General features: G+C 37.4%; 762 protein-coding genes, 15 tRNA genes, 2 pseudogenes and 1 riboswitch (1 of these 780 only partly in view). Of the genes and pseudogenes, 434 read left to right on the plus strand and 345 right to left on the minus strand.

All coding sequences use genetic code 11. The features are described 5' to 3' along the window. Positions 1-445 precede the first annotated feature (445 nt). Positions 446-1,375 (plus strand): PfkB family carbohydrate kinase, encoded by a 930-nt coding sequence (locus FJA49_RS13785; RefSeq protein ID WP_140001514.1) that lies wholly within the window; start codon positions 446-448, stop codon positions 1,373-1,375. A 156-nt stretch (positions 1,376-1,531) separates the two neighbouring features. Then, complete coding sequence (locus FJA49_RS13790) at positions 1,532-3,430, plus strand: amidophosphoribosyltransferase (protein ID WP_140001515.1); 1,899 nt, start codon at positions 1,532-1,534, stop codon at positions 3,428-3,430. A gap of 460 nt (positions 3,431-3,890) precedes the next feature. Here FJA49_RS13790 and FJA49_RS13795 read toward each other — a convergent pair whose 3' ends face one another. Continuing rightward, entirely contained in the window at positions 3,891-4,499 is a 609-nt protein-coding gene (locus tag FJA49_RS13795) for a superoxide dismutase (protein ID WP_140001516.1), read from the minus strand. 276 nt (positions 4,500-4,775) lie between these two features. Between FJA49_RS13795 and FJA49_RS13800 the strand changes: the two genes are divergently transcribed. From FJA49_RS13800 to FJA49_RS13820, 5 genes are all read left to right on the plus strand, one after another. Next, positions 4,776-6,248: a hypothetical protein gene (locus FJA49_RS13800; protein WP_140001517.1), complete on the plus strand. Its 1,473-nt coding sequence runs from the start codon at positions 4,776-4,778 to the stop codon at positions 6,246-6,248. Position 6,249: 1 nt separating this feature from the next. After that, positions 6,250-9,405, plus strand: a complete 3,156-nt coding sequence (locus tag FJA49_RS13805) for a UvrD-helicase domain-containing protein (protein WP_140001518.1) — start codon at positions 6,250-6,252, stop codon at positions 9,403-9,405. Between the two features lie 68 nt (positions 9,406-9,473). Beyond that, complete coding sequence (gene kbl / locus FJA49_RS13810) at positions 9,474-10,679, plus strand: glycine C-acetyltransferase (RefSeq protein WP_140001519.1); 1,206 nt, start codon at positions 9,474-9,476, stop codon at positions 10,677-10,679. Between the two features lie 98 nt (positions 10,680-10,777). Next, positions 10,778-12,187, plus strand: a complete 1,410-nt coding sequence (locus FJA49_RS13815; protein ID WP_140001520.1) for an OmpA family protein — start codon at positions 10,778-10,780, stop codon at positions 12,185-12,187. Positions 12,188-12,249: 62 nt separating this feature from the next. Further along, positions 12,250-15,006 carry a PD-(D/E)XK nuclease family protein gene (locus tag FJA49_RS13820; protein ID WP_140001521.1) on the plus strand — a complete coding sequence of 919 codons (2,757 nt, stop codon included), beginning with the start codon at positions 12,250-12,252 and terminating at the stop codon, positions 15,004-15,006. On the opposite strand, the gene FJA49_RS13825 is transcribed toward FJA49_RS13820, so the two are convergent. The 3 genes from FJA49_RS13825 to FJA49_RS13835 form a co-directional block, all read right to left on the minus strand. Further along, the gene (locus FJA49_RS13825) at positions 15,003-15,785 is read right to left on the minus strand and encodes an alpha/beta fold hydrolase (RefSeq protein WP_140001522.1); all 783 of its coding nucleotides are present in this window, start codon (positions 15,783-15,785) and stop codon (positions 15,003-15,005) included. The genes FJA49_RS13820 and FJA49_RS13825 overlap by 4 nt on opposite strands. A 227-nt stretch (positions 15,786-16,012) precedes the next feature. Then, positions 16,013-17,305, minus strand: coding sequence for an aminopeptidase P family protein (locus tag FJA49_RS13830; protein WP_140001523.1), 1,293 nt, complete (start codon positions 17,303-17,305; stop codon positions 16,013-16,015). A 71-nt stretch (positions 17,306-17,376) separates the two neighbouring features. Continuing rightward, positions 17,377-17,967 carry a Crp/Fnr family transcriptional regulator gene (locus tag FJA49_RS13835; RefSeq protein ID WP_140001524.1) on the minus strand — a complete coding sequence of 197 codons (591 nt, stop codon included), beginning with the start codon at positions 17,965-17,967 and terminating at the stop codon, positions 17,377-17,379. A gap of 209 nt (positions 17,968-18,176) precedes the next feature. Between FJA49_RS13835 and FJA49_RS13840 the strand changes: the two genes are divergently transcribed. The 6 genes from FJA49_RS13840 to FJA49_RS13865 all read left to right on the plus strand — a co-directional run bounded on the left by FJA49_RS13840 (position 18,177) and on the right by FJA49_RS13865 (position 26,647). Continuing rightward, entirely contained in the window at positions 18,177-19,028 is an 852-nt protein-coding gene (locus FJA49_RS13840; protein WP_140001525.1) for a ChaN family lipoprotein, read from the plus strand. Positions 19,029-19,256: 228 nt separating this feature from the next. Further along, a complete protein-coding gene (locus FJA49_RS13845) occupies positions 19,257-20,093 on the plus strand; it encodes a succinate dehydrogenase cytochrome b subunit (protein ID WP_140001526.1) in 837 nt (278 codons plus the stop codon). 14 nt (positions 20,094-20,107) lie between these two features. Beyond that, a complete protein-coding gene (locus FJA49_RS13850; protein WP_140001527.1) occupies positions 20,108-22,117 on the plus strand; it encodes a fumarate reductase/succinate dehydrogenase flavoprotein subunit in 2,010 nt (669 codons plus the stop codon). 8 nt (positions 22,118-22,125) lie between these two features. Next, complete coding sequence (locus FJA49_RS13855; RefSeq protein ID WP_140001528.1) at positions 22,126-22,887, plus strand: succinate dehydrogenase/fumarate reductase iron-sulfur subunit; 762 nt, start codon at positions 22,126-22,128, stop codon at positions 22,885-22,887. A 138-nt stretch (positions 22,888-23,025) separates the two neighbouring features. Further along, positions 23,026-25,824 carry a GH92 family glycosyl hydrolase gene (locus FJA49_RS13860; RefSeq protein WP_140001529.1) on the plus strand — a complete coding sequence of 933 codons (2,799 nt, stop codon included), beginning with the start codon at positions 23,026-23,028 and terminating at the stop codon, positions 25,822-25,824. A gap of 61 nt (positions 25,825-25,885) precedes the next feature. Next, complete coding sequence (locus FJA49_RS13865) at positions 25,886-26,647, plus strand: amidohydrolase (RefSeq protein ID WP_140001530.1); 762 nt, start codon at positions 25,886-25,888, stop codon at positions 26,645-26,647. A gap of 2 nt (positions 26,648-26,649) precedes the next feature. Here FJA49_RS13865 and FJA49_RS13870 read toward each other — a convergent pair whose 3' ends face one another. Beyond that, positions 26,650-28,248: an Ig-like domain-containing protein gene (locus FJA49_RS13870; protein ID WP_140001531.1), complete on the minus strand. Its 1,599-nt coding sequence runs from the start codon at positions 28,246-28,248 to the stop codon at positions 26,650-26,652. Between the two features lie 69 nt (positions 28,249-28,317). Beyond that, positions 28,318-29,001 (minus strand): ComF family protein, encoded by a 684-nt coding sequence (locus tag FJA49_RS13875; RefSeq protein WP_140001532.1) that lies wholly within the window; start codon positions 28,999-29,001, stop codon positions 28,318-28,320. A gap of 249 nt (positions 29,002-29,250) precedes the next feature. On the opposite strand from FJA49_RS13875, the gene FJA49_RS13880 reads away from it, so the two are divergent. The 16 genes from FJA49_RS13880 to FJA49_RS13955 all read left to right on the plus strand — a co-directional run bounded on the left by FJA49_RS13880 (position 29,251) and on the right by FJA49_RS13955 (position 52,184). Continuing rightward, entirely contained in the window at positions 29,251-30,114 is an 864-nt protein-coding gene (locus FJA49_RS13880; RefSeq protein ID WP_140001533.1) for a hypothetical protein, read from the plus strand. 63 nt (positions 30,115-30,177) lie between these two features. Then, on the plus strand, positions 30,178-31,719 hold the full coding sequence (locus FJA49_RS13885) for a glycine--tRNA ligase (protein WP_140001534.1): 1,542 nt from the start codon (positions 30,178-30,180) through the stop codon (positions 31,717-31,719). Positions 31,720-31,867: 148 nt separating this feature from the next. Next, a complete protein-coding gene (locus FJA49_RS13890) occupies positions 31,868-32,605 on the plus strand; it encodes a hypothetical protein (protein ID WP_140001535.1) in 738 nt (245 codons plus the stop codon). A 409-nt stretch (positions 32,606-33,014) separates the two neighbouring features. Continuing rightward, the gene (locus FJA49_RS13895) at positions 33,015-33,824 is read left to right on the plus strand and encodes a LytR/AlgR family response regulator transcription factor (RefSeq protein ID WP_140001536.1); all 810 of its coding nucleotides are present in this window, start codon (positions 33,015-33,017) and stop codon (positions 33,822-33,824) included. A 310-nt stretch (positions 33,825-34,134) separates the two neighbouring features. Then, positions 34,135-34,410: a hypothetical protein gene (locus tag FJA49_RS13900; protein WP_140001537.1), complete on the plus strand. Its 276-nt coding sequence runs from the start codon at positions 34,135-34,137 to the stop codon at positions 34,408-34,410. Between the two features lie 95 nt (positions 34,411-34,505). Next, positions 34,506-36,521, plus strand: a complete 2,016-nt coding sequence (locus FJA49_RS13905) for a tetratricopeptide repeat-containing sensor histidine kinase (RefSeq protein ID WP_140001538.1) — start codon at positions 34,506-34,508, stop codon at positions 36,519-36,521. Positions 36,522-36,542: 21 nt separating this feature from the next. Next, a complete protein-coding gene (locus tag FJA49_RS13910) occupies positions 36,543-38,564 on the plus strand; it encodes a tetratricopeptide repeat-containing sensor histidine kinase (protein ID WP_140001539.1) in 2,022 nt (673 codons plus the stop codon). 3 nt (positions 38,565-38,567) lie between these two features. Further along, positions 38,568-40,583, plus strand: coding sequence for a tetratricopeptide repeat-containing sensor histidine kinase (locus tag FJA49_RS13915; RefSeq protein WP_140001540.1), 2,016 nt, complete (start codon positions 38,568-38,570; stop codon positions 40,581-40,583). Positions 40,584-40,586: 3 nt separating this feature from the next. Then, positions 40,587-42,605, plus strand: coding sequence for a tetratricopeptide repeat-containing sensor histidine kinase (locus FJA49_RS13920; RefSeq protein ID WP_140001541.1), 2,019 nt, complete (start codon positions 40,587-40,589; stop codon positions 42,603-42,605). Positions 42,606-42,608: 3 nt separating this feature from the next. Further along, a complete protein-coding gene (locus tag FJA49_RS13925) occupies positions 42,609-43,058 on the plus strand; it encodes a hypothetical protein (protein ID WP_140001542.1) in 450 nt (149 codons plus the stop codon). A gap of 134 nt (positions 43,059-43,192) precedes the next feature. Further along, positions 43,193-44,614 carry a tetratricopeptide repeat-containing sensor histidine kinase gene (locus FJA49_RS13930; protein WP_140001543.1) on the plus strand — a complete coding sequence of 474 codons (1,422 nt, stop codon included), beginning with the start codon at positions 43,193-43,195 and terminating at the stop codon, positions 44,612-44,614. A 152-nt stretch (positions 44,615-44,766) separates the two neighbouring features. Beyond that, positions 44,767-46,650: a tetratricopeptide repeat-containing sensor histidine kinase gene (locus FJA49_RS13935; RefSeq protein WP_140001544.1), complete on the plus strand. Its 1,884-nt coding sequence runs from the start codon at positions 44,767-44,769 to the stop codon at positions 46,648-46,650. Then, positions 46,647-48,665, plus strand: coding sequence for a tetratricopeptide repeat-containing sensor histidine kinase (locus FJA49_RS13940; RefSeq protein WP_140001545.1), 2,019 nt, complete (start codon positions 46,647-46,649; stop codon positions 48,663-48,665). The genes FJA49_RS13935 and FJA49_RS13940 overlap by 4 nt, the downstream gene beginning before the upstream one ends. 11 nt (positions 48,666-48,676) lie before the next feature. Next, on the plus strand, positions 48,677-49,330 hold the full coding sequence (locus FJA49_RS13945; RefSeq protein WP_140001546.1) for a response regulator: 654 nt from the start codon (positions 48,677-48,679) through the stop codon (positions 49,328-49,330). A 141-nt stretch (positions 49,331-49,471) separates the two neighbouring features. After that, positions 49,472-51,502 carry a tetratricopeptide repeat-containing sensor histidine kinase gene (locus tag FJA49_RS13950; RefSeq protein WP_233590173.1) on the plus strand — a complete coding sequence of 677 codons (2,031 nt, stop codon included), beginning with the start codon at positions 49,472-49,474 and terminating at the stop codon, positions 51,500-51,502. A 13-nt stretch (positions 51,503-51,515) separates the two neighbouring features. Then, positions 51,516-52,184 (plus strand): response regulator, encoded by a 669-nt coding sequence (locus FJA49_RS13955; RefSeq protein WP_140001547.1) that lies wholly within the window; start codon positions 51,516-51,518, stop codon positions 52,182-52,184. A gap of 1,058 nt (positions 52,185-53,242) precedes the next feature. Here FJA49_RS13955 and thiL read toward each other — a convergent pair. Further along, complete coding sequence (thiL, locus tag FJA49_RS13960; RefSeq protein WP_140001548.1) at positions 53,243-54,289, minus strand: thiamine-phosphate kinase; 1,047 nt, start codon at positions 54,287-54,289, stop codon at positions 53,243-53,245. Positions 54,290-54,458: 169 nt separating this feature from the next. On the opposite strand from thiL, the gene FJA49_RS13965 reads away from it, so the two are divergent. The 3 genes from FJA49_RS13965 to FJA49_RS13975 all read left to right on the plus strand — a co-directional run bounded on the left by FJA49_RS13965 (position 54,459) and on the right by FJA49_RS13975 (position 59,631). Next, positions 54,459-55,334 carry an ABC transporter ATP-binding protein gene (locus FJA49_RS13965; RefSeq protein WP_140001549.1) on the plus strand — a complete coding sequence of 292 codons (876 nt, stop codon included), beginning with the start codon at positions 54,459-54,461 and terminating at the stop codon, positions 55,332-55,334. Between the two features lies 1 nt (position 55,335). Then, the gene (locus FJA49_RS13970) at positions 55,336-58,986 is read left to right on the plus strand and encodes a M1 family aminopeptidase (RefSeq protein ID WP_140001550.1); all 3,651 of its coding nucleotides are present in this window, start codon (positions 55,336-55,338) and stop codon (positions 58,984-58,986) included. Between the two features lie 159 nt (positions 58,987-59,145). Then, positions 59,146-59,631: a DinB family protein gene (locus FJA49_RS13975; RefSeq protein WP_140001551.1), complete on the plus strand. Its 486-nt coding sequence runs from the start codon at positions 59,146-59,148 to the stop codon at positions 59,629-59,631. Between the two features lie 2 nt (positions 59,632-59,633). On the opposite strand, the gene FJA49_RS13980 is transcribed toward FJA49_RS13975, so the two are convergent. Both FJA49_RS13980 and lepA read right to left on the minus strand, forming a co-directional pair. Further along, the gene (locus tag FJA49_RS13980) at positions 59,634-60,596 is read right to left on the minus strand and encodes a helix-turn-helix transcriptional regulator (protein WP_199758391.1); all 963 of its coding nucleotides are present in this window, start codon (positions 60,594-60,596) and stop codon (positions 59,634-59,636) included. A gap of 84 nt (positions 60,597-60,680) precedes the next feature. After that, positions 60,681-62,477, minus strand: coding sequence for a translation elongation factor 4 (gene lepA / locus FJA49_RS13985; protein WP_140001552.1), 1,797 nt, complete (start codon positions 62,475-62,477; stop codon positions 60,681-60,683). Positions 62,478-62,757: 280 nt separating this feature from the next. On the opposite strand from lepA, the gene FJA49_RS13990 reads away from it, so the two are divergent. The 3 genes from FJA49_RS13990 to dusB all read left to right on the plus strand — a co-directional run bounded on the left by FJA49_RS13990 (position 62,758) and on the right by dusB (position 65,980). Beyond that, entirely contained in the window at positions 62,758-64,332 is a 1,575-nt protein-coding gene (locus FJA49_RS13990) for a L,D-transpeptidase family protein (RefSeq protein WP_140001553.1), read from the plus strand. 127 nt (positions 64,333-64,459) lie between these two features. Further along, the gene (locus tag FJA49_RS13995; RefSeq protein ID WP_140001554.1) at positions 64,460-64,909 is read left to right on the plus strand and encodes a response regulator; all 450 of its coding nucleotides are present in this window, start codon (positions 64,460-64,462) and stop codon (positions 64,907-64,909) included. 78 nt (positions 64,910-64,987) lie between these two features. Further along, complete coding sequence (gene dusB / locus FJA49_RS14000; RefSeq protein WP_140001555.1) at positions 64,988-65,980, plus strand: tRNA dihydrouridine synthase DusB; 993 nt, start codon at positions 64,988-64,990, stop codon at positions 65,978-65,980. Between the two features lie 70 nt (positions 65,981-66,050). Here the strand turns inward: dusB and FJA49_RS14005 are convergent, their stop codons facing one another. The 3 genes from FJA49_RS14005 to rbfA form a co-directional block, all read right to left on the minus strand. After that, positions 66,051-67,478, minus strand: coding sequence for an MATE family efflux transporter (locus tag FJA49_RS14005; RefSeq protein WP_140001556.1), 1,428 nt, complete (start codon positions 67,476-67,478; stop codon positions 66,051-66,053). A gap of 157 nt (positions 67,479-67,635) precedes the next feature. After that, complete coding sequence (locus FJA49_RS14010; protein ID WP_140001557.1) at positions 67,636-68,835, minus strand: ABC transporter permease; 1,200 nt, start codon at positions 68,833-68,835, stop codon at positions 67,636-67,638. Between the two features lies 1 nt (position 68,836). Next, entirely contained in the window at positions 68,837-69,229 is a 393-nt protein-coding gene (rbfA, locus tag FJA49_RS14015; RefSeq protein WP_140001558.1) for a 30S ribosome-binding factor RbfA, read from the minus strand. Positions 69,230-69,506: 277 nt separating this feature from the next. Between rbfA and mce the strand changes: the two genes are divergently transcribed. Together mce and FJA49_RS14025 are read left to right on the plus strand one after the other, a co-directional pair. Further along, positions 69,507-69,908 (plus strand): methylmalonyl-CoA epimerase, encoded by a 402-nt coding sequence (gene mce / locus FJA49_RS14020; RefSeq protein ID WP_140001559.1) that lies wholly within the window; start codon positions 69,507-69,509, stop codon positions 69,906-69,908. Between the two features lie 131 nt (positions 69,909-70,039). After that, a tRNA-Ile gene (locus tag FJA49_RS14025) sits at positions 70,040-70,113 on the plus strand. Positions 70,114-70,570: 457 nt separating this feature from the next. Here FJA49_RS14025 and FJA49_RS14030 read toward each other — a convergent pair. The 4 genes from FJA49_RS14030 to FJA49_RS18460 all read right to left on the minus strand — a co-directional run bounded on the left by FJA49_RS14030 (position 70,571) and on the right by FJA49_RS18460 (position 73,877). Beyond that, a complete protein-coding gene (locus FJA49_RS14030; protein ID WP_140001560.1) occupies positions 70,571-70,894 on the minus strand; it encodes a hypothetical protein in 324 nt (107 codons plus the stop codon). 115 nt (positions 70,895-71,009) lie between these two features. Beyond that, a complete protein-coding gene (locus tag FJA49_RS14035) occupies positions 71,010-71,678 on the minus strand; it encodes a response regulator (RefSeq protein ID WP_140001561.1) in 669 nt (222 codons plus the stop codon). Positions 71,679-71,695: 17 nt separating this feature from the next. After that, entirely contained in the window at positions 71,696-73,636 is a 1,941-nt protein-coding gene (locus FJA49_RS14040; RefSeq protein ID WP_140001562.1) for a tetratricopeptide repeat-containing sensor histidine kinase, read from the minus strand. Between the two features lie 67 nt (positions 73,637-73,703). After that, positions 73,704-73,877, minus strand: a complete 174-nt coding sequence (locus tag FJA49_RS18460) for a hypothetical protein (RefSeq protein ID WP_158629492.1) — start codon at positions 73,875-73,877, stop codon at positions 73,704-73,706. A gap of 329 nt (positions 73,878-74,206) precedes the next feature. Here FJA49_RS18460 and FJA49_RS14045 point away from each other — a divergent pair, with 329 nt between their 5' ends. The 3 genes from FJA49_RS14045 (at position 74,207) to aqpZ (ending at position 78,506) form a co-directional block, all read left to right on the plus strand. Further along, entirely contained in the window at positions 74,207-75,097 is an 891-nt protein-coding gene (locus FJA49_RS14045) for a hypothetical protein (protein ID WP_140001563.1), read from the plus strand. Positions 75,098-76,087: 990 nt separating this feature from the next. Continuing rightward, complete coding sequence (locus FJA49_RS14050) at positions 76,088-77,554, plus strand: tetratricopeptide repeat protein (RefSeq protein WP_140001564.1); 1,467 nt, start codon at positions 76,088-76,090, stop codon at positions 77,552-77,554. A 253-nt stretch (positions 77,555-77,807) separates the two neighbouring features. Next, positions 77,808-78,506 (plus strand): aquaporin Z, encoded by a 699-nt coding sequence (gene aqpZ / locus FJA49_RS14055; RefSeq protein WP_140001565.1) that lies wholly within the window; start codon positions 77,808-77,810, stop codon positions 78,504-78,506. A 409-nt stretch (positions 78,507-78,915) separates the two neighbouring features. Here aqpZ and FJA49_RS14065 read toward each other — a convergent pair whose 3' ends face one another. Continuing rightward, complete coding sequence (locus tag FJA49_RS14065; protein ID WP_140001566.1) at positions 78,916-79,503, minus strand: riboflavin synthase; 588 nt, start codon at positions 79,501-79,503, stop codon at positions 78,916-78,918. A 57-nt stretch (positions 79,504-79,560) separates the two neighbouring features. On the opposite strand from FJA49_RS14065, the gene pdxA reads away from it, so the two are divergent. The 6 genes from pdxA to accC all read left to right on the plus strand — a co-directional run bounded on the left by pdxA (position 79,561) and on the right by accC (position 84,571). After that, complete coding sequence (gene pdxA, locus FJA49_RS14070) at positions 79,561-80,610, plus strand: 4-hydroxythreonine-4-phosphate dehydrogenase PdxA (protein WP_140001567.1); 1,050 nt, start codon at positions 79,561-79,563, stop codon at positions 80,608-80,610. A gap of 84 nt (positions 80,611-80,694) precedes the next feature. Continuing rightward, positions 80,695-81,240, plus strand: coding sequence for a YceD family protein (locus FJA49_RS14075; protein ID WP_140001568.1), 546 nt, complete (start codon positions 80,695-80,697; stop codon positions 81,238-81,240). Between the two features lie 9 nt (positions 81,241-81,249). Further along, positions 81,250-81,444: a 50S ribosomal protein L32 gene (gene rpmF, locus FJA49_RS14080; protein WP_082482157.1), complete on the plus strand. Its 195-nt coding sequence runs from the start codon at positions 81,250-81,252 to the stop codon at positions 81,442-81,444. 165 nt (positions 81,445-81,609) lie between these two features. Beyond that, positions 81,610-82,608 (plus strand): beta-ketoacyl-ACP synthase III, encoded by a 999-nt coding sequence (locus FJA49_RS14085; RefSeq protein WP_140001569.1) that lies wholly within the window; start codon positions 81,610-81,612, stop codon positions 82,606-82,608. 25 nt (positions 82,609-82,633) lie between these two features. Continuing rightward, complete coding sequence (gene accB / locus FJA49_RS14090; protein WP_140001570.1) at positions 82,634-83,122, plus strand: acetyl-CoA carboxylase biotin carboxyl carrier protein; 489 nt, start codon at positions 82,634-82,636, stop codon at positions 83,120-83,122. Positions 83,123-83,224: 102 nt separating this feature from the next. Further along, the gene (gene accC / locus FJA49_RS14095; protein WP_140001571.1) at positions 83,225-84,571 is read left to right on the plus strand and encodes an acetyl-CoA carboxylase biotin carboxylase subunit; all 1,347 of its coding nucleotides are present in this window, start codon (positions 83,225-83,227) and stop codon (positions 84,569-84,571) included. A gap of 31 nt (positions 84,572-84,602) precedes the next feature. Here the strand turns inward: accC and FJA49_RS14100 are convergent, their stop codons facing one another. The 6 genes from FJA49_RS14100 to FJA49_RS14125 form a co-directional block, all read right to left on the minus strand. Beyond that, positions 84,603-87,149, minus strand: coding sequence for a CHAT domain-containing protein (locus FJA49_RS14100; RefSeq protein ID WP_140001572.1), 2,547 nt, complete (start codon positions 87,147-87,149; stop codon positions 84,603-84,605). After that, positions 87,149-89,155, minus strand: coding sequence for a PKD domain-containing protein (locus tag FJA49_RS14105; protein ID WP_140001573.1), 2,007 nt, complete (start codon positions 89,153-89,155; stop codon positions 87,149-87,151). The genes FJA49_RS14100 and FJA49_RS14105 overlap by 1 nt, the downstream gene beginning before the upstream one ends. Positions 89,156-89,236: 81 nt before the next feature. Beyond that, positions 89,237-90,202 (minus strand): hypothetical protein, encoded by a 966-nt coding sequence (locus FJA49_RS14110; RefSeq protein ID WP_140001574.1) that lies wholly within the window; start codon positions 90,200-90,202, stop codon positions 89,237-89,239. 64 nt (positions 90,203-90,266) lie between these two features. Further along, on the minus strand, positions 90,267-90,872 hold the full coding sequence (locus FJA49_RS14115; protein ID WP_140001575.1) for a hypothetical protein: 606 nt from the start codon (positions 90,870-90,872) through the stop codon (positions 90,267-90,269). 72 nt (positions 90,873-90,944) lie between these two features. Beyond that, a complete protein-coding gene (locus tag FJA49_RS14120) occupies positions 90,945-91,910 on the minus strand; it encodes a hypothetical protein (RefSeq protein WP_140001576.1) in 966 nt (321 codons plus the stop codon). A 43-nt stretch (positions 91,911-91,953) separates the two neighbouring features. Further along, a complete protein-coding gene (locus tag FJA49_RS14125) occupies positions 91,954-92,394 on the minus strand; it encodes a hypothetical protein (RefSeq protein WP_140001577.1) in 441 nt (146 codons plus the stop codon). Between the two features lie 177 nt (positions 92,395-92,571). On the opposite strand from FJA49_RS14125, the gene FJA49_RS14130 reads away from it, so the two are divergent. From FJA49_RS14130 to FJA49_RS14140, 3 genes are all read left to right on the plus strand, one after another. Further along, positions 92,572-93,153, plus strand: coding sequence for an RNA polymerase sigma factor (locus tag FJA49_RS14130; protein ID WP_140001578.1), 582 nt, complete (start codon positions 92,572-92,574; stop codon positions 93,151-93,153). Positions 93,154-93,160: 7 nt separating this feature from the next. After that, positions 93,161-93,883, plus strand: coding sequence for a tetratricopeptide repeat protein (locus FJA49_RS14135; protein WP_140001579.1), 723 nt, complete (start codon positions 93,161-93,163; stop codon positions 93,881-93,883). Positions 93,884-94,059: 176 nt separating this feature from the next. Further along, complete coding sequence (locus tag FJA49_RS14140) at positions 94,060-94,902, plus strand: T9SS type A sorting domain-containing protein (protein WP_140001580.1); 843 nt, start codon at positions 94,060-94,062, stop codon at positions 94,900-94,902. Between the two features lie 92 nt (positions 94,903-94,994). Here FJA49_RS14140 and FJA49_RS14145 read toward each other — a convergent pair whose 3' ends face one another. The 4 genes from FJA49_RS14145 to FJA49_RS18510 all read right to left on the minus strand — a co-directional run bounded on the left by FJA49_RS14145 (position 94,995) and on the right by FJA49_RS18510 (position 101,922). Continuing rightward, a complete protein-coding gene (locus FJA49_RS14145; RefSeq protein ID WP_140001581.1) occupies positions 94,995-96,170 on the minus strand; it encodes a hypothetical protein in 1,176 nt (391 codons plus the stop codon). 129 nt (positions 96,171-96,299) lie between these two features. Next, complete coding sequence (locus tag FJA49_RS14150; RefSeq protein ID WP_140001582.1) at positions 96,300-98,201, minus strand: S9 family peptidase; 1,902 nt, start codon at positions 98,199-98,201, stop codon at positions 96,300-96,302. Positions 98,202-98,314: 113 nt separating this feature from the next. Further along, the gene (locus tag FJA49_RS18590) at positions 98,315-101,308 is read right to left on the minus strand and encodes a GEVED domain-containing protein (protein ID WP_233590182.1); all 2,994 of its coding nucleotides are present in this window, start codon (positions 101,306-101,308) and stop codon (positions 98,315-98,317) included. Positions 101,309-101,325: 17 nt separating this feature from the next. Further along, positions 101,326-101,922 carry a hypothetical protein gene (locus tag FJA49_RS18510; RefSeq protein WP_199758408.1) on the minus strand — a complete coding sequence of 199 codons (597 nt, stop codon included), beginning with the start codon at positions 101,920-101,922 and terminating at the stop codon, positions 101,326-101,328. Positions 101,923-102,181: 259 nt separating this feature from the next. On the opposite strand from FJA49_RS18510, the gene FJA49_RS14160 reads away from it, so the two are divergent. The 7 genes from FJA49_RS14160 (at position 102,182) to FJA49_RS14190 (ending at position 108,140) form a co-directional block, all read left to right on the plus strand. Next, positions 102,182-103,432, plus strand: a complete 1,251-nt coding sequence (locus FJA49_RS14160) for a dicarboxylate/amino acid:cation symporter (RefSeq protein WP_140001583.1) — start codon at positions 102,182-102,184, stop codon at positions 103,430-103,432. Between the two features lie 2 nt (positions 103,433-103,434). Beyond that, complete coding sequence (locus tag FJA49_RS14165) at positions 103,435-104,133, plus strand: DedA family protein (protein WP_140001584.1); 699 nt, start codon at positions 103,435-103,437, stop codon at positions 104,131-104,133. 43 nt (positions 104,134-104,176) lie between these two features. After that, entirely contained in the window at positions 104,177-105,301 is a 1,125-nt protein-coding gene (locus tag FJA49_RS14170; protein ID WP_140001585.1) for an NAD(P)/FAD-dependent oxidoreductase, read from the plus strand. Positions 105,302-105,328: 27 nt separating this feature from the next. Further along, complete coding sequence (mtgA, locus tag FJA49_RS14175; protein ID WP_140001586.1) at positions 105,329-106,006, plus strand: monofunctional biosynthetic peptidoglycan transglycosylase; 678 nt, start codon at positions 105,329-105,331, stop codon at positions 106,004-106,006. A 3-nt stretch (positions 106,007-106,009) separates the two neighbouring features. Next, entirely contained in the window at positions 106,010-106,960 is a 951-nt protein-coding gene (locus FJA49_RS14180; RefSeq protein WP_140001587.1) for a lipid A deacylase LpxR family protein, read from the plus strand. A gap of 55 nt (positions 106,961-107,015) precedes the next feature. After that, complete coding sequence (locus tag FJA49_RS14185) at positions 107,016-107,318, plus strand: hypothetical protein (RefSeq protein WP_140001588.1); 303 nt, start codon at positions 107,016-107,018, stop codon at positions 107,316-107,318. 216 nt (positions 107,319-107,534) lie between these two features. Beyond that, positions 107,535-108,140 carry a hypothetical protein gene (locus FJA49_RS14190; RefSeq protein WP_140001589.1) on the plus strand — a complete coding sequence of 202 codons (606 nt, stop codon included), beginning with the start codon at positions 107,535-107,537 and terminating at the stop codon, positions 108,138-108,140. Positions 108,141-108,207: 67 nt separating this feature from the next. Here FJA49_RS14190 and FJA49_RS14195 read toward each other — a convergent pair whose 3' ends face one another. From FJA49_RS14195 to FJA49_RS14235, 9 genes are all read right to left on the minus strand, one after another. After that, a complete protein-coding gene (locus FJA49_RS14195) occupies positions 108,208-110,331 on the minus strand; it encodes a prolyl oligopeptidase family serine peptidase (protein ID WP_140001590.1) in 2,124 nt (707 codons plus the stop codon). A gap of 48 nt (positions 110,332-110,379) precedes the next feature. Beyond that, a complete protein-coding gene (locus FJA49_RS14200; protein WP_140001591.1) occupies positions 110,380-110,760 on the minus strand; it encodes a DoxX protein in 381 nt (126 codons plus the stop codon). A 236-nt stretch (positions 110,761-110,996) separates the two neighbouring features. After that, positions 110,997-111,566, minus strand: a complete 570-nt coding sequence (locus tag FJA49_RS14205) for a type 1 periplasmic binding fold superfamily protein (RefSeq protein ID WP_140001592.1) — start codon at positions 111,564-111,566, stop codon at positions 110,997-110,999. 21 nt (positions 111,567-111,587) lie between these two features. Continuing rightward, positions 111,588-113,975 carry a TonB-dependent receptor gene (locus tag FJA49_RS14210; RefSeq protein WP_140001593.1) on the minus strand — a complete coding sequence of 796 codons (2,388 nt, stop codon included), beginning with the start codon at positions 113,973-113,975 and terminating at the stop codon, positions 111,588-111,590. 80 nt (positions 113,976-114,055) lie between these two features. Then, positions 114,056-114,400 carry a hypothetical protein gene (locus FJA49_RS14215; RefSeq protein ID WP_101471163.1) on the minus strand — a complete coding sequence of 115 codons (345 nt, stop codon included), beginning with the start codon at positions 114,398-114,400 and terminating at the stop codon, positions 114,056-114,058. A 102-nt stretch (positions 114,401-114,502) separates the two neighbouring features. Then, positions 114,503-115,492: an aspartate-semialdehyde dehydrogenase gene (locus FJA49_RS14220; RefSeq protein WP_140001594.1), complete on the minus strand. Its 990-nt coding sequence runs from the start codon at positions 115,490-115,492 to the stop codon at positions 114,503-114,505. Between the two features lie 179 nt (positions 115,493-115,671). Next, positions 115,672-116,058: a large conductance mechanosensitive channel protein MscL gene (mscL, locus tag FJA49_RS14225; RefSeq protein ID WP_140001595.1), complete on the minus strand. Its 387-nt coding sequence runs from the start codon at positions 116,056-116,058 to the stop codon at positions 115,672-115,674. A 99-nt stretch (positions 116,059-116,157) separates the two neighbouring features. Beyond that, positions 116,158-118,599, minus strand: a complete 2,442-nt coding sequence (locus tag FJA49_RS14230; RefSeq protein WP_140001596.1) for a bifunctional UDP-N-acetylmuramoyl-tripeptide:D-alanyl-D-alanine ligase/alanine racemase — start codon at positions 118,597-118,599, stop codon at positions 116,158-116,160. Positions 118,600-118,712: 113 nt separating this feature from the next. Then, positions 118,713-119,339: a thymidine kinase gene (locus FJA49_RS14235; protein WP_140001597.1), complete on the minus strand. Its 627-nt coding sequence runs from the start codon at positions 119,337-119,339 to the stop codon at positions 118,713-118,715. 101 nt (positions 119,340-119,440) lie between these two features. Between FJA49_RS14235 and FJA49_RS14240 the strand changes: the two genes are divergently transcribed. The 6 genes from FJA49_RS14240 to FJA49_RS14265 all read left to right on the plus strand — a co-directional run bounded on the left by FJA49_RS14240 (position 119,441) and on the right by FJA49_RS14265 (position 124,436). Further along, the gene (locus FJA49_RS14240; RefSeq protein WP_140001598.1) at positions 119,441-120,523 is read left to right on the plus strand and encodes a hypothetical protein; all 1,083 of its coding nucleotides are present in this window, start codon (positions 119,441-119,443) and stop codon (positions 120,521-120,523) included. A 5-nt stretch (positions 120,524-120,528) separates the two neighbouring features. Further along, positions 120,529-121,206 carry a 16S rRNA (cytidine(1402)-2'-O)-methyltransferase gene (gene rsmI, locus FJA49_RS14245; protein ID WP_140001599.1) on the plus strand — a complete coding sequence of 226 codons (678 nt, stop codon included), beginning with the start codon at positions 120,529-120,531 and terminating at the stop codon, positions 121,204-121,206. A 44-nt stretch (positions 121,207-121,250) separates the two neighbouring features. Continuing rightward, positions 121,251-121,718 (plus strand): hypothetical protein, encoded by a 468-nt coding sequence (locus tag FJA49_RS14250; RefSeq protein WP_140001600.1) that lies wholly within the window; start codon positions 121,251-121,253, stop codon positions 121,716-121,718. 5 nt (positions 121,719-121,723) lie between these two features. Beyond that, on the plus strand, positions 121,724-122,140 hold the full coding sequence (locus tag FJA49_RS14255; protein ID WP_140001601.1) for an OsmC family protein: 417 nt from the start codon (positions 121,724-121,726) through the stop codon (positions 122,138-122,140). A 79-nt stretch (positions 122,141-122,219) separates the two neighbouring features. Further along, positions 122,220-123,917, plus strand: a complete 1,698-nt coding sequence (gene recJ, locus FJA49_RS14260) for a single-stranded-DNA-specific exonuclease RecJ (RefSeq protein WP_140001602.1) — start codon at positions 122,220-122,222, stop codon at positions 123,915-123,917. Positions 123,918-124,076: 159 nt separating this feature from the next. Further along, positions 124,077-124,436: a hypothetical protein gene (locus FJA49_RS14265; RefSeq protein ID WP_140001603.1), complete on the plus strand. Its 360-nt coding sequence runs from the start codon at positions 124,077-124,079 to the stop codon at positions 124,434-124,436. Here the strand turns inward: FJA49_RS14265 and FJA49_RS14270 are convergent. Further along, a complete protein-coding gene (locus FJA49_RS14270) occupies positions 124,433-125,182 on the minus strand; it encodes a UDP-2,3-diacylglucosamine diphosphatase (protein ID WP_394344086.1) in 750 nt (249 codons plus the stop codon). The genes FJA49_RS14265 and FJA49_RS14270 overlap by 4 nt on opposite strands. Before the next feature lie 67 nt (positions 125,183-125,249). Next, positions 125,250-125,843, minus strand: coding sequence for a HupE/UreJ family protein (locus tag FJA49_RS14275; RefSeq protein WP_140001605.1), 594 nt, complete (start codon positions 125,841-125,843; stop codon positions 125,250-125,252). 130 nt (positions 125,844-125,973) lie between these two features. Between FJA49_RS14275 and FJA49_RS14280 the strand changes: the two genes are divergently transcribed. Beyond that, positions 125,974-126,405, plus strand: a complete 432-nt coding sequence (locus FJA49_RS14280; RefSeq protein ID WP_140001606.1) for a tellurite resistance TerB family protein — start codon at positions 125,974-125,976, stop codon at positions 126,403-126,405. A gap of 40 nt (positions 126,406-126,445) precedes the next feature. Here FJA49_RS14280 and fbp read toward each other — a convergent pair whose 3' ends face one another. Then, positions 126,446-127,459, minus strand: coding sequence for a class 1 fructose-bisphosphatase (gene fbp, locus FJA49_RS14285; RefSeq protein WP_140002994.1), 1,014 nt, complete (start codon positions 127,457-127,459; stop codon positions 126,446-126,448). Positions 127,460-127,709: 250 nt separating this feature from the next. Between fbp and FJA49_RS14290 the strand changes: the two genes are divergently transcribed. The 5 genes from FJA49_RS14290 (at position 127,710) to FJA49_RS14310 (ending at position 134,620) form a co-directional block, all read left to right on the plus strand. Further along, complete coding sequence (locus FJA49_RS14290) at positions 127,710-128,180, plus strand: GNAT family N-acetyltransferase (RefSeq protein WP_140001607.1); 471 nt, start codon at positions 127,710-127,712, stop codon at positions 128,178-128,180. A gap of 160 nt (positions 128,181-128,340) precedes the next feature. Continuing rightward, positions 128,341-129,603, plus strand: coding sequence for an aspartate kinase (locus FJA49_RS14295; protein WP_140001608.1), 1,263 nt, complete (start codon positions 128,341-128,343; stop codon positions 129,601-129,603). 140 nt (positions 129,604-129,743) lie between these two features. After that, positions 129,744-133,151: a hypothetical protein gene (locus FJA49_RS14300; RefSeq protein ID WP_140001609.1), complete on the plus strand. Its 3,408-nt coding sequence runs from the start codon at positions 129,744-129,746 to the stop codon at positions 133,149-133,151. Between the two features lie 55 nt (positions 133,152-133,206). Then, positions 133,207-133,707: a hypothetical protein gene (locus tag FJA49_RS14305; protein ID WP_140001610.1), complete on the plus strand. Its 501-nt coding sequence runs from the start codon at positions 133,207-133,209 to the stop codon at positions 133,705-133,707. A 103-nt stretch (positions 133,708-133,810) separates the two neighbouring features. Beyond that, complete coding sequence (locus tag FJA49_RS14310; protein WP_140001611.1) at positions 133,811-134,620, plus strand: tetratricopeptide repeat protein; 810 nt, start codon at positions 133,811-133,813, stop codon at positions 134,618-134,620. Positions 134,621-134,703: 83 nt separating this feature from the next. On the opposite strand, the gene abc-f is transcribed toward FJA49_RS14310, so the two are convergent. From abc-f to FJA49_RS14335, 5 genes are all read right to left on the minus strand, one after another. Then, entirely contained in the window at positions 134,704-136,290 is a 1,587-nt protein-coding gene (gene abc-f, locus FJA49_RS14315) for a ribosomal protection-like ABC-F family protein (RefSeq protein ID WP_140001612.1), read from the minus strand. A gap of 199 nt (positions 136,291-136,489) precedes the next feature. Beyond that, a complete protein-coding gene (locus FJA49_RS14320) occupies positions 136,490-136,783 on the minus strand; it encodes a hypothetical protein (RefSeq protein ID WP_101471175.1) in 294 nt (97 codons plus the stop codon). Positions 136,784-136,970: 187 nt separating this feature from the next. Continuing rightward, positions 136,971-137,954, minus strand: coding sequence for an aldo/keto reductase (locus FJA49_RS14325; protein WP_140001613.1), 984 nt, complete (start codon positions 137,952-137,954; stop codon positions 136,971-136,973). Continuing rightward, positions 137,954-138,241, minus strand: coding sequence for a putative quinol monooxygenase (locus FJA49_RS14330; RefSeq protein ID WP_140001614.1), 288 nt, complete (start codon positions 138,239-138,241; stop codon positions 137,954-137,956). The genes FJA49_RS14325 and FJA49_RS14330 overlap by 1 nt, the downstream gene beginning before the upstream one ends. A gap of 4 nt (positions 138,242-138,245) precedes the next feature. After that, on the minus strand, positions 138,246-138,839 hold the full coding sequence (locus FJA49_RS14335; RefSeq protein WP_140001615.1) for an NAD(P)H-dependent oxidoreductase: 594 nt from the start codon (positions 138,837-138,839) through the stop codon (positions 138,246-138,248). A gap of 101 nt (positions 138,840-138,940) precedes the next feature. Between FJA49_RS14335 and FJA49_RS14340 the strand changes: the two genes are divergently transcribed. Then, positions 138,941-139,837, plus strand: coding sequence for a LysR family transcriptional regulator (locus tag FJA49_RS14340; protein ID WP_140001616.1), 897 nt, complete (start codon positions 138,941-138,943; stop codon positions 139,835-139,837). Between the two features lie 2 nt (positions 139,838-139,839). On the opposite strand, the gene FJA49_RS14345 is transcribed toward FJA49_RS14340, so the two are convergent. From FJA49_RS14345 to FJA49_RS14355, 3 genes are read right to left on the minus strand one after another with little or no spacing between them, the layout of a single operon-like run. Continuing rightward, the gene (locus FJA49_RS14345) at positions 139,840-140,835 is read right to left on the minus strand and encodes a hypothetical protein (RefSeq protein ID WP_140001617.1); all 996 of its coding nucleotides are present in this window, start codon (positions 140,833-140,835) and stop codon (positions 139,840-139,842) included. A 24-nt stretch (positions 140,836-140,859) separates the two neighbouring features. Next, complete coding sequence (locus FJA49_RS14350) at positions 140,860-141,585, minus strand: LytR/AlgR family response regulator transcription factor (RefSeq protein ID WP_140001618.1); 726 nt, start codon at positions 141,583-141,585, stop codon at positions 140,860-140,862. Then, positions 141,582-142,652 (minus strand): sensor histidine kinase, encoded by a 1,071-nt coding sequence (locus FJA49_RS14355; RefSeq protein ID WP_140001619.1) that lies wholly within the window; start codon positions 142,650-142,652, stop codon positions 141,582-141,584. Before FJA49_RS14355 ends, FJA49_RS14350 begins: the two co-directional genes overlap by 4 nt. Before the next feature lie 210 nt (positions 142,653-142,862). Between FJA49_RS14355 and FJA49_RS14360 the strand changes: the two genes are divergently transcribed. Both FJA49_RS14360 and FJA49_RS14365 read left to right on the plus strand, forming a co-directional pair. Further along, the gene (locus tag FJA49_RS14360) at positions 142,863-143,621 is read left to right on the plus strand and encodes a hypothetical protein (protein ID WP_140001620.1); all 759 of its coding nucleotides are present in this window, start codon (positions 142,863-142,865) and stop codon (positions 143,619-143,621) included. Positions 143,622-143,712: 91 nt separating this feature from the next. Next, the gene (locus FJA49_RS14365; protein WP_140001621.1) at positions 143,713-144,345 is read left to right on the plus strand and encodes a DNA-3-methyladenine glycosylase family protein; all 633 of its coding nucleotides are present in this window, start codon (positions 143,713-143,715) and stop codon (positions 144,343-144,345) included. A gap of 69 nt (positions 144,346-144,414) precedes the next feature. On the opposite strand, the gene FJA49_RS14370 is transcribed toward FJA49_RS14365, so the two are convergent. The 4 genes from FJA49_RS14370 to FJA49_RS14385 all read right to left on the minus strand — a co-directional run bounded on the left by FJA49_RS14370 (position 144,415) and on the right by FJA49_RS14385 (position 148,222). Next, the gene (locus FJA49_RS14370) at positions 144,415-145,044 is read right to left on the minus strand and encodes a hypothetical protein (RefSeq protein ID WP_140001622.1); all 630 of its coding nucleotides are present in this window, start codon (positions 145,042-145,044) and stop codon (positions 144,415-144,417) included. 292 nt (positions 145,045-145,336) lie between these two features. Beyond that, positions 145,337-146,260 carry an alpha/beta hydrolase gene (locus tag FJA49_RS14375; RefSeq protein ID WP_140001623.1) on the minus strand — a complete coding sequence of 308 codons (924 nt, stop codon included), beginning with the start codon at positions 146,258-146,260 and terminating at the stop codon, positions 145,337-145,339. 80 nt (positions 146,261-146,340) lie between these two features. After that, positions 146,341-147,258, minus strand: coding sequence for an alpha/beta hydrolase (locus FJA49_RS14380; protein ID WP_140001624.1), 918 nt, complete (start codon positions 147,256-147,258; stop codon positions 146,341-146,343). 118 nt (positions 147,259-147,376) lie between these two features. Next, positions 147,377-148,222: a helix-turn-helix domain-containing protein gene (locus FJA49_RS14385; protein ID WP_140001625.1), complete on the minus strand. Its 846-nt coding sequence runs from the start codon at positions 148,220-148,222 to the stop codon at positions 147,377-147,379. 225 nt (positions 148,223-148,447) lie between these two features. On the opposite strand from FJA49_RS14385, the gene FJA49_RS14390 reads away from it, so the two are divergent. Both FJA49_RS14390 and FJA49_RS14395 read left to right on the plus strand, forming a co-directional pair. Then, on the plus strand, positions 148,448-151,054 hold the full coding sequence (locus FJA49_RS14390) for a hybrid sensor histidine kinase/response regulator transcription factor (protein WP_140001626.1): 2,607 nt from the start codon (positions 148,448-148,450) through the stop codon (positions 151,052-151,054). A 114-nt stretch (positions 151,055-151,168) separates the two neighbouring features. Beyond that, a complete protein-coding gene (locus FJA49_RS14395; RefSeq protein ID WP_140001627.1) occupies positions 151,169-154,918 on the plus strand; it encodes a T9SS type A sorting domain-containing protein in 3,750 nt (1,249 codons plus the stop codon). A gap of 89 nt (positions 154,919-155,007) precedes the next feature. Here FJA49_RS14395 and FJA49_RS14400 read toward each other — a convergent pair whose 3' ends face one another. Next, positions 155,008-156,117, minus strand: a complete 1,110-nt coding sequence (locus FJA49_RS14400; protein ID WP_140001628.1) for an epoxide hydrolase family protein — start codon at positions 156,115-156,117, stop codon at positions 155,008-155,010. 259 nt (positions 156,118-156,376) lie between these two features. Between FJA49_RS14400 and FJA49_RS14405 the strand changes: the two genes are divergently transcribed. After that, positions 156,377-158,056, plus strand: a complete 1,680-nt coding sequence (locus FJA49_RS14405; RefSeq protein ID WP_140001629.1) for a T9SS-dependent choice-of-anchor J family protein — start codon at positions 156,377-156,379, stop codon at positions 158,054-158,056. 167 nt (positions 158,057-158,223) lie between these two features. Continuing rightward, complete coding sequence (locus tag FJA49_RS14410; protein WP_140001630.1) at positions 158,224-158,847, plus strand: GyrI-like domain-containing protein; 624 nt, start codon at positions 158,224-158,226, stop codon at positions 158,845-158,847. Positions 158,848-158,907: 60 nt separating this feature from the next. On the opposite strand, the gene FJA49_RS14415 is transcribed toward FJA49_RS14410, so the two are convergent. From FJA49_RS14415 to FJA49_RS14490, 17 genes and pseudogenes are all read right to left on the minus strand, one after another. Beyond that, positions 158,908-162,030: an efflux RND transporter permease subunit gene (locus tag FJA49_RS14415; RefSeq protein ID WP_140001631.1), complete on the minus strand. Its 3,123-nt coding sequence runs from the start codon at positions 162,028-162,030 to the stop codon at positions 158,908-158,910. A gap of 62 nt (positions 162,031-162,092) precedes the next feature. After that, positions 162,093-164,801 (minus strand): magnesium-translocating P-type ATPase, encoded by a 2,709-nt coding sequence (gene mgtA, locus FJA49_RS14420; RefSeq protein WP_233590184.1) that lies wholly within the window; start codon positions 164,799-164,801, stop codon positions 162,093-162,095. Positions 164,802-165,054: 253 nt separating this feature from the next. Continuing rightward, positions 165,055-165,765: an MgtC/SapB family protein gene (locus FJA49_RS14425; RefSeq protein ID WP_140001632.1), complete on the minus strand. Its 711-nt coding sequence runs from the start codon at positions 165,763-165,765 to the stop codon at positions 165,055-165,057. Between the two features lie 35 nt (positions 165,766-165,800). After that, positions 165,801-166,805 carry an efflux RND transporter periplasmic adaptor subunit gene (locus FJA49_RS14430; protein ID WP_140001633.1) on the minus strand — a complete coding sequence of 335 codons (1,005 nt, stop codon included), beginning with the start codon at positions 166,803-166,805 and terminating at the stop codon, positions 165,801-165,803. Then, on the minus strand, positions 166,805-168,064 hold the full coding sequence (locus FJA49_RS14435; RefSeq protein WP_140001634.1) for a TolC family protein: 1,260 nt from the start codon (positions 168,062-168,064) through the stop codon (positions 166,805-166,807). Before FJA49_RS14435 ends, FJA49_RS14430 begins: the two co-directional genes overlap by 1 nt. Before the next feature lie 104 nt (positions 168,065-168,168). Next, positions 168,169-168,414 carry a GDCCVxC domain-containing (seleno)protein gene (locus tag FJA49_RS18595; RefSeq protein ID WP_233590230.1) on the minus strand — a complete coding sequence of 82 codons (246 nt, stop codon included), beginning with the start codon at positions 168,412-168,414 and terminating at the stop codon, positions 168,169-168,171. A 21-nt stretch (positions 168,415-168,435) separates the two neighbouring features. Further along, positions 168,436-168,777: pseudogene (locus FJA49_RS18600) on the minus strand (MerC domain-containing protein); the annotation flags it as partial. Beyond that, on the minus strand, positions 168,774-170,165 hold the full coding sequence (locus tag FJA49_RS14445; RefSeq protein ID WP_140001636.1) for a sensor histidine kinase: 1,392 nt from the start codon (positions 170,163-170,165) through the stop codon (positions 168,774-168,776). The pseudogene FJA49_RS18600 and the gene FJA49_RS14445, both read right to left, overlap by 4 nt. Further along, positions 170,165-170,845 (minus strand): response regulator transcription factor, encoded by a 681-nt coding sequence (locus FJA49_RS14450; protein ID WP_140001637.1) that lies wholly within the window; start codon positions 170,843-170,845, stop codon positions 170,165-170,167. Before FJA49_RS14450 ends, FJA49_RS14445 begins: the two co-directional genes overlap by 1 nt. Before the next feature lie 114 nt (positions 170,846-170,959). Further along, entirely contained in the window at positions 170,960-171,439 is a 480-nt protein-coding gene (locus FJA49_RS14455; protein WP_140001638.1) for a hypothetical protein, read from the minus strand. Between the two features lie 107 nt (positions 171,440-171,546). Continuing rightward, a complete protein-coding gene (locus FJA49_RS14460; RefSeq protein ID WP_140001639.1) occupies positions 171,547-171,912 on the minus strand; it encodes a hypothetical protein in 366 nt (121 codons plus the stop codon). A 192-nt stretch (positions 171,913-172,104) separates the two neighbouring features. Beyond that, on the minus strand, positions 172,105-172,293 hold the full coding sequence (locus FJA49_RS14465; RefSeq protein ID WP_140001640.1) for a hypothetical protein: 189 nt from the start codon (positions 172,291-172,293) through the stop codon (positions 172,105-172,107). A gap of 52 nt (positions 172,294-172,345) precedes the next feature. Next, complete coding sequence (locus FJA49_RS14470) at positions 172,346-172,855, minus strand: hypothetical protein (protein ID WP_140001641.1); 510 nt, start codon at positions 172,853-172,855, stop codon at positions 172,346-172,348. Between the two features lie 3 nt (positions 172,856-172,858). After that, positions 172,859-176,812, minus strand: coding sequence for a DUF6443 domain-containing protein (locus FJA49_RS14475; RefSeq protein ID WP_140001642.1), 3,954 nt, complete (start codon positions 176,810-176,812; stop codon positions 172,859-172,861). Positions 176,813-176,818: 6 nt separating this feature from the next. Next, positions 176,819-179,887: an RHS repeat domain-containing protein gene (locus tag FJA49_RS14480; RefSeq protein ID WP_140001643.1), complete on the minus strand. Its 3,069-nt coding sequence runs from the start codon at positions 179,885-179,887 to the stop codon at positions 176,819-176,821. Positions 179,888-179,903: 16 nt separating this feature from the next. Next, on the minus strand, positions 179,904-181,532 hold the full coding sequence (locus FJA49_RS14485; RefSeq protein ID WP_140001644.1) for a T9SS type A sorting domain-containing protein: 1,629 nt from the start codon (positions 181,530-181,532) through the stop codon (positions 179,904-179,906). Between the two features lie 295 nt (positions 181,533-181,827). After that, positions 181,828-181,901 (minus strand) — tRNA-Ala (locus tag FJA49_RS14490). A gap of 98 nt (positions 181,902-181,999) precedes the next feature. Here FJA49_RS14490 and FJA49_RS14495 point away from each other — a divergent pair. Genes FJA49_RS14495 through FJA49_RS14510 form a run of 4 tightly spaced genes read left to right on the plus strand, consistent with a single transcriptional unit; the run spans position 182,000 to position 185,300 of the window. Beyond that, entirely contained in the window at positions 182,000-182,767 is a 768-nt protein-coding gene (locus FJA49_RS14495; RefSeq protein ID WP_140001645.1) for an enoyl-CoA hydratase/isomerase family protein, read from the plus strand. A 24-nt stretch (positions 182,768-182,791) separates the two neighbouring features. Then, entirely contained in the window at positions 182,792-183,241 is a 450-nt protein-coding gene (locus tag FJA49_RS14500) for a 6-pyruvoyl trahydropterin synthase family protein (protein ID WP_140001646.1), read from the plus strand. Between the two features lie 42 nt (positions 183,242-183,283). Further along, on the plus strand, positions 183,284-183,727 hold the full coding sequence (locus FJA49_RS14505; protein ID WP_140001647.1) for a deoxycytidylate deaminase: 444 nt from the start codon (positions 183,284-183,286) through the stop codon (positions 183,725-183,727). Continuing rightward, a complete protein-coding gene (locus FJA49_RS14510) occupies positions 183,714-185,300 on the plus strand; it encodes a S41 family peptidase (RefSeq protein WP_140001648.1) in 1,587 nt (528 codons plus the stop codon). Before FJA49_RS14505 ends, FJA49_RS14510 begins: the two co-directional genes overlap by 14 nt. Before the next feature lie 111 nt (positions 185,301-185,411). On the opposite strand, the gene FJA49_RS14515 is transcribed toward FJA49_RS14510, so the two are convergent. The 3 genes from FJA49_RS14515 to FJA49_RS14525 are packed head-to-tail and all read right to left on the minus strand — an operon-like array spanning position 185,412 to position 186,849. Continuing rightward, the gene (locus FJA49_RS14515) at positions 185,412-186,020 is read right to left on the minus strand and encodes an FAD-dependent oxidoreductase (protein WP_140001649.1); all 609 of its coding nucleotides are present in this window, start codon (positions 186,018-186,020) and stop codon (positions 185,412-185,414) included. A 3-nt stretch (positions 186,021-186,023) separates the two neighbouring features. Next, positions 186,024-186,224, minus strand: coding sequence for a hypothetical protein (locus tag FJA49_RS14520; RefSeq protein ID WP_056067874.1), 201 nt, complete (start codon positions 186,222-186,224; stop codon positions 186,024-186,026). Positions 186,225-186,273: 49 nt separating this feature from the next. After that, entirely contained in the window at positions 186,274-186,849 is a 576-nt protein-coding gene (locus tag FJA49_RS14525; protein WP_140001650.1) for a MarC family protein, read from the minus strand. Positions 186,850-187,028: 179 nt separating this feature from the next. Here FJA49_RS14525 and FJA49_RS14530 point away from each other — a divergent pair, with 179 nt between their 5' ends. The 7 genes from FJA49_RS14530 (at position 187,029) to FJA49_RS14560 (ending at position 194,370) form a co-directional block, all read left to right on the plus strand. Beyond that, positions 187,029-187,598: a DUF3109 family protein gene (locus FJA49_RS14530; RefSeq protein WP_140001651.1), complete on the plus strand. Its 570-nt coding sequence runs from the start codon at positions 187,029-187,031 to the stop codon at positions 187,596-187,598. Positions 187,599-187,860: 262 nt separating this feature from the next. Next, entirely contained in the window at positions 187,861-188,850 is a 990-nt protein-coding gene (locus FJA49_RS14535) for a ribonucleotide-diphosphate reductase subunit beta (RefSeq protein WP_140001652.1), read from the plus strand. A 187-nt stretch (positions 188,851-189,037) separates the two neighbouring features. Beyond that, positions 189,038-191,431, plus strand: coding sequence for a ribonucleoside-diphosphate reductase subunit alpha (locus FJA49_RS14540; RefSeq protein WP_140001653.1), 2,394 nt, complete (start codon positions 189,038-189,040; stop codon positions 191,429-191,431). Positions 191,432-191,532: 101 nt separating this feature from the next. Further along, on the plus strand, positions 191,533-192,237 hold the full coding sequence (locus FJA49_RS14545; RefSeq protein ID WP_140001654.1) for an AAA family ATPase: 705 nt from the start codon (positions 191,533-191,535) through the stop codon (positions 192,235-192,237). 32 nt (positions 192,238-192,269) lie between these two features. Continuing rightward, entirely contained in the window at positions 192,270-192,494 is a 225-nt protein-coding gene (locus FJA49_RS14550) for a hypothetical protein (protein WP_140001655.1), read from the plus strand. An 11-nt stretch (positions 192,495-192,505) separates the two neighbouring features. Beyond that, on the plus strand, positions 192,506-193,024 hold the full coding sequence (locus tag FJA49_RS14555) for an RDD family protein (RefSeq protein WP_140001656.1): 519 nt from the start codon (positions 192,506-192,508) through the stop codon (positions 193,022-193,024). After that, positions 193,024-194,370, plus strand: coding sequence for a deoxyguanosinetriphosphate triphosphohydrolase (locus tag FJA49_RS14560; protein WP_140002998.1), 1,347 nt, complete (start codon positions 193,024-193,026; stop codon positions 194,368-194,370). Before FJA49_RS14555 ends, FJA49_RS14560 begins: the two co-directional genes overlap by 1 nt. 5 nt (positions 194,371-194,375) lie before the next feature. Here FJA49_RS14560 and FJA49_RS14565 read toward each other — a convergent pair whose 3' ends face one another. Both FJA49_RS14565 and FJA49_RS14570 read right to left on the minus strand, forming a co-directional pair. Then, the gene (locus FJA49_RS14565; protein WP_317131704.1) at positions 194,376-195,350 is read right to left on the minus strand and encodes a DUF3078 domain-containing protein; all 975 of its coding nucleotides are present in this window, start codon (positions 195,348-195,350) and stop codon (positions 194,376-194,378) included. Positions 195,351-195,384: 34 nt separating this feature from the next. Continuing rightward, positions 195,385-197,163, minus strand: a complete 1,779-nt coding sequence (locus tag FJA49_RS14570) for a 1-deoxy-D-xylulose-5-phosphate synthase (RefSeq protein ID WP_140001658.1) — start codon at positions 197,161-197,163, stop codon at positions 195,385-195,387. Between the two features lie 48 nt (positions 197,164-197,211). Between FJA49_RS14570 and FJA49_RS14575 the strand changes: the two genes are divergently transcribed. The 3 genes from FJA49_RS14575 to pbpC all read left to right on the plus strand — a co-directional run bounded on the left by FJA49_RS14575 (position 197,212) and on the right by pbpC (position 205,733). After that, the gene (locus FJA49_RS14575) at positions 197,212-197,655 is read left to right on the plus strand and encodes a nucleoside deaminase (protein WP_140001659.1); all 444 of its coding nucleotides are present in this window, start codon (positions 197,212-197,214) and stop codon (positions 197,653-197,655) included. Positions 197,656-197,813: 158 nt separating this feature from the next. Further along, entirely contained in the window at positions 197,814-203,306 is a 5,493-nt protein-coding gene (locus tag FJA49_RS14580; protein ID WP_140001660.1) for an alpha-2-macroglobulin family protein, read from the plus strand. Positions 203,307-203,399: 93 nt separating this feature from the next. Further along, on the plus strand, positions 203,400-205,733 hold the full coding sequence (pbpC, locus tag FJA49_RS14585) for a penicillin-binding protein 1C (RefSeq protein ID WP_199758392.1): 2,334 nt from the start codon (positions 203,400-203,402) through the stop codon (positions 205,731-205,733). Positions 205,734-205,914: 181 nt separating this feature from the next. Here the strand turns inward: pbpC and FJA49_RS14590 are convergent, their stop codons facing one another. The 3 genes from FJA49_RS14590 to FJA49_RS14600 all read right to left on the minus strand — a co-directional run bounded on the left by FJA49_RS14590 (position 205,915) and on the right by FJA49_RS14600 (position 208,979). Further along, entirely contained in the window at positions 205,915-206,379 is a 465-nt protein-coding gene (locus FJA49_RS14590; RefSeq protein WP_140001662.1) for an adenylate/guanylate cyclase domain-containing protein, read from the minus strand. A 371-nt stretch (positions 206,380-206,750) separates the two neighbouring features. Then, positions 206,751-208,295 (minus strand): Rne/Rng family ribonuclease, encoded by a 1,545-nt coding sequence (locus tag FJA49_RS14595; protein WP_140001663.1) that lies wholly within the window; start codon positions 208,293-208,295, stop codon positions 206,751-206,753. Between the two features lie 387 nt (positions 208,296-208,682). Further along, the gene (locus tag FJA49_RS14600) at positions 208,683-208,979 is read right to left on the minus strand and encodes an HU family DNA-binding protein (RefSeq protein ID WP_056067901.1); all 297 of its coding nucleotides are present in this window, start codon (positions 208,977-208,979) and stop codon (positions 208,683-208,685) included. Positions 208,980-209,112: 133 nt separating this feature from the next. Here FJA49_RS14600 and mutY point away from each other — a divergent pair, with 133 nt between their 5' ends. Genes mutY through gldD form a run of 3 tightly spaced genes read left to right on the plus strand, consistent with a single transcriptional unit; the run spans position 209,113 to position 211,205 of the window. Then, entirely contained in the window at positions 209,113-210,153 is a 1,041-nt protein-coding gene (gene mutY, locus FJA49_RS14605; RefSeq protein ID WP_140001664.1) for an A/G-specific adenine glycosylase, read from the plus strand. A gap of 57 nt (positions 210,154-210,210) precedes the next feature. Further along, complete coding sequence (locus FJA49_RS14610) at positions 210,211-210,639, plus strand: single-stranded DNA-binding protein (RefSeq protein WP_140001665.1); 429 nt, start codon at positions 210,211-210,213, stop codon at positions 210,637-210,639. Between the two features lie 2 nt (positions 210,640-210,641). Continuing rightward, entirely contained in the window at positions 210,642-211,205 is a 564-nt protein-coding gene (gldD, locus tag FJA49_RS14615; RefSeq protein WP_140001666.1) for a gliding motility lipoprotein GldD, read from the plus strand. A 51-nt stretch (positions 211,206-211,256) separates the two neighbouring features. On the opposite strand, the gene FJA49_RS14620 is transcribed toward gldD, so the two are convergent. Then, positions 211,257-211,802 carry a heavy-metal-associated domain-containing protein gene (locus FJA49_RS14620; protein WP_140001667.1) on the minus strand — a complete coding sequence of 182 codons (546 nt, stop codon included), beginning with the start codon at positions 211,800-211,802 and terminating at the stop codon, positions 211,257-211,259. A gap of 120 nt (positions 211,803-211,922) precedes the next feature. Between FJA49_RS14620 and FJA49_RS14625 the strand changes: the two genes are divergently transcribed. After that, entirely contained in the window at positions 211,923-212,789 is an 867-nt protein-coding gene (locus FJA49_RS14625; RefSeq protein WP_140001668.1) for a DMT family transporter, read from the plus strand. 207 nt (positions 212,790-212,996) lie between these two features. Here the strand turns inward: FJA49_RS14625 and FJA49_RS14630 are convergent, their stop codons facing one another. Together FJA49_RS14630 and FJA49_RS14635 are read right to left on the minus strand one after the other, a co-directional pair. Then, positions 212,997-215,039 carry a M16 family metallopeptidase gene (locus FJA49_RS14630; RefSeq protein WP_233590186.1) on the minus strand — a complete coding sequence of 681 codons (2,043 nt, stop codon included), beginning with the start codon at positions 215,037-215,039 and terminating at the stop codon, positions 212,997-212,999. 10 nt (positions 215,040-215,049) lie between these two features. Continuing rightward, positions 215,050-216,378 (minus strand): M16 family metallopeptidase, encoded by a 1,329-nt coding sequence (locus FJA49_RS14635; protein WP_140001669.1) that lies wholly within the window; start codon positions 216,376-216,378, stop codon positions 215,050-215,052. Positions 216,379-216,636: 258 nt separating this feature from the next. Here FJA49_RS14635 and rplU point away from each other — a divergent pair, with 258 nt between their 5' ends. Together rplU and rpmA are read left to right on the plus strand one after the other, a co-directional pair. Beyond that, the gene (gene rplU / locus FJA49_RS14640; protein ID WP_140001670.1) at positions 216,637-217,059 is read left to right on the plus strand and encodes a 50S ribosomal protein L21; all 423 of its coding nucleotides are present in this window, start codon (positions 216,637-216,639) and stop codon (positions 217,057-217,059) included. Between the two features lie 23 nt (positions 217,060-217,082). After that, the gene (gene rpmA / locus FJA49_RS14645) at positions 217,083-217,343 is read left to right on the plus strand and encodes a 50S ribosomal protein L27 (protein ID WP_140001671.1); all 261 of its coding nucleotides are present in this window, start codon (positions 217,083-217,085) and stop codon (positions 217,341-217,343) included. Positions 217,344-217,399: 56 nt separating this feature from the next. On the opposite strand, the gene FJA49_RS14650 is transcribed toward rpmA, so the two are convergent. From FJA49_RS14650 to FJA49_RS14690, 9 genes are read right to left on the minus strand one after another with little or no spacing between them, the layout of a single operon-like run. Beyond that, positions 217,400-217,789, minus strand: a complete 390-nt coding sequence (locus FJA49_RS14650) for a hypothetical protein (protein WP_140001672.1) — start codon at positions 217,787-217,789, stop codon at positions 217,400-217,402. Between the two features lie 52 nt (positions 217,790-217,841). Then, positions 217,842-219,689, minus strand: a complete 1,848-nt coding sequence (locus tag FJA49_RS14655) for a type VI secretion system baseplate subunit TssF (protein ID WP_140001673.1) — start codon at positions 219,687-219,689, stop codon at positions 217,842-217,844. Positions 219,690-219,700: 11 nt separating this feature from the next. Beyond that, positions 219,701-220,132 (minus strand): GPW/gp25 family protein, encoded by a 432-nt coding sequence (locus FJA49_RS14660; RefSeq protein ID WP_140001674.1) that lies wholly within the window; start codon positions 220,130-220,132, stop codon positions 219,701-219,703. Beyond that, positions 220,101-222,557 (minus strand): AAA family ATPase, encoded by a 2,457-nt coding sequence (locus tag FJA49_RS14665; RefSeq protein ID WP_140001675.1) that lies wholly within the window; start codon positions 222,555-222,557, stop codon positions 220,101-220,103. The genes FJA49_RS14660 and FJA49_RS14665 overlap by 32 nt, the downstream gene beginning before the upstream one ends. A gap of 11 nt (positions 222,558-222,568) precedes the next feature. Continuing rightward, the gene (tssO, locus tag FJA49_RS14670; protein WP_140001676.1) at positions 222,569-223,084 is read right to left on the minus strand and encodes a type VI secretion system TssO; all 516 of its coding nucleotides are present in this window, start codon (positions 223,082-223,084) and stop codon (positions 222,569-222,571) included. A gap of 24 nt (positions 223,085-223,108) precedes the next feature. Then, positions 223,109-224,293 (minus strand): hypothetical protein, encoded by a 1,185-nt coding sequence (locus FJA49_RS14675; RefSeq protein ID WP_140001677.1) that lies wholly within the window; start codon positions 224,291-224,293, stop codon positions 223,109-223,111. A gap of 11 nt (positions 224,294-224,304) precedes the next feature. Continuing rightward, positions 224,305-225,168, minus strand: a complete 864-nt coding sequence (locus tag FJA49_RS14680; RefSeq protein ID WP_140001678.1) for a TssN family type VI secretion system protein — start codon at positions 225,166-225,168, stop codon at positions 224,305-224,307. Continuing rightward, positions 225,165-226,091, minus strand: coding sequence for a hypothetical protein (locus tag FJA49_RS14685; RefSeq protein ID WP_140001679.1), 927 nt, complete (start codon positions 226,089-226,091; stop codon positions 225,165-225,167). Before FJA49_RS14685 ends, FJA49_RS14680 begins: the two co-directional genes overlap by 4 nt. Before the next feature lie 8 nt (positions 226,092-226,099). Next, the gene (locus tag FJA49_RS14690) at positions 226,100-226,693 is read right to left on the minus strand and encodes a C40 family peptidase (RefSeq protein ID WP_140001680.1); all 594 of its coding nucleotides are present in this window, start codon (positions 226,691-226,693) and stop codon (positions 226,100-226,102) included. A gap of 402 nt (positions 226,694-227,095) precedes the next feature. Between FJA49_RS14690 and FJA49_RS14695 the strand changes: the two genes are divergently transcribed. The 22 genes from FJA49_RS14695 to FJA49_RS14800 all read left to right on the plus strand — a co-directional run bounded on the left by FJA49_RS14695 (position 227,096) and on the right by FJA49_RS14800 (position 250,754). Continuing rightward, positions 227,096-228,088: a PKD domain-containing protein gene (locus FJA49_RS14695; RefSeq protein ID WP_140001681.1), complete on the plus strand. Its 993-nt coding sequence runs from the start codon at positions 227,096-227,098 to the stop codon at positions 228,086-228,088. A gap of 45 nt (positions 228,089-228,133) precedes the next feature. After that, entirely contained in the window at positions 228,134-228,598 is a 465-nt protein-coding gene (locus FJA49_RS14700; protein WP_140001682.1) for a hypothetical protein, read from the plus strand. 7 nt (positions 228,599-228,605) lie between these two features. Next, the gene (locus FJA49_RS14705) at positions 228,606-229,973 is read left to right on the plus strand and encodes a DUF5458 family protein (protein WP_140001683.1); all 1,368 of its coding nucleotides are present in this window, start codon (positions 228,606-228,608) and stop codon (positions 229,971-229,973) included. A gap of 196 nt (positions 229,974-230,169) precedes the next feature. After that, positions 230,170-230,556 (plus strand): type VI secretion system tube protein TssD, encoded by a 387-nt coding sequence (gene tssD, locus FJA49_RS14710; RefSeq protein ID WP_140001684.1) that lies wholly within the window; start codon positions 230,170-230,172, stop codon positions 230,554-230,556. Between the two features lie 114 nt (positions 230,557-230,670). Beyond that, on the plus strand, positions 230,671-231,066 hold the full coding sequence (gene tssD, locus FJA49_RS14715) for a type VI secretion system tube protein TssD (RefSeq protein WP_140001685.1): 396 nt from the start codon (positions 230,671-230,673) through the stop codon (positions 231,064-231,066). Between the two features lie 10 nt (positions 231,067-231,076). Continuing rightward, positions 231,077-232,018 (plus strand): polymorphic toxin type 23 domain-containing protein, encoded by a 942-nt coding sequence (locus FJA49_RS14720; protein WP_140001686.1) that lies wholly within the window; start codon positions 231,077-231,079, stop codon positions 232,016-232,018. Beyond that, positions 232,018-232,593, plus strand: coding sequence for a hypothetical protein (locus tag FJA49_RS14725; protein WP_140001687.1), 576 nt, complete (start codon positions 232,018-232,020; stop codon positions 232,591-232,593). Before FJA49_RS14720 ends, FJA49_RS14725 begins: the two co-directional genes overlap by 1 nt. A gap of 12 nt (positions 232,594-232,605) precedes the next feature. Beyond that, positions 232,606-233,340, plus strand: a complete 735-nt coding sequence (locus FJA49_RS14730) for a tetratricopeptide repeat protein (protein ID WP_140001688.1) — start codon at positions 232,606-232,608, stop codon at positions 233,338-233,340. Between the two features lie 26 nt (positions 233,341-233,366). Beyond that, complete coding sequence (locus FJA49_RS14735) at positions 233,367-235,175, plus strand: type VI secretion system Vgr family protein (protein ID WP_140001689.1); 1,809 nt, start codon at positions 233,367-233,369, stop codon at positions 235,173-235,175. Between the two features lie 24 nt (positions 235,176-235,199). Further along, entirely contained in the window at positions 235,200-236,312 is a 1,113-nt protein-coding gene (locus tag FJA49_RS14740) for a DUF2931 family protein (RefSeq protein WP_140001690.1), read from the plus strand. A 40-nt stretch (positions 236,313-236,352) separates the two neighbouring features. Beyond that, entirely contained in the window at positions 236,353-238,251 is a 1,899-nt protein-coding gene (locus FJA49_RS14745; protein WP_140001691.1) for a phospholipase effector Tle1 domain-containing protein, read from the plus strand. Positions 238,252-238,262: 11 nt separating this feature from the next. Continuing rightward, complete coding sequence (locus FJA49_RS14750; protein ID WP_140001692.1) at positions 238,263-239,012, plus strand: hypothetical protein; 750 nt, start codon at positions 238,263-238,265, stop codon at positions 239,010-239,012. 20 nt (positions 239,013-239,032) lie between these two features. Next, positions 239,033-240,658 carry a PAAR-like protein gene (locus tag FJA49_RS14755; RefSeq protein WP_140001693.1) on the plus strand — a complete coding sequence of 542 codons (1,626 nt, stop codon included), beginning with the start codon at positions 239,033-239,035 and terminating at the stop codon, positions 240,656-240,658. Positions 240,659-240,661: 3 nt separating this feature from the next. Further along, positions 240,662-241,366 (plus strand): hypothetical protein, encoded by a 705-nt coding sequence (locus tag FJA49_RS14760; protein ID WP_140001694.1) that lies wholly within the window; start codon positions 240,662-240,664, stop codon positions 241,364-241,366. 170 nt (positions 241,367-241,536) lie between these two features. Beyond that, positions 241,537-243,372, plus strand: coding sequence for a type VI secretion system Vgr family protein (locus FJA49_RS14765; protein WP_140001695.1), 1,836 nt, complete (start codon positions 241,537-241,539; stop codon positions 243,370-243,372). A 21-nt stretch (positions 243,373-243,393) separates the two neighbouring features. Beyond that, a complete protein-coding gene (locus tag FJA49_RS14770; protein ID WP_140001696.1) occupies positions 243,394-244,980 on the plus strand; it encodes a PAAR-like protein in 1,587 nt (528 codons plus the stop codon). Next, positions 244,931-245,521: a hypothetical protein gene (locus tag FJA49_RS14775; protein ID WP_140001697.1), complete on the plus strand. Its 591-nt coding sequence runs from the start codon at positions 244,931-244,933 to the stop codon at positions 245,519-245,521. Before FJA49_RS14770 ends, FJA49_RS14775 begins: the two co-directional genes overlap by 50 nt. Before the next feature lie 14 nt (positions 245,522-245,535). Beyond that, entirely contained in the window at positions 245,536-247,047 is a 1,512-nt protein-coding gene (locus FJA49_RS14780; protein WP_140001698.1) for a hypothetical protein, read from the plus strand. Next, a complete protein-coding gene (locus FJA49_RS14785; RefSeq protein WP_140001699.1) occupies positions 247,032-247,649 on the plus strand; it encodes a hypothetical protein in 618 nt (205 codons plus the stop codon). The genes FJA49_RS14780 and FJA49_RS14785 overlap by 16 nt, the downstream gene beginning before the upstream one ends. A gap of 43 nt (positions 247,650-247,692) precedes the next feature. After that, positions 247,693-248,586: a hypothetical protein gene (locus FJA49_RS14790; protein ID WP_140001700.1), complete on the plus strand. Its 894-nt coding sequence runs from the start codon at positions 247,693-247,695 to the stop codon at positions 248,584-248,586. Beyond that, positions 248,570-250,096 (plus strand): hypothetical protein, encoded by a 1,527-nt coding sequence (locus tag FJA49_RS14795; RefSeq protein ID WP_140001701.1) that lies wholly within the window; start codon positions 248,570-248,572, stop codon positions 250,094-250,096. Before FJA49_RS14790 ends, FJA49_RS14795 begins: the two co-directional genes overlap by 17 nt. A gap of 1 nt (position 250,097) precedes the next feature. Beyond that, positions 250,098-250,754 carry a hypothetical protein gene (locus tag FJA49_RS14800; RefSeq protein WP_140001702.1) on the plus strand — a complete coding sequence of 219 codons (657 nt, stop codon included), beginning with the start codon at positions 250,098-250,100 and terminating at the stop codon, positions 250,752-250,754. A 120-nt stretch (positions 250,755-250,874) separates the two neighbouring features. On the opposite strand, the gene ahcY is transcribed toward FJA49_RS14800, so the two are convergent. Next, entirely contained in the window at positions 250,875-252,191 is a 1,317-nt protein-coding gene (gene ahcY / locus FJA49_RS14805; protein WP_140001703.1) for an adenosylhomocysteinase, read from the minus strand. Between the two features lie 206 nt (positions 252,192-252,397). Between ahcY and FJA49_RS14810 the strand changes: the two genes are divergently transcribed. The 7 genes from FJA49_RS14810 to FJA49_RS14840 all read left to right on the plus strand — a co-directional run bounded on the left by FJA49_RS14810 (position 252,398) and on the right by FJA49_RS14840 (position 259,932). Next, positions 252,398-252,913: a hypothetical protein gene (locus FJA49_RS14810; RefSeq protein ID WP_140001704.1), complete on the plus strand. Its 516-nt coding sequence runs from the start codon at positions 252,398-252,400 to the stop codon at positions 252,911-252,913. 63 nt (positions 252,914-252,976) lie between these two features. Further along, positions 252,977-253,618 (plus strand): 4'-phosphopantetheinyl transferase family protein, encoded by a 642-nt coding sequence (locus FJA49_RS14815; protein WP_317131705.1) that lies wholly within the window; start codon positions 252,977-252,979, stop codon positions 253,616-253,618. 5 nt (positions 253,619-253,623) lie between these two features. Beyond that, positions 253,624-254,361, plus strand: coding sequence for a geranylgeranylglyceryl/heptaprenylglyceryl phosphate synthase (locus tag FJA49_RS14820; RefSeq protein WP_140001706.1), 738 nt, complete (start codon positions 253,624-253,626; stop codon positions 254,359-254,361). After that, complete coding sequence (gene pnuC, locus FJA49_RS14825) at positions 254,354-254,983, plus strand: nicotinamide riboside transporter PnuC (RefSeq protein WP_140001707.1); 630 nt, start codon at positions 254,354-254,356, stop codon at positions 254,981-254,983. The genes FJA49_RS14820 and pnuC overlap by 8 nt, the downstream gene beginning before the upstream one ends. Then, the gene (locus FJA49_RS14830) at positions 254,938-257,052 is read left to right on the plus strand and encodes a DUF4301 family protein (protein ID WP_140001708.1); all 2,115 of its coding nucleotides are present in this window, start codon (positions 254,938-254,940) and stop codon (positions 257,050-257,052) included. The genes pnuC and FJA49_RS14830 overlap by 46 nt, the downstream gene beginning before the upstream one ends. Positions 257,053-257,054: 2 nt before the next feature. Continuing rightward, positions 257,055-257,456: an alternative ribosome rescue aminoacyl-tRNA hydrolase ArfB gene (gene arfB, locus FJA49_RS14835; RefSeq protein WP_140001709.1), complete on the plus strand. Its 402-nt coding sequence runs from the start codon at positions 257,055-257,057 to the stop codon at positions 257,454-257,456. A 235-nt stretch (positions 257,457-257,691) separates the two neighbouring features. Continuing rightward, positions 257,692-259,932, plus strand: coding sequence for a TonB-dependent receptor (locus FJA49_RS14840; protein ID WP_140001710.1), 2,241 nt, complete (start codon positions 257,692-257,694; stop codon positions 259,930-259,932). A gap of 59 nt (positions 259,933-259,991) precedes the next feature. Here the strand turns inward: FJA49_RS14840 and FJA49_RS14845 are convergent, their stop codons facing one another. Then, positions 259,992-260,465 (minus strand): SRPBCC family protein, encoded by a 474-nt coding sequence (locus FJA49_RS14845; protein WP_140001711.1) that lies wholly within the window; start codon positions 260,463-260,465, stop codon positions 259,992-259,994. 2 nt (positions 260,466-260,467) lie between these two features. Next, positions 260,468-260,896, minus strand: a complete 429-nt coding sequence (locus tag FJA49_RS14850; protein WP_140001712.1) for a Rieske (2Fe-2S) protein — start codon at positions 260,894-260,896, stop codon at positions 260,468-260,470. Positions 260,897-261,062: 166 nt separating this feature from the next. Between FJA49_RS14850 and greA the strand changes: the two genes are divergently transcribed. Both greA and FJA49_RS14860 read left to right on the plus strand, forming a co-directional pair. Continuing rightward, the gene (gene greA / locus FJA49_RS14855; protein WP_140001713.1) at positions 261,063-261,539 is read left to right on the plus strand and encodes a transcription elongation factor GreA; all 477 of its coding nucleotides are present in this window, start codon (positions 261,063-261,065) and stop codon (positions 261,537-261,539) included. A 35-nt stretch (positions 261,540-261,574) separates the two neighbouring features. Continuing rightward, on the plus strand, positions 261,575-261,964 hold the full coding sequence (locus FJA49_RS14860) for an HIT family protein (RefSeq protein WP_140001714.1): 390 nt from the start codon (positions 261,575-261,577) through the stop codon (positions 261,962-261,964). Between the two features lie 53 nt (positions 261,965-262,017). On the opposite strand, the gene FJA49_RS14865 is transcribed toward FJA49_RS14860, so the two are convergent. Continuing rightward, on the minus strand, positions 262,018-263,169 hold the full coding sequence (locus FJA49_RS14865) for a sensor histidine kinase (protein WP_140001715.1): 1,152 nt from the start codon (positions 263,167-263,169) through the stop codon (positions 262,018-262,020). Between the two features lie 129 nt (positions 263,170-263,298). On the opposite strand from FJA49_RS14865, the gene FJA49_RS14870 reads away from it, so the two are divergent. From FJA49_RS14870 to FJA49_RS14885, 4 genes are all read left to right on the plus strand, one after another. Beyond that, complete coding sequence (locus FJA49_RS14870; protein WP_140001716.1) at positions 263,299-264,177, plus strand: flavin reductase family protein; 879 nt, start codon at positions 263,299-263,301, stop codon at positions 264,175-264,177. Positions 264,178-264,227: 50 nt separating this feature from the next. Continuing rightward, positions 264,228-264,608 carry a DUF3127 domain-containing protein gene (locus FJA49_RS14875; protein WP_140001717.1) on the plus strand — a complete coding sequence of 127 codons (381 nt, stop codon included), beginning with the start codon at positions 264,228-264,230 and terminating at the stop codon, positions 264,606-264,608. Between the two features lie 65 nt (positions 264,609-264,673). Continuing rightward, the gene (aat, locus tag FJA49_RS14880) at positions 264,674-265,315 is read left to right on the plus strand and encodes a leucyl/phenylalanyl-tRNA--protein transferase (protein ID WP_140001718.1); all 642 of its coding nucleotides are present in this window, start codon (positions 264,674-264,676) and stop codon (positions 265,313-265,315) included. Next, on the plus strand, positions 265,315-266,145 hold the full coding sequence (locus tag FJA49_RS14885) for a M23 family metallopeptidase (protein ID WP_140001719.1): 831 nt from the start codon (positions 265,315-265,317) through the stop codon (positions 266,143-266,145). The genes aat and FJA49_RS14885 overlap by 1 nt, the downstream gene beginning before the upstream one ends. Positions 266,146-266,165: 20 nt before the next feature. On the opposite strand, the gene FJA49_RS14890 is transcribed toward FJA49_RS14885, so the two are convergent. The 8 genes from FJA49_RS14890 to FJA49_RS14925 form a co-directional block, all read right to left on the minus strand. Next, positions 266,166-266,723, minus strand: a complete 558-nt coding sequence (locus FJA49_RS14890) for a DNA-3-methyladenine glycosylase I (RefSeq protein WP_140001720.1) — start codon at positions 266,721-266,723, stop codon at positions 266,166-266,168. A 12-nt stretch (positions 266,724-266,735) separates the two neighbouring features. Continuing rightward, positions 266,736-270,377, minus strand: a complete 3,642-nt coding sequence (locus FJA49_RS14895; RefSeq protein WP_158629493.1) for a TraB/GumN family protein — start codon at positions 270,375-270,377, stop codon at positions 266,736-266,738. 110 nt (positions 270,378-270,487) lie between these two features. Next, on the minus strand, positions 270,488-271,312 hold the full coding sequence (gene tsf / locus FJA49_RS14900; RefSeq protein WP_140001722.1) for a translation elongation factor Ts: 825 nt from the start codon (positions 271,310-271,312) through the stop codon (positions 270,488-270,490). Between the two features lie 132 nt (positions 271,313-271,444). Further along, positions 271,445-272,221: a 30S ribosomal protein S2 gene (rpsB, locus tag FJA49_RS14905; protein ID WP_056068008.1), complete on the minus strand. Its 777-nt coding sequence runs from the start codon at positions 272,219-272,221 to the stop codon at positions 271,445-271,447. Positions 272,222-272,386: 165 nt separating this feature from the next. Then, the gene (gene rpsI / locus FJA49_RS14910; RefSeq protein WP_140001723.1) at positions 272,387-272,773 is read right to left on the minus strand and encodes a 30S ribosomal protein S9; all 387 of its coding nucleotides are present in this window, start codon (positions 272,771-272,773) and stop codon (positions 272,387-272,389) included. Then, entirely contained in the window at positions 272,773-273,228 is a 456-nt protein-coding gene (gene rplM / locus FJA49_RS14915; protein ID WP_140001724.1) for a 50S ribosomal protein L13, read from the minus strand. The genes rpsI and rplM overlap by 1 nt, the downstream gene beginning before the upstream one ends. 256 nt (positions 273,229-273,484) lie before the next feature. Then, positions 273,485-274,324: a ferritin-like domain-containing protein gene (locus FJA49_RS14920; RefSeq protein ID WP_140001725.1), complete on the minus strand. Its 840-nt coding sequence runs from the start codon at positions 274,322-274,324 to the stop codon at positions 273,485-273,487. Positions 274,325-274,349: 25 nt separating this feature from the next. Next, complete coding sequence (locus FJA49_RS14925) at positions 274,350-275,093, minus strand: ferritin-like domain-containing protein (RefSeq protein WP_140001726.1); 744 nt, start codon at positions 275,091-275,093, stop codon at positions 274,350-274,352. A 341-nt stretch (positions 275,094-275,434) separates the two neighbouring features. Here FJA49_RS14925 and FJA49_RS14930 point away from each other — a divergent pair, with 341 nt between their 5' ends. Next, on the plus strand, positions 275,435-276,460 hold the full coding sequence (locus FJA49_RS14930) for a LacI family DNA-binding transcriptional regulator (protein ID WP_140001727.1): 1,026 nt from the start codon (positions 275,435-275,437) through the stop codon (positions 276,458-276,460). A gap of 37 nt (positions 276,461-276,497) precedes the next feature. On the opposite strand, the gene FJA49_RS14935 is transcribed toward FJA49_RS14930, so the two are convergent. The 5 genes from FJA49_RS14935 to FJA49_RS14955 all read right to left on the minus strand — a co-directional run bounded on the left by FJA49_RS14935 (position 276,498) and on the right by FJA49_RS14955 (position 287,292). Then, the gene (locus tag FJA49_RS14935; RefSeq protein ID WP_140001728.1) at positions 276,498-277,805 is read right to left on the minus strand and encodes a serine hydrolase domain-containing protein; all 1,308 of its coding nucleotides are present in this window, start codon (positions 277,803-277,805) and stop codon (positions 276,498-276,500) included. Positions 277,806-277,830: 25 nt separating this feature from the next. Beyond that, entirely contained in the window at positions 277,831-278,709 is an 879-nt protein-coding gene (locus tag FJA49_RS14940) for a retropepsin-like aspartic protease (protein ID WP_140001729.1), read from the minus strand. Between the two features lie 64 nt (positions 278,710-278,773). After that, positions 278,774-281,611 carry a DNA polymerase I gene (gene polA, locus FJA49_RS14945; RefSeq protein ID WP_140001730.1) on the minus strand — a complete coding sequence of 946 codons (2,838 nt, stop codon included), beginning with the start codon at positions 281,609-281,611 and terminating at the stop codon, positions 278,774-278,776. A 138-nt stretch (positions 281,612-281,749) separates the two neighbouring features. After that, positions 281,750-284,659: a GEVED domain-containing protein gene (locus FJA49_RS14950; RefSeq protein ID WP_140001731.1), complete on the minus strand. Its 2,910-nt coding sequence runs from the start codon at positions 284,657-284,659 to the stop codon at positions 281,750-281,752. 62 nt (positions 284,660-284,721) lie between these two features. Continuing rightward, a complete protein-coding gene (locus FJA49_RS14955; protein WP_140001732.1) occupies positions 284,722-287,292 on the minus strand; it encodes an FG-GAP-like repeat-containing protein in 2,571 nt (856 codons plus the stop codon). A gap of 267 nt (positions 287,293-287,559) precedes the next feature. Here FJA49_RS14955 and FJA49_RS14960 point away from each other — a divergent pair, with 267 nt between their 5' ends. Together FJA49_RS14960 and FJA49_RS14965 are read left to right on the plus strand one after the other, a co-directional pair. Beyond that, entirely contained in the window at positions 287,560-288,792 is a 1,233-nt protein-coding gene (locus FJA49_RS14960) for a metallophosphoesterase (RefSeq protein ID WP_140001733.1), read from the plus strand. Positions 288,793-288,864: 72 nt separating this feature from the next. Continuing rightward, positions 288,865-289,161: a thioredoxin family protein gene (locus FJA49_RS14965; RefSeq protein WP_056068034.1), complete on the plus strand. Its 297-nt coding sequence runs from the start codon at positions 288,865-288,867 to the stop codon at positions 289,159-289,161. Here FJA49_RS14965 and FJA49_RS14970 read toward each other — a convergent pair. Both FJA49_RS14970 and FJA49_RS14975 read right to left on the minus strand, forming a co-directional pair. After that, on the minus strand, positions 289,158-289,802 hold the full coding sequence (locus FJA49_RS14970) for a polysaccharide deacetylase family protein (RefSeq protein ID WP_140001734.1): 645 nt from the start codon (positions 289,800-289,802) through the stop codon (positions 289,158-289,160). The genes FJA49_RS14965 and FJA49_RS14970 overlap by 4 nt on opposite strands. Positions 289,803-289,881: 79 nt before the next feature. Further along, on the minus strand, positions 289,882-293,163 hold the full coding sequence (locus tag FJA49_RS14975; protein WP_140001735.1) for a glycosyltransferase family 117 protein: 3,282 nt from the start codon (positions 293,161-293,163) through the stop codon (positions 289,882-289,884). 143 nt (positions 293,164-293,306) lie between these two features. On the opposite strand from FJA49_RS14975, the gene FJA49_RS14980 reads away from it, so the two are divergent. Beyond that, positions 293,307-293,377, plus strand: a tRNA-Gln gene (locus tag FJA49_RS14980). Between the two features lie 50 nt (positions 293,378-293,427). Here the strand turns inward: FJA49_RS14980 and FJA49_RS14985 are convergent. Next, positions 293,428-294,252, minus strand: coding sequence for a universal stress protein (locus tag FJA49_RS14985; RefSeq protein ID WP_140001736.1), 825 nt, complete (start codon positions 294,250-294,252; stop codon positions 293,428-293,430). A gap of 183 nt (positions 294,253-294,435) precedes the next feature. Between FJA49_RS14985 and rimP the strand changes: the two genes are divergently transcribed. From rimP to infB, 3 genes are read left to right on the plus strand one after another with little or no spacing between them, the layout of a single operon-like run. Further along, the gene (rimP, locus tag FJA49_RS14990; RefSeq protein ID WP_140001737.1) at positions 294,436-294,900 is read left to right on the plus strand and encodes a ribosome assembly cofactor RimP; all 465 of its coding nucleotides are present in this window, start codon (positions 294,436-294,438) and stop codon (positions 294,898-294,900) included. A 14-nt stretch (positions 294,901-294,914) separates the two neighbouring features. Further along, positions 294,915-296,159 (plus strand): transcription termination factor NusA, encoded by a 1,245-nt coding sequence (nusA, locus tag FJA49_RS14995; protein ID WP_140001738.1) that lies wholly within the window; start codon positions 294,915-294,917, stop codon positions 296,157-296,159. A 44-nt stretch (positions 296,160-296,203) separates the two neighbouring features. Further along, positions 296,204-299,086, plus strand: coding sequence for a translation initiation factor IF-2 (infB, locus tag FJA49_RS15000; RefSeq protein WP_140001739.1), 2,883 nt, complete (start codon positions 296,204-296,206; stop codon positions 299,084-299,086). A gap of 58 nt (positions 299,087-299,144) precedes the next feature. On the opposite strand, the gene FJA49_RS15005 is transcribed toward infB, so the two are convergent. Further along, positions 299,145-299,534 (minus strand): SPOR domain-containing protein, encoded by a 390-nt coding sequence (locus tag FJA49_RS15005; protein WP_140001740.1) that lies wholly within the window; start codon positions 299,532-299,534, stop codon positions 299,145-299,147. A gap of 221 nt (positions 299,535-299,755) precedes the next feature. On the opposite strand from FJA49_RS15005, the gene FJA49_RS15010 reads away from it, so the two are divergent. From FJA49_RS15010 to FJA49_RS15060, 11 genes are all read left to right on the plus strand, one after another. After that, on the plus strand, positions 299,756-301,081 hold the full coding sequence (locus tag FJA49_RS15010) for a c-type cytochrome (protein ID WP_140001741.1): 1,326 nt from the start codon (positions 299,756-299,758) through the stop codon (positions 301,079-301,081). A gap of 31 nt (positions 301,082-301,112) precedes the next feature. Beyond that, the gene (locus tag FJA49_RS15015; RefSeq protein ID WP_140001742.1) at positions 301,113-304,184 is read left to right on the plus strand and encodes a TAT-variant-translocated molybdopterin oxidoreductase; all 3,072 of its coding nucleotides are present in this window, start codon (positions 301,113-301,115) and stop codon (positions 304,182-304,184) included. Between the two features lie 36 nt (positions 304,185-304,220). Further along, positions 304,221-305,624 carry an NrfD/PsrC family molybdoenzyme membrane anchor subunit gene (gene nrfD / locus FJA49_RS15020; RefSeq protein ID WP_140001743.1) on the plus strand — a complete coding sequence of 468 codons (1,404 nt, stop codon included), beginning with the start codon at positions 304,221-304,223 and terminating at the stop codon, positions 305,622-305,624. After that, a complete protein-coding gene (locus FJA49_RS15025) occupies positions 305,617-306,141 on the plus strand; it encodes a DUF3341 domain-containing protein (RefSeq protein ID WP_140001744.1) in 525 nt (174 codons plus the stop codon). Before nrfD ends, FJA49_RS15025 begins: the two co-directional genes overlap by 8 nt. Before the next feature lie 8 nt (positions 306,142-306,149). Then, complete coding sequence (locus FJA49_RS15030) at positions 306,150-306,695, plus strand: c-type cytochrome (RefSeq protein WP_140001745.1); 546 nt, start codon at positions 306,150-306,152, stop codon at positions 306,693-306,695. A gap of 27 nt (positions 306,696-306,722) precedes the next feature. Beyond that, the gene (locus tag FJA49_RS15035; RefSeq protein ID WP_140001746.1) at positions 306,723-308,261 is read left to right on the plus strand and encodes a quinol:cytochrome C oxidoreductase; all 1,539 of its coding nucleotides are present in this window, start codon (positions 306,723-306,725) and stop codon (positions 308,259-308,261) included. 19 nt (positions 308,262-308,280) lie between these two features. Further along, on the plus strand, positions 308,281-309,441 hold the full coding sequence (locus FJA49_RS15040; protein WP_140001747.1) for a cytochrome c oxidase subunit II: 1,161 nt from the start codon (positions 308,281-308,283) through the stop codon (positions 309,439-309,441). A 40-nt stretch (positions 309,442-309,481) separates the two neighbouring features. Then, positions 309,482-311,287 (plus strand): cytochrome c oxidase subunit I, encoded by a 1,806-nt coding sequence (locus FJA49_RS15045; protein ID WP_140001748.1) that lies wholly within the window; start codon positions 309,482-309,484, stop codon positions 311,285-311,287. A gap of 133 nt (positions 311,288-311,420) precedes the next feature. Continuing rightward, complete coding sequence (locus FJA49_RS15050) at positions 311,421-311,873, plus strand: carboxymuconolactone decarboxylase family protein (protein ID WP_140001749.1); 453 nt, start codon at positions 311,421-311,423, stop codon at positions 311,871-311,873. Positions 311,874-311,925: 52 nt separating this feature from the next. Then, positions 311,926-312,279 (plus strand): YciI family protein, encoded by a 354-nt coding sequence (locus tag FJA49_RS15055; protein ID WP_140001750.1) that lies wholly within the window; start codon positions 311,926-311,928, stop codon positions 312,277-312,279. Position 312,280: 1 nt separating this feature from the next. Then, the gene (locus FJA49_RS15060) at positions 312,281-313,513 is read left to right on the plus strand and encodes an RNA polymerase sigma factor (RefSeq protein ID WP_140001751.1); all 1,233 of its coding nucleotides are present in this window, start codon (positions 312,281-312,283) and stop codon (positions 313,511-313,513) included. A 13-nt stretch (positions 313,514-313,526) separates the two neighbouring features. Here FJA49_RS15060 and FJA49_RS15065 read toward each other — a convergent pair whose 3' ends face one another. Then, positions 313,527-314,264, minus strand: coding sequence for a YqjF family protein (locus FJA49_RS15065; protein WP_140001752.1), 738 nt, complete (start codon positions 314,262-314,264; stop codon positions 313,527-313,529). Next, positions 314,261-315,691 (minus strand): APC family permease, encoded by a 1,431-nt coding sequence (locus tag FJA49_RS15070; protein WP_140001753.1) that lies wholly within the window; start codon positions 315,689-315,691, stop codon positions 314,261-314,263. Before FJA49_RS15070 ends, FJA49_RS15065 begins: the two co-directional genes overlap by 4 nt. Before the next feature lie 116 nt (positions 315,692-315,807). Between FJA49_RS15070 and FJA49_RS15075 the strand changes: the two genes are divergently transcribed. From FJA49_RS15075 to queG, 4 genes are all read left to right on the plus strand, one after another. After that, the gene (locus FJA49_RS15075; protein ID WP_140001754.1) at positions 315,808-316,119 is read left to right on the plus strand and encodes a GNAT family N-acetyltransferase; all 312 of its coding nucleotides are present in this window, start codon (positions 315,808-315,810) and stop codon (positions 316,117-316,119) included. A gap of 42 nt (positions 316,120-316,161) precedes the next feature. Continuing rightward, complete coding sequence (gene ruvB / locus FJA49_RS15080; RefSeq protein WP_140001755.1) at positions 316,162-317,184, plus strand: Holliday junction branch migration DNA helicase RuvB; 1,023 nt, start codon at positions 316,162-316,164, stop codon at positions 317,182-317,184. Positions 317,185-317,307: 123 nt separating this feature from the next. Beyond that, positions 317,308-317,670 (plus strand): four helix bundle protein, encoded by a 363-nt coding sequence (locus tag FJA49_RS15085; RefSeq protein ID WP_140001756.1) that lies wholly within the window; start codon positions 317,308-317,310, stop codon positions 317,668-317,670. A 118-nt stretch (positions 317,671-317,788) separates the two neighbouring features. After that, positions 317,789-318,709 carry a tRNA epoxyqueuosine(34) reductase QueG gene (gene queG, locus FJA49_RS15090; protein WP_199758402.1) on the plus strand — a complete coding sequence of 307 codons (921 nt, stop codon included), beginning with the start codon at positions 317,789-317,791 and terminating at the stop codon, positions 318,707-318,709. 28 nt (positions 318,710-318,737) lie between these two features. Here the strand turns inward: queG and FJA49_RS15095 are convergent, their stop codons facing one another. Together FJA49_RS15095 and FJA49_RS15100 are read right to left on the minus strand one after the other, a co-directional pair. Next, on the minus strand, positions 318,738-320,513 hold the full coding sequence (locus FJA49_RS15095; protein ID WP_140001758.1) for a DUF885 domain-containing protein: 1,776 nt from the start codon (positions 320,511-320,513) through the stop codon (positions 318,738-318,740). Positions 320,514-320,708: 195 nt separating this feature from the next. Further along, on the minus strand, positions 320,709-321,296 hold the full coding sequence (locus FJA49_RS15100) for a hypothetical protein (protein ID WP_158629494.1): 588 nt from the start codon (positions 321,294-321,296) through the stop codon (positions 320,709-320,711). 222 nt (positions 321,297-321,518) lie between these two features. On the opposite strand from FJA49_RS15100, the gene FJA49_RS15105 reads away from it, so the two are divergent. The 15 genes from FJA49_RS15105 (at position 321,519) to FJA49_RS15175 (ending at position 340,760) form a co-directional block, all read left to right on the plus strand. After that, entirely contained in the window at positions 321,519-323,816 is a 2,298-nt protein-coding gene (locus FJA49_RS15105; RefSeq protein WP_140001760.1) for an NADP-dependent malic enzyme, read from the plus strand. Between the two features lie 78 nt (positions 323,817-323,894). Further along, positions 323,895-324,476, plus strand: coding sequence for a Holliday junction branch migration protein RuvA (ruvA, locus tag FJA49_RS15110; protein WP_140001761.1), 582 nt, complete (start codon positions 323,895-323,897; stop codon positions 324,474-324,476). A gap of 3 nt (positions 324,477-324,479) precedes the next feature. After that, entirely contained in the window at positions 324,480-331,679 is a 7,200-nt protein-coding gene (gene sov / locus FJA49_RS15115) for a T9SS outer membrane translocon Sov/SprA (protein WP_394344088.1), read from the plus strand. Between the two features lie 59 nt (positions 331,680-331,738). Next, a complete protein-coding gene (gene gcvH, locus FJA49_RS15120; protein ID WP_140001762.1) occupies positions 331,739-332,119 on the plus strand; it encodes a glycine cleavage system protein GcvH in 381 nt (126 codons plus the stop codon). Then, the gene (locus FJA49_RS18670; protein ID WP_140001763.1) at positions 332,109-332,489 is read left to right on the plus strand and encodes a VanZ family protein; all 381 of its coding nucleotides are present in this window, start codon (positions 332,109-332,111) and stop codon (positions 332,487-332,489) included. Before gcvH ends, FJA49_RS18670 begins: the two co-directional genes overlap by 11 nt. Before the next feature lie 44 nt (positions 332,490-332,533). Beyond that, positions 332,534-333,277, plus strand: a complete 744-nt coding sequence (deoC, locus tag FJA49_RS15130) for a deoxyribose-phosphate aldolase (protein WP_140001764.1) — start codon at positions 332,534-332,536, stop codon at positions 333,275-333,277. A gap of 17 nt (positions 333,278-333,294) precedes the next feature. Continuing rightward, positions 333,295-335,403, plus strand: a complete 2,109-nt coding sequence (locus FJA49_RS15135; protein WP_140001765.1) for a gliding motility protein RemB — start codon at positions 333,295-333,297, stop codon at positions 335,401-335,403. Positions 335,404-335,506: 103 nt separating this feature from the next. Next, positions 335,507-336,424, plus strand: a complete 918-nt coding sequence (cyoE, locus tag FJA49_RS15140; RefSeq protein WP_394344091.1) for a heme o synthase — start codon at positions 335,507-335,509, stop codon at positions 336,422-336,424. After that, entirely contained in the window at positions 336,424-337,020 is a 597-nt protein-coding gene (locus FJA49_RS15145; RefSeq protein WP_140001768.1) for a cytochrome c oxidase subunit 3, read from the plus strand. Before cyoE ends, FJA49_RS15145 begins: the two co-directional genes overlap by 1 nt. A 42-nt stretch (positions 337,021-337,062) precedes the next feature. Next, the gene (locus FJA49_RS15150) at positions 337,063-338,094 is read left to right on the plus strand and encodes a cytochrome c oxidase subunit 3 (RefSeq protein ID WP_140001770.1); all 1,032 of its coding nucleotides are present in this window, start codon (positions 337,063-337,065) and stop codon (positions 338,092-338,094) included. Positions 338,095-338,113: 19 nt separating this feature from the next. After that, entirely contained in the window at positions 338,114-338,470 is a 357-nt protein-coding gene (locus FJA49_RS15155) for a cytochrome C oxidase subunit IV family protein (protein ID WP_140001772.1), read from the plus strand. 78 nt (positions 338,471-338,548) lie between these two features. After that, positions 338,549-339,220, plus strand: a complete 672-nt coding sequence (locus FJA49_RS15160; RefSeq protein WP_140001774.1) for a hypothetical protein — start codon at positions 338,549-338,551, stop codon at positions 339,218-339,220. A 4-nt stretch (positions 339,221-339,224) separates the two neighbouring features. Continuing rightward, positions 339,225-339,962, plus strand: coding sequence for an SCO family protein (locus FJA49_RS15165; RefSeq protein ID WP_140001776.1), 738 nt, complete (start codon positions 339,225-339,227; stop codon positions 339,960-339,962). Positions 339,963-339,964: 2 nt separating this feature from the next. Continuing rightward, positions 339,965-340,513: a DUF420 domain-containing protein gene (locus FJA49_RS15170; protein ID WP_140001778.1), complete on the plus strand. Its 549-nt coding sequence runs from the start codon at positions 339,965-339,967 to the stop codon at positions 340,511-340,513. Further along, positions 340,503-340,760 (plus strand): thioredoxin domain-containing protein, encoded by a 258-nt coding sequence (locus FJA49_RS15175; protein WP_140001780.1) that lies wholly within the window; start codon positions 340,503-340,505, stop codon positions 340,758-340,760. The genes FJA49_RS15170 and FJA49_RS15175 overlap by 11 nt, the downstream gene beginning before the upstream one ends. Before the next feature lie 12 nt (positions 340,761-340,772). Here FJA49_RS15175 and FJA49_RS15180 read toward each other — a convergent pair whose 3' ends face one another. Further along, positions 340,773-342,170 (minus strand): DUF4403 family protein, encoded by a 1,398-nt coding sequence (locus tag FJA49_RS15180; protein WP_140001782.1) that lies wholly within the window; start codon positions 342,168-342,170, stop codon positions 340,773-340,775. A 165-nt stretch (positions 342,171-342,335) separates the two neighbouring features. Here FJA49_RS15180 and FJA49_RS15185 point away from each other — a divergent pair, with 165 nt between their 5' ends. The 3 genes from FJA49_RS15185 to tsaB are packed head-to-tail and all read left to right on the plus strand — an operon-like array spanning position 342,336 to position 345,760. Beyond that, positions 342,336-343,778, plus strand: a complete 1,443-nt coding sequence (locus FJA49_RS15185; protein ID WP_140001784.1) for a TolC family protein — start codon at positions 342,336-342,338, stop codon at positions 343,776-343,778. 6 nt (positions 343,779-343,784) lie between these two features. Beyond that, positions 343,785-345,101, plus strand: coding sequence for an efflux RND transporter periplasmic adaptor subunit (locus tag FJA49_RS15190; RefSeq protein ID WP_140001786.1), 1,317 nt, complete (start codon positions 343,785-343,787; stop codon positions 345,099-345,101). Beyond that, positions 345,101-345,760 (plus strand): tRNA (adenosine(37)-N6)-threonylcarbamoyltransferase complex dimerization subunit type 1 TsaB, encoded by a 660-nt coding sequence (gene tsaB / locus FJA49_RS15195; RefSeq protein WP_140001788.1) that lies wholly within the window; start codon positions 345,101-345,103, stop codon positions 345,758-345,760. Before FJA49_RS15190 ends, tsaB begins: the two co-directional genes overlap by 1 nt. On the opposite strand, the gene FJA49_RS15200 is transcribed toward tsaB, so the two are convergent. The 5 genes from FJA49_RS15200 to FJA49_RS15220 form a co-directional block, all read right to left on the minus strand. Then, a complete protein-coding gene (locus FJA49_RS15200) occupies positions 345,749-346,435 on the minus strand; it encodes a hypothetical protein (protein ID WP_140001789.1) in 687 nt (228 codons plus the stop codon). The genes tsaB and FJA49_RS15200 overlap by 12 nt on opposite strands. Positions 346,436-346,479: 44 nt before the next feature. After that, positions 346,480-347,289 (minus strand): mechanosensitive ion channel family protein, encoded by an 810-nt coding sequence (locus FJA49_RS15205; RefSeq protein WP_140001791.1) that lies wholly within the window; start codon positions 347,287-347,289, stop codon positions 346,480-346,482. Between the two features lie 96 nt (positions 347,290-347,385). Continuing rightward, on the minus strand, positions 347,386-349,416 hold the full coding sequence (locus FJA49_RS15210; protein WP_140001793.1) for a thioredoxin domain-containing protein: 2,031 nt from the start codon (positions 349,414-349,416) through the stop codon (positions 347,386-347,388). 72 nt (positions 349,417-349,488) lie between these two features. Beyond that, on the minus strand, positions 349,489-349,689 hold the full coding sequence (locus tag FJA49_RS15215; RefSeq protein WP_140001795.1) for a dodecin family protein: 201 nt from the start codon (positions 349,687-349,689) through the stop codon (positions 349,489-349,491). Positions 349,690-349,745: 56 nt separating this feature from the next. After that, positions 349,746-350,645 (minus strand): NifU family protein, encoded by a 900-nt coding sequence (locus FJA49_RS15220; protein ID WP_140001797.1) that lies wholly within the window; start codon positions 350,643-350,645, stop codon positions 349,746-349,748. Positions 350,646-350,991: 346 nt separating this feature from the next. Here FJA49_RS15220 and FJA49_RS15225 point away from each other — a divergent pair, with 346 nt between their 5' ends. Then, the gene (locus tag FJA49_RS15225) at positions 350,992-351,984 is read left to right on the plus strand and encodes a PorP/SprF family type IX secretion system membrane protein (RefSeq protein WP_140001799.1); all 993 of its coding nucleotides are present in this window, start codon (positions 350,992-350,994) and stop codon (positions 351,982-351,984) included. 71 nt (positions 351,985-352,055) lie between these two features. Continuing rightward, the gene (locus FJA49_RS15230) at positions 352,056-352,574 is read left to right on the plus strand and encodes a gamma carbonic anhydrase family protein (RefSeq protein ID WP_140001801.1); all 519 of its coding nucleotides are present in this window, start codon (positions 352,056-352,058) and stop codon (positions 352,572-352,574) included. A 9-nt stretch (positions 352,575-352,583) separates the two neighbouring features. Here the strand turns inward: FJA49_RS15230 and murI are convergent, their stop codons facing one another. From murI to FJA49_RS15270, 8 genes are all read right to left on the minus strand, one after another. Then, positions 352,584-353,363 (minus strand): glutamate racemase, encoded by a 780-nt coding sequence (gene murI / locus FJA49_RS15235; RefSeq protein WP_140001803.1) that lies wholly within the window; start codon positions 353,361-353,363, stop codon positions 352,584-352,586. Between the two features lie 66 nt (positions 353,364-353,429). Next, positions 353,430-353,930, minus strand: a complete 501-nt coding sequence (locus tag FJA49_RS15240) for an OmpH family outer membrane protein (RefSeq protein ID WP_140001805.1) — start codon at positions 353,928-353,930, stop codon at positions 353,430-353,432. Positions 353,931-353,960: 30 nt separating this feature from the next. Beyond that, positions 353,961-355,016 carry an OmpH family outer membrane protein gene (locus tag FJA49_RS15245; RefSeq protein ID WP_140001807.1) on the minus strand — a complete coding sequence of 352 codons (1,056 nt, stop codon included), beginning with the start codon at positions 355,014-355,016 and terminating at the stop codon, positions 353,961-353,963. Positions 355,017-355,060: 44 nt separating this feature from the next. Then, positions 355,061-357,628: an outer membrane protein assembly factor BamA gene (bamA, locus tag FJA49_RS15250; protein ID WP_140001809.1), complete on the minus strand. Its 2,568-nt coding sequence runs from the start codon at positions 357,626-357,628 to the stop codon at positions 355,061-355,063. A gap of 7 nt (positions 357,629-357,635) precedes the next feature. Further along, on the minus strand, positions 357,636-358,376 hold the full coding sequence (locus tag FJA49_RS15255; RefSeq protein WP_140001811.1) for an isoprenyl transferase: 741 nt from the start codon (positions 358,374-358,376) through the stop codon (positions 357,636-357,638). A gap of 3 nt (positions 358,377-358,379) precedes the next feature. Then, the gene (porG, locus tag FJA49_RS15260) at positions 358,380-359,063 is read right to left on the minus strand and encodes a type IX secretion system protein PorG (protein WP_140001813.1); all 684 of its coding nucleotides are present in this window, start codon (positions 359,061-359,063) and stop codon (positions 358,380-358,382) included. 149 nt (positions 359,064-359,212) lie between these two features. Further along, the gene (locus FJA49_RS15265; protein WP_140001815.1) at positions 359,213-360,097 is read right to left on the minus strand and encodes an NAD kinase; all 885 of its coding nucleotides are present in this window, start codon (positions 360,095-360,097) and stop codon (positions 359,213-359,215) included. 21 nt (positions 360,098-360,118) lie between these two features. Beyond that, positions 360,119-360,778, minus strand: coding sequence for a CBS domain-containing protein (locus tag FJA49_RS15270; protein ID WP_140001817.1), 660 nt, complete (start codon positions 360,776-360,778; stop codon positions 360,119-360,121). A 104-nt stretch (positions 360,779-360,882) separates the two neighbouring features. Between FJA49_RS15270 and FJA49_RS15275 the strand changes: the two genes are divergently transcribed. After that, positions 360,883-361,596 carry a pyridoxine 5'-phosphate synthase gene (locus FJA49_RS15275; protein ID WP_140001819.1) on the plus strand — a complete coding sequence of 238 codons (714 nt, stop codon included), beginning with the start codon at positions 360,883-360,885 and terminating at the stop codon, positions 361,594-361,596. Between the two features lie 19 nt (positions 361,597-361,615). Then, a complete protein-coding gene (locus FJA49_RS15280; RefSeq protein WP_140001821.1) occupies positions 361,616-362,380 on the plus strand; it encodes an alpha/beta fold hydrolase in 765 nt (254 codons plus the stop codon). Between the two features lie 52 nt (positions 362,381-362,432). Here the strand turns inward: FJA49_RS15280 and FJA49_RS15285 are convergent, their stop codons facing one another. Further along, the gene (locus tag FJA49_RS15285; RefSeq protein WP_140001823.1) at positions 362,433-363,779 is read right to left on the minus strand and encodes a T9SS type A sorting domain-containing protein; all 1,347 of its coding nucleotides are present in this window, start codon (positions 363,777-363,779) and stop codon (positions 362,433-362,435) included. A gap of 111 nt (positions 363,780-363,890) precedes the next feature. Between FJA49_RS15285 and FJA49_RS15290 the strand changes: the two genes are divergently transcribed. The 4 genes from FJA49_RS15290 (at position 363,891) to clpX (ending at position 367,902) form a co-directional block, all read left to right on the plus strand. Beyond that, on the plus strand, positions 363,891-364,259 hold the full coding sequence (locus tag FJA49_RS15290; RefSeq protein ID WP_140001825.1) for a phage holin family protein: 369 nt from the start codon (positions 363,891-363,893) through the stop codon (positions 364,257-364,259). 123 nt (positions 364,260-364,382) lie between these two features. Then, positions 364,383-365,708, plus strand: a complete 1,326-nt coding sequence (gene tig, locus FJA49_RS15295) for a trigger factor (protein WP_140001827.1) — start codon at positions 364,383-364,385, stop codon at positions 365,706-365,708. 223 nt (positions 365,709-365,931) lie between these two features. Continuing rightward, positions 365,932-366,591: an ATP-dependent Clp endopeptidase proteolytic subunit ClpP gene (gene clpP / locus FJA49_RS15300; RefSeq protein WP_140001829.1), complete on the plus strand. Its 660-nt coding sequence runs from the start codon at positions 365,932-365,934 to the stop codon at positions 366,589-366,591. Between the two features lie 75 nt (positions 366,592-366,666). Beyond that, positions 366,667-367,902, plus strand: coding sequence for an ATP-dependent Clp protease ATP-binding subunit ClpX (clpX, locus tag FJA49_RS15305; protein ID WP_140001831.1), 1,236 nt, complete (start codon positions 366,667-366,669; stop codon positions 367,900-367,902). Between the two features lie 68 nt (positions 367,903-367,970). Here the strand turns inward: clpX and FJA49_RS15310 are convergent, their stop codons facing one another. Continuing rightward, positions 367,971-370,430 (minus strand): TonB-dependent receptor domain-containing protein, encoded by a 2,460-nt coding sequence (locus FJA49_RS15310; protein WP_140001833.1) that lies wholly within the window; start codon positions 370,428-370,430, stop codon positions 367,971-367,973. Positions 370,431-370,564: 134 nt separating this feature from the next. After that, entirely contained in the window at positions 370,565-372,091 is a 1,527-nt protein-coding gene (locus FJA49_RS15315) for a GH3 auxin-responsive promoter family protein (RefSeq protein ID WP_140001835.1), read from the minus strand. Positions 372,092-372,215: 124 nt separating this feature from the next. On the opposite strand from FJA49_RS15315, the gene FJA49_RS15320 reads away from it, so the two are divergent. Beyond that, positions 372,216-373,013, plus strand: coding sequence for a DUF2797 domain-containing protein (locus tag FJA49_RS15320; RefSeq protein WP_140001837.1), 798 nt, complete (start codon positions 372,216-372,218; stop codon positions 373,011-373,013). An 84-nt stretch (positions 373,014-373,097) separates the two neighbouring features. Here FJA49_RS15320 and FJA49_RS15325 read toward each other — a convergent pair whose 3' ends face one another. Then, complete coding sequence (locus FJA49_RS15325; protein WP_140001839.1) at positions 373,098-375,680, minus strand: AsmA-like C-terminal region-containing protein; 2,583 nt, start codon at positions 375,678-375,680, stop codon at positions 373,098-373,100. A 160-nt stretch (positions 375,681-375,840) separates the two neighbouring features. Continuing rightward, positions 375,841-377,601 (minus strand): signal peptide peptidase SppA, encoded by a 1,761-nt coding sequence (gene sppA / locus FJA49_RS15330; protein ID WP_140001841.1) that lies wholly within the window; start codon positions 377,599-377,601, stop codon positions 375,841-375,843. 124 nt (positions 377,602-377,725) lie between these two features. On the opposite strand from sppA, the gene folK reads away from it, so the two are divergent. Continuing rightward, entirely contained in the window at positions 377,726-378,865 is a 1,140-nt protein-coding gene (folK, locus tag FJA49_RS15335; RefSeq protein WP_140001843.1) for a 2-amino-4-hydroxy-6-hydroxymethyldihydropteridine diphosphokinase, read from the plus strand. Position 378,866: 1 nt separating this feature from the next. Here folK and FJA49_RS15340 read toward each other — a convergent pair whose 3' ends face one another. Further along, positions 378,867-379,397: an RNA methyltransferase gene (locus tag FJA49_RS15340; RefSeq protein ID WP_140001845.1), complete on the minus strand. Its 531-nt coding sequence runs from the start codon at positions 379,395-379,397 to the stop codon at positions 378,867-378,869. Positions 379,398-379,462: 65 nt separating this feature from the next. On the opposite strand from FJA49_RS15340, the gene mutS reads away from it, so the two are divergent. The 3 genes from mutS (at position 379,463) to FJA49_RS15355 (ending at position 382,383) form a co-directional block, all read left to right on the plus strand. Beyond that, positions 379,463-382,069, plus strand: coding sequence for a DNA mismatch repair protein MutS (mutS, locus tag FJA49_RS15345; RefSeq protein ID WP_140001847.1), 2,607 nt, complete (start codon positions 379,463-379,465; stop codon positions 382,067-382,069). A 141-nt stretch (positions 382,070-382,210) separates the two neighbouring features. Further along, a tRNA-Gly gene (locus FJA49_RS15350) sits at positions 382,211-382,283 on the plus strand. Between the two features lie 14 nt (positions 382,284-382,297). Beyond that, a tRNA-Leu gene (locus FJA49_RS15355) sits at positions 382,298-382,383 on the plus strand. Positions 382,384-382,438: 55 nt separating this feature from the next. Here the strand turns inward: FJA49_RS15355 and FJA49_RS15360 are convergent. Together FJA49_RS15360 and FJA49_RS15365 are read right to left on the minus strand one after the other, a co-directional pair. After that, positions 382,439-384,649, minus strand: coding sequence for a glycosyl hydrolase family 28-related protein (locus FJA49_RS15360; RefSeq protein ID WP_140001849.1), 2,211 nt, complete (start codon positions 384,647-384,649; stop codon positions 382,439-382,441). Between the two features lie 3 nt (positions 384,650-384,652). Beyond that, a complete protein-coding gene (locus FJA49_RS15365; RefSeq protein ID WP_140001851.1) occupies positions 384,653-385,063 on the minus strand; it encodes a T9SS type A sorting domain-containing protein in 411 nt (136 codons plus the stop codon). Between the two features lie 288 nt (positions 385,064-385,351). On the opposite strand from FJA49_RS15365, the gene FJA49_RS15370 reads away from it, so the two are divergent. After that, positions 385,352-385,912, plus strand: a complete 561-nt coding sequence (locus tag FJA49_RS15370) for a hypothetical protein (protein ID WP_140001854.1) — start codon at positions 385,352-385,354, stop codon at positions 385,910-385,912. 158 nt (positions 385,913-386,070) lie between these two features. Here the strand turns inward: FJA49_RS15370 and FJA49_RS15375 are convergent, their stop codons facing one another. After that, entirely contained in the window at positions 386,071-386,649 is a 579-nt protein-coding gene (locus FJA49_RS15375; protein WP_140001856.1) for a TlpA family protein disulfide reductase, read from the minus strand. Between the two features lie 210 nt (positions 386,650-386,859). On the opposite strand from FJA49_RS15375, the gene FJA49_RS15380 reads away from it, so the two are divergent. Beyond that, positions 386,860-387,897, plus strand: coding sequence for an OmpA family protein (locus tag FJA49_RS15380; RefSeq protein ID WP_140001858.1), 1,038 nt, complete (start codon positions 386,860-386,862; stop codon positions 387,895-387,897). A gap of 144 nt (positions 387,898-388,041) precedes the next feature. Then, a complete protein-coding gene (locus FJA49_RS15385) occupies positions 388,042-388,392 on the plus strand; it encodes a DUF1508 domain-containing protein (protein ID WP_140001860.1) in 351 nt (116 codons plus the stop codon). A 192-nt stretch (positions 388,393-388,584) separates the two neighbouring features. Here FJA49_RS15385 and FJA49_RS15390 read toward each other — a convergent pair whose 3' ends face one another. The 4 genes from FJA49_RS15390 to FJA49_RS15405 all read right to left on the minus strand — a co-directional run bounded on the left by FJA49_RS15390 (position 388,585) and on the right by FJA49_RS15405 (position 393,000). Beyond that, entirely contained in the window at positions 388,585-388,818 is a 234-nt protein-coding gene (locus FJA49_RS15390; protein WP_056068196.1) for a hypothetical protein, read from the minus strand. A gap of 252 nt (positions 388,819-389,070) precedes the next feature. Further along, the gene (locus FJA49_RS15395) at positions 389,071-391,212 is read right to left on the minus strand and encodes a S46 family peptidase (RefSeq protein WP_140001862.1); all 2,142 of its coding nucleotides are present in this window, start codon (positions 391,210-391,212) and stop codon (positions 389,071-389,073) included. 96 nt (positions 391,213-391,308) lie between these two features. Further along, positions 391,309-391,755 (minus strand): GNAT family N-acetyltransferase, encoded by a 447-nt coding sequence (locus FJA49_RS15400; RefSeq protein WP_233590188.1) that lies wholly within the window; start codon positions 391,753-391,755, stop codon positions 391,309-391,311. Between the two features lie 18 nt (positions 391,756-391,773). Further along, positions 391,774-393,000, minus strand: coding sequence for a 3-deoxy-D-manno-octulosonic acid transferase (locus FJA49_RS15405; protein ID WP_140001863.1), 1,227 nt, complete (start codon positions 392,998-393,000; stop codon positions 391,774-391,776). A 99-nt stretch (positions 393,001-393,099) separates the two neighbouring features. On the opposite strand from FJA49_RS15405, the gene FJA49_RS15410 reads away from it, so the two are divergent. Both FJA49_RS15410 and galE read left to right on the plus strand, forming a co-directional pair. Further along, positions 393,100-394,230 carry a DegT/DnrJ/EryC1/StrS family aminotransferase gene (locus FJA49_RS15410; protein ID WP_140001865.1) on the plus strand — a complete coding sequence of 377 codons (1,131 nt, stop codon included), beginning with the start codon at positions 393,100-393,102 and terminating at the stop codon, positions 394,228-394,230. 63 nt (positions 394,231-394,293) lie between these two features. Further along, positions 394,294-395,310 carry a UDP-glucose 4-epimerase GalE gene (gene galE, locus FJA49_RS15415; RefSeq protein WP_140001867.1) on the plus strand — a complete coding sequence of 339 codons (1,017 nt, stop codon included), beginning with the start codon at positions 394,294-394,296 and terminating at the stop codon, positions 395,308-395,310. Positions 395,311-395,365: 55 nt separating this feature from the next. Here galE and fabD read toward each other — a convergent pair whose 3' ends face one another. The 8 genes from fabD to FJA49_RS15455 all read right to left on the minus strand — a co-directional run bounded on the left by fabD (position 395,366) and on the right by FJA49_RS15455 (position 401,840). Further along, positions 395,366-396,241 (minus strand): ACP S-malonyltransferase, encoded by an 876-nt coding sequence (gene fabD, locus FJA49_RS15420; protein ID WP_140001869.1) that lies wholly within the window; start codon positions 396,239-396,241, stop codon positions 395,366-395,368. 32 nt (positions 396,242-396,273) lie between these two features. Further along, the gene (locus FJA49_RS15425; RefSeq protein ID WP_140001871.1) at positions 396,274-396,942 is read right to left on the minus strand and encodes a YiiX/YebB-like N1pC/P60 family cysteine hydrolase; all 669 of its coding nucleotides are present in this window, start codon (positions 396,940-396,942) and stop codon (positions 396,274-396,276) included. 35 nt (positions 396,943-396,977) lie between these two features. Next, entirely contained in the window at positions 396,978-397,496 is a 519-nt protein-coding gene (locus FJA49_RS15430) for a DUF4878 domain-containing protein (RefSeq protein ID WP_140001873.1), read from the minus strand. Between the two features lie 131 nt (positions 397,497-397,627). Next, complete coding sequence (locus FJA49_RS15435; RefSeq protein ID WP_233590190.1) at positions 397,628-398,554, minus strand: bestrophin family protein; 927 nt, start codon at positions 398,552-398,554, stop codon at positions 397,628-397,630. Positions 398,555-398,623: 69 nt separating this feature from the next. Then, on the minus strand, positions 398,624-399,346 hold the full coding sequence (locus tag FJA49_RS15440; protein ID WP_140001877.1) for a hypothetical protein: 723 nt from the start codon (positions 399,344-399,346) through the stop codon (positions 398,624-398,626). A 76-nt stretch (positions 399,347-399,422) separates the two neighbouring features. Continuing rightward, on the minus strand, positions 399,423-400,811 hold the full coding sequence (locus FJA49_RS15445; protein ID WP_140001879.1) for a HAMP domain-containing sensor histidine kinase: 1,389 nt from the start codon (positions 400,809-400,811) through the stop codon (positions 399,423-399,425). Then, complete coding sequence (locus FJA49_RS15450) at positions 400,811-401,491, minus strand: response regulator transcription factor (protein WP_140001881.1); 681 nt, start codon at positions 401,489-401,491, stop codon at positions 400,811-400,813. Before FJA49_RS15450 ends, FJA49_RS15445 begins: the two co-directional genes overlap by 1 nt. 127 nt (positions 401,492-401,618) lie before the next feature. Beyond that, positions 401,619-401,840 (minus strand): (4Fe-4S)-binding protein, encoded by a 222-nt coding sequence (locus FJA49_RS15455; protein WP_140001883.1) that lies wholly within the window; start codon positions 401,838-401,840, stop codon positions 401,619-401,621. 144 nt (positions 401,841-401,984) lie between these two features. On the opposite strand from FJA49_RS15455, the gene FJA49_RS15460 reads away from it, so the two are divergent. After that, entirely contained in the window at positions 401,985-403,619 is a 1,635-nt protein-coding gene (locus FJA49_RS15460; RefSeq protein ID WP_140001885.1) for a hypothetical protein, read from the plus strand. A 41-nt stretch (positions 403,620-403,660) separates the two neighbouring features. On the opposite strand, the gene FJA49_RS15465 is transcribed toward FJA49_RS15460, so the two are convergent. From FJA49_RS15465 to FJA49_RS15480, 4 genes are all read right to left on the minus strand, one after another. Continuing rightward, positions 403,661-404,008, minus strand: coding sequence for a DUF6370 family protein (locus tag FJA49_RS15465; RefSeq protein WP_140001887.1), 348 nt, complete (start codon positions 404,006-404,008; stop codon positions 403,661-403,663). 7 nt (positions 404,009-404,015) lie between these two features. After that, positions 404,016-405,176: a formate-dependent phosphoribosylglycinamide formyltransferase gene (gene purT, locus FJA49_RS15470; RefSeq protein WP_140001889.1), complete on the minus strand. Its 1,161-nt coding sequence runs from the start codon at positions 405,174-405,176 to the stop codon at positions 404,016-404,018. Between the two features lie 102 nt (positions 405,177-405,278). Then, positions 405,279-406,463, minus strand: coding sequence for a pyridoxal phosphate-dependent aminotransferase (locus tag FJA49_RS15475; RefSeq protein WP_140001891.1), 1,185 nt, complete (start codon positions 406,461-406,463; stop codon positions 405,279-405,281). A 30-nt stretch (positions 406,464-406,493) separates the two neighbouring features. Further along, a complete protein-coding gene (locus FJA49_RS15480; protein ID WP_140001893.1) occupies positions 406,494-407,588 on the minus strand; it encodes a fatty acid desaturase family protein in 1,095 nt (364 codons plus the stop codon). Positions 407,589-407,707: 119 nt separating this feature from the next. Here FJA49_RS15480 and rsmG point away from each other — a divergent pair, with 119 nt between their 5' ends. Next, complete coding sequence (gene rsmG / locus FJA49_RS15485; protein WP_140001895.1) at positions 407,708-408,337, plus strand: 16S rRNA (guanine(527)-N(7))-methyltransferase RsmG; 630 nt, start codon at positions 407,708-407,710, stop codon at positions 408,335-408,337. A gap of 217 nt (positions 408,338-408,554) precedes the next feature. On the opposite strand, the gene pruA is transcribed toward rsmG, so the two are convergent. The 3 genes from pruA to FJA49_RS15500 form a co-directional block, all read right to left on the minus strand. Further along, a complete protein-coding gene (pruA, locus tag FJA49_RS15490; RefSeq protein ID WP_140001897.1) occupies positions 408,555-410,180 on the minus strand; it encodes an L-glutamate gamma-semialdehyde dehydrogenase in 1,626 nt (541 codons plus the stop codon). Between the two features lie 150 nt (positions 410,181-410,330). Beyond that, positions 410,331-410,717 (minus strand): Co2+/Mg2+ efflux protein ApaG, encoded by a 387-nt coding sequence (gene apaG / locus FJA49_RS15495; RefSeq protein ID WP_140001899.1) that lies wholly within the window; start codon positions 410,715-410,717, stop codon positions 410,331-410,333. Positions 410,718-410,819: 102 nt separating this feature from the next. Continuing rightward, complete coding sequence (locus tag FJA49_RS15500; protein ID WP_140001901.1) at positions 410,820-412,070, minus strand: type IX secretion system plug protein; 1,251 nt, start codon at positions 412,068-412,070, stop codon at positions 410,820-410,822. A gap of 209 nt (positions 412,071-412,279) precedes the next feature. Here FJA49_RS15500 and FJA49_RS15505 point away from each other — a divergent pair, with 209 nt between their 5' ends. Continuing rightward, positions 412,280-415,090, plus strand: coding sequence for a M16 family metallopeptidase (locus FJA49_RS15505; protein WP_140001903.1), 2,811 nt, complete (start codon positions 412,280-412,282; stop codon positions 415,088-415,090). 70 nt (positions 415,091-415,160) lie between these two features. Here FJA49_RS15505 and FJA49_RS15510 read toward each other — a convergent pair whose 3' ends face one another. The 5 genes from FJA49_RS15510 to FJA49_RS15530 all read right to left on the minus strand — a co-directional run bounded on the left by FJA49_RS15510 (position 415,161) and on the right by FJA49_RS15530 (position 424,525). Next, positions 415,161-415,925, minus strand: a complete 765-nt coding sequence (locus FJA49_RS15510; RefSeq protein WP_140001905.1) for a class I SAM-dependent methyltransferase — start codon at positions 415,923-415,925, stop codon at positions 415,161-415,163. Next, positions 415,925-416,746, minus strand: coding sequence for a type I methionyl aminopeptidase (map, locus tag FJA49_RS15515; protein WP_140001907.1), 822 nt, complete (start codon positions 416,744-416,746; stop codon positions 415,925-415,927). Before map ends, FJA49_RS15510 begins: the two co-directional genes overlap by 1 nt. A gap of 96 nt (positions 416,747-416,842) precedes the next feature. Beyond that, positions 416,843-420,412, minus strand: coding sequence for a T9SS type B sorting domain-containing protein (locus tag FJA49_RS15520; protein WP_140001909.1), 3,570 nt, complete (start codon positions 420,410-420,412; stop codon positions 416,843-416,845). A gap of 189 nt (positions 420,413-420,601) precedes the next feature. Then, entirely contained in the window at positions 420,602-422,119 is a 1,518-nt protein-coding gene (gpmI, locus tag FJA49_RS15525; RefSeq protein WP_140001911.1) for a 2,3-bisphosphoglycerate-independent phosphoglycerate mutase, read from the minus strand. Next, positions 422,120-424,525, minus strand: coding sequence for a DUF5916 domain-containing protein (locus tag FJA49_RS15530; RefSeq protein ID WP_140001913.1), 2,406 nt, complete (start codon positions 424,523-424,525; stop codon positions 422,120-422,122). A gap of 218 nt (positions 424,526-424,743) precedes the next feature. Between FJA49_RS15530 and FJA49_RS15535 the strand changes: the two genes are divergently transcribed. After that, positions 424,744-425,454 (plus strand): murein L,D-transpeptidase catalytic domain family protein, encoded by a 711-nt coding sequence (locus FJA49_RS15535; RefSeq protein ID WP_140001915.1) that lies wholly within the window; start codon positions 424,744-424,746, stop codon positions 425,452-425,454. Here the strand turns inward: FJA49_RS15535 and FJA49_RS15540 are convergent. Both FJA49_RS15540 and FJA49_RS15545 read right to left on the minus strand, forming a co-directional pair. Next, complete coding sequence (locus FJA49_RS15540; protein WP_140001917.1) at positions 425,443-427,029, minus strand: L,D-transpeptidase family protein; 1,587 nt, start codon at positions 427,027-427,029, stop codon at positions 425,443-425,445. The two genes, FJA49_RS15535 and FJA49_RS15540, sit on opposite strands and share 12 nt — an antisense overlap. A gap of 74 nt (positions 427,030-427,103) precedes the next feature. Next, on the minus strand, positions 427,104-427,550 hold the full coding sequence (locus FJA49_RS15545; protein ID WP_140001919.1) for a GNAT family N-acetyltransferase: 447 nt from the start codon (positions 427,548-427,550) through the stop codon (positions 427,104-427,106). 171 nt (positions 427,551-427,721) lie between these two features. Here FJA49_RS15545 and FJA49_RS15550 point away from each other — a divergent pair. Next, positions 427,722-427,794 (plus strand) — tRNA-Gly (locus tag FJA49_RS15550). A gap of 225 nt (positions 427,795-428,019) precedes the next feature. On the opposite strand, the gene pepE is transcribed toward FJA49_RS15550, so the two are convergent. After that, positions 428,020-428,727, minus strand: coding sequence for a dipeptidase PepE (pepE, locus tag FJA49_RS15555; RefSeq protein ID WP_140001921.1), 708 nt, complete (start codon positions 428,725-428,727; stop codon positions 428,020-428,022). A 158-nt stretch (positions 428,728-428,885) separates the two neighbouring features. On the opposite strand from pepE, the gene FJA49_RS15560 reads away from it, so the two are divergent. The 9 genes from FJA49_RS15560 (at position 428,886) to FJA49_RS15600 (ending at position 436,377) form a co-directional block, all read left to right on the plus strand. Then, complete coding sequence (locus FJA49_RS15560) at positions 428,886-429,641, plus strand: peptidase associated/transthyretin-like domain-containing protein (RefSeq protein WP_140001923.1); 756 nt, start codon at positions 428,886-428,888, stop codon at positions 429,639-429,641. After that, complete coding sequence (locus FJA49_RS15565; protein ID WP_140001925.1) at positions 429,631-430,365, plus strand: hypothetical protein; 735 nt, start codon at positions 429,631-429,633, stop codon at positions 430,363-430,365. The genes FJA49_RS15560 and FJA49_RS15565 overlap by 11 nt, the downstream gene beginning before the upstream one ends. Then, positions 430,352-431,104, plus strand: coding sequence for a peptidase associated/transthyretin-like domain-containing protein (locus FJA49_RS15570; protein WP_140001927.1), 753 nt, complete (start codon positions 430,352-430,354; stop codon positions 431,102-431,104). The genes FJA49_RS15565 and FJA49_RS15570 overlap by 14 nt, the downstream gene beginning before the upstream one ends. Beyond that, positions 431,094-431,807, plus strand: coding sequence for a carboxypeptidase-like regulatory domain-containing protein (locus FJA49_RS15575; protein WP_140001929.1), 714 nt, complete (start codon positions 431,094-431,096; stop codon positions 431,805-431,807). Before FJA49_RS15570 ends, FJA49_RS15575 begins: the two co-directional genes overlap by 11 nt. Next, the gene (locus tag FJA49_RS15580) at positions 431,794-432,480 is read left to right on the plus strand and encodes a carboxypeptidase-like regulatory domain-containing protein (RefSeq protein ID WP_140001931.1); all 687 of its coding nucleotides are present in this window, start codon (positions 431,794-431,796) and stop codon (positions 432,478-432,480) included. The genes FJA49_RS15575 and FJA49_RS15580 overlap by 14 nt, the downstream gene beginning before the upstream one ends. A gap of 12 nt (positions 432,481-432,492) precedes the next feature. Then, on the plus strand, positions 432,493-432,993 hold the full coding sequence (locus FJA49_RS15585) for a DUF6702 family protein (RefSeq protein WP_140001933.1): 501 nt from the start codon (positions 432,493-432,495) through the stop codon (positions 432,991-432,993). A 65-nt stretch (positions 432,994-433,058) separates the two neighbouring features. Beyond that, positions 433,059-435,308 (plus strand): M1 family metallopeptidase, encoded by a 2,250-nt coding sequence (locus FJA49_RS15590; RefSeq protein WP_140001935.1) that lies wholly within the window; start codon positions 433,059-433,061, stop codon positions 435,306-435,308. Positions 435,309-435,400: 92 nt separating this feature from the next. Continuing rightward, a complete protein-coding gene (locus FJA49_RS15595) occupies positions 435,401-435,772 on the plus strand; it encodes a Sec-independent protein translocase subunit TatA/TatB (RefSeq protein ID WP_140001937.1) in 372 nt (123 codons plus the stop codon). Next, a complete protein-coding gene (locus FJA49_RS15600; RefSeq protein WP_317131706.1) occupies positions 435,772-436,377 on the plus strand; it encodes a phosphatase PAP2 family protein in 606 nt (201 codons plus the stop codon). Before FJA49_RS15595 ends, FJA49_RS15600 begins: the two co-directional genes overlap by 1 nt. Before the next feature lies 1 nt (position 436,378). Here the strand turns inward: FJA49_RS15600 and FJA49_RS15605 are convergent, their stop codons facing one another. After that, on the minus strand, positions 436,379-437,020 hold the full coding sequence (locus tag FJA49_RS15605; RefSeq protein ID WP_140001941.1) for an O-methyltransferase: 642 nt from the start codon (positions 437,018-437,020) through the stop codon (positions 436,379-436,381). Positions 437,021-437,098: 78 nt separating this feature from the next. On the opposite strand from FJA49_RS15605, the gene rlmN reads away from it, so the two are divergent. From rlmN to dnaG, 7 genes are all read left to right on the plus strand, one after another. Beyond that, positions 437,099-438,142 (plus strand): 23S rRNA (adenine(2503)-C(2))-methyltransferase RlmN, encoded by a 1,044-nt coding sequence (rlmN, locus tag FJA49_RS15610; protein ID WP_140001943.1) that lies wholly within the window; start codon positions 437,099-437,101, stop codon positions 438,140-438,142. Positions 438,143-438,615: 473 nt separating this feature from the next. Then, complete coding sequence (locus FJA49_RS15615) at positions 438,616-439,596, plus strand: polyprenyl synthetase family protein (RefSeq protein ID WP_140001945.1); 981 nt, start codon at positions 438,616-438,618, stop codon at positions 439,594-439,596. A gap of 96 nt (positions 439,597-439,692) precedes the next feature. Continuing rightward, positions 439,693-440,877, plus strand: a complete 1,185-nt coding sequence (locus FJA49_RS15620) for an aspartyl protease family protein (protein ID WP_140001947.1) — start codon at positions 439,693-439,695, stop codon at positions 440,875-440,877. 151 nt (positions 440,878-441,028) lie between these two features. Then, entirely contained in the window at positions 441,029-441,589 is a 561-nt protein-coding gene (locus tag FJA49_RS15625; RefSeq protein WP_140001949.1) for an RNA polymerase sigma factor, read from the plus strand. Continuing rightward, entirely contained in the window at positions 441,576-442,286 is a 711-nt protein-coding gene (locus tag FJA49_RS15630; RefSeq protein WP_140001951.1) for a hypothetical protein, read from the plus strand. Before FJA49_RS15625 ends, FJA49_RS15630 begins: the two co-directional genes overlap by 14 nt. Positions 442,287-442,315: 29 nt before the next feature. Further along, on the plus strand, positions 442,316-443,365 hold the full coding sequence (locus tag FJA49_RS15635) for a porin family protein (RefSeq protein WP_140001953.1): 1,050 nt from the start codon (positions 442,316-442,318) through the stop codon (positions 443,363-443,365). Between the two features lie 134 nt (positions 443,366-443,499). Beyond that, positions 443,500-445,482, plus strand: coding sequence for a DNA primase (dnaG, locus tag FJA49_RS15640; protein ID WP_140001955.1), 1,983 nt, complete (start codon positions 443,500-443,502; stop codon positions 445,480-445,482). 3 nt (positions 445,483-445,485) lie between these two features. Here the strand turns inward: dnaG and FJA49_RS15645 are convergent, their stop codons facing one another. Together FJA49_RS15645 and nadE are read right to left on the minus strand one after the other, a co-directional pair. Continuing rightward, on the minus strand, positions 445,486-446,115 hold the full coding sequence (locus FJA49_RS15645) for a response regulator transcription factor (protein ID WP_140001957.1): 630 nt from the start codon (positions 446,113-446,115) through the stop codon (positions 445,486-445,488). Positions 446,116-446,199: 84 nt separating this feature from the next. Then, positions 446,200-447,006 (minus strand): NAD(+) synthase, encoded by an 807-nt coding sequence (nadE, locus tag FJA49_RS15650; RefSeq protein WP_140001959.1) that lies wholly within the window; start codon positions 447,004-447,006, stop codon positions 446,200-446,202. Positions 447,007-447,131: 125 nt separating this feature from the next. On the opposite strand from nadE, the gene gldB reads away from it, so the two are divergent. Both gldB and gldC read left to right on the plus strand, forming a co-directional pair. Further along, on the plus strand, positions 447,132-448,091 hold the full coding sequence (gldB, locus tag FJA49_RS15655) for a gliding motility lipoprotein GldB (RefSeq protein ID WP_140001961.1): 960 nt from the start codon (positions 447,132-447,134) through the stop codon (positions 448,089-448,091). Next, positions 448,091-448,429: a gliding motility protein GldC gene (gene gldC / locus FJA49_RS15660; RefSeq protein ID WP_199758393.1), complete on the plus strand. Its 339-nt coding sequence runs from the start codon at positions 448,091-448,093 to the stop codon at positions 448,427-448,429. The genes gldB and gldC overlap by 1 nt, the downstream gene beginning before the upstream one ends. Before the next feature lie 53 nt (positions 448,430-448,482). Here the strand turns inward: gldC and yihA are convergent, their stop codons facing one another. Further along, positions 448,483-449,103, minus strand: coding sequence for a ribosome biogenesis GTP-binding protein YihA/YsxC (gene yihA, locus FJA49_RS15665; protein WP_140001963.1), 621 nt, complete (start codon positions 449,101-449,103; stop codon positions 448,483-448,485). A 99-nt stretch (positions 449,104-449,202) separates the two neighbouring features. Then, entirely contained in the window at positions 449,203-449,967 is a 765-nt protein-coding gene (locus tag FJA49_RS15670) for an alpha/beta fold hydrolase (protein ID WP_140001965.1), read from the minus strand. Positions 449,968-450,398: 431 nt separating this feature from the next. Between FJA49_RS15670 and mraZ the strand changes: the two genes are divergently transcribed. The 20 genes from mraZ (at position 450,399) to FJA49_RS15770 (ending at position 471,740) form a co-directional block, all read left to right on the plus strand. Further along, complete coding sequence (mraZ, locus tag FJA49_RS15675) at positions 450,399-450,872, plus strand: division/cell wall cluster transcriptional repressor MraZ (protein WP_140001967.1); 474 nt, start codon at positions 450,399-450,401, stop codon at positions 450,870-450,872. Then, a complete protein-coding gene (gene rsmH, locus FJA49_RS15680) occupies positions 450,847-451,755 on the plus strand; it encodes a 16S rRNA (cytosine(1402)-N(4))-methyltransferase RsmH (RefSeq protein ID WP_199758394.1) in 909 nt (302 codons plus the stop codon). Before mraZ ends, rsmH begins: the two co-directional genes overlap by 26 nt. Positions 451,756-451,843: 88 nt before the next feature. Beyond that, entirely contained in the window at positions 451,844-452,191 is a 348-nt protein-coding gene (locus FJA49_RS15685) for an FtsL-like putative cell division protein (protein ID WP_140001972.1), read from the plus strand. Continuing rightward, on the plus strand, positions 452,182-454,179 hold the full coding sequence (locus tag FJA49_RS15690; RefSeq protein ID WP_140001974.1) for a penicillin-binding protein: 1,998 nt from the start codon (positions 452,182-452,184) through the stop codon (positions 454,177-454,179). The genes FJA49_RS15685 and FJA49_RS15690 overlap by 10 nt, the downstream gene beginning before the upstream one ends. Then, complete coding sequence (locus FJA49_RS15695; protein ID WP_199758395.1) at positions 454,176-455,639, plus strand: UDP-N-acetylmuramoyl-L-alanyl-D-glutamate--2,6-diaminopimelate ligase; 1,464 nt, start codon at positions 454,176-454,178, stop codon at positions 455,637-455,639. Before FJA49_RS15690 ends, FJA49_RS15695 begins: the two co-directional genes overlap by 4 nt. A gap of 7 nt (positions 455,640-455,646) precedes the next feature. Beyond that, positions 455,647-456,870, plus strand: a complete 1,224-nt coding sequence (gene mraY / locus FJA49_RS15700; protein WP_140001976.1) for a phospho-N-acetylmuramoyl-pentapeptide-transferase — start codon at positions 455,647-455,649, stop codon at positions 456,868-456,870. Beyond that, positions 456,871-458,208, plus strand: a complete 1,338-nt coding sequence (murD, locus tag FJA49_RS15705) for a UDP-N-acetylmuramoyl-L-alanine--D-glutamate ligase (RefSeq protein ID WP_140001978.1) — start codon at positions 456,871-456,873, stop codon at positions 458,206-458,208. A gap of 45 nt (positions 458,209-458,253) precedes the next feature. Beyond that, a complete protein-coding gene (locus FJA49_RS15710) occupies positions 458,254-459,570 on the plus strand; it encodes an FtsW/RodA/SpoVE family cell cycle protein (RefSeq protein WP_140001980.1) in 1,317 nt (438 codons plus the stop codon). A gap of 69 nt (positions 459,571-459,639) precedes the next feature. Further along, a complete protein-coding gene (gene murG / locus FJA49_RS15715; RefSeq protein WP_140001982.1) occupies positions 459,640-460,743 on the plus strand; it encodes an undecaprenyldiphospho-muramoylpentapeptide beta-N-acetylglucosaminyltransferase in 1,104 nt (367 codons plus the stop codon). Between the two features lie 79 nt (positions 460,744-460,822). Beyond that, a complete protein-coding gene (gene murC, locus FJA49_RS15720; RefSeq protein ID WP_140001984.1) occupies positions 460,823-462,172 on the plus strand; it encodes a UDP-N-acetylmuramate--L-alanine ligase in 1,350 nt (449 codons plus the stop codon). Beyond that, positions 462,159-462,884, plus strand: coding sequence for a cell division protein FtsQ/DivIB (locus tag FJA49_RS15725; RefSeq protein ID WP_140001986.1), 726 nt, complete (start codon positions 462,159-462,161; stop codon positions 462,882-462,884). The genes murC and FJA49_RS15725 overlap by 14 nt, the downstream gene beginning before the upstream one ends. A 3-nt stretch (positions 462,885-462,887) precedes the next feature. After that, positions 462,888-464,279 (plus strand): cell division protein FtsA, encoded by a 1,392-nt coding sequence (gene ftsA / locus FJA49_RS15730; RefSeq protein ID WP_140001988.1) that lies wholly within the window; start codon positions 462,888-462,890, stop codon positions 464,277-464,279. A gap of 58 nt (positions 464,280-464,337) precedes the next feature. After that, entirely contained in the window at positions 464,338-466,269 is a 1,932-nt protein-coding gene (ftsZ, locus tag FJA49_RS15735; RefSeq protein ID WP_140001990.1) for a cell division protein FtsZ, read from the plus strand. Between the two features lie 191 nt (positions 466,270-466,460). After that, positions 466,461-466,907: a GatB/YqeY domain-containing protein gene (locus tag FJA49_RS15740; RefSeq protein ID WP_140001992.1), complete on the plus strand. Its 447-nt coding sequence runs from the start codon at positions 466,461-466,463 to the stop codon at positions 466,905-466,907. A 21-nt stretch (positions 466,908-466,928) separates the two neighbouring features. Continuing rightward, positions 466,929-467,002: transfer RNA gene (locus tag FJA49_RS15745), tRNA-Arg, on the plus strand. A 110-nt stretch (positions 467,003-467,112) separates the two neighbouring features. Continuing rightward, on the plus strand, positions 467,113-467,538 hold the full coding sequence (locus tag FJA49_RS15750; RefSeq protein WP_140001994.1) for a T9SS type A sorting domain-containing protein: 426 nt from the start codon (positions 467,113-467,115) through the stop codon (positions 467,536-467,538). A 4-nt stretch (positions 467,539-467,542) separates the two neighbouring features. Further along, a complete protein-coding gene (locus tag FJA49_RS15755; RefSeq protein WP_140001996.1) occupies positions 467,543-469,330 on the plus strand; it encodes a glycosyl hydrolase family 28-related protein in 1,788 nt (595 codons plus the stop codon). Positions 469,331-469,428: 98 nt separating this feature from the next. Then, a tRNA-Arg gene (locus FJA49_RS15760) sits at positions 469,429-469,503 on the plus strand. A 165-nt stretch (positions 469,504-469,668) separates the two neighbouring features. Next, on the plus strand, positions 469,669-470,610 hold the full coding sequence (locus FJA49_RS15765; RefSeq protein WP_140001998.1) for an AraC family transcriptional regulator: 942 nt from the start codon (positions 469,669-469,671) through the stop codon (positions 470,608-470,610). A gap of 299 nt (positions 470,611-470,909) precedes the next feature. Beyond that, positions 470,910-471,740 carry a zinc-dependent peptidase gene (locus FJA49_RS15770; protein WP_140002000.1) on the plus strand — a complete coding sequence of 277 codons (831 nt, stop codon included), beginning with the start codon at positions 470,910-470,912 and terminating at the stop codon, positions 471,738-471,740. Positions 471,741-471,793: 53 nt separating this feature from the next. On the opposite strand, the gene rpe is transcribed toward FJA49_RS15770, so the two are convergent. Next, positions 471,794-472,456: a ribulose-phosphate 3-epimerase gene (gene rpe, locus FJA49_RS15775; RefSeq protein ID WP_140002002.1), complete on the minus strand. Its 663-nt coding sequence runs from the start codon at positions 472,454-472,456 to the stop codon at positions 471,794-471,796. A gap of 200 nt (positions 472,457-472,656) precedes the next feature. On the opposite strand from rpe, the gene FJA49_RS15780 reads away from it, so the two are divergent. After that, complete coding sequence (locus FJA49_RS15780) at positions 472,657-473,940, plus strand: M48 family metallopeptidase (RefSeq protein ID WP_140002004.1); 1,284 nt, start codon at positions 472,657-472,659, stop codon at positions 473,938-473,940. A gap of 1 nt (position 473,941) precedes the next feature. Beyond that, positions 473,942-475,471 carry a DUF6770 family protein gene (locus FJA49_RS15785; protein WP_140002006.1) on the plus strand — a complete coding sequence of 510 codons (1,530 nt, stop codon included), beginning with the start codon at positions 473,942-473,944 and terminating at the stop codon, positions 475,469-475,471. Between the two features lie 640 nt (positions 475,472-476,111). On the opposite strand, the gene FJA49_RS15790 is transcribed toward FJA49_RS15785, so the two are convergent. Together FJA49_RS15790 and FJA49_RS15795 are read right to left on the minus strand one after the other, a co-directional pair. Continuing rightward, complete coding sequence (locus FJA49_RS15790; RefSeq protein WP_007804760.1) at positions 476,112-476,975, minus strand: sigma-70 family RNA polymerase sigma factor; 864 nt, start codon at positions 476,973-476,975, stop codon at positions 476,112-476,114. A gap of 98 nt (positions 476,976-477,073) precedes the next feature. Beyond that, positions 477,074-478,030 carry a hypothetical protein gene (locus tag FJA49_RS15795; protein WP_140002008.1) on the minus strand — a complete coding sequence of 319 codons (957 nt, stop codon included), beginning with the start codon at positions 478,028-478,030 and terminating at the stop codon, positions 477,074-477,076. A gap of 100 nt (positions 478,031-478,130) precedes the next feature. On the opposite strand from FJA49_RS15795, the gene FJA49_RS15800 reads away from it, so the two are divergent. Then, positions 478,131-478,709 (plus strand): hypothetical protein, encoded by a 579-nt coding sequence (locus FJA49_RS15800; protein ID WP_140002010.1) that lies wholly within the window; start codon positions 478,131-478,133, stop codon positions 478,707-478,709. Next, positions 478,702-479,316 (plus strand): hypothetical protein, encoded by a 615-nt coding sequence (locus FJA49_RS15805; protein WP_140002012.1) that lies wholly within the window; start codon positions 478,702-478,704, stop codon positions 479,314-479,316. The genes FJA49_RS15800 and FJA49_RS15805 overlap by 8 nt, the downstream gene beginning before the upstream one ends. 66 nt (positions 479,317-479,382) lie before the next feature. Here the strand turns inward: FJA49_RS15805 and FJA49_RS15810 are convergent, their stop codons facing one another. The 4 genes from FJA49_RS15810 to FJA49_RS15825 form a co-directional block, all read right to left on the minus strand. Then, positions 479,383-480,063, minus strand: coding sequence for a hypothetical protein (locus FJA49_RS15810; RefSeq protein WP_140002014.1), 681 nt, complete (start codon positions 480,061-480,063; stop codon positions 479,383-479,385). 301 nt (positions 480,064-480,364) lie between these two features. After that, on the minus strand, positions 480,365-482,530 hold the full coding sequence (locus FJA49_RS15815) for a polyribonucleotide nucleotidyltransferase (RefSeq protein WP_140002016.1): 2,166 nt from the start codon (positions 482,528-482,530) through the stop codon (positions 480,365-480,367). A 151-nt stretch (positions 482,531-482,681) separates the two neighbouring features. Further along, a complete protein-coding gene (gene rpsO / locus FJA49_RS15820) occupies positions 482,682-482,951 on the minus strand; it encodes a 30S ribosomal protein S15 (RefSeq protein ID WP_140002018.1) in 270 nt (89 codons plus the stop codon). Positions 482,952-483,137: 186 nt separating this feature from the next. After that, entirely contained in the window at positions 483,138-483,593 is a 456-nt protein-coding gene (locus tag FJA49_RS15825; RefSeq protein ID WP_140002020.1) for a GAF domain-containing protein, read from the minus strand. Positions 483,594-483,669: 76 nt separating this feature from the next. On the opposite strand from FJA49_RS15825, the gene xrtF reads away from it, so the two are divergent. The 6 genes from xrtF (at position 483,670) to FJA49_RS15855 (ending at position 489,304) form a co-directional block, all read left to right on the plus strand. Next, the gene (gene xrtF, locus FJA49_RS15830; protein WP_233590192.1) at positions 483,670-484,218 is read left to right on the plus strand and encodes an exosortase family protein XrtF; all 549 of its coding nucleotides are present in this window, start codon (positions 483,670-483,672) and stop codon (positions 484,216-484,218) included. Then, positions 484,202-484,657, plus strand: coding sequence for an exosortase F system-associated membrane protein (locus FJA49_RS15835; protein WP_140002022.1), 456 nt, complete (start codon positions 484,202-484,204; stop codon positions 484,655-484,657). Before xrtF ends, FJA49_RS15835 begins: the two co-directional genes overlap by 17 nt. Positions 484,658-484,710: 53 nt before the next feature. Next, positions 484,711-485,136 carry an HYC_CC_PP family protein gene (locus tag FJA49_RS15840; RefSeq protein WP_140002024.1) on the plus strand — a complete coding sequence of 142 codons (426 nt, stop codon included), beginning with the start codon at positions 484,711-484,713 and terminating at the stop codon, positions 485,134-485,136. Between the two features lie 65 nt (positions 485,137-485,201). Continuing rightward, positions 485,202-487,451 (plus strand): TonB-dependent receptor plug domain-containing protein, encoded by a 2,250-nt coding sequence (locus FJA49_RS15845; RefSeq protein ID WP_140002026.1) that lies wholly within the window; start codon positions 485,202-485,204, stop codon positions 487,449-487,451. A gap of 31 nt (positions 487,452-487,482) precedes the next feature. After that, positions 487,483-487,824, plus strand: coding sequence for a heavy-metal-associated domain-containing protein (locus FJA49_RS15850; protein ID WP_140002028.1), 342 nt, complete (start codon positions 487,483-487,485; stop codon positions 487,822-487,824). Between the two features lie 139 nt (positions 487,825-487,963). Further along, complete coding sequence (locus tag FJA49_RS15855; RefSeq protein ID WP_140002030.1) at positions 487,964-489,304, plus strand: hypothetical protein; 1,341 nt, start codon at positions 487,964-487,966, stop codon at positions 489,302-489,304. Between the two features lie 56 nt (positions 489,305-489,360). Here the strand turns inward: FJA49_RS15855 and FJA49_RS15860 are convergent, their stop codons facing one another. The 13 genes from FJA49_RS15860 to FJA49_RS15920 form a co-directional block, all read right to left on the minus strand. Continuing rightward, complete coding sequence (locus FJA49_RS15860; RefSeq protein ID WP_140002032.1) at positions 489,361-491,730, minus strand: hypothetical protein; 2,370 nt, start codon at positions 491,728-491,730, stop codon at positions 489,361-489,363. Between the two features lie 120 nt (positions 491,731-491,850). Then, on the minus strand, positions 491,851-493,479 hold the full coding sequence (gene groL / locus FJA49_RS15865) for a chaperonin GroEL (RefSeq protein WP_140002034.1): 1,629 nt from the start codon (positions 493,477-493,479) through the stop codon (positions 491,851-491,853). A 46-nt stretch (positions 493,480-493,525) separates the two neighbouring features. Then, entirely contained in the window at positions 493,526-493,888 is a 363-nt protein-coding gene (locus FJA49_RS15870) for a four helix bundle protein (protein ID WP_140002036.1), read from the minus strand. A 67-nt stretch (positions 493,889-493,955) separates the two neighbouring features. Next, positions 493,956-494,231 (minus strand): co-chaperone GroES, encoded by a 276-nt coding sequence (locus FJA49_RS15875; protein ID WP_140002038.1) that lies wholly within the window; start codon positions 494,229-494,231, stop codon positions 493,956-493,958. 144 nt (positions 494,232-494,375) lie between these two features. Continuing rightward, entirely contained in the window at positions 494,376-494,750 is a 375-nt protein-coding gene (gene secG / locus FJA49_RS15880; RefSeq protein ID WP_140002040.1) for a preprotein translocase subunit SecG, read from the minus strand. 4 nt (positions 494,751-494,754) lie between these two features. After that, positions 494,755-495,687: a tetratricopeptide repeat protein gene (locus FJA49_RS15885; RefSeq protein ID WP_140002042.1), complete on the minus strand. Its 933-nt coding sequence runs from the start codon at positions 495,685-495,687 to the stop codon at positions 494,755-494,757. Positions 495,688-495,706: 19 nt separating this feature from the next. After that, complete coding sequence (locus FJA49_RS15890) at positions 495,707-496,210, minus strand: LptE family protein (protein ID WP_140002044.1); 504 nt, start codon at positions 496,208-496,210, stop codon at positions 495,707-495,709. 28 nt (positions 496,211-496,238) lie between these two features. After that, positions 496,239-497,495 carry a sigma-54 interaction domain-containing protein gene (locus FJA49_RS15895; protein ID WP_140002046.1) on the minus strand — a complete coding sequence of 419 codons (1,257 nt, stop codon included), beginning with the start codon at positions 497,493-497,495 and terminating at the stop codon, positions 496,239-496,241. Between the two features lie 49 nt (positions 497,496-497,544). Next, a complete protein-coding gene (locus FJA49_RS15900; protein WP_140002048.1) occupies positions 497,545-497,913 on the minus strand; it encodes a GxxExxY protein in 369 nt (122 codons plus the stop codon). A 359-nt stretch (positions 497,914-498,272) separates the two neighbouring features. Next, positions 498,273-499,721 (minus strand): tRNA (N6-isopentenyl adenosine(37)-C2)-methylthiotransferase MiaB, encoded by a 1,449-nt coding sequence (miaB, locus tag FJA49_RS15905; RefSeq protein WP_140002050.1) that lies wholly within the window; start codon positions 499,719-499,721, stop codon positions 498,273-498,275. A 113-nt stretch (positions 499,722-499,834) separates the two neighbouring features. After that, positions 499,835-501,127: an HlyD family secretion protein gene (locus FJA49_RS15910; RefSeq protein ID WP_140002052.1), complete on the minus strand. Its 1,293-nt coding sequence runs from the start codon at positions 501,125-501,127 to the stop codon at positions 499,835-499,837. A gap of 1 nt (position 501,128) precedes the next feature. Further along, positions 501,129-503,321 (minus strand): peptidase domain-containing ABC transporter, encoded by a 2,193-nt coding sequence (locus FJA49_RS15915; protein ID WP_140002054.1) that lies wholly within the window; start codon positions 503,319-503,321, stop codon positions 501,129-501,131. A 71-nt stretch (positions 503,322-503,392) separates the two neighbouring features. After that, the gene (locus FJA49_RS15920) at positions 503,393-504,940 is read right to left on the minus strand and encodes a vitamin K epoxide reductase family protein (RefSeq protein WP_140002056.1); all 1,548 of its coding nucleotides are present in this window, start codon (positions 504,938-504,940) and stop codon (positions 503,393-503,395) included. A gap of 311 nt (positions 504,941-505,251) precedes the next feature. Here FJA49_RS15920 and topA point away from each other — a divergent pair, with 311 nt between their 5' ends. From topA to FJA49_RS15955, 7 genes are all read left to right on the plus strand, one after another. Next, a complete protein-coding gene (gene topA / locus FJA49_RS15925) occupies positions 505,252-507,771 on the plus strand; it encodes a type I DNA topoisomerase (protein WP_140002058.1) in 2,520 nt (839 codons plus the stop codon). 3 nt (positions 507,772-507,774) lie between these two features. Further along, positions 507,775-508,926, plus strand: coding sequence for a formimidoylglutamase (locus FJA49_RS15930; RefSeq protein ID WP_140002060.1), 1,152 nt, complete (start codon positions 507,775-507,777; stop codon positions 508,924-508,926). A 146-nt stretch (positions 508,927-509,072) separates the two neighbouring features. Then, entirely contained in the window at positions 509,073-510,443 is a 1,371-nt protein-coding gene (porK, locus tag FJA49_RS15935) for a T9SS ring complex lipoprotein PorK/GldK (protein ID WP_140002062.1), read from the plus strand. A 62-nt stretch (positions 510,444-510,505) separates the two neighbouring features. After that, complete coding sequence (porL, locus tag FJA49_RS15940; RefSeq protein WP_140002064.1) at positions 510,506-511,153, plus strand: type IX secretion system motor protein PorL/GldL; 648 nt, start codon at positions 510,506-510,508, stop codon at positions 511,151-511,153. 57 nt (positions 511,154-511,210) lie between these two features. Then, the gene (gene porM / locus FJA49_RS15945; protein ID WP_140002066.1) at positions 511,211-512,752 is read left to right on the plus strand and encodes a type IX secretion system motor protein PorM/GldM; all 1,542 of its coding nucleotides are present in this window, start codon (positions 511,211-511,213) and stop codon (positions 512,750-512,752) included. A gap of 51 nt (positions 512,753-512,803) precedes the next feature. Next, entirely contained in the window at positions 512,804-513,691 is an 888-nt protein-coding gene (gene porN, locus FJA49_RS15950) for a type IX secretion system ring subunit PorN/GldN (RefSeq protein WP_140002068.1), read from the plus strand. A 66-nt stretch (positions 513,692-513,757) separates the two neighbouring features. Continuing rightward, complete coding sequence (locus FJA49_RS15955; RefSeq protein ID WP_140002069.1) at positions 513,758-514,807, plus strand: NAD(P)/FAD-dependent oxidoreductase; 1,050 nt, start codon at positions 513,758-513,760, stop codon at positions 514,805-514,807. 1 nt (position 514,808) lies between these two features. Here the strand turns inward: FJA49_RS15955 and FJA49_RS15960 are convergent, their stop codons facing one another. Beyond that, a complete protein-coding gene (locus FJA49_RS15960; protein WP_140002071.1) occupies positions 514,809-515,192 on the minus strand; it encodes a DUF983 domain-containing protein in 384 nt (127 codons plus the stop codon). Positions 515,193-515,263: 71 nt separating this feature from the next. Between FJA49_RS15960 and FJA49_RS15965 the strand changes: the two genes are divergently transcribed. Beyond that, positions 515,264-517,168, plus strand: a complete 1,905-nt coding sequence (locus tag FJA49_RS15965; protein WP_140002073.1) for an ABC transporter ATP-binding protein — start codon at positions 515,264-515,266, stop codon at positions 517,166-517,168. Between the two features lie 32 nt (positions 517,169-517,200). Here FJA49_RS15965 and FJA49_RS15970 read toward each other — a convergent pair whose 3' ends face one another. Then, the gene (locus tag FJA49_RS15970; RefSeq protein ID WP_140002075.1) at positions 517,201-518,190 is read right to left on the minus strand and encodes an App1 family protein; all 990 of its coding nucleotides are present in this window, start codon (positions 518,188-518,190) and stop codon (positions 517,201-517,203) included. A gap of 60 nt (positions 518,191-518,250) precedes the next feature. Here FJA49_RS15970 and FJA49_RS15975 point away from each other — a divergent pair, with 60 nt between their 5' ends. Continuing rightward, positions 518,251-519,126, plus strand: coding sequence for a diacylglycerol/lipid kinase family protein (locus FJA49_RS15975; protein WP_140002077.1), 876 nt, complete (start codon positions 518,251-518,253; stop codon positions 519,124-519,126). Between the two features lie 334 nt (positions 519,127-519,460). Here the strand turns inward: FJA49_RS15975 and FJA49_RS15980 are convergent, their stop codons facing one another. The 5 genes from FJA49_RS15980 to FJA49_RS16000 form a co-directional block, all read right to left on the minus strand. Next, on the minus strand, positions 519,461-520,609 hold the full coding sequence (locus tag FJA49_RS15980) for an 8-amino-7-oxononanoate synthase (protein WP_140002079.1): 1,149 nt from the start codon (positions 520,607-520,609) through the stop codon (positions 519,461-519,463). 64 nt (positions 520,610-520,673) lie between these two features. Beyond that, complete coding sequence (locus tag FJA49_RS15985; RefSeq protein ID WP_140002081.1) at positions 520,674-521,156, minus strand: DUF1761 domain-containing protein; 483 nt, start codon at positions 521,154-521,156, stop codon at positions 520,674-520,676. A gap of 80 nt (positions 521,157-521,236) precedes the next feature. Beyond that, the gene (locus FJA49_RS15990; RefSeq protein WP_394344089.1) at positions 521,237-522,571 is read right to left on the minus strand and encodes a TolC family protein; all 1,335 of its coding nucleotides are present in this window, start codon (positions 522,569-522,571) and stop codon (positions 521,237-521,239) included. Continuing rightward, complete coding sequence (locus FJA49_RS15995) at positions 522,558-525,647, minus strand: efflux RND transporter permease subunit (RefSeq protein ID WP_140002093.1); 3,090 nt, start codon at positions 525,645-525,647, stop codon at positions 522,558-522,560. The genes FJA49_RS15990 and FJA49_RS15995 overlap by 14 nt, the downstream gene beginning before the upstream one ends. A gap of 6 nt (positions 525,648-525,653) precedes the next feature. After that, positions 525,654-526,715, minus strand: a complete 1,062-nt coding sequence (locus tag FJA49_RS16000; RefSeq protein WP_140002095.1) for an efflux RND transporter periplasmic adaptor subunit — start codon at positions 526,713-526,715, stop codon at positions 525,654-525,656. Positions 526,716-527,113: 398 nt separating this feature from the next. On the opposite strand from FJA49_RS16000, the gene FJA49_RS16005 reads away from it, so the two are divergent. Further along, positions 527,114-529,486, plus strand: a complete 2,373-nt coding sequence (locus FJA49_RS16005; RefSeq protein ID WP_140002097.1) for a GAF domain-containing protein — start codon at positions 527,114-527,116, stop codon at positions 529,484-529,486. On the opposite strand, the gene FJA49_RS16010 is transcribed toward FJA49_RS16005, so the two are convergent. Then, positions 529,483-530,667: a Pycsar system effector family protein gene (locus FJA49_RS16010; protein WP_140002099.1), complete on the minus strand. Its 1,185-nt coding sequence runs from the start codon at positions 530,665-530,667 to the stop codon at positions 529,483-529,485. The genes FJA49_RS16005 and FJA49_RS16010 overlap by 4 nt on opposite strands. A gap of 34 nt (positions 530,668-530,701) precedes the next feature. On the opposite strand from FJA49_RS16010, the gene FJA49_RS16015 reads away from it, so the two are divergent. Beyond that, positions 530,702-534,430: a metallophosphoesterase gene (locus FJA49_RS16015; RefSeq protein WP_140002101.1), complete on the plus strand. Its 3,729-nt coding sequence runs from the start codon at positions 530,702-530,704 to the stop codon at positions 534,428-534,430. On the opposite strand, the gene FJA49_RS16020 is transcribed toward FJA49_RS16015, so the two are convergent. Next, on the minus strand, positions 534,413-535,285 hold the full coding sequence (locus FJA49_RS16020; RefSeq protein ID WP_140002103.1) for an NHL repeat-containing protein: 873 nt from the start codon (positions 535,283-535,285) through the stop codon (positions 534,413-534,415). The genes FJA49_RS16015 and FJA49_RS16020 overlap by 18 nt on opposite strands. Positions 535,286-535,421: 136 nt before the next feature. On the opposite strand from FJA49_RS16020, the gene FJA49_RS16025 reads away from it, so the two are divergent. The 4 genes from FJA49_RS16025 to FJA49_RS16040 are packed head-to-tail and all read left to right on the plus strand — an operon-like array spanning position 535,422 to position 540,393. Further along, the gene (locus FJA49_RS16025) at positions 535,422-537,407 is read left to right on the plus strand and encodes an LTA synthase family protein (RefSeq protein WP_233590198.1); all 1,986 of its coding nucleotides are present in this window, start codon (positions 535,422-535,424) and stop codon (positions 537,405-537,407) included. Then, positions 537,404-538,285 carry a diacylglycerol/lipid kinase family protein gene (locus tag FJA49_RS16030; RefSeq protein WP_140002105.1) on the plus strand — a complete coding sequence of 294 codons (882 nt, stop codon included), beginning with the start codon at positions 537,404-537,406 and terminating at the stop codon, positions 538,283-538,285. Before FJA49_RS16025 ends, FJA49_RS16030 begins: the two co-directional genes overlap by 4 nt. Positions 538,286-538,317: 32 nt before the next feature. Beyond that, entirely contained in the window at positions 538,318-538,986 is a 669-nt protein-coding gene (locus tag FJA49_RS16035) for a response regulator transcription factor (protein WP_140002107.1), read from the plus strand. A 6-nt stretch (positions 538,987-538,992) separates the two neighbouring features. Continuing rightward, positions 538,993-540,393 (plus strand): sensor histidine kinase, encoded by a 1,401-nt coding sequence (locus FJA49_RS16040; RefSeq protein ID WP_233590202.1) that lies wholly within the window; start codon positions 538,993-538,995, stop codon positions 540,391-540,393. A gap of 95 nt (positions 540,394-540,488) precedes the next feature. Here the strand turns inward: FJA49_RS16040 and FJA49_RS16045 are convergent, their stop codons facing one another. Both FJA49_RS16045 and FJA49_RS16050 read right to left on the minus strand, forming a co-directional pair. Next, the gene (locus FJA49_RS16045) at positions 540,489-540,935 is read right to left on the minus strand and encodes a KTSC domain-containing protein (protein ID WP_140003014.1); all 447 of its coding nucleotides are present in this window, start codon (positions 540,933-540,935) and stop codon (positions 540,489-540,491) included. Between the two features lie 113 nt (positions 540,936-541,048). Continuing rightward, the gene (locus tag FJA49_RS16050) at positions 541,049-541,840 is read right to left on the minus strand and encodes an alpha/beta fold hydrolase (RefSeq protein ID WP_140002111.1); all 792 of its coding nucleotides are present in this window, start codon (positions 541,838-541,840) and stop codon (positions 541,049-541,051) included. A gap of 153 nt (positions 541,841-541,993) precedes the next feature. Here FJA49_RS16050 and FJA49_RS16055 point away from each other — a divergent pair, with 153 nt between their 5' ends. From FJA49_RS16055 to FJA49_RS16070, 4 genes are read left to right on the plus strand one after another with little or no spacing between them, the layout of a single operon-like run. Then, positions 541,994-543,304: an alpha/beta fold hydrolase gene (locus FJA49_RS16055; protein WP_140002113.1), complete on the plus strand. Its 1,311-nt coding sequence runs from the start codon at positions 541,994-541,996 to the stop codon at positions 543,302-543,304. 35 nt (positions 543,305-543,339) lie between these two features. After that, on the plus strand, positions 543,340-544,272 hold the full coding sequence (locus FJA49_RS16060) for an alpha/beta hydrolase family protein (RefSeq protein ID WP_140002115.1): 933 nt from the start codon (positions 543,340-543,342) through the stop codon (positions 544,270-544,272). Between the two features lie 57 nt (positions 544,273-544,329). Next, the gene (locus FJA49_RS16065; protein ID WP_140002116.1) at positions 544,330-544,713 is read left to right on the plus strand and encodes a VOC family protein; all 384 of its coding nucleotides are present in this window, start codon (positions 544,330-544,332) and stop codon (positions 544,711-544,713) included. A gap of 10 nt (positions 544,714-544,723) precedes the next feature. Further along, positions 544,724-545,140, plus strand: coding sequence for a DUF6157 family protein (locus tag FJA49_RS16070; protein WP_140002118.1), 417 nt, complete (start codon positions 544,724-544,726; stop codon positions 545,138-545,140). Between the two features lie 49 nt (positions 545,141-545,189). On the opposite strand, the gene FJA49_RS16075 is transcribed toward FJA49_RS16070, so the two are convergent. Beyond that, on the minus strand, positions 545,190-545,738 hold the full coding sequence (locus FJA49_RS16075) for a T9SS type A sorting domain-containing protein (protein ID WP_140002120.1): 549 nt from the start codon (positions 545,736-545,738) through the stop codon (positions 545,190-545,192). A gap of 4 nt (positions 545,739-545,742) precedes the next feature. Continuing rightward, positions 545,743-546,732, minus strand: a complete 990-nt coding sequence (locus FJA49_RS16080; protein ID WP_140002122.1) for a hypothetical protein — start codon at positions 546,730-546,732, stop codon at positions 545,743-545,745. A gap of 280 nt (positions 546,733-547,012) precedes the next feature. Between FJA49_RS16080 and FJA49_RS16085 the strand changes: the two genes are divergently transcribed. From FJA49_RS16085 to FJA49_RS16100, 4 genes are all read left to right on the plus strand, one after another. Continuing rightward, on the plus strand, positions 547,013-547,339 hold the full coding sequence (locus tag FJA49_RS16085; protein WP_140002124.1) for a DUF6660 family protein: 327 nt from the start codon (positions 547,013-547,015) through the stop codon (positions 547,337-547,339). 97 nt (positions 547,340-547,436) lie between these two features. After that, entirely contained in the window at positions 547,437-551,783 is a 4,347-nt protein-coding gene (locus FJA49_RS16090) for a CusA/CzcA family heavy metal efflux RND transporter (protein ID WP_140002126.1), read from the plus strand. A gap of 7 nt (positions 551,784-551,790) precedes the next feature. Then, positions 551,791-553,056 carry an efflux RND transporter periplasmic adaptor subunit gene (locus FJA49_RS16095; RefSeq protein ID WP_140002128.1) on the plus strand — a complete coding sequence of 422 codons (1,266 nt, stop codon included), beginning with the start codon at positions 551,791-551,793 and terminating at the stop codon, positions 553,054-553,056. A gap of 15 nt (positions 553,057-553,071) precedes the next feature. Then, on the plus strand, positions 553,072-554,970 hold the full coding sequence (locus FJA49_RS16100; protein ID WP_140002130.1) for a heavy metal translocating P-type ATPase: 1,899 nt from the start codon (positions 553,072-553,074) through the stop codon (positions 554,968-554,970). An 84-nt stretch (positions 554,971-555,054) separates the two neighbouring features. Here the strand turns inward: FJA49_RS16100 and FJA49_RS16105 are convergent, their stop codons facing one another. Then, on the minus strand, positions 555,055-558,171 hold the full coding sequence (locus tag FJA49_RS16105) for a choice-of-anchor D domain-containing protein (protein WP_140002132.1): 3,117 nt from the start codon (positions 558,169-558,171) through the stop codon (positions 555,055-555,057). Positions 558,172-558,681: 510 nt separating this feature from the next. Between FJA49_RS16105 and FJA49_RS16110 the strand changes: the two genes are divergently transcribed. The 5 genes from FJA49_RS16110 (at position 558,682) to FJA49_RS16130 (ending at position 563,160) form a co-directional block, all read left to right on the plus strand. Next, on the plus strand, positions 558,682-559,245 hold the full coding sequence (locus FJA49_RS16110; RefSeq protein WP_140002134.1) for a helix-turn-helix domain-containing protein: 564 nt from the start codon (positions 558,682-558,684) through the stop codon (positions 559,243-559,245). Between the two features lie 190 nt (positions 559,246-559,435). After that, positions 559,436-561,853, plus strand: a complete 2,418-nt coding sequence (locus tag FJA49_RS16115; protein WP_140002136.1) for a heavy metal translocating P-type ATPase — start codon at positions 559,436-559,438, stop codon at positions 561,851-561,853. A gap of 88 nt (positions 561,854-561,941) precedes the next feature. Further along, positions 561,942-562,190, plus strand: coding sequence for a heavy-metal-associated domain-containing protein (locus FJA49_RS16120; RefSeq protein WP_140002138.1), 249 nt, complete (start codon positions 561,942-561,944; stop codon positions 562,188-562,190). A gap of 24 nt (positions 562,191-562,214) precedes the next feature. Beyond that, positions 562,215-562,430: a heavy-metal-associated domain-containing protein gene (locus FJA49_RS16125; protein ID WP_140002140.1), complete on the plus strand. Its 216-nt coding sequence runs from the start codon at positions 562,215-562,217 to the stop codon at positions 562,428-562,430. A 103-nt stretch (positions 562,431-562,533) separates the two neighbouring features. After that, complete coding sequence (locus FJA49_RS16130; protein ID WP_140002142.1) at positions 562,534-563,160, plus strand: Type 1 glutamine amidotransferase-like domain-containing protein; 627 nt, start codon at positions 562,534-562,536, stop codon at positions 563,158-563,160. 191 nt (positions 563,161-563,351) lie between these two features. On the opposite strand, the gene FJA49_RS16135 is transcribed toward FJA49_RS16130, so the two are convergent. Continuing rightward, positions 563,352-564,152, minus strand: a complete 801-nt coding sequence (locus FJA49_RS16135) for an AraC family transcriptional regulator (protein WP_140002144.1) — start codon at positions 564,150-564,152, stop codon at positions 563,352-563,354. A 68-nt stretch (positions 564,153-564,220) separates the two neighbouring features. On the opposite strand from FJA49_RS16135, the gene FJA49_RS16140 reads away from it, so the two are divergent. Together FJA49_RS16140 and FJA49_RS16145 are read left to right on the plus strand one after the other, a co-directional pair. After that, complete coding sequence (locus FJA49_RS16140) at positions 564,221-565,372, plus strand: Atu1372/SO_1960 family protein (RefSeq protein WP_140002146.1); 1,152 nt, start codon at positions 564,221-564,223, stop codon at positions 565,370-565,372. A 16-nt stretch (positions 565,373-565,388) separates the two neighbouring features. Continuing rightward, complete coding sequence (locus FJA49_RS16145; RefSeq protein ID WP_140002148.1) at positions 565,389-566,579, plus strand: CynX/NimT family MFS transporter; 1,191 nt, start codon at positions 565,389-565,391, stop codon at positions 566,577-566,579. 158 nt (positions 566,580-566,737) lie between these two features. Here FJA49_RS16145 and FJA49_RS16150 read toward each other — a convergent pair whose 3' ends face one another. The 4 genes from FJA49_RS16150 to FJA49_RS16165 all read right to left on the minus strand — a co-directional run bounded on the left by FJA49_RS16150 (position 566,738) and on the right by FJA49_RS16165 (position 569,020). Further along, on the minus strand, positions 566,738-567,298 hold the full coding sequence (locus FJA49_RS16150; RefSeq protein ID WP_140002150.1) for a porin family protein: 561 nt from the start codon (positions 567,296-567,298) through the stop codon (positions 566,738-566,740). A gap of 88 nt (positions 567,299-567,386) precedes the next feature. Beyond that, positions 567,387-568,520, minus strand: a complete 1,134-nt coding sequence (locus tag FJA49_RS16155) for a helix-turn-helix domain-containing protein (RefSeq protein WP_233590205.1) — start codon at positions 568,518-568,520, stop codon at positions 567,387-567,389. Between the two features lie 299 nt (positions 568,521-568,819). After that, positions 568,820-568,892 (minus strand) — tRNA-Met (locus tag FJA49_RS16160). Between the two features lie 55 nt (positions 568,893-568,947). Next, positions 568,948-569,020: transfer RNA gene (locus FJA49_RS16165), tRNA-Met, on the minus strand. 117 nt (positions 569,021-569,137) lie between these two features. Here FJA49_RS16165 and era point away from each other — a divergent pair. After that, positions 569,138-570,022, plus strand: a complete 885-nt coding sequence (gene era, locus FJA49_RS16170) for a GTPase Era (RefSeq protein ID WP_140002154.1) — start codon at positions 569,138-569,140, stop codon at positions 570,020-570,022. Here era and FJA49_RS16175 read toward each other — a convergent pair whose 3' ends face one another. Further along, positions 570,023-570,517 (minus strand): hypothetical protein, encoded by a 495-nt coding sequence (locus FJA49_RS16175; RefSeq protein WP_140002156.1) that lies wholly within the window; start codon positions 570,515-570,517, stop codon positions 570,023-570,025. 163 nt (positions 570,518-570,680) lie between these two features. Here FJA49_RS16175 and der point away from each other — a divergent pair, with 163 nt between their 5' ends. The 3 genes from der (at position 570,681) to FJA49_RS16190 (ending at position 576,524) form a co-directional block, all read left to right on the plus strand. Further along, positions 570,681-571,991 (plus strand): ribosome biogenesis GTPase Der, encoded by a 1,311-nt coding sequence (gene der / locus FJA49_RS16180; RefSeq protein WP_140002158.1) that lies wholly within the window; start codon positions 570,681-570,683, stop codon positions 571,989-571,991. Positions 571,992-572,213: 222 nt separating this feature from the next. After that, the gene (locus FJA49_RS16185; protein ID WP_140002160.1) at positions 572,214-575,006 is read left to right on the plus strand and encodes an outer membrane beta-barrel protein; all 2,793 of its coding nucleotides are present in this window, start codon (positions 572,214-572,216) and stop codon (positions 575,004-575,006) included. Between the two features lie 66 nt (positions 575,007-575,072). Beyond that, a complete protein-coding gene (locus FJA49_RS16190; RefSeq protein ID WP_140002162.1) occupies positions 575,073-576,524 on the plus strand; it encodes a glycoside hydrolase family 30 protein in 1,452 nt (483 codons plus the stop codon). Between the two features lie 117 nt (positions 576,525-576,641). Here the strand turns inward: FJA49_RS16190 and FJA49_RS16195 are convergent, their stop codons facing one another. From FJA49_RS16195 to FJA49_RS16215, 5 genes are read right to left on the minus strand one after another with little or no spacing between them, the layout of a single operon-like run. Then, positions 576,642-577,439, minus strand: coding sequence for a TPM domain-containing protein (locus FJA49_RS16195; protein ID WP_140002164.1), 798 nt, complete (start codon positions 577,437-577,439; stop codon positions 576,642-576,644). Then, on the minus strand, positions 577,440-577,877 hold the full coding sequence (locus FJA49_RS16200; RefSeq protein ID WP_140002166.1) for a TPM domain-containing protein: 438 nt from the start codon (positions 577,875-577,877) through the stop codon (positions 577,440-577,442). A gap of 12 nt (positions 577,878-577,889) precedes the next feature. Then, entirely contained in the window at positions 577,890-578,477 is a 588-nt protein-coding gene (locus FJA49_RS16205) for a LemA family protein (RefSeq protein WP_140002168.1), read from the minus strand. Between the two features lie 57 nt (positions 578,478-578,534). After that, positions 578,535-578,867 (minus strand): MerR family transcriptional regulator, encoded by a 333-nt coding sequence (locus FJA49_RS16210; protein ID WP_140002170.1) that lies wholly within the window; start codon positions 578,865-578,867, stop codon positions 578,535-578,537. Beyond that, positions 578,867-579,844 carry a M23 family metallopeptidase gene (locus tag FJA49_RS16215; protein WP_140002172.1) on the minus strand — a complete coding sequence of 326 codons (978 nt, stop codon included), beginning with the start codon at positions 579,842-579,844 and terminating at the stop codon, positions 578,867-578,869. Before FJA49_RS16215 ends, FJA49_RS16210 begins: the two co-directional genes overlap by 1 nt. A 196-nt stretch (positions 579,845-580,040) precedes the next feature. Between FJA49_RS16215 and alaS the strand changes: the two genes are divergently transcribed. Beyond that, positions 580,041-582,677, plus strand: a complete 2,637-nt coding sequence (gene alaS, locus FJA49_RS16220) for an alanine--tRNA ligase (RefSeq protein ID WP_140002174.1) — start codon at positions 580,041-580,043, stop codon at positions 582,675-582,677. A gap of 68 nt (positions 582,678-582,745) precedes the next feature. On the opposite strand, the gene FJA49_RS16225 is transcribed toward alaS, so the two are convergent. Together FJA49_RS16225 and FJA49_RS16230 are read right to left on the minus strand one after the other, a co-directional pair. Continuing rightward, a complete protein-coding gene (locus FJA49_RS16225) occupies positions 582,746-583,162 on the minus strand; it encodes a VOC family protein (RefSeq protein ID WP_140002176.1) in 417 nt (138 codons plus the stop codon). A gap of 28 nt (positions 583,163-583,190) precedes the next feature. Continuing rightward, complete coding sequence (locus tag FJA49_RS16230; protein WP_140002178.1) at positions 583,191-583,613, minus strand: SRPBCC family protein; 423 nt, start codon at positions 583,611-583,613, stop codon at positions 583,191-583,193. 131 nt (positions 583,614-583,744) lie between these two features. On the opposite strand from FJA49_RS16230, the gene FJA49_RS16235 reads away from it, so the two are divergent. From FJA49_RS16235 to FJA49_RS16300, 14 genes are all read left to right on the plus strand, one after another. Next, the gene (locus FJA49_RS16235) at positions 583,745-584,683 is read left to right on the plus strand and encodes an IS1595 family transposase (RefSeq protein WP_140002180.1); all 939 of its coding nucleotides are present in this window, start codon (positions 583,745-583,747) and stop codon (positions 584,681-584,683) included. Next, a complete protein-coding gene (locus FJA49_RS16240; protein ID WP_140002182.1) occupies positions 584,674-584,967 on the plus strand; it encodes a hypothetical protein in 294 nt (97 codons plus the stop codon). The genes FJA49_RS16235 and FJA49_RS16240 overlap by 10 nt, the downstream gene beginning before the upstream one ends. 191 nt (positions 584,968-585,158) lie before the next feature. Further along, entirely contained in the window at positions 585,159-586,154 is a 996-nt protein-coding gene (locus FJA49_RS16245; RefSeq protein ID WP_140002185.1) for an AAA family ATPase, read from the plus strand. Position 586,155: 1 nt separating this feature from the next. Further along, positions 586,156-588,681 (plus strand): S8 family peptidase, encoded by a 2,526-nt coding sequence (locus FJA49_RS16250; protein ID WP_140002187.1) that lies wholly within the window; start codon positions 586,156-586,158, stop codon positions 588,679-588,681. A gap of 287 nt (positions 588,682-588,968) precedes the next feature. After that, on the plus strand, positions 588,969-589,526 hold the full coding sequence (locus FJA49_RS16255) for a hypothetical protein (protein ID WP_140002189.1): 558 nt from the start codon (positions 588,969-588,971) through the stop codon (positions 589,524-589,526). 393 nt (positions 589,527-589,919) lie between these two features. Further along, positions 589,920-590,147, plus strand: coding sequence for a microviridin/marinostatin family tricyclic proteinase inhibitor (locus FJA49_RS16260; protein ID WP_140002191.1), 228 nt, complete (start codon positions 589,920-589,922; stop codon positions 590,145-590,147). A gap of 103 nt (positions 590,148-590,250) precedes the next feature. Then, positions 590,251-591,225: an MvdC/MvdD family ATP grasp protein gene (locus FJA49_RS16265; RefSeq protein WP_140002193.1), complete on the plus strand. Its 975-nt coding sequence runs from the start codon at positions 590,251-590,253 to the stop codon at positions 591,223-591,225. Positions 591,226-591,254: 29 nt separating this feature from the next. Beyond that, on the plus strand, positions 591,255-592,256 hold the full coding sequence (locus FJA49_RS16270; protein ID WP_140002195.1) for an MvdC/MvdD family ATP grasp protein: 1,002 nt from the start codon (positions 591,255-591,257) through the stop codon (positions 592,254-592,256). Positions 592,257-592,428: 172 nt separating this feature from the next. Continuing rightward, positions 592,429-593,376: a GSCFA domain-containing protein gene (locus tag FJA49_RS16275; protein ID WP_140002197.1), complete on the plus strand. Its 948-nt coding sequence runs from the start codon at positions 592,429-592,431 to the stop codon at positions 593,374-593,376. Positions 593,377-593,479: 103 nt separating this feature from the next. After that, positions 593,480-593,959 (plus strand): hypothetical protein, encoded by a 480-nt coding sequence (locus FJA49_RS16280; RefSeq protein WP_140002199.1) that lies wholly within the window; start codon positions 593,480-593,482, stop codon positions 593,957-593,959. Between the two features lie 64 nt (positions 593,960-594,023). Continuing rightward, positions 594,024-594,524: a hypothetical protein gene (locus FJA49_RS16285; RefSeq protein WP_140002202.1), complete on the plus strand. Its 501-nt coding sequence runs from the start codon at positions 594,024-594,026 to the stop codon at positions 594,522-594,524. A 176-nt stretch (positions 594,525-594,700) separates the two neighbouring features. Beyond that, positions 594,701-596,665 carry a tetratricopeptide repeat-containing sensor histidine kinase gene (locus FJA49_RS16290; RefSeq protein WP_140002204.1) on the plus strand — a complete coding sequence of 655 codons (1,965 nt, stop codon included), beginning with the start codon at positions 594,701-594,703 and terminating at the stop codon, positions 596,663-596,665. Between the two features lie 15 nt (positions 596,666-596,680). After that, entirely contained in the window at positions 596,681-597,328 is a 648-nt protein-coding gene (locus FJA49_RS16295; RefSeq protein ID WP_140002206.1) for a response regulator, read from the plus strand. Positions 597,329-597,382: 54 nt separating this feature from the next. Continuing rightward, positions 597,383-597,994: a DUF4230 domain-containing protein gene (locus FJA49_RS16300; RefSeq protein ID WP_140002208.1), complete on the plus strand. Its 612-nt coding sequence runs from the start codon at positions 597,383-597,385 to the stop codon at positions 597,992-597,994. Positions 597,995-598,024: 30 nt separating this feature from the next. Here FJA49_RS16300 and FJA49_RS16305 read toward each other — a convergent pair whose 3' ends face one another. The 5 genes from FJA49_RS16305 to FJA49_RS18470 form a co-directional block, all read right to left on the minus strand. Further along, positions 598,025-599,782: an aromatic amino acid hydroxylase gene (locus FJA49_RS16305; protein ID WP_140002210.1), complete on the minus strand. Its 1,758-nt coding sequence runs from the start codon at positions 599,780-599,782 to the stop codon at positions 598,025-598,027. Positions 599,783-599,940: 158 nt separating this feature from the next. Then, a complete protein-coding gene (locus FJA49_RS16310; protein WP_140002212.1) occupies positions 599,941-600,477 on the minus strand; it encodes a DUF4136 domain-containing protein in 537 nt (178 codons plus the stop codon). 32 nt (positions 600,478-600,509) lie between these two features. Next, the gene (locus tag FJA49_RS18465; protein ID WP_158629495.1) at positions 600,510-600,677 is read right to left on the minus strand and encodes a hypothetical protein; all 168 of its coding nucleotides are present in this window, start codon (positions 600,675-600,677) and stop codon (positions 600,510-600,512) included. 18 nt (positions 600,678-600,695) lie between these two features. Next, positions 600,696-602,678 carry a urocanate hydratase gene (locus tag FJA49_RS16315; RefSeq protein WP_140002214.1) on the minus strand — a complete coding sequence of 661 codons (1,983 nt, stop codon included), beginning with the start codon at positions 602,676-602,678 and terminating at the stop codon, positions 600,696-600,698. 87 nt (positions 602,679-602,765) lie between these two features. Further along, a complete protein-coding gene (locus FJA49_RS18470; RefSeq protein WP_158629496.1) occupies positions 602,766-602,942 on the minus strand; it encodes a DUF5522 domain-containing protein in 177 nt (58 codons plus the stop codon). A 28-nt stretch (positions 602,943-602,970) separates the two neighbouring features. Here FJA49_RS18470 and FJA49_RS16320 point away from each other — a divergent pair, with 28 nt between their 5' ends. The 4 genes from FJA49_RS16320 to hemL all read left to right on the plus strand — a co-directional run bounded on the left by FJA49_RS16320 (position 602,971) and on the right by hemL (position 606,476). Beyond that, on the plus strand, positions 602,971-603,297 hold the full coding sequence (locus FJA49_RS16320) for a hypothetical protein (RefSeq protein WP_140002216.1): 327 nt from the start codon (positions 602,971-602,973) through the stop codon (positions 603,295-603,297). Positions 603,298-603,319: 22 nt separating this feature from the next. Continuing rightward, on the plus strand, positions 603,320-604,222 hold the full coding sequence (locus tag FJA49_RS16325; protein WP_140002218.1) for a 1-aminocyclopropane-1-carboxylate deaminase/D-cysteine desulfhydrase: 903 nt from the start codon (positions 603,320-603,322) through the stop codon (positions 604,220-604,222). Next, a complete protein-coding gene (locus tag FJA49_RS16330) occupies positions 604,215-605,093 on the plus strand; it encodes a glucosaminidase domain-containing protein (protein ID WP_140002220.1) in 879 nt (292 codons plus the stop codon). The genes FJA49_RS16325 and FJA49_RS16330 overlap by 8 nt, the downstream gene beginning before the upstream one ends. Before the next feature lie 96 nt (positions 605,094-605,189). Continuing rightward, complete coding sequence (hemL, locus tag FJA49_RS16335; RefSeq protein ID WP_140002222.1) at positions 605,190-606,476, plus strand: glutamate-1-semialdehyde 2,1-aminomutase; 1,287 nt, start codon at positions 605,190-605,192, stop codon at positions 606,474-606,476. 51 nt (positions 606,477-606,527) lie between these two features. Here hemL and FJA49_RS16340 read toward each other — a convergent pair whose 3' ends face one another. From FJA49_RS16340 to FJA49_RS16360, 5 genes are all read right to left on the minus strand, one after another. Further along, positions 606,528-606,845, minus strand: a complete 318-nt coding sequence (locus tag FJA49_RS16340) for a hypothetical protein (RefSeq protein WP_140002224.1) — start codon at positions 606,843-606,845, stop codon at positions 606,528-606,530. Between the two features lie 81 nt (positions 606,846-606,926). Next, entirely contained in the window at positions 606,927-607,346 is a 420-nt protein-coding gene (locus tag FJA49_RS16345; protein WP_140002226.1) for a hypothetical protein, read from the minus strand. Positions 607,347-607,495: 149 nt separating this feature from the next. Continuing rightward, positions 607,496-607,822, minus strand: coding sequence for a hypothetical protein (locus FJA49_RS16350; RefSeq protein ID WP_140002229.1), 327 nt, complete (start codon positions 607,820-607,822; stop codon positions 607,496-607,498). Between the two features lie 195 nt (positions 607,823-608,017). Beyond that, positions 608,018-609,721 carry a lysine--tRNA ligase gene (lysS, locus tag FJA49_RS16355; RefSeq protein ID WP_140002230.1) on the minus strand — a complete coding sequence of 568 codons (1,704 nt, stop codon included), beginning with the start codon at positions 609,719-609,721 and terminating at the stop codon, positions 608,018-608,020. A gap of 129 nt (positions 609,722-609,850) precedes the next feature. After that, positions 609,851-610,603, minus strand: a complete 753-nt coding sequence (locus FJA49_RS16360) for a GEVED domain-containing protein (protein ID WP_158629497.1) — start codon at positions 610,601-610,603, stop codon at positions 609,851-609,853. 240 nt (positions 610,604-610,843) lie between these two features. On the opposite strand from FJA49_RS16360, the gene lipB reads away from it, so the two are divergent. Continuing rightward, positions 610,844-611,563: a lipoyl(octanoyl) transferase LipB gene (lipB, locus tag FJA49_RS16365; protein WP_140002234.1), complete on the plus strand. Its 720-nt coding sequence runs from the start codon at positions 610,844-610,846 to the stop codon at positions 611,561-611,563. On the opposite strand, the gene FJA49_RS16370 is transcribed toward lipB, so the two are convergent. After that, a complete protein-coding gene (locus tag FJA49_RS16370; RefSeq protein WP_140003016.1) occupies positions 611,560-612,159 on the minus strand; it encodes a ribonuclease HII in 600 nt (199 codons plus the stop codon). The genes lipB and FJA49_RS16370 overlap by 4 nt on opposite strands. Positions 612,160-612,359: 200 nt before the next feature. Between FJA49_RS16370 and FJA49_RS16375 the strand changes: the two genes are divergently transcribed. From FJA49_RS16375 to FJA49_RS16400, 6 genes are all read left to right on the plus strand, one after another. Continuing rightward, the gene (locus FJA49_RS16375; RefSeq protein ID WP_140002236.1) at positions 612,360-615,404 is read left to right on the plus strand and encodes a SusC/RagA family TonB-linked outer membrane protein; all 3,045 of its coding nucleotides are present in this window, start codon (positions 612,360-612,362) and stop codon (positions 615,402-615,404) included. A gap of 10 nt (positions 615,405-615,414) precedes the next feature. Continuing rightward, positions 615,415-616,905, plus strand: coding sequence for a RagB/SusD family nutrient uptake outer membrane protein (locus tag FJA49_RS16380; protein WP_140002238.1), 1,491 nt, complete (start codon positions 615,415-615,417; stop codon positions 616,903-616,905). A gap of 9 nt (positions 616,906-616,914) precedes the next feature. Then, positions 616,915-617,700: a hypothetical protein gene (locus tag FJA49_RS16385; protein ID WP_140002240.1), complete on the plus strand. Its 786-nt coding sequence runs from the start codon at positions 616,915-616,917 to the stop codon at positions 617,698-617,700. A 146-nt stretch (positions 617,701-617,846) separates the two neighbouring features. Next, complete coding sequence (locus FJA49_RS16390) at positions 617,847-619,733, plus strand: S8 family serine peptidase (protein ID WP_140002242.1); 1,887 nt, start codon at positions 617,847-617,849, stop codon at positions 619,731-619,733. Positions 619,734-619,827: 94 nt separating this feature from the next. Beyond that, positions 619,828-621,801, plus strand: a complete 1,974-nt coding sequence (locus FJA49_RS16395) for a putative porin (protein WP_140002244.1) — start codon at positions 619,828-619,830, stop codon at positions 621,799-621,801. A 125-nt stretch (positions 621,802-621,926) separates the two neighbouring features. Beyond that, positions 621,927-623,288: a pyridoxal-phosphate dependent enzyme gene (locus FJA49_RS16400; RefSeq protein ID WP_140002246.1), complete on the plus strand. Its 1,362-nt coding sequence runs from the start codon at positions 621,927-621,929 to the stop codon at positions 623,286-623,288. 62 nt (positions 623,289-623,350) lie between these two features. On the opposite strand, the gene FJA49_RS16405 is transcribed toward FJA49_RS16400, so the two are convergent. After that, entirely contained in the window at positions 623,351-625,024 is a 1,674-nt protein-coding gene (locus tag FJA49_RS16405) for a GLPGLI family protein (protein ID WP_140002248.1), read from the minus strand. Between the two features lie 110 nt (positions 625,025-625,134). Here FJA49_RS16405 and FJA49_RS16410 point away from each other — a divergent pair, with 110 nt between their 5' ends. The 24 genes from FJA49_RS16410 (at position 625,135) to FJA49_RS16525 (ending at position 655,721) form a co-directional block, all read left to right on the plus strand. Further along, positions 625,135-626,403: a DUF2851 family protein gene (locus FJA49_RS16410; protein ID WP_140002250.1), complete on the plus strand. Its 1,269-nt coding sequence runs from the start codon at positions 625,135-625,137 to the stop codon at positions 626,401-626,403. A 59-nt stretch (positions 626,404-626,462) separates the two neighbouring features. Beyond that, a complete protein-coding gene (locus FJA49_RS16415) occupies positions 626,463-626,690 on the plus strand; it encodes a hypothetical protein (RefSeq protein WP_056071361.1) in 228 nt (75 codons plus the stop codon). Positions 626,691-626,738: 48 nt separating this feature from the next. Further along, a complete protein-coding gene (locus tag FJA49_RS16420) occupies positions 626,739-627,605 on the plus strand; it encodes a ComEA family DNA-binding protein (protein WP_140002252.1) in 867 nt (288 codons plus the stop codon). Between the two features lie 34 nt (positions 627,606-627,639). Then, entirely contained in the window at positions 627,640-628,809 is a 1,170-nt protein-coding gene (locus tag FJA49_RS16425; RefSeq protein ID WP_140002254.1) for an acyl-CoA dehydrogenase family protein, read from the plus strand. Between the two features lie 72 nt (positions 628,810-628,881). Then, a complete protein-coding gene (gene rpsU / locus FJA49_RS16430; RefSeq protein ID WP_140002256.1) occupies positions 628,882-629,076 on the plus strand; it encodes a 30S ribosomal protein S21 in 195 nt (64 codons plus the stop codon). Between the two features lie 72 nt (positions 629,077-629,148). Continuing rightward, the gene (locus FJA49_RS16435) at positions 629,149-630,045 is read left to right on the plus strand and encodes a tyrosine-type recombinase/integrase (RefSeq protein ID WP_140002258.1); all 897 of its coding nucleotides are present in this window, start codon (positions 629,149-629,151) and stop codon (positions 630,043-630,045) included. Between the two features lie 35 nt (positions 630,046-630,080). Beyond that, complete coding sequence (gene hpf / locus FJA49_RS16440) at positions 630,081-630,383, plus strand: ribosome hibernation-promoting factor, HPF/YfiA family (protein ID WP_140002260.1); 303 nt, start codon at positions 630,081-630,083, stop codon at positions 630,381-630,383. Between the two features lie 91 nt (positions 630,384-630,474). Further along, positions 630,475-630,548, plus strand: a tRNA-Thr gene (locus tag FJA49_RS16445). 34 nt (positions 630,549-630,582) lie between these two features. Then, a tRNA-Tyr gene (locus FJA49_RS16450) sits at positions 630,583-630,663 on the plus strand. Between the two features lie 85 nt (positions 630,664-630,748). Further along, positions 630,749-630,820: transfer RNA gene (locus tag FJA49_RS16455), tRNA-Thr, on the plus strand. A gap of 54 nt (positions 630,821-630,874) precedes the next feature. Continuing rightward, a complete protein-coding gene (gene tuf / locus FJA49_RS16460; protein ID WP_140002262.1) occupies positions 630,875-632,068 on the plus strand; it encodes an elongation factor Tu in 1,194 nt (397 codons plus the stop codon). Positions 632,069-632,125: 57 nt separating this feature from the next. Further along, a tRNA-Trp gene (locus FJA49_RS16465) sits at positions 632,126-632,196 on the plus strand. A 15-nt stretch (positions 632,197-632,211) separates the two neighbouring features. Next, on the plus strand, positions 632,212-632,409 hold the full coding sequence (gene secE, locus FJA49_RS16470; RefSeq protein ID WP_140002264.1) for a preprotein translocase subunit SecE: 198 nt from the start codon (positions 632,212-632,214) through the stop codon (positions 632,407-632,409). Between the two features lie 9 nt (positions 632,410-632,418). Continuing rightward, positions 632,419-632,970, plus strand: coding sequence for a transcription termination/antitermination protein NusG (gene nusG / locus FJA49_RS16475; RefSeq protein ID WP_056069301.1), 552 nt, complete (start codon positions 632,419-632,421; stop codon positions 632,968-632,970). A gap of 68 nt (positions 632,971-633,038) precedes the next feature. After that, complete coding sequence (gene rplK, locus FJA49_RS16480; protein ID WP_140002266.1) at positions 633,039-633,479, plus strand: 50S ribosomal protein L11; 441 nt, start codon at positions 633,039-633,041, stop codon at positions 633,477-633,479. Positions 633,480-633,487: 8 nt separating this feature from the next. Then, complete coding sequence (gene rplA / locus FJA49_RS16485; protein WP_140002268.1) at positions 633,488-634,177, plus strand: 50S ribosomal protein L1; 690 nt, start codon at positions 633,488-633,490, stop codon at positions 634,175-634,177. Positions 634,178-634,199: 22 nt separating this feature from the next. After that, positions 634,200-634,700, plus strand: a complete 501-nt coding sequence (rplJ, locus tag FJA49_RS16490; RefSeq protein ID WP_140002270.1) for a 50S ribosomal protein L10 — start codon at positions 634,200-634,202, stop codon at positions 634,698-634,700. Positions 634,701-634,753: 53 nt separating this feature from the next. After that, a complete protein-coding gene (gene rplL, locus FJA49_RS16495; protein ID WP_140002273.1) occupies positions 634,754-635,125 on the plus strand; it encodes a 50S ribosomal protein L7/L12 in 372 nt (123 codons plus the stop codon). A 266-nt stretch (positions 635,126-635,391) separates the two neighbouring features. Beyond that, the gene (gene rpoB / locus FJA49_RS16500) at positions 635,392-639,204 is read left to right on the plus strand and encodes a DNA-directed RNA polymerase subunit beta (RefSeq protein WP_140002275.1); all 3,813 of its coding nucleotides are present in this window, start codon (positions 635,392-635,394) and stop codon (positions 639,202-639,204) included. A gap of 92 nt (positions 639,205-639,296) precedes the next feature. Beyond that, positions 639,297-643,598, plus strand: coding sequence for a DNA-directed RNA polymerase subunit beta' (rpoC, locus tag FJA49_RS16505; RefSeq protein ID WP_140002277.1), 4,302 nt, complete (start codon positions 639,297-639,299; stop codon positions 643,596-643,598). Between the two features lie 3 nt (positions 643,599-643,601). Next, complete coding sequence (locus FJA49_RS16510) at positions 643,602-643,913, plus strand: DUF3467 domain-containing protein (RefSeq protein WP_056069326.1); 312 nt, start codon at positions 643,602-643,604, stop codon at positions 643,911-643,913. 986 nt (positions 643,914-644,899) lie between these two features. Next, positions 644,900-651,853 (plus strand): Ig-like domain-containing protein, encoded by a 6,954-nt coding sequence (locus FJA49_RS16515; protein WP_158629498.1) that lies wholly within the window; start codon positions 644,900-644,902, stop codon positions 651,851-651,853. A gap of 263 nt (positions 651,854-652,116) precedes the next feature. Next, positions 652,117-655,503 carry a lamin tail domain-containing protein gene (locus FJA49_RS16520; protein ID WP_140002281.1) on the plus strand — a complete coding sequence of 1,129 codons (3,387 nt, stop codon included), beginning with the start codon at positions 652,117-652,119 and terminating at the stop codon, positions 655,501-655,503. 14 nt (positions 655,504-655,517) lie between these two features. After that, positions 655,518-655,721 carry a hypothetical protein gene (locus tag FJA49_RS16525; protein ID WP_140002283.1) on the plus strand — a complete coding sequence of 68 codons (204 nt, stop codon included), beginning with the start codon at positions 655,518-655,520 and terminating at the stop codon, positions 655,719-655,721. Between the two features lie 68 nt (positions 655,722-655,789). Here FJA49_RS16525 and FJA49_RS16530 read toward each other — a convergent pair whose 3' ends face one another. Next, complete coding sequence (locus tag FJA49_RS16530) at positions 655,790-657,379, minus strand: peptide chain release factor 3 (protein WP_140002285.1); 1,590 nt, start codon at positions 657,377-657,379, stop codon at positions 655,790-655,792. Positions 657,380-657,626: 247 nt separating this feature from the next. Here FJA49_RS16530 and FJA49_RS16535 point away from each other — a divergent pair, with 247 nt between their 5' ends. The 6 genes from FJA49_RS16535 to FJA49_RS16560 all read left to right on the plus strand — a co-directional run bounded on the left by FJA49_RS16535 (position 657,627) and on the right by FJA49_RS16560 (position 666,631). Then, the gene (locus tag FJA49_RS16535) at positions 657,627-659,597 is read left to right on the plus strand and encodes a peptidylprolyl isomerase (protein WP_140002287.1); all 1,971 of its coding nucleotides are present in this window, start codon (positions 657,627-657,629) and stop codon (positions 659,595-659,597) included. Further along, positions 659,598-660,446 carry a hypothetical protein gene (locus FJA49_RS16540; RefSeq protein WP_140002289.1) on the plus strand — a complete coding sequence of 283 codons (849 nt, stop codon included), beginning with the start codon at positions 659,598-659,600 and terminating at the stop codon, positions 660,444-660,446. Further along, on the plus strand, positions 660,409-661,842 hold the full coding sequence (locus FJA49_RS16545; protein ID WP_140003018.1) for a peptidylprolyl isomerase: 1,434 nt from the start codon (positions 660,409-660,411) through the stop codon (positions 661,840-661,842). The genes FJA49_RS16540 and FJA49_RS16545 overlap by 38 nt, the downstream gene beginning before the upstream one ends. Before the next feature lie 49 nt (positions 661,843-661,891). Then, positions 661,892-662,845, plus strand: a complete 954-nt coding sequence (locus tag FJA49_RS16550; RefSeq protein WP_140002290.1) for an AAA family ATPase — start codon at positions 661,892-661,894, stop codon at positions 662,843-662,845. 73 nt (positions 662,846-662,918) lie between these two features. After that, on the plus strand, positions 662,919-664,046 hold the full coding sequence (locus FJA49_RS16555; protein ID WP_140002291.1) for an acyltransferase family protein: 1,128 nt from the start codon (positions 662,919-662,921) through the stop codon (positions 664,044-664,046). A 317-nt stretch (positions 664,047-664,363) separates the two neighbouring features. Next, positions 664,364-666,631: an aconitate hydratase gene (locus FJA49_RS16560; protein WP_140002292.1), complete on the plus strand. Its 2,268-nt coding sequence runs from the start codon at positions 664,364-664,366 to the stop codon at positions 666,629-666,631. A 152-nt stretch (positions 666,632-666,783) separates the two neighbouring features. Here FJA49_RS16560 and FJA49_RS16565 read toward each other — a convergent pair whose 3' ends face one another. The 5 genes from FJA49_RS16565 to FJA49_RS16585 all read right to left on the minus strand — a co-directional run bounded on the left by FJA49_RS16565 (position 666,784) and on the right by FJA49_RS16585 (position 672,467). Then, entirely contained in the window at positions 666,784-668,067 is a 1,284-nt protein-coding gene (locus FJA49_RS16565) for a DUF6624 domain-containing protein (RefSeq protein ID WP_140002293.1), read from the minus strand. 7 nt (positions 668,068-668,074) lie between these two features. Next, entirely contained in the window at positions 668,075-668,542 is a 468-nt protein-coding gene (locus FJA49_RS16570) for an OsmC family protein (RefSeq protein WP_140002294.1), read from the minus strand. A 40-nt stretch (positions 668,543-668,582) separates the two neighbouring features. Next, positions 668,583-669,260 (minus strand): C1q-like domain-containing protein, encoded by a 678-nt coding sequence (locus FJA49_RS16575; protein ID WP_140002295.1) that lies wholly within the window; start codon positions 669,258-669,260, stop codon positions 668,583-668,585. A 164-nt stretch (positions 669,261-669,424) separates the two neighbouring features. Beyond that, complete coding sequence (locus tag FJA49_RS16580; protein ID WP_140002296.1) at positions 669,425-670,873, minus strand: glyceraldehyde-3-phosphate dehydrogenase; 1,449 nt, start codon at positions 670,871-670,873, stop codon at positions 669,425-669,427. A gap of 181 nt (positions 670,874-671,054) precedes the next feature. Further along, positions 671,055-672,467, minus strand: coding sequence for a S1C family serine protease (locus FJA49_RS16585; protein WP_140002297.1), 1,413 nt, complete (start codon positions 672,465-672,467; stop codon positions 671,055-671,057). Between the two features lie 182 nt (positions 672,468-672,649). Here FJA49_RS16585 and dapF point away from each other — a divergent pair, with 182 nt between their 5' ends. The 5 genes from dapF to FJA49_RS16610 all read left to right on the plus strand — a co-directional run bounded on the left by dapF (position 672,650) and on the right by FJA49_RS16610 (position 676,687). Further along, entirely contained in the window at positions 672,650-673,432 is a 783-nt protein-coding gene (dapF, locus tag FJA49_RS16590; protein WP_140002299.1) for a diaminopimelate epimerase, read from the plus strand. An 11-nt stretch (positions 673,433-673,443) separates the two neighbouring features. Next, positions 673,444-673,977, plus strand: a complete 534-nt coding sequence (locus FJA49_RS16595) for a GNAT family N-acetyltransferase (protein WP_140002301.1) — start codon at positions 673,444-673,446, stop codon at positions 673,975-673,977. Between the two features lie 13 nt (positions 673,978-673,990). Beyond that, positions 673,991-675,031 (plus strand): endolytic transglycosylase MltG, encoded by a 1,041-nt coding sequence (mltG, locus tag FJA49_RS16600; protein ID WP_140002303.1) that lies wholly within the window; start codon positions 673,991-673,993, stop codon positions 675,029-675,031. Positions 675,032-675,033: 2 nt separating this feature from the next. After that, on the plus strand, positions 675,034-675,948 hold the full coding sequence (locus FJA49_RS16605) for a DUF2279 domain-containing protein (protein WP_140002305.1): 915 nt from the start codon (positions 675,034-675,036) through the stop codon (positions 675,946-675,948). 97 nt (positions 675,949-676,045) lie between these two features. After that, positions 676,046-676,687 carry a peptidoglycan-binding protein LysM gene (locus FJA49_RS16610; protein ID WP_140002307.1) on the plus strand — a complete coding sequence of 214 codons (642 nt, stop codon included), beginning with the start codon at positions 676,046-676,048 and terminating at the stop codon, positions 676,685-676,687. A gap of 65 nt (positions 676,688-676,752) precedes the next feature. Here FJA49_RS16610 and FJA49_RS16615 read toward each other — a convergent pair whose 3' ends face one another. From FJA49_RS16615 to dnaA, 3 genes are read right to left on the minus strand one after another with little or no spacing between them, the layout of a single operon-like run. After that, positions 676,753-677,469 carry an SAM-dependent methyltransferase gene (locus tag FJA49_RS16615; protein ID WP_140002309.1) on the minus strand — a complete coding sequence of 239 codons (717 nt, stop codon included), beginning with the start codon at positions 677,467-677,469 and terminating at the stop codon, positions 676,753-676,755. After that, on the minus strand, positions 677,466-677,933 hold the full coding sequence (locus FJA49_RS16620; protein WP_140002311.1) for a low molecular weight protein-tyrosine-phosphatase: 468 nt from the start codon (positions 677,931-677,933) through the stop codon (positions 677,466-677,468). The genes FJA49_RS16615 and FJA49_RS16620 overlap by 4 nt, the downstream gene beginning before the upstream one ends. Before the next feature lie 51 nt (positions 677,934-677,984). Beyond that, positions 677,985-679,412 carry a chromosomal replication initiator protein DnaA gene (gene dnaA, locus FJA49_RS16625; protein ID WP_140002313.1) on the minus strand — a complete coding sequence of 476 codons (1,428 nt, stop codon included), beginning with the start codon at positions 679,410-679,412 and terminating at the stop codon, positions 677,985-677,987. Positions 679,413-679,613: 201 nt separating this feature from the next. On the opposite strand from dnaA, the gene FJA49_RS16630 reads away from it, so the two are divergent. Further along, positions 679,614-680,018 carry an acyl-CoA thioesterase gene (locus FJA49_RS16630; RefSeq protein ID WP_140002316.1) on the plus strand — a complete coding sequence of 135 codons (405 nt, stop codon included), beginning with the start codon at positions 679,614-679,616 and terminating at the stop codon, positions 680,016-680,018. 20 nt (positions 680,019-680,038) lie between these two features. On the opposite strand, the gene FJA49_RS16635 is transcribed toward FJA49_RS16630, so the two are convergent. The 3 genes from FJA49_RS16635 to ribD are packed head-to-tail and all read right to left on the minus strand — an operon-like array spanning position 680,039 to position 682,298. Then, the gene (locus FJA49_RS16635; protein ID WP_140002318.1) at positions 680,039-680,650 is read right to left on the minus strand and encodes an IMPACT family protein; all 612 of its coding nucleotides are present in this window, start codon (positions 680,648-680,650) and stop codon (positions 680,039-680,041) included. 3 nt (positions 680,651-680,653) lie between these two features. Then, positions 680,654-681,262, minus strand: coding sequence for an HAD family hydrolase (locus tag FJA49_RS16640; protein ID WP_140002320.1), 609 nt, complete (start codon positions 681,260-681,262; stop codon positions 680,654-680,656). Continuing rightward, positions 681,255-682,298: a bifunctional diaminohydroxyphosphoribosylaminopyrimidine deaminase/5-amino-6-(5-phosphoribosylamino)uracil reductase RibD gene (gene ribD / locus FJA49_RS16645; protein WP_140002323.1), complete on the minus strand. Its 1,044-nt coding sequence runs from the start codon at positions 682,296-682,298 to the stop codon at positions 681,255-681,257. Before ribD ends, FJA49_RS16640 begins: the two co-directional genes overlap by 8 nt. Before the next feature lie 51 nt (positions 682,299-682,349). Here ribD and FJA49_RS16650 point away from each other — a divergent pair, with 51 nt between their 5' ends. Both FJA49_RS16650 and prmC read left to right on the plus strand, forming a co-directional pair. Then, positions 682,350-683,162: a hypothetical protein gene (locus tag FJA49_RS16650; RefSeq protein WP_140002325.1), complete on the plus strand. Its 813-nt coding sequence runs from the start codon at positions 682,350-682,352 to the stop codon at positions 683,160-683,162. Positions 683,163-683,182: 20 nt separating this feature from the next. Then, positions 683,183-684,028 (plus strand): peptide chain release factor N(5)-glutamine methyltransferase, encoded by an 846-nt coding sequence (prmC, locus tag FJA49_RS16655; protein WP_140002327.1) that lies wholly within the window; start codon positions 683,183-683,185, stop codon positions 684,026-684,028. A gap of 4 nt (positions 684,029-684,032) precedes the next feature. Here the strand turns inward: prmC and FJA49_RS16660 are convergent, their stop codons facing one another. Then, the gene (locus FJA49_RS16660; protein WP_140002329.1) at positions 684,033-685,274 is read right to left on the minus strand and encodes an ABC transporter permease; all 1,242 of its coding nucleotides are present in this window, start codon (positions 685,272-685,274) and stop codon (positions 684,033-684,035) included. 171 nt (positions 685,275-685,445) lie between these two features. On the opposite strand from FJA49_RS16660, the gene hisS reads away from it, so the two are divergent. After that, positions 685,446-686,813: a histidine--tRNA ligase gene (hisS, locus tag FJA49_RS16665; RefSeq protein WP_140002331.1), complete on the plus strand. Its 1,368-nt coding sequence runs from the start codon at positions 685,446-685,448 to the stop codon at positions 686,811-686,813. A gap of 90 nt (positions 686,814-686,903) precedes the next feature. Here the strand turns inward: hisS and FJA49_RS16670 are convergent, their stop codons facing one another. The 3 genes from FJA49_RS16670 to FJA49_RS16680 all read right to left on the minus strand — a co-directional run bounded on the left by FJA49_RS16670 (position 686,904) and on the right by FJA49_RS16680 (position 696,120). Beyond that, on the minus strand, positions 686,904-691,547 hold the full coding sequence (locus FJA49_RS16670) for a LamG-like jellyroll fold domain-containing protein (protein WP_140002333.1): 4,644 nt from the start codon (positions 691,545-691,547) through the stop codon (positions 686,904-686,906). Between the two features lie 312 nt (positions 691,548-691,859). Beyond that, complete coding sequence (locus tag FJA49_RS16675; RefSeq protein ID WP_140002335.1) at positions 691,860-692,066, minus strand: hypothetical protein; 207 nt, start codon at positions 692,064-692,066, stop codon at positions 691,860-691,862. 16 nt (positions 692,067-692,082) lie between these two features. After that, positions 692,083-696,120 carry a M14 family zinc carboxypeptidase gene (locus FJA49_RS16680; protein ID WP_140002337.1) on the minus strand — a complete coding sequence of 1,346 codons (4,038 nt, stop codon included), beginning with the start codon at positions 696,118-696,120 and terminating at the stop codon, positions 692,083-692,085. A 199-nt stretch (positions 696,121-696,319) separates the two neighbouring features. Here FJA49_RS16680 and FJA49_RS16685 point away from each other — a divergent pair, with 199 nt between their 5' ends. From FJA49_RS16685 to FJA49_RS16700, 4 genes are all read left to right on the plus strand, one after another. Further along, complete coding sequence (locus FJA49_RS16685) at positions 696,320-697,450, plus strand: helix-turn-helix domain-containing protein (protein WP_140002339.1); 1,131 nt, start codon at positions 696,320-696,322, stop codon at positions 697,448-697,450. Between the two features lie 156 nt (positions 697,451-697,606). Then, complete coding sequence (locus FJA49_RS16690; protein ID WP_140002341.1) at positions 697,607-698,629, plus strand: alpha/beta hydrolase; 1,023 nt, start codon at positions 697,607-697,609, stop codon at positions 698,627-698,629. Between the two features lie 10 nt (positions 698,630-698,639). Next, the gene (locus FJA49_RS16695) at positions 698,640-699,314 is read left to right on the plus strand and encodes a hypothetical protein (protein WP_233590207.1); all 675 of its coding nucleotides are present in this window, start codon (positions 698,640-698,642) and stop codon (positions 699,312-699,314) included. A 174-nt stretch (positions 699,315-699,488) separates the two neighbouring features. Beyond that, positions 699,489-700,358 carry a DUF808 domain-containing protein gene (locus tag FJA49_RS16700; protein ID WP_140002343.1) on the plus strand — a complete coding sequence of 290 codons (870 nt, stop codon included), beginning with the start codon at positions 699,489-699,491 and terminating at the stop codon, positions 700,356-700,358. A 130-nt stretch (positions 700,359-700,488) separates the two neighbouring features. Here the strand turns inward: FJA49_RS16700 and FJA49_RS16705 are convergent, their stop codons facing one another. Further along, positions 700,489-701,412: an SRPBCC family protein gene (locus FJA49_RS16705; RefSeq protein ID WP_140002345.1), complete on the minus strand. Its 924-nt coding sequence runs from the start codon at positions 701,410-701,412 to the stop codon at positions 700,489-700,491. A 167-nt stretch (positions 701,413-701,579) separates the two neighbouring features. Between FJA49_RS16705 and FJA49_RS16710 the strand changes: the two genes are divergently transcribed. After that, a complete protein-coding gene (locus tag FJA49_RS16710; protein WP_140002347.1) occupies positions 701,580-702,578 on the plus strand; it encodes a GlxA family transcriptional regulator in 999 nt (332 codons plus the stop codon). On the opposite strand, the gene FJA49_RS16715 is transcribed toward FJA49_RS16710, so the two are convergent. Together FJA49_RS16715 and FJA49_RS16720 are read right to left on the minus strand one after the other, a co-directional pair. Continuing rightward, the gene (locus FJA49_RS16715; protein WP_140002349.1) at positions 702,570-702,902 is read right to left on the minus strand and encodes a hypothetical protein; all 333 of its coding nucleotides are present in this window, start codon (positions 702,900-702,902) and stop codon (positions 702,570-702,572) included. The two genes, FJA49_RS16710 and FJA49_RS16715, sit on opposite strands and share 9 nt — an antisense overlap. A 103-nt stretch (positions 702,903-703,005) precedes the next feature. Further along, positions 703,006-703,602 (minus strand): DUF1062 domain-containing protein, encoded by a 597-nt coding sequence (locus FJA49_RS16720; protein ID WP_140002351.1) that lies wholly within the window; start codon positions 703,600-703,602, stop codon positions 703,006-703,008. Positions 703,603-703,983: 381 nt separating this feature from the next. Further along, positions 703,984-704,173: riboswitch (cobalamin riboswitch) on the plus strand. 247 nt (positions 704,174-704,420) lie between these two features. Between FJA49_RS16720 and FJA49_RS16725 the strand changes: the two genes are divergently transcribed. Together FJA49_RS16725 and FJA49_RS16730 are read left to right on the plus strand one after the other, a co-directional pair. Then, the gene (locus FJA49_RS16725; RefSeq protein WP_140002353.1) at positions 704,421-704,810 is read left to right on the plus strand and encodes an acyl-CoA thioesterase; all 390 of its coding nucleotides are present in this window, start codon (positions 704,421-704,423) and stop codon (positions 704,808-704,810) included. Between the two features lie 4 nt (positions 704,811-704,814). After that, positions 704,815-705,804, plus strand: coding sequence for a beta-ketoacyl-ACP synthase III (locus FJA49_RS16730; RefSeq protein ID WP_140002355.1), 990 nt, complete (start codon positions 704,815-704,817; stop codon positions 705,802-705,804). A gap of 57 nt (positions 705,805-705,861) precedes the next feature. Here FJA49_RS16730 and FJA49_RS16735 read toward each other — a convergent pair whose 3' ends face one another. After that, complete coding sequence (locus FJA49_RS16735) at positions 705,862-706,980, minus strand: FAD-dependent oxidoreductase (protein WP_140002357.1); 1,119 nt, start codon at positions 706,978-706,980, stop codon at positions 705,862-705,864. An 81-nt stretch (positions 706,981-707,061) separates the two neighbouring features. Here FJA49_RS16735 and FJA49_RS16740 point away from each other — a divergent pair, with 81 nt between their 5' ends. Further along, a complete protein-coding gene (locus FJA49_RS16740) occupies positions 707,062-708,027 on the plus strand; it encodes a helix-turn-helix domain-containing protein (RefSeq protein ID WP_140002359.1) in 966 nt (321 codons plus the stop codon). Between the two features lie 65 nt (positions 708,028-708,092). Here FJA49_RS16740 and FJA49_RS16745 read toward each other — a convergent pair whose 3' ends face one another. Beyond that, positions 708,093-708,692 carry a nitroreductase family protein gene (locus FJA49_RS16745; protein ID WP_140002361.1) on the minus strand — a complete coding sequence of 200 codons (600 nt, stop codon included), beginning with the start codon at positions 708,690-708,692 and terminating at the stop codon, positions 708,093-708,095. A 94-nt stretch (positions 708,693-708,786) separates the two neighbouring features. On the opposite strand from FJA49_RS16745, the gene FJA49_RS16750 reads away from it, so the two are divergent. Then, positions 708,787-709,134, plus strand: a complete 348-nt coding sequence (locus tag FJA49_RS16750) for a winged helix-turn-helix transcriptional regulator (RefSeq protein ID WP_140002363.1) — start codon at positions 708,787-708,789, stop codon at positions 709,132-709,134. An 80-nt stretch (positions 709,135-709,214) separates the two neighbouring features. On the opposite strand, the gene FJA49_RS16755 is transcribed toward FJA49_RS16750, so the two are convergent. Beyond that, complete coding sequence (locus tag FJA49_RS16755; protein ID WP_140002365.1) at positions 709,215-710,210, minus strand: OmpA family protein; 996 nt, start codon at positions 710,208-710,210, stop codon at positions 709,215-709,217. A gap of 416 nt (positions 710,211-710,626) precedes the next feature. Here FJA49_RS16755 and FJA49_RS16760 point away from each other — a divergent pair, with 416 nt between their 5' ends. Next, positions 710,627-710,992 (plus strand): nuclear transport factor 2 family protein, encoded by a 366-nt coding sequence (locus FJA49_RS16760; protein WP_140002367.1) that lies wholly within the window; start codon positions 710,627-710,629, stop codon positions 710,990-710,992. Positions 710,993-711,120: 128 nt separating this feature from the next. On the opposite strand, the gene FJA49_RS16765 is transcribed toward FJA49_RS16760, so the two are convergent. The 5 genes from FJA49_RS16765 to FJA49_RS16785 form a co-directional block, all read right to left on the minus strand. Next, a complete protein-coding gene (locus FJA49_RS16765; protein WP_140002369.1) occupies positions 711,121-711,537 on the minus strand; it encodes an EamA family transporter in 417 nt (138 codons plus the stop codon). Positions 711,538-711,657: 120 nt separating this feature from the next. Next, on the minus strand, positions 711,658-712,401 hold the full coding sequence (locus FJA49_RS16770; RefSeq protein WP_140002371.1) for a COG4705 family protein: 744 nt from the start codon (positions 712,399-712,401) through the stop codon (positions 711,658-711,660). 118 nt (positions 712,402-712,519) lie between these two features. Then, the gene (locus FJA49_RS16775) at positions 712,520-712,840 is read right to left on the minus strand and encodes an NAD-dependent epimerase/dehydratase family protein (protein ID WP_199758396.1); all 321 of its coding nucleotides are present in this window, start codon (positions 712,838-712,840) and stop codon (positions 712,520-712,522) included. Positions 712,841-713,177: 337 nt separating this feature from the next. Further along, on the minus strand, positions 713,178-713,987 hold the full coding sequence (locus FJA49_RS16780; RefSeq protein WP_140002373.1) for a hypothetical protein: 810 nt from the start codon (positions 713,985-713,987) through the stop codon (positions 713,178-713,180). A 491-nt stretch (positions 713,988-714,478) separates the two neighbouring features. Continuing rightward, positions 714,479-714,552 (minus strand) — tRNA-Met (locus tag FJA49_RS16785). Between the two features lie 148 nt (positions 714,553-714,700). On the opposite strand from FJA49_RS16785, the gene FJA49_RS16790 reads away from it, so the two are divergent. Both FJA49_RS16790 and FJA49_RS16795 read left to right on the plus strand, forming a co-directional pair. Beyond that, positions 714,701-715,093, plus strand: a complete 393-nt coding sequence (locus tag FJA49_RS16790) for an START-like domain-containing protein (RefSeq protein ID WP_140002375.1) — start codon at positions 714,701-714,703, stop codon at positions 715,091-715,093. A gap of 56 nt (positions 715,094-715,149) precedes the next feature. Further along, entirely contained in the window at positions 715,150-715,986 is an 837-nt protein-coding gene (locus tag FJA49_RS16795) for an aminotransferase class IV (protein ID WP_140002377.1), read from the plus strand. Here FJA49_RS16795 and FJA49_RS16800 read toward each other — a convergent pair. From FJA49_RS16800 to FJA49_RS16820, 5 genes are all read right to left on the minus strand, one after another. Then, positions 715,983-716,543: a YqgE/AlgH family protein gene (locus tag FJA49_RS16800; protein WP_140002379.1), complete on the minus strand. Its 561-nt coding sequence runs from the start codon at positions 716,541-716,543 to the stop codon at positions 715,983-715,985. The genes FJA49_RS16795 and FJA49_RS16800 overlap by 4 nt on opposite strands. A 117-nt stretch (positions 716,544-716,660) precedes the next feature. Continuing rightward, positions 716,661-716,939, minus strand: a complete 279-nt coding sequence (locus tag FJA49_RS16805; protein WP_056069491.1) for an HU family DNA-binding protein — start codon at positions 716,937-716,939, stop codon at positions 716,661-716,663. 178 nt (positions 716,940-717,117) lie between these two features. Beyond that, positions 717,118-718,065 carry a methionyl-tRNA formyltransferase gene (gene fmt / locus FJA49_RS16810; RefSeq protein WP_140002381.1) on the minus strand — a complete coding sequence of 316 codons (948 nt, stop codon included), beginning with the start codon at positions 718,063-718,065 and terminating at the stop codon, positions 717,118-717,120. A 1-nt stretch (position 718,066) separates the two neighbouring features. Further along, entirely contained in the window at positions 718,067-719,956 is a 1,890-nt protein-coding gene (locus FJA49_RS16815; RefSeq protein WP_140002383.1) for a RecQ family ATP-dependent DNA helicase, read from the minus strand. A gap of 4 nt (positions 719,957-719,960) precedes the next feature. Further along, positions 719,961-720,500 carry an AAA family ATPase gene (locus FJA49_RS16820; protein WP_140002385.1) on the minus strand — a complete coding sequence of 180 codons (540 nt, stop codon included), beginning with the start codon at positions 720,498-720,500 and terminating at the stop codon, positions 719,961-719,963. 226 nt (positions 720,501-720,726) lie between these two features. Here FJA49_RS16820 and FJA49_RS16825 point away from each other — a divergent pair, with 226 nt between their 5' ends. From FJA49_RS16825 to murA, 3 genes are read left to right on the plus strand one after another with little or no spacing between them, the layout of a single operon-like run. Beyond that, on the plus strand, positions 720,727-721,011 hold the full coding sequence (locus tag FJA49_RS16825; protein WP_140002387.1) for a DUF493 family protein: 285 nt from the start codon (positions 720,727-720,729) through the stop codon (positions 721,009-721,011). A 16-nt stretch (positions 721,012-721,027) separates the two neighbouring features. Next, positions 721,028-721,735: a DUF4290 domain-containing protein gene (locus FJA49_RS16830; protein WP_140002389.1), complete on the plus strand. Its 708-nt coding sequence runs from the start codon at positions 721,028-721,030 to the stop codon at positions 721,733-721,735. 56 nt (positions 721,736-721,791) lie between these two features. After that, positions 721,792-723,099 carry a UDP-N-acetylglucosamine 1-carboxyvinyltransferase gene (gene murA / locus FJA49_RS16835; RefSeq protein WP_140002391.1) on the plus strand — a complete coding sequence of 436 codons (1,308 nt, stop codon included), beginning with the start codon at positions 721,792-721,794 and terminating at the stop codon, positions 723,097-723,099. A gap of 57 nt (positions 723,100-723,156) precedes the next feature. On the opposite strand, the gene FJA49_RS16840 is transcribed toward murA, so the two are convergent. The 3 genes from FJA49_RS16840 to FJA49_RS16850 all read right to left on the minus strand — a co-directional run bounded on the left by FJA49_RS16840 (position 723,157) and on the right by FJA49_RS16850 (position 726,776). Beyond that, on the minus strand, positions 723,157-725,625 hold the full coding sequence (locus FJA49_RS16840; RefSeq protein ID WP_140002393.1) for a DUF5686 and carboxypeptidase regulatory-like domain-containing protein: 2,469 nt from the start codon (positions 725,623-725,625) through the stop codon (positions 723,157-723,159). 93 nt (positions 725,626-725,718) lie between these two features. Further along, a complete protein-coding gene (gene aroQ / locus FJA49_RS16845) occupies positions 725,719-726,132 on the minus strand; it encodes a type II 3-dehydroquinate dehydratase (protein WP_140002395.1) in 414 nt (137 codons plus the stop codon). 107 nt (positions 726,133-726,239) lie between these two features. Further along, on the minus strand, positions 726,240-726,776 hold the full coding sequence (locus tag FJA49_RS16850) for a porin family protein (RefSeq protein WP_140002397.1): 537 nt from the start codon (positions 726,774-726,776) through the stop codon (positions 726,240-726,242). Between the two features lie 196 nt (positions 726,777-726,972). Here FJA49_RS16850 and FJA49_RS16855 point away from each other — a divergent pair, with 196 nt between their 5' ends. The 4 genes from FJA49_RS16855 (at position 726,973) to FJA49_RS16870 (ending at position 730,099) form a co-directional block, all read left to right on the plus strand. After that, positions 726,973-727,497 carry a porin family protein gene (locus FJA49_RS16855; protein WP_140002399.1) on the plus strand — a complete coding sequence of 175 codons (525 nt, stop codon included), beginning with the start codon at positions 726,973-726,975 and terminating at the stop codon, positions 727,495-727,497. A gap of 200 nt (positions 727,498-727,697) precedes the next feature. After that, entirely contained in the window at positions 727,698-728,222 is a 525-nt protein-coding gene (locus FJA49_RS16860; RefSeq protein WP_140002401.1) for a porin family protein, read from the plus strand. A gap of 222 nt (positions 728,223-728,444) precedes the next feature. Further along, positions 728,445-729,047, plus strand: a complete 603-nt coding sequence (locus FJA49_RS16865; RefSeq protein WP_140002403.1) for an OmpW family outer membrane protein — start codon at positions 728,445-728,447, stop codon at positions 729,045-729,047. A 104-nt stretch (positions 729,048-729,151) separates the two neighbouring features. Further along, on the plus strand, positions 729,152-730,099 hold the full coding sequence (locus FJA49_RS16870) for an ABC transporter ATP-binding protein (RefSeq protein ID WP_140002405.1): 948 nt from the start codon (positions 729,152-729,154) through the stop codon (positions 730,097-730,099). Between the two features lie 59 nt (positions 730,100-730,158). Here the strand turns inward: FJA49_RS16870 and FJA49_RS16875 are convergent, their stop codons facing one another. Next, on the minus strand, positions 730,159-732,567 hold the full coding sequence (locus FJA49_RS16875; RefSeq protein WP_140002406.1) for a S9 family peptidase: 2,409 nt from the start codon (positions 732,565-732,567) through the stop codon (positions 730,159-730,161). Positions 732,568-732,782: 215 nt separating this feature from the next. Between FJA49_RS16875 and FJA49_RS16880 the strand changes: the two genes are divergently transcribed. Both FJA49_RS16880 and FJA49_RS16885 read left to right on the plus strand, forming a co-directional pair. Continuing rightward, positions 732,783-733,793: a 3-oxoacyl-ACP synthase III family protein gene (locus FJA49_RS16880; protein WP_140002408.1), complete on the plus strand. Its 1,011-nt coding sequence runs from the start codon at positions 732,783-732,785 to the stop codon at positions 733,791-733,793. A gap of 126 nt (positions 733,794-733,919) precedes the next feature. Then, entirely contained in the window at positions 733,920-734,417 is a 498-nt protein-coding gene (locus FJA49_RS16885; protein ID WP_140002410.1) for a L,D-transpeptidase family protein, read from the plus strand. A gap of 90 nt (positions 734,418-734,507) precedes the next feature. On the opposite strand, the gene FJA49_RS16890 is transcribed toward FJA49_RS16885, so the two are convergent. From FJA49_RS16890 to FJA49_RS16900, 3 genes are all read right to left on the minus strand, one after another. Next, a complete protein-coding gene (locus FJA49_RS16890; protein ID WP_140002412.1) occupies positions 734,508-736,922 on the minus strand; it encodes a TonB-dependent receptor in 2,415 nt (804 codons plus the stop codon). 248 nt (positions 736,923-737,170) lie between these two features. After that, positions 737,171-741,340 (minus strand): choice-of-anchor L domain-containing protein, encoded by a 4,170-nt coding sequence (locus tag FJA49_RS16895; protein WP_140002414.1) that lies wholly within the window; start codon positions 741,338-741,340, stop codon positions 737,171-737,173. A 219-nt stretch (positions 741,341-741,559) separates the two neighbouring features. Continuing rightward, the gene (locus tag FJA49_RS16900; protein WP_140002416.1) at positions 741,560-742,150 is read right to left on the minus strand and encodes a DoxX family protein; all 591 of its coding nucleotides are present in this window, start codon (positions 742,148-742,150) and stop codon (positions 741,560-741,562) included. A gap of 358 nt (positions 742,151-742,508) precedes the next feature. Here FJA49_RS16900 and argS point away from each other — a divergent pair, with 358 nt between their 5' ends. The 5 genes from argS (at position 742,509) to FJA49_RS16925 (ending at position 749,767) form a co-directional block, all read left to right on the plus strand. Beyond that, complete coding sequence (gene argS / locus FJA49_RS16905) at positions 742,509-744,611, plus strand: arginine--tRNA ligase (protein WP_140002418.1); 2,103 nt, start codon at positions 742,509-742,511, stop codon at positions 744,609-744,611. 22 nt (positions 744,612-744,633) lie between these two features. Then, positions 744,634-746,082: an SGNH/GDSL hydrolase family protein gene (locus FJA49_RS16910; protein WP_199758397.1), complete on the plus strand. Its 1,449-nt coding sequence runs from the start codon at positions 744,634-744,636 to the stop codon at positions 746,080-746,082. Next, positions 746,075-747,508 carry a GDSL-type esterase/lipase family protein gene (locus FJA49_RS16915; protein WP_140002420.1) on the plus strand — a complete coding sequence of 478 codons (1,434 nt, stop codon included), beginning with the start codon at positions 746,075-746,077 and terminating at the stop codon, positions 747,506-747,508. Before FJA49_RS16910 ends, FJA49_RS16915 begins: the two co-directional genes overlap by 8 nt. After that, positions 747,508-749,196, plus strand: coding sequence for an MBOAT family O-acyltransferase (locus FJA49_RS16920; RefSeq protein WP_140002422.1), 1,689 nt, complete (start codon positions 747,508-747,510; stop codon positions 749,194-749,196). Before FJA49_RS16915 ends, FJA49_RS16920 begins: the two co-directional genes overlap by 1 nt. Before the next feature lie 100 nt (positions 749,197-749,296). Next, positions 749,297-749,767 carry a hypothetical protein gene (locus FJA49_RS16925; protein WP_233590211.1) on the plus strand — a complete coding sequence of 157 codons (471 nt, stop codon included), beginning with the start codon at positions 749,297-749,299 and terminating at the stop codon, positions 749,765-749,767. 39 nt (positions 749,768-749,806) lie between these two features. Here the strand turns inward: FJA49_RS16925 and FJA49_RS16930 are convergent, their stop codons facing one another. Genes FJA49_RS16930 through FJA49_RS16940 form a run of 3 tightly spaced genes read right to left on the minus strand, consistent with a single transcriptional unit; the run spans position 749,807 to position 753,605 of the window. Further along, positions 749,807-752,149, minus strand: coding sequence for a TonB-dependent receptor plug domain-containing protein (locus FJA49_RS16930; RefSeq protein ID WP_140002424.1), 2,343 nt, complete (start codon positions 752,147-752,149; stop codon positions 749,807-749,809). Continuing rightward, positions 752,146-753,042: a FecR family protein gene (locus FJA49_RS16935; RefSeq protein ID WP_140002426.1), complete on the minus strand. Its 897-nt coding sequence runs from the start codon at positions 753,040-753,042 to the stop codon at positions 752,146-752,148. Before FJA49_RS16935 ends, FJA49_RS16930 begins: the two co-directional genes overlap by 4 nt. 38 nt (positions 753,043-753,080) lie before the next feature. Next, positions 753,081-753,605, minus strand: coding sequence for an RNA polymerase sigma factor (locus FJA49_RS16940; protein ID WP_140002428.1), 525 nt, complete (start codon positions 753,603-753,605; stop codon positions 753,081-753,083). Between the two features lie 180 nt (positions 753,606-753,785). On the opposite strand from FJA49_RS16940, the gene FJA49_RS16945 reads away from it, so the two are divergent. From FJA49_RS16945 to FJA49_RS16955, 3 genes are all read left to right on the plus strand, one after another. Next, entirely contained in the window at positions 753,786-754,994 is a 1,209-nt protein-coding gene (locus tag FJA49_RS16945) for a hypothetical protein (protein WP_140002430.1), read from the plus strand. Positions 754,995-755,157: 163 nt separating this feature from the next. Then, positions 755,158-756,495 carry a signal recognition particle protein gene (gene ffh, locus FJA49_RS16950; RefSeq protein WP_140002432.1) on the plus strand — a complete coding sequence of 446 codons (1,338 nt, stop codon included), beginning with the start codon at positions 755,158-755,160 and terminating at the stop codon, positions 756,493-756,495. Between the two features lie 85 nt (positions 756,496-756,580). Then, positions 756,581-757,462, plus strand: a complete 882-nt coding sequence (locus FJA49_RS16955) for a bifunctional 5,10-methylenetetrahydrofolate dehydrogenase/5,10-methenyltetrahydrofolate cyclohydrolase (protein WP_140002434.1) — start codon at positions 756,581-756,583, stop codon at positions 757,460-757,462. 41 nt (positions 757,463-757,503) lie between these two features. Here the strand turns inward: FJA49_RS16955 and rluF are convergent, their stop codons facing one another. After that, positions 757,504-758,331: a 23S rRNA pseudouridine(2604) synthase RluF gene (gene rluF / locus FJA49_RS16960; RefSeq protein ID WP_140002436.1), complete on the minus strand. Its 828-nt coding sequence runs from the start codon at positions 758,329-758,331 to the stop codon at positions 757,504-757,506. Positions 758,332-758,478: 147 nt separating this feature from the next. On the opposite strand from rluF, the gene FJA49_RS16965 reads away from it, so the two are divergent. After that, positions 758,479-760,149: a S8 family peptidase gene (locus FJA49_RS16965; protein ID WP_140002438.1), complete on the plus strand. Its 1,671-nt coding sequence runs from the start codon at positions 758,479-758,481 to the stop codon at positions 760,147-760,149. A gap of 15 nt (positions 760,150-760,164) precedes the next feature. On the opposite strand, the gene FJA49_RS16970 is transcribed toward FJA49_RS16965, so the two are convergent. The 3 genes from FJA49_RS16970 to FJA49_RS16980 are packed head-to-tail and all read right to left on the minus strand — an operon-like array spanning position 760,165 to position 762,955. Further along, positions 760,165-761,040: an alpha/beta fold hydrolase gene (locus tag FJA49_RS16970; RefSeq protein WP_140002440.1), complete on the minus strand. Its 876-nt coding sequence runs from the start codon at positions 761,038-761,040 to the stop codon at positions 760,165-760,167. 37 nt (positions 761,041-761,077) lie between these two features. Beyond that, positions 761,078-761,857 carry a zinc ribbon domain-containing protein gene (locus tag FJA49_RS16975; RefSeq protein ID WP_140002442.1) on the minus strand — a complete coding sequence of 260 codons (780 nt, stop codon included), beginning with the start codon at positions 761,855-761,857 and terminating at the stop codon, positions 761,078-761,080. A gap of 3 nt (positions 761,858-761,860) precedes the next feature. Next, the gene (locus FJA49_RS16980; RefSeq protein WP_140002444.1) at positions 761,861-762,955 is read right to left on the minus strand and encodes a Nif3-like dinuclear metal center hexameric protein; all 1,095 of its coding nucleotides are present in this window, start codon (positions 762,953-762,955) and stop codon (positions 761,861-761,863) included. A 118-nt stretch (positions 762,956-763,073) separates the two neighbouring features. On the opposite strand from FJA49_RS16980, the gene lpxK reads away from it, so the two are divergent. Beyond that, complete coding sequence (lpxK, locus tag FJA49_RS16985) at positions 763,074-764,096, plus strand: tetraacyldisaccharide 4'-kinase (RefSeq protein WP_140002445.1); 1,023 nt, start codon at positions 763,074-763,076, stop codon at positions 764,094-764,096. Further along, positions 764,068-764,880 (plus strand): purine-nucleoside phosphorylase, encoded by an 813-nt coding sequence (locus FJA49_RS16990; protein WP_140002447.1) that lies wholly within the window; start codon positions 764,068-764,070, stop codon positions 764,878-764,880. Before lpxK ends, FJA49_RS16990 begins: the two co-directional genes overlap by 29 nt. A gap of 6 nt (positions 764,881-764,886) precedes the next feature. Here the strand turns inward: FJA49_RS16990 and FJA49_RS16995 are convergent, their stop codons facing one another. The 12 genes from FJA49_RS16995 to recF form a co-directional block, all read right to left on the minus strand. After that, positions 764,887-767,064, minus strand: a complete 2,178-nt coding sequence (locus tag FJA49_RS16995; protein ID WP_140002449.1) for an ATP-binding protein — start codon at positions 767,062-767,064, stop codon at positions 764,887-764,889. A 30-nt stretch (positions 767,065-767,094) separates the two neighbouring features. Then, on the minus strand, positions 767,095-768,096 hold the full coding sequence (gene gap / locus FJA49_RS17000; protein WP_140002451.1) for a type I glyceraldehyde-3-phosphate dehydrogenase: 1,002 nt from the start codon (positions 768,094-768,096) through the stop codon (positions 767,095-767,097). A gap of 43 nt (positions 768,097-768,139) precedes the next feature. Continuing rightward, positions 768,140-769,012, minus strand: coding sequence for a lipoyl synthase (gene lipA, locus FJA49_RS17005; RefSeq protein WP_140002453.1), 873 nt, complete (start codon positions 769,010-769,012; stop codon positions 768,140-768,142). A 185-nt stretch (positions 769,013-769,197) separates the two neighbouring features. Continuing rightward, on the minus strand, positions 769,198-770,049 hold the full coding sequence (locus tag FJA49_RS17010) for an energy transducer TonB (protein WP_140002455.1): 852 nt from the start codon (positions 770,047-770,049) through the stop codon (positions 769,198-769,200). A gap of 209 nt (positions 770,050-770,258) precedes the next feature. Beyond that, positions 770,259-771,716, minus strand: a complete 1,458-nt coding sequence (locus FJA49_RS17015; protein ID WP_233590213.1) for a T9SS type A sorting domain-containing protein — start codon at positions 771,714-771,716, stop codon at positions 770,259-770,261. Between the two features lie 109 nt (positions 771,717-771,825). Next, positions 771,826-772,377: an RNA polymerase sigma factor gene (locus FJA49_RS17020; RefSeq protein ID WP_140002459.1), complete on the minus strand. Its 552-nt coding sequence runs from the start codon at positions 772,375-772,377 to the stop codon at positions 771,826-771,828. Next, positions 772,368-773,474, minus strand: a complete 1,107-nt coding sequence (locus FJA49_RS17025; protein ID WP_140002461.1) for a glycosyltransferase — start codon at positions 773,472-773,474, stop codon at positions 772,368-772,370. The genes FJA49_RS17020 and FJA49_RS17025 overlap by 10 nt, the downstream gene beginning before the upstream one ends. A 134-nt stretch (positions 773,475-773,608) precedes the next feature. After that, a complete protein-coding gene (locus tag FJA49_RS17030) occupies positions 773,609-774,331 on the minus strand; it encodes a phytanoyl-CoA dioxygenase family protein (RefSeq protein ID WP_140002463.1) in 723 nt (240 codons plus the stop codon). A 27-nt stretch (positions 774,332-774,358) separates the two neighbouring features. Beyond that, the gene (gene murB / locus FJA49_RS17035; protein WP_140002465.1) at positions 774,359-775,372 is read right to left on the minus strand and encodes a UDP-N-acetylmuramate dehydrogenase; all 1,014 of its coding nucleotides are present in this window, start codon (positions 775,370-775,372) and stop codon (positions 774,359-774,361) included. A gap of 61 nt (positions 775,373-775,433) precedes the next feature. Continuing rightward, positions 775,434-776,105 (minus strand): DUF2461 domain-containing protein, encoded by a 672-nt coding sequence (locus FJA49_RS17040; protein WP_140002467.1) that lies wholly within the window; start codon positions 776,103-776,105, stop codon positions 775,434-775,436. A gap of 237 nt (positions 776,106-776,342) precedes the next feature. Continuing rightward, a complete protein-coding gene (locus tag FJA49_RS17045) occupies positions 776,343-778,457 on the minus strand; it encodes an ATP-binding response regulator (RefSeq protein WP_140002469.1) in 2,115 nt (704 codons plus the stop codon). Positions 778,458-778,655: 198 nt separating this feature from the next. After that, complete coding sequence (recF, locus tag FJA49_RS17050) at positions 778,656-779,735, minus strand: DNA replication/repair protein RecF (RefSeq protein ID WP_140003025.1); 1,080 nt, start codon at positions 779,733-779,735, stop codon at positions 778,656-778,658. A 144-nt stretch (positions 779,736-779,879) separates the two neighbouring features. Here recF and FJA49_RS17055 point away from each other — a divergent pair, with 144 nt between their 5' ends. The 6 genes from FJA49_RS17055 to FJA49_RS17080 all read left to right on the plus strand — a co-directional run bounded on the left by FJA49_RS17055 (position 779,880) and on the right by FJA49_RS17080 (position 786,053). Then, positions 779,880-780,659: a tetratricopeptide repeat protein gene (locus tag FJA49_RS17055; protein ID WP_140002471.1), complete on the plus strand. Its 780-nt coding sequence runs from the start codon at positions 779,880-779,882 to the stop codon at positions 780,657-780,659. A gap of 78 nt (positions 780,660-780,737) precedes the next feature. Continuing rightward, positions 780,738-781,232 (plus strand): 6,7-dimethyl-8-ribityllumazine synthase, encoded by a 495-nt coding sequence (gene ribH / locus FJA49_RS17060; protein WP_056069619.1) that lies wholly within the window; start codon positions 780,738-780,740, stop codon positions 781,230-781,232. Between the two features lie 142 nt (positions 781,233-781,374). After that, positions 781,375-783,264 (plus strand): DNA mismatch repair endonuclease MutL, encoded by a 1,890-nt coding sequence (mutL, locus tag FJA49_RS17065; protein ID WP_140002473.1) that lies wholly within the window; start codon positions 781,375-781,377, stop codon positions 783,262-783,264. Then, on the plus strand, positions 783,261-784,076 hold the full coding sequence (locus FJA49_RS17070; protein ID WP_140002475.1) for a rhomboid family intramembrane serine protease: 816 nt from the start codon (positions 783,261-783,263) through the stop codon (positions 784,074-784,076). Before mutL ends, FJA49_RS17070 begins: the two co-directional genes overlap by 4 nt. Positions 784,077-784,088: 12 nt before the next feature. Next, positions 784,089-784,958: a rhomboid family intramembrane serine protease gene (locus FJA49_RS17075; protein WP_140002477.1), complete on the plus strand. Its 870-nt coding sequence runs from the start codon at positions 784,089-784,091 to the stop codon at positions 784,956-784,958. Positions 784,959-785,006: 48 nt separating this feature from the next. Beyond that, a complete protein-coding gene (locus tag FJA49_RS17080; protein ID WP_140002479.1) occupies positions 785,007-786,053 on the plus strand; it encodes an endonuclease/exonuclease/phosphatase family protein in 1,047 nt (348 codons plus the stop codon). A 9-nt stretch (positions 786,054-786,062) separates the two neighbouring features. Here FJA49_RS17080 and FJA49_RS17085 read toward each other — a convergent pair whose 3' ends face one another. The 13 genes from FJA49_RS17085 to udk form a co-directional block, all read right to left on the minus strand. Further along, positions 786,063-786,677 carry a WbqC family protein gene (locus tag FJA49_RS17085; RefSeq protein ID WP_140002481.1) on the minus strand — a complete coding sequence of 205 codons (615 nt, stop codon included), beginning with the start codon at positions 786,675-786,677 and terminating at the stop codon, positions 786,063-786,065. Position 786,678: 1 nt separating this feature from the next. Continuing rightward, positions 786,679-788,241 carry a signal peptidase I gene (gene lepB, locus FJA49_RS17090; RefSeq protein WP_140002483.1) on the minus strand — a complete coding sequence of 521 codons (1,563 nt, stop codon included), beginning with the start codon at positions 788,239-788,241 and terminating at the stop codon, positions 786,679-786,681. 43 nt (positions 788,242-788,284) lie between these two features. Continuing rightward, positions 788,285-788,986: a 4-hydroxy-tetrahydrodipicolinate reductase gene (gene dapB / locus FJA49_RS17095; protein WP_140002485.1), complete on the minus strand. Its 702-nt coding sequence runs from the start codon at positions 788,984-788,986 to the stop codon at positions 788,285-788,287. A gap of 9 nt (positions 788,987-788,995) precedes the next feature. Further along, entirely contained in the window at positions 788,996-789,556 is a 561-nt protein-coding gene (locus FJA49_RS17100; RefSeq protein ID WP_140002487.1) for a DUF5683 domain-containing protein, read from the minus strand. Next, positions 789,556-790,455 carry a ParB/RepB/Spo0J family partition protein gene (locus tag FJA49_RS17105; protein ID WP_140002489.1) on the minus strand — a complete coding sequence of 300 codons (900 nt, stop codon included), beginning with the start codon at positions 790,453-790,455 and terminating at the stop codon, positions 789,556-789,558. Before FJA49_RS17105 ends, FJA49_RS17100 begins: the two co-directional genes overlap by 1 nt. A gap of 9 nt (positions 790,456-790,464) precedes the next feature. After that, positions 790,465-791,232, minus strand: coding sequence for a ParA family protein (locus FJA49_RS17110; RefSeq protein ID WP_140002491.1), 768 nt, complete (start codon positions 791,230-791,232; stop codon positions 790,465-790,467). Between the two features lie 151 nt (positions 791,233-791,383). Beyond that, on the minus strand, positions 791,384-792,172 hold the full coding sequence (locus FJA49_RS17115) for a T9SS-dependent choice-of-anchor J family protein (protein ID WP_140002493.1): 789 nt from the start codon (positions 792,170-792,172) through the stop codon (positions 791,384-791,386). Positions 792,173-792,367: 195 nt separating this feature from the next. Then, the gene (locus tag FJA49_RS17120; RefSeq protein ID WP_140002495.1) at positions 792,368-793,249 is read right to left on the minus strand and encodes an SDR family oxidoreductase; all 882 of its coding nucleotides are present in this window, start codon (positions 793,247-793,249) and stop codon (positions 792,368-792,370) included. Between the two features lie 96 nt (positions 793,250-793,345). After that, positions 793,346-793,801, minus strand: a complete 456-nt coding sequence (locus tag FJA49_RS17125) for a YciI family protein (RefSeq protein ID WP_140002497.1) — start codon at positions 793,799-793,801, stop codon at positions 793,346-793,348. A 76-nt stretch (positions 793,802-793,877) separates the two neighbouring features. Next, positions 793,878-796,010 carry a methylmalonyl-CoA mutase gene (gene scpA / locus FJA49_RS17130; RefSeq protein ID WP_140002499.1) on the minus strand — a complete coding sequence of 711 codons (2,133 nt, stop codon included), beginning with the start codon at positions 796,008-796,010 and terminating at the stop codon, positions 793,878-793,880. A 3-nt stretch (positions 796,011-796,013) separates the two neighbouring features. Further along, complete coding sequence (locus FJA49_RS17135; RefSeq protein WP_140002501.1) at positions 796,014-797,384, minus strand: methylmalonyl-CoA mutase subunit beta; 1,371 nt, start codon at positions 797,382-797,384, stop codon at positions 796,014-796,016. 48 nt (positions 797,385-797,432) lie between these two features. Further along, complete coding sequence (locus FJA49_RS17140; protein ID WP_140002503.1) at positions 797,433-797,783, minus strand: FtsB family cell division protein; 351 nt, start codon at positions 797,781-797,783, stop codon at positions 797,433-797,435. 36 nt (positions 797,784-797,819) lie between these two features. Then, positions 797,820-798,428: a uridine kinase gene (gene udk, locus FJA49_RS17145; protein WP_140002505.1), complete on the minus strand. Its 609-nt coding sequence runs from the start codon at positions 798,426-798,428 to the stop codon at positions 797,820-797,822. 185 nt (positions 798,429-798,613) lie between these two features. Between udk and FJA49_RS17150 the strand changes: the two genes are divergently transcribed. Beyond that, positions 798,614-799,069, plus strand: a complete 456-nt coding sequence (locus tag FJA49_RS17150; protein ID WP_140002507.1) for an SRPBCC domain-containing protein — start codon at positions 798,614-798,616, stop codon at positions 799,067-799,069. Between the two features lie 247 nt (positions 799,070-799,316). On the opposite strand, the gene FJA49_RS17155 is transcribed toward FJA49_RS17150, so the two are convergent. From FJA49_RS17155 to FJA49_RS18630, 5 genes are all read right to left on the minus strand, one after another. Beyond that, complete coding sequence (locus FJA49_RS17155) at positions 799,317-807,263, minus strand: MBG domain-containing protein (protein ID WP_140002509.1); 7,947 nt, start codon at positions 807,261-807,263, stop codon at positions 799,317-799,319. 169 nt (positions 807,264-807,432) lie between these two features. Further along, positions 807,433-807,903: a T9SS type A sorting domain-containing protein gene (locus FJA49_RS17160; protein ID WP_140002511.1), complete on the minus strand. Its 471-nt coding sequence runs from the start codon at positions 807,901-807,903 to the stop codon at positions 807,433-807,435. 394 nt (positions 807,904-808,297) lie between these two features. After that, a complete protein-coding gene (locus tag FJA49_RS18625; protein ID WP_262711054.1) occupies positions 808,298-808,420 on the minus strand; it encodes a hypothetical protein in 123 nt (40 codons plus the stop codon). 168 nt (positions 808,421-808,588) lie between these two features. Continuing rightward, the gene (locus FJA49_RS17165) at positions 808,589-816,922 is read right to left on the minus strand and encodes a BspA family leucine-rich repeat surface protein (RefSeq protein ID WP_140002513.1); all 8,334 of its coding nucleotides are present in this window, start codon (positions 816,920-816,922) and stop codon (positions 808,589-808,591) included. A gap of 363 nt (positions 816,923-817,285) precedes the next feature. Continuing rightward, positions 817,286-817,408 (minus strand): hypothetical protein, encoded by a 123-nt coding sequence (locus FJA49_RS18630; RefSeq protein ID WP_262711055.1) that lies wholly within the window; start codon positions 817,406-817,408, stop codon positions 817,286-817,288. A gap of 387 nt (positions 817,409-817,795) precedes the next feature. On the opposite strand from FJA49_RS18630, the gene FJA49_RS17170 reads away from it, so the two are divergent. Together FJA49_RS17170 and FJA49_RS17175 are read left to right on the plus strand one after the other, a co-directional pair. Next, entirely contained in the window at positions 817,796-818,512 is a 717-nt protein-coding gene (locus tag FJA49_RS17170; RefSeq protein WP_140002515.1) for an SDR family NAD(P)-dependent oxidoreductase, read from the plus strand. Positions 818,513-818,529: 17 nt separating this feature from the next. Then, on the plus strand, positions 818,530-819,225 hold the full coding sequence (locus FJA49_RS17175) for a DUF1826 domain-containing protein (protein ID WP_140002517.1): 696 nt from the start codon (positions 818,530-818,532) through the stop codon (positions 819,223-819,225). Positions 819,226-819,348: 123 nt separating this feature from the next. On the opposite strand, the gene FJA49_RS17180 is transcribed toward FJA49_RS17175, so the two are convergent. Then, positions 819,349-820,254, minus strand: coding sequence for a DUF5655 domain-containing protein (locus tag FJA49_RS17180; RefSeq protein ID WP_140002519.1), 906 nt, complete (start codon positions 820,252-820,254; stop codon positions 819,349-819,351). A 201-nt stretch (positions 820,255-820,455) separates the two neighbouring features. Between FJA49_RS17180 and FJA49_RS17185 the strand changes: the two genes are divergently transcribed. After that, on the plus strand, positions 820,456-820,866 hold the full coding sequence (locus tag FJA49_RS17185; protein ID WP_078396249.1) for a helix-turn-helix domain-containing protein: 411 nt from the start codon (positions 820,456-820,458) through the stop codon (positions 820,864-820,866). Positions 820,867-820,964: 98 nt separating this feature from the next. Here FJA49_RS17185 and FJA49_RS17190 read toward each other — a convergent pair whose 3' ends face one another. The 7 genes from FJA49_RS17190 to FJA49_RS17220 all read right to left on the minus strand — a co-directional run bounded on the left by FJA49_RS17190 (position 820,965) and on the right by FJA49_RS17220 (position 830,377). Then, entirely contained in the window at positions 820,965-823,937 is a 2,973-nt protein-coding gene (locus FJA49_RS17190; RefSeq protein ID WP_140002522.1) for a type I restriction endonuclease subunit R, read from the minus strand. A gap of 50 nt (positions 823,938-823,987) precedes the next feature. Further along, positions 823,988-824,653, minus strand: coding sequence for a hypothetical protein (locus tag FJA49_RS17195; RefSeq protein ID WP_140002524.1), 666 nt, complete (start codon positions 824,651-824,653; stop codon positions 823,988-823,990). A gap of 27 nt (positions 824,654-824,680) precedes the next feature. Beyond that, a complete protein-coding gene (locus FJA49_RS17200) occupies positions 824,681-825,820 on the minus strand; it encodes a restriction endonuclease subunit S (RefSeq protein ID WP_140002526.1) in 1,140 nt (379 codons plus the stop codon). A 2-nt stretch (positions 825,821-825,822) separates the two neighbouring features. Next, a complete protein-coding gene (locus FJA49_RS17205; RefSeq protein WP_158629499.1) occupies positions 825,823-827,289 on the minus strand; it encodes a type I restriction-modification system subunit M in 1,467 nt (488 codons plus the stop codon). Further along, complete coding sequence (locus tag FJA49_RS17210; protein WP_140002531.1) at positions 827,289-827,903, minus strand: hypothetical protein; 615 nt, start codon at positions 827,901-827,903, stop codon at positions 827,289-827,291. Before FJA49_RS17210 ends, FJA49_RS17205 begins: the two co-directional genes overlap by 1 nt. Next, on the minus strand, positions 827,900-829,384 hold the full coding sequence (locus FJA49_RS17215) for a type I restriction-modification system subunit M (RefSeq protein WP_140002533.1): 1,485 nt from the start codon (positions 829,382-829,384) through the stop codon (positions 827,900-827,902). Before FJA49_RS17215 ends, FJA49_RS17210 begins: the two co-directional genes overlap by 4 nt. 615 nt (positions 829,385-829,999) lie before the next feature. After that, complete coding sequence (locus FJA49_RS17220) at positions 830,000-830,377, minus strand: hypothetical protein (protein WP_140002535.1); 378 nt, start codon at positions 830,375-830,377, stop codon at positions 830,000-830,002. 509 nt (positions 830,378-830,886) lie between these two features. Here FJA49_RS17220 and FJA49_RS18645 point away from each other — a divergent pair. From FJA49_RS18645 to chrA, 43 genes and pseudogenes are all read left to right on the plus strand, one after another. Continuing rightward, the gene (locus tag FJA49_RS18645; protein ID WP_285226124.1) at positions 830,887-831,207 is read left to right on the plus strand and encodes a DUF6660 family protein; all 321 of its coding nucleotides are present in this window, start codon (positions 830,887-830,889) and stop codon (positions 831,205-831,207) included. A gap of 145 nt (positions 831,208-831,352) precedes the next feature. Continuing rightward, positions 831,353-835,663, plus strand: a complete 4,311-nt coding sequence (locus FJA49_RS17230) for a CusA/CzcA family heavy metal efflux RND transporter (RefSeq protein ID WP_140002537.1) — start codon at positions 831,353-831,355, stop codon at positions 835,661-835,663. An 11-nt stretch (positions 835,664-835,674) separates the two neighbouring features. Next, entirely contained in the window at positions 835,675-836,931 is a 1,257-nt protein-coding gene (locus FJA49_RS17235; RefSeq protein WP_140002539.1) for an efflux RND transporter periplasmic adaptor subunit, read from the plus strand. Between the two features lie 18 nt (positions 836,932-836,949). Further along, positions 836,950-838,938, plus strand: coding sequence for a heavy metal translocating P-type ATPase (locus FJA49_RS17240; protein ID WP_140002541.1), 1,989 nt, complete (start codon positions 836,950-836,952; stop codon positions 838,936-838,938). Positions 838,939-839,841: 903 nt separating this feature from the next. Next, positions 839,842-840,144 (plus strand): annotated as a pseudogene (locus FJA49_RS17245) (DUF3347 domain-containing protein); the annotation flags it as partial. A 299-nt stretch (positions 840,145-840,443) separates the two neighbouring features. After that, positions 840,444-840,815 carry a hypothetical protein gene (locus tag FJA49_RS17250; RefSeq protein ID WP_140002546.1) on the plus strand — a complete coding sequence of 124 codons (372 nt, stop codon included), beginning with the start codon at positions 840,444-840,446 and terminating at the stop codon, positions 840,813-840,815. A gap of 149 nt (positions 840,816-840,964) precedes the next feature. Beyond that, on the plus strand, positions 840,965-841,816 hold the full coding sequence (locus tag FJA49_RS17255) for a DUF3347 domain-containing protein (protein WP_140002549.1): 852 nt from the start codon (positions 840,965-840,967) through the stop codon (positions 841,814-841,816). A 15-nt stretch (positions 841,817-841,831) separates the two neighbouring features. Next, positions 841,832-842,902 (plus strand): hypothetical protein, encoded by a 1,071-nt coding sequence (locus FJA49_RS17260; RefSeq protein WP_140002551.1) that lies wholly within the window; start codon positions 841,832-841,834, stop codon positions 842,900-842,902. A gap of 135 nt (positions 842,903-843,037) precedes the next feature. Beyond that, a complete protein-coding gene (locus tag FJA49_RS17265) occupies positions 843,038-843,730 on the plus strand; it encodes a DUF3347 domain-containing protein (RefSeq protein WP_140002554.1) in 693 nt (230 codons plus the stop codon). Between the two features lie 246 nt (positions 843,731-843,976). Continuing rightward, positions 843,977-844,489, plus strand: coding sequence for a DUF3347 domain-containing protein (locus FJA49_RS17270; RefSeq protein WP_140002556.1), 513 nt, complete (start codon positions 843,977-843,979; stop codon positions 844,487-844,489). Position 844,490: 1 nt separating this feature from the next. Then, positions 844,491-844,961 (plus strand): heme-binding domain-containing protein, encoded by a 471-nt coding sequence (locus FJA49_RS17275; RefSeq protein ID WP_140002558.1) that lies wholly within the window; start codon positions 844,491-844,493, stop codon positions 844,959-844,961. Positions 844,962-844,965: 4 nt separating this feature from the next. Next, positions 844,966-846,276 carry an efflux RND transporter permease subunit gene (locus tag FJA49_RS18635; protein ID WP_140002560.1) on the plus strand — a complete coding sequence of 437 codons (1,311 nt, stop codon included), beginning with the start codon at positions 844,966-844,968 and terminating at the stop codon, positions 846,274-846,276. Next, positions 846,263-848,197 carry an efflux RND transporter permease subunit gene (locus FJA49_RS18640; RefSeq protein ID WP_140002562.1) on the plus strand — a complete coding sequence of 645 codons (1,935 nt, stop codon included), beginning with the start codon at positions 846,263-846,265 and terminating at the stop codon, positions 848,195-848,197. Before FJA49_RS18635 ends, FJA49_RS18640 begins: the two co-directional genes overlap by 14 nt. Next, positions 848,181-849,431 carry a TolC family protein gene (locus tag FJA49_RS17290; RefSeq protein ID WP_233590215.1) on the plus strand — a complete coding sequence of 417 codons (1,251 nt, stop codon included), beginning with the start codon at positions 848,181-848,183 and terminating at the stop codon, positions 849,429-849,431. Before FJA49_RS18640 ends, FJA49_RS17290 begins: the two co-directional genes overlap by 17 nt. After that, positions 849,409-850,749, plus strand: coding sequence for an efflux RND transporter periplasmic adaptor subunit (locus tag FJA49_RS17295; protein ID WP_140002563.1), 1,341 nt, complete (start codon positions 849,409-849,411; stop codon positions 850,747-850,749). Before FJA49_RS17290 ends, FJA49_RS17295 begins: the two co-directional genes overlap by 23 nt. Positions 850,750-850,752: 3 nt before the next feature. Beyond that, positions 850,753-851,967, plus strand: a complete 1,215-nt coding sequence (locus FJA49_RS17300) for an efflux RND transporter periplasmic adaptor subunit (protein WP_140002566.1) — start codon at positions 850,753-850,755, stop codon at positions 851,965-851,967. 18 nt (positions 851,968-851,985) lie between these two features. Continuing rightward, a complete protein-coding gene (locus tag FJA49_RS17305) occupies positions 851,986-852,525 on the plus strand; it encodes a DUF3347 domain-containing protein (RefSeq protein ID WP_140002568.1) in 540 nt (179 codons plus the stop codon). 179 nt (positions 852,526-852,704) lie between these two features. Further along, complete coding sequence (locus FJA49_RS17310) at positions 852,705-855,242, plus strand: heavy metal translocating P-type ATPase (RefSeq protein ID WP_140002570.1); 2,538 nt, start codon at positions 852,705-852,707, stop codon at positions 855,240-855,242. A gap of 27 nt (positions 855,243-855,269) precedes the next feature. Beyond that, positions 855,270-856,514, plus strand: coding sequence for a hypothetical protein (locus FJA49_RS17315; protein WP_140002573.1), 1,245 nt, complete (start codon positions 855,270-855,272; stop codon positions 856,512-856,514). Positions 856,515-856,525: 11 nt separating this feature from the next. After that, positions 856,526-857,398, plus strand: a complete 873-nt coding sequence (locus FJA49_RS17320; protein WP_140002575.1) for a DUF2911 domain-containing protein — start codon at positions 856,526-856,528, stop codon at positions 857,396-857,398. 155 nt (positions 857,399-857,553) lie between these two features. Continuing rightward, positions 857,554-858,042: a DUF305 domain-containing protein gene (locus FJA49_RS17325; protein WP_233590217.1), complete on the plus strand. Its 489-nt coding sequence runs from the start codon at positions 857,554-857,556 to the stop codon at positions 858,040-858,042. A gap of 26 nt (positions 858,043-858,068) precedes the next feature. Beyond that, positions 858,069-860,579: a multicopper oxidase domain-containing protein gene (locus FJA49_RS17330; RefSeq protein WP_140002579.1), complete on the plus strand. Its 2,511-nt coding sequence runs from the start codon at positions 858,069-858,071 to the stop codon at positions 860,577-860,579. A gap of 1,244 nt (positions 860,580-861,823) precedes the next feature. Next, entirely contained in the window at positions 861,824-862,201 is a 378-nt protein-coding gene (locus tag FJA49_RS17335) for a single-stranded DNA-binding protein (protein ID WP_140002581.1), read from the plus strand. A 43-nt stretch (positions 862,202-862,244) separates the two neighbouring features. Next, positions 862,245-863,318: a DUF932 domain-containing protein gene (locus FJA49_RS17340; RefSeq protein ID WP_140002583.1), complete on the plus strand. Its 1,074-nt coding sequence runs from the start codon at positions 862,245-862,247 to the stop codon at positions 863,316-863,318. A 53-nt stretch (positions 863,319-863,371) separates the two neighbouring features. After that, on the plus strand, positions 863,372-863,569 hold the full coding sequence (locus tag FJA49_RS17345) for a DNA-binding protein (protein ID WP_140002587.1): 198 nt from the start codon (positions 863,372-863,374) through the stop codon (positions 863,567-863,569). A 12-nt stretch (positions 863,570-863,581) separates the two neighbouring features. Further along, positions 863,582-863,776 carry a hypothetical protein gene (locus FJA49_RS17350; RefSeq protein ID WP_140002590.1) on the plus strand — a complete coding sequence of 65 codons (195 nt, stop codon included), beginning with the start codon at positions 863,582-863,584 and terminating at the stop codon, positions 863,774-863,776. A gap of 12 nt (positions 863,777-863,788) precedes the next feature. Further along, positions 863,789-864,388, plus strand: coding sequence for a PRTRC system protein E (locus FJA49_RS17355; protein ID WP_140002592.1), 600 nt, complete (start codon positions 863,789-863,791; stop codon positions 864,386-864,388). Positions 864,389-864,413: 25 nt separating this feature from the next. Next, positions 864,414-864,632: a PRTRC system protein C gene (locus FJA49_RS17360; RefSeq protein WP_140002595.1), complete on the plus strand. Its 219-nt coding sequence runs from the start codon at positions 864,414-864,416 to the stop codon at positions 864,630-864,632. Between the two features lie 16 nt (positions 864,633-864,648). After that, on the plus strand, positions 864,649-865,824 hold the full coding sequence (locus FJA49_RS17365; RefSeq protein WP_140002597.1) for a hypothetical protein: 1,176 nt from the start codon (positions 864,649-864,651) through the stop codon (positions 865,822-865,824). Next, positions 865,821-866,546 (plus strand): PRTRC system protein B, encoded by a 726-nt coding sequence (locus FJA49_RS17370; RefSeq protein WP_140002599.1) that lies wholly within the window; start codon positions 865,821-865,823, stop codon positions 866,544-866,546. The genes FJA49_RS17365 and FJA49_RS17370 overlap by 4 nt, the downstream gene beginning before the upstream one ends. Next, positions 866,546-867,352 carry a PRTRC system ThiF family protein gene (locus FJA49_RS17375; RefSeq protein ID WP_140002601.1) on the plus strand — a complete coding sequence of 269 codons (807 nt, stop codon included), beginning with the start codon at positions 866,546-866,548 and terminating at the stop codon, positions 867,350-867,352. The genes FJA49_RS17370 and FJA49_RS17375 overlap by 1 nt, the downstream gene beginning before the upstream one ends. Before the next feature lie 319 nt (positions 867,353-867,671). Next, positions 867,672-868,004: an ArsR/SmtB family transcription factor gene (locus FJA49_RS17380; RefSeq protein WP_140002603.1), complete on the plus strand. Its 333-nt coding sequence runs from the start codon at positions 867,672-867,674 to the stop codon at positions 868,002-868,004. An 85-nt stretch (positions 868,005-868,089) separates the two neighbouring features. Next, positions 868,090-868,563, plus strand: a complete 474-nt coding sequence (locus FJA49_RS17385; protein ID WP_140002605.1) for a DUF6428 family protein — start codon at positions 868,090-868,092, stop codon at positions 868,561-868,563. Between the two features lie 38 nt (positions 868,564-868,601). Next, a complete protein-coding gene (locus FJA49_RS17390) occupies positions 868,602-869,216 on the plus strand; it encodes an arsenate-mycothiol transferase ArsC (RefSeq protein ID WP_140002607.1) in 615 nt (204 codons plus the stop codon). Between the two features lie 2 nt (positions 869,217-869,218). Then, on the plus strand, positions 869,219-870,289 hold the full coding sequence (gene arsB, locus FJA49_RS17395) for an ACR3 family arsenite efflux transporter (protein WP_140002609.1): 1,071 nt from the start codon (positions 869,219-869,221) through the stop codon (positions 870,287-870,289). A 27-nt stretch (positions 870,290-870,316) separates the two neighbouring features. Further along, positions 870,317-871,051 carry a metallophosphoesterase family protein gene (locus FJA49_RS17400; RefSeq protein WP_140002612.1) on the plus strand — a complete coding sequence of 245 codons (735 nt, stop codon included), beginning with the start codon at positions 870,317-870,319 and terminating at the stop codon, positions 871,049-871,051. Positions 871,052-871,173: 122 nt separating this feature from the next. Beyond that, positions 871,174-871,800, plus strand: a complete 627-nt coding sequence (locus FJA49_RS17405) for a class I SAM-dependent methyltransferase (protein ID WP_140002614.1) — start codon at positions 871,174-871,176, stop codon at positions 871,798-871,800. After that, positions 871,797-872,597: a helix-turn-helix domain-containing protein gene (locus FJA49_RS17410; RefSeq protein ID WP_140002617.1), complete on the plus strand. Its 801-nt coding sequence runs from the start codon at positions 871,797-871,799 to the stop codon at positions 872,595-872,597. Before FJA49_RS17405 ends, FJA49_RS17410 begins: the two co-directional genes overlap by 4 nt. An 84-nt stretch (positions 872,598-872,681) precedes the next feature. Continuing rightward, positions 872,682-873,155, plus strand: a complete 474-nt coding sequence (locus FJA49_RS17415; RefSeq protein WP_140002619.1) for a hypothetical protein — start codon at positions 872,682-872,684, stop codon at positions 873,153-873,155. Then, a complete protein-coding gene (locus FJA49_RS17420; RefSeq protein WP_233590226.1) occupies positions 873,155-873,733 on the plus strand; it encodes a phosphatase PAP2 family protein in 579 nt (192 codons plus the stop codon). Before FJA49_RS17415 ends, FJA49_RS17420 begins: the two co-directional genes overlap by 1 nt. Position 873,734: 1 nt before the next feature. Beyond that, on the plus strand, positions 873,735-874,172 hold the full coding sequence (locus FJA49_RS17425; protein WP_140002632.1) for a DoxX family protein: 438 nt from the start codon (positions 873,735-873,737) through the stop codon (positions 874,170-874,172). A gap of 44 nt (positions 874,173-874,216) precedes the next feature. Then, complete coding sequence (locus tag FJA49_RS17430) at positions 874,217-876,088, plus strand: metallophosphoesterase (RefSeq protein ID WP_140002634.1); 1,872 nt, start codon at positions 874,217-874,219, stop codon at positions 876,086-876,088. Positions 876,089-876,092: 4 nt separating this feature from the next. Next, positions 876,093-877,223, plus strand: coding sequence for a chromate efflux transporter (gene chrA / locus FJA49_RS17435; RefSeq protein ID WP_140002637.1), 1,131 nt, complete (start codon positions 876,093-876,095; stop codon positions 877,221-877,223). 156 nt (positions 877,224-877,379) lie between these two features. Here the strand turns inward: chrA and FJA49_RS17440 are convergent, their stop codons facing one another. The 15 genes from FJA49_RS17440 to FJA49_RS17510 form a co-directional block, all read right to left on the minus strand. Further along, positions 877,380-878,405, minus strand: a complete 1,026-nt coding sequence (locus tag FJA49_RS17440) for an IS110 family RNA-guided transposase (protein WP_140002640.1) — start codon at positions 878,403-878,405, stop codon at positions 877,380-877,382. A gap of 271 nt (positions 878,406-878,676) precedes the next feature. Beyond that, positions 878,677-879,183 (minus strand): sigma factor-like helix-turn-helix DNA-binding protein, encoded by a 507-nt coding sequence (locus FJA49_RS17445; RefSeq protein WP_158629500.1) that lies wholly within the window; start codon positions 879,181-879,183, stop codon positions 878,677-878,679. A gap of 129 nt (positions 879,184-879,312) precedes the next feature. After that, positions 879,313-879,765 carry a response regulator gene (locus FJA49_RS17450; protein ID WP_140002646.1) on the minus strand — a complete coding sequence of 151 codons (453 nt, stop codon included), beginning with the start codon at positions 879,763-879,765 and terminating at the stop codon, positions 879,313-879,315. A gap of 529 nt (positions 879,766-880,294) precedes the next feature. Then, positions 880,295-880,735: a DUF3872 domain-containing protein gene (locus FJA49_RS17455; RefSeq protein WP_140002649.1), complete on the minus strand. Its 441-nt coding sequence runs from the start codon at positions 880,733-880,735 to the stop codon at positions 880,295-880,297. Positions 880,736-880,746: 11 nt separating this feature from the next. Beyond that, on the minus strand, positions 880,747-881,307 hold the full coding sequence (locus tag FJA49_RS17460) for a conjugal transfer protein TraO (protein WP_140002652.1): 561 nt from the start codon (positions 881,305-881,307) through the stop codon (positions 880,747-880,749). A gap of 21 nt (positions 881,308-881,328) precedes the next feature. Beyond that, entirely contained in the window at positions 881,329-882,222 is an 894-nt protein-coding gene (gene traN, locus FJA49_RS17465; protein ID WP_140002655.1) for a conjugative transposon protein TraN, read from the minus strand. A 23-nt stretch (positions 882,223-882,245) separates the two neighbouring features. Continuing rightward, complete coding sequence (traM, locus tag FJA49_RS17470; protein ID WP_140002658.1) at positions 882,246-883,568, minus strand: conjugative transposon protein TraM; 1,323 nt, start codon at positions 883,566-883,568, stop codon at positions 882,246-882,248. Next, positions 883,555-883,839, minus strand: a complete 285-nt coding sequence (locus FJA49_RS17475; protein ID WP_140002661.1) for a nitrogen regulatory IIA protein — start codon at positions 883,837-883,839, stop codon at positions 883,555-883,557. Before FJA49_RS17475 ends, traM begins: the two co-directional genes overlap by 14 nt. Positions 883,840-883,859: 20 nt before the next feature. After that, entirely contained in the window at positions 883,860-884,291 is a 432-nt protein-coding gene (locus tag FJA49_RS17480) for a hypothetical protein (protein ID WP_140002662.1), read from the minus strand. 12 nt (positions 884,292-884,303) lie between these two features. Then, positions 884,304-884,927, minus strand: a complete 624-nt coding sequence (traK, locus tag FJA49_RS17485) for a conjugative transposon protein TraK (RefSeq protein ID WP_140002665.1) — start codon at positions 884,925-884,927, stop codon at positions 884,304-884,306. 21 nt (positions 884,928-884,948) lie between these two features. Then, positions 884,949-885,944 carry a conjugative transposon protein TraJ gene (traJ, locus tag FJA49_RS17490; RefSeq protein ID WP_140002668.1) on the minus strand — a complete coding sequence of 332 codons (996 nt, stop codon included), beginning with the start codon at positions 885,942-885,944 and terminating at the stop codon, positions 884,949-884,951. Positions 885,945-885,947: 3 nt separating this feature from the next. After that, positions 885,948-886,580, minus strand: coding sequence for a DUF4141 domain-containing protein (locus FJA49_RS17495; protein WP_140002671.1), 633 nt, complete (start codon positions 886,578-886,580; stop codon positions 885,948-885,950). Between the two features lie 29 nt (positions 886,581-886,609). Then, entirely contained in the window at positions 886,610-889,114 is a 2,505-nt protein-coding gene (locus FJA49_RS17500; RefSeq protein WP_140002674.1) for a TraG family conjugative transposon ATPase, read from the minus strand. Continuing rightward, on the minus strand, positions 889,111-889,443 hold the full coding sequence (locus FJA49_RS17505) for a DUF4133 domain-containing protein (protein ID WP_140002676.1): 333 nt from the start codon (positions 889,441-889,443) through the stop codon (positions 889,111-889,113). Before FJA49_RS17505 ends, FJA49_RS17500 begins: the two co-directional genes overlap by 4 nt. Before the next feature lie 12 nt (positions 889,444-889,455). Then, on the minus strand, positions 889,456-889,761 hold the full coding sequence (locus FJA49_RS17510) for a DUF4134 domain-containing protein (protein ID WP_140002679.1): 306 nt from the start codon (positions 889,759-889,761) through the stop codon (positions 889,456-889,458). 222 nt (positions 889,762-889,983) lie between these two features. On the opposite strand from FJA49_RS17510, the gene FJA49_RS17515 reads away from it, so the two are divergent. Together FJA49_RS17515 and FJA49_RS17520 are read left to right on the plus strand one after the other, a co-directional pair. Continuing rightward, positions 889,984-893,109 carry an HsdM family class I SAM-dependent methyltransferase gene (locus FJA49_RS17515; RefSeq protein ID WP_140002682.1) on the plus strand — a complete coding sequence of 1,042 codons (3,126 nt, stop codon included), beginning with the start codon at positions 889,984-889,986 and terminating at the stop codon, positions 893,107-893,109. 1 nt (position 893,110) lies between these two features. Continuing rightward, a complete protein-coding gene (locus tag FJA49_RS17520; protein ID WP_140002685.1) occupies positions 893,111-893,719 on the plus strand; it encodes a hypothetical protein in 609 nt (202 codons plus the stop codon). A gap of 1 nt (position 893,720) precedes the next feature. Here FJA49_RS17520 and FJA49_RS17525 read toward each other — a convergent pair whose 3' ends face one another. From FJA49_RS17525 to FJA49_RS17535, 3 genes are read right to left on the minus strand one after another with little or no spacing between them, the layout of a single operon-like run. Next, a complete protein-coding gene (locus FJA49_RS17525) occupies positions 893,721-894,356 on the minus strand; it encodes a conjugal transfer protein TraD (protein WP_140002687.1) in 636 nt (211 codons plus the stop codon). Between the two features lie 3 nt (positions 894,357-894,359). Continuing rightward, positions 894,360-894,764, minus strand: a complete 405-nt coding sequence (locus tag FJA49_RS17530) for a DUF3408 domain-containing protein (protein ID WP_140002690.1) — start codon at positions 894,762-894,764, stop codon at positions 894,360-894,362. Positions 894,765-894,775: 11 nt separating this feature from the next. Then, the gene (locus FJA49_RS17535; RefSeq protein WP_140002693.1) at positions 894,776-895,543 is read right to left on the minus strand and encodes a ParA family protein; all 768 of its coding nucleotides are present in this window, start codon (positions 895,541-895,543) and stop codon (positions 894,776-894,778) included. Between the two features lie 697 nt (positions 895,544-896,240). On the opposite strand from FJA49_RS17535, the gene mobA reads away from it, so the two are divergent. Together mobA and mobB are read left to right on the plus strand one after the other, a co-directional pair. Then, positions 896,241-896,678 carry a conjugal transfer protein MobA gene (gene mobA / locus FJA49_RS17540; RefSeq protein WP_140002695.1) on the plus strand — a complete coding sequence of 146 codons (438 nt, stop codon included), beginning with the start codon at positions 896,241-896,243 and terminating at the stop codon, positions 896,676-896,678. Positions 896,679-896,680: 2 nt separating this feature from the next. Continuing rightward, positions 896,681-897,952: a conjugal transfer protein MobB gene (gene mobB, locus FJA49_RS17545; RefSeq protein ID WP_140002698.1), complete on the plus strand. Its 1,272-nt coding sequence runs from the start codon at positions 896,681-896,683 to the stop codon at positions 897,950-897,952. A 24-nt stretch (positions 897,953-897,976) separates the two neighbouring features. Here the strand turns inward: mobB and FJA49_RS17550 are convergent, their stop codons facing one another. Beyond that, positions 897,977-899,356, minus strand: coding sequence for a hypothetical protein (locus FJA49_RS17550; protein ID WP_140002701.1), 1,380 nt, complete (start codon positions 899,354-899,356; stop codon positions 897,977-897,979). Between the two features lie 146 nt (positions 899,357-899,502). Here FJA49_RS17550 and mobC point away from each other — a divergent pair, with 146 nt between their 5' ends. From mobC to FJA49_RS17570, 4 genes are all read left to right on the plus strand, one after another. Further along, positions 899,503-901,521 carry a conjugal transfer protein MobC gene (gene mobC, locus FJA49_RS17555; protein WP_140002704.1) on the plus strand — a complete coding sequence of 673 codons (2,019 nt, stop codon included), beginning with the start codon at positions 899,503-899,505 and terminating at the stop codon, positions 901,519-901,521. A gap of 189 nt (positions 901,522-901,710) precedes the next feature. After that, entirely contained in the window at positions 901,711-902,361 is a 651-nt protein-coding gene (locus FJA49_RS17560; RefSeq protein ID WP_140002708.1) for a hypothetical protein, read from the plus strand. 148 nt (positions 902,362-902,509) lie between these two features. Further along, entirely contained in the window at positions 902,510-903,301 is a 792-nt protein-coding gene (locus FJA49_RS17565) for a phospholipase D-like domain-containing protein (protein WP_140002711.1), read from the plus strand. Between the two features lie 161 nt (positions 903,302-903,462). Further along, a complete protein-coding gene (locus FJA49_RS17570; protein ID WP_140002714.1) occupies positions 903,463-904,200 on the plus strand; it encodes a class I SAM-dependent methyltransferase in 738 nt (245 codons plus the stop codon). Between the two features lie 30 nt (positions 904,201-904,230). Here the strand turns inward: FJA49_RS17570 and FJA49_RS17575 are convergent, their stop codons facing one another. From FJA49_RS17575 to FJA49_RS17615, 9 genes are all read right to left on the minus strand, one after another. After that, entirely contained in the window at positions 904,231-909,582 is a 5,352-nt protein-coding gene (locus tag FJA49_RS17575) for an N-6 DNA methylase (RefSeq protein ID WP_140002718.1), read from the minus strand. Continuing rightward, positions 909,569-910,006, minus strand: a complete 438-nt coding sequence (locus FJA49_RS17580; protein ID WP_140002721.1) for a DUF1896 domain-containing protein — start codon at positions 910,004-910,006, stop codon at positions 909,569-909,571. The genes FJA49_RS17575 and FJA49_RS17580 overlap by 14 nt, the downstream gene beginning before the upstream one ends. 168 nt (positions 910,007-910,174) lie before the next feature. Continuing rightward, positions 910,175-911,053: an ORF6N domain-containing protein gene (locus tag FJA49_RS17585; protein WP_140002724.1), complete on the minus strand. Its 879-nt coding sequence runs from the start codon at positions 911,051-911,053 to the stop codon at positions 910,175-910,177. Then, positions 911,053-913,137, minus strand: a complete 2,085-nt coding sequence (locus FJA49_RS17590; protein WP_140002727.1) for a type IA DNA topoisomerase — start codon at positions 913,135-913,137, stop codon at positions 911,053-911,055. Before FJA49_RS17590 ends, FJA49_RS17585 begins: the two co-directional genes overlap by 1 nt. Before the next feature lie 5 nt (positions 913,138-913,142). Further along, complete coding sequence (locus FJA49_RS17595) at positions 913,143-914,606, minus strand: DUF3945 domain-containing protein (protein ID WP_140002730.1); 1,464 nt, start codon at positions 914,604-914,606, stop codon at positions 913,143-913,145. Positions 914,607-914,681: 75 nt separating this feature from the next. Then, on the minus strand, positions 914,682-914,996 hold the full coding sequence (locus tag FJA49_RS17600; protein ID WP_140003032.1) for a helix-turn-helix domain-containing protein: 315 nt from the start codon (positions 914,994-914,996) through the stop codon (positions 914,682-914,684). A 245-nt stretch (positions 914,997-915,241) separates the two neighbouring features. Then, on the minus strand, positions 915,242-916,084 hold the full coding sequence (locus FJA49_RS17605; RefSeq protein ID WP_140002733.1) for an RteC domain-containing protein: 843 nt from the start codon (positions 916,082-916,084) through the stop codon (positions 915,242-915,244). A gap of 172 nt (positions 916,085-916,256) precedes the next feature. After that, the gene (locus FJA49_RS17610; protein WP_140002735.1) at positions 916,257-917,054 is read right to left on the minus strand and encodes a helix-turn-helix domain-containing protein; all 798 of its coding nucleotides are present in this window, start codon (positions 917,052-917,054) and stop codon (positions 916,257-916,259) included. 374 nt (positions 917,055-917,428) lie between these two features. Then, positions 917,429-918,139, minus strand: coding sequence for a hypothetical protein (locus FJA49_RS17615; protein WP_140002738.1), 711 nt, complete (start codon positions 918,137-918,139; stop codon positions 917,429-917,431). 349 nt (positions 918,140-918,488) lie between these two features. Here FJA49_RS17615 and FJA49_RS17620 point away from each other — a divergent pair, with 349 nt between their 5' ends. Then, complete coding sequence (locus tag FJA49_RS17620) at positions 918,489-920,168, plus strand: helix-turn-helix domain-containing protein (protein WP_140002741.1); 1,680 nt, start codon at positions 918,489-918,491, stop codon at positions 920,166-920,168. A 26-nt stretch (positions 920,169-920,194) separates the two neighbouring features. Here the strand turns inward: FJA49_RS17620 and FJA49_RS17625 are convergent, their stop codons facing one another. The 5 genes from FJA49_RS17625 to FJA49_RS17645 form a co-directional block, all read right to left on the minus strand. After that, positions 920,195-920,905: a Cthe_2314 family HEPN domain-containing protein gene (locus tag FJA49_RS17625; RefSeq protein WP_140002744.1), complete on the minus strand. Its 711-nt coding sequence runs from the start codon at positions 920,903-920,905 to the stop codon at positions 920,195-920,197. Positions 920,906-920,999: 94 nt separating this feature from the next. Then, a complete protein-coding gene (locus tag FJA49_RS17630) occupies positions 921,000-921,509 on the minus strand; it encodes a hypothetical protein (RefSeq protein ID WP_140002747.1) in 510 nt (169 codons plus the stop codon). A gap of 43 nt (positions 921,510-921,552) precedes the next feature. Further along, positions 921,553-921,831: a hypothetical protein gene (locus FJA49_RS17635; RefSeq protein WP_140002750.1), complete on the minus strand. Its 279-nt coding sequence runs from the start codon at positions 921,829-921,831 to the stop codon at positions 921,553-921,555. Positions 921,832-921,880: 49 nt separating this feature from the next. Next, positions 921,881-922,477, minus strand: coding sequence for a hypothetical protein (locus tag FJA49_RS17640; RefSeq protein ID WP_140002753.1), 597 nt, complete (start codon positions 922,475-922,477; stop codon positions 921,881-921,883). Between the two features lie 41 nt (positions 922,478-922,518). After that, positions 922,519-922,746 carry the 3' portion of a hypothetical protein gene (locus tag FJA49_RS17645; protein ID WP_140002756.1) on the minus strand. 216 nt of this gene lie beyond the right edge of the window, so 228 of the gene's 444 nt are visible here — the last part of the coding sequence; its start codon lies off the right edge, out of view; the stop codon is at positions 922,519-922,521.

A 922,746-nucleotide genomic window follows, 5' to 3' on the forward strand; every position in this document is an offset into this window, starting at 1 on the left:
AACTGCCAGGCGTGCCGGGAAGGGTTTGATGAGGGTCATGTGTCTGTATTTGTTTAAGTTAAGTCCTGTTAATTTGTATTAAAACGCAAAGAAATAAATTTTTAGTATAGAAATATAACAAATCATACAAAAAAATATATTTCTTACAAACCTAAACCTATTTGGAAATCTCCAATTACAGAAAATATGTAAAATATGTTAAAGTCTGGCTGGCAAATATAAAATATATAAGATTATAATCAATTAATATAATCGAAATATTTCTTTTATATATTAAAATAATATCACTTTGTTTTAATCTCTGTCACTCAATAAGATAGTTGCTTTACATTTTGGAGAGCAATAAAGTTTGTAATGAGAAAATCTTTAAAAACTTTATAAAATAACAACATTGCATGTTTGCAAGTTATAAAGTATCTTTGCGCCTTAATTCGAAAATCTAAATATGAATAAATTACTGATTGTTGGAACAGTTGCTTTCGACGCTATAGAAACTCCTTTTGGAAAGACAGATAAAATTTTAGGTGGAGCAGGAACTTATATCGGATTGTCCGCTTCTTTTTTTAACCTTAAATCTGCCATAGTTTCTGTTGTGGGTGACGATTTCCCTCAAGAGTATTTAGATTTGCTGACAGAAAGAAATATTGATATTTCAGGATTGGAAATCGTAAAAGGAGGTAAGACTTTCTTTTGGAGCGGACGCTATCACAACGATCTTAATTCCAGAGACACATTAGATACGCAATTAAACACATTGGCAGATTTTCAGCCAAAAGTTCCTCAGGATTTCAAAGATGCTGATGTGGTAATGTTGGGCAACCTGCATCCGTTGGTTCAGGCAAGTGTTTTGGATCAGATGGAGAAAAAACCAAAGTTGGTTGTTTTGGATACAATGAACTTTTGGATGGATTGTGCACTTCCGGAATTATTGGAAGTAATGAAGCGTATTGATGTCATTACTATTAACGACGAAGAAGCAAGACAACTTACTGGAGAATATTCTTTGGTAAAAGCTGCTGCAAAAATCCATACAATGGGTCCGGAATATGTCGTAATTAAAAAAGGGGAGCATGGAGCTCTGCTTTTCCACGGTAAGGAAATTTTCTTTGCACCGGCATTACCATTGGAAGAAGTTTTTGATCCAACTGGAGCTGGAGATACGTTTGCAGGAGGATTTGCTGGATTTATTACGCAGAGTGAAAACGTGTCCTTTAAGAATATGAAAAATGCAATCATTTATGGTTCGAACTTAGCTTCTTTCTGTGTCGAAAAATTTGGAACAGAAAGAATGGAGAACTTGAAAAAAACAGAAGTAGTGGAAAGACTGCAACAGTTCAAGGCCCTCACCCAGTTCGATATCGTATTGGAAGAATAGCGGATAAGACCGAAGCCTCATAATGGGGCTTTTTTTAATTTATATAGGAAAGTTTTTATGCCATATAAAACTTTATAACTGCCACAAAGACCTGAAAAACAAATTGGTACAAGAATTGCTTTAATAACACGACAACTACAACAACACAACAACACAATGAGCGACGCTTTAAAACACGAGTGTGGTATAGCCCTTTTAAGATTAAAAAAACCGTTAGAGTTTTATAAAGAAAAATACGGTTCGGCCTTTTATGGAGTACAAAAAATGTATCTCCTAATGGAAAAGCAACACAACAGAGGGCAAGATGGGGCAGGTTTTGCTAGCATCAAATTTGATGTTGAGCCTGGAGAAAGATACATCAGTCGTGTCCGATCGAATGATCCGCAGCCGATTCAGGATGTCTTTGCCCAAATCAATGCCCGTATCAATGAAGAATTGTCCAATCATCCGGAATATGCAGAAAGTGTAGCGCTTCAGAAAAAAAACATACCTTATATAGGTGAGCTTTTTCTGGGTCATGTGCGTTACGGAACTTTTGGAAAGAACAGTATAGAAAGTGTTCACCCATTCTTGCGTCAGAACAATTGGATGCATAGGAATCTTATTGTAGCCGGAAACTTCAACATGACTAATGTAAAGGAGCTTTTTGATAGCTTGGTTGAATTAGGACAACATCCTAAGGAAATGGCAGATACTGTTACCGTAATGGAAAAGATAGGTCACTTTCTTGATGATGAAGTGACGGGTCTTTATCAAGATTGTAAAAACGAAGGCTATTCCAAAAGGGAAGCTTCTCCTGTTATTGCTGAAAGATTAGATATTGCAAAAATACTTCGCAGAGCCTCAAAAGGCTGGGATGGCGGTTATGCTATGGCAGGTCTTTTTGGTCATGGTGATGCTTTTGTTTTTAGAGATCCAGCTGGAATTCGTCCGGCTTATTTTTATGAAGATGATGAAATTACAGTAGTTGCTTCTGAAAGACCGGTAATACAGACTGTTTTTAACGTACCATTTGATAAAGTGCAGGAACTTGATCCGGGGCACGCCTTAATTATTAAGAAAAACGGTAAAGTATCTAAAGAAGAAATTATTGTTCCTGTAGAAAAGAAATCCTGTTCCTTTGAAAGAATTTATTTCTCAAGAGGAAGTGATGCGGAAATCTACCAGGAAAGAAAAGATTTAGGGAAATTGATTCTTCCGGCTGTATTGGAAGCCATCGATCAGGATACAGACAATACCGTTTTCTCTTATATTCCTAATACGGCCGAAACTTCATTCTATGGTATGGTGGAAGCTGCACAGGATTTTCTTAACCAGAGAAAAAACAACTACATACTCGAAAACAGGAATACATTAACTAAGGAAACTTTACAACAATTACTTGCCGTAAAAATCCGTACTGAAAAAGTAGCCATCAAAGATGCTAAGCTACGTACGTTTATTACCGAAGATAGTAGCCGTGATGATTTGGTTGCCCATGTTTACGATGTGACATATGGTGTGATTAAGCCAGAAGATAACCTTGTTATTATTGATGACAGTATTGTAAGAGGAACCACGCTTAAGAAAAGTATTCTTAAGATGATGGACAGACTGAATCCTAAAAAGATTGTAATTGTATCTTCGGCACCACAAATTCGCTATCCGGACTGCTATGGTATTGATATGGCTAAACTGGAAGGACTAGTGGCTTTTCAGGCAGCTTTGGAGCTTTTGAAAGAAAGAAACCTATACCATATCGTGGACGAAGTTTATGCGAAATGCAAAGCGCAGGAAAACTTCAAGGATACAGATGTAGTCAATTATGTCAATGAAATATATGCTCCGTTCCAGCCAGAGGAAATCTCAGATAAGATTGCCCAAATGCTGAGCTCCGAAGATATAAAAGCAGAAGTAAAGATCATCTTCCAGTCTGTGGAAAACCTGCATGTTGCCTGCCCTAAAAACTTAGGCGATTGGTATTTCACCGGAAACTACCCAACACCAGGAGGGAACAGAGTAGTTAATAGAGCCTTTATGAATTTTTATGAAGGAAAAGACTCAAGAGCATACTAAAAGTAAACGAAATAATGCAGTTGGTCGACTTTATGAAATAGTTAATCTATTTAATTTTGTCGGTTGGCGCAAATTACCTTATATTTGGAGGACCATAGCATTAGTAGGTTAAGTTTATGGTAGATTTGGGGCAAAAAGGGTGGAAGCAATTCCGCCTTTTTTATTTTATAAATTTTGCCATCTCCAACAAACACTTGGGTTCCCGAGGTATTCGAGACCAATTTCTCAGGTTAATTTCCGCACTTTATCGATTATTTATACGCTTCAACAGAAATAGTTGCAGGACAATACAAACACTCGTACTTTCGTAGGACCATAGCATTAGTAGGTTAAGTTTATGGTAGATTTGGGGCAAAAAGGGTGGAAGCAATTCCACCTTTTTTATTTTACAATAGTTTTTTTAAAATAAAAACGCCCTGAATGATCAGGACGTTTTCTCGTTAAAATAAGGGGGAAAATATTATTTCTCCATAGCATATCTTCTCGCAACCTCTTCCCAATTAATTACATTGAAAAAAGCCTCGATGTAATCAGGTCTTCTGTTTTGATAGTTTAGGTAGTATGCATGTTCCCAAACATCCATTCCTAAGATTGGTGTACCACCGCAACCTACATCCGGCATTAAAGGATTGTCCTGGTTAGGAGTGCCGCAAACATCAAGCTTGCCGCCTTTATGAACACAAAGCCAAGCCCATCCTGAACCAAACTGAGTCGCTCCGGCCTTTGAGAATTTCGCTTTGAACTCTTCAAAAGTTCCGAAATCTCTTTCGATAGCATCCAAAAGATCTCCTTTTGGAAGTCCGCCACCGTTTGGAGACATTACTTTCCAGAATAAATTGTGGTTATAAAAACCACCGCCGTTATTTCTTACAGCCGCATTCTTTTTATCAAGATTGATAAGGATATTTTCAATAGTCAAACCATCTAGGTCAGTGCCTTGAATAGCCGCATTCAGGTTGGTTGTGTAGGCATTATGGTGCTTTGAATGATGGATTTCCATTGTTCTAGCATCAATGTGCGGTTCTAGTGCATCATAAGCGTACGGTAATTTTGGTAATTCAAAAGCCATAGTATATATTTTTATTCAGATTAATAAATATTTTATTCAAATTTAAACATTTAACTTTGGAATAAGAAATACTATTTTGTTATAATTACATTGGTGAAAATGATAATATCCTAGAAAACACAGGGAATCAGGCAAAAAAACTGCATTTTTAAAAAAGAAATCACATAAAATAATAACAAAAAGATACAAAAGCTCGTTTTAGTTGTATGTGCAACAAACAATTTTGTTTATTAAAGTTAACCTATGAAAACCCCTCATTTTCTCTTTCTATTCCTTTTGATTAATTTTTCGGTATATGGACAATATACATATGATAAATCTAAAATTTCAAATAAGGTTTTAAAGGTTGTTAAAAAGATTGAAAAGGTTAATGTTTACATGGGTGCGGCAGTTGGATATGGTGGAATGAAACCTGAACAATATGAGAATTTTGAAAAGCTTAAAGAAATAGCTACTCCAAAAGAATTGATTGCTTTAACAAATCATCCAAATACAACAGTAAGATGTTATGCATTTAGTGCCTTAGTGTCAGATGAAAAGTTAAAAGGATCTATTGATATATTTAAAATAGTAAAAGATCATATTTACGATTATGAGTCAGTCAGTACACAGTTTGGTTGTGTTGGGAGTGATATGTCAGTGTCAGATCTTTTTATAGGTAGGGTAGTAATGCGAGAAGATTATGAGGAAGATTTTTATAGATACAAGTTAAATAATCAGCAACAAAGAGAAATAGATAGCCTGCTTATTCTAAAAAAAAATAATTCCTATGCCAGGCGAAACGCAATTCAAACTATGGAAACTAATGCTCAGAATTATGCTTTGCTAAGAACATTAGTAATTGAAGAAAAGAACAATGATGCATTGCCAAAACTTGCAGCATATAAAAAAGAAGAAGACCTGCAGCTTATTCTGGACTTTCATAAAACCAAAACAGATACAAATGAATATGAGAAATTGCATGCTGTTTACCTTGCAATTCAGGAATTTCCACATCCTATCTTTTTATCTCTTTTAAAGGAAGAACAAAGCAATGCTTTTGACGAAAAGGATTATAGTGAAGAATGGGGGCTGCTTTATAAATTAATAGCCGGATATAAAAATCAAGAAGCATTGCAGCTACTCCAATTGCCTTTTACAAAAATTGTCTCCCCTGACATTCGAAAACACCATCTTGTTTTTATGTATAGTGCAATAATGGATTTTCCTAATCCTCTTTACGATCCGTTGTTGTGGGATCTTTGGGAGAAAGAGAATATCAGCACACTCGAATCCATTAATCATTTGATGGATTTGGATTCAAAAAGAGGCTATAAGGCTATAAGAAAAGAATTTGGGGTAACGGCAGAAATTAAAAAAACCAATCTCAATCTGGACAGAAAGGAATTTGGTGAGATAGAATACAAGGTAGAACTAATGCTGAACTTGATGATGGAAAATGAAAAAGAAATTGCATTTGAAGTAATCAGTAATAAAATAAGGCAAACAGAGGAGTATTTTCGATTGTACTGTAAGTATGCTTTAAAACTTAAAAATCCGATATTTGTAGAGCCGCTTTTAGAAAGATTAAGAACTGAACATAGGCCACATTTTTATCTGGAAACTGTAAGAACACTGCTTGATTATAATGAAGATACAGTTAATACGGAAATTGTCAAGATATTGTCGGTTAATGAAAACCTTACCGAAGGTTGGGGCGGCACAGAATTAAAAGGAATGTTGTTAGAGAAAAAACTGATAAAAGAATAAAATGCACAAAACCGCATTTACATTATATGACGCTTCAGCTGGTTCGGGAAAAACTTTTACGCTGGTAAAAGAATACCTGAAGATACTCCTGACATCCTCAAAAAACGATGCTTACCGGAATATCCTTGCCATTACATTTACCAATAAGGCCGTAGGCGAGATGAAAAGCAGGATTGTTTCCAGTCTTTCTGAATTTGCCAAAGACGAGCCTGGCCCAAAAGCTGTAGAGCTTATGGAGGCTATACAGCAGGAAACTACGCTGAATGCCATCGATATCAAAATAAAAGCCAGACAGATTATCAAAAATATCATTCACAATTATGCATCGTTTGATATTTCTACAATCGACAAATTTACCCATAAGGTCATCCGTGCCTTTGCGCATGACTTGGGCCTGCCCATTACTTTTGATGTTTCGTTAGAAACCGATAATCTTTTGACAGAAGCTGTAGATGCCATCATTGCACAAGCCGGAGAAGATGAAACACTCACCAAACTCTTGGTGGATTTCACAATGGAAAAGACGGATGATGACAAAAGCTGGGATGTGACAAGAGAAATTCTCGATACCGGAAAACTGCTGTTGAATGAAAACAACCGAAATGAAATTGTCCATTTTCAAGATAAATCCATTTCGGAATTCGTAGAAATAAAAAAGAAAATACAGCAGGTCGTTAATGACCTCGAAACGGAATGTGTGGTTTTGGCACAAGAAGCTATTTCTGTAATAACAGCTGCTGGAATCGATGAGAAATCCTTTTCAGGAGGCTATTTTCCAAAACACCTGCTGAGCATCAAAGAAGGCAAGTTCAATCCAAAAAACAAAACCTATCACGATGCCGAAGACATAAAAATAAACAAGACCGCAAAAGACAAGGATGCTATTGAAGGTATTATTCCCGAGCTGCTTTCACTTTTGAAGCATGTTTATACAAATCAGGAAAGAATAGCTTTTTATACAGCTTTCCTAAAAAACATCACACCCCTGTCCTTATTGAATACCGTAAGCCAGGAACTATCAAAAATCCAGAAAGAGCAAAATATCTTGTCGATTTCGGAATTCAATGCCATTATCTATAAAGAAATCCAGAATCAGCCGGCGCCATTCATTTATGAAAGACTGGGTGAAAAGTACAAACACTTCTTTATAGACGAATTTCAGGATACCTCAGAAATGCAATGGCAGAATCTTATTCCGCTAATTGATAATGCGCTTTCAAGCGAAGACTTGCAGGGCGAAAGAGGCTCGCTTATGATTGTAGGCGACCCGAAACAGTCCATTTACCGTTGGCGTGGTGGTAAGGCGGAACAATTTATCGAACTGGGCAAAGACCATAATCCGTTTAATAATCCGGATAAGAAAATTGAACATCTCGACAGGAATTTCAGAAGTTATTCAGAAATCATCCGGTTCAATAATGATTTTTTTAAGATGATTTCAGGACAGTTTACCAATCTGGACTATAAGGACCTCTACGAAAATCACAGCCATCAGAAACACAATTCTAAAATAGGCGGCTACATCAATATTTCCTTTCTTCCAAAAATAGAGAAAACAGAAGGCGATGATGAAGAAACTCTAGATAAAACCAGACAGTATGTACAGGCAACACTTGTCGCTATCAAAAAATCGCTATCAAAAGGATTTGATTATAGTGACATAGCGATCCTGACCCGAAGACGAGATCAGGGAATTGCAATGGCCGGTTATCTGACCGAGCAGGGAATACCCATACTTTCTTCAGAAACCTTGATGATTGAAAACGCAACCGAAGTAATTTTTATATTGAATGTGCTTCGTTACCTGAATAACAGTAGCAATCTCGAAGCAAAAGCCTATCTGTTACAATATATTGGGGAATACGTACAGCAGCAACTTCCGGTACACGATTTTATTTTTCAGGGTATGGAAAATAAAAGTGAAAAGGAGTTTGAAAAATGGCTGATGACCTTTGATATTTCGCTATCGTTTCAGGAACTCAGAAGAAAGTCATTGTACGAAACGGTAGAAAGTATCGTCTCAAAATTCATAAACCTCAAACAAAACAATGCCTATATTCAGTATTTTCTGGATTTGGTGCTGGAGCGGGATATTAAAAATCAGGCTGGAATTACGGATTTCCTTTCCTATTGGGATAAAAACGGATATAAATTTAGTATTCCTTCTCCCGAAGGAAAAAATGCAGTCCGTATCCTGACCATTCACAAATCGAAAGGATTGGAATTTCCGGTAGTGATTTTTCCATTTGCAGAAGAAGATTATTCCAGAAGGCCTAAAGACAAATTATGGCTTGACAGCGAAGACACTATTTCTGAATTGCCACGTGTACTGATTGATAACAGCAGTGCAGTAGAAGGTTTTGGAGAGGAAGCCTCTTTGGTTTATCAGCAAAAAAAACAAGAAGACCTGCTCGACAATGTCAACGTATTATATGTAGCGTTAACTCGTGCCGAAGAACAGCTTTATATTATTTCGAGCATGAACCTTTCGGCAAAAGGAGAATTGCCTAAAAACAATATGGCGCTATTTTTCATCAACTACCTGGAACAATTTTCCGATTTCGACATCCAAAAGCACGAATACGAAATTGGAAGCCCGGAAAGAATTTCTAGGGAAAGCAGTAGCATAGAAGAAGCAAGGAAGATTCCTTTTGTTAAGGAAATCTTGAATCCGAAAAATATAAAAATTGCCCAACGCGAATCATTGATGTGGGGAACGCATCAGCAAAAAGCGATTGAGTATGGAAATATTGTCCATGAAATACTATCGTATGTTCGGACGGCTTCGGATGTTGGATTGGCGCTGGCCAAAGCAATAGAAAACGGACTGATTGTTGAGAGTCAGCAGGAAGAAGTTTCCAAAACTCTACGTTTAATATTGAACCATCCGGAACTCACTGATTATTTTGCAGACGGCAACAACGTCATGAACGAACAGACAATTATAAGGAAAGAAGGAACGCCTATCAAGCCTGACCGTATGGTTATGGCCCAAGATAATAAGGTATACTTGCTCGATTATAAAACAGGTTCGCACAATCAGAAATACCAGCAACAGTTGGAATCGTATGAACAGGCCATAGAAAAAATGGGATTTCAGGTTGCCAAAAAAGCATTAGTATATATTGGAGAAGAAGTAAATGTAGTAAATTTGTAAAGTCAAGAAGAAAAGCCATTTGTCTGATGATAGTTGGCATTGAATAATAAAAACCAAATACAAAAAATATGTACGGAAAAATCCAGCAGTATCTGCAAGACGAATTGCAAACCATAGAAGACAATGGGATTTTCAAAAAAGAAAGAATAATTACTTCGCGGCAAGGAGCAGAAATCACAATTTCAACCGGAGAAAAGGTGTTGAACTTCTGTGCCAATAACTATCTTGGGTTGTCATCGCATCCGGAAGTAGTTCAGGCGGCCAAAGATGCTTTGGATACACATGGCTTCGGAATGTCGTCTGTTCGCTTTATCTGCGGAACGCAAGATATCCACAAAACTTTAGAAAAAAAGATTGCTGATTTCTACGGAACTGAAGATACAATCTTATATGCGGCAGCTTTTGATGCCAACGGAGGTGTATTCGAGCCTTTGTTTGGAGAAAATGATGCCATTATATCAGACTCTTTAAACCATGCGTCTATTATCGATGGTGTTCGTTTGTGTAAAGCAGCACGCTACCGTTATGAAAACAGTAACATGGAAGATTTGGAGCAACAGTTGATCAAGGCGAACGAAGCGGGTCACCGTTTCAAGATTATTGTTACTGATGGAGTTTTCTCAATGGACGGATTGGTGGCGCCATTAGACAAGATTTGTGATCTGGCTGATAAATATGATGCTTTGGTTATGGTAGACGAATGTCATGCAGCCGGATTCATTGGTGCTACCGGAAAAGGGACTTTGGAAGCCAAAGGTGTAATGGGAAGAGTAGATATCATTACCGGAACGCTTGGAAAAGCTCTAGGAGGTGCTATGGGCGGTTATACAACAGCTAAAAAAGAAATCATTGAACTATTGCGTCAGCGTTCAAGACCTTATTTGTTTTCAAATTCATTAGCGCCTTCAATTGTAGGAGCGTCAATCAAGGTTTTTGAGCTTTTAGAAAAGGATACTACTTTGAGAGATAAGCTGGAATGGAATACCAATTATTTCAAAAAAGGAATGAAAGATGCAGGCTTTGATATCATTGATGGAGACTCGGCAATCGTCCCTGTGATGCTTTATGACGCCAAATTATCACAAAATATGGCTAATGAATTGTTAAAAGAAGGGATTTATGTAATAGGATTTTTCTTTCCTGTTGTTCCAAGAGACAAAGCAAGAATAAGAGTACAGCTTTCTGCGGCTCACACAAAAGAGCACTTAGATGCTGCTATTCAGGCATTTACGGTTGTAGGAAAAAGGTTAAAAGTAATAGAAACAGACTTTTAACTAAATTTGAGTTAATTTTTTAACATAAATCTTTGTAATTACCTTTTAACATATTACTTTTGTCTTAATTAACGTATTGTAATCTAATAAAATTAAGTATGAAACATCTAAACAAAATTTTTGCTGCTATGTTGTTAGCTGTAGGCTTAAACGCCACTGCGCAGGATAGCGACAATCCATGGGCTATTTCCTTTGGAGCTAATGCTGTAGATACAAGATTTAGTGCAGCTAAGAAATTTGAAGATCAGTTTTCGAATTTTTTCAATGTAAAAGACAACTGGAACATTTTGCCTTCAGTTTCTTATTTGAATGTATCTAGATACGTAGGTTCTGGATTCACTTTCGGGGTAACAGGATCTGTGAACAGAATTGATAAATTTGTGAATAAAGTTCCTGGTACTTTAAACACTTTTGAAGCTACTAATCCAGGTGACTTGACATATTACGCAGTAGATGGTATCGTTAAGTACAGCTTTATGAACTTGATCGGTTCTAAAGTTATCGATCCTTATGCTCACCTTGGTGGAGGTTACACTTTCTTTGGTGATGCTAGCTACGGAACAGTAAACGGAGGTTTAGGTTTGACTTTATGGTTCACAGAAACTGTAGGTTTGACTCTTCAATCTACTTACAAACATTCATTTGATGAGGATTTAAGACGTCCAAACGGTGATGTTCCAACTCACATTCAGCACTTTGCAGGTCTTACTTTCAAATTCGGAGGTAAAGATACAGACGGTGACGGAATCTATGACAAAGATGATGCTTGTCCAGACCAAGCTGGTCTAAAACAATTCCAAGGATGTCCTGATACTGACGGTGACGGTATTCCTGATAAAGATGACGCTTGTCCAGAAATCGCTGGTTTAGCAGCATTCCAAGGATGTCCTGATACTGACGGTGACGGTATTCCTGATAAAGACGATGCTTGTCCAAACGAAGCTGGTACTAAAGCTATGAAAGGATGTCCAGACAGAGACGGTGACGGTGTTGCTGACAATGTTGACAAATGTCCAGATGTTAAAGGACCAAAAGAAAATGGTGGATGTCCATGGCCAGATAGAGATGGTGACGGTGTATTCGATAAAGATGACAGATGTCCAGATGTGAAAGGTACAGTTGCTAACAACGGTTGTCCAGAAATCTCTGAAGAGCAAGTTAACAAATTGAATGCTTACGCTAAAACAATCTTGTTTAACAGTGGTAAAGCTACTTTCAAACCAGAAACTATGCCAGTATTGGAAGCTATCAACGCTATCCTTAAAGAATACCCAACTTCAAGATTCTCTATTGAAGGACACACTGACAGCGACGGTTCAAATGCGTTAAACCAAACGCTTTCTGAAAACAGAGCTGCAGCAGTTAAAAACTTCTTGATTGAAAACGGAATCGAATCTTCTAGACTTAGATCTACAGGTTTCGGTGAAACTAAACCAATCGATACTAACAAAACTGCTAAAGGTAAAGCTAACAACAGAAGAGTTGAAGTGAAATTGATCAAAGATTAATTTTAATCTAAATAGTTTTAAAAACGCCTCGATTTATCGGGGCGTTTTTTTATTTTTATCCTATGGTAGAAACTACTTTTTTAGATAAAATCGCTTCAATAATACTGGACGGGAGTACAAATTCATTATCCGATCTGGTAGTAGTATTGCCAAACAAAAGAGCTAAGGTTTTCCTTATTGAAGCACTTAGAAATAAGACAGAAAATACCATTTTAGCTCCCCAGATTATCAGTATCGAAGATTTTATCCAGGATATTGCAGGAATCCGTTCCATTGACAATATTGAGCTCGTATTTGAATTCTATGAAGTTTATTTGAGTGTCACTGATAAAGAAAAACAGCAGCCTTTTGAATTGTTTGCCAATTGGGGCAAAACCTTATTGCAAGATTTTAATGAAATAGACAGATATCTGTTAGAGCCTAACCATGTACTTTCCTATCTCAAAGACATCGAAGACATTAAACATTGGTCTGTTGATGCAGAGAAAAGGACGCCAATGATTGATAATTATCTTCAATTCTGGAGCCTGCTTCCAAAATATTATGAAGCGTTGTATAGCCATCTTTTAAATAAGGGAATCGGATATCAGGGTTTGATTTACAGGGAATCAGTTAGCAATCTCGATCATTTCTCAAATGCTATCGGCAATAAAGAATTTCTTTTTGCAGGCTTTAATGCCCTGAATGCTTCCGAAGAAAAAATTGTGCAGCATTTATTAGCGACAGAAAAAGCCAGGATTTTTTGGGATGCCGACGAAACTTTCCTTAACGATCCGTTTCATGATGCTGGATTGTTTTTAAGACGTTTTAAAGAAAGCTGGAAACATTACAAGAGTCATCCTTTTGAATGGATTGTAGGCGATTTTAAGCAGCAAAAAAACATACAGGTTATTGGTACGCCTAAAACTATCGGACAAGCAAAAATCGCAGGGAAAATAGTAGAAGAATATGCCAAAGGAGAAAGCACACTAAATAAAACGGCAGTAGTTCTTGGAGAAGAAAATCTTTTGGTGCCCTTGTTGTATTCGTTGCCAGCGTCTGTATCGGCTCTGAACATTACAATGGGATATTCCGGGAAAAATAATCCTGCTCAGATTTTGATAGCAAAGCTGTTTAAGCTGCATTCCAATGCGCTTTCCAGAAATCCGAACAGTTATGTTTTCTACTACAAAGATGTTCTGGATGTACTCACGCATCCGTTAGTAGAACCTTATTCAAAAACTTCTGATTTGGTAAACACCATCAATCAGAACAACTATACATTCATTACCTACAATAAGCTTTTTGAGCTGAATCAGTCTCAAAGCGATTTGTTTTTATTGCTATTCCATAAATGGGATAATGGCTGTATGTCGGTTTTGGAAACGATCTCCAATCTCCTGCTCCAGATCAAATCCAATTTGAGCAGTGATGACGAAGGAGAAAAAATCACAAAAGCATTCGTATACTCGATTTTCAAGGTAATCAATAAGCTGATGAATTATTATTCAAAACATAAGCATATTGATACTATAGAAACTCTTTTTGCGATTTATAAGCAAATTATTGACCTTGCTGAGGTTTCTTTTGAAGGCGAGCCGCTTAATGGATTGCAGATTATGGGAGTTTTAGAAAGCCGTGTTCTGGATTTTGAAACAGTTATTGTGACTTCCATGAACGAAGGGAAATTTCCGGCGGGTAAATCTCAAAATTCGTTTATTCCATATGATGTGAAACGAGAATTAGGATTGCCAACATTCAAGGAAAAAGACGCAATCTATACCTATCACTTTTATCATTTGCTGCAACGGGCAAAAAATATCTACCTGCTTTACAATACGGAAAGCGAAGGATTGGACGGAGGTGAAAAAAGCCGATTCATTACCCAGCTGGAAGTAGAGAAGCAGAAAAACCACAACATCACGCAAGAAATTTATAATGCTGCTTTACCAGATGTTGCCTACCGTCCGATAGTAATTCCAAAATCGGAAAGCGTCATGCTGCGCCTTAAAGAAATTGCAGAAAAAGGCTTTTCGCCTTCGGCTTTGACAAGCTACATCCGCAACCCGATACAGTTCTATATGCAGAAAATTCTTCGCATTAGGGAAGTAGAAGAAGTGGAAGAAAATATTGCCCTGAATACGTTGGGAACAATCATACACGAAACCTTACGGGTTTTATATGAGCCTTATATCGGTAAATTTTTATCAGCCAATGATATCAAAAATTGTATAAAGCTGATTGATGATGAGGTGTTGAGGCAGTTTAAGATTGTTTACAAAGAAGGAGAAATCAAAAAAGGGCGAAACCTGCTTGCTTTTGAAGTAGCCAAAAGAAATGTCCTTAATTTCCTGAAACTGGAATTACAGGAAATTGAAAATGGTGATGCCGTAAAAATAATTGCTCTGGAACAAACCTATGAAAGGCTTTTGGAACATCCCAAATTGCCTTATCCGGTATTGATTAAAGGAAATGTAGACAGGATTGAACAACGAAACGGAAAAATCAGGATTATCGATTATAAGACGGGTAAAGTTGATGGGAAAGAAGTAGCGTTGAAGCAATGGGACAAGCTGACAGACGAAATAAAAAATGACAAGATTATCCAGGTTTTGGCCTATGCCTTTATGTATGAGCCCAACTTGGAAGGACAAGAAATAGAAGTTGGAATTATTTCATTCAAAAACTTGAAATCGGGCTTCTTGCCATTTCTGTTCAAAATAGACAAGACTGAAATTTCAGTCATAAATGAAGAAATATCTGGTAGTTATATAGAGCAGATGGTTTTGCTTTTAAATGAAATCTTAGATAAGGATATTCCTTTTAGGGAGAAATTCTAAACGGTTTTAAAGAAATCCAGTAATTCTTTCTTCAGTTCGTCACGATTTTCAATCGGGCTCATATGTCCGTCAGGAAAAGTGAGCAGTCTTGCCGAGGTGTTTTCTATCTGATCAATATTTTCTCCATAATTTAAAACCGGATCGCTTTTGCCAAGAACCAGTAAAATAGGATAGGGTGCAAAATGCAGGATGACTTCTCTATCTTTTCTGGTTTTCATACCTTCCAAAGAAGCTACTATTCCTTGCAAAGGAGTTTTTAATGCCTCTTCTTTTACGTTTTCAATTTCAGAAGCCAGCCTTTCGCGATTGTTTTCGCTGAACAGGTTTGCGATAGAAAGGCGTACGAAATTAGAGTAGTTCTGTTTTACAGCTTTAATAGCACGGTCACGGTTCGTTTTACGTTCGTCACTGTCAGCTCTGGATGTCGAATTAAGCAATACGATTCCTTTAACAGCATCAGGATACAATTCTGCAAAAGCCAGGGCAACATAACCACCCATAGAATGTCCGACAAAAGCCGCTTTTCTAATTTTTAGTTCCGACAATACGGCATGAACTGCATCGGCATTATCTTCCATAGAATGTATATAACCCATAGGTTCTGTTGCTCCATGGCCTAATAAATCAATGCAAATAATTCGGTATTTCTTAGAAAACTCCGGAATAAAATACGTCCACATCGTGCTATTTTCCAGAAAGCCATGAAGGAAGACAATAGCCGTTCCCTTGCCAGAATCGGAATAAGAAATGGTCGTGTTTTTATGAATTATCTGTTTCAAGCCGCTAGTTTTATTTTGCAAAGGTAAATCCCTTTTTTGTTAGATTATATTTTTTTGCCACAGATTAAAGGATTTTAATGATTTCTGTAATCAGAAACAAAAAAGCGGCCCGCAATCAACGAGCCGCCCTCAAAATCTTAAGTCTAAAGATTAAAGTCTAAAGTCTTAAATCAAAAATCATAAATCACAAATCCAAAATCTGCGATCTTAAATCACAAATCCCCAATCTATTGATTCATCAAACTTTCAATTTCCTCAATTTCAATAGGGATATTACGCATCAAGTTAAATGGTTCTCCACTTTCTTGTACAACCACGTTGTCTTCCAATCGGATACCGAAACCTTCAGATGGAATATAGATTCCCGGTTCTACGGTAAATACCATATTGGCTTGCATTGGCTCGTGAAGCAATCCATAATCATGCGTGTCCAGTCCCATGTGGTGGGAAGTTCCGTGCATAAAATATTTTTTATAAGCCGGCCAGTCCGGATTTTCATTTTGAACATCAGCTTTGTCAATAAGCCCTAATCCTAATAATTCAGAGGTCATCAGCTTACCAACTTCAACATGATATTGTTTCCAAAGAGTTCCTGGAACAAGCATTTTTGTAGCCTCATTTTTTACTCTCAACACCGCATTATAAACGGCTTTCTGTCTGTCAGTATAACGCCCGGAAACAGGAATCGTTCTTGATAAATCGCTGGAATAATTAGCGTATTCAGCAGCAACATCAAGCAATATCAAATCACCGGCTTTACATTGTTGGTTGTTTTCAATATAGTGCAATACGTTTGCATTGTTTCCTGATGCAATAATTGGCGTATAAGCAAAACCTTTAGAACGGTTTCGGATAAACTCATGGATTAATTCGGCTTCAATCTCATATTCCGTTACATTAGGCTTTACAAAAGACAAAAGTCTTCTGAATCCTTTTTCCGTAATATTACAAGCCTGTTGAATCAAATCGATTTCTTCGCTTTCTTTAACCGAACGAAGGCGTTGAAGGATAGGATTTGATTTTTCTACTTTATGAGCCGGATAATTTTCTTTCCACCATTTTACAAAACGAGCCTCTCGGGTTTCGGTTTCAATCGTTGCACGGTAATGCTCGTTAGTATTGATGTAAATAGTGTCAGAATATGCCATGATTTCTTTCAAAGTCTTGTTGAAATCTTGTAACCAAATTACGGTCTTGATTCCGGAAACTTCAAAAGCTCTTTCTTTTGTCAGTTTTTCACCTTCCCAAATGGCAATATGTTCGTTTGTTTCTTTCAGGAAAAGAATTTCTTTTAAGTGCTCATACGGAGCGTCAGGGAAAAGAAGCAAGATGCTTTCTTCCTGGTCGATACCGCTTAAATAAAAAATATCTCTATGCTGTGCAAAAGGCAGGGTGCTGTCTGCAGAAACAGGATAAATATCGTTAGAATTAAAAACAGCAACACTGTTTGGTTTCATTTGAGACGTGAACTTTTGGCGATTTTTAATAAAAAGCTGACGGTCTATTTGATGGTATTTCATAAATAAATGCTTTTGAAGATTGTATTTTCAAAAGTAGCGAAAGATATTTTTTGGCAAGTAGCCAAATGGCGTTATTTTATGTTTTTTCGAATACGACTCATGTGTCGGGAAGAAATCCCGAGAAAAGAAGACAAATAATGCAAGGGAACCTCCTGAAGCAATTTTGGTTCTGTTGAAAGCAATTTTTGATAGCGTTCTTCCGGAGATAAGGTTAGGAGGTCAATACGATAATCGTCAATAAGGCAAAGCTGTTTTTCAATCAGGTTGTAATAAAACTGATGAAAAGCTTCGTTATTTTCGATTAGGTTTTTAAAGGTAGGAAGATCAACAATCCATAATCCGCAATCCGCAATTGCTTTGATGCTTTTACGGGAAGGTTTTCCAAATAAAAAGCTGTTTAAAGAACTCGTGACAGAATTACGCAAAGCCAGATACGTTGTTTTTTCTTCGCCGTCAACCACTATAGCATGCTGAAGAATGCCGCTTTCGATATAACAGAAGTGTTGGCAGATTTCGCCTTCCTTTACAAAAAAGTCATTTTTCTTTAAAGGAAGGTATGTAAATGCATTTTTTGATTTTTCAAGCAGCTCCAGGAATGAATCATCATCGGTATTGGAAAATACGGTGAGGTAATCTAGGAAAAGGGATGGAGCTGTTTTCATGAAAGCAAAATTACCTAAAAATAGTTAAGCGGGTGAGTTGGTATCTTGCATTTTATAATAAAACAAGATAATTTCAGTAGTGCAAACCGCAGATAATAGGATTTTTATAGATTTAAAACCAAGCTTTCGAGAAATTGGCAATTCGGTATTTTCATTTTGCCATCGGTCAATTTATGGCTATTTTAGCGCAAGATTTTAAAACACATAAAATGAAATATTTTTTCTACATAGCTGCTTTTTTCATTTCATTCAATTTAGTAGCCCAAGACAAGCTTTCGTATCAGTTGTATGACAAAAACGGGAAGAAAACCACTTATAAAAAAATGCTGAAATCGGCTGAAAATGCTGAAGTTGTTTTGTTTGGTGAACATCATGATAATTCTGTAGTGCATTGGCTTCAACTGGAATTCACTAAAGATTTGGCTGAAAAAAAATCATTGGTTTTGGGAGCAGAAATGATAGAAGCCGATAACCAGAAGCAATTGAACCAATACCTGAAAGGAGAAATCAACCAAAAAGCATTTGATACTGTGGCAAGACTTTGGAATAACCACAAAACAGACTATAAGCCGTTAGTGGATTTTGCAAAATCTAAAAACCTGACTTTTGTGGCTGCAAATATCCCAAGAAGATATGCTAGCCTGGTGTACAAACAAGGTTTTGAAGCACTGGATAAATTATCTGCTGAAGAAAAAACATGGATAGCGCCTTTACCGATAGCTTATGACAAAAATCTTCCGGGATATGTGAAAATGCTTGACATGATGGGCGACCATGCTCATGAAAACATGCCAAAAGCACAAGCGGTAAAAGATGCAACTATGGCTTATTTTATTTCGAAAAACTTAAAGCCAAATACGGTTTTTGTACACTATAACGGTACTTACCACAGTGATAATTTCGAAGGAATCAATTGGTATTTGAAGCGTGAAAATCCAAATTTGAAAATCATGACCATCGCTACGGTTTCTCAAAAAGACATTTCAAAAATTGAAAAAGAAAATCTAAAGCTTGCTGATTTCATAATCGTGACAGACGAAGATGTGACTAAAACTTTCTAAAAAAGTAGAAATTCGACTGATTTTAAAGCAATTGGAAGGCCTGTTTTTTGAAATTTATTTTTCTTTTGAGAATTATTCGGTATTAAAATTATTGGAAATGAAATTTTAAACCCGATTTACTGCAAAAGATATCCACTTTATACTGATTATAAATAGTTCGAAAAGGTTGTAGTTAATTTGAATATGCCTTATTTTTGTGTGATTTTTTAAAACACACAAACAACTCTTATGGCAAAATCTGCAATCTTAAAGTCATCCCTGGCAAAAAAGTACTGGATGGCTCTAACAGGTTTATTTTTATGCTTGTTTTTGGTAGGACATTTAGCTGGAAACTTGCAATTGATTTTTAGCGATGCATCTCATTTCAATCAATATGCATTGTTTATGACTACAAATCCGGCAGTAAAGTTATTGTCTTACCTAACTTACATTTCTATTCTTTTCCATGCAGTTGATGGTATTATGTTGACTGTTCAAAACAGAAAAGCAAGACCTATCCGATATGCAATGGAAAATCCTTCGGCAAATTCGGCTTGGGCTTCCAGAAACATGGCGGTTTTAGGAACCTTGATTTTGGTTTTCATCGTGACGCACATGGTAAACTTCTGGGCAGTAATGCACTTTGATGAAAAGATGCCTTTAGAAACAGTACAGGTAGATTATGAGGGTAAGACATATGATTTTTATGTAACTCAAAACACAGGAAAAGATAAATATATTCCTGTAGACTTGGAAAATTCAGGTTTGGAAATCAGAAACCGTACAGAATTTTACGATAAAACAGGCAATTTAAAAATTGCAGAAGGATATAAAGATTTGCATAAAATTACGTTTGCATTTTTCAAAGATGCAAAATACGGACTGATAGCAACAATACTATATGTAATTGCAATGTTTGTATTGTCTTTCCACTTGTTGCATGGCTTTGCCAGCGCATTCCAATCATTAGGAGCAAATAACCCAAAATATAACGGATTAATTAAAGGTTTCGGAAAAGCGTTTTCAGTTATCGTGCCGCTTCTTTTTGCGATTATTCCGATTTACATTCACTTTTTTGCTAAATAACACACGAACAAGATATGAGTTTAGATTCTAAAATTCCAGAAGGACATATATCAGAAAAATGGACCAACCATAAAGATCATCTTAATTTGGTAGCGCCTAATAACAGGCCTAAAATTGATGTGATTGTTGTTGGTACAGGTTTGGCTGGAGCTTCTGCTGCTGCTTCTTTAGGCGAGATGGGATATAATGTGAAAGCATTCTGTTTCCAGGATTCTCCACGTAGAGCCCACTCGATTGCTGCTCAGGGAGGTATCAATGCCGCTAAAAATTACCAAAATGATGGCGATAGTATTTATCGCTTATTCTACGATACGATTAAAGGAGGAGATTACCGTGCAAGGGAAGCAAACGTTCACCGTCTTGCCGAAGTTTCCGGAAATATCATCGACCAATGCGTGGCACAAGGAGTTCCTTTTGCCCGTGATTATGGCGGATTGCTAGACAACCGTTCTTTTGGTGGAACACAAGTACAGCGTACTTTTTATGCTGCCGGACAAACCGGACAACAATTGCTTTTAGGAGCTTATTCAGCACTGTCAAGACAAATCGGTTTAGGACGTGTGGAAATGTTCAACCGTCATGAAATGCTTGACTTGGTAAAAGTTGACGGAAAAGCAAGAGGAATCATTGCCCGTAACCTGATTACCGGTGAAATTGAAAGACATTCTGCACATGCCGTTATCATTGCTTCAGGAGGATACGGAAACGTATATTTCCTTTCTACGAATGCAATGGGAAGTAACGTGACTGCTGCGTGGAAAATCCACAAACAGGGTGCTTATTTTGCTAACCCTTGTTATGTACAGATTCACCCAACCTGTATTCCGGTTCACGGGACGAACCAATCGAAACTGACTTTGATGTCAGAATCATTGCGTAACTCAGGAAGAATCTGGGTGCCTAAAAAGAAAGAAGATGCGGAAGCAATTCGTGCCGGGAAATTAAAACCGACACAAATCGCTGAAGAAGATAGAGATTATTACTTAGAAAGAAGATATCCTGCATTTGGTAACCTGGTGCCACGTGACGTAGCTTCCAGAGCTGCAAAAGAGCGTTGTGATGCCGGTTATGGAATTGAGGCGAACGATACTAATGAAGGAGTTTACCTTGACTTTGCTTCTGAAATTAAGAGCAAAGGTCGTCAGACAGCTTATGCACAGGGAAATCACCATCCTACTGATGAAGAAGTAATCAAATTAGGAAAACAATGGGTGGAAGAAAAATACGGTAACCTTTTCCAGATGTATGAAAAAATTACTGATGAAAACCCGTATGAAACTCCAATGAAAATTTATCCTGCCGTTCACTACACAATGGGTGGTGTTTGGGTAGATTATAACCTGCAGTCTACAATTCCTGGTTGTTTCGTAGCTGGAGAAGCCAACTTCTCTGACCACGGAGCAAACAGACTTGGAGCTTCTGCTTTGATGCAAGGATTGGCTGACGGATATTTCGTATTGCCATACACAGTTTCAAACTATCTTGCTGATGAAATCCGTACAGGGAAAATCGCTACTAATACGCCAGAATTCGACGAGGCTGAAAAGAGAGTAAAAGACTCAATCAATTTCTTCCTTAACAACAATGGTACAAAATCAGTAGACCATTTCCACAAAGCTTTAGGAAACATTATGTGGAATAAAGTAGGTATGGGACGTAACGAAAAAGGACTGTCGGAAGCAGTAGAAGAAATCGATGCTTTACGTAAAGAGTTTTACAAAGAAGTATATGTTCCAGGAAGCGCAGATGAATTGAACCCGGAATTGGAAAAAGCACTTAGAGTAGCTGATTTCATGGAACTGGGACAATTGATGGCGATGGACGGTCTGCAAAGAAAAGAATCTTGTGGAGGACATTTCCGTGAAGAATACCAAGATGCCGAAGGAGAAACACTTCGTGATGACGAAAACTTTAAATTTGTTGGAGCATGGGAATACCATGGAAGCGACATCAATAAAGAAGTACTCCACAAGGAAGAACTGAATTATGAATTTATAAAAATTGCGGCTCGTAATTACAAATAATCACTACTATGGCTTCATCAAAATTTATAAACATAAACCTTAAAATTTGGCGTCAGAAAAATGCCAAAGAAAAAGGAAAAATCGAAACCTATAAGTTAGATAACGTTTCAATTGAGAGCTCTTTCCTTGAAATGCTTGATCAATTGAACGAACAATTGGTTTCGGAAAGACAAGAACCAGTAGCTTTTGACCATGACTGCCGTGAAGGTATTTGTGGTATGTGCTCATTATTTATCAATGGTAGAGCACACGGACCGGATACTGGAATCACGACTTGCCAGTTGCACATGCGTATGTTCAAAAACAACGATACGATTTATGTTGAACCATGGAGAAGTAAGGCTTTCCCGGTAATCAAAGATTTAGTTGTTGATCGTACTGCATTTGACAGAATCCAACAAGCAGGAGGATTTGTTTCTGTAAATACTTCAGGAAATACAATCGATGCTAATGCGACTCCAGTGCCTAAACATGATGCTGATCGTGCTTTTGAAGCAGCGGCTTGTATCGGATGTGGTGCTTGTGTAGCTACTTGTAAAAATGGTTCTGCTATGCTTTTCGTAGGAGCAAAAGTATCTCAATATGCATTGCTTCCGCAAGGAAAGGTAGAAGCCACGCAACGTGTCTTGAACATGGTTCGTCAAATGGATGAAGAAGGATTCGGAAACTGTACAAATACAGGAGCTTGTGAGGTTGAATGTCCAAAAGGAATTTCATTGGAAAACATCGCAAGAATGAATAGAGAATATTTGGCAGCGAGCTTGAAATAAGAATCGATAAATAATCATAAAATAAAAAAGGCGCATTTTTTAATGCGTCTTTTTTTATGGATTTCATACAGAGAGATAAAGTTTGTCAGGTTTCCCTTTCTTGAAATATTCCTATATTTGGGAGACAAAACAAACACAATGAAATATTTTTCCCTACTATTATTAATTTCTACACTATCATTCGCCCAAAATTACCAGCAATATGTCAATCCTATGATTGGAACCGGAGGCCACGGACACACTTTTCCAGGAGCCACAGTACCTTTTGGGATGGTGCAGCTTTCTCCAGATACCAGAATAGATGGAAGCTGGGATGGGTGTTCAGGCTATCATTATTCCGACAATGTAATTTATGGATTTTCGCATACGCATCTAAACGGTACCGGAGTTTCGGATTTTGGTGATATTATGCTAATGCCTACCATGGGTGAGCCTTCTCTGGATAACAAGGTTTATTCTTCAAAATTCTCACATTCTAATGAAAAAGCGGCGGCAGGTTTCTACTCCGTAAAATTAGATGACGATAATATAGATGTGGCACTAACGACTTCTACAAGAGTCGGATTTCATGAATATACTTTTAATAATTCTGGTCAGGCAAATATCATTCTTGACCTGAATCACCGTGATCATTTGATTATGGGAGAAGTAAGGATCATCGACAATAAAACCATTGAAATTTTAAGAAGGAGCGAAGCATGGGCACGTGACCAATATGTGTTTTCGAGGATTGAATTCAACCAACCAATGACAATTACAAAAGTCAATAATAATGCTTTCGCACCGGCAAAAGTTACAGACCAGTTTTTTGCAGGAAGCCTTTTGGCGATAAGTTTTTCCAAACAGGTCAAAAAAGGAGAAAAACTGCTGGTAAAAGTTTCGCTTTCGCCAACTTCTTATGAGGGTGCAAAACTTAATATGTCTGAAATAAACCATTGGGATTTCAAAACAGTAAGGACAGAAGCAGAAAAGCTATGGAATAAGGAATTGTCCAAAATTGAAGTAACATCGTCTGATAAAAATAAAATGGCAATCTTCTATACTGCGTTATATCATACGATGATGCAGCCGAATATAGCGCAGGATTTAGATGGAAAATACAGAGGACGTGACAATGAGATTCACACGGCAAAAGGATTTGACTATTATTCGGTTTTTTCGCTTTGGGATACTTTCCGTGCCGCCCATCCTTTGTATACTTTAATTGATAAAAAGAGAACAGCAGATTTTATCAATACGTTTCTAAAGCAATATGAGCAAGGAGGAAGGCTGCCTGTTTGGGAATTGGCGTCTAATGAAACAGACTGCATGATTGGATACCATTCCGTTTCGGTAATGGCAGATGCAATGGCGAAAGGAATCAAAGGCTTTGATTATGAAAAAGCATTTGAAGCGGCTAAACATTCTGCAATGCTGGACCATTTGGGCTTAGACGCCTACAAAAAGAATGGTTTTATTAGTATTGACGACGAACACGAAAGCGTTTCCAAAACCGTTGAGTACGCCTATGACGACTGGTGTATTGCGCAAATGGCCAAAATGCTCAATAAGCAGGAAGACTATCAGTATTTCATAAAACGTTCCCAAAATTGGAAAAACGTTTTTGATTGGGAAACAGGGTTTATGCGACCAAAGAAAAATGGCGGCTGGGACAAGCCTTTTGACCCGAGAGAAGTAAATAATAATTTTACGGAAGGTAATTCATGGCAGTATTCCTTTTTCGTTTTGCAAGACATTCCCGGTATGATTAAAGCCTATGGCGGGAAAGAAAAGTTTGAAGCTAAATTGGATGAAATGTTCAACAGCGAAAGCAAAACGACAGGACGAGAACAAGTTGATGTTACCGGATTGATTGGCCAGTATGCTCACGGGAATGAGCCAAGTCACCATATGACTTATCTGTATAATTATATTGGTAAGCCTGAAAAGACTACTGCGAAAGTGCATTATATCCTAAACGAATTTTATAAAAATACGCCAGATGGACTGATTGGAAATGAAGACTGCGGACAGATGAGCGCATGGTATGTCTTGAGTTCAATGGGAATGTATGCCGTAACACCAGGAAATGCTGAGTGGACACTTACAGAGCCTTATTTTGACAAGGTTAAAATCCATTTTGAGAACAAAGAGGAATTGACCATTACAAAAAAAGCACACAAAGGCTATTTAAAAGAAGTGATGGCAAAAGCTCAAAAAGAAGAATTTTCTGAAATTACTCCGGTTCCCGTAATTGAAGCAGACAGCAAATCGTTCAAAGATAAAATGAAAATAGAAATCGCTTCGCAAAACCCAGGCGATGTCCTTTATTATGCAATAGAAAACGCTTCTAATCCATCTTCTGCTAAGCCAGCATGGAAGAAGTATGCAAATCCTTTAGAGGTCACAGAAACGGCTACAATCAAAGCTTATGCAGAAAGAAGCGGCAAAACCAGTAATACAATTGCAGCTACCTTCGTCAAAAAACCAAATGATTATACAATCACTATCAAATCGCAATACAATCCGCAATACCATGCAGGAGGTGATGCTGGTTTGATTGATGGAATATTAGGAAGCGAAAACTGGCGAAAAGGAGATTGGCAAGGCTATCAGGGACAAGATTTTGAAGGTATAATTGATCTAAGAACAAGCAAAAAAGTGACCTCGCTTTCTGCACGATTCTTACAGGATTCCAGAGCATGGATTTTGATGCCAACGAAAGTCGAATTTTATACTTCAGACGATAACCAGAACTTCAAGCTGGTCAAAACTATTGAAAACAAGCTGGATGCCAAAAATACAGATGTCCAGATTGCAAATTTTGAAACTACAATTCCTGAAATCAAAGCCAGATATATAAAAATAAAAGCCTACAAATATGGAAAACTTCCGGAATGGCACCAAGGTTTTGGAGGCGATGCCTTTATTTTTATAGATGAAATAACAATTAAATAAATTAACTACTCTAACCCTGCCAGGGTTCAAAACCCTGGCAGGGTTAGTTTTTAAAACGAACATGAAAACCGCCCTAATCCAAGTACCGTTAATTTGGGAAAACCCAAAAGCCAATCGAGATTATTTCGAAGAAAAAATCAATTCAATCCAGACAGTAGATCTGATTGTTCTTCCAGAAATGTTTACTACAGGCTTTACGATGAATCCTCATACTGTTGCTGAAACAATGGAGGGCGAAACACTTTTATGGTTAAAACATTGGGCAAAAAATAAAGAGGTAGCCATAACAGGGAGCCTTATAATTATTGAAAATGATAATTACTACAACAGACTGGTTTTTGTTTTTCCTTCAGGAGAAGTTCAATACTATGACAAAAGACATCTTTTTTCTTTAGCAGGAGAAGAAAAAATCTATACACCAGGACAGCAAAAGTTGATAGTAGAATATAAGGGATGGAAAATCTGCCCATTGATTTGCTACGACCTGAGATTTCCAGTTTTTTCCAGAAATGTAGAAAATTATGATTTGCTCCTCTACGTTGCAAATTGGCCAAAGCTTCGCATAAATGCCTGGGACATTTTACTCAAAGCCCGCTCTGTTGAGAATATGTGTTATACGGTTGGAGTCAATAGAATTGGACGGGACGAAAGCAACCATGAATATGTAGGGCATTCACAAGCCATAGACTTTTTAGGAAATACAATACTAGAACCTCAGGAAACTGAAGGGATTTTTATTGTAGACTTAGACAAAAATCAAATGCTGGAAACCCGAAAAAAGTTAGCGTTTTTAGACGATCGTGATTCTTTTGAAATACAATAGCGTCAATTTCCGAGATTGACTGTTTGGTCTACATCCCAATTGGCCCTGACATCTATTGCTGTTGGATAATAAACTACTTCTTCAGCTTGTCGTTTTTCCAAATAACTACCGGTATCCCAAATCTTATTTTTGTTTTCATCGTAGATTACCCGAAGCGTAAAAAGATTTGGCTGTAGTCCCATAAAGTCAACAATATCGTTGCCTTCGGAATATTCTGAAGCAATGAGGTCACCTTTGGAATTGGTAATTTCAATAATGACAGGATACTGTTTTACGTTTTGTAATCGTATGCGAAGATTTCCATATTCGGAGAGATTCTGGGTCTTTAGGCGGTAATTTAATGTATCATTCGCCTGTTGCAGATAATTTGTAAAAGCACCGGGAAGCGCAGTGATTTTATAGGTTTCCAACGGTTCTTTTTCAAAGTCAATCTTTATTTCCCGGTAAAATTCATCATACTCAGTAGTAAAAGGAACAGTTATAGAGTCCTTATTTACTATGTTGATTTTGGATTTATCTACAGTGGCTAACGGCATAGAAGTGCTGATGGTAAAACGGTCACGAAAATGCAACGTATTGCTTTGCACTGCTTGGAAGCTAAGTGTGTCCTTTTTCTGGTTTTTAATTTTTACTGTAAACTCTTTGCTGAATTTGTCCTTGTCAATTTTAAGGAGTAGGGAATCCGTTTTTATAGGATTGAACCATACCTGCAACGAGTCTTTTTTAGGGAATTTGGTGACTTTTACCGGAAGATTTTCCCCGTTATTTTTTAAGGTAACAACAGCGTTTTTACCATCTCCTTCATAAGGAACGATAATTTTATTTCCGGAATCCTGATATGGTTTGGTCGCTTTAAAAGGTGTGATCTCCTTAAACAATTCCATTTCATAAAGGGTATCGCTCGGGATTTTTATAAATTCTTTGTGAAAAGCAATCTTATCAGTTTTTGGATTGAATTTAAAATTATTATTCTGATCCTTCAGAGCGACCAACAAATATTTGCCTTCTTTTAGATTTTCAAGCTTGAATGTCTTGAGGCTATCCAAAGTATTGGTTACATATCTCGGATTTTCTTTATAGATGATTGAATCTGTAAAAGTCTCATTTACTTCATAGAGCATAACCGAGACAAAATTATCGACATCTTTGGTGTAGGCGTCTTTTATAAAGCCTCCTATAGAAAGCGAATCGATAGCATTTCCTGTTGAAAATACATATTTGAATTGTTGGTATGGATTTCCTTCATTGTTATCTTGGATACTGCTTCCAAAGTTAAAACTGTAAGTCGTATTAGGCAGCAGTGTATCCCTTAATTTTATAGTGATGTATTTGCTGGCGTTGCTTGGCGAAACTATAGGCGGATTTTTCATTGGTGGTGAAATAATCAGCTGTTTGTTTACATCCTTAATTTTGACATACTCATCAAAAGTAATCTTGATTTCCTTTACGTTGAAATTGGTGCTGAAATTTTTTGGTTCGCTGTAACGTAATACAGGCGGAAGAGTGTCCTTTAGGCCGCCGGTAATACTGCCTCTTTTTGCACAACTTATTACGGACAAGGCCAAAATAATATATAAAAACGCAAATCGGATTCTAAACATCAGGAAATAATTTATGTACAAAATAACAATTATATTTAGAGCTGACGAAATCTTTGCAAGAATTATTTCTTAAGAATGGGAGTAAGCCATAGTCACAACGCTAATTTTGGCATCGGGGATTTTCAATAAAGCTTTAGCGCAGACTTCAATAGTGGTTCCGCTGGTAATAACATCATCTACCAGCAAGAAGTGTTTGCCGTGATGCGCTTCCGAAAACATAACATCAAACAGATTTTCCCTGATTTCTGTTCTACCAAAAAAGCTTTTCTGGGTTTGAGTGTCAGAATAGACAGCTCTGTATAATATGGAGTCGTTATACGCAACTTGAAGTAGAGTTGATAAGGCAAGTCCAAATTTCTCTACCTGATTATAGCCGCGTTTTTTTAATCGCTTCTTATGTAGTGGAACCGGAATGATAAAATCGATGCTTTTGACGATTTCTAAAAGTTTTAAATCTTCTCCATACCATGCACCCAGCATAGTACCAATTTCCTGATGGTTTTTGTATTTCAGATTGTGGATGAGCTCCTGAACAATTCCTTTTTTGTGAAAGTAAACCATGGCTGCTCCAAATTCGATAGGAATTCTACCGTAAAATTTTTTGATGATTTCGTTTTCTGTTTCCAGATGATGGTTTGTCAACGGCAGTTCGTGTCGACAGGAAGTGCAGATTACGGTTTCGTTTAACTGCATAAATTCACCACAACCAAGGCATACTTGTGGGAAAAATAAGTCGAAAAGGCTTTTAAACATGCTATTTGGTTTATAAATGGATAGCTTAAAAATAAGGAAATTTTTGACAAAATCTTTCGTCAATTTTTAAATTTTAAAATCGAATAAAATATAAATTGCTGATATATCTAATTTTAAGTTTTTATTAAGAGTTCTGGAAAAATGAGAATTCTTAAAAACGTTCGTTCAACCTGATGGATTCACTTTTGGTCGATTATTTTTTGCTGGCAGAAGGCATTCGGTTAATTTCACCAAAATTTTTCAGAAACTATGTCTTTCAAGCCTGCATTTTCTATTGTGAATATAACTGCCATTATTTCCATTTTGACGGCGGCTGCACTTGCAGTGGAATTGTATAGCATAAAAACTGAAAAAGAGGACATGACTCATAATGTTGAGTTAGATCGGAAATTGCATAACAATGAGATTAGCGAGATATTAGTTCGTTATGATGCTGCACTTCAGCAAAATATGCAATTGAAAAAAGAATTGGAAGAGCTAAAAAATAAGACAGTTCAGACAGATGATTCCGTTAGGTCTAACCTGAACATGCTTAAAGAAAATATTTCGGTACTTACAAAAGAAAAATATACCAAAAGCTCACAGTTAGAGACACTCAATAATATTCTCAGATTAAAACAACAAGATTTTGAGAATAATAAAAAAGAAATTGAAAAACTGTACGCAAAAATCAACCAATTAGAATCTGAGATTCTGGCAAGTTCAGAAGTAAAAGTAGAAAAGAAAAAACTCAGAGCTTCTAATGTAAGCGCTATTGGAGCCAGAACAGTATCTGAAAAAGTACTCGAAACCAAAAAAACAAAAAACACGGAGCAGATAAAAGTTTGCTTCACTCTTGAAGACAATATGTGGATTGAAAGAGGAATCAAAGAAATATTTATTCAGATTATTAATCCCAAAGCCAATATCGTAAGCAAAAACAAATCTTCAATAGAGATTAAAAATCAGACACTTTTTTACAGCGCTAAAACTAGTGTCGATTATGATAAAGGTGATGTTGATGTTTGTGTTTTTGTTGATGCAAACAAGCAACATCTCATAAAAGGAAACTATACTGTCAACATATTTTCCGGTGCTCATTTGATTGGAAATACCAGTCTTCTTCTTCTTTAAACTTTCTGGTTTAAAAAAATAGCATTTCCCCCGATTTTCATTCTCTTTTTATATTTTTGCACTATGGCAAAACAAGACGATTTATTTAAAAATATAGTTTCGCACGCAAAAGAATACGGATATATTTTTCCGTCAAGCGAAATTTACGATGGATTGAGTGCAGTTTATGATTATGCACAAAACGGTGTTGAACTGAAGAAAAATATCCGCGAATATTGGTGGAAAGCAATGGTGCAGATGCACGAAAACATTGTGGGAATCGATGCGGCTATTTTGATGCATCCAACAACTTGGAAAGCTTCAGGACACGTAGATGCATTTAACGATCCATTAATCGATAACAAAGATTCTAAAAAAAGATACCGTGCTGATGTTTTGATTGAAGATTATGCTGAAAAGATAAATCAGAAGGCACAAAAAGAAATAGAAAAAGCCAGAGCCCGCTTTGGCGAAGCTTTTAACGAACAAGAATTTGTAACTACTAATGCCAGAGTTGTAGAATATTTGGCAAAAAAGAAAGAAATTCTTGAGCGTATGGCACGTTCGCTTGAAACAGAAAATCTTGCAGATGTAAAGGCTCTGATAGAAGAGCTGGAAATCGCTGATCCTGAAACAGGTTCTAAAAACTGGACAGATGTTAAACAGTTTAACCTGATGTTTGGCACAAAGCTAGGTGCTTCGGCAGAAAGCGCAATGGACTTATACCTGCGTCCGGAAACAGCACAAGGAATTTTTGTGAACTTTCTAAACGTGCAAAAATCGGGAAGAATGAAAGTGCCTTTCGGGATTGCGCAGACAGGGAAAGCGTTCAGAAACGAAATTGTTGCTAGACAGTTTATTTTCAGAATGAGAGAATTCGAACAGATGGAAATGCAGTTTTTTGTAAAGCCGGGTGAAGAAATGCAGTGGTACAAATACTGGAAGACTACTCGTTTGAATTGGCACCTGTCTCTTGGTCTTGGTAAGGAAAATTACCGATTCCATGACCACGAAAAACTGGCACATTATGCTAATGCTGCAGCTGATATCGAATTTAATTTCCCATTCGGCTTTAAAGAACTGGAAGGAATCCACTCAAGGACAGACTTTGATTTAAAAGCGCATGAAAAACATTCTGGAAGAAAACTACAATATTTTGATCCGGAAACCAATCAAAATTATGTTCCTTATGTGGTTGAAACCTCTGTTGGTCTCGATAGGATGTTTTTGGCTGTCTTCTCTAATTCGTTAAAAGAAGAAACTTTGGAAGACGGATCAGTAAGAACCGTGTTGAGATTGCCAGCAGTTTTGGCTCCTACAAAAGCAGCAGTATTGCCTTTAATTAAAAGAGATGGACTTCCGGAATTGGCACAAGAAATTATTGAAGACCTGAAATGGGATTTCAATGTTGCCTATGATGAAAAAGATGCTGTTGGAAGACGCTATAGAAGACAAGACGCACTAGGAACACCATTCTGTATTACGGTAGACCATCAGTCACTTGAAGATAAGACTGTAACTATTCGTCATAGGGATTCTATGAAACAAGATCGAGTAAAAGTTTCTGAATTAAAAGATATTATCAATCAGGAAGTATCAATGAGAACCTGGCTTCAGAAAATATAAAAATACGGATATCAAATTCATAAAAAGGCACTCTAAATGAGTGCCTTTTTTATTTAGTAAAAATTTTATTTTAAAATGATTTTTCTTGTTATAGAAATGTGAAAAAAAGTATATTTGTTTTCAACTAACTCAAACTATTTAATGATTTATGAAAAAGAAATTAATTTTAGCTTCTTTATTATTTGCTGTTTTTGCATCTAGCTGTTCTGATTCTTCATCGGATGAATTTGATAATGGAAATGCTGGTGCTGCCCAAAAATATCTTAAGACAGTTACTATAACCCCAACAGATGGTTCCGATAGTCCAAGCAATTTTACAGTAAATTATGATTCGTCTGGAAGGGTTTCAAATGTTACGGATGGAGTGCAATCAAATTTTTTCGTTTATCAGAATAATAATCTGGCAAATGTTACCGGTGAAGGAGAGCCTTTCATGATTAGCGAATTGTACCAGGCTCCATACGAAGCCTATGAAATAGGAGAAGTTTTAAATTATGATTCAAAAGGGAATCCTACAGATATAAGACTTTTTCAAGAAAATGAGTATGGTGACATCGAAGAGTTTACAGCAAAAGTAACATATGACACAGCACCAAATACTTTCTTTTATACGTTAAAGGCTGCCGGGATTATTGATGTTTTGGATAATGTGGAACTAAATCTAAATATGCAAAGCTTGCCTCGAGAAATCATTAAAGCAAAATTATTATTGCCGGTTAACAACCCTACAAAGGTGGTTATTAAAAATGCATCCGGATCTGTTGTGAGCACGACACAGACAGATTATGTTTATACTTCTGACAAATATCCAACATCGGCAACGATTACGGAAACTTCTGAAGAAGGTGTGTCAATTTTAGCTGTAGCCTATACATACAAGCAGTAAAATTCTTTCAAATAAACAAAAAGGCTTTTTTAGAAATGAAAAAGCCTTTTTTATTTCCGTTTTTTTATTTTACATAATAATTTTGTTTTTGGAGAAAAGTGCTTAAATCCGGGTAAATTTGGGTTTTTTGAGTGTCTTTTTCTTTTTATATCAACAAAAATTAAGAATGTATTAACAACAATCCTATTTTTGCACCAAATAAATTAAATTAGTTGAGTGTTTTGTGTCATAAAATGATGAAAATGATTCCTTTATAAGGAGAAATGCCGATTAAAATAGTTAAGATAGCCCCAAAAACTACTATTCCCGCAAGTCTAAAAATTTATTTACGGACTTAATCACGATGCTCTGACAAAATAAGCAGCTATTATGCTGCTTTTCCAAAAACAAATTTTGTTACTAGCTATTGATGAGTTATTCGTACGTTATCATTAACGATAATCAAGAGAATGTTTTGAATATCCAGAGCCTGGCTGATGGATTTCAAAACTTTCGTTTGGCTGCAACTGCGAACAACTACGGTGATGGTTTAAATTGTATTTTAGAACACCAGCCTCAGCTGGTTTTTTTGGAAATAGATCCAAAAGACAAAGCAAGTAAACTTTCACTTTCGCTTATCAATGAGCTGTATCGCTATCTCAAGGAAATACCAAAAATAGTAGTAACTGCAAAAAATGGTAATCTGGCACTTGAAGCCATCAAACATGAAGTTTTTGATTATCTGATAGCCCCGTTTGAGTTGAATGAATTCAGGAAGACAATACTGAAGTTTGAAAAATCAGCATCATCGACTGTTGTCACTACTCCTCGAGAGCCAGAACAAAAGCCGTTTTTTGTAGATAATGACCATTCGGTTAAAAAAGATCCGGAACAGCTCACAATCTGTATAAAGTCGTATGGTGATTATCGCTTTATAGACGCAAAAGACATCCAATATTTCCAGGCCGATAATAACTCTACAGACATCCATCTCAATAATGGAGAAATGATTACTGCATTCAAGACCTTAAAGCATTTTGAAAATGTCTTGCCATCACAGTTTTACAGGATTCATAATAGTTATATTGTCAATATCAATTACATATCAAGAATCCACACCGGAAATGCAGTCTGCTATATTAAAAATACTACCACAAAACTGCCATTCTCTAAATCCTACAAAGGCAATGTTGACCAGATTATTGCCGTAATCTCCAGTTCTGGCTATTTAGAAATCTAATAAGACCAACTGAAAAGTTTTTCTATTTCCACTATTTTTTGATTTCCAAATCCCTCTATTTATATGGGATTAGAGCTGTTTTGTCTTGTTTTTTTGTCTCAAAAATCAAAAAACCTCCAAAAACCATTCATTCACTATCAAAATAGTATCATCCACTAACGAATGGCTTCATTCCACAAGACAGGCCTGTAAATACTACAATAACTCTCAGGTGCACAGTACTTTTACATCGTGAAAATCAAACATCACAGACCCTAATTTCAAGAACAAATCTTACACATAATTCATTAAACCACAAATGAAAAACATCATGAAAAAAGCTATTTTAACATTCGGACTATTTTCTTTAGTTGTATTGACTTCTTTTACTACAACTGAAATTAAAACACAGAATATGGTTGCTGAAACTGGAGATACAGGAGGAGATTCGAGTACTAAAAAAGATATGGGAGGACAATCAACTAATCCTACTAGTAATAAAAAGATTGATAATCCAGTAACAAATACAAGTAGATTGAATTCTAAAACAGAATATTCAAATAATTCATCTTTTAGTTTTGAAACTAGAAAGAAATCAGATATCTAATAAATTTAGAAATACGAACTTAAAGGCTGGCAATTATTTGTCAGCCTTTTTTTATGTTTCTGCTTTTCCTATTTTTGGGTATAAAACTTTAAAATTTGAAAACAGCTATCTGCACTATCCTTTTTAGTTGCCTATTTTTCTTCACAGGCTGTATAAACAAAAAATTAGATTATTCTGAAAAAACAGTCCAAGATAGCCTTCGTCTATTTTTGGATCTAGCGAATCGAGATTCTTTGCCGCCACAGGTAAGGCTCAATTACAATAAAAAAGCATTCGGAATAATTAAAAACCAAGAAAATGATTCCATGCATAGGGTCTATCTTTTTAGGGTAGCGAATAGATATTTTAATCTCAATAATCTGGATGAATATGGAAAAACCACTAAAATTATCATTAAGGAATCCGAAAGCAAAAACGATACTCTTGCTTTAGCAAAAGCCTATGATTATTTAGGGGATTATTATAAAAATCCTGAGAAAATAGATAGTGCTTTTATTTGTTTTTGGAAAGCAGAAAGATTGTACCGAAAATTAAATAATCAACCTAAAGCGGGTTATATCTTCGGGAAAATTGCAAGTATATACAGCTATATTGGGGACGATACAAATACAGAATTATATTCTTTTAAAGCATTAAAAGCTCTAAATGGTTCTGATGACCAAAATAGTATTTTCGAATCCTATATTGAATTAGGCCGTGTTTCTGCTAACAGGCAAGAAAATCAAAAAGCATTAGAATATTATGATAAAGCATTGGAAGTTGCAAACAAAAATGAGATACCATCAGTCTTTCATCCCAAGATAACCGTATTTAATAATATTGGGGTGGTATATCAAAATTTGAATGATTACGAAAAAGCAAAAGAATATTTCAAAAAAGGTTTAGAAGAAAAAAAATTATTTATAGATAAACCTCGTGCTTATGCTATTCTTTTGGGTAATTTGGCCATATCAGAATCTAATCTAAAAAATTATTCTAATCTTCCTGATTTATACTATTCATCATTAAGGATAAAAGATAGTCTAAAAGATTTTGAAGGGATTATTACTAGTAAAAGAAATCTTTCCTACTATTTTTTAGATATGAAAAATGGGCCAAAGGCTCAAAAATATGCGCATGAAGCATTTTTGCTTGCTAAAAAAATGAGACGGAGTAGAGATATATTGTTTTCTTTTTGGCAGTTGGCAAAGATTGAACCTGAGAAAGCATCATTTTATAAACTAGAATATATAAAACTAAAAGATAGCCTTCGCTACGAAGAAAGAAAAATACAAGATAAATTTGCCAGGATCCGATATGAAACAGATGAAGTTATACTTCAGAAAAACAAGGCCGTGATCCAAAAATGGACAGTATTTTGGATTGCTGTTTCGATTTTGCTATCTGGACTGGTTTTTTATGCTTTTCGTATTCGCCAGTCCAGGCAGAGAGCGTTTTTTCTGTTAATATCAAGACAGAAGGCTGATGAGGAAATCTACCAACTGATATCGGAACGACATCAAAAATTTGAAGAAGGTCGCGAAAAAGAAAAGAGACGAATTGCAAGAGAGCTGCATGATGGGGTTTTGAACAGACTTTCCAGCATACGTGCCAGTTTGCTTGTCCTGGAGAACAAAACCGATTCGGAAACAGTCAAGCACTGCATCAGCCAAGTGGCTGAGATACAGAATATAGAAAAGGAAGTCAGGGATATTGCACATGGTTTGGGCCGTGATTTATTTTCTACAAAAAGGGACTATCCTGAGTTTCTGGCATCAGTACTAGAAGATGCAGCAAACAAGACTTCATTAAAAATAGATTTTGAAATTGACAAGGCAATAGACTGGAATGCTCTTGATAGTCGGAAAAAGTTAGGTATCTATCAGATTCTTCAAGAATGCCTGCAAGCCATAAGCAAACAAGAAACAGGAACAGATGTGACAGTGCGTTTGTATAAAAACAATTCACTTTTAGTAATGGAAATCGATGGCAATATAATCAATCCCAAAAACAGTGAAAAAGAACAGACTCTTAAGGATATAGGCCTAATGGCAAAAAGAATGGACGCTAATTTAAGAATAAGCCATATTTTAGAGGATAGAACATTAATAAGAATGGCATTGCCGTTGTAAACAAATCAAAACTTTTAGTCCTTGAAAAAAACAGTTTTTCTATTTTCTGTTATTGGATTTGTATCGTTTTTCGGGTGTTCGAAGAAAAAGCTTGATTATTCTGAAAAAACGATAGACAGTATTCCCATATATCTCGTTATAGCAAATGAGGGTTCAGAACCTTATCAAAAAAGGCTAGAATGCAACAAAAAGGCTTTTGATTTTTTTATCAATCAGGAAAATGATTCGGTGAATAGGATAAATCTTTTCAAGATTGCCAACAGGTATTACAATATGGATGATTTTAGAGAATTTAAAAAAACGGTCCATATAATTTTAAAAAGAGCAACAGATAGTAAAGATACCCTGAGTATGGCTAAGGCCTATACTTATATAGGAGAATATTTCGCTAACACTATAAAAAAAGATAGTGCTTATTTATATTATGTAAAAGCAGAAAAAATTTATCAAAAGAGGAATGATAAAATTAATTTGGGAGGAGTTTATATCAGTATGGCTACTACTCAGGCCTATGAAAATGATTATTTGGGGTGCGAACTCTCTGCTGTAAAAGCATTGAATGTATTACGAGATACTCCAGATAAATCTAAAATATATGAGGCTCATAATATTTTGGGTTTTGTTGCGAATCAGTTAAAAGATTACGAAAAATCGTTAGAATATCACACCAAAGCCTTAGCTATAGCAAAAGAAAATAACCTGACATTGCTTAATGAAGTATCAAGTTCCTTGAATAACATAGGTAATGTATACCAAAATCAAAAAAAATATAAGCAAGCCATAGCTTTTTTTGAAGAGGCCTTGAAAGACAAAAGACTAGTATTTGATAAGCCTTCTTTATATGGTATAATACTAGACAATTTGGCTTGCTCTAAATTTCAAATCAAAGATTATTCCCAATTACCAGACATGCTCTATAAGTCTTTAAGGATTAGAGATAGTTTAAATATTGGAGTAGGTGTCATTTTTAGCAAAATCCATTTATCAGAATATTATTATAAAGAAGGAGACTCGATACTAGCACGAAAATTTGCAGTTGAGGCTTTAAGTCGCTCAAAAGAAATTAAAAACTCTGAGTCTGCCCTTGTTTCATTAAGACAGCTTGCAGCTGTTGATCCTATAAAAGCATCAATGTATAAAGAAGAATATATAAAGATTAGCGACAGTCTGAAACTTGAAGAAAGAAAAACTCGTGAAAAGTTTGCTAGGATTCGGTATGAAACGGATGAGGTAATTCTTGCGAAGGACAAGGCCGTGCTTCAAAAATGGACAGTTTTCTGGATTGCTGTCTCGGTACTGCTTTCTGTCTTGGTTTTCTATCTCCTTCGCCTCCGTAAGTCCAGGCAGCGGGAACTCCTGTTGCTGCTTTCCCGACAGAAGGCGGACGAAGAAATCTATCACCTGATATCAGACCGTCATCAGAAATTCGAAGAAGGCCGAGAAAAGGAAAAAAAGCGCATCGCAAGAGAACTGCATGACGGTGTTTTGGGCAGACTTTCCAACATACGCACGAGTTTGCTTGTCTTGGAAAACAAAACCGATTCAGAAACGGTCAGGCGCTGTATCAGCCAGATGGCAGAGATACAAGATGTAGAAAAGGAAATCAGAAATATAGCTCATGGCTTGGGTCGTGATTTGTTTTTTTTCAAAAGAGACTATTCCGAGCTTCTGACATCAGTACTAGAGGATTTAGCAAACAAGACTTCATTGAAAATAAATTTGGAAATGGACAAATCAATAGACTGGAATGCTCTTGATAGCCAGAAAAAGCTTGGTATTTACCAGATTCTTCAGGAATATTTTAACTGTATGGACAAACAAGAAATAGGAACAGATATGACAGTGTGTTTCTATAAAAACAATTCGCTCTTAATAATGGAGATTGAAGGTGTCCTATCTGATATCAAAAACCATGAAATAGAACAGGTTCTTAAAGATATGGGATTGAAGGAGATAAATATCGATTTAAGAATAAGTCATATCTTAGACGGGAAAACATCGTTGAGGATGACAATGCTAATGAAAACAGATCAAAACATTTAGTCCTTGAAAAAAACAGTTTTCCTTTTTTTAGGTGTCCTTTTACTGTTGTCATGTTCGAAGAAAAAGCTGGATTATTCCGAAAAAGGTACAGACAGCATTCCGATATATTTAGTTCTGGCAAATGAGGATTCTTTGCCTTACCTCAAAAGGCAGGAATACAACAAAAAAGCATTTGATGTTTTTATCCGTCAGGAAAACGATTCGATGAATCGGATAAACCTCTTCAAGATAGCCAATAGATACTACAATATGGGCAATATGGAGGAGTATAAAAAGACTACCGATATAATTTTAAAAAAAGCGATAGATTATAATGATACAATTAGTATGACTAAAGCCTACTCGTATTTAGGAGATTATTATACTAATTCTCTCAGAAGAGATAGTGCATTTTTGTATTACACAAAAGCTGAAAAAAACTACCAGAAGAAGAATGACAAAATTAATTTGGGAGGAGTCTATATTAATATAGCTACAGCACAGGCATATGAAAATGATTTTTTCGGGAGCGAACTTTCGGCTATAAAAGCATTGGATATTTTAAAGGACACAAAAGAAAAACATAAGATATATGAAGCCTATAATCTTCTGGGAATCATTTCAAATGAACTTAAAAATTATGAAAAAGCATTAGAATATCATACAAAGGCATTAAGCTTAACAGATAATAATGATGTTAATAGATTTTATGAGAAAGAAAGTTCACTGAATAATATTGGAAATGTGTATCAAAGCAATGCCAAATATGGATTAGCTATTAAGAATTATAAAGAAGCGTTACAAAATAAAAGTTTAATAATAGGCAGGCCAAATTTATATGCCTTACTATTAGATAATCTGGCCTATTCAAAACTTAAGATTAGAGATAACTCAAAGCTCCCAGATCTATTTTATGAATCGTTAAAGATTAGTGAGAGTCTGAAACTTAAGAATGACATAGTTTATATTAAAATACATCTCTCCGAATTTTATTGGGCAAAAAAAGATACATTAACAGCTCAAAAATTTGGGAATGAAGCATTATTGTTTTCAAGAAATATAAAAAATTATAGTGCGCTATTGAGTTCCTTAAAACAACTTGCGGTTGTGGATCCTTTAAAGGCAGCAATGTATAAGCAAGAATATATAAAGCTTAACGACAGTCTACGACTCGAAGAAAAAAAAATACGGGAGAAGTTTGCACGGATTCGATATGAAGCGGACGAGATAACTTTAGAAAAAGACAAAGCAATATTCCAAAAATGGACGGTGTTCTGGATTGCCGTTTCGGTTTTGCTTTGCGGATTGGTTGTTTATGTTTTTCGCCTCCGCAAGTTCAGGCAGAGAGCATTTTTTCTGTTAATATCAAGGCAGAAGGCTGATGAAGAAATCAACCGGCTGATGTTGGAACACCATCGAAAATTCGAGCAAGGCCGTGAAAAAGAAAAGAAGCGCATCGCAAGGGAACTTCAGGATGAGGTGGTAGACAAACTGTTTAACATACGCACGAGCCTGCTTGTACTGGAAAACAAAACTGATTCGGAAACAATTAGACACTGTATCAGCCAAATGGCAGAGATACAGGATGTAGAAAGGGAAATCAGAGATATAGCTCATGGCTTAGGCCGTAATGACAAATCTCTCCAAAGAGGCTATCCGGAACTTTTGAAATATGAAATAGTAGGGTTCGCAAACAAAATTCCATTAAAAATAAATATGGAAATCGATAAGGCGGTAAATTGGGATACTCTTGATAGCCGGAAAAAACTAGGTCTTTACCAAATTCTTCAGGAATGCCTGCGTGCTCTAGGTAAGCAAGAGACCGACGTAACGGTCCGTTTTTATAAAGACAATTCGCTTTTAGTGATGGAGGTCAATGATATTGGATTCGATGCCAGAAGCTTGGAAAAAGAGCAGGATTTTAAGGGTATAGAGTTGGGGGCAAAAAGGATGGGTGCCGATTTAAGAATAAGCAATATCTTAGACGGGAAAACATCGATAAAGATGACAATGCTAATAAAAACAGACCAAAACTTTTAGTCCTTGAAAAGAACAGTTTTTCTATTTTTTATTTTCGGATTTATAACATTTCTTGGATGCTCAAAGAAAAGACTGAACTATTCGGAAAAAGCAATGGACAGCATTCCGATCTACCTGGTTCTTGCAAATCAGGATTCAGTACCCCATCAAAAAAGATTGGAATATAACAAAAAGGCATTTGATGTTTTTATCAGCCAGGAGAATGACTCGATGAATAGGGTAAACCTCTTCAAGATAGCCAACAGGTATTTCAATATGGGCAATAGGGAAGAATATAAAAAGATTACTCAGATAGTTTTAGGAAAGGCTATAGAACATAATGATACTGTTAGCATAGCCAAAGCATATGGTTATCTTGGAGACTACTATATTTATACATCAAATAAAGACAGTGTGTTTTTCTATTATGCAAAGGCTAAAAAAATATATCAAAAGAGAAATGATAAAATTAATTTAGCAGGAATATATATAAATACTTCAATTGTTCAAGGTTATGAAAAAGATTTTTTAGGAAGCGAACTTTCTGCAATAAAAGCATTGAATGTTTTAAGAGGTACCACTGAAAAATCAAAAATATTTCAGGCGTATAATCTTTTAGGTGTAGTTTCTAGTGAAATGAAAGATTATGAAAAAGCAATAAAAAATTACAACAAAGCTTTGGATTTGGTAAGAGAAAACAATCTTACAGATCTTAATGAGGAAGCAAGAGTGTTGAATAATATAGGGAATGCATATCAACATTTGGATAAGGATAAAATGGCAATTGAGAAATTCCAAGCAGCATTAAAAGATAAAAGCTTATATACTGATCCAAACCTGCATGCTGTTGTGCTAAATAATTTAGCCTATTCAAAATTTAAACTGAAAGACTACTCCCTGCTCCCAGATTTATTTTATAAATCATTAAAAATTAGAGACAGTTTAGGCTTAACCTTGGGGATAGTCTACAATAAGGTTCATCTTTCAGAGTATTATGCTGCGATTGGTGATACTCTAACATCTAGAAGATTTGCCAGAGAGTCTTTAGAACTTTCTAGAGAAATAAGAAGTTACAGAGATGTTTTAAGCGCATTAAATCAGCTGAGTATTGTAGATCCGCAGACAGCATCAATCTATAACGAAGAATATATCAAGATAAATGACAGCCTTCAAATTTCGGAACAAAAAGCGAGAGACAAGTTTGCTAGGATTCGATATGAAACGGATGAGGTAATCCTTGAGAAAGACAAGGCTGTGTTCCAAAAATGGACGGTGTTCTGGATTGCCGTCTCGACTTTGCTTTTTGGGCTGGTTTTCTATGTATTTCGTATTCGCAGATCCAAACAAAGAGAACTATACCTGCTGTTTTCCCAACTAAAGGCTGGCGAAGAAATCTACCGACTGATATCAGAGCGGCATCAAAAATTCGAAGAAGGTCGCAAAAAGGAAAAAAAGCGTATTGCTAAAGAACTCCACGATGGAGTCATGAGCCGGCTTTCTGACATACGGAGCAGTCTGCTTGTCCTGGAAAGCAAAACCGATTCAGAAACGGTCAGACACTGCATCAATCAGGTAGCTGAGATACAGGATGTGGAAAAGGAAGTCAGGAACATAGCCCATGGTTTGGACCGTGATTCATTTTCTACAAAAGGAGATTACCCTGAGATTCTGACGTCAGTAACGGAGGAGTTTGCAAATAAGGCTTCATTAAAAATAGATTTTGAAATCGACAAGACGATAGACTGGAATGCTCTTGATAGCCAGAAAAAGCTGGGCATCTACCAAATTCTTCAGGAATGCCTTCACGCCCTAGGCAAACAAGAGACAGATATAACAATCCGTTTTTATAAAGACAATTCGCTTTTAGTGATGGAGGTCAAAGATGTTGGATTCGATATCAAAAACTATGAAAAAGAACAAATTCTTAAAGGTATAAGCTTAAGGGCGAAAGAAATGGGTGCCGATTTAAGGATAAGCAATATCTTAGATCGAAAAACATTATTAAGGATGACAATGCTAATGAAAACAGACAAAAACTCTTAGTTCTTGAAAAAAACAGTTCTTCTTTTTTTAGGTGTCCTTTTCCTTTTGTCATGTTCGAGGAAAAAGCTGGACTATTCCGAAAAAACGATGGACAGTATTCCGATATATTTGGTTTTGGCAAATGAGGATTCCGTGTCTTACCAAAAAAGAATGGTTTATAACAAAAAAGCCTTTGATGTTTTTATCAATCAGGAAAACGATTCGATGAATAGGGTAAATCTCTTCAAGATTGCCAATAGGTATTTCAATATGGACAATATGGAGGAATATCAAAAGACGACCCGCATAGTTTTAGAAAAAGCAGAAAGGAGTGATGATATTCTTGCAATAGCTAAGGCTTGTTATTATTTAGGAGATTATTATGCCGATATGATGACAAGAAAGGATAGCGCATACTTTTTTATTCCAAATCAGAAAGATTTTATAAAAAAACAAATGACAGTGTTAATTTAGGAAATTTATACCTGAGTCTTGCTAGATTTCAAGGATACGAAAATGATTTTTTAGAGAGCGAAATATCATGTGTAAGAGCACTCAATTTATTAAAAGAATCAAAGGATTACGATAAACTATATGAAATTTATACCTTGCTTGGAATCGTTTCAAAAGAACAGAGATTTTATGATAAGGCTCATGAATATCATCGCAAAGCATTAAGTTTGGTTATAGATAAAAATGTTAAGTGGGGTAGTCATAAAGCAAATTCTCTCAATAATATAGGTAATGTTTATAGAGCACAAAAAAGATATAAAGAAGCTATAGTCTTATTCCGACAGGCGCTGGAAGATAAAACGATGGTTAATAACAGATCAAATTTATATGCCGTATTGTTGGATAACCTGGCATATAGTAAATCCAAAATTAAGGACGACTCAGAACTTCCGGATTTATTTTATGAATCATTAAAAATTAAAGACAGCTTGAATCTGGATTTAGGTATAATTTACACCAAACTACATTTGTCTGAATATTATAGTGAAAAGGGAGATACGGTAAAAGCAAAAAAAAATGCAAAAGAAGCTCTAGATCACTCAAGAAGAATTAAAAAAAACATAGAGATATTAGGTGCTTTGAGTCGGCTTTCGATTGCTGACCCTGCAAAGGCATCAGTATACAGAAAAGAATATATAAGACTTAGTGACAGCCTTCATTTAGAGGAAAGAAAAATAAAGAACAAATTCGCTCGGATCCGGTATGAGACGGACGAAATGATTGTTGAAAAAGACAAGGCTGTATTCCAGAAGTGGACGATGTTCTGGATTGCAGTTTCGGTGCTACTTTCCGGCTTGGTTTTTTATGTCTTCCGTATCCGTAAAACCAAACAACGGGAACTCCTCCTAATCTTGTCAAGACAGAAGGCAGACCAAGAAATCTATCACTTGATATCGGACCGTCATCTGAAATTCGAGCAAGGTCGTGAAAAAGAAAAGAGGCGTGTTGCTAGGGAACTGCATGACGGCGTCTTGAGCAGATTGTCAGATATACGTACGAATCTGCTTGTTCTGGAAAACAAAACCGATTTGGAAACAGTCAGGCACTGTATCAGCCAGGTAGCTGAGATACAGGATGTGGAAAAAGAAGTCAGGGACATAGCCCATGGTTTGGAGCGTGATTCATTTTCTACAAAAAGAGGCTATCAAGAGCTCTTAGAATCGGTAATTATAGGAATGAATCTGAAAATAGACAATACAATAGACTGGGACATCTTTGATAATAGGAAAAAACTAGGCGTCTACCATGTGCTTCAAGAATGTCTTAACTTTATGGACAAGAAAGGGACAAGCGTTGGAATCCATTTTTATAAAGACTCTTCATTCTTAATAATTGAGGTCAATGGTATTAGATTCGATACCGAAGATATTGAAAAGAGACAAGCTCTTAAGAATATAGGCCTAAGGATAAAAGAAATGGACGCTGATTTAATAACAAGCGCTGTTGTAGGAAAAGAAATGGTAATAAAAATAACAGTGCCGCCAGGAACCAATACAAATCAAAATTTTAGACTCTGAAAAAAACAATTTTTCTTTTTTGTGTTACTGGAATTATATCGCTTCTCGGATGCTCTAAGAAAAAATTAGATTTTTCTGAAAAAGCAGCCGACAGTATTTCTATTTGTCTGCATTTAGCATATCAAGATGCGACCCCATATCAGGACAGGCTTTTGTATAATGAAAAAGCTTTGAGGTTAATAATGGATACAAAAAATGATGCTGTGCAGAGATGGAACCTATCTAAAGTAGCCATTAGATATTTCAATCTAAATGAAATGGATAAGTTTCATGAAATTTCCAGAATTCTTCTCAAGAAATCGATTGTTGCCAAAGATAGTTTGAGGATAGCCCTGGCCTATTCAAACATAGGAGAATATTATATGGGAGGAATAGGAAATACTGACAGTTCTTTCGCATATTATAAAAAAGCAGAAAAGGTATATCGGAAACTAGATAAAAAAATAAATTTAGCCTCGACTTATATAAATATTGCCCTTTTACAGAACAAGATAAACGACTATATCAGGAGTGAACACTCTGCTATAAAGGCATTAGAAGTACTGAAAGGAACCTCTGAAGAATATAATATATATGAAGCATATAATTTAATTGCCATTACTGCATTCAGACAAAGAGATTATGAGAGATGTCTCGAATATCATGACAAAGCCTTGCAGGTTGCAAATTCAAATAAACTGCCAAAAGAATTTCATCCGAAAGCAGGGACGTTTAACAATATCGGGACCATATTTCAGGAGAAGAAAGACTTTGAAAAAGCAACAGAATATTATGAAAAAGGTTTAAAAGAATCAGATTTGTTTATAGATAAGCCTACTATCTATGCAATACTTTTGGATAATTTGGCCTATTCTAAATTCTGTGCAAACGATTATTCAGATTTACCGGCATTATTTTATAAGTCATTAAAGATAAGCGATAGCATAAGTTATTATCCGGGGTCAATTTTGTCAAGAATTCGATTGTCTGAATTCTATTTTAAAGTAAAGGACACGACAAAAGCAAAAAAGTATGCTGTTGAGGCACTAAACCTTAGCAGGGAAAGTAAATTAGATGAAAGCTTATTGTTTTCCCTTGAACAGGTAGCGGCAGTCGATGACAAAAAAGCATCGGATTATAGAAAAGAATATATAATGCTTAGCGATAGTATTCATCTTGAAGAAAGAAAAATGCAGAATAAGTTTGCTCGAATCGAATTTGAGACTGATGAGATTGTACTTGAAAAAGATAAGGCCATAATCCAAAAATGGACAGTCTTTTGGATAGCTGTCTCGGTCTTGCTTTCAGGATTGATTTTCTATATTTTTCGCCTTCGCCAATCCAGGCAAAGAGAGTTGCATCTGCTCTTGTCCCGACAGAAGGCAGACGAAGAAATCTATCGCCTAATATCAGAGTACCATCAAAAATTTGATGAAGGCCGAGAAAAAGAAAAGAGGCGTGTTGCAAGGGAGCTGCATGACGGCGTCTTGAGCAGGCTGTTAGGGATACGCAGGAGCTTGCTTGTCCTGGAAAACAAAACCGATTCGGAAACGGTCAGACACTGCATCAATCAGGTAGCTGAGATACAGGATGTGGAAAAAGAAGTTAGGGACATAGCCCATAGTCTGGGTCGTGATTTGTTTTCTCCCAAAAGAGACTATAAGGAGTTTCTGGAATCGGTAATAGAGGAGTTTAGAAATAAAACATCCTTGAAAATCGAATTGGAAATTGACAAGACGATAGACTGGGATGTCTTTGATAGTAGAAAAAAACTGGGAATTTATCATGTACTTCAAGAATGTCTTAACTTTATGGGCAAGAAAGGGACAAGTGTTGAAATCCGTTTTTATAAAAACGTTTCGCTTTTAGTGATGGAGGTTGATGGTAGTGGATTTGATGTTGAAAATATTGAAAAGAGGCAGGTTCTTAAGGATATAGGCATAAGGGCAAAAGAAATGAGTGCTGATTTAAGAATAGATTCTGCAATAGGAAAAGAAATAGTAATAAAAATAATAGTGCCGTCAGGAGTGCACACAAATCAAAATTTTAGGCTTTGAAAAAAACAGTTTTTCTTTTTTTTGTTACTGGAATTATATCGCTTACCGGATGTTCTAAGAAAAAATTAGATCTTTCTGAAAAAGCAACCGACAGTATTTCTATTTGTCTGCGTTTGGCATATCAAGATGCGACCCCATACCAGGATAGGCTTTTGTATAATGAAAAAGCTTTTAGGTTAATAATGGATAAGAAAAATGATAGTGTGCAGAGATTAAACCTGTCGGAAGTTGCCAATAGGTATTTCAACCTAAATGAAATGGATAAGTTTCATGAAATTTCCAGAATTCTTCTCAAGAAATCGATTGCGGGCAAAGATAGTTTAAGAATGGCTCTGGCTTATTCAAACATAGGGGAATATTATATGGGAGGAATAGGAAATGCAGACAGTTCTTTCGCGTATTATAAAAAGGCAGAAAAGTTATATCGGAAACTAAACAAAAAAATAAATTTAGCCACGACTTATATAAACATCGCTATTTTACAGAATAAAATAAACGACTATATCGGAAGTGAGCACTCTGCTATAAAAGCATTAGAAGAGCTAAATGGAACCTCGGAAAAATATAAAGTATATGAAGCTTATAATATAATTGCCATCACGGCTAACATGCAAAGAGATTATAAGAGATGTCTCGAATACCATAACAAAGCCTTACAGGTTGCAAATTCAAATAAATTACCCAAAGAATTTCATCCGATAGCAGGAACGTTTAATAATATAGGTACAGTATTTCAGGATGAGAAAAACTATAAAAAAGCAATAGAGTATTATGAAAAAGCCTTAAAAGAAACAGATCTGTTCATTGACAAACCTACTACCTACGCAATATTTTTGGGTAATTTGGGCTATTCTAAATTCTGTGCAAATGATTATTCAGATTTGCCGGCATTATTTTATAAATCATTAAAAATAAGCGATAGCCTGAGTTATTATCCTGAATCTATTCTGGCAAGGACCCGATTGTCTGAATATTATTTTAAAGTAAAGGACACGGCAAAAGCAAAAAAGTATGCCGTTGAGGCACTAAACCTTAGTAGGGAAAGCAAATTAGATAAAAGTTTATTGTTTTCCCTGAGTCAGGCAGCAGCAGTTGATGACAAAAAAGCATCGGATTATAGAGAAGAATATATAACGCTTAGCGACAGTATTCATCTTGAAGAAAGAAAAATGCAGAATAAGTTTGCTCGGATCGAGTTTGAGACTGACGAGATTGTACTTGAAAAAGATAAGGCTATTGGACAAAAATGGACTATCCTCTGGATTGCTATTTCTGCGTTTTTATCAGGAGTGCTTTTTTATGCCTATAGGATGCAGAGATCTAAGCAACGGGAGCTGGTTTTATTACAGTCACAGCAAAAAGCGGATGAGGAAATCTACCAACTCATACTGGATCAACAGCAGAAATTTGACGAAGGCCGTGAAAAAGAAAAAAAACGTATAGCAAAAGAGCTTCATGATGGTATCATGAATAGATTAGCGAGTATTCGGTTCAACCTTTTTGTTCTTGAAAACAGAACCGATCCGGAAACTATCAAACATTGTATTGGCCAAATAGAACAGATCCAGGAAGTAGAAAAAGAAGTTAAGGATATAGCCCATGATTTAAGTCATGATACTTTTTCTCCTAAAAAAGATTATGAGGAACTTTTAAGATCCTTAGCTTTAGAAGTTGCAAATGCGGCTTCCTTAAAAATTAGCCTTTGGTTTTCCAAATCCATCAAGTGGGAGACGATAAACGCTGTCGTTAAAATGCATATATACAGAATCCTGCAGGAGAGTCTACATAACATTAAGAAACACGCAGCTGCGAAAGAAGTAAGTATAAACATAGCGCAAGAAAGTGAGTTGTTGCACATTGAAATTAAGGATGATGGTGTCGGATTTGATGCAGAGGCCCATTCTTCCGGATTGGGGATTGGAAATATTCAATCAAGGGCAGAAGAAATGAATGGTAGTAGTGAAATTACTTCTTCCAGTGCCGGAACAGTTGTCAGGATTAAGATACCGATATAAAAGAATATCACATGAAACAGTTAGTGCTTATAGTAGATGACCATCCTGCCATGATTGAAGGTTACAAGAGTATTTTGTCATTCAATACTCATGGATACGAATTGGAATTTAAAAGTGCCTACACGAGCGAAGAAGCTTACGGTCTTATTCATGGGAACGACCAGTTTGATATGATTTTTCTTGACCTTTCACTACCGGGCTATTCAGAAAAAGAAATCCATTCAGGTGAAGATCTTATTCCTTATATCAGAAAGTACCAACAACAATCCAAAGTCATTGTTATTACATCACATGCAGAACAGTTTTTGCTTTATCAGATTTATAAAAAAACAAATCCTGATGGAATTTTTATAAAGAGTGACTTCTCTTCAAAAGAATTTCTTGTTGCTTTTGATGCTGTTGTTCAGGGTGAGAAATATTATACCCAAACGATGAAAGAAACACTAAAAAAAATTAACAACAGTAACTTTTATCTTGATAGTATCGATATGCAACTGATATCCTTGCTTGCACAGGGTATGAAAAGCAAAGGACTTATGGAACATCTACCGCTTTCTTTAAGTGCTATTGACAAACGAAAACAAAGAATAAGGGAGTTTTTTGGTATTGAAAAAGGAAATGATGAAGATATTGTTAGAGAAGCCAAAAAACAAAAATTTGTATAAGAAAAATCTTGTAAATCTATCATTTTTTTAGATTGTTTTATTTTTTTAGGAAGAGAATAAAAGACTTTTTTTAGGAATCAAAAGAACAGTCATCTTTTGTGTCAATAGATTTACTATTTTTGGAAACAAACTTTAAGACTATTGAAAAAATACTACCTCCTCTTTTTCGTCATTGGTCTGTTACTTCTTGGATGCTCAAAGAAAAAAGAAAAATTTTCTGAAAAAAGCATATCCGATACTCTTGCTACTTATCTAACTCTTGCAAATGAAGATACTATTGCTTATGAGGATAGGCTGTCGTATAACAAAAAAGCATTTGCCATTTTAATCAATCAGGATAATGATTCTTTAAATAGGTTAAGTCTTTTTAAAGTGGCTAATAGGTATTTTAATATGAATAATTTTGAGGAGTATCATAAAGTAGTTCAAATAATTTTAGAAAAATCTAAAAGTAGCCGAGATACTGTGAATATTGCTAAGTCCTATTCTTATTTAGGGGATTATTATTCAAATACAATTCAAAAGGATAGTGCCTATTCATACTATAAAAAAGCAGAAAAAATTTATCAAAAACTAAATGATAAAGGGAATCTTGCAAGTGTCTATATCAATACAGCCATTATTCAAAGTTATGAAAATGATTTTTTTGGAAGTGAACTTTCTGCGATAAAGGCATTGAATGTACTAAGGGATGAAGGAGATATAAATAAAATCTATGATACATATAATCAGCTTGGTTTTGTATCTACAGAATTGAAAGATTATGAAAAAGCATTAGAATATCATACAAAAGCATTAAATATAGGGCTTAAAAATAATGCAAACGATCCTTTTCAAAAAATAAGTTCATTGAATAATATAGGGAACGTTTATCAACGCGAAAATAAAGACAAATTGGCGATTGAAAAATTTAAAGAAGCTATAAAAGATATAGAATCAATAGATAACAAATCGTATCTGCATGCTATACTATTAGATAATTTGGCTTATTCTAAATTTAAGATTAAAGATTTTTCAGGCTTACCAGATTTATTTTATCAATCATTAAAAATACGGGATAGTTTAAATATGGGAGTTGGAATAATTTATGTAAAGATCCATTTGTCAGAATACTATTTCGAAAAAAAGGATTCCTTAACTTCTCAAAAATTTGCAAAAGAGGCTCTAGATCTTTCTAAGCAAATAAAAAACTACAGAGCGGTTTTAGCATCATTAAAGCAGGCTGGAATTGTTAGTCCAAAAGAATCTTTGATGTATTCTGCGGAATATATAAAAATTAATGATAGTCTTCAAAATGCCGAACGAAAATCTAAAGACAGATTTGCCAGGATAGAATACGAAACTGATGAAATCATTCAGCAAAAAGACAAATTAGCAGAGCAAAACAGAAACATACTTTTCTTTTTCGGGCTGGTTGTAATGATTGGAATTCTTCTTTTTGTAATCAAAAACCAGCGTTCCAAAACAAAAGAGTTGATGCTAAAACAAGCACAGCAGAAAGCCAACGAGGATATCTATAACTTGATGCTTTACCAGCAAAATAAGATAGAAGAAGGAAGGGCAAATGAAAAGGTGAGGATTGCGCAAGAACTTCACGACGGTATTTTGGGAAGATTATTTGGTGCTCGCCTGAATCTGGATAGTTTAAATAAAAGACAGGATGACGAAGCCATTGTTAGCAGAAATAACTATCTCGTTGAGCTTAAAAATATTGAGCAGGACATCCGCGAAATCTCACATGATCTTAATCGTGAGAAATATGCCTTAAACAATAATTTTATTGGAATTGTAAACAACCTGATAGAACAGCAGGAAACAGTTTCCCAGGCGAAAGTTTCTTTTGTGGTTGATATGGAAATTGAATGGGAAAAGATTGAAAACTACATCAAAATTAATTTATACCGAATTCTTCAGGAAGCGTTACTAAACATAAACAAATATGCCCAAGCCGAAAATGTCAGGATTGAGATTTTAAAACAAGAGAAAACATTAAAATTGACTGTGACAGATGATGGAGTAGGATTCTCAGTAAGTAAAAAGAGTAAAGGTATTGGCCTTCAGAATATGCTTTCAAGAGCAAAAGCTTGCGAAGCGGTTTTTGATATCAAGTCAAAAATAGGTAAAGGAACCACTATAACGGTTGTGTTTCCAATGGAAACTAATCAAAAATAACACACATAACACCATGGCAAAAAAACTAAACATTCTAATTGTTGACGATCACCCGTTTATTATTGAAGCATACAAGAATACTATTGCTGGCTACCACCCGGCAGAATTCGAGTTCAATATCACGCAGGCAAACGATTGCAAATCGGCGTATGAAATTCTGACCAGTCCGACAATGATTCCCTATGATGTGGCGTTTTTTGACATCAGTATGCCGCCTTATCAGGAAAAGAATATTCTTTCTGGAGAGGATTTGGCTAAGTTGATGAAGACTGTTTTGCCTTCCTGCCGAGTGATACTTCTAACCATGCACACGGAGTCATTAAAAATTAACAACATTATCAAGACTATAAACCCGAACGGGCTTATCATCAAAAATGACCTGACTTTTGATGAACTTCTCATCGCATTTGATAAGATATTAAAAAACGAAAACTATTATAGCCAGACGGTTGTCAAGTTTGTAAGCCAACAATCTAGCGACAGTAACCTAATTGATGAATACGACCGTCAGATATTGTATCATCTGTCAAGAGGAGTAAAGACCAAAAACATTCCTTTGCATACGCCGCTGTCTTTGATTGCTGTCGAAAAAAGAAAATTAAACCTGAAAGATTTATTTAAAATTAAGGGTGGAAATGACGAAGATCTTATTAACGAGGCCAGACTTAGAGGATTCATCTAAAATAATGTTTGGTAATATCCATTGATACGGTTTTACCGTAAAATATATGCGGGAAAACCGCAAACAGCCTGCATTAAATAGCTGTAATTTAGCAATGTAATTTTGAGTTAGAATAAATTAGGGGGTATACCTATTTTATTTCATTTCTTCGAAAAAAAAGCTGCCTGAAAAGGCAGCTTTTTTATTGCACTCAAATAAGGATTACGGGAAAACCGTAAAACAAATGCGGGAAAACCGCAAACAACTATGTACTGTAATGGCTAGTTTTACACTGTAATCAAAAACGTCTTTTTTAAAGAGCCGGAAGCAAAGTAAGTAGCAAAAAAAAATAATGATATTACCCTTTTGTCAGCCCCCAAGATTGACTTAACCTACATAAATCAATTGGCTGCTTGCGATTCCAAAAAAAATAAAAATGCGGTAACTCCCCAAAGTGCCGCTTTTTTTATGCTCTTAAAGTTTTTGAATTACGGCTAAACCGTAAAACAAATGCGGGAAAACCGCAAACACCATAAGTGTCTGTTGAATAATTTAGCTTTTAGGAATTAAGAAAGAATTAGATGAAGATTAAGACGATAATTATAATAGCCAGTTTAACAGCTTTGCTTTGTTGCAAGAGTGAAACCAATGTGAAAAATACAAGGCAGAACATAGTCAGTATTAAGACCAAAGATTCATCCAAACAGCAGAAAAATTTTGTTGTGAAAGACAATGAGTATTTTTTGTTGAACGGCAGAAAAAATGATTAATCTTTTGAACGTTAGAATTTTAAAATAATGTTTGTTCTTTTTTACGGGAAAACCGTAAAACAAATGCGGGAAAACCGTAAACAACTAATGACTTACTAATGTAGTTTTACAGTGTAATAAAGTATAAGTTTTTTCATTGAAGAGATTAAAAGTAAACCCAAGAACGCCATAAGCAGTAAACACGAGTAATACCACCCTTTTGTTAGCCCCCAAATGGCTTAAACCTACAAAACAACTGCTTATCCAATTGGAAAAATAAAAAAAGCGATGATCCCCAACCATCGCTTTTTTTTATGCATTTTTTTCAGATTAGCTGTCAAGAGCATTCCAACCTCGTGCTTTCAAAGGAATTTTTGTGTTGGCTCTTGTAACCAAATGTATGCCTTCGCTTTCTGGAGTCATATGTCCAATAACGGTAAAATTTGGATTTCCTTTAATTTTATCGAAGTCATCCATAGAAATCGTAAAGAGAAGCTCATAGTCTTCACCTCCGTTTATGGCAACCGTAGTGCTGTCGATGTTGAATTCTTCGCAGACACTGATTAATTGTGGATCCAATGGCAGTTTCTCTTCATATAAGTTACATCCGACCCCAGATTGTTTGCAGATATGGATGATTTCTGAAGATAATCCGTCAGAGATATCAATCATCGAAGTTGGTTTTACTTCCAAAGCATGCAATAAGGTCCTGATGTCTTTTCGTGCTTCCGGTCTTAGCTGCCTTTCTATGATATAAGTATAAGCCTCCAGATCGGGTTGGCTATTCGGGTTTACCTGAAATACTTGTTTTTCTCTTTCCAAAACCTGTAATCCCATATAAGCAGAACCAATATCGCCTGTAACGACAAGAAGGTCATTGGATTTTGCACCATTCCTATAGACTAATTCCGATTCATCAGCTTCACCTATTGCAGTAATGCTGATTATCAATCCTTTTTGGGAAGAAGTGGTGTCACCGCCAATCACATCTACATTATATTCTTTAGCAGCCAAAGCAATACCGTCGAATAATTCCTCAAGCGCTTCCAAAGGAAAACGGTTAGAGACAGCTACTGAAACAGTAATCTGTGTAGGCTTGGCATTCATAGCATAAATGTCGGATACATTTACGACAACCGATTTATATCCCAAATGCCTTAAAGGCATATAAGCCAAATCAAAATGGACGCCTTCAATAAGCAGATCGGTTGAAACGACAGCCTTTTTATCTTTAAAATCCAAAACCGCTGCATCGTCTCCAATTCCTTTGAAGGTAGACGGTTGGCTGATTTCGAAATGTTTTGTTAGATGTTTTATAAGCCCGAATTCTCCTAATTCAGACAAGCTTGTTCGTTGTGGATTTTTATCTTCAATCATTTTAAATTCTATAATAAGAACTGCAAAGGTACGAAGTTTGAAATTGTCAGTAAATCTTAAAGTTTATTTGTTAAAAACGCCTATTTTTAAAAATAGATTGCTGAAATGTGTAACAAAAAAAGCAATCTTTCCACTAACCAATTATAATCAACCAAAATATTTACAAATTATGAAGCTTAAAATTAATAACTTAAGTAAGACGTATAAAAATGGCGTTAAGGCTTTAGATAGCTTGAATCTGGAAATTGGTTCCGGGATGTTTGGACTTTTAGGACCAAATGGTGCGGGAAAATCTTCTTTAATGCGAACTATTGCTACTTTGCAGAAACCAGACTCCGGAACGATTGAATTTGATGGAATCAATGTACTGGAAGATAATATTGCTTTAAGAAAAATTTTGGGCTACCTGCCACAGGAATTTGGTGTTTATCCGAATATGTCGGCAGAAAAACTTTTGGATTATTTTGCAAGACTAAAAGGGATTTCTTCAAAATCAGAAAGAAAAGAATTGGTAAAGAAAGTTTTGGAAGTAACCAATCTTTACGAACAAAGAAATAAATCCGTGAGCGGCTATTCAGGTGGTATGAAGCAGCGTTTCGGAATTGCACAATTACTTTTGAATAATCCTAAATTAATCATAGTTGATGAGCCAACGGCTGGTTTGGATCCGGCAGAACGCCATCGTTTCCTAAATGTTTTGAGAGAAATAGGAACCAACCATACGGTTATTTTTTCTACGCACATCGTGGATGACGTAAAAGAATTATGTCACGAAATGGCTATCTTGAACGGAGGGAAAATCCTCTCTCAAGGAACTCCGGAACAAGCTGAAGAAAGACTGAAAGGGCAAATCTGGACAAAAGTGATTGTCCGTGAAGAATTGGATACTTATGAGCGTGATTTTAACGTGATCTCATCAAAATATAACCAGGATAATACTTTAAATATTAAAGTTTATAGCAGTGAAAAACCGGATGAGACGTTTGTCGCAGCCGCACCGCAATTGGAAGACGTATATTTTGTAGCACTTAAATCTGACCAATAATATGTTTTCTACGATATTTAATTTTGAATTAAAACGATGGTTCAGGAACCCTTCGTTTTATATATTCGCAGCGCTGTTTTTTGGGATGTCTTTCCTTTTTGCAGCTGCGAGCTTTGGTGTTTTTGATGATTTGACCGCAGCGAGAAGTTCTAATGCCTATGCCAATTCGCCTACGGCTTTGAACGGTTTTATCAACGCAATGAATGTCTTGATTTACTTCTTGCTACCTATCATTGTGGGTTCTTCTGTATACAGAGACTTCAGGTTCAATATGCATACGATATTGTTCTCATATCCTTTTACAAAACTGGATTACATTGCCGGGAAATTTTTAAGTTCCCTGTTTGTTGTCATTCTTATAACGCTGACTATTATTTTAGGTTTGGTTGCAGCATCGTTGCTTCCGTGGGTGAATCATGATTTGCTGTTGCCCTTTAATCCGGTAGCCTATGCTCAGATTTACCTAATCTATATCATCCCGAACCTATTCATTTTTGGTGTTCTTATTTTTGCATTAGTTACGATTACCCGAAATATTTCCGTTGGATTTATCGGGGTTATCCTGGTGTTGCTATTACAGGTAATACTTTCCAGTTTTACACAAGACACGGATAACAGATATGTCGTGGCTTTATGGGAACCTTTTGGAATGGAAGCAGCCGGCTATTATACGAAATACTGGACCATTGCTGAGCAAAACGAAAATCTATTACCATTTGAAGGTGTAATCATCTATAACAGACTTATCTGGATAGGAATCTCTCTAGTTATTCTGGGTCTACTTTATCGTTATTTCTCATTTAGCCAAACGGCACTGACCATTGGGAAAAGTAAGAAAGGCGAAAGAGCTGTCAAGAATAATTTTGGAGGAATCACAAGAATCGAACTTCCGGTTGTAAAATTTGATTTCTCAAACTGGCAGAATTTTAAAACAGCCTGGAGCTTGTCAAATGTAGACTTGAAATTTATTTTAAGAAACTGGGCTTTTATCGTCATTGCTATTGTAGGGCTTCTTTTCTTATTGCTGGTTTCTATCTCTACTGGTAATATTTTCGGGACTGATACGTATCCGGTGACCTGGCAGATGCTTGAGATTTCTGGCGGTTCGTTTACACTTTTTATTAACGTATTGACATTCTTATTTGCCGGTATATTGATCCATAGAGCAGATACATCAAGAATGAGTCACTTGATTGATGTGACGCCAATCCCGAACTGGGTATTGCTATTCTCAAAGTTTATAGCCATAGTAAAAATGCAGATTACGCTTCTGATTCTGATTTTGATAGCAGGTGTGTTAATCCAATCCTATCATGGTTATTATAATTTTGAATTTGGGCATTATATGTTTGAATTGTATGGTATAAAAATATTCCATTTTATAGCTTGGGCTTTTATGGCCGTATTCATTCAGACGATTTTCAAGAACTATTTGTTAGGGTTCTTTGTCTTGATGCTTCTTTCTATTGGTTTGCAGTTTTTACCGCAATTGGGAGTCGAGCAGGATATCTTCAGGTTTAATTCTGATACAGGCTATGCTTATTCAGATATGAACGGATACGGGCATTCATTAAACAGCTATTATCTGTATAAGCTGTATTGGATCTTGTTAGGAATAGTCTTGTTTTGCGTGGCATTGTTATTCTGGAAACGCGGAATCCCGATGTCAATCAAAGAAAGATTTTCTAACGCCAAAAAACGCTTTACTCCAAAATTGGCAATCCCAATGATAGTAGCGTTGGTAGGTTTCGTAGCGATAGGAAGTGCTGTTTATTATGAAAATAACATCAGAAATCCATACTATTCTCAGAAGGAAAATGAAAAACAGGCTGTAGAATGGGAAAAGAAATATAAGAAATACGAGCACTATGCTCAGCCAAGAATTACGGATATCAATGTTAATATGGATATTTATCCAAAAAGCAGAGATTTCAAGGCTAAAGGTTACTATTTCTTAAAGAATAAATCAAAAGAAACTATCGATTCGCTATTCCTGAATTATAACGGATACGAAAGCAAGTTCAGCTTCAACAAAGAAGCACAGTTGGTTTCAAAAGATACAGTGTTTCACTTTAATATCTATAAGCTGAAAACGCCTTTGGCACCGGGTGATTCCATAAAAATGGAATTTGAAGTATACAATAAGCCAAATACTTTTATTACCAGCCATTCTCCGGTTTTAGAAAATGGTACATTCATCAACAATAGCTATTTCCCTTCTATAGGATATTCAGATAGCGGTGAACTTTGGGATGATGAAACAAGAGCAAAATACGGATTGAAGCCAAAAGAAAGAATGGCCAAGCCGACAGATAGCATAGCCCGACAGAATACGTATATTTCTAATGATGCTGACTGGGTTAATTTTGAAACGACTGTAAGTACTTCAGACGATCAGATTGCTATTGCACCGGGTTATTTGGAGAAACAATGGAAAGAAAACGGCAGAAGTTATTTCCATTACAAGATGGATCAAAAAATGCTGAATTTCTATGCATACCAATCGGCACGATATGAAGTGAAAAAAGACAAATGGAAAGATGTCAACATTGAAATCTATTATCAAAAAGGTCACGAATACAATATAGATCGAATGATAAAAGGAGTCAAGAAATCATTGGAATATTACACTGAAAATTTTGGACCATACCAGCACAAGCAAGCACGAATTATTGAGTTTCCAAGGACAGGTGGCGGTTTTGCGCAATCTTTTGCCAATACAATCCCTTATTCTGAAGCCGTTGGTTTTATCGCCCATGTTAAGGATGAAGATGAAAATGCAGTTGATTATCCATTTTCTATAACGGCGCATGAAATGGCACACCAATGGTGGGCACATCAGGTGATTGGTGCCAACGTACAGGGAGCAACGCTTATGTCTGAAAGTTTGTCAGAATACAGCTCGCTGAAAGTATTAGAGCATGAATACGGAAAATCGCAGATGAGAATGTTCCTAAAAGATGCATTAGACAGCTATTTAATAGGAAGGACTTTTGAAAGCAAGAAGGAGCAACCGTTAATGTATAACGAAAACCAACAGTATATCCACTATAACAAAGGATCTTTAGTCTTGTATGCTTTGAGCGATTATATAGGCGAAAAGAATATGAACAATGCTTTGAAGAAATATTTGCAGAAAGTAGCTTATCAGGAAGCACCATATACCAATTCGATAGAATTTGTGTCTTATCTGAATGAAGCAACTCCAGATTCTTTGAAATACATGATCAAGGATATGTTTGAGACAATTACGCTCTATGATAACCGTATAAAAGGAGTCTCTTCCAAAAAACTTCCTAACGGCAAGTATGAAGTGACGATTGAAGCGCTAGTGAGTAAATACCGCTCAGATGAAAAAGGGAACAGAATATTTAAGGATCCTGCAGGCAAAACACTTACTTATAAAGGTAAGGGCGATAAGCACGCAATAGAATCTTATCCTATGAATGATTATGTTGAGGTGGGTGTATTTGGAGAACAAACCGTAAAAGGCAAGACCAAAGAAAAAGAACTTTATCTCAAGAAGTATAAGATTGATAAGATTGACAATAAGTTTGTCATTGTAGTCGATGAAAAACCGGTAGAGGTTGGAATTGATCCATACAATAAGCTTATTGATACTAAATCTGATGATAATAGGAGAAAGCTTTAAATAAGCCCATTTCCTAATAAAACAAGGCCTGCAGTCCATTCCGACTGTAGGCTTTTTTTATGAGAATAAAAAAAATACAAAATAAAAAATACTGCTGACAAACTGTTGTCACTAGCCCCATTTACCTTTGACATGTAACAATAAAAAACAAAAAAAATTATGAACGCAACAGCTCAAGCACCGCAGATTATTACTAAAGAAAATTTATTAAGACATTGGCAAGGACACCGCGGATTAACCCGTCGTGTTATTGAAGCTTTCCCGGAAAAAGAATTTTTTGAATTCTCTATTGGAGGAATGAGAACCTTCGCACAATTGACCTCAGAACTTTTAGCAATCGCTTCTCCTGCTTTGAAAGGAATTGTAGAGCGCGATGAAAAGCCTTACATTGAGAATGCGGATAATGGAACTACAAAGGCAGATTATTTACGCAAGTGGGATGAAGCTACTGAGGAAATCAATAAATACTGGAGTTTATTGGATGTAGCAGATTTCAGCGAAAAATTCAATCTTTTCGGGCAATATGAATTCCCGATTATTGACAATATTTTCTATTTTATCGATAATGAAATCCACCACAGAGGACAAGGTTACGTTTATTTAAGAGCCTTGAATATTGAACCACCATTCTTCTGGGAAAGATAATATTAAAGTCTCGAACGGGTTTTAGAAATAATTTCTGAAACCCGTTCTTTTAATCTCTCAGGTTCCAAAATCGTCGCATAATCACCATAGGTCATAAACCATCGGCAAAAACCTTCTTCAATATCCCGTGACATAAAAGTCATTTCAACATTCCCGTCATTTATTTCTTTTTGAGAAACAAATCCGTGATGTTTTTTTTGCGTAGCGATATACTTCGAGATTTTTTTAGGTACTACAATTCTAACTTTAGTAGTGCTGTACTTCTGCAGATCATTTTGCAAATAAGCTTCCAGATCCGGATGCTCAATAGTAAATGGTTTGTCTGTCTGTTTGATTTGATGAATCCTATCAGCCCTAAACTGACGGTAATCGTTTCGTAAATGACAAAAGCCTAAAGTGTACCAATTTTCATTTTCATGAAAAACCCCAACAGGTTCAATAAGTCTTTCGGTCGGGTCATCAGCTTCTATAGCCAGATAAGTCAAAATAACCTGCGTTTTTTCCGCAATGCTTTTAAAAAGTAAGGCCAGTGCATTTGGAGCTTTTTCATTAAACAGTTTTCTGGCAGGCTGCATCAAGACATTAGTTTCTATAGTTGAAATCCAGTCTTTGTCAGAACTTTTCAATACAGCTTTCAATTTAAAAGCAGCAGAGGTATAATGATTGTGGAGCTCTTTGTCTGTAAATTTTTCCATGAGTTTTTCGGCCGCAATAAAACTGCTGGCTTCTTCACGGGTAAACATAACGGGCGGCAGACGGTAACCATCAAGCAGCGAATAGCCAACACCGGCTTCGCTATAGATAGGCACACCAGATGCTTCCAAAGTGCGGATGTCCCTATAAATTGTCCTTAGGCTTACCTCAAAACGATCGGCAAGCTCTTGCGCCCGGACAATTTTTTTGGACTGCAATTGAATAAGGATTGCTACAATCCTGTCAAATCTTTTTGGAGACTCGTCCATCATAATTAAAAAACTAATGATCAAATATACGCCAAAACAAAAAACCTCGACAACTTTCGCCATCGAGGTTTTTCTCTATTTTTAAAACTAGTCGTTCAGTTTCAAAACCGCCATAAAAGCTTCTTGCGGAATTTCAACATTACCTACTTGTCTCATGCGTTTTTTACCTTTTTTCTGTTTTTCCAACAGCTTTCTCTTACGGGAAATATCACCACCATAACATTTTGCGGTAACGTCTTTTCTCAACGCCTTGATAGTCTCACGTGCAATAATTTTAGCTCCAATAGCTGCCTGGATTGGAATATCAAACTGTTGTCTCGGGATCAGCTCGCGTAGTTTTTCGGTCATTTTTTTACCGATATTGTAAGCATTGTCTTCATGAATCAAAGCAGAAAGTGCATCAACACCTTGTGCATTCAATAAAACATCAAGCTTAACCAATTTCGAAGTCCTCATTCCGATTGGTGAGTAGTCAAAAGAAGCATATCCTTTTGAGATTGTTTTCAATCGGTCGTAAAAATCAAATACGATTTCAGCCAGAGGCATATCAAATGAAAGTTCAACACGGTCTGTTGTCAGATACGTCTGGTTGGTAATAACACCACGCTTTTCAATACATAGTGACATTACGTTTCCAACAAAGTCTGATTTGGTAATAATGGTTGCCTTGATATACGGTTCTTCAACACGGTCCAGTTTAGAAGGTTCCGGAAGATCAGAAGGGTTATTAACCACAAGGGCTTTTTCAGGTTCTTTCTTAGTATAAGCCAAATAAGAAACGTTAGGAACAGTAGTGATTACGGTCATGTCGAATTCACGTTCCAAACGCTCTTGTATAATTTCCATGTGTAGCATTCCTAAGAATCCGCAACGGAAACCAAATCCTAGTGCGGCAGAACTTTCAGGAGTAAAGACAAGTGAAGCGTCATTCAGCTGTAATTTTTCCATCGAAGCTCTCAAATCTTCATAATCTTCGGTATCAACAGGGTAAATTCCGGCAAAAACCATCGGTTTTACATCCTCAAATCCTGTAATCATATTGGTTGTAGGCGTTTTTGCATCGGTCAATGTATCACCTACTTTTACTTCTTTTGCTTCCTTGATTCCGGAAATCAAATAACCAACATCACCGGCAGAAATCATAGGTTTCGGAACCTGATTTAGTTTCAATGTGCCAATTTCATCAGCAAAATACTCATTTCCGGTTGCCATAAATTTAATCTTCTGGCCTTTTTTGATTTGTCCGTTAATAACCCTGAAAATTACTTCAATACCTCGGAAAGGATTGTAGACAGAGTCAAAAATAAGTGCCTGCAAAGGTTCTTCAGGATCTCCTTTTGGCGGTGGAACTCTTTCAATAATTGCAGCAAGGATGTCTTCTACGCCTAATCCGGTTTTTCCCGAAGCGTGAATGATTTCTTCCAATTTACAGCCTAACAGGTCAACAATATCATCACTTACTTCCTCTGGATTAGCGCTTGGAAGGTCAACTTTGTTCAAAACAGGAATAATTTCCAAATCATTTTCCAAAGCCAGGTATAAGTTTGAAATAGTCTGTGCCTGGATGCTTTGTGCCGCATCGACAATCAAAAGCGCACCTTCGCAAGCCGCAATTGAACGGGAAACTTCATATGAAAAGTCTACGTGTCCCGGAGTGTCGATAAGGTTCAGGATATAGTCTTCACCTTTATAGTGATATTCCATCTGGATCGCATGGCTTTTTATCGTAATACCTCGCTCACGCTCAAGGTCCATATTGTCAAGCAATTGTGCCTTTTCTTCGCGGGCAGTTACGGTTCTTGTCGCACCCAGCAAACGGTCGGCAAGCGTACTTTTTCCGTGATCGATATGTGCAATAATGCAAAAATTCCTAATATGTTTCATCTTCGTTTTATATCAATTTTATTCAGGCCATAGCCTATATCTTGACTGTTGAGCAAGATTATCCTTCATTCTCCACTTTATTTCCTTAAAGATAAGGAATTAATCGGCAAATATAGTTTTTTAGTTTTTAAGTTAAAAGTGGAATTTTTGAAGAAAAATAAGCCATTATTGCAGTGGAAAAATAACGTATTCTAAAATTTGAGTTAAAAGGGAAATGTGAATGAGGTAAAAGTTTTAATCCCAAAATAAATTTTCTATATTTAATAAAAAGAATAGCCCTATGAGAAAAATAATTCCAATACTGATTATCTGTTGCACAGGTCTGTTTTTGACAGCTTCCTGTAAGAAAAAAGACAAAGATCTTTCGGGAATTGAAGTGCATGAAGAAGAAAATACCATTTCTTTTGACAGTACTCAAGTTGCCGGATTTTTTACAAAATATCCTGATTTTAAAGAGTTTGAGCCGGAGATAAAGGAACTGTACAAAAAGCACGATTATCATTATATATGGTATGACCGTGGCGGACAGATTGAATTTGCTGCGGCCTTGTTTGACAAGGTCAATCAGATCAAATCAGAAGGTGTTCAGAATCAATTGCCGTATAAGCAACAAATCAGTGATATTTTCTATGAGTCAAAAGAAAAAAGCGGGCCGGATGTATCTTCGGAATTGCTGATTTCGTCCATGTATTTTTTCTATGCTAAAAATGTCCTACAAGGATTGGACCCAAAAGAAAGTAAAGAAAGTGGTTGGTATTTGCCTCGTGAAAAAGTGTCGTATGTTTCTTATCTGGATACGCTGATGAAAGACCCGAATCTTCTGAAAAAAGACGATTCCGAATTGCTTCCTCTTTATTACGATCTGAAAAAGGGATTGCAAAAATATACTGAAATAGAAGAAAAAGGCGGTTGGGGAACAATTGAGATGAAAGCCGGAATCAAGTCGCTCAAGCCTGGAGATAGTTCCAAAACAATTGCTGAGGTTCGAAAAAGGCTTTTTATTTCTGGTGATTTAACAAAGGATTCAGGGAGCAATCAATACGATGATGAATTGTTGCAGGCTATCACGGCCTACAAAAAGAGAAATTCTCGTGAAATGGACAACCTGATTACGCCAGATTTGGTGAAACACCTCAATGTTCCGGTTCAGGACAGGATTAAATCGATTGTTGTAAATATGGAGCGCTGCCGTTGGATTTCTACAGAGCTTACCAAAGGAGGTGAATATATTGCCGTTAATATTCCTTCGTATAGGATGAGGTATTACAAAGACGATAAAGTGAGATTGGAATCCAATGTTGTTGTTGGGAAAGAAATGAACAAAACGGTAGTGTTTAGCGGACAAATGAGTTATCTGGTTTTTAGTCCCTACTGGAATATTCCGAAAAGCATCATTGAAAAAGAAATAAAGCCAGGAATGGCAAAAGACAAAAATTATTTGAGCAAACATAATATGGAGTGGAACAATGGATTAGTCCGCCAAAAACCCGGAGATAAAAACTCGCTTGGACTGGTGAAATTCATGTTTCCAAATTCGAATAATATCTATCTGCATGACAGCCCGGCTAAAAGTCTTTTTAATAAGGAAAGCAGAGCATTTAGCCATGGCTGTGTACGTGTTCAAAAAGCAAGAGATTTGGCAGTAGCAATTTTGGAAGATGATAAAAAGTGGACACCTCAAAAAATAGACAAAGCGATGCATGCCGGAAAAGAAAGTAGCTATGCATTAAAGAAAAAAATCCCGGTTTATATCGCCTATTTTACAGCATTCGCAGATGAAAACGGTATGATTAGTTTCTTTGATGATGTTTATAACAGAGATGCAAGATTGGCGTCATTGCTTTATAAGTCATAAAAAAAACAATAAAAATTGAAGGACCGCATTAAAAGTGCGGTCTTTTTTTTATGGTAAATAGAGAAGGAGTCGAGTTTTTTTCTAATTTTACAAGACCCAAAAATTATGCCCCAACATAATGCCTACTATGAAGAAACAAAATTTAGCCATCGCCCTTCTGGACGATGACCACGAAGAGCACCTGCTTTTTAAGGAAGTAGCCGACGATTTCAGTGAAATTAAGTCAGTGCTTTCCTTTGCCAAAGGAAAGGAAATGTTGGACTATTTGGGAGGTAATGGTAAAAATGTCGTTCCCGACATCCTGTTTTTGGATTTAAATATGCCTATACTTTCTGGCTTGGATTGTCTTATTGAAATCCGAAAAAAAGAAGAATATAAAAATCTTCCAATTATAATCTATTCCACTTCTTCTTCTGAAAAAGACAAGGAAGCTACCTATAAAAACGGTGCTAACCTATATGTCAATAAGCCAATTGAGTTTTCCGATATGAAAAAAATATTTATGGAAGTGCTGAAAATCAATTGGAAAGAGCGCTCAGGAGCATTCAATTTTCAAAACTTTTTTCTTTCTGTTTAAAGCTGCTCTACTATTGAAGGATAAGGCTTTAAAGTTTTATTAATCAAAATTTCGTAATTTTGCCGCAAATTGAAGAAGATGGTCAAGATTGGCAAAATAGAATTACCTGATTTCCCCTTGTTGTTAGCACCTATGGAAGACGTGAGTGATCCTCCGTTTCGTCGTTTGTGCAAACTGCATGGAGCCGATCTGATGTATAGCGAATTTATTTCCTCAGAAGGCTTGATCCGTGACGCTATCAAAAGCCGTCAAAAACTGGATATTTTCGATTATGAAAGACCAGTTGGTATTCAGATTTTTGGAGGAGATGAAGAAGCAATGGCGCTTTCTGCAAAAATCGTAGAAACGGTTCATCCGGATTTGGTTGATATTAATTTTGGATGTCCTGTCAAAAAAGTGGTATGCAAAGGAGCCGGAGCTGGTGTCCTAAAAGATGTAGATTTGATGGTACGTCTGACAAAAGCCGTGATTAAAAGTACCAGCCTTCCTGTGACGGTAAAAACAAGACTGGGTTGGGATGAAAACTCCATTAATATTGACGAAGTTGCGGAGCGTTTGCAAGATGTTGGAGTGCAAGCTCTAACAGTTCATGCCAGAACAAGAGCCCAAATGTATAAAGGACATTCGGATTGGACGCATATTGAAAGAATCAAAAATAATCCTAGAATTACGATGCCTATTTTTGGAAATGGTGATATCGATTCTCCGGAAAAGGCTTTAGAATATAAGAATAGATTTGGCCTAGATGGTATGATGATTGGTCGTGCCGCCATTGGCTATCCTTGGATTTTTAACGAAATCAAGCATTATTTTAAGACCTGCGAAAAATTACCGCAACCTACAATGGAAGATAGGGTTGAAGCAGCAAGAAATCACCTGACTTGGTCAATGGACTGGAAAGGCGAGCGTGTTGGTATTGTAGAAATGAGAAGACACTACACTAATTATTTCAAAGGCATACCCGGATTTAAAGAATATAAGCAAAGACTTGTCACTACAGATGATGCCGAAGGCCTGTTTAAAACATTGGATGAAATCCAGGAAGTTTTTGGAGGTTATCATTTTGTGTAAATAAGGAATCACATTTTGTATAAATAAAAAGAGCGCAGGATTCATAACCCTGCGCTCTTTTATTTTAGTTTTACACTTCAATGCGTTTCCATTTTCCTCTCTTGAAAAGGATATAGCCAGCAATTGTTATAGCGGTTTCAGCAATAGGTATGGCCATAAAAACACCTGTAGGTCCCATGCCTAGTTTTTTAGCAAGAACATAAGCCAATGGAATCTGGAACAACCAGAAGCCAAAGAAATTGATCCAAGTTGGAGTCCATGTATCACCGGCACCATTGAAGGCGTTTATCAATACCATTCCAATACCATAGAAAATATAACCAAGACTCATGATTCGGATAGCTTCTACTGCGATTTCTTTAACAACCAAATCGTTGGTAAAAAATCCTGCAATATATTCAGCGCCCAAAAGCGTAAGTACCATGATAGTTGCCATAAATATTACATTGTATTTGGCTGTCTGCATAACAGATTTCTCCGCTCTTTCGATTTGTTTCGCTCCTAAATTCTGACCGACTAACGTTGCCGCAGCATTGCTTAATCCCCAAGCCGGTAAAATAAAGAACATCATGATTCTTAATGCAGTCTGATATCCAGCTGACCCATGATCGCCACCAGTAACAGCGACAAGATTAGCTAAAAAGATCCAACTACAGGAAGCTATCACAAATTGCAATACTCCCGGCGCTGCTACTTTGATAGTATTCTGTATCAGCTTCCAGTCGGGAAGAAAATAAGAAGCAGCAATTTTTAAAATGCCTTTTCCATTAAATAAATGGTACAGTTGGTACAATACACCTATGGTTCTTCCTGCCGTGGTTGCGATAGCGGCTCCTGTAAGTCCAAAAGCTGGTATTGGTCCTACGCCTTTGATTAAAATAGGGCAGAGAATAATGTTGCAGATATTAGCAATCCAAAGACTTTTCATGGCTATTGCGGCATTTCCGGCACCGCGGAAAATTCCGTTAATGAGAAATAGCAAAACAATACTGATGCTTCCGCCCATCATAATCCTCATGAAATTAGTTCCATGAAGAGCTGCTTCGGGAGAAGCTCCCATCAACATTAGGATTTCTGTTGCATAGAATAAGCCAAGAATACTGATGGCAGTATTGACAGCCACAGCGATTATAACGGCCTGCATTCCTGCTTTTGAGGCCGCTACAGGGTCTTTTTCGCCAATTCTTCGAGCAACCACAGCTGTAGCAGCCATGCTTAATCCGATAGCCAGCGAGTAGATGATTGTGAGTACAGATTCAGTAAGTCCAACGGTTTGAATGGCATAACTGCTGTTTTCAAGGTGACCGACAAAATAGAGGTCGACCAACGCAAAAACGGATTCCATCATCATTTCCAATACCATTGGAATAGCTAGTAAAATAACTGCCTTGCGGATGCTTCCGGAAGTATAATCGAAATCAGCTTCGCCTTTAAGCGATTGTTTTATTGTAGTAAATAAACGGGATAAAAAACTTTGTTTTTGTTCTGTTTGTGTCATGATTATTTAATAAGTAGGTGAGCGTCACTATATGTGACGGAAAAAATAATTAATCAAGGCGGGCCTATAGAAGTTTAGGCCAAAACAAAAACAAACATGGTTCTAATGATTTAGATAACAAATGTATAATTATTTTTTTAAGAAGGGGAAATTTTTTTTAGTCGAGCAATTTTTTTGTGACCCTGCTGGAAGCAATCAGTGAAGAAATAAATCCAAGGGAGAAAATTGTAGCCAAAACAATAATAAGATTTTCCACGTTGAAAATTACAGGATAAGGCATGGTAGGCGTAACCATAACCAACTGATAATTTTGCTGCAACAATACGATGATAATTCCGAGTGTAAGACCAATAAGTCCTCCCGCTGCCGTTAGTATTGAGCCTTGGAATAAGAAAATCTTTCGGAGATTTCTAACTTCAACACCCAGGTTGTATAAGGTAGTAAGGTTGTTTTTCTTATCGATTATCAGCATAATTATCGCTCCAGCTAAGGTAAAGAGCGTAAGCACAATTACCAGAGTGAAGATAAGATATAAGGCAGTCTGTTCTGTATTCAGCATTTTATATAAAGAATCGTTCAGTTGTGCCCGATTTTTTATAGTAAGCTTATTGTTAAAGATATTTTGAAGTTCTGCGGATATAGCCGATTCGTCAGCTCCAGGCTTGAACCGGAATTCAATTCCTGTAACCTGGTTAGGCTTGAATTCCAATAACTCCTGAGCCAGGTTTAAGTCGGCAAAAACATATTTTTCATCCAGTTCTTCACTTACGGCATATACGCCTACGGGAAGCAAGGCCGTTTTATTAAATGCCTGCTCAGCATTATTTATGGCTCCTTTGCCCGGTTTAGGTACATAAACTTCCAATGGATTGCTATAGCTCAGTAAACCTAACGAGAGTTTTTGGTGAATTCCGTAGCCAACCACTACTTGTGGCGTTTTTGGCTCCATCCACTCGCCCATATAGAGTTTTTTCTGGACTTTGTTTACATCAGTATAACTGCTGTCAACTCCTTTGAGGTAGGTCACGACTTCTTTGCCCTCATACAAAAACAGAACCCGCTCTTCTATAATGTTGCTTTTGGCAGCAATCCCATCAATTTTTTGGATTTTCTGAGCTTGTTCCGGAGAAATAAAAAATGATTTTCCTAACGTGCTGGTGATTTTAAGATCCGGATCAAAATCGTTTGAAAAGGAAAGGCTAAAATCCTTTAATCCGCTAAAGACGGAAAGCACGACAAACAAAGCTGCAGCACCCACAATAATGCCAAGCGAAGCAATGCCGGTAATAATATTGATGGCGCTGCTTTTACTGAAGCTTACAGTGTAACGTCGAGCTATGTAAAAAGGAAAATTCAATTTATGATTTCTTTCTTTTTTCTAATAAATCCGGGTTTTCGATTGGGTTTTCTTCGCCAGTCAATGCCTTGTCGATTTTTTCAATATAATCGAGGGAATCATCAATAAAGAATGTCAGATTAGGTACTTTACGCAATTGCAGACGCACTCTTTGAGAAAGATCGTGTTTGATTAACGGTGTATTTGTTTTTATCGCAGCCAATAATTCTGGCCCTTTTTCCGGTGGGAAAATACTAAGATATACGGTTGCGATTGATAAATCTGTAGTCACGCTAACTTTAGAAACAGAAATCACCAAATTTGGGATTCCATTTTTTCTCACTTCGCCTTGAAGGATGTCTACCAAGTCTTTTTGGAGCACGCTTCCTATTTTTTTCTGTCTGTTTGTTTCCATCTTGCAAAAGTACGATTAATTTTAGAGTAGCAAAAAGGTTCTGAATGACAACGATAAAGAATGTCGGAGCAAAGGCAAGATACATTTTATACTTTGCGACTCTGCGTCTTTGCGAGCGGTTATTTTCACGCAAAGACGCAGAGTCGCAAAGTTCGTAATGATAAAATTTTTGAAAGTAAATGTTTTAGCGTCTTTTGACGCAAACTTTCCGATAGTCATAAAGTTTTTATATTTGCTGGAATAATAACATAAGACTAAGGATTAATACGATATACACATGAGAAAGATAGAACATATTGGCATTGCAGTAAAAAATTTAGAAGAATCGAACCTTCTTTTTGAAAAACTTTTTGGTGCTCCAGCCTATAAAATGGAAGAAGTAGAAAGCGAAGGTGTCAAGACTTCTTTTTTTATGAACGGGCCAAATAAGATAGAACTGCTGGAAGCAACAAATGCGGATAGTCCTATTGCCAAATTTCTTGAAAAAAAGGGAGAAGGCATCCATCATATTGCTTTTGATGTTGAAGATATAGTTGCTGAAATCAAAAGGCTACAATCTTCCGGTTTTACCGTCTTGAATGAAGTTCCGAAAAAAGGCGCAGATAATAAATTGGTGGCCTTTTTGCACCCAAAAGGAACTAACGGAGTTCTAATTGAATTGTGTCAGGAAATAAAATAAAAGTTTCAAATTGAAAGAGTTGGCAGAAAGCGAATAGATATGCTGTTATTTTTTTAAGGGTCTACAGCAGGTTTCCTGTGAAATAATTTGCAACATATCAAATTTAGTAGTAATATTGCAACCTCTTAACTGGTCCTATAGCTCAGTTGGTTAGAGCACCTGACTCATAATCAGGTGGTCCCTGGTTCGAGCCCAGGTGGGACCACATAAAAAGCCGCCGATAGCAAATGCTGTCTGCGGCTTTTTTACTATAGTAAAATCATGATTTTCTTAAAAAGCCATTCCTTTTTTAAATTCCAAAAGAGATACGCATACATCTTTTGAAAGATTTTACTTATTTTTTATATTTTTCTTTTCTAACTGATTGAAATTTTGTAATTTCCATTTTTTATAATAGATCATTCATAAAAAACCCCCCGTTATTTTGAAAGATTTTTTTACTTCAGCATCCATAATTGTCGAGGAGGAATCAAGGATTTCTTTTCGCTTCCTAAAACTGTTTTTGATTGCCATATCGGTGATTTCTACAGTATTGTTGTTTGTGCATTTTATTAGAGCCTTTGGCGTTTTGCAAAAAACGAATAGCAGTGGCTTTGATGTGATGCTGAAAATGATAGATGGCCTATGTTAAGGTTTTAGGGAAAAGCATAGACTTAGTTGTGTTAGCAACTCTTAACGACCAGTTGGATATCCAGCTGTAAAGCGTACTTTATTTGTTGTATGCCACTGATTTCTCGTGCCTTTTTTAAATCGCTTTCTATTGCTTCAATAGCGCCACCTCGTGACCAATTTTGATTAAAGGATATTTCCCAAGCCGTATTCAGATTTTGAATTTTAAACCATAGTTCTTTCAAAAGAACAGTATGGAAAATGTTTTTCTGTTCCTCACTGGCATTAGGTAATTCTAAAATAACTAAGGCTTTGTATCCCATAGCAGTAAGATTGTGGTAGTTTTGATACCCAAATTTACTCTCGGTAAGAGCCATTTCCTTACGGTTTTCCGTAAAGCTGTTTTTTTAAGCGTTTTTTTAAGCGTTGGAAATAAAAAAAACCGACAAACTTGTCGGTTAGGAAATAATAGGTTTGGGGCAATAAGGGAAATTATATAAGACCTAAGTCTTTAGCGTTGCTGATAAGATGGATGGTGTTTTTTGCCTTAAAATAAAGCTTTAGCTTGTTTATTCTCTTCTCAATGCTGCTGTTGCTGGAAGGAACATTGCCTTGTTTTTTGAACTTGGCGCCTATTTCATCTTGGGTCAGTCCTATAGATAGGTATTTGATAAGCTTTAGGTCGTATTCTTCAATTTCAATAATGTTATTCGCCTGGAATATATTGGAAAGCGGAGCAGGCACATAATTTTCAGTATCTCCGGCAAGTGCGATTACCGCTTTTTCAAGTTCTTTTGAACCTTCTCTACCTTTAGACACATAACCATTTATGCCACATTCTTCAAACAATGCCTTTATTTTATAGGAACGGTCTTCTATAGAATAGGCTATTACCTTTATTTCTGGCTGAGTTTCTTTGACGCTTTTGATAAGGTCTTCGCCAGATTCCAGTACGGTATCACGATGATCCTGCTTAAAAGAAAGGTCGGTGATAAGCAAATCATAAGGCTCGCCATCTAGTAGTGCTTTTTTTACCTTTAAATAGGCTTCATCGCAATATTTTGCCTGATGAATTTCTGCATGAGTTAGCTGGTCAAGCTGGGAAATTACAGCAGCGTGGATGCTGTCAATGTCTTCTGCAGCTAAAATTTTTCTAAACATGGTTGGTGTATTAAATTTTAAACAGGATAACCAAAAGAAAGCTTTACTCCTCTGTTTGTCTGTATGTCAAAAATAAGGGTTCCCCGAATGCTTTTTATACGGTTTTCCACATTTTGAAGACCGTTTTTTAAAATAGTTTTTCCAAAGGGCATTCCAATTCCGTTATCCGAATATTGGATCTGAATTTTCTTGTCTACAGTCGAAAAATCAATCACGGCTAATGTGGCTTGGCTGTGTTTTTTCATGTTGACCATTAATTCTTGGAGTACCCTATAGGTTACTAGCTTTTTATTTTCATCTACCTTTATCCAGTCCACTGTATCGATATCTTTTATTAATACGTTAAGCGACTGGTTTTGGTATTCTGAAAGCATTATTTTTAACTGATTTGGGAAATTTTCACCCAATTCGATAGGACTGTTTTCTCTTGAGATATCCCTGGTTCTTAAATAGACGCTGTCTAACGAATGAATAAGGGCTTCTTTTTTTTCTGGTTTATCTAAATTCTGGGTAGAGGCAAATGTCATGGCATTATATACGTCATTTGCCAATTCATCATGTACTTTTTTAGCAATCCGGGTTTCAGTATTGTAGGCTTCCTGGAATTTTTCTTTTTCATGCCTTGATTTTAATAGCCTGTAGAAAAGTGTTCCTACAAGTACAAGGAAAGATATCGTTAGCAATAAAAGTTCATTCCGGCGTTTTGCTTTTTCTGCCTTTAACTTGTTTTCTGCATTTTCTGCCTGATATTTTAGTGATTCTTCCTCTACCTGTTTTGAGTCATAACGGATTTTTGCAAACTGGTTTTTGGCTTTTTGGCGGACAATCCTGATGCTGTCATTGAGAGTCGTATATTCTGAAAACAGTTTGTCAGATTCTTGCTTGGAAGCCGATGTTTTTGAAAGAAACTTGATTGCGTCTAGCTTGTCATCCGTGTTTTTTAGTTTGTTGGCCAAACTGTAGGCTTTTTCTGCATATTTCCTTGCCAATTGTGGATTTTCACGAAGATAATATTCAGAAAGGTGTAAACAACTTGCCATTGATCCGAATTCGTCTTTGATAGAATCTTTTAAATGCAATGCCTGCAACATATATTGGCTGCCTCTTTTGTCACCGGACAAGAAATAAGAATATCCCAGATTGTCTATGGCTTTCGCTTTGAATTCAAGATCCGTATCGGAGCTTTTTTTAGCCACCAGTTTCGTCAGTATTTTTATAGCTTTTCCATACTCTTTCTGATCCATATAGATAAGAGCTATGTTGTTCATCACTACATCTTTAGAAAGTGAGTCTTTTGCGGTATCATAGGCTTTTCTGTAATACTTTAAAGCATTTTCATAATTAAAAAGCTGTTTGTAGGATACGCCCAGATAATTATAAACGGCCACAAGATAAGATTCCTCTCCAGAGTTTTTTAGACAGGCCAATGCTGCGGTGGCTGTTGTTTCTGCTCCATAATAATCAGAAGAGATACGCTGCAGGTCAGTCATCATCAATAAGCTATATCCGGCACGCATGCTGTCATTTGCTTTTAAATATTCTGTTTTAGAACGGTCATAATAAGCAAAGCTGCTATCAATATTTATAGGTAAGAAATAAGAAGCACTGAGATAATAATATCCTCCAAGAGGAGCTTCGTTTTTGATTTTAAGTGCCAGTGTTTTTAGCTTGCTGAGGTAATATCTCGAGCTGTCAGAATTATATTGAAGATCTTGTTCTATTTTATTATACAGACCTTTATAGAGCAACGAATCATTGTTGGATTCAATACCAATTCTATACGCTTTATTACTGAAATCTCTTTGTCTTTCTCTTGAAAATTTACTGTCATAAGAAAGCTGCATATAATGCTCAAGACTGTCTGCTGCGGCACTCTCTTTCTTTACCGGCATGTTTTCTCGACATGAAACGAATATCAATGTGATGAAAAAAAGCAAAATCGGGGAGTAATGCTTCATAGAAGAATATTTCCCCGAAAATACTAAAACTGTTTTATAAAAACTTTTTTTATTGCTATTTTTTAGCTTAAGGCTTCACTGGCGGTGGTGGTGGTTTTGTGATTATAATAGCATTATTACCGCCGCTATCATCTGCTTGCAGGCTCGTTGTGTTAGCTTCATCTGTCGCATCATCTGCTGTGCAGGAGAAAAACAGAGTGCTAGAGGCTAGAATAGCCAGAGCTAGGATTAATTTTTTCATCTCTATTGAATTAAAAAGTTTGACATAAGGGGATTGTTTTCGAGTGGTATTCGAAAAGCAGATTCCGTCTTTCTTAATGGGTGGTAGCCCTCTTTTTTGGGAAGTTCAGTGCGCCAAAACAGAAGTGAAGATCATACTTCCCGAATGGTCCTCCCATCCTGATTTAGCAACACTGAGGTAAAATCAGTTTTGTACATTTGTCCTAAATGCATGTTAGGACAGAACTGATTTCTGAGGCAAAGTAAATGTGGTTTTTGCTGGTGATAGCAAGGGAATTCCGATGATTCCGATAATTCCGATCGATTCCAATTAATTCTGATTTAATAACTATGAAAAATAATTTTGATGAATATAAAAAGGCCATCATAACCCGGTATGAAGAAGAAAAAATGGGGAAATTTTCTGATTTGCTTTTAGATCCAACACCAGCAAATCTTAAAAGACTATGTCTGCTTATTAGTGAAGATGAAATGAGATTTTCAGATTTGGCAATCTTTCGCCATTTCTTTTCTTTCAAGTCTGATGATGATATCGCAAGGTGGATTAAAAACTTTGACACAGAAAAATTTAAACCCTTAAGTACTTTCCTGAAATTAGGAACTAATCTCAAAGATTATAGAAGTGCGAACCTGATTGCAGTTTTAGTGGATTTTAAACAAAGGCCTTATACTAAATTTCTTGAAACCTACTGTTCGCTGGATATTGGAAATCCTAAAGTTGAAGATGTCAATAAGGATATTCCAAACAGGAAACATTTTGCCGAGAGAATGGCAATATCAAAACCCGTTGAGGATAATTATCAATTGGTGGTTAAATCGCCTTTGTCAAAGAGATTAATGCTGACATTGGTTTTTTTTGCCGCAATTTTTTTTTTAGCTTTTGTTTTGAAAGATGTTTTTGATGACAAATGTATGATTTGGAAAGGGGATCATTATGAAAGAATAGATTGTGAAGATAGTCGTGCGTATGGTGAAAAGAGTTACGACAATATAATCGCCTTGAATAAAGATGTCCTCGAAAACTTCAGAAAGATAGAAGTGTGTGATACTACTACTTTTTTTATTAATGACAGGCCTATGGTCTGGTACATCAAACAAAACGGCAAATGTGAATTTTTTTCGTACAATGGCGTACACCCAATTACGAGGAAACCATTAAAACCGATTACAAAACACATGGTAGAGAAACATATCATGAAGGTTCACAGTAAAAAAAAATAATCTGAAGATAAAAGCGATTTTGCATTCTTTGAACATTTTTATCCGATGTCTTTAACCTGCTATAGAGCTTAAGATAGTTGTGTGAAATCGTTTTTTAGCAGGAAGTTCTCCGTTTTGACTAAAATCGTTGTGATTAACAAATATAAGAAGCTGAAAAAAGTACTTATTTGTTACTCATGACCCTACTTTTCTCGTTTTTTTATTACTCATTATTGCATAATAATTGTTTTTAATATTTTGATAAACAGTTTCTTAAATATTTTTTTTAGTAGTGAGTATATGTGAGTAGGTATTTTTTTTTATAATTTAAATTTCCGCCTTTTATTTGTCCTATCGCTTTACAAGAGAGTTGCAATACTCTTATACATTACTATTCTCCAAGATCCCAAATCTGCTACAAGAATAATCTGAAAATTCTATAAGTTTTTACTGGTCAAAAAATTTTGATATAAGATTTCGTTCTATGGTCAAACATAGAATTTGTAAAAATTGTTATGAATAAAGAAATGTCTTGATTTATCAAGGCGAAAATAAATTACCAAATAAAGTGACATAGCTTTAACATTGATTGGTGGTAGGTCAATGCGGTAATTTTTGAGAGGAGGGTGACCCATAAGTGTTATTTTAGGGGAAAATATGTTCTTGGTTTTATGTCGCCCTCCTTATTTTTATTTCTACAATCTCTTCCCTTTTTCCAATTCTACGCTGCCTTAAGGCTTTTTAAATTCACTATTTTTAGAAGAATATTTGCTGTTAAAATTATTTTTTATTTCAAAAAAACTCTTTTTTTTGAATATATTGTAGTTTTAATTGTCGTATGGTGTAGTTTTTCTTTCAAAACTACTTAAAGGTCAAATATTTATCAATTATTTGATTGTTTTGTTGTGAAAATGCATTTTTTACGATATAATAAATATTTAGTTATTTTGCCTGCCCTCAAATATGGATTGATTAAAAACTAAAATTTAGTATAAGTGCCTTTCTATATTTATGAAAAAGACTAACTATCTTCTACTTTTCATTTTTTTCCTGTTGTTTGGCAAAAGTTTTGGCCAGAGCTTTAATCGGGCTCAGATTGATAGCCTTCTACTGGTTGCTGAACAGCTTGAGATTAAGGATGCTCCCTATGGAGTAACATTGAGTTTGAAAGCATATGACGACTCGAAAAAAATAGGCTACAAAAAAGGGATGGCACAAGGACTGCTTATTGCAAGCAGAAAACAGCACGAACTAACGAAGTACGAAGATGTACTTAAAAACGCTACAGCTGCCGAAAAACTGGCAGTTGAAATTTCTGACGCCAAATTAATTTCCGATGCACTCCGCCTAAAAGGAATTGGTTATACTGGATCAGGCGATTATGAGAAAGGATTAGCGCAATTCCGACAGTCGCTACGTTTTGCCCAAACTCTTACAGACAAAGAAGTCAAAAGTTCTAGGCTAGGTGTGCTGTATAATGATATTGCTTTTAATCTGGATGAAAGTGGAGGAAAAGCAGATTCAGTGGCTTTTTACTATAGAAAAGGGTATCAGGAGTTTGAGAAAATGGTACTCAACAATCCGTTGAGAAATAAGACACTTTCTTTGGCCTGTTCCAATGTAGGTTCCAGTTTTTTAAGAGCAAAGGAATTGGATTCAGCAGAATTTTATCTTGACAGGGCGTTACAATTGGCAAATTCAGTCAATCATGAGGCTGTAAAGGCGAATACGTTGAGTGATTTAGGTAATCTTAACTACTTAAGAAAAAAATACAAGCAATCTATCGGTTATTTCGAAAAAGGCATTAGTGTCGCCAAAGCTATAAATGAGACTTATGCTCTTAAATCGCTATACTTGGGAATATCAAAATCTTATGAAGCAATCCGGGATAGTAAAAATGCTGAGAATTATCTCTTGCTTTATAATAAGCTAAACGATAGCGTTAAAAAGAGTCAAAAAGAAACTATTCCAATGCAAACTGCTTCAATAGAAGACAGCGAACTTGTTTCAGATGCCGATAGAAGTTCAAACCGATCCATTGTTTTTTCTGCAATATTCGTCCTGTTACTAATGGTGATATTAATTCATATTTACAGAAAGTTTCAGAAAGAAAAAGCTAATAATGCGCGATTGCAAGCAGAAGTCGAAGATACCATTACGATGTTTACCTTATTACAAAAGGATGAAGCACACCTCAAAAAGATACTTCATCTGGCAAGCACTAATGATCCGTCCTTTTTAATGTTATTCAAAGAAACGTATCCGGACTTTTATAAAAAGCTAAATAAAATTAATCCAGGACTTATCGCTGGAGAACAAAAGTTATGTGCTTTCCTGAAGCTTGATTTTTCTACAAAAGAAATTGCCCAATACACCAATTCTTCTATTAGGGCAGTCGAAGCTAAGAAATACAGATTGCGTAAGAAACTTTCCATTGGTTCGGACGAAGACATCAATGTCTGGATGATGAATTTATAGGCTTTTTCTGTTAAATCTTTTTAAATAAGTAGTACTTTTCTTAAGTGGAGATTACGCATTTTTGTGTGTAAACTATTTGATTCCTACTCACATCCTTTTATTTCTCTTTTTTTGTTTTAGTGTTATTTTATTGGTATTCAGTATCTAATAAAAATATTTTGCTATGAGTAGATGTGAGTAGCCATTTTTTTGCGGGAATATAAAGGCTGTATTTTCTTTGTTGCAAATCTTAAAAACAACAATTGAATAGCAGATGACAAGAAAAGTAATAGCAGAATTTATTGGCACATTTTGGTTGGTTCTTGGAGGATGTGGAAGCACAGTACTGGCAGCATCGATTCCGGATTTAGGTATCGGATATATAGGAGTTTCCTTAGCGTTTGGACTTACGGTTCTTACAATGGCCTATACGATTGGAAATATTTCAGGATGTCATTTGAATCCGGCAGTAACTATCGGATTATGGATTGCCGGAAGAACTAAAAAAAGGGAAGTACTTCCTTATATTATTGCACAGGTTTTAGGAGGGATTTTTGGAGCCATGATACTTTATCTCATTGCAAGCGGACAGCCTCATTTTGATTTGGGTAATTTTGCGGCAAACGGATATGGAGAACATTCGCCAGGCGAATATGATATTTTTTCAGTGCTTACGACCGAAGTTGTCATGACTTTTATTTTTGTTTTAATTATTCTTGGAGCGACACATAGTTCAGCGCCAAAAGGGTTGGCCGGGATTTCGATAGGCTTAGGGCTTACTTTGATTCACTTGATGAGCATTCCAGTATCCAATACATCAGTAAATCCGGCAAGAAGTACCAGTCAGGCCGTGTTTGTTGGAGGTTGGGCATTGGAACAGTTGTGGATGTTTTGGATTGCCCCTATAGCTGGAGCTATTCTGGCAGGAATTTTTTACGAATATTTGTCCTCTGAAATAGAGCAGCCAGAATAAGGAAGGTAAAAGTTTGAAAAAATAAAAGCTTTTTTTGTGTATTTGCTAATTTTTGACGGGATTATATAACATTTAACCGATTTGATAAGGCTATTTTTGCAGATGTGTAATAGGTTATTTTTATTTGTCAAAATATTTTGCCAAAAAGATTTTTTATTTACTTTTACAGCCTATGAAGATTGTCCCAAATACAATTATAAATATTGCGGTTGTTTTGTTTTCTGTAACAAATTGTTTCGCTGATAACGAACCGCCGCCACCGCCGCCCACAGGCCCAACACCAATTGGTCTTCCTATCGATAATGGGATACTTGTTTTGTTGATTATAGGGCTGGCTTTTGCTTTTTTACGATTTAAGATGTCAAATACACATAAAAAAACTCCGATGTAAGTCGGAGTTTTTGTTTTTTTAGGCCAGTTGATGAAGTCGCGTGACGTATTTTCCTATGACATCAAACTCAAGATTGATTTTTGTACCGACTTCAAAATTTTTGAAATTGGTGTGCTCGTGAGTGTAAGGGATAATGGCAACACTAAATGTGTTTTTCTTTGAATTTACAACAGTCAGGCTCACTCCATTTACGGTAATCGAACCTTTTTCTATAGTAATGTTGCTTAATTTCGGGTCATATTCGAAAGTGTAGTACCAGCTTCCGTCTGCTTCTTCAATAGAAATGCAAGTTCCGGTCTGGTCCACATGTCCTTGTACGATATGGCCGTCCAATCTGTCGCCAAGTTTCATCGCGCGTTCCAGATTAACCTGGTCGTCGAGTTTCCAATCGCCTATATTTGTTTTGTCGATAGATTCCTTGATGGCAGTAACTGTATATTGGTCGTCTGAAATTCCTACAACAGTCAGGCACACTCCGTTATGAGAAACGCTCTGGTCAATCTTAAGCTCGTTAGTGACTGATGAGGAAATTGTAATGTGTATGTTTTCTCCCTCTTTGCGCAAATCTTTGATTGTGCCGAGGGTTTCTATTATTCCTGTAAACATTGTGGTTTTATTTTACTAAATTTGCACTTCAAAATTAGCAATAAATAAGGAGCAAGCATTATGAAAAAAGCAGAAAATATAATAGTTGGAATTTCAGTAGGAGATTTGAACGGTATTGGAAGCGAGATTATCTTGAAAACTTTCGAGGATACTCGAATGCTTGAACTTTGCACGCCGGTTATTTTTGCCAATGTGAAGATAATGTCCTTTGCTAAGAAAAATCTTGATGCTACGATAGCACTTCACGGAATCGACAAGATAGACCAGCTTTTGCCTGGAAAAATCAATGTGTTGAATGTTTGGAAGGAAAGCGTTACTATTGAATATGGTGCAAATGACGAAAATGTAGGCAAGTATGCTATAAAATCGTTCACTGCGGCTACGAAAGCCTTAAAGGAAGGGCAGATTGATGTCCTGGTTACGGCTCCAATCAACAAATACAACATACAGTCTGAAGAATTTAAATTTCCAGGGCATACAGATTATCTAAATCAGGAATTAGAAGGAGATGCTCTTATGTTTATGGTTCAGGACGATTTGCGTGTTGGGTTGATTACAGATCATGTTCCTGTAAATGAAGTAGCTTCTCAACTTACGGAAGCGCTGATTAAAAGTAAAATTGAAACGATAAAGAAATCACTAATGCAGGATTTCGGTATAAGCAAACCTAAAATAGCAGTCTTGGGATTAAACCCGCATGCAGGAGATGGAGGAGTAATTGGAAAAGAAGACGATGAAATTCTTAGACCAACAATCAAAAAACTATTTGATAGCGGAACGTTGGCTTTTGGGCCTTACCCGGCAGATGGTTTTTTTGGTAGCGGACAATATGAAAAGTTTGATGCGGTGATAGCAACCTACCATGACCAAGGACTGATTCCTTTCAAGACGCTTGCGTTTGGAAAAGGTGTCAATTATACTGCGGGACTAAACAAAATCAGAACGTCGCCAGACCATGGAACGGCTTATGATATTGCAGGTAAGGGAATTGCGGATTTTAATTCATTTAAAGAAGCGGTTTATCTGGCAATCGACATATTTCATTCAAGAAATGAATATGCAGCTATGACGGAGAAACCCCTAAAAATAAAAGAAAAACACTTATAAACAAAAAAATGTTTATAACGCTTTTGGATTTGCAATTATTTTATATCTTTGCACTCCCGAAGTTTGGGGCAAATTGTTGTTAAGATGAAAGTAAACAATGAGTTTTTAATTCCTTTTATAGGGTTAAAGTTAGGAAAACATCAGTTTGAATATCAAATAAATAAAAAGTTCTTTGAAGACTTTGGTTATGACGAGTTTGAAAGTTGTGATATCAAAGTCAATGTAGTTTTAGAGAAAAAAAGCACTATGCTTGAGCTTCAGTTCAAACATAAAGGAACGATTTATGTTCCTTGTGATTTGACTAATGAGATGTTTGATTTGCCGATTAAGGCAAAAATCAAATTGATTGTCCAATTTGGAGAAGCTTTTAATAATGACAATGAAGAATTGCTCATTTTGCCTTTTGGCGAGCATCAGATCGATATTTCACAATACATTTATGAAATGATTGTGCTTTCCATTCCTCTAAAAAGAATCCATCCGGGTGTAAAGGACGGTACGTTAAAAACCGATATCCTTGATAAGCTGGATGAATTGAAAGTCAATGCGAAAGAACAAAAAGCTGATGCAAAAGAAGAAGAGACAGATCCTAGATGGGATCAATTAAAAAAACTATTAACGGATAAATAATATAGTAAAATGGCACATCCAAAGAGAAAGACCTCGAAAACAAGAAGAGATAAAAGAAGAACACATTATAAAGCATCTGTTCCTCAAATCGCTACATGCCCAGTGACTGGAGAGGCGCATTTATACCACAGAGCTTACTGGCATGAAGGTAAGATGTACTACAGAGGTCAAGTAGTAATTGATAAGCAAGAAGCTGTTGCTTAATACAATTTTGCATTAAAAAATCGAACTCTCACGTTGTGGGAGTTTTTTTGTTATTTATAATTTATTGATAAATAACATATTGCAAGAAGGTATTTTTTAGATTTTTTTTGTAATTTCCACCTCTTTTCGAAACAGTAATTTCGAGAAGAAATTATTAAAAATAATATGAATACAATCACAGCCGCAATTACCGCTGTTGGTGCCTATGTGCCTGATTTTGTGCTTTCAAATAAAGTACTTGAGACATTGGTCGATACGAATGACGAATGGATAACTTCTCGTACAGGAATTAAGGAAAGACGCATTTTGAAAGATGATACGAAAGGAACATCTTACTTGGCCATTAAAGCTGCAGAAGATTTAATTGCTAAATCCAATATCAACCCGGCAGAAATTGACTTAGTATTGCTGGGAACCACAACTCCTGATATGCCTGTGGCCGCAACAGCTGTTTATGTTGCTTCACAAATTGGTGCAGTCAATGCTTTTGCATATGACTTGCAAGCCGCTTGTTCGAGTTTCCTATACGGAATGTCTACAGCTGCAGCCTATATCGAATCAGGAAGATACAAGAAAGTTTTATTGATTGGAGCAGACAAGATGTCTTCCATAATTGACTATACAGACCGAGCAACGTGCATCATTTTTGGTGATGGAGCAGGAGCGGTATTGTTCGAGCCAAATTATGAAGGTCTTGGCTTTCAGGATCAATACTTAAGAAGTGACGGTATAGGCCGTGAATTCTTAAAAATTGAAGCAGGAGGTTCTTTACTTCCGGCATCTAAAGAAACTGTAGAAAACAGACAGCATTATGTTTTCCAGGATGGGAAAACCGTTTTCAAATATGCCGTTTCTGGAATGGCAGATGTCAGCGAAAAAATAATGGAACGCAACAACCTTACAAAAGAGGATGTCAATTGGCTGGTAGCTCACCAGGCAAACAAGCGTATTATTGACGCTACAGCCCACAGAATGGGTCTTGATGAGTCTAAAGTACTTGTTAATATTCAAAAATATGGCAATACAACTTCCGGAACATTGCCATTGCTTCTGAACGACTTCGAGAAGCAATTCAAAAAAGGAGATAATTTAATATTTGCTGCATTTGGTGGTGGATTCACTTGGGGATCTATCTATATGAAATGGGCATACGACAAACAATAAAACTAAAACCTAAAATCGAAATATCATGGATATTAGAGAAATTCAAAACTTGATTAAGTTTGTAGCAAAGTCAGGAGCTACTGAAGTAAAATTGGAGATGGATGATTTTAAGATCACAATCAAAACTACAGAAGGAGGAACCTCTGAAACTACAACTTACATTCAACAGGCGCCTATCAGCCACGCATTACCACAAGCAGCGATGCCACAGCCTGTAGCTCCAACTGCTCCTGCAGCGCCGGTTGCTTCTTCAACAGATGAAGATACTTCGAAATATGTTATGGTTAAGTCTCCAATCATTGGAACACTATATAGAAAACCTTCACCAGATAAAGCTCCTTTCGTAGAAGTAGGAAGCACAATTTCAAAAGGAGATGTGGTTTGCGTTATCGAAGCGATGAAGCTTTTCAACGAAATCGAATCAGAAGTTTCTGGAAAAATCGTAAAAGTATTGGTAGATGATGCATCTCCAGTAGAATTTGATCAGCCATTATTCTTAGTTGATCCATCATAATTTAGATTTTAGATTGCAGATTTTTTAGATTATAGATTTGACCAAAATCGTAAGCTAATTATCTTAACTATCCAAATTGTCTAATTATCTAATTTAAATAAGATGTTTAAAAAAATATTAATCGCAAACAGGGGAGAAATAGCACTTCGTGTTATCAGAACCTGTAGAGAAATGGGTATCAAAACGGTAGCTGTTTATTCAACAGCAGATGCAGAAAGCCTTCACGTGCGTTTTGCAGATGAAGCTGTTTGTATAGGCCCACCGCCAAGTAACTTATCTTACTTGAAAATGTCTAATATTATAGCTGCTGCAGAAATTACTAATGCAGACGCTATCCACCCAGGATATGGTTTCCTTTCTGAAAATGCAAAATTTTCAAAAATCTGTCAGGAGCATGGTATCAAATTTATTGGTGCTTCTCCAGAAATGATTGAGAAAATGGGAGACAAGGCTACTGCCAAAGCAACAATGAAAGCTGCGGGAGTTCCAACTATTCCTGGATCTGAAGGTTTGCTTGAATCCTATGAGCAGACTAAAAAATTAGCTAAAGAATTTGGCTATCCTGTAATGCTTAAGGCTACTGCCGGAGGTGGAGGAAAAGGAATGAGAGCTGTTTGGAAAGAAGAAGATCTTCTAAAAGCTTGGGAAGGTGCTCGTCAGGAAGCTGCTGCATCATTCGGAAATGACGGGATGTATATGGAGAAACTTATTGAAGAGCCTCGCCATATTGAAATCCAGGTTGTTGGTGATGCTTATGGTAAAGCGTGCCACCTTTCTGAAAGAGACTGCTCAGTTCAAAGACGCCACCAGAAATTAACAGAAGAAACGCCTTCTCCATTCATGACTGACGAACTTCGTCAGAAAATGGGAGATGCTGCTGTAAAAGCTGCAGAATATATTAAGTATGAAGGTGCTGGAACAGTAGAATTTTTGGTTGACAAACACAGAAATTTCTACTTCATGGAAATGAACACTCGTATCCAGGTAGAGCACCCAATTACAGAGCAGGTTATTGATTATGACTTGATCCGAGAGCAGATTTTGGTTGCTGCTGGTGTGCCAATTTCAGGTAAAAACTACCTGCCACAGTTGCACGCTATCGAATGCCGGATCAACGCAGAAGATCCGTATAACGATTTCAGACCGTCACCAGGAAAGATTACTACATTGCATACACCTGGAGGACACGGAGTTCGTTTGGATACTCACGTTTATTCTGGATATACAATTCCGCCAAACTACGATTCAATGATTGCAAAATTGATTACTACAGCTCAGACAAGAGAAGAAGCAATCAGCAAAATGAAACGTGCTTTAGATGAATTCGTAATCGAAGGAATAAAAACTACAATTCCTTTCCACAGACAGCTAATGGATGATCCGGCTTATGTAGAAGGAGATTACACTACAAAATTCATGGAAAGTTTCAAAATGAACGATCCTCAATAATAAAAAATCCCAGCTTTTAGGCTGGGATTTTTTATTTAGCATTTTTCTGCTTTTGGAGAATAACCAAACAGCAAAGTATGATGATAGCTCCGCCAAATAGATACCAATAATTGGAAGTCGTATCTTCTGAGAGGGTTCCATAAAAAACAAAAGCGCTCCAATAATAAGGCGATTTTTTACTGTTAGGAATCGTTTTGTCATTCAGGAATTCAACTTTTGCCTTATGGTTCGCAATCGGATAACTCATGTCCTTTTTATAATTCGTATAGAAGTTTTTCATCAGTAGGGAAGTCGTAAAATCGTTGACTTTCCATAAAGAAAACAGAAGATTTTTGGCACCTGCATTTTGGAATCCTCGGGCAATGCTCAATGCGCCTTCTCCTCGATATAATTTCCCTATTCCGGTTTCACACGCACTCAATACGACCAAATCCGGATGAATGTCCAACGAATACAAATTGCTGTATACGATGTCCTGGTCATAAAAAGAAATGGCTGCCGGAACTTCAACGGTGCCAGATGTAGCGTGCGTAGAAAGATGGAGTATGTCATGCTTTTTACTTTCTTTTATAAAGTGATCATAGGTTGCCTGAGATTTTTCAAGATAAACACCCGGGAAAAGTTTTTGGATGGCTTTCATCTCTTCTAAAGTGAAAACCAGGCTTCTGTTGCTGTTTTCGAAAACAGGGAAAACACCTAGAATGGACGCCTCTTTGGACTTGATATTTTGGTTATTCAGATAAAAATCGGCTGAAGTGTCATAGCTTATGATTTCATCTTTCATAAGGTAAGGAAGTTTTGAAAAGTCAGTGCTTTGTGAAGCTTTTGTCAATATAGATTCAAAAGAGACAAAACTGAGAAGACCGTCCGGGATTATGAGATGTTTTTGGGTTTTTATTTTTTCAAGGGCAAGCAATTGATACAAAGCAAAACTTTGTTTCCGGTATCCCGAAAGATTGTTTGTAATGGCAGAAGCTTCTGTGAAATAATCCAGATAGTCAGTAATCGTTTTTTTGTTTTTTAAAGAATTCGGAAATGATTTTAGTCGTATTCTGTCAGGTGCAACGTCAAAAATATACACCGTGTCTTTTCCATAAAAATAGGCGGTAAGTGTAGCATCATCGTTTTTGAGCTTGACAAATAGCCTGTCCATGTCAAATTCTGAAGATTGGCTAATGCTGTTGCTTGCAAAAGTTTTTTTCAGCTCAGCTATCTTTTCGTTTTGAAGCGACAGCGTACTGTTGATGGTTTCGAGATTTGCATTTTCGCCTTTTTCCTGCTCTTTGATTATGATGGCTGACAGTTCATGGATTTTATATAAAATTCCTTTTTGCTTTTCGTTACCTGCTTTTTGTGTAAGTGCAATATAGTTTTTTAAGGCTTTGGATTTTGTGGCTTCCTGAAGTTCAAAAGCTTGTTTTAAAAATTCGGTATCTTTCGTTTTGTGAAAAAGCTGCTCGTAAACTCCTATTGCTTTTTCAACACGGTTCCTAATATTGGAAGTGTGAAGGAATGATGTTTCTTCATAAAAAAATACGGTCGAAAATCGGGAATCAATAGCAAAAGTAAGCGCATAGCAATCGATGGCTTTTTGGTAGTTTTTTTGTGCCGTATAGGTCGAAGCCAGTACTTCTAATGCGTCAGTCAAAAGATTCTCGGGATAGAGGTTTTTTTCTTTGGGCAGTAGATTTTTCGAATCATAACCGGGAATCAGTTCTTTGAAAATTGCCTGAATGGCACGCTGGCTTTCTGTTGTTTTGTTTTGAGCCAGAAATAACTTTGCTTCTTCAAGATAAACTTGCGAAATATCACGTTTGGAAGCACCTATCAGGTTGGATTTTGCTTTTTGAATATATTCTTGCGCTTTTGGGTAATTTTTTTTCTGTCTGTAAACGATGGAAAGGTTTTTATAGATGACAAAATTTGGCGCAATGCTTTCTGCTTTTTCTAATGCTTTCTTTGAACTTTCATAATTCCCTACTATGAGGTAGTTTTCTCCTAAAAGTGAAAGTAGCAGAGCCTTTTTTTCAGCAGAGAGCTTTTCAACCGGCTGACTTTCCAACAAGTCAATCGCCTCCTGGCTTTTTCCGATACTTTTATAAACGGCCGCCAGGTTAATAATGGCACTAATCTTTTGTTCTGTATTGTTGTTTTTTATGGCAAGAAAAAGATACTGCTTGATAGTGTTTTCAGCACTGGTATAATCGCCTGTCATTGTGTATAGATTTCCCAAAGGTTTCAGGCAATATTCAATACTGTCATAATTGTCAAGCTGATGGTTTTGAAATAGGAGCAATGCTGTTTCATAAGAACGAATAGCGTCAAAATAGAAACCGAATTCCTTCTGATAAAAAGCTTTGTTGCAGTCCAGAATCACCAGCGCCAATAGTTCGTTTTTTGATTTTGGCTTTGGGTCGCTCCAGAATTGTCTTTCTGTAATTTCAAGATTTTTGATTCCCGTTATTGTCGGATTGGCAATAAAACGGTCTACAGCAGCGTACAATTCTTCTTCCTTCGGCGTTTGTTTTTGAGCAAAGGCCAACTGTGTAAACAATATGAAGAACAGCAATCTTTTCATTAGAATTTCCAGATTGCATAAAATTGCCAATGGCTAAAATCATTTTCAAAACTCCACATATAACGTACTCCAAGGCTTGGGCCTATACGAGAAAATCCAAAAGTGACATCTGCAAAAACATTGGCTTGCATTTTTTCAAATGCCTCTGTTTTTGTTTTCTTTGTGTTACTCTCCCGAACCACTTCCTCGCCCTGTCTTGGAGGATTTGGATCGTTGAATATGGGACGGAAGTATCGTGTTAGCCTATTATTTTCAGAAGTTTCGTCCAATGCGACAGAAAACTGAGGGCCAAATCCAAAACCGATATAATTATTAAAACTGTAGCGTAATGATATGGGCACGACTTCGGCTATGTTTCGGACTATCTTCTGACTCCTTTCTTCTTGCACATAAGCAATATCTAAAACGGTTCCATTAGGCAAGACTATAGGTGGTGAAACTTGTTTCAAAACAGGGTCAGTTCGGCTGGATGAATTGCTTTCCATATAATTGTAATACAATTCAGCCTGCCAATACCATCGATAGGATTTATAAGGCGAAATTGTAGCGCCCAGGAAATAGCTTTTTGGATTTTCCTGGTCGGGAAAATAATTATATCCTGTTCGCACACCAATAGAAATTCCAGGACTGAAGCGTGTAACGGCATAATTGGTAATGATAGGGTCGTTCTTGTCAAAAATAATGGCAGTACGGCTTTTGGTTTTTACCTTGTGGAAATCTTTGCCAAATTTCAGGCTGTATTTTACAAAGCCTTTAGTGCTGTCTTTTTCCATGACATTTTTTTGATTGCTTCCTGGCAGGTAAATGTTCTTGAATACAAAATGAATTTGATCTTTCAATACAATCGTGTCGAGGCAACTGTAATTGACTTCTTCGTTTTTTGGACAGATTTCGCACTTTGGATACATGTCGACAATCTTTAAAGTCGATTTGTCAAAAATATCAGGAATGTCTGTTTCGAGTTTTATCTTGCGGGCAGGGCCTTCGCCATCATTCTGAAAGCGTGTTTTGAAATTCAGGGTTTTAAAACGGACGAGCCTGTAGTTCATGAAAAAGCCATTAGAAGACATCTTGTTAGGATCATGAGAAGTTACGATTTCCATTTCAAGATTTTTGACCTTATGGTTTTTGTAATTCCGATCCGGAACAAAAATACCTCTGATGGTCAGTGTTGCGCTGGTATCTTTAATCATTTCAGGCGTAGTCTTGAATGTAAAAAACAGATTTCTGGTTTGTTTTGGAGCAAGGCTGTCAAATTCAAAAACCTTTGAATTCCGATAAAGCGCTTTGGATTGTTCCAAAGTCTGTTCCAGATTCTCCAGATCTTCATTCTTTTTTGAGTTTCTGAAAAAAGTATTTCCCGCACTTGCCAGATAGGTTTCATGATTGTCATAATCATCAACAAAGGCAAAATTTTCTTCGAGCTTTTCTTTCTCGTTTTCATAGGCTCGTGCTTCCGGTGTGCTAAAATTGTCGTCTTTGAATTGCCTGTCGTTATAAAAAAGATAGAGTTTTCCGTTAGTGGAATACTCTTTCAGGTTTTGGTAACTCATAATCACAACAATTTCCTCATCGGGTATAGGTTCCCGGTTTTTCTGCAACAAAAAGCCATCCTGTAGTTCGATAGAGGCAATATCCTGATAGTCTGTTTCAGGAAGTTCCGTAATCGCTACTGTCTTTGGACGGGTAGCAGGCGGCTTACCATTATCGTAATTGTTGGTTACGGCAAGCCGAACGTTTTTATTTCCTTTCTTTTTGTAGGTATGTTTTGGTTCTTTTTCCCTGCTGTAATGTCCGTCACCAAATTCCCAAAAATAGGTGTAGTTTGCTGGCGGTGCTCCGGCAATTTGGATTAATGGAGGAGTTTCAGGTTTGAAAGAAACCTTGTTCCCCTTTTGGTCAAAGCCAATTACAGCTTTACGGGTTATAGTGTCCTTTGGTTTGGTTTGCGAAAAGCAAAAAGAAATTCCCAAGAAGAAAGCGGCTATGAGGATTAATTTCTTCATAATCAAAGGTGTTTTGTTACTATAAATGTAAAAAAAAGTGATGAGTTGACATCACTTTTGTTAAAATTATATTAATTATGTTTAAGGCAACGCATTTATGGCTGCAATTAACTGCGCTTCTGTTGCCAGAGTTGTCTGCGCCAATGTAAATACATGTACATCGTTAGCGGCAATTGTTACGGGTTTGATAGCATAACGCCACTGTCCATTATCTTCTGTGACAAAGATGATGTGGCATTGCAATCCGATTGGGATTTGCCCGTAATGTTCCGAAAACTGATTTGTAGTTGGATTGTAGGTGTCTAGTTTTGCCAAAGAACTTCCTTCACCATCATAGTGAAGATAAATAGCGCTGTTTTCAAAATCATATCCTTCAGGAGCTTCAGCTAGTATTGTTGTTTTTGGTCTTGGATCGCTATAAAAACGGTCTACGTTTGTCCAACCGAAGCTGCTAAAGTAGGCGTAGTAGTTTGGGCCTTCCACAAAAACACCATTTTGTCCGTTAGCACGTTCTTGTTCATCCCATTCAAGATTACCATCTTCGTCAAATGTACCATCCCATAAGGTCATTGCATTATCCGGACCGCCGGTCAGATTAGCAGGAATTATTAAAGGCATAGGACAGGTAAGTTGAAGCTGCTGTCCATTTTTTGTGGCATTGATAAAGAACTCTCCTCCCGAAATAAGCAAAGCCATATTGCCGTTAGACATTCTTCCCATGGTTGTCTTGTCTGTGGTAAGCATTGTGCCAGGATCAAAGACTTCAGAATATTTAATTACCACTTCTCCGGTTATAGGATTTCCGTTTTGTGTCAGACAGTTTCCGTTTATTGTAAACTGTACACCTTTTGCGCTAGTGAAAGTCGCTGCGCCATCTTCTGCATTAAAAGTAAATGTTTGTACGTTTAAGGCATCATCTCTTAAAGCTGCGAAAGCGGAAGCAGATGGAACGTAATCTGGCGAATCACCATCATCATTTTTACTGCAACTGGCTACAAGAACTCCTAGTAGCAATAATTGTCCGATTTTTTTAAAAGTTGTTTTCATGATTTCTGTTTTTTTATGATTAACTATATCTATATCAATTGTGATTGTGAAATGTTACCCCTGTTTATTGGAAAACAATATCGATGTAAGGAATTCCGAAATCCGGTACAGGTCCTCCTGTTCCATAAAAGTCGGAAGCGGTAATTGTCATTAGTGTGTTTGATACGGGATAAGGACTAGGTCCGTTAAATCTCAAAAGTCTTCCAACGGTATTTCCAATGTTTCCTAAATAATTGGTGACAGTTCTTCTCAACGTATACGAAGTTCCGGCTGTAAGATTTGTAGGTGTTATGGATTTATAATCCATCACGGCAGAATCAAAAGTGTAACTTCCGCTGAATACAACCAAACTTGTGCTGTTGTCTACGATTTCAATCAGATAAGGAATACCGGCGCTATAAAGATTCGCATTTCCTTGATAGCCTATGGAGCATACTGTTTTATTTGTGCTCAACTCAAAAGTGTATTCGTGCGTCTGCAAATCCATCGTCGTGACATCGGTAAAAGAAGAATTGCTTGCCAGGGTTGCCGCATAAAGCTGGTTGAATTCAGAATTAGCCGTATTACAGCTGCTAGGTGCAGGCTGGTTTTGATTGTCGTCGTTGCTGCAGCTTATTGTTGCAAATAAGCCTAAAAATAATAATCCGATTTTTGTAATGCTTGTTTTCATGATTTCTAATTTTTTATGTTAACTATAGTTATATCAATCGTGTCTTGAAATTGTTACCCTACTTATGAATTTTTATGGAAGGTTATTGATAATCTGCACCAGATTTGCTTCTGTGGCCGTATTAAGTTCGCTGGCAGAAAAAGTGTAACTGTCGTTAGCTTGTATGGTAACCGGTTTTATTCCATATTTCCACATTCCGTTTTCTTCAGAAATAAATATGATATGGCATTCAAGCCCAATTGGGAAAGCCGGATAGCTATTGAACGTGAACGTCTGTGTTGAAGGATCTCCAAATAGATTGACCAAAGAGTTCAAGTCGCCGTCAATTGAAAGGAAAGCTTTGCTGTTGGCATTTGTATATCCTGTTGGCGGGATGACATGGATGTTGGTTTTTGGATTGGGATTTGAGTAAAACTTATCTATGTTTGTCCATCCAAAATTGGATGAAAAAGTAGTGTAGGCGGGTGCGGCACCATTTCCAAAAGCTAAATCCCATTGGCTCATCGGTATCCAGACTAAATTACCATCAGGTAAAAAATCTCCTGTAAACACATCCATATCGGTATCAATTCCTCCAGTCAATGCTGCAGGGATTTGCAGCACATAACCGGATGTTGTCAATTGTTGGCCATTTTGTGTTGCATTGACATAAAGTTCTCCGCCCGAAGTCAAGATCTCGAAATTGTTGCCCGGAAGTTTGGCTACTGTTGGTTTGTTGGTTACCAACATGTCGCCTCGGTTGTAAATTTCTATGACTTCTACAGTAACAGGTCCTGTGACGGGTGCTGAATTGAGTAGGAACGCACCGCTTGTAAAAGTGAGTTCAATTCCTTGTGCCGTAGTAATATAATTGACGGTTGTTGGATCGACTGTAAAAACCTGCGTTCTGGAATCAATAGCATCTGAGAATAGAGCGTTGAGTTCACCACTTGTTGGAAATGGATTTAAGTACTGGTCATTGTTATCATTCATATCGCAACTCAATAATGAAAAAGAAGCGAGAGATAAGAGGCCTATTTTTTTTAAAAATGATTTCATAATTTCTACTGTTTTTAATTGGATTAATTGCGTTTTTGATAGGTTATCTATCAAACTCTGCACTTCGTATGATTTTGTAAGTAAGAATATCATTTGTGCTGATTAACTGAATCATTCTCAAAGCATGGTTTTCAGAACTTGAAAATCCTTTAGCGGTTCCGTTTACGGTTTCTACTTCCCAGAAATATAATCGTAATGTAGGATTGGAAACTTCTTCCGCTAATTGGTAAAAGCTTTCAATTTTTTTATCCAAGATGATTTCTCCAGCGGCTGCCATGATAATTCTGCTTTCTGCTTTTTCTAATGATTGGGCGGTGCCAGAATAGTTTCCCTGGTTTGTTTTTACACTCCAGTCATAAACCACTACGATTCTGTCTTTTGTGATTTCTGTTGCGTTTTCTTTACTTGCAGCAGTTTTTACTTCTGTAGCATTTGCGCTCATCGATAATGCTATCATTGCTAATGTTAAAATTGAATTTTTCATGATTTCTAAATTTTAGTGTTATTGTCTTTGTTTCTATTATTACATCAATTTGCTTCCTGATTTGTTACCTAACTCGTAATAGCGTTTGATGCACTTTATATACCTATATATCGGTTGTGCTAAATTTGTTACCCTTGTATTCCTATTTTTTCTACATTAGCAGTAAACAAGGCAGTTATGACCGAAAACAATATTCATTCTGACCAATTTTATATTGAAGGATTGCTGCAAAACGACTCGGCAGTTATCACATCCATTTATAAAAAGTTTGTGCCCAAAGTCAAAAACTATGTCCGCACCAATAGCGGTGATGATGATAATGCCGCAGATGTTGTTCAGGAAGTGCTGACAACCATTTATCATCAGGCAAAAACAAAAGGACTGAAACTCACATGTCCGTTTGAAGCCTATTTTTTTCTGCTTTGTAAAAGGAAGTGGCTCAATGAATTAAAAAAACCTTCCAATAAAAGGGTAACAATCAGTGACGATACAGTATCTATAGACGAATCAGCACAAGAACTGGTCTTGCAAACCGAAAGTTTTGATGAAAAGCAATCGCTGTTTGATGAGATGTTCCAAAAGCTAGGTGAAAAATGCCAGGAAGTTCTCAAGCTCAGTTTTGTCTTGAAAACGATGGAAGAAGTCGCCCAGCAGCTTAATGTAACCTATGGTTATGTGAGAAAGAAAAAATCGCTATGCACAGGACAGCTTACAGAAATGATTCAGCAATCGAATAGGTATAAATCGCTAAAAAAATAACGCTATTATGAATGAAGAGGCATACATACGCTTTGAAAGCTACCTGAATAATGAAATGTTGGAGCAAGAGCGCCTGGATTTTGAATTAGAGCTACGTGATAATTCTGAGCTTAAGGAAAGTTTTGAATTATATAAAGAAACGACGGCTTTTGTAAAACAGAAATTTTCCCCGGAAACTACAGAATTCAAGAAAAATTTAGAATCCATATCAGATGGCTATTTTGTGGAAGGAAAAAAGAAGACCAAGGTTTTCTCAATTAGGCCGTGGCATTATGCGGCAGCGGCATCTGTTCTGGTACTTCTCGGGACCTGGATTTTCAGTAACAATTCCATGCCGGAGTATAGTGACTACAGCCAACATGAAAATGCTTCTTTTGTTGAAAGAGGTGCAAGTAATGAAGAGCTAAAAAACGCCCAAGATTTCTTCAATAAAAAAGAGTATGCAAAAGCTGTTACTGCTTTTGAAAAAATGGGAAATCTTGACAACCCGGAATACCAATATTTTTATGCGATTGCCCTGATAGAAACAAGCCAATATAAAAAGGCAGAAACACTTTTGAACGGTATCAGGCAAGGAACATCCGTTTATAAGGATAAAGCAACCTGGTATTTGGCGTTGTCTAAACTGAAACAGCATGATTTTGAGGGAAGTAAAATACTGCTGCGGCAAATTCCTCGGGATGCAGAAGATTACGATAAGGCACAAGAATTGATACAACATTTAAAATAAGAAAAACCCGACTGTAATGGTCGGGTTTTTATTTTCTCTCTTAGCTATTGAATTGTTTTTTGAGGTTATTTTTAAATATAATTTATGAAATCAATTAAAAGTATAAATATTTCATACGTTGTTTTGATAAATAATTGATACATTTGAAATGTTGTTAATAATCAAACTTAAACATTATGAGACAAAATTACCATCAAAATTTGTTTTTTGCCCCACACAAGAGACAGTTCTTTTTGACTGTGGTATTGTTAACTTTGGCTTTAGGAGCCAATGCTCAGATTTCAACGTTTCCTTGGATGGAAACTTTTGAGGACAGCTCGCCCACGCGAAGCAGTTGGACTCAAATTTATGAAGTAAACAATATGTCATGGACATTTGCGACTTCGCCATCTACCGGAGGAGGAGGAATAACCGCTTATGAAGGCGTTAAATTTGCCAATTATCCGGGAACTTCTCACAATTTTGACAAAACGAAACTGGTAAGCCCGGTATTTGATTTTTCGGGTGTAACTAATCCTACGGTTAGTTTTTATTACAGAAACCCGTTTTGGGATCCTGATCAGAACTGGTTAAGGATTTTCTATCGTACTTCCCCGTCTTCGGCATGGGTACAAATCGCAGAGTTTCATTCCGATGTTAGAGCCTGGGCTTTTTCTGAGGAGATTGCGCTTCCATCACCTTCTGCAACCTACCAGATCGCAGTGGAAGTTGAAACTGATTATGGATATGCTACAACGGTAGATGCATTGGAAGTAAAGGCTACTGCTCTTGGAAATCGTGAATTCTCGAAATCACTAGTAAAATACTATCCAAACCCAACAGAGAAATTGTTGAACTTGTCAAGCACAGAAGCCATTTCTGATGTGACAGTATTCAATTTGCTGGGACAAAAAGTATTAGAGTCAACAATTAACTCGAATGAAGGACAGCTAGATATTTCTAGTCTGACTAGCGGCAATTATGTGATTCATGCCAATACCGAAAAAGGCAAAGAAATCTTCAAGATTGTCAAGAAGTAAAAGTGTATGTATAACGCAAAAAAAATCCCCTGAGAATTTTTCTTAGGGGATTTTTCTGTTTAATAAAGTAGAAATCTTTTTACATATGATTTTTATCGGTTAAAAGGCGTTTCGTTAATCCAATGAAATCCTCGGTTAATCAATAAGAAATCTTCTCTGGATTTTTTATTAAGATGAATTGTTTCTCCATTTTCGGTTTGAAGAACCAGACCGTTTGGCTGTTGCGTGAATGTGAATTTTTCGGTAGCCGGTTTTTTTGTATCGGTTGACTTCAGGCTGATTGTTTTTTTTAAGGTATCCAATTCCAGATCAAAAAAGATTTCTTTCTTATCAGCATAAATTATGCTCCCCCAATTTCCTTTTTCAAATATGAATTTGCTGAATTTTGATTGATTTGGAATCGTTGTTTCATAAACCCCATAAAGTTTTGGTGTTTCTGAGGAGGAATTGCTTAAATAGATGACTCCAAAAAAGGCAATTATTCCTAAAGCGAGTATACCTTTTAATGACATTTTTACCGCATTGAGTACTTTCTCGTCTTTTTTATTCTTAAATGAATAAATATCTTTTTTTGGTTCAGCTGTTTTGTTTGTTAGGAAGAAATTATACAGGCGCTTTCTGTCACTATAGAGTAATATCAGGCTGGCAAGTAGCATATGGAAGGAACTTATTTTTACAGGAATATCATAGCAGAAATTCATCATGACAATGTTTGAAATTACTCCGGTAAGGATAATCGCTCCAAGGGTTACTGTTTTTCGGTTCAAAAGCAATAGGGCGCCAATGGCTTCTGCAAATCCTGAAAATGCTGCATAGGCCGGAGAATATTGCAGGAATGTCCATGCTAATCCCATAGGAGAAGATTCTCCATAGGGTTGTGCCAGTCTTGATAAGGAAAGTGGAGGGAATTGCATTGGAAGGATTTTTCCGATACCATAGATAAGCATAAAAAAAGCCAGGTACAAGCGCAATAAGAGTAAAAAAGAATAGGTCAGTCCCGGAGTATTGGCCAGCTTGTATTTTTTAGTCAGGATGGCTAATGGAATAGCAAGTACCAAGCTAAAACAGAAACGCCAAAACATTTCAAGATAGGCATAAGTGCTGTCACCACTGCCGTATCCGTTGCTTTCAAAAGTATATTTGATATTGAAAATGGTGTCGGCAGACCAATATACGAACGGTTCTAAAGCAAAGGATAAGATAAATCCAAAAATGTGAAAGCAGAAATAAATCAGCAAAAAGCTAAAAAAGTAATTTTTTATACTCATAAAGGGGGATTTTCTTATAATAACTCCAAAATTTTAAAAAAAGTATTCAGAAAATGGCTGCAAATTATTTAGGATGAAATAGCCCTTAAAAAAAAATCCCTCAAGAAACTCTTGAGGGATTTTGTATTGCTATAATGTCTCTTTCAGCCATCTGAAAAATTCTTTCTGCCAGACTTGTGCATTTTGTGGTTTAAGTACCCAGTGATTTTCATCCGGGAAAAGAACAAATCGGCTCTTGATGCCTTGCAACTGTGCTGCCTGGAAAGCTTCTTGTCCTTGCCCAATTGGAACTCGGTAGTCTTTTCCTCCCTGGAAGATCAGAATAGGAGTATCCCATTTGCTTACATTGTTGATCGGGTTGAATTGAGTGTAGGTTTTCTGTGCAGCTGCATTGCCAGCTTCCCAATAGGCACCGCCGGAGTCCCAATTGGTAAAGAATACTTCCTCAGTTGTTCCATACATACTCTGCAGGTTGAAAACACCACAGTGTGCGATAAATGTCTTGAATCTTTTTTGGTGGATTCCTGCCAAATAAAACACAGAATAACCTCCGTAGCTTGCGCCTATAGCTCCTAATCTTGCTTTGTCAACATAGCTTTCTTTTGCAACATCATCAATGGCCGAAAGATAGTCGTCCATTACCTGGCCACCCCAATCTTTACTGATCTGCTCGTTCCATTCTACTCCGTGGCCTTGCATTCCTCTACGGTTTGGTGCTACAACAATATAACCTTGAGCCGCCATAACCTGAAAATTCCATCGGAAAGAATAGAATTGTGTCAAAGCAGACTGAGGCCCACCCTGGCAATATAAAAGCGTTGGATATTTTTTGTTTTTGTCAAAATTTGGAGGAAGAACCACCCAAACTAACATTTTCTTTCCGTCTGTTGTAGTCACATAGCGTCTTTCGGATTTGCTTAGGGCAATTTTTGAATACGCTGCATCATTTACTTTTGTAATCTGTGCCCATGTTTTTTTCTTTAGGTCGTAAGAATAGATTTCTGCTGCATGGTTAAAATCAGTTCTTGCTACGATAGCCTTATCGCCTGAAAAACCAACAATGTCAGTCACATCAAAATCACCATCGGTAAGCTGTCTTACTGTTATGGCAATCCTTGTCAATCCTGGAAAATTGACTTCAAATAATTGTTTAGTTCCGTTGATTGGTGCTAAGAAATATACTTTTTTACCGTCAGCACTCCAAGTAAAACTTTCAACCGTTCCGTCCCAACCCGATGTCAGGTTGATATCCATTCCTTTGAAACGAACAATAATGTCGTTTTTGTCGGCTTCATATCCGTCACGTTTCATTTGTAGCCAGGTCAGGTCGCCATTCGGAGAAAACTGCGGAGCAGTATCATAACCGGGATTTTTCTCCGTAAGGTTTTTTGTTGTTTTTGTATCGAGATCGTATTGGTATAAATCCGTATTGGTAGAAAGTGCATAAGCGGTACCTTCTAATTTTTTAGAAACGTAAATAATGCTTTTCCCATCACGTGACCAAGTGTAATCTTCGTCTCCACCAAAAGGCTTTTGAGGCGAATCATACGGTTCGTTTTTCATGATATCGGTAAAGTTCTCTTTATTGTTTACATCCGAAAAAACGACATGATTGTGTGTTCCATCATTCCAAGTGTCCCAGTGACGGTAATTCAGTCCGTCATATACTTGTGCGTCAGACTTGTCTAAGTTTGGATAGTAGTCCTTGCCCAAAACTTTTTCAATTTTTACTTCTTTGCTTGCTAACAAAAGTTTTCCGTCAGGAGAAATGTTTTTGTCTTGAACCAAGAGAGTATAATCCGCCACTTCAGTTGGATTTCCACCTGAAATAGGAATACTATAAAATTTAGAATTTGACTTGTTTTCTTCTACAGAAGGAATAGAAACTTTGTAGATTATGTTTTTCCCGTCTTTTGATATGCCGAGAGGGCTGACCCGTCCTAGCTGCCAAAGTAGTTCAGGAGTCATTACGTTTTGTGCGGTAGCCGTTAATCCAATCATGCTAATGGTTAAAAAAAGAATTTTTTTCATTTTCAAATGCTGTTAAATAAAGGCTTAAAGGTAATCATTTATTCAAATACCGTGGCAAGGCCAACAAAAAAAGGCTGTCTTTTCGGACAGCCTTCTGCAAGAATGGGAGTGAATTATTTTTTGATGAAACGTTTGATGGACACGTTTTCGTTGTCATTAATTTCAACAATATAGTTTCCGTCATTCAAAGAAGCAACGGCAATGGTGCCATCCTGAATTTTTCCTTTCATGACTTCCTGTCCAAGCATGTTTAGAATCCTGAAACTTGCTTTTTCAGAAACTGATGTCAGGTTGATAACAGAAGATGCAGGGTTTGGATACAGTTTGATTTCATTTTGTGAAATGCTTTCGCCTCTTCCTGTAGCTACGATATTTACGGTATAATCTTCAACTTGTCCATAAGAAAAAGCTTCGCAGGCAGTTGGAATACCATCGTATTTCATAGAAACTCTCATACGGGTTGCCCCTAAAGTTGCGCCAACCGGAATAGTGGAACTGCCACTCACAGGAGTTGTGGTTGAAGCTGCTCTTGTCCATACTTGTTCTCCAGCATCGGTGAAATCGCCGTCTTGGTTGTAGTCAATCCAAACTGCATATCCTTCACTGTAAACAGTACTTGTCCAGGAAGGTGTTATGGTTATGGTGTATGTTGTTCCTCTGGTTGCATTGGTTGAAATAGAAGTAAAGTTCGTGTATCCTGTTCCTCCGGTTGAGGTGTTGTCGATAGTTCCAAACTGTACACGTCCAATTTTTTCGTCGGCTACGCTATTTCCTTGCGAAGCACAGTAGGAAACGGAATTTGATAAGGTGGTTACATTGGCATTGTTGCTTGAAGCCGACAAGTTACCAGCCGCATCTTTTGCTTTTACGGAAAAAGTATAGGCTGTTGCTGCGGTCAATCCGGTAACTTCATACGAAGTTGTTGTCACAGTAGTTTTTAAAACACCGTCCTGATATACCTCATATCCTGTAACGACAACATTGTCTGTAGATGCTGTCCAGGACAGGTTTGTCGATGTCTGTGTTGTTCCGGAAGCTGCCAGGCTTGTCGGTGCAGTTGGAGCTGTAGTGTCAGCAGTTCCGGCCTGGATATTCACGGTATAGTCCTCTACTTCTCCATAAGAAAAAGTTTCGCAAGCTGTTGGAATTGCGTTGTATTTCAAAGAAACTCTCATTCGGGTTGCGCCAGTTGCTGCCGTAGCCGGAACTGTAAATGAACCGCTTGCCGGAGTTGCTGTCGATGCGGCTCTGCTCCATACCAATTCTCCTGAATCATCAAAATCACCATCGCCATTGTAGTCGATCCAAACAGCGACGCCTTCTGAGTAAGCAGTTCCTGTCCATGTTGGCGTTACAGTAATCGTATAGGCAGTTCCCTTATTCAGGTTAGTTGAAATAGAGGTAAAGTCAGTATAGCCAGTTCCTCCTGTCGAAGCATTGTTTATGGTTCCTAGTTGGACTCTTCCAATATATTCGTCTGCTACGCTATTTCCTTTTGAAGCGCAATACGATGCAGCTCCGGCCAAAGTTGTGATGTTTACTGTATTGCTTGACGCAGACAAATTACCTGCCGCATCTTTAGCTTTTACATAAAACGAATAGGCTGTAGATGGTGTCAATCCTGTTACGGCATAGGTTGTAGTGGTTACAGTAGTTTTTAGTACGCCATTTTGGTAAACCTCATATCCGGTAACGGCAACATTGTCTGTTGAAGCTGTCCATGATAAATTTGTTGCTGTTTGCGTCGTTCCAGCAGCTGCTAAACTTGTTGGCGCTGTTGGTGCTATTGTATCACTTGAACCGGCTGTGATTGTGAAATTGGTATTGGATATATCAAAGAAAATATGATTTGCTCCTTTAACCATGATTCTGTTTTGCGTGCCAGGATTGTTCGGAACTGTAATGGCCTGACTTCCGTCATTTGGAGTTCCAGCCAATAAAGTAATCGGATAGGTGTCTCCACCATCGGTTGATAATAAGATGTCTACGTTAGCCGTATTTACGCCATTAGCAGTTGTTCCTGCCACGTTCCAGGTTACGGTTTGGGAAGTTCCTGCTGCCCAGGAAACTGCCGTATTTGGTGCTGTAACGACAAAAGGTCCCGCAGTTCCCTTTACTGTAATGACCGTATCATCACTATTGTTTGCTGGTCCGCCTGCTTTGTTATCCCTAACTGTCAATCTGAAATTTAATGTTCTTGCTACATTGGGAACAGCTTCCCATTTCCAGGTTGTTGCACCCGTCTTGATGGTTTCCAGTCTTGGGAAATAGCGTGTGCCTGAATTTGAAGGTACAAACGAACGGAAAGCAGGCCCTGAAGTAGCTGTAGCGCTTGGATAGGTCGTGCTTGAAGTTCCTGAATTCATTTGTTCCCAGCAATAAGTCAGCGTGTCACCATTGGCATCGGTGCCAGAGCCTGTCAGTAGGAAAGGAGTTCCTTTCGGAATCGTATAATCGGCTCCTGCATTAGCGGTCGGAACGGCATTGCCTGTTGCTGTATTGGTCTGGCAGGTGGTTGTTTTTACATAATTTGTAACCTGTTGGATACTTACGGCATGAAAAAAAGGATCACTATGAGGCTGTACATCGGTAGCTCCGGTAATTCCGGCATATCCCATAATTGTTGTACCACTTCCCGGTTCATTCTGTACGCCGGTTCCTTCATTGTCGAATGTAAAAGTATGGTTGGCTCCAAATTGGTGTCCCATTTCGTGAGCCACAAAGTCAATGTCGAAATTATCGCCTATAGGAACAGTGCTTGTAGTGAATCCGCTGCCTTTTCCAGAAGCACATACGCATCCGATGCATCCTGCATTTCCGTTATTTCCAATAGCCGACATCAAATGCCCGATATCGTAATTGGCATTTCCGATTACGCTGGTTAGAGTGGATTGCAATTGTGAATTGTAATTGGCATCCGTACTGCCATACGGATCGGTAGAGGCATTTGTATAAATTACGGCATCGGTGTTAGAGATAAGAACCATCCGAACGCCAAAATCTTTTTCGAATACTCCGTTAACCCGTGTCATCGTGTTGTTGATAGCAGCTAAGGCTAAGGCTTTCGTTCCGCCATGATAGGTGGTGTACTCGCCGGTAACCGACATGGCTAGTCGATAGGTTCTCAGCGTGCTGTCGTCTGCATTGCATTGGGACGCTGTGCCAGATTAGAATCCATCTCGCTTTTCACATGATCTACTACCTGACATTCGAATTTTGAGAAAGCCATTCTTTTGTCTGCTCTTTTGTAGACGGCATAGGTTTTCAAATCTTTAGATAAAGGTTCGATAAATTCAGCAGGCTTGTCTGCCGCTAATTTCATTCCTTGAAATCCTAGCGGTGAAACGCTGAAATAAATTGTTGCGGTTGGATCAGTGATTCCAATCCCGATATAGGATTTGATTTCCGGATATCGGGCTGCAAGTGCAGGATCCATGGTCTGGACGGTAAAGATTCGATACTGTTCAGAAATTCCATCGGCATTTGGAATGGAAACGATAACATCTGATTTTGATTGGTTACGAAGTGGTGCCTTTGCCAATTCGTTTTTTAAAGGAGCAATGTCCAGTTCGAATAAGTTTTTCGTGGGAAGAGGCATCCGGTTTTCAAAAATTGCGGTGCCACTTTTTAGGTCTGTTTTTTTCCAGGGTGATTTTCCATTTTGCGCAAACGAAAATCCAGTGAAAGCCAGTAAGGCCACTGATAGTAGAATGTGTTTCATAAATTAGTAGGTTGGTTAAATTTGGTTATATCAAATGTATGGCAATTTTATTTATATTGTGATAAACATTTAAATAAAATATTAAAAAACAATAAATATAACTTTTAAGTGTTGTTATTGTTGAATTATTTGTAATTGTAAAATGTGAAGGTATTTTTGCTGGAAGAGCTTTTTTAAGCAAAAAATTAAGAATTTAAGGCTATTCAAATGAGGGTGTCGAAAAATATAACTATTTTCACAAACTAAAATTAATTACGGTTTGAAGAACAACAATAAACTATTTATAGCAATCATCATTGCTTTGGTTCTTGGGGTAGCCTTAGGAGCTTTTGTGCATTACCAATATCCGGATGGAAAAGCAGAATTTTCAAAAAATATAAAACTCTTCGGAACGATTTTTATCCGACTTGTTCAAATGATTATCGCCCCTCTGGTATTTTCAACATTGGTAGTTGGAATTGCTAAAATGGGTGACATGAAGATGGTGGGGAGAGTAGGTGCAAAAGCGATGACATGGTTTATTACGGCATCGTTAGTGTCCTTGTCTGTAGGGTTGTTGCTTGTAAACTGGATGAAACCGGGCAAGGGAACTTCCATAAAAATGGATGATTTATCCTCTGCGGATGACTTGCTTAAAAATACCAAATCATTTTCTTTAGAACAATTTGTTACTCACGTGGTGCCAAAAAGCGTCATCGAGGCTATGGCAACCAATGAAATCCTTCAGATTGTAATTTTTGCCATACTTTTTGGAATTGCTTTGTCATCAATGGGCAAGCTTGGTAATCCAATCATGAAGTCTTTGGATATTGTTTCGCATGTGGTTCTGAAAATGGTAACTTATATTATGTGGACGGCTCCTCTGGGTGTTTTTGGTGCGGTTGCGGCAGCTGTTGCGAATTATGGGTTTGAAATTTTTAGCCTGTATGCCCGATATTTGGTCGCATTTGCTATTGGGATTCTGGTGCTGTGGGTGCTATTACTTTTAGTAGGTTATATGATTTTGGGCAACCGACTTTGGGTCTTGCTAAAAAGAATAAAAAGCCCGCTACTTATTGCTTTTTCTACAACTTCGAGTGAAGCAGTATTTCCAAAATTAGTAGAAGAATTAGAACGCTTCGGCTGCAAAAGCAAAATCGTTTCTTTTACGCTGCCATTGGGTTATTCTTTTAACCTAGATGGAAGTATGATGTATATGACTTTTGCCAGTATTTTTATTGCGCAGGTCTACGGTGTAGATATGTCATTAGGAGAACAGCTTACAATGCTTTTAGTATTGATGTTAACCAGCAAAGGAGTTGCAGGTGTGCCTCGTGCTTCGCTGATAGTAGTCGTGGCGACTTGTGCTATGTTTGGAATTCCGCCAGAAGGGATTGCGCTTATTTTGCCAATCGACCATTTCTGTGATATGGCAAGAAGCATGACTAATGTGCTAGGAAACGCTTTGGCGACAACGGCAGTAGATAAATGGGAATCAGAACCTGAAACAATAACGCAAGAAACAGCATAACAATGGGAAGCTTTGAATGGACGCAATTATTGAATCCTGAATTTTATATCAATCTAAAAGTCAGCGGTGTTCCTATCGGAATTTATGTTGTCTTGTTTATCGTATTTGCTGAAACAGGGCTTTTTGCCGGTTTCTTCCTGCCAGGAGACAGCTTACTGTTTTTGTCGGGAATCTATAGCACGGAACTGACATCAACGCTTTTTACCATCAACAGTGATTTTCTGAATCTTGTTGTTTTGTCATCTATGATAGCCACAGCCGGAATACTTGGAAATACTTTCGGATATTGGTTTGGTGCTAAAAGTGGCTACTATCTGTATAACAAAAAAGATACGTTCTGGTTTAAGAAAAAATACCTGATTGAATCCAGAATCTTTTTTGAAAAACACGGAGGAAGAGCCATTATTTTCGCCCGTTTTGTTCCAATCATCAGAACCTTTGCGCCTATTGTGGCCGGCATCGTTTCTATGGAAAAAAAGAAATTCATGTTCTATAATATCGTCAGTTCGTTCTTATGGGCATTCACCCTTATTTTTGCAGGACATTATCTTTATGACCTGTTCCTGACAAAATTTGATATCGACCTGAAAGCGCACATTGAATTTATTGTCTTGGGAATTGTTGCAATTACTACTGTTCCGTTGGTACTTAATTACTTGAAAAAAAGAACCGGAACAAAAGACGGCCAAGAAGAAGCATAATCTTTTAGGCAGGGCGTCCGTTTCAGAACCAAAAATCAAAGAGATGAAAGCGAATGTAAGCTACTGGGAGCTCAAAAACTGGTTTTCAAATATAGATTTTGCCATTGTAGGTAGCGGCATAGTAGGACTGCATACAGCATTAAGACTTCGTGAAAAATTCCCTGACAGCAAGATTCTCATCTTAGAAAGAGGATTCCTGCCGCAAGGAGCCAGTACTAAAAATGCCGGATTTGCTTGCTTTGGAAGTATTTCAGAAATTATAGATGATCTCAGAAATCATTCGGAAGAAGAAGTTGTCCAGTTAATCCAGAAACGCTGGCAAGGATTGCAATTGCTCAGAAAAAGATTGGGTGACACAGCTATCGACTACAAACTGTATGGCGGTTATGAACTATTTCTTAAAAATTCGGAAAGCCATTACAACGAATGCCTCCAAAAGATACCTTTTATCAATGATGTATTAAGGCCATTATTCAAAGCAGATGTCTTTGCTAAAGAAATTGACCGCTTTGATTTTGGCGGAATCCATGAATATCTTGTTTTTAATCCGTTTGAAGGACAAATCGATACCGGAAACATGATGGAAGCTTTGTTAAGACAGGCAGTCGCTGCCAATATTCTTATTCTTAACAAGCAAAATGTAACTGCCTACCATGAAACTACTGAAGGAGTTCAGGTGAGTACGGATGATTTTGATTTCAGTACTAAGAAACTCTTGTTTGCAACCAACGGATTTGCTGAAAAGCTAACTCAGGGAGCTGTAAAACCGGCTAGAGCGCAAGTGCTCATCACCGAGCCAATTCCAAATCTGGATATAAAAGGAACCTTTCATATTGACAGAGGCTATTATTATTTCAGGAATTTTGGCGACCGTATCCTGTTTGGCGGAGGAAGAAACCTTGATTTTGAAGGAGAAACGACGTCAGAATTCGGACAGACAGATTTAATACAAAATAAACTCGAAGAAATTTTAAAAGAAGTAATTTTGCCGGGTCGCGATTTCAAAATAGAACACCGATGGAGTGGCATTATGGGAATGGGTTCAAGCAAAAAGCCTATTGTTGAAAAGCTTTCCGAGCACGTCTATTGTGGTGTAAGGCTCGGAGGTATGGGAGTTGCAATTGGAAGCCTTGTCGGACAGGAACTAGCAGACCTGGTAACAGGCTAACAAAAATAGTTAAGATTCTATATTCGTATGTTGAGAAAAATATTCAGTTTTTTATGGAAGTGTGCGCTTTGGTTCTTCGGAATCTCAGTTTTCTTTGTCATTCTTTTCAAATTTGTTCCTGTTCCGTTTACACCTTTGATGGGTATTCGTGCCCTGGAACAAAAGCAAGCGGGAAAAGAAATGACCTGTAGCCATGACTGGGTTCCGCTCGAAGACATTTCGGAAAACTTACAAAAGGCGGTTATAGCCAGCGAAGACGGAACTTTTTTAAGTCATAACGGGTTTGATTTTAAAGCCTTGCAGAAAGCCTATAAAAACAATTCCAAAGGGAAGAAACTCAAAGGAGGAAGTACAATTTCACAGCAAACGGCAAAGAATGTATTTTTATGGCAGGGACGTAGCTACCTCAGAAAAGGGCTTGAAGCCTATTTTACTATATTGATAGAGGTTTTCTGGGGCAAAGAACGCATAATGGAAGTATATCTCAACAGTATTGAGATGGGTGATGGCGTGTATGGCGTACAGGCAGCATCTCAATATTGGTATCGCAAAGATGCCTCGCAGGTTTCGAAAAGAGAAGCGGCCGGAATAGCCTCAATTCTTCCTAATCCTAGAAAATTCAAAGCGACCAATTCATCAGCATATATAGAAAGAAGAAAAGGCAGGATTATGAAACACATGAACTATGTCAAATTAGACTATTGATTTATGTGCCGGAAAATTTCTTTGCTTTTGATGTTGTTTTTTGCGTTACCACTTTTGGCTCAGCAAAGAAATGGAGAAATAGGACTGATTATAGATAATGACCTGTTTACCTCTACGGTCAATGACCAATATTATACGAATGGTATCGAAATTTTCTACAGATACCTGAATCGTAATGAAGATCCAAAAATCAACAAAAAGACAACTGAGTTTAGAGTTGGTCAATACATTTATAATCCGCATACGGTTGAAGCAAGATCGATTTCAAAACACGACCGACCGTTTGCAGGCTATCTTTTCGCAGAAGCAGGGTTTGCAAAATTTTATCAAAATGAATCGGTTTTAAAGTTCGGTACGCAGCTTGGGGTCATTGGACCGAATTCGCAGGCAGAAGGTTTCCAGAAATTATTTCATAAGGCTTTTGGTTATAAAGATGTAGAGGGATGGAATTATCAAATCCATAACGGTGTTGCCGTACAAGGAAGCTTGTTTTATTCTAAAAAAATTGGACCAAAACAAGTCGATAAAATTGATTATCATATTCAGGGTGAAGCAAACTTAGGATCGGTCTTTACAGGAATTACTATAGGGCCATTGGCTCGAATCAGTCTTAAAAAAGCATTGTTGCCAATCTATGATTCAGGACTATATGGTGCGTCATTAAATGCGGATAAGGCAAAATATAAAGAACAGTCAGAGTTTTATTTTTACATTAATCCCAATCTTAACGTTCAGGTTTATGATGCTACAATACAGGGAAGGCTTTTTAATGACAACAGTCCGGTAACGTATAATCTTGTACCGTTACGCTTTAATGGTGAAGCCGGTTTCCGATATCGAAAAGACCATTGGAACCTTCATTATCTTTTCGTTTTTAGAAGCAAAGAATTGCGTAATGACAGGATGGAAAATTATTTTTACGGTTCTATTGGTGCGACATATTTGCTGTACTAGACTTTATGCGTTGATATTTTTCTTAACTTTAGTAACACAACCAAAACTTTTTTCCATGAGTGCTAAATACAAATATGCTACCGTACTAGAGGCCATAAAACAATTGCGAGATGCCGGATTTATGGTCGATTTTAATATTGAAGGGAATTTTCTTAGTGCCAATTCCAGCAAATACCATATTGATGATTTTGAAATCGTTGAAGTCTACCGTTATGAAGGTGATTCCAATCCGGATGAAGAATCGACAGTCTATGGTGTAGCGTCAAAAGATGGTGTAAAAGGGATTCTTGTAACATCTTACGGAATGTATATTGATGACATCTCTGGAGAACTATTGCAGAAACTTTCGTTGAAATAAGATTTTTATAGCGATTACAAATTTTTTAAAAACTGCCTCTTTCGGCGGTTTTTTTATTTTTAAAAAACGCTAGAAATATTAATAACAAAATTGAAAAAGCCTGTAAAATCTACCTGATTTCAGGTATTTTAATGCAGGAAAATCAATTCTTTAGTGTTATTCTGTAACAAGGTCAGTAATTTTATCTTAGATCTAAAAACTCAAAATAAAATTGCTATGAATTTAAAGTTTTTATGCTCCGTTGTTTTTGTGCTCTGCCTTAGCCAGAACATACGGGCGCAGTATGTAGAAAAAGAAGAAGAAGAGAAAATTACAACCCTTTATCCGGAAGTAGCTTTTGATTCTATACAGGCAAAAAAAGCCTTGGCATTAGGCAAAGGAAAAATTACGGGTGTTGCTTTTACAAAAGCAGCACCGCTGGCACCGAGGATTTATGCAAACAATATGAAAATCATGTTGTTTCCGGTGACGCCTTATCTTGAAGCTTGGTATAAATTGCGAAACAGCAAAGAAAACCTGAGAAAGAGAAGATATGTCTATATGTCGGATCAGGCTTTTCGTTACAGGCTTGAAGCCATTTCCAACAGCGTTGGGAAGTTTACGTTTCCAGATATGAAGCCTGGGAAATATTTCCTGACCGGAAATATGAGCTGGAGTACAACCGGTACTTATAATGAGAAAACCGGAAGCAGCTATGGAAGCAATGGTGGTTATGCAGAACATTATGAGAAAAGGTATTATACCCAGGATCATGAGGAACGGCTTGAAAAGTTTGTCGAAGTAAAAACCGATGGCGAGATTGTAGAAGTCAAATTGAAATAAGAATTTGAGTGCTGTATAAAACAAAAAAGCATCCTGTTAGGGATGCTTTTTTATTGGAGTAAATCGGTTATTTTTTCAATTCCCTGATTCCCATATTGTATAAAGTAAACGAAAGAATGTCTGCCGCTTCTTCTATAGTCTTCGAAACTGGTTTACCAGCACCATGTCCGGCATTAGTCTCGATACGGATCAGTACCGGATTATTGCCTTTTTGCTTGGCTTGCAATTCTGCTGCAAACTTAAAGCTGTGTGCAGGAACTACCCTGTCATCATGGTCACCCGTTGTTACTAAAGTAGCTGGATAGCTTGTGCCTTCTTTTACGTTGTGTACCGGAGAATATTTTTTCAGGTATTCAAACATTTCTTTCGAATCGTTTGCTGTTCCATAATCATAAGCCCATCCTGCACCTGCAGTAAAGGTGTGATAACGAAGCATGTCCATAACACCTACAGCCGGAAGTGCCACTTTCATCAGGTCTGGTCTTTGGGTCATAGTAGCACCTACCAAAAGTCCGCCGTTAGAACCACCTCGAATTGCTAAATAGTCAGTTGAGGTATATTTCTGTGCAATCAGGTATTCTGCTGCTGCGATGAAATCGTCAAATACGTTTTGTTTTTTCATCTGCGTTCCGTCATCATGCCATTTTTTACCATACTCACCACCACCACGAAGGTTTGGAACAGCATATACACCTCCTTGTTCCATCCAAACGGCATTTGTAATGCTGAATGCTGGCGTCAGGCTCACGTTAAAACCACCATAAGCGTAAAGTATAGTAGGGTTTTTACCGTCTAATTTTATACCTTTCTTATAGGTAATAATCATTGGTACTTTTGTACCGTCTTTTGAGTTGTAGAATACCTGCTTGCTTTCGTAATCAGCAGAGTTAAAATCTACTTTTGGTTTTTCATATACAGCAGATACGCCGCCTTTTGGCTCAAAAGAATAGATAGTTCCCGGAGTAGTATAGTTTGTGAATGAATAATACAATTCCTTGTCTTCTTTCTTGCCTCCAAAACCACCTGCAGTACCTATTCCTGGTAATTTGATTTCACGAACCATTTTTCCGTCATAATCATATTGTTTTACCTGTGAAACGGCATCTTTCATGTAGTTGGCAAAAATAAAGCCTGAACCGGTAGAAACTGAAAGTACGTTTTCTGTTTCAGCAATAAAATCTTTCCAGTTAGCAGGTTTTGGATCTGCCGCGTCAACCGTAACGACTTTTTGGTTTGGCGCATTCAGGTTGGTCACAATATAAAGCTTCGTTCCCTTGTTGTCTATGATATAGCTATCGCTGTCGAAATTATTAACGATGTTGGTAATTTTGCTGTTTGGAACGCTAAGATCTTTGAAGTAAAGCTCGTTTCCTGAAGTAGAATTCGATGCAGAAATCACCAAATATTTATCGTCTTCTGTTACGTTAGCACCTACATATCTTCTTTTTTCATTCAATCCAAAAATAACTTTATCGTCTTTTTGAGCTGTTCCTAATTTGTGGAAATACAATTTGTGCTGATCGGTTTTAGCAGAAAGTTGACTTCCTTTTGGTTTGTCATAACTAGAATAGTAGAAACCTTCGTTGCCAATCCAGGCAATACCGCTGAATTTTACATCAACTAATTCTGTTTCCAGTTTTTTCTTGCTCACAGCATCCATGATGATAATCTTGTTCCAGTCGCTACCAGCTTCTGAAATCGAATAAGCTACCAATGAACCATCTTTTGAGAATTCAACAGAGGATAGTGATGTAGTCCCGTCTGCAGAGAAAGTATTCGGATCAAGGAATAGTTCTTCCTTACCACTCATATCTTTTCGATACAATACAGATTGATTTTGTAATCCATTGTTCTTGTAATAATAAGTGTAATTTCCCTCTTGTGCAGGAGCAGAAATTTTTTCATAATTCCAAAGCTTTTCAAGACGCTCTTTCATGTCTTTGCGGAAAGGAATTTTTTCCAGATAGCCAAAAGTGACTTCGTTTTCGGCTTTTACCCAAGCCGCAGTTTCGGCAGATTTGTCATCTTCCAGCCAGCGATAAGGGTCTTTTACTTCAGTTCCGAAGTAAGTGTCAGTGGTGTCAACCTTTTTTGTTTCAGGATATTTCAGCACTACGGCTTCTTCTTTAGTTTCTTCTTTACAAGATAGAAGTGCTGATGCTGCAATCATGGTTAATAGAACTTTTTTCATTAAAATGTTTTTTGATTCTTACAAAAATAGCGAATCCTTAGTTAGTAATTAGTTAAAAAGTGGTCTGTATTGAGGCCAGTGCTTGTAGATTAATATACCATTGAGAACTGCTACCAATACGGCCCCACCAATACTAGGAATATCCAGAAAAAGGTGGAAAAGAAGAATGTTCAGCGAAATAGGAACCAATAAGATCAGTGCGAATGCAATCCAGTTTTTTGTAAAAAGGAGCAGAGCGATGAAAATTTCAAGGATTCCAATGATAGGTAACACATAGCCTGTTGCGGCCAGTGAGCCCATAAAGTCGGAAGCCTGTTCAGGGAGTTGAGGTGTTGGAAGAAAAGGTAGTGTGTAAAACTTGTTCAATCCAAAAACTAAAAGAACGAGTCCGAGAAGTACTCGAACCAGGGAGGTAAATTTCGAATTCATATTATCTACAATTTTTTTGGTTACTAACTTTTTGTTGAAAATCCTAAATTACTAAAAAAATGTTAAGCAAAATCAGGATTATTGAAAAAATAAAAAGTTAATTAACAAAAATGCAATTGAAGTCGAGAATCGGAAACCCTTTTTTTGAAATCAAAATCTTTAGTCAGAGCTGTAGAAAGTTATCAATAAAAAACCGCCTGAAATGGCGGTTTTTATAATATATGATGGGTAAATGATTATGGTGCAGCGACAGTAATTGGGAAGCTTACCTGTATGTCAGTTTCTCCACCGGCGTTAGTAATGTTTCCGGTTGACACACCTTCTGCATTTTTATTGGGTTGGTGTCTAAGAGTTACTGTAAAAATGCCATTTCCTGTTGTCGCATTTGTTGTGAATGTGAAGTTCAGACCAATCGGTTTGCCATTAACATCATTTGGAACCGCATAAGCAGTAGTTGCCAAGGCATTTGAAACCGTAAAGAAAAATTGGTGCTCGTGACCTTCTTCCAAAATTTCTTCTGTGATACTTTCAGCAGGGGTTGCTGCTTCGTTAAGCAAGTTCAAGGCTCCGTTATAAGTGGTGTTTGGCGCCAGATTGCCAGATACTGTTACAACCGGAGCATTTGGTCCTTCGGCGCCATCTAGATCGCGAGAAGTCAGAGTAATCGTTTGTCCGCCTCCTGTTAGTGTAGCGGTAAGCGTTGTGATTACTTCTTCCTCATTTACAGGATTGCTGTCGTCATTGCTGCAAGAAGAACAAAGAGTTATTGCAGCTAAGCCCATTGATAAAAATTTAAATACGTTCATAAGAATAATGGTTTTAAAATATTAATAATTTAATTTCACTTGAATTCTGAAATTCCTGCCCAATTCGTCAGCATAGTAGCGCGTCCTGTTGAGGTAATCTCTGTAATTCGTGTTCAAAAGGTTTTGGATATTGAATCCGATAGTCATTTTAGATTTTTTCAAAACATCAAAACTCATTTCGGAGTTAAAATGCAATAGGCTGTATCCCTTTGGCGGTCTGCTGATTTTTACCAGAGTGCTAACAGGTTCGCCGGAATCAGTTACATCCACATAAAAATCATTGTTGGGATAACGTTGCTGGGTAAATACAGTTTCATTTTTGATTCCCAGCACAAGATGATTCCAGTTTTCCTTTTTAAAACTGATAGTATTATTAAGGTTCAGCGGAGGCATATCAATCAGTGGCTTGTTGTTTGTCGCATCTTTGCCATATACAAAAGCGGCAGTAGAATGCCAGTTCAGGTTTTTGGCAAAATCATAATCTGCTGTGAGGTCAATTCCAAACATTCTTACATCAACCTGTCGGTATTCCCAGACTGGAAAAGGCCCACGATTGGACAAGATGATAGTTGTAGGAATCAGGATTTTGAAGTCAGAAATTGTATTGTAATAAGGATTGACTTCAAAAGCAAAACCGTCACCGGCATAATGAAGTGCTGTCGACATTTTAAGAGCCACTTCACGTTTCAGTCTCAGGTCACCAAGCTCAATCTGTCCGGTAGCATGATGCAGACCGTCACTGAACAATTCAGCCGGATTCGGATTTCTGCTGGCTATCCCGATATTGGAAAACCAGGTCAGCTTATCGTTGAGCTGGTATTTAGCACCAAGGCTTCCTGAAAAATTATGATAGGTAAAAACAGGATTCGTATACCATTGCTGTCCATCTTCACCAATGATAATATTACTAAAGTCACGGTCATAACCTCGTTCCGTCCATCTCGATTTTAAGTAATATTTCTTGGCGTCGATATGGCTAAAATCATAACGCATTCCTGCTTCCAACGCCAAGTTATCATTAGCCTGGTAACTGGCAATGGCATAAGCACCCGCATCGAATTTGTTGTAATTCGGTATCAGAGCTCGCACCTGTGTGTCACCCGTGTTCGCTGCATTGTTTTGATACGCTGCGCTGATTCCGGCTTTGTATTTTACCTTTTCAGAAGAATTGGTCTCAAAATCGGCAGTGAAAGAATGCGTCATCAGATCGAGGTCTACTGCTGCCTTGTTTCGGTCATCACCTCTTCTCAAATCAAATTCCTTGCGGTTGTTGAACTGGAAAGAATATTGCAACGACAGTTTTGAGGCATCAGAGAAAAAGGTATAGTAATTTACTTTTCCCAAATGATGCTGTAATTCTTGTCTTGGAGCGTTGATGTCATAAGTGAAATCTCTGATTACTTGCGGCTGGCCGCTGTTAATAGCCCGAATCAGGTCAGACATTCCGCTGATGTGTGATGATCTCAATATCCCGATATCGGCATTGTAATAACTGTAGAAAAAACTATAACCCTGATTTTCTCCTTTATAGCCCAGATTTCCGGAAAAATTTTTCTCCCGGTTTCCGGTATTGGAAAGTACATAGTCTGGTGCCTCAAAGTCTCCCAAATATTTGAAAGTGCCCTGAAGGTTCCAGTTCCAGCCATTTTCATAACCTTTGGAAAGCGAGGATGAAACACTACCACCTCGTCCGTTGGTAGCGCCATTAATAATGGTTTTTCCAAAAATAGTGTCCTTTACCGGGATATGGGCAGGTTCTACAATTACGGTTCCGCCAATGGCATCACCGCCATATTGCAGTCCGGAAGCGCCTTTGATTACGGAAATTTTTCCGGCCGTGTTAACATCCATATTCGGAGCGTGTTCGGTTCCCCATTGCTGGTCTTCGAGACGCACATTGTTGTTGATGATTAGTACACGGCTGCTGTGCAATCCATTAATAATAGGCTTGACAATAGTACTTCCCGTTTTAAGAGATGAGATACCGCTAATTTCCTTAAGTGCATCGCCCAGGCTCTCGCTGCTGTAGTTCTCGAGCACATTAGCTTTGAGTTCCTGTGTTGCGGCATTCTTTTCGGAAACCGTCTTTTTGAGCACTACTTCAGACAGTTGCGATACATCCGGCTTGAGGGAAATATCCAGTACTCTATCGTTTTGCATACTGATTATAGTGTCTAAAGTCTTATAACCCAGATATTCAATAGTAACAGCGATGTTTCCTTGCGGGACACCGTTTATTACGTAACGACCGTCAACAGCAGTGGTTGCAAAAAAAGTTCCGGCATGGATGTGGCTCCCTGCCAAAGGTTGTTTTTTCTCGTTGGTTATAGTTCCGCTCAACGCATGTTGGGAATATACACGAGTTTGGTTTCCTACTAAGAGGAAAACAAAAAATAAGATATAGCGCATTTTGAAAAAATCTAAAATGATAATTAAGGCGTGCTTCAGGATGAAGCCGCCCGAAAGAAGAGCATTGCTCTTTTCGTTAATTAACAGTTAGATGGAGGTCCGCGATGAGAATAAAGGCTTCCTGCAAAGAATTCAGATGATTCTACAGAAGCAAAATTATAGGCAACTGCCTTAAAAGGGACAAATAAATCAAAAGTGTAGGTTTCTGTTGCAATAAAGCTACTAAGCGTAAATTCGCAGACAAAACACTTTTCGTGATCGTGGTCTAAAGTTTGGATTTTAGTATGGCCATTGTCGTCTGACTGGCTTACTGTTGCTGCTTTTCCACTTAAGAAATGCTCATAGGAGTGAACGGATTGAAACAGTATTGAAAACAATACTGCAATCATCAAAGAGAGATTTATTATGGCAAACTTCTTCTTCATTCCAATGCAAATGTATGAAAGTGAAAAAAAATACCGCCCGTTTTAACAAATTTTATGGTTTGTTAAAACAGGCGGTACCTGAATTTTTATTTCAAAAACGATTTATACTAAGCCGTTAGCGACCAGATATTCTGCAATTTGGATGGTATTGGTTGCAGCACCTTTGCGAAGGTTGTCAGCAACAATCCACATGTTTAGCGTATTTGGCTGTGATTCGTCACGGCGAATTCTTCCCACAAAAACATCATCTTTTCCTTGTGCATAAAGAGGCATTGGGTATGTAAACGTATCAGTATTGTCCTGAACAACAATTCCAGGAGTTTCGTGAAGAATTCGTCTCACATCATTTACATCAAAATCATTAGAAAATTCCACATTCACAGCTTCGCTATGTCCACCCACGATAGGTACTCTAACAGCCGTAGCGGTTACAGCAATAGTTTTATCGCTTAATATTTTTTGAGTTTCGCGAACCAATTTCATTTCTTCTTTGGTGTATCCGTTATCTTCAAAAGCATCACACTGTGGGATGGCATTTCTATGGATTTGGTATTTGTAAGCCATTTCTCCTTTAGTGCCTGAATATTCGTTTTCAAGCTGCTGTACTGCTTTTACACCCGTTCCTGTAATTGACTGGTAGGTCGAAACAATAATTCTTTTAATGTTGTATTTTTTATGAAGAGGAGCCAAGGTCAGAACCATTTGTATGGTTGAGCAGTTTGGATTGGCAATAATCTTGTCGTCTTTTGTAAGTTCCGAAGCGTTGATTTCCGGAACAATCAGTTTTTTGTCAGGATGCATTCTCCAGGCCGAAGAGTTGTCGATTACGGTTGTTCCTGCTTCTGCAAATTTTGGAGCCCAGGCCAATGAAGTTTCTCCGCCGGCAGAAAATAAAGCGATGTCCGGCTTCATTGATACGGCTGTTTCCAATCCGACAACAGTATACTTTTTCCCTTTAAATTCGATTTCCTTACCTACCGATTTTTCCGAAGCTACAGGAATTAGTTCGGTTACAGGGAAATTTCTTTCTGCCAAAATTTGAAGCATTACTTCGCCAACCATTCCGGTTGCGCCAACAACAGCAACTCTCATATTCTATTTTTTAAAAGTGGTTAAAAACTGATTTGTGAATGCAAAAGTAGCTAATAAAATCATTGAAAAAACGAATTTAAAAAATATAACAAATTGTTATATAAAATTATATTTTATAAAAATACCGCCTGTTTTTCAGGCGGTTTAATTAGAATATATAGTATAGCGGTATTGGCTAATTATGATCTGTTTTTTAAAGCATCGCGGATTTCCATCAACAGTTTTTCTTCATTGGTTGGAGCAGGCGGTGCAGCAGGTGCTTCGGCTTCTTTTTTTCTAGCGGCATTGATACCTTTAACAACTAAGAAAAGAACGAAAGCTACGATAAGGAAGTTAATTACGGCAGAAAGAAACATGCCATATTTTACTGACCCGAAAATAACTAAATCTTCAATTTTGGAAAGGTTCGCAGCTTCAAGAGCCGGTTTTAGCAATAACGGGGTTATCACGTCTTCAATAAAAGAGCTGACAATTTTTCCAAAAGCGGCACCAATGATGACACCGATAGCTAAGTCTACAACATTACCTTTTAGCGCAAAGGCTTTAAATTCAGATACCATTCCCATAATTATTTGATTTTAGGATTATTAAATAAATTGGTTTTTGTTACTAGCTAAAGTAGTTAAATATTTTAACATTTCAACGCCAGTTTTTTAAAAATTGTGCTATTCTCTATAAAAAACACGCTTAACGCGATGCGAAATACCGGTAAGGATTTCATATGGAATGGTTCCCAACTTATCAGCTATATAGGTGACATTCGGGTTTTCGCCGAAAATGATGACCGGATCACCTTCCAGACAATCAATCGCCGAAACATCTACCATAAGCATGTCCATACAGATACTACCTACAATAGGTGCTTTTTGGTTTTTGATAAGAACATAGCCAACCTGATTGCCCCAACTTCTTCGAATCCCGTCGGCATAACCAATCGGTATCGTGGCGATTCGGGTTTCTTTTTCGGCCATGAATCGCCTGCCATAACCAACGCTTTCGCCAGCTTGTATAGTTCTGATTTGCGAGATTATGGATTTTAAAGTGCCTACGTTTTCTAAGTATTTTGTTTCCGACGGATCGTTTGAAATACCGTAAAGTCCAATTCCCAATCGTACCATTCCGTATTGGGCTTCCGGATAATTGCTGATGCCGGAAGTATTGAGGATATGGCGAATGGGTTGTATGGAAAGTTCCTGTATCAATAGGGAAGATAATTTTTCAAAAAGGGCAATTTGTGATTTCGCAAAATCATGGTGTTCCATGTCGTCGCTGGTTGCCATGTGAGAAAGGATACTTTTGACCTGTATGTAGGAAGTACCTCTGAGCGTGTCGATCAGTTCCGGTAGGTCGTTTTCCTGAAAACCAAGTCGGTGCATTCCGGTGTCCAGTTTGATATGGATTGGAAAATGCTGTAAATTTTTCTGCTCTGCAATTTTCAAAAAGGCTCTTAATCCTTTTATGGAATAAATTTCAGGCTCTAAATGATGTTCGATTATAGCACCAAAACTGGTGTTTTCCGGATTAAGCACCATAATAGGCAATGTAATCCCGGCACTTTTCAAGGCGATACCTTCGTCTGCAAAGGCAACACCCAGATAATCTACTTTATGGTATTCCAGAAGTTTTGCAATTTCAAAACCGCCGCTACCATAACCAAACGCCTTTACCATAACCATAAGTTTGGTTTCTGGTTTTAGCTTTGACCTGAAAAAATTCAGATTGTGACTAATGGCATTCAGGTTGATTTCCAAAACTGTTTCATGGGTCTTTTCTTCCAGCAAGGAAGCGATTTTCTCAAATTGAAAAATACGGGCTCCTTTTATCAATATGGTTTCATTAGCGAAATTCAGGTTCTTGAAGTCGGCAATCAGTTCCTCCGTGTTTTTATACGTAATGATGTTTTTAAAATTACCGGAATAAGTGCCTATTTCTTCTCCCACGCCAATAACACGGTCTATTTTGTTAGAGGCTATAAGTTCTGAAACTCTTTTATATAAATCGTCCGTAGGCAATCCGCTTTGGAAAATATCCGAAAGGATGATTGTCTTTTTCTTGTATTGTTTTTGCTGTTCCAAGAAATCCAGGGCAATTCTGAGCGATTGGTAATCGGAACTATAGCTGTCGTCAATAATTTCAGTATTGTTAACTCCGTTTTTGACTTTTAGGCGCATTTCTACAGAATACAAAAGCTGGATTCTTTCTTGTATGATTTCAGGCAAGTATCCCAAATAAAGCATCGCCATCAGACAACTTATGGCATTTTCGATAGATGCTTTGTCCTGAAAAGGAATCACAGCATCAAAAGAAATGTTATTATAAGCGATGGTCAATTGGGTCTTTCCTGCAATTGATTTCTGTGTAATATACACCGATGCCTGCTTGTCGTCAAGGCTCCACGAAAAAGTCTTGATATTTGATCCGATAAGCGAATCGACAAGAGTATTTTTTTGGTAAATCAAGACTTCTGAATGTTCAAAAAGACGTAGTTTCTCCTTGATTTTTTCTTGCTGATTTTGAAAGCCTTCATCATGGGCGGAACCAATGTTAGTTAGGATTCCAATAGTAGGCTGGATGATTTTTTCCAGTTTTTCCATCTCATGAACGGTAGAAATACCGGCTTCGAAAATTCCAAGATTATGCTTTTCGTTTATCGAAATTACCGAAAGTGGCACGCCAACTTGTGAGTTGTAGCTTTTTGGACTTCTGATGATATTGTAATCAGGACTCAACAGGAAATTAAGCCATTCTTTTACGATGGTTTTTCCGTTACTTCCCGTAATTCCGATAATTGGAAAATGGAAGCTTTTTCTATAGTAGGATGCAAAGTCCTGTAATGCCTGCAGCGTGTTTTTTACTTCCAGGAAATTAGCCTTGCCATCTAATCCTTTTGGAATATGGCTGACAACAAAATTACGAACTCCTTTGTCGATAAGATTCGGGATATAACTATGAGCGTCATTATTTTGTCCGGAAAGGGCAAAAAATAAAGTTCCGGAATTGTTTTGCAGCGAACGGCTGTCTATGGAAACATTGTCAATGTCAATGTCTGGATTTCCTGAAAGACGGGCTTGTATCTCAGGAACGATATGTTGAATTTTCAGGCTCAATTTGATTTCTTTTTTAAAGCTAGGTTAAAGGTAGCGATTTTTTTAGACGATTCGCAGGAAGAATGACTATAGAAAAGAAGGGAAATAGGGGGTAATTGTCGTGTCTGAAACGATTATTTGTTTTCTTTCTTTTTGGCAAAATAGCCTTCTTCTTTTTCCTGCAATTCTTTCATTGCATTAAAATAGGCGGCACGGCTCAAAGGTTCATATTCTTCCGTTTCACCAAGCATGACCAGATTGTCGTTGTTAGCTTTTCGGAAACTATAATTGGCAAGATTTCCGGTACGGGTACAAACGGCATGGACTTTCGTAACATATTCTGCCGTAGCCATAAGAGCGGGCATCGGGCCAAAAGGATTGCCTTTGAAATCCATATCCAGTCCGGCAACGATAACACGTATTCCGGAATTGGCCAGGTCATTACAGACAGAAACAATTTCGTCATCAAAAAACTGGGCCTCATCAATGCCTATAACTTCGCAGCCTTGAGCCAGAATTCGGATATTGGCTGCAGCAGGAACCGGAGTCGATCGTATTTCGTTAGAATCGTGCGAAACTACCATCTCATCATGATAGCGCGTATCAATCGCAGGCTTGAAAATTTCTACTTTCTGCTTGGCAAATTGCGCCCTTTTCAGACGACGGATAAGCTCTTCGGTCTTTCCCGAAAACATTGAACCGCAGATTACTTCAATCCAGCCAAATTGTTCTTTATGATTTACTGTATTTTCGAGAAACATTTTGTATTTTTCAGCCTTAAAAAGGATTAGTTTTTTTTACTTTGTGCTGAAAACAAATTTATTAAAAAACCCTTGCTTTACTCAATATAATATCAAAAGTTATGAAGAAAAAATTAGAGGCCGAATTAATCAGCATAGCACACAGGATCTTGAAGCTGAAAAATAAATCCGAATTGATTCAACTCCATCAGGAAAGCCAAAAATTGTATGAAAAATTGTCTGTTTTGCTATTTGTAGAAGAGAATTTTACAGGTTCACAGCCAACAATCGGCAGGTCTGAGGCTTATGAAATACTGGAGACTGCTTTTGATAATGATGAGGTTCCTGGAAAAGTTGAAATGGATGTGCAGGAAGAAATTGCTTTAGAAGCTGAAAAAACAATAGAAGAAGCACTAAAAGAAGAGGTTCAGGAAGAAGAAGCGCAAAAAGAAGAGGAAAAGACAACTGCAGAAGAGATTAAAGAAGCGGAAGAGGAAGTAGCGAATGAGCCGGAATCTGAGCAGGAAAAAGTGGTAGTGGGTGAAATTGAACTTTCTGATGAAGAACTGGAAGAAGAAGAGCCAGTAGAGCAAGAAGACGAAGAAGAACCAATTGTAGAAGAACCGGAAGAAACAGAGGAAGAAGAAAAAGTTTCTGAAGAAGCAAAAGAAGAATTGATAGAAGAACCTGCTTTTGAACTGGCTTTTGATAAAAAAGAAGATGTAGAAGAAGTTGCCAAAGAATCAGGACACCAGATCATTTTTGAAGATTTCTTAGGGTCGGATTATAAAGACCTTGAATTTGTAAAGGCTGAAATCGAGGAAAAGCACAAGCACGACCACGATGAAGAACCTGCTATAGAAGAAACGAAGGAAGAAGCTAAAGAAGAAGTCAAAGAGGAAATTATAGAAGAAGTCAAAGCACAAGAACCTGAAAAAGTTGAAGAAACTCCAAAACCGGCTGTTGAAAAAGTAACCAAAGGAATCACGATTGGGCTAAACGATAGAGTTGGTTTTGTAAACCATCTTTTTGGCGGTAGTAATGAAGATTTCAACAGAGTGTTGTCTCAGTTGAACACCTTTGATACTTTCCAGGATGCTCAGAATTTTATCGAAGATTTAGTGAAGCCAGACTATAACGAATGGAAAGGCAAGGAAGATTATGCAGAGCGTTTCCTTGAAGTAGTAGAAAACAAGTTTAAATAATCTGGATGTCAAAATTATATTTAGTTCCAACACCTATCGGAAATCTTGAAGATATGACCTTCAGGGCCATCAAGGTCCTGAAAGAAGTCGACCTGATTTTGGCTGAAGATACTCGCAATAGCGGTAAGCTGCTAAAACATTTCGAGATTGGAACGCACATGCAGAGTCACCACATGCACAATGAGCATAAAACGGTGGAAAATCTGATTGCAAGATTAAAATCAGGAGAAACGATTGCCTTGATTTCGGATGCAGGAACGCCTGCTATTTCAGATCCGGGCTTTTTGTTGACACGAGCTTGTGTAGAAAACAATATTGAGGTGGAATGCCTTCCTGGAGCGACAGCTTTTGTTCCGGCTTTGGTCAACAGCGGCCTGCCAAATGACAAATTTGTCTTTGAAGGTTTTTTGCCTGATAAAAAAGGAAGACAGACCCGTTTTCTGGCTTTAGCCGAAGAAACCCGTACGATGATTTTATACGTTTCGCCGCATAAATTGGTCAAGACTTTGGCAGAATTTATCCAGTATTTTGGAGCTGACCGAGCGGTTTCGGTTTCGCGCGAATTGACCAAATTACATGAAGAGACTGTTCGCGGGACAGCAACGGAAGTCTTAAAACATTTTGAAGCCAAACCTCCAAAAGGCGAAATCGTCGTTATTGTTGGAGGAAAAAGCAATAAATAATACTCATCACAGATATCCTAAGTAAGTATTTTAGCTTTTAAAATATGGAGTTTATAATTAAAGGTGAGTTTTATAGAGGGCTAAATGTCTATAAAAATAATGAACTGCTCCTATATTCAAAATTTAAGCATCGATGGTTTAGGGGAGATTTGATTTCTATTTTTGATAAAGATGATAATTTGTTAGTTGAAGTATCTGTAAGCGGAATGGAGAATAGTGAATATCTCATACGTTATCAGAATAAAGATCTTTTAGAAACTATATTGTCTTTATCACGAAATGAAATTATGTTTTCAAGGAATATCAGATTTAAACTTTCCCAAGCTTGGCTTGCCTTGATAAATCCTTATGCTAGGGTGTATTATGAAGAGAAAGAAATAGCGAAAATCAATTTAGAGAGATTTATGACTTTTCGACAATTTTCTCTACACTTAAAAGATGAAAATTTTATTTATATAAATGAGCTTTTGGTTTATTTTCTTTTAAATCAAACGAGAGATAATACGGAATAAATACTATGGCAACACATCACGTAACTACAAAGTGGCTGGGTGACATGGCTTTTGAAGCCACCAACCCTGGCGGAACAATAAAAATGGATTCAGATCCGGAATATGGCGGACATGACGATGGACTGCGTCCAAAAGCCATGATGTTGGCTTCTTTGGCAGGCTGTACCGGAATTGATATTGCTTCCCTCGTAAAAAAGATGAAAGTAGATATTGATACTTTCACGATTGAAGTAGAAGGTGACCTGACGGAAGAACATCCAAAGTTTTACCATACCGTTCGAGTGGATTATCATTTTTACGGATTGGATCTTGACCAAACAAAACTTCAGAAAATAGTCGACCTATCCGTTGAAAAATATTGCGGCGTGATGGAAATGTTCCGTCATTTTGCAAAAGTAGAAGTTAGAATATTGTATCATTAATAAAGGTACTAAGCTGCTGAGGTACTAAGGCTCTAAGACCTTAGCAACTTAGCGACTTAGAACCTTAGCACCTTAAAACATGCGTTGGAACCTTAAACCTACACCCGATTCAGAAAAAATTAAAAGCCTTCAGGATTCCTTAAACATTGATGAACTTACAGCAACGTTGCTCCTGCAGCGAGGTATTGAAACCTTTGAGCAAGCCCGGCAGTTTTTCCGTCCAAAGTTAGAAGACTTGCATGATCCTTATCTTATGAAAGATATGGACAAGGCGGTGATTCGTATTGAAAAGGCCATAAAAGAACAGGAAAATATCCTGGTTTTTGGAGATTATGATGTTGACGGAACTACAGCCGTATCTTTGGTCTCTTCCTATCTGAAAAGCTATTATCCTAATGTCGACACTTATATTCCGGATCGTTATGATGAGGGTTATGGCGTTTCCTTTAAAGGTATTGATTATGCTGATGATAATGGAATTACTCTGATTATTGCACTAGACTGTGGTATCAAGTCCATAGACCATGTGGCGTATGCCAAAGAAAAAAATATCGATTTTATTATATGTGACCACCACAGGCCAGGTGATACATTGCCGGATGCAGTTGCTATTTTAGACCCTAAACGTGCCGATTGCCATTATCCGTATGACGAATTATGCGGCTGCGGAATTGGTTTTAAGCTATTGCAGGCATTGGCAAAAAACAGAAATCAGACCATAGAAGATTTACTTCCGTATCTGGATTTGGTGGCTACAGCCATTGGTGCAGATATAGTGCCAATTACTGGTGAAAACAGGGTTTTGGCCAAATTCGGGTTGGATGTTATTAATTCGAACCCACGACCGGGCTTTAAGGCAATTACCCAAAACCTGAAGAAAAAAAATCTTACCATTACCGATGTCGTTTTTATATTGGCACCACGGATAAACGCAGCCGGAAGGATAAAACATGGCAATTATGCTGTAAGATTGCTTACCGAATTCGGAATTGAAGAGTCAGAAGCTTTTGCAAAAGAACTGGAAGTTTTTAACGCTGACCGGAAAGAATTAGACAAACAGATTACTTCAGAAGCTTTACTCCAGATTATAGAAAACCAGGAAGAAAACAAATATTCGACAGTCGTATACAAAGAAGACTGGCATAAAGGAGTTATTGGGATTGTGGCTTCACGCCTAATAGACACCTATTATCGCCCGACTTTAGTGTTTACAAAAAGCGGCGACAAGCTGGCAGCATCGGCCCGTTCTGTCAAAGATTTTGATGTGTATAATGCACTGGAGGCCTGTTCTGAATATTTATTGCAATTTGGCGGACATATGTATGCGGCCGGATTGACTTTAGAAGAAAAGCAATTCGAGAATTTTAAGACACAGTTTGAAAAAGTAGTTTCAGAAACCATAGCCGAAGAGTTAAGAACTCCAGAAATTCTGATTGATGCGGTAATCGACCTAAAAGACATTACCGAAAAATTTGTCCGCATTTTAAATCAGTTCGAGCCTTTCGGACCTATGAATATGATGCCGGTTTTTATGACCGAAAACCTAAGAGATACGGGTTACGGAAAAAGAATCGGTAGTGATGAAAGCCATCTGAGGCTTTTTGTAAAACAGGACGATTCCGAAGGTTATGGTGCCATAGGATTTGGAATGGGAAATAAACTTGAGTTTACCCAAAATCAGCAGCTATTCGATGCGGTTTATTCGCTGGAAGAAAATGAATTCAACGGAAACGTAAGCCTGCAACTAAGACTTCGTGATATTAAAAGCAAACAATAGGATTACACCAAATAAAGTATGATAGAAACTTTGCGCCTCTGTGCCTTTGCGTGCCATTATTTTCTCGCAAAGACGCCAAGACACTAAGGGAAAACTTTAAGAAAATTTAATTTAGAATGATTTTAAATAATTCTTATATTTGTTCGAAATAATTCAGTTATGAAAGAAATCGAACAAATCTATTTTAATGACTTTGGTGTCGCTTTCCATTGGAAAAAAGAAAAGAAGGTACTGAAAAACAAAGTACAACTAGTTTTTAAGGAAACGGGCTTTTATCTTTCAAAAGAAGAACTGAATTTTTTTGCAGATACGATTGATGCAACCTGTTATGAAGTCAATGCTAATTGCGATGCCTGCGAATTCAAAAGAAAATGCCATAAATTTTTACTGAAAACACCGGTACAGCAGATTGATTTGGCAGTTTCCGTCAATGAATTATTGCAAATCAAGGATTTGGTAGAAGGCACAATTTTTCAAATCCAACTAAAAGATTATTTGGATGAAATCTGCCAGAATTAAGACTTATACTCTTTTAATTCAAAGGTAGTTCCGTCAAATACACCATAGGTAAAATAGCCAATCCAGTCACCCAGATTTATATAGGAAGAATTGTTACCTACTTCTATTGTCATAGGTAGATGCCTGTGACCAAATACGAAATAATCGTAGTGTTTGGTCTCTAGCTTTCGTTTGGAATATTGTACCAGCCATTCATTATCCTCACCCAAAAAACGAACATCTTCTGCTCCGGAAATCAGCTTGTTTTTTACAGAAAGATGTTGTGCTAATTTAACGCCCAAATCAGGATGCAACCACCTAAAAAGCCATTTTGAAAAAGGATTGGTAAACACTTTTTTCATTCTTTTGTAGCCTTTGTCGCCCGGGCCTAATCCGTCGCCGTGGCCAATCAGAAAATGCTTGCCATCAAACGTAAACTCTTTTGTAGTATGGTAAACGGGAATATTAAGCTCTTTCTCGAAATAATCAGACATCCATAAATCGTGATTGCCTACAAAAAAATAAATCGGAATGCCGCTGTCACGAATTTCCGCCAATTTTCCCAAAACACGTACAAATCCTTTTGGGACTACGGTTTTGTATTCGAACCAAAAATCAAACAAGTCGCCTAATAGGAATAATGCAGTTGCATCTTTTTTGATTTCATCAAGCCAGGCTACAAATTTTTGTTCTCTTGGAAAACTCAATTCAGGCGTTGGCGCTCCAAAATGTTGGTCGGAAGCAAAGTATATTTTAGTGTCTGCCACGTTTATTCAATTAAAATCCAAAGATAAGAAAGATTGCGCACTTAACAGGATATGGCGCTTTCTTCTTTTATCTTCCCCAGATTTCACTTTCAATAACCATAGGGATAACAACACCTATAACAAAAGAAGACATGACAAGCGTCCAGTCGCGCTTAGAAAAACGAAAAACAGTCTGCACGATGTAGGATAGAATCAACACGATAAGAACCACAATAATCTGTGCGGCTTCAATACCTAAGGCAAATTCGAGTAACGGAAGTAATTTGTCGGAAGAATTCCCTGGAAGTATGGTGTTGAAATAATTCGAAAAGCCCAATCCGTGAATGATTCCGAAGAAAAGCGTTACGATAGCTATAAAGCTGATACTTTCCTTTTTTGAATTTTTTCCGGCTGTGAAAAGATGGAAAACGGCTGTGATTAATATGGTAATTGGAATTAAAAACTCAACAAGATTGACCTTAATCTGTACAAAGCCATATACCGAAAGGAGCAAAGCCATAGTATGGCCAACCGTAAAAAGAGAGACTAAAAGCAATACTCTTTTCCAGTCTTTAAAAGCATAGGGAATTGTCAATGCGATTAAAAACAAGACATGGTCGTAGGCATTGATGTCTAAAACATGACGTAATCCTGTGTTGAAATAAATCCAAAACTCAGACATATATAGATATTTTTGATTGGGATTTCAAACATACGATATATTTTGGAAAGAGTTTATTTCTGTTAAGAAAAGTCGGCAATTTATGCCGTTAAAATAGAAATAGGATTATATTTGCAAAAAAATTATAATTATGTCAATTTCAGATTTATTTGATAGCGGATTTAAAAATAGAAATAAAGGACATTTCGCTTCTATCGTGAGAGTTGCAATGGAAAACGGGCACTTGAGCGAAGAAGAAAGACACTTCTTGGACAAGTTGGCCATGCAATTGGATATTTCTTCTGAAGAGTATGCTGAAATTCTTGCTAATCCGATGAAATACCCAATCAATCCTCCTTATTTGCACACGCAAAGACTAGAGCGTTTGTATGACCTTTCAAGGATGGTATATGCGGATCACGTTTTAGGTCCAAAACAAAAAGAAATCCTTACCCGATTTGCATTGGCATTAGGATTTACTCCAGGAAACGTACATTACATTGTTGACAAAGCACTTTCATTGCTTGTCTTGGGTGTAGATTTGGACACTTTCCTATTCGAAATGACTCACATGAATAAATAAAAAAAAGCTCCAATCGGAGCTTTTTTTATGCGTATACTTTTTATTTCTCGCTTGCTGTTTTCATAAATTCTTCTGCTTTTTCTACCATGTTGTAGCTACCGCAAAAGAATGGGACACGCTGGTGTAGTTCTGTTGGTTGGATTTCCATAATTCTTCCAAAACCGTCAGAAGCCTTGCCGCCTGCTTGTTCTGCTAAGAAGGCCATCGGGTTGCATTCGTATAGAAGACGCAATTTTCCGCTTGGAGCCTTAGAGCTTGTTGGATAAATATAAATTCCTCCCTTAATCATGTTTCTATGGATGTCTGAAACCAAACTTCCGATATAACGTGAAGTATAAGGTCTGTCTCCTTCTTCCAACTGGCAGTATTTGATATAATCTTTTACGCCTTGTGGGAAATGAACATAGTTTCCTTCGTTGATGGAATAAATCTTACCGTCTTTTGGAAACTTCATGTTTGGATGTGAAAGGTAGAAAGTGCCAATAGCAGGATTCAGTGTAAATCCGTTCACGCCACGCCCTGTAGTGTATACCAACATGGTTGATGTGCCATAAATTACATATCCGGCTGCTACCTGATTCACACCAGGCTGAAGAAAATCTTCAATAGTAACCGGTGTTCCTATAGGAGTTATTCTTCTGTAAACAGAAAAAATGGTTCCAACAGAAACATTTACATCGATATTGGATGAACCGTCAAGCGGATCCATCAATACGACATATTTGTTGTTATGGCATTCGTCTTTACCCTTGATAGTGATAAAATCATCACTTTCTTCTGAAGCGATACCACATACAATTTCACGGTTAATTAGTGTCTGTATAAAAGTCTCGTTGGCAAAAACATCTAATTTTTGCTGATCTTCTCCCTGAATATTCTGTTCGCCGGCAGCGCCCACAATATCTACCAATCCGGCCTTGTTTACCTTGTAGTTAACGACCTTGGCGGCCAATCGGATGGAGTTGATTAATCTGGATAATTCTCCGGAAGAATATTGGAAATCTTCCTGTTTTTCAATAATAAATTCCCCTAATGTTTTATTGCGTTCCTCCATTACGATATCGTTGTAGTTGTGGTGCAAATATCGTTCATAAATTCTATTATTTCAGACCCGACATCAAAAAAATATTTATAAATAAATGTTACAAATATAAAAAAATGTTATTTTTGCATGATTTTAAAAAAGACAGGAAAATTGGATTTTTCAAGGAATTTTTCAGAAAAGAAATGTCTTGGATTGTGCAGTTGGACAAGCTTTTAATATATTCGCTGTAAAAATCGAAACAGAGAAAAAGAATACAGAAATGATAATCAGAAGAGGAACTGAAAACGATATGAAGGCTGTTTTGGGCCTGATTCAAGAACTGGCTGTTTTTGAAAAAGAACCTGAAGCAGTAGTAGTTACAAAAGAAGATTTAATCCGTGATGGTTTTGGAAGCAATCCGCTCTTCCATACTTTTGTAGCAGAACTGGAAGGTGAAATTATAGGAATGGCGTTGTACTACTATCGATTTTCTACATGGAAAGGAAAAACAATTCATCTCGAAGATTTGATTGTTACTGAAAAAAGCAGAGGTACGGGAGCTGGAATGGCACTGTATTCTGAAATTATAAAAGAAGGAGAAAAAGAAAATGTACGCCGTATTGAATGGAATGTCCTAAATTGGAATACGCCCGCCATCGAATTTTATGAAAAATCCGGAGCAAAAGTCTTATCAGACTGGCGTGTTGTCCACATGGACGAACAAGGAATTAATGATTTTTTAAAAGGCTGAAAGCAATAGGCCATAAGCCGTAAGCCAAAAATCTAAAATCAAAAATCAAAGGTCGAAAGCTGAAAGCAATAGGCATTAAGCATTAGGCAATAAGCCATAAGCCGTAAGCCAAAAATCATAAATCATAAATCAAAAATCTAAGATCACAAATCAAAAATCAATGAGAGTATTTAAATTTGGAGGTGCTTCAGTAAAAGATGCCAATGGCATTAAAAACGTATATGATGTTTTACAGCAGGTCGGTTTTGACGATGTACTGCTTGTTGTATCGGCTATGGGGAAAACGACAAATGCTTTGGAAGTCGTAATAAAGAACTATTTCGAAAAATCGGCTGAGTTGCAATCTTCCATACAGGATGTCAAGAAATACCACAACCAGATTTTGCTCGATTTGTTTGAAGATGATAAAAATGCCGTTTTTGCAGCTATCAATCAGCTTTTCTCGGATTTGGAAGGTTTCTTGAAAAGCAACAAATCGCCTAACTATAATTTTGTTTACGATCAGATTGTCAGCTTTGGTGAGATGATTTCGACTACTATCATCAGCCACTATTTCAATTTCAGAGGATTGAAAAACCAATGGCTTGATGTTCGTAATTTTATAAAAACAGACACGACCTATCGTGATGCCATTGTAGATTGGGAACAAACACAAAAGCTGATTTCTAAAAACGTAAAGAAAAAAGTACTCAACATCACTCAAGGATTTTTAGGTTCTGACGAAAATAATTTCACAACGACTTTAGGGCGTGAAGGTTCGGATTATACGGCAGCTATTTTTGCCTATTGCCTGAATGCGGAAAGTGTTACCATCTGGAAAGATGTGCCTGGTGTTATGAATGCCGATCCGAGGTATTTTGAAAATGCAACGCTCCTAAACCAAATTTCATACCGTGAAGCTATAGAACTTGCCTTTTACGGAGCTACCGTTATTCACCCTAAAACATTACAGCCATTACAGCGAAAAGAAATTCCGTTGTTTGTAAAATCGTTTCTGAATCCGTCATTGCCGGGAACCAGCGTAAGCAAAGGAGCTGATTTGGAACCACACCTGCCTTGTTTTATCGTAAAAAAAGAACAGCTGCTCATTTCGCTTTCTTCTATAGATTTCTCTTTTATCATGGAAGAGAATATCAGTGAGATTTTTGGACTTCTGCACCACTATAAAATGAAAGTGAGCCTGATTCAGAACTCAGCAATCAGTTTCTCGGTTTGTATTGAAGACAAATTCGGCAATTTCAGCGACCTGAAAAATGTACTTTCAAAGAAATTCAAAGTTTCTTATAATGAAAATGTTTCACTTTATACCATTCGCCATTTCAATGAGAAAGCAGCAGAAATGGTTGAAAAAGGCAAACAAGTATTGCTGAAGCAAGTCAGCAGAGAAACCATGCAAATTGTTACCAAAGAAACCACCAACTAATTATTTTTTATAAACCACGTGCCATCGGGAGTTGCGAAATATCGTACTCCCGATTTTTATTTGCTTTTCCTCGAAGAATCCGGCTCTTGAAATTATTGGTTTATAAATACTACTTTTGAGCTTTCGGAGTTATAGTATTTATGTTGAAAAAATTGCTTTTTCTGGTTTTAATAGGCTTTGTTTCTGGACTTTCTGCCCAGGAAGTCAAAACGCCATATAAAAATAGGAAGATTACGGCTTCAAAAGATACCATACGTATTGACAGCGTAAGCATCAGCAGTTCGTTTTTCAAACTACAGGACAAGCAGGGCAATGATATTGACACGACCTATTATAAGGTTGATTTCCAAAAAAGTATACTTGTTTTTAAAAATGATTTTAAGTCGGAAGATACTCTGACACTTCGTTATTTCAGCTATCCTGAATATCTTACCCGAAAATATAGTATTTATGATGACAGCCGTGTTGTCAGCAATGAATCCGGAAAAGGCAATCTTTATAAGGTTTCCAGAGATCCAATAAGCACCTTTAAACCTTTTGACGGATTAAATACATCAGGAAGTATCACCAGAGGAATTACGATTGGTAACAACCAAAATGCGGTAGTCAATTCCAATCTGGATTTACAAATAACGGGCAAAATTTCAGACAAGGTAAGTTTAAGAGCTTCCATTCAAGACAGTAATATTCCTTTGCAGGAAGGCGGATATTCACAAAAATTGGACGAATTTGACCAGATTTTCATTGAACTTTTTAGCGATAAATGGAATATTAGGGCAGGGGATTTATTTTTAGAGAACAGGCAATCCCGATTTCTGAATTTCAACAAAAAAGTACAAGGACTTTCTGCAAATTTCACATTTGGAACGCCAGAAAATAAAACCAATGTTTTTGCATCGGCAGCTTTGGTAAGAGGACAATACGCCCGGAGTTCGTTTACCGGACAAGAAGGAAATCAAGGACCCTATAAGCTGCAAGGGCCTAATGGCGAATTGTATATTTTGGTTATTTCTGGTTCAGAACGTGTTTTTGTCAACGGGATTTTGCTGACTCGAGGTGAAAATAATGACTATACGATTGACTACAATGCGGGCGAAATAATCTTTACATCTTTATTTCCGATTACTTCCGAAATGAGGATTAATGTCGAATATCAATATTCAGACAGAAACTATACACGTTTCGTAACCTATGCCGGAGCCATGCACGAACAGGAAAAGTGGAGTATTGGCGGGTATTTATATTCAGAAAATGACGTGAAAAACCAGCCACTGCAACAAAATCTTTCTGCAGAGCAAGTTGAAGTGTTGAAAGAGGCGGGTGACAATACTGCAGCAATGACAGCGCCGTCAGCTTATGTAGACAGTTATTCCGAAAACAAGATATTGTACAGAAAAATAAACGTTGGTGGTGTTGAGGTTTTTGAATTCTCAAACACTCCTACTGATGAACTATACAATGTGCGGTTTTCTCTTGTAGGTGCTAATCAGGGAAATTACAGGCTTTCGAATACGGCTACCATAGGAAGAGTTTACGAATATGTTCCACCGGCAAACGGAATTCCTCAAGGAAATTATGAGCCTATTATCCGATTAGTAGCTCCAACCAAAATCCAGATTGCTACCGTTTTGGGGAAATACAAACCAAACGAAAAAACGTTGGTTGATTTTGAATTAGGTATAAGTAACAACGACCAAAATCTCTTTTCCTCAAAAGATGACAGCGATAACCAGGGACTTGCCGGAAAGATCAATGCCAAACAAAGGCTGTTTTCAAAAACATGGCAGTTGGATGCTTTTGCCAATTACCAATTTGTACAGAAACAGTTTAGAACCATTGAGCGCTTATTTACGATTGAATTTGACCGTGATTGGAACCTGACCAATCCGCTAGGGAATCAAAGCTTGCTTGTTACCGGTTTGAACTTTATCCTTCCAAACAAGGGAAATGCAAGATATCAGTTAGAAAAGCTTGATTTTTCTGAAAGCTTTTCAGGAACAAGACACGTAGTGGATGGCTCCTTCCGATTTAAAAATTTCACTTTCCAAAATAACGGGAGTATACTGAAAAGCGATAGCAATTACTCCGAATCAAAATTTATCAGGAACCAGACACAGGCACGTTATCATTTTGGGAAAAACTGGATAGGAGGTAGTTATCGACTGGAAGACAACGAAGAAAAGATTAAAGAAACCGGACAGTTTTCTGCCTTGAGCCAAAAGTTTAATGAGTTTGGTCTTTTTACAGGACGAGGCGATAGTACAAAAGTGTATGTAGAATTGGGATATCTGCAACGTTCCAACGACAGTTTGGTCAACGGATTTGTAAAAAAAGTCAATACATCCAATTCCTATTATCTGAAGTCAAGATTGATGAAAACTGAAAAAAGCGACCTTTCATTATTTGTCAACTACAGGAATTTGAAATTTGAAGATCCAACACGAAAAAAAGAACCTTCTTTAAATTCAAGATTGCTATATAATGATCGTTATTTTGACCAATTAATTCAGGTTACCACAACCTATGAAACCACATCCGGAACCATTCCTCAACAGGAATTTACCTATCTGAAAGTAGAAGCGGGACGAGGCGTTTATACCTGGATTGATTATAACAATAACGGAATCCAGGAACTGGAAGAATTTGAAGTTGCAAAGTTTGCAGATCAGGCAGAATACGTACGAATTTTTCTTCCCAACCAGATTTTTATCAAGACACACCAGAATAAATTTTCACAGTCTGTTATACTAAATGCCAACCAATGGCAGAATGAAAAAGGATTCAAGAAGTTTTTGTCTTATTTCTATAACCAGACTTCTTTTCTTGTGGATCGAAAGATTATCCGAAACAGCGATAATTTTGACTTGAATCCGTTTTCTTCAGGTGAAAAAGATCTTTTGGGATTGAACTCCAGTTTTAGAAACAGCTTGTTTTATAATAGAGGAAAACAAGACCATTCTGTGACGTATACCTATTTGAGAAATAGGGCAAAAACGTTGCTTTCAGTAGGTTCGCAGGAAAGTAACAACCGTTCACATCAGCTGCAATATGCCCATCTTGTGCAAAAAAGCTGGCTTTTTGGATTTATGAGTAAAACAATTGAATCGGAATTGTTTTCGGAAAACTATACCAGCAAGAATTTTGAATTAAAAGGCTATCAGCTGGCACCTAAAATTTCCTATCTGTTTTCAAGAAATGCAAGCTGGGATTTGTTCTATGAATTTCAGGAAAAAGACAACAAAATCAATGATAAAGAGTCCTTGCAACAGCATCGTGTAGGGACGTCTTTTACTTATTCGTCTGAGAAAAAATTTACGATGAATGGCGAATTTTCATTATATAAAAACGATTTCAGTGGCGATGCACTCTCTCCGGTCGCTTATCAGATGCTGGAAGGACTGCAACCAGGACAGAATTTAACATGGCGTTTGCTATTGCAAAAGAACCTGACGCAGTTTTTGGATGTCAATGTGAATTATGAAGGAAGAAAAAGTGAAGAAAGTAAAGCCATCCATACTGGAAGCGTACAGCTTAGGGCTTATTTTTAACATGGATAATCAGTTGAAACCTTTATATTTGGAATCTTAATCTAAAAATCGACCCATGAAAACAAAAATAATAGCAGGCTCACTTTTGGCAATTTCATTGTTCATGACCTCATGCAAAAAAGAATTACAGCCACAAGAAAGCTCTGAACCAACTGAGGCAGTTGCTACAGATCCAGCCGCAGCTCCTGCAGATGGACAGATGCCTGTAAATGCGCAGCCACAGCCGCAACAAGTACAACCACAAGTGCAAGCACAACCACAGGTTAACGTACAGCAACAGCCGACTACTACGGCTCCGGGAATGAATCCGCCACACGGACAGCCAGGACACCGTTGTGATATTGCTGTAGGTGCTCCGTTGAATTCGCCTCCGGGACAAAAACCAACAGCAGCGGCACAGCCAACGCAACCAGCGCCACAACCAACAGCGGCTCCATCGACTATAACTCCGGTTAATAATGCCAATGTTGTTACCGCTCCGGGGATGAACCCGCCACACGGACAGCCAGGACACCGTTGCGATGTTGCCGTAGGTCAGCCATTGCCAAAAGCATAAGGAATAAATAGTTAATTTTCTATATAAGAATAAGACTCTGCGTCTTTGCGTGCCATTTTTTCTCGCAAAGGCGCAGAGTTGCTTTACATAAGGAGTAATCAAAATGAAAAGAATTACCACATTACTATTGTTACTGACTTTTTCATTTGGTTTTAGCCAAACCAGCCAGGAAATTATAATTGAGAAATATCTAACCAATGGGGCATATAAAAATCATTACACCACTCACGGTTGGGAAGATAATATTAATCAGGGAATCGAAAAGGATTCGACAATTGCAGAATTGTGGCAAAATAAAGCGCTTCCTTACTGGAAAATGAAAAAGTATGATGTAGCCGTGTCATGTTATGATAAGGCGGTTTTTTATGATAGGAAAAACTATCTGGGAAGAAGAGGTTATTTAAAATGTATTTTTCAAAAAGATTACAAGAGTGCTATTGCAGATATGGAAGCAGCAGAAAAAGAATTTGGCTATGGCTATCAAAACGATCATTCTTATCCGTTTTATATCTCATTATGTTATTTACAGCTTAACGATTTTAAAAAAGCAGAGCAGGTTTTGCAAAAAGACTTTGATAAAACAGTAAAAGAGCGTGGGAAAACCTGGATTCATTTCTTAGATTTATTTTATATGGGAATCATACAATATGAATTGAGAAAATACGACAATGCGATTTACTATTTTGACAGAGCATTGGCAGAATATACCGAATTTTCAGATGCAGAATACTATAAAGGCCTGTGCCTGATTCAAAAAGGAGACAAAAGCAAGGCAGAAGCAATCATGCTGAAAGCAAAAAAAGATTTTGAACGAGGTTTCACCATAAATGAAGATGACTCCTTTTATGAACCTTATCCATACAAAGTAAACTGGCATATGGCAAAATGGACTATCCCCAATTACAAAGAATAACCCGATTTATACCCCGAATAGTACCTTAGTATCTCAGTAGCTTAGCGCCTTAGCACCTTAGTACCTCAAAACCTTAATGCCTTCTAAACCTCAATAACCCTACCCACTCTAACTTCCTCCAAAAAATACTCATCGTGCGAAACAACGATCAAAGTACCTTGATATTCATTTATAGCAGCGGTCAATATCTCTACGTTTTTGATGTCTAAATTATTGGTTGGTTCATCTAGTATAATAATATCCGGCGACTGACTGCTAATGGTCAGGCAGCAAAGCAACAAACGCATCCTTTCGCCACCACTTAACGCACTGCAGGGTTTATCCCAATCTTCTCGGCTAAACAAAAAGCGATTGAGCCTGATTTTTATTTCGTGTTCTTGCAAGGAGGAAGAATTGAATTGCTGTGCCTGTTCATAAACTTTTAGCTTGTTGTCAAGCAAAGAATAATCCTGATCGATATAAACCGATTTATTGTCTGCCCTGTAAATGGTTCCCGTTTGCGGTTCTAAAGTTCCTAAAATCAATTTTATTAAAGTCGTTTTCCCGGAACCGTTTGTTCCTTTTAAGACAATACGTTCGCCGCTTGTAAATTGAAAACTCAGGTTGTCATTCCAAAGTGACTGCGTACTGTAAGTAAAATTAATTTCGGTTGCCGTAAATAAGACTTTTCCTTGATGTAATGATGAATTGTCGAAACCAAATCTCATCTTATCAATATCAGGCAAAGCAGAACGGAGTTCCTGCAGGTCCTTTGAAATGCCGCCAATCTTTTCTGCATGCACGCTTTTGAGTTTTGAAGTGCTGTTTTCGGCATTGTTTCGCAAGGTGTTCATCATGATTTTGGCAACACCGGCTTTTTCCTGTTTTCCTTTCCCCCGACTGTCTAATTTTTGTTGCCGTTCTAACGTTTCCCGTTCTTTTTCTTTGGCTTTCCGCAATGCTTTTTCTTTGCTTTGGATATCCTGATTCAGAGCATTATTTTCAATTTCTTTTTGGGCTGTGAAAAAATCGTAATTACCACCATAGACTTTAATTCCGTGTTTGCTCAATTCACAAATCGTATCCAACAGGTTTAGCAATTTCCGATCATGGCTTACAACAACCAAGGTGCTTTTTGTAGACTGAATAAAGTCGTATAAAAGTTGTCTTCCTGGAACATCAAGATGGTTGCTTGGCTCGTCCAATAAAACCAACTCTGGCTGATGGATGGAAATTCCCGCCAAAAAAACTTTTGTTTTTTGTCCGCCGCTCAATGTTTCCATTTTTTGCGACAAGTTCAGGTCAGTGAGTTGCCAATGTTGTAAAGCTTCGTTACATCGTTCTTCAATCGTCCAATCATCATCCAGCAAGGTGTAATTTTCTTCCGTTACGTTTTCGTTTAGGATTTCTTGCAGCGCATTGAGTTTTGTTTCAATTTTCAATGCTTGCGCAATGGTCAAATGATTGTATTGTCCGAAAATCTGCGGAATATAATACGGTTCGGCATCAACAATTCGTTGTCCGCTTACGGGTTGCAGTTCGCCTGCAATAATTTTGAGCAACGTAGATTTTCCGGTTCCGTTACTGCCTATTAATGCTATTTTGTTGTGATGGTTAACTGTCAGGCTGATGTTGCCAAACAGCACTTCTTTATTGGAGTGTGTATAGGAAATATTCTGTAAAATCAGCATAATTTCTTTCGTTTAAGATTAATGAAAAGGTGAAGCCGCGATGAGGTTCGCCATTTTTAATTACCAGAAAGAAATTATTTTTTACACGTTATTTTCTATTGAAGTGAGAGGGCAAATATACAAAATGTAATTGAACTTTGCGACTCTGCGGCTTTGCGAGCAATCATTTCACGCAAAGCCGCAGAGTCGCAAAGCTTATTTATGCAAATAGGTAATGAATATTCAGAAGAGAAAAGAAAATACTAAAAGAAACGCTGACAATAAGAAAGGCAAATACAAATTTTGGTTTTTGCTGAGACAATACGGCTGCGTTAAATCCCATACAGAATATGGTTACGAAGAATAATTGTATCATATGCCAGATTGAAGTACCACCCATAAGAATAAACATTGCGGCAATAGCACCAAGGCAGCTTTGAGCAAGAACACTCAATGTTGTAAAGCCAATAAAACCTCTTTTATAACCTGTCAAATAATCATTATATGTTTTCATGATAAGATGCTTTAAAATTTATACTGTAAAGGTAAGTATACATTGAGTCAGCGTTTTATGATAAAAATCATGTTTTGTAAAAATAAAATTACCCATCTTAAAAATGTGATAAGATGGGTAAATTTACGACTGCCTTGAGGCATTTGTATTATAACATTATAAGAGAATGTTTCAAGTTTCAGAAAAATTAAAACTGGCTGATGGCATCATTAATAAGTTTCATTTCTGATGCAGTAATCGTAACATCGGCAGATTTTGCATTTTCGATGGCCTGGGCTGCATTTCTGGCTCCGGCTAAAACCACGCTGATTCCTTGTTGTAATGTCGTCCAGCGTAAAACAAGCTGTGATAAAGAAACATTTTTGCTTTGGGCAATGGGTTCAATTTTATCAAGGAGTGTCTTGACTTTCTCGGCAGAAAATTGCCCGAAATAACCATTTCTGTGGTCGTCAGATTTCAGTTTGGCCTCTTTGAAATACTTACCTGTCAGTAATCCTCTTTCCATTGGACTATACGCAATAATACCAATATTGTTTTCGATTACATAGGGAACAATTTCATTTTCGATAGCACGGTTCAGCATGCTAAACGGAACCTGGTTTGAAACCAGTTGTATTGTCTTACCGGCTTCTTTTAATTGCGAAAGGTCGTAATTACAAACGCCGGCTGCACGAATTTTTCCTTGCTCAATAAGCAGGTTTAACGCTTCCATAGTTTCATCAATCGGAGTTGTCGAATCCGGCCAGTGAATCTGAAGCAGGTCGATATAATCCGTACCCAGACGGTTTAAGCTTTCTTCCAATTCTTTGATGATATTTGCTTTGGATGCATATTTATATACAGGAAAGGTTTTTCCGTTGCTTTCGGCATCAAAGAAATAATCTCCTTTTCCGTTATTGCTTCCGTCCCATACCAGTCCGAATTTTGTTAGCAGCTGTATTTTATCACGGTTTTTTCCTTTGATGGCTTCGCCAATCAGTTCCTCGCTTAGTCCCATTCCGTAAAATGGAGCCGTATCCAGCGAAGTGACTCCATGGTCAAGTGAAGCGTGTACGGCTTTGATAGAATCCTGTTTTTCATTACCGCCCCACATGGTTCCGCCAATGGCAAATGCACCATACGTTATTGCGGAAAGCTCCAAATCAGAATTTCCTAATTTTCTATATTCCATTATCCTATTTTTTGTGTTTTATATATAATTACATTGTCTTCCAAAAGAGTTTCAGCTGCTTTTACAAACTCCTGAATATAAGGTTGGCTGTTATGTGCTTCGAGTCCTTTTTCATCGTTCCAGATTTCATGGAAAACAAAAATAGTAGGCTCTGCGCTGTTTTGATGCAGGTCATATTGAAGACAGGCCGTTTCTTTTTTGGAATGAACTACCATGTTCATTAGTAATGATTTTACTGCATCAGTATGCTCCGGTTTGCTTTTTACTATTGCTGTCAGATGTATCATAGGATTAGTTTAAAAAGATGTTATTCAGGTGTTTGTTATACAATACGAGGTCTCTTTCTACATCGGCATTTTTTTCAATATCGTGAAAGTGTATGCCTTGCAGCGGAGCCATTCCGGTAAAAGCATTCATGCGGTGGAAACCAAACATAACGCCTTCATCGACATTTTTCTGTTGGAAGAATTCGTCAGGAAGCGTAAAGGCTTCTTTTGGTGCATTCCATGAAGTGGTAAGCATGTATTTTCTACCATGCAGCATTCCACCAGTTCCATAATTGATAGTTGGGTTTTCTGAAGAACGGCCATCGCTATGGTAAATTCCGGTAGCATGGCCTTCAGTAAATACAACATCAATATATTGCTTAAAGGCATGAGGAATCTGGAACCACCAAATAGGAGTGTGGTAGATAACAACATCAGCCCAAACAAATTTTTCTACTTCTTTAGCAGGGTCGTATTCGTTGTTGACATCTGTTATCTGTACTTCAAAATTGGGATTGTTTTTAAAAAAGTTAAACGTTTCCTGAGCGATAGTTTCGTTGAACTTACCACCGGAATGGCCAAATTTTTGACCGCCATTGATTATAAATATTTTTTTCATGATCGTATTAATTCATTTGATGATGCAAATTTATGGCGGTATTATCTATTATTAAAATAACTTAATTCATACCTTTGTATTATAATTATAATAGTTGAATTATGGTAAATCTGGAATGGTACAGGACATTTAAGGCCGTATATAAATCGGGAACGCTTACCGGAGCAGCGGAAGTACTGTTTATCTCACAACCGGGAGTCAGCCTGCATTTGAGTTCGCTGGAAAATTATGTAGGATATAAGCTATTTGACCGTACGGGACGCAAAATGGTTCCTACGGAAAGAGGTAAAGTGCTTTATAATTTTATTATCGAAGCGATGACAAAACTGGAAGAAGCCGAAAAGAATTTCCAGCGGAGTACAGAGAAGCACACGCCTACGATTAGTGTGGGTATGTGTTTTGAAACGTTCCAGATTACGTTGGAGCAATATATTGCGACCTTGCCATTTAATGTAATTATCCAATTTGGAGAATATCCGGAAATGGTTGAAAATCTCGAAAAAGGAATATTAGACATTATCATCACGCCACAAATGGTTCCTAAAAGCAGCATCGATTATCAGCCTTTTTCTTCTGAAACAATAGTGCTCGTTGGAGGTAATGAAACGGATGTGCAGGCATTCCATGCCTTGGAAGAAACAGGAGATTTTGAAGCTGTAGAATCATGGCTGAAACAGCAGAAATGGTATGGAACAACCGGAGACATGGAGCATTTGAGAAGATTCTGGCAGTTGAACTTCAACAAATATCCGGACTTCCGCCCCAATTATATCGTGCCTAACCTAAACTCTATTGTGCGTTGTCTTAGCAGCGGACAGGGATTGGCAGTAATTCCGGATTTCCTGTGCAAAAAAGACATTGATAGCGGGCAAATCAAAATGATATGGCAAGGAAAAGTACCTTTGACCAATACGCTTCATTTTGCCACAAGAAAAAAGACAATCTACGCAGACGAGATTGCCTTGATCAAAGAAATATTTATGAAAGTGATGAAATAAAACTAGTTTTTCTTCTTTTTGAAATCAGGCATAAATGAGATTCCAACATTGAAATAACCCGTTCCGTCTTGTTTGGTCGAAAAGATATAATCGTTTGTGTTTTCTCCTCTTTCGGACAGCCTTGAATTAAAAACAGTTGACAATCCGGTTTTGAACGTGGCAATAATTGTTTTGTTGATATGATGCTCATAGGTCAGTCCTGAACGAAGTTCTAAAATTCGGTAATCATAAACATCGGCAAAACCGGGTGCATTATTGTTATAGACATAAAATCCGTCACCGTTGAGTTCCGTTCCTATAGAGAATTTTCCATTTTCAGATACCGGTCTGTGGAATAAGAGCCTTTGTGGTAAAATCAGGTCAAATATCCAAGGCGAGTTTTGAAAACGGTGTTCCATCATAAAAGTTGGTGCAGCCGGAACCGGAGAAGCCGGATCGATAAAGATAAGTGCTCCAACACCAATCATGGTTCTTTCTGTTTTTTTCAGAATAATTGTAGCACCTATAAAACCTTTCAAACGCTCGATATCTTTTTCACTACCATCAGCAGTAAAACTAGCATTATAGATAAAAGGTTTGTTGAATAATCGGGCAAAATAAGTAAAACTTAGTGTTGCGGAGAGGTAATGGAAATCTACTTTTTTGTCATAAGGTGCAATAGCATCGCCAGCTACATTTTCAACATCGTTTAGCTCAAAAGCCTCATATTTGTAATTAAGGGATGTAGTAACGCTCCATCTCGGTTTGGAAAAGACGACAAAATTCGAATTCGCATTGAATCGGTAATGGTTTTTGATTTCTCCTTTTTCAAAAGCTTTGTCGAATAACTCGGAGTCAAAATCGGTAGGCAGGTATTGCTGGTACTGGAAATCCAAAAAACGGGTGGAAGGAAATCTTTCAGTTACAGCAGCCTTGACATTTTCTTTTAATTCTTCTTTTTCTTGTGCATTTGCAAAAACACATAGCAGTATTGCAAAAGGCAAAATTTTTGATTTCATAGCATGTTTTTAAAAAGGTTGTTGTTATAGTCTGTCCGAAATGTTTTTTCCAAGATATTGTTCGAGGAACTTTTTACGGAATACTTCTCCAATCGGAATCTCAGAAGTCTTGATATAAATGGTATGGTTGTCAAAAGAATCAATATGCTGCACATTGACCATATAGGATTTGCTGACACGGATAAATTGGGTTTCCGGAAGGTGCTGCGATATGGTTTTGAGGTTCATGGCCGTGATAATCTTGCTGTCATTGGCATAAATCACGACATAGTCCTTCAGTCCTTCGATATAGAGCACATCCCTGAAAAGAATTTTGTGGAATTTCCGTTCTGATTTTATAAGCATAAAGTCGGTTTCCAGACTTTCCAAGGTACTTTTTTCTTCCTTACCGGACAGTAATTCGCGGTAAGCAAATGCTTTTTTAATCGATTTTTCCAACCGATTTTTAATAATTGGTTTTACGAGATAGTCTATAGCATCTACCTCATAACTTTTTAAGGCATATTGTGAGTAAGCGGTGGTAAAGATGATGAGGGTTTGTTCCGGAATGGATTCTGCAAATTCCAATCCGTTAATTCCCGGCATCTGTATGTCGAGAAAAATCAGGTCAACTGTATTTTCAAGCATGAATTCCCTAGCCTTTTTAGGGCCATTGAAGCATCCAATAACATTCAATTCAGGAATATCCTGTAAGAGCAGGAGCATGCTCTCTCTGGCAAGAGGTTCGTCATCAACGATTATGCAATTCATATGGGCAAGGTTAAGGTTACGGTATATCTTTTATCAAGGTCGTCAATATCTAATTTATAATCCTTAGCATATAGCAAATCCAACCTACGTCTGGTATTTGCTAATCCGAGTCCTCCTTTTTGTCGGTCATCAATTGGTTCGGCGGGTTTGGTATTAGAACAGATAAAAACGAGTTCTCTTTTATAAATCGTAAAAGAGATATCTATTTTAGAAGGATGGTCGAGGTCAGCACTGTGCTTGATAGCATTCTCTATAAATGTAGTAAAGAGGTTAGGAGGAAGCACCAGTTGTGAAATCATGTTGCTGTTACTGTCTTCGTTTTCAATCGCAATCCTGAAATTAAAATCATCACGGCGAATCTTCTCAAGCTCCATAAAATCGTTTAGGAACTGTATTTCAGATAAAAGCAATACAGAAGGCTGGTTATTGTCATACAATTGGTAACGAAGGAAATCAGACAATTTCATGATAATGGCTGAAGCTTTCTCCGGATTTTTTTTAACCAATACGTTGACATTGTTCAGCATATTGAAAAGAAAATGCGGATTGATCTGATTCTTTAATTCTTTGAGTTCCAGTTGCAGGGAATTTGTTTCCAGCTCATTGATTCGCGCCGTGTCGCGTGCCCATTGCTGGAATAATTTTATAGAAGTTGACGAAAAAACCAAAATCGTAAGCAGGTTGGAAGTAGCCAGGATTTCCCTAAAAAAGCTTGAAAAAACCTTCCGTGGCGTAATCCGATACTGATCAAAATAATTCAGTCCATTTTTTACGAGTATAAAACTGCATACGATAAGCAGAACGAGACACAGCAAATAGGAAATATATTCGCCCTTAAACAAAAGCTTTGGGACGAGCACATACATATTGATATAGACCATTGCCAGGAAATAGATAATCCATAACCATTTTATATAGTAGTGAAAATCGCCGCTATATTCTTTGATTTCTCCTGAATCGTACGAAAATGCAATGATGTATAAAATAATGGACAAATGCCTCCAGACCCTATATTTTGGATCGATGAGGAATTTTATAAAATTATTTTGAAAACAAGTGTCTTTCAAGGCTATAGATATTAACGATGCGAAATAAGACTAAAAAAAAGCAATCCCCAATTAATTTATACCAACCGCCTTTTAAATTATACAAAAAGGTTTTTTGCCTGTTTGGGTATTAAATCTATTAAATAACGGTTTTTGTATAAAATAAGTTTGTGTTGGTATAAAAAAAACAGGCAGCTTTACTGTTCCCTCTACTTTTGAAATAAAAAAAGTATGAAATCAATCCAATCAATAGAGCGCTGGATTACAGCCATCGAGAGTTCAAAACAGGAAACTTGCGCCAAAGAACAGGAAATCAAAGCGATTGTTGATTTATGGAAATTTACCGACTTGTATGACAACCGGGCGATTATTACTCAAAAGGGAGAAATCCAATTGGAAGATGTTGACGGTTTGGCTGAAAAAGTCAGTGTGGTTACTTCGGATTTATTTCTTACACCAAAAGAGAACGCCATTTCAAAAATCCTTTCAGAAATCGAAGCCGAATTTTCAGAGCTTGGTGCTCGCTATAAAGGACTCTATAACGTGGAGTTTCGCAATCCGGAAGCTAATTTTGATGCCACTGAAATCCTAAAACTCAAAAGTGAGATTATTTCAGGAATCAAAGGAGAAGTCATACTATTTAAATATGTAGAACGCATTCGAAAACTACCATCATCAGAATTTCGAATCGTAAATCGTGATTTCAAGATGTTGGAATGCACTTATGAAGATGTACAGAACATCATAAACCAAAACTATTTATTGCAGTCAGACCAAAAACAATGGCTTGTAATAGTATTGAGCGCTATTGACAACAACTGCAGGTCGTTTATTATTGACGAAGCCATAAAAACAGCTGCCTTTTCATCGGGTTTTGAAAAAATATTCCTTTTTGACTTTTATACTTCCGAAATCATCGAATTAAATGTCATGACACAAATCGGGATGGCCATTAAAGGCGTACCGTTAGTTGCTAGTGGTGTTGCTTAAAACCCAATAGGATGATTCTATTTTACTGTTTTTATGTAGCAAGCTATTCCAAAAGTGATTAGCTTTATGCTTTATTACAGTATCAATTGTTATGGAGTTCAGCCAATTTACACCTTCCGAATTTCGGAGCTTATGCGACAGTCTTGCCGCAAAAGATGAAGACATCAAAAATATTCTTGACCGATATGATTATCCGCCGTTTTGGTCACGACCCAATACGTTTGAAACCTTGGTGCATATCATACTGGAACAGCAGGTGTCTATCGCTTCGGCATTGGCAACTCTCAACAAATTGAGAGATTATGTTGGAGAAATTACACCCGAACGTATATTGTCTTTGTCTGATGAAGAGTTCAGGGCTTGTTATTTCAGCCGACAAAAAACGACTTATGTAAAACATTTGGCTCAGGCACTACTAGATAAACAAATTGATTTACAGTTGTTGGAAACACAATCTGATGAAGCTATCCGCACTACATTGAGCCGGTTGAAAGGCATTGGCAATTGGACGATTGATGTCTATCTTATTTTTGTATTGAAACGTTCCGATATTTTTCCAATAGGTGATCTGGCGGCAGTAAATGCCCTAAAGCAGTTGAAAAATATGCCTAAAGAAACTTCCCGTGAAATCTTAATAGAAAAAGCCGCCGATTGGCAGCCTTTCCGCACAGTTGCAACTATGTTGCTGTGGCATTATTATTTGTCGCAGCGTGTAAAAAAGTAAAAGAAAACGACTGCAAATAAAAAAGGCTGTACAAAACGACAGCCTTTCTGCAACAGTTGTGATACCAGACTATTTTAGAGAACTGGTATTTATATTTTTCATAAAAACTTCCAGTTCTGCAAGGCTATATCCTTCTCCGGAAAGATTTATAGAATAACGATCCTTGACGATATATTTGATAGAAGAACGTACGGTTTGGTCTATTTTCGTTTCTTCTGTCATTGCACGTATACCGTTAATTTCGGTTGTTTTGCTTTTTGTTCCGTTAGACTCTGATTCCGTATCCATGCTTAGGCCCATGGCAAGTAGTGAAACAATGGCACTTCCGCTCTCACCAGCACCGTCCATGATTCCTATATTAATTCTTTTTGTTGTATCGTCACTTTCTAAGCCATATTCAGCATCAATTGCGCTTAATCCAACTGTACCCATGGCGCCAGCGCTGTAGCTTTTTCTTTTCAGACCGCCCAAAGTTTCCGGAACGACTGCTTTAAGCTCGTCATTGGTGAGCGGAGTCATTTCCTTCAGTTTGGCAGTTTGTTCTTCTAATGTAGATGCCGCATCTGACATCTTACTTAGGTTTTTCACTCCTTCAACAACGTTTACACTTTCAGTATCTGTGTTGTTTTCTTCCTTTTTTTCATTGCCACAGGAAAGCATTAGGAATGCCATACCTGTGATTAGTGTGTTTTTTAGCATTTGGTACCTTTTTTTGATTTGCGACTAATTTAAGAAATATGAAATAAGTAGATGTTAATTTTGGTGCATTTGTATGCGAAATTTTACATTTTCTTTTTATTATAATGACTTTTATAACAGAGGGTTTGGGAGTTCTGGCGGCAGTGAATGCCCTATAGTAGCTGAAAAATATGTCCAAAGAAACTTCCCGTGAAAATTCTAATAGAAAGGCCGCCAATTGGCAGCCTTTCCGAACCGTTGCAACTATGCTGTTGTGGCACTATTACTCGTCTTGACGAGCAAAGAAATAATGTTATAGATTTTCCTTAAAGAAAGGAATTACCTTTTCAAGGGCTTGCGAAACGGCTTCCGGTTTGTCGTATAAATCATAATGAGATTGACCTTTTACAACCAAAAGTTCTTTTTTTGCGGAAGCAGCTCTGCGAACAATTTCGAAACCATCACGATAGGCTCCAAAAGCTCCCGGTTTTTCTCCAATAACTACCAATATAGGCTGTGTAAGTAGTTCTTCAGCCATAAAGAAAGCATCCCAACCAATTGCAACTCCAAGACGAGAAAACATAGCGCTCGTTGCTCCGTTAGGTTTTTGTCCTCTTGGCGTTTTATAATATTCTGTTGCTTCCAAAACATCAATATCAGTAATGCCATTTTTTTGAGCGATTTCTACTGATGCCGGTAGTAAATCGTTTACTAGAAGTTCACTACCGCGTGCTTCGGCTGTACGTTGTTTCGCAATAGCATCAAGTGTTTCGATTGGCGTGCCTCCGGCAAATCCTTCACGTGTCAAGCGCCCAAAATTAACACCGGTAATAGAAACTACGGCTTTGATACGACGTTCTGTCATTGCTGCATTCAAAGAATAAGCACCTCCACCGCACACACCAAGTATGCCGATACGGTCTTCATCAATATAAGGCAATGTCATTAAATAATCTGCAGCACAACGAATGTCTTCAATACGTTCGTAAGGGTCTTCGATAAATCTGGGTGAACCGCCACTTTCGCCTTGAAAAGATGCATCGATAGCAAGCACTATATAACCAGCTTCAGCTAATGCTTTTCCATAAACATTACCAGAAGTCTGCTCTTTGCAGCTCCCAATAGGATGTACGCTGATAATTGCAGGATATTTTTGTTTTTCGTCAAAATTGTCAGGCAATAGAAGAAGCGCTGCATTTTCCCATGCCCTGTTTTTAAATTTAATAGATTGTGTCATGATTTTTTATGTTTTTAAAGTATATAGAGGGTCAAGGCAACTCGATAAAGAGTTGCCCAGCCTAAGCTTTTTATAAGATATTAAAGATTTTTTTGAAAGAAAGGTACCAATACAGAAACCGCTTCATCTACATATTGAGGAATATCATACAATGACATATGGTTGGCTCCTTCTACGATGTGTATTGCTTTGTCTTTGCTCGCTGCACGTGCAATAAGATCGTCACTCATCCATTTACTTCCGGCATTGCTTCCGGCTATAGCCAGTAAGGGTTGTGTAAGGAAAGCTTCGGCTTTGTTGTAGGCATCATATGAAATAATTTGCGAAAGGCTTCTTGCAGTTGCATATCCGGGAGCAGTAGGATATTGACAACGGTCTGTATGATAATATTCCCACGCCTGTCTTAATTCTTCATTTGGAGCATCTTCTTCTTTCATTGGAGCTAATGGCATAGTTGCTATAGCTGCTCCGCTGGCATCCGAAGTTCTTGCATTCGATCCGGCAACCAAATAAGGAAGAGCATCAGCATCTTTTACGTTATTATCCCAACCGTTGCGGAACATAGCGCCAATATTGACGGCACTTACAGTTCCCACAGCCTTGATACGATGATCATTGATTGCTGCATTGGCGGTATAACCAGCACCAGCACAAATACCCATGGCGCCAATTTTATCCGTATCAACATAAGGAAGTGTTGTCAGGTAGTCTAAAACGGCACTAATATCTTCCGTTCTGATATAAGGATTTTCTAATTGGCGTGGCTCGCCTGTGCTCTCACCTTGATAAGAAGCATCATAAGCAATTGTTACGAATCCTTGCTTGGCTAGTTTTTGGGCATAAAGACCTGCAGTTTGTTCTTTTACACCTCCACCGGGATGACTTACGATAATAGCTGGATATTTTTGACTATTGCTAAAGCCTTCCGGAAAATTGATAATTGCAGCTATCGTTATGTTTGCATTATTGCTGTTTTTGAAATTGATTTTTTGTGACATGATGTTATTTGTTTTGATTAAACATTTACAGATTTGGTATCTGTATCATTTTACAAGACAAAATTAGTTAGCTTATCAAACCTGGATGGAAAACAAATTACCGCAATATTGAAACAAATTACTGATTTCTAAAAACTGTTGGTGTAATGCCTGTTTCTTTCCTGAAAAAACGGGTGAAATAGGTAGGATATTCAAAGCCGAGACTATAGGCAATCTCACTGATTGTCAGGTCAGACTGTCGTAGTTTGCTTTTGGCTATTTGTATGATATACTGATGTATGTGTTCCTGTGGTGAGCTTCCGGTGAAATATTTGATGAGGTCACCAAAATAATTGGCTGTTAGATTAGCCTTTTGGGCAAAATAGGTAACAGACGGAAGGATAAGCATTTTAGAGCCCTCATTAAAATAAGTATCCAATTGCGAATAAAAATCGGCTACTACTTTGTTGTATAATTTACTTCGCGATTCGAATTGGCGTTTGTAAAATTCGTAGGTATAAGAAAGAATTAAGGCAGTATAAGAAACAATGACTTCTTTTGAGAAGTTTGCTTTTAAGTATTCCTGATGTGCTTTTTCAAATAAATCCAGAAGAATAGCTTTTTCTTCATCAGTTACAAAAAGGGCTTCATGGTTGTTGTAGTTCATGAAATTATATTCCTTGGCGTGTTTTGCGAGTAATTTATCGCTTATAAATAGGGCATAACCGCTAAAAGAACTGGAAAAATTCCATTCTAAAGTTTTATTAGGACCATCCAGATAAACATAAGAACTGGACATTCCTTCAGATTGCGGAATATCTTTGTTCGTTTTTATAGCCAGAATGTAAAAATCAATCGCTACCGGTTTTGACTGTAGCAAAATACGGTCTTCGCTGTCAAATTGAACAGCATGCACGAAATCACTTTTTGGAGCGCCTAGATTTAGATATTTTAAAAATCCGGGAATGTTATAAAGTTTGTCCACTTCAGCTAATTTTAATAAATAAATTTACAAAATTAAAATTCTGCTCAAGGCTATACTGAAACATTTAAAGGATAAAGTGAAACTTTTTACGGATTGATTCTGCCAAAAGCTGTTTTGCCAAAATTTCTAACAATATTGCTGCTTTAACGCTTGAAAAATAGGAAATGTGATGAATTTCTATATTTTTGTAGACAATTCAAAAACCTAATCAAGCCCCCAAATACTATGGCAAAGTTTGCTTTTTACTTTATCATTGTCTTTTCTATTGTTTTTCCTCAACAGTTAAGAAGCCAAAATACCGCAGATTCTCTGCATACGTTAATTAAAAAAGCAGACGGGCTGAAAAAAGGGGAACTAAACCTCGAACTCGCAAGACATTTTTTGCCAAGCAATCAGGATTCTTGTCTTTACTATAGTCAGGCAGCTCAAAAAATTGGGCAAAATATAAAAGATCACTCCGTAGTGATTCGTTCCTATGCCCTTATGGGTGAAGCCTATCAAAAGCAAAACAAAATGAAGGAAGCGATTTCTTCCTATCAAGAAGGGCTTAAACTGGCGGAAAAACATAACGAAAAATCTTTGGCCGGAACTATTTACAACGGAATAGGAACCTGTTACTTCTATCTGAACGATCCTAAAAAAGCGGAGCAGTATCTGAAACAGGCAGCGCAAGCCAAGAAAGAAGCAAACGATTACCAATATTATTCTTTCATCGCAGCAAATCTGGCAGCTTTGCAGATTATGAACCAATCATTTGGTGAAGCAATACACACGCTAAAAGATGCTGAAAAGACACTTTTGAAAAATAAGCAAGACAAGTATCTCGCAACGGTTTACAACTCGCTTGGAGCAGCTTATCAAGGAACTAAATCGGATTCCTGTGTTTATTATTACGAAAAAGGACTTGAGCTTTCCGAAAAAAACAAAGACCATCTCACCATGATGACTACGCACCAGAATTTGGGCGATTATTATTTGGAGAAGAAAAATTATAACAAGGCAGTTGAGTACATGAAGAAAGCGATTGCAGTAAATGAACTGCGACCGGAAGATCAATATAAGCCTGCATTGTTTGAAAGGATAAGTGTTTTGTATGAGTCGATGGGAGATTTTAAAAATGCCTATCATTATAAAAAATTAGAAAACGAGGCACGCCAACGCCTCTTTACGGCGGCAAAACAAAAAGAAATCGAAGAACTCGAAATCAAATACCAAAGCGAGAAAAAAGAAAAAGAAATCCAGGTACATAAACATGAAGCTGAAAAAGCAAAGAGTGAGCGTACGGCCCTGTTGTTTGGTTCGATTTTGCTGTTTTTGGTAGCCGGATTTATTATCTATTTGATTTTCCAAAGAAGAAAGATCACTCAGAAATTTGAACAGGAAAAACTCAGGATGTTTGAGAATATCTTGCATGAAATCAAGACGCCACTTACGCTTATCGATGGACCTATTCAGATTATGAAACAACGTTCTGATAGTTCAAACGAAGAACAGCTTGGTCTGATGGAACGAAATTCTAAAAAATTAATGAGTCTGGTTGCTGAATTGCTCGATGCATCAAAATTGGGCAGAGGCAGTTTCCAGCTTCACTATACCAATGGATTGGTTGACGATTTTATTGAAAACACGATTGACACTTTTACCAGCGAAGCCAAATCCAAAGACATACAGATTACGCATATTAAAAATAATGTGGAGAAGCATTATTCGTTTCCGTCTAACGCTTTGGAAAAAATCCTTTCCAACCTTATCGGAAACGCCGTGAAATACTGTACGCCAAAAGCAAAAATTCAGGTGGCATCACAAATAGAACAAGGCAGATTAAACATTAGTGTAAGCGATACTGGCCCGGGAATCCCGAAAAAAGAACAGAAAAAAGTATTCCGTCGTTTTTTCAGAGGAAATCAGGTTTCCGATGCCAATGGTACGGGAATAGGACTGTCACTTGTTAAAGAATTGGTAGATTTAGTTCAGGGTACGATTCATCTTGAAAGTAATTCTTCTGGAACAACATTTATGGTTTCCCTTCCGGTGCAAGAAGCTACGAATGTTATAGATTCGACTATTCAGAACGAAAGTGCACCAATACTCTTGTTAGTAGAAGATGATGCAGATACGGCTGCTTTTAGCATAGGTGTCTTAAAAGAAAACTTCCAGATTATACATGCTAAAAACGGACAGCAAGCTCTTGATTTAATCCGTGAAAATTTGCCCGATATAGTTCTTTCCGATGTTATGATGCCTGAAAAAGACGGTATCGAATTGCTGAAAGACATCCGATCTGAGGAACTGACAAATCATTTACCTGTTGTGCTATTTTCTGCAAAAGCATCGTTAGAAAGCCGTTTGGAAGGATTGCAGCACGGAGCGGATGCCTATATTTCCAAACCTTTTTCGCCTGAAGAATTAAAGCTGACGATAAAGAATCTGTTTACTACGGTTCAACGAAATAAAGAGGCTTACAAAGAAGCGATACATTCTGAAAAAATATTTGAAGAACGGATCAAAAGCCCAAATGCCTATGTCAATAAAGTCATTGGCTGTATTGTCAATAATATCGATAATCAAGACTATTCTGTTAATGAACTTTCAGATAATATGTCTGTTAGCAGAAGCCAACTCCATCGAAAATTAGTTGCCTTGACAGGATTTTCTACTACCAATTTTATCAGTATGATCCGACTTGAAAAAGCAAAAGATCTTTTGCTCAATAACGAAGGCAACATAACCGAAATTGCTTATAAATGCGGTTTCAACAGCCAATCGTATTTCACTAAATCCTTTACGGAATACTTTGGCAAAAGCCCGAGCCAAGTACTTAAAAATCAATAATTTTTTTGCAGGTGCAACAATAGTACACAATCTGGCAACATGGCTACATAGCTGTTTGTGGCTGTAAATCTAAATTTACCAACGTGAATCAACAATCAAAATCAATATACTTTTATGAAACACCTTTTACTATGTTTTATTCTTTTTTGGCATATTTCCTCCAAGGCCAATGATGAATGCGTTAATGCGATTCAATTAACTCCGAATGCTAACTGCAATGTAAGCGGAACGTTTAGCGGAGCAACTCTTAGCGGAACAACTCCGTCCTGTGCCAATAACAGTAGCCAGGATGTTTGGTATAAGTTCACGGCAACAGAACAGACGATGGCTGTTAACTTATCCAGGGTTGTAACGAACACGACAATGTATTTAGCGATGGAAATCTATGAGGATAGTTGCACAGGCAATCGATTCAAGTGCATCGCACCGAGCACAGATGTCTCTGTTTATTACAATACGGACTTCGTGATAGGCAGGACTTATTATGTCCGCGTGCTGAATCCGATTCCCGAGCTGAGTGCCCGCAGTTTCTATATCTGCATTCAGGCTTTTCCAAAGCCTGCAAACGACAGCTGTGCTACGGCTGAGCAGCTTACACCGAATACTAACTGCACGAATACTTTCGGTAGTTTCAGTGGGTCATTGCTGGACGGACCGGTTCCTTCCTGTGCCACTGGCAGTAGACAAGATGTTTGGTATAAATTCACGGCAACAGAACAGACAATGGCTATTAATTTATCCAGAGCGGTAACGAACACGACGATGTATTTCGCAATGGAAATCTATGAAGAAAGCTGCTCCGGAAACCGATTCAAGTGTATCTCGCAGAGCGCAGATGTCGGTGTCTATTTCGGTGCAGACTTCGTGATAGGCAGGACCTATTATGTCCGTGTGATGAATCCGGCTGGCGATTTGAGTACGCGCGGTTTCAATATCTGTATCCAATCTTTCCCAAAGCCTGCAAACGACACTTGTGCAACGGCAGCAGTGCTTACACCAAATAGCGGCTGCGTAAATACGGCCGGCACATTCAGAGGAGCGGTACTGGATGGTGGGGTTCCTTCGTGTGCAGCCAACAGCAGCCAGGATGTTTGGTACCGATTTACGGCAACAGAACAGACAATGTCGATTTCCTTATCGAGGATAGATACGAGCTGGTCTATGAATTTTGCAATGGAGATTTATGAGGAGAGCTGTTCCGGCAACCTTTTCAAATGTGTCGCACCGAATCAGAATGCCGCTACCTATTTCAATTCGGACTTTACAGTAGGTAGGACGTATTATGTGCGCGTACTGAACCCGGACAGAGGAATAATCACGCTTCCTTTTAATATCTGCCTTCGTGCCTATCCTAAGCCTGCAAACGATACTTGTGCAACGGCAGTAGTGCTTACACCAAACAGCAGCTGCGTAAATACGGCCGGCACTTTTAGCGGTGCGTTGCTGGATGGCGGGGTTCCATCCTGTGCAGCCAACAGCAGCCAGGATGTATGGTACCGATTCACGGCAACAGAACAAACTATGTCTATTTTCGTTTCCAGAGTAGATACCAGCTGGTTTATTAATTTTGCTATGGAGATTTATGAGGAGGGCTGTAATGGCAACCTTTTCAAGTGTGTCGCACCGAATCAGAATGCCGCTACCTATTTCAATTCGAACTTTACAGTAGGCAGGACCTACTATGTTCGCTTGCTGAACCCAGACAGGGGAATAATAACGCTTCCTTTTAACATCTGTCTTCAGGCATTCCCAAAACCTGTAAACGATACTTGTGCAACGGCAACTGTGCTTACGCCAACCAGCGGTTGTGTAAATACGGCTGGCACATTCAGCGGTGCGTTGCTGGATGGCGGGGTTCCATCCTGTGCAGCCAACAGTAGCCAGGACGTTTGGTACCGATTCACGGCAACAGAGCAGACGATGTCTGTTTACCTGTCAAGGATAGATACCGGCTGGTCTATGAATTTTGCGATGGAGATTTATGAAGAAAGCTGTTCCGGTAACCTTTTCAAGTGCGTTGCACCGAATCAGAATGCCGCAACCTATTTCAATTCGGACTTTACAGTAGGCAGGACCTACTATGTTCGTGTGCTGAATCCGGATAGGGGAATAATAACACTTGGCTTTAACATATGCCTTCAGGCATTCCCAAAACCTGTGAACGATACTTGTGCAACGGCAACTGTGCTTACGCCAAACAGCAGCTGTGTAAGTACGGTCGGTACATTTAGTGGTGCGTTGCTGGATGGCGGAGTTGCTTCATGTGCAGCTAATAGCAGTCAGGATGTATGGTACCGATTCACGGCAACAGAGCAGACGATGTCTGTTTATGTAGTCAGAATTGATGCAGGTTGGACTATGAATTTTGCGATGGAGATTTATGAGGAAAGCTGTTCTGGTAACCGTTTCAAGTGTATCAGTACTAATCAGAATGCTTCTACCTATTTCAATTCGGACTTTACAGTAGGCAGGACCTACTATGTCCGCGTGCTGAACCCGGATAGGGGAATAATAACGCTTCCTTTTAACATCTGCCTTCAGGCATTCCCAAAACCTGCAAACGATACTTGTGCGACAGCTATAGAACTTACACCTGCGAATACTTGTGTGAATACTTCCGGTACATTTAGAGGTGCGTTGCTGGATGGCGGAGTTCCTTCCTGTGCAGCCAACAGCAGCCAGGATGTTTGGTACCGATTCACGGCAACAGGTCAGTCAATGTCTGTTTCTGTAATCAGAGTAGATTCGGGTTGGTCAATGAATCTTGCAATGGAAATCTATGAAGATAGCTGTACGGGTAATAGGTTGCAGTGTGTTCCATCAAATTCAAATGCTTCTGTATATTCAGGAAATAGTTTTGTTATTGGCAGAACCTATTATGTTCGCGTACTAAATCCTAATGCGGCTATAAATGCGCTTCCATTTACGATCTGTTTGGTAGGACCGCCTCCGGCAGCTTGTACTCCAACAGTTACAATTGCCGCTTCAGAGATTACAATTTGCCAGGGAACAAGTGTTGCTTTTACGGCAACACCAGTTAATGGAGGAACAGCGCCTTCATATCAATGGAAAGTTAATGGAAATAACGTTGGAATAAATAGCCCGACATATACAACTACTACATTGGCGAATGGAAGTGTTGTTACTTGCACAATGTTGAGTAATGCAGCATGCGCTTCGCCAACCAGCGTTACGAGCAATGCTATTACAATGAATGTTACTGCACCAACTGTTCCAAGTTTTACACAGATTGCACCAGTTTGTTCTGGCGGAACATTTACACTGCCTACTGTTTCCAATAATGGAATTGGAGGTGTGTGGAGCCCGGTAATTAACAATACGGCAACAACAACCTATACTTTTACGCCTTCAACTGGGCAATGTGTTACAACAGCAACAATGACGGTTGTAGTTAATTTGGTAAATAAGACCACAACTTTACAAGGAAGCACTATTACGGCATCTGCTACAGGAGCTACCTATCAATGGATTAATTGTGCCAATAATCAACCAATAGATGGAGCAACCAATGCTTCCTATACAGCAAGTGCAAACGGTTCTTATGCGGTAATCGTAACTCAGAATGGATGTTCTGCAACATCAAACTGCGTTCAGATAACTAATTTAGGAGTGGATACTTTTGTAAAAGGTGGACTGAAAATTTATCCGAATCCAACTGCTGACCAATTGTTTGTCCAATTGAATGATGCAACAGAGATTACAATCGTTGATATGACAGGAAAAACAATACAACGTGAGACTTTAAAGTCTGGAAACAATAGTATTGATGTAAGTTCACTGGCTTCAGGAATGTACTTTATACGATCTGTATCAGGAGCAACTGCAAAGTTTGTGAAGAAATAAAAGGTTTTTAATTAGTTTACAAAAAAAGCCCCTTTTCGTGAGATTAGGGGCTTTTATAATTAATAAAGAAAATTGTATGTTGAAATCTCTTATGCCAAACTGTAGAAAAAAGATCGTAATTCATCTGAGAAAACCTGTGGTACTTCCAGAGCTGCAAAATGTCCTCCGGCTTCCATCTTCTTAAAGCGTGTAACATTTACAAAACGTTCTGCCCATTCTTTCGGAAATTGTGCTTCTCGAGGAAATACAGCAATTCCAGCCGGAACATTGGTTTTTTGTAAAGGAGGAGAACCGCCCCATTGGGCCATCGCTTCCATTTTATACATTCTTACAGAGGTAGCTATTGTTTGCGAAACCCAGTAGATCATGATGTTGGTAAGCATTTCATCTTTACCTCCAAAAGCCGTTTCAATTAGCTCAGGAGGTGCTCCGGCATTTCCAAAGCTCACAATCCAGGCAGCTAATCCAATAGGCGAATCGTTTAATCCGTAGGCCAACGATTGTGGTTTGGTAGCATGTACCATTGCATAAGCTCCTTCACTATACCACCAATGTTGTACAAATTGGGCAAACTTTTTTTCATCTTCACTCATGCTGTTTGGATCTTCTTGCCCCATTGGGTAGCCGATATCCGTAAAATGAACTGCCTCCACAACATCCGGATATTTTGAAGCTAAAGCCTTAGTAACTCCCATGCCAATGTCACCACCCGCCGCACAAAACTTTGAATAATTCAGCGTTTCGGTCATTAGTTTTTTCCAAAGATCGGCAACGGCTTCGCTATTGATAGCAACTTTAGCAGAAAAACCAAATCCGGGAATGGATGGAATAACGAGGTCAAAGCTCTGTTCTCCTTCAGTAAGCAACGGAATGAGTTTATGAAAACGATAATAACTGTCTGGCCAGCCATGCGTCAGCACTAACGGTTTTGCATTTTTGCCTTTGCCTTTTATGTATTGAAAATGGATTTGAATTCCATCTATTTCAGTAAGATATTGCGGATATTGATTCAATTGTTTCTCCTGCTTCCTCCAGTCATATTCATTGGTCCAATAATTAGCCAGTTCTTTCAAATAGCTTTCACTGGTTCCAAAATTCCAGCCAGAACCTTCCTGTTCTCCGGGCCAACGTGTGTTTTGAATACGGTTTTTCAGATCACTAATTACAGTTTCTGAAATGTTAACAGTAAATGGATTCATAGGTAATAGATTTAGGGTTGTGTTAATACTTCGTATGCGATTTCCATTTTGTATTTAAAAATACGGTAAAATAGTTTATCGATTTTATAAAATTTCTAATTTTAACTCTTAAATAATTGTGATTTAAGTGCTCAAACTTAATGTTTTAGTAAAAGTAAAAGCCAGTTTTATTTGTATGTTTGCGCTCGACTAACTTTATCTGTGAGCGGTTCTTCTAAAGAAATTTTGTGTAGCTGTTCCAGATTGATACCCCTACAAAATGCAAAAATATTTTAGACTGTTTCTTTTACTTGTTCTTTCGAATTTTGGTGCCAGCTTGTATGCACAAACCACTATTCTGGATCAAACATTGCTTACGCAGACAAGTTTCAATACGTTTACCGCTTATAGCGTTACAGGTGCTCAAAATTGGACTTTTAGTTCCCAATACGGTGCTATGTGCAACGGATTTGCAGGAGGACAAAGTTTTGAAAACGAAGATTGGTTTATTAGTCCGGTAATGAATCTGGATCAAACCGATAACGTAAAACTTACTTTTAGCCATACTCGTGGAAACGCTTCTGTATTGAATGTTGGCGTGACGCAAGGTTGGTATAAAGTTTTCGCTACTTCTAATTTTACAGGTAATCCGGCAACGACAACATGGGTTGAACTGTCAGGTCTTAATCAAAATGTTCCTACTGCCTGGCAATATATTTCTTCTGGCGAGCTTGTGATACCCGAGGCGGCCAAATCACAAAATTCACGAATTGCTTTCCGTTATATGAGCAGTTCTACCCAGAGTGCTACATGGGAAATTAAAAATGTAAAAGTTACGGGCGAACCTCAGCCAACAAATCCTAATGCAGGTATTTTTAAAATTACCAATTGGAATACGGAATGGTTGGGATGTACAACATTTGGACCGACTGATGAAACGCAGCAAATTAATAATGTTGTAGCTGCCATGCGTTCTATGAATTCCGATATTTACTGTATTCAGGAAGTTACACACACAACGGCTTTTCCTTCTATCACAACACTAGTGTCACTTTTAGGTAGCGACCAATGGGAAGGTAAAATTGTGCCTTCCAGTACAGATGATTGCGATCAAAGACAAGGAATTATTTATAAAAAGGCAAGAGTACAATTTGTAAGCGGGTCGCAGTTAAGTAGTGGGAATTCTGCACAAGGTAATTCTTATTCTTTCAATTGGTCTGGCGGACGCTTTCCTGCTTTGTATAATGTAAATCTTGTTTCTGGTACTACGTTAGTGCCGGTGTCTTTGGTAAATATTCATGCCAAGGCTGAAGACGGTAACGCAATGAGCTATACACGCAGGTTGGGAGCTTCTCAGGCACTGAAAACCATCCTTGATGGAGCAACCTATAATTCAAAAAATGTTATAGTTATTGGAGATTTTAATGATTTCCTTGTCGGAACATCGAGCAACACCTGCGGATGTACTGTTTCGCCTTATAAAAATTTTATTGACGATACGGCCAATTATAGCAGTATCACTAAAGACATAATTGATGCAAACACCAATTGGGGAATCCGCCCGATTATTGAAAACATTATTGTTTCTAATGAATTATCTGGATACTATATTCCAAACAGTGCCGCACAAGAAGTCTCGGTTCCGCAAAATATCAGCAATTATTTTAATACGACTTCCAATCATTATCCAATGAGTGCAAAATTCCAGTTCCCGGTGTTGGATACTCCGGAGTTTGCTCAGAAAAATGCATTGGTAATTTACCCGAATCCGGCAACAGACCAATTGTTTGCCCAACTGGATGAAGCAACAGATATTACAATTGTTGATATGACAGGGAAAATAATCCAACAGGAGTCTTTACAATCCGGGAATAATAGTATTAATATAAGCTCACTGGCTTCAGGGTTGTACTTTATACGATCTGCATCGGGAACAACCGTAAAGTTTGTGAAGAAATAATAAACATTTTTTATAAGTTTTCAAAAGCCTCTTTTCGACAGATTAGAGGCTTTTATTTTAGGATTGGTTATTGCAATTAAAATGTGTTAAATTAAAAACATGCTGCCATAGGGTTGTCACTGCTGTAGTTTTATTTTGTGGATACGAATCAAAAAACAACAGTCAAAATGGAAAAATTAGATTTAACAAAGAAGTATAAAACGTATTTTACTTCCAAAACAAAACCTGAAATTGTTGAGATAGAGCCTGCACATTTTATCTCAATAACGGGCAAGGGCAATCCTTCTGAAAAAAGTTTTTCGGAAAAAATACAAGCACTTTATACAACAGCCTATACCATCAAATTTGTGTTCAAACAGCAAGACAAAGATTTTACAGTTTCAAAACTGGAAGGGTTATGGTGGTATGACGAAAAGAAATTTGCAGGAATTACTATGGACGAAGCACCAAACGCAATTGCCAGGAGTGAATGGGAATATCGTTTGTTACTGCGATTACCGGAATATGTGACTGAAGATGATGTAGAAAAGGCAATTCAAGCCGCTTTCGCAAAAAAGAAACTAGAACTTGTAAAAGAAATCGAGTTTTTTAGAATGAACGAAGGGAAATCGGTACAGATGCTGCATGTTGGCCCATTTTCAAAGGAAAATGAAACGTTACAGGAAATGAAAAAAATGATAGAGGAAAACGGCTTCCAAAAAAATGGACTGCACCACGAAATCTACCTTTCAGATTTCAACAAGACAGAAGAAAGTAAACTCAGGACTATTTTAAGAGAACCGGTGAAATAAATAGAAAAAACAACAAAAGCCATTGAAATGGCTTTTGTTGTTTTGCTAAAAGCTTTTTGGTTATTGCTTATTTTCTCGATTCTTATTATTTACCCACCAATACAAAGGTGGGATGAGCAAAGGAGCAAAAAGTAAAGTACTTGCTAAGCCTCCAATAATTACGGTTGCCAATGGCCGTTGAATATCAGAACCAATACCGCTGGAAACAGAAGCGGGGATAAGCCCAAAAATAGCTAGGATAAGTATAGATAATAACGCTCTCAATTGTTCTTTAGAGGTTTGTCCAATCCGCTTTTTTGATAAGATATTGCCAGATGTTGCCCTGTTTAATGCTGAAACAAGCAACACTCCTGCCATTACTGATATTCCGAAAATAGAAACAAAACCGACACCTGCTGAAACATTAAAATAATATCCACGTAAGAGCAATGCTATAATTCCGCCAGCCAAAGCAAATAGAATGCAGCTTGTTGTAACCAGGGTGTGCCTAAAGTTTTTGTATAGCATAAAAAGGAATATAAAAACCATTGCCAATGTTAAGGGAATTGTCAGTGCCAGTTGTTTTCCGGCACGTTCCAAATTTTCATATTGACCGCCATATACCAATTCGTAGCCTTTTGGAATGGTTATATCATTTTCTATTTTCTTTTGCAGTTCCTTTACGAAACCACCCTGATCTCGGCCTCTGATATTGGTACGCACGGTTATCATCCGCTTGTTGTTGTATCTGTAAATATTGGTCTGTCCTTCTACAAAACTGATTTTGGCGAGCTGTTCCAACGGAATAAGAGAACCGCTTGAAGAAGGCACAAGCAATTTTTGGATTTCGTCAATATTGTTTCGGAATTGAGGCAGATAGCGGATGACAATATCATAGCGTTTTGCTCCGTCATACAGAACAGAAATGTTTTTACCGCCAATAGCAGCTTCTATCATATTTTGAATATCGGCTACATTGATACCATATCGTGCTGCCTGTTCCCGATTGATATTGACAGCCAGCTGTTCCTGTGTTCCTTCCTGTTCGATGTTTACGCCTACGCTTCCATGCATTGATTTTACGATATGGGCGATACTGTCTGCCTTGTTTCGCATCAGTGTCAAATCATCGCCTACAATTGAAACAGCAAGGTCGGCGGCACTTCCGGTTACAATTTCCATTACCTGATCGATAATAGGCTGTCCGGAAGAAAATTTCACGCTTGGCAGTTCGTTTTCCAGTTCAGTACTGATCTGTTTCACTAATTCTTTTTTGGAAATAGTATCATTCCATAGATGGTATTCTTTTAAGCCTACTAAAATTTCGTTTCGATTGGCGGGAAACGGATCGGTACCATCATCATTTCTGCCTGTCTGGGTAATGACGTAAGAGATTTGCGGGTATTTTGAAATGATCTTGCGAATCTTTGGAGCATATTTGGCATTTTCCTGTATGGTAATTCCAGCTGGGAAATTGCCCCGAAGAAAAATAGAACCTTCATCCAATTCCGGCAAAAATTCTGTCCCTAATTTCATTCCGAATGAAATCAGGAATAACACCACTCCAAAACCGATGAGTACCGTTTTTTTATAATGCTTCAAAAGTTTGGAAAGCATTTTTCCATAGCCGTTTTCTAAAAAAATAAGTAACCTGTTTTTATGTTCTTTGAATGGCTTATCAGGATTTGAAATGGCTTTGTTGTAAACAAAAGAAATCAATACCGGAATAAAGGTTAATGCGGCAATCATAGAACCGATAACTGCAAATGCCAGAGTTAGAGCCATAGGCGAAAAAAGCTTGCCTTCTACTCGGGTCATCAAGAGGATAGGCATATAGGCCAATATGATGATTGTTACAGAGAAGAAAATTTCACGGCCAACTTCTTTTGCAGAAAGTAACGTCATCTGTACAATTCCATTTCCTTTTTCTTCTGGTGTTGCGTTCCGGTATTTCCTAATGAGATGCTCTGCCATTACTACAGCACCGTCTACAATTATTCCAAAATCAATCGCACCCAACGAAAGCAGATTGGCAGGAATACCCGTAAGTCGCATAATGATAAAGGCAAAAAGCAATGAAAAAGGAATAGTGAGTGCCACGACTAAAGCACTTCGCATACTTCCCAAAAAGAAAATGAGGATGATGATAACGATACTAACACCTTCAAACAAGGTTTTTCCAACAGTGTGTAGTGAATGGTCAATTAAAAAGCTTCGGTCATAAAGAGTCCTGATTTTTACACCTTCCGGCAATTCGCTTTGCTGTAAATCGGCAATTCGCTGTTTCAGTTCTGCCAATACCTCACTTGGGTTTTCATACCTGCGGAGCAAAATAATTCCTTCAACTCCGTTATTTACCTCTACATTTCCTCCGGCAACAGTATAACCCAATACTCCGCTTGGCGGCGGCGGAGCAATTTCTACGCTTGCCACATCCCGTACAAAAACAGGTATTCCGTTTTCTGATTTGAGTACGATATTTTCAATATCACTTTCATTCTTGATGGCTCCCAATCCGCGAACGGCAAAACCCTGACCGCCACGTTCCAGGATATTTCCACCAGTGTTTTGGTTGTTTGCAATTACGGCGTTTTCTACTTCTGAAATGGTAAGACTGTACTTGCGTAGTTTGTCCGGATACGTAAGGATATGGAATTGCTTCAAAGGTCCACCAAAAGTGGTAATATCGGCTATTCCTGCAGTCTGTAATAAATAGGGCTTGATTACCCAATCCTGCAAATCCCTTAACTGAATAGGCGAAAAGGTTGGAGGTGCTTCGACCACATAACGGAAAATCTCACCAACTGCTGTAGACAGCGGAGCAAGTTCAGGCGAGACGCCTTCGGGCAATTCGGCTGTTGCAAGGCGTTCCATGACCTGCTGTCTTGCAAAATAGTCATCCGTGCCATCTTTAAAAGTGAGCTGTACAACACTTAGACCAAAAATAGTCCTGCTTCTTCGGTCTAGTACATTGGGCGTATTTTGCAGTGCTCTCTCTATAGGAACGGTAACCTGTTGTTCTACTTCTTCGGCTGCACGACCTTGATATTGTGCAACAATAATTACGTTGGTATCGGCTATATCAGGATAGGCTTCAATTTTCAGATTTGTAAAACAATAATAGCCAATTGCCATTAGTGCAAAACTGACCACTATTACAAGCCAGCGGTTTTTTAGGGAGAATATCAGTAGCTTATTAATCATTGCTTGTTTTTTTAGGATTTTACTATATCCGAATGTGTTTTATCTGTAAATAGATGGCTGTATTATAGCCAGGAATTGAATTTTTTAATGAACCAGTTTTTTACTAATTGTGTAAGCAAGCAATAGCTGATTAGTATGGCTATGAGCCATGGGAAATAGCTCAAAGGCAAAGGCTGCATTTTTAATGCTGCTGCAAAAGGTGAAAAAGGAATCAGGATGCCTATAACCATAATCAATGAAGTTAAAGCGACTACCGGAGTTGCTGCCCAACTTTGTATAAAAGGGATCTTTCGGGTACGTATCATATGTATGATCAGCGTTTGCGAAAGCAGGCCTTCTATAAACCAGCCGCTTTGAAAAAGGGTTTGATGTTCAACCGTATTTGCTTTGAATACAAAAAACATGACCGCAAAAGTGGCAAAATCAAAGATGGAGCTTATCGGGCCAATGAAAAGCATAAATCTCGACACGCTTCCTGCATCCCATTTTTTTGGTTTTTGGATAAATTCTTCATCCATTCTGTCCCACGGAATAGAAATCTGTGAAACATCATAGAGCAGGTTTTGTATCAGCAGATGTACAGGCAACATAGGTAGGAATGGCAAAAATGCACTTGCTCCAAGCATACTGAACATATTCCCGAAATTGCTGCTGGCTGTCATTTTGATGTATTTAATGATATTGCCAAAAGTCCGCCTGCCATATATCACGCCTTTACGTAGTACCATAAGGTCTTTTTCCAGCAAAATAATATCGGCACTTTCTTTCGTAATGTCTACGGCTGTATCTACGCTGATACCTACATCAGATTCTTTTAATGCGGCGGCATCATTAATACCATCGCCCATAAAACCAACGGTATGACCTTTGCCTCGCAGTGCCTTTACTACCCGTACTTTTTGCAAGGGATTTAGCTTGGCAAAAACGGAAACAGTATCAATTTGCTGTAATAATTCATCATCGGTCATTTTTTCCAAATCGCTGCCATTGACCACATACTGCACAGGAATACCTATATCATTGCAAATTTTCTTTGTAACAATTTCATTATCGCCCGTGAGTACTTTTATGCTTACGCCTAATTTTTGCAAGGCTTGAATAGCAGGTTTTGACGATGGTTTTGCAGGGTCAAGAAAACCAATAAACCCGGTTAAAGTAAGTTGGTTCTCATCTTGAACGGAATAGGTGAGCGGATGCGAACCGTCAAATTCACGAATGGCAACCAGCAAAACCCGAAGTCCTTCTTCATTCATTTTTTTAGAAGTATTCAATACGGTGTTTCGCATGGTGTCGTCCATTGGAACGATGGTGTCATTCTCGATATGGAGACTACGGTCATCACCGGGATCAAAAGCATTGGTGCATAATTCCAACATTTCTTCAACGGCGCCTTTAGTAATAAGAAGATGTTTGCCGTTATGCGTTTTCAGTACGACAGACATCCGTCTGCGTTGAAAATCGAAAGGGATTTCATCTACTTTAATATATTGTTCCTCTACTTTCAGATAGTCGTGCAAATCGGCGTGTTCCAGTACGGCTTCGTCCATCAGGTTTTTAAGTCCTGTTTGATGGTAGCTGTTGAGGTAGGCCCATTTTAGGACTTCATCATCTTCTATTCCGTAAACATTCAGGTGTTTTTCCAATACAATTTTATCCAATGTCAAAGTTCCGGTCTTATCTGTACAAAGAATATCCATTGCCCCAATGTTTTGGATGGAGTTCAGCCGTTTTACGATTACTTTATGCTTGCTCATGGTTACAGCACCTTTTGCCAGATTAGCGGTAACTATCATGGGCAGCATTTCAGGTGTTAGACCTACAGCGATAGCGATGGCAAAGAGCAATGCTTCTGCCCAATCGTTTTTTAGCAAACCGTTGATTAAAAAAATAAGCGGAACCATTACCAGCATAAAACGGATAAGCAAAAAGCTGACCTTATTAATCCCTTTATCAAAGCTGGTTTCGGGACGTTCTCCCACAATAGATTTGCTGATACTTCCAAAAAAAGTATAGCTTCCTGTAGCAACAACAATTGCCATAGCAGAACCGCTTACCACATTCGTACCCATAAAGCAGACATTATTGAGCTCTGTAGGCTGCTTTTGTTCAGCATTACGTATTGGGAAATGATTTTTTTCAACCGGCAAGGCTTCACCTGTGAGCATGCTTTCGCTGACAAAAAGGTCTTTGCTCTGCATAATGCGGCAGTCGGCGGGAATCATATCTCCGGCAGACAGATGTATGATATCGCCAGGAACAAGTTCGCTGATAGGGATTTCTTTTTTACCGGTAAACTTTCTCAACACGGTAGCCGTGGTTTTTACCATACTCTTTAGCTTTTCGGCAGCCGAATTACTTCGGTATTCCTGCACAAAACGCAAAAGCGCACTTACCAAAATCATAATAGAAACTACAATTACGGTTTTGAAATCACGGTCTTCGGCAGTGGGCAGCCATACATCAATAATAAATGAAACGGCAGCAATGACTAGCAGTATGTAAATAAAAGGATTGGCAAATGCTTTCAATAGCTGAATAAATCGCTTTGGTGCTTTCTGGTGCTGCAATTCATTAACTCCAAATTTCAGCCTGCGTTCTTCTGCAGTAGCATTGGTTATTCCTTGCTCACTTGTTTCCAGCATGGCATATACAAACTTATCATCCTGGCTGGATGCGTTTTGCAGTTTGGTAACGGTTCCCATATTCATTCCGCTGGAATTGATTATGGAGTGGAGCGGGTTTTTTAATTTCGTTTTTAAGTGTATCATCATAATCCTCTTTTTGTTGATGAATAAATTTCCAGACCTTGAAGCAAACAAATTGGGCACATGTTTTTATGCTGTTGAAAAAGAAAAGTTGGGAGAAGGAATAGCTGTATGGCTTAAACTAACGCTATAAATTTGATGGCATTCCTATACTCCCAACTTACTTTACGGCTTTTGAAACCGCATTAATACAACAGTGGAGGTACTGTTGGAAAAAAGTTGAGAGAAGGAATATATCTCTGTATGGCTGAAATCATAGTTATAAATCGGATTCAGTTCCTATAATCTCCCAACTTACTTTAATTACTTTTTCTTCTATGGTCAGACGGCTTGCTACCCGTTCGATCATATTATCCTGCGGCGTTGCCGATTTGATAACGGCTGTTATTGTTACATGGCTTATATCGTCAGTATCATCACTGGTCAATGATTTTAGTAATAGTTTTTCTTCATTTCCGAGCATCTGCATCAGCAATACCCGAATGTGATTTTCGACTTCGGTTTTGCATTTTATTGTGAACAGATAGTCAATTTGTGTAGTAGCGGATTTAATAAATGTAAGCGAGCTCAGTTTTTGTCCAAGCGGACGCAGAAGCATATGCGTAAGCATAATTGCGGCTGTAACAATGCCTGCCTGTGCAAATAAGCCCAAACCGCAAAGTGAACCCACGGCAGCTGAACACCAAATAGTGGCAGCTGTGTTTAAGCCCTGAACGCTCAAACCGTCTTTCATGATTACGCCTGCACCTAAAAAACCAATACCGGTTACAATTTGTGCTGCAATACGGCTTGGATCGCCTGCATTATCCGTCAGAGAAACCGAAAGCAATATAAAAGCAGCAGAACCTAACGACACCAAAGTATTGGTGCGTAACCCGGCGCTTTTTTGCCGCCACTGTCGTTCAATGCCAATAGAAGCACCAAAAACAAGTGCAAACAAAAGGCGGATAGAAAAACTTAAAATGGTCATTGGTTCTGATTTTATAATTACTTACTCAGGGCAAATCAATACCCAAAGCTTAATCCTTTTAATTGCATTACACCTTCAATGGCAATTTCATCGCCATTATTTAATCCTTTAAATACAACTATCCTGTTGCCAATCTGCTGTCCGGTTTGTATTTCTCGTCGTTCAAATTCGTGAGCCGACTTTTTAGCAAATACATAATTTTTTCCTTGTACGGTGGCTAAAGATGTTTTGCTTATGGTAACAAAATTGCCTTCGTTTAATCCAAATGAAATGTTGGCGAACATTCCGGCTTTGATTTTGCTCGTACTATTGTTTACTCGTATTCGGATTTTTACCATTCGTGTGGCATTGTCAACCACATCGGCAATATTTTCCACTTTTCCGGTATAGGTTTCGTTCGGGAATGATGAAAAAGAGATAGAGCAGGAACTTCCTTCGTTAATCTTGCTGATTTGGTTTTCAGGAATGTCACAGATGATATAAGCTGCTCCGGCTTTTGCATTTCGCAAGAGTTCGGGATTAAAACCGCCGGATTTTAATTTGGCTTCATGCTCAATCAATGCGGCTTTTTCATTGGCAAGACTTGTTTGTTCCATGCTTAACGCTGCCTGGGCATTTAATAAATCCTGTCCTGTGGCCGATCCATGTTGCTGCAAATCTTTTGTGCGTTCTAGTTCAATCTGTTTTTGGCGAATGTTGATGTTCTGGATTTGGCGGATATTAGCCTGATGCTGGATCAGCTGTGTATAATTGCTTGCCAGTTCTGGTTTTTCAAATAATATGATGTTTTGTGATGCTCCAGTGTTTGACGAAACAATTATAGCTCCGACATTACCGATGGCAGCTAGGTCAGCATTGACACTATTGTCGTTTACTTTTTCGGTTTTGAAAAATGTAATAGCTGCTGTATCCTGAAAGGATATTTCCTGACCACTGTTACTAACTGTCGGGGTTGCATTTTTTTCCTCTTTCTTTTTTTCCTCATTTCTGCAGGAAGTAAGAAGTAGGAGCATAGGCAATAAGTATTTTATATTTTTCATTATTTCGCTAGTTGATTGATTAAACCTGTTGCATAAAGCAGTTGAAAGTAGCTTTGGCGGTAGTGTTGCAAAGCCTCATAATATTGCTGTTGTGTTTCCAACCAGCTACGTTGCGCTTCTAAAAAGTCGATAATGGTTGTGCCGCTTTTCAAATAGGCATATTTTACATTGTCTAAAATAGACTGAGACTGCTCTAAGACTGTTTCGAAATTCTGCACGTTCTGTTTCTGTAGCTTGTAGCTTGCATAAGCCGTTTTGATTTCGGTTTGCAATTGTTCTTGTATCGTAAAAAGATGTTGCTCGGCCTGTTTTTTCAGCACAACTGATTTTTTTATCTCACCTTGATTCCGATTGAAAAAAGGGAGGTCAAACGTGGCATAAATACCCCAATAGGGAATAGTATTTTGAGGGTTATAGATAACTCCAACTTCCGGCTGTGGGAATGCAAGCGATTTCTGAAGCTTGATGTTGCTGTCCGAAACTTCAATCAATGTTTTGGCAGTTGTGATGTCACTGCGATTTTCAAGAGATTGAGCAAGCAAACCTTCTATGTTTTCAGAACCAGAAAAAAGAAATGGGTCTTTCATATCAATGCTCAACGAATCTTTACTACCTAACAAAAAGCGTAGTTCGGTTTTTTTATTGGCATGTTCCTGCAGCATTGTTTTATATTGGATGGCATATTGCTTGGATAATAATTGGGTACGATACAGGTCGGTTTGCGTAATAACCTGATTTTTATAACGGTTTTGGTTGGTAATAACAAGGCTGTCAATGTTGTTTTTGGCAGAAGTCAGAATATCTAATTGTTTTTGGGCTACCCATACCTCTAGCCATTTTTGAGCTACTTCAAGAAATAAGTTACGTTCTGTTTCTGCATAGCTTTTCTCTGCAAAGGCAATATTCTTGCCTGCCATATCTATTTTGTGTTTGCGCTGTCCTGCAACCTGAAAAGTTTTTCCCAATTGAAAAGCATATTGGTTGTTTATGGCGCTGTATAAATCAGAATTGGGTGCTGCATTTTTTTGAGAAGCAATATTGATATAGTTCAGTCCTAATTTTGGATTATACCACTGTTTTGAAGTGATGGCTTCTGCTTGAGCGATACCTATAGCAAATTGTTCGGTTTTTAAAAAGGGATTGCTGGCTTTTGCTGTTTGCAAAGCTCGTTGCAGGGTATACTTTTCCTGCGCCTTTGCCGTGTGACTAAACACGAAAAGAAGAGCAATCGATACTGGGAGTTTGAAATGAAAAATCATTATGCCTTTTTTATAGGCACAAAAGTCTTTATTCCCTATGGAAAGGGGCGTTAGAGAATCAATAGAAAAAAATTAGAATTTTATTAGAGAACGAAGTAGTTACACTAACAGCAATTCAAATTTGCCTGAATAGGAGGGCATTTTACAGTTCCATAACTGCAATATACACAGCAATCGCCTGGAAGAGGTTTTAATCTTGTTTTGCAATTTTCGCATTCGTAAAAATAAACGCAGGCATCTGTTGGCATAATCTCTGCTTTTTTGTGTCCGCAGTCAGGGCAGGTTATTGTAGAGTTAAGGTCTGCGGTTTTGCTATTGGATGTTGTACAGCTATTGCAAGAAGCATGCATTTTGTTTCGTCGGTAATTCCAAAAAGTGGCTATTAAAAGTCCAAGCATGCCCGCATATAGAAAATAAGTCCAATAATCACTATCGTTAAAATGATAACCGTAAAAAATTAATAACCCGCTTGGAATGGCTACTAATAACGGATACAGGCAACGGTGTTTGAAATAAGAAATGACAAGTCCGGCAATATTTATCAAAACCATTATCTGAAAAATCCACATCGACCAGCCTCCAAAAAGTTCAAAACTCCCCAATCCCAAAGCCGAAGCTGTAAAAGCGAATATCGGAAAACAGCAAGGTGAAAAGATTGCTGTTAGAAAAAGGCCAATAGTTCCGAATTTGTCAATGTTTGGAATAAGTTTCATGCTTTGTTTTTATTATGATAAGTGATTTGGTGTAGCTCAACAGTAAACACCGTTCCTTTTTCAGCAGAAGAAATAACGTTGATTTCTCCTTTATGGAGTGTTATGATTTTTTGTGTAAGCGAAAGGCCAATACCGTTTCCATCTGCATACTTTTTATTTTCGCCCCTATAAAATGGAGTAAAGATATTTTTGATATCCTCTTTAGAAATACCAATGCCTTTATCAGCAAATCGTAATAGGATTTTTCCATCACCATAAGAAAAGGAAACAGTGCTCTGCTTGTTGTCTGAAAACTTACAGCCGTTTTCAAACAGATTCACAAAAGCTACTTTTAGAAGATATTCGTTACCGTTTACAGAGATCTGGTCATCATTCTCGAAATCGCTTTCAAAATGGATGTCAATCTTGTAATCAGGATTTGCCTGCTGTGCTTGTGAGCGTGCATCCAATAATATTTCGTCTATACGGACAGGCTTAAAAGAAATTTCGGATGGATCATAACTTGCTTTTGCCAGATCCAGCAGGCTGTTTGAAAGACGGGCTAGTTTTTTGGCATCCGCCAACGTGTTAGTGACCACGTTTTTATATTCACTGATTGTACGGTCTTTATGCGTAGATAATTCCAATTCAGCAATAATGGCCGCAAGCGGCGTTCTTAACTCATGGGAAATATTGGAAACAAAATGTTTTTGCGCCTCAAACGAATTTTCCAACCGATCTAGCATTTCGTTGAATGTGTTGGCCAGTTCTGAAAGCTCGTCTTTGCTTCCGTTACTCATTAGGCGTAAGTCAAGATTGGTAGCTGAAATGTTGGCTGCCTTTTCTGTCATTTCCTTTACCGGCCCGAATGCTTTTTTTGAAAAGAAGCGTCCGGCAATGTAGATAAACAAGACTGAAATAATAAAAACGATAATGATGGTTTTGAATAAGCTGTCGAGTTTGGTATAGCCATATTGGTCATAAGCTGTGGCGGTAACTATAAAATAGCTGCCTTGAAATTCATACCGAAGCCCGATAACTTGCCAATCCTGCTGATAAAAACTGATTTCTCCTTTTTGGTTAATTTCGTTTATCATCTGTTTGGTTTCCTTTACATAATCGATGTCAACAGCATCATGATAAAGCAAGTGAAAGTACGGGTCGTAAATAGCGACTTCTACTTCATTTAGTATTCTTCGGTTGTTATGATAGATTTCCTGTAAGTTCTTTTTATCGACTCTGGCATTTAAAAAGAGATTGGCTTTGGTAATAGCTTCTTTTTTTAGCAGTAAATAAAACTCCTTTTCTCTATTCTCTTTAGCAGTAAAATAGATAACTGCAGCGAAGACTAATAAGATTGTCGCTGTAATAAGAGTGAATAGTAAGGTGAGGCGTGTCCTGATTTTCATTATTCTGCTTTCAAAATAAATCCCATTCCTGATTTGGTGTGTATCAATTTTTTGTCAAAATCCTTGTCGATTTTTTTTCTCAAATAATTGATATAAACATCAATAAAATTGGTGCCTGTATCAAAATGTGTATCCCATACTTTTTCGGCAATTTCAACTCGTGATAATACCCGTTCCGGATTGTGCATCAGATACTCCAACAGCTTAAATTCTTTTGGTGTAAGGCTTATTTCTTGTCCGTCCCGTTTCACTATTTTAGTGTGAAGATTCATTTCAAGGTCAGCAAAGCGCACAATAAATCCGGTGTTATTTGCTGTTTTAGTATTGCGTTTTAGCAAAGCACGGATACGTACCAACAGTTCGCGCATTTCAAAAGGCTTGACCAGATAATCGTCTGCTCCGGCATCAAATCCTTCTACTTTGTCGTCTGTCGTGCCCAGGGCTGTCAACATGATAATAGGAATGTCGGGTTTGGTTTCCCGTATGTGTCTGCATACGTCGATTCCATCCATTTTTGGCAAAATAATATCTGTAATAATCAGGTCATAATCGTTTTGCAGGGCTAACTTCTTGCCTGAAAGTCCGTCGTAGGCCAAAGTAATGGCAAATCCCTGTTCTTCAAGCCCTCTTTGTATGAGTTCGGCTACCCTTTGATCGTCTTCTATTACTAAAATTGCCATTTTTTTCTTTTTGGAGTGGAATATACAAAGCTACGAAATAAGCTGTATTATAAAGAAGTGATGTAAAGAGAGGTGAGTTACAGTAAAAAATGCTTTAAGACTTACCTTATTGACTTATAAGTTATCTAATATAGAAATCAGATATTGTTTGGTCAGAGCAGAATTTTCTTTTACAAAATCAATGTTGGTTTCTTCAGAGGTTATAAGAATTTGCCCCCTATAAATAATACCACTTGCATTGCTAAAAATAGCTTCTTCATTGTTAGAGTCTACTTTTACAAAATCCCCCTTTTTTAGATTGCTTGATACAGTAATGTAAATTTCTGCCACAGAATCTTTAATAGCATAAGGGAATAAATATTTGGCATTAAGTATGGGATTAAATTCCTTACGATTTGTTTCTTTGATTTTAATAGTAATAACCCCGAAATCATGGTTTCTTGAAATCTTTAAGTCAGTAATAACACCTGAAAATTTAATGTCATTTGATATTAAATCATGAATCCTTTTTTCTTTTTCCCAATTCTTGTCCTGAATAATTGAGTTTACTATCAATAAAATAATAATAATCGGGATGATGTATTTATATTTCATGATATTAGCTGATAGATTGGTGTTTCAGGAAAAACTATGCTGAATCTTATCGAAAATTCCAAGAAAAGGAAACCACAAAAATAGTCTTTTAAGAATTGAAATACTTCCTAATCCCGCACATTTAACCGTATCAATAATGTGTCATTTTTCCCTTCCGTAACAAATACCGCATTGTCAGAACGGCTATATCCCTGTGAGATTCTTAAAGTATCATATCCGTCTTTTAAAAACATGATGTCATAATCAGTGTTACAACTTGCGATACCGCAGCTAAAAAACTTCAAAACATTAAAATATCCATCAATATCGGTCGTGTCAATTCTAGAACCTTGGCTTGAATTCATTTTTACGACAACACCTTTTAATCTTTCACCCGTAATAGCATCTTCTACTACACCAGACTCTCCAACATCCATATCGCAGGATACTAAAGCAAAAAAACATATATAGGGTAAATATAGATAATGTTTCATGGTTTAAATATTTATATAGGAGATGTCTTACCGATATAAAAGTTGCGTTTTGATTTTGATTTTGAGGCTGAATTGTTGTATGTTGAAATTTTAAGAAACAAAATAATAACCAACTACAACCGTGATTTCATGAGTCGAGGTTTAACTATTTATGGACTGTAAGGAAACTTCTATAGCTTAGTTGGTTGAAAATTAAAAAGGTAGCTTGTGTTTTTCTAATATTTCTTTTGCAATTACATCAACCTCTTCTTCTTTTTCTTGTTTTGTTGCATTCAGGTAAACATTTTTTACTTCGAGTAAAATTTTCTGACTAGGAGTAGTTTCAGAATGTAATATTAGGCTATGAAGAATCCAGAATCCAATACTTCCATATTTCATCATTACTTTTCAAAATTAACACGCTTTTTTTAGTCTCATTTATATAAAGATTAGATTATTCTTTCAATCCTCTTATTATCTTGTAATCAATAATCTTAATGTCTTCGTAATTAGTATTATAAGTTTTAGTGTCATAATATTTGCCATTGATAGTTTGACCGCTTCCAAAAGGAGAATCTGGATTATCGACAGGTTGGTAGAGAAAATTCACATAGATTAAAGCCATACCTAAACCATGTTCCCCTATTTCGATGCTTTTATCAAGTCTCAAGCTATTCCATAAATCAGTATCATTCTTTCCTCTTATAACTATCGCATTTTTTACATTAAGTTGCAAGGTGTCTGTGATATTTCTTGCCAATAATTTTTCCTTATTGCCTTCATAGACAGGATAAAAATTCATTACCCTGAATGTTCCATGGAATGAAGTCGGAAACGTAATAACGCCAATGCCTTCAAAATTTCTTCTAGGCTCGGTTTTTTGGACATATCTACCTCTATTTTTATCTGTATTGCATCCTACAAGAAGGAGTAGGATGCAAAATGTTTGTAAAAATACTTTCATAATTTAGAATTTTTTTTGTGCACGGGTGCTTCCATCCGGCATATCTATAAAATCGCCTTTTTGATCTACGACTAAGGTGCCAAAAACTCTTTTTATACTTTTATTTGCTTTTGACCTTGACATCGCATGTTCTATCCATTTTGTGTATTGTATTAGATGCAAGTTCGTACCGTCTCCACCCATAAAATTTGTTTCAAATCCTTCGAAAGGAATGGTATTTTTATCCATAGCGAAACTTGCATTCCTATAATCATCATACCTATCTGCAAGACCAAATAAATGAAGGGTTTCATGGACAACAGTATGATTGTCTTTTCCGGAATTATATATGGTTCCTTTCTTATTAGTTAGTAGAGAGTGCTTAAAACCATTTTTTCCAAATGTGGACCATTGAACATTGGAAATCCCATCTTCTGATTTGAATTCTAATATATTTTCGCCTCTTTTCAGATTGTCCTTGTTTTTTTTCTTATCATAGGCATAATTTATTTCTACAGAAACGTCTACATCTCCTACTTTTTTTGATTTTATGTTATCTTTTGCATATGTATTCAATTCATTTGCTCTTTTGCTACTTGCGCCGCTACCGGTTATATAAACAGTGCCACTTATTTTTAAACCGATAAATTTTCCTTTACTGTCAAAAAACAAATCCATTATATAGTCTTTACCATCGAAGTCGGAAAACCCAATAGGATCATTATTAACATATGCATAAGGACTTTCACTCATAAACTTTTCTGTTAATGGATCAATATTCATCCACCTTCCAATCGCAGGGTCATAATTCCTGGCCCCGTAGTCGTAAACATTCAGTCCAAACTCGTCCTGTAGCTCCTTTCCGTTATACTTATACTTGTACTCCAACGGCGCACTAGGCCTTCCTGGTCTCAAGCTTACCTTTTCGTCAATCCTTTGGAAGGAATTCCAATCTGAACTATAGTTAGTATGTTTGAGTCCAAATGGGTAATAATGGTTTTCTTCAATAATCTTAAGAACATTAGTGGCTGGATCTATCCCGTATGAAAGCCTGATGTTTCCCAAATGGTCCGTATAATTATAGACATAATTATAACTTTCAGGCGTTATTACTGTCGGGTTTAATAAATCACCTCCCATAACGGAAGGCGTATAATTCACATAGCCTTCAGCGGTAGGAAAAAACAATAGGAGTTTGCCTTTGTACTGGAATCCCTGCAAATAGATAAAATATGTTGCTGTACCAGCTTGTGTAACTGCCTTTTGTATTTTTTTTCCGGCAGCATCGTAAAGATATTCAATTTTATCCGATTCTGAGCCAAAAACAATCTTTGTTGGCAGATTTAGGTGGTTGTACAGGATTTGCGTAATACCTTTGTTCTGATCAGAAATCATATTCCCATTAGCATCATAAGCATAGTCGTCTTCGGGGTCAGTAATTCCGTCGGGACTATCGTCACTGAAACCTTGGGGGTTAAAACTATAGTCAAGCACTTTCATTAATTGATTTTTCTTCTGTGGATGATAGCTGTAGGCCAGTCTATCCATCTCAAGGGCCATAAAATCTCCGTCATATCCTCCATTTCTGGACAAATCTGTAATATTCCCATTCTTATCATAGGAGATTTCTTCATCATAAGAATTAAGAACCGAGCCCCTTTTTTGATAAATAGCTTTATTAAGACGGTTAAGATTGTCGTATTTGTAGCCATAAGATCTTACTATGTCATTACTTGAAGTTCTCCAGAAGGTTTCTGAAATATTGCCATTGTATAAAGGTTTTATCTCGCCATAAACTGTGTTTTCTACGGTCTCATAGTTGATCTTAAATGCAAAAAGGTCGTCAGGACTGCCTGGCTGTACAAGATTGTCTATCTTGTTGATTTCTTTTAGCCAACCTTTAATGTTGTAGGCATAATCTGCCTTCTGCAGGCAGGCATTTCCGTTTAGATCATTGCCTCCTATCCGTTTAGAGATAATCTGTCCGAGTTCGTCATAACTGTTAAGGCTAAGTAACTGTTCAGTTCGTCCTGAAATCTGGTGTGTATGCGAATAAAGCCTGTTTTGTGCAGTATATTTGTAACGGTCGTAGACCTTGATATCTCCTGCGCCAGTTGCTCTAGCATGAGTCGTAAGTGTATAGATCTTTTTTCCTGAAAAATCCAACTTGCTATCAATGGTCGTGTGGCCGCCGAGATAATTGATGTTTTTTGTCCTAATTGGCCTTTGCTTGTAATCATATAGAATAGAGGAAAGCTCGCCCGTATAACTGCTTGTTGCTTGTAGTACCCGGATCCATGTGCCCGTTTGTAATCCTTTTGGCTTTTGTACGGTATTGAAATACACTTCTTGCCCTTCGACGACACTAAAATCTATAGGAGCATTCGGATACGCATAGTCGTCATAATAATTTACAGACAGTATGTGGTATCCGGAAGTAGGGAAGGACTGGTTGGTATACCTCACGGCTATGCCATTGATGTTGTTATCCGAAACAGACTTGCTATCGCTGAGGTTTGAGGTCATTCCATCTAATTGAGTCTGCAGAGATTGTCTAGTAGAACTATCTATATTCGAATTTATAGGCATCCATCCCGTCAATATTGGTCTGTTGAATACGTCATACTTGGTCACGAGCCAACCTGTAAAATCTACATCATTGAAAGGAGATAATGTAGGGCCTGTTGCTGCTACCCTGTCGAGCTTGTCATAGACAAGATACTCCCATTGCTTTCCGGGCAGTTTTTTTTCAATGAGCCTGAACTTGCCATCATATTTATATTGGAAACAAAGGTCTGATACTACGCTTTGGTTTATGACGGTATTATAAACGGTTTGTGGTCCGAAGAGAGATGGATCGAGAGGCGCCGTAAGAGTCTGATTCAGGCTTTGGAATGTACCTGAACCAGGATAGTTGTCAGTAAATCTCAGCTGGTTGTTCTCTACATATACGGTATATCTTGGATATCCTACAGAAAGCGTTCCTAAGGTCATATTGGGTATAGGCTGAATCGCATTGATTGGATGGTTTTTCGATACATCAATTTCTGTTGCATTAAATCCTCCACTGAAAATTACCTTCAGGGTATTGTTTTCGATCCTGATCGTCATTGACCCGCCTCCTCCAGTATAGCCAACCAGTATATTGCTTATATAAATGCTCTGGTTGTAATAATAAGGGACTTGCGATGATTGTACAGTAGCCACGCTTTCTGAAGCCAATGGCGGAATAACGAATGCAAGATTTCCATTAGAATCATAGACATAGTAGGTATCTAGCTTAGAAGTTTCGTTTTCATACGACCTTTTCAAGACAACTCTGCCCAGATGGTCCTTATATTCTTCTGAAGTATTTTTTTTGCCTGAGGTCCAGTTTTCATCTTTGGTCGTCATCTTATAAAGGCTTCCTGAACTTTTGTATCCGTCTGAAGCAAGCTGTCCTGCATTGACTTTGAAGTCCTGAACCTTGTCATTTTCGGAGTTGGTATCAAAGGCAAACTTGACGGCTCTATCATTGTCATTAGTGTCATTTCCGATCCATGCATTTCCCGGTGCACTTTGTTTCAAGACCCTGTTGAGAGGGCTCTTTTCAAAGAACACTTTCGTATAAGGATTCTGATGTCCGCTATAAAGTGGAAAGTTAAGCGTGTTTGTTTCGGCATCGACATCAAATAGCATGTCCTGACTGCCTTTTCCATAAGGAAGGTATTCTCTGTCCTGTCTTCCCAAAATATCATAACTGATATGAGTCGCCAAGTCTTTGCCAGAACCCGACTGGAGATGAGCCACTTTTTGTATAGGCCTCCCTAGTCCATCAAAATAGGTTACGTCAACTTTTACTTTCTCTGCATCACTGTCAGGCAGGGAAGTTGTAGCTTCTGTCTTGTAATTTTTTGTCTTGACATAGTTCTGGTTCCTGCTTTGGGCCATAAGCAGAAAAGGAAACAGTATTGGCAAAATGATATATATCTTTTTCATATTGTCTTAATTTTGTGGTCTGAAATTGTATTCATATTCCGAAAGCAACTTGTCTTTTACATCCCTGACAGATATAAGACGGCCAAAGGTATCGTATTGATAGTGTGTCGTATTTCCCTTTGCATCAGTGATTGAACTTACGCCAATCCCAGGGATATGAGTATAAGAAGTTACCATTGCCTCAGGGAGCGCATTCCTCAAGTGGCCAAGCCAAGTAATAAGATCAGCTTCGCTTCCCGTGTCGGAAAGATATTGCAGGCCTCCCACATATGGTGAAATCTGGCTGTAATCGGCGTTGTCTATCTTAGCCAATGGAAGCGTTTTTCCATATCCCCATACCACGCATGTCTTGATGCCGTTTTGCATATGGAATTCGATAAGATTTCCCTTCTCGTCATACTGGTCATATAGTATCTTTTGTATTAATTCCGGTGCTGTGCTTGCATTTGGCCTGATCTCGATTGCCTGAGGCAGAGTAAGCCCTCCTACAACTTGGTAGGTAAAACTCTGCTGATTCATCTGGCCGTTTTCAGTAATGGTCTTCAGCAGCGGAAGGCTCAGCCAGTTTTGAGAGGACAGTGCAGGTGTGCTGTAATATAGGGTGTTTTCTAAGTTGACAAGTGATCCATATTGGTTTCTGGTCTCGGTAGAGGTAATAAGATTATTTGCATTATAGATGTAGCTTTTCTGTGTCCATGTAGATCCGGAAGGAAAGTATTCCGTGGTCTTTTCTGATGACAATAAGCTCTGCTTGTCATAAATAGCATAATAACCTACAAGATGCTGAGGCATATGGAAAGGCTGTGCAACACCTAATCCAGCATCAAATCCAAATAGGTTACGGAAGCCCACAATGATATTGCCATAAAAGATATTCGATTTTTTTGTCGTATATGTATATTCTGTCTTAACTAGCGGAGTGGCACTTCCTGCAGCATATATTTCTTTACTCAATATCTTGCCGTTTTCTGTAGCGTTTATATCCATTAGCGAGGGCATTTCAATATCGACCTTGTAGTCATGTTGGTGTAACGATTTTTCGTCTCTTTTGTTGGCAAATCTGTAAACAGTCTTCCCGTTGCCTTCCGGAGATTCATGGATCATAGTTACCTGGTCATATCCGACCGTATTGTAGGAGCCAAGCAATGAAGGTCTTTGGTAATTGGTATTATTGAACTCATCAACGCTGAAAGAAGAGCCATGGTAAAGATCTGGAAAAGGCGGGGGAGAATCTATAAATGTATATGTCGTAGCAGTGTAATGTTTCAGTATTTCGAAAGGCACAAGAGAAATGCCTCCAGAATAATTATAGGTTGTTTTCCGTTGAAGAATTCCGTTGTCAGTGAGCATGATGTTTTTTATCCTGATACCATTGCCCTTGACAAAATCACCCACGATATTTCCTGCATTTGGCAGGACAGTCTCAAATGATGCTCTCTGGTATTCATTGAGTTCATATTCATATTCAATCTTTCCTCCTGTAGGGTATTGTATAGCCTTTAATACGGATGCTTTGGCAAAGTTTATGTAGGCGGCCTTATCGTTGCCATTATCGCCAAAGGCAGGATAGCCTACAGAAGCAGGATTAGGAGCAAGAGAAGTGTTCCCTGTTCTGCCATTGTAGAATCCCCAAAAGTCGACTGCTGCTGAAGTCTTTCTTGGCAGATTATTCTGGTCGTAAGTGAAGATATAGGGATTGTTGCCAATTTCCTGCAGAGATGTAAGTTTCAGCCTGTAGGAATTGTGTATCGGATTGTAATTAGGATTGGTAGGATTAGGCGTGATAAATACGTTTCCTGTTTCGCTGGCTATGAAATAATCATAAGAAAAGCGGAAGTCCTTCAATATGGTGTTTTTTAAGTTTTTTATAAGAACCCTGTCTGTTTTTTTATCATTAAGCCTATCAGAACGGTCCGAATATTCAAATGTCACAATTTCATTGGGTGTTGTGATTTTGCTGACATACATCATTTTTTCATACATTGCACTGTATGTCAGCGGATAGGTAGTCACATCCCCGTTTTCATATCCTGCGTTGCTCAGATTTCCATTACGTCTGCCTTCTCCAGCATATAGATTCCATGTAGTTACTTGCGAAATTTTTCTCAGTTTCTGGGAATAAGAACTAGTTTTTGTGATGCCATAATCTGTATATTCAAAATCGATTACCTTATTTTTTGTGGTTATAATTTTTATGAGGCTCCAGTTATTCGTGTAGCTGTTTCCCCCTGCCTGTAAGAAATCAGGTGTTATGTCATCCGTGTGGGTCGATGTGTTGTCTTGTCTCATTTTTCCGAAGACATATTGATTGCCATCAGGCGAAGTAATTTTCCATCCAATAGGATTCGGATTGGAGCTGTCTACAATCTGCTCAACTTTATAGCCTTTACTGTCAAGAACTTCAATGGCTCCGCTACCCGAGTCAAACCGCTTGATAAACTTCAGAGAGTGCCCAAGAAAACTTACCCTGAATATATCAGGTTCGGTATCTAGATTTGCATCGGTCATATCAAAATCTTGCGTTTGGCAAAACGACTTTCCTTCAATAGGGTATCCATTCGTTGCTATAAATATGGAGTTTATTACTGATGGAACTGAAGTTACAAAGGTCGGTTCCGGAGTACAGTTTGTGCCATTAGGCAAAGTTTGGCACGTGGATGCAGATTGCGAACCGCAATTCATCGGCCATTCATAGATCAGAGGATAAACAGCTTTTTGATATTTCAGCAGTTTTTTAGAATATTGCACTGTGAGCAAGTCGTCCCTATCGTTTATGGTCTGCGTAATCTGTCCAAAATTCATATTCCAACCTAGTCCAACATTACTCGCTTCTTCGCTTACTTTGAATCCGCCAGCATGGTATCTAAGATCTATTGGGACTGTAACTTCGTCGATTTTGATACTATATAGAGGTATGCTGATACCGGCTATACCGGTATATTCTCCTATAGGGATCTGGTCGTATTTGGTAAATTCGAACACTTTTGATGGTTCTGGAGCCTTAAAAGAAGGAAGATTTTGTGCTTGTGCCATGACACCAATACCTAGAGCCAGTATTATATATATTTTTTTCATTACTGTAATATTTTTATTATTTTTTGTTAATGGCTTTCACAATCTTAACGGTATCTTCTTGTACATTCGTCCTGATTTGTACCAGATAAATTCCTATAGGAAGTCCTCCAAGGTCAACTGGGACAGTTCTGTCCTGAATATCGAAATGCTGCAGCTGGCGCCCTGACAAGTCAAATACGGTTGCTGTGCCTTTCTCGAACTCATAACCTACGATGACATTGGTAAATTGAGCTGTAGGATTTGGGAAGGCCTCGATTGGGCTTTTCTCTTCTTTCTTTTTCTTTTCGTTTTTCAGCTTCACGACCCAAAAATCGTTTCTCCCCTGTGAAGAATGACGATCCCGTGAATTACTGCCTTTGGAAGTTCCAGCCAACAGGTATCCGCCATCGCGTACCCTAACGGCTTTTCTCAGGATATCCTGCCCGTTGCTTCCTACGGTCTTTCGCCATTGTTCTTCTCCCTTCTCGTTGATTTTTATAGCCACATAATCATTGATATCTTCTTTGTCTTTTTTCTTTTCGCTGGAAGTCTCGCTCATTGCATGGCCACCAATTAGGAAGGAACCGTCTTCATTTTCAACCAGAGAAGCAAGTAGGTCGGTTTTTCCAACATCATAAGTTTCCTGCCATAGGATTTCACCAGATGGATCTATTTTCAGAAGCCAGAAGTCAATACCGTTCGTGTTGGAGGTGTTTTTGTTACCGCTGGATTCAGAAGCAGAATTTCCTGCCAGTATATAGTTACCGTCTGAAGTATGAAGCATCGTTTTGAGCTGTTCATCGCCTTCTCCGCCATATACCTTTTGCCATTCAATCGTTCCGAACTTGTCTGTTTTTACTACCCAATAATCGCTTTCTCCATATCTTTTTTCGGTCTTGTCTCCTGATACTGTAGAGTTTGAAGATCCGGCAAGCATAAAACCTCCATCAGCTGTTTGGATGATGCTCCGCAGCTCATCAGAATATTGTCCGCCGATAGTTTTCTGCCATTCAATTTGACCTTCATTGTCTAGCTTTACGATCCAATAATCAAGACCGCCCCGACTGTCCTCTTTTTTTTCAAACATATCTTCTTTTCCGTTTTTTTCCTTTTCGCTTCGTGAAGAACCAGAAGTACCGCCTATGATATAGCCACCGTCAGAAGTTGACGCAATACTTTGAAGAAGTTCCTGTCCGGTACCGCCTATAGTACGTTGCCACTGTTCGGTACCCTTGGCATTTAATTTGATAATCCAGAAGTCTTCAAGTCCTTTACAGTCGTCTTTTTTATGAAGGCCTTTAGGCGAATTGGAAGTGCCTGCTAAAATAAAGCCTCCGTCAGGCGTTAGTTTAATGCTCTGTAGAAGGTCAGCTCCGGTACCTCCGAATCCTTTTTGCCAGTCGAGTTCTCCCTTTTCGTCCATTTTCCAGATAAAGTAATCCAGATTTCCATTGTTGTCATCAGTCTTGTTTCCCGTATTTTTGGATAGTGAGCTTCCTGCGAGAATAAAACCGTAGTCTGGAGTGGGCTGTGCATCGAAGAGATAATCAGAATGTTTTCCGCCATAGGACTTTTCCCAAAGGATATCCTGGGCTTTGAGCGTGCCTGCAGAAAGCAGGATGCAGGCGGCCAGAAGGTGCGCCCTTGAGTGTCTGTTTGTAGCCATAAGCATGTGATTTAAGATAATAGCTGTTGCGATCGGTTGTTGATAATTCAATGGTTCTAAAATTTTAGAACAATGTTACACGCTTTAGAAAATCTGTTATTACAGAAAATATGTAAAAAATGTTAAAATTTCAGAGAAGTGAATTTATTGAAAGCGAAACTGTTTTTGAAAACAAAGTAAAAACACAAGTGAATTATCGATGAAATAGGAGCTGATTGATAAAGACTAAGAGTGTTGGAATTTTTATCAAATAAAAAAGGACAAATCGATATTTTTATCGATTTGTCCTTTTAAGTGGAGAAGATGGGATTCGAACCCACTACCTCTTGGCTGCCAGCCAAGCGCTCTAGCCAAGTGAGCTACATCCCCAAAGCTGACGCAAATTAAGGTAATTAATTTTCAAAAAGCAAATACCTTCTGATGAATTTATTTTGCAAAAGCGTAACTTTACCTGCAAATATTTTTTTATGACTACACAAAGATTAAACGGCTCATTATATGCCGTTATCGAAAATAAAATAGCAACAGTTGAATTCGGACATCCTGCAAGTAATTCCTTTCCAAGCGAATTATTGCAACGATTAACAGACGAACTAAACAACTTGAGCAGTAATTCGGAAGTAAATCTTATTATTCTAAAAAGTGAAGGCGATGGAGCGTTCTGTGCCGGAGCTTCTTTTGATGAACTTTTGGCAGTATCCAATCTTGTTGAAGGAACCAGCTTCTTTTCGGGTTTTGCAAACGTGATCAATGCGATGCGTAAATGTTCCAAACTGATTGTAGGACGCATTCATGGCAAGGCTGTTGGTGGTGGCGTAGGATTGGCAGCGGCATGCGATTATGCTTTTGCAACAGTAGATAGCGCTATCAAACTATCAGAGCTGGCTATCGGAATAGGGCCTTTTGTAATTGAACCAGCTGTTTCAAGAAAAATTGGCAAAGGTGCTTTAGGCGAAATGACATTGGCGGCACACGAATGGAAAAATGCCTATTGGGCTCAGGAAAAAGGACTGTACGCCAAAGTTTTTGAAACAAAAGAAGACCTGGATAAAGAATTAGAGATCTTTACTTCAAAACTAGCATCCTATAATCCGGAAGCCTTATCTGAAATGAAAAAAGTGCTGTGGGAAGGAACTGAAAATTGGGATACACTTTTGTATGAAAGAGCTTCAATCTCAGGGAAATTGGTTTTGTCAGATTTTAGCAGAAATGCCCTGAACCAATTCAAAAAGTAACTAAATTTGCAGAAATAAAAAAGAATGAGCAAAATCAGAATTACCAAGCAATTTAGTTTCGAAACGGGACATGCGCTATATGGCTACGACGGAAAATGTAAAAATGTACACGGACATAGCTATAAATTGTCGGTAACGGTAATAGGAACACCGATTTCAGATACTACCAATGTGAAATTTGGAATGGTGATTGATTTTTCGGATTTGAAAAAAATAGTCCGCGAAGAAGTTGTAGATGTTTTTGACCACGCAACTGTTTTTAATAAAAATACCCCGCACATTGAATTGGCAGAAGAACTAAAAACCCGAGGCCATCATGTGATTTTAGTCGGTTATCAGCCAACAAGTGAAAATATGGTGATTGATTTCGCCGAGAAAATCAAAAGCAGATTGCCGGAAAACATCGCCCTGCATTCTTTGAGATTACAGGAAACAGAAACGTCCTATGCAGAATGGTTTCAAAGTGACAACTAGTTTTGGACGGGCAATTGCTGTGAAAATTTCTTCGTAAAACGTATGAACTTGAATAAACTAAATAAATACGATAAGGCATATCTTCGTATAGCAAAAGAATGGAGCCGGTTGTCGTATTGCCAAAGAAAACAGGTTGGCGCGATTATTGTAAAAGACAGGATGATTATCTCTGACGGTTACAACGGAACGCCATCCGGATTTGAAAATACCTGCGAAGGAGCTGACGGGTTGACTTTGTGGTATGTGCTTCACGCCGAGGCAAATGCCATACTTAAAGTTGCCGGCTCGACGCAATCTTGTGAAGGAGCGACTTTGTATATTACCTTGTCACCTTGCAAAGAATGCAGCAAGCTGATCCATCAGTCGGGAATAAAACGAGTTGTATATCAGGAAGGTTATAAAGACGATTCCGGGATACAATTTTTAAAAGACGCTGGCGTTGAGGTAGTTCATATTTCAGAAACCGAAATGAATGAAAAACAATAAGATATACCTACCACTTGTTATTTTTGCTGCCCTGGCAATAGGAGTTGTCTTGGGTGGAATGCTTAATTTTCCGACCCACGGAATCGCTTTCTCCAAAACCAGCCCAAAAAACAAGCTCAACAAACTTCTTGACTTTATAGACCGGGAATATGTTGACAATGTCAATACAGACTCTATAGTCGACCTTACAGTCACAGGCATATTAGATAAATTGGATCCTCATTCCGTTTATATTGCTAAAAATGAATTTGAGCAGGTTTCACAAAGCATGAAAGGTGATTTTGTGGGTATTGGCGTTAATTTTTACATGTATAATGATACGGTAGCTGTCATAAAACCGGTTGAAGGCGGACCTTCGGAAAAAGCGGGTATCAAATCGGGCGACCGAATTCTTTTTGCAAATAATTACAAGCTTTTTGGGCGAAAGATTACCAATGATACGCTTTTCTCTAAGCTTAAAGGAAGCGTTGGCTCTGATGTTGAGCTTACTATTTTCAGGAAGAATGAGAATAAAAAGCTAAAAGTCAAAGTAAGACGCGATGTAATTCCTATTAAAAGTGTGGATATAGCTGTAATGGTTAATCCAGGTGTAGGATATATAAAAATAAACCGCTTTGCTGAAACAACTTATGACGAATTTGAAACTGGACTTCGTGACCTTAAAAAGCAAGGAGCAAAATCGCTTATAATCGATGTGCGTGATAATGGAGGTGGCTATCTTGATAAGGCAATTGAAATAGCAGATGACTTTTTAAAAGACGATGCGCTAATCGTTTTTACCAAGAATAAAAAAGGAAGAATAGATAAGACCTATGCTACCAACGATGGAAGTTTTGAAAATGGTAAAGTATATATCCTGATTAATGAAAACAGTGCTTCGGCCAGCGAAATTTTAGCAGGAGCCATTCAGGATAATGACCGTGGACTGATAGTAGGAAGACGTTCTTTTGGAAAAGGATTAGTGCAGCGTGAAATGCCATTAGGTGACGGATCGGCTGTAAGGCTAACTGTAGCGAGATATTATACGCCAACGGGACGCTCGATTCAAAAGTCGTACGAGAAAGGAAGTGAAGAATATTTCAAGGAATTTGAAAAACGTTTTGAGTCTGGCGAATTATATAAATCAGACAGTATAAAAGTAGCAGACACACTAAAATTCAAGACACCAAAAGGGCGCACTGTATATGGCGGCGGCGGAATTGTTCCGGATATTTTTGTTCCACTCGAAGTAGAACATGGAGAAGAAAGCATTGCCTATATGATGCAATCCGGATTGGTAGGCTATTTTGCTTTTGAAGAATTGGATAAAAACCGCAATGATTTCAAAAACCTGACGTTCCAACAGTTCCAGGCAAAAATGCAGCAGACGGATACGTATTTCAATACATTCCAGAAATATCTAATCAAAAACGGAGTTCTTTTAGACCTGAAGCATACCAAAAACCTTGTCAAACGCTATCTCGCCGCAGAATTTGCCAGACAACTCTATGGTGACGACAAATACTATGAAATCGTATTAAAAGAAGATGCCATGATTAAGGCAGTTCTGGAAAACAAACAAGAAATAAAATAAAAAAGCATCCCGAAAGGGATGCTTTTTTATTTTATGTAAAACTTCTTTTCGTACAAAAAGGCAAAACCTTAGCGCCTCAGCACCTCAGTAACTTAGTGACTACTTCAAAAATTATTTTCTAATACTATCGTGTACTTGCGAATGCGTACCACTATTCCATAAAGTCAAAATATCCGTAGCGACAGAAGCACCGCTTCCGGCTGCGATAGACAGCTGACTTCTCAATCCTGCCAGGGTACCGGCAACGTAAATTCCGTCAGCAACAAAATGGTCCTCGTTTTTTAACTGTATTCTGTTTTTTTCTACAATCGCTTTCTTGTGTGGGATTACATAATCCATCAAACCTTCAATTGCAAAAGTATTTGTAGCGTTGATAGCTACTACAATAATTTTGGTTTGATACGATTCCTTGTTGGTCACAACCGTAAAGTTAGGATAGGCTCCTTCGATTTTCATGACCTTCTCATTTTCTATCTGCTCCACATGCGGATAAAGAGTAGCAAGTTGTTCTTTGCTTTCTTCCAGAAGTTCCGAACCTAATTTTCCGGCAGGAATACCATAAGCATTATTGAAAACAGCATCCTGAAGATTTGAGGCTTTCTGATGTGTAAAGATTCCGATTTTCTTGTCTGCAGCAAAAGCTTTGTTTTTGGCAGAACCCAAAACAAGGGCACAGGACATTCCTGAAACGCCTCCGCCAATAATTAAAACGTCAAACATGTCTTATTTGTCTTTTGTTTTTTCTTCAATCATTTTTGACATTCTGAAAATCAGAAGAATGAAAATGGCGCAAAATGAAGCAGCAATTCCTATCAATCCAACAACACTGTCTCCTTCGAACAAATGATCAAAGTCCAGAATAGTAATGTTGAAAATGATTAATGCAAGCGCAAGGAAGATTAATATGTAAGTAAAAATTTTCATTATAAGAAGGGGTTCCTGATTATGAATGGTGAAATTAATAAAATCTATGTTAGATAAAAAGCCCTTTAACATTGGCGCCAAATAATTTAACAGCAATGGCCAGCAAAATTACGCCAAATATCTTTCGGATAACGCCTAGTCCGTTCTCTCCAAGTAGCTTTTCTATCTTGGAAGACGACTTTAGGACGGCGAAAACTACAATTATATTAATGATTATGGCAAATATAATATTGATTTTTTCGTATTCGGCTCTTAAAGACAGTATCGTGGTCATGGTTCCAGCTCCAGCAATCAAAGGAAAAGCAATTGGAACAATAGAAGCCGTGCTCGGATTGTCTTCTTTATAGAGTCGGATTCCTAAAATCATTTCCAGAGCAAGAAAAAATAAAACGAAAGAACCTGCAACAGCAAACGAGCTGGCGTTGATCCCGATCAGTTTTAAGATTTCTTCACCCACAAAAAGAAAAGCAATCATAATGACACAGGCAACGATAGAAGCCTTTTCAGACTGAATATGTCCCACTTTTGAACGTAGGTCGACAATAATAGGTATGCTGCCAACGATATCGATAACAGCAAACAGAACCATACTAGCAGTAAAAATTTCTCTCCAATCGAATCCCATAACGATGCTTTTTTGAAGCTGCAAAATTATTTCATTAAAAATGAAAAATCATTAATGATTCGTTAATTTTTTAATGATTTTTTTCAAATTAAGTTATTGAAAATAAGCAAATTGTTTCTGTAAAGCCGGAAATTCAAAAATTAACACGCTATTTCACATTTGAAAACTATCTTTGCAGCATGTTTCAACTAGGAAAAACAATTGTCTCTGAAGACATTTTAGAAAAGGAATTTGTATGCAACCTTTCGGCTTGCAAAGGAGCTTGTTGTGTAGATGGCGATGCGGGAGCTCCATTAAATGAAGAAGAGACAAAAATCCTGGAAGCTATTTATCCAAAAGTAAAACCATTTCTTCGTAAGGAAGGAATTGAGGCTATTGAAGCGCAAGGCACGTGGGTAAAAGGAACAGATGGCGATTTAGAAACGCCTCTGATTGACAATAAAGATTGCGCTTATGTAATTTTTGATGGGAAAACTGCACTTTGCGGTATCGAACAAGCCTATAATCAGGGTGTTGTTGATTGGAAAAAACCAGTATCCTGCCATTTGTATCCGATACGTATTAAAGATTTTACCGAATTTGCAGCCGTAAATTATGACAAATGGGAAATTTGTGATGATGCCTGTTCTTTAGGTAAAGAACTTGAGGTTCCGGTTTACAAATTTGTGAAAGAAGCGCTCATTCGTCGCTTTGGTGAAGACTGGTATGCCGAACTTGAAAAGGTGGCTCAGGAGCTTAAAAACCAATAACCTTTTTTATCTCAAAATTTTAATTTTCTCCGGTTTCGAATTCCTTTGTTTTATGGGAGTTAGCGGTATTTTTTGATTTGTAAATAACTGATTTTTAGCCATTTAAATAAATATCAAAAAGTAAGAATTAATTTACCTCTTGTTAAAAACTATGTCCAATTGTGGATAAGTTTGACTTTCATTTACCAATACAATTGACAATCTTTGTAGTGTCAAGAAATCAAAGAATAAAATCCTATAACACAATAAACGTCAAGATAGTATGGCAGCGATAGAACCAATTTTACAAGAGAACAAAGACCGTTTCGTGATTTTTCCAATAAAACACCATGATATTTGGGAGTGGTATAAGAAAATGGAGGCGAGTTTTTGGACTGCGGAAGAAATTGATCTGCACCAGGATTTATCTGATTGGAACAATAAGTTGAATGATGACGAAAAATATTTCGTCAAGCATATTTTAGCTTTTTTTGCTGCATCAGACGGTATTGTAAATGAAAACCTTGCCGAAAATTTTGTAAACGAAGTTCAATATCCGGAAGCTAAATTTTTCTACGGATTCCAAATCATGATGGAGAATATCCACAGCGAAACCTATTCTCTTCTGATTGATACGTATGTAAAAGATGAGGCCGAAAAAGATCAGCTTTTCCATGCATTGGATGTATTTCCTGCGATTAAGAAAAAAGCCGACTGGGCTTTAAAATGGATCGACTCCGATTCTTTTGCTGAAAGATTGATTGCTTTTGCAGCAGTAGAAGGGATCTTTTTCTCAGGAGCATTCTGTTCTATCTATTGGTTGAAAAAACGCGGATTAATGCCGGGTCTTACATTTTCAAACGAATTGATTTCACGTGATGAAGGCGTACATTGCGACTTTGCAGTGCATTTGCACAACCACCACCTGGTAAACAAAGTTCCAAAAGCAAGAATTACAGAAATTTTAGTACAGGCTCTGGATATCGAAAGAGAATTTATAACAGAATCTCTTCCGGTAAGCTTGATTGGAATGAACGCAAACTTAATGACACAATATCTGGAATTTGTAACCGATAGATTATTAGTAGAATTAGGATGTGCAAGAGTATATAACTCTGCCAATCCATTTGATTTTATGGATATGATCTCCTTACAAGGTAAAACGAATTTCTTCGAGAAACGAGTTTCAGAATATCAAAAAGCTGGAGTTTTAAACAGCGGTACAGGAAACGACAGCGAATCGCAAAAAATTAGTTTCGACGCCGATTTCTAGATTTTTAGAAGCCAGACACCCCTTTTGTCTTTTAAACCATTTCCTGATAATACAGAAGTATTTTTCTTTTTTTAATTAGAAAGAAAAAGGTTTCTTTTTTGTCAGAACTAATGCCGCTTTGGCGGATTGTTTTAATCTTTTTAATAATCCCGAATGGTCTTCCATTCCCTAACCAATTTGTAAACTTATGTATGTAGTTAAAAGAGACGGTCACAGAGAGCCGGTAATGTTTGATAAGATTACGGATAGAATTAAAAAATTATGCTACGGCTTGAACGATCTTGTAGATCCGGTAAAAGTAGCAATGCGCGTTATCGAGGGGTTGTATGATGGCGTTACAACTTCAGAGTTAGATAATCTTGCAGCTGAAACCGCAGCTGCAATGACAATTGCCCATCCTGATTATGCCCAATTGGCAGCAAGGATAGCAATTTCAAATCTTCATAAGAATACCAAAAAATCGTTTTCAGAAACGATGAAGGACATGTATTTGTATGTGAATCCAAGAACCAATCAGGAATCTCCGTTGCTTTCAGATGAAGTATACAACGTGATTCAGGAAAATGCGGCTTTCTTAGATTCTCATGTAATTTACAATAGAGATTTCAACTACGATTATTTCGGATTCAAAACGCTTGAGCGTTCGTATCTGTTAAAAATAAACGGAAAGATTGTAGAAAGACCACAACATATGTTGATGCGTGTTTCAGTAGGAATCCACTTGAATGACTTAGATGCTGTATTAGAAACTTACGACCTGATGTCTAAAAAGTTCTTTACGCATGCAACGCCAACATTATTCAACGCTGGAACTCCAAAACCGCAAATGTCTTCTTGTTTCCTTTTGGCAATGCAGGATGACAGTATCGACGGAATTTACGATACGCTAAAGCAAACAGCAAAAATTTCACAATCAGCAGGAGGAATCGGACTATCAATCCATAACGTTCGTGCAACAGGATCTTATATCCGTGGAACAAACGGAACATCAAACGGAATCGTTCCGATGTTGCGTGTTTTCAATGACACGGCTCGTTATGTAGACCAAGGTGGTGGAAAACGTAAAGGAAGTTTTGCCATCTATATCGAAACATGGCATGCTGATATTTTTGATTTCCTTGACCTGAAGAAAAACCACGGAAAAGAAGAAATGCGTGCCCGTGACTTGTTTTTCGCTATGTGGACGTCTGACTTGTTCATGAAACGTGTTCAGGAAGATTCTACTTGGACATTAATGTGTCCAAACGAATGCCCAGGATTGTATGACATATACGGTGAAGAATTTGAAGCATTGTATACTTCTTACGAAGCCCAAGGTAAAGGAAGAAAAACAATCAAGGCAAGAGAGCTTTGGGAAAAAATTCTGGAATCTCAAATTGAAACCGGAACACCATACATGCTGTATAAAGATGCAGCAAACCGCAAATCAAACCAGAAAAACTTGGGAACAATCCGTTCTTCTAACTTGTGTACAGAAATCATGGAGTACACTTCTAAAGATGAAATTGCGGTATGTAACCTGGCTTCTATCTCGTTGCCAATGTTTGTGGAAAACGGACAGTTCAATCATGAGTTGCTTTACAACGTAACCAAACGTGTAACAAGAAACTTGAACAAAGTAATCGATAGAAACTACTATCCGGTTCAGGAAGCAGAAAATTCAAATATGCGTCACCGTCCGGTTGGATTGGGTGTTCAAGGTTTGGCAGATGCCTTTATCCTTTTAAGAATGCCTTTTACTTCGGATGAAGCTAAAAAACTAAACCAGGAAATCTTCGAAACGCTTTATTTTGCAGCAGTTACGGCTTCTATGGAAATGGCAAAAGAAGAAGGTCCATATTCTACTTTTGAAGGTTCGCCAATTTCACAAGGTGAATTCCAGTACAATCTTTGGGGATTGACAGATGGAGACTTGTCTGGTCGTTGGGATTGGGCTTCTTTAAGAAAAGAAGTAATGGAAAATGGTGTGAGAAACTCATTGCTTGTAGCGCCAATGCCAACAGCTTCGACTTCTCAAATCCTTGGAAATAACGAAGCTTTCGAGCCTTATACTTCAAATATCTATACAAGACGAGTGCTTTCAGGCGAATTTATTGTTGTAAACAAACACTTGTTAGAAGATTTAGTAGAGCTTGGTCTTTGGAATGAAGATTTGAAACAAGAAATCATGCGTCATAACGGATCAATCCAAAACATTGATCTTATTCCGCAAGATTTGAAAGAACTATATAAAACCGTTTGGGAAATGTCAATGAAAGATATTATTGATATGTCACGCCAAAGAGGTTACTTTATTGACCAGTCACAGTCGTTGAACTTATTTATGCAGGATGCGAATTTTGCTAAATTGACTTCAATGCATTTCTACGCTTGGCAGTCAGGATTAAAAACAGGAATGTATTATCTGAGAACCAAGTCGGCGGTTGATGCAATTAAGTTTACGCTTAATAACGATAAAAAAGCAGAACCAGTAGCTGTAGAAACTGTTACAGAACCTGCAATTGCTGTCGATGAGTTCCGTGCTATGTTGGAGCGTTCCAAAAATGCAGAGCCAGACGATTGCGAAATGTGCGGATCTTAATAAGAAACCTAATATCTAATAAAAACAGCCGTCAAATGATGGCTGTTTTTTTATACCAATAGTTTTAGTCTTAGTATATTTGCTTACAAAATTAAAAGAGCTTGAGCACACTATATTTCAGGGATAGGGAAAATGTAAATTTAGAAGATGTCATCTTTGAAGCTTCTGTGGCAGAACAAGTCGAACAATTTCTGAAAGAACACCGTTTTTCTGAAATCCTTCATCAATATGAACTTCCTGTCGCCAATAAAATTTTTCTGTATGGCAAGACCGGTTGCGGCAAAACCATGACGGCTAAAGCGATTGCAAAAGAGCTGGACAAGAAAATCTTTATCGTAAACCTGTCAACTATAGTGTCTTCCAAATTAGGAGAAACGGCAAAGAACATCAATAACATTTTTAAGGAAGCCAATTATGAGAACTCCGTATTGTTTTTTGATGAATTTGACTCTTTAGGACAAGTAAGAGATTACGATAATAAAGACAGCAGCGAAATGAAACGTGTTGTAAATGCCCTGTTGCAGCTTATTGACAATTTCCCGAGAAACGCCATATTGATAGCAGCAACCAATCAGATTCAAATGATTGACGAAGCGTTACTGCGAAGATTTGAACTTAAATTGGAATTTATATCGCCTTCAGAACAAGTATTGGACGGTTATTATGATGCATTGCTGTCAAAATATCCAGTGAAATATCAAAAGGTAGAAAGGAAATACGGCATTTCCTTTTCAGAGGCCAAAGATTTTGTTTTCAGACAAGTGAAAAACAATATTATCCTCGACGAAATGGCAAAACTGTCATAACAAACTAAATTATTTACTTTAATCATACACCAATGTCAAAACAAAAAAAAGGAGTTTATACCGGAATCATAGAAAAAGATGAAAACGGAAATTATTTCTGCGGACCTTACCTTCTGGATTACCAATATACCGAAGCCAATTTTAAGATTGGAGATGAAGTAAATATCAAATCGGTAATTGAAAACCCAAGTGATAAGACGTACGATCAGTATCCAAAGAAATCTAAAAATTTCTTTTTGGCGAATCTGAAAGAATAATTTTTAAATTAATGGATTATAGAACTTCAAGACAGTTTAGGCTGGATAAAGATTTATATGCTAGCCAAGGCACCCGTTTGGCAAATTATCTGATAGATTATGTTTGTCAGATACTGCTGATGTTTGCTTTAGTGGTCGTATTGACTATGATTTCTGTTATTATAGGTAATGACAGTATTCTTGCTCGTATTGAAAATATGAATCAGATAGAAGAGTATGGTGCTGCTGTTGTGATTATATTGATTTACTACAATGTATTTGAAATCTTTTTTTCAAGAACCATAGGTAAATTTATTACCAAAACGATTGTTGTCAATATAAATGGCGAAAAGCCAGACAGCCAGGAAATATTAGTACGCTCACTTTGCAGGCTGATTCCTTTTGATGGTTTTTCGTTTTTGGGAGCACCAAATAAAGGCTGGCACGACAGCATTTCCAAAACCTATGTTGTAAAAAAAGAATTATTAGAAAAGAAAAAAGAACTGTTTTATTCTCTGGATGAAATAGGAAATAATACCAACGAATTATGATGAACTGGGAACAGCTTTTGTCTTTAAGAAAACAAGGCGACAAAGGAAAAAGATTGCGAAAAGAACAAGACGATACGCGTCTGGGCTTTGAAGTCGATTACGATAGGATTATATTTTCTTCTGCTTTTAGAAGCCTTCAGGATAAGACACAGGTAATTCCGCTTTCTAAAACAGATTTCGTACATACAAGACTAACACATAGTCTTGAAGTTTCTGTTGTGGGCCGTTCCATCGGAAGATTGGTTGGAAAACAAATTATTGAAAAATACCCACACCTGAGAGAAGTTCACGGCTATCAACCAAACGATTTTGGTGCTATAGTCGCAGCAGCATCGCTGGCCCATGATATCGGAAATCCGCCATTTGGGCATTCCGGAGAAAAAGCCATAGGTGAGTATTTTAAGACCGGAAACGGGAAACAGTTCAAAGACCAGCTTTCTGAAAAAGAATGGCAGGATTTAATCGATTTTGAAGGAAATGCCAATGGTTTTTCACTACTAACGGCTTCCCGTCCGGGCATTGAAGGCGGACTTAGGATTTCATATGCTACTTTGGGTGCTTTTATGAAATATCCAAAAGAATCATTGCCTAAAAAACCGACAAGTCATATTTCGGATAAAAAATACGGCTTTTTCCAAACTGATAAAGAGTTTTTCAAAGAAGTAGCCGAAGAGCTAGGAATGATTCCTAATAAGTCAGGAAATGACATCGGTTATGAAAGACATCCATTGGCCTTTTTAGTCGAAGCGGCTGATGATATCTGCTATACGATTATCGATTTTGAAGACGGAATCAATTTAGGTCTGGTTTCAGAAGATTTTGCGCTGGAATACCTTATCAATCTGGTAAAAGACAGTATTGATACTAAAAAATTCAATTCCCTGATTACAAAAGAAGACAGGATCAGCTACCTAAGAGCATTGGCAATAGGTAGTTTGATTAGTGATGTCGTAAAAGTATTCGTTGAAAATGAAGAACAGATACTTCAGGGGAAATTCCATCACGCATTGACCGAAAAGAGCAAGTATGTCGCTCAGATGAACGATATTATCAAACTGAGTGTAAAAAACATCTACCAAAGCAGAGAAGTTATCGAAAAGGAATTGGTAGGCTACCAGATTATCCAAACTTTATTAGATAAATTCATTACAGCTTTCAATAACCAGTTTCACAATGAAGCTTCAAACTATGATCGATTGTTGCTAAAAATGCTTCCGGAGAAGTTTCATGATGAAAAAAATGATCTTTACAAAAGGCTATTGCACATCTGCCATTATGTGTCACTTTTGACTGATGGAAATGCACTGGAGTTATTTAATACGATAAACGGGCGTAAGAAGCTGTAAAAAGCCTAGAAGCTGTAAATCAAGCCTACGCCAAGCATTTGCTTGAACTGTACTTTTGGGCCTACGGTAACCTGCTGGCCGTTGATTTCTTCCTTGGCCTTGATATCGTGGTCATAAATCAGGTGAGTGTTGATGTTGGCACGCACGTATTTGTTGACGATAAAATCCAATTGCACTTGCCAATCCACATCTATATTTCCAAAGTTGTTGATATAATCCGTGTAAAGATTTAGTTTGTTTTCAAAATTGATGTTTTTGAAAAGCTCTTTCTTATAACCGCTCGTAAAAAGGAAACCGAGCTCTGTTCTGGAATTCTTACCGTCTTCAAGCTTTACACCGGTAACAGCGTCATAAACCGCTTTATGAACCCCAAAAGCTCCCTGGTCTGCCAATCGTTGGTCTAAAACCAATGTGTTTTTCAAGGTAAGAGGTGAGATATAAAGCTGTAGGTTGTATTTCTTGTTGTTGTATTCCGCTCCAATCCCTAAGAAAGTATAGGCTGGTGCGAATGGTTTCGAAATCGCTAAATCCGTGTTGGGATAATTATAACCGCTGGTAAATTGCGTGTTGAAATTGAACTTCGCACTATGAAACCAGTTGGTCGTCGTGTCTCTTCTGTAACCAAAAGTAGAGTTGAATTGGAAAGCGTCGTCCGTTTTTCGCAATTCAACACCATCCTGCTTGCTTACTCCATAACGAACAATTAGCTCATTAAGCCATCGTAGGTTCCCATTCTCGTATTTTCGTGTGAATGTTCCTTTTAATAATCCGGAAATGGCGCTGTTTCCACCGGCACTCCAATTGACAAAAGCAATTTCATTTAAGTCGAATCCTACGACATTTTTCTTTTCCCAATGGGTGACAACTTTTTTGACAATAGCTGAGTCTAGTTTTTTGGATTGGATAGTATCAACAGATTGTGCTATAGATGATACTGAAAAAAGCAAAAATAACCCTAAGGCTAAAGGAGATAATCTCATAACTGGCATATTAAATTTTAGGACAGTGCAAAAGTCAATAATTTCGACAGTTTTCAAAAATTATTTGCAAGTTTTTTGCATCTATTTTGCTATAACGTTGTAGCTCTCCAACAGTTCCATGTTCGATAAATTCGTCTGGAATACCTAAAATTTCTATCTTTTTGGTGTAATTGTTCTGAGCCGCAAATTCTGCTATAGCACTACCGAAACCTCCTTTTGCCGCTCCGTCCTCTAAAGTAATAATAACGTTATGTGTATTAAAAATAGTATGAAGCATTGCTTCATCTAATGGTTTTACAAATGGAAAATCATAATGAGAGAAGTCTTTTGGGTCATCAATATTTACTAAAGCAGGAATAACATTGTTGCCAATCGATCCGGTAGAAAGGATAGCAATTCTATCGCCTTCTTTTAACAATTTTGCTTTTCCGATCTCAATTTTTTCAAAAGGTTTTTTCCAATCCACAATCACTCCACGGCCTCTAGGATAGCGGATAGCGATAGGATGCTCCAGCCCAAGCTGTGCGGTATATAACATATTACGGAGTCCTATTTCATTCATAGGAGCATAAACAATCATATTAGGAATACATCTCAAATAAGCAAGGTCAAAAGCGCCATGATGCGTGGCACCATCCTCACCAACCAATCCGGCTCTGTCGAGACAAAAAATGACCGGAAGATTTTGTAAAGCCACATCGTGGATAACTTGGTCATAGGCTCTTTGTAAAAATGTTGAGTAAATATTGCAATACACAATCATTCCCTGGGTTGCCATTCCCGCTGCCAAGGTCACAGCATGCTGTTCTGCAATTCCAACGTCAAAAGCACGTTTCGGGAACACATCCATCATAAATTTTAACGAACTGCCGCTTGGCATAGCAGGCGTAATTCCTACAATCTTTTCATTTTTCTCGGCCAATTCCAATATAGTCAAGCCAAAAACATCCTGAAATTTCGGTGGCAGATTTTCTTCTGATTTTGGAATGATTTCTCCGGTTAGCTTATCAAACTTCCCGGGTGCATGATATTTTACCTGATCTTTTTCAGCCTGCTCCAATCCTTTTCCCTTGGTGGTAATAATATGGAGGAATTTTGGTCCTTTGGTATTTTTTAATCGTTCTAGTTCTTTAATGACGGCAGTAATATCATGACCGTCAATAGGGCCTGAATAATCAAAATTCAACGACTTTATCATGTTATTCTCCCGTGGGTTCTTTCCTTCCTTTACAGAAGTAAGATAATTTTTTAAAGCACCAACACTCGGGTCAATTCCTATGGCATTGTCATTTAAGATGACGAGCAGATTAGCATCGGTTACGCCGGCATGATTAAGACCTTCAAAAGCCATTCCTGATGCGATAGAAGCATCTCCAACAACTGCAATATGATGTTTTTCAAAATCACCCGTCAGATTTGAAGCAATAGCCATTCCTAACGCAGCAGAAATTGCGGTAGAAGAGTGTCCAACGCCAAAAGTGTCATACGGACTTTCACTTCTTTTTGGAAATCCGGAAATTCCGCCCCATTGCCTGTTGGTATCAAAATTGTCTTTTCGTCCGGTTAGGATCTTATGTCCGTATGCCTGATGCCCAACATCCCAGACCAATAAATCATCAGGTGTGTTGAAGACATAATGAAGGGCAATCGTCAACTCAATTACGCCCAGACTGGCACCAAGATGGCCTTCTTTGACAGAAACGATATCAATAATAAAATCACGCAGTTCACGTGCCAAAACAGGCAATTCAGCTTCGGTCAGCTTCCTCAGATCCTCAGGAGAATTTATATTTTGAAGGATGGTATAGTTCATTTCCAGATTAAAAACCAAATTTACGATATTGTTTTTTATTTTTGGGCTATGGAAAACAGCAACACCGACGAATATTTCATGAAAAAGGCTTTACAGGAAGCTGAAGTCGCTTTTGAAAAAGGTGAAATCCCGGTCGGGGCCATTATAGTTGTTGAAAACCGTATCATTGCCAGAAGTCATAATCTTACTGAAATGTTGAATGATGTAACAGCACATGCCGAAATGCAATCAATTACAGCGGCGGCCAATTTTTTAGGAGGAAAATACCTTAAGAATTGCACTTTATATGTTACATTAGAGCCTTGCCAGATGTGTGCCGGAGCTTTGTATTGGAGCCAAATTTCCAGAATCGTTTTTGGAGCCAGAGACGAACAGAGAGGATACATGGCTTTAGGAACAAAATTGCATCCAAAAACAGTCGTGGAATATGGTGTTTTAGAAGCAGAAGCTTCCAGTTTGATGAAGCGTTTTTTTCTGGAAAAACGCAAATAAAAATTCTCCCCCAAAAGAAAAAATTAGGCATGATTTTTTTCTTGTTAAAAATTTAAAAATTAATCCTATATTTAGTACAATAAAGACAAGGATTATTCAGTTATGCTGAAAATGTCACTAAGGACAAAACCTACGTTCAATTTTTAATCAATCATTCTATGAGAACTGGAAAACTAATACTGTTGGTTTCGGTGTTTTTTTTGTTAAATGCGTGTAGAAAATCTTCGCCTGAAGATTTTGATTCAGATTTTTCGCTTTATCGCGATTATGTTACTAGTTTCTCGTCGGGAATGATTTCCGCAAACTCTGATATTCAGGTTGGCTTAGCGTTCTCAAAAGCAGAATGGAAGCCTAATCAGGAATTAGACGAGGATATTTTTGATATTTCTCCTAGTGTTAGCGGTAAGGTCGTCGTATTACCTAATAACATTCTGGCATTCCAGCCAAAGAAAAAGCTAAAACAGGGTGAGCAATATCAGGTTACACTTCACCTGGATAAATTGATTGATGTTCCAAAAGAATTGGCTGATTTTAATTTTACAGTTAAAACCGTTGAACAGGATTTCAAAGTTGAAATTCAGGATTTGCAGTCGTATACAAAAGACACTCAATTCCTGAACATGGTCTTGAAATCTGCAGATAATATGGATTTGGAAACAGCCAAAAAATTGGTGTCTGCTACACAGAACGGTAAGGAATTACCAATTAAATTCAATGATAAGGGGAGTTCTCCAACGGAGTTTTCCTTTGTTATCGACCAGATACAAAGAGGAACGGACGATAGCAAAATTATAATCAAATGGGATGGAAGTTCGGTCGATATAGACCAAAAAGGAGAAAAAGAATTTACAATACCGGGCAAAAATAATTTTACCATTGTAGACGTAAGAATCGGTGATGAAAATAACCAATCAGTTCGAATCAATTTCTCAGATCCATTAAAAAAGGACCAGAATTTCAGTGGTTTGGTAGCTCTTGAAACAGCAAATAATCTACGCTATGCAGTAGATGGAAACGTATTGAAAGTGTTTTCGGATGTAGCGCTTGATGGTAAATTATTGTTGGAAGTATTCCAAGGAATTGAAAATACCGATGGCTATAAAATGAAAAAAGGCTATGCTGCAAAAATTACTTTTGAGCAGATCAAGCCTGAAGTACGATTTGTAAAAAGCGGTACCATCCTGCCAAGTTCCCACAACCTAAAAGTAAACTTTGAAGCGGCCAATTTGAAAAAAGTGGACGTTAAAGTGTACCGTATTTTTGAAAACAACGTACTCCAATTTTTACAGGATAACGAATTGAATGGCAATTATGATTTGAGAAAAGTGGCGCTTCCAATAGCGAAAAAGACGCTGGAGCTGACAACCAATAAACTCGCCAATTACAAAAAATGGAATACCTATTCATTGGATTTATCTACCTTAATCAAACCAGAACAAGGAGCGATTTACCGAGTGGAGTTTACCATCAAAAGATCCTATTCTCTATATACCTGCGATACTCCTGCTGAGGAAGAGCCAGTAGATGAAGATGAGGAACCGGAAGATTTTTCTACCTACGATTCTTTTGATTATGACTACTATGACTATGATTACGACTGGAACGAAAGAGACAATCCTTGTAATAAATCCTACTATTCCAACAATAAGGTGGCCACAAACATATTGGCTACAGATTTGGGTGTTATCGTAAAACGTGGTGAAAACGGTTCGTATTTCTTCGCTGTCAATAATATCGTAACAACCGAGCCGGTTTCGGGTGCAACAGTTGAATTGTATAACTACCAAAAACAAAAATTGGTATCTGAAACTACCGATGGCGATGGTATCGTGAATTTTAGTACTGATAAAAAAGCATTTTTTGCGATAATCAAAAAAGACAAAAACACGACCTATGTCAAACTGGATGATGGAAATTCACAGTCAGTCAGTAATTTTAATGTAGATGGTGAAGCCATCCAAAAAGGACTGAAAGGATTTATTTATGGAGAAAGAGGCGTATGGCGCCCGGGCGATACGATTTACCTATCATTCATCCTGAACGATAAATCAAGCAGACTGCCAAATACCCACCCGATTAAATTAAAACTGACAGATCCGAATGGAAAAGTAATCTATCAGAAAGTACAGAAATACACAGACAAGAATCATTACAAATTCGCTTTCAAAACACAGCCAAATGCACCAACCGGAAATTATGAAGCGGTTGTTTCTGTAGGAGGTGCCCGTTTTTATAAAGCGGTAAAAATTGAAACCATCAAGCCAAACCGATTGAAAATCAAAAATGGTTTTGACGGAAAAATGCTATCAGCTTTCCATAAAAATGATGCCAGGGTTGATGTAGCCTGGTTGCATGGAGCTGTTGCAAAAGATTTGAAACTGGAAATGCAGGCGAAATTTACGCAGCAAAAAACTACGTTTAAAAATTATAGCAAATATGTTTTTGACGATCCGGCACGTAAGTTTTCTACAGAAGAAGTAAACATCTATTCCGGAAAAATCGACGAAACCGGAAAAGCGAATGTCAGCATCCAGCCAAGATTACAGTCGCAAGCACCGGGAATGCTAAAAGCAGCATTTATTACCAAAGTGTATGAAAACGGAGGTGATTTCAGTACAGATGTCATCACGGCAACGTATTCCCCGTTCCAAACCTATGTGGGAATAAAAACCCCGGAGCCAAATAAATACGGAATGCTCGAAACTGGAAAAAGCAATGCGTTTGATGTAGTGACGGTTGATGAAAACGGAAGGCCAAAAGCGGTCAGAAATCTGGAAGTAAGAGTCTATAAGGTAGATTGGCGCTGGTGGTGGGATGCTTCTGACGATTTGTCAAATTACAGCAGTTCAACAACAAATACTCCATTCTATTCTCAGGTAGTGAATACAGACGGTTCCGGTAAGGCACGTTTCCAATTTAAGACAACCGACGATGAATGGGGACGCTACCTGGTAAGAGTTACAGATCCTAACGGCGGACATTCGTCAGGTGAAACTGTAATGATTGACTGGCCAATTTGGTCTGGAAAAACAAGAAATAGTACCGGAGCAGAAGCAAAAATGCTGGTGTTTTCAGCAGATAAAGAAAAATATAATGTTGGTGAAAAAGCAATTGTTTCTTTCCCGTCAAGTGAAGGTGGACGTGCTTTGATTTCACTTGAAAGTGGCGCACAGGTAGTTCAGACATTATGGGCAGAAAGTAAAAAAGGTGAAACGCAGGTTGAAATTCCAATTACTTCGAAGATGGCGCCTAACGTTTATATCCATATCACGTTATTGCAACCTCATGCCTCTACAAAAAATGACTCGCCAATTCGTCTGTATGGAATTGTTCCGATTGAAGTGGTGGATAAAAACACAGTTTTAGAACCGCAGATAGCCATGCCGGAAGTCTTAAAGCCCGAACAGAAAACAACAATAAAAGTAAGCGAGAAGAATGGAAAGGCAATGACCTATACCATAGCAATTGTTGATGAAGGATTGTTGGATCTTACCCGATTTAAGACACCAAATGCCTGGAACAGTTTTTATTCAAGAGAAGCCTTGGGTGTAAAAACATGGGATATTTATGATGATGTCATAGGAGCTTATGGTGGTAAGGTAAATCAGATTTTCAGTATTGGAGGTGACGAAGATTTAGGCGGCGGACAGGCTAAAAAAGCCAACCGATTTAAACCGGTCGTGATTTATCTTGGGCCTTATTCCTTGTCAAAAGGACAAACAAAATCACATGAGATTGCGCTTCCGAAATATGTTGGTTCCGTAAGGACAATGGTCGTAGCAGGTGATGCGCAAACGAGTGCCTATGGAAGTGTTGAAAAAACAACTCCGGTTAGAAATCCGCTGATGATATTGGCATCATTGCCAAGAAAAGTTTCTCCGGGTGAAAAAGTAACCTTGCCGGTAACCGTTTTTGCAATGGAAAAACATGTTAAAAATGTTACCCTGCAATTGAAAACAAACAACGGTTTCCGCATAATTGGAAATTCAAAACAGACACTATCGTTTGCACAGCCTGACGAAAAAATTGCCTATTTTGATTTGAATGTTGGCGATTTGACCGGAATTGGAAAAGTTACGGTGGTAGCCACTTCCGGAAAAGAAAAAGCCAGTTTTGATGTAGAATTGGATATCCTAAACCCGAATCCAGTAACACAGGATTATAAAGAATTGGTATTGGAACCAAATAGTTCAGGAACCATCAACTGGGATGCTTTTGGTGTAGCGGGAACAAATACAGCAAAACTGGAAGTATCAGCATTTCCTTCAATGGATTTTAACAAGCGACTTGACTATCTGATTCAATATCCGCACGGATGTCTGGAACAAACTACATCTAGTGTATTCCCACAATTGTATTTGGGTGATATTGCCGATGTAGATGCAGCCAGAAAAGCTAAAATCCAAAAGAATATCACGGCAGGAATCCAAAAACTGGCACAGTTCCAATTGGCTAACGGAGGATTTGCCTATTGGCAAGGAAATCAAACGCCAGATGATTGGAGTACGACCTATGTAGGACACTTCCTGATTGAAGCGGAAAGAAAGGGCTATGCGCTTCCTGCTAACCTGAAAAAACAATGGATTGCCTATCAGTCAAAAACGGCAAAACAATGGCGCTATAACGAAGGCTACCGTAATGATTTTGCACAATCGTACAGACTGTATACCTTGGCATTGGCAGGTAACCCGGATTTGTCTTCGATGAACAGACTTAGAGAAACTTCAGGAATTACCAACGATACCAAACTAAGACTTGCTGCTACTTATGCTTTAGCCGGACAGAAGAATGTAGGAATGACATTGCTGGCACAAAGCAAAATAGATGAAGAATCTTTGTATGGCTATTACTATTATTATGGTTCTAGCGAAAGAAACCGAGCTATGGCTTTGGAAACCTTGCTGTTGTTAGGAAGAAAAACAGAAGCCTTTACTATGGCAACTAAACTGGCAAAAGAAATGTCTTCAAACCAATGGATGTCGACACAGACTACCGCTTATTGCTTGTATGCGATGTCGAAATTTGCACAACAAAACGGTACAAAAGGAATTGATGTAAGCTTTACTAGCAAAGGCAAAGCGGAAACGATAAAAACGGCCAAGACATTTGCTGATAGAACCTTGCAGGTTTCCGGAAGCGGAAATACAGTTACGGTTAAAAATAATAAAAATACGACGCTTTACATAAAAGTGATTACGAGTGGAATCTTGCCAATTGGTCAGGAGCAAACCGAACAAAGAGGATTATCTACAGATATTACGTTCCGTGACAGAAAAGGAAATGCCATCAGTGTAGCTTCATTGGCGCAAGGAACAGAGTTTGTTGCAGAAGTTACAGTTTTCAATACCAAAGGCGAATCGGTTGAAAACGTTGCGCTGACACAGATTATTCCATCCGGTTGGGAAATTGTCAACACACGTTTTACAGACTATGGAAGTTTCGCTGATAACAAAGTGGATTATACAGATATCCGAGACGACCGTACGAATTTTTATTTTACGCTGAGATCGAATGAAACCAAAACCTTCAAGATTCTTCTGAACGCATCTTACTTAGGGAAATATTACCTTCCTGGAGTACAGTGCGAGGCGATGTATGACAATTCATATTTTGCCAGAACACAAGGACAATGGGTTAATGTAGTAAAATAAGCACCTTGAAAGTAAAGACTTCTGTAAAGAAGCCTAATAGTTAAGCTGGAATTGAAAAGCAAGATAAAAGCGTTTTTTAAACGCATCCTTGATATGATAAAAAGCAATCCGAAGAAGTCTGTTTTCTTCGGATTGCTTTTCATTGCCTACTATTTTTGTCTGCCAAGAACACTTTTTGAGCAGCCGTATTCTACCGTAATTGAAAGCGAAGAAGGAGAACTGTTAGGGGCTAAAATTGCCCGTGACGGACAATGGCGATTTCCCGCACAAGACTCTATACCTGAAAAATTCAAAAAATGTATTGTCTATTTTGAAGATGAGCATTTTTACCAGCATCCCGGATTCAACCCGATTGCTATGGTCAAAGCTGCAAAACAAAATCACGATGCAGGAAGAGTAGTCCGTGGCGGAAGTACATTAACGCAACAGGTCATCCGACTTTCAAGAGGCGAGAAGAAGAGAAACTATTTTGAAAAGCTGGTTGAGTTGGTATTGGCAACCCGTTTGGAATTTCGTTATTCCAAAGAAAAGATATTGGAGTTGTACGCTGCTCATGCTCCATATGGAGGAAACGTAGTAGGACTGGAAATGGCTTCCTGGCGTTATTTTGGAGTACAGCCGTATCAATTATCCTGGGCTGAAACGGCAACATTAGCAGTATTGCCAAATGCGCCTAGTTTGATTTATCCCGGAAAAAACCAGCAAAAGCTTTTGGGTAAGCGTAACGGTCTGTTAAAAAAACTATACGAGGAAAAAATAATCGATAAAACGACCTATGAACTTTCAATACTGGAAGATTTGCCTCAAAAACCGTATGATTTGCCTCAAATAGCGCCGCATTTGCTTCAAAATGTTGCAAAGAAGGAAGAAGGCACAAGAGTAAAGACAACGGTCAAATACGCCTTCCAAAATCGTGTTAACCAAATCGCAGCGCAATATTATAACCAATACCGACAGTCAGAAATTTATAACCTTGCCATAATTGTTGTAGATGTTGAGACAAGAAATATCCTGAGTTATGTTGGAAATTCTCCAACGGACAAAGACCATCAAAAAGATGTCGATATTATTACAGCTCCACGAAGTACCGGTAGTATATTAAAACCGTTGCTGTATGCTTCGATGTTAGACGCTGGAGAAATACTACCAAATACGTTGGTTGCGGATATTCCGACTCAAATAGCGGGTTATAGCCCTAAAAACTTTGATTTGACCTATGATGGTGCTGTTCCGGCACATCGGGCATTGTCACGTTCGCTGAATATTCCTTCGGTTTTGATGCTAAAAGATCACGGTGTCTACCGTTTTTATGACCAACTGCAGCAGTTTAAATTAAGGGATATCAACAAACATCCAAACCATTACGGATTGTCGCTGATTCTGGGTGGAGCAGAAAGCAATCTTTGGGATTTGAGCAAAACCTATGCAGGACTAACATCTACCCTAAATTACTTTACGACACATTCGGCAAAATATCGCACGGACGAGTTTAAGGAATTGAATTGGTCGTATGGCAAAAAAACAGATTTCGGAAAAGAGTCATATGATAAGAGAAATTTAGGAGCTGCCTCAATTTGGCTCACGTATAATGCCATGAAAGAAGTTAACCGTCCCGAAGGTGATGAAGCATGGAAATTTTATGATTCTTCATTGGAAGTTGCCTGGAAAACGGGTACGAGCTTTGGAAACCGTGACGGATGGGCCATCGGAACAAATTCAAGATATGTAGTAGGAGTGTGGGTTGGAAATGCTTCTGGTGAAGGACGCCCGTCTTTGACTGGAGTAGGAAGTGCAGCGCCTATTTTATTTGATGTATTTAATCTTTTACCAAGAAAAAAATGGTTTGCGACTCCATATGATGATTTGGAAGAGGCAGAAGTTTGCCAATTAAGCGGACACATAGCCGGTGAATACTGTCCGAAAATCAAACAGTGGATTCCGCTTAAAAGCAAGCAGACTACGGTTTGTCCGTATCATAAACTAGTACACCTCGATGCTTCTGGCGAATATCAGGTAAACAGCAATTGCGAAGAAGTAGATAAGATGGTTGCGAAACCCTGGTTTGTATTGCCTCCGGTTATGGAATTGTATTATAAGACCAAACATATAGACTATGTTTCATTACCTCCATTTAGGGCAGACTGTCTGGGAGCATCTTCCTATTCAATGGATTTTATCTATCCAAAAGAGAATGGAAAAGTCTATCTCACCAAAAACTTTAATGGCGAAATCCAGCCGTTTGTTTTAAAAGTAGCCCATTCTGACCAAAGAGCAAAACTGTTCTGGTATCTGAATGATAAGTTTTTGGGCACTACACAAACTTTTCATGAGATGTCTGTTGAAGCAAAAACCGGAAAATATTACATCACGGTAACGGATGAAGCCGGCAACGAAATCAGTAGGAGGATTGAAATTGTAAAAGAATAAAATATATTTCAAATTCAAGATTGGATGTGTGTAGGATTGGTAAATTTTATATTTTTTCTTTTAAATGTTTCTAAGACAGAGGATTTGTGCTAGTTAATCAATCATATTTTTATTATCAACTAAAACTAATCTATTATTTTCTTTTTTCTACATTAAAGTTGTCCAATTTGCCTTTTTTTCTCTATAAACTGCCATTCCATTTTTCCAAACTCCAATCGTTTACTAGGTTTTCAATCAAAAGAATATCATTCCATATTCCCCAAGGAGAGAGCTTCTTTTGTTCTAATGTAAGCATTTTTGCTAATTGTCTTTGCCAGGTTTCTGTATCAATAATATGCCAGCCTAAAAATTCACCTCTTACGATGTGCTCGGTTCTCATGTATTTGGGCTTTTCAAAACTATCAGCAGGATAATGGCCAACGTGTTCTACAATTTTTTGTTTGTAAGCTACTGAAAGTGTAAAAAACACCATGAAACTTTCTTTAGAGTCAGCCAGCTTTAATAAGTTGGCTGGTCTGTCAGAATATAAACCGGGTAAAACTCTTATTAGATTCCCTATCGTTTTATCCTTATAAATGTAATGCAGGTATACTTTTCCTTTAGTCGTATTGATTTCAAAAATATCTCCTAGTTTAATTCTTCTCATTAATAAACAATTGATTTTAAAAGTTCATATCCTCTCTGTAATTGTGCTTCAGATGCTGGGTTTGTAGGCGATATGCTATTTATTCTATTAAGCAGGTTCCATCATTCTTGCCAAATCCATGTGTTTCTATTAATGCCTGTTCTACAGCTCTAGCATCCGCTATTGACAATCCTTGGCAGTTTTGATAGTGTTTCAAAAATAATGGTTTTTTTATGTCGTTAGTGAATATTCTTTTAGCTTATTGGTTTTATTACGACTTCTTCTTAGAGAAATGTGGTTTAAATAAAAGTTTACAACAAGTTACAATCAGTGTTTTCCAAAATATTACAAACAAAAAAACCGCCAATCTTGCGAAGGGCGGTTCTTTTTATCTAATCTTTGATCTCATTTCCATTTTTATCATAGAAATGATATTCTAAAAACGTGTAAGCGTCACGAGGTATTATTTTCACCCATTTTTTATGTTCAAAAAACCATTTTGAACGTAATGATGGAAAACCTTTAGTAAGGTATGCTGCCACAAAAGGATGCGCATTCAGCACGATTTTTTTGTGGGCTTTCAATAGTCGTTCGACATCTGAAGTGATTTTATCTACAATCGAGATCGGAGCATCAATTTCCCCATGTTCATTGTTAGGGTCTTCTTCTCTGGTCTTAATATTTACTTCAGGTCGTACTCTTTGTCGCGTAATCTGGATCAAACCAAATTTACTAGGCGGCAAGATTTTGTGTTTAGCTTTATCATCACTCATTTCTTCTCTCAGAAAATCGAAAAGGACTTTACGGTTTTCTGGATTTGACATATCAATAAAATCGACAACAATGATACCACCCATATCTCGCAGGCGGAGCTGTCGTGCCACTTCAGCGGCGGCGATGAGGTTTACTTCTAAGGCTGTATCTTCTTGATTGGAAGCTTTATTTGAACGGTTTCCGCTGTTGACGTCAATAACGTGCAAAGCTTCAGTATGTTCAATAATAAGATAAGCTCCTTTGCTCATCGATACTGTTTTTCCGAAGGAAGTTTTGATCTGTCTCTCTATGTTATATTTTTCGAAGATAGGTGTGTCTTTGGATTGATAAAACTTTACTATTGATTCTTTTGAAGGTGCAATTTCTTGCAGATAATCCTTCGTTTCATTGTACAACTCTTCGTCATCTATATGAATTCCTGTAAAGGTATCATTGAATACGTCTCGTAAAATGGAGGAAGCTCTGTTGAGCTCTCCTAATATTTTTGACGGATGATGAGCAGTTGGTAATTTTTTACACATTGCAGTCCATCTGCTGAGCAGATTCTGCAAATCTTTGTCTAGTTCGGCTACTTTTTTGCCTTCTGCTACTGTTCTCACAATAACACCAAATCCTTTTGGTCGGATAGACTGTACGAGTCGTTTAAGACGATCTTTTTCTTCTTTGGATTCTATTTTTTGTGATATAGAAACTCTATCAGAAAAAGGAACGAGAACAATAAATCGGCCTGCAAGAGAAAGCTCTGAGCTAATTCTTGGCCCTTTGGTCGATATAGGTTCTTTGACAACTTGTACTAAAATGGACTGGTTAGCGCTGATCACATCAGTAATAACACCGTCCTTATCTATCTCCTTTTCAAAAGGAAAGTTTTTTAGGGAGAAATCTTTTATTTTACCTGCGCTTACAAGTTTTATGAATTTCAACTGAGAAGTCAGATTAGGACCCAAATCATGATAATGTAAAAAGGCATCTTTTTCAAAGCCTACATTTACAAAAGCAGCATTTAGTCCCGCAACAGGCTTTCTGATTTTGGCAATAAAAATATCACCCACCTGAAAGTTGCTTTTTTCTTCTTCTTTGTGTAATTCAATTAGTTTTCCATCTTTTAATAAGGCAAAATCTACGGCATCCGAACCAGATCTGATGATCAGTTCTTTATTCACACTGTAAATTTTTATCTGTTTTTTCAGAAAATAGAGTAGAGAGAGAAGAGCGTAGATTTAAAATCTAAAGTCTAAAGTCTAAAGTCTAAAATCTTATTTACAGATGGATTAAACAATAATTTAACAGGTATTGTACCCGGAGAAAATAGAGTCTGTAAGGAAAAATCAAAGGCATACTATAGCCTCATTTTTTATTCTTTCTTCAATACTTCTATTTTCAAATTTCAATGAACTAAAAATATTCTTAAAAAAGAAAAAAGTAGTCAGACTACTTTTTCTTCTTGTGACGGTTAGCTCTCGCTCTCTTTTTACGTTTGTGAGTCGCTACCTTATGTCTTTTTCTTTTTTTACCACTTGGCATATTTTGAAAATTTAGTGATTAATAAATTAGTTTACTTTTGCTTCGGTATTGGTTTTAACTCCTTCAACAAAAACTTTTGCTGGTTTGAATGCAGGAATATTGTGTGCAGGAATTTTGATTGTAGTGTTTTTAGAGATATTTCTACCTGTCTTTTCAGCTCTTGTTTTGATGATGAAACTACCAAAACCTCTTAAGTAAACATTATCACCAGTTTCTAATGAATTTTTTACTTCGTCCATAAAAGATTCTACTGTTGCTTGAACATCTCCTTTTTCAAGACCTAATTTTTCTGAAATTTTCGCAACGATATCTGCTTTCGTCATTTTCTTTCTATTTTAAATTTATTGTGTAAAATTTTGAGGTTGCAAATATATGAATTAAAAAAACAATATTTCAACCATAAACGATTAAAATTTAATAACATAAACTTTTACTTTTGCTAACCAATTTTATCTGATGGAATTTTCTAACTTATTAATCCAATGGTATTTACAAAATAAACGCGATTTGCCATGGCGAAATACGACCAATCCATACCATATTTGGTTGTCAGAAATTATGCTCCAACAGACGCGTGTAGCCCAGGGTTTGCCCTATTTTTTGTCATTTACCGGTTCATTTCCAACTGTTTTTGATTTGGCTAATGCCAATGAGGAACAAGTTTTGAAACTTTGGCAAGGATTAGGTTATTATTCCAGAGCCAGAAACCTTCATAATACGGCAAAATTGGTGGCATATGATTTAAACGGAATTTTTCCGGATAATTATAAAGACTTACTCCAACTAAAAGGAGTAGGTGAATATACGGCTGCAGCCATTGCTTCTTTTTCTTATAATGAAGTAGTTCCTGTAGTTGATGGAAATGTTTTTCGTGTGCTGTCGAGATATTTCGACATTGAAACGGATATTGCTTCCAGCGGAGCTAAGAAAGAATTTTCAGAATTGGCAAAAGAATTAATTCCGCACGATAATCCTGCCCTGTTTAATCAGGCTATTATGGAGTTTGGTGCACTGCAATGTGTTCCTAAAAATCCGGATTGTGAAAGATGTGTTTTAAACTCTGGCTGTCTCGCACTGCAAAAAAATAAAGTAGGTCAACTTCCTGTCAAGCTAAAAAAGACAAAAGTGCGAAACCGTTATTTTAATTACCTTGTTTTCTCAGACGACAATCAGCATTATATTTTAAGAAAGAGGACAGAAAAAGGAATATGGCATAATCTGTATGAATTTCCTCTGATTGAAACAGTAGCTGAAGTTGATTTTGATGCCGTTTCAAAATTAATTTTTGAAGAATATGGTTCAAAGTTTAAAATTTTATCAATAAAGCCGTTAAAAAACGATGCTATTTTGCATAAATTATCACATCAGCATTTGTATATACGCTTCTTTCAGGTGCACATTCAAGGTGTTGCTGAAAATGCAATTTCTTATGAATCAATGATTTCTTTGCCATTTCCAATTGTAATTCATAATTTTATAGAAAAAGATTTACTATAATTTATCAGGTATGGCAGAAATTATTATATTTGAAGGTTTACTAACTCCCCACGAAAAATGAATGGTACGCTAAATAAAGTGATTTTAATTGGGCACCTAGGCGATGATGTCAAGATGCACTATTTTGAAGGCGGTAACTGCATCGGCAGATTCCCGCTGGCTACGAATGAAATATATATTAATAAGCAGACAAACGAAAAGATTGCTTCTACGGAATGGCACAATCTTGTTGTGCGCAATAAAGCAGCCGAAATCTGCGAAAAGTATCTGTCAAAAGGAGATAAGATCTATGTTGAAGGAAGGATAAAATCCCGCCAATGGCAGACAGAAGAAGGTGTTACGAAATATACCACAGAAATTCAGGTGACTGAATTTACTTTCCTGACAACGAAAAAAGATATTGAAGCTGGAAAACAAGGGTCTTCAGTAGATGTAAAATCTGCTAATTTTGACTCCAGCTCACCAGCAGAAGACGATTTATATTAGTAATGTTTAGAAAAAGTATAGGCCTTTTTATTTCCGGATGTATTCTTGCTTCCGTTTGGGGTTGTCAGAACGAGGCAGTTCCAAAACCGGCAGGACAATTAAGACTGGAATATCCCAGGGCCGAATATGTACACTTTGAAAATGATTGTCCTTTTACGTTTGATATAAACGAAGATGCAGTTATTTCACAAAAAGGGAATTGCGATTTTACAATCAGCTATCCTAAAATGAAAGCCACGATTTATCTTACTTACAAACCTGTTAAGAACGATATCGAAGCGCATTTAAGAGATGCCCAGACTTTGACCTACAAACATACTATTAAGGCAGATGATATTGTTGAGCAGCCTTTTCAGAATGAAAAGAGCAAGGTTTATGGCATGTTCTACAGAGTTGGAGGTAATGCGGCAACCAATGCTCAATTTTACGCTACAGACAGCGTAAAGCATTTTGTTACTGGTTCTGTATATTTTTATGCAAAACCCAATTTTGATTCGATAATGCCGGCTAGTAGCTATGTCAAAAATGACATGCAAGTATTGATGGAAACATTAAAATGGAAATAAAAAAAGAGAACCAATTTGGTTCTCTTTTTTGTTTTATCTTGTTGTAACGAATTAAGCGTTTTTAGCTTTTTTGTCGTCAGAGCTGCAAGCTTTCTTGCCTGAACAACATCCACCTTTTGCCTCTTTAGATTTATCATCGTGGCAAGAAGCTTTTTTATCGTCTTTTTTCTTTTTCTCTTTTTCCTTTTCTTTCTCTTTGTAAAGCATTGCTTTGTCAGCAGATGATTTTACGTTAGAAACTTTGTAAGTACTTCCGCCAGCAACAGCTTCTACTGTTTCAACCAATGTTTCAGGAGTTTGTTTTGCAGAATCATAAGCTACAGTAGCTGTCTTCTTTTCGAAATCAACCTTAGCGTCCTGTACGCCGTCAAGGCTGGCTAATTTTTTCTCGATAGTTTTTGCACATCCAACAGCACATGACATTCCGTCGATTTGGAAACTTGTAGTTTGCAGGTTTTCAGCAGTTGCTTTTGTTGTAGTTGTGTCTTTAGTAGTTTCTGTCGGTTCTCCGCTTTCTGTTGCTTTTGGCTCGTTTTTGCAGCTTACGAATAGCATTCCTGAAAGCGCAAGGATAAGTAATGATTTTGAAAAATTCATAGTGTTGTATTTAAATTTGAATTAACAATTCCTTTGAAATCTAAAGGTTTACAAAATTAATAAAAAAAGAAACGGGAAATCCGTTAAAATGACAGAATTTTGAGCTGTAAAAAATGAGTTATGAAAGCTGTGCCGTCCAAATGGATTATTTTATTCTTCCTTTCCCTGATTTGGGGAAGTTCTTTTATTCTTATCAAAAAAGGGTTGGTAGGGCTGACACCATTTCAGCTGGGTTCATTGCGGATGATTTTTGCGGCTGTTTTTCTTTTGGCCGTAGGTTTTAAGAGCCTGAGAAATATTAAGCAACATCAATGGAAATATATTGCAATAACAGCAATGATGGGCACTTTTTTTCCGGCATTTCTTTTTTCAATTGCCCAAACACAAATTGATAGCTCTATCAGTGCTGTTTTGAATTCGCTGACGCCATTAGCGGCACTGGTTTTAGGTGCGTTGGTTTTTGGACTAAACTTTCAAAGAAGGCAGATTTTTGGGGTAACGATTGGCTTGCTTGGAAGCGTATTGCTGATTTTGAGTGGTGCTGTAAACCATCCGGGACAGAATTATTGGTATGCAACTTTAGCTGTCGCCGGGGCTATCTGTTATGCTGTAAATGTCAACCTGATTAAAAAATATCTTTCCGATGTAAATCCTTTGAGCATTACGGTGGGTAACTTTGCGGTTTTGCTGGTTCCGGCTCTTATAATTCTGTTTACTACTGATTTTCATGAAGTGGCGCATTTGCCAAACGTAACAACTTCCATGCTGTTTGTGAGTATCCTTGCCGTGTTTGGAACCTGTGTGGCAAACGTACTGTACTTTAAACTAATCCAGATTTCTTCGCCAATTTTTGCTTCTTCCGTAACCTATATGCTGCCAATTGTAGCTTGCTTTTGGGGTATTCTAGATGGCGAAAGTCTTACTCTGGTTCAGGCTTTAGGTGCTTTTATCGTACTGATCGGGATTTATCTATCGGCTAAAAAATAAAAAAAAGCTTACGATTTTAGTATGCTTTGTGGCTCTGCGCCTTTGCGTGAAATAGTTGCTCGCAAAGGCGCAGAGTCGCAAAGATTATAAAGAAAGGCAAAGCTATTGCGTGGAATTATTTCCATGTCTTTCCTTTGAGAGAAACTTTACACATAAAAAAAAGACTGCCATTTCTGACAGTCTTTTTGGTTTTATGTTTGATTTAGATTATTTGAAATCTGCATCAGTAACACCTTCGTTGATTTTTACATCAGAAGCTGTCAATTCAATTTCGATACCAACGTTTAATGTTGTTTTGAAAGGAACTTTTACACCTTTAACATCTTTGTAGTCAGCGAAAGAAATTACTTGAGTCATTTGCTGTCCTTGCATTTCCTCAACGTTTGATTCAGCCAACTTCAATCCTGTTGTTACATCATAGTAAAGTGTCTTTTTGCCATCTTTGATTGCGTAAGCATCTTTTCCGTCAATAGACTCGATTCCTGATAATGCGATTCCAGGTTTTGTAGCTAAAGTCAATTCCGGGAATGGAAGAGAGTAGAATTTAGCACTAGCAATTTTATCAGCGCTATAGTCTTCTTTTTGACCTTGAGCTGTCTCGTATCCTTTTGCTCCGTCAAAAACTTCTTTGCTTAATGTTTGACCCATACCTTTAACTTCGTCAACTTTTTTACCAGCAGCAGAAGATTTTCTAGTCATAGTAACATCGATTCCTTGAACTTTTCCGTTTAATGTAGAGAATACAGTTTTTACTGATTTAGCATTTTTATCTCCACCAATTGCTTTGATGTAGTTGTCAAATACAGTTTTTGCTGTTACGCCAGCTGGGATTGCTTTTTTAGCAACAGGCTTATCAACCTGGTTTCCGAATTTATCGAAATAGAACATTGGGATTCCTAGTTTTTCAAGACCTGGCAATACATCACTTCCTTTACCTGTAATGATAACTCTTGTGTTGTCAGCAAGGAAATATTTGTTTGCTACTCTCATGATATCGTCAGCAGTTACTGCATTGATATTCTTGATGTAGTTTTCGTAGAAATCAGCAGGAAGATTTTGCGTTCTAGTCAATAGAGCATAACGAGCAACTGTTCCTGGCTTTTGGATCTGCATTACGAAGTTTCCAATATAACCCGCTTTTACGTTTTTCAACATATCAGGAGCTACTTTTTCAGTTCTGATTCTTTTGATTTCTTTGAAGAATTCAACTACTGCGCTATCCGTTACAGCATTTCTAACTTGAGTGTTAGATTTGAATTTTCCAACATATTTGTCACCTCTAATGCTTGAACGAGCACCATATGTCCATCCGTGAGCTTCTCTCAGGTTCATGTTAAGGTAGCTGTTGAAGTCACCGCCAATGATTTGGTTAGCCAAAAGAACAGCGAAATAATCTTTGTCAGTCATCTTAAGGTTAGAAACGTTAACCAAAGAAATTTCAGACTGAACCGCGTTTGGCATGTCTACAAAGTTAATCTGAGTGTATTGAACATCTTTTGGATCGCCATAAGTAACTACTGGAGCCGTAGCTTTTTTCCATGAACCAAAATATTTCTCAACCGCTTTTTTAACATCTTTGAATTTTACATCACCTGTAATTACTAAGTATGCGTTAGCAGGAACAAAGTAAGTAGTGTAGTTCAAGATAGCATCATTTAAAGTTACTTTGTTGATACTTTCTTCAGTAAGGTATTCTCCGTTTGGATGGTTTTTTCCGTAAACTAAAACATCTTCAACACGAGAAGCTACCGCCTGAACGCTTTTTTCTTGAGTTTTTAATCCTTCGATTAGCTTTGTTTTTTCTTTGTCAAGTTCTTCCTGAGTGAAAACAGAGTTTAAAGCTCCGTCAGCCATCAATTCAAGGATTCTATCAGAATATTTAGAAAGCCCTGAAGCATAAGCTCCGTTAGCACTAAATCCGATGTTAGCTCCTAAGAAGTCGATTTCCTCGTTGAAAGCATCTTTTGACATTTTTTTAGTACCGCTTCCAATCAATTCGCTTGTGATTTCAGCAACACCTTTTTTGTCGCCTTCTGCGTAAGGAGCGTTGTCTAATGTTAGGTTATAAGAAACTCTTGGAAGTTTGTTGTTTTCAACAACCAATACTTTCAATCCGTTTTTCAATTCAAAAGTTTCAGGCTTCCCAATGTTGATAACTGGAGCAGGACCTGGTTTTGGCTGTGGTCTGTCTTGTGCTTGCATAATTAGAGTTAAAAACAAGCTTGATAAAATGAATATTGTTTTTTTCATGATGTATATCTTAGTTTTGAGCTTTGTCTTTTGCTGGTACGTAATCCAAAATCAATCTTTGGTTTGGGTTCAGGTATTTTTTTGCAACATCTCTGATCTCCTCACGAGTGATAGAACGATAGATTTCAATCTCAGTGTTGATAAGGTTGATGTCGCCATACAGCATGTAATATGTAGCCAGGTTTTCTGCAATTCCTTCTACTGAAGCATTGCTGTTTACATATTGATTCTCAAATTTGTTTTGTAGTTTTTGGAAATCTTTTTCAGAAATTAATTCTGTCTGAAGTTTAGTAACTTCCTCGTCGATTTCTTTTGTAAGTGCATCAAGAGTAGTGTCCCCCATTGGTAATCCGTAGATAAAGTAAACACCGTAGTCTTCCTGGCTGTAGTTGAAAGCACTAATTTCTAAAGCCATTTTTTTCTGGTCAACAACTTTTTTGTAAAGTCTTGAACTTTTTCCGTCGCTTAAGATAGAAGAAATCATGTCTAAAACTTTAGCATCACGAGTTTTCATTGAAGGCGTTCTGTAAGCAGTTACCAACATCGGAATTTGGATGTTTGGATCTTCGTAAGTAGCCTTAATTGTTTGAGTGATTGGATCTTCAGTAAAAGTCTGTTTTTTAAGATCTGTTTTTCCTTTTGGAATTGATCCGAAATATTGTTTTACCCATTTGATGGTTTTGTCATACTCGATATCTCCTGCTACAACAAGAACTGCGTTATTAGGAACGTAGAACTTTTTGTTGAATGCCTGAAATTCTTCCAAAGTTGCAGCGTCTAGGTGTTCCATAGAACCAATAGGAGCCCAACGGTAAGGGTGTTTTTTGAACATGTTTTGTTTTACGGCAGTAATAAGATTTCCGTAAGGCTGATTGTCTACACGTAATCTTTTTTCTTCCTTAACAACTTCATTTTGGGTGTCAACACCAATCTTGTTGATTACTGGGTGCATCAATCTCTCAGATTCCATCCATAAACCTAACTCTAGGTTGTTTGAAGGGAAAATTTCATAGTAGTAAGTCCTGTCGTCTGAAGTGTTCGCATTGTTAGTTCCTCCGTTTCCAGAAACAATTTTGAACCATTCTCCACGACCGATATTTTTTGTACCTTCAAATAAAAGGTGTTCAAAAAAGTGAGCAAAACCAGTTCTTTCCGGATTCTCATCTTTAGCTCCAACGTGATACATTACCGAGGTAATTACAACTGGAGCTGATTTGTCTTGATGCAAGATCACATGAAGACCATTTTCTAGTGTATATTCTTCAAAAGCTACTTTTTGAGCTGAAGCAACACTCCCGAGCATGAGAACTGAACCCAAAGCCATTAATGATTTTTTCATAACGATTAATAAATTTGTTATTGATTTTGGCATTAGTGTGCCAAATGTGTGTTTTGTTACGCCAAATGTAGTTTTTTTTTAAGATTTATTCATGTAAATATAACTTTTTAACGGCGGATTGTTTTTACATTTCGAAATGTTTGTTGGGTAAGTTAAAGCGCTGTCTTTTTGAAGGTTGAATTTTTTTATAAGAACAATTGCAGGATTAATATTTAATCGTATATTTGCAACCTTAAAATTTAACTAAACATTATTGTTATGTACGCAATCGTAGAGATAGCAGGGCAACAATTCAAAGTAAGCAAAGACTTAAAGGTTTATGTTCACCGTTTAGCTAACAAAGAAGGAGATGCAGTTTCTTTTGCAAAAGTTCTTTTGTTAGATGATAACGGAACAATCACTTTAGGCGCCCCGGCTGTAGAAGGTGCTTCAGTAGAAGCCAAAGTGTTACAACACTTAAAAGGAGACAAAGTAATCGTTTTCAAAAAGAAAAGAAGAAAAGGTTACAAAAAGAAAAACGGACACCGTCAGTACTTGACTCAAATCCAAATTTCTGGAATCTCTGTTTCAGGTGCTAAAAAAGCTGCTCCTAAGAAAGAAGCTGCTCCAGCAACTGAAGAAGCAGTAGAAGCTCCAAAGAAAAAAGTAGCTAAGGCTAAAAAAGAAGATACACAAGAATAATTAACATTTAAAACCAATACGTCATGGCTCACAAGAAAGGTGTCGGTAGTTCCAAGAATGGTAGAGAATCAGAATCGAAACGTTTAGGTGTTAAGATTTATGGTGGTCAAGCTGCTATTGCTGGAAACATCATCGTTAGACAAAGAGGTTCTAAGCACAACCCAGGAGAAAACGTTTACATGGGTAAAGATCATACTTTACATGCAAAAGTTGACGGAGTTGTTAAGTTCCAGAAAAAATCTGATAACAAATCTTTCGTTTCTATTGTTCCATTTGAAGCATAAGAAAACAAGATTTTTAGATACAAAAAGCCCATTCGACAGAATGGGCTTTTTTGTTTTTATTTGATTTTTGCTTTTTCTAAGGTTTCGTTATAGCCTTCTTTCATGTCTTCTTTGGCTTTTTGAGCTCCTTCTTTGATATCTTCAGAAGTTTCTTTGATGCCATCTTTAGTTGCTTCCCATGCACTTTTAGCTTTATCAACCGTAATCTGCGCTAATCTTTCGGCTTCTTTATCGCCTTTTGCTTTAGCTTCGGCTAATTTCTTTTCAGCTTCTTCCAGATTGGCTTTTGCCTTTTCGCTTAATTCAAGATTCAGGCTGTTTTTCGTTGTCGTGGTGGTTACCGTCGTTTTTCCATCATCAGTCGTTGTCGTGACTTTTTCTTCTTTCTTACAGGATGTAGCGAGAAACATACCGCCTATCGCTATCGCAAACATTACTTTTTTCATGAGGTTGTTATTTAGTTCTTATAAAAATAACAAAAAAGAAAGATATCCAACATTAAGAATAAATAATTCGGAAAGGAACTATGTTTATTGCCCTGTTTTCAATCATCAATTTTAAATCTTCGCTCAGGAAATACCATTCTTCTTCATTGTAATATTCTTTGTCTTTCCTTTCAAGATAGATGTCAATAGTTGGCGTATAGCCTACATTACTGTCCAGGCTGGTCTGTATACCATTTTTTACATCCACTTTGGTAATGGCATCGCCAAAATGATTTTTGCAAAGAATGATGATATCCTGGCGTGTCACAACTCTTTGGTTAGACACCAGGTTTTCACGGTAAGCATAAATTTTCTCCGAATTCGAAAGTTCATCTTTTCCTCCTTGGGTGGTGGACAGAAACATAATATTGTCTCTTTCAAAATCAGATCCTTTATGGGCTACCAATCTTGAAAAAGTGTTAATCTTGTTTGCGCTCTCACCATTGGTTGTCCAATATTTGGCAAATAAGGTTCCCTTATTAGAATTACTTGTGGTATTCAGTATCAGATACGGATTATTGATGTTTTGCATACCTACTTGTGACATCTTATTTCGGAAACGTGAAATAATCTGGTTGATTTCTTTCAGGTTATTATCTGTAAAATCATGTCCCAGTCTGGAAAACGCAGCGGCTTCATCCCGAATCAGGTCGATAAGGTAATTTATTTCTTCGGTTGCATTTCTTTCATCAAAACGGGCTATGCCTCCAAAACGGAGATAGGCGTAGTCATTGTCGCCTTTTTCATCATCATTTTTAATGACATCAAATTCATTGTTCTTATCATCCGTAACCGAGAAAAGTTCTAAGAAAAATTCTTCGTTCAGGTTCAGCGGATAAATATTCAGAAGGTTTTTGATATTCCCTTGTACCTCATTCAGCTTTTTGTTGATGACAGGAAAGCAGTTGTTGGCACAAAAGATTTCAGAAAGAATATCTTTTCCAATGACATTTGGAAACTCAATACGAATCCAAATTAGCTTTTCATCAGCCAGGACTTTCAGGTCTTCTGCAGGGATAAAATTACTCAACTCAGTAGGCAACGCATGGTTGTCGCCAATATTGATAATGTCTTTTATCGTGATGAAATTCTTTCGGAAATAATCATTTGTGTGTTCTTGTGTCCGCTCAATATGATAAAATTCTTCCTGAATCAGCTCTCCGTAATTGTTGGAGTATTTTTCGTCATTATTATATCCTTGCACGGCCTGCAATTGATGGTCATTCAAGAACCATTTTGCCCGTGGAAGGAAGTGAAAAAACGTATTCCTGTTATGGATGTTTTTCAGATAGAAATAAAACATCAAATCCTTGATAATTCCGTCGCCTTGATGTTTTAGCCCAAGCCAGATGGTTCCGTGTGGAGCGGGTTTTATGTAATTGTTGCTGCTGACAGTTTCCCGAAATTGTTCTTTCACAATCTGCTGTACTCCGTTAGGCAGGATTACATAATTCAGCTTGTTACGGTTCAGTTTTACGGGTTTTGTTGGCCCGAAAAAATAGTTTTTGATTATATTTTCTGTCGGATTGTACGGATTTGCTTCTTTTTTCTGGAAGTAAAATTGATGGTAATCGTTCAGTGTAACTTCGTTTTCTACCGGATAAGCCCTGACAATCGCTCTTGCCGGTGTTGCTTTTGCTGATGCGGTAGGCGTAAGTATATCTACTAATCGTTCAGTAATCCTTCTGCGGCTGGAGAAGATTTCGTTGGAAATTTTTTCCAATTCTTTGGCGCATACATCAAAAAGCAAATTGACGATAGGGTCAAAGACATTTTCCAATTCCACATCAGAATAGCCCCATTGCTTGGCGGCACGTTTGAGTAGTCGGTCTTTAATCTGGTCTTTTGATAATGAATTCATTGATGATGCTTTTATTTAAATGAAAACGGCGCTAGAAAATAAGAACTCTTGTAATAATAAGGCTGGTTTGTTTTTTTGATGACTCCGTAAACCACAATGTCAAGGCGTTTTTTTACACGAATATTGGTCTCATAGCTTACAGTATCTTCACTCACGCCAAGCGTTACATCGGTAACAGTTAGTCGCTTTTCATATTGTTTTACCTTTTCATGAACAGATTCCTTAATCATGTCTTTGAGCTGGTTGGCATTAGACAGTAGGTTGAAATCAGTTTCCCAGATAATGGTACCAAAATCGTCATCATATTTATACTCCCCAAAAATCGTCGTGATAATCAGAGAGATATATTGCGCCAGAGATTCTTCGATAGTGACCTTCCGGATATCTTCACCGCTGGACAGCCGTTTGAAATCAATTGGAATCTTGTAATATAGGTCTTTCATGTTCTATCGTAAATTTAATATCTCCTTCTTCATTCAGCGTGACTTTTAGCGAATCGCCTTTTTTGATTTCATTGGAAATAATCATGCGCGATAATGGTCTTTTTAACTGATTGCGGATGGTACCTTTAATTGGTCGTGCACCATATTCTGGCGTGAAACCCATCAAGGCAATCTGTTCTTTGTCTTTTTCGTCTATATGCAACGTAATGTCCAGTTTTTCCAAAAGCTGCAAAAGCTCTTTCTTTAAGTGGATATCGAAAATTCTCGAAACGCTTTTTTTGCTGATAGGTGCAAATGGAATGATTTCCGTAAGACGACCTAAAAACTCGGGTCTGAAATAGCCTGTCATCAATTGAATAAGGTCGTTTGATTTTGGAATAATGTCTTTTTCAAACGATTTTACAATAAAATCAGAACCTATGTTGGATGTAAAAAGAATAACCGAGTTCGAAAAATCACCTTCTTTCCCTAAACGGTCGTGGAGTTTTCCTTCGTCAAGTATCTGCAAAAACACATCAAAAACCGATTTATGCGCTTTTTCAATTTCATCGAATAAAACTATGGAATAGGGTTTCTGTCTGATCTTATTGACAAGAAGTCCGCCTTCTTCATAACCTACATATCCCGGAGGCGCTCCATATAAAAGTGCAGCCGAATGTTCTTCTTTAAATTCAGACATATCCAATCGGATAATGGCATTTTCATCACCAAAAAGGAAATCAGCCAACGATTTTGCCAATTCTGTTTTTCCGGTTCCTGTTGGCCCCAAAAAGAAAAAGGAACCTATTGGCTGCCCCGGTTTTGTCAGTCCGGAACGGGATTCCAATATGGCATCGGAAACTACTTTTACGGCATGGTCCTGACCAATAACTCTCTTTTTTAGGGTATTTTCTATATCGAGCAATCGCTCGCGTTCGTCTGATTTTACTTTTCCAGCCGGAATTCCGGTAATGCCAGAAACCACGTGAGATAAATGTGATGCAGAAACAATGTTTTCTTCTTCATTCAAACGCTCCAGGCTTTCCAAAAGGCTTTCCAGATGCGCTATTTTCTTTTCACTGGCAACAGAAGCGAAAGTGTCTTCGTCTTCGCTAAAAAGCTTGCCGGTTTTATTTTGAATGTCAGAATGAAGCCAGACTATCTTTTCTTCTTTTTCAAGTTCTTCAATGATATCATTGATAGCCGAAAGCTGTTTTTTTAATTCCGGCAGTTCTTTTTTTATGGTTTCTTTAGCGACTTTTAAAGACGACATCGTTCTGTCAATCAAGTCGAGTGCAGAATCCGGAAGTGATTTTTCTTTCAGATAGCGTTTTGAAAGACGGATGGACTCTTTAAGTCCTTCTTCATCAATGCTAAAATCATGGTGTGTCTGGTAATGCGAGATCACATTTTTAATCATTCGCAAGGCCAATTCCTGATTAGGCTCGTGGATTTCCAAAGTTTCAAATCGTCTGGAAAGCGCATCGTCCTTGCCAAGCGATTTTCTGAATTTTTCTGTGGTCGTAGCTCCAATAAAAGTGATATCGCCTTTAGAAAGCTCCGATTTTATAATACTGCCAATGCCGTTGCCTTGATTGGAATCAAACAGTTCGTGGATATCGTCTATAAAAAGTATCGGCTTTTCATAGCCTTTTACTTCATTGAAAATTTTCTGTAAACGGTCTTCTACTTCGCCTTTGTAGGATGCGCCGGCGAATAAAGGCCCGATATTGATTTCAAAAACATTGGCATTATTAAAGGCGGCCAAAATAGACTTGTCGCCAATTTTATGGCAAAAACCTTCAATAAGTGTTGATTTTCCAACGCCGGATTCCCCAATTACGATAACGTGAGGCTTCAGTTTTCGGTTTAATATTTCTGTAATCGTTTTCAGTTCTTCGTCACGTCCAATCATCGGGATGGATTGTTTGGACTTGAGATGTTTTATTTTGTCCGTACAGTATTTGTCTAAAGTAGAACTTCCTGTAGGGGCGGTTTTTATTTTTTCAGAATTGTTTTGCGGTTTTGCAGCTCCAGAATCAAACATTGATGAAAGATCGGAAGGAGTCAACGGCAAAGATTTTAGTTGGTCGTGTGAAAATCCAACACCTGGAGTTACCAATGCTTTTAGGATGGGAACAAAACTGATTTCATCACCAGTTTTCTTTGCAATATCTTCTGCTTCTGTTAGCACGGCATTCATACCGCTGTCCGGACCCGGATCATCGCTTGGTTTAGAAGATTTTGGATATTCGCTGATTCGGATATCGGCCCATTCATCCAAATAGAATACATCGATTCCTTTGGTGTCAAGCTCTCTCATAAAATTGAATTGCGGATTCAAAAGCGCCTTTAGCAAATGGGCAGGAGCGTACTTTTGGTTGAAATTATCCTTCGCATATTGTTTTGCAATATGAATTGCCTGCAAAATATCTTCTGTGACCATGATTTTCTGATTTAGTTCGTCCTTCTGTTCAATTGCTGTGTCAATCTCAGATCTCGAAGCAATTCTTTATTTTCTTCTTCATACTCTTTTAATTGCTTGTTAAGCACGTCAATTTCTTTTTTAGAATCATTGACTTGCAGCAGCAATTTCTTGGTCTTAACCAAATCGTTAATTGTCAGGATGACATTGTCATATAGTTTTAAGCCCTGATCAGAATCAGCAGGGATTTTTTCTTTTAGGTCAACCAACTCAAAGCTGATGTTCTGCTCGATAAACTGGAAGCTTTCAGGAGCCTTGTCCAATGAATCAATCAAAACGCCAATGTGCTCAAGCCTGTCTGAAAATTGTTTCTGGAAGTTAAACTCGGTCAGAATCTTGTCATTTTCATTTTTAAGAACTTCATTTTCTTTCAAAGGCAGTTTGTAATTGAAAAATATCGCAAAAAACAATACTCCGGTAGTGATGATAAACATCAATAGGAATAGCAGGAATGCGGAAGTTCGTTCTTTTCTATTTAAGATATCCATTTTTGGTGTCGATTTTGGGTTGGTTTATTCTGCTAAAAAGGTTGGCGATGAATTTGGAGCATTGTTATCCTTGTCGTTATTTCCGAAGAAGCTTGGCTTTTCGTTTCTGACGATATTCTCGTTGACAAAGATTCCCGTGTCTCGTTTTTTGCCGATATAATCGAGCTGGTTTAAAATTGTAAACAGATAGTCGATTTTTGAAATAAAAGTGTTGACTTGGTTTACGGTTGGCTCAATGTCATAAGCCTTGTATTTCGTATTTATAGTTTCCGAAAATAACCTTTCATAGTCACCGCTGGAAATTTCTGTCCATTCTGAGAAATAGTTGAAAAGCATTTCTTTTCCGTCTCCAGAAAAAGAATCGAAACTGTTTTTGATGATTCGTGCCAGACTAACCGTATTTTCTAACACTTCCATCGGTTTCATGGAGAAATTGACCCACTTGCTTCGTGTGATGTTTTGGGCTACATAACTCAAAATCTTTTCACAGGCTTCAAAAACCATATTGGCAATCAGGTTTTCATCTTCGGTACTATTCCTGAATCTGATTTTTTGGGAAATCTGAACCGAATTGAACTCCAACTGCTTGAAGAAAGATTCGTAGTTTTCAAATAAAGTAATCAGGGTAGGATGGCTATTGATCGTAAGACTTGGCGGAATAAAATCCGTCAGGATCTCATAATTGTTTGCCGAAGTCTTGAATTTAGCCAAAGGAAATTGCAAAGCACCAATGTTGTTTTGGTTGACTTCGCTTTCAATAACGCTTGTCAGAAAATAACGAGACATGGCATTTGGAAAACGAGGAGGTACTTCCTCCATGTTTTGCTCTCCTGTTGGTATTCTTTGAAAAGGATCGACATTCAATAAAAGAAAGTAGTTATTTTCCTTAAGGTCGAAATCTTTCAGTTCTATCTTTTCGTTGAATTCTCCGGTATAATCGGTAATCTCAATTCTTCCTCCACCTGGAGTTACTGCCTTGAGAAGTTTAATGCTAACGCTTAATTCGTTGTGAGCATCGATTGAAATTGAATACTGGAACGGTCTTGACAGATGTGTCGACAATAAGCCATAATTCAGCTCATTTACGCCCAGGTTGCGCGCATCTCGAACCAAATCTTCAATGTTGTCCTGTAAAGTGATGAAATGGTTTTTGTTTATCTTCATTCCATCGATCCAGTTTACCGGAAAGTGTTTTATATTTTCAGCCATAACTAATGAAATTATATTCGTTGACAAATTATCGTTGCTCCGTCTTTGATATTGTTAGTGTCTATTGCTAGTTCGGGGTCTATGTAATCGGATGAGCTGAACCATTTTGGCTTGGTGTAGAAATACCATCCATAAGGCTGGTTTTTATCGTCCAGAAAGCGGACCTGGCTGTTAGGGTTCTTCTCGTTGTAATCGTTTATGAAATAATAAAACAGTTTTCCAAAGTCAAACGCACGAGGTGCTTTTACTTTGAAATTGATAATCGTTGAATCGTTTGCCTTTTTTGTAAATACTAAATTTACGATAATTATATTTCTCATTTCAGAAATATGTGGCGCCGGATATTTTGAATTCACCGGATAGAACCATCTTTTATGAAGTTTTGCCGGAATTGAAATGGCGGTTCTGAAAAGACAGAAACAAAGTGTCGGAATCAGGAAAAAGAGCATGGCTCCTAAGTAATAATACATATAGGCCAGTTCCTGGAAATGTCCGATTAGCATAATAGCAAAGGCTTCCATGAAAATTCCCGTTACAATGGCAATAAAAATTTCCTTATAGATTTCCTTGGCATCAAATTGCTTGAAATACAAATGGAAAAATGTCAGATGGATAGTTCCGGCAATTAATAAATATACCTGAAACGAAATAAAGCGAATATTTACTGTTGTGTCTTTTAAATTAAATAAGATGGCTCCAAAAATCAAGAACAGTAATCCCTGGCAGAGGATATAAATAAAATAGCTTTTCTTCTCTTGCCTGAATTTTGGGGTTTTCATGCCAATAAACATGCTGATAATCATCGCAATTGCAATGGCTAAAAAGATATAGACTAAAGTTTCGGTTCCGCCGATGTGGTTTAGGTATTTTCTCATATTACTGTTGATATTCCGAGTCTTGATTTGTAAATTGTATCGTCCATGGCAAAAAGTTCGTCTTCAGAATTCAATTGAATTTCAAAAGAGTACTGCATTTGGAAAGGAAGGAAAAGGTTAAAGAACGTAGTTAAAAAATTCTCTAATACGTGGTCGTCAAAATAATCGGGAAGGTTATCCGGATTTTTTAACGGGCCCACAATGAAATTGTATTTTTTCAGAAAGATTTCCTGATTGCTTTGTAAGGTGGTCGTAATGCCCATAATCATCTCGCCTGAATTTTCTTCAATGTCATGGACGTTTTCCAATTGGATATTTTTAGAAGTGTAAGTGACTTCTTCACCCAATATTTTTTCGAGCATTTTGCTAACATCAGAGATGTTTTGCCCTGAATTGCCTTTCAGCTTCATAAGAGCATAAAACATTTTTACGGTCAGTACATCCGGAATGTTCTTTTCGACACCTAAAATCATGCGAATGATGTCGGCAATTCCGTTGGTGCTTAATTTGGAGAAAAAATCAGATTCATGTCTTTCAATCTGATGGCGAAACCGGAACAGCTCATTTTCCAATGGATTATAGAAATGGCGGGCTTCTTTCTCTTCCTTTTTGCGAATCTTGAATTCTTGCGAAGCATCATTCCTCTGGTCACGATTCCTGTAATTATGCGTAATACTTTCCGGCAATATGTCATAAAAACCATCACGACTGGTAGTAATGTGCAGGATATCCGAATCATTTACATCAGTTGTAATATTCATCGTATCCTTGCTGAATTTTCTGTAAAAAACACCATTTGCTTTCAGGACGATATCCAAGTCGTCCGTCTTATTTTTCAGAAGCGCGTCAAATAACAACTCGGCCCTTAAGTCAAAAGGCGTCAAGTTTCTGTGATTTTCTACAAAAAATCGATTTTTTGTCATAGCTAAAATTATTGCTTAAATCTGCCTGCGGCCACGAAATTTTTTTTCCAATATGCTTTTTTTAAGCTTGAGATTTCGACACCTCCGACTAAGTTAGCTGAAAAAAACTTATTGTTCTTGAGATAAATTCCAACGTGAGAGATTATTTTTTCCTCAGTAATCCTGAAGAAAACCAAATCGCCCTCCCGTAATTTTTCGTCTGACTTAAACAATTCAACCCTGTTGTCCATGCTCATTTCTGCAGCAGTCCTTGGAAGGTCTTTTTTGTATACATGCGAATAAAGCTCCTGCATCAAAGCTGAGCAATCGATGCCACTTCGCGTTTCGCCCCCATAAATATATTTCGTGCCTTCCCAGCTTTTAATAAAAATGTACAGTTTCTCGTTTATTATTTCGGTTTCACTTACTTCTAATTTTTTCGCAAAATACTTTCGATCGTCGTCGCTCAAAGTTGTACTATAGGAATATTTTGCATTTGAGTTTTTCTTATTGTTTCCAGCTTGCGATTTAACAAAATCATCGGTAATGACAAAGTCTTTTTTGGGCAGGCAAGAGACAAAACTTACACTCACAAGGCTTAAAAAAATAAACTTTTTAAACATATTAAATGGCGTTTTAGTTCTGATACTCCTAACTAGATAGATAAATATATATTGAGCTTTTGAAGGGGGAAGCTGATTATCTAAATATAAAAATTTTGGGAACTAATTTATACATTTAGGATTTAATATCCATTTCCATGATGTTAAATTAATACTTTTTACCCATAAAAATCACAATTAACATTTAGGTAAAGTGATTTTAACAAAATATTATCATTAATTAAGAAGGCAGGAAAATCAAGCATTGAGGGTTTAAAGGTATGTTAAATCATTGTGACTTTAACAATAATTTTTTTGATAAATTATTTTAACTTGAAAAACCAAAGGAAATTTTTATAAATTTGGAATAAGACAAATTTCGCTTATTTATCGCCCCCAGCAATTTATAATTAATATTATAAAATGAATAAGAGTAATCAAATAAAGACCCATTTTGATGGAAAAATTATATTGTTCTTCTTTATAATTTTTGTCACGTCGTGTGGGCTGCTGGCCTTTAAAATAAATAACAAAGCGATTTGCACCGTAAAGGAGTTCAAGATCGATGCTCCGACTTTTAAAGCAGGTGAGCTAATCACTTTTTCAGACATTACCCCTAACTCTTATGAGTGGAGATGGTACTTTGGCGATGGAAGTAAAATTTCGTATCGTTCAAAAGTAGCGCACTCATTTTCTAAGCCAGGAAAATACACCATAAAGCTTTTGGTAGACAATAGCTGTACGATAGAAAAAACGATTACTATTCTTCCAAAGAATGATGTGATTGATGAAAGTTTATTACCTAAATTTTTCGCTCCTACAGTAGTTTATGAAGGCGAACAAATCCAATTCAAAGATTCTACAGCACATGCTAAATCATGGGAGTGGAGATTTGGAGACGGAATTAAGATTGATGCAATTGACAGAAATCCTACCTATGTATATAGGATGCCTGGCGAAAAAATAGTATCGCTGGTTGTAAATGGTGATATTAAATATGTAAAGCAGAAAAAAATAACCGTATTGCCGGCTAAAAAAGAAACCAAAGATGTTGTTTCTGAAAGGCTTGCAAGAAGAAGCAGTTCGAGAGCCGATATCGTAGGCGATTATTTCAAACAATTGCCGGAAGCACCAAAACGCAGTGCTGAAATTGCAGGCATTAACGAAGAAAAATTTAAGGCCATATTAATGGGAATCTGCGAAGACAAACTTTCTTTTGATAATGTAAAACGTTATTTCTGCGATGATGACCTGCCGCTGGTGAAGCTTCGCAACGGTAAAACAATTTCCTTGAAAGAATTAGATGAAGCAATCCGAGACAGAAATATCAACATCAAAAAAATCGAATTGCAAAAAGACCAGGATGGCTGCGTAACCGTCATCAACCTGAACTACAGATACAGAACAATTTTTTAAAGCTCTTTCTCTATACAATAAAATTAATATTTAATACTAGACAGCATGGCAAATTCATTTTCAAACAGTTATGGAATCGGGGGTAACGAAGTCAGACAAGAAGGTCAGGAAAGCATTCTCGAAATCCCACAAAATAAAACTTTAATAGCCCAAAAATTAACGCCTAATACGCCTGTGCGTCCAGAAATCGTTACAGGTTTAAAAAATATGGATGAGGTTTTTGAACATTTTGATCCAAAAATCAATGTGGCTTTTGAAGATGAAGACGGTAAGGTTACTCGTGAAGAATTAGGATTTAAAAATATCGGAGACTTTTCGATTAATGGTCTGACAGGACAAAGTCCGTTTTTGACCGACTTAAAAACGAAAAACGAGCAATATCAAAAAATGATCAAGCAGCTAAAAACCAACAAGGTTTTAAAATTAGCACTTCAAGATCCGGAAGCCAGACACTCTATTATTGAGACAATCGAGGCGTTGATAAAAGAAATTGAACAATCTGATAAATAATTAAGCCATGGCAAATCAAGAAAACACTAAAGCAACAAATACAACATTGGCAAATCAGGAACGTTCAACGAGAACGCTTGAGCAAAATGTTGAATCTTTTATACAGTATGGAGGCTTCGATTTATTAGAAGGTGCTATTGAAGGCGTGCAGAATTTAAATCCTGAGCGTAAAGCACGTAAAAATATTTTCTTAAGCGAAAGTAGCAAAAAAGCAGAACGCCAGGCATTAAAAACAGTGCTAAAACTATGGGCGGATTCATTAAAGACAACAGACAATCTGTTGGATTTGGTTTCTGAAAGTGCTAAAAAATCAGATGTTGCGGAGCAAACACTAAAGAAAAACTTAGCTATTGCTGTTGCTGAATCAAAAGAATTAGAAGAAAACTACAGAACACTTTCCCTTTTCTATAAAAATACGGAAGAAAGCAAAGTCAAGAATGTGGCGATCATGAACGCAGAACTGGATCAGTTAAAAGATTTGGACAATTCTCGTTTTATCGACAATATCCAAGAAGAATTAGTAAACGGATTTGACCGTTTGGATTTACGCCAAAACTACTCGCTTTTGGTAATTCCAGGATACTTGGGTTCGAATAAGGTTATTGAAAAATGGGCAAAAATTGCTTATGATAATAAAGTAATGCTGATTACAGACTTCCAACATTTGGATGAACCGGATGATGTTATGGAAATGTTCGAATCGGCAAACCTAACAGGTGGTGATACCTATCGTTCTAATGTAATGATGGCATGTAACTGGCTGGTAGGTCGTGGAAAACACGATGAAATAGAAGAAGAAGATCATTTATTTATTCCGCCATCGACTGCATTGGCAGGAAAAGTATACAACACTTTGATGTCTCAGGTAACTGCTGGTAAGAAATACGGAGGAATCAATGAAGTTGACGGAGTAAAATTCGACCTAAAGAAAAGCGAAATCGCCAATCTTGAAAATTTAGGATTGATCCCGATGGTAAACGAATACGGAAAAGTTATGGCTTTTTCAGGTAAAACACTTTTCAACGGTGACAACCTTGGTTTACAAACCTATTCCGTTGTCCGAGTTTTTGACTATGTGACTAAAGTACTGATGGACTTCTTAAACAGAAGAGCTTTTGAGAACTTTAATGCCAAAACAAGAAAAGAAATCCTAAACCAGATTGTCAAATTCTTAGACAATGTTGCTGGACCAGATAAACTTATCGAAGATTTTGAAATCAAGAGATTTGAGCAAGATCCAAATCAAAAAGACAGAATCTTTTTGGACATCCGATTGAAACCTTATTTCCCGGCTAAAAATTTCCTTATCAAAATGGATGGTCAAAAAGGTGACGATGGTAATGATTGGGATACTGAATATGCCGAATCAAAATAAGAAATAGATTACAACCGTTTTATAATGTTAAAAAACAGTGTGTTTCCTTTAATTTCTTGATAATTTAACCTCAAATTAATTGCAAGTAACTTAAAAAATTAATATCTTAGAGTAACTGAAAATCAGAATAGTAGAATAGAAAAATCCCCCAACTTCTATCACAATTAATAAATTTTAATCTTTAAATTTTTTTATTATGTCATTCAAATCAAAACTAAAAGTTGGCGGAAAGGAATTAAACATTTTGAACGCTTCGTATGATTTGCATCAAGAAGTAGATGCTAGTGGTCGCCCATCTTCTGTTACACGCGGGGGAACAATCAATTTAACTGTCGAATCAACTGGAGATTCATTCTTTTTCGAATGGATGACCAATAACTTCGAAAGAAAAGACGGATCAATCCAGTATGTTAAGCGTGATACTGACGCTAAACTTAAAGAAATGAACTTCAAAGAAGGATATCTTGTAAAATACAGAGAGTCTTTCGATGCTCAGGATGGAAATCCTTTAACTGAAACCTTCACAATTTCTGCAAAAGAAATTTCTATGGGTGGCGGTGAGCACGTTAATGAATGGGTTTAATTCAATTAGAATTACTTTCAAGTTTTTAATGATAAAGGGTCTGTGTTGATACATTCCCTTTATCATTATATCGTACTATTTGCAGTTTTTTTAATTACTTAAATCTATCTATTTATGTCATTTTTAGCAAAGCTTGAAATTGACGGAGAGGTATTGAATGTCTTAGAATTTCAATGCACTCTTGGTCAAGATACAGATAAAAGCGGAAAGCCGTCTGCTGATCCTGCCGGCGGGAAAATCCGAATCGTTGTAGAATCTACAAAGAGCACTATGCTGTTTGATTGGATGGTAAGCAATTCCCAGACTAAAAACGGTAAACTCACTTTTTATAGGCGTGACGCCATATCAAAAATGCGTGAGCTTCAATTCAAAGAAGCCTATTGCATTCGATATGACGAAGCTTTTGTTGCCTATAATACGATGTCCATGAGAATTGAAATCGTGATTTCAGCAAAAGAAATTAATATGAACGGTTCTCAATTTGCAAGAAACTGGCCGTTGAAATTCTAAAATAAATCGTATGGACGAACTTAATACTAAATTTTTTGTAGGGTTGAGTTGGCATTTCGGCGGAGGTCCAAAATCATATTTTAGCGGTACGGCTGGTGTCGGCGTTAGCAGAAGATTTGGTCCGGTTGATCCCGGTATTAATATCGCCATCAATGCCTATAATGGAGGTATGGGGGCACTTTCAGGCAGCAATGCCATGAATTTTGATGTCGTCATGACCGGAAAACTGACTGTCGGCGGAGGTAATACTACACCTATGTCTGTTTATCCGTTGCATATGGATAGCGGAACAGGAATGGAAGACACCTACAAATATTCAGGAACAGTTGGAACCAGCTTAATCTTGAATAATAACGACAGAAATCAGCAAGTGGGTTTTGTACAATTGAGAGCCGGAGATTTCGGATTCCAATTTTACAATGACTTTGGCGGTTTTAAGAAAATCGGAATTGCCGATGGACACGATCGTTGGTGGACCGGAGGTGGAAAAGTAATTTTAGGAAACAACAGAAGCAACTATCAGATGATTATTGCTAGTGATGTTTTTACAGCCGATACCGATTCTGAAAGTGTTACAGATTCAGAAGCTGCTAAAAGAAGTCTTGCCGATTTTGAACAAAGACACCTTGGAAGCAGCGGATTCGAAAAATTCAAAGACAAAGCATTTAATTATACGCCAACATCGGCTACTGAAGTTGGTCAGGAATTTTTAAATGCCAAAAGAGGAGGAGTTGGATGGAATCCAAATGCGCATTCATTTGACCTAAACCAGGGAAGGACTTCTTTTCATGCAAGAACACCTCAAGGTAGTATAGGGATTAATGGAATTGGTCAAGGCCATATGTATTCGCAAGATTTGATTCACCGATTTATAAATTTTCACCTGATCCCGTCTGAAAGACCAAACTATTGGGAAGTACAGACAGGGCCTAATATTAATACAGGATTTTAATGAAAAGTAATTTATGGATGATGCTCCTGCTGCCTCTCTTTTTTTCCTGCTCCAAAAATATGTATGTCAAAAAAGACTACCATTTGTTTGAGGAAAATTTCACCCTTGCTTCAGATGCGCTTTTGCGTACAGATGGAGTTTATGTTCTGGAATCAATCTGGAATAAAGACACGGGAGAGCGAAAGGCTGACGAGCATATTTTCTATAAGTTTTACAATACCGGACAGGCAAATCTTACTGTTGATTTAGACAAGAAAATAAAGACCGAGCAAGATTATCTTACAAGTATTGAGGAACATATTGCGACAACCAATAAGGCTCGGTTTATGACCCATTTGGAAGGATATTATCGTCTGCAAGGCAATAAGATTGTGATAGAACGTATCACTGTGCCTCGTGATGTGGAAGTTTATAGCTATGGTTATGTAGAGAACGGGAAACTGATAATTGTTAGTGAAACTATTGAAGGAAAAGGAAAGTTTAACGACAAGCATTTCACAGACAACTACAAAGCAACCTATGTTTTTATGCCTTTGGAAAAATCAGGGCTACAGAATCTGAAGCCCGGATGGTAATCAGATAATAAGATGAAGATTAGAGAAAAATACATATTCCTATTTTTTTTCTTGGCTATGCAATTATATGGTCAAGAAAAAAAATATGTTGTTTCTGATCTGGACAACGCCTATATGCAGGAAATGAAAGCAGAGAATGCGGAGCTTTCTGCAAGAATTAAAACCTTTCCTCAGGAAATACAGGATTTAAACAAGAAAGTCAGCCAGGCTATACGTGAAAATAATGCTCAAAAAGCATTGGAATTGGCTATTGAAATGGATAAAAAATATCCAAAAAATGCCGATATCAAAAATTTTATCGGGAAACTGAAAACCAAAGAAGCAAAATATGATGAGGCCGTAGTGCTTTTTGATGAAGCTTTGGCCATAAATCCCGGTAACAAATGGTTTTACATAAACAAAGCAACAGCTTTGGCGGAAAATAACAAAATTGAGGAAGCGCTAAAAACAATAGAAAAGCTCAATTCGGCCTATCCGAATTGGAGCATCGGCTATAATTTTAAAGCATCCTTATTCAGAGAACTGAATCAGCAGAATGAAGCCCTGAAAGCTTATGAACAGGCTCTAAATGCAGCACCTCCAAGTGCTCAGATACTGACGAACAGAGGAGACTTTTATTTGGAATTAAGCAGAGAAGAACAGGCAATTGCAGATTATAAAAAAGCATTGGAAATCCAGCCGGATTATGCTAGAGCGAAGGAAAAGCTAAAATCGATTCCTAAAACGGTTTCCGATAAGAAAGAATAAAACAGTTTATTAAAAAAAGTAGAGTCATGCCAATCAGTACTCAGATAAAAATAGAAATAGCAGGAGAAACCCTAACCCGTTTTTCAAAATTAGTGATAGACCAAAAAGTGCACACGCACCACAGATTTTCACTACTGCAACCTTTGCCTAAAGAATTTGTAAGCCAGGCTATTGATAAGGCTCAAAGTTATATTGGTCAAGCCATAAAAATAACAATCAATCCGTCCAATATGATGACGGCTTCTCCATTAACCTTCAACGGTATTATTACCGAGGCTCAGATGGTTCGTACAGCAGGAGCTTCCGGCGGTATAATCATCAATGGTTTTAGTCCAACTATTTTATTGGAAGGCACGCCTAATACGAAATCGTATACAGACAAATCGCTTACAGATATCGTTCAGGAAGTAACGGGCAGCTATTCGGCAGACAGCCTGAAACCGGCTGTTTCTGTACAAAAAGATGCGTCTTTGCCGTATACGGTACAATATTCAGAAAGCGATTTTTCTTTTTTATGCAGGATTGCGCAGAAAAAAGGACAGTGGTTTTATTTCAACGGAGAAGAACTGATATTCGGAAAACCAAAATCTAAAAACTTTACTTTAGAATACGGAAGATCGCTCCATTCTTTTAATATTGAAATGCGAGCCAAGTCTCTTGGATTTGAATATGTGGGTTATGACCCGTCTAATGGAGAGACCCAGAGAGCGAGCTCTTCTGAAGCGAATTACCAGCCAGAAGGTTACTCGAAATCCGTATTCGAATCGTCAAAAAAACTATTCCCAAATTCATCAACGATGTTGTATTTCCATTCTTTAGAAGAAGGAAATTCAAAAACCCATTTGACAGACCGCGTAACCACCCAATTGCAGTCCCGTACTGCGGATTTGGTAACTGCAAAAGGTGATTCTGATGAAACGGGATTAAGAATTGGTGATGTGATAGACATCAAAGAACCGGCCTTTTCACTGACAGGAAATCTTTTAGACGGACTGCAAGAGCAAAACTTCGGAAGCTATATCATTACGGATATCATGCATATCTGCGATGAATCAGGAAATTATCATAACACATTTGATGCCGTACCTGATACGGTAATTTCGCCGCCTTATGGAAACGTACACAGTTTTCCGGTGGCAGAATCCCAGCCGGCTACCGTAATTTCAAATGACGATCCGGCCGGACTCGGAAGAATTCAGGTAGCATTTGCCTGGCAAAAAGATGCAGGAGCCAATACGCCTTGGATTCGTATGACAAATCCGCATTCCGGAGGCGGAAAAGGATTTTATTTTATTCCGGAAGTAGGTGAGGAAGTTCTGGTTGGTTTTGAAGGCGGAAATGCTGAAAAACCCTTCGTGCTGGGAGCTATGTACAATGGTTCTGCTTTGAGCGAATACCATACTTCAGGAAACGATAAAAAAGTAATCCAAACCCGATCGGGTACAAAAGTAATCATGAATGATGCTGAAGGAAGTATCTTTATTGAAGATCCGAGTGGCAATACCTGGTTGATGGATGGAAAAGGAAATATCAATGTAAATGCTCCAAAAAACATGACATTTACGATTGGAGAGAACTTTAATATTTCCGTTGGCAAGGACATGATTACGAATATTGGTGAAAACAGGACGACCAACGTCACATTAAAAGATAAACTTCAGGCTCAGGAGGCATTTGAAACAATTGACCAGAATAAGACGGTCAAAGTAAGCGGAGACCTGAAAGAAAATACCGGAACCACAACTCATAAGGCAGAACAGGGAGACATATTTTTCCAAAGTGCCGGAGTTGCCAAAGTACTGGGAGCTATTGATGCTAAAGTAAATAAAGGATAATTCTTTTAGGCCAAAACCATAAAAATGAAACTAGCGAAACCCTATTTTTTCTTCTTATTGCTGTTGTTGGCCTGCAGTAGTTCCTGCAAAGAAAATAACACGGATAAAAACAATAAAGACAAAGCACTTAAAGACAATAGTACAAAAACAATGAATGTAGAAAAATTTTACTGGGAAGAAAACATCAATAGCCCGTTAGGATATCCGGTTGAGGTTTATAAAGGCGGACTCGAGGCAAAAGACGGCAGCTATGTGAGTTTGAGTCTTGGCCCTGATGCAGGAAACTGGGGAGAACTGGGTAGTGGAATGAGCTCGGGAGAGAAGTCAGTTCCAAACCGACTCAATGTGACCTGGATTTCTTATGCAGAAAATGTTTTCTATGACATTGATACTGAAATTGACTATGACAAATTGGTGAAGTTCTTTAAGGAAGGTTACGAAGAGAACAATAAAAAATGGGGCCGAAGAAAAGAAAATTACAGAACCATAATCGTAGGTTTTGCTCCAGGTGGAGTAGCCATAATTTGGTTGGCCGGAGCTGGTAAACAAGTAGAAATAGGCAGGTATCAGGCAGAGAAAATTACAATTCCGCAAGAGGAAATTGCCAAGCTGGACGACCATGACAAACTTCTTTTTGATGAAGCCAATGTCAAGAGAATCATGTTAAAAGAAAGTTTTGTGCCGCTGGAAGTTCAGAAAGCAAATCAAAACAAACCGATTCCGTTCGGGTTATGGGATACCTATAGAAAACAATACGATTGGAAAATTGATTTTGTTGTAGGTGAAGGCGGAAAAGCAGCCGATTTCAGCTATACTTTATTTAACGGAGAACGGGATGAAATTTTTCCTGAAAACCTTCCGGAAAAAGCCTATAGCAAAAGAGCTATTCCAAAGCAATTGAGTCTGGGATGGAACGACCAGCAAGGACAGCTTTACGGCGGTTCTCTCGATTTTAATGAAAAAGAAATTTTCAATGCATTTGCGGCTGTTTATGGAAGTGACCCAAATGCCAAAGTAACTTTAGTCCTTACGGTAAATAAGACAAATACCTACATAGCAGTTGCATTGAAAACGGATGATAAGACAATACCATTAAAAGAAAACAACATCAATATTTTTAAATCTCGTAAAAAATAGATTGAAAATTTTTGGATTGCGATAATTAATAGAATGAGCCATGGGTAAGAGTTTTGTATATAACACCGGTGAATCAAAAGCTCCTGAAGAAGAGCTGGAAATGACTTTTGGCGTCTTTATCGATGGAACTTTAAACAATAAGACAAACACGGAACTTAGAAGGAAATACAGGAACGGTGGCGTTGAAAATCTAACGGATGATCAGATTTCTGAATCGGTTAAAAGAGACGAAGCGGCATACAAAAAGCTGATGAAGAAAGGCGTTCCTGCAAATCCTACAGAATATGAACAATACTTAATCGGTTCCCACAGAACCTACATGGATAAAATGGGAACCGATAACAGCTACAGCAACGACTACACAAACGTAGCCCGAATGTGGAAGTATTGTGACAAAGAATACCGTATCTATGTTGAAGGTATGGGGACAGATGACAAGCAAAAAGACAGTCAGGACGGTTTTGCATTTGGAGCAGGACTAACCGGAGTCAGAGCCAAAGTAAGAAAGGCTTGCGAAATCATGTCCAATAAAATTAATGAAGAAAAAAAGAAAGGCAATAATAGAAACAAAGTCCTGACCAAAATAACGGTCGATGCTTTTGGGTTTAGCCGTGGTGCTGCTTCAGCCAGAAATTTTGTACATGAAGTAAATGTAAAAAAAGCATACGAACCCAAGCCATTTAATATGCCTGATGGTTATTATCCTATCGATCCGTATTCTGAAGGAATGCCGGTCAGGAAGTACAGAAGAACTACTGGCGATGCAGATGGCCTTGAAATAAGTTCGGAAATTTTGGTGGAAGGAAAGCTTCCAAGAATGGGACATTTGGGCTACAGTATCCTAAAAAATACTGATATAACCGCTGAAGAACTGGAAGACATTACTCTTGTAGTGCGATTTGTGGGAATTTATGATACCGTTTCTTCTTATGGAGAAGGTGGAGGAAGATTGGGAGAATACGACGTCAATGGTGAACTCAAAGATGACGGTTTCTTTAAGAAAGCGGCGACAGAAGTGTTTTCTACTCATTTTGATGATGATGTGGAAGAGTTGCAGTTGAATAATCTAGGCTATTTCCAAAAAATGGTGCATTTCACGGCAAAAGATGAACATCGGAAAAATTTCTCATTGACCCGTATTAAGCAAATCAAAGATAGGGCGATTGAAAAAAATCTTCCGGGCGTGCATTGTGATATAGGTGGTGCCTATGAAAATGAAACAGAATACAAAGATGAAATAGAAACATCAAACCATAAACCATTATGGCAGCTTGAAAAATACAGGCAGGAATTAATAGCCGGAGGTTGGTTTCATGATGACCAGATAGAAATAAACAACAAGTTCTGGAATTTTATGACAAGCGGACTGGTTTATAGAAAGTTGAGTGGAACGCGATATCTCAGAAAAGAATACAGCTATTTGCCATTGCATTTCATGGAAGAATTTGGCAAAGAGATTATGAAAACCCAGGCAAAAAGTAACGCATTGATTGATGATCTTACGATTCAGTATAGCGTTGAGGGTAATCAGATATTAAAACAGGCAAAATCCTATCTGGAAGGCTACATGAACGATGAAATTTCAGAATGGGAGTTTGTCAGTGATGAAGAATTGGCAAAAAGAAAGCAGGAAAGAATCGAGAGAGAAAATCTGGAAAAACTGCTGGAAGAGCTGGAAAAAAACAAAGTCTACGAAGAACAAAATGCAACGGGATTTGATGGGCAAAAGCAATACTGGCCAACCATGCCTCCAGGATTAGGAAAAGAACCGGAACCGGATCCTGATCCAAGGATAATAAACATAGAAGAAGTTGTGGTAACAGCCTATCATCCGCAAACACTCTTGAGAAAATTGCGAAACCAATATTTCCACTGGTCGGCATCAAGAGATTGGTTTGGTATGGAACCAGCAAAAAACAGAATTAGAGGCGAATATTAAGAGTACAAAGAATGATTTCTATAGTTCACGGATTAAAAGAATACCATCTCGAGCCTAAGGTTGGAGCACGATATAGCTATCGGTTTGAAACAATCGTAGACGATTTTTCGAACGAGAGAAGTCCCGTACAGAAATCGTATATCAGAGAGGTGCAGATTATGCCGATAGGGAGAGAAGGATATTTGGACATCTACCAGATTTTTACAGCTAAAATTTCAATAAAAAGCAATGTAGCTGTAGCCGATGAATATTTGATAAAGCAGATAGGATATGCCTTTGATGAAATTGAAGCCGGAGTAGATTATACGGGAAAAATTGTCCGTATTTTTAATATGAAAGAATTGAGCTCCAGATGGGACAAAACAAGTAGAGAGCTTGCGGTAGAATATGAAGGAAGCTTTATACAGAGCTACTTCGGCGAGATTAGTATGATTCTGAATGATGAAACGAGGCTAATTGAATTTTTGTCAACATACAAAATGTTTGGGCTTTATTTTCATGGTCTATTCGGGAATTATCTTTTGTGGGAAATGCCAATCGTGAGAAGAAAAACAATCGAGGATTTTAAGAATAGCGAAGTCGAAGAACAGATCCATCCTGAAAAGAAAGATGGAGTCAGATATAAAATAAGAGGTAGGTCGAGTAACGTAGATAAATACGAAGGCGAGCTGTTATATAATGATTATCAATTGCAGGAAGCTTTAATTGAAATTGAAGATAATATGCAATCTGTAAAATATGCCACGCTTTTTTTAGGTTAGAAAGCACAAAACATGCAGCTATGGAAGATGTCAAAGAAAATAATAAAAAAGAAATAGCCGAAAAACGCGAAGAACGCGAAAAAGAAGATAAGGTCTCCGAAGACCTAAAGCTTGTCATTGATATGGCGAAAACGCAATGTACGCTATGCACAAATCCACAGGGCATCCTGAAGGTTAATTTTGACACGCCCACAACTCAGAATAAGTTGACAGCTACCGTTGTTGAAAAAGACATGCGGAGCTTGATTTTTATGGGAACCTGTACAAAAAGTCCTAATAGTGCTGCTCCATGCGCCTCAGTTATGCAATTGGGAGACTGGAAAGATGTAGGTACGCTTAAAGTTCAGGATCAATTCCCGTTATTGAAAAAAAGCACGATTCCGTGCAATTATGGCGGGAGTACTATAGAAATTACAGATAGTGGACAAAGAAGCGAGCCGGCAGAAGTTCCACCAGGAGCACCACTGCCTAAAAAAGAGGATGCTTATAAATGCGAACACTGTGAAGCAGAATTCACTTCCGACCTGATTAAGGATACCATCAACGCAAAAACACTTACTGCAAAGCAAAAAGAGATTATAGACTCAATCCTTCCTTATTTAAATCAATATCGAAAAGATTTTGGTCTGGACACCTGTTTGAGAAAGGCACATTTTGTGGCCCAGATTGGTGTGGAGAGTGCCCATTTTAAAACGTTTGCCGAATACGAAGACAACTCAAATCCACCGGGAATTTTCAGTTCAAAAGCAATCACTATTGATGAAACTATTGTAAAATCACTTAAAGATCATCTGACATCTATCTTTAAGATTGTAGATAGCAAAGGTGCTGAGGTAGCAAAAACAAACGATCAGTTGAGTACATTGCTGCTGAGTGAAAAACCTACGGTTGTTGACAAGCAGCTGTATCCTAAATACGCTGGCGAAATTGACCCAAAAGATAAAAAGAAACGTGTCGATAAACTCTTAAAGACAGTAATGAAGGCGGATAAAACGGTCGATTATCATATTTACCTGAAACCGCATACCTTTTTCGGAATTCCGCTACTATCCAGAGCCTATGCGCCTTATCCTGGTGACAGACGAGGCTTGGGCAATGGTGATGAGCTAACAAGAGATGGATGGAAATTCAAAGGAAGAGGACTGAAACAATTGACCGGAAGAGGAAATTACGGTTCTTTTACTAAATTTAGAAATAAAAACCCATTTCCAGGAGATACTTCCGGAGCCATCGATTTTACGGAAGAAAAAGCAGGAGCTGACCTACAAGGAAAATACCTGCTTATTTCAAATAATGCCATGTATGCAACACAATCGGCCCTTTATTTCTGGAATGACGGGACGAAGAAGAGCAAGAAATTTGCGAAAGACCATGCACAGGATGACAACATTGATATGGTAACAAACTGTGTCAATGAATATGATGGGCCAAGTGGGAAAAAAGCCCGTAAGGATAATTACAACCGGGCAAAAGCAAAAGGTGTTTTTGATATAATACGACACTTTGACCTGATGCTTCAGAACGGAAACGCAGCCCAAAAAATAGAAGCAAAAGCCTATTTAGAAAAACAAAAGGCTGCAAAAAATGCGGAAGCGACAAAAATTCTGGAAGAATACGAAAAAAAGAACCCACCACAAGCAAAATAATTGATGAAGAATAAAATGCTTAAAATAACCGTCCTGTTTCTGTTGTTTCTATCAGGCAGTCTTAAAAGTCAGACCGTTCAGATTTTAAAAGACTCAGTCCTTTTTGAATCAAATTATTATGTTCTGGAAGAGATAAAGTTCAAAGCGGACAAAAGTAAGTTTGTGGATAATATGTATAATGAAATTCAGGATGCGTTTGACATATTCAACAAGCCTGCTTTTCACAGCCCGGAAAAAAGAATTCAGGCAAAAAAAGACACGCTTTTGGCACTCATATCCAATGACGAACTCCGTCATGCCAATTATGGTTTTGAGCATTATGAAATTTTTTACGATAAAAATCAGCTGCTAAACTTCTCGACACATTTGCAATCCTATGGTTCGCCTTTTGAAGCTACCCGTTATTTCTGCTTTGACCTAAATACCGGAAAAAATATAGGTCTTGATCTTTTTACAAACAAGACAGCGCTTTTGAAATGCATAAAGTCAAAATTAAAAAACCAGAATGAAAAATTAGTGCCAACGCTAAAAGCACTGCAGGATTTTAAGATAATGACAAACGCCCAAAATAAGATTACAGGAATTACTTTTATTGTTACCGATTCAGAAAGCTATAGGAATAGCGGTTATGAGCAATTTGAAGTTATTTTTACGTGGAAAGAAATTCAAAAATACATAGCAGCTCCCTTTAAGAAGCGTATTATCTAAACAAAAATAAAATGGTTTTAGTATTGATTTTAGAATCAGCTTGTTAAAAATTATTTTAACTTAATTTAATGTTAAAGAAAAGCGTTTGAAACAGGAAAAATAGTAAATTCATACACATATTTCAACATACTTCCCCCCTCGAAATCTATTAACCATTAAAATCTAATGCTATGTCGATCAGCACTCAGATTCAGATACAGATTGGGGGAGAAAACCTGACCCGCTTTTCTAAACTTGTCATCAACCAGAAGGTGCATGCACACCATCATTTTTCTATTTTGCAGCCGCTGCCAAAAGAATTTGTAGGGCAGGCAATAGACAAGGCACAAAAATATGTTGGACAATCAGTCGTTATCAACATCAAGCCCTCAAACATGATGACAAGCTCTCCGTTAGTGTTTAACGGAATCATCACAGAAGCCCAAATGGTCAGGACTTCAGGAGCTTCAGGCGGTATTATTATCAATGGATACAGTCCTACTATTTTATTGGAAGGCCCGCCCAATACCCGCTCTTTTAATGACCAGACCTTGTCAGGAATTGCCAAGGAAGTATTGAAAGACTATTCCGAAGACAGCCTGAAACCTACAATTGAAATTCCAAAAGATACGGCACTGCCATATACCGTCCAGTATGCTGAAAGCGATTTCTCATTCCTACGCAGAATGGCTCAAAAAAAAGGACAATGGTTCTTTTTTAATGGCGAAGAACTTCAGTTTGGCAAACCAAAATCAAAAAACTTTACCCTGGAATACGGAAGAAGCCTGCATTCGTTTAATATCGAAATGAGGGCAAAATCGCTAGGATTCGAATATCTGGGTTATGACCCATCAAATGGCGAAACCCAGAGAGCCAGCTCGATGGAAGTAAATTACCAACCGGAAGATGGCTATTCAAAAACAATTTTTGAATCGTCAAAAAAACTGTTTACCAACAGCTCCACAATGCTGTATTCCCATTCTCTTGAAGAAGGAAACTCCAGAACACATCTTATCGATAGAGTGACCACTCAACTTCAGTCGCGAACTGCAGATATGGTTACCGCTAAAGGTGATTCTGATGAAACAGGACTTCGTATTGGAGATGTAATCTCAATTAAAGAACCTGCTTTTTCCTTGACAGGAAATATCCTTGACGGACTTCAGGAGCAAAATTTTGGAAATTATATCATTACCGATATCATGCACGTATGCGATGAATCAGGTACCTATCATAATACTTTTGATGCTGTGCCGGACACCGTTGTTGCTCCGCCCTATGGAAATGTGCATAGTTTTCCAACGGCAGAATCACAACCGGCAACCGTAACTTCTAACGCTGATCCTGCTGGACTCGGGCGTGTTCAGGTTGCCTTTGCCTGGCAGAAAGAAGGCGGAAAAAGTACACCTTGGATCCGAATGGTGAATTCGCATTCCGGTGGTGGCAAAGGATTTTATTTTGTCCCGGAAGTAGGAGAAGAAGTATTGGTTGCCTTTGAAGGCGGCAATGCTGAAAAACCTTTTGTGTTGGGTGCGATGTACAACGGAAGTGCTTCCAGTGGATACAGCACGTCCGGCAATGATAAAAAAGTAATCCAGACCCGTTCCGGAACAAAAATTATCATGGACGATGCGGCCGGAAGTGTATTCATAGAAGATCCAAGTGGCAATACATGGCTTATGGATGGGAAAGGCAATATTGATGTCAATGCGCCCAATAACATGAAAATAACGGTAGGAAAAAATCTGGACATCAATGTTGGAGAAAACATGGCTACCACAATTGGAGCCAATGAAAATATCTCCATTGGTAGCAATAAGACAGAAACCATCGGGAAAAATTATGTTCAATCTTCCGAGAATAAAAATGTTACGGTTAAAAATGACAAGACCGATAATGTTGGGGAAAGCTACAGACAGATTACAGGAAATTCGGATATACAGACTTCTAAAGGTGATTTAAAGTTGAGAGGAACCACGCTAACGGTAATCCAGGGCGGTAAAGATGTGAAAGTTAGTAAAGGATAATCTTGTTTTATAGTATAAGTTATGGCTACAGAACAACACAAGGCTCAACTCGAACAGAAAAGAGCGGAACGAAAAGAGAAAGATTCCGGAGATTCTCCTTCAGAAAAGCGAGAGGTAGTCATGCATGGCGCCAAGCTAAAATGCGAATATGCACAACAGTTGGGCGAGTTGAAAGTTACTTCAAACGAGTTGAATATCCAGGACAAATTATGGGCTACGCAAGGCGATGGCAACAATATGATCAACCTTCAATTTAAAGGAACTTGCGGTCATCCCAAATGGCCTGCAAAAAACATGCAGCCGCCACCTTGTATGAGTGTCATAAAATTAAGTCCGTGGGAAAAGTTGGGAACCACAACAGTACAGGAACAGAAAGTTCTGGTCAAAGAATCGACCATAACCTGCAATCCTGACTTCAATACGGCAGTAGCAAGCCCAATACCCAATGTTGATAGCATCGCAATCAAGCCATCTCCACTAATTATAAATGCGTATTTCGCAAAATTTGAACTAAAAACAGAAAAAAATGTTACCACTTTTAATTTAACAAAGGTTGAAGAACGCGGGTTAAGTTATGGTGTTGCATTGGTTGTTGAAACCGTTGGATTAGCAGGAAAAAAAGTAAAAATAAAAATAAAAAGCGGCGTCAGAAAAGTACTTTCAGATGTGGATACCGCAATAAGCTTTATCGACTTAAAAGACATTGACGCCATTACAAAACCTGAGAATTATAAAAATGTCACAGCCAAAAATGAATTTGAAGTTGAGGTAGGAAAATTAGCGTCAGATGCTACATTATCCAATAAAGATAGCTTTAAAGACAAAGCCGTTTTGAAATTAATGCTAAACCAAAAACCGGATGATTTGTCGTTTGATCTGGCAAAACTCATTGCAGCTGATGCCAGTAAAGAAGCATTGGTTTATGTAGAAGTAAATTGCTCAGAACCTGAGGTAGAATATATGGGCGTTGATAGTGGCTCAGGTACCAAGAATGCTTTCTTAAAAGAAGAGGGCAAATACTTCAAAATAAAAAACAGAGAACAAGCCTGGCTAACAACAGCCAGAAAGGAAATGGAAAAAGGAGTAACAGAAGCTTCTCATTGTAATACTATTATTAACGATTATCATCAGGTAAATCGAGAACATAAGCCTTCCGGCTGTGCAACGATTACCAATGCATGGTGTGCTTCATTTGTGGGCTGGTGTTTAACCCAAAATAATTTTTCAGCTCAATGCGATCCTGGAGCTTATAGCTATGGACACACCAATACAAGATATCGAAATAAGAAAGTTGTAAAAGACGGAAAAACAGTCACCTTGCCAGACCATTTTGATGATCCGGTTTGGGCTAAAACCACTAATGGCGGCAAATTAGCGTTAGGCTCGATTTGTGTAGTAAACAATAAAAAGCACGTAACTTTTGCAGTAGCAAAAAATAAAGAAGGAACCCATTTATTTGGATTGGGCGGAAACCAGGGTGATGCCGTTAAAGTGAGTGCCTACAGTGCAAGAAATTCAAGTGTTTATCCAACCGAATATACAATAACCGAAGACGATTATGAATTACCAATCTATTATAGAGAGCTTAAGAGTGAAAGCGTTACTTAGTTTTTTATTCCTAATTGCTTTTTTTCCAAATGAAGTTGTATCACAGGTTGTACAAGTTGATTCAATTACGATTTCTAAAGAATGGAAAGACTGCAATGGAACGAACAAATTAATTGTAAACGTAAATGCATTATGCAATCCTGATGAGCCTCCTTTTGATGGTCATAAAACAATGATTGATGTAAGTTTAAAAAACAAAAAGCACTCTTTAAGCATACGATTTGATGATCCGGATTACCAAATGGAAATGATTGCTTTTAGCGAAAAGAACATTTGGTTTTCTAGTTTAAAAAAAGCCAGGGTAGTTTTTATTCCGTTCTCCTATTGCAGTAATTCAGATTCAGAGAAAAAGCTCTCTTATATTATTTTATATAACGACAAAAAGTATTTGTATCACATTCCTTTTAAATGCACAGAAGAAGATGACTGTGTTTTGAATGCAGATTTAAATAAATCCATGAGTGATTTGAATCCTAAAATAAGAACCGAACTCATAAAGAAAATTAAATCCCACTATAAAAAAGGAAGTGACTTCAACTAAAAAACCAAATTGCAATGGCACAAAGTGAAGAACAAAATAACGAATCGTATTCAGCAAATCCGAATCAAAAAGTATATGATACGCCACATGTTGTAGATCATTTAGTGGATGTTATTGCCATTTATTTTGCCGAAAAAAAGAAGAAATTTAAATGGACACCAAAGGAAGAAACCTATACCGTAAAGAGTGGTGGGAAAATTGCCGATGTCAAAAAAAAATACACAGATACATTTAAATCTGAAAAAAAGACCGTTCGGAATCTGGCAGCCGATCCTGACCATACGGCCGCTTTAAAGCCGAACGATCAAATAAAAATAACTTGGGAAGAACAGGAAGACGACGGATTTGAAATGGTGAAAATCCCAAAAGCAACAATCGGGAAAAAGGTGTATATCGTAGCCAATTGCCATGGAGATAAAGCAAAATTGACCATTCAGATCAATGAAAATAAATTAGCAAATCCTGAAGCAGTTTATGATGCTCCGGTAAAATTTCTCGTTGGAGATCAAGAAAAAGACAAAGTTGAATTTTCAATTACAAAGGATAAAAGCGAATACGAACAGGAAATTACGTTACGTCCAAAAACAGATGCCGATTTAAAAAAGCTGGTAGAAAAATTTGATAAGAGAACCGGTAAAAATGCTTTTGTATATTTAAAAGGCGAGGTGACAGAAACCTCAGATGAAATAAAATTTCCTGATGAAACTCATGAGTTTTTAAATAAAGATCAGGAACAATTTGAAGTTTCAGGAACTCCATGTTACTGCAACAGAGATATTACTGTTGATGAGATGATTGACCTGATTTATCATCTAAGAGACAAACAAAATTATGTCAGCAAGAGAGATCATTTCTTTAACAGTGGAGGTGAAAAAATAGCAGAAATTTCAATTTCTACCGGTAAGATTTCAGACAATAGAGATAAAATCCAATTATTCGTCAATGAAATGAATGCCATGTTTAGAAAATTTGGCATCAATACCTGTAAAAGAAAGATTCACTTTATAGGTCAAATGTATTTAGAGACAATAAGCTTTACCTACACTTATGAAAGCAGATCTTCCGTACCTGCCAATTATAAAGGAGGAGTAGATTTTCAGGGTAGAGGTATGAAACAAATAACGCACGATTACAATTATCTGGCCTATTATGACTATATCAATACAACAACCTTTTCTCAAACATATATGACCACAAGAAGCGGTTATGAAAGCGTTGGTGAATGTGTTGCAAACAGACCGGCTGCCAATACTGCGGGATTAGATACCGCTTTTTATGATGGCTTAAAAACGTTTGCGAAAAAAATATCTCAAGAGCTATTCCATGCTTTTAATTCGGCAGGATGGTTTTCAACCGTTTACAAACCAACGACTCTGGCAGAAATGGATAAAGGACTTGGCGATGAAAATATAAGATTAGTTACTGTAGCGATAAATGGTGGTGAGACTAATTTGGCTGAAAGGAAAAATTATACAAATTGGACTAAAGAATTTTTTAAATATGACACCGAATGCGTAAGAAGATAACAACCAGCATATTAATTACTTGTATGATTTTGCTTTCGTGTAAAGCCCAAAATCACAGTGTAACAGAGAAAAATAGTTCTGTTGCAGATTCGACTTTGGTCTATGAAAACAATAAGGTTGTTGGCAAAATTTCTCAACCAACAACATACAATTGCAAGGCATGTTATACAATAAGCAATAGTAAAATTGGAAATATAAAAATTAAAGTTCCGGTCTCCAATAGAGTGATAAACAACCAGTCCGTATTAGAACAGGATTTTGCAATTGACAAAATTGCAACGAATGGAAATACTATGGTCATAAAATACTCAAGTACTTCATCCTCCAAAGCCTATGAGATGGAGGTAAGTAAAGATTATATTGTCAGATTGCTTACATACAGTTATGGATCAAAAGACATAAAAATTGGAGAAAAGGATTATGAATCATTTCAGGCCAATTCCATATGTCAAAGCGAAAAGAAAATTAAAATTAAAGATACGGTCACATTAAATGACAGCTATGTTTTTGCAACTAAAGATTGTTTCGATTGTCCGGTAAAATATACAATTGAAGAATGCATAGCCAACAAAAAGAAAGGTGTTAAAATGAATTGGGAGTAATCGATTTAAATTTCAATATAATTCAAAAAGCAAAAGTCTTACTATGCGAAATATTACCGATTCAGTAGATGGCATAAAAGAATTAGATATCAGTTTGTATCTGGAAGAACATTTGCGGTTTTATGAATTTTCGATGCTTGAAACAACAACAGAAAATGGCAGTGTTTTAAAAAGTGAAGTTAAGAAAACGATACATTCAACGATAGTAAAAAGAGATTTTGAAACGTATGTAATCCAATTAGAAGTCTTTGATATTGAGTATAAAAACAGGACTGTTTCAATGGCCGAAAAAGATTTTTTAGGGCGAATTGCTGAGGTAAATGATGATGTAATTTTAGAAACGGATGATCATTTAAACATCAATAAACTGGTAAACCAACATCAGATTCAAAAAAGGCTGGAAGAAAAAATAGAAAGATTAGCCAAAAGCAATGTCGGGCCAAAAGTGGAAGAAATGTTTCAATATCTTAGAGAATTTTATAGTAACGACAGGAGAATTCTTTTAGATATAAAAAATTACAGACAGCATGGTTTGCTACTGAATCCGTTTTATGACAGATACACACCTTTGTCAGTTAAAAAAAGAAGTGTAAGGTATTTGAATTTTGTTGAAAATGCTGTCGTTAATATCGGGGAAGAAGCCCGGGTAAAAAAAATAAAATTAAAAGAACGGGAGTTGGAAGTCGGAGTAAAAGGAAAAATGATTGCGCCATTCTATAATGACATGATTTACAAGTCAATAAAAAAGAAAGAAATTTCATTTGATTCAGAAAAAGACAAGCCCATGCTTGATAAATATGAGGGCAGTTTTATTTTCAACATGAATACCGGAGCGGTTAAAAAAGCAAGTATCGAGATTGAGTTTTCACTCGGTAACAATTATAAAAAAACAATAAGCTATCAATTAAATGAATTAAACGATGCCGATAACAATTGATGATACAGGACAAACAGTAACGCTGAATCCGCCGTATTCGCCAGTTACACCAGATGATAGCCTGCAAAAGATAACCCGTGTTTATTTTGCAAAAAAGACCGTTACCCAACAAGGAGCAAATGTGGCGTTTACCCGTATAGATTCCCTTCATGCACAGCAGGAAGGCGGACAAAACACGCCCTATGATTCGGTATTGGGCAAGACCGTTTATCTGGTTATCGAAACGGAAAACATGGCAACCTTGTCTATTGACGCCGTTATCAGGCCAGCAGATAATACATTAAACGGAAGTACGGAAACCCTGAATCTGATGTGGTTTAATCCGGCAACCCAGAATTTTGAAGTCAGAAGAAAAATGACTGCTGTGGTTGGTAATTTTGACGCCTTAAATAATAAAGGAACAACAGAAAATCCAACAGGAACGCACGAACATTATACGAATCTGGCCGACCATGAAAATAAAGCGATCATAAAACTGCAGCTTAGACCATCCTTACGAACCGATTTCAATACCTGGGCAACTAATATAGCAGCGGCAGCAACACACACGACCAATTTGGAAGTTGTCGTAGAAAGAACAGATAATGAAGCTTGTGCCTACGGCCCTGATAGTACTGAAGAAGTTAAAGAAGCCGGCATTTTCCTGAATAGTGATGCACAGGGAAGATTTAGAGTAGGGAATAGGAATTTCTATGAAATCTATGCCAGGGTTCAATCCGGAACTACCTTTACAGACGGAACGTATAATTTTCTCCCTATGAACGGTACGACCAGAAGAAAAATCAGCAAGCTTGAAAATCCTAGCTCTACACAAGTTACCTATTATCATTACGATATTTATGGCAATGAAGTATTTATTGCTACATGCAACAAGACATCTGTCATGGGCAGGAACAACGGACAGCAGCTTGGAGCTGTACCACGTGGTGCACTCCGTACAGAAAATGCTCCTGCGGGAGGTGCGGCTGAAACCAACCATATTTTTGCAGATTCTATCGTAACGACAGGAAATCATAGAAATGACCGGACTGCCAGAGCCTTTCCGGGCGCTTTGAGAATTGTCCGCTATACGGCATCTGGAACTAATGTGCCTTTGGTAAGAATGCCAGATACGCTAAACGTTGCCGTAAATGGCCGTGTTATTGCTTATGGATTTTCCAATACGCAACGACGATTCTGTAACCCAGATTGTTTTGCAGCATTCGTGGGCGTTTTATCACAATACGGATTAGCAGGCGTAAATTCAACGGGAATGTGTTTTGGTGATGCAACCAGCTACCCGAGTTTAGCACACCCAAATGGAGATAGTGTGGATACGAGCTATCTGGCTAACCGACAAAATGAACAGAATTTATTAAATGCCTTTGTAGATTGGAATTTCGCTCAGGTAATTGCCGGAACAACACAGCAAGCCTGGTTACGAAACGCGCACAGGTATGCGGGAGATCACAACGACCATTTGCATTCAGGAGATTTTGACAGCAATTCGATTCATAACATATACCAATAGCATGAAAAAAATAGTTCCCATACTTGTTTTTCTAGCCACTCTTTCTTGCGGCAAAAGCATTAGTCAGGTAAATACCGTTAAAGGAATAAGCGAATCTTCTAAAGTAAGCCTTCCTTATGGTGATAAAGATGTGCTTCATGAATTCCCCGCAGATTGGACAAAAGATAATTATAAGCAAGATTCGCTTTATAACAAATTGAGCCTTTTTTTATTCCAAGACAAGGATAATCCTGCCAGAAGTACTTTCAAAATTGATTATACGGAAGCCAAAACTTTTATAGCCAAAGACTTCATTCCTTCTGAGGATGTGAAGAATAAAAAATCAAAAATAGAATTAAAAAGCGCACAGGTTCTTGATGGGAAAAACTTCAAAATAGTGTCTGTACTATACGATGGAAAAATAGACTGCAAGACCTGCGAATATCCCAAAAGTCAAACCCAGAATGTGTTATTGAGCATCAAAGACGGAAAGGTGATAGACAAGCTACCCATATCCTATCTTAACGGAAGCGACTTAGGACAGTCATCAAGATATTTCTATATCGATTCTGACAAGACCATCCATCTCAAAGACTTTAAGTCAGATGAAGAAGGCGTCACTTTTGCCCAATATCTCAAATATAAAATCACTCCTGACGGCAAATTTGCCAAACTCTAATAAAAACAAAAAACCTCGCCAAAAAGCGAGGTTTTTTTATCTCAAATCTATATTCAGAAATCAAAAATCCTAAATCGGAAATCAAAAATCTAAATTCAAAGATCTTAAATCAAAAATAGATTAATATCTGTAATATTCAGGCTTAAATGGACCTTCAACTGCAACTCCAATATAAGCAGCTTGTTCGTTGTTCAAAGTTTCCAACTCAACACCTAGTTTTGCCAGGTGAAGGGCAGCTACTTTTTCATCCAAGTGCTTAGGAAGCATGTATACTTCATTTTTGTAAGCAGCACTGTTTTTCCATAACTCAATTTGAGCCAAAGTTTGGTTTGTGAAAGAGTTACTCATTACAAAACTTGGGTGACCTGTAGCACATCCTAGGTTTACAAGACGACCTTCAGCCAGGATGATAATATCTTTTCCGCTGATAGTATATTTGTCTACCTGAGGCTTGATTTCGATTTTTGACGCACCGTGGTTTTTGTTCAACCAGGCCATGTCAATTTCGTTATCAAAGTGACCAATGTTACAAACAACAGTCTTATCTTTCATTTTCTCGAAGTGTTTGCCCACTACGATATCTTTGTTTCCTGTTGTAGTGATGATAATATCAGCATTAGCAACAACAGTATCTAATTTTTTAACTTCATATCCGTCCATAGCAGCTTGCAATGCACAGATTGGATCGATTTCAGTAACAGTTACGATAGAACCAGCACCTCTGAAAGAAGCAGCAGTTCCTTTACCAACGTCACCATAACCACAAACTACAACTCTTTTTCCAGCCAACATCAAGTCAGTTGCACGACGAATCGCATCAACAGCAGATTCTTTACAGCCGTATTTGTTGTCGAATTTAGATTTAGTAACAGAATCATTTACGTTAATTGCAGGCATAGGCAATGTTCCGTTTTTCATTCTTTCGTAAAGTCTGTGAACTCCTGTAGTAGTTTCTTCAGAAAGACCTTTGATGTCAGCTACTAATTCTGGGTAACGGTCAATAACCATATTAGTCAAATCACCACCATCATCCAAGATCATGTTCAATGGCTTTCTGTCTTCACCAAAGAACAAAGTCTGTTCGATACACCAGTCAAACTCTTCTTCGTTTAATCCTTTCCAAGCATAAACCTGGATTCCTGCAGCAGCAATTGCAGCAGCAGCCTGATCTTGCGTAGAAAAAATGTTACATGATGACCAGGTTACTTCAGCACCAAGAGCAATCAATGTTTCAATCAACACCGCTGTCTGGATTGTCATGTGAAGACAACCTGCAATTCGAGCACCTTTTAAAGGCTGTTCGTCCTTATATTCTCTGCGAAGTGCCATTAAACCTGGCATTTCAGCTTCTGCTAATTCAATTTCTTTTCTTCCCCAAGCCGCAAGAGAAATATCTTTCACTTTGTAAGCCACAAAAGGTAATGTCGTTGTACTCATCTATTTGTATATATTTGTATTATCAAATTTTTTGCAAATTTACGGAATTACTTTTTATTAAAATAGTCCGAAAAAATTATTTAAGGTTTGTTTAATAAGAGGTAATTGTTTGAATAAGAAGCTAATCCTTGATTTTGAATCGTAGTAACAAGTTCAAAAATAGTATCAACATACTATATTGCTAATTTAAAATTGATTAAGTATAAATGAAAAAAGTTAAACTCGTACTTTTTCAACTGATTGCAATATTCTTCTTAGTGAATGGTATTAAAAAAATTTATTTTGCTGTTTATTCTGATGAAATGGATTGTGTTTTAAAATTTATAAAAAACACTGAGGTTGATTGTTGGGATGAAACTAAAAGCGGAAGGATTATGGTATTTATGAATGATATTCAACTCATCCCTTTGTATGCTTTCCTTGCTGTTGTAATTATCATTTTGATTTTGAATTCTGTTCTGAAATTTTCATGGAAAACGACAATTACTGTTTTTATACTATCCTTTTTTCTAATATGGTGTATTCAAAGTGGTTTTGTGAATCCAGTATTAAATAGTCTTGGAAGAATTTTTTCTGACAATCTTTTGTATAAGTATGTAATAGAATCGTTGACATATACCGTAATTGGAATTGTTTTTTTGCTATTGAGTATAAAAACAGGAAAAGAGGATAAGGAAATAAATCAAGGTAGAAATGCAAAGAATTTAGCGGAGCAAACATAGGTCACAAAATGATGAAAGCCTCGATTTTGTCTGTTATTACTCAAAACTGTTTATTCAGAAATAATGCTTTATAAAATTGTCCAATATAATCCCACAACAAAAATTCTAATCTGGAAAATTACGGAGAGTTTTGACGAGTTTTTTTCTCAAGTCATCTTGAAAGAAAAAACGCTGGAGAGACTGCAATCCATGAAATCAGAAGTACACCAAAGAGCATTTTTGAGTGTCAGGAAACTACTTCAGGAAGCAGGGCATAATGATTTGCAGCTTCACTATGACGAATTTGGCAAGCCGCATCTGGAAAATGAAACCCATATTTCCATTACGCATTCTTTTGATTTTTCTGCAATTATCCTAAGCGATGAAAACGTAGGAATCGATATTGAACTTCGCCGTGAAAAAGTAATTCTGATTGCTGAAAAGTTTGTTGACGAAAGCGAATTCAGATTTCTGGACAAGGAAAAAAAAGAAGATTATGTTTCCAGATTAACCGTAATCTGGGGCATAAAGGAAGCCATCTTTAAAATCAGAAATGAAAAAGGAATCAGTTTCAAAGACCATATTTTTGTAGCACCTTTTGAAATGAAAGATCAAAAAACAAAAGCACTTCTTACTTTTGCAAACCTAAATATAGAATTTGATGTCTGTTTTGAAGAAATCGAAGACTACACTTTAGTGTATGCCTTTCAGAAAGGAAATCAGTAAGCCCAATGCATAGCATCTATAACGAAATACTCCAGTCCAAAAAAGAGAAAAAAAAGCTTCTGGCTATTCTTCTCGATCCTGATAAGATCTTTCAGGATTCATTACAAAACATCATTCCTAAGATAAACCAATCGCCGGCTACCCATATTTTTATTGGCGGCAGCTTAGTACTCACAAACAATATTGATGAAATTATCCGGGAATTAAAGCAAAAAACCACACTTCCGATTTTGCTTTTTCCAGGAAATCCGTCACAAATCTCCATAGAAGCCCACGGTATTTTATTCCTGACTTTATTATCAGGAAGAAACCCGGATTTTTTAATCGAACATCAGGTCAAGGCAGCACCAATTCTGAAAAAAACCAACCTGGAAATTATTTCTACAGGTTATATATTGATTGATGGCGGCAACCAGACTGCTGTAGCTTCGGTAAGCAAGACGATACCGTTGCCTAGACACAATTCAGATATTGCAGTAGCAACAGCATTGGCAGGCGAATTTTTAGGAAACAAGCTGGTTTATCTGGAGGCTGGAAGTGGTGCAAACCTCTCAGTTCCTTTAGAGACAATTTCTTTGGTTTCAAAAAATATAGGGATACCCTTAATTGTAGGTGGAGGCATAAAAGACATCCAAGGAATTGAAGATGCCTATGCCGCCGGAGCAGATTTGGTAATCATAGGAACAGCTTTTGAAAACGACCCCAATTTTTTTATAAACTCTAATTTGATGCTCCATGATTGATTTTTTTCTCAACGCCTATAAAGATAAACCCACCATTGATATTGTTTTAGAAGCCGTTGTTTTTATTTCCGGAATCATGAGCGTTTATTTTGCCAAAAAAGAAAATATCTGGGTATATCCTACCGGTATTATTGCAACAGTAATTACAGTTTATCTATTGTATAAAGCAGGTTATTTTGCTGATATGACGCTTAATATTTATTTCTCGGTTATGAGCGTATATGGCTGGGTCAATTGGACGAGGAAAAAAGAAGATGATTATGTCGTTAAGATTTCAAGAACAAATACAAAGCAGAAAGTCATTGGAGTATTGTTATTTTTTCTTACTATTGTTGTAACATATTTTGTGTATCACTTGTTCGGTAAAGAAATCTTGCCCGAGAATTATATCGACATATTCACTTCGGGATTGTTTTTTACGGGTATGTGGTACATGGCAATGAAAAAGATTGAAAATTGGACACTATGGATTATTGCAGATATCATAGCTGTGCCATTGTATGCGTATAGAGATTTGGGGATGTTATCATTGCAATATGTAATTTTTACAATTTTGGCTATTTTAGCTTACATAGAATGGAGGAAAATCTTAAACAACAGCCCACAAATAAAATCAGAATAGCATTGTATGGTCCGGAATCTACCGGAAAAACTACATTAGCAAAACAATTGGCAGAACATTTTCAATCCAATTGGATTCCTGAATTTGCCCGTGATTATTTACAGGAAAAATGGGATCGTTCCAAAGAAATTTGCCAACCCGAAGATTTGCTTCCTATAGCAATCGGACAAATGAAATTGGAAAACAAAGCCTTGTCTGAAACCGGTAACTATCTTTTTGCCGATACTAATCTGATGTGTACAAAAGTCTTTTCAGAAATCTATTATGGTTTCTGTGATGCAGTTTTGGATAAAGCCGCCCGAAAACACAAATACGACCTGTTTCTCTTAACGGATATTGATGTTCCTTTTGAAAAAGACGACTTGCGGGATAAACCCGAGGAGCGGGAAATGCTTATAAAGAGATTTGAAGAGGCGCTGATTGAAAATAAAAAACCTTACATCCTGCTTTCCGGAAATAAAGAAGAAAGATTGCAAAAAGCAATTATCATTCTTGAGGATTTGGAAAAATTAAAACAATTAGGATTTAATTCTTACGATTTTGTCCAGATTTATAATCAAGGAATCAGTGTGGATACAGTAGCTTATCAGCTTCAGGTATTCAATACGGGCATCCCGAAAGCGGTTTTAGAAAAACCGGCTTCAGTATCCAGCGGTATTGTGCCGCTTTCAGAAGAAGAAGCGGTTTATTATGCCAATCTCTTCGAATCTAAAAAAGAAAAGCTTAAACTTCAGAAGTTTGTGCCCGCATCTGGTGCCGCAAGTAGAATGTTCAAATTCTTAAATGAATTTGTCAACGAATATAAACTGGGCAATGAAACAATAAATGCCTATATAAACAGAAAACGTTGTGGTTCAGTTCCGATTTTCCTGATAGGGATGGAAAAATTTCCATTCCATAAGGCAGTTTTGGAATATACACAAACAAGATATCCGGAATATAAGCAGTGGGACAAAGACATGCGTTTTTTCTATTTTATAAAATCCATGTTGTCGTCAAGCCATTTTGATTTTGCTTCAAAACCCAAAGCAGTATTGCCTTTCCATCAATATGGAGATTATATAGCTACGCCTATAGAAGAACATTTAAATGAAAGTGGTTCGTATGCGTTTTCCAATGGCCTTTCGAACCTGCATTTTACAATTTCGGAAGAACATCAGGACTCCTTTGATGAAATTATAAAGAATGTCAAGCCAAAGGTTGAAGCCAACACAGCGATTAAAATCCATGTCGATTATTCCTATCAGCATAAAACGACGGACACACTTGCTGTTGACCTGCAAAATAACCCGTTCCGTCTCGATGATGGCAGTTTGTTTTTCAGGCCGGGTGGACATGGCGCTTTAATAGAGAACCTGAATCAATTGTATGCCGATGTTATTTTTATAAAAAATATCGACAATGTAATCCAGAACCATATACATCTTATCAGTCTGTATAAAAAAGCTTTGGCAGGTATCTTGCTGGAATTTCAGGAGAAGATTTTTGCTTTCCTGAAAGTCTTGGCAACAGAAAATACCCAAAAAGAAACAATTGACGAAATCGTAGAATTTGTAAAGACAAAACTTCAGATTTCCATTAATGCCGATTTCCAGAAATATACCAGAGAAAACAAGGTTGCCCATCTTCAGGAAATCCTAAACAGACCTATTCGTGTTTGTGGTATGGTCAAAAATGAAGGAGAACCTGGTGGTGGTCCATTTTGGGTACGAGATACTAAAGGGAATGTTTCCCTGCAAATTGTAGAATCCTCACAAGTGGATGCTCAAAATGCAGCACAGGCCAAAATTATGGCAAGTGCCACACATTTCAATCCGGTTGATCTGGTTTGTGGTACGAAAAACTATAGAGGTGAAAAATTCGATTTAAGAGATTTTATCGATAATGACAGCGGTTTTATTGTAGAAAAAAATAAAAACGGAAAGCCAATCAAAGCCTATGAATTACCTGGGCTCTGGAACGGAGCTATGGCAAAATGGATTACCATTTTTGTAGAAATACCGTTGATTACTTTTAATCCCGTAAAAACAGTAAACGACTTATTAAAGCCGGCACATCAGCCGCAATAATTTTGGATACGGAAAAAATAATATCAGAACTAAAGTTTAAGGCTGTCAGAAGCAGCGGAGCGGGAGGGCAGAATGTCAATAAGGTTTCCTCAAAAATCGTCCTGTCTTTTGATATGGCAAATTCTAAAGCGCTTTCTATAGAAGAAATTGCGATTTTGGAAGAAAAATTGGCGCCCCGTCTTACCAACGATAAGATACTTATCCTAAACAGTGATGAAGATAGAAGTCAGTTGAAAAACAAAGAAATTGCGATAAAAAGATTGCTCCTTTTGCTGAAGCAAAATCTGATTGTTCCAAAGGAGCGAAAAGCAACAAAAGTGCCCAAAGCCGTTATCAAAAAACGAATCCAAAGCAAAAGAAAATTGTCTGAAAAAAAGGAATCCAGAAGAAAACCCGACTTTTAATTAAAAAATCTGAATTCTCACCCGCATTATCTTAATACTTTTCTATCTTTGCCCTGTCTCAAAGGGGTGCTCCAAATAACGAGCTGAGATTATACCCAACGAACCTGGGCGGGTAATGCTGCCAAGGGAGAATGACAACTTTTTAGAGTGCACGCTTAAAAGCTTGTCATTAAGTACAATCAATTAATTTAAACAACAGAATAATTGCCCCTTTTATTCGTAAGAAAATTTACGAATGAAAACTTTATTCAAAAAAAATGAGCTTGAGCCCAAGAAAAAAAGCCTAAGCCTGCCGGAGTCGTTATTGAATGCAAAAATGATGACCGGAATTGCATTTTTTGCTTCAGCTTCTCTTTTTGCCCAAGAAAAAGTAGTTGTCGATACTACAAAAACCAGAAACCTGGATGAGGTTTTGGTTTCCGCAGTGCGGGTTAACGCACAAACACCAGTTACGTTTAGCAACATCAGTAAGAAAGAACTGGAATCCAGAAATTTAGGTCAGGATATTCCAGCCTTATTAAATTACTTGCCGTCGGTGGTAATCACTTCTGATGCCGGTAACGGAATCGGATATTCTGCCATTAGTGTCAGAGGTTCTGATTCAAGAAGAGTCAATGTGACGCTTAACGGGATTCCTTACAATGATTCCGAATCGCAAGGTACTTTCTGGGTCAACATGCCTGATTTTGCTTCATCAGTTCAGAACATCCAATTGCAGCGTGGTGTAGGAACTTCTACTAATGGAGCCGGAGCTTTTGGTGCCAGTTTAAACCTGCTTACCGATTCGTATGCTACGGAAGCCAATGGCGAAATTTCAAATTCTTTCGGAAGTTTTAATTCCAGAAAACACACCTTGAAATTCAGTAGCGGTTTGCTTAAAGACCATTTCGAATTGGCCGGGCGTGTTTCTAATATTAAATCCGATGGTTATATCGACAGAGCGTCTTCCGACCTGAAATCGTATTTCTTTCAAGGAACCTATATAGCCAAAACCACATTGATTAAAGCTTTAGTATTTGGTGGAAAAGAGAAAACATACCAAGCATGGAACGGACTGGAAGATCCGGAAAAACTAAAAAATGACAGGACTTATAATCCGTCAGGAGAATATGTTGATGACAACGGAGTGACCCGTTTCTATGATAACGAAACGGATAACTACAACCAGGATCATTATCAGCTGCACTGGAACGAACGTTTTTCAGACAATTGGAGCACTAACCTTGCTTTTCACTATACCAAAGGAAAAGGCTATTACGAAAACTACAAGAAAAAACAGGATTTATCGGAATACGGAATCGAGCCTCAAATAATAAATGGTGTAGAAATAACGAAAAGCGATCTGATTCGAAGAAAATGGCTTGATAACGATTTTTACGGGACTACATTTTCAGCAAATTATAAAAATGAAAAAATAGATTTTATCCTGGGTGGTGGATGGAACAAATACGAAGGTAGCCATTTCGGAAATGTTTTATGGACAAGAAGCCTTATACTGCCAGAGTATAATTTCAAATACTACGATGATTTTTCGACAAAAACCGACTTCAATGTTTTTGCAAAAATCAATTATAAGCTGAATGAAAACTGGAGCCTTTTTGGTGATATGCAGTACAGAAATGTTGGATACAAAACCAAAGGAGCAGACACAGGTTCAGTAGATGACAATTTTAATTTCTTTAACCCAAAAGCGGGAATTACATATGTTGTCAATGACGAAAACAATATTTATTTCTCATATGCCCGTGCCAATCGTGAGCCTAATCGAAGCGATTACGAATCCGGAAACCCAAAACCTGAAAAGCTGAATGATTTTGAATTGGGTTGGAGATACAATTCGCCTAAGACAAAACTGAACGTTAACGGATACTATATGCGATATAAAGACCAGCTTGTCCTAACAGGCGCTTTAAACGATGTTGGTGCACCAATTCGTCAAAATAGTGGAGAAAGTTACAGGCTTGGATTAGAAATTGATGCTACTCTTTTCGTAGCAGAAAAATGGATTTTCCGTCCAAACGTTACTGTCAGCGCCAACAAGAATGAAGATTTTGTTTTTCAACGTGACGGAGCTTTAGAGAAACTAGGAAATACGGATATCGCCTTTTCTCCAAATGTAATCGTTGGAAATGCGATCACGTTTTTGCCAATAAAAAATATGCAGGTTTCGCTTCTGACTAAATTCGTTGGAGACCAATATATGGGGAATATAGATTCTCAAGTTTCAAGATTGAAAAGTTACTCTGTGAGCGATTTGAATGTTTCATACGAAATCAAAACCAATACTGTTTTCAAATCGATCATATTTTCAGGACTGGTAAATAATATTTTTGATTATAAATATGAGTCAAACGGTTATTTCTATACCTATGATGACGACTATTCTAATCCGGGTACTATTAAGACAATCGAAGGAGCAGGATATTTCCCTCAGGCAGGAATTAATTTCCTGGCCGGAATGACATTGAAATTTTAAAAAATAGTTTTTTAATTATTCCCGAAAACCTGGCAGGATGCAACACCTGTCAGGTTTTTTTATTTCAGGATTTTTTTCCATTCATCTGATTCGGCAACTTCTTTTATTGCGGTATTTCTTTTCTTTAGGAAGGAACGCAGGTAGTTTTCCAAAAAAATAAAATCGGCTAATTTTCCCAAAATGCCGAAAGGCGACTGATATTCGAAAATGTCGGTCATTAAGGTCTGATTGCCCTCGGTTTCGAAATGATGTTCGTGCCGAAATCTTTTGAAAATGCCTTCCGCCATTTCGTCAGCAAAGAAAGACGGATGGTTATAATCAGTTACTTTTGAAGTTAGAGATTGTGTGAATCCTAAGTGTTTGGCACGCCAGGTCACGCTTTCGCCTAATCCGATTAACCCGGAAGTCTTGCCTGCAATAGCTTCTTCATTGGTTTGTTTAGTCGAAACAGTATGCAAATCAATACTTCTTGATAAATCAAATACGATATCAATTGGTGCAGTGATTGTTGTTTTTAAACAAATCCGGGGCATTTTTAGTTATAAACCCGAATTACATTTCCGGTAACCTGAACGCGATAAGGCTTCATTGGATATTCTACATCTGCTTCCGCAAGACCGGTAAATAAGCTGTACCTGACATCATCACATGGGCAAACTGCATTTATCCCTTCAACCACAAGTCTCGAACAGCTGCTTGCGTATTGATTCGGACAGCTGGCATCATAAGCTCTGAAACTTCCGGCTCCTGCATTAAAAACAATAATGCCGTTAGCACCGGCACCATTAAGCGTAATCAGCTTGCCATTTCCGGTATATTGCAGATCGCTATAAAGCGGAAGGTTCATGTTGATCTCGACATTAAAAGAATAGTTCGGGATATAAGGGTTTCTGTTGTTGATTTTGCTGTCAGAACACGCTGAAATCGCAATACCGATAAGCAAAAGGGCAATAATCTTTTTCATAGCAAAAATTTCTATTCTATAAATTTGTTGAAACAAATTTAATTTAATTAACTTTGGTTTTATATACTAGCAGTATTAAATATTAAATTGGATTAAAAATACTATCTTTGTGAAAAGAAATCCCGTCGTGATGGGATTTTTTCTATTTTATATAAACGATGAAATTATGAGTAACGTATCTTATTATACAGCGGAAGGCTTAAAAAAATTGAAAGAGGAACTAGAACAGCTAAAAAGTATTGAGCGTCCAAAAGCGTCTCAGGCTATTGCTGAAGCTAGAGATAAAGGAGACTTGTCTGAAAATGCGGAATATGATGCGGCTAAAGAAGCTCAGGGTTTACTCGAAATGAGAATTTCAAAGTTGGAAGAAGTGTATGCGAATGCTCGTCTGATTGATGAGTCACAGCTTGATGTCTCTAAGGTTTTGGTTTTGTCAAATGTAAAAATCAAGAACCAGGCTAATGGCATGGAAATGAAATATACGTTAGTTGCTGAAAGTGAAGCAGATTTAAAAACGGGTAAAATTTCCGTAACATCGCCAATTGGTAAAGGACTGCTTGGGAAATCTGTAGGTGAAATAGCTGAAATCACAGTTCCAAATGGTATCTTGAAATTTGAAATTTTAGAAATCAGCAGAGACTAATCATTTTAAAGCATAATCTTAAAATCTAAAAAAGAATGAGCTCGATTTTCACTAAAATAGTTAACGGAGAAATACCGGCCTATAAAATTACAGAAGATGCAGACTACCTTGCATTTTTGGATGTAAATCCAAATGCTAAGGGACATACTTTGTGTATTCCAAAGAAAGAAATCGACAAAATCTTTGATATGGAGGAAGACCAATATTTGGGCTTGATGAAATTCTCCAGAAAAGTAGCAAAGGCATTGGAAAAAACAGTAGCCTGCAAAAGAGTTGGTGTTGCTGTTGTGGGACTTGAAGTACCACATACACACGTGCATTTGATTCCGCTTAACGAAATGGACGAAATGCGTTTCCAAAACAAAGTAAAATTGACCAAGGAAGAATTTGAAACACTGGCTAAAGAAATCCAAGCCAATTTGTAAATTCTTTTTAAAAGTATAAAAGCCGCAAACTCAATTTGAATTTGCGGCTTTTTTTATAGTTTCCTAAAGCTTACCTGCATACAAGTTCCTTTTCCTATTTCGGATGAAAGGACTTTAATTCTTCCATCGTGATATTCTTCAACGATTCTTTTTGTTAAGGAAAGTCCCAAGCCCCAACCGCGTTTTTTGGTCGTAAATCCAGGTTCGAAAATTTGCTTGAATTGCTTTTTAGGAATTCCTTTTCCGGAATCCGCCACTTTTATCTTTACAAAGCGGCTGTCTTCTTCAATAACAATCGACAAATCACCACGGCCTTTCATAGCGTCAATAGCATTCTTGACCAGATTTTCAATCGTCCAGCTATGCAATATCGGATTGATTGAGGTCTTGATAGGATGATTAGGTGCCTTAAATGAAAAATTAATCTGGTTTGAAAATCTTGATTTCAGGTAGTCATAGGACTGTTCCGTTTCTGCAATAATATCTTTTTCTTCTAAAACAGGCTCTGACCCGATTTTTGAAAAACGGTCGGCTATGGTCTGTAGCCTTACAATGTCTTTTTCAACTTCCGTTACCGTAGTTTCATCTACATTATCGGCTTTCATGATTTCAATCCATCCAAGTAAGGAGGATAATGGCGTTCCAATCTGATGTGCCGTTTCTTTTGCCATACCTGCCCAAAGCTTGTTTTGGGTAGCCATTCTGCTGGCGCGGTAAAAATTAAAAATCAATAACCCGAACATGACCAAAATCAGGAATAAGGCTATTGGATAATATTTCAGATTGTTTAACAGGGAAGAGTTTCCATAATACACGTATCGAACATCTCCCGGAAGATATTCAAGAACAATCGGATCGTTTTCATTTTTGAAATTTTTAAAAAAAGCTTGTGCCTTAATTGAATCATTGGCAATAGTCTCGTCGATATTTCTCATGCCCATAATGTTTCCATTCTGGTCAGTCAGTACGATAGGGATGGTCGTATTTTTATCAACAATCTGTCTTGGAAGCTCGATATCGTCATTGAGCAAATCGGCATTATTGATTGTTTTTAAGGAAGTCGCCCATATCTGCATTTTGATATGCTCCTCGTTTTTAAAAATCTGGAAAAAAGTGTAAGTATTCCAAAGAATCAGGGATATGATGAGAAAGGAGATTACGATGATAATCCAACGTGTGACATTTCTTTTTTCAGAAAACTGCATAAATTTTATTTTGAGGTATAAATATAAGGAAAAGATATAAAGTCGAATTTTGAAACTGTTTATAAATCGTAAACACTTCTTTTATTCTTCTTGATGCAATTTATTACTTTTGTTTAAACGCAGAATTTTATGATTAGTATAATACCGAAGGAAATCCCAACAGCAAAATTGCAGGGATATCTTCAGGGATCAGTAGGGCCGAGGCCAATAGCTTTTGCCAGCACGATGGATAGTAACGGGAAACCGAATTTGTCACCGTTTAGTTTTTTTAATCTTTTTAGTGCGAATCCGCCAATTTTGATTTTTTCGCCATCGAGAAGAGTTCGTGACAATACTATAAAACATACGCTGATTAATGCTGAAGCTACCCGTGAAGTTGTGATTAATGTTGTTAATTATGACATGGTACAACAAGCATCTTTGGCAAGTACAGAATATGGCGATGGTGTAAATGAGTTTTTAAAAGCCGGATTTACAGCCATTCCGTCTGATATAGTAAAACCGTATCGTGTAAAAGAATCTCCAGTACAGTTTGAATGCAAAATACAGGAAATCATCAGTCTTGGAAATGAAGGCGGAGCCGGAAATTTAATTATCTGCGAAATCGTCAAAATGCATATTGATGAGAGTATTTTAGATGAAAACGGAGGTGTTGACCAACATAAGATTGATTTAGTTTCACGTTTAGGAGGAAATTGGTACTCCCGTTCGAATATGGGATTGTTTGAAGTAGAAAAACCATTGACAACATTAGGTATTGGTGTGGATCAAATTCCTGATTTTATAAAAGAGAGCCCGGTTTTTGACGGTAATGATTTAGGCAAATTGGGCAACGTTGAAGCATTGCCTACAACCGAAGAAGTTGCTATATTTGTAGACCAGAATTTTGCTGTAAAAGGTGTCTTAAGTTCTGATGATCAGGAGAAAGTGCATTTAAAAGCAAAAGAATATCTTGATAATAATGAAGTGATGGCAGCATGGAAAGTGCTATTATCAGAAAAAATATAATGAGAGGGCTGATTTACAAGCCATATAAATAATAAAAACAAAAGAAGATTATGGAAGTTACAGGAAGAGTTAAAGTGATAAATGCCGAGCAGCAAGTTAGTGCGTCATTTAAAAAGAGAGAATTGGTTGTTACAACAGATGAGCAATATCCGCAGCATATCATGATTGAATTTACGCAGGATAAATGTGATTTGTTGAATAACTATACAGTAGGCGAGCCTGTTAAGGTTTCTATCAACCTAAGAGGTAGAGAGTGGGTAAACCCACAAGGTGAAACCAAATATTTCAACAGTATTCAAGGATGGAGAATCGAGAAATTGCAAGCTGAAGCACCTTCATCTTCTGCGCAAGTACCTCCAATGCCGGCAAAAGAAGCTTTTGAACCAGCAAACAATTATAAAGAAGAAGAGCACGACGACCTGCCTTTTTAATTCAAAAATAGAAAATCGAAAAACCGCAAATATTGCGGTTTTTTTGTGACTTTAAGAAAATAAAAATGTATTTCCTTAGTAAAGAATTGTTTTTTCCTCCGGTTGAAGAAGCCAATGATGATGGAATTGTAGCTATTGGTGGCGATTTGTCGCCAGAAAGGCTTCTATTGGCCTATAGGAGTGGAATTTTCCCGTGGTTTGATGATGATGAACCTATACTTTGGTGGTCACCGCCAGAAAGAATGGTTTTGTTTCCTGAAGAGTTCAAGGTTTCCAAAAGCATGAGAAATATTCTGAATCAGGATATTTTTAAAGTAACCTACAACCAAAATTTTAGAGATGTTATTACAAATTGCAGCACGATAAAAAGAGATGGACAACAAGGAACCTGGATTTCGGAACAGATGATTGAAGCCTATATAAAACTCCATGAAATGGGAATCGCCAGGTCGGTTGAAATCTGGCAGGGTGATGTATTGGTTGGAGGGCTTTATGGTATTGATTTAGGACATGTTTTCTGTGGCGAGAGTATGTTTTCTAAAGTTTCTAATGCCTCAAAAGTGGCTTTTGTTTCGTTGGTCAGGAAATTAAAAGAAGCCAATTATAAGCTCTTGGATTGTCAGGTTCATAATAGCCATTTGGAAAGTTTAGGTGCTAGGGAGATTTCGAGAGAAGATTTTATGGGGATTATTAAAAAAGGCCAATAATGAATAGAAACTTTATAATTATTGCTTTACTGATGTCCGTTTTATATGCCTGCAATTCAGTTAAGTTGCCGCAGACTAAGTTTAATGCTTCACCATTGGGCTATTCTCAGAAAATTGTTGGTGATAGTTTGGTTATCACATTAGATAATTTATTGAAATGTCCGGTACGAATAGTTTTAAATGATTCTTTGTTAAACAAACGTTTTGAAAGCAAAGGACTGGTAGTGTTAAGTCCTAAGGAAAAGAAAAGAATCAGTATTTTTTTTGACACAGCCCAACAGCATAAATCCGGAGCGAATTATATGCTGGGAAATGCAATGTCACATCCAAAAGAAACCCGATTAGCCTTACCGTTTCAAAAAGGGAAAAAGTATACCGTAGTTCAAGGGCATAATGGTAGTTTTTCGCATAAAGACGGATTGTCAAAACTGGCTTTGGATTTTGATTTAAAAACAGGAGATACCATATGTGCAGCTGCTAGTGGTTTTGTCGTAGGTCTTATCGATAAATACCAGCATTCTGGAAAAGATAGCTCATGGAAAGATTACGCCAATTTTATTACGCTCTACCATCCTGAAACGGGACTGTTCACAGAATATGTACATTTAAAAGAAAAAGGCGCTCTGGTAGCTATGGGTGACTTCGTAAATGCCGGACAACCCATTGCGCTATCTGGAATGACGGGATGGACTACAATTGCACATTTGCACTTTGTTGCCTATTTTAGAAATACAAGCTGGAAATCAGAACCCGTAAATGTCAATTTTATTGAAGGCTACAAGGCAGAAGATTTAAAAGCTGGTGGCATTGTGAAAAAGAATAGCTTATAAGCACGGAGAAGGCCATAAAACTACTTTTTGGTCCAACACTCTTCTATGTGGTCGTTTACCATTCCTGTGGCCTGCATATGAGCATAGATAACAGTGGAGCCTACAAACTTAAATCCTCTTTTTTTCAAATCTTTACTGATTTCATCAGAAAGTGGAGTCGTTGCCGGAACATCTGATAGTGTTTTTGGTCGGTTTATGATAGGCTTGCCATCGGTGAATTTCCAGATATAATCTGAGAAACTTCCAAATTCTTTCTGTGTTTCCATAAATGCATTCGCATTGGTCACGGCAGCACGGATTTTTAGCTGGTTTCTGATGATGCCAGAATCTTGCATCAAATCTTGGATTTTTTCTTCGGTATATTGGGCTACTTTTTTATAGTCAAAATTGTCAAAAGCTTTTTTGAAATTTTCTCTTTTGCGAAGTATGGTTATCCAGCTCAGGCCTGCCTGAAAGGTTTCCAGAATCAGGAATTCAAAAAGTTTTTGGTCGTCATACACAGGAACGCCCCATTCTTCGTCATGGTATTTTTCATAAAGACTGTCGCCAATACACCATCTGCATCTGATTTTTTCCATAGCTTTAAGTTTCTAGAAATTAAACATCATAGCTTCATTCACTTCTTTTTCTTTTTCAAAGCTTGCCCGAGGATTCGATTCTTTTATTATAGAATCAATTACAAGTTCGATTTGGCTTTCTTCCGAAGTTTCTTCGTCTAGCACAGTCTGTGTTTCATAGTAGGCTTGGAGATTCAAATTGCTATTTTCTTTTATGAAATAAATCCCATGCATAATCGGTTCGCTTAACTGTGTCAATTTATTTGCCTTTTCAGATTTAAAAAAGTAAGCTGAAATATCCTTGTGATTCTTTTTAAACTCTTTGGCAGAAATAAGTTTTAGGCTGTCTTTTTGAGTGAAATTTCTAATAACCATTAATGCTGATAGTGCTATTTCTTCATCCGGGATATTTTTAAATTCCCGCTTCGGATTTTTATTTAAGAGCAATTGCATCATTAAAAATCGCTTTTCAGGATTGGCTAATGCTTCTTTTTCTTCGCTATCAGTTAATTTGTTGTTTACGACCTTAATTCTGAGGATTTCGTTGTTGATATGAGAAATGTCAAGTTTGTCACTTTTGCTAAAAAGGTCGTCGATGTTTTTATCTTCTTTAAAGTTCGAAAGAAGAGCCAGATAATTTGCCAATTCAGAAGTTTGCATGGCATCAAAGGTGTTTTGAAAATCTTCCTCCTCTTCTTCTGAATAATTCTGTTTCGTGCTCAGCAGTCTCTTGTATTCCATTTTGGCATCTGCAATTAATGCTTTTTTATGGGAATTTATTTTTTTAATTTGTGATATTTCTTTGTCAAATAATAGATTGCAGAATTCTAAAACAGACTGCTTGTATTCTTTGATAGTATAAAATTGGAATATTTTAGGATATAATTCTTTGCTGTTCTCTATATCTTTTTCGAAATAAGAAAAAAGCGAGTTGATTTGGTATTGATTCGTAAGCGGCAAATCATATTCAAGTAGCTCCATTATTTTTCGGTAACCCGCTTTTGATTTTTGGTTTGCCAAGGCTTTTAAAATGGAAATTTGAATTGTGGTTTTGTTGTTTTCTTTTTTGTAATAACTTTCTAAATAAGGAATAACACGATCATCATTAATGTATCCTATTTTCTCCAATAGGGATTTTATGGCAGCGTTTTCTGAGTTTTTAAATTCGAAACTTGACAGGAAATGGGTTATTTTTTCAAAATCTTTTTTTGTGATTTCCAGCTGTTCAACTGATGTCAAGGCAGAATAACGAATCGTGTCTTTATCGCTTTTTGCATCTTCGATGAACAGGTCGAGTTTGTCTTTATCCGAAATTGACTTTTTGTCTAGGAGCGCAAAAGAGTCGAATGTTTTTTGGATGAATTTATCTTCGTTTTCCAAATCCTTATCAATCAAGGCGCTTAATAAATAATAGGAATCTCCCGTATATACTATTTTTTGTTTTAGGGCCGAAGTTGAATTTGGCTTTGAGACAACAGCATCGACAGTATAAACGTTGTTCTCTTTGTCGTAGGACTCTGTTTTAGATACAAATTCATACGAATCTTTTTTGTCAGTTGTCAGTTCAGTCCACATTGTTTTTTGTATTCCTTTTTTGGATAAAAAGTCATAATTAAGCAATGGACTTTCAGTGTAATAATCTTCTACGTAATCAATTAAGTCTTCCTGTTTGCTCACTTTTAAGAGATGGCTTTCGAGTTTCTTTTTGATCGAGTCTAGTGAAGTCTGATTGTAATATTTAGGATAGATGGAATATTCTAAATCTACTGTCTTTCCTGATAGTGTTTGAAAGCTATATTGGTTATTTTTCGAAATGAACGTATTCTTTGTATTCTCTGGCTTGGCCCGAGTTGCCCATAATATTTTTTCATTTCCTTTTTCTGGAATTTCAACCTTGAATTTTGCTACTGTATCTTGAAAGGTTTTCAGGTTGGAATCATAGCGATAAGGCTCTTGTTTGAATGAATTGAAAAAGCGCAAAGCATTTTTTTCTGAGGCATTTACTGTGCCTAATAAATAATAATCGGAACCGTGAATAAAACTTTTCAGCTTGATGTCCTTTTCACCGATTTTTGAGTTGGATTCTAAAGAAAATGTCTCTGCATTGTATTTTACATTTGATGCATAAGAATCATACTGCAAGTAAAATTCATTATGAATTTGTTGCTGTTCTTCTTCAGAACCCAGTATCTCTTTGCTGTCATTCAATACTCTTTTGGTTAGAAAATAGTAGCTTTTTTCATAAGGGTCGTAAGCCTGAATTTCCACATTGTTATTGTCAACGCCTAAACCGTCGGCTGTTTTGAAAGCAGGAGTTTCTATTGAAAATCCCCCATTTTCTGGCTGTGTTTTTTCCCAATTGTTTGAGAAGCCTTTAATTTTTATATTGTTAAAGACTTCGTTTTCATACTGCCTCACATAGTTTACGTTTCCAATCATCGAAATGGCAATAATCTCGATTGGCGTAATATAAAAACGATAATGTTGGCTATTGCCTGCTTTGGTTTTGCTTTTGATGTCATAGCCGCTATAGCTGTCGCTCTCAAAAAACTTTTTCTCAATAATATTGCCCGGAATGTTTTCAAAAAACAAGCTGTCAAGCGACTTAGGATTGTAGGTTGTATTTTCTTTTTTTACGAAGTAATTCAAAGGAAGTCTTTTGATGTTGATTATGCCACCATTAGTAAAATCTGCCGAACCTATATGAAAATCTTTTTCTGTAAATGTTTTGTAGAGAGGAATGGCTATCATTCCGTCTTTTGTTCTGGCCGCTGAAAAATTAGGGTTTGGGAAATATTCTTCTATAGTTTTTTTCTTTGTCTGACCGCTCTCTGTCAGTTCATCAAAAATAGGTTTTACGGTATATCCTTTTTTTATCAATAGCTCGAGAATACCCTCTTTTCCGGCTAAATGGGCTGCGCCAACAGCAGCGAATAGGCTGCCTTTTTTAGCAAGAGAATCGATGCTTTTGGTCATGATATAATTTCGACTTCCGATTAGTGCATTTTGAGCTTTTTTAGAAAGCATAAGCTTGAACAAAGAGTCAAGCATGACAATGTCTTTCTCACGATAAAATTGATTCAATAGTTCCTCGGGATTCTTGTTTTTTAAAAACTTAAATAAGGCTACCCTGTTTTCATCCTTAGCAATTGCATCTTCTGAACTTAAATTCATGAGAGGAATTAAAGATTCTTTTGCTATTTCAAGTCCAACTACCTTTTTGTTGTATTTTCTTCCGGTATGATAAATGAACATATCAAGAACTGAATTTTCTTGATAATCAGCCCGATTTCCATCATCAAAGGACATCATGTTGTTGAAATAGGAATTGTCGTTAACAAAGACGGTTGCTATGGATTCTCTTTTGGCAGGACGCTTGTAGAAGTTTGTGTAAAATTTGAAGGAATTATTGAAACGGGATGGGCTTGTGAGGATTTTTAAATCTGACCAGGTTTCAGGGTCGCTTTCATTGGCAACTATATCGGCATCCAGGAGGTTCTTGTAAAAGGAATCAGAAAGATGGTAGGATATCTTTTCATTAAGATGCATTGTTCCGTACAGATATGACTTTTTAGTAAGTCCATTACCTGAAATTTCCCAGAATAGTGTTTTCTCTTTTTGTGAATAAACGGCCGAAGTAAAGAGTATGAATAGAAAAAAAATCTTGTTTTTCAAGAGCTGTAAGATTTTGCGGATGAAAAACAAATATAGGATATAAATTGAAAAAACCTCAATCTAATAAATTAATAAAAGATTGAGGTTTTTAGTATGTGTTTTGGGATGTATTATCCTAAAGCAGCTCTTTTGAAACCAGTAACTGTCAAGTTTGCATCAACAGATTTTACATATCCAGAAACGCTAACAGCGCCATCTTTAATGTAATCTTGGTTTACCAATGTATTGTCTTTGTAGAAACGTTGGATTTTACCTTTAGCGATGTTATCTAACATAGCTTCTGGTTTTCCTTCCTGACGTAATTGATCTTTAGCGATTTCTACTTCTTTTTCGATGATAGATGCATCAACACCAGCCTCGTCTAATGCGATTGGGTTCATAGCAGCAGCCTGCATAGCAACGTTTCTAGCAGCTTCTTCAGCACCAGGAACATTAGCAGAAAGAGAAACTAAAGTAGCGATTTTGTTACCAGCGTGGATGTAAGATCCAACGAAAGCACCTTCTAATCTTTCGAAAGAACCGATTTCGATTTTTTCTCCGATAACTCCAGTTTGCTCGATTAATTTGTCAGCAACAGTGATTCCGTTGAAATCAGCTGCCAAAAATTCTTCTTTAGTTTTGAAGTTCAAAGCAAGGTTAGCCAAATCTGTAGCCAACTTTACGAAACCTTCATTTTTTCCAACGAAGTCAGTCTCACAGTTCAATGAGATAACAACACCAGAAGTTTTGTCTGCATTTACAACAGCGATAGCAGCACCTTCAGTAGATTCTCTATCAGATCTGTTAGCAGCTACTTTTTGGCCTTTTTTACGAAGGTTTTCGATAGCTAGATCGAAGTTACCGTCAGCCTCAACAAGCGCTTTTTTGCAGTCCATCATCCCTGCACCAGTCAGGGTTCTTAATTTATTTACATCTGCAGCAGTTATAGTTGCCATTTTAGTGTGTTTTTTTAAGGGTTAAAAATAAAAAATTCCAAAGTCTAAATTCCAAATCCCAAGTTTATTAAATTATCAACGTATTGTAATTTATCTGGAAATTGGAATTTAAAAATTGGAATCTAATTTAATTTATTCTTCAGTTGAAGCTTCTACAGTCTCGTTTGGAGCGTCTGTAGCTTCGTCAACTGGCTGTTCAACTTCTTTGTCAGAAGTAGTGTTTCTGTCAGAAAGACCTTCGATAACAGCAGCAGTTACTAAAGATAAAATTTTCTCAATTGATTTAGAAGCATCGTCATTTGCAGGGATTACATAATCTACCTCTCTTGGGTCAGAGTTTGTATCTACCATTGCGAAAACTGGAATGTTTAATTTTTGAGCTTCTTTAATCGCGATGTGTTCAGCTTTAATGTCTACAACGAACAATGCAGCAGGAAGTCTTGACATATCAGCGATAGAACCTAAGTTCTTCTCTAATTTTGCACGAAGACGATCAACCTGTAAACGTTCTTTTTTAGATAATGTCATGAAAGTACCGTCTTTCTTCATTCTATCAATAGAAGCCATTTTCTTAACCGCTTTTCTGATAGTTACGAAGTTAGTCAACATACCACCTGGCCATCTTTCAGTGATGTAAGGCATGTTTGCTGCAGCTGCTTTTTCAGCTACGATATCTTTTGCTTGTTTTTTGGTAGCAACGAATAATATTTTTCTACCTGATGCAGCGATTTTCTTCAAAGCTTCATTAGCTTCTTCGATTTTAGCTGCAGTTTTATATAGATTGATAATGTGGATTCCATTACGCTCCATATAGATGTAAGGAGCCATGTTTGGATCCCACTTTCTAGTCATGTGTCCGAAGTGAACACCTGCTTCTAGTAATTCTTTAACTTCTACTTTGTTTGCCATTTTAATAATAGTTTACGTTCTGTTGATTAGCAATGTATAAATGGCGGTTTACCGGCTGAATACATTTAGATGCTAAACTAATTTCCTGCCTCGACAGGGATTAACAACATTGTTTTGAATAATAAATGAACGATGTCTCTTCTGTTACCGAAAAGACGGGTAATATTAACGTTTAGAGAACTGGAATCTCTTACGAGCTTTCTTCTGACCGAATTTCTTACGTTCAACCATTCTTGGGTCTCTTGTTAATAAACCTTCTGGTTTCAAGATAGTTCTGTTTTCAGCGTTTACTTCGCACATTGCACGAGCGATTGCCATTCTTACAGCTTCTGCTTGACCAGTTGAACCACCACCATAAACGTTTACTTTTACGTCAAAGTTTGAAGCGTTCTCAGTCATAGAAAGAGGTTGCAAAACTTTGTACTGTAAAGTTGCAGTCGGGAAGTAAGTTGTAAATTCTTTTTTGTTTACCGTGATGTTTCCAGTTCCTTCTGTAACATAAACACGAGCAACAGCGGTTTTTCTTCTACCGATTTTGTGAATTGTAGCCATTACTTAAGATCGTTAAGGTTAACAGTTTTAGGTTTTTGAGCTTCGTGAGAGTGCTCAGAACCTACAACAACATTTAAATTTCTGAAAAGTTGTGCGCCTAATTTGTTTTTAGGTAGCATTCCTTTTACTGCTTTTTCCACTAAAGATGCAGGGTTTTTTGTCTGTAATACTTTAGCAGTCAAAGTTCTTTGTCCTCCTGGGTAACCTGTGTGACGCATGTAAATTTTGTCATCCAATTTGTTACCTGTAAGGTTGATTTTTTCTGCGTTGATAACAATTACGTTATCTCCACAGTCCACGTGCGGTGTATAACTCGGCTTGTATTTACCTCTAAGGATCATAGCGACCTTTGAAGCAAGACGGCCCAAGTTATGACCTTCAGCATCAACAACAATCCACTCTTTCGTTACAGTGGCTTTGTTCGCTGAAATTGTCTTGTAGCTTAATGTGTTCACAATAATTTATTTTAATTAAACATTCCATCCCCAATAAAGGGGTTGCAAAAGTACAATAATTATTTTTAAATGCAAACACCTATAAAAGATTATTTTAAAGGCTGATTATCAGATTGAAAATCTGTAAATGAAGTAAGGCAAATGTACGGATTATTTTTGATTTGTCGATTCAATAAGAGAGTAAGCCAACCTTTCAGAATAAAAAAAACCATCTAAATGGCTTAGATGGTTTGTTAAATAGTAGAAATAAGTGATTTTATACAATAAACAGATTGGCTATAGTAACAGATTGTTGTGTAGTGAGCGGTTCGTCATAGGATTCTGATCCGGCCGCTCCCGGTATGGCAGGTCCTAACGATCCGTTGTTTACTGTGCTGGTATTAAATCCGGCCTGTGTTACATTTTCTTCTCCGTCATAGACCGCTTGCGTTGCAGATGGCATTCCGAGTCCTCTATCGTTTCCGGTAATCCATCCTTTGAGTCCTCGCAGTCGTCTTACTTCCGAGGCATGGCGGGCTTCAACAGAATGAATCTGTAAAGCGGCAGTCAATAAATCGGGTGTCGATATCAAATTACCGGCTTGTCCTTTATAGGCTCTTACTCCGGTATCTTCAAAAGCCTGTGCCAGTACTAAAAATTGCTGGTATGCGGCAGTGGTACCTATTCCTGTAGCATTAAAAGGGTCGAAAGCGCCTCCAACAGTAAAGTCAAATGTTGGTTTTGTAACCGCACTGGCTCCAAGTCCGGCAATCAAAAATTCTACATGGCTGGCTTCGTGTTTTGCAATTTGCATGAATACTTTTTCGTCTCTTCCTCCGGTTGGAATAACACCAGATTCTAATCCCAATCGATAAAACTCGTCTTCAAGATATTCTAGTGTTAGGGCAAGTTGCAAAGCTCCAATTGGTGTGCTTGGTGTTGGTCCTATATCTGAAGCAAAAGCCTTGTTGGTAAATGCAGCCAATCCTAATGGAATTGAGGCCAAGGCTAAATTTTTACCCAATTGCCCAAATTGTCCAAAACTGTCTCTTCTGGATCCCGTACTGTTCATTAAATTATCATCAGTAAAGGATTCTATAAATTTAAATAGATTCATAATTTCTAATTTTGTTGGTTAGTGTTTAAGGTAAATAGGTAGCCGTAAATTCTGTTGTGATAAAACCGCCAGCCACAGGAAGTATCTGTGATGGATTTTTGGCAACATCCAAACCGCTTGATGCGCTTACGACATCATCGCCTGCAAAATCATTCGAATTAGGATTAATCAGGCTTCTTATTGCGGAAGCATGTCTGGCCTCGACCGAAACAATTTTTCCGGCCAATAACAAATACTCTGTGCTCGTAATTAGTTTTCCGGCTCCGTTATATGCGGCAACACCCGTGTCTTCTAATGCTTTTGCTGTTCCCAGAATAGAACTTCTGCTGCTAAAGTTTACAGTGGTGAAATCAAATTCCAGTGCGGGAAGCAATTGAGTAGAAGGATTGGACAAGGCTCCGGTCAAAGCGACCTTGAAAAATTCTCTGTGGATTACTTCATGAGCATATAAGTCAGAAAGAACCTGTTGTTCTTCGCTATTAAAAAGTGCTCCAAAGTTATTCAGGTTAACAACTCGTGTATAGAAGTCGGCTTCAAGCTGTTCTAATGCATACGCATAAGTCAAGACTCCCAGATCGCCGCTTCCAAGATCGAATTTTCCATTTCGGACTCCTGGGGCATAAGGGCCATTGTTTGAAGAATCATCGTCATTGTTACAGCCGGTCAGGAGCAATCCAGTGGCAGCCATCGTCAGTCCGCTAATCTTTAAGAAGCTTCTTCGGTTGGTTCCCGAAGTGAGCTGTTCTTTTACAGTTACTGCGTTTTTCATAAGTTAGACATTTAAAAGGTTAATAACTAAATGGTTGATTTCAGGTTCCAACAGGAACCCTAATTGAATTACTTACGCAGAAAATTTGTTAATGGTTTTGAGAAAATGTTATATAATTACCATGTGAATTAGTATTTTATTGTGTTTGTTTGTAATGAAATGTAATTATTTTTGAATTTTCCTAATTTTAATAAATATGGAAGTCGCTGTTGTTACGCCAAAAATGATGCTTGACATGGCGTGATAGTTATTGTTTTCCTGTTTTTAAGGTTTAATTTAAATTTTAAGTATAATTTCCAATTTTTCACTTACTTTACATTTCCTTTATTATACGAACAGTGATGAAACCAAAAGCAACCCTAAAGCAAATAGCCAAAGAATTGAGCGTGTCTGTCTCTACAGTTTCCAAAGCGCTGAGCAACAGCCCGGAAATCAGTGAGCCTACAAAAATTAAAATTCAGGAATTTGCAAAGCTTAAAAACTACAAGCCTAATAATATTGCCATTAACCTGAAAAACAGAAGCACAAAGACTATCGGGGTTATCATTCCGAACATCTTGAATCCGTTTTTTGCGAAAGTGTTTAGCGGGATTGAAAAGAAGGCAAACGAAAAAGGCTATAACGTGATTACTTGTATCACTAACGAGTCTTTAAAGAAAGAAATCCACACGATAGACATGCTTAGCAACGGAACAATTGACGGATTTATTTTGTCTATTGCAGAAGAGACGCAAAAGCAGCAAGAATTCAAGCATTTTAAAGATGCGATTTCTGATGGTATTCCTATTGTAATGTTTGACCGTATTTCTGACGAGATCAATTGCGATAAAGTAATTGTTGATGATTTTGATTCTTCGGTAAATGCTGTGAATCATATGATAAAACTGGGTTGCAAAAACATAGCGCTGCTAACGGCAATTGACAATTTGAGCGTGGCGAAATTAAGGGCGCAAGGATATGCAACAGCATTGCATGATAATGATATTGCAATCAATAAAAATTTGATCATCCGTACTGATAATCCGGATGAATTTGATTTCAGGCTAAATGAGCTTATTAATAGCCAAACGATTGATGGCATTTTTGCGTTAGACGAACACGCTTCGACTATGGCAATGAAAATGGCTATCAAAAAAGGAATCAAAATTCCTGATGAGCTTTGCGTAATTGGATTTGCAGACGGAGTATGGTCACGCAGATTAACGCCAAGCCTTTCTACCATCAGCCAACATGGTATTGAAATAGGAGAAGAAGCAGCTACGATGCTTATCGAAAAACTGGAAAGCAAAGAGGAAGAATACACGTATCGAACAACGGTTATAAAAACCGAACTTCGCCAAAGAGAATCTACCCGAAAGTTATCATAAACTAAAAAGCCCACTACAAGTGGGCTTTTTTATGCTTTTATTTTTCTTTAGTGAGTTTGAATTCATGTCCACCTTGCAGTATAGTCATTGCATTTGGTGAAAAGACCAATTCCAGGCTTGCAGGGTCAAAATTGAATTTGGTGTCGCTTAAAGGATTTAGCGGGAAAGATTCCTGTCCGGTTGCCTGACAGATCAGCACGCCTTTCTCTTCTTTGATTGTAATCTTTAAAGGGAAATTAGGATCGGAGTAGGTACCTACATAACTTTTAAGGATGGCAACATCTACAGTGGCTGTTTTCAGGTTAGGGAATCGGTAAGGCATTTTATAGTAAATGCTGAAAATCCCAATCATTATTCCGTTCATGTCATAGCCTTGGCCGTTGTCAAGCAATGCAATACTCAATTTTTCCTTTTGATAATGTACCAGAGTCGAGGAGAAGCTTTCGATTCCACCAGAATGACCATAGAATTTCCTTTCAGCAAAAGGCATGGCAAAAATTCCTTTTCCATATCCATTTTCGATGGTAATCATAGAGTCCAAAGAAGGCTGTTTTAGCAATTTTCCTGAAAATAAGGCATTGATAAAATTAGTCAAATCTCCGGCAGACGATAATATGGCTCCAGCTCCGCCCGGAATAGACATGTCTTCTTTTTGGCCTTCCTTCCAGTTTTTTCCATCCCAATCATAAGAAAGAGCTTCGTTTTTTGCGCCAGTAGCAAACCCTGTATTTTTGAGTCCTAATTTTTGTATAATTCGGGTGTTGATATTGTCTGCATAGCTTTTTTTGGTAAGGTCTTCAATAATCCATCCCAGAATTACATAATTGGAATTGCTGTATTCTGCTTTTTCTCCCGGTTCAAAAACAGGTTTGCCTGCTTTGATTTTCTTCATCAGCTCGCTGCGGGTTTTTGGCAGTTTTGCATATATTGGATAATCCAGGTCGTTCGTAAAGCTATAGATACCGCTGGAGTGGGTAAGAAGATTGTCAATAGTGATATCTTCTGAGTTTTGTATTGTAGGGAAGAATTTGGACAGTTTGGTGTCAAGGGTCAGTTTTTTTTCTTCAATAAGCTGTAAAATGACTACAGACGTAAATGTTTTTGTAATGGAACCAATCTTGTATCGTGTCTGATTGTCTGCCTTGATTTTGTTTTTTACATCGGCATAGCCATAGGATTTTTCAAAAACAATCTCGTCGTTATTTCGAATGGCGACACTCCCCATGAATTTATTATTCGAAGTGAGGTAATTCAGAAGGCTGTCAATTTTTTCAAATCGCGTTTCGCTTTGTGAAAATGCATTTAACGATAGGGAAATAGACAGGAATAAGAATATTTTTTTCATGGATCTTTTTTTAAAGTGATAAACCCTAATTATTGATGATCATATTTCTGTTTTGGATATCAATCGTAATCTTATCTCCAAGCCAGTTGATGCTTCCGATAGCTTCATAAATCAATCCTTCGATAAAAGTAGCCTTGAAATCGGAAGCTGAAATTTTAGTGTTCGATTGTGCATTTATTTTGGAAAGATTGGTGTAATAATAGTTGTTTCCTTCGGTTGGCTTGAAATCGCTTTTCTGATGTTTCATCTCTGTTTTTGAAGGGTCAATTCCCAACGATTCCATATATCTTGAATTAAATCTGAAAACATTGAAACCTGCGCCGCTGTCTAAATTCATCTGTACAACAAGCTTGTCATCGAGCTTTACATAAGTGGCAATATCCAAAGCTTTTCCTAACTCATCTGAAACCTGGATTGGAAGCGAAATACCTTTTTTTGCCAGTTCTTTTACGGATTTTTCTGTTTCTAAAATCAATGCTTTATTCTTATAATCAATTGTGATTGGAATGTTTCTGAAAGGCAATAACGAGATCAAACCATCTACTGGAAAATCCATGTCAAGGACTGTGAATTTTTCGGCATTTAGTTTCTGATTTCCTATTTCAAAACTTTTGGTGTCCCAAAAATCCGCTACAATCTGTTCGCCTGTGGCCCTGTGACCGGTATAAAAGCCATCTGTTTTTTTTAGGTCATTTATGTTGTCGGCAAATTTCTTTGTCAATAGATTAAGCCCGGCACCCGTATCAAAAATGAAATTCCCTTCTATATCGTTTATTTTCGCTTTTATTAAAATATGGCCGCTTCCCAGTAAGGTAAAGGGAATGCTGACTGTTTTATTGATTTGACTTTGCCCAAAAGAATTTAGGCATAAAAGCAGGCATAGAAATAGGGCTGTTCTTTTCATTGTAGGGTTTAGAATGATTGTTTATGTGACGCAAATTGCGGGTTTCTGTTACACCTTCTCTGGTTTAATGTGCTTCCAGCCAATTATGACCTTTGCCTAAATCTACAATTAAAGGGACATCTAGCTTAAAGGCATTTTCCATTTCCTCCTTGATCATTGGCTGAATTTTTTCAAGCTCACTATTATGAACGTCAAAAACAAGTTCATCGTGTACCTGAAGTAACATTTTACTTTTCCAGTTTTCTTCGTTTAGACGTTTGTGGATGTTAATCATCGCTATTTTGATAATATCTGCAGCACTTCCCTGTATTGGAGCATTGACAGCATTTCGTTCAGCAGCACCACGAACTACGGCATTCTGTGAATTGATATCTTTTAAATAACGCCTTCTTCCTAATATTGTCTGTACATAACCGTGCTGTCTGGCATATTCAATTTGTTCCTGAATGTAGGCTTTCAATCTTGGATAGGTCAGGTAGTAGGCATCAATCAAATCTTTAGATTCAGATCTTGAAAGTGATGTCTGGTTGCTTAATCCAAAAGCAGAAACACCATAGACGATTCCAAAGTTTACAGTTTTTGCGTGGCTTCTTTGCTCACGGGTCACTTCTTCCAGGGAAACATTAAAAACTTTTGCAGCTGTAGAAGCGTGAATGTCTTCTCCGTTTTGGAATGATTTTACCATTTCCGGATCGCCGCTCAATGCAGCAATAATTCGTAATTCTATTTGAGAGTAATCGGCAGAAACCAGAGTGTAATTTTCATCTCTTGCAATAAATGCTTTTCGAATCAAACGGCCTCTTTCTGTACGGATTGGAATATTTTGCAAGTTTGGATTGTTGGAGCTAAGACGGCCTGTTGCTGCTACCGTTTGCATATAATCGGTATGGACTCTTCCGGTTTTTGGGCTAACTTGTAAAGGCAAGGCGTCTACATAAGTGTTCAGCAATTTTACTAATTGTCGCCAATCAAGTATGTCCTGAACAAATGGACTCGACAATGCCAAATAAGAAAGTACTTCTTCGCCGGTAGCATATTGTCCGGTTTTGGTCTTTTTTTGTTTGGTTCCGCCAATTTTTAGTTTGTCAAATAGAATTTCACCCAACTGTTTTGGAGACGCCAGATTGAACTTTTCTCCGGCATTTTCATAAATCTGGTTTTCCAGCTTTTGAATATCGCCCTTAAGTTCTTTGGATAGCTCATGCAGGAATTCAACATCAAGATTGACGCCTTCTTTTTCCATAGCGGCAAGAACAGGAACCAGAGGTACTTCTATTTCTTCAAATAATTTTTTAGTGTTTGTATTGTCAAGTTCCTGACTGAAAATATCTTTCAGTTGGAGTGTCACATCAGCATCTTCTACTGCATATTCCTTGACATCTTCCACAGGAACCTCACGCATGGTTTTTTGGTTTTTCCCTTTTTTTCCAATCAGTTCTTCGATTGACTGTGGAGAATATTGGAGATAGGTTTCTGATAAAATATCCATGTTATGACGCATATCCGGGTTGATCAGATAATGGGCAATCATGGTGTCGAATATTTGTCCTTTGACTTCGATATTATAATTGGCAAGGACTTTTAGGTCATATTTTAGGTTCTGACCTATTTTTTCAATTCCTTCTGCTTCAAAAAACGGAATGAACTTGTTGACAAGAGTTTGTGCTTCGGTTTGGTCTTCAGGGAAAGGAACGTAAAAACCTTTGCCTTTTTCCCAAGAAAATGACATACCGACCAATTCTGCAATTAGCGGATCGATTCCCGTAGTTTCCGTGTCGAAACAAACGCTGCTTTGTTTTAGCAGGTTTTGCAACAGGAATTTTATTGCCATGTCGCCTTCAATCAATTGGTAGAAATGCTCCGTGTCTTTTAATGTTTTATAAAAACTGGTTTTGACTTCTCCAGTTGTTTCGTCTGTTGTAGTGGCAAAAAGGTCGAACTGATCTTCATTTTTTGCCTGCGGTTTTTTATATAGCTTGGCGTCCGGCTGAGCGTTTGCAGCAGGCAAAGTGCTTCCCGGTCTGAAAATCGCATCGAATTGCTCAGCCATTCTCCTGAATTCAAGCTCTTGGAAAATAGCTTCGGTTTTTTCAATATCGGGACGGGTAAGCTCGTAATCTGTTTCGTCGAATGTTACATCGCAATCCGTAATAATAGTAGCCAGCTTTTTGGATAGAATCCCTTTTTCTTTGTTGGCTTCTATGTTCTCTTTCATCTTGCCTTTCAGCAGATGCGTGTTTTCAAGAAGATTTTCCATCGTGCCAAATTCTTTCAGCAGTTTTTTGGCAGTGACTTCTCCCACACCCGGAAGTCCAGGGATATTATCAACGGCATCACCCATCATTCCTAGAAAATCGACTACCTGTTCCGGTCTTTCGATTTCAAATTTTGCCAATACTTCAGGAACACCCCAGATTTCGATTCCGTTCCCCATTCGGGCAGGGCGATACATGAAGATGTTTTCTGAAACCAATTGCGCAAAATCCTTATCAGGAGTAACCATAAATACTTTATAGTTTTGCTTTTCGGCTTGTTTTGCAATAGTTCCTATTAAGTCATCAGCTTCGCAACCGGCATATTCAATAATAGGAATGTGCATGGCTTTTAATAATTCATGGATATAAGGAACCGCAATCTGGATAGCTTCCGGAGTAGCATCACGATTGGCTTTGTATTCAGCATACATTTCGCTTCTTACCTGGCTGCCTCCTTTATCAAATGCTACCGCGAGATGATCCGGCTTTTCTCTTTTAATAACATCCAAAAGGGAATTCATGAATCCCATAATGGCGGAAGTATCCATCCCTTTAGAGTTGATTCTAGGGTTTTTAATAAATGCGTAATAGCCTCGGAAAATTAAAGCGTAGGCATCGAGAAGAAATAGGCGTTTTTGCTGTGACATAAAAAATGGTTTCTATAGCTTTCAAAAATACAAAACTTAAGATGTAAAAATAGAAAAACCGATGCTAAATAAATAGGCACCGGTTCTTCATAAAAAACAAAAAACTAACTAAAAAGGATATGGAACTAACGTATTACTTTATTTTTTAATGACTTTCTGCTTGGCAGTCTGTCCGTTTTTAAAATCGATATGGAAAATATAGATTCCGTTTGCAACATCAGACAGGCTTATCTGCGATGTTTTTTGAATTGAAACTAATTGTCCAAGCTGATTGTAGATTTTTACATCTTTGATTTCTAAATCAGTCAACAAATTCACAATGTCATTTGTTGGGTTTGGATACAGTTTGAAATTTGTCTTGTCGAAATCACCAATGCCAAGATTTTCCTCAACAGTCAAGGTGTAATCTTCAGCCTGTCCGTAGCTATCAGTATTACAGGCAGGAATTACAGATGATTGGTATTTTTTCATTATTCTCATTCGAACGTTTCCTATTGTTGCCGTTACAGGAACCGTAACTTCAGCATTCAATTCTACAGCGTCCTCACCAGATGAATTAGAAAGGTAACCTAACGATTGACCTTCGCTGTCTTCAAAAGTTCCGTTGTTGTTCCAGTCGATATAGATTTTGAAATAACCAGAATACGAACCGTTTGTGTTTCCTTTTAATCGGATTGGATACGTGTTTCCAACTTTTACGGTTCCAACTATTGAAGTGAAATTTTCATAAGCCGGACTTGATGTTGAAGCAGGAGATGTATTGCTGATGCCTGCAAATTCCACTAATGTAATTGGTTCTGTTCCTTGTGAAAAGTTTGGCGTGCAATATACCAAAGGCTGGTTGCTAAGCTGAACCTGTAGTTCTCCAAAAACAGTATTGTTTATGACAGAAGTAGCACGAACTTTTACCGTACCGTTAACAACAGCCGTTAGTAATCCGGTAGAACTGATTGTTGCCAGCGTATTGCCTTCTACGATTGACCAGGTTACATTTTGGTTTGCTTCCAAAGGCAGTACGTTTGCTGCTAATTGCAATGTTCCTCCAGAAGTTGTGATTTCTGCCGGAGCGCTGTTTTGTGTCGTAACTGTAATTGAAGTTGGTGCCGTCGCATTCGCAATAGCTTCTAATGAAAATTCATCAATACCCAATCCGTAAGAAGAAGAACCTCCGTTGGTTATTCCTTGTGCGATTACAAAGAATGGCGCTGCATAATACGATTGTGGAATAGCAATAATATAGTTGTGCCATCCAGCAGTTGTAACTGCAGGTTCAAGAGTTGTTTTAAGCGAAACAGAAAGTAGTTCTGTTGCACCGCTTAATGAGTTTGTGGTATTAACGTGGAATTTTACAACATCTGTAGTATGACCGTTCGTGTTTCTGTAAATCCAAACTTTCATACGGATTAATTCATGTGTTTGTGCAGAAAAATCGAATTGTGGACTGATGAGCAAGGCATTCGAATTGTTGTAAGCCTTGATCATTTGTCTTTCGCCGGTTATCCTTGTCGGAACCTCAGAGCTTCCTGTTGATAAAGCCCAATTAGCTGTTCCGGTAACCATAGGTGTACTCCAGCAAGAAAGATCCGCAGCATTAAAGCTTTCCGAATAAGGAAGAGCTGTTATCGCTTCACATAGTGTAGAAATATTTCCGATTGAAGAATAAACACCGTTGCAATTGCTTACAGCTCTTAATCTATAAAAATATTTAGTGTTGCTTGATAATCCGGTTACAAGAAATGTTGTCTGTGAAGAAGTTTGTGTAAATGGAGAACCTGCGATAAGACTTGAAAAGTCATTGTTGGTTGCCACTTCAATCACATAATTGAAAGGAACTGCATTTCCGTTTGTAGGAGCCGTCCAGTTCAAAGCAAAGCTATTCATTGTAGGGTTTGCAGAAGTTACCTGATTTATTGGAGCCGGGCAACTTATCGCATTTGAAGTCAATGGAGTTGTAGTGTTATAAACAGGTCCTCCCGTGCAAGCAGTATTTACGGCGTAGACAGTATATGTATAAGCGGTATTTCCTTCAATACCACTAAAAGCATTGTCTGTAAAATTTGTATTGCTACCGCTATAGCTTACATAAGCATTAAGCGTAGTATTGTTTCCAGTAGTATAATTTGTACCGTTTTGAGGTAGGCCTGGAGCGGTTCCTTGTGGCGTTCTCAAAACCAGATATTTGTCTGCTCTAGGATTTGCTGCGGTAAAACTTCCATTTATGACAATACCTTGAACATCAAATGTAAGAGCAGTAGGTTGTGATGAAGGTGTTACGCAAGGTGAAGGCGGAACCCATGTGTAGGTATAACCTGGACTAGGCAATGAAGTAGAATTACAAGTCATTGATGAAGTATTTGAAGAGCCTGGTGCAGAAACCATCCAGTTGCTTGTAGCAATTCCGGTAGAATATCTGTTGTTGAAATCAGAACCTGTTGCTCCTCGAAGTCCAACCTGTGCGGTTGCTGAAGTTGGTGTTCCTGTTACTTTCAGATCATAAACAATATTAATTTCTCCATTTTCTTTTAAACGGATTTGGAAACTCCAGTCAAAATAGCTGGTGATTGAAGTCGAACCTACATATGGTCTGAAATGCATCCATTGAATTACAAATTCTCTATTAGGAGCAGATCCTACTTCCTGGGTGCTGATGCTTCCTGTTCTTCCGTCAATATTGTATAGGGCGTGCATATCATTTGCGACTGCTGAAATCGCACCGTCAAATGTTGTTGCACTATTTGAAATAGGCGTACTGCCGCTTGGAGATGTAGCCCCAAAGCTGATAAAGCCATCTGCATGAATGTTTAGAGCAGTAAATGTAGTTCCGTTAAAAGGGAAACTGAACGGAATGGCAACCGCATTGTATTTATTGTCATCGATTGATCCAGAGCCTGTGAGAGTTGTTGGCTCTGCGATTAAGGTTGGGTTGGTTAAATCTTCAAAGGTTCCGGCGCTCTGCGAGAATCCATAATTGACAATCTGTGCTGATGTTGTTCCATAAATAAACACCAGAAACAGAAAGGCAAGGGTTTTTGTGTAATTTGTTTGCATGTAAAGTATATATGATTAATTATAAGCGCTAGTCCCAAAAGTTCAGGACTAGCGCTGTAAGTTTATTTCTTGATAATTTTTTTGTTGGCAGTTTGTCCGTTTTCAAAGTCTACACGAACCATATAGATTCCGCTGGCAAGGTTTGTCAGATTGATCTGAGCTTGTTTTTGTGTAACAACAAGTTGTCCTAAATGGTTGTAAAGACTGATGTTCTTGATAGCTTCTTTTGTCTGGATATTGACGATACTGCTCGTTGGGTTTGGATATACTATGAAATCATTTTTGTTGAAGTCAATCGTACCTAAACTTTCCTGAATGTTTATTGTATAATCTTCTACTTGTCCGTAATAAGCATTCAGGCAGGCATCAAAATCTCCTTCTTCATAAACATTCCATTGGTCCTTGATGATTCTCATTCTGGTATCTCCTATGGCAGCTGTAGCAGGAATAGTGATGCTGATGGTTGCTTCTACAGCATCCACTCCTGTTGATGGAGTCAAAACAGCATGATAGTATTCTGTCTGCATATCAAAAACTCCATTTTTATTCCAATCAAAGAAAGCTCTGATGTCATGCTCGAATTGGCCTGCTGTGTTTCCTTTTACGGTTAGCTGATAGGTATTTCCTCTCACTACGTTTCCTACAATTGAAGTGAAATCTTCATAAGCCGGAGTGGTATTTACAACTTCTGAAGTAAGGTTATTGATATCGGAGAAATTTACCATTGTAATTGGCTCCACATCATAATCTACAGAAACATTGCAATAGCCTGGTGTTGTCTGCGGATATTTCATACATCTGATTGCTGCGGCCTGAGCTCTTGGAGCACCAGCAGATGGATTAGCAATTGTTGTTCCTACATATAAATATTTAGCACCTGTAGAACTTGTTGTGGAACTCCAGAAATAACCTCTGGCACCTACGAAACTAAACGATCCTGATGCGGCTCTGTATCCTGAAGCAGGAAGCTTTAGAACACTCTGAAAAGCAGTTGCCGGGTTTTGCATGTTTTGAGATGTTACGATAGCGCTCCATTCTGTTTCGGTTGGAAGTTTCCATCCGTTTCCTAATGCTTTGCACGGATCACAACCGTTTACATCTGTCGCAGCTGAAGGAGTAGTAGCCTCCCATTTGTCTGTTGAAGCGTTTGGCGACCACCATCCGGTATAATAGGTTTCGTTTCCTGTTGCCAGTCCTGATGGATTATTTGGTGTTGGAACAGTTCCCGTAACTGAGTTTCTTTTTTGATGTCCGTCATCCCATCTTCCCCATTGGAATAAATCGCCATAGGAAGCCTCATCATTTTGAGCAGTGGCAACGCTGGCACTACCAAGATTTTGTTGTAGCCAGATATTGCCATCGCTTCCGCGAACAGTAGTATAAGTTACTCTTGTTCCTTCGTAAATGAAGGTTACGCAACCTAAATCTCCCGTATTGTTTCCTGGCTCACTGCAAGTTTCCTGATTGATTGTCTTGTTTTTGTATAATCTTGTTTGTGCCACATCGCCACCCTCAAAACCTATGGTTAATAAATCTAAGTCGCCATCATTGTCAAAATCCAACCATTGTCCTTTTGACATGTTCACGCCTACAATTGTAGCACTGTTTTCCGTGTCTAAAGTATAGGTACCGTCTAGATTTTGCTTGTATAAAACGACTGTATTTGTGCCGGCTGCATTGCTTCCTATTGAGAAAATATCGATTAAACCGTCATTGTTGTAGTCTACAAATTTTGAATTCCCGTTATAGGTTCCTGTAAAATTGTTTGCCTGAGCCGTAAAGTTTCCGAAACCATCGTTGGTGTAAATCGTAAGACTTGGAGTAGGCGTATAGTCGGTTCCTGAAATTAACAAATCCAAATGACCGTCGTTGTTGATGTCTAATGCATCAATTGAAGAAAAATAAATACCAGGTATGGTTGTTGGTTTTTCTGTAAATATCCCATTTCCGGCATTAGTATACAGCTTTGTCTCCGGAACATAGTTGGTACTGAATCCAGTTACCAAAATATCAGGAAGCCCGTCTGCATTTGCATCAAAAACTTTGATAGCACTAAAGTAAGTGCCCATCAGTCCTGCATTCAAATCAGTGAAAGTGGCGTCAGAGTTTTGCTGATAAACTCTTGTGGTGTATTCTGACCCTAAGTTACCGTTAACAACGATGTCTGCAATACCATCATTTGTAAGATCTGCAATGGCCACTGAACCGAAGTTTACTCCTGGAATCCCAGAGGTAGTATGTTTGGTAAAGCTACCATTGCCATTATTATAATAGATTTCAAAAACGACAGAAGAACTTTCTCCTGTTTTTGTTCCTGTAATGATGAAGTCCAGGTTGTTGTCGCCATTAAGGTCACCAACAGCAATAGATGAGTACATTATCTGGCTGATGGCAGCATTTATACTTTCAGTAAAAGCGCCATTATTGTTTTTATAAAGTCCTGTAAATCCTGTATATCCCGGTTTAGCACCCGAAATTATAAAATCGGTTCTTCCGTTGTTGTCAAAATCACCTAATGCAGAATCGCCATAAAACACGCCTTGAAACGTTTGATTGGCAACTTCTTCAAATATCTGGCCCTGCACCAGACCACAGGTAAAGATTGTAGTTAATACTAAGTATATTTTTTTCATAATGTGTGGGTTTGTAAACGCCACAAAGTTATTTATTTAGATTAAATAAAAATAAGACATGATTTAGTTTTGCCAAATATTCTTTTTACGGCTTTCCGTATTTGTGATTCCTGAATATTTTAACATACAAATTTTATTATGTGATAATTCAATTATAAAATTGGGTATCAATTCTAGTTGTTAAATCCCGTTATAGTTAAAATTTATCCAATTAAATTAATAGCAGTAGCATTATTTATTTACTTTGCTTAAATTCTAACTCATACTATGCTTCGCTGGATATTTTTTATTGCTTTTGTTGTTTTGGTCGAACTTTATGCATTTCAAGCATTCAAGACAATCACAAGGGCAAAATGGATTCTGATTCCATACCAACTTATTTCACTTGCTGTCATCGTTTTTGTCATATATTCTTTTACCCAGTTTGATAAGAGCGTGGGGCAAAACCGACAATCATTAATAACTATCGGACTTGTTTTGCTGACTTTCTTGCCAAAGCTCGTCGTGACTTTTATTTTGTTTGGAGAAGATGTTTATCGCGTTTTTTCAGGCATCATCACTCATTTTTTAGGCAATAACGACAGAGGGCATTTTCTTCCTGACAGAAGGAAATTTATAAGTCAGATGGCACTTGGAGTGGCAGCTGTTCCTTTTGTTTCGCTTTTGTATGGTATGACGGTAGGGAAGTATAACTTTAAGGTGATTAAACAGACTTTGTTTTTTCCTGATCTTCCGGATAGTTTTGACGGTACTACAATTACGCAGATATCTGATGTGCATAGTGGCAGTTTTGATAACCCTGAGAAAATCCAATATGCGATTGACCTGATTAATGAACAGCAATCGGATTTGGTTTTGTTTACAGGCGATATCGTAAATACACATGCGACTGAAATGCATCCCTGGGTTGATACCTTTAAGAAAATACACAATCCAAAACTGGGCAAATATTCTGTGTTAGGAAATCATGATTATGGTGAATATGTGGAATGGCCTTCTGATAAAGCAAAATTTGAAAATTTTGACGCCATTAAGGATTTGCACAGGCAGATTGATTTTAAATTATTGCTCAACCAGAATGTGAAAATCAATAATGGAACCGATGAAATTGCTTTGATAGGAGTAGAGAACTGGGGGCATAATTTTAAAAAAGCAGGTGACCTGACCAAAGCATCTGAAGGTCTTACGGATTCAGATTTTAAGATATTGATGAGCCATGATCCTTCGCATTGGGAATATGAGATAAAAAACCATGCAACAAAATACCATCTGACATTGAGCGGGCATACGCATGGCCTGCAGTTTGGGATAGAAATTCCAGGCTTTTTCAAGTGGAGTCCGGTGCAATATATTTACAAACAATGGGCTGGATTATATGAAAATCTAGGACGTTATATCTATGTAAACCGAGGCTTTGGATTCCATGCTTATCCCGGCAGAGTAGGGATTTGGCCAGAAATAACTGTCATCACGCTAAAAAAAGGTGAAAATGTAGCATAATTCAGCAAATATGCTACATTTGTATAAAAAATTGTTGTAATTTAGAAATAAAGTCAAAGTAAACTTTCAATTATGTCAAAATTTGGAGAACTTATCAATGCCTCTGTACCGGTCTTAATTGATTTTTATACAGATTGGAATGAACAGTCTGTGTCAATGCACCCAGTGATTAGAGACGTAGCCGCTGCTTTGGGAGACAAGGCAAAAGTGATTAAGATTGATGTAGACAAAAATCAAGAATTGGCAGATGCTTTGCGGATTAAAGGGCTTCCAACGCTTATGATTTATAAAGAAGGTCAGATGGTTTGGAGACAGTCTGGTGAGCTCGATGCTAACACTATAATTGGTTTGGTGCAGGAACAGCTTTAGCTGATCTTATCAAAAACAAATCCTTTCTCTTTTAGATAGCGTATTGCTTCAGGCAATACAATTTGAAGGTTTCCAAAAGCCTTTATGCTGTCATGGAAAACAATTACGCTTCCGCTTGTTGTATTCTTAATTACATTTTTAAGGCACTTTTCTGGCGTGATATTTTTGTCAAAATCCATGCTTATTACATCCCACATAATAATTTTATAGCCAAGTCTTCGCAATAATCTGGCTTGCGACGCTTTTATTTTTCCATACGGAGGACGAAACAGTTTTGATCCGTGGCCCTCATTTTTTGCATGTTGTTGAATGGCCTTTTCACACAACATCGTATTTTCTATATACTCTTTTTTAGCCGTTTTCCATCCTTTCAGATGATTGAAGGTATGGTTGCCAATGGCATGCCCATCCTGAATTATTTTCTGGAAGATGTCCGGGTGTTTTTCAATGTTGTCACCAATACTAAAGAAAGTAGCCTTTATGTTATGCTCTTTTAACAGATCAAGCACCCATTCTGTGATTTCAGGAATTGGGCCGTCGTCAAAGGTTAGGTAAATTGTATTGGCATTGTTTGGGATATCCCAAGTGTATTTTGGAAAAACCCATTTGATCAACCGATTTGTTTTTACCCATAAACCCATCTCAAATCTTTTTTAAAGAAGATGTGCCAATTTGAATTTCAAATTGGCACATCCTAAATCCCAAATCGGGAATTTTGTTTTATTCGTTATCTCGTTCAAAACGTTTAAACATTGCGTTATAAGAATTGAAGTCTTTTTTGTTGGCTTCGTAGAATTCTTTGTCTCCACGATCTTTCATGACCTCAAGTAATCCTCTGTAACGTTCAATATCAGTAACAATGTCAACATAATAATCGTTTTGTTCTGTGGCTGAGAACGTTTTGAAATAAGTCAGGTTCTCCTGGTACTTTTTCATCAGTTTTTTCAGGATTTCCCTTGCTTTTTCTTTTTCGCCTACTTCATAATAGCCGCCTGCAAAAGGTTCCACAAAAGCATAATAACCGTATTGGTCGATTGGCATTTGTTTCATGGCCAAATCAATAATGTTTTTCGCTTTCTTAGGCTTGCCTTCATTGATAAGTTGTTCCATCAATCGGGCAAGATTTGTTCTGTAGCTGATACTGTTTTTACGTGTTTCCGGATCATGGTAGATTTTCGTGCTTCCGCCATTGCCCCAATCCCATTTCATCACAATATTATACATCTTGTCAGAATCAATCTGTCCCATATCCATTGGGCTAGGTGCTTTTGAAAGTGATGTTTTTACAGGAACAAGTTTGTAAACCATTCCGTCCAACTGTAAATAATCTTTCATCCAAAGATAATCATCATCTCCAAAGCTTCCTCCGGTGAAGTAAATAGGGCGTTTCCAGTTGTTGTTGGCTACGACATTTAACATCATCAATCGGTTTTTGTAAAGTGCTCTGTCTTTGATATCAATATCGATATAAGGGACAATTGAATCGTTGTATTTAGGAGAAACTACCTTGTTGGCAATAACTTCTTCTTTGTTGACTGGAATCCTGATCTTGTTAGTCGGGAAATAGTGGATTTTTTGTCCGTTAGGAAGCTCATACAGCGCTCTCGGGTCGTTCAATGAAAGGAAGTTCATGAAATCATTGATATTCCATCTCTTTTCAGTTTGAGGCCTGTGGATTGAATAATCCAGCTTATCTCCAACATATTGTTCGTGCTTGAAGCTTATTGGCAACGGTTCTGAACTGTATGCTTTGGCTTTCATCTGGTCGATATACCAATCCGTCATAAACAAGCTAGTGTTTACGATACGAATGTCGGTTCTAATGTTTTCGATTTCTTGTGCATACCAAAGCGGGAACGTGTCATTGTCGCCAATGGTAAACAATATGGCGTTCGGCTCACAGGAATTCAGATAGGCTTTTGCCATAGCAATTGCTGTGTATTTACCAGAACGGTCGTGGTCATCCCAGTTTTGAGAAGCCATTAACACCGGTGCGGCCAATAATGTTGTTGCAATAACAACAGGTCCTGCAATTTTAGGATTCAGCCATTTTTTGATAAAATCAAATATCGCATAAACTCCAAATCCAATCCAGATAGCAAATACATAGAAAGATCCTACCAGAGCATAATCTCTTTCACGAGGCTCGAACGGCCTTTCGTTCAGGTAGATTTTTAATGCCAATCCGGTAAACAGGAATAAAACAAGCAATACATAAAAGCTTTTCAGGTCTTTATTGGCATGATAGATCAATCCGATGATTCCTAGTAGGAATGGCAGGAAATAGTACAAATTGCGTCCTTTGTTGTTCAAAACATCAGCAGGAAGATTTTGCTGTGATCCCAGGCGTGCTTCATCAATAAAAGTGATTCCGCTCATCCAGTTACCGTCAAGATTGTCATATTTTCCTTGATTGTCGTTTTGTCTTCCGGTAAAGTTCCACATCAAATACCTCCAGTACATATATCCGAATTGGTATTCGAACATGAACTTGAAGTTGTCTGCCGTTGTTGGCTTATCAATGATTAAATAATCACCGTATGATTTTAGGAACTTATTATATCCTTCCGTATCAATCTGTCCCGAAGCATAAGCTTTGCGGAACTCATCAACATTTTTCTCCATTTCAGCACGCAATTGCGATGTGTAATGTGCCAATTCTTCTTCAGATAAATCGTTTGGATTGATGCCATATCTAGGAAGTTCTTCCTCGTAAGCGTAATTAGGATTCATTCTGAAGGTTAATACATGGGTAAATGTCATGTAGTTTTCAGCATGTTCCGGACTCCACATTCTTGGCAGGAATGCCTTGTGGTTGTCGTCTGTATTTTGTTCGGCGTTTTTGTAATTGTTTACGATTACATATTTTCCAGTTTTGTAGTCTCTTTCGTAGTTAGGAGCCTTGTCAAGATAAGGGTTGTCCTTGTCTAGCCCTGCATAAGTATCTGAAAATTGAGGTCCGTAGAATAACGGATTTACACCATATTGCTCTCTGTTGTAGTAAGCAAGAACTTCTCTCGCATCAGATGGCTTGTTTTCGTTGATAACTGTATTCGCATTGGCACGAATTGGCAGCATCATCCAGGTAGAGAATCCAATCAGGATGAAAAGGATGCACAAAATCATGGTGTTATACTGTACGTAGCCTTTTTGCTTGGTATATTTTAATCCAAAATAGAACAAAACAATAAACAATAATGCGACAAAAATAGTTCCTGAATCAAAAGGCATTCCTAGGCTGTTGACCATAAAAACTTCGGTTTTTCCAAAGAATCCCATTGTTAACGGCAGAAGCAGCTTGAATATGAAAAGTAAGATAGAAACTACTACGATGTTTGCAATGATAAAGTTCTTGACCGTAACAGTTTTGTAGTGTTTGAAGTAGTATAAGAATCCAATTGAAGGAATTGTAAGCAATGCCATGAAGTGAACTCCAAAAGAAAGTCCAATAATCAATGAGATAAGCAGTAACCAGCGGTTTCCACGAGGAGTATCCATATCCTGCTCCCATCTCAATCCTAACCAGAACAATACAGCTATAAGCAAACTGGCCATAGCATAAACTTCTGCTTCAACAGCATTAAACCAGAAACTGTCTGAGAAAGTATAAGCCAAAGAACCTACAAATGCACTTCCTAAAATTGCGATTCCAGTATTTTTATCGATTCCAGAAGACTTAGAAGCCAACTTTTTCAATAATAAGGTCAGTGACCAGAACATAAAAAGAATGGTAAATGCGCTAGAAAAAACAGACATCATGTTCACCATTAAAGCCACTTGTGAGGCATTTGACGCAAACATAGCGAAGAATGCGCCCATCATCTGGTATAGTGGAGCTCCCGGTGGGTGACCTACTTCGAGCTTGGCGGCTGTTGAGATGTATTCGCCGCAATCCCAGAAACTTAATGTGGGTTCAACAGTCAGGGAGTAAGTTACCAATGCGATAGCAAAAGCAGTCCATCCCAAAATTGTATTCCATTTTTTAAAGTTGAAAGATACCATACAGAACTAATAAAATTTATACTTGCAAAGAAAATGCTTTTTTATGTAACGAAAAGCTAAAAAAAAAATATTCAATAAAAATTGAATAAAAATTTGCGCAATATGTTTTTTGTGCTAAATTTGCACCCGCAATCAAGCACTGCTGGCCTATGGTGTAATGGTAACACAGCTGATTTTGGTTCAGTCGTTCTAGGTTCGAGTCCTAGTAGGCCAACAAAAAACCTCTCAGATTTGAGAGGTTTTTTTATTTATAATCGGTTTGGATTAAATCTTGAAAGTAACGACTGGTCTCTGAGCATGATTGACCAAATCTTCACTAATGCTTCCGTTAAAGAAATGGGAAAGTCCTTTTCTTCCGTGTGTGCTCATTCCAATTAAATCGGCATTGATGCTTTTTGCGAAATTCAGCACTCCTTTTTCTACGTTAGTATCGTTGTAGATGTGGAATGTGTAGTCGCTGATATCGAAATTGGCAACGAAATCCTGCATGATTTTGTTAGAAAGGTCCGTTGACTTGAAGCTGTTTGGGGTGTTGATCATTACCAGATTCAGGTGGGCGTTGAATTTTTTTGCAAAATCAACCACTTTTGCAAACGAGCTTTTTATCTCATCGCTAAAGTCAGATGCAAAAACAAATTTTTCTACGCTGAATTCTCCTTCTTCTTTTTTGATGACCAAAACTGGAATATCTGAAGAACGAACAACCTTTTCAGTGTTTGACCCGATAAACATTTCCTGGAAACCACTAGCTCCATGTGAACCCATAACGATAAGGTCTACATTGTTTTTTTTGCTGATGTTGATGATTCCTTCGAATGTTTTTTCGAACTGTATAATTTCTGAAACCTGTATTCCTTCAAGATAGCTGATGTCCATCAGGCTCTCCAGTTTTTCGATAGCCTTGTTTTTGAAAAACATGATTTCAGGAATGTCGCTTCCGGAGCCAATAGCGTCACTTCCTTGTCCCGGAAGTTCAAGCATGTGAAGAAGCACAATCTCTCCATGATTTTTTTTAGCAATCTGGGCGGCAACTTTTAGGGCGTATTCTGCATGGTCAGAAAAATCGGTTGGAACTAAAATTTTTTTCATAATTTAAGTATAAGTATGTGATTATACAGTTTGTTTTTTCTTACATAAAGGTAAGAATTTAATTTAATATGGCACAATATACTACAATGATTTTCAATATAGAAAAAAAACACTATATTTGCAGCGTTATTTATTAAAACTTAAATAATGAGGGGACAAATAGTCCCCTCTTTTTATAAAAATATGACATTTAAGGAAAAAGTTAGCGAGTTATTAAAAGCAGGTCTGGAAGAAAAACCGTCCATTTTTCTTATTGATCTTACAATTACGGATGCTTTCAAAATTATTGTTACTTTAGATGGTGATAATGGTGTAACTTTGCAGGACTGTATTGATATCAGCCGTGCTATAGAACACAATCTCGACCGTGAAGAACAGGATTTTTCTTTGGAAGTAGCTTCAGGAGGCGTTTCGGCTCCGCTAAAACTGGTAAGACAGTATAAGAAAAATTTGGGTAGGACGCTACAGGTAAAAACTGCAACCGACATTATAACTGCAGAACTTGTTGATGCTAATGAAGAATTTATCACATTGGCCTGGGCTGCAAGAGAACCGAAAAAAATAGGTAAGGGAAAGGAAACTGTCGAGAAGAGACAAGAAATTCCGTATACCGACATAAAAGAAGCAATTGTTACAATAACATTTTAATTTAAAGAATAGGCATGGAGAATATTGCATTAATCGAGTCATTTTCAGAGTTTAAAGACGACAAGCTGATTGATCGTGTAACGCTTATGGCGATTTTGGAAGATGTGTTTAGAAATGCACTGAAGAAGAAGTACGGTTCTGACGACAACTTCGATATCATTATCAATCCTGATAAAGGTGATATGGAAATTTGGAGAAGAAGAGTTATTGTAGCGGATGAGGATCTGGATTTCGAAAATGAAGAAATTACATTGACCGAAGCAAGAAAAATCGAGCCGGATTTCGAAATTGGAGAGGAAGTTTCTGAAGAGGTTAAATTAATCGACTTAGGAAGAAGAGCGATCCTTGCTTTGCGCCAAAACCTGATTTCAAAAATACATGAACACGATAATACGAATCTTTATAAGCAATTTAAAGATTTAATTGGCGATATTTATACTGCAGAAGTGCACCACGTACGTCCAAGAGCTGTAATTTTGGTGGATGATGAAGGAAACGAAATCGTGCTTCCGAAAGAAAAACAGATTCCATCTGACTTTTTCAGAAAAGGAGATAACGTTCGAGGAATTATCGAAAACGTGGAATTGAAAGGAAATAAGCCTCAGATTATCATGTCTAGAACATCTGAGAAGTTCTTAGAGAAATTGTTTGAACAGGAGATACCTGAAGTATTTGACGGATTGATCACAATTAAAGGTGTGGTTAGAATTCCAGGTGAAAAAGCAAAAGTAGCTGTAGATTCATACGATGACAGAATTGATCCGGTTGGTGCTTGTGTGGGTATGAAAGGTTCAAGAATTCACGGTATCGTTCGTGAATTAGGAAACGAAAATATTGATGTTATTAATTATACAACTAATACGCAATTGTTTATTACAAGAGCATTGAGTCCTGCTAAAGTTTCTTCTATCAAAATAAACGAAGAAACAAAAAGAGCTGATGTTTTCTTGAAATTGGAAGAAGTATCGAAAGCAATCGGTAGAGGCGGACACAATATCAAATTGGCGGGTCTTTTGACAGGATATGAATTGGATGTTATCCGAGAAGGCAATGTAGCTGAAGAAGAAGATGATGTTGAATTGACAGAGTTCTCTGATGAGATCGATGCTTGGGTAATCGAGGAATTTGCGAAAATTGGCCTTGACACTGCAAGAAGTATCTTGAAACAAGATGTTAATGATTTAGTTAGAAGAACAGATCTTGAAGAAGAAACGATCCTTGATGTAATCAGGATTTTAAAAGAAGAGTTCGAAGACTAAACTCAGCAACAACACAACAAAAAAGGTAATAATAAAAAGGTTTTATGTCTGAAGAAAGAGTAATAAGAATAAACAAGGTTTTAAGGGAATTGAATATTTCGCTGGATAGAGCCGTTGACTATCTTAAGGATAGGGGTATTGCTATTGATGCAAACCCAAACGCAAAAATATCTGACAAGGAATATGATATTCTGCAAAGTCAATTTGCTGGCGATAAGGGGAGAAAAGAGGCTTCAAAAGAAGTTGGGGAAGAGAAAAGAAAAGAAAAAGAGGCATTGCGTGTTGAAAGAGAGCGTGAAATAGAGGAGAAACGCAAACAAGAAGAAGAACGCCAACGTCAAGAAGTTATCAAAGCTAAGGCTGTATTGAGCGGTCCTAAGCAAGTGGGGAAAATCGATTTGGAACAAAAAGCTCCTGCGACTGAACCAGCACCAAAAGCCACTGAGCCAACTCTTGCTCCAGAAAAACCTGCTGAACCTGTAAAAGAAACTGTTGAAAAACAAGAGGTTGCTGCTCCGGTTGAAACACCAAAGCCGCCTGTAGAAGTTGCTAAGGAAGAAGCGAAGCCTGAAGTTGTGAAGGCAGTAGAGAAAGTAGAGAAAAAAGAAACGGTTGTGCCAAAAGCGGAAACTAAGGATGCTAATGAGCAGCCAGTTGTTGAAGAGGCAATAGCGACTCAGTATCAGAAATTGACAGGAACTACTTTTACGGGCCAGACAATTGACTTGTCTCAATTTAACAAGCCTAAAAAGAAGAAAGAAGATCCGAAGCCGGCTCCAAACAGACCGGGAACTCCTGGTGCTGCTGGTGCTAATGCAAACAACAACAATAATAAGAATAAAAGGAAAAGAATTCCTGGAAAACCTGGAACTCCGCAAGGAGGTGGGCAGCAAGGTCAACAGACTGGAAATGGTCCTCGTCCGGGTGGTGGCAATAACGTGGGCGGAAATAACGCAAACAGAAATGCCAGACCAGGGTTTAATAAAGGTAACAGACCTGCTGTTGTCGCAAAAGTTGAGCCGACAGAAGAAGAGGTTAAAAACCAAATCAGAGAGACCTTAGAAAAACTCCAAGGAAAAGGGAATAAGTCTAAGGCGGCTAAATACAGAAGAGACAAAAGAGATACGCACCGTCAGAAATCTGATGACGAGCAAAGAGCATTAGAAGAAGGAAGCAAAACAATCAAGGTGACAGAATTCGTTACTGTAGGTGAAGTTGCAACTATGATGGATGTGCCAATTACTAAAGTTATTGGTACGTGTATGGCTCTTGGAATCATGGTAACCATGAACCAGCGTTTGGATGCTGAGACTTTATCAATCGTAGCAGATGAATTTGGCTATGACGTTGAATTTATTACAACTGATATTGAAGAAGCGCAGGAAATTGTTGAAGATAGAGAAGAAGACTTGGTGACAAGAGCTCCGATAGTTACAGTAATGGGTCACGTTGACCACGGTAAAACTTCCCTGTTGGATTACATTCGTAAAGAAAACGTAATTGCTGGTGAATCTGGAGGAATCACGCAACACATTGGTGCTTATGCGGTGACTCTTGATAACGGACAGAAAATTACATTCCTTGATACTCCTGGTCACGAAGCGTTTACAGCGATGCGTGCGAGAGGTGCTCAAGTAACCGATATTGCAATTATCGTAGCAGCAGCTGACGATGATATCATGCCGCAAACCAAAGAAGCAATCAGTCATGCTCAGGCAGCTGGTGTTCCAATGATTTTCGCAATTAACAAGATTGATAAGCCAGCAGCTAACCCTGAAAAAATCAAGGAGCAATTGGCGGGAATGAACTTATTGGTTGAAGATTGGGGTGGAAAATACCAGTCACATGATATCTCAGCTAAAGTTGGTACCGGAGTTAAAGATCTTTTGGAAAAAGTGTTACTTGAAGCAGAAATCCTTGACTTAAAAGCCAACCCTTCTAAACCAGCAGTAGGTACTGTTGTAGAAGCGCAGCTGGATAAAGGTAGAGGTTATGTGACTACAATCTTGGTTCAGGCCGGAACATTAAAAGTAGGTGACTACGTATTGGCTGGTAAAAACCACGGTAAGGTTAAGGCAATGTATGATGAAAGAGGAAATGCGGTTAAAGAAGCAGGTCCTTCAACGCCAATCTCGATTCTTGGTTTGGATGGCGCGCCAACAGCTGGTGACAAGTTCAACGTTTTTGAAGATGAAAGAGAAGCGAAGCAAATTGCAGCTAAGAGAACACAATTGATCCGTGAGCAATCTGCCAGAACTAAGAAACATACAACTCTTGCAGAACTTGGAAGAAGAATTGCATTAGGTCAGTTTAAAGAATTGAATATTATCATCAAGGGAGACGTTGACGGTTCTGTTGAAGCATTGGCGGATTCATTCTCTAAACTATCTACTGAAGAAATCGAAATCAAGATCATTCATAAAGGTGTTGGTGCGATTACAGAAACTGATGTTAACTTGGCTTCTGCGTCTGATGCGATTATTATCGGATTTAACGTTAGACCTTCAGGTAATGCGAAGCAATTGGCAGAGAAAGAAGAAATCGATATCCGTAACTACTCAATCATCTATGATGCAATTGACGACCTGAAAGATGCGATGGAAGGAATGCTTTCTCCTGAAATGAAAGAAGAAATTACCGGTACTGCAGAAATTCGTGAAACATTCAAAATTTCTAAAGTGGGTACGATTGCAGGATGTATGGTTACTGACGGAAAAATCTTCAGAAGTTCTAGAATCCGCTTAATCCGTGACGGAGTAGTTATCTACACTGGCGAATTGACAGCCTTGAAACGTTTCAAAGATGATGTTAAAGAAGTGTCGAAAGGATATGATTGCGGTATCCAAATCAAAGGTTATAATGACATCGAACAGATGGATATTATCGAAGCCTTCCAGGAAGTTGCAGTTAAGAAGAAACTGAAATAATTCAAATAAAAAAACCCGATGTGAAAGCATCGGGTTTTTTGTTGTTTATCGTTTTAATCTATTTGCTAGGCTTTATAAGTAGCGCATTTGGATACTTTTTCTTTAGGTCGCCCAAGTTGCGTTCCGCTTCAATTTTGGTCTTAAAATTGCCAATCCATACTTTGTAGGTTGGTGTATTGAATACGATCGTACCATCTAGGGTTTTGAACTCCTTTTTGAAATCCTGAAGCATTTTTTTAGCGTTCTCGCTGTCGCCATTAAAAATCTGGATTTTATACCTCTCATTTACTGTTAAAGAAGAGTTGATTTTGCGCTTTTCATTGAGCAATTGCTCAAATTTTGGGTCCTGTGTGACCTTAATATTTTTTTCTTGTGAATGGGCAGGAATTGTTAAAAATGCTATGAAAGAAGCATTTATGAACAGGGATTTCGGACTTAAAATTCTCATAATGAAGTTAATTTTGTACAAATGTAATATTTCTGTTTTTAACCAAATCTAAAAAAATTATTTAGAATTAGTATAAATTGGTATTTAAGACTTATTTAAGGTTTTGAGAATAGTTCATAAGTCGTATTTTTGTGCAAGTTTTAAAGAACGTATTGATTTTTCTCGTTATTTTCTTAGAAGAAAAAACCATACCAAAAATTAGTCGATAATCATTTTTAAATATGAAAAAGGTGGGTAACCATAATTCGATTTCAAGAATATTACTGTTCAGTTTAGCGCTAATGCTAACATTTTCCGTTTCATCTTTTGCTCAAGATCCAGCTGCTCCAGCTGCCGCGGCCGCAGCTCCTGCTGCAGGTGCTGGCGATGCTGCTGCTGGTAAAGCGCTTTTTAATGCCAACTGTGCTGCGTGTCACAAATTAGACGCAAAGATGACAGGTCCGGCTTTGAGAGGCGTGACTGAAAGACATGATAAAAAATGGCTTCATGCTTGGATTAAAGATAGCCAGGCAATGATTAAAGCTGGTGATGCTGCTGCAGTAAAAGTTTTTAACGAAAACAACAAGTCAGTAATGACTGCATTCCCTCAGTTGTCTGATGCTGATATTGATAATATCTTGGCATATACTTCTGAGCCAAAAGCTGAGCCAAAAGTAGCTGTTGGAACTGCTTCAGATGGTGGTGGAATGGAACAAGGGGGTGTTGGTGTTTCTAACAATGTAATCCTTGGTGTGTTAGCTCTTGTTATGGCGATGCTTGTAGTGATGTTGTTCTTGGTGAACAATGTTCTTGGCAAGATTGCTAAAGCAAACGGAGTTGAACCAATTAAGAAAGAGCCTACTATTCCAATCTGGATTGCTTTTGCTAGAAACCAATTCTTGGTTTTGGTTACTGTAATCTTCCTGATGCTTGCCAGCGGATATTTTATCTATGGTTATCTGATGCAGGTTGGTGTTGATCAAGGTTATCAGCCAATCCAGCCAATCCACTATTCTCACAAAATTCACGCTGGTGATAACGGTATTGACTGTAAATATTGCCACTCTTCTGCAAGAGTTAGTAAAACTGCGGGTATTCCTTCTTTGAATGTTTGTATGAACTGTCACAAGAATATCTCAGAAGTTGCTGAAACTACTGCAACTCCAGAGCACAGCAAAGCGTTCTATGATGGAGAAATCCAAAAGCTTTATGATGCTGTAGGTTGGGATAAGACAACTCAAAAATATACTGGAAAAACACAGCCTGTAAAATGGATTAGAATTCATAACCTTCCTGATTTTGTTTATTTCAACCACTCTCAGCACGTTTCAGTTGCTGGTGTTGAATGTCAGACTTGTCACGGTCCTGTTGAAACATTTGAACTTATGGAGCAGCATGCGCCTCTTACAATGGGATGGTGTGTGGATTGCCACCGCAAGACAGATGTTAAGATGGAAGGTAATGCATACTATGAAAAAATCCATGCTGAGCTTGCTAAGAAGTATGGTAAAGACAAACTTACTGCCGCTGAAATGGGCGGTCTAGAATGCGGTAAGTGTCACTATTAATCAATTATTAAGAAGCTAATATATATATACGATGTCATCAAACAAAAAATACTGGAAAAGTGTTGAAGAACTAAACGATAATAGTTCTATTGTTGAGACGCTCAGAAATAACGAGTTCGCGGAGCCAATTCCGGTGGAGGAGTTTTTAGGAGACAAAGAATCATTATCAGCAACATCAACATCACGTCGTGATTTCTTAAAATATGTAGGATTTAGTACAGCGGCTGCATCGTTAGCAGCTTGTGAAGGTCCGGTAATTAAATCGATTCCTTACGTAGTACAGCCGGAAGAAATTATCCCAGGTGTTGCAGATTATTATGCAACGACTATGGCTGACGGTTTTGATTTTGCTAATGTCTTGATCAAAACACGTGAAGGTCGTCCGATTAAAGTTGAAAACAATATAGTTGACGGAGTAAAGCTTAGTGCTAACGCAAGAGTTCATGCTTCCGTTCTTTCTTTATACGATAGTACTCGTCTAAAACAACCTAAAATTGCAAACAAGGATGCTTCTTGGTCTGATGTTGATGCAAAAGTTAAGGCGAGCTTAAACGATGCAAAAGCAAATGGAGGTCAGGTAGTGTTGCTTACCGGAACAATGGCAAGTCCATCTACTGATAAGTTAATTGCTGAATTCATTGCAAAAAATCCTTCTGCAAAACATATAGTTTATGATGCGGTTTCTGAATCAAATGCTTTGGATGCTTTCCAAATGGCATATGGAGAAAGAGCTTTGGCAGATTACGATTTTTCTAAATCAGAAGTAATCGTTTCTGTAGGAGCAGATTTCTTAGGAGACTGGCAAGGTGGAGGATTTGACTCAGGATATGCAAAAGGGCGTGTTCCGAAAAACGGAAAAATGTCTAAGCACATCCAATTGGAGTCAAATATGTCTTTATCAGGTGCAAATGCTGATAAGCGTATCCCATTGACAACTACTGACCAAAAACATGCTTTGGTTAAAATATATAATATCATTACGGGTGCTTCTGTTGGAACTCAAAAAATTGCAAGAGAAGAAGACGTGATGAAAGCAGCACAGCAGCTTAAATCTGCAGGATCAAAAGGAGTTTTGGTTTCTGGTTTGGATGATTTAAATGCACAATTGCTAGTGTTTGCAATCAACAATGCATTGAAATCTGAAGCATTCAATCCTTCTGGTGCTAGATTGACTAGAAAAGGTGATGCTAAAGCAGTTGCTCAATTAGTAGCTGATATGAAAGCAGGAAGTGTTCATACTTTGATTATGAATGGTGTGAACCCAGTTTACACACTTGCAGCTTCAAAAGATTTTGCTGAAGGCTTGAAAAAAGTAAAATTATCTGTAGCTTTCTCTTTGAAAAAAGATGAAACAGCTATTCTTTCTTCAATTGCTGCTCCAGCACCTCACTACTTAGAATCTTGGGGAGATGTTACAATTTCTAAAGGAAATTACAGCATCATGCAGCCAACGATTCGTCCTTTATTCGATTCAAGACAATTCCAAGAAGCTTTATTGCTTTGGTCTGATAATTCTACATCTTATTACGATTACCTAAAAGCTGTTGGTTCTTCAATCGCTTCAGGAACAACTTGGAACAAATTAGTTCATGATGGTGTGTATGCTACGCCTGTAACTGCTGTTTCTGGTGGTAATGCAGATTTCGCTAAGGCGGCTTCTGATTTGGCTCAGGCTAAAAAGCAAGGTGAATTCGAATTATTGCTTTATACTAAAACCGGAATGGGAGATGGCCAGCAGGCTAACAACCCATGGTTGCAAGAATTCCCGGATCCGATTACACGTGTTTCATGGGATAACTATGTAACAGTTTCCAGAGCTGATGCTGAAAAATTAGGCTTAGAAAACTACAACGTAGCAAACGGTGGTTTGAACGGAAGTTATGTTTCTATTGAAGTTGGCGGAGCAAAATTGGACAAAGTTCCGGTAATCATCCAGCCAGGTCAGGCAGTGGGAACAATCGCTGTAGCTTTAGGTTATGGTCGTAAAGAATCATTAAAAGAAGAAATGCAGGTAGGTGTTAATGCCTACACATTATATGCAAACTCTAATGCAAACCAGGGTGCGAAAATCACTAAAGTTAGTGGTGATCACGAATTCGCTTGCGTTCAGTTGCAAAGAACATTGATGGGTAGAGGAGATATCCTTAAGGAAACAACTCTTAGCACATTCAACGATCCTAAAGTTGATGCTAGTGTTTGGAATCCTGCTCCAATGGTTTCGTTAGACCACAACCCTGTTAAGGCAAACACTGTTGACTTATGGGAGTCGTTTGACAGATCAGTTGGACACCACTTTAAATTATCTATTGACTTGAATTCATGTACAGGTTGTGGTGCTTGCGTCATTGCTTGTCATGCTGAAAATAACGTTCCTGTTGTTGGAAAAGCTGAAGTTAGAAGAAGCCGTGATATGCACTGGTTGCGTATTGACAGATACTATTCTTCTGAAGAGACTTTCGCAAAAGACAACGAGAAAAAAGAAGGATTCGAAGGATTGTTCGGAGATAAAGGATCTCTTGGAGGATTTGGAGAAATGGAACACCCTTCAGATAACCCTCAGGTAGCATTCCAGCCGGTAATGTGTCAGCACTGTAACCACGCTCCTTGTGAAACTGTTTGTCCAGTTGCGGCAACTTCACACGGACGTCAGGGACAAAACCACATGGCTTACAACAGATGTGTTGGAACTCGTTACTGTGCTAACAACTGTCCGTACAAAGTACGTCGTTTCAACTGGTTCTTGTACAACAAAAACTCTGAGTTTGATTACCACATGAATGACGATTTAGGTCGTATGGTATTGAATCCTGATGTAGTTGTTCGTTCAAGAGGGGTTATGGAAAAATGTTCATTCTGTATCCAGTCAACTCAAGCTGTCATCTTGAAAGCGAAGAGAGAAGGAAGACCGGTGAAAGAAGGAGAATTCAATGATGCTTGTGCTTGTTCTGCAGCATGTACTTCTGGATCTATGGTGTTTGGAGATGTAAATGAGAAAGAAAGTCCTGTTGCTAAATTAGAGCAAGACCCAAGAATGTATCATTTGCTAGAGCATGTTGGAACAAAACCTAATGTATTCTATCAAGTAAAAGTTAGAAATACCTAGTCATAAATAATTAATTAAGAAACAAGATAAAGGATTATGTCGTCTCATTACGAAGCACCCATTAGAAAACCTTTAGTTATAGGTGATAAATCTTATCACGATGTAACAGTAGATGTAGCTGCACCTGTTGAAGGTAGAGCTAACAAACAATGGTGGATTGTATTTTCAATCGCCTTAGTTGCATTCCTTTGGGGAATGGGCTGTATTATATACACTATCTCTACTGGTATTGGTTCATGGGGATTAAATAAAACAATTGGATGGGCTTGGGATATCACTAACTTCGTTTGGTGGGTTGGTATCGGTCACGCAGGAACGTTGATTTCCGCAGTACTTTTATTATTCCGTCAAAAATGGAGAATGGCGATTAACCGTTCTGCAGAAGCAATGACCATCTTCTCGGTTGTACAAGCGGGTCTTTTCCCAATCATTCACATGGGTCGTCCATGGTTAGGGTACTGGGTATTGCCAATCCCAAACCAGTTCGGGTCACTATGGGTTAACTTTAACTCTCCGTTACTTTGGGACGTATTCGCGATTTCTACGTATCTTTCTGTATCATTGGTTTTCTGGTGGACAGGTTTACTTCCGGATTTCGCAATGCTTAGAGACAGAGCAATCACTCCTTTTACAAAAAGAATTTATTCAATCTTGAGCTTCGGTTGGAGCGGTAGAGCAAAAGACTGGCAACGTTTCGAAGAAGTATCTTTGGTTCTTGCAGGTTTGGCAACGCCACTTGTACTTTCTGTACACACGATCGTATCTTTTGACTTCGCAACATCCGTAATTCCAGGATGGCACACTACAATCTTCCCTCCATACTTCGTTGCTGGAGCGGTATTCTCAGGATTCGCAATGGTAAACACCCTGCTTATCATCATGAGAAAAGTTTCTAACCTTGAAGCTTATATCACACTACAACATATCGAATTGATGAACATCGTAATCATGATTACAGGTTCTATCGTTGGTGTAGCTTATATCACTGAGTTGTTCGTTGCATGGTATTCAGGTGTTGAATACGAACAATATGCATTCTTGAACAGAGCAACAGGTCCTTACGCTTGGGCTTACTGGGCGATGATGACATGTAACGTATTCTCTCCTCAGTTCATGTGGTTCAAAAAATTAAGAACAAGTATCATGTTCTCTTTCGTTATCTCGATTGTGGTAAACATCGGTATGTGGTTTGAACGTTTCGTAATTATCGTAACTTCATTACACAGAGATTACCTTCCATCTTCTTGGACAATGTTCTCACCAACATTCGTTGATATTGGAATATTTGTCGGAACAATCGGTTTCTTCTTTGTATTATTCTTGTTATATGCTAGATCTTTCCCTGTGATTGCTCAAGCGGAGGTTAAGACAATCTTGAAATCTTCTGGAGAAAACTATAAAAAACAAAGAGAAGAAAATAAACATTCACACCATGAGTAATAAAGTTATATACGCTATTTATAATGATGATGACGTGCTTATGGATGCCGTTAAGAAAACACGTGCAGCTCATCACCATATTGAAGAAGTTTTCACGCCTTTTCCAGTTCACGGATTGGACAAAGCAATGGGAATATCTCCAACTCGATTAGCAATCTGCGCTTTCTTATACGGATTAGTAGGTCTTTCTGTAGCAACAACAATGATGAACTACATCATGATTTCTGACTGGCCTCAGGATATCGGTGGAAAGCCAAGTTTTAGCTATATCGAAAACATGCCGGCTTTCGTTCCGGTTATGTTCGAGATGACCGTTTTCTTTGCTGCCCACTTAATGGTAATCACATTCTACATGAGAAGTAGATTGTGGCCATTCAAAAAAGCAGAAAACCCAGATGTGAGAACTACAGACGATCACTTTTTGATGGAAGTTGCAGTTCATGGAGACGAGAATGAATTAGTTACATTCTTTCAAAATACTGGAGCAGTAGAAGTTAAAGTAATAGAAAAGCATTAAGAGTAGATATGAAAAGTTTATATAAAATAACACTTTTAGTAGGAATCGCGATAACAGCAGTTTCTTGTCACAACAAGAAAAAGCCAAATTATCAATACTTTCCTAACATGTATGAATCAGTAGGCTACGAAACCTATTCTGAGTCTGGTGCTTTTAAAGATGGAAAAGAAGGGCAATTGCCTGCAAAAGGATCAATTCCAAGAGGTTTTGAACCTTATGAATATGAAAATTCAACAGCTGGTTACGAATTGGCTAAAGCCAATCTAAAATCTCCATTGGATTCAATCGCTAGAAATTCTGATAAAGGAGCTAAGCTATTTGCAATCTACTGTGCAATTTGCCACGGAGAAAAAGGAGATGGAAAAGGAAACCTTGTAAAAAGAGAGAAATTCTTAGGGGTTCCTAGCTATGCTGATAGAGTTATTACAGAGGGAAGTGTTTTCCACGTTGAGACTTATGGATTGAATGCAATGGGTTCTCATGCGAATCAATTAACTGCTCAAGAGCGTTGGATGGTTGCAGCTTATGTGATGAAACTAAAAAGTGAATTATAATTGTAGAACAAACTGATCTTAATAGATATGTACACATTTTCAAGCAAATTAAAAACCTTTTCTATTATCCTTATGGTTGTAGGTATCCTTGGGGTAGGATATAGTTTTTTAAGTGCACCAAAAAATACAGCTGAAGTAGAGGAAATCCTTAAGAAAGAAGCAGAAGAGCACGGCGGACATGGAGCGCATCATGAAGAAGCGACTCATGGTAAGCAAGAAGCTCACGGAACTGCTACAGAAGCTCATGAGACAGTAGCAACCAAAGAAGCTAAACCTGAAGCTTCTATGGCAGATTCAGTTCATGTAGATACAATTTCAGTTTCTAAAGATACGGCTCACGCAGTGGCAGCTACAGAAGAGCACCATGCTGATCATGCAGCAGTTGCAGCTCATGGTCATGACAAAGCTGAAGGCGGTCATGATGATGCTCATGCAGCAGAACATGCTAAACACGTAGAGCACGTTTTCCACCAATTAAAAAACAAGCCTTGGGCAGCCGTTTATGTAGCAGCATTGTTCTTTATGTTGATTTCATTAGGTGCATTAGCATTCTATGCAATCCAACAAGTTGCACAGGCAGGATGGTCTCCGGTTTTATTTAGAGTAATGCAAGGAATCACGGCATATTTGCCATGGGGTTCTGTTATCGTATTTATTCTTTTGGCACTTGGAGCTTTCCACGTACACCACTTGTTCGTATGGATGGATGCAGACTTATTAGATCCTGCAAATCCTAAGTATGACAAATTGATTGCAAACAAATCAGGCTACCTAAACGAATATTTCTGGTTGATCAGAGCAGCAGTTTTCATCATCGGATGGAACCTATACAGATATTTCTCAAGAAAGAACTGTTTGGCTCAAGACCAGGCAAGCGACAACGCTTTCTATAAAAAGAATTTCAAGATCTCTGCTGGATTCTTGGTATTCTTTATCGTAACAGAATCGATCATGTCTTGGGACTGGATTATGTCTGTTGACCCTCACTGGTTCAGTACATTATTCGGATGGTACGTTTTCGCAAGTTTCTTCGTAAGCGGTATCACAGTAATTGCGATGGTTACATTATACCTAAAATCAAGAGGATACTTAGAATATGTAAACACAAGCCATATCCACGATTTAGCTAAATTCATGTTTGGTATTAGCGTATTCTGGACCTACTTATGGTTCTCACAATTCATGTTGATCTGGTATGCAAACATTCCTGAAGAAGTAACTTACTTCATCACAAGAATTGAGCAATACAACTTGCCTTTCTTCGGAATGGTTGCTATGAACTTCCTTTTCCCAGTATTGATTTTGATCAATACAGACTTCAAACGTCTGACTTGGATTGTTGTTATGGCAGGTGTTGTAATCTTGGCAGGACACTACATTGATTTCTATAATATGATTATGCCGGCTACTGTAGGTGACCGTTGGTTCATCGGAGCAGGTGAAATAGGAGCGATATTGTTCTTCCTTGGATTATTTATCTTTGTAATCTTTACAGCGCTATCTAAATCTCCTCTATTGGCTAAGAGAAATCCATTTATTGAGGAAAGTAAACATTTTCATTATTAATATTTAAAGAAAAAAACAGATGACAAGTTTGTTGGTAATTATAGTTTTAGTTTTATTAGCTGTTGCGATTTGGCAATTAACTAAAATTTTCGATTTGACTCAAATTGGCGGTCTAAGTGATAATTCACAAGTTGCCAATGATAGAGACAATAATATTAATGGATACATGATGTTTGCCTTCTTGGTTTTCATATATGTTACGACAATTTATTGCATAATTCAGTTTGGACACTTCCCGTTAATGAGCAACTCTGCTTCAGTTCACGGACAAGATGTAGATAACCTGATGTGGATTTCGATGATTTTGATCTTCATAGTTCAATTCATTACTCAGGCTCTTTTGCACTACTTTGCGTTCAAATACAGAGGTAAGCAAGGAAAAAAAGCATTATATTTTGCTGATAACGATAAATTAGAGTTCATCTGGACTATTATTCCAGTAATCGTTTTGGCTGGTTTGATCTTGTACGGATTGTATGCTTGGACTAACATTATGTTTGTTGACGAAGACGAAGATGTTATCGTTGTTGAATTATATGCAAAACAATTCTCTTGGGAAGCTAGATATTCAGGTGAGGATAACGTACTTGGAAAAGCAAACGTAAGATATATTGAGGGAGTAAATACTTTAGGTGTTGATGTATCTGATCCTAATGCTCAAGATGACAAAGTAGTAACTGAATTGCACTTGCCAAAAGGTAAAAAAGTATTATTCAAAATGCGTTCTCAAGACGTATTGCACTCTGCTTACATGCCACACTTTAGAGCTCAGATGAACTGTGTTCCTGGTATGGTTACTCAGTTTGCCTTTGTTCCTAACAAAACTACAGCTGAAATGCGTCAGCACCCGGATATTGTTGAAAAAGTAGCACACATCAATGAGCTTAGAGCTAAAAAGAGTGTTGAACTAGTGAAAAAAGGAGAACAAGGATTAGATCCTTACAACTTTGATTTCCTATTGCTATGTAACAAAATCTGTGGACCTTCTCACTATAACATGCAAATGAAGATAGTTGTAGAAAGCGAAGCTGATTTCAAAAAATGGTTAAGCGATAAGCCAACATTGGTTTCTGCAGTAAAAGCTGAAAAAGAGCCAAAAGCAGAAGAAGGTGCAGCAGCGCCAGCGGATACGACAAAAGCTCCAGTAGCAGACACAACTAAAGTTGTAGCAGCCAAATAATAATTAGTATATCTTTTAAATAAAATTTAAATTATAATATATGTCAGCAGTAGGTCACGATAACGATCACGGACACGATCACGAACACGAACACCACCATAAGGATACCTTCATCACGAAGTATATCTTTAGTATCGATCACAAGATGATTGCTAAGCAGTATTTGATTACTGGTATCATCATGGGGATTATTGGTGTAGGAATGTCAATGCTTTTCAGAATGCAATTGGCATGGCCGGAAGAATCTTTTGGCGTGTTCAAATTTTTCCTTGGAGAGAAATTCGCTCCAGGAGGAGTAATGAGAAACGATGCTTACCTTGCTTTGGTTACAATTCACGGAACAATCATGGTATTCTTCGTTTTGACTGCTGGTTTGAGCGGTACGTTTAGTAACCTCTTGATTCCATTGCAGATTGGAGCACGTGATATGGCATCCGGATTTATGAACATGATTTCATACTGGTTGTTCTTCCTTTCAAGTTTGATCATGGTGATTTCACTTTTCGTTGAATCAGGGCCGGCTTCTGCAGGTTGGACAATTTATCCTCCGCTTTCTGCATTGCCACAAGCAATTCCAGGTTCAGGTACAGGTATGACATTATGGTTGGTTTCTATGGCTATTTTCATCGCTTCTTCTTTGATGGGATCGTTGAACTACGTAGTAACAGTTATCAACTTAAGAACTAAAGGTATGTCAATGACAAGATTGCCACTTACAATCTGGGCTTTCTTCATTACTGCAGTTATCGGTATCGTATCTTTCCCGGTTCTTTTATCAGCTGCATTATTATTGATTTTCGATAGAAGCTTCGGTACTTCATTCTTCCTTTCTGATATTTATATCGCAGGAGAAGTATTGCACTACCAAGGTGGTTCTCCAGTATTGTTCGAACACTTATTCTGGTTCTTAGGACACCCTGAAGTATATATCGTATTATTGCCAGCACTTGGTATTACATCTGAAATTATTGCAACTAACTCTCGTAAGCCAATCTTTGGTTACAGAGCGATGATTGCTTCTATATTAGCGATTGCATTCCTTTCAACTATCGTTTGGGGTCACCACATGTTCATCTCGGGTATGAACCCGTTCCTTGGGTCAGTGTTTACTTTCACAACGTTGTTGATTGCAATTCCTTCTGCTGTAAAAGCATTTAACTACATCACGACCTTATGGAAAGGTAATCTGCAGATGAACCCTGCGATGCTTTTCTCAATCGGATTGGTTTCTACGTTCATTACGGGTGGTTTGACAGGTATCATCCTTGGAGATAGTACTTTGGATATTAACGTTCACGATACATACTTCGTTGTAGCGCACTTCCACTTGGTAATGGGTATCTCAGCACTTTACGGGATGTTTGCCGGAATCTACCACTGGTTCCCAAGAATGTTCGGTAGAATGCTAAACAAAAACTTAGGTTATATTCACTTCTGGGTGACTGCAATCTGTGCTTACGGAGTATTCTTCCCAATGCACTTTATCGGTATGGCAGGTCTTCCAAGACGTTACTATACAAACACAGCTTTCCCGTTATTTGATGACTTGCAAAACGTAAACGTATTGATTACTGTATTTGCTTTAGTTGGAGGAGCTTTCCAGTTGGTTTTCCTTTGGAACTTCTTCGTAAGTATCTTCTACGGAAAGAAAGCAGTTCAAAACCCATGGAGATCCAATACTTTGGAATGGACAGCTCCAGTAGAACACATCCACGGAAACTGGCCTGGAGAACTTCCAGAAGTTCACAGATGGCCATACGATTACAGCAAGCCTGGCTTTGATGATGATTTCGTTCCGCAAACAGTGCCAATGAAAGAAGGCGAAGAAGAACTTCACCATTCTTAAATCATAAAAAGAGTACCAAAATCCGTTTCAAGAAATTGAAACGGATTTTTTTTTGAAAAAAGTTTTAGGTTTTTGTCCAATATTAAAATCTCGATTGTCATTACAGTATATAACAATTAAAACTTCAAATAAAATGGAACAAAGAATCAACATTCATGTAAAAGGGCAGGAGGCTATGAAAACACTTTTCGGCATTGGCGCCTACCTGAAAAAATCACCTGTAGAACTAGCGCTTTTGGAATTAGTTTACTTTCGGGTATCTCAAATCAATGGCTGTGCTTATTGTTTGGATATGCATTCAAAAGATGCCCGTGCCAAAGGCGAAACAGAACAGCGTCTTTATGGTTTGAGTGCCTGGAGAGAAGCACCCTACTTTACAGAAAAAGAAAGAGCCGCATTTGCCTGGGCAGAAGAACTGACTAAATGTGAAGTAACAGATGCGGGTTATGCAGAAGTTGCAGCCCAATTTTCAGAACAGGAATTAATCGATCTGACTTTAGCGATTACAACTATCAATACCTGGAACCGAATCAATATTGCTTTTCCTCATGCTATCGGAACCTATAAAGTTGGCCAGTTCGGTTGATTTTTAAATTGGAAACTTTCACTACATTTAATACTATCAAAAACAAAACAAGATGAATGAATTTGTATTAATAATTCGAAGAGATATGGTCAGCAAAGATGCCATACCATCGCCGGAACAAATGCAGGCGGCAATCAAACCATTCCAGGATTGGATTGGCGGTATAGCAGCACAAAATAAATTAGTTGCTCCACCCAAAAGATGGGACTCAGATGGGAGAGTAGTAAAACAAGATAACATAGTAACTAACGGACCTTATGCCGAAATAAAAGAATCAGTAGGAGGATTGTTCCTTATCAGAGCGGAAAACTATGATGAAGCCGTTGAAATCGCTAAAGGATGTCCTATTTTAAATTGGGGTGCCAGCGTAGAAGTACGTATGGCAGTTCAGACAGAATATAAGTAAGATGGAAGACAGCCAGCTGCTGCATAATTTATTCAGGACAGAGTATCGGAAATTAGTTTCGGTACTCTGTTACCTGTTTGGTATTAAACACGTAGAAATTGCTGAAGATATTGTTAGCGATACATTTCTTGCCGCTACAGAAACATGGAGTTTGAAAGGCGTGCCGGAAAACCCTACGGCATGGCTGTATACGGTTGCCAAGAACAAAACCAAAAATTATCTCAAGCGGGATGTCTTTTTCGAACAGAAATTATCACCCGAGTTAAAATATGGGGCTGAGATGTCAGAAGAAATTGTCGTTGACTTGTCCTCTAAAAATATTGCCGATAGCCAATTAGCGATGATTTTCGCTGTCTGCAATCCATATATCTCAACCGAGTCCCAGGTCGCTTTAGCTTTAAACCTGCTGTGCGGTTTCGGTATTCAGGAAATTGCCGATGCTTTTTTGACCAACAAAGAAGTTGTCTACAAGAGAATCAATCGGGCCAAGGAAAAACTAAAGGTAGAAAACATTAAAATCGAACAGCCTACGGCATTAGAAATCAATGATAGGCTGGAACCCGTTCTCACAACCTTATACTTGCTGTTTTCTGAAGGATATTACTCCTCTTCACAAAATACCATCTTGCGAAAAGATCTTTGTGCAGAAGCCATGCGGCTCGTTCATTTGTTAATGGAAAACAAGACTACCAATAAACCGTCCGTAAATGCACTATTTTCTTTAATGAGCTTTCATTCGTCACGATTCGATGCCAGAACCAATGAGAAGGGCGAAATCGTTTTGTATGACGACCAGGATGAGACAAAATGGAATCAGGAATTGATTATCCAGGGAACCTATTTCTTAAACCAGGAATCAACAGGAGATACAATAACCAGATATCATTTAGAAGCCGGAATTGCCTATTGGCATACTCAGAAAGAAGATACCGACGAAAAGTGGGACAATATTCTTCAACTTTACAACAGCCTGCTCATATTAGAATATTCACCAATTGCAGCACTCAACCGTACTTTTGCATTAGCCAAAGTTCATGGTAAAGAACTGGCGATTCAAGAAGCAGAAAAACTAAAATTGGAAGACAGCCACTTTTATTTTTCACTATTGGGACATCTGTATACCGATTTTGATAATCATAAAGCACAAACACATTTTAAAAGCGCTTTGAAATTGGCTAAGTTGGAAGCCGACAAAGCAACTATTGAAAGAAATATTAAGAAGCTTGTCTTGTAATAGCACGAAAATTTTAAAGTCTCCAATCGGTTTTTGCTATTTTTTTCTTTCCCCAGGCAATGACCTGCACACCTTCAGAATAATTAATCAAATCAGGTTCTCTTCCTATCAGGTTTTTATATCTCGGGTAGGATAGCGCCATATCTGATATCGTAAGTGCTTTTAATGGCCATTCCGTATGGTGAATTTCATATTCATTGATAAAACTTCCATCGTCTTGAAAAAGCGCATAACGTTCCGTCAGCCATCGCTCCAAATCCGTTTTTGTAGTTGTCGGTTCGCCTATTGTAAATTGAACATTGAGTTGGTCTTCAAACTCGGTATTGGATGAATCATAAAATTGCTCTTCACGTTTTATTTTAGAATACCGATACGGAAGTTTAGAGATACTCTTTGCAACCTGACAGGACAAATTTTTTCCGCCTTCCATACTAAGAAAATACACTCCCGTTTTGCCTTTTTTCTTAATATAAGTCCTGACATTGATTTCCAGAAAATTTGAAATAGGAGCAAAAGCAGGCATATATCTCGGACGGATCTTTTCCATTGCAAAAGCCACTACAGAAACCCAGGGCTTGCCTTCAAACAGGTCAATTTCTAATTCTTCAGGTACAAATTTCTGCAATTCTTCTATGTCGACTTGCCAGTGTAAAAACAAAACATCATTCCATTCCTGATAAAAACGCCAACTGCTTTTTGGGATTTCCCAAGGACGATGTTTTGTATTCTCTAAAATTTCGCTTAGCTTCATTCAGACTGACCTTCCTCAGATTTTGGTTTCGTGAAATAATAAACAGGAATTCCCGCCAACATAATGGCAACACCCCAACCGCAGGTTTCAAGTCTTGTAATCAAAAGCGAAATGCATAAGGCAGAAGCAGTAATGATATAAAGTATAGGAAGTACAGGATAACCAAAAGCTTTATAAGGTCGTTCAGCATCAGGCATCTTTTTTCGAAGTATAAATATGCCGTAAATTGTCAATATGTAGAAAATAATAACGATAATCATCACATAGTCGAGCAAGGCTCCATATTTTCCGGTAAGGCATAAAACCGAAGTCCAGATACATTGTGCCCATAAAGCCCAGGCAGGAACACTTGCCGTATTCAGTGCGGCCGCTTTTTTGAAAAACAATCCGTCTTTTGCCATAGTATAATACACCCTTGCTCCGGCCATAATCAGTCCGTTGTTGCAGGCAAAAGTGGAAATCATAATCATGATGGCAATAATCAATGTACCAATATTGCCAAAAATATAGTTGGATGCCACTACAGCCACCCGGTCAGATTTTGCAAAAGCAATTTCTTCAAACGGCACAACAGCCAGATACATCAGGTTGGCAAGGATATAAAGAACAGTCACAATAAAAGTTCCTAAAAATAGGCTCAGTCCCACATTGCGTTTTGGGTTTTTCATTTCTCCTGCAATAAAAGTCACGCCATTCCAGGCATCGCTGGAAAATAACGAACCCACCATAGCGGCTGAAATTCCGGTTATCAAAGCGGTACCGCCAATAGGCAACCATGAGCCTGTTTTGGCATCAAATGATTTGGTGTTCCAGGCATCGGCCCAATTGGCATTCCAGATATCTGCTTTTGCTGCCATAAACAATCCAAAAACTACGAGACCGAGAAGAGAAAGTATTTTAATGATAGTCAAAACAGTCTGAAGCGTCTTACTGTTTTTAACGCCACGACTGTTGATATAAGTCAGCAGTATAATCGTAATGATAGAAACAATCTGAGCCGCATTCAGCTTAAAAGAACCAATCGTAAACAAAATATTTTCATCGCTCAAAGGTTCATACAAATAAGCTGCAAATTTTGAAAAAGCAACACCAACGGCAGCAATCGTACCGGTTTGTATGACGGCAAAAAAGCTCCAACCATATAAAAAAGCAATCAGTTTATTATAAGCTTCCTTAAGATAAACGTATTGTCCGCCTGCTTTTGGGAACATTGAGCTTAACTCTCCGTAACTCACTGCGGCAATAACGGTTATCAGTCCAGAAATAACCCAGATTAAGGTTAGCCATCCGGCAGAACCTACTTGTCTGGCGATATCGGCACTCACAATAAAAATTCCGGAACCAATCATGGAACCCACAACTAGCATCGTTCCATCCAATAATCCTAACTCTCGCTTTAAATGATTGTCTTCTTGTTGGTCTTTCATATAATTTTTTAAGGTTGTTTGTTAATTTGTGTTAAAGATATTAAAAAAACCTTATTTTGACTGATGTCGATTTTTTCTGTACCTTTCCTCATTCCCTAACTTTAAATTTTTTTGCTATGAGCGATAAATATGCAGACATTCCATTGGTTCAAAATCAGGACAAAAGAAGATTCGAAATGGAAGTCGAAAATCATACGGCCTTTATTGAATACATTATAAACAAAGACAACATCATGTATCTTACGCATACCGAAGTTCCAAAAGCTTTGGAAGGTAAAGGAGTGGGAGGAAGCATAGTTGGAAAAGCTTTGAATTATGTAAAGGATAACGGATACACTTTGGCTCCGCTCTGCCCGTTTGTTGCAGCCTATCTGAAAAGACATCCGGAATGGCAATCGATTTTGGCCAAAGGCTATAACGTAGGATAATTAGCCCGGACTAAAAACGAACATTTTCTTTATCTTTGCCAGATGAATGCGAATCTAGATCCAACAAGCAACAATTACAATCCGGAAGAACTTGATTTTGAGAAAAAATTAAGGCCTTTGTCCTTTGATGATTTCACGGGACAAGATCAGGTATTAGAAAATCTGAAAGTATTTGTTCAGGCTGCTAATCTTAGAAACGAAGCATTAGACCATACACTGTTCCATGGACCTCCGGGTCTTGGAAAGACTACGCTTGCTAATATTTTAGCAAACGAATTGGGAGCCGGTATCAAGATTACATCAGGCCCTGTTTTGGACAAGCCTGGAGATTTGGCGGGATTACTCACCAATCTTGAAGAGCGCGATGTGCTTTTTATTGATGAAATCCATCGATTGAGTCCTATCGTTGAAGAATATTTATATTCGGCAATGGAAGATTTCAAGATTGATATCATGATTGAATCTGGCCCTAATGCAAGAACCGTTCAGTTAAATCTGAATCCGTTTACGCTTGTAGGAGCTACAACACGATCGGGATTACTGACAGCGCCTATGCGTGCCCGTTTTGGTATCCAGAGCCGTTTACAATATTACACTACAGAACTTCTGACCTCAATAGTGGAACGCAGCTCAGCCATTTTAAAAATGCCAATTACGATGGAAGCGGCAATCGAAATTGCTGGACGAAGCCGTGGAACACCTAGGATTGCCAATGCCTTATTACGAAGAGTTCGTGATTTTGCACAGATTAAAGGAAATGGAAAAATTGATATAGAAATTGCAAAGTTTTCATTGAAAGCATTGCATGTCGATGCCCATGGACTGGATGAAATGGACAACAAAATCCTGACGACAATTATCGATAAGTTTAAAGGAGGCCCGGTAGGATTATCGACACTAGCCACAGCAGTTTCAGAAAGCGGTGAAACGATTGAAGAAGTCTACGAGCCGTTCTTGATCCAGGAAGGTTTTATTATTAGAACACCTAGAGGAAGAGAAGTTACTGAAAAAGCCTATAAGCATTTAGGGAAAGTTCGAGCTAATATCCAGGGAGGGCTTTTTTAGATTTAAGATTTTTGATTTAGGATATTTGATTTCTGACTTCTGAAATTTAGGATTTAAGATTTTTGATTTGTGTTGGAGGGTGTTTGAATAGAATAAGATATAAGCCATTTAAATTAATTATGTATGACCTCGGAAGAATTAAAGGCAAGAACAAAAAAGTTCTCGTTAATGGTAATTGATATGGTAGAAAAACTGCCAAATACAATTTCAGGAAGAGCAATTGCCTATCAGGTAGTCAGAAGCGGTACTTCGGTTGGAGCGAATTATAGGGCTGTTTGTAGAGCAAGAAGTGATAGAGAATTTATTTCTAAAATGTCAATTGTTATCGAAGAAGCTGATGAAACGTTATTCTGGGTAGAAATTCTTCAAGAGAAAAAATGGATTGATTGCTCACTTCTAGACCTAATCTGGAAAGAAGGCAACGAACTAACAGCAATCTTCGTCAGCACAGCCAAATCAATAAAATCACGTCTAAACAAATCTTAAGTCTAAAAGTGTAAAGTCGCAAGTCTAAAGCCTAAAGTACAAAATCCTAAAATCAAAGATCCAAAATCTTAAATCCCAAATCTAAAATCAAAGATCACAAATCATAAATCCCAAAGTCATAAATCAAAAATCCAAATACACGCAATTTATAAAATCCGAAGCCCAGCGCCTCGGATTTATTTCTTGTGGCATATCTAAAGCAGGATTTTTGGAAGAAGAAGCTCCAAGATTAGAAGCATGGTTAAAAAATAATGCCCACGGACAAATGGGCTATATGGAAAACCATTTTGACAAAAGGCTCAATCCTACACTTTTGGTTGACGATTCAAAAAGCGTCATTTCGTTATTATTGAATTATTATCCGCAAGAAACCCAAATAGCAGACAGCTATAAAATCTCAAAATATGCCTACGGACAGGATTATCATTTTGTCATAAAGGAAAAACTAAAAGAGTTGCTTTTTTCGATTCAGGAAAATATCGGCGAAGTTTCCGGACGAGCTTTTGTAGACTCGGCTCCTGTTTTAGATAAGGCTTGGGCAGCCAAAAGCGGTTTAGGCTGGATAGGGAAAAACAGTAACCTTTTGAGCAAACAGGTAGGTTCTTTTTTCTTTATTGCTGAACTGATTGTTGATTTAGAATTGGAATATGATACCGCTGTAACCGACCATTGCGGATCTTGCACCAAATGCATTGATGCTTGTCCTACTAGTGCGATTATTGCACCATATGTAGTTGACGGAAGCAAATGTATTTCCTATTTCACCATAGAATTAAAAGACAATATTCCTCAGGAAATGAAAGGTAAATTTGATGACTGGGCTTTCGGTTGCGATGTTTGCCAGGATGTCTGTCCCTGGAACCGATTCTCCAAACCTCACAACGAACCCTTATTCAATCCGAATCCGGAATTGCTTTCCCTGACTAAAAAAGATTGGGAAGAAATCACGGAAGAAACATTTCGGGCAGTTTTTAAAAACTCAGCTGTCAAACGTGCCAAATATGATGGCTTGAAACGAAATATTGATTTCTTAAAATAAAAAAGCCTCATACAATGAGGCTTTTTTATTATTTCTTGCTTTGAATCCAAGCATTAATCTTGTCTTCCAATATTTTTAAAGGCAAGCAGCCCGAATCTAAAACCTGATTGTGGAACTCCTTTATAGAGAATTTAGCTCCCAATTCTTTTTCAGCTTTAGTACGAAGCTCGCGTATTTTCAATTGGCCTATTTTATACGACAAAGCCTGTCCAGGAATCGCCATATAACGTTCGATTTCTGCAACGATGCTTTCGGCTGGTTCGGCTTCGTTCTCCATAGAATATTGAATTGCCTGCTCACGTGTCCAACCTTTGGTATGCAATCCGGTATCTACTACAAGACGGATGGCACGGTGCATTTCAGCACTTAGCATTCCGAAATATTGATACGGGTCTTGGTATAGACCCAATTCTTTTCCAAGCGATTCAGTATACAGTGCCCAGCCTTCGCCATAAGCATTAAACCATATCGTTTTTCTAAATTCAGGCAGACTCGTGTTTTCCTGCTGTAATGAAATTTGATAATGATGACCCGGAATTGCTTCGTGTAAGAACAGGTCTTCGTCAGCATAGTAGTTGTATTTCTTTACATCTGGAATTGGTACGTAGAAAATACCGGGTCTTGTCCCGTCAACCGATCCCGGATTGTATTCAGCACTTGCAGATTTCTCACGGAAAGCTTCGGTTCTTTTGACTAGAAAAGGTGTTTTCGGCTTTAAGTCGAAAAGCTTATCCAAATTTGGTTTCATCTTTTCGTGTATGGCATTAAAGTTGTCGATTACCTGTTGTGGTTCTGTGAATGGCATTAGTTCTTTTTTGTCACGAACATAGTTGAAGAAATCTTTTAGGTTTCCTTTGAACCCAACCTGATTTTTGACCTTTTCCATTTCGGCAGATATACGTGCCACCTCACTCAAGCCTAACTTATGGATTTCATCGGCTGTAAGGTCGGTAGTCGTGTAGCGTTTGATTAAATGCTTATAGTAAGCGTCACCTTGCGGAATGGCATTAATGCCACTTGTAGTCCTGCTTTTTGCTAAATAGTCCGTGCTCACATAATTGTATAAATTTTTGAGTGACGGTACTAATTTTTCAGTAATCAGCTTGGTATAATTGTCGGTGATTGTTTTCTTTTCATCCTCCGTAAATGTTTTTGGGAAAGCATTTAGCGGAGCATAAAATATGTGTGTTTTGTCCTCTTTGGCTAAATCTTTTAATTGAGGAATTACTTTTAAGGTCAGTGCTTTTGGCAAGACATAACCTTTAGAAACACCTTCTTTCATTTTGGCTTCGGCAGTAATAACCCAATCGTTAAAACCATTTAGTCTTTCCAGCCAATTCTTATAATCGTCTACGGTTTTAAATGGCTGCGCACTCGAACCGCTGGCATATTGACCAATTATTAAAGGCATTCCTTCAAATTGGTTGATAGGCATCAGGTCTTTTCGGAATGTCAGAGCTTCCAGATTTGCATCGCATTCCCAAGCCAGGATTGCTTTACTTAGCTTGTCATTTTCAGACAAAGTAGAATCGTCAAATTTTGCCAGTTCCTCTTTATATTTTGTAAAAAACACTTTTATTTTAGCGATATAGTCATCACTAAGGTCATTCGGAAGCAGATTGTTATAGCGGTTGTCGCCTGCGCTGGTCGCTTCCATAGGAAAAAGCTTCAGTCTTTCCTGATAGTAGTTTTCTAATACTGTCTTCAGTTTTTCATCCTCTTTTTTAGAAGTCTCACCTTTTTCTTTTTGGCAAGATTGGAGGCTGATATTAATGATGCATAGCAATAAAAGCAGTTTTCTCATAGGTGTAAGGGATTTGTGAAATGTCAGAGATTGCAAACGGATAGGCTTTTGACTCTCTGAATACTTTACACAATGTTAAAAAATATTACCCATAATTCCTACATAAGATGCTTTTATCTCGGATTGACACAGAATTTTTCACAATAAGAAAAAAGCAACCCTGGCAGGTTTCAAAACCCTGCCAGGGTACTTTTTTTAAAAGTTTATAACCCTAATTGGAATGCCAGGATTTTCAGTAAGCGGGCATGTTTTTTTACGGTAGGTAACATTTATATCCAGTCTGTAATCATAAGAACTGACAGAATAATACCGAATCAATTGGTAGCCTGTAATAATGTAATCAGAGCCAGGTCTTACATTCATGGCCAGTTGTTTCCATGCATTCATTTGTGCGTTTAATGCGCTTGCACTATTACAACAACCATTTAAATTGGCTACAATTATTCGGGTTGTTGTGTCGCTTAGGCTACAGCCTGCTGGCAAAGCCTCAGTCCTGCAGTTGTTCAGCAGGCTAATCATTGTGTAAAAGTTTTGTTGGTCGATTCCGGATCCAGAAGTAAAGTTGCATCCGTCATTGGTTAGGTTTTCAGGACAGCCTGGCAGTGCAGCTGGGAGATTGCCGGCAGATTTAATGTCCTGAGCATTTTGAAAGTTCCTTGCGGCCTTCGTTGTTTCGTCATGTTGAACGAAATCATCATTACTGCATGATGCAAAAAAGACAAAACCTGCAAATAATGCAGCCATAAAAAAATGTGCTGTTTTAAAATTTTTAAAATTTCTCATAAGTTAAATTAGTTTGTTTGCCTACTCTTGGAAAGGATTTTCGGCGTCCTCCTTTTTGAATGTTCTTTGATAGATACACAGAGGAGGATTTTTGTTACCCTAAATTTTCAAGAAATTTTTAGTAACAGACAGCAACAATAAACTTTATAAAAGAATAGCATTAAAAGTTTCTCAGTTCCATTCAGACTTTTACCTTTGTAAGTCCGAATAAAATATACAAAAATGAACAAGTACAGTAAAAGAAGAGAAGCGCTATTATATCATGCGAAACCATCGCCTGGGAAAATTGAAGTCGTTCCAACCAAGGCATATGCAACCCAGAGAGATCTGTCGTTAGCCTATTCGCCAGGTGTAGCCGAGCCTTGTCTTGAAATTGCGAAGGATGTAAATAATGTTTATAAATATACAGCAAAAGGAAATCTGGTAGCGGTAATTTCAAATGGAACTGCCGTTTTAGGATTGGGAGATATAGGCCCGGAAGCATCAAAACCGGTAATGGAAGGGAAAGCTTTATTGTTTAAGATTTTCGCAGATATTGATGTTTTTGATATTGAAGTAGACACAAAAGACGTTGAAAAATTCATTGAGACGGTAAAAAATATAGCTCCAACTTTTGGAGGAATCAACCTGGAAGATATTAAAGCTCCGGAATCGTTCGAAATCGAAAGAAGATTGGTTGAAGAATTGAATATTCCGGTAATGCATGATGATCAGCACGGAACTGCGATTATTTCATCAGCAGCTTTGCTTAATGCTTTGGAATTGGCAGGAAAGAAAATTGAAGATGTAAAAGTGGTGGTTTCAGGGGCCGGATCGGCAGCTTTAGCTTGCGCTAACTTATACGTTTTGTTGGGAATCAATCCAGAAAATGTTATCATGTTTGATAGAAAAGGTTCTCTTTCTAAAAACAGAACAGATATATCTGAAATGCAAAGAAAATATGCCAATGGTGAGAAAAGTGTCACGTTGGAAGAAGCATTGGTAGGTGCTGATATTTTCCTTGGACTTTCTTCAGGAAATGTAATGTCGGCAGAAATGCTGATGCAGATGGCGGAAAACCCAATCGTATTTGCAATGGCTAACCCAATTCCAGAGATCGATTACCACCTTGCTATCGCAACCCGTCAGGATATCATTATGGCAACTGGCCGTTCCGATTTTCCTAACCAGGTAAATAACGTATTAGGTTTCCCTTATATATTTAGAGGAGCTATCGATGTGCGTGCGTCAAAAATCAATGAAGAGATGAAGATGGCTGCCGTAAAAGCATTGGCGTTATTAGCAAAAGAAACCGTTCCAGAGCAGGTAAATATTGCTTATGGAGAAACCAAACTGGTGTTTGGAAGAGACTACATCATTCCAAAACCATTTGACCCAAGATTGATTTCTGTTGTTGCTCCAGCAGTTGCTAAAGCGGCAATGGATTCTGGAGTTGCAGCACATCCAATTCAAGACTGGGAAAAATATAGAGAAGAATTAATGGAACGCCTTGGTTCCGATAATAAAATGGTTCGTTTATTGGCCAACCGTGCTAAAAGTGATCCAAAGCGTGTGGTTTTTGCAGAGGCAGACCACTTAGATGTATTAAAAGCAGCGCAGATTGTTCTTGAAGAAAAAATCGGAACTCCGATTCTTCTTGGAAATCGTGAAATCATCTTGGAATTAAAAGAAGAATTAGGTTTTGATGCTGATGTATTGATCATCGACCCAAAAACTCCTGAAGAAGACGAAAGAAGATTGCGTTATGCTAATTCATTCTGGGAAGCCAGAAGAAGAAAAGGAACCAGTTTGTTGGATGCGCAAAAATGGATGCGTGAAAGAAATTATTTCGCTGCCATGATGGTCAATGAAGGTGAAGCAGATGCTTTGGTTTCGGGTTATTCCAGAAGTTATCCATCTGTTGTAAAACCGATGATGCAGCTTATTGACAAAGCGCCAGGCGTTTCCAGAATTGCTACGACCAATATGATGATGACGAAAAGAGGTCCGATTTTCCTTTCGGATACGGCCATCAATCCAAATCCAACGGCCGATGAATTGGCAAAGATTGCATTAATGACAGCTAAAACCGTACGTATGTTTGGTATGGAGCCAGTTATAGCGATGGTGTCTTTCTCAAACTTTGGTTCGTCTAGTGATAGTGGTGCACGAAAAGTTGCAGAAGCAGTTGCATATCTTCATAAATATTATCCAGACTTGGTAGTTGATGGAGAAATTCAGGCAGATTTTGCATTGAATTCAGAAATGCTACAGAAAAAATTCCCATTCTCTAAATTAGCCGGAAAGAAAGTAAATACACTTATTTTCCCTAATCTTGAAGCAGCTAATATCAATTACAAGATGCTAAAAGAATTAGACAAGTCAGTATCAATCGGGCCAATTATGATGGGGATGGACAAGCCAGTACATATTTTCCAATTAGGCGCAAGCGTAGAAGAAATGGTAAATATGGCAGCTGTTGCTGTTGTTGATGCACAAGAAAAAGAAAAAAAGCAGAAATCCATAAAAGTCAATTTTTAACGTATTTTTTTGTTGATGAGCAATTAGATGAGGCTCAATAAAAGTTTTTCGTTACATTTGGGATTTATTTAACAATTGATGATAGCGCATTTACAAGGAAAATTAGTGGAGAAAAACCCTACGGAAGTAGTTATTGACTGCAATGGAGTAGGGTATCATGTAAACATTTCACTTCATACTTATTCTTTGCTTCCTGATTCGGAAAACATTAAGCTTTTTACTTATCTCCAGATCAAGGAAGATGCACATATTCTGTTTGGATTTGCTGAAAAATCAGAAAGAGAAATCTTCAAATTGCTTTTATCTGTTTCCGGAATCGGGGCAGGTATTGCAAGAACTATGCTTTCTTCATTGGAGCCAAAGCAAATAATCCACTCTATAGCTTCCGGCGATGTCGCAACTATCCAATCCATCAAAGGAATTGGTAGCAAGACTGCGCAGAGAGCTATATTGGATTTGAAAGACAAAGTGTTAAAAGTGTACGATTTAGATGAAGTTTCTATTTCGCAAGACAATACAAACAAAGACGAAGCGTTATCTGCTTTGGAAGTTCTTGGATTTAACAGAAAATTGGCGGAAAAAACTGTAGAAAAGATTGTTAAGGAAAATCCAAACGCAAGCATTGAAAACATTATTAAATTAGCCTTAAAAACCTTATAATACTTGAAAACTAACTATACTAACGGCATTGCCTGTAACTTGAAGATTGGCTTTTGGCTGATTTCGATTTTTTTTAGTGTAACGATACAAGCACAAGAAGACGAGGAGGTTCAGGATACTACCAAAACAGGATATTCTGTTGGAAAAGTGGAATTAAAAAACCCGCCTAGTATTATAGAGGCATATACCTATGACCCGATTACAAATCGTTATATTTATACAAATACCGTTAATGGTTTTAATATAAATTATCCCGTAGTTCTTACGCCGGAAGAATACGAAGAATTGGTGCTTAGGGAATCAATGCGAAAGTATTTTAAGGAAAAATCAGATGCGATAGAAGGTAAAAAAGACGGTAGCGATGCCAAGAAAAAAGACCTTTTGCCACGATACTATGTCAATTCTAGTTTCTTTGAAACCATTTTTGGTAGTAATACAATCGACATCAAACCGACAGGTTCTGTTGAGATGGATTTGGGAATCCGACATACAAAACAGGATAACCCTGCGCTATCGCCAAGGAACAGAAGTACGACCACTTTTGATTTTGACCAGAGGATCAGTATGAGCCTTATGGGGAAAGTAGGGACGAAGCTAAATGTTAATGCGAATTACGACACAGAATCTACTTTTGCTTTCCAAAACCTGATAAAGCTTGAATATTCACCGACGGAAGATGATATCATCCAGAAAATTGAAGTCGGAAACGTAAGCTTACCACTAAACAGTACGCTGATTCGTGGAGCTCAGAGTCTTTTCGGGGTTAAAGCACAATTCCAATTTGGAAAAACTACAATTACGGGAATCTTCTCAGAGCAAAAATCCCAAACCAAAACAGTTACTGCCCAAGGTGGAGGAACGGTACAGGAATATGAATTATTTGCGTTGGATTATGACGCTGACAGACACTTCTTCCTTTCCCAGTATTTTAGAAATCAATACGACAGATCATTGCGAAATTATCCTTTGATCGATAGCCGTGTCCAGATTACAAGAATCGAAGTTTGGGTAACCAACCGCCAAAACAGAGTCAGCACGACAGACAATAACCTCAGAAATATTATTGCGATTCAAGATTTAGGTGAAGCGCAGTTGACAGGACAAGATGATGACGAAGTTGTAGCAGCTAATCCTATACCAGGAGGTTTCTTTACAGCTCCCGCAAATACACCTTCAAAAAACTCGAACAACCGATATGATCCGGCAAAAATAGGAACGACAGGAGTATTGAGTCCGGCCATCCGAGAAATTGCAACAGCAAGCGCAGGATTTACAGGTGTTACAGTGAGCGAAGGAACGGACTATTCCAAATTAGAAAACGCCCGAAAATTATCACCAAGTGAATATACTTTCCATCCGCAGTTAGGATATGTTTCCTTAACACAGCGACTTTCTAATGATGAAGTTTTGGCTGTTGCCTACCAGTATACTATAGGTGACCAGATCTATCAGGTTGGAGAATTTGGTACTGATGGAGTCGATGCTACACAGGTAAGTAACGGTATTCCGACGACACAGAGTTTGATCCTGAAAATGCTGAAAAGCAACCTGACGAATGTCAACAAGCCGGTTTGGAACTTAATGATGAAAAACATTTATGCTCTTCCGGGCGCTTATCAGTTAGAGCAGGAAGATTTTAAGCTGAACATCATGTATACGGATCCGTCGCCATTGAACTACATCACTCCGGCTTCGCCTGCGGCTTCTAACCCGTTACCGGCAGATGTGGAGCAGACACCTTTGTTGCGAGTTTTCAATGTTGACCGATTAAACTATACAAACGATCCTCAGCCTAATGGAGATGGATTCTTCGATTTTATACCAGGATTAACAGTAGATAAACAAAACGGAAGGATCATCTTTACAACAGTAGAACCTTTTGGAGAACACCTTTTCAACAAATTAAGAACAAGCCCGACGCAGGATTATAACGCTCCTGCTGCAGGTAACTATAACGGCAACCAGAATAAATATGTATACCGTTCGATGTACCGCAGTACACAAGCAGCGGCACTTCAGGATAGTGATAAGAACAAGTTCCAGTTAAAAGGAAAATTCAAATCAACAAGTGGTGACGGAATTGCTATTGGTGCATTTAACGTTCCTCAAGGTTCGGTTACGGTAACTGCCGGAGGAAGAGTTTTGGTTGAAGGTGTTGATTATACCGTAAACTATCAGTTGGGAAGAGTTAATATTTTAGATGCTTCTTTGCAGGCTTCTGGAACACCAATTGAAATTTCATTGGAAAATAACTCTGTTTTCGGACAACAGACACGAAGATTTTTTGGGGTTAACGTAGAGCATAAATTTAATGATAAGTTTATTGTTGGTGCTACATTGTTAAAAATGAGCGAAAGACCGTTTACTCAAAAATCAAATTACGGTCAGGAATCTGTAAACAATACAATCATAGGTCTGAACACCAATTTCTCATCAGAAGTTCCTTTCTTGACACGATTGGTAAACAAGCTTCCTAATATTGATACGGATGTTCCTTCGAATATTTCCTTTAGAGGAGAGGTAGCTTACCTAAAACCGGATACCCCAAAAGCAGATAGATTCCAAGGCGAATCTACCGTTTATGTAGACGACTTTGAAGGATCACAGACTACAATCGATATGCGTTCTCCATTTGCATGGAGTTTGTCGAGTGTGCCTGAAAAACCAGTTATGAGTGATTATAACGACTTTGGAGGTTCTTTGACTACTTTAAACTACGGTTATAAACGAGCAAAACTGGCTTGGTATTCTATTGACCCAACATTTTATGTACAAAGACCAGGTGGTGTTTCAGAAGACGACCTTAAGTTGTATAGCACAAGAAGAATCTATAGCAGAGAATTATTCCCGGTTACAGATATCGCAGTAGGTCAGCAAACAGTTATTAATACTTTAGATTTATCCTATTTTCCTAGAGAAAGAGGTCCGTATAACTTTAACCCGTTAGCACAGGCTACAAATAGCTTTACGCCAGATCAGGCTGTAGATAACTTTGGGGGAATTATGAGGGCTATCAATTCCACTGTGGAGTACATTCAATTTTGGATGTTAGACCCGTATTACAACGACCAAAGAGGTTCTGCTAATGCAGGCAATACTGGAAGACTATATTTCAACCTTGGAGAAATTTCAGAAGACGTTTTAAAAGACGGAAGAAAACAATACGAAAATGGACTTCCTGGTGCGGGTTCAACACAGCCTACATTCTCAACAATCTGGGGTAAAATTCCAATTTCACAATCTTTGATTTATGCGTTTGATACCAATGGTGGTAACAGACAGTTCCAGGATGTGGGTCTTGATGGTTTGAATGATGCAGAAGAAGCAGCACAATTCCCTGGATTCGCTTCACAACCTGACCCTGCAGCAGATAATTACCAATATTTCCTAAGTGCAACCGGAGATGTTATACAGCGTTATAAAAATTATAACGGATTGCAAGGAAACTCTCCAATAGATGTTGGAGATACAAATAGAGGTGCAACGACTTTGCCGGATACTGAAGACATCAACAGAGACAATACAATGAATGAAATCAATGCTTATTATGAATATGGCATTGAGATAAGACCAAACATGGTAGTTGGGTCAAGTCCGTATATTACTGATATTAGAGAAACAATAGCAAGTATTCCGGGACAAGAAACTACAGGAGCACGTTGGATTCAATTCAAGATTCCGGTTTCACAACCAGACAATACGATTGGAAGTATTTCCGATTTCAGATCGATTCGTTTCATGAGAATGTTCGTTACAGGTTTCAACGATCAGATCACACTTCGTTTTGGTGCTTTGGAATTGGTTCGTGGCGAATGGAGAAGATATGTTAAGACTCTTGACCCGAACGAGCAGGATGACAATATCAACAATGCTGATGATACTGCTTTAGATGTTTTAGCGGTTAACATTCAGGAGAACGGAGACAGATCGCCTATTAAATATGTTACACCTCCTGGAGTTGTAAGAGAGCAATTGTATAACAGCAACACCATTATAAACCAAAATGAGCAGTCGCTTTCTTTAAGAGTGACAAAAGCAAATCAGGCGCTTCCTGGACTTGGAGGTTTGGAACCAGGTGATTCCAGAGCGGTATTCAAGAACGTAAGTGTTGATATGCGTCAGTTCAAGAAATTAAAAATGTTCTTACACGCTGAAGCGTTGCCAGTACCTACAGATGTACAGCCTTTGTCAGACGATCAAATGGTAGCATTCATCCGATTTGGTAATGACTTTACGCAAAACTTCTATCAGGTAGAGATTCCGTTAAAAGTAACGCCACAAAGCTCTGCACTTACTGCAGAACAGGTTTGGCCGGAAGCCAACCAGATTGATTTAGCACTGTCGTTACTGACCAAGCTGAAAATTATGGCTATGGATCCAAACAATCCATTGTTGGTTCCAGATGCTTTGGGTGTAAAATATATAGATGACTTTGTCTTGGATCCGTCATTAGCAGGAAGAATCAATCCATTGCGATTAGGTATCAAGGGAAATCCAAACTTTGGATTGGTAAGGACTTTAATGGTAGGTTTGAAAAACCGTCATTCAGATGATATTCGTGGTGAAGTTTGGTTCAACGAACTTCGTCTTGCAGACATGGACAATAAAGGCGGAATGGCGGCAATTGCCAGCTTAGATAGTAACTTGGCTGATTTTGCTACAATTTCTGCAACAGGAAGAATGAGCACACAAGGCTTTGGTTCTTTAGAACAAGGGCCAAACGAAAGAAGTCGTGAAGATATCAAGCAATACGATATCGTGACCAATGTGAACTTAGGAAAACTGTTACCTAAAAAATGGGGAGTTAATCTTCCGTTCAACTATGCTATAGGTGAAGAAAAGATTACTCCGGAATACGATCCGTTCAATCAGGATATTCGCTTGGATCAGTTGTTAGATAATACGCCTGATGCAGCAGCAAGAAACAATATTGAAAGCAGAGCGGTTGATTATACGAAGAGAAAAAGTATCAACTTTATAGGAGTCAAAAAAGAAAGAGGTGCAGAGCAGAAACCGCATTTTTATGACCCAGAAAACTTGACATTATCGTATTCGTTTAATGAAACAGAACACCATGACTATGAGATTGAAAACTTATTGGATCAACAGGTAAAAGCTTCTGTGGATTATACTTTTGCTTTCCAGCCAAAAGCGGTTGAGCCATTCAAGAACTCTAAGTTTATGAAGAAAAGCCAGTATTGGAAAATATTGAGTGATTTCAATTTCAACTACCTGCCATCTACAATTACCTTTAGTTCCAATATTATGAGACAATATAATAAACAGGAATATAGAGATGTAGATATTCAGGGAATTGGATTGTCGCCATTATATAGAAGAAATTACATGTTCAACTACCAGTATGGTTTCAATTATAATTTGACAAAAGCATTAAGAGTAAACTATACGGCATCTACCAATAACATTGTAAGAAACTATCTTGATGAATTTGGTGTTCCGATGGAAGATTTCACAATCTGGGATGATTTCTGGAACATTGGTGAAGCCAACCAGCACATGCAACAGCTAACAGTTAACTATGACTTGCCGCTGAATAAAATTCCTGCATTAGGATTTATAAAATCGACTTATTCTTATACGGGTGATTACAGCTGGCAGCGTGCGACAGATGCTATGGCAACAGTTACTACTGATGATGGTACTTTCAATCTAGGAAATACAATCCAGAACAATGGTTCGCACCAATTGAATACTGCACTGAACATGGATGTTCTTTATAAGTATTTAGGATTAGGTAAAAAGCCAAAGGTGCCAACAAAACCAGCACCACAGGCACCGCCAAAACCAGGTGAGAAAATTACAAATACTAACAAGCCGCAAACATCTGGAAGCAATGTGTTTATGGATGGATTGGTAGGAGTTCTGACCAGTGTTAAAAACATTCAGATCAACTATTCTCAAAATGAAGGTACAGTATTGCCAGGTTTCATACCAGGCGTAGGTTTCTTTGGAACGACTAAGCCGTCTTTAGGATTCGTTATGGGAAGCCAGGCAGACATACGTTATGAAGCAGCAAAAAGAGGATGGTTGACAAACTATGAGGATTTCAACCAGAACTTTACCCAGACTTCTTCTAAGAAATTGAACCTAACTGCCAATGTTGACCTGTTCCCTGACTTTAAGATTGACTTGACAGCAGACCGTTCCTATACTGAAAATTTCTCAGAACAATTTGATGCTGCAGATGGAGTGTATCATTCCCGTTCACCATACAACTATGGTAACTTCTCTATCTCTACTGTAATGATCAAGACAGCATTTGGAAAGAGTGATGAGAATTCGTCAGCAGCTTTTGATGATTTCAGAAACAACAGATTGACTGTGGCTGACCGTTTGGCAACAAGCTATTACGGAACTACAGAATTCCCGAGAACTACGGATGGTTTCCCTGTTGGATTTGGAAAAAATAGCCAATCGGTATTATTGCCTTCGTTCTTGGCAGCCTATACTGGAGCTGATGCTGGAGGAGTTAAATTAGGGCCTTTCAGAGATGTGCCAATTCCAAACTGGAATATAAAATATAACGGATTGATGCGCTATAAATTCTTTAAAGATAGATTCAAGCGTTTCTCTTTACAACACGGATATAGAGCATCCTATACAATCAACTCGTTCCGTTCTAATTTTGAATACGACCAAAACCGTGATGCAGTTGATGCAAGTGGTAATTTATTAAGCAAGACTATTATTTCAAACGTTAACCTTGTGGAGCAGTTTAATCCATTGGTTAGGGTAGATTTTGAGATGAAAAACTCGTTTAAGGTATTGGCTGAGGTTAAGAAAGACAGAACGCTGTCGATGAGTTTTGATAATAACCTTCTTACAGAAGTAAGAGGAATGGAGTATATCTTAGGTTTGGGTTATCGATTTAAAGATGTTGTAATTACATCGAGATTGGCAGACAACCCTACAAACACTATTCGAAGCGATATCAACCTTAAGGCAGATTTCTCTTTAAGAAAAGCAAACACGATCGTAAGATATCTGGATTATGATAATAACCAGTTAGCAGGAGGTCAGAACATCTGGTCGTTAAAATTAACTGCAGATTATGCATTCAGCAAAAACCTGACAGCAATATTCTATTACGACCACTCTTTCTCTAAAGCGGTGATCTCCACTTCGTTCCCATTGACCAATATCCGTACTGGTTTTACAATACGATATAACTTTGGAAATTAATTCGGAAAACATTTTAAAAATATATAAGTTAATAATACATTTGCCCAAAACAACAAACAATGAATATACCAGCAAATTTAAAGTATACGAAAGACCACGAATGGGTTAGCATAGATGGCGATGTTGCAACTGTAGGGATTACAGATTTTGCACAAAAGGAATTAGGAGATATCGTTTATGTAGAGGTGGAGACCTTAGACCAAACTCTTGATAAAGATGAGGTTTTTGGTACGGTAGAAGCCGTAAAAACGGTGTCAGATTTATTCTTGCCGCTTTCAGGTGAAATTATTGAGTTCAACGAAACTCTTGAATCATCTCCTGAAAAAGTAAACACAGACCCATATGGTGATGGATGGATGGTGAAAGTAAAAATATCTAATACTTCTGAAATAGAAGGATTGTTAGATAGCGAAGCATACAAAAGCCTAATTGGAGCCTAATAAAAAAAGAATACTGTTTCTTGCCCTGGCGGTTTTTTGGAGTATTTCCATTACAATAGCCTGCTTGGTGAGCATGTCAGAAGTTCCTACTGTTAATGTAGACCAATTTGATAAAATCGTGCACTTGTGCTTTTATGCTGTTTTTTCGATACTTTGGTTTCAGTATCTAAAAACAAAAATAAGAAACACAAAAAAGCTCTTTCTGTTCGTGTTTTTTCTTTCAGTTCTCTTTGGGATTTTGATTGAAATATGCCAGTCGCTTTTTACAGAAAGTAGGCAGGCTGACATGAAAGATGTTATTGCGAATACGATTGGCGCATTCTTGGGATTGGCACTAATGGCAGTTTACAATAAAAGATTTAAAAATTAATCTGAAAATATCCCGCTTCGGTGGGATTTTTTTATTTTTATCATATGGATATCAAGCAATATTTAGATTCGACCTACTTAAAAACGCCTCAACAGGCTGGAATCAGCGATGCTGAAAATGAAATAATCGTCAAAGGTTTTGTTCAGGAAGCTATTGATGAAGGCTTTAAGCTTATTATGATCCGTCCGAATATGGTGCATATGGCAAAACAGATGATTTTAAAAGCCGGTTCAAAAGTTTTAGTCGGAACAGTTATCGGATTTCCGGAAGGGAATTACTCTTTGGAGCACAAGCTGGAAGAAGCGCAGCAAGCAATCAAAGACGGAGCCGATGAATTGGATTTCGTATGTGATTATGAAGCCTTCAAAAAAGGAGAATTGGATCTGGTAAAGAAAGAAATCCTGAAAGGAACCCAGCTAGGGTTGTCCAACCATAAGGTTGTGAAATGGATTATAGAAGTTGCGGCCCTAAACAGCCAGCAAATTATGCATCTTTCCTGTTTGGTAAAAAATGTAGTTATTTCTAATTTTTCAGAAGACAATTATGCCTTGGTTTTTGTGAAGTCATCTACCGGGTTTTATAAAACAGAAGATGGTCTTCCTAATGGAGCAACAGTTCCAACGATAATCATGATGCTTGAAAATGCATCGCCGCTGCCGGTAAAAGCGGCTGGTGGTGTCAGGACTTATGAAGAAGCAAAAGAAATGATTCGCTTAGGAGTCAAAAGAATCGGGACTTCGTCTGCAAAAGCAATTGCAAACGGAGAGGCGGCAAATAACGATTACTAAAATCAGCAAGTCACTACATGAAGAAACTCCTACAGATTGCCGTCTTGCTTTTGTCCAGCCTTTCATTATGGGCCCAAAATAAAACCTGGGAAAGAGAGCAATTTCCTGTTTTTCCAAAATGTGAAGGGCAGCAGTCAGAAAATCTTGAAGCTTGCTTTTATAATGAGCTGCAGGATTTCGTGTTTGCTAATTTCAAGGTGCCACAGCAGGTAACGGAAAAAAACTACAAAGGCAAAGTAATTGTGCTTTTTGAAGTCGATACGGCTGGAGTTTTTAAAATACAGTATATAGACGCAGTCGATGCCTCTTTAGCAGAAGAAAGCAAACGGGTTTTTGGATTGCTGCCAAAAATTAAACCAGCTACGTATAGCGGAAACCCAACCTATGCCAAATATACAATCAACATAAACATTCCTTTAGAAAAGCAGGCGGCTGTTGTTGCCGGTGCTAAAAAAGAAAATACAACTACTCTTGTAAAAGACAGGAGCAAGGAGCTGACGGAATTTGATAGTGTCGTTTACAAAAAGTTCGATAATCCGCAACTTAAAAGCCATCTTAATATTCCTTTTTCGCACAGCCTTTATGCGCAATTCGACAGAGCTTTGAATCAGGTAGGAAGCAATAATCATACGGCTTCTAAACCTTATACCTATGCAGAAGTATCGAAATATTATGATCTGGAACAGGCCAATAAACAAATCCAGAAAAACAAGCAAGGTTGGTGGGGAAGAAAACTCTGGAATGAAAATCTTGTAGCAATTCAAGGTGACGGTTATTGGTTTACTATGAATCCTATTTTGGATTTAAGACTAGGGAAGAGCGATCCAAGTAAGGCAGATTATACGTATCAGAATACCCGAGGCATTCAAATCCAGGGTGAAATCGGGAAAGAACTAAGTTTTACGGCTTCAATATTTGAAAGTCAGGGACGTTTTGCGGATTATTACAACAGATATGCGGAATCGATTAAGCCATCTGGTGGTAATCCGGCAATTATTCCAGGAGTCGGAATAGCAAAAGGTTTTAAAGAAGATGCCTATGATTTTCCAATGGCTGAGGCGAACATATCCTATACTCCAAGCAAGTTTTTCAACTTACAGTTGGGTTATGGTAGGAATTTTTTAGGTGATGGTTATAGGTCTTTGCTACAAGGCGATGGAACAAGTCCGTATCCTTTTTTTAAGATCAATACCAATTTCTGGAAAATCAAATACACCAATACGTATATGTGGCTGAAAGATGTGCGTCAAGAAGCTACTGAAGATAATACCTATGCCACAAAATTCATGGCAAATCATTACCTGAGCTGGAATGTCACAAAAAGATGGAATCTTGGTTTTTTTGAATCCGTAGTTTGGGCTAATCAGAACAATCGTGGTTTTGATGCCAGTTTCATTAATCCGATTATATTTTACAGAGCAGTAGAGTTCTCATCGTCCTCAAAAAGCGGTAATGCCCTTTTAGGTCTTACATCAAAATATAAATTTAGCAACCAGGTTCAGTTGTATGGACAATTCTTATTGGATGAATTCTCTGTTTCCGATATGAAAGCGGGAGATCAAAGCTGGAAAAATAAATTTGGGTACCAACTCGGAGCAAAGTATTTTGATGCTTTTAATATCGATAACCTATTGCTGCAGTTAGAATACAACCATGTCCGCCCTTATGTGTATGCGCATAGCAACCCGTTGACAAATTATGCACATAGCAATCAAAGCATGGGGCACCAATGGGGAGGTAATTTTAAAGAATTAATTGGTGTAGCCCGATATTTTAAAGGAAGATGGTTTGCAGATGCCAAATTAACCTACGGAAAAAGAGGGCTCGATTTTGATACGGATGCAGATTCTTTCAATTATGGAGGGAATATCTATAAAAACTACAGCGAAGGAAGACCTCGTGATACCGGTGTTAAGACCGGACAAGGAAATGAAACGACAATTCTTATTGCCGACTTGCAGGCGGGTTATCTGGTTAATCCGGCTACAAACCTGAAATTTTTTGCCGGGTTGATCTATAGAAATTTCAATCCAAGTGTAGATACTCCGACGGCTTTTAAAGAAGATACAACTTGGTTTTCGATAGGTCTGAGAGCCGATCTTTTCAATTGGTATTTCGATTATTAATTCAGTTTTCGCAAAACCTGCGTTTTTTGTGATTTGTTTTTTGTGATTTTCTTTCTGAACCAGTATCTTTGCGCAAGATTTCAAAATCCAAATGAAAGCAGCATTGAGCACTACAGCAAATAACTTTTCCTTAAAATCCCTTTATATTGATTTCAGAGAAATCACAAAGGCAAGATTGGCAGTTAGCGTAGTTTTTTCTTCTATTGCAGGTTACCTGTTAGGATTTGATGCGGCTCACCCGTTCAAATGGGTAACTTTGATCATGCTTTCTGTTGGAGGCTACTGCATGGTTGGGGCGTCCAACGCTTTTAACCAAATCATCGAAAAAGACCTGGATGCTTTGATGGATAGGACAAAAAACCGTCCTGTTCCTTCCGGAAGAATGTCAGTAAACACGGCTTTTATCATTGCATGTGTTTTGACAATCATGGGTTTGGTGATTCTTTACAATATCAATCCTAAGACAGCCATGTTTGGCGCTATTTCTATTTTTCTTTATACGAGTATCTATACGCCCTTAAAGACAAAAACGCCATTGTCTGTTTTTGTAGGTGCTTTTCCCGGAGCTATTCCTTTTATGTTAGGATGGGTAGCGGCTACAGATGAGTTCGGAATTGAAGCCGGAACACTTTTCCTGATTCAATTCTTCTGGCAGTTCCCTCATTTTTGGGCTATTGGATGGTTCTTGTTTGACGACTATAAAAAGGCTGGGTTTTTTATGCTGCCAACCGGAAAAAAAGATAGGACTACGGCAACTCAAATTATACTGTATACAGTTTGGTTGATTGGAGCTTCGTTGCTTCCGGCGTTCTTTCCTGTGATAGGTTTGGTTGGAAGTAAGTTACAGTTAAGCCCTATTGCGGCGGTTGTTGTATTGTTGTTGGGAGTGTGGATGTTGATTTATGCTGTGAAATTGTATAAGTCTCGAGAAGCAAAAGCAGCACGAACATTAATGTTGGTGAGTGTATCTTACATTACCCTGCTTCAAATTGTGTATATAGCAGATAAATTTTTACGATAATGGAAATGACGATAAAAGGAATGACTGCCAACGAGCATAAAGAAAGAAAAGCAAGGTCGTATAAGCTGATCTTGTGGTTTGCAATGATAAGCATGACGATGATGTTTGCTGGACTAACCAGTGCGTATGTCGTGAGTGCGTCAAGGCCAGACTGGTTAAATGATTTTGATCTTCCAAGCGCATTTTATGCTAGTACGGTTGTAATCATAATCAGTAGCTTGACATTTCATTTTGCAAAAAAGGCGATTCAAAAAGATAACAGAAGCCTGACTACTACACTTTTGCTGGTGACTTTAGTGTTAGGATTACTTTTTGTCTATTTTCAATTCGAAGGCTTTAATCAGATGATTGCAATGAAGTTGTATCCTACGGGTCCTTCAAGTACAGTGACTACTTCTTTTATCTATGTAGTGGTGCTAGTTCACTTTGCTCACCTTTTTGGAGGTCTGATATCGCTTTTAATCATAATTTATAATCATTTTAAACAAAAATACAATTCAGGTCAAACCCTTGGAATAGAGCTAGGTGCGATGTTTTGGCACTTTCTGGACTTTCTGTGGCTGTATTTGTTTTTATTTTTATATTTCTTTAAATAAGAAAAAAACGTAAATTTGGGAACTTTTTAACTAAATAACTTTATGGGAGCTACTGTTACTACTGCAAATAGTGAAGGTAAAATTTGGGGAGGCGGCAACGAGCCTATGGGAATTAATTATGGTAAAATGATGATGTGGTTTTTCATCGTTTCTGATGCCTTAACATTCTCTGGATTTCTTGCAGCATACGGTTTTTCAAGATATAAATTCATTGAAACTTGGCCTCTGGCGGACGAGGTTTTTAGTCACTTTCCATTTATGCACGGTGTGGATGCTCCGATGTACTATGTGGCATTAATGACTTTTATCTTGATTTTCTCATCTGTAACTATGGTATTGGCGGTTGACGCTGGCCACCAGATGAAAAAACAAAAGGTAGCCATTTATATGTTCCTTACCATTATTGGTGGTGGAATCTTCTTAGGTTCTCAGGCTTGGGAGTGGAAAAACTTCATCAAGGGAGAATATGGTGCTGTTGAAACAAAAGGAGGAAGCATCCTTCAGTTTGTTGATGCAACTACAGGAAAAAGAGTGAAACTTTCGGATGTAGCTATTCCGCTTCATGAAGAAAGAGAACAACTTTCAAGAAATAAAGGATTCTGGTTTTCAAGCGAAAGCACATTACCTGCTTATTCAGTAAATGAAGTGGTAGAAGGATTCAAGTCAAAACCTAACTTATTGGTTAGAACTGAAGCGACTTACCATCCAAATATGGCAAAAAATGTTGGGGTTCATCCAGAATTGAATAACTCAACTCACAAACACAAAACAATCTTAACTAGAGAAGAATCTCTTAAGAGATTGTCAGAAGTACACTATGTTGTAGAAGGAGCTAACCTGATTAGAAACGAATACGGTCAGAAATTATTTGCTAACTTCTTTTTCTTTATCACAGGATTCCACGGATTCCACGTATTTACAGGAGTTTTGATTAATATTTTGATCTTCTTTAATGTGGTTTTAGGAACTTACGAAAAAAGAAGAAGCTACGAAATGGTTGAGAAAGTAGGTCTTTACTGGCACTTTGTCGATTTAGTTTGGGTATTTGTATTTACATTCTTCTACTTAGTTTAATTTTTTAGAGATTATTATTATGGCACACGCACACGAGTACGTTTCTAATACGAAAAGAATCTGGAAGGTTTTTATATTACTATCTGTTGTAACAATTGTTGAAGTTGCATTCGGTATATACAAACCAGCTATTTTGCACGATACTTTGTTTCTTCAAATGAATTTGCTTAACTGGCTTTTCATTGCATTGACAATCTATAAGGCATATTATATCGTTTGGGCATTTATGCACCTTGAAGGCGAAAAAAGTAATCTTAGGTGGAGTATTGTGGCACCTTTAGTATTCCTAATTATCTATTTAGTGTTCATCTTACTAGTTGAAGGTAATTATGTTTTTGATGTGTTCAAGAGTTCTCAAATAAAATGGAATTTTTAACAGCATATTAAATCACAAAAAAAGACGGTATTACACCGTCTTTTTTTATTTTTGCACTATAATAACTACCTCTCTACAATGAAAAAAAATATAGTCCTTTTCGTGCTGTTTATACTTCCAATCGTTGCTTATCTTTTTTTTGCTTCAGGTATTAATAGTTTTGCAAAACTTCCGACTATAACAGAGAAAATTCCTGACCTGCAATGGAAAACTGCAGACGGTAAAAGCGTAAGCCTTGACAATAAGATTACCATTTTAGGTTTTACCGGAAGCAAGGTGATTTATAACGAAGGAAACTTTTTCAACCTGAACCAAAAGATCTATAATAAGAATAAAAACTTCAAAGATTTTCAGTTTGTCATGGTCGCGCCAAAAGGAAGCGAAGGCGAAGTGAAAGAACTATTGGAGAAATTGAAACCGATTGCGGAAGATAAGGATATCTCTAAGTGGATTTTTGTATTTGCAGCTCCGGAAGAAATCAAAGAATATTACTCAAAGCTGAATCTTGTTGGTAAGCTTGATGATAATACAGGAACAGAAAATGTCTATATCGTAGATAAGCTAAGAAACCTGAGAGGAAGAAAAGGAGAAAACCTTGAAGGAAAACAGGAATACAAAGAAGGCTACTATACTATTTCTGCAGCCGATTTGCATAACGAAATGAGTGATGATGTAAAAATCATTCTATACGAATACAGGGCTGCTTTGAAAAAGAATAACCCTAAAGCAGAAATGAAAAGAAAAATTTAATACGATGAAAAATAAATCATACATCGGAATTTCATTTATTATCCTGGTTTTTGGAATCTATGCGATTCCTAAAATCATCGACAGGGTAAAGAATAATGATATTTCTGTACAGGACCGACTAAACGTTCCGGTAAAAGAAAAGAAATCGGGAGAAGCTAAAAATCTGGTTAAGATTGGAAATGCACCTCAATTTAGCCTGACAGACCAAAATGGGAAAACCATATCAAACAAAGATTTTGAAGGTAAGGTGTATGTGGTTGAATTTTTCTTCTCGACTTGTCCGTCAATCTGCCCGGTAATGAACCAGAATATGCTGATGATTGAAGACGAATTCGGGAAAAATAAAAATTTCGGAATTGCTTCGTTTACTATAAATCCGACAAATGATACGCCTGAAGTCTTGAAAAAGCATGCGGAACAGTTGGGGGTTACATCTCCTAATTGGCATTTCCTTACAGGCGACCAGGATTATATTTACAATATTGCCAACAAAGGATTTAATATCTATGCCGGCGAAAGCAAAAAAGAAGGTGATGCCGGATTTGAGCATTCAGGTTACTTTGCGCTGGTTGACAAAAAAGGAAATATCCGAAGCAGAAAAGATAAATCAGGAAATCCGATTATATTTTATACCGGTTTAAATTACAAAGACAAAGAAGGCTTCCAGGATGACCTGCAAGGTAAATACAAGCCAGGAATTCATGCCATCAAAGAAGATATTGCAATTTTATTAGATGAATAATTATGGATAATAATTTGAATGCTGTTGAGCTGAAATATAGAAAGTGGATTATTGTTTTGTCAATAGCAATTCCTCTTGTTGTAGCCATTCTTTTTGGTGTAAAGCTAAAGGATTTCGGATATGACGTTAAACCCTTATCATTCCTGCCGCCAATTTATGCTACTATAAACGGAATTACCGCTATACTTTTGATTTCGGCTGTTATGGCAGTTAAAAACGGAAAAAGAAAACTGCATGAAAATTTAATGAAAACAGCTATTGGTTGTTCAGTGGCGTTTTTGGCAATGTATGTGGCCTATCATATGACAGCAGAAAGTACTCCTTATGGAGGTGAAGGAATATCCAGATACATCTACTTTTTTATATTGTTGACGCATATTCTTTTGTCAATAATCATCATTCCTTTTGTTCTTATTACGTATGTAAGAGCCTTGGCTGAACGATTTGACAAACACAAAAAGCTGGCAAGAATAACGTACCCTATGTGGCTTTATGTGGCTATTACAGGGGTTGTAGTCTACGTAATGATTTCTCCTTATTATGCGCACTAAAAAAAATAGCCTAAACAAAGGCCTTTCCCTGAAATGGGTATTCCCATTTTTAGCGATATTCTTTTTTTCTATGGATGCCAATGCGCAATGTGCCATGTGTCGTGCCGTATTGGAAACAGAAGAAGGCGGAATCAAGGCAGAAGCGGTCAATGACGGAATCGTATACTTGATGGTGATTCCTTATATCCTGGTTGGTATTTTGGGATTTGCCATATATAAAATGAAAACAAAAAAAAAGCCTGAATAATCAGGCTTTTTTTTATTTCAATCCGTCTATACTGACATCTACTTTTCCGTTCACGGTGATAAAAGCAATGATGGCTTTGTTGGTGAGCTGAATCTTTTTGAATTCGATGCCTTCAATATTCCCATTCACAAAAACACCCGGCATAGGAGAATAATTCTTTAGATAATTCATCATGTTCTTTTTGCCTTCCTCAAGATTAGGTTTGATGGAGTAACGGCAGCTTTCCTGCATTTTTCTCAATACCATTCCAGACGCCAGCCAATTTGCGGTTCTAATAAGCCTGTCTTTAGTATCAAGCACATAATCCAACTGGTCAAAATAGATTTCTTTAGTCGCATCATTATATTGCGGATAGCCGGAAAGATAGATGGTTCCGTTAAGAGAGCCTAATAAATCCAGGGCAATAATCATCTTATTGTTCTTTTGCCAGATGTCGACCTTTTTCACCGTTACCTTTCTTTTCCCAGAACCAAATTCCTGTCCCTGGAAATTCTTCGTCATCAATTTTGAAGCATCCTGATAGGTTGAAATTGCCGCTATATTGGCAGAAATATAATCCGGCATTTTGGTCACCGGTTTTAAGACGATTTTATCTCTGTCGAGCTTGTTTTTTGGTTGTTGCCCTACAATGGTTTCCATGTTACACTTTAATCCCATTTCAAAAGAAACCATGTCTTTTTGAAGTTTGGAATTGGTTGCGTATAATTCTATCGGCACTATGCGTAACCAGGAATCATAAGTTTCGCTCATTTGAAACGGCGTACATATTTTTTCCAAAGCATCGAGCACATTAGGCTTGAAATCCATTGATTTTTTGATTGCCTCGTCCAGATTGTTTTCGATCTTGGATTTAAAAAGACGGATAGCCGGATTTATCAAGTAGGTGATAGCAACATTTTTTCCCGCAATCACGATGGTTGGACTTTCGTTCCATTCCAACGACTTTATGGAAGTATCAGTATTCATCTTCCAGTTCGTAAGTCCTACATCGCTTAGTAGCGTAATAACACCGTTCATGTTGATTTCTCGGGTGTCATATAATTTGATTCCGAGTTTGTCAATGCCGTATCGGTAATGAATGTTGATTTTTAAAGGAAGAACGGTCTTGATTTTTCCTTTCTCTTCAGAGATTTTTATATCAGCCAGCTTCCAGACTTTCATCTGTATATCATCATCTTCAATGTTTTTGTCTTCATAGATAACATCGTTCAGAAGCTTATTCGTCTGACTTTCGATATCCTTGAGTTTTATTTTTACAGGAAGATTGATGAAGGATGTGGAATTTTCATAAACCAGTGGCGAAGCATCGTCCGGTTCCGGTTTCAGCGCCTCTATTTTCTTTGTAGAAGCACAGCCACTCAATAGCAGCAAGGTTAGTAATGAGATTGATAGGCGGAAATATTTACCCATGTCTTTAACGATTTAATTTCGAAGTAAATGTAAATTTATTTTTTAATATCTTTTCTAAAAAAATCTGTAACAGATTCCTTATTTAAAAGTCTAATAATTTTATTAAGTGAGTAAAAAAGCTAAATTTGTATTGCAATAACTTGCCCATATTGTACGTAATTATTTATGAAAAAAACATTCGTCAGTAAAATTATTTTGATTTTTGCCCTTTTCTCTGGGCTTGTATCAAATGCTCAGGCAAAAAAATGGACTTTGCAAGAGTGCGTGCAGTATGCATTAGACAATAATATTTCTATAAAACAAGCCGATTTAGACAGCCAGGTTGCGGAAATTGACAAGAAAGATGCCTTTGGTAACTTTTTGCCAAGCATCAACGGTACTGCTGTCCATTCCTGGAATATTGGTTTAAACCAAAACATTACGACGGGTTTGCTTGAAAACCAAACCGTGCAGTTTACCTCTGCCGGGCTAAATGCAAACATTGATATTTACAAAGGACTTCAGAATATAAATAGAATGAAGAAAGCAAGACTTTCCATGATAGCGGCTCAGTACAAGCTGACTAAAATGAAAGACGATATTTCTTTGAATGTAGCCAATGCTTTTTTGCAAATCCTTTTCAATAAGGAAAACTTGAAAGTCCAAAAAGAACAACTGCAGAATAACGAAAAACAAAAAGAAAGAACCAAAGCTTTGGTAGATGCCGGTTCTGTTCCAAGAGGCGATTTGTTGGATATTGATGCTACAGTAGCCAGCAGTCAGCAATCAGTAATCGTTGCAGAAAACACGCTGCTTATCTCGAAATTGAGCTTGGCTCAATTGCTTCAGATAGAAAATTTCCAGGAGTTTGATATTCAGGATAATGACTATGAAGTAAGAGAAAGTGAAGTAATGCTACAAGCGCCTTCTGCCATCTTTGAAAAAGCTAAAGCAGAAAGATCTGAACTTAAAATAGCTAAAGCAAATCTGGAGATAGCTGAAAAAGACGTACAGATTGCAAGAGGCGCCTATCAGCCAAGCTTACAAGGGTTTTATAGTTTTAGTACAAGAGCTTCTTATTCTGATAGGATTGTTGATTATAATCTTAATTCGCAAAACCCTACACGAGTAATAGGAGTTGTTGAAGGCACTAACCAGAATGTGGTTACACCAAATCTTTCGCCTATTTTAGGGAAACCAGCGCCAATTTTTGACCAGTTTAGCGATAATAAAGGACATTCTTTTGGTTTTCAATTGAATATTCCAATACTAAACGGGTTATCAGCCCGTAACAATGTAGCGCGTACTAAAGTGGCTCTGGAACGTTCAAGAACGCTATATAGCCAACAAGAACTAGATTTAGAGCGAAATGTTTATACAGCGTTTACAGATGCTAAAGGAGCTTTGAAATCGTATGAATCCGCTTTGGTTGCATTAGAAGCGAGAACAGAAGCATTTAATTATGCAAAAGAAAAATTTGATGTCGGATTGATGAATGCTTTTGAACTGAATCAGGCCCAGACACTCTATGTAAATGCACAGTCGGAAGTTCTAAGAACAAAATTCGATTATATTTTCAGAGTGAAAGTTTTAGAATTTTATTTCGGCATACCTATCCAAAAACAATAAATTATTATGAAAAAGAAGACTGTTTATTATTTGTTAGGAGGAGCTATTCTTCTGATAATTCTTTTATTAGTGCTTTCAAAGGCAGGCGTCTTGGGAAATAAGGAAAAAGGAAAAGAAGTAGAGGTTGCCCAGGTAGAATCTATGACGATTATTGAAACAGTTTCTGCAACAGGCAAAATCCAGCCTGAAATTGAGGTGAAAATCTCTTCTGAAGTATCAGGAGAAATTATCGAATTGCCGGTAAAAGAAGGACAGGTAGTTAAAAAAGGCGACTTGCTTGTTCGCATTAACCCTGATTTATATACCTCGGGACTTAATCGTTCTGTGGCTAGCCTTTCAGGAACTAAAGCAGGATTGAGTCAGGCCGATGCGCAGTTCAAAGAAGCAAAGGCAAATTACGACAGAAATAAGACGCTTTTTGAAAAAGGGATCATTTCAAAATCGGATTGGGATAAGGCTGTTTCTTCATTTGAAGTAGCGAAAGCGACAAAACAGTCTGCCTATTACAATGTTCAAAGTGCTTCGGCAACAGTAAATGAAGCAAAAGATAATTTAGGGAGAACGACAATTTATTCGCCTGCTGACGGAACGATTTCTTCGTTAGGTGTGGAATTAGGAGAAAGAGTATTGGGTACGCAACAAATGACCGGTACAGAACTTTTGAGGGTAGCAAACCTGAACAATATGGAAGTAGAGGTAGATGTGAATGAGAATGATATTGTTAAGATCAATGTTGGCGATTCTGCAAAAGTTGAAGTAGATGCCTATCTTAAAAAAGAATTCAAAGGAGTTGTGACCAGTATTTCAAATTCTGCCAGTACAGCTTTGACAGCGGACCAGGTAACCAATTTCAAAGTGAAAGTAAGAATATTGAAAGAATCGTATGCCGACTTATTGGAAGGCAAACCGGCAAATTATTCTCCTTTCAGACCAGGAATGACTGCAACGGTTGATATTATCACAAAGAGAAAAGAGAACGTATTGTCCGTTCCGATTAGTTCTGTTGTAGTGAAAACAGATACTTCGGCAACAAAGAAACCGGTAGTGGTCGATTCAAAAGATAACCAGAACAACAATCAAAAAACGCCAAAATCAGAGAAGAAGTTTGAGTGCGTTTTTGTGAAAGAAGGTGATAAAGCTAAGCTTAGGGTGATAAAAACCGGAATTCAGGATGATACTAATATCGAAGTTTCAACAGGCTTGAAAAAAGGCGATATAGTAATTGTAGGTCCTTATGCTACAGTTACAAAAGATCTGAATACTGGAGATTTAGTACATATAAAACCTGATGACAAAGCCAAAAAAGATAAGACTAAAAGATAATGTCCTACATACTCAATATTGAAACAGCGACTAAAAACTGTTCGATAAGCATTGCCAAAGAAGGCGAAACGCTTTTTTGCAAAGAAATGTCTGAACAAGGCTATTCGCATGCAGAAAAACTACATGTTTTTATTGCAGAATCATTACAGGAATTAAATATTGATTTTTCTGATTTAAGTGCTGTAGCCGTCAGCCAGGGACCGGGTTCTTATACCGGATTGAGAATAGGCGTTTCGGCAGCAAAAGGGCTGTGTTATGCCCTGAATATTTCGCTAATAGCAATTGATACTTTAGAGATATTAGCCAGACAATTGTCTGTTTCTGATGGATTAATCATTCCAATGGTTGATGCAAGAAGAATGGAGGTCTATGATGCTGTTTTTGATAGCCAGCATGGCAAAATACGTGAAACAAAAGCCGAAATCATTACAGGAGATTCTTTCGCAGATTTAGAAGGAACCATTCACCTTTTAGGAGATGGGGCGATGAAATGTGCCGAAGTATTAAACAATAGCAGGTTTGTATATCACCCGGATGTCGTTTATCCTTCTGCTAAAGAAATGAGCAGCCTTTCTTTTGATAAGCATAAAAAAAGCGACATCGTTGATGTCGCTTACTTTGAACCTTTCTATCTGAAAGATTTTATATTACATAAGTGAATTTATGAATTTCCCTAGTTGATTTAGGTCAGCTTCTTCAGAAAATGAAATCTTGTTTTCTTTGATGAATGAAGCAATTTCTTTTTCTTTTTCAGGTACCATAGAAACGATTGCTTTCTTCTTTAAAGGTAAAGTTTTTATTTCTGCGTCACCTAATTTGAAGAAATACTCATCTTTTGATTTTGCATAAGTAGCTGGCTGATACGTATCATATCCAGAAGCAGGATGTACTTCAGGCTTAAGGTATACAGTTTCAGTTTTGTAAATCTTTACTTTTGAATTGTTGCTGATTAATTTCAAATATCCTTCTTTTTTTACTCCTTTTTCATTTGTATAGGCTACATATTCATAAGAAGTAGGACTGTTTGTCAAGTTAATCATCGTGTTTAATTCAGCAGGTACAACCTTAACCTCATTATTGATGCTTACTTCCATGTCGTCAGTATAAGCATTGTGTCTCACCAAGATGATTTCATTAGAACCTGCGATTCTTGCAGGTAAGAAATTCTCGTTGAAGTACTTGGAACCAGCAGTTTTGTCAACCGCATTTTTATCGGCGAATCTTCGTTCGTTATTGGCAATGTCATTAACGGTTTGTTGTGCATTAATTTGTGCTTCAGCAAAATTTGAACATAATGCTGTAAGTGAGATGCTTAAAAAAAGTATTTTTTTCATGATTTTAAATTGTTTATTCTAGTTTTTAGTTTTTATTATGATTTTTATGTAGTTGCTTTAATAAATGGATTTTTTTCAATCTTTTCTAATTCGGTCAATATTTGTTCCAGAACATCAGAAGTCATACTTCCATAATTTTCATTCTTTGCCCATGGTCTAGCTACCAAATTTATGCCAGTATCTGTTAAATCACTCACAATTATAGCCGGAGCAGGATTCTTTAACACTTGTGGGTGGTTTTTCATAATCCCGGTTATGGTGTCTTTCACTTGCTTTATATCCGTCTCATAGTTTATTTTGATGACCAGGTCAGCTCTTCTGTTGCTATTCTGAGAATAATTCTTGATTTTGTTGTTTGAAAGTATGCCGTTTGGAATGTAGACTATCTGATTGGAAGCCGTTAGCAGCTTAGTTGTAAAAATCTGAATTTCTAAAACTTTTGCTGTTTCCGCTTGTGCCTCAATTGTATCACCAACCTTAAAAGGTTTGAATAAAATGATAAGGACACCACCTGCAAAATTAGAAAGCGATCCTTGCAATGACAATCCAATGGCCAAACCGGCCGCTCCAAGTATAGCTACAAATGACGATGTTTCAACTCCAAGTTGTGAGATGAATGCAACAAATAGCAATACTCTCAATACCCAAATTAAAATATTTGCTAAGAACGTAGTAAGTGTCGGTTCAAGATTTCGGCTTATCATTATTTTTGTGGCAAGGCGGTTTAAAAGCCTTATTCCCCACAAACCTGCAAAAAGTAATAAGAAAGCGGATACTAGTTTAGGGGAATAATCCACCAAAATTGTAATAATGCGATCTGTAAAAGTTTCTATTTTTTGGGCATCAATCAACATCCTCAGACACGAAATTTTTTAAAGAGTCAAAGCTAATAATTTAAAAAATAAATTTTTGTTAAATTATGAACAATTAATACTTTTTGTTTTGCAATTTTATGAGTTGCGAAGGTTTTTTATACTATTTAGTATAGAAACCATGTCTTCTAACGGTAATCCACAGGTTTTATTTTGGCATAAATAGAATAAATTTTTGCCTTTTTCAAATCGAGCCTTTAAGAAGGGAAGTTCTGAAGGTCTGTGAGTTCCGGCTAAAATAATGTTTGGTAAGTACTCTTTTTGGAGTAATAGTATGTTTTCCAAAGCATTTTCTCCGCAGACAGCAAGTTCCCGATTGGCGTCTGAAAAATTTAAAAAAGCCTGCAGCCAATTTGAAAAAGCAGAAGGATAGTCAATATCAGGCAATATATGGGCAAGCATTTTTTGTGCTACAGTTTCATAATAGGAGTTTTCAAAGTAAATGGCCAACTTGTATAGGTTGTTTGCCATCGTAGAGTTTGAGGCAACAATCACATTGTCTTCTAATTCGTAGTGCTTTGTAATCAGTGCAGTATCTAAATCAGAGGTAAAGGCGAAAAAACCATTAGAGGAATCATAAAAATGATCAAAGCAATAGTCTGTAAGCTGTTTGGAATCCCGAAGCCACTTTTCGTCAAGAGTAACTTCATATAAGGCAATAAAAGCATCGATTACGAAACAGTAATCTTCAAGATAACCGTTGATGGTGTTTTTGCCGTTTTTGTGATTATGAAGAAGATTTCCTTCGGGTGTCCAAAGGTTCTCAATAATAAAGGTGGCATTCTTTAAAGCAATGTTTAGGTATTCTACCGTTCCTAATGCTTTATAAGCATCCACATATCCCTTAAGCATTAATGCATTCCATGAAGTAAGGCATTTGTCGTCCAACCGTGGTTTTTTTCTTTTTTCTCTTGAAATATATAGTAGCTTTTCCCAGTTTTCTTTTTTACTGTGCAATTCGGTACTATCTAAATTAAATTGACGGGCAATTGTTTCCAAGGATTCCGTTTGGATCAGGACATAGTTGCCGTTTTCCCAATGGCCAAAATCATTGATGTTGAAAACAGTACCAAACAGTTCAAAATCTTCTCCTACTATAGTTTTCAATTCTTCCTTTGTCCAGACGTAAAAAGCGCCTTCTTCTAAATGTCCTTCGGTGGTCAGACTATCTGCATCCAATGCTGAAAAGAAACCTCCGTTTGGAGCAGTAAGTTCTTTTGAGATAAAGGATAATGTCTTTTCAATAATCTCTTTATATAAAGGGTTTCGGGTGAGTTTATAAGCTTCAGCATATAAAGAAACCAATTGTCCGTTATCATAGAGCATTTTTTCAAAGTGAGGTACATGCCATTTCATGTCGACAGAATAGCGGGAAAAACCGCCATCAACAGTATCAAACAAACCGCCATAAGCCATTTTGGTAAGCGTCAGGTTTACAAATTCGAATAAATTGCTGTCTTTTTGCTGATAGGCATACCGCAATAGGAAAGAATAATTGCTGGGCATCATGAATTTTGGAGCTCTGGCATATCCTCCAAATTCCCAATCAAAGCTTTTTTTCCATTTTTCAACCAATGCTTCAAGGTTGTCTTGGTTAAAATTATTGACGGTTTCAGGTTGTTGTATAAAACTGATAGCATTAATACCCTGATGTAACTTTTCAGCATAATCCAGCATTTTTTCTGGATTTGCTACATAAAGCTGTTGGAGTTGCTCGAGCGTATCCATCCATTCCTCTTTTCTAAAATAGGTTCCTCCCCAAACAGGCCTGCCATCCGGAAGGCACACTACATTCATAGGCCAACCGCCACGACCAGTCATAATTTGTACGGCTTTCATATACACCGCATCAATATCCGGTCTTTCTTCTCTGTCTACCTTAATATTTATAAAACTTTTGTTCATTACGGCTGCCGCTTCTGAGTCTTCAAAAGTTTCGTGCTCCATGACATGGCACCAATGACAAGCCGAATAGCCAACGCTCACAATGATCATTTGGTTGGTTTCTTTAGCCAGGTCCAATGATTCTTGGTTCCAGGCTTTCCAATGCACCGGATTGTTGGCATGTTGCAGAAGATATGGGCTTGTTTCTTTATGCAGCTCGTTCATAGGGTAGTAGTTTTTAATTATAAAAAAAGCGTCTCGAATTCGAAACGCTTAAATGTAAGATGATTTGAATGCTTATTCCAACTCGAAGGTAAGTTTTAAAGTTACCCTAAATTCCTTAACCGATCCGTTTTGTACCGTAGCGCTTTGGTCCTGGACATAAACCGATTTTATGTTTTTTAAAGTTTTTGATGCTTTGGAAACAGCTTTTTTAGTAGCATCCTCCCAGCTTGTCTCCGAGCTTGAAAGAATCTCAATTACTTTTAATACAGACATAATTTGCTAGTTTTAAATTGTTTATCTTATAAAGATAGCAAATAAATGTCGTTTTGTTAACCGTTTAAAGCTTCTACTTTTATGTCTTCGTCGTTTAGCATGTCTTTCAACATATTCTCGATACCGCTTTTAAGTGTGAATGTTGATGAAGGACATCCGCTGCAAGCACCTTGCAATACAACTTTTACTCGTTTTTCATTTTCATCATAAGAATCAAAAAGAATATTACCTCCATCAGCAGCTACTGCCGGCTTCACATATTCTTCAAGAATGTTGATGATTTGCTGTGAGGTTGTATCCAAATTGTCAAAATTCTCAATTTTCTGCTTTTCAGTTTTCGGATTCAAAGCTGCAATGCTTTCATCAATAACGGTACCGCCATTTTCAATAAACTCTTTAATAAAAGATCGAAGTTCATAAGTGATATCCTGCCATTCTTTTACAGCATATTTCGTTACAGAAATATAGTTTTCGTCAATAAAAACTTCCTTCACATACGGAAACTTGAACAACTCTAATGCTAGGGGAGAAGCAGCAGCTTCATCAATATTTTTGAATTCCATAGCCGTTTTGGTCATCATTCGGCTACCTACAAATTTTTGTACAGATGGATTCGGTGTGCTTTCAGCATAAACCGTTAGAGGCTGTTTTGTTGCCTTCTTCTCTGTAATGGTCAGGATTTGTCCGCCTTTGTTGACAAAGCTTTCAATTTGCTCTGCAACCGCATCTTTTACATCGTCCCATTCTACAATATTATAGCGTTGGATAGCTATAAAATTTCCGGAGATAAAAACCGCTTTTACAAACGGTAAGTAAAATAATTGTTGGGCTAGAGGCGAATCTTTAGCGTCGTCTATGTTTTTGAATTCAAAATTTTCATTTTGTGTAATAAAATCAGGCAATTCAAACTTCAGAATTGTCGGATTTTGGGTCTCTTTTATAGTAACAGTTATCATTGGAATCTTATTTTGAGCAAATTTAACAAAGAAATTTTCGGTGAAATGTTATATTTGGTTTTTTATAGAATAAATTAACAGTTCTTTCGTTTTTGTTTAACACCCAGACATTATTGAGGCGAATTGATTTTTTAAGAGCATTTTAATTTTTTTCTTAAAGTTTCTATAAAAAGTGATTGTAATATTAACGAATTAGTATAGCAACCTAACACAAAAATTTATATATTTGACCGCTACGAAAAATTACTCATTCTTATCAACCTGCGTGTTTAATAAGGTAATCTAGGAATAGCAATTTTTTTTAATTAATAATTAAGAGCGTTTTTCATTAATAAAGATAGACCCCATGAATTTTAAAAAGAGGTATTTAGCATTATTATTGTTATTGTCACAAATATCGTTTTCACAAGAAGGAATTGCCGTTTATTCAGATTACTTATCCGATAATTATTATTTGATTCACCCATCTATGGCGGGTGCTGCAAATTGTGCTAAAGTACGTTTAACAGCTCGTCAGCAATGGTTTGGTCAGGATGATGCCCCTGCTTTGCAGACTTTGAGTTTTAACGGAAGAATAGGAGAACAGTCAGGTGTGGGTATCATACTTTTTAATGACAAAAATGGTTACCATTCACAAGTAGGAGGGAAAGTTACTTATGCCCACCATATCATGTTTTCAAGAGGCGATTATGATCTAAACCAGTTGTCGTTTGGTATGAGTGCCGGTTTGGTACAAAGTAAATTAGACGAATCAGAATTTGAAGGATTCGACCCTATTGTAGTAGGAGGAGTTTATCAAAAAGATTCTTATTTCAATGTTGACTTTGGAGCTTCCTATAATTATTTGGATTTTTACGCTCACTTTACTGTGAAAAATGCGATTGCAAATATCAGAAGAGAAATCTACACAGATTACGAATCAGATAACTTAAGAAAATATTTGTTCAGTGCCGGATATGTTTTTGGTGATCCGGACAGACTTCAATGGGAGCCTTCTTTCTTGTTCCAATATGTTGATGAAACTAAAGAAAAGTCAATCGACATAAACTTAAAAGTATACAAAGATTTAGATTTTGGAAAACTTTGGGGTGGTTTGTCTTATAGAAGAAGCTTTGACGGAGCACAATACCTTGATGGTAACAGTGTTTCTGATCAGAAATTACAATACATTACTCCAATCGTAGGCTTAAATTATAAAAACTTTATGGTTGCTTACACCTATTCTCAGCTGACAGGTAACGTAAAGTTTGATAACGGTGGTTTCCACCAAATCACTTTAGGTCTGAATTTATTCTGCAAAAGAGAAAAATGGGATTGTAATTGTCCTGCTGTTAATTAATTATTTTAAAGTTGATATTAATTCTGTCCCGATAATCGCAGCGCCTTTATCGGGACTCTTTTTTATATTCTATGCTAATAAAAACTGTAAATGGCAAAAGCCCTTCGATTCCTGAAGATTGCTATGTTGCCGAAAATGCGACTATCATTGGAGATGTAACTTTTGGTGCTTCCTGCAGCGTTTGGTTTAACGCTGTGATTCGTGGTGATGTGCATTATATTAAGATTGGAAATAAAGTAAACATCCAGGATGGAGCCGTTATACATTGTACCTATCAAAAACATCCGACCGAAATTGGAAATAATGTATCAATAGGGCACAATGCTATCGTACATGGCTGTAAGGTTCATGATAATGTATTGATAGGAATGGGAGCAATCGTAATGGATAATTGCGTTATTGAAAGCAATTCTATTGTTGCGGCCGGAGCGGTAGTCACGCAGAATACAGTTGTTGAGTCTGGAACTATATATGCAGGTGTTCCGGCCAAGAAAGTAAAAGATATTAATAAGTCCGATTTCGCAGGCGAAATTGAACGCATCTCCAATAACTACGTTATGTATTCCGGCTGGCTAAAAGACGAGGAATAGTTTTAAGATTTAAAAATCTTTTTGGACAACAGTATATTGGCTCCCCAAAATAGTTTGCAGGACTTTTGGGTCTGAATTGGTGTAGAACAGTGTGCTGTGTTCACCAGTAGCTGTATTAAGTCCGATTTTTTCTTCAAGCACTTTGTGCGTCTGTCTGGCCACAGCTTCACCAGAATCGATGATTTTGATGTGTGGTGGCAGGATTTCCTTGATTTGAGGAATCAGGTAAGGATAATGGCTGCAACCCAGAACTAGGTAATCGATATTGGCTTCAATCATCGGGGTTAAATAGGTCTTTAGAAGCGAAGTCATTTCTTCGGAATACATTTCACCATCTTCAATCAGTTTGACTAAATTATAGCCCACCTGTTCAATGATATTGGTTTCTTGGAATTGTTCGGTAGCTTTATTGAAAAGCTCGCTGTTAAGCGTTCCTTTGGTGGCTAAGATGCCAATAGTTTGTGTTCGGGAGTTATTGGCTGCCGGTTTGATGGCTGGTTCAATTCCAATAAAAGGAACATCATATTTGGCTCTTAATTCTTTAATTGCATTTGTGGTGGCCGTATTGCAAGCTACCACAATAATCTTGGCGTTCTGATTTAAGAGGTACTCGGTATTTTTAATGCTTAATGCAATAATCTCATCTTTTGTTCTTTGGCCATAAGGCGCATTTCTGCTATCGGCCAGATAGATAGTGTTTTCGTTTGGCATCAATTGATGGATTTCTTTCCAGATAGATGTGCCGCCTATTCCGGAGTCAAAAAGTCCTATTGGGTTTGTATTTGTCATAGAAACAAAAGTAAAAAAAAACTGCTCAATAAATTTGAGCAGTTTCTAAAATATTTGGTTTTTTGATTAGAACCCAAGTTCTTTCTTTACATCAGCAGTAATGTTTGGTCCGTCAGCAAGTAAAATCATAGCTGAATCCAAAACATATTGGTATCCTTTAGCTTTTCCTACTTTTTGGATAGCTGCTTTGATTTTTTCTTGGATAGGCTTGAATAAATCCTGCTCTTTTTGCTGTAATTCTTTTTGAGCATTTTCGCCGTAATCTCTGATTCTTTTTTGCATGTCCTGAATCTCAACAGCTCTGTCTTGATTTACTTTCTCAGAAACTGTACTTGATTCCGCATCATATTTTTTTAGTTTGGCTTGGTATTCATCAACCATCGTTTTGTAATCAGCATTGTAAGTCTGGTTCAATTTCTCAAGTTGCTTTTGCCCTTCTAACATTGCAGGCATCTTAGCCATAATTTCACTAACGTCAACATGTGCAGTCTTTGCTTGGGCATTCATAGTTTGACTTACACCAATGAAAAGCGCTGCGGCGATTAGTAAAGTTTTCAGTTGTTTCATCATTTTAAAGTATTAAATATTAATTTAGTTTTAGTTCCCTTTGTCGTTTTCTTCAGAGGTTTTCTTTTCTTCTTTTTCTTTCTTAGCTGCTTCTCTTTCTTTTCTTTTTTCTTCAAGAGCTTTTTTGCGCTCGTCTAATTTTCTCTGTCTTTCTTCAGCAGCGTCTTTTTTAACCTGTTCCATTTTTGCTTTCTTTTCTTCAGCAGTTTGTCCGGCAGGTTTCTTTTCTTCTGTTTTATCTTTTTCTCCTTCTTTTACGTCAGAAGCGGTTGCTTTATCAGCAGCAGGCTTTTCTTCTTTTTTAGAATCGTCTGCTTTTGTTTTTGCTGCATTTCTTTTTTCTTCTCTTTCTGCTAACAGCTGCGCTCTTTTTTCTTCAAAAGCTTTTCTTTTTTCTTCAGCGGCAGTCTTTCTGTCCTCAAGCATTTTTTCTCTGGCCGCTTTTTTGTCGTCCAATACTTTTTGTCTTTCAGCTAATTCAGGATTAGCATCAACCATGTCCTGTTTGCGTTCTTTTTCAGCTTCTTCTTTCAGCTGTTTTTTGCTTAACTGCTCTCTTTTTTCGGCTCTTGTCAGTTGTCGTACTACAAGGTCGCTAATGTTATGTCTTTGCGCTCCAAACAACATTGTAAGATCAGATGATTTGTCAAAAATAAAATCATACTTTTTGGTCTCTGCAATATCCTGAACAATAGTAAAAACCTGATCTTGGATTGGTTTTACCAAAACAGCTTTTTGTGTGATCAGGTCACCAGTAGATCCAAATCTTTTTTGTTGGAAATCTAATAATTCATTTTCAAGAAATGAGATTTCTTCTTCTCTTTCTTCAATAAGCTCTTTTGTCAATAAAACTCTTTCTGTTTTAAGGTTCTCTTTCAGCTTATTGATTTCATTTCTTTTTACTTCAGCTTCTTGCTTCCATTTCTGAGCTTTCAGCTCAAGCTGGTTTTTTGCCTCAGCATAGTCAGGAACTTTTTCTAAAATATATTCCATGTCTATGTATCCAATACGAATACCTCGTGTCTGCGCATTAATGGCAGTTGAAAAAGAAGCTACTAGCAGTAGTATAAAAAAATGTTTTCTCATATTCTTAATGTTATATTAGAAAATATCGTGCCAAATTTAAGTTTTTAAAACTGTTGTCCAATAATGAAATGCGTTTCCCATCCATTTTTTTCGGTACCGCCAGGAACTGGATCAAATCCGTGACCAAAGTCGATACCTAATAATCCGAATGCTGGCATAAATACTCTCAGACCAAAACCTGCGGAACGTTGTAATACAAACGGATTATAATCTCTAAAATTGTCATAGGCTGCTCCGGCTTCAAGGAAAGTCAAAGCATAAATTGACGCAGCTCCTTTCAATGTGATTGGATATCTCAATTCTAATGAGAACTTATTATAAATTGTTGCTCCGTTTTGGTTTCCTTTATTATCCAATGGTGTCAGAGATTGGTTAGGATAACCTCTCAACTGTATTACCTCACGACCGTCTAATGAATAGTTCGCTAAACCGTCTCCACCAAGGAAGAATCTTTCGAAAGGAACCAGACCTCTGTCATTATTATAAGCTCCTAAGTAACCGAATTCACCCAATGAACGAAGTACGAATTTACCATAAATTTTTGTATACCAATCAGCTTTGAATTTAATTTTATAGTATTCCAGCCAATTAAATTTCTTTTGGTCGATTTTTGATTGGTCCGCAACTATGTTTCCATCGGTGTCTGTTGTTTGATAATTCGGATCATTTTTTAAGTTCGCATAATCAACTCCATTGAAAAGTGAGTATGGTAAAGTGAATTTTGCACTAATGCTAAATTCTGAACCAAAAGTTGGGAAGATAGGGTCAATACCTCGGCTATCTCTTCTTAATCCAATAGTGTACGCCAGGTTTCGTGAATTTCCATTTCCGAATGTAAATAACCCGGTGTTGTAATTGTTCAGGTCGTAGTACTGGAAGCTGATTCCTTGTGAAAGGATAAAGTAGTCATCCGGTACATTAAGTTTCTTAGCAATACCTACCGATATAGATGTGATGTTAAAACTCTTGTCTCTGTCAACATTACTAGTTCTTCCGGTATACAAAAACTGCTTACTATGTGAGATAGATCCAGAGAATTGTACTGGTTTTTTTCCGCCAAGCCATGGTTCTGTGAAAGAAAGGCTATAGGTTTGGAAATAAGAACTTCCTTGAAGTCGTAAGGCCAATTTCTGTCCGTCTCCCATTGGAAGCGGAGTATATGCGTCTTTTTTGAAAATATTTTTGATAGAGAAGTTGTTAAAAGAAAGACCTAGGGTTCCAATGAAACCGCCACCGCCGTAACCTCCTTGAAGCTCAATCTGGCTGGATCCTTTTTCAACAACATTGTATTCGATGTCGACTGTACCAGCTGCCGGATCTACGTTTTTGAATTTTGGCTCTAATGCCTGAGGGTCAAAGAATCCTAATTGTCCAAGTTCACGAAGCGTTCTCATCAAAAGCTCCTTGCTGTATTTTTGTCCCGGAAGCGTTCTTAATTCACGATAGATTACCTTGTCGTTAGTTTTGTCGTTTCCTACTACAGTAATCTTGTTGAAATAAGCCATTGGACCTTCCATGATTCTGATTTCGAAATCGATGGTATCGTTGGCTGTTTTTACTTCTACCGCATTTACGGTTGAGAATAAATAACCACTGTTTTGGTACAAGTTTTTGATGTCGTTTCCGTCAGGTTTTGTCTTGTCTTCAATTCTTTTTTGCAACAATACACCATTGTATGTATCTCCTTTTTTGATACCCAACATTTTGGTCAAACCTTGATCAGAATATACAGAGTTTCCTAGGAATTTGATGTTTCCGAAGTAGTACTTGTTACCTTCTTCGACTTTTAGTTTGATGTCAACTGTATTTTTGTCTTTGTTGTAAGTGATAGAGTCAGAAACGACACGTGCATCGCGATATCCTTTTTCTTTGTAAGCGGATACGATATTTTCTAAATCTTCATTATATTTTTCCTTAATATACTTCGAGCCTTTCCAGAAACGTAACGGGAATCTCGTTTTGGTATTTTTCATTGCCTTTCTGATTTTTCCATCAGAAAATTTCTCATTGCCGTCAACAACAATAGAGCTTACTTTTACTTTCTTGCCTTTGTCAATGTTGATGAGCATTTTCACCTCATTTCCGGCTGTAGTATCTGGATAAGTGTTAATAACAACTTTAGTGTTATAAAACCCGTCTTTTTTGTATTTGTTTTCGATGTAGTTTTTGGTAGTAGTGATAAGGTTTTCATTGACAATCTTGCCTTTTGTTAGCGAATTGTCTTTGATAAGTCCTTCTACCTTAGATTTTTTTACACCGTTGATTTTTACTTCGCTAAGTTTTGGTAACTCGCTGATATGCATGTCGATAAAAATACTATCGCCATCAATTCGGTTGATATAGGTGTCAATTTCGTTGAATAATCCCAGCTTCCATAATTTTTTTATGGCGCTACTGATTTCTTCACCAGGGACTGTGATTTTTTGGCCTTTTTCAAGACCTGCAAATGTAACAACTGTTTGTTCGTTATAGCTGATTTTTCCGATGACACTTACACCGGCTAGGATATATTCTCTTCCTTGATCAAATGGTACTCTCTCTTGGGCTTTTGCTTGGAAAATATTTCCTAAAACTAATACGGTTAAGAATAGTTTAATGCTTTTATCTAACATTAAAATTTTATTTAATTTGTTCACTTGTTTTTCCAAATCTACGTTCTCTTTTTTGATAGCTAATTATAGCTTCATACAAATCTTTTTCCCTAAAGTCAGGCCACAATACTTCTGTAAAGTATAATTCTGCATAAGCTATCTGCCAAAGTAAGAAATTGCTGATTCTATGTTCGCCACTGGTTCTTATTAATAAATCAACGTCTGGTAAATTTTGCGTGTAAAGATGCTGATTAATAATTGATTCGTCAATAGCGTCTGTTGAAATTATATTATTTTTAACTTTAGTGCTAATACTCTTTACTGCTGAGATGATTTCCTCACGGGAACCGTAGCTTAGCGCAAGAGTTAGCGTCATTCTGTTGTTGTCTTTTGTTTTAGAAATTACCTGTGATAATTCTTTTTGGGCAGAAGCTGGCAATTTTTCAAAATTACCTATAATGTTGAGCTTTATGTTGTTTTCGGTAAGCGTTTTAAGCTCATTTTTTAACGAGTTTATAAGAAGCTTCATCAGAGTGTCGACTTCTAGCTTTGGACGGTTCCAGTTTTCAGTAGAAAAAGCGTAGAGCGTGAGGTTTTCAATGCCTAACTTAGCACAAGTCTCTACAGTAGTCCTTACGGCTTTGGTACCGTTTTCGTGACCAAAGGCTCTGAGCATGCCTTTTTGTTTAGCCCAACGGCCATTGCCATCCATAATGATGGCCAGGTGCTTTGGGAGATTGTCTTTGTTTATAGTGTTAAGTATGTCCATTCGTTATTCTGCACAGTAGCAAGGCTTGTTTCCAAAGGTATACGTTAGTGTGAAACCTGTAAAAACATACCAATCTTTGCTGTTTAAATTTCCAAATCGCAATGATTCAAAGCTGTTGTTCTTTGGGTTACTTCCATCCAGATTATCTGTAAAAGTATATCGCGCCCCGGCTTCAAATCCTAAAATCAGTTTTTCCGCAATTCTAGTCTTTATGCCGACTGTCATTGGTATTGCAAAACTGCTTTTATTGTCATCTTCCTCATACTGGTTATTCCTATGGTATAATTCTGTATAACCAAAATAACTTATACCAGAATATACATAAGGCGTCAGCAAAAAGCCCGATTCATGCAAATTAAAATCAAAAAAATTGAATTCAAGGCCTAAAGATAATTCTTTTACACTATTTTCAAAGTTTAATCCTCTTTGTTTTCTGGCTTGAGAGTCGGAATCGTGATCGTTGGATGTTATTTTTCCCTGCGTATAAGAAATTCTCCAGGAATGTCTCGGACTTTTATTCCATTTATAAAGTATTCCAAAGGCAAATTCATTGGGCTTGACATAGTTTGTCGGACCCACGTCTCCTATGTAGTTGTTACCGCCGGCAAAAATTCCAATTTCATGGATTTGGGCATTGGTAACGGCATAACTTAAAATGCAGAACAAAGTGATTATTATCCGATTCATTTATTAAAAAATAAGGGTGCAAATATAATAATTATGAGCACTTATCAACTGTCTAATAATTAAATATCCTTAATTTTAGACAAATGATAGGCTTTTCGATTTAAAGTAAACGAAACTTATGTGCTGATAGTATAAGAAGAAAAGGATTTTTAGTTTCTCTTGTCCTCGCCCCAAAGCAATTTTGTACGTAATGTTTTTAGGAAACTTTTTTCAGGAAGCTCGACCATATTGATCTGGAACGGTGTCTTTTTTATGGTCAGGACCGTCTTGTTACTTATAGAGGCTACTCTTGAATCCAACGAAACAAGATAGTGTTCTTCTCTGCCAGAAACTTTTAATTTGATTTCAACATTGTCAGGAATCACAAAAGGTCTTGCGTTCAAATTATGGGGTGCGATAGGCGTAATTACAAAACTTTCAACTGCAGGCATTAAGATTGGACCGCCACAGCTTAAGGAATATCCGGTTGAGCCTGTAGGCGTTGAAATGATAAGGCCGTCCGCCCAATATGAATTTAGATACTCGTCGTTCAGGTAGGTCTCAATCGTGATCATCGAGGTGGTGTCTTTCCTGTTGACGGAAATCTCATTCATCGCAAAATTCAGGTTTTCGGTTCCGGGAATTTTTTCGGTACTTTCAAGACTGAGTAAAGTTCGGGGTGATAGGGTATAGTTTTTATCAATAATATACCGCATCAGTTCATCAATATTTTCTTTTTGGACCGTCGCTAAAAAGCCAAGTCTTCCGGCGTTAATCCCTAAGATTGGAATTCCGGAATCTCTTACCAGCGTAGCGGCACGTAAAATTGTCCCGTCTCCGCCAATACTTACCAAAATGTCGACATTTCTGTCTAGATCATCATAATCATGAAAAGTATTGTATTCCTTTTTAATGATATCTTTCTCATATAAGATTGCCAGAAACTCGTCTTGGATGACCAACTCTACGTTGTTTTTGTTGAAGAACACAAAAATGTCGCGTATGATTGGTTCTGTGCTATTTTGATAATATTGACCGTAAATCGCTACTTTCATTTCTGATAATCTGTGTTTGGGTTATATGTTTAAATATTTGTCCAGGTAATCTGAGCGTTCTTTCAGGGCATTTAGGTAGTTGTCTTCCTGGTGCTCAGAAATAATTTCATAATTATAACGTCTGAAGGTCTGGATGATATCATTCATAGAACCTAAAGTGATCTTTATGGTAACCTGGATTTTATCGGCTTCGGCATTCGAAACAAACATGCCAAGTAGTTTTCCGTTATTGCTTTCAACAATTTGCGAAATCTGGCTCATGGAATAATCGTTGATATTTTTTTCGACTATGATAATTCCTCCCATTTCTTTTAGGAAAGGAGTTTCATGGAAAAATTTGATAATATCCGTAATGTCGTAGTAGCCAATATAGTTGTTTTTTTCGTCCAGGACAGGAACGATGCCGGTATGGTTTCTGGCGAAAACTTCTAATAGATCCAACCAGATCATATTTTTTCGAGCATAAAATCCTTCCAGGGTATAACGATAATCCGATATTTTTTTCTCAGCATCAAAAGTTTCTACATCATCTCCTGAAATACTACCAATGTAAATGCCGTTTTCCAAAACTGGAAAATGCGAAAAGGGTAGGTCAGCAAAAAAATCCTGAACTGATTCGATAGTGTCGTCTACAGCTATCGCCTTGATGTCGTTATTGATGTAATCTGTAATTTCAGTCATGGCCCAATGTCAATAATCGTTGCAAAATAATCAAAAAATAGCACAAAACACCGTGTTTAACTTTGTATTTTTGTATTTAATAATTTTATACAAAAAGCATTCCAATGACAAAATTAAGCGTAAACATAAATAAAATAGCTACTTTAAGAAATGCCCGAGGTGGCAATGTTCCTGATTTGTTGCAAGTTGCTAAAGATATACAGCGTTTTGGGGGAGAAGGAATCACGATTCATCCAAGACCCGACGAACGTCATATTCGATATCAGGATGCGCGTGATCTGAAGCCGATAGTTTATACAGAATATAATATTGAAGGAAATCCGGAGCCGAAGTTTATTGACCTGGTATTGGAAGTAAAGCCTACACAAGTGACTCTTGTGCCGGATGCCGTAGATGCAATTACTTCTAATGCAGGCTGGAATACGGTTAAGCATCAGGATTATCTGAAAGAGATTATCCAAGAATTTCAAAGAAACGGAATCAGGACTTCTATTTTTGTGGATCCGGTACTTGAAATGATCGAAGGTGCTAAAGAAACCGGCACTGAAAGAATTGAATTGTATACAGAAGCTTTTGCTCACCAGTATGGGCTAGGGAATAAGGACGGCATATTGCCTTATGTTGAAGCGGCAAAACTGGCAAACGAATTGAATTTAGGGATCAATGCGGGTCATGACCTAAGTTTGGATAATATGCAGTTCTTCAAACAAAATATTCCTAACCTTCTCGAAGTTTCTATTGGGCATGCCTTGATTTCTGAAGCTATTTATTTAGGGCTCGAGAATGTAGTCAATATGTATCTCCAAAGATTGAAATAACCCGATAAAAAAACAGATTATGTTGTATTCAAGAATTGAAGGCGAGGGAAAGCCATTGCTTATTCTTCACGGTTTTTTGGGAATGTCAGATAACTGGAAGACGTTTGCGGGGCAAATAGCGGCTGAGGGATTCCAATTGCATATTTTAGATCTCCGCAATCATGGAAGGAGTTTTCATTCGGATGTGTTTACGTATGAAGCGATGGTTAAGGATGTATTTGAATATTGCGAAGAACAAGGCTTGGATAAGGTTTCGATTTTAGGTCATTCTATGGGAGGCAAAGTAGCAATGTTTTTTGCAACAACCTATCCGGAGAAAGTCGAAAAATTGATAGTGGCAGATATTGGCCCTAAATATTACAGACCGCACCACCAGGATATTTTGGCAGGATTAAATGCCGTGGATTTATCGCAGAAACCCGATCGTTCTCAGGTTGAAGAAATCCTGAAAGAGTATGTCTCGGATTTTGGAACGCGCCAGTTTTTAATGAAAAGCCTGTATTGGATTGAACCAGGACAGTTGGCTTTCCGTTTTAATCTTCCGGTTTTTAATGAGCAAATTGATAATATAGGAAAAGCGCTTCCGGATAATGCTCTATTTGAAAAACCAACCTTGTTTTTAAGAGGTGGAAATTCAAATTACATCAAAGATGAAGATTTTGAAACGATACGACACCATTTCCCAAATTCGGAAATTAAGACGATAGCTAATGCAGGACATTGGCTCCATGCCGAAAATCCTAAAGATTTTTATAGCGAATCGATTCAGTACCTGTTAAAATAAAAAAAATCCCTTTCTGAAACCAGAAAGGGATTTTTTGTAGAATTTATAAAAGCTATTGTTTTGCAAATTTGATAGTTTCTTTAGCTCCACTGTCATTTGTAGCTGTCAGAACATACATTCCTGTTTCAAGACCAGAAACATTCAGGCTTACTTGGTCTTGTGAAGAGAATTTTTGATTTAAAATCTGTTTTCCTAGTAGGTCGTAAATAGCAACTTCGTTGATAGAAGCTCCGCTTAGGTTTAATTGGTTGTTAGCCGGATTTGGATACGCTTTGAAAGTCTTGCCAGAAGCAATGTCTTCTATTCCTAAAGCAGATCCTGTGTATTTATAGATTCCTTCAGTTGGTGTTGCGCCAGTCGTAAATCCGCTTGCCCAACCTGTAGTTCCGTTTAAAAATGCAATGGAAACTCTCTGAACTCCTGAGTCAATTTGTGTCCAAGATGTTCCGTTGTTGTTGCTATATCCTGTAAAAAAATTATCACCGTCTGTGCCAGTTCCAACAAGTACATTTGTTCCTTTAATGTAGTTTAGGTTCGTGTAATTAGAAGTGTAGCTTGCGCCAGAGTCCCATGAAGTTCCTCCATTTGAAGTTTTATACAAAGTATAAGTGTTGACTGCAGAAGAACCGCTTCCGGTTGTGCTTCTGGCTAACAAAATACCATTGTTGTTGTCGCTAAAGAAAATTTGTCCTCCAACTGCAGTTGCTGAAAAGTCAGTAATTGGAGTGTCTAATTTTGTCCAGGTTGCACCCATGTCTGTTGTTCTGTATAGTTTTCCTTTATTGGTCACAAACCAAAAAGAGTTGCCTGCTGCAACATTTCCGCCATTATATCCGTATTCGTCAGATTCTGGATTAGGAAGAGAAGCTGCTGGTACAGCTGTCCAGGTTGTACCGCCATTGCTGGTAGTGTAAACTTCAAACTCTCCTGCTACAGGGTCGCCTTCGGTAACACCATTATTCTCATCGAAAAAGTGAACCACATTAAAGAAGGAAGATCCTATTGTAGAATATGCGCCTGTATTTTGTTTGGTCCAGCTTGTACCTCCGTTTGTCGTTTTCCAAACGCCACCAAGTCCGTTGGTTGGGTGTACGGCTCCTGCCCATGCTGTTGTAGCGTTGATAGGCATAAGATTAGTTATTTCAAGTGTGGCACTTCCAACGTTAATCGTTCCTGTGGTCCATGTTGTACCACCGTTAGTGGTTTTTGTGAAAATCTGTACATTGGCACCAGTGGCGCTTCCATCGTAGCCTTTAGCCCAAACGGTATTGGCATCAACAATGTGAATCTCGTCTAATCCGCGGCTTGCAGCAGTAAATCCTGTGTTTTGGGTTGCCCATTGTGATTGCATAGTCCAGCTGGCGGCTAACAATGCCATTAAAAGTAATTTTTGTTTCATTGTAGTTTTTTTTGGTTAAGAATCAAAGGTATAAAATTTGATTTCATGACCTTGTGAATTTAACATATCGTAAAAAAACCTTATATTTGAATGAACATAAATCGATAAATTATGAATTTGATTGTAAGAATTCTTATTACGGCTGTTTTAGTAATGATAATAGCGCATTTTATGCCGGGTGTTGCTCTTAAGGGCACGCACGGGATCTCGTCAGAAAATTTTGTGACGGCAATAATTGTTGCGGTAGTGTTGGGATTGTTGAATTTATTCGTAAAGCCTCTTTTGGTTTTACTCACACTTCCTGTAACGGTCATCACCTTTGGATTGTTTCTTCTGGTGATCAATGCGTTGATAATTATGCTCTGTGCAAATCTGGTCGATGGCTTTGCAGTTTCAAGTTTTTGGACGGCACTTTTGTTTAGCTTGATTTTGTCTATTTTGCAGTCTGTCGTGTTCTCGCTGACGGGAGGAGATAAATAATATAGCCTATTTGATAGCAGATAGTTATCATATTTGTTAATCCTATATTAATACATGAATGTAAAACTTGGTTGGGTTGTAAAAATGTTATAATTTTGCAACCCAATTTTAGTATGTAAAAAAATGAATATTACAAGAAATAATGTTGACGCATTAAATGCGGTTGTAACAGTTGAAGTATCAAAGGCAGATTATGCTCCTCAAGTTGACAAAGTTTTAAAAAACTACCTGAAAAATGCTAGCATTCCTGGTTTTAGAAAAGGCGCAGTTCCAATGAGCCTAATCCAGAAGCAATACGGGAAAGCAGTTTTGCTGGAAGAAGTAAACAAGGTTTTGCAAGAAAATCTGAACAACTACCTGGCTACTGAGAAACTGGATATACTTGGGAATCCGCTTCCAAAAATTAACGAAGACTTCAATTGGGATGCTGATGATTATTCTTTTGAATTCGAATTAGGTCTTGCGCCTGAATTTACAGTTGATTTAGAGGCTAAAAACAAAATCACTTACTATAAAATTACAGCTGATGACAAAATGCTTGATGATCAGGTACAACGCATCCAGAAGCAGTATGGTAAATTGATTTCTAAAGATACAGTAGAAGAAGGTTTTGATGTGACTGGTACTTTTACAAACGAAGAAAACGGAATCAATAATACGGCTACAATTTCTCTTGATATCTTCAAAGATAAAAAGACAGCTAAAAAATTCATCGGAAAGAAAGTTGGTGATGTAGTTACATTAAAAACTAAAGGTCTTTTTGATGACGATCATAAATTGATGGATTACCTTAAGGTAGGTCACGATAATGTTCACGGTCTTGATATTGAAGTAGATTTCAAAATTGAAGAAATCAATGCATCAGAATTGGCAGAACTAAACCAGGAACTTTTTGATAAATTGTTTGGTGAAGGAAATGTAACTTCTGTTGAACAAGTAAAAGAAAAAATCAAAGAAGATGCTGAAAAGCAATTTGCTTCTCAAGCAGATCAAAAATTCATAAATGACGTAACATCTTCTTTGTTAGAAAATACAAAATTTGACTTGCCAGCTGAATTCTTGAAAAAATGGATACAGACTGTAGGTGAAACACCTTTGACTGCTGAGCAGGCAGAAGAAGAATATGCAAGATCTGAAAACGGACTTCGTTACCAATTGATTGAGGGTAAAGTGATGTCACAAAACAACCTTCAGATTACTTTTGATGACTTGAAAGCGTATACTGCTGAGATTATCAAAAAACAAATGGCACAATTCGGACAGATGAATCCAACTGACGAAGATGTAGATGGAATTGTAGCAAGAGTACTTTCAAACCAGGAAGAAGTAAAAAGACTTTCTGAGCAGGTAATGAATGAGAAAATGCTTGGTTTGTTCAAAGAAAAAGTAAAAGCAAAGACAAAAGAAGTTTCTTACGAGCAGTTCATCAAAGAAATGTACGGAGAATAAATTCTTGAAAAAATCGTTATCTTTAAGGCGCCAAAGTATTTTTTGGCGCTCTTTGTTTTATGCTTTTTCAGATTTTTATACTCAGAAACTGACGGATTGTCCGATTGTGTAAATGCTTTTCATGCCAATAAGGTAAGATTTGCTCTTAGCACGAACTTTGCATACTCAAAGAATATAACAAGAACTGTTTTTATAACTCGTAACTTTTAACTTAATTAAAAAAATGGATTACGGTAAAGAATTTAAAAAATTTGCTATAAAGCACCAGGGCGTTAACAGCATGTATTACGATAAAATCGTTAATAGCATGACGCCATATATTATTGAAGAAAGACAATTAAACGTATCGCAATTAGACGTGTTTTCACGTTTGATGATGGACAGAATCATTTTCCTGGGAACAGGAGTTGATGATCATGTAGCCAACATTATTCAGGCGCAATTGCTGTTTTTAGAAAGCGTGGATTCCTCTAAAGATGTACAGATTTATATCAATTCTCCTGGAGGAAGCGTATATGCCGGATTAGGAATTTATGATACTATGCAGTATATCAAACCAGATGTGGCTACAATCTGTACAGGAATGGCAGCTTCTATGGGAGCAGTTCTACTTTGTGCAGGAGCAGAAGGAAAACGTTCGGCTTTGCCACATTCAAGAGTTATGATTCACCAGCCATCAGGAGGAGCACAAGGAGTTGCGACTGATATGGAAATCAACCTTCGCGAAATGCTGAAACTTAAAGATGAATTATATGAAATCATCGCTAAGCATTCAGGACAGCCTTTTGATAAAGTTCATAAAGACAGCGAAAGAGACTATTGGATGAAAGCTGATGAAGCGAAAGAGTACGGAATGATTGATGAGGTTTTGAGAAGAAGTTAATAAATTTAGTTTATAGTGGATAGTAGATAGTTTATAAACTATCCACTATCCACTATCCACTATCAATTAATAAATATGGCTAAAGAAGTATTAGAGTGTTCTTTTTGTGGAAGGAAAAAGCCAGAAACAAATCTGCTTATTGCAGGGATTGACGCGCATATTTGCGACAGATGCATCGAACAGGCGCATGGAATCGTCATTGAAGAATTAAAGCAGAACAAAAGAAATGGAGCCATGGCTTCGGATCTGATTTTGCAAAAACCAAAAGAGATTAGAGCTTTTTTGGATAAATATGTTATCGGACAGGATCAGACTAAAAAAGTAATGTCGGTTGCTGTTTACAATCACTACAAGCGTTTAATGCAGCAGCAATCCGATGATGAGGTTGAAATCGAAAAGAGCAACATCATCATGGTTGGCCAGACTGGTACAGGAAAAACATTGGTAGCAAAAACCATCGCGAAAATGTTGGATGTGCCATTGGCAATAGTGGATGCGACAGTATTGACGGAAGCAGGCTATGTGGGTGAAGACGTAGAAAGTATTCTTACGAGATTGCTTCAGGCGGCTGACTATGATGTAGCGAAAGCAGAAAGAGGAATCGTTTTTATTGACGAGATTGATAAAATTGCCAGAAAAAGCGATAACCCATCCATCACAAGAGACGTATCCGGAGAAGGTGTTCAGCAGGCGTTATTAAAACTGTTGGAAGGAACGGTAGTGAATGTACCGCCAAAAGGAGGAAGAAAACACCCGGACCAAAAATTTGTTGAAGTAAATACGCAGAACATCTTGTTCATTGCCGGAGGTGCTTTTGACGGAATAGAAAGAATTATTTCTAAACGTTTGAACCGTCAGGCTGTTGGATATGGTTCTTCAAAAAACACAGACAATATCGATAAGGATAATCTGTTGCAGTATGTTATACCAAAAGACATCAAAGATTTCGGATTGATTCCGGAAATCATCGGTCGTCTTCCGGTTTTGACACATATGGATCCGCTTGATAGAGAAACCTTAAGAGCTATCCTTACAGAGCCTAAAAATGCGCTAATCAAGCAATACCAAAAACTTTTGGCTATGGACGATGTAGAGCTTACAGTTTCAGGCGAAGCGTTGGATTATGTAGTGGATAAGGCATTGGAGTATAAACTTGGTGCTCGTGGTCTGCGTTCTTTATGCGAGGCTATCTTGACTGATGCGATGTATGACCTGCCAAGTTCAGACGACAAGGCTTTGGTGATTGATAAATCATATGCTGAAAATGCGTTGGACAAAAACCTTTTGCAGCGTTTGAAAGCAGCATCTTAAAAAAAATAATTACTGAAAATAAAAATCCCGATGATAACTCATCGGGATTTTTTTATGTCTGATTTGAATTAAAGTCCTTTGCCTCCTTCGTTGGCTTTCTCGACCTGGATGTTGGTGTTTTCCGTTTGTAATTTCTGGTTTCCGAAGTTATAGGTCAATGAGATTCGGAAAGTCCTGGAGTCATTCTTTTCGTAAAATAAGGTTCTCAGGTTTTTTCCTTCTACTAATGCGTTTACTTCATTTGCGTTGAAGACATCAAAGCAGTGGAGTCCTACTTTTAGCTTTTTATCCAAAAATGCCTTGTTGAAGGAAATATCAAATTGTTGGATGGGCTTTTCAATTCGGTAAATCTCCCAGTTTCCTTTTGGAAGGAAAAAGTAAGACATATTATTAGTAATTCCCCACGGAAGATGAGTTTGTGCTTCTAAACTAAAGTTTACCATTCCTTTGTTCTTGAATGTGAAATCATAGCCTTCGATATCTGTTTTTATATAGTTGATGTTGGCATAGATGTAATTCATCTTGTCAATCTCATTCAATCGTTTTGAAAACTCTTCTCTGCTTTTGAAAAAATAGTCTAACGGAATAGGGAAAGACAAAGAAGTACTAAATGTTTTGATTTTGTCAAAGGCAGCAAATGTCCTGTTGCTTACCAATTCGCCATCTTTTGCGCTAAAAATGAATTGGGTGTCGTTTTTGGCAACGGCATAATTAGTGCTAAGACTCACATATTGAAAAGCTGTAATCTTGAATCCGTAATTGTCAAAAAATATAGGCTGTAGCGCTATATTTCCCGTAGAAGTATTGTATCGGTTAAAGTTCGAGCCGTTATTCGGGTCAATCGTAAAATAACCCGGCTGTGAAATCTTTTTGGAATAAGAAGTACTCAGGTTGATGTTTTCTGTTGCCTCAAACAAAATGCTGGCATTTGGGAAAAAACGATTGTTGTTGAATTTGATTTTATCAGCAACCGTGCTTGCTTCTCGCTCAATCTCGAAATTTTCAAAACGAAGACCGGCCGTGAAATTGAATTTTTTATACTTCTTTCGGGCTTCCACATAAAATGCGAGGTTATGTTCTGTATAATCAAAATCAATAACCGATTCGTAAATGTTGGAGTTGAATATGGCATCGCTGTCTTCTTCAAAATTGTATTTCCCTAAGTCTTTTACTTTTGTCGTATTGTATTTTCCTCCCGTATTAATAGTAAAGGCATATTTTTCAAAAGGGAATGAAAAATCATACTTCAAATAATAATTGGTCAAACCAAAATCAATATCAGAATTGTTGTAGGTGTATTTATTATTTTCAAAAGAAGTGGAACGGTTCAACGGATTTCGGTCAAACATATTAGTGTAAGCAATTACATCTAGTGTTCTGCCTAAGGTGTCGAGTTTTGTCTTAAACTGCAAACTCAATTCCTGATTGTTTGCTTTTGTTTTAGCTATACCGTGGTTGCTGAAATCAATTGTATTACCAAAAGCCGTACTTGTATTGTCATTACTATCGTTGGAAAGGCTCATGTTGTAATTGAAAAGAATATTAGATTTGTCGGATAATTTATAATTGAGTCCGGTTCTCCAATACACGTTTCTGAAAATCATAGTCTCAAAATTTTCCTGCTGTAACTTTACCGGTGGATTAAAATAGGTGAATTCCTGTCCGTTTTTGTTTCTGTTTTCACGTTCAATATAGTTTACGCCAAACATCGTCTGCCAGCTCAGGTTATTTTTCTTTCCATTGAGAAGAATCTGTGGGCTTGGCTTCTGGTATTTGTTGAAATTGTAGTTGATGTTGAAGCTGGCATTCACACCCTTCATTTTTTTGCTATTGGTCACAATATTGATAATAGAACCGCTGGCATTAGCATCATAAGCAGCGCCGGGATCATAAATAAGTTCTATTTTTTCGATAGCATTGGCAGGAAGGCTGTTCAGGTAATTCTGAAGATCGGTTCCAGTCAGGTTACTTGGAGCACCGTCAATATAAACGGTAACGCCTTTTCCGTTTAAAGTCAGTCCGCCAACAGGTGAAGCTACTACTCCGGGAAGTTTTTTAATGGCTTCGAGTGTGGTGCCACTATTTAGCATTCCGTTTTCTTTAATGCTGATTATAGTCTTGTCAGACTCGACTTTCATGTATTGACGCTGGTTACCATAAACGGTCACTTCGCTCAATTCATTTGTCTTGTCTTTTAGCTCGATATTCTGGATGATTTTTTCCTGGTTTTGTGCAGTCACTTCAAAAGGAAGGGCTGTTTCCTGAATGTCTAATCCTGAAATGGTAAAGATGTAATTCCCAAAGTCAAGTTTTTTGGTAAGCGTAAATTTACAGCCATTGGCCCGATAGGCACCGATTTTAGTCTTGCTGTTTCCTTCGATTTTTTCCAGAAGAATTTCTCTTTCTGACGAATCGCTTTCACAGGGAATACCGCTTTTCGGGCTGTTAAGTTCAAGGTAGGTGGGTGATTGTTGTGCAGATACGATGCTGCTTATGCTTAAGGCAAGCATAACAAATAGTGATTTCATTTTGATTAGTTTGATTGATGATGATACCCATCAGACTTTTCAAAATGGAATTTGTTACAGAAAAAACTTAGTTTTTATTAAGGGCAAAACAACTTTAACACTTTTCCCGGATTTTCAATAAGTAAGAATCTCAATTAGGTACTTACAGAATGTTGCATCGACTTTAATTCCTCCAGATAATTCCTTTGGTTAGAAAGTCTCGGAATTTTGTGTTGTCCGCCTAACTTGTCCTGTTCTTTTAGCCAATCATAGAATAAGTTTGTTCTGGCTACGTTAATGATTAACGGGTTTAAGGTCATGTTGTTATGGCGTTTTGCCTCGTAGTCCGAATTTAGAGACTGTAGCGTATCGTCTAAAACCTGCCTGAAATGGGCAATGTTTTCGGGGTCATTCTTAAATTCAATCATCCATTCGTGTGCGCCTTTTTCTTTTCCTTCCATAAAGACAGGAGCTACAGTATAATCAATAACCTCGGTGTTGGTCATTTTGCAGGCTTTCGCAATGGCCTTATCCGTATTTTCAACGATAAGCTCTTCTCCAAAAACATTAATATGGTGCTTGGTTCTGCCGCTCACACGAATTCTATAAGGATTTAAAGAAGTAAACCGGACAGTGTCACCAACCATATAGCGCCATAATCCAGCATTGGTAGTGATGATGATAGCGTAATTTTTATCTAATTCTACTTCAGACAACCTGATGGTTTTTTGTTCTGGTGTTCCAAAAGTATCCATCGGAATAAATTCATAGAATATTCCATAATCAAGCATCAATAACAGGTCGCTTGAATTGTTAAGATCCTGGATGGCAAAAAATCCTTCAGACGCATTGTAGATTTCGTAATATTGGAACTCTGAGTTAGGCAGGATTTTTTTGTATTGTTCACGATACGGTTCAAAACTTACACCGCCGTGAAAATAAACTTCAAGATTAGGCCAGATTTCGAGCAGATTTGATTTTCCGGTTGCTTCCAATGTTTTGTTCATCAGGACAAGCATCCAGGAAGGAACTCCCGCAAAACTGGTCACATTTTCATGGATTGTTTCATTAATGATAGCCGGAATTTTGGTTTCCCATTCGCTCATCAAAGAAACTTTGTTACTTGGCGTACTGCTAAATTCAGCCCAGATTGGCATGTTGTCAATCAGGATGGCAGACAAATCTCCAAAAAAAGTATTGTTGTCCTCATACAATTGCTTACTGCCACCAAGACGAAGACTCTTGCCGGTAAACAATTGCGATTCTTCATTATTGTTAAGATATAAACTCAATAAATCTTTTCCGGCCTTATAATGGCAATTTTCTAATGCCTCGGTACTCACCGGAATGAATTTACTTTTGGCATTGGTCGTTCCGCTGGATTTGGCAAACCATTTTATAGGAGTATTCCAGAAAACATTTTGCTCGCCCTTTCTTGTCCTTTCAATTAAAGGCTCCAAATCTTCATAGGTAGAAACCGGAACTCTTTCGGTAAATTCCTGATATGATTTTATGGAAGAAAAACCATACTGTCTGCCAATGATAGTTTGTTCAGAGGCACGTATCAAGCTCAGAAGCAACTCTTCCTGAACTTCATTGGGATATTTCAGGAATAATTCAATCTGATGGATTCTTTTCTTTAAAATCCATGTTGCCACCGAATTGATTATGGGTAACGCCATTTTTTAGGTTTGAGTTATGATTTATGAGTTATGAATTCTAACTTTACCAAAAATAAAAAAAATAGTCGAAAGTCAAGTATTTCTGACTATAAAGCAATCACCTCACTTAAATCTGAAAAATATAATGCAATACGAAGGGGTTCTTACTAAGATGGAAACGGAATTTGCAAGTCCGATTCAATATTATATGACTTTTGAAAACAGCTTCTTGAACGTAAATCAGGCTCTTGACAAGAACATAGAAATAAGCTTTTTAGGCTATCAATGCCTGAACTGTTCCAAAAAGAAGAAAATCTTCCGCCAGGGTTTCTGTTATGATTGTTTTTATAGCAGTCCGGCAGTTGGAGACTGGATTATGAGACCTGAACTTAGTACGGCACATTTGGGCATTGCAGACAGAGACTTGGATTATGAAACCCGAGTACAGCTGCAGCCGCATATTGTGTATCTTGCTTTGTCAAGTGAGATAAAAGTAGGAGTGACGAGAAAAACTCAGGTTCCTACCCGGTGGATCGATCAGGGTGCTGATGAAGCCGTTTCTATTGTTGAGGTTCCTAACCGTTATCTGGCAGGAATTACAGAAGTTGCTCTTAAAGATCATTTTGTAGATAAGACCAATTGGCGAAAAATGTTGCAGAATGAAGTGGTTTCGTTGGATTTGATGGCGGAACGGGCACGAATCTTTGAAAGACTACCGGAAGAAGTGAGACCTTATTTCAATACCGACTTGAACGAACATTTTGTAATGAAATATCCGGTATTAAAATTTCCAAAAAAAGTCACCGGACTGAATCTGGAAAAAACTCCAAACTACGAAGGACGCCTGGTAGGTGTAAAAGGACAATACTTAATCTTTGAAGATGGAACGGTTTTAAATGTTCGCAGTTATGAAGGTTATGTTATTGGGATGAATATTTCTTAGAAAATACTTTAAACAAAAAAAAACACCCTGGCAGGGTTTCAAACCCTGCCAGGGTGTTTTTTTTTGTTTTATTAAAAGAGATAACTATTCTTTTTTCTTCTTATTAAAAAGTCCCTTGATTCCTTCAGATACTTTTGTTTTTACATCTTCCTTAGTATTAGGTGTCTGCGTTTTTGTAGTATCCTTTTTGTTGCCACCCAAAAGATTTTCTAGAGCGCTTGTTCCTTTGGTAACCAATTTGTCTTTTTCAGCTTTAATCAGCTGGTTTGCCAGTTTGGTAGCAGCCTGTTCAATATCAGTAGAAACTTTAGGGCTTTTGAAATTACCGGTAAGAATTGCTGTAACCGGAATGTTTTCCAATTTATTGGCTTCAGCTGGAGTCAATTTTGAAATGAGCTTGTTGGCGTCATTGCCTAAGTATTTTGCAGGAACATCAAATTTCAGGTTATAATTCATCGACTGGTCAAAACCATGCTGTCCGCCAACATTAATCTTAATATCTTGATATTTGATATCAAAAGGTTTTACATTGACTTTTCCGTCTTTAAAGGTAAGGTTCGCCTTTAAGTCGTTCAGGTTTAGTTTTTGCAAATCGATAAACTTTACCTTTTCATCAAGCTTGTTCAATACGGCAGAATTCTTAGCATTTATTGTAGTTGATAATAACTGTCCAAAAAGATCTCCCGACAATGTATTCAGATCTGGCGACATGGTTTTGGCATCCAAATTACCAGACAGTTTGATAGTCGAATTCAGTTTTCCGTTAATAGCATCTGCAATCGGAGCGATTTTTTTCATCATGTCCAGCTGCGTAAATGTCTGGTTGATGTCAACTGTGGTTAGTCCAAGATTCATGTCAAATGTTGGTACTTTGCCTTTAGTAGAAACGTCTCCGGTAGCAGTAATCAATCCGTTAAAGATAGAAGTTTTTAAGTTTTGCAATGAAACAGCTTCGTCCTTTACTACAATTTTTCCAGATACATCTTTAAGATTCAGGTTGTCATAAACAACACTATTTGCAGAAGCGTTCAGTGTAACGTTTAAAAGCTTTGGAATCTTGACAGCTTCCGTAGTAACTGTCTTATTGTTGACGGTAGTTTCTGTTTTCGACATAAAGTCTGAAACTAAGAACTGGTTAGACTTCATGGTGAAGTTTCCTCTCAGTTCCTGGTTTTTGAAAGCATATCCTAAGAAGTTTTCCAAAACACCATTTACTTTCAAGTCGGTTTTTCCAGTAGTCATGTCCAATTGCTGCAAATTGATCTTTTGGTTTGAAAACTGAGCAGCTGCCGTATTGATCGTATAGGCTTTTTTATCAGCATCAACATATTTGAATCCGGTAATGCTTGCATTACCCATAGCCTGTATGTTTTGGTATTGATTGGTTTCGACCGATTTCATGTCAAATTTCGTTTCAACATCGGCTTTTAATATTCCGGAAAGTGGCGTGTCCAGTTTAACAGGATAGGCTTTGGAAACATTTCCAAGGTTGACAGTTCCTTTTAGCTTGGCGTCTACCAAAGGGTTTTCAACTATGTTTTTTACATTGGCCTGTACATTGAAAACGTCCTGGTCAATCCTAAAAGAAAGCTTGTCCAGATTGACATAAGTGTCATTCAGATTTCCGGTTTCGTTGATGATTTTGGTATCAATTACAATATTTTCAACAGATTTTGGAAGGTCAGGATATTTAAACGAAGCATTGTTTGACGCAATAGCCAGATTGAATTTAGGTATAGTCTTATCGCTATATAGTCCTTTTGCAAAACCAGAGACTTTAAAGTCGCCTGTTGTTTTTACGGTATTCAAATTTCCAGCATAAGCTTCTGGAATAACACCAAGGAAATTCTTGAAGGAAGATGTTGGGGTTTTGAAAGTCAGGTCGTATTCTTGTCCGGCTTCCACAATTTGGATAAAACCGTCAAATTCCAATGGCAGCTGGTTAATCAGTGCTTTGTTGTCTTTGAAAGTATATTTGCTGTTTTCAAGGTCAATTCCCAATACTGCATCCAAGTCCAATTTGACATTTTTCATGTAATTGGTCTTGTCCATGTCCAAAGAAACCTTAGCCGTAGTTTTTGTGGTCAGGTCTAATTTTGAAGCTGCAAAATTTCCTTTTCCGGTATGATTCAGACTATCGATAACCATTTTTACTTTTGAACGTTCGTCAAAGTAAGTAAAACGCAGGTTTTCTATTTCGTAGTTTTGGATGTTCATCGCAAAAGGCTTGCTTTTCGAATCATCCTTTTTTTCTTTGTCCTCTTTTATAGCGATATCAAAGTTGCCAACGCCATTCTTGTCAAAAAGGATATTGACCACGCCATTGGTAGAAGAAAAAGATTCGATATTCATCGGTTCGCCTTCGCTTTTGAAAAGTTCCTTAATAGACATTTTCAGATTTACTTCTCCAGCGTAAAGCAGTGTGTCGCCTTCAAAAGGAGCTTTGTTAATAATGGCTAGTTTATCAATAGTGACATTGGCACGTGGAAAGCTCTTGAATAGACTTAAGTGTACATCGTCAAACGCCACTTTCGCATCTACCTTCTCATTAATAGATTTCAAAACCAATTGCTGGATCTTGTCTTTAAACAAAAATGGAGCAGCTGCCAATACTATTATGACTACCAGTAAAAATATACCGATGCCTTTCAGAATCTTTTTTAACATAATAAAATTGTTTATTTAGCGAAATTATAACAAAAATTAAACCAAAAGACTTAATTAAAGCATAAATAAAGAATTTTTTAAGTTCGAAAGTCCTTAAGAAATGTCTGAATAAAAAAATCAGGGACTGAGCCCTGATTTGATTGTTATTTCTATTTTGTAATTATTTTATATTGATTTCATAAGGGAGCAATGCCTGCATTCCTTTCTGAGCACTCATTCTTCTGATTTGTTGAATCATCTGGTAGTTCTCTTCACCAACTTCTTCTTTGATAAAGCTTTCTTTGGATTGCATGAAAGGCATTCCGCCAAAGAAATCACCAAATTTCTTCTCGAATGAAGGGAAATCAGCCGTTTTATATTCTTTAATATTGGCTAGTTTTGCTGCTTCTTTAAGTGCATCGCCCATACCACCGATTTTATCTACTAATCCAATTTTTAACGCATCTGCTCCGGTCCAGACTCTTCCTTGTGCTATAGAATCTACAGCTTCGAACTTCATATTTCTTCCTGTTGCAACACGTCCCACAAAAACTTTGTAGATATTTTCCACGCTTTCCTGGATTGTTTCTTTTGTGCCTTCATCCAAAGGCGTGAAAATACTGTATCCGGCTGCATTTTGGTGCGTTTTTACCTGTTGCGTATGGATTCCGATGTTGTTGGTCAGTTTTGTAATATTTGGCAATGTTCCGAAAACTCCAATCGATCCTGTGATTGTTGTTTCTTCAGCAAAAATTTTGTTGGCATTGCAGGCAATATAATAGCCTCCTGATGCGGCCACATTCCCCATAGAGACAACTACCGGTTTTACTTTTTTGGTCAATTCGATTTCTCTCCAGATTAAATCTGAAGTCAATGCGCTACCACCCGGACTGTCGATTCTCAAGACAATGGCTTTTACATTTTTGTCTTTTCTGGCTTTTTGCAAAGAGCGTCTCATAGAGCCTTCACCAATAATATTAACATCGCCTTCTCCGCCAAGTATAGTTCCTTGTGCGTAGATAATAGCAATAGTATTGTCTGTACTAGGTTTTTTTCCTGTTGTTGAGTTTTTATGAGCATAATCTATAATGCTTACCGTGTTATACTCTTCGTCTTTATTGACTTTTAGTGCTTTACGGATGGCATTGTGATATTCGTCTTCATAAGCAATTTTATCGATAAGCTTTTCTGCTTTTGCCATTTCAGGAGTTCTGGCCAATAATCCATTTGCGATTTCATTCAATCGTTCAACAGAAATTTTTCGGCTTTTCGAAATGTCGGTAACTACAGAGCTCCAGACAGAATTCAATAAGGCAGAAATCTGCTCACGATTAGCCTCGCTCATTTCATTAGCCAAGTAAGGTTCCACGGCGCTTTTGTATTTTCCGTGACGAATAACTTCCATTTTAACGCCTGTTTTCTCCTGAAAATCTTTGTAAAACATCACTTCAGAAGAAAGTCCCTTGAAATCCATTTCCCCTACAGGATTAAGATAAACGGTGTCAGCAACAGAATTTAGGTAGTATTCTTTTTGAGTATAAGAATTAGCATAAGCCACAACAAATTTTCCTGACTTCTTAAAGTCTTCCAGTTTGTCACGAAGCGCTTTGCTTTGTGCCATTCCCAATAGCGAAATGTTGTTTAGTATTGAAATTCCTTTGATTTTGCTATCTGTTTTTGCCGCATCAATAGCATTGATGATGTCAGAAAGCCCGTTTGTTTTTTCTTCGTTCAGGAATTCGAAATCTTCATATAAAAATTTTCCGGCATAATCATTAGTAACTTCTTCGAGGTTGAGCTCGATTACGGAATTGTCTTTTACGGCTACCGTCTTGTCGTTATTGCCAAATAATGCTGCAAAGATTATAAATCCAAAGAAAAGGATAAATAAGAAAACAAATAAGCCGAGTACGGTTGAAAAGATGTTCTTTAAAAAATTCATAGTATTGTTATTTCTTTATAGGTCACTCATATAGTGTAAAAGTTACAAATTTCGGTGTAATAATTTCAGGGTGCAACTTAAAAATGTGCTTTTGTGTGAAATACTTTTCCTTAATTTGCAGTCTATGAAAATGCAGCACCAAGCCATATTATCTATCGGAAGCAATCAAGGAGACAGACTTCAAAACATACAGCAGGCTATTGATTTGATTCACAACGAGATTGCAACTGTCGTAAAAGTTTCCAAACTTTACGAAACGCCGGCTTGGGGATTTGAGGGCGATGCATTTTATAATTGTGCCATTTTGGTGCATACCTGCAAAGAGTCTTCTGTGCTTTTGGATGAAATTTTAAGTGCTGAACTCCGTTTGGGAAGAATCAGAAGCAAGGCCATAGGCTATCAATCCCGTACTATTGATATTGACATTATCAGTTTTGATGAAGAAATAATCAATACAGAAAACCTGACAGTTCCACATCCACGTATGGCTGACAGGAAATTTGTATTACTGCCGATGGACGATCTGAAGTCGGATTTTGTGCATCCTGTATTGCTGAAAAATGTTATCGAATTGTTGAGAGATTGCCAGGATGATTCCGATTGTAAAGTAATTTCCAATTTAAAATCTCCGGTGGCAAACTATCATTTTGACCGATTCAATTATATCGCCATCGAAGGAAATATTGGTGCAGGAAAAACAACACTGGCTCATAAGATTGCTGAAGATTTTAATGCTAAGACCGTTTTGGAAGGTTTTGCAGACAATCCCTTTTTACCAAAATTCTATAAAGACCAGGCAAGGTATGCTTTCCCGTTAGAAATGTCTTTTTTGGCCGACAGATATCAGCAACTATCGCAGGATTTGGCCCAATTTGATTTGTTTAAAGACTTTATCGTTGCGGACTATCATATTTTTAAATCCCTGATTTTTGCCAAAGTTACTTTGGGTGAAGATGAATACCGTTTGTATAAAACACTTTTCGATATCATCTACAAAGAGATGAAAAAACCTGATTTGTATGTGTATCTTTATCAGAATACAGACAGGCTGTTAGAGAATATCAAAAAAAGAGGGCGTTCCTATGAGCAGGAAATTCCTGCGGAATATCTGGATAAAATCAGCAGAGGATATTTGGACTATATAAAATCCCAAACAGACTTGAATGTCTTGATTATTGATGTTTCGGATAAAGATTTTGTCAAAAACCAAAGCGATTACCTTCAGATTTTAAATGAAATCGAAAGCAAAGCTTCGGCAGTATAGTTTAGTAGTTCAGTTTCTGGAACAAATCCCATACTACAATTCCCGCACTCACAGAAATATTTAGGGAATGTTTGGTTCCCAATTGTGGAATCTCTATCGTCCCTTCGCATTTTTTAATGGCTTCCTGAGAAACTCCTTTTACTTCGTTTCCAAAAACCAAAGCATATTTCTGTCCGCTTTTTGGCTCAAATTCCTGAAGTGAAATGGAGTTTTCTACTTGTTCAATGGCCAGGACAGAAATGTTTTCTTTTTGCAACGCATCGATAACTTCTAAAACTTTTTTTGCATATTCCCAGGCAACAGTATCAGTAGCGCCTAAAGCCGTTTTATGAATTTCTTTATTGGGTGGAGTTGCCGTGATACCACAGAGATAGATTTTTTCAATCAAAAAAGCATCAGCTGTTCTAAAAACAGAGCCAATATTGTGCAGACTTCGAATGTCATCCAGAATGATGATGATTGGCGTTTTTTCAGCCTGTTTGAAATCTTCAATGCTTTTTCGTTCTAATTCGCTGTTGGCAAGTTTTCTCATAAATGCGGATGCAATATTGTTAGTTTTTCTATTTTAGCAAAAATAATTTAAAAATCTGAATACTCTTGGCCACGAAAGACAAAACTCCGAAAGAAACTCCGTTAATGAAGCAATACAACGAGATAAAGGCGAAATATCCGGATGCCTGTTTGTTGTTCAGAGTAGGAGATTTTTATGAAACTTTTGGAGAAGATGCGATACGCGCTTCAAAAATATTAGGAATCGTCCTCACGAAAAGAGGAGCAGGTTCCGAAACAGAAACAGCTTTGGCTGGATTTCCACACCATTCCCTGAATACGTACTTACCAAAGTTGGTCAAAGCCGGACTTCGTGTAGCGATTTGCGACCAGCTTGAAGATCCAAAAATGACAAAAACCATCGTGAAGCGTGGTGTTACCGAATTGGTGACTCCCGGAGTTTCTATGAATGATGAGGTCTTGCAGTCGAAGTCGAATAATTTCCTGGCTTCGATTTATTTTGGAAAACGGATTATTGGTATTTCATTTCTTGATGTTTCTACAGGAGAATTTCTGGCAGCTCAAGGAAATGAAGAATATATAGACAAACTGCTGCAAAACTTTAGCCCGAGCGAAGTACTAGTTCCAAAACAGAACAAGGCCGATTTTAAAGAGGCTTTTGGAGAGGACTACCATAACTTTTATCTCGAAGATTGGGTTTATAAAGAAGATTATGCTTTTGAAACGCTGACAGGGCATTTTCAGACCAATTCCTTAAAAGGATTTGGAATCGAAGAATTGCCTGAAGGAATTATTGCATCGGGAGCTATTTTATATTATTTGTCCGAAACACAGCATAATAAAGTACAGCACATTACTTCAATACAACGAATTGCTGAGGATGCTTATGTCTGGATGGACCGTTTTACAATCCGCAATTTAGAATTATACCATAGCTATAACCCGAATGCTGTAACGCTGTTGGATGTTATCGATAGGACGCTATCTCCTATGGGTGGGCGTCTTCTGAAACGTTGGTTGGCCTTGCCTTTAAAAGATGCGGATAAGATAAAAGGACGCCATGAAGTGGTTTCGTACTTTAAGGAAAACAATGACGTGCTGAAAAGTATTCAGCAGCAGATCAAGCAGATTTCAGATTTAGAACGATTGATTTCGAAAATCGCCACAGGAAAAGTATCGCCAAGAGAAGTCGTAAACTTAAAAGACTCGCTGGATGCCATTATCCCTATAAAGACATTAGCGCTCGAAAGCAAAAATACGTCAGTTAAAACCATAGGTGATAGTCTTCATAGTTGTGATTTGTTAAGAGAAAAAATCAAGGAGACTTTAAATCCTGAGGCTCCTGTTTCTATCAACAAAGGAAATGCGATTGCCAAAGGCGTGCATGCTGAATTGGATGAACTGAGAAGTATTTCTACTTCTGGAAAAGAATATCTTGAAGGTATCGAACTCCGTGAATCAGAAAAAACAGGGATTTCTTCTTTGAAAATATCCTTCAATAATGTTTTTGGTTATTATATAGAAGTTAGAAATACCCATAAAGATAAAGTGCCGGCAGAATGGATACGTAAGCAGACTTTGGTCAATGCAGAACGTTACATTACGGAAGAATTAAAGGAATATGAAACCAAAATTCTTGGAGCTGAAGAAAAAATCCATCAATTGGAAAGTCAGCTTTTTGAACAACTGGTGACTTGGATTTCTACCTACATAAAGCCTGTACAGCTGAATGCAAATTTGATTGCGCAGTTGGATTGTTTGGCTTCGTTTACACAGCTGGCTATTGAAAATAATTACGTATGCCCGATTCTGGACGAGACATTTGAATTGGACATAAAAAACGGTCGCCACCCGGTAATCGAAAAACAACTCCCGGTTGGAGTTCCTTATATTGCCAATGACGTTTATCTGGATAGGGAAACCCAACAGATAATCATGATTACAGGGCCTAACATGTCCGGTAAGTCGGCTATTTTGCGCCAAACGGCATTGATCGTGCTGTTGGCTCAAATGGGAAGTTTTGTGCCGGCAGAAAGCGTTAGGATGGGAGTCATTGATAAGATTTTTACAAGAGTAGGAGCATCGGATAATATTTCGATGGGTGAATCTACTTTTATGGTTGAAATGAATGAAACGGCTTCTATTCTTAACAACCTTTCGGACAGAAGTTTGGTACTTTTGGATGAAATAGGTAGGGGAACTAGTACGTATGACGGAATCTCAATCGCATGGGCAATTGCAGAATACCTGCATGAGCATCCGGGAAGGCCAAAAACTTTGTTTGCGACGCACTATCATGAGCTTAATGAAATGACTGAAATCCTGGAGCGTATCCAGAATTATAATGTGTCTGTAAAAGAGTTAAAAGACACAGTGCTTTTTATCCGTAAATTAATCAAAGGCGGAAGTGCCCACAGTTTCGGAATACACGTGGCTAAGATGGCAGGAATGCCGCAAACGGTAATCCAGAAAGCACAAAAGCTACTTAAAAAACTAGAGAAAGATCATTCAAGCGAAGCACTAAACGGCACCAAATCTTCAAATGATGAAATGCAGCTGAGTATTTTTAATATGGATGATCCGCTTTTAGAAGAAATAAAAGACGAAATACTCAATTTAGACATCAATACGCTGACTCCGGTTGAAGCCCTGATGAAGCTTAATGAGATTAAAAGAATGCTAGGGAAGAAGTAATGTGATTTTAAAGATTACGTTATCAGAAAGTTATGTTTTTCTTGGTGCTTTTTTAAAAAAAGTTCTTGTATAATTGAATTAATGTATTAAATTTGCATCCGCAATACGGTTCAAGTATTGCAGTTCTTATCAATACAGTATGCGAAAATAGCTCAGTTGGTAGAGCGCGACCTTGCCAAGGTCGAGGTCGCGGGTTCGAGCCCCGTTTTTCGCTCAAATAAAGTCCATGCTCGGATGGTGAAATTGGTAGACACGCTGGACTTAAAATCCAGTGAACAGTAATGTTCGTGCGGGTTCAAGTCCCGCTCTGAGTACAAAAGCCCCTTATTAAGGGGCTTTTTTTTGTTTTAGGACTTTAGAAATATATGATTAGTAAATGGAAACTAATTGATAGACACATCTCTCTTTGTTATTGACACCGTCCAATTTCATAAACATTGCTGCGTGACCTTGCTGGAGTGTAACTGACGCAGGCCCGCCCAAATAAATATTTCTACCGGTAAGTTCATTTACAGGATTCCAGGCATTAAAGGTGATGTCCGATTCCTCAGCCCGAATAAATATTGTTTCTCCCGAATTGATTGATGAATTTATACGATCAATTGGCTTGTTAATACCCTTATTTATCAGAACCACTTTTTTAGCTGAAAGTTCAAGTCCTGATTTCCATTCGTTTGCTGTTCCGAGGTAATTCCATGCATGGATGTTTTTAATTTCCTCATGCTCCGTAATTCCAAAGGTTTCGCTTTGGCGTATGTCATGGAAGCAGTTATTGCGTGAATTGATTACATTGTTGTTGCCGATTCCCATGATAAACAATTCGCCTTCGGTCAGTTTAACATTATTAGGGTCGGTAATCTGGACAAAATTCCTTTCGATGGTAACATGAGAGTCCAATACTGAAATGCACTTTCCTTGGCCTTGAGGCAGAGAGGCACCTAATAGTGACCCGACTCCGGCAGCATTTACAAACCGGCTGTTAAGTATGTTTATTCCTTCTGAATTTTGAATGTCAATAGCAATTTCTGTATCTTCTATCCAACAGTTGTCGATTGTTACGTTTTCGGCATTTACGATCTTGAAACCACGTAATACATGGCCTCCGGTCGCACAGTTGATAAAAGATACCACTGCTCCATTAACCGGTGAATAATCGCCAACGGCAGTTATAAGAATGTTTGTTCCAAGTTCTACTGGTGTAAGAACCGTATCGGTATTGTAAACATATGGAATTTCAAAATTACATTGTAGGAATGTTGTTGTGTTAATTGCTCCGGTAATTTTAAGGCAGTTTGCATTAACTGAGGTCCTTATTATCCATACTCGTTCAAAAAGTAAGTACTGATTATCGAGTGCGCCTGGATTGTTGCCTGGACTGTGCTCACCGCCTTCAAGCCAAATTCCGTTGCCATTTGCACTCGTTATTCTTATGTTTTTGAATGAGCATCCCCAAACTCCACCCCCAAAACGTGTATCGCCTCCTACAAATCTGGCGCCGAAATGAAATCCACCTGCCGTAGTAGGATTCTGTTTTCGCTCTCCTCCCAAATCGATTTGAAGATTCTCTACACAAAGACGGGTTACCGGACCTTCAGGTATTTCGAACATGTAGGGATAGTCTTTTCCAAATGCCACTTCAAACAATGTGCCCTGTTCTCCTATCAAATGTACTTCACTTTTGAGTACTATAGGTTGATCGATATAATAATGCCCCGATGGGAAGTAAAGTGCAAGTGCTCCTCGTTGCTGGCTGTAATGTGGCGGAGCTGGAACATTAGGTGTGCTGGAATTTGGGTTACGGCTATCTGCAATGTAATCAATTGCGGTCTGGATTCTGCTGGAATTACTGATGGTGCTGTATGGTGCTGTGTAAACATCTGGGTATTTCATGATTCCAAAATACATCGCATTAATATAGCCATCGTATTGCCTTACCCATCTGCCTTTTATCGATGAATCTCCTCCTTGATGTGCATTTGCGGTATTTGGCTGGATATAGATCCCGCCATTATCTGGCATATTCTCATTTTCTCTGTAGATAAAAAAGCCATCTCCGCCATCAGCCTCTTTGTAATATCCTTTAACATAGATTACTTTATTCGGTGCCACATCGGTATATAATCTTAAATCTTCATAAACGGTATTAACTGTTTCTATGCTATTTACAGGTACATGTAGTGCGTTTTTTGCGTACAAAGCATAAGGTACACTGACTAACTGCGTTGGCTGTCCTACTACGGTAAAGGTTGTGCCATTAGTGATGTCCTGCGAGAGCTTTAAGTATTTAGCTGCACTGTCCCAAGGAATGGTGCTAAACGTGCCAGTTGTGGCAGTTCCTTCACCGATTCTTAAGTTATAAGCGCCGTTGGCATCGGTTGTTGGATGATGTACTTCTTCATAGATAACAGTCCCGGAAGCGGATCCTTCTAGAATGCTAAATTTAATAGCAATAGTTGTATTCGTGACTGGGCTACCACCGCTATTCAGTGCTATAGCCCGGAAACTGATTAACTCTGGAGGAACTTGTCCAAAGGTGATTGTTGTAATTAACAACATAATAATTTGTATGATCTTTTTCATGATTTAATTCTTTAAAATTTTGGTAGGTAGAAATTCAGCATTTTTTGCGATTAGGAGGTATAAGCCTTCTGCGATATTTTCCAAATTTAAAAATGGCTCCTTTGATACATCCTGACTTTTAACAAGTTTCCCGTCTAATGAGAAAAGGCTAACTTCTGTGAGTTTAACCGACGAAGACAAGTAGAGGATGTCTGAAACTGGATTTGGATATGCCATAAAGAAGGATTCGGTTGCCGGTTTCTCCTTAAATATCTCCACTGTCTTATCGATAGGGAGGATAAAAATTTCACCAATTCCACAATTGGTGTTTAGGGAGTAGGCTGCAGAATTTACATAATGCTCATCAAGATATTTCTTTTGAGCATGCATGGTGCTTTGCACCACGAGAAGAAATAATACAATACTTTTTTTCATAAGTTAAGTTTAATAATTTAAGGTTATCTTCAAAAATACTAATTTTTTTGTATGAATTTTAACATTTTAGTTTCGATATATTTAATGGTCTTGTAGTTCAAAAGCCAGTAAAAAAGGCTATTAACATTGAATAAAATTCATGGGAAAAATAACTACTTGAGCTTTTCCGCTGCATTTGCTGGAGGAATATTTTTTTGGGTTTTAAAAAAGTAAACCCGTGTTATTTTAGATGTATGTTAATAATACATTGTTTAATTTAGGAGAGTGAACAAGTTAATTTTAAATCCTATGAATAAACTTAAAACTGTTTTAGAAATAGTAAAGGGTCAAAATCTAAACGCAACGGTTGAAGATGATAGGTACATTGTTTGGGAGAATTCTTTAGGAAAAACAATCTCTATCAATGCTAAAAATATCGATATTGACAATGGGAAAATTGCATGGTTTCAGTCTGATGAGGATGACTCTTTGGAATTGTTTAGAATTTTTGAAAATAATACATTCTTTGACTTCGAGCCTAAAACCCAACATCCGGGACATGGTTGTGATATATATTTAGTTGAATGGTTAGATGATTCTTTAATTGTAATATATCATGAAAAGCATAATGTTGTAATAGTTTCTGTAAAAGATAAAAATGTTACGACATTTGAATTTTATGGAGATGAGCTGATTCGGAGAGATAATCTCTTGTATTTCAAAGAATACAATCAAAAAGATGTCGTAAGGATTCTTAAGATTCCTGAAATTATAGAATTGGAAAGCATATCAAGAGAGGAGGCTATAAAAAAGGATCTATTGCCTGAAACTTTGGGGTTTGATGCTATTTTAAGTAATAAACGAGGATAAGCTTTAGTTCAGTTAGGTTGTATAGCTCTCAAATCAGAAAGCGGAGCATGGCATAAAATAGCGTGGTTTCAATTGTTCGTCAATTTTAAAACGATAATTTCTAGATTAGTTTATGTCTTAACAATAAAATAGCCATAATTGAGAACCCATGATATCGATTATTTAAGAATAGAATCAATTCGATTGTAAATGTCTACACTGTCTATTTTGCCTTTATAGCTATAAATCGTTTTCTGTTTGTTTAAAATATAAGTAATAGGAATTTCTTCAGATTCTATTTTGATAAAATAATTATCGGAAACAGATTCTTTACTGTTTAATTGGTTTAGTATATACTTCCTGTAAGGGAAATTCTCTAAACTGATATCTTCAAAATCAAATTTACTTGTAGCAAGGAATGATTTGATCTTTACAGAATCCTTGTCTGTCGAAAGTGAAAGGAAAACAATGTTCTTTTTGTCAGAATACTGTTTTTTTAATCGATTCAATAGTGGCATTTCTTCAATGCAGGGTTCACACCATGTGGCCCAAATATTTAATACAATTACATTTTCATCTTTATAGTATTTGTCATAAAAGGGACTGTTTTTAAGTGCGTATTTTTCAGCTTCTTTATATTCTTGCGCTTTGGTGGTGATTCTTAGGTTTTTTAATATGTCAGAATCTTTAAATAGCAAAATGAGAAATAAAAAGAGACCTAGGATAGTAATGAATGTTATTAGAAGTGTTTTTTTCATGGCGATTTTATTAAAACTGTTTTGTTGGCTTTGTAAAGTTTTCTAATTTATAAAAAAGTATTCATTTTTTTGTTGTAAAAATATTTTGATGTTATCGAACACTAAGAAATTTCTCTAGCTGTACTTTCATATCAATAAAACATTTTACTTTGTACTGTGTAACTTTTTTACTTAATAAACTACTAATGCTCAACTATTAAACAAAACTCTATGAACACAACAACCAATCTATTAAAAAAGATGAATCTTGGCAAAACGGCTGCGATAGCTTTGTCTGTACTCGTTATTTCTTGTAACTCTGGTGGTAAAAAAGACCAGCAAGGAACAGAAAAAGACAGTATTCCTGCTGCAGAAGAAACGGCAGTACCTACAGCGGCAAAAGCAAAAGTATTTGATATCAATGCGTATCCAGTATCAGAAAAAGCGTTAGGAGCTTTCCCTTATTTTAACTTGCCAGAAGGATATTATAATTACAACAAGAACAAACCGGTAGATTATGATCGTGCCTATTTTTGGGTTGGTGATCATTTTGAAAAGCCGGAAGGAAAGATTTTTTACGATTATGTAAGGGCAAAAGAAGGGAAGTCGTATAGCGACCTGGAATTGTCAAAAAACATAGAGCAAATCATAACGGAAGCTGGCGGTGTAAAGATAACCGAAAGTAAAGTGCCGCAAGATTCAGTTCCTAACATTCCCGAAAATAACGGCTTGAAATATAAAGACGGATATGGATTTATAGGGCAAATGCCAACTGTGACGTATTTGATTCGCAGAACAGACAGAAATATCTGGATCCAGCATACGCCAACGGACGACGGAAGTTCTATTGGCTGGATGATATTAGAAACCAAACCATTTAAGGCAACGGCATCTCTAATCAAAGCGGAAGCGATGAAGCAGGAGTTGGATAAAACCGGGCACATTGCATTATACGTAAATTTTGATACGGATAAGGCGACAATCAAATCAGAATCAAAGCCGGTAATTGATGAAATTCAAAAGCTTTTAAATAGCGATGCTAAATTGAGAATCCGAATTGAAGGACATACAGATAATAGTGGTACTGCTGCTCGTAATCTAAAACTGTCTGAAGAACGTGCTAAATCTGTAAAAGATGCGCTTGTTGCGGGTGGAATTAACGGTGCGCGTTTAGAATCAAAAGGTTTAGGGCAAACGACTCCTTTGGCTGATAACGGAACGGAAGATGGTAAGGCAAAAAACCGCCGTGTTGAAATCGTGAAGTTATAATATTTAATCTCCTATTGTTGGTGTCGTCTTGTGAGGATTGATATTTATTCTTACATTTGACATACATCATTAAAAGAATAATCAATTAATGAAAAAGCCTCTCTATCGGGAGGCTTTTTTGTCTTTAATCACTTTGAATTTTATATGGGCGCATTCGTTATCAGCAAAAAAGATGAAGATCACTACAAATTTGTCTATACTTCACGTAAAGGCAAGATTGTATTTACCAGTATGACGTATGAATTGAAAATGGATTGTGAGAGCGATATCGAGATTATCAGGGAAAAGGCCGAAACGGCGCTTTGTTTGAAGTTTAAGGCCTCGAGCGGTAAATTCTTTTATAAGCTTATTATAGACAGCAAGATTTATGCGGTAAGCAGAAAATTCAATACGGAGTTGCGATTGGCAAAAGGAATTGCTGAGGTGGCATTGTATGTGCCTAAAGCGGAAGTCTTGGATTTTACGGGAGCCGATATTTTTGCGGATTTGCCGTAATTAGCTTTAATTGATTATCTGATAGCCTTATACCAAAGATAAACTCCAACAAGTTTATGTTTTTCTTGCTAAGTTCCTAGTAATAGAGCTGTTGAACGTTACCGATCTGGTATAAACTTCTCGATAGTCTTTAATTTTAAGGCATAAAAAAACCCTGCTTTTAGCAGGGTTATTTTTTTTACTGTGTGCTAATTATTGTTTAGCAGGAGCAGCAGTTTCAGCTTTAGCAGCTTCAACTTTAGCCTCTTCAGCAACTTTAGTGCTATCAACAGTAGCTTCAGCGTTTACTTCAGCGTTCTCAACAGCTTGAGTAGCCTCAACTTCTGTAGCTTCAACAGCAGCCTCTTCAGCTGGTTTTTCAGTTTCTTTGCAAGAAACAAATGCCATAGTAGCAACTAATGCTAAGCTTAATACAACTTTTTTCATCTTACTAAATTATAAAGGTTAATTATTAATTCGGAGCAAAGATATAAATTTTTTAATATCTTAAAATATTTATTGTATTTTTTTTCAAAGATTTTTTTTAAAAATAAATTCCTTGAATTACAAGGCTTTAAACGGGGTCTTTGTCATTCAATGCTTGTTAAAAACCACAATCGGAGCTCCAATCTGTCAAATTTTCAAATTTGCCGCCCTAATTTTTGTCAATCTTTAAAAAAATAGGGCGCAAATTATCAATTATTTCTTTCCTCCAACGACCTTCATTTCATTGATCAGGTGTTTTGCTCCTGCAAACTTGTCAATGATGAAAAGCACGTATCTCATATCGACCATAATGTTTCTGCAGATAGCAGGGTCGTAATAAATATCGCTCATCGTTCCTTCCCATACACGGTCAAAGTTCAATCCGATAAGATTTCCTTTGGCATCTATGGCAGGGCTACCTGAGTTTCCTCCGGTAGTATGGTTAGTTCCTATAAAACAAACCGGCATTTTTCCATTCTTTCCATATTGCCCGTAATCCTTTTTGTTATAAAGATCAATCAGTTTAGCAGGCACATCAAATTCATAATCACCAGGGATGTATTTTTCCATAACACCATCCAAATAAGTAGTGTGGTTGTAAGTCACGGCATCGCTTGGAGAATAGCCTTTTACTTTTCCGTAGGTTACCCTTAACGTACTGTTAGCATCTGGGAAAATTCTTGCTTCTTTAGGGCTTAGCTCTAAAATGCCTTTCATATAGGTTCTTTGCAGTGCTGCAATCCTAAGGTTGATCTCTTCATATTTTGGACCCACTTCTTTTTGATAAACATCAGCCATTGCTTTTACAAACTGATAACCTTTGTCAGCATTGATCTTTGCCAAGACACTCTTTGTATCGCCGCTTAGTAATTCTTTCAGGCCTTTGTAGGTTGTTAGTTTTGACTGGTCGTAAATTTTATCGGTCAATTTTTTATAATCTGAATTTTTCATGCTTGCAGGCAAAAACTGTTTCGGTACTTTGGTAGCATACAGTTCAATCAGCTGTTCAAAAACTTTTTCGTCTACAGAAGCATTAAAATCTTTATACGTTTCTTCTAAGCCCTTGATTGTAGCTTCTTTTCTATCTTTAAAAGATTGTTCTCCTCTAAGGTTATATACCTGCTCTAATTGGTAAAGACGGTATCCGATAGTCAGCATTTCCGTATTTCTTAATACGACTTCTGTGAAATAATCTCTGCTTAAAGCATAAGGAGCAATTTCTGCATAGTTTTTTTCAAAATCAGTAAACAGATTTCCATACTCGGCCTGTTTTCCTGCTTTGTTTACTTTTTCAAGAAAATCTTTTTCAAATTTCTTTTTTGCTTCAATAGCATTTGATTTTTTTAACCCTTGAGTTTCACCAATCCATTTTTTCCAATAGTTAGCAATACTCGCATATTTAGAAGCATATTGGATTTTGATTGCCTTATCTTTTCTCATGAAGCCATCGGCCACTTTTAAGGCTTTGTCTCTGATTTCGATTTTAGCAGGGTTCAATTCATTTACGATTTGCTCTACAGCAACAGACGGAAGGTATTCCGTAGTTCTGCCAGGATATCCAAAAACAAGCGTAAAATCATTTTCTTCCACACCTTTTATAGAAACCGGAAGAAAGTGCTTTGGAGTATAAGGAACGTTGTCTTTTGAATAGGCTGCCGGACGGTTGTTTTTGTCGGCATAAATTCTGAATAAAGAAAAGTCACCTGTGTGTCTTGGCCATACCCAGTTGTCTGTATCTGAACCGAATTTTCCGATAGAAGATGGCGGAGCACCAACCAAACGTACATCTTTATAGCTTTCAACTACAAAAAGAATGTACTGGTTTCCTTCATAAAACGTACGGATACGGTTTTCCTGCCAGGCTTCTTTTGGAGAAGACTTTGTCAGGGAAGCCATGTTTTCCTGAATTTTTTTCTGCTTATCAGTTTCTGAAGAAATAGCTGCAACTCCATCTAAAATTTTGGCAGTTACATCCTCTATTTTTACGATAAAGGTTACTTCCAGGTCCGGATTTGGGAGTTCTTCTTCAAGACTCATTGCCCAAAAACCGTCTGTTAAATAATCATGTTCTACTGTTGAATGTGATTGGATTTCGCCAAAACCACAGTGGTGGTTTGTTAGAAGCAACCCTTTTGGAGAGATAACTTCAGAAGTACAGCCACCGTTAAATTGAGGCACTGCATCTTTAAGGCTCGATTTGTTTACGTCATAAATGTCAGAAGCTGACATTTTCATTCCCAGATTTTTCATTTCTGTTTCATTCATCCCTTTCAAAAGCGATGGAATCCACATTCCGCCTTGCTGCGAATAGGCAGGAAGAACCAGTAAAAGGACAATAAGTCTTAAAAATTTCATAGGTAAAAATTGAAGTTTAGAGGTCGCAATTTACAATTTTTGATCCAAAACCGAACTATTTAACAATTCCTGAAATTTTTAAAGCCTTTTTTAAAGTTATTTTAGAGTCAGTTTCATGAGGCTTCGATTGTGAACTACAAAATCCTTGGAGAGGTATAAGTTCTGCGCAATCTTATTGTGATTTTCTATTTCGAGGTAGACGACTTTTAATGAAAGAGAAAGAGCTTCTTGATGGATAAAGTCTAAGGCTTTTTTGCCTATTCCTTTACCTCTAGCTTTATCAGAAATATATAACTCGTCCAAAAAGGCAATGATGCCTTTGTATTCAAAGCTAAAAATAAAAGTCATAATGATATAACCTACTATTTCTTCGTCTGAATAAATTAGCCAGGCTCTTCCCAAATGTGGGTTTTCTAAAAACTCCAGAAACAAAGTCTTTGAAACAGCGATATCGATTGGGTAATTGTCAATGCTATAAAACTCCTGCATCATTGGCAGGATAGTATCGATATCTGAAAGTTGCAAAGGTCTGAAAGTTGCCATGTCTGTATTTTTAATGGATTATAGATTGTTTAGGATAATTTCTGTAGCATTTTTATTCATCTGGACAAATGTACTTGCGACATGTCCTTTTTCGGAACGTTCATCTTCATTTTGGATTAGGAAAGAGAGTGTTTCTTCTAATTCCTTTTTATTTTTTACTGAAATACAGCCTCCCATTCCTACTAAGGCAACAGCTTCCGAAAATTTCTGATAATTCGGGCCTATAACGATAGGTATTCCAAAAGTGGCAGGTTCTAAAATGTTGTGCAATCCGGAAGTTCCGAAACCACCTCCTACATAAGCGATGTCCGCATAACTGTAGATTTTTGTTAGAATGCCAATTGTATCGATGATAAAAACATCATACTCTGCTAGGGTCTTGTTTTTTATTTCAGAAAACAGAATAGTCTTTTTTGAAATACTGTTTTTCAATTCGCTAATCTGTTCCGGTTTTACATTATGGGGAGCAATAATAAATTTAACGCCAAAAGGATTTGTGTTTATGAAATCAACCAATTGGTTCTCATCTTTTGGCCAAGTGCTTCCACAGACGATAGTCAATTTTCCATCTTTGAATTTTTCTACGAAATCTAAAGAGTTGTCTCTTCCTAAGATTTTTAATACTCTGTCAAAACGGGTATCACCGCATATTTTTACATTCTGAAAACCAACCTGCTGCAATAATAATTTAGAACTTTCATTCTGCACAAAAAACATTTTGAAGGCTGTCAGGGCTTTTCGGTAAAAAGTGCCATACCATTTAAAGAAAATCTGGTCTTTTCTGAAAATTCCGGAAAAGAGATAGGTTGGGATATTTCGTTCTTTTAATTCTTTCAAATAATTCGGCCAGAATTCATATTTAATAAAAAATGCCATTTCGGGATGTACCAGCTTTAAGAATTCAGCAGCATTTTTTTCGGTGTCCAAAGGAAGATAGACGATTATATCTGCGGCAGTTGAGTTCTTTCTTACTTCATATCCTGAAGGTGAAAAAAAAGTCAATACGATTTTGTGCTCTGGATACTGGATGCGAATTTTTTCCATAACAGGAAGTCCTTGTTCGAATTCACCAAGCGAAGCAGAATGGAACCAGATTGTTTTGTCTGTTGGCTGGATTTTATTACGCAAAGTCTTGAAAACATTTTTTCTGCCGTTTACAAAAAGCTTCATTTTTGGATTGAAAAATGCGATAGCTTTTAAAGCATATCCCGCAATGATTACCAACAGATTATAAAGAAAAAACATAAGCCTGATTTTGAATTGCTAAAATACGCTAGTTTCGAGAAATTTCATTGGTCGTCCGTCATTTTATTAGTAGTTTTGCTTGTTTTAAATTTAATTTAGATGAAAAAAATCCAAATGGTTGACCTTAAAGGTCAATACGAAAATATAAAGGAAACGGTAAACAATTCTATTCAGGAAGTTCTTGATACCAATACTTACATTAATGGTCCTGAAGTTCACAAATTCCAAAAAAATCTTGAAGAATATCTAGGAGCAAAACATGTTATTCCGTGTGCCAATGGTACGGATGCTTTGCAAATTGCCATGATGGCATTGGATTTGAAACCAGGCGATGAAGTCATTACGGCAGATTTTACTTTTGCAGCAACGGTTGAAGTGATTGCGCTTTTGCAACTGACTCCGGTTTTGGTAGATGTTGAAATCGATACTTTTAATATTTCTGTTGAAGCAATAAAAAAAGCAATTACGCCAAAAACCAAAGCAATCGTTCCGGTTCACCTTTTTGGACAAGCAGCCAATATGGAGGCAATTATGCAATTGGCGAAAGAGCACAATTTGTATGTAATTGAAGACAATGCCCAAGCTATTGGTGCGGATTACAAATATTTTGACGGTAAAAAAGAAAAAGTAGGAGTGATTGGTCATGTGGCTTCCACATCCTTTTTCCCATCAAAGAATTTAGGCTGCTATGGTGACGGAGGTGCTATTTTTACCAATGATGATGATTTGGCTCACAAATTACGTGGAATCGTAAATCACGGTATGTATGTGCGTTACCATCATGATGTTGTGGGTGTGAATTCTCGTTTGGATAGCATACAAGCAGCGGTTTTAAATGCAAAACTTCCACTTTTGGATGAATATAATGCAGCCAGACAGCTTGCGGCTCAAAAATACAGCCAGGCTTTGGCAAATCATAAAAATATAGTGACACCTTATATAGCGGGAGAAAGAGATTCGCATGTTTTCCACCAATATACTTTAAGGATATTGGATGCGGACAGAAATGCTTTAATGCAGCATTTATTAGATAAAGGTATTCCTTGCGCTATCTACTATCCGATTCCGTTACACAGCCAGAAAGCGTATTTGGATTCTCGTTATAAGGAAGAAGATTTTCCAATTACAAACCAATTGGTACAAGAAGTGATTTCATTGCCAATGCATACGGAATTGGATGATGAGCAGATTAAGTTTATCACAGATTCTATTTTGGAATTTCTTGGATGATCATAATAAAATGACAAATAGCTTGTTTTAGATTTACGATCATTCACCAAAAAAATAAATAAATTGAAAAAAATACTTGTAACAGGAGGATTAGGTTTCATAGGTTCACATACTGTTGTTGAATTACAAAATGAAGGCTTTGAAGTTGTAATCATTGATAATATGTTGAATGCAGAAGAAAAGGTGATATACGGAATTGAAGCCATTACAGGAAAAAAACCGGTTTTTGAAAATCTTGATTTGAGAGAAAAAGAAGCTGTAAAATCGTTTTTCAAAAAATATAATGACATTGCCGGAGTAATTCATTTTGCGGCTTCAAAAGCAGTAGGCGAAAGCGTGGAAAATCCACTATTGTATTATGAAAATAATATTAATGCCCTGGTTTATATGTTGCAGGAATTGCAGGCAAAGACAGCTGCAAATTTTATTTTTAGTTCTTCTTGTACTGTATATGGACAGGCGGAAAAAATGCCTATAACAGAAAACGCTTCTGTACAGCCGGCGATTTCTCCTTATGGAAATACAAAACAAATTGGTGAAGAAATAATTCAGGATGTGGCCAAAGTATCAAATATCAATGCGATTCTTTTGCGCTATTTCAACCCGATTGGAGCACATCCTTCGGCAGAAATAGGAGAACTTCCTATTGGAGTGCCACAAAATCTGGTGCCTTTTATCACTCAGACAGGCATTGGATTGAGAAAAGAGCTTTCAGTTTTCGGATCCGATTATCCTACTCCAGACGGCACCTGTATCCGTGATTATATTCATGTTGTAGACTTGGCAAAAGCTCACGTTGTTGCTCTAAAAAGACTGATAGAAAAGAAAAACGAAACTGCTGTTGAGGTTTTTAATGTTGGAACAGGAAAAGGCAGCAGTGTTTTAGAGGTTATCCGATCTTTTGAAAAAGTCAGCGGGCAAAAATTACCATACAAGCTGGTTGGAAGACGTGAAGGAGACATTGTGGAAGCCTATGCAGATACTCAAAAAGCAAACACTATACTAGGCTGGAAAGCAGAATCAACTTTAGATGAAGCTGTCGAAAGCGCCTGGAAATGGGAAAAGAAAATCAGAAGTTAGATAAATAAAAAATCCCGCATTTCAATGCGGGATTTTTTTATGGAGTAGTGTCAGATTAAGCAGAAAAAGTAGCTGCTTCTTTGTCAATTTTGTTGACTAATCCAATTAATACTTTTCCAGGACCTACTTCTGTAAAGGAAGTAGCACCGTCTTTTATCATTTGCTGTACAGATTGCGTCCATTTTACTGGAGCTGTCAATTGTGTGATAAGATTCTTTTTGATTTCGTTCGGGTCAGAAACTGCGCTTGCAGGTACATTTTGATATACCGGACAAATAGGCTGTGAAAAGACAGTGCTTTCGATAGCAGCGGCCAATTCTTCTCTGGCAGGCTCCATCATTGGAGAATGGAATGCACCTCCAACAGGAAGGATCAAAGCGCGTTTTGCTCCGGCAGCTTTCATAGCTTCGCAGGCTTTTTCAACAGCTGTTGTTTCTCCTGAAATTACTAGCTGTCCAGGACAGTTATAGTTAGCTGCAACTACAATACCGTCGATAGAAGCGCAAACCTCTTCAACAACATGGTCTTCTAAACCTAAAACGGCTGCCATTGTAGAAGGAGTGATTTCGCAGGCTTTCTGCATGGCCATGGCTCTTTGAGAAACCAATTTTAATCCGTCTTCAAAGGACAAGGTGCCGTTGGCAACCAAAGCAGAAAATTCACCTAAGGAATGGCCGGCCACCATTTCCGGTTTGAAATTATCGCCTAATGTCTTGGCAAGAATAACAGAGTGCAGAAAAACTGCTGGTTGGGTTACTTTGGTTTCTTTTAGCTGTTCGGCTGTTCCTTCAAACATGATATCTGTGATTCGAAAGCCTAAAATTGCATTAGCTCTTTCGAATAATTCTTTTGCTAGTTCTGATTGTTCGTAAAGGTCTTTTCCCATTCCTGTGAATTGGGCTCCCTGACCTGGAAATACGTATGCCTTCATTTGTTCTCAGTTTTGTTTATGTCGCAAAAATACTATTTATTCTTAATATCGTATTGATTTATCTTGATGTCGAAATATTGAGTGTCATACATAGGAGTCATAGAAAAAAAGAATTTTTTCCGTGCTTCTGCTTCAGTAGGCAAAGTCACACAGTGCAGGTCTTTTTCTAAGATTTTCCATATCATTTCGGTACAGAAAAATTTTGAGTCATCATCAAAATCTCCTTTATGATCAAAAGGAATATGCATGGCGAGATATTTTTGTGCCAGCTGTGAAATTTGCATTCCCATGTTTTTATCGCAGTTTTTGGCCCGCGTAATAATGATTTTGTTAGGGAAGGAATATTTTAAAAATTCTTTGAGGGGCTGAAGTTGCAACCCGTCGATGTCAGTTACATCTGAAGATAAAGAATGTACGACATATATGGAGTCGTTGCGTTTTATTAGGATACCCGCATGCGTAACATCGATGGAGCCTGAATTGAGTTCTTTGGAAATATAATTGCTGAAAAAACCAAAGCCTCTGCGAAGAATGAAGTCACCGTCTTCAATTTTTGAAAGTTCTTCTTCCGAAAGCCGGGTTATGGCTTCATTTTTTATAATGTCTTTCTGTTCTGATTTTTTATCAAAATAAAAAAACAGCTTATAGGCGACAATTCCTAAAATAAAAAGCATTGCTATGTAAAAAATAAATTTCTTCATTATAGCAATGCTTTTATAAATGTTTAAGGTTTTAGTTATTCTGCCGTGGTTGTTGAATCAGCAGGAACAACTGGAGCGTCAGCAGGAGCATCTAAAGAATCGGTAGCTTCAGTGTCAGCACCTGGAGCTTTTGCGCCTTCTTTATTAGCGTTTTCCTTATCAATAGTTACTTTCCATTTTCCGTCAACTTTTACCAAGTTAAGAGTTTGTTCAGCAGCATTTGGTGCTTTACCTCCAACAGTTTTGTATTTTACGGTAGCTTTGTCGTCTTTAACTTCAGAAGAAATAATTTCAACTTTTGCGTCGTTGTTTTTTAATTCGTCTTTTTTAGCACCAGCTGCCATAGATTCCATCATTCCGATTAAAGAAGCTGTCTGCTCATCACAGTATTCTTTTGCTTCTTTGAACTCTCCTTTATTAACGTGGTTTAGGAATTTTTCCGCTACCGCTTCTGGATTGCCCTCGTTAGAACATGAAACAAAAAAACTGAAGGATAAGAATCCTAAGATTAAGAATGCTTTACCAGCAATGCTTTTGAAAGTGTTTGTCTTCATAAATTGTTTTGTTAGATTTATGTAAAAGTAAAATTTTTTCAGAGATAACAAGTAAAGTATGCATAAATGTTTTTGTATTTACTAAAAAAACCGACCTTATTTAAGGTCGGTTTTAGAAAAAGGGATTAAACTTACAGTACAAAATACGAATTTTTAACGGGTTGGATATGATGGAGTTCAGCTTCCGGTTTTTTGACCGGAGCTTCGAATTCATCACGGAATTCATTTACCATCTGAACCAGGTTCTTTTCGATTGTACTTGAAATAGCAGTCATTGGTGTATCTGTTGGTCGGTTTTCAAACGGATCTTGCAGATGGATAGCCATCTTTTCAATCAGGAAGAATGCCGCACCAATAGTGGTTACCAACGGGATCTGAAGCCAGCCTAATAAATCAGTCAAACCAAAAGGCAAGAGGATAATAAAAAGGCATAGCGTGAAACGAATGTACATGCTATAAGTGGTCGGGAAGATGGTATTTTTAATTCTTTCACACTTTCCCATAGAATCGCAGAGTCTTGTTAACGTATTGTCAATTTCTACTTGCTGGTAGGTGTTTATCTTCCCTTGTTCATTTGCTTTTTTCAGGTCTTTGGAATGCAACAGCAATATTGCATTCGGGACATGCTTGTGCTTTTTGATATATCTGAAATCTTCTTCGCTTAAGATTTGTTTTACTGCTTTTAAAGGATCTTTTCCTCTAAGCGATTGGCTAAGGCTATAACACCATGCCGCCTGCCTTTTTGCAAAGTTTTCTTTGAAATCATTTGCTTCTACTGAAAAATCTGGATCTTTATAGAAGGCAATGACCTGTCTGATCAATGTTCTGGAATCGTTTACGATCGCACCCCAAATGATTCGTGCTTCCCACCAGCGGTCATATGCCTGATTGGATTTAAATGCCAGCAACAGCGATATGATGGTTCCGATGATTGTTGGGATAGCAATTGGAATGTTTATAGCGTTAGTTCCATAATAATATAGGAAAATTTCAAAGGAGATAACGTATAGGATGACTAAGAAAAGCTCTACTCGAATCTTTCCTAGTACATATTTCATTGGTATTTTCTTTTTTAGTAGCATATAAATGTATTTTCTTTTTTAATAATTTTTCCATGGCCAGCGGATTTAGACAATTTCCTCATATAAAGACAATACGGGCAGGCCAAAGCTTTCGTTAATGCTGAAGTCTCTGTTTTTCAGCTTGATTTTTTTAGGTTTTCTTGTTTCTATCAAGAGATTGATGTTGTTTTTTGTAATGGCTTCTGTCAACAACGGCTGAATTTCTTCGGGTTTTTGGTCGCTGAAAATTTTTGCCTGACTTACAATTCTGAAATCAAAATGACTCTGGACAAGTTCTTGCAAATCTTCCACATGCAGCCTTGATTTTGTTTGTTCCAGATATAAAGCTTTGCTTAAATCTTGTTCTTCAAAGTTTGGGCTCAGGTGTAGTATCGGACATTTGCAATTGGCAAGAATCTGCAGAAATTGATTGTGTATTCTTCTTTCGGTATTTTTATAAGAAGGTGTAAGGATGGTCAATTCGATGTTGAGGTGTTCCATCAGGTTTTTCATTACCGGAGCAGAAATCCCATATTGATTGTGAATTTTTAACGTGCAGTTTTGTGTAGTAGCAATCAAATCACGACAGCTGTCCAAGATGCTTTTTTGAGAAACACTCATGTCGCTTTTAATGTTTCTTAAAAAAGTAGCAGAAGAGTAGGTGTCCGGAATTTCACTAATCAATGCTAAAAATATGGTGCAGCTTTTTCCTTTTGATTGTTGGATAGCAACTTTAATAGCATTGATTGTGTCTTGTTCTAATGTCGATGGTATTAATAGATTTTTCATATGTATAGCGTTTTAATTATACATACAAAATAACGGGGCCGAAATTAGAACGGTCTTAGATTAAAATTAGAATTTCTTAAGATTTTACATTAGAATTTCTAATGTTGGTTTTATGGAAGGTGATATTTACGACTGTACCTTTTCCGGTTTCAGACTGGATGTGGAGTTCTCCATTGTGCATTCGGATGATTTTCATCGCCAAAGGCAGTCCTAAACCATAGCCATTATATTTGGATGCTATCTTCCCTCTAAAGAAAGGCTCATACAAATAAGGAATGTCTTCAGGAGGAATACCAATACCGATATCGGTTATAGCAATCTTAATTTTTGATTTGTCTGCAGAAAGCGTTACAAAAACTTCATCGTTGTCGGAATATTTTACACCGTTTGAAATGATATTGTTTAAAGCCAATTCCAGCAGTGGTCTGTTGCAAGGAATAGTTAGAAGTGATTCGTCTTCCGGAATGGCATTGAGTTTAATGTTGACGCGATTGTTTGGAAATAAAGTATCGATGGAAGCCTTTGCTTCCAAAAGCAGTTCATCAATTCTGGCAATATCCAATACTTGTTTAGTTCCATCATAACCGGTTTGGGTCAATTTCAACAAACTTTCTGTCAGATTGCCCAGTTTAGTAGCTTGGCGATTTATGTTTTCTAATGAACCAACATATTCTTCAACCTCTCTTTCTTTTAAGAGCATGATTTCTGTCTCGGCTATAATGGTAGTAATAGGCGTTTTGAGTTCGTGGGAAGCATTGTTGATAAAATTTGCCTGTATTTCAAAAGAAGTTTCCAGACGATCCAGCATATCATTAAACGTTTTTGTAAGGTCTGATATTTCGTCATTTCCTTCGGTATCTGCTAATCTGTTGTGAAGGTTAGAAGCGCTGATTCGTTTAACTTCTTTGGTAATTCGGGCCATAGGATCAATAACACGGCGAGCTAAAAGTTTTCCGAAAAAGAAAGCCAAGACCAAGAATCCAGCTCCTCCCAATACTAAAATTTGTACCATATAAATGGCGCTTGTATATCCTCGACGGTCTTTAGCGGTGACAATTACCATATATTTTTGCCCTGATTCTTTAAAAATCTGGCCATAATAATAACTGTAGTTTTCTTCAATCCAACTGGATCCGGTTTTCATCACACTGGCATAAAATTCCGGAGGAAGATGCAAGTCCGTGTTGTATTCAAAAGTATTTTCTCCGCTTACTTTTAGGACAAAGTCTTTTTCTTCGACCAGTTCTTCAAGTCCTTCTTTTTTGAATTCTTTGAAATAGCGGGTTTTACTAAGATCGTTCTGGTAATAGATTGAAGAAGCGATTTTTGCCCGATCCTGAAGCCTTTTCAGAAAATAATATTCGTTATTCTGCTTGAACAGAAAAAAAACCACTACGCTCAAAAGCAACGTGCTTAAGCACGAAAGCGCAATATAGGTAACGGTAATTTTTTTTCGGATTTGCATCAGGATTGAGGTTTTATTACATATCCAAGACCTTTAATAGTATGGATTAATTTGTTTTGGTAAGGTTTGTCTATCTTGTTTCTCAGGTAATTGATGTACACATCCACGACATTCGTATTCATGTCAAAATTGATATCCCATACATTATCCAGAATTTTTTCACGGGATAGTATGATTTCTGTGTTTTTTGCCAGATAATATAATAATTTGAATTCTTTGGCCGTGAGCTGTATTGTTTCGCCGTTCCGCTTTACGGTTTTTGATCGGGAATCGATTTCCAGATCATCAATCTGGATTTTATCATTAGGCTTATGATCCTGGCTTGATCTTCTGGCCAAAGCACTTATGCGGGCTTCCAATTCTGAAAATTTGAAAGGTTTGGCTAGATAATCATCGGCACCGGCATTTAATCCCGTCACAATGTTTTCTGTAGTTCCCAATGCAGTCAATAAGAGAATCGGGATAAAATTCTTAGAAGCTCTGAGTCGTCTGCAGATTTCGATCCCGTTAATGTCAGGGAGCATAATATCAAGAATAATCACATCAAAATTATGGTTTTGAATCATCTCGAGAGCAGTGGTGCCATCCAGAGCGACACTAACTTCATTGTTTTTTTCGGAAAGTCCTTTTCGAATAATCGATAAAAGATTAGGTTCGTCTTCAACAATGAGTAGCTTCATAAAAATGGGGTTTGGTGCTTCAAACAAAAATAGAGATTGAAATGTTAAAATTTTGTAAAACGTAAATTACAATCGTTGTTTTTGCGAAAATTCTAAGAATAAGGGTAGATTGATGAAGTATGCGAAATTATGACGGATTATTTTGGTAAAAGCTTAAGGCTCCTGAAGGGCATTTTTTTACTGTTTCAATAATTTTCTCGCTTGATGAGCCGTCAATTTGAATCCAGGGTCTCATTTTGGGCTGAAAAACCTGCGGATTGTTTTTGACGCAATTGTTTGAATGGATGCATTTTTCCGCTTGCCAGACAACAGTTACTTCTCCATTTGAATATTCTTTCTTATCTTCCATGGCATCCTAAATTTTAAAAGTTTATATTCAGTGTATTATAAAGGTAGAAAAAACTTTATAAATTATTCAAATAATCTGCTTTAGTAGAGGTGTAACATTTTTAATGTTCATAGACTTATTAAGCAAACTAAATAAAATACCACCATGAAAAAAACTATTTTGATTCTCTTCCTTCTTTTGATCGGCTTCTTTTTGTTTTATACGATATTGCCTGTTATCAGTTATGGCTTTGTGGGTCTGCCATTGATATTACTATTCCTTGCATTGATGGCGGTTGTGGTTTTTTCCAAAGTAGAAATAACACCAAAAGCAAGAAAACTGAATATCTTTTCAAAAACGAATAAAGTTTTGTTCTTCTTGTCTTTCGGGCTTTTGTTATATGTATTGGTTTTGCCGCTAGTAACTTCGCTTCCAATGTTTAGAAGTGGTGCCTATCAAAAACTAATAGGGAAGGTTGAAAATGGTGATGATCTTAAAAATCATATAGCGCCTATCTCTTTAGATAAAATCAGAGTAGTTGATGAAGAGCTTGCGATGCTTTTGGGCGAAAAGATTATAGGTTCGCAGCCATCATTAGGTAGTCAGACCGAGATAGGAGAGTTTACAATACAAAAGGTAAATGACGAATTGTATTGGGTAGCGCCATTATTGCATACCGGTTTTTTTAAATGGTATAACAATTCTGAAGGAACTCCGGGTTATGTGATGGTTTCTGCTACCAATGAAAGAGATGTCAAGCTAATCCAGAATGTCAACGGAAAAGCGCTTAAAATTAAATACCAGCCAGCAGCTTATTTTGGTTCAAGGATTGACAGACATGTGTATTTCAATGGTTATACGACAGTAGGATTAGAGGATTTTAATTTCGAGATTGATGATGCTGGAAATCCGTATTGGGTTGTTACCAAATACAAAAAAACGATAGGTTTTGCAGGAAATAATGCTACAGGCGTTTTAACGGTCGATGCTCAGACTGGAGAAATAAAAGAATACGATATTAACAATACACCGTTATGGGTTGATCGAATCCAGCCGATAAGTTTTATTCAGGAACAGCTTAATGATTGGGGTGAATATGTACACGGTTATTGGAATTTTTCGAATGAAAATAAATTGCAAACTACTGAAGGGCTTACTCTGGTTTATGGAGAGAATCATAAATCGTATTGGTATACCGGCTTGTCATCTGTTGGAAAAGAAGAATCGACTGTAGGATTTGTATTGGTTGACACTAGAACCAAAGAAACGACTTATTATAAGCAAAGCGGAGCTACAGAATATGCAGCGCAAAGTTCAGCCGAAGGTAAAGTTCAGGAAAAAGGATACCATGCTTCATTGCCAATTCCATATGTTATCAATAATATCCCAACTTATGTCATGACGCTTAAAGATGATGGAGGCCTGGTAAAAATGTTTGCAATGGTTTCTATAAGTGACTATACAATTGTTGGAGTAGGGAATACGATGAGAGAAACATTAATGGCTTATAAGAATGTATACAACATGGCAGATAATGGTATAAACCCGGAAAGTGTTACCAGTAAAAAGAGCGTAAAATCGGTAGTGACGAGAATCAGCAGTGATGTCAAAAACGGAAACAGTTTCTACTATTTTACTGTAAAAGATTATCCTAATATTTTTGTAGGGTCGTCTCAGTTATCTAACGAACTGCCAGTAACTGTTGTGGGCGATTCGATTTCAATTTCTTTCGATGTAGATTTAGAGGAAGTGATTGATGTTTCGAGTTTTGAAAACAAGAATATCGGAAAGAAGAAATAATAAAAAAAGCGCCTGACTCAGGCGCTTTTTTTATGCTAAGATTATTTGCTTTCAGGAAGCAATTTGAATGAAGTTGCTACAAAACGATTGTTTTTAACCTCACCTGTAACTTCTGCTTTTCTGATTTTAGAACAGAAACCATCGTTGGCATGTGAATCGCCATGGTCGTCAATTCCAGTACCATCAACAAAGTATGGTTTCCCATCAATACGAACGGCGAGGTCGCAACCATGTCCTTTCATTCCAAATTTGCACTGTCCACAGGATGCTTCCACTATTTGGGATTTTGGTGCTGCTTTTTTTGAGTTGGCCGCCTGTTTGGTGCCTGAGTTTTGTGCACTGGCTGCAAAAGATAAAAACAGGAATGCGATAGCAATGATATTTTTCATATAGAGTTTATTTTACGGTTACTAGTCTGGCGGCTTTTTTAGCTCTTTCTACTACTTCTTCTACCGGTATATCAAGAGAATCGCTTGTTAAGGCTACTCCCATTCTACGATATGGTCTTGTAGTTGGTTTGCCAAAGATTCTGAAATCGGTTTTGGCAAGTCCGGCAATTTTTTCAATGCCTTCATAAGCTGGGTTTGACGAGTTTTCTGATGCAAGAATCACAGCACTTGCCCCTGTTTTTTCTAATTTTATTTCAAAAATAGGCAGGCTCAAAATAGCTCTTAAATGCAATTCAAATTCATTAAAATTTTGTGTTCCTGCCAAAGTCACCATTCCCGTATCGTGAGGTCTTGGAGATAATTCTGAGAAATATACACCATCATCTGCCAGGAAAAATTCCACACCAAAAAGACCTGCGCCTCCTAAAGCTTCAGTAACTTTTTCTGCCATGTCTTGTGCTTCAAATAATTCTTTATCTGAAATTCGTGCTGGCTGCCAGCTTTCCTGGTAGTCGCCTCGTTCTTGTCTATGCCCAATTGGAGCGCAGAAAAGCGTCGGGTTATTGTTTTGTGTAATGGTCAGTAATGTAATTTCGGAATTGAATTTTACAAAAGCTTCTACGATAACTTCTACAACATCGCCTCGTGAACCTTCTACTGCATAGCTCCATGCTTTTTCAATATCTTCTGAGGATTTGATAGTTGACTGGCCTTTTCCGGAAGACGACATCAAAGGTTTTACCACGCAAGGAATTCCAATTTCTTCAACGGCTTTATGCAATTGCTCTGATGAAGTAGCATATCTGTAATTTGCGGTCTTCAATCCCAATTCTTTTGCTGCCAGATTGCGTATGGCTTTTCGGTTCATGGTAAAGTTGGCTGCTTTTGCAGAAGGAACCACTGTATGTCCTTGTTTTTCGTAATCGTAAAAACGCTCGGTACGGATGGCTTCAATTTCCGGAACTATAAAATCAGGTCGGTGCTTGGCTACAATCTGATCTAAAGCTTCTCCGTCAAGCATGTTGATGACTTCAAATCCATGAGCTACCTGCATGGCAGGAGCATTTTCGTAACTGTCAACAGCAATCACAGTTTGTCCGATGCGCTGAGCAGCAATTGTAAATTCTTTTCCTAATTCTCCTGAACCAAGTAATAGTATTTTTGACATTTGGTATCTTTTTTTAATAACCCTGAAAGGGTTCAAAACCCTTTCAGGGTTGTCGATAAATATAAAATAAAAAGCCCCAAGTTTCCTCAGGGCGTATTTGTTTTAAGCTAAAACTTCTTTGATTCTTCGCAAGGCTTCGGTCAGCTGCTCTTCACTGGTTGCGTAAGATAAGCGGATGCAGTTCGGATTTCCAAAAGCATCTCCTGTTACTGTAGCTACATTGGCTTCTCCTAAAAGATACATAGAAAAGTCATCTGCATTTTTGATTTCAGTTCCACGCAACGTTTTTCCAAAAAAGGAAGAGACATCAGGAAAAACATAAAAAGCACCTTCAGGAACATTTAGTTTTAAACCTGGAATTTCTTTAATCAATCCTACAACTAAATCTCTGCGATTTTTAAAAGCAGCTACCATTTCGTTTAGTACGCTTGGGTCTGCATCAACAGCTGTGATTGTTGCTCTTTGTGCTATAGAATTCGCACCGCTTGTTACCTGTCCTTGCATTTTTGTACAGGCTTTTGCAATGAATTCCGGAGCGCCAATATATCCGATTCTCCATCCTGTCATGGCAAATGCTTTTGCCACGCCATTTACTGTTACCGTTCTGTCAAACATTCCAGGGATAGACGCAATGCTGCAGAATGTTCCCGAAAAGTTGATATGTTCATAGATTTCATCAGCTACTACAAAAATATTAGGATACTTTTCCAATACTTTTGCCAAAGCAGTCATCTCTTCACGGCTGTAAACAGAACCGCTAGGATTGCATGGTGAGCTGTACCATATCATTTTTGTTTTTGGAGTAATTGCTTTTTCCAATTGTTCCGGCGTAATTTTAAAATCACTTTCTACTGTAGTAGGAACTTCTACCGGAATACCACCTGACATTTTGATGATTTCGTAATAGCTTACCCAGTAAGGAGCAGGAAGAATTACTTCGTCACCATCGTTTAGCATTACCTGCGCAACGTTGTATAGAGATTGTTTAGCGCCTGTCGAAACGACAATGTTAGCAGGGGTATAGTCAAGGTTGTTGTCTCTTTTGAATTTTCTACATATCGCTTCTTTCAGATCAGCATAACCGTCTACAGGTGGATATGTGCTGTAGTTTTCGTCAATTGCTTTTTTTGCAGCTTCTTTGATGAAGTCAGGCGTATTAAAATCAGGTTCACCTAAGCTCAAGCTGATAATGTCTTTTCCTTGTGCTTTTAATTCTCTTGCCAATGCTGCCATTGCCAAAGTCTGCGAAGTTGATAATTTGTTAATTCTATCCGATAAATGATTCATGGAAAACGTATTGTTTATTTTTTTAATCGATTATGCCATTGCCGGGTTTTGTCCTAGTTCTTTCAGGTGTTTGAAATGAGCTATGACAGCACCTCGCATGGTTTTGAATTCGTGGTAAGGCAAATTACATTCTTTTGCTGTCTGTTTTACGATTTCTGCAATTTTTCCATAGTGCACATGGCTGATATGTGGAAAAATATGATGCTCAATCTGGTGGTTTAATCCCCCTGTAAACCAATTAACAATTCTGTTTTTTGGAGCAAAATTGGCTGTAGTATACAATTGGTGAATCGCCCAAGTGTTTTCAATTTCTCCTTCTTCATTTGGAATAGGATTAGCCGTTTCTTCCACAACATGAGCTAATTGAAAAATGATACTCAAGATCAATCCAGCAGTGTAGTGCATTACCAAAAAGCCTAATAGTACTTTCCACCAAGTGATTCCCAAAATCATTGGAAGGACAAGCCAGATTGAAATATAGATGACTTTTGTGATGACCAAAACTGTCCATAATTTAGCCGGGTTTTGAGGTTCTCCATACGACAGTTTTCTTTTCAAATAGCTTCTCATTTGCTTGAAATCGGTCGTAATCGCCCAGTTAAAAGTCAATAAGCCATATAAGAATACAGAGTAGTAATGTTGAAATTTGTGGAATTTATACCATTGTGCTTCTTGTGTAAATCGGATAATTCTTCCTGCATCAAGATCTTCATCATGTCCATGAATGTTAGTATAAGTATGGTGTAGTACATTATGCTGTACTTGCCAATTGTAGACATTACCTGCTAAAATGTAAATACTGCCTCCCATAAATTTGTTCAGCCAAGATTTGTTAGAATAGGAACCGTGGTTTCCGTCGTGCATGACGTTCATTCCAACACCAGCCATCCCAATACCGATTACGATTGACAAAAGTAACATGACCCAAAAAGGCATGTTTAGAGTCAAGATTAAAAAATATGGGGTCAAGAAAATCGTAAACATGACGATAGCCTTTAGGTGTAGTTTCCAGTTTCCGGTTTTCTTGATATTATTTTCCTTGAAATAATTGTTGACGCGTGTATTCAGAGTTCTGAAGAATTTCAAGCTGTCTTGTTTGGAAAACGTTGGAATAGTGGTATTCATATAGTAATTTATAATTAATCAAAATAAGACTTCAAAGGTAAAGATTCTTGTTTATGTAAACGGATAAAAACCTAAAAAATTTCAATTTGAAAATGTTTACTTTTGTGAAAATTTTTAAAATGGAAGAAATTCTAAAATATTTCCCTAATCTATCTGATATTCAGAAACAGCAGTTTCAAAAATTAGAGGAACTTTATCACGATTGGAATGCGAAAATCAACGTTATTTCACGTAAGGATATTGATGAATTATATACAAAGCACATATTGCATTCTTTGGCAATTGCAAAAATTCAAGAGTTTGAACCGGGGACTTATGTTCTGGATGTTGGAACTGGTGGAGGTTTTCCGGGAATTCCATTGGCGATTCTTTTTCCGGAAACCCGATTTTATCTGATTGATGTTATTGCAAAAAAAATAAAGGTTGTCCAGGCTGTTACTGAGGCTTTAGAGTTGAAGAATGTAAAAGCAGAACAGATTCGCGCTGAAAATGTCAAGGGTGATTTTGATTTTATTGTGAGCCGTGCCGTTACTAATATGCCTGATTTTGTCAGTTGGGTAAGGCTGAAAATTAAAAAACAGCAAAAACACGAACTTAAAAACGGAATTTTATATCTGAAAGGCGGCGACCTGACAGAGGAATTAAAAGATTTTCCAAAAGCTACAGAATATCCTATTGCCTCTTTCTTTGATAATGAGTTTTTTGAAACTAAAAAAGTGGTCCATCTACCATTAAAGTTTAAGGGATAGTTTATAGTTGTTAGTGGATAGTTGTTAGTGGATAGTTTATAGTTGGGACTAAGGTTCTGAGGTGCTAAGGCGCTAAGGAAAAAAGAGATAAAGTAAAAAGCCGAATCTGAATCCAGATTCGGCTTTTTTATGTTTGATCAAAAATCTTTACAACTTTCGACTTTCTAACTCCGGACTATCGACTTACAACTATCCACTATCCACTATAAACTATCAATTATCCAAGAAATGGATATTTGTAGTCTGTAGCTGGAATAAATGTTTCCTTGATTGTTCTTGGAGAAACCCAACGAAGTAGATTCAAGATAGAACCAGCTTTGTCATTTGTTCCTGAAGCTCTAGCACCACCAAAAGGCTGTTGGCCAACAACAGCTCCGGTTGGTTTGTCATTGATATAGAAGTTTCCGGCTGCATTAACTAAAGCTTTTGTAGCCACATCAATTGCATAACGATCTTGAGAGAAAATAGCACCAGTCAAAGCATAAATAGAAGTTTCGTCAACTAATTTAAGTGACTCTTCCCATTTAGCATCTTCATAAACGTATACTGTCAAGACAGGTCCGAACAATTCCGTTTCCATAGTGTCGTATTTTGGATTTGTAGTAACGATTACTGTTGGTTCGATAAACCATCCTTTAGATTTGTCATAACCACCACCTACGATTACTTCAGCTTCAGAAGAAGCTTTAGCTTCATCAATAGCTTTGGCTAATTTGTCAAATGATGATTCTGAAATTACTGCAGAAACAAAATTTGAAGTGTCTTCCGGTGAACCCATCTTGAATGATTTTACATCAGCAACCAGACGGTCTTTTACAGCATTCCAGATTGAAGTAGGAATATAAGCTCTTGAAGCAGCAGAACATTTTTGTCCTTGGTATTCAAAAGATCCGCGTGTTAATGCTGTTGCAACTTCAATTGGATTTGATGAAGGGTGTGCCCATACGAAATCTTTTCCTCCGGTTTCCCCCACAATTCTAGGATATGTTTTGTATTTGCTGATATTTTGTCCAATTTTTGCCCACATGCTGTTGAATACTCCTGTAGAACCTGTAAAGTGGATTCCTGCAAAATCAGGGCTGTCTAGGATTGTGTCAGTAATCATTCCAGAATCTCCGGTAATCATGTTGATTACACCATTTGGTAATCCTGCTTTTTGGAATACTTCCATAATTACGTTTGCAGAATAGATTTGAGTTGCAGAAGGTTTCCATACTACAACGTTCCCCATTAAAGCAACACAAGAAGGAAGGTTTCCTGAAATAGCTGTAAAGTTAAAAGGTGTAATAGCGTATACAAAACCTTCTAACGGACGGTGCTCAAGACGGTTCCAGATTCCTTCTGAAGAAACAGGCTGTTGAGCATAAATTTCAGTCATAAACTGCACGTTGAAACGCAAGAAGTCAATGAATTCACAAGCAGAATCAATTTCTGCCTGGTGAACCGTTTTTCCTTGAGCAATCATTGTTGCAGCATTTATTTTAGAACGGTATGGTCCGGCTAACAATTCTGCAGCTTTCAAGAAGATAGCAGCTCTGTGTTCCCATGGCATTGTAGCCCATTTTTTACGAGCTTCCAAAGCTGATGCAATCGCTTTTTCTACAAGTGCTTTATCAGCTTGATGGTATTGTCCTAGTGTATGTTGGTGGTCAAATGGAGGGAACAATCTTTTAGTGTCTCCTGTTTTGATTTCCTCATTGCCAATAAACAAAGGAATATCGACAGTAGAATTATATAATTCTTTATACGTTTTTAAAACTTGTTCTCTTTCTGGACTTCCCGGAGCGTAAGACTTAACGACTTCGTTAACCGCTTTCGGGACGTTGTAAATTCCTTTTGGCATACTTATTTGTTTTTATATTTAATAATCAAATTTTTGCATGGCAAAGATACGAAATGAATAGGGAATTTTGAAAGAATTACCATTTTGATAACAATCGTTCAGGCAATACCTTTGATTCGTAAGAATTATAAGTTTTTATGCAGTCTACGACTAATTCAAAGCAAATGGAGCGCTTAGTCTGAAAGTTGGAACAATAACCCTAAAGCTTCTCGTTGAAGTAAAATTAATCATATTGAAATAGCCTTTCATTGCACCAAATGGAGATGAAAGAAGGCAGCCAGAGCTATAAGTGTGTGATTCACCAGGTTTAAGAACCGGTTTTTTACCAATAACACCTTCACCATCAACAAAATCTTTGTTGTTTAGGGAGTCGAAGATTTCCCAATGGCGTGACATTAGTTGGACAGAATCCTTACTATGGTTCTCGATAGTGATCTCATAACTAAAGGCAAAGTGAATCTTGTAGTTTTTGAAGTAAGTCCCTTCAAAACTAGTCAAGACAGAAATTTTAATACCTCGAGTTATTTGCGTAACCATAGAATGCTAATAATGTTTCAAAATTACAAATTTATCCTATTGGATTGGTGTTTTTGTTGCTAAATTTTGGTTAATGGTTTTAAAAACAGTTTTTTAGCTTTTTTAATTTACGATATTTTGAGAATTGGCTGTTCCTTTTCCAATCACTTTGTCATATCTTTCATTGAGACCTCGATAATAAACAATTACCTGATAATTATTTTCGGTCTGATAAAAATTTCCGTCAATAGCATTGGCATGGTCTATTTTGCCTTTTTTATCTGCAATTACATATTGGTAATTGGTAAATCCTTGCTTGATTACAATTGCTTTTTCATACATGCCTGTTTTTTGGTTGAAATCCATACGGTTTTCATCGTTTAGGGCATAATTGTTAAACATACCGTTGATATAAATGTCGCTTTTTCCATAATAACTTGGAGCGTCTAACGTGAAAAATACCCAGGCATAATCAGCTTCTATTTCGTTGTTTTGCGTGTTAAAATTACGAACCACGAAATTCCCGTTAACATCTGGGAAATAGGTGTAGACCTGATTGCCTCTTGGTTTGTTAATGTATAGATGAGGTTCGTAAAGATCTTTTGCCTGTACGTAGTTTATATTATTGACGGAAGCTCGGATTTCTTTGTTGTCGAAATATAAAAATTCATTACCACCCCAAAATTGTGTCTCCTTGTCGTATTTGTAAATCAGGTCATTCCCGATAGTGTATTGCGGCTTGACGTTATAGATGGCTTGCTTGAACTCTCCGTTTTGAAGCAGCATAACCTTAACGCTCTGCAAGGGATTAACAAAAGTTATGGAATTGGACTTGACAGCAAAGTCAAGGTTGTGCATGTAATTGATATCGCGTACATCTCTGGCTCTTTTTATTTGTAACGGAACCGACACTAAATCTTCATACAGGATGAATTTTCGCGAAAAAACCACATCTCTGTCTTCATTTAATATCTTGATAATATAATTACCGCTTACCCTAAACTGCGTAAACTTATTTGGAAACGGCAGTCGGTAATGAGAATAAAGCTGAAGCGTATTAAAGGAATTTTCATAGTCCTGAATTCTTTGGTTGTCAAATCCCTGGATGTATTCACTTTTGACCAGCTGTGATGGAGCCCAATTATAATCGCAGTGTACAATTTCATAATAATAATTGGCCTCATTTCCGTAAAGGTCATCAAATTGAAGCTGGAATCCTTCCTGAAGATTGAATATTGGAATTACATTTTGCCCGCTTTGAACAAACGAAATAGTTTTTATGTTGAAAGGCGGATCGATTTCGGTTTGGACTTGTGCCTTGCTATGGCTAAAAAACAAACAGGCTAATAAAACAATAAAATAATTCTTCTTCATCTGTTGGAAAGATTTTCGGATTTATATAATAACAAATATAAGACAAATAAAATTGTGCGAGAATTATGCCAAATTTCAGAGATACTAAAAAATTGATATAAAATACTTTAGAATAACAGATATTGTGTAAAATGTGTTAATTTTTTTACAATAAGTAGCAATATTTATAGTTATAATTCTAGATTTATAACCAAATAAATAACAAACCTATGAAGCATTACAACAAACTATTCGTGTTTTTATTGGCATTTCCAATGTCAATTTTTGCACAAGAACTTAAAGGCGATGCGCCAATTCCGTTTGACCCCACTGTGAAAACAGGAAAATTAGAAAACGGGTTGACCTATTACATCAAGAAAAATGCAAAACCAGAAAACAAGGTAGATCTGAGGCTTGTCATCAATGCCGGTTCTATTCTTGAGACCGACGAACAGCAAGGTCTGGCGCATTTTATGGAACACATGTGTTTTAACGGAACAAAACGTTTTCCGAAAAACAAGTTGGTAGATTATCTGCAAAGTATAGGAGTCAAGTTTGGGCAACACTTGAACGCTTATACTAGTTTTGATGAAACTGTTTATTTTCTTCCAATTCCTTCTGATGACCCTGAAAAGCTTGAAAAAGGATTCCAGATTCTGGAAGACTGGGCTTTCAATGCGGTTTTGACACCTGAAGAAATTGACAAAGAAAGAGGAGTGGTTTTGGAAGAGTATCGTATCGGGTTAGGTGCGGGCAAAAGGATGATGGGACGTTATATGCCGAAAATGATGCATAAATCGCATTATGCAGATCGCCTTCCAATCGGTAAGAAAGAAATTCTTGAAAATTTCAAGTATGATAAGCTAATTAGCTTTTATAAAGATTGGTATCGTCCTAATTTGATGAGCGTTATTGTGGTTGGAGATATTGATGTGGCTGCGATGGAGAAAAAGATTAAAGATCATTTTGCGTCATACAAAAATCCTAAAAATGAAAAGCCAAGAAAGATTTACGATGTTCCAAACCATAAAGAGACTTTTGTAGCAGTTGAAAGTGATAAAGAAGCTTCCTCTGCACAGGTACAGTTGATTTATAAAGATTACGATAACGCAAAACCTGTCGTGACGATTAATGATTTCAAAAAATCGTTAGTAGAAGGATTGTATTCTACAATGATCAACAACAGATTGAACGAACTTGCCAATTCACCTACGCCTCCATTTACTTATGGTTATTCGTACCACGGAGGTACATGGGCAAGAACAAAAGAAGCTTACCAGTCTTTCGCAATGTCACAGGAAGACAAACAGGTAAGTGCTTTAAAGGTTTTGGTTACTGAAAATGAAAGAGTCAAAAAATTTGGTTTTACGCAGGGCGAACTTGATCGTGCGAAGTCGGAAATCATAGCAGGGATTGAGTCTGATTATAACGACAGAGATAAAACAGAGTCCAGAAGATTTGTAGGAGAGTACCAATCGCATTTTTTGGAAAAAGAACCGGCTCCTGGAATTGAATGGACTTATAATGCAACGAAAAAACTATTACCAGCAATCGAATTGAAAGATGTAAACGGTTTAGTTAAAGATTATGTCAAAGAAGACAATAGAGTCGTGATTTTGACAGGTCCTGAAAAAGACGGGTTGAAAAAACCGACAGAGCAGGAAGTTTTGGGAGCATTAAAAATAAATGATGCTGAAATTACTCCATATACAGATACTGAAGTAGCATCAAGCCTTTTGAGAAAGGAACTGAAACCGGGAACTATTGTCAAAAAAGAGAAAAATGACAAAATTGGAACCACTACTTTATTCCTTTCCAATGGGGCAAAAGTGACTTACAAAAAAACCGATTTCAAAAATGATGAAGTTTTGATGGATGCGGTAAGTTTTGGAGGGACAAACTTGTATACTGCTGAAGAGCTAAAGAAAACGCAATTCGCAAATGGTGGATTGACCCAGGCTGGTTTCTCTGGATTGAAAGAGAATGATATCAATAAATTCATGTCTGGAAAAGTAGCTAGCGTAAATCCATACATCAGCAATACTACTGAAGGATTAAGAGGAAGCGCAACTCCAAAAGATTTAGAGTATCTGTTCCAGATGACTGTGGCATATATCACGGACCTGAATTTTGACAAAGATGCTTTTGATGGCTATAAGCAAAAACAATCTGCTTTTTTCAAAAACATGGCATCACAGCCAGGCTTTTATTTCCAGCAAGAACTATACGGGTACCTGCTTAAAGATAATCCTAGATTCTTTGGTATGATACCAGATGAAAAGGCATGGGAAACTACAGATTACCAATTGGCCTATAATAAATACAAAGAGCGTTTTGCTAACGCAGGAGATTTTGAGTTTTTCTTTGTAGGTAATATTGATGACAAAAAAATCGAAGAATATTCAGCTAAATATCTGGCAGCCTTGCCATCAAATGACAAGAAAGAAAAAGCAGTTGATGTTGGTTACAGAATGTTAAAAGGAGAGCATAAGAAAATTGTAAATAAAGGAACAGATCCAAAGAGTACTGTTAACATCATGTTCTATGGTGATACACAATATGATCCGAAAGAAGCTTTGGCAATGCAGGCTTTAGGTGAAGTGCTTTCTATCAAATTAGTTGAAGAACTAAGAGAGAATGAAAGCGGCGTGTACGGAATCAGTGCCAGAGGAAGTATGAGTAAAGTTCCAAATGGTTCGTATAATTTTTCAATCAATTTCCCATGTGGTCCAGATAATGCTGAAAAATTGACTGCTTCTGCATTAAGAGAATTACAGAAAATAATTGATAACGGGCCTCTGGCTGCTGATGTAATTAAATTTAAAGAAGCAGAACTATTGGATTATAAAAAAGACATCAAAGAAAACAGATACTGGTTGTCTAATTTTAATCGTTCGTATGTTAACGGTACTAATCCGGAAGACGTGTTGAAAATGGAGGAGAAGATCAACGCAATCACTGCAAAAGATATTCAGAATGTAGCGAAAAAGTACCTTACAAAAGATAAGGTGGTAGGTATATTGATGCCTGAAAAAAGCTAAATACTGATGAATTAAATAAAAAGCCTGATGAATTTCATCAGGCTTTTTTTATTGTTTGGTAGAACCGTAGTTATTTATAACAGACAGGGATAATTTCTCCAGCTGCCAGACAGTATTTTTCTACAAGTTCCGGACCTATTTTTTGTGTATAATCTTCTTCTATAACCGTAAATCCGATACTTCTTAATTTGTCAAAATAGTCTCTTCCATAAACACGTACGTGGTCGTACTGGCCAAAAATTCGGGCTCGTTCTTTTTGATCGGTAATTGAATTGTCTTCAAAAGTTGTTGCTCTTTTCAAATCCTGAGGAATTTGGAAAATTCCCATTCCACCGGGTTTCAATACTCTGAACAATTCCTGCATTGCTTTAGTGTCGTTCGGAATGTGTTCCAATACGTGATTGCACAAGATTATATCATAGGAATTGTCTTCAAATGGCAAATTACAGATATCCGCTTTTACATCAGCTAAAGGCGACAGCAAATCAGTTGTCGTATAATCCAGATTCTTTTGATTCCTGAAGATTTTATAAAATGCCTGTTCAGGAGCAAAATGCAATACTTTCTTAGGAGCTGTGAAAAAGTCGGTCTCGTTTTTTAAGTAGAGCCAAAGTAGCCTATGTCTTTCCAATGACAAAGTGCTTGGAGAAAGAACATTGTTGCGTTGGGTGCCATAACCATAAGGCAGAAATTTCTTGAAACTTTTTCCGTCTATAGGATCTGTATACTTTTTTCCTTTTAAAGCAAAAGCAAGAACAGGTCGTATGACATAGCTTAACCGGATCAATATCGGCCTTGGGATGGTATTTAAGACAAATCTGAAAACTTTTTTCATTAGGAAATCACCAAAGGCTGTCTTCTGAATTCGTTTTCTTCGTCGCTTTTTATTCCTAAAGCATCATAAATATAAGCAAAAGTAGAAAGCAGTTCAGGCTTCCCGTCAATCAGTGCTACATCGTGCTCGAAATGGGCGCTTGGTTTTCTATCGGCAGTAACAATTGTCCAGCCGTCTTTCAACTGCTTGATGTTTCTCGATCCAAGATTAATCATAGGTTCGATAGCAACTACCATACCTTCGATGAATAGTTTTCCACGGCCACGTTTTCCGTAATTTGGCATTTCCGGATCTTCGTGCATTTTTTTGCCAAGACCATGTCCTACCAATTCACGAACAACACCATAACCGTGCGCTTCAGTATATTTTTGAATTGCATTTCCTACATCCTCAACACGGTTTCCAATTTTAAATTCTCGTATTCCAACATAGAGAGATTCTTTGGTAACCTGTAACAGTTTTTTTGTTTCCGGAGCTATATCTCCAATTTCAAATGTGTAAGCATGGTCGCCATAAAATTCGTTTTTTAAAGCACCGCAATCTACAGAAACAACATCACCTTCTTCAATCGGACGGTTCGTAGGCAAGCCATGAACAACCTGATCGTTAACGCTGGTGAGTATTGAAGACGGACAGCCATACAAACCTAAAAAACCAGGAACAGCATCATGGTCACGAATGAACTCTTCCGCTAGTTTGTCAAGGTGCAAGGTTGTAACTCCAGGTTTGATTTCTTTTGCAATCATACCTAACGTCTTTGAAACCAAAAGAGCACTTTCGCGCATCAATTCAATTTCTTCTCTGGTTTTTTGGATAATCATAAAATTGGAATTTTATCAGTTTGCAAAAGTACTATTTTTATTTGATTCAAAACCAGACCAAATAAAAAACTGCCTTAGAGGCAGTTTCATATTGTTTTATCTTTTTAAACTAAAGTGGCTTTTGAATTCCTTTTTGATTCCGTCCTTTTCATAAATGATTTTGAACCAGTAATCGTCAGCAGGCATTGGACGGCCATTATAGATACCATCCCAACCGATACCATTTCGACGAAGGTCTGTCAGGATTTTACCATAGCGATCAAAAATGTAAATGTTCGAAATGTCTAATGATGTTCTTCCGCCTATATTCCAGGTGTCGTTAAATCCGTCACCATTTGGAGTGAAATATTTTGGATAATCAACGACTACAATACGGGTGCTTATCTCGCCACAGCCATATCTGTTTCTCACTTTTAGAGTATGGATTCCTTCTTTGATATTGTTAAATACATTACTGTCCTGCCAACCATTGTCATCAATCATGTATTGGAAGTCTGGTGATTGAGGCGTAACAATTGCAGTAACTTTACTGTCGGATTCAAAAGTAATCTGTTCTGCAGGATCGCCTATTATTGAAAATGGAATCAAAGAGTTTTTAGCCGTGAAATTTATGATTCGGGAGCAAAGCGCCACGTTGGTCGTATTTGTGATTTTAACAGAATAATCTCCTTGTATAGATGTAGTGAAAGTACTTCCTGTTTCAGAAGAAATCAGGTTGGCAGCATTTGCATCATGGCCGTTATACCATTCAAAATCGTAATCAGTTTCAAATAATTGCGTGTCTATAAATGCTGGAGTAACGACATTATTGTAGATGTCCTTGCATATTCTATACGGATACCCTTGTATATTGTTAGCTGGAATTGGCCTTACAAACAATTCCAATTCGAGTATCGTATAACAAGCCTCTCCACTTTCGCTGTTTATATTTATTTTGCTATTTAGGCGCACATATATTTTTTGGTAGGAAATAACTGTATTGGTAAAATTAGCCGGATCAGGAATCGTATTGTTAGAGTTGCTCTGCGCATCAGCTTCACGGATGTAGTATCTGAACTGAATTGTGTTTAGAGGAGTTGTTCCCGCCATCTGAGCCTGCCTTTGCGTAAGGTTGAATTGATAGAAACCGCTATCGTCGCAAGCTTCTATATCATCTGGATTGGTTGTGCTACCCGGACTTCCTACAACATTTAGTTTTAGAGTTGTTGTTGAAAAGCAGTTATTTCCTGTTGGATCAACAACTTTAATAGAGATTGTTTTTGAAACCGAATTATAAGGATTCGTAACTGTTATAGGTGTGTCTGATGCCAAATCAGCTGGAGTCTCATAAAAGAAAACCCTGTAGTTTGTGTTTCCGGAGGTAATTTGTGAAATTCTGCTGTCAAGATTAAAATCAGCTGTAGTGCTACCACAAATCGTAATCTGGTCAGGAGTGGTAATTGTCGGATTTGCAAATACACGAATGTCAAAATTTGCGATAGAAAAACATTGCGTAGCAGTATCGAACTGACGTACAAAAATTGTTTTTGTTCCTATTGTAAGTGGCAAAGCAGTGTTTTTGTTTATGGCAGCCGTGTTGTTACGAGCATTATCAAATGTGTTAAAATAGGTAAGGCGTACGGTCGGATTCAGTCCGACTAATATGTCACTGTCTTTATTCGCAAGGATAATGGTTTCTGTCTCGCATGCATTGATTGGAGTAATTGCATTCTGTGCTGGGCTAGCATGTATTTCTACTTTAAAAGTTCCTATTCCTGCACAATTGTTATTGGTCTCTATTCGGGCATAAATTGTTGAAATGCCTATTGGTATTTGAGAAGAATTGGTAAGTGCATTTTCTTCTACGGAAGCATCTATTTCATTGCTATAAAAAGCAATATCAACATTGGTTGTGGGGAAAGAAGCGCCTTTTATTGTTGCTCTTTTCGAATTAAAATCAATAAATCCATAATTAGCATTTAATTCAGGGCAAACTGGTGCCATATCTGTATAATTAGCAACGCTGGTAGGGCTGATGGTAAGATTAATTATTGCTACATTCGACGTACAGATAGGAGTGTGCGTTGGATTTATTCCCGTAACATAAATATTTTGTGTGAAAGGGATGGTATTGGTGAAAGAGTTAGGTGTGGTTATCTGCTGAGTCAAACCGGCATCTAAAAAATAGCTTAAGGTAAGAGATGAGTCACCATTTGTCAAGCTATTGTAAGCTTGCGTAAGATTTATAACTGCAAATCCATCATTGTTTGGTGAAATATAATCACACTGCTGCAATGCCACTGGCGTTGTTAAAAGAGGCTTGGCATTAATTGTGATAGATACTGCATTTGAAGAAGTAGCACATAATCCTTGTTCTGTTGCTTCTAAAACATAAAATGATGTGGTGTTGGCATTTTGGCCTGCTAAAGAAACAGTATGAGTACTTGATGTGGCTCCCGGTATTAAATTACCATCTTTATACCATTGGTAAGTTACATTGGTAAGATTGGCGGTATTGGCAATAGCGGAAGTGATCTGATAAGTGTCATTTTCGCAAATTGTCTGATTATCTGATATGGTGACTTGTGGCGATTCGTAAATCGAAATAGTGTTGGAATCAAAAGGAGGGCATCCAGCATTTGAAATCCTGACAAAATAATTGCCGGGTAAAGTTGGAGTGAAAGTAGAACCGCTTGCTCCTGGAATAGATGTCAAATTTCGAAACCATTCATAAGTATAAGCCTGTACTACTGTATTGTTATCGACCGTCTGTAAAACTGGATTGCTAGCCAAACATTGTGTATTGGTATTTTGTAGTGTCATGTTGGGAGCTGTAAAAAACTTTAGGTCTATTTCAGCATCGCTAACTTCGAGGTCATTCGGGTTGACAGTAGGGTCTGTACTGTCATATGCAGTAGTCTCTACTTTATAGAGGCCGCTATCGGATACGGTAAGTGTATTGGTGTTGGAGAGTGAATTTGCAATTGTGTTAAGTAATATGCCGTCTTTATACCATTTGTAGTTAAATCTTAAATCACTCACATTTCCTGGAAAATCTGTTACATCAATTGTAGCCACAAGGTCTTTGGTGTCAGGCTTGCAATAATTGAGTTGTGTAATGTCGTTTCCGGTATTGTCTTTTATTTTGACCGATGAAAGAAAACTACAATCGGAACTTCCGCTGCCGCCGGTCTGCGTAATCGTAATCTGGCCCGGAGAGTTTGAATAATTGTCAACCAAAAGAATATATATTTCTCCGGCTAAAGCATTTCGGAGAGATACATTTTCTATACCATTAGGAGACCAGCTGCAGTCTACTTCTTTTGGTCTGTTTAATTGACTACAGACATTATTTAAATCGTTAAAAGGTCCCCATAAAACGAAATCAACATCAGTAGAAGTACCTACATTGTTGACTTGGGAAATTCGTAAAAAGATGTCCCCGCTCGTTTTTATTTTCATAAAAAACCATGTTGGGCCTCTGAAATTTTCCCCAATACAAGTCGTGTTAAAAGTTTCTCCGCTGGTATTATTGGTTGAATTAGTAAAAGGAATACTTGTTGCGCAGGATTGGTAGCGCTCAAAATTAGCTTGTAATTCAGCGCAAGATGGTGCGCCTCCTTGGGAATAAGCTATTTCTGCCGTTAAAAAAAGAATAATAAGTAAAAGCCTGTTCAATGATTTCATGTTTAAAAAAGAAACAACCTGTGAAATTTAATTGTTTTCAATGCGAAAATAATCAGATTATTTTTATTTTTTTAAAATTCATAACAATATTCTTCTGGCTTTCTGTTAATTAACAAAAAAGTGCTGATAAAAAGTAAGGGAATTCCATGCTTAAAAATGAAATCCCCTTACTTTTATGGAAGATAGTTATTATAGCAATGAATGCTGTGTCATGGCTTCTGGTTTTTTAATACCCATCAAATCAAGAACAGTAGGGGCGATATCCCCTAAAATGCCATTGCTTATGTGTTTTAAATCTTTGTCAACGAGGATAATTGGGACAGGATTTGTAGTATGTGCGGTATTTGGACTGCCATCTGGATTAATCATTGTCTCGCAATTTCCGTGATCTGCAATGACAATTGTTGTGTAATTGTGTGCCAAGGCAGCAGTAATAACTTTTTCAACACATTTGTCTACTGCTTCGCAGGCTTTAATGGCGGCTTCCATGACACCGGTATGTCCAACCATATCGCCATTTGCGAAATTAAGACAAACAAAATCGACTTCCTCTTTTTCGAGTTCTGGAACCAAGGCATCAGCCAGTTCATAGGCGCTCATTTCAGGTTTCAAGTCATAGGTTGCCACTTTAGGAGAGTTTTTTAAAATTCTTGTTTCGCCTATAAAAGGTAACTCTCTGCCTCCTGAGAAGAAAAAGGTTACGTGCGGATATTTCTCAGTCTCGGCAATACGGATTTGTTTTTTATGATTTTTCTCTAAAATTTCGCCCAAGGTTTCAGTTATATTTTCCTTGTCGTAAATAACGTGTATGCCGACAAAATTATCATCGTAATTTGTCATTGTCACATAATAGAGATTGAGCTTGTGCATGTTTTGTTCATGGCAATCAAACTGTGTAAGTACTTCTGTTAGCTGTCTGCCACGATCCGTTCTGAAATTAAAGAATATCACCACGTCGTCATTTTGTATGGTTGCGATAGGTTGGTCATTCTGATTGACCATAACGATAGGCTCAATAAACTCGTCTGTTATGTTTTTCTCATAACTATCATGTAGACTGCTGACGGCATTCTGAGAATGGGTTCCTATTCCGTTTACAAGTAAATCGTAGGCTTTTTTTACTCTTTCCCATCGTTTGTCACGATCCATTGCATAATAACGACCTACAATAGAAGCCAGTTTTACAGAAGTGTTTTCCATATGTTTTTCCAAAGCGGAAATAAAAAATATTCCTGATTTCGGATCAACATCTCTTCCATCTGTAAAGGCGTGTACGTATACATTTTCAAGCCCAAAATTCTGCGTAGCATCAATCAGTCCTTTTACGTGGTCGATATGAGAATGCACGCCACCATCCGATACTAATCCCAGAAGATGGACTTTTTTATTGTTTTGCTTGGCATAGCTTAAAGCATCAATCAGTGCCTTTTCTTGTTGCAGGGTTTTGTTTTGTACTGCCAGGTTTATTTTTGCCAGATCTTGGTATATAACCCTGCCAGCTCCCAGATTCATATGTCCCACTTCAGAATTACCCATCTGTCCTTCAGGAAGACCTACATTCAGTCCGTCTGTTCTTAATTGGGCATTAGCGTATTTTGTATATAGGCTGTCTATAAAAGGCGTATTGGCATTGTCTATTGCAGAAACTTTTGGATCGGGAGATTTGCCCCATCCGTCCAATATCATTAGGATTACTTTTTTGTTCATCTAAAATTTATTTTTAATCGAATTGTAGTCAATAAAATATCTGATACTGATTGAGAGAATGTTATTCAAGTTATTATTGAAAAGGTTTTTAAGGTTGTTGCCTAGCCTTCTGTCAATCTCCGTCCTGCTATCAGTAGCATTGTTTCTGTAAAGTACTGAAATCTGGCTTCCCGGGGCAAACCACCATGAATAGGAAAGGTCAAAATTCCAGGTGCTGAAATTCGAATTTTTATTTACTGTAAAGGTACTATTTGATGTTAGCGTTCCGTCATTTTGAAGTGTTAAATATTGGTTATTTTCTGCGTAAGACCAATAATGGCGGGCTGCCAAATTTAATGTCATTTTGGGATTTATCGAATACTTTAAACCTAATTCGTTGATCAGCGTTCTCCGGTCCCGTTCGGCAAAGATAATGTCATCGCCATCAAAAGCTACCCATCCACGATCACTGTTCTGGTTATAGACTTCAATCATATAATTCATGAGTAAGCTGTTGCTAAATCGATATCTGGGTGCTACTTTTAAACCGTATGAAACACGATCCTTTTCGCTTGTTATAGTGAAATAAGGATTGATGTCAAGGGCAAATGCCCGGTTATAATTCGATGAAAAATAAAATGAGTTATAAACGTTTTTAGGAAGGTTTACAAATCTTTCATTTACTCGGGCTTCATAGAAATCGTAGGTTTCTAGTGGATTGATATAAACGGAGATGGCATAATAATCATTTTTTATGCTTGTTGAGGTCAAATCGATGCTTATTTCGCCTTTTTGCAGACGTCCAGTAGTATTTTGGAATTCGGCAAAATAATTTGTGTTGATCCTAAAGGTGTTGAAGGTCGAATTTGGATTCAAAATCCTATAGGATAAGTTGGAATAGACAGAATGTAAATTGTTAATAAAAGTGATGCCGAGATCGTTGGCATCGTATTCTTTTGAAACATAAGAGGCGCCTGCGTTATATCTCCATTTACCTCCTTTTTTTCCAATCTGTATGGACGTATTAATACCATTTAGATTTTCATTGTCGCCATATTCGTTGATATAGCTGTATTTGAAATCACCAATAAGATTGAATTTGTTGTTTTTGGTGTTTAGGTCATACACTAAAGCAGAAACGTTTGCATCACGAAATTCTCCATTGCGGGTTACATTAGTATTTACGAGTGCTACTGAAGAGTTCTGGTTAAATCTTTGGTCTAAAACTAATATGTTATAATTGGTCAATGGTTCCACTACAACTTCTTTGGTTTCATTGGTTTGTGTATTCCTTAAAGTTCCATACGTTTTTTCTGTAACAGCATTCAGTACTCCGATTCCAAGCCCAGAAGAAGTCCTTCCTGAAATTTTTATAGCATTTATGAGGTTTACGGTTGAAGGGTTACTAGCAACAATATTCTCGTCAGAAGAATAAAGGTAGGTTGAAGGGCTACCTCCAATTCTGCGGGAATACAATAAGTCTCCCTTATTAAAGAGGTCGGTTCCTTCCGTAAAAAAAGGTCGGTTTTCATTAAATTGTTGTTCAAAAGGACCAAGATTTAATACGACATTATCATATTTTGTCTGTCCGAAATCAGGAACCAGAATTGCGTCAAGAGTAAAAGCGTCGTTGATGCCATACTTGATGTCCATGCCGGCCTTAAACTTGTTTTCTGTTCCTTCTTTGTTGTTTTCGACATAGAAAGAAGAATAAGGGATAAAGAAGAGTCTTGTTGGCGGTTTTATGTTTTCGATGCCTTCAAGTTGGCCTGTTTGGGGAAGTGCCGCCCCAATCTTCATGTCAATTAGATTCCAGGTATATTTTTGGCGATCTCTTTTGATTTCTCTATAAAAGTTAATACCCCAGGTTTGTTTTTCAGCATTTGAAAAGCGCAAGGCAGCATAAGGGATTTTCATCTCAACGACCCAGCCAAATTCTGTAATTGAAACTTCGCTGTCCCAAATAGCATCCCAGCTGTAGTCCTCACCGGCTTCGGTAGCAAGACAGTCCATCTGTACGCCTGATGCGCTGACAAAAAAACGAAAATCCTGTTGGCCATCGTTAAAACCGTTGATGAAAACTCCAAAATGATCTGCTGTTCCAAAATTATCCCTTTGGGTCAATTCTTTCAGGATTTTTTTTGGCTCATCATCATAAAGTAATGCGGCTACATAAATAGCATCATTGTTGTAAACTATACGAACGTCTGTTTTTTTGTTAGGGTTTATTGGTCTCCCGTTATCGGGCTCAAGCATTAAAAAGTCGGTAGCAATAGGTGCTGTGTTCCAGATGGCTTCATTGAGCTTGCCATCGATGGAGATGTTTTCTGAAATTGATGTTGCTTGCAGGCTTTTTCTCTGACCATGGGCATCGAAAGCAGAAATGATCATTAAAAAAAGTAAAACCAAAGAAAACGGTTTGCCCATTTGCGCATGTTTATAATAGCAAAAATAACCATAAAATATACATACACAATTACTTTGCAATATTTTTGAAATTTGTTCGTTATTATCTCTGTTACACTAAAATTAAAAAAAGGTTAATTTTGTTAAATACCTCATTTTAAGAGTAATAAATTTTGATAATAAAATTTTTTTAATACTTTTGGCCCTCCCCAAGTCAATTTTAACCCATTAGAATTTCAATGATTTACAAGTTTTTACCCGTCTTATTGTTTTTTGTCGCTTCATTTAATACAAATGTGAGCAAGCCCACTGAACCAGAAAAATTAATAGCAGCCACATCAGAAGCAAGCTTTTCGATGAAAGCTGAAAAAATTTACCATACGCTACATTCAAATAATCTTTCTTTGCCAAAACTTGAAAGCTTTTCAAAAGCACTTCAAGGTTTTTACCAACTGAAAGAGAAAGGTCTGGTTTCAAAAAACATACTAACAATTATCGATTTCAGCTTGTCTTCCAACTCTAAAAGATTATGGATTATCGACATGTCTACCAATACAATTCTCTATAACTCGCTTGTTGCCCATGGCAGAAATACAGGAGAAGAATATGCAAATGAATTTTCAAATGCAGCTTCTTCTAACAAAAGTAGCCTTGGATTTTATGCAACCGGAGAAGTTTATCAAGGAAAACATGGGCTTTCACTTCGTCTTGACGGATTGGAGAAAGGCATAAATGATAATGCGAGAAACAGAGCGGTTGTGGTTCATGGTGCTGACTATGTAGCCGATTCTTTTATAAAAACACACGGAAGACTTGGAAGAAGCCAAGGATGTCCAGCATTACCAGTTGGCATTACAAAAGAAGTTATAAATGTGATTAAGGACAAATCTTGCCTTTTTATCTATCATCCTTCAGCTAACTACAAAACGGCTACTAAGTTAATTTCGTAATTTCTGATACAGGCCGTTATCTAATGTGTAAATGTCAGGTCTGAATTGTAAAGTATTGTCATGGCTCCAAGCTGTCCAGTACAGCTGGTAGATAGCAATATCATTTTTGATTTTTGCGCTTTGCGTTTTTTCTTTTTTTAGCGTTTCTGTAATCTTTTCGAGACTCCAGTTTTTCTTGTCATCTAATAAGTATTCGGTAAGTTCCAGCGGATTTTGTACTCTGACGCAGCCTGAACTAAGTGAACGGTTAGTTTTGTCAAAATATTCCCGATGGTTAGTGTCATGCAGATAAACCGTGAAATTATTCGGGAACATTATTTTTACCATACCTAATGAATTATAGGTGCCTGGGCTTTGAACATAACGATAGTTTAGGGCTTTTTCAGGATTCCAACTCGATGCACTTACTTCTTTTCCGTTTTTATCATAAACGGTAATGTTCTTTCCTGTTAGATAGTTTCGGTTTTTTGTTGTTGCCGGAATAATATCTTCTTTTAATATGGTGGGAGGGATAGTCCATGTTGGGTTAAAAACAGCATAACTCAGTTTAGAGCTTAATACAGGTGTTTTTCTTTTGGATGTGCCTACAATAACATTGTGGGTTCTTGTCGTGTCGTTCTTAAAAACAGCGTGTAGCTTATAATCGGGAATATTGATAATAAGATAATGTTCGCCCATATTTCTGGGAAACCATCGCCATCGTTCCAAATTAGCAATGATCTGTTCTTTTCGGACATTTTTTGGAATATTCAAAGCCATGATTGTGCTGGCTCCTATAACGCCATCTGCTGCGAGTCCATGTCTTGATTGGAATCGCCTTATTCCCTTCTCTGTTTCCGGATCGTAAAGTGAAGTCAGGGAATCTTGCACCTTTATATCTTTCCAGTACATCAGTCTTCTTTTAATATCAAACAACGATTGGCTGGTATCATTTACTTTTAATTTTCCTGAGATCTCAATCTTTTTAAGCGTGTCTGTAGGAAATTTGTTGATGAGCACGAGTGCTTCTTTTAATCTTTTATAGACAATATGATTTGGTTTTGCTTTTTCGATAACAATCTGCAGAGAGTCACCAACAATAGCCGCTGTCAATAACTGATTAATTTCTGCATAGTTAGGAGTTAAATCCCAATCGGTGTAGAGTTCTTTAGGGTTTAATTTTCCACGTGTCAAATGCATAAGGTATTTCTGGATGGAAAGCGTCATCTGTATTTCGTAATTGGCGATTTCCTTTTCTGTTAAAGAAGACATGTTTTTTTCGAGGCGATCCAAATCAGAGGTATTATAATCTTTAGATTCCAGACCTTCCTTGTCTGCTGTAGATAGTTCCTCAATAATCAGTTGTCGTAGCTGAGGTGTATTCCATACGGTTTTAAAGCCGTTCATTTTGTAAAAAGAAGTCAGCGAGTCATTTTCAAAGGTTGCGATATACACTGAATCAACAACATGGCGTTTAATTCCATCTTTTGCCATGTCTTCTGCACTTTTTTTAAGCGATGGAGTGTATGCAATTTCTTTTTCCTTACAGGAAATCTGGAAAAAAAACAATGCCGCTATGAGAACAAATCGATACATGACAAAAAGTTATACGGGGTCTTTTGTGTGAAGTTACTCAAAAAGTTTCAAGTTGCGAAGTCTAGGGCAAACTTTTATAAGGCATTCAGGTTTTTGTACATCACATAATGCTTCCCGATGTCAGCAATATCAAAAGGCTCGCCAACAATTTCATATCCCAGTTTTTTATAGAATGTAACGGCAATTTCTCTGGCGTTAAACCAGATTATTTTTCCGCCACGTTCCAAAGCATCATTTTCTGCGTGTTTTACTAAAGCTTCACCTAATCCTTTTTTCTGGAATTCTGGTAATACGGCCATGCCTCTTAGTTGAAATTGTGGTTCCTCTTTTAAAAAAGGAGTAGCGCATATAAATAAAGAAGCAATTCCTGCTAGTTTTTCATTGCTAAATAAGCCAAAATGTTTTGTTGATTCTAAATTATCGCCTTCAAAATGGCAAGTTTCTATTGGTTTTCCAGGGCGTAATACAGGTTGACGGACAGAAAATGTTTCCAAAGCGGGTATTTCTTTTATGATTTGCATTTTTCTTTTGAAAATTTTTGGATTGGGTTGTATAATATAACGTTTTAATAATAAAACTCTTAGCGTTAAAAAGGTTTATTGATACAAAGGTTGCAAAAAAAAGATTGCATTTTTTTTGAAAAAAAACTTGCAACTGAAAAAACTTATTGCTTATATTTGCACCGTAGAAATGCGGAAGTAGCTCAGTTGGTAGAGCTCCAGCCTTCCAAGCTGGTTGTCGCGAGTTCGAGCCTCGTCTTCCGCTCTAAAATTGAAACCTCAAGTGTAAGCTTGAGGTTTTTTGTTTTCAAAACGTTTCAAAACAGATTTCAAATGAGTTTAGGTGTCTATAATTTGCGTCTCTGCGTCTTTGCGTGAAAATAATTACTCGCAAAGACGCAGAGGCGCAAAGTTTATAAATAGATGTTTAAAAGTAAATATTCTTGCTCTGCTTTCGTTTGATGTAAACTTCAGGAGATATTAAATGTTGCTAATTCAGAAAACTCAAATCGCTTCCGCTTTCTAATTCTTCGGGTTCTTGGTTTTGCCTAAAAAGACGAGCTTTCAGGTTTCCTTTTAAAGTAATAGTGTCGTTTTTTACTTCCAACCAACTTCCTTCACGAAGTCCTAAAACAGGCAGGGTGTTGAATTGATGAAACTCTTTTATTCTGGTTTCCCGTGTTTCACCCATATATGTTGAGTTGGAATCCGGATCAAGATAGTGCGGATTAAGGTTGAATGGAATCATGCCTAAAGTCTGAAAGCTTGGTGGATAAATGATTGGCATGTCATTAGTAGTCTGCATAGTCAGTCCGGTTATATTACTTCCAGCGCTGGTTCCTAAATAAGGTGTGCCTTTTTTTAGTGTTTCCGCCAACAAAGTCATCAAATCATGGCGATAAAGTTGCGTTACCAATAAAAAAGTATTTCCTCCACCTGTAAAAATTCCTTCAGCTTGTTTCAAGGCTTCTTTAGGATCTTCAAATTCATGCAATCCTTTTACCTTAATGTTGATTTTGGAAAAAGCTTGCCGTACTTTTTCGGTATATTCATCATGCGATATGCCGCTTGGCCTTGCATAAGGTATAAAGAGAACGGTAGATGCATTGTTGAAATGTAGTGAAAGCTCTGGTAAAAGATATTCAAGATAGCCGCCATTGTGTAATGTTGATGTACTGGCTATAATCAGGTTTTTCATTTTAATATAATTTTATTGATGTAAAGTTAATAAGGTTTGGAAATTATTAGACAATGCGGTGTTAACTTTATTATTAACATAAATTTAGTAGGCTGTTGGCAATTAATTAGGAGGCAGATAAGATATTTTTACCTGACAAACTTATCCCTCAATTGATTATGCTTAAAAAAATAATGTTGTGTTCTTTTTTTATAGCTGTTTCTCCTTCGGTACTTTCGCAGACTTCTGAAAGAAAAGCACTAAAAGGAAAGGTTATGGCCTATTCATCCAATCTGGATGGAATTTATGTTCTGAATTTGTCTTCAGAAAAAGAAACCGTAACTAAAGAAGGAGGTTATTTTTCAATTCAAGCAAAAGAGGGCGACTCCTTAATGTTTTCATCGATTCATTTCAAAGGTAAAATTGTGGAAGTGAATCAGGCTGATTTCGGTAAAGAATTATTATATGTAAAGCTTGAGACAATGGTAAACCAGTTAGACGAAGTAATGGTTGTACAATATAAAAACATTAATGCCTACGATTTAGGAATTATACCCAAGCCCGCAAAAGTATATACGCCAGCCGAAAGAAAACTAAGAACAGCGACTGGCGTTGATCCTAAAGTAGGGCTAAATAATTCGTTTGCTCTTGATCCACTTCTAAATATGATATCTGGAAGAACCTCTATGCTGAAAAAAGAATTGGAAGTAGAAAAAAGAGAGAAGTGGATAAGTCAACTGGAAGATTTGTTTGAGGAAGAATACTACACGAAAAAACTACAAATTCCTGCTGAAAATATCAAAGGATTTTTGTATTATGCGGTAGAAAACGAACGATTGGTAAAAAATCTAAACAGTAAGGATAAAGCAATGGCGACATTTTTATTGGGAGAGTTAGCTAAAAAATATATTCAAACCCTAAACGATGAAAAATAATTACTTTTTTTTAATCCTGATTCTGATTTCTCAAGTTGCCTTTTCGCAAAGCAAAGAGAATAAAAAGATATTTGGAAAAATTACTGCAGGACAAGCTTCGGTAGATGATATTGAAGTGATTAATTTCTCGAATGCTACCCAAACCAGAACGAACTCTAAAGGCGAGTTTTATATTTATGCTAGAGTAAGTGATGTGCTCATTTTGTCTGGAAACAATCTTGAGCACAAAAGAAAAACAATTTCAAGAGACGAATTTAATGCAGCGACTGTAGAAATTGTGATGAAGCCTATCGTAACAGAGCTCCAGGAAGTTGTTGTAGAGAAAGGCGATGAATATTCTGTTGTTACGGGTGCGAAAAAATATACACCGGCAGAAAGAAAACTAAGAACGGCATCAAAACCTGTAGAACTGATTCAGGGGTTAGGTATCAGCAATGACGCAATTCTTAATTTCCTCTCTGGAAAAACAAAAATGCTCAAAAAAAGCGTACAGGTGGAGAGAGAAATAGCAAGGCTTGAAAAGCTAGACAATTATTTTGATGAGATTTATTATACCGAAAAACTGGACATACCGAAAGATTATATCAACGGTTTTAAGTATTATATAGTAGGCGATGAAAATTTTTCAAAGGCATTAGATCAAAACAATGAGACGGAACTTGAAGTGTTTATCATCAAATTAGCAGAAAAATATAAGGGATTGCTTGCCGATGAAAAGAAATAATTACGTTTTACTGTTTTTTTTCTTTTCAACAGCAATGCTGTTTTCTCAGACACAAGAAAAACTTCTGCAAATAAAGGTTATGGCAGACGGGAATTATGTTGGAGGAATCAATGTGGTCAACCTGGTTAATGAAAGATCAGCGGTTACAGATGAAAAAGGGGAGTTCTTTATTTTGGCAAAAGAAGACGATTTGTTAGTGTTTTCAGCTATAAACTTTGAGTATAAAAGAAAAATTATCAGCTCGGAAGACTTGGTAGCTCCATTCCTGACGGTAAATATGGTTCCCAAAACAAACCAGCTTGACGAGGTAGTTATTACGGAATACCCTAATATTAATGCTGTCGACTTAGGGATTTTGTCAAAACCAGCCAAAGTCTACACCCCGGCAGAAAGAAAACTCAAAACAGCAACAGACCTCAATCTGATGGTAGGGTTTGGATTTGCAATGAGTCTGGATCCTGTAATAAATGCTATTTCTGGCCGAACCAAAAGCCTCAAAGACCAATTGAAAGTTGAACGGCGAGAGTATTTACTAAAGGAAGTGCAAAACCTCTATGAAGAAGAGTACTTCATAAATACATTAAAGATTCCTCAGGAAAATGTGAAGGCATTTCAATATTATAGCATTGAAGATGTGGGATTTGTAGAAACGCTTAAGGCGAAGAAAAAGCAAATGGCAGATTTTTTGCTGGTACAATTATCAAAAAAATATCTTCAACTACTCTCAGATGAAAACTAATTTCCTTATTGCCTGCTTTTTTATAGTACAGCTTGTTTTTTCGCAGGAAAAGATAATCCATGGAAAGGTTACGGGTAATGGTAACAATGTTGAAGGCATTAACGTAGTCAATCTGGTTAATGAAAAATCAGCCGTTACAAATGCTAACGGAGAATTCCAAATTCTGGCAAAAGAAGAAGACCTGCTGGTTCTCTCAGCTTTAAATTTTGAATATAAGCGGAAAATTATCGATGCTGGCGACCTGAAATCAGAAGTTGTTATCATTGAAATGATACCCAAAGCGAATCAGTTGGATGAAGTGGAAATCACAAAATACAATAATATTAATGCTGTCGACTTAGGAATTTTGTCGAAACCTGCAAAAGTCTACACGCCAGCTGAAAGAAAAGTTAGAACGGCTACCACAGGATTGCTTGACCCGCTAATTAATCTGATGTCGGGTCGAACCAAAAGGCTCAAACAAAATATTTCTGTGGAGAAAAAAGAAATGCTTTTGGAAAAAGTAAATGACCTTTTCGAAGACGATTTTTATACACAAACGCTTAAAATCAATCCTGATCTTATTATGGCGTTCAAATACTTTTGTATTGAAGATTTTAAATTTGCAAGTGCTGTTAGGGCAAAAAACAAAACGCTTGCTACTTTTTGGATTAACGAACTCGCAGTAGAGTATAACAAGCTACAATCCAATGAAAAGCAATAAAATCTTACTCCTGACTTTTTTTGTCTCTTATGTTGCCTTGGCGCAAGAAAAATTGATAAAAGGGAAAATTACTGCAAACGGGAATAACGTTGAAGGCATAAATTTGGTGAATTTGGTCAATGAAAAATCAGCCGTAACAGATTCAAACGGCGAGTTCTTGATCTTAGCTAAGGTTGACGATATGCTCGTTTTTTCTGCTGTCAATATGCATTATAAAAGAAAGATTATTGAAGCAGAAGATTTTCAAAAAGAAGTGCTTATAATCGAAATGGAACCAAAAATAAACCAGCTCGATGAAGTCGTCATTACAAAATTTGTCGACATAACAGCCTACGGTTTAGGAATCATAAGTTTTAAGCCGAAAGTTTATACAGATGCTGAAAGAAGGATGAGGTCCGGGGTTGGAAGCGCAGCAGAGCGAAAAGCAAGGCTTGAAGGTGAAAGAAAGTTGATGCTAATTGAAAGAATCGGAATTCTGTATAGCGATGAGTATTTTGTTGAAGTTCTAAAGATTAATCCGGATTATGTCATGGCATTCAAATATTATTGTTCCGAACAGCCAGACTTTATGGAAATTGTTAATTCGAGAATAAAAGATAATATCAAATTGGCAATAATCGAGCTTGCTAGAAAATACAATGAACTTCAAAATGAAGAAATTGTAAAAGAATAGTATTTTTGTAAAATGAAAAAGACAATCAAAATAGCTTTTCTTTTACTGCTATTTATGGGGCTGACTTCAGCCTCGCTTCACAAATTTTACGTTTCCGTAAACCAACTCGATTATGTTCCTGAAAAGAAAGCAATAGAAATCACATCCCGTATTTTTATTGACGACATAGACTTGGCCTTAGAAAAAAGATTTGGTAAAAAGATATATCTCGGAACAAGCAAAGAAGTAAAAGATAGCAAAGATTTGCTTCGGAAATATTTTCAGGAAAAATTTGCCATTAAGGTAAATGAACAAGAAAAAGAAATCCGTTTTTTAGAAAAAGAAGTCGAAGATAATGTCCTGATCTGCTATTTTACGATCAAGAATATCGAAAAAATCAATTCTATTGAAATAAAAGACAACGTTCTGATGGAACTTTACGACCAACAGCATATTTTCCATACACACGTTTTAGGGAAAAAGCAAAGTCTGCTTCTTACCTCGGAGAAAATACGTGGCCAATTAAATTATTAGCGATTTTTTTTCTGCTTTACATCAAATTGATTAAATTTCAATCTTAAAAATAACCCACCTCCTTCATGAAAAAAATAATTTTTCTATTCGCGATGTTACCTGCTGTATTCTTTGCTCAAGAAACAAAAAATACTGAAAAGAAACGCGAGCCAGGGAAATACGATACCAATAAATTCAGCCAGATGTATGATCTTATGGCTACGCCTAATATGTTTAGAACGGCTTCTGGAGCACCCGGGCCAGCATATTACCAGCAACAGGCCGATTATAAGATGAATATCGAATTGGATGATCGTAACGCCAGACTTTCTGGGACAGAAACAATAACCTACCATAACAATTCACCGGATAATCTGGAATACTTATGGGTACAGCTTGATCAGAATCAAAGAGCAAAAGACTCAGAATCACCTTTGGCTGACAATCAAAAAATGGACAAAGCGATGACTCCGGCAGGATTTTCAAAAAAATTCATGGAAGAAAAGTTGGACAGAGGCTATGTAATTGAATATGTAAAAGATGCAAAAGGGAATCCGATGAAGTATACCATCAATCATACAATGATGCGTATTGATTTGGCGAAACCATTGAAGTCAAAAGAAAAAATATCATTCTCTATAAAATGGCGATTCAATATTAACAATTATAGGGTAGAAGGAGGGCGCTCAGGTTATGAACATTTCGATAAAGACGGTAATAATCTATATGTGCTTGCTCAGTTTTATCCAAGAATGGCAGTCTATAATGATGTAGAAGGCTGGCAGAATATGCAGTTTTGGGGAGCGGGAGAATTTGCGCTTCCTTTTGGTAATTTTGAAGTAAATATTACGGTTCCTGCAGACCATATTCTGGAAGCCACAGGAGATTTGCTGAACAGAAAAGAAGTTTTTACTGCTGAACAGTTTAAGCGATATCAATTAGCTGAAAAAACCTATGACAAGCCGGTTGTAGTAGTCACTCAGGAAGAGGCAGAAGCGGCCTCAAAAGGATTTTCTGATAAAAAGAAGACTTGGAAATTTAGTGCGAAATATGTACGTGATTTCGGAATCTCGACTTCAAGAAAATTTATTTATGATGCGATGGCTGTAAAACTTTCGGACAAGTCAGTAATGGCTATTTCATTATACCCGCCAGAAGCCAATCCGCTATGGGGAGAATATTCGACAAAAACCGTTGCCCATACATTAAAAAGTTATTCTTCACATACATTCGACTATCCTTATCCAAAAGCGATTTCAATTTCTGCTGAGGACCAAGGGATGGAATATCCTATGATTTGCTGGAATTATGGGCGTCCGGATGAAAAGGGATTTGTAAGCGAAAGGCTTAAATATGGTATGCAAAGCGTAATTATTCATGAAGTAGGACATAATTTTTTTCCAATGATTGTCAATTCTGATGAGCGCCAATGGACTTGGATGGATGAAGGACTAAATACGTTCCTTCAATACTTAGCGGAGCAGGAATTAAGCCCAAATTATCCTTCTCAAAGAGGACCGGCTGCAAAAATAGTTCCGTATATGAGCGGACCACAAGATTTTTTAGAACCAATCATGTCAAATTCTGAAGGAATTCATCAGTTTGGAGCCAATGCGTATAGTAAACCCGCTACAGGATTAAACATATTGCGTGAAACTATCATGGGGAAAGAATTGTTTGACTATGCTTTCAAGACCTATGCAAACCGTTGGAAGTTTAAGCACCCAACTCCGGAGGATTTTTTCAGAACAATGGAAGATGCTTCGGCAGTTGATTTGGATTGGTTTTGGAGAGGATGGTTTTATTCCACAGACTATGTCGATATTGGAATCCAGGATGTAAAAGAATATTTTGTTTCGGATGAAGCACCAAAAGAAACCAAAGATGTCAACATAAGAAAGGGCCGTTTTAATAAAGAAGATGGGCCGTTTGTCTATATGGTTTTGGCAGATTCTAATAAAAACAACACAAAACCTTTTGAGGTTAGTAGTATAAAAGTACTGTCTGATTTTATTCAGGAAAAATATACCCCAGAAGAAAGAAGCAAGCTCAAATCTCCAAAATATTTTTATGAAGTTACTTTTGATAAACCGGGAGGAATGCTTATGCCGATTTTAGTGCAGTTGACATTTGATGATGGTACTACAGAAGATTATAATTTCCCGGTACAAATATGGAGAAAGGGCAATCAGGTCGTATCCCGTGTTTTTGCAACTGATAAAAAAGTAACGAAAATAAAACTCGACCCAAAATTACAGACTGCCGATATCGATTTAGGAAATAATTCATGGCCTAGAGAGAAGGTGAAATCTAAATTTGACGAATTAGGAGATTAAGTTAAAATCATATTAAAAAAGAGTAGTAAAATAATAAAGCTGAAACGGCGGTACATTTTTACTGTATCTTTGTAAGATTAAAATACAATATTATGTTTGGTATCGGAGGATCGGAATTAGTATTCATCATATTTATTGCCATTATGCTTTTTGGCGCAGATAAAATTCCTGAAGTAGCAAGAACACTTGGAAAAGGAATGCAGCAGCTTAAGAATGCTACTGATGATATTAAAACCGAAATTCATAAAACAGCTTCAGAAAACGGTTTAGACACACAATCGCTTACAGGTGGATTCTCTGAAGAAATCAATAAAGTAAAAGAAAACTTCAACAAGATTGTAGAAAATTCAACCGATAATAGTTTTGGGTTGGATAAGATAACGCAAGATGTCAATTCGGAAATCACTAAAGTAAAAGAAGATATCGAAACGATGCAAGGTCCAATAAAAAGACAAGATAAATAATGGAGACGTTATTGGAACTTGACAGAAGCCTGTTTATTTACCTGAATAGCCTCGGATCTGAATCCTTCGATGGCTTTTGGCTGTTTATCACAAAACAGGTAAATTGGATTCCGATTTTTGCAATCATATTATATCTGGTTTTTAAAAATCTTGGATGGAAACATGCCTTGATGATAATCGTGGTTATGGCTTTGCTAATTACATTGACTGACCAAACCACAAATCTTTTCAAAAATGGCTTCCAAAGGCTACGTCCTGGAAGCGACCCTGATCTTGCTGGCCTGATTCGTGCCGTACAAACAAGAAAATCCTTTAGCTTTATTTCAGGCCATGCGTCTAACTCAATGGCTGCCGCTTTTTTCTTGTACAAAGTCTTAAAGCCTTATCTGAAATATATGGGATTCATCTTCCTGTGGCCACTGATTTTTGCTTACAGCAGGATTTATCTCGGACTACATTATCCAGGGGATATTCTTTGCGGATATATCTGGGGAATATTGATGGCAATGTTGATGTTGAAACTCTATGCTTATCTAAGAGATAAGTATTTCCCTCAAAAAGAATATGTCGACAATCCGACTAATGATGAACCGATACGGAATTAGGTTATAAAACCCGACTTACTGTTAATCCGTCTCGGATTGGAAGCAGTACCGTCTCGATTCTAGGATCGTCTTTCAATTTTTTATTATATTCTAAAAGTACATTGGTACTTAAATCTTTCGGATTTGGTTCCTCCAATACCTTACCGCTCCATAGTACATTATCAGAAAGAATAATGCCTCCTTTATTCATAATTGGCATTATTAAATCGAAATAATTAAGATAATTGTCCTTGTCTGCATCGATAAAAACCAGGTCATACTTCTTTCCTAGGTTGGGTATGATTTCCAAGGCATCACCCATATGTTGCGTGATTTGGTCTTTCCAAGGCGAAAGGTCAAAATACTTTTTTTGTATACTGAACAATTCCTCGTTAATATCAATCGTATCTATAGAGCCATTTTCTTTCATTCCTTCTGCAAGGCACAAAGTAGCATAACCCGTATACGTTCCAATCTCAAGAATGTTTTCCGGACGCACAAGCTTAGAAATCATACTAAGGACTCTTCCTTGAAAATGCCCACTAAGCATTCTCGGTTGCATAATTTTTTGGAAAGTCTCTCTATGAAGGGCTGCTAAAAGAGCCGGCTCGTTTTCAGAATGCTTTTCGACATAAAGTTCCAGCTCGGGAGAAATAAAATGCATGGTAAAAAAGTTTTTGCAAAATTATAAAATATTAACACTCATTAGGTACATCTCGCTTTGAATATATAACTTTGCGCCATGCAAATCGAGAAGAAAGACATCAGGGCATTATCAAAAGACCAATTAAGAGAATTTTTTGTTTCAAATGGAGACAAAGCTTTTCGTGGAAATCAGGTCTATGAATGGCTTTGGAATAAAGGGGCGCATAACTTTGAGGACATGACAAATGTCGCCAAATCAACACGCCAAATGCTGGAAGAAAATTTTGTGATTAACCATATTAGGGTCGATCAGATGCAGAAAAGCGAAGACGGAACTGTAAAAAATGCTGTTCGTCTTCACGATGGGTTGGTGGTAGAATCGGTATTGATTCCTACAGAAACCAGAACAACAGCTTGCGTTTCTTCTCAAGTGGGCTGTAGTCTCGATTGCAATTTTTGTGCTACCGCCAGGCTAAAAAGAATGCGAAATCTGAATCCGGATGAAATTTACGACCAGGTAATCGCTATCGATAACGAAAGCCGACTGTATCACAACCGCCCGTTATCAAATATTGTTTTTATGGGAATGGGCGAACCGTTGATGAACTATAACAATGTCATGAAGGCAATAGACAAGATTATTTCGCCTGAAGGACTTGGAATGTCGCCAAAAAGAATTACAGTATCTACCTCAGGAGTTCCTAAAATGATAAAAAAACTAGCCGACGATGAAGTAAAATTCAGGCTGGCAGTTTCCTTGCATTCCGCAATTGATGAAATCCGTTCCCAAATCATGCCTTTTAGTAAAAGTTTTCCGCTGGCTGATTTGCGTGAAGCTTTAGAGTATTGGTATAGCCATACAAAGAGTAGGGTTACCTATGAATATGTAGTTTGGAAAGGAATCAATGACAATAAAGCTTCTGTTGATGCTTTGGTGAAATTCTGTAAATATGTTCCATGCAAAGTCAATCTGATTGAATACAACCCGATTGATGATGGGGAATTCCAGCAAGCCTCTGAAGAATCGATAAACGAATACATAAAAGCTTTAGAGAGAAACGATATCGTCGTAAAAGTACGCCGAAGCAGAGGAAAAGATATTGATGCCGCCTGCGGACAGTTAGCTAATAAAGAAGCATAATAAAGAATCGAAGAATATTATCAACGCTGCCAGGGTTCCAAACCCTGGCAGCGTTTGTTTTTACTTTTTAGACCATCTCCTGCGTGACAATACAACAATAGTAAAAACTATTGATATAACCAGAAGAATATACTGAAGGTTTAATAACGAGTCATCAGTGTCAGAAATTTGAATAATCAACACCGTATAAAGAAAGCCGTGAGATATTATTTTACTACTATCTTTTTTACTGATATCTTTTATTTTCTTAAACATGGCAGATAAATTAATTAAAGCTTTTATGTTGGATTAAAATAATTTGGCTAGAGTTATAAATGTAATCATTGTTTTGAAACAAAACAAATTTATAACAAAAATAAAATAATTATAACAAACTAACGCTGCCAGGGTTCCAAACCCTGGCAGCGTTGTCGTCATTTATAACCTCACAACATCTCTTGTACTTTACCACTTAAATAGTATATTTGTCCTCAATGAAAATCACTGAGCAAATAAAACAGCCGATTCTTGCCGAAATGGAACTTTTTGAAAAAAAGTTTCATGAAGCAATGTCTTCAAAAGTTGCTTTGCTCAACAGAATAACCTACTACATTGTAAACCGTAAGGGAAAACAAATGCGACCTATGTTTGTTTTCTTGACTGCTAAGATGGTTTCTGGCTCTACAGTAAACGAAAGAACCTATCGAGGTGCTTCTGTAATCGAATTAATCCACACTGCTACTTTAGTACACGATGATGTTGTTGATGACAGCAACAGGCGCCGGGGATTTTTCTCAATCAATGCTTTATGGAAGAATAAGATTGCGGTGCTGGTTGGAGACTACTTATTATCCAAAGGTTTACTGCTTTCTATTGATAATGGTGACTTTGATTTGCTAAAAATAATTTCTGTGGCTGTAAGAGAAATGAGCGAAGGAGAATTGCTTCAGATTGAAAAGGCCAGAAGGTTAGATATTACGGAAGATGTTTATTACGAAATCATACGCCAGAAAACAGCAACCTTAATTGCTGCTTGTTGTTCGCTAGGGGCGTGTTCAGTAGCACCTGATGATAGCGAAATTATTGAAAGAATGCGCAAATTCGGTGAGCTGATTGGAATGGCATTTCAGATAAAAGACGATTTGTTTGATTATACGGATGATGCTATCGGAAAACCAACCGGAATCGACATCAAGGAACAAAAAATGACCTTGCCGCTGATTTACGTGTTGAATCACTGCACACCAAAAGAAAAAAACTGGCTTATTAATTCTATTAAAAATCACAATAAAGATAAAAAGCGGGTAAAAGAAGTCATTGCTTTTGTGAAAAACAATAACGGCTTGACCTATGCAGAAGAAAAAATGATGGAATTCCAGAAAGAAGCTCTGCAATTAATCCAGGATTTTCCAAGTTCTTCCTATAAAGATGCGCTTACTTTGATGGTAAATTATGTTATAGAAAGAAAAAAATAGCTTTTCATAATTTGCTGATACTGATTATTTTATTGTTCATGCAACCTTTTTAAATACAATATCGTCTAGATAGTAGAACCTAAAAAACTGTCAGTTATGCGATTACTGTATTTCTCCCTACTTTTTACCACAATGTTTGTCCATGCTCAGAAGCCTAAAGAAGTGCTGAACTGGATTAATACGGCCCAATCAGAGAATAAGAACTTTTACTTTGAAATTCCTTTCATCTATCGGAATGATGAAATTGTCATTCAGGTTCGCATAGGGAATCAGACATACGATTATATTTTTGATACTGGAGGCTATAATAATATTACGGATGCCATCCAGGAAAAAAACAATTTTCCAATACTGACTAAGCAGACAGTAGGAAGCAGTAATAAAATCAAAAAGGAAATCAATATTGTAAAACTCGACAGTCTGCATATTGGTCAACTTTCTTTTCATGATCTTGCTGCCTTGCAAATGAATTTTGATGAATCTCCTACTATCAAATGCACGATTGACGGAGGATTAATTGGTGCAAGTATTATCAAGAATTATGTATGGCAGATTGATTACCCAAGAAAAAAAATAATAGTTACTGACCAGATTGGCAAAATAACAAATCTGCAAAAAGCGATAAAAGTTCCGGTTACTTTCAATAATAGGCTGATGCCTTATATAGATGCCAAGATAAACGGCAAGAAAGAAAAAATGATGTTTGACTTGGGGAGCACTACCTTGTTTAGTATTACAGAGAAATCGGCCAAAAAACACGACACAGAAAACGCACATGAAATTATAGGTGGCGGAACCGAAGGAGGTAACGGTACCATCAAAGAATCAATTTATGTATTAAACTCTGGGAAGGTCGAAATTAAAAATCTTTACTATTCCAATAAGCCGGTGTACTATACTTCAACAAATAATGAATCACTGATTGGCAATCCTATTGTAAAAGACTATATCGTTACCTTGAATTTTAAAGATGATGAAATGTACTTCCTTCCCATTGAAACAGCAGATGAAGGCTGGATGAACTATGGGTTTACTTTGAAATATGACAACGGAAAAACCAAAATAGCCACATTACTAAAAGGTTCTACAGCTGAAAAAGCAGGCCTTAGCGTAGAGGGTATAATTGAAGAAATAAACGGTAAAAAAATAGACTGCCTGGATTTTTGCGAATGTAAAAAAAGCTATAGCATTCTTTTAGAAGGCAAAAATGAAATTGTCTTACAATTAAATAAGGATGGTAAAACACAACAGATAAGACTAGCGAAGCAAAAAATATTTTAATTTAGCTCTTGTTTTATAAGGAGTTGCTGCTTTTTTAAATATTTAATTAAAAATTTTTACTATCCATGCAACCTTTTTTAAACGAATGTCGTCTATGCTAATAGAACACTGATTGCAAAGTTTAAATATCAAAAAGCCCTAAGAATAATAAATGAAAGTTATCGCTTTACATCAAGAGGAAAAAGACATAATCGGCCAGGCTGTAGCAAACAACAGGCATGCTCAGCAGAAGATTTATGCCGGTCATGCTCCTAAAATGTTAAGCGTATGCAGACAGTATATAAAAGACCTGCACCAAGCAGAAGATGTAATGATTACGGCTTTTATGAAAGTTTTTGCCAATCTGAAAAATTTTGAACACAAAGGAAGCTTTGAAGGATGGATCAGAAGAATTATGATTAATGAATGTATTTCTTTTTTAAGAGTTCAGAAAAAAGTAAAATATATAGAAGACGAAACCTATTTCGAAGAAACGTATAATAATACAGACAGTCAATTTAATGTCGAAGATATCCAGTTTTTGATAGACAGTCTGCCGGACGGTTATAGAATGGTTTTTAACCTTTATGCTATTGAGGGATTCAAGCATCAGGAAATTGCGAAAATGCTGGGGATTAATGAAGGGACATCCAAATCGCAATTATCACATGCAAGAAAAATGTTGCAGGAACAAATTAACAAACTAAAGAATTTTCAAAATGGAACCGAATAAATTAGAACAGGATTTCAAGAAAAAGCTTAATGAAAGGACTATTCAGCCTTCTGAAATGTCATGGGACAGGCTGGATGCTATGCTTTCGGTAGCAGAAAAGAAGAGTAAACCAAAAAAACGCACATGGCTGTATATTGCTGCCAGTTTTTTGGGATTCTTGCTGGTCGGGACGATTTTCTTCAGACAGCCAGAAGTAGAAATTCAAACAGCTAAAGAAAAAGGAGTTGTTGTTCAGGAAAAAACAGCAGAAAAACAAGAAGAGACAATAACCGCAGAAGAATATAATACCCAATCATCAAATCAAATCACAACAGCTGCTACAGGGGCCATCGCTTCAAGAATACCTGAACAAAAGAAGATCCAAAGAATAAAATCTTCTGTTGTTTCGCAAGGAGATAAAACTTCGCAGGTTACATCTGAAAAGACTGAAGCGATAGCTACTGTTGAGCAAAACGAAACGGTTAAAGCAAACAGGTATATCGAATCAGAGAAGCTTTTGGCTGAAGCCGAAAACAAAATCCAATCACAAACAGTGAAGAAGTATGTGGCAAAATCGACTGTAAAGGTAGATTCCAGAGGCCTTCTTTCTACTGTTGAAGGAGAAATGAGCGAAAGTTTTAGAGATAAAGTAATCAAGTCAATTGGCAGAAATTACGAATCTGTAAAAACATCTCTTGCAAACAGAAACAACGAATAAACCCGACTTAATTTTTAAAACAAAACAGCATGCAAAAAATTATCTTTTATGCAATGATACTACTGTGTCTTTTTGCATCCAAAGCAATAGCGCAGCAAACTTTTGAACAAAGGGCTAAAGCAATAGCCTTACGTATCGAGTCAATAACCAAAGAAGAAAAAGATGCGCTCAAAGATGAAGTAGAAGCAGTAAACAAATTACTTGATAGTGGCGATATTAGCCTTGAAGAAGCAGATAAGCGCAAATTGGAACTTGCTGATGTAAGAGCTAAAAATATAGAAACCAGAGTTGGAATGGAAGAAGCAAAACTTACTGACCTGGTTAGAGAAAAAGTTGATGGAAAATTACCCGCTGAAGGAAGAAGAACGGCCTTCAGTATTTACTGGGATAAAGATTCTCCAAGGAGAGATACTATAAGGAATGATAGAAGCGAATCCAGGACAACCTCGCAGTTCGTTTTTGCAGTGGGTCTTAATAATGTGGTGACGGATGGAGACCTGAGCTCTGTTGAAGGTTCGGATTACAGAGTGTGGGGATCACATTTTTATGAATGGGGAGTTGCTTTCAATACCCGTTTGGCTAAAAACCACAACCTTTTACACGCAAAATACGGATTGTCTTTAATGTATAATAATCTTAGGCCAACAGACAATCGCAGCTTTGTTGTCAATGGTAATAAGACAACTCTTGAAACAAATCCGATACATCTGAAAGATTCGCGTTTTAGAAATGTTTATTTGGTAGTTCCGGTACATCTTGAGCTTGACTTTACCAAAAAGCGTGTTACAGAAAAAAAGACTTATTTCCGTTCGCATGAAAGTTTCAGAATGGGTATAGGAGGTTATGCCGGAATAAATGTAAAATCAAAACAGATTTTACGCTATGAGATAGATGACCATAATGTAAAAGAAAGAACCAAAGGCGATTATAATGTCAATGACTTTATTTACGGACTTAGCGCCTATGTGGGTTATGGAGAAGTAAGCTTGTATGTTAAATATGACTTGAGTCCGATTTTCCGTAATAACGCTGTCGATCAGAACAATATTTCTATGGGAATTAGGTTCGATCTTAATTAAAAAGTTGAAGTTAGTGAATACGTTGAAAAGTGCTCGTGCCCGATTTGAGGAATGGGCACTTTTCTTATTGTATGCTTGATTCCGCAAGCCAAAAATCTTCGTATCTTTGACCTCTTAATAGATTTTTTTAGCCATTGATAGCCAAAACAACCATAGATACTGTTTTTGAAACCGCCCGAGTTGAGGAGGTAATTGGCGATTTTGTCCAATTGAAAAGAGCAGGAAGTAATTTCAAAGGATTGAGCCCGTTTTCTGACGAACGCTCACCTTCGTTTATGGTTTCTCCGGTAAAACAGATATGGAAAGATTTTAGCTCCGGAAAAGGAGGGAATGTCGTTGCCTTTTTAATGGAGCATGAGCATTTTACGTATCCGGAAGCAATTCGATATCTGGCTAAAAAATACAACATCGAGATTGAGGAAACGGAACAGTCGCAGGAAGAAAAAGCAGAAGCGAATGAAAAAGAAAGCATGTATTTGGTTTCTGAATTTGCAAAACGCTATTTCCACGACATATTACTCAATAACGAAGAAGGACAGGCAATTGGCTACTCTTACTTTAAGGAAAGAGGCTTTACCAATGAAACGATAAAGAAATTCGAGTTGGGTTATTCGCCTGATACCTGGGATGCATTGACTAAAGAAGCCCTAGGAAAAGGCTACAATCTCGATTATCTTGAAAAAACAGGATTGACCATTGTCAAAGAAGACAAACAATTCGATCGTTTTAAAGGGCGTGTGATGTTTCCTATACAAAGCATGTCGGGAAGAACGCTAGGTTTTGGTGGGCGAATTCTCGGCAACGACAAAAAAGCGGCAAAGTACATGAACTCGCCGGAAAGCGATATTTACCACAAGAGTAAAGTCCTTTACGGAATCTTTCATGCTAAGCAGTCTATCGCCAAACAAGATAATTGTTATTTGGTAGAAGGATATACAGATGTCATTCAGTTTCACCAGGCCGGTATAGAAAACGTCGTAGCGTCGTCAGGAACAGCTTTAACGCCAGATCAGATCCGTCTGGTTAACCGATTAACAAAAAACATTACTGTGCTTTTTGATGGTGATGCAGCCGGACTACGAGCTTCCATCCGTGGAATTGACCTTATTCTGGAAGAAGGAATGAATGTCAAGGTTTGTACATTCCCTCAAGGTGAAGATCCGGATAGTTTTGCAAGGAAAAATTCCTATGATGAACTGGTGCGCTATTTGGATGCAAATGCTAAAGATTTTATCCAGTTCAAGGCATCGCTCTTGATGGACGAATCCCAAAATGATCCTGTAAAAAAAGCGAGCCTTATTCGTGATATGGTTACGAGTATTTCAAAAATCCCGGACAGAATTCAGCGTGAAATCTATCTTCAAGAGACCGCAAGAACCATGGATATTTCTGAGCAGGTTTTGGTTAACACCCTGGCACAGCTTATTCAAAAAGATGTTGCAGACACAGGTAAGAAACAAAAACAGGAACAGAAAGAGAAAGCTTTTGAGGTCGTAAAAAACGAAAATCCAGAACAGGCACGAAGAATAGATGTGCTGTATGAGCTTGAAAGAAAAATAATTGAAATCCTTTTGCTCTATGGGAATATGACTGAAGAATTCGAAGATGTAATACTTAGGGCCAATGCAGAAGGTGAAATCGAAGAAGCTACAGAAAAAAAAGAATACAAAGTCTACCAAAGGATTTATTTAAGCCTTCAGGAAGACGAAGTGGAATTGGCCAATCCGTTATTCCGGGACATATATAATGATATGGTGAATTATTTTCACCAAAATGAATCTTTCAATACAGAGCACTATCTCATGCATCTTGCGCCGGAATTAGCGCAAGAAGTAACAGATATATTAATGTATGAAGAAAGAGAAGTTCTTCACAATTGGGAAGGCCAGAATATTATCGTAAAACAGAAAGACCAGACCGTTGGGCAATATGTTTCCGAAACAATCCTGACATTGAGGTGGTATCTTGTAGACAGGATTATAGAGGAGTTGAAAGGAAGCATAACATCAGGCCCGGATTCAGATAATACGGAAACCTTGTCAATGGCTATGGACTATTATAAACTAATCAATTCTTTTTCGTCTAAGCTGGGTAGGGTAATGTCGCGTTACAGCTAAAATTTAGACGATTTCCAGCGTTTTTGCCTTGTTTACCAAATCTACTAAGTTGGTTACGTTTAATTTCGTAAGAAGCCTTAATTTGTAGGTACTCACGGTTTTTTCGTTTAAGTCAAGAATTTTGGCAATTTCCTTGTTCTTTTTTCCGTCACTTAGATAACGTAATACTTCAATTTCTCGGGTAGAAAGCTTTCTGTACAAACGTTCGGATTTGTTTCTTTTTCCAATCAAGGCAAGGTTTTTCTTTACAGTCTCGCTAAAAACAACAGCACCTCCATTAACTTTTATCAATGCCGAAGCAAGGTTCTCTAATTTGGAAGTCTTGTGGATGTAGGCGGAAACACCAGCTTTCAGAGCGTTCGGGGCATACATCTGCTCAGAAAGATTTGTAAAAATTACAATCTTTGTTGAAGGGTAATCTTTAACCATTCCTTTGATAAGGTTGATGCTGGATAAGCCTTCTAAATCAAGATCCAAGATGACAATATCAACAGACTTTTTATTAAGAATATCTTCTAAAGTAGTAAAGTCTTCAGCATGGCCTACGATGCTGATTTCTGAATTGTCTTTAAAGTAGGATTTTATCCCATAGTGGACGATAGGGTGATTATCGGCTAAACATATTTTGATCATAATTCATTTTTTTTAAATTTAAACTGATAAATCTATAGTAAATTTAGTTAAAATTTTTGAAATTAAATTGTTTTTGTATGAAAATCATTTCAAATGTTTCGGAATTTCACATATAGGAATCGGAATCATTTTATGTTGATTTACGTAATTAAGTCTTTTATAGATTGAAAAAACTTCTGCTTTTCTTCCAGAAAAATCAGAAATGTCTTTTCCTTCTTCTACAGCCGTCATGGCCCATTCTAATTCATCATAACTTGCGCCAAGTTGGTCTTCATCGCTTCTGTCATCTCCAAAAAGCCCATCAGTTGGAGCGGCAACCAAAATAGATTGAGGCACTCCCATATACTCAGCTAGCTGATACACTTCAGATTTCATCAAATCGGCTATAGGGCTCAGGTCTACACCACCATCACCATATTTTGTATAAAAACCTACTCCAAAATCTTCAACTTTATTTCCGGTTCCGGCAACTAAACTTCCGTTAATTCCGGCATGATAGTATAAAGTGGTCATCCGTAGGCGAGCTCTTGTATTGGCTAGTGACAAATGCAACTTTTTTTCATCATCACTTGTAGGAACTACACTTTTAAACATCTCAAAAACAGAAGTTAGGTTACTCTCAACGCTTTCTACATTGGGATATTTCTTTTTTAATTGTTCAATATGCTCTCGTCCTCTGGAAATTTGACTTGGTGCCTGGTGTATGGGCATTTCAACACAAAGAGTTGGAAAACCTGTAGCGGCACAAAGTGTAGAAGTAACAGCAGAATCAACACCTCCTGAAATTCCAACAACAAAACCATTTACTTTTGCGTTTGTTGCATAATCCTTTAGCCAATTCACAATATGGACGGTAACCTTTTCGGCTTGAAGCCTATTGTTTTTTTGCATTACAATTTTATTAATTAGGTACTTGAAGTGTATATTTGCACTTTAAATTTGGTCTATTAAAGTTAAAAAAAACAATTCATAATTTAAGGTTAAGATTTAATACAAAAATACTAACAAAAATATAAATGAGAAAACTCACTTTTTTATTGATGGCTACAGCCTTTTTTATCTCATGTGATAAAAAGGACAAGGTAGAAAAAGCAATAGAAGAAGTTCCCGTGGAGCTTACTGTAGAACGTTTTGATAAGATTTTTTATGAATCGAATCCTGGAGAGCTGTCAAAAATAAAACAGCAATATCCTTATTTTTTTCCGGCTGGAAATGAAGATACGGTTTGGACAAATAAGATGAAAAACCCCTTATTAAGACAAGTACATGATGAGGTTCAGAAAAAATTTGGCAACTTTCAGAAGGAAAGAGGCGATTTAGAAGAGCTTTTCCGTCATATTAAATACTATTTTCCTGAAACAAATCTGCCAAAGGTTGTAACGCTGATTTCGGAAGTAGATACAGATAACAAAGTAATCTATGCGGACACCCTTTTATTAGTTTCGTTAGATGTATATCTTGGAAAAGATCATGAGTTCTATGGAGGATTCCCGGAATACCAAAGAAAGACTTTTGAAAAATCCCAACTTCTTTCAGATGTGGTTTCAAGTTTTTCAGTACGAAAAATTGCACCGCCAACAGATAGAACGCTGCTTTCGCAAATGGTGTATTTTGGCAAAGAGCTATATATGAAAGATTTGTTGATTCCACAGGTTTCAGATGCAGATAAGATTGGATATACACCGGAACAGATTCTTTGGAGTCAGGAAAATGAAGGGTACATCTGGCGTTATTTTGTAGATGAAAAACTATTATACGATTCTGATCCAAAGTTGCCTGGAAGATTTATCAACCCGGCGCCATTCTCTAAATTTTATTTGGAAATCGATAACGAGTCGCCAGGTCAGATAGGAATGTGGATAGGATGGCAAATTGTTCGTTCTTATATGAAAAACAATGATGTATCTTTGCAGCAATTATTGCAGACTGATGCAAAAGAAATTTTTGATAAATCCAAATACAAACCAAAAAAGTAATGTCAAAAAAAATAACTTCAGAGATAAAAATTACAGTTGAGCTTGATGAAAACAGAGTTCCGGAAAAACTTTTCTGGGCTGCTCAGGACGGTGGTGTGGTTCAGGAAGAATCTAAGGCCATGATGCTTTCGTTTTGGGATAGCAACGTGCAGGAAACCATGAGAATTGACCTTTGGACAAAAGATATGCCGGTTGATGAAATGAAGAAATTCTTTCACCAAAGCCTTGTTGCTATGGCTGATACTTTTCAAAGAGCAACTGACGATGAGAAAATGTCAGATACTATGAGAGACTTCTGTGATTATTTTGCAGAAAAAATGGACCTAAAAGCGGAATAAGTAAAGCTGGAAGATAAAAAAAGCGGACTCATAAATGGGTCCGCTTTTTTTTATTAAAAATTATTTAAGTCTTTAAAAACTTCAGTATTGATTTCGTCTATATAGCTTAACAGCTTTTCTTTTCCGGTTCCTTCTGTAGATGAAGTAACAAAATAAGGCGGCATTTCCTCCCAATTGTTTGCTAAAAGCTTTTTGCGATAGGCGGCTACATGCGAATCGGTTTTGGTTTTACTGATTTTGTCGGCTTTGGTAAAAATGATACAGAAAGGAACTTCTATTTCTCCAAGATACGTTATAAACTCCAAATCAATAGCCTGGGCTTCAAGACGGATATCAATTAATACGAAAGCGCAAACCAGCTGTTCTCTCTTTTCAAAATAATCGGTGATGAACTGTTGGAATACTTCTTTAGTCTTTTTTGAAACTCGGGCATAACCATAACCTGGCAAATCGACCAAAAACCAGTTGTTGTTGATTTTAAAATGGTTAATAAGCTGCGTTTTTCCAGGTCTTCCTGAAGTTTTCGCAAGGCTTTTATGGTTAGTCAGCATATTGATCAGTGAAGACTTTCCTACATTCGATCTTCCAATGAATGCATACTCAGGAAGGCGTTCTTGAGGACATTTGCTGACTTCAGAATTGCTGACAACAAATTCGGCGGTATTGATTTTCATAACACGTATTCGATTTCTGCAAAGGTAGTCAAAAAAAATAACCGCAGTTTTCTGGAAAAATCCGTAAAAACTGCGGTTACTTATTATACTGTGTACAAATTATAAATGTGTCTTTTGCAGCCAGTCGTGCATCAGGTTATTGAATTCGTCTGGATGTTCCATCATTGGAGCGTGTCCACATTTGTCAATCCAGTAAAGGCTTGAGTTAGGTAGTAACTGGTGGAATTCTTCTGCAACCTCAGGTGGAGTTACCTTGTCATTTTTTCCCCAGATAATACAAGTAGGAACGTGCATTTTTGGCAAATCCTTAGCCATATTATGGCGGATGGCGCTTTTAGCAATCGTTAAGGTCTTGATCAGTTTGATTCTGTCATTAGCCATTGCATAGACTTCGTCAACAATTTCTTTAGTGGCTATTTTTGGATCGTAAAAAACATCACCTGCTTTTTTCTGAATATACTCATAATCACCTCTGCGAGGATAACTATCACCCATAGCGCTTTCATAAAGACCGGAGCTTCCTGTGATTACCAGTCCAAGCATTTTTTCAGGATACATTTTGGTGTGATACAAAGCGATATGGCCGCCAAGCGAATTTCCTAAAAGAATTACGCGTTCATAGCCTTTGAAGGTGATAAAGTCTTTGACATATTTGGCAAAAGCTTTAACGTTCGTTTTCAATATGCTTTGTGTGTAGATAGGGAGTTCAGGGATGACGACTTTATATCCATGTTTTGGGAAGTATTCTGCAACGCCGTCAAAATTGCTTAATCCTCCCATAAGTCCGTGAAGAATAACGATGGGCGTCCCTTCGCCGGTTTCAAAATATTTGTATTTACCTTCTTTTATTAAGTGTTCTTCCATTGATTGTTTTAGGCATTTCAAATTCACACAAATATATGATTTTATAGATAAAAACGAATTTTTGGTATGATAATTTACTTTTAAAATTTAAGCTGAATTTTTTAAGCTGTAAGTAATTTCCAACGAAAACGTTTTCTCTGGCTTTTGGATACGTAAAATAGTATCAATCAATTATTTCGGTTTTTTATTCTTCCGACTTTCTTTTTGAAAATGTGTAAAATTTCTAATGCAAATCACAAATCCCTTGTTGAATTTGTCGGCAAAGTTAAATTTAGTTAAAATATTAGCAATAAAACTTAATGTTTTGAATGGCTGTTATTTGTCTTTTTGAGGTATATAGTGGTAAAACTTATCAACAAAGTGGTAGATTGTGGTAAATTGTGGTAATTATTTTTCTACATTTGCTATGAAACAATGAAAAACGTAACTCATTGAATACCATTATTGGAACATATGAATGTAAGATAGATGCCAAAGGGCGTGTGCTTCTGCCTGCTCCTTTGAAAAAGCAGCTGACGGATTCATTGAACGATGGTTTCGTGTTGAAACGTTCCGTGTTTCAGCCTTGTTTGGAACTGTATCCTATGGCCGAATGGAATTTGATGATGCAGAAAATTAACAAGCTGAACCGCTTTGTAAAGAAGAACAATGATTTTATCAGACGTTTTACGGCAGGAGTAAAAGTGGTAGAAATTGATAATTTGGGAAGGCTACTCATTCCGAAAGACCTGATGACTTTTGGTAATATTTCAAAAGACTTAGTGTTGTCTTCGGCAGTGAATATTGTTGAGATTTGGGATAAAGACTTGTACGAAAAATCAATTTCAGGCGATGATGTAGATTTTGCAGATTTGGCTGAAGATGTAATGGGAAATATAAATGACGACGACAATGGAATATCATAATCCGGTTTTACTGAAAGAAACTGTAGATGGTTTGGATATCAAGCCAGATGGAGTGTATGTGGATGTGACTTTCGGTGGTGGCGGTCATTCAAGAGAGATTCTGAAGCGCTTGGGGCCAAATGGAAGGTTGTATGCCTTCGACCAGGATGAGGACGCACTGGCAAATGCTCTTGATGACGAACGATTTAAGCTGATTAATGAAAATTTCAGATTCATCAAAAGATTTTTAAGATTCCACAATGTGAAAAACGTTGATGGAATTTTGGCTGATTTAGGGGTGTCTTCTCATCAATTTGATGTTGCAGAAAGAGGCTTTTCAACTCGCTTCGATGCGGAGTTGGATATGAGGATGAGTCAAAAAAATGATTTGAGTGCCTATGGTGTTGTCAATGAATATGACGAGGCAAATTTACGCCGTGTGTTTTATGACTATGGTGAGTTGAAAAATGCTCCTGCGATTGCAAGGGTGATTTTGGAGGCTAGAGAACATGGTGATATCAGAAACACAGAGCAGCTGAAAGCTGTCTTAAGCCGATTTTTGCCAGCTCACAAAAGCAACAAGATTTTGGCACAAATCTATCAGGCTATCCGAATCGAAGTCAACCAGGAAATGGATGTCCTAAAAGAATTTTTAGAACAATCTCTGGAAATATTAAAACCTGGCGGACGCTTGAGCGTGATTTCATATCACTCACTGGAAGATCGTCTGGTAAAAAGATATATCAAGAATGGAATGTTTGAAGGAGAGCCGGAGCGTGATTTTTTCGGGAATTTTTCAGTTCCATTTAAGACAATCGGAAAACTGATTGTTCCAGATGATGCGGAAATCAGAATTAACAACAGAGCAAGAAGCGCAAAATTGAGGATTGCAGAGAAAGTATAAGGTTTGAGATTTAAGATTTCGGATTTCAGTAGAAGCCGTCAAAAATCATAAATCCAAAATCATAAATCCAAAATCCAAAATCGAAGGAATGAAAGGCGGAATTTACAGCATATTAAAAGCAAAATTTCTCATCAATGATGATGCGGCTAAAAATTGGCAGTTCATCATCTTTTTGATTGTATTGGCGCTGATAATGATTGCAAATACGCACAATTACGAGCAAAAAACATACAGGATTACAGAGCTGGATAAAGAAGTAAAAGAACTCCGTTCGGAATTTGTTGACAAACGTTCTGAATTGATGAAGCTGAAAATGGAATCGACCATTTCTGAAAAAATGGAAGTTAAAGGGATTTTTCCTTCATCGGTTCCTCCAAAAAAAATCAAGGTATTAAAAGAAAAAGAAAAGGGCTTTTTTGAAAAGTTATGGCAGTAGAAGAAAAAAATATTTCTTACAGGATTTATCTCGTTGCATTTGCAATCGTGATAATGGCTACTGGAATAATCGTAAAGCTCACCAATATTCAGTGGGTTGAAGGCGATTACTACAGAAAGCTGGCGAAAGACCGTACTGTGAAAAATTTTGTAATTCCTGCAAACAAAGGAAATGTGTATTCTGCTGACGGCAGCCTTTTGGCAACATCAATCCCGAATTACACCATCCGATTTGATGCTGTAGCGCCAAAAAAAGAAGACTTTAATAAAAATGTAGAAGCGCTTTCCGATTCGCTTTCAATTTTGTTAGGCAAGCCAAGTTCTTATTATCTGAATGAGTTCCGCAAAGCAAAGGCCAACAAAAACAGATATATGTTGCTTGCAAGAGGATTGAGCTATACGGAATATATGAAGGTGAAAACCTTTCCATTGTTCAATCTGGGAGCTAATAAAGGTGGCTTGATTACCGAGCAGAAAACGGTGAGAGAACATCCAATTGGCATGATTGCAAACAGAACCATCGGATATGAAAGAGAGTATGTGGATGGCGGAGTTGACGGAAAAGGAATCGAATGGGCTTTTAAAGATTATATCAACGGTAAAGACGGAAAAGTACTTAAGCAAAAAATAGCAAAAGGACAATGGAAACCAATCAGCGATAACAATCAGGTTGAGCCTCAAGATGGATATGATATCATTTCCACAATTGATGTTTACATACAGGATATTGCCCACCATGCTCTGTTGAAGCAGTTGGAATATTATGAAGCAGAACATGGATGTGTTGTCGTAATGGAAACAAAAACGGGAGAAGTGAAAGCGATTTCAAATCTTGGCAGGGCAGAAGATGGCAGCTATTCTGAAACATTAAACTATGCGGTTGCAGAGTCTCATGAACCGGGTTCTACTTTCAAACTGATTGATTTGATTGCGCTGCTAGATGATAAAAAAGTCGACACAAGCAAAGTATATGACAGCCGTGGAGGTGATATTACATACCATAACAGACATGTGAGAGATTCGAAAAAAGGAGGTTATGGAAAAGTTTCACTGGCAAGAGGATTTGAGCTTTCCTCAAATACGATTATGGTGCAGGCGGTCTACGAAAATTATAAAGACAACCCGATGGAGTTTGTCGGAAGGATTAATAAAATGGGATTGAACAAGCCATTAGGATTGCCTTTTAAAGGAGAAGGAGTTCCGTTTATTCCACAGCCAAAAACAAAACGCTGGAATGGGACATCACTTCCATGGATGGCTTTTGGTTATGGAGTTTCAATGACGCCTTTACAGTCGCTAACGGTTTACAATGCGGTTGCAAATAATGGCGAAATGGTAAAGCCAATCTTTGTAAAAGAAATCAAAGAGTGGAACAAAACCATTAAAAAATTTGATAAAGAAGTTATCAATCCAAAAATATGTTCTGACGAAACATTGAAAAAAGTCAGAAAAGTTCTTGAAAATACAGTAAAAAGAGGAACAGGGTCGAAGTTGTATTCCAAAGACTTTTCCATGGCCGGAAAAACTGGAACGGCACAAGTAGATTATGCCAAAGGAAAACATACAGATGCGATGTATTATGCGTCATCATTTGCAGGATACTTTCCAGCAGACAATCCGAAATATTCCTGCATTGTCATCATTCACAAACCAAGCAAGAGCAAAGGTTTTTATGGAGGTGATGTATCTGGACCGGTTTTCAAAAGAATCGCACAGAAGATTTTTACAGATGTTCCATCAACTAATGAAATTAAAAACCTGAATAGAAAAAGTATCAACCAGGATAAGGATTATGCAAAATATTCAGATTTAGTTTCAAAAGAAACAATCCCGAATGTGCAGGGAATGGCAGGAATGGATGCCGTAGCGCTTTTTGAAAACATGAAAATGAAAGTGAAAGTCATCGGAATCGGAAAAGTAAAAAAACAGTCTATCCCGCCAGGAGAAGCAATAGTAAAAAACAGAACCATAACATTAGAATTATCGTGATCATTCTAAAAGACATATTATATAAAGTTGCAATTGAAGCTGTAAAAGGTTCAACGGAAATTGCTATCAATGCCATCAATTTTGATTCAAGAAAAATCGAAACCAATGATGTGTTTATAGCTATCCGTGGTACTGTTGCAGACGGACATGAATACATAGAAACAGCTATAGGCAAAGGAGCCATAGCTATTATCTGTGATACTTTTCCGGAAAATATAGTTTCAGGCGTGACTTATGTTCAGGTAAAAGACACGAACAGAGCTTTGGCGTTTATTGCTTCTAATTATTATGGAAATCCATCAGCCAATTTAAGGTTGGTAGGAATCACAGGAACAAACGGGAAAACGACAATTGCATCCCTACTGTACCAATTATTCAAGAAAGCAGGCTATAAAGTAGGATTGCTTTCTACCGTAAAAAATGTGGTAGATGATGTGGAATACAAGTCGATGCTTACCACATCAGATTCCATCACAATCAATAAGTTCTTAAAAGAAATGAACGATGTGGGAGTAGAATACTGCTTCATGGAAGTTAGCTCGCACGGAATAGCTCAGAAAAGAACAGAAGGATTGCAGTTTGCAGGCGGTGTTTTTACAAATCTTTCGCACGATCATTTAGATTATCATAAAACGTTTGCAGAATACCGCGATGTTAAAAAGACATTTTTCGATCAGTTGCCAAAAGGTGCTTTTGCACTGGTAAACAGCGACGATAAAAATGGTCCAGTCATGCTGCAGAATACCAGTGCCAAAAAGCTGACCTATGCTCTAAAATCTTATGCTGATTACAGAGCGCAGATTTTAGAAAACCAGCTTACGGGACTTTTGCTAAAAATAAATGAGCAGGAAGTTTGGGTTCGATTAATAGGAACATTTAACGCCTACAACCTGTTGGCTATTTATGGAACAGCTATCGAATTAGGATTAGACAATATGGAAGTTTTGAGATTACTTTCTGAATTGGAAAGTGTTTCCGGAAGATTCCAATATATTATTTCCAAAGGAAATATCACTGCTGTTGTGGATTATGCACATACGCCAGATGCTTTGGAAAATGTACTAAAAACAATTGATGATATCCGCACCAAAAATGAACAACTGATTACAATCGTTGGTTGTGGAGGTGACAGAGATAGAACCAAACGCCCAATAATGGCAAACATTGCCTCATCATTGAGTGACAAGGCGATACTAACTTCTGACAATCCAAGAACGGAAGACCCGGAAGCTATTATTCTAGAAATGGAAAAAGGTGTTGAGCCTCAAAATTATAAAAAAACACTTGCTATCGTAGATAGAAAACAAGCTATAAAAACAGCTTGCCAGCTGGCTCAGCCAAACGATATCATACTGATAGCAGGAAAAGGACATGAGACATACCAGGAAATTAATGGTGTGCGTCATGATTTTGACGACATGAAGATTGTAACAGAACTTTTAGAACAACTGAATAAATAGAGAAACTATGCTATACTATCTATTTGACTACTTAAACCAGATGGACATTCCAGGAACCGGAGTTTTCCAATACATAACGTTCCGTTCCGGTTTGGCAATCATACTTTCGCTATTGATTTCAACAGTCTTCGGGAAAAAGATTATCAACTTCTTAAGAAGACAGCAGGTTGGGGAAACAGTTCGTGAGCTAGGCCTTGCGGGACAAAATGAAAAAGCAGGAACACCTACAATGGGTGGGCTGATTATCATTGTTGCAACGCTGGTTCCGGTTTTATTGTTAGCCAAATTAAACAATATCTATATCCTTTTACTGATTGTAACCACGCTTTGGATGGGAACTATCGGGTTCATAGATGATTATATCAAAATCTTCAAGAAAGATAAAGAAGGTCTAAAAGGAAGATTTAAAGTTATCGGACAAGTAGGGTTGGGATTAATTGTTGGTACAGTTTTGTATTTCCATCCTAGTGTTACGGTAAGAACCGATACGGGCAATACCAACATTTTTGCGACAAATCAGACAACAGTTTCGGCTGTTCCATTAGAAGAAAAATCTACGGCTACGACAATTCCGTTTTTCAAAGACAATGAATTTGATTACGCAGAATTGCTTTCATGGGCTGGAGACGATTATAGAGATTATGCCTGGTTGATTTTTATCCCGGTTGTAATCTTTATCATCACGGCAGTATCAAATGGAGCAAATCTTACTGACGGTATTGATGGACTCGCAGCAGGAACCTCGGCTATTTCGGTCATTGCGATCGGTATCTTCACGTTTGTGTCGGGAAACATTATTTTCTCAAATTACCTGAATATAATGTATATCCCCAGCTCGGGAGAAATGACGGTCTATATTGCCTCCTTTGTTGGAGCACTTGTCGGATTCCTCTGGTACAATACCTACCCGGCAACCGTATTTATGGGTGACACAGGAAGTTTGACCATCGGTGGAATTATCGCTGTTTTAGCTATTGCAGTCAGAAAAGAATTAATGATTCCGGTATTGTGCGGTATTTTCTTGGCAGAAAATCTCTCCGTCGTCCTACAGGTATCTTATTTTAAATATACGAAGAAACGTTTCGGCGAAGGCCGAAGAATATTTTTGATGTCGCCATTGCATCACCATTACCAGAAGAAGGGTTACCATGAAAGTAAGATTGTAACCCGCTTCTGGATCGTGGGAATTTTATTGGCAATTCTTTCAATCGTAACCTTAAAATTAAGGTAGATGGAAAAAAGATTGGTCATTTTAGGAGGTGGAGAAAGCGGTGTAGGCACGGCAATCCTCGGGAAGAAAAAAGGATACGACGTTTTTGTATCGGATTTTGGAAAGATAAAAAACAATTACAAAGAAGTTCTTGGTCTTCATGGCATAAAATGGGAAGAAGAAAAGCATACGGAAGACTTGATTCTTAATGCTGATGTGGTGATGAAAAGTCCCGGGATTCCTGAAAAATCTCCAATGGTAAAAAAACTTATGGAGAAAGGCATAGCGGTAATTTCTGAAATTGAATTTGCGGCCCAGTACACAAAAGCAATAACGGTTGGTATCACCGGAAGCAACGGAAAAACCACCACTACCATGCTGACCTATCATTTGCTAAAACAAGGAGGCTTGAATGTAGGATTAGCCGGGAATGTTGGGAAAAGCTTCGCCTGGCAAGTTGCAGAAGGCAAACACGATATATACGTTCTTGAATTAAGCAGCTTTCAGCTCGATGGAATTATAGATTACAAGCCGCATATTGCCATAATAACCAATATTAGCCCTGACCATTTAGACCGATACGATTACGATTACGGAAAATACATCGCTTCAAAATTCAGGATAACGGAAAACCAGACGGAAGAAGATTACCTGATTTATGATGCTGATGACGAAGCCATCCACAACTGGCTAAAAATGAATAAAACAAAAGCGCAACTGCTGCCTTTTTCAATGACAAAAACAATTGAAAACGGAGCTTATGCAAAAGAAGATACAATCAATATAAACATCAATAACGAAGAATTTGTTATGCCACAAGACAAACTAGCCTTAGAAGGAAAACACAACGTGAAAAATGCAATGGCAGCCGCTACGGTTGCGCAATTATTGCGAATCAGAAAATCCACAATCCGTGAAAGCCTTTCTGATTTTCAGGGTGTGGAGCATCGTTTGGAAAAAGTGCTTAAAATTCAAAACGTGCAATATGTGAACGATTCAAAAGCTACAAATGTAAATGCTGCATTTTATGCTTTGGATAGTATGAACACGCCAACAGTATGGATTGTGGGTGGTGTTGATAAAGGCAATGACTATACGGAATTGATGCCATTGGTGCGTGAAAAAGTAAAGGCAATCATCTGTCTTGGTATTGACAATAAAAAAATTATCGATGCTTTTGGTGATGTTGTTGATGAATTGATTGAGGCGCAAAACATGAAAGACGCTGTGAAATATGCTCAAAGAATGGCAGAGAAAGGCGATACAGTATTGCTGTCACCGGCTTGTGCTAGCTTTGATCTGTTTGAGAATTATGAAGACAGAGGAAGACAGTTTAAGCAGGCTGTTCAAAACCTATAGCAATTATCTGGTTTTTTAGATAAAAGGAAATAAAGAAGGGGAATTATGAAAGAGTTAATAAACAATCTTAAAGGAGACAAAGTCATTTGGGCATTCATCGCTCTATTGGCATTGATTTCGTTTATGCCTGTTTATAGCGCAAGTAGTAATTTGGCATACGGTGCAAATGGTTCAGGAAACACAGTCAGTTTTTTGATAAAACATTTTGCCCATGTTGGTATTGGATTCCTGATAGTCTACATGGTGCATAAAATTCCATACCATTATTTCAAGGCCATCTCTATGATTGCTTTGCCAATTGTGGGATTGTTGCTGTTATACACTCTTTTTCAAGGAAAAACCATTGGCGGAGCAAATGCAAGCCGTTGGATTCAGATTCCATTTGTAGGAATCAGTTTCCAGACATCAACATTGGCATCGATGGTGCTGATGATTTATGTAGCAAGATACTTAGCCAAAAAACGAGAAATTGAAGATACATTTCAGAAATCGGTAATCGAGTTGTGGTTACCTGTTTTTGCTATCATAATGCTAATCCTGCCTGCCAACTTTTCTACAGCTGCATTGATTTTTTCAATGGTTGTTATGCTGGTTTTCGTAGGGAAATATCCTTTAAAATACCTTGGGATTGTCATCGGGGCTGGTGTAATAAGTCTCGCCTTTTTTATCCTGGTGGCAAAAAATTTTCCAGACGCCTTTCCAAACCGTGTGGATACTTGGGTAAGCCGTATTGAAAATTTTACAAGCGACAAGCCAGATGAGGATAATTACCAGATTGAAAAAGCAAAAATTGCAATAGCCACCGGCGGAATTTATGGCGTAGGTCCCGGGAAAAGTATACAGAAAAATTTCCTGCCGCAGTCTTCTTCGGATTTTATCTATGCGATTATTGTGGAAGAAAACGGATTGCTTGGTGCGCTTACTGTAATGTTCTTATACATCATGCTTTTCATCCGATTCCTGATTGCTTCACATAAGGCCAATACGCTGTTTGGAAAACTATTGGTTGTAGGACTAGGTTTCCCGATTGTATTTCAAGCATTGATTAATATGGCAGTTGCTGTAGAATTATTACCAGTAACGGGACAAACCTTACCACTAATCAGTAGCGGGGGAAGTTCAATCTGGATGACCTGCGTTTCGTTAGGAATTATTCTAAGCGTGACCAAAAAAGATGAAGAAATCGCTCAGGAAAATCTTGAAAAAGCACAAAGAGAAGAAGCGCTTCAAAGACTGATTGAGAGAGAAATGAATGGCGAAAATGACTCGGAAGAAGAAGAAAAGCCTACAAGTGAAAAAGAACCACAATATGCAATTGAAGATGTAAGCGACAATCCGATGAAAGCGGTAATGGGGAAGTGATTTGAGATTGTTGATTTAAGATATAAGATTATAAGATGGCAGGGTGATCTGCGACAAAAGAAATAAAAAATGCAAAAACTAAAATTCATATTAAGCGGAGGCGGAACTGGCGGGCATATTTACCCTGCAGTTGCCATTGCTAATGAATTGAAAAATCGTTTTCCAGATTGTGAAATCTTATTCGTAGGAGCAAAAGACAAAATGGAAATGCAAAAAGTTCCGCAAGCCGGATATCCAATCAAAGGATTATGGATTGCAGGAATACAAAGAAGGCTTACGCTTGACAACATGATGTTTCCTTTTAAATTGATGGACAGCTTGCTGAAATCAAGAAAAATTGTAAAGGAATTCAAGCCAAATGTAGCCATAGGAACAGGAGGCTTTGCAAGCGGTCCGTTATTAAAAGCGGCGGGTTCTGCAGGAATTCCAACGGTAATCCAGGAGCAGAATTCATATCCGGGCATTACAAATAAATGGTTGAGTGGTAACGCCAGCAAAATATGTGTGGCTTATGAAAACCTGGAACGATTTTTTCCAAAAGAGAAGATAGTTTTCACAGGAAATCCTGTCCGTCAGGATTTGATTGACATAAAAGGCAAGAAAAAAGAAAGCAGGGACTATTTTAAACTGGACCCGGATAAAAAAGTGTTACTGGTTTTGGGTGGAAGTTTGGGTTCCAGAAGAATCAACCAGCTAATTGCAAAAGAACTGGTGAATTTTATATCACAGGATGTTCAGGTAGTTTGGCAATGTGGAAAATTCTATATCGAAGAATATAAGCATTTCAATGAAAAAGAAAATGTACAGGTAACGGCATTTATTGATAGAATGGATTTGGCCTACGCAGCGGCAGATGTGATTATTTCAAGAGCAGGAGCCTCATCAGTTTCTGAACTATGTTTGGTAGGGAAGCCAGTCATTTTTATCCCGTCGCCAAATGTAGCCGAAGACCATCAGACAAAAAATGCAAAAGCCATCGTTGATAAAAATGGCGCATTGATGATGAAAGAAAATGAATTGGATACTCAATTCACTTCAACATTTAATAAGCTTTTAGGAGATAAGACCCTTCAGGAAAGCTTAGGGGAAAACATAAAAAAAATGGCAATGCCAAATGCAACGAAAGACATCGTTGATGAAATAATAAAATTAATTGAAAGTCAAAAGGTGTAAAGTCAAAAGACAAAAGTCTTAAAGTCGAAAGTCTTTAGACTTTAAGATCTTATAACTTTAGACTAAAAAATAAAAAAAAATGAATTTGAATCAGATACATAACGTTTACTTTATCGGAATCGGCGGGATCGGAATGAGTGCTTTGGCACGCTATTTCAAGGCTATCGGTAAAAACGTATCTGGATATGACAAGACGGAAACAGAGCTAACAAAAGAACTGGAAGCTTTAGGAATAGAAATTCATTTTGAAGATAGCATTGCTTTAATTCCAAAAGACTATTATGCGGAAAATACGCTGGTCATAATAACGCCTGCGGTTCCAAAAACGCATTCGGAATGGAACTATTTCCTTGAAAGAGAATATCAGGTCAAGAAAAGAGCTGAAGTATTGGGAATAATTACAAAAGACACCTTCTGTTTTGCTGTAGCAGGAACACACGGAAAAACCACTACATCGAGTATTTTAGGACATATTCTGTATGAAAGTGGAGCAGATGTTACGGCATTTTTGGGAGGAATCGTAGAAAACTATAATTCCAACCTAATTGGTAGCGGGAAAACAGTAACAGTTGTTGAAGCTGATGAATTTGACCGCTCATTCTTGCATTTGTATCCGGATATCGCATGCGTAACCTCTATGGATGCAGATCATTTGGATATATACGGCGATACGGCTTCAATCGAAGCATCTTTTGTTGAATTTGCGGATAAAGTAAAAGATAAGGAAAAACTATTTGTTGTAAAAGATCTTCCGTTGGAAGGAATTTCTGTAGCAGTAAATGAGGAGGCAGATTACAAGGCCTTCAACATACGAATTGAAAACAGTGCCTATGTTTTTGATGTGCAGACGCCATCAGAAATCATAAAAGACATACGGTTTAATTTGCCGGGAAAACACAATTTAACGAACGCCCTTATAGCTTTGGCGATGGCATATACCTACGGCACCCCGACCGAGGCCATTGCCAAGGCATTATTTACATTCAAAGGCGTAAAACGTAGATTCTCCTATCAAATTAAAGAAGAAAATTTAGTTTATATTGATGATTATGCGCATCATCCAACAGAAATAAATGCGGTGCATCAGGCGGTTTCGGAGCTATATCCGGAAGATAAAGTCCTGGCAATTTTTCAGCCGCATTTGTTTAGCAGAACCAAAGATTTTATCGACGGTTTTGCATCGAGCTTATCCGCTTTTGACGAAGTAATCCTTTTGGATATTTATCCGGCAAGAGAACTTCCGGTAGAAGGAGTAAACTCAGCATGGTTGTTGGGAAAGATTGATAATCCGAATAAAAAACTGGTGTCAAAAGACAACCTGATTTCGGAAATTTTAAAAAGCGATGCTAAAGTTGTTGTGACAATCGGAGCAGGCGATATAGGAGAATTAGTGAAACCAATTAAACAAGCTTTACATGAAAAAGTTTAACTGGACAAACATTAAATTGGTACTGATGTTCGCATTGGTGATTTTTCTGTATTCGTTCACTTCAAAGAGAAATGAAGAGCGAAAATTGAAAAAATATGTAGTAGAATTTGTCAATGAAAAAAGTCCATTTATTACACAAGAAGCGGTTAATAAATTGTTAATAGAAAATAATGCAGCCCCTACCAGCATTCAAAAAGATGAATTAGATTTGAATAAGTTGGAGAAAAACCTCAATAATCACAATATGATCGAAAAGTGTGAAGTATTTGTGAGTGTTGATGGTGTCCTAAAAGCAGTTGTGAAACAAAAGACGCCCGTAGCCCGGGTGTTTGACGGTAATGGTTCTTTTTATGTTGATTATGAAGGACATGAGATGCCATTATCAGACAATTTTACAGCTAGAGTTCCAATGGTTACGGGGGGTATTAGCAGTACAAATAAAGAAGAACTAAACAAGGTTTTTCGTTACATCTATGACGATGAATTTTTGCATAAAAATATCATTGGCATACAGGTTTTGCCGAATGGTAGCCTGAAAATGATGAACAGAAATTTTGATTATGTTATCGATTTCGGAAGAACCATCAATGTAGATAGGAAGTTCAAGAATTATAAAGCCTTTTTTCAAAAGGCAATTCAGGACAGTTTGATAAATAAATACAAGACAGTAAATCTGAAGTTTACACAGCAAGTAGTGTGCACCAAAAATTAGGATATGGAAAAAGAGAGCATTGCAGTAGGTTTAGACATTGGGACAACCAAGATTGTCGCTATGATTGGCAAGAAGAATGAATACGGGAAACTTGAAATTTTGGGCGTTGGAAAATCCAAAAGCCTTGGTGTTGCAAGAGGCGTTGTTAATAACATTACACAAACGATTCAGTCAATCCAGCAAGCCGTTCACGAAGCGGAGGTGGATTCAGGTTATAAAATAAAAGATGTTGTGGTTGGTATTGCCGGCCAGCACATCAGAAGCATACAGCATAGCGATTACATCAGCAGAAGCAATCCGGAAGAAGTAATCAGTGAAAATGATATTGATTTGCTAATCAATCAGGTGCACAAGCTGGCAATGCTTCCTGGAGAAGAAATTATTCATGTCCTGCCGCAAGAATTTAAAATTGACGGACAGGCTGAAATCAAAGAGCCAATCGGAATGTACGGAGGAAGACTTGAATCAAGCTTCCATGTTGTGGTTGGACAGGCTTCATCCATCAGAAATGTTGGGCGTTGTATCAAAAGTTCAGGCTTGGATTTATCAGGCTTGACATTAGAACCGTTGGCTTCTGCAGATGCAGTATTGAGCCAGGAAGAAAAAGAAGCAGGTGTCGCTTTGATTGACATTGGAGGTGGAACCACAGATCTTGCTATTTTCAAAGACGGAATTATTCGCCATACGGCAGTAATTCCTTTTGGCGGAAATGTGATTACCGACGATATCAAAGAAGGATGCTCTATCATAGAAAAACAAGCGGAACTGTTAAAAGTGAAGTTTGGTTCAGCATGGCCGGGAGAAAATAAAGACAATGAGATTGTCTCAATTCCAGGCTTGAGAGGAAGAGAGCCGAAAGAGATTTCTTTGAAAAATCTATCCAAGATAATCCATGCTCGTGTAGTAGAGATTATCGATCAGGTTTTTACCGAAATCAAGTCATACGGACATGAAGATCCTCGCAAAAAATTAATTGCAGGAATTGTTTTAACAGGAGGTGGGGCCCAATTGCAGCATATCAAGCAATTGGTGGAATACATTACCGGAATGGATACAAGAATCGGTTATCCGAACGAACACTTGGCCGGAAATTCAGATGAAGAAATTTCAAGCCCATTGTATGCGACAGCCGTTGGATTGGTGATGAACAGTATCAGAAACAATACCAGAAGTGCGGTGCCGTTGAATCAGGTTGAAGTTGAAAAAGCACCTCCGGTTCAGGTTCATAAAGAAGTAGTTGTTGAAACTACAACCCATTATGAAGAGGAAGTCAGCGTAGAGCAGCCGAAAAAAGCAGAACAAGTCAAATCTGCTTCTACGGAAGGCAGGATGAAAAAGTCGTTTTTCGACAAATACATCGACAAGATAAAAGAATTTTTAGATAATGCAGAATAGGGCATAATTGCCAAACAGAAATTAAAAAGAAAAGGAAAAGAAATTAAAACCAAATATTATGATGAGCAACTCAGATTTTGGAAGCATTTCATTTGATTTACCTAAAAATCAATCAAATGTAATTAAAGTAATTGGTGTTGGAGGAGGCGGAAGCAACGCGATCAACCATATGTTTCAGCAGGGGATTAAGGGAGTGGATTTTATCGTTTGTAATACAGATTCTCAAGCATTGCAAAACAGCTCTGTTCCTAATAAGATTCAGTTGGGAGTTAATCTCACGGAAGGTCTTGGTGCAGGAGCAAATCCTGAAGTTGGACAGCAGTCGGCTATAGAAAGTATTGCCGATATCGAGAAGATGCTTGACAGCAATACAAAGATGGTTTTTATCACGGCAGGAATGGGAGGCGGAACCGGAACAGGAGCTGCGCCAGTTATTGCTCAACTGGCTAAAGAAAGAGACATCCTTACAGTGGGGATTGTTACTATTCCGTTCCAGTTTGAAGGTAAAGTGCGTTCGGAACAAGCTTTGCTTGGTGTTGAACGTTTGAGAAAACAAGTAGATTCGCTTATCGTAATCAACAATAATAAATTAAGAGAAGTATACGGAAACTTAGGGTTTAAAGCTGGTTTCTCAAAAGCGGATGAAGTTTTGGCAACAGCCTCAAGAGGTATTGCTGAAGTAATTACGCACCACTATACTCAAAACATCGACTTAAAAGATGCCAAAACAGTACTGTCAAACAGTGGTACTGCAATTATGGGGTCTGCTACTGCAATTGGTGAAAATCGTGCTAAAGAAGCGATCATCGCAGCTTTGGATTCGCCATTGTTGAATGATAACAAAATCACTGGAGCCAAAAACGTATTGTTGCTTATCGTTTCTGGAAGTAATGAAATCACGATTGACGAAATTGGAGAAATCAACGATCATATCCAAACTGAAGCTGGCTTCAATGCCAACATCATTATGGGGGTTGGTGAAGATGAAGCGCTTGGAGATTCTATTGCTGTAACAATTATCGCTACGGGATTTAACGTAGAGCAGCAAAACGAAATCGTCAATACAGAGCCAAAAAAAATTATCCACGCTTTAGAGGATGAGCAAAGAATGGGGCGTGACTTGTCGCAAAAACAAGTAGTGCCATCATTCAATTTTTCTCCTGCTCCTGTTGAAGAAAAAAAAGACACTGAAGAAAAGATTGTTTTTGCATTGGAAGACTTTGAAGTAGCTGAGGCAAAAATTGAAGAACCAGAAATGGCTTCGGATTTGGTAAAAACAACAGAATTCATCAAGAATATTGACGTAGAATTCCAGATAGTTTCACCAATCAGCGAGCACGAATTTTATATTACAACTCCTGAAGTGAGAGAAATGGAAGTGCGTGAGCCGGAATTTGTAGCCTATAAAGAAGAAGAGCAAATTACATTCTCTTTTGACTTGCCAATTAAAAATGTTGAAGCGCCAAAAGAAGACAGAATTCTTTTCGAATTATCAAACGAAACTAAAGATATTAAGGTAAACCAGCCAGTTCAGGTTGTTCCAGTAACAGAATTGAACGAAAAAGGTATCGTGAAGTATTCTTTAGAAGAATATATGGAAGTTGAAAACGAGCTGATTCAATCTAAGCCTGTTGCTAAAGTTGAAGAGCCTGTAGATAGAGAGTTGGACTTGAAGATGAAGGTTGAAGAGCCTAAATTCAATAACACTTCTTTCGAAGAAATCTCTCCGCTTGAAATGACTATCGAGCAGACTTTGAAAAAAAGAGCTGACGAAAGACGATTGAAGATGAAAGAATTTAACTATAAATTCCACAACAATCCATCAAGAGTTGATGAGTTCGAAAAAGAGCCGGCATACAAAAGAATGGGAATCGATTTGAATCAAACCCAGGCTGATAATAGCAAGTCTAGGATGTCACTAGGAACGGATAGTAACGACGATTTACAATTGCGTTCAAATAATTCCTTTCTTCACGACAACGTAGATTAACTAACTCAAACCAAAACCCGATAACCCGAAAATTGAATTGATTTTCGGGTTATTTTTTTTATCTTCGCATCAGTTTAAAAGTAGGTTAAGGGTTTTTTGAAACGTGAAATAACAATGTTTTCAGAATCCAAAAGTTTTAGAATCCTGATTTTTAAATAATTCAATAAATAGAATAGAAAAGAACCATACCAATGAGTTTACAAGATAAAATCAACGAAGAAATCAAAACGGCAATGAGAGCCAAAGACACAGTAAGTCTTGAATCTCTAAGAGCTGTAAAGTCTGCACTATTGCTTTTGCAAACTGACGCAGGTGCAAAAGAAATTTCTCAGGATGATGAAATCAAGCTTTTACAGCGCTTGGTAAAACAGAGAAAAGACAGTGCAAATATCTTTACTGAACAAGGTAGGGCTGATTTAGCTGAGCCAGAATTGTTGCAGGCTGCTGTCATTGAAAAGTTTCTTCCGGCTCAATTAAGCGAAGAAGAAGTAGAAGCTGTTGTGGCAAAAATCATTGCTGAAACAGGTGCTTCAGGAATGGCTTCAATGGGAAAAGTTATGGGACAGGCTTCTGCAGAGTTGGCTGGTAAAGCTGACGGTAAGACTATCTCCACAATAGTGAAGAAATTATTGTCATAGATTTACAATCGATAAAAAACTGACCGCGTAGTTCAACTGGATAGAATATCAGATTTCGGCTCTGAGGGTTGGGGGTTCGAACCCCTCCGCGGTCACAAACCTAAAAAATACACATTTATAGAGTTAAAAGGCTTTTACTCTATAAATGTTTTTACTTCGGGTGATTACATAGTAATGGGTTAATTGACTAAATGATTTACATTTTATGAAAAAAATTTACTCGTTTATTTTTATTGCAAATAGTTTTATAGCATATTCTCAAAATATTGATTATAAAATTAATTCTGCTTCAATTGGTAGCATGGATTTTGTTGTTGGAGTTACAGAAGTACAACTCACATACGCAATAGAATCGGAGGAAAATGTAATCCCCATAACAAATCCCAACTCCGATTTTTCGAATCAATCCGGTTTTTCTTATTTTCCAAACCCTGTAGAAGACAAGCTGTATCTTTATAAGAAAAATAATAGCTCAAATTATGAAATAGAAGTTTATAATGAGCTTGGTCAATTCATCTTTAAAGAAACAATAAAAAATAATTATATCGATCTCTCATCTCTAATCAAAGGAATGTACTTGATAGTGCCAAAACTTGAAGGAACTAAACCTTTTAAAGTTCTAAAAAAATAATAGTATGAAGAAAATTGTACTTTTAATTCTTTTTATGAATACTGCTATGTTGTATTCACAAGTGCCGCAAGCCATAAGCTATCAATCAATTGCATACAATTCTAGTAATATGCCAATTGTTAATGGTAACATAGGTATTAAAATAAGTATTCTTGACCTCACTAGCACTGGAAGCGTACTATATAGTGAAAGGCATAGCAAGACAACAAACAGTCAAGGAAATTATAGTTTGAGTATTGGAGGTGGGACAGTTCTTTCGGGAAGTTTTAATGCAATTCCATGGGGCGTTGGAAATAAGTTTCTAAAAGTAGAGCTTGATCCAATAGGAGGAACTAATTATACCGCTTCCGGAACCACACAATTTATGAGTGTTCCGTATGCTTTAAATAGCGGAACAACTATAAATGGGATAATAACAATTAAAAATATCGATGAATTAAGGTCAAGATTAACTACTGGGAATAGTGAAGGAGATGTTTGTTATGTTAAAGACTATGTAGGAAATAATGATGGCGGCGGTGGGCATTTTGTATGGAGAATAAATGGTTTTTCAAATCTAGCAGATAATGGAGGGACTATTATTGTTCCAACTAGTGCAAATCCAACAAATGGTCGATGGGTAAGAAATGTAGAAGGAACGGCAATTAATGTAAAATGGTTTGGCATTTTAGGTGATGGTGTTACCGATTATTCGTCCAAATTAGAAGATTTAATAGCCACATTTAATTCAGACAATAAGGGTGTTAAAGTTTTATTCCCAAAAGGAGTTTATAGGTTGAAAGAAATAGAAGTTCCAACCGGATTTACCTTTTATGGCGAGCAAGGCGTAAGTCACGATTTGTCGTATCGTACTCCTGTTATAATAAGACCTGCTTCTGGAGCTCAATATGTTTTTATGTTCTCAACTACTACAACTAATGCAAGTCTTGAAAATTTAAATATTGATGGTGACTTTCAAAATCCGACAGGGCAAAGCCTAATTGCAGGTGTCTTGTTTAATGGGACGGCTAATAGATTATATAATAATAATATTGTTTACTGCAAACAACATGCTGTAAAATCAACAAGTCTAAAGGTTTCTAGGATTGAAAATAATATGCTTCAAGGATTATTTGGCTCTGGCTTACCTTATGGTAATGATTCCTCACCTGATAATGGGCATATAGGGTCTTTGCATTTAACAAATACTACGGACTCTTGGATAATAAATAATGAAATTGGAATGTCTACCTCCTATGGTACGCTAAAAGACCTGACTAATAGAAAAGCAGTGGCTATATTAGGGAATAATCTTCACAACTCGATCATTAGTGGAAATGTTTTTGAAAACGGTGATAAAGGGGCCTATATAATGTATAGTACTCAAAATAGATTTTCAAATAATAGGTATGAGTTCAATGGTAGTAGCGGTATGGAGATTTTAAATAATGCCGAAAGTATTTTTACAGGAGAATTTTTCTGTGGCAATAGCCTGTCTCAAGGTGGAAGATATGATGATTTAACTATTGATACAGCCTCAAGCGTAACACCTAATCAAAGTAGTGGGTTGACATTTATCAATCCTACTTTTGTAAAAGGGAATAATGGCGGATTGATACAGGAGGGAATTGATCCAGAAAGTAGGCTGCCAAGACATAATGTGACTAATTATGCGTCAAATTCGGGTGACTGGAAAATAACTTTTGTGGCGCCTTATTTTCAGGCTTTAAGTAGAAATAAAGATGCTCAAAATAATTCATTACCAGCAGTAAATACAAATACGCCCGCACAATCTCCCTATATGGTAAATTAAAAGCTACAAATGATTTCTACAGAGTTGGCTGGTAATGCTGACGGTAAAATTATCTCTACAATCGTGAAGAAATTATTGTCATAAACAATATATAAACTGACCGCGTAGTTCAACTGGATAGAATATCAGATTTCGGCTCTGAGGGTTGGGAGTTCGAACCCCCTCCGCGGTCACTAAAAAAGTAAAACCTGAGAATGTGTGTTCTCGGGTTTTTTTATGCCTTGAAAGTTCTGTTGTAATTTGTCTGCTTTTTACAATACATCCTTAACTTTGTCTTTCACATTCGTTTGTGCACTCAAAAAATATTGGGTTAAAAAGGGTTATATAGATAAATAAGTATGACAAAAGAAGATTCTATTAAAGAGTATTACTTTAGAATTAATAAAAGCATAGATTATATTAAAGAAAATCTCCACGAAGAACTTTCTTTAGAAAAACTAGCTGACCTTTCTAATTTTTCAAAATTCCATTTCCACAGAATATTTAAGTCGGTAACAGGAACAACAATCAATGAGTTTATTAAGAAAGCCAAGATAGAGAGAGCTCTATTTTTCTTAATGAACAACCCTTCCAAAACAATTAGTGAAATTGCCATTGATTGTGGCTTTTTAAGTATGTCCTCTTTTTCAAGGAGTTTCCGTGAAGCAAAGCAGATAACGCCAAGTGAATGGCGAAAACGGCATCAAAATAGCAATATTGGTATAGCGAATAGCAATATTGGAAAAATGCAGTCCGAAATCGAAAATTACCTTGCACTCAAATTAAATAACTTAAAAAATATTGAAATGAGTGAATTTGTGAAACTTGATTTTGAAATCAAAAAACTGGAAGAGTTTAATGTTGTTTACATTAGAAATCTCAATATCCACCAGCATGACAGCGAAACATTTGGAAAAATGTTCGAACAGCTTTTTAGCTGGGCCTCTCCCAGAAATCTAGTAAATTTTCCTGAAACCAAAGCATTAACGGTTTATAGAAGTAACGCTAATTTATCAGGAATGCTCCAAGCAGATGTTTGTTTGTCTGTTCCGGAAGGAATAGTGGGAGAAGGACTAATTGGCAATACAACAATTAGTGGTGGTTTATATGCTATTTTCCATAAAGAAGCACCAATGTCTGAATGCTTTAAAACATGGAATTATATTTATGATGTATGGTTTGAAGAAAACGGGTATCAGCCAGATAACAGAAATTTCTTTTTAAGCCATTTAAATGATCCTAAATTACATCCCGAAAACTTTCATATCATTGATATTTACATACCCATAAAATTGCTGTGATTGTCATACGATTTACAAACTCCAGTAATATAAAACCAACTAAACTCAATTAGTATGTCATTTATTGTCTTATTTTCTTTGACAGCAAAGGGTTTGAGATTTAATTTTAGAATTAAGTATTTCTAAGGTTTTTGCAAAAAGGAAAGCTTTGCGGATTGAAAACCGGAACTTTTGAATTGAATTTCATTTTAAAATTTTTAAATCTTTCAGCAAATGATTCAAATTCTCTATCTTCGGATCGCAGATTTTTAAAGGGACTGGTTTAGTCCCTTTTTTATTTCTCAAAAATAATTCAGGATATGAGTGAGACTATTTTCGTTATTTTAACCTTGATAATTGCTACAATGGTGTTCCTATGCATCATTATAGGTTTTGTGCGTTTTTTTGTAGAGCCAGCTTATGTGTTGATCGTTAACAAGCCGCTGTATATTCATTGGTATCCCATTCCGAAAAAAATTAAACCATCTCAGAAACTTCTATTAGAAAGAGAATTTTCTTTTTATAGAAAACTCTCAGATAAACGAAAAGCTTATTTTGAACACCGTGTGAAATCATTTATAAGTAATTATCAGTTTCATGGTAAAGGGATTGAGGTTACGGAAGAAATGATGATTATAACTGCCGGAACCTATGTAATGCTGACGTTTGGTATGCGTTTTTATTTGACACCGCTGTTTAGGGATATTATTATTTATCCCAATCAATACGAATCTGCTCTGACGGGACAAAGCCATAAAGGAGAATTTAATCCTAGAATGAAAGCAGTAGTTTTTTCATGGGACGATTTTCTTTTAGGACACAAAACAACAAATGATAATGTGAATTTAGGGCTTCATGAATTTGGTCACGTGTTGCATTTCCATTCTAAAAAAGTAAATGGTGATCCCAGTGCGTCCATATTTTACGATGAGTTCAACGAAATCGTAAAATACTATGATGATGCCGCATTGTCGTTAGAATTGGTTCAGAAAGGCTATTTTCGTGAATATGCCTATGAAAACCAATTTGAGTTCCTGGCTGTATTGCTGGAACACTTTTTTGAGTCACCACAGATTTTTAAAACTGAACACCCTGAATTATATGAAGGAGTAAAAAAGATGATTAATTTTAAAGAAGAATACTTGAATTAATAGTATAAAAAAGCCTGTTCTCAGAACAGGCTTTTTTATTTATAGAAATGCTTTTAAAGCGATGCTGTTTTCTTTAAATCGGCAATTGTTTCCGTTGGATTGGCGGATTTAAAAACAAAGTTTCCGGCTACTAAAACATCAGCTCCTGCTTCAACCAATTGCTTGGCATTTTTATCTGTTACTCCACCATCAACCTCAATCAATGTTTCAGCCTTGTTGCGGGAAATGATTTCTTTTAACTGTCTTACTTTTTTATAAGTAGATTCAATAAACGACTGACCTCCAAAACCAGGATTCACACTCATGATACAAACCACATCGATATCATTAATAATATCTTCCAAAACAGTAACGCTTGTGTGTGGATTCAAAGCAACTCCGGTTTTCATTCCTTCTGCTTTGATAGCCTGTAGTGTTCTGTGAAGGTGTGTGCAGGCTTCATAATGAACACTCAACACGTTGGCTCCAAGTGAAGCAAAAGTCTTGATATAACGGTCAGGATCAACAATCATCAGATGCACATCGATTGTCTTTTTTGCATGTTTCTGGATAGTTTCCAAAACAGGCATTCCGAAAGAAATATTTGGTACAAAAACACCATCCATAATGTCGACATGAAACCAGTCGGCATTACTGTTATTAATCATTTCAAGATCGCGCTGTAAATTTCCAAAGTCAGCAGCCAGCACAGAAGGTGCTATTAAGGTATTTTTCATGTGTTGTTGTGTTGTTTGTTAACAAGTTGTCCGCAAAGATACTATTTCATAACTAAATTTTAAACGGATAATTTGTCTATAAAATACTGCTAGAAGATGTCACATCCTTTTTAACACAATCTGTAAGAAAAATAATTTCTATTTTTTTAAAAAGTGTATATTTGACGCCAATATCGTATAAAAAATAATTAATATCTAAAATGAGACATACGGTTTTCTTGTTTTTACTTTTTACTACTCTTGTTAGCTTTGGTCAGCAGAATTTTGTTGCCATTGATACCTTGTCTTCTGAATGTTCAAATGTTTTGGGTCAAGAGTACCAGAAAAAATTTGAATCGATAAACAAAAGCATAGTACTTAAAAAAGGTCCTGAAAAAAATCTTATCAAGGAACTGTATAGCGAAATGCAGCAGAATTTTTTAGAAAAAATAAAGCACAAAGATTTTATCTGTAATAATGACCTTGACCATTATTTAAAAGGATTGATGAATGAAATTCTTACAAAGAATAATATCAACACTCAAGATTATAAAATATTGTTGTCGAAAAATTCTGAAATAAATGCCTACAATACCGGAGACGGGACAATTGTGGTAAATTATGGGCTTTTTTTAATGGTTGAAAATGAAGATGAGCTGGTATTTGTTATTTCGCATGAAATAGGACACCAATTTTTGAATCATGTTAAAAATGGAATCGAGGCATATGCCAAACTTTCAAAATCGGAAAGCATCATTGCAAAAACAAAAGAAATTCAGCGCCAAAAATATGGCAAGGCCACCAAAGCAAGTAATCTGATGAAAAATATTATTTATGAGGATTATGAAAAACGAAGAAAGAAAGAAATTGAAGCTGATTCTATAGGATTTGTATTTTATGGAAAAACATTACGGAACCCTAAAGCGGCAGTCAATATTTTGACAAAATTAGATTTATCTGATAATGAAACAGATTCGCTTACTGTTGCAGATTACAAATTTATATTTGAAAAGAACGGATTTACTTTGAAGCAAAAATATTTCAATGAAGAAAAAAGTCTTTTTTCAAAGTATGATAAAATGAAAGGGATAAATGTAGATTCATTAAAATCACATCCGGATTGTGCAACGAGAATTAAACTGATCGAAAAAAAATTAGAAGCAAAATTCAGCGAAACGTATAGCAGTCCCAAAGCTTTTTCTGAAATAAAGAAGAATAGCATTTATCAAAATCTTTATAATTTATATTCTTCACAGCAATATGGAATTTCATTATATGAATCTCTAAAGCTCTATAAAAAACAAACAGATGATCCTGTATTGCAAAAAATAATCCATTTAAATCTCCTCAAAATTTATGAATCGCGTATTAATTACACGATTAATCGGTATGTCCCCGCTCATGATAATCTCAACAATTCTGATAGCCTGAATAGGTTTGTGAGTTATTTGAATAACATTAAAATTTCCGATTTCGAAACAATCATTAACAACTTTAAATCTTAACATGAAAAATAATTTTTTACTATTATTTTGCTTTTTTTCATTTTCAATTTTAAAAGCGCAAATTGTTGATTTGCAAAAATTATCCAAAGGCCGTCTTTATTCTTCAGATGTGATCAAAGATGAAAATAATAATTTGCGAGGCTATTTTTTACTGTTTGAGACAGATAAGATTGCAAAAGAAACCTATCAGTTGGAATATGTGGTTCTTGACGAAAACCTAACTAAAGTTACCAATGGCTTTATAACAGAAATGAAATATGAATCATGGTTTTTTAAAGCTGAAAAAATAAGTGTCAGAGTTTCTATCTATAAAGATAAGTTGCTTTTGCAATTTGCAGATTCCTTTGAAGGAACTGAATATTTTAAAAGATACAGACTTCTTTCTATTAAGGATAACCAATTAAGTAAGCCTTTTATTTACTCAAAAGGGAAGATGATTGTTGATCCGACTTTTGATAGAAAAAACACAAATATAGCTGATAATCAATCTGAGAATATTGTAGTTTATGAAGGAGTCGGTTTAATGGTAGACTCAGAATCTCTCGATAAAAAAATAACAAATCTTAATAAAAGTTATCTTGCCCATATCGATGGTGATTTTAAAGAAATTTGGAGATATAATTATAATAATGTAGAAGATAAGATACTAAACGACTTAAACTATGTGCACTCAGATGAAGATGTGATTGTTCTGTTTAAGCATCCGTATAAAGGTTCGTTGACACGCAAGTATTTGAATGAATTGTCTCTACTTTTCCTTGACTCTAAAACAGGTGTTTTGCGCAATGAATTTGCATTTCCAGAGATAGAGAAATATGGGTATAGAGTTGTTGATTGTAAAATAACTTCAGATAAGGTTTATCTATTTGGAAATTATTCGGAGACTGATAAAAAAGGTTTTATTGACGATACTGACAATTTAGGGCTTTTTAATTTTGTGTTCGATAAGAAGACCGGAAAGTTAACCAAAAGCCATTACCTGAAATGGGAATCATTGAGTGCTAAATTGCCGATAGATAAAAACGGGTATGTTAAAAAAGAAGGGTATCTTTTTCCTCATGAAATGCTTTTGACGGGCGAAGGTAAAATTATTTTGGTAGCGGAGGCTTTTCTTCAATCTCCTATAACGACAAACAATTTGTACTTTTTTGAAATGAATGATAACCTTGACGTAAACCAAGTATTTACAGTTGAAAAATTTAGAAATAAATTTCCTAAAACATCGGGTCATTCAAGTAGCATAAAAAAATACGGACTTTTCGATTTTATAGATTATCAAGATTTGGGAGATAATGAATTCTTGTTCCTATTTAGTGACAATGAAAAAAAATCTAAAAACAGAAATAAAAGCACGCTCTATGGAATCGTTTCCTATTCTGAAGGAAAGTTTAAAAAACAAACCCTGGAATTAAAGACAGAAACCAGTACTGTGAATGCTTATAACGCAAAGAAAGGCTACATAATGCTAGTTGAAGACTTTGATGAGAAAAATAAGGCTACTGAATTACGTCTTGAAAAGATTAATTATTAAGATTGAAACTTTTATATAAAAAATGATTATCGGGAGCTAGATTCCGATACGGTTATACTTCTTTTGCGGCTTTGTGTCTTTGCGTGAAAAAATGCTCGCAAAGACGCAGGGTCGCAATTTTTTTTTGAGAGGCTAAGGTGCTAAGATTCTGAGTTGCTAAGGTTGTGTGTTTTATCTGTAAAAGGGAGTGCTGTTGAAAGTGAGTTTTTGTGCCTTTAAAGAGGTTCTAAGGTGCTAAGGTTCTGAGTTGCTAAGGTTGTGTGTTTTATCTGTAAAAGGGAGTGCTGTTGAAAATGAGTTTTTGTGCCTTTAAAGAGGTTCTAAGGTGCTAAGGTTCTGAGTTGCTAAGGTTGTGTGTTTTATCTGTAAAAGAGAGTGCTGTTGAAAGTGAGTTTTTGTGCCTTCTTTCTTTTTAGTGTAAAACTCCGGAAACCCGAGCGAAAGCGAACAGACCGAAGTTTTGTTTGATAAAAAAACAAAACTCCGGTAATCAGCCGGAGTTTCAATCATCAATCAAAAAACGAACAGTTTTGAACTGTTGTTGCGTTAAATATTATAATATAAGGGTGTCAATTTTTTAGGAAAACAAGATACAAATAAAATCTAAGAATCAAAATGATTTTAAATTTTTTGCAATTTGTTAACCCAAATAGGTCTTCAAGATTTTACTTCTCGAAGTGTGTTTCAGCCTGCGGATTGCTTTTTCCTTGATTTGGCGTACACGCTCACGAGTTAAATCAAAAGTTTCACCTATTTCTTCCAAAGTCATTGGGTGCTGGTCGCCCAATCCGAAATACAAACGAACCACATCTGCTTCTCTAGGAGTCAGAGTTTCTAATGAACGTTCAATTTCAGTACGTAAAGACTCATGGATCAGCTCTCTATCTGGATTTGGTGATTCTCCTGAACGTAAAACGTCATAAAGGTTAGAATCTTCTCCTTCAACAAGAGGAGCATCCATTGAAAGGTGACGACCGGAATTTTTCATAGATTCCTTTACGTCGTTTACAGTCATGTCAAGCTCTTTTGCAATTTCTTCAGCAGATGGTGGACGCTCGTTAGATTGTTCCAACAAAGCATACATCTTGTTGATTTTATTGATAGAGCCAATCTTATTCAATGGCAGACGAACAATACGTGATTGTTCAGCCAAAGCCTGCAAGATAGATTGACGAATCCACCAAACAGCATAAGAGATAAATTTGAAACCACGCGTTTCATCGAAACGTTGTGCAGCTTTGATAAGACCTAAATTTCCTTCGTTAATTAAGTCGGGAAGTGTTAGTCCTTGGTTTTGATATTGTTTTGCTACCGAAACCACGAAACGCAAATTGGCTTTAGTCAATTTTTCTAATGCTCTCTGGTCTCCGGCTTTTATTCTTTGAGCTAATTCTACCTCTTCATCAGCTGTAATAAGATCAACTTTTCCAATCTCTTGTAGGTATTTGTCTAAGGAAGCAGTTTCACGATTTGTTACCTGCTTGGTAATTTTGAGCTGTCTCATTTAGTTTTCCTTAATTTAGGTATTCAGGTAGTTATACGTATTGAGTTGCAAAAAAGTTACAAAAAAGTAAATAAAATATTTTTATTTTTATCTGTATGTTATATCTCTAAGTCTAACTTGTTGATTTTCTGTAAATAAAAATCAATTTTCTGATGTCCTTTTCCAAAGAAAATTTTTCGGTCGCGGGTTCCAGACAGGTTAAGAGACTTGGAATTTTTGATTTGGTGCAAGAAATATTCAGAGGCATTGTGGCAAGTCGATTCATCTTCGGTGATAAAATATCCAAGCATGGTGTAAGGAATAAACAATGATTTTTTCTCTGCATTAGATAAAAGCACATTGTTATTCAGGATTAATAGCTCGTTATAATAAAGATGATATCCTGATGAGTTTTTGCTGGATTTTTCTTCTGCCTTCTGCAAAATCTTTCTCACATCTTCATACAGTAGCTGTGCATTGGCTTGAGACAGCAATCCCGATTCAAAAAAATATAAGATTTGCTGCAGCGTACTGTTGATAGTTGTATCATTCCATATTTCATGAACTTCGGTGTTATCATATACATTCTGGAGCTGCGAGCTATAAGCCAAAAGTGACTGGTCTAAAACAAACTTTTCAAAATGGTCCTGATTTTCGCTACCTATGAGTAGGTTGAGCCATACATATAACTTAAACTTTGAAAGTAATGTTCCGCCAATAGTATAAAAAAGCGGAATGTCTTTCGAAGAATAAAACATCTTCGAGTCGGTGGCATACGATTTCAGGTTTTGTGCCGACTGTTTAAAATAAAGTGCTAAATCTTCTGACGAACGTATTTCTTTTGTCTTTTCTGCAACGACCTGGTTTTCTTTTCCGCCAAATATCTTATCCATAGAAATGGAGAAATGCTGACAGAGTTTTATAGTTTCCTCAATTGAAAATTTGCTTTTTGAAGAAACTCTGCGGTGCGAAGCGTCATAGCTTATTTGCAATACGGTGGCTATTTCTTCAATTAAAGAAGAATTCTTATGTAAACGCTTCCTTATGTTTCCTAATAAAATCGTTTGGTTGTCCATGGTTTTTGCGATAATCACAAATGCTAAAGTACGAAATATTGTTTAGCACAATAATATTTGCGATAAACAAAAGAATTTTGGGCTATTAAACAATGTAATCATGAAAAAAAGAATTGAAAATTTTTACGGCTTCGAAAAACGACTCTTGAGTTGTTTGAAGCGAAATTGGCCAGTTTTATTTGTGTTCTGTATTGCGTCCTGTACGATTCAAAACACGATTAATCGAGATGGTTATAAAAGTATTCCCCCAAAATTTTCGGGTAAATTCTATGACCAATTGGATACGCTCCGGGTTCAGTATGATAATCGGATTTCTACCTCGAGTTTGATGAAGAAGATATCCAATATTAGTAATGTCGATTATTCAAAGCCTATTCAGATAGATATAAAAGATAAGGAACTGTTTGTAAGTTATGATGATGCCCAGGCAAAACGACATGTCTTGAAATTTTATGGAAAGCGATATAAGAACAAATTCGTTTTTTATACCAACTATGAAACGATTTCATTTCCAATCATTTTTATATCCAAAGAGATGACAAAATATTCTATTTATTTACCTAGTGACAAAGAAATAATCTTTGAAATGTACAGTGTGAATGAAGCAGCATTACTGTTTTTTGGAGGAGGTAACTCTCACGGATCCGATAATAAATTTAAACTTTTGCCAAATGAATAAAATGCTTTTTTTGGTTTTGATTGCATTCCAGATGAGTGCGCAAGACACCATTGTTTTTCCAAAAGTAGACTTGTATAAAAGAAATATTGTGGAAGTAAGTTACGGAACTCCGCTAGGTGCTTTGGCTGATAAATATGAAAGTTCAATTAATACGGCTTATTATATGAGAACAAAAATAGCAAGACGCCAGTTTATCGATTTTGGTGCTGAACTTAGCGGTATTGTAAAAGGAAAAAGTGTTTCGTATAAATGGAATAATGAAGATATAGTGCTATCAGGAAGCAAATCTTCGTTTTTATTAGGTTTCAGATATACATGGTTTTTATACCAATCTCCTAATGAAAATTTCCACATTGAATCAAATTCCGGAATGGGTTGGAAATACCTGCATTATAGCAAGCCTGAAGGAGAAGAATTCGATAAAAAGGATATTAAACCTACGCTTCATACAATTGCCTTTTCGCAAGGCGTGAAAATCATGTTTTATGGATTTGGTGTTCATTGCAATTATAACTACGCACCTTACGGTTTATTCAATTCAAAAGCCGAACGGAATTTTGGGGCATCTTCTATAAATATCGGTTTGTCCGGAAGCTGGAATTTTTAACCAGAGAATAAAGTGTTTATTAAAAAAAAGTGGCTGCCTAATAGCAGCCACTTTTTTGGTTTTTAATTATAGAGATGGCTCAATATGATTAAAGGGTTGGTCAGAAGTGCTTTTTAAGGTGTTGCTTTTTGCCGGTACAAATTTTCCGCTAGCCGAATTATAGGTTATGGAAATATCTGTAACGCTACCTCCAAATTTTAATTCGGTCATAGGTGATGTTACCATGGTGACAACTGAATTGCTGACAACTTGAGATTGTAGCCAGATGTAAATACTCGTGCTTGGGTTCATTATCGCATTGCTTTGCATTAATACGGGGATTGCAGAAATAGCATTGCTAGTTATGTCAATTCCGTTAACTGAGGCATTCTGATAAAGACCAGCTGTGATATATGGCAAGCCGGCATATTGATTTGCGAAAATAAATGCATTTGGAAATCCTCCGTCGTGAGGCCCTGATATTGCACCGTAATTTTGTAATATATATTGTTTCCCCCTTTCGATTCCTATAGGAGTGTTGGCTAATTGACTTAAAACGGCACCATTTCTAATAGGAGCTGTTGATGCATATATTCCATATTCTTCTTTCCAGGATACTGTGTTAGACTGCAAAGGTTTGAAAACCTGCCATGCAACAGATGGTGGGCGTCCGTCTGATGATTTTGCAATGATAACGTTTGTGCCTGTTGCATATAAAATTCCTAATTGCTCTGATGTAAATGCGACTTTTAAATTGAATTGTGACATAATTCTAAGATTTAGTGGTTGTCCCTACTCATATGGCTTTTCGGTGTCCGCCGTTATTGCTTATTTTGCTTGGTAAAAGTAAAGGCAATACGGTTTTTTACAGAAGAAAAAGGTACGAGCAGGAAAATTCATGTCATGGAAGGGAGGAAAACGAGGCATGGGTTATGAGAATAAACCCGGTACTCAGGAATATCGGTTTTTGATGTGTAAGATATTAGGCATAAAATACCTATAATTTAAAAGCCCCATTTCAAATAAATGAAACGGGGCTTCAGTTGAATTAACCTTATATAAGAATTAATTATTTTTTGTCCTCTCCTTTTGGAGGTCTTTTTGTCTCGTCTCTAGGAGGTCTTGGTAATAAAGCTTTTTTCGAAACTTTTTCTTTTCTGGTTTTTGGATCAACTCCAAGGTATTTCACCTCGAATACATCACCCATTTTTACCACATCAGCAACATTTTCAGTTCTTTCCCAAGCTAGTTCCGATACGTGAAGCAATACTTCATTACCTGGAGCAGCTGTATATTCTACTACTGCACCAAAATCAAGCATTTTGATAACTTTTACTTCGTATGTTCCGCCCATTTCCGGTTTGAAAATGATAGAGTCGATTTTTGCCATTACTGCTGCCATTCCGTCTGGATCTGTTCCAAGGATTTCAACAACGCCTTGTTCGTCAACTTCATTAATAACGATAGTTGTACCCGTAGCTTTTTGTAATTCCTGGATTACTTTTCCGCCAGGTCCGATCAATGCTCCAATGAAGTTGCCAGGAATAATTCTGGTAACAATTTTTGGTGCATGTTTCTTCACTTCTAATTTTGGAGTTGCAATAACTTCAGTCAATTTTCCTAGAATGTGCAAACGTCCATCACGAGCCTGCTCAAGAGCTTTCTCCATGATGTCATAAGCAAGACCTTCGATTTTGATGTCCATTTGGCAAGCTGTGATTCCGTCAGCAGTTCCTGTAACTTTAAAGTCCATGTCACCCAAGTGATCTTCATCACCTAAGATGTCAGACAATACAGCCCATCTTCCTGTTTTATCATCAGAAATCAATCCCATTGCAATACCAGAAACTGGTTTTGTCATTTGGATACCAGCATCCATCAAAGCTAAAGTTCCAGCACATACTGTAGCCATAGAAGAAGAACCATTAGATTCTAAAACTTCTGAAACAATTCTTACTGTATATGGGCAGTCTGCAGGAATCATGTTTTTCAAAGCACGTTGTGCTAAGTTTCCGTGTCCAACCTCTCTTCTTGAAGTTCCTCTTAGTGGTTTTGCTTCACCTGTAGAGAAAGGAGGGAAGTTGTAGTGTAGGTAGAATTTCTCTTCGCCTTGTTCTGATGGAGTGTCAATTTGGTTCGCTTCTCTTGAAGTTCCCAAAGTTACAGTCGCCAAAGCTTGTGTTTCACCTCTTGTAAACAAAGAAGATCCGTGAACAGATGGAAGGTAATCGATTTCACACCAGATTGGTCTGATTTCGGTAGTTTTTCTTCCGTCAAGACGTAGTCCTAATTGAAGGATAACTTCTCTTACCGCTTCTTTATTAACTTTTGAATAGTATTTTGAGACAAGATCTCCGTTTTCTAATAATTCTTCTTCAGTAAAAGCAGCTTTTACATCTTCTTTTACTAAAGCAAATTTTTCAGAACGTTCGTGTTTTGCAGTTCCTTCCTGAGCGATAGCAAAACATCTGTCGTAAGCCAATTCTCTTACTTTATCGTAGATAGCTTCGTCATTTCGTTCTTCTTCGTAAGTACGAATTTCTTTTTTGCCAACAAGGTTTTGCAATCTTTCTTGAGCTGCGATCTGGATTTTGATAGCTTCGTGTGCAAACTTGATAGCTTCAACCATTTCTTTCTCTGAAATCTCTTTCATTTCACCCTCTACCATTGCGATAGAGTCTTTTGAAGCTCCAATCATCATGTCGATGTCAGATAGCTCCAATTGTGCGCGACTTGGGTTGATTACGAGTTTTCCGTCAATTCTGGCAACACGTACTTCTGAAATCAAAGTTGAGAAAGGTACATCTGAAACTGCTAATGCTGCTGATGCAGCCAAACCAGCCAAAGCATCTGGCATTACAGTTTCGTCATGAGACATCAACTGAATCATTACTTGTGTTTCTGCATGATAGTCATCTGGGAAAAGCGGACGCAAAACACGGTCAACTAATCTCATAGTAAGGATTTCACTGTCGCTTGGACGAGCCTCACGTTTGAAAAATCCACCAGGGAAACGACCTGCTGCAGCAAATTTTTCACGATAGTCAACTGTTAAAGGTAAAAAGTCAACTCCAGGAGTTGCTTTTTTTGCAGATACTACGGTAGCAAGCAACATTGTATCTCCCATTCTTACTACTACAGATCCATCAGCTTGCTTTGCCAATTTTCCTGTTTCGATTGAGATGCTTCTGCCATCTCCTAAATCGATAATTTCTTTTGAAACTTGTGGAATCATAAAATTTTCCTCTTTTTGATTAAACAATGGGTTTTAGTTGTGTTGTAGTTGTTGTTGTGTGTAGTTGTCTAAAACCCAATGAAAAACCAAACTTTTTTTCAGCAATATGTAAAAACAAAAAGAGGCGCGTGAGCACCTCTTTTCTATTGAATTATTTTCTAATATTCAATTCTTTAATAATCTCACGATATCTGTTGATCTCTTTTTTCTTTAGATAATCAAGCAAGCTTCTTCTTTTACCTACTAGTAGTACAAGTGAACGCTCAGTGTTGTAATCGTGACGATTTTTCTTCAAGTGCTCAGTTAAGTGACCAATTCTGTGCGTGAATAACGCAATTTGTCCTTCTGCTGAACCTGTGTTTGTAGCAGATCCTCCGTGCTTAGCGAAAATTTGCTCTTTAACTTCTTTAGTTAAGTACATGCCAATATTTGTTTAAATGATTATTATGTAATGAATAAGTTTTTCTTATTCGAGTGCAAAGGTAATATTTATTTTCAGAAAAAATAATTTTCAGAAAAAAGATTTGAAAAAATACGGTCTGTAGATTTTCTTAAGTTTAAACTGCTGATAATTAGATTTTTTGGATTTGCTTAGGAATTGGAGCGCTTAAAATAATTTGGCTACTTCAGCATTTACAAACTCAAGGAAACGTTCGTCCATTTCTGTAAAAGGATCCAATATATTGGAATCGATATCAATCTGTCCGATATTTTTCCCTTCAACAAAAAGAGGAATCACAATTTCAGATTTTACCGTAAAGCTGCAGGCAATATAGTTGTCTTGTGCTTTTACATCCGGCACTACAAAGTTTTGGTTGGAAACGGCCACTTGTCCGCAAATTCCTTTTCCGAAAGGAATAACAGTATGGTCCGTAGGTTCGCCTGCATAAGGTCCTAAAATCAGTTCTTCTTTGTCACCATTCCTGAAATAGAATCCAACCCAGTCGTAATAGTCAATATTGTCTTTTAAGAGGTGGCAAATTTGCATTAGTTTGTCTTCTCTTAAAATGTCTTTATGGTGGAGTATGTCCTCGACCTTAGGTCTTAATTCTTCAAAAGTCATAATGATGGTATTTTACTATACAAAAGTATTTAATTACGGAAAGCTAAAATTGTATAGTTTTGTTAAAAATATTTTTTTGAAAAGCTACTTCGTTCAATACCGGCCCTTTTTTATATTTCTACTCAAGTTCTTTCTGACTTATGGAGTGCTGATGTTTGTATATCAGCTGTATCTCAATAGTTTTGATGCCGAGAAGTTTGAAGCAGACAGTTTTACGGAACTTGTCGCTACCCAGACTAATGGTGTGCTCCATCTTTTTGGGCAAGATACTTCCATAGCGCCACATGAATCGCAGCCGTCCGTAAAACTTTTTTTAAACGGCAAATTTATCGCAAGAGTAGTAGAAGGCTGTAATGCGATGAGCGTCATGATTCTTTTTGTGGCATTTGTAGTTGCTTTTAAAGGAAAGACAAAACAGACAATCGTGTTTGTGCTGGCAGGAATTCTGATTATTCATATATTAAACATTCTTAGAATTGCGTTGCTTGCCATCGCATTGTATCATTATCCGGAATATGAGCATATCTTACATGGCGTTGTTTTTCCGCTGTTTATTTATGGAGTAGTATTTGGGTTGTGGGTATTGTGGGTTCAAAAATTTTCATTGCATGCAAAAGCTTCTTAGATATAAAAAAGAAATTGCCTTATCGCTAGTGCTGGTTTTTCTGCTGGCGTTGGTTCGGGTTTTCGAGGAGCTTTTTTACGATCCGTTTCTGGCTTACTTCAGAAGTGATTATTTGAAAATGCCTTTTCCGGAATACGACTCCCTTAAATTGTTTTTCAGTCTTTTTTTGAGATATGCCTTGAACAGCTTGATTTCAATTGCTATCATTCAGGTTTTGTTTAAAGATTTCGGATTGTCAAAGTTTGCAGGTGTTCTATACCTGGTCTTTTTCATTATTTTAATAGTGGCCTTTTTTTCTATTCTTAATTTTTCCAATCAGGAAAACAACCTCTTGCTTTTTTATGTGCGAAGGTTTTTAATCCAGCCACTATTTTTGTTGTTGTTTGTTCCAGCCTTTTTTTACCAAAACAAGATTTCTAAAAAAAATAACAATTCTTAAATAGTTTTGTGTGGGCAATTTTAATAATTTTGCAGCTGACAATTTATAAGTTGATGAATTTAAGAAAGAGCACAAGTTTGATTTTAGCACTTTTCCTGTTGGTTTCCAATATGGGATTTGCTTTCAATGTGCATTTCTGTGGCGGAGAGGTTTCTTCGATTTCTGTGGCTTATAAAATTTCTGAAGTATGTGCCTTACCTAAAAAGGAAACTACTGAAAAGAAGTGTTGTGCTAAAAAAGCAGAAGAAGGAAAAAAATGCTGCTCTGATAAAAAAGTTGAACTTAAGAAAAAATCAGAACAGGTTGTTGTAAAAACTTTTTCGTTCCATTCCGGACCTGCTGTTATATTCCAGGATTGGAAACCAGTAGTTTTTGGAAAGCCACTTCAAACTCCAAAACAAGAAAACATTGAATATTATTGCGATGCCAATGCACCGCCCTTATTCAAGCTCTATTCCCAGTACATTTTCTACGCGTGATTTGATAGATAATTCCGGAAAGCCTTCAATGGCTTAACTATAATTATACTATTAAATCATTTTTTATGCAAAAACAATTCATACTGCTGTTATGTCTTATCGTTTCTGCCACTTCTTTTTCACAAGAGTTGAAAGGAAAAATAACAGAAGCATCTGCTACAGGACAGCCAATCATAGGAGCCAGCGTACAATGGCTCGATACCCAAATAGGTACAACTACAGACGAAAATGGAAACTTTTCCATTTCTTATAAGCCTGAATTTACAAAACTCGTAATCAGTTATGTGGGATTCACAACCGATACGATTACAGTAAGTTCGTCAAATTTCATCAATCATGTTCTTGTCCAGAATAATGACTTGGAAGAAGTTACCATCAGCAAAGAGCGAAAAAGTCTTCAGAAATCCTATATGAAGACTGCCAATGTTACTACAATGTCCAGTAAAGAATTACTAAAAGCGGCTTGTTGTAACCTGGCAGAAAGCTTTGAAACGAATCCATCTATTGATGTTAACTTTTCGGACGCTTTAACAGGGACAAAACAGATTAAAATGTTAGGTCTTACAAGTCCTTATTTGGTAATTACGGAAGAGAACCTTCCTTCTGTAAGAGGCGCTTCGCAGGCTTACGGACTTTCTTTTACGCCTGGAACCTGGGTAGAAAGTATTCAGATTACCAAAGGTGCAGGGTCTGTTGTCAACGGTTTTGAAAGTATTTCAGGACAAATCAATACAGAATTAATTAAGCCAGTAAATGACATTCCTTTTTTCTTGAATGCCTACGGTTCTACAGACAGCCGTTTTGAGCTTAATACCCATTTCAATAAAAAAGTTTCCGACAAATGGAGCACAAGTTTATTCCTTCACGGTAATGCCAGATTAGGCAAGAACGACATGAATGATGACGGCTTTTTAGATAATCCGCTTTCAAAGCAAATCAACGTATTAAACAGATGGCAGTATACGGATATGGAAAAAGGTTGGGTAAGCTTTTTGAATTTCAGATATATGAATGATGAGAAGCAAACTGGAGAACTTGATTTTGATAAAAACCGTGATAAATTCACAACAAATTATTGGGGTTCTGAAATCAAAACACAACGTTATGATGTTTCGGCAAAATTGGGTTATGTTTTTCCGGATATGCCATATCAGAGTATCGGATTCCAGACCGCTTTTAATGGACATGATCAGGAATCTTATTTCGGACTAAACAAGTACGATATCAACCAGAAAAGCTTTTATTCGAATCTGATTTTCAATTCCATTATTAACAATACGCTGAACAAGTTTGCAACAGGATTGAATTTTACGTATGACAAATACGATGAGTTTGTTGGCGTTCCAAATATTTCAAGAGATTTTAACCGAATCGATAATTCTGTGGGTGCATTTTTTGAATATACCTATGATAATACTACAAACTTTAGTTTGGTTGCCGGTGCCAGAGTTGATAACCACAACCGTTTAGGAACTTTTATTACGCCAAGAATCCATGCGAGATACAATCCGTGGGAAAAAGCGGTATTGAGAGCATCAGCAGGAAGAGGAAAACGTTCGGCTAATATTTTTGCAGAAAATCAGCAACTTTTTGCCAGTTCAAGAGTTTTTGACATATTGAATACAGGAGGCAAAATCTACGGATTGGATGCGGAAATTGCATGGAATTACGGAGTCAGCTTTATGCAAGGTTTCACACTTTTCAATAGGCCGGCAGAAGTTACTTTTGATTTTTACAGAACCGATTTCCAAAATCAGGCAGTTGTAGATTTGTATGCCAGTCCGCAACAGGCTTTGTTTTATAACCTGGACGGGAAATCATTTGCCAACAGTTTACAGCTTGATTTTAATTATGAATTGGCAACGCATTTCAATTTAAGAACGGCTTATAAGTTTTATGAAATAGAAACAGATTACCTAAGCGGAAGCGCACAAAGACCATTACAGGCCAAACATCGTTTCTTTGGTAACTTAGAGTATGAGACGCATATCACGGATAAAGGACAACAATGGAAATTCGATTTTACCTACAATTGGCTTGGAAAACAACAGTTGCCAAATACTGCGTCAAATCCTACATCTGACAGGCTTCCAGACTATTCACCGTCTTTTTCTCTGATGAACGCACAAATCACCAGAACTTTTTCTTCTACCTTTGAAGTATATGTGGGTGGTGAAAATATTGGAAATTATAAACAAGACAAGGCAATTTTGGGTAGTGATAATCCTTTTGGGCCGAATTTTGATAGTTCCATAATCTATGCGCCAATTTTTGGACAGATGTATTATGCCGGATTGCGATTCAAGATAAAATAAACTTAAAGTAAATAACGATAAAAATAATAGTATGAAAAAAATAATGATAATGCTTTTCATTTCCCTAGTTGGATTTGCAGCACAAGCACAAGAGAAAAAGAATAAAAATGCAAAGCATACCGTTGAAGTTAAAGGCAATTGTGAGATGTGTAAAAAACGAATCGAAAAAGCTGCTTTTTCTGTTCCGGGAGTAAAATCGGCTAATTGGGATATTGGAGACAAGCAGTTGCATCTTATCCTGAATGAAGAAAAAACATCAGATGAGGAAGTACAGAAAGCTATTGCAAAAGTAGGGCACGATACTGAAAAAGTAAAGGCGACTAATGAAGACTACGAAAAGCTTCATACTTGCTGTGCTTACGAAAGAAACTAAAAATGATAAAAATACCTTGGAATTTTTTCAGGGTATTTTTACATCAGTTGTCTGATGAAATAAGGTAATAGATATTAAACAGATTGGAGGAATCCTGTCAGGATTTAGATATTGGGATTGAAATAAATAATTATATAGGATGAAATCATTGAAGTATTCATTAGCCTTTTGCGGACTAACGGCTCTTTTTTCGTTGCAAAAAATTCAGGCACAGGAGCAACAGCCAACAGAAGAAAAACCAAAACATGAATTTTGGCACGATAAGAAATTGTACCTGAATGAGGACGGTTCCAATTATCTGAAGTTCGCGATGCTTTCTCAGGTTTGGATCAGAAATCAGGAATATAATCCGGGAACTACAATTTTTGATTCACCAAAAACTGCCGGAACTGATATCGGTATTCGAAGATTCAGGATTCAGATGTACGGACAGGTTGCTGATCGTGTTTTTATTTATGGGCAAATAGGACAGAATAACTTCAATAATGTTTCTGATAGAAAACAAGGTTTTTTTATCCACGATGCGTTGGGAGAATATGCTATTGATAAGGGAAAATTGTCTTTGGGAGCCGGTTTGTCTTCATGGACAGGTTTGTCTCGATTTTCTGCTTCTTCTGTAGGTTCTATTATGGGTGTCGATATTCCCTTGTTTCTGGAATCGACAAATGATGTCACAGATCAATTCGTAAGAAAGCTTTCGTTTTATGCAAAAGGTAAGCTTGGTAAATTGGATTATCGGGTAGCTTTTGCACAGCCGTTGGCAATACAGAAAAGTTCTGGTTATGTTGCGGCAATAAGTGAAAGGTCGAATTTTTCTCCAAAGCCGCCTCAGATGCAATACAATGCGTACTTCCAATACCAGTTTAAGGATCAGGAATCCAATCTGACGCCCTATGCTACCGGAAGTTATTTAGGAAAAAAGAAAGTATTGAATGTAGGAGCCGGGATAGTATACCAGCAAGATGCCATGTGGCATAGAAATGCAGTGAATGATACTATTTATACCGACATGCTTCATTTGGCAGTAGATGTTTTTTATGATGCGCCAATTGGTTCAAGAGGTGAGGCAATAAGTTTCTATGGCAATTTTACACATTATGACTTCGGGACAAATTATATCCGAAATGCAGCACCTATGAATCCTGCTAATGGAAACAGTGATCCTACTGTTTTGAATGGTAGCGGAAATGGTTTTCCAGCCTATGGAACAGGAAATGTTCTATATGCTCAATTGGGCTATAAGCTTAAAGATAATCTGATAGGGACAACGACTTTAATGCCGTATGTTGCGATTCAGCATGCCCATTATGAAAGATTAAACAAAGACATGAGTTTTTATGATATTGGTGTAAACTGGCTGTTAAGCGGACAGACTTCAAAGTTTACAATTTCCTATCAGAATCGCCCGATATATAATACTTCGGGCAATCTGACAGACCATAAAGGAGCTTTTATTGCACAATACCAGGTTTCTATTTAATTAGTTAGTTGGTTGGTTTTAGTTGGTAAAATCCGAAGCTTAGGCTTCGGATTTTTTTATTCCAGACTGATGGTTCTGATCTCCGAGATTAATTGCCCATCGGCAGAAAAACCTTCAATAAGTAATTTTACTTTCTTTTGTCCCAAATTTGGAATCTGGAACTTGAATTCTTTACTTTCATGGCTATAGATATTCGGAATCCAATGGATTAAGCCGAAATTTTGAAATCCTTTATTTTCAGTCGATGCATACAGCTTATTTTTAAAAGGTTCAATCTTAGAAAAAGCATTTTTTATTTCATAAGGAACAGCATTGCTTTTTTGAGGCGAGCTGCTGCCGCCTTTTTTCATGTAAATTTTTATAACTCCGATGTTGTTGTTTACTGACGGTACGATAGCGTGAGCATTGATGTAAATTTCATCTACTTCGTTCATTCTCATATTCAAAAGCAAATCAAAACTCATTTGCTGGAGACCGTCAATAAAAAGAACCGGGGTGCTTCTTGCTCCATTTATTGTGGTTATGGAACGGCTATAAATTTCTACCGTATTGGAAAAACCATTAATCGTTGGAACTTCAAAGCCATTATTTCTAATAAAGTTCAATACATCTGTTTGGTCATTTTCTGCCACTTTATGGCCTCTGAGGTTTCCGTTTCCTAAAGTGTTGGAGTATTTTAGTTTCTTTTTTTTCTCTGCCAAAATTTCAACATCTTCAAGCATAATGGTTCCGTTTACAAAGCTTGGAGTTTCATATTCTGTCTTTTCCTCAATTAGGGCGCATTCCTTTTTTTCTGCTTTAAAAGGTTTGTTGAATATTCTTCGTCCGTTTAAAATCTGAGGATATAATTTTAAAACAGTTGGTTTGTTCTTGTCATCGGTCAATGTAAAGTTTACCCAGGTAGAATCGGCCAGAACCATATTGTTAAAATAAAATTCATTCTTATCGTTGATTTCGGCAGATTCGCTGATGCTGGATTGCAATGAGAATAACTTTACTCTGAATTTTTTTCGGTCACTTAACGCCTGATTTATTGTCCCTTTTATTGTAAGGCCAAAATCAAAAACATTGTTGTCTTTTGGCGGTGTAGTCATGATATTTTCCCATTTGTATTTTCCGGTACTTTGAGTCAAGAGTAGTAGATCAAGCTCGAATTCTTTTGCTTTTGATATTCCTTCAAAATAATAGTTTGAGTTGGCCTGATTTTTAGTCAAATATGGATTCAGCAGAAAAGAAGCACGAATCGAATAGTCTTGATTCGTGGCAATGGATTGTTCCGGAACAACTGCAATACTAAGACTGCTATTGATGGCGTTTAGATTTCCTGAAAAATGAATAGAATCTTTACCTTTTTTTAGGAGCCTTAAATCCAGATTTAAAGACTCTTCAGGATATTTAAAAATAAATCTTTCCGCAAGTTGTTTCATATCAGAATCAATTATTCTGGCGGTATTGACTCCTTCTGAGAGATTGTCTTTGGAAAAAGTGATATTTTGTTCTAAAGTATTCTTGAAGTCAATATCAAAGATTGTGGATTTGTTATCCTGATGTATTACCAAATAATGTTTTTTTGATTTGAAAGAAGCAACGCTTTTTTCATTGGTTCTGATTTTGACAATAGTTTTATCTTTTAAAGCAAAGTTGTTGATTTCAATCGCTAGGCCATTTGGCATGGCAAAGGGGAGATTTTCTTCTACTTTAGTATCATTGACCAGGAAGGAAATTTTTGAGGTTCTGCTATCTCCAAAAATCTGAAATTTCCCCAACCCGAATTTATTCAAGGTTACTTTTTGAATGCTTTTTCCTTCCGGGCTGATAATATCACCCACAATCGAAGGCAAAGGATTGCCATGACAATCACTTACTTTTAGAGCAACAGTGTTTTGGATGCCTTGAATAATAGAGCCTCCTTCGGGATAAAACTCAATGTTTATTTTGGAATAATCGAGTATGCTTTTGATAGAAACCGTTTTGTCATTTTTGTTTATGACGCTGAACTCAAAAATCGAAGATTCGTCTTCTTTGAAGTTGTTCATCCAGTTGGTGAAAACCTGAATGTAATAGTTGCCGCTTTTAAATGAATCTCCCAATTTAAATTTTCCGGAGAAGCTGCCCATGCTGCTGAATAATAGCTGGTCTTGCATTTTGGTGCCGTTTTCATCATAAAGCGTGGCATACACATTGGTAGTGGTAAAGAAAGGAACTTCTTCTTTTCGATGATATACATAGCCCTTAAACCAAATGTCCTCATCGGAAAGGAATACGGATTTGTCAAGCTGTAGATGGATGTTTTCTCTTTCCAGAAAAAAATAATCCTCAAGATTTTTAGAAATGGAAGTCTTTTGAGAATCAGACTCTTGAGAGTAGGAAGAAAATACGGCTGCGAAAAAAACTAAAATTACATGGAAACGAAAAATAGGTTGCATAATGTTATTTTATAGGTGAATAATTCATGCAATATATGTATTTAATTAAATATTTTACTGTTTGCCTAAAATAAAAAAGGACGCCACTAGAGCGTCCTTTTTGAAAATATAAACTGATTTTTACATCATTCCTGGCATACCGCCACCCATTGGGCTAGCTCCGGCATTTTCTTCTTTGATTTCAACCAAAGCACATTCTGTAGTTAGGATCATTCCTGAAACAGAAGCTGCGTTTTCTAAAGCAACACGGGTTACTTTTTTAGGGTCGATGATTCCTGCTTTCAACATGTCAACGTATTCGTCAGTTTTAGCATTGTAACCAAAATCTCCTGAACCTTCAGCAACTTTAGCAACTACTACAGAGCCTTCAAGTCCCGCATTTTCAACAATTGTTCTCAAAGGAGATTCAATTGCACGAGAAACGATCTGGATTCCTGTAGCTTCATCGGCATTGTCAGCTTTGATGTCTTTCAACACATTTTTAGCTCTTAACAAGGCAACACCACCACCGGCAACGATTCCTTCTTCAACAGCTGCACGTGTAGCATGCAATGCATCATCAACTCTGTCTTTTTTCTCTTTCATTTCTACTTCTGAAGCCGCTCCAACATAAAGTACCGCAACACCACCAGCTAATTTAGCCAAACGTTCCTGTAATTTTTCTCTATCGTAGTCAGAAGTTGTAGTTTCCATTTGGCTCTTGATCTGGTTGACACGATTTTTAATCATTTCGATGTCGCCAGCTCCGCTAACCAATGTAGTATTGTCTTTATTGATAGTTGCACGTTTTGCTGTTCCAAGCATTTCAAGCGTTGCGTTTTCTAAAGTATAACCTTGCTCTTCAGCGATAACTGTACCTCCAGTTAAGATTGCGATGTCTTCTAATAATGCTTTTCTTCTGTCTCCAAAACCAGGAGCTTTTACTGCTGCAATTCTTAGAGCGCCTCTTAGTTTGTTTACAACCAAAGTAGACAAAGCTTCTCCGTCAACATCTTCAGCAATAATCAATAATGGTTTTCCTGATTGTGCTACTGGTTCTAGTATTGGAAGTAATTCTTTTAATGAAGAAACTTTTTTATCGTATAGCAAGATGTAAGGGTTTTCTAATTCTGCCTCCATCTTTTCTGAATTAGTCACGAAATAAGGAGAAAGATAACCTCTGTCAAATTGCATACCTTCAACTACGTCAACATAAGTATCAGTTCCTTTTGCCTCTTCAACGGTGATTACACCTTCTTTACCAACTTTTCCGAATGCTGTAGCGATTAACTCTCCAATTACATCGTCATTATTTGCTGAAATAGAAGCAACTTGTTTGATTTTGTCAATGTTTGTTCCTACTTCTGTCGCTTGTTTTGCTAAATCGGCTACGATAGCTTCTACAGCTTTATCGATACCTCTTTTTAAGTCCATTGGATTTGCTCCGGCAGCAACGTTTTTAAGTCCTTCTTTTACGATTGCCTGCGCCAAAACAGTAGCGGTTGTAGTACCGTCACCTGCAAGATCATTAGTTTTTGAAGCTACTTCTTTTACCATTTGCGCTCCCATGTTTTCAAGCGTATCCTGCAATTCGATTTCTTTTGCCACAGAAACACCGTCTTTAGTAACAGTAGGTCCGCCAAATGATTTTCCTATAATTACATTACGTCCTTTAGGACCAAGTGTTACTTTTACTGCATTTGCTAAAGCATCAACACCACGTCTTAAACCGTCGCGTGCTTCGATATCAAATTTTATTTCTTTTGCCATTTTTATTTGTTTTAGGCTTTAGGCTTTAAGCTTTAGGCTTTAGGCTTTATGCCGTTGGTGAAATTAATTTTTGTTTTAAATTGTAAATTTTGCTCTTTATAGAATTGATTTTATCAAGAAGACCTATTGCAATTTCAGTATTGATATAATGCAAATCTCTGGATAAGATCAAAAGATATTCGGTTTCATTGGCTGATCCCAATGCTATGTTGAGAAATTGGTTGAATTCCTTATCGCTATTTCTTCCACAACCTTCACTGATATTGGTTGGAATAGAAGAGGAAGCTCTTCGGATTTGGCTTGTCAAATTATAAGCTTCTTCTTTCGGAAAATGAGAAGTGATTTTATAAACTTCTAACGTGAAAGAATGACTTGATTGCCAAATGTCATACTTTTTAAAATCTCTCATGTTTTTTTTGGCGTATATTAGATATGTTTTTTAAGGCTTACAGCCTACGGCTTATTGCTTTAAGCTTTTAGATTATCGCAAGAATATCATCTTCTCTCATAATCAGGTAATCTTTTCCTTCCAATTTTAGTTCTGTTCCAGCATATTTCCCATAAAGTACAGAATCGCCAACTTTTACAGTCATAGTGTGGTCTTTTGTTCCGTTTCCTACAGCTACAACGGTTCCTTTTTGAGGTTTTTCTTTTGCTGTGTCAGGAATAAAAATTCCAGAAGCAGTTTTTGTTTCCGCTGCTGCCGGTTCAACCAATACACGGTCTGAAAGAGGTCTAATATTTAAAGCCATAATTATAAAATTTATATTTATATGTTTTTTTAAGTTTCATTCTAGTAGTCAGAAATTGTGCCAATCGCTATTTATGACATTTTGATCAAAAAAAAATGCCAACATCTGACGTGTTGGCATTTTGAATATATTTTTCAAAAAAAATTATTTTGCTGTGTCTTGTGTCGTAGCTGCTGGTTGTGCTGTTGTAGCAGGAGTTTCTGCAGCGTTAGTTTTTGCCGGAGCAGCAGCTGTTTTTGGAGCCGGAGCAGCATTTGGATCAATCGTTTTTAATGTACTGCCTCCAAAAGCTCCTGTAAAGCTCAAGCTTGATAATAAAATCAAAACAATTAACAATCCAGCTAGTGTCCAAGTACTTTTATCTAAGAAATCAGTAGTTTTTTGAACTCCACCCATTTGTCCGCCACCACCTAGTGTAGATGACAAACCGCCACCTTTAGGGTTTTGTACCATAATAACTACTACTAGTAGAAAACAAACGATTGTGATTAAAACCAAAAAAATTGTAAATGTGCTCATTGTTTTAATTATTGTTATTTTGTTGTAATGTCTTAATATCCAAAATTCGGTCTGCAAAGAAATGACTTTTTTCTGGATATTTCAAAATTAATATTTCATAAGCTTGAATTGCTTTTTGATATTTCTTTTGTTCCAGATAAACTTTCGCCAAGGTTTCTGTCATCAGATATGAATTATCTTGGGAGTTTCGCTCGGAAATCAGCGAAATTGTCGAGGTATTTTTGACAGGAGAAATTTTTGGATTGGCTTCGATAAATCGGTCAATTATTTCTAATTTTTTCTTTTTTTCTGAATCTGTTTCTGAAATTTCTTCTGAATTAGTTGTTTTTTCAGATACAATTGGAGCTTCTTCTCTTTCGATTGGCTTAAAGGTTGACAATTGAAGCCATTCCTGGAAGGAGTGTTTTTCTTCTCTTGAAAAATCCAATGGTTTTCCAATTTCCAGTTTTTCTTCGATGCTTTCTTCCTGAATTTCCGGTTGTGTCTCTTCTTGCGGAATTTCTGTACTCTTTTCTTCCTCGTGTTGAATTTGTGAAGCTGAGGCTTCACGTATAGAGGTAAGTATCGATTGTTCAAGAGGATTAACTTTTACTACAGGTTCTTCCTCCTTTTTCTCAGGATTAAGGATTTCAATCTCATGAACTTTAATGGCATTAATTCGAGCTTCTTTTTCTGCAAAAAAAGCTTTATTGATGGCCATGAAATTTTCTGAGGTAATGTATTCGAATAAAACACTTCTGTCAGTCGTATGGGCAGCGGTGATTTTTAGTTCGCCATTGTATTTAAAACTGTCCTGATTGTGTAATCCTTTTAGGCGCAAAGCTCTTGCACTTTGGAAGTAGGGAAATTCTTCTACTATTTTTTCCAAAGCGGATACCTGCCTTTCACTGACGGCATTAGGGTGGTTTAGTAAGGATGTAAATTCAGTCAGATTCAATTATCAATGTATTATTTTGTTACCATTTGGCCAAGGACTCGTTGAAGATGTCTTGCGTAATTCTTTCAAAAATCACATCCAATGCGCTAGTCAACTGAGATCCTACAAGTTGGTTGGTTCCTGGAAAATCATAAAAGAAGGAAAATCTTTTTTCAAAATCGTCTTCTTCCTTGTTTTTGTTCGTAAAACGTACATTTACTGTGATTGTCAATCTGTTTTGAGCGGCTCTTTGATCAGCTGTTGCCGTCATTGGAGAAACCCTGTAATCTGTGATTTCGCCTTCATAAAGCAAATCGCCTCCTGAATTTGTCAAGCTGAGGTTTGTCTGGTTCTGAATCAGGTTTTGCAAATCCTGGGTAAATTTACGTTCAATTCCTGGCTCTATAAGATCAGCGTTATTTTGGAAATAATTTACCTGAAATGTTTTGGCATTAATAGGCTTTGCTCCGGTAAAATTATATACGGAACAGCCATTGATGGCAAAGAATAAGACTGGAAGAATTATGTATTTAATGTGTTTCATGCTTTATCTTGTCAAATATAGGCAGTTTTTATAAATCAAACTGTTTGATTTTTCGGTATAATGTCCTTTCGGAAATCCCAAGCTCATCTGCTGCGGCTTTCCTTTTTCCTTTATTTTTTTCCAGTGATTTTTTGATTAGCTCAATTTCCTTTTCTTCCAGCTTTAAGATTTCTTCTTCTTCAACAGTTTCTGCAAAGGTGAAGTTGTCATCGTTTTCTTCAAAGTGCTCTTCAACTTTAGGCTTAGTGATCAAGGCTACGCTTGGTTGTTCTTCAAAAGAAATTTCGCTGTCAGAAGGATTGCTTCCGTAAATTTTCTGAATCAAATTTTTATTGTTTTCCTGAACTTTTGTGTTTCCATTCTGCATCAACTCTAATGTCAGCTTTTTCAGGTCGTTCAGGTCGCTTTTCATATCGAAAAGTACTTTGTATAAAATTTCCCTTTCATTACTGAAATCACTTTCACTTTTCTTATCCTTGATTACAGATGGCAGTTGGCTGCCTTCTGATGGAAGATAGGATTGTAATGTTGCTGCTGAAATGTCTCTGTTAGTTTCTAAAACAGAAATCTGCTCGGCTACGTTTCGAAGCTGACGGATGTTACCGCTCCAGCGAAACTGTAACAAGAAATGGACAGCATTGTCATCGAGCTTGATTGGTGGCATTTTATATTTGTGTGCAAAATCTGCAGCAAATTTTCGGAACAACAAATGGATGTCGTCTTTTCTTTCTCTCAAAGGCGGAAGATGGATATCGACAGTGCTTAGTCTGTAATAAAGGTCTTCTCTGAATTTTCCTTTTTCGATAGCTTCAAACATATTCACATTGGTTGCAGCCACAATTCTGACATCAGTCTTTTGGACTTGTGAAGAACCTACTTTGATAAACTCTCCGTTTTCTAAAACACGAAGTAGGCGCACTTGTGTAGTTAAAGGAAGTTCTCCTACTTCATCTAAGAAAATAGTACCTCCATCTGCTACTTCAAAATAACCTTCACGAGTAGAAGTTGCTCCGGTAAAAGCGCCTTTTTCATGGCCAAACAATTCACTGTCAATGGTTCCTTCAGGGATAGCGCCGCAGTTTACGGCTATATATTTTCCATGTTTTCTATGCGAAAGCGAATGGATGATTTTTGGAATGCTTTCTTTTCCGACACCACTTTCTCCTGCTACCAAGACGGAAATGTCTGTCGGTGCAACCTGGATTGCTTTTTCTATTGCGCGATTCAGTTTCGGATCATTTCCGATAATCTCAAATCGCTGTTTTATGGCTTGAACTGATTCCATTTAAATTATTTTAAATGATGTTTTTTGATTATGTTACTGTGTAAGATAATTAAATATATCTTTTATACTGTAATGATTTGGTCTGAAAATTAACAAGCAGACCTATTTCTGAATCTGATAACTTCATATAATTTAGTATTTGTGCAATGTGTTCATTTGAAAATTCTTTTATTGCTTTTACTTCTAAAACTATATCTTCATTTATGATAAAATCTGCATAAAATTTATGAGGCAGAATTTTTCCTTTGTACTGTATCAGAAATTCTTTTTCTCTTTCAAAAGGAATATTATTGGCTTTAAGTTCTATTTCTAAGGCGTCTTTATAAATTATTTCTAAAAGTCCGGGACCTAGATTTCTATGAACTTCCATGCAAATTCCAATTATCTTATACGTGTCTTCTTCTCTGTGATAACTCATGGTATGTCTTTTTGGCGTTTATTTTTTGCCACAGATTAGCGGATTTTAAAGATTTTAATCTGTGAAAATCTTTGAATCAGTGGCTTTTTGCATTAATTCGAGTTAATACTTTGCTATGTCTTTTAGGCGTTTATTTTTTTTGCCACAGATTAGCGGATTTTAGAGATTTTAATCTATGAAAATCTTTGAATCAGTGGCTGTTTACATCAATTTGTGTTAGGCTTATACTTTATTTTTGCAGTTATTATTTATGCTACGGATTACACAAATTCTTATCCGTTAACTGCTTTCTAAAATCTCAAATCTGCAATCCCAAATCCCAAATCATAAATCTGAAATCATAAATCTAAAATCTCAAATTAATTCATGTCGCTATACCCAACAGCTTCTCCAATCAAGGTGCCACTGGTACAACTATTGATTTTTACATTTACAAAGTCGCCAATCTTATAATTTTCTCTAGGAAAAACAACTGTAATGCTTTGTGAATTTCTGCCGGATAATTGTTCCTCAGATTTTTTAGAAGTCTTTTCTATCAGGACTTCTACTGTTTGACCTAAGAATTCTTGTGTTCTGAAAGCACTGTGTTTTCTTTGCAAATCAACTATTTCCTGAAGCCTTCTTAGTTTTGTCTCTTCCGGAACGTCATCTTCCATTTTTCTTCCAGCCAGTGTTCCCGGACGTTCGGAATAGGCATACATATATCCGAAACTATATTTTACATGTTCCATCAAGCTCAATGTGTCCTGATGATCTTCTTCTGTTTCGGTAGGGAACCCAGAAATCATATCTTGAGTAACACTACAACCTGGAATAATGCTGTTTATTTTGTTAATCAGCTGAATGTATTCTTCTCTGGTATGTAGACGATTCATTGCAGCCAATATTCTATCACTTCCAGATTGTACAGGAAGGTGGATGTGCTTGCATACATTAGGATATTTCGCAATGATATGCAATGCGCTTTCATGCATATCCTGAGGGTTTGAAGTTGAAAAACGGATACGCATTTTTGGAAATCCTACAGCGACCATTTCCAGTAACTGGGTAAAATCAACTGCTGTTGCTTTTTCAAATTCACTGGCTTTGACAAAATCTTTTTTCAAACCTCCGCCATACCAAAGATAACTATCAACATTCTGCCCTAATAGTGTAATTTCCTTAAAACCTCTGTTATACAAGTCAGTGATTTCTTCCATGATACTTTGTGGTTCACGGCTTCTTTCACGGCCACGGGTAAACGGAACTACGCAAAAGGTACACATATTGTCGCATCCTCTTGTTATAGATACAAAGGCAGTAACGCCATTGCTGTTCAGACGAACAGGAGAAACATCACCATAGGTTTCATCTTTGGAAAGAATTACGTTGATGGCATCATTTCCGGCTTCTACTTCTTGTAAAAGGTTTGGCAAATCTTTATAGGCATCTGGTCCAACGACCAAATCCACAATTTTTTCTTCTTCTAAAAACTGACTCTTGAGACGTTCCGCCATGCAACCTAATACGCCCACTTTCATCTTTGGATTGACACTGCGTTTTACAGCATTGTACTTTTCCAATCTTTTTCGTACGGTTTGTTCTGCTTTGTCTCGGATGGAACAGGTATTGACTAGTACCAAATCAGCTTCTTCCAATATCTGGGTTGTATTGAAGCCGTTTTGAGATAGGATGGATGCAACGACTTCGCTGTCTGAAAAGTTCATAGCACAACCGTAACTTTCGATAAAAAGTTTTTTAGTATTCCCCGTTTTATGTTCTAGAACAAGGCTTTCTCCTTGTTTGTTTTCTTCTATAATCTTTTCCATAGTCTCCAAAAGAGAAATTTAATCAGTTTGCAAAGATACAATTATTTGGGGCAATATGACAAGATGTCATATTTAGATTTAACAATGTTTTTGGAATGTTTTTGCTCGTTTTTTTAGGATCTGCGAAATAAATCTCTGAATTGATAAAGTAGCCTTTCTATTAATCGCAAATCTTGCGTGATAATGTCGGCGGTTCCGCTCATTTCCTGACGGAATGCAATTTTCTTATGGTAAGAAGTTTCCAGTTTGTTTGGAAGTGATACATCAATAAGTAAATTCCCGTCTTTATCAGGAGTCAAAGACATGGATTGTATTTTTCCTCTGATGACCCCAAATTCTCGGTCGGGATAGTTTGCTAGGCGAATATTTACGTTTTGACCAATCTTGATTTTTCCTGAATTTTGAGCTTTAGCTTTTATTTTTCCGATATAATTGTCAGCTTCTTTCGGGATAATAGAAAAAACATTATCACCTGTCGTGATAGTTTGGTTTTCTGTCCATATTTGCATGAAAGATACTTCGCCTGCAATTGAAGACCGGAGTACATAAGCTAATTCCCAATCGGCAATTGCTTTTTTCAACTGGTTATACGATTGGATAACATTTCTGAAAAGGCTCACATCATCTTTTGTTTCATTAATTTTAGTCGATTTGCTGTTTTTATTCAAATCGTTCAGCGATGATTTCATTTGTGAAATAGAGGAACTGAGTCCCCGTAAGTTTTTTTCTGTCTGCAGATAATCCAGGTTTTTGGTTTCCCATTCCTGCGTAGATATAATGCCTTTTTCGTAAAGCTTCTTATAACGGTCAAGCTCTTTCTTTTTAAGCTGAATTTCGGTTTCACTGATTTGCTTTTGCTGTTGTAAAAGATTCAGTCTTTCCTTGATTTCAATGACTTCATAATTTTGGGCAGCACCTTCCACTTTATAAGGTTGCAGATTTCTGTTAAGACTGTAAGCAATAAAGTCTTTTTCGAATACAGCAAAAGAGCCTTCTATCTCACCCAATTGCATTGACGGAAGCGATTCGAAAGGAAATTTGATAAAGTTTTTATCTATTTTCAGGGTGTCAATAATACTTTTTAGCAAGAATACATCCTGATAATGTGCCGTATTTTCAATCACCGCCAGTGCCGTATTTGCGGAAACAGTTTCGCCGTTTTTGATAAAAATCTTTTCAATTCGTCCAGAGCTTTTAGTAATGAGTCTCTGTGGTGGAATTTGAGTAGTTATGGTAATTTCTGATGTGATAATGTCAGGATATCTTATAACCCATGACATTATAAGCAAGGATAGTAATACGGTCAGAATAACAACATTTCCCCATCGGATCATCCAATGTGGGACTTTGGTCAGGATTTCCTGAACATCTTCGCTTCGCAGTTCTATGTGTTTATTGTCTGGCATATTAAGTTCCGAGTTGCAGTTGGTTTTTAACAAGTTGGTAATAGCTTCCTTTCAGTTTTACTAATGCTTCGTGATTGCCCTGTTCGATTATTTTCCCATTGTCAAGTACTACTATCTGGTCGGCATTCATGACAGTACTTAATCGGTGGGCGATGACTACAACGGTTTTGTCTTTAAAGAAAACATCTAGTTTTTCCATGATTTCTTTTTCATTATTGGCGTCAAGTGCCGATGTAGCCTCATCAAAAAACAACATTTCCGGGTTTTTATAAACAGCTCTGGCAATCAATAATCGTTGTTTTTGCCCGGTGCTCATACCGATACCTTCCATACCTATTTTGGTATTGTATCCCAAAGGCAGTCCGGAAACATAATCTTTTATGTTCGCAACATCCGTAGCGTAGGCTAGTCTTTCTTTGTTTATAATATCGGCTCCAATAGCAATATTATTGGCTATAGTGTCATTAAAAATATAACCTTCCTGCATTACGGCTCCAATGTTGGCTCGCCATGTTTTTTGGGCAATATTTTTAAGTTGGGCGTTTCCTACTAAAATTTCCCCTTTATCGCAATCATAAAACTTCAACAGCAGCTTCATCAACGTTGTTTTTCCGCTACCACTGGTTCCTACAATTGCGGTTATTTTATTGGCTGGAATGACAAGATTCAGATTTTCGAGTACAGGTATATCCGTTCCCGCATATCTGAAACTGACATCTTTTAGTAGTATATCAGCATCAATAGGGAATTCATGTGACTGATGTTCTTCCTGTTGACTTTCGTCTTCTTTTTCATGGATTTCCGATAGTCGGGAAAGCGAGATTTTTGCATCTTGTACTTCACGGATAAATTGGATGAGCTGTGCAATTGGGCCATCCAGACTGCCTATAATACTAGTAATCGCCATCATCATGCCTAAGGTGATTTCTCCGTCAATGACTAATTTCGCAGACAGGAAAATAATAAAGATGTTTTTAAGCTGATTGATGGTTGAAGAACCAATGTTTTGTGTCTGTTCAAGGACCAATCCTTTCATGGAAACTTTGAAAAGTCGTGCCTGAATGTATTCCCAACTCCAACGTTTTTGTTTTTCGGCATTGTGGAGTTTGATTTCCTGCATACCATTTATAAGCTCGATAACTTTACTTTGTTCTTGGCTGATTTCTGAAAAACGTTTGTAGTCCAAGGCCTCTCTTCTTTTAAGAAATAAGATAATCCAAAGAAAATAGAGTAGGCTTCCTGCGAAGAAAATAAAAAAGATTTTCAGGTTGTAATAAGCAAGGACTCCGCCCATTATAATCATATTGATTATAGAAAAAAGCACATCCAGTGATGAGGTTGTAAGTAGTCGTTCAATCCTGTTATGGTCGTTGATTCGCTGCATAATATCTCCGGTCATTCTGACATCAAAGAAGGAGATAGGCAGGTTCATCAATTTGATAAAGAAATCAGAAATGAGCGAGATGTTTATCCTGGCAGAAAGATGGAGTGATATCCAGCTTCTGATGAGTTCGAGTGCCGTTTTTCCGATAAACAGAAAAAGTAATGCAAATAAGACCATGTATACGAAGTGTATATTCTGGTTCTGGATACCGATATCAACGATGCTTTGTGTTAGGAAAGGGAAAATAGGCTGTAACAAGCTGCTTGCCAAAAGCCCAATTCCTAATTGGATGACAAAGGACTTGTAGCGGAAGACATATCTCGAAAGCAGTCTGAATCCAAAAACACTTTTGCCTTCTTTTTCATATTCGTTTTCGTAGAATTTTGGTGTTGTGTCCAAAAGAAGGGCAATACCTTCCTGAGTCGTTTCATTAGCATTATTCCCAATCCAGAATTTTAAAAAATCTTCCTTGTTGTATTGAAGCAGGCCAAAAGCAGGATCGGAAACGTAATAGGTTCCTTTTTTGATTTTATACAGTACAACATAATGATTGTTGTTCCAATGCAATATGCATGGCAAAGGTGCTTCTTCCAGTTTTTCCAGACTGAGCCTCACGCCAAGCGTCCGAAACCCTATTTTTTCTGCCGCTTCGCTTAGCGATAGCAGGTTGCTTCCCTCGCGGGTAGTTTCACTAAGACTACGTAGCTTTTGGATGTTGATGTTTTTGCCATGGTATTTGGCAATAATCTTCAAGCTGGTTGGCCCGCAGTCTTTTTGGTCGGCTTGTTTGAAAAAAGGGAATTTCTGCATTAATTTTCAGAATATTAGTCAAATATATTTCTTATTTCTTTAGGATGGGATAGGCATTCAATAATTTATGGCTAAATGATGGCTGTCTTTTGGTCCTCCAATTCTGACAGGAAATATTTTATTTCTTCCAATTCATATTCTTTAGGTAGTAGTTTGTAATCTATTATTTTTACAGGCGTATAATTAAATTTGTTTTTTACACACCATTCGTATTGTTTGTTGAGTTCTGTTTCCGCTTCCTGGCTGATAATTTCTTGTTTCCATTTTTTTAGCCATTCCTCTATACTCAGATTCCGGACATGCCAATCGTTAATAGCCTCTGTGATATTGCCATTACTAAGATGTATTTGTTCAAGATTTTTTGCGATAGGAACATAAGGGTTTTCCGAATTCTCGATATTCAGATTGAAATAAACCGCCAGCCTGATTTTTTCGGGATATTTTTCTATAAAATCGTTTGCTTTTTGATATGCCGTATGGCAATGGCCACAACTAGGACTAAGAAATAATCGCAAAGTCAGAGAAGCTTCCGGATTTCCGAAATAAATAGGTTTCAGACTTGCCAATTGCTGTTGCTCCCGAACTTCTGAAGAGAGAAATTCAAATAGGTTGAAATCCCTTTTGAATCGGGAGAGTTCTTTATTTTTGTCTGCCAGGTCTTTTCGTTCCGACATGATTTTTTTGAGAGGAAACCAAATAGCGGAGCAAGCCATAGCAATAATAAGGTAATGCAAGGCAGCCGTAAGAGTTATGCCCAAGCTGCTGATGTTTAGTAGGTATAATAGAGATTGTGTGAAAATCAAAAGCGAAATAATAAGACAGAGCATACACCATTTTTTGAGCTTTGTCTTTTGGAGGTATATTGAATACAGGCAAATAGGCAATGACACTAAGCTGAGTAATCCTATGATGCCGAAAGAAAGATTGACTAATGAACCGGCAATAAAGCTTATTGCAAAAAATAAAATAGGCAAATCTGTAAAATCAAGCCATTTTGTAATTCGGCTGTCTTTTGATTTTATTACGGAATCGCATGAGGTTTTAGAATTAAAGCTGCAGATTTTTGAAACCAACTCATTCCCGTTTTCATTTTTTTCTAAAAGGATAAAAATACTGGTGAGCAATCCTATGAATGATAAAGTTCTAAAGAAGAATTCGTAAATGTCAAATCCGTATGTGAAATTAGATAGTAAGAAAACGGCTGATAGTAATCCCAGAGAAACCGTTGATTTGATATTTGATTTTTTTATATCTGTCGTTTTCTCATTTTTCTCGACAGCCAAAATCAAACCGTTCCATAATTCTCTAAATTCTTCTATAGTTAAGGTGTGCTTTTCATCATTTCCGGTGTCATAAACAATAGTGTTATGGCTTTTGTTGACAAAGACAAAGATTTCCCCATCCTTGTGTTGAATGGAAGCTATAAAGTGTTCGGGAAGATTTTCAAGCTGATTTTTTGGAACATTTGCTGCCATGTTTTCAATGCGCAACACATCTAAAGTATCAGTAACAGAAAACAAACTTGGATAGTTGGGGTGAGAGAGGTAAATATCTTTAAACTCCTCAATTAAAGCTCCATGCCGATTGTGTTCTAGGTATTTTTTTAGGACTGAAATCACAATTTTTATCGTTTTAGTTCAAATTCATGGTAGGAAAAATCTTCTATTGTTTTAGCATAAATTTATAAATAAGAAATGAAAATCTGCTATGAAATCGGAATGTTTAACATAAAAAGAAAAGAAAATGGCAAACAAGGCGAGTGGCGACAAGGCTTGGTTGTTGAGATTTATATGCTATTCACAATTGTTTAGAATTCAATGCTTTTCTTTTTTAAAAAAGCCGTTAGTGGGTTAATAATTTTACTTTTAAAAATTTCTAAAATGCAATATTTAAAAAATTCATATACTTTTGCCACACAAACAAAAGCATTATGGCAAAGAATTTAGTGATCGTTGAGTCGCCTGCAAAGGCAAAAACCATTGAAAAGTTTTTAGGAAGTGAATTTCAGGTAGAGTCCAGTTACGGACATATAGCAGATTTGCCTTCTAAAGAAATAGGGGTAGATGTTGAGAATGGCTTCCTTCCAAAATATGAAGTATCTCCTGATAAAAAAGCATTGGTGAAAAAGCTCAAAGATCTTTCTAAAAAAGCCGAAACGGTTTGGCTGGCGAGTGATGAGGACCGTGAAGGAGAAGCTATTTCGTGGCATTTGTCTGAAGAATTAAAATTAGAGCCATCTAAAACAAAAAGAATCGTTTTTCATGAAATTACCAAATCGGCAATACAGAAAGCGATTGAGAATCCTAGAGGAATCAATTACGATCTTGTAAATGCACAGCAGGCAAGAAGAGTACTTGACAGATTGGTGGGTTATGAGCTTTCTCCGGTTTTATGGAGAAAAGTAAAAGGCGGACTTTCTGCAGGAAGAGTTCAGTCGGTCTCTGTAAGATTGATCGTAGAAAGAGAAAGAGAAATCCAAAATTTCAAAGCTATAGCTTCTTATTCTGTTGTAGCAGAATTTTCGAATGAAGCCGGAAAAACATTTAAGGCAAAACTGCCAAAGAATTTCAATACAAAAAAAGAAGCTGAAGATTTTCTAAGTAAAAATATTGGTTCTATATATAAGGTATCGGATTTAGAAACGAAGCCTACAAAAAAATCACCAGCAGCACCTTTTACTACTTCCACCTTACAGCAGGAAGCAGCCAGAAAATTATATCTTCCGGTTGGTATAACGATGCAATTGGCACAAAGGCTCTATGAGGCGGGATTGATTACTTATATGAGAACGGATAGTGTCAATCTTTCCAATGAAGCGATAAATGCAGCGGAAGCTGAAATTATCAAATCCTATGGTAAAGAATTCTCGAAACCAAGAACTTTTGCTACTAAGAGCAAAGGAGCTCAAGAAGCTCACGAAGCAATTCGTCCAACAGATATGTCAAGACATACTGTAAATATTGATAGAGACCAGGCACGTCTTTATGACTTGATTTGGAAAAGGACGTTAGCTTCGCAAATGAGCGATGCCGAATTGGAAAGAACCAATGTGAAAATTGAAGCCAATAACCATTCAGAAATATTTGCAGCGACTGGAGAAGTGTTGCTTTTTGAAGGATTCCTTAAAGTATACTTGGAAGGGCATGATGATGAAGATGAAGAACAAGAAGGAATGCTTCCGGCTTTAAAAGTGAACGAAAGGCTTCAAAATAATTATATAACGGCAACAGAACGTTATTCCAGACCGCCGGCAAGATATACAGAAGCTTCTCTGGTTAAAAAGCTGGAAGAATTGGGTATTGGCCGTCCGTCGACATATGCACCTACCATTTCAACAATTATTAATAGAAATTATGTTGAAAAAGGAAATCTGGAAGGGCAGGAAAGAAAATATACTCAATTGACCCTACAGTCTGGGAAAGTCGATGAAAAACTGCTAAAAGAAAATACAGGTTCTGACAAAGGAAAACTAGTTCCAACTGATATTGGAGCAATCGTGACAGATTTCTTAGTGAAGAATTTTGAAAAAATATTAGATTACAATTTTACGGCAAAAGTCGAGCAGGATTTTGATGAGATCGCAGAAGGAAATGTAAACTGGGCAAAGATGATGCAGGAGTTTTACGACCAGTTTCATCCAAACGTAAAAGATGTTGAAGCAAATGCGGAGAGAGAATCAGGAGAAAGAATTCTGGGAACAGACCCAAAAACAGGAAAGCCGGTAAGTGTTCGTTTAGGTAAATTTGGGCCAATGGCTCAAATTGGTGATGCAGACGATGATGAAAAGCAGTTTGCAAGCCTTATGGCTGACCAGAATATTGGAAATATCACCTTAGAAGAAGCACTGAATTTATTTTTGTTGCCTAAAAAATTAGGGGACTATAAAGGAGAAGAAGTAGAGGTGAACAATGGTCGTTTCGGGCCATACGTTCGATTCGGGAAAATGTTTATTTCACTTCCAAAAGGAGAAGATCCTCTGGATGTTACTTTTGACCGCGCTAAAGAATTGATAGCTGAAAAAGAACAGGCCGATGCTCCAATCGGAACCTATAAAAATGAACCGGTACAAAAAGGTGTGGGACGTTTTGGACCGTTTATCAAATGGAATGGCATGTTTATCAATGTCAGCAAAAAATACAATTTTGACAATCTTTCACAGTCGGATATCACGGAGCTGATAGAGGACAAACTTCAGAAAGAAATCGATAAGGTAATCCACAATTGGGAAGAAGACGGAATCCGTGTTGAAAAAGCACGTTGGGGACGTTCGGTTATTACCAAAGGAAAAGTCAAGATAGAATTAAGCAAGGATGTTGATGCGACTAAACTTACCTTAGATGAGGTAAAGGATATGATTGAAAAGAAAGCTCCTGCAAAAAAGACTGCGGCTAAAAAGACAACTGCTGCGAAAAAACCAGCTGCTAAAAAAACTACTGCAAAAAAGAAATAATATATGGAATTTGATTTTCTGTCTCCTTTAGACGAAGAGATACTGGAGTTTATTAACGGATTGTCTTCCCAGAATTTAGGAAGCAAGATAGTACTGCATACTAGAGAAGACTTTCCTGATTTAAGCAAAATCAAGCTCGCAATTGTGGGAGTGAAGGAAAACAGAGGAGCCCATATTGAAATTGAAAATACGAAGCTGTCGCATATTCGAAAAGAACTCTATGGATTGTTTCCGGGTAATTGGGAAGCGTCTATTGCGGACTTAGGGAATATTCTGGCGGGGAACGATATTGAAGATACTTATTTTGCTTTAAGAAAAGTGACAGCCTATTTGTTGAAAAACAAAATCATTCCGATAATTATTGGCGGTTCGCAAGATTTGACCTATCCGTTGTATAGGGCTTTTGACGAATTGGAACAGATGGTGAATGTCGTGTCTATTGACAGCAAATTTGATTTCGGTGCTGCCGACAGGCCACTTTCAGCAAATTCCTATCTCACGAAAATGATTGTTGAAGAACCTAACAATCTTTTTAATTATAGTAATCTGGGTTACCAGACCTATTACAACTCTCAGGAAGAGATTGACTTGGTAGAAAAATTGTTTTTTGATGCCTACCGTTTGGGTGAAGTTTCCAATAATATTTCAATAGCCGAGCCGGTTTTCAGAGACGCTGATATTGTGAGTGTAGATTTAACATGTGTGAAATCTTCTGATTCCGGTAATTTTATTACATTTACACCCAACGGATTTAACGGGAAAGAAATCTGTTCTTTATCAAGATATGCAGGAATCAGTGATAAAGTTTCAATATTTGGCATTTTTAATCACAATAATTCAAAACAAGAAGCGGTTCTAATTGCGCAAATCATGTGGTATTTTATTGAAGGTTATCATTACCGTTCCAACGAATATCCGTTTGGAAGTCGTGATAGTTATTTAAAATACATTGTGCCTTTGGAAGACGAGGAACTGGTATTCTTTAAAAGCCATAAAACAGAACGTTGGTGGATAGAAATACCTTTTATTTCAAATGTTAATAATAAATTAAAAAGAAATACGTTATTACCTTGCACTTATGAAGATTATTTAGGTGCTTGTGCCAGTGAAATCCCTGAAAGATGGTGGAAGGCACAAAGGAAAAATATAGTATAGACGGCACGTTCCTATTTTTTTTAACACATCCTTATGTCAATGTTATACTTTATTTAAGGATTTTTAATAAAAAAATTGTTTTTTAGAAAAATAATAAATAGGTTTACGCCCTTAAAAAATAAGAATATATCATAACCCAAATTTATATGAAGAAGTTCATTGCATTAGCAGCATTAGCATCAGTATTGACAAGCTGTGGTTCGAGCGATAAAGGGGAGTTAGTAGGTGTGAAAGGCAGAAAATGGCATCCAGAGAAACCGTACGGTATGACTCTGGTTCCAGGTGGTGCTTACATCATGGGTAAATCAGATGATGATTTAGCCAACGTACAAGACGCTCCGACAAAAACGGTTACCGTTCGATCCTTTTATATGGATGAAACAGAAATTACGAATAGCGAGTACAAGCAATTTGTGAATTGGGTGAAAGACTCAACTATCAGAATGCGTTTGGCTATTCTTGCTGAAGAAGTAGGTCAGACTAAAGGAACTGGTGGTATCGGTGAGTTTGCGTTTGATGATACAGATCCGGCTACAATGTCTCCGTATGACAAATATATGTATGAGAATTACTATAGTGTTGGTACAGGGGATGATCCGTTTGCAGGAAGAAAGCTGAATAAAAAAGTAAAACTTATTACAGATCCTCAAAAATATCCTGATGAATATTATGTTGAGGTTATGGATTCAATGTACTTGCCAGCTGCTGAATCATACAACGGATTAAGAACGATGGATGTTTCAAAACTAAAATTCCGTTACTCTGAAGCGAACCTGAATGAGGCGGTTAAGAAAAAAGGAAGAAAAGACTTCTATAAAAAGACAGAGCCAATCGGAATTTATCCTGATACAACAGTATGGATTAAAGATTTTGCTTACTCTTATAATGAGCCAATGCACAATGATTACTTCTGGCACCAGGCTTATGATGATTATCCGGTGGTAGGTGTTACTTGGAAACAGGCTAAAGCTTTCTGTGCTTGGAGAACATTGTACAAAAATGCATTTATCAAGGCAAAGAAAAAAGGAAGAAACCAAATCAACTCTTTCCGTCTTCCAACAGAAGCAGAGTGGGAATACGCTGCTAGAGGAGGTCTTGAGTCAGGAACTTTCCCATGGGGTGGTCCTTATGCTAAAAACGACAGAGGTTGTTTCTTGGCTAACTTCAAGCCTAACCGTGGAGACTATGCTGCTGATGGAGCTTTATATACTGTAGAGGCTAAATCTTACGATCCTAACGATTATAACCTTTATAATATGTCAGGTAACGTAGCAGAGTGGACTAACTCTTCTTACGATGCATCATCTTATGAATATGTTTCTACAATGAACCCTAACGTGCCGGATGCTAAAAACGAGCGTAAAGTAACACGTGGTGGTTCTTGGAAAGATGTTGCTTATTTCTTGCAAGTAAGTACAAGAGATTTTGAATATGCTGATTCAGCAAGAAGTTTCATCGGTTTCAGAACCGTACAGGATTACATGGGTGTTCAAAATACAGGAAACACACCTAAATAAGAAAATTTAACCAACTTTATAATTATTATATTTACTTAACTAACTAAAAACTATTTATTATTATGGCAATTTTAAGCAAAAAAGCAATGAATTTCGCTTACGGTATGGGAGCGGCAGTTGTAATCGTAGGGGCATTATTTAAGATTATTCACTTCGAAATAGGACCATTAACAGGAAACGTGATGTTGACTATCGGTCTTGTAACAGAAGCTGTCATCTTTGCTTTATCTGCGTTCGAGCCTGTAGACAACGAAATTGATTGGACTCTTGTATATCCTGAATTAGCAGGAGGTGAAGCTAAAAAGAAAGAAGCTAAAAAAGAAAACCCAACTGAAGCTCAAGGTCTATTATCTCAAAAATTAGATAACCTATTGAAAGAAGCTAAAATCGATGGTGAATTGATGGCTAGCTTAGGAAACAGCATCAAAAATTTCGAATCTGCTGCTAAAGGAATTTCTCCAGCTGCTGACGGAATTGCTGCTACAAAAAAATACAGCGAAGAATTATCTATGGCTGCAGCTCAAATGGAATCACTAAACAGCTTGTACAAAGTACAATTGGAAAGTGCTTCTAGAAATGCTGAGGCTAACAAAGAAATCGCTGACAATGCTTCTAAATTAAAAGAACAAATGCAATCTATGACTGCAAACATCGCTTCATTGAACAATGTTTACGGTGGTATGCTTTCTGCAATGAGTAACAAAGGATAATTAGTTTAAGACTATATTTTTTTCATTAACAAAATAAAAATAAACTAATTAGAAAAAATGGCAGGAGGAAAATTAACCCCTAGACAGAAGATGATTAACCTGATGTATCTGGTTTTCATCGCGATGTTGGCACTAAATATGTCCAAAGAAGTTTTATCTGCTTTTGGACTAATGAATGAAAAATTTGAAGCAGCAAACGAAGCAGCAAAATTAACTAACGAGCAAATGATGCAAGCGTTAGATACTAAGGCTGCTGAAGCTAAAGGAGAATTTGCTGTTGCGGCTGAAACTGCACATAAAGTTCAGGCTGCTACAAAGAAATTTTACGATTTTATCGGTACTTTGAAAGCTGAGACTTTAAAACATGTTGAACCAGAAAATGGTAAATTACCATACGAGTCAATGGATAAAGGTGATAACCTTGATAACAGCTGGTTCATTGGTGATGGATACACTAAAAGAGGTAATGAGGTTATGAGTGCTATCGAAACTTACAAGGCAGATATGAAAAATGCTCTTGGAAGTGAGAAAAAATACTCAGCTATCTTGAATCAAGTGAATAAGTCATTTGATGTTTCTGATGTTACTACTAAAGATGGTTTGAAAGATAAATTCTTGAACTACCACTTTAAAGGTTTCCCAGCAATCGCTTCTTTGGCTAAATTGTCAGCTTGGCAAAGTGATGTTAAAAAAGCAGAATCTGATGTAATCAGTGCTGCTTTAGGAAAAGCGGCTGTACAAGCGGCTTCATATAGCAACTACCAAGCAATCGTTGTTTTAGAGAAAAATGCTTATTTCCAAGGAGAAAATGTTAAAGGTAAAGTTGTATTGGGTCGTTATGACGAAAATACTAAGCCTACATCTTTCCAAGGTCCTGGTAAATTAGAAAACGGACAAGCGGTTATTTCCTTAACTGCTGGTGGAGTTGGTGAGCAATCAATCAACGGTCAATTTACTTTCTTGGAAGATGGAAAAACTATTCCTTTGAAATTTGAAGGGAAATATGTTGTAGTTCCTAGACCTAACGAAGCTACTATTTCTGCTGATAAAATGAATGTTGTTTACCGTGGTGTTGTTAACCCAATGACAATTTCATTTGCAGGTGTATCTGATAACAATGTTACAGTTTCTGCTCCTGGTTTGACAAAAGCAGGTAGACCAGGTGCTTATAACATGAGCCCAGGTGCAGGTCGTGAGGTAGTAATTAACGTTAACGGAAAATTAAACGACGGTAAAGTTGTTAGCTCTAAAAAAGTATTCAGAATCAAGAGTATTCCAGCACCAACTGGAGCTTTAAGAGGAAGAGAAACAGGTACTATCAAAGGTCCTAAATCTAACTTGGAAGTTCAAACAGTTAATGCAATTCTAGAAGACTTTGATTTTGAAGTGAACTTAAGCGTTGTTGGTTTCAACATCAAAGTTCCTGGACAACCTACAATTGTTGTTTCTGGTAACAAAATGGATGCAAGAGCGAAAGCTGCAATCCAAAAAGCAGGTAGAGGTGATGTAGTCATTATTTCTGAAATTAAGACTAAGCTTGAAGGTAGCTCAATGATGCTAGCTAAAACAGCACCAGTTGCTTACGAAATAACACAATAATTATTGAAAGTTTGAGTTTTTAAACTTAACAAACTAATAAATTACAAGAAAATGAATTGGAGAAATTTTTCATTAGTAGTAGCATTAAGCTTAGTTTCTAGTGTGTCTTTTGCACAGTCTAATCTTTTGAATGCGAAAACTCCTCAAGAAATCGGGAAGAAAACAGAAGCTCAGCTTAAGTCCGATAATGATAAGCCACTGCCGTATGGATATGTTCACGATCGTGACGTATTGATGGGTAAAATGGTTTGGGAATTTATTGATCTTGATGAGAGAATCAATTTTCCAATGTATTTTCCAGTTGAGGGTAACCTTGGTCCGGACAGAAAATCATTGTATGCAGTACTTGTAGAGAATATGAAGTCAGGAAAAATTGCTGAAGTATATGATGACAGCTATTTTACTACTAAAAAATCTCTTAAAGATATTGAGACATCATTGTCAAAAATCGATACAACTGATGCTGGTCGTGAGCAATACAATGCAGGTGAGAAAATCACTGAAGATAATATCGTTAAAACAGATATTACACCTGCTGATGTTATGGGTTACAAAATCAAAGGTTACTGGTATTTTGACAAACGCCAAGGCGAATTGAAATACCGTTTGCAAGGTATCTGTCCAGTAGTTCCAGACGTTTATACAATGGGAACTGAGCAAGAGGATCCAATCGAATTGTTCTGGGTATATTTCCCAGCCGTTCGTGATGTTCTTCATGAAGCAAAAGCTTTCAACGACAAAAACTCTGCGCTTCCAATTACGTTTGACCATCTTTTAAATTCACGCCGTTTTAATGGTATGATTTACCAGGAAGAAAACGTTATGGGTGATAGAAAGATTGACGAATACATGAAAGACAATGCACAGATGCAATTGTTAGAATCAGAAAGAGTAAAAGATAAGATCCGCAACTTCGAACAAGATATGTGGAATTATTAATAAAAATTTCTCCAATACAAATAAAACTCTTGCCTGTTAAAGGCAAGAGTTTTTTATTTTTGCATTATGATTGATTATTTGATTGTCGGTTGCGGATTGGCTGGAATTGCGTTTGGTGAAACAGCCTCACAGCACAATAAATCCATTTTGTTTTTTGAAAATAATTCACAACGCTCTTCTAAAGTTGCGGGCGGATTGTATAATCCTGTAATTCTTAAAAGATATAGCGGCGTATGGAGAGCACAAGAACAGCTCGACCTGTTGCAATCTTTTTATAGAAATCTGGAAGCAAAACTGAATACCCGATTTAATTTCAAGACGCCGGTCTACAGAAAATTATTCTCAGTAGAGGAACAGAATGATTGGTTTTTGGCAACAGATAGAGTCGGATTGTCGCCTTTTCTTTCTTCAAAACTAGTTTCTAAAAAATATAAGGCAATAGACTCACCATATAATTTTGGTGAAGTTTTACAGTCAGGTTATGTTGACACTGATGTTTTATTGTCTAGTTATCGCAATTATCTGAAAGAAAATAACCTGCTGCAGGAAGATACTTTTGAGTATTCCGCTATAGGGTTTAAAGAAAATCATATCCAATATAAAGGAATTGAGGCTCGAAATATTGTTTTTGCTGAAGGCTATGGTATGGTTGGTAATCCTTATTTTGGACAATTACCTCTTAAGGGAACCAAAGGAGAACTGCTGATTATTAAAGCGAAAGATTTAGACCTGGATGCCATAATCAAAGCGTCTGTATTTGTACTGCCTTTGGGTAATGATTTGTATAAAGTTGGAGCAACATACAGCTGGGAGGATAAGACCAATCTGCCTACAGAAGAAGGTAAAAAAGAGCTTTTGGAGAAGAGTAAAGAAGTCCTCCAATGTGATTTTGAAATTGTTGAACATCTGGCAGGAATCAGGCCAACAGTAGCAGATAGGAAGCCATTGGTAGGAACGCATCCAAAATACCGAAATCTTCATGTGCTCAACGGACTTGGAACGAGAGGTGTAATGATTGGTCCCGATATGGCAAAACAGTTATTTGAAAGTATCGAAATGGAGAAACCAATAGACAGTTCTGCAGATATTATGCGATTCAAAAAAATAAAGTGGTAGCTTATTTTTTATCCCAGTCTTTATCATAATCAACAAACATATTGATCCAGATATTTCGGGAAATCCTCATAATGATAGGCATGAAAATAACGAGTGTGGCAATAATAGCAACAAAAGCAACTTTAAGATTAGTGCCCAGGAATAAATAGGAGATAACAAAAGCGGCTACCCCAAAAGCAATTCCTACGCCATAACTCACATACATTGCCCCATAAAAAAAGGAAGGTTCTATTTTGTATTTTAAACCACAGTGACTGCATTTTTCATGCATTTTGAAAACGCTAGGCAGATTATACGGATTTCTATCTATATACATCTTGTCATTCTGACATTTAGGACAAGTTCCTGTTAAAATACTATATAATTTGGATCCTTTTTTTAACATTTGCAAAAAATTTTGGTTGCCTGATTTGGCAGTACAAATTTACACATACAATTACAAAAAATATATAATAAATGCTTAATATACATAATTTATCAGTTTCTTTTGGCGGAACCTATCTCTTTGAAGAAATTACTTTCAGACTTGGTGCTGGCGACAGGGTAGGTCTTGTTGGTAAAAACGGAGCAGGGAAATCCACCATGCTGAAAATTCTTGCACGCGATATTGCTCCGGATACGGGAAGTATAGCTACCGAAAAAGAAGTGAGAATTGGCTTTCTTCGTCAGGATATCGACTTTGAGCAAGGACGAACTGTCTTAGAAGAAGCATATGAAGCATTTACAGAGATAAAAATTGTAGAAAAAAAGCTGGAAGAAATCAATGAGCAATTGGTTACGCGAACTGATTACGAAAGTGAAGAATACAATCAGATTATTGAGGACCTATCCGATTATACACATCGTTTTGATCTGCTAGGCGGATACAATTATGTGGGCGATACCGAAAAGATTTTATTAGGACTTGGTTTTAAGAGAGAAGATTTTAATAACCAGACCGAAACTTTTTCAGGTGGTTGGAGAATGCGTATTGAATTAGCGAAATTGCTTTTGCAGTCTAACGATATCTTATTGCTGGATGAGCCTACAAACCACTTGGATATTGAATCTATTATCTGGCTGGAAAACTTCTTGCGTAATTTCCCTGGTGTTGTAGTAATCGTTTCGCACGATAAGATGTTTTTAGATAACGTCACTAACAGAACCATCGAAATTTCTCTGGGTAAAGCCTATGATTTCAATAAGCCTTACTCACAATATTTGCAGTTGCGTCAGGAAATCCGCGAAAAGCAATTAGCTACACAAAAGAATCAAGCGAAGAAAATAGAAGAAACAGAAAAACTGATTGAGAAGTTCCGTGCGAAAGCTTCAAAAGCATCGATGGCGCAGTCGCTTATCAAAAAACTGGATAAGGTTGAAAGAATCGAAGTGGACGAAGACGATAATTCTGTAATGAACATTTCGTTCCCGGTTTCTGTAACTCCAGGAAAAGTAGTTATCGAAGCGGAAGACGTAACCAAAAGTTATGGCGATAAGACGATCTTAAAAGATATTTCGCTTTTGGTGGAAAGAGGAAGCAAGATTGCCTTTGTAGGTCAGAACGGCCAAGGAAAATCAACTTTTATCAAAGCTATAGTAAACGATATTGATTATACGGGTACCATAAAATTAGGACACAACGTGCAATTGGGTTATTTCGCCCAAAATCAGGCTGAATATCTTGATGGTGAAATAACGTTGCTTCAAACTATGCAGGATGCCGCAAATGACACCAATCGCTCAAAAGTACGCGATATGCTGGGTTCTTTTTTGTTTAGAGGTGATGATGTCGAAAAAAAGGTAAAAGTGCTCTCAGGAGGCGAAAGAAACCGTCTGGCGCTTTGTAAATTGTTATTACAGCCTATCAACGTGCTTGTGATGGACGAACCTACAAACCACTTAGATATCAAATCAAAAAACGTATTGAAAGCTGCGTTGCAACAATATGAAGGAACTTTGCTATTGGTTTCTCACGACAGGGATTTCCTTCAGGGAATGTCGAATATCGTATATGAGTTCAAAAATCAAAAGATAAAAGAATATTTAGGCGATATTAATTTCTTTTTAGAGCAGCGTAATCTTGAAAACATGCGTGAGGTTGAAAAGAAAGATGCTGTCAAAAAAGAAGCTCCAAAAGATAAATCGTTATCCTATGACGAACAGAAAAAAAATAAAGCGCTTCAGAATAAATTGAGCAAAGTTGAGAGCCAGATTAAACAGCTGGAAATAGACATTCAGAAAGATGACAAGCTTTTGGAATCAGAATATGATAAACACATAGAAGACGCTTCTTTTTTTATTGCCTACAACAAAAAGAAAAAAGATCTCGATAATCTGTTAGAAGAATGGGAAACTGTTCAGATGGAAATCGAAAATTCTTAAAAGTAAAAAGCCGGAACTTGTTTCCGGCTTTTTTATAAACTCTCATGAAAATACTGTGAAGTAATGCCTATTCGTTCTGAATGTTCAATGGCTTCTTTGCTGTTTTTGAAATAACAGGTATCAACTCCCATCGATTCCATGTTAGCCATAGCTTCAGCGGCTTTAGTTTTTTTGCTTTTGCCTGTCTGTCTGATATAAACGGCTTTTACCGTAACCGGAAAAATTTTGCAGATGTTTTCGTATAAAAAAGGATCATGTTGCGAATCGTCTCCAAGCAAAACATATTTCAAATGCGGATAAAACTCCAAAACATGCTTGATCTTTTCAAATTTATGATTGTGACTGCCTCTACCGGTAAAGAAAAAGTCTGTCAGACTGGTTTTAATGTCTTTTAAGAGCAATACGGCTTTAGGAAGTCCGTGTAGTTCTGTAAATTGAGTAATAAGCCTATAGAGGTTCCATTCGCTGCTAGAAACATAAAAAAAAGCATTCTTCTCTGTATGGCTATCTCTGCCGGCAGAACTCAAAGCATGGTAATGTGGCACAACATCTTCAAAAATCTTACGATCGTTCACATTCCTAAAAAGAAGGATATACAGTTTTTTGAAAGGATTTCGGGTATGGGAAACCAAAAAAGTATCATCAATATCCGATATAAAGCCCCAGTTTCCTTCATGTGGCCTGATATAACTGCCTTTGCTTGAGATTTCTTTATTATTATGGTAGGTACTGACTTTGTATTCGTTCCAGCCATACGCCAGATCCCGAGACAGTGGAATGCAAAATTTGAAATAACCATCATCCAGACTTTTTGTATGGATTTTCATGCCATGGTGTTCCAGATAAACAGAAGCATTTTTTTGTGTCTTTATCTGAAACATACGGATAACCGACTTGGCGTTCTTGAAATTTTTCTTCTGGAAATCGTAATCTTCTTTCGTTGTTGGCTTAAAAATATGCCCCATCACAATCAGTTCCTGATCATTTGCATAACCTCGGTATAACTTTAGGATTGGCTTCATAAATGTTTTATATTTATATAACGAAATAACAAATTACAAAAATTATAGCATACATAAGCCATGAACACGCAAAAGAATTATATTCTGGTAGTTAACCCAATATCTGGTGATGTTGATAAAACTGAAATTATTGACGAAGCTAAAAAATTTGCGGCAAAGGCAAACATACATCTGGTTATTTATGAAACAACCGGTAAAAATGACGAGTCCGAAATCCAAAAACTACAAGAAAAAAACAAGGCAGAGAGAATCATAATTGCGGGTGGAGACGGCACGATTAAGATGGTTGCGGAGGCTATAGAAAATCATGAAGTAATTTTAGGAATACTGCCTGCTGGTTCTGCTAACGGACTTTCTGTCGATCTCAATCTTCCGGACAGTCTGGAAGAAAATCTCGAGATTGCTTTTAATAGTGATTATATGGAAATGGACATGATTTCCATTAATGGTAAAAAAAGCCTACATCTGAGCGATATTGGAATCAATGCCGAATTGATTAAGAATTATGAGAACAGCAGTATTCGCGGCAAGTTAGGATATGCTTTGCAGGCTATCAATACGCTTGCAGGTCTTAAAGCTCCATTCCAGGCTGTTATAGAAACACATCTTGGGCGTATTGAAACGGAAGCCAGAATGGTGGTAGTGGCCAATTCACAGAAATATGGCACCGGCGTTGCAATCAATCCCGATGGCGTAATGAACGATGGTAAGTTTGAAATAGTAATCCTCAAAAACCTTGACCTGATTGTTTTCAGTAAAATACTCTCAGGAAATATGCCCATAGAAAATGGTGATGTAGAAATCATATCAACAGATAAAGCAGTCATTACGACTAATTCGCCGGCAAGTTTTCAAATTGATGGAGAATACTGTGGCGAAGTAACTCTTTTGGAAGTGGAAATTTTGCCAAATCAGATGAGGGTGGCGGTTCCTTGAGAAGGTACTAAGGCGCTAAGGTTCTGAGTGGCTAATGTTGTGTGTTTTGTTGTAAAAGGAGAAGTGGTTGAAAGTAAACATTTTTATGTATCCTTTTATTTGGTATTGATTTATCAAATCTGTGTAATCATTTTAATCTGTGGCTAAAAAAAAGCGGCTGAGAAGCTAAGATTCTGAGGTACTAAGTTTAATAGACTTCTTAAATCTGCGTAATTATTTTAATCCGTGATAATCTGAGTTCCAAAATAATAAAGAGGCGCTAAGGTTGGGTGTTTTATGTGTAAAAGAAGTAAATTTTTGTATCTTCTTTGATTTGACATAAACTTCTTGATAATTATTTAAAAGGATTTCGTTCTTTCCAAGCCAGTTCAGGTTCTAAATAGCCAAAAATACGAGAGATAAAAAGATTGATAAAAGAATTATGGTGTTTGATAAACCCATACATTTTTTCTGGGATAGCACCCACAGAGCTTTTGATTTCTAAAGCTGTCCTTGCAAAAATAATCTGCTTGAATCCTTTGTTTATGGAATGACAAACCATGTCATACAGCATATTGAGGTAAAGCATCTTTTCTTTTTGATGATTTTCATCATACCCTAAAAAGTAAGTATCTACAGCATCACCATTTTTAATAAGAGTATTGAAACCAATCATCTTTTCGCCTTCAAAATAACCATAAAACAGAAAGTTGTCTTTAAGGTGCAGTTTGAAGTTGGAAAAATGATGCTCAGGAAGATAAAAAGTATTGAACGGTGCATTTTTAGCCACGCAGTAATACAAGTCATAAATGGCCCTTTCCTGTTTTTGAATTTCTTCTAAAGAGAGTTTCTTTTTAATTAGGCTTTCTGATTTTTTCCGTGCCCTTTTATATTGGTCACGGTATTTTTTATTTAGTGCATTTATATAATCAGCTGCATCTTTCCAGTTCTCCCTGATAGTAAAGACCATATTAGGCTGTGTACTGAATTGGTAAAACTCATCAAATTCAGACAACTTGAAATGTTTAGCATCTTCTTTTTCAAAATCTTTGAATACCGTAATATGGGTGCTGATTCCTTTTTCACGTAATTTTTTTTCAATTTCTACGGATGCTTTTTTTAGCAATTTTAAACCATCAGCGTAGGGAAGGTCGGTGTCAAAAGCTAAAGCATTTTGGCCAGTAAACATATTATTTCCAATAATCAAGACTTTAGAGCTAAAGTTCTTGAAAATGAATTTTCGTATTGAAGTTTTTGCGCAATTGTCTCTTTCTCCATAAGAATTGACCTGACTCAGGTCTAAAAACTGTGAAAGCGCAATCCCCAAAAGTTTTTCGTCCTTAAAAAGACCAATAAAATGGCAAGTCATATTTTCAGGTGCTGCCGTTTCTAGTATTTTTAAATATGCTTTTGAAAGAAAGATGTTAGCCGATGCGAGGCTATCCCAATCGTTAGGAAGTTCAGAAGTTGAAGTAAAAAGCCTAAAGCTTAAAGTTGTTTCCAATTGCTAAAAAATAATAAATCCCGCCCTAAATAGGAATAAGGCGAGATTTTATGATGATATAAATTTAAATCCAGGCGCAAATAATTCCACCCATTATAGTCAGATTCACAATCCAATAACCGGAATTGATAAAAATAAATTTCCAGCTTTTTCTTTCAAACATGGCATTGATGGCAACCAGTGGGAATGTGAAAAACAATCCGGTCATGAAACCGTGTAAAGCGCCGTGTTTGAATGTTCTGTAGGCCGTTCCATATTGTGCCATGAAAGCATCATAAACAGGGCCGACTTTCTTAGGGTCTCCGCCAGTAACTCCTAAAACTCCCCATTGGTGGATAACCAAAAATTGCAAAATAAAAGCCATCAAAAAAGCGAATACAATGCTGAGTCCAAAAATTTTAGCCATGTTGGCGCCTTTTAATTTTTCTTCTGTAAGTCCGGCCGAATTCATCCAGGCAGTTCCAAAGACTTTTGGGTTATACCAGATAAAACCGACAACCAGTGTCGATAATGCTGCAACGAGCAATGCTAAAAAATTTACTTCCATGATTGATTTGTTTAAGAGTTTGTCATTCAAAGATAAGTAAATAACTTAACATTAAATTAAGAATATATCGGTAAAAAGGCTTAATTCTGAGAAAGTGATAAATTTCCTGCTAATTCTTTTAGATTAATTTCAGATACCTTAGCAGCGTATTGCGCATTGCTATTTCTAACTTTTGCGTTGACATAATTAAGTTGTGCTTCACGGAATTCCAATGGTGCAATAGTACCGATTTTGAACTTGGCCAAAGTAATGTCAAGGTTTTCTTTTGCAATTTCTTCGTTTTTAGATTCAAGTTTGGTCAATTCCAGATTGGTCAGGTAAGTCTGGTAAGCAGAAGACAATTGCGACCTCAAAGTTTGTAATTGCTGTTCGACAACAATCTTAGAGTTTTCTACCTGAATCTTAGCCGCTTTTTCATTTCGGTTTTGAAGTCCGCCATTAAAAATGTTCATACTTGCATTAAAGCCATAAGTAAATCCTTGTCCGGTAGACTGGGTGATAAAGCCTAAAGAAGCTTCGGTTCGTGAAAAATTATAACCTGATGTAATATTTACAGTAGGATAGCGACTGGCCTTGACTTGTTTGAGCTGTAATTCGCTAATCCGTTTATTGATAATCTGGGTTTGCAGTTGCGGATTTTGCTTTTCGGCTAAAGTCATCAGTTCCGGAAGCAGGAGTGTTTCGTCAATTGCAATTTCATCTACTACGGCAAATTCTGTTTTTACATCCCTGCCTAAAATTTCGTTCAGATAGATTTTAGTATTGGCATACAGTTCTTTCTGTCGAAGCAAAGTAGTAGTGTCCGTATTCAGGTCAACTTTTGCATTTAGGACTTCCAATTTTGATGCTTTTCCAATCTTATAGCGATTGTCGGCTGTAGTAACTCTTAAATTGGAGATTACGATAGCAGTATCAAGTGCTTTTAGTTGCTGTTGTTGCTGTACTAAATTATAGTAAGTCGAAATAACATCAGAAACTTTAGTAAAGATGGCAAGCTTAAGTTCAGCGTCACCTAATTTTTCTAATTCTTTTAACTGATCATAACGGGCAAACATTCGGAATCCGTCAAAAACAGTCCAGTTTAAGGCAACCCCATAATTAAGGTTCATATTTCTGGCGTTGTTAAGCTTGCGTTCTGAACCGTCAGATTGTGTTTGTGTGGTATTCTGGATACTGTTATTGTCTGTTACGTTGGCATTCAATTGCGGCATTACACCTGCATTGGCAAGACTAACGTTCTGCTGGTCGATTTTTAAATCGTTGCTGGCAATTTTTATCTCGTAATTGTTTTCCAAAGCAATCTTTACCGCATCTTCGACAGTTAGTATTTGCTGCGCTTTAGCTGTCATTGCAATGGCAAAAAAGAAAGCAATCTGAAAAAATATCTTAGTATTCATGCGATTATTCTTTTTCATATTCTTTTATGTTGTCAAATTCGGGTCTGTGTTTCTTTTCTCTAGACCACATAAAATAGATAGCAGGAATAACAAATAATGTCAATACCAACGAGAATAAAGTTCCTCCTACAATAACAACTCCCATTCCGATACGGCTGGTTGAAGCTGCTCCTAATGACAATGCAATTGGAAGAGCACCCAAAGCAATCGCCAAACTAGTCATCAAAATAGGACGTAAGCGTGATTCTGCTGCTTCCATGATCGCTTCCATTTTGTTTTTGCCCTGTTCCCGGAGCTGATTCGCAAATTCCACGATCAGAATTCCGTTCTTCGTCACCAGTCCGATAAGCATGATGGTTCCAATCTGGCTGAAAATATTCCAAGTCTGGCCAAATAACCAAAGCGAGAATAAAGCCCCGGCAACCGCCATAGGAACTGTCAGGATAATAATAAACGGATCAATAAAACTTTCAAACTGTGCGGCCAAAATCAAATAAATAAGCAATAATGCTAATCCAAAAGCAAAAGCAGTGTTGGAATTACTTTCTACGAAATCGCGCGATTCACCGCCAAGATCGGTTGTAAAGGTTTCGTCCAGGACTTTGCTTTTGATACGCTCCATAGCATCAATACCGTCACTGATACTTTTTCCTGGAGCAAGTCCGGCAGAAACCGTAGCAGACATATAACGGTTGTTATGGTACAATTGTGGCGGGCTGCTTTCTTCTTCAATAGTAACAAGGTTATCCAGCTGGATTAATTCTCCGGCCGAATTCTTAACGAAAATAGAAGTAAGGTCGATAGGTGCCTCACGGTCTTTTTTGTCAAATTGTCCCATTACCTGATACTGCTTTCCGTTCATCATATAATAACCAAAACGCTGGCCGCTCAAAGAAAGCTGTAACGTTTGGGCAATGTCAATTACAGAAACACCTAAACTTTGTGCTTTTTCCCTGTCGATAGTCACATAAATTTCAGGTTTGTTGAATTTCAGGTTAACATCAGTAATAGAAAAAGTAGGGTCTTGCGCAGCTTCATCCATGAATTGTGGAATCTTTTCCCTAAGTTTTTCAAAATTTTGTGCCTGAATAATATACTGTATTGGCAGACCACCACGTCGGTTTACGGCAATAGTAGGCTGTTCCGATACTGAAACCTTGGCTTCAGCATATTTTTTTGTCCATTTGGTAAGGTCTTCGGCTATTTCTTTTTGCGAACGTTTTCTTTCGTCAGGTTCTACTAAAGCAATCCTGGCTCGACCACTGTTTACTGATGCCGATCCAAATCCAGGAGAAGTAATAACCAAACTCACTTTTTTCTCAGGAATCGAATCGTTGATTAAATCGGATAATTCGGTCATGAAACGATCCATATAGTCATAGGATGCTCCTTCTGGTGCGGTAACGTTGACACCAATAAAACTTCTGTCGTCATAAGGAGCGGTTTCTTTTTGCAGCGTACTGAAAAACAAAGCAATCAAACCGATACAGATAATAAGGATAGGGAAACTCAGCCACTTGCGTTTCATAAATCGGCCTAAAGCTCCGGCATAACCTGAGTTAAGTTTTAAAAAGTAAGTTTCACTCCAATTATAGAATTTAGATCTTTTCTGTTCGCCACCTTTCATCAAATAAGCATTCAACATTGGTGTCAATGTCAAGGATACGAAGGCTGAAATCAAAACGGCTGCGCCAATTACCACACCAAATTCCCGGAAAAGCCGTCCTACGAAACCTTCAAGAAATATTACAGGAAGGAATACAGCAGCAAGCGTAATCGAGATGGAGATAACGGCAAAGAAAATCTCATTGGATCCTTTGATGGCCGCTTCAATTGGACTCATTCCTTCTTCGACTTTCTTAAAGATATTTTCAGTAACGACAATACCATCGTCAACTACCAAACCTGTAGCAAGAACAATTGCAAGTAGAGTAAGTACGTTTACCGAGAATCCAAAAAGCCACATGATAAAAAAAGTAGCAATCAAGGAAACCGGAATATCAATCAGCGGACGGAAAGCGATGGCCCAATTTCTAAAAAATAAATAGATGATAAGGACTACCAGTACGATAGCAATCAATAAGGTTTCTGCTACTTCTACCACCGCTTTTTTTACAAATACGGTATTGTCAATAGCAATGTTTAATTTGAAATCTTTTGGAAGATCTCTTTTTAATTGGTCGTATTGAATGTAAAACGCTTTTGCGATATCCAGATAATTGGTTCCTGGTTGTGGAATAATTGCCATCCCGACCATTTCCTGTCCGGAATCGCTCATTTTAGTTTCCAGGTTTTCGGCTTCTAATGAGGCATTTCCAATATCACTAAAACGCACTATTTTTTCTCCTTGAGCAAGGATAATAATATTGTTGAATTCTTCTTCGGTAGAAAGATTTCCAACTGTCTTAACGGTCAATTCAGTATTGGCACCGGTTAATTTTCCAGATGGTAATTCTACGTTTTGGCTTGCCAGGGCAGTCCTTACATCAGAAACGGTTACGCCATAAGAGGACATCTTGACCGGATCCATCCATAGACGCATTGCATATTTTCGCTGTCCCCAGATTTGTACGCTACTGACACCCGGAATGGTTTGTAGTCGTTGAGAAATGACATTGTCTGCATAATCTGAAAGCTCCAAAACGTTTTTGTTATCACTCTGTACCGTCATCGTAATGATAGGCTCAGAATCGGCATCTGCTTTTGAAACTACCGGCGGAGCGTCAATATCTTGGGGAAGACTTCGTATGGCCTGTGACACTTTATCACGTACATCGTTGGCTGCTTCTTCTAAATTTTTATCAAGATTAAACTCAATGGTGATGTTGCTACTTCCTTGATTACTAGAAGAAGTAATGTTTCGAATACCGTCAATCGAGTTGATGGCTTTTTCTAAGGGTTCTGTAATCTGCGACTCAATAATGTCGGCATTTGCTCCTGTATAGCTCGTTCTTACGGAAATCTGTGCCGGATCAATAGAAGGGAATTCTCGAACGCCCAGATAAGTATAGCCGATGATTCCAAAAAGAATCAGCATCAGATTCAAGACAATCGTCAGAACCGGCCTTTTTATACTAGTGGTGGATAAACTCATCGGGTATTAGTTTTTTATTTGGACTTTGACAGGCATTCCGTCTTTCAAGGTCATTACACCAGTAGTCAGTATGGTATCTCCTGCTTTAATACCGGAAGTAATCAGTATATCTTTATCAGTTCGTGCTCCTGTTTTTACAATTACTTCTTTCGCTTTTCCATTTTGAGAGGTAAACAGTTTTTTTCCATTTTGGATAGGAATCAATGCCTGCGTTGGAACCAGCAACGCATCTGGAATATTATCTAAAGGAAGTATTACATTGGCAAAAGTTCCAGGGAAAAGTTTACCTTCAGGATTTTCAGCAATGGCTCTAAGTTTTAGTGTTCGGGTAGCTACTTCAATTTCAGGTTCAATAGCATAAATCTTCGCTTTGAATTTTTCTTGTGAACCGGCAGTCGTAAATGTAAACTCGCCGTTGACTTTCATTTGCGAGGCATATTTTTCAGGAATAGAAAAAGTAATTTTCAATCGGCTTGTGTTTACCAGTTTTGCAATTACCGTGGTAGGCGTAACATAGGTTCCTTCAGAAATTGAACGGAGTCCTATTTTTCCTGAAAAAGGCGCACGTACCGTAGTTTTTGCAATTTGGGCGCTTATAAGTTGAGATTGTGCTTTGGCTGATTTGAAATCGGCACTGGCAATGTCATATTCTTCCTGGCTGATCGCTTCTTTTTGTAAAAGCAACTTTGCTCTTCGTTCGTTTTCAGAAGCCAATCCTTGTGCAGTTTTAGCTTGTGCCAGTTGCGCTCGTAATTCGATATCGTTTACTTTAAAAAGAACTTGTCCTTTTGAGACTGCTGTACCTTCGCTAAAATTGATGCTTTCCACAATCCCGGAAACTTCACTGCGTATATCAACTTGCTCATTGGCCTCAATAGAGCCGGAAAGCGAAAGTACATCCGCAAAATTTCGAGGCTGTACAACTACGCCGCTTACTAGTGATGGCTTTTTATTTCCTTGCCCTTTTCCGTTTTCTGATTCTGATTTTTTATTATTGATGATCCGATAAGCAATCATACCGCCAATACCAAGAAGCAGGATCGCATAAACTAGATGTTTTATTTTCATGAGAAAAGGGAGTTTATAATTTTATAAGTTAAGAAAAGACCGTAATACGGCACCGAACAAAACTAAATTTTATTCTTTAATCGGATGACTTTCTTTACTATACTTTAACATTTTTTATACATTCTTAAAGTTAGACTGCAAAACGGAGCGAAAGTTAAATTAAGATGCGTTTTATCGATTTTATTTTTTTTTAGCTAATTACTTTTCTATATTAGCTAAGTAGTAAATTTAAAACCGAATCCCAAAAAGCAGTTCGCTGTTTTTCAAAATAAATAGTATTTAGTTTTTAGATTTTTATTTGAGAAAGCTGTCATTTTTAATGATGGCTTTTTTGTTTTCTTTTGGATTTGCGAATCTTTTATTTTCGTAAATTTGCCTACAATTTGAATCCTCAAAATATGAAGCATATTCTCGATAATCTCAGTCCTTTTAAAGTCAAGATTTCTTTTGCGAAAGTTATTGAGGTTTTGGAAGAAATAGCAGGTTCAGATGTAGATTATCGTGCGGCCTACGCTAAAGGATTGTTGAAAGAAATAGAGCCTTATCCAGAATTGAGAGATGGCATTGAATCCTATCAACAAATCGAAAAGCACTATGAGCGTATCAAGTATCTTTTGGCCGATCTGTTTCCTACTGCTTTGACGAATAATGAAATCAAGGCTGTAGCCGTTCCGTTTGATAATTATATTTTTAATACAACGGAAAGGCTTAACAAGATTATCAAGGAAGCCGGTGAAGATTTTGATATTATGATTAGGGATTTTGATGAGCATCCATTTTATGTCATGAATTGCTGCATTATCCTGAATGCTTATTATGGCTGTAAAATTGATTTTGGTACGCCTATTTTTTATGATATTCCAAATGCGGATGGTGTCATAAAACATTACAGAATTCTTTATAATGCCGATTTTCTGGAAATATTCCCAACAGAAAAATCAGTTGCACTTACCCAGGAAGACATCAATTTGCTAATTGATAATTATGACGATTTGGCGCTTTGGAAGGAGAAATTTCCTCCACAAAGCTGGATACTGAAGGGTTTTGTGATTATGACCCTTTATGATAATTCGGTTGAAAGCGCTATTTCTAACTTGAAAAGTAATCTTCTGAGCAATAATCAAGATTCAGAATTCAAGAAAGAAACAATAGAAAACATCTTTCGTTCCATATATAGAATTCCAGACCTTAGAACGGGTTTTGCGGCATTTAGCAGCGATTTTTCCCGATTGAAGAAAGCAGATTTTGATGAGGAAATGCACAGCTTTTTGCTGGAAGGTTTAGAAGATGATTGCCGTCATGCTTTAGGTGAATGTTCATTGGAAACTTTGATTGGGCAAAAAAAATACTTCATTATTTCAGATGTAAAAGAATTCCTGATTACGAACCCTGAAGAAAAAGGACTGGCAGAACACTTGCTTGCGCAGAATGTGCAAAGTTGCATTTTTGCTCCCCTCGTTAAGGACGAGAAACTTTTGGGTATTGTGGAACTCGTGTCTTCGGAGCCTAAGCTGTTAAACAGCATTAATGCTAATAAGCTGGATTTGGTCATGCCTTTTCTGGTAGATACTATTGATAGGTATTTCTCAGACATGCAAAATCAGATTGATGCGATAATTCAAAAAGAATATACGGCTATCCATCCAAGCGTTTACTGGAAATTCAGGGAAGAAGCTTCCTTGCATACTACCGACAAAAATGCAAGGGATTTGCCTTTTAAAGAAATTGTATTTAAAGAAGTATATCCGTTATACGGACAAATTGATATCAAAGGATCTTCTGTAGCCCGAAACGAGGCTATTGAAAAAGACCTTACGGTGCAGATCGAAAGGCTTCTCAGATTACTTCGTTTTGTTAGCGATAACCTGAAACTTCCGGTAATTTACCAGAATGTTTTTGAACTGGAAGATTTAGAAAAACAACTGAAAGAATCTTTAAAAGCAGACACTGAGTCGCTTATCCAAAGTTATGTGCTAAACGAGGTGCATCCGATGTTGCGTCATTTTAAAGATTCCAATGAAGTGGTTCGTGCAAAAGTTGAGACCTATTTTAAATCGTTAGACCCTAAAATAATGATGGTCTATGATGCAAGGAAAGATTTTGACCAGACGCTTTCATTAATCAATAAAAAAATGGCCTTTTTGCTTGATAAAAAGCAAGAAGAAGCCCAGTCGTTTTTCCCGCATTATTACGAGCGTTTTAAGACGGATGGAGTAGAACACAATCTTTATATAGGTGCTTCTATTGCACCGCAGCTGTCATTTAGCCATGTTTATTTAAGCAATTTGCGTTTATGGCAACTTCAGGCATTGTGTGAGATGGAAAACGAATATTACCACATGCGCCCTTCGCTTCCATATGATTTGGATGTGACTTCGCTTATTCTTGTTTTCAGTACGCCAATTTCGATACGATTCAGAATGGATGAAAAACGTTTTGATGTTGATGGAACTTATAATGCCCGTTATGAAGTAGTCAAAAAAAGAATCGACAAATCGAACATAAAAGGAACGGAAGAAAGAATTACTCAAAAAGGCAAGATTACGATCGTTTATTCACAACATCAGGAAGAAGTAGAATACAGAAGATATATTAGCTTGCTACAACATAAAAATAAACTGGGTGCTATCGAAACTTTTGAAGTGGAAGACCTTCAAGGTGTTACCGGGCTAAAAGCCCTGCGTGTGGAAATTCTGTACAGTAAGTCTGACGAATCTGAAAATGGTTATACCTATCAGGATTTGGTAAAAGAGTTGTCTATTAAGAATTAAACGGTCTTAAAGGCCCATACAAAAGCAATTACGGAAGCAATAATACCAAACATAAATACGGTATAAGTAATGCGCAATAGCTTGTATTTTCGGTTCAGGACTAATCCCAGATAATACAAATCCTTAATCATAGAATTGTAAAGATATTCCCTGTCTTTCATCAGCACATTCATGGCCCATTGGTATTCGTCCAAAGGCATTTTGTGGAAATTTCCAAAAAACAGAAGATTCACTTTTTTCTCCTCGATATCTTTTCGGGTAAAAAGGCCGCTTGTTACTTTTGGTCGTGTAGAAAGTATGGCGAAAATGATAGAAATAACACTAAACATCAACATCACGAAGGTTGGAACAATCAAGTGTGCGTTTGTCGGGCTATCCAGTTTAGGGATTAAAGTTGACAAGGCAATCGAAATGATGATTGCATTAACAGAAAGAAGAATGTTGGCTTTACTATCCGCAATCTGGCTGAGTTTGGTGTGATTGTTCAGCGTCACACGAAACATAGTATCGATGCCTCTTTCGGGAGTTTCAAACCGTTCCAGCTTTTTTTTGTTCAGAGCATCTTTTGTTTTTTCCTTTTTTCCTTTTTCCCAATCCGTAATTTTATCTTGCAATTCAGAAAGATTCAGGTCCTTTTGAGGCTGCCAGTTCGTTTTGGCGGAATCGGTATAAAAACGATGGTATTTTAAAAAGACAGTCCTGTTTTCTTTAGCCCATTCTAAATTGGAATATTCTTTATGAGCTACAATTTTCCATTCCTGGCGCAGCAACTCTGCAAAATTAGAATATTCTTTGTGTCCAAAATGAGAACAGTCCGCATCACGGATAATCATTTCCAAATGGTTTTCCGGTGAGCGTTTGAGTTCGGTAGCTATTATGAGTGCTTTAACTTTAGAAGTCTTATTATCTGGATATTCGTTTTCTTTAAGAAAATCCGCTGCAATCTGAGCTCCTTTTTCTTCGTGTTGTTCCGCTCCGCTAATATATCCGGCATCGTGAAACCAGGCCGCAATTTCAAGAATTTCTGCCTCTTCTTCAGAAACTTTTTCCCCTTTAATCAATAGGCGTACACTGTCAACAACCCTTAAAGTATGATTAAAATTATGGTAAATATAATCGGAAGATAAGTTATCTTTGAATAATTGAAATATAAAATTTTCAGCCTTTTGAAGAATATTCATATCAAATAAATTGAATTAAAACCACTACCAAATTATGAAATTATTTTGGCTTAATGTAACACGTAAACGAAATATAACACCTTTCAAGTATATCTGCTTGGTAATTTTTTTACAGTCCTGTGCTACAAATCATTCCCAGTTTGGTAGTAAAGAGCCCGTTACGATAAAAGATAATTTTGATAATCCCAAAACAATTTCACATACTTTCTATCTGGTAGGCGATGCAGGTAATGCCGATGAGCTCAAAGCACAGCAAATCCTTAAGCTATTTGAAGAGCGATTAAAGAAAGCAGATACAAACAGTACGTTGCTTTTTTTGGGTGATAATATTTACCCGCTTGGGATGCCTCCAAAAGACAGTCCTGACAGGAAAACGGCTGAAGAAAAGCTGAATATCCAGTTAGAATTATCAAAAGGTTTTAAAGGAAAAACAATATTCATTCCCGGAAATCACGACTGGTATAACGGAGTAGAAGGGTTAAAAGAACAAGAGAGGCTGGTTAACGAATATCTGAAAGAAAAAAAATCATTTCTTCCTAGAAAAAATTGCGGAATCGACCATCTGAATATCAATGATAATGTGGCGCTGATTGTGGTAGACAGTGAATGGTATTTAGAAGATTGGGACAAACATCCAACCATCAATAACGATTGTGATATCAAGACGCGCGAACAGTTTTTTGATGAATTGGAAAGCAGGCTGAACGATAACCAGAAAAAAATGACAATCCTTGCTATCCATCATCCACTGATGAGCAATGGAACGCATGGCGGAGAATTTTCTTTAGAAAAACACCTTTTTCCGTTAGAGAAAAAAATACCATTACCGGTATTTGGAACAATCATCAATTTGTTGCGTAAAACTTCGGGAATCAGCCCGCAGGACCTACAGAATAAAAAATACAATGCCTTTGTCAAAAGAGTCAAGACCTTGATACAGAACCGCAATAATGTGGTGGTAGTTTCAGGTCACGACCATAATTTGCAATATATTGATAAGGATAATATCAAACAGATTATCAGTGGTGCGGGGTCAAAACACGAAGCTGCAAGAGCAATCAATGAGAACGATTTTTCATTCGGACAGAATGGTTATGCAGTATTGGAAGTATTAGGAAATGGAGCTTCAAAAGTTTCTTATTATGGAGCCGACTCTAAAGGTAAAGAAGGACTTTTATACAAGCAACAGCCAACTTTTCCAAGACCAAAGCCAAATTTGAGAGAATATCCAAATAGTTTTCCTACCTCTAAAGATACAGCAGTTTATACGACTAAAATGACCACAAAAGGTGGTGCCTACCGTTTTCTTTGGGGCAAACATTATAGAAAAATCTACAGCACTCCAATAAAAGCCAGAAGCGTAAGCCTTGATACTTTGTATGGAGGACTGACGCCTACAATTTCTGGTGGAGGTCACCAATCCAAATCACTTAGGTTAGTGGATAAAGATGGTAAGGAATATGTAATGAGAGCGCTAAAGAAAAGTGCTACCCGATTCCTGCAGTCGGTTGCGTTTAAAGATCAGTCTGTAGAAAAAGATTTCCGTGATACCTATGCAGAAGACTTTATCATGGATTTTTATACGACTGCACATCCGTATACGCCGTTTGTTGTTTCTGAATTGGCAGACAGGGTTAGCATAAGTCATTCCAATCCGAAATTATTTTATGTGCCAAAGCAAAACAGACTGGCATTATTTAATGAAGAATACGGTGACGAACTTTATATGATTGAAGAACGTCCTATGAGCGCATTCAAAGACTTAAAGAGTTTTGGAAAACCGGATAAAATCGTTGGCACAGACGATGTTTTGGCAAATATTAGATCAGATGAAAAATATCAAATAGATGAACCGAGTTATATCAGGGCGAGATTATTTGATATGCTGATTGGTGATTGGGACAGGCATTCCGACCAATGGAGATGGGGCGAATATAAAGAAAATGGCAAAGTGATTTATCGTCCGATTCCGCGTGATAGAGATCAGGCATTTTCCAGATATGATGGTGCCCTGCTATCTATTTTGATGAACTTTCCGGCACTGCGCCATATGAGGTCATTTGACGACAAGCTCGATAATGTAAAATGGTTCAACCGTGAAGCCTATGCGTTGGATTTGGCCTTTATTACGAAATCTGATGAAAACGTATGGAAAGAACAGGCCAAGTACATAACTGATAATCTTTCCAATGCTGAAATTGACAAGGCTTTTGAAAAACTGCCAAACGAAGTTAAGGATGCTTCGATAGAAAAAATAAAATCAGACCTGAAAGCCCGTAAAAAACATCTGGAAAAGTACGCCCATGAGTATTATAAAGTGTTGCAAAAAACAGTGCTTATCGTTGGAACCGATAAAAAAGACCGATTTGTAATAACAAGAGATGGAAATGCAACTAAGGTAGAAGTATACCGTATTAAAAAAGACAAAGAAGAACTGATTCGTCAGAGAACCTACCATACTCCGGAAACCAGAGAATTATGGGTATATGGGCTAGATGATGATGATATTTTTGAAGTAAAAGGCGAAGGCAAGAAAAAACTTAAGATACGACTGCTTGGAGGACAAAATCATGATACGTATGATGTAGAAAGCAGCCGTAAGATAAGAATTTACGATTCTTCTACGAAAGACAATACGGTTGTCAATACCGGAAAAGGTGAGAAGATGCTTTCAGATTCTTACCTAATCAATACTTATGATTATGAGAAGCCAAAATACAATGTAGCGGCTGGCTATCCACTATTAGGATTCAACCCTGATGATGGTGTCAAGATAGGAGCAAGGGTGAATTATACCGTAAATGGGTTTAACAGATTCCCTTATTCGCAACGACATGTCATAGGTGGCAACTATTATTTTGCAACCAACGGTTTTGAATTGTTCTATAAAGGAATTTTTCCACACCAGATTGGGAAATGGAATTTTGTAGTCGATGCACTTTATACCAGCCCTAATTTTAGTGTGAATTATTTTGGTATTGGAAACGAAACGGAAAATCCGGATGATGATATTGATATGGATTATAACCGTGTCAAGATCCGAAGACTGAAAGCTACACCGTCATTGCAATGGACAGGCGAAATGGGCGGATCGGCAATCGTTCAGGCGAGTTTTGAAAGAGTAAGTGTTGACCGAACTTCAGGCCGATTTATAAGTCAGCCGGGAGTTATAAACCCAGATGTTTTTGACTATAAGAACTTTGTCGATTTTAGTGCCAAATATACTTTTGAAAACTATGATAATCCGTCAAATGCGACTTTAGGTATGGTTTTCTCGCTAATGGGAGGCTATAACATAAACATCAGTGATACGGATAGAAAATTCCCGTATGCAGAAAGTTCACTCGGATTCACTTATAAAATTTCAACCAGCGGCAACTGGGTTTTGGCTACGCTGTTAAAAGGAAAAGCGTTGTTTGATGACGATTTCGAGTTCTACCAGGCAGCAACTGTTGGAGGTGATACCGATTTGCGTGGTTTCAGAAATCAGCGTTTTTCAGGAAAACAATCGTTCTATCAAAGCACCGACCTTCGTTGGAATCTTGGAAAAATAGACAATGGCGTTGCACCGTTACGTTATGGCGTATTTGGAGGTTTTGATTATGGCCGTGTATGGGTGCCAAACGAAGAATCAGACAAATGGCACCAGGCTTATGGCGGCGGAATTTGGATTAATGGTGTAAACCTGGTTACGGGTAAACTATCACTTTTTAATTCGGCAGATGGACTCCGGGTTTCAGCAGGATTAGGATTTGGATTTTAAATCAGATAATTTAATCTCATAAAGATTACCTCCTGTTTTTTTGCTCTTTTCGTCCACGATAAGCAAGGTTTGATTGTCTTTAAAACAGACGCCTTCTTTTTGGGTCGCATCATTCAGTTCAAACATTTCAGTTTTTCCGTTTAAGAAATCGTCTGCTTTAAAATCAGAAAGTATCCATACTTTGCTAGAGCTAAGCAATGCGATTTTCTTTCCATCAGGACTAATATCTGCGCTGGTAATGGCACATTTATGGTAGTTGTCGCAAGCTTTAAATTTGCCTAACAATTGGGCTTTGTGATTGCCGCTTTGGTTTGGTACTTTATACAGCATAACCGTTCCATCAAATCCTTTGCTTCTGTTTTTAGTAAAGATGTAGAAATTTCCCTTGTAGATAAAGAAAGACTCTGCATCATAAAAAAGTTCCGATTTTTTAGGAGGAAATTGTTTTTGTTCAGGATAATAGAATTCTATTTTGGAAGGCGAAAAGGCAGTCTCGTTTTTTAGGTCGCCAGCATTGACTTTGTAGATGCATAGGTCTTTACGGATATTATCATTATTGCCAAAATCACCTACATACAAATTTCCTTCTTCATCAGCAGTCAGATCTTCCCAATCCACATTTTTTGCGTTTTCGAGTGTCACGGTATGCGAAATCTTTCCATCGGCAGCAAGGCCGTAAATCTTGTTCTTATTGCCACTGTCTTCGGCTACCCAAATAAGATCAGAGACTTTTGAAACTGCTACAGCAGAAGCTTCTTTTAAAGACAGTTTTTTGGTGTTGGTAGGTATTTCTTGTGATGTCCCCGAGCAAGAGAACAACATTGAAAAGATCAGGAGAAATGTAAGTGATTTCATAAGCAGATTTTAATACGTAAATATAAGAAAACGAGGATAAGGAAATTAAATTGCTCATTCTTAAGATTTACTTAAGACTGGCTTAACATTCCAATTTAATGTTTTGTTCACCGTTAACTTTGCAACAACAAACACTATGAATATGGAAGCCCCTAAGTCACGGTTTAAATTCGCATTTTCTTCATCACGATTTTCGCTGTTATGGAATTTTTTCAAAGGATTCCTCTTATTGTCATTGATGCTCCGCATTGTATTTATGCTATGGCAGATGAATGAAGTATCCTGGAGTCCAATAGCGGTAATAAGAACATTGGCAACCGGAATGTTTTTTGACATAGGAGTCGTTGGTTTTGTGGCCTTGCCGGGAATACTTTATCTGTTGCTGTTTCCAAACCGGTATGTTGGTTCTAGGCTCGATAGGATTCTTATCTATTTTTTCTTTTCGCTGACAGTACTGCTATTAGTATTTGTGTTTTTTGCAGAAATTACTTTCTGGGAAGAATTTCGTACCCGTTTTAATTTTATTGCTGTCGATTATCTCATCTATACGCATGAAGTTATTAGCAACATACAAGAATCATATCCGCTGCCGTATCTTATTTCAGGCGTAGCATTGATTACGTTTCTGATTGTGTTTTTATTTCAAAAGAAAGGTGTTTTTGCCTGGACATTTGCAGCAAAGGCTAGTGTGAAAGAAAAGCTTTCTGTATTTGCTGTTACTGCCGTATCGTTGTTGTTTTACATCGGATTCATAAAAAATAATCAGGCAGAATGGTCATCTAACCGTTATAATAATGAAATATCCAAAGCTGGAATCTACTCTTTTTTTGCAGAGTTTCGCAATAACCAGATGGAATATACACGTTTTTATACTTCTATAGATTCTAAAAAAGCATTTGAAATTGCAAGAAATCAGGTCAAACAATCAGACAGCCGTTTTTTGCAAAATGGGACTTCTATTCGACGAGATATAACAGATGCGCAGCCTTCTGATGCAAAACCTAATGTGGTTTTTATATTGATGGAAAGCATGAGTGGCAGCTTTATGAAAGAATTTGGTAATGAAAAAGGCATCACACCCTATATGGACAAGCTGGCACAAGAAAGTATTTTCTTTAGTAACCTTTATGCAACCGGAACCCGTACCGTACGTGGAATGGAAGCCGTAACCTTATGTATACCACCTACACCTGGACAGAGTATCGTAAAGCGACCAGACAATCAGGGACTTTTTACAGTTTCTAATGTTTTTAGAGATAAAGGATATCAGAACAGTTTCTTTTATGGCGGTGATGGTTATTTTGATAATATGAACAGCTATTTTGGAGGCAACGGTTTTACCATATATGACCGAGGTAGGGGAAGTGTACTGAGCGATAAAATCAAAACCCAGCGATATAATATTGATGATAACGAAGTGACTTTTGAAAATGCATGGGGAATTTGTGATGAAAATATCTATGACAAAATGCTAAAAGTAGCAGATGAACATTATGCAGCTAAAAAGCCGTTTTTCAATTTTGTGATGACTACCTCCAATCATAGACCTTATACCTATCCTGAAAATAAAATTGATATTCCTTCAGGAACGAATAGGGATGGAGCTGTCAAGTATGCCGATTTTGCGTTAGGGCAGATGTTGGAAAAAGCAAAAAATAAGCCTTGGTTCAAGAATACGGTTTTTGTAATTATAGCAGACCATTGTGCCAGCAGCGCAGGAAAAGACGAAATTGATGTTGCAAATTATCATATTCCGGCTTTTATTTATAATTTGCCGGCCCAAACACCGGAAAAAATTCAACAGCAATGCTCGCAGATTGACTTATTTCCGACTTTATTTTCAAAATTGCATTGGAATTACCGTTCTGATTTTTTTGGAAAAAATGTTTATGATAAGGAATATACAGAACGGGCTTATGTAGGAACCTATAGAAAGCTGGTTTACATGAAAAAGGAAAAAGCCATGATTTTATCCGATCAGAAGAAACAGGCTTTTTATGATTGGAATAAAGAAACCAATGAACTTAAGTCGATTCCGATGGACAAAAAGTTTTTGGAAGAAACCATTGCGGGTTATCAGGCTGCCGATTATTTATTTACAAACAAATTGCTTAAAGAATGACATACATTCATTTTATAGTTAACCCTATCTCAGGGAAAGGAAAACACAACATCACTAAAGAATTTCTGGAAAGCTATTTTCCGGGAACAAACTATAGGGTTGAAATCGACTATTCTAACTATAAAAAGCATGCAATTGCGTTGACAGAAAAAGCAATAAGCCAACAACCTGACGTTATTGTGGCTTGTGGAGGTGATGGCACTATCAGTGAAATAGCTTCGCAGTTGGTCAATACCAATATAAAACTTGGGATTATTCCTGTGGGTTCCGGAAATGGCCTGGCTTCAAATCTTGACATTCCAAGAAATATAACTCAGGCAATCGAAATCATCAAGAAGCAAAAATCGATAGCGATTGATTCAGGCAGAGTCAACCAATACTGTTTTTTTAGTAACATGGGACTTGGTATCGATGCTATGATTATCAAAAAATACGAAAGCACTAAAAAGCGTACACTTACGGCCTATGTGAATGCCTCTCTTAAAGCAAGTTCGCAGTACAAGCCACAAAAAGCAATATTGCGCTACAATGGTAAAGAACAAGTAGTAGATCCGTTTTTGCTTTTTATTTCTAATTCTAACGAAATGGGTTATAATATGAGCCTTACCCCAAAAGCCAGCCTTTCTGACGGATTTTTGGATATGCTGTATGTGCCTCGTATCGGCTTTTTTGAAAAAATGTTTTTTGGCGGATTGGTAGTAGCTAAAAAAAGCGAAAAATTCAAAAAAGCAGAACATGTTATGATTCAGAGCTTGAATGCTGAACTGCCGGATAGAATTTTTACTGATGTGCAAATTGATGGCGAATATCACAGGTTGGAAACCAATAAGGTTCAGGTGGATATTTTACCGAAATCGCTAAACGTATTGGTGGCATAATATTTTGACTGTTTTATATTAAATTGTTGGTTATGAACATTCTGGTAGCTGAAGACGAAATAGGTATTTCCAACTTCCTCAAGCAAGGACTTGAAGAAGAAAATTATATAGTGACTGTAGCCTCTGATGGAGAAAAAGCATTACGACTGGCTCTTTCACAATCTTTTGATTTGCTGTTGCTGGATTGGATGCTTCCCAAATTATCAGGAATAGAAGTTTGCAGGTCATTCCGAAAATCAGGAAGAACGGCACCGGTGTTATTTCTAACAGCCAAAGACACGGTACAGGAAACTATCGAAGGGCTTAAGGCAGGAGCCAATGATTATATCAAAAAACCATTCAGTTTTGAAGAACTTTTAGAACGCATAAAAGTACAGTTCCGTTCTGCTGTTACAGAAAATGCAAGCTATATGCTTGGGCCAATTCTTTTGGATAAAGAAAAACATCAGGTTTTTATCGATGACCGTGAGGTCTATCTTACGCAGAAAGAATTCTCTCTTTTGGAATACCTTATCAAAAATAAAGGAACCGTATGCAGCAGAAGCCAGATCATCAAAGAAGTATGGAACATCCATTTTGATTATGAATCCGGAGTTATAGATGTGTTTATCAATTCTATACGAAAAAAGCTTGGCCTACGAAAAGAAGAGGACTATATCAAGACTGTCCGTGGAATTGGCTATATTGCAAATGAAATCTAGCCTATTATGTCTTTATCTTTCAGAAACAGAATTGCTGTATACAACCTTATCAGTGCGGCAGCGTTAATCGCCATTGTTTTTGGAGTTGTCTATTCCGTAGTTAGGTTTTCCATCAATTATGACATTAACCATGATCTGGAAACAGAAATCCGTTACCATCAAGAGTTTGTAGAAAAACAGCCAATCAATCATCTCATGTTGGTTGAACCAAGTGAATGGGAGGAAAGCGAACATAACGAAATTAATGTCAATCCCGTATTTGTACAGATTTTTGATAGTAATGGCCAGTTTTATGAAAAATCCAGAAACCTCAAAGACGAAATCCTGAAATTCAAATACGGTGAAAAAGAAACCTATACAGAAGATACATTTCTGGATGGTAATCCTATAAGACAAGTACAGGCGCCCTTAATAAGTCATGGACATACTGTTGGCTATGTCATTATAGCCATGTCAATGGAACAGGAAATCCGACTTCTTGATAACTTAAGTCAGGTACTTATTATTGCTTTTTTTACAGTATTACTGGTCCTGTTTTTTATTACACGTTTTATTGCAGGTAAAAGTATTAGGCCAGCGGTCGATATTATCAATACGGCAAGTAAGATTACGAACAGCAATTTGGGAGAAAGGATAGAACTTCCCAAAAATAAAGATGAACTGTTTGAGCTGTCAACTTCCATAAACCAATTGTTGGATCGTATTGAAGACGCAGTTGTACGGGAGCGTAAATTTACTTCCGATGCTTCTCATGAATTGCGAACGCCTTTAGCCGTTATCCAGGGAACACTTGAGGTGTTAATCAGAAAACCGCGAAAAAGTACGGAATATGAAGAAAAGATACGGTATTGTATCAGCGAAGTAAATCGGTTAAACGATTTGGCAGATCAGTTATTATTGCTCGCTCGATTCGAAAACCAGAAAGCGGCAGTTCAGATAGAAAATATTGAATTAGATGAAATCATCCTTCAGGTTTTGGAACGCTATTCCTCAAGAATTGCAGCTAAGGATATTGCTTTAAGTTTTGAGTTCAGTGATCATTATAAAATACGTTCAGATGCTTATCTGGTATCTGTTATTCTTGAGAACCTGATTTCAAATGCAGTAAAGTATACCAAAGAAAAAGGCAAGATTGTAATTACCCTTGACGAATCAGATGGTAAGATTTCCTGCCTGATTGCTGACAGCGGCGTAGGTATCGCTCCTGAAGATTTGCAGAAAATTTACAATGAATTTTTCCGAGCCGAAAGCCAGCGACAATCCATCAAAGGCACAGGACTTGGCTTGTCAATTGTAAAGAGATTATGCATTCTGCTCAATGCGGAATTAAATATTCAAAGTGATTTGGGTAAAGGTACTACGGCTATAGTCACGTTTCAAGCTGGAGATTACCAGGAAACAATATAATCTTTTTGTAGTACAAGATTAACTCTGACACAATATATTGAAATAAAAAAAGCTCTTGAATTCCAAGAGCTTTTTTGTATATAGTAGTATGCAGATTAATCTTCTGCCATAACGCCTGCTTTTCTATAGATAAAGCTGCCGTAAATATGTCTTCTGGCAAAACGGCTTGGCGATTCAGCATTAACCATCTTGATATAAGTGTTTCTTGGTACACCGATATATTCGTATGAATTTCCATCCAAATGTTGAATTACCAAAATCTGCTTCTCATAATAAAAATCATGGATATTGGATTTGGAAGTAGTTTCCTCATATTCCGAACGGTAGCGCTCCTGAGTTTCTGGATTGATGCTTACCAAAAAGTGATAGGCTTCAATAACCGATTTGCTCTTTTCCTCAGCGTCCAATCTTCCAGCTTCGTCATCTACAAACTTATCAGGATGCGCATCCTTCATAGTATTTCTGTAGATTGTTTTTAATTCTTTTAGCGTTACGGTCTTGTCAACTCCCAAAAGCTTTCTGTGCTCAACAATTCTTTTCATAGTAATAGTACTTCCTTTTTTTATCGGCTGCAAAAGTAGTTAAATTAGAATGTAAAATCCTAACCTATTCATTATTAATTTGTTTGATTGTTATATTGTTGAGAGTAACGGTTTTATGAGCGGGCTAATTCAGACTTTCCAAAAAAACTCTTCACAGCAGCAATCGTTACTTCGAACGCTTCTTTATGCGGAGTATGTCCTATTCCTGGAATGCTAAAAACAGAAGCAGTACCACTTACCTGGCTGACTGTTTTTTCAGCCTGTTCCATAGTGCCATATTCGTCTGCTTCTCCCTGAATAAATAAAAGCGGACAGGTTATGGCAGGTAGAAAATGTTCAATATTCCAATTTCTAAAATCATCACGTGTCCAGGTTTCTGTCCATGCCTTAAAAAGCATTTCGACCTTATCACCATGATATTTTTGCAGTCGTTGTGGAAGGTCAGTAGTTTTATAAGCTCCCATAGCTTCACGGATACCTTTGAGTGTTACTTCTTCCACAAAAATATGGGCAGCTTCACAAATTACGGCCTTGATTCTTTTTCCATATTGGCTTGCAGTAATCAGGGCAACGGAACCGCCATCACTATGACCAAACAAAATGGCATTGTCGATATCTAAAGCGGCAAGCAAACTGTCCAAAACATCAGCTTCTGCTTCGAGATAATTTACGGGTCTTTCGTGAGTTAGCATAGGGTCAGATTTGCCATAGCCTAAACGGTCATATACCAAAACATTGCACTGTACGGCTTCGGCCAACTTTTGAGGGAAATCACGCCATAAGCTTGTACAGCCTAATGAATCGTGCAAGAAAACAAGTGTGGGTTGATTTTCGTAGGTTTTTTGAAATTCAATATACAATCTCTTTCCGTTGATGGGAACCCATCTGCCGTTGTTTTGTGCCATAAGGTTTCGGCTCTATTTTTTGCCTTTTCAAAAGTATAAATATTGGAGCGATGTTGGAATATTTTTATTTATAAAGATCGTTGCGGCTTTTCCATTTTTACAATTTTTAAATCCGCTCCTGTTTTAATTTTGTTGGAATTAATATAACAAAATATGATTAAAGCGATTCTTTGCCTAGCATTTTTAATAGTTCAGCAATGTGCCTATTCACAACTGAAATATACTACAACCAATACGGCGTTAGTGAAACTCCTTCATGTAAAAAAATATACAGGAAAACAATACCGATTGAATGTTGATATAAAAAATGAACCCGCAGATTCTATAAGCGGTGGTTCAATTCTGGTTTTGCAGACCAAAAAACAAGACTGGGAATATTTAGAAAATACCCGCACGACATTTTTTGTTCCTAAGGATTCCAAAGATTGGAAAACCCATGTCGTTACGGGAACGATTGATCCGGAAGCACAGAAAATGTGGTTTACTTTGGTTACTTATGGCAATGGAGATTTCTATTTCGACAATATGAAATTAGAGATAAAAGAAGGAGAAAGTTGGGTAGAACTGCCAATTGAAGGAGGCGATTTTGAAAAGTCATCGGCCAGTAATCCGCTCAAAGGATTTAAAAATGCAGAATCTGCAAAGAAAAAAGGAATGGTCGTTTCGTTGGAAAATCAGGAAGGACGAGGACAGTCGTTGCGTATTCATGCAGAAGGAGGCACCATCGACAACAGGTTTTTTTACGGAAATAATACGGCAGGAGGAAAATATGTAAACAGTGGCGGCACAAAAATCTATTATGAAACCTATGGCAAAGGAGAACCCTTGCTTTTGCTTCACGGCAATGGCGGCTCCATCAGCAGTTTTGCCGGTCAGATTGAAGAGTTTGCTAAAAGCTATATGGTAATTGCGGTGGATACAAGAGGGCAAGGAAAAAGCATAGACCTGCTGACACAACATTTTTCGTATGATCTTTTTGCAGAAGATATGAAAACGTTATTGGATTCGCTGGGTTTAAAGCAGGTTAATGTTGTAGGATGGAGTGATGGTGGCAATACGGGGTTGTTGTTGGCAAGTAAATATCCTGAGTATGTGAAAAAACTGGTCACCATGGGTGCCAATCTGAATCCTTCTGATAAGGCAATCGACAAAAAGATGCTAAAAACCATTGATAAAGATGTCAAAAGACTAAAAACCCAAAAAGATGCAGATGTAGTAACCATCCGATTATTAGAAATGTTGCTTCAGGAGCCAAATATCAGCCCTCAAAGCCTAAATACCATTAAAGCAAAAACCTTGGTCGTAGCAGGTGAACATGACCTGATATTGGAAAGCCATACGCAACTGATTGGAGCCAGTATTCCGGGAGCTAAAGTTGAGATACTAAAAGGTCAGACACACGAAGTAGTAGCCGATAATCCTAAATTGTTTAATCAGGTTGTATTGGAATTTTTAAATGGGTAATAGGCAATATCCGTTGAAAATCATATATTAGAAATATGAAAAATAAATTGATCATAGCAGCATTTTGCTGCTTTTTAAACTCATTCGGTCAGAAGATAGAAAAGGTAGCTCTCGATAAAAATGACCCATCACATGATTGTTATACAGCAATCATTCCTGAAAAACAACCCGTGACAGGATATCTGGTTCTTGTTCCTGGTTTTGGAGAAACTCCGGAAAGGACGATGCAACAAACCGATCTGCCTTTGCGCTGTGCAGAAAAAGGAATACTAACCATCATTCCCACGCTCTCGGACGGCGTAATGTCGTTTGGAGTTGATGATGCCAGCCAGAAATCATTGGTGGCAATCATTGAAGACGCAACAAAAAAATATAATCTTGCGTCACAGCGATTTTATATTGGAGGTTTTTCAATTGGAGGAAGTGCTGCCGTCAAATATGCGGAAATAGCCTTGTCTGGAAATTTAAAAAACAAACCCATAGCGGTTTTTGCAGTCGATCCACCTCTTGATTTTGAACGGTTTTATAATTCCAGCAAACGTGACCTTAGGCTTTCGGGAGGTTCACAGCCCAACCAGGAAAATGTTTATATGGTTGGAAGAATTGAACAGGTTATGGGTGGCACGCCTGATGATGTTTTGAAAAACTATTATACGATTTCACCTTATTCCTATTCAGATACGGAACAGAAAGCCATCAAAAGCCTTATAAAAATCCCGATACGAATGTATTCAGAACCAGATGTCATTTGGTGGATTGAAAACAGAAGTTCTGATTTTTCAGGTATGAACGTTTTAGACTGTTCGGCCATGATTAATGAGCTGAAAAGGCTTGGCAATAGTCAGGCAGAACTTATAGTAACAGAAAACAAAGGCTTCAGAAAACCAGACAATAAAAGACATCCGCATTCCTGGAGTATAGTAGATAATGAGAAACTGATTGCCTGGCTACTTGAGAAAAAGGGATAAAAGAGTTGAGGTATTTTTAGTAAATTCGTAATGTAAAGAGTTGCGTAAATTAATACAATGATAAAATCTTTTAACCCTGGCGTTTTTTTTGAAATTCCGGTAAACAATCTGGAAAGAGCAGTACAGTTTTATACTTCCGTCTTTGGTTTTGAATTCGAAAGAGATACCATACATGATAATGAAATGGCACTTTTTCCGCTGGATGAAAATGCTCCGGGCATTTCAGGAGCGCTGGCAAAAGGCGAAATATATAAGCCTACGAAAGAAGGAACGCTTATTTATCTAAAGAGCAAAGACATTGACAAGACGCTGGAACTGACATTAAATAGTGGAGGTGCGGTATTGTTTCCCAAAACCTCAAACGGCGAATGGGGATTTGTAGCAGAGTTGGAAGACAGCGAAGGAAATCGGATTGGACTTTTGCAAGCATTGGATCAATAACAAAAATGCTATGAAAATACATACTACCAACTATAAAAATGCTTTCATCGAAGCAGCAGAAGATTGTCCGGCTGTGAAAGGAGAAATACCGCCCGTGAAAGGAGAAGCAAAAACCATAGCAAATCTCCAATTCGAAATGCTTAGCAAAAAACCGTATGCATTTACATCTGATGAGGTGCTGTTTCAGATTTATGCCATAAAGAATGATTTGGCAGAAAGCGAATTGGCAGTAGAAAGAGAAAAATTCTTCTCCAAAGGGCAGGCCTGCCTGAGAACTTCACCTTTAGCGAAACGTTATGGCTGGGGCATTCACCATGACAGCGAAGGTAAAGTAGCGCTTTTTGGACGCGAAACAGATCAATATGAGAAGTTTCAGAAAGATAAAAACCTGCAAGTAGTGAAAGCGATGAGATCCAGTAGAAAATAAGATTGACTCAAGAAAAATAAAAAGGCCCTGGAAACAGGGCCTTTATCGTTTAATTCTTTACTATTTTATTTCGGAACACCTGCCCATCGGCAGTTTCGACCGTAACGAGATAGATTCCTGAAGGATACTGAGCCATTTCCATCTCAAGGGAAGTCTCATTTTTAACATCCTTTACCGAAATAACCTTTCCATCAATGGAGGCCAATGTCACTGTTGCCAATTCCATATTGTCTACAGAAAGATTCATTTTTGAAGTTACCGGATTTGGATAAACAGTAAGCTGCAACGCATCGACAAGCTTATCAGATGTTTCCATCTGTCGTGCCTTAACTTTGCCACACGGGCCTATTTTTGCCAGAAATAAAGAACCCGATTTGATATGGGTATTGCCTTTAAGTTCCACCAAAACTCCGGCACGAAGCGTACTGTTATAACCAGAACTTACCCCATAACCAGAAGATGCCACGATGCGATTCGATGCCTGATGCACCACGGGAGTTACCGTCTCAAATGTGGTCAGATTGAGATTGGCCACGCATTGAGCATGCAATTGCACAGCTCCCAGCAAGAAGGTTATAAATAATATAAATTTTCTCATGGATTTAATTTTTAGAAGCCAAAGCCTTAACCATTTCTTTCAATTCTTTTAGTTCTTCGGCTTGTTTTTCATTGATTTTATTCTGCTCGATGATATAAAGTGTCAACTCCTCAATTTTTTCCTGCTGGATTTTTGCCATTTCTCCTACAGAAATACCATCCTGCTCGATTTGTTTTCCAGATGGAACATTGATAAGATGTCCTTTTTCAGCAATATGCTGTTCTACTTCTTTTAATGTTGGAAGTTGGTAGTTTTTTTCAAAAACATAATCCGCCCATGTCGTAGCTACGCGAATCTCTTCTGCAAGAAGTCCGCCCTTGACAAAGAATTTATAACCAGAAACATCAACTGACCCGGCAGTAGAAGGGAAAGCAGTAACTCCAATACCTACTTTTCCAGTAGGGAAGTCACCCATCATAAGTGGCGCTAATGTGTAATAAAGATAGTCCTGGACAATAAAAGTATTGCTTTTTTTCACGTCCATTCCGGCACGGTATCCTAAAAAGAGATTTCTATCGCCTATAGCGTTTTCTCCGGCACCTTCACCAAGATAGGTATTGCTTTCTCCAGTGCTGCCATATCCAGCTTCAGTACCAAAAAAACTATTGTGTGAACTATTGTTTCCTAAACCGGTATTTATACCCACATAAGTATTTTGGTGCCCGGTTGTATTACCAAGTCCAGAACTCTCGCCTATAAAGGTATTAGCCGATCCATTGATATTATCTAATCCAGACTGGCTTCCTACATAAGTGTTTCCGCCATTTGTAGTAGTACTTTTTCCACTGCTCCAGCCAATAAAAGTATTGGAACTTGCGGTAGTACTTACTTTTCCGGCTTCATACCCATAAAAGGTATTTCGTCCACCACCTGTTAAGGTTGTCCCGGCACCGGAACCGCCACTGGTTGCCAAATTGTTGGATTGTACATTTTGTGCATTGGCACATAAAACGCTTAGGCCGAATAGGCCAATAAATAGTGATTTGGATTTCATTTTAAATAAAATTAATAGGTTAATACTGTAAATCTAATGAATTGAAGTATTGCGACTATTAATAGTTTTGATTTATAACAAATTCTCAAATTGAGAATATTAAAGTAAGAAAAAAGTTATATTATTTATATATTTTATTGGTTGTCAATTGTGTACGGAGAATTACTGTCTTAAGCAAATCTTAAGATGTTTTTGGAGTACTGGCATCATTTTGGTACAAGCAAAGTAATTTCTAATTATTGATTAGATTGCCTATAAATATTTTTTCTACATTTACAACATGAAATCAACAAGGCATTTTCTTACTTCTTTTTTATCGGTCTACTTGCTGGTACTGATGATTTTGCCTTGTAATGATGTTCACGCACAACCGCAAACGGTTTCCCATACACAAATTTCCCAGCTTGAGAATGAGCAGCATCATGAAGATTTTTGTACGCCATTTTGTATCTGTGCCTGCTGTACTACACCAATTATAATACATTCGGCTATTGTTTTCGACATGGCGCCGCATTTTGATAATTCATATACAAAAACACCAAGTTTTTATAAGCCTGTTACATCCAGTTTCTTCGGATCGATTTGGCAACCACCCCAATTAGTATAATGTTATGCCGATGAGAGTCGGCCGATTTCTTGTGGACTTTCCACAAATACACCCGTAATAAGGATAAAATCAACATTTATACTAATTCTCATAATCTATGTTAGATAAGATTATACATTTCAGCATCCATAATAAATTTATTATTGGGCTGTTTACACTGGCACTCATAATCGTAGGAAGCTATTCACTTTATAAGCTTCCGATCGATGCCCTGCCGGATATTACCAATAACCAGGTACAGATTATCACAAGTTCGCCATCCTTGTCAACACAGGATGTGGAACAATTTATAACCTATCCGATTGAACAGGCCGTAAAACCCATTCCAAAAATTGTAGAATTACGTTCTATCAGCCGATTTGGACTAAGCGTAGTTACTGTCGTTTTTGAAGAAGATACAGACATCTACTGGGCACGTGCGCAAATTTCCGAGCGTATAAAAGAAGCGGAAAATATGATTCCTAAAAATGTTGGTACGCCAGAAATGGCTCCTGTCAGCACGGGATTGGGAGAAATATACCAATATGTCGTATTCCCTGAAAAGGGCTATGAAGACAAATACAATGCAACAGAACTGCGCACGATTCAAGACTGGATTATCAAGCCACAGCTTCTTGGAACAAAAGGTGTTGCGGAAATCAATACCTTGGGAGGTTATCTCAAGCAGTATGAAATTGCCGTACAGCCTGACAAGCTGAAAAGTATGGGAGTAACCATTCCCGAAATATTTACAGCATTGGAATCCAATAACGAAAATACGGGCGGAGCTTATATTGACAAAAAACCATATGCCTATTTTATCAGGGGAATTGGTATGGTCAATAATATTGAAGACATCAGCAAGATTGTTGTCAAAAACCAGAACGGAATTCCTATTCTTATTCGTGATATTGCCAAGGTGCAGATAGGGAGCAGCATTCGTTATGGAGCTGTAACCAAAGACGGCAAAGGCGAAGAAGTGAGCGGTATGGTCATGATGCTTAAAGGCGAAAACAGTGGCGAGGTCGTAAAAAGAGTAAAGGAAAAGATGGAACAGATTAAAAAATCGCTTCCTGAAGGCGTTTCCATCGAACCATTTATGGACCGAACTAAATTGGTTGACAAGGCCATAAGTACAGTACAGACCAACCTGATTGAAGGTGCGCTTATCGTAATTTTTATATTGGTACTGTTGCTAGGAAATTGGCGTGCAGGACTGGTCGTTGCTTCGGTAATTCCGCTGGCATTGCTTTTTGCCATTACCATGATGCGGATTTTTGGAGTCAGTGGTAACCTGATGAGCCTTGGTGCGATTGATTTCGGGATTATCGTCGATGGAGCCGTTATTATAGTCGAGGCCATAATTCACAGATTGCAAGTCCGGAAAAAAGAGAATCTCACGGCGGCTCAAATGGACGAACAAGTCTATCAGGCCTCTGTGAAAATCAGAAGCAGTGCTGCTTTTGGGGAAATTATCATCCTGATCGTTTACCTTCCGATTCTTGCTTTGGTTGGAATTGAAGGAAAAATGTTTAGCCCAATGGCACAGACAGTTTCTTTTGCCATTTTAGGAGCTTTTATCCTTTCGCTTACTTATGTTCCGATGATGAGTGCATTAGTGCTGAAAAAACAAACCGGACATAAAAAAAATATAAGCGACAGGATTATTGATAGCATCCATAATTTTTATAGCCCATTGCTTCAAAAAGCATTGCAGGCAAAAAGAGCCGTTATTATTTCGGCTGTTGGTTTGTTTGCGGCTGCCTTGTTTTTGTTTAGCTCTCTAGGAGGTGAGTTTATCCCAACGCTGGACGAAGGCGATATTGCTACCCATCTTATTATTGCTTCGGGAAGTTCGCTATCACAAGAAGTTGAAGCGACTACAAAAGCCGAAAAAATATTGAAAGCCAAATTCCCGGAAATCAAGATGATTGTCACAAAAATCGGAAGTGCAGAAATACCAACCGATCCAATGCCAATTGAAGCCGGTGATATGATTATCCTTCTGAAAGATAAAAAAGAATGGACTTCGGCTAAAACGAAAGAAGAACTTATGGAAAAGATGGAAGAAGCATTGCAGGAAATTCCGGGTGCTACTACTGAGTTTTCCCAGCCAATACAGATGCGTTTCAACGAACTGATGACAGGTGTGCGAAGTGATGTCGCCATTAAGATTTTTGGAGACGATATCGACATGCTTGTAAGCAAAGGAGATGAAGTGCTGCAGCTCATTCAAGGAGTAGAGGGAGTTTCGGATGCCAAGCTGGAACGTGTGGCAGGATTGCCACAGATTACCGTGCGCTACAACAAAGATAAACTGGCACTTTACGGATTAAATATAGGCGACCTAAACAGAGTTATCCGTATCGGTTTTGCAGGCGAAGCAGCCGGATTGATTTATGAAAAAGAAAAAAGATTTGAGCTTGTCGTAAGATTGGAAGCTGATAGCAGACAGGATATTGCCAATTTGAAATCCTTATTTATCACCTTGCCTTCCGGAAACCAGATTCCGCTGGAACAGGTAGCCGATATCCAATACGAAGACGGGCCGATGCAAATTAGCCGTGAAGATGGAAGACGAAGAATTGTAGTAGGTTTCAACGTTAGAGGTAAGGATGTCAAAAGAGTTGTGGAAGAAATTCAGGCAAAATTAGACAAGCAATTAAAACTTCCTGATGGTTATTATACAACCTATGGCGGACAGTTCGAAAACCTAATTGATGCTAACAAACGTTTGATGGTTGCCGTTCCGATTGCTTTAGGATTGATTTTTATCTTATTGTATTTTACGTTTAATTCTGTCAAGCAGTCACTCTTAATATTTACAGCAATTCCACTGTCTGCAATTGGAGGAGTGTTTGCTCTTTGGATTCGGGGCATGCCTTTCAGTATTTCCGCCGGTGTCGGATTCATTGCATTATTTGGAGTTGCCGTATTAAACGGAATCGTACTGATAGCTTATTTCAATCAACTAAAAAAAGAAGGTATGGATGATATTTATGAACGCATAAAAGAAGGAACCAAAGTAAGATTGCGACCAGTTATCCTTACGGCGTCTGTTGCATCACTGGGCTTCCTGCCTATGGCAATCAGCAGCAGCGCAGGAGCAGAAGTACAAAAGCCATTGGCAACTGTCGTAATTGGCGGATTGCTGACTGCAACTATCCTAACACTGATTGTGCTTCCGATTCTGTATTATTATTTTGAAAAAGGCTTTATCAAAAGCAAAAATACGGCTATAGCTTCTATTCTTGTTCTGGCACTTTTTTCAACTACTGCCAATGCTCAGGAAGTTCCTAAAACCTTAGGATTGAAACAAGCCATAGAATTGGGATTGAAAAACAATACGCTGATACAGTCTTCAGAACTGGAAAGCAAGATGCAGTCGCAATTGAAAGGCACGGCATTCGATCTTCCAAAGACCGAAATTACGGGAACATTTGGTCAGTTAAATACCAATGCCCAGGATAAAAATTTCAGCGTTTCCCAAAGTTTTAGCCCATTCCAATATGGAGCCAGAAGAAAACTGCTACTTGAAAACAGTAATTTGAGTCAGTTAAAAGCGGGAGTCACTAAACAAGAAGTAACGTTTAACATCCGGCAGTCCTGGAATGCGATGCTCTATTATTCAGAACTCAACAAAATGTTGTCCAGACAGAATAAGCTGATGCAAAAATTTGTCCGTTCGGCTTCACTTCGTTTTGATACGGGAGAAACCAATTCGCTTGAAAAAACAACGGCCTTGGCAAAACAGCAAGAGCTGGAACAAAGAATCAAGCAGAACGACGCCATGATTCTTGTAGAAAAATCCAAAATCAGGACTTTCCTGAATAGGAAAGAAGAATTTGCAGTAAGCGATACGTCTTTTACAGCGTTACCTTCATTAGCGGTTTTGGATAGCGCTTTGGTAAAACAGAATCCAAATTATAAACTGGCACAACAACAAGTTGCGGTTGCCGAAGCGGGCAGGAAAGTTGAAAAAGCGGTAATGATGCCTGATATCACAGCAGGCTATTTTATCCAATCTTTCAAAGGAAGTCAGGAAGTAAACGGAGAAACGGTTTCTTATGATGGGACGCCACGATTTCAGGGCTTTACCGTTGGAATTTCACTCCCGATTTTTGCAGGCAGCAGCGTTTCAAAAATCCAAGCAGCAAAAACAAATATCGAGGTTCAGCAAAAAAATGCAGCCTATATGGAAACGCAGCTTGTAAACCAGCATGAACAGCAGTTGCAGCAATTACAGACATTCCAATCGCTAATAGACTATTATAAAGGTACGGCGTTACCAAATGCTGACCTGATTAGTAAAAATGCAGAAAAGGCTTATATGAATGGCGATATTTCCTATGTGGAATATGTTCAGGGATTGGAAACCGCTTTAGACATCAGAACGAATTATATCAATGCAGTAAATAACTTTAACCAGACTGTAATCAACTTGCAGTTTTTGGCGAATCAATAATAAGAACATGAACAGAAAAAAAATAGTATACGGAAGCCTTGCGGCAATTGCTATCGCTTTGATTCTCTATTTCTCACTTCGACATACCGACCATGATGGTCATAATCACGATGAAAAAACCGCTGAAGGCGAACCAAAAGAAACTGTTTCCGCCAAAGAAGTCGAATTGAATGAGGCGCAATACAAAGCCGCTGGAGTTGAGATAGGGACTTTTGTAATGAAAAATTTGAGTGATGTTGTAAATGCTAATGGTTATACCAAACTCCCGCCGCAAAATCAGGCAGATGTTTCAGTACATCTTACAGGAATTGTCAAGTCCATAAATGTTATTGAGGGACAAGCGGTGAAAAAAGGTCAGGTACTGGCAACCATAGAAAGCCCGGAATTTGCTAAATTGCAGGAAGCATATCAGACTTCAAAAAGCAATCTGGAATTTCTGACGCTGGAATATGAACGCCAGAAAACATTAAGCGAAGAAAATGTCAATTCCAAAAAAATCTTCCAGAAGACAAAGGCAGATTTTGAAACAGAAAAGGCAAGATTAAGTTCCTTGAAGCAGCAATTGAGTCTGCTCAATCTGAATGGAAGTTCTAGTGCAGGTTCTATAATGCCTATTGTAGCACCAATTTCAGGCTTTATTACTGAAATAAACATCAAAATAGGAAGTAATGCCGAAGTAGGGAAACCGCTATTAAGCATAGTCGACAATTCACAATTGCACGTAGACCTTTTGGTATATGAAAAAGATTTGCAGAAAGTAAAAGCGGGACAGAACATCCGATTTGTACTGACCAATCAGGACAATACGGAAATTAAAGGGAAAGTTTTTAACGTAGGTAAAGCTTTTGAAAATGAAACAAAATCCGTAGCAGTTCATGCCGATATTATTAATAAAAGCCAAACATTAATTCCTGGGATGTATGTCAATGCCTTGATCGATGTTGGAGCTAAAGATGTACAGGCACTTCCGTTAGATGCCATTGTTAAAGCAGAAGGAAGAGAATTTATCTTCATCCTTGAAGAAGGACACGAAGAAGAAACACATGACGCCGAAGAAGGTCATTCACATGAAGACGGACATAAACATGAGGAAGCAGGCAAGATGTATCATTTTCAAAGAATAGAAGTAAAGACAGGAACATCACAATTGGGATATGTTCAGGTTTCGGTACTTCAGAAAATCGATGCCAATGCCAAGATTGTCTTGAAAGGAGCCTATTACATCCAAAGCCACTTGCTAAAAAGTGAAGGTGGCGGCGGACACTCACATTAATTAAAAACATGATGTATGGCACACGATCATAGCGAAGTAGGACATTCGCACAGCCACGACGAGAGTAAATGGAAAACCTATTTTCCCGTCATAAGCAGTTTTCTGCTTTTGATTTTGGGAATCTGGTTTGAACAATCAGAAATGGGATTTTTTAAATATCCCGTAGATTTGATATGGTATATTGTCGCTTACCTTTTGGTAGGATTAAAAGTCAATTACCAAGCTTTAAAAGAAATCCGTAACGGAAATGTTTTTTCTGAATTTTTCCTGATGTCTATTGCCACCATAGGTGCATTTTTAATCGGGGAATATTCTGAAGGTGTAGCGGTTATGTTGTTTTATGCCGTAGGAGAATTGTTCCAGGATGCTGCAGTTCAAAGAGCACAACGCAGTATCAAAGCATTACTCGATATACGCCCCGATACGGTAACCGTAATCCGAAACGGAGAACCAGTGGTAGTAAATCCTTCCGAAGTCCAAATAGGAGAAATCATCCAGATGAAACCGGGAGAAAAAGTAGCATTGGATGGAGAATTGATATCAGACAACGCTTCATTTAACACTGCGGCACTGACAGGTGAAAGCAAACCCGATACAAAAATAAGAGGGGAAGCGGTTTTAGCAGGGATGATCAATCTTCAAACTCTTATAGATGTTAAAGTTACGGCACTGTTCAGAGATAGCAAACTTTCCAGAATCCTCGAGATGGTACAGGAAGCTACAGCACGAAAATCAAAGACGCAGCTTTTTATTTCCAGATTTGCCAAAATTTATACGCCAATAGTAGTATTTCTTGCCATTGCCATAGTTTCTTTACCGTACTTTTTTGTAGAAAACTATGTTTTTAATGACTGGCTATATCGTGGATTGGTTTTCTTGGTAATTTCCTGTCCTTGTGCTTTGGTAATATCAATTCCATTAGGGTATTTTGGAGGTATAGGACTGGCTTCACGCAATGGAATCCTGTTTAAAGGAAGCAATTATCTGGATGTGATGACAAAAACAGATGTTGTCGTAATGGACAAAACGGGTACATTAACCAAAGGTATTTTTGAAGTACAAGAAGTCGTATCGGTTATAGACCAAAAAGAATTATTGTTTTTGACAGCGGCCTTGGAAAGCAAATCAACACACCCTATTGCCAATGCAATTGCCAGATATTCCAATGGAAGTTATAAAAATGCCGCTGTTTCTGAAGTAGAAGAAATTGCGGGGTATGGATTAGAAGGAATCGTAGATGGCAAGACAGTACTGGCCGGAAACCTGAAACTGCTTAAAAAGTTTAATGTTGATTATGACAAAACAATCGAAACCAAAGTTGAGACGATTGTAGCTGTGGCCGTTGATGGAGTTTACGCCGGTTATTTTGTAATTGCCGATGAATTAAAAGAAGACGCCAAGGCTGCAATTTCAAGCCTGCATGCGTTAAACGTACAAACGGTTATGCTTAGCGGTGATAAGCAGAGCATTGTGGATAAAGTCGCAAAAGAATTAGGTGTCGATACCGCTTTTGGAAATTTACTTCCTGAAAACAAAGTAGAAAAAGTCCAGGAGCTAAAAGATCAAGCAAAGACTATCGTATTTGTAGGTGATGGAGTAAATGATGCTCCTGTTATTGCACTTGCCGATGCGGGAATGGCGATGGGAGGTTTGGGAAGCGATGCGACAATAGAAACTGCCGATATCGTAATCCAGAACGACCAGCCGAGCAAAATTCCAGCCTCTATAAAAATAGGAAAAGTGACCCGAAGAATTGTCATGCAGAATATCACCCTGGCATTTGGCGTAAAAGTAATCGTGCTTATTTTAGGAGCAGGAGGTTTGGCTACCTTATGGGAAGCCGTATTTGCTGATGTTGGAGTGGCGCTTTTGGCAATTCTGAATGCCGTCAGGATTCAAAGAATGAAAATATAATAAATGAAGAAACCATCAATAACAATTGATGGTTTCTCTTTTTTATGCGGTTGCTGGCTCAGTAAGCCGGCATAAGACAAAAGCTTATTTTATAGCAACTTTTTTAGAAACTGTAGTGTTTCCAGATTTGATTTGGATGATATAGATTCCTTTTTGTGCATTTCCTAAATCGATTACTTCTTGAGAAGCTACTTTTTTAGAAAGGATGCTTTTTCCTAATGAATCAAATACTGTAATATCAGCATTTTCACCAGCAAAATCTAATTGGAATTGACCGTTGTTTGGATTTGGGTATAATTTTATTTCGCTATTCAAAGCTGTAGTGTTTTTTTTAACGCTAGTTGCAGCAGCTCTTGGAGAAGCACTGTAGCAAGTCCAAGCCACGTCATCAATGATTGTTCTGTTTACGCTGTTTCTGATTTCGATAGTAGCGTTTCCAGAAACGTTAATAGCTTGAGAATAAACAGTTGTAGACGTTGATGTAACAGCAATGTCACCACCATATTGTACTCCGTTTACGAATACTTTCAAAACAGAATCACCTGTGAAAACTCTTTGGTAGTTGAAAGACAAAGTACCAATACCTGTAGTAATAGCAGTTGTGTTAGTCAAAGTTCCTGTTCTTAGAGCGATAGCATCTCCATTCAAATCCTGATCAGTTCTAGCATCAGAAGCAGACCAATTGATGCTGTTGTTTCCTGTCCATGTTCTGTTAGCATAAGTACTTGAGCTGCTTCCTAGGTTAGAGAAAGTTTCTGTACCTCCAACACATGGAGCACCAGTAGTCAAGATTTCATCGATTGCTGGAGTTGTAGAATAGAAAGGAGCTCCAATACACTCAGCGTTGTATGGATAAACGATGATAGTATAGTTTGTGTTAGCAATTAAACCTGAAACATTAAAAGTAGCATTAGTACCAGCATAAACTACTTTTCCAGCTCCAAGAGTATCATTTACATTGTAAACAGTTCCGTTAACCGGAGCAGTTACTGTACCACCTGTACTCATGATAGCAAGATATCCTGATGCTGTAATAGCAGAAACAGAAACTGTAGCAGAAGTGTCAGTTACATTAGAGCTGCTGATTACAGCTGTTCCGTCAGGAGCAACACAGTTTTCCTGAACGCTAGCTTTAAGATTGATAACGCAAGAACCTTCGTTAGCATCATTGTTTACAACAGTAAGAGTTGCAGGCTTGTTTCCAAGAGTAGCACCGTTGAATTGTACTTCAACTTCAATAGCACTTGTAGGAACCAATGTAAAAGGAACAGATGGAGAAAGGATAGTGTAGTTAACAGCATCGCTTAATGTAAGAGCGCTTACTTCTAAATCCTGATTACCTAAATTCTCAACAGTAAAGATGATGTTTTTGTTTGTGTTTGGAAGAACAGCTCCAAAATCGATTGTGAAATTACCACATTCTTTTAGGTTTAGTTCACTGTCAGAAAGTTGGATTTCTGGTCCGTTTGGTACAGTATAGCAATTCCAAGACAAATCGTCAATGATAGTTCTGTTACCGCTGTTTCTGATTTCGATAGTTACTGGTCCAGCAACATCGATAGCATGAGAAAATGCAGTAGTAGTGTCAGAAGAAACAGTAATGTCTCCACCATATTGTACTCCGTTTACGAATACTTTTAGAGTTGAATCACCTGTGAATACTCTTTTGTAGTTGAAGTTCAATGTTCCGATACCACCTGCAACAGCAGTCGTGTTTTTAAGGATACCAGTTCTCAAAGCAATAGCATCACCAGTCAAATCCTGGTCATTTCTTGAGTCAGTAGCAGACCAAGTTACACCATTATCACCTGTCCAAGTTCTAGAAGTATAAGTACTAGAAGCAGTTCCTAAGTTAGAGAATGTCTCGTTTCCACCAATACATGGAGCTACTGGAGTTGAAAACGCCTCATCAATTGAAGCTTCAGTATAATATAATGGACCTCCTGTACAATTAGTATTATTGTATGGGAATATGAAGATATGGTATGAAGTGCTTTCTATAAGTCCAGAAAGAGAAAAAGTAGCATTAGTTCCTTTGTAAGCAACTGTTCCACCACCTAAAGCGTCACCAACATTATAGCTAGTAGCATTTGCAGGAACAGCAGATAAAGTGCTAGATGTTGAGATAACTGCAAGGTAAGCATCAGCAGCAGCGCTTGTTATAGCTACATTTGCAGAAGAATGTGTAATTCCTGAAACAGCAACATCACCAGCAGTGATAGCTGGAGCAACACATGGCTGTAGAGCAGTTCCTACTAAGTTAACTACGCAAGAAGCTTCGTCAGTATCGTTGCTTACAACAGTCAAAGTAGAATTTTTAACACCAGCAGTTGTTCCTTGGAAACGAACTAAAACTAATCCAGAACCAGATGGTGCAACTGTAAAAGGAACAGAAGGAGAAATGATTGTAAAGTCTGTTGAATTGCTTAAAGTCAACGCACTAACATTCAAAGCAGCAGTTCCAAGGTTCTTAACAGTGAATACAGCATCATTGTACTGGTTTACAGCGTGTGATCCAAAATCAACAGAAAGACTTCCACACTCACGGTTAGTACCTGCAGCATCAGCTAATTGGATTTCTGGACCAGCAACAGTAGCATTGCAGCTCCAAGTCAAATCGTCAACAATAGTTCTGTTACCACTGTTTCTGATTTCGATAACTGCATTTCCTGATACGTTTACAGCAAAAGAAAAAGTAGCTGATACATCAGAAGTAACAGCAATATCTCCACCATACTGAGTACCATTTACAAATACTTTCAAAGTAGAATTTCCTGAAAATACTCTCTTGTATTTGAAGCTAAGTGTTCCAACACCGTTAGCAATGGTGCTGGTGTTTTTCAAGGTGCTCGTTCGCAAAGCAATTGCCTTACCTGTAAGCTCTTGATCTGTTCTTGCGTCTGTTGCAGACCAGGCTACGCCATTGTCACCTGTCCATGTTCTTGTAGCATACGCACTAGCAGCAGTCCCAATATTTGAGAATGTTTCTGAACCTCCGGTACAATCGAATAGGTTCAATGCCAACGTACGGTAAGGGTTTTCAAAAATTGCTGATCCATCTATAGGATTAGCTAATATTCCAGCATTAAATGCTGTAGATACATTTGTTTTAGATACGCTAATCGGTGAAGACGATTTCCCAAAAGAAAGTCCCGATATGCTTGCGAATACTAAAGCAGCTAAAAATCGTTTTTTAAACATAATTGTAAAATTTAAGATTGGAAGGAAATAGTGTTTTTTTAAAGGATAGAAATACCTGCAGGGTTTATCGCTTTATCAATCCAAATTTAATTTTAATAATTTTTTAAGAGCAGATTTTTAGAATAAGGATTTATTAAAAAATGGTTATTAACTATTTGGTATATAATGCTTTATATTACAAATTGGTAACAAGTAAAAGTAAGATTTTTATTATTTTTTACTTATATTTACTAAGCGAAAATCAAAAGATTCTAGGCTGGGTCTGGCTTTGAGAACTAAAAAAGAAAGATTAGTCTCAATTTGTGAGTTTATTTTTGGTTATCCTAAATTTTACAAATCGTAAATAACCGGAAAAAAGAGAAAGCTAGGTCATAAATGACAATTTGTTAGTTGTTTAGGGATAAAAACTAGGCAGATGCAGAATGCCTGTAGGAACAGTGCAATTAAAACACAGATTGACCGACTTAAATCGTAAATTTGTCTTAGAAATCTATAAGATAACACTATACTATGGACACACTTTTTATTAAAAATATGGTTTGCAACCGTTGTATTATGGTAGTGCAAAATGAATTGGATAAATTGGGATTAGACGTTAAAAGTATTAAGCTGGGTGAAGTAGTAGTTGGAAAGGAACTTACAGCTGAAGAAAAAAAGAAATTGGAGGAGGCTTTTACTCCACTGGGATTTGAGGTGATAGATGACAAAAAAAGCAGAATCATCGAAAAAATAAAAAATACAATCATTGAACTTGTCCATCATCAGGACAATGGTGCCAAAACGAATCTTTCAGAAGTGCTAAGCAGCAAACTGAATCATGATTATAATTACTTATCGAACCTGTTTTCTGAAGTAGAAGGCACAACGATTGAAAAGTACTTTATCGCTCAAAAGATAGAAAAGGTAAAAGAACTATTAGTCTATGACGAATTATCTTTAAGCGAAATCGCTTTCCGAATGAATTATTCAAGCGTTGCTTATCTAAGCAACCAATTCAAAAAAGTAACCGGATTAACACCTAGCCATTTCAAACAAATCCGGGAAGACAAAAGAAAACCTTTGGATAAAGTATAAAGCTAAGTATATGCTCTGCGCCTTAGCGTCTTTGCGTGAAAATATTGCTCGCAAAGGCGCAGAGCCGCAAAGATCTTAAAAAGAAATCAAGAGTATCTTCCCTAAATCTTACAAATCAATTCCATAATTCCACAATAACCTCCGATAAAATTATACCCAATTTTGTATTGTAAATTAAAGCAAACGAAATATGGCAACAAATAGCAATAAAGAAATCATCTATCTTCCTCTAGAAGATGTTGAAAGCGAACATTGTGCATTAATAGTTGAAAAAGGATTAGCCCAGGTAAAAGGTATAGAAACCCATAAAGTAGAGCTAAACAATGGTCGTGCAGCTATTACAGTAGCTAATAACGGAGTTGTAGGCGAAGCAGTTAAGGCAATCAAAGAATTGGGTTATGGCGTTTCAACCGTAAAACACACCTTTCCCGTATTAGGTATGACTTGTGCTTCCTGTGCAAGTAGTGCCGAGAGTATTGTGACGTTTGAAGAAGGCGTAATAAATGCTTCTGTAAACTTTGCGACAGGCAATCTTACGGTAGAATATCTGCCTAATATGACAGATGCGTCAAAACTGCAAAAGGCAGTCCAATCTATTGGATATGATTTATTGATAGAAAGTGAAACTACACAACAGGAAACATTAGAAGCCATTCATGCCCAAAAATTCAAAAAGCTAAAGAGCAAGACCATTTGGGCTATTATATTGTCACTTCCGGTTGTAACTATAGGGATGTTTTTTATGGACATTCCTTATGCCAACCCAATTATGTGGCTTTTCTCAACTCCGGTAGTATTATGGCTGGGTAAAGACTTTTTTATCAATGCGTGGAAACAGGCAAAACACCGTTCTGCCAACATGGACACCTTGGTAGCATTGAGTACTGGGATTGCTTACCTTTTTAGCATTTTCAATATGCTGTTTGAAGATTTTTGGCACCAAAGAGGACTGCATGCTCACGTTTATTTTGAAGCGGCAGCGGTTATTGTTGCGTTCATCTTGCTAGGAAAACTATTAGAAGAAAAAGCCAAAGGCAATACTTCTACAGCCATAAAAAAACTGATGGGACTGCAGCCAAAAACGGTAATTATCATACAACCGGACGGCACCGAAAAACAAATAGCCATTGAAGATGTAAATGCAGGCGATGTTATTCTTGTAAAACCAGGCGAGAAAATAGCTGTAGATGGTATGGTTACTTCAGGCAGTTCTTATGTCGATGAAAGTATGCTAAGCGGTGAACCGGTTCCGGTGCTGAAAAAAGAAAATGAAAAAGTATTTGCCGGTACGATCAACCAAAAAGGAAGCTTCCGTTTTGAAGCAGTGAAAGTAGGTAAAGAAACAATGCTTGCCCAAATTATTAAAATGGTGCAGGATGCGCAAGGCAGTAAAGCACCAGTACAGAAATTGGTAGATAAGATAGCAGGCATCTTTGTTCCGGTTGTCATGGGGATTGCGATCCTTACTTTTGTCTTATGGCTGATTCTGGGTGGAGATAATGGTTGGGTACAGGGATTATTGGCAGCGGTTACAGTTTTGGTCATTGCATGTCCGTGTGCGCTAGGTCTTGCAACTCCAACAGCAATTATGGTTGGTGTGGGGAAAGGAGCAGAAAAAGGAATCCTGATTAAAGATGCTGAAAGTCTGGAACTGGCAAAAAAAGTAACGGCTATTGTATTGGATAAAACAGGAACCATTACTGAAGGCAGACCGCAAGTAACAGGCATACAATGGTTACATAATGACGACACAGCTAAAACGATTTTACTAAGCATCGAAAAACAATCTGAACACCCGTTGGCAGAAGCTATGGTAAAACATCTGGAAGGTGTTTCAACACTATCCTTGTCTCAATTCGACAGTATTACGGGTAAAGGTGCAAAAGCCAATTATGAGAATGAAACCTATTTTGTAGGGAATAAAAAACTTTTGGCTGAAAACAACATTACCATCACAGAACAATTGCAAAAGCAAGCCGATGAGTGGGGCAGCGAGTCTAAAACCGTTATCTGGTTTTCAGATAGCAAACAAGCGCTGTCTGTTATCGCTATTTCTGATAAAATTAAAGAAACATCAGTAGAAGCCATCAAAGAAATACAGGAAATGGGTATTGACCTGTATATGCTTACTGGTGATAACGAAGCCACGGCAAAAGCCATTGCCCAACAAACAGGCATCGGTCATTATAAAGCCGAAGTAATGCCGCAGCATAAAGCAGATTTTATAAAAGAACTGCAAAAGCAAGGCAAAGTCGTAGCGATGGTAGGTGATGGTATCAATGACAGTACAGCCTTAGCAACAGCAGATGTAAGTATAGCAATGGGTAAGGGAAGCGATATTGCGATGGATGTTGCCAAAATGACCATCATTTCATCAGATCTTACTAAAATACCGCAAGCCATACGACTTTCAAAACAAACCGTAGCGACAATCAAACAAAATCTGTTTTGGGCGTTTATCTACAATCTTATCGGTATTCCAATTGCAGCGGGTATTCTTTATCCTGTCAATGGTTTCTTATTGAATCCTATGATTGCAGGTGCAGCTATGGCATTGAGTAGCGTGAGCGTGGTAACAAACAGCTTGCGATTGAAATGGAAAAAGTAAATCAGTAAATCTCACAAATCAAACAGAAAATTACACAATAGTTGCCTTTAAAAGAATAGCCAACTTTGTATTATAAAAAATAAATAAAATGAAACAGCTAATAATCAATATACCCGATATGCAGAGCGCGCATTGCCAGTCAAGAGTCAACAATGCGGTAAAAGATATTGAAGGCGTTCAGATTCAAAACGTCGAAGCAGGCAAAATAACGGTTTCCGTTGCCTCTGATACTACTAAAAGTGAAATCGTAAATGCTATTGAAAAAGCAGGTTACAGTGTTTCGCCAGAAAAAAGCGATAGCGAATCAGATTGCGCTACAGGATGTTGCAATAATTAACCCTAATTACAAACGATCAATAAAATGGAAAATAAAGAATTTCAATTCAAGACCAATATTAACTGTGGTGGCTGTGTTGCTTCTGTAAAACCACACTTAGACAAAGCAGAAGGTGTTAGCGAATGGAATGTTGACACTGACAATAAAGATAAAATCCTTACCATAAAAGCAGAAGGTATTACCGAAGAACAGGTACTGGATATTATCAAAAAAACAGGTTTTAAAGCAGAACCGGTATAAATTTAATTGTTTGGTGATGATGAGGCCGTATTTTCTATCGATGAAAATACGGCCTTGTTTTTTTATAAATTTACAGAAGAATTAAAATTACTATAAAACGACTATGAATTTATATTTGTCTTCATTTCAGTTTGGAAATGAATCGGATAAACTTTGTGAATTAGTGCCACAAGGAGCAAAAATCGGACATATTACGAATGCTACGGATTGGTACGGAGCTGATGAAGCAAGAAAAAAAGCAGATTTAGAAAGAGACATGGCTTTCCTGGAAAGCTTAGGGTTTAAAAACGAACATTTAGATTTAAAGGACTATTTTAATAGGGAAGAATCTTTGGATAAAAAGCTTGCAGAACTTGACGGAATCTGGGTGTCTGGAGGCAATACTTTTATTTTGCGACAGGCCATGCGACTAAGCGGATTTGATACAATTTTCGAAAAACTACGCCAACGCAACGACTTTTTATATGGAGGTTACAGTGCCGGTATTTGTGTCTTATGTGATTCATTGAAATATATTGAAAAAGTAGACGACCCTACTCAATTTCCTTATGAACAAATTAAAGAGCCTATTTATGAAGGTTTGGGCTATTTTAATTACGGTATTTTACCACATTACAAATCAGACCATTTTGAATCTGCCGCCATGTCAGAAGAAGTCCAAAGGTGTATCGATAATAAATGGCTGTTTAAAACCCTGAGAGATGGGGAAGTTATTGTTGTAAAAGAATAATTGATTATCTGAAACTTTACATCAAAAACAAATTCCCTTTCTTGCTTTGCGGCTCTGCGTCTTTGCGTGAAATAGTTGCTCGCAAAGGCGCAGAGCCGCAAAGTTTATACGCAGAAATCATTGAAGTCTAATTTTTCATGTCTTTTTTCATTTGATATAGAAACTTTAAATCTGTGGCTGGAATAAAAACATTACTTTTTTAGCCTAGGTTTTGTTTTCATTATAGCATAATAAGAAGAAGTAAAAGCGGGCAAACTTTTATAGCCAACCATAAGAGCGATTTGGCTCAATGTATATTGTTTGGTGTCAATTAGCTCTATACTTTTCAAAATACGAATTAATTGCATGTATTTTTGCACCGTAATACCTGTTTCTTGCTTAAAGATACGTTGCAGGCTACGTACGGACATTTTTGCGATGTCTGCAAACACATCAATATCAAAATTATACCCATAATTGGCGTTGATATAATTACAAACAGGCAATAAGCGGTTGTCGGCAGGAACCGGAATTTGCAAAAATTCATTCTCATTACAAAAATAGGGCAGGCTGCTTAGCATCGCTTTCAAAAAAAGCGTCTGTTCTTCATCTTCATTCAGCAACTGATTCCATTTTTCGGCATACAAAAGCATTTCTTTTAATACGGATGGAGCTGCGAAAACATGTATATGCTCGTAGAATTCCTGCTCTGGCACTGATTTAAACAAGACAATCATCAAATTCACCGTCTTGGCATCGGAAGTTGTACGATGTTCTTTTGCCGATGGTATCCATATAACATGATTTTGAGGAACGAGATAGGTTTTCTGTCCGATGTGAAAATATTGATAACCGTCTTCCACATAAGTCAGTTGATAACGTTGATGGGCGTGTTCGTACTCATCATGTTGCCAGTTTTTCTCATACCAAACATAAGCATCGGTCGGTACGTTATCTACATATCGCCCTCTGCTTTTTTCGGTCAGCCCACATTTTACGTTGTCGTTTTGCATATACTTTATGGCAAATTTAATAAAAATGCCATTATTAACTTTGTTATTGAATTTAATACATAAGAAAAATGAAAAAATCGTATTCTTTCCTGATAGGGATTTTAGTACTATTTGTAATAAATACAGCTATGGCACAGAAACAAACAGCAAAGGTTTTAGTTCTCATCTATTCTGATAATGGCGGAACTTACGAATTGGCAAAAGAAATAGCCAAAGGAATTGAAAGCGGACAAAATGTTCAGGCAACCATCAAACAGGTAAAGGCATCTGATAATCCTAAACTAAAAAATATTCCCGTAGCTACGGTTGAGGAATTGGCTACCTATGACGGTATTGCTTTTGGCTCGCCAGTATATTTCGGCAACATCAGTACGGGAATGAGTGAGTTTTTGTCAAAAACAATCGGTTTATGGACGAGCCATGCTTTGGAAGGCAAACCGGCTACGGTTTTTATGTCGGCAGGAAGCGGAGCAGGAAAGGAACTGGCGTTACAATCATTTTGGAACAGTCTGGCGGTTCACGGAATGGTTTTAGTGCCTAACGGTATCAGCGGTTATGAAAATATTGACAAGACCATTCCGCAGGGAAATTCTGTTTTAGGAACCACAAGCCTTGCTTCATTAAATACGGTTGAAAGACCATCAAAAAGTGAGCGTTATCTGGCAGAAGTGCAAGGAAAAAACTTTGCAAAAGTAGCCTATGCCCTTAGAGGAGATGAAAAGGTCAAAAGTGGGAATAAAGCTGAGGTGGCAGAAAATAAAATTGATGTCAATCAGGTTTTAAAAGATAAGAATATTGTGTTGCCTTCGTTGCCTAAACCGGTAGGAAACTACGAACTCTATGCACGTTCCGGAAATCTGATATTTATCAATCAGGTAGCTCTGAAAAACGGAAAAATAGTTAATCCCGGTAAAGTAGGAGTGAATGTCACAGAAGAACAGGTAAAAGAAGCTACCGCGGTAACAATGCTGAATGTTCTGGCTATCTTGAAAGAAGCTGCTGGTGGAGATTTGAATCGTGTAAAAAAATGTGTGCAACTGATTGGCACATTCAACACGCCAGACACCTATACCAAACACGCAGAACTTATGAATCCTGCTTCAGACCTTACCGTTGAAATATTTGGAGATAAAGGCAAGCATACTCGAAACACATCAGGAGCCAGTTCACTACCGGTAGGTTCTTCTGTTTCAATTCAGGCCATTTTTGAAGTTGAATAAATACAGATAAATTGAAATGAAGAATAAGATTAATTTGTCGCTGCTCAGTGTGATAGTGATTATACTGATTGGCGGTGGCCTGCGTTCGCCTATTACTGCCGTCAGTCCTGTCTTAAGCGAAATAATAGCCCTGTTGCATCTAAACAATCTGCAAGGAAGTTTGCTGACATCCATTCCGTTGATTGTATTTGCAAGCTGTTCGGTTTTGGTAAGCAAAGTTGCTGTTAAGGCCAATATCCATTACAGTTTGATTTATTCGCTTATTTTCCTAATCATGGGACTCTATCTTCGGGTTTATGGAAATGTACCCATGTTATACATCGGTTCATTTCTGATTGGTTTGGGGATTTGTATTGGTAACGTAACAACGCCAGCCTATATAAAAAATCGGTTTCCCGAAAAAATCGGAATCATGACCGGTGTATTTTCAGTAGCGATGAATTTGGTGGCAGCATTAGCATCAGGTTTTAGCATCGCTGTTGGAAAATGGACGAATTTAGGATGGAAAGGTTCTTTGGGTATTTGGATAATCTGGGCGGTGCTGGCTCTTTTTGCTGTTGGGATTGAAGCTTTTTCAAGCAAACGTGCCTCTACAAAGAAACCAGCAACACAAGCAACTAAAAGCGAATTCAACATATTCCGTTCCAAACAAGCCTGGAACATTAGTGTCTTTATGGGGATTCAGTCATTGGTATACTATTGTTTGGTGGCTTTATTGCCAATCGTCTTAGTTGATTATGGTATGGAGAAAGAAAAAACAGGATTGGTACTTTTGGTTATTCAATTATCGATGCTGCCAATAATGTTTATCAGTCCTATCATTGCAACCAAAATGAAAGACCAAAAACAAATGATTTATGGTGCCGGTATCTTAATGTTTGTCGGAATAAGTTTGATAGCTCTGTTCAAAACACAATACATTTATTTAGCAGCTGTCCTTGTCGGAACAGCAAGCGGTTGGACATTCAGTCTTTCTATCCTGTTTTTCTCACTCAAAAGCAAAACAATGGACGGTACAATCAAAGTTTCCGGAAAAGCACAATCGGTAGGCTACCTAATTGCAGCTTTTGGTCCACCTGTTTTTGGAATGTTACATGATTGGGATGTATCGTGGAAAAGCTCATTTTACTTCGTGATGTTGATGATTGTTATCATGATCTTTTTTGGAAGAAAGGCTGCAAAACCACGTTTTGTGGAGGAACATTAGGCCTGTCAAAATAATGGAAGATAGGTTTCACACAAAACATAAAAAGGTATAAGAAAAACAAAAACAGGCAAATGATCAAATCACTTTGCCTGTTTTTAGTTGGGGAGTATTAAAATATCTAATCAGTTTATTGAAGATTATTATAAAACTGCTAAGTTTTAGAAAAAGAAATAACCAACAGATACTTGAAGTACTCCATTTTTATTTTTACCGGAATAATTATCCAAATTATTAATATCAGTTAACCCCAGGTTATATCTTACCCCAAAATTAATTCCGTTTTCAAGCTTATAACCTAAGCCAAAATTAACACCAAAATCAAAGGTTTTAAACGAGTCTTTTACATCTTTCTTCTCATCTTTCGCAGAAAGTAAAAAACCTATTTGTGGCCCGGCTTCGATACTCAATCCTTTTGTTACATAATATTTTCCCATTAAAGGAACGTTCAGATAATTTAAGGCAATTAGATTATCCTTATCCTTAAAACTATATCCCTGACCGGAAAACATTACTTCAGGTTGAAAAGAAAATTTTTCTGAAATGGGAATTTCCGATAAAAGACCAAAATTAAATGCGGCTACAGGATCAATTTCTTTGGTGTTATCTCCGCTAATAGATGCAAAGTTTAAACCTCCTTTAACTCCAAAATTAATTTTTTGGGCATTAGCATTTGTAAATCCTAAAACTGTAACAACAGCTAGTAATAAAATTTTTTTCATAAAAAGTGATTTGAATTATTCGAGTCCAAAATTCACATAAGAAAAAATAGCAAAGGTTTCAAAAGCTTAAAAATGTATAAAATGGTACCTATTTACTGGTGTTTTTATATTCATTGGGTGTCTGGCCCGTAACTTTTTTAAAGGCTTTATAAAAAGTAGTTTTTGAAGTAAACCCGGATTCTAATCCCATCGCCAGCAAATTATAGTTTTCATATTCAGAATTTGAAATCATTTCCTTGACAGCTTCAACCCGATAGTAATTTATGTAATTGGCAAAGTTGTCTCCTGTTATGGTATTTACAATTTGTGAAACATATCCCGGACTTATGCCTAATCTTTCAGCAACTTTTTCTCTGTTTAGTGTACTGTCAGTATAAATGTGTTGCTCTTTGCAAAGAAGTTCTAGTTTTTGAAAATAAAGATTATCTGCCGTAATAGATTCTCTGTATTCTTCTGGGGTGCTATTTTCTACAATTGACAGACCGTTATACGAAATGGTTAAATCATTATTTAGAAAATTGGAAATAGCATCTTTGTTTTTGGCCAGTTTGTATTTGTAAATGCCCATATAGGCTGTCCAGTGAATTATGAATGTTCCAAATAAAGCCACGACGCGCATAGTAGAAGAAATGTCATAGTTGAGAAATATGCCGGTTAGAGAGGTAATAAGCCAAGAGAATAACAAGAAAGAAACAAGGGTTGATATGGTAATTACCCATTTTTTTTCCTGTGAATCTTTTAAATGTCGTATCATAAAACAAGAGTAAATCAGCAAGAAAGGGATGAATGTAACAACTAAAATAAAATGAATCAGACTGAGTATTTGGATTAGAAAGAAGGCTGACTCAGGAATAGTATAAATTCCTGCAATACTATCAAGATCGTTTATAATATGAAGGACAGCGGAAAAGGCAAATGGAATAAAATACAAATAAATCTTTTGTTTGTTTTTTACAACATCATCAATCCGGTTTATAATAAACAGAAACATGAAAACAGGTAATAATAATGCCCACTCAACATCGTCAAAAAAGCGTAGAAAAGGATAGGAGGTATAGGAACCTTCAAGTTCTAAAACGTAATTCAGGAAAAGAATTGAAAGCGTAAATAGTAAGTAGGCTAGGTATTTGTTTGAATTACTATTGAATAATGAAGACTTTAAAATAAGCAAGCCTAAGACTATTCCTTGAAAAATCGCAATATTTAAAAGTGTAGTATACATCAATTTTTTAATGTAAAAGTTGTTTTTAAGATTTGTTTTGGGCTATTAGGCAATTTTTAAATAAAGCTTATTTTGTACGAATTGATGCGGCGAATTTATAGTAATAGATATGACTTTCTTAATGGATTAATAAATGATTAACTAAAATGATTTTATTGATTTGTATAAAAAAATGATCCTGGTGCTCCAAAGAGTTTCTTATGAAAAGCTGCGTAAATGCTTTTTGAATTTGGGAGTACTGTTTAAACAGGGTGGGGTAAACAAAAAAAGCTCCAGATTTCTCTGAAGCTTTTTCTCTGTAGCGGGAACTGGACTCGAACCAGTGACCTTCGGGTTATGAGCCCGACGAGCTACCTACTGCTCTATCCCGCGATGTGCGTTTGTATTCTCAGTATGTCTTTCTTATTGGAGTTCCAATAAATCTTAGTAGCGGGAACTGGACTCGAACCAGTGACCTTCGGGTTATGAGCCCGACGAGCTACCTACTGCTCTATCCCGCGATGTTTCGGGTGCAAATTTACAACGATTATCTTAAATAACAAGCTTTTTTGCGAAAAATGTTTTATTTCTTCTATTGAGCTGTTATGACTACCTTTGCAGCATAAATTAATTTTGAAATGTCACATAAAGCAGGTTTTGTAAATATTATTGGGAATCCGAATGTAGGTAAATCTACGTTGATGAATGCATTTGTAGGCGAACGCTTATCCATCATTACATCAAAAGCGCAGACTACACGCCATAGGATTTTGGGAATTGTGAATGGGGAAGATTTTCAGGTCGTGCTTTCAGATACGCCGGGGATCATCAAGCCAGCTTACGAATTACAGTCTTCCATGATGGATTTCGTTAAATTGGCATTTGAGGATGCCGATGTATTGATCTATATGGTTGAGGTTGGGGAAAAAGAACTGAAAGATGAAGCTTTCTTCAATAAGATCATTCATGCGAAAATTCCCGTATTGCTGCTTTTAAACAAAATCGACAAATCAAACCAGGAACAGCTGGAAGAACAGATTGCGCTTTGGAAAGAAAAAGTTCCAAATGCTGAAATATATCCGATTTCTGCACTGGAAAATTTCAACGTTAAAGAAGTATTTGCCAGAATCATAGAACTTTTGCCGGAATCGCCGCCTTTTTATCCTAAAGATGCGTTGACAGACAAACCGGAACGTTTTTTTGTGAATGAAATTATCCGTGAAAAAATCCTGATTAACTACGAAAAAGAAATTCCTTACTCGGTAGAAATTGAAACGGAAGAGTTTATAGAAGATGAAAATATCATCCGCATCCGTTCTGTTATCATGGTAGAACGTGATACGCAAAAAGGAATCATCATCGGGCACAAAGGACTGGCATTAAAAAAAGTAGGTGTTCAATCTCGTGAAGACCTTGAAAAGTTCTTCGGAAAGCAAATCCATATCGAGCTTTTTGTAAAAGTCAACAAAGACTGGAGAAGCAATGCTTACCAGTTAAGAAGATTCGGTTATAACAACAAATAATCAGGCGATAATTTTATTAGCTAAGGAAAAGAGCTCCCTCATTTGGGCAGTTCCTTTCCTTCTGTTTAGGCGGGCTACAAAATAGAGTAGGAGCCAGATGATAGAAAGAACCGACATTACAAATAAGTCAAAATCGTAAGGCTGTGAAAGTGTCCATTTGGAGTAAGCAATAATTCCAAAAACAATGAACAATCCGCCTACGATAAAATGCATTGCCAGGAAAATAAACCATAAAAAAGGATCAGGTCCAAAAATTCCTTTTACATAAGTCCTGCCGTCTTCATAAGAATCAAGCTCAATGTGCAGTGAAGGTGACCAGAATTCCCTTCTAAACAATCCCACGCCAATCCAGATATGGTTACCGGCATTTTGAAACTTAAAGTCTTCTGCTTCGAAAGTTTTTACTTTTTCAAACGTAGACTTTATCTCACCAATAGTTTTTGGCGAGAATTGCTCAAATTTGGGGCGAAGCTGTATGTTGTTGTCAAGTTCCATAATAAACCCTATAACAGCAAATCCGTTATTTTTATTTTGATAAAAATGCTAAATTGTCGTTAAAGATTTCAGTCCAAAAATAATGCCAAACGGCAAGGCTTTAACTTTTACGCTTTTTACTTGAAACAAAAAACGTACCTTTGCACAATATTTTAAAAATAGTATGAACAATATCGTTGCCATTGTCGGAAGGCCAAATGTAGGAAAGTCAACACTTTTTAATAGGTTGATTCAAAGAAGAGAAGCTATCGTAGATTCAGTATCGGGTGTAACCCGTGACAGAAATTACGGAAAAAGTGAATGGAATGGAAAAGAATTTTCGGTAATTGACACCGGTGGTTATGTTCGTGGTTCAGATGATGTTTTTGAAGGCGAAATTAGAAAACAAGTAGAATTGGCTATTGATGAAGCCGATGTTATCATCTTTGTCGTAGATGTAGAAGAAGGTATCACGCCAATGGATGATGCTGTTGCAAAATTATTGCGTAAAGTCACTAAGCCGGTTTTATTGGCCGTGAATAAGGTCGACAATGCCATGCGTGAAAAAGATGCTGTCGAATTCTATAATTTAGGTTTGGGAGATTATTACACATTTGCCAGTATTTCTGGAAGTGGAACAGGTGAATTGTTAGATGCCTTGATTGAAGCTTTTCCCGAAAAGCCGGAGCCAACAAAAGAAGAACTGGAATTGCCTCGTTTTGCAGTTGTAGGACGCCCAAATGCAGGGAAGTCTAGTTTTATCAACGCACTGATTGGAAAAGAAAGATATATTGTAACCGATATTGCGGGAACTACCCGTGATGCTATCGATACGAAATTCGACCGTTTTGGTTTTGAATTTAACCTTGTTGATACGGCTGGTATCCGTCGCAAGGCAAAAGTAAAAGAAGACCTTGAATTTTATTCTGTAATGCGTTCTGTGCGTGCCATAGAACACTCAGATGTGTGTATCCTTATAATTGATGCGACCCGTGGATTTGAAGGACAGGATCAGAATATTTTCTGGTTGGCTGAAAAAAACAGAAAAGGAGTCGTTATTCTGGTTAATAAATGGGATTTAGTCGAAAAAGACACCATGTCAACCAAAGAATACGAAGCAAAAATCCGTAAGGAATTAATGCCTTTTACAGATGTGCCAATCATTTTTACCTCGGCCTTGACCAAGCAGCGTTTGCTAAAAGCGTTGGAAGAAACAGTAAAAGTATTCGAAAGCAGAAAACAGCGAATCGCTACATCGAAATTCAACGACCATATGTTGAAAATTATCGAAAACTATCCACCACCTGCTTTGAAAGGTAAGTATGTGAAAATCAAATACTGTATGCAGTTGCCAACTTTAACGCCACAGTTTGTGTTTTTTGCTAACCTACCGCAATATGTGAAAGAACCATATAAACGTTTTCTCGAAAACAAAATCCGTGAAAACTGGGACTTTTCAGGTGTTCCGATTGATATTTACATCAGAGAAAAATAATATTTCATATAAAGAAAAAGAAAAGGGAATTGCAAATGCAGTTCCCTTTTTTTATTTTCAGGAAGATTACATAAGCATTTTATTGACATGTTTGCCTGTTTTTGGTTTTTTTGACAATTTGTTAAAAATTCTGTAAGAAATTATTTCTTTTGACAATAAAAGTTGTAATTCGCAGTTTTATTTTCTTACAAACCAAAACTAACTAAACTAAAAGTACACTTAATGCTAAGAACCATCCTCCAAGTTCTCATTGTCCTAATATCGTGCACAGCATTTGGACAAAATTCATTTACAATTAAAGGAAAAGCAATCAGCAAAGAAGTAAATCTGCCTATCGAATCGGCTACAATCTACATTACTTCTGTGAAAGACTCAACCGTCGTTGATTATACCATTTCAAACAAGAATGGAAACTTTTCTATCACAGTTAAAAAATTAAACCAGCCTTTTGTTGTAAAAGTAGCCTCTTTAGGATATCAAACCTGGCAAAAAGAATTTCCTAAACTGACATCAGATCTTGATCTGGGAGAGATTTTTGTTTCAGATGCGGTTACAAATTTGGGTGAAGTAGTTATTGTAAGCGAAGCACCGCCTGTCCGAATCAAAAACGATACGCTTGAATTCAATGCCTCTTCTTTCAAAGTGCGCCCTGATTCTAACGTAGAGGCTTTGCTAAAGCAGTTGCCGGGTGTTGAAATAGACAAAGACGGAAAAATAAAAGTAAACGGAAAAGAAGTAAACGAAATCCTTGTTAACGGAAAATCGTTTTTTGGTAAAGATGGTAAAGTAGCTATAAAAAATCTTCCTTCAGAAATTATTGACAAGATTCAGGTTTCGGATACAAAGACAAAAGAAGAAAAACTGTCTGGTGATGCGGCAAGTTCAGATAATAAAAGTATCAACATTACGATACAAGAAGACAAGAATAAAGGATTATTTGGGAAATTTACCGGAGGTTATGGAACAGACAAACGGTATGAATCCAGTGCTTTGGTAAATTATTTTAAAGACAAGCAAAAAATAAGTATTCTCGCTTCGTCCAATAACATCAATTCCGTAGGATTTTCTATGGATGAGATTTTTGATGCCATGGGAGGAGGACGGAATTATTATAGCAATAGCAATGGCTCTTTTGGTATTGACGGTATGAGTTTTGGCGGAGCAAATGAAGGAATCACACAATCCAGTATGGTTGGACTTAATTTTGCCGATGAATGGTTCAAAAAGCTGGAGCCAAACGGAAGTTATTTTTATACAAATTCCAAAACAGACAACGATACGCGAAGTAGGACAGAAAACTTCCTGACATCAGAAAATGGTATAAACAGTACTTTTATTACAGAATCGAAAGGTACGACAAGAAGAACAAGTGATGGTCATAATTTTAATATGGAATTTGAATATAAGATCGATCCATCGTTGACCTTATCAGTTCGTCCAAGTTTGGTAAAAAACAATTCGGAGTCGAAAAACTTTTCAGAACAGTCCTCTACAAATGATTTAGGATTGGTAAACGAAAGTACCAATTCATCAAAATCAAACAATGCTTCTTCCACTTTTGGAAATGAGTTATACCTTAATAAACGATTCAAGAGAAAAGGAAGGAATTTTGGTTTCACTTTTAATAACACAAATAAGAGTAGCGATAGAGACAATATAACAAATTCAGAAACGTATTTCTTCCAGGATCCGGACAGAACTGAAGATATCCGTCGTCAGAGAGTATATGATGATGAAAAAGATAATACGTACTACACCCGAATTGGATATTCAGAGCCAATAAAAGATTCGTTGAGCATAACTATTAGAGCTTCGTATGAATGGAAAGATTTTGACAATACCAAATCAACATACGACCAAAATGCATTGTCTGGACAGTATTCTGAATTTAACAACTTGCTGTCGTATGGCCTTATGTCAAAAACACGGACATTTAATCCTGCCGCTTCCTTTAATGTGAGAAAAAGCAAGTATTCCGGAGGCGCCACTCTTGGTACAAAAGTGATTACAATGGAAAATACGTCACAATATAACGGGACGACCAGCCAGATAGATAAAAATTATATGTATCCATCAGCAAATGCATGGTTCAATTACAGACTTTCAAAGTCAAAATCGCTTTATATGTATTATAATTTTGACGTACAATTGCCAACGGCCGCTCAAATACTTCCTGTGGTTGACCTGACAAATCCATTGTTTCAGATTTCTGGAAATTCTAACTTGAATCCGTCAAAAAATCATAGTTTCCACCTGAATTACAACAATTACGATTATGCAACCAAATCTGGGTTTTATCTATATGCAGGGTTTAATTATTACGAACAGCAGATTGTTTTTTCAAGAGTTTTTAATCCGATTGACTTAATCAATAGAGCTGATTATCAAAATATAAACGATACCTATAATAGCTATGGCGGAGTGAACTGGAGCAAGGCTATAAAGAAAGAACAGCATACTTTTAGGTTTGATATAGGAATGAATGCCAACTATAACCTAAACAAAGGATTGACCAATAATGCTTTATATGAAGCAAGAGGATTGGGCTTGTCACCTGAAGTCAGATTGGCATGGGATTACGGAGAATTGCTAACCATAGAGCCGTCCTATTCTTATAACTGGAATAAGACCGATTATGAGAATTATTCTGTAGGTAGCTCGTCTAACTTTACACATAATATCAAAGTACAAACCACAAGCCGCTGGCCAAAGCATCTTGTTTTTGGGAATGATTTCGGATATACTTACAATTCTAATATTTCTGACGGCTATAAAAAAGATTTTTATCTTCTAAATACAAGTTTAGGTTATAGCTTTATGGACGATAAGTGGCTGTTTAAAGTTAAAGTATATGATGTACTGAACCAAAACCAGAGTGCTGTCAGATACATCAACCCGGAATCAATTCAGGATATACAGAACACAGTATTGAAAAGATATGCTATGTTCTCGCTTACGTATAAGATTGAAAAATTTGGCGGAAAGAAAAAAGAGGGGAACAGTTTTGAATTTTAAGAATACTCATTTTAAGAAGATTTAATATTCTATTTGGTAAATTAGCAGACCAAATTAAATATTCAAATGAAAAAAAATGTAGTAAGCGCTTTGTTAGTAATGGCTTGTTTTTCCGGATTCGCACAGGATTCTAAAAGCAAGCCATTCACAACAAGCGGAAAAAAAATCAAGGTGTTTACCACGGCAGAAAACACCGATTTAAGACTTGCTCCAACAGCGAGTCTTGGATTTAAGCCAGCAAAACAGGCTTTGGAAAACGAAGTCTCAGTTTTCGTAAATCCTAATAAGCAATTCCAAACCTTCATGGGAATTGGTGGAGCAATTACCGATGCGAGTGCTGAGGTTTTTGCCAAACTTTCTAAAGAGCAGCAGAAAGAATTTTTGGATGCTTATTATAGCAAGGAAAAAGGGATTGGCTATTCTCTAATCCGTACCACAATCCATAGTTCCGATTTTAGTAGTGAGAGCTATACCTATGTGAATGAAAATGATAAAGAACTAAAATCATTTTCAATCGACCACGATAAAAAATTTAAGATTCCACTCATAAAGGAAGCATTAAAAACGGCTGGGAAAGAAATGACTTTGTATGCGAGTCCGTGGAGTCCTCCAGCATTCATGAAAGACACTAAAAGTATGCTGAAAGGCGGAAAATTGGCTCCTGAATTTTATCAGCCATGGGCGAATTATTATGTGAAATTCATTCAGGCATATGAAAAAGAAGGTATTCCGATTTGGGGAATTACGGTACAAAATGAACCGATGGCAACCCAAACCTGGGAATCATGCATTTTTACTGCTGAAGAAGAAAGAGATTTCTTGAAAAAATACCTAGGGCCTACGATGCAAAAGAACGGGCTGGAAAACAAAAAAATAGTTGTCTGGGATCATAATAGAGATTTGATGGTACAGCGAGCTAATACAATCTATTCGGATCCTGAAGCTGCAAAATATGCATGGGGAATGGGCTTTCATTGGTATGAAACCTGGAATGGCGGAAAACCGATGTTTGATAATGTAAAATTAGTTGCGGATTCTTTTCCTGATAAAAAACTGATGTTTACGGAAGGCTGTATCGAAGCATTTAACCCGGCACGTTATCAGTTTTGGGCTAATGCAGAACGCTACGGAATCAATATGATTAATGATTTCAACAACGGAACAGTAGCCTGGACAGACTGGAACATCCTTCTTGATGAAAAAGGCGGGCCTAATCACGTGTCTAACTTCTGTTTTGCACCAATCCACGGTGATTTGACAGCTAAGAAACTGATTTATACACCATCTTATTATTACATAGGTCACTTTTCAAAGTTTATCCGTCCTGAAGCCAAAAGGATAAGCACATCAGCCAGCAGAAGCCAATTGCTGAGCACAACTTTCCTAAATACAAACGGAGAAATGGTAACGGTAGTCATGAACCAATCAGACGGCGAAATTAAATACAAACTGTTTGTAGGCGATGCAGAATCGGAAATCACAATTCCTGCGCATGCTATGCAAACTTTAGTATATTAAAAATAGTTTGTGAAGAGAGGTGCTAAGGTACTAAGGCTGAAAGGCAGACTTTCGAAACGATATTTATATAAAAACAAAAAAGACTGCTAAATAGCAGTCTTTTTTATTGTGATATTTTTACCAGCTTCCTCCAGCACCGCCGCCACTAAAGCCGCCGCCGCCGAAACCACCTCCGAAGCCACCGCCTCCGCCGCCAAATCCGCCTCCGGAAGAACCTCCGAAGCCACCGCCACCGCGTCCAAGGCTGCTAAGAATGATGATATCAGATAGGTCTAAACCGCCACCGCGATTTCCGCCGTTTCTGTTGTTCTTGTTTTTGGAAAGAATAAAAAGAATAACGATAAAAATAATGATGAAAACGACAAGGCCTCCGGAGTTGGATTCTCCTCCTTTTGAGCCTTTTCTGCTTCCTTTGTATTTTCCTTTCAGTACGTCAAATATAGCATCAGCACCTTTGTCTAAACCTTGGTAATAGCTGCCTGCCTTAAATTCAGGAATTATGATGTTTCTTATGAGCTCTCCGTTAATTCCGGCAGTCAGCCTGTCTTCAACGCCATAACCGGGAGCAATCCATATTTTTTTCTCCTTTACAGCTAATAATATAAAAACACCATTATCTTCTTTTGCTTGTCCTACTCCCCATGTATGGCCCCATTTTGGTGCTAAAATCCCAATGTTTTCGCCATTTATTGTTGGAACAGTAACCACTACAATCTGTGTAGATGTAGAATCAGAATAACGAATCAGTTTTTCTTCTAGTTTTGCCTTGTCAGAACCTAAAACGTTGGCATAATCATATACGCTGGTCTGAAAGCTAGGTTTTGGCGGAATATCAAATTGGGCATATCCGGTCTGAACCAGTAGCAGCAAAAGAAAGGATAGCAGGAAAGCGTTTTTTGTTGGGAAAAGTTTCATTTATCCTTTAGATATTTCGTTAGATAATTCATTAGTGTCGTCGTTTTCAAAAGGAAAATATTGTTTCAGTCGTTCGCCGGCTCTTAAGATTCCGGAAACAAGCCCTTCTTTGTATTTGTTTTCCTTGAAATGAGAAATGACGGTATCTTTTGTGCAATCCCAAAAATCTTCTTCAACCATTTTATGGATACCTTCATCTCCAATAATTGCAAATGCATGGTCAGAAACGCCTACATAAAACAATACACCATTGCGCATGCTCGTATTGTACATACCTAAAAAATTAAAAACCTCCTGGGCTCTTTCGAGCGGAGGTTTTTCAGTATGATCCTCAATGTGAACCCTTATTTCTCCGGAAGTGTTTCTTTCTGCCTGCGAAATAGCCTGCACGATTTCATTTTCTTCTTCCGGACTAAGGAAATCTTCAACTTTTGACATTGATTCGAGTTTTTAGAATTTTACTTCCGCAGGTTTTTCTGCACCAGCCACTGCCTCAAAATAAGGTTTTTGCTTAAGTCCATACATACCAGCTAGTATATTTCTTGGGAAAGTATTTATGTTATTGTTATATGGCTTAATAGCTTCGTTGAAACGGGTTCTAGCTGTTAAGATTTGATTTTCAGTACTTGCTAGTTCATCTTGCAATTTCATAAAGCTCGCATCGGCCTTTAGGTTTGGATATTGCTCAACACTTACCAATAGCCTTGATAATGAAGAAGTGACTCCTGATTGTGCTTGGTTAAATGCAGCCAATTGTTCTGGAGTAACATTTGATGGGTCAATCGTTACTGATGTCGCTTTCGCACGAGCCTCAATAACGGCTGTTAAAGTGCCTTGTTCGTGTTTGGCATATCCTTTTACAGTTTCTACCAAATTCGGGATAAGATCGTTTCTTCTTTGATAAGCAGTGTTAACATTTCCCCAGCTTTCTTTTACGTCCTGTTCAAGAGTCACGGCTTTATTGTAAATTCCAGATGCCCAACTGTAGAGTCCGATAATTGCAATTACGATAACCCCGATAATTATCCATTTTTTCATTTTGCTTTTGTTTTTAGAGTTTATTATTTATTGATTTGTTTTCTTTTTAAGCGTATGCTATAATTCATTTTTAATGCTTGTCAGCTGAGCTTTTATAGACTCCAGTTTGCTGACGATTTCAAATTTATCCAAAGTCTTTTTCTGTCCTTCCTTTAAATGCGTTTTGGCACCATCAAGCGTAAAGCCACGTTCTTTGACCAAATGATAAATCAGTTGGAGATTTTTCACATCTTCAGGTGTAAACATACGGTTGCCTTTCGCATTCTTTTTGGGTTTCAGGATGTCAAATTCCTTATCCCAAAAACGAATGAGTGAAGCATTCACATCAAAGGCCTTGGCTAATTCGCCAATGCTGTAGTATCTTTTGTCTGGCGATAAGTCTAAATGCATTAATCTAAAGATTGGTTTTCTTGGTTAGCTAATTTTGATATGGCTGCAAACTCTGCTGCCGAAATATTGCCGTAATAATAATTCAATGGGTTTACGACTTCCCCGTTTTTATGGACTTCATAATGCAAGTGTGGTGCTTCAGAACGCCCGGTGCTTCCAACATAGCCTATTATGTCACCTCTTTTTACTCGTTGTCCGGCTCTCACCTTGTATTTGCTCAAGTGCCCGTATAATGTTTCATATCCAAATCCGTGCCGAATTACAATATGGTTCCCATAACCTGACGCTGTGTTGTCAGCTCGTTCCACTACACCGTCGCCTGTGGCATAAATTGGAGTTCCTGTTTTGGCAGAAAAGTCCATACCAGCGTGGAATTTCCTGATTTTTGTAAACGGATCACTTCGATATCCAAAACCGGATGCCATTTGTTTCAACTGTTCATTCTTGACTGGCTGAATGGCAGGAATAGCTGTCAGTAACTTTTCTTTTTCTTTTGCCAGTTTCAAAATCTCATCTAAAGATTTGGATTGGATAACCAATTCTTTGGAAATAATATCCACACGTTTTGTCGTGCTTACCACCAGTTCCGAATTATTATAACCTTCAAGAGCCTTATAGCGATTTACGCCACCAAATCCTGCTTTTCGTTGTTCTTCAGGAATAGGAGAGGAGTTGAAATAAACACGGTACAGGTTGTTATCGCGTTCCGCTACATTTTCCAAAACTTCATCCACCTGGTCCATTTTTTTATTCAGGATCGCATAATTGATTTTCATGTTTTCAATCTCACGAGCCTGAAGTCGGTCCTTAGGAGTTTCAAAGAACGGCGTATTGATTAATATTACGAAACACAAAAAACCGAACAATGCCGAAGCTAATAAAAATAAGGCAATTACGCCTAATTTTTGTCCCTTTTTTGGTTTGATTTTCCGGTAAGCTAAATTTTCGGTATCGTAATAATATTTTACCTTCTTCATATTTTAAAATATGCTACTTTTGCGGTTTACTAATGGTCAACTTTTTAGGACAAAAATTGACCGTTAGTCAACAATTGTGCATTGATTCAATTGTTATAAATGTTGTACGAACAAATTTAATAAATGTTACATAGGTTCGCCCTATTATTTTTAGAATAAAAAAATTTACTCCAAGACCATAAACTAATTATTTCAGATGAAATCACAGGATATCAGAAAGCAATTTTTACAATTTTTTGAAGAACGCGGGCATTTAATTGTGCCTTCAGCGCCTATCGTACTAAAAGACGACCCAACCTTGATGTTTAATAATTCTGGGATGGCCCAGTTCAAGGAATATTTTTTAGGTAACGCTACGCCAAAAAGCAAAAGAATTGCCGATACGCAAAAATGCCTTCGTGTTTCTGGAAAACATAACGATTTGGAAGATGTAGGTTTTGATACCTACCACCACACCATGTTTGAAATGTTGGGGAACTGGAGTTTTGGCGATTATTTCAAAAAAGAAGCGATCAATTGGGCTTGGCAATTGCTGACAGAAGTCTATAAAATACCAAAAGAAAACCTATACGTTTCTGTTTTTGAGGGCAACCCGGCTGAAAATGTACCATTTGATCAGGAAGCTTGGGATATCTGGAAAACATTGATTGATGAAGACCGTATCATTCTTGGAAATAAAAAAGATAATTTCTGGGAAATGGGAGAACAAGGACCATGCGGACCATGTTCAGAAATCCATGTGGATTTGCGTAGTGAAGAAGAAAAAGCCCAGGTTTCAGGAAAGAGCTTGGTCAATAACGACCATCCTCAGGTAGTGGAAATCTGGAACAACGTTTTTATGGAATTCAACCGTAAGGCGGATGGTTCTCTTGAAAAACTGCCGGCTCAACATGTTGATACCGGAATGGGATTTGAGCGTTTGTGTATGGCTTTGCAAGGCGTACAGTCAAATTATGATACGGATGTATTTACACCGCTGATTCGTGAAGTTGAAGCGATCACCGGCAAAAAATATACTTCAAACGATGTTAAAGATATAAGCGAAGAACAAAACAAAACCAACATTGCAATCCGTGTTGTAGTGGATCACGTTCGTGCCGTAGCTTTTGCTATTGCTGACGGTCAATTGCCATCAAATACGGGTGCTGGTTATGTGATCAGAAGGATTTTGCGTCGCGCTATCCGTTATGGCTTTACGTTCCTGAATACTAAAGAACCGTTTATCTATAAACTGGTTGCTGTATTGGCGAATCAGATGGGAGAGTTCTTCCCGGAAATCAAGACGCAGCAGAATCTGGTTACTAATGTAATCAAGGAAGAAGAAGCTTCTTTCTTACGAACGTTGGATCAAGGTTTGCAGTTGCTTGAAAATGTTGTCAAGGAAACAAAAGGGAATGAGGTTTCAGGAGCAAAAGCTTTTGAACTGTATGATACTTTTGGTTTCCCTAAAGATTTGACGGCATTGATCCTGAAGGAAAAAGGAATGTCATATAACGAAAAAGAGTTTGATGCCGAATTGCAAAAGCAAAAAGACCGTTCTCGTGCCGCATCAGAAACTTCAACAGATGACTGGACAGTTCTAATCGATGGAAATGTTGAGACTTTTGTTGGATATGACGAAGTAGAAAAAGAAGTAAGAATTACAAGATATAGAAAAGTAGATTCTAAAAAAGACGGTAAACTCTACCAGATTGTTTTAGATGCTACGCCATTTTATCCGGAAGGTGGAGGTCAGGTAGGTGACAAAGGAACGTTGTTCACACCAAACCAAGCCATCGAGATTATCGATACGAAAAAAGAAAACAACCTAATCTTGCACTTTGCAAAAGAACTTCCTGAGAATCCGGAAGGGAAATTCATGGCATTGGTCAATACAAAATTGCGTAGCGAATCAGCAAGCAATCACTCGGCAACTCATTTGCTACACCAGGCCCTAAGACATGTTTTAGGAACACACGTAGAGCAAAAAGGTTCGTTGGTAGCGCCTAATTATCTTCGTTTTGACTTCTCTCATTTTGCAAAAGTGACTGACGAAGAATTAAAAGAAGTGGAAACTTTTGTAAATGCAAAAATCCAGGAGCAATTGCCGTTAATTGAAAGAAGAAATATTCCATTCAAACAGGCTCTCGAAGAAGGTGCTATGGCTTTATTTGGAGAGAAATACGGTGATACGGTTCGTGCCATAAAATTTGGAGACAGCATGGAACTTTGCGGAGGAATCCACGTTAGAAATACGGCTGATATCTGGTATTTTAAAATTACAAGCGAAGGAGCTGTTGCAGCTGGAATCCGACGTATTGAGGCCATTACAAATGAAGGAGCAAAGGAATTTTTCGCTTCTCAGGAAAATGCTTTGAAAGAAATAAAAGAAGCGCTTAAAAATCCACAAGATTCATTAAAAGCTGTGGTTTCTTTACAGGAAGAAAATGCAAAACTGAAAAAACAGGTAGAAGCATTACTGAAAGAAAAAGCAAAAAATCTAAAAGGAGAATTGGTTTCAGAAATTGAAGAAATCAATGGCTTGAAATTTTTAGCAAAACAAGTGGACCTCAATCCGGAAGGAGCTAAAGATTTGGCCTATGAATTAGGTAATCTTGGCACTAATCTTTTCTTGGTTTTGGCTACTGCCGAAGAAGGAAAGCCAATGCTGACCTGCTACATCTCTAAAGAATTAGTGGCAGAAAGAAACTTGAATGCCGGACAAGTTGTTCGCGAGCTTGGAAAATACATCCAGGGTGGCGGCGGCGGTCAGCCTTTCTTTGCAACAGCAGGGGGGAAAAATGAAGCCGGAATCAAAGAAGCTTTAGAAAAAGCAAAAGATTTTGTGAAATAACAGAATTTTAAAATGCATAAAAAAACCACAACAGCAACGTTGTGGTTTTTTGTTTTTAAAATGAACTATTACTGTTGTGGCATTTTGCTGAAATCCATAAAAAGTACGTTCCAGCGATGTCCATCTAGGTCACTGAATCCACAGCCATACATCCAGCCGTCTTTCTCGCCGGGATTGCCATAAAGTACTGCTCCGGCTGCTACCGCTTTTTTAGCCAGTTCATCAACTTCGCCAGGAGACTGTGCATCGATTGAAAACAGGGCTTCGGTGCCTTTTGATGTATCTGCGATTTCGTTGCCGCTAAAGCTCTTAAAAAGCGTTTCAGGAAAGAAGTTAACTATCACATTCTTGTCTCCTATAAAAAAAGAAGCCATTGTAGGGTTTTCGCTAAATTGTGAATTTTCTGTAAAGCCGATAGCTTTGAAGAAAGTTCGGGTCTTGCTGATGTCTTTTGCTGGAAGATTGATCCAAAATTCTTTTGCCATGATTGTTGTTTTTTAGTTGTGGAATGTTTTAAAGCGTTTCTGTGTATTTTTTAAAGTTATCCATAATAGCTTGCCATCCCGCTTTTTGAAATTCAACAGGATGTGTGTTTTCAGGATCAAAAGTTTCGGATACTTTAACGCCGTCACCCAAATCTTCGAAAGAAATGCTTACACGACGTCCATCACCCATAACATATTCGATTTTTTTGAGGTTTATGACATCGGTGTATTCGCCTTCAAAATCAAAAGCCATGCTGCCGTCTTTTGCAGCCATCTTTGTTCTGAATTTTCCTCCAACTCTTAAGTCGTTCTCTGCTTCCGGAGTATGCCAGTCTTCAGAAGCGAAAGACCAGTTCATAATGTGTTGCGGTTCAGTAAAGCCCTGCCATGCTTTTGATATAGGAGCTTTTACGGTAGTTTCTACGGTAATTGTTTGGTTTGAATTGTTCATTGTTTGTTTTTTTAAAATGGGTAAATAGGAGATGTTTACACTTTAATTTATTTTAAAGTAAAAAAAATTATGAATTATCATAAGGGCATGAGAATTGTATATATTTTTATGCCTCATTTATTTACTGCCTGATGCTTTTTAAGGAATTCAAAACCATATTTGATTTGATAGATTCGTTTCCGGACGAACAGTCATGCATTGATTTCCTAGAGCATCATAAATGGGGAAACAATCCTATTAGTCCTTTTGATCCTTCATCTAAAGTCTGGAAGTGTAAGAATAGCCGATATAAATGTAGAAACACAGGAAAGTATTTTAACATAAAATCCAATACCATATTTGAAGGTAGCAGAGTGCCGTTACGTAAATGGTTTATTACCATATGGTTTATTACTACAAAAAATAAAGGGATGTCTTCGGTCCAGCTCTCAAAACAGATTTCTGTCGATCAGAAAACCGCATGGTTCATGATGCATCGTATTAGAGAATGTTTTCATATTGAGGACGATGAACAATTGGAAGGTGTTTTTGAGGCGGACGAGACATTTGCAGGCGGAAAAAATAAGAACCGTCACAATGACAAGAAGGTTCCCATGTCGACAGGAAGGGCTTTTAAGGACAAAACCCCCGTACTCGGAATACTCCAGCGAGGCGGTGTTGTCAGGTGCTTTGTCATTCCTGATACAAAAAGAGAATCCATACAGCCTATCATAAAAAGGATAATAAAGCCATGGTCAACCATCATCTCTGACGAATGGTCTGCATATAAAGGACTCGATGCTTTTTACGACCATCATATTGTTGACCACGGAAGAAAACAATACGTGAATCCCGACAACCCAGAAATACATACCAATACAATAGAAGGATTCTGGGGAATATTTAAAAGAGGATATAACGGCATCTATAATTGGATGTCAAGAAAGCACCTCCAGCGATACATGGACGAGTTTGCCTTTCGGTACAACCATAGAAAAAAATCGCAATCCGAACGATTTTACGTATTTTTGCAAAATATCAGGCCTCGCCTGAAATACAAGCAATTAATCAATACCCAAATATGGACATAGGAAAGATAACAGAACTTTCACTTCTTGAAAACCCTTCGATAAGATCAGTAGATTTCGAGCACCAGAATTATTTCTCCCGAAATGATATGGACAAGGCCTTCATGGGATCTTTCAGGCATATCGAATCGGTTCCACTTCCGTTACTTAGTCCAAATGGTACCCGCGAGATAGTATCGTGCATCTCTTGGCATAATATCTCACAACATATTACCTTTCTTGCAGGTAAGTCCGAATTCGAGCAACGCATCAACACTGTACTTAATTTTAATCCAAAGAAGAGATAAATTTTATAGTGAATTCTAGCGATTTCTTTTCGCTATATAAATTACTAATTTACCTTTATTATTAACATGAGTGATTTTTATTATAAGGTTATTACTAATATTAAATCATGAGTATTTATCTTTTTATGTAATATTAATATGGAAAAAAGTTTATATATTGATACCTTTGAATCATTAAATTAAACTTTCTTATGAATCAAGACTTAATGTTAAGACTTTTTCGCTCAATAGATGGAGATAAAGATGATGATGTCGTAAAGGTAGCATCCCTTATCATTGAGGATGAGATAAAAAAAGGGCATACAGCGCTTGCAGCAAAATTGAAATCAATCCTAGATCGTAATGTTGCTACTACCCAGTCTTTTCGTGGAGAATTGAGAAAAATTTTACCAAATGGTATTTCTATCCCCAAAGATAAACGTAATAATTTCCCTTTAGCGATTTCGATTGACAGAGAAGAACTAAGGCACGAAATGGTTCTCCCTATAGATACTGAAGAAAAGTTGCGAAGAATTGAAAAGGAATTTGCTGCAAAGGAAAGACTTGCATCACATGGGCTTAAATATAGACAGAAAATTCTAATTTATGGCGAACCAGGTTGTGGTAAAAGTATGAGTGCTGAACGAATTGCTTGGAATCTTGGGCTACCATTTTTAAAAGTTAGATTTGATGTCATTATTTCTTCTTTTTTAGGAGAAACAGCATCTAATCTTTCAAAGTTATTTGACGGAATTCAAGATTATCCATGTGTATTACTTTTTGATGAATTCGATATTATCGGAAAAACTAGGACGAATCTCCAAGATGTTGGGGAAATGCATCGAATTGTAAATATTTTGCTTACACTCCTTGAAGAATACAATTCAAAGGGAATTTTGATTGCTACTACTAATATTGAAAATGCTTTGGACCAAGCCCTTTTTAGAAGATTTGATGATATTATTGAAATGCCAAAACCAAGTAAAGAAGAAGTCTTACGACTTATTAAACAAACGCTTTCATCTATCGATACTTCGAAAGATATAGATTGGGATATATTAGTAGATAAAATGCTAGGCTTCAATGCAGCACTTGTTGTAAAAATTGCAAACGATGCTGCAAAAATTGCTGTTATAGGAAACGATAGGATACTTCGACAATACCATTTAGAAAAGTCACTTAGCGAAAATAATCTTTATAAAAAGTAAAATGGCAGATTTTCCACATTTGAAATTACCGTTTAAGGTAGAAGGAAGAGCAATGCCAAAAGGTGGGGGCACTAGAGATAAACAGGCATTAGAGCGGACATTATCAAATAAAAATAATCGTCAAAATCATGGAACTTGGTTAAAGGAATCTATGAATACTGTTGCATCAAGGTGGGTTGAAACTATAGATGTACAAAAAGCCAAAGGTATAGAATTACCAAATACCACTGACATCCCTGTTTTTTTGAGAGTAGATACTGAAGTTTTCAATATTGACAGCTTTAAACATTGGGGAATCGAAATAATATCTGAAGAAGAAGGTGGATATATAATAGGAGCTTCAACAGATAATTTCAAAGCATTTGGAGAGAATATCGATGCATTTCTGAACGAAACTGGCCAACGTAGAGATAAAGCTGCTCAAATATGGGAATTAGTTACTGATGATAGTTGGCGCTTAAACGAACTTTTACATGGAGAAATAGGTAATGTTTGGGGCGATATACAGCCTGATGTAATTTATACTGTGCAATTAGGCGTTTCGTGTTATGTCCCAAACAAAGAAAGTTACCCAGTAAAGGATCAATTTGATTCCGAATTGAAATTTCAAGACAAGGTTTATGAATATAGGCAAAATGAGCAAGAGTTATCAATACAAAGAGATGCTAAGCAAATAAAAAGAGAGACAGAAGTCGAATACTATGTTGATAAATATAGTGGTGAAATACATGAGATTTGGGATAATGAAGTTGATGCCTTCTTTTTTAAGATTTCTATCTGTGGTGAAGGGTTAAGAGATATTGTTCATACTTATCAATACCTTTATGAAGTAAAATTAGATCCAAATTATAATATTGGTCATGAACATATTAATCTCCCTGACGAATATGATATAGATATTGAAGCACCTGATGACAATGCTTCTACGGTTTGTATAATTGATAGTGGAATTCAAGAAAATCATCGATTGCTGGCAGCATCAATCAATCAAACCAATTCACGATCTTATGTTGAAAATGATGCCTCAGTAGCTGATTATGTAAAACAAAACGGGCACGGAACAAAAGTGGCAGGTGCGGTTTTGTACCCGATTGGTATTCCAACAAGCGGAAAAATAAAATTAGAAAGCTATATACAAAATGCCAGAATCTTAGATAGCAATAATAAAATATCCAGTTCTAGATTTGAGCCAGCACTTATGGAACAAATAGTAGCGGATTATGAAGAAACCCGAATTTTTAATCTTTCTGTCTGCGAAGATGTATCTTATACAGGTACTCATATGCCAGCCCTAGCAGCTTCTATCGATAAACTTATACATGAAAATGATATATTATTCATTGTGGCAGCTGGTAATCTTTATCAAAGTTCATCACAATTTAATAATCCGGGAATTAAAGAACATTTTTCAAACGGGAAAATTTATCCTGACTATCTAAATGAGGCGACTTCTAAATTAGCTAATCCAGGTGTTAGTTATTTTGCTATTACAGTTGGATCAATAGGACATGAAGATTTTGAAGATGCAGATTATAAATCGTTAGCTGGCAAGAATTACATATCCCCGTTTTCTAGAACTGGACTAGGACTTTGGGGTTGCATAAAGCCGGACGTTGTAGAATACGGAGGGGATTTAGCAAAAAATAAATCATCTAATGAATTGGTCATTAATAATACAATATGTCCAGAACTTGTTAATTCTACAATGTATGGTGCAAGCGCTGTTGGTAAAGATTCTTACGGTACTTCTTTTAGTACACCAAAAGTCAGCTATATTGCATCTAGGCTTCAAACAGAACATCCTAATGAAACAGCACAAATGTACAGGGCGTTAATTATTCAAAGTGCTAGATTACCACAACATTGCTTTGAAAAGCCAACATCTAATGATTTTAGATATTATGGATATGGAATTCCGAACATTGATAGAGCTTTAAGTAATACCACATCCCGAATAACTTTTATTCAGAATGGAAATATTGCACCGAAAAAAGCGGATATTTATCATATCAAAGTTCCATCTGAGCTTCGTGGTGAAGGAAAGGAATTCAGAATACTTGTAGAAGTTACTCTGGCATTTACTGCAAAGACGCGTTTGACTAGAAGAGGATCTCATTCTTATTTATCTAATTGGTTAGAGTGGCAATCTTCCAGATACAATGAAAATTTTGGTAGTTTCCGAAACAGGACAATAGAATATCTGGAAGGTAATGACGGGGAATTTATTGACGAGGGAAGTTCTGCAATCAAGTGGGTGTTGAGAGAAAATCCTGTATGGGGAAATAATGGCATAAATAGGAATAATTCATCAGTTCAAAAAAGTTGGGCGATACTTGAACCACAGCAATTTGCGGATGAATTTAGCATAGCTGTAATTGGTCACTTAGGATGGGACAAGAGTTTGGAGAATGAAACTGAGTATGCATTTTGTGTATCATTTGAACTTTTAGATGCTGAAATGAATATTTATGAGTTAATGGCACAAGCTCAAATTGAAGTTCAGCCAGAACAAGAAATTGACATTTAATAATTACTATAAATCATTTTAATCACTAAATAATCTGAATGAAATAAACAAAACATCAAATAAAATATCATTAGCGTAAGCTATTAATCTTTTCGACTGAAACCGGCAAAACTTCAAAATACGAAAACATGGATTAATAAGCAGATCGCTCTCGCTATGGCGTGGGCTTCTCTTATCTATGTTTTCAGGTGCTTGCCGGTACCTAGTCGCTAGATATTGAGTTTGTCCCACGCTTTTGGTTTTCTAACCAATAAAACTCTCTGGGGCGGGAGTGCCAACAAAAACTTATGAAAAGCTTTATTTTAAGATCAGCCTTTGCGCTGGCAATGTCTACGTTAATTTTTTCGTGTTCAAGCGATTCGGATTCTGACCCTGCTCCGCAGGAATGTCCTCCCGGTTTTACTGGAATCAATTGCCAGACACAGATTAACCCTTCAAAGATCAAGATTACCAAATTCAGGGTAACATTCTTCAATAACCAGGATAACGGGGCATCATGGGACACAGGATCGGGTCCAGATATATTCCTGCAGCTCGTCAATGGAGCAGGTGGAAGCAATATTTGGATCAGTGAGATATATTATCCTGACGTATTAAGTACAGGAACTAATAGCTTTGAGTTTGTACCAAATTCCCCAATAATAATCACTAATGTTACTTCTTCCTTTACAATCTATTTGGGTGACAACGATGCTATTGATGTTCCTTCAAATCCTAATGACCTGATGAGTAGCATACTATTTAATATCTATACGACAACCAATGGGTTTCCTGCAACCCTTTTGCTAACGGATGGGAAAGCTATACCCTTTAGGGTAGAACTTTCGCTTCAGTATGAATGGTAGTTGACAACAAAAAAACCAAAGGAGGCGTATTGCCTCCTTTTTATTGAAAATTCTTTTTAGTGTAAACATCTCCTAATTACCTTAAAATGATTGATTTTGTTTTTGCCTTTTACAAAGGTAGATTGAAACAGATGAAATAAGAGGATGTAAACTAGACAATATTGAGGGCGAAACAGGACAGTGTGTTTAGAGTGGTATTTAAAGAATTATTTTAGGTTAAAGCCAGTCAGGCATTGGGATGTGAGCGATTTCTTACCTTATTTCTGTTCGCTGATTGCGAACTTACGATGTTAAAATTTTGATTTTCAATACTATAAATTGAAATTGTTTTAGTAATTTTTTTATCTTAGGACTGAAAAAGAAAAACATAGTATTAATCCCAAATTTATTATCATGGAAAATGACAAAAAATTGAAAAAGCCTTTTTTTGCTAACTTTTTGGAAAGCCAAGTTCCTGAAAAGGAAATGGAACAAATCAACGGCGGTACTGATGTAGTAACTCTTAAGTTCCCATCAGACGGTGAAGATGGTCCAGGCCAAGTCATCACCAGCAAACTTAAAGATCTTTATCAGACGATGAAATATCCGTCAGATAATGATGAAGCTGGAGTTGAATTGTAAGACTTAATGATAGCAACAGTATTTCTATCTGGAAATGCTGTTGCTTTCTTTTGAGCTCAGGATATATGCTTGGGCTTTTTTATTTAAATAATTCCCCAATTTAATGATACTTTGTCTGACGCACAGCAATGATCTCTATACGATTGATATAGTGATGAAAAGGCTGAAAGAACTAGGGAAAGAGGCTTATAGGATGAATTCTGACCTTTTTTCCCATCAATTATCTTTTGATTACTCGCTTTCAGAACGGAAGAATATCGTCCATGTTCAGATTGACGGCCATTCTATTCATGCCGATGCTGTTGAAGCCGTATGGTACCGCAAGTTATGGCAGGCAGAAATTCCTGATGAACTTGACGATGATTTTAAAGAAATTTATTTCCAGGAATATTATACCATGCGGAATATCTTTTTTGAATCGCTGGGCGATGTGCCCTGGTTTAATCCGATGGCAAAAGACCACGAAATTAGCAATAATAAATTCGGACAATTATCCGTTGCTGCCCAAAACGACATTGAAATACCCAAAAGTCTTTTTACAAACAATCAGGAAAAGGTAAGGGCGTTTTTCTATGAAGGATGCAATAAGCAGATGATTGCTAAACTTCATGGTACACTTTCACGAAGTATGTCAGGTAATGCGTCTTTTTTTCCAACTACGCAGATAACAGAGCCCAATCTTGAAGGTCTTGCCACGCTCGTTTATTGTCCTATGATTTTTCAGGAAATGATCCCTAAAGCCTATGAACTTCGCATCATTTATGTTGACGGTGAATTTTTTACAGGAAAAATCAATGCAGGGCAGTCAGAAAGAGGCAAAACAGACTGGCGGATTGCGACAGACATTCATTTTAAATGGGAATCGTATAATTTGCCAGATCCGGTTGCAACATCACTCACAAAAATGATGCAACAGATGGGCCTCTTTTTTGGTGCTATTGACATGATTCGCCATCAGGACGGACGTTATATTTTCTTAGAGGTAAATCCTCAGGGCGAATGGGGAATGCTGCAAAGAGATTTAGGCTATCCTATTGGAGAAACTATAGCCGAAAAATTAGTTTCCAAACTGAGTTAACATTATTTAAACTCCCCAAATTATTCTTTATGAAAAAAGTATTAATAATCACGCATAGCCAGGATAATGAATCGATAGAGACTGTTACAGAACAGCTAAAAAAATACAACATGAGAGCCATACGTTTTAATGTGGATTTGTATCCGTTACGCTATGGTCTCACCAGCAACTATGAGGACGGACAATGGAAAGTTTATCTCGACCATAATGGAGAAAGAGAGTCTTTACATGACATTGACGCATTATGGTACAGACGAAGCCATAATCTTGGAAGCGGTTTGAGTAGCGTGCTTGAGGGCGAATACTTGTCCTCGGCTCATGGTGAAATAAGAACCACGCTTTTTGGTATGCTGGAAAGCATGAATTGTTTTCAGATAGGGAAATTCAGCCAATATAGAAGACTGGACAGCAAAGAGGAGCAAATGAAAATTGCTTCTTCGCTAGGATTAAAAATCCCGGAAACATGCATTACAAATAATCCTGATGAAGCAAAAAAGTTTGTGCGCTCACATCCCAAAGGAGCTATAACCAAAATGCAAAGTTCTTTTGCCATTGATAGAGGAGGTGTTGAGCATGTAGTTTTTACAAATGTCATAACGGAAGACAATCTGGATGCGATTGACAGTTTGCAGTATTGCCCGATGCAGTTTCAAGAGAAACTCGAAAAACAAAAAGAACTTCGGATAACCATAGTGGGTGATGCTGTTTTTTCTTTTGCGGTAGATTCCCAAAAATTGGACAACGCTAAAATTGATTGGCGTCGTGAAGGAGTTGAGCTGCTGGATAAATGGGAACCTTATGATTTGCCGCAGCCTATAAAAGAAAAATTATTGAAGATGATGGACATCTATCAGGTTAATTATGGTGCCATTGACATTATTGTCACTCCAGATGATGAACATTATTTCCTGGAAATAAATTCAGCAGGAGAATTCTTCTGGCTCGATCGCCTAATTGATGGCGCAATCTCCAACCAAATCGCCAAAGTCTTATCAGGAGAAGCACCCAGACGCTACACACCTGTCCTATAACACAAAAAAACCGGCTTGATAAAGCCGGTTTTTTTGTCTCCTCAACTCCCCACTACCCATTATCAATTATCGACTGTCAACTATCCACTATCCACTATCCACTCCCAACTATCCACTGTCAATTATCAACTATCAACTAGTTCCCTATCTTTGTGCTTAAAATTCTCAACAAATGCAATTCACTACTCCTATTCCAATACCAAAGAGTCACCATCCGATAGGCTATGGTTCAAAGATTGTTTCGTTAGGCTCGTGCTTTGCCGAGAATATGGGGAACAAGCTGGATTATTTTAAATTCCAGAACATAACCAATCCTTTTGGGATTTTGTTCCATCCGTTGGCATTAAATAAAATAATACAGAAAGCAATTCAGCAGGAATCATTTACAGAAGAAGATATTTTTTTTCATAATGAAAGATGGCATTCTTTTGATGTGCATTCTGAATTGAGCCACTCAGATAAAACAGCGTTTTTAGAAAACCTTAATTCGAACTTAGTATTTCTGCATAATGCGTTACAGGAAAGCAATCACGTTACAATCACTTTAGGAACCTCGTGGGTCTATCGAAAAATTGAAACGGATACAATTGTTGCGAATTGCCATAAAGTGCCACAGGCGGCTTTTAAAAAAGAATTGCTTACTGTTTCACAGATTAAAGAGAGCCTTTTAGAAATCATAGAAACTGTTTTGGCTTTCAATCCAAAAGCCAATCTAATTTTTACGGTTTCTCCGGTACGCCATATCAAAGACGGTTTTGTTGAAAACCAATGGAGTAAGGCCAATCTGATTTCAGGTCTTCATGAAGTCATTCATGCTACAGATAACACATATTATTTTCCAAGTTATGAGATCATGATGGATGAGCTGCGTGATTACCGTTTTTATGCGGAAGACATGATCCATCCAAGTTCGCTTGCGATTGACTACATCTGGAAACGATTTGCTGAAACCTGGATTTCTGAAGATGCTTTTCTGGCAATGCAAGAAGTTGACAATATTCGAAAAGGCTTAAGTCACAGGTCTTTTAACCCGGAATCAGAACAACACCAAAAATTTTTAGAAAGTCTTCAAAATAAGATACTGGTTTTGCAATCCAAATATCCTTTTATGGAGTTTTGAGATAGTAATGAGTTCATTTTTATAAGAATACGGCAGATGCCGTATTTTTTTTTGCTTGGAATAAAAGGAATTTTGGAGTGTTAAACCTAAAAAATAATTTATTATGAAACCAACAACTTTACTTTCAAAACTGGCTATCGTATTCCTTTTTTTTCTTGGCACGACAGCTTTCTCCCAAAATTTGGTTCCGGCAGAAAACCTGACTCCGGCACTTTTAAAACAGACCTTTGAAAATGCGTATATCAAAGTACTGGAAACCCAAAATGAGTTTATCAAGGTACAAGACACGTATGATGTCTTTATTGATGTCGATCCTTCAAAAAGATATGTTTGTTTCAGCAGTTCGTATTCTTTGGTTGCCGGTACTTCCCAAAAAGATGCTTTGGAATTGATGAACCAGCTGAATACGGAAATCATTCTGGTAAAAAGTTATTATATCGAAAAGAACAACTCGATTAATTACATAGCCTATTTCTGGACAGAAAGAGGATTTAATCCGCAGTCCATGATCAGTGCTTTCAAGATGTATGTTTCTGCACTAACGCTTTCACTTCAAAAAGACTCTAAGAAGCTTATAAAGTAAGGTAAATGCCTTATCACTACCATTGTAAACAAACTTCAATAACTAACCATAAATTATGTAAATTATGAAAACATTAAAAACACTTGGAGCAATGTGCCTTTTGGCAACAATTCTATTCTCATGCAGTAGCGATGACAGTAACAGTCCGTCAGGAGGAGGCTATTCTTTAAAAGCAAAGGTAAATGGTGCTAATTATTCGAATTCCAATCATTTTGATCCGATGGCGGTGATTACAAACAATATTCTGGTCATTCAAAGTAGTGATAATGGTGGAAACTCGATCCAGATTCAAGTCATGAATTATGAAGGAGTTGGAAGCTATACTTCAGGGAACAATAACCTTATGGCAGGTTATATTAATTATCTGAAAGCAGGTGCTACGGTAGGCCAATTCAAAACTTTTACTTCGGTTCGAGGTGATGGTTTGGTCGAAATTACTGAAGTGACAGCTACGCATGTTAAAGGGACTTTTTCCGCAACTGCACCGGAGAATATTTCAAACCCGACAGAAAGCGTCGAGATTACCGAAGGAACGTTCACAGCAAAAATCCAAGAGGCTCAATAAAGTAAAACGCACTCATAATCTAACACAACAATAAAAGTTGTTGACTTGTCCTTTTCAGGCCGCAGCGGGAAAAAATAGTTTTGTGCGTCTGGAAAGGACTTTTTCAATATAAGGCAAAAATTATTTTGTATATTTAAAGAGCCCAAACTGTTTTTTGTCTGTTATATACTGAAACTATGCATTTAAAAACTAAATTCATTTTGGCGGCTTTCTTCCTGTTTGGAACTATTTCTGGTTTCAGCCAAGCCAATAAAACAAAAATCGACAGCTTAAAAAAGCAGATTTATTCCAAAAGCAGCGTTTCAAAAGCCAAGTCGCTTATTCTGCTTTCGGATGAATTATTAAGCTCCAATCCTAAAAATTCGTTGTTATATGCCCAAGAGGCGTTGAGAACTTCACAAGACATCAAAAACGACAGTCTGATTTCTGTAAGTTATAACAGTATTGCCTTAAATCATGAAAACCGAAGCAAACTGGATTCGGCGCTTTTTTATCATAAGAAAGCACTGGCAATCCGTGTCAAATTGAAAGACCAAATCGGAACAGCAGATTCTTTCAATAACATGGGAATTTGCCTCGATCAGCAAGGAAAATTTCAGGAAGCATTGGAAAACTATTTCAAAGCCCTGAAAATATATGAAAGGAAAAAAGACAGTGAAAAAATAGCGATGACCTATGTAAACATCGGAATCGTCTATAAAACCCAAAAAGAATACGAAAAATCGCTGGATTATTATAAAAGAGCAAATGCCATCTATGCCCGAAACAAATCGGAATTTGGTTTTGCAGCTACGTCAGGCAATATCGGTTCTGTCCTGATCGATTTCAAGGAATTCAGGGAATCCATACGCTATTCCGAATTGGCAATAGAAGGCTACCAAAAATTGGGTTATGAAAGGTATGTGGGTTATCCTATTTCTAATATGGCGATTGCTTATGATAGCCTGAAAGAATATGGCAAAGCGGAAGAATTTTACCTTCAGGCCATAAATTTGCACAAGAAATTTCAGAATGATTATGAAATAGGCAATATCTCGAATGCATATTCCAGAAGTCTAAACAAGCAGTCAAAGTTTCAGGAAAGCATTCGTATTTCTGAAGAAGCTTTAGGCTATATAAAAAAGGCGAAATTATTTCCTTTAGAGGTCAATACCTTAAACAATTTGGCTAACGCATATGCAGGAGTTGGAAATTATTTAAAAGCCTATGAGTTGTCAAATGCCTATTCTAAAGGTAGAGATGCGCTTTTTGAAGAAGAAAAAACCAAAGCGGTTTTTGAATTGGAAACCCAATACGAAACAGAAAAAAAGGAAAGAGAGATTCTTGTGCAGAGAGCGAAAATTGCTGAAAATGAATTGAAAATTGAACGCAAAAATCTCATGATTATGGCGTTTGTATTTCTGTTGCTGCTTTCGATATTGATGGGATGGCAGTTTTTCAATCGACAGAAGCTAAAAAATCAGCAACTTCAAAAAGAGAATGAATTAAAAGATGCACTCTTAAAAATTGAGACCCAAAATAAATTACAAGAACAGAGACTCCGAATTTCAAGAGACTTACACGACAACATAGGTGCACAGCTGACCTTTATCATTTCTTCGATAGACAACCTTAAATATGGCTTCCGGATTGAGGATGAAAAGTTGCAAAACAGACTGACGGGAATCAGTGAATTTACCAAAGAAACCATTTATGAATTACGGGATACGATTTGGGCGATGAATATGAACCAAATCACTTTTGAGGATTTGAAATCAAGGATATCGAACTTTATAGATAATGCTAAAATCTCGTCTATCGGAATTGATTTTCGGTTTGTTTATTCTAATGATAATCTCAATAAAAAATCATTTACATCTGTTGAAGGAATGAACATATACAGGATTATCCAGGAAGCAGTAAACAATGCTATAAAACATTCTGAGGCTAGCAAAATAGCTGTAACGATTGATGGGGATGAGACTAAATTAGCTATAGAAGTAACCGATAATGGTAAAGGATTCGATTTAGAAACTACTAATGACGGCAACGGATTGAATAATATCCGAAAAAGAGCTAAAGAAATTGGAGGAGAAACTGAACTTAATTCTACACCGGGCGAGGGAACAGTTATGAAACTATTTCTTCCGCAACAGGCGTAACCAAAAACAAACACCATGTCCATCAAGATAGCTATAGCAGACGATAATTATTTTTTACAGAAAACCATTGTAGAAAAATTGTCTTTTTTTACTGAATTGCAGTGCCGCTTTACAGCGCTGAACGGAAAAGAATTGCTTGAAAAATTAGAAGCCAACCACAATATCGATTTGATACTGATGGATATAGAAATGCCTGAAATGGATGGTATAGAAGCCACGGAGCGTATAAAGAATAAATACCCTCATATCAAGATTATTATGCTGACTGTTTTTGATAATGATGAAAATATTTTTAATGCCATAAAAGTGGGTGCTGATGGTTATTTGCTAAAAGAAGTTAACGCAAAAGATTTGTGCCAGGGCATAGTGGAGACAATGAATGGAGGTGCGGCAATGAATCCGTCGATTGCCTTAAAAACATTGAAACTGCTTAGGAATCCGATAGAATTTGAACGAAAAAGCGCAGATGAAATCAAACTCACAACACGGGAAATTGAAGTTCTGGAACAGCTGAGCAAGGGTTTGAGTTATAATGTCATAGCTGATAATCTTATCCTTTCGCCCGGGACGGTGAGAAAACATATTGAAAATATTTACGGCAAGCTGCAGGTACACAACAAGATTGAAGCCATTGAAAAAGCCAAGAACAACAAGCTCATATAAATTAAAATCTTTGCATGGCATTATTAAAATTCTGTAACTTTATAGAAAAAAGTAATGCGAAGAATCCTCATTTATGCCGGAGTAGTTGTACTAGTTATTTTAGCCTTTCGTTTTTGCGAATTCAAAAAAGACGACAGTTCGACTATAGAATATGATACCAATCTTATCCAGGAACGGATCGTAAATGTTGGCAAGCTGATTGTTACCGAAGGGCATTTTGCCGAAGTGCTTACCTATAAAGACCAGGAGAAATATTTGATGGATTTGATATCTTTTGAGAAAAAAGCGCTTGTCATTGTAAATGCCGATGTGACTGTTTCTTATGACCTACGACAGATGAAGTATGATGTTGATGAAAAGAATAAAACAATAACAATCAAATACATTCCCAAAGAGGAAATAAAAATAAATCCCGATATCAAGTTCTATGATATCAACCAGAGCCGTATGAATCCTTTTACCGGTGACGATTACAACAAAATCAATAAGTCTGTAAAAGCCAATCTGGCTAAAAAAATAGAAAAATCATCATTGAAAACGAATGCCCAGAATCGCTTGATTAGCGAGCTTTCCAAAATATTGATTACGACCAATTCAATGGGATGGACATTGCGATATGACGGGCAGACTATAAATGAAGAATCGATTGACAAAGTCTTGCTTTAGCCAATCGATTCCGTATTGTTTTCGTGTAGATTAAACGCTTTCGTTCTCGAAGATTAATTCCAATCCGCCTGATATAAGGTGTGCCACTTCAGGACGACTTTGTTTTAGTTTTTCAAGATAAATAAGAACTTCCTGTAAGAAATCGGTTTGGTGATTCTTGTCAAGCAGTTCGGCTATTTCTACAGCCAAAAGCCAGTCTTTAGGATGGTTTTCTTTTAGTATTTCAAAAGTCTTTTCGATAGTCATAAACGGAGTTTTTCCCTCACGCATATTTCTGATGTTCAGATAAAGGCTTTCCAATTCTTCTCTTTCTGAGCTTTTTTTAGCTTTAATAGTCTTGCTGGAAGGCACATGGCTCACTAGGTTAAAGCTTTTTACATCGGCTGGGCCAGAGAAAGCAGAAATCACTTTTTTACCAACTGCCATATCATAAATTCCCCATTCCGGTTGGAAAAGAACAGTATCGTTATGGGTTACCGTACAATTTTTAAAACTAATCAGGATAATTTTTCCTTGTATGTTTCTTGTTCCGGTAATAATTTCTCCTGTAACGGTAATATCACCCTGGAATTCAAGCGTAACACGTTCTCCTTCATAGATACCGTATGCTTTCAGGTCTCTCGGACTCATATCTTCTATAGCCAGATTGATTCCTTTTAGCTTCCCGATCGGGCTTCCAAAACCTTCTGCATGGTAAGACGAAGAATGTCCAACCAATTCTTTTTCTCTATAAGATAAAGCCGTTTCTCCGGTTGTTTGTACATAAACGGGTTTGCCTTCGCTTTCAATAACGTTGGTAAACACGCCGGAAACCTGTATTCCGGTGCTTAATTCAATCGTGCCTAAAGCTTTCGATTGTATTAATTTTTGCACGCCAGATAATCCTCCGGTTCTCAAAGCCATTGTATTGGCAAATTCTTCCAATACCTGGTTTAGATGTGCAAAATCCGGAGTAACAAAAAGCTGTGGCTGTGGTTTTGTAATGTCAAAACTCTGGTAAGCAGCCGTAATATCGTAAGGAAACTTTTTTACATTATCAGTCATGCACCAGGTACTTTCTCCAATTGAGGAAAGCAATCCGGCACCATAAATTTTAGGGTTGTTGATGTCGCCAATCAGTCCGTATTCTACTGTCCACCAATGCAGGTTTCTGATGAGTGCCATTTCAGACAATTCGCCCATGTCGTTTTGCAGGTCATCTACTCTTTTTTCGATAGCATCAATTTCGTCCTGAGGCGTTCCTTCGGCTTCTTTTAGGATAGAAAGAAGTCGGATGGCTTCATACATTTCATAATCTCTGGAAGACGAAATAGCTTTACAGCCAATTTCACCAAACCGTCTAAGGTATTCGGCATATTCCGGATTGGCAATAATAGGAGCGTGGCCGGCACCTTCGTGGATAATATCCGGAGCAGGCGTATATTCGATATGTTCTAATTGTCGGATGTCTGAAGCTATTACCAAAACATTGTAAGCCTGGAATTCCATAAAAGCATTAGGCGGGATAAACCCGTCAACAGCTACAGCCGCCCATCCTATTTCTTTTAGGATGCGGTTCATTCCATACATATTTGGGATATTTTCTACCTCCAGTCCTGTTTTTTTCAGTCCGTCGAGATAAGAATTGTGCGCTACTTTTGAAAGATAATCCACATTTTTACGCATTACATAACGCCATACAGCCTGGTTGATAGGTGTATAGTCTTCGTAATCCTGCGGTTTTATAAATTGCTTTAAATGTTCAGGAAGTCGGTCAATTAATGGGTTGCTTTCAAATGCTGCATTCATGTTTTCAAACGTTGTAGTTTTTGTAAAATTACAAATCTTTACCAGAAACATGTCTTAAAAAAATATAAAAAAACAATCAGTAGGATTTGTGTTACGAATAACCTGATAAGCAGGCGATAAAAAAAACCGCAATCTTTTTGCGGTTTTTAAATAGATGTTTATTTTTTTGCAGGAGGATATTTCTCCAGGATTTTTTTGACAAATTCCTGTATACGTGCGTCCTTTTTGTCGATGTTTTGTGTCAGCACGCCAACACCTTCACCTTGCCAGATTAATTCTTTTTTTCGGGCATCAATCAGGTCGATATATAAAGTTCCTTCTGTTGAGGTAGAAACGGTAGTACTGCTGCCGCCCCACATCCAAGGATTCCATCCCCATCCCCAGCCGTAACCCCAGCCTGCATTGAACTGGTTTACGTCAACCTGTTGACGGGATTTGGTGAAAATGTTAACCAAAAGGTCAGGGTTTTCACTTTTTGTGATTCCTTTAGAAGTCAATTCTGCATCAATAGCATTCAATATTCTTCTCTTGTCAAGGTCTGAAATTTCGACTTTGTCAACTCCGGGTTTGAAAAAAGCAAATGATTTGTAGTTTGCAAAATCAACATTTTTGTCATAATCGGTAGCTACTCGAACAGAGGAGCAGGATGCTAAGACAAAAAGAAAGAGCAGGGGTAAAAATTTAATCGTTTTCATAGCAATTTATTTAATGTTTTATTGAGAATATGTTATTTGTTCTTTTTCTTTTCCTGAAAGCTTTTTATTGCAGCGGCAATACTTAAAATTGCAGCAGCCATCAATACAACAATCTTTAGCCTTACATTTTCAAAAAGCATCCCGAGAACAAAGAACCCAAGGCTCATAAACATTAATGAAATACTATTTAGTGTTTTCATGTTTGCTTGATGAAAATATTAAAAATCCAAAAGGCTATCGTCTACGATATTCGGAAGAGTAACTTTTAATAAGGGTTGCACTTCCATAGCTCTTTTGATAGCAAAAATGGCACCGTCATTTCTGGCCCAACTTCTTCGGGAAATACCATTGTTTACATCCCAGAATAGCATGGATTCCAGACGTCTGGATGCTTCTTTAGAACCATCAAGAACCATACCAAAGCCGCCATTAATAACCTCTCCCCAGCCAACACCACCACCATTATGGATAGAAACCCAGGTAGCGCCTCTGAAGCTGTCGCCAATGACGTTATGGATAGCCATATCTGCTGTAAAACGGGAACCGTCATAAATGTTGGAGGTTTCTCTGTAAGGTGAGTCCGTTCCTGAAACATCATGATGGTCGCGGCCTAATACTACATATCCGATTTCTCCATTAGCAATAGCCTGGTTAAAAGCTTCGGCAATCTTGATTCGTCCTTCAGCATCAGCATAAAGGATTCTGGCTTGAGAACCTACAACCAATTTATTTTCTTGAGCGCCTTTGATCCACTGGATATTATCCTGCATCTGCTGTTGGATTTCAACAGGAGCCGTTTTGGACATTTCTTCCAGCACTTTAGAGGCGATTTCGTCTGTTTTTTGCAAATCTTCTGGCTTTCCAGAGGCACAAACCCAACGGAAAGGACCAAATCCGTAATCAAAACACATTGGTCCCATAATATCCTGCACATAGCTCGGATATTTGAAGTCAATACCATTTTCGGCCATTACATCAGCACCCGCACGCGAAGCTTCCAAAAGGAAGGCATTTCCATAATCAAAGAAATAAGTTCCTTTAGCTGTGTGCTTGTTGATTGCGTCTGCATGGCGGCGTAATGTTTTTTGTACTTCAGCCTTGAATTTTTCAGGGTCATTAGCCATCAGTTCATTGGATTCTTCAAAAGTATATCCGGTAGGATAGTAGCCACCTGCCCAAGGATTGTGTAAGGAAGTTTGGTCAGAACCTAAGTCGATATGTAGGTTTTCCTGATCGAATCGTTCCCAGACATCGACAACATTACCTAAATAGGCAATAGAAACCACTTCTTTGTTTTCCAGAGCCTTTTTTACTCTCGGAACCAATTCGTCAATATTCTCAACCACCTCATTAATCCATCCTTGTGAGTGGCGTATGTGTGTGATTTTTGGATTGACTTCTGCACAAACGGTAACGCAACCTGCAATGTTTCCTGCTTTAGGCTGTGCTCCAGACATTCCGCCTAATCCTGAAGTAACGAATAGGTTTCCGGCTGGAGATTTTTTTATTTTTCGGAATCCGTTAAGGACCGTAATTGTTGTTCCGTGCACGATTCCTTGTGGACCAATATACATATAGCTTCCTGCTGTCATCTGTCCGTATTGTGAAACTCCCAAAGCATTGAATTTTTCCCAATCATCCGGTTTGGAATAATTTGGAATGACCATTCCGTTAGTAACTACAACTCTTGGTGCTTCTTTATGCGAAGGAAATAATCCCATAGGATGTCCTGAATACATGACCAGCGTCTGCTCATCCGTCATCTCAGAAAGATATTTCATTGTTAGCAGGTATTGGGCCCAGTTTTGGAAAACGGCACCGTTACCGCCATAAGTAATTAGTTCGTGAGGGTGCTGTGCTACTGCATAATCCAAGTTATTTTGGATCATCAGCATAATCGCTTTTGCCTGTTCTGATTTTCCAGGATATTCAGAAATCGGACGGGCATACATTTTATAATCAGGACGCAGGCGATACATGTAAATACGCCCGTAGGTTTCTAATTCGTCTCTGAATTCTTTGGCTAAAACATCATGGTGTTTTGCTTCAAAATAGCGTAACGCATTGCGGATAGCCAGCTTTTTTTCTTCGGCAGAAAGGATTTCTTTTCGCTTTGGAGCATGGTTTATAGTTGTTTCGTATGGCTTTGGTTGCGGCAGGACCGATGGGATGCCTTGTTGTATTTGTTCTTGGAAAGTCATTTTAGTCGTTAATTTTCAGGGCTGTCTTTGACCCGTTAGTATGTGTTAATTCTAAATTCTGTTTTTTTAGTCTGAGAAATATGATTCTTATTTTCGATTCGTGCCTGTTTTTTTGTCAAATCCGTAGGGACAATGGCGACATCCGCTTTTACAGCAATAGCCTCTTTTTAAATGGAATTTTTCTGTAAAGCATTTGTATCCTTCGGGCGTATAATAAAAATCTTCGCCTTCTTTTAATTTATTTTCATTATTTTGCTCATTCATAAATACAAATTTATAAACTTTATAATGAATGTTTCTAATCGTTTCTAGATATTTAATTCCTAAAGGCTATCGCGGCATAACATTGTTTCCTTTTGTCATTCTAAGAAACCCTCCTGATAGGGCAAATAAAGTGTTGGTAAATCATGAAAAGATTCACATTCGTCAGCAATTGGAATTTTTGATTATTCCTTTTTTTCTGTGGTATTTTATAGAATATGGGATAAGGCTGATTCAATATAAAAATAAGAACATGGCTTATAGGAATATTAGTTTTGAGAGAGAAGCCTATTCTAATGAATTTAATCTGAATTATATAAAAGGCAGAAAATTATGGGGTTTTAGAAAGTATTTATAAATATCCTAAACCTAAATGTTATATGATTGAGGTAAAAAATCAATTGATATTAAAAAAGAATACTATTGATGTTTTCGTCAAAAGAGAAGATCTCATTCATCCTTTTGTTTCGGGAAATAAATATAGAAAGCTCAAATATAACCTGCAAAAGGCTAAAGAAGACGGGTATTCTGTGTTGCTGACCTTTGGAGGTGCTTTTTCTAACCATATCGCTGCCGTTGCTTTTGCAGGAAAAGAAAACAACTTTAAAACCATAGGCATTATTAGAGGTGATGAATTAAGAGAGAAAATTGATGAAAATCCAACTCTGAAATTCGCACAAGAAAACGGCATGCAATTTGAGTTTGTTTCAAGAGCGCAGTATTCGGATAAAGAAAACCCGAAATTTGAGAGCGAATTAAAGAATAAGTTCGGCAATTTTTATCTTATTCCGGAAGGCGGAACAAATGAATTGGCAGTAAAAGGCTGTGAAGAAATCCTCGTTCCGGAAGATGCACAATTTGACTATATCTGCTGTGCGGTAGGAACAGGAGGCACAATTTCAGGGATTAGTAATGCGGCATTGCCACATCAGAAAGTTTTGGGTTTTCCAGCGTTAAAAGGAGATTTCCTAAAAAAAGAAATTCGTAAATTTGCCTCAAATGAAAATTGGGAGCTGATTGCTGACTATCATTTCGGCGGTTACGGAAAAGTCAATTTAGAACTGATTGAATTTATAAATAATTTTTATCAGGATAATAATGTTCCGTTAGACCCCGTTTATACTGGTAAGCTGGTCTTTGGTGTTTTAGACTTGATTGAGAAAAACTATTTTCCCAACAATTCAAAAATCCTGATAATTCACACGGGTGGGTTGCAGGGCATTCAAGGAATGAATACGGTATTAGAGAATAAACAATTACCCAAAATAAAGATCAATGTTTAAAAAAATCTTCTTTCTATTGGCAATTGCAACACTGGCTAGTTGCGGTTCTTCAAAGTCAAAGGTAGCTACAACAAAAAAAGCGGCTTATAAGCCGAAAAGGGAAGTAGCAACAAGAAAATCTCACACTGGAAAAACAGTGTCAACTACCAAATCTGGTTCAGGTCGTACTACTGAAGTTATTGAATCGACTTCAAAAACAATCGTGTATAGCGATGTGGTGAATGGATATGTTTTGCAATACAAAGACATTGCGAAAGGAAACATGAAGCAGTACGGAATTCCGGCAAGTATTATTCTGGCTCAAGGTATTTTGGAATCGGGAGCCGGGTCTGGAACGTTAAGTAAGACGGCCAATAACCATTTCGGAATTAAATGCCATAATGGATGGACAGGAGAAAGTGTTCGTCATGACGACGATGCCGAGCAGGAGTGTTTCAGGAAGTATAACGATCCTGCAGAATCCTACAAAGACCATGCGGAATTTTTGACAGGAAGAAGCCGCTATGCGAGCCTTTTCAAGTTAGAGAAAGGTGATTATCAAGGATGGGCAAGAGGATTGAAAGCTGCAGGATATGCAACAGATCCAAAGTATCCGGATAAGTTGATCAGCTATATCGAACGATACAATTTACATCAATATGATGCAGAGGTTTTAGGTGTGGAGTTTACGCCTATTCAAAAAAGCCAACCGGTAGCTGTAAATACAAATACAACAAGACCAAGCAATACAGAAGGTTTTTATGAAGTAACCAAAGGCGACACCTTATATTCGATTTCAAAAAAATTCAACACCACAGTTGATGATTTGAAAAGACTAAATAACCTTGCGGATAATGCAATTTCGATTGGACAATATATAAAAGTAAAATAATTTAATCTTAACCCCGCCAGGGTTCCAAACACCTGCTGGAGTTGTTAATTAGCTCTGCCAGGGTTTCAAATCCTGGCAGGGTTCTTAAGTAAAAATATGTTATATCAAAGAAGCAGCCAGCTTTTTGCTGAGGCTGAAAAAGTAATTCCTGGAGGAGTTAATTCTCCGGTTCGAGCGTTTAAAGCTGTTGGTGGAACACCTATTTTTGTTAAATCTGCCAAAGGAGCCTATCTGTATGATGAAGATGGAAACAGATTGGTTGATTATATTAACTCTTGGGGGCCAATGATTTTAGGTCATGCTTATGATCCTGTTGTCAATGCTGTAATTGGGAAGGCTAAACTAGGGACTTCTTTCGGTATGCCAACTGCTTTAGAAACCGAAATTGCAGAATTGGCGGTTTCTATGGTTCCAAATATTGATAAAATTCGTTTTGTAAATTCAGGTACTGAAGCTTGTATGAGCGCCATCCGATTGGCAAGAGGTTATACAAAGCGAGATAAGATTATCAAGTTTTCTGGCTGTTATCACGGGCATTCTGATTCGTTTTTAATTCAGGCAGGAAGTGGAGCCATTACTTTTGGCGCTCCAAATAGTCCCGGAGTAACACAAGGAACAGCAAAAGATACTTTGTTGGCCAGATATAACGACATTCAGAATGTGGCAGACTTATTCGAGGCTAATAAAAACGAAATCGCAGCAATAATTATAGAGCCTGTAGCAGGAAATATGGGTTGTATTCCTCCGTCAGAAGGCTTTTTAAAGGCTTTAAGGAATCTTTGTGATGAAAACGGCGCATTATTGATCTTTGATGAAGTTATGACTGGATTTCGCCTTGCAAAAGGTGGAGCGCAAGAGCTATTTAATATAAAAGCGGATATTGTAACTTTTGGAAAAGTAATTGGCGGTGGACTTCCGGTAGGTGCATTTGCTGGAAGAAACGAAATTATGAATTATTTGGCTCCGGTCGGGCCTGTATATCAAGCGGGAACATTATCTGGAAATCCCTTAGCAATGGCTGCTGGTCTTGAAATGCTAAAGGCTCTCAATACAGATACTGCTATCTTTAAAAGATTGGACGAAAAGACAGCCTATTTGGAGAAAGGCATAAGAGAAAAGCTAACTGCCAATGGAATCAAGTTTACGATTAACAGAGTAGGCTCGATGATTTCGGTGCATTTTGATGAAAAACCGGTAACCGATTTGCAATCGGCTTCAAATGGAGATAATGAATATTTCAAAAAATTCTTCCATGGACTGTTACAAGAAGGAGTTTATATAGCCCCTTCAGCTTATGAAACCTGGTTTATAACCGATGCGCTGACATATGAAGACTTAGATTTTACTATAAATGCTGTCGATAAAGTATCAAAGCAATTCTAAATAAAAAAGGCTTTCCATTTGGAAAGCCTTTTTTGTATTAAATCTCAGAAATTACTGAGTCAGTTGTTTTAATAATTCAGGATTGCTGTCGATTTTTGCCATCTGCTCCGCACTTAAAGTACCTCTTAGTTTAGCGTCAATCGATTTGTAAATGACTTTTTTCTTGTCATCAGGAAGTCCTGGCTTTGATAATGCTTCATGTTTCTTTTTGAAAAGTTCCATAAAAGTAGCTTTATTCTGCTCGCTTAATGTTACTACTTCAGATAAGGAAGCAACATCTTTTTTTGCAAGATCAGCTGGACTTGTCTGTGCAAATGAAGCGATCGTGAATGCAAAAAATACCGATAGAGTAGCAATAAATTTTTTCATGATTAAATGAATTTGTTTGGATAATATAATATCAAATTTGAAGCCAAAATACGATATTTTCAAAAAACATTCAATGCTTGCTTACTTTTTTTCAGCCTTTTTTCTTCTTTCTTGAATTTTTTCTTTGACTTTTTCACGTTTTTCAGCTTTCATTTCGTCCCATTTTTTAGACTGATCTGGTGTTAAAATGGCTTTAACTTTAGTATCGAAAGCTTTCATTTCTTCATTTCTTTCAGCACGTTTTGCTTCCATTAATTTTTCTCTTTCCGCTTTTTTAGATTCTCTTTTTGCAGACTGCTCAGAAAGTAGCGTAGCCATTTGTTTTTGCTGAGAATCGTTTAGTCCAAGATCTTTAGTCAGTTTTTTTAGGTGCTGCTCATTTCGTTGTTCCGGAGTTAACTTTTCCATTCTAGCCTTGTCCATTTTCTTGCCAGCCGGCTTTTCTTGTGCAAATGATGTCATTCCTATCATCAATACTGCAATTGCAAACATTTTTTTCATAATCTTTTCTTTTTAAATTTTTAGTTTGATAATAAGACCGTTGCAGTAAAAAAAGGTTTAATCACTAACGCATATTTCTCATTTATTTAAGATTTTAAAATAAAAAAGCCCGCTTTAAGCGGGCTTTTTGAATATGATTCTTGAAAAAATTAATTCAATAATTTTTTGTAGAGTTGTTGATTTGCCTTTAGCTTTTTGAATTGTTCTGGAGATAGAACTTCAGTCAATTTTGCTTCAATTTTTGAAGAAAGTTGTGCTTTTTCCTCAGCAGTAATATTGGTTTGAGATACTAAAGTTTTATGTTTAGTATAAAATATATCTGTTAACTCTCTTTCCAGTTTCTTAGTAGGTATTGCCGTATTTAAAGCGGTAAAATCTGCTTGGGCAGCTTTGTAAGGATCTTTTTGAGATTCTTGTGCGCTAGCTCCAATGGTGAAAGCAAGGAAAAAAGTAAGAATAGTAAGTATTTTTTTCATAAAAGCTGAATTTGATTAGGTTTAAGAAACCAAATCTAAATCTTTTAAAACTAAAATCAAAGAAATATAATTGTAAAATTGCCGGTTATGAAATTTTTTAACAGGTTTAGTGGTTTTTAATGGTGAATATTATCCAGATAATAAAAAAGACCGTCCCAAGGAACAGTCTTTCTAAATATATTGCGTATGATCGTATTATCCGATATACTGGACTATTTTATCCTCACCATTAACAGCTACTTTTGTCAAACCGTGTTTTGCAAGAGATTTCATAGCTGCATCCCATTTTTTACCGCTTAAATCAGCTTTGACTTTTAATAGGTTCAAAGACATAGCGTTTTCGTTAGCTTTCAGGATTTCGATAATTCCTTTTTCTTCTGCCGTAAGTTCAACTTCTACTGTTTTTTTCTCAGGTCGCATTTGCGGGAAGAATAATACTTCTTGAATAGAAGCATTATTGGTGAGGAACATTATCAATCTGTCCATTCCAATTCCTAGCCCTGATGTAGGAGGCATTCCATATTCTAAAGCTCTTAAGAAGTCGTAATCGATAAACTGTGTAGCTTCATCATCGCCTCGTTCAGACAATTTTAGCTGTGCCTCAAATCGTTCTCTTTGGTCGATTGGGTCGTTCAATTCAGAATAAGCATTTGCTACTTCTTTTCCGCAGACCATTAGCTCAAAACGTTCTGTAAGTTCCGGGTTGTCGCGGTGCTCTTTGCAAAGCGGACTCATTTCTTTTGGATAATCAGTGATGAAAGTTGGTTGGATGAAGTTTCCTTCACATTTTTCACCAAAAATCTCATCGATTAATTTTCCTTTACCCATTGTTTCGTCAACTGCAATTCCCATTGACCTTGCAGCTTCGAAAATTTCTTTTTCCGTTTTTCCGGAAATGTCAAATCCAGTGTATTTTTTGATAGCATCGGTCATTGTTACACGAGCATAAGGCGCTTTGAAGCTTACTTTATGTTCTCCAAATGTGGTTTCAGGAGTTCCATTTACTGCTACAGCACAGTGCTCCAAAAGATTTTCTGTGAATTCCATCATCCAGTTGTAATCTTTGTAAGCTACATAAATCTCCATAGCGGTAAACTCAGGATTATGAGTTCTGTCCATTCCTTCATTTCTGAAGTTTTTAGAGAATTCATATACGCCATCAAAACCTCCTACAATTAATCTTTTCAGATACAATTCATTAGCAATCCTCATGTATAAAGGAATGTCTAAGGAGTTGTGATGTGTAATGAAAGGTCTCGCAGCAGCTCCACCTGGTATAGATTGCAATACCGGAGTTTCTACTTCCATATATCCAGCGGTATTGAAAAAGTTACGCATGGCATTGAACAGCTTTGTTCTTTTTACGAAAACTTCTTTTACTTGTGGATTTACTACCAAATCAACATAGCGCTGACGGTAACGCAATTCAGGATCCGTAAATCCGTCATGCAGGTTTCCTTCAGCATCGATTTTTGGTAATGGCAATGGGCGAAGTGTTTTACTTAGGAAAGTGAAATTGGTCACTAGGATTGATTTTTCACCTACTTGTGTCGTAAATAAGCTGCCTTCAACGCCAATAAAGTCGCCTAAGTCGACTAGTTTTTTAAACACTTCGTTATAAAGTGTTTTGTCTTCGCCAGGGCAAAGTTCATCACGATTTATGTAAATCTGAATACGTCCTTCGCTATCCTGCAAAGATGCAAAAGAGGCTTTTCCCTGAATTCTTGTACTCATGACACGCCCTGCAACAATCACTTTCTTTCCTTCTTCAAAAGTGTCCTTGACCTGTTTCGAAGTGTGTGACACTGGAAACAAATTGGCCGGATATGGGTTGATGCCGAGTTCTCTCAGCCTTCCCAACTTTTCTCTTCTGATGATTTCTTGTTCTGAAAGTTGCATATAGTGTTAATTTTAAGGGTGCAAAGATAATTAAAAGTTGGTACGCCGGAAAATCAAAAAAATGAAAAAGATAAAAAAAGGCTGCACATTTAAGTAGCAGCCTTTTTAAAGTAAAATTTTAAGCCGAATTTAGTTGGCTATTTTTTTGACATGCACTATTTGGTCGGAAGTTAATATTTTTAATATTAAAATTTGATTACCCAGTGACGAGCTGTCCAAGCTTGATGAATTATTGCCAATGTTGGCTTTTTGATAAATCAGTTTTCCGGTAAGATCATATAGTTCTATGCTGTCAATTAATGCATGGGAACTGTTGATGTTCAAAAAGTCATTTGAATTTGATATTACCAGCTGGTTCTGGTTCTTGATGTCGTCAATTCCTAAAGCTGGTTGGATATTTACAGTATAATCTTCTGTTTCGCCATATTCAGACTCTTCGTCGCAGGCTTGGTCGTCTGTGGCTGCTGCTGCTCCAACAGCTGCTACACGAACTCTCATTCTTTTTGTTCCCACTGATACAGTTGCAGGAATTGTGATGTTTCCGGTTACAGTATTGCCGCTTCCTGTGCCAATATAGGTAAATTCTGAAGCTTCAAAAATTTGATTCCCATTATAGTCTATCCATACGCTCACAGATTCGTTAGACCAGCCGTCTCCTACGGTCACGGAGATAGGATAGGAAGATCCGATATTCAGATTTGGGGCTGCTAGCGCTGTAAAGTTGTTATACCCGCCACCGCCGCAGGTACTTGCATTTGTCAATGTCCCTATTGAAACATTCAGAATTAGGTCGTCATCTGTGCAATCCAATAAAGGTTCACAGTATTGGGAGTGTGCCTGGAATCCCAATGTACAAAACATAAGACCGAAAATGAGTTTCATGTTATGAAACCGATTACGGGCAAAATGTTTTTTTTGATTTTTTAAAGTAGTTTTCAAATTCATAATAATACTGTTTAGGGGTTATAGATTAATAATGTATTAATGTAAATTTAAAAAAAATAAATTTAATATAGATAATTTGTTAATATTAGAAAGTTTTGTTGTTGGTGTTTTAGGGGTTTTGGGTGGCGTGAATTATGGTGTTTAAGTTTGTATCTTTGTATTGTCAAAGTTTAGATTATGAATAAGGAGATACAACTTCTGGATTTAGGCCGGAAAGACTATAAGGATACTTGGGAATATCAGGAAAGCCTTTTTAAAGATATTCTTGATTTAAAAATAAAAAACAGAAGAGAAGAGTTGGATCTTGAGACTCCGAATTATTTCCTTTTTGTTGAGCATCCGCATGTTTATACGTTAGGGAAAAGTGGCGATTTTAATAACTTACTTTTGAGTGAAAAAGAATTAGAGAATAAAGGAGCGACTTTTTATAAGATAAACAGGGGAGGTGATATTACTTATCATGGTCCCGGCCAAATTGTAGGTTATCCTATTTTGGATTTGGAAAACTTTTTTACCGACATCCATAAATACTTGCGTTTTCTGGAAGAAGTTTTTATTCGTGTTTTGGCAGATTATGGACTTACGGGGACCCGAAGTGAGGGAGAGACCGGAGTTTGGTTGGGAGTAGGTACGCCTTTTGCCAGAAAGATATGTGCTTTGGGAGTACGAGCTTCACGATGGGTCACAATGCATGGTTTTGCCTTAAATGTAAATGCAGACTTGGGATATTTTGATAATATCATTCCGTGTGGCATTCGAGGCAAAGCAGTAACTTCTTTAAATGTTGAGCTAGGTTTGGAAGAAATGGATTTGGAGGAAGTAAAAGAGAAAATAAAAACACACTTTACAGAACTCTTCGAATCGCAGTTTATTGCTTTTAAAGCGGTGACTGTTTAAAATTCAATTTCCAATTGCTCAGGTAATAGGCGGAACGACATTCTATGGTATTTTGTTGCGCCATATTTTTTTATAGCTTCCCGATGTTCTTTCGTGGGGTATCCCTTATTTTGTTTCCAATTGTACATTGGGAATTCTTCATGAATCCGATTCATGTACTCATCCCTATAAGTTTTTGCTAAAATTGAGGCTGCGGCAATGCTCAAATATTTGCTGTCACCTTTTATAATGCAGCTGTGCGGTATGTTGGCTACAGGTTTAAAGCGATTTCCGTCTACAATAATGTAATTAGGTATAGGATTCAATTTTTTTATGCATTCCTGCATAGCGTGTATTGAAGCATTGAGTATGTTTATTTTATCAATAATTTCAGGCTCAATATGGGTTACTGAATAGCAAAGCGCATTTTCTTCGATGATAGGTCTCAGGAAATCTCTGTTTTTTTCTGACAATTGCTTAGAGTCATTTAATAATTCGTTAAGAAAATCTTCAGGCAGAATTAATGCAGCAGCAGTTACAGGTCCGGCAAGACAACCTCGCCCAGCCTCGTCTGTTCCGCATTCAAACTTTAAATTAGAATAACTATTAAGTAACATTAACATTTCGGAATTTTAGCAAAAATATAAAAAATGACGCAACCTTTTGAATTTTGCGCGTCTAATATGCGAGATATCTGCATAAATCTGAAATATCGGGCTTCTTTAGCGTTAATAAAAATATTATTCCGAAGTAATATTTGTTTATTTAAGAAATTATTAAGAAGTTTGCAAGATAACTAACTCAAATAAATTTAAATATGAGATCTAAGTTCAAATGGATTTTTGCGCTTTTACTAGCGTTTTCAATGCAGTTTTCCTTCGCACAGGAGAAAACTATTTCTGGTACAATTACCGATGGTCAGGGCTTGCCATTACCGGGTGTTAATGTTGTAGTTAAAGGAACAACTCGTGGAGCACAAACTGATTTTGATGGTAAATATTCCATCTCTGCAAGTCAGGGCGAGGTTTTACAGTTTAGCTTCGTAGGTTATAAAACTTCTACTGCAGCTGTAGGGGCTTCTAGCACCGTAAATGTGTCTATGCAGGAAAGTGATGAGATGCTTAATGAAGTAATTGTTACTGGGTATACAAATACCAAAAGACCTAAGAGTTTGGCGGCAGTAAACTTTGTAAGTATGGATGAAGTAGAAGAAAGATCAAATGCTTCTGTAATCCAAAACCTTCAAGGTATGGTTGCTGGTTTGAACATTGGTACTGGTAGCGGTCAGCCTGGTGCTGATAGTACAATCATCTTAAGAGGTATTGGTTCTATCAATGGTAACATTGAGCCTTTATTTATTGTTGATGGTATGCCTGTTGATGAGGATGGATTCAGATCTATTAACCAAAACGATATTACATCTATTGCGGTTTTGAAAGATGCTGCTGCTACATCTATTTATGGTAACAGAGGAGCTAATGGTGTTATTGTAATTAACACTAAGAGTGCTAAATTTGGGCAAAGCCTTGAGATTAAATATCGTGGACAATACGGTATGACTGAACTTCAGAAATTCAATATTGATGTAATGAGTTCTAGACAGTTGTTAGAATTCCAGAGAAAATATAACGATGGAAGAGGAGCTGGTATGACTGATGCTGAGCTTGCTGATGCGGCTAAAATTAATACTGATTGGAGAGATGTTTTCTTCAGAACTGGTGTTACTCAACAACATGATATTTCATTCTCTTCAGGTTCTAAAAACTCAAGAAGCTTTACTTCTCTTGGATTTATGGATCAGGATGGTATTTTTATCAATACAAACTTTAAAAGATTTAACTTTAGAAATAATTTCAACGGAAAATCTGATAATGAGAAATTTACTTATACATCAAATATCAACGTTAACTTCTCTAGAAGTTCAGGTATAGATGGGGCAGGTTCAAATGCAATATTCTTTGCTCCTTTTACTGCCGCTATTAGAGGTTTACCTTATATTAATCCTAATACAGTATTGCCTTATCGTGATACAGATGCGCTTTCAGTGCAGAATGCTCCTTTAGTATTGTTGAATTCATCTAGAATGAACTCTGATATTGAGGATGAACTTAAGATTTTAGCTAACTTTAATGCTGATTATAAAATCAATGATAATTTCTCTGTGGGAATTAACATGGGTGTGGATTTCTCAGGATTTAGTACTAAAGAAATCACTGATCCGTTGAGTTTACTAGGGCCTTTCCAGGTTGATGCTCGTGCTCAGTATGGTGGTATACATGAAGAGTCAAGTACAAGAGACTTTAGATTTAATAATACTACTTATTTGAAATATAACAAAGTGTTTAATGACAAACACTCATTGAATGTTGGTTTGTATACTGAATATTACAAAGCTCACTATAACGGATTTAATTTCCAAAAAAGAGGTTTAGATTCTAGATTTACTGGTACTTCGGCAGCTTTCATTCCGTCAACTACTATTGAATCTTGGCAACAATTGCCTCCATATATCCCAACTGCTCTTGGATCATTTAAATCTGAGGAAGGTTTGTTCTCTTATTTTGGACAAGTTGATTACGACTATTCTGAAAAATATGGAATTAGTGCAAACGTAAGAAGAGATGCTACTTTCCGATTTGTTGATGATAATAGATGGGGTACTTTCTGGTCTGTTGCAGGTAGATGGAACATCGATCAAGAAAGCTTCATGCAAGGTTCAGCATTCAACATGTTGAAATTAAGAGGATCATATGGTACTTCTGGTAACCAAAGAGTAAGTAATACTCAATATGCTGCTTTGAGCTTACCACGTACATTGTATGCTGTTGGTACTGGTTATAACGGTACACCATCTACAGTTTTATCACAATTAGAAAACCCATCAGTTCAATGGGAAGAAATCAAACAAACAAACATTGGTTTGGATTTCGGACTATGGCAGAATAAATTAAATGGTAGTATCGATGTTTATAAGAAAGAGACTAATAAGCTTTACCAAAGTTCTCCAATTTCAGCTGTACAAGGAGCTACTAGCATCAGTACAAACATTGGAGGTATGGAAAATAAAGGTATCGAATTGACTTTGAACTATAATATTTTCAAAAACCAAGATTGGGATTTCTCTGTTGGAGGTAACGTGTCTTACAACAAAAACAAAATCACTGAATTACCGCCTACAACAAACGGTTTAGTATTTGAAGGAGGGTCGACAGCTCTAGGTGTAGGTGAATCTATTGGTTCTTTCTATGTAGTGAAATATGCAGGTGTTAACCCAGCAAACGGTAACCCATTATTCCACACTGCAGATGGTGGATTAACAGAAACAATTACTGACGCTAATAGAGTGTTTACAGGAAAATCTCAATATCCAGTTTGGCAAGGAGGTTTCAATACAAACGTTAGCTACAAAGGATTCTCATTATATACTCAGTGGAGTTTTGTTGCTGATATCTACAGAAACAACTTGGATTTAGGAACTTTAGAAAATGGAACTCCAGGTTCATTAGATGATGGAAACAGATCTGTAACTATGCTTAAAGCATGGCAGACTCCAGGTGATATCACTTCAATACCAAGAGTTGGTCACGGATATAATGAAATTGATTACATTAACAGTACAGACAGATATCTAGAAGATGCTTCTTACTTGAGATTGAGAAACATTAAGTTAAGCTATAACTTTACTTCAGACCAATTGGGTAGAACTTTCTTAAAAGGTTTAGGTTTCTTTATCCAGGCTGAAAATATCGTTACTTTCTCTTCTTGGAGAGGCTGGGATCCTGAATCTAACTTTAGATCTACTGATAGAGGTCAGTATCCAACTCCAAAAATATTTACTTTTGGAACATCAATTAATTTTTAAAAAAAAGAATATGAAAAAATCGATATTATTATTACCAATTTTTTTCTTGATGCTATTCTCATGCTCAGATGCATATGATATTAGACAAGATAATGAAGTGGAAGATCCGGAGGCTTTTACTACCATTGCACACTTGGCATCTGGTTTAAATGGAGCATATGCTGCTTATGGACCTGATTTTGGTGGAGACGCTATTATCTTTAATGATTTGTTTACCGATAATATAAGAAAAGGAAAAAGCAATAACGGACAAGGTTCTGAAGAATATAACTTTTTGATGCAACCTAACTCTGATATGCCTGAGTCTGTATGGGGTAATAGATATGCTACTATCAACAGAGTTAACAGGGTTTTGAGAGCTTATGATAGATTATATGATGGATTTACAGATCCTGAAAAAAGAAGAGCTAATCAGATTAAAGGTCATTTATTAGCTTTAAGAGCATTATGTCATTTTGATTTATTCCAGTATTTTACTGTAGATTATAAGAATGCTGCAAGTCCATGTGTTATTAAGATGGATTTTGTACCTGCTTCTACTTTTGATGTTTTTCCTAGAAATACTGTTGGAGAGATTACTGATTTTATCAAACAAGATTTGACTGAAGGTAGAGCCTTGATAGTGCAAGCTCTTACACCGCTTTTTACAGGAGAAACAATTCCTGCTGAATTAACGGCATACAATACAGTTATGTATTTAAGACCTGTTGCAATTGATTTTATCTCATGTAAACTTGCATTGCTTCAAGGTGACTATCCAACTGCTCAGTCTATAGCAAATACGATATTGACAACACCTGGAAATGCGCTTGCTAGTAGAACTATATATGCACAAATGTTTGGTACTACAGATGCTGCTGGTGAATCTGCTTTTAAATTGTCAAGAGTTCTTCGTAATAATCAAGTAACTTCATTGTTCTATTTTAATTATGATAGTAATGGTAGAGCAATTGACCCTTTGTTTTATGGATCACTTCAGTTGTATAACTTATTTACAGCAGCTGATATTAGAAGAACTGTTATTTTTGGAGGTTCTAATGACATAGGTAGAGGTGAGCTTCCAATTACTAAGTATCCTGGAAGTAACGACGGAGCTGGAATCAATGATATTAAGTTATTTAGATTTGCAGAATTGAAGTTGATTCTTGCTGAATGTAAAGCTAGAAATAATGATTTACTTGGTGCAGCTACTGATGTTCAGCAATTAAGAGCACAAAGACTTACGGGAGCTAATCCAGTACCTACTTATGCTAACTTGAATGCAGCTTTAACTGATATTCTAAATGAAAGAAGAAAAGAGTTTGCTTTTGAAGGTCATAGATATTTGGATTTAAAACGTATTGGTAACGAAATTAACGTTGGTATTAGTAGATTGGCTGATGATGCTTTTTCTTTTAGCGCTCCTACTTCTTTGCCTGCTAGTGATTACAGATTCACTTTGCCAATCCCTAGGTCTGAAATTTCAGCAAACCCTACAATTGCTCAAAACCCTAATTATTAATTTATTGTTATGAAAAAACTTTTTATCCTATTAATCTCTGTTGCATCTTTTATAAGCTGCTCAGATCCTGACGAGGTAACGTATGATAGTAAGAAGACTTTTGTCGGTTTTGAAAATACTGTTTATGATTTGCGTGTTCCTAGAGATGCAAGCACTGTTTTGAATCTTAAATTTGCATCTAGTAGTGTATCTAGTGCTGTAAGAACTTACAATGTGTCAGTTATAACTGATGTGTCTGATGCAAATACGGCTACTTATAGCATTCCGGCAACTTTTACTATTCCTGCTAATGAGCGTTTTGGTACTCTTGCAATTGCAGGAACAGATAATGGTCTTGTTGATGCAACTGTCAAAAAATTTGTTTTTAAACTGTCTGGTTTAGGAGCAAATGAAACTACAGATAATGATATCATAACTGTATTTGTATATGAATTTTGTCCTGTAGTTGCAGCTGATTTTGCTGGTACTTTTGATAGTAATACATGGTTTTTAGATGGGCCTGCAGTCAATGAAATTGTTGCTGGTACTGATCCTAACACTATTGTGATTACAGATTTTTATGACACTCCTTTTGTATTAACATATGATGAGGATAACAACATAACTTTCCCTCCTAAAGATACGGGACTTACTAATGGACCTGGAGGTCCTGCTATTTGGGCAAGAATGTCAGCTTCACCAACTCAAGTTTCTGGAATTGATGGTTGTACAGGTAGAATGACTCTATGGATAGAGTATTATACTCTTACTGGTCTAACGGCTGGAGTTCAACAAGAAGTGTTTGTAAAACAATAATAGTATTGTTTATTTTACATAAAAAAGACCGCTATAAGGAAACTTATAGCGGTTTTTTTATTTTTTTTAATGAATGTTAAATTTCGAATTAAAAGTGATATATCGCCTTTTTTAATTATTTTTGGAATTCTTTTAAATTATTTACTATGAAATATTTTTATGTTTTGATTAGTATTTTCTCTTCTGGAATACTTTTTTCTCAATCAAAGGAAAAGTTGAAGGAAGTAATAGAAAATACTAATGTTGCAGAACTGAAACTGTTGAAAGAACAATTTCAGGCTGAATATCTTGAACGTCAAGAAAGAATCAATGACTATTTGCTGAAAAATCCGACAGCTACTAGAGTAGTAAAGGACAAGTCTACCAAAAAAGAAATGTATGATGTCTTAGACGGGAAAGAAGTACTTTATTATGTAACATCTAACGCAGGCTCATCTGCAACTATTCGTACCAATAGATTATATTCAGGTGGAGCTTTAGGGTTGAATGTACAAGGCCAGGGGATGAAAGGATTTGTTTGGGATGGCGGTGGAGCTAGAACTACTCACGTTGAATTCCCTAACAATAAAGTAAATATTATTGACGGAGCAGAATTAGATGATCATGCCACTCACGTTACAGGTACTATTGCTGCGCAAGGACTTACTGCAACTTTGAAAGGTATTGCTTTTGATGCATCAGTTGATAGCTATGATTGGAATAATGATTATGCTGAAATGGCTGATGAGGCAGCTGATGGAATGCTAGTTTCTAACCATTCTTATTGGATTGGACAAAACGCAAGATGGGTATTTGGAGCGTATGATTCTAGAGCCAGATCATTCGATTTAATTGCTTTCAACGCACCTTTTTACCTTGGAGTTACGGCTGCAGGAAATGACAGAAATGATTTTGGTGATGCACTTGTTGGCCCATATTTGAGTGAAAAAGGAGGGTATAATTTAGTAAGAGGAATGCAGAATGGAAAAAATTTCCTAACTGTAGGAGCTGTAAACCAAGTGAGTAATTATACAAGTCCTGAAAGTGTTGTAATGTCTTCATTCAGTAGTTGGGGACCTACAGATGATGGTAGAATTAAGCCGGAAATTGTAGCTAAAGGAGTAAACGTTAGATCGACATTAGATACATCTGATACAGCATCTGGACTTATGAGCGGTACATCTATGGCATCGCCTGCTGTAACAGGAGCTGTTTTGTTGATGCAACAACATTATCATAATACTTTTTCTCCAAACTATATGAGAGCGGCTACTGTTAAAGGTTTGTTGTTGCATACAGCTGATGAAGCAGGAGCTTATATTGGTCCGGATTATGAATTTGGTTGGGGATTATTAAACGCTGAAAAAGCGGCAACTTTGATTACAAATAAAAATGCAGGAACAGCTGTTATTGATGAATTGACTTTAACCAATGGTCAAACCTATACAAGAACAATTTCCGCTAATGGATCAACTCCTCTGTTTGTTTCTATTTCTTGGACTGATAGAGCTGGAACAGCTAATAATGGAACCAATGATTTAGCGACTTTGAATCTTGTTAATGACTTGGATGTAAGAGTGGTGAAAACTGATAATACTACTTACTTTCCATGGACACTAGATCCATCTAATCTTGGTGGTGAACCATCAAGAGCTCAAGATAATTTCAGAGATAATTATGAGAAAGTACAAGTTGATAATCCAAATGGAACCTACAATATAGTAGTGACACACAAAGGAACATTGACTGGCGGTTCGCAAAATTTTTCATTGATTGTTTCTGGTCCACAAGTATTGAGCACAAAAGAAACGGCTAAAATTGATAATGCAATATCAATTTATCCAAACCCGGTTGCTAATAGCTTAAATTTCGCTGTTGCAGATTCTATCGTTTTGTCTGATGTGTCAATCTATGACGTTACTGGAAAAATGGTTATTTCAAGCAAAGATTTGTCATCAAACTCTATTGATGTTTCAAGACTTCAATCTGGTGTTTATTTTGCAAAATTTGCAAGTCAAGATAAGACAGTTACAAAAAAATTCATCAAACAATAATCGGTTAGATGATATATAAAACCCGCTTTTAAAGCGGGTTTTTTTATGTTTTTATTTTACTTAAAAAAAGTATCTTTGCTCAAATTGTATCTGAATGGCAAAGTTTTTTTATGTAGCGCTATTTTTATTATTACCTCTTTTTGTCTTTGCGCAAACAAAAGATCCGCAAACAAAAGAAAAGGTTGCTGCGAGCAAGGACAAAAAAGGGCAATTAGCTGTACCAACCCAAAGTGATACTATTGCTACGATTGATATGTACAAGATTGTCACTTTGCAACATGATACGACCTATGTTGATACTTCTCTAACGATACGGAAAGAATACAAGTTCAATTATTTAAGAAAAGATAATTTTGGACTACTGCCTTTTTCTAACGAAGGACAAACTTTTAATACACTTGATTACGGTTATAATAAAGTCACGGCCTACCCGGGGTTTGGATTTGCAGGAAAACATTTTAACTATCTTGAAGTAGACGATATAAAATACTATAATGTCGCCACGCCTATGACAGAACTTTATTTTAAGACTGTTATGGAACAAGGTCAGATGATTGATGCCTTTATTACTTTAAATACTTCAGAGAGACTTAATTTTTCGATTGGTTACAGAGGGTTGCGTTCCTTGGGGAAATATGTAAATCAGCTTTCGAGCAACGGGAATTTTAAATTTATGACCAGCTATAATACCTCAAACGAAAGGTATTTCTTAAAAGCACATTTTACAGGACAGGATCTTACAAATGGCGAAAATGGTGGTATCGTAAGCCTTGAAGATTTTGAAGGAGGTGATAGTGAATTTGATAATAGGGCAAGATTGGACGTGTACTTTTTAGATGCGACTTCTATTCTAAAAGGGAATCGTTATTTTGTAGACCATCATTTTAGAGTCAATGCCAACAAAAGTGCGAATAACCTTTATGTTGATCACCAGCTGAATTACGAAAATAAATTTTTTGAATATACACAGCCAACAGTTGTTACTACTATTACTACGCCGGCACAAGGAACTATCAGGCTGTCAAGATTTGGAGAGTCATACCGTTCAAGCAACATAAACGATAAGACCCGTTATAACAGGATGTATAATAAAGTAGGAGCGACTTATGAAAATAGCACTTTAGGTCAGTTCCAGTTTTTTATTGAAGATTTCAGATACAATTACTTCTATAACCGTATAATTATACAGAGCCCGACTTATACAATTGGAAACCAATTGTCGGATGAATTTAATGTAGTGGGTGGGCAATATACCTATCAAAAAAATAACTGGAACGGAAGGTTTTTGTTCTCAAGTTCAATTTCTGAACAAAAAGCATCTACATTGGATGCTAACTTATCCTATAAGTTTGATGAAAAGAATAATGTGCACTTCCAGTATCAAAATCTAAGTAAGGTGCCAGATCATATATTTAATCTTTTTCAAAGCAGTTATGTAGATTATAATTGGGCTAATAATTTTGAAAATGAAAAGATAAATAGTCTCACCGTTAACGCAAACACCCAATGGGCAAACGCTTCGCTACAAGTGTCAAGTTTGAAGAATCATTTGTATTTTTTTAATGAAAGTACAACCCAAGATACATTAACAGTCAAGCCAGGCCAATATTCAAAGGCAATCAATTATCTGTCCTTGAAAGTCTCTAAAGAATTCAAGTTTAGAAAATGGGCACTTGACAACACGGTTCTTTATCAAAAAGTTGATCAGGATAATGATATATTGAATGTTCCCCAATTAGTCACAAGAAATACACTTTATTATTCTACGCATGTTTTCAAAAAAGCGATGTTTTTACAGACAGGTATAACATTCAGCTATTTCTCAAAATATTATGCAAACGACTACAATCCGGTTATTGGCGACTTTTACATACAGACCAAAAGAGAGGTTGGAGGTTTCCCAACGTTTGATTTTTTTGTAAATGCTAAGATTCGTAACACAAGAGTTTATCTAAAAGCAGAACATTTCAATTCCGGCTTTGGGGATAAAAACTATTATTCTGCACCTAATTATCCATACCGCGATTTTATCGTGCGTTTCGGATTGGTTTGGAACTTCTTCTCATAAAATTTTATAGACAAACAGCTTATTTAGATTTCATACACAGAATGTGTGCTGTATAATTTATACTTCATAATTCGTAATTAATTTTGTAGTTCCTATCTTTGTAGCTTAAAAATCACAGATTATAAATGAAATACGCAAATAATATACTAGAAACTATAGGAAACACGCCTTTAGTAAAACTAAACAAGGTCACCAAAGAAGTGGATGCTTTGGTTTTGGCAAAAGTTGAGACTTTCAATCCTGGTAACTCGGTTAAGGATAGAATGGCCGTAAAAATGATTGAAGACGCGGAAGCAGACGGACGTCTAAAACCGGGAGGAACTATCATTGAAGGTACATCTGGAAATACTGGAATGGGATTGGCTTTGGGTGCTATTGTTAAAGGGTATAAACTGATTTGCGTAATTTCAGATAAGCAATCTAAAGAAAAAATGGATATTCTTCGTGCTGTAGGCGCAAGAGTAGTCGTTTGCCCAACAGATGTTGAGCCAACAGATCCACGTTCTTACTATTCTGTTTCTAAAAGACTAGCTGAAGAAACGCCAAATTCTTGGTATGTTAACCAGTACGATAACCCGTCCAACTCATTAGCGCATTATGAGCAAACAGGTCCGGAAATTTGGGAACAGACAGAAGGTAAAATTACTCATTTTGTTGTGGGAGTAGGAACAGGTGGAACAATCTCAGGAGTTGCAAAATTCCTGAAAGAAAAAAATCCTAATATCAAGATATGGGGAGTTGATACCTATGGTTCAGTATTTAAAAAATATCATGAAACCGGAATTTTTGATGAGAATGAAATCTATTCCTATATCACAGAAGGAATTGGTGAGGACATCCTTCCAAAGAATGTTGATTTTTCATTAATTGATGGTTTCACAAAAGTAACCGACAAAGATGCTGCAGTTTATACTAGAAAAATTGCTTTGGAAGAAGGGATATTTGTAGGTAACTCTGCCGGATCAGCTATAAAAGGAGTTTTGCAGTTAAAAGAGCACTTCAAGCCTGAAGATGTTGTTGTAGTTCTTTTCCATGATTCAGGAAGTCGTTATGTAGGCAAAATGTTCAACGATGACTGGATGCGTGAAAGAGGATTTCTTGATGAAGAAATTACAAAAGCAGAAGATGTAATCAAAGATCATATTGATAAGCCGCTTGTGGTAGTACGTACAGAAGAATTGGTTTCTCATGCCATTGAAAGAATGCGTAAATATAAAATTTCACAAATCCCTGTAATCGATATCAATGGTTTTGTAGGATCGGTTGATGAGACTGATTTATTCCAAAGCTATGTTTCAGATAAAAATGTAGCCGATAAGCCGATTAAAGATGTAATGGGTAAACCTTATCCAATTGTAAAATTGGGAACTTCAATTGAAGAAGTTTCTAAATTGTTCAGTAAAGACAATCAAGCTGTATTGGTTGATTTAGGTAACGGAAAACATCACATTATCACCAAATATGATATCATCGGTTCTATAAAATAATACTTTAGATAAATAAAAAAAGCCTAACATTTCTGTTAGGCTTTTTTATTGAAAACAGTCTTTTAATCTCCAATTAAAACACCAGAAATATTCCAGGAGCTAAAACCTCCGCCTTCATTAGGGCCTTGTGGGATTTTTACCTGAATAGTATGTTTCCCTGCTTTAAGATCGCCTAAATCAATAAGCATGGGATTAGTAACGGTTCCCGGACACCAATTGGAACGGCTATAATCAGAAGACGATAAGCCATTGTTGAAATTGCCAGAAGCCGGATTGAAAAGACGATAAGAACCGCAGTCCATTCGCCAAGGCATAAAGCTAAAAGCTTCTTTTTCGTCTAAAAGAATCGTGTTCTTCTTCGGGACAAACTCATCTCCATTTTCCCATCCACCATGTCCGGTTGTAATGTAGCGTAGCTTGGCATTTTTTATGTCTTTTTCCAATGTGAAATTTACCACAAGTCCTTTCTCATTATTAAACATTGTTGCATATTCTTGTCCGGCCATTTCCATAATGTTGGTCGTATTGAAAAGAGGCAGCACAAATGTGTCTTTAGGCTGCTGTTTTTCTTCTCCATGAATTGTGATGTTCATGCTTATTTTGTGTCCGCCTTTGTCATAATTTCCAATAAATGTTCCTATGTAAACCTCCTGATTGCTTAAAGCTGAAGATAGTTCCGAAATGTCCTGGCGGTAAGGCACGCTTTCATGCCAAGTTTTGTCTTTTAACTGTATATGTCCATATTGTTTAATACCGAAAGGAGTAAAGAAACGCATCAATTCTAACAGTGGAGAAAATTCATCTGTTTTTATTACGCCCTGATAGTGTTTCCCATTTCCGTTTTCATATATAGGAAGTGTTTTAGCTCCGTTTTTTAGTCCATCCATAAAAGTGAATTTTTCGTTGGCAGGAATGGCGAAAACGGTTCCGGTTCTGTCATAAGCATCTCCATTAGATTGTTCTTGCAAGTCAACAAAAACCTGACTACCTGATTTGATTTCAGGGAATTTGATTTTTTTCAGGATAATTGTTCCGTTGGCAAATCTGAGAATGCTGTCGTTTGATTTTGATGCATCGGAAAAATTGATAATCTCGTCTTCAAAAACAGGAATTGTAGTAAAGCGGCTCTTCCAGAGCAGGTCTCTGTAGGTTAAAGCATCGGTAGCAGAAAAATTAAATTTTAACGACGATAGGTTGCTCGGGATGGATTTTATTTTTTCAACTTTAGTGGCCGTGATGATATAATTGTTGTTACGATTCATTTCGAGTACCAGTCCTAATTTCTGACCTAAAACGCTAGGTGCGCCTTTAATGTTCAGGTCGTTTGTGAACCACAACTCTATAGTGTTGGAATTGATAATGGTTTTAGCCTTTTTGCATTTATATCCTAAAATAGAACGGGTTTCATTTCCAATCTCAAAAGTTTGTTTTCCTAATGAAAGGCTATCAATAGTAAAGATTTTTCTTGTAGCTGAAAGATTGGCCACCTGAATGACACTATTGGAATTTGGAGTAATAAGAGTCTCTTCAAAAGGATACTCAGCCTTGCCTGTGATATTGTTTACCGAGGTAATAACGGCCTCGTTGGTATCAGAAAAAACTAAAACAGGATCCTGGCCTTCAACGGTTTTTCCGTTAGAACTTCTGGAATAGGTTATTTTATAAGCTTTGCTGTTTTTTTGAGCTGAAGAAGCAATCGTGAAAAAAGCAAAAACGATTAAGAAGCAGTATTTCATGGTTCATATAGTTAGTATCGCAAAGATAGATTTGTTTGTTAGATAATATTTGCTACATTAGTTAATCTTTTGAATGATATACGCCTAATACTGATTTAAAATCCATATAGATGAGAGAAGATTTTCTGCATTTTCTCTGGCAGTTCAAAAAGTTTGATCTTGCCAGATTACAAACTACCAAAGGAGAGAAATTAACAATTGTTAGTTCGGGTCTCTACCTTCAAAAAGCCGGTCCGGATTTTTTTAATGCCCAAATTATCATAGGAACCCAGAAATGGGCTGGGAATGTTGAAATACATTGTCGGTCGTCAGATTGGTATTTGCATAGCCATGAAACCAATCCCAATTATGACAATGTAATCCTTCATGTGGTTTGGGAACACGACACCGAGGTTTTTAGGAAAGACAATACGGAACTTGCCGTTCTGGAACTCAGCAACTATGTCCCGAAAAAAATGCTGGAAAATTACCAGTCGCTAATGTTGGATAAGACTTGGCTTTTTTGCGAAAAACAAATTGCTTCAGTAGATGGTTTTGTGCTGGATAATTGGAAAGAGCGGCTGTTTTTTGAACGCCTTGAGAAAAAATCCCTATTGATATGGAAAACATTCTCAGAAACCTTAAATGATTGGGAAGCTTTATTGTTCTGTCTTTTGGCAAAAAACTTCGGGTTAAACAGCAATGGAGAAACCTTCTTAAAGATAGCGCTTTCTATTCCTTTTCAGAAAATAAGAAAAGAAAGTTTTGAAGTCAGAAATTTGGAAGCTTTGTTTTACGGTAGAGCCGGATTACTTGATAATGAAAACGAAGATGTTTATTTTCTGGATTTGAAAGAACGATGGGACTATTTAAGACATAAGCATCTTTTGAAAAAAATATACCTGGACCCAGTGCAGTTTTTTAGACTTCGTCCCAGTAATTTTCCAACTATACGACTTTCGCAATTGGCTAATCTCTATCATTCAAGGCCAGGTTTGTTTTCAGAAGTAATAGAAAGCAAGTCGCTTGCCGAATTTTACAAACTCTTTAATGTGTCGGCTTCTGACTATTGGAGCGACCATTATCAATTTGATAGGCAAAGCCGAAAAAAAGAGAAGAAACTTACGAACGTCTTTATTGATTTATTGCTTATCAATACTGTTGTTCCGCTAAAATTTGCCCATGCAGCATATCTCGGGAATGATATTTCAGAGGAAATCGTGCAATTGCTTAGGGAAATTTCGGCAGAGAAAAATATAATTATTGATAAGTTTCAAGATTTTGGAATTACTGTAAACAATGCTTATGAAACACAAGCTTTGTTACAACTCAAAAATGAATATTGCAACAAGAAACGTTGTTTGGAATGTGGGATAGGGATGGAGCTGATGAAAAGCTGAAAAATAATAAGTGCGGAAAAATAGAAATGCTTACTTTTGAACTTTAGATATCAAATAATATGTCGTTTATAACAAACATCAGGCACTTTTTTGAAAAGCATGGCTTTGAAGTTTCTTCCCGTCTGGCAGACAGATTAGGAATGAGGGCTTCGAGTGTCCGGTTGTTTTTTATCTATATTTCCTTCTTTACCGTAGGTCTCTGGTTTGGAGTCTATCTCACACTCGCTTTTCTGGTCAGGCTAAAAGACCTGGTCTATACGAAACGAAGCTCCGTTTTTGATTTGTAGTTTTACTATCCTGCCTTTTTCCTTTTCTACGCCACTTAAATTTTTTACATGCCAACAAACAAGTCTTTCTTTAAGTTTGATTCCAGACAGCGTACCGGTATTTTTGTACTGCTTTTTATTATATTGGCAATACAGTTGGGCAGTTACTGTATCGACGTAACTATTAAGGAAGATAATTCCCCCGAAAAACAGCAGTGGCTTTCCCTGCAATCAGAAATAGATTCCCTTAAAATTGCAAAAACGGCCAAGCCGGTAATGTATCCTTTTAATCCCAATTTCATTACCGACTATAAAGGCTATAAGCTAGGAATGTCTACAGCTGAAATCGACAGGCTTCTTGAATTCAGAAAGGCGAACAAATATGTAAACTCTGTACAAGAGTTTCAGGCAGTAACAAAAATATCCGATTCATTATTACAGGTCATGTCTCCCTATTTTAAATTTCCGGATTGGGTTAAAAATAAGAAAAATGATATTGTTTATGAGAACCAGCAACCGTTCAAAAAAGCGAAAATAGTGCTTATTGATATCAACAAAGCCAGTCAAGAAGATTTGATGAAAATATACGGTATCGGACCAGGATTGTCTGAACGAATATTAAAACAAAAAGAACAGTTTGGAGCCTTTGTCAGCATGGAACAGATGGCTGATGTATGGGGATTGTCGCCAGAAGTTATTGAAAAGCTCAATACGCAGTTTTATGTAGGATCAACACCTGAGGTCAAAAAAATAAAGATAAATGATGCGTCTATGAAAGAACTGTCTCATTTTCCGTATTTTAGATATCCACTCAATAGGGAAATAGTAACTTACAGAAGCATGAATAATGGGGTTTTAAGCATTGAGGATTTAACAAAAGTTAAGGGATTTCCTGTTGAAAAAATAAAAATAATTGCTTTATATTTGGAATTCTAAAAAATATGACATAAAAATACCCTTAATTATAAATATGAATTCAATATATTTTACTGAAGAACACGAACTGTTTAGAAAGAGTCTGCAGGATTTTTTACAAAAAGAAGTAGTCCCGCATATTGAAAAATGGGAAAAAACAGGAACAATCGAGCGTTTCATTTGGAAAAAATTTGGTGAAATGGGATTCTTCGGAATCAATTATCCTGAAGCTTATGGAGGGATGAACCTGGATTTGTTCTATACGGTAGTCTTTTTAGAGGAGCTTCAAAAAATTAAATCATCTGGTTTTGCGGCGGCAATGTGGGCTCATGCTTATTTGGCAATGACACATTTAAATGCAGAAGGAGATGAGAGAATTAAACAAGACTATTTAGCGCCAAGTATTTCAGGAGACAAAATTGGGGCGTTGTGTATTACAGAACCTTTTGGCGGAAGTGATGTTGCAGGAATGCGTACAACGGCAGTTAAGCAAGGCAATAAATACATCATTAACGGTTCAAAAACTTTTATTACAAATGGTGTTTATGCAGATTATTACGTGGTTGCGGCTAAAACAAATCCGGAATCTGGTAATAAAGGTATAAGCATGTTTTTGATAGATGCAAATCTAAAAGGAATAGCGGCTACAAAATTGGATAAATTAGGATGGAGAGCTTCAGATACTGCTGAAATTTCATTTGATAATGTTGAGATCCCTGAAGAGAATTTAATGGGTGAAGAAGGGAAAGGATTTCCTTATATCATGCAGCATTTTGCGCTAGAACGCTTAATCATGGCAATTAATGCTCATGCTAGAGCAGAGTATGCTATTGAATATACCATAGGCTATATGTCAGAACGTGAAGCATTCGGAAAAACAATAGACAAATTCCAGGCATTACGACACACTATTGTTGAACATGCAACAGATGTGGAGCACTGTAAAATATTTAACTATTCAACAGTTGCCAGGTTAAACCAAAAAGAATATGTGGTGAAAGAAGCTTCGATGGCGAAATTAAAATCGACCAAAGTGGCTGATGAAACCATTTATAGCTGTCTGCAGATGCTAGGTGGTTATGGTTATATGGAAGAATATCCTTTAGCACGTTTACTAAGAGATAGCCGTTTAGGGCCAATCGGAGGAGGTACGTCTGAAATTTTGAAGGAAATTTTATCGAAAATAATAATTGACAAGCAGAATTATAAGCCTGCTGTAAAATAATTTGCAATTCATAATTCATAATTCGTAATTATTTTATAAGTTTGCACCCTTAACGAGAGGAGGTGTCACATTATGTTAATTATACCAATTAAAGACGGAGAAAATATCGATAGAGCATTAAAGCGCTATAAGAGAAAATTTGACAAGACTGGAACAGTTCGTCAACTAAGAGCACGTCAGGCTTTCATTAAGCCATCTGTTGTCAGAAGAGCTCAAATCCAGAAAGCAGGTTACATCCAAAACCTAAGAGATCAGTTAGAGAATTAATATTTAATTTTCTTCAAGATACAAAACCGTTAGTCATGAAAGTTTAATACCTTTGATGCTAACGGTTTTTTTATGCTTGATAGTAAAGAATCATTTAAAGATTATCTTCAAAAAGAGAAAAATTATTCCCTTCACACAGTTACGGCCTATACCAACGATCTCTCTGAGTTCGGTCTTTTTTTAAAACAGGATTTTGATCAGGACAGTCTGGAGGATGTGAATTATAGTCAGATCCGAAGCTGGATTGTTTCATTAGTCGATGCCGGTATCTCAAATATCTCTGTCAATCGAAAGATTTCTTCTCTGAAATCGTTTTATAGATTCCTATTAAAAATAAAGCGGATTGATGCGAGTCCGTTGTTGAAGCACAAAGCATTAAAAACACCAAAAAAACTGCAAATTCCTTTTTCTGAAAAAGAATTGGATAATGTGCTGAACTATATAGTCTATCCTGAAGGTTTTGAAGGAATGCGTGACAAACTCATTATTGATTTGTTTTATACTACAGGAATACGTCGGGCGGAACTCATCGGGCTTAAGATGTCTAATGTGGACTTGTCAAAAGGAGTTCTAAAGGTTTTAGGAAAAAGGAATAAAGAGAGAATTCTCCCATTATTGCCAATAATAGAGAATCAAATCCAATTGTATTTATCTGAAAGAGCTGGCTTAAAAGAAATTAAGGATGAGGCGTTTTTCTTTCTTACGTTAAAAGGAGTTAAATTAAACGATTCGCTTGTTTATCGACTAATAAATATGTACTTTAGTAATGTCTCAGAGAAAGTAAAAAAGAGTCCACATGTCTTGCGACATACCTTTGCGACTCATATGCTAAACAATGGGGCAGATTTAAACTCAGTAAAAGAATTATTAGGACATTCCAGTTTGGCATCCACTCAAATATATACCCATAGCAGCTTAGCTGAGCTAAAAAAGGTTTATGGAGATGCTCATCCCCGGAATCAGAAGTAATTCAAAATGTTCAACCGTATAAAATTTTATTTATTATGAAGGTAAACGTTCATGCAGTTAACTTTAATGTTGACGGAAAGCTTGTGGCATTCATTCAAGCCAGATTGGATAAGTTAGAAAAGTACTATGACAAAGTTGTTTCGTCAGATGTTTTTTTAAAGGTAGAAAAAACGAGTGATAAGGAGAATAAGATAGTGGAGATAAAAATCCATGTTCCTGGAGATGAATTTATTGTTAAAAAACAATGCAAAACATTTGAAGAAGGAGTCGAACTTTCGTCCGAAGCTTTAGAGAGGTTGTTGCTGAAACGAAAAGAAAAGATAAGAACACATATATAATATAAATTTTTTTCAAAAATATTTTGATTAAGAAACAAAATGATATACATTTGCAGTCCGTTAGAAATAGCGGACTTTTTTTATTGAGTTTGCCGGTGTAGCTCAGCTGGCTAGAGCAGCTGATTTGTAATCAGCAGGTCGTGGGTTCGAGTCCCTCTATCGGCTCAGTTCTTTTATTAGATTGAAAATAAAATGGTTAGGGGAGATACTCAAGCGGCCAACGAGGACGGACTGTAAATCCGTTGGGAAACCTTCGCAGGTTCGAATCCTGCTCTCCCCACAAAAACAACGATTTTTTGATTTTGGATTTAAGATTTAGACATAAATCTTAAATCCAAAATCAAAAATCCTAAACAGGATTCCCTGCCGGTGTAGCTCAGGGGTAGAGTGCTTCCTTGGTAAGGAAGAGGTCACGGGTTCAAATCCCGTCATTGGCTCAAGTAAGTAAGAATTTGAACACTAATATATAACTAAGATTAAAATTAAGTAAAATGGCAAAGGAGAATTTTAACCGTTCCAAACCGCACTTAAATATAGGTACAATTGGACACGTAGATCACGGAAAAACTACATTGACTGCTGCAATTACTAAAGTAATGGCAGAAGCAGGTTTTTCTAAAACAGCTGCAAAATCTTTCGATCAGATTGATAATGCTCCTGAAGAAAAAGAAAGAGGTATTACAATCAATACATCACACGTTGAGTACGAAACAGCTAACCGTCACTACGCTCACGTTGACTGTCCAGGTCACGCGGATTACGTAAAGAACATGGTTACTGGTGCTGCTCAGATGGACGGTGCTATCTTGGTTGTTGCTGCTACAGACGGACCAATGCCGCAAACACGTGAGCACATCCTTTTAGGTCGTCAGGTAGGTATTCCTAGAATCGTTGTATTCATGAACAAAGTGGATATGGTTGATGATGCTGAGTTGTTAGAGCTTGTTGAAATGGAAATCAGAGACTTATTGTCTTTCTACGAATATGATGGAGATAATGGTCCAGTTATCCAAGGTTCTGCTTTGGGTGGATTGAACGGAGATGCTACATGGGTTCCTAAAATTATGGAATTGATGGAAGCAGTTGACAACTGGATCGAAGAGCCAGTTCGTGACGTTGCTAAGCCATTCTTGATGCCAGTTGAAGACGTATTCACAATTACAGGTCGTGGAACTGTTGCTACAGGTCGTATCGAAACTGGAGTTGCTAATACTGGAGATGCTGTTGAAATCATCGGTATGGGAGCTGATAAATTGACTTCTACAATCACTGGAGTTGAGATGTTCCGTAAAATCCTTGACAGAGGTGAAGCTGGAGATAACGTAGGTTTGTTGTTGAGAGGTATTGATAAAGCTGATATCAAAAGAGGTATGGTTATTATTAAGCCAGGATCTGTTAAGCCACACTCTAAATTCAAAGCTGAGGTTTATATCTTGAAAAAAGAAGAAGGTGGTCGTCACACGCCATTCCACAATAACTACCGTCCACAGTTCTACGTACGTACAACTGACGTAACAGGAGTTATTTCTTTACCAGCAGGTGTAGAGATGGTAATGCCAGGTGATAACTTAACTATCGATGTTGCTTTGTTGAGCCCAATCGCTATGAACGTAGGTCTTCGTTTTGCTATCCGTGAAGGTGGTAGAACAGTAGGAGCTGGTCAGGTGACTGAAATCGTTGAGTAATTAGAATATATCTTAAAGAACCAGCAGCGCCTTTCGGATGCTGCTGGTTTTTAATAAACGGGCGTAGTTCAAGGGTAGAATAGCGGTCTCCAAAACCGTTGATGGGGGTTCGAATCCCTCCGCCCGTGCAAAAATAAATTACAATGACAAAAGTTGTTAATTACATATCCGAAGCTTTCGGTGAATTAAAAAATAATGTTACTTGGCCAGAATGGGCAGAAGTTCAGCGCTTGACAATTGTAGTTGCTGTTTTCTCTGTGATATTCGCCTTGGCAACATGGGGAGTAGATGTTATTTTCGCAAAAGCATTAGCTGGTTTCTTTAATTTGATAAAAGGTTAATTTTTTGAGATGGCGGATAATAATGTGAAAAAATGGTATGTGGTCAGAGCGGTAAGCGGACAGGAAAACAAAGTCAAAGCTTATATCGAAACTGAAATCAACAGATTGGGAATGGCTGATTATATTTCTCAAGTACTTGTGCCTACTGAAAAAGTAGTACAGGTAAGAGATGGGAAAAAAATCAGCAAAGACAAAGTCTATTTTCCTGGTTATGTTATGATTGAGGCTAATCTTGTTGGCGAAATACCTCATATTATCAAGTCTATTACTAGTGTTATTGGTTTCTTAGGCGAAGTTAAGGGTGGAGATCCTGTGCCTTTAAGGCAATCTGAAGTAAACAGGATGTTAGGTAAAGTTGATGAGTTAGCTGTGAAGACAGATAACCATGCGATTCCTTTCACTGTTGGAGAAACAATCAAGGTTGTTGATGGTCCTTTCAATGGTTTCAATGGAACTGTTGAGAAAATCAATGAAGAAAAGCGTAAGCTTGAAGTAATGGTGAAAATTTTCGGTAGAAAAACACCATTGGAATTGAGCTTTATGCAAGTTGAAAAAGTATAATTTTTGTTACATATATAGTAAAAACCGCATCTATCGCTTCCAAGATGGTGCGTTAAATTTTTTAAACAATGGCTAAAGAGATTAGTAAAGTAGTTAAACTACAAGTTAAGGGAGGTGCCGCGAATCCATCGCCACCGGTTGGACCTGCTCTAGGTGCTGCTGGGGTTAACATCATGGAGTTCTGTAAGCAATTTAATGCAAGAACACAAGATAAGCCTGGCAAAGTGTTACCAGTACAAATTACTGTTTACAAAGACAAGTCTTTCGACTTCGTTGTAAAAACACCACCAGCTGCTATTCAACTATTAGAAGCTGCAAAATTGAAGTCTGGTTCTGGAGAGCCTAATCGTAAAAAAGTAGCGAAAGTTACTGTTGATCAGATTAGAGCAATCGCTGAGGACAAGATGGCTGATTTGAATGCGTTCACAATTGAGTCTGCTATGAGCATGATTGCTGGAACAGCTAGATCTATGGGTATAACTGTAACGGGAGACGTTCCTTCTAATTAAGAAAAGACATGGCAAAATTGACAAAAAAACAAAAAGAAGCTGCATCAAAAATTGAGAAAAATAAGCTGTATTCTTTGAAAGATGCTTCTGCATTAATCAAGTCTGTTGCTTCTGCAAAATTTGATGAGTCTGTTGATATCGCTGTTAAATTGGGTGTAGATCCAAGAAAAGCAAATCAAATGGTAAGAGGTGTAGTAACATTGCCTCACGGAACTGGAAAAGATGTTAGAGTTTTAGCATTGGTTACTCCAGATAAAGAAGCTGAAGCTAAAGCTGCTGGTGCAGACCACGTAGGTTTAGATGACTATTTGCAAAAAATCAAAGACGGTTGGACTGATGTTGATGTAATCATCACTATGCCGGCTGTAATGGGTAAACTAGGGCCATTAGGAAGAATCTTAGGACCAAGAGGTCTTATGCCAAACCCTAAGACTGGAACAGTTACTATGGATGTTGCAAAAGCAGTTCAAGAAGTAAAATCTGGTAAAATCGACTTTAAAGTTGACAAAACTGGTATCGTTCATGCAGGAATCGGAAGAGTTTCTTTCGGTGCTGAGCAAATCTCAGAAAACGCGCATGAAATTATTCAAACATTAATCAAAATGAAACCAACTGCAGCGAAAGGTACTTACATTAAGAGTATCCACATCTCAGCAACAATGAGTCCTGCTATTGCTTTAGATCCTAAAGCGGTATAATTGGTAGTTAAAAATTTTTAGTATGACTAGAGAAGAAAAATCAATCGCGATTGGAGATTTAACTGCACAGTTAGCTGGTACAAATATTGTTTATGTAGCAGATATTTCTGGACTAAATGCAGAAACTACTTCAAACTTAAGAAGAGCTTGTTTCAAAGCTGGTATTAAATTGGAAGTTGTTAAGAACACATTGCTTGAAAAAGCTATGGAAGCTTCTGAAAACAACTACGGTGAACTACCAGGAGTTTTGAAAGGAAACACTTCTATATTCATTGCAGATGTAGCTAATGCTCCTGCAAAAATCATCAAAGAATTCCGTAAAAAATCTGATAAGCCAGTTTTTAAAGGGGCATTCATCAACAATGAAATCTACATTGGAGATAACCTTTTAGATTCTCTTGCTTCACTTAAATCTAAGGAAGAAGTTATCGGAGAAATCATCGGATTACTTCAGTCTCCGGCTCAAAGAGTTATTTCTGCTCTTAAGAACCAATTCGCTAACGAAGAAGGAGCTGAATCTTAATCAGTACGCACAAATAAATTATATTAAAAAAAATCATTTAAACGATAGAAAAAATGGCAGATTTGAAACAATTCGCAGAACAATTGGTTAACTTGACTGTTAAAGAAGTTAACGATTTAGCAACAATATTAAAAGATGAGTACGGTATCGAACCAGCTGCAGCTGCTGTTGTAGTTTCTGGTGGTGGTGATGCTGGTGCAGCTGCTGAAGAGCAAACAGAATTCACTGTAGTATTGAAAGATGCTGGTGCTTCTAAATTAGCTGTAGTTAAAGCTGTAAAAGAACTTACAGGTTTAGGTCTTAAAGAAGCTAAAGACTTAGTTGACGCTGCTCCTGCAAACGTTAAAGAAGGTGTTTCTAAAGATGAGGCTGAAGGTCTTAAAAAATCTTTAGAAGAAGCTGGAGCTGTAGTTGAGCTTAAGTAAGCTTACTAAGTTGAAATATTTAGGTTTAGGCCTTGGACAGAGACGTCCAAAGGCCTAAACCATTTTTCGTATAATAAAATTATATCAAGTTTTATTATAATAATAGTTTAAAATACGAAAAAGTTTTTGATCAATACGAAGACAAAAAATCAAACCGGATTCTTCCAACTGTGTTTTTAAAGATGTATTGATTACAAAAAGAAAGTATAATTAAACTGTGTGTCTACACAAAAACTACTTTTTTTTAATCAAAATTTTGTCCATTGATGATAACAAATCAGACTGAAAGATTGAATTTTGCCTCGACAAAAAATATTCCTCAGTATCCGGATTTCTTGGATATTCAGGTAAAATCTTTTAAGGATTTTTTCCAACTGGAAACTAAATCTGACGAAAGAGGCAACGAAGGGCTTTACAATACCTTCATGGAGAACTTTCCAATCACAGATACAAGAAATCAATTTGTATTGGAATTCCTAGATTACTTTGTTGATCCACCACGTTATACCATTCAAGAATGTATAGAAAGAGGACTTACCTATAGCGTTCCTTTAAAAGCGAGACTTAAGCTATATTGTACAGATCCAGAGCACGAAGATTTTGAAACTATTGTACAAGATGTATATCTTGGAACAATTCCTTATATGACGCCTAGTGGCACATTTGTTATCAATGGTGCTGAACGTGTTGTTGTTTCCCAATTACACAGATCACCAGGTGTTTTCTTCGGACAATCGTTTCACGCAAATGGAACCAAATTATATTCTGCCAGAGTAATTCCTTTCAAAGGTTCTTGGATAGAATTCGCTACCGATATCAACAGCGTAATGTATGCTTATATCGATAGAAAGAAAAAATTACCAGTTACGACTCTGTTCAGAGCTATTGGTTTCGAAAGAGATAAAGACATTCTTGAAATATTTGACCTTGCTGAAGAAATCAAGGTTTCAAAAACAGGACTTAAAAAATACATCGGCCGAAGATTGGCTGCGCGTGTTTTGAATACATGGCATGAAGATTTCGTTGACGAGGATACAGGAGAAGTTGTATCTATCGAGCGTAACGAAATCATCCTTGATCGTGATACAATTATCGATAAAGATAATGTTGAAGAAATCATCGATGCTAACGTAAAAACAATCTTATTGCACAAGGAAGATGCGAATCAAGGAGATTATGCTATCATCCACAACACATTGCAAAAAGATCCAACAAACTCTGAAAAAGAAGCTGTTGAGCATATCTACCGTCAGTTGCGTAATGCAGAACCGCCTGATGAGGAAACTGCTCGTGGTATCATTGATAAATTGTTCTTCTCTGACCAACGTTACAACTTAGGTGAAGTAGGTCGTTACAGAATGAACAAGAAATTAGATCTTGATATCCCTATGGACAAACAAGTTTTGACCAAAGAAGATATCATTACTATCGTTAAGTACCTAATCGAATTGATCAACTCTAAAGCAGAGATTGATGATATCGATCACTTGTCAAACCGTCGTGTTAGAACTGTAGGTGAACAACTTTCAGCTCAATTCGGTGTTGGTTTGGCTCGTATGGCAAGAACCATTCGTGAGAGAATGAACGTTAGAGATAACGAGGTGTTTACACCAATTGACTTGATCAATGCTAAAACATTATCGTCAGTTATCAACTCTTTCTTTGGAACAAACCAGTTATCTCAGTTCATGGACCAAACAAACCCATTGGCAGAGATTACACACAAAAGAAGATTGTCTGCCCTTGGACCTGGAGGTCTTTCGAGAGAAAGAGCAGGTTTCGAGGTACGTGACGTTCACTATACGCACTACGGACGTTTATGTCCGATTGAAACACCGGAAGGACCAAACATCGGTTTGATTTCTTCTCTTGGAGTGTATGCAAAAGTAAACGGAATGGGATTCATCGAAACTCCTTACCGTAAGGTAACTAACGGAAAAGTAGATTTAGTATCTGAACCGGTTTACTTGAGCGCTGAAGAAGAAGAAGGTAAGATGATTGCTCAGGCCAACATCGATATGGATAATGAAGGATTGATTACTGCCGATAAAGTAATTGCCCGTGAAGAAGGTGATTTCCCGGTTGTAGAACCAAACGTTGTTCATTATACTGACGTTGCGCCAAACCAGATCGCTTCGATTTCTGCATCGTTGATTCCTTTCTTGGAGCATGATGATGCGAACCGTGCGTTGATGGGATCAAACATGATGCGTCAGGCGGTTCCTTTATTAAGACCAGATGCTCCAATCGTGGGTACAGGTCTTGAAAGACAGGTTGCGTCTGATTCCAGAGTTTTGATTAATGCAGAAGGTGATGGAACCGTTGAATATGTTGATGCTAATATCATCACTATTAAATATGACAGAACTGATGAAGAAAGAATGGTAAGTTTTGACCCAGATGAAAAAACTTATAATTTGATCAAATTCAGAAAAACCAACCAGAGTACTTCAATCAACTTGAAGCCAATCGTAAGAAAAGGTGATAGAGTTGTTAAAGGACAAGTACTTTCAGAAGGTTATGCAACTCAAAACGGAGAGCTTGCTTTAGGTAGAAACCTTAAAGTAGCGTTCATGCCTTGGAAAGGGTACAACTTCGAGGATGCTATCGTAATCTCTGAAAAAGTGGTTCGTGATGACATTTTCACATCTATCCATATCGATGATTATTCATTGGAGGTTAGAGATACTAAACTAGGTAACGAAGAATTGACGAACGATATTCCAAACGTTTCTGAAGAAGCTACCAAAGATTTAGATGAGAATGGTATGATCAGAATTGGAGCTGAAGTAAAACCTGGCGACATCCTGATTGGAAAAATCACTCCAAAAGGAGAATCTGATCCAACACCGGAAGAAAAACTTTTAAGAGCAATCTTTGGTGATAAGGCTGGTGATGTGAAAGATGCTTCATTGAAAGCTTCTCCTTCATTACATGGTGTGGTTCTTGACAAAAAATTATTCGCGAGAGCGGTAAAAGATAAACGTAAGAGAGGCAAAGACAAAGATGATTTGGCTGCTCTTGAAATGGAATTTGAAACCAAATTTGTTGAATTAAAAGACAAGCTTGTTGACAAACTTTTCAATATCGTAAACGGAAAAACTTCGCAAGGAGTTATGAATGACTTGGGTGAAGAAGTATTGCCAAAAGGTAAGAAATACACTCAAAAAATGCTAAATGCTGTTGAAGATTTTGCACACTTAAGCAAAGGTCAGTGGGTTGCTGATGACGAAACCAATAAAATGGTTAACGACTTGATCCACAACTATAAGATTAAGCTAAACGACCTTCAAGGAGCATTGCGTAGAGAGAAATTCACGATTACTGTTGGAGATGAGTTACCAGCTGGAATCTTGAAATTGGCAAAAGTGTACATTGCTAAAAAACGTAAGCTAAAAGTAGGGGATAAGATGGCAGGACGTCACGGTAACAAAGGTATTGTTGCTAGAATCGTTCGTCACGAAGATATGCCTTTCTTGGAAGACGGAACGCCAGTTGATATCGTGTTGAACCCACTTGGGGTACCTTCACGTATGAACATCGGTCAGATTTATGAAACGGTTCTTGGATGGGCTGGACAGAAATTGGGTAGAAAATTCGCTACTCCAATCTTTGACGGTGCTTCTCTAGATCAAATCAACAAACTGACTGACGAAGCTGAAATCCCAAGATTCGGACATACGTACCTTTACGATGGAGGAACAGGTGAGCGTTTCCACCAGCCAGCAACTGTCGGAGTTATCTATATGTTGAAACTTGGACACATGGTTGATGACAAGATGCACGCACGTTCTATCGGACCATACTCGTTGATCACTCAGCAGCCTCTTGGAGGTAAAGCACAATTCGGAGGTCAGCGTTTCGGAGAGATGGAGGTTTGGGCTCTTGAAGCTTACGGTGCATCAAGCACGCTTAGAGAAATTTTGACTGTTAAATCGGATGACGTTATTGGTAGAGCTAAAACTTACGAAGCTATCGTTAAGGGTGAAACTATGCCAGAACCAGGATTACCAGAATCGTTCAACGTATTGATGCACGAATTGAAAGGTCTTGGATTAGACATCAGATTAGAGGAATAGTTTTTAGTTCCAAAGTTTAGGATATCCATCCTAAACTTTGGGCTTTAAGCAAATAAAAGGTTTTCAATATCACAATATCAATAGTAAAGACTATGATGAACAGAAATAAAGATAAAAACCAAATTAAAAGGTTTGACAAAATTTCGATAGGATTAGCTTCTCCAGAATCTATCTTGGCTGAGTCAAGAGGTGAGGTTTTGAAGCCGGAAACTATCAACTATAGAACCCACAAACCAGAGCGTGACGGTCTTTTCTGCGAACGAATTTTCGGTCCAGTAAAAGATTTCGAATGTGCTTGTGGTAAGTATAAAAGAATCCGCTACAAAGGTATCGTTTGTGACCGTTGTGGTGTGGAAGTTACCGAAAAGAAAGTACGTAGAGATAGAGTAGGTCACATCAATTTGGTTGTGCCAATCGCTCACATCTGGTATTTCCGTTCGCTTCCAAACAAAATTGGTTATATCCTTGGACTTCCGTCTAAAAAATTGGATATGATCATTTACTACGAAAGATATGTAGTTATCCAGGCAGGTATCGCTAAAGGTCCTGATGGAGATTCATTACGTAGATTGGACTTTTTAACAGAAGAAGAATATCTGAATATTTTGGATACACTTCCAATGGAAAACCAATATTTAGATGATAACGATCCAAATAAATTCATCGCCAAAATGGGTGCTGAATGTATCATGGACTTGTTGGCAAGAATTGATTTGGATGAATTGTCATACGAATTAAGACACTCTGCAAACAACGAAACATCGAAACAACGTAAGACTGAAGCCTTGAAGAGACTTCAAGTTGTTGAATCATTCCGTGAATCTAACGAAAATCGTGAGAACCGTCCAGAATGGATGATCATGAAAGTGGTTCCGGTTATCCCGCCAGAATTGCGTCCGTTGGTGCCGCTTGATGGAGGTCGTTTCGCAACATCAGATTTGAACGATTTGTACAGAAGAGTAATCATCCGTAATAACCGTTTGAAGCGTTTGATGGAGATTAAAGCTCCGGAAGTAATCCTTCGTAACGAAAAACGTATGCTGCAGGAATCTGTTGACTCGTTGTTCGATAACACAAGAAAAGCTTCTGCTGTAAAAACAGAATCTAACAGACCATTAAAATCACTTTCTGATTCCTTGAAAGGTAAGCAAGGACGTTTCCGTCAAAACCTTTTGGGTAAACGTGTGGATTATTCTGCTCGTTCGGTAATTGTCGTTGGACCTGAATTGAAATTATTCGAATGTGGTCTTCCAAAAGATATGGCAGCTGAACTTTACAAGCCTTTCGTAATCCGTAAGTTGATTGAAAGAGGAATTGTAAAAACTGTAAAATCTGCTAAGAAGATTATTGATAAAAAAGAACCAGTAGTATGGGATATCCTTGAAAATGTAATCAAAGGACACCCTGTATTGCTGAACCGTGCTCCTACATTGCACAGATTGGGTATCCAAGCGTTCCAGCCAAAACTAATCGAAGGAAAAGCAATTCAGCTTCACCCATTGGTTTGTACGGCGTTTAACGCGGATTTCGATGGTGACCAGATGGCAGTTCACTTGCCACTTGGACCAGAGGCTATCCTGGAAGCTCAATTGTTGATGTTGGCTTCTCACAATATCTTGAACCCTGCTAACGGTGCTCCAATTACAGTACCTTCTCAGGACATGGTTTTGGGTCTGTACTACATGACCAAAGAGCGTTTGTCAACACCAGAGCACAAAATCTTGGGTGAAGGATTGACATTCTATTCCGCTGAAGAAGTAAATATCGCCTTGAATGAAGGAAGATTGGAATTGAATGCGAGAGTGAGAATCAGAGCTAAAGATTTCAATGAAAATGGAGAATTGGTTTATAAAATTATCCAAACTACTGCCGGACGTGTACTTTTCAACGAAGTAGTTCCTGAGGCAGCTGGATATATCAACCAGGTATTGACCAAAAAATCGTTAAGAGATATTATTGGTGGAATCTTAAGCGTAACAGATGTTCCTACAACTGCTGCCTTCCTTGATAATATGAAAGACATGGGTTACAGATTCGCCTTCCGTGGTGGTTTGTCATTCAGTTTGGGAGATATCAAAATTCCAGATCAAAAACAATCATTAATTGATGATGCCAACGAACAAGTAGAAGGCATCTCAATGAACTATAACATGGGTCTTATCACCAATAACGAACGTTACAACCAAGTTATTGACGTGTGGACTTCAACCAATGCTTTGCTTACAGAATTAGCAATGAAAAACATTAGAGAAGATCAACAAGGATTCAACTCTGTGTATATGATGCTTGACTCTGGAGCGAGGGGTTCTAAAGAACAGATTCGTCAGCTTACCGGTATGCGTGGATTGATGGCTAAGCCTAAAAAATCGACAGCTGGTGGTGGTGAAATTATCGAGAACCCGATCTTGTCTAACTTTAAAGAAGGACTTTCGATCCTTGAGTACTTTATTTCTACTCACGGTGCTCGTAAAGGTCTTGCGGATACGGCTTTGAAAACGGCCGATGCGGGTTATTTGACAAGAAGATTACACGACGTATCTCAAGACGTTATCGTAAACACAGAAGATTGTGGTACGTTAAGAGGTGTTGAAGTAGGAGCATTGAAAAAGAACGAAGAAATTGTTGAAACTCTTGGAGAAAGAATCCTAGGACGTGTGGCATTACAAGATGTAATCAACCCACTTACTAGCGAAGTTTTAGTTTCTGCCGGACAACAAATTACTGAAGCTATTGTTAAGTTAATCGACGAATCACCAATTGAAAAAGTGGAAGTTCGTTCACCATTAACTTGTGAGGCTGAAAAAGGAATTTGTGCTAAATGTTACGGAAGAAACTTGGCAACTGGAAAAATGACTCAAAAAGGTGAAGCTGTAGGTGTAATTGCTGCACAGTCGATTGGAGAGCCAGGTACACAGTTGACACTTCGTACCTTCCACGTTGGAGGGGTTGCTGGAGGTCTTTCTGAAGAATCAAGCATCACAACAAAATTCAGCGGTCGTCTTGAAATCGAAGATTTGAAAACTGTTAAAGGTGAAGATCTTGAAGGAAACACTACTGATATCGTTATTTCTCGTTCTACTGAATTGAAATTGCTAGATGTTAAGACAGGTATTGTCCTTAATACGCATAACATCCCTTACGGTTCTAGTATCTTTGTTAAGGATGGTGATGTAGTAGAAAAAGGAACAACAATCTGTAAGTGGGATCCATATAACGGAGTTATTATCTCTGAATTCACAGGTAAAGTTGCTTACGAAGATCTTGAACAAGGACAATCGTTCCAGGTTGAGATCGATGAGCAGACTGGTTTCCAGGAGAAAGTAATTTCTGAAGGAAGAAACAAGAAATTGATTCCTACCTTATTGATTTACGGAAAAGATGGTGAATTGATCCGTTCGTACAACTTGCCAGTGGGTGCCCACTTGATGGTTGAAAACGGTGAGAAAATTAAAGCTGGTAAAGTTTTAGTAAAAATACCACGTCGTTCTTCAAAAGCAGGAGATATTACCGGAGGTCTTCCAAGAATTACAGAGTTGTTAGAAGCTCGTAATCCTTCGAACCCGGCTGTTGTTTCTGAAATTGACGGTGTTGTTTCATTTGGCAAAATCAAGAGAGGTAACCGTGAAATCGTAATCGAGTCTAAATTTGGTGAAATCAAGAAATATCTTGTGAAACTTTCAAGCCAGATTCTTGTACAAGAAAATGACTTCGTAAAAGCGGGTATGCCATTGTCTGACGGAGCAATTACTCCAGATGATATCTTGAGAATCCAAGGACCATCAGCAGTACAACAATACTTGGTAAATGAAATTCAAGAAGTTTACCGTCTGCAAGGGGTAAAAATCAACGACAAGCACTTTGAAGTTGTAATCCGCCAGATGATGCGTAAAGTTCAGGTTCAAGATCCAGGAGATACATTGTTCCTTGAAGATCAACTAATCCATACTAAAGACTTTATCTATGAAAATGATAAACTTTACGGTATGAAAGTGATTGAAGATGCTGGTGATTCTGAAAACCTTAAAGCAGGACAGATTGTTTCTCCTCGCCAATTGCGTGATGAAAACTCACTATTGAAGCGTACGGATAAAAACCAAGTTGTGGCAAGAGATGTTATCACGGCTACAGCGACTCCAGTATTACAAGGTATTACAAGAGCTTCGTTGCAGACTAAATCATTCATCTCTGCGGCATCGTTCCAGGAAACAACTAAAGTATTGAATGAAGCTGCTGTTGCTGGAAAAGTAGACATGCTTGAAGGACTTAAAGAAAATGTTATCGTTGGACACAGAATCCCTGCTGGTACAGGTATGAGAGATTACGATAACGTAATTGTAGGTTCTAAAGAAGAATACAATGAGCTAATGGCTGCAAAAGAAGAATATAATTATTAAGATATGAGCGATTCAAAACAACCACAAGGTCAGATTAATATTGAATTGGATGAAAAGACAGCCGAAGGAATTTATTCCAACTTGGCTATCATCAACCATTCAGCTTCAGAATTTGTATTGGATTTCGTAAGCATTATGCCTGGAATTCCAAAGGCAAAAGTGAAATCTAGAATCGTTTTGACACCGCAGCACGCCAAAAGACTATTAAAGGCGATAGGAGAGAACATCCACCGTTATGAAAGCGCCCACGGCGAAATAAAAGACACGGAACAACCTCCAATTCCTCTGAATTTTGGTCCTGCCGGACAAGCATAAACAAAAAAGCCTCCTGAATTTCAGGAGGCTTTTTTATTTTGTGTATAAGATAACACAACAACGCTACTTCAACGTTTTTTATTGAACTTCATCGGGTTTATTTTTTTTCCGATATCATTTTCTCTAAGTTTATCTTTGAATTAAATTTTCATTACAAATACTGTTGATACTACCACATACCAGCTAATTTTTCCTAAGATTAGAGTTAATGTATTAAATTATTTGAGATGAAGATTTTGTATAAAGAATCAAATGCAGTTGGCCGTAATGATGATACAATACTGTCAAATAATTCCATTGTTAGATTTTTTGTAGCTATGGTTTTATTTTTATTGAGTTGTGCAGGCCTTTTTGGCTAGAAAGATTAACAGACAATTATAAAGGTTTTTATTTAAAAAATGCTCTTCTTCCTTTTTTCAAATTAGTGATGGAGAGTTTTTTTATGCTTTGAACAGAATGTTTTACGATTAGTCCAGAAGTTTTTTGAATCATAGACTGTCTTAAAATTAAATAAATAACCAAAATTTCTCTAAAAGTTATGCATTTGTTGTAATGGTTTTAAGTTGAGCTTTATTGCTGAAAGTGTGTCAAAAAGAGGTGTTTTTTTGAGTATATCAGGTAATTTTATAGTTGTTCATAAATTTTTTTCTGAAATATTAATTTTGTGTTAAATATTATATTAATTTTCCGTGTTGATTGAATCGCATTTTTTTATGCAAATTATAAAAGATATTTTAAGGGATTGTCAAATTCTTTAGAAGGCTTTTTTGTCTGTTGTAATATGGGTTTCAATTAACATATGTTCTTACTTTATTTTTAATCAATTTACTTAAACTATGATGAATTATTACACTCTTTCGAGTTTTAGAAAACCATCTAAACTCAGAAAAGGGATTGAGAATTTGGCTGACCCCCGGCCTGATTCTATTTCTCACGGAGCTAGGCCGTCTTGGATTAGCTTGTTTTTGATAGTCATGTTAATGGCTATGAATCATTCAGTTTGGGCCCAGAACTCGGCAAATTATACGTTTGCCACTTCCACTACAGGTTCTCTGGCACTTGATATGAATGGCGGAGCCATTGATATGAGTACAGGAACGACACAGCTGGTAGGTGCTGGTCTTGACGCAACTGCTTCGGCCGTTACTAATATTGGATTTGATTTCCACTTTATGGGTAATCGATTTACCCAGTTTTCGGTTCAGGAAGATGGAATCTTGCAATTGGGAGCAACAGCAGCACCAACCAACACGTATACACTTACTGGTGGTTCAGCTACTTCTCCAAGACTATCGGCTTTTAATGCTGATTTAAGAACGGGTCTGACTACAGGAAAAATTCATTACAAAGTATCGGGCACAGCACCAAACAGAGTTTTGGTAGTTGAATTCCAGAACATGCAGCTTTTTTATACTTCAACTACAAGTGTGGCGGCAACTTCTACATGGCAGATGAGACTTTATGAGAAAGGGAATGTAGAGTATGTTTATGGAGCAATGTCTGCTGTAGATATAGGAACCACAGCTGGTAATAGAGCTCCTTCTATTGGTTTTGCTACAGGAACAGCAACAGGTAGCTTCGCTTCAATTTTGTATGCTGGAAATACAGTTTCTGTAACGAATCCATATGCGGCCAATCCAACTGTAGCTGCTTTAGGAGCTATTGCTAACTTGGATTCTTCTGCGAATGGAAGCAGAAGAGTATACCAGTTAATACCTCCTGGAAACCCAGGAAACGCATTAGCTACGGTTATTCCACCACCTACGTTTTTATCTTTTTCAAGTGTAGGCGGAGGATCAATGACATTGAATTGGGCAGAATCTTCTCCTAATATTGACGTTGTAAAATACGTAATTTTAAGATCTTCTGATGGTGGTGCAACTTATACGCAGGCTGGTATTGTAAACGTAGGAACAACTACTTACAATGCAACTGGCTTAACACCAAGTACTACTTACTCATGGCGTGTTTATGCTATTAGTGAAGGAGGGAAAAGTACAAACTTAGAGGATGTTCAGGCAACAAATCCTCCAGGAACTTTTACTTCTGTAGCGACAGGAAACTGGAATTCTCCAGCTACTTGGGATGCAGGAAGTGTTCCGAATTCTTTTGACAATGCAGTAGTTTCTGCTGGAAATACGGTTACGCTTGACGTGACAGGTTTGACTATCAATAATCTTTCTGTTCAAGGTACTTTAGCTTATGGAACTACGCCAACAAACTTTACGGTAAATGGTAACCTGACTGTGGCGTCAGGTAGTCTCCTTAATGTTTTCAACGGAACTACAGGAAAAACACTTACGGTTGCCGGAAATATCACAAACAATGGTGTGATTGATGTTTCTATAGGGTCGACTACAGCGGGTAACTTAACATTAAGTGGAACTGCTCCACAAACGGTTAGTGGTTCTGGAATATTTAGTACTGGTGTTATCAGAAACTTAACATTTAGCAATACTGATGCGGTGAATACGCCAAACATCAACTGGCTTATCAATGATGTTAAGGTTGCCTATAACTTAAACCTTACGGGAGCCAGAATTAATTTAGGTACAAATAAAATGGCCTTTGGTGTTGCTGCAGCGGGTAATACCCTGACTGCTCCGGCTGGTACAGGATTCTTACCAGGGGCTAAGTTCTCAAGATGGTGGTCAGCCACTGCAACAGGATCAGCTATTACTGCAGGAACAGATCCTACTACTACAACAAGTAGATATCCATTTATCAACAGTGCTGGTGCAAACAGATCAATGTATATTACAAGAACCAATGCAACAGGTGCTGTTGCTGGCGAATTAGCAGTAGTGTATAATGATGCTTCTGGTGTTACAACCGGTTTGGCAGTTGCTGATGGTGCTTATACAGTAAGCGACAGATATAATGGGAACTGGGTAGTTTCAAATGAAGGAACTCCTGTTAGTTCAAGTTCATATACTGTTGTTTTATTAGCTCAAAATGCATTCCCTGCATTGGCTAATGGAAATGCAAGAGTTATGTTTGCTAATGCAGCAATTGGAGGAGCGCACCAAAATGGTACAACAACTCCAGGTGCACAAAGAATTACAGTATCTCAGACAGACTTGCTTTCTGCTCCTTTATACATAGGTGTTTCATCTTCTGATATTCCATTTATTTCTGTTGCTAACGGAAACTGGAATACAGCTGCTACATGGAACAAGAATGCAGTACCAGGTGCTGCTGATACAGTGACAATTGCTAATAACACAACTGTAGCTTTAGACGGAACCAATACTATTACAGGTTTGTCAGTAGCAACCGGTGGTACTTTGAATGCTGCAACTGGAAGTCTTAACTTTGCGTCTCTTACAAATAGTGGTACAGTAAATGTTTCTGGTGCTTCTTTGACTGCTTCTGGTACAGTTACAAATAACAATATTATGAGTGTTACTAGCGGTAGCTTGAATGTTACTGGAGCAAGCACTACTGGTATTACGAACGGAGCAAGTGCGACGCTTACAGTTGGTGGCGGTACAATCAACCTGTCTGCTGCTGGAGCAAATAACCGTACTTTTGCAAACAACGGAATTATGACCGTTACATCAGGAACGGTAAACGTTTTTGGTAACATGGTTCACAATGGAGGTTCTACTTTCAATCAAAGTGGCGGAAACATCAATATTGATGGTAATGATGCTGGAAGCGCTACTAATTCTGTAGCTTCAGGAACACATTTATTAAACATTACTGCAAACGCTGTTACTAACTTGTCTTTAACAGGCGGTACAATTACTATTGTCGATCCTCCTCAAAGCTCAAGTACTTCAACATATGCATTGAGAATTTCTCAAGGAGGAGCTTACAACTCAGCAAGTGCTAACCATACAATCAAATTCGGGGATGGTGTGTCAAATGACAGCAGTACTACAGGAAGTAACGGATTCTATGTGTATCTTTTCCCGGGAAGTTTCCTTTACGGTTTAGGAAATGTTACTGTAGATGCTGGAATTATTGGAACGAATAGATTTGTAAGAACAAATAGTACAACGCCAATTAAAGGTAACTTGAATATTATTTCAGGAGATTACCAAATGGGTAATGGACACCATTTAGCTGGAAACCTTATTAATAATGGTATCTTGACAGCAGGAAGTGTATTAAATATCAATGATTATAATGGTGCTGCTGTAGCATCTACAAATCCTCAGACTATTTCCGGATCTGGTGTTTTCAGAAATTCAGCAACTACTACTACTGCTAACTTGACATCTCTGACAGTTAACAATTCTAATGCAACAGGATTAACTATAGATGTTCCTTTATCAATCAGCGGTACATTAACGCTTACAAGTGGAAAAGTTAATACGACTAACGTTAATTTACTAACATTAGGAACGGCTACAGCTGCTGGAACATTAGTAGGAGGAAGCGCTACAGCTTATGTAAACGGGCCGTTGGCAAGAACTGTCATTAGCGGTAACTCGAATACTACTTACCAACATTTCCCAGTAGGAAAGGCGGCTTATGCACCAATTTGGTTAGCACCGGCTACTACAGCGGTTTCTAACTTTAAAGCAGAAGCTTTTGATTCTAATACAGGTACAGCAGATGTAAGTTTGCTTAATTTATCTGCAACAAGAAGATGGGAAATTCCTTTAATGTCTGGTACAATTAATGACATGAATGTAAGATTAGGAGATGCTTCGATTGTAAGTACTAGCATCCCGGTTCAAGCACTTACTCCAGCAGGTGTTTATACAAATGCTTTTGGAAGTCTTGCTACTTATGCAGCAGGAACTGCGGGAGCTCCTAATACTACACAGTCTAATTTGCCTATTTCTGCTGCAAATTTCACAGGATATGTTTCTTTTGCAGATTCTAATTCTTGTAGCGGTACTCCAAATCCAGGAAACACTGTAGCTTCTTCTACTTCAATTTGTGCTGGTGCTTCAGTAGCGCTAAGTTTGCAAAATGCTGTTTCTGGTTCAGGAGTTACTTACCAATGGAAAAGCTCAACAGACGGAACTGTTTATAATGATATCGCAGCAGCTAACGGACCTACTTTGACTGTAGTGCCAACAGTAGCTACTTATTATGAGTGCGTAGTAACATGTTCTGCTGGGCCAGCTACAGGAACTTCAACTCCTGTACAAATTGTTTTCACTCATCAGGTTGCAACAAATACGCCTGCAACACGTTGTGGAACAGGAACTGTTCAGTTAGCAGCTACACCAAGTGCAGGTGCTACTATCAATTGGTATGCTGCGGCAGCCGGAGGTGCTGCGTTGGGAACTGGAAATACTTTTACAACCCCATCGATTTCTGCAACAACAACTTATTATGCTGCTGCCGAAATATCTACACCTCCTGCGGCTAATACGTTAGGTGCTGGAGCAACAAATTCAACTACTGTAGGACAAACTTTCTTCCCTGGAAGTTGGGGAGGAACTAAGACTCAGTATATTATTAGAGCATCTGAGCTTAATGCTGCAGGTTTTTCAGGTATATCTAATTTTACCAGTTTAGGATTTGAGCCTACAACTTCAGGTCAAACTTACCAAGGATTTACTGTGTCGTTGGCGCATACATCAGCAGCTACAGCTCCAACAACTACTTTTATTAATTCAGGACTGACTCAGGTATATGTTGGAACTGGAACTAATGGTGGATTTACACCGGTAATTAACACGGTAAATACTTTAGCTTTTGGTACTGGTGCAGGCTCAACTTCAGTGTTCAGCTGGGATGGTACTTCTAATATTCTTGTTACGATCTCATGGAGTAGTGTTCCAAGTGCTACAACTTCTTCAGCTTCTTCTTTGAAAGTAGATGATGTTGGATTCGTGGCATCAGCTTACAGACAGAGAGACAGTGCTACTCCGGCAGCGATGTTGTCAGAAACCGATGTAAGTAGTACAACCAATTTCAGACCTAAATTTATAATCAACGGACAATCTATCTGTTCTTCACCTAGAATTCCTGTTGTTGCTACTGTAACGACTGCACCAACTTTTACCTTGAGTGGTAATCCGGCTGCTGTTTGTGGTGGTACTCCTACTGCTGCGGTAACAATTACTGCAGGCGCAGCAGATTATGATACTTATGTATGGTCGCCTTCTACGGGTGTTTCCGGAAATGCTGTTTCAGGATGGATATTTAATACGTCGGCTGCTACTACCTATACGCTTACTGCTAGTAATTCTGTATCAGGTTGTGCGGTTATAGCAACAGTAAATGTTACTATAAATTCAACACCTCCGGCAATTGCGATAACGCCTGATTTGCCTACAGTTTGTGCGGGCAGTATTCAGCCGTTAACAGTGTCAGGAGCAGTGTACTCTGTTCTTTCTGGAGCTGGTACAACTACATCTGGATCTAGTTCTACTTCAGCAACATTAGGGCCAAACCCATTACAGGCTTATTATGGAGGTACAAAACAACAGTGGATTTATACTGCTGCTGAATTGACAGCTTTAGGTTTTGTTCCAAATACAGCAATTAATGGTATAAAACTAGAATTAGTTACAGCTAATACTAGTTATGCTCTTACTAATCTTGTTATAAAGATGAAAAACTCTGCTACGGCAAGCTTCCCTTCTAATACATCTTGGGAGACTGGTATGACAACAGTTAAGGCTGCTTCTAGTTATACTCCGGTAGTAGGTTTGAATAGTTTCGTGTTAGATGCTCCGTTTACTTGGAATGGTACTGATAACTTGATTATCGAAATGAACTATACTAACAATAATGGTGGTAATACGACTACTTATAATACTGCTAAGCATAGTCCTACAACTTTTGTAAGTACTATTTTCTACAGATCAGACAATGTAGCTGTAGCTTTAATGGATGCTTATGCAATGACGGCAAACTATACGTATAGTGCTAGAACTGATATTACTTTCGACTTATTGCATGCAATAACTTGGACATCAACAGGAACAGGCGACTTGTTTACGGATGCAGCTGCCACGGTTCCTTACGTTGCTGGAAGTGCTGCACCAAAAGTTTACGCTAAGCCGTTAACTAACACTACATATACAGCTACAGCCTCAATTGGAACTTGTACTTCATCAGATACTAATTTAGTGACTGTTACGCCAGCCGTAACTCCTAACTTTGCTGAAATCGGAACAATCTGTCAAACAGCTACAGCTCCAACTCTTGGAACGACTTCTCCAAACGGAATTACCGGAACATGGAATCCTGCAACGGTTAATATGACTACAAGCGGAAGTTATGTATTTACTCCTGCTGTTGGACAATGTGCGACAACTCAAACATTGAATGTTGTTATTGTTTCATCAACTACCCCTAATTTTGCTCCAATCGCAGCTATATGCCAGGGATCAACAGCTCCAACATTGGCGACAACGTCTCCAAATGGAATTACAGGAACATGGAATCCAGCAACAATCAGCAATACAGCTAGTGGAAGCTATGTGTTTACACCAGCTGTTGGACAATGTGCTACAACTCAAACGTTGAATGTAACTGTAACAGTTACTCCAGCTCCAACAGGTACTTCTCCACAAGATTTCCCTACAGGTGCGACATTGGCTAGTTTTGCAGTTACTGGTACTGGAATTGTATGGTATGATTCAAGTACATTAGGAAACATATTGCCAGCTACAACTCCATTAGTTTCAGGAACTACTTACTATGCAGCCCAAACAGTTGGTGGTTGCGAAAGTGTTCTGAGATTGCCGGTACAAGCTGGAACGATGCTTAATGTAGGCGGTTTCGATAATGCAAACTTTAAGTACTATCCAAACCCTGTAAACAATATCTTAACTGTATCTTACAGCGAAGCCATAACAGGTCTTAAGCTTTACAATATGGTAGGTCAGCAGCTGATGACTAAATCAGTAAATGCAAATGAAACACAAATTGATATGTCTCATTTGCCAGCAGGATCTTATTTATTAGAAGTATCTGCAGGCAACAAGTCTAAGATGGTTAAACTATTGAAAAATCAATAATCAGTTTTATTGACATAAAATGAAAAGCCTCCTTCGGGAGGCTTTTTTGTTTAAGAAAGAACTTACATTTTTTAAGAGATAAAGTTATTTTTGTTAAGTTAACAAAGGAATTTTATTGTTAAAAAAAGAAGTCAAATCCGATAAAAGTTTGTTTTTTTTCGTCTAATAGCATAAAATTTGGTTTCTTAACAAAAAGGTAATGAGAATGTTTAATATTCTATTAACGAATTGTTAACTTTGTAGCTCACTTTATCCACTAATGAATGAAAACAACTTTACGATTACAATTTTCTAAAGCATTAATAATAGTAATGCTTGGTTTTTTTAATATAGGATATGCTCAATACTATCCTATGAATGGAGGTAATTATTCGCAGGATTTTGCTGATATAGCAAACTGGACTAATAATTTTGCATCAGGAGTAGGTGCGTCTAACTGGTCTGCTGTAGTTGCAAATAGCTCAGGAACTATACCTGATGGTAAAAAGACCACAAAATCATCAGCAACATTTACAACTAGTACAGCAGGAGGTGTCCAAAAAGGTTCAGGAGCACTACTTTTTTTGTCAACAGGTTCTGCAGCCAATGGTGAAGCGGTTGCGGTAGATTTGTTGCTTGATTTTACAGGTTCAAATGCAGGGACATTAAGTTTTGATTGGGTTGCTGTAGATAATGGTAACGGGACAAGACCAACATCCTTAAGAGTTTATTATAGTGTAGATAATGTTAACTTTACGGAGCTTACTGATGCGCAGGTTTTAGAAAAAACAAGTGCTTCTTCGGGCTCGATAACTAACATTCAATTGCCAACGGCTTTTAATAATATAGCTACGGCAAGATTAAGATTTTACAACCATGCAGGTTCAGCTACTGGAGGAGGAAACAGAGATAAGATTTCTATTGACAACTTACTTGTAACTTCAACCAGTTCTTCTTTACCGGCAGTGTTAACAAGTGTAACAGAGTTAACAGATTTTGGTTCTGTAAATGTAGGTTCAGTATCAGGCAATGGTTCTTTTACGGTGTCAGGAACAAACTTAATTGCAAATATCAATGTGGCTGCTCCTTCAGCTAATTTTCAACTAAGCCTTGACGGTACTAGTGGTTGGGGTAGTTCAGTGACAATTCCTTTTGGCTCAGGAACCGTTACAAATGTTCCTGTATATGCCAGATTCTCTCCGCAATCATCAGGTTTGAAAAGCGGATCTGTTACCGTGAATTCTAATACAGCAACACAAAAAACAGTTTCTGTGTCTGGTACAGGTGTTTTTCCTTCGCCTGTTGCTGCTAACGCTACTTTAGTTGGATCAAATGGTTTTACTGCAAATTGGTCTAATGTAAGTATCGCCACATCCTATGCTTTAGATGTATATTCAATAGTAACCGGACCTCCTGCAACAGATTTGTTTATCTCTGAATATGTAGAAGGATCAAGCAGTAACAAAGCAATTGAAATCTACAATGGAACAGGAGCGCCAGTAGATTTAAGTAACTATTCTTTAAGAAAGCAATCTAACGGAAGTGGTTCTTATGGAGGGAATTTAGCTCTTTCAGGTACGTTAAATAATGGTGAAGTTTATATAATAGCGAATTCAGGCTCAAATGCTTCTATCTTGGCGGTTGCAGATGTTACTTTAACTAGTTCTCCGATGGATTTCAACGGAAATGATGCCGTAGGATTATTTAAGAATGGAAACCAAATTGATGAAGTTGGAGTGTTTAATCAGTCAGCAAATTGGGGTCTTGATGTTACTTTAAGAAGAAAATCATCAATACTATCTCCGGTTGTTCCTTATAGTGCTGCAAATTGGGATAGCTATACGACCGACACAATCGATGGTTTAGGAACGCATGCCTTTGACTCAGCAGCAACTGTAGTATATGCTATTCAAAATCAAAATGTAGGAAACGTAACATCATATCCTGTTTCAGGACTGGCACAAGGTATTACATACCACTATGTAGTTCGTGCTATTTCAGGAAGCGATGTTTCTCCAAATTCAAATAGTATTGATGTTACTACAACATCTACAATCACAACATGGAACGGAGTGGCTTGGTCAAACGGGACGCCTTCTGCATCCCTTGATGCTATTATAGCAGGAAATTACTCTACAGGTGCGGCAGCTCCACAAGGTGCATTTACAGCTAAATCATTAGTAGTTAACTCAGGAGTATTTACTGTGGCGTCTGGAACTTCATTGACTGTTGAAAATGCAATTGCGAATAATGCAGGTGTAAACAATTTTATTGTTGAGAGCGGTGCCAATTTAATCCAGGCTAATGCTGTTGCCAATACAGGATCAATCAAAGTAAAAAGAAGCAGTAACCCATTGTACCGTTTTGACTATACTTTATGGTCATCTCCTGTAATCGGACAAAACCTAAAAGCTTTCTCTTCAGCAACACTTTCAAACAGATTTTATACGTACAATACTGCAATGGGCACAAATGGTGATTACGAAGCTATTTTCCCTACGCAAAATGAAGGAACTTATAGCTTTGAAGCAGGAAAAGGATACCTAATCAGAACTCCCGATTCACATCCGGCCTATGTTGAAGGCAATCCAGGAACTGCTATCAATGCAGAATTTGCCGGAGTTCCATACAATCAAAGTGTAAATGTAGCACTTTCAAATGCCACTACAGGTTTTAACCTTGTTGGAAACCCTTATCCGTCTGCGATTTCAATTGCACAATTGTTTTCTTCTAACACAGATGCAATTGACGGGACAATCTGGTTCTGGAGAAAAAGAAATGGTGCTGTAGGAAGCGGTTATGCTACTTCAACAGGAGTAGGAGTAACAAGCGCTCAGCCAGAAGCTGCTGCTTTAAATCCAAATGGTGTGATTAGTGCAGGTCAAGGATTTTTCGTAAAAGTAAAATCAGGTGCTACTCAAAACACATTGAACTTTACTAATGCGCTTCGTTCTGCAACTACAGGAGGTTCCTTCTTTAGAAATTCCAATACAGAAGTGGAAAAACACAGAATCTGGTTAAACCTTTCTAACGGAACTGACGTTGTTGGGCAAACTTTGCTAGGTTATATGGCAGGTGCTACTTCAGGAGTTGATTATGGTATTGAAGGTAGGTATTTTAACGATAGTCCAGTAGCATTCACTTCTTATATAGAAAATCAAGAATTCGCAATTCAGGGAAGAAGCCTTCCATTTACATCTGATGATGTTGTTCCAATGAGCTTCAAAACAGATGTTGCCGGAAACTATACTATTGCAATTGATCATGTTGACGGACTTTTTGCAGGCAGTCAGGAAGTTTTCTTAAGAGACAACGTTGCAGGACAGCTTCATAATCTTAAGTTAGGCGCTTATTCATTTGCTTCTGCAGTAGGTGTATTTAACAATCGTTTTGAAGTTGTTTATAGAGCTGCTCTTGGTGTTAAGGTTCCTGCAATTTCTTCTAACAATATTGTAGTATACAAACAAAATGGTTCTTTGGTTATCAATTCCGGAAATTACATTATGGAGAATATAGAGCTTTATGATATGAGCGGTCGTCTTATTTATATAAAAAATAATGTCGATACTTCTTCTGCTATAATAGCTAATCTTCCTATTGCCAATCAGGTTTTGGTTGTCAAAATTACTACTGTAGAAAATGGAACTGCTAACAAAAAAATCGTTTACTAATACTCCCATCAGATATGAAAAACTCAATTACAACAAAAATATCTAGCTTGTTACTTTTATTATTCTTAAGCACAGCATCTTTTGCACAAAATCCAACAGAAGTGCCAGATGATGAAGATCCAACGCCAGCACCTATCAACGATTATATCGTGCCAATGCTTTTGGCAGGTGTAGTTTTGGGTTACACTTTTATGAAAGGAAAAGCAAAAAAAGCTTAATTATTATAGTGTCAAAACAAAAAAAGGCTGTACATCGTACAGCCTTTTTTTTATTAATGATTTTAGATTTAATCAAATTCTGAAGTAAAAAACAATTTTACGGTTGGGTATTTGTTTTGAGTCATCTGTATTGTAAAATCAGAATCGGCCAAGAACACCAACTGCCCGTATTTGTCGTGAGCCAGGAACTTTTGCTTAATACGCTTAAACTCTTTGAATTCTTCATTTCTGGCATCGTCAGGCTTTACCCAGCAAGCTTTGTGTACCGGGAAGTTTTCATACGAACATTTAGCCCCGTATTCGTGCTCCAGTCGGTATTGGATAACTTCATATTGCAAGGCTCCAACTGTTCCAATTACTTTTCTGTTATTCAGTTCCAGTGTGAAAAGCTGGGCCACACCTTCATCCATCAGCTGGTCGATACCTTTTTCAAGCTGTTTTGATTTCAACGGATCGGCATTGTTGATATAACGGAAATGTTCCGGTGAAAAGCTAGGGATTCCTTTAAAGCTCATCAATTCGCCTTCCGTTAGCGTATCTCCAATTTTGAAGTTTCCGGTGTCGTGAAGTCCTACAATATCACCTGGATAGGAGATGTCGACGATTTCTTTTTTCTCTGCAAAAAAAGCATTAGGACTGGAGAATTTTAAAGTTTTATTCTGGCGTACGTGAAGATAAGGTTTGTTTCTTTCAAATGTACCCGATACGATTTTGACAAAAGCCAGTCTGTCCCTGTGTTTAGGGTCCATATTGGCGTGGATTTTAAATACAAATCCAGATAATTTACTTTCGTATGGATCAACCAGTCTGGTTTCTGATTCTTTTGGTCTTGGAGACGGTGCAATTTCAACAAAGCAATCCAAAAGTTCACGAACTCCGAAATTATTCAGGGCAGAACCAAAGAATACAGGTTGCAGCTTTCCTTCAAGATAAGCTTCTCTGTTGAATTTTGGATAAACTTCATCAATCAATTCCAGTTCTTCACGCAATTTATCAGCCGGTTTTTGACCAATTATTTTTTCCAATTCAGGATTTTGTACATCAGAAAAGGCAATGGTCTCTTCAATATTCTTACGGCTGTCACCGCTAAAAAGATTGATGTTTTTCTCCCATAAGTTATAGATTCCCTGGAAATCATAACCCATTCCAATCGGGAAACTCAATGGTGTAACCGTTAATCCTAATTTCTGCTCCACTTCATCCATCAAATCGAAAGCATCTTTTCCTTCACGGTCTAATTTATTGATGAAAACAATCATCGGGATATTTCTCATTCGGCAAACAGCAACTAATTTCTCTGTCTGTTCCTCAACCCCTTTTGCTACGTCAATAACAACAATAACACTATCAACGGCTGTAAGCGTTCGATAAGTGTCTTCTGCAAAATCCTTGTGACCTGGCGTATCAAGAATATTGATTTTTTTATCCTTATAGTTGAATGCCAAAACAGAGGTAGAAACCGAAATTCCTCTCTGGCGCTCGATTTCCATAAAGTCGGAAGTCGCACCTTTCTTGATTTTGTTGTTCTTTACGGCACCAGCTTCCTGAATTGCCCCTCCAAACAAAAGCAATTTTTCTGTCAGTGTTGTTTTTCCGGCATCGGGATGCGAAATAATCCCAAAAGTTCTTCTTCTTTCTATTTCTTTTTGAAAACTCATATTCTGTATAAAAATGGATTGCAAAAATACTATTTATTCAACAAATAATCAGCGTATAATAATAACAAGAAATTGGAGTTATGCTTTTTATTAAATACCACTCCCTAATACATGAAAATATCGCTAATAATTTGTTAATAAATTTTTGTTAATAGTAAGGGCCGTACTTGTTTAATGCGTTTGAATTGTTACTTTTGTTGATTGCTATCCAGGCGTTAAATTAATTCCAACTTATAGAATTTACATAATGAACTTAAAACAATTGTTCTTCGGAGTACTGCTTTCCGCAAGTTTTACGAGTTTCGCTCAAAACAACAATAAGGAAGTTTTATTTACAATTGATGATAAACCTTATTATACAGATGAATTTGCAAGGGTTTATAACAAAAACATTGATCTGGTAAAAGACGAATCCCAAAAAGATCTGAATCAATACCTTGATTTATTTGTCGGTTACAAGTTGAAAATTAATAAAGCCAATAAGCTAGGACTTCAAAATGGTCAGGCCTATCAGGCGGAGTTAAAATCATACAGAAACCAGCTTTCAAAAAATTATCTTACCGATTCTAAGGTTACAAACGAACTTATCGAAGAGGCTTATCAAAGATCTTTGAAAGAAATCAAGGCAGCCCATATCTTGTTTATGGTAGATGAAAATGCTTCTCCTGAAGATACTTTAAAAGCATATAAAAAAGCTGTTGAGGTTAGAGAGAAAGCTCAAAAAGGAGAAAACTTCGGAGAGCTTGCCGTTAAATATTCTGAAGACCCTTCTGCAAAGGAAAATAAAGGTGAGTTAGGCTATTTCTCTGTTTTCAGAATGGTATACCCATTTGAATCAGCAGCCTATAAAACTGCAAAAGGTCAGGTGTCAAAAATTGTCAGAACCCGTTTCGGTTACCATTTGATAAAAGTAGAAGACATTAGAGACAACCGTGGAGAACTTACAGTTGCTCATATCATGATTCTAAAGCCAAATAACCAAAATCCTGAAGAAGCTGAAAAAGCAAAAAATACAATTCAGGAAATTTATAAAAAACTACAACAGGGCGAGAACTTCGAAAGCCTTGCTAAACAATTTTCTCAAGATAAGTCGACAGCTTCAAAAGGAGGTTTACTAAACCGTTTTGGTTCAGGCCAGCTAAGTTCTGAAGAATTTGAAGATGCCGCATTTACGTTGAAAAATCCAAACGATTATTCAGCTCCGGTAGAAAGCAATTTCGGATGGCACATTATCAAGTTGATTGAAAAGCATCCAGTTAAGACATCTCAGGAAATGCATGCGGAGTTGGATAATAAAATCAGAAAAGACGAACGCTCAAGACTGATTACAAATTCATTGACTGAAAAACTGAAAAAGAAATATTCAGTAAAAAGAAATGACAAACTATTTGCCGCAATTACAAAAACTGTAAACGACAAATTTTATACAAACGAATGGAAGCTTCCAGAAAATATGAAACCTTTTGAAGGTAACCTGGTTACAATCGATAACAAGGCTATCTCAGGAGAAGAGTTTCTTAAATATTTGGCTGCACAACAAAGAGCTGAAAATACGATCAAGCCAATCAGCAAGTTGGTAGACAAAAAATATCAGGAATATGTTGATGTAAAAGTCAATGAATTGTACAATAACAATCTTGAAAACGAATTCCCTGATTTTGCTGCTGTAATGGAAGAATACCGTGACGGTTTGCTGCTTTTTGATTTGATGGAAAAAGAAATCTGGGAAAAAGCAAAAACAGATTCAATCGGATTACAGAATTTTTACGAAGCCAGAAAAAACAATTACCGTTGGGGGAATAGACTAGATGCTCTGGTTCTTTCTTCAACCAAAAAAGATATGGCCAAACAGGCACAAAAACTATTGAAGCAAGGGAAATCGGCTGAATTCATCAAAGAAAAATTCAACCTAAACGGTAAAGTCGAGATCATGTCGAATGCCGGGATTTTTGAAGAAAATAGTGATGCCTTGCCAAAAGGTATTGAAAAGAAAGACGGAGTTTCCGAAATTATAAAAGAGGGTGAATACTATTTTGTTGTAAAAATAAACAAACACCTTCCGGCAGGACCAAAAACATTGGAAGAAGCTAAAGGTAAAGTCGTGAACGATTACCAGCAATATCTTGAAGAAAAATGGGTTGGCGATTTGAAGCAGGAATTTAAGGTTGATATCCACCAGCCTTCTTTTGAGAAAGTGAAAAAGCAGATCAAGTCATAAATGAAGAAGTATGCGGTCATAGGATTGCTATTGCTTCTTGCTTCATGTAATTATTTTAAGCCGGAAGCAAAACCGCAGGCAATTGCAAGAGTAAATGACTCGTATTTGTTTAAGGATGAAATCAAGGATCTGGTGCCGCCAGGAACATCAAAAGAAGACAGTATTGTTATTGTTAGGAATTTCATCGACCGCTGGGCATCACAAAAATTGATGATGTCTGCAGCAGAGATTAATTTGAGTACTGATAAACAGGCGGAATATAACGAGCTGATCAGACAGTATAAAATTGATCTTTACACAAAAGGTTATTTAGAAGAATTGGTAAAAACTACAGTAGATACAGTAATCACTGAAGCGGAACTAAAAGAATATTATAAGCAGAATAAAGAAAATTTCAAGACGGACGGAACTTTAGTGAAATTGCGTTATATCAATTTGCCCAAAGACCATCCTAAATTTCAGACCATAAAAAGCAAGTTTTTTGACTATAGGAAATCAGACAAGAAATTTTGGGACACGTATGGAATGCAGTTCAAAAGTTTTGTGTTGAACGATTCAGTTTGGGTAGAAATGAATCAGGTATATCGAAAGTTGCCTTTCATTACACCGGATAACAGGCCGCAATATATTTCAGCTGGAAAGACAATAGAAAAACAAGACTCTTTGGAGGTTTATCTTGTAAAAGTCACAAATGTTCTGGACAAAAATCAAATAAGTCCATATGAGTATATAAAACCGACATTAGAACAGGTGATTTTAAACAAAAGAAAATTAGAATTAATAAAAAAAATTGAAAAAGACATTACTGATGATGCCATTAAAAATGAGAAGTATGAAATCTATAATTAAGAATGCCTGCCTGATTTTTGGCTTTGCAGCATTTTTCAATGCCGCAAATGCACAGGAAATCATTCAGAACGATACTGTAAAGAAAGTCGTTCCGAAACCTGTGAGTCAGAAACAGAAAATAGACGGAGTAATTGCCGTTGTAGGTGATTATGTGATTTTGGATTCTGATATTGATATTGCATATATTGAAATTGCAAACCAGGGTAATCCAACAAAAGATATTACAAGATGTCAGTTGCTTGGTAAATTGCTGGAAGATAAATTATATGCGCATCAGGCAGTTCAAGATAGTATTGTTGTGACCGATGCCGAAATCAACAGTATGATGGAGGAAAGAATCGATGCTTTCGTAGAACGTGCTGGCTCGATGGAAAAATTACTTAAAATCTATAACAGACCAAACGAAGAAGAGTTCAGAACCTACTTTTTTGATATCTTGAAAATGGGTAAGCTAACCTCTGGAATGAGAAATAAAATCATCGAAAATGTTGAAATCACTCCGGAAGAAGTAAGGACATTCTTTAAAAAATTCCCAAAAGAAGATTTGCCACAGATTGGAGCAGAAATCGAAGTATCTCAAATTGTGGTTAATCCGGTAGTTACTAAAGAAGAAAGGCAGAAGGTGATTGACAAGCTGAACGAATTCAGAAACGATGTAATGTCCGGAAATGGAAGTTTTTTCAGTAAGGCGGTTTTGTATAGTAAGGATGAAGGCACAAAGTCTAATGGTGGTTTCATGCGTGTTAACAGAAAGAGTAATATGCTGGTCAAAGAATTTAAGGAAAGAGCTTTTAGTCTTGAAGAAGGACAGATTTCGGAACCCTTTGAAACGGAATATGGATGGCATATTATTTTGGTAGAAAAAATACGTGGACAAGATGTCGATTTAAGACACATATTGTTGATTCCGAAAATATCGGAAGAAGCAATGCAAGAAGCAAAAGACAAAATTGTTGGAGTGAGAAATAAGATTGTTAATGGCGATATTTCATTTGCTGAAGCTGCCAGAAACTCTTCTGATGAGAAAGAAACAAGAGCAAATGGTGGAGTATTGATCAATCCTCAATCACTTGATCCTCGTTTTGATTTGACTAAAATGGATCCGTCATTATATGTACAGGTTTCAGATCTTGGTGAAGGCCAAGTATCACAACCAATCGTTGACGAAGACAGAATAGGACGCAAAACCTACAAATTGATTACTGTTACAAAACGTTATGATGCTCACACTGCTGATTATGCACAAGATTATTTGAAAATCAAAGATTTGGCTTTAAAAGAAAAACAGATCAAAGCTATCAGCAAATGGACAGAAGAAAAAATCAAAGAAACTTACATTAAGATTAATGGAGAATACAGAGATTGCACTTTTGTAAACAACTGGCTTAAGAAGTAATCCGATACATTTAATCAAATCGAAATTTTAATAACCAAACAATTATAGAATGTCAGACGTTGCTGCAATACAGAATCTGGTTCAGAAAAGAATAGAGCTAAAAAAGGAAATCTCAAAAATAATTGTAGGGCAGGAAGTAGTAGTAGACCAAATCTTGCTGAGCATTTTTTCCGGAGGGCACGCCCTTTTGGTTGGAGTTCCTGGATTAGCAAAGACTTTAATGGTCAATACGATTTCTCAGGCTCTTGGTTTGGATTTCAAACGTATTCAGTTTACGCCAGATTTGATGCCTTCGGATATTCTTGGAAGTGAAATTCTCGATGAAAACCGTCAGTTCAAATTTATAAAAGGACCTATTTTCTCAAACATCATTTTGGCGGATGAGATTAACAGGACACCGCCTAAAACGCAGGCAGCACTTCTTGAAGCCATGCAGGAAAGAGCGGTAACTATTGCCGGACAGCATTATAAATTGTCGTTGCCGTATTTTGTACTGGCAACTCAAAACCCAATTGAGCAGGAAGGAACCTATCCGCTTCCGGAAGCACAGCTTGACCGTTTTATGTTTGCCATAAAATTAGACTATCCGTCATTTTCTGAAGAAGTACAGGTCGTAAAAAGTACTACTACAGATCAGACAGAAAAAATAAACCCGCTTTTCACAGCACAAGAAATCATCGATTTCCAACACCTGATTCGTCGTATTCCTGTAGCAGATAATGTTATTGAATATGCAGTAACACTGGTAAGCAAAACCCGTCCGGATAATTCACTGTCAAATGATTATGTGAAAAACTACCTGGATTGGGGAGCAGGGCCAAGAGCGTCTCAAAACCTAATATTGGCTGCAAAAGCTCACGCTGCTTTTAACGGAAAGTTTTCTCCGGATATTGAAGATGTGAAAGCAGTTGCAACTAGTATTCTTCGTCACAGGATTATCAAAAATTACAAAGCAGATGCAGAAGGAATTTCGGAAGAAATGATTATCCAGAAATTAATGTAAGCACTGTAAAATTTACATTCCGTAGAAGCTATTCACGATTTGTATTTCTATATTTGAAAGAAATACAGACACATTGCTAAAGCAACAATTACACAATCCGCACCGCATTTTCGGTTTAGATCTCATGAGAGCCGTAGCCATACTTATGGTATTAAGCTCGCATTGTCTTTGGATTTATCCTGAAAGCAACAGCTTTATTGCGCAGCTTTTAAAATTGTTTGGCTTTTTGGGCGTTGAAATTTTCTTTGTCCTTAGCGGTTTTCTTATCGGAAAAATTCTTCTGCAATCCTATCTCAAAGAGGACTTTTACTTTTCGCATGTCAGGAATTTTCTAAAAAGAAGATGGTTCAGGACACTTCCTAATTATTTTCTGATTCTGCTAATTAATATACTCATAGCAGCTATTATCGGTTACAAAATCGAATCGTTGTGGAAGTACTTCTTTTTTGTTCAGAATTTTGATAGAGCCATGCCAGCGTTCTTTCCTGAGTCCTGGAGTCTTTCAGTTGAAGAATGGGCTTATGTAGTCTTGCCTTTGCTCTTAGTGTTGGCAGGTTTTTTTGCAAAGCCTAAAAACAAATCAAGATTCTTTGTGATACTTCTAGTGCTTTTGATAATGGTTTCATTATTGGCAAAAATCATTTGCTACCAAAACACGCTTCTAACCAACTTGGATATTTGGAATGTATCTTTAAAAGCTGTGGTGATTTACCGTCTTGACGCTATTTTTTATGGAGTATTGGCAAGTTGGATGTATTGCCGATATCCTAATTTTTGGAAAAAAAACAAATCCATTTTTCTGGTAATTGGTATTTTATGTTTCCTGTTTATCGCTTTCGGAATAGGTAAAATAGGTTTCACTCCGGAAGGACAAAATAGGTTTCTTTATGTTGCCTATCTTCCCATAGTTTCTATCTCTATTTCCTTATTCCTTCCGTTTTTATCTGGCTGGAAATCAGAGAGGTCAATGCTAAAAAGCCCTGTTGTTTTTATAAGCCTGATTTCATATTCGATATACCTTTTGCATTACAGCGTAATCCTGCAATTGATGAAGTATTTTATACCGGTCGAAGAGTATTCAATGTTGCAAAAACATGTCTTTACTTTTACTTATTTACTGCTCACAATTATCCTAAGTTATGCACTCTATGTTTGGTATGAAAAGCCAATGATGGACTTGAGAGAAAAATCAAAAAAATAGCAATTTTACGAAGTCGATTTTTCTTCTTTTCGGCCGTCAGCCCGTAATTTAGAAGCATTCTTAATTCATGGGCTACTCTTTTGGGGAGTACAAATTTCGAATTTGACAAAAAAAAGATTTTAAATTAACAAAAACGGAAAAAATTAATTAGTTTTTAATTATAATTTAATAATAATCATTAAAAATTAGATTTTAGGAATAATAATGTTTTGAAACACGGCTTTTTTTAAAAATCTTTCAAATATGGAGGGAAATGAGTAAATTTGCATTGCAAAGAAACAAACTAAAATATAAATAAAATAGACTAATTACTGATTATGGCTTTTGATATTGAAATGATTAAAAAAGCGTATGGGACAATGGCAGAGCGTGTTGATAAAGCACGTCAATTGGTTGGTCGCCCATTAACGCTTTCAGAAAAGATTTTATACTCACACCTTTGGGAAGGAACTCCTTCACAGGCTTTCACCAGAGGAAAAGATTATGTTGATTTTGCTCCGGATAGAGTAGCTTGTCAGGATGCTACGGCACAGATGGCTTTGTTGCAGTTCATGCATGCCGGAAAAAATAAAGTAGCTGTTCCTACAACGGTTCACTGTGATCACTTGATCCAGGCAAAAGTAGATGCTGCAACTGATTTGGCTAGAGCAAAAACACAAAGCAACGAAGTTTTTGATTTCCTTTCTTCAGTTTCTGACAAATACGGAATTGGTTTCTGGAAACCGGGAGCTGGTATTATTCACCAGGTAGTTCTTGAAAATTATGCTTTCCCAGGAGGTATGATGATTGGTACGGATTCTCACACGGTTAATGCGGGTGGTTTAGGAATGCTTGCTATTGGTGTTGGTGGTGCTGATGCCGTAGATGTAATGTCGGGTATGGCTTGGGAATTGAAATTTCCAAAACTGATTGGTGTTAAATTGACAGGGAAATTGTCTGGATGGACTGCTCCAAAAGACGTAATCCTAAAAGTAGCTGGAATTCTTACTGTAAAAGGAGGAACCGGAGCTATTGTTGAATATTTCGGAGAAGGTGCAACTGCTATGTCTTGTACAGGAAAAGGTACAATTTGTAACATGGGAGCTGAAATCGGAGCTACAACTTCAACTTTTGGTTATGATGATTCAATGCGTCGCTACCTGATTTCTACAGGAAGAGCTGATGTTGCTGAAGCTGCTGATAAAGTGGCACCATATCTTACAGGTGATGCTGAGGTATATGCTAACCCAGAACAATATTTTGATCAGGTAATCGAAATCAACCTTTCTGAATTAGAACCACATTTGAATGGTCCTTTCACTCCGGATTTGGCTACGCCAATTTCTAAGATGAAAGAAGAGGCTATCAAAAACAACTGGCCTTTAGAAATCCAGGTAGGTCTGATTGGTTCTTGTACGAACTCTTCTTACGAAGATATTTCACGTGCTGCTTCTTTGGCTAAACAAGTAGCTGATAAAAATTTAAAAACTAAAGCACAATTTACCATCACTCCAGGTTCTGAAGTGGTTCGCTACACAATCGAAAGAGATGGTTTTATCGATACATTTGATAAAATCGGTGCGACTGTATTTGCTAACGCTTGCGGACCATGTATCGGAATGTGGGATAGAGAAGGAGCTGAAAAAGAAGAAAGAAACACTATCGTTCACTCTTTCAACCGTAACTTCTCAAAACGTGCTGACGGTAACCCAAATACTTTGGCTTTCGTAGGTTCTCCGGAATTGGTAACAGCTTTGGCTATTGCCGGTGATTTAGGATTCAACCCTATTACTGACAAATTAATCAACGAAGACGGTCAGGAAGTAATGCTAGATGAGCCTACAGGAAACGAATTGCCTCCAAAAGGATTTGATGCAGAAGATCCAGGTTTCCAGGCACCATCAGAAGATGGATCAGGAGTTCAGGTTATCGTAAGCCCAACATCAGAAAGATTGCAATTATTAGCTCCGTTTGAACCATGGAATGGTGAAAATATCATGGGTGCTAAATTGCTAATCAAAGCTTTCGGAAAATGTACGACAGACCATATTTCTATGGCAGGACCTTGGTTGCGTTTCCGTGGACACTTAGACAATATTTCAAACAATATGCTTATTGGTGCGGTGAATGCTTTTAACCAAAAAACAAATTCTGTAAAGAACCAATTGAATGGAAAATACGATTCAGTTCCTGCGGTTCAAAGAGAATACAAAGCGGCTGGAGTTCCTACTATTGTTGTGGGTGACCATAACTATGGAGAAGGTTCTTCTCGTGAGCATGCTGCAATGGAACCACGTTTCCTTGGAGTAAGAGCTGTGTTGGTGAAATCATTTGCACGTATCCACGAAACTAACTTGAAAAAACAAGGTATGTTAGCGCTTACTTTTGCTAATGAAGCAGATTATGATAAAATCCAGGAAAATGATACTTTCAACTTTGTAGACTTGAAAGAGTTTGCTCCAGGAAAACCACTTACTATTGAGATTTTCCACGATAATGGAACAACTGAAACAATCTTAGTTAACCATACTTATAATGCAGGTCAGATTGGATGGTTTGTTGCAGGTTCTGCACTAAACCTAATTGCTGCTGCAGGAAAAGCTTAATTCTAAGTTTATCTTTATATAAAAAAACTCCCGATTTATCGGGAGTTTTTTATTTTTCTATCTGTTCGGCAAGCGAAGGATCAAGTTAGTTTTTGCATATATTCTGTGACCAGTTCTTTTTCGTTACGTTTTGATTTTGCCATAATAAACGATTAGTAGTTTTTTATAATAGCTACCCATCGATCTTCTTGATGGAATTTTACAAATGTTTGGTCATGCTTTAATTTTTTAAAAGGCAATGTTCCTCTTAGATGAAGCAAGGAAAGGAAATCTAAAGAAATGCTTCGGTATTGTTCTTCGCCTGTAGTGTTAAAAATCGATGCAAATAGTGTGGCTGCTTCATAATTTTCTGCTTCGTTCATACCGCCCATAACTGTAGAGGCCGTATTGTAGTAATCATAGACTTTTTGGAATTGCTTTTCGTGGTAGGCGATTTTTGCACTATCGATAAGTTTTTTAGTATACTCTAAATCAGCTTTGTCATTCTGTTTTGCTTCCTCTTTGGTTTTACTTGTATAGGTAAAGCCATAGGTTTTAGAATAAACTGACAAAGGCTGTAATCCGATCTTGTTTCTCCGTTCGTCTGCTTTGTCTTCTTTTAAAATAGGGCGAAAGCCTGATGCCTGCCCGTTTTGGGTCCAGACTACTTGCGTTCCGTAGAGCTGTTTGTAGTTTAAATTACATTGTATTCTGTCATAAAGAAAAGCATAATGTTCTAAGCTGATTTCATTTGTCTTAAAAAGCTTTTCCATCGCTGCCAATGCTTGTCTTTGAAAAGCTACATCCTGATCGGCATGCTGTACAGCCAGCCATAAATTGTTTTGGCCATCTTTACCTATCTCCGATATTTTTGGCCAGCCATATTTAGCAATAATAGCTTTTGAATCTTCTATGTTTTTGGAATCAGAGCTGTTAATTGCCTGGTCCAGTTCTCTTATTTCGTCTGCATTTTTTGCTTGTGCCCTTTTATACCGAAGTTTCTGGTCGTTTAGGGTCATCAGGTTGATTTGCTTTCGCAATTCGGGAAACTTTAAATTTTTTTGATACTCGAGTTCTTTGTTATAGGCCTTGTTTTCTGTTTTCTGCCATTCTTCGGGAAACGATTGTCTTAGATAATCGAAATAAGGATCAAATGCGAGCCAGTCGGCTTCCGTCCAGCCATTGTCTATAGCAAGATTTAGGTATTCGAATGCTTTTTTCTGGTTATTGTCTAAAGAATAAACCCCAGCGGCTTTATATAAATTTAGGGCATCAGGTGTTTTTGTTGCAAAGGCCTTTTCAAAAGAAGCAATTGCATTTTTATAATCTTTTTGGAGGTGGAATAATCCGGCTTGGGCAATTAGCGAATCGTAATTGTCATTTTGTGCAGTGACTTGCGTAATAAAAAAGAATACGAGCGTAATTGTTTGAACATAATGTTTCAGGAGCCTACCCATATACTGTTTAAATTTTGCTCTGAGGAATGTGTTTCACAGGAAAGTTGACCGAATTGGCAATAAAGCAAAGCTGATTGGCTTTTTTGTGCAGCTCATTAGCTTTTTCCAACATGGAAGAATCGCTCACTGTTACGATTGGATTTAAAGTAACTTCTGTAAAATGTCCGGATCCATCATCGTTAACCGTCATTTTTCCTGTGGCATGATCTTCATAATCAGTCACGACTATTCCAGCCATAACACATACATGCAGATAAGACATCATATGGCAGGCAGATAATGAAGCCAGTAAAAGGTCTTCCGGATTATGAACGGTTTTATCACCGTGAAAAACAGGATCAGAGGAACCTTTTATCTCGACTTTGTTGTCGATAAGAATTATGTGGCTTCTTTCGTAAGCTCTATAGCTTGAAGTACCGGTACCTTTATTTCCGGTCCAGCGGACTATTAATTTGTAGTTGTGTTCTGGATGCATTTGTAAAGTTTAAAAATCATTGCTTCACAAATTTAGCTATTTATCTCACTTGATGAATAGTAAAATAAGATTCTTCACCACCACTTAATATCCCTACGGTAAGAACTCCTCCGCTATAGCCTCTGAAGGTCACTGTGTCGCCCGTATTTAATTGCATCAGGGTTTGGATGGACCTGTTTGGAGGATTGATGTTTATGCCCAAAAGCTGCACATTCATATAGCTTTCTCTTACATTGAGGACACCATTTTTAAATACGGCCAGACCAAAATCTCCGGCAGCTAGAAGACCTGGGTTTGCTTTGATAGCAGCATATATGGAGTAGATTCCGGGCTGTTTTGCAGTGAAGGTATTTGTTGTTGTATTGTATTCGCTATTGGTATCAAATTCAATCGTATTGAAAGGTATTGTTGTATACGCATTAGCTAAAATACTGATGTTAATTAATGCTGGACTGCCCGAGGCAAATCCTCCTTTGATGAAAGTCTTCAAATGGCTTTCGATAACGCTTTTTGACGAAATTCTTTGTGCATTCCCTAGAGCATCTACTACTAGGATAGAGTCTTTTGCGGCAGTAGCCCGAGTATTACTCGTGGTGCTTCGTAATCTGAAATTACCATTGACATCCAACATCGCAGTCGGATCTGTTGTGCCTATTCCCACTTGGGCAAATCCAAGTACAGGCAATAGCATCATTAGATGGAGTAGGATTGATTTCATAACATTTTAGATTTGGGTACTCTCAAAGTTATGAAACTATATATTAAATCGCAAAATGTGAATGTTAATATTTTAAAAGTTTCATTTTGTGAATTATATGAATAAAAAAAATCCGCCTTATTGCTATGACGGATTTTTTACCAAAATTAAAATTCAAAAAACTACTAATAGTAAGAATATCTTCTTACTTTAGAGATGTACTTCGCTAAGCGAATTACCTGATGGCTATAGCCATATTCGTTATCATACCAGATGTATAATACGATATTTTTTCCATCGGCAGAAACTATGGTTGCATTACTGTCATAAATTGACGGAGCAGAAGTTCCTACGATATCGGATGAAACAAGTTCGTTGTTAAGCGAATATTTAATCTGTTCAACAAGTTCACCTTCCAAAGCATAATGCTTCATGATATTGTTGATTTCTTCAACAGATGTTTCTTTGTTAACTTCCAGATTTAATACTACAAGTGAACCGTTTGGTACAGGAACACGGATAGCATTTGAAGTCAGTTTTCCAGCTAGGCTAGGCAATGCTTTAGCAACAGCACTGCCGGCGCCAGTTTCAGTGATAACCATGTTTAATGCAGCAGCTCTACCACGACGGTATTTTTTGTGCATGTTATCAACTAAGTTCTGGTCGTTTGTATAAGCGTGGATAGTTTCCAAATGTCCTTTTACAACACCCAAAGTATCTTCAACTGCTTTTAGGATAGGAGTAATAGCATTTGTAGTACAAGATGCAGCAGAGAAGATATTTACTTCGTCTGGACTGTATTCGTTGTGGTTAACACCATGAACGATGTTTGGAACACCTTTACCAGGAGCAGTAAGTAAAACTTTATCAACTCCGTTTGATTTTAGGTGTCTTGCCAAAGCTTCTTGTGTTGTGAAAGCTCCGGTATTGTCGATTACCAAAGCATCAGAAATTCCGTAAGTTGTATAGTCGATTTCTTCTGGGCTTCCTGCTGTAATAACGTGAACTGTAGTTCCGTTGATGATTAGGGAATTGTTTTCCGGATCAGCAGAAACAGAACCTTGGAAGTCGCCATGTATAGAGTCGTATCTCAAAAGAGAAGCTCTTTTCTCTAAGCTTGTTGCATCATTTTTTTCACGGACAACAATAGCTCTCAATCGCAATTGTGTTCCTTTTCCTGTCTTAGACATCAATTCGCGGGCTAGTAATCTTCCAATACGCCCAAAACCGTACAATACAACATCTTTTGGCTTGTTATTTGGAAAATCTTTTGCATTTTTCAATTTGTCAATAACAAAAGCCTTTGCATCATTGTATTTATCGTCCTCCAGGTGGTATTCGTAAGTTAGTTTTCCGATATCCAGTTTTGCAGGAGGAAGGTCTAAAGATAAGATAGCACGAGCGATTTCGACAGAATCAAAAACATTAATCGGCTTTCCAACAAATTCTCCGGCATATTCGTGAAGATTGATAATATCGCTTACATTGGTGTTGATCAGCTGATTTTTGAAAAGAACCAATTCGATAGATTTGTCATACCATAAATCACTAATGATTTTAATGAATTCTACGCCAGCTCTTCTTCTGTCTGCCTGAAAAGAAAGCTCTTTTTCGTATAGTGCGGTCTTTGTCATAATGTAAAAAAATGTAGTTTAGTGTGTTGTGCATATTTTGATGGCGCAAAAGTATAGATTTCAAACGTTTTCGTAAAGCATTTTATTAAAAAATTTACATAAAAAAAGCCAGTCATAAAACTGGCTTTTGTATTAAATAGTTTCTAGCATGCATAGATGTTAAGATACTAGCATGTCGGAATTATTTTACTTCAACGAAAAATTTAACTAACTCACCTCGTTTATTAATCATTGTCAGTTCGACCATAGATTCGTTAGCTATTTTCTCATTGAGAATGTTTGCAACTGTTTCAGTATCTGTAGCCTTCGCGTCATTAACGGCTATAAGGATATTTCCTTTCAAGGCATTATAGTAACGCATAAAACTTTGGTTGGTGATGTCTTTGACTTTTACTCCATAGTCGATATGAAAGCGTTTTTTATCAGAAGCATCTAGGTTTTCAAAAATAATCCCGTTTAGTTCGGCATTGACAAATTCATTTTTAGTTATGGTTACCGGAACTTCCATTGCTTTGCCATTTCGGATGAATGTTGTTTTTACAACATCATTCGGACGCTTAGTATTTACATAGCTTGATATGTCAACAAAACTTGAAATGTTAGTATTGTCTAGTTTTATAATGACATCACCTTGCTGGATTCCCGCTTTGGCTGCGCCAGAATTTTTGTCAACTTTCTTGACATAGAAGCCTTGTGATGTAGAAAGTTTCATGTCTTTTGTCATGTTGCTGTTCAATTCATAGCCTTCCACGCCAAAGATTCCTCTTTGGACATTTCCATATTCCATAATATCCTCAATGATTTTTCGGGTAATATTGGATGGAACAGCAAATGAATAGCCTACATAAGAACCCGTCATAGAAGAAATCATGGTGTTAATTCCAATCAGTTGACCTTTGGTATTTACCAGCGCACCACCGCTATTTCCTGGGTTTACGGCCGCATCGGTTTGAATAAAAGACTGGATTCCTTTTTGATCCAAATTTCTGGCTTTAGCCGATATGATTCCTGCGGTTACGGTAGAAGTAAGGTTATACGGATTTCCTACTGCAAGCACCCATTCGCCTACTTTTACATTGTCTGAATCTCCAAAAACAGCATAAGGAAGTTTTTTATCGGTATCGATTTTCAATAAAGCGATATCCATTTTGGAATCTGTTCCAACCAGTTTCGCCTTATAAGTTTCTTTGTTGTTTAAGGTTACTTCTAGTTCAGATGCATCCTGAATTACGTGATTGTTGGTCACAATATATCCGTCTTCAGAAATAATCACCCCAGAACCGGTACCTACCTGTGCTTGCTGCTGGCCGCCTTTGTAGCCGTAAAAATATTCAAGCATCGGATTGCTGACGGTTCTGTAAGAAAGATTCTTGACATGGACTACGGTATGTACCGCATTGTCAGCAGCAGTTGTAAAATCAACTGCTTCTGCTCCCAATCCCACGTTTTTCGTATAATTTACGGGGGCAGTTGTCACAATTGATTTTGTGTTGTTAGAAAATAAGCCGTCATTTTCAATGAACAGCTTGTAAGCGCCCAAAGTGGTTGCGCCACTTAATAAGGACACTAAGAATAAACCGGAAAATCGTTTCATAGTAGTTGTAATTAAGTTATTTAATCGTAAATATATATTGAAAATTGTGCCATGATTTTAAGTTTAACTACTGGTTAACAATGATTAACATTTCATTAAATATTCCTACTTTTGTTCTGATTAATTTCGTACCCTGACAGGGTGTGCAACACCCTGCCAGGGTTAAAACAAACAAACGGAAAATGCAACTCAACTTCTATAAATATCAAGGAACCGGAAACGATTTCATCATGATTGACAATCGTCAGGGATTATTTTCTAAAAGCAATACCCAATTGGTAGAAAGTCTTTGTGACAGGCGTTTCGGAATTGGCGCAGATGGACTGATTTTACTTGAAAATGACAATTCGACAGATTTCAGAATGGTCTATTATAATTCAGATGGGAATGAAAGTTCTATGTGTGGAAACGGCGGGCGCTGTCTGGTTGCTTTTGCAAAGAGTCTCGGAATTATTAATGATAAAACCATCTTTATTGCTACAGATGGTCTGCATCATGCTACTATTTCTGAAAACGGAATAGTCTCATTGCAGATGAAAGATGTAGATGAGGTGCAACTAAAAGAGGGTTATGTGTTTTTAGATACGGGTTCGCCGCATCATGTTGAACTGGTAAACGATTTGGAGCATTTTGATGTAAAAGGAAAAGGTGCTGCCATCCGATATGGTGAATTGTACGGACAGGGGGGAAGCAATGTGAATTTTGTAAACCAGGAATCGGCTGATACTTTTTCACTACGTACTTATGAAAGAGGCGTAGAAGATGAAACACTTTCCTGCGGAACCGGTGCAACGGCGGTTGCCATTGCAATGCACGCTTTAGGCAAAACAGCTTCTGACAAAATCCAATTGAATGTCGAAGGCGGAAAACTGGAAGTTTCTTTCGTTCCTAAAGATGGAAAATATACTGATGTGTTCTTGAAAGGACCTGCTACTTTTGTCTTTGGAGGAAACGTTACGATTTAACAAAATATCAGATGATAACCCTGCAAGGAAAAAATATTTATCTCAGAGCTCTCGAACCCGAGGATCTTGAATTTGTTTTTGCTGTTGAAAATGACGAATCCATATGGGAATTCAGCAATACGCAAACTCCGTATAGTAGGTTTCTTATTCGTCAGTATCTCGAAAATGCCCATCAGGATATTTATGAAGCCAAACAATTGCGTCTGGCTATCTGCAAAAATGATACATTTGAGGCTATCGGTTTGATTGACCTGTTTGAATATGATCCAAGAAATAATCGTGCAGGAATAGGAATCGTTATCAAAAATGAAGGAAACCGGAATCAAGGCATAGGTTCGCAGGCCTTGGAACTGCTAATCCACTATTCGTTCCGTCAATTAAATTTAAAACAGCTGTTTGCAAATATCAATCCCAAGAATGAAGCAAGTATAGCACTTTTTACTAATTTTGGCTTTGAAAAAATCGGAATAAAAAAACAATGGAATCTAATCGATGGCGTTTATAAAGATGAAGCGATGTTCCAGCTAATCAATCAACAATCTTAAAAAAGAGTATTACGTGAAAATTAAAAAAATCGTTGCAATATTTTCAGTGCTTTTAGTACTGGCATTGTCTATCTATGGTTATATGCTGTACAGAAAAATCTTTTCTGCCAACACAAAGTTTTCTGAAAGTGAGATGTTTGTCTATATTCCTACGGATGCAAATTATGAAACTGTAGAGAAAATTGTGGCTCCCTATATTGAAAACATGGACAACTTCAGGATGGTGGCTGAAAAGAAATCGTATGTCACCAACGTAAAGCCAGGTAAATTTCTTTTGAAAAAAGGAATGAATAACAACGACATCATTAACTCGTTGCGTATAAGCTTACCTGTAAAGTTAGCATTCAATAATCAGGAAAGACTAGAAGATTTTGCTGGAAGAATTGGCTCTCAGATTGAAGCAGACAGTACTTCCTTAATGAAAGCTTTTACGGATAAGACCTTTTTGGAAGAAAACGGATTTACAGAAGAAAATGTATTAAGCATGTTTATTCCGAATTCGTATGAATTTTTCTGGAATACTTCTGCGGAAAAATTCCGTGACAGAATGGCGAAAGAATACCGTGGTTTTTGGAATGACGAGAGAAAAGCAAAGGCAGAAGCTTTAAATCTTACGCCATTGGAAGTTTCTTCTTTGGCAGCGATCGTACATAAAGAAACAGTAAAAACAGACGAAAGACCTAGAGTGGCGGGAGTATACTTAAACCGACTGAAATCAGGAATCAAGCTTCAAGCGGATCCTACGGTTATTTATGCTGTGAAGAAAGAGGCGAATGATTTTGGGCGTGTTATAAAAAGGGTTTTGAATAAAGACCTTGAAACGGTATCGCCATACAATACATACCAAAATTTCGGATTACCTCCAGGGCCGATTGCTATGCCTGACGTATCAGCAATTGATGCCGTATTGAATCCGGAAAAACACAATTACATCTATTTCTGTGCAAGCGTAACTAATTTTGGTTACCACGAATTTGCCGTGACTCCTGCTCAGCATGAGGTGAATCGCCAGAAATATATAGCTTGGGTAAACCAACAAGGAATCAAAAGATAGTTTTGAAATATTATAGCGCATTATATTTTTTATTCTTGCTGCTATTTACAGATGGCCTGGCGCAAAATCAATTCCAAGATTTTCTCAGGCCATCTGATAGTTTAAATATACAGCGAAGAAATGCCGTTGTCATTTCAGAAGGTATAGCCATAACTGGTGCTCTTGTTGGGCTGAACCAGCTTTGGTATAAAGATTATGAAAAATCCGGCTTCCACTTCAAAAATGATAATGCCTCCTGGCTCCAAATGGACAAGGCCGGACATGTGTATTCTTCTTACCATATTGGACGCTTTGGAGCAGAACTCCTGGATTGGAGCGGTGTTTCAAAAAAAGACCAACTAATTTATGGAGCCACCACAGGCTTTGTATTTTTGACCGCAGTAGAAGTTCTTGACGGATATTCTTCAGAATGGGGTTTTTCATGGGGCGATGCCGCAGCTAATGCTTCGGGGACTTTATTGTATGTGTCACAGGAACTGTTATGGGATGAACAGCGTATTGTTCCGAAGTTTTCTTTCCATAGAACTCCGTATGCCAGAGCACGGCCAGAAGTGTTAGGCGCATCATTTTCAGAAGAAATCTTAAAAGATTATAATGGTCAAACTTACTGGCTGTCGGCCAATATCCATTCTTTTTTTAAGGAATCAAAAGTTCCAAAATGGCTTAACCTAGCTGTTGGTTATGGAGGCGAAGGAATGATTACGGCAAATGATGAGCTCGTCAACACGATTTTCCTGCCAGAAAAGCAAAGAACGCGCCAATTTTATCTTAGTCTCGACGTCGATTTGACAAAAATTAATACCAATTCACATTTTTTAAAGACGCTTTTTTCTGTTTTTAATTCTATTAAGGTTCCTGCACCTACCATAGAATTCAGGGAGTTAGGCGGTATAAAGTGGCACTTTATCTATTTTTAGAAAATATTAACATGCTGATTTTCAGCTTAATATTATTTATTGTATATTTGCCCCGTAGAAATTTCAAGAAGGTGACAGCGCTTGAGAAATCAAATTTATGTTAAGAAAGTATTATTTTTTTGCCGGACTGATACTGTCCGTTGCGTTCATTACATTAGGGTTTACCTCTAAAGAATCAGAAAAAGACTCTTGGTTTTATGTAGGAGATGATGAAGAAATCATTAGCACAGTTCCTACACTCGATGAAAGCCAATATGTCAACCTAGAACTCCCTTACACCGGGAAATCGTACACAGGCTTTAAACAAGCCATTGCCATCAGAGAATCTCAAGGCCAATACAAATTAGTAAATCCTTTTGGATACATGGGGAAATACCAATTTGGCATGTCAGCTCTTCGTTCCATCGGAATCAAAAGCAGAAGCGAGTTCTTAAATAATCCTAGACTTCAGGAAAAAGCTTTCAAAGCGTTATTGTCTATCAATAAGGCGCAATTGTCGGCTGAAATTGAAAAATTTGAAGGAAAGATTATCAATGGAGTCAAAATTACCGAATCCGGAATTCTGGCAGCGGCACATTTAGGTGGAGCCGGTTCCGTAAAGAATTACTTGCATAGCAATGGGAAACGCAAATTTAAAGATGGCTTTGGTACATCAATGAAAAGTTACTTTAAGCTATTTGCTGGCTATGATACTTCGCATATCATTCCTAATATGAATGCAAAAGTGAAGCTGAATTAAAAAAAGCTTATCGAAGAATAAAAAAAGGAAGACGAAAGTCTTCCTTTTTTTGTTTTATGTTTCTGCTAATTGGTCTTGTGAATGATAAAAATACAAGGTCGGTTATGCAGGTCTACTTTTGTTTTTTTCCAGTCTGCCACTCTTAGTGTTTTGATATATTCGGTAGGCAGCGTAATATCGCAGGCAATGCATAATAAGGTATTGCCTTGCAAGGTTTGAAGTAGGTCTTCCAGTAACTTATTGTTTCTATAAGGTGTTTCTATAAAAAGCTGGGATTGGTTTTTGTCGTAAGACAACTTTTCCAGGTTTTTTAAAGCCGATTTTTTTTCTGACTTGTCAATAGGAAGATAACCGTTAAAAGCAAAACTCTGTCCGTTCATTCCGGATGCCATAAGTGCCAATAGGATGGAGGATGGGCCAACCAGCGGAACTACCTGTATTCCTCTTTCATGGGCAATCTTAACGATTACTGCACCTGGATCGGCAACTCCGGGACAACCGGCTTCAGACATCAATCCTACATTAATTCCCTGGAGGCAAGGTTTGATCATCTGTTCGTATTCCTTACTGTCGGTATGTTTGTTAAGCAGGCTTATTTTTAAATCCGGCTGTTTTTTTTCAGGATGTACGACTTTTATTGACTTCCGTGCTGTTTTTTCGTTCTCAACAATATAATAATCAATGAAATCGATGGCTCTCTTGACCGTTTGTGGCAATACATCCATCGGGTCGCTTTCGCCAAGCGTTGTCGGAATCAGGTATAGTTTTCCTAAGGCTTTCATTGGTGTTTTGCTATAAGTTTTTCAGCTATGATTTCGCAGACTTCGTCTAACATGCCGTATACATTCGAAAATCCGTCTTCCAATCCGAAATAAGGATCCGGAACATCTACATTTTCGTCAGGGAAAAGCTCGTTAAGAATCAAGCTGACTTTTGATTTTGCTTCTGCATTTGGAGCCAGACGCATGACATCTTTATAATTAGAATTGTCCATTACAAAAATATAATCGTTGGTCTCAAAATCTTTAGCAGTAAACAATCTTCCTCTTTGTCTTGAAATGTCCAAGCCTTTTGATTTGGCAATAGCTATGGATCGGGAATCGGGTTGTCTTCCAACATGCCAATCACCAGTACCTGCTGAATCTACGATAAACTGATTCCGAGGAAGTTTAGACTGCAAGATACCTTCTGCCAATGGTGAACGGCAAATGTTTCCGAGGCAGACCATCAATATTTTTACAGGCATAATGTTAAGTGTCGGTTATCAGAATTCAGGCTTCAGAAAGTTTCTGAACTCTTATAAAGATAATTTCTTATTGATATCGTCAACAAATTTCTTGAACTGCTTGTCTGTCGAAACCAGGTTGTCAACAGTTTTGCAGGCATGAAGTACGGTTGCGTGGTCACGGTCTCCGATTTGCGATCCGATATTAGCCAAAGATGCTTTGGTATATTTTTTTGCAAAGAACATGGCCAATTGTCTGGCTTGAACCACGTGACGCTTTCTTGTTTTAGACTGAAGCATGTCAAGGTCAAGCTGGAAATAATCGGATACGACTTTTTGGATATAGTCGATTGAGATTTCGCGCTTTACGTTCTTTACGAATTTTTCAACAATTTGTTTGGCAAGGTCAAGTGTCACTTCTTTTTTGTTGAAAGAAGACTGCGCAATTAAGGAGATAATAGCTCCTTCTAATTCGCGGACATTTGACTTGATGTTTCTGGCAACGTATTCAATGATTTCTTCAGGAACTTCAACACCGTCACGATATAGGATGTTCTTCAAGATAGAAATCCTTGTTTCATAATCCGGCTGGTGCAATTCTGCAGAAAGTCCCCATTTAAAACGAGAAAGCAATCGTTGCTCAATATCCTGCATATCAACAGGAGCCTTGTCTGAAGTAAGGATTACCTGTTTTCCGTTTTGGTGCAAATAGTTGAAAATGTGGAAAAATACATCTTGAGTTCCGGTTTTTCCAGATAAGAATTGTACGTCATCAATAATAAGGACATCGATTAATTGGTAAAAATGGATGAAATCATTACGTGTGTTTTTCTTTACGGAATCAATATACTGCTGCGTAAATATTTCAGCAGAAATATAAAGTACGGTTTTTTCAGGGTATTTGTCTTTTATCTCAACGCCTATAGCATGTGCTAAGTGGGTTTTACCCAAACCAACGCCACCAAAAATCAACAAAGGATTAAAAGAAGTGCCGCCTGGTTTGTTAGCAACAGCCATACCTGCTGAACGAGCCAATCGGTTTGAATCACCTTCAAGGAAGTTATCAAAGCTGTAATTGGCATTCAGTTGAGATTCGATTTTGACATTCCTGATTCCAGGAATAACAAAAGGATTTTTTAGTTCAGGATTTTTATTTTGTAATGGAACATCAACATCCTGTGCTTTTACAGGTTGGCGGTGCGCACTAGGCAATTGTTCCGTAAACGGTTGTTTATTGCCATAAGTGTTTTCCATCTTAATTTTATAGAGTAACTTTGCGTTTTTTCCAAGTTCTTTTGTTAACGCAACTTTTAATAATTTTACATAGTGTTCCTCCAGCCATTCATAAAAGAATTTGCTGGGAACTTGGATGTATAGAGCATTGTCTGTTAGCTCAACCGATTTAATAGGTTCAAACCAAGTTTTGTATGCCTGATCTTGAATGTTGTCCTTTATAAAAGAGAGACAATTTTCCCATACCGATTGCGCAGTTTTGTTCATATATCCTGATAAATTATTATTGTTTTTAAAGTAATTCCTACAAAAGAAAAAGAGCCTCTTTCGTAACTTCTTTGGGAGAACAAATATGTGACAAAAATCTGTAAAAAAAAATTAATTACATGTTGATTTTGTAAAAATATTGTTGTAAGTACACAGTAAAAATACATTGTCTTAACCTTAATTTTAAAATGCAAAAAAAGGATGCGAGAATATGAGTTTAAAGTAAGGGTTCGTTATGCTGAAACGGATCAAATGGGTGTTGTTTATCATGGGAATTATGCCCAATATTTTGAGATGGGACGTGTGGAATGGCTCAGAAATCTAGGGGTTTCGTATAAATGGATGGAAGAAAACGGAATTATGCTTCCGGTTGTCTCTCTTTCTATGAACTACAAAAAACCGGCTCGCTATGACGACCTGATCCGAGTGAAAACCATCTTTAAAAGCCAGACTTCTGTGAAGATAGAATTCGACTATGAGATTTATAACGAAAAGGATGAGTTATTAACAATCGGCAATTCTATGTTAGTATTTGTAGACATGAAAACAGGCCGTCCAACGCTCCCGCCGGACTATATTGTTGAGAAGCTTTTAACGCTTGCATAGGAATACTATTGAATCGGTATTTATTCTTTTAATTTGATGCCGATTTCATATAAATTAGAAAAAATGTCGAATACCATTTCGGCATTTTTTTTTCGTGTTTTTATCTCAATCTCGCAGCTCATTTCCATTTTTTGCGAAACGATATCCAGATTTTTCTCCTTGATAACCCGCATTACTTTGTTCATGTTTTTGTAATCAAAAGAGACCAGATAGTGGATGTCGATTGTTTTTTCTGCAATTTCCGAAGCTTCCAAAGCCATTTGTGCGGCGGCTCTATAAGCTGAAATCAAACCTCCAACACCTAATTTCACACCGCCAAAATAACGGACAACTACAACCAATACGTTTGTAATTTCAAAAGATTGTATCTGACCATAAATAGGCATTCCAGCACTATTGCTAGGCTCGCCATCATCATTGGCTCTGAAATATATTTTTTCTGTTCCGATTTGGAATGCGTAACACCAATGTCTTGCAGAATGATGCTGTTTGCGTAAGTCTTCAAGGATTTCTTTGGCTTCCTCTTCAGAGGAAATCGGAAATGCGTAACCGAAAAATTTGCTATTTTTTTCTTTGTATAGAACTTCTTCCGAAGGAAAATCGAGCGTTCTGTAAGTATCTTTTACTTCCAAAATTTATAGAGAAATAATTTTTTTGTCGAACATATCTACAACATCTTCCTCGCCAACTTTTAGGTTCCATACTTGAAATCCTAGGCTTTCGGCAACATCTGTATTGTCTTTTCTGTCGTCTACAAATAAAGTGCGTTTGGGTGATAATTCGTGCTTGTTGATAATATAATTAAAAGCTTCCGGCTCCGGTTTCCGTTGTCCGATTTCAAAAGAGAAATATACTTTTTCAAAACATTGGTAGAAATCCCTACTAAAAGATTCGCCAACTATGTGCTCGAATTGCTCCACATGGATTGAATCCGTATTGCTTAGCAAAAATAAACGGTAGCTATGCGAAAGTTTATGAAGAAATTCCAATCGGTATAAGGGAAAATCCAAAAGCACCTTGCTCCAGGCATTTTTGATTTCTTCCAACGAAGCATTTGGGATATGGCTCTGGATTCCTTTCAGGAAAGCATCTTCTTTGATGTTTCCTTTTTCAAATTTATAGTTCAGCTTGTCCAGTTCTTCTGTCCATTCTTTCAAACCCAACGACTTCAAAGCTTTTTGCATAGCATCGAAATCCAGGTTGATGAAAATATCTCCAAAATCGAAAATTATTGTATTAATCATGGCTTTTGAAAATTAAGAGTTCGTCATTCAGGATGCTCTTCCTGTCTATCAATTCTCCTTTAATTTTTGGAGCTGCTGTCCCGGAAACCAATGAAATAGCTCCTTTGAAGACTCTGGCTTCGTCCCAAAGTCCTGCATCGATAAAAGTTTGCAATGTCATTTTGCCGCCTTCGATAATCACGGATTGGATATCGTTTTGGTGCAAAATTTTCAAAATAGAATCGGGGAGGCTCCTATCAAAGATAGTATTTTCAAAAATAATATTTTCAGAATTTGTCGTTTTTTCTGCTTCCGTAATGATAATTGTTTGGGATGAATTGTCTTTTACGGCATAGTGATCAGGAATTTTTCCGGTTCTGTCGAGTACAACACGAATCGGATCATTGCCTTTCCAATCACGGGAATTTAATTTGGGGTTATCGTCAAGTACCGTTTGCGTCCCAACTAAAATGGCTTGTTCTTCAGTTCTCCATTTATGGACTAATTGGCGAGAATAGGTATTGGTAATCCAAACCGGTTTTTGCTCGTCTCTTGTGTCAGGACTTAAAAAACCGTCGGCACTTTCTGCCCATTTTAAAATAATATAAGGTCTTTTCTTTTGATGAAACGTAAAGAAACGTTTGTTCAGTTCGTTGCATTCTTTTTCTAGAACACCAACAGTTACATTCCGCCCGGCTTCGTTCAATTTTCTGATTCCGTTTCCAGAAACTTTTGCAAAGGGATCAATCGTTCCTATAACAATATTGGGTATTTTCTGCTGAATAATCAGATCGCAGCAAGGAGGTGTTTTCCCAAAATGACTGCAAGGTTCCAGACTGACATAAATTGTTGATTTTTCGAGCAGAGACTTGTCTTTTACAGAATTTACGGCATTGACTTCGGCATGAGGTTCGCCGGCCTTTTGGTGCCAACCTTCGCCTATGATTTTACCTTCATGTACGATAACGCTTCCTACCAAAGGATTTGGATAAGTCGTTCCAAGTCCATTTTTGGCAAGCTCTATGCATCGTAATATGTATTTTTCGTGTATCTTCACGGAACAAAAGTAAGCTAAAATTTTTTAGAGCTTGAAATCCTGAATCCGAAAATGAAAAGAATAGTATTGCCTTTTTTCTTATTTTTTATGCTGTTTTCCTGTAAGGACAATAAAGATGTCCAGCAGATAAAAACTAGTGATACAATTGAAAATACAGTTGTTGAAAAAGTGCTTCCAACAGATGAGGCTGTTCCTGAAGATGCTGATTTTAAAAACGATTTTGATATTTTGCTGGCTACAAGTTATCGCACTTGGGAAAATAATAACCCTGCTACTTCCTTGACTAAAAACTGGATGGACTTATATGAGAAGAATGACAAGTTCTATCTTGGGAAAGCTGATTTTAAATTAGAAAGCGGCTATGATGAATGTGCCGGAGATTCTACCAAAATTATCAATTCCAGTACCAAAACGCTTCTTTTTATGGATTTGCCGGAATTAAAGTCAGGTGAAATCAAATCATTAAAAATTGATAAAAATAAAATTTGGCCTAAAGAAAAAATAACTCTTGTTTTTAATGGTGTTGAATATTTTTTAAGAGCAGAAGGCGAAGTGCTTGCTTCCCAAAAGGTTATTAATGACGGAGGAAAGGAGGAAATTTTCCAAAACGTAAAAAACTACAAACTCTATATTTCTACAAAAAACACTCCTGAAAAACTGCTTTTGCAGGAAGCTTCTTTCAATGATACTTTTGTTGAATTGCTTTTTGCTGGTGATATTGACGGTGATAGCAAATTGGATTTTATTTTTAGAGCCAATAGGGATTATGAAGAGGAAAGAGTAATTTTGTTCCTGTCTTCTAAAGCCAGTCCGGAAAATAGTGTCAAGAAGGTAGCTGAAATTGCTGTCCAATTTGATTGCTAGAACTGCAAAAAAAAACAAAAATGTTAGCTAAAGAATATCGGAACCATTTTATAGAAAAATTGACACCTCTGTATGATGTATTGGAAGCGGAAAGCTTTTTTTATATCCTATTGGAGGACTTCCATCAGATGAAGCGTATTGATTTGGCGCTGCATCCGGATTTTATTTTTACGGACAAAGAAATCGACAAATGGAATCAGGTTTTAGAAAAACTTGAAAAAGAAATCCCAATACAATATATTTTGGGGAAAGCTCATTTTTATGGATTGGAGTTTGAAGTGAATGAAAATACACTGATTCCCAGACCCGAAACCGAAGAGCTGGTTGAATGGATTGTCAAAAAAAACGAATTCAAAGGCAAAATAAAGATTCTCGATATAGGAACAGGTAGTGGCTGTATTGCAATTTCACTGGCGAAAAACCTTCCCAATGCGGAGGTTTTTGCAGTTGATGTTTCGGAAAAAGCATTGGAAATGGCTAACAGAAATGCTCTTGCAAACAAAGCGGATGTCGTTTTTATGCAAAAAGATATTTTGAAGACAGAAAATCTAGTGCATGATTTTGACCTTATCGTTTCCAATCCGCCGTATGTCAGGAATCTTGAAAAAGAAGAAATCAAAAAGAATGTACTGGACTATGAGCCGCACCTGGCTTTGTTTGTTGAAGATGATGATGCCTTGCTTTTTTATCGCAAAATTTCTGAATTGGCACAGAACAATCTAAAAGATAACGGAGAACTCTATTTTGAAATTAACCAATATCTCGGGCCAGAAATGATTAATCTGTTAGAAGCGAAAAACTTCAAAGAGATCGAATTGAGAAAAGATATCTATGGCAATGACCGAATGATTTTCGGAAGAAAATAAGAGGTTATTCGTATCGTAAAGCTTCTATAGGATCTAGATAAGCCGCTTTTATTGACGGGTAGAGTCCTGAAAATAAAGCAACAAAAAAGCTGATAGCCACTGCTGCAAAAATTGCTGTCCATGGAGCAGCGAATTCAAATTTCATTACAAGAGAAATTATGTAGCCAATTAGTACTCCAAGAAAAATTCCCACAAAACCGCCCATCTGCCCAATAACAAGGCTTTCTGTGAAAAACTGAAAGGCTATGGTAGAACGTTTTGCGCCAAGCGCCTTACGTACGCCAATTTCACGTGTTCTTTCGGTTACAGAAACAATCATGATATTCATTAAGGCAATAGAGGAACCAAAAATGGTAATAATACCTATGACCCAAGCGGCAATACCCATAAATTCTGTTTGGGAGCGAAGCATTTCCAAAAGTTCGTCGCTTCGGGTAATTCCGAAATTATTTTCTTCAACCGGGTTTAATTTTCGAACTTTTCGCATCGTGATTATGGCGTCATCAACAGCCGCATTCAATAATTCTTCTTTTCCTACGAGCACTTTCAGGTCGTAATTGATGTTAGGAGCTGTAAATAAAGAGCGCGCAATTTGGGTTGGAATCAATACACGCAAATCCTGACTGTTTCCAAATGTGGAACCTTTTTCTTTAAGCACTCCAATTACTCTGAATTTGGCGCCTCTGATAGAAAGTACCTTGTCTATTGGGTTGACATCTTTTAATACTCCTTTTAAAAAATCAGAACCTACGATGCATACATAATTATTGTTTTGGATATCAAATCCGGTGAAATTTCTTCCTACCTGAGTTTCTAATCCTGAATTGATAAGGAAGTTTTCATCTACACCCAAGACCGAAATATCCGGGTCAGTCTTTTTATTTTCAAATTTGATTTCTGCGGTAGAGGTTGCCGTAAAAGACAAAGAAGTTGTGGTGAAAGGATAGGTATATTTTTCCTGAAATGCTTTGGCTTGCGGGTAACTAATGATCGGATTGATCTTTTCAACATTGTTATTTCTATTGATTTGAGCCGAATTATCGTATTGGCTCATCGAAAATGTATTGGAACCCATAGAGGAAAAATTACTGCCAACCGTGTTCTCCAAAGCGGTTACCAACGTAAGGATTCCGACCAATGCCGTGATTCCGATAGCGATAATAAGTACCGTTAAGATGGTACGCAATAATTGAGTTCGGATGGAACCCAAGGCGATATGCACGTTTTCTTTCAGCAGTTTGAACATGTCTCCGTTTTAATGGCTCTAAAGTATGAATTTTAAGTCATAAGTCGCAAGTTGGATATCAAAAGTTACAAGTTTAAAGCCAAAAGTTGAAACCCGATTCTATTTTCCCAAATCCCAAATAAAAATAAGATATTTGCATAAGTTTTAAGTACAACAAAGAAGTCAAAAAAAATGGCCAAACCGGGAATTCCAAAAGGGACCAGAGATTTTTCACCAATCGAGGTTTCGAAGCGACAGTATATCATCCAGATTATAAAAACCAATTTTGAACGATATGGCTATCAGCCTATCGAGACGCCATCTTTTGAAAATTCCGAAACCCTTATGGGGAAATACGGAGAAGAAGGCGACCGTTTGATTTTTAAGATTTTGAATTCTGGCGATAAAGTAAAAAAAGCAGATATGGCAGCTTTAGAGGCAAACAATCTTGCTAAATTTTCCAATTCATTATCAGAAAAAGCATTGCGTTACGATTTGACCGTACCATTTGCGAGATATGTTGTGCAGCATCAGGCAGAAATTGAATTTCCATTCAAAAGATATCAGATTCAGCCTGTTTGGAGAGCTGATAATCCACAAAAAGGGCGTTTCAGAGAATTTTACCAATGCGATGCCGATGTTGTAGGTTCCACCTCTTTGTGGCAGGAAGTAGAATTGGTGCAGTTGTATGATGCCGTTTTTACCGAATTAGGATTGGAAGGTGTCACCATAAAAATCAATAACAGAAAAATATTATCCGGTATTGCAGAAGTTATTGGTGCAAGCGATAAGCTTATCGATTTTACCGTGGCTTTGGACAAGTTGGATAAGATTGGCGAAGATGGTGTAAAAAAAGAAATGCTTGGAAAAGGGATTTCACCGGAAGCAATAGAAAAAGTACAGCCTTTGTTTCAGTTTACCGGAAGCATTTCTGAAAAAATAAGTAAGCTTTCAGAACTTTTGCAATCATCAGAAGAAGGAACAAAAGGAGTAGAGGAGTTGCAATTTATTTGTGATACTGTTGCTAAGTTAGGCTTGAAAAAATCAAACTTAGATTTAGATGTGACATTAGCTCGTGGACTGAATTATTATACCGGAGCTATTTTTGAAGTAGCTGCACCAAAAACGGTAGCCATGGGTTCTATTGGCGGTGGCGGTAGGTATGATGACCTGACAGGAATTTTCGGATTGAAAAATGTGAGTGGCGTCGGAATTTCTTTTGGACTTGACAGAATTTATCTGGTTTTGGAAGAATTGGGACTTTTCCCGCAAACGGTTACCGCTACTTCCAAAGCTATCTTTTTTAATTATGGAGAAGCCGAAGCTTTTTATGCGATGCAGGCCATTGCAAAATTAAGAGATGCAGGAATAAAAGTAGAGATGTATCCTGACAAGGCAAAACTAGATAAGCAATTCAAGTATGCCGAAAAGCGTCAGATTACTTATGCTATCATGGCAGGCTCTAATGAAATAGCAACAGGAAGCTATAGCGTAAAAGATCTGGTGACAGGCGAGAAGCACACTGTAGATTTCGAAGGTTTGAAAAAAATGTTACAATAATTAGAGTCTCATATAGAAACAAAAAGTCCCGGAAAACCGGGACTTTTTTTATAAAATCAACCTAAATAAATATAATCCCCATAATTATAATTATTTTACGATGATTTTTTTGCTTAGCTCACCATTGGTGGTTGTTATTTTAACGATATACGTTCCAGTGCTTAAACCTGAAATTGGAATCTGGATGTTTTGCTGTGTTTGGTTTTCCACATCCCATGACGACAAGTTTTGACCCAGTAGGGTGTAAGCAGCAACAGAAGTTATCGTCGTATCCATTAATTTGTTTTTGATATGCAACATATTGTTGTTGCTTGTAAAGGCAATATCAACTCCGTCTACCAGGCTAGGATTATTAGTTCCCAGACTTTCGCTTGGAGAAAATCGCAATGAAAATCTTCGGTCGTGCAATCCGGCATCAAGGTTTATCTCGAAAGTAGTATTCCTGATGTTGTGGTAGATTCCTGTCATGTTATCAAAAATGTAAACTCCCTGATTTTCGTCCAGATTCTCTACTTTGTCCAACATGAATTTTACGTTTCCAACAGCATCTGCTTTTACGGCCAATGGGTAAATATTGTTAGTATTGAAATAACCGTCACCCTGGATGACCAATTTGGTGCCATTATGGATAAAATACATATCGTTGACCTGAGTGTCAATGTGAATGGCATCATATCCTGGTTCGATTTCGCTGCTGGCAAGATCGTTCATGAAACCTAAAAGAACCTGCCTGTGGTAATTGTCTTTGGAATCATATCCTAATCGTATCTTGATGAAATCATCCTGATCTTCTTCCAGATTTTCTGCATTGTTTTCAAAATGATTGACATTCGGAATTGTACGGGCCTGGTTTCTGAACATTAGGTTTGAAGTGGCGTTATCTTCCTTGACGAATTGTCTTTGGTTGTTGTTAAAAACCATATCACCGCCAATACTACTTGAGGTTACAAAAAATCCTTGTCCAACCGGTACATATCGGTTTGGGATTTTTGAACCAGGGCCTATGTTTCGGAGTTCCGGCTGTGACATTGCTACAACTCCGCCTACAAGATTTCTTGCGGCATAACCTCCAAGATAGGATAATAATATATGTGTTTCACCTCCAAAATGATCCCAGAAATAGAGAGTCCCTGTTGTAGTAGCCAGGTTATCATTGATAAAAGCTGTCGCATCAAGTGCTGAAGGATATGGATTTCCTGTCAGGTTTAACAAGTTTGGTCCTATATTGTATTGGATTCTTCCATTGTTAGGCTTGCCCACAAAAGTATAGTTCTGTTTTGGAGTAGCGGCACCGCTTCCTTTCATTGTAAAACCTTGCGCAGCAAGTAATGCTCCGGTATGGCCTACATAAATCCAGTTGGCATAATTGTTTGAAGCACTTTGGAATTTATAAAGCCATTTGCTGCTCAATGTTATTGGTGAACCAGGTGCGCCATCTGTGCCAGATGTCCATGAAATTGTCTGAGGAGTGGTTGTTGTACCGTCTCTCAATACACCGTTTATAGTATATCCGATATTATTTGTCGTACCGTTTTGTGTACTTACAGGCGAACACCAGTAGTTATAGTTGTATTTATTACTTGTGCCTTGTTGGTCTCTTTCTAAAGATCCTGTACTGGTAGGGTCAAGGTCACTGTTTAATGTTTGTATCAGCTGTGATTTTCCAACAAGATCAATTTTACCGTTTACTTTTAGGTAATGAGATACTTCAATTTTGGAGTCGTTTTGAGCGCTTAAAGTATTGTTGATAACATTAAGTCCAAGCACGGTCTTGTTTCCTACAGAAGAAACATTATGTGATGTTTGTACAATATTCCAATCTACTGGAATACTGGCGTTCACGATGGAAACATTATTTGGAAGTTCCTGTACGCTTCCGTTAGTCCATGTAGTAGTAGTAGCCCATGCTCCGTCTGTTGCAGACTGATAAGGAAGTGGAGCAGTTTGCGTACCTACAATATTTTTGTCTACTGTAAGGTATTTGATTCTAGCCCAACGATTATTATCAGACTTGTCTTTTATAGACGTTCCGTAAAAAGTATTCAGATCATAGTAAGCCTGAAGATTGTTCCATGGAATACTGGAAATATCGTTTTTAGTAATTGTATTAGGAATAGCTTTTCCATAGGTATTTGTGCCGTTCTTTTCGATTTCCTGATTCATGATGTAGCGGATTTGAGCCACGGTCAAAGCGCTGTTCCAAACTCTGATTTCGTCAATATCACCTGAAAATACGCTGGAAATTGATGATTTGTTCGACCATAATGCACCAATAGAAAAATTAGCCGTATTTGAAGTTGGAACCGGTTGGCTTGTAGTAGTAGCATCTAGCACACCATCAATATAAAGGTTGGCAGTGCCACTATTGAAAGCAACAGCTACATAATGCCATTTTCCGCTATTGACAGAAGTCGCGCTTGTGATTCTATCGCCACCATTCCAGTTACCTACGAATTTGTTTGAGCCGTTGATATAGAATTGGTAGGCACCATTTTTTGCCAAAACAGTACCGCCACCGCTTGTGTGTCTAACCCATCCTGATACGGTAAAGTTAGAATTAAGGTTGATGTTTTTTTCTCCCAATACGAAATCTCCGGTTTGGTTGTCGAGCCTGTATTTGTTATCAAATTGGTTGGAAACACCAAAGCTGAAAAATTTAGAACCGTCGAAATCATACCATACCTCATAATTGCTGCCAGTGTCTGTCAATGGAATAATATCAACAATGTCGTTGCTTCCGAATGTACTTGTTGAAGAAACAATCAATACATATTCCTGAGTTGCTGTTTTTGTAAAATTAGAAGTCAGGGACGATTTTGGAAGTGATACTACAACCTGGCCGACATCAGTTCCTGTTTCTACAATTTTCCATTTTCTGTTTCCGGCAGTAAAAGAAGTAGTAAGCCCGCCAAGATTGACATTTGTAGTTGTTCCGGAAGAAGCAAAACTACCGTTGTTGCATCCCCATACTAAATAATCTTTATTTGTCGTGAAAGTCGAAGCGTTTTGCGTGTTTGTTGTCGCTATTTCTCCTAATCCAATGGCAACATCTGTTGCTAAATTAACACTTCTGGATTGTTTTTGGTTTAATTTAGAGAGGTCGTCACGGCCTATTCCAGCAATATTCCAGTTAAATCCGGCATTAGAAGTGGTATTCCAGATTACTGTCCCGTCAGAATTTGTGTAGTTTTGAGATGTACCGTTTGTACCCATTGTTATACCGTATTTGATAGCCAGATAGCTTTCAATTCGGATTCTTTCGGTAGCATCATTTTTACGTGAGCTAAAGGTGATGATTTCAGCAACTCTTCCGTCAAGTGTCGCTTTCCATCCTTCACTTCGCCCAATCCAATATTTTCCGTTAGATAGGTTGGCAAATGTTCCGGTTGAAGTTGTATTTACAATGTTTAAACCGTTATAAAAAAGTTCCTGAGCTGTTGACCCGGCATTGTTTCTGGTATTGATTATACCAACGTTTGTATAAGTTTTTGTAGTGCTTGTTTCGGCAATACCATATCCGTTTCCTAAACCTGATGAGGTAGCATAAGCATACGAAAGAACCTCGTTGTTAAAACGCTGTGAATAGGCACCAAAACCAATTCCTGTTCCATCATTTTCCTGCGTTGCTATATCAGCATCGGAACAAAGAATATCCATACTTCCGAAAGAGCTGTTCACGGTAACATTTGGAATGACAACAATAAACTGGTCTTGTGTATAATATCCTGAATTTCCTACTAGATATTGCTGCCCTGCCAAGCCATAATTATAGCTGCCCGCCGCTTCTGTAGAGACATTCTTAAAGTCAACAACAGCGTTGAAATTGACGTTGTCAGTCGAGTTGTTTTTGAATTTTGGCTCTTGCCCTGATGTATATACTGAAGCGTTGCTTCCCATGGCTTGTGTTTGCCAGGAAGAAACATTGGTGTTGTCTGCTACAGAGTTCGTCCCGTTTACTAAGTCGGCACGAAGCCATAATTGCAAGCCGGCTGTAATACCACCGGGTCCGTTAGGCAAAGTATAACTAACGACTATCTGTCCGTTAGCTCCGTTACCTCCATTTCGAGTGGCAGAACCGCTGGTTCTTTTTCCACCACCGCCACCACCGCCAGGTACAGTACCTGCAGCGCCGTTTCCATTGTTGGTGCTTGAGTTGACTCCGTTACCGCCATTTCCTCCTCCGGCTGGTGCGGTTCCACCGTTAAAAGTGTTACCATTGACTCCGGCAAGAACAGTTCCTGCTGAAGAACCTCCACCTCCACCATATACGGTTAATATAGTGGTTCCGTCAGCACCATTACCGCCAGAACGCTTAAAATCGCCTATACTTGCAGCAGCAGTACCTCCGTCGCCTCCGGCAGTTGTATTGTTTGCAACGCTTTCGCCTCCTTTAGCAAGCAGAGTAGTGGCTGAGCCAAACCAGGAGTCGCCTCCGTCTGAAGTTGAAGTACTTCCGGCGCCTACAGTAACGGTGTAAGTAGTAAATGGAGTTACGGTTATTACGCTTCTAACATAGGCTCCACCGCCACCGCCGCCACCGCCGCCGTTGTTTGTTCTGGTTCCTCCTTTTCCGCCGCCGCCCCATGCCTCAACAGTGATGCTGGTAACGCCAACGGGTACAGTAAATGTTCCTGAAGTTGTATAAGTCTGGTTTTGTGAATAGCTTACGGAAGTAAGCAATACAAGAAATAGTGTAAGCGTCAGCTTACAGCCTAGTAGGTAGGTTTTTTTCATAATCTTATGGGGTTTAGATAATGATAAATTGCGATAAAATAGACTTGGGGTCTTTATAAGTAAAAGTTGCAGGGGTTAGCAACTTGAGCTATTTTATAGATTTTAAAGATTAATACTAGATTTGGGTATTCAAATATAAAAAAGTTTTTTTAAATTTTAACATAAATTAGCAAAAATGTAGTGTAAAAAATACAAAGGCTTGCAAACACTGGGTGTTGCAAGCCTTTAATTAATAGGGTTTTACGTTTTTGAGAGCTTTTATTCCTGCAAAATTGCTATTTGAATGATGCAAGAAGAGAAACTCTTTAAACATTATGAATTTCTTTTCGCCAGTTTTGGACTGTATTTTAAAAATACATAAGCCAATCCAACCAAAGCAAGAAGCCAAATGTGGTCGCTAATTGGAGCAGGAGGGCCGTCCAAATCTTCAGGAACTTCTTCGGGATTTTGTGCCAAAACCGATAGTGAACTAAATAAGAAGAAAGCCAGGCTCAGGAATTTTATAGCTGTATTTTTCATGTTTTCTTTTTATTAATTAGTAAACAATCTTTTTGGTTGCAGTTCCGTTTTCTGAGGTAATGATTTTTACCAGCAATACCTGATTTGCAATCGAAAGGTTTGAAATTACGGTTTTCGTGTCATCAACTTCTGATTTGGAATAAATAAGTCTTCCGCTTACATCGTACAGCTCAATTTTTTCCATCATATAATTCCCTGAATCAATATAAAGCATTTCGTTTTTCTTGTAAACGACAATACTGTTTGGATTGATTGTTGGAGTTTTTACACCAAGAGCAGCTCTGTATACAACCTCGAATCGGTTGGTAAAGTTTCCGGATTCTGTTGTGAAATTATACGCAGCTGTTTTTAGGTTATGGATTTGTCCGGTCTGATTATCTTTTAAGAAAATATCCTGGTTTGCTTCAAAAAGCCCGTCTAAATGGTCGATAGAAATGCTGTAGCTTCCAGAAACATTGGTTTTAAAACTTAATGGAACTACATCATTTGTAGAAAACGGTAAGCTTCTTCCTTGAATTGCATATTCTGAATTGTCAATATAAGAAGTTAGTGCAATTGGGCTGTCATTGAAATATTTTCCATCAATACCATAATCAACACTTTCTGTAGCGCCTGCCATATATCCAAGTAAAGTCTGGCCTATGACATCTGTTTCGTTAGATAGGTTTAACCACATTCTGTGTTTCTCGATATCTTCTGAGTCGAAATTTCCATTTCTGAAAAATACGCCATTTGTACCAGCCGAACGGAAGCCATTGTTGAAATTTAATGAAGATTGGGTAGCGCCATTTTTCACTTTTACGAAAAATCCTTGTCCGCTGCTGATGATTCCGTTTGGATTCATAGAAGCTACTTCAGGCTGTGCGCTCGTGATTCCCAATCCTGTTGTTGTAGCATAACCACTTCCTGCAACACCGTTTCTTTTTCTCCAGAACCAAACAGTTCCGTCAATGGCATTGGAGTTCGAAGAAAACAATCCGGAAATTGAGATAGCCGAAGGATAAGGGTTTCCTACAAGGTTAAATCCATTGTTGGCATTGGAAAGAGGAAAACTAAAGTTTCCATTGTAAGGGATACCGACAAAAACACCATTGTAAGCAACTCCAGGAATTGATGAATTTACATAAGAAACATGATTATCCGGAACTCTGATGAGGTATCCTTTTGCTTGTGCAAAGGTATAAGTGCTTTCGTTTTGTGCCGGATAGATGGTTTCATAGTTACCATTATTTCCAAGTACAGGATTGTAGATGTAAAATCTGTTTGTTAGTGTTGCCGGCGAGAAATTGCGTAAGTTTTGACCGCTTACCGGTGAAGACCATAAAGTATAGTCAGAACGATATAAAGGAGCGCTGTTTCTTTTCACGGTAATCAAACCTGTATTTACAGCACTGTTTGTCTGGATTAGGTTGGCATTGCTTTCTACGATGAAATTTGCTGCTCCCGCATTGTTTGTAATCGCATTGCTTATTGTCAGGCTGGTTCCGGTATTTACAGTTAGTGTAAAACCTGAATTTAAGGTTAGACTCTTTGAGGTAAACGAGCCGTTAGTACCTGAGGAGAAATTTCCATTAATGATAGCATCAAGGCTGGCTGTTGGAGTTCCGTTTGACCATGAGCTTCCGTTCCATGTAGTAGAAGTTGGTGCAGTAATGGTAAAGTTTGTCGCTGCCGTTGAAAAGTTGTTGCAAGTATTGAACACTTTTACTTCAACCGTGCCGCTTGTAGCAATTTCTGAAGCAAGAATTGACGCAGTCAATTGTGTTGCACTCACAAAAGTTGTTGTTTTGTTTGTACCATTCCAATTGATTATGGATTCACCATTGACAAAGTTGGTACCGTTTACGGTTAAGGTAAAGCCCACTTCACCTCTTACTTTTGTATTTGGAGTAATCGTAGTGATAGCCGGATTTGGTTTTACAGTTACGATAACTTCATCTCTTACACTTTTAAAAGTTTGGAATTTCCAGTTAAAGAAAGGAAAGAATGTTCCGGCTCCGCTATTGGCTGTAATTGATATTACTCCATTAGTATAAGGGTAGGTGATTCCGGAATTGGCTCTATAGATATTGAATCCTGAAATTTCTCTTACAACCAATCTCATGTTATTTTCTGCTGGGACAAAGAAATTCAAATCAATTTCCTGAGTTCCTGATGCTGCCAATTTTACCACCTTAGACTCCAGCATTGTTCCCGCGCTGTTTTGAAGTTCCACCATCATATCTCCTGCGGCACTTGAATTAATAGTCACGGTTTTTAATTTCGATGGAATCGTAGCGCTAAAAATCATATACCTGTTTCTAGCAGTTGTATTGTTTACCGTACCACCTCCTGCAACTGTTGCAGGGCCTACGGTTTCTGGTGTTTCGCGCTCTACATAATACGATCTGTTTGCGCTTAGTGCCGGAGTTGTATAGGAAGTACCTGTAGCAAGTACTGTTGTAGTCGTGTTGTCTGCATACCATCTGATGGTTCCTGTTCCGGTAGCTGTCAGTGCGGCAGTTTGTCCTTCGCAAATTGTCTTGTCGTCTGCAGTTGGAATTGTAGTGCTTGGCACCATTGTAACGTTGAGTACTGTTGCCGCATTGTTAGCAACAGTCACGCTTTGTGTCTGGCTGATATAACCCGGAGCTTCAAAAGTCACATTGTAGGTTCCTGCGATCATCACTTTGTAGTAGTCTCCAAGTGGGCCTGTTTTTACCCAGGATCCCATTAGGTCAGTGCCGTTGATGTATACTTTTGTATCTACAGCTTCACCAGCACTGTTTTTTACGGTTCCTTTTAAACCGTAGTTGGCCTGTTTCATATAATTAAGAAGTGCCTGTCTGTTTCTATCCCAATAGAACGGAAGGTTAGCAGCAGCTGGGAACTTCGTAGCTGAAATTTCGATGGTCATTTCTTTGTTATGGTTAAAGAAATTGTTCCAGTCCTGTCTTCCGCCATAAACTGAATACCATGCAGCACCGTTTGTTGTTCCAGGAAATTGCCCGCTGTTGATGACATCGTCCATATAGTTGGCATTTCCGTCTGCCGTTTGGCAAAGCTGTGCATATTCTTTTGAGACAAACTTGAAATAGTTGTCGTGTGGATGGATGCTGAAATTGGCCGTGCCTGGCGTAGTTGAAGTATCCCAAGGGAAATTTACTACTTCCACACCACCATGATAGTTGGCTGCCAGTACAAAATTTCGGGTTTTCTCAAATTCCATAAACGCAAGCGTTTCAGGTTGGTAAGCATAACCGTCAGGGTGTAACCCGTCGATAGCGTCAGGGTAGTTTCTGTTAAGATCGACTCCAGCAGAATTGGCTCTGGTAGCCGTATTTCCGGCAGAATTCATAGTGTCGTTTCCGGCTGTTTTATAAGATCCGTCAGGATTTGCCAACGGACAGATAAAGATTTCGGTATTGTTGACAATGTTGCTGATTTCGCTGTTTGTAGCATAGCCTGTCAGCAGATAATCAATAAGACGCATCATGGTTGGGAATCCTGTAATTTCATCTCCATGCATTGAAGAAGTATAAAGGAATTCAGCCTCAGCCTCATCGACTTGTGCATTGTCAGAAATTTTCATGACATACAACGTTCTCCCGTTTGGAGTTGTACCAATACTCTGAAGCTTGCATAAATTAGGATAAGTGTTGGCCCAATATTGCATTTTAGCAACATACTCTGAATATTTAGGGTATGCATTCCAGGTATCATCCCAAGCTGATGTTCCGTAAGTAAGGTATTCGTCGGCAATAAATTCGTTTTCAGAAACGCTGACTTCGAACGGAAGACCATACGTTTGGAATTTTTTGAATTGCTCCGGATTGGCATATGCTTCGACTTTCAAATCGTTTTGATCGACTATCTTGTGACTGATAGACAAGAAACGAGCCAGTTCTTTAAATTGTTCTTTGGATTGGGCTTGGAAAGTGAAGACTACTTCTCCTTTTTCTTTAAGATAGTGTTGCGCTTTTTCAAGTGGGGACTTGTTTTCTGACACAACCTGACCTTGAGTTATGCCCATAACAAATAGGCACAACATTCCTAATAAGGTAGTTTTGTTCATAATTAATATTAGATTTGGGAATACAAACGTAGGAAAAAAGTTTTAATTAATGTTAAATCGTTGTAAAATATTTCGTTTTAAGCTAAAATGTTGCCGTTTTGGAAGTTTTTTAAGCAACGGAGTTTTTTGTTACAACTAATCTTTAATTTTGTGAGGCAGCAGCAAAGCCTTGATAGGCAATAAATAAAACCAGGAAGTAATGATGCTTTATCTTTTAGGAATTTTTCTTGCTTTTTTTTTGTCATTCCTATTAATCACAAAGAAAAACAAAAATGCAGCAGACTTTATCCTGTCCGCCTGGTTGTGCGTATTAGGACTTAATCTAACGGCCTATTATCTTCTACTAACCCAACAATATCAAGAGTTTCCATCGTTTGTGGTTTTTGGTACAACTTTGCCATTGGCTCATGGTCCCTTTTTATATCTCTACATAAAACAGCAGACTTCTCAGAGTCCATTTTTGCTACATGATTACCTTCATTTTTTGCCGCTTGTGTTAGGAAATCTGCTATTTGCATCGTTTTATATGGCTCCATTTTCGGAACGTTTGGGTATTGTTATTCATGAAGGAGAAGGATATGGAGTGGAAATGCTCATCCGATCTTATGGTGTATATCTATCAGGAATTATCTATGTTTCCTTGTCGCTTTGGATCTTATATAAGTATCGAAAAAACATGGTGCAGCAATTCTCAAATACCGAGAAAATCAATTTTAATTGGCTGTTGTATCTTATCATCTGGATTATCATTATCTGGTTTTTTGTTCTTGTGATTCAGAAAGACAGCTTTATATATGCGATTACTACTTTTTTTATTCTGTGGTTGGGTTACTTTGGGATAAAGCAGGTGCAGGTTTTCCATCAGCCGCATTTATCAGAGAATGATTATCTGGTATATGAAAATATAGAGGCGGATTATTTCCAGAAGGAAGTTAATTCTGAAGAAGCTGAAAAAAAATATAAAAACTCTGGATTGACAGATTCTAATATCGACGCTATCCATAGCAGACTGATACAGCTATTGGATGAAGAAAAACCTTATGTCAATCCAAACCTCACGCTTAATGAGCTTGCAAAAATGCTGCATGTGCATCCTAACTATCTTTCACAGGTTATAAATTCGAAAGAAGAAAAGAATTTCTACGAGCTTATCAATAAAAAAAGGGTTGATGAATTTGTAAAAAAGCTTGAAGACCCAGAAAACAAACAATATACTCTGATAGCCATTGCGTATGAATGCGGGTTTAATTCAAAGGCTTCCTTTAACCGGAATTTTAAAAAATATTTTGATGTGACTCCGAGTGAGTATCAAAAAAAGCTGGAAAGCTAATTTCACAACGTCTCATTCTTCAGGGATGAGTATCGATCTTCATAAGCCTATTAAAATCAATGCCTTGTAGAGGCATTTTTTTAGGTCTCAATCGTCCTTTTGCGACCTTTCATTTTTTGAGATAGCCAATATTTGTGAAAATTAAATTCACAAATTATGACAAGTCTGAGAAAAAAAAATCCATTTGGTATTGCCGTCGTGATTGCTGCCACCCTGCTTTTTTCGTGTGGGGAAGAACTTTCAATTGATGAACCTGGAAATTTGGTTCCTAAAACAGTAACCCAAGATGCATCCTTACCTGCAATCTATGCTAATGGTGCCTGGCTGCATTCTGAAGCTTTTGGTCCGGAAGAGGCTACTATGATTATTGCTATTCATGGCGGCCCGGGTGGCGATTACCGTTATCTTCTTAACTGCAAAGATTTGGCAGACAATGGCTATCGTGTCATATTTTATGACCAGCGAGGTTCCGGTCTGTCTCAAAGATTTCCAAAACGATCCTACACTTCGCTCCAAGAGAGGGCAGTTGATCTGATGTATGATGAGCTTACGGCTGTCATTGACCATTATCGCAAAATCCCAAACCAAAAAGTAATATTGCTGGGGCATTCTTGGGGAGCGATTTTAGCTTCAGGTTATGTGGGCAAACATCCTGATAAGGCGCAAGGGCTTATTCTTTGCGAACCGGGAGGACTGAAATGGAAAGAAATTGAAGATTATGTCAAAGAATCAAGGTCGTTTAAATTATGGAGCGAACTATTGAATGATGCTACCTATCTGGATCAATTTATTACGGGTAAAGAAGACCAACATGAGATACTTGATTATAAAGCGACCATGATGGCTTCAAAAAATGATATCACAGGAGAAGGCGATTTTGATCCAAGCGCTAGCTGGAGAAGTGGGGCAGTCATTATGGATGCTCTTTTTAGTGTTGGGGATTCTTATCATATTGATTTTTCAAAAGGTCTTGAAAATTACACTATTCCTACACTTTTCTTTTATAGCGGAAGGAACAGGGCTTATCATGATTCTTGGGCTCAAAAAATAACTAGGCATTATGCCAATGTTGAAGTTGTAAAAATAAATGGAGTAGGGCATGACGGCATCATTACCAATACGCAGGAATGGAATGCACAGACAAAACCTCAAATCATAAACTATATCAATAGCCTTTAAACAAAAAACAATGAAAAATAGTAAGCACTATGCCTGCCTGTTGATTTTTGGATTGATATCCAATTTCATCCAGGCCCAAACGGTCAATTGGCAAAGCCTCAAAGACAATGAAAAACATATTTTTTCTGCCAATATCGGTGCAGAATATGGAATTATTTACGGAGTTGGCTATGGATATAAATTTGATAGCAAATTATTTCCGGTCATTGCCAATGTAGAATTCTCTATTCCGTCAGGAGACAAACTTTTAGATGATTTCAAGTCAAAAATTGGCGGAAACGTACGGTGGATAAAATTAGGGAAGTTTCAATTTTCTACAAAAGCGCAGGGTATTTTCAGGCGATTTGGAAATGAAAATGTTCGACTCTCCAATTTTGGTCTGGACATGTCAGGTGTTATAGGATATTATGAGAAACGATGGTTTGTTGGAGCCGAAGTAGGTTTTGATAAGGCCATAGTCACCCATTTTAAACATACTGACAAATACAGGGAAATCTTTCCCGATGTAAAAGACGGTTGGTATGAACCGGCTACGGGCGGAAACTTTTATTATGCAATACAGGGCGGATATACTTTTAAAAACCAGGAAATTTATTTGAAATTGGGAAGCATCGTGTCTGAAGATTTTAAAACAAAACCGACGCTGCCTTACCTTCTTCAAATAGGATATAATTATAAGTTATAGTGGAAAGTCGAAGGTTGAAAAGTGGAAAGAGGAAAGTTGATAGTGAAGATATTCTGGGTAGCCTTTTGACTTTCCACTTTTCAACCTTCGACTTTTTTATTAAATTAAAATTATCTCAACTATTGTAGGACATCGTCCGATTGTCTAATTTGCGGCCTAATTAATTAAAAAAATATGGCTTCAGGTATTTTTGCCGTTTTAGATGATATAGCGCTACTTATGGACGATGTAGCGATGACTACAAAGTTAGCAACAAAGAAAACCGCCGGGATTTTGGGCGATGATTTGGCAGTAAATGCAGAAAAAGCTACCGGCTTTTTAGCTTCCAGAGAAATCCCTGTTCTATGGGCAATTACCAAAGGTTCGCTGTTGAACAAAGTGATTATTGTACCGATAGCTCTGCTGTTAAATGCCTTTCTTCCTATAGCTATTATAATTATCCTGATGTTGGGTGGAGCTTTTCTAGCTTATGAAGGTGTAGAGAAAATTGTTGAATATCTTTTTCACCGTAAAACAGCTGATCACGCACCGGCTGTTGAAGAGGTTCGAGATGATATGGAGGCTGAAAAGACTAAGGTTAGATCTGCTGTAACTACAGATTTTATACTTTCGGTTGAAATTGTAATTATTGCTTTGGGAAGCGTGCTGACAGAGCCATTGACTGTACAGATAATTACGGTTTCAGCAGTGGCACTTATAGCAACTGTTGGGGTGTACGGTATTGTTACACTAATTGTTCGTATGGATGATGCAGGTTACAATCTGATCCGACGTTCAAAAGAAAAATCTTTAATGTTTTCAATAGGTACGTTGCTTGTGAAGTCATTGCCTTTGATTATTAAAGGTTTGGCTGTAGTAGGTACGATTGCTTTAATTCTGGTAGCTGGAGGTATTTTTGTACATAATGTACATTTCCTGCATGAATTGTTTCCTACAATACCATCAATGGTTAAGGAATTTGCTATTGGCTTGGTTGTTGGAATTATAGTAGTTGTTTTGGTAACTGCAATAAAAAAAATATTCGGTAAGAAAGCATCTGCTTAATTATAAAAATATCTTTTTGGAAAAATAAGAACGGCGGAAGTGAATACTCCGCCGTTCCTGTTTTTATACTAATTGCTTAGCGCCTTTGCGCCTTTGCGAGAAAATAATTATCCGCTACAAAACCGCTAGATTACTTATCAAAATCCGGATAAGGAAATCCCTTACCGGTTTCGCAAAGAAATTTCAAGCTTCTGAAAAATAACGCCCAGTCAAAACTGCATGATGCCATTTCCGGAGTATAAGCTTCCCAGCCATCATGATGGAATAATAATGTACATCCTTTTTGATGGGCTTCTAATTCAAAAGTGAGTGTAGTGCCAATCCAATCTTCAAAAGCTTTGATGCACTTCCACTTTATAAAACTGTACGGCTTTAGTTCGAGAACCTCCATTTGTTTGAAATAGTCGGGACCAAATCCAAATCTTAAAATACTTCCTACTTCGGGTTTTGCAATCGTGTCTGGTGTCCACCAACCTGCCAATCCTTCCTGAGTAGTAAGCGCCTGATAGACTTTTTCTAAAGGTGCTTTTATCAACAGCTTGTGATAAATGCTTTTTGTGTCGGATGGATTGTTATTTTGCTTTGCTGGAGTTGAGGTTGTCGATTCGCTTTCCTTAGGCGTAGGCTGACCTTTGCCAGTTTCGATAAGCATTTTTAGGCTTTCTTGTATATAGTAAGTCCATGCATCATGGCAAACCTGATAGCATTCATAGGTTGGAACCAGTCCTTGATGCGTAAATTTCATTTCGGTCTTACCGTTCTTTTCAGTAATATCAAAAATGATATGAGTGTTTTTCCACTCGCTTTTATCTTTGGTAAACTTAAAATTATTATCAAGCACATGCCATATCACTTCAGTGTTGGCTTTCATTTCCGTAACTTTTATACGGCAACGGTGTACATCCATATAATGATAGGAAAACTCGCCGTTAAGTTCGTCTGTTGGGCCTTCGATATTTTCTGACCACCATCCTCGTACATTGTTAATTGCATCAAATACTTTTTGTGGTGTGGCATCCACGATAAATGATGTTGTAAAATTTTCTTGTTTCATGATTCGTTTAGTATTGATTGTTTTTTATTGTTCAATTCAAAGGTATTGACAAGAAATCATCTAAGCAGGGTGTGAAATAGACTTTATAAGAGGTTGATTTGGACAAAATGCTTTCTTAACTTTGTAAGAGCTATGAAGTTACAATTTAAATTTTTAAATCTTGCCAGATGAAACATCTTACCGTATTAGTACCCGATATACAGACAGGTCCCAACACGCTATCCTGCATTATAGGAGCCTATCATATTTTTACGGAGGCCAATAACTATTGCATTCGGCAGAATAAAAATCCGGTATTTACAATTGAACTGGCGGGTGTTTCAGGGCAATCCAATTTTGTAAATGGGTTGTTGTCTGTTATGCCTCAAAAAGAAATAAATTCTATTGAAAAGACGGATCTGATTATTATTCCTGCAATATTGGCTGCTTTTAAAAAAGTAGAAGGCGGAAATGTTCTGCTGGTTGATTGGATATTGGAGCATTATAAAAAAGGAGCTGAGGTAGCAAGTATGTGCACAGGAGCCTATATATTGGCTTCAACCGGACTGTTGGATAAAAAGAGCTGTTCTATCCATTGGAATGCAGCTGCAAATTTTAAACAGTTGTTTCCTAAAGTAAACCTGAAAGCAGAAAAACTCATTACAGATGAACAGGGTATTTACACTAATGGCGGCGGATATTCTTTCCTGAATCTTATTATTTATCTGGTTGAAAAATACTATGACAGGCAAACGGCCATTTATTGCTCCAAGGTTTTCCAGATTGATCTGGATAGGCAGACGCAATCGGATTTTGTGATTTTTAATGGACAGAAAACACATGGTGACGAAGTAGTCGTAAAAGCACAAGAATATATTGAGAAGAACTTTACGGAGAAAATATCGATGGAAGAGCTTTCCAGTAAATTTACGGTTGGGCGAAGAAATTTTGACCGCAGGTTTATAAAAGCTACGGGTAATACGCCGGTTGAATACCTTCAGCGGGTAAAAATAGAATCGGCAAAAAAGGAACTCGAAACTTCCCGCAAAACAATCAATGAAGTGATGTATGAAGTTGGTTATGCTGATGTAAAGGCTTTTCGTGAAGTGTTTAGAAAAATTACAGGATTGTCGCCATTGGAATATAAAAACAAATACAATAAAACGGGTTCGGCAGCCTTAATTTAATTCCAAAAACACATCAACATCTTTACCATCTGAAAGTATACGAATATTTTGCAGTTTTAAAAGTTCGGTTGCATACTGCTTGGGATCTGTTTCGGAGTAGATGATTTCGTTATCCGTATCAAAATAAAACATGATAATGCTGATTTCATCAATAAGGTCACCCAACTCTGCATAAAATTCATAATTCTGCGGTCTGTCAACCATTTCGCCAAAATATTCAAAAATGGTAGTGTCTTCTTTTATTATAGAAGTCAGTTCTTCTTTACTAACGTTTATTGATTTTGGAAATGTAGCAGATCTGAAAACAAGCTTGTGTTTGTGCATTTTTATTTTAAAGATAATGATTGTCTGCCTTTAGAAAAAATAGTAGTAAGAATAAATGCCACAAATATTAGATTATTTGTGGCATCTATACTTTTTTAAAAGGTTATATTTTCAATTTGTCTCGATATACACAAACAATATCTCCGTTTCTGACCTTATGCTTTTTCTCTAAAAATTTTCCGTTAACAGAAAATACTTCTGCTTCAATTAACTGGTTTAGTTTGTTCGCAGAAATATTTAAAGCTGTTCTAATAACAGTCGATAGTTTCAGGTTGAAGTCCAAAGGATATTTGATTCTGAATTGTATAGTTTCACTTTCAAAGCCTAAAATATCCTCTATCGAAAGATTGTCGTGCAGTAGGTCGTATTCTACACTTCCAAAATCAAATTCGACATTGTTTTTTCGTTTGGCTTCCTGAGAAAAAGCATACTGCCAGGCTGCTTCGGTATTGTTTTCTGAAAATTTATGGAATAAATCCTTTTGTATCAATTCCGGCTTGGTTCGGAAAAATAGTGACAAATTGTAGGTGCTATCACATTTTACACATCGGTAAATCAGCCACACGTCAATATTCTTTTTTTGAGCGTTCATCCTGAATTTCTCACTGCAGATGAAGTCGTCATTAGTGCAACGATTGCATTTTCTTTTTAAAAGGGGAGTGTTCTTGACTTTTACCTCCCATATATATTCTCTTGTCATTATAGTAGCGCTTAATATTCTTTTTGAATTTGTTGCATACTATTCACGGCGTTTCAGGATGGATAAGAACTATCAAAAACTGAAATAGCAAATGCCATTGCTTTTGGGAGCAATGCAATAATGAATAATATGATTAAATGAAAAACCGGCTTGGGTAGGGTTACCCAAACGAAAGAATAATCAGCCTGCGGTTATAAGGCTGATGTTAAGCTACTATAAATTTAAGAGTGGATCTCAAAATATATAAATTGTGGTTTCTATGGGGTAAAAATAATGAATTCAGCCTTTGGTAAGGAGGAATAATTTAACTTTTCTATATAATAGGGTTTATTGCCGCAATACTAATCTTACCTTATCTTTGTTCGATAATTCTGAAGATATTTATTTTCAAATAGTATTGGTTTTTGGCGAAAGCTGAAATTAAAAGGGAATCGTGTGTGAATCACGAGCTGTCGCGCAACTGTAAATGATGCAAAGTTTTTACCCTTAATGTCCACTGTCTGCCCTCGCAGATGGGAAGGGCGGTAAAAATATCATAAGTCAGGAGACCTGCCTTCACTGTATTGACAAAGCTTTCGCGATTGAAGCTATTGGTTTGATTTGCATGGGATCATTACATCCTGGCGTATTTCTCTTTTCAATCACATTGCTGTCTCTAGGGATTATTCTGTATTCTTTTTAGGATATGGAGTGTATTATTCATTGGCAATGACAAAACATCAACCGAGCTAAACCAATATTTGCCTGTAGTTTACTGCGCCTTTGTTTTATAATACAAAAAACAATTATTCACTTTAAGCATTGAACAAGTAAGTATTATGACATTAGATGAAAAAATCAAGCAATCGGAAACGCACATTTTTAAGGCTGTATTTCCTAATACGACAAACCATTATGACACGCTGTTTGGAGGAACTGCGATGCAGCTTATGGATGAGGTCGCATTTATCACAGCTACCCGATTTAGCAGGCAGCGTGTTGTGACCGTTAGCAGTGATCGTATTGACTTCAAAAGGCCAATACCTGCGGGAACTATTGCCGAACTGATTGGTAAGGTAAAATATATCGGAAAGACAAGTCTTCAGGTTCATGTTGAGATTTTCGTAGAGGATATGTATTCTGAAAACCGTGAAAAGGCAATCAGTGGTAACTTTACGTTTGTTGCTATTGATGAAAATAAGATGCCTACATCAATAAATAAGGATTAGTTATATGAGCCAAGAAATTAAAGCGGCCATTACGGCTGTGGGTGGCTATGTTCCCGATACCATATTGGACAATTTCCAACTTGAAAAATTGGTAGATACTTCAGATGAATGGATTGTTGCCCGAACAGGAATCAAAGAACGAAGAATTCTTGCAGACAAGCAGAAAGCAACATCAGATATGGCTGCCGCTGCAATAACAGAATTGCTTGCAGAATATTCCGTAAAGGCTGAAGAAATAGATTGCGTTCTTCTGGCAACTTCAACACCAGATAAACTTCTGGCGCCAACAGCACCCATAGTATGCACAAAAGCAGGACTGCGGAATGCATGGGGATTGGATATTAATGCTGCCTGTAGCGGTTTCCTGTATGCACTATCTGTTGGAGCTGCGTTTATAGAATCAAGAAGATTTAAAAAAGTTCTTGTTGTTGGAGCCGATACCATGAGCAGGATTGTTGATTATACTGACCGGAATACGTGTATTCTTTTTGGAGATGGGGCAGGAGCCGTTTTATTAGAACCATCATCAAATTACGGCCTGCATGATTTTATTTTTAAGACAGATGGAACTGGAAATGATTTTTTATCAATTCCCGCAGGAGGATCTTTACAGCCGGTAGGAGATATATCGCTACATGAAAACTTGCATTATGTGAAGCAAGACGGTCGTACCGTTTTTAAAAATGCGATTTCGGGTATGACAAGCAGTTGTGATGAGCTATTGATGAAAAATGGTTTTGATGCGGATGCTATTGACTGGATAATACCGCATCAGGCAAACCTGCGAATTATTAATGCCGTTGCAGACAATTTGAAAGTACCCATGTCTAAAGTAAAAGTGAACATACAGCGATATGGCAATACAACCGCTGCAACTATACCGCTTTGTCTTTGGGATTTCAAAAATGATTTCAAACAAGGCGACAGGATTTTTCTAACCGCTTTTGGAGCCGGTTTTACTTATGGAAGCAGTTATCTTACATGGGGAAATTAAGCAACTGTACTATTTCAATATAAAAAGGCTGACAGTGATTATCTGCCAGCCTTTAATTTATAACATAAGTGTCTGAAAAGAAAAATCCGGATTACGCATTTCTATTTCGTTTATTTCAGATTCCGATTGTGCTTCTCCGGCATAAATAAACATCTTTTGCTCATAATCGTTAATGGCAAATTCTATTGTTTCAAACTTTCCATTAGTAAGATTGTCAGATAAAATCAAGGCATCAATAAGTCCGGTATTTACACCTTGTCCAGCAAAAGGAGGCATCAGATGGGCGGCATCACCAATCAATGTTATTGGTAATGGGCGGTTATTTTTCCAGGGCTGATTTAAAGGAAATTTTCGTGTAGGTAAACCTACAAAAAAAGAAGTGGAACGGATTAGTTTTTTGTATTGTTCGTCCCAATCTGAAAATCGTTCCAAAAGGAATTCGGTTATACTCTGTATATTTTGAAAATCCAGGCTGAACTGTTCTGGTGTTTTGAAAATAATGCCGTAGCTCAATGCGCCATTATTGGATGGATTGGCAACCAATAGATTTCCCTGATGCGCTGTCATAAGTCTGTTGCCGTTACATAACTGAAAAAACTCAGGACAATTTATTTCAGGATTGTCAATATCACCTTGTATAATAAAGGTTCCTGTTTCTTCGGTTTCGGCATCAGAAACATAGCTTCGTACTTTAGACATTCCGCCATTGGAAACAATTACTACATCAGCATCAGCGGTAGGTTGGTTCTCAAAATGCAAAAGCCATTTATCATTTTCAGGTTTCATTTCGATTAGCTTTCTGTCCCAAACAACGGTGTTGTCTTTCAGACTTTCCAATAACATAGTCCTTAACACATTTCTGTTTATCTCCGGATTGTCATACTGATTTTCAGCAGTAGGTTGTATTGTAGACAAAACAATGCCTTTTTCATTAGCAAAAGTTATTCCCATTGGTAATGCCAGGTCATAGTAAGTCTGCAACAAGCCAGCTTTTTTCATGGTTTCTTGCCCTGAATTTTTATGAAGGTCGAGTGTGCCGCCCCAAATTCTAGCTTGCGCATTCTTGTCTCTTTCATACACGGTTACATTAATATCTTTCTGCTGTAGTAAGATTGCCATAGTCAGCCCGACAGGTCCTGCACCGATGATAGCGACTTTTTTATTTTCTAATAACATAATTTTATTCTTTAGTATAGGACAAAATTACAGTGTCTTTTAGGGGTGAAATAGTTATATTTGACATTAAAATAGTCGTATATGGAATTAAATAAAACACCATTGTCGGTAACAGTGCCCCATGTCCTAAAGAAATTTGCAGACTTGCTGAATACCGAAATGATAGGTAATAAAGTTATAATTCCTGAAAAATTTGGGAAAGGCTACTGTGCCGGATATATCCTGAACGAAAATATACGCTTGCTTCTGCTCGATTATGAATTAAAAGAAGAATTAATACTCGAAGATCCCGATAGCGATAGTGTTGGGAAAATGCTTCTTTTTAAGTTTCAGGGCATCTTTCCCAAAACCGAAAAAATATCGGCAGAAAAACCATCCGTTCTACCTACTGCTTTAATTGCCACAAGAAGGGCAGGCTCCCATATTCCTGTCCATACGAATACCGCAACCATCAATATTGAAGTATCGGCAGGCTATTTAGATGGCCTATTAAATTTATCTGGAAAATCTACTGTCTTACAGCAACTCTTGCAAAATACACAGCCTTTGTTGTTTGAGCAGTTAATCCAGCCTGCTTTGCAAAAAATTGTAGATGAAATTTTAATGAGCACGACGTTTGGAACTTTTGAACTGTATTTTCTTAGGATTAAGACCGAAGAACTTATTTGTAGGTTGCTGATGGAATTGGAAAAGAGAGAAGAAAACCAACTTTATGCTTTGAATGGTAACGATATCCGAATCTTATATACCATAAGAGAACAGATTTTGGAACATCTGGATATTCCGCCAGTTATTAATGAATTGTCTGCTGAAGCGAATATGAGTCCGACCAAACTGAAACGTTTATTTAAGCAGGTTTTTGGGAATAGTATTTTTAACTATTATCAAGAGTTTAGAATGAAAGAAGCTGCACGTTTGCTGAAAGACGAAAAGCTGTCTGTTTCTGAAGTAGGCTACCAATTAGGATTTACCAACCTAAGCCACTTTACACGCCTTTTTGAAAAGCATATCGGATTGAAACCGAAAAAATACAGTATGTTTGAGTAAATCGAATAAAAATTACAGGCTGCTTATATCAATGAGCAGCCTGGTTTTTTTGGCATCCTAATAGATTAAAAAGATTGTATTGTCTGTTCCAGAGGTAAACGAGACTTCGCTTTAATTGAAGGCTGGTTGGAATCTTCCGGATTTCTAGAGCCTATCGCAACAGCAAACAGCGCTTTATAACCATCCAATTGTAGTATTTTGCCATACTCTTCATTCTTGATACCTTCCATGGGTGAACTGTCAATATTCATGCTGGCACATGCCGAAAGGAAAAATCCAAGCGACAGATAAACCTGGTGTTCCAACCACGATTTGATTTCTGCTTCCGGCTTTGGTTTTAAAAACTGGTTGTAATAATTTACAGAACCTTCCGGTAAATTTTGCTTGATTTGATTTTCAAATTGCTGAATGTCATCAATCACACTAAAAACAACCAGATGGCTTGCCTCATTGATTTTTTGCTGGTTGAAATAAGAAACGCTTGCCAGTTCGCTTTTAAGTCTCTCATCGGAAATAAAGATAAATTTCCATGGCTGGCTGTTAATCGAAGAAGGACTTAAACTCAAAATCTCTTTTAATTCTGTAATGGTTTGTTCAGTAGCCCTTTTATTTGGGTTATAACTTTTTGTAGTGTATCTGCTTTTCGCAAGGTCTAAGAAGTTCATAATTTTTTATCTTTTTTATACTATATATTTTATAGTTGCAAAACTAAGTATAGTTAAATAACTTTGCAATAACGGTCAAAATAGATAGTATAAAATGTATTGCATAGACGACAAAAAATATCCTTGTACCACCAGCCTTACCATGAAATATATTGGGGGGAAATGGAAAGCTGTAATCCTGATCCATCTGATTAGGAAATTACGCTATAACGAATTGAGAAAAGAACTGCCAATGGTTACAGAACGTACCATCAGTCTCCAGTTAAAAGAATTGGAAGAAGACGGTTTAATTAAACGTACCGTTCATACCAGCAAACCGCCATTAAAAGTAGAATATGAGTTGACTGAATTTGGGGAAACATTAATCCCATTACTCAAAGCTATTTCAGAATGGGGAAGGGAAACGGCAAAGAGTAATAAGCGTATTGATGTTGTTGCGTAACAACAAAATAGTATTCTGTATTGGCATCTACAAAATCATTAGTGTTGTCAACAATTACAATTTTGTAGATGTTCCAATTCTTATTTTATCTTAACCAGTTCTACTCGTCTGTTTTTGGCTTTATTACCTTCCGAATCGTTTGGAGCTAATGGACGTTCTGATCCAAAGCCTTCTGCCGACAGTCTTGATTTATCAATTCCTTGTGTTGTTAAGGTTGATAGAACAGCTTTGGCACGATCATCGGATAATTTTTTATTATGGGCAGCATTACCGGAGTTGTCAGTATGTCCTTCTATGGCAATTCTTAAAGAAGGATTTTCTTTTAAGGCCCCTGCGATTTCCTTTACTATTTCCTTACCGTCAGGTGAAATTGTAGATTTATCTATATCAAAATTAATGTATAGAATTGATTTGCCTTTTTCGGCTAAGTCTTTTGCTATTTCATCAGCAGTAATCTTTGTTATAGTTTGCTTAAATGCTTCTTCCTGAAGTATATTAAGCTTTCCTGAGGCATTATTTGCGGAAAACTGAACATAGATATTTCCTTTGTCTTTGGTACGGATAACATAAAATTTAATTTGTTCGTCTGTATAACCAATATCTCCTTCATCACCTTTATTAGGGTCCTGTTTGTTGTATCGGTCATATTCTTCGGAGGAAATTTTTCCATCAAAAACCTTTATCGCACCCACTGAAGTAAGATAATCTTCTATACTCTTTTCGAAATACCTTTGTGAAAATTCTTCTCCAGGCTTAGAGACTATATTTGATTTATAGAGGCGACCTTCAAATGGGATCATTATGCCGTCAATAGGGAAATAGCAAACATCAAATTTTTTCTCCAGCGGTTTATTCTGCTCTTTAAGTCCCTGAGGCAAAGTGAAAAATGGAAAATCACCTATACTAGCGTTCGAAAAAGCGATGTCTTCAATATTGAATTTTTTTGCTGTTTCAGGTTGGTCTTTTTTTTCGGAAACTTGTTCTGTTTCTATTTCCTTATTCTGATCGCCTTCAGATTTCTTGTTGCAAGAGAATATAATTGATGTTAATGCGAGTAAAAGAATTCCTTTTTTCATTGTAAATTTTATAAAAAATTAGTTTTTAAATGTCTTACATAATTTTGTAAAATACAATACTGAAAAAGGGAATTGATTATATGCTTACAAGTCGTTAAAATCGGCGAACCTGGTCTTGTGAGCCAGATTCTGTTTTCTTCTGCAATTTCAGGCAATGATTTTATAGTAGCGAGGTTTTTGTTTTTTGGCAAAATCGGAAATATATTTTAGTATCCTCTATGTCAATTTCTATCCTTCTTTTGTACTTTTATGGATAGAATCAATCTTAATGACACGGAAAAGCTTTCTAAACAAATTAAAATTTTAGAAAGAGTCAACCGGGTCAGGGAACGTAAATTGCTAATTGAAATTCTATTGATTTTGAAAAGTATAGAGATACGCTAAAAATCAGATAAAACTTGTGATAATCTAAAAAGATGACAAAAACCGAAATTTTAAATCAGGAAAATAAGCTTTATAAAGCTATTCAGGAAAGTGATATAGTAATGCTAGATGAGCTATTGCATGAAGACCTACTTTTTGTTATTCCGAACGGAGATGTGATTACCAAAGAAATGGATTTGCAGACTTACCGTAGTGGCAACATAAAAATTAATAAACTTGTTCCTAAGATTGAGAACCTGAATTTGTTGGGTGATTTGGCAGTCATCACGTTGACAATAGAATTGCAGGGAAGCTATCATAAAGAAGCCTTTGAAAGCAAGTGTCGCTACATTCGTTTTTGGAAAGAGTTTCCAGAAGGAATTAAGGTGGTTGGCGGTAGCGGGATGGTCATTGGTTAGAAAGCCGAATGGTTCAAGCAGTTAAAAAAGTAGCTTGAAAATAAAAGTAAATAGGATATTGGACTATGATAAAAATCGGGCTTATAATCCGTTTTTTGTTTTGATTTATTGCTTACTTACTGTAATACTTACTTCACAATCAAGATAAGTGTTCCTGCAATAATAAAAGCAGCTCCTATTAGAGTTTTTAGAGTCAGTGCTTCTCCTAAAAATATGACAGCCATAATAATTGTAAGGGCTACACTTAGCTTATCAACCGTTGCTACCTGTGATACATTTCCCAATTGTAAAGCTTTGAAATAAAATAGCCAGGATAAACCTGTTGCTATTCCTGAAATGATTAGGAAAATAATATTTTGTTTTGACAAAGTGCTAATCCCTTTTGCTTCGCCTCTTGCCAACACAATACTCCAGATCATTATTACTATAACAATCGTTCGTATCCCGGTTGCAAGATTTGAATTAATATTGGCTATCCCTAATTTGGCAAAGATTGCCGTAAGAGAAGCGAAAATTGCCGATAGTATTGCGTAAATCCACCACATAATAAATGATTTTAAATTTCTTTATAATAAAAATTGTGTTGCCGTAGTTGCCGATTTTTTAGTCAGACAGCAGTTTGTCAACCTTTTGAATAAACGATATAGCTTAAAAATGAATTATTACTATGATGATTTTGCTGTTGCTTTCTTCTGGGCTATAGCAATCATTATAGCCATGATAAAAATTGAAACCAGAGATGATTGGAGTGTGCCAAGCTCAAGTCCTCCTTTTGCTATTGGCTTTGTCAGAAAATCACCAAAGGTTGCACCAAATGGCCTTGTAAAAATAAAAGCTATCCAGAATAGCGGTATATGATTAAGTTTGGTAAAATAATGCAATACAACTACCACAAGAATTATGATGCCGGTTACTAATGCGCCATACATATAACTCAATCCTAAATTATCACTTAAAAAATCACCAAAAGCAGTTCCCAGACTATTGGAAAACAAGACTGCTGTCCAGAACAACAACTCTTTGTTTCTTTCTACAATAGGATAGACCTCTAAAGAATTATACTTTTTGTACCAAACCACTAAAGTAGCGACTAGGCAAGTAGCTAAGAATATGCTGCCAAAAAGATAGCCCAGATGTAGCGACCGGTCAATAAAATCTGAAATCTCAGTGCCTAGAGTGGTTGTTCCAATGATGACGAGCCAATATTGCAAAGGTTTATACTCACTGGCATTAAGCTGTATCAATAAGGCAACGATAAAAATGACCAAAGTAATCATTATGCCTACTACATAGCCATAATTAAGAGTCATTGAAATAAAATCACCCAGCGTTTCTCCTAAAGTTGTAGCTACCACCTTCATTAGCCAGAATAAGAGGGTAATAGGAGCTACTTTATTTAATTGTTTCATCTTTTTTATATAAAGATAAATCTCAATTTAGAAAAAATTTAGAATTGATAGAAACAAATTGAAATAGATATGCTTTTTTTACTATAGTCTATTTGCTATTGGAAAGTCTTCCTATTTCCTAAACGATTGTTGTATTCATTCCGCCTATTACTTCTCCAATTGCATTAATGGTTAATCGGTCCACTTCTCCGGCTTTTTGATATTGGCTAAAATCATGGATAAATGCAGTATGGATAATGCCATCTGCTTGGGCAGCTCCTTTTTTTAATACTTCCAGATTTTCCAGATTTCCTAATAGTACTTCTGCGCCAGCATCGCTGATGATTTTTGCTGATGCTTCCGAACGGGCAAGTCCGATAATCTGATGCCCTGCACTAATCAATTCCCTGACAACTGCTGAGCCTACATAACCAGAAGCTCCTGTTACAAATACTTTCATTTTTATTGTTTTTATTTTGTTGATACAAAGTTCCGCAGAACTTAAATGAAAGCTGTAGCCGAATGTCAGGTTGTTGTAGTTGAAAAGGTAAAAGAGTAGGGTTTATACAGATTAATTTAGTGAGAAAACTATCAAAATACTTGCTTGTTTTGAGTCTTGAAACCACATTCTGGCAAAGCAGGGCAAAATGTATTTCGATATATTCCCGACCCGCATTATTTGCATAGTAATAAAGGTTTGATGTGCAGAAAAATATTTTCGAAGATATTTCAAGGAGACACCGTACGCTATATGTGCAAGAATATGAAGTTTGATTGCCGAGATATAAGATGGAAAGTTAGTGTTTTGTCCTTATAAGATTAAAAGTGCCTTGTGTTTCAGGTTCTTTAGAATAGTACTTTTCGTTAGTCTTCAAAACTATTCTTAATCCATTTTCAGATTTGAAGTTTCCTATTAAAAATGCGTCATTTTTTCTAAAAGAATATAATCCTCTAAATTTAATGACATTATATGTATTGGTATAATCAGAGTTGGCAAATTCATTAAAATAAAAAAATATACTATCGTTTTCTACAAAACCTTTGATCCTAAATAATAGATATTTTTTCCGTTTTGGATAGAAAGTAAAAACCCCGTCTATTTTTAAATCGTTATATAGTTGTATGGATAAAGTTGCATCGATAGAACCTAAAACATCATCTTCATATTTTCCTTTCCAATAAGTCCCATAGTTGCTACTGTTGCTATATCTTTCTTTCATTACAGAATATGGAATTTTAGATAAAATTTTCTCGTTTGTTAAACTAGGGGGACTAATGAATTGTTTGCTTTGGTAATGCTGTGAATTTACATCGTTATTGATGTCTTTTTTTTCAACATTATGAGCTTTTTCAATTGTTCCACCCGTATGTGTATCAATATCGTTAGATAGTTTTGCATTCAAAGTGTCAGAAGTAACATGGCCCGTACTGTCTGCTTTTATTATTATAGGAGAACCTATAATCGTGTTGTTTTTTAAATCAAGCTTTTTTTCATTACCGGATTTTGTAGCAGGTGGATTAAGTTGGAAGTAAAGTGCAATTCCGCCAAGAATAAGTGCAATTAAGGTTGCTATCTCGGCTGCAATTGTTAATTTTCGATCTGCCATTTTAATATAATAATGAATTTAAAAAGAGGTTATTATTATTTAAGTAACATTTCTTTCACCCACTCAAAGCTAACATTCAATGCCAATTCCTGATTGTATTCACTTCTTGTTTGACAAAGATATTCACATACGTTAATGTCAATATTGTTGTTGAGTCTTATATTTGTGTTTTACAATTTTTTTGGTATTCAGTAACTTACTTTCTTCTGTATCGCTAACCGGATAAGTCTAATTGGTGAAGGTTTGATTGCTGAACTTTTTTATTTACAGGTGTTTAGAATCGTAAAAATACCGATAATCTGGCTAATTAAAATTTCTGCAATAACTTTTTTTTAATTTTTTGAATAAAAGAACAGCTATTTGATATTTAGCTCCTTATACTTTCTCATTCTAAAATTAGGCAATATTTAGTGACCTAATACTAGGTAACGTACTTAAGTAACAAAAAATAAAAAAGCCCTTACAATTTGTAAGGGCTTTTTTAAACCTAGTAGCGAGGACGGGAGTTGAACCCGTGACCTCAGGGTTATGAATCCTGCGCTCTAACCGACTGAGCTACCTCGCCATTTTTGAAGACATGCATCCTTGAATGCGGGTGCAAATATAAAACTAAATTTAAAGCTTGCAAATATAAATGGCCAAAAAAAATAATTTTTAAATTATAGTTATCTTGATTTTATTCTATATATTTCCAAAAAAAATTAGAGCATACTATGGAAGGTAAAATACGTTACGAACTAGAATTTCCTTTAAATTCCTCACCTCAATTACTATATCAGTATATATCAACACCTTCCGGTTTGTCGGAGTGGTTTGCCGATAATGTCAATTCTCGTGGAGAGTTTTTTACGTTCATATGGGATGATGCTGAAGAGAAAGCCAGACTGGCTTCTAAAAAAACCGGAGAAAAAGTAAAATTTCGCTGGATTGATGAAAATGGGCAAGACGGAGACTATTTCTTTGAATTGCGAATCCTTGTGGATGAAATTACAAAAGATGTCTCTTTGATGGTTGTTGACTTCGCAGAAAAAGATGAGGTGGCTGAATCGACTCAGTTGTGGGAAAACCAGATTTCCGATTTAAAACATGTAATCGGATCGGTATAGCAGAATTCACTTTTTAAGACTTATATTTGCCCTGATTTAATTTCAGGGCTTTTTTTATGATTAATTTCAACGGAACTATTACAGAAGACGCAAACATATTAGCTGGTAACAGAGCATTTCTTTACGGGGATTCTGTTTTTGAAACAGTGAAAATTTTGGATGGGAAAGTGCTTTTCCTTGAAGATCATTATTTTAGATTGATGTCCGCTATGCGTATCGTCCGAATGGAGATTCCGATGAACTTCACAATGGAGTACTTCGAAGAACAGATTTTGTCTACTGCTGCTTCAGAAAATTTTTCAGGTTCTTGCCGCACACGTATTTCTGTTTACAGAAAAGAAGGAGGTTTTTACCTGCCTAAAGACAATAATGTGTCATTTTTGATTACAGTGTTGCCGTTAGAAGATTCGGTTTATCGAATTGAAAAAGACCAATACGAAGTCGAATTGTACAAAGATTTTATCGTTACCAAACATTTGCTATCTACAATCAAATCATCCAACAGAATGATAAATATAACCGGAAGCATTTTTGCCGATGAAAATGGTTACGACAACTGCCTTCTGATTAATGATGAGAAAAATGTTATTGAGGCACTAAACGGGAATCTTTTTATGCTGATGGGAACTAAATTGATAACGCCTCCAATTTCTGAAGGTTGCCTTAATGGCGTCATGCGTAAGCAAATTTTAGCTCTTGCTAAAAAAATAGATACGATTGAAGTAGCGGAAGAGCCAATTTCTCCTTTTGACCTTCAAAAAGCAGATGAGCTATTCATCACTAACGTAGTTAGAGGAATCCAGCCTATAACAAAATACCGTAAGAAAGAATATGGGGTAGGGTTGGCAAAAGACTTGCTACTTCGATTAAACGCGCAAATCCGTCTGGGCTAATTCAGTATCGGATTTTCGGGGGCATTGGACCATATGACATAGTCGCCCCCTAACTCGAGGATTTTCTGCTTCCAGAAATCAGTGGTCGATTTGCCTATAATTTTATTCTCGTAAATGTTTTTTGAGATAATCCAGGAATTAGCCTGCATTTCTTTGTCCAATTGTTGCGCATCCCAACCGGTATAACCTAAAAAGAAACGGATGTTGCTCTTTTTGATTTTTCCTTCGTTGATTAGGGCTTTAGTAGATTCAAAATCGCCTCCCCAATAAATTCCGTTGGAGATTTCGATACTGTTCGGAATCATTTCGGGAATATTATGGATAAAATAAAGATTGTCTTGTTCGACCGGACCACCATTATAGATCTTGAATTTGGCGTTGATTTCAGGAATCAGATCTTGTATGGTATATTCCAAGGGCTTGTTAAGGATAAATCCTACAGAACCTTCTTCGTTGTGGTCTGCAAGCAAAATCACTGAGCGATTGAATGATAGGTCTCCGATTATGGATGGTTCCGCGATCAGAAGTATTCCTTTTTTGAGCTTTTCTGAAATCATTTGGATGCAATTTTTACTAAATTTAACAATAAAAAGTTTTTTCTCCAAATTAATTCGATGAATAGTATAAAAAAAGCCCTCCAAATGGAAGGCTTTAATTTATATCGGGACAAAAAACTATTTAGAGTTAACTGATCCTTCTAATTCAGCACCAGCTTTGAACTTCACTACATTTTTAGCAGCGATTTTGATAGTTTTTCCAGTTTGAGGATTTCTTCCTTCTCTTGCAGCTCTAGAAGAAACTGACCAAGATCCAAATCCTACTAAAGATACTCTGCCACCTTTTTTCAAAGTGCCACCTACGTTATTTAAAAATGACTCTAAAGCTAATTTTGCAGCTGCTTTAGAAATTCCTGCGTCAGCAGCGATTGCATCAATTAATTCTGATTTGTTCATAATAATAGTTTTAATTGTTGGTTAAACATTATGTTAATTATAACAAATTTAATAGGATTTCCTTACTAGGCAAGACATTTCGGGTGTTTTTCGCTGTTTTGTTGATAACTTGGGGCTTTTGTTAATAAAACCGGCTTGTTTTTCTCGAAATCGCTGTGAAATCAGTGTTCATGCGGGCTTAGAACGCTTTTGCGTCCGTTCCGAAACTGATACCATTTAATAGTTCCGCAGTCTTTAAATTTTTCTTTCCCGGAAATTGCAATTGGGCTATTTCGATATAACCGTCACTAACCGCAATTTTCATTTCTTTTTTTGTCGTAATGATTTTGCCAATTGTTTCGGAATGGGATTGGGATACAAATTTTGCCTCGTATATTTTTACGTTCCATTCCTGCCCATTATCGCTAAAGAAACTCCAGGCGGCAGGATAGGGAGACAGTCCGCGTATTTGGTTATGAATTTCTTTTCCTGTTCTGTTCCAGTCAATCTTGCAATTGTCTTTGTTGAGCTTGTAAGCTGTTTTTATTTCGGCTGAGTCTACTTGTAAAGTCGTTTCAGCTTTTCCGTTTTCAATCAGTGTTAAAGTCTCAACGACAGCTTGGCTTCCCAGGTGCATGAGCGTGTCGTGTAGTTGCCCGGCATTTTCATCGGGAGTAATGCTTACTTCTTTGCTCAATATCATGGCACCGGTGTCGATTTTGTCATCGATAAAGAAAGTAGTGACGCCGGTTTTGGTTTCACCATTTATAATAGCCCAATTAATAGGAGCTGCTCCACGGTAATTCGGAAGTAATGAGGCATGGAGATTGAATGTGCCAAATTTTGGCATATCCCAAACAACCTTAGGCAGCATACGGAAAGCTACTACTATATGGAGATTTGCGTTTAAGTCTTTTAATTCTGCCAAGAAACTTTCGTCTTTGAGGTTGGTAGGCTGTAATAGTTTCAGGTTTTTCTCCAGGGCGTATTCTTTAATGGCCGAATATTTGATTTTCTGACCACGGCCTGCAGGCTTGTCGGCAGCGGTAATCACTCCAACGACCTCAAAATTGTTATTTAAAATGGTGTCCAGTATGCCGACAGCAAATTCCGGAGTTCCCATAAAAACGATGCGTAACTTTTCCATTCTATTTTAAAGTGTATTTATTGTTGGGCAACAGCTCGATTTTATTTGTTTCCAAAAGCTGTTTCAATGCAAAGATAAGGGCATCATCCGGAAATTTAGAATGAAACTGGATTTCTCTTGAACTCATCGGTGCAGTTTTTAATAAGTGCAGTATTTTTTCTGCGGCAGTGTTAGGAACGCTAACTTTATTCTGTTGAATGCAATAGGAGCAGATGTCGCAATCTTTGCTGTCTTTCTCTCCAAAATAGCTTAAGAGCTGACGACTTTTGCAAGATGTATTGTCGGCTGCATAGTTCAAAACTGCCTCAAACTGATCTTTTTTCAGGCTGTTCTGTTCTTCTAAATATTTTGAAATGCGGTTGATGGTCCTGTCGTCTTCCCGTATCTCGTTAAAAGTAACAGTAGAGTCGTTGTTTTTTGCATGATAGTCAATAATCTGCCTTTCATGTAACTTATGTAAGACGGCCATTACCTGTGTTTCTTTTGCACCGGATTTTTTTGCGACCAGCGGAATGTTTATGGCAGTGACAATTTCATAAATACCGGGATAGGTACGTAGCAATGTCAGTATTATTTCTTCATCCTGCGGATTAAGGCTGACATATCGGATTACTTCCTTAGATTCGATAACAAAACGTACGGTTACCTTTTCTGAAAACTCCTGTGAGAGCGAAATAATTCCTTGTCTGTCCAAAAACTGGAGACTATTAAAAGTCTTTAATGGCGGAAAGCCATATTGGACGCAAAATTGGTTGATATTAAAGGAAAACTGCTCGTTGATCCCTTCTCCGTAAGCAATCTGGAAAAAATTACAGAGCTTGACATACATTTCTTTTAGGAACTTTTTGTCAGGAAGGCTATTCAGGATTTGGTTTTCGGAGTACTGAATGTCAGATGGATTGTTTAGCAGTATGGCAAAAGCCTTTTCTCCGTTTCGTCCGGCACGCCCGGCTTCCTGATAGTAATTTTCCAGATTTTCTGGTAATTGTATATGGATGACTGTTTTTACATTGGCCTTGTCTATTCCCATGCCAAAAGCATTTGTAGCTACAATGACCTGAGCTTTTTCTTCCATCCACAACTTCATGTTCTTTTCCTTTTCAGTGATGTGCAGTCCACCATGATAATAGGTAGCTTTAATGCCAAGCGACTCCAGTTGCGAAGCTGTGTCGAGGCAGGCCTTTCTGTTTCGGACGTAAATTATGGAAGGTTGCGGATTTTTTCGTAGTATCTGCTCAATCCGGTAAAGCTTGTCTTCCGCATTTAAAACCATATAGGCGAGATTTTCTCTTGCGAATGATTTTTGAAAAACAGCCGGATTTTCTATTCCAAGCTGTGCGATGACATCTTTTTTTACACGTTCTGTTGCAGTAGCGGTTAATGCCAGAAAAGGAACTTTTGGAAAATGAGTCTTAAGGGAAGCAATTTTTAAATAGGCAGGACGGAAATCATGTCCCCACTGCGAAACGCAATGCGCTTCATCAATAGCAATAAGATTGATTGGAAGATTTTTGAGTCGGTCTACAACCCAGTCCGCTTGTAGTCTTTCTGGTGATAAGTATAAAAATTTATAATTCCCGTATTGGCAGTTGTCTAAAAGGTCGCTAATCTCATCTGTAGAAATGCCTCCTGTAAGTGCAATAGCTTTAATGCCTATTTTCTGGAGATTGGCAGTCTGGTCCTTCATCAGCGCTATGAGCGGTGAAATTACAAGGCAGATGCCTTCCTGCATCATGGCGGGGATTTGGAAACAGATCGATTTTCCACCGCCAGTTGGCATCAAGGCAAACGTATCATGCCCGTCCAAGACTGAAGTTATAATTTCAGCTTGCGGTGTTCGGAATGAATCGTATTTCCAGTATTTTTGGAGAATCGATAACGCTTCTTGCATGTTTCTAGTTCGAAAGATGCTCTAAGATAAAAAGAATTCTGTTATCTACTGTGTCTTTTGGAACTTCAATCAAGTAATACCCGTAACTTTCGTAAGTTTCTTTTAGGTGTTTGTAGATTAAAGTGGCCTGTTCGTAATTTTCATAGCGTGCATCGTCGCTTTCATAGATAGCTTCCCAAGGCGGCAATATGAAGATTTTGGTGTATTTGTGTTCGCGGCAAGCCTCGTCAAAGAAAGCCGGATAAGCATCGCCAATGTAGTGCATATAGGCCAAAACATCAGGAATACCACGGTCAATAAAAACTACCGGACTTTCCTCTTTCAAGGCTTCGTGGTATTGTTTTTTTCTTCCTTCCAGAAGCAATTCGCTGAAAAGCAGCGGATTTTCAAGAAACAATTGTTCGATTCCCTGTTTTTTTGCCTCCATTGTTACTTCCCGTGAAATTTCAGGGAAACAACAGTGTCCGCGTTCAAGCAGCCCATCAATGATGGTTGTTTTCCCCGTTCCAGGTCCGCCTATGATAACAACAATATCTTTTTGCACTTTTTGAAAAATAAGGGGCAAATTTACTTAAAGATTTTTAAATACTAAAGTGAATTCGTTTTTTTAGAAAGTGATCTTGAAATGAGGAAATAAAATGGATAAAATGGTCAGGATTTGTTTTTTATCGCCTGGGATTTCTGTGGCAGTTCATTTCACATTAAATTAATTCCATACCTGTTAAATCTAAAATCAATACCGTATATTTGCCTTTATTTTAATTTTGAAGATGGATAAGAAGACTCAGGAATTTTATGAAAGGCTGAAAACAGAATTGGATGATGCAAACGTTTGGCCGGCAGAATACCTTTTTAAGTTCATAGTCCCAACCGACAAGCAGAAGATTGACACAGTAGAAAATGCTTTTAACGGCATGGGAGCTGTGATTAATACGACACAGTCAAAAACGGGAAAATTTACCAGTATTTCTGTAAACGTGAGAATGGGAAGTTCACAGAGCATCATTGATAAATATATAGAAGTTTCCACAGTAGAAGGAATCATATCGCTTTAAAGCTTCACGACGATTTATGTATATAAAAGAAAATCCACACGACATCGTTCACCATCTGGAATACAATGCAGAGAGACCGCATTTGATTATTCCGGAATACGGACGTCATTTGCAGAAACTGATTGATCAGGCTACTGTAATTGAAGACAGAAATGAGCGCAACAAGGCTGCAAAATATATTATTGCAGTAATGGGAAGCTTAAACCCACATTTGCGCGATGTGCCTGATTTCCAGCATAAGCTTTGGGATCAGATTTTTATTATGTCTGATTTTAAGTTGGATGTAGATTCTCCATACCCGGTGCCGTCAAGAGAAATGTTGCAGCAGAAACCGGATCGTCTGAAATATCCGCAAAACTTTCCTAAGTACCGATTTTATGGCAACAACATCAAATATATGATTGATGTGGCCAATAAATGGGAAGAAGGTGAATTGAAAAGTGCATTGATTAAGGTCATTGCCAATCACATGAAAAAGTCTTACCTAAGCTGGAATAAGGATACGGTAAAAGACGAAGTGATTTTTGAACATTTGTATGAGCTGTCTAATGGCAAAATCAATCTTAAGACCAGTTCGGAAGAATTGCTGAATTCTACAGATTTGATGCGTACGAACAAAAAAATGTCCAATAAAAATCAATCGCCCCTGCAAAAGCCAAAATCTAAAAATGGTGGCAAGCAGAACAATAATCAAAACAAAAACAATAGAAAACCACAAGGTTAGTAATGGCATTTGGCACTTGCCAATAGCATCTAATCAATAACTCATAATTTAAAAAAATGGAAACTTTCAAGATTGAAGGAGGCGTTCCTTTAAAAGGAGAAATTACGCCGCAAGGAGCAAAAAATGAGGCATTGCAAATTTTATGTGCGGTTTTGCTTACTCCGGAAAAAGTAACTATCAATAACATTCCGGATATTATTGATGTCAATAAACTAATTACTTTATTGAAAAATCTTGGAGTTAAAGTTGAAAAAATAGGTAAAGGTTCTTACACTTTCATATCGGATGAGGTCAATATGGCTTATCTGGAATCAGAAGCTTTCAAAAAAGAAGGAAGCTCGCTACGTGGTTCGATTATGATTGTAGGGCCGCTTTTAGCTCGTTTCGGAAAAGGGTATATCCCAAAACCAGGAGGAGATAAAATTGGAAGAAGAAGATTGGATACACACTTTGAAGGCTTTATCAATCTTGGAGCTTCATTCCGTTATAACAGAGAAGACCATTTTTATGGTGTTGAAGCGACTAAATTAATAGGAACATCTATGCTTCTTGATGAGGCTTCAGTAACAGGAACCGCTAATATCGTAATGGCAGCTGTTTTGGCTGAAGGAAAAACATCAATCTACAATGCAGCCTGCGAACCTTATTTGCAGCAGCTTTGCAAGATGTTGAATTCCATGGGAGCGAAGATTACCGGAGTAGGTTCTAACTTATTGGAAATTGAAGGTGTTTCGTCTTTAAATGGTTGTACGCATACCATTCTTCCGGATATGATTGAAATCGGATCATGGATTGGATTGGCGGCTATGACACGTAGCGAAATCACAATCAAAAATGTAAGCTGGGAAAATCTTGGTGTGATTCCGGGAACTTTCAGAAAACTTGGAATTACATTAGAAAAAAGAGGCGACGATATCTATATTCCTGCTCATACAGAAGGTTACGAAATCCAGAATTATATTGACGGTTCTATCCTGACTATTTCAGATGCGCCTTGGCCTGGATTTACACCGGATCTTTTGAGTATCGTTTTAGTTGTGGCAACACAAGCAAGAGGAAGCGTTCTAGTACACCAAAAAATGTTTGAAAGCCGTTTATTCTTCGTAGATAAGCTGATTGATATGGGTGCGAAAATCATTCTTTGTGATCCGCATAGAGCAGTAGTTATTGGTCATGATTTCAAATCGCAATTAAAAGCTACGACGATGTCTTCTCCAGATATCCGTGCGGGAATTTCCCTGCTGATTGCGGCACTTTCTGCAAAAGGAGTAAGTAAGATTCAAAACATCGAGCAAATCCACAGAGGATATGAAAATATCGAGGAAAGACTAAAAGCATTAGGAGCTAAAATTATAACTGAGTAATTAGGCAAATTCTACTATAAAAAAAGGCGTTTCAATCGAAACGCCTTTTTTATTTGCTTATTCTAAAATGTTTAAGAATTTCAATCCGAAGACAACACCGTCGCCCTGGAAGCCATTTTGGTAGGAGCGTACATAATCTACACGCAACATTCTGAATTTGCCAAAGCCAAGATTGTCTAATCCAACAGAAAACTCAGAATACGGTTTCACATCAGGAACTGCTATCGCATGGTAACCAATAACAAGATTGGATTTCAACTTGTTTAATAAAGGAATCCTGTTCATGATATAGCCCTTAAAATTATGCTCGGCATGAAACTCAATATAAGAGTCGTTTGTGCTATGTGAATAATACGGAAGAAGGTTGAACACGTTCAGGTATCTTTCAGTCTGGCCAATATGCGTCTGGTTTCCGTTAAAGTGCTTGTAATCGGCAAAAGAAATATTGTCTGCATTAAAAAACTTTCCGGCTTTTAGGTTGATTCCCAATTCGCCTTTGTTTCCTAAAGTAACATCGTAAGTCATACGTGCATGTATGGCATCATACTCATATCCTTTTTCGCTTCCTGCAAATGCTTTTTCATAAGTTGCAAAAAGTACAGGATATTTCTCATTTCTGATATTCATTTTTCCGTCTGGTCTTGAAATGTATTCCTGTCCGAAATTCACTCTGGCAGAAATGGAAGCTTTTGCCAGGCGGTGCGTTTCAAAAATTGGCAACGAATTGGCTGTTGGAGCCAATGGATTGTTTGAGGTATATTCCTTATCGTTTTTAATCAATACATAGTCCGTATTATTGAAAAGCGATTTTCTTCTGGAATATTCAACATTTCCAAATAACATTAATCCATTAACAACTTCCTGCTGGTAGCCAATTCTACCAAAAGTCTTGTCGTATAATTTCATATAGTTGTCCTTAAAGAATAAGGTACTTACTGAATTTACAACCTCAGTAATAGCCGAGCTGTTGAATTGTACAATTTGATTACCGGCAGCGGCATAAAAAATAGAATTGTTCTGGTTGTTCAGTCTTGTCGAAAAATAACCAAAAGCTCTTAGTCTGTCTTCAGCGAGCCCATAATTCATTTTTACACCAAAATGGGTATAAGTGTTTTCGTCTGGATTTCTTTTTGTAAAAGAAAAACCTGTATTTAAATTCCAGCCTTGAACGGTGTTAAAGCTAGGTACTTGTATCAGTCCGTCATATTTTATAGCCCAATTTTTATAAGAGTTATTAAATGTATAACCTTCAATAATGTCGAGCGGTTTAAAACGGTTTTTCTTGTTGTCTACAGAATCAAGGTATGTTTTAGACTTACGAATGGTCTGGATACTATCTTTTTTGGTATAGTCTTTTGATTCTTCTTCGGTCAAAGGAACCGGGCGTGCCGCATTCCAAAACGAATCATCTTTTTTGTTGGCTTCCTTGTCAATCGATACGATTTCTTTGGTAAACGTTTTCTTTTCGAACTCCTGTTTGAATTCGTAATTGCTAAACGCATGGGTGAATTTTCCGGTAAACTTGATTCCAAAAAGTCCTGCACTGAAATCTAATGTCTGAAGGCTTTTAGCCCAAATCTTAGAGTTGGAATTGTAACTAAAGTTTTGGGTAAGGTTCATCACTTCAAGAATTGGTTCCTGCATTCTGTAACCTTTGATATCAAGGTCTACGGCATAAATGGCCCAACTATCTTCGACTATATAAATATAACCTTCAAAAACAGGATCGCTGTCTCGTTTTGGAGTTACCTTGATTTTGTTTATCGTATTGTTGTTTTCATCTATAAACGTACCTTCCATTTTAAACTTATAGTAACCAAAAGCATTGTTAGCGATTGGAGAAACCATATTGATGTTGAGATTGATATAATTCTCGTAGAAATCATAATCAGTGTTTCTGGCGGTATTATAGCTGAATCCATTATCGTTTCCGCTTATTTTGGATGCGATGATTTTCTCTTTCAGTTTGTCCGGTTTTTGGTAAGTGACTCTAGATACTGTTTCAGACAAGTACATGATTCCAGTTCCGGTAGAATCCAGAATACCTTGTTCATCTACAGTTTGGCCAAGAATTTTCTTTGGCATATCTTTTACTCTAAAAACACCACGGGAATAGAAATCGGCAGTGAACTTGGCTGTCATTTCAGAATTCTGTTTTTTGGCAGCAATAGCACTTCGGATAATAGCATTAGCCGGGTTTTCTTTAGAATCGATAACGATTTCCGGAATGGCGATGTTTTCTTCCACAAGCGTTACATCTAAAACATAAGGGAATTTATCCACATTTACGGCTATTTTTTGAGTCTTATAACCCAGGAATTGGAATACTACAGTATATTTTCCAGTTGATTTTACACTGAGTTCGTATTGTCCAACCTCGTTAGAAGAGGTGCCGTTATAGGTGTTTTCGATATAAACATTTACGGCTGGTAATGTAGTTCCGGACTGATCCGTAATTTTTCCTTTGATTTGTGCAGAGGCAGCAATAGAAAAGGCTAATAAAAAGAGGGTAATTATTTTTTTCATGCAAAAGAAATAAGTGAAGTTTAAAGTTAGTAATGCGGTCACATTATAAATAGACGAATCTATTTACAAAATGGTTGCATGGGTAAAAAAATATTATAGGAAAGACTTTAGGGCAAGCTTATAGCTGTCTAGCCCAAAACCGATGATGATTCCTTTTGCATTAGGGGAAATATAAGATTGGTGTCGGAAAGACTCTCTTGAAAAAGTATTGGAAATATGAACTTCTATGACAGGAGTAGGGATTGATTTAACAGCATCGCCAATTCCTACGGAAGTGTGAGTATAAGCAGCAGCATTCAGGATAATTCCGTCAAACGTAAAGCCTATTTCGTGAAGTTTACTGATGATTTCGCCTTCGATGTTGCTTTGGAAATAGTGAAGTTCAATGGTTGGAAACTCTGCCTGGAGTACTACGAAATATTCTTCAAAAGTCTGGCTTCCGTAGATTTCTGGTTCTCTTTTTCCAAGTAGGTTTAGGTTCGGTCCGTTGATAATAATGATTTTCATGAAAGATGATTTTTGTAAAAATAGAAATTTCCCTTCTTTATAAAATGTTAAGGCATAAAAAAACCGTTTTGTCAAACAAAACGGTTTCTTTTTAAGAAATATATTTTTTAGAAAAAGTATCCAAGAGATAGCTGGAATACAGCATTTTTAACTTCTGCATCTTTTGACACTTCAGTAAGTCCGATAGTGTATCTTGCCTGAGCAAAAAAGTGATCGGTAATATTAAGTCCTAAGCCTCCCGCTGCTGCGAAATCGAAGCTTTTGTTGTCGAATGCCTCTTTTGCATCATCAACCAAAAATGAAAACTGCGGACCTACTTCCACACTTAACTTTTCAGAAATCAAGTAAAATTTGGCCAAAACCGGAACAGAAACGTAATCCAAGTTGAAATCACCAATTCCTTTTACATCCGCACCTTGAGAAGTATACATCAATTCAGGCTGTAACGAAAAATTTTGAAAAAGTTTTACTTCAGCAACCGCACCAGCATGAAAGCCAGTTCTGCTGCTGTAATCGATACCATCGGCACCTCCGTTAAAGTTGGCAAAGTTAACGCCTCCTTTGATACCAAATTTTAAAAGTTGTGCATCAGCATTTGTTACTCCCGCAATGATTAAAATTGCAGCTACAATAAGTTTTTTCATAATAGTTTTTTTAAGGTGGTTTAAAAGTTTTAAAGCTTTAACTAGACAAATTTAACTATGTTTTTTTGAGTTAATTTTAAATTTATGAAATTATTAATATTTTTTTTCCTAAAATTAAGTTAAATAAAAGTGTAAAAGTCAGGTGTTTCGTGTTATTTTTTTAATACATTTGATAGTAATTTAAAACTAAACAAACATGAAAAAAATCTTTTTAACAGTAGTTGCAGTATGTGCTTTTGGGCTTGCTAATGCTCAGGAAGGAATTAAATTTGGTGTTAAGGCTGGTTTGAACTTCACAAATTTTGGTGGAGATAGCGACGGAAACGGTAAAACAGGTTTTTATGTTGGAGGTTTGGCAGATTTCACAGTAACTGACAAATTCCATGTTCAGCCCGAATTGTTGTATTCTAATGAAGGAGCAGAGGATGCTAAATTGGATTACATAAGAATTCCGATTATGGCTAAATATTATGTTTATCAAGGGTTAAGCATTCAGGCGGGTCCGGAAATTGCCTTTAAAATTGCTGCTGAAAACGATTTTCTGGATGAAAGCACAAAATCAATTGATTTTGCTCTTGGCATTGGTGCAGGTTATGAATTGCCAAATGGTTTATTTTTTGATTTAAGATACAACGCAGGTTTGACTAATATCAATGATACGGATACAGGTTTTGATGTTAATAATACGGGTTTTCAAATTGGCGCAGGTTACAGATTTTAATTTTATTCCACTATACTAAAAGCCTTCCGAATGGAAGGCTTTTTTATTTTGAAAAATATCGGTTTTGAGTTTGAATTCCAGTAAATTAGGGTGAAATGGGTTTTGTTTTTGTTAATTTAATAGTTAATAAGAAAATAACATATCTATTATTTTATGTTAATTCCTTGCTATATTTGATGGTAATTTAAAACTAAACAAACATGAAAAAAATTATTTTAACAGTAGCAGCTGTATTTGCTTTTGGGTTTGCTAATGCTCAAGAAGGAATTAAATTTGGTGTTAAGGCTGGTTTGAACTTCACAAATTTTGGTGGAGATGGTGACGCAAACGGTAAGACAGGTTTTTATGTTGGAGGTTTGGCAGACTTCACAGTAAGTGACAAATTCCATGTTCAGCCGGAATTGCTGTATTCTAACGAAGGAGCTGAAGATGCTAAATTAGATTACATAAGAATTCCAATCATGGCTAAGTACTATGTTTATCAAGGATTAAGTATTCAAGCGGGCCCAGAAATTGCATTTAAAATTGCTGCTGAAAACGATTTTCTGGATGAAAGTACAAAATCAATTGATTTTGCTCTTGGTGTTGGAGCTGGTTATGAATTGCCAAACGGCTTATTCTTTGATTTGAGATATAACGCAGGTTTGACAAATATTAACGATACTGATACTGGTTTCGATGTTAAAAACACAGGTTTCCAAATAGGAGCGGGTTACAGATTTTAATCTTATAATTTTATAGAATGAAATGCCTTCCCTTAACGGAAGGCATTTTTATTTTTAGAAATTAGCTTTATATTAACTTTCTGTCTAGTGCATTGATTATCAATTAGTAATGTGGTGTTAGGGTGTTTCGTACGAATTTAATGATAAATGAAAAATAACATGTCAGTTGTTTCGTGTTATTTTTTTTATACTTTTGCCGCATAATTTTAAAACTAAACAAACATGAAAAAAATTGTTTTAACTGTAGCTGCCGTATTCGCATTCGGTTTTGCTAACGCTCAGGAAGAGACTTCTGAAGGCTTTAAAAAAGGTGATGCATTCATTTCTGGTGCTGTAGGTTTTGGTTCAACTAAAACTGGAGATTTCAAAACTAGTGAATTTGAAATCGCTCCAAGTGCAGGTTACTTTGTAACTGAAAACATCGCTGTAGGTGTTGCTTTCGGATACCTATCTTCTAAAGTTGATGTAGGTACTGCTGATGCTAAAAACAGCACATTGTCTGTTGGTGCTTTCGGTAGATACTACTTCACACCAGCTTCTAAATTCTCTATCTTCGGTCAATTGGGTGTAAACTATATGAGCTATGATAATGAGTTTGATCCTGAAGCAGGAACACTTGGTGAGTTCAAAGGTGATGGTTTTGGTGTAAAAGTAGCTCCAGGTGTTAGCTATTTCCTTGCTAAAAACTTTGCAATCGAAGCTTCTTTCGGAGTTCTAGGTTTCGAAACTACTAAGCCAGATGCTGACGGTGCTGAGAAAACAAATTCTTTTGATTTCGGTCTTGACATGAGAGATATCAAATTAGGATTGGTTTACAAATTCTAAGAAATAAAATTAGAATATATTCAAAAAGGCTTCCCATTTGGGAAGCCTTTTTCTTTTAAGATTCACTTCGGTTTCCCTAACTTTGCACTCTTCAATCCACATTCATGTTATCAGTCCAGAACATTTTTTTCGGCTATACCGAAAAACAAGTTATAGAGAATATCAGCTTTACCATCCAAAAAGGCCAAAATATTGCAATAATAGGCGAGAGCGGCTGTGGAAAAAGCACGCTTTTGAAATTGATTTATGGTCTTTATGATTTGGATGAAGGACAGATTTTCTATAATGATACGCCTATTTTAGGCCCAAAATACAATTTGATTCCCGGAGAAGATTATATCAAATACCTGGCGCAGGATTTTGACCTGATGCCTTATATAACTGTTGAGGAAAATGTTGGGAAATATCTTTCCAATGTCAATAAGGAAGAAAAGGCGCAGCGTGTTGCTGACCTGCTTGCTATGGTTGAAATGTCTGATTATGCCAAAACCAAGGCAAAATATCTAAGCGGAGGACAGCAGCAAAGGGTGGCGTTGGCTAGAGTTCTGGCTTTGGAACCCGAAGTACTGCTGTTGGATGAGCCTTTTAGTCATATTGACAATTTTAGAAAAAACGCTTTACGCAGAAATCTGTTCGCTTATTTGAAGAGAAAAGGTATAACCTGTATCGTAGCAACGCACGATAGCGCAGACGCGCTTTCTTTTGCTGATGAGACCATAGTGATGCAGAAAGGTAAAATGCTTGAAAAGGCGCCTTCTAAAGAGCTTTATTTTAATCCGGTTAATAAATATGCAGCATCACTTTTTGGTGAGATCAATGAAATCGTGGTGGAAGATGAGAACGGGACAATGACACACCTGCTTTTATATCCACACCAATTAAAAGTGGCCCAATCAGGTTTTATACAGGTTTTGGTAAAACAATCTTATTTTAAAGGAAACCGATACCTCGTCAAGGCGATATTGGAAAAACAGGTTATTTTCTTCGAACATAATATGGCTTTAGAAAACGATACGCTCGTTTATCTGGAAGTAAGCAATAAAGTATCTTAAAATAAAAATCCCGGAATCAAAAGATTCCGGGATTTTTTAATTTTATAGATAGCTCCAAATTAGTTTTTCAGATGCTTTTCCAGGAACTGATCTTGTTCCCAAAGCAAGTGAAGGATGTTTTCTTTAGCAGCATATCCGTGGCTTTCTTTTGGTAATAAAAGCAATCTTACCGGTGCTCCAAGACCTTTTAGAGCCTGGAAATATCTTTCAGACTGCAATGTGAAGGTTCCTGGATTGTTATCAGCATCACCATGCACAAGCAAAAGCGGAGTTTTCATCTTGTCAGCCGTCATGAAAGGCGACATGGTGTTGTATATTTCAGGGACTTCCCAGTAGTTTCTTTGCTCACTTTGGAAACCGAATGGTGTAAGCGTTCTGTTGTAAGCACCGCTTCTGGCAATACCACAAGCAAATAAATCAGAATGTGTTAGCAAGTTTGCTGTCATAAACGCACCATAAGAGTGTCCTCCAACAGCAACTTTTTTACGGTTGATATAACCTAGTTTATCTACAGCGTCAATTGCAGCTGCAGCGTTGTCAACCAATTGAGTGATAAAAGTATCGTTTGGTTCTGCTGAGCCTTCTCCAATAATTGGGAAAGACGCATCATCCAAAACTACATAGCCTTTGGCTACCCAGTAAACGAAAGAACCATAGTTAGGGAACGTAAATTCATTCGGGTTTTGAGAACTTTGTCCAGCACTGTTTTTGTCTTTGTACTCTTCAGGATAAGCCCAGATCAAAAGAGGCAATTTCTCTTTTTTCTTCATGTCATAGCCAACAGGAAGATATAATGTTCCAGAAAGCTCTACACCGTCTTTTCTTTTGTATTTGATTACTTCTTTATGTACGTTTTTGATACTTTCAAATGGGTTTTTGAAAGCAGTAATCTGTGTTAGCTCATTCTTCTTTTTGATGTTTCTGAAGTAGTAGTTCGGGTATTCGCTTTTCGACTGAATCTGAACTAATACATCACCTTTTTTGAAGTCTTCAATAGAGAAGATGCTTTCTTTTTTGTCTTTGTAAGCAGATTGATACAAACGTTTTGCTTTGAAAGTCTTAATGTTGAATTCATCAATAAAAGGGAACTGTCCGTTTTTAGTATGACCTTCACCAATAAGGAATGCATTGTCATTTTCAAGAGCCAATACTTGTCTTCCATACTGGTTTTTAACTGTTTCGAAGCTTCCCGGATCAGAATAGATATCTTGAGAATTTCTGTCAAAAATTACTTTTGGAGCCTGGCCCGGATTTGACGGGTTAATCAAATACGTTTTCTCGTTTCTGGTGTCATACCATTGGTCAAATAAAATAGCCGTAGTGTTATTTCCCCAAATAATTCCTCCATAACGTTGCGCTGTTTTAGCCAAAGAAGTAGGGTTGGAAGTAAAAGGAGCTTGCCATAAGAAAACTTCATCTCTGAAATCTACTTTGTTAGCAGGATCACCACCATCTAAAGCTTCAACATAAGAAAGAGTTGCAGGCGCATCACTTCTCCAGTTCATGCTTCTTTTTCCTTTACGTGTAGCCATGAATCCTTTTGGCATGATTTCAGAAAGAGGCACTTCGTTAACCATCTTAACTTCTTTTCCTGTAAGATCGTATACGATAGATTTCATAGGGAAACGGCTCAAAGGAACGATATAAGAAAATGGTTTCTGTATCGTAGTAATCATGATGTAGTTTCCGTCAGGAGAAAAACCTTCGCCAGCATATAAGTCTGCACTTTTATAAAGGGACGCTTTTCCGCTTAGGTCAATTTTATAAAGTTCTGAAGTTACTAATGTTTCAAAATTAGTCTCGTCAGTCTTGTTTTTTAATAAATCCTGGTAGGTTCTGTTCTGTGATTTAGAACCGTCGCTGGTAGAAACTGTAGGTCCTTTTGGAAGGTCTTTTTTAGAATCGATCAGAGCAGGACGGTTTTTAGGAAGCATCTTAACCAATAGGTTCTGGTTATCTCTGTACCAGCTGAATGGGCCACCCATATTTGCATTTACAGTTGCATCTGTTAATCGGGTTGCTTTTGCAGAAGCCATATCCAAAACCCACAATTCTACTCCTGTAGCTGTAGTGTGTGTGAAAGCAATTTTCTTTTCGTCAGGAGACCAGGAAATATTGCTGATTTTTGGATTTTGTGGCAAACCGGTTACCTGAATTTCATTCTTGTCCTTGATTTTACGGACTTTCAGGTTGTTTATATACGTTACGGTGCTTGAGATATTGGTAATTGGGTTGATTCTCAAACCGCCTAATCTCATTTCTTCCTGATTTAATTCATCAAGAGTTTTGTAAGTGTTTCGGTACGAAAGAAGCATGTATTCTTTCTTAGTATCCATCGTAACCGAAGGAGCTCTTTCGTAGTCAGCCAGGTCCAAAATTTCTTTGGAAGGCTTCTGGTAAGTAAGCTCTTCCTGCGAAAATCCTGTCAAACCGACAAGCAGGAAAAGCATAGATAGCTTTAATTTCATATTATTTATGTTAGAGTTGATGAAACATTTGTCTAAAATAAGTCAAGCTTGTTACATCTGCTAAAATATTTAGTTAATAAATAAATGCATTCCGTGAAAAAAGCACTTGTGAAATAAACTGTCAATTGCTGATATTGAAATATTTGCTAACTTGTGCAACAGATAATTCGCAGATGCGTAAATTTGCGGTCTGATTTTTAACGAAATAATAAAATATGTATCATTCGAAAATTGCAGGTTTAGGATATTATGTTCCTGAAAATATTGTTACTAATGATGATTTGTCTAAAAAAATAGACACTAATGATGAGTGGATCCAGGAACGTACAGGAATTCAGGAAAGACGCCATATAGTAAAAGGCGACGGGAATACTACTACGTCTATGGGTGTAAAAGCAGCAAAAATTGCAATAGAGCGTTCCGGAGTAGCAAAAGAAGATATTGATTTTATCGTTTTTGCTACGTTGAGCCCTGATTACTATTTTCCAGGTCCTGGAGTTTTGGTTCAAAGAGATTTAGGATTAAATACGGTTGGTGCTTTGGATATTCGAAACCAATGTTCAGGTTTTGTATATGCCTTGTCAATTGCAGACCAGTATATCAAGACTGGCATGTATAAAAATATCTTGATTATTGGTTCTGAAGTGCATTCGACAGGATTAGATATGACAACACGTGGACGTGGTGTTTCGGTAATTTTTGGTGATGGGGCAGGAGCGGCAATAATTTCAAGAGAAGAAGATTCAAACAAAGGAATTTTGTCGACACACCTGCATTCTGAAGGGCAATATGCGGAAGAACTTATCGTAAAAGCTCCCGGAATGGGCGGACGTTGGGTAACCGATATTATTGCAGATAATGATCCGAATGATGAAAGCTATTTCCCATACATGAATGGGCAATTTGTATTTAAAAATGCAGTGGTTCGTTTTAGTGAAGTGATTATGGAAGGCTTAAAAGCCAGCAATCTGGATGTTTCTGATATCAATATGCTGATTCCACATCAGGCGAATTTGAGAATTTCTCAATTTATCCAGCAAAAATTTAAGTTGACAGACGACCAGGTTTATAATAATATCCAGAAATACGGAAATACTACCGCAGCTTCCATTCCAATTGCTTTGACAGAAGCATGGGAGCAAGGAAAAATAAAATCTGGCGACCTTGTGGTGTTGGCTGCTTTTGGAAGTGGCTTCACCTGGGGGAGTGTAGTTATTCGTTGGTAAAAAAAAGAGGCTAAGGTGCTGAGGCGCTAAGCTGCTAAGATTTTATGACTCTGGGTTAAAAAAAACTCTCTAAAACCTTAGTGCCTTAGTACCTTAGTACCTCAGAATCTTAGTACCTCAAAAAAAATGCTTCTTCTAATCCTCCCCATCTCCTTCCTCCTTTACTATTTTTATCCAGGATCAAAATTGCCGAAAGGTAAGGCTATCGATAGGATAGAAGTTTACAAGTCAAAACGAAGGATGAGAGTCTATTATGGAAATGTTCTTTTAAAAACATATCGTATAGCCTTGGGGAAAAATCCGGTAGGGCATAAAGAATTTGAGGGCGATTGCAAAACTCCGGAAGGAATTTATACGATAGACGGAAAGAACCCGAATAGCGCTTTCCACAAAAATCTAGGAGTTTCTTATCCTAATGAAAAAGATGTTGAGCATGCCATGACTTTAGGAAAGTCGGCGGGTGGCGATATAAAAATTCACGGACTTCGGAATGGTTTCGGTTATAGAAGAAAGTTCCACCGATGGAAAAATTGGACAGCCGGCTGTATTGCTGTAACAGATGACGAAATTGACGAATTATATGAAGCAGTGGAAATAGGAGCGGTAATAGAAATATTTCCTTGAATGCAGGATTTATAAAATAAAAAAACTCGGAGGCATCACTTCCGAGTTTTTCATTCTAACCCAATATATAAAAAAATCTAAAATTGATTCTTAGAACATACCGCCACCTTGTTTCGTGTTATCTTCACGATACTTTCTTTGCAGCGCTCTGTTTTTACCACCACCAAACATATAGTTGATTCCGAAGTAAAGGCTTTGGCTTTCCCATCTGAAAACTCCTGTGCTTGGATATGGATTTCTGCTGTCGAAGCCATATTCCATCATATTAAAGACGTCATTGAAACGAACACTGAAGTTCATCTTGTTGTTCAACATAGAGTAACGTGCTCCCATATCAATTTTGTACATGTCTTTGCTATCATTTTGAACTCCATCAACACCACTTCTATAGAAACCAAACAATAGGAAGCTCAAATTCTTTGTTGCTTTGAAGTTACTATTCAATCTTGCATTAAATGCAGCAGCGTCAATTTCTTTTCTTACAAAATCAAACTGGTCGATTGTTCCAGGTCTCAATACAGAAACCAGACCTTTTTGTGAAATACTTGAGAAATCGATAGAAGGCTGAACATCCCACCATTTTGCAATTTTGTAGTTGGCAGACAATTCAAATCCGTAAGCAGAATTGTTGTCAAAGTTAGCCCAGCTCATGATCAAGTCATTTGGGTTGTCTGTAGTTTCGTCAGAATATAAAACTCGGCTAATTTCATCATTGATCAATCTGTAGTAAACACCTCCTGTAATCGAGCCTTTTGTAAGTATTCTGGTATAGTTCAATTCTACAGAGTTGGTAAACTGTGGCTCTAATTCCTGATTACCCAAACCGGTAACCAAAGGCGTTGCAAACTCTCTGATTGGTTTTGTCTGTTCTAAGCTTGGTCTGTCAACACGACGGCTGTAGCTCAACTGGAACATGTCTTTCTCATTCAGGTTATACGTAAAATAAGCTGACGGATAAACTGTGATATAATCGTCCTCAAAAGCTACTTTGCTATTGTTTACATTCAGGTTAGCCTGTACTTTATAGCTTTCAAAACGTGCTCCAAGTTGGTAACTGAATTTTTCAAACTTCTGTCCGAAAGTAGCATAAGCTGAGTAGATGTCAATATCGTATGTATAGTTTGAACTTCTGTTTCCAATTGGAACCAACAGGTTTCCTGTAGTATAATCGTTTGATGTTCTTGTGATTCTGGCTTCAGCACCCAATTCAAGAGTCGATTTTTCAGACAAAGGATTTACGTAATCCAGGTTTAAAGTTGTGGTTTTTCTTTTGTCAACAATTTTGTCATTATAAATAACCTGTTCTGCCGGATTAACAAATGTTGTCGTGTTGAAATTTGCTTTTTGCGTCTGGTCATAATCATTGTAGTTTCCTTCAAAGTCCAAAGTATGGCCTTCTTTTGCAAACTTATGTTTATAGGCCAGGTTATAGGCACCACTATTATTGTCTGTATCATATCTTCCTAGCTGCAATACATTTGGCAGGTCTCCATTCAGGTAACGAATATCAGTATCTACATTTCCTTTACCATTCATTGAGTTTTGGTTCGTATAGAATGAAATCGTATTGTTATCATCGATATAATAATCCATGCCAATCTTGTATAAATACGATTCATTGTCATTCAGCATATTAAGCTTCTGTTGTGAATTATTGTCGAATCTTTGGATAAAACCGTCATTGTGGTATTTTCCGAAGTTGCTTCCTCCATTTCCAAAGAAGTTTACTTTTCCGGTTCTGTAGTTCATGTCCAAAGAGTTGTTGAATTTTGGATCTTTGGCGAATGTAATTCCTGAGTTTAAGCTTCCGTTGAAACCGTTATTTGAGTTTTTATGCAACACAATGTTGATAATACCCGACATTCCTTCCGGATTGTATTTGGCACTCGGGTTCGTAATCAATTCGATTTTCTTGATTGATGTAGAAGGAATCTGTTTTAGCAATTGTGCCGGATCCATATTGGTTGGTCTTCCGTCTATCAATACCCTAACATTTTGGTTTCCTCTTAAGGAGATTTTTCCATCCTGATCAACATTCACAGAAGGAATATTGTTCATGATTTCTGAAGCTGTGGCTCCGGCCGTTGTAAGGTCGCGTCCTACGTTGATTACTTTTCGGTCGATTTTTTGCTCAATCGTTGAGCGTTCTGCAATAACTTCAACGCCTTCCAGCTGAGTTGCTTCGTCTGCAAGGGTAATTCTGCTTAATGACAAGCTTTTTTGACCTGTTGTAAGATCGGCCTTTCCGTTATAAGGCTTGTATCCGATAAACTGTATCTCGACATTGTAATTCTTAGGAGCAAGTCCTTTTACTTCAAAATCACCACTATCATCAGTGATACTTCCTGTAATTACTGTCTCACCTTCCTTCACCGTCACGGTAGCGTAAGAAATCGGTTGTCCCGATTTATCGACTACCTTTCCTGTAATCGTCAGATTGTTTTGTGCCTGCATAGAAAGCAATGGCATCATAATAAGGCTTAGAATAAATAATTTTAGTCTCATTGGGCTATTTTTTGATTGATGTTTGATGTTGCAAATGTATTTGTTTTTCTATTAACATGTAATGCATAGTACTAGTTTATACAAAAATTAACATCTTTTTAATATTGAACGTGTTTTAGCTGACTATATAGACTATAGAAATAAAAATATGTTACACATTTTTTCATATTTAAATTCATTCCAAACAATAAAAAGGCTTCCTGTTTTAGGAAGCCTTCTGATTAGCTGTAAATTAGTAGCTTTTAAATTTATCGTTTCATTGCGAAATGTGCCCTAAATTCTTTTGTAACGCCGTTTTCAGTATAGATAACTTTGAACCAATAATCCGTAGATGGCATAGGAGCGTTGTTGTAAAATCCGTCCCATCCGCCCGGTTGCGATGGTTTTATCTGTTTTAATAATTTGCCATATCGGTCAAAAATATAAATGACAGCTTCTGGTTGGTGTGATAAATCCCAGATGTTCCAATAGTCATTATAGCCGTCCCCGTTTGGAGTGAAATACCTTGGATAATTGATTACGAAAGCTGGTATTGTCGTTTTTTCACATCCATTCAGGTCATCTACCGTTATAGTGTGTTGTCCGGAGGAAACATTTTCAAAAACGTTGCTGGTTTGAAAAGGGCCATTATCGAGCTGGTACACATAATTACCACCAACTCCGGTTGCGTTAACTGTAATGCTTTGGTTCTCTCCAAACGTATTGTTAACGGTATAGGTTACAGTAGCTTTTTCAGAACGGACAACTTCAACAGAAGTAAGTTTTGAAGGGCAACCGGTTGCATTACTTGTTGCAATTACCGAATAGGTGCCCGGAGTTGTTGCAATATAAGAACTGCCTGTTGCACCTGGAATAGGTCCATTGGCATCAAACCATTCAAAAGTATGCAGAGAGCTGCTGAGTCCTGTTTGTATGGAGTGAGAACTGATCAGCTGGTTGGTTTCGCTATTAATACATACAGTTCCTCCTCTAGGGCGAGGTTCCGGTATGCGGAGTACTGTTAATTGAATTGGCAAGATGTCGTAACAACTGTCTGAAATCCTGCTCGAAACCCTTATGTGAATTGTCTGGGCTGTAGAAGAGGTTACAGGATTGGTTCTTGTCAATGCATTACTTGCAGATTCAAAATACTCAACTATATAATCTTCCGGTAATTGAGTGCCAAGTGCAAAATCTGTAAAAACAGACAGGTCAAATGAAGTTATACCATCATTTACATCGTCATTATCACAAGTTATTTTCAAACCTGCAGGAACCGGATTTACTGTTGGAGTAGTAACAATCGTAATCTCAAATAGATTGTCGTCTGAACAAATTTCACCACGGTTGTCGATTTCGGCATAAATATGCAACGTTTCGCTTGTTGTAATAACATCACCTGCATGCCTCATGATTCCTCCCCCATTAGGTTGGGTATAATAATCTCCTACTGTCAGAGCCGGAAGGATATAGCTATCACAACTTGCAACAGGAGCAGGAGAATCGGCTTCAACTCCAACAATTGTAATTGTAAAGCTATTTTGAGCACTACATGGAGGTACAGTTGTGCTAATAGCATAAATATAAATCGTCTGCGTTGCAGAAATAACATCTCCGGCAGAAAGCATTCTTCCTTGTCCGTTAGGTTCTGTATAATAATTACCCACGGCCAGAGGTGTTAAGGTATAAGGCTGGCAGGTTGGCCCAATATCCGATCTGGAGCTGATTTGCGGAATCGGATTGATGGTAACCATGTAGCTTATTTCATTGGTACAGTTTTGTCCCGGAAGCACAGGTTTGTAAATATAAACCCTTTGAGTAGTAAATATAGTTTGTCCGGCTAGCATCATCGTGCCTGTTCCATTCGAACCGGTATAGTAGTTTCCTACTGTTATTGGAGGCAAAGTATAACTGCCGCAAATGACAACGTCGCCCGGAATAGGATCAAAAGGATCTGTTATGATAACATCAAAATGTACGTTGTCTGTACAGTTTGGTCTTTCGGTTGTAGCTACATACACATAAATTGTTTGTGAAGTAGTAATTACTGTCCCGGCGGGAATTTGGGTTCCGGTACCGGCCGGCCCGGTATAATAATTTCCAATAGGTAACGATGGTAATGTATAGCTGGAACAATTTGTGGCATCAGGCGGAGTATCGATTCTGATAAATACTGTAAATTCTTTTTGGTCTTCGCAGATGTCATTCTGTACATAAGCATAGAGCGTTTGGGTAGCAGTAATTGTCGTACCGCTAGGAACTATGGTGCCTGTTCCTCCAGGTCCTGTATAATAATTTCCAAAAGGCAATGCAGGCAATACGTAAGAATCACAGTCGAATACTGAAGTGATATCCGGAAGATTTTCAAACGGAATAATCTCAACCTCAAAACTGCCGTCAATGATACAGAAAGGCTCTTCAGGGAATTGATAATAAACAAAAATGGTCTGCGAATTTCTAATTACGGTTCCCGGATTAATCTGGGTGCCGTTCCCGCCAGATTGCGTATAATAATTTCCAAATGGCAATGTAGGCAATGTATAGCTTGTGCAATATCTTCCGTCAGGTGGAATCAGTGATTCCGGGTCGATAATGGTTATTCTGAAACTGCTTTGGTTAGAACAGTTAGGCACGCCTCCGGTTTGGTTGTAAACAAAAATAGTTTGTGTTTCTGTAATGATGTCACCTGCAAGAAGCGGCGTTCCTGTTCCGTCAGGACCGGAAAAATAATTTCCGTTTGTAAGAGGAACTAATTCGTGTTGGTCGCACACAATTACATTTTCGATTATGTCTACAATCGGGAGGTTTTTTACAAAAATCTCAAAACTGGTCGTGTCATAACAGGCCGTATCCGTTTTATTCTCCAATCTTACATAAATTGTCTGATTGCCTCCTGTGGTATAATTTGTAGAAGGAAGCGGATTGGTTCCGGCCTGTGCATTAGGGAGTGATGTATAATATGAAATGTTGTAAATGTCAGCAGAAAGTCCGTTTAAAACTGCAATATCTTGTATTGCAAAATTGAAATTCGCATCGGTAGCGTCTAAAGCGACAGCACATTCAGTAACATCGTTTGGCTTTGTTGCTGTTGGAGGTGCAATCAAAAGCAGGTCAAACGACTTGATTGAGATACAGCCATTGGTGTTTCGAATCCTTACGTATATGGTTTCACTTCCGGCACTCGGATAGGTAGCTGGTAATATGTTTGCTCCGGTTTCAGCATCTGCTCTGTTGGCGTGATACGATAGTGTCACGCCCGGATCGATACCAGACAAAATAATAGGCGTGTTGTAAGACAAGTCAAAGTTATATGTAGGCTGTCCTGTGTTGCATTTGTACAAAGTATGCGGTTGCGGCGTAACCAGTTCCGGATAATATTCTACAATAATAGTGTCGGTTACCGGAGCTTCGCACGGAAATAGCGTATTGTTATAGGTAACAGAATACGTTCCAGGTTCGTTAATGATTAATTCATCATCATTTCCACCAATAGGTCCTCCGTTTCTCATCCATGAAAAAGAATAAGTTCCCGGATCCAATCCAGTAGTAAGAGTATGTGTTTCGTTCTGGCAAATTGCCGTTTGGGTAGCAATAGTCAAATCCGGTCCCAAAACATCTTGCCCGATATTAAAGCTGTCTGACGAAAGAAAGATAGCAGAATCGGATTTGTAGTCAGATCGGTCGGCAATAACCAGTTTGATATGGTAAGGCGTATTAGGTGTCAGAGTAGACGAGGCTGTGAAAAGGACTGTTTGTCCGTTAAAATTAATAGCAGAACCTGAAGCTTCTGAACCGCCATTAAACTTTCCAAAATATTCAGGATTAACTGAGGGACATGATGAGTTATAAAGAAAGTCACGAATTGTCAAGACAGAAATCGGAGTTGTCGTATTTGGAATTACAGCCAGATTTTCGGTGACTCCAGTATTCAGATTTGTGAGAAGAAAAGCAAATGCATCTGAAAAGTTACATTGCGAATTACCGTATTCTTCTGAAGCAAAAAGAAAATCCATGCTGAAATTGGAAGAAATCGGTACGAAATCAAATTCAAGCACGGTGGCATTTACAGAAGTCATGGTGAATCCTGCGGCAGCGAGTACATTTTCCAAATCGGTATCGCCTATCCATGCCGGATTATTCCCGTCACTTAGTAGTGAATTGTTTGGGCCGGGTGCATGGCTTGCGTCTCCTGTGGTTAGTATGACACCGCTTTCTATCGGGAAATTAGGATTGGTATTCTGGAAATAGCCTATTCCGTTGCTGGAACCAAAATTGCTTCCGGTTCGCCATGAAACATTCGTTACTTCTGTGCAAGGAGAATTTACTAGAACATTAGTGACAAGTTCTGGGACTGTACGGGTTGACGTATCGACAGTTATGGCCTGGGAATAGCCAAGTATTGGCAATAACGCCAATAAAATCAATAGGTTATTTTTCATATCAAAATCTGGACAATTTTTTTGATACTCACTTAATAAAAATTGGGGCTTTTATTTGAAAGTTCTAAGCAAAGATATAGAGAAGCATCGACGAAATGCAAATTAATCAGGCGAAAAGTAACGTTTTGATATATTGTGTGTTGAAAGTCTTACAAATCTAGATTTATAAGAAAGAAAATTCAATCAGAAATAGATTTGTCATTCCCAAAAAGAAACAGATCATGACCCAAATAAATTTTTTATCGCAAAAAATAGGACTTTTGGTAACATCCCGATTATTTCCAAACCAATAGCAAGAACAGGCAGTATCAAGTAGGCCCAAACAGGAAATTTAAATTTGGTATTTACGCCGCTTATGATGTTTCTCCAGATAATCAGAATCCGATCTTTATAATGCCATAAAACCAGGCAGTCAAGCAGTATGTAAAAAGGAAGCCTAAAGGTAAAGCCGGCTAACAAGGCAGGCGGCATGGCTGTCAAATCAATTATTAAAATTACGGTAACTATTGGCAGAAATAGAAAAGCACCCAATAGTGCTGTCCGATTTAGGATTAATAACAGTCCGCAGACAATCTGGGAAATTCCAATAAACAGATTGAAAGGTTCGTGTCCAAACAGATACCAGGAAACCCGAAATAGGCTGAGGTCTTTTATGGGTGTCAGTAATTCTGCTTCTGTCAAACCGAATTGCCCATCGGTTAATTTTCCGTAACCATATCTTAAAAATGTCCAGCCCAATAAAAATCGAGCTACGAGTATGAAATAATCCCAATATTTTCCTTTTGTGATTGATTGTAGTTTGTTCGTCATGATTGATGTATAAAATGGTTGACTCTTTTATTTGCGGCCTGATTGGGATTGTATGTAAGTTGAGAAGGCTTATTTATTAGAGACGAGGCACTTTAAATTTTGTTACTTCCAAAAAAAAGGTGTTATGAAAAAGCTTTGCGTATTAGCGTCTCTGCGAGAGAATAATTGCTCGCAAAGACGCAAAGGCGCTAAGTCGAAGAAAAAATTATTGGCTAACTTTTTTGAGTGTTCTTTATAGCAATAAAACAGCCAATTTTTCAAGCAAAGCAAAAAGAAAATCTATCTTTGATAAATGGAATTTTGGTATTCCTAAATTCAGTCAGAATTAATATCTTTGCACGCTTAAAAAACACTTAAAATGACATTATCTCAAATTCTTACACCACAGATTGAAAAAGCCATTTCGGCTTTGTTTGGAGTTACTATTGATAAAATAGAATTTCAGGCAACACGGAGGGAATTCGAAGGTGATATCACTATGGTGATTTTCCCGCTGCTTAAGCTTGTGAAAAGCAATCCGGTAGAACTTGGAAACAAAATAGGAACCTATTTGGTAGAAAATGTTGCTGAGGTTGAAAAATTCAATGTGGTTTCCGGATTTCTAAATATTGTTATCTCGGACAGCTACTATCTTGATTTCTTTGAAAAGACAAGATCAGAGAAGAATTTTGGTTTTGTAACTCCATCGGAAAACGAAAAAGCAACTTTGGTAGAATATTCGTCTCCAAATACCAACAAACCATTGCATTTAGGGCACGTTCGTAACAATCTTTTGGGATATTCTGTAGCAGAAATTATCAAAGCTTCAGGAAAAAAAGTATACAAAACCCAGATTATTAATGACAGAGGAATCCATATCTGCAAATCGATGTTGGCCTGGGAAAAATTTGGAAACAATGAAACTCCTGAAACTTCCGGACTGAAAGGTGATAAATTAGTTGGGAAATATTATGTTATGTTTGAAAATGAAATTAGAAATCAAGCCCAATCCATTTTTCAGGATTATAGAATAAATGATTTTAAGAATTTTCCAACGACTAAATCTAATGAAATAGAATTATCAAACGCTGCAATTAAAAGTTTATATTCTATACGATCTACCGAATGCAATAATTTGGATTTTGAAGCTATATCGAAATTAGGGAATCAGTTTGAAATTAAAGTTAAAACAGCGATAGATAATGAATTATTTCTTTCTAAAATATCAAAATTAATTTTACAAGAAGCCGATGAAAAAGAGAAAGAAACTTTAGAGGCAAAATGTAAAGATTTTGAAAAAATAATTAAGTCTGTAATTTTAATAGAAAATAAAATTGAGGAAGAAGTTTCTAAGATAATGGATGTTTCTAGAAGCAGAACTAAAATTATGTTAGAAGCTCAGGAAATGCTTCAAAAATGGGAAGCTGGCGATGAACAGGTAATGAACCTTTGGAGAATGATGAACCAATGGGTATATGCCGGATTTGCCGAAACCTATACCAATCTTGGAGTTGATTTTGATACGTATTATTACGAAAGCAATACCTATTTATTAGGGAAAGATATAATTGAACAGGGACTTGAAAAGGGCATTTTTTATAAAAAGCCTGACGGTTCGGTTTGGATTGATTTGACTGAAGACGGTTTGGATGAAAAACTAGTCTTGCGTTCTGACGGAACTTCGGTTTATATGACACAGGATATTGGGACTGCCGTTCAGCGTTCCAAAGATTTTCCGGATGTTGGAGGTATGGTGTACACGGTAGGGAACGAGCAGGATTATCACTTTAAGGTGTTATTCCTAATCTTGAAAAAACTCGGATACGACTGGGCACAGAACCTTTTCCACCTGTCTTACGGAATGGTGGATTTGCCTTCTGGAAAAATGAAAAGTCGTGAAGGAACCGTTGTTGATGCAGATGATTTAATGGATGATATGGCTGAAACGGCCAGAACGATTTCTGAGGAACTGGGCAAGTTGGATCATTATTCTGAAGAAGAAAAAAACAAGCTGTATAAGACTATCGGATTGGGTGCCTTGAAATATTATATATTAAAAGTAGATCCTAAAAAACGTATCCTGTTTAACCCTGAAGAATCGGTTGATTTTGCAGGAAATACAGGTCCGTTTATCCAATATACCTATGCAAGAATCCAGTCTATCATCAGAAAAGCGGACTTTGACTATTCAGGAGCTGTGTCTGCGATAAAGTTGCATGAGAAGGAAAAAGAATTGCTAAAGCAAATGGAAACTTTCCCGGAAGTAATCCAGAATGCAGCTCAAAATTTCAGTCCGGCTTTGATTGCGAATTATACATACGAACTGGTTCGTGAATACAATTCGTTCTATCAGGCGGTTCCTATTTTGGCTTCTGATAACATGACGGAAAAGATTTTCCGTGTCCAACTGTCAAAAAAAGTAGCCGATATTATTGCATCGGCGTTTAGCCTTTTAGGAATAGATGTTCCTGAAAGAATGTAATGCATAAATCATAATCAATTAAGTGAAAACGAATTCATATTTCTTTCAATCATTTGCAATAGTACTTCTGGCTGCTGTAGCGTTTATTGGCTTTAAACAGTTCTTGCCAAAGAAGATTTTTTCAGAAAGTGCTCCCAATTCAAAAAACGTACTGATTGACAGTATGCTTCTGGATGCGGTTGCAAAAGATGTCAAATCAACGACAAAGGATACATTGGTAAATGCAAAGATTGTCTTTGATCCGACATTAGGAATTACTTTTCCTTCTGAAAAATTTGAAGATTACAAAGGCTACCAATATCTGATTTCATTTTATGAAAAGTTATACCAACTGGAAAAAAATCCGGAGTCTGAAAATGTAAGGATTGCCTATTTTGGCGATTCCATGACAGATGGCGATATGATTGTTCAGGATTTGAGAGCGGATTATCAGGCAAAATTTGGAGGGCAAGGCGTTGGTTTTGTTTCCATAACTTCTGAATCAGCGGCTTCAAGAGGTTCGATTACGCATCAATATTCCGGAAACTGGAAAACCCAGTCTTATTTAAATGTCAAAAAGCCGAGAAGTCCTTTTGGAGTGAACGGACATGTATTTTTTGCCAACGATACGGCTCATGTAGAATGGGTTAGATTCAAGGCTAATACAGCACGATTTGCAACTATGCTTGATAATCCGACACTTTTCTATGGAAGGTCTTCTAATCTTCAAGGAAAAGTGGATGTGATTATAGGAAAAGATACTATCGTAAAAAGTCTTACGCCAAATAGTCTGGTGAATACGCTAAAGGTTTCATCTAATAGCATCAAAGGATTTAAGGCTGATTTTATAAAGGCCGATTCTATTCCGATATTCGGTTTTAATTTTGATGATGGAAAAGGAGTTCATGTCGATAACTTCTCTCAAAGAGGAAATTCCGGATTGCCAATTTCGACGTTTAATCCGGCTGTGATGCAGGCGTTTAATAACAAATTGGGTTATGACCTGATTGTGTTGCACTACGGAACGAATGTACTGAACTACGGAACAAAAGATTATACATGGTATGACAGAAGCATGACCAAAACGGTTAACCATTTGAAAGAATGTTTTCCGGGAGTTGCCATACTGATTGTTTCGACAGCAGATAAGGGAACAAAATACGATCTGGAAATGAAAACGGATTCGGCAGTAGTTCCGTTGACTGTTGCTCAGAAAAGATATGCTTTAAAAACCCAATCTGGATTCGTCAATCTGTATACACTAATGGGCGGTGACGGTTCTATGGTAAAATGGGTTGAAGAAGAACCTGCAAAAGCAAACAAAGATTATACGCACTTCAATCACAGAGGAGCTAAAAAAATAGCAGGACTGTTATACGAACAGCTGAACCAGGGATATGAAAAGTATAAGACTTTGAGACAAAAAAGAAAGCCGGCAGAGAAAAAAGCTCCTGACTCAACCGTAATAAAAAAGGACAGCGTCGATGCATAAGCTCAAACTATTTATAATCCTGCTTTTTTTGGTGGTAGGAACCAGTATGCATGCGCAGGTAACAGATTCGATATTTGTTGAAATCGATACTGTTGCGGCAATTGATACTACGGAAACAATCATCATTCCTGATAACCATTTTCATAATACCAAGGCATTGAAGCCGTTTTTTGAAAAGTTGAGCCTTAACCAACAGCAGAAATCAGGAAAAATCAATATTGTTCATATCGGTGATTCGCATATCCAAGCAGATTTGATGACCAATGTGATCCGAAAAAAATTGCAAAGTGAATTTGGCAATGGAGGCAGGGGATTTATTTTTCCGTATAGCCTGGCAAAAACTAACGGTTCCTATAACGAGCGATTTTCATCTAACAGAACCTGGGAAAGCTATCGAAATATCTATCCTGCTATCGGGAATCCGGTAGGTTTGAGCGGTATCGGACTTTGGACAAAGGCCAAGGATTTTGCTATTGAAATCAATGTAAAAGACAGTTCCTATGGTTTCAATACAATCAAGATAATCACTCCCAAAAATAAAGACATGTTTGATGTTGCTACGGCATCAAAAACAATCGTAATGGAATCAAGCGTTCCTAAAAAGATTACGCATAAGATTAAAAAAGGAGAAGCTATTTCAATTATTGCTGAGAAATATAACATCTCGATAGCCCAATTAAAAAAAGCAAACAATTTAAAATCGAATAATATCCGTGCCGGAAAAACGCTCAAGATTCCTACGAATGAAATGCAGCAGAAATCCATAGCACGCTCAGAATTTATTCCTTTGGATATCCAGGCCAATCAGCTGACGCATTATTATACGAGTGAAACATCTTTGAGCAAGATTTATCTTATTCCTGATTCGCAAGCATCGGAATTTGCATTGAACGGACTGGTATTGGAAAATAACAATCCTGGGGTTATTTACAGCAGTATAGGCGTAAACGGAGCTAAATTTTCGGACTACAATAAATATCCGCTGTTTTTTGAGCAATTGAAAGCATTGCAACCCGATTTAATTGTCCTTTCCTTAGGAACAAATGAAACTTTTGATAAAACTGTTTCATCAGAATATATGGTACAGCTTAACCAGTTTTTGGAGAATTTGAAAGCACAAAATATAAATGCATCGGTGCTGGTTTCAACACTGCCACCTTCCTTGTTTAAAAGGAAATTTCCAAATACATTTGCAGCCGATTATTCAGAAAATATACTGAAGTCGGCAGAAGAAAAAGGCTTTGCTGTATGGGATTTGTATTCCCAGTTTGGAGGCTTGTATGGCGTTGAACGCAATGCGGCAAGAGGGCTCATGTCGAGAGATAGAGTTCATTATTCCAAAGCAGGTTATGAAAAACAAGGAAATCTTTTGTCGGAAGCATTTCTGAAAGCATACACTAATTTTAAATCGGGTACAGAGAATTAATGACGATCAACAGCATAAATGACTGGTTTATTCAAACCTTCGGAGCGATTACTGTAGAGCAGGTGAAGGGCTGGTTTATCTACAATCCAAAAGAGCCATTGCTTTTTAATACGGGATTGTTTTTGGGGATGTTCCTGATTTTTTATCTGGTTTACGCATTCCTTAGAAAGACTTTTTATTTAAGGTTGGTATATGTCATCCTGTTTTCGCTTTTCTTTTATTACAAGTCAAGCGGAATTTATTTCCTTTTGCTAATTCTGTCTTCCGTCGTCGATTATAATCTAAGTGGCGTCATTTATAGGGAAAATCGAGAAGGCTGGCGGAAGTTTTATATCTGGCTCAGCGTCTTTCTAAACTTAGGGCTTTTAGGTTATTTTAAATACACCAACTTCCTGATTGGTACGTATAATGACATGTTTAGCGGACATTTAGCGTTCCATGACATACTGTTGCCTGTCGGGATTTCATTCTATACGTTCCAGTCGATAAGTTATATTATTGAGATTTACAGAAAGGAAATTGTCCCAACAAACAATTATGTAGAATACCTGTTCTTTGTGTCGTTTTTCCCGCAATTGGTCGCAGGGCCTATTGTGCGTGCTAAAGATTTCCTGCCGCAGATTTACCAAAAGCTGAATCTTACCAAGGAAGATGTCAATGCGGCCTTGTTTCTTTTGATTGGCGGACTTATCAAAAAGACGGTAATTTCCGATTATATCTCGATTAACTTCGTGGATCGTGTTTTTGATGCGCCGACAAGTTATACGGCATTTGAAAACCTGATGGCTTCCTATGGCTATGCCATTCAAATTTACTGTGATTTTTCCGGATATTCAGATATGGCAATTGGAGTAGCACTGTTGCTCGGATTTAAACTGCCAACCAACTTTAGAACGCCGTATAAATCTGCTTCGATAACAGAATTCTGGAGAAGATGGCATATTTCACTTTCTACCTGGTTAAAAGATTTCCTATACATCTCAATTGGTGGAAACCGTAACGGCTCTTTTGCTGGATTTTTATTCCCGGCGCTGTTTTTCTTCGGATTAATAGTTTGGGGAATCAGTTATTCGACAGTTAGTCATATTCCGCTAATTATTGCCGTTTCTTCATTAGTGCTTTTCAGCCTTACTTTTATATTGTCAAAAGATAGAGAAAGAACAATGTTCACCAATGTCAACCTTCTGACTACAATGCTTCTTGGAGGATTGTGGCATGGAGCCAGCTTGCGTTTTATTATTTGGGGTGCTTTGCATGGTGTTGCTTTGGCGGTACACAAGATATTTTTGGAATTCTTTCCATCTAAAAAAGACAAGAAAAAGAATGCGTTTGATTATATCTGGAGATTCTTCTCTATACTTCTAACTTTCCATTTTGTTGTTTTCTGCTGGTTGTTTTTCAGAGCGAAGGATTTTGATACGGCTTTACAGATAGTTAATAATATTGGACAACTTACTTTTGATCCAAAGCAATGGCAAATCATCATACAAGGTTACAAAAATGTATTCCTTTTGATGTTGGTAGGCTATATCTGGCATTTCCTTCCAGAAGGTATTACCAAAAACATGAAGCTTGCTTTTGACAAGACTCCATTGATTGGTAAAGCCATAATCTTAGGTTTTGTCTATTGGATAGTGTATGCAACTGCAACTGCCGGTCCTCAGCCGTTTATCTATTTCCAGTTTTAATAGTTGTTTCCTGGTTTTTTATCTTTTTTAACAATAAAATAATGGATAAATCGTTATTATGTTGATAATAAAACATTATTTTAACTATAAAAAACCAACCATGAAAAAGAAGTTAATTTTTGGAGCACTTGCTATGGCATTGTTTTTTACAACAGCCTGTAGCTCAGATGATGATAGCAATTCATCTTCACCAAGCGAAACAATCCAGCGAATTGAAAATGCAGTGCGTTCTGGAACCTGGAGAATTACCAGCTATATAGATAGTGGAACTACCAAAACCAATGATTTCGCAGGCTATAACTTTACGTTTGGTGCTGGTGACATACTGATAGCCAACAACGGTACAAATAACTATCAGGGCACATGGAGTGTAACCCATGATGATAGTAACGATGATAATCCGGGGAATGATATAGACTTTAATATTTCTTTTACAACGCCGGTCACTTTTGCAGACCTAACTGACGATTGGGATGTTCTGGAAAGCACTTCAACAAAAATCAGACTGGTTGATGTTAGTGGTGGAGGTGGAGGAACGGATTACCTGACTTTTGAGAAAAATGTAGAATAACAAAAAGCTGGTTTGAAAAGACCGGCTTTTTTTATGCTATTAAAAATTGAACTTTACAGCAATATTTGGAGTTCTTTCTAACGAATAGGTATTGACACTTTCAACAGTATTGTTGTTAGTGTTTACTCTGTAATACCTACTGATTGTGTTCTTTTTGTTTAATACATTGAGAACAGAAACACCCAATTCCAATTGCGTTTTTTGACTCCAGTTCCAGCAATAGGATGCCGAAAAATTTACCTGAAAATAATCACTCAGGTTTTTATTGTTTGGAAAATTATAATGAATTTCAGGTTTTGCCGGATTGCTAAGGTCTAAAAGATTTGTTGATGGCGTAGTTTCGGGTCTTCCAGAATGCCATTTGGTGCCCAACGCTATCTTAAGATTGTCCCAATCATAAATCCCGGCCCAATTAACGCTGTGAATAATCTGAAAATTATTGGAAAACTGAGAAGGTATCAAGGAATCGAATTGGTATTCACTACTGCTCAGATTATAACTGATCCAGGAATAAAAACGGTCAAAATTTTTCTGAATCAACAACTCTGAACCCAATACCGAATAATCGCCATTGATTTTTATAAATTCTAATTGATTCTGAAAAGCCTGGCTGCGTGTCATAATTCCGGTAACTTTTTTATAGAAATTATCTAATGAAATCAGCCATTCAGAAGTGTTGTATGTAAATCCGATAGAAACCTGTCGGCTTTTTTGTATTGGGATGGAACGGTCGTCTGCCAGAATCCAGCGTCTTTTTTCAAGACCCAAAAAATCTTGCTGTTGGTCAATGACCTGTGATGCAGTTTGGCTTTTTAGCTCACCCAGAACTTCAACACTTATTTCCTGATTCAGCTTGTAATTAAATTGCAGGCGTGGTTCAAAAATATATTTTTCTAATTCTTCAATATAGTTAAACCGCAAACCCGGTTTTATAAAAAGATTCCCGTTCAGATAATGCATTTCTGCTTCTGAAATTAAGGAATGTGATCGTAGTACTTCCTTTATGCTTCTTGAAAACCCGGGATTGTCAATGTTTTCAAAATTCCGTACTCCAATTTCATTGTATTGGTAGCCCGTATTTAAAATTATATCAGAATTGAGTTGATGGCTATTTTCTATTCGCAATCCCATGTCGGTAACCGTATTCTGCTGAACTAAAGTTTGGCTGTTTTCAACAGCTTCATTTCTTGAATTAAGATTATAATACGAAATATAAGCACTAATTTTACTAAAATTGTTGTCATTCCAAGCGGTTTTCAAAGAAACTGCGCCTCCAAAATTTTGTTGGCTTAAATTACTGTTTCGGGTTCTGAGAATTTCTTCAGAAGTCATTTTCTGATCGAGATCCAAAGAATTGTTGATTCCTATAAATGCAGCTGTAGCTTCCGTACGAGAAGTTATTTTGTGTTGGTATTGGGCCGTAAAATCATAAAAATAAAATTTTTCATCTGTATGATAGTTGGAGATTTCACTGTTTTCAATATTGGTAACGATCGTATTTTGAAAAACACGATTGTAATATTTCTGGTAGGTTGGAGAATTGATCCAATCTGTAAAAGAACGTCTTCCGGAAACCTGAAAGCTGGAATTGTTTGAAATTTTTATTTTGGAATTGAATTGTGCTCCAATCAGGTTAGAACTAATACTGGAAGCCGTATTTTCAATATGTTCGGGAAAAGAAGATATATCAATGACACTGGATACACTTTCTCCATAAAACGCAGAACTACCATTTTTTGAAATGGTTATTTTTTGCGAAAGTGACGGATTAAAAGCAGAAATCAGCCCGAAAAAATGTCCAGTCTGGAACATCCGGATTCCATTCCACAAAAACAGATTCTGGTCGTGGGTTCCACTTCTGACATTGATGTTCGAAACCGTTTCGTCAGCACTGTAAATTCCCGGAACCTGCTGCATTGTTTGCAAGACATCTGCTTCCGTCAGTCCTGGCAGTATCCCGAATTTTTTAGGCTTTATGGCCAGGTTTCCTTCTACGGTTTTGGAAATGCCTTTTGCCAAATATTTTTCAATGACTGTTTCTTGAAGGAGAATAGGAAGTCCTTCAATAGAGTCATGTATGGCAGCTGTCGGCTTTTGTGAACTAATAACAACATAACGGTCGTTTATGGTTTCGAAAGTCAAGCCAGTCCGATTGCTTAAAAATTTTAATTTTTCAGATAAGTTTAATTCGGATGAAGGTCGTGTAACTGAAATATATTTTACTTCATCTTCGAGAAAATTAAACTGGATTTGATACTGGTTGGAGAGGCTGGTAAGAATTTCTTTTAAGGGTACAACAACGCCTTCTTCTTGAGCCAGAACCGACTGGCCCGCAAAGAATAATAATAGAAACAACAATAATCGTAAGATTATTTTTTTCATTCTTTTTTCAGAATAATCTTTTTGTCAGATGTTTTTATGTAATTCAAATGATAAGCCTTGCCTATAATTGTCATGGCCGTATCAATATTATCGGTTGGAACTGCTCCTGTAAAATACTGTCTAGAATTGATTTGAGAATGTTCAATTTCGATACCGTATTGACTTTGGACTTCGCTTAAGACCTGATCTAAAGTGCTGTTGTTAAATTGTATTTCATTCAAAAGCCAACTTGGTTTTTCGGTGCCCAATGGCATTCTGGCAGTTATAGTTCCGTTTTGTACCGTAACACTGTTGCCTTTTTCTAATAAGATGTTCTTATTTCCGAAAGCAACTTTTACTTTTCCTTCATAACAGGCTACTTCAAAATTTTGGTTTCGGGACTTGACATTGAATTGCGTGCCTACAACTGTTACTTTTCCAAGGCTGGTATTAACATCAAACGTTTCGCCTTTGGCAACCTTAAAAAAGGCTTCTCCTTCAAGCTGTAAGTTTCGATTGCTTTTCCATTTCCACTTTTTGTATTTGATTTTAGAATTGGAATTCAGTACAATCTCTGAATGGTCAGGAAGTGAAAAAGTTATTTTTTGCCCGGCCTCGGCATATTGCGTAGTGGTCTTGTTTTTTGAATAGAACACGGTTCCCAAGCTAATTACGATAGTTGCAGCGACGAGTTTTATAAACCAGTAATTTTGCTTTTGTGCCGGTTTTTTATTTGCTCGTTTGATGACATTTTGATATGATTTTTCAGTATCAAAAACGGGAGCTTCCATACTGCCGGAATAGGTTTTTATTTTTTGATAGGTTTCGAATTCGGGCGATTTTTCAAAAGCCTCCAACTCGCTTCCTGTCATTTCTCCGGCAAGCCATTTTGCCAAATCAAAATTATTTTCCATTGCTTTTTTATTAAAAAACAGATAACTGCCTGTAAACCCTACTTTATATTTTCAATTTCCTGTCGTAACGAAACCAGGGCTCCGTGGATTCTTTTTTCTACAGCCTTGACGCTGATGTCAAGCATTGCTGCAATTTCACTGTATTTTTTACCATCAATCCGATTCAAAAGAAAAGCCGTTCTTTGGCTTTCGCTCAGGTTTTGGATGGCACGTTCTATTTTTTTTTTGAACTGTTCTTCTTCTAAAATAAATTCAGGACTTTCATTGGTATGTTGTGAAGGACTTTCTTTTTTTGCATAATTCAAGACTACTTTTTGATGTGCAATCTGGTTTAGGGTCGCATTGTTGGCAACCGTATAAAGAAATGATCTCGCTTTGCCTAAAGGCACGTTGGCGCAATTTTCCCAAAGCTTTACAAATGCTTCCTGGCAGATATCATTTGCCTGTTCTTCATTGCCAAACTTATACAATAAATAATTCCGTAAGGTTTTTGCGTGAGAACGAAAGAAATCCGAAAAGATAATTTCTTCGCAGATACCCGCAATTTTTTTTATTTCTTCCATACAGTTAAAGACAGTTCCTAACCTATAACAGTCAAGTTGATAAAAACCCTACTTTTATATTTCTTTATTTTTAAGTTTTTCCAAATATAAGCTTTAATTAAAAAAAGTAGTTTCGTCAGGTAGGGTATTTTGGGAATCGCTTGTTTAATAGCAAAACCAATAAACTTAATAATTATGAATATGAAAAAAGTTTTACAATCGATTTTAGTGTTGAGCTGCATTTGTATTGCTGTTTTTGTTGTCTCTTGCCAGGATGAAGAAAACGAGACGCGTCAAAATGAAGAAACGTTAAGTAAAGCAGCGCCATTGACCGGTCTGATGAAAAGAGTAGCGATGAATGCAACCGCAGATGATAATATAATTGACAGTACAAGTTGCTTTAGCGTGAAATTGCCAGTCAACCTGATTGTGAACAGCCAGGCTGTAACCATCAATACCGAAAACGATTATCATTTGGTAAGTGATATTTTTGATGTTACAGATGCAGATCGGGATTATGTAGATTTTGTGTTTCCAATTACGATTGTTTATCCGGATTATAGTGAAATTGTTGTCCAGAATGAAGCGCAATTTAATGCTTTAAAAGAATCATGTCAGCAGCCGGATCCGGAACAAAGTAATATAGGCTGTATTTCCATTCATTATCCGATAAGGGTTTTTGGATATAATAGCAATTTCCAATTGGCACATACCTACACAATTCATAATGATATGGAGTTTTTTCTTTTGCTGTTTAATTTAAATGCTAATGAATATTATGCTGTCGATTATCCTATTACCATAACAAATGCAGACGGTAATCAGGTTATAATCCGCAACAATATAGAAATGACAGGTGCAATCATGGCAGCGATTGAAGATTGTACCGTTGTAGAGCCTGTATGTAATACTTCGCAAACAAATTTTATACAAGCTTATAATCATTTAAAAGGTTTGAATGGTGTATTGGAAGAATTTACAATGGATACCCATACACATGAGTTTTCTTTCTCAGTAAGCCGAACAGGAACTATTTGCAGTATCGGATATAAGGCAGAACCACGACCTACGCCAATTGTTTATCTGATACAGCTGGTAGATGAAAATAACAACATCATTTACACAGGAAACCATTCGTTTTCTGATCAGACAAGAGAATATATTTCTATTCCTCCAGTTACAATAACTCCAGGACATGTCTACACTTTACGCAGAAGTATCTCTTCATATCTGGTAGGTAGCGGTATTGGCACCATGTTATTGAAGAGAGGTGGTATCTCAACACCTTTTCTGCCTTATACAAACGGAAATATTACACTATTACATTCGAAGTTTTATGGCGGAGGCGGTATGGATGGCCCTGTTTATGATATGCTTCCACAGATTGATTTTGTTTTTAGACCTAATTAGTCTTCAATGAAAGTAGTTTTTTATAATAAATAGTTAGTTTAAATTTAGTTAAGATGAGAAACCAGGCAGCGATGTCTGGTTTTTTTATTTAGTATTGCTTCACTGTCTCTTTGATACTTACCGTCTTTCTCTTATCTTTGCAGCTTCAATAAAGAAAATCATTATGTTTGATAATTTAAGCGATAAGTTAGACAAAGCGTTCCATATACTAAAAGGACACGGAAAAATCACGGAAGTTAACGTGGCAGACACTCTTAAAGAAGTGCGCCGTGCTTTGCTTGATGCCGATGTCAACTTTAAGATTGCCAAAGAATTTACGACTAAAGTAAAAGAAAAAGCAATCGGGCAAGACGTTTTGACGACATTACAGCCAGGACAACTTTTGGTAAAACTGGTTAAGGATGAATTGACCGAGTTAATGGGAGGCGATGCTGCGGGAGTCAATCTTTCCGGTAATCCAACTGTGATTTTAATGTCAGGACTTCAAGGTTCCGGAAAAACGACTTTCTCTGGAAAATTGGCCAATTATCTTAAGACAAAGAAAAATAAAAAACCTTTATTGGTTGCCTGCGATATTTACCGTCCGGCGGCTATCAATCAGTTGCACGTAGTAGGTGAGCAGATTGGTGTAGAAGTATATTCTGAGCCGGAAAATAAAAATCCTGTTGAAATAGCACAAAATGCTATCAAACATGCCAAATCAAATGGTTTTAATGTAGTTATTGTCGATACGGCAGGTCGTTTGGCGGTTGATGAAGAAATGATGACCGAGATTGCAAATGTCCATAAGGCAATCCAACCACAAGAAACTTTGTTTGTTGTGGACTCGATGACTGGACAAGATGCAGTGAATACAGCAAAAGCGTTTAACGACAGATTGAACTTTGACGGAGTTATCCTAACGAAGCTTGATGGTGATACGCGTGGTGGAGCTGCAATTTCTATCAAATCTGTAGTCAACAAACCAATCAAGTTTATTGGTACGGGTGAAAAGATGGATGCAATTGATGTATTCTACCCAAACCGTATGGCTGAGAGAATCTTGGGCATGGGAGACGTTGTGTCTTTGGTAGAAAGAGCTCAGGAGCAATTTGATGAAGAAGAAGCAAGAAAACTGCAAAAGAAAATCGCTAAAAACGAATTCGGTTTTGACGATTTCTTGACCCAAATCCAACAGGTGAAAAAAATGGGTAACATGAAAGATCTTGTCGGAATGATTCCAGGTGCAGGAAAGGCACTAAAGGATGTAGAAATTGAAGACGATGCTTTCAAACATATCGAAGCCATCATCCATTCTATGACTCCGGCTGAAAGAAGCAGGCCGGCAATTATCGACCTGAAAAGGAAGAACCGTATTGCTAAAGGGTCAGGAACAGACATACAGCAAGTCAACCAGCTGATGAAACAGTTTGACCAGATGAGCAAAATGATGAAAATGATGCAAGGCGGTGGCGGCAAGAACCTCATGAGAATGATGGGGGGAATGAAAGGAATGAGATAACTAAATATACCTTAGGGCTTAAAGTTTCGGGCTGAAATTTTAAGCCCTAAAAATTTTTATAAACAACAACTAACTACAAAAAAGAATGCAACTACTAGACGGAAAAAAAGTTTCGGATGACATCAAAAATGAGATTACTGCTGAAGTACAGAAAATGAAAGAAAAGGGCGAAAAAGTGCCTCATCTTGCTGCTGTAATTGTAGGTAATGACGGTGCCAGCCTTACTTATGTGGGAAGTAAAGTAAAAGCTTGTGAAAGAGTTGGCTTTGAATCGACATTGGTAAAAATGCCAAGTACTACTTCTGAAACAGAATTGCTTAAAAAAATCCAGCAATTGAATGAAGACGACACGATTGACGGATTCATCGTGCAGCTGCCTTTGCCTGACCAAATCGATACTCAAAAAGTATTGATGGCAATTGACCCGAGAAAAGATGTTGACGGATTCCATCCTGAAAATTTCGGAAAAATGGCTTTGGATATGAGTACTTTTATTCCGGCTACTCCTTTCGGGATTTTGGAATTATTGGAAAGATATGGCGTTGAAACTAAAGGAAAACATACGGTAGTTATTGGAAGAAGCCACATTGTAGGCAGACCGATGAGTATCTTGATGGGACGTAAAGGTTTTCCCGGAAATTCTACGGTTACATTAACGCATAGCTACACTAAAAATATTGCCCAAATCACAACTCAGGCCGATATTATCATTACGGCTTTGGGAGTTCCAAATTACCTAAAGGCTGAAATGGTTAAGGATGATGCTGTTGTAATAGACGTTGGAATTACCCGTGTTAACGATGATAGTGAAAAAGGATACCGAATTACAGGTGATGTTGATTTTGAATTTGTAAGCAAAAAAGCATCATTTATTACTCCTGTTCCGGGTGGTGTTGGTCCAATGACTATTGCCATGTTGCTTAAAAACACACTTCTGGCAAGAGAGCAGAAACTTTTAAAGAACTAAATAAAAAGAACAAACCCAAGACGAAAGCCTTGGGTTTTGTTTTATTTGTCTTTTCTGAAATTTCTATTGTCCTTATTTCTTGGTGGAAGTTTTCTAATAACTCTTTGCTGTTGCGGCTGTCTCGGCTCCGGTTTTGGAAGACTTGCTTCTTCAGTTTTGCTCGAAGGCTCAATCAGCTGATTCATGTCTTTTATTTCCTGGTCTGTCAGATCTCTGTATCGGCCAACCGGAATGTCCAGCGAAATATTAATGATACGGATACGCTTCAAGGCAGTAACTTCATAACCTAGATATTCACACATTCTACGAATCTGGCGGTTCAATCCTTGAGTAAGGATAATCTTGAAAATATATTTGCTGACTTGTTCTACTTTGCATTTTCGGGTTACAGTATCTAAAATAGGCACGCCATTGCCCATTCTTTCGATAAATCGGTCTGTGATAGGTCTGTTGACCGTTACTATATATTCCTTTTCGTGATTGTTGCGTGCTCTTAAGATTTTATTGACGATGTCGCCGTCATTGGTCATAAAAATCAAGCCTTCGCTGGCTTTGTCCAAACGACCAATAGGAAAGATCCGTGTTGGATAATTGATATAGTCGACTATGTTATTTCTGACCTCCTGATTGGTAGTACATTCAATGCCTACAGGCTTGTTGAAAGCAAGGTAAATTGGCTTCTCTCTTTTTTCGACAATCAGCTTACCGTCAATGCGTATTTCATCAGTTGCGGAAACTTTTGTTCCCATTTCGGCTACAGAACCATTAATAGTGACACGCCCTTCTTCGATAAGCTTATCCGCTTCACGGCGAGAGCAATAGCCGGTTTCACCGATAAATTTATTGAGTCGCTTGATATTTTCTTCCATAATGCAAAGGTAGGGTTAATTTGCTTTTTAGGAAAACATCAGGAATATTTCTATAAGTCGCTTTGAAACAGCTGAATATTGCAGTATGGATATGTGAAAAATAACTATCTTGCATTATATTTCAGGTATAACTAAAGCCCATATATTTTGAAAAAAATTACTCTTATTATAAGCTTTGCCTTGTTTTCGCTATCGGCTTCCTTTGCACAAGGCAGTAAAGGCAGTTTTGTTTTAGAAAAAGGCAGTACTGCACATGAGTTGTATGTGTCGTTTGAACCGTCGTTGCATTTTGAAGGAGAGGCTTATGAAGCTACAGTTCTTCAGATGATTCCAGATTTTAAGGCGCTTCAGGCAGAATACAATATTACTTTGGAAAAAGGAATACTCATTTCAGAACAGAAACTTCAGGAAATGGAGCAGAAAGCCATTGAACTTACTGGAAAAGGAAATTCTGTTGCAAAATTGCGTAATATACTGAAAGTAAAAATCGATAATCCTACCAATGAGAGGTTATTGGAATTGGCTAAAAAACTGGAAAGCTTTCAGGAAGTGGAATATTGTTCGTTTAGTTCTTTAGAACCTATACAGCCACCTTTTGACATTCCTCCAACAACACCAAATTTTGAAACGAACCAAGGTTATCTACGATCTAATCCTGGCGTAAATATGACATATGCGTGGGGATTAAACCTTACAGGGACCGGAATACGTGTTCGTGATGTTGAATACGGCTTTAATGCCAGCCATGAAGATTTAAACGAAAGGAATGTTTTGTTAGTACCAGGAATGGAGGTTTCTCCTAGTGCTAGTGTAAGTTATACAGAACACGGTACAGCAGTATTCGGAATAGTATACGGCGATAAAGGTGCATACGGTATTTCAGGGATGGCATATGGAGCGTCAGAAATGATGTTGGCTCCAGAATGGGAAGTGTCCGGATATAATCGTGTTAACGCAGTTACGCAAGCCATAGCCAATTCTACAGCGGGTGATGTTTTGATTTATGAAATGCAAACAACAGGTGCGCAAGGAGCATATGGGCCGGCTGAATATTCGGCTACAATTTGGAATTTGACCAAAGCAGCTACAGATGCGGGTATGATAATCGTAGCGGCTGCTGGCAACGGAAGTGAAGATTTGGATTCTGATGCCTATCTAAGTTATAGAAATAGAGGTAATAGCGGAGCAATTATTGTGGGAGCCGGAGATAATACGGTAGATCATAACAGGCTTGAGTTTAGTACTTTTGGAAATAGGGTAGATGTCCAGGCATGGGGAATGGGTGTTTTTGCTACTGGCTACGGAGATGCACGACAAATAGGTGGAGATTTTAATCAATACTACACTAATTTTTCAGGAACAAGCTCGGCAACACCAATCGTAGCTTCTTGTGTTATTGTGTTGCAATCCTATTATCATAGCCTTACCGGAAACTATATGACATCAGTACAAATGAGAAACCTTCTCAAACAAACCGGTTTGCCTCAAGGAACAGGTGATCTTGGAAATATTGGGCAGTTTCCGAATATGGAGGCAGCAATTCTTCAAATTCAACAAGAGTTTTTGAGTGTGGAAAAAGTTAGTGGATTAGAATTCATAGCTTATCCTAACCCGGCTCAGGACAAACTGACTATAAAAACCAAAGATTTATCTGCTGAAGCAAAAGTTGAAATCAGCAATTCTTTAGGACAGTTCATTTATAAAGGTTCAATAGCTGAAGAAAATACAATTGATCTGAGCTCTTTTTCTCAGGGATTGTATTTTGTAAAAGTCATGGATGGAAATAAAACACAGACTAAAAAAATAGTCAAGAAATAAAAGAAAAGAGCATCGTTACGATGCTCTTTTTTTATCCTTATAATTGTCCTTTTCGAATAAAAAGGAACAGATTTTTTGATACAATATATCGTCATGCATACTATGTCCCAAACCTTTGGTTTCTATGAAAACGGCTTCTTTCCAGGAACTTACTATTTTTTTAGCTTCTTCAAATGAAACCACATCATCATCGATGTCGTGTGCAATCAGACCCTTTATTTTAATTTTTGAGCCAAATATTTTTCCAGAAAATTCTTCGAGCCTGATTTTAAAATGCTCCAAAAAATGATTTTCAATCATGTTGATGGCCTTTAGGTTCAGACTTAATAATTTGGCATAATTTAATACCAAAGTTTGTAGGTCAGATGGCGCGCCCAAAAGCACTAATTTTTCAATAGCTGTATTCTGATAAAGGTGTTGGTAATATAAAGATGTGACGCCTCCCATAGAGTGTCCGACTAAAAACTGAGGGTTGTATTTTTCGACAACGGCATTTACAAACTCGGCATATCTCGGAACATTAAATTCTCTTCCTGATGACAGCCCATGAGCCGGACCATCTAAAGCAATAATGGTGCAGCCGCTTTCTTTTAGGTAAGGAAGGAAATTTTCCCAACGCGAAGCATTGCTTTCCCAGCCATGCACAAGCAATACATAAGTGTCATTGCCTTCCCAGATGTAAACAGGGAATTGGTGTTCGTGGAGACTCACGATTTCTGTTTTGGCATTTTTCAGCACATCAGGCATCTGGTCAGAGAAAAGCTTTCCGGTTCTTGGTTCGCTAAAAAATTTATAAGCAAGTTGTGACGCCTTTTTAGGCGATACATAACTTAGCAGATTGATATACAATCCTACAGATTTAGCGAGAAGGAAATTGCGTATCTTTTTCATAAAAAAAAGTCCCGATGTTTATCGGGACTAAATATATCTAGAATTGTGAAAATAAATTCTCCATTTTTTCTTTTTCTTCTTCAGCTAAGGCTGCATCGACTAAGATTCTTCCAGAATGCTCATCCGTAATTACTTTTTTACGGGAAGCGATTTCCATTTGTGTTTGTGGTGGAATAGTAAAGAAAGAACCTGCAGAAGCACCTCTTTCGATTGAAACCACTGCCAATCCGTTACGAACACTACCTCTGATTCTCTTATAAGCTTGCAATAATCTTGCTTCAATCAAAGCTTCATATTCTGCTGATTTTTCAGAAAGGAAGATTTCTTCTTTTTCTGTTTCAGACATAATTGCTTCCAACTCTGATTTTTTGTGCTTTAAGTGAGCTGATTTTGCTTCTAATTTTTCTTTAGAATCACCAATCACTTGTTTTTTGTGCTCAATAGAAGCTTTCATTTCTTTGATTTGCTTTTCAGCCAATTGAATTTCAAGCTCCTGAAACTCTACTTCTTTAGTTAAAGAGTTGAATTCTCTATTATTGCGTACACTTTCCTGTTGTTTTGTGTATTTTTTAATGGCTTCTTTGTGCTCATCGATAGCATTCTTTTTTCCTTTTATCTGCTCTTCGATAACTTCCAGGTCATTTTTCAATTTGTCAAGACGTGTGCTCAAGCCAGCCACTTCATCTTCTAAATCTTCCACTTCTAAAGGCAATTCACCTCTAACATTTCTGATTTCGTCAATTCTTGAGTCGATTAGTTGTAGGTCGTAAATCGCTCTTAACTTGTCCTCAACATTCAATTCTTTTGTAGTCGCCATATTTTATAAGTACTTAACTGGATTTGTATTTTCTTCTGATAAAATGATTGCAAAATTAGGAATTTTTTTCGTAAGATAATCAACTATATAGTTTTTTGTATAACGTTCACTCTCATAATGCCCAATATCAGCTAAAAGTAGTTGATTTTCAGCTTCGTAGAACTGGTGGTATTTCAAATCTGCGGTCAAAAAAGCATCAGCTCCGGCTTGTATGGCCTTTTTAATAGCAAAGCTTCCTGAGCCGCCAAGTACCGCTACTTTTTTAATTGGCTTTCCTAAATATTCCGAATGGCGGATACCGTCAGCTTTCATTTTGTTTTTTACCAATAGCAAAAAGTCTTTTTCAGGCATTTCGGTTTCCAATTCGCCAATCATTCCCAAGCCTATGTTTTGATGGCTGTTTTTCAGATCATAAATTTCATAGGCGACTTCTTCATACACATGATTAGAGAATAAAGCCTTTAGGATTTTGCCTTGCAGGTGTTTTTCAAAAGTGACTTCTATTTTTATCTCCGCATTTTCTACGAATTCGCCTCGTTCTCCAATCTCAGGATTGCTGTTTTCGTTTCCTTGGTAACTTCCAATTCCTTGCGAATTAAAACTACAGTTTTCATAATTACCAATGTTTCCGGCTCCGGCATTAAACAAGGCATTTCGCAATTTCTGGTGGTTTTCAGGAATCGTATAGGTGATTAATTTTTGGATGAAATTTTCTTTTGGAACCAGAATTTTGGTGTTTTGCAATCCCAAAGCGTCACAGAAAATCTTGTTTACACCATTTTGATGGTTGTCCAAAGCGGTATGAACAGCATAAATTGCAATGTCATTTTTGATGGCTTTTAATACGGCACGTTCAACATAATTTTTTCCTGTAATCTTTTTTAGTCCGGAAAATAAGATAGGATGGAAGCAGACCACCATATTGCAGTTTTTTGAAATGGCTTCGTCAATTACATTTTCCAGAGCATCATGGCAGACCAATATTCCGGTAGTTTGGTTTTCCGGATTTCCAACAAGGAGCCCTACATTGTCAAAATCTTCGGCATAGGCTAACGGAGCCATGGTTTCTAAGATGGAAATTACTTCTTTTATTTTCATAACTTTAAATAAGAATTATATCAGTCAGCGGCGATTTGTTTTGTTGTTTAACTGTTAAGTGTCTCCTAAATTCGGATTTGCTTTATGTTTCAAAGATAAAATATTATATTTTCGTACTATGATGTTACTACGAAAAATACTTTTTCCCTTTTCTGTCTTATACGGATTAATTACAAGCATTAGGAATTTCCTTTTTGACAAAGGCCTACTAAAATCCTATTCGTTTGACCTTCCCGTGATAGCTGTAGGAAACTTAAGCGTTGGCGGAACGGGTAAGACACCTTTGATTGAATATCTTATACGATTCCTTTCTCCGGATTATAAAATTGCAACGCTAAGCAGAGGCTATAAGCGGAAATCAGAAGGATTTGTTTTAGCAGACAAAAATTCTGATGCAGCCATTTTAGGGGACGAACCTTTTCAGTTTTATAAAAAATTCCCCAATATTAATGTTGCTGTTGATGCCAATAGGAAGAACGGAATCGAACAGCTTTTACAAATCACCCAACCGGAAATCATTTTGCTGGATGATGCCTACCAACATCGAAAAGTCAAAGCAGGGCTTTATATTTTGCTGACGGCTTATGGTGATTTATATGCCAATGATTTGATATTGCCAGCCGGAAATCTGCGTGAAAGTAGGAATGGAGCTGATCGAGCCAGAATAATAGTGGTAACAAAATGTCCGCCTAATCTTTCTGCTAAAGAACAGCATGACATACAGCGGAGATTGAAAATAGATTTAGACCAAAAGTTATGTTTTACGACCATAACGTATGATATATTTGTTTTTTCGGAAGAAAGTCAGCTTTCCGTTTCCGAAATAAAGGATGTTGATAAATTACTTTTGGCGGGAATAGCCAAACCCGAACCGTTTTTCGCATATTTGCAAAGCAAAGATGATACAATCATGACCTTTCCTGACCATCACCATTTTACGGAAAAGGATATTGCAGAAATAAAAAATAAAGCACAAAACAGAAAAATCATTACGACGGAAAAGGATTTTGTCCGATTAAAAGGCAAGCTTCCGGATAACCAGCTTTTCTATCTTCCAATAAAAAGCAGCTTTATCTCCGGCGGGGATGATTTTGATAAAACAATTTTAAATTATGTGGGAAAAAGTTCAAGAAACCGTTAATTATATAAAGTCAAAAACCAATTTTTCACCTGAATATGGAGTAATCCTGGGATCGGGGTTAGGAGGTTTTACGGAAGATATCCAGATTGAGTTTACACTGCCATACAATGAAATTCCTAATTTTCCTGTTTCAACTGTTCAGGGACATAAAGGAGCCTTGGTTTTTGGAACTATTGGCGGTAAGAAAGTAGTAGCCATGCAAGGTCGTTTCCATTTTTATGAAGGTTACGACATGAAAGAAGTAACTTTTCCTGTGAGAGTGATGAAATATCTGGGCGTACAGCGATTGGTTGTTTCTAATGCTTCTGGAGGAGTAAATCCATTTTATAAAGTTGGTGATATCGTAATTATCTATGACCATATCAACATGATGCCGGAACATCCTTTAAGAGGGCATAATGATGAAAGATTTGGGCCAAGGTTTGTGAATATGAGCGAGCCATATTCTAGAGATTTGATCAATAAAGCCAAGGCAATTGCCATTGAACTGAATATCGAAGTAAAAGACGGAATTTATTACGGACTTCAAGGGCCAACTTTTGAAACGCTTTCAGAATATAGAATGGTAAAAATTCTAGGTGCTGACTGTGTAGGAATGTCAACTGTTCCAGAGGTTATAGTAGCCCGCCATATGGATATGGAATGTTTTGGAGTTTCTGTAATTACCGATATGGGTGATGAGCACAATATTGATTCCGTTTCTCATAGCGAAGTGCTTGAAGCGGCTAAAAAGGCAGAGCCAAAAGTGAGAAAGCTTATTGGAGAATTGATTGCCAGAAATTAGTGTTAGTTAGCTCATTGATTCTGCAATAATTCTATAAAAAACTTCCGGATTAAAAGGTTTGGTGATTACATCAGTCATACCAAATGAAAGTAACATTTCTCTGTTTTCATTTAGAGAAATAGCAGTCAATGCTATGATTGGTGTCTTTTTGTCAAACTTCCGGATGCTTTGAGTGGCAATAGTTCCGTTAATGCCGGGAAGGTGCACATCCATTAAAATAAGGTCATATCTGTTGCTTCTTACAGCTTCTATGGCGTCTTCTCCGTTATCGACAATCTCGCATTGAATTTGTTTCTTTTCAAGCATTTTTCGGGTCACCATCTGGTTGATTTTATTGTCTTCAACTAGCAGTACTTTTTTGTCGATAAAATCAGAATCGTCTGTGAAAAGCTTTAGGGATTCATTGTTTTCGATTCCTTTTTCCAGTTCCAGGCTGAAATTAAAATTAGATCCTTTGGAAATGGTACTTTCTAATTTGATCGTACCGCCCAACAAAGAAACCAATCGTTTTACAATAGCAAGTCCAAGGCCGGTTCCGCCATATTTTCTGTTGATTTCAACAGAACCCTGAGAAAAACTTTCAAAAATAATTTCTTGTTTTTCTATCGGGATTCCAATACCTGTATCTACAATTTCAAAATAAATATTTTGCTTGTTTTCGGTTTCTCCCAAAAGGTTGGCACGTACAATGACGGTTCCGTTTTCGGTGAATTTCAAGGCATTGTTAATCAGGTTCATGAAAATCTGGGAAAGCTTTGTAGGGTCGCCTGAAAAAGTAGTGCTGATTTCCGGGTCTATTTCCAGTCCGAAATCAATATTGTTCTGACTCGCTATTTCTTTTAACGAGTTTTGAATGTCAGTCAAAAGCTGTCTTAGGTTGAAACAGATGTTTTCAATTTCAATATTGTTGGATTCAATCCTGTTGATTTCCAGGATTTCATTGATAAATGTCAGCAGATAGTTTCCTGAAAACTTGAGTGATTTTAGGTATTCAACTTGAGATTTTTTCGGATTTTCTTCAATCAAAAGATGCGTAATTCCGTTGATGGCATTTAAGGGTGTTCGGAGTTCATGGCTCACGGTAGACAAAAATTCGGCTCTTGCCTGTGATGCTTTTTCCGCCTTATCCTTAGCAATTTCAAGTTCTGTATTTTTTTCCTGAAGCTGCTTATTCGTCCTGTTCCTGATAATATTGTTTTTGTAAAGCGACAAACTCAGAAGCGAAAGGATTGTTATTAAAGCGATACTCAGTACGCTGGTTAGCTTGGACACCTTAATCAGTTTTTTCTGTTCCCTATTTTCCTTGTCCTTTTGCTTGATGGTTTTCATCTGTTCGCTTTCTTTGAATTTTTCGAAAGCTTCAGCACCAATTTTTTGGCTGTTAAGACGAATAATAGAATCTTTCAGCGCCAAATGTTTTTTAAGATAGATAAACGAATTGTCAATATCCATCATCTTTTCATAGGTTTCACTGATCAGTTTCAGGATTTTTGATTTCTGTTCGAAGTTGTCACTTTTAGAATTTAAATCCAGTGCCCGTTTGAGGTAATTTAAAGCGAGGTTATTCCGGCCGGCCTCAAATTCAATAAGACCAACCTGATATAAAGCTTCGGCTTTGGTCTTAAAACTGTCGTCGTTGTCGGGTTTGGCAATAATCGAATTAAATATAGTCGCTGCCAGCTGGGTTTTGCCTTTGGCTTTGTATAAGATTCCTTTTTGAAGGTTGAGCAGTTCTTTGGCATCCGGAATGTCAATGGTTTCATAAATGGCATTGGCCTTGTCAAAATAAATTTCTGCCACACCATATTTTCCTTTTTCCATATAACATAGCCCGAGATTATAATAACAATAGGCTTGTTCTGTTGAAGGTTCTAAGTCGTTATACAGCGAAATGCTGCGTACGTAAGTTTCAATAGCATCGTCATATTTCTTAAGTTCGAAATAGATGCTTCCTAAAAAAGTATAGGCATTGGCTTCCTGTTCCTTGTTTCCTCTTTTCTGTGAAACTTCAATGGCGTGTTGAGAACTCTCTAACGCATTTTGATAATTGTTGATCTTTAGGTTGAAGTTGGCCAACTGTATGTAATAGTCAACACTGTCGATTTTTTCGGGCACTAGTTTGTCATGCTGTGCGGATAACAGCGTAGAAAAAAGAAGAATAAAGAAAAGTGGTAAATGCTTCATTCTAACATCCTTGATAAAGGATAAAAGTAGCTATTTCTTATTTGTTAATAAAATTAAATCGATAAGGCGTGAAGAATATCCGATTTCGTTATCATACCAGCCTACAACCTTTACCATTTTGTCAATTACTGAGGTAAGCTGTGCATCAAATAAGCAGGAATTTCTATTGCCTAAAATGTCTACAGAAACTATTGGATCTTCGGTATAAGCCATAATTCCGTTGAACTGGTTTTGGCAGGCAAGTTGGAATGCATTGTTGATTTCTTCGATAGTAACTTCCCGTTTTACATAACAGGTGATGTCGGTTAATGAACCATCCGGAACCGGAACACGAATACCGCTTCCTCCAATTTTTCCGTCCAATTCAGGGAAAATTTTGGTTAGCGCTTTAGCAGCTCCGGTTGTTGTTGGAACAATCGATTGTGCTGCGCCTCGGGCTCTTCTAAGGTCTTTGTGCGGCTGGTCGTGCAGACTTTGGTCTGTCGTATAAGAATGTACAGTAGTGATATACGCTTGTTCGATACCACATAGGTCATTGATGACTTTTATCATCGGAGCTGCGTTGTTGGTCGTGCAGCTTGCATTGGATATGATTTTTTCGGTACCGTCTAAAATGTGCTCGTTAACACCCAATACGACGGTTTTGATCTTGTCGGTTTCAGAAGGAGCAGATAGGATTACCTTTTTAGCTCCTGCCAGAATATGAAGATTGATTTCTTCAAAGGTTTTGTATTTTCCTGTAGATTCTACGACGGCATCAATGTCAAGCGATTTCCAATCGAGATTTGAGATGCTTTTTTCATGGAAAAAGGGGTAAGGCTTTCCATCGATAATGATATTTTGCTCGTCAAATGAACATTCGAAAGGCAATACGCCGTGAATGCTATCGTATTTGATCAGATGTGACATTGTTCTGTTGTCTGCAATGTCGTTGATGGCCGCAACTTCAATGGTTGGGTGGTTGAGCAGTAGTCGGAATAAGTTTCTTCCGATTCTGCCAAATCCATTAATGGCAATCCTGGTTTTTGTCATTGTTATGATCAGTTTCTAAAGGCTAAAACTGTAAGCTTACGATTTAAAGAATGTGTTTTTGGGCTTTGTAAGAAGATCTCACCAACGCACCGCTTTCTACATGTCGGAAACCTAATTCCAATCCGATCTTTTCATATTTTGCAAATTGGTCTGGCGTGATAAACTCTTTTACCGGCAAGTGTTTTTTACTTGGCTGTAAGTATTGACCAATCGTTACAACATCTACATTGGCTTCTCGAAGATCATGTAATGTTTGGATTACTTCTTCTTCTGTTTCGCCTAAACCAAGCATGATGCCGGATTTTGTTCTGTTGATTCCTTTTTCTTTTAAATATTTAAGTACAGCAAGGCTACGGTCGTATTTTGCCTGAATTCGTACTTCTCGGGTCAGCCTTCTTACGGTTTCCATATTATGCGAAACTACTTCAGGATTGGCTTCTACGATTCTATCTATATTTCTTTCGATTCCTTGAAAATCAGGAATCAAAGTTTCAAGTGTAGTGTTTGGGTTCATTCTTCGGATGGCTTTTACAGTTTCAATCCAGATGATTGAACCACCGTCTTTCAAATCGTCACGGTCAACGCTTGTTACAACAGCATGCTTGATGTTCATGATTTTGATGGAGCGTGCTACTTTTTCAGGCTCATCCCAATCAACAGTTTCCGGTCTTCCTGTTTTTACGCCACAAAAACCGCATGAGCGTGTGCAGACATTTCCAAGAATCATAAACGTTGCCGTTCCTTCACCCCAACATTCTCCCATATTCGGGCAGCTTCCCGACGTACAGATAGTGTTCAGTTTGTACTTGTCAACTAATCCTCTAAGTTCTGTGTATTTTTGGCCTATAGGTAATTTTACCTTAAGCCATTTTGGCTTTCCTGTAGGTAAAATAGCATTATCTAAAACAGTGTCCATAACTCTAAATTGAAAGCACAAAGATAACGAATGTTTTTATTAATTACGTTAATGTGGTGTTAGCGAAATTTGATACGGAAGTAGGGAAGTAGAATGGAAATTGCACGGAAATTTTTTCCAATAAAAAACCCTGCACGCACAGTATGCAGGGCTTTTTGAAATAAATAGTTAACTAACTACTCAATTTAATTCTTTATTTCAACGGTAATAGGAAGGTTGTAGGCCGTTCTTACGGGTTTGTCGTTTTGAATACCTGGTTTCCATTTTGTTTTAATAGATTTTAAAACACGGATGGCTTCAGCTCCTAATCCGTAGCCAGGATCTCTTATTACCTTTATATTAGTCAGCGTTCCGTCTTTTTCGACTACAAAATAGACAAACACTTTCATTGTTGCTTTTTCTCCGATTTCTGGCAATCTGAAATTTTTTCCAACCAAAGCAAGGAAGTTTTTAATACCTCCGGGAAATTCAGGACTAGATTGAAGTCCTGCGTTTATAAAGATGCCATCTCCATTGTCAGTTGAGTTTCCAGTATTTCCAAAAGTTGGTTCAGTTCCTTTTCCGTCAGGAGAGCTGTTTCCAAGAGCTACAGCACCTTGATCATCCCCTGGATTATCAGAATCGCCCGTTTTGATGTTTTTATTAGGGTCAATTGTCGCTACATCTTGTGGCGTAGTTTGATTATCTGTTATTGTTGGGGTAGTATGTTTAACTTGCTTTTCAGATGATTTTTCAGGTTCAGGGATAGTACCAATAGCTTTTTCAGGCTCTATTTTAGGCTTATCTCCCAGGTTTACATATACTGCTGGAGGAAGCACATGTGGGCAAAAGATTCCTCCTGCTGAATCTTTATTTGTCAGCATATTAGAAATGATGGGGATGCTAACTAAAGAGGCACAAGCTAAAGTTCCAAAAAACAATGCTTTTAAAGTAGTTTTTGGGTTTTCCTGACGCAGCTGGTAAGCGCCATATTCTTTGTTTCTTCCTTCAAAAACGTTTTCGTTCCAGCTTTGGCTAAAAATGTTGAGATTTGACATGGTTGCATAATTTTAAGTTAGCGTAGATGTTTTACATAAGCTGGAGGTGTTTACTTACATAACGGTAATGTTAACTTTTTTATTGCTTATTTTTTAAATAAAATTACACTTTTATGGTTTTAAATTGCCAATTAAGGTTAATATTGTTTTTACTTAATAAAAAAAGGCAAGCCTAATCAGGCTTGCCTTGAATAATTATGAATTAGAGCTTATTGAATAACTAGCTTATTGCTAAAGTTTTTGTCTTTTGTTTCTGTTTTTGTGATATAAACTCCAGCAGGTAAATCCAATTTAATAGCATTTGTTCCTGCATTCAGTTCAAAACTACGGATAAGCATTCCGTTACTACTAAAAATTGCTATTGTTCCGTTTTCAGGAATGTCTATAGTAATATTTCCTTTGCTTGGATTTGGATAAATGATAGGCTTTGTAACAGCAAAATCAGGATTTGATAGGGCATCACAACCAAACGGAGTAAAAGTTACCACTCCCAAGGTAGGATCGTCAATCTGGTGGCTGATAACGTTTTCTACTTCGGCAGCAGTAGGCGTTTGTCCTTCAATCCAGCAGTTATTTTTTGCCATGATTGGAAGTGCAGTGTTGTTATATAAAGCATAGGTTACTCCAGTGTTTACATTTTCAGAGAATATGTTGCCTCCTTCGTTAAAAGTAGCCTCGTCAGTGTCACCCAGATTGATTCTTGCAGTCCCAATTACGGTAATACCCCAAAGGTTTCTTCGGATTTGGTTACGGCTTGCAATAATGTTCATTGTTGATGAGCCAGAAGCACTAAGTGAGATACCGCTTCCGCCTTGTGCGGGAACATTTTGGCTGGTATTGTCTTCAATTATATTGCCTCTGATATATCCTGATGAAGCGGCTCCAACAACGGTAATACCGTAACGGTTGTTTGTAACAATGTTATTGTCGATTATTACTTTAAGCTGACCACCACCTAATAAGTTGGAAGCTCCAATACCACCAGTCATAGTTTTTGTCCGGTCGCCTTTGATGGTGTTTCCTACTATTCTCAGTGTATCGGCACCACTAGGCCCCATGTTGATTTGTGGGCGGTTTCCGTTAGATTGGTTGTTGCCTTCCAGATAATTATTGGTCAGTGTTGGAGCAACAGACTGGTTGGCTCCAGAGCTAAAAGCCGGATAATGGTTGAATAAGAATCTGGAATTGTTGATTAGTGCATTTCCTCCAGTTGAGAAATTTATGGCCGAACTGGTCGTTGAACCGTTCATGTGATACGACATAACGCAGGATTGCATCTCGAAATCTGGAGTAGCTATCCGTATTCCTTTTCCGTAGCTGATTGTCGTGTTTCTGAAATAACCGCTAGAACCTGTTTCAAAAGTTATGGCATTGTATGGAGTTGCGGTATTTGTTGCGGTAATGGTGATGGCGCCTGCATCGGAAGTAAAATCGCCTCTGACAGTAATTTCAATATTGGCATTAATATGCACGGTAGCATCCGTATTGATTACAAGAGCGTCATTAGCTGCAATTGTAAGGTTTTGGGATAAGGTGTAAATTCCTCCAGAAAAGGTTAAGGCACCAGAGGAATTGGTTACCAGGTCGTCGAGGCTCCAGGTCACACCTGTACCAGGCGTGGTGTACTGGGCTTTTGCCGCCGTCAATGAAAGAAAGACGGACAACATGAAAAATAGTTTTTGTTTCATTTTAAGTATATGATTGGTTAACAATATAAAATTACACTTTTTTGCAAAAGAGTCTTGTTAAAAAGCAGTACTTAAAAATGAAAGGTGACTATCGTTTGTTTTTAATGATCTCGGCCAGAAGCTTTTTGGCGCGGAGTAGTTTTATCTTGACATTACTCAAAGGCTCTTCAAGTTCTTCAGAGATTTCCTGATAGCTTAATTCCTGAAAATAACGAAGCTGTATGACTTCCTGGTAGTGCGGTTTCAGTTCCTTAATGCATTGAAGCAGACGTGACAGGTTTTGTTCGGTAATCAGCTTGTCTTCTGCCGAAGGAGAGCTGTCGGCAATGTTATAGGCCAAACTGTCTTCTTCATCGGTAATGTCAATAAAAAGGGTTGATTTTTTCTTGCGAAGCATGTCGATATGAGCATTCTTAGCAATGGAAATCAGCCAGGTGTTGAATTGGAACTCGGGATTGTAGGTAGCGATTTTGTCGAATGCTTTGGCAAAAGTTTCTATAGTGATATCCTCAGCATCGGTTTCGTTTTGCGTCCTTTGGAGCATAAATCCGTAAACTTCATTCCAGTAATAATCCAATAGAGCAGTGAAGGCAACCTGGTCTCCGACTTTAGCTTTCTCTATTTGCTTTTTTATTTCCAATGGACAGGCTTTGAAAAAATATTTGTTATAAAGATATTCAATTGTGTGAATATAAGCATTATTTCTATGATAGGATACCAATAGATAACGTCTTTTTCTTTTAGTTTGCTAGCAGAATAGCCTAAAGAAATCCAGGTGAAAAGATATCTTCCTGCAACAATAGGTACAATAATCATCCAATTGTATTGGAATGCTAACAATATTGCTGCTAAAGCGATAAATAAAAATTGTGATAAGAAGAAAACGGCCAATTGCATCCTGTCAAAAGCTTTATAGAAAGTAGCCGTTGAAACATGTCTTCTTTTTTGGTCAAACCAATCTTTGAACGTTTTTTTAGGTTCTGAAAAGGTAAAACTTTCCGGAGTAAAACAGATGGTCGTATTTTTTTTATTGGAAGCCTGATTGATAAAAAGGTCATCGTCACCAGACCTAACTTTCATATGGTCGATAAAGCCGTTTACGTTAAAAAACTCTTCTTTTTTGTAAGCCAGGTTTCGTCCCACGCCCATATAAGGGTGTTTCATTTTTGCCCATGAAAAATACTGTACAGCAGTAAGCATCGTTTCAAAACGGATGATTTTATTTAAGAAAGAGCCGGCAATTTTTTCATAAGCACCATAACCCAGCACGATTGTTTTACTCATCGTGAATTGAGAACTCATTTCCTTGATCCACTCTTTTGAAGAAGGATAACAGTCGGCGTCGGTAAAAAGAAGGTATTCGTTTTTAGCCGCTTTTATTCCCAGAGTCAGTGCAAATTTTTTGTTGCCCCAAAAAGCCTCGTTGTTTTGTACTTTTACTAATCGGATGTTGGAATATTGTTTTTCAAATTCTTCAAAAATATCCAAAGTGTTGTCGCTTGAAGCATCATCGATTAAGATAATCTCATAATCAGGATAATCCTGCTCAGCCAAAAGCGGAACAAACTTTTTTACATTTTCTTCTTCATTTTTGGCACATACGATTACAGATATAGGGATTCTTTTCGGTGTGCTTTTTTGTGGCTTTGCAAAAGAAAATTTTCCGAAAACAATAATGTAATAGAACAATTGTAGAGCTACAACCCCGATAAACGCGTAAAAAGTAATAGTCAACATATAAGCTTGATGTCTTTAAAAAATGTGTGCAAAGGTACAATTGATAAGCGGAATTTCAATTGCGAATCGCAATTAAAATTAAGAAAAATATCCATTGTAATTTTTATATTTTCTAATTGTTTTTCTGTGAAAATTTAATTGTTGATTTGGGCATATTCAGACCATTTTAGAAGGCTTGGAAGTGCTTTGTTTGAAAACTCGATATGGATAACACGCCTCCTTTTTTGATTTGATGTTCTGTTTGAACTGTGAAGGAGCAAAGGTTTCATAAGCATAATTCCTCCGGCTTCAACATTGCAAAAACTTTCTTTTTCATTGATCCAGTCAATCTTTTCGGGTCTGTATATGTTTTTAAGGTGCGAACCGTCTATTACTTTTAAGGCACCATTGTTTTCGTCTGTATCGTCCAAATGGATTCGTATGGTGAATATGTTTTCAAGTATTTCTATAGGTGGCTGTACTGCAAATTGGTTGTGTTTTGATGTCCATGGGCCAAAACCTTCCATGTTTTCTTTTTTTTCTACAGAAATTGTAAGGTCTTGATGATAGGCAACGAACCAGTTTGAGTTTTCAGGCTTGTCAAAATATATCGATTTGACAATAAAAGCATTTTCCTCTATAGTATTGATAATTGATTTGAGCTGTTTATTAAAAATCAGGGATTTTATTTGTGGTAGTTCTTTTATGAATTGCCGGATTGCAAATAAATTTTCTGATTTTCTAAAGATTGGACTATTAGTGTCTTGCTCGTCAATAAACTTTACGATTGAAGCAATTTCTTCTTGTGAATAAACAGAATTGATAGTCGTAAAGCCTCTTTTTTGAAGTTCGGCTTTATTTTCGAGAAAGTTATTCATGGCTAAAGGATGAATTTAGAAATGCCCTTAAATCACATTGACTTCGGCTTCAATTTCAATATCGAAAAGCTCTTTGACTGTTTTTTGGATTTCTTTAGAAACGTTCAGGATTTCCTGTCCGGTTGCATTGCCATAATTGACCAAAACCAGCGCCTGGTTTTTATGGATTCCTGCATCGCCAAAACGTTTTCCTTTGAATCCTGCTTTTTCGATAAGCCATCCTGCTGGAACTTTTACTTCAGTCTCAGAAACAGTGTAGCTCGGCATTTCGGGATGCTGGAGATGGATTCTTTCAAAATCGCTTTTTTGGATAATCGGATTTTTGAAAAAACTTCCGCTATTGCCTAATTCTTTCGGGTCTGGAAGTTTGCTTTGGCGTATGGTTATGATGGCATTGCTGACATCTTTTAATGTTGGTACAGTGATGTCTTTTTTAGACAACTCAGAGGCAATATCCCCGTAAGAAATATTGATTTTATGGTTTTGCTTTGTCAATTTGAAAACTACAGCAACGATAATATACTGATCCTTGGCTTCGTTTTTGAAAATACTTTCACGGTAGCCAAATTTGCATTCTTGTTTGGTAAATCTTTTGATTTCTAATGTTTGTATGTTTACAGCCTCACAGTACACAAAAGTGTCTTTGATTTCGGTTCCGTAGGCTCCAATGTTCTGGATAGGAGTTGTGCCTACATTGCCTGGAATTAAGGACATGTTTTCCAATCCGCCAAAATCCTGGCCAATAGTCCACAAAACAAATTCATGCCAGTTTTCACCTGCTTTGGCTTCTACCCAAACGGCATCTTCTGTCTGCTCGATAATCCTTTTGCCTTTGAGATCTACATGAATCGTCAATGCATCAATATCTTTTGTTAGCAGCATATTGCTACCGCCGCCAAGTATGAACTTTTTCTGCGTAGGATTTTCTTTGAGTACAGTTTGCAGTTCTTCTACAGTATGTACAGAAACGAATTGTTTTGCTCTGGCTTCAATGCCGAAAGTATTGTAATTTTTAAGGGAAAAATTATCGATAATTTCCATTAGGATGAGGAATAAAAATAAAAGGCAAAAGTACTTTAAACGATTAATAATTCATAATGAACTACTCGGTATTTAGGCCACGAGTCAGAAAATCGTTTAGCGGTTTTGCAGTAATCAGTTTTTTTGCTGTTTTTTTGACAAAATCTTTTTCCAGTAATGATTTGTCGTCAAGAGGTTGTGTGACCGTAAAGCTTTTGAGTTTTAGGAACTCAATAGCAGGATGGTCTTTTTCGTAATCTTTTGGGGCTGTCTTCAGTGTATTGGATTCACTCCTGTCAAATCCAGGGTAGACTTTTTTGAAATCCTTGTTATCGAAGATTTCTTCCAGGTCTTCATAAAAATAAGCGATTTCTTTTCGGATTTTTTTTAAGTCCGGAGCTTCCGGTACGTGAAGTCCGGCAGCAATAAAACTTCCGCCTTTTTCAATATGCACATAATATCCTGGTGAATTGGAGCAATTCTGGTCGGTTGTCATCCAGATTCCCATATGGGTTTTATAAGGTGACTTATCTTTTGAAAAACGAATATCACGGTTAATCCTGAAAGCGCATTTTTTTGGTTCCAGGGTTCGGAGCGACTCATCTTGCGGAGCCATTTCCTCTAGAAATTCAGCAATTAGCTGATGGTATTCTTTTTTATATTCTTCGTAATAGGATTTGTTGGCCTGAAACCAATCACGGTTGTTGTTTTCTTTTAGATCCTCTAGAAATTGAAGTGTTTTTGGTGAAAGCATCGGATTGGAAATGATTAAAATTAGACTAAAAATAGCCTAACAATATTAAGGAAATTTATTGAATTTATGGGTGTGCAAAGTCAATTTTAATGGCTGTTGGCAGGTTTCTGTGAAATAAAAGAAGAAAAGGTTTTTAACCGCAGATTAGAATGATTGCCCAGATTTACAAGCTTAGCGGCTTTGCGTCTTTGCGAGAGAATAGTGCCCGCAAAGACGCAAAGTAGGAATGCATTTGTTTTATTTAGATAGTACTTTCAGCAGTTTTGAATATAATTCTTCTTTATTGATTGGCTTGATTAGCAGTTCGTCAGCCTGTATGCTGGACAGTTCAATCGAATTCATGTAGGCATCGCCTGTTATTGCAATGATAGGGACAGTTGCATTGTGATTCGGGATGTTTTTGATGTCCTTGATGAGGTCGATTCCTGAAGCATTGGCAATCTGAAGATCGGTCAGGATGATGTCAACGTTTTCTTTTTGCAAATACTCTTTAGCAGCAAGGTCTGAATTGAAGCCAATCATGTTGAAATTCACGTCGGATAGCAGTTTTTTAAGCAGCGTTGTGATTATCCTATCATCGTCTATGACGGCAACATTGATTCCTGAATTTCCGTAATTGTTGATTAATTTGGTCTGGTTTGTTTCTTGCGAACTGTCTGTTTTTTCAAGAAATAAATAAAATGAAATTTCAGTTCCGGTGCCGAGTTCGCTTTCGACAAAAATTTCTCCGCCATATAGCTCCACGATTTCTTTGCAAAGATTAAGTCCCAATCCGGCGCCAAAGCTTACCTGATCTTTGTGGTGCTTGCTTTGATAATATTTGTCGAATATTTTTTCTAAGTCTTCTTTAGGGATACCGGCACCGGTATCTTTTATTTTTACATCCAGCTTAAATTTATTGTTGACTTCAGTAAATCGGCAATCAACCGTAATGTTTCCTTTTGAGGTGAATTTTATCGCATTCCCAATCATGTTGTAAAACAGCTGGTGTATTTTTCCGCTATCAGCCCAGATTTCATTTTCTAGAGAATTGTCAATGTTTGAGATAAGGTCTATTTTTTTAGCATCGGCTAATGACTTTAAGGATTCCAATATCGATTTTATCTCCGTTTTTAGAATCGTTTTTGAATTATACAATTGGAGTTTTCCGTTTTCATTCTTGAAGAAATCCAATATCTGATTTACCGTAATTTGTAGCGAATTTGATGTAAAGTTCAACGATTTGGCCATGTTGTTTTGCGGACTGTCCATTTTTGTAGCAATCAGCTTGTTGGTTAGGTTTGAAATAATGCTCAAAGGCGAACGCATTTCATGGCTAAGCATGCCGATAATTCGGTTTTTGAATTCCAGATTTTTTTCGGCCTCTATTTTGGCAGCCGCCAATTTTTTCTCAAAATGATAGGCAAAGATGGAGTAGAGCAGGAGCAATCCTGTACATATAGACATGACAATCATTAGGGTTGTAATCAGGCTTCTTTTGTTTTTTAGGTTTTCCAGTGCCTTTTCAAACTGCTGCTTGTTGGATTCCTGAACAGATTTGTCATAAAGAAGGATAATGTCCTGGCTGTTTTTCAGGATCTTTTTGTTTATGGCCATAAGTTCCCGGTCGATTTCCCTTAGATTGGAATAGGTATTTCTCAGGCGTCCGAATTCTTTTTCATAATAACTGCGGGTACTGTTAAATATATTGGCCATCTGTTCTTCGGGAGTTCCTGTCTTTTCAACGGCACCATAGGTCATGGTCATATAATAACGGAATTCTTCTTTCTCAACATCATATTTCCCGGCAATAGCGTTGCCTATTCTTCTAAAAAAACCTTTTTTCTCTACGCCTTCAGACGACCGGATCGTATCGTATGAAATCGACTTCATTACCTTTTTATGATTGTAAGGTTTGAGGCTGAATAATTCCGGGTTGCTATCTGAAATGGGGCTGACTCTGTATTTTATCAAAGAATCCAGTTCTTTTCGCAGAGCAATAATCTTTTTTTCTTTTTCTTGTTTGTTTCGAATGTTAGGCAATGCTTTTTCATCTTTATTTAGGATGCGATTCAGACTGTCAAGATAAGAAGTCATCAGCGAAAGCGAGTTGCGGTATTTGTGTAGCGAATTCATGTCATAACTGTACAAGTATTCCATAAATGAATCTTCTGCATCAAAATAATTTTTGGTTACTTCTCCTGAGTAGCTCATAATCAGGCTTTGCTGGCTGGCTTTCTGAAAAGAATCAGCAAGTTCATTTTCATTGGTGTTTTGGTTGTACCATAAAGAAAAAATCAGCACCTGCAATAGAATTACAAAAATGAAAAGTCCGCTATGGATTGTTTTCCTATGTTTTAAAGAAGCTAACATGGGCACACAAGTTTAAGTTAAGTCGCAATGAACAATTATTGTTCAAATAAGATGGGGAAGTTTGTCTCTATAAAATAGATGCTTAAAATTAAGAAAACTTAAGATAGAGTGGTAGTAAAAGTTTAAATAATTTGCCGCAAAGGTACTGCTGATTTTTTATAAAGAAAAAAAGATTTTGGCAAAAAATACCTTACAATATTATAGGTTGAATATTTTAAAACTCTGGTGCATTGATTTTATCACAGATTCAGTGCGTTCCGGATGCGTATCTGAGATAAACAGCTGGCCGAAGTCGTCATTGTTTACCATTTCGATTATTTTTCCAACACGGGTTTCATCCAACTTGTCGAAAATATCATCAAAAAGCAAGATTGGATTTTGACGGCTTTGTTTTTTTACAAATTCAAATTGTGCCAATTTCAATGCAATCAGGAAAGATTTCTGCTGGCCTTGCGAACCAAATTTTTTTATAGGATGATGGTCAATCTCAAAAGAAAGGTCGTCTTTATGGATGCCGGTAGTAGTATAGTGCATGATACGGTCTTTTGCCAGATTTTCTTCCAGCAAAGTCATCAGTTCTTTTTCATGGAGTTGACTTTCATAAACCAATTGTACCGTTTCTTCATTTCCGGTGATGGCCTGATGGTGCTTATTAAAGATAGGTACAAAATCTTCCAAAAACTGTTTTCTCTTTTCAAAAATAGCATGGCCCAGACCGTGGAGCTGCTCATTGTAGATAAGCAAGGTCGTATTTTCGAAAACATGGTTGATTGCAAAATACTTTAATAAGGCATTACGCTGGCTGATAATCTTTTGGTATTGTATCAGTTGTTGTAGATAAGTCGAATCTAGTTGAGAAATAACCGAGTCAATGAATTTTCTTCTGGTTTCGCTTCCTTCGATAATCAGGTCACGATCGGCTGGAGAAATAATAACTAAAGGTATGAATCCGATATGGTCGGAAAATTTATCATACTGCTTGCCGTTTCTTTTCAGGATTTTCTTCTGGCCTTTTTTGAGGCTGCAGACAATTTGTTCTTTTCGGTCGTCTTTTTCAAATTCGCCGTCAATCACAAAGAATTCTTCGTTGTGTTTGATGTTTTGTACCGCCAAAGGATTGAAGTAGCTTTTTCCGTATGACAAATGGTATATAGCATCGAGTATATTGGTCTTGCCAATCCCGTTTTTTCCTACAAAGCAATTTATCTTGCTGTCGAACTCGAAATTCGCTTCCGAAAAGTTTTTATAATTGAATAATGCTATTTTTTTTAGATACATCTGCAAACGCCAGCTGATAGTGAGAACCTTGGGGTTTTTAACACTGATTTTTTAAGAGCGTGCAAATTATTGAAAAATAACGACAAAACATCTTTTACATTTGAATAAAAATTTTATTTTTGCACCTCACTTAATTAAAGATTAATGGCGACATATAACAAAAGAGGCTATAAGGCTCCTAAACCAAAAGAAGAAAACGAATTCGAACCAGATCCACTTGATGCAATTTCAGAAAAAGATAGCACAACTGCAGGAGTATTCAATTCTTTAGATGAAGGTGCTTCTAGAACCGAAGAATGGGTTGCTAAAAACCAAAAAGGTATTTTTATCGTTATCGGTGCTGTTGCTGTTTTAGCAGCGGGTTATCTTTTATACAAGAAATTTGTTGCAGAACCTAAAGAAGAAGAAGCTGCGAACGAAATGTTTCAGGCTCAGAAATACTTCCAACAAGCTACTGACGGAATGGCAAGTGATTCACTTTACAACCTGTCTTTAAAAGGTGGCGAAGGAAAATTAGGTTTCACCGGAATTATAGAAAACTATTCAGGAACAAATGCAGCTAACCTGGCAAACTATTATGCTGGTATTGCGTATTTGAATACTAAAAAATACAAAGAGGCAATTGAATATTTAGAAAAATTCAGTTCAGACGATATGATGTTGTCAGTAGTTGCAAAAGGAGCTATTGGTGATGCGTTTTCTCAATTGAATCAGCCAAAACAAGCTTTGGAATATTATGTGAAGGCTGCTGAAATGAATCAGAATGATATGACTACGCCACGTTTCTTATTGAAAGCTGGACAGACTGCTCTGGTATTAAAGCAAAAAGAAACAGCATTGAAATATTTCAACGAAATCAAGGAGAAATATGAAACTGCTCCTGAAGCGATGAATATTGATGCAATGATTGGATTGGCACAATAATTTAGATTTTGGATTTTAGACTTCGGATTTTAGATTTTTGATTTCTGTAGTCTTGGTCTGAGTCGCAATCTTATTAAAATGGCTACAGCTAATAAAAATTTATCAGAATACGATAAAAACACAATCCCAAGCGCGAAAGATTTTCGGTTTGGGATTGTTGTTTCAGAATGGAACGACAAAATAACAGAAGGTCTTTTTTCAGGTGCTGAAAAGGCATTGCTGGATTGCGATGCGACGCCGGATAATATTATCCGATGGAATGTTCCTGGCAGTTTTGAACTTGTTTATGGTGCAAAACGCATGATCGATACACAGCAAGTGGATACGGTTATTGTAATTGGCTGTGTGATTCAGGGAGAAACCAAACATTTTGATTTTGTATGCGAAGGTGTTACCCAAGGCATAAAAGATCTGAATGTACAGACAGATGTTCCGGTTATCTTTTGCGTACTGACCGATAATAACGAGCAGCAATCTATAGACAGAAGCGGTGGGGTTCATGGAAATAAAGGAACCGAAGCGGCAATTGCGGCAATAAAGATGGCTTATTTAAGACAACAGTCTTCCAAATAAAAAAATAACTTACTTATAAAAAAGCCTATTTCCGTTATAAGAAATAGGCTTTTTTGTGTGAAAAACTTTCCAGTTTTCCTATTTTCTAATTTTTCAATTGTTATATTAATTGTGTAACTTTGAAAGTCAACAAATTTATAGAATGTCGAGTATAATTCAATTGCTTCCAGATCATGTTGCCAACCAGATAGCTGCTGGAGAAGTAGTCCAGAGACCTGCGTCTGTAGTAAAAGAACTCCTTGAAAATGCAGTTGACGCCAAAGCTAACGATATCAAGCTTATTATTAAAGATGCCGGAAAATCGCTTGTACAGGTGATTGATAATGGTGTTGGCATGAGCGTTACCGATGCGCGTTTGTGTTTTGAGCGCCATGCAACTTCAAAAATCAGAGCAGCAGAAGATTTATTTTCATTGCATACCAAAGGTTTCCGTGGCGAAGCCTTGGCTTCTATTGCAGCAATTGCGCATGTAGAAATGAAAACAAAGCAGGAGCAGGACGAATTGGGAACGCACCTCGCTATTGAAGGAGGCAAATTTGTGTCGCAAGATGTGGCCGTTTTACCAAAAGGGACATCCTTTGCAGTAAAAAATCTTTTTTTTAATATACCGGCCAGAAGGAATTTCCTAAAGTCGGATACGGTGGAACACCGCCATATTGTTGATGAATTCCAAAGGGTTGCTTTAGCCCATCCGAATATCCATTTCACGATGTATCATAACGGAAGCGAAATGTTTAATCTTCCGGCATCGAACCTGCGTCAGCGTATCGTGAATATTTTTTCAGGGAAGACCAATGAAAAGCTTGTCCCGATTCAGGAAAGTACAGAAATCGTAGGAATACAAGGTTTTGTAAGCAAGCCTGAATTTGCAAAGAAGAACAGGGGCGAACAATTTTTCTTCGTCAACGACCGTTTTATCAAAAGCGGTTATCTGCATCATGCGATCATGGCTGCTTATGAAGGATTGCTGAAAGATGGCTGCCAGCCAAGTTATTTTATCTATCTGGATGTTCCGCCTAATACGATTGATATTAATATACATCCAACAAAAACAGAAATAAAATTTGACGATGAGCATGCACTCTATGCCATTTTGCGTTCTGCTATAAAGCATAGCTTGGGACAGTTTAATGTGGCCCCGGTTTTGGATTTTGACAGGGATTCTAATTTGGATACGCCTTACGAATATGAGGGAAAAGAAGCGTCTATGCCTTTAATTCAGGTGGATGCTAATTTTAATCCGTTTGGCGACCCGGATCCGGCTCCTACAAAATCATACAGTAGCGGCAGTGGTAGTAGTTATAGCGGATCGGGAAGTTCGTACAGAAAGCCTGAGCCGTCTAACTGGGAAAGCTTGTATGTGGGATTAAAACAGGATACGGAAACGATTACCGATATACAGGATATCCAATTTGAATCAGAAGAAGTAACAGGTTCTTTGTTTAACGATAAGGAAATCGAAGAAGCGATTTATAAGACCTATCAGATTCATAAAAAATATATTGTTAGCCCTATCAAATCAGGAATGGTGATTATTGACCAGCAACGGGCACACCAAAGGGTTTTGTATGAGCAGTTTTTGGCAAATATGACTGTTAATCAGGCATCAAGTCAGCAGTTGTTATTTCCGCTGAATCTTTATTTTTCGTCTCAGGAAATAATACTGATTTCTGAATTGCAGCTTTCGCTGGTTAACACCGGATTTGTTTTTGAAGAAGTTAAGGAAGATCATGTAGTGATTTCAGGAATTCCAGTCAATGTGACAGAAAGTGAGGTTTCGATCTTGTTGGAACAATTATTGAGTGACCTACAAGACGAAATTCCGGAAAGCAGTTTCAGCCAGAACGATACGATTGCAAAATCTATGGCAAAAAGCCTTGCTGTTAAAACAGGAACATATCTGACAGAAAGAGAGCAGGAGAATCTCGTTAACGGGCTTTTTGCATGTAAGGAGCCTAATGTTTCGCCTTTTCATAAACCAACCTTTATCACGATGAGTGTAGAGGATTTAGACAAAAAATTTGCAGTATGATGAATATCACGCCTACAGTCAAGCAGTTATTGATTATAAACATTATATTTTTTATTGGGACACAGGTAGTAGGACCATACGCCGAATCTCTTTTTGCGCTTTTTTATCCTGAAAATGACCATTTTAAATATTGGCAGCCACTAACACATATGTTTATGCATGGAAATATCATGCATATTTTCTTCAATATGTTTGCCTTGTTTTCTTTTGGTAGTGCTTTGGAACATTTTTGGGGTGCGAAGAAATTCTTGTTTTTCTATATTTCTTGCGGTTTGGGTGCGGCTTTGATGCAGCTTGGAGTGAATTATCTTGAAATGCAGCATCTTTTAGAACCAGTTAGGTATTTGGGCTTGTCAGACAATACATTGCATCAGATACTGAATGTGACTTTTTCTGATGGAAATGCGTACAGAGGTGATATGTTCTTTAATGAAATCAAACCAATTTTAGAAGGAGCAGGAAAAACAAACCTTAGCGATGCAGGTTTTAAAAGCTTATTTGATGCGGCCATGCTAAATCAAACTCCAATGGTTGGAGCTTCTGGTGCCATTTATGGATTATTAGTAGCCTTCGCTTTTATGTTTCCTAATGCTGAATTGATGATGTTCTTTATTCCGATTCCAATCAAAGCAAAATATTTCGTACCGGGATTATTAGCTTTGGATTTGTTTTTAGGTACTTCTGGCAGATCCTTATTTGGCGATGGACCTGGTGGAGTTGCTCACTTTGCCCATATTGGAGGCGCTATCATCGGATTTTTGATGATGTGGTATTGGAAGAAGAATCAATTTCATAGCAATCGCTGGAATTAATCTGTTGGGTTTATGGGAATCATTGATGATTTAAAGATACAATACAAGACAGGAGGAATTACGCTGCAGTTAATCTTCTGGAATATAGGCATTGCTATACCTTTGTTTTTGCTGCACGCCTTTTCAAATGACGGTTTCCTGTCTTTGATGTCATGGATACAGCTTACTTCAGATCCGTCTGAGTTTATCCTAAAACCGTGGACCATACTTACGTATAGTTTTCTGCATGTGGATGTACTGCATCTGCTTTTTAACATGATTATGCTTAATTTTTCAGGAAGGCTTTTCCTGACCTTTTTTACACAAAAGCAATTTTTAGGATTGTATTTGTTGGGAGCTATTTTTGCAGGATTGGTTTTTCTGGGTACTTTCTTTCTTTTTGGCTATAAAGCACCTATTATTGGAGCTTCTGGGGCAATAATGGCAGTTCTTATTGCTTCTGCAACCTATGCTCCTTTGTATCAGATAAGGCTGTTGCTGATAGGGACAGTTAAACTATGGCATATTGCTTTCGTCTTTGTAATACTGGATCTTGTCCAGATGCCGACAAATAATATGGGAGGGCATATTGCTCACCTTGGTGGAGCCTTTTTCGGTTTTATTTATATAAAGCTGTTACAAAATGGTACCGATTTGAGTCTTATAGTTACCCGAATCTTAGACTTTTTTGCCAATCTGTTTAAGCCTAAGAAGGGAACGCCTTTTAAAAAGGTACATCGAAATGTAAGTCAACCGAAACCAAAAACGGCTACAACCAGCAAGATTGTTGTGAAAGATAAAACACAGCAGCAGATTGATGAAATTCTTGACAAGATAAGCCAGTCTGGTTATGACAGCCTGACCAAAGAGGAAAAAGAATTTCTTTTCAAAGCAGGAAAGTAAAGAAAGTTTTTTAATCTTTGCTAGAACTCAAAAATTGTTTGTCCAAAAATGAAAAACCTTTCATGGTTCAATAAAGCAATGTTTTTCTTCAATATAGTGTTGACTGTATTGACGTTTCTTGCGTATATCTTACCATTTTTGGCTCCTAAATTGTTTCCTATCTTATCTGTACTGACGCTGATATTGCCTTTCATGCTGATCTTAAATCTCCTCTTTTTTATTTATTGGGGAATACAGATGAAAAGGCAGATTTTGCTTTCTTCATTAGTACTGCTGATGGGAATTACTTTTATCAATAAGTTTTATAAATTTTCGAGTACAGACCTTCCGCCTTCTGATAATGATTTTACGGTGATGAGCTATAATGTACGCCTTTTTAATCTTTATAAGTGGATCGAAAGAGACGATGTTCCGGAACTGATTGCCAATTTCATCAATGATAAGAATCCGGATATTCTTTGTATTCAGGAGTATTCTGAAGGGAAGATTGATTTAAGAGCCTACAAGCACAAATATGTTTTAATGAAAGGAGATAAGACGTTGACCGGGCAGGCTATATTTTCTAAATTTCCTATAGTGGGCAGGGGAGATATTGTGTTTCCAAATTCGAATAATAATGCCGTTTATGCCGATATAAAAAGAGGTAAGGATACCATCAGGGTTTATAATATGCACCTGCAATCAATCAAAATTACTCCGGATGTCCACGAGCTTAATGAAGATATTAATGAATTAAGCGAGCAAAAGTCAAAGAAGATGATCAAGAGGATGAGTGAGGCTTTTAAAGAGCAGCAGGAGCAGGCTGAAATCATAATGAACCACAAGAAAAACAGCAAACTTCCTGAAATCATATGCGGAGACATGAATAACAGTGCTTTTTCATTTGTGTACCGAAGTATCAGAGGAAAATTGAACGATGCCTTTGAAGAAGCCGGAAGCGGTTTTGGGAAGTCGTATGATTTTAAATACTATCCTGCCAGAATCGACTATATCTTTGCTGATAAAAAGATGCAGGTCAAAAACTTTGAAAGCTATCCGGATTTTGTCAATTCAGATCACTTCCCGGTTATGGCAAGGCTGGCCTTCGAGAATTAATAGCGGGTTTTAAAGCGATTGTGTTTTTAGATACTCCAAAGCATGTCTTCCTTCATTAAACAACAAATCCAGAATGCTCAGGTTATTCAAATAGCCGTGCTTTTCTTCAAAAACCTGGGTATAGGGCTCAAATTGTAAAGTGTCTTTTTTTCCGTTCGCCAGAGGACGGAAATCTGAAAATTGAGACGCTTCGTGAAAATACTCTTCCGTTTTCTTATACGAAAAGTCAAAGCCAAGGCAATCTGAAACAATTTCAAGGGCTTCAAAATTTAAATCCATCAAAAAGGTATGTTTCTTTTGGAAAATAGGAGACAGGTCGTCTTCAAAATATTCAAAAAAAGGCGAAGTCCTATAGGCTGCTTCAAGCGACTTGAAGTGCTGTTTTTGCCAACCAAAGGCATCTTCGATTCGGACATCTTTTGTTTTCTGGTGCCTGTCAGCTTTTGAATGCTTTACAGGAATATTAAGCAGCTGCATTCCATTTGGACTGTAGATGTACATTCTATTCCTGTTGGTCTGCTTTTGGAAGTTGTCTTCCATCTCAAAGGTAATCGAGTCGGCTTGAACCATAGCAGCAAATTGGCTGATGGATGGGAAATAAGTTGGAAGCAAAAGAGCGTTCATCTTAATATCTGTCTAATCGTTTCTTTTTTCTTTTGATAAAGAAGTTAGCAATAAAATATCCTGCTAGTAATAGCACGAATATACCGAAATACGAGACTGGTTCGCCACTTCCGCCAACAGTAGTGAACATTCTTTCCCAACGAATTTTGTCGAAAGCTTTTGACCAAGGAGTATATGGGTCCAAACTCATCCAGATAAACACCGGCTTTCCAACGATATGGTCTGCAGGAACATAGCCCCAAAAACGGCTATCCAATGAGTTGTGGCGGTTGTCTCCAACCATATAGTAATAATCCTGCTTGAACGTGTAAGAATCAGTAACCTGACCGTTGATTATGATTTTATTTCCAACAACAGTTAGGTCGTTCTTTTCGTATTCTTTGATAATGGTTCTGTAAAAAGGAAGCGATTCTTTGTCCAGTTTTACAGTTTTTCCGGCTTGAGGAATATAGATAGGGCCTAAATTATCCTGGTTCCATTTTTTAGTATATGGGAAAACTCTTAAGTCAGGATACTTTTCGGCTTTGAGAATCAATTTTGTAATGCTTTCTACCAAAGAATTTTTTTTCAGTATAGCTGCATTTTCATCAGTTAGTGATCGGAATACATAGCTATTGTCTCTTTGATCAAAACCAATGTCATCAGGATATATTTTTAGGTCTTTTGTCAGATAATTTGGGTCAAGCATACTGCCATTTACGGTAGTAACTTTATAAGAATATTGCACTTTTGCTCTGTCTGACAGAATTAGCTTTTTACCATTGATATAGGCGTCACCATCAACAAAAGAAAGGCTGTCACCAGGAGTTCCTACGCATCGTTTTACATAATTTGTTTTTTTGTCGATTGGCTTGAAATTGGCTTCTGTAGAATTCGGAATAGTATCTACAGGCCAGTTGAATACTACAATATCATTCTTTTCGATAGGCTCAAATCCAGGAAATCTGAAATAGGGTAGCTGAGGCCTGTTGATATAGGATTTAGTTTTAAGTACCGGAATCGTGTCATGAACCATTGGCATAGCAACAGTGGTCATAGGTGTTCTGGCACCATAATGATTTTTGCTGACAAAAAGGAAATCGCCTACCAAAAGTGTTTTTTCTAATGAACCTGTCGGGATTGTGAAAGGCTGCATTACATAGGTATGGACAATAGTAGCAACTACTACAGCAAATAACAATGAGCTGACAGTATCTGCTGTCTTGTTTTTTGGATGCAAGCTTCTGTTTTCAATATATTTTACATCCTGAGAATAGTTAATATAATAGATATACAATCCTAAGGTAAGTACTCCCAGAGCGGTGTCTAAAGTTGTGTTTTTTCCAAAACTTCTCAAAGTTTCCACCCAAACGACCGGGAACATGATAAGGTTCACGATAGGTATGAAAAGCAGAATAACCCACCATTTAGGTCGGTTTATGATTTTCATCAGGACAATAGCATTATAAATCGGGATTGCTGCTTCCCAAGATTGTTTTCCTGCCTTTTTATATAGTTTCCATGTTCCTAAAAAGTGTACCACTTGAAGGATAAGGAAAAATATGAACCATTGTGTAGCTGTCATCTGTATGTATTTTTATGTATATGTCTGTTGGAAGAACAATTTGTTACGTTAAGTTAAGAACGTCTTTCATGGTATAGACACCTTTCTTGCCTAAAATCCATTCTGCGGCTACAACAGCACCCAATGCGAAGCCTTCGCGGTTGTGGGCGATGTGTTTGATTTCGATAGTGTCGACGTCAGAATCATAAAAAACGCTATGCGTGCCTGGAACATTTTCAATTCTTTTGGCATCGATTAAGATTTCGTCCTTTTTTGCATTTTCTAATGCCCAGCTTGAGTAGTCGGAATTTTCTATAACTCCTTTGGCTAGGGTAATAGCAGTACCGCTAGGAGCATCTAATTTCTGCGTATGATGAATCTCTTCCATAGAAACTTTATATTCCTTGATGTTTGACATCATTTTTGCCAGATAGTCATTCAGCTGGAAAAATATATTTACGCCCAGGCTAAAATTAGAACCATAAATAAAAGCCCCGTTTTTTTCCTGGCAAAGAGCAACCATTTGGTCATAACTGCTAAGCCATCCGGTTGTTCCGGAAATTACAGGAATGTTACTGTTTAAACAAGTTGAGATATTACTAACTGCAGCGTCTGGAACACTAAAATCAATTGCGACATCTGCCTGCTCCAACCCTTCGAATGTGTCTTCTGCAGATTTTCTCAAAACGATTTCGTGGCCTCTTTCCAAAGCGATTTTTTCAATCACTTTACCCATTTTGCCATATCCCAAAAGTGCTATTTTCATGCTATGCTATTAAAAATTGTAGTTTAATGTCAGTCCGACATTTTTTTTATAATTCAGGTCGTTTTGATAAATATCCGGCTTGATGGTAAGCTTTTCGCTGACATTGAATTGCAGAAGATGCGCATCAACGTTTGCTTCGACAATATTCAAGATGTAGATTCCTATCGTGACAATTAGCGAAAGATCCCTGTTTTTCTGAAATTGTCTTTGAGCAGAAATCAGCTGGTTATCCGTAAGATTGGAAAGTTTTCCGTTTGGATCTTCCGTTCCGTTAAGACGTCTTTTGTATTCGTCTCTGTATTTGTGATAATTCTTATTGTTGTAGGCATAGATTCCTATTCCGGTTCCTAATGCCGCATATACAATGGGAATTTTCCAATACTTTTTATTATAGGCTTGTCCCATACCCGGAAGTATGGCCGAATAAAAAGCGGCTTTTGAAGGTGCCAAAGGATTGATTTCTTCTCCTTTGATGCTGTCACGTACAACAATATTCAATTCTTCCTGCGCACTGACCGAAGTAGTTCCAATCAGAAAAAAGAGAAAAAATATGGAAACTAACTTATTCACTAACCTTTGATTAATTTGATAATTCGGTTGAAATCCTCTTCTGAATGAAATGGAATCGTGATTTTTCCTTTACCGTTTCCGGCTACTTTGACATCTACTTTTGTGCCAAAATAGTTTCCTATGGCTTTCTTTTCGGATTCATCAATTGCAAATGCAGTTCCTTTTGCAGGTTTTGGTGCAGCCGGTTTCAGGCTTTCCTGATAGTTTTTAACCAAGGCTTCCGTTTCTCTTACGGAAAGGTTTTGGCTGACGATTTTTTGGTAAATATCAGCTTGTATGTCGTGATCTTCAATATTAATGATAGCACGGCCATGTCCCATAGAGATAAAACCATCACGGATTCCGGTCTGGATAATCGGGTCAAGTTTTAATAGTCGGAGGTAATTAGCAATTGTAGAACGCTTTTTGCCTACACGGTCACTCATTTGTTCCTGCGTTAGCTGAATCTCGTCGATTAATCGCTGATATGATAAAGCGATTTCGATAGGGTCAAGGTCATGACGCTGGATGTTTTCTACCAATGCCATTACCAAAGACTCATTGTCGTTGGCAAGTCTGATATATGCAGGTACAGCAGTCAATCCGGCTAGTTTAGAAGCACGAAGTCTTCTTTCTCCGGAGATAAGCTGGAATTTATTAAATTCTAATTTTCGTACGGTTATAGGCTGTATTACGCCCAATTCCCTAATCGAAGTGGCCAATTCCTGAAGAGATTCTTCATTGAAATTGGTTCTCGGCTGAAACGGGTTTATTTCAATAGCATCAATTTCAAGCTCAATAATATTGCCAACCACTTTATCTGCATTTTTATCCTCTGCCGACTTGATGTCGTTTTCTGGATCTTTTAGCAATGCTGATAAACCTCTTCCTAATGCTTGTTTCTTTATCGCTTTTGTCATAGACTATTTCTATTTCGTATTTTTCTTAATGATTTCTTCTGCCAGGTTGATGTAATTGGTAGCTCCCTTGCTAGTAGCGTCATAGTTGATGATGCTTTCTCCAAAACTTGGTGCCTCGCTCAGTTTTACATTACGCTGGATAACGGTTTCAAAAACCATATCATGGAAATGTTTTTGAACTTCTTCTACTACCTGATTGGATAGGCGAAGACGGGAATCATACATTGTCAGTAACAAACCTTCAATGTCCAGATCCGGATTGTGTATTTTTTGGACACTTTTTATCGTATTCAATAATTTTCCTAATCCTTCCAAGGCAAAATATTCACATTGAATTGGAATTACTACAGAATCTGCAGCAGTCAATGCATTCAATGTCAGCAATCCAAGTGAAGGAGCACAGTCGATCAGGATATAATCGTATTTGTCCTTTACACTTTCAAGTGCTGTTTTTAGCATATACTCCCGGTTTTCTTTGTCAACCAATTCGATTTCGATAGCCACCAAATCAATATGAGCAGGAATCACGGAAACGTTTGGAGATGAGCATTCGATTATTGCTTCTTCCGGTGTATTACTGTGTTCCAGAATCTGGTAAGTTCCAATTTCTACCGACTCCACATCGATTCCCAAACCCGAACTTGCATTCGCTTGAGGATCAGCGTCAATCAGTAATACTTTTTTCTCTAAAACTCCCAAGGAAGCTGCTAAATTTACAGATGTCGTTGTTTTGCCAACGCCGCCTTTTTGATTTGCAATAGCAATGATTTTGCCCATTTAGTTTCTAAAATTTTGAACCGTAAAAATACAATTATTTATGGGTTTTGAAAATCTATTTTGTTAACAATGTAAAAACAGATAGCGAATAAAAAAGCCGAAGTATTCTTCCGGCTTATGATGCTGTTTTTGTTTTTGACGATGCGTCTTGTTATTTCAAAATCAGTTTTTTGGTAGTGCTATAATCTCCTGATTGTAATTTCAAGATATAGGTTCCGGCAGACAAATCAGAAAGGTACAATGTCTTTTCTGTTGAATTGCTTTCGATTACTGTTTCGTAAACTTTAGCTCCTGTCAAAGTATAGACAATTACTGAAGTGTCATTTTGCAGGTTACTGCCCGCAATCGTAATTTTTTTGTCTGCTGACGGGTTTGGATATACTTTGAAAGTGTTTGCTATTGGTGTATCGATACTCAGGTTAGGCTGATAGTTAATATTATCAATCAAACTTGCCACATGTTGTGCATCGGCTACGATTCTAAAGGCAATAAATTTATGAGCATTTGAAGCCGGTATGTTAAGAGAAAAACTGGTTTGAGAAGCAGAAACGGTAAATGGAGTTCCAACTTCTACGAATGAGCCAAAATCGGTAGCGCTTGTCATTGTCCCGATTTGGATCAACATATTTCCCGGAGCAGAACCCGTTGCTGGTTGTGCTGTAAAAGAAAGCGCTTGGTTGCCATCTATGCTCGTCAATTCTGGACTTACGATATAAAAAGGTTCTGTTGGGTTTATATAGCTATACGCTTGAAGCATCTTGTTTCCTGAAACTGTTGCAACTGACAATTTTGGAGCAGTACTTCCTGTCCAACAGTTTTGAGAAACCGGGCCGTTTGTGAAATTTTCAAAGCTTTCACTGAAGGAAACTACCGGATTGCACTGTGCGTTACTGATAAATGTTGCGAAGAAAAAAGCAACAGAGAGTAGAGTTTTTTTCATATTCTTTTATTTGGATTGAAATTTTGCTGCAAATATATTCAATTTATATCAAGTCTAAATAAAATTAAATGACTAATTGAGAAGTTTATATCAAATAAAAGAAGACATAAAAAAAGGCTATTGAAAATAACCTTTTTTTATACGTAAAGTATATAAACTTAGTGCCTCAGAACCTTAGCACCTCAGTACCTTATCTTAACTACTTTTTTTCGCCTTAATCATAGCTTCCAACATATCCCACATTTCTTCAGGAACAGCTTCCAAAAGGTTGAATTGTCCGGCTCCTTTAAGCCATTCGCCACCGTCAATTGTAATGACTTCTCCGTTAACATAGGCTGAAAAGTCAGACACGAGATAGGCTGCAAGGTTGGCTAATTCTTGATGGTCGCCGACTCTTTTTAATGGTACTTTTTTAGCCAGGTCGAATTTGTCTTTAAGGTCGCCCGGCAATAATCTGTCCCAAGCGCCTTTTGTAGGAAATGGTCCTGGTGCTATAGCATTGGAACGGATTCCATATTTAGCCCATTCAACGGCTAGGCTTCGGGTCATGGCCAAAACGCCTGCTTTTGCTGTGGCTGAAGGTACGACATAAGCGGAACCAGTCCAGGCATAGGTCGTGACAATATTCAGTATTGTTGTATTTTGTTGTTTGGTATCAATCCAATGTTTTCCAAAAGCTAAGGTGCAATTTTTGGAGCCTTTTAGCACAATATCAATGATGGTGTCAAAAGCATTTGCAGATAGTCTTTCTGTTGGAGAAATAAAATTTCCAGCTGCATTGTTTAGCAATACATCAACTTTTCCAAACTTTTCTAGGACGCCTGCCAGCATGATTTCGACTTGCTCATAATTGCGTACATCGCAAGCCAGTGGAAGACATTCACCGCCGGTTTCTTTTTCAAGTTCTTCAGCGGTAGTTCTTAGTTTTTCAAGATCACGTGAAGTTATAGCGACTTTGGCTCCTAACTCCAGGAAATATTTTGTCATCGCTTTTCCAAGTCCGCTACCGCCACCTGTAACTACGATTACTTTTCCTTCGAGGGCATTATCGCGAAGCATTTTTTTTGTAAAATCCATTTGTGTTGTTTTTCTTTTTACTAAAATACGGAATTCGTTTCCAAAAATTACTTTTTCCAATTCAAAATAAATTCCGGATTGGCTATGGTATCCGAATCAATGCTTCTTTTTTTCTATTTTCTCGTGTGTTTTTAAGTATTCAGGCAAAGCAGCTGAACCGTACCATTGAAATGTTTCCACATCAAAAACTTTCTCTTTTATGGCCGGGTCGGTATTCAATAATTGGTTTGCTTCTTCAATAGTTTTTACATTCAGGATAAAGATACCGCGGTAATTTTTGTCGTTTTTGGATAACGGGCCGGCTACGATTAGCTTTCCTTCTTTGGCCAAACGGGTAATGTTATCCATATGGCCTCTGAAAAGTGTATTTAATTTTTCTTTGTCTTCTACGTTGTTACTTCCTGTTTTTAAGATGGCGAGGACATACATTTTCATTCCGTAATCGTCGCCTCCCAAAGATTCGGCAAGTTTGCTGTCATAGTTAGGGTTTTCTATTTGTGCATTTGCCTTGAAGAAACAGGCAAGCATAAGGATGAGAAGTAGTTTTTTCATGATTGGTTGATTTTTGTTAGCGTATGGTTTTATCAATAAAAAAGCGGGAATATGATTTTCCCGCTTTCTGAAATGATTATTCTTGCATCAAAATATCTAAGATTGTAATGGCTGCTTCGCTGATTTTAGTTCCAGGACCAAAAACGGCAACTGCTCCAGAATCAAAAAGATATTGGTAGTCTTGAGCCGGAATTACGCCTCCTACGATTACCATAATATCTTCACGCCCATATTTTTTTAATTCTTCGATAACCTGTGGCACCAATGTTTTGTGTCCGGCAGCCAGAGAAGAAACACCCAAGATATGTACATCATTTTCTACGGCTTGCTTGGCTGCTTCTGCTGGTGTCTGGAAAAGTGGGCCAATGTCAACGTCAAAGCCTACATCAGCATAGCCTGTTGCAACGACTTTGGCACCTCGATCATGTCCGTCTTGCCCCATTTTGGCAATCATTATTCTTGGTCGACGGCCTTCGGATTTTGCAAATTCGTCGGCTTTCTGCTTTGCTTTTTCAAAGCTTTCGTCATTTTTAATTTCTTTGCTATACACGCCGCTAAAAGATTTGATTTGCGCTTTATATCTTCCAAAAACAGTTTCTAATGCATCGCTGATTTCGCCTAAAGTGGCTCTGTTTCTGGCGGCATCTACTGCGATTTCTAATAAATTGCCTTGGCCTGATTTGGCAGCTTCGGTCAGTTTATGTAATATCTCTTTTACTTTTTCCGTATTTCTTGTGGCTTTTATTTGTTCTAATCTTTCGATTTGCTGTCTGCGAACCATTTGGTTGTCCACATCAAGAATGTGCAACGGATCTTCTTTTTCCAGACGGTATTTGTTTACGCCTACAATGACGTCCTGGCTGGAATCGATTCTTGCCTGTTTTCTGGCAGCGGCTTCTTCAATTCGGAGTTTTGGTATACCGGCTTCAATGGCTTTGGTCATGCCGCCTAATTCTTCTACTTCCAGAATCAGCTGCCATGCTTTGTGGACAATCTCATCAGTAAGTTTTTCTATATAATAGCTTCCGGCCCAAGGATCGACCGTTTTGGTGATTTTGGTTTCTTCCTGAAGGAAAATTTGTGTGTTTCGTGCAATTCTTGCGGAGAAGTCAGTAGGCAAGGCAATGGCTTCGTCCAATGCGTTGGTATGTAGTGATTGCGTACCTCCAAAAGCTGCAGCAGCGGCTTCTATACAAGTACGGGCTACGTTATTAAACGGATCTTGTTCCGTAAGACTCCAGCCCGAAGTTTGGCAATGGGTTCTTAAAGCGAGTGATTTCTCGTCTTTGGGATTGAACTGTTTAAGCAATTTTGCCCACAACATTCTTCCGGCACGCATTTTTGCAATTTCCATGAAATGGTTCATCCCGATTGCCCAGAAGAAAGAAAGTCGGGGAGCAAACTCATCAATTTTCATTCCTGCGGCAAGTCCGGTACGGATGTATTCAAGTCCGTCGGCTAAAGTATAAGCGAGTTCAATATCTGCTGTTGCTCCGGCTTCCTGCATATGGTATCCGGAAATCGAAATCGAATTGAACTTAGGCATTTTTTTACTCGTAAAGTCGAAAATATCAGCAATGATTTTCATCGATGGAGTAGGCGGATAGATGTAGGTGTTTCGCACCATGAATTCTTTCAGGATGTCATTTTGGATGGTTCCTGAAAGCAATTCCGGTTTTACGCCCTGTTCTTCAGCGGCTACGATATAAAATGCCATAATTGGCAGTACAGCACCGTTCATGGTCATGGAAACCGACATTTCATCAAGTGGAATCTGGTCGAACAGTACTTTCATGTCTTCGACAGAGTCGATAGCAACACCTGCTTTTCCAACATCACCTACAACTCTTTCATGGTCACTGTCATAACCTCTGTGCGTTGGAAGGTCAAATGCAATAGAAAGTCCTTTTTGTCCGGCAGCCAGGTTTCTTCTGTAGAAGGCATTACTTTCTTCTGCTGTTGAAAATCCGGCATATTGGCGAATGGTCCAAGGACGGCGAACGTACATTGTAGCGTACGGGCCACGAAGATTTGGTGCAAATCCTGCTCCAAAATTAAGATGTTCCAGACCTTGGATATCTTTATCAGAATAGGTGTTTTTCAGTTCGATGCCTTCGGCAGTCAGAAAGTTTTCATTGCTTTCCGATGCAGCCTTTTTGCTATCGGCTTGCGAATCTAATTTTATATGTTGGATGTCTTTTCTTTTCATGGCTTATTTTTCTTTCTCGCTTTCCAAACGTTCCTGTTCCATTTTTTCAGCCAATCGTTTTTCTATGATGGGCGTTACCAGAGTTTTTCTTGGTTTTGATTTAACGAAAGGAAATAGCTCCAAATCGTGACTCATCCTGTCGTTTTTGTTGGGATATTTATTAGTTCCTAAAAGGATTTCTTTTCCGGAATCAAATAAATCCTGTTCTTTTTCAGCACTTTCCTGGATTTTTCTTTGGATGGTTCCTTCAATTAGTTGTGTAATTAAACCACCATTTGCTTCGATGTCTTTGAATAATGCCAAAGCTTTTTCGGCTAATTGCTCTGTCAATGCTTCGATATAGTAGCTTCCGTCTGCCGGGTTTTTAACCTTGTCGAAATAGCTTTCGTGTTTTAATACCAGGAGTTGGTTTCTTGAAATTCTGTCGCCAAACTCGTTGTCTTTATGGTATAAGGCATCGTATGCCAGATTTGAAACAGCATCGGCTCCACCTAAAATGGCGCTCATGCATTCTGTGGTGGTTCGAAGCATGTTTACATTATAATCGTAAAGCGTTTTGTTTCTTTTGGTAGGAATTGCAAGGATATGGCAACCTGAATTATGATCGTATTCTTTAGCTAAGAGGTCAAAAAGCAATCGGAGGGCACGTAGTTTGGCAATTTCAAAAAAATAATTTGTTCCCACTGCGACCTGAAATGTGATTGGTCTTGAAATGGTTGCCATGCGGTTGAAATATTCATTGGCATGAGCCAACATATAGGCCAGTTGCTGCACAATATTTGCTCCTGCATTCTGATAAAGGCTCCCGTCAATGTTTAGGAAGTTGATATTCTGGCAAGAGATAGAAATTGTATTCAGCAGGTCTAAGTCTGGATCAAGATTAGTATGCCAGTTGCCTTCTTTTGCCAATTTTCCAACAGGATCGAGTTGTACAAAAAAATTCGCCTTTCTGTTTTTGGCAATAGTATCTATTTTTTTTACGAAATCGATTGAAAGGAATGATAAATGGAAATAAACGGTTGTTGTTTCTAACGGAAGTTTTTCCAATAGTTTCGCTATATCCAGATTTTCGTCTTCAATAGTGAATCGGATACTTTCGGCTCCTCTTGAAAGGGTTTCCAAGGCACGGCCTATGGATTTATCCAAATCATGCACGAAAATATTCTGGACTATTTTAAAAGCTGTTTCTTTTTCAGAAAAAGAAAGAGGATTTTCAAACTCGTCAATATGGTAGAAAGGTTTTACTTTAATACCTTCTGGACTTTCCCAGATTAGTGTTTCGTTATAATCTGCTCCTTTGAGTTCGTACTGAATCTGCTGCTTCCATTGCTTGGAAGATACGGGATTGAAGTCGTCAAATAGGTGGTCGGCCATTTTTAGGTTATGTTGTTCTGCTAAAACAATAGTTATTAGCAGAGATAATTATAATGATTTGCTTTGCTCTTCTTCAGGCAAATCTTCTTCAAATTCAATGATGTATATGTCTTCGCTGTCGCGTTTCATATAGTATTTTTCGCGAGCATATTTTTCAATCTGGTCTGGATTTTTGAGCAGTTTTATCTTCTCATCGTCGAGTTTAATCTCGTCCTGGTAATATTTTTTATTGTCTTCCCGTTCTTTTGTTTCCTTGTTCAGGACTCTCTGCTCGAGCAAGGAATAGCTGTCAAGAAAAACCATCCAGACAATAAAAAGCACCAATACCAATACATATCGGTTTCCGAAAAATCTCAGAAAAGGATAGCGGCTGGTGATATTTTTGAACGGATTTTTCATCCCTGAATTTTTAATTTATAAAATTAGGAATTTAAATTATAAAATACGCTGATTGATTACAGCCCGGACAACATCAATTGCCACGGTATTGTATTTGTCGTTTGGTATAATAATATCTGCAAAAGCTTTAGTCGGTTCGATAAATTGCTCGTGCATCGGTTTTAATGTATTTTGGTAGCGGTTCAATACTTCTTCCATATCGCGTCCTCTTTCGGCAATATCACGCTTTAGACGTCGAATCAAACGTTCGTCAGAATCAGCATGGACAAATATTTTTATATCGAACATATCGCGAAGCTCCGGATTAGCAAGAATCAGGATGCCTTCTATAATCATTACTTTTCTCGGATGTGTATTGATGGTGTCTTCGGTACGGTTGTGCGTTACAAAAGAATATACAGGCTGTTCTATGTTTTTTCCCTCTTTCAAGTCCTTTAAATGAGCGACTAACAATTCAAAATCGATAGCTCTTGGGTGGTCAAAATTGATAAGTGCCCGTTCGTCAAAACTAAGATTATGGTTTTCTCTATAATAGGAGTCCTGAGAGATTATTCCAACTTCAGTCTGAGGCAACTCGTTCATAATTTGTTGGACAACAGTTGTTTTTCCGCTTCCGGTTCCGCCGGCAATTCCGATAATGAGCATAAGGGTTGTGTTATATTTTTCTTTAGGCAAAAATAGAAATTATATTGAGAGTGGTTTTTGTTTTTTATGGAAATGTTTCAGTCGGTAATTATGCTATAGTTAATTGAGAAAAAATCAATGCCCAAGAAACAGAATTTTATTAATTTTAAGTTTGCTGACAAATAGCAAACTAAAACTAAAGATTCATGGGGAAAACAGAACTGACTATTAAGGCGGCAATCCAAATACTGAAGCCCATTCCGGAAGTATTCGAAGCGATTGTTGATCCTAAAAAAATGTCAAATTATTTTATTGCTGAGGGTTCAGGAAGAATGGAAGAGGGAAGAGAAATCGAATGGAAGTTTCCTGAATTTGATATGCAATTCCCAATTACGGTTGGCAAAATCGAAAAGGACAAGTACGTATCGTATTATTGGGAAGTCAATAAAAAGAAAAATCTGGTTGAAATGACTTTATCGTCTTTTGGAAAAGATACGGTTGTGACAATTACAGAGAAAGGAATGGAAAATAATGAAGAAGGAATTAGTTGGCTGATGGGAAATACGGAAGGTTGGGCAAATTTTCTTGCCTGTCTTAAAGCTTATCTCGAATATGGCATCAACCTGAGAAAAGGAGCATTTGAATTTAGAAGCGGGGAATAAAAAGTAAGAGAATGGTTCGTTTGAGAATTTTTTAGCCACAGATTAAAACAATTACGCAGATTTTGGAAGTCTTTATAAAATGAAAGAAGATGTGAAAAGGTCTGCTTTCAATGGTTTTTTAAATACATAAATATAAACTTAGCACCTCAGCAACTTAGCATCTCAGTACTTTTTTAAATAATATAACTGAATAAATAAAAAAGCCCACCCGTAAATCCGGGCGGGCTCTTCTTTAAAAGATTATTCATTATTTTTTGACCACTTTTACGGTCGATTTTTTGCCTTTGAATAGGATGGATACCGCATAGGTTCCATCTGACAGGTCTCCAAGGAACAGCTTTACTTCTTTAGAATTGAAGCTCTGTTCTTTGACTAACTGTCCAAGCAGGCTGTATACCTCAACCCTTTCGACTATTCTTGTGCTTTGTATGTTCAGGTAATCTTCTACCGGGTTTGGGTAGTATTTAAAAGTCATTCCTGGTGTTACATTTACGGCAACAGCAAAAGGGAGGCTTGAACATTGTCCGTCAGCAATTGAAACAGCATAATAAACAGCGTCATCTACCAATTGGGTAGTAGGAGATAGCAGGTTGGTATTATTTACCGCATCATCATAACTAGCATACCAGATAGAGTTTGATGGCGTTACCACCAGGTCTGCTACAGTAGCTCCTTCCTCGAAATGCTGTACGGTTGCTCCTTCTGGAGTTGGCAGCAATTCGTTCAGGGTAATTATGACTAGTGTTCTTTCCGGGCTTTCGCATCCGTTGATTGTCTGCGAGGCATAATAAATCGTTCCGTCTACCAGAAGTGTATTTCCAGAAAGTTCCTGTGTTGCATTGGCTGAAGCATACCATTTCACTTGTGTTCCTTCTATTCTAAGGTCGCTTATTGTAGGATTGGCTGCTCTACAGAATTCTTGTATTTCTTCAGCAATTGGCGGTGCTACTACCTGCGGCTGAGTAATGTTGAAATTCCTTATAGCCCTAGAACCGTTTGCATCTGTAACGGTAACGGTATAGCTGCCTGCTGCTAAGCCTGTTGCAGTTGCTGCAGTTCCACCGTATGGCGACCAGGAATAGGCGTAAGGTGGAGTACCTCCGATTATATTAACAGTAACCGAACCGTCAGAACCTCCATTGCAGGTTACATTTGTCAGAGTGTAGGTATCCACAGTTAATCTTTCGATAATCGTAAAATCGGCTCCGGTAAAGGTGATGTCATAATTATCGCCTGCACTTAAAGTCCCCTGCGTAATGGCATAGATTCCCGCAATTTCACCAGGGACTCTTGACAATCTACCTGTGATATTACTTTCTGTATCACCGTTGACAAATCCGGTAACGGTATAGGTCAATGCTGGGTCTGCTGTTCCAAATGCTTTTGACTTGGCATCAGCAACAATATTCAAAGTCGCTTTAGTGATATTAAAGCTAGCACTTGTGTAGGTGATATCATAGTTTCCGCTAACAGCCAGAGTTCCCTGTTCGATAGCATAAGTTCCGACATTTTCCCCGGCTGTTCTTGACAAGCTACCTGTGATGATACTTTCTGTATCATCGTTGACAAATCCGGTAACGGTATAAGTCAAAGCAGGATCCGCTGTACTATACACTTTTGACTTAGTATCAGCAATAATATTCAAAGTTGCTTTAGTGATATTAAAATCAGCAGCTGTGTAGACGATATCGTAGTTGCCACTTGCCGCTAAGGTTCCCTGTTCGATAGCATAAGTTCCGATATTTTCTCCAGCGGTTCTGATCAATGTTCCAGTAATTACAGTTTGGTCATCTTCATTAGCTAAACCTGTAACGGTATAGGTCAAGGCTGGATCTACTGCACCATAGGTTTTTGATTTTGCATCAGCAACGATGTTCAAAGTTGCTTTTGTGATATTAAAGTCAGCGCCTGTGTAAGTGATGTCATAGTTACCACTTGCTGTTAAGGTTCCTTGCTCAATGGCGTAGGTTCCGATATTTTCTCCAGCTGTTCTGGTTAATATTCCGGTAATTACAGTTTGGTCATCTCCATTTTCTAAACCGATAACGGTGTAGGTTAAAGCAGGATCAGCTGTGCCGTACACTTTAGACTTGGCGTCAGCAACAATATTCAAAGTTGCTTTTGTGATATTAAAGTCAGCGCCTGTGTAAGTGATATCATAGTTACCACTTGCTGTTAAGATTCCTTGCTCAATGGCATAAGTGCCTATGTCTTCTCCAGCTGTTCTTACCAAAGCTCCAGTAATAATGTTTTCCGTGTCTCCATTGGTAAGTCCTGTCACTGTATAGGTCAAAGCAGGATCTGCAGTTCCGTAGATTTTTGACTTGGCATCAGCAACAATATTCAAAGTTGCTTTAGTGATATTAAAATCAGCAGCTGTGTAGACGATATCGTAGTTACCACTTGCAGTTAAGGTTCCTTGTCCGATAGCGTATGTTCCGATATTTTCACCGGCTACTCTTGCCAAATCACCTATGATTATTGTCTGATCATCTCCATTCGTCAAACCTGTCACTGTATAGGTCAAAGCAGGATCTGCTGCCCCATACACTTTTGACTTTGCATCAGCAACAATATTTAAGGTTGCTTTAGTGATGTTGAAATCAGCACCAGTGTAAGTGATGTCATAGTTTCCGGTTGTTGTCAAAGTTCCTTGCTCGATGGCGTATGTTCCGATATTTTCACCGGTTACTCTTGCCAAATCACCTGTGATTATTGTCTGATCATCTCCATTCGTTAAACCTGTCACTGTATAGGTCAAAGCAGGATCTGCTGTTCCATAGATTTTAGACTTGGCATCGGCAACAATATTTAAGGTTGCTTTAGTGATATTAAAGTCAGCGCCTGTGTAAGTGATGTCATAGTTTCCGGTTGCGGCCAAGGTTCCCTGTTCGATCGAATAAATTCCTATGTTTTCGCCCGCTGTTCTAACCAGAGCACCTGTGATTATTGTATGATCATCTCCATTAGCAAGTCCTGTAACGGTATAGGTCAATATAGGATCTGCTGTTCCGTACACTTTTGATTTTGCATCAGCCATGATGTTCAGCATTGCTTTAGTGATGTTGAAATCAGCACTTGTATAAACGATATCGTAATTTCCGGTTGCAACCAATGTTCCCTGTTCGATCGAATAAATTCCTATGTTTTCGCCCGCTGTTCTAACCAGAGCACCTGTGATTATTGTATGATCATCTCCATTGGCAAGTCCTGTAACGGTATATGTCAAAGCCGGATCAGCTGTTCCATACACTTTTGACTTGGCGTTAGCAACAATATTCAAGGTTGCTTTAGTGATGTTGAAATCAGCTCCAACATAGGTTACATCATAATTTCCGCTTGCAGCCAAAGTTCCCTGGTTGATAGCATAGGTTCCTATATTCTCGCCTGTGACCCTTGTCAAAGCACCGGTAATAATGCTATCCGTATCTCCGTTTACCAGTCCTGTTATGGTATAGGTCAAAGCCGGATCAGCTGTTCCGTACACTTTTGACTTTGCATCAGCAACGATATTCAACACAGCTTTAGTGATGTTGAAATCAGCTCCAAGATAGATTACATCATAGTTTCCACTTGCAACCAACGTTCCCTGGTTGATCGCATAGGTTCCGATATTCTCGCCTGTGACCCTTGTCAAAGCACCGGTAATAATGCTATCCGTATCTCCGTTTACCAGTCCTGTTATGGTATAGGTCAAAGCAGGGTCAGCCGTACCATACACTTTTGATTTTGTATCAGCAACAATATTCAACACAGCTTTAGTGATATTGAAACCAGCGCCAGTGTAAGTGATATCATAATTTCCGGTTGCCGTTAAGTTTCCTTTTTCAATAGCATAAGTTCCGATATCTTCTCCGGCAGCTCTGGTTAAATTACCTGTAATAATGTTATCCGTATCTCCATTGGCAAGTCCTGTAACGGTATAGGTCAAGGCAGGGTCAGCCGTACCATACACTTTTGACTTAGAATCCGCAACGATATTCAAGGTTGCTTTAGTGATGTTGAAACCAGCTCCTGTGTAAGTGATGTCATAGTTTCCGGTTGCAGCCAATGTTCCTTTTTCAATAGCATAAGTTCCGATATCTTCTCCGGCAGCTCTGGTTAAATTACCTGTAATAATGTTATCCGTATCTCCATTTGCCAGTCCTGTAACGGTATAGGTCAAGGCAGGATCAGCCGTTCCATACACTTTTGACTTTGCATCTGCAACAATATTCAATACGGCTTTAGTGATATTGAAATCTGCTGATGTATAGCTGATGTCATAGTTTCCTGTTGCAGCCAATGTTCCCTGTTCGATAGCATAAGTTCCGATATCTTCTCCGGCTGTTCTTGTCAAAGTACCTGTGATGATACTTTCGGTATCTCCATTTGCCAGTCCTGTAACGGTATAGGTCAAGGTAGGGTCAGCCGTACCATACACTTTTGATTTTGCGTCTGCAACAATATTCAAGGTTGCTTTAGTGATATTGAAATCAGCTCCTGTGTAAGTGATGTCATAGTTTCCTGTTGCAGCCAAAGTTCCCTGACCGATAGCGTAGGTTCCGATATTTTCCCCGGCAGCTCTTGCCAATAATCCTGTAATTATCGCATCGGTATCTCCATTGGCAAGTCCTGTAACGGTATAGGTCAAGGTAGGGTCAGCCGTACCATACACTTTTGATTTTGCGTCTGCAACAATATTCAAGGTTGCTTTAGTGATGTTAAAATCAGCACCAGTGTAGGTGACGTCATAGTTTCCTGTTGCAGCCAAAGTTCCCTGACCGATAGCGTAGGTTCCGATATCTTCTCCGGCTGTTCTAGTCAATGCCCCGGTAATTACTACATCCGTATCTCCATTTGCCAGTCCTGTAACGGTATAGGTTAATACGGAATCAGCCGTTCCATATACTTTTGACTTGGCATCAGCAACAATATTCAAGGTTGCTTTTGTTATATTAAAATCGGCACCAATGTAAGTGATGTCATAGTTTCCGGTTGCAGCCAATGTTCCCTGACCAATAGCGTAGGTTCCGGTATTTTCTCCGGCTGTTCTAGTCAATGCCCCGGTAATTACTAGATCCGTATCTCCATTTGCCAGTCCTGTAACGGTATAGGTCAAGGCAGGATCAGCCGTTCCATAGACTTTAGACTTGGTATCGGCAACAATATTCAAGGTTGCTTTAGTGATATTAAAATCAGCACCAGTGTAGGTAATCTCATAGTTTCCTGTTGCAGCCAAATTTCCCTGACTGATAGCGTAGGTTCCGATATTTTCCCCCGCAGCTCTTGCTAACAATCCTGTAATTATCGCATTGGTATCTCCATTGGCAAGTCCTGTTACAGTATAGGTCAAAGCAGGATCTGTTGTTCCATACACTTTAGATTTTGCATCTGCAAAGATATTCAACGTTGCTTTGGTGATGCTGAAATCTGCTCCAACAAAGATAATAGTGTAGTTACCGTTTGCAGTTAGGGTTCCCTGATTGATAGTATAGGTTCCTATGTTTTCACCGGCTGTTCTTGTCAAATTACCTGTGATGATACTTTCCGTATCTCCATTTGCCAAACCGCTTACGACGTAAGTCAGAGCCGGATCAGCTGTTCCATACACTTTTGATTTTGCGTCGGCAACGATATTCAAGGTTGCTTTTGTTATATTGAAATCAGCGCCAGTATAGGCAATGTCATAGTTTCCTGTTGCTGCCAGGGTTCCCTGATTGATAGTATAGGTTCCTATGTTTTCACCGGCTGTTCTTGTCAAATTACCTGTGATGATACTTTCCGCATCTCCATTTGTCAAACCGCTTACGACGTAAGTCAGAGCAGGATCAGCCGTTCCATACACTTTTGATTTTGCGTCGGCAACGATATTCAAGGTTGCTTTAGTGATATTGAAATCAGCGCCAGTGTAGGCAATGTCATAGTTTCCTGTTGCAACCAGAGTTCCCTGTTCAATTGCATAGGTTCCTGTGTTCTCACCGGTTGCTCTTGCCAATGCCCCGGTAATTACTACATTGGTATCTCCATTAGTTAAGCCAGTAACAGTGTACGTCAAAGCAGGATCAGCTGTTCCGTACACTTTTGATTTTGCGTCGGCAACAATATTCAAGGTTGCTTTTGTGATATTGAAATCTGCACCAGTGTAGGCAATGTCATAGTTTTCGGTTGCAGCCAGGGTTCCCTGATTGATGGTATAGGTTCCGATATTTTCTCCCGCTGTTCTGGCTAAGGCTCCGGTAATTATTGTTCCGGTGTCACCATTAGTCAAACCATTGATTGTATAGGTAAGGTCAGGATCAGTCGTTCCGTAGATTTTAGTCTTGGCATTTGCAGTGATATTCAATGCAGCCTTCGTAATGTTGAAATCAGCAGCGGTATAGACGATGGCGTAATTATTGCCTGCCGCCAACGTTCCCTGTTCAATGGCATAGGTACCGACTGCTTCACCCGTTGTTCTTTCCAAAGCTCCTGTGATGATACTTTGGATATCACCATTTACCAGTCCACTTACGGTGTAGGTCAGAGGCGGATCAGTTGCGCCATATATTTTGTTTTTAGGATTGGCAGTAACTGTTAAGTTGGCTTTGTTAATTGTTACTTTGAAAACAACATCAGGAGCCGGGTAATAGGTGTCATTTCCAGCTTGTTTTGCTGTGATGTTGACCTCTCCTGCTTTTTTGATTTTTAGCTTCCACTTGTTTCCGTCTGCGCTGTCCTGAAAAGCTTCTGCTATAGTGTTGTCAGCAGATACATAAGCGACTTCCAAACCTGAGCTTGCTGTAGCATTAAGGGCAAAAGGGGTATCTCCGTAGGTTTTAGTGATATTTGCTACAGTAATGGTTTGTGGTTTTAATGTGAATTCATAAGCTCCTATGTCAATGTTGTTATCAGTTAAACGATTGTTGCCAGACAAATCTTTATCAGTTGCCAGATTACCCCCATTATTGGTGTATAAGGAGTTACTTCCTTTGGAAATGACAGGACTACCGGGTTTAAGATGAAAATCATTGCCGGCTGCATTGATAAAAAGCTGTTGCGTAGTAATACCGGTTGCATTCATATTGCCATTAGTAGTACTGGTATTGCCTTGTATCAGATTGTTCATTAAGGATATAGTTCCTGAGATGGTTGAGTACTGTTTTACCTGATTGTCCCATACAAGGCTGTTGTATAAACGTATTTGTCCGTCGGAGACATGAATACCACCGGCATTTGAAGACTGGGTGGTATTGCCATATATGGTACAGTTCATCATCAGCGTATTGTTGTAGCTTGCCGCAGTTGTATTCCATATCGCACCACCACCTTCTTTAGCATTGTTTCTTGCAAAAAGGCTGTTGTAAATTTTTACGGATGATTCGTTGTATATCGCACCTCCTCGGTAAGGAGCTGAGTTTTCTATAAAAGAACAGCCCAAAATGTTTACAGACGAGCCGTTGTTAATCATCGCACCACCCCAACTGGCAGCTGTGTTCTGGATAAAAAGACAGTTTGTAATGATTGCATGAGAAGAGGATAAATTAAATATTCCTCCGCAGTTCGAAGTGGCGACATTTAATGAAAATTTGCTGTCGGAGAGGAGTATAGGAGATGTGCTATTGTACATAGCTCCTGCTACATAAGCTATATTTTCTGTAAAGTGACAGTTAGTGACGGTAAGAGAAGATGCAAAGTTAGACATTCCTGCTCCTCTGGCTTGAGTATGTGCCTGACCATTGACCGTTATGGTTGTGGTTGAAGATCCGTTCGCATTCCCTTTGGTAATCGTAAAGCCGTCAAATAGGGTTTGATTTCCTGCACCTGAACTCATAACTACATGGTAAGTATTATCGGCTGTATTATTTACAGCACCGATATCCCCACTGAGGATACTTTTGTTAACTTCATAATTACGTTGTTCCAATGAAGTTTCAGTTCCGGAAAAACCTCCGTATAGTTTTACGCCATCTTTAAGTACAAAAGCATTATTACGGTTATTGGGGGCGATAGTGTTGAGATTGTCGGCAGGACGATTTGGTTTGTAAGTACCTGCCGCTACCCATATTTGACTTGTAGTAGTAGCCTGATTGATCATTAACTGCAAATCGTCACTGGCATTACTCCATGAAGATCCGTCTTTATTGCCTGATCCGCCTTCTTTTACATATTTGATGTTTTGTGCAAAACTTGCCCAGCTCAATGTAAGCAGCAGAAAAAATGTGAATTTTTTCATTTTTTTGGTATTTAGTTGTCTTTTTATGTAAGCTTATATGATTTTTGAATTTGGTCTGTTTCAATCTTGCAAAAGCATTCTCGCCTGAATTTTTAAGATCAGGTGAAATTATTGAACAGTTTATATCTGTGGAGGGATGCTCTAATTAAGAAAAGTTTTTTGACCACCTTTACTGCCGATTTTTACTTTCGGATAGGGTGGATACCACGTAGGTTCCATCTGTAAGATCTTCAAGGAAAAGAAGTACTTCCCCTGAGTGGGAATCCTGTTTTTTGACCAACTGTCCTAATGAGTTGTATACCTCAATCGCATTGATGGTTCCCAAACTCCGTATATTCAAATAATCTTTCACCACATTCTGATAGTATTTAAAAGTCACTTTTTGTGAATTTCCAATTGCTAGCATTACGTTTATGGTAATTGTAAAAGGCAGGCTCGAATATTGTCCGTTAGCCATTGCAACAGCATAAGGGATGGCTTCGTATTCCAATTCGGTAGCAGGAAAAAATGGGTTGATATTGTTTACGGCATCATCGTAGTCAGCCGTTTTATAAACAGAAGATAAGTGATTTCTTGCAAAGCCACAGGCGCTGCTAAAAATCAAAATAAACAATAAATAAGTAGAATGTAATTTTCTCATCTCAAAATCAATTTAATTTATTCTTAACTCTAATTTCTTTTACTAGATATAAGTGTTAAGCTGGTTTTATTCAATTAAATACGAGCTGGTTTTTACGGATATTTCCGTACGACTATAGCTCAGAGCAGGCATCATAAGCGGAATTATTTCCGAAAACTGTATAATCAGCCGACTACGATTAAAGATGAGTAATAAAAAGAATATGCTACCACGGAACCTCAGGTATGAGTTGCCGGTTTTGGGTTTTACGCTTAAAATTTTAGATAAGGTTAGACGCAGGAATTTCGATACATTACGGTTAATTGTATGTGTATTCTGTGAAATTGTAAGTTTGCTTTTGAACGGTTATCCGTTCAAAGCAATTTTTGTCTATAAGTGTGGGAGTAGTTCTTATCTATAATTGATAAAAGGTAATAAGGTGCCGCTTCATTTTTTCCATTGCCGGATTATAGACATCCTTATATTTTGGGAAGATTTTAATGAAATCTTTTCTGTTTTGGCCTGTAATTGTTTTCATAAGTGCTTATTTTAAGATGTAAATATATATAGAATTTGTTTGGAAGACCTAATTATACACTGTTTTTAACAGTTGGTTAACCGAAATTTAAAAAGAATTAACGTTATAATAAAACCTAAAAAGCACGCCCTTGATTAGGGCGTGTTTTTCTTTTTAAGAGGTCTGCTTCTATTTTTTAACGACTTTTACAGTCGATTTTTTTCCTTCGGATAATATGGATACCGCATAGGTTCCATCCGGTAGGTCTCCAAGGAATAGTCTTACTTCTACAGAATGGCAGTCCTGTGTTTTGACCAGTTGACCTAGCATGCTGTATACTTCAATCTTTTCAATGATTCCTGAGTTTTGGATATTCAGATAATCTTCTACCGGATTTGGATAGTATTTGAAAGTCGTTTTTTGCGGCTTTCCAATTCCTAGTGTTACATTAACAGTAACTGCAAAAGGCAGGCTTGAACATTGCCCGTTAGCCATTGCAATGGCATAATACGTGGTTCCGTTTTCTAATTCAGTAGTAGGAGATAGTGGGTTGCTATTGTTTACCGCATCATCATAGCTAGCATACCAAACAATATTTGAAGGTGTTACCACCAGGTCAGCTATAGTCGCTCCTTCTTCGAGATCTTGTATTGGTGCTCCTTGAGGAGTTGGCAATTGGTCGTTCAGGGTAATGATTACAAATGTCCTTTCCTGGCTTTCGCATCCGTTAATTGTCTGCGAGGCATAATAAATCGTTCCGTCTACCAGAAGCGTATCGTCAGGAAGTTCCTGGATTGCAGTAGCAGAAGTATACCATCTCACTTGTGTTCCTACTATTTCAAGATCGCTTATTGTAGGATTGGTTGCCCTGCAGAATTCCTGTACGTCTTCAGCAGTAGGCGGTTCAACTGCCTGTGGCTCGGTAATGTTGAAATCCTTCGTAATTGAAGAGCCGTTTGCATCGGTAACAGTAACGGTGTAGTTGCCTGCAGCTAATCCTATGGCCGTTGCAGTTGTTCCGCCGTTTGGCGACCAGGAATAGGTATAAGGTGCGGTACCTCCGGTTATACTAACTGTAGCCGAACCATCAGAACCTCCATTACAAGTTACGTTTGTCTGTGTTGAGGTATCTACGACTAATCTTTCGATGATAGTAAAGTCAGCTCCGGTAAAGGTAATGTCATAGTTATCGCCTGCACTTAAAGTGCCCTGCGTGATGGCATAAATTCCCACGGATTCACCAATAGCTCTTGACAAGCTACCTGTAATGATACTTTCTGTATCTCCGTTTACGAGTCCTGTAACGGTGTAGGTCAGAGACGGATCAGTTGTTCCAAATGCTTTCGACTTGGCGTCTGCAACAATATTTAAGGTTGCTTTTGTGATATTGAAATCAGCGCCAGTGTATGTGATAACATAATTTTCTGCACTTACGGTTCCTTGTTCAATGGCATAAGTTCCGACATTTTCTCCGGCTGCTCTTGTCAGTGATCCGCTGATAACTGCTTCTGTATCGCCATTCACCAATCCATTTACTACATAAGTCAAGGTCGGGTCTGTAGTTCCGTAAATTTTGCTGTGGGCATTGGCTGTTACTGTTAAGGCTGCCTTGTTTATCGTCAAGGTAAAGATAACATCTGCTGCCGGAGCATAAGTGTCATTTCCGGCTTGTTGTGCCGTGATATTGACTACTCCTGCTTTATTGATTTTTAATTTCCATTTGTTACCGTCTGCACTGTCCTGAAAGGCTTCGGCTATGCTATTGTCCGCAGACACATAGCTGACTTCAAGACCTGAACTTGCCGTAGCAGTAGGTACAAAAGGTATATCTCCGTAGGTTTTGGTCATATCGCTTGCTGTAATGGTTTGGGTTAGTCCACAGCTTTGTCCGCTTGGGCTGTCGCCTGTAATGGTCCACCCTTTGGTAGTGGTTAATAAGGTTCTTGCCGCTTCGGCATTAGTGCCGTATTGTCTGCCCCCGGCTCCCAGATTACGCCCTGATGGTGTGTATGGATTGGCTGCCCATCCTTGTAACGTAAACGAATAGTTTTGACAATCCATTCCTGAATTGTCCAGCATATTGCTCATATTTACAGCAGGGTTGAGCTTCCATTTGCCTATATTTTGGTTAAATGTTTGTGCATCATAAAACATACTGGACATATCAGTGACCTTTTGCGTGTCCCAGTTACTTATATCCTTATTAAAGCCACGATTGCGTAAAAACATATAGCTCATGTTGATTACATTTGCGGTATTCCAGCTGCCAATGTTCTGATTAAAGGTTTTAGCTTCTAAAAACATACTCTCCATGTTGGTTACATTTTGTGTATTCCAGTTGCTAATGTCTTGGTTGAACCCAATGTTTTCCCTAAACATCCAACTCATATTGGTTACGTTTACTGTATTCCAATTGCTAATATCCTGATTAAATGCAACGGCTTGCCAAAACATAGCTTTCATATTAGTTACTTTTTCTGTATTCCAATTGCCAATGTTTTGATTAAAGGCTCTCGTACCTTGAAACATATTACTCATATCCGTTACATTTGATGTATCCCAGTTGCTAATATTTTGGTTAAAAGCTTTTGCATAAGTAAACATATTACTCGTATTGGTTACGTTTGATATATTCCAGTTGCCGATATCCTGGTTAAACACGTAAGCTCTTAAAAACAATGCATTCATTTTTGTTACATTTTGTGTATTCCAGTTACCTATATTTTGGTTGAATATCTCGGCCCCTATAAACACAGATGACATATTGGTTACGTTTTGTGTATTCCAGTTGCCAATATTTTGGTTGAATGATTTGGCTTCTTGAAACATACTCTGCATATTGGTTACATTTGAAATATTCCAGTTACCTATTTCTTGATTAAATGTTCTGGCACCAAAAAACAGACCCATCATATTGGTTACATTTACTGTATTCCAACTGTTTATATTTGTAGGACTATTGAGTAATGTGCATCCATAAAACATATAAGACATATCCGTCAAGTCGCTTAAGTTGGGGATATCGGTAGCGGTAATATTTAGGTTATTACAATCGAAAAAGGCGCTCCTCATCGTGCTCCATTTGGCAGCACCCCATTGAGAAACATCAATTAGATTTTTAGAACTGTAACCAGCCGTAAAAGCCAAGAGATTAGTCGATTTTAAGTTAAGAGTAATAATCTCGTTTGTTGGGACACTAATATTGGTGTCAAAACTGTTCACAATTGTTCCACTACCGGTACTTCCACCGGAAGCTATCCAAAAATAATCTACAGATTCACCAGATAATGCAGTAATTGTAATATTAATTTTATCTTCATAACCTGGAAAAGTTGGCTTGCTCATATCCCACACGGTAACAAAATCTCGCGTAGCGGCTGTAATAGTAAAGTCTTCTCCTGTGTAGGTAATACTGTAGTTTTCAGCGTCTAATGTTCCCTGTGTAATAGCATATGTTCCTACGGCTTCTCCAGCTATTCTTGTTAAAACACCTGTTATTATCGTTTGGTCTTCTCCATTAACAAAACCTGCCGCTGTAAAGGTCAATGTCGGGTCTGCCGTACCATATTCTTTCGATAGGGCGTTGGCTGTTATAGTTAAAGCCGCCTTGTTTATCGTCAATATAAAAATAACATCTGCTGCTGGAGCATAAGTGTCATTTCCGGCTTGTTGTGCCCTGATATTGACTACTCCTGCTTTATTGATTTTCAGTTTCCATTTGTTGCCGTCTGCTGTGTCCTGAAAAGCTTCAGCTATACTGTTATCCGCAGATACATAGCTTACTTCAAGACCTGAACTTGCTGTAGCAGTTTGTACAAAAGGCATATCACCATAGGTTTTGACCATATTACTCACTGTAATGGTCTGATCTAGTCTACAGCTTTGTCCGCTAGGACTGTCGCCAGTAATGGTCCAGCCCTTGGTATTGATTAAAAAATTTCTTGCCGTTTCAGCATTGGTGCCGTATTGTTTGTACGAGGCTCCTAAATTACGTCCGGTAGGAATGTTGGGGTTGTTTGCCCAGCCTTGCAGTGTAAGCGAATAGTTTGTACAATCCATTCCTGAAAAGTCCAGCATACTGGTCATATCTGCATTTGGATTAAGCTGCCAACTACCAATATTCTGATTAAAGGCAGTCGCCTGAACAAACATGTATCCCAAACGAAGTACTGAAGAAATATTCCAATGGCTTAGGTCCTGATTAAAGGAGCTTGTACGATTAAACATGCCATGCATATCGGTTACTGAAGTGATATTCCAGTTACCTATGGGTTTATTGAATGCAGTTGCTGAATCAAACATACCGCTCATATTGGTTACTGCGGAGGTGTTCCAATTACCAATATCCTGGTTGAAATTTTTGGCACTGGCAAACATAAGAAACATATTGTTTACCGAAGCTGTATTCCAGTTGCCAATCGGCTGGTTAAAGGAGGTAGCATTTGCAAACATCTCACTCATATTGGTTACTGCAGCAGTATTCCAACTGCTGATGTTTTGGTTAAAGGCCTGGGAGCCACCAAACATATTGCTCATGTTGGTTACTTTTGATGTATTCCAGTTGCTGATATCTTCATTGAAGACCGGTGAAAAGGCAAACATTCCCTGCATATTTGTTACATTTTGCGTGTCCCAGTTGCTTATGTTCAGGTTGGATGCTCTCGTTCCCTGGAACATTCCTTCCATATTGGTTACATTTGACGTATTCCAATTGCTTAAATCCTGATTGAATGCTCTGGCAGCACTCAACATATAGCCCATATTGGTCACGTTTGCCGTATTCCAGCTGCTAATATCCTGATCAAAAACAAGGTTAGCTCCAAACAAACCTTCCATATTGGTCACGTTTGCCGTATTCCAGCTACCGATGTTAGCCGGACCTGTCCTCGATTGGCAGTTGTTAAACATGTTTCGCATAGAACTTACTGCGCTCAAATCAGGGATATCAGTTGCAGTAACGTTGAGATTGACACAATCATTAAAGGCATTATCCATACTGCTCCAGGCTGCATCACCCCATTGGGTAATGTTGATAAGACGTCGAATGTGGTTGTTGCTGTTGGCTCTGATGTTAATGGCTTTTATTTCGGAAGCAATGCTTAATGTGATGATTTCGCCGGCGGGCAGGCCTGTTATCTCGGCGGAATTATTTGTTGTCAGCGTACCGCTGCCACTGCTGCCTCCCGATGATGTCCAGGTATAGCTGACTGGTTTATTAGGCAAAGTGGTAATACCAAAGCGCAAGCTGGTTGGAGCGTTTTGGTTTACATGCATATTCATATCCCAAACGGTAATAAACGGTCTTCCGCAGATAGTACCACTTGGGCTATCATCTGTAATGGTCCAGCCTTTGGTGGTAGTCAGTGCTGTTCTTGCTGCTTGAGCATTGGTACCGTATTGGCAACCCATGGCTCCAAGGTTACGCCCTGAAGGTGTATTGGGATTGTCTGCCCAGCCTTTGAGCGTTGCAGAGTAATTGGCACAATCCAGACCCGACTCACTCAACATATTGGTCATGTTTACAGCAGGATTCAGCTGCCAGTCGCCGATGTTTTGGTTGAACGACTGTGCTCCGTGGAACATATTTTCCATAGAGGTTACGTTTGCGGTATTCCAGTTACCAATATCCTGATTAAATGTCGGATTATTTCGAAACATTCCCTCCATGTTGGTTACATTTGCCGTATTCCAGCTGCTAATGTTCTGATTAAATACCTGGGCACCCCAAAACATAGACCCCATATTGGTTACTTGTGCGGTATTCCAGTCCCCGATATTTTGATTGAAGGCTTCTGTGAAAGAAAACATTCCTCCCATATTAGTTACGTTTGCTGTATCCCAGTTCCCAATATTGGCATTAAAGGCATAGGCACGATAAAACATACCATCCATTCCGGTTACATTTGCCGTATTCCAATTGCCAATATTTTGGTTGAAAATCAGGGCCATATAAAACATCTTTGCCATATTGGTTACGTTTGCCGTATTCCAGCTGCCAATATCCTGGTTGAAATTAGTGGCATTTTCAAACATCCCTTCCATAGAGGTTACATTTGATGTATTCCAGTTACCTATATTTTGATTGAAGGAACGGGCTTCTCTGAACATATATGGCATGAGGGTTACATTTCTTGTGTCCCAGTTGTTAATGTCCTGATTGAAAACGCTGGCTCCGCTAAACAGAGTAGTCATATTGGTTACATTTGATGTGTTCCAGCTTCCTATGTTAGCAGGGCCTGTGAGGGATGAACAGTCGGCAAACATAGCTTTCATATTGGTTACTCTGCTCAGGTCCGGTATATCTGTAGCTGTAATGTTGAGGTTAGAACATTTTAAGAATCCATTTTCCATGTTTTGCCAGGCAACGGTTCCCCATTGAGCAATGTCAATAAGACGTGGGTCATTAAAGACACTTAAAGCCGTCAGATTTTCAGGCTTTACATGGAGTGTAATAGTTGGCTGGTTAGAAGGAGCATTAATAAAAATATCTCCTGAAGTCGTTACCGTTCCAACACCGGAATTACCGTTAGGGGTTGTCCAGAAATATTTGACCAGATTGTTTGGCGATGGTAATGTAGTAATCGTAACTTTTATTTTAACATTGCTACTCGCTTTGGTCATATCCCATACGGTAATAAAATCTCCGGGAGCATTGGTGATAGTAAAATCTGCTCCGGTATAACTAATGGTATAGTTAGCTGCTGTTAAGGTTCCCTGTGCAATGGGGTATGTTCCTATGGTTTCACCAATGGCTCTTCTCAAAGCACCCAAAATTACTGCCTGAGTATCGCCATTTACGAATCCGTTGGCGGTAAACGTCAGTATAGGGTCTGCTGTACCAAATTCTTTTGATTTGGTATCGGCTATTATTGCTAAAGGCGCTTTGTTTGCTGTCAGTTTAAAGATAACATCGGGTGCCGGATTGTAGATTTCGTTACCTGCCTGTTTTACTGTGATGTTTACCTGTCCTGCTTTTTTGATTTTCAGTTTCCATTTGTTGCCATCCGTACTGTCCTGAAAAGCTTCTGCTATGCTATTGTCAGCAGATATATAACTAACTTCCAGACCGGAACTTGCTGTAGCTGTAGCCACAAAAGATATGTCACCGTAGGTTTTAACCATATCCTTAGCTGTAATTGACTGTTGTTTTGGCCATGCTTCATAAGGGCCAATATCTATATTGGAATCTTTTAAACGAGGGTTGTTTCCCAAATCTTTGTTGGTAGTAAAATTGCCACCATTGTCGTTATATAGACTGTTGTCACCTGTATTGATAGCAGGACTGCCAAGTTTAAGAGTAAAGTCTTTATTAGGAGCATCGTTAAAAATTTGTGCTGTGCTTATATTGGTAGCATCCAAATTACCGTTGGAAGTATTGGTATTGCCCTGAATCAGGCTATTTTTAAATGTTATGGGAGTCTGCTCAAAATATTGTTTGGGTTGATTGTCCCATAACAGAGAGTTGTACACACTTATTTTGCCGCCGGTTGTATTTATCGCACCACCAACAAGGCCTTTGACAACAATATTGCCATATAGGTTGCAGTTAATCAAAAGGGCATCATTTCCCCCATCATGCCATATGGCACTGGCATTGTATGACGAGGATTTATTGTTTGCAAACAGGCTGTTGTATATTTTTGGCGATGAGGCGTCATCGTTTCCCATAGCCCCTCCTGCGTTATCAGAAGAATTTTCTGAAAATTTGCAATTAAAGATAATTGGTGATGATGATTCAGAATTAAATATTGCCCCACCATACGAAGCCCTGTTTAAGGTAAAATTGCAGTTTGTGATATTTGGGGAGGAATCAATATTATATATAGCTCCACCTAAACTATCAACAAGATTCGATAAGAAATTACAATTGGAAATACCTGGTGATGAGTTATTATTAAACATTCCTCCACCATGCAGGCTTACAATATAATTCCCTCCAATCGTGCTGGATGCAAGCGGGCCTTCCTTGATTTTACTAATGGTAAAGCCATCAATTAAGGCCGAGCCTACATCATTGACGCTAATTAGTATATGGTAAACGGTGCCGCTGAGGATGCTTTTATTGGCAGTTATGTCCAGGTTACGTTGAGCAAGTGTGGTCTCGTTACCTGAAAAACCACCATATATAGCCACATCTTTCACCATAAGGAAAGTGTTTTTATAGTTATCAGGATTTCCAAAATTAGTATCATCAGCACTGTAAAGAGGCTTGTAAGTGCCGCCTGCCACCCAGATTTGCTTTATTTTAGGATTAGTGGCCACTGCATTGTTGTTTTTTGCAAATTTCAAGGCATCAGCAAGCTCTCCAATTGCATTGTTCCAACTGTCGCCCAAACCGGTTCCTCCTTTTTTAACATACAATATGCCTTCACTATTTGGAGTATAGCTAATAGGGGGTAGCATAGAATTAGCAATCAGTAAGGCTTGTGAATCATTGTTTGTTGTTGTATGACTTTTTGCAAAACTGCTGATGCAACTAAAAAGCAAAAAGAAAAATAAATAAGTACAATGTAATTTTCTCATCTCATCTTAATTTAATTTATACTCAATTCTGATTCTTGGATAGAATCATTAACTAGCAGCTATTTTTAACGGGCATAGCCATTGAATAGCAATTCAAAAGCCGAATCATAAGCATATGCGGAATAACTTCCGAAAACTGCTAATCAGTCGGGCAAATATTAAAGATGAGTAAATGAAAAATACGCTACTGCGGAACCACAAATAGGGGTTTCCGGTTTAGGGTTTTACGATTAAAATTTTAGATAAGGCAAGATTATTGAATTTCAGACCTGTTTTGATTATAAGTAGAATGAAATCATGTGTATGCTTTTGAACGGTTGACCGTCCAGGCAGGTTACTTGCAATAGTGGGAGTAATTCTTATCTATAACTGATAAAAGGTAATAAGGTGCCGTTTGTTTTTTTCCATTTTCGGATTGCGGACATCCCTATTGTTTGGGAAGATTTTGTTGAAATCTGTACTGTTTTGGCTTGTAATTTTTTTCATAATGTGCTTGTTTTAGGTTGTAAATATATATAGAATTTATTGAGCTGACATAGTTATATTGTATTTTTAACAGTAAGTTAACCGGTATTTTTAAGATAATTAACTTAAAAAACAAATGTTTTTAATTGTAAACGTTAATGTTTGTTATATATCAAAAATGAATATTTTTTTATTTTATTTCATCCGATGATTCACAATTTTGTTGTTTTTAAATGCATAAGATTGTTTGTCTGAAAAGCAATTGCAAGCTTGCAAATCAAGATAGTTTATGCAATCAAATGAGTGATTTCAGAATTCATAACTAATTTTGATTATATCTTATTTTTATCAATAGTTACTCTTTTATGTATATTTGATGTAAAAGCGATATAAGCCTTTGTAATCTCTATGAAAAAAGCAATTATAATTGGTGCCACATCAGGAATTGGCAAAGAACTGGCCAAAATTCTTTCAAAAGAGGGATACAAAGTAGGTCTTTCAGGTAGAAGAAATCAATTGCTGGAAGCTATCCAATCGGAAAACCCACAAACTTTTGAAATTTTACAATTAGATGTTGTCGAAATCGAGACACTTCAGGAAAAACTCGATGACCTGGTTGATAAATTAGGCGGCCTGGATCTATTGGTTATCAGTTCCGGAACCGGAGATCTTAATCCGATGCTTGATTTCAATATTGAAAAAATAACTATTGATACCAATATAACCGGCTTTACTTTTGTTGCGGATTGGGCTTTTCGTTATTTTGAAAAGCAACACTCTGGGCATTTAGTCGGTATTACTTCAATTGCTGGTTTGCGGGGAAATCGTATTGCGCCTTCTTATAATGCGACCAAGTCTTATCAGATTAATTATTTGGAAGGATTGCGGCAAAAGGCACGAAAGTCAAAACAGGATATAACTGTAACTGATATCCGTCCTGGTTTTGTTGCGACCGATATGGCAAAAGGAGAAGGGCAGTTTTGGGTGGCAACCCCTGAAAAAGCGGCACGGCAAATATTTGCCGCGATTTGTCGTAAAAAACGAACAGCTTATATAACCAAAAGATGGGGTTTGATTGCTTTGTTACTAAAAATTTTGCCAAAAAGGATGTATGAAAGAATGTAATCTGTTTTATTTAAAATATGAACAATAAATTTTCTGATAACGATCAGGTTGGAGTAGTTGCTTCATTTTCTGAATTGGTTACTACCAGTTTTCAGGGAAATACGAATGCATTGTGTTGGTACAGAAATTTAGACGGAGACTTTAAAGAAATTATATCGAAACTTCAATTAAAAGAGAATATTACAGTGGTTTCTCCTGATGATCTTCTGTCATTGCAATTATCAGAAAAGGGGAGTAAAGCCAGAGAAATTATACTAAGAGATATGCAATTATTAACTGATTTTGGAGCGTCGCCTTCTCTTAATTTACTGAAATATTATGAACGAGACAATGAGTTTGATTTTATTTCAACAGATGTCTATTCTTGGCATGTAGATCGTTCACCGATTGGTACTGATACTTTTTTATGTACCTACTATGGTGCGGCAAGTGATATTATTCCTCATGACCAAGTGATACAAAAAATCCTGATTCCGGAAGTCCGTGAAAAACTGAAAGAATTACACGACGGACCTGAATCAGAATTTGAAGAATTTTTGAGGGAAAATTATTTTGATTTGCATTATCAGGCTAAGCTAGATGCTAAACCTGTTAATTTAGGATTGGGACATCTTTGGAGATTGGCAGTTGATCATCCGGAACAAAATGTTTTGCCTTGTGTGCATCGGGCTCCTGTTGAAAAAGGGGATTGTCGGTTGTTGTTGATTTGTTAGTGGTTAGAATCAATTTTATAATCGAAAATTCAATACTTATTAGTGTTTTGCGTATGTTTTATTTTAATATAAAATGCCCCAATTGATTTGATTAGGGCATTTATAATTTAATTTTTATATGTATTAAATAGCCTGTTTTATCAGACTCATAATGTATTCCAAATTATCTGTATTAGAAGTTGTTACTTCATAATCTCCATTTCCCCAATGGCCAATTTCGGAAACATCTCTCGCTATATTTTTTGGATCATCTAATTTTCCTTTCTTACTATTGATGAAAATTTTTAATCCATTTTTTGAAACGACAACATCAGCAATATTTTTATTCTTCTTAAATGCTATATAAAGTTTTTTAGGTTCGATATCAATATCCGGAGCCATGTTCATTATTGCATTCTTATAGGCTTCATACAGCTCAATAATAGCATCAGATTTACCTTCTAAATGACCTTCTTCAGTGTAAACTTTAATTTCTTTTACGACTTTACTTATTTCTGAATTTTCACTTTGGTTAATCTGCTTAATGCTCGGTGCTGATTTCGATTTTTTGATGGGATTAATCACCACAACGTCGTTTTCAAATTGTTTTATTTCCCATAATTCTATAGCCAAATCTTTGAAATTGGAGGCTGTTTTCTGAAAATCGGTAAACGATGGCGATACGAAAATAACTTTGGTTTGCGACCAGTCAACATCCGTACGTTTTAGGTTTCCTTTTTGGGTTTCGTTGTATTCTATGATAAAATCAGCTTTGTATTCCAACATTAGATTCAAATAAGAAATACCCTGGTCAACAACACTGTAACTCTGGCTGCGTTTGTATTCTATAATAACAAATGCCTTGCTTTCTTCATCAAAAGCCAAGGTGTCTATACGATTGCTTTTGATGGTAAATTCCGACTTTATTAGCTTCAGATTAAGAATGGTTGCTACATTGGCCTCAAAAAGCATTTGTATTTCCTTTTCCAGCTTAAAAGGTTTTTCCTTGAGGCTTGTTAACTGATTTTTATGTTGTGTAAATAGATGCATAGTATAGTTTTATCATTCTGTAAGCCCGCTTTTTACTTAAAGCAGCCATGCCGTAAATATAACCAAAATCGCCACTCCGCCCAATACAGTAAACCGTAAAAGCTATTTTAATGAAAAAAATATAGATTTAATTGTTGGGTTTTAGGGTGTGTTTTTATAGATATTTTTTTATATTTAACCTCATTATAAAAGGTACTTGCCATGGAACACAAAATACATCAGGGTCGCAATGTGAAACGCTTTCGGGAAATGCTGGGCATAAAGCAGGAGGCTTTGGCTTTTGATATTGGTGGCGACTGGAACCAAAAGAAAGTTTCTCTCCTGGAACAGAAAGAAGTGATTGAAGATGCTTTACTGCAACAAATTGCCGAAGTCCTGAAAATTCCCGTGGAAGCCATCCAAAATTTTGATGAAGAACAGGCGGTGAATATTATTTCTAATACGTTTGACAATGGTGCTTTTTTGAATATGGGACATACACCAACTTTCAATATAAATCCAATTGAAGAAATAAAGAAGTTACATGAAGAAAAGATGGAACTTTATGAAAGGATGCTGAAGGAGAAGGATGAGATGATGACGAGGTTGGAAAAGCTGATTGATAAAAAATAAACTTACAATAGTATAAAGGAAAAGCTCAACATTTATGTTGAGCTTTTTTGTATTTGGTAAATATTTTCGAATCGATTCTGTTTACCGAAATTGCTGTCTTAGTAATACTCTTTAATGTATTCATATGCCCGTTGAAACAACATTTCATTTTTATGGAGCTGATATTTCAACAGCGCTTTACGAAGCGATTTTTGAATTTCCCTCTCTCCAGCAGCCGTTGTTTGCCAGCCCGGAAACCGAACCAGTCTAACAATGTCATCTATATCTTTTACGATACGTTCTACCACTGCAGGTGTTTCGTCAGTTTTTAGCTCTACGAATAATTCTGTTAAGGCTGCTTGTGGAGACTTGTTCAGTATTTCTTCTTCTATTTCTTTCTCAGCTTGTAAGGTGTCTTTTGCAAGTTTGCAAAGTTCTTTTACAAATTCAATAGAGGTAATTAGGCCTTGTTCAGCTTTTGCTCTTAAGTCTTCCAGGCGTTCACTAAGTTTTTTAAACGTAAGGTTTCCACCGTGCTTTTTAAAACGCTTGGTTAAGATATCTTCAATCTTGCGGGCTTCTTTTGGATCTGGGTTTTTAAAGATATTTTCTATTACTTCTGCATCCAGGATAAATTCTTCTAAATCGTGAACTTCGCCTACTGAAATATTTTCGTGCATCAGGCGTGTGGTTTCAGCACCTAATGTCAACCATAAAAGCTTGCCAGTATGGTCTGATGATGGTTTTACAGAAGCATATACCTGCGACAACCATCTGTAATTGGCTTGGTAAGGGTCTAATATGCGGTCTGGAGAAAGCGATTCCCATACTTTCATTAGCAATTTAAAATCCTTTGCAAAAGCATCCTTCAAATCGTCGGTTTTAATAGCATTCTGAGCAGCTTCTAAACCTTCAAAGCCTTCTAAAGTACGATCTACTCCTTCAAAATGTCGTAAAGCATTTTCCATTAAAGCAGGCAATTGGTCTTTCAGTTCATTGAGGTTGCTTACGATGGACTGCATGCTTTTTTCATCAAATTGTAAAGCTTCAGCAGTATTGTCAAATATTCCGAAATAATCTACAATACGACCGAAATGCTTACTTGGATACAAACGATTGGTTCTGCATATAGCCTGTAAAAGAGTTACATCTTTGATGGATTTGTCCAGATATAAAGTTTGCAGAATAGGTGCATCAAATCCTGTTAAAAGCTTGGCTGTAACGATAATAAATTTTAGAGGCGATTCAGGTTTGTTGTATTCATCAACAATCTTTTCCTGTTGGGTTTTATCAACGGCCCATTTATCTTTAAAATCTTTAGGATCGTTGGCAGTTGTAGATATAACAACTTTGCTGGCTTCTGTTGGGAAATGTTTGTCTAATTCTTCTTTATATTGTACGCATGCATAGCGATCTGGTGTTACAATCATTGCCTTGAAGCCATGTGGCTCTACTTTTTCTTGGAAATGCTTCGCAATATCGGCTACAATTTTCTCCACACGTTGAGGTGCTTTTAGGAAAGCAGCCATACGTGCCGATTTTTTGTTCAATAAGTCAGCGTCTTCGTCGGTTAATTCGGCAGAAGATTTTAATTGGTCAAAGGCTTCATCCAGCATTTCTTTGTTTAGGTGCACATCTATAAGCCTTGGCTCAAAATGGAGTGGTAGCGTTGCTCCGTCCCGAATAGAATCCTGAAATGTATAACGGGAAAGATAACCACCGGTATCTGTTTCCGAACCAAAAGCCCAAAATGTATTTTTGTCAGCGCGGTTTACAGGCGTTCCTGTTAAACCAAATAGAAAAGCATTGGGTAATGCGGCACGCATCTGCCTGCCCAAATCGCCTTCCTGCGTGCGGTGAGCCTCGTCTACGAGTACAATAATGTTGTCTCGTGTGTTCATATTGGGTTTAGCATCTCTAAACTTATGAATCATCGAAACGATAATCTTTCGGGTATCACGTTCCAATAAAGTTTGCAATTCGCTAATGCTGTCTGTTGTTACCACATTGGAAATGTCAGCTGCATTGAAAGTTCCCGAAATTTGGGTATCCAAATCAGTACGGTCTACAAGGATTATTACTGTTGGACTTTTTAAAGCAGCAGTATTACGCAGTTTTTGAGCTGCATATACCATCAGGAAAGATTTTCCTGAGCCTTGAAAATGCCAAATCAATCCTTTTTTTACTTTACCATCTATTACACGTTCTACAATTTTATTGGCTCCTTCATATTGCTGGAAGCGTGGAAGTATCTTGATTAGTTGTTTCTTTTTATTGGTACTGAACAAAGAAAAATTCTTTAGGATATCTAATAAACGCTCCGGTTTTAGTAGATCATTCATTTCCACACCTACATCGCTAATGCCTAAATATCTGGCAACTTTATCCTCATCCAGATCCAAACGCCAAGGTCCCCAAAATTGCAATGGTGTACGGATACCTCCATAGCCAAAGGATTTGCCTTCTGTAGCAAAATTTAAAATATTGGGTACGAATAGTTGTGGAACGGCGTTTTCATATACTTCCACAATTTCGTGTGCGCCATCTAACCAGGAAATGGAAGGACGAATTGGTGTTTTTAGTTCGCCTACTACCACAGGAATACCATTGATGTATAAAACTATGTCAGGAATTTTGGTTTCGCGGGCATGCACACGTAACTGATTGGTAACAATAAACTCGTTGTTGCTGATGTTATCAAAATCAATTAATTGAACAGGAATGTGTTGGTTGTTTTCTCCAAAAGGCATAGATATATCTCCACACATCCATTCCTGAAAGGCCTGGTTGGCACGCACCAATCCCATTTGGCCTACCGAAAGTAATATAGAACGCAACTTATAAATCACTTCATCCGCTAAAGCCGGATTGGCAGCAATAGCCGGATTCAGACGTTGCAATGCCTGATACAAGTTGTTCTCTAGCAATACCTCATTAACTCCACGTTTCAGATCTTGTGGTGCTATATATTTCCAGGATTTACCATAGATAGAAGCTGGCTGTTCCTGCACTACATTACCCGTGCCTAATTTGACACCCGATAGTTGTTCAATTACATAAGCTTCTACGGTATTACTTTCGTTGAATTTCATATTAATATTTTGATTATTGGCTTGAAAGTTTATTATCCTATAATATTAATTTATATTTTGTTAATTTCCAATAGGTTTTTTTCATCATCTAATTTGTATGCTCTTAGTGTATTTGTATCGAATAAATAAAATCTTAATAAATCATTCCTAATAAGTTCTGCTCTATTAAAGTCATCAAATGAGTCTTTGAGAGTTGTTGTTAAATGTTTGATATCAAACCTCTCATTTTTAGATCCCCAAACTATTGTATATGCTCTATTAGATGCATTTACATTGTTTAAATTGGCAATATCTGAAACATCTAATGTTAAATTTGAGTTTTCCGATTGTCCTTGTCTTATTAATTTCAACTCAAAATGCATTGCAGGACCATCGTGCATAAAGCCTTTATGTAATGCGTTATTTCCTTGTGTAGCTGTTGTATCCCATAATGCGTCATTCAATTCTAATTTATCTGAATCCAGTATGGTTAGATCGCGCATAAAGAGCTTGTTAATATCTTGAGGCAATCTTGGATAGTGCGTCACTTCTGTATGGACAGATAATGTAGAATTTTGCTGACTTTCTATTTCATTTGTAAGTTCTAAGAATAGCCAACACTTGAGATCGCTTTCTGTCAGAATCATTTTAGGATTGACTTTAAATTTTTCAAAAAGAGAATCCATCGCTTTTTGAGTCAACTCATGATATAATGAAATATATGCCTGATCATCCATATTGCTGAAATTATAAAATAGACATTTTTAAAACAATTGATTAATCAATGATTTTTGTAAGGCTTTTGAGGAATATAATTTAGATTTTAGTATGTCGTATAGTGATTCAAAATTTAAAATTACTGTGCCTATTTTTTTTTGGGTTACTATATCGGGGAAAATTATTTCAAACTCGTTTAACTCTTCCTTAGTAATGGTTTTAATAATAGCTCCACGAGCACTTTTAGCCTTAATTTCAAACAGATCTTTCAGTACCCGAGACAAAAAGTAAATATCAACGTCTTTTTTGTAACTTGAAAATATTATAATTGTTCTATCAACATATGAATCAAAGTTAGTTATGGCTACTCTTCCAATCGATCCTTGTATTGAAATCACTATTGTATTTTGTTTTACATAAACAGATTGTGATTTTGCCTTTTCACTAATTTTAAAATTAGTTACTTCTTTTAATTTAAAATTAAACCCAATATCATTAACCTGAACAAATGGACTGCCATTGATATCATCGTACCATTCCCTATTACCATATGGTTGCGGAAAGCTTCCTCTTCTTAAATTTGCTATGTCTTTCAATTTAAGTTTTGGAAAGTTATCATTATAAAATTTATTTAATTTGGCTCTTCTAAATTTTTCAAATTTATTTAATACTGATAAATCCTTTTCAATCACATCATCCATAGCCCATAATAAATCAGCTAATTCTGCTTGTTGGTTTTTGGGTGGGAGGAGAAATTCGTAATTAGCTAAATCTTTAAATTTCACACGTGGAGATAATCCACCTGCAGAATGTTTTATTGCGTAGTCAAAGAATTTGTCATTATGAATAACAAAAGGAAGAAGGCGAGTGTCTAATTTTTTATTAGCTCTTAATACTGTTATATCACCCGAACAGATACCATCGAAAGTTGCTTGTGCAGCTTTTTTTAAATAAGCCCTTCGACGACCAAATAAAACATCACCATGTCTGAATACTTTTGTAAATGTGGTATCAGTATTTGCAGAAAACGAATTTCTTAAATGTATATCTCCAGACTCAATGTGTTCTAAACCGACAATATGCTCTAAGCCTTCTTCAGAAATATCTTTAGCCGTCTCTTTTGGTTCAAAAACAACATCACCCAAAGTTACTTTTTCCCAATTATCCTTATTAAATTTTAATTCCATTGTTATTTATTTTCGAATAATTGGTTCATAGAATGTCTTAAATTTTCGCTTGATTGTAGCCAGTTGCTATAACCTGTACTAAAATCAACCTCAATGGTTTCCGATGTTAGTGTTTCTGGTCGTACATATAGATTAATAGATAGATTCCCATTGTTGTTATACAAAACCTTTTTAGTTTCCATGACAATAGCAAAATCATTAACATCCTTATAGTTTTTATAAGCAGAGAAGATTTTGTCTATATGTGTCGCAGATAAAAAACTCATAGTCTTTTCATTTCTAACTTCTTTAACGGCGTTTATGAAAAGAATTTTTCCTTTTTTATGTGCAGATTTATTGTTGTTGGTAATTAATAAACAAGCCTCCATTGGAGAGTTGTAAAATAAATTAGGCCCTAAACCAATTACAGCTTCTACAACATCCGATTCAATCATTTTCTTACGCATCTCGGCTTCGCTATCTCTAAATAAGATTCCATGCGGCCATAAAGAAATAGAACGTCCATTGTTTTTATCTAAAGATTTTTGAATATGCTGCTGAAATGCATAATCGGCGCAGCCTTGTGGAGGTGTTCCCCAAAGATTACGTCCCCAGGGATCGTTTACAAAAGCATCACGATTCCACGATTTAATAGAATAGGGTGGATTGGCCAGAATAACATTAAAAGTTTTGAGTTGATCATTTTTCAACAAACCTGGTTCTGCCAAAGTATCGCCACGCACAATCTTAAATTCTTCAATACCGTGCATAAACATATTCATACGGGCAATAGCAGAGGTAATCAGGTTTATTTCCTGCCCATATAATTTTAGATTTCGGTATTCCTTACCTTCTTCTTTCAAATGCAAGGCACAATTCAATAACAAACCTCCAGAACCGCAAGTAGGATCATACACAGATTCTCCCGGTTGCGGATCCATAATCTTGGTCATTAGCTTTACTACGGTACGATTGGTATAGAATTCGGCAGCCGTATGTCCGCTGTCATCAGCAAATTCTTTGATCAGGTATTCATAAGCATTTCCGAGTTTGTCATCGGCTACATTTGCCAGATTCAAAGTATGTTGCGAAAAATGCTCTATCAGATTGATTAATGTTTCGTCCGATAATCGGTTTTTGTTGGTCCAACTTGCATCGCCAAAAATACCTTCCAAAGTATCGGGATTGGCTTTTTCAATTCTACGCATTGCATTTTGGATAGCCAGACCTACATTGGTGGTCGTTTCACGCACCTGAGTCCAATGTGCATCTGCAGGAACAATAAAATGATGGTTTTCTGCAAAAGCTGCATATTCTAAATCACCATCCGATTCCTCCAATGCTTTCTGAAATTCTTCTTCATATACATCGCATATACGTTTGAAGAACAATAATGGAAATATATATTGTTTGTAGTCGCCTGCATCAATAGTACCACGTAAAGCAGTAGCAGCTCCCCATAGGTATTTTTCTAATTCTTGTTGTGTCATTATTTTAGCTCACTTTTGAAATCGTATAGACGATCAAAATCTTCTGTATTTATTCTATTATTGTAATGATCATATAAGATGTAAAACTCTATATTTTCGAAGTTTTTCACTAGTTCAATATTTTTATTTAGTTGTTCTTGACTGATGTTCCAACCATGAACTACAACCATCTTATATTTTAAATCGTTACTAAAAGTGATTGATTGAATTTCTTTTTTGGAAAAATGAATCCATCCAGTTCGTCCTTTTATCTTATTAATAAACTCATTTTTATGATAAATATATTTTTCTATATCACGATTCCATCCTAAATTAGTTTTCAAATCATAATAATTAGTCAATGTGTTTTCTGAATTGATGATGGATGTATCTGGTTTAAAGGTAGTTGCTTTTCCGTTTTTAGAGAAGCGTAAACTAGTTGTTTTATCAACTAAAAATTGCAAATCTTTTCTATTAATACGTTTTGCTAAGTATAAGGCAAATAAATCTTCTATATACCCCGAAGATACTTTAGCTTGGCCTCTTTTGATATTAAAATCACCGTTTCCTTCAGCTAAATTTTCACACCAATTTCTGTGACTTGCAATCTTGTCAAAAAAATCTTGTTCTGTCATGAAATATAGTCTTTTAAAAGATTTTTAAATTTCTCTTCCGCTTTTTGGCTTTCCTGCCAAGCAGTTTTCAATTGATCCATAGCTTCTTCAACAGAAGGCAGATTGTCTTCGATAGTTTTATCGATATATAAAGGTATGTTTAGGTTATAATCGTTTTCAATGATTTGTTGCATATCAACAACTTTGACGTAGTTTTCTATATCACTATAATTATTGTACCAGGAGAACAGTTGATTGACGTGTTCCTTTTCCATAAAGTTTTGAGCTCTCCCTACACGTATCTGGTCTGACCCGTCAATGAATAAGACCTTTTTCTTTTTAGTTTTTTCTTTTTCCTTTTTGAATACCAAGACACAAGCAGCTAGTTGTGTTCCGTAGAATATGTTTGGACCCAAACCGATAACAGCTTCTAATAAATCCATCTCTAATAATGCCTGACGAATTTTTTGTTCTGAAGCTTTTCTAAACAATACACCATGAGGTAAAACTACTGTCATTTTTCCCTTTTCATTCAAAGACGAGATCATGTGTTGTACCCATGCCATGTCACCATTTCCTTTTGGTGGTACACCAACTATGTTTCTTCCATAAGGGTCATTAATCCAGTTGTCTGCTCCCCAATCTTTTAAAGAAAAGGGAGGGTTGGCGATAACACAGTCAAACTTTTTGAGACCATCTGAATCAAAAAATGCAGGATTACGCAAAGTATCTTCACGTGCTATCTGAAAATCTTCCATTCCATGTAAAAACATGTTCATTCTTGCAATAGAACTGGAGGTTAGATTTTTTTCCTGTCCGAATAATTTTAAGGTACGGTAATCTTTATTTTGCTCTTTAAGATGGTCAACACATTCTAATAACATTCCCCCTGTACCACATGCAGGATCGTAAACAGATTGCCCTTCTTTTGGATCAAGAATAAGCCCTAGAAGATGAACAACAGAACGAGGTGTATAGAATTCCCCAGCCTTTTTATTCGTTAAATCAGCAAAATGCTTAATTAGATATTCGTAAGCGGTTCCTAACATATCAGCTTCTACATTACTGTTTGATAATGTATATTGAGAGAAATGCTCAATTAAATCAATAAGCAAACGGTCAGAAAGTTTGTTTTTATTGCTCCATTGTGCATCGCCAAAGATTCCATACAAAAACTCTTGGTTAGCTTGTTCAATTCCACGTAATGCATTTTCTATTGCAAGGCCTACATTCGATGTTGTAGCACGAACTTCTTTCCAATGACACCCGGAAGGAACAACGAAACGGTGGAATTCCGGTAACAATGCATAATCTTCATCACCATTTGATTCTTCCAGTGCTTGTTGGTATTCTTCATCATACACATCAGAAATTCGTTTGAAGAATAAAAGTGGAAATATATATACTTTAAAATCAGAAGCATCTACCGGACCTTTTAAGATCCATGCTGCTTTTGATAAATATTGCTCGAGTTGGGAAAGGGAAAGTTTTTCTGTCTTCATTAACCTAAAAAATAGCCCGAAAGATAGTAAATAAAATGATGTGAGAGTAGCTGAATAAAGGGTAAACGATAAGTGAGTTTACTCAAATTATAATCTCAAAATAAATAAATCTAACAATCACATGACAAATCATGTCAAACAAAAAAAAAGCCCCAACTTTCGTCAGAGCTTTTATTACTTTGTCGGGGTGGCAGGATTACATGCCTATTCCTTAATTCGTTGATTTTATTGGTGTTTTCAAGTGTTCTTCCAAAAAGGGTAGCCGAATAGGTCTCATTTATAATGACTTACCTTATAACCCTTTGTAGCCTTGATCAATTTAATAGCAGTCAGTCAATGTACTTTAATAGCTGTAAAGGTATTAAAAATGTCTATATAATACAACACATAATAATCCTTGTCGTGAATTATTAAGACCATAAATTGGATAAATTGACACCTTTGACCATACTTTTTAGGTTTGGTTTGATTACTATTCTATGTTATAATACTGCTGTAAGTCATTTAAAAAGGGAACCACATCAACCTCTACATATTGTTCATTTGTTTAAGCGGCGTATATTTTTAATTCCATTAATAAACAAGGTGTAAATGGGTTTAAAGCTATCAGGAAGACTATATGGCTACATTCTCATTATTTTGCTGTACCAGGTCAATAACACTTTGATAGGTCTCTGCTTTATCTAATTTATCGAGATTAGAAACAAAAGTCAGAATACTATTAAGGTCCTCGTTGTATTTCAGATCGCCTTTCGCATTAGCATCTATTACAATCTTAGCCTTGAGAAGATTACTTAAAATTCTCAGATTATTAATTGTACCGTTAACCTCTTTTGTTTGTGAAAAAATAGAATATTTTAGTAGTTGTGGAATTATGTTTTTTTTTTCGAAGTTGTTAACATCAGCAATGGATACAGTGTTTTTATTTGCCAGTTCAAAAAGTTGAGTACAGATAGATGATATGGTCTGCAAGTACTCCTGTGTGATTTTCACCCCATATTCGTTTTTCAGATCTAATCCTAACTGCAAATCTTTTTTATGCAAGTTCAGCATCGCCACGATAAGGATACTTGTTCTCCTCTGTATGTGTTTTATAATCAAAACGACAATTAATAAAAATACCTTAGTACAAATCAATTCTTAATTCCAATTTCTTCGGAAGTATTTGGCAACCGTCTCAAATTATTGCCTAATTTTTTTATCGGTTAAAAGAAGACTATTCTACTATTAGAATTAGTCATAAAATTTTATTTATTTTAAATTAAGTACTGTATATTGATAATGAAAAGATAAAAAAAAACAGAAAAAAACTCAATCAAAGTCAAAATCTAAAAAACCAACAACAGTATTCCTTAATTATTATTATTATCACTATAATTTTAATACTCGTTTTGTTGTTTTTGATATTGGAAGTTACCGCAAAATAATTGGTATTACTACAATAATTAATAATCATTATAAATAATGTAATAAATTAAAAATAAAATCTTATTTTTACAGTCTTGAGAATAACAAACACCATACTATCAATTATAGTTATATTCCTTTCTTGTATCCCTTGCGGAGACAAGGAACAAGTTGTTTCGTTTGAAAAAATTATTGTAAACAATAGTTCAGATCAACAACATGACAAAGATGTTTGTTCACCTTTTTGTGTTTGTAATTGTTATGGATGTCAGGGCTTCACTTACAATACTACTACCTACTATTATATTTTCTTTTCTGTTAAATTGATAATTGACAAAAAAGTACCTGAATACAAATCGATGCTTACTTCCAATTTCTACGGAAGTATTTGGCAACCGCCACAAATTACTGCTTAATTTTTTTATTAATGACTAAATAAATAGCGATTAATGACTTATGCATTGATCCAACTATTGATTTTCATTAATCATTTTACAGTTTTTGATATATTCAATTGCTGTGAACTATAAATTAATCATTAAACAGTAATCATTTTCAATTGTGTTAGACAAAATCATTCATTTTAGTATAAATAACAAGTTCATCATTGGTTTGATGACGTTGTTTCTAATCATTTGGGGGGTTTGGAGTGCTTCCAAATTACCCATCGATGCCGTACCGGATATTACAAACAATCAGGTACAAATTATTACGCTTTGCCCAACATTGGCAGGGCAGGAAGTAGAACAATTAGTAACTTTTCCAATTGAACAAAGCATTGCAAATCTTCCAGATTTAGAAGAAACCCGAAGTATTTCACGCTTTGGCTTGTCGGTAATAACAGTAGTTTTTGATGATGATGTAAATATTTATTTTGCACGTCAATTAATCAGCGAACGACTGAAAGAAGCAACTAGTCAAATTCCTGAAGGAATTGGAACACCAGAACTAGGTCCTGTCAGTACTGGTCTTGGTGAAGTATATCAATATATTTTACATCCAAAAAAAGGTAGTGAAAAGAAGTATTCCGCAATGGATTTACGTTCTATGCAGGACTGGATAGTAGCGAGACAACTCAACGGAACTCCGGGAATTGCCGAAATAAATAGTTTTGGCGGAAAACTAAAACAATATGAAGTTGGCGTTAACCCAAATCGCCTCAAGGCAATGGGAGTAACTATTCCCGATATTTTCACCGCTTTAGAAAAAAACAATCAAAACACGGGTGGTGCATATATCGACAAGAAACCAAATGCCTACTTTATTCGTGGCGTTGGGCTAGTGACTTCATTGGAAGATGTAAAAAACATCGTGGTAAAAAGCAATCCCAACAGCGTTCCTATTTTTATAAAAGATGTAGCTGAAGTAAAATTTGGCAATGCAGTGCGTTACGGTGCAATGACATATAATGGAAAGGTGGATGCCGTTGGAGGCGTTGTAATGATGCTAAAAGGGGCAAATAGTAATGAAGTAGTACAAAGGATAAAAGACAAAATGATTATTATACAGAAATCCTTGCCTGATGATGTGATTGTAGAACCATTTATTGACCGAAGTAAATTTGTTAACCGTGCAATTTCTACAGTCGAAAAAAACTTAATTGAAGGAGCTTTAATAGTAATTTTTGTATTGGTTTTATTTCTCGGAAATCTGCGTGCTGGCCTTATTGTTGCTTCTGCAATACCACTTTCAATGCTTTTTGCATTGGGGTTAATGAAAATATTTGGAGTAAGTGCAAACCTTATGAGTTTGGGAGCAATAGATTTTGGGTTAATTGTAGATGGCGCCGTAATTATTGTAGAAGCTACTCTTCATCATTTAGGGATGCGGAAATCCAGACAAATACTCACACAACAGGAAATGGATAATGAAGTATTTGTATCTGCTTCCAAAATTCGTAGTAGTGCTGCTTTTGGAGAAATCATTATCTTAATTGTATATATTCCCATTCTTACTTTGGTAGGTATAGAAGGCAAAATGTTTAGTCCAATGGCTCAAACAGTTGGCTTCGCTATATTCGGAGCTTTGATACTTTCCTTAACCTATATTCCGATGATGTGTGCGTTATTCCTATCAAAAACAGCATCGTCAAAAGAAACACTTTCAGATAGAATGATGAAGTGGCTACAAAAAACATATCAGCCCTTATTAGAAAGAGCTATTAAAATAAAATATCGCCTAATAGGAATTACTGTTGGGGTATTTGTTTTTAGCCTTTTATTATTTAGTGGAATGGGTGGCGAGTTTATACCACAGTTGCAAGAAGGAGATTTTGCTTTTGAATTTAAAATGCCTCTTGAAACATCGTTGTCCCAAAGTATTGAAACTTCAATGCAGGCTTCAAGAATTGTCAAGCAATTTGATGAAGTGAAAATTGTGGTTGGGAAAACGGGTGCCGGAGAAGTGCCCACTGACCCAATGCCTCCCGGATCAACCGATTTGATGATTATTCTGAAACCGCAAGACGAATGGAAATCCGGCAGAACCTATGATGAATTAGGCGATGCAATAGAAGACAAGTTAAGAATAATTCCAGGTGTTTTTGCCGAAAAAAGTCAACCCATTCAAATGAAATTTAATGAATTGATGACAGGAATTAAGCAAGATGTCGCCATAAAAATATTTGGGGAAAACTTGGATAGTCTTTCTGTATATGCCAAAAAAGTGGAAAATGTGATTGTAAACGTAAAGGGCGTTTCTACACCCCAAGTGGAACAAGTCGATGGCTTGCCACAAATCAACATCGAATACGACCGTTTGCGCATTGCCAATTATGGGCTAAATGTAGAAGACATCAATAGTGTTGTAAGTACTGCTTTTGCAGGAAAATCGGCAGGTGTAGTGTATGAAAACGAACGGAAATTCGACTTAGTGGTGCGTTTGGACAGTACATCAAGAAGAAGTATCGACGATGTGAATAATCTATTGATACCAACACCTACTGGCAATCAAATTCCATTATCACAAGTGGCAAAGGTAGATTTTAAATTAGGACCGGCACAAATAAGTCGTGAAGCGGGAAAACGTAGAATTGTAATTGGATTTAATATCCAAGATAGAGATGTTCAAAGTGTGGTAAATGAAATTCAGGATAAATTAGCAACAAAAGTAAAGTTGCCTTCAGGTTATTATTTTACTTATGGAGGCACATTTGAAAACTTACAAAAAGCATCCAATCGTTTGATGATTGCCGTGCCAATATCATTACTTCTTATTTTTATGCTTTTATATTTCACGTTTAATTCTATGAAACAAGCCAGTTTAATATTTTCAGCAATTCCAATGAGTGCCATTGGTGGCGTGTTTGCTTTGCTTATTCGAGGAATGCCTTTTAGTATTTCCGCAGGTATTGGTTTTATTGCATTGTTTGGTGTAGCCGTATTAAACGGGATTGTATTGATCGGTACATTCAACCAGCTCGAAAAAGAAGGTTGGGATGATGTTATAAAACGGGTAATTGAAGGCACAAAAATCAGACTGCGCCCAGTATTAATGACCGCTACAGTTGCGTCTTTAGGCTTTTTACCAATGGCATTATCACACAGTGCAGGTGCCGAAGTACAAAAACCATTGGCAACCGTAGTTATTGGCGGACTAATCACAGCCACATTTTTAACCCTATTTGTACTGCCTTTGCTTTACATCATATTCAACACAAAAATTAAATTGAAAAGAAAATCAATTACTACGCTTCTTATTATTGGATTCTTATTTTCTTTCAATAATGGTCAGGCGCAATCCCGAAAAACCATTGACGAGGTTTTGAATTTGGGTTTAAAGGACAATTTGCAATACAATATCAATCAATCTCAAATCTCAAAAAATCAGTTTTTGATAAAAGGGAATAAGGAATTTCCTAAAACAGGCATTTTTGTAGAAAATGAAGATTTGCGACCTTCTGATAAAACCGGAGTTTGGAAAATCGGTTTACAGCAAAGCTTTTATATGCCACAGGTAAACCAAGCCAAGAAAAATTACTATCAAGAGCAGACCAAATATTACGAATTCAACAGAGAAGTAATCAATACTGAATTGAAAAAAAATATTCGCTCAGTATATTATCAATTATGGTATTTGCAAGACAAAGCGGCTTTATATCAGCGATTAGATAGTATTTATGTTGGATTGCTAAAAACCACTATTGTAAAAGTAAAAACGGGAGAAAGTGCCGGTATCGAAAAAATTTCGGCTAATGTTAAGTTGAAAGAAATTGAAACCAACATCAAGCAGCTTCAAAAAGAAATGCTAATGCAACAACAAGCATTAATGCAATTACTCAATACTTCAGAAGCGATTTTGCCACTTTCTAAATCATTGGAAAAATTAGAATATGGCTTACAAAGTACGTCAGACAACCATCCAAATCTTCTTTTATTGCAACAAAATGTTGCTATCGCCAATAGTGAAATCGCTATTCAAAAAAGCAGCCGCTTACCTGAATTTTCTGGTCGGTTTTTTTCACAAAAATTATATGGAGTTGAGGATCCATATACCGGTTTCTCATTTTCAACTTCATTCCCAATATTTGGAAGCGGAGCCAATAGAAACAAAATAAAAGCAGCCAAAACAGAAAAAGAGGTGCAAGAACAACAATTGCAATATCAAACACAAATACTAAAATCATCTTTGGCACAACGCCAGACAGAAGTTGAAAAAAGTGTATCGGGCCTGCAATTTTATGAAACTTCAGGTTTGCATCAAGCTGAAGAAATTATAAAAGCAGCTAATCAATCCTATCGAGCTGGAGAAATAAGTTATGCCGATTTTTCATTGTATTTAAGCCAAGCTATCGAAATACGAAAAAATTATTTAGACAATCTAAATGCGTACAATCAAGCGATTATTGAATACAATTATTTCACAAACAAATAAATTTCACAAATATGAAATCTTTAAAAATAAAATATAAAAATTGTTTTTTGCTTTTTGCCCTTTGTCTATTTCTTATTTCCTGCGGTAATAAAGAAAATAAACCTCAAGAAGAAGAAGAAAAAATAGTAAAAGAAGAAGCAGAACCAATAATTGCTTCGCTCACAGCGGAACAAATAAAAACGGTCGATATCCAATATGGAATAATTGAGCAAAAGCAATTAACGGCAATACTAAAAGCCAATGGAGTATTACGCGCACCTAACAATAACAAAGCAAATGCAACCTCGTTGTATGGTGGCGTTATTAAAACCATCAACGTGCAATTGGGTGATTATGTAAAAAAAGGACAAGTAATTGCCACTATTGCCAATCCGCAATTCATACAATTGCAAGAAGAATATTTGAGTACTGCCAGTAAAATAATCTTTGCAGAGCAAGAAGTAGCAAGGCAAAAAGAACTGAATGAGGGTAATGCAGGAGCACTGAAAAATTACCAAAGTGCCAATGCAGAACTAAAATCACTGAGAACTCGCAGAGCCTCTTTACAACAGCAAATTCAAATGATGGGCATAAACCCAAATAGTTTAAGCAACAGCACTTTGCGTTCGGCATTGTCGGTTACAAGTCCGATTAGCGGTACTATAACCAATATATTTGCGAAAATAGGAAGTTATGTTGATGTCTCTTCACCAGTTGCCGAAATTGTGGATAACTCACAATTACGTTTGGATTTGAATGTATTTGAGAAAGATTTACCGATGCTCAAAGTCGGAAAAAATATTCATTTCAGAATTACCAATAATTCAGGCGAAGACTATAATGCAAAAATATATTCAATAGGTGCTTCTTTTGAAAACGATAGTAAGTCAATCCCTGTTCACGCAACAATTCAAGGCAATAAATCGGGGCTAATTGATGGAATGAATATAACCGCAATTGTGAGTTTAAATGATATTACTACAAATGCAGTCCCTAATGATGCCATTGTGAGTGCAGATGGCAAAGACTATATTTTTGTTGTTACCAATAAACAAGCCGAAGAAGAAAAACCAGAAGAAGGAGAAGACAAAAAAGAACCGGAAACAAAAGGTAAAGTAGAAGAGGTAAAAAATACCAATTTTGAAAAATTTGAAGTGATAAAAGGCGTTTCTAATATGGGCTATACTGCAATCACACTGGTAAAAGACATTCCGTCAAATGTCAAAATTGTAACTAAAGGAGCATTTTTTGTAAATGCAAAATTGACAAACAAAGGAGAAGAAGAATAATCACTAATAATACTGAAAATGACGCACCAACATATATACGATGAACAAGGCAAACAGCTTTGTTGCACATTAGAACAAAAAATAAACCAAAAGACAGAAGACTATTCAGAAGATGATGGTCATGAATACGACCACTCAGAAAATAGTGAAAGCAAATTTAGAATGTTCTTACCAGCCATCATTAGCTTAGTTTTATTGCTTATTGCTATTGGTTTTGATAATTATTACGAACAAGCTTGGTTCAAAGGTTGGATACGCATTGCGTGGTATATTGTTGCTTATGTTCCAGTGGGTTTACCGGTTTTAAAAGAAGCATTTGAAAACATAGGAAAAGGCGTGATATTTTCTGAGTTTTTATTAATGGGTATTGCTACAATTGGAGCATTTGCAATCGGACAATTTCCCGAAGGCGTTGCTGTAATGTTATTTTATGCCATTGGTGAAATTTTTCAAAAATTGGCAGTACAAAGAGCTAAATCCAATATCAAATTATTGTTAGACCAAAGACCAGATGAAGTAACGATTTTAGAAAATAATGCTACCAAAACCATAAAAGCCAAAAGAGCAAAAATCGGTAATATTATACAACTCAAAGCAGGAGAAAAATTAGGTTTAGATGGCGTATTACTATCAAAAGTAGCATCTTTTAATACGGCGGCGTTAACAGGAGAAAGCAAACCTGATACCAAGCAAAAAGGCGAACCTGTTCTTGCCGGAATGATTAACCTTAATGCAGTTGTTCAAGTTGAAGTAACTACAGCTTATACAGATAGCAAGTTGTCAAAAATCTTGGAAATGGTACAGGAGGCAACCGCCAAAAAAGCACCAACGGAACTGTTTATTCGAAAATTTGCCAAAATATATACACCTATAGTTGTGTTTTTAGCAATAGGAATATGTGTATTACCGATGCTTTTTGTAGAAAACTACGTTTTCAACGATTGGCTATATAGAGCATTAGTTTTCTTGGTTATTTCCTGTCCTTGTGCGTTAGTAATTTCAATTCCGTTAGGATATTTTGGCGGAATTGGTGCAGCAAGTAAAAACGGAATTCTGGTCAAAGGATCCAATTTTCTCGATATAATGGCATCTATACAAGTAGTCGTTATGGATAAAACAGGAACGCTAACTAAAGGCGTTTTCAAAGTTCAAAAAGTAATGGCCATTGGTGTTTCCGAAGCAGATTTAGTAAAATATACTGCGGCACTCGAAACCAAATCCACACACCCTGTTGGAACGGCTATTATCGAATATGCAAAAGGGTCAGAAAAAAACACAAATGTAACCGAAGTAGAAGAAATTGCAGGTCACGGACTAAAAGGAAAGGTGGACGGAAACGAAATCTTGGCAGGAAATGTAAAACTGATGAAGCAATTCAAAATTAGTTACGATGCTGGAATTGATGATACACCATTTACAATCATCGTTATTGCTATTAATCAAAAATATGCAGGATACTTTCTAATTGCTGATGAAATCAAAGAAGACGCAAAACAAGCTATCGAAAGTTTACATAAAATAAATGTAAAAACAGTAATGCTTTCAGGCGACAAACAAGCCGTTGTTAATGCTGTTGCCAAAGAATTAAATATCGATCAGGCTTTTGGTGATTTGTTACCCGAAAACAAAGTCGAAAAAGTAGAGGAGCTAAAATCACAAAATCTAAAATTAGCCTTCGTAGGTGATGGCGTAAACGATGCGCCGGTAGTTGCCCTTGCTGATGCCGGAATTGCAATGGGTGGTTTGGGAAGCGATGCTACCATTGAAACTGCTGATATCGTAATTCAAAACGACCAACCTCATAAAATTTTCACAGCTATAAACATTGGTAGAAAAACAAAACAGATTGTTTTTCAAAACATTAGCTTGGCATTTGCAGTAAAAGCAATTGTATTAGTGCTTGGCGCAGGAGGTTTAGCCACTATGTGGGAAGCTGTTTTCGCTGATGTAGGTGTCGCTTTGTTGGCGATTTTGAATGCAGTTAGAATACAACGAATGAAGTTTTAGAGTTTGTTATTGTCTAATCTTAAAAAATGAGACTTGTTGTAAAAGACAAGCCTCATTTTTATATTTAAAAATAGTTATATCTTTTCAAAAACAATAAACTTCTTTCCGCCGAAGAACGATAACAATAACCTTTAGTCAATCTGTAAAAAATGTGTTATTGTCATTTGTTTAAAGTTAGACTTAGTAGTGTCTTCATAAAAATCAGAATAATGTTTTTAATATTTATTTTGTTAAAATTAAAAATATTCTAACTAATTTTGACATTATTATTCCTTTCATATGAATAGATTTTACATGATACTAATTGTTATACTTGGCTTATTCCTAATGCCAACAATGACTTTTGCTTGTGAAAAAATTGTGGTAAAGCATTCTTGCACAAAAGAAACTTCTAAAACTCAGAAGGATGACTGCTGTTGCAAAACGAATCATTCAAAAAATAACAATCACGATGGCTGCGGAGGAAAATGCGGGCATTCTATGTGTGGCTGCGGCTCAATATGTAATGGAGAAATCACTTTTTTAAATGAACTGCAATTCAAAAGCAATTCGCTTAATTTTTATTCTGAAAAGCAAAAATTTTATAATTCAGAAACCTTTATTTCTTTCGGTTTCCATTCTCTTTGGCTTATACCTAAAATAGGCTAAATTTTACTTTTGACAGCCATTAGTGTGTCAAAATTAAAGCATATTCTGCTTACAATTATTTTATTTTCCCGTTAATTCAATGACAAAAACAGGGCTTTGTCATGCCGTCTTTTTTTGTCATTGTTTAACAAATCTTATTTAAAAAAATCCAAAATGAAATCATTAATAAATATAACGATAGCAATACTGCTATTGTTATCAGTTGGGATATCCAATGCCTAAACTAAAGAGCAACTCAAACCGGTTTTCGATAATTACTTTTTATTAAAAGATGCATTGGTAAAAGCAGATGGTACAGCTGCTACCTCAGCATCAAAAGAATTATCGACCGCAATATCTTCTGCTAAAATGAAAATGCTAAAAACAGATGAACATATGATCTGGATGAAAGTATCTAAAGATTTAACTGCTGAGGCAAAAAATATTTCAGAGACGCAGGATATTAAAAGTAGCAAGAATTTTTCAATCCAGTTCACAAGAAACAAAAAAGCTTGTAAATCATTACTTTTACAAGTTTTTTTCGATTCAAATATGTATTTTGCTAAGTTCTTAAAATGATAATTCTCTATATATTAACAAATTAAATGTCAGAATTTCAACAGGCTATTAAATTAAAATTCCATGATAAATACTACTGGAATGTAAAGCGATAAATTCTCAATTTGTTGAGATTTATGTATAAACGAGATATTATATACCGATGACATTGCTAAACAGTTGCAATTATCAGTTACGTAAGAGGACATGCACTACCTAAATTATGATTCTGCACTACTTTAGTAGGAGCAAAAAATATAACATTTAATTATTAAAAATTGGATTTAAATAATTATCTTTGCTTTATATTTTTACTTCTCATGAAAAGATTTTACATCATATTAATTGTTACCCTTGGCCTCTTGTTAGTGCCAACGGCAACTTTTGCATGTGGAAATCTTTCAAAGAAAGCTTCCTGTACTAAGGAAACTTCTAAAACCCATAATGAGGATTGCTGCTCAGAGGAAGGCGGTCATTCCAAAAAGGAAAATCATCATGGCTGCGGTCATAAATGTGGACATGCCTCATGCGGCTGTGCTTCAATTTGCACCGGAGGAATCACTTTCTTAAACCAGCTTGAATTCAAAAACATTACTTTCAGTTTTTTTTCTAAAAAACAAAAATTCCACAATTCAGAAACCTCAATTTTATCTGGTTTCTATTCTATCTGGCTTATCCCTAAAATAAGCTAAATACCTTTTTTGACAGCCATAAGTGTGTCAAAAAAGGAAGCCTATCTGCTTCATTTTTTTATTTTTCGCTTTTTGTAGAATAATGGTCTATACACCTTGTATATACAATTATTTCTCAAAAGCAACATTCACTTCAAATACATTTTAAAATGAAATCAATTAAACAAGGATTGATGGCAATTACACTATTGCTGTCAGTCATAGTGTATGGCGCACCTATAAAAAATGCTAAAACCGTAAATACAAAAATTTATGGTAATTGTCTAATGTGCAAAGCTGCTATTGAAAAAGCAGGAAACATCAAAAATATCGCTTCGGTAAACTGGAATGAAAACACCAAAATAGCGGCTATTACCTATGATGAGAAAAAAACAAATCTGGATGAAGTCCTCAAAAGAATTGCCTTAGCAGGATATGACAGTGACCAATTTTTAGCTCCTGGTGACGCCTATGCAAAACTTCCACAATGCTGCCAATATGAAAGAACAAATATGGCGGCCCCATTAAAGAAATCAGAAATGGATATGGGTAAAATGAATCATTCACAGCATGCAGCCGCAGTTCCTGCTGATGCACAAGAGAACAGTCCATTTATAGCAATTTTCGACAGCTACTTTGATGTAAAAGATGCTTTGGTGAAAACGGATGCTAAAACTGCCGCATTGAAATCTAAAGATCTCCTTACTGCAATCAATGCTGTTAAAATGGAGACCCTAAAGCCAAAAGAACATACTGCATGGATGAATGCAATGAAAAGTTTAGCTGCAGATGCAAAAAATATTTCTGAAAACCAAGATGTTAAAAAACAAAGGGAATCCTTTAAAAGCTTGTCTAAAAACACTTACGATCTTATAAAAACTACCGATCAGCCACAACCGATTTATTATAATCATTGTCCAATGGTTGATGCAAATTGGCTGAGCAAAGAAAGCGGTATCAAGAATCCGTATTACGGTTCGCAGATGTTAAGCTGTGGATCAACTATAGAAATAATCAAATAATCCCAAATCAGAAAAATGAAAAATATAATTACAGGTACTTCAATCCTTGGGGTATTAATCTCAGGAGCCCTATCGCTGTCTTCTTGCAGTAAAACAGACGATATGAATATGTCCGATCCTAATCTGAATATAAACTATCCTGCCGCTTATGTGGTCAATGGTCAGGACGGCACAATTTCAGTAATAAAATTGGCAACTAATGAAGTTACAGAGACTATCAGCCTTATGGGAGCCGGTACTGATATGATCATGTGGCCACATCACATTTCTTTACATTCTAATCACCTGGCGATTGGTGTACCCGGAATGGACTTCTCTGCCGGCCATACTGCAAGCATGGAAGGAATGACTGGTAAACTCCTGGTAATTGATGCCGCTAATGGAATAACTGTAAAAAACATGAGCCTGCCAATGATGAACCATAATACGATATACAGTCCAAATGGTTCAGAAATCTGGGTGCCGCAAATGGACATGAATGGAAAAGTTTTGGTTTATGATGCCTTAACATATGCATTGAAAAACACTATAGCGGTAGGTATGATGCCTGCTGAGCTTACCTTTTCTTCTGACGGTACTAAGGCCTATGTCGCTAACGGGGATGACAATACTGTGTCAGTTATAAATACCGCAACCAAACAAGTTACAGCAACTGTTGCTGTTGGGGACAACCCTGTTGGCGCCTGGACAGGAAGTGATGCCAGAATGTATGTTGACAATGAAGACGGGCAATCTATCTCGGTAATCAATGTGGCAACCGATGCTGTAGACCAAACCATTGATTTAGGATTTATGCCTGGAATAGCGTCTTACAATGGAAATAAGAAAGAACTGTGGGTTAGCGATCCTGCCAATGCAAAAGTTCATTACTGGACCTGGGACCAGACAATGATGATGTGGATGCATGGAGGTGTGTTTACTACTGGTGCCGGTGCACATGCAATAACATTTACAGCAGATGGAAATACAGCCTATGTGACTAATCAGACAGCCAATACGGTCTCTGTAGTCAATGTATCAAACCATACTGTCTCTAAAACGATTAATGTAGGTAGAAAACCCAACGGATTGGTGCTGAAAATATAAATCTGATATAAAGGCATTTAAAAGGCCAAAATAGAGATTGAATTTTGCAGAATCAAAAAAAGAATAATTCTTATAACACTCAAACAAAGGAATGTTGGACAAAACAACATTCATTAGAGATAAAAACTAAAAAAAATGAAAAAATTAATTTTCTCAACCCTTGTAATGGCAATTTTACTTACAGCTTGTAATTTAAAAAACAAAGAAACTACAGCTCCTGAAGCTGCTTCTGGGACAGCTCAGAATGATTCACAATTGTATGCCTGTTCCATGCATCCTGAAGTTACAGGAAAAAAAGGGGACAAATGTTCCAAATGTGGAATGGAATTAACCGAGCCGGTAAAGGAAACCACTGAAAAAAGTGCAGAAGAAAATGCAACCCAAACTGCTCAAGGAACATTTTCTATAAACGAAATCGTGAGTAATTATCTGACTCTGAAAAATGCATTAACGAAAGATGATACAAAAGGAGCTGCAGATGCCGGAAAGGCATTATATGCGATTTTTAACGGTGTAAATCCCAATTCGATAGATGCGAAATTAAAAGCAGAATATCTTGATATTGCTGATGATGCCAAAGAACACGCACAACATATTGGAGCTAACGGTGGAAATATTGAACACCAGAGAGAGCATTTTGCCATGTTAAGTAAAGACATGAATGATCTCATAAAATCTTTCAAATCAGAACAAAAATTGTATCAGGATTTTTGTCCTATGTATGATGGCGGGAAAGGAGCTATTTGGATAAGCGAAACCAAGGAGATCAAAAACCCATATCAAGGAAAAAAAATGTTAACCTGTGGTTCAATGAAAAAAGAACTATAGTACAACTAAGTACTAATAAATTTATCGGGCTGTTTACATAATATCCACTCAATATTCTGGTGATTACTGATGTTCCTAATTTATTGAAATGTGAGATGTATCTATTTTTTTAGACTACGCCGTGAGATACTCTTTGCTGAATATTCACTTATTTCCCATGCGTATATTGTGTAAACAGGTCAATAGATATTTATAAAAAAAAATCAATAGTAACCTGTTTTTTAAACAATTTAAAATATAATTAAAATGAAAAATACAATTCTTTCAGCCGTATTAATGGTATGCGTAATGGTTTCTGGTAATGCGCAAAGCAAAAAAACAGAAGCAAAATTTTCAACTGAGCAAATTGTTGCAAATTATTTAGCGTTAAAAAATGCCCTTGCCAAAGATGACAGCAACGGAGCTGCTAAAGCTGGAAATGCACTGTATGCGACTTTCAAAAGCGTAAATGTAAAATCGATAAATCCAAAATCTAAAGCTGCGTATCTTGATATAGCTGATGATGCCAAAGAGCATGCAGAACATATTGGTTCTAACGGTGGAAATATTGAACACCAAAGAGAGCACTTTGCCCTACTGAGTAAAGACATAAATGATTTGATTAAAACTTTTGGAGCTTCAAAAACACTATATCAGGATTCTTGCCCTATGTATGATGCTGGAAAAGGAGCTATCTGGATTAGTGAAACAAAAGAGATAAAAAACCCTTATTATGGTTCTAAAATGCTTACCTGCGGTTCAATGAAAAAACAATTGTAAAATGAAACGATTCATCAGAAAGATTCTTTTTATTGGGTTAATTATTTTTCTACTGATGCAATTGTATCAGCCTGCCCGCAATTCCGATTACGGGCAGGTTTTACCAATTCATATTTCGAGAGTCTATCCCATTCCCAAAAATGTACAAACGATTCTTCAGACTTCATGTTATGATTGTCACAGTAACAACACACAATATCCATGGTACTCCTACATACAGCCGGCACGTACTTTCATGGAGGGACACATCAAGGAAGGAAAAGAAAATTTGAATTTTAGCCAGTGGGGAAACTATTCCAAAAGAAAGCAGGAGAATAAATTAGACCGAATTTTAAAGCAGATAAAAGCGAACGAAATGCCATTGCCTTCTTACACCTTGATCCATAAAAATGCGGTATTGACAGCTGTTCAAAAAGAAAAGCTTATAAGCTGGATTGAAAAAGTAAGTGATAGTCTTTCAAAAATAAATTAAACCTATGGTACACAAATTAATAGAATGGTCCCTGCGTAACCGATTCATCGTATTACTATTATCAGCAGGAATATTTGTTTGGGGTATTATCTCTATTCAAAAAAATCCTATTGATGCAATTCCCGATTTATCTGAAAATCAGGTAATCGTTTTTACAGAATGGATGGGACGTGCTCCACAGCTCGTTGAAGACCAGATCACCTATCCCTTGGTTACCAACCTTCAGGGTTTGCCCAAAATTAAATATGTAAGGGCTGCTTCTATGTTTGGCATGAGTTTTATCTATGTCATTTTTGAAGATGATGTCGATGTATACTGGGCAAGATCAAGAGTATTGGAAAGGCTCAGTACCATCAGTAGTACCTTGCCCAAAGGAGTTGCCCCGCAATTAGGCCCCGATGGAACGGGGGTTGGTCACATACTCTGGTATACTCTGGAGGCACCCGGTATTGACCTTGGCGAACAAAGGGCACTACAGGACTGGTACGTCAAGTTTGCTTTGCAAAATGTTCCCGGAGTAAGTGAAATCGCCTCTTTCGGGGGATTTCAAAAAGAATACCAGGTTACCATTGATCCAAACAAACTGCTATATTATAAGCTGTCTGTCCCGGAGGTCATAAGCGCTGTACGTGCCAATAATAATGAAAGCGGCGGAAGAAAATTTGACATGAGTGATATTGGCTATATCATTAAGACATCCGGTTATCTAAAATCCATCAAAGAGATTGAGGACATTCCACTGAAAAATCAAAATGGTATTCCTATAAAAGTCAGCGATATAGGAACTGTTCAGATGAGCGGAGAAACCCGATTGGGGATCTTTGATCATAATGGCACAGGCGAAGTCGTTGGGGGCATAGTCGTGATGCGTTATGGTGAAAACGCAGATGCTGTGATTGATAATGTTAAAGAAAAGATGAAGGAAGTTGCTAAAGGGCTTCCAAAAGGCGTAAAATTTAATATTGTGTATGACCGAGGACATCTGATTAAAGAATCTATTGATTCGGTTAAGCGCACCTTAATTGAAGAGATGCTTGTGGTGTCGCTTATCGTTATTATTTTTCTTTTTCACTGGCGTAGTGCACTAAGTATTATCATCCAGATACCAATTACAATTGCAGCAAGTTTCATACTGCTCAATGCCTTTGACATATCCTCCAATATCATGTCACTTACCGGTATAGCACTTGCCATTGGAGTAATAGTTGATAACGGTATTATTATGAGTGAAAATGCCTACCAGCATCTCTCACAACGGTATGCACAATGGGAATCTGAACAAAAAAATGAAACAAACTCCGATGAAAAGAATTAAAAATATATTTCGCAAAAAACCACAGTGGATATCCGAAGAGGAAAGACTCAAAATAATTGAGAAAAGCAGTAAGCAGGTTTCTCGCGGCGTCTTCTTTGCCACTGTTATTATAATTACTTCTTTCCTGCCTGTGTTTATGCTTACAGGACAGGAAGGGAAGCTATTCCATCCCTTAGCCTATACAAAAACATTCATACTGATTGTAGATGCTCTATTGGTGCTGACATTAGCTCCGGTACTGATCTCTTTTTTCATGAAAGGGAAATTCCGTCCAACCGATGCACATCCGGTAAATCGTTTTTTGGAGAGAGGCTATGAGCCAATCATACGCTGGGTTCTGAAATGGCGAAAAACAACCCTGACCGTTAACATATTGGCATTGTTGATTTCTATCCCGCTATTGATGAGGCTCGGAACGGAGTTCATGCCTCCATTGGACGAGCAGAGTATTTTATTTATGCCTGTTACCCTCCCTGATGTATCTAATGGGGAAATCAAACGTATTTTGCAGGTACAGGATAAAATAATTAAATCGGTTCCCGAAGTCGAAAGTGTTTTAGGCAAAGCCGGGCGGGCTAACACAGCTACGGATAATTCGCCAATGAGCATGATTGAGACCATTATCATGCTAAAACCAAAATCAGAGTGGCGTGAAGGAATAGATAAAAAAGACATTATTAAGGAACTCGATACCAAACTGCAGATACCTGGTGTAGTAAATGGGTGGACACAGCCTATTATCAACCGTATCAATATGCTCGCTACAGGAATTCGTACCGACGTGGGTATTAAAGTCTACGGACAGAACCTTGATACCATTGCGCGGGTATCAGAAAGAGTAAAAATGGCCTTGGAAGGAACCCCCGGTGTGTCTGATTTATTTGTGGACCCTATTACTGGGGGTAAATACCTTGATGTTGATGTCAATCGTTCGGAACTAGCCCGTTATGGATTAACAGTAGATGATGTAAACCAAACAGTGGAATTTGCTTTAGGTGGTGCATCCATTGGAAATACGGTTGAAGGACGAAGACGATTTTCAATAAGCGTTCGTATGGCACAGGACTATAGAAACAGCGTGGAACGCATTAAACGCATTCCCTTGCAGTCTCCAACCTTTGGAGAAGTGCCCCTGTCTTCTGTTGCCGATATTAAATTCGTAGATGGCCCTCCAATGATTAGTTCAGAAAATGCGCTCCTTCGCGGGGCAGTCATGTTCAACATACGTGATCGTGATATGGGAGGAACCGTACAGGAAGCCATGAAAAAATTGGAAAGTGCCAAAAACATACTTCCTGAAGGGTACTTTATAGAATGGAGCGGACAATATGAGAACCTGATCAGCGGAGAAAAGACCCTTAAGATCATTGCACCGATAGTATTGCTTATTATTTTCTTCTCCCTCTATTTTGCCTTTAATTCCCTTAGAGAAGCCTTCTTAAGTCTTATAACAGTGCCTTTTGCTTTGATTGGAGGTGCCTATATAATTTTTTTCTGGGATGTCAATCTATCAGTGGCAGTAGCTGTAGGTTTTATAGCCTTGTTTGGTATTGCCGTGGAAACCGGAATTGTGATGGTTATCTATCTCAATGATGCCATGGAGCAGCTTATCAAGGCCAAAGGAAACTCAAGAGAAACCATTACCAAAGAGGATCTCAGGGAGTATGTGGTACACGGTGCCGCAAAGAGATTACGCCCAAAACTAATGACCGTCTGTGTCTCATTATTTGGATTAGTGCCTGTCCTTTGGTCCAATGGTGTTGGAATGGATGTAATGAAACCAATTGTATTGCCTATGATTGGCGGCGTATTTACCTCTGCCGTACATATCTTATTAGTAACCCCACTTATTTTCCTAATGTCTAAAGAATATGAATTACGAAAATATGGAAAACTTGAAGTACATGATGTCAAACATTAAAATACTGGCAGTACTATTGCTTTTACTGCCATTACAGCTATTGAGCCAGACCAAACAGGTCTTGTCTCTTGATACAATCCTTCAAAGGATTGATAAAAAAAACGTGCTCCTCCAAAGCTATAGCCTAAAGGCAGAAGGGTACAAATATAGTGCTGATGCCGCAACAGCATGGATGGCACCAATGGTGGGTGTTGGAACTTTTATGACTCCTTATCCTTTTCAGGAAGTTATGGATGACCGTGACAAAGGATCTTTAATGTTCAGAGTGGAACAAGATATCCCTAATGTAGGAAAGCTAAACAAGAAGAAAAAATTTATCCAGTCCCAAGGCAACATTGAAAACGCTACGCGGACAGTTACCCTTAACGATTATAAAGCGCAGGCAAAGCAGCTATACTACAGCTGGATGGTAGCCGAAGAGCGAATGAAAGTTTTGGATCAGAACGAAAAGATAATGCTGACCATGAAAAAGATTGAGGAAGTTCGCTATCCTTACAACCAGTCGCAGTTGGGTAATGTATACAAGATCGACGCAAGGATTGAAGAAAACAAAAATATGATCCGCATGCAGGAAGGTGAAATCGCAAAAGCAAGAGCATGGCTCAACAGCTTGATGAACCAGCCTGGCAATGCTGATTTTTCAATTGACACAAGTATTATTCCTGTCTTCAACCCAGCTTTGCACGACACCACAAGTCTTGCTGCTGTGCGAGGAGATATTAAAAAGATGGATGCGGGAATTGAATCGATGCAACTCAGTATTCAGGCGATGAAAGCAGAGAAAAATCCCTCTTTTAAAATCCAGTTTGACCATATGAATTCTTTTGATAAAATGATGCCCAAAGCCTATTCGGTAATGGCAATGATGTCTATTCCTATTGCTCCTTGGTCATCAAAAATGTATAAATCAGATGTAAAAGCAATGCAATATAATGTACAGGCAATGGAGAAAGAGAAATCCGCCATGCTGCAGGAAACCCAGGGTATGTTATATGGTATGCAATATGAAATACTGACCATGCAAAAAAGGATTCAGGGACTTGAAGCAAAAATAATCCCTTCCATGCAAAAGTCCTTGGATGTAAACTTTCTGAACTATCAGGAAAATAAACTGCAGATTCCTGTAGTAATTGACTCCTGGGAAGCTTTAAATATGCTGCAGAATAACTTATTAGATGAAAAATTAAAACTATATCAAATGATTGTCGATTATGAAAAAGAACTCTATCGCTAAGTTAGTCGGATTGTTATTCGTTTCGATATTATTATTGACAGCCTGTAACAAGAAAACCGAGCATAACAGTAAGCCAGCACATCAGCATAGTACAAATCAGGAATATACTTGTCCGATGCATCCCGAAGTTATCCAGGATAAGCCTGGCAGCTGCCCAATTTGCGGGATGGAATTGGTTCCAAGACATACCCCAGGTACGGAAACTGCCATAGACAGTAGCCTAAACCACCTGCTAAAACCAGTTAACGAACAAGTCGTTTCAAATATATCTGTCATAAAACCTGACGAGGGCACTAAAATATTCTCCATGCAGGTACAGGGTATTATTACCTACGATACCCGTGACCAGACCAGCATTTCCAGCAGGGTAAGCGGAAGAATTGAGCGTCTGCTGATTAAGTACAATTACCAGCCTGTAAAAAAAGGACAGTTGATCATGGAAATCTATTCCCCTGATCTGGCTGCCGCGCAAAGAGAATTGTTGTTTATTTATCAATCTGATGCAAATAATCCGATACTTCAAAAAGCAAAAGACAGACTGTCTCTGCTGGGTATGCAGCAGGGGCAAATTCAACAGGTATTAAAAACAGGTAAAATCTCCTATCGCATTCCTGTTTACAGTAATGCCACCGGGTATATCTTAGATAACACTGCGGAAGGAAATGCTTCTACAGCAGCTCCTGCGGCTTCGCCTCAAAGCGCACCGTCAGATGACGGTATGGGCGCAATGGGCTCAAGTAGTAGTGCAGCATCAAATAGCAGCGCATCTGCCCCTGCGTCCTCTGCTATCATGATAAGAGAAGGACAATATATTGGTGCAGGACAATCGCTTTTTACAATCTATACCAACAAAAACCTTATCGCCGAATTTGCTTTTGATCCATCGGCATCATCCCAGATTAAAAAAGGGCAAAAATTGGTATTTTATGAACCCTCAGATAAGCAAACCGTATATACGGGCACTATCGGACTCATTCAACCCGTCTTTAAAGAGGGAAGCAACTTTACCATAGCACGGATTTATTTGCAGGATAATAAATTTCAGACCGGGAAATTAGTAACTGCAGCCATTCCGATTGTCAGTAAAGGCTGGTGGCTTCCGCAAAGTGCAGTTCTTAATTTAGGAAATAAATCCATCGTTTTCAAAAAAGAGCAGGATGTGTTTGTTCCCAGAGAAGTTAAAACGAAAAATAATACTGATGGAATGGTGCTAATTGACCAAGACATCAGTGATTGGAATATTGCCAGTAATGCGGCCTATATGATAGACAGTGAGAGTTTTATCAAGACAGCTTCAAAAAATAAATTAAAAAATTAAGCCATGAACAATAAAATATTAATTCGTACTATTTTGCTCATTGCAATGGTTTTTCCACTTCTATTTGCAGCATGCGCCCAAAAAGAAGAAAAAAAAGTCAGTCAGGAAAAAGCTCAAACCTATACCTGTCCCATGCATCCGCAAATTGTAAAAGATGGCCCCGGCTCATGCCCAATCTGCGGAATGGATTTAGTGCCCTTCGAAAAAAACAACGCACAGGACTTTCTAACCTTGGGACCCAGCCAGCAAGCACTAGCCAATCTGACTACAATAACTGCTGGGGAAAATGAATTTTCAAATTCTTCCCCTCTCAACGGTCGTTTGGTTACTGATCCTGAGCAAACTATTTACATCTCAAGTCGCGTGGCAGGAAGGATTGAAGAGTTGTATGTAAAAGAAACGGGGGTTCCGATTCGAAAAGGTCAGCCTTTATACAGAATATATTCAGAGCAGCTTTCAGCCCTTCAGCAGGAGTACCTCCTTGCCACAGCACAGGCTGCAAGCTTTGCTGAGGATAAACGTTTTGCCCAAATAAAGAATGCTGCAAAACAAAAACTGCTATTGTATGGGCAGTCAGAAGCCCAGCTTAGTGAATTATTCAAAAAACAAAAAGCATCGCCTTATGTTGTTTATTACGCGCCAAATTCAGGAATAGTTGCAGAACTTTCCATAACAGAAGGCCAATATGTTGCAGAAGGAGGTTCTATTATTAAACTAGAAGATTACAATCGTTTATGGGTCGAAGCTGATGTCTATCCGGCAGATGCCGGTAAAATTAAAACAGGTCAAAAAGTAAAAGTCATAGTCTCAGGCTATGAAGATCAGCCCCAAACAATGAGGGTAGATTTTATAAATCCTGCCCTGCAGACAAGTAAGCAGATAATACAGCTGCGCGGTACTATTGCGAATCCAAACAATCAATGGCAGGCAGGTCAGCAGGCAATTGTTTTACTGCCTTCATCAGGACAGAAAATGAAATTGACCCTACCTGTGGATGCCGTAATCAGAGACGGTAGCGGTACACATGTGTGGATTGAAATTGAAAAAGGAAAATATCAGCCTAGAATGGTTGCTATTGGTTCTGAAACCTTCGATGAAGTCGAAATTACCAGCGGTTTAAAAAAAGGAGACATCGTCGTTGCATCTGGCGCCTATCTCTTGTACAGTGAATTTATATTAAAGAAAGGCAAAAACCCAATGTCAGGAATGAAAATGTAATAATCAATCACACAGACAATGAAAAAATTAATCAAAATCGGAATTCCAATAGCCTCACTCTTCCTGCTTATTGCGTGCGGTAACGGTGAAAACAAAAAGAAAGAGGTCCAGCAGAATAATAAAACTTCTGTCCCAATTTTAAAGAATCCCGCAATCAGGATAAATGATGATATTTTGAACGCAATATACAGCCAATATGCCCATTTAACAGTAGCCCTTGCCAATGATAATATCGCGGAAGCAAAACTGGCGGCCAATGCGATTGAAGCGGGAGCACGGGAAATCAGCAGCGACAGAAATCTTGCAGCAAGTGCCGCAGAAATCGTTTCAGCTCCCGATATCGATAAGCAGCGAGCTGCTTATTCTAAACTGAGTAATGAAATGGTTCTCTTGCTAAAAAAAGCAGGAATGGCTGAGGCTGAGCTATACGTGGAATATTGTCCAATGGCTTTTGACAATAAAGGGGCTGTATGGATTAGCGCTACCAAAGAAGTACGCAATCCTTACTTTGGAGAAAAAATGCTCAAGTGCGGTGAGGTGAAAGAAATAATAAAATAATTAGAATCTAAGATTGAAGGGTTTTTCTAATTATTTTTTAGTGTTAAACAATTGGTTAAAAAAGCTGATGAACAAACAAGCCTATTGAAACAAGCTTAAAATGCAGATTGGCTTCAAAAAAATCACTAACTTTCTATATATTAAAGAAATAACGCATCGAAACTATAAAAAATAACCTTATGACACACACCTATACAATATTGGGAATGACTTGCGATGGATGTCGTACAAAAGTAGAAAAAACGTTAAATGCTTTGGGGGGAATAAAGGCAAAGGTCACTTTAGATCCTCCATTAGCAACTATTACAATGGAAGAACATATTGCGACCGAAGAGCTCCAAGAAGCATTGACTGCTGTTGGAAAGTACTCCATTGAAATGACTCACACGACTCATTCGCATGAAAAAAAATCGGAGAAATCATGCTGTAGCACTGCTAAGGATCATGGCCACAAACATGATGATAAAACGACAGCCGTGCCTCATAATGATGCGGGTGGGAAATATTATTGCCCGATGCATTGTGAAGTTGATAAAATGTATGATAAAGCAGGAGATTGCCCTGTATGCGGAATGCATTTGGTACAAGAACCAGCTACTGCCCAGGTTCAGCAGTATACATGTCCAATGCATCCGGAAGTAATAACCGATTCGCCAGGTTCATGTCCGATTTGCGGAATGGATCTGGTGCCACTGGAGCCAAGTGAAAGCGAAGACCAAAGAATTTATAAGGATTTGGTTAAGAAAATGAAAATAGCGGTAGTATTTACTGTTCCTATTTTCGCTATAGCTATGATAGAAATGGCACACAACAATCCTCTGCTACAATTAATGGATGCCTCTAAATGGAACTGGATACAACTTATTTTATCTCTTCCTGTTGTCTTTTATGCCTGTTGGATATTTTTTGTGCGAGCATGGAAATCAATAATTACATGGAACTTAAATATGTTTACCCTTATCGGAATTGGTACAGGAGTGGCATTTTTATTTAGTTTGGCAGGAATGTTTTTCCCAGATGTTTTCCCAGATGAATTTAAGACCGAACACGGAACAGTACTGCTATACTTTGAGGCCACAACGGTAATTCTAACTTTGGTTTTGTTAGGACAATTACTTGAGGCAAGAGCACATAGCCAAACCAGTGGTGCTATAAAAGAATTATTAAAATTGGCACCTACCCAAGCTACTTTGGTAATTGATGGCAGTGATAAAATAATCTCAATCCATGATATCAAAAAAGGTGATTTACTACGTGTAAAACCCGGAGATAAAATTCCTGTAGATGGGAAGATAACTGATGGTGAAAGCACAGTAGATGAATCGATGATTACCGGCGAGCCGATTCCTGTAGATAAAAAAAATGGCGATATGGTGTCTTCAGGGACTATAAACGGAAACAAATCCTTTATTATGATTGCCGAAAAAGTTGGTTCGGAAACCTTGCTTTCGCAAATTATACAAATGGTTAATAATGCAAGTCGTTCCAGAGCACCAATTCAGAAACTAGCTGATAGTATCGCTAAATATTTTGTGCCTACTGTTGTTATTTTGTCGATTCTTACCTTTTTCATTTGGGCAAAATTTGGTCCGGAACCAGCTATGGTTTACGGATTTATTAATGCTATTGCAGTATTAATAATTGCCTGTCCTTGTGCATTAGGTTTAGCAACGCCCATGTCTGTAATGGTAGGAGTTGGAAAAGGCGCCCAATTGGGAATTCTGATAAAAAATGCCGAAGCTTTGGAAAAAATGGACAAAGTAAATGTTCTGATTACTGATAAAACAGGAACAATTACTGAAGGGAAACCTTCGGTAGAAAAAATTGTAGCACTGCAATATTCAGAAGATGAACTGCTGCAATACATAGCGTCTTTAAATCAGTACAGTGAGCATCCTTTGGCAGAAGCCGTAGTGAAATTTGCAAAAGCTAAAAATGTTTCTTTAACAAAAGTCGATGATTTTGAAAACATTGCAGGCAAAGGAGTTATTGGAACTGCTATTGATAAAAAGGTTGCATTAGGGAATAAAAAATTAATGGAGCAAGTAAGCGCAGCTATTTCTGCCGCAATTGAAGAGAAAATTATTGCTGAACAAAAATTAGGAAAAACAGTTTCTTATATCGCAGTAGATAAAAACGTAGTGGGATTTGTAACGATAACCGATGCTATAAAAGAAACCAGTGCTGCTGCTATAAAAGAATTAATGCGTCAAGGAGTTGAAGTAATCATGCTTACGGGAGATAATGTAAATACTGCCAAAGCCGTTGCCGACGAGTTGCATTTAACCTCTTTTCAGGCAGGTTGCTTACCAGAAGATAAATTAAAAGTAATAGAGAAACTACAAGCTGAAGGAAAAGTAGTTGCTATGGCCGGAGATGGTATAAACGATGCGCCAGCTTTGGCACAATCGGACATTGGGATTGCGATGGGAACAGGAACAGATGTTGCGATAGAAAGTGCCAAGATTACTTTGGTAAAAGGAGATTTACAAGGAATTGTAAAAGCAAAAAATTTGAGCCACGCTGTAATGAGCAACATCAAGCAAAACCTATTCTTTGCTTTTATATATAATGTCTTAGGTGTACCAGTTGCTGCGGGAGTCCTATATCCGTTTTTCGGAATATTACTTTCTCCAATGATTGCTGCCTTGGCAATGAGTTTTAGTTCGGTATCTGTTATTGTCAATGCATTGCGATTGAGAAGTTTAAAGCTCTAAGGAATAAGTAATTTACTATACAAACAAATGACCAATCTAGTACAAATTATTCTGCAGTATAAAAACGATAACGAAAGTGTCTACAATACCTGGTTTATAGATAACAACCAACGGTTAAAGGCATTTCGGACTATAAGACGCGGCGTTTTACAAGTTATTGAGGATATTAAAAACAAAACCTTTCCTAATGATTTTAAAGAAAGCAGCTTAGAATTTGTTCTGAATTGCATTGCCGAACAGAAACAAGTCTTTGCAGGGGTTTCCCACCCGTTTTATTGGAAACCCAAATTACGTATTCCTGATATCTATGAAAATCAAAACAATAAACTGGCTTTCGGCCAGTTCCTTGAAAATTGTATCAATGCCAAGTCTGAAGAACAGGTTGTAAAAGAAATCATAAAACTCGATGAATTAAAAATTAAAGGATTAGGACCTGCGGTTGCCAGTATTTTATATTTCATACACCCAACCTGGTTCCCGCCATTCAACACCGCTATTCTCAATGGATTTAATTTTCTTTTTAAAGACAAAAAAAAACTGGGAAGCTGGACAGAATATCTTAAAATAAGAGAAACTTTGATAGAAACTAACACTTTGCATAAATCTCAGCTCTCAAATGATTTGGGTGCCATTGCAGGGTTGTTTTTTGAAATTGGAACTCAGAAAATGCTGATCGGTAACGATGAATATTTAAGCGAGGCAGAACGTTCAAGATTCGAAAAAAACGTACACAAGCGTCAAAAAGAAATACTCGAAGAAAAACTGGAGGAAAATCTGCATAGTGAGATGCAATACCACCTGTTAAAAATAGGTGTTTCTCTCGGTTTCGATGTTACCCCGGCAAGCAATGATAAAAACAAATCGTTTAATGGACAAAATTTCTCCTTTATTTCACTGGAAAAATTCCCTGAGTTGCCTACCGACAAGGACACTCAAAATACCATCAAGCTTATTGATGTGCTCTGGTTCGAAAAAAGCACAAACAAAATTATAGGAGCCTTTGAAGTAGAAAAGAGCACTAGTATCTACTCCGGTATACTGCGCTTGTCTGACTTATACTTTAGTATCTCAAGCGGCCGGGAAGTTTTTTATATTATTATTCCAAATCACAGGGAAAGGGATGTAGTGCTTCAGCTAAACAGACCTGTTATAAAAAACTCAAAAATGAATATAAAATATATCCTGTTTTCTGAATTAAGAGCTAATTGTGATGCTATCTGCAAATTTGGAACCGACCATTCAATAATGGAAAAAATATCAATATCAATTTAAAATTTAAAACTATGAAAAAAATAATTCTACTAAGCTTCATTATTATACAATCGTTATCAATTTCTGCACAGGAAAAAGTTCAAATTAAGCTTACTCCTGCAAGTCCTTCAGCCTCATTTCAACAAGAAATTGGAAGCACAACAATAAAAATGGCCTATAGTAGACCATTAGTAAGAGGACGAAAAATATTTGGCGAATTAGTGCCCTATGGCAAACTCTGGCGAACAGGTGCCAGCGATTGTACGACCATAAGTACTAATGAAGATATCGCTTTTGGAAATACTATTTTAAAAGCAGGAACCTACTCTATATTTTCAATTCCATCAGAGAATGAATGGACTATCATTGTAAATAGTGATGTCACTTTACATGGCGAAACTGGCTATGATGAGAAAAAAGACGTAATGCGTTTTACCGTTCCCGCAGAAAAAATGAGTAGCTTCTACGAAACTTTTACCATTGAGTTAAATGATATTAATAGTAAAGGAGAAGGATTCCTTAAAATAGAATGGGAAAATACTATGGTTAAAATACCAATGAAAAACAAAGCTGACAAAGAAATTTTAGCCCTAATTGACAAATATATTATTAAAGAGAAAAGCCAGAATGCTACTTTATTGTTTCAGGCAGCAAATTATTATTCATCCACAGGCAGAGCAAATAACCAAGTAATATCCTGGTTAGTTCAGGCGGAAAAATTGGATCCTGAAAATTTTTATTATCCGACTTTAAGACAGAAAATCTCTGTAGAGCTGAAGGATTATCCCGATGCCATTGAGGCTGCAAAAAAAGCCCTTGCAATTGCAGAACAGAAAAAAATGAAAGGCACGGAAAAATTAAAAAACCAACTTGAAGAGTTACAATTATTACTTAAAAGCAAATAAATATTAAGCTATTACAATATCACTTTGAAAAATACAAGCGCAGAAAAAATACCTGCCATTTAAGCTAATGCTGTATTATATTATAGTGCCATTAGATTTGTTTTGGAGGAAAATTGATTAATCTAAATAACTTTTAAAGAAAAAAAATCATGAAAATGGAACACACAACACAACAGCATTCAAAAGAGGAAAACTCCGAAATGTACAAAAAATTAGCATTTATGATCGTATTGTCATTTATTGCTATGTACATCCTAATGTACTCGATGGTAGATATTTTTGCTAATGTCATTCCCAATGTAAATCAATTTTACATGGCAGGACTAATGACTATGCCGATGCTCATAATTGAGATTATTGTAATGGGTAGTATGTATATGAATAAAAAGTGGAACATAGTATTACTTATCACAGGTAGTCTTGCCGCAATCATTTTTTTTTCCTGCATAAGACAGCAGGCAGCTGTTGAAGATAAACAATTCTTAAAATCAATGATACCACACCATGCAGCAGCAATACTCATGGCTCAAGAGGCTTCTCTTCACGATCCAGAAATAAGTAAACTTGCTCAAGACATTATAAAAGCACAACAAACTGAAATTGCACAGATGAAAGCCAAGTTGAATGAGATGAACAAAAAATAATAGAACAATATTCTTTAAAAAGCTATATGAAAAATATACTTACAATACTAGTATTTATCATGCTTCCTGTCCTGATTCAGGCCCAGGATATGAAAACAATGGACATGGATAAAAAGCCTGTCAAAGAAGAGTCAAATGCTACTACCTATACCTGCCCGATGCATCCCGATATTCATGAATCTAAACCGGGAAACTGCCCAAAATGCGGTATGAAATTAGTCGCAGAAAAAACAGAGAAGCAAACAAAAATGTTGCAGCATAAAGACATCCCCAAGAAACAAACTGACCAAGGAAATACAGCAATACAGGACAACAATAATAGTACGATTGCTCAAAAAAAACCTGCAGAAAATAACTTGAAGCCACGTGTAGTCCGATATGATCTCTATATAAGAGATACAATTGTAAATTTCACGGGAAAAGCAAAAAGGGCCATTGCCGTTAACGGACAAATACCCATGCCTACTTTGACCTTTACAGAAGGAGATACTGCGGAAATCTATGTTCACAATGAGCTCGATGAAGATACTTCCCTGCACTGGCATGGCTTATTCTTACCCAATCAATATGATGGCGTGCCAAATCTAACCCAAATGCCAATTAAACCACATACCACGCATCTATATACTTTTCCCATTATTCAGCATGGCACACACTGGTACCATAGCCACACTGAACTACAAGAACAAATAGGAATGTACGGCTCTTTTATTATGAATAAAAGAACAGATGATCCCACTTTTCGCAAAGGAATTGATGATCTGCCATCTGTTCCCATAGTACTGAGTGAATGGACAGATATGAAGCCTGAAAATGTACACCGATTGCTGCACAATGCATCGGACTGGTTTGCTATTCAAAAAGGAACTACACAAAGTTATGCAGAAGCTATAAAACAAGGGTATTTAAAGGATAAAATAAAAAATGAATGGAAACGAATGAATGCCATGGATGTCAGTGATGTTTATTACGACAAATTTTTAATCAATGGAATAAATGAAAATCAGCTTTCTCAATTTAAAGCAGGTGATAAGGTCCGATTACGCGTTTCCAATGGAGGCGCATCAACCTACTTTTGGTTAACTTATGCTGGAGGAAAATTTACCGTTGTAGCTAATGATGGTAATGATGTAGAACCCGTCGAAGTCGATCGATTAATTATTGCAGTTTCTGAAACCTATGATATAATTGTAACTGTTCCAGCTGATAAAACAGCCTATGAGTTTTTGGCAACACCAGAAGACCGAACAAAATCCACCTCTTTGTATATTGGTAGTGGAATTAAGCAATTAGCGGCACCCCTTCCAAAACTTAAATATTTCGAAGGAATGAAAATGATGAACGGTATGATGAAAATGAATGGCGATCTGGATGATATGGGCATGAGCATGAGTCTTAATAAAATGGATATGAATGTGGTAATGTATCCCGAAATCACAGGCGAAACCAAGCCTAAAACCATTGCAAAAATGGAGGGTATGAAAATGGATGCTGAGCAATACAATGCCAATGCACTTTCAGATATTACAACGCTAAATTATGCAATGCTTAAATCACCAACAAAAACAACACTTCCTGAAAATGCCCCTGTTAAAGAACTAAAATTTGAACTTACCGGTAACATGAATAGATATGTCTGGAGTTTGGACAATAAGGTGGTTTCTGAATCCGATAAAATATTAATTAAAAAAGGGGAAAATGTACGCATCGTTTTACATAATAATTCTATGATGCGCCATCCAATGCACTTACATGGTCATGACTTCAGAGTCCTTAATGGCCAGGGAGAATATGCACCATTAAAAAATGTGATTGATATAATGCCGATGGAAACAGATACGCTGGAATTTAATGCTAATGTTGACGGGGACTGGTTTTTTCATTGCCATATTCTATACCATATGATGAGCGGTATGGGAAGGGTTTTTACCTACGAGAATCAACCCACCAACCCTGAAATTCCAAACCCAAAATTAGCACAACGAAAACTCTTTGCAGACGACAGGAAATTTCATTTTATGGCAGAGAATGATTTTGCAACCAATGGAAATGATGGTGAAGCAATGTATCAAAGTACGCGCTGGAGTATAGGAACCGAATGGAGATTAGGATACAATGACATGCATGGTTATGAAACTGAAACACATATTGGGCGCTATATTGGAAAAATGCAATGGTTAATGCCATTTATAGGATTTGACTGGAGGTATCGAAGAATGGGAGAAGATGAACAGGAAAGAAATCTCTTTGGACAAACCAATACTAAAGATAAGCGTGCAGTAGTAAGTCTTGGAGTTAATTATACGCTTCCTATGCTAATTGTAGCACAGGCTGAAGTTTTCACAGATGGTAAAGTCAGATTACAGTTTGAACGTAAGGACATCCCGGTTTCTAAGAGACTTAGAATGAATTTAATGTGGAATACAGACAAGGAATATATGGCAGGGTTACGCTATATAATTACCAGATGGGGTTCTCTATCTTCTCACTATGATAGCGATATGGGCTTTGGCGCAGGTTTTATTTTAAATTACTAAATTTCCAACTTAAAGTAATATAGCTCAGTTAAAACCAAACAGGAAAGAAAACGATTCATAAAGAATACAATATTAGATTTGATAGTTCTATATTTTTCTAAATACCATATTTAATCCGACCAGCCTTTATAGGCTGGTTTTTTTACATTATTATATTATCTATGCGATTTCCTTTCTCGTAATTTTCAAGCCTCATCTCCCGTATACCAGAGTCAAAAAATAAGCATTCAATAATTTTAAGCACAGCAATGTTATTCTGATAGTAAATGCGGAACACTTCTTTAAAATTTGCAGAAGCGGTTTTGTCTCATATAAAGGACTTTATGGAAAACAATAACAACGATTCTACTGGTGACAATGAAACATTTAGTGGATCGCAGACCAGACGAAAAATATAGAAAAGAGTAAAATTTTAATTTTTATTTAAGCTAAATCTCTTCAGTATTTTATCAAAATCCGATAGTGCTTTATAATGTTCTCTCATTTCCGTTACAGTACTTATATACCATATGCTCGGAGCATAAATATCCTTCATCTTTACGTAAAGCTCGGTTGCTGTGTGTGATTGCAGAATCTGCACATCAACACCAGTATCAGCGACTATCTTTATTAGCGTCGTTGTAATGCTTCGTATTGTGAAATAACAGAGTATGAGGTAGATATAACGCATTGTTAAAGATAAAAATTAATTATAATATATTAGAAATCAGATATGACTAACTCTCCATGTTACCCTAAAAGCCCATGAAAATCATTGATTTTCATGGGCTTTTTTTGTATTATTCAAGCTAATATCTTCGATTCTCGCAAAAAAAATGACATTCCTTTTCAGGTCCGTAATAGGAGCAATTGTTCTGAGCACATTAATCTCCTTTGCCTGATTGCATTCTCCAATGCTTCCCCTTCATTTTTAATTTCAATAACCAGTATGCTTTTGTCTCATTTCAGCAGCAAAGGTAACTCCGTGTCCTTAACGCAATAGCAAGGCCAGGCCCTTCAGGTTTGACAAAAAATCTCCACCCGTCCGGGTTGTATTTTTTGTCAAAACCTTGCTATTGCTAAACACTAACCTTTTTATGCTCCCGAAACGAAACATAGCATACTCCGGCTCTTTAGACGAATAAAAAAAATGTCAGCAATGAGAAATAAAATATTAAAAATGGATTTGATGAAACAAAACAGCACCTCCTCTCATTGCCGAATAAAATTTCAAAAAAAATTAATCACTAAAAATCGTAGGAATTATGAACATTACAGGAAGAGTGACAGCGGATGCGCAGGTGCGCAACGTGTCAAACAGCAAAACAGTAGTAAACTTTTCGATAGCCATCAACGACAGCTACAAAAACAAGGCAGGCGAGCGCATAGAGCAGACAACGTATTTCGACTGTGCCTATTGGCTTAGTCCAAAAGTAGCACAGATACTCACTAAAGGTACGGTCGTAGAACTGACAGGAAAAGTGAGCGCAAGGGCGTGGACAGGCAGTGACGGACAACCGCACGCAGGACTGAACTTCAACACCTCGCAAATCAAACTGCACGGGGGCGGTAAAAAAGCCGAAGGGGTACAGGCTCCTACTGGAAACAATAATGACGATACAAAGGACGACCTGCCATTTTAACAACGAAAACTAAATAATTTAAACAATTTAAAATTTTAAAATCATGGCACATAATATCAATTTTAACAGCGAAACAGGACGTTATTCATTCTTTAGCGTAAAGGAAAAAGCGTGGCACGGACTAGGGCAAATTGTAGAGCAATACCTAACAAGCGAGGAAGCTATCAAATTTGCAGGGTTAGATTACGAAGTAGTTAAAAGTCCGCTATTTACCAAAGGTTCGGGTATTATTCAAACGGCTGACAGTATCGAGATAGGCAGTAACGAATTGGAAGTCCCTAACTATTTTGCCAATATACGCACGGATAACAATGCAGTATTGGGCGTGGTAGGTAAAGACTATCATATCGTGCAGAACCGTGAAGCATTTAACTTCTTTGATGCCATTGTAGGCGGTGGAGAGGGAATACTCTATGAAACTGCAGGAGCGTTAGGCAACGGGGAACGCATATTTATCACAGCCAAATTGCCCGATTATATCCGAGTTGGAAATGGTGATGATGTAACCGAAAAGTATATTTTCCTGACCACTTCGCACGATGGCAGTGGAAGCATCACAGCCGCTTTTACGCCTATTCGTATCGTATGCCAAAACACTCTTAACGCTTCATTGCGCAGTATGACTAATGTAGTGCGTATCAAACACACATCGGGAGCAAAACAACGTATTGAGAACGCTCACAAGATTATGGGCTTGGCTAACACTTTGAGCAGTCAGTTTGAGAGCATTTTCAATGAGTGGGCAAAAGTAAAAGTAACTGACAAAGAGGTAAGAAAGCTAATCCAATTGGCACTTTGTCCTAATAAGGAAACGTATGATTTGCTTAAAAAAGGTGCGGAAGATGAAATATCCACCGTATTCAAAAATAACGTTGAGGATGCGTTTGCCTACGCTATGGTAAGCGATACTCAGCAAATGGACACGACTAAAGGCACATTATTCGGCGCATATAACGCTGTTACAGGCTACTATCAGAATGTACGCAATTACAAGGATAGCGAAGCCAAGTTACAAAGTATTGTTTTGGGTGGTACTGCCCAACTCAAATCACAAAAAGCATTTGACTTGTGTACAGGATTTGCCTTGGATGGTGCAGAAATCCTAATCCTTAATTAGATAACCAAAGGCTACCGCCTTAATCGGTGGTAGCCTACTATAAAATTACTGATATGAAAGCTAAATCAATAGACGAAGCTAAAAATATGGCTCAATCACAAAGCCTTGAAACGAAATACAAAGACGAGGCTGTATATATCATTTACTGCAATAGAACCGAGTATTTCTATATAGATACCAATAGCCTTTTAAGGACTTGGGAACAGCTTAAAGGCTATTATGAGAACGGAGTTTATACCGCTGAAAACTGAACTGATAAAGTGATGAAGATAACTGATTTGAACGGTTGCCCTATTGAGGTAACAAACCTGAAAGAAGCCATTAAAATGGCAGGACAGTACAAGGAATACCGTCACGAGGATAGAAGTTTCTCCGAGTTCGATAAAAGGAAGAAAACCTATTGGACAGATATGTACGAGAAACTCAGAGCCATTAAAAAACAATTAGACGACAATTAAAATTTTAAAACGATGAATACAAATTTTTTCAATCAGATAGCACAGTTGCAGATTACAGGTGATTTGCAACTCACCATAGCAAAAGGAGCAGAAAACAACCTAATCGTATCGGTTATGCTCCAAAACGAACAGTGCGGAGATAACGCAAAAAATATTATTCCGCCCCTTAATCTTCGGGGAACAGCCGAAGAACTCGACAACGGTTTTTTCGAAAAGATAACCACACCCATACAAACCGCTTCGGGTTTGATGGTCGATATGGAAAGCTTTATGAAGCAGTTGGAAGAAACCAAAAAACAGTCCGCAATGGAGAAAGAAAAGGCTGATAAGCAGAAGAAAGACCAGGAAGCCAAAGACAAGAAATTCAAAGATGCAATGGCAAAGGCTGATGAACTAGAAAAAGAGGGCAAATTCCGTGAGGCGTGGGTTAAAGTACCCGAAATAACAGAGTTCCCTGAAAAGGCCGACGAAATACGCAAACGCAAAAGAGAACTATCCGACAAGTTTTCTGCGCCAAGTCTTTTTGGAGCTATCGAGGAAGAAAAACCCGAACCTGCAAAATCGGAACAAGTAACTGCCGACTACCCAACAGAAACTGCACAGGAAAACTAAATGTAATAACTTAAAATTCATCATCATGTTATTAACAACGCAATTGGAAAGAGTGTTTATACTCAAAGATAAAGGACACGATACTGTATTGACCGATCCCGAACCACGTTGGAGCGTGGAAGCAGTACTAAATTTTTATGCTAACAGGTATCCCATTTTGACAACCGCCAAAATATCTGCACCCGCCATCAAGGATGATGCAGTAGAATACCGATTTGAGAGCGTAATGGGCACAAAAGGTTAAATCTAAATTTAAAGCAATGGACTATGCACAAACATATCATATCGGGAACAATCAAGCCACCCGAACAAAAAAGACAAAGACAGTTGTACAAACAGCTCAACGAGTTCGCCCAATGGATGCAAAAACCCAAAGATGCGAGCGAGGTTCAAAAAGACAAACGCAGGTCAGTACCTGTGGAAATGTTGCCAATGGTTTTCTAAAGACTTCGTTCCTGCCCAGACTGAAAGAAACGCAAACTGTACAGGCTTGTAAGGAAACAGTAAAAACAGAAAGTGATTTTTATCAATCCCTTTCCAAACTTGCCGAACATTATAAGATAAAACCAATACAGACCAGTCAGTTTGAATACCCATACAATTTGGCATTGGCTATATGGGATATGGAAGAAAAGTTAAAAGAAAGTGTTATGAATTGGCAGGAAATACGTTTGGTGCAGGACAGTAAGAGAACCTATTTCATCAGTGAGGAAAAATACAATACAGGGACAACCCTGTATTATATACCGATTGAACCGCTGTATCAGATGCTCCACGACCCCAAACGCAAAAGAAACGCCCAATTGCTTATTTCTGTTTGCTCTTACCTATATCACATTGCTGATATTCCTTATTTCAGACAGGAAGACAGCTACCTGTATTGGATGTATGAAATGCACAAAGAATGGGTGGAACAGGACGATGAAACGGACGAAAACATAGTATATAAACTTGAGTTTGAAAAAGCGGAATTCATTGGAGATTGTATCGAGCAAAAGATTTTTAACCCAATGAGCTTGCAGGTATTCGCTCAGCGTTTAAACACTTTTAAAAGAAGTGATGCATTCGACCATGAGTGTTGGCTGACTGCTTCTAATGCCTTTGCACTATTGACGGAATATCCAAAGGCAAGCATTTTCCGAAATGCTCCAATGCCTGAACAAGACCCTGATAGTTATGAAGATGACAATGAAACCATTGGTATGGAAAAGTATATCTCTTTTATATCGCACACAAAAGGATGGCTGTACGAGAACCTTGCCGAGAGTATCAACAATGAATTCAACGAATACGCAGCAATGCAGGAACCTACCATCTGCAAACGTTTTGACAAAAAAGTGGTCACGAAAAACACCCTTGATTTTGAGAACAGATTATTTACCCTTTTAGACGATATGTGCAGTCTGCTTTATAACTACAAAACCACAAGAAAATGAAAAATACAACCGATATAACAGAAAGCTTAGGTACGCTGTACCATCCTAAATCCGCAATTGTTTTCTATGAAACCAAAGGAGCGAACAGCGATGTATATGTGGAGCATTTCGATATGGACAAGAACGGTAATCCTATTAATGCCCACCCACTCACAGAACGGGAAGCAAAAGTATTGGCGAGGGCATTAGTAACAGAAAAGGACAAGGATAAAGCCTTTTTAAAATCCAATGGAATACTGCCGACAAACATACTGCATATTAATCATAATGCAGATAAAGGTTCTGTATTGTGGTACACCAAAGCACAAAGACGACAAATGTATTTTGTGAACGGTTTGGAAATACCCAACGGAATGGCTTATGCACCGCCAATGATTTGGTATGCCAACAAAAATAGTCTTACGGTATTTGCATTGGCAAGCGACCGACGACCGACAGAAAAAACGCCTTTGTATTGCGCACCATTTTTCAACATCTATGAAGATGGGAAAGTATGTATGGGTTCGGTCAATATCAATATTAAAAACTCGGCTTCGGTTGAGGAATTTACCAACGGTTGGGAAGACTACTTTTTTAATACCTATTTCAGCCATTTATTGGGAAGAAACAGCCCAATAAAAGGCAATTGTGTAAACCTTTGGAAAGACCTAATCAATTCCGATAAGTCCTTTCCTAAAGAGGTACTGAAAAAAAATAACAAAACCCTTAAAAATCTATTGTGATGATTACTGAGAAAACAAAAATACATTTTACGGATAACTACCTCATAAATCCGACTAACCCTATCACTGTAAACGTAATCGGTGCAGGAGGCACGGGTTCAAAAGTACTGACCGCCTTAATGGAAATGAACCACAGCTTAGTTGAACTTGGACACGCAGGATTATCCGTTCGCCTTTGGGATGACGATGTTATCACGACTGCCAATTTGGGCAGACAGCGTTTTGCCGAGTGCGAGGTTGGCTTATTTAAATCCGTTGCCCTGATAAACCGAGCCAATCGTTTTATGGGAACTTATTGGAAAGCGGAAACGGTGAAATTTGAGAAAGATAGTTTGGGAAGACTGCCCCAAAATGCAGAGGCAACTATCTACATTACTTGTGTTGACAATGTACAGGCGAGGTTTGGCGTTGCTGAAATACTTAAAGAATTATGCAACCGCAGAAATCATAGAGATACACCTAAATATTGGTTAGACTTTGGCAACAGCCAGCATACAGGACAGGTCATATTATCCACTATTGGAGAAATTAAGCAACCCAATTCTGAAAAGTATGAAACGGTGGCAAGCCTGCCATTTGTTACCGAAGAATTTGGGGAATTGCTACTACAGTCCGAAGCACAGGACGACACACCAAGCTGTTCCTTAGCAGAAGCCTTGGAAAAACAGGAATTGTTTATCAATTCTGCCTTGGCACAAATGGGATGTTCGCTGTTGTGGAGTTTGTTCCGCCATGGCATGACCGAATACAGGGGATTTTTCCTTAATCTTAGAAACTTTCAGTCACAACCCCTAAAAGTCGCCTGACCCGAAAATCGGGCGGCAAAAAGACACCCCCTCCCAAGGTCGGGACAGTCTTTTTGCATTTAAGCGGTGCAGCCAATTTAATAAAAATGCACAATGTGCCATTTTATCAAACAGGCTGCGAGAATTTTGCAAGGGATATGCATTATCCCATTTGTTATTTCAGCGAACTTCTTTTCTTTCCGCACAAACGACCAAAGAAAAGATTCTGTGTTATAATCCAAATTGTTTTAACCATTTTTATTAATTCTTTTAAAAATATAATTGTTTAATCCTTTTTTTTAAATTAATATCGTAATATTGCAATATAAAATAAAGCACTATGGGAATTACTAAAACAGACATGTATACAGATGATCAAAACAAGTTTGCATCACTTCTTAAAGTTTTAGGTCATCCTGCCAGAATTGCAATACTTCAATATATTATAAATCAGGAAAAATGTATCTGTAATGATTTAGTGGAGGAGTTAGGATTAGCACAGGCAACTATTTCGCAACATTTAAAAGAATTAAAAAGTATCGGAATCATTCAAGGTTCAATTGAAGGGAAGTCGGTTTGCTACTGCATTGAAGAGAAGGTATGGAATCAATTTCAAGAAGAATTTAATGCTTTTTTCAATCAAGCTGTTAAAGTAAACCACCAATGCTGTTAAAGACATTTTTTTACATTTAATTATCGTTATATTGCTATATAACATTATGTATTATCCATTTTATCATATTTAAAAATTAACTATTATGAAATTATCAGAAATCAAAGAAATCCTGCCAGCATTAGACAATGTTGAATTTCAATTAGAGAACGGAACATTTGTTCCCGAACACTTCCATGTTACAGAAGTGGGACAGATTATTAAAAACTTTATTGACTGTGGCGGAGTAATCCGAAATGAAAAAGTTGTCAATTTTCAATTATGGAATGCTGACGATTATCAGCACCGTCTAAAACCGGGAAAATTATTGAGCATTATCAAATTGTCTGAGGAAAAACTAGGCATTGAAGATCATGATATTGAAGTGGAATATCAGGACATTACTATAGGTAAATATGACTTGGGATTTAATGGTAAAAATTTTATTTTATTAAGCAAACAGACAGCGTGTCTGGCTAAGGACCAATGTGGAATCCCGTCCGATACTTCCAAGGTAAACGTATCGCAGCTAAATGTTGACAATACCAATTCATGTACACCTGGCGGAGGCTGCTGTTAATTTTTTAATATTAATAAACCATCATACCAATCAAGATAATGTTATATACTGAAATAGAAAATACGATTAAAACATTCGATTTTAAACAAATTACTGAAGAACGTAAAAGTGTTCTTCAGCCTCTGGTTGACTTTATTCAAAGTAAGGTAAATAGCAGGCAGGAAATCAGATTGAACCTAATCTGCACACATAATTCCAGAAGAAGCCATATGTCTCAGGTCTGGGCTCAGACCGCTGCTGCATATTATAATATAAAAAATGTTTCATGTTATTCGGGAGGTACTGAAGCTACTGCCTTATTCCCTATGGTAGCCGAAACTTTACAGTACTCTGGATTTAAAGTTAAAGCTATTTCAGAAGGCAATAACCCAGTATATTCAATTAAGTTTTCTGCAAATGAATTTCCTGTTATTGGGTTTTCTAAAACCTATGATGATGATTTTAATCCTGAAAGTGAGTTTGCAGCTATAATGACCTGTTCTCAGGCGGATGGCGGATGCCCATTTATTGCAGGTGCCGAAAAGCGTATCCCTATTACTTTTGAAGACCCAAAAGTATCTGATGGCACGCCACAGCAAAAGCAAATATATCAGGAGCGCAGCCTGCAAATCGGAACTGAAATGTTTTATGTATTCTCAAAAATCAAACAATAAAAATGGCAGCAAATAACTGTGCACCTGTCTCAGGGCGAAAGAAATTAAGTTTTTTAGACAGATTTTTAACGCTGTGGATTTTTCTGGCGATGGCTCTTGGCGTAGCAATAGGCTATTTCATTCCGTCCAGTGGTAATTTCATCAATTCCTTTTCCAGCGGAACAACTAATATTCCCTTAGCTGTTGGGCTTATTCTAATGATGTATCCGCCTTTGGCAAAAGTGAAATATGAACAAATGGGACAGGTTTTTAGAAACACAAAAATCCTAGGAGCTTCTTTATTTTTAAATTGGGTTGTTGGGCCAATTTTAATGTTTTCCCTGGCCTTACTTCTTTTAAATGGCTATCCGGAATATATGATCGGTGTCATCCTTATCGGCTTGGCACGCTGTATAGCCATGGTAGTAGTATGGAATGACCTTGCAGATGGAAACAGGGAATATGCGGCCGGGCTTATTGCGCTAAATAGTATTTTTCAGGTTTTGCTTTACAGCGTATACGCTTATATCTTTATAACTATTCTTCCTCCGTATTTTGGTTATAACGGATTTGAGGTAAATATTAGTATTGGTCAGATTGCAGAAAGTGTCGGGATATATTTGGGAATTCCTTTCGCACTTGGCATCATCAGCCGATATGCTCTTATTGCATTAAAAGGAACTGAATGGTTTGAAACTAAATATGTGCCTTTTATTTCGCCTATTACACTCCTGTCATTACTTTTTACAATCATCGTTATGTTCAGCCTTAAAGGAGAACTGATTGTTCAAATTCCTATGGATGTTGTACGTATTGCAATTCCTTTAGTGATTTACTTTACTTTAATGTTCATCATTAGTTTTTTTGTCGGTAACTATTTCGGCGCTGATTATTCAAAAGCAACGGCAATAGCCTTTACTGCTACAGGCAACAATTTTGAGCTTGCCATTGCGGTAGCGATTGGTGTATTTGGAATCAACAGCGGTCAGGCATTTGCGGGCGTTATTGGTCCATTGGTAGAAGTCCCAGCACTCATTGCTTTAGTCAATGTAGCCTTTTGGTTCAGAAAAAAGTATTATTCAAAAAGAGTTTAACAGGGGATAATTTTCTTAACAGTAAACATGAAAATTGCAATACTTTCGGATATTCACGCCAATTTTCCGGCACTAGAACAAACCTTATCAAGCATAGACCAGCAGAAAATTGATGCTGTTTATTGCTTAGGTGATCTGGTAGGTTACAATGTATGGCCCAATGCTGTAATAAATGAAATACGTAAGAGACATATCCCTACCCTGGCAGGAAACCATGACGTTAAAGCTGTCGATATACACAATCATGGATCGAAAGATTCTGGGAGTTATGCCTATCAAATTGTCGGCAAAGAACAAATCAGCTATCTTTCCGCTCTGCCAGCCCATATAAAATTGGAATATCAGACAGCAGATAAACCAATCAAGGTACTCATGGTACACGGCAGTCCGTATAGCAATACGGAGTACTTGCTCGAAGATAAAGACGAAAAAAAATTCACAGATATTTTTCTTGACTCTGATGCTGATATAATTATATGCGGACATTCTCACAAGCCATATCATCGTGTTTTGGAAAATCCCAATAAAAAGGGCAGTTATTTCCATGCTGTTAACGCAGGATCAGTGGGTAAGCCTAAAGATGGAAATCCAAAATGCTGTTATGCAGTAATTACTATTAACAAGAGCATTGATTTCTCTAAAAAAGAAGGCATAAAGGTCGAGTTTATCAGAGTTCAATACGATATTGAAAAGGCTGCCCAAGCAATTGAACAAAGTAACCTGCCAGACAGTTATGCACACATGTTAAGGGAGGGGTATTAACTTATAGCTTATCAATTATTTACCATTGGCACTATAAGAGCAAGTTTATGCTTGAAAGAGAGACCTGGTAAAAAGAAGTTAAGTTAAATTTGTATGTTATAAAGAATTAAAAATTAAAAACGATGCCATTACAAGATAGAAAAAATCACTGGGAAAATATATACCAAACTAGATCATTGGAAGAGGTAAGCTGGTATCAACCCACACCCGAAACTTCATTAGCACTTATCAAAGAATTTGATCTGCCTAAGGCTGCAAAAATTATAGATATTGGCGCAGGAGACAGCTTTCTTGTTGACCATCTGCTTGATTTAGGATTCGTAAATATTACCGTCCTTGATATATCCGCTTCAGCTATTGAAAGAGCGAAACAAAGGCTGGGAAATAAATCTGCAAATATAAAATGGATTGTTGCAGATGCTTCAGATTTTCAACCAAAAGAGCAATACGACTTTTGGCACGACAGGGCTGCGTTCCATTTTCTGACAGCAGATAAAGAGATTGACAATTATATACAAACTGCTTCTAATGCAGTTTCCAAAAATGGAATTATGGTTATCGGTACTTTTTCAGAAGAAGGTCCTAAAAAATGCAGTGGTATTGATATCCAACAATATTCCGAAAGTACACTAGTAAGCCGTTTTCAGAAACACTTTGAAAAAATAGAATGTTTTACTATCGATCACAAGACTCCTTTTGACACAGTTCAGAATTTTGTGTTTTGCAGTTTTAAAAGAAAGAACGATTGAAAAAATCAATACAAATAAAGAATAAAATTGAAATGACGGAACTGATAAAAGTTTCACCATTCAGAAAAGGGATCCGCAAAACCGAACCGCATAAACACAACAGTTATTTTGAAATTATATATCTGTCGCAGGGAAGCGGTACGCATACTATTGATTATACGCAATTCCCTATAATACCACCAACTGTATTTTTTGTCCGAAAGGAACAGGTACATCATTGGGATATCACTTCAGTACCTGAAGGCTATGTATTGCTCCTGAAAAAAGGATTTGTTGATAAATCGCTGGATAGTGAGCTGAAAAGAATCTTGTCTCAGGTAAGTGCATTGAGCTGCCTTCATCTTGAGCAGAATAATTCCATATCAATATTATTTCAGTTGCTTATCGATGAAAAAGATTTCAGCGTGACAGAAGGGATATTAAAAGCATTATTGGCAAAGATCATTAGTATTCCTGCATCTTTTCCGGTCAATAAACATAAGACCAACAACACTATCTTGTTATTTAGGGAGCTCCTCAATCATACAGATGATTTAAAAAATAATGTTGCTCACTATGCCGGGCAATTAAACACGACGCCCCAAAATCTAAATGCTATCTGTAGAAAAGAGCTCAATCAGCCAGCGGCAGATGTTATAGCAGAATACATGATTGGTGAGGCAAAAAGATTATTGCTGTATACTGATAATAATGTTTCAGAGGTAGCCTATACTTTAAACTTTAATGACACTTCTCACTTTATAAAATATTTCAAACGCCATACAGGTTCTACACCGCAGGTATTTCGCAGTCTTTAAGAGCTACCGTATTATTTTCAAATATACCACCATTATACAATTCATTGTATGAAGTTTGTAAGACAAACTGAAAACAGGGATATTATGAGGTATTTTTTAATTCTACTATCGTTAACGCTCTTTCCTGCCTGTAGCCAAAAAAAAGAAACAGCGCAAGGCAAATGGATAAAAGGTACGGAACAGGAGAAACTGGAAATCATTGAAAATCAGTTTCGGGGTTTTGATAACACAATGGTCGAAACTGGCTATCGCTACCAGGAATTATTTTGGGCGCGACAGGATGAAAATTGGGAATATGCGGATTATCAATTAGAGAAAATACAAAAAGCAATCGAAAATGGATTGGAGCGGAGACCTAAACGTTCGAAATCGGCAAAACATTTTCTGGATGTAACTCTTCCAGAAATGAAAAAAGCTCTTGCAAAAAGAGACACTGCTGTGTTCAACAGGAATTTTCAAGTGCTTACCAATAGCTGCATAAGTTGCCATGCAATGGAAAGAGTTCCATTTTTTACTGTAAAAACTCCAACAGAAAGACAATCACCAATAAGAAGATAATGATAGAGTCTATAAAACAATTAGATATAGAAATCCTGCTTTGGATAAATGGCAGCCATAGTGAGTTTTGGGATAATGTAATGTGGTTTGCCAGTGAAAAATACACATGGCTCCCTTTTTATGGATTTTTGTTATTGCTGTTGATATGGAAATATCGAAAAGATGCGATTTTTATGATATTGCTGATAGTTTTACTGATCACTATAAGTGACCAGTTAGCTTCAGGAATATTCAAGCCAATATTTGAAAGATTACGACCGAGCCACAACCCTGATTTAATAGATAAGCTTCACATAGTTAATAATTACAGAGGTGGAAAGTTTGGTTTCATATCATCCCATGCAGCCAATGTGTTTTCGTTGGCATTCTACCTGACGCTGGTAGCAAGGGACAAACTGAAATGGCTGCCTTTTGTTCTTATCCCCTGGGCAGCATTTGTCAGTCTAAGCAGGGTTTATCTTGGAGTGCATTATCCAGCAGATATTGTTGTTCCGGCCGTTCTGAGTATTCCTATTGCTTTGCTTGTGGCCCGAATTTACAATTTGTATAATCCGATTATAATAAAAAAATTCGCTTAATATGTTCAAAAAAATCATTAATACCGACAACTCAAAAACCACAATTATAATCCGCTTGATTGTTGGTGCAGTTTTCTTTTCCGAAGGAGTTCAAAAATTTTTATTTCCAGCCATTCGTGGTGCTGGCCGCTTTGAAAAAATCGGTTTTCCATCACCTGATTTTTTGGGAAGTTTTGTTGGTTTTTTCGAAATCCTATGTGGGATTTTACTTTTAGTGGGTCAGCTGACTCGTTTAGCCAGTATTCCGTTAATCATAATTATGCTTGTTGCTTTCACAACTACCAAAGCCGAAGTATTGGCAAATGATGGCTTCTGGGAATTACTTCACGGGAGCAGGACTGATTGGGCAATGCTTTTAGGAAGTGTATTTCTTTTGATAAAAGGAGCGGGACACTGGAGTATTGACAAAATAATATCGAGTGATAGAAATAGTCACTAATTATACTTTTAACAGAATTCAAATTTATTCGTAAATATATTTTTATGAAAACTACATATATACTTTCGTTGCTTTTTTTGTCAGTTTCCACATTTGCACAACAGACGGAAATCCCAGCTTCCTATTCCAATATTCATTATGATAAGGATAATCATCTGTATTTCGAAGAGAACGGGAAAAAATATTTTGCCACTGATGCAGAGACTCAATATAGCACTCAAAGGCTCTTGGGCAAACCAACTGGTACAAGTTCTGGCGTGATTCTGGACTTCGGAAATTTGAAAGGATCTGTTACCTATGGGTTAATACCTTATGGAAAAGCACCACATCCGCTTCCAGTATACCGTTTTACACAAGCACTCATAGAAGGAAAAGCTGAAATTAATATGGCAGACGCATTCAAATATCCATATGATTTTGTAGGTTGGAAAGAAAATGGATTTTTAACCCTTGGCTATAGGGTAACTGATAATAATGGGATGATTTTATTTGATGGAGTTGTTTCTCTAAGCGGAACAGGTCCTTTTGAAGTGTTGCCGGCAGTTTATGAAGGCCCATTTGTAAGTAACCTTACAGATACCAGTGTTGTGCTTTGGTGTAAAACTACATTGCCTGTACAGGCCCAAGTAGAAATTGATGGCAGAATATATAAGGATAATGCTCCTAAAACGCATCATGAATGGCAAATAAATAGTTTAAAATCCAATCAAAAATACCAGTACAAAGTAACCTACGGTCTACTTTCCCAGTCGTACCATGTTACGACAGCACTAAAAAAAGGCAGCAGACAAAGTTTTATTTTCGGATATACCAGCGACAGCCGCCACGCAACGGGTGGTGGTGAAAGAAAAGCATATGGGGCAAATGCTTATATTATGAAAAAAATAGCTGCCCTTGCTTATAAAGAAAATGCCGCTTTTGTTCAGTTTACTGGTGATATGATCAATGGCTATCTTAGCAGTAAAGAAGAACAACACCTGCAATACACAAACTGGAAAAAATCCATTGAACCTTTTTGGCATTATATGCCATTTAATGTTGGTATGGGCAATCACGAAGCACTGGGATATGTCTTTGAAGATGAAAGCGGAAAAAACAAGGGTTTTATTGATAGATTTCCTTTTGATACAGAGTCAGCAGAGACTGTTTTTGCAGAAGCATTTGTAAATCCTATTAGCGGGCTTATAAGTGAGGATGACAACAAGTATGACCCTGATAAAAAACGGATAGATTTTCCACCTTATGCAGAAAATGTTTTTTATTACACATATGGAAATACAGCCATGGTTGTACTCAATAGTAATTATTGGTACGCTCCTTCCTTAAGCAAAGAAACTGCAACAAGCGGTGGGCTGCACGGTTATATAATGGACAACCAACTTGATTGGTTAAGGGCAACCATTCAAAAGCTTGAAAATGACAAAGACATAGACCATATTTTTATTACTCAGCATACCCCTGCATTTCCTAACGGAGGGCACAGTAAGGACGATATGTGGTATAGCGGTGATAACACAAAGCGTCCGTGGATTGGAGGGAAACCAGTTGAAAAAGGAATTATTGAAAGAAGGGACGAATACTTAGATATATTAATTAATGAAAGTAAAAAAACTATTGCCATACTTACCGGAGATGAGCATAATTATAATTGGTTGAAATTAACACAAGAGGTTCCTATTTATCCTGAAAATTATCCGAATAAAAAACTGAAGGTATCACGTTCAATCTATCAAATTAATAATGGTGCAGCAGGTGCTCCCTATTATGCACAAGAGGTACTGCCATGGAGCAAATTTACTCAGTCTTTCAGTGTGGAAAATGCTTTGTGCCTTTTTTATGTAAACGGAAAGAAAATTACGATGAGGGTATATAATCCTGATACCTTGAATCTTATTGATGAACTTGAAGTAAAATAGTATAATGGAGAGCAGCCCATCTTTAAAAGACATTGCAAAACTTTTTTTGAAACTTGGAATAATCGGTTTTGGTGGTCCTGCGGCTCATATTGCAATGATGCAGCAGGAAGTTGTGGCCAAAAGAAAATGGATGAGCGAACAACATTTTCTTGATTTAATTGGTGCAACAAATTTAATACCCGGTCCCAATAGTACCGAAATGGCTATTCACATAGGACATGAAAAGGGAGGTTGGAAAGGACTAATTATTGCGGGAATTTGTTTTATTTTTCCTGCTGTAATTATTACAGGAATTTTTGCCTGGCTGTATAAAAAATATGGCCAAATTCCAGAAATAGAACCTTTTTTATATGGTATAAAACCCGCTATTATTGCCATTATTATTGGCGCAATTTTTCCATTGGCCAAAAAATCGATTAGGTCAATTTTATTAGCATTTATCGGCATCGCTGTATTGGTTTTGTCTTTATTAGGAATCAGCGAAATCTATTTAATGTTTGGTGCAGGATTGTTAGCATTGGGTTTGTTTTATATTCAAAATCAAAAAACGAATACACTGCAAAGTTTTGTACCAGTTCTTTTTTTACAAATTGCCAATAGTCAATTACTTTCAGAGACAAACACCAGATTGTTTTGGGTATTTTTAAAAATTGGTGCAATCCTCTACGGAAGCGGTTACGTGTTGTTCGCCTTTTTAGATACGGAATTGGTAGCAAACGGTTTACTTACCCGGCAGCAATTGATGGATGCTATTGCAGTTGGTCAGTTCACACCAGGCCCTGTTTTTTCATCAGTAACATTTATCGGTTATCAAATTAATGGACTATCCGGAGCCGTTATTTCAACGGTTGCTATTTTTCTTCCATCATTTGTACTGGTAGCATTACTTAACCCGCTGATGAAAAAAATGCGAAACTCTCAAGGACTGTCAGCTTTTCTGGATGCTGTGAATATAGCATCTGTTGCCATTATTATTGCTGTTTGTTTTACAATGGGTAAAGAAACCATAACCGATTGGAAGACAATCAGCATAGCACTGATTAGTGCAATTATCGTTTTTAAATTCAAAAAAATCAACAGTTCATTCATTGTCTTGGGTGGCGCACTGCTTGGATATCTATTATATCAATTTTAATCTTATAATGATGTATTGAATATCTGGCTTTCATAGGTATAAAAAAGGCAATAGTATCTATAGGTAATAGCAATTAAACTAATACCCGTTCAAATAATTTATGTAGAGAGATAACTTAACTATAAGTAACTCAACTCTCCATTACATAGCTATTGCTCAGGAAGGCAAAATTTGATATGCATATTCCGAGTTATAATAAGAATTGTTTTTCCAGAGGATAAAAGTCAATTCTAATATTTTTCTTTGGATGGCAACAATAGCTTTCATTTTAATGCCATGCCTTGAAACCAATCTTAAAAAGATATCTCTGAATCTTTCATTGGTTCTAATCGCAGCCAGTGCCGGAAAGTGCATGACTTTCCTTAAATTCCGATTACCCCGCTTGGATATACGTGGTTTGGATTTTACGGAGGTCCCAGATGTCTTTTCTCTTACATCTAATCCCGCATAACTGACCAGTTGCCTTTTATTCTTTATGAGTTCGAAACCGTTGGTTTCAGCGATAATGGTCACGGCAGTCAAATTTCCAACTCCAAGTATAGAAGATATTATTTTCATCTTTTCTACTAGTACCTCATCTCCTCTGATGAGTTTAGCAATTTCTTCTCGTATCTCCTTTTCCTGCCTATCAATCAAGGCTATTCTTTTGTTTGTTCTTTTAACTGACTTTTCACTTGATTTTGCAGAAGTACATTCAGCATGCAACTGATTTTTTAACATGGTACGTTCCTGTACCAACTGCTCACGTTCCCGACAAAGCTGCCTCAAATCATTGAATATTTTTAGAGGAGGTTGCCAAACTTCCAATTGCCTTTCCAAACCAAATCTGGCAATTGCTTGTGAAGCACTTTTGTCAGTAATTGTTCTTATATCAAGTGTTCTCACATAATTACTAATCTTGTTTGGTAAAACGATGCTTACTTGTTTTTGAACACTGCATAGATAATAGGCTAAAGATTCATGGTAAACCCCAGTTGCTTCCATTACATAACGTACTTCCGTTGTGGTTAATGTTTGCTTATTAACCCACAATACAAGACTGGAAAACCCTTTTTTAGTATTGGGAAATACTTTGTAAGCATAAACTTCAATACTGATCTGCTCGTCCATCCGACCAAGTGACACAACTAATTCCTTTTGTGCAACATCAATTCCGACTGTTTGTTTTAATAATATCTTCATCTTATTTGGTTTAGGTAAGTGATAACCTTTTTTCATCTTTTCTCCTGAGTGGATATACTGGCTATACTACCTCAAATAAGAGTGTATTCCTTACATTCTGTTCAGATTCTAAAAGGTAAAAGAAGAGGAGGCAGTCTCTTTTCTTGAATATACCGTAAGGCTATTTAAAGCAAAATCTGCTCTCGCCCTTCTTCACTTAAATTATATTGTACAAACATAGGAGAAGCAAAAGAACGCCGTAATTTAGGAAAGCTTTTTTTAAATGTTAAGACTATTTAATGGGTATTGTTTTCCAAACAGAAAAGCCCTTGAAAAGATGTTCAATGTGTTCAAACTCAATAAAAGCGATCAGTTCATTTTTACACTTCCCTTTAAACCCCCTGAAACACTGAAAATCCTTGAGGGGGATATTTGCAAGTTCTCCTATGGTAGTAATCCCTAAAGCTTCGATTATACTGAACATTCTCTTGCTGAAAGGAAAATGGGTATCATATAGCAATTTATTCAGGTCAGTTTCAGGTTTAGTTCTTCTTCTTTTAATTCGCCCTGTCTCGTATTCAAATTCATTTTTTAACTGCTCTAATTTCTGTTTGTAGTAGTCTATGTCTGCAAGCAGCTCAGTAACACACTTCACTTTTTCAAATGTCCTTTCGTATTGTCTGCGGACACTCTCTGCAGTGACCCCGTAGCTGTCTCCTGCTTCCTTGAGGCTCATTTTTTCTATCAAAAGCTTATGAAGTATATCATATTCCTTTTTCGAAAGTACTTTTTTTGACATTTCGATGTAAAATCTATTAGTGCGGTCTATCAGTGTGTGAGTTAACATAACTTGTAAGTTAGTAATTAAGTGTCGCCACAAAATAGATGTAAGTGTCGCACATTGTATTTGCAAAGAGTTCTCCAAATATTAGTGGAAATTTTGGTTTTCAGCTAAATAGCTTAAGGCCGTTTTACTTATTGTCTCACTGAAATAATACTCTCCCTGATCCAGCTTGATTACAGCTTTTTTTAGTTTTTCAGGAGCAGAACCTTTCAGTACGTAGCCCCGAACGCCAAGGCTAAGCATTTCGATTATACTTTTCTTATTGTCAAGACTGCTGAAAACCAATATCTTGATCTCTGGGTAACTTTCTGCCAATTCCTTGGCTGTCTGGTACCCATCCATAAGAGGCATATTAATGTCAAGAATACAAATGTCCGGCAGTACTTCCTGAATCTGCAGGTTGTCGATTGCTTCCTGACCATTAGCAGCGCCAAGAACCACTTTAAAATTACTGTATTCCAAAAAATTTTGCAGGGATATTCTAAGCCCTTCATGGTCATCAATTAAGGCAATCGTAATCTGATTCTCTTTTTCCATTATTCCTTATTTAATGTTGAACAAATTATAGAAAATAATGACCGATAATTTGTCGTCATAGGACTTTCGTCCTATATGTAGTGATTAAAGACTTTATTAATACTTCAGAGTAAAAATAAAAGGTCTTTATAAATTACTTGTCGATAACTGAAAATATGTTTCTGCTTAGTTAAGTAGCCATAATCGCTGTTCTATAAAAAATATGGCGCAGACCACTACACTTATCGGAACTGAGGCACTGGTATACCCGACCACGAATAAGCGAGCGCCCACGCCAATGGCATGAGCGTCCTTACTTATTTGTCTCGCGGTCTTTAAAAATTACCAGTTTTCAGTTACCGAGCCCTAAGCAAAAACACTAAATGAGTTTTCTATATTTTGTCCAAAGATAGTAACGTTTGTGAAGTTATCCAATGTTTCTTTAACAGAATCCGTTAATAACTGACAATAAAACAACCCGAAGATGATCTCCGGGTTGTGCTTAAAAAAATCGAAATTTTACTGTTTATATTAAACTAATATAGTACTGTTAATCGCTACTGTTAAATTCAAAACTCAATTGTTTTTCATTTCCAAAGTTATCTGAAATCCACACTTCAAAAGACTGGGAAACGGTGGAGTTTGAAGTGTAATACAGTCTGAACTGCTCTGTTGGTATCGAATATAAATCATTTGGCTGGTAAGGCGGTTCATTGTAATAGCGTAATGTGCCCTGTCCGTCGAATTGAAAGTAGCGAATAAAATAGTGCGTTCCCGTATAATTACCTGCAGGCTCTATTGTTAACCTTATTTCTACGGTATCTCCAATGGCAATGTCCTTGGGTACGGGCATGACATTTACCTCAAATGGGAACTCATGCTGTATTTCCAGTTCTTCCTTATCACAGGATGAGAGTGTAGCAGAACTTAGCAGGACTGCCAGCAATACCGGCAGTAACCCTATTCTCAACTTATTAAAAAATGCTGTCATCGTTTTTCGTTTTAAAAATTAAATCTTAATCCCACACCTGCAGATGGGCGGAGCTGTTTCAGGTCAGTACCCCACAAAACTCTTGTACGCCCTTGCAGGACTAGTACAAATCGGTCAGACAGGTATGTTTCAAAAGACAGCCGTCCGCCAGCACCGTAAATGAAATTGTCTTCACTTACAATTTTCGCCCCGTCAAATAAAAGCTCTTCGCCTCGATTGATACTTTCAAACCCGACTACACCTGTTATGGCTGCATTGAATGTAATGTTCTTACGGGCATCACCTAGCAGGAAGAAACTGTAGCCGCCTTCTGCGGTATAGGTCTCCTGCGGAATGCGGAGGTTTTTATATTGATAATATTGGTGTACATACTCTAAAGCCCAAAGCTGGTAATTCCCGTTTTTACTATTTACGGTCATAGCCGCATTAATGTAATAATCATTGCCGATTTTGTCATTGGATAATACACCTGCATTTACTTCCAGTCCTTTTTGTTTAGGCAGCATACGTTGTGCTTGGGCAATTGTGATACCCATCAAAACGAGCATTACTGTATAGATATATTTTTTCATTTTCTATTGCTTAATGGATTACTAAAACTTCAGATGCATGTCGCTAATTAATCGGGCTTTTATCAAATCCGAATTTTCCACCTGAAGCGTTTGATGCCTTCCGCCGTTTTTCTCAAAAATCTCAATCAGCAATACCTTATCATCGGCAATGGTAAACTGGTCCAAAAGGAATACGTTTTGTTCGACTTCTTTACCGCCAATCACACCCAGTGGCTTGTAACTACGAAGCGGTATCATCGGTCTTTCCTGTATCACGGTGCGTTTGGCTATTTTCTTATCTACCACCTTGAAATTCATAAATTCAATCTGGAAGGGAACATTCGTGCGATTATCCAGTTCCGTATGGAAATAGTATTTACCGTTGTGGATGTAAATTCCTTTGAGAATAAATTGAATACCGAAACTTTTCGCCCCAATATGTTTTACAAAACGTTTGTCCTTTTTATAGATTGTTTCTAGTATCAAACCTGCCAGAGATGGCGAATTGTTTCCCAGCTCTTCAAACAGCACATCTTGTCCGGCGGATCTATCCACCGCCTTTTGCATTGCCAGAAGGTTGTAACTCAATGTAAATGGGCAGGCACTATAATAGGCGTCGAAGCTGTAGAAACGCCCGTCGTCGGTAATCACCGAAAAATTGGTTTCAGGCTCAAAGTCCTTTACCGACGCTTTTACGCGTAGCACATTTTCTGCGTCTTCTGCTTTTCCTGCAATTAAGTACTCACTTCCCAGATCCACGTAACGTATTGCGCTTGGGAAAATCAGATGAGAAGTCTTATCGTAAGTAACCTGCATTTCGTACGATTCTATCCTGCCCAAGGCAAGCGAAGTTTTTGCAGTTTCCTGCGCAAAAGAGGTAACGGCCAAGCCGATCATAAGGGCAGCTGCCCAAAAGGTTTTTAAATAATTTTTCATTGTTAATTTATTTTAGTTTTCTATTATTTTTTAGAGACAAGAAATACCTGATAGCCAGCTTTCAGGGTAACTTTTGGCGTTTTTACTTTTTTGGAGAAATAGCCTGCAATGCCCTGTACAACACCTCTGCTCAAATCTGCCGCAACCTGCTGTCCTGCGGATTGGGTTAGCATCAGGCTCGTTCCTGAAGTCTGGCTCATATTGCCTGCCATCTCAGTAAGGGCATTCATTTCAGGAGAATACGGGACGTACAAACCCTGCTGACCGTCAAGGTCATAAATGGTTATGTCTACCGGGATAATATTACCATCGAGTTCTATGGAAGTAATTTTCATCTGTAAACGGCCGCCCTGAAATTTAGCGATTGCCGTTAAGAGCGTTCCCTGCGGGATGGTGCGGTTAGGGGTTTGGGCAGGTTCCAATAAACGCAGGCGCACGCCGCTTTCACCAATAATGGTCTGTGTTTCCTGTATGCAGGCTTTCACACTGTTTTTCGGCTGTGCAATCTGCTGTACAGATCCCGGAGTATAAAAATTCCTGTTTTTGTTTGCGTTCCAATCCGCTAAAAAAGTACTATCTGAAGGCTCTCTGTACAAAGCCGAAACGGCGTTCTTTCCTGCAGGGGCGAATGCCACAAAATATTCTTTCTGTGTACTGGCAGAAGCGGTACTCCCTTTGTTGGGGGACACCTCACCTGTACTTGTACCTGTAGGAAGATATTTTGCCGCCATCTGATAGGACTTTTCCATGAGTGCCAGCTGGTCATCTACTGTCACGCTTTTGGGAACGTCTTTATCCGCCAGCTTTTCTTTCAGCTCATCAAGCTGTCTGCGGAGTTCTTGCGTTTCATTATTGTCATCCTTATAAAAGGAGCCAAGCGCACTTTGAGAATTGCGGTAACTGTTTAGTGCCGGATTAGCTGACCTTCCCGGATTGTTGCCGAAACCCGTGCTTTGATCTTCCTGCTCAGCGAGTGTATCCTGATTGTCTTTAGATGAATTGTCCTCATTCCAGTAATCGGAAAGCGTGGTCAGTGCATTACGTTTTTCCTGGTCTTTCTGCTCCAGCATTTCCTGCTCATATGCTTTCTGTTTGTCGGCCTGCATGCCGGCTTCGCTGGCCTGCGGGACGGCATCGTTCAGCCCGATATTTTCGATTTCCTTCTTGTCTGAAGACGGTTTAAATATCAGGTACATACATCCGAGAAAAACGATTCCCATAAGTATGAATATTACCGGTTTTTTAAGCTGTTCTTTGCTGCTCTTTTTATCATCGGGCAGATTGGATGCTCTGGATTGGTCAGCTTCTTCAACCAGAACGCTGACCCTTTTTTCATTTTCTTTCATAAATCTTTTCTTTTAATTTTGTTGATAATGTGTCCAATTGGGAGGCAGGAATTTCTTTTTTACGGACAGGGTTGTCAATATGCTCGATGATCATCCTGTTATCAGATTTTGCCGTGTCGTACCACACTTTTAATATAACCACCGTGGTAAGCAGTAGGTACACTAAAAAAAGACAGAGCGTATATCTTCGCTGTTTATCTAAGGATAAGGCCCGCCAGCTTTTATCCTGCTTGTCAAACCACTTGTCTATATTTATTCTTATTGTTTTCATACTTTAAAGATTATGGGTTATCACATTCTAAACCCTCTTTTTCGCGGAGCAATCTCTTCTTTAGGTTTTTCTGATACTTGGGCAATAGCCTCCTTTATTGTCGGAACCGAACTTGCTGTAAGATTTGTCAGTTTAGACTGCTTCAATAATTGCCCGTAGCGGTCTGTTCTTTCAATTTCCATTTCCTGGACATCGAATTTGCCATTCTCATATTTTACCCACATATGACAGCCGACCTTTGGCTGGTCTTCGCCATTCCATTCGAGGTAAGTGTTTAAAGGCAGTACATTGGTGTATAAAGGTTTGTCCGTGCCATTGCTGCAAGCCTCCAAAAACCTGCTGATGCTGTCTTGGACTTTGCCGGGATAACCCGCCTGCGTGAGAAAGAAGCCGTCATACCCTTTGTCGGTCAGGAGTTTTGCGAATGCGTTTAAATCAAGTAAAAGTTTCATATCCCTTAATTTTTAGCGTTCAATGACTTCTATATCCTTATTTTCCACCACGGAAAATTTTTCGATATTGAAACCCTGCGGGTTATTGTCCGAGCGTACGGAATTGACAAGGAAACAGGAGGTAACAAGGTTCCGTTTCGTCACATTGCTCGAACGGATGATAAACTGTTTGGCATAAGTTCGTACGGAATAGGGATACTTCTCGAAATTGCAGGCCACACTGTCTATTTCAATGCGCTGCTGCACATTGCCCGATATGATACGGTTGTAATATCCTTTTTCAGAGAGGTCTTTGTAATAATCAAAGGCACTTTTATCGGCAAGATTAAATGCCCTTTTCATGTTGCTCTCGATAGCGTTTTTATCCGGAGCTAGCGTAAAGAACAGTTCATGGAAGCGCCTTACGTGTTCCCTTGCTTCCACAGGACGGTTAATAGACGCATCCTGAGCGAGTGCCAGCATGAGTGATTTGCCATTATCCAGCACATATATTTTTTGTCTCTGCTGTTCAGCAAAACTGTAAGATCTCCATACGGCATATCCTGCAATGCCTGTGCAGAGCACGGCAAATACAATAGCATACAATCTTATTTGCTTGAAACTGTTTTCGATATTTCTTAGCGTTTTAAATTCCATTTTCTTGAATAATTAGTTGTTTTATTTGCTCATCAGTCTGCCGCCGATATTTCCTACGGCGGAACCGGCTCCGGCTCCGGTAACATTTCCTGCTTTCATCGCTGTCTGATTGACATTGCGCGTAAAGTTCCCAGCTCCGCCGGCCTGAATAATCCAGCCTGTTACCGTGGGAATTGTGAAGTAACCCACGATTCCTATAATCATAAATATGATATACACGGTATTTGAAGTGTCGGGAATAAATGTCGGATCGGAGAGCATTTCAATATCACGTTCCAGTATCAGGGATTGAATCCTGGCTAGCATCGAGCTAAAGAGGTCCGCTACAGGAAGCCAGAGGTAGACACTTATATATCGTGTGAACCACTGATTAAGCGTAGACTGAAAACCATCCCACACAGAAATAGCAAAGGCAATCGGGCCAAGTATGGAAAGGACGATAAGAAAAAATGTCCTGATGGTATCGATCACCAATGCCGCCGCCTGAAACAGTACTTCCAAAAGATTACGGAACCATTCTTTCATCGCTTTTTCAATCTTATACTCCTGACGATCCATGTACATTCCTGCCATTGTCCCGATGTCTGAGGGCGACCAGCCGAGTTCATCCAGCTTCTTGTCGAACTCTTCATCCGAAACCATATAGGCAGTTTCTGGATTTCGTACCATTGCTTCATATTCCAATTGGTCTTTTTGCTGCTGTAGTTTGTTCAGGTCAAGCACCTGGTCTTCGAGTATAGCATGTGTTCCTGTAACTATAGGGCTTAGCACAGCATTAACGGTTCCAAGGACGATCGTGGGAAAAAACATGATACACAATCCCAAGGCAAAAGGGCGCAGCAGTGGAAACATATCGATAGGTTCGGCACGGCTTAACGCCTGCCAGACCTTTAATGCTACATAGAACAGCGCGCCCAGCCCGGCCAGACCTTTAGCTACCGCTGCCATATCACCTGCAAGCGGCATCATGTCATCGTAGAGCGAACGCAGGACTTCGTGAAGATTATTCCATTCCATCTTTTACCAGTATTTTTGGTTGGAAGTCCCATAGAGTTCAAGTACACGCTTAGCGTCATTTTTCTTTTTTGCTCTCAGGTAGCTGACAGAAATATTCTTGCTGGTATAGTAGCGGACAAGACTGTGATACTCTTTGACTTCTTTATAAACGCGGTCTATAACGTCCATGCGCTCTTTGTCATTTAGAGAAAGATTCGATGCGGTTACTATTTGCTTGAGTTCCTTCAGAAGTTCGGTACTCTCACCCAGCAGTGCTGAATAACCGTTTCCAATAGCCGCAAGTTCCTGCGGTGTAAAATTGGGATCGTTCATCATTTTACCGAAATTGGTAACATACATCTCCGATACGTCTCCAACCAAAAGCACGGTCTGCTGCACTTTACGGGCATCTTTCACAAGGTTGCTTACGGCTTTGAGTTTGTCGTAATACTCTTTTCCCTGATTGTACACTTTCTCCACCTCCTTGAAATTTTTAACAACGTTGGATACAGTAGATGAAGTCTGTACGATTTCATTAGCGCTGTTGAGGATACCTGAAGCCAGGTTCGTAGGATCTGTAACCACCCATTGGGCTTTTACCGAGGGCGCTGCGGCAAGCATAATTGCTGCATACACCATGAACATTAGTTTTTTCATTTTTCTTAAATTTAAATTGTTAATTATTATTACTGATTTGCTTTCTCGCGCCTCTGCATAGCAATATGCTTAATGGCGAGTTCCACATTGCCGTCCAATTCTGATGCAAGCTGCATCACTTCCATTTTTTCTGTTTCTTCCGTGGTATAGGCGAGATACTCCTCAAGGCTCACTTCTGTAGCATATACTGCTGAATCCGTGCCACCGAGACCTATCCATACTTCCTTGTAAAGGCGCGAAGCATCATTATTCATATTGATAGAAAGTACCTGTGCCTTTTCCTTGTCGGTTAAGCCTAACATGGCTTGTATGTCATCAAACTTGTTCATGTACTTTCGCTGGTCGAGCAAGATTTTGCAGTCGGAGTTGTTGATAATACTTTCTTTTACAATAGGAGACTGGATGATATCATCCACTTCCTGCGTAACGACTATTGCTTCTCCAAAGAATTTGCGGACAGTCTTAAAAAGGTACTTGATATATTCTGCCATTCCTTCCTTGGCAATGGCTTTCCAGGCCTCTTCAATCAGGATAAGTTTGCGGATACCTTTAAGTCTTCTCATCTTATTTATAAAGACCTCCATAATGATGATAGTCACGATGGGAAAAAGAATTTTGTGGTCTTTAATGGCATCAATCTCAAAAACAATGAATCGCTTGGAAAGCAGGTCTAACTGCTTATCGGAATTGAGCAGGTAATCGTACTCTCCGCCTTTGTAATAAGGTTCCAGTACATTGAGGAAATTGGCAATATCAAAATCTTTTTCCCTAACCTGTTTTTCCTGAAGTACCCGGCGGTAATCGCCCTGAACATATTCATAAAAGCCATTAAAAGACGGATAGACCTCATCATGCTTAATGCGTTCGATATAACCGCTGACAGCATTGGACAGAGCCACTTCTTCAGAACGGGTTGGCGGCTCGTCATCCCGTTTCCAAAGGGTAAGAATGAGCGTTTTGACACTTTCCCTTTTTTCTATGTCAAATACGTCATCATCTGTGTAGAAAGGGTTAAAGGCAATGGGATTGTCCTCTGTATAGGTAAAATATACCCCGTCTTCGCCTTTGGTTTTGCCTTTTATTAGCTCACATAATCCCTGATAGGAATTACCTGTATCGACCAGCAACACGTGTGCGCCTTGCTCGTAATATTGCCTTACCATATGGTTAGTAAAAAAAGATTTACCGCTTCCTGACGGACCCAAAATAAATTTGTTTCGGTTGGTGATAATCCCACGCTTCATCGGCAAATCAGAAATATCCAGATGGATGGGTTTGCCAGTGAGCCGGTCTGCCATTTTGATACCGAACGGTGAAGGCGAATTGTGGTAATTCGTTTCTTCTGTGAAGAAGCACAACGCAGGTTCAATGAAGGTGTAAAAACTTTCCTCGCTTGGAAAATCGCCTGCATTGCCTGGCATTCCAGCCCAATAGAGTGTAGCCACATCTGTGGTATTGTGTCGCGGCTTACATTCCATCAGGGCCAGTGCACTCCCGCTATCATTTTTTAACTGTTTAAGTTCCCTCGGATCATCCGACCAAGCCATAATGTTGAAGTGTGCCCTGATGGAAGAAAGACCAAATGAATGTGCTTCGTTCAGGTATTTTTCTATCCACTCTTTGTTGATCTGGTTGGCACGGCTGTAACGAGCCAAAGAGTGCATATTCCTCGCTGATTTTTCAAACTTCTGAAGGCTCTCTTCGCTGTTATCCAAAAACAGGTATTGGTTGTAAATGTGATTGCAGCTCAGAAGTAGTCCAACAGGTGCAGCAAATGACAGCCTGCAGTCGCTTCGGTCTGTAGAAAGTTTTTCATAACGGGTATCTGCCGAAACGATTCCGGGCAGGTCATCCGTATCGGACAAGGTATGCAGGCACAGCCTTTTGTTTCCGATACGAACCTCTTCAGCGCCCAGTACAATATCCTGCATCGGTGTTGCGGCTTCTCTTGAAAGCGTTAGGTATTGCTCCAATAATCCCTGCTTTTCATCTGTACCAACAATGTCTTCTTCACTCAGGCGATTCAGCTTGATAAGTCCGCTGTCGTTAATGATACGCTCAAACTGTGCGACGGCTTCCATAAAACGATGAACCGCTTCCTTGTCCCTGATTTCCTTTGGTATAAGCGAACCTTTGCATAGCGAAGAGAAATTGCTCTGCATGCGCATCCTTTCCTTAGTGGTCTTGGTCAGGTACAGGTAACAGTAATGGTTCAGGAATGGACGCTCATTAAAATGACGCTGGTAGGATTTAGCCAAAAAACTTTGGTCATCCTTTGCCAAATCAGGGGCGTAGTTTTCCTTGATATACCAATCTTGTTTGTGGATTACCGTAAAATCAGGTAAAGTCTTGATAGCTTTGTGCCAGGCAGAATGAATAGCTTCATATTCCGCAGATGCAATTGTAAAAAGTTCCGGTAAACGCACTTCAAAGCATTCCGTAATATCCGCATCCTTTGACAGGATGCAGTTGTTCTCTACTGCAAGCAATGGAAATTTATGTTCCAGCGTTGTTGTTTTTGCTGTGTTTCTCATAAAGCACCGGGTTTTGTAGTGACTCTTAGGTAGCGCTGTACAGGCTTACGACAGATGATGTATCGTGGATGTCTTTTCTTTGCGCCCACTTTCATGAGTCCGTGTTCTCCATACTTTCTATTCAGAGAGAAGGTCTGCCATACGATAAGAGAAGCACCGCCGGCTCCCAGAAAAAGGCAGATGAAGGAGTTAACTCCAGCCATGTATAGTATCATGACCAGGATAAGGATACCCAGCAATCCGCCGGCAAAAATGAAAAGGTATTGTGCTTTCAGCCCCTTAAACTCCACGGTTCTCCCAATGCCCTTGTTGATGTTATAATTACTCATAAGACTGTGGGATTAAAGGAAGAATGAGCGCAGGATGGTTGCAGCTACTATTAAGAAGATACAGGCACCGAACCAGCTTGCTGCGGTTTTGCTTGTATCGGGATCGCCGCTGCTGAATTTGTTATATACCTTAACACCTCCGATAAGGCCTACCACGGCTCCAATGGCATAAATAAGCTGCGTGGCGGGATCGAAATACGAGGTTACCATCTGCGTGGCTTCATTGATACCCGCCGTACCATTTCCCTGTGCCAGCGCAACGAAACCTGTTAGTATTGCCACTGCTGCCAATAGGATTTTTTTGTTTTGTTTTTCCATGATTAAACACGTTAAATTGTTATCGTCTTCCTGCACTTTGCAGGCTTTCGAGACAAATGTCAATCATAAGAGAGTTGAGGCCATAGAATTGGCACTAACTGGAACTCTTTGGCAGTACAAGGCAGAAAAAAGCGATATTAATTATAGAAATAGAGGGGTTTTTTAATCTTTAAAACATTATTTTTGTAAAATGGGGAATAATAGTTCAAAGTAAAAATAGCTATGACCGGTAAGGAATTTGTAGCATCAATAGGATTGGACAGGGCTGTGTCAGTCAATTCGGATAGTAAAAAACTATCCGAAAGTCAGTCTATTATTCTAGATCAGGTTAGTGAATTTAATGTCGATGCCGTTTATTTTAATACCGACGATGCAGGTAACAGTTTTCCTGCAATCTTTGTAAAAAATGTAATATCTTTTGATTCTAAAACTCTAAGGCAAATAGCGGAAATCCAACGAAAAATTTGGAATTTTAAAAAAGTATTCTTCTTATACGTTTGCTCGGAATTGGAGCTGCGAATTTATAATTGTTCGGAAAAACCTCTTATTATTACCCGAAATAATTTCAACGAAGAAAAAGAGTTGCAAAAAATTGAGGTAGCCCGATACGTATTTTCCGATGTTGAAAAACTAGGCGAGCTAAACAGGTTATTCTCTACGATGGCAATAGATTCTGGCAGCATATGGACGCTTGAAGAGGCTGATTTTGTCAGAAAAAAAATCAATATACAGAAAAGGGTTGACAAGTACCTCGTGGAAAGCCTTATTAATACTGCAAAGCAGCTTGAAGAGCAAGGCATAGAAATTAATCTCATTCACCGTTTAATTTTGCGATCACTTTTCTTGTTATACCTTGAAGACAGGGATGCCACTGACGAGAGTTTCTATTCCAATATTATGGAAGGAGCAAAATCATTTTTTGATATTCTGGAAGATACTACAGCTACATATACTCTTTTTCAAAGGTTGGAAGATCATTTCAATGGTAATGTATTTACCGTGACCGACGATGAAAACATAAACGTAGAGCACCTTCAGTTAATAAAAAAATGCTTTATAAGCGGTAATGATAACACGCCGCAGGTAAACTTATTTGAAGACTGGCGAATTTTTGATTTTAGTATCATCCAGATAGAGCTTTTAAGTGAGATTTATGAAAACTTTCTTTTCAAGACGGATCCGGAATTGAAGAAACAAACCGGTACTTATTATACGCCGCCTGCTCTGGTAGAATTTATTCTCAACGAGCAACTACCTGTTAACAATGGTGAAACAGATTATAAACTTAAAATCCTAGACCCTGCATGTGGGTCTGGTATTTTTTTGGTTGAAAGTTTCAAGCGCTTGGTGAAGCGCCATGAAAACAGCCATGGACAAAAATTAACGGATTTTAATGAGTTGAGGAAACTACTAACGGAACATATTTTTGGGATCGAGATTCACCCTCAGGCTATCAAGGTCGCAGCATTCAGTTTATATCTTGCATTGGTCGATAATCTCAACCCAAAAACAGTATGGCAGAATAAAAACTATAGATTACCAAACCTGATAAACAATCCTAATGATCCCACGCTTAAAGAACAGGGCAATAACCTTTTTTGCAGGGATACAATTGATACAAACCCCGAAATAGAGGCTGTTAAATTTGATCTGGTTGTCGGAAATCCACCCTTTGGGACTGACATAAAATCTGACGCAATCAGAACATATTGTGAGAGACACGGATTCGCCAAAGAAATGGTTTTGCCATTTTTGCATAAGGCAGCATTATTTGCACCTAATGGAAAAATTGCCTTGATATTCAACACAAAAGTACTGACCAACACCGGCAGCACTTATCAAAAATTCAGGACATGGCTCTTTAATGATTGTTATGTAGAAAAAGTTTATAATTTTTCCATACTCCGAAATGCAAAGAAGAATTTTGGCGGGCAATTGTTTGGCGATGCAACCGGACCCATCAGTATTGTATATTATCAGAAAGAAACCCCTAGGGAGGCTTCCGATAAAATTACTTACTACGCGCCAAAAACTTATATAAAGTCCAGTATTATTGAAGGACTAAGCATCGATTTTACAGATTTGAAATACTTACCGCGCGAGGAATGTAAAAAAGAGAACACCAAAATATGGAAGGTTGCTATGTTCGGAACTGCGTCTGATATAGGTCTTATAGACAGGCTGTTGGGCAATAGTACAAATATCGGGACATATATAAAAGAACACAAATTGGACTATGGTGTAGGACTGCAGCCTGTCAATAAATCAACTATTAAGCCGCTTACTGACAACGAAATCGCAAACCTTTCATTCATTAGACCTGAAAGGATTAATCGATTCACGACTAACCCTTCTAGTTTTTCGCATATAAACTTACTTTTAAAAGATAAAAAAACCATACAGACATATCTTGACTACTACGGTGTAAAGTATTTGCAAGAGCTTCCGACAATTAATGTATTCAGAAGACTTGGTGCTAAGGACGTTTATCCAGGACCAATGCTTCTAGTCAAGGAGGGCTTTTTAAATAATAAGCTTTGTACAAGCTTTGTTAAAGAAAGTATTGCATTCAACAGTACGGTTCTTGGTTTGAAATCTAATGATGAAGACCAGTTAAGATTCTTGTCTTCTGTACTAAATTCAGAGCTGGCAACTTACTTTCTGTTAATGATTTCTAATAGTTGGGGAATAGAGCGTGAGAGGATCAAACCGAATGAAGTCTATAAGTTTCCTGTGGTAATCAAACAATCAATCATTGATGAGATGGTAGGTATCCATAAGAAAATTGAAGATTTAATTCATGCTTCTATAATGGATGTAAACTATAGTCAGCTGGAGGAGCAACTTAATAGGCTGGTTTATGAGTTGTATGACATTGATATTATCGAAAGACAACTTGTAAAAGATTTTATTGTCCACTCATTTGATTTGTTTACAAGACAAGAAAAATCTAGCGCACTGTATTCAGTTTTGCAGGATCAGATCACTGCTTATGAAAATATCGTTAGCACTGAAATAAATGACTTTTTGGATGGACAGCAACTGTTTGTGAATGTCACATCTTACAACATAAGTACATATTCGCCTTTGATGCTCACAAAACTGACTTTTGAAAATGAAAAGAGAGAAACTAAGGTCTCACAGGAATATGTGGATGATGAACTTCGTTTACTGGATAATTTTCTCTGGGAAAAAAAAGCCACGAACATTTACTTCCGAAAAAAACTCAACTACAAAGATGGAAAGGATATTTTTATAATACGCCCTAATCAACGCAGGTTTTGGTCCGAGTCAATGGCATTGGAAGATGCATCCGAATTAATTCTGGAAATATTAAACGGAAACTAGGATGGCATTAGACAATGAAATTTACCAGACCTTCAAAAGTGCGTTTGAAAATAGATGTTTCAAGCTCCTTATCCAGGCTTATCAAACATCCTTAACTAGCAAAGTAATACAGCTAGACTGGGACGAGAATGACATTTCCTCTGAACTGCACGAGTATATTAAACTGAACCCGCTCCGGTCTAAATGGAAAGTATCTTCGAATGTAGAAGCGCACCTGCCGACAGATATTCCAAAGATCAAAGGTTTCTCAGCCACCTTTCCCCGGATTGATTTCCGCCTTACATCTTTTATTTCCACTTTTGAATATGAGTACTTTTTTGAAGCCAAAAATCTTAAAGAAAAAGATTCGGCATTAAAGCGTCGGTACATTGAAACAGGAATTAATAACTTTATCTCAGGCAAATACAAAGATGGAAGTATTGTAGGTTATCTGGTAGAAGGTGCCCCCAGCAAAACAGTCGTCGGCATCAATAAGTTGCTAAATAAAGATAGCAGGAACACTGAATCATTGTCCTTAAAGCCAAATGCACTTCATGGGGACTATTACGAATCAGAACATATTGCAGTTGGCACATTAAAGCACTTTATCCTCAATTTCACATCGAATTAAGTCATAAAAATTCTTGAATATCGAAATCATTCAAATCATTTTTCCGCAAAGTGGAAGAACCAGCATCAGTTTCAGAGAGACTGCTGTCCAACAGCATGGCTATTTTTCTTGAGGCACCCTCGATGGAATTTTCCAGCAGGCTGAATAATTCAGTACCCTGTATTTTTTGAACTATCGCAATTGCCGTTTCTTTTTGGGCATTCTCCAAATTTTCTTTTTGGAGTAACGCCCCAACCGAGCTTAGTTCATCATAGGTAACCCCTTGGGCAAGACTGTCATCACCTCCGGATATTCCGTACCTGTTCCATTCTTCTTCTTCCTGTTCAAAATTAGGTATATTTCTGAAAACTTCGTCCAGCTCTTCCTGCGGAATTTGAATACCTACGTTTTCATTTTCGTCGTATTCAATATCTAAATTATCGGGATTTATCTCTGTTTCCTCAATTTGGCTTTCACTGGCATTGTTTGGAACTGAAAGGCTTCTTACGGGCTTAGGCTGACCCATAATATCTGGAAGGTTTGGGTTAACTTTTTCCTGTTTCGGCTGCTGTTGCCCCGACTTTTTCTTAATGACAATCTTGTCCTGCAGAAGCAGGACAATGACTATCAGCAGGCATATCACAATTACATTTTCCATAGCTTATAAAATGGGTTTAAAACGTTCGTTGAAATAATCAGTAATATCATCCCCAAACTCCTTAAAGTGATGTTCAAGGATGTTGTCAATATAGGAGTAAAGTGTTGTCTTTTCTTCCCTCGTTAATTGTACAATGCGGATCAACCTTTCATGGTATTCGGGACGTATGTAAACAACCTTGCCATTACGACCTGAAGGAAACCTATTGACCAGAAATATCTCCTCATAATCCACCTTCTTTGAAGAAGCAGTGCGGACTTTCTCTTTTGGTTTTGGTTCCTTCTGTATTTCTTTTTGCTGATTAGCTTCGGGTACAGTAGAAGACTTATTACCACTCATGATGTTCATGATTAATTCCTCATCAACAGCAGGTTTATCAAAGTCTTTTCTTCTTTTATCTATGGACATCCTTAAGTGTTTTAGAGATTAACAATTTTTAAAAACTCCTCGACAAACAAATCTAATCTAGTTGCTTTCATAAGCTGTGGTTCGGCAGGTAGCAAACTTGACCGAAATACACTGTTGAGTGTATCATCCGTTTCTTTTCTAAAACGTTTACTATCCATTATTTTTGAGGTCATTACAGATAAATCAAGCTCGTTAATAACACTTTGATAAGCCTCGTATATTCCTGTCTTTTCTCGACCATCTACTTGATTCCAAAACATCCACATTTTTTGATCCTTATTACTCTCATCTGTTTCGGGTAAACCAAGGAATGCTTTAGTAAAGCTCAATGTACTTTCCATAACCAGACGGTCAGCACTGATTGGAGAAAAAATAAAATCCATTTTTCTTAGGGTAGTAAGCACACCTTTTGTATTGGCTGTACCAGGAAGGTCAAAAAAAATTATATCAGGCTCTATTGCAGATTCATTTACGTATTCCAAAGCCTTTGACAAGGCATCCTCCGCTTTACAACTGATAATAGGATATGCCTTTTTATTGATACTCTGATACAACTTCATTGCTGCTCTTTTATGGTAGTTATTCTGCATAATCGTTTTCAAATCTCTTTCTCTCATATTGGCTAAACTGTGTTGTGGAAAATCACAATCCATTACAAGTACATTAAATCCTAAACGATAATGTAATACACTTGAAAGTAGTGCAGTCATAGTAGATTTTCCAACACCGCCCTTAGGCGTTGAAAAACTGATTTTTAAGGTTTTCATTTTTGTTTCCATTTTTTAAATATTTATTGTTACAGATTTTATTTGTTTGGTAGGTTTAAATATTGGTGTATTTGAATAGTACCTATTTTCCGTATGCCTGTATTCCCTTTTTGAAAATTTCCTTAATTGTTGTTTGCTTTCATTACAGCTTGGTGAGTAATAATTTTTAGCAAATGGTAAACGTTGCAATCGGTAAATTGCTTTACCGCTTTTATACTTTTACATTTTTAAAGTTTTACGCTTTTAAAACCTTATGCTTTTGTTCCAAAATATCTGTATCCAAATACTCCTTTCTTATTTACCTGTACACATTTTTTATAACCTGCATTAAAACCATAAAGCAAATAAAGCTATTGAATTAGCTCCTTATTGTTGTGTGGTAGTGTTTGGCACTCAAAGGCAGAGTTTGTCTAGAGATTACAGTACAATATTCTTACAGACAGATCTTTACTTTGTAAAATGATTTTTATTAACAGATTTATGCGAAGCATCTCGACAGAATGGAAACTAAACAGCACGGCATCGAGCCGTTTTTCCCTGTTACACTTAATCCGTCCCGAAGGGCGGATTTTTGTGTTCAACGGAACACGGCAAGTTGTGTTTTGAGGCACTCTAAACCGAGTTAGTGCCTCAAAACAACTTGCCCTGCCGGGGGCTGAAAAACACTTCCGAAGTCAGCGTTTTTGTATAAATTAATAATGGATTAGTGATGAACGAGAAAAATAACAAAAAACAGAATAAGGGTGGACGGACACCAAAAATCGACCCAAGCATCTACCGCCATGTATTTCGCCTGACGGAAGAAGAAAATGCCAAACTATTATCGCTTTTTGAAACATCGGGAATGCCCAATAAAGCAAAGTTTATCATTTCGTTACTGTTCTGTAAGGAGATGAAATCGGTTAAAATTGACAAGGGAACAGTTGATTTTTATATGCGATTGACTTCTTTTCATAGTCAATTCCGGTCCGTAGGCGTGAATTACAACCAGATTGTTAAGCTGTTATATCGTCATTTTTCCGAGAAAAAGGCGGCATCTTTTCTCTATAAATTGGAAAAACAAACCGTAGAAATGGCGGAATTATGCCAAAAAATCATTCAGATAACTGAAGAATTTGAAGCAAAATACCTAAAAAAACAACCTTAGAAGTGATAGCAAAAATCGGAAGAAGCGGAAATTTATACGGGGCATTGGCATACAATCAGCTCAAAGTGGAGAATGAAAACGGACAGATTCTGTCTGGCAATAAGATGATTGAAACCGCGAGTGGTCATTATACAGTTGCGCAATTAGCCCAATCTTTCGCCCCTTATCTGATAGCCAATCGCAATACCGAGAAACATACGCTGCATATTTCGCTCAATCCTGACCCGAAAGATAAAGTAAGCGATGACAGGTACAGGGAAATGGCGGAAGAATATATGAGGGGAATGGGTTATGGCCAGCAGCCTTTTGTGGTGTTTAAGCATACCGATATTGACCGCAGCCATATTCATATTGTATCGGTTTGCGTGGATGAGCAGGGCAAAAAGATTCCAGACAGTTTTGAGAAAATGCGCTCTATGAATGTGTGCCGTGAACTGGAAAAAAAACATGGATTGATACCCGCAACAGATAAAGAGTATAGACAGAACGACAAGGTTTTCCGTCCGGTAGATTATCGCTCAGGTGATGTCAAAAGTCAGATAGCCTCAGTAGTGCGTCACCTGCCGAACTATTATCAATTCCAAACTTTGGGAGAATATAATGCTTTGCTTTCTCTTTTTAATGTTACCACCGAAAAAGTGCAGGGCGAGTTGAAGGGAAAAATGAAGCAGGGTTTATTATATATCCCTTTAAATGCAAAAGGCGAAAGAGCCGGACATCCGTTCAAGGCTTCTTTATTCGGAAAGAATGCCGGACTACCGACTTTGGAATTGCATTATGCGAAATGCAAAGAGATTTTAAAAGAGCACCCGGCAATGCCAACTGTTAAAGTTGCCGTTACCATTGCCTTGAAATCAACAAATGATGAGCAAGCTTTTAAAAAACAGTTAGGAGAACAAGGTATTAACGTAGTGGCACGCAGAAATGACACAGGACGTATTTACGGAATCACTTTTATAGATCATAATTCTAAAACAGTTTGGAACGGTTCCCGATTGGGAAAAGAGCTTTCTGCCAATATTTTTAATGATTATTGGAACAATAATATCGCACCCAAAATTAAAGAGCCAGTTGAAGTACAAGCGAAAATATCCACATCAGGAGATAGGGATCTTCCTGCAGAAGAACCCCATCATTTGTTCGACTTCCTGAATACTACTGAGAAACATGAAGACGGTTTGATTGAAGCGTTGAGTTTACTGCCAGAAGCAAAGGGAGAAGATTACGAAGAACAAGACTTTGTTAATAAGAAGAAAAGAAAAAAAACCAGATAACTTTTCACAGGATTTTGCAAAAAATCATGGTAATTTTTTATCCCAATGCGAAGCACTTTCAATTGTAACTTCATCTTCGGGAAGAATTAAAAAAGTTTTTTTAATTGGTAAAACAGGATTGATAAATGAAGTAGCAGTACTTACAGTTTCATCAAAAAACCAAGGCTCGTAAGATCTGCTATAGGATTGAAAGTAATGATAAAAAATCCAACACAATTTATTATCTCTCGTATCTATACTAGACATTGTATTTATGATTTTTTGTGTTCTTAACATTTCTACTTCAGGTCCGTCAAAAGTTTCCATTCCTATATGAATAATAGAGTTGTATTCAGGATTAAATTGACCTATCGCACTAAAAATTTGGTTTTTAACATCTCTTGCTTTAGCATTGAGGGCTTGTTCACAATCACAGTAACAATGCACACCATAAGCCTTTGCAATGTCACTAATGTAAAGGTTATTTGCTTCGCCATCTCCTACATAAAAAAAACTACCCAGAAATCCTGAAGTAAATGCAGAATGGTCAACTTCTTTTTTAGCTATAAGTTCTATTAACTGCGGTGAATTATTTTTTACTGAATATTGTTTTAGATGATTTTTAATAGAAATTATATCCACGAACGAAAGATCAATATCAATCGTCTCGTTTGATATTATTGTACCAGGAGCTTTAACATTGGGTATAATATCTTTTAATAAATCGAACAAATAACTGTCAGGGAGAGTCACCAATTCGACATGAAATGTAATATCAAGAACTACATTAAAATGTAACAGCATCTGGTTTATTTGAGATATCATAAGTTGCCTCTTTTTTGTCTCTTTATAAGTATAATCAGCTGTTTTCATCTGGCGTTTACATTCAACCTGCCACTTTTTTGAGTTTTTTGTAACTTCAAAATCGGGTGTTTTACCACCTTTACCTTCTTCAATTATTTTTACATCCCAACCATTTCTTGTCCAAAGTAACGCCGTAAGAACCTCAAAAAGTATTGCGTCAGCTTCAGACTTCCTTTTCTTGAACATATCTCGCATTTTCTTACCAATGCCCTCAATTTGGGTTACTAATTTGATGTCCGTACCAATCCTTTTAAAGATTGGAACAACTCTTGCACCTTGATGAAATTCATATTTATGAGGTTCGAATAAATAGCAATGTACCAAGAACAGATACCATCCTATTTGATCTTTTTGGATTACCAGGCGGGTACCTTCACTTATGGGTTCAGAGAAAGGACTAGTGGTTCTTACCACAGTACTCAAATAAGTTTCTATATCATTTTTTCTTTTCATCCAGTCTTGGTCAGAAATAAATGTTCTGAACCAATGATAGGCGTTTTCTATTTCATCATCTTTTATTTTTTGTATTGGAAATTGAGAAAGAGGCCGCCGTGGTATCATTGTTTAGGTTTTAAGTTTATCTATAAAATTTAAAATTATACTGTAAATATAGCCAAACACTGCCACACACCGCCACTGATTTCCACATTCTTATAGCCGAGCTGCACAGTCTTTAAATTCACGCCCGAACATTAAAATTAAAAATAATGCAAGGAGAAGATGATTTAAGGGGACTTGCCAAAATAATGGCCTTTATGCGAGCGGTAAGTATTCTTTTTGTACTGATGCACCTTTATTGGTTTTGCTACGGTTATTTTATAGATCATGGCTGGACCTTAAAGGTAATCAACAAAATATTAGGCAATTTTCAGCGTACCGCGGGATTATTTTCGCATACTTTATACACCAAAGCATTTGCCTTGGTATTATTAGCATTAAGCTGCTTGGGCTCAAAGGGAGTTAAAGACCAAAAGATAACCTGGACCAATATTAATATTGCTTTGGCGATTGGGTTTGTCCTTTTTTTTCTGAACACACCTTTATTAAAACTATCAATAACTATCGCCACAATCCTATATATCCTTACTACCGGTGTAGGATATATTGTTTTAATGGTTGCCGGAGTCTGGATGAGCCGATTGCTTCGTAACAAGCTCATGGACGATGTTTTCAACAACGAGAACGAAAGTTTTATGCAGGAAACTACATTGATGGAAAACGAATATTCTGTCAATATTCCCACTAAGTTTTATTACAAAGGAAACTGGAACAGTGGCTGGATTAATATAGTCAATCCTTTTCGGGCAACGATTGTCTTAGGTACGCCCGGTTCGGGAAAATCGTATGCAATCGTAAACAATTACATCAAACAGCAGATTGAGAAAGGTTTTAGTATGTACATCTACGATTTCAAATTTGATGATCTTTCTACAATTGCCTATAATCATTTATTGAAGCATCGGGACAAGTACAAAGTACAGCCCAAATTCTATGTGATAAACTTTGACGACCCACGTAGGAGCCACCGTTGCAATCCCCTTAATCCCGATTTCATGACAGATATTTCGGATGCTTACGAAGCGGCATATACGATAATGCTGAACCTCAACAGGTCGTGGATACAGAAGCAAGGCGATTTCTTCGTCGAGAGCCCGATTATCCTTTTGGCAGCCATAATATGGTATCTGAAAATCTATGATGACGGTAAGTATTGTACATTCCCACACGCTATTGAACTCCTGAATAAAAAATATTCTGACGTATTTACCATTTTAACCTCATATCCCGATTTGGAAAACTATTTGTCGCCTTTTATGGATGCATGGCAGGGAGGCGCACAAGATCAATTACAGGGACAGATTGCATCTGCAAAAATTCCTCTATCAAGAATGATTTCGCCACAACTCTATTGGGTTATGACAGGCGATGATTTCTCATTGGACATCAACAATCCTAAAGAGCCTAAGATATTATGTGTAGGTAATAATCCTGACCGGCAAAATATCTACTCTGCCGCATTGGGATTGTACAATTCACGTATTGTAAAACTCATTAACAAGAAGGGTCAATTGAAGAGTTCGGTTATCATAGACGAGCTGCCCACCATCTACTTTAGAGGATTGGATAATCTTATTGCAACTGCCAGAAGTAATAAGGTGGCTGTTTGTTTGGGGTTTCAGGACTACTCACAGTTAACCCGAGATTACGGAGACAAAGAGAGCAAGGTAATTCAGAACACCGTAGGTAATATTTTTAGTGGCCAAGTGGTGGGAGAAACTGCAAAAAGCCTTTCGGAGCGGTTCGGGAAAGTATTGCAGAAAAGGCAGAGTATGAGCATCAATCGCAACGACACATCGACTTCAATATCTACCCAATTGGACAGTCTTATACCGGCTTCCAAAATATCCACCCTGACACAAGGTTTTTTTGTTGGATCTGTATCGGACAATTTTGATGAACGTATCGAGCAGAAAATCTTCCATGCTGAAATTGTCGTGGATAATGAAAAGGTCGCTTCCGAGACTAAAGGATATCAAAAAATACCCGAAATATTATCTTTTACTGACAAAAACGGTAAAGACAATATGAAGCAGGCAATCGAAGATAATTATAGGCAGATAAAAATGGATATTGTACTGATTATCGAAACCGAACTGCAACGTATCAAGAATGACCCCAACTTACAGCATTTAGTCCCAAAAGATAGTCATAAAGGGGATAAATAAAGTAAATATATCTAATGACCTAGCTAGGCAATCTTGGTATATTAAAAACTTTAGAATTATTTATAAAAAGGATATATTTACCATTACAATAAGCACATACACTTATTGAGCAAAGCCAATGTGAATTAATTCAATTGGCTAGCTTTTATGAACATTATATACAAGTAAGCAGCAAGTTTAAAAAATAATATGAATAGCAAACAAAAAGTAAAAGAATTAATATTAGATCAATTTCGAAAGGGAAATCGTCGTGATAATGAAATCATAATGATGCGTGTTTTTATTAATCTTGAGTACAAACTTCCTCCAAAACAAAGAGATGTTTTTTACGAAGCGATCAATGAATTAATAAATGAGGAATTAATTATTTATGAAAAGTCCTCCCCAGAATGCTTACGTTTAACAAAAAAAGGATACGACTATATATATGTTGAAGAGGATGAAATTAAGCCAACCAATATGTCTGAAAATTCAACAGATACAAATAAAGAGAAATCTTCAAATCCTTCTGCATTAGATATTTTGAATCAAGCAATTACTAAAGTACCATTTGTCAAATATGCTTTGGGAATTGCTGGAGTAGGCGCAGCTATAGCAATTGTCGCAATGTTTGTCAAAGAAGATGCGAAAGTACCAGTAATAAGCTTACTTATTATGCTTGGACTTATGGTTTTGCTTTTTATCTTTTCAAGAGTCGCAAAATCAAAAGAAGCACACGTTAAGTACGCTGGATTTATTTTAATATACTTCATTGTGGCAGTAACTTGTTTATCGTGCGCATTACTTATTACATCTGTCTTTTTTGATTTTCCTAAACCAATCGGCGAGATAATTAAATGATAAAACCTGCTGCTAACAACTATTGTATTCCTTAGCGGTTTTCCAGTTGCCGGAAAATTTATCTTATCACTATATTTATTAAAGCCGAGACAAGTCTTCTTCGTTTTTCCACAACAAAATATTCGGGCAAGATGTTAACTACAACTTAATGACAACAACACTCTTTAAAAACATCAAAAAAAACATTGAATCGAATATTTATTCCGCGAAAGAATCAATTGTGGTTTCTGTTGCATGGTTTACTAACAAAGATCTTTTAGGACAATTAAGCGATAAACTCGAAAGTGGCTGCTCAGTTGAAATAATAATTAGTGATCATTTTGAAAATGGAAGATTATCTTTTGAAAGTTTCATTAAAAAAGGCGGGAAAGTTTTTGTATTACAAACACGAAGTGGAAAATTTTTACATGATAAATTTGCTATTTTTGATGGGGTCAAATTAGTTGCTGGCTCTTATAATTGGACATATTCTGCTGAGTATTATAATCATGAATTTGTTATTCAAAGCGATGAGGTACAGCTTTTAAAACAATTTTCTATTCGTTTCCGAAATCTTAAAGAAATCGTTACTAACTACGACAAATTAATTTTGAGTACACATGACGCGCTTTTATCAGAAACAAAAGAGGATTCATTTTTAATATTAGAGAATGAATTGCATGACGAACTAATTGCTTCTGTGGATTTATCAATAAAAGCTGGTGCAAAAATTAATAGATCAATTATCCTAAATCAGATTTACAATTATGGGGCTATTGGCGCCGCCAATCGTCTAATACAAGAAGGCACCGAAAAATTACATTCAGGATTAATAAAGATGTTTCATATTAACAGACTCGATCTCACAATTGAAAGTATAATTCAAAAGGATAAGTATAGAGTTTTATTTACTGACGAAATACTTCTAAAAGCCAAGCAAAGATTGGCACAATTGCAATAATTAAAGTAGTTGCTAAACTATCATATTCCATTGCGGTTTTGTAGTCTCCGGAGCATTTTATTTTTCACTATATTTATCACAGCCAAGACAACGTTGCTCCGCTTTCGAAAAAAATATGCTAGCAAAAGGTTGTAGCCAATATTAACCAAACCTCTTAAATTATGGACGAAACTTTACGAATTTATTGGGAACTTTATAATGAGATATTTTCAAATGAACTAATGATTCATAAGAGCCATAACTTACTTAGAAATTTTGAAGAAGAATTTATTGACGGACCAATACTTGAATTAGGCTGTGGACAAAGTAATTTTTTGGTGGAGTTTTCAAAAACCGGAAAAGAAATATTTGCAGTTGACAATGAAGAGTTCCAGTTGAATTTATTAAAAAAAAGAATTGAATCATACGCTGGAAAAGATGCTGGAAAATTACGTTTATTAAATATCACAATTCCTGAGAAAGAAATTCCGCAAGAAGTATTTTCATTAGTTATTGCATCTGATTTTTTACATTTTTTTTCAATAAATGAATGTAAAAATATCATTTCTCAGATAATTGCAAGAACACAGAAAGGCTCATTAATTTTTGTTAGAGTTCACTCACAATCACATTCTTATAGTAATTCCCCAGATCCGGAATTACACAAGTATTTTAAACATTTTTTCACAGAAACCGATTTAATGGAATTGTTTGATGAAAAGTATTTCGACAGAATGATTTTCTCAAATACTGTTCAGAATATTAGATCCAAATTTACTAGAGAAATGGAGATAAAGTGGACAGAAAAAATATTAGATGAATATCAAATTTTTGATCCGCAAGAAAGGCAAGAACAATTTGAAGAAGCTAATAAAGAATTAAATATTGGCTATCTAGAATGTATTTATAGACGAAAATGAAACTGCCTGTGAGATAAGCGACGGCCGTTCTCAAACCTTTAACCGTGCAGCAGGCTTTTCCTGCACCTGAATACCACTGATCTCAATTGTTTCTTTCTGCTCTGTATTTTCGGAAGTAATAGATAATTGTATTTTCCTTTCAACGGCAGCAAGTTCTGTTTTAAGCTCACTTAATCTACTTTCCTTAGACCACGTACTGTTTATCACATCTTTAAGAACGGGCAGGTCTTTTTGTATTTCAGTAATCTTCTTTTTTTCCTGTTCGATATAACCTGGTAATTTCTCCAGCGCATTAAGAAAGTTCATAGCTGCCAGCTTCTCGTCTTTAGCGATTAAACCGTTGTTGTAGGTATATTTAATATTTCCCTCACCTTGTATCAAAAATCGGTTTACCCGTATATCCACGCCCTCTCTTTCGGACATTTCTGTTTTGACCAAAAGTGTAAATCCGTACAAGGTACCGATTTCTTCATATTGACCTCCGGTACGGGCTTTCTCTGCAAGCTCATTGAGCTTGGTACCAATTTGTTTACTGTCAGTATTGGAAGGTAAACCGTCCAATCGTAAAGGATTTTCGACACTACCGTCCGAACATTTTTGTATGCGTTGCTGTAAGTTTTCCCAATCAAGGCTCATTCGGTTAAAACGGGATTGGGAGCTTTCAAGCAATTCCGTAAAATCCTGCAGCTTGTATTTGGCACTGAACTTAGAACGGTTAAACGCCTGTTTTTCGCTTTCCAATCCTCCAATCTGTTTTTCCAATTTGGCTTTATCCAAAAGGTCGGTATTTCCCGAAAGGATAGCCACATATTCCGAAAAGTTCATTCCCGATTTTTCGTCCATACTCCCCTCGTCAATAGTCCGTTTGCCCAGATTGTTGTTTTTTAACTGGTCTATAAAAAGTTGCTTATTGTACAGCAGGTTAAACTTATAGCTGTCCAATGATTTCTCTACTGCATAGATAATTACATCAACTTTGTTGTTGGCAAAGAATTTAGCTATTTCATTACCTTTTCGGACTGCCCGTCCGTCCCTTTGGGCAAGGTCGCTTGGCCGCCACGGTGTGTCTAAATGATGAACGGCAACAGCTCTTTTCTGTGCGTTGACACCTGTCCCGAGCATACTTGTAGAACCGAACAGCACCCGAATCTTACCTTCGTTCATTCCCTTGATAAGTTCCTTGCGCTGCTTATCATTCTTACCTTCCTGTATAAACCTAACTTCGTTTGCTGGTATGCCGTGGTCTTCCACCAGCTTACGTTTGATTTCGGAATACACATTCCATTCGCCCGGCTTGTAAGTTCCCAGATCGGAGAAAACGAATTGTGTTCCCTTCTGTGCGTTGTATTGGATGTAATACTTGGCAATGTTTGCCGCACAATGCGAAGCCTTGTTATCGGGGTGGTCATCATACCTACCACTAACCATACGCATATCCAGCGACATCTTACGAGCATAGTCAGTAGCGATAAGCATTTTTGCTTTTTCTTCGCTTTGACTTAATGGTAGTCTTCCCAACAGTTCGGCATTTCCTGTTTTCGCAAACTCCATCAGGTTTTTTATAAATTCTTCCTGGTCGGGAGTAGATGGTATGTTGTAAAGTACCTCGTTTTTATCGGGGCGATCAATGCCTATATCTTTTGCAGTTCGGTAATCCGTGATTTCGGAGTAAAACTGAGCCAGCTCCGGTACTTTGATAAAGTAACGGAAACGTTCTTTTGCCACGATATTGTTGGCCACCGAAAATTCATAATCAGTAGTTTTTCTTGCATAGATAGCCGCCCATGCATCAAAGGAATGAATTCCTTGTTTTTCCATCGCTCGTGGTCGCAGGTATTTGAACAGTAGATACAGCTCAGTTAATGAATTACTGATAGTTGTGCCCGAAAGGAAGGTTGCCCCCATATCAGCATTGATACGTTCCTGAATAGTACGGATGGCAAACAAAAGGTTGATAGCCTTTTGGCTTCCGTCCACATTGCCTAATCCGGCAACCCGTGTATGCCTCGTGTTGAACATCAGATTTTTGAATTGGTGGCTTTCGTCCACAAACAAATGATCAATTCCCATCATCTTAAAATCTACGACATCATCTTTGCGGTTTTCTATATCGTGCTGCAGGGTTTTCAGCTTGACTTCTAGATTTTCTTTGCGCTTGATTACTCCGGAAAGCATACCTCTTGTAACTTCCTTGCCTTGCGATTGTAATGCATCGAGGTTACGCTCTATGCTGTCTAATTCTATTTCGAGTATTTCCTTTTGTATTTCAGGAGATTGGGGTATCATCCCGAATTGGTCATGCGTCAAGATAACACAATCCCAATCATTGTTTTTAATATCACCGAAAATTCGCATCCGTTTTTGCGGCGTAAAGTCTTCTTTTCCCGGAAACAGAATTTTAGCGTGCGGATAGGCAGTACGGTATGCTTCGGCAATTTCGTGAACATTGCTTTTTAGCCCTATAATCATAGGCTTGTTGGCTAACCCCAAACGCTTCATTTCCTGTGCAGCCGTACACATTACGAGCGTCTTTCCTGCGCCTACTTCGTGGTCACATATCGCACCGTTGTTCAGTTTTATCATCCAAACGGTGTCCTTTTGGCTAGAATACAAATCTTCGATGCCGAGTGCCTTGCGGTCCAATCCCGGAAAATCCTGATGGCTTCCGTCATAGCTTGGTCGGACGAAACAGTTAAAAGTGTCGTTGTATTGGTCGGTCAGCCGGTTTTTAAACTCATCGTTTTGCGAGTGCAGCCAATCGGTAAAACCAGTGCGGATTTCATCGATCTTGGTGTTGGCCATTTGTATGGCTTCCATATCTTTTACCTTGACCTCTTGGTCGCCAACCATAACTTTTTTGGTAATGTCCGGTGTGGTATTGACAAGGGCGTGTTTTAGCAGGGCAATACCGTCGAATGTGCGGCTTTCGGCTTTGACAGCATATTTTTCCCATATATGTAAATTCCCTTGATAGCACTTTACGGAAAAGTCATCGGAGCTTTCCGAATAATTTATATGTACATCAGCATCGAAAAGATGTGAAGCAAAACGGGCATAAAGGCCTGTGGGTATCCAGCGTTCACCTAAATTAAAATCTAGTTCCTCAAATTCAATACGTGTTGGTCGGCCCTCTTCTAAGACGGTAAGGCTTGCTTCGGCTTGGCTATCTTCAGTATTAATTAGAAGGTAAGCTTTGAGCTCTTGGGCTTTTTCAACTATGTTACCTGCAATCCAGCGTTCGGATATTTCATATTCCTTTTGCAGGGGATTATAGTAAATACGACCGTGTAATGCTTCTTTCAAAGCATCGTGCGTCATACTGCTGATTTTAGACATATAGTCCAAATCCACCCACCCGTATTTGTTCAGCGAAGCCGCCAGCGCTTCTTCAGGATTGTCTGTTGCTATTGCTAAGGTGGAGAAACTTACAGGACGGCTGAATATATCGGCTTTGTGTACAACGCCACCAACTACCCGTTCCAGATAAGGGATTTCCTTGCCCGAGCTATCCGTTTTGATGAGCTTGATATTGTCGGCACTGTTAAGATCGCCGTACCTTTTGACAAAGGCATCATAAAGACGGTTAAGATTTTCCCTTTCTTCTTTTTGTTCAGTCTGAAACGTTGCCTCTTTATTGTAAAGCTGTTGGTAAACATCACGTAGAGCTATGTACGCTTCGGCTCTTGCTTTCTGTAAGGCCGGCAACTGCAAGGGGTGGAAAACCGCCACGCCACATGATGTATCTACTTCTTGCAGATGACCGACCCAGCCATTATTCGCAACAAGGCAGTCGTTACGATGAAACGATTGCAGTTCGCCACTGTACGGAGCAGGTTTGGAAATAGCTGGCATATCAGCATGGCTATTCCCGCTGGTATTCGAAAACAGGTCGCCGATAGCTTCCTGTTTTTGATCTTCGGCTGAGGCTAGTCTATTGGTAAGTGCTGGCGTGTATGATTGCAGCATAGCACTGAAAAGGTCAGTTTGCTGACCTGTCGCACGACTGTTTTTTTTAGTGCTTTGCTTTTTGACTTTAGGAGTTCCTTTTGGTGGATCAGTTAACATTGCAGGTCCATCCGCATATTCAAACAGGTCAAAAATGCTTAACTGTTTTATTTCCCGCGTGCTTTCCGGAACAGAGAATGTCTTATGTTGAATGCTTATAGCTTCGACAACCGGAGGTGCAACCGTGGTTTCAATAGGGGTAATTGTTTCAGGTACTTCGTTCTGTTCGCCTTCATACAAACCAAAATTCAGATGCTTACCAAAATCTTCGGAAAGCATTCGTTTCAAATCTTTGGCAATTCCTTCAACGCCGCCTTTATGTGTATAGATCAATGCAGGCTGTCCATAAGCGTCGGTGTCTAATTTATGTTCGGTATGCACAATCCTTGTACTGTCCTGAAAGAGTGCATTGCCCGATGTGTTGTATTCTGTCTGTCTGCTTTGGCAAAACAGATCTTCCCTCTGCTTAAGACCTTGCTTTGCCGTATTTTTTTGCAGGATAATCAAATCACTTCCAACTGCTGTTCCGGCGTATTCCGTAAACAGGTTGTTTGGCAAGCGAACTACTGAAATCAAATTATTATCCTGCATAAGCGCCCTGCGTATCGGCTCATTATTTGGGCTGTTGAGAATGCCCTGCGAGGTAATGTAAGCCAGCAGACCGCCCTCCCGGAGCATATCAGCACCTTTGAGAAAAAAGTAATTGTGAACGCTACGGGCTGCCTGTACTTTTGCACTGTCCTTGCTTCGGGAATAGCTAAGGTCGAAAACGGAAGTGTCACCAAAAGGTATGTTGCTGGCTACTATATCATAGTTGTTTTGTTCCTTTTCGGGTATTTCTTCAAAACCGGCAATACGGATATTGCTTTGAGGATAAAGCTGTTTTAAAATCTTGCCCGTGAGCAAATCCTTTTCATAAGCAGTAACATTAGCTTTTTGATTTTCTGAAAAGGATTGTATGAATGAGCCGACACCGGCGGAGGGTTCTAGGAGTTTATCAATGTTCAGACCGCTTTCACGCAAGGTCGCGGAAATCGCATTTATTACCTGTGGCGGTGTATAAAAAGCCGTCAGAACGGAGCTCTTCATACTATCCACATACCTGCGGTATTGCTTTTCGTCTTCTGAATTTTCTTTGAGTAGTAGGTGTAGTTCCTGCGTGAGTGGAAAAAGCTCATGTTCGGTTTTTCTCCAATTATTGATGTCAATTTCATTCGCTATGGGGTTCAATACGAATTTGAGACCGCCAAATCCGCTGTATTGCATCATTAGCAGTCTTTCGCCTACGGTGGCTTGTCGTTTCTCCTTTTCCAGTTTAAAAGCAATTCGCAGGGCATTAATGTTCTCTTGGAGATGTTGCTTTTTACTGAAGCCCATTTTCCTGTATCCATATTGCGATGGTTCCTGTTATTTCTGTATAGAGCAGGTCAAACTCAAAACTGTATGCGAAGGTGTCGGTTACCTCGTAGCTGGAGAAAACAGGCGTGCAGACAGGAAACATTTTAATAGCAAATGGTCGCATTTCCTCGTCTGCCATTATGGTATCAAACTCATTGCAGACAACCTGAAAAATAGTGTCAAACATGGAGAAATACAGGTTTTCAAATAGTATATAATTCGCTATTTCGCTGCATTGCTCAATAGTGTTTCCTGAACTAAATGCGCCTTCGTACGCATTGGCCGCCCACGAGGAACGCTGTTCAATAAATTTTTGGTCGTTTGCTTTTTCAGGGAAACTTGTATTTAATAATTCTTGGAGTCGTAATCTGAAATACGATAGGTCTTTTTGCTGTGTATCCATACTATAATTTTGTTTAGAATTGGCATGAAGCCTAAAATTATAGCAGTAGATAAGAGCCTTTGCTGAAGTTGAATGATTTGGCTTTGTATGGCAGGATTTGGCAAAAGAACGCTTCTATAAAACCCGAAATGAAAACAAAACCCTCTGATCATTCAGAGGGTTTATTTATTAATTGTTCAAGATTTGAAGCATTCTGCCGACCTCAATATCCATTCTTGAAAAGGCAAACCATTTTTTACCCAGGTCTTTGAGTGATGCTCCAATATGATAGAGTTCTGTATCGTCAATTATCAAAAAACGGTCGTGAGCATCAGAGAAAATTTCGATTTCAATCTGGGGATATTGGCTGTTGTATAGCTGCAAATCCAGTCGTAGCTGATTGCTTATATTCTTGGTATAGATAGTTGCGGTAACATCATTGTTGCGTTTACCCAATAAAGTTAATACTGTGTCATCTACATAATTATCCAGCAGGATAATGGAGATTTTAGCAGTTCGGATAATATCGGAAACAAAGGCATAGGCATCAAAAACCTGCCCGTTATAGAAAATACCTTTTTCGCTATGGATTTTATCGCTTTCTAAAGCCTTAAAAATCTCTTCAAATTTTTGGTCGGCTTCTAGTTGTTTCAGTTCAATCTTATCCAAACGATGAAAAAGAGAGGCATTGCTGATAAGCATTCTACGCATTTCTACAAATGCTTCCATAATTTCAACACTGACCTTAACGGCAATTTCGGAACGAAGTATAGCAGAAGCCATTGCAACCCCTTGTTCGGTAAAAACATATGGCAGATAACGTCTTCCGCCGTAGCTCAATCTTGAGGTTCCAATTTGGAACCTCAAGATTTCTACTTCTTCTTTGGTCAGTTGATAGCAAAATGATGCGGGAAACCTCTCAATATTCCTTTTTACGGCTTTGTTAAGGTTCTTTGTGTCCACCTGATACAAGGAAGCGAGGTCATTATCCAGCATCACTTGCTTTCCATGTATGGAATAAATCAGATTTCTGATTTCAATTGGGCTAATGTTGGGCTTATTTTCCATTACTTTTTGAAGTCTTTATTTTTGGCAAACTCAAAGGAAGTTTCAGCATTATCGTTCAGTACGATGTATGCATCAAACGTTTTTCCTGCCTTGCTTTTCATTCCTTTGATGAGTGAAGTCTTACCCGTGCTGACAAGGTTTTTAATATCGCCGATACCTATTTGCACGCCGCAGACATTGCGGAACTGTACCCAGCTACAAGCTTCATCAGGACACTTCACTATTTTGTCCCGTATAATGAGTTGCTGGCTTTTACATTTGGGGCAAATGAGTTTTGGCAGGTTGTTTTGTGCAATAGAAGTCTGCAGCAATTCATTGGCAATAGATGAAGCGTAATTTTCCATTTCCTTTTGAAATGTTTTGGCATCTGATTCGTTGTTTTCGATTTTCTGCAATGCGAGTTCCCACTGGGCGGTCATTGCTACGTCTGCTATTTTTTGGTCTTTGACCAAATCATATACCAGTAATCCCTTTTCAGTTGGTATCAATGATTTCTTTTCTCTATGTATATAATTGCGGGCAAATAATGTCTCGATAATTGCTGCCCTTGTAGCCGCAGTGCCGATCCCGATATTTTTTAAAGCCTTGCGTTCACCTTCATTTTCTATATCATTTCCGGCATTTTCCATACCAGACAAAAGGCTTGCTTCGGTATAAAGCACAGGTGGTTGGGTCTTCTTTGCTAAAACAAAAGCTTCCTTTATTTTGAGATCATCGCCTTTTTTCAGCTGAGGCAAGTCCTGTACTGGTTCTGTATCACTATCAGAGAAACTGCCTCTAATCGAACGCCAGCCCGCTTCTATAATCTTACAGCCTTTTGCGTGAAAATCATAATGCAATACCTGTAAACCGACATCAGTTAACTCTTTAATACAGGCTTGTGAAATGGCTTCGAGTAATCGAAAGGCTATCATGTCATACACCGCATTTTCCTTTGCATTCAGGGCTGATGGGATTTTATCAGTAATCAATAATCCATGATGATCAGTAACACGCAAATCGTTCACGATACGTTTATTAAAACGACCCCATTTCACTTGAGATAGGGTTTGTTTAATGTTTTCCCTGTTTTGCAAAGCTCTTACAAGGCTGGGAATTTCCGCCCACATATCTTCAGGAATGTATTTGCTTCCGGTACGAGGGTAAGTGATAAACTTCTTTTCGTAAAGGCTTTGGGAAATGTTAAGGGTTTCTTCAGCAGAAAGGTTCAATTTTTTGTTGGCCTCTTTTTGCAAGCCAGTAAGGTCGAACAATAAAGGCGGTTGCTCTGTAACGCTTTTGGTCTCAACCGCTGTAACTATTGCCGTTTCGTTTCGCTGAATGGCTTTAAGGGAATCACCGGCAAGTTTTTGGTCTTCCCATTTGATGTTTGAAATACTTTTAAATTCTATCAGCTCTTTGTTATGTGACAACTGTATCTGCCAATAATTTTTTACCGAGAAACTCCTGTTTTCCAAATAGCGTTTGCATATTAAAGCTAGTGTAGGTGTTTGTACTCTTCCAAGTGAATAGACCCCATTGGCTGCTGCAATTGAGAGTGCCTGTGTCGCATTGATGCCCACCAGCCAGTCGGCGCGACTTCTGCCTTTCGCTGCATGATATAATCCGTCAAATTCTTTCCCGTCTTTGAGATTATCAAAACCTTGTTTAATGGCTTTTTCGGTAAGGGAGCTTATCCAAAGCCTTTCAAAGGGTTTACTGCATTTCAGGTATTCATAAATATACCTGAAAATGAGTTCGCCCTCACGGCCTGCATCGGTGGCTACGATTATGGTATTGCTGTTGTTAAAGAGCTGTTCAATGATTTTCAATTGTTTTAATGCACCTGTATCGGTAGTATAGCCTGTATCTTTTTTGACCTTTCGAACAGTCAGTAAAAAAGGGTTCGGAAGTATCGGCAGTGATGCTTTGTCAAATCCCGTGATCCCGTAATCTTCGGGCATTCCCAATCCAATAAGATGGCCTAGTGCCCAAGTAACAAAATAGCCGTTACCTGTGAGGTAGCCGTCCTTTTTCTCGGATGCGCCCAACAAGCCGGCTATTTCCCTTGCTACGCTTGGTTTTTCTGCAATTATTGTTTTCATACATCTTACATTTTACGTCCTTTCGATTTGGCAGGTGCGTCGGGTGCATCGGGTGCTTCATGTTGTTCCTGTTGCTTTCTGTTGTTGGGATTTGTTTGACCAGATTCTAAGGACTCTTTGATATTCTTTGTTGTCTCATTGGTTTTACCTTCTGAGTTGACCGCAGTCTGCGTTTTATGTGCTTCAGTCGGTTTAGCCTGTTCCTTGATCTTGTCCGGATTTTGGAAAGAGAAATCGGTTTTATTGGTTTCCTTATTGAAAGTGATATAACCATTATATTCTTTACCCTTCTTGTCCACTAAGCCGCTTACATAAACTGTCTGTCCATCTTTGAACTTTTGATATTGCTCCTTATCGAGCTCTTTGTCCCTGAAAGTTTTCGGAACTTCTTGCGATTGGTTTTGCTGCTTGTCCTGTGTCTGTTTGTTAGAGTTGTTCCTGTCGAACTGGAACTCTACAAAACGTTTGTCGGCATTGAATTGTACAGTAGCATCGAATTCAGTTCCTTTCTTGGAAATCATTCCTTCTAAATAAAGCGGCTTGCCCTCCATTAAGGTTTGCTTCTGCTCATCATTAAGTTTTACGCCTTTGAGCTCGTCAGGGATTTTGATAAACTCAGTACGTAATGCCACAAGCTCATTGGTGAGCCTATCCACACTGATAATGGAGGGAATAGTCTCGTTTGGATTTTTTGAATTGACCAGATTAACCACACGCCCCATATTACCTGTTTCGAGCAGGTTGTTCTTGTCTGCCTGGCTGAAGCTATGGCCGAAAAACTCAAAGTTCAGATTGGGCTCTTTGCGGATTCCGTGGATGGCAACTACTACCTGTCCGTCGTCATTCGATTGCAGGGATAATCGGGCATCCATTCTTGTAACGGCGGTTCCCAGGTTTAGACTTACTGGTACAAGCTCATTTGTTTTGTAACCTTTAAGTAGCGGATCTAGCAGGTTCAGTTTTTCAAGTTTCTCTTTACTTAATCCCAAGTTGTTCATGGTTTCCCAATCGATCTGTTCCGGTTTGTATTTATATTCATTTGTGTCCGGTGTTGTTGGTGTTGTTTCCATATTATTTGTATTTTCTTGTTTATGATTCTCTTCTCGTTCTGTCTTCAATTCGTGCTGCTTCATCAACTGTTCGCCTTCAGGCGTTGGATTCTGAATCTGCTTCTGCATTTCTTTTGCAAGATTAATAGTCAATGGTGCAGGAATTTTGAAGAAGGAAAAATTGGTAGGGTTCTTCAGCTGGCTGAAAAAATTGGAAAAGAAGTTGGAAAATAAATCTCCTTGCTTATCCACCCGCATGAATTGGTTCTGGTTTTTCTTTGTAGGTTCAACGGTTTCCAGTTTTCCATTTTCGTCAATGCCCTTTACAGCCATTATTTTCATTTTCTCTTTATCCAGTACCAATAATATCTCCGATAGTTGTTCAGGAGACTCTGTTTTTTCTAAAATTTGTTCGCTCATAGTTTAAAATTTTAAATTCAATCCCGAAAGTAAAAGAGGTATTTGCTGCCAAGTGTTAATAGGCATCAGCTGGCTTCATTTGTCGTTTGCTGTCTTTTTTTTGGGCACTGGGGTGGTAAAGCTTTCCCTTACGAACTGGTGTATATCCGAGAGCTTATAGTAAATTTTCCCGCTGATTGTATAATAAGGCAGCCGGCCTGAAGAGCGGTGTCTTTGTAACGATCGTATACTTATCTTGAGCATCTGAAGAACATCCTGATTGTCCAGGAATTCTTCTCCGTCAAAAGCAACATGCTGATTCTTACTTGTACTTACCGCCTCCATAAGGATGTCGAACCTCTCCATGATTCGATCCATCCACGCCGTGAATTCCATTCTGTCGATATTCATAACCATTACTTTTGATTTAACACCACAAAATTGGTACATGAAAAAAATATTTTCTGCCAAGTCCTGCCCATTGGCAAGGAAGATTTTTTCTACAAATCATTCTAAATAAGAGTGGAATATTGAAGTTTAGGGTAAAGAGTCCATTGTGATAAGTGAAGTTTTTGCCTTTTGCCAATGGGCAGATATGGGCAATAAAAAAGCAGTGCTGGGGCACTGCTTAAGGCAGAAGAGTTCACTGCGAAATCTTATAGCTCTTTATCCATATATTGTTCCAAAGACAATTTAAGATGGTCCAGAAATGATGTTCTTGTTCCGGCCCTGTCTTTCATCCGGTGAAAAGAATGATGCACATCGCCGAGCGGTACGCGGAAAAGTATTTGAAATACCAAGGTAATTTTGCGGATTCCAATTTTCCCATGCGATATCACTCCCGAAGCATAAAGCGCATAAATGAGTTCAATGAGCGCATTTTTTGAATCGGTCCAGAAAATATCCTTAGTTGATTCAGGGGTATTTAGCAATGAGCCTGAATGCTCTTCCGGGTTTATTTTCGTTAGCAGATAAGTATAAATTAACTCATTGGCCATAATCCTGGCTACTTTAGAATCGTAATAGGTAGAAAACTGGTTATCTATTTCAAAAACGTAACTGTTTAGTCCATCCCTGTAATTAATCTTTCCTCTCATGAAATATTCTTCATCACGGTCGCTTCTTCCCGACCTGTAATAGCGATAAAAATGAGAACCGCAGATATGTTCTTTAAATTCCTGCTTGAGCTGGCCAAGCTGGCTTGCGAAAAATTTCTGATACATCTTGCCGTCTTTTACCGGGCAGACTGTCTCGATGCGAAATATTTTATTATAATAAATCAATTGTCCTAAAATCTGGGGTTTGATATCACGAAAAAATTCTATTTCTTCTGCGGGAGTTTTAAATCCTTCCTTTAAAATATATTCCCGAGTAGTATTCAGCAATTCTTTGAGATAGAGTGTCATTTGGTAAGCCTCATCGATGAGATGGGAAGTTTCCCGCGAAACTTGATCTTCCTTAATACGGATTTCGGAAATAATTGCATTCAGTGATTTCATAGCTCATATGTTTTTAATGTAATATCTTTCAAAAAACTATGGACTATATAAACATTACCGTGCTTACTGTACAAATACATGCTATACGATTAAGGTGGGCTATCACAAGCAAAATCAATTATGAAAGGAATATTACGGTTCAGTAGATTTACAGTTGTATTGTAAGAACGGATTAAAATTTTAAGTTTAAGCGATATTGGGTTGGCGTTAATTTGGCGTGCCTTTTAAAAAAATGGCTAAAAGATGAAGAATTTCTAAAGTTTAAATGCTCGCCGATCTGGGTAATGGTAAGGTTATCATCTGCCAGTAGAGTGTATGCTTCTGAAATAATAGCCATCTCAATATAATGTTTGGCTGACATGCCGATAGCATTGCGTACTGCCTTGCCCAGATGCCCTTTGCTGACAAATAAAGAGTCGGCATAAAAACGTACATCATGGTGTACTTTGCAGTGCTGGTGTACAAAAGCCATAAAACGCATACTGATTTTTTCAGTGCGGCAGTGGATGTCAATTATATTTTCGCTGTGCTTGTAGCATAGCCCGCTGAATTCATAAAGAATAAGATTAAAATAAAGCAGTACCATTTCTTCTTGAAAAATGCTGTCCCGACTGATAATTTTTTTCTTTAGAAATCCAAAGACTTCTATCAGATAATTTATTTCAGTCTGCGTAAGTGAAATTACAAAAGGTGAATAGCTGGTCAGAATCTCTATGTAACCGATACCGGATTTTGAGAATCTGTTGGTAATGGCAAAATCCCTTTTACAGGATATAAAGCAGACTTTCAGCGACGGTGTCAGCTTAATAAATTCAGCCGTACTCGGAACTGCATACATATCTCCTTGGGAAAGAGAGACTGTTGAACTACCGTCCATAAAATATATTGTGCCGGAAACTACCACAATGAGAGAAAACCAGGCTGGATTCATCAGGGTTTTGCGCGACTTGACAGATTTAAAATCTGTCAAATACAAGACTTTTAATTCCTTTTGCCAGCGTCTATTTTTTAAGATCTCCAAGATGTTATATTTTTAGTAATTAAGTTTGCGAGAGGACTAATTCAAGTTTTTATCATGCTTTTATGATCTGCTTTTTGTAAAGCAGCTGCAGAGCATGGTAAATACAAAGAGTATATCGAAAAGCGTAGTGACGAGCAGAGCGTAAACGAAACCATGAGGGTCCGAGGATTTAAGGCCCCCATCTGCGAGATAGCCCACCATTTCATCATAGCTCAACAGGTCTATGATGAAATAGAGGCTCCCTGCATTCAACGCCACGAACAGAATAATTGCAGAAATTGTAAATGTTCGCTCATAGCGCATCAGCAGAAAAATTATCCAGTTCACTGCGTGGAGTGTTTTTTTTGGTAAATATCTACGGTTGCGGCCATCTTAAGACCCAAAACACTATTCTGTTCCGCTCCACTGGCAGCTGCCACAATATTAGTAACTGACGTGTCCCAGTCCTCGTCCTTTCTCTTTTTCTTAGCTAAGGAGTATCGCGCCACAGATGAAGCTGTCAGGATTATTCGTTTATCAACAGCGGAGAATAAGTTACTGCTGATAACAGATGCTTCATAGGATACTATAATCGGATGAATATCTTCATATGAACTGTCAGATGCCGATAGGAGGGAATTTAAAAATGCTAGGAAACTGGCCTTGGCGCTAGTGCCAAGGCTTGATGCACCCAAGACATCACTAGCTGGATCGTTTGTGTTTAATATCCAGATGATTTCTGAGGCCCTTGAAGACACGGCAGGATCATTAGGTAAGAGCATCAGTTCTGGATGAACCGCCGACAAGGAATCAATCAAAATGGTGATTTCTTCAATAGACAGTGAATTAAAGGCAGCTTCATCTAAAATATCTAAGATTTCATTATGAAGCAATCCTGCTGTATCATATGGATTTGCTGCATTCGCGGGATCTATAACTGTTTTTTTTGTGCTCATGGATTTGTATGTAGCATCAAGGGTGTGCTCTGTGTATTCATCTGAGCAGGCAATAGTGACTAATGGCAGGATTAACAGCCAAGCTTTTAAATTTTTCATGTGTACGTCGTGTTAAATGTGACTGATTACTTTTTTTTCGTCAGTTCATTTTTCACCCCGGGGGAAAGCAGAACGATGCTGGTTTTGAGCCAGACTTTTTGCTTGAATTCAAAAGCAAAACTATGTGCAAAATGCATCCCCGACAAATGGTTGTATGGATGTTTACAGCATTTTTACTACCGATTTTCGGAAAATCGCCATAGCTTATTACGGTCTCAATTACTTGGTTTTCAGTTATTTTTAGGTATCTTTGGTAGATTCACCACTTTTTAGGCTGCCCCCGATCTTGTTTTAATACTGATTGTATTAAATGGGTTTCCTACCAATGGAAACTTCTTATATTTAATCTATGATTGTAAGATATTTACTTATAATATCGTTATGCTTCTATCATTGCGCAGAAGCACAAAAGCATATTTCGCAAATTCCTGATTCTCTAAGGAATAAGGATTTTGATTATTTATTTGATCGTATTGTAGATGACAGCATCACCAGCAGCCAGAGATCTGTTTACATGCTTTCTTTTTTGATAAAAGCTAAAACTGAAGAAAATTGGGAAGAACTTTCTAGTGCCTATAAGAATTATGTGCATCATGCACCTGACAGATTTAAGCTTATATATGCTGACAGTATGGTCATGGCAGCAAAAAAAACAAATGATAATAAAGTTATCGGTGCCGCATATCTCTCAAAAGGGATTGCCTATTATGGAAAAAAACGGCTTAAAGAGGCAATGGATATTTATCTTATTGCAGACCATTATATTGAGAAAACAAACGATAAGTATTTAATCTACAAGACCAAATATCATATTGGACAGATAAAATATTATCTGGGTTTTTACCAGGAAGCTATCATTATTTTTAAAGATTGCATTACCTACTTTAAGCGGTCCGACGTTAGGGCGTATTTAAATTCCCTCCATTCATTAGGAGTATGTTATAATATGATTGGCAACCATGGACTTTGTTCAGAGGTTAATGAAACGGGAATTGCAAAAGGTATACAGACAGGAATTCGTAAAATGGAACCCTATTTCATACATTCTGAAGGAGTAAATCAAATTATGATTCACAATTATGAGATAGGAATAAGAAAAATACAATCTTCGCTTCCAAGAATTCGCCAGAACAAAGATTTTGCCAATGAGACTGTAGGCTATTTTTACATCGGTAAAGCTTATTGGGAGTTAGATAAAAAGGAAAATGCACTTGCGTACTTTAAAAAAGTTGACAAATGCTATATAGAACGCGATTATATGCGTCCCGATATAAGGGAAGCTTATGAGTTCTTGATATCTTATTACAAAGAAAAAAATATGGTCAGAACACAACTTTACTACGTTGAAAGACTACTCGAAGTTGATAAAAAGTTACACCGTACATACGCTTATCTTCAAGGAAAAATTCGCAAAGAATATGATACAAAGGAGCTTGTGGAAGAACAGAAAAATCTTCAAAGTTCGCTCGATCTTAGAAAATACAATGATCAGATAGGTCTATCGATAATCAGCGTTATGTTCCTAGTAATAGTATATGGGATTTTGAAGTATTTTAAGAATAAAAAGGAAGCTAGAAAGAAATATGAAGAACTGCTAAAAAAAATTGAAGAAACTGATAAAGCTAAAGCTGATAAAGTTGATGAGCCCGAATTCTCAATGAGTAAAGACGCCGAGATCTCGGTTCTTCGGAGTTTACAGAAATTTGAAAGCAGCAAAAAATTCCTTGAAAGCGATTTAACCCTTACCAAATTAGCTGTCTATTTCAATACCAACACTAGGTACCTCTCACAGATAATTGCTCGTCACAGGAATAAAAAATTTAACGATTACATTAATAGTCTTAAGATTGAGAATATTGCCAAGAGGATTCGTAAGGAAAAAAATCTGCAGAATTACACCCATGATGCGCTCGCTGATGAAGCGGGATTCAGCAGTACCCGAAGGTTTGTAAAGGCCTTTGTCGCTGATACTGGAATAACTCCTAAATATTTTATTGAAGAATTAAAAAAGGAAGATTTTAGCGGATAATCTTTACCGTGTCGGCTTTGCAGGTATTATAATTTTTCCTTGTTAGAATTATACTCTTCATGTAATATGTCTAACATCTGCAAAATTATTCCAAAGCATGCCTCATTAGTTTCCGTGAACTGCAATTTTACTTTTTCTGTAAACTTTTTTAATGCCTGAGATCGTACGTATTTTAATTTCTTGACCTCTTCAGCTGAGTTCCTTTCTATGTAACGTTCTGTTAACGTCGTATGATACAAAGCTTGCAGCCTATAAAGCTCTTTATTAGCGTAGGAATGTCTATGAACCACTGAATTTCTGTCGTTGTAATAATGGTTTAGAATTTGTTTAAGTTCCAAGTATAAGGTTTCAAGTGTTGAATTTTTTATTTTCGGATTATCAATGATCTTCTTATAATTGACTTTACTCTCATCAACTTTAAGATAGAATGCCATATTGATAAATTGTAAAAGCCGGTCAGTAACAGATACAACCCTAATCATATAATTTTCCACGTTGTAAGTTAGATGATCGCCTCTGCTGATCTTGTTTTTTTTATTATAGCTGAAATTATTTAAAAGACTAACGGCATTATCTAATTGAGACAATAGTGATAAGAAGTGGACAAAGTAAAATTGGGTATTGTTTACGTAATACTCCAGTTCAGTGTAGTTTTCTTTGTCAATATCCTTCGTTGACAGATCATCGCCCATCTCCAGGGTAAAGCTATGATTGTAAATCTTATCTAGACTGGTCATATATTTAAATTTGTTATAAATAGAAATAAGCTGTTCTGTATTTTTTTTAGCCTGTATTTTAGTAGTAGCCTTTCATGGTGAGCAACAGTACTGCCTATTGAAAGCTGTTGTTTCCGAAACCTTCATCTAAAATTTCAATTGCTGTAATCGCATCAACTGAATTATTATGTGAGTGTTGCAGGAATTCAGCTATTTGGGTAATCGGTTCCCAATTAGCCAAGACAGCTTGGTGTGAAAAGGCAATCAAGGAATTCCTATTGGTTTCAAAGGGTGGATTTGAGTTGTCTATTAATTGATCAACATAATTGTAATCATTTGCGGAGTGGCTCTCGTCAAGAGAAATATTGTTCTGCTCACAATAAATTCGCTCCGCTTCTAAGCCCGCATAAAATATTATCGCTGCGTCTTCTATTACCTCAGGATCTGAAGCAGTATCAACAGAAATTTCTTTTCCTTCTAAAAGTAGTTTTCTTCTACTTAGGGTCACAAATGTTTCACCCGTAGAATCTGATGTCAATCTGATATCTCCTGTTAGGAAGTGGTAAGATGATAAATAAGAAAGCACCACGTGGGCAGCTTCATGTAATGAGGTTAATTCTATCATATTCAGTTTTGTTTTTATACGTTCGTGAGGTTTGATCACATGATTATTTTCTTCCGCACAGTCTTTTAAATTCAAACCGGACGTCCTCGAAAGTGGGAGCGCCGATTCTTGATATTCTTGTATAAGTATCAATTCCGTTATCTGTAGCCATTGCGTTCCAGAAAAATTCTTCCACCTTGCCTGCATCTTTTAAATTATTCAATCTCATTCTTGTAGCCCTAATTTTTCTTTTGATAGTGAGATCTGCTTCGGGGTTGTTCTCGGCAGGATATAGAACATGCTGTTCAAGAAAATCGATAAGTTCTTGTTTTGTAGAATCCATTGTACTATAGTTTTAGAAATGAAATAATTACATAAATGAAATTGTGGCATTATTGTAAAACAGTGGTTGCAGTAATTTCTACGACATCTTCAAACGCAATATCTTTTGCACCTCTCTTGATCATCTTATCATAAAAGCTAGGAACCATTTGGACTAAAAATAGTCTATAATTATGCTTACAGGCTATCTTAAATATTTCTAGTATAATTTTTTTGCCAAAGCCATTACACTTCAAACTATACTCTATAAAAATATTTGATATTTCGATATTCTTTGAATCACGGTTTATTACAAGCCTGATTAAAGTGCCACGACTGTTATCGCTTACGGTCTTATCGTTAAAATAAAATTCAACTGCGTCTTCTGAGTTGTAATCGCTATAAGTATGATTGTCCAACATTAAAAGATTCGAATCAATAAAGCTATATATTGCCTCGGTGATGTGATCATTTATAAAGTATACGTCGGTGCCTTCAATATGCTTTATAACTTTATGATCTTTGAATACATAAAAGTTTCCATTATCAAATTTTACAGTTGAATGTCCTTTATCGTCTTCACCCATGTAACAGCCGTTGTATCTGACCTGGCCATTTATTTGTTTTCCACCGTGCAGGTCTTCATTAAATTTTTCTTCTAAAGTCATAATTGTGTTTTTGCTAAACTTAATACTGCAAGTCATTATAATTATTTCAATTCTGTGAGACGATCTATTTCTTTATCGGAATAGTTTCCCCAATCTCGATGATTGATCGAAAATAAACCTTCATCAACTTTGTTCTGGTACTCTTGAATTAGTATTGATCTAATACCATTAATACCTTCTATTTTAGAGAATGAACTATCGGTTATATAAAGGTTTCCAAAATTTCTGTAAAGTTCACTTGGGGAATCCTTATCGAAAATTCCTATTAC

The organism is Flavobacterium microcysteis, assembly GCF_006385255.1.
GTDB lineage: Bacteria > Bacteroidota > Bacteroidia > Flavobacteriales > Flavobacteriaceae > Flavobacterium > Flavobacterium microcysteis.

Coding starts and splice junctions, on each gene's coding strand:
- FJA49_RS14950 (WP_140001731.1), bottom strand. CDS start 284,659: ATGCAAACAAATTACACAAAAACCCTTGCCTTTCTGTTTCTGGTGTTT.
- FJA49_RS14890 (WP_140001720.1), bottom strand. CDS start 266,723: ATGGAAAAAATCAGATGCAGATGGTGTATTGGCGACAGTCTTTATGAA.
- FJA49_RS16745 (WP_140002361.1), bottom strand. CDS start 708,692: ATGAACTTCTTAGACCTTGCGAAAAGCAGATACACTACAAAAAGTTAT.
- FJA49_RS16685 (WP_140002339.1), top strand. CDS start 696,320: ATGATGCTTTATCTTTTAGGAATTTTTCTTGCTTTTTTTTTGTCATTC.
- FJA49_RS16300 (WP_140002208.1), top strand. CDS start 597,383: ATGCGAAGAATCCTCATTTATGCCGGAGTAGTTGTACTAGTTATTTTA.
- FJA49_RS15740 (WP_140001992.1), top strand. CDS start 466,461: ATGAGTTTACAAGATAAAATCAACGAAGAAATCAAAACGGCAATGAGA.
- FJA49_RS14810 (WP_140001704.1), top strand. CDS start 252,398: ATGAAAAAAGTTAAACTCGTACTTTTTCAACTGATTGCAATATTCTTC.
- FJA49_RS14030 (WP_140001560.1), bottom strand. CDS start 70,894: ATGGCTCTTACCGAGAGTAAATTTGGGTATCAAAACTACCACAATCTT.
- FJA49_RS14535 (WP_140001652.1), top strand. CDS start 187,861: ATGGCAGCGATAGAACCAATTTTACAAGAGAACAAAGACCGTTTCGTG.
- FJA49_RS17290 (WP_233590215.1), top strand. CDS start 848,181: ATGATGTCAAACATTAAAATACTGGCAGTACTATTGCTTTTACTGCCA.
- FJA49_RS16260 (WP_140002191.1), top strand. CDS start 589,920: ATGGAAAATGACAAAAAATTGAAAAAGCCTTTTTTTGCTAACTTTTTG.
- porM (WP_140002066.1), top strand. CDS start 511,211: ATGGCAGGAGGAAAATTAACCCCTAGACAGAAGATGATTAACCTGATG.
- FJA49_RS15480 (WP_140001893.1), bottom strand. CDS start 407,588: ATGAATACCACTATTCCAACGTTTTCCAAACAAGACAGCTTGAAATTC.
- FJA49_RS14360 (WP_140001620.1), top strand. CDS start 142,863: ATGAAATCAATCCAATCAATAGAGCGCTGGATTACAGCCATCGAGAGT.
- FJA49_RS17565 (WP_140002711.1), top strand. CDS start 902,510: ATGACAACAACACTCTTTAAAAACATCAAAAAAAACATTGAATCGAAT.
- rpsO (WP_140002018.1), bottom strand. CDS start 482,951: ATGTACTTAACTAAAGAAGTTAAAGAGCAAATTTTCGCTAAGCACGGA.
- FJA49_RS14690 (WP_140001680.1), bottom strand. CDS start 226,693: ATGTTTAAAAAGTTTATTTTTTTAAGCCTTGTGAGTGTAAGTTTTGTC.
- FJA49_RS13975 (WP_140001551.1), top strand. CDS start 59,146: ATGAACGCAACAGCTCAAGCACCGCAGATTATTACTAAAGAAAATTTA.
- pruA (WP_140001897.1), bottom strand. CDS start 410,180: ATGCCAAAAGGAATTTACAACGTCCCGAAAGCGGTTAACGAAGTCGTT.
- FJA49_RS16750 (WP_140002363.1), top strand. CDS start 708,787: ATGTATTGCATAGACGACAAAAAATATCCTTGTACCACCAGCCTTACC.
- FJA49_RS14660 (WP_140001674.1), bottom strand. CDS start 220,132: ATGAAAGACCTATATTACAAGATTCCAATTGATTTCAAACGGCTGTCC.
- FJA49_RS14870 (WP_140001716.1), top strand. CDS start 263,299: ATGATTAGTATAATACCGAAGGAAATCCCAACAGCAAAATTGCAGGGA.
- FJA49_RS15225 (WP_140001799.1), top strand. CDS start 350,992: ATGAATTTTAAAAAGAGGTATTTAGCATTATTATTGTTATTGTCACAA.
- FJA49_RS16385 (WP_140002240.1), top strand. CDS start 616,915: ATGAAAAAACTTTTTATCCTATTAATCTCTGTTGCATCTTTTATAAGC.
- FJA49_RS17625 (WP_140002744.1), bottom strand. CDS start 920,905: ATGACCAGTCTAGATAAGATTTACAATCATAGCTTTACCCTGGAGATG.
- lepA (WP_140001552.1), bottom strand. CDS start 62,477: ATGAAACATATTAGGAATTTTTGCATTATTGCACATATCGATCACGGA.
- FJA49_RS17525 (WP_140002687.1), bottom strand. CDS start 894,356: ATGGAAAATGTAATTGTGATATGCCTGCTGATAGTCATTGTCCTGCTT.
- FJA49_RS17240 (WP_140002541.1), top strand. CDS start 836,950: ATGACGCACCAACATATATACGATGAACAAGGCAAACAGCTTTGTTGC.
- miaB (WP_140002050.1), bottom strand. CDS start 499,721: ATGGAAAAGATTATAGAAGAAAACAAACAAGGAGAAAGCCTTGTTCTA.
- FJA49_RS15015 (WP_140001742.1), top strand. CDS start 301,113: ATGTCATCAAACAAAAAATACTGGAAAAGTGTTGAAGAACTAAACGAT.
- FJA49_RS16915 (WP_140002420.1), top strand. CDS start 746,075: ATGCATAAGCTCAAACTATTTATAATCCTGCTTTTTTTGGTGGTAGGA.
- FJA49_RS15710 (WP_140001980.1), top strand. CDS start 458,254: ATGAAAGAGTTAATAAACAATCTTAAAGGAGACAAAGTCATTTGGGCA.
- FJA49_RS16245 (WP_140002185.1), top strand. CDS start 585,159: ATGAATCAAGACTTAATGTTAAGACTTTTTCGCTCAATAGATGGAGAT.
- FJA49_RS16935 (WP_140002426.1), bottom strand. CDS start 753,042: ATGGAAAATAATTTTGATTTGGCAAAATGGCTTGCCGGAGAAATGACA.
- FJA49_RS14685 (WP_140001679.1), bottom strand. CDS start 226,091: ATGACAAAAAATCGATTTTTTGTAGAAAATCACAGAAACTTGACGCCT.
- FJA49_RS15625 (WP_140001949.1), top strand. CDS start 441,029: ATGAAAGTTATCGCTTTACATCAAGAGGAAAAAGACATAATCGGCCAG.
- FJA49_RS14925 (WP_140001726.1), bottom strand. CDS start 275,093: ATGAAAAACGCAGTAACTGTAAAAGAACAGCTCACTTCGGGAACCAAC.
- FJA49_RS14550 (WP_140001655.1), top strand. CDS start 192,270: ATGTCAAAACAAAAAAAAGGAGTTTATACCGGAATCATAGAAAAAGAT.
- FJA49_RS15955 (WP_140002069.1), top strand. CDS start 513,758: ATGATTGATTATTTGATTGTCGGTTGCGGATTGGCTGGAATTGCGTTT.
- FJA49_RS16760 (WP_140002367.1), top strand. CDS start 710,627: ATGACAAAAACCGAAATTTTAAATCAGGAAAATAAGCTTTATAAAGCT.
- FJA49_RS14215 (WP_101471163.1), bottom strand. CDS start 114,400: ATGAAGAAGAAGTTTGCCATAATAAATCTCTCTTTGATGATTGCAGTA.
- FJA49_RS17530 (WP_140002690.1), bottom strand. CDS start 894,764: ATGTCCATAGATAAAAGAAGAAAAGACTTTGATAAACCTGCTGTTGAT.
- FJA49_RS14705 (WP_140001683.1), top strand. CDS start 228,606: ATGGCAAATCAAGAAAACACTAAAGCAACAAATACAACATTGGCAAAT.
- FJA49_RS14065 (WP_140001566.1), bottom strand. CDS start 79,503: ATGTTTACAGGAATAATAGAAACCCTCGGCACAATCAAAGATTTGCGC.
- FJA49_RS17075 (WP_140002477.1), top strand. CDS start 784,089: ATGGGAATCATTGATGATTTAAAGATACAATACAAGACAGGAGGAATT.
- murI (WP_140001803.1), bottom strand. CDS start 353,363: ATGACAAATACAAACCCAATAGGACTTTTTGACTCCGGAATAGGCGGC.
- FJA49_RS14590 (WP_140001662.1), bottom strand. CDS start 206,379: ATGAGAAGAATTAAACTAGGAGATATTTTTGAAATCAATACGACTAAA.
- FJA49_RS16980 (WP_140002444.1), bottom strand. CDS start 762,955: ATGAAAATAAAAGAAGTAATTTCCATCTTAGAAACCATGGCTCCGTTA.
- FJA49_RS14475 (WP_140001642.1), bottom strand. CDS start 176,812: ATGAAAAAGATATATATCATTTTGCCAATACTGTTTCCTTTTCTGCTT.
- FJA49_RS17550 (WP_140002701.1), bottom strand. CDS start 899,356: ATGATACCACGGCGGCCTCTTTCTCAATTTCCAATACAAAAAATAAAA.
- FJA49_RS17535 (WP_140002693.1), bottom strand. CDS start 895,543: ATGGAAACAAAAATGAAAACCTTAAAAATCAGTTTTTCAACGCCTAAG.
- FJA49_RS15395 (WP_140001862.1), bottom strand. CDS start 391,212: ATGAAATTTTTAAGACTTATTGTCCTTTTACTGGTTCTTCCTGCCTAT.
- FJA49_RS15445 (WP_140001879.1), bottom strand. CDS start 400,811: ATGCAAATCCGAAAAAAAATTACCGTTACCTATATTGCGCTTTCGTGC.
- FJA49_RS16130 (WP_140002142.1), top strand. CDS start 562,534: ATGAATTTATATTTGTCTTCATTTCAGTTTGGAAATGAATCGGATAAA.
- FJA49_RS15605 (WP_140001941.1), bottom strand. CDS start 437,020: ATGCATTTTATTTCTCCCGAGCTGGAACTTTATGTCGAAAAGCATTCT.
- pnuC (WP_140001707.1), top strand. CDS start 254,354: ATGATTGATTTTTTTCTCAACGCCTATAAAGATAAACCCACCATTGAT.
- FJA49_RS13855 (WP_140001528.1), top strand. CDS start 22,126: ATGGCTTCATCAAAATTTATAAACATAAACCTTAAAATTTGGCGTCAG.
- FJA49_RS16045 (WP_140003014.1), bottom strand. CDS start 540,935: ATGAAAAGAATTGTTGAGCACAGAAAGCTTTTGGGAGTTGACAAGACC.
- FJA49_RS16375 (WP_140002236.1), top strand. CDS start 612,360: ATGAGATCTAAGTTCAAATGGATTTTTGCGCTTTTACTAGCGTTTTCA.
- porK (WP_140002062.1), top strand. CDS start 509,073: ATGAAGAAGTTCATTGCATTAGCAGCATTAGCATCAGTATTGACAAGC.
- FJA49_RS14625 (WP_140001668.1), top strand. CDS start 211,923: ATGAAAGCTGTGCCGTCCAAATGGATTATTTTATTCTTCCTTTCCCTG.
- FJA49_RS17370 (WP_140002599.1), top strand. CDS start 865,821: ATGAAAAATACAACCGATATAACAGAAAGCTTAGGTACGCTGTACCAT.
- FJA49_RS15580 (WP_140001931.1), top strand. CDS start 431,794: ATGAAAAGCAATAAAATCTTACTCCTGACTTTTTTTGTCTCTTATGTT.
- rpoC (WP_140002277.1), top strand. CDS start 639,297: ATGATGAACAGAAATAAAGATAAAAACCAAATTAAAAGGTTTGACAAA.
- FJA49_RS15045 (WP_140001748.1), top strand. CDS start 309,482: ATGTCAGCAGTAGGTCACGATAACGATCACGGACACGATCACGAACAC.
- FJA49_RS16435 (WP_140002258.1), top strand. CDS start 629,149: ATGCTTGATAGTAAAGAATCATTTAAAGATTATCTTCAAAAAGAGAAA.
- FJA49_RS15100 (WP_158629494.1), bottom strand. CDS start 321,296: ATGAGAAATTTTAAAAATTTTAAAACAGCACATTTTTTTATGGCTGCA.
- FJA49_RS15785 (WP_140002006.1), top strand. CDS start 473,942: ATGAAAAATAATTTTTTACTATTATTTTGCTTTTTTTCATTTTCAATT.
- FJA49_RS16630 (WP_140002316.1), top strand. CDS start 679,614: ATGCGAGAATATGAGTTTAAAGTAAGGGTTCGTTATGCTGAAACGGAT.
- FJA49_RS16405 (WP_140002248.1), bottom strand. CDS start 625,024: ATGAAATACTGCTTCTTAATCGTTTTTGCTTTTTTCACGATTGCTTCT.
- FJA49_RS15030 (WP_140001745.1), top strand. CDS start 306,150: ATGAAAAGTTTATATAAAATAACACTTTTAGTAGGAATCGCGATAACA.
- FJA49_RS15385 (WP_140001860.1), top strand. CDS start 388,042: ATGGGCGCATTCGTTATCAGCAAAAAAGATGAAGATCACTACAAATTT.
- rsmG (WP_140001895.1), top strand. CDS start 407,708: ATGGAAGAAATTCTAAAATATTTCCCTAATCTATCTGATATTCAGAAA.
- FJA49_RS16570 (WP_140002294.1), bottom strand. CDS start 668,542: ATGCATCCAGAACACAACTACAAATTAATAGTCCGCTGGACCGGAAAT.
- FJA49_RS17390 (WP_140002607.1), top strand. CDS start 868,602: ATGTTATATACTGAAATAGAAAATACGATTAAAACATTCGATTTTAAA.
- FJA49_RS17070 (WP_140002475.1), top strand. CDS start 783,261: ATGATGAATATCACGCCTACAGTCAAGCAGTTATTGATTATAAACATT.
- FJA49_RS16830 (WP_140002389.1), top strand. CDS start 721,028: ATGTATATAAAAGAAAATCCACACGACATCGTTCACCATCTGGAATAC.
- FJA49_RS15995 (WP_140002093.1), bottom strand. CDS start 525,647: ATGAGTTTATCCACCACTAGTATAAAAAGGCCGGTTCTGACGATTGTC.
- FJA49_RS16020 (WP_140002103.1), bottom strand. CDS start 535,285: ATGAAATCACTTACATTTCTCCTGATCTTTTCAATGTTGTTCTCTTGC.
- FJA49_RS16290 (WP_140002204.1), top strand. CDS start 594,701: ATGCATTTAAAAACTAAATTCATTTTGGCGGCTTTCTTCCTGTTTGGA.
- aat (WP_140001718.1), top strand. CDS start 264,674: ATGTATTTCCTTAGTAAAGAATTGTTTTTTCCTCCGGTTGAAGAAGCC.
- hisS (WP_140002331.1), top strand. CDS start 685,446: ATGGCCAAACCGGGAATTCCAAAAGGGACCAGAGATTTTTCACCAATC.
- FJA49_RS14860 (WP_140001714.1), top strand. CDS start 261,575: ATGAGCTCGATTTTCACTAAAATAGTTAACGGAGAAATACCGGCCTAT.
- murG (WP_140001982.1), top strand. CDS start 459,640: ATGCAAAAACTAAAATTCATATTAAGCGGAGGCGGAACTGGCGGGCAT.
- FJA49_RS15900 (WP_140002048.1), bottom strand. CDS start 497,913: ATGAGTTATCACAGAGAAGAAGACACGTATAAGATAATTGGAATTTGC.
- FJA49_RS17510 (WP_140002679.1), bottom strand. CDS start 889,761: ATGGAAAAACAAAACAAAAAAATCCTATTGGCAGCAGTGGCAATACTA.
- polA (WP_140001730.1), bottom strand. CDS start 281,611: ATGTCACAGCAAAAACGCCTATTTCTTCTCGATGCCTACGCTTTAATT.
- FJA49_RS17355 (WP_140002592.1), top strand. CDS start 863,789: ATGAATACAAATTTTTTCAATCAGATAGCACAGTTGCAGATTACAGGT.
- FJA49_RS14140 (WP_140001580.1), top strand. CDS start 94,060: ATGAGACAAAATTACCATCAAAATTTGTTTTTTGCCCCACACAAGAGA.
- FJA49_RS16770 (WP_140002371.1), bottom strand. CDS start 712,401: ATGAAACAATTAAATAAAGTAGCTCCTATTACCCTCTTATTCTGGCTA.
- FJA49_RS16610 (WP_140002307.1), top strand. CDS start 676,046: ATGTTAAGAAAGTATTATTTTTTTGCCGGACTGATACTGTCCGTTGCG.
- tssO (WP_140001676.1), bottom strand. CDS start 223,084: ATGGATATCTTAAATAGAAAAGAACGAACTTCCGCATTCCTGCTATTC.
- FJA49_RS14450 (WP_140001637.1), bottom strand. CDS start 170,845: ATGGCAATTTTAGTAATAGAAGACGATCAAAGGGTAGCCGAACTCATA.
- FJA49_RS16775 (WP_199758396.1), bottom strand. CDS start 712,840: ATGAAAGTATTTGTAACAGGAGCTTCTGGTTATGTAGGCTCAGCAGTT.
- accB (WP_140001570.1), top strand. CDS start 82,634: ATGGATATTAGAGAAATTCAAAACTTGATTAAGTTTGTAGCAAAGTCA.
- FJA49_RS16735 (WP_140002357.1), bottom strand. CDS start 706,980: ATGTTATTAGAAAATAAAAAAGTCGCTATCATCGGTGCAGGACCTGTC.
- FJA49_RS15245 (WP_140001807.1), bottom strand. CDS start 355,016: ATGAGAAAACATTTTTTTATACTACTGCTAGTAGCTTCTTTTTCAACT.
- FJA49_RS15635 (WP_140001953.1), top strand. CDS start 442,316: ATGCAAAAAATTATCTTTTATGCAATGATACTACTGTGTCTTTTTGCA.
- FJA49_RS16815 (WP_140002383.1), bottom strand. CDS start 719,956: ATGCAAGAAGCGTTATCGATTCTCCAAAAATACTGGAAATACGATTCA.
- FJA49_RS17330 (WP_140002579.1), top strand. CDS start 858,069: ATGAAAAATATACTTACAATACTAGTATTTATCATGCTTCCTGTCCTG.
- FJA49_RS16105 (WP_140002132.1), bottom strand. CDS start 558,171: ATGTTTAAAAAACGATTTTTAGCTGCTTTAGTATTCGCAAGCATATCG.
- FJA49_RS17180 (WP_140002519.1), bottom strand. CDS start 820,254: ATGCATCTATTTACACAACATAAAAATCAGTTAACAAGCCTCAAGGAA.
- FJA49_RS15430 (WP_140001873.1), bottom strand. CDS start 397,496: ATGAAGACAAACACTTTCAAAAGCATTGCTGGTAAAGCATTCTTAATC.
- FJA49_RS15290 (WP_140001825.1), top strand. CDS start 363,891: ATGAATTTGATTGTAAGAATTCTTATTACGGCTGTTTTAGTAATGATA.
- FJA49_RS13795 (WP_140001516.1), bottom strand. CDS start 4,499: ATGGCTTTTGAATTACCAAAATTACCGTACGCTTATGATGCACTAGAA.
- FJA49_RS15365 (WP_140001851.1), bottom strand. CDS start 385,063: ATGAAAAAAAGTATTGTATTATTTCTTCTCGTGGTGCAAAGCACCATG.
- dapB (WP_140002485.1), bottom strand. CDS start 788,986: ATGAAAATAGCACTTTTGGGATATGGCAAAATGGGTAAAGTGATTGAA.
- FJA49_RS14320 (WP_101471175.1), bottom strand. CDS start 136,783: ATGAAAACATATAATGATTATTTGACAGGTTATAAAAGAGGTTTTATT.
- FJA49_RS16700 (WP_140002343.1), top strand. CDS start 699,489: ATGGCTTCAGGTATTTTTGCCGTTTTAGATGATATAGCGCTACTTATG.
- FJA49_RS14290 (WP_140001607.1), top strand. CDS start 127,710: ATGATAATCAGAAGAGGAACTGAAAACGATATGAAGGCTGTTTTGGGC.
- FJA49_RS16240 (WP_140002182.1), top strand. CDS start 584,674: ATGGACATAGGAAAGATAACAGAACTTTCACTTCTTGAAAACCCTTCG.
- tuf (WP_140002262.1), top strand. CDS start 630,875: ATGGCAAAGGAGAATTTTAACCGTTCCAAACCGCACTTAAATATAGGT.
- FJA49_RS18640 (WP_140002562.1), top strand. CDS start 846,263: ATGAAAAGAATTAAAAATATATTTCGCAAAAAACCACAGTGGATATCC.
- FJA49_RS16515 (WP_158629498.1), top strand. CDS start 644,900: ATGAATCATTCAGTTTGGGCCCAGAACTCGGCAAATTATACGTTTGCC.
- FJA49_RS14495 (WP_140001645.1), top strand. CDS start 182,000: ATGACTACACAAAGATTAAACGGCTCATTATATGCCGTTATCGAAAAT.
- FJA49_RS14735 (WP_140001689.1), top strand. CDS start 233,367: ATGCCAATCAGTACTCAGATAAAAATAGAAATAGCAGGAGAAACCCTA.
- rpmF (WP_082482157.1), top strand. CDS start 81,250: ATGGCACATCCAAAGAGAAAGACCTCGAAAACAAGAAGAGATAAAAGA.
- FJA49_RS17595 (WP_140002730.1), bottom strand. CDS start 914,606: ATGAGCGAACAAATTTTAGAAAAAACAGAGTCTCCTGAACAACTATCG.
- FJA49_RS17195 (WP_140002524.1), bottom strand. CDS start 824,653: ATGGATGATCAGGCATATATTTCATTATATCATGAGTTGACTCAAAAA.
- FJA49_RS18510 (WP_199758408.1), bottom strand. CDS start 101,922: ATGAAACACATTCTACTATCAGTGGCCTTACTGGCTTTCACTGGATTT.
- FJA49_RS14075 (WP_140001568.1), top strand. CDS start 80,695: ATGAAAGTAAACAATGAGTTTTTAATTCCTTTTATAGGGTTAAAGTTA.
- lysS (WP_140002230.1), bottom strand. CDS start 609,721: ATGCAACTTTCAGAACAAGAAATCATCAGAAGAGAAAAGTTGGGAAGG.
- FJA49_RS15910 (WP_140002052.1), bottom strand. CDS start 501,127: ATGCCAGACAATAAACACATAGAACTGCGAAGCGAAGATGTTCAGGAA.
- FJA49_RS15870 (WP_140002036.1), bottom strand. CDS start 493,888: ATGAGAGATTTTAAAAAGTATGACATTTGGCAATCAAGTCATTCTTTC.
- FJA49_RS17300 (WP_140002566.1), top strand. CDS start 850,753: ATGAACAATAAAATATTAATTCGTACTATTTTGCTCATTGCAATGGTT.
- FJA49_RS17120 (WP_140002495.1), bottom strand. CDS start 793,249: ATGGATTTTACAAAAAAAATGCTTCGCGATAATGCCCTCGAAGGAAAA.
- FJA49_RS13965 (WP_140001549.1), top strand. CDS start 54,459: ATGAAGCTTAAAATTAATAACTTAAGTAAGACGTATAAAAATGGCGTT.
- argS (WP_140002418.1), top strand. CDS start 742,509: ATGACATTATCTCAAATTCTTACACCACAGATTGAAAAAGCCATTTCG.
- FJA49_RS13830 (WP_140001523.1), bottom strand. CDS start 17,305: ATGAAATACCATCAAATAGACCGTCAGCTTTTTATTAAAAATCGCCAA.
- FJA49_RS14300 (WP_140001609.1), top strand. CDS start 129,744: ATGTTGAAAAAATTGCTTTTTCTGGTTTTAATAGGCTTTGTTTCTGGA.
- FJA49_RS15025 (WP_140001744.1), top strand. CDS start 305,617: ATGAGTAATAAAGTTATATACGCTATTTATAATGATGATGACGTGCTT.
- FJA49_RS16865 (WP_140002403.1), top strand. CDS start 728,445: ATGAAAAAAATTGTTTTAACTGTAGCTGCCGTATTCGCATTCGGTTTT.
- FJA49_RS15990 (WP_394344089.1), bottom strand. CDS start 522,571: ATGAAAAAGAATAATCGCATGAATACTAAGATATTTTTTCAGATTGCT.
- FJA49_RS16560 (WP_140002292.1), top strand. CDS start 664,364: ATGGCTTTTGATATTGAAATGATTAAAAAAGCGTATGGGACAATGGCA.
- FJA49_RS16115 (WP_140002136.1), top strand. CDS start 559,436: ATGGCAACAAATAGCAATAAAGAAATCATCTATCTTCCTCTAGAAGAT.
- FJA49_RS14145 (WP_140001581.1), bottom strand. CDS start 96,170: ATGAGTATAAAAAATTACTTTTTTAGCTTTTTGCTGATTTATTTCTGC.
- FJA49_RS18590 (WP_233590182.1), bottom strand. CDS start 101,308: ATGTCGGTTACCGGCGAGTACACCACCTATCATGGCGGAACGAAAGCC.
- FJA49_RS14485 (WP_140001644.1), bottom strand. CDS start 181,532: ATGGCTACAAACAGACACTCAAGGGCGCACCTTCTGGCCGCCTGCATC.
- FJA49_RS14465 (WP_140001640.1), bottom strand. CDS start 172,293: ATGATGAAATATGGAAGTATTGGATTCTGGATTCTTCATAGCCTAATA.
- FJA49_RS14115 (WP_140001575.1), bottom strand. CDS start 90,872: ATGAAAACAAGCATTACAAAAATCGGATTATTATTTTTAGGCTTATTT.
- FJA49_RS16000 (WP_140002095.1), bottom strand. CDS start 526,715: ATGAAAATAAAACATCTAGTTTATGCGATCCTGCTTCTTGGTATTGGC.
- FJA49_RS16805 (WP_056069491.1), bottom strand. CDS start 716,939: ATGAACAAATCAGAATTAATTGATGCAATCGCTGCTGACGCAGGAATT.
- FJA49_RS16010 (WP_140002099.1), bottom strand. CDS start 530,667: ATGAATATTCTTCAAAAGGCTGAAAATTTTATATTTCAATTATTCAAA.
- FJA49_RS14540 (WP_140001653.1), top strand. CDS start 189,038: ATGTATGTAGTTAAAAGAGACGGTCACAGAGAGCCGGTAATGTTTGAT.
- FJA49_RS14405 (WP_140001629.1), top strand. CDS start 156,377: ATGCAAAAATATTTTAGACTGTTTCTTTTACTTGTTCTTTCGAATTTT.
- FJA49_RS14040 (WP_140001562.1), bottom strand. CDS start 73,636: ATGAAGCATTACTCCCCGATTTTGCTTTTTTTCATCACATTGATATTC.
- FJA49_RS15010 (WP_140001741.1), top strand. CDS start 299,756: ATGAAAAAGGTGGGTAACCATAATTCGATTTCAAGAATATTACTGTTC.
- FJA49_RS14205 (WP_140001592.1), bottom strand. CDS start 111,566: ATGAACGTATTTAAATTTTTATCAATGGGCTTAGCTGCAATAACTCTT.
- FJA49_RS16580 (WP_140002296.1), bottom strand. CDS start 670,873: ATGACAAAGACCGCACTATACGAAAAAGAGCTTTCTTTTCAGGCAGAC.
- FJA49_RS14620 (WP_140001667.1), bottom strand. CDS start 211,802: ATGAATTTTTCAAAATCATTACTTATCCTTGCGCTTTCAGGAATGCTA.
- FJA49_RS15500 (WP_140001901.1), bottom strand. CDS start 412,070: ATGAAGAAGAATTATTTTATTGTTTTATTAGCCTGTTTGTTTTTTAGC.
- FJA49_RS15390 (WP_056068196.1), bottom strand. CDS start 388,818: ATGAAAAAAGTTGTATTAAGCTTAGCATTAGTTGCTACTATGGCATTT.
- nadE (WP_140001959.1), bottom strand. CDS start 447,006: ATGCAAAAAAACAATAGGCTTCAAGCCGAAAAGGTTACCGTCCATATT.
- FJA49_RS15800 (WP_140002010.1), top strand. CDS start 478,131: ATGAAAAAAAGAATTGAAAATTTTTACGGCTTCGAAAAACGACTCTTG.
- FJA49_RS16955 (WP_140002434.1), top strand. CDS start 756,581: ATGCAACTACTAGACGGAAAAAAAGTTTCGGATGACATCAAAAATGAG.
- FJA49_RS16310 (WP_140002212.1), bottom strand. CDS start 600,477: ATGAAAACGATTAAATTTTTACCCCTGCTCTTTCTTTTTGTCTTAGCA.
- FJA49_RS14650 (WP_140001672.1), bottom strand. CDS start 217,789: ATGAAAAAAGTAATGTTTGCGATAGCGATAGGCGGTATGTTTCTCGCT.
- FJA49_RS16525 (WP_140002283.1), top strand. CDS start 655,518: ATGAAAAACTCAATTACAACAAAAATATCTAGCTTGTTACTTTTATTA.
- FJA49_RS16715 (WP_140002349.1), bottom strand. CDS start 702,902: ATGCACAAACACAAGCTTGTTTTCAGATCTGCTACATTTCCAAAATCA.
- rplA (WP_140002268.1), top strand. CDS start 633,488: ATGGCAAAATTGACAAAAAAACAAAAAGAAGCTGCATCAAAAATTGAG.
- traK (WP_140002665.1), bottom strand. CDS start 884,927: ATGGAATTTAAAACGCTAAGAAATATCGAAAACAGTTTCAAGCAAATA.
- FJA49_RS16005 (WP_140002097.1), top strand. CDS start 527,114: ATGAAGCATATTCTCGATAATCTCAGTCCTTTTAAAGTCAAGATTTCT.
- gldB (WP_140001961.1), top strand. CDS start 447,132: ATGAGAAAACTCACTTTTTTATTGATGGCTACAGCCTTTTTTATCTCA.
- FJA49_RS14505 (WP_140001647.1), top strand. CDS start 183,284: ATGAACTTGAATAAACTAAATAAATACGATAAGGCATATCTTCGTATA.
- ftsZ (WP_140001990.1), top strand. CDS start 464,338: ATGATGAGCAACTCAGATTTTGGAAGCATTTCATTTGATTTACCTAAA.
- FJA49_RS15220 (WP_140001797.1), bottom strand. CDS start 350,645: ATGATAACTGTTACTATAAAAGAGACCCAAAATCCGACAATTCTGAAG.
- FJA49_RS17375 (WP_140002601.1), top strand. CDS start 866,546: ATGATTACTGAGAAAACAAAAATACATTTTACGGATAACTACCTCATA.
- FJA49_RS14500 (WP_140001646.1), top strand. CDS start 182,792: ATGAGCAAAATCAGAATTACCAAGCAATTTAGTTTCGAAACGGGACAT.
- FJA49_RS14110 (WP_140001574.1), bottom strand. CDS start 90,202: ATGAAAACAACTTTTAAAAAAATCGGACAATTATTGCTACTAGGAGTT.
- rpe (WP_140002002.1), bottom strand. CDS start 472,456: ATGAAAAATACCTTAATAGCACCTTCTGTGCTGGCTGCTGACTTTGGA.
- FJA49_RS18470 (WP_158629496.1), bottom strand. CDS start 602,942: ATGAATGAGCAAAATAATGAAAATAAATTAAAAGAAGGCGAAGATTTT.
- FJA49_RS15685 (WP_140001972.1), top strand. CDS start 451,844: ATGAAAGGCGGAATTTACAGCATATTAAAAGCAAAATTTCTCATCAAT.
- FJA49_RS16410 (WP_140002250.1), top strand. CDS start 625,135: ATGAGAGAAGATTTTCTGCATTTTCTCTGGCAGTTCAAAAAGTTTGAT.
- FJA49_RS14455 (WP_140001638.1), bottom strand. CDS start 171,439: ATGAAATATAAATACATCATCCCGATTATTATTATTTTATTGATAGTA.
- FJA49_RS16250 (WP_140002187.1), top strand. CDS start 586,156: ATGGCAGATTTTCCACATTTGAAATTACCGTTTAAGGTAGAAGGAAGA.
- FJA49_RS16895 (WP_140002414.1), bottom strand. CDS start 741,340: ATGAAAAATAACCTATTGATTTTATTGGCGTTATTGCCAATACTTGGC.
- FJA49_RS16095 (WP_140002128.1), top strand. CDS start 551,791: ATGAACAGAAAAAAAATAGTATACGGAAGCCTTGCGGCAATTGCTATC.
- FJA49_RS16925 (WP_233590211.1), top strand. CDS start 749,297: ATGAAAAAGAAGTTAATTTTTGGAGCACTTGCTATGGCATTGTTTTTT.
- fabD (WP_140001869.1), bottom strand. CDS start 396,241: ATGAAGGCATACGTATTTCCAGGTCAGGGAGCCCAATTCACAGGAATG.
- FJA49_RS15275 (WP_140001819.1), top strand. CDS start 360,883: ATGACAAAATTAAGCGTAAACATAAATAAAATAGCTACTTTAAGAAAT.
- FJA49_RS14165 (WP_140001584.1), top strand. CDS start 103,435: ATGGGAAGCTTTGAATGGACGCAATTATTGAATCCTGAATTTTATATC.
- FJA49_RS17450 (WP_140002646.1), bottom strand. CDS start 879,765: ATGGAAAAAGAGAATCAGATTACGATTGCCTTAATTGATGACCATGAA.
- FJA49_RS13850 (WP_140001527.1), top strand. CDS start 20,108: ATGAGTTTAGATTCTAAAATTCCAGAAGGACATATATCAGAAAAATGG.
- FJA49_RS15145 (WP_140001768.1), top strand. CDS start 336,424: ATGGAAATGACGATAAAAGGAATGACTGCCAACGAGCATAAAGAAAGA.
- FJA49_RS14630 (WP_233590186.1), bottom strand. CDS start 215,039: ATGAAAAAAACAATATTCATTTTATCAAGCTTGTTTTTAACTCTAATT.
- FJA49_RS14970 (WP_140001734.1), bottom strand. CDS start 289,802: ATGGGTTTATGGGTAAAAACAAATCGGTTGATCAAATGGGTTTTTCCA.
- FJA49_RS15320 (WP_140001837.1), top strand. CDS start 372,216: ATGCAATACGAAGGGGTTCTTACTAAGATGGAAACGGAATTTGCAAGT.
- FJA49_RS15810 (WP_140002014.1), bottom strand. CDS start 480,063: ATGTCACAATTCAATTTAAAAGTCGCATTTACATCAGAGCAATTAGGA.
- nrfD (WP_140001743.1), top strand. CDS start 304,221: ATGTCGTCTCATTACGAAGCACCCATTAGAAAACCTTTAGTTATAGGT.
- apaG (WP_140001899.1), bottom strand. CDS start 410,717: ATGGTTACGCAAATAACTCGAGGTATTAAAATTTCTGTCTTGACTAGT.
- FJA49_RS17600 (WP_140003032.1), bottom strand. CDS start 914,996: ATGAATATCGACAGAATGGAATTCACGGCGTGGATGGATCGAATCATG.
- FJA49_RS16885 (WP_140002410.1), top strand. CDS start 733,920: ATGCTTCTTCTAATCCTCCCCATCTCCTTCCTCCTTTACTATTTTTAT.
- FJA49_RS15280 (WP_140001821.1), top strand. CDS start 361,616: ATGTTGTATTCAAGAATTGAAGGCGAGGGAAAGCCATTGCTTATTCTT.
- FJA49_RS18630 (WP_262711055.1), bottom strand. CDS start 817,408: ATGAAAAAAATTACAAGCCAAAACAGTACAGATTTCAACAAAATCTTC.
- FJA49_RS14515 (WP_140001649.1), bottom strand. CDS start 186,020: ATGTTTGACGTTTTAATTATTGGCGGAGGCGTTTCAGGAATGTCCTGT.
- FJA49_RS14210 (WP_140001593.1), bottom strand. CDS start 113,975: ATGCGCTATATCTTATTTTTTGTTTTCCTCTTAGTAGGAAACCAAACT.
- FJA49_RS14875 (WP_140001717.1), top strand. CDS start 264,228: ATGGAAGTTACAGGAAGAGTTAAAGTGATAAATGCCGAGCAGCAAGTT.
- FJA49_RS17570 (WP_140002714.1), top strand. CDS start 903,463: ATGGACGAAACTTTACGAATTTATTGGGAACTTTATAATGAGATATTT.
- FJA49_RS14035 (WP_140001561.1), bottom strand. CDS start 71,678: ATGTTTAGAAAAATTTTAGCTGCAGAAGACATTGACAGCATCCACGCT.
- FJA49_RS15510 (WP_140001905.1), bottom strand. CDS start 415,925: ATGAAAAAAGTTTTCAGATTTGTCTTAAATACCATCCCAAGGCCGATA.
- FJA49_RS14265 (WP_140001603.1), top strand. CDS start 124,077: ATGAAAGAAATCGAACAAATCTATTTTAATGACTTTGGTGTCGCTTTC.
- FJA49_RS17640 (WP_140002753.1), bottom strand. CDS start 922,477: ATGACTTTAGAAGAAAAATTTAATGAAGACCTGCACGGTGGAAAACAA.
- FJA49_RS15960 (WP_140002071.1), bottom strand. CDS start 515,192: ATGTTAAAAAAAGGATCCAAATTATATAGTATTTTAACAGGAACTTGT.
- FJA49_RS14520 (WP_056067874.1), bottom strand. CDS start 186,224: ATGAAAATTTTTACTTACATATTAATCTTCCTTGCGCTTGCATTAATC.
- rluF (WP_140002436.1), bottom strand. CDS start 758,331: ATGGAAGAAAATATCAAGCGACTCAATAAATTTATCGGTGAAACCGGC.
- FJA49_RS14345 (WP_140001617.1), bottom strand. CDS start 140,835: ATGAAATCAAAAATTTTGCCTTTTGCAATACTGCTATGTGTTTTTGCA.
- FJA49_RS14375 (WP_140001623.1), bottom strand. CDS start 146,260: ATGACACAATCTATTAAATTTAAAAACAGGGCATGGGAAAATGCAGCG.
- FJA49_RS15200 (WP_140001789.1), bottom strand. CDS start 346,435: ATGAAAAAAATACTTTTTTTAAGCATCTCACTTACAGCATTATGTTCA.
- FJA49_RS14390 (WP_140001626.1), top strand. CDS start 148,448: ATGGCAAAGTTTGCTTTTTACTTTATCATTGTCTTTTCTATTGTTTTT.
- greA (WP_140001713.1), top strand. CDS start 261,063: ATGAGTAACGTATCTTATTATACAGCGGAAGGCTTAAAAAAATTGAAA.
- FJA49_RS14730 (WP_140001688.1), top strand. CDS start 232,606: ATGAAGATTAGAGAAAAATACATATTCCTATTTTTTTTCTTGGCTATG.
- FJA49_RS15875 (WP_140002038.1), bottom strand. CDS start 494,231: ATGGCTTTAAATATTAGACCTCTTTCAGACCGTGTATTGGTTGAACCG.
- FJA49_RS14470 (WP_140001641.1), bottom strand. CDS start 172,855: ATGAAAGTATTTTTACAAACATTTTGCATCCTACTCCTTCTTGTAGGA.
- FJA49_RS16320 (WP_140002216.1), top strand. CDS start 602,971: ATGTTTCTAATCGTTTCTAGATATTTAATTCCTAAAGGCTATCGCGGC.
- FJA49_RS16890 (WP_140002412.1), bottom strand. CDS start 736,922: ATGAGACTAAAATTATTTATTCTAAGCCTTATTATGATGCCATTGCTT.
- FJA49_RS15520 (WP_140001909.1), bottom strand. CDS start 420,412: ATGAAATCATTGAACAGGCTTTTACTTATTATTCTTTTTTTAACGGCA.
- FJA49_RS14340 (WP_140001616.1), top strand. CDS start 138,941: ATGGTAAATCTGGAATGGTACAGGACATTTAAGGCCGTATATAAATCG.
- rimP (WP_140001737.1), top strand. CDS start 294,436: ATGACATTTAAGGAAAAAGTTAGCGAGTTATTAAAAGCAGGTCTGGAA.
- FJA49_RS17445 (WP_158629500.1), bottom strand. CDS start 879,183: ATGTCAAAAAAAGTACTTTCGAAAAAGGAATATGATATACTTCATAAG.
- FJA49_RS14815 (WP_317131705.1), top strand. CDS start 252,977: ATGCTTTATAAAATTGTCCAATATAATCCCACAACAAAAATTCTAATC.
- FJA49_RS13970 (WP_140001550.1), top strand. CDS start 55,336: ATGTTTTCTACGATATTTAATTTTGAATTAAAACGATGGTTCAGGAAC.
- FJA49_RS16620 (WP_140002311.1), bottom strand. CDS start 677,933: ATGCCTGTAAAAATATTGATGGTCTGCCTCGGAAACATTTGCCGTTCA.
- FJA49_RS16565 (WP_140002293.1), bottom strand. CDS start 668,067: ATGGGTAGGCTCCTGAAACATTATGTTCAAACAATTACGCTCGTATTC.
- FJA49_RS17200 (WP_140002526.1), bottom strand. CDS start 825,820: ATGGAATTAAAATTTAATAAGGATAATTGGGAAAAAGTAACTTTGGGT.
- FJA49_RS18625 (WP_262711054.1), bottom strand. CDS start 808,420: ATGAAAACAATTACAGGCCAAAACAGAAAAGATTTCATTAAAATCTTC.
- FJA49_RS15545 (WP_140001919.1), bottom strand. CDS start 427,550: ATGCAAATCATAAAAGAAATACCCGCTTTGGAAACATTTTCTGTCCGT.
- FJA49_RS16945 (WP_140002430.1), top strand. CDS start 753,786: ATGAAAAAAGTTTTACAATCGATTTTAGTGTTGAGCTGCATTTGTATT.
- FJA49_RS15265 (WP_140001815.1), bottom strand. CDS start 360,097: ATGAAAGTAGCGATTTACGGTCAATATTATCAAAATAGCACAGAACCA.
- FJA49_RS16360 (WP_158629497.1), bottom strand. CDS start 610,603: ATGAAACTCATTTTCGGTCTTATGTTTTGTACATTGGGATTCCAGGCA.
- FJA49_RS15380 (WP_140001858.1), top strand. CDS start 386,860: ATGAACACAACAACCAATCTATTAAAAAAGATGAATCTTGGCAAAACG.
- FJA49_RS15170 (WP_140001778.1), top strand. CDS start 339,965: ATGGATAATAATTTGAATGCTGTTGAGCTGAAATATAGAAAGTGGATT.
- FJA49_RS15360 (WP_140001849.1), bottom strand. CDS start 384,649: ATGAAAAAGATCATACAAATTATTATGTTGTTAATTACAACAATCACC.
- FJA49_RS14275 (WP_140001605.1), bottom strand. CDS start 125,843: ATGTCTGAGTTTTGGATTTATTTCAACACAGGATTACGTCATGTTTTA.
- FJA49_RS15095 (WP_140001758.1), bottom strand. CDS start 320,513: ATGAGAAAACTGCTTTTATTGCTATGCATCATTAATATCAGCCTCCAA.
- FJA49_RS16545 (WP_140003018.1), top strand. CDS start 660,409: ATGCCATTAAAAATGAGAAGTATGAAATCTATAATTAAGAATGCCTGC.
- FJA49_RS15780 (WP_140002004.1), top strand. CDS start 472,657: ATGAGACATACGGTTTTCTTGTTTTTACTTTTTACTACTCTTGTTAGC.
- FJA49_RS17520 (WP_140002685.1), top strand. CDS start 893,111: ATGGCATTAGACAATGAAATTTACCAGACCTTCAAAAGTGCGTTTGAA.
- FJA49_RS14960 (WP_140001733.1), top strand. CDS start 287,560: ATGCTTCGCTGGATATTTTTTATTGCTTTTGTTGTTTTGGTCGAACTT.
- FJA49_RS14045 (WP_140001563.1), top strand. CDS start 74,207: ATGAAAAATAATTTTGATGAATATAAAAAGGCCATCATAACCCGGTAT.
- FJA49_RS17620 (WP_140002741.1), top strand. CDS start 918,489: ATGATTGTAAGATATTTACTTATAATATCGTTATGCTTCTATCATTGC.
- FJA49_RS15790 (WP_007804760.1), bottom strand. CDS start 476,975: ATGAGACAGCTCAAAATTACCAAGCAGGTAACAAATCGTGAAACTGCT.
- FJA49_RS16875 (WP_140002406.1), bottom strand. CDS start 732,567: ATGAAATTAAAGCTATCTATGCTTTTCCTGCTTGTCGGTTTGACAGGA.
- FJA49_RS14280 (WP_140001606.1), top strand. CDS start 125,974: ATGTCAATTTCAGATTTATTTGATAGCGGATTTAAAAATAGAAATAAA.
- FJA49_RS14310 (WP_140001611.1), top strand. CDS start 133,811: ATGAAAAGAATTACCACATTACTATTGTTACTGACTTTTTCATTTGGT.
- rlmN (WP_140001943.1), top strand. CDS start 437,099: ATGCAAATCGAGAAGAAAGACATCAGGGCATTATCAAAAGACCAATTA.
- FJA49_RS14135 (WP_140001579.1), top strand. CDS start 93,161: ATGAATGAAGAGGCATACATACGCTTTGAAAGCTACCTGAATAATGAA.
- ruvA (WP_140001761.1), top strand. CDS start 323,895: ATGATAGCGCATTTACAAGGAAAATTAGTGGAGAAAAACCCTACGGAA.
- nusG (WP_056069301.1), top strand. CDS start 632,419: ATGGCGGATAATAATGTGAAAAAATGGTATGTGGTCAGAGCGGTAAGC.
- FJA49_RS15600 (WP_317131706.1), top strand. CDS start 435,772: ATGGAGACGTTATTGGAACTTGACAGAAGCCTGTTTATTTACCTGAAT.
- FJA49_RS16190 (WP_140002162.1), top strand. CDS start 575,073: ATGAAAAAAAATGTAGTAAGCGCTTTGTTAGTAATGGCTTGTTTTTCC.
- FJA49_RS14755 (WP_140001693.1), top strand. CDS start 239,033: ATGGAAGATGTCAAAGAAAATAATAAAAAAGAAATAGCCGAAAAACGC.
- FJA49_RS16070 (WP_140002118.1), top strand. CDS start 544,724: ATGAAAATACATACTACCAACTATAAAAATGCTTTCATCGAAGCAGCA.
- FJA49_RS13895 (WP_140001536.1), top strand. CDS start 33,015: ATGAGTTATTCGTACGTTATCATTAACGATAATCAAGAGAATGTTTTG.
- FJA49_RS16025 (WP_233590198.1), top strand. CDS start 535,422: ATGAATATGGAAGCCCCTAAGTCACGGTTTAAATTCGCATTTTCTTCA.
- FJA49_RS16080 (WP_140002122.1), bottom strand. CDS start 546,732: ATGAAATCCAAATCACTATTTATTGGCCTATTCGGCCTAAGCGTTTTA.
- FJA49_RS14570 (WP_140001658.1), bottom strand. CDS start 197,163: ATGAACTATACCATCCTTCAAAATATAAATTCTCCTGAGGATCTGAGG.
- FJA49_RS14325 (WP_140001613.1), bottom strand. CDS start 137,954: ATGGAATATAGAAAATTAGGAAATTCTGATTTGGAGCTTTCCGCAATA.
- FJA49_RS14295 (WP_140001608.1), top strand. CDS start 128,341: ATGAGAGTATTTAAATTTGGAGGTGCTTCAGTAAAAGATGCCAATGGC.
- FJA49_RS14965 (WP_056068034.1), top strand. CDS start 288,865: ATGTCAAAATTTGGAGAACTTATCAATGCCTCTGTACCGGTCTTAATT.
- FJA49_RS15805 (WP_140002012.1), top strand. CDS start 478,702: ATGAATAAAATGCTTTTTTTGGTTTTGATTGCATTCCAGATGAGTGCG.
- FJA49_RS14380 (WP_140001624.1), bottom strand. CDS start 147,258: ATGTCACAAAAAATCAATTTCAAAAACAGCAATAATGCAAACATAACG.
- FJA49_RS15340 (WP_140001845.1), bottom strand. CDS start 379,397: ATGAGAAAACTTGCCAACAGCGAATTAGAACGAAAAAGCATTGAAGAT.
- FJA49_RS15815 (WP_140002016.1), bottom strand. CDS start 482,530: ATGATTCCACAAGTTTCAAAAGAAATTATCGATTTAGGAGATGGCAGA.
- infB (WP_140001739.1), top strand. CDS start 296,204: ATGTCTGAAGAAAGAGTAATAAGAATAAACAAGGTTTTAAGGGAATTG.
- FJA49_RS17505 (WP_140002676.1), bottom strand. CDS start 889,443: ATGAGTAATTATAACATCAACAAGGGCATTGGGAGAACCGTGGAGTTT.
- FJA49_RS16075 (WP_140002120.1), bottom strand. CDS start 545,738: ATGAGAAAATTTATATTATTTATAACCTTCTTGCTGGGAGCTGTGCAA.
- FJA49_RS14085 (WP_140001569.1), top strand. CDS start 81,610: ATGAATACAATCACAGCCGCAATTACCGCTGTTGGTGCCTATGTGCCT.
- FJA49_RS16510 (WP_056069326.1), top strand. CDS start 643,602: ATGAGCGATTCAAAACAACCACAAGGTCAGATTAATATTGAATTGGAT.
- fmt (WP_140002381.1), bottom strand. CDS start 718,065: ATGGAAAAGTTACGCATCGTTTTTATGGGAACTCCGGAATTTGCTGTC.
- FJA49_RS15035 (WP_140001746.1), top strand. CDS start 306,723: ATGTACACATTTTCAAGCAAATTAAAAACCTTTTCTATTATCCTTATG.
- ftsA (WP_140001988.1), top strand. CDS start 462,888: ATGGAAAAAGAGAGCATTGCAGTAGGTTTAGACATTGGGACAACCAAG.
- FJA49_RS16930 (WP_140002424.1), bottom strand. CDS start 752,149: ATGAAAAAAATAATCTTACGATTATTGTTGTTTCTATTATTATTCTTT.
- FJA49_RS16790 (WP_140002375.1), top strand. CDS start 714,701: ATGGAAGGTAAAATACGTTACGAACTAGAATTTCCTTTAAATTCCTCA.
- FJA49_RS17385 (WP_140002605.1), top strand. CDS start 868,090: ATGAAATTATCAGAAATCAAAGAAATCCTGCCAGCATTAGACAATGTT.
- FJA49_RS15060 (WP_140001751.1), top strand. CDS start 312,281: ATGGAAGACAGCCAGCTGCTGCATAATTTATTCAGGACAGAGTATCGG.
- FJA49_RS14235 (WP_140001597.1), bottom strand. CDS start 119,339: ATGTTTCTCGAAAATACAGTAAATCATAAAGAACAATTTGGCTGGATT.
- FJA49_RS16575 (WP_140002295.1), bottom strand. CDS start 669,260: ATGAAATCAATCCTACTCCATCTAATGATGCTATTGCCTGTACTTGGA.
- FJA49_RS17215 (WP_140002533.1), bottom strand. CDS start 829,384: ATGAAGACAGAAAAACTTTCCCTTTCCCAACTCGAGCAATATTTATCA.
- bamA (WP_140001809.1), bottom strand. CDS start 357,628: ATGTTAGATAAAAGCATTAAACTATTCTTAACCGTATTAGTTTTAGGA.
- FJA49_RS17260 (WP_140002551.1), top strand. CDS start 841,832: ATGAAAAATATAATTACAGGTACTTCAATCCTTGGGGTATTAATCTCA.
- FJA49_RS15985 (WP_140002081.1), bottom strand. CDS start 521,156: ATGGAAGTAAATTTTTTAGCATTGCTCGTTGCAGCATTATCGACACTG.
- FJA49_RS17210 (WP_140002531.1), bottom strand. CDS start 827,903: ATGACAGAACAAGATTTTTTTGACAAGATTGCAAGTCACAGAAATTGG.
- mobA (WP_140002695.1), top strand. CDS start 896,241: ATGAACGAGAAAAATAACAAAAAACAGAATAAGGGTGGACGGACACCA.
- mce (WP_140001559.1), top strand. CDS start 69,507: ATGAGAAAGATAGAACATATTGGCATTGCAGTAAAAAATTTAGAAGAA.
- FJA49_RS16155 (WP_233590205.1), bottom strand. CDS start 568,520: ATGTATACTACACTTTTAAATATTGCGATTTTTCAAGGAATAGTCTTA.
- FJA49_RS15620 (WP_140001947.1), top strand. CDS start 439,693: ATGCGATTACTGTATTTCTCCCTACTTTTTACCACAATGTTTGTCCAT.
- FJA49_RS16730 (WP_140002355.1), top strand. CDS start 704,815: ATGAGCCAAGAAATTAAAGCGGCCATTACGGCTGTGGGTGGCTATGTT.
- FJA49_RS15845 (WP_140002026.1), top strand. CDS start 485,202: ATGCAAAAACAATTCATACTGCTGTTATGTCTTATCGTTTCTGCCACT.
- hemL (WP_140002222.1), top strand. CDS start 605,190: ATGTTATATCAAAGAAGCAGCCAGCTTTTTGCTGAGGCTGAAAAAGTA.
- FJA49_RS15180 (WP_140001782.1), bottom strand. CDS start 342,170: ATGGGTAAATATTTCCGCCTATCAATCTCATTACTAACCTTGCTGCTA.
- FJA49_RS15475 (WP_140001891.1), bottom strand. CDS start 406,463: ATGAATCATTTATCGGATAGAATTAACAAATTATCAACTTCGCAGACT.
- FJA49_RS15565 (WP_140001925.1), top strand. CDS start 429,631: ATGAAAAATAATTACTTTTTTTTAATCCTGATTCTGATTTCTCAAGTT.
- FJA49_RS14445 (WP_140001636.1), bottom strand. CDS start 170,165: ATGAAAATCAGGACACGCCTCACCTTACTATTCACTCTTATTACAGCG.
- lipB (WP_140002234.1), top strand. CDS start 610,844: ATGAATAAGGAGATACAACTTCTGGATTTAGGCCGGAAAGACTATAAG.
- FJA49_RS17320 (WP_140002575.1), top strand. CDS start 856,526: ATGAAAAAAATAATTCTACTAAGCTTCATTATTATACAATCGTTATCA.
- ahcY (WP_140001703.1), bottom strand. CDS start 252,191: ATGAGTACAACGACATTACCTTTTGTGGCTTACAAAGTGAAAGATATT.
- rpsU (WP_140002256.1), top strand. CDS start 628,882: ATGTTAATTATACCAATTAAAGACGGAGAAAATATCGATAGAGCATTA.
- FJA49_RS16395 (WP_140002244.1), top strand. CDS start 619,828: ATGGCAAAGTTTTTTTATGTAGCGCTATTTTTATTATTACCTCTTTTT.
- FJA49_RS15205 (WP_140001791.1), bottom strand. CDS start 347,289: ATGTTGATTGATGCCCAAAAAATAGAAACTTTTACAGATCGCATTATT.
- FJA49_RS13860 (WP_140001529.1), top strand. CDS start 23,026: ATGAAATATTTTTCCCTACTATTATTAATTTCTACACTATCATTCGCC.
- FJA49_RS16400 (WP_140002246.1), top strand. CDS start 621,927: ATGAAATACGCAAATAATATACTAGAAACTATAGGAAACACGCCTTTA.
- FJA49_RS16035 (WP_140002107.1), top strand. CDS start 538,318: ATGAACATTCTGGTAGCTGAAGACGAAATAGGTATTTCCAACTTCCTC.
- FJA49_RS15310 (WP_140001833.1), bottom strand. CDS start 370,430: ATGAAATCACTATTTGTTATGCTTGCCTTAAGCATAAGCAGCATCGTA.
- FJA49_RS15210 (WP_140001793.1), bottom strand. CDS start 349,416: ATGAACGAGCTGCATAAAGAAACAAGCCCATATCTTCTGCAACATGCC.
- FJA49_RS14635 (WP_140001669.1), bottom strand. CDS start 216,378: ATGAAAAAATCATTAATGGCTTTGGGTTCAGTTCTCATGCTCGGGAGT.
- FJA49_RS15450 (WP_140001881.1), bottom strand. CDS start 401,491: ATGAAGCTACTCATTGTTGAAGACGAACCTAATCTTTTATCGATTATT.
- FJA49_RS16145 (WP_140002148.1), top strand. CDS start 565,389: ATGAAGAATAAGATTAATTTGTCGCTGCTCAGTGTGATAGTGATTATA.
- FJA49_RS17405 (WP_140002614.1), top strand. CDS start 871,174: ATGCCATTACAAGATAGAAAAAATCACTGGGAAAATATATACCAAACT.
- FJA49_RS18595 (WP_233590230.1), bottom strand. CDS start 168,414: ATGCATGCTTCTTGCAATAGCTGTACAACATCCAATAGCAAAACCGCA.
- FJA49_RS14785 (WP_140001699.1), top strand. CDS start 247,032: ATGCGTAAGAAGATAACAACCAGCATATTAATTACTTGTATGATTTTG.
- FJA49_RS14935 (WP_140001728.1), bottom strand. CDS start 277,805: ATGAAAAAAATATTCTTATTCCTGTCTATTTCCCTATCGTTAAATGCA.
- FJA49_RS14765 (WP_140001695.1), top strand. CDS start 241,537: ATGTCGATCAGCACTCAGATTCAGATACAGATTGGGGGAGAAAACCTG.
- FJA49_RS16280 (WP_140002199.1), top strand. CDS start 593,480: ATGAAACCAACAACTTTACTTTCAAAACTGGCTATCGTATTCCTTTTT.
- FJA49_RS16270 (WP_140002195.1), top strand. CDS start 591,255: ATGAAAAAAGTATTAATAATCACGCATAGCCAGGATAATGAATCGATA.
- rpsI (WP_140001723.1), bottom strand. CDS start 272,773: ATGGCTACAATTCACAAAATCGGTAGAAGAAAAACCGCTGTTGCTCGT.
- FJA49_RS14330 (WP_140001614.1), bottom strand. CDS start 138,241: ATGATACATCTGACAGCAATAGTAAAAAGCAAACCGGAGCATACTGAT.
- FJA49_RS15150 (WP_140001770.1), top strand. CDS start 337,063: ATGGGAGCTACTGTTACTACTGCAAATAGTGAAGGTAAAATTTGGGGA.
- dapF (WP_140002299.1), top strand. CDS start 672,650: ATGCAACTCAACTTCTATAAATATCAAGGAACCGGAAACGATTTCATC.
- FJA49_RS14510 (WP_140001648.1), top strand. CDS start 183,714: ATGAAAAACAATAAGATATACCTACCACTTGTTATTTTTGCTGCCCTG.
- FJA49_RS14150 (WP_140001582.1), bottom strand. CDS start 98,201: ATGAAAAAAATTCTTTTTTTAACCATTAGCATGATTGGATTAACGGCT.
- FJA49_RS15285 (WP_140001823.1), bottom strand. CDS start 363,779: ATGAAACAAAAATTACTTTTAATGGCATTGTTAGCCGCCAGCTGGACT.
- FJA49_RS16585 (WP_140002297.1), bottom strand. CDS start 672,467: ATGAAACGATTTTCCGGTTTATTCTTAGTGTCCTTATTAAGTGGCGCA.
- rplL (WP_140002273.1), top strand. CDS start 634,754: ATGGCAGATTTGAAACAATTCGCAGAACAATTGGTTAACTTGACTGTT.
- FJA49_RS17500 (WP_140002674.1), bottom strand. CDS start 889,114: ATGAGAAACACAGCAAAAACAACAACGCTGGAACATAAATTTCCATTG.
- FJA49_RS14395 (WP_140001627.1), top strand. CDS start 151,169: ATGAAACACCTTTTACTATGTTTTATTCTTTTTTGGCATATTTCCTCC.
- FJA49_RS16670 (WP_140002333.1), bottom strand. CDS start 691,547: ATGAAAAAAACCTACCTACTAGGCTGTAAGCTGACGCTTACACTATTT.
- FJA49_RS15410 (WP_140001865.1), top strand. CDS start 393,100: ATGAAAAAAATCCAAATGGTTGACCTTAAAGGTCAATACGAAAATATA.
- FJA49_RS15630 (WP_140001951.1), top strand. CDS start 441,576: ATGGAACCGAATAAATTAGAACAGGATTTCAAGAAAAAGCTTAATGAA.
- FJA49_RS13875 (WP_140001532.1), bottom strand. CDS start 29,001: ATGTTTAAAAGCCTTTTCGACTTATTTTTCCCACAAGTATGCCTTGGT.
- FJA49_RS16210 (WP_140002170.1), bottom strand. CDS start 578,867: ATGCATTTAGACTTATCGCCAGACAAAAGATACTACAGCATTGGCGAA.
- FJA49_RS14780 (WP_140001698.1), top strand. CDS start 245,536: ATGGCACAAAGTGAAGAACAAAATAACGAATCGTATTCAGCAAATCCG.
- udk (WP_140002505.1), bottom strand. CDS start 798,428: ATGCTCATTATCGGAATTGCCGGCGGAACCGGAAGCGGAAAAACAACT.
- FJA49_RS16765 (WP_140002369.1), bottom strand. CDS start 711,537: ATGTGGTGGATTTACGCAATACTATCGGCAATTTTCGCTTCTCTTACG.
- FJA49_RS14200 (WP_140001591.1), bottom strand. CDS start 110,760: ATGAATTCGAAATTTACCTCCCTGGTTCGAGTACTTCTCGGACTCGTT.
- FJA49_RS14050 (WP_140001564.1), top strand. CDS start 76,088: ATGAAAAAGACTAACTATCTTCTACTTTTCATTTTTTTCCTGTTGTTT.
- recF (WP_140003025.1), bottom strand. CDS start 779,735: ATGTATCTAAAAAAAATAGCATTATTCAATTATAAAAACTTTTCGGAA.
- FJA49_RS14885 (WP_140001719.1), top strand. CDS start 265,315: ATGAATAGAAACTTTATAATTATTGCTTTACTGATGTCCGTTTTATAT.
- FJA49_RS16305 (WP_140002210.1), bottom strand. CDS start 599,782: ATGAATGCAGCATTTGAAAGCAACCCATTAATTGACCGACTTCCTGAA.
- FJA49_RS17165 (WP_140002513.1), bottom strand. CDS start 816,922: ATGAGAAAATTACATTGTACTTATTTATTTTTCTTTTTGCTTTTTAGT.
- topA (WP_140002058.1), top strand. CDS start 505,252: ATGGCAAAGAATTTAGTGATCGTTGAGTCGCCTGCAAAGGCAAAAACC.
- FJA49_RS16390 (WP_140002242.1), top strand. CDS start 617,847: ATGAAATATTTTTATGTTTTGATTAGTATTTTCTCTTCTGGAATACTT.
- FJA49_RS15535 (WP_140001915.1), top strand. CDS start 424,744: ATGATTTACAAGTTTTTACCCGTCTTATTGTTTTTTGTCGCTTCATTT.
- aqpZ (WP_140001565.1), top strand. CDS start 77,808: ATGACAAGAAAAGTAATAGCAGAATTTATTGGCACATTTTGGTTGGTT.
- ribH (WP_056069619.1), top strand. CDS start 780,738: ATGGCTACAGCTAATAAAAATTTATCAGAATACGATAAAAACACAATC.
- FJA49_RS14170 (WP_140001585.1), top strand. CDS start 104,177: ATGAAAGCGAATGTAAGCTACTGGGAGCTCAAAAACTGGTTTTCAAAT.
- FJA49_RS15670 (WP_140001965.1), bottom strand. CDS start 449,967: ATGGAAGAACACTTAATAAAAGAAGGTAAATACAAATATTTTGAAACC.
- FJA49_RS14820 (WP_140001706.1), top strand. CDS start 253,624: ATGCATAGCATCTATAACGAAATACTCCAGTCCAAAAAAGAGAAAAAA.
- FJA49_RS14130 (WP_140001578.1), top strand. CDS start 92,572: ATGACCGAAAACAATATTCATTCTGACCAATTTTATATTGAAGGATTG.
- der (WP_140002158.1), top strand. CDS start 570,681: ATGAACAATATCGTTGCCATTGTCGGAAGGCCAAATGTAGGAAAGTCA.
- FJA49_RS17265 (WP_140002554.1), top strand. CDS start 843,038: ATGAAAAAATTAATTTTCTCAACCCTTGTAATGGCAATTTTACTTACA.
- rplK (WP_140002266.1), top strand. CDS start 633,039: ATGGCTAAAGAGATTAGTAAAGTAGTTAAACTACAAGTTAAGGGAGGT.
- FJA49_RS16825 (WP_140002387.1), top strand. CDS start 720,727: ATGGATAAGAAGACTCAGGAATTTTATGAAAGGCTGAAAACAGAATTG.
- FJA49_RS17125 (WP_140002497.1), bottom strand. CDS start 793,801: ATGAAAAAACTACTTCTCATCCTTATGCTTGCCTGTTTCTTCAAGGCA.
- FJA49_RS14250 (WP_140001600.1), top strand. CDS start 121,251: ATGGAGTTTATAATTAAAGGTGAGTTTTATAGAGGGCTAAATGTCTAT.
- abc-f (WP_140001612.1), bottom strand. CDS start 136,290: ATGCTGATTTTACAGAATATTTCCTATACACACTCCAATAAAGAAGTG.
- FJA49_RS13980 (WP_199758391.1), bottom strand. CDS start 60,596: ATGATGGACGAGTCTCCAAAAAGATTTGACAGGATTGTAGCAATCCTT.
- FJA49_RS17250 (WP_140002546.1), top strand. CDS start 840,444: ATGAAAAGATTTTACATCATATTAATTGTTACCCTTGGCCTCTTGTTA.
- lipA (WP_140002453.1), bottom strand. CDS start 769,012: ATGGACACTGTTTTAGATAATGCTATTTTACCTACAGGAAAGCCAAAA.
- FJA49_RS16660 (WP_140002329.1), bottom strand. CDS start 685,274: ATGTTCAAACTGCTGAAAGAAAACGTGCATATCGCCTTGGGTTCCATC.
- FJA49_RS16970 (WP_140002440.1), bottom strand. CDS start 761,040: ATGAAAAAGATACGCAATTTCCTTCTCGCTAAATCTGTAGGATTGTAT.
- FJA49_RS16090 (WP_140002126.1), top strand. CDS start 547,437: ATGTTAGATAAGATTATACATTTCAGCATCCATAATAAATTTATTATT.
- FJA49_RS16990 (WP_140002447.1), top strand. CDS start 764,068: ATGTGGGAAAAAGTTCAAGAAACCGTTAATTATATAAAGTCAAAAACC.
- FJA49_RS15530 (WP_140001913.1), bottom strand. CDS start 424,525: ATGGGCAAACCGTTTTCTTTGGTTTTACTTTTTTTAATGATCATTTCT.
- FJA49_RS17010 (WP_140002455.1), bottom strand. CDS start 770,049: ATGTCAAATCTCAACATTTTTAGCCAAAGCTGGAACGAAAACGTTTTT.
- FJA49_RS16120 (WP_140002138.1), top strand. CDS start 561,942: ATGAAACAGCTAATAATCAATATACCCGATATGCAGAGCGCGCATTGC.
- FJA49_RS15040 (WP_140001747.1), top strand. CDS start 308,281: ATGACAAGTTTGTTGGTAATTATAGTTTTAGTTTTATTAGCTGTTGCG.
- FJA49_RS18460 (WP_158629492.1), bottom strand. CDS start 73,877: ATGAAAAAATTAATCCTAGCTCTGGCTATTCTAGCCTCTAGCACTCTG.
- FJA49_RS14370 (WP_140001622.1), bottom strand. CDS start 145,044: ATGCTAAAAAACACACTAATCACAGGTATGGCATTCCTAATGCTTTCC.
- FJA49_RS17380 (WP_140002603.1), top strand. CDS start 867,672: ATGGGAATTACTAAAACAGACATGTATACAGATGATCAAAACAAGTTT.
- FJA49_RS13890 (WP_140001535.1), top strand. CDS start 31,868: ATGAAAAAGAAATTAATTTTAGCTTCTTTATTATTTGCTGTTTTTGCA.
- FJA49_RS17585 (WP_140002724.1), bottom strand. CDS start 911,053: ATGGAAAATAAGCCCAACATTAGCCCAATTGAAATCAGAAATCTGATT.
- ffh (WP_140002432.1), top strand. CDS start 755,158: ATGTTTGATAATTTAAGCGATAAGTTAGACAAAGCGTTCCATATACTA.
- sppA (WP_140001841.1), bottom strand. CDS start 377,601: ATGAATTTTTTAAAGAACATCTTTTCAACCGTACTCGGCTTATTTGTT.
- FJA49_RS15165 (WP_140001776.1), top strand. CDS start 339,225: ATGAAAAATAAATCATACATCGGAATTTCATTTATTATCCTGGTTTTT.
- FJA49_RS13885 (WP_140001534.1), top strand. CDS start 30,178: ATGGCAAAACAAGACGATTTATTTAAAAATATAGTTTCGCACGCAAAA.
- traN (WP_140002655.1), bottom strand. CDS start 882,222: ATGAAAAATTATTTAAAAACCTTTTGGGCAGCTGCCCTTATGATCGGC.
- FJA49_RS16780 (WP_140002373.1), bottom strand. CDS start 713,987: ATGGCAGATCGAAAATTAACAATTGCAGCCGAGATAGCAACCTTAATT.
- FJA49_RS14745 (WP_140001691.1), top strand. CDS start 236,353: ATGGGTAAGAGTTTTGTATATAACACCGGTGAATCAAAAGCTCCTGAA.
- FJA49_RS15370 (WP_140001854.1), top strand. CDS start 385,352: ATGAATAAACTTAAAACTGTTTTAGAAATAGTAAAGGGTCAAAATCTA.
- murD (WP_140001978.1), top strand. CDS start 456,871: ATGGAAAAAAGATTGGTCATTTTAGGAGGTGGAGAAAGCGGTGTAGGC.
- FJA49_RS14790 (WP_140001700.1), top strand. CDS start 247,693: ATGCGAAATATTACCGATTCAGTAGATGGCATAAAAGAATTAGATATC.
- FJA49_RS14675 (WP_140001677.1), bottom strand. CDS start 224,293: ATGGCTGAAAATATAAAACACTTTCCGGTAAACTGGATCGATGGAATG.
- FJA49_RS16690 (WP_140002341.1), top strand. CDS start 697,607: ATGACAAGTCTGAGAAAAAAAAATCCATTTGGTATTGCCGTCGTGATT.
- FJA49_RS14120 (WP_140001576.1), bottom strand. CDS start 91,910: ATGAAATCATTTTTAAAAAAAATAGGCCTCTTATCTCTCGCTTCTTTT.
- FJA49_RS13835 (WP_140001524.1), bottom strand. CDS start 17,967: ATGAAAACAGCTCCATCCCTTTTCCTAGATTACCTCACCGTATTTTCC.
- lepB (WP_140002483.1), bottom strand. CDS start 788,241: ATGACAGCTACACAATGGTTCATATTTTTCCTTATCCTTCAAGTGGTA.
- FJA49_RS17575 (WP_140002718.1), bottom strand. CDS start 909,582: ATGGGCTTCAGTAAAAAGCAACATCTCCAAGAGAACATTAATGCCCTG.
- gldC (WP_199758393.1), top strand. CDS start 448,091: ATGTCAAAAAAAATAACTTCAGAGATAAAAATTACAGTTGAGCTTGAT.
- FJA49_RS15190 (WP_140001786.1), top strand. CDS start 343,785: ATGAAAAAGAAGACTGTTTATTATTTGTTAGGAGGAGCTATTCTTCTG.
- FJA49_RS14725 (WP_140001687.1), top strand. CDS start 232,018: ATGAAAAGTAATTTATGGATGATGCTCCTGCTGCCTCTCTTTTTTTCC.
- FJA49_RS16425 (WP_140002254.1), top strand. CDS start 627,640: ATGAATTCAATATATTTTACTGAAGAACACGAACTGTTTAGAAAGAGT.
- FJA49_RS16295 (WP_140002206.1), top strand. CDS start 596,681: ATGTCCATCAAGATAGCTATAGCAGACGATAATTATTTTTTACAGAAA.
- FJA49_RS13870 (WP_140001531.1), bottom strand. CDS start 28,248: ATGTTTAGAATCCGATTTGCGTTTTTATATATTATTTTGGCCTTGTCC.
- FJA49_RS14655 (WP_140001673.1), bottom strand. CDS start 219,689: ATGAATTCATTATCAAAAGACCAGATTAAAGACCGACTACTCAAACGT.
- FJA49_RS16705 (WP_140002345.1), bottom strand. CDS start 701,412: ATGAAACAAGAAAATTTTACAACATCATTTATCGTGGATGCCACACCA.
- FJA49_RS16135 (WP_140002144.1), bottom strand. CDS start 564,152: ATGCAAAACGACAACGTAAAATGTGGGCTGACCGAAAAAAGCAGAGGG.
- gldD (WP_140001666.1), top strand. CDS start 210,642: ATGTTTAGAAAAAGTATAGGCCTTTTTATTTCCGGATGTATTCTTGCT.
- FJA49_RS14195 (WP_140001590.1), bottom strand. CDS start 110,331: ATGAAAAAAGTTCTATTAACCATGATTGCAGCATCAGCACTTCTATCT.
- rbfA (WP_140001558.1), bottom strand. CDS start 69,229: ATGGAAACAAACAGACAGAAAAAAATAGGAAGCGTGCTCCAAAAAGAC.
- FJA49_RS15005 (WP_140001740.1), bottom strand. CDS start 299,534: ATGAGAATTTTAAGTCCGAAATCCCTGTTCATAAATGCTTCTTTCATA.
- FJA49_RS15155 (WP_140001772.1), top strand. CDS start 338,114: ATGGCACACGCACACGAGTACGTTTCTAATACGAAAAGAATCTGGAAG.
- FJA49_RS17055 (WP_140002471.1), top strand. CDS start 779,880: ATGGCGACATATAACAAAAGAGGCTATAAGGCTCCTAAACCAAAAGAA.
- hpf (WP_140002260.1), top strand. CDS start 630,081: ATGAAGGTAAACGTTCATGCAGTTAACTTTAATGTTGACGGAAAGCTT.
- FJA49_RS16125 (WP_140002140.1), top strand. CDS start 562,215: ATGGAAAATAAAGAATTTCAATTCAAGACCAATATTAACTGTGGTGGC.
- FJA49_RS13785 (WP_140001514.1), top strand. CDS start 446: ATGAATAAATTACTGATTGTTGGAACAGTTGCTTTCGACGCTATAGAA.
- FJA49_RS14845 (WP_140001711.1), bottom strand. CDS start 260,465: ATGCCCCGGATTTGTTTAAAAACAACAATCACTGCACCAATTGATATC.
- ruvB (WP_140001755.1), top strand. CDS start 316,162: ATGAATGCGAATCTAGATCCAACAAGCAACAATTACAATCCGGAAGAA.
- mgtA (WP_233590184.1), bottom strand. CDS start 164,801: ATGATGATACACTTAAAAACGAAATTAAAAAACCCGCTCCACTCCATA.
- FJA49_RS15240 (WP_140001805.1), bottom strand. CDS start 353,930: ATGAAACAACTGAAAACTTTACTAATCGCCGCAGCGCTTTTCATTGGT.
- FJA49_RS14180 (WP_140001587.1), top strand. CDS start 106,010: ATGTGCCGGAAAATTTCTTTGCTTTTGATGTTGTTTTTTGCGTTACCA.
- deoC (WP_140001764.1), top strand. CDS start 332,534: ATGGATATCAAGCAATATTTAGATTCGACCTACTTAAAAACGCCTCAA.
- FJA49_RS16650 (WP_140002325.1), top strand. CDS start 682,350: ATGAAAAGAATAGTATTGCCTTTTTTCTTATTTTTTATGCTGTTTTCC.
- FJA49_RS15070 (WP_140001753.1), bottom strand. CDS start 315,691: ATGAAAGACCAACAAGAAGACAATCATTTAAAGCGAGAGTTAGGATTA.
- FJA49_RS17475 (WP_140002661.1), bottom strand. CDS start 883,839: ATGAAAACAATAAGAATAAATATAGACAAGTGGTTTGACAAGCAGGAT.
- FJA49_RS16740 (WP_140002359.1), top strand. CDS start 707,062: ATGGAATTAAATAAAACACCATTGTCGGTAACAGTGCCCCATGTCCTA.
- FJA49_RS14460 (WP_140001639.1), bottom strand. CDS start 171,912: ATGAAACATTATCTATATTTACCCTATATATGTTTTTTTGCTTTAGTA.
- FJA49_RS16800 (WP_140002379.1), bottom strand. CDS start 716,543: ATGATTTCAGAAAAGCTCAAAAAAGGAATACTTCTGATCGCGGAACCA.
- FJA49_RS17425 (WP_140002632.1), top strand. CDS start 873,735: ATGTTCAAAAAAATCATTAATACCGACAACTCAAAAACCACAATTATA.
- FJA49_RS17175 (WP_140002517.1), top strand. CDS start 818,530: ATGAACAATAAATTTTCTGATAACGATCAGGTTGGAGTAGTTGCTTCA.
- FJA49_RS15175 (WP_140001780.1), top strand. CDS start 340,503: ATGCGCACTAAAAAAAATAGCCTAAACAAAGGCCTTTCCCTGAAATGG.
- FJA49_RS17155 (WP_140002509.1), bottom strand. CDS start 807,263: ATGAAAAAATTCACATTTTTTCTGCTGCTTACATTGAGCTGGGCAAGT.
- FJA49_RS15575 (WP_140001929.1), top strand. CDS start 431,094: ATGAAAACTAATTTCCTTATTGCCTGCTTTTTTATAGTACAGCTTGTT.
- FJA49_RS17590 (WP_140002727.1), bottom strand. CDS start 913,137: ATGAAAACAATAATTGCAGAAAAACCAAGCGTAGCAAGGGAAATAGCC.
- FJA49_RS16085 (WP_140002124.1), top strand. CDS start 547,013: ATGAAATCAACAAGGCATTTTCTTACTTCTTTTTTATCGGTCTACTTG.
- lpxK (WP_140002445.1), top strand. CDS start 763,074: ATGATGTTACTACGAAAAATACTTTTTCCCTTTTCTGTCTTATACGGA.
- mobC (WP_140002704.1), top strand. CDS start 899,503: ATGCAAGGAGAAGATGATTTAAGGGGACTTGCCAAAATAATGGCCTTT.
- rplJ (WP_140002270.1), top strand. CDS start 634,200: ATGACTAGAGAAGAAAAATCAATCGCGATTGGAGATTTAACTGCACAG.
- FJA49_RS16110 (WP_140002134.1), top strand. CDS start 558,682: ATGGACACACTTTTTATTAAAAATATGGTTTGCAACCGTTGTATTATG.
- FJA49_RS16330 (WP_140002220.1), top strand. CDS start 604,215: ATGTTTAAAAAAATCTTCTTTCTATTGGCAATTGCAACACTGGCTAGT.
- alaS (WP_140002174.1), top strand. CDS start 580,041: ATGAAATCACAGGATATCAGAAAGCAATTTTTACAATTTTTTGAAGAA.
- scpA (WP_140002499.1), bottom strand. CDS start 796,010: ATGAAAAGAAAAGACATCCAACATATAAAATTAGATTCGCAAGCCGAT.
- FJA49_RS14410 (WP_140001630.1), top strand. CDS start 158,224: ATGGAAAAATTAGATTTAACAAAGAAGTATAAAACGTATTTTACTTCC.
- FJA49_RS17430 (WP_140002634.1), top strand. CDS start 874,217: ATGAAAACTACATATATACTTTCGTTGCTTTTTTTGTCAGTTTCCACA.
- mtgA (WP_140001586.1), top strand. CDS start 105,329: ATGTTGAGAAAAATATTCAGTTTTTTATGGAAGTGTGCGCTTTGGTTC.
- traJ (WP_140002668.1), bottom strand. CDS start 885,944: ATGGAATGGAATAATCTTCACGAAGTCCTGCGTTCGCTCTACGATGAC.
- FJA49_RS16060 (WP_140002115.1), top strand. CDS start 543,340: ATGAAAAATAAATTGATCATAGCAGCATTTTGCTGCTTTTTAAACTCA.
- fbp (WP_140002994.1), bottom strand. CDS start 127,459: ATGGAGGAACGCAATAAAACATTAGGGGAATTTATTATTGAAAAACAG.
- FJA49_RS14430 (WP_140001633.1), bottom strand. CDS start 166,805: ATGAAAAATATAAAATACTTATTGCCTATGCTCCTACTTCTTACTTCC.
- FJA49_RS15795 (WP_140002008.1), bottom strand. CDS start 478,030: ATGGACAACCAAACGATTTTATTAGGAAACATAAGGAAGCGTTTACAT.
- FJA49_RS17135 (WP_140002501.1), bottom strand. CDS start 797,384: ATGGCCGACCACCTATTTGACGACTTCAATCCCGTATCTTCCAAGCAA.
- FJA49_RS14840 (WP_140001710.1), top strand. CDS start 257,692: ATGAAAACTTTATTCAAAAAAAATGAGCTTGAGCCCAAGAAAAAAAGC.
- groL (WP_140002034.1), bottom strand. CDS start 493,479: ATGGCAAAAGAAATAAAATTTGATATCGAAGCACGCGACGGTTTAAGA.
- clpX (WP_140001831.1), top strand. CDS start 366,667: ATGGCTAAAGAAGTATTAGAGTGTTCTTTTTGTGGAAGGAAAAAGCCA.
- kbl (WP_140001519.1), top strand. CDS start 9,474: ATGTACGGAAAAATCCAGCAGTATCTGCAAGACGAATTGCAAACCATA.
- yihA (WP_140001963.1), bottom strand. CDS start 449,103: ATGAAAATCAATACCGCCGAATTTGTTGTCAGCAATTCTGAAGTCAGC.
- FJA49_RS15440 (WP_140001877.1), bottom strand. CDS start 399,346: ATGAAAAATCTATTAATACCATCGACATTAGAACAAGACACAATCAAT.
- FJA49_RS16680 (WP_140002337.1), bottom strand. CDS start 696,120: ATGAACAAAACTACCTTATTAGGAATGTTGTGCCTATTTGTTATGGGC.
- FJA49_RS17635 (WP_140002750.1), bottom strand. CDS start 921,831: ATGGATTCTACAAAACAAGAACTTATCGATTTTCTTGAACAGCATGTT.
- FJA49_RS17350 (WP_140002590.1), top strand. CDS start 863,582: ATGAAGATAACTGATTTGAACGGTTGCCCTATTGAGGTAACAAACCTG.
- FJA49_RS15270 (WP_140001817.1), bottom strand. CDS start 360,778: ATGACTGAAATTACAGATTACATCAATAACGACATCAAGGCGATAGCT.
- FJA49_RS15050 (WP_140001749.1), top strand. CDS start 311,421: ATGGAACAAAGAATCAACATTCATGTAAAAGGGCAGGAGGCTATGAAA.
- rpsB (WP_056068008.1), bottom strand. CDS start 272,221: ATGGCAAACAAAGTAGAAGTTAAAGAATTACTAGAAGCAGGTGTTCAC.
- FJA49_RS16975 (WP_140002442.1), bottom strand. CDS start 761,857: ATGGCGACTACAAAAGAATTGAATGTTGAGGACAAGTTAAGAGCGATT.
- FJA49_RS15425 (WP_140001871.1), bottom strand. CDS start 396,942: ATGAAGAAATTTATTTTTTACATAGCAATGCTTTTTATTTTAGGAATT.
- FJA49_RS16185 (WP_140002160.1), top strand. CDS start 572,214: ATGCTAAGAACCATCCTCCAAGTTCTCATTGTCCTAATATCGTGCACA.
- FJA49_RS14955 (WP_140001732.1), bottom strand. CDS start 287,292: ATGAAAAAAATATACTTAGTATTAACTACAATCTTTACCTGTGGTCTG.
- FJA49_RS15770 (WP_140002000.1), top strand. CDS start 470,910: ATGAGTGAGACTATTTTCGTTATTTTAACCTTGATAATTGCTACAATG.
- FJA49_RS15645 (WP_140001957.1), bottom strand. CDS start 446,115: ATGATCAAAATATGTTTAGCCGATAATCACCCTATCGTCCACTATGGG.
- FJA49_RS16030 (WP_140002105.1), top strand. CDS start 537,404: ATGACATACATTCATTTTATAGTTAACCCTATCTCAGGGAAAGGAAAA.
- FJA49_RS14610 (WP_140001665.1), top strand. CDS start 210,211: ATGAATGGTACGCTAAATAAAGTGATTTTAATTGGGCACCTAGGCGAT.
- clpP (WP_140001829.1), top strand. CDS start 365,932: ATGGATTACGGTAAAGAATTTAAAAAATTTGCTATAAAGCACCAGGGC.
- FJA49_RS14575 (WP_140001659.1), top strand. CDS start 197,212: ATGGAAAACAGCAACACCGACGAATATTTCATGAAAAAGGCTTTACAG.
- FJA49_RS15895 (WP_140002046.1), bottom strand. CDS start 497,495: ATGGAATCAGTTCAAGCCATAAAACAGCGATTTGAGATTATCGGAAAT.
- FJA49_RS16345 (WP_140002226.1), bottom strand. CDS start 607,346: ATGAAAAAAATGTTTGCAATTGCAGTATTGATGATAGGAATGACATCA.
- FJA49_RS14240 (WP_140001598.1), top strand. CDS start 119,441: ATGAAGAAAAAATTAGAGGCCGAATTAATCAGCATAGCACACAGGATC.
- FJA49_RS14600 (WP_056067901.1), bottom strand. CDS start 208,979: ATGACGAAAGCAGATATCGTTGCGAAAATTTCAGAAAAATTAGGTCTT.
- FJA49_RS14680 (WP_140001678.1), bottom strand. CDS start 225,168: ATGAGAAAATACCTAAACCACATCGGCGGAACCGAAACTTTAGTCTAT.
- FJA49_RS16855 (WP_140002399.1), top strand. CDS start 726,973: ATGAAAAAAATCTTTTTAACAGTAGTTGCAGTATGTGCTTTTGGGCTT.
- FJA49_RS17085 (WP_140002481.1), bottom strand. CDS start 786,677: ATGAACGCTCTTTTGCTTCCAACTTATTTCCCATCCATCAGCCAATTT.
- FJA49_RS15690 (WP_140001974.1), top strand. CDS start 452,182: ATGGCAGTAGAAGAAAAAAATATTTCTTACAGGATTTATCTCGTTGCA.
- FJA49_RS14580 (WP_140001660.1), top strand. CDS start 197,814: ATGAGAACTGGAAAACTAATACTGTTGGTTTCGGTGTTTTTTTTGTTA.
- FJA49_RS15890 (WP_140002044.1), bottom strand. CDS start 496,210: ATGAAACACATTAAATACATAATTCTTCCAGTCTTATTCTTTGCCATC.
- gap (WP_140002451.1), bottom strand. CDS start 768,096: ATGACAAAAACCAGGATTGCCATTAATGGATTTGGCAGAATCGGAAGA.
- FJA49_RS17340 (WP_140002583.1), top strand. CDS start 862,245: ATGGCACATAATATCAATTTTAACAGCGAAACAGGACGTTATTCATTC.
- FJA49_RS17295 (WP_140002563.1), top strand. CDS start 849,409: ATGAAAAAGAACTCTATCGCTAAGTTAGTCGGATTGTTATTCGTTTCG.
- FJA49_RS15750 (WP_140001994.1), top strand. CDS start 467,113: ATGAAAAAAATTTACTCGTTTATTTTTATTGCAAATAGTTTTATAGCA.
- FJA49_RS13840 (WP_140001525.1), top strand. CDS start 18,177: ATGAAATATTTTTTCTACATAGCTGCTTTTTTCATTTCATTCAATTTA.
- FJA49_RS16015 (WP_140002101.1), top strand. CDS start 530,702: ATGAAATTATTTTGGCTTAATGTAACACGTAAACGAAATATAACACCT.
- FJA49_RS14105 (WP_140001573.1), bottom strand. CDS start 89,155: ATGAAGAAATTAATCCTCATAGCCGCTTTCTTCTTGGGAATTTCTTTT.
- FJA49_RS15725 (WP_140001986.1), top strand. CDS start 462,159: ATGAAAAAGTTTAACTGGACAAACATTAAATTGGTACTGATGTTCGCA.
- FJA49_RS14425 (WP_140001632.1), bottom strand. CDS start 165,765: ATGACCATTTTAAGTTTTTCTATCCGCCTTTTGTTTGCACTTGTTTTT.
- FJA49_RS14770 (WP_140001696.1), top strand. CDS start 243,394: ATGGCTACAGAACAACACAAGGCTCAACTCGAACAGAAAAGAGCGGAA.
- FJA49_RS14350 (WP_140001618.1), bottom strand. CDS start 141,585: ATGAATTGCATAATCGTTGATGACGAACCTCTTGCCAGAGAGAGCATG.
- murB (WP_140002465.1), bottom strand. CDS start 775,372: ATGGAAATTATCGATAATTTTTCCCTTAAAAATTACAATACTTTCGGC.
- FJA49_RS16225 (WP_140002176.1), bottom strand. CDS start 583,162: ATGGCAAAAGAATTTTGGATCAATCTTCCAGCAAAAGACATCAGCAAG.
- FJA49_RS14940 (WP_140001729.1), bottom strand. CDS start 278,709: ATGAAAAGAACAGCCCTATTTCTATGCCTGCTTTTATGCCTAAATTCT.
- FJA49_RS16850 (WP_140002397.1), bottom strand. CDS start 726,776: ATGAAAAAACTTATTGTAGCTGCAATTTTAATCATTGCGGGAGTAACA.
- FJA49_RS17335 (WP_140002581.1), top strand. CDS start 861,824: ATGAACATTACAGGAAGAGTGACAGCGGATGCGCAGGTGCGCAACGTG.
- FJA49_RS13900 (WP_140001537.1), top strand. CDS start 34,135: ATGAAAAAAGCTATTTTAACATTCGGACTATTTTCTTTAGTTGTATTG.
- FJA49_RS16100 (WP_140002130.1), top strand. CDS start 553,072: ATGGCACACGATCATAGCGAAGTAGGACATTCGCACAGCCACGACGAG.
- mraY (WP_140001976.1), top strand. CDS start 455,647: ATGCTATACTATCTATTTGACTACTTAAACCAGATGGACATTCCAGGA.
- FJA49_RS17045 (WP_140002469.1), bottom strand. CDS start 778,457: ATGTTAGCTTCTTTAAAACATAGGAAAACAATCCATAGCGGACTTTTC.
- rsmI (WP_140001599.1), top strand. CDS start 120,529: ATGTCAAAATTATATTTAGTTCCAACACCTATCGGAAATCTTGAAGAT.
- FJA49_RS16595 (WP_140002301.1), top strand. CDS start 673,444: ATGATAACCCTGCAAGGAAAAAATATTTATCTCAGAGCTCTCGAACCC.
- FJA49_RS16195 (WP_140002164.1), bottom strand. CDS start 577,439: ATGAAACTTTTCCCAACAAAAAACGCTTTCCTGCTATCCTTTCTTTTG.
- FJA49_RS14865 (WP_140001715.1), bottom strand. CDS start 263,169: ATGCAGTTTTCTGAAAAAAGAAATGTCACACGTTGGATTATCATCGTA.
- FJA49_RS15825 (WP_140002020.1), bottom strand. CDS start 483,593: ATGACTTTTGAAGAATTAAGACCTAAGGTCGAGGACATACTCCACCAT.
- FJA49_RS15615 (WP_140001945.1), top strand. CDS start 438,616: ATGAAAATCACTGAGCAAATAAAACAGCCGATTCTTGCCGAAATGGAA.
- FJA49_RS17160 (WP_140002511.1), bottom strand. CDS start 807,903: ATGAGAAAATTACATTCTACTTATTTATTGTTTATTTTGATTTTTAGC.
- mscL (WP_140001595.1), bottom strand. CDS start 116,058: ATGGGAATGGTATCTGAATTTAAAGCCTTTGCGCTAAAAGGTAATGTT.
- FJA49_RS17255 (WP_140002549.1), top strand. CDS start 840,965: ATGAAATCAATTAAACAAGGATTGATGGCAATTACACTATTGCTGTCA.
- FJA49_RS14930 (WP_140001727.1), top strand. CDS start 275,435: ATGAAACCAAAAGCAACCCTAAAGCAAATAGCCAAAGAATTGAGCGTG.
- FJA49_RS13880 (WP_140001533.1), top strand. CDS start 29,251: ATGTCTTTCAAGCCTGCATTTTCTATTGTGAATATAACTGCCATTATT.
- FJA49_RS14335 (WP_140001615.1), bottom strand. CDS start 138,839: ATGAAAAAAATATTTATAATCAATGGCGGTCAAAAATTTGGCCATTCC.
- FJA49_RS16200 (WP_140002166.1), bottom strand. CDS start 577,877: ATGTCAAAAGTTGAAGATTTCCTTAGTCCGGAAGAAGAAAATGAAATC.
- rsmH (WP_199758394.1), top strand. CDS start 450,847: ATGACGACGACAATGGAATATCATAATCCGGTTTTACTGAAAGAAACT.
- FJA49_RS15325 (WP_140001839.1), bottom strand. CDS start 375,680: ATGTTAAAAAAGATTCTGAAAGGCATCGGTATATTTTTACTGGTAGTC.
- FJA49_RS15065 (WP_140001752.1), bottom strand. CDS start 314,264: ATGAAGCTAAGCGAAATTTTAGAGAATACAAAACATCGTCCTTGGGAA.
- FJA49_RS15505 (WP_140001903.1), top strand. CDS start 412,280: ATGAAGCATTACAACAAACTATTCGTGTTTTTATTGGCATTTCCAATG.
- FJA49_RS15185 (WP_140001784.1), top strand. CDS start 342,336: ATGAAAAAAACATTCGTCAGTAAAATTATTTTGATTTTTGCCCTTTTC.
- FJA49_RS17345 (WP_140002587.1), top strand. CDS start 863,372: ATGAAAGCTAAATCAATAGACGAAGCTAAAAATATGGCTCAATCACAA.
- FJA49_RS16995 (WP_140002449.1), bottom strand. CDS start 767,064: ATGAAGCATTTACCACTTTTCTTTATTCTTCTTTTTTCTACGCTGTTA.
- FJA49_RS15585 (WP_140001933.1), top strand. CDS start 432,493: ATGAAAAAGACAATCAAAATAGCTTTTCTTTTACTGCTATTTATGGGG.
- FJA49_RS16150 (WP_140002150.1), bottom strand. CDS start 567,298: ATGAAAAAAATTTTATTACTAGCTGTTGTTACAGTTTTAGGATTTACA.
- porN (WP_140002068.1), top strand. CDS start 512,804: ATGAATTGGAGAAATTTTTCATTAGTAGTAGCATTAAGCTTAGTTTCT.
- tssD (WP_140001685.1), top strand. CDS start 230,671: ATGTCATTTTTAGCAAAGCTTGAAATTGACGGAGAGGTATTGAATGTC.
- FJA49_RS15135 (WP_140001765.1), top strand. CDS start 333,295: ATGAAGAAACTCCTACAGATTGCCGTCTTGCTTTTGTCCAGCCTTTCA.
- FJA49_RS17515 (WP_140002682.1), top strand. CDS start 889,984: ATGACCGGTAAGGAATTTGTAGCATCAATAGGATTGGACAGGGCTGTG.
- FJA49_RS14975 (WP_140001735.1), bottom strand. CDS start 293,163: ATGGTATCTTTCAACTTTAAAAAATGGAATACAATTTTGGGATGGACT.
- FJA49_RS17275 (WP_140002558.1), top strand. CDS start 844,491: ATGAAACGATTCATCAGAAAGATTCTTTTTATTGGGTTAATTATTTTT.
- era (WP_140002154.1), top strand. CDS start 569,138: ATGTCACATAAAGCAGGTTTTGTAAATATTATTGGGAATCCGAATGTA.
- FJA49_RS15595 (WP_140001937.1), top strand. CDS start 435,401: ATGTTTGGTATCGGAGGATCGGAATTAGTATTCATCATATTTATTGCC.
- traM (WP_140002658.1), bottom strand. CDS start 883,568: ATGAAAGAAAATGAAAAAAGGGTCAGCGTTCTGGTTGAAGAAGCTGAC.
- FJA49_RS16275 (WP_140002197.1), top strand. CDS start 592,429: ATGCAATTCACTACTCCTATTCCAATACCAAAGAGTCACCATCCGATA.
- FJA49_RS16205 (WP_140002168.1), bottom strand. CDS start 578,477: ATGAAAAAATGGATAATTATCGGGGTTATCGTAATTGCAATTATCGGA.
- FJA49_RS17420 (WP_233590226.1), top strand. CDS start 873,155: ATGATAGAGTCTATAAAACAATTAGATATAGAAATCCTGCTTTGGATA.
- FJA49_RS17400 (WP_140002612.1), top strand. CDS start 870,317: ATGAAAATTGCAATACTTTCGGATATTCACGCCAATTTTCCGGCACTA.
- FJA49_RS15215 (WP_140001795.1), bottom strand. CDS start 349,689: ATGTCTGTATTAAAAGTAATTGAGATTCTTTCAAGCTCGGAGACAAGC.
- recJ (WP_140001602.1), top strand. CDS start 122,220: ATGCGTTGGAACCTTAAACCTACACCCGATTCAGAAAAAATTAAAAGC.
- FJA49_RS16900 (WP_140002416.1), bottom strand. CDS start 742,150: ATGACGAACAAACTACAATCAATCACAAAAGGAAAATATTGGGATTAT.
- FJA49_RS14400 (WP_140001628.1), bottom strand. CDS start 156,117: ATGAATCCATTTACTGTTAACATTTCAGAAACTGTAATTAGTGATCTG.
- FJA49_RS14185 (WP_140001588.1), top strand. CDS start 107,016: ATGAGTGCTAAATACAAATATGCTACCGTACTAGAGGCCATAAAACAA.
- FJA49_RS15405 (WP_140001863.1), bottom strand. CDS start 393,000: ATGTTTTTTCTTTATAATCTGTTGGTAATCATTGCGGGATATGCTTTA.
- FJA49_RS15400 (WP_233590188.1), bottom strand. CDS start 391,755: ATGGCAACTTTCAGACCTTTGCAACTTTCAGATATCGATACTATCCTG.
- FJA49_RS17170 (WP_140002515.1), top strand. CDS start 817,796: ATGAAAAAAGCAATTATAATTGGTGCCACATCAGGAATTGGCAAAGAA.
- FJA49_RS16140 (WP_140002146.1), top strand. CDS start 564,221: ATGAAAAAATCGTATTCTTTCCTGATAGGGATTTTAGTACTATTTGTA.
- FJA49_RS16315 (WP_140002214.1), bottom strand. CDS start 602,678: ATGACTTTCCAAGAACAAATACAACAAGGCATCCCATCGGTCCTGCCG.
- FJA49_RS18635 (WP_140002560.1), top strand. CDS start 844,966: ATGGTACACAAATTAATAGAATGGTCCCTGCGTAACCGATTCATCGTA.
- FJA49_RS17325 (WP_233590217.1), top strand. CDS start 857,554: ATGGAACACACAACACAACAGCATTCAAAAGAGGAAAACTCCGAAATG.
- FJA49_RS14005 (WP_140001556.1), bottom strand. CDS start 67,478: ATGACACAAACAGAACAAAAACAAAGTTTTTTATCCCGTTTATTTACT.
- FJA49_RS15765 (WP_140001998.1), top strand. CDS start 469,669: ATGACAAAAGAAGATTCTATTAAAGAGTATTACTTTAGAATTAATAAA.
- FJA49_RS17615 (WP_140002738.1), bottom strand. CDS start 918,139: ATGAAAAATTTAAAAGCTTGGCTGTTAATCCTGCCATTAGTCACTATT.
- FJA49_RS16255 (WP_140002189.1), top strand. CDS start 588,969: ATGAAAAGCTTTATTTTAAGATCAGCCTTTGCGCTGGCAATGTCTACG.
- FJA49_RS17460 (WP_140002652.1), bottom strand. CDS start 881,307: ATGAAAAAATATATCTATACAGTAATGCTCGTTTTGATGGGTATCACA.
- map (WP_140001907.1), bottom strand. CDS start 416,746: ATGATTATCCAAAAAACCAGAGAAGAAATTGAATTGATGCGCGAAAGT.
- FJA49_RS17480 (WP_140002662.1), bottom strand. CDS start 884,291: ATGAAACTTTTACTTGATTTAAACGCATTCGCAAAACTCCTGACCGAC.
- FJA49_RS16755 (WP_140002365.1), bottom strand. CDS start 710,210: ATGAAAAAAGGAATTCTTTTACTCGCATTAACATCAATTATATTCTCT.
- purT (WP_140001889.1), bottom strand. CDS start 405,176: ATGTCAAAAATACTATTACTTGGTTCAGGAGAATTAGGAAAAGAATTT.
- FJA49_RS16695 (WP_233590207.1), top strand. CDS start 698,640: ATGAAAAATAGTAAGCACTATGCCTGCCTGTTGATTTTTGGATTGATA.
- FJA49_RS15460 (WP_140001885.1), top strand. CDS start 401,985: ATGAAAAAAACTATTTTGATTCTCTTCCTTCTTTTGATCGGCTTCTTT.
- FJA49_RS14695 (WP_140001681.1), top strand. CDS start 227,096: ATGAATAAGAGTAATCAAATAAAGACCCATTTTGATGGAAAAATTATA.
- FJA49_RS13990 (WP_140001553.1), top strand. CDS start 62,758: ATGAGAAAAATAATTCCAATACTGATTATCTGTTGCACAGGTCTGTTT.
- FJA49_RS15540 (WP_140001917.1), bottom strand. CDS start 427,029: ATGTATCGATTTGTTCTCATAGCGGCATTGTTTTTTTTCCAGATTTCC.
- FJA49_RS16350 (WP_140002229.1), bottom strand. CDS start 607,822: ATGAAAAAAATACTTACTATTCTTACTTTTTTCCTTGCTTTCACCATT.
- chrA (WP_140002637.1), top strand. CDS start 876,093: ATGGAGAGCAGCCCATCTTTAAAAGACATTGCAAAACTTTTTTTGAAA.
- FJA49_RS14525 (WP_140001650.1), bottom strand. CDS start 186,849: ATGGGATTCGATTGGAGAGAAATTTTTACTGCTAGTATGGTTCTGTTT.
- FJA49_RS14560 (WP_140002998.1), top strand. CDS start 193,024: ATGAACTGGGAACAGCTTTTGTCTTTAAGAAAACAAGGCGACAAAGGA.
- FJA49_RS16530 (WP_140002285.1), bottom strand. CDS start 657,379: ATGAGTTTTCAAAAAGAAATAGAAAGAAGAAGAACTTTTGGGATTATT.
- FJA49_RS15105 (WP_140001760.1), top strand. CDS start 321,519: ATGAACAAGTACAGTAAAAGAAGAGAAGCGCTATTATATCATGCGAAA.
- FJA49_RS17040 (WP_140002467.1), bottom strand. CDS start 776,105: ATGCTTTCACCAAAAACACTTCAATTTCTAGAGGATCTAAAAGAAAAC.
- FJA49_RS16520 (WP_140002281.1), top strand. CDS start 652,117: ATGAAAACAACTTTACGATTACAATTTTCTAAAGCATTAATAATAGTA.
- FJA49_RS14435 (WP_140001634.1), bottom strand. CDS start 168,064: ATGATTTTTCATTTCAAACTCCCAGTATCGATTGCTCTTCTTTTCGTG.
- FJA49_RS13845 (WP_140001526.1), top strand. CDS start 19,257: ATGGCAAAATCTGCAATCTTAAAGTCATCCCTGGCAAAAAAGTACTGG.
- FJA49_RS16795 (WP_140002377.1), top strand. CDS start 715,150: ATGATTAATTTCAACGGAACTATTACAGAAGACGCAAACATATTAGCT.
- FJA49_RS14800 (WP_140001702.1), top strand. CDS start 250,098: ATGAAAAAAATAGTTCCCATACTTGTTTTTCTAGCCACTCTTTCTTGC.
- FJA49_RS15560 (WP_140001923.1), top strand. CDS start 428,886: ATGCTTAAAAAAATAATGTTGTGTTCTTTTTTTATAGCTGTTTCTCCT.
- nusA (WP_140001738.1), top strand. CDS start 294,915: ATGGAGAATATTGCATTAATCGAGTCATTTTCAGAGTTTAAAGACGAC.
- FJA49_RS16055 (WP_140002113.1), top strand. CDS start 541,994: ATGATTAAAGCGATTCTTTGCCTAGCATTTTTAATAGTTCAGCAATGT.
- porL (WP_140002064.1), top strand. CDS start 510,506: ATGGCAATTTTAAGCAAAAAAGCAATGAATTTCGCTTACGGTATGGGA.
- FJA49_RS15970 (WP_140002075.1), bottom strand. CDS start 518,190: ATGAAGCCAATCCTAAAGTTATACCGAGGTTATGCAAATGATCAGGAA.
- FJA49_RS17365 (WP_140002597.1), top strand. CDS start 864,649: ATGGACTATGCACAAACATATCATATCGGGAACAATCAAGCCACCCGA.
- FJA49_RS16675 (WP_140002335.1), bottom strand. CDS start 692,066: ATGAAAAATACAGCTATAAAATTCCTGAGCCTGGCTTTCTTCTTATTT.
- secG (WP_140002040.1), bottom strand. CDS start 494,750: ATGAGCACATTTACAATTTTTTTGGTTTTAATCACAATCGTTTGTTTT.
- thiL (WP_140001548.1), bottom strand. CDS start 54,289: ATGATTGAAGATAAAAATCCACAACGAACAAGCTTGTCTGAATTAGGA.
- FJA49_RS14305 (WP_140001610.1), top strand. CDS start 133,207: ATGAAAACAAAAATAATAGCAGGCTCACTTTTGGCAATTTCATTGTTC.
- rplU (WP_140001670.1), top strand. CDS start 216,637: ATGTACGCAATCGTAGAGATAGCAGGGCAACAATTCAAAGTAAGCAAA.
- FJA49_RS17580 (WP_140002721.1), bottom strand. CDS start 910,006: ATGGATACACAGCAAAAAGACCTATCGTATTTCAGATTACGACTCCAA.
- FJA49_RS14740 (WP_140001690.1), top strand. CDS start 235,200: ATGAAACTAGCGAAACCCTATTTTTTCTTCTTATTGCTGTTGTTGGCC.
- FJA49_RS17630 (WP_140002747.1), bottom strand. CDS start 921,509: ATGATAGAATTAACCTCATTACATGAAGCTGCCCACGTGGTGCTTTCT.
- FJA49_RS14530 (WP_140001651.1), top strand. CDS start 187,029: ATGTTTCAACTAGGAAAAACAATTGTCTCTGAAGACATTTTAGAAAAG.
- FJA49_RS16710 (WP_140002347.1), top strand. CDS start 701,580: ATGAAACATCTTACCGTATTAGTACCCGATATACAGACAGGTCCCAAC.
- FJA49_RS17415 (WP_140002619.1), top strand. CDS start 872,682: ATGAGGTATTTTTTAATTCTACTATCGTTAACGCTCTTTCCTGCCTGT.
- FJA49_RS15965 (WP_140002073.1), top strand. CDS start 515,264: ATGCTTAATATACATAATTTATCAGTTTCTTTTGGCGGAACCTATCTC.
- FJA49_RS13865 (WP_140001530.1), top strand. CDS start 25,886: ATGAAAACCGCCCTAATCCAAGTACCGTTAATTTGGGAAAACCCAAAA.
- FJA49_RS15455 (WP_140001883.1), bottom strand. CDS start 401,840: ATGGAAGATAAGAAAGAATATTCAAATGGAGAAGTAACTGTTGTCTGG.
- FJA49_RS16415 (WP_056071361.1), top strand. CDS start 626,463: ATGTCGTTTATAACAAACATCAGGCACTTTTTTGAAAAGCATGGCTTT.
- FJA49_RS15860 (WP_140002032.1), bottom strand. CDS start 491,730: ATGCAACCTATTTTTCGTTTCCATGTAATTTTAGTTTTTTTCGCAGCC.
- FJA49_RS16050 (WP_140002111.1), bottom strand. CDS start 541,840: ATGGCACAAAACAACGGCAGATGGGTTCCCATCAACGGAAAGAGATTG.
- FJA49_RS17105 (WP_140002489.1), bottom strand. CDS start 790,455: ATGACAAAAGCGATAAAGAAACAAGCATTAGGAAGAGGTTTATCAGCA.
- FJA49_RS15855 (WP_140002030.1), top strand. CDS start 487,964: ATGAAATCATTGAAGTATTCATTAGCCTTTTGCGGACTAACGGCTCTT.
- FJA49_RS14565 (WP_317131704.1), bottom strand. CDS start 195,350: ATGAGATTATCTCCTTTAGCCTTAGGGTTATTTTTGCTTTTTTCAGTA.
- FJA49_RS13995 (WP_140001554.1), top strand. CDS start 64,460: ATGAAGAAACAAAATTTAGCCATCGCCCTTCTGGACGATGACCACGAA.
- FJA49_RS16370 (WP_140003016.1), bottom strand. CDS start 612,159: ATGTTACTTAATAGTTATTCTAATTTAAAGTTTGAATGCGGAACAGAC.
- rpoB (WP_140002275.1), top strand. CDS start 635,392: ATGATAACAAATCAGACTGAAAGATTGAATTTTGCCTCGACAAAAAAT.
- FJA49_RS16615 (WP_140002309.1), bottom strand. CDS start 677,469: ATGAAAGCCTTAGGAAAACTATACCTGATTCCGACAACGCTTGGCGAA.
- FJA49_RS16420 (WP_140002252.1), top strand. CDS start 626,739: ATGCCAACAAACAAGTCTTTCTTTAAGTTTGATTCCAGACAGCGTACC.
- FJA49_RS15590 (WP_140001935.1), top strand. CDS start 433,059: ATGAAAAAAATAATTTTTCTATTCGCGATGTTACCTGCTGTATTCTTT.
- rpmA (WP_140001671.1), top strand. CDS start 217,083: ATGGCTCACAAGAAAGGTGTCGGTAGTTCCAAGAATGGTAGAGAATCA.
- FJA49_RS15055 (WP_140001750.1), top strand. CDS start 311,926: ATGAATGAATTTGTATTAATAATTCGAAGAGATATGGTCAGCAAAGAT.
- FJA49_RS15755 (WP_140001996.1), top strand. CDS start 467,543: ATGAAGAAAATTGTACTTTTAATTCTTTTTATGAATACTGCTATGTTG.
- FJA49_RS13945 (WP_140001546.1), top strand. CDS start 48,677: ATGAAACAGTTAGTGCTTATAGTAGATGACCATCCTGCCATGATTGAA.
- FJA49_RS17315 (WP_140002573.1), top strand. CDS start 855,270: ATGACCAATCTAGTACAAATTATTCTGCAGTATAAAAACGATAACGAA.
- FJA49_RS16880 (WP_140002408.1), top strand. CDS start 732,783: ATGTATCATTCGAAAATTGCAGGTTTAGGATATTATGTTCCTGAAAAT.
- FJA49_RS17455 (WP_140002649.1), bottom strand. CDS start 880,735: ATGACAGCATTTTTTAATAAGTTGAGAATAGGGTTACTGCCGGTATTG.
- FJA49_RS15435 (WP_233590190.1), bottom strand. CDS start 398,554: ATGAAATATGTACTAGGAAAGATTCGAGTAGAGCTTTTCTTAGTCATC.
- FJA49_RS14850 (WP_140001712.1), bottom strand. CDS start 260,896: ATGAAAAAGATTATTGCCCTTTTGCTTATCGGTATTGCGATTTCAGCG.
- murC (WP_140001984.1), top strand. CDS start 460,823: ATGAATTTGAATCAGATACATAACGTTTACTTTATCGGAATCGGCGGG.
- FJA49_RS16265 (WP_140002193.1), top strand. CDS start 590,251: ATGATACTTTGTCTGACGCACAGCAATGATCTCTATACGATTGATATA.
- FJA49_RS16325 (WP_140002218.1), top strand. CDS start 603,320: ATGATTGAGGTAAAAAATCAATTGATATTAAAAAAGAATACTATTGAT.
- FJA49_RS17495 (WP_140002671.1), bottom strand. CDS start 886,580: ATGAAAAAACTAATGTTCATGGTGTATGCAGCAATTATGCTTGCCGCA.
- FJA49_RS14480 (WP_140001643.1), bottom strand. CDS start 179,887: ATGAAAAAAATATATATAATACTGGCTCTAGGTATTGGTGTCATGGCA.
- FJA49_RS14415 (WP_140001631.1), bottom strand. CDS start 162,030: ATGATTAATAAGCTACTGATATTCTCCCTAAAAAACCGCTGGCTTGTA.
- tig (WP_140001827.1), top strand. CDS start 364,383: ATGAATATTACAAGAAATAATGTTGACGCATTAAATGCGGTTGTAACA.
- FJA49_RS16040 (WP_233590202.1), top strand. CDS start 538,993: ATGTCTTTATCTTTCAGAAACAGAATTGCTGTATACAACCTTATCAGT.
- FJA49_RS18465 (WP_158629495.1), bottom strand. CDS start 600,677: ATGAAAACACTAAATAGTATTTCATTAATGTTTATGAGCCTTGGGTTC.
- FJA49_RS16860 (WP_140002401.1), top strand. CDS start 727,698: ATGAAAAAAATTATTTTAACAGTAGCAGCTGTATTTGCTTTTGGGTTT.
- FJA49_RS17110 (WP_140002491.1), bottom strand. CDS start 791,232: ATGGGCAAAATCATTGCTATTGCAAATCAAAAAGGCGGCGTTGGCAAA.
- FJA49_RS14830 (WP_140001708.1), top strand. CDS start 254,938: ATGGAGGAAAATCTTAAACAACAGCCCACAAATAAAATCAGAATAGCA.
- FJA49_RS15315 (WP_140001835.1), bottom strand. CDS start 372,091: ATGGCGTTACCCATAATCAATTCGGTGGCAACATGGATTTTAAAGAAA.
- FJA49_RS14665 (WP_140001675.1), bottom strand. CDS start 222,557: ATGGTCACAGAAGATATTTTGCAGGCAATTCATATTGCAAAACAATAT.
- FJA49_RS17185 (WP_078396249.1), top strand. CDS start 820,456: ATGGAACACAAAATACATCAGGGTCGCAATGTGAAACGCTTTCGGGAA.
- FJA49_RS16215 (WP_140002172.1), bottom strand. CDS start 579,844: ATGAAGAAGGTAAAATATTATTACGATACCGAAAATTTAGCTTACCGG.
- FJA49_RS14125 (WP_140001577.1), bottom strand. CDS start 92,394: ATGAAAAATTCAATTTTAACATTAGCAATGATAGCATTATCGATGAGC.
- gpmI (WP_140001911.1), bottom strand. CDS start 422,119: ATGAACAAAAAAGTAATCCTAATGATATTGGACGGATGGGGCAAATCT.
- FJA49_RS14795 (WP_140001701.1), top strand. CDS start 248,570: ATGCCGATAACAATTGATGATACAGGACAAACAGTAACGCTGAATCCG.
- FJA49_RS17235 (WP_140002539.1), top strand. CDS start 835,675: ATGAAATCTTTAAAAATAAAATATAAAAATTGTTTTTTGCTTTTTGCC.
- FJA49_RS13790 (WP_140001515.1), top strand. CDS start 1,532: ATGAGCGACGCTTTAAAACACGAGTGTGGTATAGCCCTTTTAAGATTA.
- FJA49_RS15570 (WP_140001927.1), top strand. CDS start 430,352: ATGAAAAGAAATAATTACGTTTTACTGTTTTTTTTCTTTTCAACAGCA.
- FJA49_RS17205 (WP_158629499.1), bottom strand. CDS start 827,289: ATGACACAACAAGAATTAGAAAAATACCTATGGGGAGCTGCTACTGCT.
- FJA49_RS16550 (WP_140002290.1), top strand. CDS start 661,892: ATGTCAGACGTTGCTGCAATACAGAATCTGGTTCAGAAAAGAATAGAG.
- FJA49_RS15915 (WP_140002054.1), bottom strand. CDS start 503,321: ATGCAGAAATTCCCTTTTTTCAAACAAGCCGACCAAAAAGACTGCGGG.
- FJA49_RS16720 (WP_140002351.1), bottom strand. CDS start 703,602: ATGACAAGAGAATATATATGGGAGGTAAAAGTCAAGAACACTCCCCTT.
- dnaA (WP_140002313.1), bottom strand. CDS start 679,412: ATGAACAAAACTGCGCAATCGGTATGGGAAAATTGTCTCTCTTTTATA.
- pepE (WP_140001921.1), bottom strand. CDS start 428,727: ATGAAAAACCTGATTATAGCCAGTACATCAACATTACACAATGGCGGC.
- FJA49_RS14985 (WP_140001736.1), bottom strand. CDS start 294,252: ATGAAAAAAATTTTAGTTCCAACCGATTTTTCTGACCATGCAGAATAC.
- FJA49_RS13805 (WP_140001518.1), top strand. CDS start 6,250: ATGCACAAAACCGCATTTACATTATATGACGCTTCAGCTGGTTCGGGA.
- FJA49_RS14220 (WP_140001594.1), bottom strand. CDS start 115,492: ATGAGAGTTGCTGTTGTTGGCGCAACCGGAATGGTTGGCGAAGTAATG.
- FJA49_RS15975 (WP_140002077.1), top strand. CDS start 518,251: ATGAACACGCAAAAGAATTATATTCTGGTAGTTAACCCAATATCTGGT.
- mutY (WP_140001664.1), top strand. CDS start 209,113: ATGGAATTTTCTAACTTATTAATCCAATGGTATTTACAAAATAAACGC.
- FJA49_RS16920 (WP_140002422.1), top strand. CDS start 747,508: ATGACGATCAACAGCATAAATGACTGGTTTATTCAAACCTTCGGAGCG.
- porG (WP_140001813.1), bottom strand. CDS start 359,063: ATGAATCGGATAATAATCACTTTGTTCTGCATTTTAAGTTATGCCGTT.
- tssD (WP_140001684.1), top strand. CDS start 230,170: ATGTCATTCAAATCAAAACTAAAAGTTGGCGGAAAGGAATTAAACATT.
- FJA49_RS14255 (WP_140001601.1), top strand. CDS start 121,724: ATGGCAACACATCACGTAACTACAAAGTGGCTGGGTGACATGGCTTTT.
- FJA49_RS17080 (WP_140002479.1), top strand. CDS start 785,007: ATGAAAAACCTTTCATGGTTCAATAAAGCAATGTTTTTCTTCAATATA.
- FJA49_RS17150 (WP_140002507.1), top strand. CDS start 798,614: ATGGGGAAAACAGAACTGACTATTAAGGCGGCAATCCAAATACTGAAG.
- FJA49_RS15255 (WP_140001811.1), bottom strand. CDS start 358,376: ATGGACATACTTAACACTATAAACAAAGACAATCTCCCAAAGCACCTG.
- FJA49_RS15465 (WP_140001887.1), bottom strand. CDS start 404,008: ATGAAAAATATCATTGCTATCGCATTCCTGTTTTTATCTTTTGCAGCC.
- FJA49_RS16540 (WP_140002289.1), top strand. CDS start 659,598: ATGAAGAAGTATGCGGTCATAGGATTGCTATTGCTTCTTGCTTCATGT.
- FJA49_RS16870 (WP_140002405.1), top strand. CDS start 729,152: ATGTTATCAGTCCAGAACATTTTTTTCGGCTATACCGAAAAACAAGTT.
- FJA49_RS14365 (WP_140001621.1), top strand. CDS start 143,713: ATGGAGTTCAGCCAATTTACACCTTCCGAATTTCGGAGCTTATGCGAC.
- FJA49_RS17270 (WP_140002556.1), top strand. CDS start 843,977: ATGAAAAATACAATTCTTTCAGCCGTATTAATGGTATGCGTAATGGTT.
- FJA49_RS17305 (WP_140002568.1), top strand. CDS start 851,986: ATGAAAAAATTAATCAAAATCGGAATTCCAATAGCCTCACTCTTCCTG.
- FJA49_RS17025 (WP_140002461.1), bottom strand. CDS start 773,474: ATGTTGACTATTACTTTTTACGCGTTTATCGGGGTTGTAGCTCTACAA.
- FJA49_RS16285 (WP_140002202.1), top strand. CDS start 594,024: ATGAAAACATTAAAAACACTTGGAGCAATGTGCCTTTTGGCAACAATT.
- secE (WP_140002264.1), top strand. CDS start 632,212: ATGACAAAAGTTGTTAATTACATATCCGAAGCTTTCGGTGAATTAAAA.
- FJA49_RS15160 (WP_140001774.1), top strand. CDS start 338,549: ATGAAAAAAAATATAGTCCTTTTCGTGCTGTTTATACTTCCAATCGTT.
- FJA49_RS17140 (WP_140002503.1), bottom strand. CDS start 797,783: ATGAAAAATCCGTTCAAAAATATCACCAGCCGCTATCCTTTTCTGAGA.
- FJA49_RS17605 (WP_140002733.1), bottom strand. CDS start 916,084: ATGAAATCACTGAATGCAATTATTTCCGAAATCCGTATTAAGGAAGAT.
- tsf (WP_140001722.1), bottom strand. CDS start 271,312: ATGGCAACTATAACTGCTGCAGATGTAAATAAATTAAGAACCCTGACT.
- FJA49_RS13955 (WP_140001547.1), top strand. CDS start 51,516: ATGGCAAAAAAACTAAACATTCTAATTGTTGACGATCACCCGTTTATT.
- prmC (WP_140002327.1), top strand. CDS start 683,183: ATGTTAGCTAAAGAATATCGGAACCATTTTATAGAAAAATTGACACCT.
- gcvH (WP_140001762.1), top strand. CDS start 331,739: ATGAATATACCAGCAAATTTAAAGTATACGAAAGACCACGAATGGGTT.
- aroQ (WP_140002395.1), bottom strand. CDS start 726,132: ATGAAAATCATTATTATCAACGGACCGAACCTAAACCTACTTGGAAAA.
- FJA49_RS14775 (WP_140001697.1), top strand. CDS start 244,931: ATGAATTACCAATCTATTATAGAGAGCTTAAGAGTGAAAGCGTTACTT.
- FJA49_RS16640 (WP_140002320.1), bottom strand. CDS start 681,262: ATGATTAATACAATAATTTTCGATTTTGGAGATATTTTCATCAACCTG.
- FJA49_RS16235 (WP_140002180.1), top strand. CDS start 583,745: ATGCTTTTTAAGGAATTCAAAACCATATTTGATTTGATAGATTCGTTT.
- folK (WP_140001843.1), top strand. CDS start 377,726: ATGAAAATGCAGCACCAAGCCATATTATCTATCGGAAGCAATCAAGGA.
- accC (WP_140001571.1), top strand. CDS start 83,225: ATGTTTAAAAAAATATTAATCGCAAACAGGGGAGAAATAGCACTTCGT.
- FJA49_RS13820 (WP_140001521.1), top strand. CDS start 12,250: ATGGTAGAAACTACTTTTTTAGATAAAATCGCTTCAATAATACTGGAC.
- FJA49_RS15835 (WP_140002022.1), top strand. CDS start 484,202: ATGCAAAAGCTTCTTAGATATAAAAAAGAAATTGCCTTATCGCTAGTG.
- FJA49_RS15930 (WP_140002060.1), top strand. CDS start 507,775: ATGGAATTTGATTTTCTGTCTCCTTTAGACGAAGAGATACTGGAGTTT.
- FJA49_RS17310 (WP_140002570.1), top strand. CDS start 852,705: ATGACACACACCTATACAATATTGGGAATGACTTGCGATGGATGTCGT.
- FJA49_RS13815 (WP_140001520.1), top strand. CDS start 10,778: ATGAAACATCTAAACAAAATTTTTGCTGCTATGTTGTTAGCTGTAGGC.
- FJA49_RS14750 (WP_140001692.1), top strand. CDS start 238,263: ATGATTTCTATAGTTCACGGATTAAAAGAATACCATCTCGAGCCTAAG.
- FJA49_RS14100 (WP_140001572.1), bottom strand. CDS start 87,149: ATGAAAAGATTGCTGTTCTTCATATTGTTTACACAGTTGGCCTTTGCT.
- FJA49_RS15085 (WP_140001756.1), top strand. CDS start 317,308: ATGACCTCGGAAGAATTAAAGGCAAGAACAAAAAAGTTCTCGTTAATG.
- FJA49_RS17030 (WP_140002463.1), bottom strand. CDS start 774,331: ATGAATAACTTTCTCGAAAATAAAGCCGAACTTCAAAAAAGAGGCTTT.
- FJA49_RS15075 (WP_140001754.1), top strand. CDS start 315,808: ATGAGCGATAAATATGCAGACATTCCATTGGTTCAAAATCAGGACAAA.
- FJA49_RS17190 (WP_140002522.1), bottom strand. CDS start 823,937: ATGAAATTCAACGAAAGTAATACCGTAGAAGCTTATGTAATTGAACAA.
- FJA49_RS16840 (WP_140002393.1), bottom strand. CDS start 725,625: ATGAAAAAAATAATTACCCTCTTTTTATTAGCCTTTTCTATTGCTGCC.
- FJA49_RS17360 (WP_140002595.1), top strand. CDS start 864,414: ATGTTATTAACAACGCAATTGGAAAGAGTGTTTATACTCAAAGATAAA.
- FJA49_RS16340 (WP_140002224.1), bottom strand. CDS start 606,845: ATGAAAAAATTTATTGCTACTCTATCGGTATTTTTTGCATTCACGATC.
- FJA49_RS14190 (WP_140001589.1), top strand. CDS start 107,535: ATGAATTTAAAGTTTTTATGCTCCGTTGTTTTTGTGCTCTGCCTTAGC.
- FJA49_RS16230 (WP_140002178.1), bottom strand. CDS start 583,613: ATGAACAATTCAAACCAAACAATTACCGTAGAAACTACCGTAAAAGCT.
- dusB (WP_140001555.1), top strand. CDS start 64,988: ATGGTCAAGATTGGCAAAATAGAATTACCTGATTTCCCCTTGTTGTTA.
- arsB (WP_140002609.1), top strand. CDS start 869,219: ATGGCAGCAAATAACTGTGCACCTGTCTCAGGGCGAAAGAAATTAAGT.
- FJA49_RS14720 (WP_140001686.1), top strand. CDS start 231,077: ATGGACGAACTTAATACTAAATTTTTTGTAGGGTTGAGTTGGCATTTC.
- FJA49_RS16725 (WP_140002353.1), top strand. CDS start 704,421: ATGACATTAGATGAAAAAATCAAGCAATCGGAAACGCACATTTTTAAG.
- tsaB (WP_140001788.1), top strand. CDS start 345,101: ATGTCCTACATACTCAATATTGAAACAGCGACTAAAAACTGTTCGATA.
- FJA49_RS17560 (WP_140002708.1), top strand. CDS start 901,711: ATGAATAGCAAACAAAAAGTAAAAGAATTAATATTAGATCAATTTCGA.
- FJA49_RS15230 (WP_140001801.1), top strand. CDS start 352,056: ATGCTAATAAAAACTGTAAATGGCAAAAGCCCTTCGATTCCTGAAGAT.
- FJA49_RS14920 (WP_140001725.1), bottom strand. CDS start 274,324: ATGAATCTATTTAAATTTATAGAATCCTTTACTGATGATAATTTAATG.
- FJA49_RS15850 (WP_140002028.1), top strand. CDS start 487,483: ATGAAAAAAATAATGATAATGCTTTTCATTTCCCTAGTTGGATTTGCA.
- FJA49_RS17440 (WP_140002640.1), bottom strand. CDS start 878,405: ATGAAGATATTATTAAAACAAACAGTCGGAATTGATGTTGCACAAAAG.
- FJA49_RS16940 (WP_140002428.1), bottom strand. CDS start 753,605: ATGGAAGAAATAAAAAAAATTGCGGGTATCTGCGAAGAAATTATCTTT.
- FJA49_RS16380 (WP_140002238.1), top strand. CDS start 615,415: ATGAAAAAATCGATATTATTATTACCAATTTTTTTCTTGATGCTATTC.
- FJA49_RS16175 (WP_140002156.1), bottom strand. CDS start 570,517: ATGGAACTTGACAACAACATACAGCTTCGCCCCAAATTTGAGCAATTC.
- FJA49_RS17115 (WP_140002493.1), bottom strand. CDS start 792,172: ATGAAAAAAACTCTACTCTCTGTTGCTTTTTTCTTCGCAACATTTATC.
- FJA49_RS14760 (WP_140001694.1), top strand. CDS start 240,662: ATGAAGAATAAAATGCTTAAAATAACCGTCCTGTTTCTGTTGTTTCTA.
- FJA49_RS14555 (WP_140001656.1), top strand. CDS start 192,506: ATGGATTATAGAACTTCAAGACAGTTTAGGCTGGATAAAGATTTATAT.
- FJA49_RS14700 (WP_140001682.1), top strand. CDS start 228,134: ATGGCAAATTCATTTTCAAACAGTTATGGAATCGGGGGTAACGAAGTC.
- FJA49_RS15375 (WP_140001856.1), bottom strand. CDS start 386,649: ATGAAAAAAACACTTCTAATAACATTCATTACTATCCTAGGTCTCTTT.
- murA (WP_140002391.1), top strand. CDS start 721,792: ATGGAAACTTTCAAGATTGAAGGAGGCGTTCCTTTAAAAGGAGAAATT.
- FJA49_RS17015 (WP_233590213.1), bottom strand. CDS start 771,716: ATGTTGTCCGTCTTTCTTTCATTGACGGCGGCAAAAGCCCAGTACACC.
- pbpC (WP_199758392.1), top strand. CDS start 203,400: ATGATAAAAAGCAATCCGAAGAAGTCTGTTTTCTTCGGATTGCTTTTC.
- FJA49_RS16535 (WP_140002287.1), top strand. CDS start 657,627: ATGAACTTAAAACAATTGTTCTTCGGAGTACTGCTTTCCGCAAGTTTT.
- mutL (WP_140002473.1), top strand. CDS start 781,375: ATGTCGAGTATAATTCAATTGCTTCCAGATCATGTTGCCAACCAGATA.
- FJA49_RS15840 (WP_140002024.1), top strand. CDS start 484,711: ATGAATTTAAGAAAGAGCACAAGTTTGATTTTAGCACTTTTCCTGTTG.
- FJA49_RS16065 (WP_140002116.1), top strand. CDS start 544,330: ATGATAAAATCTTTTAACCCTGGCGTTTTTTTTGAAATTCCGGTAAAC.